Source organism: Haladaptatus litoreus (genome assembly GCF_900156425.1).
Taxonomy (GTDB): Archaea; Halobacteriota; Halobacteria; order Halobacteriales; family Haladaptataceae; genus Haladaptatus; species Haladaptatus litoreus.
In genome coordinates this window covers 672305-1560144 of the sequence record NZ_FTNO01000001.1, presented here as the reverse complement: position 1 = coordinate 1560144, position 887840 = coordinate 672305, and the positions used below count along the sequence as shown (strand labels likewise).

The following is an 887840-nucleotide window of genomic DNA, read 5'->3' as shown; positions in this document are numbered from 1 at the left end:
CTGGGGATTTCTACGGCTACGAAACATTCGAAGGCTGGGAAGAGTTTGGAACATCACCGTACTCCAGTGCCCGTGATCGACTGGAAACCTTGCTTGTCGAACGTGATAAGCGATCGGTAGATAACGAGAAACAAGATCTTGACGATGAGATTCTCGGACGACTCGAAGATCTTGGTTATGCCTGAAATTCCTCTCGTCAGTGTCGTTATCGCGACATATAACCGACCTAAACGAGTAATACGTGCAGTTGAGAGTGTACTTGACCAGACGTACTCAAATATCCAACTCATAGTCGTTGATGATTCGGATAAATATAACGAAGCGGTCGCAGAAATTGACAATGTACGATATATCTATCATGGTGATCCATGTGGATTGTCGCACGCCCGAAATGAAGGAATCCGGTCTGCGAATGGAAAATATGTTGCGTTCTTGGACGATGATGACCAATGGTTAAAGACGAAACTCGAAAAACAGGTTACGGCAATACAAAACAGAGATGTTGAATTATGTACCTGTTGGCGATACATGGTCTGGGAAAATGGCAACATCCGAAATGTGGCGAAAACGGATATAGATGGGGACGTAGTAAAGAAACTACTTTGTAGAAACGTTGTCGGTCCACCGTCAGGAGTCATCGTTTCTAAACACGCATTAGAGATAGTTGGAAACTTTTCAGAACAGTTTCCATTGTGGGAAGACCGTGAGTGGTATCTTCGTGTTGCACTGGAGTTCAAAATCGGTTGCGTAGAGGAACCACTTGTCAAGTATGCTATCGATTCTCCAAACAAAATGAGCGGGAATTTCGAAACTGCAAAAACGATTGCTTATCCTCGATTGCTGAAAAAATATGACGCTGTCGTCGACCGGCACGGGGGGCGGTTTGTTTCCGGATGGAAGTATCGTAAGTTCGGGAAGATGGCACACGATGCCGGAAACCGCCCCCGAGCACTGTACTATGCGACTCAAGCTATCGTTGCGTATCCGTTCGAATGGCCGTTTTACCGCTTGTTTATCCGTTCGTTGGTTGGAGAACGAGGTTACTCTATTCTTGAGTCAACAATAGATACTATCTCGTCAAGTTGTTCAAATATAAATATTTCAAAATTATAAGCTTGCGAAAATAATACAATGACCGAAGCAACGGACGTGAATCTTGGGAGCGAGACAGCGAAAGCGACCATCGCCAAATTTGCAATGGCGGCAACCGGGTTTTTCGCAAGCATCCTCTTCGCACGGGAACTCGGCCCGACGATGTTCGGGGGCTACTATCTCTTGTTCGGAGCGACGAAACTCGCCGACAGACCATTAACCGGATGGGCAACAGCAAGCAAGAAACGATTCTCCGAGGACGCGACAAAACGACGGGAGATTATTGGTGCCCAGTTCTTGTTCAACGCGGTTTGGATTCTTTTCGCGTCTGGTGTGGCGCTACTGCTTGCGGACAATTTGCGTTCGTACAGTGGTCTTACAATGGCACCGCTCCTGTTCGTGATACTACTTGTGTCAGAGTCGAACTACGAGTCGTTCGACCGCGTTCTGAAAGCAAGAGGTCAAATCGGAATTGCGACATGGATCGATGCACTTCGTTCATATCTTACGCTTCCGTTGCAGATCGTCTTCGTTTTTGTCTTTGCGGGGTACGGAGCAGACGGAATGGTGTACGGACTCGTAGGAGCGACGGCAGTGACGTTTCCTATTATCATCTTCTATCTCCGGGTACGGCCTACAATTCCGTCGCTCGGTACCCTTCGGAGTCTTTTTCGGTATGCTCGATATAGCATACCCACCGACTTTTTTGCGACGCTTTACAACCGTTTTGATATGATTTTGTTGGGTGTTCTACTGGTGCCTGCAACCGCGGCCAACTACGAAGTGGCGGCCCAGTTGACGATGCCCGCAACGTTTGTCGCAACGCTCGCAGGAAGTGGTCTGATGCCCCGAGTGAGCAGACTGGCGAGCGAAGGACGGACGGTGGGGCAAGAAATCACAAACACAATCTCGTTTGCGAGCATCCTCGCCATACCGATACTCTTTGGCGCACTCTCGATTCCGAAGGCACTCGTCGTGACGGTGTACGGGCCGAAGTACACGCTCGGGGCATCGCTTATCGCAGGTATCGCAGCCTATCGTTTCGTTTCGACACAAACGACCCCTCTTAGTCAGACAATGAACGGTCTCGACAGGCCGGATGTTAATATGCGGATTTCCAGTATTGCATTGGCGGCCAATATCCTCCTCGGTGTCGTTCTTACGCACCAATTTGGTGCTATCGGTGTCGTCGTTGCAACTATCGTCGCTGAAAGCTTCATTTACGTCTCCACGGCATACGTCGTCAAACGGGAGGTTCCGTCGGTCAAACTCTTTCCACGACCACTGCGTACACAGATAGGTGTGGGTGCGCTAATGTTTTTCGTCGTCTCTGCGGTCGGTCGGGTCGTAGTCGTTCGGTCGTGGTTTGACCTCGGAATACTGCTCGCAGTCGGTGTGACAACCTACGTAGGTGTATTGTTAGTTGTGAGTCCAGCGATGCGTACTACTGTTGGCAGTGTTCTGGATGGCTCTCGGCTCGAAACATACATCCCAAGACGCTTCCTAAATTGGTAACCACCAGAGCGCCATCATAAGGCTTATCCCCACTTTGCCAGACCTTTCATTCGATGAGCCAAGGCACAGAACAGGTCGAGGAGTCCTCCAATCTCGCTGACTCCGTCCTCGACCAGATAGAAGACTGGTATCACATTCCTGCGCTCGCGCTCCTGCTGGGATTCATGTTGTGGGTTCGCCTGCAGTCCTACGATAGGTTCACCCGCAACGGCGAGGTGTTCTTCGCCGGTAACGACGCATGGTACCATCTCCGACAAGTACAGTACACAGTCAACAACTGGCCCGCGACGATGCCGTTCGACCCGTGGACGTACTACCCCCAAGGGACGAGCGTCGGGCAGTTCGGGACGCTTTACGACCAACTCGTCGCAACTGCCGCGCTAATCGTGGGGCTCGGCGACCCATCGCAGCAAACGGTCGCGCTGACGCTACTGGTCGCTCCGGCGGTGTTCGGTACGCTCGTCGCGGTTCCGACCTACTTCGTCGGAAAGCGACTCGGTGGCCGTCTTGGCGGTGTATTCGGCGTCCTCGTCCTCGCGTTGATTCCGGGTGAGTTCCTCCGCCGTGGATTGGTCGGGTTCGCCGACCACAACGTCGTAGAGCCGTTCTTCCAGACCCTCGCCGTGCTGGCGATGATGGTCGCCGTTTCGATTGCCGAACGGGAACGCCCCGTCTTCGAACTTCTGGCCGACCGTGATTTCGCGGCGGTTCGCCGCCCACTCGGTTACAGTGTCCTCGCAGGTGTTGCGACCGCACTCTACCTCTGGACGTGGCCGCCGGGTATTCTCCTCATCGGCATCTTCGGCGTCTTCTTCATGCTGAAACTGACCGCGGATTACGTCCGCGGCATCAGCCCCGACCATCTCGCCTTTGTCGCTTCGGTCAGCATGGGTGTGACGGGCCTCCTTTTGCTCGTTCCGCTCGGAACGATTTCGTTCAGCGCGACGAAGTTCTCCATCCTCCAACCGCTCATGGCGTTCGCCGTCTCGATTGGCGCAGGATTTATGACGTGGTTGGCGCGCGAGTGGGACGACCGAGATGTTTCGCCGATGCTGTATCCGGTCGCCATCTTCGGCATTCTCGGCATCGGAACCCTACTCGTCTACGTGGCGCTCCCGAACCTGTTCAATCTGATTCAGACGAATCTGGTTCGGTTCGTCGGGTTCAACGCGGGCGCGGCACAGCGAACCATCGGTGAGGCACAACCGTTCCTGCAAGGATCACAGTCGCTTTCGTCGGCGGTTATCCCGCAGTACGGCCTGATGTTCTTCACCGCCATTCTCGGCGCGCTGGTGATGGTCTGGCGCGCGGTTTCGGCAGACGAACACGAGGCCGAAAAGCTCCTCGTCCTCGTCTGGGCCGCCTTCATCACCGCCGCCGCGTTCACGCAGGTTCGATTCAACTACTATCTCGCAGTTCCGGTCGCAGTGCTGAACGCCTACCTCCTCGGATGGATTCTCGGGGCGGTCGGATTCGACAGCGCGACGCGCGATACGATTCGGAACGTCGAGATGTATCAAGTGCTGGCGGTCGTTTTCGTCGTGATGCTCGTCATCCCCGGATTGGTCATGCCGGTACAGGTCGGCAACGGCCAGACGGCCACCGCGGCTCAGACGGGTAACAGCACCGCTCCCGGTGCTGTTACCCAGTGGGATGGCACACTGGAGTGGATGCAGACCAACACGCCACAGGAAGGCAACTACGGCGGTGCCGGAAACTCGATGGAGTATTACGGCACCTACACGGAAGGTGACGGCGATTACGACTATCCGGAGGGAAGCTACGGCGTCATGTCGTGGTGGGACTACGGTCACTGGATTACGGTCGAAGGTGAGCGAATCCCGAACGCCAACCCGTTCCAAGAAGGAGCGACCACTGCCGCGAACTACCTGCTTGCCCAGAACGAATCCGAGGCGAACGAAGTGCTGAACAACCTCGGTGACGAAAACGAGCAGACCAAGTACGTGATGGTCGACTGGAAGATGGTCGAAACGAACGGCCAGCCAGGGAACGTGAAGTTCTTCGCGCCGACGGTGTTCAAAGACGACGCCTCGGCGGGCGACTACTACGATTCCATCTACACCCGACAGAGCCGAATCGCCCAACACAAACAGCCGTACTACGACAGCCAGATGGTTCGACTGTACCGCTATCACGGAAGCGCGGTCGAGCCAAGACCAATCGTGCTGGACTGGAAAACGACGCAAGGACAGGACGGACAACCCCTCAAGGTCGCTCCAAGTGCCCTCTCGCAAAACGCGAACGACACGGTCGTAAAGCGGTTCGACACGATGCAGGAAGCCCGTAAATACGTCAGAGAGGACGGGAGTGCGCAAATCGGCGGTATCGGGCCGTATCCGAGCGAGCGCATCCCGGCGATGGAACACTACCGCGTCGTGAAAGAGAGTCAGTCACAATCGACGCAGGTTCCGTCGCACTATCAGGTGCTTAGTCAGCGGGTGGGACTGCTCCAACAAGCAGGCGTCTCCACACAGGATTACTTCCGCACGTCGCCATCGTGGGTGAAGACCTTCGAGCGAGTCGAGGGTGCAACGGTGGAAGGAACCGGCCCCGCGAACACCAACATCACCGCCTCGGTTCGGATGCAGACCGACACTGGAAGTGCGTTCACCTACACGCAGATGGCTCAGACCGACGAGAACGGCGAGTTCACGATGACCCTGCCGTACTCCACGACTGGCTACGACCAGTGGGGAACTGACGAAGGCTACACGAACGTCAGCGTCCGTGCGACCGGGCCATATGAGTTCCGAACGCCACAGACCGCTGGCGAGGACGGCTTCGAGTTCACGAACGGCACAGCACAGGTTTCGGAAGCCCAAGTGCTCGGCGAGGATGACAGTCCCGTCACAGTGTCGGTTGACCAACAGCAGACGATTCCGGTGGAAGGCGCGAACAATTCGACCGGCAACAACTCCGCAGGCCCGAGTGACCCCGGCAATCAGACGGGAGACAACTCGTCTGCCGGAAACGGTTCGGTCGGCAACAACTCGACAGGAAACGAGTCGAACTCGCTTCCCGGCCCCGCGTCGCCGCTGACGCGAGGCAGTCTCGTCGGTGCGTATGCGGCGACGTTGGTCATCGCTCGGCGCGACTGAACCAGCAATCGGTTTCGTTTTTTCGTTTGATTCGTCTCCGGCCCCTATCCTCATATTCATGCTTCTCGTAGCGAGTGGCAGTGACGAGAGACGAGCGAGAATCGAGTACCGTCGAGCGTGGATGGGAATCGTTTTTTGATTGGCCCGGAAACCCCGGAGCAATGCGCGCCCTCTTGACGATTTACCTGAAGGGGATCTGCATGGGTGCCGCCGACGCGGTGCCCGGCGTCTCCGGCGGGACGATTGCCCTCATCACGGGAATCTACGAGCGACTCATTTCGGCAGTCGCATCGTTCAATCCCAAAATTGTAACGAGCGTGTTCCAGATACACAACCCGGACGAACGGGCGAAGGTTCTGGCGATGCTCGAAGAGATGGACTTACCGTTCCTGCTCGCCCTCGGTGCCGGAATCGCAACCGCAATTCTGACGGTCACCGGATTGGTAACGCTCGCGAGCGAACAGGTTCCGGTGCTCCTCTTTGCCTTCTTCTTCGGCCTCATCGCGGCGTCGGCCATCGTCCTCTACGATGAAGTTTCGGTCGAGACGCCGGGCCAAATCGGCGCGGCCATCGCCGGGTTCGTCCTCGCGTTTCTCGTGGCCGGTGCGGTCGAGAAAACCGGCGGTGCGACTCCACTCCCGCTCATCTTTTTCACGGGCATGATTGCCATCAGCGCGATGGTGCTGCCGGGCATTTCCGGGGCACTCATACTCTATCTCCTCGGCCAGTACGAATATCTCTCGAACAACTTACACGGGTTCAAAGACGCGGTTCTCGGACTCGCAAACGGCGGTTCGGTCGATGCTCTCGTCGCGCCGGGTTCCGTTGTCATCACGTTCATGGTCGGTGCCGGAATCGGCGTACTGACGATTTCGAAGGTCGTCGCGTGGGCGCTCGACCATTATCGCGCGGCGACACTCACGTTCCTCGTCAGTCTGATGGTCGGGGCGCTTCGGTTCCCCGTCGAAAAGATATTCGGAGCGGATACGTTCGCGTGGACGCCGACCGTTCTCGGCGGTGCGGTTTTCGCCGCGCTCGTCGGTGGTGGTGCAGTCCTTCTCCTTGACCGCTACACCGACGACCTCGATTACTGACTCGATTCGGCTATTGGCGGGGTTGTTTTCGACGCAAACCGAATTTTCGACGTGAATCAGAGTTAACTGACTTGCCGACGTATCTCTACTGAGATGACTGCAACCTACGAGTGCGAACAGTGTGGCAACCGCGTGAGCGCGCTCAAGCATCCCGGCGAGTGTCCGGACTGTGGCGGGGAGATGCGAAACGTCAGCGTTTCGCGTGAGTAAATTCGGGCGGTTGGGTGAGTTCGGCTGACCGTGAGAGGTGACAGGACGCGAGTGCTTCGATTCGTGTTGAAACGTCGTCGAGCGACTCGTCCAACTCAGTTAGAAACGTCTCCGCTTCTTCCGTCGGAACTGCTCCCTCCGGCGTCGCTTCGATGTATCCCTCGTCTTCCAGCATCCCAAGCGCGGCGCGGGTTTCGTGGTGTTCGTGTCCCGATTGGCGTGACAGACGACGAATACCAACTGGGTCGTTCTCCCGGACGAGTTTGAGTATCTGCACTGCACGCTCGAACAGCGCGAGTTCGCGGTGAAGGCTATCGAACACGGGAGTATGCAGTCACCGAGTCGGCTAAAACGTTACTTCGGAGTGATATTTAGAGGTATTGAGTTCGATGTCCCTGATTTACTGGCGTGAAGAAATCGAATGCTGTGGCTTTAGGCGTCCACGAGCGCCGAATCCAGCACTTCGAGCGGATGGCGAATGTCGTAGCCCGTCCCGTGGTTCATCTGCATCGCGCAGGTCGGACATTCGGTCATTCCCGTTTCGCTTTCTACGTCTTCCATGTGCTCGAACATCTCGTCGCCGATTTTCATCGACGTGTCGTACTTCTCCGATTTCCAGCCGTAGGTGCCGCTGATACCCGAACAGGAGTCGCCCACGTCCACCGGGTCGGTGCCGTCGAGTGCGGACAGCAGTTCGACGGCCTGCCCGTCGAGTCCCTGATTTCTGGCGTGGCACGGCGCGTGGTAGGCCAGTTCGCCGAACTCGGATTCCGGAACCGACGAATCGGCGAGTTCACCCTCCAAATCCTCGTGAACGCGGAGATATTCGAGGGCTTCGAAGGTGTTCGCGGCGACCTTCGCGGTTCCGTCGAACGAGTAGAGTTCGGGGTACTCCTGCCTGAGCGCCATCGAACAGGACGTACACGAGCAAATCACGTCGTAGCCCTGCTCGACCAAGGCGGCGAAGGTTTCGATGTTGAACTTCGCGGCCCGGCGCGCGTCGTCCATCATACCGTTGGCGAACATCGGCGTGCCGGAACAGCGCTGGTCGGGAACGGCGACTTCGTAGCCGAACTGCTCGAAGACGCGAACCATCGATTTCGCCACCTCCGGCGTGTTGTAATTCGAGTAGTCGCCGTGGAAGTAGGCGACTCGCTTGTCGTCGTTTTCTGCCACCTCGCCGCGTTCTGCCCGCGCCTCCCGCGCTCGCTTTTTCGAGGTGGCTTCGCTGCCTCGCTTCTCCCACCAATCCGTAAACGTCTCCGTGGCAAATTCGGGGAAGTCGCGCTGGCTGGTGATTCCCATCACTTTCTCGTTCACGAACTTCGTCACGGACAGTCCCATGACGAAGTTCGTCAGTCGCGGGAATTTAGAGGCAAGGGGCGCGAGTCTGCCGTAGTTCGACAGAATCCGGTTTCGGATGTACTCGCGCGAGAACTTCGACATCTGTTCGTCAACGTACTCGCCGCGGGCCGTGTTGTGCATCTGGGAGAGCGGCACTTCGGATGGACAGGCGTTATCACAGCGCATGCAGTTCGAACAGGACATCACCGAATCGTCGATGTCGTGGTCGTCCTTGCGCTTGAGTCGCCACTGCTCCGGCCCCTGGAACTTCGGCCCGGGGAAGTCGTCGTCAACTTCCGCGACCGGGCACTCCGTGTCGCAGGTGGAGCATTTGTAACAGTCGTCCGACCCCGGTCTGAGGTCCATCGGTTCGCCGCTGAATACGTCCTGCAGTTCGGATGGATTTCGTGATTCTGCTTCCTTTTCACTCATGGATTCACCTCGTCGCTTGCCTTTCGTCCCGCAACAGCGCCGGTCGAAAGCGAGACGCCGCTTGCTGATTTCTCCGCCGAAACGTCGCAGTTACCGAGAACGCCGCCGACAGCGCGGAGGTTCTCGAACTCCGGTTCGTCCGCCGAATCGAGCGGGCGAAGTTCGTCGTCTACCTGCACCCCGAATCGAGCGAACCGATGGTCGTCGAACGCTCCCTCTTCCGACCAGTCGTATCGGTCTTCGGGGGCAGGAACGTAGCAGTCGAAAATCGGTTCGTGGACGCCCTCGCGGTCGGAGTCGATTCCCTTCCCGACCAGTCCGCCGGTCGCCAGCACGAACTGTTCTCCGTGAAACGGAATCGGCGCGCCGTTTCGCTCCACGATGACCGCCGAAATCCGCTCGTCGCCCTCGAAATCCACGACCGGATTTCCGGTCGTGATTCGAACGCCCGCCTCCTTCAGCGCGGTTTCGAACTGCGCTTCGAGGCGCATCCCGGGGAGACTCGGCGGCCCCATCGGAATTTCGAACACCTCGACGCCCAACTTTCGTTCGAGCGTCGCCCGAACGTCCTCGGGATGGTCTTCGCCCAACATCGCGGGAAAGCCGATTCGTTCCGCATCGCCGAGATGTGGCTTGATTTGCTCGGCGAGTGCGATTCGAACCGGTTCCGACTGGGAGACGTTCTCGCTACTTCCGATTTCGACGCGCTCGTTTTTGTCCAGCGCGTGGGCGAGTCTGGTGATTTTGGCGTCGGTTCGAAACTCGCCGGGGAACGACAGCGTCACGCCGCGAACGTCGAACGGAACCGTTTCCGCGAGATGTTCCGCGGCCAGCGGGGCGTCGAAGTCAACAATTGTCTCGAAGCCGACGAGCAGGGTGTCTCGTTGGTCGCTTGCCAATCCGGGTGCAGTGTGTTTCGGGTAGCGCGCTGTCGGTTTGATTCGCCCGCCAAAGGTCGGCACGAGGGCGTTTTTGTCGGTGTGGTCGCCCGCGTAGTCGGCCACCGAATCGAACAGGGCGAGTCCGGCGCGGACGCCGGACTCGCCGACTTTCCGGTAGGGATGTTCGTCCGGCAACTCCGAAATCGTCTCGAACGGATTCGAGACGATTTCGTTCCCGGCGTAGCCCAGCACGTCGATAAGCCCGCTGGCGAACCGCAGGGTGCTCTCTTTGTGCGAAAGCAGTCTGACCCGCGACCCCTCGCGGGCCGCGGACAGCGCGGTTGTCATTCCGGCCAACCCGCCCCCGATGACGACGACATCGTCTTCAATCGCCATTGATTCCTCCGTCGCCATCGACGGTTCTCTCGCTGTTTCGACCTGCGTCGAACGCCGAGAAGTCGATGGTGTCCGTTTCCGCGTCCTGCTCTCCGTTCGCCTCCGGAGCATCCCGGTTCATCGTCGTCGCGTGGAGCGCGTAGTTCAGCGCGGCCTGTGAGAGCTGTTCACCCCAGAGGGCGTGGCGTTCGCCTTTCCAGCGTTCCTGAAACAGTTCGTCCAGTGCTTCGCGGGCGGTCGGTTCATCGTGTTCCGGATGGAGTTCGTTCGCCATCCGATGACAGCAGATGCCGCCCTGACAGTTACCCATGGAGGCGCGGGTTCGGATTCGAACCGCGTTCAAGTCGGTGCCCGACCCGTCGATTGCGTCTTGAATTTCGGCTTGTGTGACGGCTTCACATTCGCAGAGAACGGGATTCGGCCCGTTCGTCGTGAGGACTTCGTCGGCCCGACTGCCGAGTCGCTGGACGCTCCGCCTGCCGATTGGCGAGCGAATCCCGAACTCGTCCATGTAATCGCGGAGGACGGAAAAATCGTCGCTTCCGGGGAGCGGTTCGTCGGCAGTGCTGCATGTTTCGCGGACGCCGAGTTGGCCGCAGACGTGGTCTGAAATCTGCTCGGCCATCGCCCGATACGTGGTGAACTTCCCGCCGACGATGCTGGTCAGGCCAGTCAGGTCGTCGCGCTCCTCGTGGTCTAAGAGGAAGAAATCCCGCGTGATGTCGGTCGGGTCTGTGGTTCCCGTCCCCGGCGGTTCGTACAGCGGACGGACGCCCCAGAACGACCGAACGGTTCGGGAATCACGGAGGATGGGCACGAGTTTCGACAATTGGTCTATCATCATGTCCACTTCCCAGCCCTCTTCGGGGTAGTTCTCCGGGTCGGCGACCTCTTCGTCCGTCGTTCCGAGAATCGCGGTCACCTCGTGCGGGACGATGATGTCTGCGTCGCCTTTCGGTCGGCAGTGGTTGATGACCGTATCTACTTGTCGGCAGTTCATCACCACCATGACACCCTTCGACGGGCGAACTTCGATATCCACGCCCGCCATCTCGCCGAGTTGCCCGGCCCATGCCCCGGTCGCGTTGACCACGTAATCGGCCCGGATTTCTTCGGTTGTTCCCGGTCTGGCGTGGTTGCGCTTGCCCGGTCCGCTCTCGTGGCGGACTTCGACGCCGACCACGTCGTTTCCGTCCACGAGTACGTCGGTCACTTCCGCGTGCGTTTCGATTCGCGCGCCGTGCATCTCCGCGTCGGCGGCGTTGGCCACGCAGAGACGGAACGGGTCGATGGCTCCGTCGGGAACCGAGATTGCACGCTTTACGTCCTTCGTCAGGTAGGGTTCTTGCTCCCGCGCTTCCTTCGCGGTGAGGACTTCCGCTGGGATACCACACTCCCGACAGCCCCGAAGTTTTTCCTCGAAATAGTCGTCGGAGTCGCCTTCCAACTGGACGAACTGTCCGCCTGTCATCTCGACGCAGTGGCTGGCGATGTCCCGGAGGACGCGGTTTTCTTCGATACATTCCGTCGCACTGGCTTGGTCGGAGACGGCGTACCGGCCGCCGCTGTGGAGCAGGCCGTGCATCCGGCCCGTCGTTCCGTGGGTCAGATTGCCCTTCTCCACCAGCGTCACGTCAACTCCCCGCAGTGCGAGGTCTCGGGCGATGCCCGTGCCCGTCGAGCCACCCCCCACGACGAGCACTTCGGCGTCGTTTGCCATGTTTTGGTAGTTAGTTGGAGTCCACTTTACGATACCGCCCATTTTCGGGGGGAATCAGAAGACGGCTTCCGGATACTGTTGCCAATTCGAAGGGACAGCTAATCGGCGATGAGTCTTCGAACCCTACTTCGAGCTGTTTCCAAGTCACGACTCCAATTACCGTCATCACACCGCAACCGATTCCTTCGTCATTCATTCCTCGCGTGAACTCGGGCAGACCTTCGGGACACCCTCAGGTCTGCCGACGCACGCGCCACAAGGTTTGTGAAGATTCGCGCGATACTCGATTTCCAACATGGCGCGCGAAGACGACTTCAGTCGCCCGCGCGGGGGATGAGTGAACGAGCGAAAGCGAGTGAACGAATCGGTTGGGGGAGGACGAGGTGCGGTGCGGAGGCGGTTTCACTGGAGTCGTGACTTGTAAACGACACCATGAAACATCACCATGAAACAAATCTTGGAAACAACACCGCGAAACAAATTTCAGAAACTCAGCGTCAGTTCCTTTTCGTCGCAGTTCAATGGATTTCTCTGTCGTCTTCTCTCCACGATACCACATCTTTCATTTCAGTAGATAAATTTCAATAATTTCTTAGTTCGTCGTTATTTCGAACAGTTACCGACAAACATCTGTGAATTGCACAGAGACAGAGACAAAAACCAAGAAATTCAAAACCATTTTAACATAAGTTATTCACAACCATATTTTATTTGGGAGTACGTCACATTGTGAGCATGGCACCGAGCGAAACCTACGTCGGTTCAATTGACCAAGGGACAACCGGGACTCGATTCATGGTGTTCGACCACGGCGGGGCGGTCGTGGCCAACGCCTACGAAAAACACGAGCAGATTTATCCCGAGCCGGGATGGGTCGAACACGACCCGCTCGAAATCTGGGAGAACACGCAGTCGGTCATCCAGTCCGCGCTCGCGGAGGCGGGCATCGAGGCCGAGCAACTCGCGGCCATCGGCGTCACCAACCAGCGCGAGACGACGCTGTTGTGGGATGCGGACACCGGCAAACCGGTGCACAACGCAATCGTCTGGCAAGACCGGCGAACCACCGACCGAATCGAGCGGTTGGAGGAGGATGGCAAAACGGAGGATGTTCGCGCCAAGACGGGCCTCGAACCGGACGCCTACTTCTCGGCGACGAAAGCCGAATGGTTGCTCGACAACGCCGACCCCATCAAAACCCAGCGCGCGCGACCCGCGGACTTGCGCGACCGAGCCGAAACCGGCGAAATCCTGTTCGGCACCATTGACACGTGGCTCATCCACAATTTGACGGGTAACCACATCACGGACGTGACGAACGCCTCGCGGACGATGCTGTTCGACATTCACGAGATGGACTGGGACGACGAGTTGTGTGCCGAGTTCAGCGTTCCCAAAGAGATGCTGCCGGAGGTTCGGCCCTCCAGCGACGACGACACCTACGGTTCGACCGACGCCGAAGGGTTCCTCGGCGCGGAAGTGCCCGTCGCGGGCGCGCTCGGCGACCAGCAGGCCGCCCTGTTCGGGCAGACCTGCTTCGACGCGGGAGACGCGAAAAACACCTACGGGACGGGCAGTTTCTTCCTGCTCAACACGGGCGAAGAGGCGGTGACGAGCGAACACGGCCTGCTCACGACCGTCGGTTTCCAGCGGTCGGGCGAACCGGTGCAGTACGCGCTGGAAGGTTCGATTTTCGTCACGGGTGCGGCAATCGAATGGCTCGTGGATATGGATTTAATCGAGGACGCAATCGAGACGGAAACCCTCGCGCGAAGCGTCGATTCGACGGACGGCGTCTTCATGGTGCCCGCGTTCACCGGACTCGGCGCACCACACTGGAACCAGCGCGCTCGCGGGACGCTCGTAGGGATGACCCGCGGAACCAGAAAAGAACACGTCGTTCGGGCAACCCTCGAAAGTATCGCGTTCCAGACGCGCGACGTGGCCGAAGCGATGGAAGCAGACAGCGGCATCGAAGTCGAATCCCTGCGCGTGGACGGCGGTGCAGTCAAGAACAACTTCCTCTGTCAGTTACAGGCCGACATTCTCGGAACCGACATCGTTCGCCCGGTTGTGGACGAGACGACGGCACTCGGGTCGGCCTACGCCGCTGGACTCGCGGTTGGCTACTGGGAAACCGTGGACGAACTCAGGAACAACTGGCAGGTAGACCGGGAGTTCGAGACGTCGATGGAACTGAACGGCACCGAAGCCGACGAAAAGTACGGCCGCTGGCAGGACGCCGTTTCGCGCTCGCTCGACTGGGCGCAGGAAGGAAGTGACTGATATGGCGGATTTATCAGCCCTGTTCGCCATCGAGATGATAATCGCCGCGTTCGCGGGCGGTGCCTTCGGCGCGGCGGTCGGCGCGCTCCCGGCGTTCATCTTCACCGGGTTCATGGTCATCGCGGGCGAGTCCGCGAATCTCGCGAGCGAGGCCGTCGCCGAAGCGGGTGGCGTGTCCGCGTCCGAACTCGGGGCCGTCGGCATTACAGGTTCCATCGCCTTCGGCCCGGTATTCTCCCCGGCAATCAGTTTCGCTGGCGGGGCCGCCGCCGCGGCCTACGCCGCGAAACGGGGTTACATGGACACCGGTTTCGACTTCCACGAGGCGAAAAACATCGCGTTCGCGCAGGGAACCAAACCCGACGTGCTCGCGGTCGGCGGTCTGTTCGGAGTTTTGGGCTACTGGTTCACCGAACTGTCCGTCGCGTTCGCTATGCCCTACGACCCCATCGCGATGGGTGTCGTCCTCTCGGCAGTTGCCCACCGACTCGTCTTCGGTTACAGCATCGTCGGCGGTGCAAAGCGCGGCCTGCTGAACATGAAACCGTTCGAATCCGAAGAGCGACGAGTTCTCGGCGAGACGGCCGTAGATGGCGGGGGGACCGCAGATGGCGGCGAAGCCACCGACGGCGGAGTCGCGCAGGGTCGATTCCTCGTCGAACCGTGGTTGCCCCACCAGTACAAATGGGTGAACGTCGCAACGCTGGGCGTCGTCGTCGGCATCCTCGCGGCCTACATCGCCTACGAGACGGGCAGTCCGTTCCTCGCGTTCGGTATCAGCGCGGCGAGCCTCGTCTTCCTGAACTGCGGCGTCGAGAAGATTCCGGTCACGCACCACATGAGTCTGCCCGCCAGCACCGCGGCCCTCGCGCTCGCTCCCGTCGGGGGAGACATCGCGTCGGTGTCGATGGTCACCGCGCTCGCCGTCGGCGCCGTTTTCGGCGCGGTCAGCGGCCTGTTCGGTGAACTGTTCCAGCGCATTTTCTACGCGCACGCCGATACCCACATCGACCCGCCCGCCGCCGCAATCGTCTTCGGGACGCTCCTCATTGCGGTGCTAGCAATCGTCGGCGTCTTCCCACAGAGTTCGTGGGTGACGACGCTCGGAATCTGAAGAGATAGACGAACACGAAATTTCTTTTTCGGTCGTTACGGTGAGAAAACAGCACCAGCGAAACAATCATATGAACAGTTGTTCAATCATTCAATGATGACCCAAACCGACGAGAGACTGCGCCGACTGCTGACCGACGAACTCGGTGGCTGTTGCGATTCGGACGTAGAACGACGACGGGACGAACTGCTTTCACTTCGTGAAACTGCCTTTCGTCCTACCGATTCCGACACAAACACCGAAAACCACGTTCGCGTGCTTTCGGCACTAGCGAACGACACCCGGTATCGAATCGTTCGCTTGCTTTCGATTGCGGAGGATGACCTCTGTGTCTGTGAACTCGCGCCGCTGTTCGACGTGAGCGAGAGCGCACTGAGTCACGCACTCTCCGACCTCACAGACGCGGGACTCGTCACCCGACGAAAAGAGGGAAGATGGCGATACTACGGAACGACCGACCGCGCGGAACGACTGCTTTCTGCTTTGGATATGGATGACGAGAAGATGGACGGAGGGGTTGCCGATGAGTGAATCCCATGACCCCATCCGAATCGCCTTCGTCTGCGTGCAGAACGCCGGGCGAAGCCAGATGGCGACCGCATTCGCCGAGCAAGAAACCGACGAACGAACGCTCGACGTGAAAATCCTGATGGGCGGCACCCACCCCGCAGACGAGGTTCACGATGTCGTCGTCTCTGCGATGGGTGAAGTCGGCATCGACATTTCGGGACGAAACCCGCGCAAAATCACAACAGACGAACTGGTTTCGTGCGATTACGTCGCGACCATGGGCTGTTCGACGCTGGACGTGAGCGAGGCCGAAGGCAAAGTGGAGGTGCGCGACTGGAATTTGGACGACCCGCACGGGGCAAACGTCGAGGAAACCCGGAGGATTCGGGACGAAATCCGTGGCCGTGTTCGAGATTTGTTCGACGAAATTGAATCAGAACGGCGGGTCTAAGTGTTAGACGAGCGAAGTTCCGGCATGGTTCCGCCGCTCGTCCTCGACATCGACGGCACGATGACCCGGCCAGACGACTCCATCGACCCGCGATTTTTCGACCTGCTTCCCGACTGGGAAGCCCCTATCGTGGTCGCCACCGGGAAAGCATTCCCCTACCCCGTCGCGCTCTGTCATTTTCTCCAGATTCCACAACACGTCATCGCCGAAAACGGCGGCATCGTCCTCGTCGATGACGAAATCACGCGCAACGGCGACGGCGAGGCCGCCTTCCACGTCGCCGAGGAGTACGTCGCCGACGGCTACGAACTCGGTTGGGGCGAAAGCGACCTGACGAATCGCTGGCGCGAAACAGAAATCGCTGTACAGCGCGACCAACCACTCGGCCCGCTGTCCGAACTCGCCAGCGAACACGGCTTGGAAGTCGTGGACACCGGATTTGCGTATCACGTCAAATCCTCCGGCGTGAGCAAGGGGCAAGGGTTGAAAGCAGTCGCCCAACTCCTCGGCCGCGACCCGAAGGAGTTCGTCGCCATCGGCGATTCGGAAAACGACGTTTCGACGTTCGGCGTCGTTCGCGAGAGCTATGCGGTGGCGAACGCCGACGAGAAAGCGAAACGGGCCGCCGGAACCGTGGTCGATGAGTCGTATTCGGAAGGCACGATTTCCGTGCTTGAGGAGCTTCAGCGCGGATTTGACGGGTGAGTCGGGAAAACGGCTGGAAAGAGCAACGACGATAATTCGGACGATTTTGTCGTGTCGATAGGGGCTTCCGACTCCGATCATATCGCTACCGCACCGATTTCACCGTGCAGAGATGCAAACGCATCAGTTTTGAGTAACACCTCTCTAGACTGTTTCGCTCACCGATTACGTTTCATTTTGATTCCGGCGCAGTTCCCGCGCCAGCGCAATTGCCCCAACAGCCAAAACACCGAGTGCGAGCACCCATGGGCCAGTCTGTCGGTCACTCACTGAACCGGAACGGCTTAGAGTCATCCTTCTGGTTTCACGATGGGATTGTGCGTTCCGTTGATGTTCCACTCGTGGAGACAGAAGGGACGCCCCTCGTCCCCGGCAATCGTCCAGTTGTGGTTCGACTCGTTCCACTCGTCTTCGCGCCCGCACCGCGTGCATCGGCGTCGGTCAGGCCGGTTGAGTTCCGCCATCGAGACGAGATGAGGACGCGGGGGGACTTAAGCGAACGGCAACAGGGCATTTTACCGCGCGCGTCGAATGGTAATCGGGATGCTCAGGAGACGCGCGTTTCTCCGGGCGATGGGTGGGACTGGTGCTGTTGTGTCGGTGGTTCGGAGAGCACAGAGGGCAAGAGCGCAAACACGGAGAGGAAACACGATGACAAATTTCACCACACCAGCGTTCGAGGAGGGAAACCGAATTCCACGGGAGTTCACCTGCGAGGGACAGAACGTCTCGCCGCCGCTCGAAATCGAGTCGGTACCGGACGAAGTGAACTCGCTCGCGATTATCGTGGACGACCCGGACGCACCGAGCGGGACGTTCACCCATTGGGTCATCTGGGATATTCCGCCCGACACGACGCGGATTCCGCGGGGCGTCCCGGGGATGGAAATCGTCGCCGACCTCGACGGGGCGAAGCAGGGAGAAAACGACGCCGGGGAACTCGGCTACCTCGGGCCGTGTCCACCGGTGGGCGACGGGCCGCACACCTACCGATTTACGCTGTATTTGCTCGAACGGGAACCGCGACTCGGGGCGGGTGCGACGAAGGAGGCCCTGTTGGACGCCACGGGTGGGATTCTGTTTGAGCAAACTCGGTTCACGGGGGAGTTCAGCCGAGGATAACTCGGAACCGTCTTCAGGCCACGATAACTGTCGGAAAGCAATGCCCAAAATCAGCGTGGGTGCGGAAGAGAACACGGAAACCTCCAAAATACGGAATGTCGTCAGAGCAGTGTTCGGTCGGGAAGACGAAGCCAACCTTGTCGAAGCACTCCGCGAATCTCACGCCTACCGCCCAAATCTATCTCTCGTTGCACACCTCGATGGCGATGCCGCTGGACATGTCATGTTCTCGAAATTCGTTTTGGACGACTATCCTGAAAAGGATGCGCTCGTGCTTGCTCCGCTGGCAGTTTCTCCCGAGCACCAGCGTTCAGGAGTGGGGAGTGAACTCGTTCGTGTCGGCCTCCAAACAGCACGAGAGTCAGGTTACGAACTCGTCTTTCTCCATGGTGACTCCGACTACTACGAACGATTCGGGTTCACGCCTGCCATTGATGCTGGATTCGAAAATCCATTCGATATGCCCGACGAAGGATTTCTGGTGTGTGGCCTCGCGGCGGATTCACTCGCGGACGTTGCTGGCACGCTGACCTATCCCACGCCGTTTCGAGAGTAAACCGGGAAAAACAGCCACGCATAGTCGATACAACAAAGTCGGCCCGGAACACCGATTCAGATGCTATGATAAAGATGGTCGATTTGCTGGTTCGCAAAGAGGGCATGACCCACGAGGAGTTCGAAGACTACTGGCTCAACGAACACTCAGAAATAGCCAAGGAACTCCCCGGCCTGCGCAAGTACGTCACCTCCGTCTCGAAAGACCCGGAAAAGGCGGGCTACGACGGTGTCCTCGAACTGTACTTCGACTCCACCGACGACATGAAAGCCGCCTTCGGTTCCGAACAGGGCGAGAAAGTGATGGCCGATGCCGCGGAGTTCATCGATACGGACGCGGGGCCGACACTCATTCTCGACGAGACAGTGCAGGTTGACGACATCGAATAATCCGTTACTCAATTCAAATACCGGATTCGAATCGTTGATTCGACCCGCTGGCTCGAATCGGCGACTCCAGTCGATTCGAGTCACCTAACGAAACAGCCGAAAGGAAAACGGTTTTTCGCGCCGTAACTGGTCTATGGAAACAGTCCGCCGGTCTTCGTTCTCGTGGCGCAATCTCCCTGCTCTCCTCGTCTGTATCGTCGTCTGCCAACTTGCGGGGATTGTCCCGTCGATTCTCACGGCAAACGATGTCGCAACGTGGTACACGACGCTCCAAAAACCCGCCTTCACGCCGCCGAGTTGGGTGTTCGGGCCGGTTTGGACGACGCTCTACCTCCTGATGGGTATCGCGCTGTACCTCGTCTGGCGGCAGGGGGACAGGGTCGCACTCGCCATCTTCGCCGTGCAACTCGTCCTCAACGCGGCGTGGACGCTGGTCTTCTTCGGCATGCGCTGGCCAGCGGGCGGACTCGCGGTCATCGTCGCCCTATTGGTCGCAATCGGTGCGACGATGGTGGCTTTTTGGCGTGTTGACCGCCGGGCAACCCTCCTGCTCGTCCCCTACGCGCTCTGGGTCGGGTTCGCAACCGTGCTGAACTACGAACTGTGGCGACTGAACTGAGGGAGATTCAAACCGAATCGACCGGCCTCACGCACACCCACACTTTTGCACGCCCGCGGTGTTACCTGATTCATGAATTTGGGGGTGCTGGGAACGGCAGGAATCGCACATCATTCGTTCGTTCCCGCGGTTGCGAAGACCGACCACGAAGTGACGGCAATCGCGTCCCGAAGCGAGGAACGTGCGAATAGCTTCGCCACAGACCATGGAATACCGCAGGCGTTCGGGTCATATGAGGAACTGCTCGAATCCGACGTTGACGCCGTTTATCTTCCGCTTCCGAACGCGCTCCACGCAGAGTGGACGAAACGCGCCGCAGACCACGGCCTGCACGTCCTCTGTGAAAAACCGCTGGCTGTTGATGCCGAGGAAGCGCGCGAAATGGGCGACTACTGCGACCAGCAAGGCGTCACGCTGATGGAGGCGATGATGTTCCGATACTATCCCCGAACCGAGCGAATGGTGGAGGCCGCGAACGAACTCGGCGAGATTCGCTCCGTCGATGCTGGATTTCATTCGTCGCTCCGTCGCTGGCCCGCCGGAACGCGATTCGATCCCGACCTCGGCGGTGGCTGTCTCCTCGACGTGGGTGTCTACGCCATCGAAGTCGCGCGACTGTTTCTGGGCGACCCGGAGCGCGTCGTCGCTCGGGTCGCCGACCCCGAGGAAACAGGTGTCGAAACGCAGGTATCGGGCATCCTTGCGTTCTCCGGCGGTCGAACCGCACAGATTGACTGTTCGTTCCGACTGCAAGACGCCCAGTACTGCCGGGTCGAAGGAACCGACGGACGACTGCACGCAGACCGGGCGTTTTCGGTCGGCACCGACCCGAGCGAGTTCGAACTCCGACTGCCGGGACGGCAGGTGACGGAATCGTTCGACTCGGCAGACCCCTACGCCCTCGAACTGGAGCGATTCGTGGAATACGCGGAAACGGGCCAGCGCCCGCGAACCGACGCCCGCGAGGCGGCGCGGACGCTCGCCGTAGTAGATGGCCTTCGAAAAAGCGAGGAAATCGGCGAGTGGGTCAAGATGCCGGAATAGGTAGCGAGTTCGGAATGAGTAGAGAATCCGGAGTGAGCATTCTCCGAATGCTCACTCCGGGGATTATTCCGACTTACTCGTCCTGACAGCAACCGCCAGCCTGCTGACCGAAATCGACCGCGATCGGGGCGGAAATCGCGCGGTTCAGGTCTTCCAATCGGGACGAGAGTTCGTCCTGTGCCGCGAGGTAGTCCGACATCACGGGAAGCGAGTGAAGGTCTTCTTGAGCTTCCTGTACCTTCGTCACGTCCTCTTGGGTCGCCTCGCCGGTCTGGCGCGCGAGCATGAACTCCTGTCGGAGACGTTCGAACTTCTTGATTTTCTCCTGTGCCTCCTCGTTGGCTTCGACTTCGGCTTTCGTCTCCTCGAATTTCCGGTATTCCGGCGTGTCCGCGATTGCCTCGCCGAGTTCGGTCGCCATCTCCTCGACACTGGTTTCGTCGTCGCTCACGTCGGCTTTCGTGTCTACGCTCATGGATACTGATTCGAACTGGAACGGTTTAGGCTTGCCGAATGTGGTAGTTGCTGGTGGTTCTGTCGAAACTTCGGATTTTGATAGGTTTCAATGGTCGTGCTGAATAGAAGGCGTGTAGTCAGCAACGTTCTCATCACCGTCCCAATCGACGCTGACCTTTATCACCACTCTCAATGTAGTGTAAAGTATGATCTTCCTCTTATCACGAAGTCATACCTCTACTGCCGCTGCAGCGCTCGTCGGCACTCTCGTTGGTCTTGCCGTAGTCTGTCTGTATTTCGGTGCCGGCTTACTCATCGCAGGATGGAGCGTCAGTGAGTTCCTCACTCATATAACTGTTGACACTATTGGATATTTTCTGGGCATGATTGTTCTCGTTATCGCCTTCGTTGGACTCCCCATCGCCATCTTCCTCCGATTTGACCTGATTGCACCGCTCGTGCTCCTTGTGGTCGTGATTCTCGGATGGCTCATCGTCGGTGCCGTACAGGGTATACTCTCATTCCAGACGACTTTCGGTCTCGCCCTCTACGCAGCTTACCTTTCCCCAATCGCTCTCATTCTCTACGCCATCTTTGGCGGGAGCGAGTATCTGTTCCGAACCAAGAAAAGCAGTCAGTAGGATCAACCCGATCTCGGTCCTGTATACATTCTCTGAATCCAGCACTCCGTTTTCGTGTTTCCGAAGCCTTCAACGAACCCTGACCAGCGAAAACCGGGAACACCGTGCTTAAACGTACTCACCAACAAAGCATCTCCAATGAGCCAAGAGAGTGAGTACAGCGAGGGGGACTTGCGAAAAACCGGAATGTCCCTCAAACACGACCGGGAATGGGATTACGAACTCGACCGAATCATCGAGGCGGTCGAGGAACGCGACGCCGAAAAAGTCGGTTTGCAGTTCCCCGAGGGACTCAAACGCAGAGGGCCGAGCGTGGCCGACGACCTGCGCGAACTGCTGCCCGACGACGTGACGATTCTACTTTCGGGTCAGCCCTGCTACGGAGCCTGCGATTTGGACACCTACCTGATGAAGCGAACCGACGTGTTCGTCCACTTCGGCCACTCGCCGATGAAGAACACGGACAAGGTCATCTACGTCCCGCTGTTCTCCAACGTCGATGTCTTCCCGATTATGGAAGAGTCGTTGGACGAACTCGAAGTCGGCGACGTGGGACTGGTTACGACCGCCCAGCACATGAACCGATTCGAGGAGATGAAAGAGTGGCTGGAAGACCGCGGATTCACGGTTCACACCCGCAAGGGCGACGACCGATTGACCCACGAGGGGCAGGTACTCGGTTGTAACTACGCCTCCGCAGACATCGACGCAGACCAAGTGCTCTACGTCGGCGGCGGAAAGTTCCACCCGCTCGGATTGGCGATGGAACACCCCGACAAGAACGTCGTCATCGCAGACCCCGTGAACAATGTCGTCACGGTCGCGGATACGGAAAAATTCCTGAAACAGCGCTACGGCGCGGTTCACCGCGCGATGGACGCCGAAAAGTGGGGCGTCATCTTCTGCACCAAAATCGGACAGGGTCGCTGGGAAATCGCACAGGACATCATCGACGAGAACGACAATGCCTACCTCATCACGATGGACGAGGTGACACCCGACCGTCTGCGGAACTTCAACATGGACGCCTTCGTCAACACGGGTTGTCCGCGCATCACGACCGACGACGGGCCGCAGTTCCACAAACCGATGCTCACGCCCGGCGAGTACGAAATCGCGGTCGGGAACGAACCCCTCGACTCGCTCCAGTTCGACACCTTCCACGGTACGTGGTAGGAAAATTTTTGTAGTCGTCTTCTATTCTTTCTATCATGTCTCGCCCTCCAGACAGCCAACGCGACAGCCTTCTCTCCCGCAGGCAGTTCCTCGGGGTTTCCGGCCTCGGCCTCGGAGCAGTCGCGTTCGCCACCAACACCCTCCCCGCGCCCGTCGTTGAAGCACGGACCAAGCACCGAGATATTCCGAGCGTCCCGCCGCAAATCGAGATTCCTGCGGCGCACATCGAGGCCGCGAAATCGCACGCAAAGCAACTCGCCGACGATGCAAAACGGGCGTGGAGTCGCGCCGATACGTCTTCTCTGGATGAGTCAGACAGCCGAATCCTGAAAGAAGGCCCTGAGAAAGCGCAGAACCAAATAAACGAGATTCCGCCCGAACCCGGAAACCCCAGAACACTCGAAAAAATCCAGTATTCGGCGGGTGTCGCCGCCGAAACGCTCGGTGCGGCGCAGTATTTGAACGACGAGTACTCCGAGAAAGACTACGAAACGGAGGCGTCGAAACTCCGTTCCAACGTCGAATCCGTCACAAACCGAATCGAAATCGAGTGCGACGACCCGCACGAGTTTCTGGTTCACGTCGGACGAGTCGAGTATCACCTTCAGCAGGCGGCGGGATTCTCACGTCGCGTTTCGCCACCCGAGGATGCGATGGAGGCCGGAGAAATGCTTTGGAACCTCGAATCGGCGCGCCGGGATTTCGAGGACGGAAAGCGACTTTACTGGCAGTACCGGAATGGACTGGAGAATCCGAAATCGTTTGAGCGCGAACTGACCCGGAATCGGAAATGGCTCAAAAAGGCGGCGGAGACGCTTCGAGGGCAGGATGACGAGGATTCAGGTGGAGACCTCCCCGACAACGCTTATCGGCAGATTCGAGGTCGGATTTATACCCACGGCTGGTTTTACGGGCGAAACCGACTCAATGAGGCAGAACGATGCAAAAAGGAGGGATTGGATGTTCTTGCTGCAGTTGCGACCGCCGAAGCGCGCCAGCATTTTCTCGCGTGGCATCACGCCGAAAATCGTGTCGAGGTTTCCGAAGACGCGGAGCGAATCGACGCGAAACTCGTGTTCCGGGCGAAGCGCGCGGCGGTAAACGAACTTCAAAACGCGATTGACGGGTCAGAAGAGAGGCTTTTCACTCGGAAACTGCTCGAAACGGCGGAAAATCGAACCGACTCCGGAGACAGCGCACTCGACTTTTCGGAGTATCCGCGCGCCGAAGCCTACGGACGCTACCTCCTCGGACGGGCACACGCCGAGCACGCGAACGGCACAGCTACCAAACTCACTCGGTGGTGAATCGGTACAAGTCATTTTTCGTCGCTTCGTTTAGAACTGCGCGACGACTTCCGGCATACAGCCATCGCCGGATTCGTGGTAGGAGAAGTGGTCCGGAACGTAGTCCACGTTGTGGTCGGTGTAGTTTGCGGGTGGAGTTCCTTCACAGCCTTCCTCGCCGACGGCGGAGTCGAACTCGCCAATCGAGTAGGCCCAGTTCAGCACGCTGTCGTCGCTCTTCCAGAAGTTGTCCACCGACCCGACGACGTTCGCGAAGTCGTCGCCGTACTCGCCATCTACTGCGACATCGTCGTTGTCCGTCGCCGCGCCGAGGAGGGTTGCCGATTCGATGTAGTCGCGGTAGCCCCACGAGTTGAGCGCTTTGATGGTCGCGGGGACGACCCGGCCGCCGAGGGAGTGCCCGATGAGGCGAACGCGTGCCCCGGTTCGGGCGCGGTAATCGGTGATGAAGTTGGCCAGTTTCGCCCCGTTTCGCTCCGCGATGTCGGTCGCGGGCCACCAGTTATCGACACTCGTGTCCGAGTCGTAGCTGAATCCGATGACGGGATGGTCGTAGCCGTTGTTCCGGAGCGAGGTTTTCACCGTCTGGAAGTGGTCGGGTGCGGCGTCCTGCTCGACCAACCACCCGTGAACCGAAATCATCACTTCTTCCGGATTCGCGCTTCCGTAGCCGGGAATGTCGCCGACCGTGCTGTAATCCGTCGCGGTGTGGCCGTCGGTCAACTGGTCGCCGTACCACCAGTGAATGTCGAAGTGGCCGCGCGTCGTCGCACGGGGGAAGTCCGCTGGGCCGACGATGTTTCCGTCGTCGCCCTCGAATCCGGCGGCGGTTCCGGCCACGCCAGCAAGGCCGACTGCGGCGGTTGCCGTGCCGCGCAGGACGGTTCGGCGGCTCACTCGATAGTTCGAATCAGTATCACTTGTGGTATTGTCTACCATGGTTGTAATTAACAATCATGCAGACATAATTGTATCGGAGAAAAATCGAGTCAATTTCCGGCGGTTTCGATTCGGTAGGCTACTCCTTCGTACTCGATATATTGCGGCGTCTCGCCGAGATACGTGTTGCGCCCGTCGAGTCGAACACGCGAAACGCCGTCTTCGAACGACGCGAGCAGATTCCGAATCGGCGTGATTCGAATCACCTGTTCGGGAATCTTTCTCATCGGCTCTTCGTCCGGATTTTCGACGCGCGTGGCGAGGTAAGTCGTGTCCGTCTGCCCAACGCGAACGTGTTTCTCGTCGCCGTCCCGATTGACTTCTTCCAAGTCGTCCGTCGGCGTGAGCGAGAGCGAATTGCCGACCAGTTCGAACCGGGTGGCGACGCCCACTGACTCGTCGTAACTCTGTCCTTGGAACCAACCGGAAATTCCGAAAGCGTAGGTGCCGCCGCCGAGTCCAGCGAGTGAGATGTCTTCGGTTCCCTGTGCCCCCTCGATTGAACTCCCGAGATTCGTGTTGTCGATGGTCAGACTCCACGTATGCGAACCGCTGGATTCCAGCATCATGGCCGGTTCCGGAATCACCTGTGGAGCAATGTAGAACCATTCGTTATCGACGAGTTTCCAGACCATCCAGTGATAGTAATTCGTCGTGAACGTCGCCCCCGTCTCGTTCGAGAGGGTGAACGAAACGGTATCATCCGGCAGTTCGGCCTGTTCCTTCGATGGCGTCATCAGCAGGTTCGTTTCCGAATCGGCATACTCGTAGCAGATGACCTGTTTTTCGTCGTCGCCAAACGGCGGACAGTGATTTTCGTCCGGGATTTGGAGGTCGGGCGACCCCGTGGTGGTCGTTCCGGGAGTGGTCTTTGTCATCCCCGGCGTCGAGGTGTCTGGCTCATCGGTTCCGGAACCTCCCGGCGACGATTCGGTGAGACAGCCAGCAAACAGGACGGAACTAACCGAGGCGAGGACTGTGCGGCGGTTCATACTGTGGCAATCGTAGCTTCCTGGTAAATGCTTTCAGATGACTGAAACACCTTTTTCACCAATCGGATTACTACCACGCATACACAAACCTTTTTGTATTCCCAGTAGGTATGGTGCTTGTATGAGCGCAACTCGTCCCACGACCGTCGAAACCGCGATTGAATGCTGCCGACCGACCGACAAAACGCCCGTGACGCTCGATGCGTCCGCACTTCCGAGCGCCCGAACCGACCTGCGCGAACTCCAGCGCGGACTCGACGCGAACGACCTCGTCCCCGCTGGCGTGACGGTTGACGCCTGCTTCGACGCGGACTGCTCGTTCGCCACGCAGGACGAAGCGGATAGAATCCGTGAATGTGTCCGAAGCGCGGCCTTCCTCGGCGCAGGCACCGTCACCGTCGAGTTCGACGCTGTCGAAGACGAATCGAAGGTTCGACCCTCACTCGCCGCCCTCAAGGAGCGTGCGCGCCGCGAAGGCATCACGCTCGAACTCGACGGCCCGCTGTCGCTCGACTCCTAAGCGAAACCCTCGTTCTTACGTCTCCCCATTTCGTCTACCCACGCATGGGGAAACGCGCGCTGGAACGTCGGCTTTCCGCAGTCTCCGACTTCGCCGACCCACAGGTCGAACTGGAGCAGTATCCGACGCCCGCAGACCTCGCGGCCCATCTCGTTCATCTCGCGGACGTGCACCACGATATCGCTGGGAAGACGATTTTCGACCTCGGTACCGGCACTGGGATGCTCGCGCTCGGGGCCGCGACCCGCGACCCCGAGCGCGTTCTCGGCATCGACCGAGACGCCAGTGCAATCGAACAGGCCGGAGAAAACGAACATCGCGTTGCACCCGAAACGCCCGTCGAGTGGGTTGTGGGGGACGTACCGCGCGCGCCGTTCTGCATCTCTAAAACGAGTTCATCAGCACCGTCACGGACGGTGCTGATGAACCCGCCATTCGGCGCGCAGACGGGCAACGAACACGCAGACCGCGCGTTTCTGGAAACGACCGCGGCCATCGCGGACGTGTCCTACTCGATTCACAACGAGGGGAGTATGTCGTTCGTAGAAGCCTTCGCCGAGGATGCCGGTGGCGAGGTGACACACGCATTTCGGGCCGAACTGCCGCTTTCGCGGCAGTTCGCGTTTCAGCGCAGGCAGAAAAAAGTTCTCGACGCCGAAGTGTTCAGAATCGAGTGGTAAGAGGAATCGAGGGACGATGTGAATCGAGTGATGAGAGAAATCAAGTGGCGATATGAATCGAGGGGCGTTAACTGCCGTACTGTTCTTTTTTCGCCACTTGGACGCGAGTGTCGCCCACGACGGCGACGAGTCGGTCGTCCGTTCGCTCGAAGGTCACGCCGGAAAGCGTGACCGAGGAGTTCGGAACCGGAAGCGACCCACTCGCGACCGTCGAATTGTTCTCCGACAGTTCGAGGCTGAATCGGCCGTTTTGCGGAACTATCGACACCTCTTTTCCGTCGATGACGGGCGTTGCGGTCACGGAGTCCGAAGCGAACTCGTGTTGCCAACGGCCGGTTTCGGGCCGCAACCAGACTTGGTAGGCGGTTCCGCCGCCGGTCGCTGTCCAGCCCTCGCGGTTCACGTGAACCGCCTTTTGCCACCCGATTCCGCCGACCCTGACCGTCGTCTGTCCCGAATGCGCGAGTTGCCCCTGTGACACCTCGCGCGACCAGATTTCCCGGTGTTCGTTGACGACGATAACGCCGCTCGTGTTCACCTGCGTCGTCTCACCGCCGAGCGAAACGTCGATGACGGACACCTTCTGGTTCGGCACGTTTTCGGCGTACATCACCGTGTACCCGTCTACTTCGACGCCGGAACCGTCGCTGACGGCGTCCGAACCCACGGACGTGAGGTTGACCGGGATTGCCACACCCGCCATGACGAGGAGCGGAATCAGCAGGAGGACGGTTCCGACCTGTCTGACGTTCGGGCCGAACGACTCTCGGTCAGTTGTCCGAACCGCGACAGCGACGAGTATCGACAGCGCGAGGACGAACAGCACGCCGAGGCCGCGAAAGAGGACGTAGGTTTCCAAGCCGCGGTACCACCAGAGTGCCCACAGCGACAGCGACATTAGGAGGACGAAACTCCCGGCCCACACCCGCAGGGCACTCAACTGCACGTTTCGTCGTCGGAGCAGGTAGACGCCCGCGACCGCACCGAAGAAGAATCCCAGCGTGTGCCCCTGTACGGCGATACCGAACCACCACGGGCGCGAGAACGTGCTCGTCGCCTCGCCGATTACTTGCGGTTCACGAAGCGCCAGATACAGCGTGTTGATGAGTCCCTGCGCGGACAGCGCCACGATGGTTCCCAGTGGATACTGAACCAGCGCAAACCCAATGAACGCGTACAAAACGCCGGAAAAGCCGATGACCGGTCCCCACGCGAAAATACTCGTTCCGAGCGCGATGACGACAACGCCGAGCGGAAACAGTACGAACGCCCGAATCCACGGGTTCGTCCGCCACGACGACCCGGATTCCTCTCCTTGCTCCGTTGGATAGTGGCTGAAGAAGTACTCCGCCAGCGGTGCGAGGGCGAGCGTGCTCGTCATGTTGCCGATGAGGTGGCCCGGCCCGGCGTGCGAAAAGGAGCCGAGGAGCATCCCTTTCGGGTAGAGATACGACCACGACGCGAACGCGACGGTTACGGGATTTCGCCAGTGGTTCCACCCACCCTGCACGAACAGATAGACGGCGGTTACCCCAATGACCGAAATCAGCGTCCCCCACGGAACGCCGAAGAGGAACCGCTTTCGAAGCGCACTTCCCCACGCCCCCCGAGGGCGGTCTAATCGCCAGACGATGAGAATCGAGAGCAGGAGGCCGAGCGAGATTGCGACCCGAATCGGCCACCCGCCAAACGGCGACACCATACGCGGAGTGTGTGACCAATACGATATAAAGCAATCCGTCCTGTTCCGTGAGCGAGACGAGCGACGCGAGTCGAACGAAAACGAGTTGGATGACGACGATTCGGGTAACAAATTAATCCCGTCGGCATGAACCACCGCACATGGCAGAGCTACCGGCGGAAGGTGAGACGAAGTCGTACTCCCGGACGTTCACGAACGAAGACGTTGCGCAGTTTGCAGACCTCTCGGGTGACCGCGGCAGCCACCACGAGGAGGGCGACAATCCGATGGTTCACGGACTGCTGACCGCGACATTACCGACGAAAATCGGCGGCGACATGGATTACATCGCTCAGTCGATGTCGTTCGAATTTCACAGGCCAGTGTACGTCGGCGAGGAAATAACGTGCGAATCGACGGTGGAGTCGTTCGAATCGCGCGAAACACGCCACGAGATGGTCGCCTCGTTCGTCTGCCGAAACGAAGATGGAGAAGTCGTTCTCGATGGAGAAACGGAAGGCGTTATTTTCCGGTAATTAGTCGCCGAAGTCCGGCAAATCGTCGGGCGCTTCGAACTCGGCCTCCCAATCGACGTACTCCGCCTCCAGCACGTCACAGATGACCTGTCCGAGTTCGGTCAGCGAGGCGTTGATGGACGATACCGCGTTCCACGAGTCGATGTCGGGGTGGATTTCGCGCTCTTTCCAATCCTCCGGAATCCCCGGCGCGTGATAGCCGACGCGGTCTGCGAAGTCGTCCCAGAAGAAATCGAACTCGTCGAAGAGGTTCAAATCGAGCGCGGTTTCGAACTCGCGTTCGTCCAACTCGGTGTGTTCGGCCCACTGGTCGAACGACTCTTCCCACGCACCTTCGTAAAGAAACGTCTCCAGTTCCTCCCGTCGGTAGTTCGTCTCGCCCTGCACCGACACGTCGTCGTATTCCTGCACGTCCGCCTCGGAGCGCAGTGTCGGCGCGTCCGGGGCTTGCACGTCGAGTCCCATGAACCGGGCTACGGGAGGGGTTCGGATAAGGGTTCTCACGGACGACAGGTCGCCGCGGTACTCACCGATTGCGACGGACGAGCGAGGAGACAATTCGACCGAAACGGGCGTTACCGAGGATGACGGGGTGCGTTACGCGCTGAACCGTCTCAGCCATTTATACCGACGGTAGCCGACGATACGCGAGGAATGAGAGGTACACAGACAACGCGAACAGTTACAGTTGTACTGATGACGCTAATACTCGCAGTCAGTGTCGCCGTCGCTGGAATGGGGGCGATGGCGGGACAAGATACGACGGACGAGGAAACGGACGGCGACGCACAGGTTCGCGTCGCCCACATGTCGCCGGATGCACCGCCGGTTGACGTACTCATCGACGGCGAGACGGCGATTTCGAACCTCTCGTATGGCAACGTCACCGACTACGCCAGCCTCCCTGCTGGCGAACACAACGTCACGGTGACCGCCGCGGGCGACCCGAGCACGGTCGTTTTCTCTGAGAACGTGACGTTCGACACCGACACCAACTACACCGCCGTCGCGCTCGGTGAGATTTCGGAACATTCCGAGAACCCGTTCGATGTCGCGGTTCTCGAAGATGACTTCACCGCACCCGGGTCCGGTAACGCGTCGGTGCGACTCGTCCACGCGTCGCCCGACGCGCCGCCGGTCGACGTGACGGTGGCGGAGACAAACACGACGCTCTTCGACAACGTCTCCTTCGGCAACGCCACGGAATACGCGGAGGTTCCGGCAGGTGAGTACACGCTGGAAGTTCGGCCCGCAACTGCCGACGATTCCGGCGAAGTCGTGGCGACGTTCAACGTGACGTTGGACGAGAACACGGCCAACTCCGCGTTCGCGGCGGGTTACATCAACCCCGCGGAGGCACCCGAAACCGGACAGGACAACCCGTTCGAATTAATCCTCGTCACGGATTTCGAGTTTGCGGGAGAAACGACGGAAACCGCGACAGCAACGGAAACCGCAACAGCGACCGAAACCGCGACGACCGCGGTCAAAACGACAACCCCTGCGGAACCGGCGGCCACGGAGACGCAGACCACAGCCAAACCGACGAAAACGACAAAGGAGACGACTGCGAAGGCAACCGAAACGACTGTGGCGGAAACCAAAACGCCTGTAAAAAAGACGACTGCAAAGGAGACAGAAACCACGGAGAAGGCGACTGAAACGACGACTACCAAGGCGACACCAACTGAAACGAAGACAACTGTGGCGGAAACCAAGACGACTGCGAAGGAGACGCCGACGAAAACGACCGAGAAAGCCGCTCCGCCAGCAAAGACGACCGAGAAGCAGACGACGAAGCAACGCACGACAGCGAACGAAACCACTGTCGAGAAGACTACAGCGGAAACGACGGTGAAAGAGACACCGACGAAAGAGACGACGGTGAAGCGGACGACTGCGAAGAAAACCACTAAAAAACAGACTACACCGCAGAAGACGACCCCCAAAGAAACCACGGCGAAAGTGACGAAAACGACTACGCCGAAACCAACGACAGTCAAAGAGACAACTCCGGCTGAGACGACGGTGAAACAGACACCCGTGAAGGAAACGACGGCGAAGCGAACGACACCGAAAGAAACCACGGCCAAGGAGACGACTCCGAAAGAGACGACAGTGGCAAAAACGACTCCAAAGGAAACGACCGCCAAAGAAACCACGCTGAAGGAGACAACGCCGAAAGAAACCACGGTGAAGAAAACGACAGTAAAAGAGACGACCGCCAAGGAAACTACTCCGAAGGAAACGACGGTGAAACAGACCACCCCGAAGGAAACGACAGTGAAAAAGACGAGTCCGGAGGAACCGAAGATAACGAGTCCGGCAGAGCCGGAAAAACCGGATGTGACGAGTCCGGCGGAGCCAACTCCGGATGAAACGGTGCCGAAGGACGATTCCGACGGGCGCACCGTTTCGAACGACAGCTAAACCGCACACCTTTTTGTTTTCCGACACGAATTGCGGACGTGAGCCGACTCGCCGACATTCGACGCCGGGACGATGTTCGAGAGGGAAAACGAACGTTTTCCCTCCCCACGGAGAACTTCGCCACAGTGGTCGAAATCATCGAATCGGGGTACGACCAGTGGGTTGGCGCGGTTGTAACCGACGACGACGGCCGCGTGCTATTGGTCGAAAACGGATGGAGCGGTGGCTGGATAATTCCGGGTGGAACGGTCGAAACGAACGAAACGCCCGCCGAGGCAGTCGTCAGGGAAATCGAAGAGGAAACCGGGGTGTCGGTCGAACTCGACCGGCCGCTTCTGGTCGAGCGCCAGCGATTCACCCACGCTGACGAGGACGAAATCGCCGGCGATTTCGTCCTGTTCGGCGCGACTGCGAGCGACACGGAAATCGGCGACGACCTCGGAGTGGAAGACGAAACGATTTACGAGGCGCGGTGGTTCGCCGACGTTCCGGCGATGAAAATCGACTACAGCGCGGAAATCGAGTCGTTTCGAGAGTAAAAACAGATTCTTGGTCAGTCGATTCGCTCGGCAACGGCACGCAGTTGCTCGATTCGCTCGGTTCGAGCCGAATCGCGGAGCGCCTCCTGCGTGTCGTCTGGGCAGTTTAGTTCGGGGACTGGCGTCGGCGTACCGCCCTCGTCCAGCGCGACAAAAGTGAAAAAGGAAGTGGTCGTCTCGCGCTCTTCGCCTTTTTTCGGGTCTTCGGCGCGGACGTTCACCTTCACGTCGATGCTGGTTCGGCCCGTGTCGAAGACGAACGCCTCCACGACGGCGACTTCCCCGAGGTCGATGGGCGAGATGAAATCGACGTGGTCCATCGACGCCGTCACGCACTGATTGCCGCAGAATCGCATCGCCGCAATCGCACCGCAGATGTCCATCCAGTGGAGCACTGCACCACCGAGCGCCCGCCCAAGGTTGTTGGTGTCGTTCGGCAGGAGCAGTTCGGTCATCTCGGTGTACGAGTCCATCAGCGTCGCGGTGTCTGCCATGTCCGGTGATTGTCGGCAGGCCTATTTAGTTGGTCACGGTTCGGTCGGCGCGTCAGCGTTATCATCTTCGCTACCAATTTATCAGCATGAGTCGGGAGGTGGGAAACAGATTGCTCTCCGACGACGCCGTCGTCTCGACCGTCGGAGACGGGGTGTATCAACTCGATGCGGATGGCGATTTTTTGTCGGCCAACGACGCGATGGTCGAGATGTCGGGATACGACCGCGACGAACTCCTCGGGTCGCCGTTTTCACTGTTGATAGACGACGAGGATACAGCGCGACTCGACGCCGAAATCGAAGCCCTGCTGTCGAAGGGCGACGACGAAATTCGAACCGTAGTAGTCTCCATTCACATCGCAGATAGAGAGTCCATTCCCTGTGAACTCCGGTTTTCGGTCGTGCGGTCGGAGGATGGTTCAGTCGCCGAAACCACTGGTATCGTCGGCGTCGCTCGTGACGTGTCGAAAAATGCGGAGCTAAAAGCGCAACACGCCGAATTGGAACGACTACGCCGTATCAATGCCGTCATCCGAAGTATCGACCGCGCGGTCGTTCGGGCCGAAACCGCCGACGAAATCGAGCAGTCGGTGTGTGACCAACTCGCCGATGCGGAACCGTATCTGTTCGCACTCATCGTCCGTTTCGACCCGCAGTTCGAAGAACTAACGCCGCAGACGTGGGCAGGAGAACACGAGGAGTACGTCGAATACCTTCGAGAGACGAACGTCGACGTTTCCGAAGGGCCGGGCGCGAAGGCAGTCAAAACCGGAAACATACAGGCGATACAGGACATCGAAGGGGGCGAGTACGACTGGAGTGAACCGGCGTCGAAGTGTGGATTCGAGTCGCTTGCGGCGGTTCCACTTGCACACGAGGAAACCGTTTACGGGGTACTTGCGGTCTACTCGGACAGACCGTATGCCTTCGACGAACCCGAGTGCGAGCTGCTTTCGGAACTCGCAGAACTGGTCGGCTACGCGCTGTTCGCGGTGAAAACACAGCAGGCACTCGTCGGAGAGCGAGTCATCGAACTGGAGTTTCGACTCGCGGACGAGGAGTACGTCATTACCGCCCTCTCGGCGAAAGAGAAGTGTACTGTCCAGTTAGAAGACGCGGTGCTGCATCCGGACGATTCGCTGTTGTTGTACGTCTCGGTGCAAGACTGCGACCCGAAACGAGTCGTCGAATTCTGTCGGGAGTTCGACGACGTGTCGCATCTCCGCGTGCTGAGCACGCGGGAGGACGAATGCTCGCTCGAAATCCGATACGGCGAACCGATGGTTCTTCGGTCGCTCTCACACCACGGCGGCGTCGTCAAATCCGCGGTCGCGAAGGAGGGCGTTGCCCGAGTCAAAATCGACCTGCCGGAAACGGGAGACGTTCGCCAAATCGTCGATTTGCTCGGCGAGGTTTTCGACACCACGGAACTCGTTTCCAGACGAACCGTCGAACGACCGGTCGAAACCCGCGCGGAGTTCCGGGACACCTTGGACGAGGGATTGACCGACCGCCAGCGAACAGTTCTCGTTGCGGCTTATCGCAGCGGCTACTTCGACTGGCCGCGCGAGAGTACCGGCGAGGAACTGGCCGAATCGCTCGACATCGCTCCGCCGACCCTGCACAAACATCTCCGCCTCGCGGAGAAAAAACTGCTCTCGACGATTTTCGACGCCGACAATCGGGGCTAATCCTTTAGCCCTATCGCTCAATGCCGTCGGGTGGATGGTCTCTACCGTGCCATCCGACACACTCCCTGAAACCGACGCTGACGCGAAACGGCTCAAAACGACCGCTTCGTCCTCCCTGAACAAGTTGTTTAGAGCTTGTTCCGACCAGATGCGCCGAGAAACGCTGGTCGTCCTGCGGACGAAAGACGGCCCAATCTCGCTGTCCGAACTCGCACGCACGATAGACGGAGACACCGAGCAGGCGCGCATGTCGCTCGTTCACGTCCATCTGCCTATGTTGGATGCACTCGGGCTGGTACACTGGAACCGAGCGCGTGAATCCGTGGAACTCGCTACCGTTTCGCGAGAGTTTCGCGGACTGCTCGACGTTATCGAACACGAGCGATAGTGATATTTTTTCACATGGAACCCCACTCCTACTTAAAGACTCAACTATTGAACGCATAGTTGGATAGGAACTCCTGTAGTACTCCCGATGAGCGTGAACCCAACCGTGCTACGAGAAGAACCAGAACCAGTCGCCTCGGCTCAGTATTCGTGGGGCGGCGAAATGACACTCATCTACACCATCGTCGAAACACTCGCGTCGGCGACCGGACAGTCTCCCGAAGACCTCCCGCCACTCCACAACGCCGTCGATGTCGATGCCCTCGAATCGATTTTCGGCCCTCGCGGAAACGGCCAACAGCGCGCCGTCACTGGCGAGATATCGTTCCTCACCGAGGAACACGAAGTCGTCGTGAAAAGCCACGGCCGCGTCCTCGTCCGTCCTGCGGAGTAGTTTGGAGATTTTGATCGTCCGAGAGTGTTGGTTGCGTGGTTAGTGGCGACTGCGGATACGGAAACGGATTGTGCCAAGATGGCGATTGGGAATCTCGATTGTACCTTCTACGCGATGGAATTGTCTGTGATAGAGTTGTTGCAAATCACGACTACGAACACGCCCCCCAAGGCCGCAGGTGGGCCGAGGGCAGTCACCCTCGGCCCCGCCAATTAACTGATTGACTTGCCATCGCGTGTCTGCGGACGAATGTCCGAAATAAAGGCAAACTGAATATTGGATTGGCCGGGCGCGCCAGCGCGCCCGGCCGCTGGCGGCCTGGCGGATACGGGCGAGCGACGAAGAACGAGTGACTGACGAGCGAGGCTGGATATGGAGTCGTGATTTGTAACTTTCAACTCTTCACAAAATTCCACCCGTCGAAAGACGGTGGTAATGCATGTCGTAAAGTCTCCTCAAACTGACCGTCGAACTTCGTGTCACAACGCTCAATAGCGTTGAGACTGTCGCCTGTGTCTAGCAACAGCACTCGCGAATCAACACGAATATCCCAAAAGCCAAATCCACACGTTTCTATGAAATATCATGTCCGATTGCTCTCGTGAAAAAATTGCCGCGCCACCGATAACGGTAAAAACGGAGGGTGAGTAGCGTCACTGATGACCGAACAGGACCCACCGCCGTCCCTTGATGGCGAGGGGAGCGTGCGAGTCGTCGGGACTGCCCACGTCTCTGCGAAAAGCGTCGAACGAGTCGAAGAGGCCGTCGAAGAGGAACAACCGGACACGGTCGCCGTCGAACTCGATGAAGGGCGCTACCGACAGATGCAGGGCGAGATGGCCGACGACTTAGACCCGTCCGATTTGCTCCACGGCAACACAGTCTTTCAGTTTCTCGCGTATTGGATGCTCTCGTATGTGCAGGCCCGAATGGGCGAAGAGTTCGACATTCAACCCGGCGCGGATATGAAAGCCGCCATCGAGGTGGCCGAACGAACCGGGAGCGATGTCGCGCTGGTAGACCGCGACATTCAGATGACCATCCAGCGATTCTGGGCGCGGATGACCTTCCGCGAAAAGATGCGGATGGTCGGCAGTCTCGCCCTCGGTGTCACCGACCCGATTACCCTCGGAATGGTCGGCGGAGCGATGGCCGGCGTCTTCTTCGCCATGATTTTCGGCCTGTTTGTCGCCCCGATTCTCGGCCTCGGTGAGGCGCTGACGCTCGGCGCGGGAGCGGGCGTGTTCCAACTCGTCGGTTCCCTCGCAAGTGGCACGGTCGCGGGACTCGTCCTCGGTTCCCTCGTCCTCTCGTTCGGACTGACGAGACGGTACGAAATCGCCCTCGGCGGCGGACTCCTATTCGGGATTATCGGCGGAATTGCGCTCGGAACGGGACTCATCTCGGCGAGCGCGGTTCCCGTCCTCAACGTGGGAATCCTCGAAACCATCGGTTCGGTTTCGATTCGCCTGTTCTCGTCCCTCGTCGTCGGCGTCGGAGCAGGACTCGTCCTCGGACTCGCAGGCGGTGTCGTCGTCGGTAGCGGTACGGTCGCGGAAGACGAGTTGGACGAGGAGTTCGACATCGAAGACCTCACCGACGGCGACGTAGTGACCGCGATGATGGAAGAGTTCCGGCGCTTTTCGCCCGGCGGGGCGGAAGCCCTTATCGACGAACGTGACGCCTTCATCGCGCACCGACTCGTCGCGCTCCGGGAAGCGGGCCATCGCGTCGTCGCCGTCGTCGGCGCGGGCCACCAAGCCGGAATCGAGGGCTATCTTCGGAATCCGAGTAGCCTGCCGCCGATGGAGTCGCTGGTCGGAACCGAATCCGGAAGTCGATTTTCCTTCTTCAAACTGTTCGGCTACCTCGTCACCGTCGTCTTCCTCGCCTTCTTCATTCTGCTGGCGATGGCGGGTGTTCGAAACGAGTTCCTCATCAAGGTGTTCGCCGCGTGGTTCCTGTTCAACGGGATCTTCTCGTTCTCGCTAGCGAAACTCGCGGGCGCTCACTGGGTGAGCGCCCTCGTCGGCGGGGCAATCGCGTGGCTGACGAGCATCAATCCGCTTCTCGCCCCGGGGTGGTTCGCGGGCTACATGGAACTCAAATACACCACGGTAAACGTTGCGGACATCGCCACACTGAACGAAATCATGAGCGACGAGGAAAGCCCGCTCGCGGACATCATGTCCCGAATGCTCGACGTGCCCCTGTTCCGGCTTATCGCCGTCGTCGCCATGACGAATATCGGGAGCATGATTGCGACATTCCTCTTCCCGTTCGTCGTCCTCCCGATTCTCGGGCCCGAAATCGGCGGCGTGGAAGAAATCACCCGACTCATGGTGCAGGGCGCACAAAATAGCGCGGACATCATCTGGGAGACACTAACATGAACGTTCGATTCAGCACGCACGAAATTCGTGACCTGCTCATCGCGTGGGTCGCACTTGGTATCGCATTTACCCTGTTTCTCCAGCCGGGGCTGGTGCAATCGTTGTTGCAACCTGGTGGCGGCGCTTCGCCCGGAACGTTCGTCAGGGCGCTCGGTATCTCGCTTCTCACGGCGGGCGTCGGCTTCCTCCTGCACGAACTCGCACACAAGGTGGTGGCGATTCGGTTCGGCCAAGTTGCGGAGTTCCGCGCCGATTACGGCATGCTGTTTCTCGCCATCGCCAGCGCACTCGCCGGGTTCCTGTTCGCCGCGCCTGGTGCGGTGTACCACCGCGGGATGGCGACGGAACGGGAGAACGGACTCATCGCGCTGGCTGGCCCGGTGACGAACGTCGTGCTCGGTGCCGTGTTCTTCCCGATTTACTTTTTCACGCAGGACAGTAGCACGTTCATCGCCCTCGTTGGCCACCTCGGCGTGCAGATCAACTTCCTGCTCGCGGGATTCAACATGCTTCCGTGGGGGCCGCTCGACGGGAAGAAGGTCCAGAGTTGGAGTACAATCGTCTTCGTCGGGACGTTCGTTCCGTTTGCCGTTCTCGCAGTGTTCGCGCTGTTCGGCATGGGATTCCCGCGGTTCTGACTTTTCGCGGAGTGCGATTTTAGAACGGCAAACCTTTACTCACCCAGTGCGCGGATTCGACCATGAGCGAGGAGGCGGAACGCGATGAGGAGAAACACGAGGAGGAAGGGGAACTGACCTACGCGGATGCAGGCGTGGATATCGACGCCAGCGAAGCGGCGACGGCGGCCCTCGTCGGCGCAGTCTCGGACATCGACAACACGACCGACTACGCGGGCTTGCTCGACATCGGCGACCAGTATCTCGCGCTGGCGACCGACGGCGTCGGGACGAAACTACTCGTCGCGGAAGCGCTGGGCGACTACTCGACCGTCGGCATCGACTGCATCGCCATGAACGCGAACGACCTCGTGGCGAGCGGCGTCGAACCTGTCGCCTTCGTGGATTATTTGGCGGTAGACGAACCGAGCGAGGAGTTCTCGAAACAAGTCGGCGAAGGACTTTCCGCAGGAGCAAACGAAGCGAACATGGCCCTCGTCGGGGGGGAAACCGCGGTCATGCCCGACGTGATTTCGGGACTCGACCTCGCGGGTGCCTGCGCCGGACTCGCGCCGAAAGATGCCATCTTCCCCGGGGAGGCGGAAGTCGGCGACGTGCTAGTCGGCTTCGAATCCAGCGGCGTCCACTCCAACGGTCTGACGCTGGCCCGAAAAGCCGCCACGAAAAACTACGACTACACGGACGACTTCCCGTTCGGCGAGGGCACCGTCGGCGAACGACTCCTCGAACCGACCCGCCTCTACACCTATCTCCTTCCCGAACTCCGCGCGCGCGACGTTCACGCCGCCGCACACGTTACCGGCGGCGGGTGGACGAACCTCCTTCGAATGGGCGAACATCGCTACGAAATCACCGACCCCTTCCCGGCACAGCCCGTTTTCGAGTTCGTCCAATCGGAGGGCAACGTCTCGGACGAGGAGATGCACCGAACCTTCAACATGGGAACCGGATTCGTCGTCGCCCTGCCAGAGACCGATGCAGAATCGTTGGCCGAGGAAACCGACGGGAAAATCATCGGGACGGTTTCGCGGGGCGAAACCGTCGAAATCCGCGAGCTGAGTCTGGAATAGCTGGTGCCGGTTTTTCATCAACTTTGATGAGGTCGAACGATTTCGACTCCGTCGGAGCCTAAATCGTTGTACAAGTTTTATTATCGTTTTGAATCTACAATAACGTTATATTATTCCAACTTGTTTCGTCTTACATGGCCCTCCAAGAAGTGCATATTTCGAGAGGTCGGTGTCCGAAGGCGGACGGGACGGGGAAAAACCACACGCTCCGGACTGGTTCGGCGGTGCGAGTCGAAGGGGAGGAGGCACAGCAGATAATCTGGGCGAAATGCGAGTGCGGGTGGTGTGATATTCGCCGCGTGCAGTCGGAGTCAATCGAATATATGAACGACTGAGCCGCAGAAGTCTTATTCCGAGTGACACGACATTCGAGAATATGACTAACAGGACTCGTCGCTCGGTTCTCGCAGTGATTAGCGCTGTCGTTTCGACTGCCGGGTGTAGGTGACCTCGGTGGAAGGACGACTACTACACCACCTCTGACTGACCCGACCCAAACCGCAACCACCACCGAAACGACGAACAACAGCCAGCGACTCGGACACGACTGAATCACAGTCACGGGGTTTCGTTTCGATTAGTACGAACGAATGCTATGGCGACGTGGAACTCATTATCTCTGACGGGGGTTCCATCGACGCCCGCTACGCCATCTGTTAAATTCGAAACTCACGCCGATACTCCGACCGAACCGTTTCGAGCATCGAGAGTTCGACGAACAGGACGGTCAAACTGGCCAACGCGTAGAGAGCAGGAATCACCACGGCCAGCGGAATCAGCAGACTCGAACCGACCGCCGCAATCGTGCGCGGGACGCTGATGGTGCCGTGGTCACGGTATCGGTAGGCGTTGTGCCCGCAGAGATAGAGCGTTCCGCCGCCACAGAGCGCGACAGCGGGGATGAGCCGAAGCGGGTCGTTCACGTGCGCGAGCGTCTGTTCGATGCCGAGCGCGATGAAAACGATGCCGCCAATCATCAACAGGTGGATGTAGCTGTACGAATCCCGCGCCAACACCGCGCGCTCGTGGCCGTGCGTCGAGGCGAGTCGCCGTTCGGCGGCGAGCGTAATGTAGTCGAAATACAGCCACCACAACGTTGCGATGAGGACGAATCCCGAAAAGACGGCGAGGACGCCGTTCGCGTCGAGAGTGAGATTGGTCGCGCCGACGCCAATCGCGACGATTGACTCCCCCAATGCGATGATGATGATGAGTCGGTGGCGCTCCACGAAGTGGCTGGCTCGGACGTAAAACCCCTCGACGCCGCGGAAGCGCGCGATGCCGTAATCCACGCCAATTGCGAGAACCCACAGAACGCTTTCCAGTGGATTTCCAACGAATCCAGCCAGAACGAGAAGCAAAGGCGCACCCAAAAATCCGGGTGCAAGCCGAAGCACTGCGTCTCGCGTTTCCGGTGGCGTGATAAGACCGTACAGCACGACGTGAAGCGCGCGAACGACGAAGTAGGCGACACCGAACAGCACCGCGTCCTCGCTGAACGCACGAGGTATCGACAGCGCGACGACGAGCATAGTTCCCATCGCCAACAAGATTATCAGTCGCGCCGGAAGGACTTCTTCGGCGGGAATGGCGTTCGTCAACCACGAGTAGCCGACCCACGCCCACCAGACGACAGCAAGGAGCAACACGCCGCGAACCACGCCACCCCACGTCAGATTCCGAACCAGAAAGCCGGTAATCTGGGTCAGCGCGAAGACGAACACGAGGTCGAAAAACAGCTCTAACGGCGTGACGCTTCCTTCCTGTTCGTTGCGGTCTATCGTCTCGTCCGACGGAGATGCAGTATCGGGCGTGCTCATTGGGACGAGTCACCGGCCAAAAGCCGGTGACGCTCAGACACTGACTAGCGAGGCAAGAGCATCAATTGACGTGTCTCCGACTGCCGAGAGTTGTGATAACCGACCGCTTTTCCAGTCTTTCGAACACAGCATAAAAACCAAAACGAAACGAGCGAAACCGACGGCCGCAACCGCAACACCCCGAGCGAAACTGGTCGTCCGGGAGACGGCAGTCTCCTAGACGAGTTTCAGTGCCCGACTTACGACAGTCGTGCCGTGATATCTGCTTCGGTGACGATGCCGACGGTTTCGCCCTCCTGAGTCACCATCACGGCTTTGTAGTGGTCGAGCAGGTTGCTTAGTTCGTTCAAGGTCGCGGATTTCGAGACGGTCGGGAAACTTTCGCTCATGAAGTCGCGAACGTCTTCGTCGCGGGCCTCCTCGTCCACGTGAACGAGGTCGCTTTCGCTGATAGAGCCGACCGGCACGCCGTCTTTGATGACCGCGAGTTGGGAGTAGCCTGCCTCCTGCATCTTCTTCACCGCCGCGCTGACCGGGTCGGTCGGCGCAACGTGAACCACGTCTTCGTGCATCAGGTCGCCCGCCCGGACGATGTCGCCCTCGGACTCCTCCAGCGCGTTGACGATTCGTCGGAGCGTCGAGAGTCGAGGGTCAACGTCGCCGCCTTCGATTCGCGCGATGAGCGGCTGTGAGACGCCCGCTCGGTTCGCCAACTCGCTTTGAGTCAAGCCGAGGTCGGTTCTGCGTTCCCGGAGGTCTTGGGGTGTCGGGAGTTCCATACGCGGAATTACTACCGGTTATGCGATAAATCGTTCGACTATTCGGCGGCACCGAAGTCGATGTCGTCTTCGTCCTCGAACTCGATGGTTTCGACCACCGAAAGCGGGACGTCGCGGAGCGCGCCACCGATTTCGCTTTTGGCGATTCGCTGGGCGTGTTCCTCGCTGTCGGCGTTGAACACTTTCATTTCGAGGACGAGGCCGACGAGCGCGGTGTGGGCCGCGATGAACGCCGAGTCGAACGGTTCGCCGCAGGCCGGACATCCCGTCGCGCCGACTTCGACTTCGACGTAGTCCATGTTCTTCTGGTTCAGTCGTTTTCCGGCCTCGCTGACCGCAACGCCGATTGCGTCGTCGATATCGCCGACGTCGCGTACCAACCATGCCGCTTCCATCGCAACGAGATAATTGCTCATACGTCACCCGAGACGCCGGAGGGTTTCGTGTCTTTTGGTTTCCCGGCCGAAATCGGCGTCACTGCTGGTTTTCGAAGTTACAGATTTTTCGTCATCTCGACACAGGCGAGTTCGACGCCACCCGTCGTCTCGTGAGAGAGCGTTTCGACCCGCTCGTATCCGGCCTGTTCGTAGAAAGGAACAGCGTTCAGCGAAGCGCGGAGCGAGAGCGAGTCGATGGTTTTCGCCGCCGCCTTCGATTCGAGATGGGAGAGCAGTGCAGAGCCGACCCCATCCCGGGCGAAGTCGGGATGAACGTACACGGCATCGACGACCGCGTTTCCGTAGTCGAGACGGCCAAATCCCGCGATTTGGCCGTTTACCTCCGCGACGACGATGTGCTCGAACTCGTTCCGCACCGATTCGCGATACGGCGCGCTCCCGAGTGGTTTCGTCGCCCACGCTTCGACCTGTTCGTCACGATAACGTTCGGGACCGAACGCTCGAATCGAGGCAACGTGAAGGTCGAGAATCGCTTTCGCGTCAGCTTCGGTGGCAGGACGAATTGACGCCATAGCAACAGAAACGGCGGCGATAACCGTAACCCCATCGGGGAATCAGTTGGCGGTCAATGCGTTTGTGGCGGGTGGCCACCAGTTTACGACCGACGGCCCGCGGGCCGTCGGTCGCCAGTCGATTCGACTATCGGTCGATTCAGCTACGTCGCATTCGATTATGCGACGATGGAGTACGTGAACAGAAACCCGAAATACAGCAATACGAGTACTGCGAGCACCTTGAGACGGAACAGTCGCATCTCTTCGGTTTCTTCCTCGTAGGCCTCGTGGAAGGCACTCACTTCGTCGTCGTCCAGTTCGTCGCCGTGTTCCAGTCCGCGGTGGAGGACGAGGTACTCCTCGTGGCTGAACGGTTGGCCACAGTACGAACACTCGGGGGGCGATTCACCGGGTGGGACGGAGGTTTGCGTCGTCATTGCTGTGATATCATTCAGTTGCGAGGCTATTCCCGTGTTGTTTCTACGATCGTCTTCCGATAATAGCTTTTGAAATCGGGCGGCAGGCGCACGAGCGTCGAAATTCGAAACCGAACCGTGCGGGGAGTTAGTGGTTCGGCTGTTCGGCGGGCGCTTCCATTCCCGACAGTTTCAGGATGAGGATATTTCGGGTGTCGTCTTTGCCGTCGACGATGCCTTTCACGACGAGTTTCGAGAGGGGCGTCGGCCCGACCGTCACTTCGTCGCCCTCGTGGAAATCACGAACCGACCCGCGGAGGTGAATCTCGGCGCGACAGAGTTCAGGGTGGTGAACGCTGTTCAAGTCGATTTCTTCGACGTTACCCTCTTCGACTACTTCGCCGTTCTGCCGGAGCGGCACCTCGGCGGCGCTGTCCAACTGCTGGATGTCGAGCGCTTCGAAGGCGGTTGCCGTCGGTTTGTAGCCGCCTTTCGGGCCGGGGACACCTTCGACAAGCTGGAGGGCTTTGAGGCTCTGCATCTGATTTCGAATCGTACCAGGGTTGCGGTCTACTTCTTCGGCGATGTCCTCGCCTTTGACCGCATCTTCGGCTTCTCTGTGGAGGTTTACGAGTGCCGTCAGTATCGTCTCCTGACTCGGCGTCAACTCTATACTCGACATTAGATGAACCTTGGTAATAGATTTCCTTAAACCCGACGAATATGCTGGGAGAATCGTGGTACACGGTACCTCTGTCTGGACAGTTGTAAACGCACCGTCTGTCGAACGAAATGGCGGGTTTTGAAACCCCCTCGAAACGTCGTCTCATCTATGACGAAACCCGTCCAGATTATCGGCGCACCTGTGGACTACGGCGCGAACCGGCGTGGCGTGGACATGGGTCCATCCGCGATTCGCTACGCCGGACTCGCAGACCAACTCGCAGGCGCTGACGTGACCGCCATCGATTCCGGCGACCTCGCCGTTCCGCGCGCGGAAGAGCGCGACCCAGAAACCGAAGAACCGGCGGAGGGCAAAGCGAAATTCCTCCGCGAAACCGCCGACGTATGTACTCGCCTCGCGGACGAAGTCGCGGGTGCAATCGACGACGATTCGTTCCCGCTCGTCCTCGGCGGCGACCACTCTATCGCCATGGGTTCCCTCCGCGGGTCGGCCCGCGACGCCGAAATCGGTGCTATCTGGTTCGACGCCCACAGCGACTTCAACACGCCGAAAACCTCTCCGAGCGGAAACGTTCACGGAATGCCGCTCGCTGGCGCACTCGGTGTCGAGGATTTCGCCGACACCGAATGGGCCAATGCACCCGGCCTCTCCGAAGAGAACGTGGTCCTCGTCGGCCTCCGAAGCGTCGATGAGAGCGAAACCGAGGCAATCCGCGACAGCGACGTGACGACCTACACGATGTCCGACATCGACGAGCACGGTATCACCGACATCGTGGAAGAGGCCCTCGACATTGCCACGGACGGCGTTGACGGCATCCACGTCAGTTTCGATTTGGACTGGCTCGACCCCAAAGAGGCACCCGGCGTGGGTACCCCGGTTCGCGGCGGCGCAAGCTATCGTGAAGCCCATTCGGCGCTCGAAATTGTCGCCGAGCGCGATGCAAGCGAGGGCGTCCTGCGCTCGCTCGAACTCGTGGAAGTGAACCCGATTCTCGACGAGCACAACGAAACTGCGGAGTTGGCAACCGAACTCGCGGCGAGTGCGTTAGGGAAACGCATTCTGTAACACGACCTTTTTATTGCGAGATAAAAAGCTCGACCAAAAGCACTTCGTCACCCCCTCATCATGTCGGACGACTCGCGTTGCTCGTCGTCCTCGTTCCACCGGAAGACCGAACGTCTTCCGTGCCTTGCTTCTCTTCGTTCAGCAAGACTTCGAGGGTTCCTCGGCCCGAAAAATCTCCGATTTTTCGGTGAATTGCTGGCCGCTGGCGGTTGTGTAGACTGCTGATTTTGGCGGTCTGTGAATATTCGCGTCGTTCGGCAGTCGTGTAGATTCCATAAAATGACAGCGGAGTCGTCTGCCGAGAATCGGCAGGCGACTCGCGTTCTCGTCCGTACAAATCGCGGTGAGTGTCGTTACTCTTCGCTGACTTCCGGCTCGACTGCTTCGACAGTCTCTTCGTCCGCGTCAACTGTATCGTCGCTTTCGTCCGCACTTTCCGCTTCTGCGGCTTCTTCCTCGGCAACCCGACTCGGAATCACGTCCACGCTCGCCATACGGTCGGTTTCGTCAACGTCCATCACGGTGACGCCCATCGTGTTCCGACCGACTTCTGAGATGTCTTCTACGCGGATGCGCATGATTTGTCCGGCCTCGCTCATCAGGACGAGTTCGTCGTCCTCGGCCACGCTCTTTACGGAGGTTACCGGCCCGTTTCGGTCACCCGTTTTGATGTCGATGAGTCCCTTGCCGTTGCGCGATTGGCGGCGGTACTCGGTGAGCGGCGTTCGTTTGCCGTAGCCTCGACGGGTGACGGTGAGCAAGTCGCGGACTTCGCCGTCCGAAGCGACCATGCCCACGACTTCGTCGTCGCCTTCGAGGTTGATACCGCGAACACCCCGGGTGTTGCGACCCATCGCGCGGGCTTCGGTTTCGTCGAACCGAATTGTCATGCCGTGTTTCGTGCCGACGAGGAGGTCTTTCGTGCCGTTCGTCACCGCTACGTCCACGAGTTCGTCGCCGTCTTCGAGACGGGCAGCGATGATTCCCGTCGAGAGGATGTTCTCGAAGTCGCTCGCGTCGGTGCGCTTGACGTAGCCCTGTCGGGTAATCATGCTCAGACATTCGTCCTCCTCGAACTCGTCGGTGGTGACGACTGCTGTGATGTCTTCGCCCCTGTCCAAGTCGATGAGGTTGACGGCGGATTTGCCCCGCGCCGTGCGCGACATCTCCGGAATTTCGTAGGTTTTCAGGCGGTAGACCTGCCCGTGATTGGTGAAACAGAGCAGATAGTCGTGAGTGTTCGCGCGGAACACCTTCGAAATCCGGTCGCCTTCTTTCACGTCAGCGCCGATGATTCCCTTGCCGCCGCGACCCTGTGCGTCGAAGTTGGCGACGGGCATGCGTTTGACGTAATCCTGTTCCGTGACGACGACGAACACGTCTTCCTCTGCGATGAGGTCTTCGCGGGTGACCTCCGAGGTGTCTTCCACGATTTTCGTGCGCCGGTCGTCGGCGTACTCCTCGCGCATTTCGATCAGTTCCTCTTTGACGACGTCGAGTAGTTCCGACTCGTCACCGAGGATGGTTTCGAGGCGCTCGATTCGTGCCGTAACGCCCTCGTACTCCGACTCGATTTCCTCGGATTCGAGCGAAGTGAGACTACCGAGTTGCATCCGAACGATGTGTTCGGACTGCTTTTCGGAGAAGTCGAACGTTTCTCGAAGTCCTGTCCGTGCGCCGTTCCGGTCGTCGGAATCGCGGATGAGTTCGACCACATCGTCGATGTTTTCGAGCGCGCGCAGACGCCCTTCGAGGATGTGTGCGCGCTCTTCGGCCTCGTCCAGTTCGTACTCGCTGCGACGCCGAACCACGTCCTTGCGGTGGTCTACGTAATGCTGGAGCAGTTCTTTGAGCGTCAGCACCTTCGGCTGGCCATCGACCAACGCGAGCGAGATGATGCTGAACGTGCGTTCGAGGCGGTGGTCGAGCAGTTGATTTTCGACTACTTCTGGAATCGCGTTCTGCTTGAGTTCCACGACGACGCGAATCCCGTCGCGGTCGGATTCGTCGCGTAGGTCGCGGATGCCCTCGATAGTGCCGTCGTTGACGAGATTGGCGATTCGCTCGATGAGTCGCGCCTTGTTCGTCTGGAACGGGAGTTCCGTGATGACGATTCGGTCGTCTTGAACCTCGTATTCGGCCCGCACCCGAAGTCGGCCTCGGCCGGTTTTGTACGCTTGATGGATGTCGTTCCGGCCGACGATGTTCGCGCCGGTCGGGAAGTCGGGGCCTTTGACGTACTCCATCAGGTCTTCGACCGTCGCGTCGGGATTGTCGATGAGTTCGACGGTGGCGTCGATGATCTCGCCGAGGTTGTGCGGCGGGATGTTCGTGGACATCCCGACCGCAATCCCGGACGACCCGTTGACGAGCAGGTTCGGAATCGCCGAAGGCAGCACTTCCGGTTCCTGCAAGCGGTCGTCGTAGTTGGATTTGAACTCGACCGTGTCCATCTCGATGTCGTCCAACAGTTCCTCGGCGATGGAGGCCATTCGCGCCTCCGTATATCGCATCGCGGCCGGTGGGTCGCCGTCTACGCTCCCGAAGTTCCCCTGCCCATCGATGAGCGGGTTGCGCATCGAGAACTCCTGTGCCATGCGGGCGAGGGCGTCGTAGATGGACTGGTCGCCGTGCGGGTGGAAGTCGCCCATCGTATCCCCGACGATGTTCGAGGATTTGCGGTGGCCCGAACCGCTCGTTACACCGGAACGGTGCATCGCGTAGAGGATGCGGCGATGGACGGGTTTCAGACCGTCACGCACGTCCGGGAGGGCGCGACCCGCGATGACCGACATCGCGTAGTCGATGTAGCTCTGTTCCATCTCGTCCTCGACGCGGACGGTCTGGACGCGCTCTGCAACGTCGTCAGGTACGTCAGGTATGTCCGAACTCATATGTCAACCCACTCCGCCTCGTTGGCGTGGTCTTGGATGAACTGTTTTCGCGGCCCGACGGCGTCTCCCATCAGCACCGAGAACATCTTGTCCGCGGCGGCGGCGTCTTCGATGGTAATCCGTTTTAGGATGCGGTTTTCGGGGTTCATCGTCGTCTCCCACAACTGCTCGGGATTCATCTCGCCGAGGCCCTTGAATCGCTGAACCTGCGAGGGATTGCCGTCGCATTTTTCCTGCACGATTCGGTCGCGCTCTTCCTCGGTCATCGCGTCGTAGGTTTCGCCGCGATAACGAACGCGGTAAAGCGGTGGTTGGGCGGCGTAGACGTAGCCCGCTTCCAACAGCGGTCGCATATACCGGTAGAGGAGGGTGAGGTACAGTGTCCGGATGTGCGCGCCGTCCACGTCAGCGTCAGTCATGATGATGATTTTGTGGTAGCGCGTCTCCTCGATGTCGAACTCCTCACCGACGCCGGAACCGATCGCCGTGATGAAATCCCGAATCTTCTCGTTTTCGAGCACCCGGTCGAGACGGTGCTTCTCCACGTTCAGCACCTTGCCGAACAGCGGAAGGATGGCTTGGAACTTGCGGTCGCGGGCCTGTTTGGCTGACCCACCTGCGGAGTCACCTTCCACGATGAACAACTCGGATTTCGTGGGGTCGCGCGACTGACAGTCCGCGAGTTTGCCGGGGAGCGCGCTCGATTCGAGCGCGCTCTTCCGGCGCGTGAGTTCTTCGGCCTTCTTCGCGGCTTTTCGGGCTTTCGCGGCCTCGACGGCCTTCCGGATGATTGCCTGTGCTGTGTCCGGGTGTTCCTCGAAGTACACCGACAGTCCTTCGTGAACCGTGCTTTCCACGATTCCGCGGACTTCGCTGTTTCCGAGTTTCGTCTTCGTCTGCCCCTCGAACTGCGGGTCTGGGTGTTTGACGGAGATAACTGCCGTCAACCCTTCGCGAATGTCCTCGCCGCGAAGGTTCTCGTCGATGTCGGAGAGCAGGTCGTTCCCGTTGGCATAATCGTTGACCACTCGCGTGAGGGCGGTTTTGAACCCGGTCAGGTGCGACCCACCTTCGCGGGTGTTGATGTTGTTGGCGAAGGCGTGAATCGACCCTTGGAGTTCGTCCGTGGCCTGCATCGCCACCTCGACCTGAATGTTGTCGGTCTCGTCCTCGAAGTAGATGACTTCGTTGTGAAGCGACGTTTTCGTCTCGTTCAGATACTCCACAAACTCGCGGATGCCGCCGTCGTAGTGGAACGTGTCGCCTTTTTCCTCGTCGCGTTCGTCGCCGAGATTGATTTCGACGCCGGAGTTGAGGAAGGCGAGTTCTCGAAGGCGGTTTTCGAGCGTCGAGTATTTGAAATCGGTCGTCTCGAAAATGTCCTCGTCGGGCCAGAACCGGATTTCGGTGCCCGTCTCTTCGTCGTCTCCGAGGTCGCGGAGACGTTCCATCTCGCCGTCGGGTTCGCCGCGTTCGAACTCCTGTTGCCAGACGCCGCCGTCACGTTTTACTTCGACTTCGAGTCTCCCCGAGAGGGCGTTCACCACGGAGATACCGACGCCGTGGAGGCCGCCCGACACCTGGTAGGATTTGTTGTCGAACTTCCCGCCAGCGTGGAGGACGGTCAGGATAACTTCGAGGGCGGGCATGTCGTACTCCTCGTGGTGGTCGACCGGAATCCCGCGTCCGTCGTCCGCGATGCTGACGGAGTTATCCTCGTGAATCGTCACGTCGATGGTGTCACAGTACCCGGCCAACGCCTCGTCAATCGAGTTGTCTACCACTTCGAAGACGAGGTGGTGTAACCCGCGAGTGTCGGTAGAACCGATATACATCGCCGGGCGTTTTCGAACGGCCTGAAGCCCTTCGAGAACCTGAATCTGCCCGGCACTATACTCATTTCCGTCGCTCATAAATTCTGATTTATCGTAGACGCCCCCCACTGATAAAGGTCACGCACGCGCGCGTGTGAGCGACTAAATATAAAGCGCCGCTAAGCGGTGCGAAGCGATTGACGAACGTAACCGACTACGTTTCACTGCACTCGAACGGAAACCGAACGGTATTGCCACGTCCCGTTTCGGAGCCAGTGTTTCTGTCTGTTGTTTGCGATGCTCGCCGGTAATCTACTGCCGACGATAGACACCCACTTCGGAAATCAGTACGACTCTACTTACATATCAACGACGTCCATCTCGTTCTGAGATTCTTCAGATACTGTAATTACGACGGTATCGGCTAATATCGACGAGTAGCGCCGTGCTTGTTTCCGTCTAAATTATATCTGGCCAACCCTTATCCATTGACATATGATTCCGAACACTGATTCCATAGCGGTGGCACTTCCGATGGCACTCGACCCAGCAGTGGAGCAAACACTGTCCGACCCACTACTATCGGCCTCGTTGTGGACGATGATTGCCGTCATGGGGTTCTCGCTCCTCTTGTTCGTGTACATGGGTCGGAACGTTACGGACAACCGAGTGAAACTCATCTTCGTGGCAACTATCGGCATTCCGGCGGTCTCGATTGCGAGTTACCTCGGCCTCGTTTCGGGGTTGACAGTCGGCGTCGTGGATATTCCGGGACGAGGCGAAAGCGTGACACTGTGGGGCCGGTACCTCACGTGGACGTTTTCCACGCCACTCATCCTGTTAGCGCTGGGACTCCTCGCGGGAACTAATCGAGCAAAACTGTTCACAGTTGTCGTTTTCGACGTGGCGATGTGTCTCACCGGCCTTGCGGCGGCGTTGACGACTCGTGCGATTTGGCTCCGTTGGACGTGGTTCCTGTTGAGTTCGGCGTTCTTCGCCATCGTCCTCTACATCCTCCTCGTCGAGTGGCCACGCGACGTTGCCAATAAGAGTCCAGACGTTCAAAACCTGTTCAATCGTCTCAAATATCTCACTGTCGTCCTCTGGATAGGATACCCCATCGTCTGGGCGATTGGAACCGAGGGAATTGCGCTCCTCGGAACCGGCGTTTCGGGGCTTGCACTCACTTCGTGGGGCTACAGTCTCCTCGACATCGGCGCGAAATTCGTGTTCGCGTTTCTGCTCCTCCGATTCCTCGCTGACGAACCCGCGGGCGTTACTGAAACCGCTGAAAGAGAACCGAGTGTCGCTCCCGGAGACGATTAAAGGGACGATACCTCGTTCCTGTCGCTCTCAAACGACCACTTTCACTTTCACCGAGCCATCGGGGCAGTTTTAACGTTCCCGCCGATAAATACTGGCGAAGAATGCCTTCGATGCAGTCTACGCTCGGCGACGAGGGGATCGCCGAAGAGTTGGCCGAAAGCCAGCGACAGATCTCCATTGCCGAGTTCTTCGAAAAGAACAAGCACATGCTCGGGTTCGACAGCGGTGCCCGGGGGTTAGTCACCGCTGTCAAAGAGGCCGTTGACAACGCACTCGACGCGACCGAAGAGGCTGGGTTCAAACCCAGTATCTCGGTCGAAATCAAAGAGAGCGGGGATTACTACCGCCTCGTTATCGAGGACAACGGCCCCGGAATCACGAAGGAACAGATTCCAAAAGTGTTCGGAAAACTGCTGTACGGGTCGCGCTTTCACAAGCGCGAACAGTCCCGCGGCCAGCAGGGTATCGGGATTTCCGCCGCCGTCCTCTACTCGCAGTTGACCAGCGGGAAGCCCGCGAAAATCACGAGCAGTACGCCGGGAAGCGACTCCGCGCAGTACTTCGAACTCGTCATCGACACCGACCAGAACGAACCGGAAATCAGACACGAGGAGGAACAAAACCTCGCCAGAAGCAGCCTGCGACCGACGCACGGCACGCACATCGAACTGGAGATGGAGGCGAACATGCGGGCGCGCTCGCAACTCCTGCGCTACATCAAACACACCGCGGTCGTCAATCCGCACGCGGAAATCCGGTTCAAGGAACCGGGAGACGACGAGTGGATGGAGTTCGAACGCGACGTGGAGGCAGACCTCCCCGCCGAAACCGAGGAAATCCGCCCGCACCCACACGGCGTCGAACTCGGGACGCTCCTGAAAATGTTGGCCCAGACGGACTCCCACAGCGTCTCGGGATTCCTCCAAACCGAGTTCACCCGCGTCGGAAAGAAAACCGCAGAAAACGTCATCGAGAACTTCCGCGACAACCACTTCGGACGCGAGGCCGCGTGGCGAGGCCCGCAGGCCCACGAAGAAGCCGACGTGAAAATCGCCGTCGAGGACGCAGTGGCGAACAAAGGTGCCGACGCAACCGCCGCGTTTGCCGAGACGATTGCGGAGAAAGTTTCGGATGCCGACCGAATCTCGCACCATCGGCTCCGCGCAATCGTCCGACTCGCCGCCGAGGAAACCGAAGAAGAGTTCGGAACCTCCTTCGGCGAGACGGTACAGGAAAACGCACTCGATGCTGGATGGAAGGCCATCACGAACGACCGCGTGACCGACCTGTACGAACTCGTGGACGGGGCGACGAGCACCCGGAAGGACGACGAGACGGTTCGCGCGCTCGCCGAGCGAATCGCCGCGAAGTTCGAGAGCGAGGACGGATACGACCGCGCAACCGCGAAGAAACTCCGCGAATACGTCGCCCGCGCGGGGGACATGACCGAGGAGCGCGAGGAAGTGACCATCGGCGAAACGGCGCGCGAGAACGTTTTCGACGCGATTTGGGATTCGATGGTGACGGTTCCCGACGAAGCGCCGAAAGTGAACGCAATCGCCGACAGCCGCGACACTGCGAGTGAACTTCTGGACGCGATGAAGCAGACGGACATCATCTCGCCACCGACGAACTGTCTGTCGCCCATCACGGCGAACCTCGTGGAGGCCGGATTGCGCAAGGAGTACGACGCGGACTTCTACGCCGCGGCGACCCGTGACGCCGACGTTCACGGCGGCGACCCGTTCATCGTGGAAGCCGGAATCGCCTACGGCGGCGAACTCAAAGCCGAGGGATCGGCAGAACTGCTCCGCTTCGCAAACCGCGTTCCGCTGGTTTACCAGCGCGGGGCGTGTGCGACGACCGACGTGATAAAATCCATCGGCTGGCGGAACTACAATCTCGACCAACCCGGCGGGCGCGGCGTCCCGAACGGCCCAGTCGTTATCATGGTTCACGTCGCTTCGACCAACGTTCCGTTCACGAGCGAGTCGAAGGACGCGGTCGCGAACGTTCCGGCAATCGAGGACGAAATCGAACTGGCGATTCGGGAAGCGGCCCGCGAACTCAAATCCTACCTCAACAAGCGCCAGTCGCTCAAAAAGCGCCAGAAGAAACAAAGCGTCATCGCGACCATCCTGCCCGAGATGGCCCAAAAGCTCTCGGACGTAACTGGCAACGACGAACTGGACATCGGCGACTCGCTGGCGCGCATCATGAACAACGTGCTGGTCGAACGAGAAGTCGAGGACGGAGCCGTCTCGCTGGTCGTGGAGAATCACTCCGGAACGAACGAATCGCCGAAACTGACTGAAATCGTGGCGACGAAGCCGGAAAACCTCTCGGACGGTGCAACCGCCGTCGAGATGGACGACGAGTGGTTCGTGACGTGGGAACCGACCGTTAAGAGCGGAGAGGAAGCCGTGTTGGAGTATCGAATCGCGGAAGACGTATCGTTCGACCGGGTGACGGTCGAGGGAATCGAAGACGAACGACTGACCAACAACACATGAGCGCAGACGACAACACCGAAGCCCAACGGAAACTCATCGACCTCGCCGCGGAGTTCTACGACCAGTTCGCGGGGGGACAGATTCCGGAGATGTCCATCCCGACGCGGACGAAGAGCAACATCGAGTACGACGAAGACGAGCGCGTGTGGGTGTACGGCGACCGAAAAAGCACCCGGAGCGCGAACAGCGTTCGCGGGGCGCGGAAACTGCTGAAGGCGGTGTACACCATCGACTTCCTCTCGAACCAGTTGGAAGAAGACCGCTCTTCGACCCTTCGTGAGTTGTACTACCTCTCCGAATCGTGGGACGCGAAGGAAGCGCAGTTTTCAGACCAAGACGAGTCGAACCAACTCATCGAGGACTTGGAAATCGTCTCGGACGTCACACGCGAGGATTTCCACATGCGCCCGGAGGAGTCGGGAGCAACTCTCATGGGGCCGCTTTTCCTCCGCGAGCAGACTCGGCGGGGCGAGCGCGACATCCACTGTCAAGAGGACGTCGGCGAAGGTGGCTACCAGATTCCGAACAATCCGGACACCATCGAATTTCTCGATCACGACGCCGATTTCATCCTCTGCGTGGAAACCGGTGGTATGCGCGACCGACTGGTCGAAAACGGTTTCGACGACGAACACAACGCCCTCATCGTCCACCTGAAAGGACAGCCAGCACGAGCAACCCGGCGAATTACGCGCCGACTCCATCAGGAACTCGACCTGCCGGTCACCGTCTTCACTGACGGTGACCCGTGGAGTTACCGGATTTACGGTTCCGTCGCCTACGGTTCTATCAAGAGCGCGCATCTGAGCGACTATCTCGCCACGCCCGACGCGAAGTTCATCGGCGTCCAACCGGCGGACATCGTGGAGTACGACCTGCCGACAGACCCCCTGAGCGATTCGGACAAAAACGCGCTCGAAAGCGAGCTCGAAGACCCGCGCTACCAGACCGACTACTGGAAAGAACAGATAGAGCTTCAGCTCGAAATCGAGAAGAAATCCGAACAGCAGGCGCTCGCCTCGCACGGCCTCGATTTCGTGACCGAAACCTATCTTCCCGAGCGGCTAAGCGACATGGGAATCATCTAAGCTGACCACAAATTAATTCTCCCTCTCACCATGATATTTTATTATACTGGACAATCAGCAGTTATCATGTCCATCGCGAGCGTACTCTCTTCAATGAGCAAGTGGCTAAACCTGAAGTTGACCGGCATCGGTGCGATGGTGTTCGCGGTGATTTGGGTGCTTACCAACTACTCGATGAACGTCTCGAATCCGCTGTTGTCCGAACTTGCGGGGTTCGCTGCAATCGGCTTGGCGGTGCTCGCGGTTTTTGACGCCCTGAACGGCGGTATTTCGGACTGAGATTTCGAACAGTCATCCGATAAGCGAGTTCACTATGCGAACTCAGATTCGAAATCGAACTCGGAATCGAATTCGGTTTCGACAGGCTTGACATCGCCGCTGGCACACGACCGGCAATATTTGTTCTCGCCTTTGTTCACCGTCGTGACGGGCATTCCGGCGAAGTATTCTTTCTCGCTGAACGTTCGTTCGACGCCGGTTCCGACCGGGCCAGAGCAGATAGTACACGGGGCGGTCGGTTCCGAGATGACTTTCTCGTCCGTCGAGCGGACAGTGCCGAACGTGGTGAGCGATTTGAATCCCGGCACGTGCTGTGGTGCGAGGAGGAGTAAAATCAACCCGAGAATGAAGAATACGGCTCCAAAGAGGAAGATTCCCGACCCAACATTGATCAACATGATAATAAGTCCCAGAATCGTCGCGAAAAAGCCGAGCACTGAACTCACGACGAACGCGGCGGCCGATTGTAGCGTCCAGTTGGTCGAATAGCCGGATTCTTCCATGAACTGCTCTCCACCGTCCTCTCGGAGTTCGATACGGTCGGCACCCGGCGAGTAGCTGTACCACGCATAGAGGAGATTTCCGACTGGTGTGGTAAACAGCAGGAGGAGGATGTGGACGGGAATCGACCCGAATTTTCGGCGTATCATCACGACACGGTCGCCGTAATCGTGTTTTACCTCCCATCCTTCGACGGTGAGGTCCTGGATGCGTCGGCGAAATTCGGGGCGACGGCTCTTCACGTCCGACCCCCGGCCGCGTTTAGCGATGCCATCGAGTGTGGATTGAAAGTCGAACCCGGTGGAACCCGTCTCGACTGCGGTTCCGCACTGCGAGCAGAAGGACGCTCCGGAAGTGAGCGCCGCACCGCAGTGCGCACAGAAGTTGGAGGAACGTCGGGGACTCATGGTAAAAACGTGTTCGGCAGCTACCAAATAAATTGCGTTGGGATGACCGATTCGAACGACTGAATCAATCCCGAAATCGCAGCCTCTCGGCCTCAATCCTCGTTTGACCGCACTCCTCGGCTCCCCTCATTCTTCGTCCAGCGCGACGGAAACACCTCGGCTTTCTACGTCTTCTGCAAACGCCTCGGAATCGGTTTCGAGCGCGGAAAACGTGTTGTAATGAATCGGCACCACGAGGTCGGGGGAAAGTGCTTCTGCCAGTTCCGCCGATTCGCGTCTGTCCATCGTGAAACTACCGCCGATTGGCGGGAGGAATAGAGAGACTTCGAGTTCTCGGTGTCCCGCCAGCACGTCGGAGTCGCCGGGCCAGAACACCGTCGTTCCGCCCAACGAGAGGAGGAATCCGACACCAAAGCCTTTCGGATGGAACGGTTCGCCGTTCCCTCGCGTGTGCGGGCCGTTCGGTTCGTTGTAGGCCGGGAGTGACCACGCCTCGCAGTCGCCGACCGTCAGGTGGTCTTCCTCACCGATTCGCCGAATTTCGTATGGAAGGTCGTCCACGGCTTTCACGTCCCGGTCGATTTCCTCGGTGTTCACGCCGTCGTAGACGACCACGGTGGCATCGTCGCTCGCAACGCGCTCGATGCCGTCCGAGTCGTAATGGTGGTTGTGCGTGACGAAGACGACATCCCCATCTTCCGCTCGGTAATCTACTGGCTCCGGATGTCCCACGCCCAGAGTGTCGGGTTCCCAGTCGCCCGTCAGCACGCCGTACCGCCCGGGGTCGATGTAGGCGACGAAGCCGTCTTCGGTTTCGAGTCGCACCGTCGCGTAGCCGAACCACTCCACCGTCAACTCGTCGTGTTTGAGCGTCATGGCCGTGGGTAGGGTGGTTTTCGGGTAAAAGGATTCGGCCAAAGCGGGTGAGAGAAGGGATTTGTCGGGTCGTGCGAATCGGTTCTAAAGAAATCGGCTTTGTCGAGTAGATTATAAATCACGATTCCACTGAAACCGCATCCGCAACCGTCCACAGACCTCCCCAACCGACTCGCTTCGGTCGTCCACCGTCGGAGACGAGCTCCGACGAGCCGTTCGCTCGCTCCTGCGTCGCTCACGAAGACCTCGTGTGATAGTCGGCAGGCCTTCGGAACGGCCTCAGGCCTGCCGACGCACGCGCCACAGGGTTTGTGTGGCTTCGAAAAGAGACCCAATCCACCATACCTCTTACTGCGACTCCGCGAGTCGCTCTACACGCGTCAGCGAATCCGCATCCTCGACCGATTTGTCGTCCCTGACTCCCAAAAACCGCGGGAATCGGAGTGCGTATCCGGCCGAGTAAGTCGGCGACTCCTGAATCTCCTCGTAGCCCACTTCGAAAACGACCTGTGGCGAAATGTCCACGACTTGCCCCTCCTGCGCCGCGATGTGGGGTTCGAGCAGTTCCGTCAGGTTGGCAAGTTCCTCGTCCGTGATTCCGGTGGCGACCTTGCCGAGGGTTTCGAACCGGCCGTTCTCGGTTCGCGCGGACAGCAGGAACGTCCCGAGGAAACTCGCCCGGCGTCCTTCGCCCCACTCCGCGCCGGTCACCACGAGGTCGAGAGTTTCCACGTCGGGCTTGCGTTTGAGCCAATTTTTCCCGCGACGACCCGGCGAGTACGTCGATTCGGGATTTTTGAGCATGATGCCCTCGTGTCCCGCGTCGAGGGAATTGGCCTCGATTTCCGCAATCTCGTCTTCGTCGGCGGTGACGGTGAGTGCGGAGACGCCGCCCGAAAGTATCGCCTGCAATCGGTCGTGGCGTTCGGTGAGAGGTGCAGTCAGCAAGTCCTCGCCGTCTGCGTGCAGACAGTCGAATGCCCGGAGTTCGACGGCGACCTCCTCGCGCGCTCGCGCCACGTCGTGTTTCCGGCGGAATCGGCGCAGAATTTCCTGAAACGGGAGTGGTTCGCCGTCCGCCATAGCGACGACTTCGCCGTCCACGATGGCCGGGACCGAGAGGTTTTCGCGGATATACTCCACGATTTCGGGGAGTGCATCGGTCACGTCCTCCATGTTCCGCGAGAAGACGCCGACATCCTCGCCGTCGTAATGAATCTGCACCCTCGCGCCGTCGAACTTCCATTCGATTCCGGCCTCTTCCCAGTCTTCCAGCGCGTCCGTGACGGTTCCGGCCTGCGCGAGCATGGCCTGTACGGGCCTGCCGACTTCGAGTTGTAGTTCGTCCAGTCCGGGTTCGCCCTCGTCGCGGGCGACTCGGGCAACCCTGCCGTAGTCGTTGGACACCTGAAGCGCGCGCTCGGTTGCCTCGACGGGTACGTCGAAGGCTCCCGCGATGGCGTCCCGAACCGTCCCCTCGCCGACGCCGATTCGCATTTCCGAGAGGACGAGGCGGGCGAGATACCGCGCTTCCTGCGAACTCGTGCGGTTGCACAGCCCGAACAAAATATCTATTTTCGTATCCTGACTGCCCGACCCCTCGACACCGGCCAGCGTTTCGAGTTCGTCGGCGACTTCCGCGACGGTCAGTTCGTCCCGGCCCGCACCGAAGGCGGCCAACCCCTGTTGGCCGCCGAACTCGTAACTGCCCGCAACTGCGCCGATATCCCCCATCTCGGCCAGTTTGTCCTCCACGTCGTCCGCCGAAACGTTCTGCCCGGCGGCGCGCGCAATCGCGGTGTAACAGAGGTTCGGGCCGATGTCGAGCGTCGTGGAATCCCACGCCGGAAATACTCGCCCCTGTACGAATCGGGTGAGGACTTCGAGGTCGTCGTTCGCCGATTCGAGGAGGTCGGTGACCGCCTCGATGATGTCGGTGTCGGCGCTCAACCCCTCGATATCTCCGGCCCGTTCCGCGAACTCCGCAAACTCCATTACCGACGGTTGCCGGTAGCCGGAGTTAAAGCCACGGCTTTCGGTTTCCGGGGACTCGTTGCATTGCTGGGACTGTGCTTCAGCGAATCCGCCGCAGTCGAGCGACGACAAGGACAAAGCCCGTGGATTGAAGCCACTGGCACGCTCATTCCCGCGCATGACTGACGACCTTGCGTCGCAGGTAAAAGACGTGCTCACGGTTGACCGCGAGGAGTTCCAAACTCGTGTCGAAGAGGACGCAGAGGTCATCAAGGAAGAACTCGCGGACGGAACGTTCGACAACCCACAAGCAATCGTCGGCTTCGAATACGAGTTCTACGCCGTGGACAGAGAGACGAAGGCGCTCTCTCGCGTTCCGCGCCGACTGCTCGAACTCATCGGTTTCGAGAAAGAACTCGGCCTGCACAACGCTGAAATGTCCACCAGTCCGCAACCCCTGAACGCACACGGACTGGCCGCACAGGAGGCGGAAGTGAAAGCCCGCCTCTCCGCGGCGGAAGACCGAACGACCGCCGAAAAGATGCTTCTCGTGAGCGACGGCCTCTGGACGATTCCGCCGGAGGGCGAGACGGCGCGGAAGTATCTGACCAACAGCATCGAGGACGAGGGAACGCGAATCGCGTCGAACATGAGCGATTCCGTTCGCTATCACGCGATGGCGAATACGGACGCCGAAGTCGGTATGGAACTCGACGCACCACATGTCTCGCTCGAAGCGGACACAGTGATGCCTGAGAGTCTCATCACCTCCATCCAACCGCACTATCAGGTGCCGCACGCCCGCGACCTTCCGGCGTATTTCCGCTACGCCGCTCGAATCGCGGCACCACTGCTCGCGCTCGGCGTCAACTCGCCCTTTTTCCCGCCCGACCTGTACGACGACACGCCACCGGAGGAAATCGTGGACGAGGCGTGGATGGAGAACCGAATCGGCGTCTTCGAATCGGTGCTGAACGCAGAAGACCCCGGAAAAGTTTGTTTCCCGCAGGATTTCGAATCCGCGGAGGAAGCCATCGACAACATCGTCAACGACCGCACAATCGTCCCGATGCCGGTATCTCGTTCGGACAGGTTCGACGACGGATTCGCCCATTTTAGACTGAAACACGGCACCTACTGGCGGTGGGTTCGACCGGTGTTCGGCGGGGCGACGCGCTCCGCCGCGAACGCCCGCATCGAATTCAGGCCGATTGCCGCACAGCCAACGGTTCGTGACTCCATCGCGTTTCAGGCGGCCTTCGCGGGACTCCTCGAAAGCACGTTCCGCAGAGAACACCCGGTCACCCACCTCGATTGGGTCGTCGCCAAGGACAACTTCTACGCCGCGATGCGCGACGGACTGGACGCCGACCTCTACTGGATTACGAACGACGGCAAGGAGACGACGGATACGGAGGAACTGTTCTCCGACCTGTTTGCGCACGCGAAGGATGGATTACAAGCTCGCGGCCTGTCGGACGAACAGGCCGCGAAATACCTCTGGCCGCTCCGCCAGCGCGCCCGTCACGACATCACGCCCGCCAAGTGGAAGCAAAACGAGGTTCGCGAACGAATCGAAGACGGTGCGAGTCTGGAAGACGCAATTACGGAAATGCAGAGCAGATACATCGAAAAGCAGACCCACACGCTCATCGACGGGAGCTTTGCGAACTGGGTCGGTCGCGGGAAAACGGAGTTCTGAGCAAGCGAGAGTATTCTGAGCGAACGGGATTATTCTGAACGTGCGAGATTCTTCCGAGCAAGTGGGATTCGGTCGCTTCGCTGTCAAGACAGCGAAGCGACGAAAGAAGAAAGGAGACTGCTCTACAGAACGTCGTCGAAGTTCTTGTGCCCGTTGATGGTGACGCCCTCGTCGGTGATTTCGGCGAGGAAGACACCGTTTCCGCTGCCCGTGTCGCGCTCGACGGCGCTTTTGATACCGCGGGCCGCGATGGTTTTCGCTTCCTCGTTCGAGAGGCCGTCTTCGTACTCCTGTTCTAAGACACCGTAGGCGAGTTGCATCCCGCTACCCGTGACGGTGTAATCGTCGGACATGACGCCGCCTGCGGGGTCGAGGCTGTAGATGTGCGCGCCTTCTTCGTCGATGCCGCCGAGAATCGGCGACACCATGAAGAACGGGCCGCCGCGAAGCATGTTGCCCGCGAGCGTGGAGAGCGCTTGCATGCTCATCTGCTCGCCGCGGCGGGATTCGTAGAGGTTCGACTCGATGCGCATCGTTCGGATGAACGACTGGGCACCGCCGACCGACCCTGCCATGGTGAGCGCGGCGGTCGGGTGAATCTGTTCGACCTTCTGGACGTTCTTGTTGGAGACGAAGCGACCGCCGAGGCTGGCGCGCATGTCCGTCGCCATGACGACGCCGTCGGCAGTGGTCAGACCGATGGTGGTCGTGCCGGTTTTGTTGACGTTTTTCATGTCCTCCTTCGAGAAGTTGTTCTCTGGGAGTGAGCCGATTTCCGGCTCGTAGGGATTCGTCTGGCCGCTGCCGAAGCGCTCCATATTACGTGAAAATTCGGAGTCGTGCATTGGGCTACGCATTAAGCGAACGTAGTCCGCCAGTACTGATAAAACCAACCCTTTCGGTGTGCGATTCCGTGCCAAAGGGTCGGACAAAAACGCAGGACGCGGTTACGGACGTGGCTTTGCGGACTCCTCGTATGCGTTTCCGATAGGCTCCATGAGTCGGTGCATCGGGAACGGCACTCCGACTCGCCGGGCCATGATGGCAACCGGGAGCAAGAGGATACCGGTCAGGACGCTCATCTGGTACAGGGCGAACAGTGTAACGCGTCGTAGCGGTGCGAACATCTGAAACCTCGACCGACGCTGAGCCACACCAGTATAAAAGCGTTTATGCCGGTATTAATTCATAATGATTTGAATCTAGCAACTACCCCGACGCAGTCTTGCGATTCAACTACAGTTGTTTTTCAAACAAATCCATGTGGATTTGCGGCCGATTCCGCGTCAGAACTGAGTTTCCAACGCTGCCAGTATGCGTAAGTTATGAGGATTATCCGCCTCTCGTGCGCATTCGAAGGGCCGCCGGAGAATAACCGGGGCGAGAAACCGGTGACGTGGCCGCAAGGGTTGACGCGCGTCGCCCCCAACCACAGCTATGAACGTCGTCGTCGAATTTCGGCTTCCGACCGACGGATTCCCCTTGGGTGAACTGTTCTCCCACCGGCCGGAGGTGCGCATCGAACTGGAACGCATCGTTCCGACGGGAGAAAAAGCGATGCCGTACTTTTGGGTCATCGGTGACGCGACGTTCGTTGCCGACGTGTCTCTCGAAGGGTCGTCGGTCGATTCCATCGACGTGCTAAGTGAAACCGAACACGGCGCGCTCTGTCGGGCGGTCTGGTCTGCCGACGGTGGAATCTACGAGATACTGACCCATCAGGCGGCGACGGTTCTCTACGTCGAGGGGAACCGTGACGGATGGCTGTTCCGCGTCCGATTTCCCGACCACGAAGCGACCGGCCAGTTCAGAGAGTCGTGTGACGAAGCGTCGATTTCCTACGAAGTGCGGCGAATCTATCCGGTTTCAGAACTCCCGATGAAACGATACGACCTCACCGAAGAACAGCGAGAAGCCCTCGTTACCGCGTTCGAATCGGGCTACTTCCGCGTCCCTCGGGACATTTCGCTCTCGGAACTGGCGGAGACGCTGGACATTTCACCGCAAGCCGCATCAGGTCGGCTGCGGCGGGGATTAGACCGAATGCTCGACTCGGCTCTGTTTCCCCCGAGCGAATCGACGAATCTATCGGAGGGGTAATAAAGACGTGAACCAGTAAACCCCAAGGATTCACTTCCTCGTCCCCTCATTTCCGAAGGTATGAAATCGCGAACTGCCCTCCAGAAAATTCAGAATCCTTGAGGTGTCCGAAATGTGTAGAGAGTCACACGACGAGCGGCGAACTACTCACGGGAGAGACAAATCCGTCCTCCACGAAACGACACACGACGGCGACGGCCCGATTACAGAGACGGTCATCGAGGCACTCTCGGACGTGTCGGACGACCCGCCGACGGAGATGGAACCACTCTACGAGAGCGTTAGCCCCGACGCATTGATGGATTTGTTCGACCGATCGTCTCACGTAGCTGTTCCCGCGCGAGTCGAATTTCGCCATCACGGGTATGCCGTCGTTATCGAGGACGACGGTCAGGTCATCATCTGCGACGCCGAGTGAGGCCAGTACGTTTTTGCGCTTTTCCGGCGTAGCACGTGTTCATGCCAGACACACTGTACGACGTGTACCTCGTACCGTCCGGCACGCGCGGGGGAGAGCAGAACATCGTTTCGCCGGTCGAAGGGGATAAGCTAGAGTTCTACGAAACGGGCGTGTGGTTACGACGAAAAGGTGGGCGAAACTTCTTCCCTTACGAACAGATCCGAACGATTCGGGAACACGAAGGCGAGCGACCGTGAACTACTCGACCTGCAGGCCGACGATTTCGCGTGAGAAGATGTCGGCGTAACCCGACGGAGCCATTTTCAGCGACGGAACGCCCGGGAACGTGAGTGTCTGAACGGCGAGCATCGGCCGTTCGACGTTCGCGCCGAGCGTTCGAAGGGCGCTCTCTACGGCGTCGTAGAGTTTCGCCGTTTCCTCCACTTCGAGGTCGGAACAGACGCCAGCGACTCGCATTGGTAGTTCAGTGACAACTTCGCCGTCCCTGACGACGGCCCAACCGCCGCCCATCTCGTTGACGTGCGTAACAGCACGCCGCATGTCGTCGCCGCTTCCGACTGCTATCACACCGGGCGTCTCCCAGACCACGCTGGTTGCGACTGCACCCTCGAACGACCCGTAACCGGTCAAGAATCCGGTGAACCCGGTTCCGTCGCCTTCTGGATGACGGTCGAGCAAGGTCACCTTCAGCAGGTCGTCCTCCGGTGCTGCGACGAGTTCGTCGTCTTCGACTGGAGGCGACACCGTCGTTTGTCCCGACAGCAACCCTTCCCGGTACTCGATTGCGCGAACCGGCTTGTCCGTCGCCGAAACGCGGAACTGGTCGGGGTCGGTGCTGACGTTAACGCTGTCGTAGAAATGCTCCGGATACTCGTAGGAGCGCGGGGCGACGGTCGTCTCGTGTTTGTTGTAGACGACTTCGCCGCCGCTGATGACGGTGGTGACGTTGACGGTTTCCAAGTCGTCGATAAGAACGATGTCGGCGATGTTGCCGGGCGCGAGCGAGCCGAGATTTTGGAGGCCGAAATGTCGGGCCGGATTGAGCGTGGCCATCCGAATAGCGTCGGCAGGCGGAACTCCTTCCTCGATTGCCCGCCGAACGACCACGTCCATGTAGCCTTCGCGGATGAGTTCACGAGGCCACATGCCGTCGGTCGAGAGCGAGATTTCGTCGGCACCGATTTCCTCGTAGGCCTCGCCGACTGCTCTCATGTCGTCCCGAATCGACCCGCATCGACCGATTGCGTGAATCCCGTTTTCGACGCGTTCTACGATTCCCTCGCCGGAAATCGCCTCGTGGTCGTCGTCGATGATGGTCGAAAACGCCTGTAGCTTCTCTTCGGAACAGCCCGCGGCGTGGCCCGAGACGGTTTTGCCGACCCGTTCTGCGCGGTCGTACAAGGCTTCTGCTGGCGTGTCGCGCCCCACGGCGTGAATCCAATCGGTTTCGCCGACGCCGACGATTCTCGCGTCTTCGAGCAGATTTGCGAGCGCGTCGGAATCCCCGCGCGCCGGGCCGAACGTGTCGAGGAGCGGTTGCGGCGGGACGGTCGCGTACACACGAATCGGAAGGTAGGACGTTGCGGCGAGCATCTGCTCTACGCCTTCCGGGCCGAACGCCGGACCGAATCCCGTCACTTCGGTCACGACTGTTGTCGTTCCGCCTTCGAGTGCGTAGTGGTAGGCGTTCTCGAACGTCTGGTGAAGGTCGATATGCGTGTGGGCGTCGATGAATCCCGGCGAAACGACGCGGTCGTTGGCGTTGATGACTTTCGTGTCGTCGCCGATTGCGTCCGTCGCGTCCTTCGGAAGCGCGGCGACACGGTTGTTCGTCACGACCACGTCTCTGGCTTGGAACTCGCCGGGTTCGGGAAGCAGTACACGCCCGTTTCGAATCACGAGGTCTGCTGGCTCCTCTCCGAGCGCGACTGGTTGCAAGTCGTTCATGCAGATACCTCTTCGTACATCACGACACCACCTTGTTCTTGTCGGCTTACGTCGCCGCGCTCTTCGAGCACGTCCAAGTGACCGACTGCCTCGCTCATCCCCGGGAAGTACTCCGTCGCCGGAAGGTCGTCGAACAGCCCTTCCATCACGTCGAACGCCGTCGTCGGCCCCTCGACCAATTCGCGGACGTTTTCGGTGCGATCTTCGTGTGCTTCCAGAATTTCACCGATTCGCCCAGTCGGGTTTCCGATTTCTTCGCGGTGCCCCGGGAAGATGTAATCCAGTTCGCGCTCACGAAGCTCGGAGAGCGAGCGGTTGAACGCCGGAAGGACGCGAGGGCGATTGCCACCCGTTTCCATCGGTGGTTGGAGTAGCGGGTTCGGCGTGATGTCTGCGAGAACGTGGTCGCCGACGATGGCTTTCGATTTACCGCTTTCTTCGAACGTGAAAATCGTCTCGCCGGGCGCGTGACCCTGCACGGACTCCGCGGTCAAATCGACGCCGTCCACTGTGACGGACTCGCCGTCTGCGAGTTCGAGGTCGGTTTCGACGCCGGGAGAAACCGACAGGTACGCTTCCGGAAGATTGGTGACGGTTTCCGCCGTCGTCCTCGCCATTCCGCTTTTGTCGAAGAAATCGGCGAAATACGACTGTTCGTACTCCAGTCGGGATACGAAATCGCGAATAATCGACGCAGTGTCGTGACTCGCGACGACGCGCGCACCCGCCTCGCGGAGTCGTTTTGCCAACCCGAAATGGTCGGGATGAGGGTGCGTGACGAGAACCTGTTCGATGTCGGTCGGTCCCATCCCGTTTCCTTCTAACCCCTCGAGCAGTGCGGTCCATGCCTCCTCACTTCCCGGCCCCGGATCGACCAGCGTTCGCCCCGAAAGATAGGCGTTCACCGGGCCGATTTGAAACGGCGTCGGAATCGAAAGCCGCGTAAACATACACCCGTGTTTTTCTCGGCCGGGATAATACCGTTTTTGAACGACCGTTCGGTCTGAACTTCGACGGAACGATTTTATCTGTTGCTCGCCTAAGGACATGATTGGGTGGCACGATGAACAAACATTTCAAAGACGCGTGGTACTATTTCCGACGGTCGGGAAGTCATCTCCGCCGCGGCGTCCAAGCGGAGTTGGATACCGGAGAACGAAAATTCAGAACGTGGACGGGGAGAGAGCAGGAATCTGAACCGGAACCGACGCGCCGGGAGAAAGTGCGAAAGAATCTTCGAAACGCGGAGCAGACTGCCAAGCAACGGTCGCAGAAGGTCAAACGTCGGTCACGGGAAGCAAAACGGCGGTCGCGCGATGCGGTCAAAGACGCGCGAAAACGCATCGGAATGAGTTAATCGCGGATACTCGGTCGTAAACGAATCAGTAGTCGAATCCGACGCACTCGCAGTCGGTAAAATCGTCGTTCTCGAACCGCGGCGATTTTGCATTCTTTCGGTCTACGTCCACGCGTCCCCGAAACGTGGAGTTCAGCAATTCGACGTGGTCGCCTTTGACCAGCACGGTCGTTCTGTCGTCCGCGTCGTGGGTCGCAGTCACGCCGTCGAAAACGATTCGGGGCGCAACGAGGTTGATTCCGTTTCGGTTCTTCTCGCCGGAGTGAAACGCCAGTCGGCAGTTCCGAAGCGTCGTTCCTTCGCGCCAGATTTCGGCGCAGTAGCCGTGTTTCGAGCCGTCGCCCCAGTCGTCCAGTTCGACACCGTCCAGCAGAACCGACCCACCTCCGTCGTTGACTTTGATGGCTCGTGCCGACGACTCGCAGTCGATCTGCAGATCGCGTATCTGAGCAGACTCGCTCGACACGCGTAGACCGTCGTTATCGCAGTTCGGGAGGGAAATCTCACCGCCCGAAACCCGCACGTTTCCTTCCTGTAGCCAGAGGCCGCACCCGGTGTACTCGATTTCGTCCATTTCGATTCGAACATCGTGGGCCACGTCGTCCTTCCCCAACCGCAGGTTCGCGTTGCCGTTGTTTGTCCAGATCCCGCCCTCCACGATGCAGGGGCCTTCGCCGCCCGCCAGATAGCCGCCGTTGTTGACCCACCCCTCGACGTGGCAGTCCCGAAACGTCAACTCGCCGCGATGGTCGTCCGTGACGCTGATACCGATTGGGTGGCTGGTTTGGGATTCGACGGCGGACTGGTCGGGATACGTGTCCGGGCGGAACTCACAGCCGTCGGGGAGTGAGACGGACACGATTCCTTTTCCGTCGGGGTGCGTTACCGCCGCGTAAATCGCGCCGAGGGCACCCTTGTCTGCGGCGGCGCATTCGCCATCGACCCTCACATCCTCGATTTTCAGGTCGTGGCTCGCCCGCGCCGAGACTGCTTGCGACCCGACGCCGTCGGCAGTCATGTCGAAGGTGAGGTTTCGTATTTCAACCGATTCGGCGGAATTTTCTGGAGTTGCGCCCCATCCTCCACCGACATCCAGTCCGTACTGCTGGTCGGGGTCGGTCACGACCAGCGTGGCGTGGGGGTCGCCCACGACGGCAATCGCCTCGCAGTCGTTGTGCTCGAATCGACCGTCGAGACGGTAGCGACCTTCCGGGAGGACGAATTTCGTCCGTTTCCCTGCGTGTTCTTCGAGGACGCGATGGAGCGATTTCTCGCCGGTTCGAACTTCGGGGGCGACCTCTTCGACGCTCACCACGTTCCAGTCGGTCATGGTCGCTTTCGGCATCGGTCGGTCTTGGTCGTGGTGGCCGCCCACTGTCGAAAGCAAGCCTTAAGTCTCGGGCAGGGAAACGTCAAACTACGCGGGTCGGTAGTCTAGTCCGGTTATGACAGCTCCTTCACACGGAGCAGATCGGCAGTTCGAATCTGCCCCGACCCACTGAATTTTGGCGTGAGTAATCCGACGAGCGGCGCGTCTGCGACGCTTGTCTCTCACACGAACGGCAAATTCGTGAGCGGGGCAGATTCGAACCACGCCAAGACGTGCTCACTTCGCTCGCGCGACTTGTCTAGTTCGAATCTGCCCCGACCCCTTACTTCTATGGCAAGCAGATCCGCGAGCGGAACAAAAAGTCTCCATCGATAACTAAATTTGTTGGTTCTCAGCCAACAAGTTTCTCTATGGCAGACAGAAATTCCCCCGAACGAAAATATCGTTAGCGAATTACGCGGGCCACGATGCAAAACGAGTAGTTCGAATAACCTATGACTAAAAATTGTTAACGCACCAAAAGCTATCTATAGTACTGAAGTATTAACAGGTGCGTAGTGATGGCTTCGTTAAATACAATTTTCGACCTCCTGAGCGAAAAACGGCGGCGATACGTGCTCTACTACCTCGAAGAACAAGGGGAATCAGTTCCCGTGGACGAACTTGTGGAGACGGTGGCCGATTGGGAGAGTAGTGCATCGGGAAACGACATTCCAGCAGACAAGTTTAGAGAAGTGGAAATATCGCTCGTCCACACCGACCTTCCAAAAACGGCCAATGTCGAGTTCATCGAATACGACGTCAACGAAAAGATGGTGAAAATAAACGGTACATCGCCGGAATTCGACACAATCATCAATCTCGCCAAAATAATCGAAGAACCCGAATCGGAGGAGTGACAGCGGGGTAGTTTTCTCGTGCTGACTGGCAAGTGAATATGTTCCCTATGAGGTTCGAATCCAGTCAACCCGAGTTTTTGCATTTTCAGACAGCAGAACAGTGATTCTGCTAACTCAAGTTGTGTACAATTTGACAAATTCGGGAAGACGAATTCTCATCAGTTTTAGCGCGTCGGCGTTCACCATCGCGCTTCTCGTCCGCGTCGGCGACATAGTGTCAGTAGGCATGGTGGCCAACACAGTTGGGGCGAGCATCGCCCGAACGATGATACTCGTTGGGTTCACGAGTTTGTCCATCGCCGCAGTACTCCATTTGCAGAAACGCGAAAAGGACGGGGCAGTCTGAATATATTATTGAAATGGACTTCGACCATACGTTCGTCATTTCTTATTTTCGTGGTTTATGTTTTTATAATTATAAGTGACAGTATTACTATCACTCCCAGAAAATATTTATCAATTCTCTACTAATTATTGAACGCCAGAGATTGGCAGATAAATAGATGACTGCATCCAATCCTCCGCGTAAGAACGACCCAGAACAAAGTCAGTCGCCGTCCAAAAAAACCTCGCGACGAACCTTCCTCACCACCACCGCGGTTGCGAGTGCAGCAGTTACACTCGGTGGAACCGCGCTCGCGGCCGAGGATTCGTCCGAAACGGAATCCTCGCCATCAGTCACGTTCGAATCGCAAACGACGGATGGCACCACGGTCACCGTGAAATCTGCCACGCTTCCCGAACACGGATTTATTGTCATTCACGACGAACGATTGTACGACGACAAACCCGTCGAAAGCATCATCGGCGTTACCGACCACCTCTTCGAAGGAACCCACGAAAACGTCGAAGTACAACTATTCGACTATATCAGCGGCCGGGAGTTCGACAAATCGGAGTTGAAAGAAGACCAGACACTCGTTGCGATGCTTCACCGTGACCGGGACGACAACAGCGTCTTCGACTACGCGGAATCGAACGGTATCGAAGACCCACCAGTGACGAAAGACGGTGAAGCAGTTTCGGACGATGCGGAAGTAGAGGTTGGAGACGACTGCTGAGTCGGGTCTGCAATTTATTTTTGGGTGTGACCAACATTCGAGCCATCACTGTCTTTTGAGAATTCAACAAGTTTCAAACTTCTACCAGTTTCGAACTGCCATAGCACTACCACCGACAATGCTCAGAACACCGATTCCGATGAAACCAGCAGGTTTGAGATACGAGTAACAATCACCGGACGAAATCCCTATTTCGTGCCATTCGATGACGATACGGTCGATGCTTCCCCCACTTGAACCAGCGAGACAAAAAGTGCCAATGTCGGGTTTCGACAGAATGAGAACTAACAGGCCGATGAGTATCATCGCAAAACCGATATTGCGACGATTTATCAACTCGCTCGCGGACATTACCAACTAATGATTGAAATGAATAATACGCTTTGTGGCACAAGACGTACCGAAAAACAACATAGCTAAAAAGAAACCAAAAATCCGCAACTCGAACGACTCTACAGGAAGTCTTCGATGTTGTCCGCGACTTCCTCGGGCGTGTCGCCGACCGGGACGCCCGCGTCGTTCAGTGCGTTGATCTTACTCTCCGCAGTTCCCGTCCCACTGCCGGAGACAATCGCACCGGCGTGACCCATGCGCTTCCCTGGCGGGGCGGTTCGGCCCGCGATGAAGCCGGCCACAGGGGTGTCCATGTTCTCCGCGATGAACGCCGCGGCGTCTTCTTCGTCCTCGCCGCCGATTTCACCGCACATGACGACTGCGTCGGTGTCCGGGTCGTCCTCGAACAGCGAGAGAGCGTCGATGAAGTCCGTACCGATAATCGGGTCGCCACCGATGCCGATGGCGGTGGTCTGGCCGATGCCGCGCTGGGTGAGGTTATCGACCACTTGGTAGGTCAGCGTCCCCGAACGGGAGACGAGGCCGACGTTTCCGGCCTCGAAGATGTTGCCGGGGAGGATGCCGAGTTTGGCCTCGCCGGGCGTGATAATGCCGGGGCAGTTCGGGCCGAGCAGTCGCGTGTCGGTCTCCGAGAGACGCTTGTACACCTTCGACATGTCCTGCGTCGGGACGCCTTCGGTGATGGCGACCGCGAGGTCGAGGTCCGTGTCGAGTGCTTCGAAGATTGCGTCTCCCGCGAAGGCGGGCGGGACGAAGATAACCGATGCGTCGGCGTCTTCCTCCGCGACTGCTTCGTGGACGGTGTCGTAGACGGGCACGCCTTTGACTTCTTGCCCACCCTTGCCGGGAACAGCACCGGCGACGACGTTCGTACCGTACTCCATCATCTGTTCGGTGTGGAACCGTCCTTCACCGCCAGTGATACCTTGGACGACTACTCGGGTGTCGTCGTTGACGAGAATGCTCATTGTTCTTCCTCCGCGTTTTCGACGGCACGCTGAACCGCGTCTTCGAGCGTTGCTTCGACCTGAACGAGGTCGGTGTTCAGGATTTCCATCCCTTCCTCGGCGTTGGTTCCGGCGAGTCGAACGACGACCGGTTTCGGAATCTCGTCCAGCGATTCGAGCGCCTCGTTGATACCTTTGGCAACCTCGTCACCGCGGGTGATGCCGCCGAAGATGTTGAAGACGACCGAATCGACGTTCTCGTCCGAGAACACCATGTCGAGTGCGTTCGTCACGCGCTCCGCTTTCGCGCCGCCACCGATGTCGAGGAAGTTGGCGGGGTCGCCGCCGTAGTAGTCCACGAGGTCGAGCGTCGTCATGACCAGTCCGGCACCGTTGCCGATGATGCCGACGTTGCCGTCGAGTCGGACGTAGTCGAAACCGTACTCGCCAGCCTTGCGTTCGAGGTCGTCCTCGTAGGAGTCCTCTTCCATCTCCGCGAGGTCGGGGTGGCGGAACAGCGCGTCGCCGTCGATGTTGAGCACTGCGTCCGCGGCGACGATTTCGTCGTCGCTCGTGACCATCAGCGGGTTGATTTCCGCGTCGCTCGCGTCCTTGTCGTCCCACAGGTCGTACAGCGTCGTGAGGACGCTCGCAACGTCCATTGCAATGTCGCTGTCAACGCCCGCGTCGTACACCGCTTTTCGGGCCTGATACGGGTGCATTCCGAACGCCGGGTCGATGTGTTCCCGAGCGATTGCGTCGGGGGTTTCCTCGGCGACTGCTTCGATGTCAACGCCACCTTTCGTGGACACCATGGCGACGGGTTTGCCCTCGCCGCGGTCCATCGTCACGCCAACGTAGAGTTCGTTGACGAAATCGACGGCCCCTTCGACCAACACCTTCTCGACAGTGTAGCCTTTCAAATCCATCCCGATGATGGATTCTGCGGCCTCTTCCGCCTCGTCGCGGTCTTCTGCGAGTTTGATGCCTCCGGCCTTTCCGCGGCCGCCGACATGTACCTGCGCTTTCACCGCGACGGGGTAGCCGATATCCTCCGCCGCTTCGACGACCTCGTCAACACTCTCTGCAAGTGCCGAATCGGGCGTCGGAATCCCCGCGTCGGAGAACACCTCCTTCGCCTGGTACTCGTGTAGCCTCATGCACTCGAAAGGGGGTTGTCGCGCCGCTTAAATCCCGCCGGTTCACTTCCGACGGGACACCCCGGCGCGGGCAGGTAATTTTTGCCGACGGGGACCGTTCAGTCCAGTTGTGAAAATCGGCCAATCGGTTCTCGCACCGCTGAAACGGTCACTGGTTCGACCCCTCGCCGACCGAATCGAACGATGGTCACCCGCCCTCCTCCTCCAGTGGGTGCTGTACGTCCTGTTGGAACGACTGTGGCAGTTCGGAACGTCGGCCGGACTGTGGACGCGCGACGACACCCGCTGGGTGTTCGGCGCGCGCGATGGCGAGGCGTTCGTGGACAACGCGAAATACCTGTTCCTGCACGTCGCCAACGAACGTCCCGGCGTTCGCCCCGTTTGGCTCTCGAAAGACCGGGACGTCGTGCGCGAACTCCAGCAAGCGGGGTACGAGGCCTACTACGCCTACTCGCTCCATGGACTGCTGGCGAACCTCCGCGCGGGCGTCGTCCTCCTGACGCAGGGACACCGCGATGTCGCCATGCCCTGCTGTGCGGGCGCGAGGACGGTGCTGCTGTGGCACGGGATTCCCCTGAAGACCATCTCGTGGGACGCCGAATTTCCGGACGAACCGGTCCCGGTCAGAAGAGTCTACGAGTACATGAGCAACGAGTTCGACCGACTGCTGGTTCCAAGCGAGAACCTCGCGGAGGTGTTCGAATCCGGCCTCCACATCGACCGCGACCGGATGATTTTTGCGGACTATCCTCGTCTCGATGCGCTGTTTTCGGACGTTCGAGGGAGCGAAATCGGCGAGGACGAAACGGCCCGACACCGAGTTCGGCGTCTCTCGCGGAATCACCACGTTTTCTTCTACCTACCGACGTTCCGAGACGACTCGGAACGTCGGTTTTCGGCGCAGTTCGATTTCCACGAACTCGACGATTTTCTGGCCCGAACGGACGCCTATTTCGTCGTCAAAACCCATCCCAGAGAGCAGTTCGACCTGCCGTCGAACTGCGAACGAATCGTCAAATTGCCGGGAAAATTCGACGTGTACCCGCTACTTCGATACGCCGATACGCTCGTGACGGATTATTCGTCCATCTACTTCGACTACCTCGCCCTCGACCGGCCGGTCGTCTTCTTCCCATACGACCGCGACCGGTACGAGAAATCGAGGGGCTTCTATTTCGACTACGACGAAATCACGGCAGGGCCGGTCGCTTCGAACTTCGATGAACTGTTGACTGGCCTCTCGTGGGCGCTCGAAACCGATCTAGAGAAAACTGCACGACGCGAACTCACCCGAAAGCTGTTGACCGACGTGAATCGAACTGGCGAGCAGTCCGAAGTCGTGCACGACGCGATTCGTCGGGAACTGTTCGGGGTTCGCACCGACCGAACTATATAGAATTTTGTGATTACTGTTGTCACACCAGAGTTCAAGACACATCCATATATTAAAAAGGAAACCTTGAAGTCCGACTGGCCGTATTCGAACCCAAGGGTGGCAGAACCCGCACAACGCCCAGAATGTCCGGGTCTGCCCGAATTTGCCTATGGCACGCACGAGCGGAACGACGGAACGACAGTCGGACGTCGAACAGCACTCGAATGCCGGACAACAACCTGCGAATTCCGAACGACAACCATCGAATATCGAACACCAATCCTCGACTCTCGAATCCCATGTGAACGCCGAACTGGCGACGACGGAGTTCGAACAGTCCGTAGATGCAGACAGACAGTCCGCATCCACTAACGACCTCTCGATTATCGCCCATCGCGGCTTCGCGGGCGTGTATCCCGAAAACACGATTGGAGCGGTAAAACAGGCGACAGCCGCGCCGACGGGCGCACCAGAGATGATAGAAATCGACGTGCATCCGACCGTGGACGGCGAAATCATCGTCTTTCACGACACTCGACTCGATAGATTGACGGACGCCTCGGGAACCCTCGCGAGTCAGCGCGTCTGGAATCTACCATACGACGACCTGCGCGACGTGTCAATTCTCGGAACTGAAGAGACGATTCCTCGGTTAGAAACCTTTCTCGACGCGGTTCCGTCCGAAATCGGCGTCAACGTCGAGTTCAAAAATCCCGGGACGCTCGACGTTCGGCCGCGGGAAAACCTCCCGCCGGAAGACAGGGAAAAGCAGACGGAGTTGTGGCGTCCGTTCGCAGAGCGCGTCCTTTCGACGCTCGCCGACTACGACCACGAATTTCTCATCTCCTCGTTCGGCGAAGGTGCGCTCGCGGCGGTTCGTGAACTCGATTCGAAAATTCCCATCGCCGCGGTGTTCGCCAAATCAATCGTGGACGGGTTCGAAATCGCGCGCCGATACGACTGCGATGCGATTCATCCCCCGTGGAACATGATTGCCGGAACCGAACTGTTCAACGACGAGTACGGTTCGCTCGGCCCTTACGACGAAATCGACATCGTTGACCTCGCGCACGAGGAGGGCTACGACGTTAACGTCTGGACGGTCGAAAGCTGGTATCAAGCGACCCAACTCCACGAGGCGGGCGTGGACGGCATCATCGCGGATTATCCGAACGTTCTGCGCTTTTCCGGCCGATGACACCTCCGAAAAATCAACGACGGAACCATCGACATCCTGACCGCTAGCCCGTAACCTTATCACGAACAACGTCGCGGTATTGGGTCGGTGACTTTCATGAGGGGGGTAATTCTGTCAGCGGGGATTGGGTCTCGACTTCGACCGCTCACGCTTCACAAGCCGAAATGTTGCGTGACCGTAGATGGCGAACCGATTCTCGCCCGACAGTTACGAGCGTACGACGATGCAGGGGTAACGAACGTTACAGTCATCGCGGGCTACCTCGCGGACGACACGAAACGGGTCTGCGAGCGAGTCGCACGGAAGCGACCGAATCTCGACGTGACCGTCAGAACGAGCGAGGTGTTTGCCAACACGGACAACATGTATTCCTTATCGCTCGCGGCGGAGGACGTCGCCGGAGAGGAGTTCGTTCTAAGCAACGGCGATGTCGTTTTCGACACTGGTCTGTTGGAAACCGTGGTCGAATCCGACGCCGACAGCGCGGTGGCCTGCGATACGGGACAGTTCAGCGAGGAGGCGATGAAAGTCTCGATTGACGAAGACGAACGCCTCACGCACATCGACAAGGGGATTTCGGAGGAGGCCGCACACGGCTGTTCGACCGACGTGTACAAATTTTCGGCCGACTTCTCGGCGATGCTGTTCGAAGAAATCACGAAAACCATCGAGCGCGAAAACGAGTACTGTGAGTGGACTGAACTGGCAATCGACGAAATCGTCCGCAATCGAACCCACGACCTCTCGGTCACGGACGTGAGCCAGTATCGGTGGGTCGAGATAGACAACTTCACTGATTTGGAATCCGCGGATTTGCTCTTCAGTTCGCTCTCTTCACTCGAATCGAAGGAAGCAGTGTTTTTCGACCTCGACGGAACCGTCTATCTGGACGACGAACTCGTGGACGACGCGAAGGCACGAATCGAAACACTGCGCGAATCCGGCGTCGACGTGTACTTTCTCACCAACAACTCCTCGCGCTGGAAGGACGACTACGTGCGAAAGCTGAACTCGCTCGGCGTAGCATGCGATACGGAGAATCTCTTGCTTTCGACCGACGGGGTCGTTCAGCATCTTCAAAACACGGACGACGAGGTGTTCGTGCTGGGCACGACGGCGATGCGAGACGCCCTTTCCGACCACGGAATCGCCGTCGATTCCGACGACCCCGACCACGTCGTCGTCGGTTTCGATACGGAACTCACCTACGAGAAAGCCCGCGAAGCGACCCTCGGAATCCGAAACGGAGCGACGTTCCTCCTCGCACATCCCGACACAGTGTGCCCGACTGCGGAGGGAATGGTTCCCGACTGCGGTTCTATCGGCGCGTTGGTCGAACGCGCGACTGACAGGAAACCCGACCGAATCTTCGGCAAGCCCAACGCCGAGATGATTCGGCACGTCCTCGATTCGAACGGCTACTCGCCCGAGGACGTTGTCGTCGTCGGCGACCGACTGGAAACCGACGTGCAGTTGGCCGAAAACGTCGGGTGTGAGTCCGTCTGCGTGCTGACCGGGGACGCCACCCGTGCGGATGTCGAAGCAAGCGACATCAGTCCGACGCTCGTCGCGCCGAGCATCGAGGTGTTAGACCAGTTCGTCTCCGTCTCGTCCGATGCCAGCGCACAGCGAGTCATCGACGAGGGCGCGTCGTGAGCGGTGTTGGTAGTGGTGATGTCGGTGATAGTAGCGGTGGTGGTCACGGTGTTCGAACAGGGTTCGTAACCCAAACACACACCGGCGACGTGTCGTGGCGGGAGGCAATCGAAGAAGGTGCCAACCTTAACTTCGATTTCGCTGAGTTGTACATGGACGGCGCGACGGAGCGAACCAAACTCGACCCGGAAGCAGTCCGGTCGGTTGCGGACGGGGAAGACATCGACCTGCTCGTCCATCTCCCGTTCGTGGACGTAGAAATCGGGTCGCCTCGGGAAGGAATCCGCGAAGCATCCCGCGAAGAACAGAAAGCGTGTATCGAAACTGCCGCGGCGATGGGTGCTGAAAAGGCGGTTCTGCACGCCAGTTCTCACGCGACCCCGCCCGAGTGGACGCGGGAGGATGTGGAACCGCACCTCCTAGCCGCGATACGCGAACTGGATGCGTTCGGCGAAGAACACGGCGTGAAAGTCTGTGTCGAAAATCTGCCCGGCATCCTGTTCACAGTGCACGACTTCGACCGGATTTTCGCGGAGACGAACGCCGCGATGACGTTCGACACGGGCCACGCGCGCGTAGACGGAATGGACGCGGAGGATATGGAATCGTTTCTGACGGAGCACGGCGACCGGATTTCACACATCCACGTCAACGACGCCCGGGGGCCTTCGGACGAACACGTTCCGACAGGTTCCGGGACGCTGGATTTGGAAACGGCGCTCGCGCCGGTTCGTGATGGCTGGTCGGGAACCGTTTCCGTCGAAGTGTACTCCTTCGATTTCGACTATCTCGAACTGAGCAAGCGAAAACTGGACGAGGCCCTCTGAGAATAGAAGAGAGTCGAATCAGTCGTCGTAAAACCGAACCAATCGGCACTCGGGACAGCGATAGCTGTTCAGGTACTGGACGCTGAGGCCGACCGAACTCAAAACGCCGCCCGACGGCTTGATCTGAATCCGTTCCTCGCCGAACGTCTGGTGTTCTACGGCTTCCATCGAAACATCACAGTCAGGACACGTTGGCATACCATCGACTCCACGTCCCACGGACTTATTTTCCCGCCTTGCGTGGATTCTCCCATGCGCGCAGTCCGATACCACGAACACGGCGGGCCGGAGGTACTTCGAGTGGACGACATCGACCGACCGGAACCCGACGACGACGAACTGCTGGTGGCCGTTCGCGCCGCCGGAATCAATCCGGTGGACACCTACTTCCGCGAAGGGTCGTACCCGCCGGGCGACCTCCCGTGGATTCCGGGGTCCGACTTCGCTGGCGTGGTCGAAGCAGTCGGGTCGGAAGTCGATGAATTTTCCGCGGGCGACAGGGTGTTCGGCACCGGCCTCGGAAACAACCGACAGGGAACCTGTGCGGAGTTCGTCACGACTCCGACTGATACCGTAGCGCACCTGCCCGACGGCGTCGGATTCGACGAAGGCGCGGCGGTTGCCCTCGTCGGCGTGACGGCGTGGCGCGCGCTCATCGACCACGCCGGACTGGAACCCGGGGAAACCTGTCTCGTCCACGGCGGAAGTGGCGGCGTCGGCCACGTCGCGGTGCAGTTAGCCAGCGCAACCGGCGCGCGGGTGACAACCACCGCGAGCGAGGAGTACCACGACCGCCTCGAAGCCCTCGGAGCAGACACCGTCCTCGACTACTCCCGCGACGACCTCGCGGACGCGGTGCGCGAGGCGGGCGCACCGGACGTGATTCTCGACCATCGACTGGACGACTACCTTCAGTTCGACGCGGACGTAGCAACAGTCGGAACCCGCGTCGTCGGAATTGGAAACGAAGGGTCGGCGGCAGGGTTCGATGACATTTCGGGTGCGCGCTCGAAGGAGCTTTCAGTTACGCTGATGAGCATGTTCAACACGCCGGATATTTCCGCCGTTCTGGAGCGATTGAGTCGATTGGTTGCGGACGGTGAAATCGTTCCGGAGATTGCTGGTGTGTATGGGTTGGACGAGGTCGATTCCGCACAGCAGGACGTGATTGGCGACAGTTTCCTCGGAAAGCTGGTCGTCGAGCTGTAGACGAGAGGCAGCATATTCTACGATTTTGGGATTCAGTGGTTGGTGCGACGAACGTTCGAAGCGATTTCAGCAATTACGCTAGCTGATGTCGACTCCAATGAGAACCGCACCCGTCCACGTACCTCCCCAGCCGATTCCTTCGCGCCTGTTGGCGCTCAGTCATCCCTCGCGTGATAATCAACCGGTCTGCGGGCGATTTGCCCGCAGACCTGCCGACGCACGCGCCACTGCGTTTGTCGAGATTCACGAAGTTTGACTTCCCGCACGGCGCGCGCTGGCAGGGGCCGGAGGGCACACCGCCCGGAGGCTCCTGCCGTAGTCGTGCGAGGGACGAGTGCGCGAACGGAGGTGAGCACACGAGTCGGTTGGGGAGGCATGTGGGCGGGTGCGGTGCGGAGGGGGGTTTCATTGGAGTCGTGACTTGCAATCGACTCATTCAAGAATAATCTTCAGACTGCAATCGACTCATCATAAATAGCCTTTTCGTGGAGAGTGAGTTCGCCGTGTCAGCGGGAATTTTAAAACCAGCAACACCACCCGATTCGAAAACGAACTCCTCGTGCAGTCGAACTTTATGCCGCTCCGGATAGTCCCCAACTCCATGAACGTGAAATTCGATTTCGCAGACGACGTAGCACTCGTCACGGGTGCAAGCGGGGCGCTCGGAAGTGCAGTTTGCACAGCATTCGTCGACGCGGGTGCGACGGTCTGCGCGACTGACGTAGTCGAACCGGACGAGGACACGCTTCCGGACAGCGAGAAAATTCACTTCCATCAGGCCGATTTCACGGACGAATCGGACGTCGAATCCACAATCTCGAAAATCACAGACGACCACGGCGGAATCGACTACTTGGCCAACATCGCGGGAACGTGGAAGGGTGGGTCGCCGGTCGAGGACACCGACGCCGACACATTTGACCTGCTGTTCGACGTGAATCTAAAAACGGCGTTTCTCGCGTCCAAACACGCCTTGCCGCATCTTCAAGACCGCGAGGGTGCAATCGTCAGCGTCAGCGCGCGCTCGTCGCTGGAAGGCGGAGAAGGTGATGCACTTTATCGCGCGTCGAAGGCCGGGATTCGATTACTCACCGAGTCGATAGCCGAGGAAAACACGGGTGTCGTGCGCGCCAACGCCGTCATGCCGAGCGTCATCGACACGCCCGCGAATCGGGAGATGATGCCCGACGCAAATCACGACGAGTGGGTTGACCCAGCGGATATCGCGGAAGTCATCTGCGTCCTCTGTAGTGATGCCACGAGCGTGACGAGTGGGGCCGCGGTTCCAGTTTACGGGGAAGCATAGTTCCGCGAAAAGACGACAAATTTCTAGAACTAACCGCGGATAGTTTCACGATTCCGGGATTCGGTATCGGATACCACGAATTTCGATTTTCGGCAGAGATTGCCTGAAACTATTTTTTACACTTTGGTAGTAGTATTCTATATTGGATAATATTTCTGATTAATACACACCGGACTGCTTATAACTGATAATTAAGAATGCCACGTACAAGCATGTCACAAAGAGAAACGTGGACATCCCGAGTAGGGTTCATACTGGCCGCTGTCGGTAGCGCAGTTGGACTGGGTAACATTTGGCGATTTCCGTATATGTCGGCGGAAAACGGCGGGGCGGCGTTCCTCGTCGTCTACCTGATTGCCGTCGCGCTCATCGGACTGCCTGCAATCCTCGCAGAGTTCGTCATCGGCCGTGAAACGAAGAAAAACGTCGTGGACGCATTTAGAAACCTCGGTGGCCCCGTGGCGGCACTCATCGGTGTCCTCGGCCTGTTCACCGGATTTTGGATGCTGTCGTACTACAGCGTCGTCGGTGGTTGGGTCATCCAGTACGTCATCGGCAGTCTGAGTGGCGCGTACTTCGCCGACCCTGGCATGTACTTCGGGCAAGTTTCGGAAGGAACAGGAACGATTCTGTTCCACGCCATCTTCATGGCCATCACCATCGGCATCGTGGCTGCTGGCGTCGAGAAAGGTATCGAAGTCGGCACCAAAATCATGGTTCCGTCCATCGCCATTCTGATGATTGGAATGGCTGCGTGGGCGTTCACCCTCGACGGCGCTGGCGCGGGCTACGACTACTTCCTCACCGCCGACTTCGGCGTCATCGCGGAGAACTACCAGTCGATTATTCCGGACGCGGTCGGACAGGCGTTGTTCTCACTCTCGCTCGGTATGGGTGCGATGATAACCTACGCCTCCTATCTCGACGGCGACGACAATCTGCTCGGCGACGGTATCAGCATTACCGTGCTGAACACCTTCGTCGGTGTTCTCGCCGGATTCGTCGTCTTCCCGCTCCTGTTCGCGCAGAGCATCGACCCCGGTAGCGCCGGTGCAGGTGCCGTTTTCGTCTCACTCGCACAGGCGTTCGCGGAACTCCCTGCGGGTGGCATCATCGGCTTCGTGTTCTTCCTCGTCCTGCTCATCGCGGCGCTCTCGTCGGCTATCAGCCTCCTCGAAGTCGTCGTGTCGTACTTCGTGGACAACTTCGACGTGAGTCGTCCGATTCTGACGACCGGTATCGGAGTCATGATATTCCTCCTCGGAGTTCCCTCGGCACTGAACATTAACACCTTCACGATGTTCGACAACATTGCATCGAACATCCTGCTCCCACTCGGCGTCACACTGACCGTCATCTTCGTCGGATGGATATACGGTGGCGGCGCAGTCGCCGAACTCCGGCGTGGTCTCGGCAAAAACAGCAGTTTCGGCCCAGTGTGGCTCTGGCACATCCGTATCGTCGTTTTCGCCGCCGTTCTCGGCACGCTCGCGCTGAGCATCATGACGTTTATGAGCGCGTGAACGCGTGACGACGGTCGTATCGAACGCCGAAAATAGACACTAACAATTTTCATTTTCTCACCCGACACAGCGTGGCGCTCACCGTCTTCGAATCCTTACTCGTGTACTTAAAGCAAGGCTCGATTCGATAACGATTCGTAACCGAATCCGCCGATTCTGTCCCAAATGTGTTGTAGAAAATCGCCCTTTGCGGCCCATCGACTGTGATTACAGCAGTTTGACGATTCATTATCTCGAAACCCTCATAAGTCCGTAGCAGACGAGTGCATAGCAATGGCACGTGAATCGTGGGCGAGTCGAGTGGGCTTCATCCTCGCGGCAGTCGGAAGCGCCGTCGGACTCGGAAACGTCTGGCGCTTCCCGTGGATGACCGCCGAATACGGCGGAAGTGCCTTCCTCGTCGTCTATCTGTGTATCGTTCTGCTGGTCGGTGTTCCCGGCTTAGTCGCGGAGTTCGTCATCGGACGCAAGTCGAAACGGAATCCGGCGGGCGCGCTCGCACGCCTCGCACCTGGCACGAAATCGTGGGGCTACGTCGGCCTGTTCGGCGTCATCACCGGCCTCGTCCTGTTGTCCTTTTACAGCGTCGTCGGCGGGTGGATTCTCCGCTACTTCGCCGCGAGTTTCACTGGGTCGTACTTCGCCGAACCGAGCGCGTACTTCGGCCGGATTAGCTTCGGCGCGGAAGCCGCGGCGTTCCAAGTCGCGTTTCTCGCGGTGACCGCACTCATCGTCCTCGGCGGCGTTCGCGGCGGTATCGAGAAGGCGACGAAAGTGATGATGCCGATTATCGTCGTTCTGCTCGGCGTGCTGGCGGGATGGGCAGTCACGCAACCCGGTGCAGGTACGGGCCTGTCGTTCTACCTCGATTTCGACCCGACGCCGATTCAGAACGACCCAATCGGGATGCTCCGCGCCGCCGCCGGACAAGCCCTGTTCACCCTCTCGCTCGGCGTGGGAACGATGATAACCTACGCCTCCTACCTCGGCGAGGACAACAGCCTCGCGTTCGACGGAAGCGTCATCTCGGTTCTCAATACGGGCGTCGGCGTGCTGGCCGGACTGGTCGTCTTCCCGCTCTTGTTCGCGTTTCAGGGCGGACTCACAGAGGTTACAGAAGGCGGCGAATCGGGCGCGATTTTCATGGGCGTTGCCGGGGCGTTCCGCGAGATGCCCTACGGCGAAGTCGTCGCGGTCGGCTTCTTCGGCGCAATTTTGTTCGCCGCGCTGTCGAGTTCCATCAGCATGTTGGAAATCCCCGTCGCGTACCTCGTGGACGAACAGGACGTTTCGCGGCGGAACGCGACAGTTGGCCTGACCGGACTGGTGCTCGTCACGGGTACAATCTGTGCGTTCAACCCCGGTATTTTCGATTTCGTCGCAAGCACGCTCGTCGACCTGATGCTGACCGCGGGACTCGCCGGATTCCTCGTGTTTACCGGGTGGGTTCTCGGAAAGGACGCGCTCACCGAGTTCGATTCGGGCGCGGGCAGAATCGCCCGCGCCCTCGGAACGCCGTGGCTGTGGAGCGTTCGAACGATACTTCCTCTCTTCTTGCTCGCAACGCTCGCGGTGAACCTCTACGCGATGCTGTAGGTTTACGTGATACTGTAGGTCTATGCGATGCTGTAGGTCTACGCGTTATTGTAGGCTGTACGAACCCGGAGCAAATCGCTCCGGTTTCCCGTCGTAGTACGGAAACCTTTTGCGCCCAGTCGTACTGCAAACGCGCAATGACAATGCGTCCGGGTGTTCGGCAATGACGATGGACGAGCGAATCGACGAACTGCGCGAAAAACGCAGTGAGGCCGAAAAAGGCGGCGGTGAAGACCGAATCGAAAAACAGCACGAGAAGGGGAAGATGACGGCGCGCGAGCGCATCGACTACTTCTTAGACGACGACACCTTCAACGAGTTCGACCAACTTCGAACCCACCGAAGCCACAACTTCGGGATGGAAGAAAAGCAAATCGCGGGCGACGGCGTCGTGACTGGCTACGGCGAAGTCAACGGCAGAAAGGTGTTCGTCTTCGCGCACGACTTCACCGTCTTCGGCGGGAGTCTGGGCGAAGTGTTCGCCGAGAAGGTGACCAAGGTGATGGACAAGGCGATGGAAGTCGGCGCGCCCGTCATCGGCTTGAACGACTCCGCCGGAGCGCGGATTCAGGAAGGTGTCGCCTCGCTCGCGGGCTACGCGGACATCTTCCACCGCAATCAGAAGGCCAGCGGCGTCATCCCACAGATTTCCGCGATTATGGGGCCGTGTGCTGGCGGGGCGGTCTATTCGCCCGCCATCACGGACTTCATCTTCATGGTGAAGGACACGAGCCACATGTTCATCACCGGCCCTGACGTCATCGAGACGGTCACGGGCGAAGAAGTCACGTTCGAAGAACTCGGCGGCGCGAAGGCCCACACCGCGGAAAGTGGAGTCGCGCACTTCGCAGAAAACAGCGAGGAGGAGGCGCTGGACGACATCCGGCGACTGCTTTCGTACCTCCCGCAGAACAACGTCGAAGACCCGCCGCGCGTCGAACCGTGGGACGACCCCGAACGACGCGACGAGTCGCTCGAATCCGTCGTTCCCGACCAACCGCGGAAACCGTACGACATCACGAAGGTCGTAGACGGCGTCGTGGATGAAGATTCGTTCTTCGAGGTGCAGGAAGGCTACGCGAAGAACATCGTCGTCGGATTCGCCCGACTCGACGGGCGTTCCGTGGGTATCGTGGCGAATCAGCCGCGGGTCAACGCGGGCACCCTCGACATCGAATCGTCCGAAAAGGGGTCGCGGTTCGTCCGCTTCTGCGATTCGTTTAATATTCCGATTCTGACGTTCGTGGACGTGCCCGGCTTCATGCCCGGAACCGATCAAGAACACGGCGGCATCATCCGCCACGGGGCGAAACTGCTGTACGCCTTCTCGGAAGCCTCGGTTCCGCTCATGACCGTCATCACGCGGAAAGCCTACGGCGGGGCCTACGACGTGATGTCTTCGAAGCACATCGGCGCGGACGTGAACTACGCGTGGCCAACCGCCGAAATCGCGGTGATGGGACCACAGGGAGCGGTCAATGTCCTCTACAGTTCGGAACTCGCCGAGGCCGACGACCCCGAGGCGCGCCGCGAGGAACTCATCGACGAGTACCGCGAGCAGTTCGCCAACCCGTACACCGCCGCAGACCGCGGCTTCGTGGACGACGTTATCGAACCGAAGGAAACCCGCCCGCGACTCATCGACGACTTAGAAATGCTGATGAGCAAACGAACGGAACAACCGGAAAAGAAACATGGCAACATCCCGCTCTGAGGACGTGAAGCTCTCGATTCCCCCGAACGCCTCCGAGGAGGAGGCCGCCGCGATAGCCGCGGCAATCAATGCACATCTGCAAGATCAGCGCGCCGCCGCGGAAGCGGACGAGGAACCGGATTGGGACGGCAAACGCTGGCAGTTCGCCGGAAAAGTGTCGCAGTTGCAGAACCGGAACGTTCGCGTTCCGCGCGACGCGCCGACCGATGCGTGGGCGGCGGCGGGGCGGACGACGCGGTTCTGAGCTAATTCCTGAATTTGGTCGAGAGTCTTTCAGAGATGGTCAGCTGTGACGCCACGCGATAGATGTGAACTTCCCTTTGGTTGTCACTTCCGTCACACTCGTTGGTGTCGTTATTACACTCACCGAATCGATATAGTCTCGTTGTCACATGTGGTTTGGCAACCGACACAGGGCGGGAGGAGAGCAAAGTAAACCCAATTGGAGCCGATACGTGGGGTTAATTAGAGGGGACTGATTGCTGAGACGCAGCGACCCGGCCGACTTCATTTTCGATTATGTTCCTATATAACAACAATTTAATCAGTTGTACATGACGAGTGAACTGGTTGGGACCCGTTTCATCACTCTTCAATATTTCACCAAGCAGATGTGGATACACCGGATCTCGAGTGAACCGGTAATTAGGAGATGTGCTACCAACTACAGAGCGTGTATCTCTTAACCCTCGCCCCTATTCCGGAGAATTGTCCGGTTTGCGTTGATGCGAAAATGTAATGAGGCTGGTTCCGACGCGACCACCGTTTATTTGGAGCTATTTGCTGAATTCAGTCAGCTCTTGGTTGAGTTTCTCTTTTTCCTCGTAGAAGAGCGCGTGACTACTCTCTTCAAAGCGAACGAGCTCCGAGTTTTCGATTCCGTCGTGGAGCTTCTCCGCCGTCAGCTCGAACGGACAGGCCTCATCGTGGACGCCGTGACATATGAGTGTCGGAACAGAGATGTTCGCGAGGTCGGACCGAAGATCCATCCTCCCAACTGCTTCGATCGAATCGGCCATGGCCTGTGGCGACGATTCCATGCTCATATTCTGGAGCCAATCTTTCAGTTCGGGACTCGGTTCAGAGTGAAACATCGAATCGGCGAAGTCACTGCTTACCTTCGCTCGGTCCTCATAGCATCCCTTAGCAAGGTCAATGAATGCAGCTTCATCGATACCTTCCGGAAAGTCCGGTTTTTCAGCTAGAACAGGACTTGCAGCACCAAGCAGCGCCAATTTTTCCACGTGTTCTTCGTTATGGCGGCTCATATAACGGGTGACGACCCCACCGCCCATCGAAAAGCCCGCGAGTGTTACATCATCGACATCGAGTTCATCGAGAACCGTCTTGAGGTCGTCGGCGAACATGTCGAAATCGTATTCGCTCCACGGTTTGCTCGACTGTCCGTAGCCGCGAAGGTCGATACCTATACATCGAATATCATCTCTGGGGAGTTGGATGTACTGATATTCGAACATTCGGTGGCTCAGTGGCCACCCGTGTACGAACACAACCGGTGTACCTGATCCCCAATCTTGAACGAACAATTCCACCCCTTCCTCGACTTCGATTCGGGTCATGCTGACCACTGGCTGGTCAACCAATGAGTATATATGTACTTTGGCAGTCTTTCTTACTGACCAAACGTTATTCTCGTATTTAATCTATACAAAATTAACTGCGATTGAAATCCTGCGTCTTCAGAGTACACAGGCGTGAACATCAGTTTGCATTTAGAAGTGTTTCCAGCCACTCTCAATATGGAGTGAGGTGCGAAATACTCCCGTCGAATTGTGAACAGATATACGTGGGGTATTGGGGGGTAGTCCACTACCGCTTATACTGCAAGTCAATCGCTAAAACCAGGCGAATTCAAGAAATCGACCTCGCTGCCGCCGTGCGTTCTACGTCGGTTATAGACTTAGTCACGCGTCTTGAAACGAGTCGAAATCCCAGACGACAGACTGCTTTTCACCCAATTGTTCGGACGACCGGATCCGATTGTCGATTACGATGAGAGTTGACATACGAAATAATGCACCACGAACTGTACATGGTTCGATTCGTGATATCGGGGGAGTCCACTTTCGCCTATAAAATCAAACAGAGGTTAGCACACTGTAGGACGAAAAAAGTCCCCGGATACTATATTCGACACACCGCCAGCATGTGCTCCGAGAAATCCACGACCGTCCTGTCCTCGCGGAGCAGTTTCACCACTTCCCGAACGCTCTCGACTGCCTCCTCGTCGGCTTCTTCCAGTTCGGTTTTCATGCGGTTTGCAATGCCCTCCAAACCGACCAACTGCTCGACTTCGAAGCCCGCTTTCTCCAACTCCGATTCGAATTCGTCGGCGCGGAAGAAGTGGCACTCCGCCCAACCCTCGCCGTCGCTGTACTCGTCCACGCGGGCTTGGGTGTACTTGCCGTCCTCGGCGATGGGCGCGAGCAGGCCGTGAGAGGAATCGAGGTTGAACCGGAGGATGTCTTGAATGGCCGCAAATCGACTGATGACCGAGACGAAGACGGAACTGTCGGTGCGAGCGACCCGCCGGAGTTCGGCCATCGCCGTCGCTCGTTCGTCGTCGTCCACGACGTGCGAGAGCGGGCCACCGAGACAACAAACCGCGTCGAAACGGTCGGCCTCGAATCGCAGGTCGCGCACGTCGCCCTGCTCTGCTGAGAGTCGGTCTTCGAAGCCGCGGGCTTTCGCGTTTTCGCGGGCGAGTTCGACTTGTTTTGCGCTTAGGTCAACGAGCGTAACGTCGTGGCCGCGCTCTGCAAGCCAACAGGCGTACCGGCCCGCGGCACCGCCCACGTCGAGGACGTGGCCCGATTCGGGAAGGTGGGCTTCGAGGTAGTCCGTCGTGTTTTCGAACTCCATGCGGGTGACTGGGTCGCGGTCTAAGCGCTCCCACTCGCCCTCCGCGAACTCGTCGTAGTACGTTTGCGGGTTCATGTCGGACATGGTTAGGCCCTCTCCGATTTCGTTCGAATCGCTGTGCGTCGCGTGGATGTGGATTTGTGCATCTGTGTAGTGTTGAAGTTGTTCGGATGCGGTTCACGGGGCGCCGGGGTTCACCCCGACCGTCACCGTCCAACCGGCCTAGTTCCGAGGCTCCACCCGACGAAAAGCAGTTGCTGGCCCAGTATTTGTGCCAGCGTGGGGTGGAGCGATATTTGTCACTATCTAGTTGTTTTAGTAACAGTATATAATTATTTGGGACAAGTATCGTCGGGCAATCAGAGCGCCTTGACGACTAGCACATCGGCACAGACGGTACGACTGACCGAACTAATTGGTGCGCGCTGGCAGAAACCTCCTGGCAAATTTCCCCCGGTTTGTGCTGCAGTCGCGAAGGGCTTCGTGAGCAAAGCTCTCGTGAACGACGGTGGAGTGAACGAGAGCACGGATGAGCTTCGCTCTTCCAAAGTGCGTGAGAAACGCAGTCGGTTGGGGGAGGGTATGGACACCGAGATTTCGCAGAAATCTCGATTGCGAGTAGCGCGGAACGCAGTTCCGCGGACAGTCGAACGGCGGAGCAGCGAGACGACGGCATAGCCGCGAGCAGGCGGTGCGGAGGCGGTTTCAGTGGCGTCGGCAACTGCCGAGAGTTTCATTGAAACCAGTTGTTCTGCACTATCCTCGGTGTAGACAATTATCATAAACACAGCTACCATTCTTCGTCGCGTATCCCGAAGACGAAATCGCTTTAGCCCGCCACTGCCACCGGAAACTGTGACCCGCGTCCTGCTCGTCGGTTCGGAGGAAGTCGATTTGCGCGCCGAACTGTTTTCCCGGGAGACGGCACGCGATGCCCTCGCCACCTTCCAACTTCGCGAACCGTATCGAAACTGCCTCGAACTGGAGACCATCAGCGTCGGCTCCGCCACGTCGCTGTTGAACGACCTGAACTGGTATCTCGTTCGCTTCGTGGACGAGGCGCTGGTTCTCGAACCGAGCATCAGCGACGACGAATGGCTCTCTCGGAACCTCGCGGCGCAGGTTCGGGACGGCGACCGCAATCCGGCGGAAACCGACCCACTGCTCAAGATGTACGGGGTTGAAGCGAACGAGTCCGGCAAGGAACTCGTAGAGCCGATGTATGTCGCCCGAACCGTGGACGGGGTTCCGGAGTACGACCTGCGCGATGTCGATGAAACGCTGGTGGTGCGGGTGACGGACGAAGAGTTCCGGTCGTAGTAAAGCACGTTGTTTGTTAGCATCCAACATTGAGTGGATTGTAGGTTGCTGAAAATAAACACGTGAAATTTGTTGAGATTGTATTGTAAGCAGTGATTACTGACGGGTAGCCGCTCTTTGTTTTCCTTCAGCTTCCTCATAACAAATTGGTATACTGACCTTAGCCGAATTGCATGTCGGAAGAAAACAATGGCAACGAGAACGGTATCAAACGAAGGAACTACCTAAAAGGACTCACCGTAGGCGGCGCAGCCATCGCCGGTTTCGGTGGTCTTTCCATGTCCTCGCTTGCGCAGAACGGAGACCCTATCGAGGCATCGTTCTGTAGTGAAGCGAGTACACCACCCGAGAATCCACCAGGTGGACAAGCGGGTCAGTGTATCAGCTGCGCACGCGAGGCCTGTGGCACTGAACCGATCGCCGTCGGGCTGGTTACTGGCCTTGACGGAACCTGCTATACGACATCGGCGGAGGAGATTCCCGACAATGCGGACTATATAACGTTCAAGGCAGGGCAGAACTGTTTCCTGGCGGAGGTTCCCGAAAATCCGGAGGGCGACGTTACGTGGTGTCTACCAGAAGGGTCGCAGGACATCAGCAACGCGACGTTCTACACGTGCGGTGGCGAAAATCCCCCAACGGTCGACGACGTGGCCGCATCTTGTGACGAGATAGTCATCACCACTTCGAACATTCCCGATGGAGATACGCTCGACGTTACGGTGGAATTCGCGGACGGAACGACGGAGACGTACGAAGACGTGGAGGTGCAGAACGGAGAGGCAACCGTCTCCTTGCCCGGCGACTCCAACCCGGTATTCGTTACGGTCACGTATCAGGATAACCTGATCCTGTTCGACGAGGGCGTGGTGGCAGACCCACCGTGTGAAGACGAACCGGCAGTCACTGACGTCGAGGTCACGTGTGCGCAGATCACCATTCAGACCGAAAACATCGACGAAGGTGAGACGCTGGACGTGACAGTGACCTTTACGGACGATTCCACAGAAACGTACATGCCGCAGGTCGACGCTAACGGCGTTGCAGTGGTCGAACTTCCGGGCGACCGAGATCCGGAGCAACTCCTCGTGGAGTACGACGGAATGGTGCTGTTTGATCAGTTTGTGGCGGCGTCCGATGCGCCGTGCCGGGGACAGCCAGAGTGCCCACCCGACCTCAACATCGCATTCAAATATAAGTACGGGACGTGGTGGCCCGACACCTACGACGATATCGGTGACGAGGTCGACCCCGATGTATTCTCGGTCGAGGGCGATCAGAAAGAGGTGACCATCTGCGCTCCCTTCCCGTTCGCCGTCAGCTACGCGACGCGGAAAAAGGGACACGATGGCAAGAAGAAACACGACGGCTGGGATGGCTGGGATAAAGGCGATGGCAAGAAGCACGGAAAGAAGGACAAGAAACACCACGACGACCACAAGCATCACGATGACAAATCGTGCGGTTGCTTCGACGATTGCAAGGAACAGGAGCCGGTTCTCGCGGAATCGGTTGACGGCCAGTTCTGCGCCACCATCTCGAGCAACGCGGACTGCGAGCGGAAGAAGAAAGCGAAGATCTGCTGGTTCCGCGTCTACTGCCCGGAGGAAAACAACGACTAGAACGGCGATGACGATGGGTGCAAAGGCCAGCATCGCTCCCTGTCAACTCTGAAACGTCCGGTACGGAACGTGTCTCGACGCGGAAAACTGGCACTATCCTTTTTTCGTTCGCCGGAGGTCGAAGCAGAACCCTATCGAGAGTGATAGAACGACGGTTCGCGGAATCAGTTCACTGCACGCGAGCATAGGGTGGCCACGCGCTCGGCGCAGTGGATGACCTCGGAACGGAACACCGCCAAAATGAATCCCTGAGGAATGAAACTTGTTTCGGCGGAACTCTTTTCGCCACTCTTCGCAACTCTCATGGCATGGGGGAGCACATCAGTTCCGAACAAGTAGAGGAGTGGCTCGACGAGGACGTCGTTCAAGACGTACAGCGAGTTTCCGACGACGAAACGGAGTTCAATTTCCAGCTACGACTCGCGCGACTACCCCTCCACATCATCAAAGAAGAAACGTGGGGGCCGCTACGACTGGTCAGCAAGAACGCGTTTGACACCGACAGAACCATGGAGCTCAAACAGGACGACCGAAGCAGACAGGAGCTACTGGCTCGAATTGGGCCGGTTTTGGCGGCGACACCGGGATTCTACACGTTTCTCGACGAGGAGGGAATCTCCTGTGACTTCGCGGAAGCGCACTCGATTCAACTCGAACACCGAATCTATCCCGACGGCGCGAGTCAGCAGGCGACGATGGAGGGACTCATGAACCTCGCAACTGCGGTACGATATCTTCAAAACACGATTGCGGTAATGCTCCAGAATCAGCAAACGTAGAGAGTCGCCGCACTCTTCGAAACCGCCCGCCGTCAGGAAGTATTTCTGACACTCACCTCCGGATTCTATCGTGGGAAATTGACAAAATACATTCATATTGACTCCAGACTGGGCAAAGACCTGTTCCTTCTCCCCACAAAATGTTGAATAATAATGCAATTGTATTGAATACTATGGCAACGAGAACTATCCCTTCGGCTATCGAATCGGTGACCAAACTCGGTCCCCGCCGGATGCAAGAAACCATCGACATCATCGTTCTGTTCGTTCTGTTCGGACTGACGCTCGTGGTGATGGGCCTTGCGTCCGGACTGCTCGCCCCGGAAATCACGCAGGGCGTCGTCGTCGTTCCGCTTTACGTCTTCCTCTACGGAATCATGGGCGGACTGGTGTACGTCTTCGTCAACGTGAGCAAGGGTAGAATTACGGACGAAAACGGGGGAAACGGCGGTCGAAACGGACACGACACACCCGACAAGAACATGTTCCCGGATAGATTGGCGGAGCCGGATAGCGGGGACTGGTTCGAACGAATCAACATGTCCCAAATCGCATTGTACCTCCCCGCCGCCGCATTGCTCTCCGGCGGGGCGTACCTTGTCTCCCTCGCGTTCTACAATGCGGATTCCACCGGACAAGTCGGAGCAGTGGCCGGAATCGCCTTCCTCGTCGGTCTGTTCGTTGACACTGCGTTACAAGAGTTTAAAGGATTGACAGGAAGGATCCTCGGCGAACCGAGCGAAAAGGAAATTCTCGTCGAACGGGTGACAGGGTACAGCGAAGCAAAGCGTGACTTCGACAGAATACAGGAGAGGCATGTCATGGATACGATTTTAAGCGACTTCGACAGTGAGAACGAACGACTTCGAAAGTAGGCCAATCCTGTTTTTGCTTCGTTAGTCGAACATTCCGGTCGAAAGGTATCGTTCCCCGCTGTCGGGGAAGACGGTGACGACGAGCGGGCAGTCGTCGTATCCCTGTTCGACCCCGCCGTCTGAGGTTACTGCCGACCGCTGGTTCCCCTCGCCATCTGCCATCATCTCGCTCCACTCTTCGGGCATCTCCGGGCAGTTGAGTTCTGGTTGGGCCAGTCGCTCCGCAACGCGGTACGCCGCGATGCTCGCCGCCCCACTCGACTGCCCGACGAGGATTCCTTCGTCTTGGGCAAGTCTTCGGCATTCCTCTTCCGCATCCTCAAGTGAAACTGTTTCGACCGAATCGAGTAGGTCGGTGTCGAGCAGGTCGCTGACGAATCCCGGGCCCATGCCCTGATACTCGTCCTCGCCGGGTTCGCCGGTCGAAAGCACCGCATTTCGTTCCGGTTCGACGGCGATAACTTCCATATCCGGGTACTCCTCTAACAGCCGCGTGGCAGTTCCGGTAATCGTGCCACCCGTGCCGACACCTGCGACGAGGGCGTCGATTTCGCGCCCTTCGACTTGTTCGATGATTTCCGCCGCTGTCGTCCGGTAGTGGGCGTCCGCATTCGCCCGGTTTTCGAACTGGCCGAGTTGAATCGTCTGTTCGGATTCGGTCAGTTCGTCGGCACGGGCGCGGGCCGACTCCATGTTTCCATCCACGAGTTCGAGGTCTGCGCCGTAGGCTTTGAGCAGTTGCCTGCGCTCCGGCGATTTCGACGCGGGCATGACGATAGTCAAATCGTAGCCTCTGGCGGCACAGACGACCGCGAGACCGATGCCCGTGTTTCCGCTGGTCGGTTCGACGATTCGGTCGCCCGGTCGCAGTTCGCCCGCGCGTTCGGCGGCCTCGACCATCGCCAGCGCCGGGCGGTCTTTGGCAGACCCGCCGGGATTGAACGATTCGATTTTCGCGGCCACGGTCGCACCCTCGGGCGAACGAACGTGGACGAGCGGCGACCCCACGATGTCGAGGATGGACGATTTCATACCCGGCGTGTACGGTTTCCACACCTAAACCCCTACTGGACACCGGCAGGAGATGCCGGAAGAAACGGTTGTTTATCACGTTCCGGCCCAAGTCACGAACATGGAATCGACCGAACCAACCCCGACGTGGGACGCGAGCGCGCACAGCGAAACAGTCAGCGCAATCGAAGCGGGCGTCGGCGAAGTCACCTACCGAGTGTGGGGCGCAGACTGGTGTGGCGACTGCCGAAGCGCGCTTCCGGACTTCTTCGCTGCGCTGGACGCTGCAGGCGTCCCCGACGACGAGATGAAGGTGTACGAGGTAGACCGCGACAAAAACGGCGAACTCACCGATGAGTACGACGTGACGCTCATCCCGACCATCGTCGCGGAGCGCGACGACGAAGAAGTCGCGCGATTCGAGGAGAGCGAAGACATCCCCGCCGCGGAGTTCGTCGCGCAAAAACTGCTCGAAAGCGACGTGTCGGCCTAATCCTGTCTCATTTTCCGACTTATTCTGGCGCGAGGTCGTCGGCCCACTCCAACCCGGCGTCGATGTCCGTCACCGGTGGCGAACAGGTGAACGACCGACAGACGTAGAGCGTGGGTTCACCCTCCGCGTCCGCCTCCCGATTCGCCCAAATCGGTGGTACCTCGTCCAAATTCAATTTTTCACACCACGCCGCCAGACCGTCCTCCGTCGGCGGTCGGTGTGCCAGAATCCGCATTGGAAGGTAGGTATCTGCGAGTCGCTCGCGCCATTCTCCGGGAAATTCGTCCGCCGAAATCGTCAGTTCCAGCGACCCCGTGGCGTGTCGGTCTGCGGCGAGCGCGAGGGTCGCGTACTGGAACGGATTCGACTCGATGGTTTTCGAATGGGTTTCGAGCACCGATTCGGCGATGTCGCCGAATCGGTCATGGGGCGCGAACTCGGAGAGAACGAGTAAGGTGTCAGTGGCGACGCCGAGACTGGACGGCGTGGACTGGTCGGCCAACTCCTGCGGGCGAGCAACCAGTCGCTCGCCGCTTTCGGGGGTGAAATAGAGGGTTCCGTGCTCGTCGTCCCAGAACTCGCGTTCGATTGCCCGCGCGAGGTCGAGCGCGAACCCGAGGTGGTCGGGGTTCGCCGTCGCCTGAAACAGGTCGAACGCGCCGCGCGCGAGGAAGGCGTAATCTTCGAGGTAGCCGTCGATTGCGACATCTTTGTCTTTGAACCGCCGCGAGAGAGTCCGTTCGTCCTCGTCCCAGAGATTTTCGCGGACGAAATCGAGCGCCGATTCGGCGAGATTGGTGTATTCGTCGTTGAGTACGAGTCCGCCCTCTGCGAGCGTGGAAATCAACAAACCGTTCCATCCGGCCAGAATCTTTTCGTCGCGCGCCGGGCGTTCGCGCCCCTCTCGGGCCTCGAACACTTGTCTTCGAGCGTCGTCAAGCAGTTCCCGGACTTCGCTTTCGTGCAAGTTGTACTCCTCCGCGAGATTCGGAACGCTTCCATTCAGTGTGAGAACGCTCTTCCCCTCGAAGTTACCCGATTTCGTGACGCCGTAGCGGTCGCAGAACAGGTCTGCCGCGGTTTCACCCTCCACTACGTCGTGAATCTCTTCGGGCGTCCAGACGTAGAACGTCCCTTCCTCGCTTTCGCCCTCCTCGTCCTCGCTTCGGGCGTCCAAGGTGCTGTAGAAGCCGCCTTCCGGATGGCGCATCTCCCGGTCGAGAAACGCGAACGTCTCGCGGACGAGATTCGCGTAGCGTTCGTTGCCGGTGAGTTGGTAGCCCGCGAGGTACGCACGCGGCAGTTCCGCGTTGTCGTACAGCATCTTCTCGAAATGGGGCACCGTCCATTTTCTGTCGGTGGCGTAACGGTGGAAGCCGCCACCGACGTGGTCGTACAGGCCGCCGTTCGCCATCGCGTCGAGGGTTTCGATAGCGACATCGGCGAACTGGTTCGCGCCGGTTCGGTCGAAGGCCCGAAAGAGAACGTCGATTCGTGCGGGTTGCGGGAACTTCGGTCCTTGCTGTCCAAATCCACCGAAATCGCGGTCTGCACTCCGGACGATTTGCGAGGCCGCGTTTCGGAGCAGTTCCGCGTCCGGCGCGTCGCCCGCTTCCGGTGTCGATTCCAGTTCGCCTTCGATGGCGTTCGTCCACTGTTCGGCCCGGTTTTCCATCTCCTTGCGGTCGGTCTGCCACGAGTTGCTGATGTTTTCGAGCAGGTCGGTAAAGCCGGGGCGCCCCTGCCGGGACTGTTTTGGGAAGTAGGTACCGACGTAGAACGGCTTTCCTTCGGGCGTGAGCCATGCCGAGAGGGGCCACCCGCCGCCGCCCGTGACCTGCTGGCAGATGCTCATGTAGATGGCGTCGATGTCGGGGCGTTCCTCGCGATCGACTTTGATGGGAACGAAGTTTTCGTTCAGCAGTTCCGCCACGTCCTCGTCTTCGAAGCTCTCCTCTTCCATGACGTGACACCAGTGGCAGGCGGAGTAGCCGATGGAGAGGAAAATCGGAACGTCGCGTTCGCGCGCCGCTTCGAGGGCGTCCTCGTCCCACGGTTGCCAATGCACCGGATTGCCCGCATGCTGGCGAAGATACGGACTCTCCTCTTCGTCCAGTCGATTGTGCCGCGTCGGGTCGCTCATGGTCGGGGGTTGGCCGTCGAATCACGTAAAGACCCGGACTACCGCACGACTGATGGTAACGTATGACGTACTACAGTATCATGTCTGAAACAGACATTACTGACAGGTTTGCAGAGGAGATCGTCTCGACCTGTCGAACGGGGATTGGGGACACCCTCCGAAGCATCATCCACTTCACACCGAGCGAGTCGGAACTGCTCTACCTGAGAAACGACCTCTACGGGGGCGACAAAGAGCGTGCGATGGGACTAAAGATGGTGTTCGTCAACAACGAACGACTCGGGTTCGGCACGCACGAAACGTACAACAGGCTCAGGAAGGAGGACGCGGAGCCGAACATCGGCGACTACGAACTCACCATCCGGGCTTTCTCGGATGGGTTCGTCAGCCGCGTCATTGTCGGGGAACAGGGCATTTTACTGACAAGCGACAGTCTTCACATCGCCGACTTCGAGGAGGTCGCGGTGTCGCTACGGAAGATGCTGGCTGAACACGCAAACGAATAATCATATACGTGCATACTTCTAGAGTGGATAAGGACAACCTTTACACCACTGTGCCTATATTGTCCGCGCATGAGCGAAACCGTTCTGCTGGTCGGTGGTGGCGGACGTGAGCACGCTATTGCCCGATCACTGGCCGACAGTGACGCCTCCCTGTACGCCTGCGCAGGGAACCGAAACCCCGGCATCGTGAGCATCGCGGATGGCTTCGAAACGCTCGACACGACGAACACGACGGCAGTGGTTTCTTATGCCGAGGACGTGGGTGCGACCCTCGCCGTCGTCGGGCCGGAAGGCCCACTCGCGGCGGGGGTCGCCGACGCGCTGGAAGACGCCGGAATCTACGCTTTCGGGCCGATGCAGGCAGAAGCGCGAATCGAGACGGACAAGGCGTTCCAGCGGCGGTTCATGCAGGAACACGACATTCCGGGTTGTCCCGACTTCGAGACGTTCGAAAACATGGAAGAAGCCTGCGAGTACATCGACGAGCACGACGGCGACCTCGCGGTAAAACCCGCCGGACTGACGGGCGGAAAGGGTGTCAAAGTCATCGGCGACCAAGTGACGCCCGAGGAAGCGACGGAGTACCTCCGCGACAGCGACTACGACCGAGTCGTTCTGGAGGAACGACTCGTCGGCGAGGAGTTCACGGTGCAGGCGCTCGTCGCCAACGGGCAACTTCGGGTCACGCCCGCCATCCAAGACCACAAACGCGCCTACGAGGGCGACGAAGGGCCGAACACGGGCGGAATGGGCAGTTACAGCGATTCAGGCCTCGAACTGCCGTTCATGGCCGAGGACGACTATCACGAGGCTGTTGACGTGCTGAAAGCGACCGTCGATGCTCTAGACGACTATCGTGGCGTCCTCTACGGACAGTTCATGCTCACTGCGAACGGCGTGAAAGTCATCGAGTTCAACGCTCGGTTCGGCGACCCAGAGGCGATGAACACCCTGCCGGTCCTCACGACGGATTTCCTCGACGTGCTGGTCGCGGCGCGCGACGGCGACGACCTGCCGAAGCTCACCTTCGCGCCCAAAGCGACGGTCTGCAAGTACGGCGTGCCTGCGGGCTATCCGACCGACCCTGAATCCGGCGCGAAAATACAGGTTGACGAGGAAAGCGCGGGCGACGCGCTCCTCTTTTACGCCAGCGTGGACGAGCGCGACGACGGCATTTACACGACGACGTCGCGTTCCTTCGCGGTCGTCGGACTCGGCGACACCATCACAGAGGCGGAAGAAATCGCGGAGGATGCTCTGTCGGTTGCGGGTGAGAAAGGACTGCACATGCGCCACGACATCGGAACCGAGACCCTCATTCAGCGCCGAATCGACCACGTCGAGGAACTGCGTAACTAATCGTAGCAACCGCCTACCGCAATCGACAATCGAACTATAACCAAGGTATTCCCGCATGACGGATTCACCATGGACGATAAACTCACCACGGACGAAATATTCGACGTACTTGGACACAGTCACCGACGGCACGCACTCACTGCTTTGCTGGACTGCGATGGAAAAGCAACGATGACCGAACTGGTCGAGAAAACGAGCAACCGAATCGAAACCGCTCCCGAACGAATTGAAGTCGGATTGCATCACTCGCATCTCCCCCGACTCGAAGGGATGGGCGTGGTCGAGTACGACACGGACACCAACGTCGTGCAACTGACCGACACCGCGAGCGAATTGAAACCGTTCGTGGAACTAACAGACGAGTAAGTTCAAGCTATCCGGGCACAAATCCCGGCCCGTGAGCGACGATACGACCCGCCGCCATGAGCGAATTACCCATCACGCCACCCCCGGCGGCTTGAACTCCTTGCAGTACTGGACGACAGCGCGGAGTCCACTCCGGGTTGCGATTCAGTACCTCGTCATCTGGCTCGTGCGAATCAATCCGAGCCTGCGCCTCAAAAGCTGGCTTCTCCGCCGAATCGGGGTTTCGGTCGGGAAGGGTGTCTCGTGGGGCCTCGAATCGACGCCGGACGTGTTCTGGCCCGACCTCATCACCGTCGAAGACCACGCTATCATCGGCTACGATGCGACGATTCTCTGCCACGAATTTTTACAGGACGAGTACCGAACCGGCGAAGTAAAAATCGGCGAGCGCGCGATGATTGGCGCGGGAGCTGTCATCCTCCCCGGCGTGGAAGTCGGTGCTGGCGCACAGGTCGCCGCAAACTCGCTGGTGACGCGGGACGTTCCGGCGGGAGAAACGGTTGCAGGCGTTCCGGCGAAAGCGATGTCGAGCGAAGAGTTGGATTCGGAGTAGTTGGGATTCCGTTTGTATCGTGTCGGACGATACGTCTACCTTGTTCTGTTCTCGATTCAAAGACAGATCGTAATCGTCGTCGGATACGTAATGCATAGCTTCTTTGGAGAGTCAATTTCTAACCGCGATGTATGTTTGTCGGATATTTTTCGGTCTATTTCACCAGTTCCCAGACCTGTACGCTGTCCCCATCTGTGAGTGGTTCTCGGTTGAATCCACCCCACACCGACCACTGTTTAAATGCGGACTGACGTGCCAGTAGGTCGACCTGTTGTGGTGGGAGATGCGAGAGGACGAACTCATCGCGGGCTACAACATCGCCATCTGTATCTAATAGCTCTTGCTCCGCACGGTATGTCTGTTCCACTTGATTCGCAATCGTCGCCTTGGAACGTCCTCTAAGCAGGGTCCCTTTGTATTCGACCTCTTGAATCTCCTGCCACTCCCCGACGGCCTCGGCGATGACATCATACCGAGGAACGTACACGTCGAACAGCAGTCGGCCACCGGGCGCAAGAACGTCGTGAAAAGCCTTTAGTGCTGCAAGTTGGTCATCGACTTCTCTGAGGTTACAAAATGAGTTGTAGGGAACTAGTGCCAGCGAGTAGGTGCGAGAAGCGCCGATAGACCGTAAGTCGGCTTGCCAAACCGTGGGTGTAACATCCTCAGTAGCAGCTTTTTCTCGGAGAATTTCGAGCATTTCTGGAGAGACATCAAATCCGTCGGCATCGACACCTTGGCGTAACAATTCGAGGTAAAGGCGTCCAGTTCCACAGGCACCTTCCAGTACTGGCCCGTCAGTGCTGGTTGCCGCATTGAGATAGAACGACTCGTCACCGATGTCTCCGTAATCGTGAGACGCCTCGTAAAAGGCTGCCAGCTCCTCCGAAAATTGATTTTTCTCACTCATAGTGCTCATCTAGTTTTTTGAATAAAAATTTGCCGCCTCAATTCCGGGGATATCTCGAATCTGTCCAAGTAACTGCTACTCCGCCTCAGTTCCGCAGTCGAACCGCACCGTTCCGCATGACGAGATGGTTCGGGAGGATGAACTCCTCGCCGTCGTTTTCGATGTGGGTGACGAACATATCGATCTCTTGGACGATGCCCTGATTGCCAGCGACGCGAATCTCGTCGCCGATGCCGTAGGGTTGGTTGAGCAGCAGGTAGATGCCCGCTGCAGAAGAGCGGAGCAAGTCCCAAAACGCCACCGCCCCGAAGACGATGACGGCGAGGACGTAGGCCGCGAAGAGGACGATGAGGGTGAGCGTGGCGACGTTGACTTGACTGAGTGCGATGAGCGTGGAGACGTAGACGATGCTGTATTTGACGATTCGCGGGAGGACGCTCACCTCGGGGAGTTTGACGCTCCGCAGTCGCTCGCTGACCATCAACTCCGCCTTGTCGGCGACGACGAATCCAATGATGAACACCAGCGCCGCGACGAACAGTTGCGGGGTAAAGAGGATAATCTGCCAGAACAACTGCGTGCTCAGCGGCAGTTCCGCGGTGTTGAGCGCGAGCAAAATCGCAACGCCGTAGATGAACCACGAGGTGAGGCGGGCGATGAGCGAGACGGTCGTCGTTCCGAGACTCCGGGCGGTGCGCTCGAACGGTGTTCCTTCCACGACTTCGTGGACGCCCGCTGCCCGGAGGATGCGCCGGTTCAGCCGACCGAGGAGGTAGCCCGCGACACCGCCAGCGATGAGAATGAGAATGGCGAGAACGATTCGGTACTCCTCGTAGAGAAGTACCTGCCAATCGGGTTGCATCCTAATACCCCTCCGGGTCGAGTTCGAGAATCAGTTCACCGCCCTTGAACGACCGGACGAGGCCGTCGCTCTCGGAGAGGACGATTGCCGTGGCGTTGGTGTCGCGCGTAATCGCCCCCGCCGCCATGTGGCGAGCGCCGAGTCCTTTCGGGATGTCCACCCCCTCGGCGGATGGTTCGAGGTAGCGATAGGCGGAGACGATTTTCCCCGAATCCGAGATGACGAAGGCACCGTCCAGTCGGGAGAACTCCTTCAGCATGACGTTCACGATGGGGTCGCCGACGTGGACGTGCGATTTCTCGAATGGGTTGTAAGAAAGCGGGCGCGACTTGTTCATTACTTTGCCCGCGTCGCCGACGACGAACAGCGCGCCGACTGGTTTGCCTTTCTGTCCTTTCTTCCCCAGTTCGATGGCGACTTCGAACACGTCGCGGATGACGCCGGGGTCGGCCCGTGAGTTGGCGAACAGGTCGTAGATGCCGGAGTGGGATTCCTCGTTCGCTCGGGTTCGGGTGACGGTGTCGATGCTATCACCGAACATGCTGGCGATACAGGTGAGTTCGTCGCCGTCCTCCGCGAGTCCGTGGTCGATAGCTCCCTCGATGCCGAATCGGATGCGGTCTTTCACGTTGTCGAACTCCAACGGCAGTTCGACGTAGTTGCTCGCGCCGACGTTGTTGTCGGGGGCGACGACAACCAGGTCAGGACCGTCCAGGTCGGCGAACCGCTCGTAGTACGACCCGCTTGGAGAGAAGAGGAACACCGCGTCAACGCCACTGACAAGGTCCTCAAGAAGTTCGCTCAGGTCAGTCATTATAGAAGGTCACTCAATCACCGGAGAAAAGGTTTGCGGGGGTATATGTCACCCGTGATTTCTTTTTATGAATACGACCCTCCTCGTGGATTCGAGAGGTTTTCATCCTCATCTACGTTCACAACTCGAAAATCTTACATACCCATATCGGCGCCGGGGTCGGGAACCGGCAAATCGGTCGGTTTCACGCCGAGCAGTTCCGCCGCGTGGTCGAGCGCCATGTCGAAGCCGTAGTACCGCTCGATTTCGGGGCTGTCCGGCGTGTCGCGCACTTTGAGCATGCCGTACCCCTCGATATTTTGTGCAACTGCCGCGGTTCGCCCGTCACGAGAAAATTCGAGGACGCGCTCGTGGTCGGTTTCGAAATAGGTCGCCGATATTCCGTTTTCCGAAATCGTGGTCATAGATTGGTATTCGAAGGCAGGGCAGTCGAAGGTATCGGTTCCACCGAAGCAAAAGGTAGGTGTCCGAGGACTGTGTCGACTGAGCCATGACGCGATGGCACCAAAGCGGCACTCGGCGCGACATGTGTATTCTGCTCGCGGAGGCCGGGGAACTCCGCGGCCAGCGACTCAAATCCCGTCTCGAATCGCACTACGACACACAGCTCGACCCGAAGCGATTTTACAGCACGTTGACCAGCCTCGTGGAGGCAGGCCACGTCGAAAAGCGGGTTGAGGGTCTGTACGACGTGTATTCACTGACTGACGTGGGGGAACGGCGTTTGCATGAGCAACTTCAGTGGATGCAAGAGAAGGTAGAACACGACGGTTCGGAGTGATATTCAGAACGGTGTAATGACGGTGTTTGTCGTCGTGGCTCGCTCCCGACAGACGGTCACCGGTGTCGATTTCGCACTGTCGGTTTCGTCGCAGCGATTTCGGTGGAGTCGTGATCACATAGCGCGCAAATGACCAACCTGCGTTAGTCGCGATTGCGCAGGTTACCAATCGTACCGACACGGGAGATACGAACGAGTTATCCGGTTCTCCGCGATTTCGAGAGTTGCGCTCACCTCAGAATAATCCGGCTCACTGCTGAACCCGCGGAGGTTTTGAGTCGTTAGGAGAGGAGAGCAGTAACGTCAGTCGAAGAAACCATCCCGACGTAATCGCCATCGACGACAGGAAGATGTTTGATACCGAAGGTAGTCATCATCGCTGCGACCTCTTCCATATAGAGGTCGGGAGTAACAGTCTCCACGTCCGTCGTCATCACGTCCGAAACCTGCAACTCGGTGGGGTCTAAACCGTTGGCAGCGGCGTCGAGTACGTCGGAACTGCTGATTATTGCCCGCGGAGTGGTCGTCACGACCAACGCACTAATCTCGTTTTCACGCATCACTGTGGCGGCCTCCGTGACCGTTGCCTCCGGAGAAATAGTCTTCAACGGCGTCGACATCATGTCTTTGACTCGGGTTCGGTCGTCGGTGCTCATACGACTACGAACGATACCAAGGACTATTGTTGTTTTCATCGGATGGCAGAGTTCTAGCTATTCAAATTCGTCGAACAATAGCATCTCAAAGCTCGACGAGTTCGACGTTCTCGGCGGCCTCCTCGGCCAACTCGAAAATCCCATCGGGGTCGGCGTTTTGGGCGATTTCGAGGGTGGCGTTCGTCTCGGGATAATCCGGCGCGATGCGGTTACAGCCCGCCGGAATCGTGGAATCGGTGTAGGTGTCGATTTTCCGGGCGCAGGCGACGATGTCGCTTTTGTCCATCGTGAGCAGGGGCCGGTGAATCGGCATCGTCGTCGCGGCACTCACCACGCCGAGGTTGCGCGCGGTCTGGCTGGATTTCTGTCCGATAGCCTCCCCCGTGACGATTCCGTGGGCGGATTCCTCGCGGGCGATGTGCTCGGCGACGCGGTACATGAACCGCCGGAACGAGAGCATCCGGGCCGGGCCGACTTCGTCCGCGAGGCGATTCATCGCCTCGCCTGCGGGGACTTTTCGAACCCGCATGTCGTGATTCGGGGCGTATTTTTTGAGCTTCCGAACTGTCTCGATTGCGCGGGCCTCGTGGTCTGCGCCACCGTAATCGCCGAGTTCGAGGTAGACCGGAATCACCGGACTGCCGCGTTTCATGACCTCCCACGTCGAAACGGGCGAGTCGATGCCGCCACTAACCAGCGAGACGAGTTTCGTCTGGGTGCCGAGCGGGAGACCACCCGGCCCATCTCGCTTCTCGATGAAGACGAACGCTTCCGTCTCGCGGACTTCGACGGAGAACGTGATGTCCGGGTCGTCTAAATCGACTTCGGGGTTTTCCACCGCCTCCCAGACGGCGGTTCCGCCCTTGCGTTCGAGTTCCGCGCTAGTGAACGGATGGTCTTTCGAGGCGCGGCGGGCGCGCACGGCGAAGGTTCCCCCATCGTAATGTTCCTGTGCGGCGTCGGCGAGCGTCTCTTCGATGAGTTCCTGTTCTGGCGAGACGACGACTACCGGACTGGCAGACTGAACGCCGAAGGTGTCCGCGGCGGCAGTCGTCGCCTCTTCGACCGATTGCTCGTCCGTGTGGACGAGAAGGCGCGACCAGCGCCGTTCGACTTCGGCGTCGATATCTCTATCTTCGAGAATCGCGGCCATGTTGTCGCGGAGCCGTCGCTCCATCTCGGTCTGCACTTTCCTACTCTTCACGCCCACGTCCCCGTGCCGAACGAGGACGGTGTCGGCTCCCGACGGGTGCATAGACGGCCATAGCAGAAGCCACAATAAACGAGTGTCGAAGACGGGTAGCGATTCGAAGGCAAATATCTATTCGAAGAAGAGTTGCGATTTCGATACCGGTTAGAAGGTTCGAACGTCGCCGTTGACGGCGCGTTCCGTGATGGTCGTCACGTTCGCAAGTTCCTCGTCTACGATTGCGACGATGTCGTCTTCGATGTCGGCGAGGGTGACGCCGTCTTCCGTGACGACCTGTGCGTCCGCGACGTGTGGTTCGTCGATTGGGCGGCCGATTTGGGACAACAGGCGAACCCGCATGTCGCGGATGCCATCGACTTCGGAAACGACGGTTTCCGCGATGCTGGTGCTTAGCAGGTTGTAGATTTTTCCGATGTGATTGACCGGGTTCTTCCCGCTCGTCGCTTCCATGCTCATGGAGCGATTCGGCGTGATGAGGCCGTTTGCGCGGTTGCCCCGACCGACCGACCCGTCATCGCCCATTTCGGCGCTCGTGCCGGTCGTGGTGAGGTAGATGCTATCCTCGGTGTCGGCAGTGTTGACGTGGATGTTCACCTCGCGGTCGGTGTACTCCTCGGCGACGCCGTGGACGTAGTCCCGGACGTTCTCCACCATCTCGTCGTACTCGTCGCGGTTGTCGATGTAGGAATCCACCATCGCGGCGGCGACGGTCACGTCGATTGTGTCGCGCTCGCGCTTGCCCATGATTTTCACGTCCGGGCCGAGCGCGGGGTACTCCGCGACGAACTCGTTGTTGAGTCGGTCTTCCGCGTTTAGGACGATTTGCTCGGTTTCGCTAAGCGGAGCGTGGCCGACGCCGAAGCTCGTGTCGTTCGCCATCGGAACCGTGGCACCGTCTTCCGAGAAGACGCTCTGGAGGTCGCCACTGCCTTCGCCGAGTTTTACGTCGAGGATGACGTCCGTGCCGACGTCGAGTTCCGGAATGTTCTCGTTCAGGTAATCGCGGGCCGCCTCCAGTGCGATGGTGTCGGTCGGGATTTTGGTTCCCTCGTACTCCTTGGTCGCGCGCCCGGTGAGGAGGATGTAGATGGGCTCGACCATTTCGCCGCCGCCAAACTGCGGGTTCGAACTGCCCGCGACGAGTTGCGTTTCGTCCGTGTTGTAGTGGAGCACCTTCCCGACGCGGTCGAGATACGCCTGCGAGAGTGCGCTAGAAATTGCCTCCGCGATACCGTCACAGATAGAGTCGGGGTGGCCGATTCCCTTTCGCTCGACGATTTCGATGTCCTGGTCTTCGACTGCCCGGCGGTCGATAGGTTCCACCTGAATGTTCCGCTCTGTCATTATCTCAGGTTCTCAGTCACGGATTCTATAACTTGCGGAAACGGTTTGGCGTGCCAGTATTACTCTCCCGTATCGGCGAGGAGCAAACCGAGGTACGACGTGCGGACTTGTTCGTTCGGATCGAGGTTCAAATCAGTGAGGACATCGTACGCCCCCTCCCGAACGGATTCCACATCCGTTTCCGCCGCCTCGGCTTCGACCTCTACGAACTCGCCGAGTCCCATTACCGAATCGAGCGTGACGATGTAGCTGTCCAGTTCGAATCGCTCGCGCTCCTTGTGGACTGTTTCGGTCGCGTCGAACCCTAGCGCGGACAGCAGTGCATCCACGGTGTCGCCGTCGCCGACGACGGTTTCGTGTTCCTTGCGCGTCTTCGACTCCTCTTCGACCAACGGGCCTTTGTACGTCACGACCTCCACGGTTTCTTCGTCTCCCGCTTCCCGACGAACCCGGAGAGCTTCGTCGGTTTCCGCGAAATCCCGGTGGGGCGCGTCGTAGTAGAAATCCTCCTGCGTGACTTTGCCGAGCGGATTCGCACCGAGTTCGTCCAGTCGGTCACGAACCTCCTCGTGGTCGGCGCGAACCTTCACTTCGACCTCGTACATGTTCGAGGGGATGGCCGGGAGGAGCAAAAGGAGTGTGGAAAAACGGTGGAACGAGGTGAGATAAGTGAAGAGGGTCTTGTTCGATTATCCCTCACGTCGCTCAATCGTCTCCCATCCTCGGGTAAACGCCCACGCGAGAACGTAGCCGCTGATGCTCCCGATGAACACCGCGACCAGCACGTAGGCGACTGCGATTGCGGCGAGGAGGAGACCGATGACGAAACCCATCAGAGTGTAGAATACGAGAAAAAGAGCGGCAGACCCTGCCTCCGATGGGTTCTGAAACAGCCCCAACCACGGAAGCAGAATACCGATGACGAACAGTCCGAGTACGGTTGCGACTGGAACGGAGTGGTGTGCCGTGAACAGAATCGCGTCGGTCGTTTTCGAACCCTCTCCGATTTTGCGTACCAGCAGGCTTCCGCCGAACATTCCGACGAACGAAGGCACCGCCAATACCATGACGTGATACGAGTAGGGCTTCGAAGTGAGTGTTCGGAAGGGAAGGTACCCCAACTCGTGCCAATAGTAACTACCGGACAGCGCAGGGATGATGAAGTATCCAAACAGGCCGGCAATCGACGGAAGTGCGCCACTGAGAAGACCGATTTTCATCCTCCGATTCATTCAGTGGTCCCTACGCCGTTTCTGTATCTTATTATTCAGCTGTTAATATTCAGCTGTTAGTTTCGGGTTGAGGAGGTGGAACCGACCGAAGCGGGAAGCGAAACGGCAGTTACGCCGTTCCCGGCGTCGTTCCGCCTGCCGCACTTGCACCGGAGCGGTCTTCGACACCGAGATACTCCGCGAGGGTTCGCAAATCGCTCGGGTCGCGGTCGAACGACGAAACGTCGTTCTCCGCGACCGTGTTGTCGAACTTCAGGGAGCGATACTGGTCGCCTCCCATCGGGATGAACGGAAGCGGGTCGGCGAGGCTCAAGCCGATTCCGGCGAGCGGCATGGGAATCGGCAGGATGGTAACCGATTTCCCCTCCGCGCGATAGGCGAGTTTCGTCACGTCGGCGAGGGTGAGAACTTCAGGGCCACCGATTTCGACCGTCTGCCCGACGTGCGAATCGTCCTCCACGCAGTCGGCCAGTATGGGCGCGAGGTCGCCGACCCAGATGGGTTGGAAGCGCGTCTTTCCGCCGCCGGGGAGTCCCGTCACGTAGGGCGTGGTCAGGAACTTCGTGAAGGAAACGAACTCACCACCGTCGCCGAACACGACGGAGGGCCGGACGAGAACCCAGTCGAGCGACGAATCCCGAACGACTTCCTCGGCTTTGCCCTTCGTCCGGATGTAGGCGGTTTGTCCGTCCGGGTCTGCGCCGAGGGCGCTCATCTGGACGAGTTTCGGGACGCCGTGTTCCTCGCAGGCGCGGACGACGTGTTTCGTTCCACCGAGATGGATTTCCTCGTGGCCCGGCCCGGAGGGTTGAAACAGGGGGGAGAGCGCGACGAGGTTGACAACGGCGTCCTGTTCCGAGAACGCGCCGTCGATAGAGTCGTAGTCGGTCACGTCACCCGAAACTGTCTCGACGCCGGCGGGGAGGTCTGCTTCCTCGGGCGACCGCGCGAGTACGGTCACGTCGTGGCCGCGCGCGTCGAGTTCCTTTGTGAGAGCCGTTCCGACGAAACCACTGCCGCCGACGATGAGTACTCGCATACTTCCCACTTCGATGCATAGGGGCTTTACGTCACCCCCTGACGTGTTGGACATGGTCTGTCGTCGGTGACACAAACGGACTGTCCAATCCACCACACACCCACAACGTTAACCCCGAATCCGGGCGAACAACCGCGTATGATTTCCGCAGACAGGATGGCCGCGGTAGACCGAAACGCCGAGGCGCTCGGCGTCCCGCGCAAGCAGTTGATGGAGTCGAGCGGCAACGCCATCGCCCGCGAAGTGCGGGAAATCGCCGAACCGGGGGAGAAAATCGTCGTCGTCGCAGGCCGGGGCAACAACGGCGGGGACGCCTTCGTCGCGGTTCGATTTCTGGAGGAGTACGACGTGACAGTCCACCTGCTCGGGCGCGCCGAAACCATCGGCACGGACATTGCCCGCGAGAACTGGGAGGCACTCCGGCAGTCGGAGTACGACGCGACGGAAGTGACCGACTCACGGAATCTCGATTTGCCCGGCTGTGACCTCGTCGTAGATGCCATGCTCGGAACCGGCGTGACCGGCGCGCTCCGCGAACCGGAGGCGACCGCCGCCGAGCAAATAAACGACTCCGACGCGGCCGTTCTCGCGGTTGACGTGCCGTCCGGAATCAACGCGGATACCGGGGAAGCCGACGGAACTGCGGTCGAAGCAGACCGCGTCGTCACGTTCCACGACACGAAACCCGGACTCGCGGATTTAGACTGCGACGTGACCGTCACGGACATCGGAATCCCGTCCGGCGCGGAAAAATTCGTCGGGCCGGGCGACCTCCACGGCGTTCGCGGTGACGTGGATGGTCGCGCGTTCGTCATCGGCGGCGGCCCGTACACAGGTGCGCCAGCACTGGCCGGACAGGCCGCATTGCGGGCGGGAGCAGACCTCTCGTTCGTCTCTGCACCCGACACCGTGGCAGGCGAAATTCAGGGCTACGCGGAAGACCTCATCGTCCAACCCTACGAGGGCGACCGACTCACGCCCGAACAGGTCGATGGGCTGGTCGAAACGGCCGAATCGTACGACGATACGGTCGTTCTCGGGCCGGGACTGGGGAACGCCGACGAAACCATCGAGGCCGCAGTCCAGTTCCTCGAATCGTTTTCCGGCCGGGCGGTGGTCGATGCCGACGCCCTTCCCGCAGTGCCTGATCTCGATACGGACGCGACGTTGGTCTGCACGCCGAACAGAAAGGAACTCGCGGAGTTGGGCGGCCCGAAGGCGGACGACCTGCGCGAGGTAACCGACGAAATCGAGACGCTCGCAGGCGACCTCGGCCACGTGGTGCTGGCGAAGGGCGCGACTGACGTGATTTCGGACGGCGAGCGGACGCGAGTCGTCCGAACTGGGAACACGGGAATGAAAGTCGGCGGAACGGGCGACGTGCTCGCCGGAATCGTCGCGGGACTCTTCGGAACCGCGGACGCCTTCGATTCCGCCTGCGTCGGTTCCTACGTCAACGGACGAGCAGGTGACTTGCTGTACGACGAATACGGCGAGGGTCTGCTCGCATCCGATATGTTGGAGACGGTTCCCCGCGCAATCTGGGGTGACGACGATGAATGAAGATTCGACAGACGAGAGGGTGACCGACCGAAAATCGACTGACGACGAACTGACGCACACCGACGATTCCGGCGAGGTGCAGATGGTGAACGTCGGCGGGAAACCGGACACCGCCCGTCGAGCGGTCGCGGAGGGAGAAATTCACCTCCAGCCGTCAACTATCGAGGCGATTCGGGACAACGACGTGAAAAAGGGCGACGTGCTAGCGACCGCACGAATCGGCGCTGTGCAGGCGGTCAAACATACGTGGGAGACGATTCCGATGTGCCACCAGATTCCGATTACGAACGTGGATATCGATTTCTCCGTGCACGATGACTACGTCGTGCTCACGGTTGCTGTCGAGACAACCGGAAAAACCGGCTGTGAGATGGAAGCGTTGGAGGGAGTCACGACCGGACTGAACGTCGTCTGGGATATGGTGAAAGCAGCGGAAAAGAACGCGGATGGAAACTATCCCGACACCGCTATTCGCAACGTTCGAGTGGTGGAGAAGGTAAAGCAGACCATCTCGGGATAAGGTGAGCGCGGGAGGGCACGCGGGAATTGGCAGTTACGCGACGGACGAATTTTTGTCCGCTGCGGGTGCGAGATACTCCGCTCCCCAGTCGCGCATAGCGAAGATGACGGGTTGCAAAGATTTTCCAATCTGTGTCAGCGAGTATTCGACGCGAACCGGTTTCTCGTTCACGATGTCGCGATTGACCAGCCGTTTTTGTTCTAAATCTCCCAGACTATCGGAAAGAACTTTGCTCGAAATACCGTCCACGTCTTCTTTGAGTGCGTTGAATCCGAGTGGGCCGTTCTGTAGCAGTCGGTGGACGATAACGGGATGCCACTTCTTTCCGACGAGATTCGCCGTCGTGGTAATTGGACACCAGTCTTCACCCGCACACCACATCTCCAGCTGCTCGGCATCGTCGTTCATGGACTGATCCAGGAATCCGAGCAACAAAAAGTTACGTTTCGAAATCGACTTACTACTAGTAATCTATTTTGTCGAGTTCTCGGGAATGGGACAACAGGAAGATACGAAAGATGATTTCCACCGAAACCTTCTAATCCGACCGCCTCCTAGCGAATACCGTCGTAGTTTGACAATAGGTAACACTTATCACTATCTGGTTGCTACCTACTACTGTAGGGTAAGTCGATAACGACACGCTACTCACTGGTATGACCCCGAGCAAATACGAAGCAGACGATTCCCGAGACGGCCGGGACAACGACCGATACGCCGAACTGGAAGTCCAAGACGACGCGGTCTTGATCTACGACCGGAAGAAAAACACCGCGTGGATTCGCTCGAACGGGGCTGTAGCGCTTTCCTCGATGATTTAAGCCGACGGAACTGCCGTCAAATCGCTCGCCTTTGCCCGCGATTGTTGGACAATAGATGGTCGAGCCTCGAACTCGACGACCACCTCGTCGTCGGTGTACGTGACATCTTCGACACTTCCGTGGTCGTGAACCCACGAGACGACGCTCATCGTTCCGTCGGTCATCGGCATGACCAACCGTTCGAACTGCCAATCGGGAAGTTCGATGTCGATACGGCGTTTTAGTTCCTCGATGTTCGTTCCCGCCTGTCCGCTGATGGCCACCGGACTCGGCGCGAGTGCGGACAGCGCCTTTCGCTTTTCTTCGAGTTCCTCGTCACTCACGGCGTCGATTTTGTTCAACACCGTAACGATGGGTGCCTGATTTCGCTCGTACAGCGTATCGTGGCAGGTGACCAGCTTTTCGCGGATTTCGTCTATCGGTTCGCTCACGTCCACGACCAGCAGGACGAGGTCAGCGTAGTACACCGCATCCAACGTGGATTTGAACGATTCGACCAGCCAGTGGGGCAGGTCGCTGATGAACCCGACCGTGTCCGTGACGAGCACGTCCCGTCGGTCGATTGCCGCCTTGCGAGTGGTCGTCCCGAGGGTGGTGAACAGGCGGTCTTCGGACTCCGCCGTCGGGTCAAGGTCGGGGTGCAGGTCGTCGTTCGCGCCGATTTCCAACTCCTCCGAGAGCTGCCGGAGAAGGGTGGATTTTCCAGCGTTGGTGTAACCCGCGAGTGCCACGAGGTCGAACCCGGACTCCCGCCGTTTCTGCCTGCGGTCTGCTTCCTTGTCCGCGATGGCGTCGAGTTCGTTTTTGATTCGGCTGATCTGGTCTTTGATGTCCTGTTCGTGACTCTCGTCGTACTCACCCAACCCCATGAATCCGGGGCGCTCGTCGCGCTTCGCGAGACTCGTCTTCGCCTCGACGCGCGGGAGTTCGTACCGCAGTTCGGCCAACTCGACCTGCAACTGGGCTTTGCGCGTCTGCGCGCGCTGACCGAAGATTTCGAGGATGAGTCGGAACCGGTCGATTACTTTGGTTCCGTCTGGTAACCGTTGCCCGAGGTTGTAGGTCTGATACGGGCCGAGTTGGTTGTCGAAGACGACCAACTCGGCCTCGGTTGCAGTCACGGTCTGGACGAGTTCCGCGACTTTTCCCTCGCCGAACTGGAACGCGGCGTCCTCCTCGCGCGACTGCGTGAGTTCGCCAGCGACTTCGTAGCCAGCGGCGTGGGTCAAGTCCCGTAGTTCGTCCGTGTGGGCAGTTCCTGAGTCTACTCGTTTTGCCAGTATCGCTTTCATAGGAGTAGTTTGCGGGCGGAGTATGCGGCGTGGTGTGCGGCCTGCACGGTTTCACGTTCAGCTATGCTCTCAACGTACTTAAATTCAGGTTCGAAATGCTGTTCTACCATCCAGTCGGGTTCTTCGTAAAACTCGCCGCGCTCGGCGACGACCGGGCCGTCTGCCGGTTCCGGGAGATCACAGACTGCATCGGCAACGAGTTCCGTAATGGCCGAAAGCGTCGGTGGTTCGTGACTGACCGCGAACCCCATCCCCCGAATGCTTTGAACGCGCGTCGTTCCGACGGTTGCGTGGACGGCAGCGGCTACCATCAGGTATTCGCCGTCTTCCTCGTGACGGCCACTGATGTCGATGCCGACCACGTCAGCCGTGCCGGGCCTTCACCACGATTCGTGCCACGTTTCCGTACACAGTCGCCCGTAAGCCACGCTGGTTCTTCAATCTCCCGCCGACTCGGAACGGGAGTCGGGTATTGCTGTTCTATCTGTTCATACGCGCATATTTCAGATTATTGTTGTCATTCCACTTCGACGCATAGCGCTACTTCGAATTTACTGTACCAGACTACCGACTTGTCTGTATATATAAACCACAAAATTCTTAATGTGTCGCTATCCTGAATCGGACATGCAACTCGGCATAGAGCCACAACAACTCGGACTGGAGTTCGGGGGCGGTACCTTCATCGGTGGTATCATCGGTTTCGCCGCGAAGAAGGTCGCCAAACTCATCGCCGTCATCGTCGGCCTCGAACTCGCCCTGTTCAAGTTTCTCGAATCGCGCGGAATCATGTCTGTCGACTGGGACAAGCTCTCGGCTGGAATGCTCAAATCGACCGAGGCCGCACAAACCGGTGCGCCGCCGTCGTGGGTTACGACCCTCCTCTCGACGCTCTCCGTGAGCGCCGGATTCGTCGGCGGTTTCATGCTCGGCTTTAGAAAAGGGTAATTTTACTGTTCGCGGTCGTCTCCCCGTCGATACCGTTCTCGCAGTCGATAGCCGGTTACGTTTCCGGACTCGTCGAGTGAGACAGCGTACTGTCCGAGGATGTCCTGCGTGTCCGGAATCGAACTGCGCTCGACCATCTCGACCACGACTTGCCACCCGTCGTCGTCCTCGCTTATTTCGATGATTCCGTCGAGTGGATGGCCGACGAGGTCGCTGGCAACGTCTTCTATCGTTCCCCTGACGGCCATCACGTCGAACTCGCCGTTCTGCGCAGCACTTTCTTGTTCCGTCTCTTCGTCACTCTCTTCAGTTTCTTGGCTCACGTCGTTTTCCTCGTGTTCATCACCATCGTTCTGGGTATCGTCCTTTTGGCCATCGTCGCTATCCGCACTTTCATCAGCAGAGTCTATCGTCTCGTCGCTCGAATCGTGCTGGTGACAAAAACCGTCGTCTTGTGCCGGACGAGAGCATCGCTCGCCGCCCTCTGTGAGTGCCCGGCACTGCTCTACTTCCGACATGGCTACGACGTGATTATGACGGTGCGACCTCGACTTCTTCGAGGCTGACATCGTCGGATGCCGTTGCTTGCTCTATCCTCGACATTTCCTTCGCATAGTGGAGGAACGTGTCCACAGATGCGACGACGACACGCGCTTCGACCGTCAGCACTTCGATGCCGACGACGGAGATGCGTGCCCAAACGTCGATGACGACGCCTTTGTCGAGGATGCGGTCTAGAACGTCTGCGAGACTGGAGGTGTCAGGTCCTGCTTGTACCATTGGTTATCGACGGGAGTTTGCTCCCGATGGTACGTAGTCGTGCAGAACCATATATCACGGTTGGGGCCGCCGTTGCAAGGGCTTTATAAAGCACACGAAACGATAAAATTGGAAATACGATGGAGAGCGCTGGAAGCATCTAATATCGGGGTTCCCGAATGAACCATCGAGTAAACTCCTCGGGAGGCACACGAGTTATCATCCTCCGTCTCGACTCGTTTGCGGGGGAAAACGATGAGCGAACAAGCAGACGAAAGAAGCAACGAGTTCGACGACGTGCTTTCTCGCCTCGAAAACGCTGTCGAGCAGTCTCGTGAGTCCGCTGAACGCGCAAACGACGAGTCCGGGACGGACGATTCGGAACGGCCCACACCGACCGGTAAATTAGACGTTCGCGGTGCGAGGGACGTGGGGCGAACCGTCGCGGGGTCGTTGACCGATTCGCAGCTCGACGGCGTCGTGGAAGTCGAACGCCTCGGTGGAGAAGGCTGGCGCGTCGTCGCGGAAGTCGTCGAGCGAAATTCGATTCCCGACACACAGGACATTCTCGGGAGATACGTCATCAGTCTCGACGCGGCGGGGAACGTCGAAGGGTACGGTCGCGCTGGACGATACCGACGGGCGAGCTTCGACCACCAACGCGACGCGATTGCCGCCGATGAACGCTGAATGGGGACAACCATGAGCGAAAACGAAGGTGAAAACACGCAGTCGATACCGGAACTGCTCGAAGCGGCCGTACAGGACGATTCGGATGCTCAGCCGTCGGACGACCAGTTGTCCGACGACCGCGCGAATGGGGGTTCGCTCGGTCGAAATATTGGGGGGATTGTCGGATGTGGAGTGGGAATGCTCGTCGGGCGAAAACTCGGCAAGTCGCTCGAAATGCGGGTCAAAAACCGACCGGAGGGGGAAAAATCGAAGGTGTCGCAGGAGGAACGACTTCGAAAGCGAGTCCAAGATGCCTTGAACGTGAGCAGACGGGAGGCCAGGCAAATCCTTGCCGCTGCGGATATCCGCGGCGACCAAGTGGTCGAAGACGCCGAACTAGAAACCGAGAACGAGGGACCTGAAACCGAGATAGAAGACGAGTCCGGCGGAAAACCCGATTTGAACGACCTCTCCGACGACGACCTCCGGTCGTTGGCGAACGACCTGTTCGACGAACTCGAACGAAGAAAAGCGGCGCAGTGATACGGTCGGACGTCAGGCGGGAACTGCCTCTCGATGTGGGACATCGCTCGGCACATCTACGGCGTCGATGTCTCCGCTCTCGATTACGGCGTCGATGTCTCCGCTCTCGATTGCACCGATTTCCGCGCAGTAGTGCAGGAACGTATCTATCGACGCGACGACGATGCGCGCTTCGACGGTAATCAATTCGAGTCCGACGATGGCGATGCGCGCCCACAGGTCGATGACGATTCCCTTGTCGAGGATTCTGTCCAGTACTTCCACGAAGTTCGAGGTGTTCGGTTCCTCTCGTGTCATTGTTCACCACCCCGCACACGCCCTACGGGACGAATCCACCTGAACGTTGAGGCTCTCGGAAGCGGATACCAACCCTCCCGAAGTCCAATGATTTAGGACGAACGAGGCGCATGCTTGCAGTTTCCGCCACACGACTTATTAACGCACGCGGCGTCACGTCACAGCAAGGGAAAGCGGACGCCCTACCACTAACGATGAGTTCGAACCGATACGTCTACGGAGTTGTCGAAAAGGCCGACTTCGAGTTTGATGCCGATGCGGTTGCTGGCGCAGACCGAGTGTACACTGTGGACTACCAGTCGCTCTCCGCGGTCGTCTCGGACATCGACACCACCGACCCCGAACGAACCGACGAGGACAGCAAAGCCCACGACGAGGTGCTTCGGCAAGTGCTCGAACGCGACGACGTCGGCGCTGTCGTGCCGATGCAGTTCGGCATGGCGTTCAAGGACAACCGCACGCTGAAGAGTGTCCTCCGGAGCGCGATGCGAGCTTTCAGAAAAGCTCTCCGCGAGGTTGACGGGCACGTCGAACTTGGTGTCAAACTCGTCGCCGACGAAGACGCGGATTACTCGCGGGACAGCATCCGTGAAGACGTGGGAGAACGCCTCTCGGCGCTCGCGGAGAGCGAAACGGAAGACGACCTGTTCAGCGACCGCCTCGTCCTGAATCGCTCGTATCTCGTCGCGATGGACGACCGGGAAGCGTTCGATGACGCAGTCGCCGACGTGCGCGAGGAGTACGACGACCTCACCGTCCAGTACACTGGCCCGTGGGCACCGTACAACTTCGTGGACATTCACATCGGGGCACAGCGATGATTCTCGTAGACGATTTGCTGTTCAGACCGCTCGTCTCCATCGCGGACGTGCTCCACTCGCTGGCGGTTGACGAGATGTACGACATCGAAGGAGTACAGGACGAACTCAAGGAGACACACCTGCTGTACGAAATCGGCGAGCTGTCGCACGAGGAGTACGAACGAAAGAAAGCGACACTCGAAGAACGACTCGAAATCGCGGAGGACGCCCACGAACGACTGCGGAGCGGCAAAGTCGAGGTAAAACGATAATGGGACTCATCAACCGACTGGCTCGATTGGCGAACGCGCTGGCAGAAGACAGCACGACCAGAACACACACCGGCGAAATCGGCGGCACTGGCGGGCGAATCAGCTATGCTGTATCGCTCGGCCCTGCCGAGTCGGAGCGCCCTCGGCAGCAAACGCACCGCCCGAAGTATCTGACTGACGTTCGGAGAGAAGAAGACGACCTCGTCGTTGCAATCGACCTTCCGGGAGTGTCGGAGGACGACCTCACGGTCACGTTCGACGACGAGACGAATGTAGTAGAAATCCGGGAAGAAGAACGACCGATAAAACGTCTCGGACTCCGGTGGGAAAACGCCGTCGTGGAGAAAGCGACGTACAACAACCAGATACTCGAACTACGAATCGAGGGGGACACGCACGATGGATAGCGACCGACTCGAAACGTTCACCGAAAACGTCCAGTCCGGAATTAGCCGTCTCGAATCGGCGTTCGAATCGTCGGATTCGTTCGAAGACGTGTCGGCCGAAGCGACGAAACTCTGGGAACTACTGGACGAAGGCGAGGACGTACTGGACGAACTCGACCTAACCGACCTACCGGACATCGTCGATGCGGGGGACGTGCCGAAGGCTATCGACGTAGAAGACCTACCAGATGCGATTTCGGAGGGTGACCCGAAGGAGGCCATCGACACGATAGGAGTCGTCAGGGCGCTCGAACTCCGCGAACTGTGGAGTTCGACGGATATGCGGGAACTCTGGCGGGAGGCCCGCGAGTTCGAGGACGCCGTCACCGACTACACGGGTGATTCGGAGGGAGACGGCGAGGACGACGGAATGCTGTCAGGGATGGACACCGACATGGATGTCGGGATGGACGGCCCCGGCAACACTGAGATGGATTCGGAACTATACCAGTCGAAGATACAGTCGGAACTCCACGACAGCGTCGAATCCTTCCGCGAAAAACTGCTCGAAACGCGCAACAAACTCGCCGCAATCAAGGAAGAAAACGAGTCGAAGGGGAACGTTGGCCAACCGAACTCGCGCAACCCGACGGCGTACTCCACGATGGCAGGTTCACGCCCGGACATGGGGAAAGCGACGCATTTCTCCACCGTTCCGACGGAGACGCGATACTCCTCGGCCCCGAACTCGAAACGAATCTACGGCAGACGATTCGAGGAGGAAGACGATGCGTGAAACCGGGCCAACGCGCAGTCAATCCGACCTCGCGGAGATGCTCGAACTGCTGTTAGACAAGGGTGTCGTCATCAACGCCGACATCGTCGTGACCGTCGGGGAAACCGAACTGCTCGGCGTGAAACTCCGGGCCGCCATCGCGTCGTTCGAGACGGCGGCGCAGTACGGACTCGAATTTCCGGAAGGCACCGACATGGAGCGCGTCAACGAGGCCGCAGGAGTAGAGGAACTCGCCGAGACGGAAACCGTCCCCGTCGAAGCGAGCAGCGACGATTCCGAGAAAGAATCGACAGACAGCGAGGAAGAAGAGGAGGACGAAGCGGAGGCGGAAGAAGAACCGACACAGACCGCGGAGGCGGAGCATGACGGCGATTGAGATAGACGAGGACGACGCGGGAAAGGGACTCATTTCGCTCGTCATCACAGTGGTCGAACTGCTGGTCGATGCGTTGGAGCGCGAGGCGGTTCGGCGGATGGAGTACGACGACCTTTCTCCGGAAGAAATCGAACGTCTCGGGTCGCAGTTGATGGCGCTGGAAGACGAAATCGAACGTCTCAAAGAGTCCGAAGGAATCGAGCGCGACGTAGAAAACCTCCGAGGCGATTTGGACGACCTGCTGACGGACGCGCTGGTCGACGTCGCGAACCGCGAACCCGGACTGGAGGGATTCCGTGACTGAGCAAGTCGAGGAGTTCGAAACAGGGCGCTACCTCTACTGCGTGGTCGCGGTAGACGACCGAGATGGCGATTCGGACGATTCGTTTTCCATGTCGGGAATCGACGGCGAACCCGTCACCGTCCTCACCGAAAACGGCGTCGGGGCGGTCGTTCAAGGGTGCGAGTCGCCTTACGACACGGACGATTTGGAGACGGTACGCGACTGGTTGCTGACGCATCAGGAGGTAGTGGACACGGCGGGACAGACCTTTGGCACACCGCTTCCGTTCCGCTTCGATACGATTCTCAAAGGCGACGACGAGCGCGTTCGGGCGTGGATAACCGACCAGCAGGACACGCTCGAACGCCATCTTGCCGAGTTCGAAGGCCACTGGGAGTACCGCGTCGGTGTGGCGTGGGACGAAGAACAGGTTCGGGACGAACTCGAATCCGAAGACGAAGAGTTAGCCGACTTGCGCGAACGAATCGACGATTCGGAGGAGGGAACCGCCTTCCTGCTCGAAAAGCAGTACGACACCCGAATCCGCGACCTTCGACAGGCGCGTAAAGAGGCGCTGACGAACCGTCTTCGTGAAGAACTCTCCCCGCTCGCTCGGGAGTTCGACGTGTTGGATTCGAGCAGTGGCGTTCTCGGCGATGGGTCGTCCGACGAGGTGGTACAGGTCGCGTTCCTCGCGCACGAGGAACGCGAAACCAACATCGGGGAGGTGCTGGACGACATCGCGGCAGACCCGGGCGTCGAAGTGCGGTTTACCGGGCCGTGGCCGCCCTACTCGTTCGCGCCGGAGTTAGAGGCATGAAACCGACGAAAGACGACCACGCCGTCGTGGATTTGCTCGACGTGCTCCTTCGGGACGGGGCCATCATCCAAGCGGACGTGGTCATCACGGTTGCGGATATTCCGCTGGTCGGCCTGAGCCTTCGCGCCGCAATCGCCGGGATGTCCACGATGACGGACTACGGCTACTTCGAGGAGTGGGACGCGGTACAGCGCAAACTCGCCGAGGCACCCGACGACCACCCGTTGCTTCCCGGGAAGGGTTGAGACGGATTCCAACCGCTATTTTTCGTCGTATAAGCAACCTGCACTGGCAACCATGGCGACTACTGATAACGGTAGCGCAATCACGACTGCGATGGCAACAACCCAAATCACGGACGACGACGAGGGGAAGAAGGTAGTAGACCAAACCGGCGACGAAGTTGGCATCGTCGAGGAAGTCCGACACGGGACGGCCCACATCAATCCAAGTCCGGGCATCACTGACAAAGTGAAATCGAAACTCGGGTGGGGAGACACGGGCGAGGACACCTATCCACTGCAAGAAGAGATGGTGGACTCCATCACGGACGACGAAGTTCGCTTGAGCCAGTAGGCTTTCACCCGAGGCTCCGGTTCAGAAGGCTTCAATTCACGAAAGTCAATCGTCTCGCCGGACGGCGCGCAATCGCGCCGTCCGGCGACCGCGCTACTGTTTTTTCGACGGGTCGGAACCGATGGAGAGCGACGATTGTGCCGTAACTTTCTCCCCGCGAACCAAATCCCCGAACGCGAGTCCGGCGAACTGCGTGACGAGGACAAGCACTAACGGGCCGAGGAAAATACCGTACCAACCGAAGAGAATACCGCCGAGAACGTAAGCGAACATCACCAGTCCGGTGTGCGTCGTCCGACCCGAGATGTAGGGTCGGACGACCATCTGCGGGAGCAAATCGAGGACGGCGAGCGAGACGAGGAAAAACGCCAACGGAAACCAGAACAGTCGCGGGTTGGTCTGGAACACCTGCCAGCCCAGATACGCGGTCACGGGAACGTAGACGAGTTTGCCGACGACGATGGGCACGAAGGTTGCGAGTCCCGTCAACAGCGCCAGAAGGGTCGGAATGGGAAACGAAATTCCCGAGGGGGCGACCGACGCGAATCCGTTGTATACGACCGTCGCCACAACGCCCACGAGCAGGACGGTGAGGACGTTGCCGAAGTACACCGTGGCAAGGTCGCTATCGACCGCCGAGAGGTACGCGACGAGCGCGCTATCTTCGCCCACCTCGTCGCGGAACCAGTCCGCGAGGCGGTCGTCGTCTCGAAGCGCGAAGAACGCGAGCGTGACGGCCAAAAAGAAATGGAGAAGGCCGCGAGCGACCGCTCCGAGCGACTGAATCGCGGTCGTGAGTTCACCGCGGAACTGGCCGAGGTTCGACCCGAGCAGTTTTTGGGGATTGGAAAGCACGTTGGGGACGTTGTTCGAACCCGGAACGAGTTGTGCATAGTAGGTTTCGATACCCGTGCCCGTGAACGCGCTGAGTTCCCGTATTCCGACCGCAACGGTGTACGCGACCAACAGCAGTGCAGGCAGTGACACCAAAAGAAGCGTCGCTCCCGCTGAAATATTTCGGGATGAAACGCGCCCCGACACGCGGCGATAAACGGGACGCGACCCATAGTAGATGAACAGGCCGAGAACGAGCGTGCCGACGATGGAGTAGGCGACGAAGAGCAGACTCGAAAGTAAAACGAGTGCGAGAACCCACCAACCGGCTCGTGACCGAGTTTCGGGAAGTTGCATTGTAGGTGTCCAAACGACCTTCCGACAAAAATTTCTGCTTGCGTGGTCTGATGATAGTACCATTTCCCCGGCCATTCGCTTTTTTATCGGGTGAGCAGTAGTAGGGAAAGATGTTAGATGAATCCGTCGCCAATCCGGACGACGATGGGGGAGTCGGGGAATGGGTGCTGCTCTCGGGAAACCGGTTCGTTCTCACTGCCGGAATCTGTATTGCGGTCGTCGCAATTCTCGCCGCCCTCACCGCTGTCGGGGCCATCTCGGTGGGGTTCAAAAGTGCCGTTCGAAGTCTCCTGTCGAGCGGCATCGCCTCCGGACTGCTCACGCTCATCACGGTCGCGCTCTCTATCAACCAACTCATCCTCTCGCGCGTGTTCGGGTCGCCGAACGAACTCACGGACAGACTCGATGGGACGCTCGAATTTCGCCAAACAGTCGAGGAAATCGCCGGGCGGTCGTCCAGTCCGACCGACCCGACCGATTTTCTGGCGCTCGTCTTCCAGACGATTCACGACCGAACGGCGAACCTCAACCTCTCCTCGATAGACGACGAAGCGGGTGAGTATCAGACCACACTCGCCTCCTATGCGGAGACCATCGGCGAGCGAGTCCAGAACCAAGACAACATGGTGGGCGTCCTCTCGGAAATCGTCGGCACGGAGTACGCCGAGTTCATGGCCGCGACTCGGTACGTTCGAAACGAGTTCGGCGACGAGCTTTCGGAATCTGAACAGTCGGAACTGGAAGACATCTTCGAACTGCTCAAAGCCATCGCCATCGCCCGGCAGTATTTCAAAACGCTGGCCATCCAACAAGACCTCGCGCGACTCTCGCGGTTCGTCGCCTACTCCGGTCTCGCGGCGTTCGTTACCACCATCTGTCTCACCCTCCTGTACAAGTCGAGTTCGGGCGCGTACATCGGTCAACCCGACCTCTCGATCGTCGTCATCCTCGGGTTCGGAATTATCGTCAGCCCGCTCGCGGTGCTCATTGCCTACATCCTCCGCGTTGCGACGATTGCGCGCTACACGGTTTCGGTCGGGCCGTTCGTCCCGCCGAAAGAAGAAGCCGAATAGTTCGGGCGAGTCGGTCGTTCGATTTCGACTACCGCGTTTTCAGGTCGTCTTCGTCCTTGATTATTTGCGTCTCGGCCTCGCCGCTCGTGTGCTCGTTCACGAGGTCGTAGAACTCGTTTTGCATCCCGGCCGGGAACGTCATGACGCCGACCCACGAGCCGTCGTTTTGCCACTCTTCGCGCTCCAAATCGCCGAACTGTCGAATCCGGGCTTGCGCACTTCCGGCGTAGTCCGCGGGCACCTGCACCGCGATGGTCACTTCGTCGAACCGAATCGGAATCACCGGACGAAGCGCCTCCAGCGCGTCGTCAACCTGCTGGCCGACGGGTTCCATCGGGTCGATGGTGAATCCCGCTTCCTCCAGCGCATTTTCGATGCGTTCCGGTGGATGCGGAGCGTTGTCCATCTGCGGGTTGACCGCGTTGCGCGTGATGCGGTTGACCAACTGCTTGTGCTTTTGCTCCTGCATCTCCTTGCGCTGTTCCGCCGTAATCTGAATCTCCCCGCGCTCGATGACTTGGGGGATAATTTCCAGCGGGTCTGTCGTCTCGAAGACCGTCTCCAAATCCTCTTCGGCGGGTCGGTCGCCCCGACTTGCGTTCTCGAACACGTCTTCTGCGGCGATGACGTCCTCGATGTCGCCGTCGAACTCGCCGCGTTTGATGGCAAGTGCCGCGTCGGGGTCTACCAACACTTCGAACCGCGCGCCGTGAGATTCCAGACGCGCCGTCACTGCCTCTTCGAGTGAAATCATACCCGGAGGTAAACGCGCGTACCTAAAAGATGTTTCCCGAAGAAAACGTCGAATTTACTCTTCCGACTCGTCTTCGTCCTCGTCTTCGAGGATGTCGAGTTCGTCGAGGTAGCCTTCGACTTCCTCGTCGTCCAGCATGCGGAACTGTTCGCTCTCCACGTCAACCGTGGCGAGGCCGACGCCCGTCGGCGAGAGTTGGTCGTCGTTGACCGCACCGAGGGCCGAAAGTGCGAGGTCGATACCGCCGTCTAAGTCCATTCCTTCGCTGTAGTTCGTTTCGAGGTAATCCTGAATCTCGCCGCGGTCTGCGCCCACTGCGAGCGCCTTCCACTCGTACGGCGTGCCGGACGGGTCAGTCTCGTACAGGCGCGGTTCGCCGTTCTCGATGCCGCCGATGATGAGCGCGACACCGAACGGGCGCGCGCCGCCGACTTGCGTGTACTGCTGGATGTGGTCGGTGACTTCCTTCGTCAGCGTCTCGACGCCGATTGGCTCGCCGTAGCGCAGGCGGTTGATCTGCGACTGGCGGCGCGCGAAGTCTATGAGTTGGCGCGCGTCGGCGACGTGGCCCGCACTGGCGATGCCGATGTGGTCGTCGGACTTGTGGAGTTTTTCGACGCTCGTGCGCTCCATGAGCGGCGAGCGCGTGTGCTTGTCAACGGCGAGGACGACGCCGCCCTCAGTTCGGACGCCGATGCTGGCGCTCCCTCGTTTGACGGCCTCCCGTGCATATTCGACTTGGTAGAGGCGGCCGTCCGGGGAGAAAATCGTAATCCCGCGGTCGTACGCCTGCTGTTGGGCTTGTCCCTGCATAGTATCACTCGAAATCGAGTTCCGCCGCGCCGACGAACGCGTTATCGACCTGTACGTCCAACATTCCGTCCCGAACGACGGCCGGTCGTTTCGCGTCCGCAAACACGACGCTTCTCTCCCCCGAAAGTTCCCTGCGGCAACCTAAATACTTTTCTTCACAACCCCGCACCGTCCCACTCATTCCACGGACGAAAACGCCGACGGGGTCGCCGTGCACCTCGTCGATGCAGGCCAGCGCGGCCCGCGCTTGGTCAGTGTGCCCGCGCCGAACCCGGACGAGCGCCTCGCCCTCGCCGTCCTCGAACTCGAAGTTGTACACCGTGAGGTCGGCGTCCGCGCTTCCGGCATCGCCGAGCAGATTCTGCGCGGCAAACCAGAGATTTCGCTGGAACGCTCTCCGATCGATGTCCGCGTCGGGCCAGCCTTCGAGGCCGACCGCGAGGTAGCGCCAGTGTGGGCGAAGGTGTTTGGGTAAGTGTTTCATTTCGGGGTTCTGGTTTGTGGGTTGGTTGTCGGTGGGTTTCAATCGTGTGTTCTAGCGACGATAGTACAGTGAATTTAGCGGATTTTAGGCAATTGGAATTGGAGAAGTATGCAAAGTCGACCCGAAGTAAGCAACAAAAGAAAACGGGGCGAGTAAGCCGCTAGGTATCGCAGACAACAATGAAACCGCCACCGCACCACAACCGCAGTGTCCCCACTCCTCCCCGCCAGCGCAGGTTTGGGCTCGTGCCTCACTATCGTTCGTCACTCGCCGAGTGCGCTGGCGCAACCATGCGGCTGGTCGGTTAAGCGATGTGGCGCGCGCTGGCGAGGCTTCGAGGAGTTTACCTCCGAGAAGGCGAGCGAAAACGTGCGAGGGATGAGTACCACAGCGACTGCAAGGAGCGAGGAACGCAGTCGGTTGGGGAGGCATGTGGCTGTCGCGGTGCGGTGGCGGTCATGTGTAGTCGTGACTTGCTTCCGCCAAACTACTCAAGTTCGAATCACGCACAATAGATTTCGTCGTTATGGTTATTTTGGAGTCGGCAACTGCTAGCGATACAGAATAAATCCACAACAGGAGCCACGAACACAGCAAAAATCAACTCGTTCACCACGAACTCGTGACTATTCCCCGTATCGCTCTGCAACCAGCACGCCGACTTGCTCGTGAACGCGCTCCACGGCGGTTAGCGAAAATCCGTTGTTCGTCAGCACGTCGGCCAGATGGCCGACCGTCGAGGGGTCATCGACTTCGGGGCTGTAAAACGGCTCCTCGGGGTCGGGCGTCCCAAAGAACATCACGTCGCCCAAGACAAATTTCCGCGGCCCGAGTCCGGCAATCACTTCGATTGCCTCACGTTTTTCCTCCTCCGAGAGGTGATGCATGGCGAAGTTGGAGACGACGATGTCGATGTCTTCGCCCTCGACGTTTGGCTCCCGAAACCGACCTTCACCGAATTCGACGTTCTCGATTCCTTGCTCCGCTGCTTTTTTCTGACCTTCGTCCATCATCCCTTCGCTGATGTCGCGGGCGATGACGCGGTCTGCGTCGGGTGCTAGTGCGAGCGCGATTGCACCTGTTCCGGTTCCCAAATCGAGAACCGTGTCCTCTTCGCTCGGGTCGGCGTGTTCGACCACGAGGCTGACGCACGCGCGGTACTCGTCGCTGTCCTGTGAGTCATCGTAGTCGCCAGCGATCTCCGAAAAGCGGTTCGCGTGTTCCTCAATCGTCTTCTTCATACCGACCACGTTTCACGCCCGGCGCTATGAAATCGTCGGAGCGAATCGCCCGATTTCGCTCGGCCAACTCGCCCCATTCTTTCAGCCCGGTTTCGACCTGCTCGGCAGAAAATCCAATCGTCTCCCCGACGGCCACCAGTTCGCGGGGGGCGCGCAGTTGCAGATGGGAATGTGCGTCCGCACTGACGACGAACGGAGCATCGTACTTCGTGACGATTTCACGTAGTTTCCGCAGGTCTTTGATGGCCTGCACCCGCTGGCCTCCGTCGGCGCGGAGGACGCGCGAGAAGTTGAACTCGACCCTGACGCCGTGTTCCTTCGCGGCTTTCGCCAGCACGTGGTTGAAATCGCCGCGGCCCTGCATGGGATGAGCGAGCACGTCGATTCGCTCTTCCTCGACGGCGAAGCGGTTGAGTTTCGACGTGCCGCCGTGAAACAGGAGAATCGTCGCTTTCGGTCGAAAGTTTCCGACGTGCCCGCTGGCTTGCGAGGGGTTGTCCGCGCGGATTTCGAGGCCGTCAACCACGTCCACGTCGTATTCGTCGCTCACCTGCTCGGCGTCGAACTCCCCTCGCGAATCGCCGTGGTTCCGGACGACGATACCGTCGAATCCGTACTCTGCGGCCGTGGCCGCAAAGCGCGCGACGGTGCTGTCCCCGTCCGGAACGGCGTGGACGCTTTCGTACATCGTTCCACTGTCGGACAGCGCGAGACTTGGTGCTTGCGACTCTCCGCCACCATTCTTTCGCTGCCTGCTCGCTCGATTCGGAAGGGATTTGGCTTTCGAAGCGAACAGGACACGTAAGCCCAAGGGGTTTTGGCGCTTCGAAACTAAAGGCCGAAAAGGTTCAGTAACAGAATGGACAGCCATCCACCGACTCCCGCGAGTTCCGACCAGCCAACCCGCGCCGACCTCGATTGGTGTCACGAGGCAGTGCAAGGGGTTTCCCGCACGTTCGCCATCACAATCGACTTACTCGAAGAGCCGATGGCGGACGCCATCTGCGTCGGTTATCTACTCTGTCGCGTCGCGGATACGATTGAGGACGCAGGACACATCCCGCCGGACGAACAGACACGTCTTCTCCAGCAGTACAACGACGTGCTCGACCCCGACGAACCGACAACGGTGGACGAGTTTCACGCCAGCGCGGAGCAGTGGATTCCCGACGACGGGGGCGACGACTGGGCTGTCGTCGAACACGCCCCCCGAGTCGTGGACACGTTCGCAACCTGCCCGGAATCAGTCCGGCAAGCCGTCAGACCGCCGGTTCGGGAACTCGTCGGCGGGATGGCGATGTTCGTGGAGCGCTACGACGACACCGGCGGCCTCCGAATCCGCACACTTCCGGAACTCGAAGAGTACTGTTACTACGTCGCGGGAACGGTCGGCGAACTCATCACGAACCTCGTCTGTCGTGGCGCGGACGACGACCAAGCCGACCGACTGCGGGAAAACTCGGAATCGTTCGCCCTCCTCCTTCAACTGGTGAACGTCTCGAAGGACGTGTACGTGGATTACCACGACGAGAACAACGTCTACCTTCCGGCGGCGTGGCTGGACGACGAGGGCGTCCCGCAGGACGCCCTCTGCGACCCTGAACATCACGACGACGTCGCGGACGTCGTCGCCCGCACCGCAGAGCACGCCGACGGCTTCGCCGACGACGCACAAACCTACTTGGAGAGCATGCCACAAACGCAGGGCAATCGCCTCGTGGCGTGGACGATTCCGTACCTCCTCGCGGTCGGTACCCTGCGCGAAGTGAAAAAACGTCCCGAGGACGCCCTCCGACGCGCCGGAATCAAGGTGTCACGGGAGGAAGTGCACGCGCTCATCGCCTCCCTTTCGGGCGGCGTTGACCGCGACATGCTCGGTGAACTCCGCCGGACGATTGCGGAGCGACCCTTCCACCGGGCCTAACTGAACTGGTTTTACGTCGAAGTACTGGACACCGACGTGTTCGCCCACGTTCGTTCCGGCTGAGCATCCGACCTGAACCGATGACATTCCGATTCGAGCGGACTCGTAACCGAAGCGGAACAACCGGAGTATTTCCCGTTTTCCAGCCAGAGAACACGGTGTCCGTGTGCGTCGGGCAAGAATTCCTCCGGCGACCCTCCCGAAAGTTCGAGCGTTAGCCGGTACCGAACAGCGGTTTGGCAGGCGTCTTCTGATCCGTTGGACTCGGAATCGACGTGAACCCGAAACGTGCTCATATCGGCTCCTTCGGGGGACGTTCGCTCCGTCCAAACCGAGATGTTGGCGTCGGCGCTGTTCGTCCGTATCGTTCCGACATCGGTGAGGTTTCCACCACCTGTCGAGGAACTCGCATACTGACGCATCTCGTCAACACAACCGGAGTCCAATCGCTCGAACTCCGTGATCGTCATCTCCGTCGGGCCGGTGTGGTCTGAAAACAGCGGGAGCGCGTTGACCCCGTTCGGACTGCCCCCGACGATGACGATGCCGACGACGGCGACGAGGAGGATTCATTTCGGGCCGGAAACCATGCCGGGATTGGATAGACAACTGACAAGAAGTCCGATTCGGTCACGGAGTTGCGCCGTTGTAGTTATTACGGGTGAACGAACTCGACCGCAAAAACGCCACCGAACGGCAGAAGAGACGAAAACCGATTTCAGTATTCGTAGAAGCCTTTGCCAGTCTTCTTACCCAAATCGCCCGCGTCAACCTTACGCTTCAGCAGGTATGCCGGTTTGTATCGGTCGCCGAGTTCGGTGAATAGGGTTTCGCTGGCGTCCAGACAGATGTCCAGTCCAATGTGGTCGGCGAGCGTGAGCGGCCCCATCGGGACGTTCGTTCCGAGGGTCATGCCTTTGTCAATGTCTTCCTTGCTGGCGACACCTTCGTCGTAGGCCCGAATACCCTCGTTAATCCACGGCATGAGGATTCGATTGGTGACGAAGCCGGGTTTGTCGTCGGACTCCCACGCCTCCTTGCCGAGGTCTTCTGCAAGGTCGTGAGCGAGCGTGACTACGTCGTCGTCGGTTTTCTCGCCGACGACGAGTTCGACGCCCTTCATGATTGGGACGGGGTTCATGAAGTGCAGACCGACCACGAGTTCCTCGCGGTCGGTTGCGCTGGCGATGGTCGTAATCGAGAGCGTGCTGGTGTTCGTGGCGAGCACCACGTCCTCGGGGAGCACTTCGTCCAGTTCTGCGAAGATGTCCTGCTTGATGTCCATGTTCTCGACGGCGGCCTCGACGACCAAATCGCAGTCCGCGAGGTCTTCGAGTTCGGTCGTGCCTGTGATTCGCGAAACTGCTTCGTCGGCCGCTTCTTCGCTCATCTTGTCCTTGCTAACGAAGCGGTCGAGGCTGTTTTCGATGGTGTCGAAGCCGTTCTCTACGAACTCTTCTTTGATGTCGCGCATGACCACGTCGTAGCCGCTCGTGGCGGCCACTTGCGCGATACCGCTGCCCATGGTGCCTGCGCCAATAACGCCGATACTGTCGATGTCGGAAAGCGAACGCATGGACGAGAATGCTTTGGGAACGGTTGTAAGGATAGCGAAATGCGCATCCGCAGCATCTGTAAATATTCAGAAAATGACAGTATTCGGAGATAGTAATCGATCAAATAGGTCTTGTGGCGAAACATTCAAGTTGGGTGAGTGGGAGGGCAAAACGAATCGGTGAGGGTTGTGACCGAAAACGACACTATTGGGAGAGAGGCCGAAACCGTTCATCCGACGGACATAGCGTTCGTCGGGCCAGCGACGGCGACGGTCATCGAGGATGCCGACTTCGAGGGCGAAGCGATTCAGAACCGAACCGTCTCCTACGAGATGTTGCGCGAGGCAGGCGTCAATCCGGGAGTCGCTGGCCGTCTGCGCAAGGAACATTCCCTCTCGTGGTCGTTCGAATCCGGCAACGACCTCACGGACAGGTCGAACAAGATTCGCGGCCTGAAGGACGACGAACGCGCGTGGATCGCCGCCAGTTCCGGCGATTGGGAACAGCAATCGACCGAAACCGCCACGACCGACGGGAGTGGCGACACCGAAGCGGAGGAAGCGGCATGGCGCGACCGGAGCAGTCCCGACCCGGTGACCGACGTGCCGGAAATAGACAATCAACTCGCAAACGAACTCGCAGAAGCAGGCATCACGTCAGTGCGAAGTATGGCCATCGCTGACCCAGAACGGGTTGCCGACTCGCTTTCCTTTGATTTCGAGCGAGTAAACCGGTGGCGCAACGCCGCCCGCGACCTGTTGTGAGTCCACGACAATTGTTGTGAATTCACCACATTCGCTGTAAGTTTACTACAATCGTAGTTCACAGAACGGACTATAGACATATCGAGCGCTATGAAAACGCGGGTTTCGACTCGTTCGCGACCAGTAGACTCATATGGTTCGTCGGTGCAGTTCGGAACGATGATTCCGCTGACTGACTCGCAAGTCACGCGAGACGGCAAAGCACTTATTCTGGCGATGGACCACGGTCTGGAACACGGCCCCTCGGCCGACTTTAGCTCCGTTCCGGACACGCTCCACCCCGAGAAAATCTTCGAAACTGCGACCCACGACGCTGTTACCTGCCTCGCAGTGCAGAAAGGTGTTGCAGAGACGTACTACCCCTCCTACGACGACGACGTGAACCTGCTCGCCAAACTCAACGGCACGAGCAACCTCTGGATGGGCGAACCGTACTCGCCGAAAAACTGGACGGTCGATTACGCCGCAGAACTCGGCGCGGACGCAGTCGGCTACACAGTCTACTCCGGTTCGAACCACGAGACCAAGATGTACGAGGACTTCCGCGACGTGCAGGAGCGAGCACACCGCGAATACGACATGCCGGTCGTCATGTGGTCGTATCCACGCGGACAGGGACTCAAGAACGACACCAAAGAGAGCACCATCGCATACGCGACCCGAATCGCGCTCGAAATCGGTGCGGACATGGCGAAGGTCAAGTATCCCGGCACCCGCGAGTCGATGGAATGGGCCGTCAAATCCGCCGCCGACATGCCCGTCGTCATGAGCGGTGGGTCGAAAACCAGCGACTACGATTTCCTCTCCAGCGTCGAAGCCGTGATGGACGCCGGCGGTTCGGGACTCGCAGTCGGGCGCAACGTCTGGCAGCGCGACGACCCCGAGGGCATCCTCGACGCGCTCGAAAAGGTCATCTTCGAGGACGCGACTGCTGACGAAGCACTCGAATAATGGACACGCTCGACACAATCATCGAGGTCGTTTCGACCTCCGCGCCCGTCATCCGAGGTGGACTCGCCGGTCGTCGCCGAAAAGCCGACGAGGAAAACCCCAGCGGCGAAACCCAGATGGCGGCGGACGTGTGGGCCGACGAGTATCTCGAAGCCGAACTGACGGCTATCGACGGCGTCGGCGAGTTCGCCAGCGAGGAGCGCGAGGGCGTCATCGACTGTGGTGACGGCCTCTCGGTCGCAATCGACCCACTCGATGGTTCGTCGAACATCAAATCGAACAACTCGATGGGAACCATCATCGGCGTCTACGACGCCCCGCTGCCAGCGTCGGGTCGCAACCTCGTCATGGCGGCCTACGTTCTGTTCGGGCCGATTACGACGATGATGGTCGCCCGCGAGGGAACCGTGACGGAGTACGTCATCGAGGACGGCGACCGCAGACCGGTCAAAGAAGACCTGACGCTTCCCGCTGAACCAGTCGTCTACGGCTTCGGCGGGCGCGTACCGGACTGGTTCGATGAGTTCGCCGACTACGCCCGCGAAATCGAGAACGAACTCAAACTTCGCTACGGCGGGTCGATGATAGGCGATATGAATCAGGTGATGACATACGGTGGCGTGTTCGCCTATCCCGGTCTGCAATCGCGCCCCGAAGGAAAACTTCGACTGCAGTTCGAAGGGAACCCAATCGGGTACATCGTCGAATCCGCTGGCGGACGGTCGTCCGACGGCGAACAGTCGCTGTTGGACATCGAACCGGACGAACTCCACCAGCGAGTGCCGGTTCACCTCGGCAACGAGGAACTCATCGACCGACTCGAATCGACGCTGTAACCGACTCCGAACTGAACGATTCTTTTTCCGACACGACTATGCCGCCGTGGTCGTCGTCGGTTGCTGTACTGTCGTAACTGGTTATTATGCTGTCGTGGTTGGTCGTTGTACAGTCGTCTGATTGACTGTTTGCTGCGCTGTCGGGGTCTGTACCGTCTGTTCTGTTCCCGGTTGCGTCGTCCCCACAGTCGTCACTCCGGGCGTCCTCGGAACGGTCGTTTGCACACCACGCTCTTGCTCGATGCACGACTGCACGTCGTCCTGCTCGACCGACGCGACAACCTGTCCGTTCGCGTCGAACAGCGTCGCGTTGAGGAAGACGAAGCCCTCCGCGCCGAAATCGGCGGTCGTATTCGTCCACGTGTAGTTGCCGTCCGGCGTTTGTTCGAAGTCGTCCGCCGAGACGTTCTGCGTGACCTGCGCACCCACTTCTGGATTCGAACTATCGAGTAACAGTGCGACCATCTGAACGTCCTGTGGTTGCGTCGTGTTCACCGTGATTTCGGTGCAGTTCAAATTCGCTTCGAGCGGTTCGGCGGGCGGGGTCGGTGCCGTAGTTGTGGTCGTCGTGGTTGCGTTTGTCGTTGTGACATTCGTGGTGGTTGTAACGTTTGCCGTGGTAGTCGCGTTAGCAGTCGTCGTGGCGTTAGGTGTCCGTGCCGTGGGAGTGGTGGTCGGCGGAGTCACCGGAGTCGTCTGCGGGGTCGTCGCGTTTGGTGGTGTCGTCTGCGGCGGTTGCGTCGTCGTGACGTTCTGCGTCGTCGTCGCGATTGGCGGGAGTGTTGTCGTTTCCGGTTCCGGTGTCGTCGTAGCCGCCGAAATTCGACTCGCTTCGTCCTGTGCCAGCGAGCGAACTGTCTGGGGTTGCACGTTCTCCGCCGTGGCGATTCGCTCGCCAGCCTGTGCAGTGCCCTCGCTCGCGGCCTGTCGTATCTGACTCGCGTCGTTTACGGTCTGCTGGGCGGCGGCCCGTGCTGCCCCGGCCGCGGCACCTGCGGAAGCGGCTTGCACTTGTTCGACGGTCGCTTCCTGAATCTGCGTGATTCCACCGCTTGCCGAACCCAGCGCAGCGGATTGAATCTGCACGATATTCGCCCGCTGGCTCTGGGAAATCGCACCGCTCGCACTGCCCCGCGTTGCGGCTTGTACCTGCTGAACGTCGGCTTGCTGGCGCTGGCTCGCCAAAACACCACCCGTCGCGGAGCCTCGTGCTGCGGCTTGGACTTGCGTAATGCTCGCCTGTTGACTCTGGGTTACCGCTCCCGCCGCCGCTCCGACGCACGCGAACTGAATCTGTCGGATGCGAACGGTTTGTACTTGTGTGATACCGCCGCGCGCAGCACCGTTCGCGGCGGCCTGAATCTGTCGTCCCTCGACAATCTGTTTCTGGACGGCACCCTGAACGGCCCCCTGTGCCGACCCCTGCGCGACGACCTGAATCTGGACGATGTTCACGGTCTGAATCTGAACGATGCTCAGCGCGCCCGCCGCCGCGCCCTGACAGGCGGACTGCACCTGTCTCACGGTTGCCTGCTGAATCTGCGTGATTCCGCCCTTCGCCGCGCCATGTGCGGCGGTTTGAATCTGCACGATACTCGCCTGCTGGGATTGGGAAATCGCACCCGCCGCGGCACCGCGCGTCGCGGCCTGTATTTGTCGAACATCGACTTGCTGAACCTGTGTCACCCCGCCTTTGGCCGCACCCAGCGCGGCGACTTGCACCTGCTTCACGTTGGCGCGTTGAGTCTGTAGTGCGCCCGTCGCCGCACCTTGTGCGGCGAACTGCACCTGTCTGATTTCGACTCGCTGGCGCTGGTCGAGCGCACCGAAGGCCGCGCCCTGTGCGGCCTCCTGAACCTGTGAAATACTCACCTGCTGATTCTGCACTACACCCCTCACGGCGCCTGCTCCGGCCCCTCGTGCCGCGATTTGTAGCTGTTCGACGGTCGCTCGCTGACTCTGTGCGACCGCGCCGTGTCCGGCACCGAACGCGGCGGCTTGTATTTGCGTCGCGTTTGCTTGCTGTACCTGTGTTGTCGCCCCGGCGGTTGCTCCGGTAGTCGCAACCTGAACCTGACGAATGGAGACGGTTTGACTCTGAAGCAGGGTACCGTGCGCCGCACCGCGGGCAGCGGCTTGCACCTGCGAAACGCTTGCTTGCTGGCGCTGGGAAACCGCTTGTACGGCACCCTGTGCGACTGCTTGTCTCTGTTGCTGACTAATCGAAACCCCTTGTCGCTGTGCCAACGACGCACCCTGCAACGCGCCGCGAGCGGCGGCCCGCTCGCGGTCTGAAAGCTGTCGCTGCTGGACGACTGCTCGCTGAATGGCGTTCTCGGGGACGGAACTGTCCGCTCGGCTAGTTGCCCGTGTTTCCAGCGGTAACACGTTCGGCCCGTTCGTTGCCTGCTCGTTGACCGATTCGGAGACACCGACCGATTCAGACGCCCCAGTTAGTGGCTGTACCGATGGAACCACCGAAACGAAACCAGTAGTCGCGAGCGTCAGGACGAAAATCAACACGAGTGTCGTCTGGGTAAATCGCCTCATAACCACGTGGATGACGGTAGATTCCGGTTTTAACCTTCGACACCGTTAATTCCGTTCTCGGAATCCATCGGCCCGTTGCCGACAGTGCGCGTGGCGGTTTTCTTCGGACACCATCGGCAATCGAACCGAACCCGTGAGGTAATGGTCGTTTCGATGGTCGCGTTCCGACAGGATTTCTCCGCCCGAATATATTCGGTGGTGTAGTTATTAGAAACAAAAGTAGATACAACGATGATTTCAGTTCGGCTGCCAACTTTCTAGGTATCTAGATTCACCATTCTTTATGCAGGGTCATCAACTGGTGATGAGCGTCGCATGAGCAATGAGTCACCATACCGGGACGACTCGGGGAAACGACCGTCTACAGATCCACCCCACGTACTTCGTGCTGAACCGGCAGTGAGCAGGCCGTCGTTCGACGACATCTTCAAACTGCTGTCGGAGAAGCGACGTCGATACGCCATTCACCACCTCTCGACGACACCGGAGGGCGTCGCAACGCTTTCCGACCTCGTCGAGCAGGTTGCCGCGTGGGAAACCGAAACGTCGGTCGGCGACGTTCCGGACGACTACCGAAAACGCGTCGAAGCATCGCTACATCACACACATCTGCCGAAACTCGATGACGCAAACATCATCGACTACGATGCGCGGAGCGAATCCGTCCGCTACTGGGGACAACCCGTCCTCGAAGAGTACGCGGAACACGTCGCCGCGATGGAACTGCCAGAACGGTAACCGTTTATCGCGTTCCGTCCGCATCGACCCCAAAGACGCTTCTCAACACCTCCCCTTCCGCCTTTCCCTCGCTCTTTGCGACCGTTTTTTCCGCCCGTCGAAATTTTTGCCGCGTGCGAAAGGGAAAACGGTTTGAAATCACCCCACGGACACGCAAGCATGAAAGTCCGCATCGGCGCGGAGGCAACCGAGGAGGAAGCCTCAGCTATCGCCAGCGCACTCGCGCAGCACGTCGGGAGCGAGGTGAACGTGTACGTCGGGGACGCAGACGAACCGACCGTTACGTGGAGCGAAACCGAGGAACCAATCGAAGACGATTTGGGTCCGACGGAACGCGAGGAGAAACTTTGGGAAGAAATCGAGGAAATCAAGGCTGGCGGCCCGGAGAAGTACAAAGAACGCCTCGCCGAAAAGGGGAAACTGTTCGTCCGCGACCGACTCGACCTCTGGTTCGGCGACGACGGCCTGAAATTCGAGGACGGCCGATTTGCCGAGTTCGACGCCGAAGACAAACTTCCTGCGGACGGACTTCTCACGGGCGCGGCCGAGTTCGAGGGCCGGGACGTTCACTTCATGGCGAACGACTTCACGGTTAAAGCCGGGAGCATGGCTGCGAAAGGTGTCGAGAAGTTCCTCCGGATGCAACAGCGCGCACTCCAGAGCGGCAATCCCGTCCTCTACCTGATGGACTCCTCCGGCGGCCGAATCGACCAGCAAACCGGCTTCTTCGCCAACCGCGAAGGTATCGGGAAATACTACTACAACCACTCGATGCTTTCGGGGCGCGTGCCACAGATTTGTGTCCTGTACGGCCCGTGTATCGCAGGCGCGGCGTACACGCCAATGTTCGCCGATTTCACCATCATGGTCGAAGGGATGTCCGCGATGGCGATTGCCTCGCCGCGAATGGTGAAGATGGTAACTGGCGAGGACATCAGCATGCAAGACCTCGGCGGGGCGCAGATGCACGCCGAACACTCGGGCAGTGCCGACCTCGTCGCCCGCAACGAGGAACACGCCCGCGAACTCGTGTCCGACCTCATCACGTACCTCCCGAACAAAGCACACGAGAAACCGCCGCGGAGCGAACCGAGGGCTCCAAAACTGTCGCCGAACGGCATCGACGAGGTCATCCCCCAGAGTCCGAACCGTGCCTACGACATGACGGACGTGATAGAGCGCGTCGTGGACGCAGGTTCGTACTTCGAACTCCGGCCCGACTTCGGCAAGGAAATCATCACTGCCTTCGCCAAAATCGACGGTCGGCCGGTCGGCATCGTGGCCAATCAACCGGCACAGCGCTCGGGCGCGATTTTCCCCGACGCTGCAGAAAAGGCCGCGGAGTTCATTTGGAAGTGTGACGCCTTCGAGGTGCCACTGCTCTACCTCTGTGACACGCCGGGATTCATGGCCGGGTCGCAGGTCGAAAAGGACGCGATTCTGGAGAAAGGCAAGAAGATGATTTACGCGACGTCCTCCGCGACGGTTCCGAAGCAATCCGTCGTCGTCCGGAAGGCCTACGGGGCAGGTATCTACGCCATGTCCGGGCCTGCCTACGACCCACAGAGCGTCATCGCGCTTCCCTCGGGTGAAATCGGCATCATGGGGCCGGAGGCCGCAATCAACGCCGTCTACGCGAACAAACTCAACGCAATCGAGGACGAAGAGGAACGCGCCCAGCGCGAACAGGAACTCCGCGAGGAGTACCGAGAGGACATCGACGCACACCGGATGGCCAGCGAGATGGTCATCGACGATATCGTGCCGCCGAGTACTCTGCGCGAGGAATTGGTCAACCGCTTCGAGTTCTACGCGGATATGGAAAAGAGTCTGCCGGACAAAAAGCACGGGACGATTCTGTAAGTGAACGACGGCACAGTTTCGTAAATCGAAATCGACCCTGTTTTTCGACCATCTTCGACCCCATTTTTCAGGGAAAAATCACGTTTAAGGGGTTCATTATCGTCAATTCGCCAGTTAAGGCGCTGTATAATAAAGCCCTTTTCCGCCGTTGGTCAGTACGACGCGGAAACTCCGCGACACCATCATGAACCATCAGCGGTTATCCGCCCGAATCGGCGTGGCACGGCCCAACTTCGGAACCACGGAGCGCGTTCTCTGGTTCGTCGTCCTCCTCGCCCTCGTCGGCGACCTGCTGACGACCTACGTCGGGTTACGGGCGGGAATGACCGAATCGAACCCGATTGCACGGAGCGCGCTCTCCCAGTTCGGATTCGCGGCGCTTCTCGGACTGAAAGCGTTCTCGCTCGCGGTCGGGTTCGCCTGTCGGCCTCTCGTTCCACGGGAGTACGTCGCACTCATCCCCGCGGGACTCGCGCTCCCGTGGACGATTGCGGTGTTCATCAACCTCTCGCTGTTGGTGTGATTTTTCCTACTCGACGTTTTCCTTCTTCAGCGACAGCGCGGTTCTGTCGAACTCACAGACCAGCGTCTCGTCCTCGCCGTCGAGTTTGAACACCTCGACGTGCATGGTGACGACGCCGCGCTCGCCGTCGCTCGTCTCGCGTTTGTCGGTTACGGTGGACTGTGCGCGAAGCGTGTCGCCGTGAAACACCGGATTCGGGTGCGAAACGTTGTCGTAGGAGAGGTTGGCGACGATAGTTCCCTCGGTGGTGTCCGGAATCGAGACACCGACGGCGAGGCTCATCGTGTACAGACCGTTGACCAGTCGCTCGCCGAACTGCGTGTCGCCCGCAAACTCCTCGTCCAAGTGGAGCGGTTGCTGGTTCATCGTCATGTCACAGAACCGCTGGTTGTCGCTCTCGCTCACGGTGCGCCGTTTCTCGTGCGTGATAGTTTGGCCGACCTCGAACTCCTCGTAGTAAAGCCCAGTCATAGATGAATCTGCATCGCGTGCCGGAAAAATGCTATCGGTCTGGCGGTGATTGTTCCGACCGTTTCGACTGTTGCAACGGAGCAGAGGCGGTGTAAGCAGTCCATAACAAAGTAGATAGTATCCGAATAGTGAGACAGTCAGACCAAATTCAGGTCGGGATGGATACATGAAAGACGAAAACACGCGGCATCCGGCGAATCGACGCGAGTTCGATGCGACACTCCCCAACGACGGAGGCGAATCGGACGGTATCGACGTGAGTGCGACCGGCGAGTTCCAGTTCGACCAAGTCGTCACGCGCGGGGACACCACGGTTTCGCGGAGCGTCGAATGGTCGTTCGAATGCTCCGAAACGAGCGGCGACGCTGCCGAACCGGACGCGGAATCCGAATCGACGGACGACGAGCGCGCCGCCCGCGAGGACGTAAAGCGATTCGTCTCCGACGGCGGTTTCGATTCGGGGCCGGATTTCGCTCCGACTTCGAAATCGGGGCGGATGGCACCCGACGGCGGTGTGGAAGACCGCGATAATTCGTTCGAAACTGGACGCGTGCCGACGACGCCGGAAAGTGGAGGGGAGCCAAAAACGAGAGCGGAACTCGCAGACGAGTCCTCCGCGAACGATTCGCCGACACGAGATTCGTCGGACTTCTCCGGACGAACGGCATTGGACGCGGGTGCGGACAGCGTCCGCGCCCGCTGGTACGCGCAGGTCGGCGGGCCGGTCGAAACCGCGCCTATCGTCCGCGACGGGTCGGTGTACGTCGGCACCGAAAACGGGTTCGTCTGCAACATCGACCACCGCGACGGCGTGAGCAACTGGCTATTTCAGGCGTCAAACGCGGTCGGAACCCCCGGCGTCGAAAACGGCCTCACTTACGTCGGCGACCGCAGTGGAAACCTGTTCGCGCTCGATTCGGCAAGCGGCGCGCGCGAGTGGTGGTTCGAAACTGATGCCGGACTCAAAGTCTCCCCGCAACTCCTCGGGGACGACCTCTACGTCGCGGCCCGAGACGGACAGGTGTTCAAACTCGACGCAGAAACCGGCGAAGAACGACTTTCGTTCCGCAGTCCCGCGCGGGCGCTCACGTCGCTCCGAATCGCGGGCGACACCCTGTACGCGACCGGCCTCGACGGCGGCCTCTTCGCCCACGACGTGACAGACGGAAGTGAGCAGTTCCGCTTCGCCCCGTCGCTGGCAATCGCTGGCGCGCCGGAAGTCGTGGACGGCACGGCCTACGTCGGAACCGTCGATGGCAACCGCGTGTACGCCCTCGACGCTGAAACCGGCGAAACGAAGTGGCGCTTCCGAACGAACGCGGGAATCTGGTCGTCCCCGGTCGCCGTGAGCGGCATCGTCTACGTCGGCTGTGCCGACGGAAACGTCTACGCGCTGGACGCGCGCGAGGGAACCGTCCGCTGGCGTATGCAGACCGGTGCGCGCGTCTGGGGGTCGCCCGTCCTCACCAACGAACTGGTCTATGTCGCGAACGACGACGGCATGGTGTTCGCGCTCGACCGCGCCGACGGCCACGTTCGTTGGCAGTTTAGCGCACAGGACGCGCTCGTCGCCCCGCCAGCAGTTGGACGTGATGGCGTCTACGTCGGCGACGTGGCGGGAACGGTGTACGCCCTGCCACAGTAAGCCGGACTGATTCTCTCATCGGTACTCCCGACCGAATTTCACCCTCGTTTTCTTCTGATTCACCGCAACAATCGTCGCCAATCTTCCAAAAGAGCGTTCGTCCAATTCTGCTTTTCCGCGGTCTATGTCGTGGTATCGCATATCGCTCTCGGTTCGGATGGCAAGGTCTTTGCCCGGTCGGGTAAGAATTGCCGGTCAGAACCCGTAGAGGCCCCAACATCATGTCATCAACTGGGAAACAGAAAGAAGAGGAACCGGAGACGGCGGCAGAGACAGCACGGCGACAACTCGAACGCGCTGCGGCGCATCTCGACGTTGACCGTGGAATCATAGAACGATTGAAACATCCCGACCAAGTCCATCGTGTGTCAGTTCCGCTGGAGCGCGACGACGGCGAAACGGACATTTTCACCGGCTACCGCGCCCAGCACGACAGCGTTCGCGGCCCGTTTAAAGGTGGCATGCGGTACCACCCCGGTGTGACCGAGGAGGAGTGTACCGGCCTGTCGATGTGGATGACGTGGAAATGCGCGGTGATGAATCTCCCGTTCGGCGGCGCGAAAGGCGGCGTCGTCGTGAATCCGAAGGAACTGAGCAACGAGGAAAAGGAACGCCTCACCCGGCGGTTTGCCGAAGAACTGCGCGATTTCATCGGCCCGATGCGCGACATTCCCGCCCCGGACATGGGAACCGACGCGCAGACGATGGCGTGGTTCATGGACGCCTACTCGATGCAGGAAGGGGAAACCCAACCCGGCGTCGTCACGGGCAAGCCACCGGTCGTCGGCGGTTCCTACGGCCGCGAAGAGTCCCCCGGACGCTCCGTCGCCATCATCACCCGCGAGGCGTGTGAGTACTACGACTACCCACTCGAAGACACGTCGGTCGCCATCCAAGGATTCGGGAGCGTCGGTGCAAACGCGGCCCTCGCCCTCCACGAATGGGGTGCAAACGTCGTCGCCGTTTCGGACGTGAACGGCGCGATTTACGACCCCGATGGGTTGAACATCGACGAGATTCCGACTCACGAGGAGGAGCCGGAAGCGGTCACGACGTTCGACGCACCGAAGCGCGTCTCGAACGACGAACTCCTCGAACTGGACGTAGACGTGCTCATCCCGGCCGCAATCGGGAACGTCCTCACCGAGTCGAACGCCCACGAGGTCAAAGCCGATATCGTCGTGGAAGGAGCGAACGGCCCGACGACGACGACGGCGGACGAAATCATGGAGAAGCGCGACATTCACGTCATTCCGGACATCCTCGCTAACGCGGGCGGCGTGACGGTGTCGTACTTCGAATGGTTGCAGGACATCAACCGACGCCAGTGGTCGCTCGAAAGAGTGAACGAAGAACTCGAATCCGAGATGCTGGGCGCGTGGAACGACGTTCGTGCCGAAGTCGAAGAGCGCGACGTGACGTGGCGTGACGCCGCCTACATCGTCGGTCTGTCGCGTATCGCGGAAGCGCATCAGGCCCGCGGACTCTGGCCATAGGGCAGTCGCCGGAGTTTCGTGACGATTCGTCAAAAATAGTATTTTTTCTTATTGCTGAAGTTCACCTAACAGAGACAGCACGGACAATGTGGCGGAAATAGATAGAATGAAACTGTGTCGGTGACGTGTGCTGTTGAAAAGTAACGACAGTACAGTGGTTTACTTTTTGGAAACCGGTTCAGTCTCGTTTCGAGAAACCGCTTTCAAATGCGACACCGAACACGACTCCGAGTGCCACACCAACCGCGAGATTATCCATCGCCACGCCGATTGCGACGCCCAGACCGATGCCGAGACCCATACCGGCACCAGACTGTGTTCCTCCTTCACCTTCTTCGCCGTCAGTTTCGGGGCCGTTCGTATTTGCAGTTTGAACCATACGCCATTACTCACAGTCAGCAACGATAACTGTTCTTGACAAATGAGGATTGCCCATTGATGTTCATCGGTTCGACAATCCGGCACCGATTGCGACACCGACTCCCATTCCAATCGCTATTCCGAGAGCAAGGTTGTCCATCGCGACACCGAGTCCGGTACCGATAGCAACGCCGAGAGCGATTCCGACACCCATCTGTTGACCGCCGGCCGTCTCCAATTCGTTGTCGCCGTTGCTTTCTCCCGTTTCGTCGGTTTGTGGCATGACAGCTCCTTGAGTCGAAAGAACATAACTGTTCCCGGTGGGTTGAAATCGCGCCTCCGCGTCACCTCGCATATGCTACGACGAAGCGTCATGTTCACGCCGGGTGACCGACCCGAGATGATGCGCAAAGCGCCCGACGCGGGGGCAGACGTAATTGTATTCGATTTGGAGGATGCGGTCGCACCAGAGCGAAAGGACGAGGCACGAGAGGCGATTCGGGACGTGCTCACCGACCCGGATTTCGACCCCGATTGCGAGGTCTGTGTCCGCGTCAATCCGGCGGGAGTCACCGCGGACGACGACCTGCGAGGAATTGCGGCAGGGGCCGACACGCTCGATTCGGTCATGCTCCCGAAAACGGGGTCTGCGGACGACGTAGAAACCCTCTCCCGCCTGCTTTCGGAACACGATTGTGACGTTCCGATTCTCGCGCTGGTCGAAACCGCTCGCGGCGTACTCAACGCGGGCGAAATTGGTGCTGAACCGGTAACCGACGCGCTCGTGTTCGGTGCTGAAGACCTCTCCGCCGACATCGGCGCGACCCGAACCGACGAGGGAACGGAAGTCCTCTACGCCCGCGAGCACGTCGTGTTGGCTGCGAGTGCGACGGGCACGGACGCTATCGACACGGTATACACCGATTTCGGGGACAGCGAGGGTCTGTCCGAGGAAACCGAGTTCGCCATTCAACTCGGCTACGACGGAAAGATGGCGATTCACCCGGCGCAGGTGTCGCCAATCAACGAGGCGTTCACCCCCGATTCGGAGCAGGTCGAATGGGCGGAAGCAGTGTTATCGGCGAAGGCCGAGGCCGACGCCGAAGGACGCGGCGTCTTTCAGGTCGATGGGGAGATGATTGACGCGCCGCTCATCGCGCAGGCCGAGCGTATTCTGGAATACGCGCGAGCTGACGAATCAGCCGAATAGCGTCTGCCTTGGCGACATCTTAAATAATTTTAGGAATAATAGTTCACCTCAAATTCGCCATGCTTAACAGTGGGTGGGTGGCATTGACAAACGATGTCCGAACAAGCGAATCCGTTCGAGAGTCTTCAGGAGCAAATCGATGACGCGGCAGAATACATCGACGCGTCTCCCGACGTTCTCGAACGGCTCAAGCACCCCGAGCGCGTGCTCGAAACGAACCTCTCCGTCGAGATGGACGACGGTTCTATCGAGGTGTTCAAAGCGTTCCGCTCGCAGTTTAACGGCGACCGCGGCCCATACAAAGGTGGTATCCGATACCACCCCAACGTCAGCCGCGACGAAGTGAAAGCCCTCTCCGGGTGGATGGTGTACAAGACCGCCGTCGTAGACATCCCCTACGGAGGCGGCAAGGGTGGCATCGTCATCGACCCCGCCGAGTACAGCGAGGCGGAACTGGAGCGAGTCACGCGGTCGTTTGCGAAGGAACTCCGACCGATTATCGGCGAAGACCGCGACATCCCTGCGCCGGACGTGAACACCGGCCAGCGCGAGATGAACTGGATAAAGGACACCTACGAGACCCTCGAAAACACGACGGCACCGGGCGTCATCACCGGCAAAGCGCTCGACTCCGGCGGCAGTGAAGGCCGTGTCGAAGCGACCGGTCGATCGACCATGCTCACCGCCCGCGAGGCGTTCGACTACCTCGGCAAGGAGATGGAAGGCGCAACCGTGGCAGTGCAGGGCTACGGCAACGCTGGCTGGATTGCCGCGAAACTCCTCGAAAACCTCGGCGCGAAAATCGTCGCTGTCTCGGATTCCAGCGGCGCGGTCTACAACGACGACGGCCTCCACGCCATCGACGTGAAAGACCACAAAAACGAAACGGGCAGTGTTTCGGGCTACGCCGGCGCGAGCGAAGAGATGAGCAACGAAGACCTGCTCACGTTAGACGTTGACCTGCTCGTTCCTGCCGCGCTGGAGAACGCCATCAACGGCGACCTCGCGGAGGACGTGCAGGCAGATGTCGTGGTGGAAGCCGCGAATGGCCCACTGACGCCGGACGCCGACGACGTGCTCACCGAGCGCGATGTCCACGTCTTCCCCGACATCCTCGCCAATGCGGGCGGCGTGACGGTGTCGTACTTCGAATGGGTGCAGAACCGCCAGCGATTCTACTGGGACGAAGAGCGCGTCAACGACGAACTCGAAAGCATCATCGTCTCCTCGTTCGACGACCTGACGGACGCCTACGAGGAACACGACCTGCCGAACTTCCGCACCGCGGCCTACGTCGTCTCCCTCCAGCGCGTCATCGACGCGTTCGAAGAAGGCGGCAACTGGCCCTAGACGTTACGTTGAACAACCGCAGTTTTATTGTTTTTGAGCAGTTTCGGAAAGAGTGGTTGTACAATGTGCCGCTAGGTAGTCCCGACAACACAGACCGCCCCGCAACCGCCAGTGTCCCCACTCCTCCCCACCAGCGCAGTTTTGGGCGTGCGCCTCACTAACGTTCGGTGCTCACGGCTTCGCCGTTGTCTCGCGGCCCTGCCGCTCGACTGTCTGCGGAACTTCGTTCCGCGCTATTCGCCAGCGAGGCGACGTAGTCGCCTCGTCCCGCTCGCCCGGGTGCGCTGGCGCACCCTTTCGGTAGGGTAATCATCCACAGTAAACCAGCTATTCATCCTGCCGACAGGACGCGCCAAGCGTGGGCCTGAGCCATTCCGGTGAAGGCCCACGATTCGCGGGGAGGACTGGGGCGTGTACGAGGTTTCGGAGGAACCTCGATGTGAGCGGGGAGGAACGACCCGCGAACGAGGGCGGGTGCGCCAGCGGTCGGCGCACTCGCCCGCCTGCGGTTGCGGTGTTTGGAGTCGTGATTTGCAGACACTTCTGAATCAGCCATTTCAGCAGACACCTCTGAATCAACCACTCCTGTTTCAGTATCCAATCAAAATGTAACCATCCCACGACAAACCTATTCCCACTATCGTAGAAACTTCGAGAGACATATACGGAGAGCGACCTGAGTTCGAACCATGAACCGCCGAGCGTTTTTAGCCGGGGTTGTCGGGTCTGCATCGGCCACTCTGGCGGGCTGTACGGGCATCCTGAACACCGGGTCGAACACCCCGGATGGCGACATCGGAATGGGGTCTGTCTCGTTCAATCCACAGGAGTACGAGGCCAAAGTCGGGGAAACCGTCGTCTGGGTGAACACTGATATGCGAAACCACAGCGTGACAGCCTACGAGGCCGGAATCCCGGAGGACGCGGAGTACTTCGCCTCCGGCGGCTTCGACACCGAAGAGGCGGCCCGTGATGCGTGGCGGAACGGAAACGGAACCATCAATCCGAACACGACGTTCGAACACACCTTCGAAGTACCCGGCGAGTACGCCTACTTCTGTATCCCGCACGAGACGGGCGGGATGTCGGGAACGGTTGTCGTCACGGAGTAATCTTCTAGCGTAGCAACGACTCATCGAAACACTTCATTTCTGCGCTCGACTGCGAGAAAAACAAAACTGATTGACCGAAATCGGTCGCGTCGATTAAACTTCGACGTCTTCTTCGTCCACGTCCACGGAGGTCTCTTCTTCTTCGGCGACCTCCTCGGGGTGAGCTTCCAGCGTTGCTTTCTGGATTTCGACCCGGCGGAGCGGATAGATGGTTTTCGCCTCGCCGTAAATCGCACTGGAGATGCGACCTTCGACGATGCTGTCGATGACCTCTTTGAACGTGCGGTCGCTCGCGGCGTCCTTCACGAGGTCGATCATCGTTCGGCGGATAGCCTTCTCTTGGCTGTGGTCTGCCTTCTTCGTCGTGAAGGCGACGGGCTGAATCTGGATACGGTAGTCGTCCGAGGTCAGCACCGTGATGTAGGCCTCGATTTTCGAGGCACCGCGGCGGCCGAGACTACGGAGGTAGTCGCGGGTGAGTTCGTGTCGAACGAACTCGGTGTACGCCGAGTCGCTGCCAACGTCGTTGATTTTGAAGGTCAGCTTCGTGTTGTTCTCGCTGGCGTTGTTCGTCAGTTCGCCCAGCGTGGTTTCGATGGTGCGGCCGAGCACCTTGTCCGGTTCATCTGCGGGGGTCGTTCCAAGCTCCTCTCGGTCGAACTGCTCGGGAGCGAGGACGGTGTACCACCGCTTTTCCTGTGACTTCTTAGAGACTGATCGTTCACTCATAGTTCGTGTCGTTGTAATCGTTCGCTATCTGTACTGTCTGTGCTGCCACCGAGAGGTTGACGACGTAATCGTCTACGGTGGATTGGAGTCCGCCGATCGTCTCGCGTTCGATATGCGTCACTATCTCCCCGTCTTCCACGCTCGTCTTCATTTCCGGCGTGTTGTCTGGGTCGAGTGACGCGGCGACCACGTCGGCGTCGTCCAACTCCGTGCGAATCGTCGCTCGTCTCATAGTGCCTCCCGAAATGCCGAAAGGAACTCCTTTGCGTCCGCATCGAACCGTGCATAGCCGCGTTTCGCGCTTCCCGTCCCGTCGCCACCGAGTTCGGCCGCGGCGGTTTCCATCGCAGTGCCCAACCCGGTCAGCCCGGTGTCGGATACGGCGACTGCGGCGGCCTCGTCGTCCGTGACGACCAAGGCAATCGGCTCCGGCGAGCGGAAATCACCGAGCAATCGAACCGCCGTTTCGACGGGTGCGTCGTCCGTGCGGGCGACGAACAGACCATCGTATCGGCCCGTTGTCGCCTCGTGGAGCGCCGCATGGGCTTGCTTTGCGTGGTCGCGCCACGCATCCAGTGCGGGCGCTCGGGCGTCGTGTCCGAGCGCCAGCGCGATGCCCGTTCCGGACTGCTCGCGTGCGACTGCGTCGAGCACGTCGGCGTACCCGCCGAGGGTCGCAAACAGCCCGTCGTCGAGTTCGTAGGGTCGAAGTGCATTTTCTACGCTTTCGCCTGCTCGCGGCGTCGCGCTCTCCGGCCCTGCGACCGAAAGCGCGACGAGCGAGGCAACTCGACGATGTGCGTCATCGTCGAGTTCGACGGGCAGGCCGATTTCCGCGAGTTCAGCCTGCACCGCACCCGGATTGCCCGAAAATCCCGCGTGAATTAGCGTCGAATGTGCCAATCCGTCCGCGAGGTCTTCCGTGGGCGTCGAAACGCCGGGTCTGCGCGTCAGTCTGTCGGAGGCGGCCTCCAACAGTCGGGCGCATCCGGGTACGTCCGACGCGTCGGACGTACCCGGCGTGGTTCCGCCAGCGACGACGCCAGCGAGCGCGAGCACAGGGTCTGGAGCACCACCGAGTTCCTCACCGGCCTCGAAGGCCGTGAGACTCGCTGGACGCTCCGGAAGTGCCACGTCGCCGCCCGGTGCGCCAACCGTCACGACGATTTCGTCGTCGCGCGATTTGGCGCGCTGAGCGGGGAATCGCGCCGTGCTCACTTGGAACGGGATTCCGATGGTCGCGCAACTGCGGGCGAGGATACCGCTGGCCGCGAGTGCATCGCCGCTCGGATACGCGACGACACGAACGAAGTCGGCGTCGCGGAGCGTCGCTGCGATGTCGCTCGCGGTGGGGGCGTCCTCGGAAGCGGTTCGACCGGACGTTGCCATTTATAGGAGTTCTTTCGCCACGTCGTAGGAGTAGGTGAAGTCCTCGTCCAGCGCGTCGCCTTGGTAGTAGTTCACGAGGCGGCGAACTTTGGACTCGGTGTTCTGAAGTGCGCGCTTGTTGTGTTTGTCCTGCGGATTTTCGTTAACGTGTTCGCGCAGGCGCACGGCGCGCTCCATCAGGTTCCGGAGGTCTTCGGGCAGGTCGGGGTCTGCGTCGTTTTCCTCCAGAATCTCGGTCACTTTCTTGCCAGTGACGAGTTTGACGTTCGGGACGGGCGTGCCGGTCACGCCTTCGTCGCGGAGCTTCAGACCGATTTCGCTCGGGCTGTAGCCGTCTTCCGCGAGTTCGACGACGCGGTCTTCCACGTCGTCTGCTTCTACGTCGCTCCACTCCGGTGGTTCGTCTGCCACGGGTCGGTCCGAACCGGATGACCCACGGCGTCGGGTGTGCATTCGTGCCATTGTTCGAGGATAGGAACTGCACGAGCCGCTAGAGTGTGGTCGGCGGGGATTCCGCCTGCGTGGCGATTGCCACGGTGCACGTCCGCAATCCCAAGTTGCGCAAGAGGGGCAACTGCCCCGAAAGAGAGCGGGCAGGTGCCCGCGAACGCGCGCAACGAGTCGGATTTGCGGCTGTGCCGTTCCCTAGTGGAAAGCAATTCGTGGACGCAGTTAAAAGATTGCTATTCAGGCCGCCGTGCTACAGCCCACCGCGCCCACATCCATTTCGAGAGATTTATCAATGGCCACCGGGAAGAACTGAGTGCAGACGCGGGCTCGTAGATCAGTGGTAGATCACTCCCTTGGCATGGGAGAGGCCCCGGGTTCAAATCCCGGCGAGTCCATGACGAACGCAGTGAGGAATGGACGAGCGGGATTTTAATTAGACAAGACGCACGCCCACGGAGCGAAGCGAGCAGGAACGTCTCGGCGTTGTTCAAGCCCCGGCGAGTCCAAGCACGTATCTTCGGTCGTTTGAAAAACCATACAAATTAGTGGGCTTGAGTTGGCTCTCGCGTTCGATTTTTCACCTCGAATGGAAACCCATCAAGCGACAAGCCTGTAGTCCTCTGCCAGACGAGCCCTGGAACCCTCGGCAGCTACTTTCAGAAACGAATTTCTCCGCGCTGTTCCATCGATTTCGAATCACAGTCGCCAATGAAAGATTTATTACCCATCGGAATCCAGCCAGAACTGCGGTGACTTCGATTCGAAGGCATCGCCATAGAGCCAAATCAGGCATCACGGAATCCACGCGGGAAGACTCGTTTCGGGAAACTGTCGTGTCGGATTCCGGTTCTCCCCCTCTCGCGGAATAACGTCAATAAACAGATATATATTCGTTCTAGTGAGTGAAAATCACGAGACTGCAAACCGATAGCTACAAATCTGACATTCAACACATGTATATTAATTTTAACAAGGATTTTTAATGTATTAGTGATTGGCGGTATTCAATGGCTAGTGACGAGTCCGAAGCACTCGGGAATGGGGACCCCGATGCTGGCCCTGACGGAATCCGTCTCACCGACGGGTCACCACCCCGCGTCGCCCTCGGTACGTACACGTGGGAGGAGTTCAAGACGGAGTTCTTCTACGAAGACGGTCGCCCTCCAACCAACTGGCGTGGAAAGGACCGCCCGTTTCCCGCCGAAGAGTTTCTTGGCTTCGACCCCGAGGAAACCGAATCGCGCGTCGAGAACGGCGCGAAGCGAGCGCGTTCGCTCGCTTCGCATTTCGAAGCATACCTCGACCCAGAGGAAACAGAGGTATCGTTAGGGAACTACCTCTGGGAGCATTTCCGCTACGAATACTACTACGAACCCGACCGCGAGAAACCGCACGAAAGACCCCGCAACGAAGATGGAAACGTCGTTCATTTCGACAAAGCCGAATGGCTCGGATTCGAAGAAGCCGAACTACCGGAACAACTCTTTCGGGGCGCGTTCGCCGGAAACCGTGGAAGCGGGCGATTCGAGGAGTTTCTCGACCCAGAAACAACCCCCGTCACGGTCGGCGAGTACCTCTGGGAGCATTTTCGCTACGAATACTACTACGAACCCGACCGCGAGAAACCCCACGAAAAGCCTCGCGACGAGGATGGAAATACCGTCGAGTTCGACAAAGCCGAATGGCTCGGGTTCGAGGAGGACGACCTTCCCGGCCTGCTCACCGAGGGCGCAGCCAAGGCGAACGAACTCCTCGAAATCGAAGACGAACGAACGCTAGACGTTCCCGAGGCGTTGGACGAGGATGCCTTCTTCTCGACAGTCGAGGGCTACACCACGGTGGTCAACCGCTACGATTTGGAGAAGGCGGTTCCGCTCCCGAAGAAATCTCATTTTCGCGAAATCGACCGCTACTGGGTGAACAAACCCAACTCCTTCGTCATCATCTTCCACTCCGAGAAGGAAAACGAGACGAAATACTACCTCATCGAGCCCTACCGAACCCGAATCGAGGACGACCTGCGGGAGTTTCTCACCGGAAAACTCCGCAGTTCCATCAAATACGCGAGCGACGAGGTGGTCGTGGAGGCAGAAGAGCAAGACCGAGAAGCGGTTATCGAGCGTGAAACCCTCCGTCTGCTCTCGCGCTACGACCTCTACCAACTGGACGACGACGAAATCGCCGAACTGCTAACCGAACTGCTCACCCAGTACGACAGCGCCCGCGAGACGTGGAATCGCTACAGTGCTGAAACGCGCGCACAAACGGGTGACGCGATTCGCAGCCTCCGCGAGGAGGTAGAACCCTATCTCGAACGATTCCGAAAACCGGAGGAGGAAATCCAAGATGGTGCAGACGAATCGGAGTCGGAAGAGGAGGACGCGGAGAAAGCAGTCGAAGACGAGGATGAGGAGCAGAATGAAGAATCGACGGACGCAGATACGGACAAACCGGATGCAAACCAGTCGGCTGACGACACAGCGGATGAGGGCGAAGTTGACAAATACGAACGCGAATCCAATGCGTCGGATTTGCGCGACACCACTGAAATCGAATCGGTGACAGAGTCAAAAGCGACGCCCTCCGCAAAATCCGACACGAATCTTCCAGCGAAAACCGACGAAGAAGCGCTCGAAGACGCCGACTCCGCGGGCCATCTCGGCGAACTCAAAGGCCGCTGGAACGACCTGCTCGCAGAACACGTCGGCGACGAAAACCGACGTCGAGGAGTCAGAACCCGAATCGAGGAGCTCATCGAGGAACACGAGGTGGACGACGAGGGTGGCGAACTCGGCGGCATCATGGCTCGACCCGAACCGGCGCTGTTGGCGGAGGATGCTGATACGCTCACGGAGTACCAAGTCGAAAAACTGCTCTACCTGCTGAAACGGGATTTCATCGGCTACGAGCGAATCGACGGCGTGAAACACGACATCAACGTGGAGGACATCTCCTGTGACGGGTACAACTCCCCGGTGTTCGTCTACCACTCCGACTACGAGCAGATAATCACCAACGTCCACCACGGCGAGAGCGAGTTGGACGACTTCGTCGTCAAACTCGCACAGCGGTCGGGGAAAGGTATCAGCAAGCGCCAACCGCAGGTTGACGCCACGCTTCCCGACGGTTCCCGTGCGCAGTTGACCCTCGGAAGGGAAGTCTCCGACCACGGAACGAACTACACCATCCGCCAGTTCAAGGACGTGCCGTTCACGCCCCTCGACCTCATCAACTGGAACACGTTTTCGCTGGAAGAAATGGCTTCCTCTGGTTGGCAATCGAGAACCACCGGTCACTCATCTTCGCCGGAGGTACTGCCTCCGGGAAGACGACCAGCCTGAACGCTGTGTCGCTGTTCATCCCGAGCAGTACGAAAATCGTCTCCATCGAAGACACCCGCGAAGTCGAACTACCACAGCGAAACTGGATTGCCAGCGTCACCCGACCCTCGTTCTCCGACGACGACAGGGGCGACGTGGACGAGTTCGACCTGCTGGAGGCCGCACTCCGCCAGCGACCCGACTACATCGTGATGGGTGAGATTCGGGGTGAGGAAGGTCGCACCCTCTTTCAGGTCATGTCCACGGGGCACACGACCTACACGACCTTCCACGCCGACACCGTGGGCGAGGTGCTGAAGCGATTCACCACAGAGCCGATCAACGTCTCGAAGACGCTGTTCACGGCGCTCGATTTGGTTTCCGTACAGACCCAGACGCGAGTCAAAGGGAGCAAAGTCAGGCGCACGAAATCGCTCACCGAAATCAACCACTACGACACTGAAAACGACGAAATCAACGTCAAAGACGTATTCCAGTGGCGCGCCGAAACCGACGAACACGAACGCCTCACCGGATCGAACACGCTAGAAGAGATAAAGTTCGACCGCGGGTGGACGCAGGAGCGACTCGAATCCGAACTGCTCATGCTCCGAACCATCCTCGCCTACCTCCTCGACAACGGCCTGAACGGCTACACGCAGGTCGCGGCGACGATTCAGGCGTTCATCAACGACCCGGACACCATTCTCGCGCTGGTCGCAAACGACGAACTGGAAGACAGTCTCGCCGACCTCCGCGAGATGGAGAGCGTTCTCATCGACATCGACCCGAAAAAAGAGGAGATGGTTCCGCGACCCGACCCAACCGAGGAAGTCGCGCAACTGTCGAAGGACATCCTCGCCGAGGCGGAAGACGTGCTGTTCGACCAGTACCGTGACGTGCAGGTTGGAGACGACAGCCTCGCCGTTGCGCTGGCCGACACTTCGAAACCCGCGGGCGAACCGATTCGTTCCGAATCGGTTCGCGCTGATTCAGATGACTTGTCCGGAGACGACAACCGCCTGCGTAGCGACGGTCGCCACGACGACCACCTCCGCGACGACGACCCCCGCGACCACCATCCCTCGTCGGTTCTGAGCGACAACCCGTTCGGTGAGTTCGAGGAGGCGACGGTCGCGGACAACGAGGAACCAGAGTCTACCGCGGAGGACGGGGAATGAGTCACGGCTCCGCCACGTCTCGAAACGGAACGAGTGCCGACAGGCTTGCGGACACCTTCTACCCGGTGTACGACCGACTGTTCTCGGAGAACAGCGATTTCGTCGGCAGTCTCGACGACAAACTCGCCGAGGCTCGTATGCCGGAAACCGCGGAGTTGTATCTCTCTCGCGGTCTTGCAGTGGGTACCCTCACAGGACTCGTACTGTGGCTCGTCGGTCTTCTACTCGGCTATCTATTGGTTTCGCTCGGACTCATCGGTGGTGGCGGCGTCTGGCTCGGCGTGCCCGTCACGGGTGCGACTGCGGACGTGCTGAACGCGCTGAAGATTCCCGCACTGATTGTCGGAACCGGCGTCGTTCTCGGAACGCTCGGATTCGTGGGCGGGTTCGGAACTGTCGTCGCAATCCCCTACAGTCGAGCAAGCGCGCGAAAGCGTGAAATCAACATGCTCCTTCCGGATGCGATTTCGTTCATATACGCCCTCTCGATTGGGGGGCTGAATCAACTGGAAATTCTGGAGGCGATGGCGAAAGCCGACGACACCTACGGTGAGGTGTCCCGTGAGTTCCAGAGCATCGTGCAGGAAACGGATTATTTCGATACGGATTACCGAACCGCCATCCGAAAGCGGTCGCTCGAAACGCCCAGCGACGAGTTGGGTCAGTTCTTCACGGACATGCTCTCCATCGTCAACAGCGGCGGTGATATGACCGGATTTCTGGACGACAAGAAGGAAAAACACATGCGAACCGCCAAGCAGGAACAGGAGTTGACGCTCGAAACGCTGGAACTGTTCGGCGAGATGTACATGACCCTCTCGCTCTTTCCACTCCTGCTCATCATCATCCTCGTCATCATGGGCATCATGGGGGAGGCGAAAGAAACCTTGCTCTACGCGACGGTGTACGGCTTGATTCCGCTCATCGGCGTCGGCTTCCTCGTCCTCGTTTCCACCGTGAAACAGGACGAACCCGGCAGTGGCTACCTCGACCCCGGCGATGACGACCGACTGGAAACCGTCTCGGGTGCCGGACTGCTCCACCTCGGTCTGGTCGAGGAATTTGTCGGGAACTACTCCGTCTTCGACCGAATCAAGAGTCGGGAGGGAACTCACACTACCGTCGAACTGCTGAAGCGCCCGCACTATTTCTTCCGCGACAATCCGCTTTTCGTACTCGGCATCACGATTCCGGCGTCGTTGGTGCTCGTCGCCAGCGCGGTGTGGACGGGCGCGTTTCCGGCCTCCCCGGGCGGATTCGTCGCGAATCCGGTTTGGACGACGTTCGTCTTCGTCTACGTTCCGCTGTACGTGAACGGAGTTCCGCTGGCAGTGTTCCGCGAGTGGAACATCCACTCGCGGCGGTCGGTACTGCGAAAGCTTTCGGACGACCTGCGAAAACTGTCGAGCGCGAACGACACGGGACTGACCCTGCTCGAATCCGTCAAAACCGTGGCGGACACCTCGACTGGCAAACTCGCGAGCGAGTTCGACCAGATTCACGCGAAAGTGAACTACGGGATGAGCATGGAGACGGCGTTCATCGAGTTCAACAATCGCTATCACCTGCCTCGCCTCGCGCGAACGGTCAAACTCATCAGCAAGGCACAGGAGGCGTCGAGCCAGATTACCGCCGTCCTGACGACCGCGGCCCAGACCAGCGAGAATCAGGACGACATCGCCAGAGAGCGACGTTCCCGCGCCAGAATGCAGGTTGTCATCATCATCATGACCTACCTCACACTGCTCGCGGTGATGGCCATCCTGAAGACGCAGTTTTTGGACGTGATGGCGGGACTGTCGGAGCAGGCGGGCGGCGGGTCGGATGCTTCCTCGTCCGGGATGAATCTCGGCGAGGGCGTCGATACCGACGCCCTCTCGATGCTGTTTTTCCACGCCGTGACCATCCAAGCCATCCTCTCGGGGTTCATCAGTGGCTACATTCGGGACGCAGACCTCCTTTCCGGAGTCAAGTTCTCGGTAACGCTCGCAACCATCGCGCTGGCCGTCTGGATGTTGGTGGGCTAAGATGGACGACCGAGGCCAAACCCTGAACGATTACGTCGTCGGCATCAGCGTTTTCCTGTTGACCGTGACGTTCGTCGTCGCGTTTCTGCCGAGCGTTTTCGCGCCGTTCACCGCGCCCATCGACGACGCGACGACGGCCCGCGCCGACCGCGGTGCCGGACATCTCGTGGAAACGCTTTCGTCGCCGGAAACGCCGAACGTGCTGAACGAGTCCCGAACGGCGGCGTTTTTCGAGGACAATCCGGAAAGCGACGACCTCCGCGCTACTCTCGGCTTCCCCGCCACCGCACGGGTCAACGTCAGCATTTCCGACCCAGACACGAACGATGCTGTTGCGGTCGGGTCGCCCGCCGTCGCAGCGACGGCGGGTGACTCGCTCGACGGGCAACCGACCGCGGCATCGAGTCGAACTGTCGTCATCAGCGACGACGCATACCGACTGACGGTGAGAGTATGGTAGACGGGGAGAAGGGCGGAAGGAGAAGGCGGAACAGGATGGGCAACAGAGCGCAGGCGTACACCCTCGAAGGATTCGTCGGCGCGCTCATCGTGTTGACTGCACTGCTGTTCGCATTGCAGTCTGTCGTTCTGACCCCTACGACGGCGGGGACGGTCGACCAAGACGTGAAATCTCAACTGCGGATTCAGACGAACGACGCCCTGCGAATCGGTGCGGCGGACGGGTCGGTCGAAAACCTCACTCGCTACTGGAACGCGAGCAACGGAAACGAAACCGGCGGCTTTGCGTATGCGAACACAACCGAAGTCGGCTACGGCCACGCACCGCCCTGTGCGCCAGCGAAATCGCCGGACGCGACCTGTGATTCGCTCGGGGAAACGCTCGAATCAACGCTGACTCGACAGGGCTACGTCTACAACCTCTACGTCACCTACCGACTGCCGGGCGACCCGACCGAAACCGCCACCGAGCGTGTCGTCTACCGCGGCGTTCCGTCCTCGAACGCGGTCGTGGCGACCCACACCGTCGTTCTGTACGACGATATGACTCTCACCGGGCCCGAGAACGCCGACAATCGAACGCTCGCCGAACTCGACCCGGAGGAGTTCTACGCGAACGACGCGAGCGACGGCGTCGTCTACAACGTCGTGGAGGTGCGCATCGTCGCATGGTGAGCGGAAAAATCGGGTTCTTCGGACGATTCGCACGCGACGACAGGGGGCAACTCCTGCTCGTCGGGGCGGTCGTCATCGCCATCTCGCTGGTCGCCGTCGTCGTCGTTCTCAACACCGTGCTCTACACCGAGAACGTCACCAACAGTGAACCGATTGCGACGACGGGCGATGCGCGAGACATCGCCCTCGTCGTGGATGGTGACATCGAACCAGTGGTTCATCGCACGAACTACGCCGAGCGCCACGACTCCGCTGCGGAGAGTCGAACTGCCGTCGCAGAGAGCATCGCGGAGTACGAGACGCTCCTCGGCGTGACGGTGGCGAGGCGAACCCCGGCCTCGCTCCACGTCGAAGTCAGCAACCAGACGGTTGGAAACGGCGTCGAACACGACTCCGGCGCCGCGTTCGTAGATGCGGCGAACGAGAGCAACTGGACGCTCGCCCGGAACGCCGACGTGCGACGATACCTGTTCTCGGTGAATCGGTCGTCGTTGGCGACGACCGATTCGGACGCATTCAGAATCCAGGTCGAAGGCAGAAGCGAAAACTGGAATCTCTCCGTGCTCCGGCAAGACGACGATGTCGTCCTGCGGACAGACGGTTCCACTGTCGCCGCTTCCTCGACGTGCACCGTGACGAGCGAGCAGGTTCGTATCGACCTTCGAAACGGCAGTGCGTCGGAGTGTTCGTTCCCGTTCGCCGACGGTGTCGGCGACGACTACGACATCGAATACGAGAACGGGGCGAACGCGAGCGGAACCTACTCGGTGCTGTTCAACGGAACCGACGCCGAGATTCCGCCCTCTTCCGTCAACTCCGAGTCGTCGGAGTCGCCGTATCGGACACACGCCGTCTACGAACTCGATGCCAGACTGACCTACACGACCCCCGAACTGACCTACCGAACGACGTTCAACGCCACGCTGTACCAGCCATGAAACGTGTTATCACCCTCCCCACGAGAGACGAACGCGCGGTTTCGACCACGGTCACCTACGTCCTGACGATAGCCATCACCACGATTCTGTTGAGCGGCCTCATCACCGCCGCGGGTGGACTCGTCGGCGGCCAACAGGAGCAGGCGACTCGAAACGAACTCGGCGTCGTCGGCGAGCGAATCGCCGGGGAACTCACGAGCGTTGACCATCTCGTGCAGGCCGGAACGAACCCGGACGTTCGCCTACGGACGAGTCATCCCCGCAGAATCGTCGGCGCGCCGTACTCCGTCGAACTGAAAACCGGCGGGGAAAATCCCTGCACCCATCCGCAGTGTCTCGTACTGAGCACGGCCGACGTGACCGTAACGGTTCCGTTCGACAACGCGACGGCTGTTAGCCCCGGCCGGGTCGTCGGCGGTGATGTCGTCATCGAGTACGACCGAACCAACGAAACGCTCGTTCTGGGGGAACCATGACGAAGAAACTGTTCGACGACCGTGCCGCGACCGAACTGCTCGGCTTCGTCTTCATCTTCTCGATGATAGTGGCGTCCGTCGGTCTGCTGTACGTCAGCGGCGTCGGGTCGCTGGAAGACGCCCGCGACATGGAACAGTCGAAGAACGCGGAGCGAGCGTTCACCGCGCTCGCAACGACGTTCGACGACCTCCAGCGAAATCGCGCACCAGCGCGCGCTGGAGAAGTCAGACTCGGCGGCGGGACGATTGCGGTGAACGAAACGACACAACTCAGAATCGGCGTCGAGCAGACGAGTCCGACGGCGGTCGAAATCAACCGAACGCTCGGACAAGGCGCGCTCGTCTACACGGTCAACGACCGAGTGGTTCGGTACGAATCCGGGGCCGTGTTCAGCGGCGGCGAGGCCGGAAGCTGGGTAGTTCGTCGTCCGGCCTTCGACTGCACGCCCGACAGGGCCATCGTCTCAGCGGTTGCGATAAACGAAACCGGGGACATCTCCTCCGTGAGCAAACAGGGGTCGGTGCTCGTCGTCGGGCGAACCATGGACACCGAACTGCTGTTTCCGCTCGGCGGAGCACGACAGGACGACACTGCCGCGACGACGGTTCGGATACGAGCCGAGTCGTCGCCGAACAGCGAGGCGTGGAATCGCTACTTCGAATCGAACGGCTGGGAAAAAGACGGTACGTGGTACGAATGCCCGACGCGTCGGGCATTCGTCCGCGAAACAGTGGTCGGGTTCGACGTGCGAAACTAGTCGTTCTTCTCGATTTCGACCTGATTCATCGTGACGTGGATTCTGAAGTCTTCGGGCGCAGCCACGCTTCCGTGTTCGTGGATGGAGATGAGGACGACGGCGTCGTTGTAGTCCGGGTCGCCGCTGCCGCATTTGTAGTGGTTGTCGATGTCGTCCGTGGTCGCGTCGGCACAGGAGAGTTCGTACACGAGGACGAACTCGTTCGGGTCGAGGTCGAGGAAACCGGTTTCGTTCATCCGGGTGCCGAGGATTTGGGACATGCTTCTCTGTTCTTCGTTGGCCGAACCGTAGTTCGGAACCGCCATTCCGTCCGCGAGGAGGACAACGTTTCCTTCGCTCTCGCCCCGGCCGTCAGTGTCCACGACGATGTTCGTCATCATCGAACCCTCTCGGTCGGTGCGATAGGATTCCCAGACGTAGTCGTAAGTGTCGCCGTTGTACTCGAACTGGTTGAGGCGCTTTTCGGCGGACGAGTAGCTATCGACGGAACCGATGTCGTATGCGGTTCCTTCGACGCTGATGGCGTCGCCCGCGGTAACGTTCTCCGTGAACCGATAATATTCGCCGTTCGTCGGGTCGTTGATGTCGTGTCTGATGACCGAAGACGAACCCACGCCGTCGCCCCACGGTTCGTAGGTGTCGTCGCCGATGTTGATTCGCATGTTGATGGGCGCGTTGTATTTATTGCCGTGTCGCTCCCACTCGCCGGTCGTATAGTTCTGTTCCCACGACGTATCGGTTCTGGACGAAATCTCCGTTCCGAGGACTTCCACGGTAACCGAGGCGTTCTGCCGAGCACTGAGACTGTTTTCGCCGCTCTCCGCCGTCGAACCGCTCAGGATGACGGTGAGCGATGCGGTTTCGTTTCCGTCGTCCACGGTCACCACGCCGTCATCGACGTGGGTTTCGAAGAAATCGCCCCACGCCCGATAGTAGTCGCTGTGAACCGTGAGCGTCGCGTTGTCCGGCGGGTTGCACCGCGCTTTGTTGAACGTCTCCCGGAACGATTGGCTGTCCGCCCGCGATGCGGTCGCGTTCTTGCTCGCGTGGAGTTGCGTGACCGACCCGCTGACGGAGCCGGTGACGTTCACCATCTGGAAACTGAACGTTCCGTTTCGGTACTGCATGTCCGGCGGCGAGAGCATCACGCTTCCCCCGTCGGTGCGCTTCCAGACGCCGCCCGCTTGATACGCGACGACTTCGCCGTTCGAACCTCGATACTCGATTGCCCCGAACTCGATTTCCTCTCGACACGGCTGATTCGTCCCGTTGACGACGGTTATGGTCATACGCCCGTCTCGGGTCACTTCCGTGTCGCCGTTCTGTTCGCTGAAATCCAACGTGTGGGCGTCGTTCGCGCTGAACGCGACTTGGCTCAGGCGAGCATCCACCTCGCGCATCGTGTGTTCCGCGTTCTGCACCTCCACCGACCCGCGAATTTCCGAGACGGCCCCGGAACCGATGAGGAGGACGCCAGCCAGAGAGATGGCGACCAAACCCATCATCAGGACGACACCGATGAGTGGCGATTGCCCCCGTTGATTTTTCGAAATCGTATTTATTCCCCGACTAGTCATATTATGCACTCATAATCCAAACTGTATAAAGCTACGTCGAAAAGTCAACTGAACTGGTTTTAAAAATGGATGCAAATACAGCCACAACAGGTAGTATCCTGCACCGACGAAATCATTGCATGGCTCGAATCTCGACAATCGTAATGCTGGCTGGTGTCGTCATGTTCTTCATTCCGGAACCGATAACGTCCGGACTCGGTCTGCTCGTCCTCCTCATCGGAGTGGCGATGCGACTGCTAAGTAGCGCGTAGCCGACGAACGTTAAGTGACTGTGCGGAGAACAGTTTCGAATGGGGTTGTTCGATTCGGTACGACGGATTTTCACGATAGAGGGGGACGAATACCGGTGTCACTACTGCGGACGGACGTTCCGGTACGCCGTCGAACTGCCGGATTTGAACTGTCCGTACTGCGATTCCACTGACATCGAGCGAATCGAATGAGAATCGCGTCAAAGCGGGAGAAGTAGGCCGCTTCGGCGGTGGCCAATTTCGAACCATCACAAACGTTGATGGTTCCGCTTGCCGAACGTAAAATCGTGTTCGACTCTGACGAGGCGTTCGTGGCCGCCCTGCAATCCCACCTCGGTTCCGCACTTCAGACGGTGGCCAGCAGAGAAGACGGCGGGTACGAGATGCTGTACACCCGAGAGGACGTAACCGGACGCTTCACGCCCGCCGATTTCAACCGGATTCACGGCGAATCCCTGCTCGCGGACGAACCACGAGAAGACGCGGAGAACGTGTTTCGCGCGGGGGCGCTCAACTTCGCACTCTACACCTTCGATACGGCCGTCGTCTTGCAGTTCCCCGGCGAGTCCGGAGCGCTGTTCGTCGCGTTTGACAACGACGACGTGCCGCTTCTCCCCATCGTCGAGGTGTGCACCGAATGGATGCAGACACGAGCGTGATTCTTTTCGCTCAATACGCCGGATTCACCGGGAAACACGACGGACGACGACCCCGTAGAACGGTTTCACCGCACAGAACCCACTCGGGGAATCGACGCAGGTGAAGATGGTGACAATTCGGTAGACAGCTCGTGGCAGTCGTTTCGGTGGAGCGAATACGACTCCTTGCCGACCACGAGCTTTGCCTTCTTCCATCGCCGTGAACAGATACCGATAGAGCAGGGTTTCCTCTTCGAAGCAGTCCGGTTTCGTCGGCCCGAAGGTTCCTTCGACCCGTTCGAGGAAGAATCGGTCGTTCACATCCGGCGTGGAGTCGTCCTCTGTAGTGATATCGCAGGTGTACAGTTTCTTTGCCGACTTTGCCGACCCATCGGTTGGTTCGTTGGCGGTCTGGGTTCGGTTTTTTGTGCCCTCAACTGCGCTTCCCGCCGTGCCGATTGCTGTGAGCGCACCACCCGTGACGGCCAGTTGGCGAAGCAGATTTCGTCTCGTTTCTGAATTGGTCATTGATATCACGAATCACGGATTCGGCTATGCTACACTCGGGATTCGATTAGCCCTTTCGGCGGGAGGGGTCCGCGATTCATTTCCGGAATCGTGTACATTTATCATAGCATCCTCTGAACTCCCGCTAATGTATCGGCGGACTCGTCATCGGGTGAATCAACTCTTTCAGGTCGGAGCAGGCGGGCGAATCGGACAGTACATCGACTCGTTCATCCTCGCGCTGATCGTTGCGAACGTCGCAACCGTCATCCTCGAAACGGTCGAACCGCTCTACGCGGCGTATCAGGCCGAATTCTACCTGTTCGAACTGGCGAGCGTCGTCATCTTCTCCATCGAATACTTCGGACGGCTGTGGGCCGCGACGGAGCATTCCGAATACCGACATCCCGTTTGGGGGCGACTGCGATATGCGACCTCGCCGTTCATGATAATCGACCTGTTAGCCATCCTGCCGTTCTTCCTCGGGTTTTTCTTCGACCTGCGGTTCCTGCGGATGCTCCGCCTGCTTCGGTTCCTCCGACTGTTCAAACTCGCGCGCTACTCCCGGTCGATGCGGTTGTTCGTCACCGTCATTACGGACAAGAAGGAGGATTTCCTCATCGCCTCCTCGGTTGGCGGCATCCTTTTGCTGTTTTCCTCGTCGCTGATGTACTTCGTAGAACACGAAGCGCAACCGGAGATGTTCAGTTCGATTCCCGCCGCGATGTGGTGGGGCGTGGTGACGCTGACGACTGTGGGCTACGGCGACGTGCATCCGGTGACCCCCCTTGGAAAACTGCTGGGTGCGGTCGTCGCAGTTATCGGAATCGGCCTGTTCGCGCTCCCGGCGTCGATTTTAGCCTCGGGGTTCGTGGAGGAGTCACAGCACGAGAGGAAATACGCCTGTCCGCACTGCGGGGAACACGTTTCCGAACACGAACTGCACGAGTTGGAGTGAGCACGGTTTCGGACGATAGGAATAGGTTCGTTTTCGAATGCAGGCCCAACGCTTAGGCCGCTTCGAGGTCTGTACTGAGTACGATGATTGGCCCATTCACGGTAGGGAAGAAGGCGGCAAAGTTCGGCTACAAACGGTACGGGATTCCGGGTGCGGTGGTGGCGGGTGGTGCCGGAACGGTCGGCTATCTCGCGGTAAAGCGTGCGGTCAAGTCGGTCGCAAAGAGCGAGGACGCCGGAACCGCCATCGACGTGAAGACGATTCGGTCTGCGGTCGAAGAAGACGGAATCGACGCCGTAACCGACAGAGACACGCTCGAATCCGCAATCAACGAGGAGCAGCTGGATTCGGAAATCGACATCGAGGACGTGCAGTCCGAAACGGAAAACGAGACGGACGAACTGCAAGACGGCAACTCGGAATCGACGCACGAATCCGACGAGTAGGTTCGCCGTCAACCGTCTCCGCGAAGGCCAGCAGCTATTAGCCAATCGCTCTCTTTCCCTGTCCACGCATGCAATCCGTAATTCACCTCGTTTCCGGCGACGGAAGCGAACAGCAGACCGCACTCGCAATCGCCAGAAATCTCCTTGACGACGAAAGTGGAACGATTGACGACGTTGCCGTCGTTGCACAGGCGGGCGGTATCGAAGCCATCACTGCTGGGGGGAACGAGGAAGAACAGGTACGGTCGCTGATAGATGACGGCGTTCCGTTCAAAGCGTGTAGCAACACCCTCGACGTGATGGATTTAGACGAATCCGACCTCATCGACGGCATCGAAACCGTTCCGGAAGGTGCTGTCGAAGTCACGCGACTGCAAAACGAGGGCTACGCGTACATGCGACCGTAGTTCGAACCCTTACGCGCCGCTACTTCTTGTTCGCGTTCGCTCACAACGAAGTAGCGGGCGTGGCGGGACTCCCGCGAGCGGACGAAGTGAAGCGAGTGGGGGTAAGCCACGCTCGTTGACTGAGCGTAGCGAAGGAAACGGGCGTGGCGGGATTCGAACCCGCGGTCGAGAGGTTAGGAACCTCTCGCCCTATCCGCTAGGCCACACGCCCTAGATAAACGCACAAACTGACGCAGAAAAACGCTTACTGTCCGGATTCAGTTTCGGTTTCGGTGTTGGTGCTGGTTTCGGTGCTGGTGTCAGCGCGGCGTGGTTCGTCGTCAAATTCGCTCGCGTCGGATGACGGCGAATCGGACGGCCCGGAATCCTGCATCTCGCGGAGTTCGTCCTCGACTTCTTGACGCCCTTTCTTGAACTCGCCCATCGCCTCACCCGTCGAGCGCGCGAGTTTTGGAATCTTGTTTGCACCGAACAGAAGCACTGCGATGAGCAGAATCACCGCAAGCTCCATCCCACCGGGAACCGGCCCGAATAGTGGTATCATTTCGTACATCCTCTACCAGTTGCTTACCCATTGGCAATTATAGGCTTTTTGCTCTACTCAGGTTCACATCGAGCCCACTTCTGGTTAGCTGTCTAACCCTTTTCGACGGTGAGTAGACCGCCCGAGAACTTTTTTGTGCCGGACGAAGAGATACGGCTATGGACGACCCCGAAATGGAACCGACCGAAAACGGACGACGTTCCTACGACCCCGACGCCGACCACGCCTTTCCGGACGAGAAGCTGAACGAAGTACTGGAGTTCATCGACAACGATGTCGAGATTCAGACGTATCTGGACGCCCAGAACGTCAACGCCGTGGCGCGAAAAGGATACAACGACCACGGGTCGAAACACATCGAAATCGTCCTCAATCGCGCGCTCCTCCTCTACGACCTGCTGAAGCGCGGCGGCGTCGAGTTCAACGGTGCCGCGGACGAAGGACTGGACGAAGAAGACGAAAGCGTCATCGTCGCCTTCGCCGCGACGCTCCACGACATCGGTCACGTCGTCCACCGGGACGACCACACGTACTATTCGATTCCGCTGGCTGCGGACATTCTCGACCGTGTCCTTCCGAACTTCTACGATACGGCGGATACAGTTCGAATGAAGGGTGAGATTCTGCATGCGATTCTCTGCCACCACACGGAAGAAGACCCACTCACGACCGAGGCAGGCGTCATTCGCGTCGCGGACGCTCTCGACATGGAGCACGGTCGGTCGCGCATTCCGTACGAAAAAGGTGGCCGCGGCATCAACACGGTGTCCAGTCAGGCCATCAAGAAAGTCAGTCTGAGAGGGGGCGATACAATCCCGGTTCTCGTGGAAATAGAGATGATGAACGCCGCGGGCGTCTATCAAGTTGACAACCTTCTCAAGGCGAAACTCCACAAATCCGGCTTGGAGGACGACATCCGAATCGTCGCCCTGAACGTCCGCGAGGGGAGCGACAACATCGTCGAACGGATGGAACTTTAGAACAGATTTTCGTACACTCGTTCGAGTTTGTCCACCGCTCGCTCGACGCTGATTTCCGAACGCCGGGCGAGACAGGATTCCCTGAGGCGGTCGTACTCCGACAGCGTGCGTCGGATTGCATCCTGAAATCCGTCAGTGTCACCGCTTTCGAAGTGATAGCCTGTCTCTCCCTCAACGATGGTGTTCGCCAGTGCACCAGCGTTCGCCCCGACCACGGGCGTCCCGCAGGCGTTCGCTTCGAGGGCAACGAGGCCTTGGGTTTCGACCGGACTCGGGAAGGCGAACACGTCCAGTGCGGAGTAGAAGGCTGGCATCTCGTCCCGCTCTAAAAAGCCGAGGAATCGAACGTCGATGTCGGATTCGCTTGCCTGTTTTTCGAGCGATTTCCGTGCAGGGCCGTCGCCACCGAAGACGACGGTGAAATCCGTTTCCTCGGCGGCGGCAATGAGTTCCGAGAGTCGCTTTTCGTAGCCGTGTCTGCCGGTGTAACCGACGAGCGGTCGGTCACCATCGAGGTCGTATTTGTCCACGAAGTCGGCGGTTTCGACGGGATGAAACCGCTCGATGTCGATTCCGTTCGGGACAACGTGAACCGGAGCGTCTACACCGACCGTTTCCACGACGTGCTCGCGGGTCGCTTCGCTCGGCGTGAGAACCGCGTCGGAGCGTCCGAAAAACCAGCGTTCGTAGGCGACCGACGCCCGTTCGACGTATTCGGCCGCGGATTCGTTGGAAACGAGGTAGTCCGCGTATTCGCCTGTCGGTGTGTGATACGAAGTGACGAACGGCGTGTCCTGCTTCCATGCGAGTCGAAGGCCGCCGAGTCCGATGGCGAACGGGGTGTGTGCGTGGACGATTTCGGCGTCGGTGACGGCCTTCGGAATCCGTGGGGTTCCGAGTCGATAGCCATCGTAGAACGGAAACGGTAGACTGCCGATTGGGTGTTCACCTTTCTCGGGAACGTACTCGTCGGAGCGTGGATACGCCACGTCCATCCGGCCGCCGTTTCTCTCCCAGCAGTCGCGCCACGACCGAATCGTGTAGGTGACGCCGTTTATCGTCGGCAGATACGTATCCGTGAACGCGGCGACCCATCGGCTCATTGACTCGCCATTCGTAGACAGGGTGTTAAGGGCTTGTGACTTTACGCGAGTTCGCGGTACGTTCGTGTAAGTCTGTCACCGAGTCGTTCCAAAGTGTGTTCCTGTGCAGTTTTTCGTGCGTTTTCGCCCAGTCGTTCGCGCAGTTCGGGATTCCGGTCGAGGAGTTCCAGCGCGCGTTGGAACTCCGCTTCCGTCTCGCACATGAGACAGTCCTCGCCGTGGGTGTAGAACTCCCGAAACACCGGGATGTCGCGGAGGACGACGGCTTTGCCGCAGGCCATCGCTTCGAGGACGGCGATACCCTGATTTTCGTCTTTCGCCGGAAAACAGAGTACGTCGCCCGCCGCGAACGCTCCGCGTTTGTCGTCTATCCACCCCGAGAACGTGACGTTCTCCGGCGGATTCTGCACCCACTTTTTCACCGTCGAACTGGCCTGTGGGCCGGTGTCGTAGGGACCGAACCACGCGAAGTCGAAGTCGGTTCTCTGTGCGAGTCGGCAGAACGTCGTCAGGCCTTTTCGCTCGAAGACGTTGCCCATCGTGAACGCGACCATCCCGGACAGGTCGTATCGGTCACGGTACTCCTCGCGCAGGGATTCGAACCCCGAAAGCGACTCCGCGTCCACGCCGTTAGAAATCGGTCGAATTGGCGCGTCGATGGGGTACGCTTCGAGAACCGATTTCGTGTATTGACTCGGACAGAGCACCACATCGGCCTGCGAGTAAAACCACTTCAGATAGCGACGAAGGGGGCGCGCGGCGAGTGTCGAACCGCGGAAACTCTCCGCGAAGTCCTCGCTGGTGACGTGCGCGTGAAGCACGAGCGGAATCCCTTCGCGCTTCGCGTGGCGCGCGACTGCGACCGAACCCGGCCCAATGACGTTGCAGTGGGCCACGTCGAAATCTGCGAAGAAATCGCGTCCTACTGCCCGGGAAGCGAGTCCGTGAACCGGCGTCCCGCCTCGCCACGGAGAGGTGACGACATCCACGTCAGTTCCCGCGAGAGCCTTTCGCTGGTGCTTCGTGGCGGTTCCGATACCGCTCCGATCGAGTTGGGATTCCAGTTCGAGGTAGTTGAGTGCGCGCACTGGCGAAGTGATGGAATAGCCGACCATTACCGCTTTCGGAAAGGGGTCGTTAAACGACCACAAAGTATTTCTTGTTATGGGAACATGAGGCCAATGGGGCAATACAGGAACCTTCTATCCTTGTCCTGTCTCGCCCCGGAAACCCCCCCACCCCCCCATTCCGAATGACTGTAGCTCAAGAGAGAATAGAGCGACTCGCAGGGCTTGCGAGCGATGCCGCCGCCGATTGTAACGACGACAGAGCACGGGAGTACGTCAGGCTTGCCAAACGAATCGCCGAGCGAAATCGTCTTTCGCTCCCCCACCAGTTCAAGCGATTTACCTGCGACTCCTGTGATTCTTACCTCCGCCCCGGAAAGAACGCCCGTGTCAGATTGCAGGGTGGCCACGTAGTCATTACCTGCGACTGCGGCACGCAGGCGCGCTATCCCTACGAATAGTATCAGAAAATACAGATATGGGCAGTTGATTCCGGCAGTATTTTCCTCGGAAATCGGTGATTACGACTGGGTGCTACCACCGTAGGCACCACCTACCAGCACGTCCATGGGGCTGTATCGTCGGCGCTGACGGTCTTTGACAATTTTTCGAAGTCGGTGGGTAGCCTTTCATCCAATGTCGGCAGGACGATTTTCCACGAAAACGGCTGACCAAATTTGGATTGGCTGGGCGCGCTGGCGCGCCCGGCCTCTGCTGTCCTGGCGGGAACGGGCGAGCGAGGAGTGAGCGACTGTAAGGAGCGAGTGACGAGCGATGGCGTCCATCGTAGACGCGATTTGCAGCCACAGCAGTCGAACCTCCGGCTTCAGCACCATTGCCACGGAAACCACAAAAGTAAACCCGCCATCGCAGACGAAAACGACAAGTCTCGCGCCCCATCACTCTCTGCCATGGCCAGACAACAGTGGACGGATATGATTGTGGGGGACAGAATGGCCGTGGATAGGGACTTTTCCCAGCGAGTCACGGACTCGCGCTTTTCCCGGCAAGAGTGGGGCCTGATTATGACCGCCGTCGAGTTCGACATCGAAAATCCCGGTGACGACGAGCAAGCCAAACTCGTCGCCGACACGAGCAAGGTTCGACAGGTGATGCCCGAGATGGAGAACATCCAATCGCAGATGAACGCGATGGGGGGCAAGTTGCAGAAAAAAGAGAGCAAGGGAATTTTCAGTTCGGTCAAAGACGCCCTCGGAATGGGTGGCGGCGGTGGCGACGGAATCGACGAGGAACGCCTTGCCGCCGCGGAAGGGTTGGCACAGGAGTACGCCGACGAACTCCAGAGTCACCTCGAATCGAACGACAAGTGGAACCGCGTCAGAACGGCGGTACAGGAGTGATGCAGCTCGCACCCGGCGCGTGGCGGTACGCGCTCCCGGCGTTTTTGCTCGCCGGGCCGGTCGGATTGCTCTCACCGATTGCCACTCTGCTCGCGCTCGGTTTCGGCGGCGCGACGCTACTGTTCTTCCGCGACCCGGAACGTGGATCGCCGAAGTACGGCGTTCTCTCGCCAGCGGATGGTCGCGTCTCCGTGATTCGGGAAGAAGGAAACCGCGTCCGCGTCGGCGTGTTCATGAACGTCACCGACGTTCACGTCAATCGCGCGCCGCTGTCCGGGCAGGTCGAGTCGGTCGAACACGAACCCGGAAAACATCGCCCTGCGTTCAGCAAGGAGTCGGACAACAACGAGAAGGTTCACATCCGATTTCCGGAGTACGATTTGACGCTCATCGCGGGGGCGTTCGCACGCCGGATTCACCCCTACGTCGAGGGCGGCGAGACGCTGGAACGGGGACAACGACTCGGCCACATCGCGTTCGGCAGTCGCGCGGACGTACTCCTTCCCGAATCGTTCGACCTGAAAGACGTCGGCGTAGCAAAGGGTGAGCGCGTCCGAGCAGGAGAAACCGTTTTAGCCGCATCCCCCGCTCACCGTACTGAAAGCGCCGAGTAGCCGGATTTTAGCTTGTTTTGTCTTTCAGTCGCTCGAATAGTCGCCGCCGTGGAACAGCGTCAACTCTTCGGCTTCGTAGATGTTGATGAGTTCGGTGACGAGTTCGTCGTAGGATTCGTCTTCTACGCGAAGGTTGTCGAGGCGCGAGACGGTTTCCTCGTCGAGTTCTATCTTGGGCATCGGTTAACACGACGCCCGCGAAGGCATTAAAGGATTGGCCGGAAGAGCAGTTGAGCTTCGTTTCGGTTCGCGATTCAGCCCCGGATTTCGAGCATTCGGCCGAGTAACCACTCGTTACTACTTTCGAAGAGCTGTCTTTCCGAACGGAAGGGGTTGCTTTCGGCCCGGCAGTGACCGGATAACAAAGTACCCACACTCGTGTTACACGTATCGCTGAGGTTCACTATGACAACGACAGATAGCAGGCTTACCAGTCGAAATGACTCCGTCGGCGAAAATCGGTGCCGAAGCTGTGGTTCGTTCGTGACCCGAGATTTCGCACGCGTGTTCGGGAACAACGAGAACGACGTGTTCGGGTGCCTCGAATGCATGACCGCCACGGAGGTCAAAAAAGGCGGGGCGCGGGCGGAACACGTGGACACGACCAAACTTATCGGTGGCCGAGAACCGCTCCGCTGACTCCGGAGGGGTGTGGGGACGGGTGAAAAACAAAAACGCAGTGGACTCCTTTTCCTGTTTCGACGCTCGCTAGCGTCGGCCTTCGTTACCGCGCTCGAACACGCGGTTCGCGCCGGGCGCTTCGTGCGGCGGCGTATGGTCAACGTCCGCCATCGTCTGCTGGTCTTCGTCTCGGTCGTCGCTCGTTGTTCGCCGGTTCTCGGTCGTCGGTCGTCGGTTGTCTGTCATAGATGTTCTGTGGTCGGTGATGTCGTTTTGAGTGATACGCTATCGGCTGTCGGTTGATGTGTGTTTCAGCAGGTCGGGAATGTGAGTGGGTAGGGGTGTCAGACCCCTACAATAAGACGTGCGCCGACAGCACCACCGCTCGCAGGGGCCGTATGCGAGTCAGTGTCTACCTGTCTCATCGTACTGTGTTACTCTGTGACTCGGACACTATAATACTTACGAGGGGCGCAACGTTTGCCGCACGAAACCAAACGAACTGATTGTCCCGCGTGTTTGCCACAACGGTAAGGTAGTTCGCCGTCGTATCACAGAGCATGACGAGCCATGACGTTACCGAACTTCTGCGGAAAGCGTACAGCGACGAAATCGAAACCGTGATGAACTATCTGACCAACTCCATCGTTCTCGATGGGGTTAGCGCCGAGGAGGTCAAAGAGAGCCTCGAAGCGGACATTCAGGAGGAACTCGGCCACGCGGAGATGATCGGCCAGCGACTCAAACAGTTGGACGAACGGCCACCCGCATCCTACGACTTCGAGGCGCGACAGGAAAGCCTCCAACCGCCCGAAGACAGCACGGACGTGCTGTCGGTTATCGAAGGAGTGCTGGAGGCCGAAGAGGACGCCATCGAGACGTATCGCTCGATCATATCAGCTGCGGAGGATGTAGATGACCCGGTAACCGAAGACCTCGGCGTAACCATTCTCGCCGACGAGGAGGCCCACAGGACGGAGTTCCGCGGATTCAAACGCGAATACGACAAATAAGGCAAGGATTTTTCTCGGGGGGGTGAGAGGTGGCTTGCATGAGCAATTCGGGTTTCGACCTCGACCTGAGAACGGCCGAGAAGGAGATCGATTTCGCCGAGGGAGAACGAGTCATGTTGGGCGTCCTCGACGGAACCACTCCCGTCGCGGAGCGAACGGCGGCCATCGAACACGGGAACGTACTGGTTCTCGCAATCGACGGGGATTTAAACGAACTCGCAGCAGACCTCGCACCGGCAGTGAAACAATGTGGCGGGAATCTGGTGCATTTCAGAAACTTCCTCATCATCTCGCCGCCGGACGTCGAGATTGATACGAGCGAACTCTGAAAAACGCGTTGGAGGGCGGGTACAGCGTCCAAAATGCCACGGCGAGTCAACTGCACCCGAACGGCGTCAGCGGGGCCACAGAGTGGCCCAACTATTGTGAGCAGCATCGTTGTATATAAAAATTCTATTTTACTGTCTAGAAAATTACGTAGGTCGGGGAACTGTCCGAATAGTTTGGAATGTGATTGAAAACTGGCGAGAAACGATACTGAAAAGAATCAGACGATACAATCCATCCGTGCTGGTATGGAAAAACCACAGCCCTTCATCGAGTACGTGCTCCGTTCAGGAGCGCGTACTGACGTTCTACTAGCCATCGCCGACGGCAGTGATTCGACCCAATCACTGCTGAATCGAAATCTCGCAAGCGAGTCAGCAGTGTACAACGCCCTGACCGAGTTGGAAAATCGGGGTTTGATTTACGTTCCGAAACGAAAACGCTGGGCGGTGACCGGAACCGGGTCGGTCGTCGCCGACCTTATCGACCGGCAACGGGAAACCGAGCGAATCCTCCATTCAGATGTCGAGTACTGGCAGAAGCACGATGTTTCCGTCCTTCCCCGTCCGTTTCGCTCTTGTCTCGCCGACCTCGCCGACGGCGAAATCGTCCGTGCGACCGACACACAGCCCTCACGGGCGATACGAGAGGTCGAAAGACGGCTCGAATCGGCGACCGCGGCGTCAGTCATCAGCCCAGTTTTCAACGAACGATACTCGACGGCGTTTCTCGACGACTGTGACAATCCTCGACTCGTGTTGGGGAGGAACGTTTTCGCGGATCTGCTCGCGGATGCAAACGTTGACGAAAACGACGAAGGGAATCTCCGAACTCGCGTTGCAGACACAGCGTTCGCGCTGACGGTGACGGACGACTGCCTCCTGTTTTCCCTGCCGCTGCTGGACGGGTCGTATGACGCGCGAACGGAATTTGTCGCGGAATCGGAACGCGCGCGTCGCTGGGGGACGGAACTGTTCGAGTACGTGTGGGAGGACGCCGAATCGGCCGATTCCTACGCGGAATCGCTGGAGACGAACGTCAGATAGTGACCATCGGGGTCACGGATTCGAACACCGGATTCGACCGTTTCGACCCTGCAGCAACGGTCTTCGATTTCAGTCGTTACTGCCATTGGGTCGTCTACTTCGAATCCAACATCGACGTGGACGCCGCCCCTCGCGTCCGCGATGCCCAGATGCGGTTCCCACAGTTCGAGGTCGAAGGGGCCGCCCATTCGAACTCGTTTTCGGTCGGTTCCGCGATTGTACGTTTCGAATCCGAGGCCGGCGTAGAACTGTTCTGCTTCTGGAAGGTCTTCGACTTCGAGAACGATTTCGAAGATACCGGTTATCGGGTCGCCATCCTCGTCCGTGCTCCCGATTTCGACGCAGTTCCCGTCCGGGTCGTAAAAGTACAGCGAGCGTGCCGATCCGAAATCGTGTTCTACGAGGTCGAAATCCCGGGAGAGTCGGTCGTACCAGTCGTCGTACAGAGGTTTCGGCGTCGAGAACGCGTAGTGGGTATGCACGCCGCCGCGAGGAACGCCGTCCGGTCTGCGGAGGACGAGCGCGTGTTCCCCGGCGTCGAAGACGACTTCGCGTTCGGTCGCCTCCCGAACCGAAAGGTCGAGCGACGTTTCGTAGAACTCCCGCGCACGGTCGAGATATTTCACTTCCAGCGCAAGCCAGCGAAGACCCGAGAGCATACACCGGAATACACAGCGATGGCGCTTAAAACGTCGCACCAGTAGCAATCGGTTGTGGCGGCCGTCCGGGATTGTCGGCGGTCGCTCGCGACTACGAGCGACTGCCTTGCCGCACTGTTGATTTCACCGACCAGACACCCAAACCTATCGCCCCGTCGATTTATGCCGCATGCAGGACAATTTTGGTGTATGCCGCTCAAAGAAACCCAGTCCTCAAACGGACTTCGAGAAATCGACAGATGGGACGGTGGCGTCGGGTGGCTTGCACATCCCAACGAGGAGATGCAGCGAGCGAGTCACGCCATCTCGGTCGATGGCGACGTATGGGTTATCGACCCAGTCGATGCGCCCGAACTCGACGACCTGCTCGCCGAATACGGCGAGGTTGCGGGCGTCGTCGTCCTCCTCGACAGGCACATGCGCGATGCGGAGGAAATCGCCCGGCGGCACGACGTACCGCTCTATCTCCCGACGTGGATTCGGCGGAGCGTCACCGGGATTCCGGTTCGACGATTCGAAACGTCGCTGGCCGATACGGGATTCCGCGTCCTGAAACTGTTCGCCAATCCCGCGTGGCAGGAGGCGGCACTGTACGACGAAACCACTGGCACCCTCATCGTTCCGGAGACGGTCGGCACTGTCGATTACTTCCGAACCGACCGCGAACGTCTCGGCGTTCATCCGATGATTCGGCTGTTTCCGCCGGACGAACTGCGGGGATTAACTCCCGAACGAATCCTCGTCGGCCACGGCGCAGGTGTGTTCGACAGCGCCGCGGTGACGCTCGCCGATGCCCTCGACGGTTCCCGCCGTCGCTATCCATCGCTGTTGGCTTCGACCGTTCGTCGATTTGCACCGATATAGCTATCTGAGTATTCCTAATTGCCGATAGCTTTTTACTATTTGCTTGATATTCCTCACATATGTTTGCTGAATGCCGGAGTCAGACCTCTCGAAATATGGAGGAGACCCGGTGACTATCTCATTCGATTCCTGTGAGGACGACACGGGAATCGTGATACGCGACCCGATAGAGCGTCGGACGTGTACGCTTCGAACGCCGGATGTCGTCCGACCGGTTTCCACCGACACTCGTTCGTGCTGTTTTCCGGTCGATGACGCGGTCGTCGTCTCGACCACTCGTCTAACGCTTCCGACACCTTCGGCCGTGTACGTCCGCGACGAAGACGGGGAAATGCTGTCCAGCGTGGAGGGAATCGACTACGAGGAACTTCCGGAGGGAGTGTACAGCGTCGAACTCTGTACCCCTATCAAACTGTACGTTATTGCCGAGGCGGAACTACGAGTTACCGCATCGTTCGACCACGTCGTCTTGGAGTTCGGGTCGGAAACTGAGGTGTTCGTCGGTGGCCGGTCGCCCCATCGTAATCCGGCGGGAACCGTGACGACGACGGCAGACCCGGTCGATATGATGGCCGCGATTTCGGCGTTCGGGTCGGCGCTGAAAACGACGAGTCCGGAACGCTCGTTTCCAACCTTGCGAGGGCATCCACCGACGGTCGAACTCGGCGACGAACTCCACGTGCCGGACGATTTGCGCCCGGCAGGAACCGGCATTCAAATCGAAGTGCCACCTGAGTACGAGTACATCTTCCCGGTTGCGCCGTTAGTCTACTATCTCGGCGCAAGGTTGGTTCCGGGGAACGTTCCGCGAATCATCGCGGACGGATTCGAACATCCGCTTCAAATGAGGCGCGGATTCGAAAAAGAAGTAGAGCGCGTCCTGAAACAGACGTTTTTCTTCGACTGCGTGACTCGCACGGAAGGGCTGTATCCCATCGAGTTACACGAGCGCCAACAGGTCGAATCGGTGGTCAGTTTCGACTTCGAACGCCTCTACGACACGTCACTGGCGGAGCAGTTAGAAGCGTATCTCTCGATACCTTACGAATGTATCGAAGAACACCTTCCGGATTGGCAGTTGACCACCCACGTCGCACCAACCGCCGAGAACATCGAGATGGTGCCCTTCCTCGTGGACGACCTCGCAGTGATACGAACGCCAGAGGCGAGGGAAGTGTCTGCATCCGCGATACAAGTTCCGGCAGTCGAGGAGTTCGTTCGAGGCACGGATTCCACGCGAAGCACGGCCGAGTTGCCGTTGAGCCCCCGTTCGCTGGTCGAACCGGAAACGACGGATTCGCTGGAGCAGATGTGGGTTGGTGAGGACGCTCCGGTCGGTGCTAGCAAAGCGACGACGACGGCATTTCGCAACCGTTTGGAGCGGACACCCACAGGGAAAATCGACATCACCGTCGTCTGTAACGACGAGCATATGCACGAAGAGCGAAACCTCGCGGATTCGGTGTACGGGTCTCGCGACGAGTTGCCGTTCGACGTGACGGTTTACAACGACCGTACCGTTTCCGATCTTCGTTCGATTCTCGAATCCGAAACGCAGTTCTTCCACTACATTGGCCACATTGACGAGAAGGGGTTCAAATGTGCCGATGGAATGCTCGATGTGAGAACGCTTGACTCGGTCGGTGTCGAAGCGTTCCTCCTCAACGCCTGTCAGTCGTACGAACAGGGAATGGCGCTCATCGACGCGGGAGCAGTCGGTGGCGTCGTCACGCTGAACGACGTAATAAACAGCGGCGCAGTTCGCGTCGGTAAATCGATGGTTCGACTGCTGAATCGCGGTTTCCCACTGTGGGCGGCGTTGGACATCGCTCGTGACCGGAGCATCATCGGCGGGCAGTATACGGTCGTTGGTGACGGAAGCGTGGATATGGTGCAGACCGAGAGTGCAGTCGCACTTCTGTTCGAAATAAAGAGAAAAGGAGAACTGTTCGAACTAAAACGAAGGACGTACATCGGCGGTGCGGACGGACTCGGTGGGATAGTCAAACCCCAAACCTCAGATAGAATGTTTTTGACGTCCGGGTCGCTCCCGCCGGTGACGCTCTCGGCGGACGAACTTGAAAGTCATCTATCCTTGGAAAACGTTCCAATCAGCGTCGATGGACAGTTGGTGTGGAGCGAAGAGATTGATGTTGCTGAACTGTAAAATTCACGGTCCGCTGGTTCCGACCGCGTAAGCGCCCGCCACGCTTCCGGCCTGTGAGAGTAGAACCATGATAGTGAACAGCACGCCAATCATTCGTGGATTTGCTTCGAGGTACGTGGTGATATCGTGTTCTGCCATACAATATCATTCTATATACAAATATATTAAATTTTCTATTTTGAATTGGGAAATATATACCGTATCTGTCGGTATTGTTTTATTGTTTCTATTCTTAGAACCCATTACATATACTCCGTCTGTGAGGTAATCTCTAGCGATGGCGTTATTTCATCCCGACACAAAGGGGGAGCGTGGTGTTCGTTACCCGCGGATTGAGAGACGCGCTCCTCGAACTGGCATCGAATGCTGAACCGGAGACAGTAACCGTCCCGTTGTCGGTAACGTCCGCGAGCGAATTGCGCGGTAGAGACGAACTTCCTCCGAAGATACCCGTTTTTACACATTTCTATCCGCCAGATACGGGTGGGTCGGTGACTGCCGTTTTCGGAATGGACCTCTCTATTCCTGCCAGACAGACGCAAGGCCGGTTTACCTCGCATCCGCAGGGTCGCCTCGAAGTTGCTCGGACGGACGACTTACACGAAATCATGCTGGTCGCGGTGCCGCCGTGGACGACCGATACGATAGCCGCGTTCGACAGGGCCGGTCGAAAACAGGAGTTGGTCGTCGTCGATGCCGAACCACCCGCGGAACTGCTGTAATCTACTCCAAATAGCCCAATTCGCGCAGCTGGTCGGTGATTTCCGTGAACTCAGACTCTGTTAGCTTTCCGTGTTGTTGGTGCTGGATGACGATGCTGCGCAAGAGGAATCGAACGAGGTCGCTCGTGCTCGAAAAACTCGTTCCTTCGATGGTCATCTCGACGCGGTCGGCGAGGTCTTTCGGAATGGAAACCGTCGTGTAATCCGTCATGCTCGGCAGTTTGTCGTCCTCCGGGTTATCGTTTGTGACCTCTACGATGGAGAACGTGACTGGAGTGGTGAATGTTCCCGTCTTTTGCAACCGAGTTTGAACAGTTGTTGCGTACTGGTTAGAGACACGTCACGTCTGAAAACGGGATAGCGACCTACAAATCTCTCGGGTGACGCGGGCACTCTGAATGCGACTTCAACCCGGTGTATCTGTGCGAACCGACGTACCTATTCGATGAGGTCTTCGAACTCCGGCAGGACATCGTCCTCATCGGTTTCGTCGTCGCTTTCGTCCTCCTCGTCCGAATCGGTGGTTTCGGCCTCCGCTTCGTCCTCGTCGTCTTCGTCTTCGAGGACTTTGACGTCGAGGACGGTCAGCGGAATGTTCTCCAGTCGTTGACCGATTTCCTTGCGGGCGATTCGCGAGGCGTGTTCTTCGCGCTCGACGTTGAAGACCGTCATCTCAAGTTCCAACGCGACGAGCGCCTCGTCCGCGGCGATGAAGGCTGGTGGGAGTTCCTCCCCGGATGGCGAGGTTCGCTCACCCATGTTTATTTCGACGTAGTTCAAATCCGGATTCAACAGCTCGCCAGTTTTCGAGATGGCGATTCGCACCGCCTCGTCCGGCGTCGAAACGTCGTACACCGGGATCGCGGCTTCGACGACAACTCTGCAATTCATGATCCCAAAGACAGTTACACAGCCAGTAGTATGAATTTTCGCCCTATTGAGAAAGATTGATATAACACACTACCACTTATGTCGCGTTCGGACACAGTTTCGGCAATGACCGCGCCGATTATCGACGGCCACAACGACACGCTTCTCCGACTACTCGAAACTGACTCTTCCATATCGGCGTTCGAGAGCGGAACCGAGGACACGCACATCGACTTTCCATCCGCCAACAAAGCGGGACTCGCCGCGGGATTTTTCGCCGTGTTCGTCCTGAGCAACGAAGAACACGACCCGGTTTCGACGGAAGAGGGCTATGAACATCCCCTTCCGGACGCCGTTTCCCACGACGATGCGCGAGGGGTCACGTACCGAACCCTCGAACTGCTGGCCCGACTCGCCCACGACGTAGATGATTTCCGCATAATTCGTTCGCTCTCCGACCTCGAAACCTGTCTCGAATCGGGGGCACTTGGCGCGATTCCGCACCTCGAAGGAGCTGCGGGAGTTGCGCCCGACCTCTCCAATCTGGATTTTCTCTACGAAGCAGGCGTTCGCTCCATCGGGCCGATGTGGAGCCGCCCGAACGCCTTCGGCGAAGGCGTTCAGTCTCGCTATCCCGGCAGTCCGGACACCGGTTCCGGACTCACGGACGCGGGGCGCGACCTCGTTCGCGCCTGCGAAGACCGCGGAATCGTGGTCGATTGCGCGCACATGACCGAGCAGGGATTCTGGGACGTTGCGGAACTGACCGACGCGCCACTCGTCGTTTCCCACTCGGGTGTTCACGAACTCAGTTCCCATTCGCGCAATCTCACCGACGAGCAACTCGCCGCAGTCGCCGACTCCGGCGGCGTCGTGGGAATCTCGTTCCACGAACCCGGTTTGGCGGACAGTCCCGACCCGGACGCAGAAATTTCGATGGAAACCGTCATCGACCATTTCGAGTACGTCGCGGAGTTCGTCGGTGCAGAACACGTCGTGTTCGGGTCGGATTTCGACGGCGCGCGGATTCCGGACGAAATGGGCGACGTTACCGGTCTTCCAAAGATTTTAGCTCGACTTCTGGAGCGCGGGTTCAGCGACGAGGAGGTCGAAAACGTGGCCCGCGAGAACTGGCGGCGCGTCCTCGCCGAAACGTGGTGAGGCGACAGAATCGAACCCCGGAACCGACCGCCGCGAATCGAAAGACTTGCTCTTCCCCACTCTAATGCCTCGCCAATGGAAACCGGTTCGATACCCGTCGCGTCCCTGCCGGGTGGGTTCGACCTACAATCGACCGTCGAGAGCGGCCAGAGCTACCTCTGGCGGCGCGAAGACGGCAATATGTACGAGACGACGCACGCCTACGGCGGGTCGGCGTGGTACTACACCGTCGTGGATGGCGAAGTCGTCCGTGCTCGCCAGCAGGACGGGACAATCGAGTGGGAGGCGACGACCGACGCCGAACCACTGCTGTTCGACCTGCTCCGCCTCGACGACGATTTGGACGCCATCGTGGATGCGACCCCAGACGACCCGCTTCTCGAATCGGCGTACGAGAAGTACCGCGGAATGCGAATCGTTCGTGACCCGTTTTTCCCTTGTCTCGTCTCCTTCATCTGTTCGGCGCAGATGCGCGTGAGTCGGATTTACGGGATGCAGACCGCGCTCGCCCGCGAGTTCGGCGACGAAATCCAGTTCGACGGGAAAACCTATCATCAGTTCCCGACGCCGGAACAGTTGGCGAGGGCAACGGAGGACGACTTGCGCAAGTTAAATCTGGGCTATCGCGCACCATACGTCAGAAAAACTGCGGAACTCGTCGCCTCCGGACAGGCTTCTGCTAGCGACGTCCGAGGCAAGGAGTACGAGGACGCCCGCGATGCGGTACAGGTGTTCGTCGGCGTCGGCGACAAGGTGGCCGACTGCGTTCTGCTCTTTTCGCTGGACTATTTAGAGGCGGTTCCGCTCGATACGTGGATTCAGCGCGCCATCGAAGAGCAGTATCCGCACTGCGAGCGAGGCACCTACGCGAAAACCTCGCGGGCGATTCGGGAGCAGTTCGGGGGAGAATACGCAGGGTACGCACAGACGTACGTGTTCCACTACCTGCGAAGCTAACGCGTTAGCTTCGCAAAGCCGGTCGAAACGTATTTTTCGCTGACGTTTGGAGGGACAGTATGGCAACAGAACTGTTCGCGTTCGTGCTCGGTTTCCTCGCGCTCGTTCTTGGGTCGGCGTTCGGCGCGATGCTCGCCCTTCGAACCTTCGTCTATCACGAACTCGACTTATCGAAAAACGAGGTTCGAACTGCAGTCAAACATTTGACCTACGAACGCAGTGATGGAGACTGACTGATTTTCCGAAAACCGGCCCCACAAATTTTGTCGCGCGAGGAAGAACCACGAAACAGACTCATGACCGACCGAGCTCGCGCACACGTTTTCGTTTCGGGCAAAGTACAGGGCGTCTACTACCGAGCGAATACCCGCGATACGGCACAGGAGAAGGGTGTCGATGGCTGGGTGCAGAACCTCTCCGACGGGCGCGTGGAGGCCGTCTTCGAGGGGCCGGAATCCGTGGTCAACGAGATGGTAAAGTGGTGCCATACAGGAAGCCCCGCCGCGAACGTGGACAACGTGGAAGTCGAGTGCGGCGAGCCGGAAGGTGAAGACGGCTTTCGAATCCGTCGATAGGCCGAACTGCGCTCCCGGCAGCGATTCACGTCTGGCGAGCGCGAACGAATGCTTTTAAGACCCGCTGTCGGCAACAGTTCGGCATGGCAATCAAACCCGACTACGTCAAGAAGACGGGCACCATCCTGTTGGAGCGATACCCGACCGCATTCACGAAGGATTTCGACCAGAACAAAGACAGCGTCGAAAAACTGACCAACATCGACTCGAAGGGCGTCCGGAACCGAATCGCTGGCTACGTCACCCGGAAGAAAGAATAATTCGTTCCGCGGCAAGCACCGACGCCGTCGAAAGCTACTTGCGAATCCTCTTGCAACCCACTCCACAATGAGTGTCAACGTTGGAATCCTCGGCGGCACCGGAGCGGTCGGACAGCGATTCATTCAACTCTTGGACGGCCACCCAGATTTCGAACTGGTAGCGATTACGGCGAGCGACGAGAGCGCGGGCAAATCCTACCGCGAGGCCGCGAAGTGGCGCGTCGATTCCCCGATTCCGAACTGGGTCGGCGACATCGAAGTACGTGCGACCGAACCGGAAGCAGTTCCGGACGACGTAGATTTGCTGTTCTCCTCACTTCCGTCGGGCGTCGCGGAAGTTGTCGAACCGCAGTTCACCGAGGCGGGTTACGTCGTCTCCTCTAATTCCTCGAACTCCCGAATGGCGGACGACGTTCCGCTGGTCATTCCGGAGGTCAACGGCGAGCATTTAGACCTCCTCGAAGTCCAGCAGGACGAACGGGGCTGGGACGGCGCACTGGTGAAAAACCCGAACTGCTCGACCATCACGATGGTGCCAACTCTCGCGGCACTCGACCGATTCGGATTGGAAACGGTTCACGTTTCGACCCTGCAAGCCGTCTCCGGCGCGGGCTACGACGGCGTCACCTCGATGGAAATCATCGACAACGTCATTCCGCACATCGGCGGCGAGGAGTCGAAGATGGAAACCGAATCGCGGAAACTTCTCGGGTCGTTCGACGGGAGCGAAATCGAGCAGCACGACGTGGACGTTTCGGCGTCCTGCAACCGTGTCCCGACGCTCGACGGCCACTTGGAGAACGTCTGGGCTGAGACGGCGGAAGACATCGACACGGACGACGCACGCGATGCGTTCGCGGACGCACCGACGCTCGACCTTCCGAGCGCGCCCGACCCGCTCATCGAAGTGTTCGAGAATCCCGACCGCCCGCAACCGCGACTCGACCGAACGCTCGGCGGCGGCATGCAAATCGCAGTTGGCGGCCTCCAAGAAACGTCGGGTGGGCTGCAGTACAACTGTCTCGCGCACAATACGATTCGCGGGGCCGCCGGGGCGAGCCTCCTGAACGGCGAATTGCTCGTTCGTGAAGGCTGGGTCTGAGGATGCGATAGTGACAGACGAATAGAGGATTTATATATTGCCAGCGAGTAAGGTTTCGCACCGGGATTTACCGGACAAACCCATGAAACGAATACTTACAGTTCTCGTCCTCGCTTCGGTACTGGCAATCGCATATCGCGTTCGCGGCGGCAACGACACGCCGGTCGAAACGGACTACTGACCGCACTGACCGACGTTCTCATTTTTTCGCGCTACGACACCGAGTAGCGGAGCAAAACGCCGTCGTCGATTCGCTCGACGGAGTGCAGTTCGAGCTTCGGGAATCGCTCGCGGATGGCGAATCCGTCCCCATCCGCGAGCGTGGGTGCCTCGCGTCCGCCGAGTATCAGCGACCCGACGTACAGTCGCAGTTCGTCCACCAGTCCGTCGGCGAACAGGGAAAAGATGAGTTCGCCGCCACCCTCGACCATCACCTGTTGGATTTCTCGCTCTTCGAGTTCGGAGAGGGCGCCAGGGAGTGAGACGCGGCCGTCGCCCGCGACAACCACGTCCGCCCCTGCATTCCGAAGATTTCGAATCTTCTCGTCCGATGCTCGCCCGGAAACGAAAATCAGCGTGTCCGCGCGGCCGTCCAGCACTCGGGCATCCGTCGGCGTCCGGGCGCGCGAATCCGCGACGACGCGGAGCGGATTCGCGCCGCCGTCAGCAGTCAGCGAGGGGTCGTCCGCGAGGACGGTTCCGACGCCGACGACGATTGCGTCGCTTTCGACCCGCAGGTCGTCCATCCGGTCGAAGTCGTCCGGGCCGCTGATTTTGACCTGTTCGCGTCGCCGGGAGGAGAGTTTTCCGTCGGCGCTCATCGCGGCGTTGACGACCACGTGCATGCTCCCGAATTGGCGTCCGACGCGAAAACGACTTTCGATGCTATCAGGAACTTTATGCGCTTCCCCCCGAACGAATCGAACGATGGTTTCCCCGAAAGTGTATCGAGCGTTTTTCGCCGCGCTCATTCTCCTCTCCACGGCGACGGTGGGCTACGCCTACGCCACCTCCCCGGTTCGAGATTCGGTCGGCGAGTATCACGACCAGTCGAACGTCCCGTTAGACCAACGCGAGCGGGTCGCGCCGCTAACGTCTGATTCGCCGCAAACGTCGGACATCACTGTGGTCGCAGGACACGGAATGGACGGCGACGAGTCCGCCCTCGTCGCCTTTGCGCGAAACGGAAGCGTGTTGTATCACGACGACAGCTACACCGGATACTTCGACGTCGACCCAGTTCCGAACGAGTCGATGACCGTGGAGTACACCGCGGAAAAGCCGCTGTCCGGCCCGCAGGCGGAGGCCTGCGATGCGAAATGCACCGTCTCGTTCGTGGAACGAGTAAATCTCACGACGGGCGAGAAGACGCATGTTTTCTCGCGGGTCATTCCGCAGGACAGGGGCGCCAACTGGCACGACGTGGATAGAATCGACGACGAGAACGTCCTCATCGGCGACATCCACCAAGACCAAGTGTACGTCGTCAACACGACCACGAACATCACGTCGTGGCGCTGGGACGCGCAGGACGACTTCCCGATAACCGAGGGCGGGCCGTACCCGGTCGATTGGGCGCACTTGAACGACGTGGAACGATTGTCTGACGGGCGCTACATGGCCAGCCTCCGAAACCAAGACCAAGTCGTCTTCCTGAACGAGAGCGGCCTGATGGAGTCGTGGACGCTCGGCGAGGAGGACAACTACGACATCCTCAACGAACAGCACAATCCGGACTACATCCCCGAATCGCGCGGCGGCCCGGCGGTCATCGTCGCCGATTCGGTGAACGACCGCGTGGTGGAGTTCCAGCGCGAGAACGGCGAGTGGGTGCAGTCGTGGGAGTGGAACGATTCGGACACTGTCTGGACGCGCGATGCTGACCGTCTGCCGAACGGCCACACGCTCGTCGCGGACACCAACGCGAACCGCGTGGTGGAAGTGAATCGGCAGGGCCAGATTATCTGGGAACTGCCGTTTTACTCGCCCTACGACGTTGAGCGATTGGGAACCGGGGACGAAAGCGCGGGCGGGCCGAGTGCGACGCAAGCCGAACTTCGAACGGCAACCGAGTCCGTCTCTGACCGCGGCATCTACGAGCGATTGGCCCACGCGCTCTTCTCGAAAAAGACCGTGAGCGGCATGTGGTTCGTCCTGCCGATGTGGGCCGGACTGGGAGAACTGGTCGCAGTGGCTATTGCGGCGCTCGCACTGCTCGTCTGGGGTGTCTTCGAACTCCGAGAACTGAACCTAAAAATCGAAACGAAAATCCCGATTCGGGTGTCGCGGGAAACGAACGACGACGAACACTTTTAATCCATCCCGACCGAACTTCGGGTGATGAACGTGGACGAACATGCCGAGGCGCTTGCCTCCGACCTCGGTGTCGATAAAGAGGAGGTCAAAGCAGACCTGCAGAACCTCATCGAGTACAGTGTACCAGTAGACGAAGCGAAACAGAGCCTTCGCCGGAAGTACGGCGACGAGAGTTCGGGGAGTTCCGAACCGTCCTCCGCCGACATCGCCGACGTGACGACCGATATGGGCAACGTCACGGTGACCGCAAAGGTGCTCACCGTCGGCAAACGCTCGATTCGGTATCAGGGCAACGAACAGGCCATTTTCGAGGGCGAACTCGCCGACGAGAGCGGGAAAATTTCCTACACCGCGTGGACGGATTTCGACCTCTCACCCGGTGAGGTCATCACCGTGGGCAACGCTGGCGTGCGAGAATGGGAAGGAAATCCCGAACTCAACCTCGGCGAAAGCACGAACGTCGCGCGCGAGGAAACCGACCTCGACGTTTCCTACGACGTCGGCGGCGACTCGTCGCTCGCCGACGTGCGCCCCGGCGACCGCGGCGTCTCGCTCGAACTGACGGTGCTCGAAGTCGAGGACAAGGTCATCGACGGACGAGACGGCGAAACCGAAATCAAAAGCGGCGTCGTGGCGGACGAAACTGCTCGTCTCCCCTTCACGGACTGGGAAGCGCGCGCGGAACTCACGGAAGGTGCGACGGTTCGCGCCGACAACATCTACGTCCGCGAGTTCCGCGGCGTTCCGTCCATCAACTTCTCTGAGTTCACGACGGTCGAACCGATCTCCCGCGACGTGGACGTAAACGACTCCGCGACGAAACTATCCGTCCGCGAAGCGGTCGAAACCGGCGGTGCGTTCGACGTGGAAGTCACCGGTAACATCGTTGCTGTGCGCGATGGTTCCGGACTCATCCAACGCTGTCCTGAATGTGGCCGCGTGGTGCAGAAGGGTCAATGTCGAAGCCACGGCCAAGTTGACGGCGAGGACGACCTTCGCGTCAAGGCAATCGTGGACGACGGAACCGGAACCGTCACCGCGATTTTGGACGACGAACTCACCGCAGAGGTGTACGGCGGCGGCCTCGAACAGGCCCGCGAGCAGGCCCGTGACGCGATGGATCAAGAAGTCGTCGCGGACACCATCCGCGAGAAAATCGTCGGCCACGAGTATCGGGTTCGCGGCAACCTCTCAGTTGACGATTACGGTGCGAACCTCGAAGCCAGCGAGTTCGCCGAAACCGACGACGACCCGGCAGTCCGTGCGAAAGCCCTCCTCTCGGAGGTGGACGCATGAGTTCCCAAGGCGGTGCAGGCCGACGGGAAGTCGCATGGCGCGTCTTCGCGGCGGAGTACAACGACTCGTCGCTCGAACACTCCGACAGCGACGAAGAGCGCGCACCGAACTACGTGGTCACGCCGACCGGCGCGCGAATCAACCGCCTGTTCGTCGTCGGCGTGTTGACCGAAATCGAACAGGTCGGCGACGAAGTCCTTCGCGCCCGAATCGTCGACCCGACCGGCGGATTCGTCGTCTACGCCGGACAGTACCAACCGGACGCGCTCGCGTTCCTCGAACGCGCGTCCCCGCCGACGTTCGTCGCCGTGACGGGCAAGGCGCGGACGTTCCAACCCGACGATTCCGATTTGGTGTACACCTCTATCCGACCGGAGAGCATCAACACAGTGGATGCCGAAACCCGCGACCGTTGGTCGGTGCAGACGGCGGAGCAGACCCTCGCCCGCGTCCGAACGTTCGCGCAGGCGTTGGACTCGGGCGAACGAGGCGAAACGCTTCAACGGACACTCGAAGCGAACGGCGTGGATGACGGACTCGCAACAGGTGTTCCGCTGGCGCTCGACCACTACCACACGACGACGCCGTACCTCGCGGGATTGCAGGACGTGGCGCTCGACGCGGCCAGAGTCGTCGCCGACGAGAAAGACGAGGTGCGCGCGCTCGACGCGGAACCGGACGAACCGGGTGAGGCCATCATCGACCTCGATACGGAACTCGACATCTCCGGATTGGAACTCGAAACGGGCGAATCTGCGTCCGCTTCGGAACCGGAGTCGGAAGCAGGTTCGGAATCCGAACCCCAGGCAAGCGTCACGGTTTCGTCAGACTCCGACGAAACCATCGCCGAAGCGGAACCCGAGCGAGAACCAACGCCGGAATCGGCTTCCGAACAGGAATCAACCGCCGACCCGGCATCCGAACCGGACTCCGGCCCGGAAGCGACCACGCCTCCGGCGGAGGCCCGCGAACCAGAACTGGGTGGCGAACCGACCGATTCCAAGTCAACCAGTTCCGAACCGGGCGATTCCGGAACGACGGAATTAGAAACGGAATCGGGTGCGGTCGAAAACGAAGTGGAACGCGAATCGTTCGACACAGACGACGAACTCGGTGCGGACGAGTCGGAATCCGAATCGGATTCCGGCCTCGGCGATTTCGATTCGGGCGCGTCCGAATCGGCGGACAGTCCGGACAGCCCCGACGAATCGAGTGAATCCGACGAACTCGACGATTTCGACAGCCAACCCATGGGCGAAGACGTGAGCGGCGAGATGTACGAGTTCGAAGAGGGCGAACGCGAACGAATCGAAGAGGAGTTCGGTACCGAGTTTTCGACCGGTTCGGAGGTCGAGTCACCTGGCGAAGCGGACATCGAAACGCCCACGCCGGACACTGAATCGGAGTCCGAACCGGACTCCGAAATCGACACTGCCGCCGAACCCGCGGAGGCAACCGGGCCGGACGCTGGCGCAGGGCAACCGGCACAGACCGAAGCGACCGAACCCGAATCAGGGCCGGACGAAATCGAGGAGTCTGAGGCAGAAGCCGAATCAAAGACAGACTCGGAGGCCGAATCCGACGCGTCGGATTCGGCGGGTGAAACTGATTCCGGCAAGGAAGTGCCCGGAAATCTAGAAAACACAGTCATGGAGCACATGAAGGAGTTGAACGAAGGTGACGGCGTCGAACGCGAACACCTGCTCGCCGCGGTCGTAAACGCATACGACGTGACGCCCGCAGAGGTCGAAGACGCGCTGAAGGACGCGCTGATGGCCGGTCGGTGCTACGAATCCGGCGACGACACTCTGAAGCCAATCTGATGGCGCTGGTCGAACCGATTCCGGGCGAACCCGCCGCGATTGCCGACCTCGGCGGCGAGACGGCGCTCGTCGTGGCGGACTTCCACGCCGGAATCGAAGACCACCTGCGGTACGAGCAGGGCATCAACCTCGACAGTCGGGCGGGCGAGCGACGCGAGCAGATGTATTCCCTCGTCGACCGCACCGACCCCGACAGAGTCGTCTTTCTCGGCGACTTGATGCAGTCCATCGCCGGACCGGGCGGTGCCGAACGCGGCGAGATAGAGGTTCTGCTCGAATCCATCGACGTACCGGTGACGCTCGTGAAGGGAAACCACGACGGGAATATCGAATCGTGGATTCAGTGCGATGTAACGCCGGGCGATGGGATTCGACTCGGCGATGTCGGATTCGTTCACGGGCACACGTGGCCCTCGAAGGATGTACTTTCGGCGGACGTGGTTTGCGTGGGGCACGAACACCCCTGTGTTCGACTAGAGGACTCCGTGGGAGGAAGTCGCGTAGAACGTATTTGGTTGCGTGGCGGACTGAATCCAAAGCCGTTTGAGGAGCAGATAGGGGAGGAAATGGTCGTGGATGGCGAACTAATCGTCTTTCCTGCTTTCAACGACCTGACTGGCGGAACGTGGGTAAATATCGAAGGACAGGGCTTTCTCGCACCGTTTTTGCCAGACGGGTTGGTCGATGGTGAGGCGTATCTGCTGGATGGTGCGCGATTGGGGCGGTACGACGCGATTTGAATAGACGTGGATACTCGGTTTGAAATCTGCACCTCGGAAAGCCCCATAGCGCTGTGGCGCCCGAAAGCGACCCTCCGCCGGAGGGTCGCCCGCGCGAGGGGGCGAGCGAAGCGAGTCGGTTGGGGAGGGGTGGGCGGTTGGGGTTTGATTGGAGTCGGAAGTAGCTAGCAACATCTCCTCAAAGTCACACCACGCACACTCTACGAAAAATACACACGTCCCAACATCTTCACCGAAACAGAATCAAACGCGCTGGTGTGGGCAACGCGCTTAATTCGTCTGAGTCCCTACCCCGAAATCACGAATGAGCGACCAGCAGGCCGTGGGTTCTGCGGCCTTCGCGCGACTCGGGGACGAGGTTCGATCGGCGCTGTCGGAACGCGGGTTTTCGACGCCAACTGAACCGCAAAAGCGCGCGATTCCGCCCCTTGCGGAGGGGAATCACGGATTGGTTATCGCGCCCACCGGGACTGGAAAGACCGAGACGGCGATATTGCCCGTGCTGGATTCCATCGCGCAGGCGAAGCCTCGGTTTGGTATCTCCGCGCTGTACATCACGCCGCTTCGGGCGCTGAACCGGGATATGCGCGAGCGACTGGAATGGTGGGGCCAGACGCTCGACATCGACATCGACGTGCGCCACGGCGACACGACGGATTACCAGCGCCAGAAGCAGGCGAATAACCCGCCGGACGTGCTGGTGACGACGCCCGAAACCCTGCAAGCGATGCTGACCGGGTCGAAACTGCGAATCGCACTGGAAGACGTTCACCACGTCGTCGTGGACGAGGTGCACGAACTCGCCAGCGCGAAGCGGGGGGCGCAGTTAACCATCGGATTGGAACGCCTGCACGAACTTTCGGGTGATTTCCAGCGAATCGGCCTGTCTGCGACGGTTGGCGACCCGGAAGAGGTCGGGAAGTTCCTCACCGGAAATCGCGGCTGTGAGATAATCGAAGTGGACGTGGGAAGCAAGGTCGAATTTCGGGTTCACGAACCTAAAATTCGGGAGACTGACGAGGAGTTGGCTGGCGAGTTAATGACCAACCCGGACATCGCCAGCCACGTCCGGGCGATTCGAGACATCGTGGAAAACCACGATTCGACGCTGGTGTTCGTCAACACGCGACAGACGGCCGAAGCGTTGGGGTCGCGGTTCAAGGAACTCGGAGCGAACATCGAGGTGCATCACGGCAGTCTCTCGAAGGAGGCCAGAATCAGCGTGGAAGACCGGTTCAAGGCGGGCGAGATTGATGCGTTGCTCTGTACGTCTTCGATGGAACTCGGTATCGACGTGGGACGAATCGACCACGTCGTACAGTACCAGAGTCCGCGGGAGGTCGCCAGACTGCTCCAGCGCGTCGGGCGGGCAGGCCACCGGATGGACGAGGTGTCGGAAGGTACTATCATCACGTCGCATCCCGACGACGCGCTGGAGTCGATGGCAATCGCCCGGCGAGCAATCGCGGGTGACGTGGAACCGGCCCACATCCACCACGCGAGTCTCGACACGGTGGCGAACCAGATTGTCGGGTTGGTGATGGATTTCGGCGAAATAGACGCTAGACGGGCCTACGAAATCGTGACTCGGGCGTATCCGTTCCGCAATCTGTCTGAAAACGAGTTCAAGGACGTGGTTCGGGAACTGAAAGGAAATCGGTTGGTCTGGCTGGACGAGCAGAAAGACCAAATCGAGAAGTCCGGCAAAACGTGGCAGTACTTCTACGCCAACCTCTCGATGATTCCCGACGAGGAGACATTCGAGGTGTACGACATGGCCAGTGGGTCACAAGTCGGCACCCTGGACGAGCGGTTCGTCCTCAACTTTGCGGAACCGGGCGAGGTGTTCATCCAGCGCGGCGAGATGTGGCGCATCGCGGAAATCGACGAAGAAGAGAGTCGCGTCAACGTTTCGCCAATCGAAGACCCCGGCGGAGAAGTGCCGTCGTGGGTCGGCGAGGAGATTCCGGTTCCCTACGAAGTCGCCCAAGAGGTCGGCGAGATGCGAGCAGTGGCGGGGCCACAGTTCGAACGCGGAGCGCCCCGTGAAGGTGTGGCGACGGAGTTCACGAATCGCTATCCGACCGACCGGCACACCGCGAATTCCGCGCTCGACGGAATCGACCGGCAGGCAGAAACCGAGACGCCGATTCCGACGGACGACCGACTCGTCGTGGAGTACGCCGCCGGAAAAATCGTCGTCAACGCCTGTTTCGGGCACAAGGTGAACGAAACGCTCGGGCGCGTCCTCTCGTCCCTCGTCGGCCAACGAACCGGGTCGTCGGTCGGGATGGAAATCGACCCCTATCGAATCGAGTTGGACGTTCCGGCGAACGTGGACGGTCGAGAGGTCATCGCGGTGTTCGAGGAAACCGACCCGGAACACGTCGGCCCGCTCATCGAACTCTCGCTCAAGCGGTCTGATACCCTCAAATTTACCCTCGCGCAGGTGGCCGCGAAATTCGGCTCGCTGAATCGCTGGGAGGGACAGGGACAGTTCTCGATGGGTCGCCTGCTGGGCGCGCTGGAAGATACCCCCATGTACGACGAGGCAGTGAGAGAGGTGTTCCACGACGACCTCGAAGTCGGGAAAGCAGAGGAGATTCTGAAGCGAATTCGGTCGGGTGACATCGACGTGGTCACCGTCGGCGGCAGAACCCCAGTCGGAAGTGGCGGACGCTCCTCCGGACGAGAACTCCTCGCGCCGGAAAACGCCGACGCGAGCGTTATCGAAACCGTCAGGGAACGAATCCGCAACGACGAGATGCTCCTCTTTTGCCTGCACTGTCAGGACTGGCGGCGGAAGACGACGGTGAAGAAAATCGACGACCAACCCAAATGCATCCACTGTGGTTCGACGCGAATCGCCGCGCTCAACCCGTGGGCCGACGAGGTGCTCAAAGCGATTCGGGCCGAGGAGAAAGACGACGAGCAAGAAAAGATGACCAAACGGGCGTACAAATCCGCCAATCTCGTCCAGAGCCACGGGAAACAGGCCATCGTCGCGCTCGCGGCCCGCGGCGTCGGCCCGCAGAACGCCGCGCGAATCATCGCCAAACTACGCGAAAATGAGGACGACTTCTATCGAGATATTCTCTCGAAGGAGCGTCAGTACGCCCGGACGCAGGCGTTTTGGGACTGATTTTCCCGATTCGCCGGAAGCCAACCAACTAAGCCCACTTCCCGGAAATTCTCTTCCATGACACTCCTCCTAACCGGCTACGAACCGTTCGGCGACCACGACGAAAATCCGAGCGCGATGGTCGCCCGCGAACTCGATGGCGAGGAAATTGCGGGGCACGAAATTTCGGGTCACGTCCTCCCCGTCCAGTTCGACAGAACCGCGAGCGAGATGCAGAACCTCATCGAGACTCACGACCCGACTGCAATCGTCGCAACCGGCCTCGCGGCAGGGCGGGCAGGCATCAGCGTCGAGCGCGTCGGCATCAACGTCAACGATTGCGGAAGCACGCCCGACAACGCCGACGCGGAACCGCGAAACGAGCGTATTCGACCGGGCAATCAGGCCGGGTTCTTCGCAACCCTTCCCGTCGTTTCGGTTGTCGAGGAATTGCTCGAACGCGGGATTCCGGCCCACGTCTCGAACACCGCCGGAACCCACCTCTGCAACAATATTCTCTACTCGACGCAGGCGTATCTGGAAGCCGAAAAATTAGATACTCCGATGGGATTCGTCCACCTTCCCTGCACCCCCGGCATGGCCGCACAGCGAGCCCGCGACGGGAACGGAACCAGTGGCGCTTCCGTAAAACCGAGTCTGTCGCTGGCGATGCAAGCCGAAGCGATTCGGCGGACGTTCGATACAACTCTGAATGGCTAACTACTCTGCCTCGTAGGCCACGCTCGTCATCGTCCCCTCGACGGGTGGTGCGTTCTGAATCTTCTCGGCGACCACGTGGGGAAGGCCGTCCGGGTTGTCCAGTTCGATTTGTGCAATAACGTCGTACTCTCCGGTGACGACGTGCGCCGAGGTCACCTCCTCGATTTCGGCGACTTCGCGCGCGGCGTGCAGTACGGACGTCGATTCGGCGCTGATGTGGACGTATGCGTCAGTCATGGTCGCATGGGTCGTACCACGACGCCATCAGTAGTTTTTGCGGCAGAATGTTTCTCCGCCGTTAGTCAAAGATAGAAGACTTATTCCAGTTCGTCCCGACGCAGGGATATGGACTGGGCGAGTGCGTTCTCCGAAATTTCCGAGAAAGACCTGTCCCGGCGACAGATGCTTTCCGCGCTCGGTGGGGGTGGCGTCGTACTCGGCGGGGCGAAAGCGGCGGACAACGTACTGATTGGCTACGGCGTTCTCGTCGGCACGAATCTGCACGACCAAGACCTTTCTGCGGTTGCGGGCGAGCGACTCGAACCGTCTCCCTTCGCGACGACTGTTTCAGGTCACGAAATCCAACTCAAAGAGGACGAAATCCGAGTCCACGATGGAGAGGGTCGGCAGGCAATTCCGCTGTCGGCATCCGCCGCGGCGGATGCCGACCAGTTGGATACCGAATTGGAACTCGCTGGACAACCACTCGGACAGTTGGTCAGCGACCTCTCGGCAATCGAAGCCGACGATTATCGGTTCGAATTTTTCGGTTACGAGGATTTCTTCCGGCGAGTTCGCGGCACGGAGACTCGACCGTTCACCATCGAAGCGCTACGTGGTGACCGATACCAGCACGTCGAACCGTTGGTGATCGAATCGTTCTCTGGGGCGTCGCCGGAACAACCAAAAGCGGTTTTAGAGGGGCTCGTCGAAGGATTCCGAGACGAAACGTACTACGACATTCCGCGGTACCTCGCGGGGTCGGTAGAGGACAACATCCTCTTTGGGTCGGTTGACCTGCGGAAACATTTCCGAACTCCCACGGAGTACGATGCGATGAAGGCCGGGGAAACCGCAGGGATGTTCTGCTACGAATTTACGTGGCGGTCAGTCGAAGCACTGCACTCGGTTCCGGCACAGCAACAAGAAACCCCCGTGGTGGGGGCGAAAGTGTTCGACGAACGCCATAAACACGTTTACACGGGTGTCGCTAGCGCGTTCAAAGAAGACGGAGAGTTAGTCATCCCGATGACGTTCGTGGACTACACCCACAGCACGCTGTACGACGATTTGCGCCTCAGATGGCTGCTTGGCGAAGGAATGGAAGGATACGACAAACGCCACCGCGCGACTGACATCTACTGGCAACCCTGACCGTCGAACCTTATTTTCAACCCCGAATACTACTAAAATAGAAGAGTTATACCGATTCGATTATATTCGCGTCCATGGACATATCTGCGACTGTAGCGAGCCTTCGCGCGTCGAATCGGAATCGACGCGCGGGCGCTCGCCGCCTTTCGAATCACTCTCGGACTCCTCTTGCTCATCGACTTATTGCTCCGGTCGCGTAATCTCGTCGCGTTCTACACCGACGCCGGAGTGTTCCCTCGGTCGGTTCTCGGAGTGCAGTACCCCAGTATGTCACAGCTTTCGATTCATACCCTCTCGGGTGCGACGTGGTTTCAGGTTCTCCTGTTCGTCGTTGCTGGCATTTTCGCGGTGTCACTGCTCCTCGGTTACCGAACGCGGCTTTCGACAGTCGTTTCGTTCGTCCTTCTCGTGTCGCTCCAGTTCCGAAACCCGACCCTCCTGAACTCGGGGGACTCTCTCCTTTGGTGACTGCTCTTGTGGAGTGTCTTCTTACCACTGGGCGAACGCTGGTCGGTCGATTCTTGCCGAATCGATCGACCAGCACGGCGCGTCGTGAGTTTCGCGTCCGCCGGGTTACTGGTGCAAGTGGTAATCGTCTACACCGCAAACGCCCTGTTCAAACTCCGCGGCGACATGTGGATGGATGGTGTCGCGGTGCAGTACATATTCAGTCTGCAAAGTTACACCACTTCGTTCGGGGATTTCCTCGCCCAGTTTCCCATCCTCCTCCGACTATTCGATGCGCTCTGGCTCGCACTGGTCATCTCGTCGGTACTGCTGCTCCTCTTGACTGGGTGGTTGCGGGCCGCATTCGCGTCGCTGTTCGTAGCGATGCACGTCGGGATGCTGTTGACCCTCCACCTCAGTATCTTCCCGTTGGTTTCCGTCGTCGCCCTAGTTCCGTTCTTCCCGAGCGTCGTCTGGGATGCCGCAGAGCGGATAACCGACCCGCTCGCGGAATCACTCGACGGTTATCGGTGGCGAGAAAAATTCGAGCGGGGAGCATTGCCCACTCGAACTTCGCCGACGATTCCAGCAACTGTTTCTCGATGGGCGGGGCGAATCGCCACGCTCGTTGCGGCGTGTCTCCTCGTCTCCGTCCTCGTCTGGAACGCCGCGACGCTCGGTTACGTCCAAACGCCGGAGCAGGTGAACGACGTGGCAGACCCGGCGGAACACCGATGGAGCATGTTCGCTCCCGAACCGTGGGGCGTCGATGGCTGGTACGTCGTCCCCGGGACGCTCGAATCGGGGCGACAGGTCGATGCGTTTCACGACTCCGACGTTCGCTGGGGTCGGCCCACGGATGCGAGTTTGGGCTATCCGACCCACCGATGGTACAAATATCTCCTCGACGTGCAATATCCACAGAATGAACGGCTCCGACCGCACTTTACCGACTACGTCTGTGACCGCTGGAACAGCAACCACGAGGACGGCCTCACCGACATTTCCGTCTACTACGTGCGCCAGCCAACGACCCTCGATGGGCCGGAACCGACGGAGCGAGTAAAGCTGACGACCCGGTCGTGTCCGTAATTCTCACGAATTACGTCATCGTCGGTTGGACGAACTCACGCGCCACGTCGAAGTGGCGCGCTTCGATGACGATTTCGTCCGCGCGTTCGTTGGCCTCTTCCGGACTCCACTCGTCAGCGGCCTCCCGGATTGCTCGCATCGAAGCGTTCCTGACGAGGGCTTCTAAGTCCGCACCCGTGTAGCCCTCCAGTTCTTCCGCGAGGGCATCCAAATCCACGTCGTCGGCCAGCGGTTTGTCGTCCGCGTGAACCGAGAGAATCTTGCGTCGCCCTTTCTCGTCCGGCGCTGGAACTTCGATGTGGGCTTCGATTCGACCGGGGCGAAGAAGGGCTGGGTCGATAGCATCCCGGCGGTTGGTCGCCGCGAGGACGACGAGGTTCGGGTTTTCAGTGAGGCCGTCGATTTCGGTCAGCAGTTGTGAGACGACGCGTTCCGTGACTTCGTGCGATTCGCCGCGTTGGCTTGCGATTGCATCGATTTCGTCGAAAAACACGATAGCTGGAGAGGCCTGTCTGGCCCGGTCGAACACCTCCCGGACGGATTTCTCGCTCTCACCGACGTACCTGTCGAGGAGTTCCGGCCCGGCGACTTGGACGAAGTTCACGTCGCTTTCGCCCGCCAAGGCCCGCGCGAGGAGCGTTTTCCCGGTTCCGGGTGGGCCGTAGAGGAGAACGCCACTCGGCGGTTCCGTCTTCGTCGCTTCGAACAGATTGGAGTACGAGAGCGGCCACTCCACCGCTTCGATGAGCGTCTGCTTTGCTTCGTCCAGTCCACCAACGTCCTCGAACGAGATTTCCGGCGCTTCCGCGACGAACTCCCGCATTGCGGACGGTTCGACGCTGGCCATCGCGGTGTTGAAATCCTCGCGGGTGACTTCGACCGAAAGGAGTTCTTCGTCGTCCGAACCCTCGTCTCGCGCGCGGCGAAGTGCGGCCATCGCGGCCTCCGTGACGAGCGCGTGGAGGTCGGCCCCGACGAATCCGTGAGTCGTCGCCGCAAGGCGCTCGATAGAGACATCGCCCGTGAGCGGCATCCCGCGGGTATGAACTTCGAGGATTTCGCGGCGCCCCGCTTCGTCCGGCGCGCCGATTTCGATTTCGCGGTCGAATCGACCGCCGCGCCGGAGCGCGGGGTCGATGGCGTCAACCCGGTTCGTCGCGCCGATAACCACGATTTCGCCGCGCGATTCGAGGCCGTCCATCAGCGAGAGCATCTGGGCGACCAATCGGTTTTCCATATCGCTTTCGTCGTCGCGCTTCCCGCCGAGGCTGTCCACCTCGTCGAAGAAGATGATGGACGGGGCGTTCTCGCTCGCCTCGTTGAAGATTTCGCGGAGGCGTTCTTCGCTTTCGCCCTTATATTTGCTCATCACTTCCGGGCCGGAGACGGAGACGAAATGCGCGTTAACTTCGTTCGCCACCGCCTTCGCGATGAGGGTTTTCCCGGTTCCGGGCGGGCCGTAGAGCAGAACGCCTTTTGGCGGGTCGATACCCAATCGGCGGAACAGCGCGGGATTCGACAGCGGCAGTTCGACCATCTCGCGAACCCGGCGCAGTTCCTCGTCCATGCCCCCGATGTCCTCGTAGGTCGCCCCCGTGACCTCCGTCGCGTCGGTCACTTCGCTCGATTCATCGGAGGTTGTCGGAATGACGGAGTCCGCGAGTTTCGACAGGGAGACGTTCACCTCAGTCTCGGTCGTCACGCGGACGGTTCCGCTGGGGTCGGTTTTCGAGACGACGAATAGGCCCGCATCGCCAAGTCGTTCGATTCGTGCGCGCTCTCCCGCGCTGACCGGCCTGTCCAGTAGTTCGCGTTTCGTCGCGGATTCTAAGGTGTCCACGTCGTCGAGCGAGAAGTTTGCTTTCGGAACGACGGTTATCGACTTGGCGTCGGAGACAGCAATTGGCCGAACCGACACTTTATCGCCGATTTTGACGCCTGCGTTGGCGCGGGTTTCGGCGTCGATCTGCACCGTATTTTCCGGCACCGTACTCGCGGCGGGCCACACCTTGACGACCGTCGTCTGGCCGCCTTCGAGGGCGATTGTGTCGCCGCTCAGGACGCCGAGTTGCTTTCGTGCGTCATCGGTAATCCGGGCGATACCCCGCCCGCCGTCTCGTTTTTCCGCGCCCCTGACGGTGAGAGAAACCGTCGGTTTTTCAGTCATATCGCTTACTCGTCGCCCGACCATCTTCAGGGTTTCCCGCAGAAACGCATTTGTCCGATGGTGACCTGCCTTCAATTATGGTGGCCCAAACCCAGCGTGACAACCAAACGTGGTACCGGTGTGAGGAGTGCGGGTTGCTGTTCGACGACCGAGGAGATGCCAAACAGCACGAAACGAACTGCGACGCGGAAGACCCATCCTACATCCAGTAGGGATTCGCCCGCCCGATTATTTTCGATTCGCGCAGGCAGAGTATTGAAAGGGTTCGCCGTGGTTTACGTTCTATGGGATACGACACGACTATCGGCTGGTCGCTGTTCACGTCCGGCGTCGTCACGCTCCTCCTGAAATGGCTCCCCTACCCATCGGTTTATTGGGGAATCGGACTCCTCGTGGTGGGATTCCTGATAATGACCCGGCGACTCTTCTAACGAAGAGAATCGAGCAACAGATAAACACTCGTTTCACACCGTTTTACCGGCACGAAACGTATTTTTAGATTCGCTCTAAATCCGATTTTGTTAAATCTAATGAATATATTCATAATCCTTCCCGGAAAGTAAAACACGAATGGCCGACCACCGCACCGAATTTCTCAAGGCGTCGTGGGTCAACGTCATCACGAACGTCCTCAAAATCGTGGTCGAGGGAGGACTCGGACTGGCGTTCGGAAGCCTCGCGCTCGTGGCCGACGCCGCCCACTCCGTCGCCGACCTGCTGGCCAGTGCGGTGGTGCTGATTTGGGGCCGCCTCTCGTTCGAAGGCCCGGACGAAAATCACCCCCACGGACACGAACGGGTCGAACCTCTCACCGCCCTGTTCGTCGGCGGAATGCTCGTCCTCCTCGGTTTGCAACTGCTCGTGGATGCGTGGCAAACGATTCAATCCTCGCCCGAATCGCATTACAGCATCTACCTCGTGGCGGCGCTCGCGTTCGCCTTCGCCGACCGCTACTTCTGTTACTGGTACACGAAGCGCGTCAATCGGGAAGTCCAATCGCCCGGCCTGTCCGCACTGGTCGCCGACAGCAGAAACGACCTGTACACGACCGGCGCGGCGGTCGTGGGCGTGGCGGGAATGGCAGGTGGGTTTCCCATCCTCGACCCGATTGCGGGCGGATTGGTCAGCCTGCTCGTCATTCACCAAGGTATCGAAGTCGCACGCGAAAACGTCGATTACCTCATCGACTCCGCCGCCCCGGAACACGTCCGCGAGGAACTAAGAGAGGAAATTCGAACCCACGAGGACGTCCACGGCGTTCACGATTTTACGGTGTACCACGCCGGAACCGTCTACGAAGTCGAGTTTCACGCCGAGGTGTCGGCAGACCACAGTTTCATCGAAGCGCACGACATCGAGACGGATTTGAGAAATACGCTTCTGTCGCGGGACGACGTCGGTGACGTTCACATCCACTTAGACCCGGCAGGAATGGGTGAGTGGAAGGATGCCGATGAAAAGAGGGTGTCGTCGTCCGCGAACTGATTCTGTGTCGCTATCATATCAAATGTAATAGAAAAGTGTCAAAAATAGCTTTCGAATAGGAACCAATTCATTTTACGCACCGCCCACAGAAAATCCACCAAATGCCCGCAATCGAAACCTATCTGACTGCCATCGTCGTCCTCCTCACGCTCATCGCCGCACTGCTGGTCGGCGTCGTCGTCAGCCTCGGCACAGGCGCGATGGTGAGCACCTCTTTAGTGCTGGTTCTGCTTGGAATCATTTTCATGACGATTCACGCGGAACGACAGTCAGCCTAAGCCTGCCCGCTCACGGTGTTCGTTCGCCAACCGCTCCGCGTGTTCGCGTGACTGGCAGGCTTCCCAGCGAACCTGTTCGGCCCTGCTGTAGGCCAACTCGGTTTTCAGTTCGTCGCGGAGGACGCCGCTGTCGATTGTCTCTATCTCGCCGTCGGAACCGAGTTCGTACATTCCCCAGCGTTCCGGGGCCTTGCCGACCGTCGCCCTGTCGAGGGACAGCCAGCGTTTTTTCAGGGGCATTTCACTCCTCGTTCACGAACTCGAACGACCGTTCGCCCAGTTCGTCCTCCTCGAAGACGAAGACGCGCCCACGAGCGATTTCCGGGTCTGCCTCGATTTCGACTGCGTAGCCGTCCGAGCGAACGGTCACGCCGGGGAACAGTTCCTCTTCGTCACCCGGTTCGATGATGATTCGGCCGACGCCGGTCGATTCGAGGATTTCGTCGTGCGTGTCTCGGTCGTTGACGTAGGTCATGACGCCTTCCGTCTCGGTCGGGTCGGTGACGAGCACTTGGATGAGTTTGCCGGGTTGGGTTCTAAGGGTGTCCTGCACCTTCTTCGGAACGCCGTTGTAGAACGCTTCTCGGCCGTCGGTGTATTCGACGACGATACCGTCCTTCGTGAGTTCGACGCCGAGTGTGTCGGGGGAAATGTCGCTCCGGACGCTCATACTCCGCATTTGGATTGGGACGGGGAAAAGACCCGCGTTCCGAGATACATGCTGTTACCATCGCCATTCAGTTCGAAACTGGCCACGAGAATCAAATAACTGGAACGGGTACTGCCGACCAATGGAAACTGCCGTAATAGCCATGCGACTGGTCGCCGGACTGTTGTTGATTCTGGCGAACGGATTTTTCGTCGCCATCGAATTTGCTCTTACCCGTGTTCGCCAATATCCGGAATCGGAGTTCGACACTCCCGGACTGCGGCGAGCGTGGGAGATGACGGACAACCTCGAACTGTATCTCACCAGCTGTCAGGTCGGTATCACCGCGTCCAGCATCGCGGTCGGTATCGTCGCCGAACCGGCACTGGCGGCCATCTTCGAACCGCTATTCGCAAACACGGCGCTCGCATCAGTCGGCGCAGGAGCACTCATCGCGTTCCTCATCATCAATCTCCTCCACCTGACACACGGAGAACAGACACCGACGTATCTCGGCGTGGAACGCACGAAGTTCGTCTGCCGGTACGGAGCGACACCGCTGTACTGGTTCTACCGCGCCATCGCACCGATAATCACGCTCGGTGACGGGGTGGCGAAATGGACGCTCCGACTGTTCGGCGTCGAAATTACTGGTGCGTGGAAAGACGCCGAAACCGACGCCATCGAATCTCGTGCCGACCTTCGGAACAAACTCGGCGACGTACTCGAACAGGGTGACCTCGCCGACGAACGATACCAAGAAGTGATGAACACCCTCAAAATCGGGGAAATTCCGATTCGAGACATCATGATTCCGAGCGAGGACATCGTTTCCCTCTCGACGGAAGACTCCCTCGAAGCAAACCTCGAACGCGTGAAAGACAGCACACTTACGCGGTTTCCACTGGTCGGTGAATCGCTTTCGGACTACCACGGCAACATCTACATGCCAGCACTGTACCGCGCCGACGAGGAACTCAAGTCGGGCGAAATCACGCTCGAAGAAGTCGCGCATCCGCAGATGACGATTGCCGCCGACACGACCATCAGCGACGCGCTCGACCTGTTTCAGGTGCAAAATCAGGAACTCGCACTGGTGATGGAAGACGGCGAAGTCGTCGGCCTCGTCACCGCAACCGACGCGCTGGAGGAAGTCATCGGCGAGTTGAGTGACCCCACTGACGAGCAAGCCGACCAACCGACCGAAACGACGGCGACGTAGGCCGTCACGAATTGCGTCTACCGCCACTCTGAAGCGGACGCCCTGCGAAGCGCGGCCATGAACGGACGCGCCACAGCACCCGCCGCCGGAACCGTGCTCAACGCACTCGCCACGGGCGTCGGGTCGGCGTTCGCCATCGACGCCGACACGACCGCCGAGGTATCACTGGACGACTCCGGAGACATTCGCGGGGAGATCGCGGACGCACCGGACGCCGACACGCGACTCATCGAACGCTGTGTCGAACTGGTTCTCGAATCCGCCGACGGAGGTTCGTCCACGGACGAATCTCCATCGCTTGGCGCGACGGTTCGCACCGAAAGCGACGTTCCGATGGCCTCCGGGCTGAAGAGTTCGAGCGCCGCCGCGAACGCCACCGTGATGGCAACCCTGTCTGCGCTGGATATTGACGTAGAGCGAGAGGACGAGATGACGCGGAAGGGCGCCTGCCGACTCGGTGTGCAGGCCGCCCGCGATGTCGGCGTAACTGCCACCGGAGCGTTCGACGACGCCAGCGCGAGCATGCTCGGGGGTGTGACGGTCACCGACAACGACCGCGACGAACTGCTTTCTCGGGAGGAAGTGTCGTGGGACGTGCTGGTCTACACTCCGCCCGAGCAAGCTTTTTCGGCGGACGCAGATGTCGAACGCTGTCAACGAATCGCCCCAATGGCCGAGTTGGTCGCTGACCTCGCGCTCGACGGCGACTACGGACGGGCGATGACCGTCAACGGATTCGCGTTCTGCGGCGCGCTCGGTTTTTCGACCGACCCACTGCTTTCTGCCCTGCCGGATGTCGATGGCGTTTCGCTGTCCGGTACCGGCCCGAGTTACGTCGCCGTCGGGGGACGGGAGATTTTAGAGGGAGTACAAGAAAGGTGGGAGTCACTGGAGGGCACTACGTGGCTAACGACGACGCAAACAGACGGGACCCGAACGATATGAGCCTCGCGGAACTCCGCGACGAGATAGAGTCCATCGACCGCGAAATCGTGGAACTCATCGCCAGACGAACCTACGTCGCGGAGACGGTGGCGCGAGTGAAATCCGTCGAGGACATTCCGACGACGGACGAGGGGCAAGAACAGAAGGTGATGGATAGAGCAGGTGAGAACGCCGAACGATTCGACGTTGACTCGAATCTGGTGAAGGCGGTATTTCGGTTGTTAATCGAGTTGAACAAGGTGGAACAGCGAGAGACTCGATAATAGATGACATAGACCTCAGGTCGTATCTTTCCACTTTGAGAACGATACGTCAGATTACGACCAGCGACGAGCGACTTCGTAAGCAATTGTTGCTGGGAGAGTTACGGAGAGTAGGACGAACACGACTTCTTCAACCACAAGACCGGATTGGGTCAGTGCGGCGTAGAATACGAGTACGCCCGTAGCGAGGACACCGACGACCGTCGAGACGTATCTCGGGTCGCTCCACGAGGAGGGCATATTGGAGGACGACATAGTGGATTCAACTCTTTTCTGAGTGTTTTACTTTTCGACATTCCGTCAACACGGTCGCATAGTGGTAGCGGCAGCGGAGTCGAATTCCGTACCATTAGGTCTGCGCCCTGAACAAACTTTCTCGGTGTCCACACCGAGATTGGTGTTGGATTCAAACGATGAAGAACGCATAGTTTCAATCACGACTGATGGATTCGAAAATCGAAGTCGGACTGGTTGATTCCGGCACGAGCCACGCCGGAACGACGCGCGTTAGCACAACCATTCCAACCAGTTCGACGAGAGTCTGTGTCACGACGACTGCCGGAGCCAACCCATAGCCTGCTGGGAGTGCAAGCGCGAGCGGAAGCACGACCAGCGAATTACGAGTGACCGAGGTGAACACGAGCGCCCGACTCTCGCCGACGGCCATTCCGAGCACTCCTGCCGCAAGCCGTCCGAGCATCGGCATGACGACGAGGAACGCGACGTACACCGGAACGACGACCGCAATCTGTTCGATTGAGTCCTGTACTCGGGGGAGTTGGGAGGCGATGACGACGAACAGCGTCGCACCCATCATCGGAACTGGCAACCACCCCATCGTCTCCTGCCAATTTTCGCCCGTCGAAGACTGCTCCGCCCATATTTCGGTGAGCCACGCGAGCGTCAGCGGAAGGGCGATAATTATCAAGAAGGCTTCGATGAACGGGCCTGCTTCGATAGCTTCGGCGGCTTCCCCGCCCATGAACAGCCAGAGATACACCGGAAGCAACAGCAGTTGGATAAGCATCAGGGCGGGCGTGGTCGCGGTAATCTGCTCGGAATCGCCCCCTGCGAGTTCGGTGAAGGTGATGACGTAGTCGATGCACGGCGTCAGAAGAACCATGAATGCACCGACGAGGATGGCAGGGCGCTGCGGGAGAAACCGGGTGAGGCCCCAGACGATGATAGGGACGACGAGGAAGTTCATCCCGAGTGCTGCCGCGATGAACCGTCCGTTTCGAAACGCCCGGCGAAGTCGGACGAACGGGATTTCGAGGAACGTGACGTAGAGCAGGACGGCGAGCACCGGGTCAATGAGTTGCTCGAAAAATGACGCCGAGTTCGGGCGACCCACTCCGACACCAACTGCAAGCAGAACGAAGGCCGCGTAGACGACGACCTGATGCCGTTGGAGTCGTTTCTTCGTATCCATCTACACGATTTCTTTGGGGATAGTAAGTAAACCATTGTTGCTCCGTTCGTGGCCGATAGTGACCGTCTCGAAACTCGGGAGAACTGTTAGTTTCGATGCGCATCCGAATTACCTGTTCATGGTTACCATCAAATTGATTTGTTGTTCTAACCAACAATTAGCTGATGAGTACGTTGCCACCCGGGCCGAGCGGACTTCCAGTCGCCGGTAGCACACTCTCGTTCGTGCGTGATCCATTCTCGACGTACGAACGATGGGCCGAAGAATACGGGGACATTGTCGCCACCAACATAGCCGGGCGGACGTTCGTGATGGTTGCTCATCCCGAACACATCGAACGCATCCTCGTCACCGACCAGCAGCATTACGGAAAGGGGTCGTTCCAGCGTGACCAGTTGGGCGACATCGTCGGTGACGGACTGTTGTTGAGTGAAGGCGAGTTCTGGCACGAGCAACGCAACCGACTGCAACCCGAGTTTTTCCGCGAGCAACTAACGCAGTACGCGACGATGATGGTCGATGAAACACGCGCCCGTGCTGATAACTGGACTTCCGGCGAAACCATCACGCTGAACAGTGAGCTTCAGCATCTCACCCTCGCTATCATGGCCAGAACGCTGTTCGGGTTTGACATCGAGGACGCAGAGGGGCAGTTCGCGAACACCGCTCGAACTATCAGCGAACGGTTCAATCTTTCACACGTCTCGACGTATCTCGCGGCGTGGATACCCACGCCGCGAAACCGGCGCTACCGGCGAGCCATGAACAACCTCGACACAGTCATCTACGACGTTATCGAGGCTCGCCGAGCGCAAGACGATTCGCCGAACGACCTCCTTGCGACGCTTATCGCGGCAGTCGATGACCCGGAAACCGACCTGACCGACGAAACGCTTCGAGACGAGATTGCGACCGTCATTCTGGGTGGCCACGACACGGCGGCGCTGGCGATGACCTATACGCTCACCGCACTGGCTCGCCATCCCGACGCCGAAGCGGAGGTCAGAGCTGAACTAGACGAAGTCCTCGGCGACGACGACCCGACGGTGACAGACCTTCCGGCGCTCCCGCGACTCGATGCGGCGGTCAAAGAAGCGATGCGCCTCCATCCACCGGCGTACACGCTGTTCCGCGAGTCAAATCGTCCGATGAAAATTGGCGAGTACGACGTTCCCGAGGGCGCAACGTTGACGATTCCACAGTGGGTCGTCCACCACGATAGCCGCTGGTTCGAATCGCCGTGGGAGTACCAACCTGACCGCTGGACTGATGAGTTCGAGGCATCCTTGCCGGAGTACGCGTACTTCCCGTTCTGCGGCGGGAAGCGCCACTGCATCGGGATGCGCTATGGATTGATGGAGACGAAACTAGTGGTGGCGACGCTCCTTCAGCGATTCCGGTTCGACTTTCAGCTGCCGGAACTGTCCTTCGCCGCGGCCCTAACACTGCAACCGGCGGAGCCGGTTTCCGTTCGGGTAACGACGGTGTGAATCGGGAATTTCCGTCGTGTTCGTTCTGAATCCGGGCAGCACCGACTTTCGTCCCACATGGCATATATTTATCACGTCGTACCTGTCAGATACTGTATGGCAATTCTCCGCAGATGGGTTCCGCCGTCAGATGAGTGGAAACGTGCCCTCCTCCTCGGCAGTCTCGCTAGTCTCGTCTACACCGGAATCGTCCTCGAATACAGTGTACAGCCATCCTCGAACATCTCGATTACTGCGTCGGTTTGGCACGCACTGGGGTTATACTCGGTCATGGCGTTCGGCACCATCGGCCTTCCTATCGTACTCTGGATTCGATACAAAATCCGGAGTCCGGCGGTGCTCATGACGTTCGTGTTTCTGTTTTGTCATGTGTTGGTCTACGTTCCCACGATTGGAAGCGGCGATGGCGATTCCCCTGCGTTCCTGTTCATGTTCCTCTTTGCGCCGTTCTACGTCGTCGGGTACGGACTGCTCGCCGGGGGAGAGTACTGGTTGAGAAAACGCGACGTGTCGCTCCCTTTCTTGAGCGCGTAATCGAACGGAGAAGTCGGCGTTTACCTCGATGCACCGCGCTTCTTTTTGCCGCGACGAAGCGCCCACAGCGTGATGACGAGGCCCTCGATTCTTGCAACCGTGTACACCCACGGTTTCACTTCGATGTCCGAACCGTTTTGAAGTGAATGTTTCATTCCCCAATCCACGACTCTTCGTGGAAAGAGGAACTCGAAGACGCCGAACGCCAGCAACAACAGTCGAATGAGCATGTGAAATAGTTGGGTTCTACCAGAATAATTGTTTGGCGGTGGTTCAGTACTCCCAGAGCCGCCGAATCCGCGAGTCGATTTTCGGATGCTTTTCCCGCAATTTTTCGACGGCAATTTCTCCGTTGACGTTGACGACGTGGACTTCCCCGCGGCGCTTTCCGTACACGTCCTGAAAGTCGTAGACGACGCCGACAATATCGACTCCCGAGGGGATTTCGTCGCTTTCGATGAGGAACTCGATTTGCCTATCGACGTTGTACTCCACGAGTCGGTTGATAGCCTCGGTTCGACTCACGTCGGAGGGAAGCGATTCGACGCCCGATTCCAGACGCGGTTTCAGCAGTGACAGACAGTGTTCGATACCGGCGGGCTCGGAGAGGCCGTCGGTCAAATCGTCGTAGGTCGCCGTCACGGCCCCACAACCCGTGTGTCCCACGACGACGATGGTATCCGTCCCTGTGTGTTCGACCGGATACAGAACGTCACCGGAAACGGCTTCGCCGGAATCGGTTCGTTGGACGACCCGGTTTCCGATGTTGCCGCAGGTGAAGATGTGTCCCGGTTGGTCGTTCCCCCACATGTGGTCTTGGAGGACGCGGGAGTCCGAACAGCAGACGGTGACCACGCTCGGTCGTTGGGAGTCCTGTACGTCGTCGAATCGGGACTGAAACTCGTCTGCGTGTTCAGCGTTGCTGTTCAACAGTTCGATGACCGTCTCGTGCATAGTTGAATAGAATCGTCCCATCAAATATGTTGATTGGTATTTCGTGATGGTGCAGGCAGTTGACGGAGCGAAGAACTGACTGTGGCCACAGAAAGCAGTAGCAACGAAAGATATTTTGCTGTGCTGTCAGTTGTCACCGGAAAATGGCGTTTCCGAATCTCCCCGAAAAATTGGACGCAGAACCGCTCGTTACGCCGCAGGAACACTCCGATTACCGACAATCGAAAACCGATTCGGAGCTGGAAAAGCCGCCGGAAGCGGTTATCCTCTGTTATAGTCGCGGACTGATGGACTACTTCATGGAAACCTACGAGGGGGAGAAGGTGGGCCACTACTACGGTACACTCTACGTTTTCGACGACTCCGACCGAACCGTCGGCGTCCTCGGACAGTTCGGAATCGGCGCACCGACGACTGCGATGTTGATGGACGAACTCATCGCTGACGGCGTCGAAGCGTTTCTCTCGATAGGCATCGCGGGCAGTTTGGACGACGAAATCGAAATGGGCGAGTTCGTCGTCTGCGACAAAGCTATCCGCGACGAAGGAACGTCACACCACTACGTCGAATCGGAAAAATACGCACATGCCAGCGAATCGCTCACTGCGCAAACCACGGGACTACTTCGTGACCGCGGCGAACCGTTTCACGTCGGTTCCTCGTGGACGACCGATGCGATATATCGAGAAACGAGGCTTGAGGTCGAACGATACGCCGAGGAGGGGGCTCTCACCGTGGAGATGGAAGCGGCCGCGGTGTTCGCGGTTGCGAACCACCGCGAGGTAAAAGCGGCGTCGATGTTCGTCATCAGCGACTATCTCGGTCTTTCGGAGTGGGAACCGAAGTTCCACATGACGAAAGAAGATATGCACCGACTCGGCGATACTGCCAAGGAAGTGTTGTTGGCCTCCGTAAACAAGAAGTAGCGAACCAATATCTTGCGTGATTGTAGGAGGTGATGGAATTTTCGCAACATTTATGAAATTATATTGTATTTTGACAGCATGTCATCGGCTATTTCCGGTAAACAACTGGTCGTCGCGTTTCTCCTCGCCGACGTCGTCGGACTCACTGCTGGCTATCTCCTGCACTCACCGCTTGGCACCGACCCGATAATGGGGGCCGTCTACGGACTCATCGCGGCGAACGTTCCGGTTTCGCTCTGGATGGTAATGCAGAACAGCCAGTGAAATATCTTTTTTGTGTGATTCGAGCCTTTTTGATTCTGCTGGAAAAACACATCAAGCGACAGCTCTGCCAGACGAATTTTGACTGTGCACGATGAAATCGGCGTATGGTCGAAACTTACGTCGTCGCGCTCGCGTTTCTCGGATTGCTCATCCTCGCGGCCACCGTACTGCCGGAATTACTCGGTGAGTACGCCGTTTCCGTTCCTATCTCCTATCTGGTTATCGGAGCGGTCGCGTTTTTGCTCCCGGTCGGACTGCCAAACCCCGATCCGTTGGTTCACAGCGACCTTGCCGAGCGTCTCGCCGAGTTCGTGGTCATCGTCTCGTTGATGAGCGCCGGTCTAAAAATCGACCGCCCGTTTTCGCTCGGCGAGTGGAGTTCGACCTGGCGTTTGCTCGTGATAACGATGCCGCTGACGATTGCTGGTGCGGCGATAGCAGGGTGGTGGGTACTCGGATTCGTTCCCGCCACAGCGATGTTGCTCGGTGCGGTCATCGCTCCGACTGACCCGGTTCTCGCGTCGGACGTACAGGTCGGGCCACCCGGAGAGGGTGAAAACGCGATGAGCGACCAACCGGTCGAGCAGGAACACGAACACGAAGTCCGTTTCACGCTCACCTCGGAGGCCGGACTGAACGACGGACTTGCATTTCCGTTCACGTATGTAGCTATCGCCATCGCAACCGCCGGACTCGCGCCGTCCGAGTGGTTCGTTGACTGGTTACTCGTGGACGTAATTTACAAAATCGTCGTCGGAACGGTTGCGGGACTGATTCTCGGATGGCTGCTTGCCGGACTGCTGTTTCAGTTTTCACCGTCCACGAAACTCGCCAGCACGGTAGAAGGCGCGGAGGCATTGGCCGGCACGCTCCTCGTGTACGGTATCACGGAATTGGTTCAAGGGTACGGATTTATCGCGGTGTTCGCCGCCGCGCTGGTCATTCGACACCGTGAGCGAACCCACGAGTACAATCGTGCGCTTCACGACTTCGCGGAAGTAATCGAGCGACTAACGATGGCAGTCCTGCTAGCTCTGTTCGGCGGGGCGGTTGCGACCGGTCTTCTCGAAAACCTCACCTTCTCCACCATCGCTCTCGGACTCGGATTCGTCTTCGTCCTCCGGCCGCTCGCCGGACTGCTCGGAATGGCGGGTTCTAAAATGGAGTTCGCAGACAGGAGCGTCATTTCTTTCTTCGGCATCCGCGGCGTCGGGTCGTTTTTCTATCTCGCCTACGCTATCAACGAGGCGACCTTTCCCGACGCTCGATTGGTGTGGTCGCTCGTTGGATTCGTGGTACTCGTTTCGGTCATCGTCCACGGGACGCTCGCAACGCCAGTGATGGAGGAACTGTCTCGCCGAGGGCGGGCTTAACGGTTCACGGGTTGAGATAATGTCTACTGAGCCACTATTTCTAAGTACAGGTCACCCGACTCGCTTTCGGAGGGTACAACATGTCCAACGAAGAATCGAGGCGGACGACGAATCACGATGAGATTAGAAACTGGATCGAACACCGAAACGGCAACCCGGCGAAGGTTCAGGGAACCGAGAAGGGACGGAAAGCAGATGACGGAGGCGGCCTCCTTCGAATCGACTTCGAGGAGTCAGACGTCAGTGATGACCCACTAGAACGGATTTCGTGGGAGGAGTTCTTCGAGGCGTTCGAGAACGAAAATCTCGCTTTTATCTATCAGGAGCAAACAGAAGCTGGTGCGACGAGTCGGTTCTGCAAGCTGGTGGCTCGTGAGGAGCAACACTGACATTTTCCAAATGTGACACTGTCGCAATCAGACTCGCCAAATCCAAATCTGGATTACCGTTTTACTGGCACTGTCGTGCTGGCGCGAATCCACGCCCGTTGGTTATCGGGGTCGTAGAACATCGCGACGATTCCGTACTCGTCTTCGTATTCGCTGTACTCGATTGTGTTCGGTTCGATAGTGTTTGGTTGTCGGTCGTTCATTCTCGGGTGTCAGTTGGTTGGGTACGATTCCACAAATCGCGACAGTGAAGATTACAGAACGGATACAGGTGGAACGAACCTGCGGTGTCCGTCTCGGCGAGTACCGGATGCCACGATTCGATTTCGATGGTGTCACCACAGTTCGTACAGACGGATTCGTCACCGGGTGTTTCCGGGCCGTTTCCCGCTATACGTTGGTCGTTCATCGTCACTCGTCAGTGAGTTCGACCGTTCCGTCACTATGGACGTGAACGTTGTATCCGTCGAGCGAGAACTCGACGCGCCCACCTCTCGTCCCATGGTGAAAGAGTCCATCGAGTGCATCCGGGTCGATGACGTCGTACAAACACGTTTCGAACTCGGTCGCATCGTTGTAGCCCGCCTTTTTCATCACGGCGGAGAGAACGGCCAGACTCGGTCGTTCACCACCCTGGCCATCGGGCCGTTGCCGCACGTCTGTTTTCATGGTTACTACGATGGACTCTTCGGCAAAGACCCTTCCAGCTAGATTGAACGCCTTCCAAAAAACGGCGGTCTATCTATCTAGACGCCACTTTCGAGTAGTCGGGAGAGCAGTTTCCGTTCTGCCGCGCGCAGGTGGTGCTGAAACGTCGGCTGTGAAATCCCAAGCGACCGTCCGACCTCCTCTCCGGTACTCTTTCGCGGCGAGTCGAAAAAGCCGCTGTAGTAGGCCGTTTCCAGCGTCTCCCGCTGTCGGTCGGTTAGCGTTTCGGTAAGCGCAACGTCGAAATCACCGGTAGTCAACCCGCCTTCGCGCTGACGGCGACTTCGGAGTTCGATGTCGGGGAATCGTCGTTGCAGCACTTCGACGAAGGTTCGGATGTCGGCGTTCGCCGGAAGGCGGACGACGACCTGCGCGGGAAGGTCGTCCACGATGAACGTTTCTGGAACCGCGCCGTGGTTGAGCAGCGTCCCGATGAAACTCGAATCCGTGAGCGCCGCCGAGAACAGTGCGTTACTGTTTCGATAGCTGACATGTTGTATGTCGGTGATTTCGAGTGAGTGGGCGGCAACCGCTTGTACGTCTTCGACCGTGGCATCACGAACGGTAAAGAAGGTTTTCAGCGTTCCGTCGGGTTCGGAGACGACACCCATGAACTCGACACGGCCGCCGGTTTCGCGTTCGATGGCGACGAACACGATGGAGGAATCGACTACGTCGAACCTGAGTTCGACTACTTCGCCCCCCACGAGCGCTTTCTTGCTCTCGACGGCGTTGATCGCGTAGGCGACCGTTTGACTCACGTCGACGAGGACCGCCCGTTCGAGTTCGTCGAACGTTCCTTGTCGGTCGGAGTAGACCGTGAGGACGCCATACACGGCGTCCTTGTAGCGAAGCGGGAGCGCACAGGCCGAGCGATAACCGCGTTTGAGCGCCTCACGCCGCCACGGTTCCGACGGTGGGTCGCGGAGAACGTCTTGGACGACCTGCGCCCGCCCAGTCCGTACCGCGATTCCGGTCGGGTCGGTCGCGGCCACGTTGTCCGGCGAAACAGTGACCGCGTCGAGGAAGCCGCGACCGATACCCGCGGATTCGCGGGGAACCACGGTTTTCGTTCCGGGGTCGTTTTCGCCGACCCACGCGAACCGATACGGGCCGCCGCTCGCCAGTCGGGTACAGACCGCTCGTTCGATTTCGTCTCGACTGCGCGCCTCCACGAGCGCCCGGTCGATGCGCCGAATCCCTTCGTTCAACTCGTTCAGTCGTTCGAGTGCGGCGTTCTGGCGGCGGAGCGTCGCTTCCTGTTCCCGTAGCGTTCGCTCTCGGTCTGCCCTGCCGAGCGCGGATTCGACCGCCGCCGAACAGAGTTCCGCAACGTCGAATCCGGATTCGTCCTCGGTTTTCGTGACGAAAACGCCGTGGTTTCCGAGCGGGAGGACGGCCACGCCGTTTTCGGACTTCGGTTCGTTTTCGATGAACGACTGCCACGCGAGGCCGTCGTGGCTTTCGATATCGAGAAGGTCAGCTATCGTTCCATCTCGCAGTTCACCCGCACGAACCCGAAGCGTTCGTTCGTCTTCGTCGTACAGCGCGATGAGCGTCTCGGGGAGGTCGAGAACGTCTTTTGCTCCATCAATAGCGATTTCGCACACTTCGTCCGTCGTTTCCGTCTCCAGCAGGACGCGGGTGAGGTCGGACAGCGCGGCGAGAACCTGTTCGTGTCGTTCTCGTTTCGTTACGTCTATCGCCACGCCGACGACACGCTCTACGTTCCCGAAGTCGTCCAGAACGGGTTGGTATGCGCTTTCGAAGACCAACCCTTCGTACTCCCGTGTCGCGTGAACACGCTCGCCGGAGAGAGCGCGTGTAACGTCGTTTGCAATGTCGGACAGTTCGTCGTGGCGGTCGAACATCGATTCGCCGACTATTTCGCCATCTGCAACTCCGAGGGCGTCCAAGCCGCGACCTTCGGAGAGCATGACCGTTCCGTCCTTGTCGAAAACGAAGAGGACGAGTGGCGCGTTTTGGATGATGGTCTGATAGCGTTCGACTTGGAACTCGCGTTCCTTGCGATTCGTGATGTTCAGATGCGCAACCACGACGTAGGGTTTGTCACCTGTTTTCGTCTTCGTCGCAGACATGAGGAACCAGCGTCGTTCCGTCGGCGAATGACACGGATATTCGAGCGAAAACTCCGTTCGTTCCCCAGCGAGAATCTCACGAATCCCCTTCGCGGTTTCGTCAGCCGTCGGTTCGTCGGCGGCGTCGCACACGTCGAGGTAGCTACTGCCGAGCGTCGTCATCGAGAGGTCGTTTTTTCGGCCGAACTCCTCCCACGTTCGGTTCGTCGCCACTACGATGCCGTGTTCGTCGAGAACGGCGACGTTCATCGGAAGCGCATCGAGTGCGAGTCGGTCGATATCGGTGTGACTCGCAGTGTCTTTCCCCTTCCCCATAGTCGTTGGAGAGCGATTAGTCGCCGACGGATAAAACCATAGTGCCGAGGTACGCAGGGTGTGCCCGCCGTCACAGGCACTACTTCGTCCGATTACCCGTGGTACGCCGTCACCAGTTCGTCGAGCGATTCGTGGTGTTCCGTGGTGTGCGGCGCGGTCAACGGCGAGACGCTCACTCGACCCTCGAACACGGCCCTACGGTCGGTTCCGTCCGGGTCGGGAAGCGTCTCGTCGTCCATCTGCTCCCACGTCAAATCGTGAAGGGTGACGACGCCGCCGTCGTTCGTCGCGTTCATGTTGTAAACGTGCGAGGGTCGCGTCACTTCCATCGCCGCGGGTTCGTCGCCCGGCAGGGGCGCGTTGACGTTCAGGTACTCGGCCTGTTCGAACACGCCCGCGTCGAGCGAGTGCTCGGTGAGATACGTCGCGGCCCGTGCCGCTTCTTCGTACTCTTCCTTCGTCGTATCGTGGGGCCACATGTGGTTCGGGACGTGGAGCGAAACGGCGATTGCGGGAACGTCGAAAAAGGCGGCTTCGACGGCGGCACTGACGGTTCCCGAGCGTCCGAGGACGTAGGCCCCGAGGTTCGCGCCGTTGTTACACCCCGAGACGACGATGTCCGGGTACGGGCCGAGTTCGGTCAGTCCCGCGACGACGCAGTCGGTTGGAGTTCCCGTGATGGCGTAGCCGATTTCGTGTTCTTCGACCTCTACCTCGTAGGACATTGCCCGTCCGACCGCGCTCTGGTCGGTTGCGGGTGCGACGGTGGTCACGTTGCCGACCTCCTCTAGCGCCTCGTACAGCGCGTGGATGCCGGGACTGTCGATGCCGTCGTCGTTCGTCAGAAGAATTTCCGGAGAGTCGCTCATGAAAAGGGGGTCGGAACGGGAACGCAAAAGTGCTCCGTTCGGCCGGTAGGTTACAACAGGAATCCGATTCCAGCGAGGAGGCAACAGTACGCCGTGGCGAACACCACCCATCCTAACACTGACCGGGTACTCGTCGGGCCACCCGGAACTGACGACGTCCGCGAGATGAAAAAGGAGCCGGAAACGATGGCGACCACGCCGAACGAAAGAAAGGCGAGCCATCGAAAACGAGCGATACCGACCGCGGTAAGGACGCCGCCGACCCCCGGTATCAAGAACAGACACCCGAGACTAACGGCAAACAAAACGACCGAGTACGGAATCAAAAACCGTCGCTCGGTGATTCCCGCCGAATATCGCCACAGTCGGCCCGTTACTGCCAACCAGAACGTTCGCGGTGCGGGAGTAAACAGCAGAATCGGAATCGTCAACGCTGCGATGGTGAGAGCTCCCACGGTTGCGATGAAAAGAAACATCGCTATGAAGATGGCAACAAGCCCTCCGAGAACGACGATAAGCACGACAACTCCCAGCAAGAGGAGAATCTCACCGAGTGGCATTAGTTTTACCTTCGTCTCATAAGAATATCAGAGTAGTGGCGATTTTTCATATACCTTTCATAATTCGAGAATGATAATTAATGAACCACATGGATTTATGCCGTGTGGTTTGCTCTGTCTAGGTGGCTATGGCGGAGGGAACGGTCACAAACGCGCGGACACTGGAACTCAACTACGAATACGCCCAGCGGAACGTAGACGTACTGTCCATCTGGTTCGAGTGTAAACCGCGAAAGACGGTTGAACTGCTCGCAGAGAACAACATCCCGCTCTCACCGAACGACGAGGGAAAGTTCGGTTCCTACTACAAATACGTCAGAGAGGTCGTAGAAGCAAACTGAGTTACAGGCGGTCAACGACCGTCTTTTCATCGACAACGAGATTGTACGCGCCTTCGTCCTCGTTCCACAGTACCAGCACCTCCTCGAAAGAAAGCAGATTTCCGTACTCCGCCTCCTGAAGCGAACGGTTGAGCGCCGTTTCCTTCGTCAGCACCGCGAAGTGACTGACTTTCTCGCTCCCGTCGCCGATTTTGAACACCTCGTTTCTCCCGCCGTCCGACAGTGAATGACTGAGTTTCACCGCGACGAGGTTCACGCGCTCCGTGACGTGTCGCTCCATCTCGGCCATCTTCGCCGACCGGGATTTGTCGGCGGTAAATTCGAACCGACGGAATCCGTCGGTTCGAAGGACGATGTGTGAGTACTGCACGTCCACGTTGACGAACTCGCCGTCGCCCCGATTGTCTTCACCGCCGTTCTCGCTTTCGTCCCTCCCCTCGCTCTCGTCCAATCGCCGCTGGAACGCCGGAGTTTCCAACTCCGATTTCACGTCGAACGACCACCCGCGGTCGCTCGGTTCCTCACCCGGCCAGAGGCGGAGTGTTGGCGAGTATACCGTGGTTCGGTCGGAAACGCTCCGCTCGACCTCCCGAAGGCCGATACTGGCGTTTTTGTCCGCCGGGGCGATGGCGAGCATCGCCCCGTCGTCGGCGAGATAGTCGAGATATTTTTCCGCGACAGCCTCGGGGTCGTCCACCTCGCTCAACACGTTGGCGAACAGGACGAGGTCGTACTCGCCTTCCGGTTCGAACGCCTCCGCGGTTTCCCGGTGCGTCGTCGCGTGGAAGTTCTCCCGCGTTTCCTCCATCATCGCGGCAAACACGTCCACGGCGTCGCTGGGTTCGACGGCGTGATATTCGACCAAGCTATCGTCGGGATAGAAATCGTGGAAACCCAATGCGGGGCCGCCGACACCAGCACCCACATCCAACACCCGAATTTTTCGGGAGAGTAAACCGCGCTCCGCGAGTTCCGAGAGGACGTACTGAACCACGGCGTAGTAGTCCGGCAGATGGTAGATGGCGTAGGCGAGCGCAACCTGATAATCGTACTCCACGGGATTCTGGGCGAAGTAATCTTCCTTGAGTCGGCGAATCATCTCGCGCAGTTGCGTCCCCGATTCGCCGTCCGGCCATCCGACGCCGAACTCCCCGACGAGCAAGTCTTCGAGTTTTCTGCCGTACTGTTCGGGGAACGATTCGACCCCGCGGAAGGTCGGTGAAATCGGCTCCTCGGAAATCGGTTCGAAGGTGCCGTCGTCGCGCTCGACCAGTTCGAGGTCGAGCGACTGTTCGCGGAGCACCTGCCGGACGACCGCTGGATGGGGTTGTCCTTCGACGTACTCCGAAATTTCGTCCGGGTCGATTGGGCGCACGTCGCGGAGATACAGTGCGTTCGAGCGCACCTGCTCGCGCTGTTCGGGTTTCATCGTTCGCCCTCCGATTTGTCTTCCACTCGATTCGCGTTCGTTTTCGCCGCTCGATACAGTCGCTCGAACTTGGTCGGGTCTGCGTCCGCGAGGTCTTGGGCCGCGATTGCGACGTTTTCCGCGCCGTCGAAGGCCTCTTGAATGTCGGCGTAGACGCGCGAATCGCCGCTCGTCACTTGCTCCGTGAGGTCGGCGAGGCAGTCGTAGATGGGTGTTCGAAGCCCTTCCGGAACCGAGTTGGCCGATAGGGCAAACGAGAGAACTGCGGTGTGTGCGCCCGCTTGCACCGTGGTCATCGCCTCGTCGTGCTCCTCCGGCGTCGTCTCGACTAACGTGTTGCCGCGCGATTCGAGGGCAGAGAGAATTTCGTCGGTCACGGGGCCAGATTCGGCCGCGACGACCGCCACGTTTCCGGGTGCGTTGTCGGGACCGAACAGGGGATGAAGGCTGACTCGTTCCTTGTCCGGCGCGTGTTCGGCCATCGCGGAAACCGGTTCCGCCATCACGCCGGTCAAGTCGAGGAGTGCCGTCTCGGCTTTCGTGGCGTGGTCTTCGATTGCATCTTCGACCGCGGGCAGAGGAACCGCCAGACAGACCGCATCGAAGGTTTTTGAGGTGTCCAGTGCGACCGCTTTTCCGCCGACTTGTTCTGCGGCGTGTTCCGCGACCGCCGGGTCTGCGTCGGTGAACGCGAGGTCGCAGTCCAGCGACTTGCCGAACCAGCGACCCATCGCGCCCGCTCCGACGACGAGTACATTCATTACGTCCGGTTTGGCGTGGTTCGCCCAAAAGAGGTTCGTTTGGTCGGGTTGGATGTGGTCGGATTCGATTGGGTTGGATTCGGCTACTCTTCGTACTCCATCTCGGGCAGTTCCACGACGCCGAGTTGGACGAACATCCCCAGTTCGTCGGCGTTGTCGTAGCGTTCCCGTATTTTCCCGTCTTCGATACGGTCGATGAGGATGCCCGTCATCTCGATTTCCTCGTCCGTCGGTTCGATGCCCATCATCTCGCCGCTGTGGGTTCCCCGCGTCGTGTATCGAACGACGACCTTGTCGTCCGACGAAATCACGTCCTCGACGTTCATTTCGAGGTCGGTGAAGACCTTCCGGACTTCTTCGGCCATCTCCCGGTACTCGTCCCGTCCATCCATATCCATCATCGGCGTGTGGTAGACCACGTCCTCCGCGACGAGGTCGTCGATGACGCCGAGGTCACCGCCGCTCCATACCTCTTCGATTTCCCGAATTACGACCGCCTCGTTGTCCGCAGTTTTGATGCTCATGGTGTTCTCCCTCCGTGGATGAACGACGCAGAGCGAGAGAATAAACAAGAACCATCGTTCAGGCGGAAACGGGCGCGAGAGGCTGGGAAACGCGGGATGGTTCGATTGCGGGTAGCGGTTTCGATGCAACGTTTGTAATCGGTCAGAAAATGGCGCACGTTAAAACAGCGACGCCACCGACCGTTGTCGTCGGGATTGACTGGCTTTCCTTCCGGACGGACTGAGTGTAAATCCGTCAGTCACGTTTCGCCGGATGGTCGTCCGCGAGATACCGACGCCCGACCAAATTCTCCCGAAGCGTCTCTCCCTCGTACTCCTCGCGCACCAAGCCGCGTTCTTCGAGTTCCGGGACGACCAAATCAACGAAATCCCGAAGCGTACCAGGTCGAACGATTTCCTTGAGATTGAATCCCGTTACCCCGGTTTCGTCGCGCCACGCTTCCAGTTCGTCGGCGACCTGTTCGGGCGACCCGACGACGACGGGCGAGGTGGAACCGAGGCCGCAGAACTCCGCCACGTCGCGTACCGTCCAGTCGCGCTCCGGTGCGTGTTTGGTCAGCGCGTTGACCGCGCCCTGAATCGCCTCGGTTTCGATGTGCTCGACCGGTTGGTCGGGCGCGAGTTCCGAGAAATCCAAATCCATGAAGCCGCCGAGCAAGGTCAGGGTCGCCTCGGTATCGACGTTTTCGCGGTACGTTTCGTACTTTGCTTTGGCAACTGCTTCGGTTTCCCCGACAATCGGCGCGATTCCGGCGAAGAAGGCCAGTTCGTCGCCGTTTCGACCCCCCTCCGTCGCGCGCTCTCTTACGTCTTCGACGTAGCTTTTCACGGCCTCCTTCGTCGGTTGGCTGACGAACAACGCTTCCGCGTTGTTCGCCGCGAAGTTTCGCCCGCGCTCGGACGACCCGGCTTGGTAGAGAACCGGGGTTCGCTGTGGCGACGGTTCGCAGGAATGCGGGCCGGGAACCGAGAAATGCTCGCCCTCGTAGTCGATGGCGTGGACTTTCTCCGCGTCGGTGTATTTTCCTGCATCCACATCTCGAATCACCGCGTCGTCCTCCCAACTGTCCTCCCACAGTCGGTAGCAGACCTGCATGAACTCCTCGGCGCGGTCGTAGCGCGTGTCGTGTTCCATTCGCTCGTCCAAGCCGAGATTCTCTGCCGCGCTTTCGAGGTAGGACGTGACGATGTTGAACGCGACTCGGCCGTCGGTGATGTGGTCGAGTGTGGAAAACTCGCGGGCCAGTTGGTACGGATGGACGTAGGTCGTAGAGCGCGTCACCGCGAAACCGAGGTCGTCCGTGACGCTGGCCATCGCCGGAATCAGTAATTCCGGGTCGTTCGCGGGTGTCTGGATGGCTTTTTCGATTGCGGTGTCCCGATTTCCGCCGTGTACGTCGTAGATGCCCCGCACGTCGGCGAAGAAGACGGCGTCGAACTTCCCGCGTTCTGCGAGTCGGGCGACCTCCTGCCAGTAGTCCATGTCTGTGTAGCGGTGGGATTGGTCGCCCGGCGTGCGCCAGTTGCCCGCCGTGACGTGTTCCACCGCGTTCATCGTGAACAGATTGAAGTGAATGGTTTCGCTCGTCATCGGTGTTTCTCGTTGGCCTCTGGTTGGTTTGGATGGTGCAAAGCAAAGGGGAACGCGGCCATGTTCTCCGTCATCTGTTACAAGTGAAAAGGTGGTTTGGTGAGGGATATTGGTGTGGCTCTGGTCGGGATTTACTTGCCGTTCTTGCGCTCTCTGCAAATCACGGCTCTAATCAAACCGCTACCCCACCGCGACAACCACACCCTCCCCCAACCGATTCCTTCGTCACTACGCTCCTCAGTCATCCACCGTCAGAGACAAGCTCTGACGAGCCGTTCGCGCACTGTCAGCGATGGCATCTTGGACGTGAAGCCCTCGATGCCATGCCAGCGCGCGCGCCATGTCGTTTGATTAGCCAGCCGAATGGTTTGCGCCAGTGCGTTCGCACGAGTGCCGAGCGAAGTGAGGCGCGAGTGCAGTCCCGCACTGGCGGGGAGGAGTGGGGAAACTGCGGTGGCGGTTTTCAGTGGAGTCGTGATTTGCGGAAAACACCGCGATAGACACACCAACAGAGTTGATTCCGAATCCAATCTCTCGCAAGTCGTGATTTGCGGAAAACACCGCGATAGACACACTAACAGAGTCGATTCCCGATTCAAAAACCGCGTCAAGAAATTCCACTGCGTTTGCTAGCAGGAGCAGTAATATTCGGAAGTCCCGAACTCCGTTTTCAGCAACCGATAGGACGGGCCGACATCACTCGGGCGATACACGCCAGTCGTCAAATCATCCAGTTCCTCAAACTCACCGGAAAACAGAGCACGCCACTCACGTTCATCGAGCACGTCCGAGAAAGCGGCATCGTTTGCGAGCAGTTTCAGGTAATCCGCCAGATAGACCCACATCGCGTCGTGCGTCTCACCAACGTCAAACTCCTCGCCGACTGCTTCGGCGTAGGCGGCCCCCGGAAGGTCGGCCCCGGCCTGCACGGGCAGGCTAATCCACTTCCACGGACGGGTGTTGATGTCCAACAGGACGTACTCCTCGCGCGATTGGTCGTAGACGAACTCGGATTCGCTGATGCCGTAGTAGCCGGTTTCTTCGAGAATCGACAGGGCACGCTCCTCGATTTCCGGTTGGTCGGCCTGCCGAACCAGACAGGACGTGCCGAACTCCTGCGGGTAGCGAACGCGGGCATTGCCGACGAAGGTGACCGGGTCGGCCTCTTGGGGAACGTAGGACGCGAGCGAGCAGTCACGCCCTGTTGCGATGTCCACCTTCTCTTGGGCCATGACGTTGATTCCGGCGTCTTCGGCCATCGCCACCACGTCCAAAAACTCCTCTTCGTCGGCGACTTCGATGACGTTCGTGCCGACGGCCTCCTCGAACTCGCGCTTGAGCGCGGGTTTGACGACGAACGGGAAGGAAAGATTTTCGAGTGCTGTTTCCGGGGCTGTGTCGGCCATTCGGTACGTTTCCGGATACGGAACGCCCAGTTCCTCGGCCTTCTCGTACAGCGATTCCTTGTTCAGCACGGCGTCGATGGTTTCCCGGCCTGCGAAGGGAAGACGGACGCCTTCGGGTTCGGTTCCGGCGAAGGCGTGCACCCATTCGTCCATGCAGGGGAACGCGACGGGTTCGTGTTCCAGTTCGCCCGCGAGAGCTTCCACGTCCTCGCGGAAGCCGTCACGGTCGTCCAGTGGGTAGGTCACCTGCCCCGCGAAATCCACGGCGTCGGAGTACGGCGCGACGCCCTTCCCATTCCTGTCGATGGCGATAACCGGGACGTCGTGCACCGACAGCGCGCGGGCGACGCTCAATCCGGTTACGTGTGCGTTACAGACGATTGCTGGCGGCCTGTCGAACGTCGTCCCCGCCACTGCTTGACGAAGCCCGTCGAACGAGCGAAATTCCTCGGCCATGAGGAGACGTTTTCGAAGCACGCGCTAAAGCGTGTTCGACTGGGCGATGTTCTCCGGTATCTCGGAGGGGTATCGAAGGAAAATCGTGTCGAGAGCTATCACCACGAAGGATGGATTGATTATCGACCGAGCTCATGTGCCACTGTGTCACGCACCACCATTATCTCGGCGTTCCTCGTGCTTTCCGCCCTTTGGGGGAGTTCGTTCGCCGCGATTCGTCTCGGTCTTCCGTCGATGCCTCCCGTCCTGTTCGCGGCACTTCGGTTCTATCTCGCTGGCGCGGTGATGTTGGCGTATGCGGTTCATTCGCAGACACGCTGGCGACCACGGGGTGACGACTGGAAAACGGTCGCGGTCGGCGCGCTGTTTTTCATCGCGGCTCATCACGCCTTCCTCTTCGTCGGCGAGCAGTACGTCACAAGCGCGGTCGCCGGAGTCATCATCAGCCTCGACCCGGTGCTGGCGGCCGGATTTGCGGCCCTCCTACTCCCCGACGAGCGACTGTCCGGAGTCGGGGTAGTGGGACTCCTGTTCGGCCTCGTCGGAGCGACAATCGTGGCGAACCCGTCCCCGGAAAATCTGGTTGGAAGCGACGCTCGCGGTGTCGTGTTGGTGTTTCTCGCCGCCGCGGCGTTCGCCCTCGGTGCGGTACTCACGCGCCGCTTTCGAACCGACTTGCCAGCGGTTTCGATGCAGGCGTGGATGATGCTCGTCGGAGCGGTCGTCCTTCACGCCGTCAGCCTCGCCCTCCCGAGCGAGCGATTGGCGGACGTCGAGTGGACGGTGGACGCCATCCTCGCACTCGGCTACCTTTCCTTCGTCGCAGGCGGCATCGGATTCCTGCTCTACTTCGCCCTGCTCGACGAAATCGGCCCGGTCGAAATCAATCTGGTCGGCTACGTCGCTCCCCTGTTCGCGGGACTCTCGGGATGGGTGGTTCTCGGCGAACCGATAGAAGAAACGACCGTGGCGGGATTTACGGTTATCGTCGTCGGGTTCGCCCTCCTCAAACGTCGGGCGCTTCGGGATGCGTTTTAATCGTCGGACTCACCATTGAGTACCGCTAGTTCCACGGTGCTCTGTCGGGGTCGATGAGTCGCTCTTCCTGGTCGATGTTGTCGATTTTTGCCACGTCCTCCTTGTCGAGTTCGACGCCCAGACTGCGCCAGTTCTCCTGAATGTGTTCCTGCCCGGTCGCCTTCGGGATGGCGGTGACGCCCTTTTCACGGCACCACGCGAGGCTGACCTGTTCCGGGGTGGCGTCGTACTTCTCCGCGACCGCCCGAAGTTCCGGAACGTCCGCCACGTCGCCGCGAGCGATAGGCGAGTAGGCGACCAGTTCCACGTCAACGTCCTCCTGCCCGCAGAACTCCCTGAGGTCGTCCTGTTGGAGCAACGGATGCATCTCGACCTGGTTGGCGAAAATCGGTTCTTCGGCGGCTTCGACCGCCTCTTCGAGGAGGTCTACCGTGAAGTTGCTCACACCGATTTCGCGTATCAATCCTTCCTCGCGGAGTTCCGCGAAGGCTTCGAGCGTGTCGTCCGCTTCGTAGTCGCCGGTCGGCCAGTGGACGTAGAGCAAATCGACGTAGTCGAGTCCCAACCGGTCGAGGCTCTCTTCCGCGCTCGTGAGCACTTGGTCGTAGTCCAAATTATCCGGGCTGACTTTCGTCGCCACGAACAGTTCATCGCGGGAGACGTCCGATTCGGCGATAGCATCGCCCACCGCGGATTCGTTGTCGTACCCTTCTGCAGTGTCGATGTGCCGATAGCCGGTTTCGATGGCGGTTTTCACGCTCTCGACACACTGGTCGTAATCGTCCAACTCGTAGGTTCCGAAGCCGAGCATCGGCATGCCGTGAGTTTCGGGCGCGGAGAAGGCGGTCACTTCCGGACTCGACTCTTCCGGTTCGGGTTGGCTTTCTTCTTCGCCTTCGGTTTCCATCGCTTGCTTTACCGCGTCGGGCGTCTCGATTTCAGAGGGCTTCATCCCCATCTCATCCAGTGCGGGTGCACCCTTCGAGCGCTTTCCAAACAAGTATCCAAAGGCAAATCCCACACCGAGCGGGAGCACACGCCGGAGGAGACTCGTCGTTCGCCCCGTCTGTTCCGTGTGCGACTCTTCGGTGTCCGATTTTTCTTCGACCATGAAAACGCAGTCGCGGGAGGGCTACTTTTCGGTTGTGGCAGATAGAGTTGGAACTCAGTCCAACACGAATTCAATCGGATAGTCGGTCAGATTCTCGTAGCCATCTTCTGTGACGACGACTAAATCCTCGATTCGAACGCCGCCGACCTCTGGGTCGTACAAGCCCGGTTCGATGGTGATGACGTGGCCTGGTTTCAGTTCGCCACCTGCTGGGCTGACTTTCGGCAGTTCGTGAACGTCCAAGCCGATGCCGTGGCCCGTGCTGTGGATGAATCCGGTTTCCGTGTTCGAGTCGCTTCGGAGCGTTTCGTAGCCCGCGTTTTCGTACACGTCGCAGACCGCGTCGTGAACCTCCGTTCCTGTCGCACCCGGTTCGACGGCTTCGAGCGCCGCATCGAACGCCTCGTGGGTGAGGTTGTAGCGCGCGCGCATCTCGTCGGATGGGTCGCCCTTGACGAACGTCCGGGTCATGTCGGCGTGGTACTTGCTCGCCTTGTCGCGCGGGAAGATGTCGATGATAATCGCTTCGTCGGCTTTGAGCGGCCCGCTTCCGCGGTTGTGGGGGTCTGCCGCGTCCACCCCGCAGGCGACGATGGTTTCGTCCAGTGCGGCCCCGTGGCGCAGGAGAGTGACTTCGATTTCCTCTTTCACGCGCTCGCTGGTCAGCACCTCGCCGTCGTGGTAGAGGATGCCGTCTTCGACCGTCGCGCTGGAAAGGAGGTCTTCCGCGGCCTGCATGGACGCCTCGTTGGCCTTCTGTGCGACGCGAACGTGTTCGATTTCCTCGTCCGTCTTCGTCGCGCGGATTTCGGTGATGACGTCGGTTTCTTCGGGCGAGACGGAAACGCCAACGTCGCGCAGGCCGTCCGCGGTACCGACCGGGAAGCGTTCTGGAACGGCGACCGATTCCACGCCGCGGTCGGCGAGGAACTCGGCGAGAATGCGCATTTCGGCTTCTTTCCAGCCGTATTCGGAGACCTTCTCGTGGAAGTTGTACTCTGCGGTTCGCGTGACCGTTTCCGCGTCACTCTCTTTTTTCGCCCGTCCGTATTCGAGGCTCGAAACGAGCAGGTGGACGCCGTCCGCGTAGAGCGTCGTGAAGGCGTCAGGGGCGTCGAATCCGGAGAGATACAACTGGTCTGAGTCGGAGGATGCCGCGTCGATGAGGAAGCCGTCTACGCCCATCGAATCGAGCGCGGAATCCAGCGCCGAGAGGTCTTTTTCCATATGTCCCGCGACAGAGGCGAACAGTAAAACGATGTCGGAGATGGGGAGTTTGAGACGTGATTTGTTTTACGCGATTGAGACTGATACATACATTTTCACTATGTCAGCACGGCTCCAACGGGAGTGCAATCACGGAGAAACTGACAGCAAATAGCTGCAGTTTATTTCGAACGCGAGTTGGCAAGTCACGACAGCAGTGCAATAGAAACTGTGAGAAAACCGATAGCAAATAGCTGAAATTCATTTTGAACGTGAGTTTGCAAATCACGACTGCAATGAGACCGCCACCACACCGCAACCGCCGCAAGCCTCACCCCCCCAACCGACCCCCTCGCTCCTGCCGTCGCTCAGTCGCCCCTCGCGCGAACTCGGGCAGACCTTCAGACGTAAAGTCCTCAGGTCTGCCGACGCACGCGCCACTGTGCTTGCGTCAGTTCGAAAATCCTAACCAACCGCGATGGCGCGCGCTGGCGAGCCTTCGAGGAGTTCACCTCCGAGAAGGCGAGATGAAGCGCGCGAGGGATGACTAAAACGAGCGCCAGCGAGTCGAAGGAATCGGTTGGGGAGGCATGTGGGCGGTTGCGGTTTGATTGGAGTCGTGATTACTTCGCGCCATTTCTATAACTACAAGGATAATTCCGACTCGGCCTTTTCGCGATGGCAAGGAAACGATGAAAACTCCATTTCTCGTTCCCATGGGTGCCTCCGATTGCCAAAAACATCTCGACAACCCGCAAAGCTATCGACCCACAAATCTCCATAAAACTCGTCAACCAGTGAAAACACGACTCGTTGACGACACACTCCTACTCCCCGAAAGAAAAATCGACAGAATGAGGTAACCCTCCCGAATAGAGTTCCGCAAGAATGTTCGACAAGGTTCTCGTCGCAAACCGCGGGGAAATCGCGGTTCGCGTCATGCGCGCCTGTGAAGAACTCGGAATCGACACCGTCGCCGTGTACAGTGACGCCGACCGAAATGCTGGCCACGTCCGTTACGCCGACGAAGCATACAACATCGGCCCGGCGCGGGCGGCCGACTCGTACCTCGACCACGAGGCAGTCATCGACGCCGCGGAAAAGGCTGGCGCGGACGCCATCCATCCCGGCTACGGCTTCCTCGCGGAGAACGCCGAGTTCGCAGGGAAAGTCGAGGAAACCGAGGGCGTCACGTGGGTCGGTCCGACTAGCCACTCGATGGAACAACTGGGCGAGAAGACGAAAGCCCGGAAAGTGATGCAGGAGGCCGACGTACCAATCGTTCCGGGAACGACCGACCCCGTCACGGAACCCGAAGACGTCCACGCCTTCGGTGAGGAGTACGGTTACCCAATCGCCATCAAGGCGGAAGGTGGCGGCGGCGGCCGCGGGATGAAAGTCGTCCGAACCGAGGACGAAGTCGAAGAACAACTCGAATCCGCCCAGCGCGAGGGTGAGGCGTACTTCGACAACGATTCGGTCTACCTCGAACGCTATCTGGAACAGCCACGACACATCGAAGTGCAAATTATCGCCGACCAGCAGGGCAACGTGCGCCACCTCGGCGAGCGTGACTGTTCGCTCCAGCGCCGTCACCAGAAGGTCATCGAGGAAGGCCCATCGCCCGCGCTCTCGGACGCGCTCCGAGAGGAAATCGGCGAGGCGGCCCGACAGGGTGTGAAAGCCTCCGACTACGTCAACGCCGGAACCGTGGAGTTCCTCGTGGAAGACGGCGAGTTCTTCTTCCTCGAAGTGAACACCCGGATTCAGGTCGAACACTGTGTGACGGAGGAACTGACGGGCATCGACATCGTGAAATGGCAACTCCGCGTCGCCGCGGGCGAGGAACTCGACTTCGCGCAGGACGACGTGGAACTCGAAGGCCACGCGATGGAGTTCCGAATCAACGCGGAGAACGCCGCACAGGACTTCGCACCTGCCCGAAGCGGGTCGCTCGATGTGTACGACCCGCCGGGAGGAGTCGGCGTCCGTCTGGACGATTCGCTTCGACAGGGTGACGACCTCGTGACGGATTACGACTCGATGATTGCGAAGCTCATCGTTCACGGTTCCGACCGTGAGGAATGTCTCGCGCGTGGGCGCAGAGCACTCGCGGAGTACGATATCGAAGGCGTCGTCACCATCATCCCGTTCCACCGCGTCATGCTCGAAGACGAGAAGTTCGTCGCGGGCGAGCACACGACGAAATATCTGGACGAAGAACTGGACGATGAAAAGGTCGCCGACGCACAAGCGAAATGGGGGTCGGCAGAATCGTCCGGCGAGGACGAGGAAGTCGTCGAACGCGAGTTCACGGTCGAAGTCAACGGCAAGCGATTCGAAGTCAATCTCGAACAGCGCGGCGAAATTGCGGCAGTTCCCGCGAACGGCAACTCCGGCGGCCAGAAGCCGAAGCCAGCGGGCGGAAGCAGCGGCGGCAGTGAAACCGTCGTGGACGCAGAGGGCGAGACGGTCAGCGCCGAGATGCAGGGGACGATTCTCGACGTGAAGGTCGCGGAGGGCGACGAAATCGAATCCGGCGACGTGGTCTGTGTCCTCGAAGCCATGAAGATGGAAAACAACGTGGTCGCTTCCCGCGGCGGCACCGTCACGCAAATCGCGGTGAGCGAGGGCGACAGCGTCGATATGGGCGACGTACTCGTCGTCGTTGACTGAACAGGAGCAATCGAAACCTCGGTTTTATTTTTGCTGAAGCAAACCTGCCCATTTAATAACTGATTTGACTATTTTCGACCGTGACTGATTCGACGTTCGATTTGCGTGCTGACGAAGGGTTGGAGGTAGGGAAACTCGCCGAACAGGCGACCCCAAACGAACCGTTTGTGTCCGGTGCAGATTTCTGGGACGACCCGTATATTTCCGAACAGTTACTTGACGCGCACTTAGACCCGGAGCGTAACGCCGCGAGCAGACCACACGACCGCATCGACGCTGAAGTCGAGTGGCTCGTTTCTGAACTCTCCCTTGATGAAGGGGACAGAATCCTCGATTTGGGGTGCGGGCCGGGCCTCTACTGTGAACGACTTCACGACTATGGATTGGACGTAACCGGCATCGACCTGTCGGACACCGCGCTCGACTACGCAAAAACGCGGGCAGAGGAGACCGGGCGGGATATCACGTATCGCCACGAAGATTATCGAAACCTATCTGATGAATCGAAATTCGACGCCGCCATCCTCGTCAACTTCGATTTCGGAACGTTCGCCAACGATGACCGGAACAGCATCCTCCGGTCGGTGCATACCGCTCTCGCACCTGTGGGGCGATTCGCCTTCGACGTATACACCGAGCGCAACTGGACAGCAACAGACATCGGAACCGAATGGAGCGTGCAAGAGGGTGCTGGATTTTGGCGTCCAGTTCCGCATCTTGTACTTTCGGAAACCGTTCCTTTCCCCGATAGCGGGGTACACCTCGACCAGCACTTCGTTATCGAGGAGTCCGGGGAGGCGAGCGTCTATCGGTTTTGGGAGCGATACTACGAACCGGACGGACTCAGAAGTTTTCTGTTCGAACACGATTTTGTTGTCGATGAGATATGGGAGGATTTTCGCGGCACGTCGTATTCCGACGAATCTGCGTCGATAAGTGTTGTCGCCCACCGAAACTGAGTTCTCGGTTGTAGCGGCATGACTTGCGGTCAGCGGGTACCACTCGAATGGCACGTCGGCGATTCGCGGGCTTTTTTCGAATTCGATTCCTACACGAACCATGGAAAATGGCGGGAGTTACCGCGTGCTGGCAGTATCCAACGATGGCGAACTGCGCCTACTCAACCGAGAAACGCACGAGCAAATCGTCACCGCAACCGGTGGCCACGACGGGCCAATCTCCGACCTCCATCCCGGCTATTGCATCGACGCCGACCTCGACTGGACAACGACCGAACCGTCGGTTCGGTCGTTGACGGTTCGACAGCCAACGCTATACACGTTCGTTGATCACATCGACCCGGTCTTCGAAGCGGCACAGCAAGCGTGGCAGAACGCACAGCTGACGGGTGATTCGATGAACAGTCAGGTGACTCGTAACACCGACAACGAGGTCAACGGCGTTCTCTACGTGTTCGCCGAAGACGACGCAAGCGGGATGTTTGAAAGCTTCCGCGATGGTTCACGTCCGCTCGACCCGCTGGTGGACAAAGTGAACGAACAGGAAGGTGACGACCCCCGAGAGGTGTTCGTTCTCCGACCTGAAAGCGAAACCTTCGTCATCGTCACCATCGCGCTCGAAAAAGGCGGACAGTTCGCGGACACGCTCCGGGAAACCTACGACTGTCCACGGCCGACGGAATCGCTCGGGTAATTCGAACCGCTCGCAAACGAAACCATTCTTGTTGAAACTCGTCCTACCTACTCGTATGAACGACACGCGCCGGGGCGTTTTGGACGCCCTCGCCGACGGCCCGATGTCCGGCCCGGAACTCGCGGAGACCCTCTCCGTCTCCCGGAATGCAGTCTGGAAGCACGTCGAAGCACTGCGCGAGTCGGGGTTCGAAATCGAAAGTACCGGCGACGGCTATCGACTGGGTGAAATTCCGGAGTTTGGCCCGGCAGTCGAGTACGGACTGGACGCCCCGTTCGAAATCGAATATCACGACTCCATCGGAAGCACGAACGACCGAGCGCGCGAACTGGCCGCGGAGGGTGCAGCAAGCGTGGTCGTGCTGGCCGACGAGCAGGTCGGTGGCAGAGGCCGACTCAAACGGAAGTGGGTCGGCCCGTCCGGCGGTGTTTGGTCGAGTCTCGTCCTCCGACCCGAAATTCCGCCGTCCCACGCGCCGCTGCTGACGCTTGCCGCCGCAGTTGCCGTGACGCGCGCGGCGCGAGAGGCGGGCGTTCCGGCGAACATCAAATGGCCGAACGACGTTCTCGTAGATGGCCAAAAGCTCTGTGGCATCCTTACCGAGATGGAAGGCGAGGCAAACCGCGTCTCGTGGGTCATCGTCGGCATCGGAATCAACGTCAACATCGCTGGAGAAGATTTACCAGAGGGCGCGACGAGCGTGCAGGAACAGGCAGGAACCGTCAATCGCAGGGCCTTCACCCAGCGATTGCTGGAGGAGTTCGACGAACTACGAACCGACCCCGAGACAATACTGCCAGCGTGGCGCGAACATTCCGCAACGCTCGGTCAGCGAGTCCGCGTCGAAACGAGAACCGAAGACGTAGTCGGGGAAGCAATCGACATCGAATCACCCGGCGTGCTGGTCGTGGACACCGACGACGGGGAAGCACGAGTTCACGCGGGTGACTGCGAACACCTGCGGCCAGTGTGATTAGCTACTCCCTTTCGCTTTCTCGGTTGCCTCGGCTTTCGGCGTCACCTCGTCCTTTTCGACCCGCACGGTGAGAACGGGAACGGTCGAAGCGCGGACGACGCGTTCGGCGACACTGCCGAGTAGGAGGCGGTCGATGCCGCCGCGTCCGTGGGTTCCCATGACGATGAGGTCGAAGCCTTCCTGTTCTGCGTATCGGACGATTTCCTTGTTCGGTGCTCCCTCCACGAGGTGCGTCGTCAGCGACACGTCGTATCGGCTTGCGACTTTCTGCACGTCTTCGAGTGCCGATTCACCTTCATCCTGCAACATGTCGGTGACGCCTTCCCACGAGGTTTCCATCGGTAGGCTGGCGAACGTCGCGGAGTTGACGACGTAAATCGCGTGCAGTTCTGCCCCATGCGCCTCGGCTAGTTTGGCGGCGTGTGCAACTACCTGCTTCGTTTCCGCCGAACCGTCCGTCGGCACGAGAATTCGGTCGTACATAGGAACGTTACCGAATGGCACGGTGTGGGGTGTCTTAACTTGTTTGGTGGGTGAACCTTCGAATCGAAACAGTACGGCAAACCGTTCTACAACAGCACGTCTTTCACGTCGCTTGCGCCTGCTCGGCGAACGACCGACCGAATCACGTCCCGATTGCCGGTGAGATTGTCCGAGTCGCCGTCCAGAACGAGCAGTTTTCCGTCGCGTCCCGATTCGATGACGCCGCAGTTCAGCCCCGCGATTCGCGCTCCGTTCTGAGTCGCCATGCGAAGCACCTCTCTGGCCGAAAGGTCAGTCAGTTTCGCGGTGAACTCCATCTCCCGAAACATCGACGGACTGTTCAACATCACGTTGTCCGTCCCGAGCGCAACCGTCGTCCTGTCCAGTAGTTTCCGAATCGGCGGCAGTCCGACGCCGGTCACCAGATTCGAGCGCGGACAGACCACGATTGGAATCCCGTTGTCCTCGATTCTGTCGAGGTGAATCGGCTCCGGATGGACGACGTGAACGAGGAACTCCGGCGACAGGTCGAGCGCCGGGTTGATGTCGCTCGGGTCGGCCTCGCCCGCGTGGATGCCGAACAGTTTTTCTGCTTTCTTCGTCGCGCGGCGCTCCTCGCCAAAGCTGTCGTCGTTTGCACCACTCGCGCCGAATCCGTCCGCCGCCTCCATCGCCTCGATTGTCTCCCGGCCGAGGATAATCGGGTCGATGTCCAACCCTTCGGCGGCCTCCCGAAGCGCGAACACGCCTTCGACGCCACCCTCCCGAAATTCGAGGAACGAGGCGGTCCCCGTCGATTGCATGAACTGCACCGACCGCCGCATCGCCTCGACTTTCTCGCTTCGAGCGGTTTGTCGGAGTAGTCGGTGTTTAAGACCATCGGGCGGTGCGACGAGTTCTTCGAGCGACAACCCGCCGCCAGCCTCCTTCGCAATCGAGTCGCCGATGTGCGTGTGCGCGTTGACGAACGCGGGGAGAATGATGTCCGACGACGAAACGGATTCCTCCTCGATAGCTGTAATCGTGCCGTCTTCGACGACCACGCGACCCTCGACCGATTCGAAGTTCGGGCCGCGAAGTATCGTGCCTTCGACTAACATATCCCTTGTTCGTCTGTCGTCAATCCAGCTTCTTAGCCCTATCTCTCCTTCGTCGGAAACGAATGAGAGGAAAATCAGTAGGGGTACGCTCGGGGGTCTTCCTGAACCGAAATCCACCTCGTCTCGGTGAGTTCGTCCATAATCCATTCGCCGTTGTACCGACCGATTCCGGAGCCATTGACGCCGCCGAAGGGAATGTGCGGTTCGTCGTTCAGCGTCTGGTCGTTGATGTGAACCATGCCGGTGTTAATGTCGTTCGCGAGTTCCATCGCGTGGTCGATGTCGGTTGAGTGAATCGACCCCGAGAGGCCGTATTCGGTCGCGTTGGCGATTTCGATGGCCTCCTCGTCGGTTTCGTAGGGGATGACCGGTGCGATGGGACCGAAATGTTCGTCCACCGCGATTGGCATCTCGTTCGTCACGTTCGAGAGAACGGTCGGTTCGACGAACCACCCGTCGTGGCTACCGCCGGTTTCGACAACCGCCCCCTGTGCGACCGATTCGTCAACGAGCGCGACCATCGAGTCACGCTGTTTTTCGTTCATCACTGGGCCGACGATAATGCCGTCTTCCATGGGGTCGCCCATGGGTAGCGACTCCGCGCGGGACGCGAGTCTGGTGACGTATTCATCGTACACCGATTCGTGGACGACGTGGCGATTGATGGAGATACACTCCTGTCCTTGATGCGTGAACGACCCGAAGACGCCGCCATCGACTGCCCGGTCGAGGTCGGCCTCTGGAGTCACGATGTGGACGTTGTTCCCGCCGAGTTCGAGCGACGGCGCCGACAACTGTCGGGCCGCCGCCGCGCCGACTTCGCGTCCGACTTCGGTGGAACCGGTGAACGAGATGACCGACGGGGTGGGATGAGAAGCGACGGCAGTTCCGACCTCCGAACCCGTCCCAGTGACGACGTTCAACACGCCGTCCGGCAGTCCTGCCTCGTCGAACAGTTTCGCCAGCGCGAGACCTCCCGTGATGGAGGTCTCCGTCGAGGGTTTGAGAACCACCGAGTTCCCCAACGCGATTGCCGGGGCGACGACTCGCATGGAGAGGTACAGCGGGAAGTTCCACGGCGAGATGACGCCGATGACGCCTGTCGGCACCTGCTCGACGAGATTCTTCTTTCCGGGGATGACCGAATCGTGTTCGGTCGTTTCGTAATCGGACGCGAGAGATTCCGCGACCTCCATCGTTCCGCGGGTCAGGTCGGTTTCGAGTTCGGCTTTGAAACGCACGCCGCCACATTCGATGGCGAAGAGGCGAACGAGGTCGTCTGCATAGTCGTCGAGTAACCTCCGAGCAGTAGCGACGACCTCGGCACGCTCTTCCGGCGTCCGTTCAGCCCATTCGCGTTGGGCGTCTACAGCATGCTGGTAGGCATCGTCTACATCGGCCGTCGTCGCGGCGGGGACGGCACCCACAGCGTCACGAGTCGTCGGGTCGAGGATGGGGCAGGTGTCGCGGTCGCCCACAGCACGCCACGTGCCGTCGATGTACATCGCGTTCCAGCCGCCGTCCGGCGTGATGCCGAGGTTCGAGAGACGGTGCTGTTCCGTTTTCCGCGCTGATTCCGCGAGTGTCATACAGTATCATATCACCCATGATAACTTATAATTATTGTATAATTTAGACTTTTAAATTATGTATGGGACAGAGCGGGTGTTTTAGAATGGACGAGGACACGGTTCACAGTAGTCCAAATAGCACTTTGGTGCCCAACCTACCCAGCAAAATCGCAGTCGTGCTTCGATTTTCTCAGTTTCACATCATTCGAAATCGTCCAGCGTCGTTCTCACGCCGGTTCGAACGTCGCTGACCAGCGTTCCGTCGGTGTCCAATCCGAGGACGCGCTCGGTTGCGAGTCCGATGTCCTCGGTTTTCTCCGCTGGTGCGTACACGCCCAGTCGCCACTGGTCGCGCTGAACTTGCTGGAGCGCCCGGACGAGCGTGGACTGTTCTCCCAGTGCGCGCACGTCACCGTTGACGACAACGCGCGACGAGGATTCCGTCATTCGTGGCCGACTGAGAACGTCGAGGATAACGGATTCGGAATCGACACCCGCACTCTCTGCGATGTCCGATTCGTATTCACGGATGGTTTCGTGGTCGGCGTCGATTATTTCGTCCGGAACGTCCTGCATCTCCGCCCAAACGGCGCGCTTGTACAGGTCGCGGTGGGAGAGTCGGCGAGCGGATTCGGCGGTTTCCGGTGTTGTCCTGAGCGCGACGAGCAAATCGTGGTCGTCCATTCGGCGCAACTGCTCGGCGTCGATGTCCGGTTCGGAGAGCAGTCGCTCGCTCGCCCGCTGGAGCATCGCCTTACTGATTCGCGTGACGTGGTGGTTGTACACCGTCGGATTCATCAGCGCGCGCGCGACGAGCAGGCTTTCCGCGGTCTGGACGTTCCCCTCCGCGAGAACGAGTTCGCCGTCGAGAAACGTCAGTTCGCGGGTGAGTCGCTCGTGGTCGATGGTTCCGTAGGGAACCCCCGTGTGGTGGGCATCACGAACCAAATAGTCCATCCTGTCCACGTCGAGTTCGCCGGAGACGACCTGTCCGAGTTCGCCCGCTCCCGCGATGAGTCCGGCGATGGTGTCCGGATCTAAATCGTGTTCGCGAAGCACGTCGCCGACTTCCGATTCGGAGATAAGGTCGTGAACGTCGTCGTGGTATTTGCCCGTGTGCCGGTGAATGAGTTCTTCGATAGTGTGGCTGTACGGGGAGTGTCCGATATCGTGGAGGAGGGCCGCGGCGCGGACTCGCTCGGCCTGTGTTCCCTCGATACCGAGATTCGTGAGGGCTTCGCAGGCGAGATGGTAGACGCCGAGGCTGTGTTCGAATCGGGTGTGATTCGCCGAGGGGTAGACGAGACGAGCGGTGCCGAGTTGCGTGATATGCCGAAGTCGCTGGACTGCGGGCGTGTCCAACAGGTCACGCGCCACTCCCACCACGTCGATGTGGTCGTGGACGCTGTCCTTAATCGTCTTCATTGAATACAGGTTGGTTCGTCATCCTATAAAAACCGAAGGACGAAATTACGGTACGAGAGTCGAACAGAAAATTTCCACAAGCGACGAAAACTTAACCGCACGAATCACAACAGTTCCACCATGGCAACGTTTCTTTCCGGGGGAACTGGCACCCCAAAACTTCTAGACGGCGCGTTTTCGGTCTTCTCGCCCGCCGAAACGACCGTCGTCGGAAACACGGGCGACGACGTGGAGTTAGGTGGCCTGCTCGTCTGTCCCGATATCGACACCGTCCTGTTCCAGCAGGGTGACGTGCTGAACCGCGAGACGTGGTGGGGAATCGCGGACGACACGACCGAAACGCACGACGAACTCCATCGACTCGCGGAGTCGGCGGGATTGGAAGGAGGGCCGCGATACCTCCCCGACGGCCAACAGACTGCTGGACGGAAAATCGCCCGTTGGCGGCGATTTTCCGGCGTCGCTGAGTTCATGCTTCTCGGTGACCGCGACAGGGCAGTTCACGTCACTCGAACTGGTTTGTTGGATGAAGGGAACAGTCTCACCGAAACGACCCGGATTTTGGCCGATGCCTTCGGTTCGCCGCTGGACATCGTCCCGATGAGCGACGACCCGGTGGCGAGCATCATTCACACACCAGAAGGCGAAATGCACTTTCAGGAGTTTTGGGTCGCACGTGGCGGCGAACCCGAGGTAACCGACGTAGAATTCCGCGGCGCGGATGACGCCTCCGCGTCATCCGCCGCGCTTTCCGCGCTGACCGACGAACCCGTCGTCATCGGCCCGTCGAACCCGGTGACGAGTATCGGCCCGATGCTGGCAATCGACGAGTTTCGGGAGGCACTCGAAACGGCGACCGTGGTCGCCGTTTCGCCGTTCGTGGAAGACCGCGTTTTCTCCGGGCCAGCGGGGAAATTGATGGACGCAGTCGGCTACGAACCGAACACTGCTGGCGTGGCCGAAGCGTATCCCTTCGTAGACGCCTTCGTATTGGACGACGAGGATGGCACGAATCTCGACCGACCGGTGGTCAGAACGGACACGAAGATGGACGACGCGGCGGATGCAGAGCGCGTCGCTCGCGCGGTGGAACAAGCAATAGAGGAAGCAAAAGCGATGGAGGTTGCATGATGTTTTCGCCTCGTGTCGCACTGGCCAGTCTTTCGGGTAAATCCGACGCCGAATGGGCGATGGCTGGCGCGGAACACGCTGGCGCGGCGTTTTTGGGCGGTATCGCGTTGGACGAAGAAACGCGGAGTGCGGCGCGAAAGCTGGTTTCCCGCGACCGAACCGAGTTCCTGCCGGACGACCCAATCGAGTTCGTTGACGACCAACTCGAAAGACTGTCCGAGACGCCGATTCGACCGGGATTCAACGTGCGCTCCGCCACGCTTTCGCCGATTCGAGAGGTGGCCGAAGTCTGTCGAAAACACGACGCGATAGTCGAAATCAACGCCCACTGCCGACAGGACGAGATGTGTGCGACCGGCGCGGGACAGTCGCTCCTCCACCATCCAGACCGACTGTGCGAGCAGGTTCGAGTGGCGAACAAGGCGGGTGCGACCGTCGGCGTCAAACTGCGAACCGAGGTTTCCGGCGTCGATTTGCCGGAACTCTGCCGCCGGGTTACAGATATGGGTGCGGCGGTCATCCACGTAGATGCGATGGATTCGGAGCACGTAATCGCAGACATTGCCGAAACGACGGATTGCTTTCTCATTGCGAACAACGGCGTTCGTAACGAGGCGACGGTGCTCGAATATCTCGAACACGGCGCTGACGCGGTGAGCGTCGGCCGCCCGAGCGACCGCCCGGAAATCCTCTCTCGCGTGCGCCGCGCGACCGACGAGTGGTTCGCGGAGGTCGTCGTATGACGCCAGCGGAGCACGCGCAACTCGCGCTTCTGCTGGAAGTAGCCGGAACGCCGAAACCCGGCAACGTAGACCGCGACAGGGATTTTCCTGACTTACGATTCGAGCACTTCCTCACCGGAGCAGTCGGTTCCGGTGCTGGATTGCGCGCCGCCGAAGCAGATGCATCGGTCGGCGAGGCGTTCGAAGAATCGGTTGCGGGCATGAGTCAGCAAAGCGGCGGCAACACGCAGTTCGGCGCGCTCTGCCTGTTGGTTCCGCTGGTGAAAGCGACGGCAGAGAAAACATGTTCACCCGAATCTGCGTCGGAAGTCGTCGAGGGAACCACCGTCGAGGACGCAGTAGGATTCTATCGCGCGTTCGACCACGTTAACGTCTTCGTGGATGACCCGCCGGAGGGCGCTGACGAGTTCGACGTGCGGCGGGGGAGCGACGCGGTTCCAGCGATTCGAGAGGCGGGACTCACGTGGTACGACGTGATGGAACTCGGTGCGAACGAGGACGGTATCGCCCACGAGTGGACGAGTGGATTCGAACGAACCTTCGAAGCGGGCGAGCGAATCGCGGAACTCGACGGGTCGCTTTCGGGTCGCGGCGCGCGAGTGTATCTCGAACTCCTCGCGCACGAACCGGACACCCTCGTTGCGAAAAAGCACGGAAAGAAAACGGCGGAAAGTGTCCGCGTAAGAGCACAGGAAGCACTGCAAGAGGTTAGAAAGGGTGAACCGGAACTATTACATGCGTTCTCGGATTCGCTGGTCGAGAACGGCATCAACCCCGGAACGACAGCCGACATCGTGGCAGGAGGCCTGTTCGTCGCGCTGGAACGAGGAATACGACCGTGAGCAGTCGGACGAAATCGGACTGGCCGGTCGAACTGCGAGGCGTGACCGAATCCATCGTCACGACCCTCGGGCCGAACGAGTTGTGGAACGTGGCCGCATTGGGGCTTCACACCGGGAATCCCGTCACTGCGAAAACGTGGGGGAATACCCGAACCCGGCGGAACTTCCACCGGCAGGGTGGCGGCGTGGTTCAGTTCACGCACGACCCAGTGGATTTCGTTGATGCGACGCTTTCGATTCGAGAGGAAGAAGGTGCCATCTTGGATTCTGCGGATGCGTGGATCGAAGTCGAGGCAGAACGGGTTGATTCGGGCGAATCGGGCGGCACGAACTGGGAGCAGTGGGAACTCACTCCCGTCGAATCCGAAATCCGAACCGAACATGTCCCGACCGTCAATCGCGGTTTTTCGGCAATCGTGGAGGCAACCGTGGCCGTTTCCCGCCTCGACGTTGACGCCTACGACACCGCGGAACTTCGGGCACGGTTGGACTATTTCGAGGAGGTTGCCCGAAAATGCGGCGGCGAACGCGAGCGGCAGGCGTTCGACCGGATTCGGGAACTCACAGAGTGGTGAATACGCCGGAGTTCCATCTCGAAATCGCATCTCGGCAGAAGAATTACCGGATGCTGTCGGAGAAACTATTATGTTATCAAAATGTTCAGTAGTAGAATAGATGAGTGATTTCGTCGTCTCAGTTCTCATCGTGGTCTTCTTCGTGCAGTTCTTGCTGTGGGTCGTCATGGAAATCGACGTTCGGGGAGCAAAAGATTCCAATCTGAAATGGTTCGCTAGAGTCGCCCTCTCTCCGGGTATTGGGCTACTCGTCTCTGTGTGGTACTTTTTCAGCCGAAGCGACCTCCACGGAAGTTCCGACGGTGCTCGGGACGCGGGCGACGACTGACTTTTCTCCGGCCGGAAAACGATTCAAAAGACGTATCAAGGCCGCTCGCACTACCCGCCGAGTATGCAACCTCGGTTCGTGGGACGACTGTCGCTCGCCGACGCGGTGACCGTTTCGAACGGCGCGCTCGGTTTTCTGGCGATTTCCGTCGCAACCACGAATCCGGAAATGGCCGCGCGCCTCGTCCTGCTAGCCGCGGTGGCGGACGGCTTGGACGGCGTGCTAGCGCGGCACGTCGGCAGTTCGTCAGCAGGGCCGTACCTCGATTCGCTGGCCGACGTGGCGTCGTTCGCCGTCGCACCTGCGATGCTGGTGGTCAGTATGGTTCGCCAGACGTGGGCTTTCGACTCGCTCCGCGTCGGTATCGCGCTTCTCGGCGGGGCGCTGTTCGTCGGTATGGCAATCGTCAGACTCGGCCTGTACACCGCCTACGATACCGACGACGACGTGACAGAAGGCGTTCCGACCACGCTCGCGTCGGTTATCCTCGCGGCAGGGGTTCTTGCGGGCTTCACCGAACCGTTGGTGCTCGTCGCACTCACGTTCGTTCTCGCGGGACTGATGGTTTCTACGATTACCTATCCCGACCTGCTGGCCCGCGACGCGCTCATCATGGGCGTCGTTCATTCGCTAGCAGTGCTGGTTCCCAACCTTCAGGGGCGAGCGTTCCCCTACGCGCTGTTGACGTTAGCTCTCGCGTATCTCGTCCTCTCGCCGCATTTTTACTGGCGGACGACGGACCGCGCGCCGATGGGGACGACAGAAGGGAAACGCTCTTGATGGCTACGGCCCGATTTTTCCGCATATGAGAGCAACGGCTCAGCCGGGGGTGGACGCATGAGCGACGAAGACACCGAGGAGACGCAGGAAGAAGCCGAAACCGAGGAATCCGAGGTCGAAACCGTCGATGCGGAAACCATCGAGGAACAACTCGACCAAGCGGAAGAAGAACTCGAAAGCGCCGAGACGGAGGCCGACCTCGACGTAGTCGAAGCCCAACTCGACAAAATCGAGGGACTCCTCGAAAGCGCGGACATTCCGGAACCGGACGACGAAGACGAGGACGACCCGCGCGAGGAACTGGAGGGACGCCTCTCCGACCTCCGCGACGAACTCGAAGACCAGCGCGGCCCATATGCCGAGGACGTTATCAGCGACATCGAGGACGCCGCCTCGACCATCCAAGACACTCGCTGGACGGACGACGGAAGCGCCGAACTCGTCGATGTCGTCGAATCCTTCGCGGAACGCGTACAGGACATCCTCGATACGGATTTCACGGTGACGCTGTCGCGCAACGCGGACGACCTCGCGGAAGTCCTCGAAAACGCGGCCGTTGCGGTCGGCGACGCCGACTTAGACCCCGACGAGGATGCAGACACCATCGAGGCACTCGTTGAAGCCACGGAGGAGCTACAAGACGGAATCGAGGAGGCAGAAGAGTGGAGCGACCTCGAAACCCGCGAACAGCTCGAAGCCGAAGGGTTCTACGACGTGCTCGACCACCGCAAGGACTACCCGCCGGAATGGCACGCCCTGAAAGTCTGGGAGAAAAAAAACCGCGCGGACATGGTTCTGCTCGCACTCGATTCGCTCCAATCGAACTTCATGGAGCGCCACTGCCTCGAATCGCTCGAACGGATGGGTAGCGAGGAGGCCATCGAACCGATGCTTGAGCGCGCGAACCGCCGCGACAAGGATGCCATCAGCATCCTCGGCAAAACCGGGAGCGACGAAGCTGTAGACGGCATCATCGGCTACGTCGATGCCGACCCCGGAATGGCGAAAACAGTCATCAAGGCGCTCGGCGAAATCGGTAGCGACGAGACGACCCAAGACGTTGCAAACCAACTCGCTGCCGACGACGAGGACGTTCGTAGCTACGCCGCGCGCGCACTCGGCCGCATCGGTGACACCCGTGCTATCGACCCGCTTGCGGACACCCTCGAAAACGACGAGTCGGATTCGGTTCGTGCGAGTGCCGCGTGGGCACTGAACCAAATCGGAACGAAACGCGCACTCGACGCGGTGCGTGATTACTCCGACGACCGCTCGTTCCTCGTCCAGAGCGAGGCCGAGAAAGCCCTATAGTCGGTCGTAAGGACTCCTTACCGTTCTATAATCGACTCATAACAAAGGGTGTCGTCAGCCTGTTTTAGTTCTGAGGCATGGCGACCGAACCCGCCCGAATCGGCGTGTGTCCGAACTGCAACGGGAGCATTACGCGAGGCTATCTTCTCATCGAGTACGAAACCGAAACCGGGCCGGAGCGGTTCGCCGAATGTCCCGACTGTCGGGAAATCGTCCATCCGGGGCAGTGAACGGAAAAAATCAGTCGATGAACGGATTCAGTGTGCGAGCAGCGTGGCGAAGAACTGAAGCGCAAATCCGATAGCCATCACGAACGCCCCGATGCGACCGATTGACGTGTATTCTCTCACTTCCATCGGCGAAATGTCGATGGTGTAATCATTGTACTCGGAGTCGTACTCGATGTAATCCGGCAGTTGGAAGAACTCGAAAAAGATGAGAACTGCACCGAGGGCACCCAGCGCGTGTCCTGCCAGTTCGAGTGCAAACGGAATTTCGACCATACCGACAACGGGAACGTGGCTGACAAAAATTTTCCGCTCCGAACGTTTATAACCGAAGACGGAACCACTCCGGTTCGTGTCCCGCAGGGTCGTCCTCCTCGTCTGCCTCGTCGTCACATCGACGCTCGGTATTCCGTTCGGTGCACCGTTCGTCGCGCCATCGGAAGCGACGATGATGGCGACAGCACCGAGCCAATCGCCGGAAATCGTCGCTGTCTATCCGAATCCTGTGGCGAACGAGGACGCGGGGGAGTTCGTGGTCGTCTCGTTCCCGCGACCGACGAATCTCTCAACGTGGTCGCTGTCGGACGGCGGGGAAACCGCCACGCTTCCAAGCGTGACGATTTCCGGGACGGTTGCGTTTTCGACCGCCCCGAACCGCACCGAGAATCTCACCGAATTTCGGACGTTCCCCCTCCGAAATATCTCGCTGGCGAACGCGGGTGAAACCGTCACACTTCGGAAACGGATGAGCGACGATTCGACCGACGAATCGTCGCCCGGTAACGATTCCGTCGTCGATTCGGCCACCTACACCGACGCTCCGGAAAGCGAGCTCTGGCGACCGTACAGCAGTTCGTGGGTACCGCTGGGAGCGACGGACAGACCCATTGCACGCACCAACGCCTCCACGGCCCGCGTGTTCGTTCTTCCCGACAGTCCCGCTGTTCCCATCGAAACCTTACAATCTGCGGAAAACCGCATTCTGCTGGCGGGCTATTCGTTCGCCTCGGAACGAGTCGCCGACGAACTCGTTTCTGCCGCAAATCGCGGTGTCACAGTCCGTCTGGTCGTGGATGACGCACCCGTCGGCGGAATTACTCGCCAGCAGGCAATTACGCTCGATAGACTCATCGACCGGGGAATCCAAGTCGAAGTTATCGGCGGTGACCGAGCGCGCTATGCTTTCCACCATCCGAAATACGCGGTCGCTGACGACCGAGGAATCGTTCTCACCGAAAACTGGAAACCGTCGGGGGTCGGCGGACACGCAAGCCGCGGATGGGGTGCGGTAGTTCGCGGCGAACCCGCACGGGAGTTAGCCGAGATTTACCACGACGACACCTCGTGGCACGACACGGTTTCGTGGTCGCAGTTCCGGAAGGGCAAATCGTTCACGCCCGACCCGCCAGCGAACAAGAGTTATCCGACACAGTTCGAACCGAAAGAAGTTCCTGTCGAATCCGTCACCGTGCTGACCGCGCCGGACAACGCTGAAGAAGGCGTCATATCGCTTCTACAATCCGCAAATCGGTCGATTGCCGTTCAGCAGATGGCAATCAGTGAGCCGAAACAGCCGTTCGTGCAGGCCACGCTGGCCGCCGCCCGCCGCGGTGTCGAGGTTCGTGTCTTGCTAAGTAGCACGTGGTACGTCGAAGACGACAACGGAAAAATCGTGGATTGGTTGAACGAGCGCGCAGAAAAAGAGGGCCTTCCGCTCGAAGCGAAACTCGCAGAGCCGAGAGGATACGAAAAAATCCACGCAAAAGGCGTCATCGTGGACGAGCGCCACGTCGTCGTCGGGAGTCTCAACTGGAACAACCATTCGGCGCGGGAGAACCGCGAAGTCGCGCTCGTGCTCCACGGAAAACAGGCGGGAACGTACTACACGAACGTTTTCGATGCAGATTGGGGCGAAACCGACGACCGATTCCCAATCGGCCTCGGTGTGGTCACTGCAGTTGGACTCGCTGGCGCAGTGTGGCTCGCAAAACGGGAGGTAACGTTCGCGTAGTTGCGTAGTTGCTTAGTCTTCCTGCTGATGCCCGACGGTCGTACTCTGGAGCGCTTCGTCCAGTTCCGCGTCGGCCATCTTCTCCACGAGGGCGTCGAGAACCTGCTCGCGCATTCCCTTGACGAATTTGATGCTCCCGACGACGAGGTGGCCGCCGCCGCTAACGCCGCCGCCGACGATTTCCTCGTTCAGTTCCGAAACCATTTCCGGGATGTCGAGGCGGACGCCGTCACTGCGGAGGACGGCGAAATCCGGCCCGAAGCCGATGGTGATGACGGGTTCGCCCGTCTCCTGTACCTTCCGGTCGTGGATTTCGCCGGTCGTCTTCCCCGGTGGTGGGTAGGTGAACCGGTAGGCATGGTTTTCGACGTCCACGCGATAGAGGTGGGCCTCGCTCGCCAGTCGCTCGTGCTGAACGTGCGGCATCGCGGCATCGAGTTGCTGTTCGGTGTCCGAGCGCGCGCGTTCCGCGAGGAACGAGACGAGTTCCTTGTGGCGTTCCTCGTCGTCACAGCCGACGTTGAGCACGTCGTTGATGAGGTTCCGTCCGGGGTCGTATTTCAGCCAGAACGCCTCGTAATCGAGCGCTTCACCCATGTCCGTCAGGAACTCCTCGCTGTAGCCTTCGGATTCCGCGAGTTCGACGTAGTCGGTCATCGCGTTGGCTTTCGAGCGGTCGGAAATTCCCGCGACTGCGGGGACGTGTCGAAGTTCCTCGGTGATGTCCGGGCAAATCATCCGGGCGAGTTCGACGCACATCATGCCCGTCGTGATGCGGTAATCCTCGTCGTAGAGGTACGGATTGACGTGGCCGTCCGTGTACGGTTCGACCGCTTCCGGGTCGGGGTGGTGGTGGTCGACCACGAGAATCGGGATGTCGTAGTGAGCTAGATTCTCGTAGGCAGGCACGTCTTCCTCCGTGCTCCCGTTGTCCAGCATGAGCAAGAGCGGGAGTTTCTGTCCGTGTCGGGCTTGGTCTTCGAGTGCGAAATTCAGGTCGCGCGTCACGTCCTCCATCTCGTAGAAGGGTGCCTTGCTTGGCAGGCGCTTGAACAGGTGTCGTTTCGCGTCGGGGTCTTGGTGTGTTTGTTCGATGAATCGCTTCAGCGCGAGTTCGACCGGGAGGCTGGCGCACATTCCGTCACCGTCGGCGTGGTGACGAACGCGAATCGGTCGGCTTTCGAGCACCGTCCGTCGGAGCTGTTTTGCGATGTCGCGCAGGTCAGGGAACAACTGTTCGAGCGCCGGCCATTCCACGAGCGGTTCGGTTTCGTGCGGTTCCGCGCGCTCGTCGAGCGCGGTTTCGAGTCGGTCACGGACAACGTCTTCCTCGTCGCCGTCCAGCGCGTCGAGCGAGGTCGCTTCGACTTGAAGCGCGCCGTCGCGCTCTTCGACTACGCCGACGAGGTGAACCACGTCGCCGATGTCGATTTCGGGGTGTGCGCGAACGCCGGCCTCTTCGAACGCCGCACAGGGAACGACGCCGGTGTCGTCGCTGACGTGGAAAATCGTCGGGCCGCCGGTCTGTTTGATTTGGACAACTTCGCCTTCGAGGTGGACGGTTTCGCCAACTTGGTCGCCGAGGTTGCCCGTTTCGGCGACCTTGTACTCGTGGGCAACTGCGACGGTTTCGTAGTCGTCGGGGTCGGCGGGGACGAAGCTCAGGTCGCCGTTCTCTCTGACTTCGAGGAGTTTGACGACGAGGTCGTCGCCAACATCGTACGACTGCGAGAGGTTCGATTCGTGAACGAGGCCGGAGACAGAGTCGGAAAGGTCAACGAATACACCGTAGTCAACGACGCCATTGACGGCTGCGTGGTACTGTTCTCCCTCGGAAATGTCCGAGAGGGTACAGTCCGCCGCGAGGTCGTACACGACGGAATCGTCGGCCCTCTCATCGGGACCGGAATCAGCGGATGTCATCTTGTCCGTTCTTTTGGTGCCGCTATTTTTAACGCTTTGCAACTTGGTGCCGCGTGTGCGTAGAACAAACATGTGGTAAGCGATAGCAACATGTGCCAAACGGTAGCAACGGGCGCTCAAAACCGATAGCAATCGCGGGGGCGTTCGCAACGTTTAGAACGCGGGGAACCGGAGTGTTCGCTATGCCGCTGTTCCGGTCGAACGAAATTCTGGGAATCGCGGGAGAGGCATTGGTGTTCGCACTCGAATCTTCCCGTGACTCCCACCCGAACGAGTACATGGGATTCCTCCGCGGCGAGCCCGCCAGCAAACTCGGACTCGACCGCAAGGGAATCGTCATCACGGACATACTCGTCATCCCCGGCACCGAATCGAACAGCGTGAGCGCGACGGTGAAGACGAGCACCGTCCCCAACGACCGCAACGCGGTCGGGTCGGTTCATTCGCATCCCAACGGCGTCCTCCGGCCGAGCGACGCGGATTTGGCGACGTTCGGGCAGGGCGACGTTCACATCATCATCGGCGCGCCCTACGACCGGGATAGCTGGAAAGCGTTCGACCGGGAGGGCAAACCGCGAGTTCTCGACGTGTTGGACGTGGAACTCCCGGACGCAGAATCGTTTTTCGACTTCACGCAGGCAGACATCGACGAGGAGTTGAGAGAGCAGTGACGCACGTCCTCGCGCAGGGAACCTTCGACATTCTGCACCCGGGCCACGTTCACTATCTCCGCGATGCGGCGGAGATGGGCGACCAACTCTCGGTTATCATCGCACGCCGGGAGAACGTCACGCACAAGAAACCGCCGATTCTGCCGAACCGTCAGCGTCGAGACATGATTAAGGCGCTTGAGATGGTTGACCACGCGCGAGTCGGTCACCCGGAAGACATTTTCGCGCCCATCGAGGAACTCGATCCGGACATCATCGCGCTCGGCTACGACCAGCATCACGACGACGCGGCAATCGAGGCGGAACTCGACAGGCGCGGCATCGACTGCGTGGTTCGGCGCGCATCGCCGCTCGACCCAGAGGCGGCCGAGGAACTACTTTCGACGGGGCGAATCATCGACCGGATTTGCGAAGAGCGGTGTGATTGAGGATTTTTCGTAGCAGGACAATCGGCCGCCATTTCAGATAGAAGCCCGTCCAACCGACAGGATGCGCCCGGATTCGTGCCGAGTGCCCTGCGCACCAGGCGCGAATCCCTGCGGGGAAGAATGGGGCCACGCAGGCGGGTGCGCCGAACCGGGCGCACCCGCCTGCGTTCGATGCTGTGGCAGTTGCGTTGCGGTTCCTCGGTGTCCTCGTGAACGGGGTGAGCGAGGGCTTGTCAGAGCGTGCTCTGATAGTGGATGAAGGGCGAGTGACCAGAGGGAGCGAGGGTCGGGGGAAATCAACGATTTCCTCGGGTGAGCAAACGTGAAGCGTTTGCGAGTCACGGAAAACCCTCGGTTTTCAGGTGCCGCGAAAGACTCCGTCTTTCGCAGGCTTCGTTTGGAGTCGGCAACAGTGGTCGCAACGTCGCGCCGATTTTGTATCCCGCTTCAGCGATTCTCTCAACTCCAAATACACGAACTCCATCAACCACTCCAAACCGCCGCTAGCACACGACAAATTGAAGGTTTAGAACAATCTAATTTCGAGCAGTGATGTTGAGCGACGTGATGGAGGACTATCTGAAAGCCATCTACACGCTCCAGAAGGAAAGCGAGGAGCCGGTGGCGACCTCCGCAATCGCGGACTACCTCGGCGTGACACCGCCGACGGTCACCAGCATGGTGGAGAAGTTGGCCGACCGCGGCCTGCTCCATCGGGAGAAGTACAAAGGGGTGGAACTCACGGAGGAGGGCGAAACCGTCGCGCTCGAAGTGCTTCGTCATCATCGGCTGTTGGAGTCGTATTTGACCGAGCATCTGGACTATTCGTGGAGCGAAGTGCACGAAGAGGCAGACCGCCTCGAACACCACATCAGCGAGGAGTTCGAGCGCCGGGTCGCGGACGCCCTCGGCAACCCGACGGTTGACCCGCACGGCGACCCGATTCCGGACGCCGACCTCTCGCCAATCGTGGAAGACGACACGACGCGACTCAGCGAACACGACTCCGGCGAAACGGTCGTCGTGGCGCGAGTTAGCGACCGCGACGAGGAGGAACTGCGCTATCTTTCGAACGCGGGAATCACGCCCGGAACGGAACTCGAAATCGTGGACGTGGCTCCGTTCGGCATGGTGACCGTGGCAATCGAAGACGACGAGCAGAGCCTTCCGGAAACCGTCGCGCGGTCGATTCGCGTCCGGGCGGTCGTCGAAGCGTAGTTGGTTTGTGCGGTGGTTCGCCCCGTTTCCGCAAACAACGAGATTTTATTCTGCCGCCGACAAGTCTGTATCCGATGCTTGAGATGCTCGTTTCGGCGCTCGCTGGCGTGGTACTCGGCCTCTCGCTCGCGGCCCCGCCGGGACCCATGAACGCAGTTATCGCCGAGGAGAGCGTTCTCCGCGGCTGGCGGTCGGGATTTTCGGCGGGGTTAGGTGCGATGACCGCCGACGCTTGCTTTTTCGTTCTCGCGCTCGCCGGAGTTGTGGCTGTCGTCCAAGATGCGCCGGTCGTCCGCGGCGTTATGATTGGTGTCGGTGGACTCCTGATGCTGTATTTTGCCTACGGAACCGCGAAGGATGCGACCGCGACCTTCACCGCGGAGGACGTGGACGAGGACGCAAAAGGGTTCAGAAAAGCGTTCGCGCTGGCGATTACGAATCCGTATCAAATCATCTGGTGGCTGACGGCGGGCGTCGGCCTCCTCGACCCCGGCAAGTTCGACGTCCTTTCGGATTTGCCCGGAAATCTGGTCGTGACGACTGGCGGGCCGATTATCGTACTCGGCTTTTTCGCCGGAATCGCGCTCTGGATAAGCGGCTTTCCGGCGGCGCTCGTCGCCGCGCGAAATCGCGTCGATTCCTTCGCGCCCGTGGTGGCGTATCTAAGCGCGGGTGTGCTTGCGCTGGCGGGCGTCTCGTTCGTGTACGATAGCGTGACGACGCTGATGTAAAATAGCGATTGTCGGTTACAATTGGGTTGCAGACCGCTGTTCACACGGGATTTCGCGTTCGGAATCCAAACGTGTGATTTGGATTCCGTTTGGTCTTTCGTTTCGTCTTACGGCCCGCGTCCACGCGGCGAACTCGTCGGTTCGGCGTCCATCTCCGGCACTTCCTCCTCTAACCACTCGCGGAACCATTTTACGCGCTTGAGTCGTCGGTGCGCGATGTCGTTCGCAGTGTCGCTCTGGACGCGGGAGGCCGCATCCTTCCCGCGTTCGAGGACCCTATCGACCATCTCGGCCGCGGCCATGTGCGTCCGGGCTTCGTAGCCCATTCGAAGGAGCATCAGGGCAGTGCCGTTCGCGCCGACTTTGTCGAGCATGTCCGCCTCGATGAGACACTGGGCCTCCTTCGAGAGGCGCGAGAGGTCGCCCTGAAACGAGTGGTCTTCGACGGCTTTGCACACTTCGTCAACGAACGACTCGGGGAACTCGCCGCGCGATTCGAGGTACTCGCGCGCGACTCGCGCGCCCTCCTCGGCGTGGACTTCTTGGTCTGCATCCAGCTTGGCGATGTCGTGAAACAGCGCGGCGACGCGGGCGACATCGACATCAGCGCCCTCGCGCTCCGCGATGGTTTCTGATAGCCTGACCACGTTGAGGATGTGGTTGAATCGGTAGTCCGCGGAGTGCCACGGATACCAGCGCATTCGTCCGCCGCCCTCTTCGTTTTTCACGCTTGCCGAGAGATATTCGTAGACGAACGCCTTCATCTCCTCAAACTCCTGTTCAGAGACGGGCGACCCCTTAATTTCGACACCCATAGAAACCCCTCCGTTGTTCACAGTACGTACTCATTACTGATACAAACGCACGATTCGCTCTTTAGCGTTACGACGAGAACATTAAGTGACGGCTGTTCGTCTCCCCATCTATGACCGAGGCGCTGTATCTCGACGCGACGACCGACAGGGAGTTCGAAGCCACAGTAGAACGGGTCGCGGGCGACCGAGTCGTCCTCGACCGGACCCTGTTCTACCCGGATGGTGGCGGCCAGCCCTGCGACACCGGCGTTCTCGAAGCGGACGACGAGACGTGGAACGTTACGGACGTTCGGAAAAAGGACACCATCTACCACACCGTCGATGGAACACCGCCGGAAGAAGGGGCGACTGTCACAGGGCAAATCGACTGGGAACGGCGGTACGCTCATATGCAGTACCATACAGCACAGCATCTTCTCTCGGCAGTGCTGTTGGACGAGTACGACGCACAGACGACCGGGAATCAACTGTACGCCGACCGAGCGCGAATCGACTGTGCCTACGATCGGTTTTCCGACGAGGAGTTCGAACACATCGAATCAGTGATGAACGACCGAATCGAGGAGGGACTGGACGTCAGTTGGTACGAGATGGAACGCGACGAAGCCGAATCGACCCTCGACCCGGAGCGAACACGGATTCACTTGCTTCCCGAAAGCATCCGAGAAATTCGTATCGTGGAAATAGAGGAGTACGACCGAACCGCCTGTGCGGGGACGCACGTGGAGAACACGGACGAAATCGGCGAGTTTCGGATTACGGGCCGGGAAACGAAGGGAAGCGACGAAGAGCGCCTGAAGTTCGTTCTCGACTAGTTCGAGTCCGCGTCCAAGTTTGAGCCTGTATTCTGCTCGTTCCACTGAGTTTTCGTTTATGTCGATTCGTTCGCCAACGGGAGCGCCCCCAACCGATCGAGCGTCATCTCGGCGACGGCATCGCTTCGTGCTGAATCCCGTTTTGCGTGATTGTAAGCCTCTCTCGTCTCCTCCGGGTCGGCAGTCGGAACGAATCGAACCGTCGTTCCTGTACGGTCAATCTCGAACAGGAGGTATGCTTGTGGGAACGAGCAAAGGGAGGGAGCGACGATTTCGCGCACGCCGTTCGTCTCCGCGACGGACGGAACGTGTAGGTGACCGGAAACGTGGAGTGGCACATCGTGGCGGGCGAGCAGGCTTGCGAGTTCGTCCGCGTTCCGAGTCGGAAACGAGGGACGCCACGAATGGACGCTAGCTTCGCACGCGAGACCAGGAAGGTTGTGATGCATGACGACGATAGATTCGTCCGTTTTCGGAAGCGACTCTTCCAACCACGCGAGTTGTGCCGCCGATATTTCGCCGTCGTGGCAGTCCGCGAGCGACCCCTCTGGCGTCTCTGCGCTGTTCAAACCGAGAATATCGACGCCACCGATGCGTTCGTGAAACGGAAGTTCACCGGGTGTGAAATCGGCCTCGAACGACGACAGCGCGGGCGTTTCGTGCGCGTCGAACGACTTCGGAACGTCGTGGTTGCCGGGAACTGCGAAGAAAGGGACGTCGAGCGAAGAAAGAAGCGAATCGAACGCTTCGAAATCGGCCGCCGAGCCGTCTTCAGTTAGGTCGCCTGCGAACACGACGGCATCTACGTCTCGCGTGTTCGCGTCTGCGAGGGCGGTTCGGAGACGCGCTTGTGTCCGATGGAACACCTTCCACGTCCCGCGGTTTTCGGAGGAAATGTGAGTGTCGGAGACGAGTGCGATAGTCGTCGGAACGGCGCTTCGAGGGCGAGTAAAATGGGCGAAAACGGGGCCAGCATCCGCATGCGCGTCGGACGACTCGGCGGAAATGTTTCGTTTGCGAACACCACTCGTGGATTCCGTTCCCGCTCCGTGTTCGGTCATGGTGTGTCTGAGTAGAGTGTTGACCAAGTTATAAAGGTACCGCACAAAATAATTATTCTATACGTATTCTATATATAGCACTGCACTATCATCAGACTTCAGTCAAGTCACGTTCGACATACATGTCTCACACGCGTCTGACTGACTTTGATTACGTCGCACGTCGAAACTATGGACGGGAATGAGCACGAGAAGTCTCAATAGAATCGAAACATCGACGAACGACTCGTCGTTTTACTATCTGAACAAGATGTTAGAGCTCGCAGGCGTGTTTTTGTTTATAAACGGAATCTACGTCGCGTTTTTCTCGGACAGCCTTGTCACCACGTTCGGTTACTATTTCGTGGTAATCGCCGCCGTCTGTCTGTTACTCGCGCGCGTAATTTCGCCCGAAAGTCCTCTCATTTCCCACGAGCTACAGTCGACGATTCGAAACCAACTGAGCCGAACGGGAACGAAAACTGGGCGGGACCGCCGCTCCTCTCGACGGCGAACGAGTCGCCGAAGTGGTTTCGACGTTCGTCGCTATCTTCGTGGAATCGTGAAGAAGGTTCAACAAATCGACTTCGGCAGATTCGTTTCACGACGTAACGGGCGCGACCGACTCTAAGATTGCAGCTGTTTTTCCGAACACGACGTTACCGACGACTTACCGCGGCACTGCTGTCGCTCTCAAACTGCTCGCGTAAATCACCGTCAAAGCCGGATAATCAGCAACGTAGGCTGTTGTACAACGTCAGCGTCCCATTTTCCGCGAACTCGTCGTTGTCGTAGACGCTTACTTTGACGTAGCTCGTCGTGAGAAGTTCATCGAGCGGCGGCGTTTCCTGCGAATTGACCGTCAGTGAGAGCTGTAAGGAACCATCCTCGTCGTACTCCGCCTCTGTAACGGTCATCTCGTACCGTCCGTCTTGTTGATATTGCATAACGTTCTCCATTTGATGGTAAACACTATAGATGGAGTCATGTGGTATATGTCTTGTTTCTACTTGTAGGAATCTGGTAACAAAACTGAGCGTCGATGAAACCTGAGTAGGCAGCGGTTTCTAATCGCTTTTCGAACAATTTTCCTTCCATTACATATACCCTTCACGGGATTTTTCTCACGCCTATCTTTGACATCCTCCGTCCACTCTGACAGACAAAGGTGAGCGATGTTGAACGACCATGTTCGCATTTATATCGTTTGATTTTCACGTGGTGTGCACTCCTTACTGCCGGTAACAGCCGCATAAATCACAGGAAACGACTGATTGAAACCGGCAGAAGGATATTTATGTGTGATTCTCCTACAGTTTACTTACGACATATGAATCGTCACCGCTCGACTGTCCTCGTTCTCATCCTCGCCATCATGCTCGCCGGTTGCAGCGGGATTGGCGGGTCGAACGATACGACGACAACCACGACGACCGACGCGCCGACTAGCGACATAACCGAAACCACCGCGACCGATTCATCGACCACATCGGCCGAAACGACGATCACGACGACCAGCACGACTACAACCACCACGACGGTCGAAGAGTGGGAACCTCCCGAAGCCCCACACACCCCGATTGACGACAAAATCGGCGATGACAACCACATCAAGAGCGTCACCCTCACCAACAAAGTTCAAGCGAAGAACGGCAACGGCGTCACTAGTTTCGATGTCGATGTCACGGCCGACACGAACCTCACTGGTGTTGACCCCGAACCACTCGTGGACGGTGACCCGTACTTCCTCGTCAGAGTCGATGGCGAGCGCGTCGGCCGCACGAGCGTTCGATTCCAGCACGACGAAGGCACCTACTCCGTCGATATCGACGAACGAGCATTCGAGCAGTTCGACTCCGGCACGCTGGAGATTGAAGTCCTCATGCTAGACCAGGACAAGCAGACCGACGACTTGTACGGTCGATGGACTGGAACTGTCGAATACAGTTCGGAGTAACAGCGATTTTTCAGTAGCGACTTGCCGTTTTGTTTTTCGAGGTTGATGCACTGTGAAGGCAGTAGTCTGCAATTCACAGTTTCGAAATAGCCCTGTGCGATGTGATATACGAGACAACATCTCAAAGGTATAAAATCGAAGAATAGTCCCGGGCGGATTCGAACCGCCGTCAATGGCTGTCTTCCGCAACTGGAAAACCAGTCACGTCCAAAGGCCATTATGATTGGCCGCTACACCACGGGACTGCACTCGTTTTGCTCGTTTGTCTCGTGTACCTCGCAAATCCGACGGATTTGCTCACCACCACGGGACTACGGTTGCATCTGCGAGTAGTGTCTCCTCATACAAGTGCGTTACTTTTCGCTTTGCTCCCCTGAAAGGGTCACATTCCCTTCTTCGACATTTCGATGGCAGGTTCGACAGAGCGTGATGACGTTATCAAGATAATGTGCGTTCTGTGGGACATCAAAATCACGAACTCTGATACGGTGATGAACATCTGGTGCCTGACCAAGTTCTGCTTCGTCTGCACCGCAATTTTGGCACGTCTTTTCATCCCTATTGAGTGCTTCTCGTCTAACACGCCACCATTTTCGACCGTAATTGATAGTGCCACCCTCCCATTGGTGATGATTTTCTCCGACGACGTTCTCTGATAACCAATACCCGTAACATTCCATGTCGCAGAAAATCCCTCTACTACGCCTAGCTAATCGAGATGGTCGAACGTTCATAAATTCGTCACAGCACAAACACTCCGTTTCGATTCTCTCACCTTTCTCGGACGGATTTTCGGGCAGTAATCCGACTGATTTCGTAACACAGTCAGAGCAATACACACCATCCTTATTTGATGAATAGTAGCTAAACTCGGTTTCACAGATGCGACAAGTCGAAGTCTCTCTTGCATTGCGCCAATTCCCATTGTTCTCTCCAGCGTTGGGCAAACAATCAGTACAAAATTGCTTCCGTGCCTTTGCATCATAGAATTGTACACCACAGCCATCACACGTCCGATTTGGGAGCTTTTCGCCGTGTGTACGAGTATGGTGTATCCGCATGCCCTGTTGTGAGTCGAATGACTCATAGCATTTCGGACACTCGGCCATAGTCAATATTGACTATTACATCGTGAAAAATGCTCTCAATTCAACCTCGCTTTGAAAATCAAGCAAGAGGATTTCTGATATTATTCGATGTTATTGTATCGAACTCAGTCCGCTTCACCTTCTTCCACCAGATACGTACACATATCCTCCTCGGCGTGGAAACACTCCGGACACTGCGGTTCGCGGTCGATAATCGTATCAAGTCGTTCGGCCACCGTCTCGTCGATGACGCTTTCGAGTTGCTTCGCTTCCATCCGGAAATCATCGACTTCGAGGACGTTCGCGAGGAAGCGTTCGAGGATACAGTAGGTCTGGAGGGCGTCGCTAGCGCGTTCCTCGCCATCCTCGGTGAGGGTCGCACCGCGATACTTTTCGTGTTCGACCAACCCGCGTTCTTGGAGTTTGCCGACCATTTCGTTGACGCTCGCTGGACTCACACCGAGTCTATCCGCGAGCGCGCCGGTTGCCGCCGGGCCGTCTTCGATACGCTGGACGAGATAAATCGTTTTGAGGTACTGGTCTGCCGTGTTCATTCTCTGGCCTCCATCAATTTCGCCACTTCTTCGACGCCCTCGGCTTCCTCCGCCCGAATCGCGGTAAGCGTTTCGAGCAATCTGTCGCGGTCGAGTGCGAACGTCGTTTCGCTCGCTTCGATAGCTGTGATGAGGTCGTCGTAGAATTTGTACGCCGTCTCCTCGCCGTGCAGTTGGTCGTAGAGAACGCCGTCGAAATCGTCTGGCGCGGTTTGTGCGTACTGCTTGCCGACCAACAGTTCGATTTCCTCGAACGGAATCGTCTCGGCATCGAGGTCGTCGATGAGAGATTCTAACCGTTCTCGATGCTCTGCCGACTCTTCACCCGCTTCTGAAAGTAACTCGCGCACGTCCTCGTGGAGTTCGTCCTGCTCCCGCGAAGAAAGCGACTCGAAGTGGCGCGCTGCCCGCGCTTCAACGAGTTCCTCCAACACGACGCCGATTTGGAGCAAGCGCGCGAGTTGGCGGTCGGACGAGACGCGCTGACCCACACTCATATCTCGGGAGACGGGACGGGGAAACTTAACACTCCCTGATGCAGGTTCGGAGAGAAAGAAGAGCCGCAAAAACCGAAAAACACCTTATCCGAGACGTTCGACGATTCCGGAATCGAGGTCGTCGCGGAGTTCTTCGACTTCGACTTCGTCCAAGACGGGGACGAAGAACCCTTCCACGAGCATATCCTTCGCCAGTTGCGGCGGCACGCCGCGCGAGGTCATGTAGAAGAGGTCTTCTTTGTCGATTTGACCGACCGTCGCGGAGTGGCTCGCTTCGGTGTCGTGGTTGTTGATGATGAGTTTCGGCGAGGCGTCTGCTTCGCTTCCGTCGGACAGCATGAGCGTGTTCTCACGCTGGTAGGAACTGGTGTCCCACGCTTCGGTTCCAACGTCCTGCACACCTTCGTAGACGGAGCGTGCTTCGTCGTCGAGCACGCCACGGGTCACGAGGTCTGCGGTCGTGTGCGCCGTGTTGTGCCAGACGCGAGCCGCGATGTCGAAGTGTTGGTCTTCGTGGCCGAAGAACGCGCCGACGGTTTTCGTCTCGGAGCCTTCGCCGTCGAGGTTCGTCTCGACGGAGGACTTCGTGAGACGCGAACCGAGGTTACCCTCAATCCAGTTGAGCGTGGCGTAGTCCTCGGTGTTACCGCGCTTCAGCGTGTAGTTGTACGTCTCCTCGTCCAAATCTTGAAGGGAACCGTACTGGACGTGGCTGTTCTCGCCAGCCGCGATTTCGACCAGCCCGCTGTAGTAGCGCTCGCCGGAGAGTTCTTCGCTGTCCTGTCGCTCCAGAATCGTCACCGAACTCGATTCCTCGGTGACGACGAGTGTGTAGTTGAACAGCGACTGGCTCTGCATCGTCGTCCGGATTTTCACGTCCTCGGCATCGACGCCTTTCGGGACGTAGATGAGTGTGCCGGTCGTGAACAGTGCGGTCGAGAGCGCTGTCAGGTAGTTCTCCTGCGGGTCGATAACCGAGCCGAAATACTCCTGCACGAGGTCTTCGTGTTCGTCCAGCGCGTCGGCCATCGAGAGCACCGAGACGCCTTCCGGTTCGACTCGCTCTTTTTCCTCGTCGGCGGAGAGCGGGTCAACGAAGCCCTCGTAGTCGAGCGCGTCGAGGTTCGTCCAGTCGCGTCCGGGCGTCCGGATGACGTCCGGCATATCGACGTCGGAAAGCGCGTCGAGCGCGTCGAGACGGGTTTCGAGCAGCCATTCGGGTTCGCCGAGGTCGCTCGAAATCTCCCGGACAGTTTCCTCCGAGAGGGTGCTGTGTACCTGCGTACTCATCCGAGGCTCCCCTCCATTTCGAGTTCGATGAGGCGGTTCAGCTCCACCGCGTACTCGATTGGAAGCTCTTCCGTGATGGGTTCGATGAACCCGCTCACGATCATCTGTTTCGCGTCGTCGTCGTCCAATCCGCGACTCTGGAGATAGAACACGTCCTCGTCGCCGATTTTACCGACCGTCGCCTCGTGGGCAACGTCCACGCGGTCTTCGTTGATTTCCATGTACGGCATGGTGTCCGACGTGGATTCGTTGTCGAACATCAGCGCGTCACATTCGACCGACGTGGACGAATCCACTGCACCGTCGCTGATGTGGACGAGGCCGCGGTAGTTGGTTCGGCCGCCGTCCTTGCTGATGGATTTCGACTCGATTGTGGAGTTCGTCTTTGGCGCGTTGTGGTACACTTTCGCGCCGGTGTCGATGTTCTGGCCTTTGCCGGCGAATGCGATGGAGATTTGGTTGGCGGTCGCTCCGCGCCCTTTCAGGATGGAGCATGGGTAGAGCATGGTCGCTTTCGATCCCATGCTTCCCGACACCCATTCCATGCGGCCACCGGCTTCGACGATGGCGCGCTTGGTGTTCAGGTTGAAGGTGTTCTTCGACCAGTTCTGCACGGTCGAATACTGGACGTGAGCGTCCTCGTCCACGAACACTTCGACGCCGCCGGAGTGGAGGTTGTGACTGCCGTATTTCGGCGCGGAACAACCTTCGATGTAGTGGACTTCGGAGCCTTTCTCCGCGATGATGAGCGTGTGCTCGAACTGCCCCATCCCTTCGGAGTTCATGCGGAAGTACGCCTGTACGGGCATCTGCACCGTCACGTCCTCGGGGACGTAGACGAACGACCCGCCCGACCAGACCGCACCGTGGAGTGCCGCGAACTTGTTGTCGCTCGGCGGCACACATTTCGTCATGAAGTACTCTTTGACGAGGTCTTCGTGTTCTTGGACGGCTTCGTCCATGTTACAGAAGACGACGCCCTTCTCTTCCCACTGCTCCTGCATGTTCTGGTAGACGACTTCGGATTCGTACTGGGCACCGACGCCGGAGAGCGCTTTTCGCTCGGCTTCCGGAATGCCAAGTTTCTCGAACGTGTCCTTGATGTCGTCCGGGAGGTCGTCCCAGCTATCCGCGCCTTCGCGTTTGTCCACGTCGGGTCGGATGTACGGGACGATTTCTTCGACGTCGAGTTCCGTCAAGTCGGGCTGGCCGGGCCAGTCCGTCGGCAGGGGCATGTTCTGGTAATGTTCCAGTGCGCGGAGACGCCGCTGGAGCATCCATTCGGGTTCGTCCTTGTCATCGCTGATGAGGCGGACGACCTCTTCGGTCAGTCCTTTGTCGGATTTGACCGCGGCCCGCTGTTCTTTCTTGAACTCGAACCGTTCTTCGGTATCTGTCTCTTTCAAGTGGTCCTGTTCTGAGCTCATAGTATCACCTTACGCAGTTTGGAAGACTTCGTCGCGAACCCAGTCGTATCCCTTGTCTTCGAGTTCTTCCGCGAGTTCGGGGCCGCCTTCCATGACGATTTCCCCGTCGAGCATGATGTGAACCGTATCAGGCTCAACATAGTCGAGGATACGCTGGTAGTGGGTAATCTGGAGGATGCCAGTTCCCTGCTCGTCGCGCAGTGCGTTGATTCCGTCCGATACGTCCTGCAGTCGGTCGATGTCCAGACCGGAGTCGATTTCGTCCAGCACCGCGATGGACGGTTCGAGAATTGCGGCCTGCAGAACCTCGTTCTGCTTTTTCTCTCCGCCGGAGAAGCCAGCGTTGAGGTATCGCATCGCGAACTTCTCGTCCATGTCGAGCAGTTCCATCTTCTCTTTGAGGAGTTCCTGGAACTCGGCGACGCCGACCTCGCCGTCGTCGGCGGGGCCTTCCATCGGACTGGTTTCGTAGCCGGTTTCTTCTTCCTCATCTTTGCCCTCGTCGTCCTCGAAGAGCTCTTCGCGCTCTTCGAGTTTCGCGTTGAGTGCAGTGCGGAGGAAGTTCGACATCGTGACGCCCTCGATTTCGGCAGGGTACTGGAACGCGAGAAAGACACCGAGCGCGGCGCGCTCGTTCGGTTCCAGTTCGAGGAGATTCCAGGTTCGCATGTCGTCCGGAATCTCGATGTCTTCGAACTCGTCTTCGTCGAGGTGAAGCAGTACTTCACCCTCAGTTACTTCGTAGGCAGGGTGTCCTGCAACGACCTTCGATGTCGTCGATTTCCCGCTCCCGTTCGGTCCCATCAGGGCGTGAATCTCGCCAGTTTTGACTTCGATATCGACGCCTTTGAGGATTTCTTCATCTTCTTCCACGACCTCTGCGTGGACATTTTTTAGTTCAAGCGTTGCCATGTTAGGTTCACCTAAGACATGTGGAGCAAGGGTACATCGACCCATAACCGTTTCGCATTCGTATGCAATCGGTTTCCGGAAAGAAAAAAATTGTTTTGCTGAGGGGAAAATCAGTGCAGTTGTTTATATTTTTTCTATTATTTTCTGCCTACATAAAACTACCCAGACCGGTTTGTTGCTGTCCCGTTTTTACCTCTTCCCACGAAATATCGAGGGCTTCCAGCACTCTCGCAATCGGTTTCTTGAGCGTTTTGTCGAGCATCTCGTCCCAATCGATTTCGAACTCCTCGGGAATCTGGTCTGCGTACTCGAAACAGATTACGTCCTGTTCGCGCTTGAACTCGCCGTACAGCGTGTCTGCACGGGCGTCGAATCCTTCGTCGTTTTCCATCCGTTCGAAGAACGATGGATGGACTTTCTTCAAGTAGAGTCGTTTCGGCTTGCTTCCGCGCTGGAAGTTGGTGCCGAGCATGAGATTCGCGTACTTCGCACCCCGAACTTGTGCACCTTCAGTGTCGTAGTTGTCGAGTCGTTTGCCGATACCGCCGGGGATGGCGATTTCATCTAATCCAACCTCACCGCCGAGGAAGTCCTCGATAACGTCGTGGACGTAGGTTTCTACATCCGCTAAGTCCTCACCAGTGACGATCATCTCGATGACCTGCCGCTGGACTTCCTTCGTAATCGGCGCGATGTCCGAGCGTTTGTACTCGAATCCGGTGATGTCGATGTCGTCTACGTCCTTGCCTTCCTTCCAGACGATGTGACCTGCGTAACGCTTTTTCTTGCCCGCTTGGAAGAACCGGCGGTACAGTTTCTCGAACTCGATTTGGAAGCGATGGTTGTCCGCATTGAGGTCTTCGCGCGCGAACTCGTCGTATCTCGCGTTGATGTGTTCCTCGATTTCGAAGGACTGTTCGAGGGCCTCTTCTTTCTCGATGTCACCACCGAGTTCCAACATGACCGAATCAGTGTCACCGTATGCCACATTGTAGTCGATTTCGTTCGCCGCGGTTTCGGTGAACTCGATGACTTCCCGGCCAGTCGCGGTGATTGCCGCACCCATCTCCTTGTCGTAGAGACGGAACCGTTCCCACCCCAAGACGCCGTACAGCGAGTTCATTATCACCTTTATTGCGGCCTGCTGGCGGTCGAAAACCTCGTAATCCGAACTTCCGGGTTTGTGTTCGTTCCGGAACGATTTTTTCTCCTCGCGCTCGCTCAACGTCTCGTTGATGATTTCTCGAACGATGCCGTCCGGTTTTTTCCGGAAGTGGCTGCCGTTCGGTGCGACGTAGGTGTCCCCAGCGTACTCTTCGGGATTCACCGACGTTTCCGGCGACAGATTGAGCGTCACCATACACATCGGATACAGCGACTTCAGGTCGAGCACCGTGACGTTTTCCCTGACTCCCGTAATCGGTTCGAACACAGCGCCGCCCTCGTAATCCTCGGCTTCGAATTGGCCCTTCGACGGCAGCGCAAACTGGTTGTGCGCTTTGTGCAGAACGTACACGTCCACCGCGTCGCCGGGCGTCGTTGCGTCTTCGAGTTTACAGCCAACGAACTCCGCGACTTCCCGCCAGAAGGTGACGATATCCTGTTTCTTGTCGAGTTCGACACAGAGTTCCACGTCCCGAATGTTGTATTCGAGCAGTCGCGTCGGGTTCTGTTCCCAGAGGTCGCCGATGTCACCAGCGTAGCGTTCTTTGCCGACACCGAGTTCCGTTTCCCCAACGGCGTCCAGTCGATAGGAGTCAAGTTCGGTGAACTGGGTTCGCTTGTAGGCGTACAGCAGGTCGAAGACGACGCGACCCTTGATTGTCGGCCCGCCCCAGTCACTTCGCCAGACTTCGTCCACGCGCGAGAGTCGTTCGTAATCGAGGTCGTAGTCGTGGTGTTGTCCCTCTAGTCGCTCCAGTCGGTCGAGGAAGTACGGCGCGTCGAAATCGTCGAAGTTCCAACCCGTCAGCACGTCCGGGTCGGTTTCCGAGATGTAGTCGAGGAACGCGTCCAACATGGCTTCTTCTTCCTCGAACGTTCTGACCTCGATTTCGGGGCCGTCGCGGAGGGGTTCGTACTCCGGAACGCTCTCCGGCAGGTCGGCGTCGCCGTCGGGTGCGTCGAACAGCCACGCGATGTACTCGTCCCGATAGGAGTCGTGGCTAGCGAGACAGATGATGGGCTCTTCGCCGTCTTCCGGGAAGCCGGAACGGTCGTCAACCTCGATGTCGAAGGTGTGTACGCGCAGATTCGCCTGCACATCCGTCGCTTCGACTTCGTTTTCCTGGACGACGAGGTCGCCGTCTTCTTGCCGACGTTCCGGAATGCGAATCCCGCTTTTGATGTCCTTGTCGATGAGGAACCGGTTCGGGAAGAGGATGTCAGCCTCGTAGTGGTCGAACTGGTCGCGAATGTTCCCCACGTCTCGCGGCGTCCGACCGAAAATCTTCGTTAGCTTTTCGCCGCGGATGCTCTCGTAGCCGTCCTCGGAACCGGTGAGTCGGTCGTCGCTTAGTTTCTCCTCGGTGAGCGATTCCGTCGGCGCGTAGAAGTACGGTCTGAAGCCGACGACGCGGACGTGTTCGTGTTCGTCGTCTTCGGTTCGCCCGAAAACGTGGATAATCGGCGTTTCATCGTCGCCGTATCCTTCGATGGTGTAATCGACCTGCGTCACTGCGAGTTCGATGTCGCCTTGTGAGTCCGGAAGCCAGTCCGTATCGGCATCGACGACGGCCACTGTCGCGTCGTCGTTTCCCGCAACGGCGTGGGCTTCTGCCGCGGGGCGATCGCCCTCGCCCGCGAAGTCACCAAGCCCAGATTGAGTCATGTCGATTGTTTTTGGCGCTTCCCGGTAAAAACCCTCCCGTTTGCACCAGTTCCTGAAGGGAAAGAGACTTAATGTGCTAACGCTTAGCATAGGCAGAGGTCAAGCCAATGTCTGACCGTGCAACCGAAGACGGAACGCTGGACCGCGCAGAAACCGAGCTACCGGCTCCCGAGGAGCCGATGAGTTCGATTGAAGCCTACGAGACGGAAGACGGCGTCGTACTTTACGACGCAGAAAATCCGCTTGGATGGGTGAAGTCGTCGAGTGCGGTCACACTAAAAAAACAAGTCTGAGCTGACTCAGAAAAAGAGTATGGCCCGACTCCTGCTGTGGGTCTGAAGCGACTCCGAACGCTTTTCTCTTTGCGAACAATGTATCAAACCAGTGTTCGATAAGTTCGGCCACGACGACGAGGGGTCGGATGACCCGGGATACGCCGAAGAGATAGACATGGCTCCGAAAGTCCGTGACCCCTCTGACCGGTTCGATACAAATCCGCCAACCGCGCCGGAACCTATCGACGGGGATGCAGACCCGGAAATACAGAAGGAGTTCTGGGCACAGGTCATTTTGTTCAACATCGCTCTGTTCACACTCAGCCTCGGCCTCATGCTCGTCGGATTCGAACAACGGTGGACGTTCGGCGGTTTACTCCTCGCCGTCGGCGTCATCACCTTCGTCCGCGGTTACAGTCGGTATCGCTCCTTCCAGAAGGACTAACCGCGCTCCGCCGCTACGTCGATTTATGCGAACCGTGCGTGACGAATCGGGTGCTCGGTATCTCCTTCTCAAGCAGTCCGGTGAATCGAGTCTCGTCCGCGACCCGCAAACGGGAGACGAGAGCTATCTCGAAAACGACCGGCTCACTCCCGTCGAAGGCGAGTCGCCGCTAGAAACCGCCGCCAAGAGAGTGTCCTCGCCCGCTCGCAGAATCCTCACCGCAGTTCACAACGACCGCGCGCTCGGTCTGCTGGTCGAATTTTCTGACCGCGGAAGGCTTCCAGTCAGGGAACTCCTCTCTGCCTATGACCTCTGTGAAAGCGACCTCCACGGCCTTCTTGCTGAGTTTCGCGCCGCCGGACTCATTCAAGAATGCAGGGTCGCCGGCGAACGCGGCTACGAGTTGACGGACGTGGCAATCGAGGGACTGAACTCCCTACCCGAGGAGTTCGACCAGTGAATCACCGTGTTCGACGTGCGACCGGTTCGTCGTGGAATCTTTTTCGACCCGCACGAGGTCGTCCGCGGCCCCAACTAGTTCGTCGTCGTGACTGACGACGATAATCTGCTCGACGCCTAAACCGCGCATCGACTCCACGAGTTCGACCAGTTGCGAGACGTGGCCGGAGTCGAGGAACACCGTCGGTTCGTCCAGAATGAGAGGTGGCATCGGCGCACTACCTTCAATGCCTTCCGCGAGGAGGCGGTAAATCGCACACCGGAGACTGAGGTTGAACAGCGCTCGTTCGCCGCCCGATAGCTGTTCCGGGTCGAGCGGTTCGCCGTCCTTCTGGTAGATCGTCAGCCGGTATTCGCCGTCGAGCGCGATGCGCGAGTACGAATCGTTCTGATAGATGAGGTCGAACACTTCGTTCAACATCCGTTCTAAGTTTTCGACGTTCCGCTGGCGGAGTTCCGCCCGAAGGTCGCCGTACATCGCCTGCAAGTCGTCGGCTTCGTCGTACAGCGATTCGAGGGCATCCACCCGCGAGACGACTTCTTTCCGCCGTTCTCGGAGATTTTCGAGGGCTTCGATTTCGCCGCGAACGCCGCCGATTCGGTCGATGAGGTCGTCTCGTTGCTCCCGGAGGGTTTCTAACTCCTCACCGACCTGTTCGAGGTACGCTTCCGCTTGCTGCTTACTCTCGCGCGCTTTCTCGACTTTAGACTCGTCGTACAACTCCTCCAATTCAGTCCGACGCGACCGCTTTTCGGCGAGACGGTCGCGCCGTTGGTCGTTCAGTTCTTGCAGATGCGTTCGCTTCTCGGCGAGGCGGTCGAGTTCGTCCTCCGCATCCTCGATTTCGTCTCGGATGGCTTGGATTCGTTCGAGTCGGGTTTTGGCGTCGGAAATGGACTGTTCCTCTCGTTCGAGTTCTTCGACCGTTTCGCGGTGCGTTTCCGCCTTCGATTCGAGTTCGGTTGCGTCCTCCGACCGTCCCTCCGCGTCGTCGGCCAGTTCGTCCGCCTCTTCACGGAGCGTTTCGACCTGTTCCCGTTTTTCCTCGACTGCTGTCTCGCGGCTTTCCACCAACTGCTCGACGTTTTGCCGGTTGGTTCGCAGTTCGTTCGCGCGGTTTTCGGCGGCCACGAGCGATTCCGCAGTTTCGATTTTCGATTCCAGACTGCTCTGCTTTTCGCGGAGTTCTTCGAGTCCCGATATCAGTTCCGCCACTCGTTCCCGGTCTTCGGCTATCGTATCGACGTGTGGCGATTCTTCGACCGACTGGCCGCACTCCGGGCATTTTCCTGCATCCAGCAGTTTCTCGGCCTCTTCGACCTGCCCTTCAGCAGTTCGGAGTTTCGTCCGGCATTCCGTCGCTTCCTCGCGACAGTCCGCCAGTTCGGAGCGAAGCGATTCGAGGTGGCCACTCGCCTCGCCAAATTCGATTGGTGCATCCTCGAACGACTCGCGCTCGGATTCGATTTCGGCGTCGAACTCCGACAGTTTCTCCCGTCGGTCTTCGAGTTCGTCGGTCGCGGCTTCGATTTCCGTTTCGAGTTCTTCGGCTCGATTGCGTTTTTTGCGCCCTCGTGCCTCGAGTTCTTCCGCGCGTTCCGCGAGGTTCGACGCCTGATTGTCGAACATCTGGGCTTTCATCCGAGCGTCTTCCAGTTGCTCGCTGACCTCGTCGTCCTTCGTCTCCAGTTCGTCCAGTCGAGTGGAGAGTTCGTCCTCTTTTGCTGCGTCGAGTTCCGTGTCGCGCAGTTTGGTGTCGATGTCGGACTCCAACTCCGAGATTTCGTCCCGAATCTCACTGGCCCGCTCACGGAGTGAGTCGTGTTCTTGTTCCGTCTCCGAGATTTCGGTTTGTAGGTTCCCAATGTCGTTCTCGAGCGACGACAATTCTTCGCGCTTTTCGTCGTAGGATTCGAGAACGTTTTTCGCGTCGTCACGTGCCTGTTCGGCCTTGTCGCGTTGTTCTTCGTAGTTTTCAATTTTCGATTCGACCTCGTTGCGCTCCGATTCGAGGTCGTTCAGGAGGCTGTGAAGATTTTTTTCCTCCTTCGCTACGATTTGCGTGTCGAGTTCGGAAAGGCTTCCGCGTCGGTCGTCGAGGACGCTTTTCACGCCGAGGCGGGCGTCACTGGCGCGTTCTCGGTACTCCTCTAGTTTACCCAACTGGAGCAGGTCGTCGATCATATCCTGTCGTTGCGCGGGTGTCGCGTTGATGAGTTTGTTCACCTCGCCCTGCCGGACGTAGGCGCAGTTGACGAACGCATCGGCGTCCATACGAAACAGCGAAGCGATGTGATTGCGCACGTCTCGTGCCCCGTCGAAACTCCCGTCGGGAGTTTCGAGGACGCATTTCGCGGTTTGGGCGGAGTCGCCGGTCGCTCGAATCCGACGATGGATGTGGTAATCGCCGCCAGCGTGTTCGAACCAGAGTTCGATTTCTGCGTCCTCCGCGCCGATGGTGACGACATCCTCCAGCGTTCGGTCGAGTGCGTTCGCGCCGTAAAGCGCGAAAAAGCACGCTTCGAGCAAAGAGGATTTGCCACTGCCGTTGAGTCCGTGAATGACCGTGACGCCGGTGTCGAGGCGTAAATCCGCGTCCTCGTAGCATTTGAAGTTCGAGAGGCGAATCCGGTCGAATCTCACAGGTAATCCTCCATGGAAACTTGGTCGTCTCCGGAACTACTGTCCGTTGTTTCCGGTACTTCAGAAGAATCAGTCGTCTCGGTGTTGTCGGCGGAGTCTGCCGTCCCGGTGTTGTCGGCGGATTCCCCGCCGTCGGCAGTTGTAGTCGTGCCATTCATGGATTCGTCGGTTGCTGGCTCATCGTCTGCTGCGCCAGTTGTCGATTCGACAGTATCTGCGGAATCAGTCGCCCCGACGACTGATTCCGCAGTTTCCTCTTCTCCCTCGTCAGTCTCCGTGTCTGTCGATTCGTCTACCACTTCGTCCTCCGCTTCCACGTCATCGGAGGCAGGTTCGAACGCATCAACGTCCTCCGAGATGCGGTCTGCGACGTGTTCTTCGACCGCAGTTCGAACGTTCGAATCGGCGACTTTGCTCGCACGGACGATTTCGTCCACATCGTGTGCAGTTTCGCTGAGTCCCATCTCACGAACCCGACTTCTGACGGCGTCGTCCGGGTCGGCGAAGGAAACCGAAAGCTCGTCCGCTTCGGCTTCGATTTCCCGGCGGTCGGTGACTCGAGTGACGAGCGCACCTTCGTCCAGTGCGAACTCCTCGACTCGCGCAGCAGTTACGTCCCCGCCCTCGCCTTCGATGGAAATCAGGGCGACCGAATCGTCGAGGTCGTACTCACGAACGACGTCGCGGATTCGGTCGATTCCTTCCTCTCCCTTGAGTTCGACCGAGATAAATTCGAAATCGCGGGTTTCGATTCCGCGGCGCGAAAGCGCCACGTCGCCGTCGAATGTGACGATGTTGTAGCCCCGGGCGTCGCGCTCGCTGGCGCTCGCGCGCTCGGTGGAACCGCAGTAGGTGACCCACGTTCCATCGACTCGCTCCTTTTCCGGTTTGTGGTTGTCCCCGAGCAACATCGCGTCGAAATCGACCGACGCTTCGCTCAGGACGACTTCCGACTCCCAGTTGCCGAAATCGAAGGGCGTGAAAAGTCCGTGTCCGACGAGTGCAGAATGCTCCTGCTCGTGCGGCGAAAAATCGTATTCGAGGTCGTCCCGCTTCGATTCCGGAACGTGGTCTAAGCCGTAGAATGCGGTATCTCCCACGACGACCGGTTCCGCGCCGAGTCGAGTGGCCAGTCCGAGCGTTTCGAGCAGGTCGAGCCACTGTTCGCCGCGCGTACTTTCGTGGTTGCCGACGATGGCGAGAAACGGAATCTCTGCACGTTCGAGTTTCCTGAGAACCGAAATTGTCCCGTGGAGGTCGGAAAGTCCGGGTCGTCGGTCGTGGAACAAATCGCCCGCGTGGATGACGGCGTCGAAATCGTCTTCGATTGCGTCATCCACGACGCTGTCGAACGCGGAGAGGAAATCGTTCCGTCGTTCGGGCGAATGATACTGCCGATACCCGATATGGGTGTCGCCCGTGTGAATCACCCGTGTCATTGATTTGTTCGTTGGCTTCCTGCTGTTAAATGATTTCCGTGAGCGCCACGGTACGGTCGATGACGAATCGGATGGTGCTCCGATGGGACGAATGAAAAATCAGGAGAGGGCTGGACAAATCGACAGGGAAACGATTTCGAACTCACGGCCCGGATTGGGCGCGTGTTCTGATATAAACGCTTGGATTCTGTGTTACTGAATGTCGAGCGTGTAGAGTCGTTTGCGCGCATCCGAGAACGAAAACCGCGAATCGACGAGGTCTTCGTCTTCGAGTCGATTCAACGCGTAGCGGACCGTTCGAGGCGGCAGGAGCGTTTCGTCGGCCAGTTCGCTCTGGGTCATCGTCTCGTTGTACTCCAACACCTTCGCGACCAACTTTGCACTGGGTGGAAGGTCGCGGACAGCCTCGGTCGAATCTGCGTCTTGCAACCGGTTAGTGTTCGTCTGGGATAGCTCTGGGACACTCATCGACTACCAATTTCAGATACAGGGTGATAATATTTCCTATTCAATTTTATTACTCATGGGAATTGTCACGGTAAGCTGTGTAGCGGCAAAAACGGTGCGAAAAGGTCGGTCACCCGAAGCCTCTTAAGAGACAGGCGCTTATCCGGAATTGATGACCGATACTGTGGATGACGTAGAACTCCCCTACGACGAGGAGAGTACGTCCAGACAGGAGAAAATAGAGGCACTCCAAGAACGCCTCGAAGTCCTCGAATCCCAGAACGAGGAGATGCGAGACAAACTCCTCGACGCGAACGCGGAGAACAACAAGTACCAGCAGAAGCTCGAACGGCTCACGCACGAGAACAAGAAGCTAAAGCAGTCCCCGTTGTTCGTCGCCACCGTGCAGGAGATTACGGACGAGGGTGTTATCATCAAACAGCACGGTAACAATCAGGAAGCCGTTACCGAAGTGACTGATGAGATGCATACCGAACTCGAACCCGACTCCCGAGTCGCCGTCAACAACTCTCTCTCTATCGTAAAGACCCTTGACGACGAAACGGACGTTCGTGCCCGCGTGATGCAAGTCACGAAGAGTCCCGAAGTCACCTACGAGGACATCGGCGGACTGAAAGAGCAGATGAACGAAGTCCGTGAGACGGTCGAGATGCCGTTGGAGAGTCCCGAGATGTTCACCGAAGTTGGCATCGACCCACCGTCCGGCGTTCTGCTCTACGGCCCACCCGGAACCGGGAAAACCATGCTGGCGAAAGCAGTCGCCAACCAGACCGATGCGACCTTCATCAAGATGGCCGGGTCAGAACTCGTCCACAAGTTCATCGGCGAGGGCGCGAAACTCGTCCGTGACCTGTTCGAAGTCGCCCGTCAGCACGAACCGGCCGTCCTCTTCATCGACGAAATCGACGCCATCGCGTCGAAGCGTACCGACTCGAAAACGTCGGGTGACGCAGAAGTGCAGCGTACGATGATGCAGTTGCTCTCGGAGATGGACGGCTTCGAAGACCGCGGCGAAATCCGCATCATCGCCGCCACCAACCGCTTCGACATGCTCGACCGCGCGATTCTCCGCCCCGGTCGTTTCGACCGCCTCATCGAGGTGCCGAACCCGAACGACGAGGGCAGAGAGCAGATCTTCCGCATCCACACCCGCGGCATGAACGTCGCCGACGACGTGGACTTCGAAAAACTCGCCGTCGAAACGGGCGACGCCAGCGGTGCCGACATCAAGGCCATCTGTACCGAGGCCGGGATGTTCGCCATCCGCGACGACCGCACCGAAATCACGATGCAGGACTTCGAAGACGCACGGGAGAAAATCGAGGCGGAAGACGACGAAAGCGACGAAGTCTCCAAGACGTTCGCCTAAGCGAACCGTCAAACACAGTCGGTCTTTTCAGGTTCGCGGTTTTGTGTTTCAGTTGATACTTGTCTTGGTGCAGTGACGACCACAGAAGTCACGTCTACAGATACGCCCTCGCTCTCGCAGTCACTCGTGGCAGAGCCACTCGTTCCTTGTTCGCTCGCCCGTACCCGCCAGGACAGCAAGGCCGGGTGCGCTGAGGCGCACCCGGCCAACCCAAGTTTAGCCAGTCGTTTTGTAACGGTAATTCATCTTGCCGAAATCTATGGCAAACCAAACAATCAATTGGGGCCGAGTGCAGCGTGAGCGAGGGCCTGGCCTACAGCTAACAGTTGTAATCTGGCCTTCTTGGTTTCGTTTCTAGCAGTTAGAAAATGCGACTTACAGCGCGGTGAAAATCAGATACGGCACGCCGAACAACAGGACGGTCATCACGGCAAGGATGAGCAGGTACGACGCAATCGTGCCTGCCGCGGTCAGCCACGCGGGGTGGTCGAAATCGGCTGGAAGGTTCATACACGATTGTTCGGCGGGAGTACCTAAATCCTACCGGAAAAGGGGGGCAGTCAGTGAACAGAGTATGACCAACAAACAGGCTGTGGAAATCACCAATAAAATATGTCGGAACAATCCAGAGAGAGGTTTCTCTTTGGATTCGTAATAATACTCAACTGATATAGCTAGAAAGAGAAATAGTAATGAAATATCTGCATAAAGAGAAATCGAAGGCGTTTCCCCTGTCCACCGTACAACAGTTCGGAGAGCAACTCCGACAGCGCCAAGAACAAAAACCCATGGCAGATACGTTTTTGGGTATTTCATTAGAGAATATCTACTAATTTCAAACAAAAATTTATTTATATAAATTTATATTCAACTGAAACCGGGGCATCTGTATATTATACGTTGGAGAGAACGTGCTATCGAATAATATCTCCGATTCGGCGTGCTTGCCCTCCCAGTGACGGGTCTTTCTCCACGATTCGCAGGACTTCGTGGTCGGTCACGTCGAAGTAGGATTTCTGCGTCGCGTCCTCGATGAGGTCTTTTTCGAGTCGGAACTCGGTTCCTTCGTAAACCACATCGACGCCCTCGTCATCGAATGAAAGAGTAGTCATACTCCGGCGTTAGCCCCCGACGGATAAAAAAGCTGTAGAATAGCTATCGACACACAGGTGTTTGGGAACGTAGCGCATCCCAACTCGGCAGACGAGCGTCAGACGTTCTCGGGAGGATTTATTACGCGGGAATCGTTGGTAGGATGTGTGCCGCTCCGCTCCGACCCTCTGGATGAACTTTCGATTCCCGACGGGACGACCGTCGAAGAACACGACCTCGTGACCAACGGCGACATCATCGTCGGCGCACAGAGCACTGTCGAGTTCGGCGTGCGTGGGAACCACGTCATCGCGGGCGAGCGAGCGACGTTTGGCGGACATATCGAAGCTGAGGCGGACTGTCGCCTCGACCTCTGGTCGGAGGTCGATGGCGACGTTCTCGTCGGACAGGACGCCTACTTGGGCGAGCGCGTCCACGTTGCCGGGCGATTGATGGTCAGCGGCGACCTCGACATCGGCGACGACGTTCAAATCGACAACGGATTCGAAGCGAACGGCTGGATTGTCATCCGAAATCCGATGCCGACCGTCGTGTTCCTCTTCGTCTACCTCTCGCAGTTGCTCCGACTGGGCGAGGAGGAGGCCGCGAAAAACGTCATCGACGAGATGCTGGACGAAAGCGAGGCCGACCCGGCGGTCATCCCGCGAAGCGCCCACGTCAGCGACGATGCGTGGCGCGTTTCGACCCCCGCGACAATCGGCGACGAATGCCGACTGCACGGCAACATCCGCGCCGAGGAAATCGAGATGGGTTCGAAGACCGAACTGTTCGGCAGTCTTCGTGCTCGCGGCGACATCGTCGTGGGGGAGAAGACGCGAATCCACGGCGACGTGACGACCCGCAATGGGACCGTCGTTTTGGAAGACGGGGCGGAAGTGCTGGGCGACGTAGCCTGCACGGACCTCGAATTTCACGAGAACGCAACTGCTGATGGAACCATGCGTGCTCGCGGCGAGATGACGATGATTCGGAGCGAGCGACGAAGGCCGACTGGTGAATCCGATGATGAAAACGAAAACGAGGCGGAAGATGCCGTCGAGACGGCGGAAACCGCCCATCAGCGAGAACGAGGCGCGGGAGACGGCCCTGCTCCGCAAGCCTGAGTATTGACACGTTTCGGTCGTTATCTCACAGAAATGACAGACATCATCAGCGGGTAGTATTCTATTGGAATGTCAGATTTTTGTTGACTTCCCAACAGTATAATAACCTCCGGGGGCTTTGGTACTTGGTGACGTATGCAAACTAAACACAGTCATGGTTGGTGGTATCAATGCACTCGGTCGTGTTGACGAAAGGCGTCCCCGACTTCCGCGAGGGGCAGGTGTCGTTCGACGAGGACGGTCACTTAGAACGCGGACGGACGCCGACGGTGATGAACCCGAACGACGAGTTCGCCCTCAAGGCTGCCCTCCAGACGAAAGTGAAACACGGCGGGCAGGTGAGCGCGATGAGCATGGGGCCGCCGGGCTACGCCGACGTGCTCCGCGAAGCGATGACGGTGTACGCGGACGACTGCTATCTCCTCTCCGACCGCGAGATGGCCGCCGCGGACACGTGGGCGACGGCGATTACCCTCTCGGCAGGAATCGAAAAAATCGGCGAACCGGATTTGGTTTTCGCGGGGTTCAAAACCGCAGACGGAGAGACGGGACAGACCGGCCCGCAGACGGCGTGGTGTCTGGACTATCCCATCATCACGCACGTCATCGCGATGGAAGTCGACGAGGAGGAACGACAGGTACGCGCGAAACGACTCGTGGAGGGTGACGTAGACGAAATCGAAACCGTCACCGCGCCGCTTCCGGCATTCATCGTGACCGACCCGGAGTACGAACCATCGTACCGAAAGTCGGCCCACCGACTCCAGAAGAAGCGACTGAAAGCCGAAACCGAAGAACGCGCCGAGGAGTACGAAGAGTACCTCTCGACGTGGGACCACGCCGACCTCAATCTCGACCCGGAGTACATCGGACTGGACGGGTCACCGACAATCGTGTCGTCGGTTGACCCGATTCCGAAGGCTCCGGCGGAGCGGGATGCCACGATGGTCACGCCCGACGACGAGGAGGCGATAGAGGACGTGCTCGAAACGATGCGGCCATTCGCCACGGGGGACTGATAATGACGAACGAAAATCCCGGCGACCGAACCGTCGAGGAACTGGAAGAGGACGTACAGACCGTAGAAGACCCGGGTGCTTTGGACGACCTGCTTACGGACGAAGAAGAAGGCAAAGACAGGAAGACGGCAAAGGAGGTCATCCAAGCCCGAATCGACGAACTGGAAGCCGAGACAGAAGGTGGTGAAGTCGAAGACACGGAAACCGAAGGCGAGTACGAAGAGACAGCGGAGGACGTGGCAGACCCGGACGAGGGAGAAGAAACGGCGGAATCGGATACATCCGATTCCGCTGATGCAGACGAAGCAGATGAAGCCGAAGCGGAGGAAGAAGACGACGGACTCACCCATCCCACCGCGGACAAAAAACACGTTCGGGCGCTGGAAGACGGCGTCTACCGCGACATGTGGGTGTACTGCGAGACGCAGGGCGGCGAACTCCTCGACGTATCGAAGGAGATGCTCGGCAAGGCCCGCGAGTTGATGGACGACTACGAAACCGAGTACGGCGGCGACGAACGAGTCGTCGCCGTACTCGTCGGCGACGACATGCACGACCTCGCGGAGGAGTGTATCGCGCTCGGCGCGGACGTGGCGGTGTACCACGACGACGACCGACTGGAGCGATTCCGCCACAAGCCATACACCGAAATCGTGGCGGATATGGCGCGAACCGATGCCGACTGGAAGGAGTACGACAAACCGCGCTACTTCCTCTTTCCGGCGACCAACAACGGACGCGACCTCTCCGCACAGGTACAGGGCGAACTCGACTCCGGACTCGCGAGCGACTGTTCGGGCTTGACCATCACGAACGAACTCATCTCGAATCCGGTAAAAACCGGCATGCCCGGCGAGAAGGTGGATTTCGAGCGCATCCTCCACATGAAACGCCCCGATTTCTCCGGGTTCGAGTACTCGACCATCCTCTGTATCGACAACCCCGACCGGGAGTTCCACCCGCAGGGCTGTTCCGTGATTCCGGGTAGTTTCGACGCGATGGAAGCCGACCCCGGACGTGAAGGCGAAATCGTTTCCCACGACATCGACACGCCGGACGACTGGTATCGAGTCGAAGTTACCGAGTGGGACACCCTCGATGCGGGCGTCGATTTGACCGGGCGGGAAGTCGTCATCGCAATCGGTCGCGGCATCGGCGACGACCCCACGGAAGGAATCGAACTCGCCCTCGACCTCGTGGACGCCTTCGACGACGCCGACCTCGGCCTTTCTCGAGGTGTCGTTACGGCCTCCTACAACGTGGAGGGTCACGTCGAGCAGTACGTCAGCGAGGAGCGCCAAATCGGCGAAACCGGCCAAATCGTCCAACCGCCGCTCTACATCGCGGCGGGCATCAGCGGCGCGATTCAGCACAAAGTCGGCATGGACGAGTCGGAGACGATTATTGCGATTAACACCGACACGGACGCCGACATCAAGGATTTCAGCGATTACTTCATCGAAGGCGACCTGTTCGAAGTGCTTCCCCGCCTCACCGAGGCAGTCGAGGCGGGCGAACTAGATGCGGTCGTGGCGGAAGACGATGACTGAACATGGTGATTGACAGCCAATGACAGGAGAATACGAACAGTACGAAGCCGTCGTAGTCGGTGCTGGCCCCGGTGGAGCCGCGGCGGCCGCGACGCTCGCACGCAACGGAATCGAAACGCTCGTCTTGGAACGCGGTGTCGAAGCCGGGTCGAAAAACGTCTCCGGCGGCCTCATCTACGCCGAGGAGTCGGCGCCGTACACCATCGACTCGCTCTTTCCTGATTTCCGCGAAGAGGCCGCAGAACGCCCGATTACGAGCTACAACATCCACAACGTCGCCGACGAGAAGGTGAAATCGTTCGATATCACCCGACTCCACGAACACGACACGGAGTGGTCCGACGCCGTCCTCCGGCGCAAAATGGACTCGTGGTTGGCCGACCGGGTTCACGAGATGACGAGCGAAACCGGCGGCGGCCTGCTGACTGGCGTTCGAGTGAACGGCTTACTCCGCGAGAGCGGCAAAATTGTCGGCGTCACCTGCGACGAACTCGACCCCATCAAGGCCGACTTCATCATCGCGGCGGACGGCGTAAACAGCGAACTCGCCCGCGATGCCGGTCTGATGGACTGGGACGAACCGGACGAATGGTTCCAAGGTGTGAAAGCAGTCATCGACATGCCCGAAGACGTTATCGCGGAACGGTTCGGCGTGTCGCCGAACACAGGCGAAGCGCACCTCTTCTCGGGCAACCTGTTCGAGGACGTTCGCGGCGGTGGTTTCCTCTACACGAATCAGGATTCGCTGTCGATTGGCACGGTTTTCCACCTCGACAGTCTGGTGGCGGAGGAGGCGGAACCGCACGAACTGCTCGACAATCTGCTCACGCATCCCTTGCTCGCCCAGTGGTTGAACGGCCACTACGACGAGGTGGAGTACAGCGCGAAACTCGTCCCCGATTCGAAGAAGGCGGCGCACCCCGCGCCCCACCGCGGGCGTCTCGCGCTCGTCGGAGACGCTGGCGGGCAGATGCAGGCCCAAGGGCCGATTATCAAGGGAATGAACCACGCCGTGACTGCCGGCGCGCTCGCTGCCGAGGCCTTCGCCGAGGCGCGAATGCGCGGCGACCCAGAAAAGGCCGGACGACTGTACGAGAAGAAGTTGAAAGACGAGGGCGTGATGGGGAAACTGCGTCCGAAGCAGTACCGAACCCTCGGACGATTCGGCGAGAACGGAACAATAGCAGAGTTCACCGACAACCTTCTCACGTCGCCGATTGGCCGTGCCGTGCTTCGCTCTGGCGCGATGGAGTCGCAACTGGAGCGCCTGTACAGTTCGCCGTTCCTCTCTTCGATGATTCCGGACACGAAGACGCCCTACGTCACGCTCCCGACGGTTATCGCGGAGGAGTTGGGCACCGAAATCGAAGACGTGAACGAGGTCGAACCGAAGAGCCTCGCCGACCGAATCGGCGATTTGACCTACGACACCGACGTGGGCAACCCACACATCCGCCTGCGAAACGACTCCTACGAAGCCAGCGGCGAGGCGGTTTCGGCCTGTCCGGTCAGCGCGAAGGATTTCGGCGGCGGATGCTACCGCGAGGAGACGGTGCAGATGAACGGCCACGAGGAGAAAATCGTGAGCCTCGACACGCAACCCTGCGTCGAATGTGGCACTTGTGCCGTCGTCGCCGAGACGGAGTGGGAACACCCGCGCGGCGACAAAGGCGTGGAGTTCAAACAAGGGTGAGCGAGAACAGGAGGAGTCACGAATGACCGAACACCGCGACCGAATCGCCGACCTCGCAAACCGGGCGCAGGCCGACCGTAAATCGTTCGACCCGCCAGAAAACCCGCCGGACGAGGAGCGCGCGGTGTCCATCCTGCGTTCGGGCGTCGGCGATGTCGTCTCGGTGTACGTCGAAGGGCGAACCGGCGAGTTCGTGCGATTCGACGAATGGGAGATGACGCGGCTTGAGCAGGCGCTCAACGACTGGTTGGCGCTGTACGCACGCTGTTACGGCCACGAAATAGAGACTGAGTTCACGGTTCGGGAAGTCGCGGAACTGGTCGTGAAGACCCACAATATTCACGACACGGTGCAACTGCTGACCCGGATTCCGAGTCCTGAAATCCGGCGTGCACGGCGCTAGTCGAACGCTTCTTCGTTTCCGACGAGTTCGAACAGCGGGTCGTACTCGTCCGGCAACTGCTGGCGGACCTGTTGGTACTCTCCCTCCGGAACGACTTCGGCGACGAGCGACAGCACGCCTTTGGCGTGAAAGAGCGCGTCCTGTCGTTCGATTCCTTCGCGCTCCGCAACGCGGTCTACGAACTCGTCGAAGTGGAATCGCTGGCCGGATTCCGCCCGTTCGAGATACCAGTCGATTTCCATCGGGAGCGGCCCCGCGAGGTCTTTGGCTTCCCCCTCCTGCAATCGCTCGCCGAGCGTCGTCAGCGTGGCGCGAATCGCTCGAACCGTTTTTCCCTGCGTATCCAACTTCAGTCGGTGCTGTGTCTGGCCGATAAACTGGCTGTAATCCATGTTTTCCCCCAACCATAGAACGTCGGGAAAGTACAAGAATCGAATGGCAGAATCGGGCAGGGATGGTTGGTCGAAATTTTTACAGCCACTGTGGCGCGCGCTGGTACGCTCCTGAGGACTGTACGTCCGAAGGGGTGTACTGACAGCGTGCGAGGGATGACCGGAATGAGTGAAACGAATGACGGGAATCGGTTGGGGAGGTGTGTGGTCGGTTGCGGTTTGCGGTTTCATTGGAGTCGTGATTTGCTTCGATACAATCGAATCAAATAGGAGTGAGCAAATCACGACTCCAAACGAACCACCTCAAAGCACGGCCACAAAACGCTACCCGGATGCTGGCGTAGGGTGGATGCCATGACGGCAGTAAAAATCATCAAAGTGCTCGGCACGTCCGAAGAATCGTGGGAAGACGCCGCTCGGGAAGCAGTCGAACAGGCGAGCCAGACCATCGACGAGATTCACGGCGTCGAAGTCGAAGATTGGACGGCCGACGTAGAGAATGGTGAGATAACGGGATACAAAGCGACGGTCGAAGTCGCGTTCCCGGTTCGCCACGAATAAACGGGGGGTGGCGGCGAGAATCGAGTTCGACGTTCCTTTTCGAAATCGAACACCTGCCGAGCAGTCGCCATCGCTCTCGGAACAATGCGGTTGCGGTACTGGTTTGGAAAATAGAGATGCTACAGTTTCACCGCCATCATCACCTCGTCTACGTAGTCGCCCCCGATTTTGTAGTGGTCTTTCCGAACCGCCTCGGTTTCCCAGCCGTGGGCTTTGAGGAAGTCGATGGCGTTCTGGTTGGTCGAAGGAGCGCTCTGGTACACCTTTTCGTAGCCGTTCGACCCGGCCCACTCCAACCCGCGTTCGAGCAGGTGGCTTCCGATTCCGTGGCCGGTGTACTCGTCCAAGACGCCGACGGTCAACTCCGCAGTGTGGCTGAGTTTGTCCAGTTCCGGCGCGTGGAGGTGCACCCAGCCGACCACGTCGTCGTTCACCGTGGCGACGAAGAACATCCGCGATTGGAGTTCGTTGTGCCGGAGCAGGGCCTCCTGGTGGTCGATTTCGTCCGCGACGGTTTCCGCGACGATGTAGGTTCCTTCCTCCGCGACCTGTCGAATCGCGCCGACGATACCCGTCAGGTCTTCCTGCCGGGCGGGGCGGATGATGAACTCTATATCCTCATCGAGGAACTCCTCTTCCGCCCCGGTTTCGAGCGAGACGGTGAGGACGCCGTCGTCCTCCGAGAGGTAGCCATCCCGACGGAGGATGGCGACGTGGTGGAGGAACCCACTCGGGTCGATGCCGAGCGACTGCTGTACGTCGTCCGCGTCGGCCGTTCCGTGCTGTTCTACGTATTCGTAGATGTGCTTGCGGTCTTCGTGGCCGAACTCTAGTTTCTCGGAGAACTCCATGCACACTGTTACCACTTATCCCTACTTATTATTAACGATGGATTGGACAGTGGACTGAGAGGACTTACGATTCTATGGATTGGGTCGTTTGAGAGTGATTTTGGTCGGGTTTTGTGGTTATTTTCGACATTATAGGACAAATCACGACTCCAAATGACGGCCTTGACGAAACAGGCAGTGCGTAGTTTACCCCGGAACAGATATGATATAGACAAATCACGTCAACAGATAACCGCCTCCGTAAGCCACACCCTCCCCAAACTGATTCCTTCCCTCGTTTCACTCGGTCAGTCATCCATCGTCAGAGACACGCTCTGCCGAGCCGTTCGCTCGCACGGGAATAGCAAGCGCTTCCCTGCTCTCGTTCGCGTTGCTCACGAGAACTCCGCTCACGAAGACCTCGCACGCTGTCAGCGCTGGCGTCTCGGACGTACAGTCCTCGCTGCCACGCTAGCGCGCCATCCCGGTTGCGAAGATTCGTTCACGAACATCCTCTCTCGAAAAACCGAAAGGCAGTTCCCGGTTTCCCTGTTACCGACGAGCATGATTTCCATCGCGCTCGCGGGCAAGCCCAACGCCGGGAAGTCCACCTTCTACAAATCTGCGACGCTGGCCGAGGTAGACGTGGCGAACTACCCATTCACGACAATCGACGCGAATCGCGGCGTGAGCCACGTCCGAACCGACTGTCCCTGTCTCGAACGCGATGAACGATGTGGGAACGAACACTGCCACGACGGCAAACGCTACGTCCCCATCGAACTGCTCGACGTGGCTGGACTTGTCCCGGGCGCACACGAAGGCCGTGGACTGGGTAACCAGTTCTTGGACGAACTGACGAACGCCGACGCAATCATCAACGTCGTGGACGCTTCCGGCGGAACCAACGAGGAAGGCGAACCCGTCGAAGTCGGCACCTACGACCCAGTCGAGGAAGTCGATTTCATCGAGGAGGAGATGAACCAGTGGCTCGCAGGCATCATCGAACGCAACTGGGAAACCGTCGAACGCCAGTCGCGCTCGCCCGGATTCGACATCGACGAGGCTCTCTCGGAGATGCTGACGGGATTCGGCGCGAGCGAACACGAAGTGGCGGCTAGCCTCCGCGAACTCGAATACCCCGACGACCCCCAACAGTGGACGGACGACCATCGCGAAGCACTCGCCCGCGACATCCGCGCCCGAACCAAGCCGATAATTCTCGTGGCGAACAAGGCCGACATCGCGCCCGAAGAGAACATCGAACGACTGCGCGAAACCGGCAAACCCGTCATCCCTGCGACTGCAGAAGGCGAACTCGCACTTCAGAAGGGAGTCGAAGCGGGCGTCGTGGACTACGATTCCGGTGATGACGATTTCGAAATCGTTGGCGACCTGAGCGGCCAACAGCAGGCCGGACTCGAACGAATCAGAGGCGTCATGCAGGAGTGGGGCGGAACCGGCGTGCAGGACGCCCTCGACACCGCCGTCTACGACCTGCTCGACAGAATCACGGCCTATCCCGTGCAGAACGAATCGAAGTGGACGGACGGCCAAGGAAACGTGCTTCCCGACGCCTTTCTGCTCCCGAACGGTTCGACTCCACCAGACCTCGCGTATGCAGTTCACAGCGACATCGGCGACGGCTATCTCCACGCCGTCAACGCGAAGACGAACCGCGACATCAGCGACTCCTACGAGTTGGAAGAGGGCGACGTCATCAAAATCGTGAGTACGGCGAAGTAGTCGTGGTCACAACTCGCGGTCGTCGCTGTTTTCGTCCACGCCAACCAGTCGAGCGAAATTTTCGAACACCTGCTCCCCGTTCACGTCCGAAAACGAGTCCTCGTTCTCCTGCCAGCCAAAATCCGCGGACACTCTCGGGTAAAGCCTCTCCGTAAACTCCGGATGAAACTGCATCGTCCACAACGGAACGTCCCGATGCCGAGTGGCGAAATGGTCGTTGTACTTCGTTGAGGCAATCGTTTCCATCCCGTTTCCGGTTTCGACCAGGTGGTCGCCGTGAACCGCCGGAACGACCGGCGAAACAGCCTCGAAAATCGGGTCGTCCGCGAGGTCAGCACGGACGAGTTCGTTCGTCAGTCCGCGATGTTCGACCGACCCGCCGAGCGCGTGGTTGACGATTTGGTGGCCGAAACAGACACCGAGGGTCGGAATCTCGCGAGCGACCAGTTCGCGGACGAACTGGATTTCCTCGTCCATCCACGGATAGTCCGCACGCTCGTACACGCCCGCCGTGCTTCCGGCGACGATGACGCCGTCCACGCCGGAGAGCGATGGGTTCCCGCCCTCGTTCGCGTAGTCGTAAACTCGGTGCTCCGGAAGATAGGTTCGCATCTCGCGAACGAAGTAGCGGAAATCGGGGTTGACCTCGTTTTCCAGTACGAGCAACATCGACCGACTATCGAACGGAATCGGTCAAAAAGCTATGGCCGGCGGAAACCGGCGAAACTCAGCCTTCCAGAAATTCGACCAGCAGGTTGCTCACTTTCTCCGGTCGGTCATTCTGCACCCAGTGACTCGCGTTCGGCAGTCGTTCGACCCTGAGGTTCGGAACCCATCGCTCCATTCCCTCCGTCAGTTCGACTCGGAGGGCCGCGTCCTGTTCGCCCCAAATCAGTAGGGTGGGTGCCTGTACTTCGTTATTGCTTCGAGAGCGGCCGAACAGCGCCCGGAGTTCGTTCCGTGCTCGCTCCCAGAAGAGCGCTCGATAGTAGTTAATCGCGCTCGTCAGTGCACCCGGTTGCTTGGCGGCCTCGACGTATCGCTGAATGTCGAGTTCATCGAAGGCGTTCGGATTTTCCGCACCGTCGCGGAACAGTTCCGCGATGGGAGTGTAGTTGCGAATGGAGAGCAGACGTTCGGGGAGCCACGGCAACTGAAAGTAGAACACGTACCACGAACGCCGAAGTTGTTCCGGCGTTCGGAGCATCTCTCGAAACCGTTCCGGATGCGGTGCGTTCAATACCGCGAGTTTTTCGACTCGCTCGGGATGGCGAATGGCGACTTCCCACGCGATGAGGCCGCCCCAGTCGTGACCGACGATGTGGGCACTCTCTTCGTCAAAATGGTCGATAAGTCCGAGCACGTCGCCGACCAGTTCGTCGAGTCCGTACTGTTCGACGCTGTGCGGTTTCTCGGAGGCGTTGTAGCCGCGCAAATCCGGTGCGACGACCCGGTATCCGGCCTCCGCGAGTGCCGGAATCTGTTTCCGCCACGAGTACCAGAACTCCGGAAAACCGTGGAGGAGGACGACCAGCGGCCCCTCTCCGGCCTCGACGTAGTGGTGGCGGACGCCGTTGACGATTGCGTCGTCGTGAGTCAATTCAGGCATGCCAGTACCGACGGTGTTTTCGTGGTTAAGCGTTGACGTGTGTGCGTGCCGGAATCGCTTCGCGTTCCGCTCGGTGAGGTTCAACCCAGCCAGTTGTATCTCGATGAGTCGAAGCTATCGTCAGTCATCGAGTGGTTCGATTTCGAATCACCGAATTATGACGCTCTCCCGGTTCGAAAAATCCACGGCGAGTGGACGCTTACAGACTGGCGCACACCCGCGCATTCGTCGCGTATCTTTCGGGTGCGAACGAACTCCGGGTTGTTCGAGACGCCGACGAAATTTCCATTTCTGTCTACGAACAATGCGTCTCGTGGTGCAAGACAGAAGGAGTCCCCGAAATCTCGAATCTCGCAGGGCGAGTCGTGACGAGTTCGACCTTCGAGGAGGAGTGGATAGAACAGTGTCAGACGCTCGAAACGGAGTTACAGTAGTATTTGATTGACGTAATCGTCCATCTCACGCGCCAGCGAAATCGACCCTGGGAGAATCCAGAAATAATCGTAGACGACCCCCTCGTCTTCGCCGTCTCCTGTGACCGTGTGTCGCCACTGATCGCGGGATTCCTCCGCGATGAGGTGGAAGAAATGACGACGATACGATTTCGGCTTCTCGTGGTGTTCCCACACGTCCGTTGTGAGGGACTGTATCGACTCGAACTCCGTCAGACCGCTTTCTTCCTTCACTTCTCGAACGACCGCCTCGCGCGGCGACTCCCCGTCCTCGATGCCCCCTTTCGGAATCTGCACGCCCCCCTCCGGGTTGGGATGCTCAAACACGAGCAGTTCGCGGGACTCCGCCTCTTTGCGGGTGACGTAGGCGTACGCTTTTTCCTCGGTAAACGTTGATTCGGTCACGACTACAATTGTTAGATGAAGAGGAGAGGTGTAAGTGTCCCGGTCAGGGTTCGCGGGGAAATCGTTTTCGCTGTCCGGTTTTCGTCCGGAGTTTCGGTCTTGCCACCGATTTCGACCGTCGTTCACTCGCGCGCGACGAACATCCCGGTATTTTTCGTGACGTGGAAAACCCCGTCCCCGAACCGTTCTTCGTACTGCTCGGCGACCGTATCGGAGTCGAGCCAATCTGTCATAAATTCTGGTTTTATCAACAGGACAATAGCGTTACGACAGGGGCCGGAACCAAACCGCCGCGAGCAGAAGCGCGAGGAAAACGTACGACCCGCGAATTAGGAGCATCGTGGCCAATTCCGGCCCGGTACGGTGGGCGACGACGACGATTACCGCGAAGGCCAGCACCGCGAGAACACTGCTCGGGGGAAAGACCTCGGCGACGACGAATCCGAGGACGCAGAGCAGGGAGAATGCCATGAGCAAAAACGCCGTCGTCCGGGCGCATTCGCGCCCGAGGACGACTGCCACGGTGCGTTTCGAGATGGAACGGTCGTAGTCGTAATCCTGCGCGTCGTCGATGACTTTCACGCCGGAAAGGAGGACGAAAAAGACGCCAGCGAACGCGAGCGCAATCGGCGCGAGCGTTTGCGTTTGCGTGTAGAACCCGCCGAGAATCGCGAGCGCGATGCCGAGCGGGTAGCCCCCGGTCGCAGAAATCGGGTGCATGTCGAGTTGCGGCGCGTGGAGATAGCCGACGAACCACCCCGGAAGCGTGATGAGTGCGGCACCGATTCCGACGATGGCCCAAAGACCGGCGAGACAGAGCGCGAAGACTGCGGTCGCGGCGGCAAGGAGGAGTTTGCATCCTCGTTCTGTGAGTGGATGGTCGTCGTCCTCACCACGGACGTGAAAATCGATGTAGCCGTCCTTGACGTGGGCCGTGTAGACTCCCGCGAAGATGGCCGTCATGTGGAGTGCGCCCGTCAGGAGCGAGAACTGTCCGGCGAGCATGCTCCCGAACCACGACGCCGCGATGGGTGGAAGCATGAACACCGGATGAATCTGGGAAACGACGGCGCGGAAGGCGGAGACTGCGCCGGAGTCGTGGCGCGAGATGGGCATGGCATCAAAACACGGGGGCAAAGAAGATAAAATCTCAGGTCAGTGGAAGCACGGAGTGAAAAAGCGTTTCACCGATTCCGATTACCGAACCGCGTCCGCCGCTTCGCCCATGATTTCCAGCGCCTCCTTGATTTCTTCGACACCAGTTGCATAGGAGATGCGTGCGTAGCCAGCGCCGTTCTCGCCGAAGGCTTCGCCGGGAACGACGACGACGCCGCGGGAAAGCACTTCGTCAATCCATCCTTCGGGCACTTTCGGCATGGCGTAGAAGGCTCCGGACGGCGTCGGCGTTTCGAGGCCGATGTCCGAAAGGCCGTCCAAAAGTACGTCCCTGCGCTCTTCGAACGAGGAGACCATTTCCTGCACCGGGTCTTGCGGGCCGGAAAGCGCACCTTTCGCGGCGAACTGCGCCGGGGCGCTCGCGCAGGCTTGGACGTACTGATGAACGCGGAGCATGCGCTCGATTCGGCGTTCGCTTCCGGCGACCCAGCCGAGTCGCCAGCCGGTCATCGAGTAGGTTTTCGAGCAGGCGTTGACGATGACGACGTTGTCCGATTCCGCGAACTCCATCGGTGAGTAGTGGTCACCGTCGAAGACGATGTGTTCGTACACCTCGTCTGTGATGCAGAGTACATCGTGTTCGTCCGCGATGCGGGCGAACTCGCGAATGTCTTCCTCGGAAGAAACTGCGCCGGTCGGATTGCCGGGGCTGTTCACGACGAACGCCGCCGTGTCGTCCGTAATCGCGTCCTCGACATCTGCGGGGTCGAGTGTGAGGTCTTCGCGGACTGCCACTGGTTTCGGCGTTCCGCCAGCGATGTGCGTGAGGGCGTCGTAGGCGACGAATCCGGGGTCGGGGAAGATGACTTCCTCGCCCTGATTCACGTGAGCCTCCATAACGAGGTGAAGGGCTTCGCTTCCGCCTGCGGTAGCGATGATGTTCTCCGGCGGAACGTCGAGGTCGTTGTCGCGCTCGTGCTTCGCGCTGATGGCCTCTCGGAGTTCTACGATGCCTTTGTTCGAGGTGTAGGCGTCCGTCGCGCCGGATTCGATGGCGTCGAGTGCGGCCTGTCGCGCGTGCTGTGGGGTTGGAAAGTCCGGTTGGCCGATGCCGAGGTTGATAGCGTCGTCTCCTGCGGCTTCGAACACTTTCCGAATTCCGCTAATCGATACGTGTTCGACCCTGTCCGAAAAGCCGGTCATACGCCCGAAACCACGGAGCGGGGGGCGATAATTCTTCTCCTCGACTACTCGACAGTCGTGGTCGTTTTATTCGACCTGTGCGCGAAGGGATTCGAGATGGTCAGAAAGCACGGAGAGGGCGGCGTCGGCGTCCATGTAGCCGTTTTCGTACTCCGAGTACACTTTGTCCACGTCTCTGAAAAATTGGGTCAAATCAACGTCGTCAGATTCACTCATATTCGACCGAAGGCACTTCGAACCCAAAAACGTCCTGTTTGCATACTGAGAGTGGTTATCCGAATATAAATCTTATGATACAAATTTATTTTAAATAATATATTTACTGTAATAAATCTTAATATCAACCAGTAGAGTTCTGGATATGCGATGCCAGAAAAATTCAATCGACGATCGATACTCAAATCGCTCGGAACCGCGGCAACCGCCGGAACCGCAACGGTCGCAATGAGCGGTTCGGCGAGTGCGTTTACCATGGACGAACGTGTTGAAGTCACGGCGAGTGCGCTGAACACGCGGGAACAGCCTGGTACGGAGTCGACCGTCGTCGCCACGCTGAACAACGGCGAAGTCGGCGAAATCATGAACGGCCCGGTCGACGAAGACGGCTACCGCTGGTGGGGCGTCCACTGGCTCGACCGGAACGTGTGGGGCTGGTCGGTCGAGCAGTACCTCCAGTCCACGTCCGGTGGCGGCGGTGCTGACTTCGACTGGCCGATTACAGGCTACATCACCTCGCCGTACTCGTCGCCATCCCGTCCGAACCACCTCGCGGTGGACTTCGGAGCCAACGGCAACATCGGCGAGCCGATTTACGCGGCCCGCGACGGTGTCGTTGACATCCGAAGCTACCAAGCCGACGGCTGTGGCAACTACCTAAAACTCGGCCACGAGAACGGCTACCAGACACTCTACTGTCACCTGAACAGCTTCGACGTTGTGCAGGGCGAGAGTGTCTCGCGCGGCCAGAAAATCGGTGGCATGGGTGACACAGGTAACTCCACTGGTCCTCACCTCCACTTCACCATCGAGCAAAACCGCAACCACCTCTCGATTCCGGGTAACGACGGCGACAACGTCACCGCAGGCGACCCGATTCCGAAGGACTACTCCGGAATCTGAAATCGGCGCAGTCACAGGCATCAAGAACAATCAGTCGTTTTTTCAGGCGTCGAAATCGGGCGATTGTGCAGTTGCTTTAGCGAGGGCGAGACGGTAATTATCGGAAAGGACACAACCACTAGCGGTTGCCATCTACACAACCACTAAAATCATCAGGCGGCACTAACCACAGAGGTCAGCAATCGACACAACCGCCAGCGGCCAGCAGTTCTCCGCGAGCGAGGAGTGTAACGACGAGCGAGCGGGCCGACGACTGAACGGAGCGGGTTCTCGTGAGCGAAGCGAACGAGAGTACGGAAGACGCTTTGCGTCTTCCGGAGCGAAGTGAAGGAGGAGTGCTTTTGGTCGAGCTTTTACAGGATACCAGCAGAAATGGCGATGACTGTCATCGCCGTTTCTGCCCGTGACCGTCGTAAAAGGTCGTGCTCATTGGAACATCCGCAGTGGCTTCGCCTGCGAACTCTCTTCTTGCTCTGCTTCCTGCATACGCTGGGCGAACTGCTCTTTCTGCTCGCGGATGTCTTCTGCCCGCTCTACGAGGTCGTCGGTGTTCACCTCAATGTCGGCAATCGGGGCGATGCCGTCCTTGATGAGGACTTGGGCCGCTGCTGGGTCGGGGAACTGCGGGTCGGACTGGACGATGAGGCCGATTGCGTCGAGTCCGAGTTTGCCCGCACGATGCAAGAGCGCGCCGGTCGGCCCGCTGACCGCGCCCGTTTCGTTCGGGAAGCCGATTCCGCGCTCGTCCAGCACGTCGTTCATCTCGCCGGTCGAAACGCCGTACAGTTCGGGAACCGTTCCGACCTCCTTCTGGTGTGGCAGACCGCTCAGGTAGAGCGGCGTCGCGTCTTTCGACTGAATCCACGAGGAGACGCATTTTGCGAACTGCGGCGACCCGTCGGCGGACACGGGCACGTCGCTTTTGAGTGCGACCAGATTCCGCTCCTCGTCGGCGTACAGTCGCACGGGAGGCAGAAGTTCGCGGTCGTCGCCGTCGTACACCGCGATTTCTGGAATCCCGTCGCAGTCGATACCCGCGTAGTAGGTCATGTCGAACTGCTCTACGATGTGGTCGGTGGCGATTTTGCCGACCAATCCAAGTCCCGGAAGGCCTTCGACCAGTGTCGGCGCGTCGAGTTCGATGTCCTCGGCGACCACGGTAATATTACTCATACATCACAGTTCGGACGGGTTCAACTTAAAAAGGAGGTAGTGTTCAGTTATCGAACCCGTCACGTTGCTCCGAAACCCACAAACACCTCTCGCACGCAGTGACGAGTAATGGACGCACTGGAGCGATACGAACCCATCATCGACGACTTCGAGGCGTTTCGCGCCGCCTGTGAACGCCCGCTCCCGTCGGTCGTTCGGGTGAACGAAATCAAAGCGACCCGCGAGCAGGTGACTGAGGCGTTCGACGCCGAGGGAGTCGAATGGGAATCACGCGACTGGAACGAAAACGTACTGAAAATCGACAGCAGTCCGGGCAACACGTGGCCTTCGTTTCACGGCTGGACGCACGGACAGGAGGAAGTCTCTTCTATCTCGGCGTTCGCGCTCGACCCGGAACCCGGCGAGCGAGTCCTCGACTCCTGTGCCGCGCCGGGTAGCAAGACGACACAACTCGGCGCGCTGATGGACGACGACGGACTCATCGTCGCCAACGACAGCAACCTCGGACGACTGTCCGCGCTTCGATTCAACACCGAACGACTCGGGGTTACCTGCGTCGCCGTGACGAATCAGGACGCGCGCAACTTCTCGCTCAAACCGTTCGGCATCGAGGCGTTCGACTCGGCACTCGTTGACGTTCCCTGTTCCTGTGAAGGGACGATTCGAAAGAATCCGACCGCATTAGACGACTGGAGCCTCGACCACATCGAAGGCGTCGCGGGGGTACAAAAGGGAATCCTTCGCCGCGCAATCCAAGCCACGAAGGAAGGCGGCAGCGTCGTCTACTCCACCTGTACCTTCGCGCCGGAGGAAAACGAAGCCGTTCTAGACCACGTTCTCAAACGTGAAGACTGCCGACTGGTCGAGTACGACATCGGTCTTCAATCCGAACCCGGACTCACCGAATGGCAGGGCGACGAATTCGACGAGAGCATCCGGAAGGCGAAACGGTTCTACCCGCACCACAACGACACTGGCGGATTCTTTTGCGCGAAACTGGAGGTGGGGGCATGAGCGACGAGATGGAAACGAACGACGGGCAACGATTCGACCGCCTTCCCGCAACCGCCGAGGAACGCGAAGTTGCCGGGCGTGCGACCCGAGAGGAAATCATCGACTGGTGGAAAGAGCGATTTGGAGTCGCACCCGAGACGTTCGACGGCTACTCCTTCTGGGAAAAAGGGAAAGGGAAAATCTGGATTCTCCGCGGTGACCTCGATTCGCCGGTTCACATCGAAGCTCTCGGCATGACGTTCCTGCGAACTCGACAGCGACACTGGAAACCGACGACGAACGCGGCCCAGCGATTCGGCGGCCTCGCCAGCAAGAACGTCATCGGACTGGACGACGAGCAAGCGAGTCGGTTCGTCCGCGGGAAAGACCACGAACTCGACTGGGGCGGCGACTGGGGCTACCTCATCGTCAGCCACGAAATCGCGGGCGGGCGGGAACCGCTCGGCGTCGGCTTGTATCTCCACGGGGAACTGCAGTCGCTCGTTCCGAAGGGGCGACGGCGCGACCTGTAGTGGAGCAACTCAAACAACCCACAGAAATTGTTCTGCCTATGACAACCAAAATCGGTCGTCCCTAACCGCTTCGCCGAACAGTTCCGCCGCTCAGTCCCTCCCACTCGACTGCGTAGCCGAGTTCGGAAAGGATGGCACTGGCATCCTCGATGCCGGATTTGGCGAGGAGTTTTTCCACCTCGGAGTACGCCATTCCGTCCTCGATTTCGTCCCGCAGTTCGGCGAGAATCGCGGGACGAATCAGCGTCCGACCGACTCGGTCGTGTTCTGGAAACGCCTTGTCCTCGATGGCGTCCTCGCTGACGCCGTGATTGTCGGCGAGGTCGGCGAGTGAAATCGCGTCCTCGTCCGGAACGATTTCGTCCGGAAGGGAGTGTGCGCTTTCAGCCACCAATTCGTCTTCGTAGCGTCTGAGCGCGGCGCGAACGTCCTTGACGCGAATCCGGGCCGAATACGGTATCGCGCGGTGGTCGCGGGCCGTGATTTCCTCGCCGACGCCGAGCGATTCGTCCACCGCCACGAGCAGTTCGTCTTCGACGCTGTCGAGTTGCGACAGTTTCTTTTCGACGTACTCGGGCGTCCAGAAGCCCATGATTTCGAAGAAGACGCGGAAATCGGCGTGTCGGTAGTCGAACGCGAAATCGGGAATCATCACTTTCGCACCCGCCTCCAGCGGTTCCGGTTCACGCACGAGGTTCCAGTCCAACCCGAGCGCGGCGAATCGCGCGGCGAACTCGCGTTCGACGTCGCTGTCGAAGGAAACGTCGCTGACCGGCTCCGCACCCGGCGGCCGAACCGGGTCGGAATCGGAGAGGGTGAAGTCGCGCTCGGTTCCGGAATCGTCGATGGTTGCAGTGAGACGCCATTCGTCCGCTTTGACGACGGTTCGGAGCAAGCGCGCAAATCGCGTTCCGTACCGTCGTGTGGCGCGAAAGAGGGCGTCCGGCCCGGTGACGACGACTTCCCGCCCGCGGTCTGTTTTGCGAATTTCGTACATCAGTCGAAGTCGCTTGACGGCGGAGACAAGCGCCTTCGGATCGGAACTCAGAACGCGGAGTTCAGTCGCGTCGAACAGCGCGGTTTGGGCGAGCGAGAGATTGTACTGGGCGACCAGTTCGTCGGGGTTCCAGCGCGAGTCGAAAGAGGCCAAGATCTGGCGTTCCTCCAAATCGGCGTACAGCGAACGTTCGATGTCGTCCGGGGTTGCGTCGAGGCGGTCTGCGGCGTGCTTGAGTGCGGTTTTGCGGTCGGAGTCGCACGCGACTCCGACCGCCTCGGCTTCCTCGAAGGCGACGTTTCGCGCGTGTTCGGGATGAACCGGTGCCCGTGGTTCGAACGTCGATTCGCGTTCGAGCAGTTTGGCGAGGCCTCGCACGAGTTTAAAATGCGGTGCGTCGGGTTCGAGGTCGGCGAGGGCTGACTGGAGTGCAGAACGCGGTTCGCCGACGTGACCCTGATACGTTCCGAGGACGCGCGCGGCGAGCGGGCGGTGTTCTCGTCCGGCAAACTGCGGATGGTAGCCTCCCCCGGCGCGAGACACCCGGAGCAGGTCTTTCGTAAGCACGATTCGACGTAGGAAAGGAACGTACAAAAGCCGTCGGAATGAGAAGATTCATTCCGCGTGACCCAATGGGTGTGGAGTATGCGCAGACGAAACGCCCTCCAGCAGTTCGGTTTGGTTGCCGCCCTCGCTTCGACCGGCGGTTGTGCTTCTATTCTCGGTGGCGGGAGTGAGACAGACGACGGCGACAGAGCGCGCTCGGGAGACTTAGAAACCATCGGCATCGACAGCATCGTCGAAGGCGAGAGCGGGAATCTCGTCGTCGTTGTCAACATCGAGAACCACGGCGATAGCCAGTCGTCAGCAAAGCTCAACGTGGCCGCCACCATCGGCGAGACGGTACACGAGAAAACGCCGGAAGTGACCGTTCCGGGCGGTCAAACGAAAGGCGTCCGAATCCCGTTCGAAGTCGAGTATTCGAAGTACGAGGAGGCGTCGCGGACGAGCATCGACCTCGACTTGAAATAACTACAGCACCATTCCCGCGACGAGTGCGATGACGATTATTTTCTTGACGATGATGACCGCGATGACGGTCTGTTTCATCGACAGCGACCGCGCCCACGCGACGAATCGGCGCAGATAGCCGGGTGAACGGGCGAGTTCTCGCGCGAGCAGTTCGAGTTCAGTGCGGAACGTCTCGGTCACCGAACCTTCCCCTTCGGTGTACGCGAGGGTGGAAATCGGAACCCAACCGCGACCGGTGTACCGCACCGTCAGCGATAGCCCTTCGAGGTGGCCGACCTGCGCGAACTCGAATCCGTGGTCGTCCGTCAGCGATTCGAGTTTGCGCACGTCCCGGTCGTCGTCCAACTCGTACACCAACCGTTTCGAATCAGTCGTCCAATCGAAGGCGAGCGTGAGGACGACCTGTTCGTTGCTCACGTACACGTGTTCGACGATCGCCGTCTCGGTGTTGCCATCTCGCTCTTTCTGTTTCGCGGTCAGCAGTTCGTACTTCTCGGTCGTGGGGTCGGTGGATGCGTGGGCCATTGTTCCTTCATATTACGTCATATCGGAAGGGGGTTCCCCCGAAAGCCATGTCAGAGGGGAAGGGGTCGCCCCCATTTGAAGCAACGAGCAGGCGGGTATTGAGTACTCACAAAATAGTATAGAAACTATACAAACCATCCAGAGTACCGAAACCATCGAAAGTAGTGAAACGGAAAAAAGCAGGAACGCAAGCAAACCGGAAATCGGCGTCAGCGACGCCGGTTCGCCACTCGAACTTCCGCGGTTTCTTTCGTCACGACTTCGTAGAGAATCGCGCGCCCGCCGTCTTCTTTCGGGCGGAGGATTCGCCCGAGTCGTTGCGTGAACTCGCGCTCGCTTCCGCTTCCCGAGAGGACGACTGCAACGTTGGCATCGGGAACGTCAACCCCCTCGTCCAGCACGTTGGACGTGATGACGCGGGAGTACACCCCTCGCCGGAATCGGTCGAGTATCTCGCGGCGTTCCGCTGCGGCGGTCTGGTGCGTGATCGCGGGAATGAGAAATCGCTCCGAAAGTCGATAAACGAGGTCGTTGTGGGCGGTGAACACGATAACGCGGTCGTCACGGTGCTGACGCAAAATATCCGCGAGCGCGGTCACTTTGCCCTCGCTGTTCATCATGATGTCTCGCGCGCGCTGGTTCGCAAGCAGTGCTTCGCGGGCTTTCGGGTCGTTTCCGGAGCGTTTGACGAGTTCCAAATAGTCGCTCCCGCTCCGCATGTCGATACTCGACTGCGCGAGATACCGGGTGAAAACCTGCTGTTTGCGTTCGTATCGCTCGCGTTCTTCGGTCGTGAGTTCGACCGTCAGGCGCTTTACGTCGTAGGGGGCGAGGTGTTCACCCGCCAAATCGTCCACGTCGATGTCGAACACCTTTTCTCCGACGAGGTCGGTGACGACTTCGTGTGCGCCGTCGGGGCGCTCGAACGTCGCCGTCAGTCCCATTCGTGCCGGTGCCGCGAGAAGACGCGCGATTTCGCGGTAGCCCTCGCCGCCGAGGTGGTGTACTTCGTCGAAAATGACGAGGCCGAATCGGTCGCCGATGTCGTCCGCCCGGAGGTAGGCAGAATCGTAGGTCGAAACCGTGAGGGCTTCTACGCGCTGTTCGCCGCCGCCGAGTTGGCCGATTGGCACGTCGAACTCGGTTTCGAGGATTCCGCGCCACTGTTCGAGCAGGTCGATGGTCGGAACGACGACCAGCGTGGGCGTCCCACACTTTTCGATTGCCTTGACGCCGATAACCGTTTTTCCGCTTCCGGTGGGGAGTTCGAGCACGCCGCGGCGGTTCGCGTCGTCCCACGAATCAAGGGCGTCGGCCTGATACTCCCGGAGGTCGTAGGCAGAAAGAATCGTGGGAAGTTCGGGCAGGTCGAGGACGGAATCTTCTGTCGCGATGTTCTGTGAATCGAAATAGTCGCAGAGTGCGGCGTATCGAAACGCGGGTGCACGCAGTGTTTTCGAACGGGGGTCGGATTCGATAAAGGGCAAGTCGGATGCGGTAAGTGGCAGGTCGTCGTCGATTTCGACCCGGAGCGTCCCGCCCTCGAACGAGATGGTCACATCGGCCACATCGAAACTGGGGATGCTGTGGCCTAAAAAGTGCCGAGGCTGGCTTGCAGGCTTCGTTCCGTGGTACCCGCTTCGAGTTCGTAGCCGACCAAATCGCGCATGTCGGTGGCGTAGGCAGTTCCGCCGCGTTCGAGGACGAGAACGCGGCCCTGTGTCCCGACGACGGTGCCGCTGGCGAGCGTTTCGTGAACCGGAGCAGAGTCGAGTTCGAAGCCGTAATCGAAGTCGAAACTGGCGATTGGGTCGAACGCGGAAAGCGCGTCGTTCCACGTGGATTCATCGACGGTTCGGTTGAGGTCACGAATCTTTGTCGGAACCCGCACGCGGTCGGTGAACTCCTCTGCGATTTCGGCTTCGAGCTGGCGGGCGATTCGTCCGTCTTTCACAGTCTGAAGGTGGACGGCGCGGTCTGCGCCCTGTTCTTTGAGTCGGGTTTCGAGTCGCCATTCGCGCGTAACGCCGACTTTGAACGTCGTGGGGGCGAACGCCGCGAGATAGATGGCGTGGGGTTCGTAGCAGTCCATCTCGTCTTTGAGACAGGTCCCGGTACAGCGGGCGCAAATCCACGTCGAGGTGTGAGCATCGCAGTATGGTGCGCCGGGTCGGGTACACGGGACGTGTACCGACCCGTCGAACGTCCCGGCGCAGTGTCGTCGACCGAGGGTGTATTCGAGTTCGGAGCCAACTGATAGTTCTTCGCGCGATAGTGAATCCTCGTCACTCACTAACAAGGCAGGCGCGCCATCTCCGGATGCACCGGTGTCGTACCCGACGATTTGCACGATTGATCGTCCGTTCTAAACGATAAAAGCCGTGTCGTTTGCCGGAGGTGGAATTTTGTTGGACGGTTGATTTGTTAATAATCGTGGTTAAAATTGAGTAGTATTGGAATATTTGAAATTAAGGACAATGCTTTAATAACCCATGTGTTGTAGCAACATAGCGTGCCGGAGAGTGACACAGGGGATTCCGGGGACGACACCGTAGCGGTGAACGTCGGATTCGACGGCGATGAAGGTCGAAAATCGGCGGTAGAGACCTCCGTGGAAGTTGTTCGTGAGTTCAGTTCTCTCGATGTCGTGACGGTCCGAATTCCGCGGTCGGCGTGGACTGAACTGGAAAACCACCCCGAAATCAGATACGTCGAAGAAAACGGACAAACAGGCGGTTAAACCGCGTTAAAAGCCAACTTCGATTGCTTGTCGCTTTCTTAGTGGCATCTTTGTTTAATATTTTTATAACCTTCTGTAGAAAATTATTTAAGCATATGCTAAGTTGTACCAAATTGCATGGCAAGGAAAGCCAATGGCGTTTCGCGGCGAAATGTACTCAAACTCACTGGCGGTTCACTGGCAATGGCCGGAACGACCGGTCTTGCTGCGGCGAAGCCGACCGACCAAGTCGAAGTAAACGTCGGTTTCAAGAGCGAACGCGGACGGGCAATGGCCCGAAGCAGTGCGAACGAAGTCGTTCGGGAGTTCAACTCCATCAAAGCGATGACGATTCGAGTGCCAAAGCAGGCGGCAACCGCACTCGGGAAGAACCCGAACGTGCGCTACGTCGAAGAAAACGGTCAGATGCACGCTCTCGCGGAAACCGAACCGTGGGGCATCGACCGCGTTGATGCGGATGTTGCCCACGCGAATGGTGACACGGGTGCGGGCGCAGATATCGCGATTCTCGACACAGGTATCGACTCCGACCACCCAGACCTGCAGGCAAACATCGGTGCAGGACGAGCGTTCACCAAGTGTAAAGGCGGCCCAAAAAGTTGCCCGAACGACTGGGACGACGACAACGACCACGGTACGCACTGTGCCGGTATCGCCGACGCTGTCGACAACAGTCAAGGTGTCATCGGTGTCTCCACTGAAGCGACACTCCACGCGGTGAAGGTTCTCAACAAGCGCGGCAGCGGTTCGTTCTCCGACATCGCCGCTGGTGTCGAATACGTCGCAGACCAGGGCTGGGACGTCGCCAGCATGAGTCTCGGCGCGTCCTCCGGTTCCGCCGCACTTCGCGATGCCTGCCAATACGCCGTGAACAACGGTGTCTTCGTCGTGGCCGCGGCAGGTAACTCCGGTCCATGTTCGGACTGTGTCGGTTACCCTGCTGCCTACCCAGAAGTGATGGCAGTCAGTTCGACCAACTCCAGCGACGGTCTCTCGTCCTTCTCCTCGACCGGTCCGGAAGTCGAAATCGCCGCACCCGGTTCGGACGTCTACTCGACCATCCCCGGTGGAGACTACGCCAGTTTCTCCGGAACGTCGATGGCAACGCCGCACGTCGCAGGTGCCGCAGGCCAGCTGATGGCAAACGGTGCCTCCAACACGCAAGCGCGTGATACACTCACGAACACAGCAGAAAACATCGGTCTGGCGGACAACGAGTCCGGTGCAGGCCTTCTCGACGTGGCCGCCGCGCTCGGCTACGACTCCAGCGACAACTAAGCGTATCGGTCAGCGGCCACAACCTGCTCATATTATTTCACAAATTAATTCTATAGAAATATATTTAAAAATAGTTGTAATTATATTGTCTTATATTAAAATCAAAGGGTTTTTATTCCATGGTATGTTCTCACAAATCGTATGCCAAGGAAAGCCAATGGCGTTTCGCGGCGGAATGTACTCAAACTCACTGGCGGTTCACTGGCGGCGGCCGGTGCAACCGGCCTCGCGTCTGCGGCTCCGACTGACAAGGTGGAAGTCAACGTCGGTTTCAACAGCGAGCGCGGTCGGGCGATGACCCGAAGTAGTGCGGACGAAGTCGTCCGGGAGTTCAACTCGATTAAAGCGATGACCATCCGAGTGCCGAAGAAGGCGGCAACCGCACTCGAAAAGAACCCGAACATTCGCTACGTCGAAGCGAACGGTACGATGGAAGCCCTCGCGGAAACCGAACCGTGGGGTATCGACCGCGTCGATGCGGAGGTCGCTCACGCGAACGGTGACCTCGGCGCAGGTGCCGACATCGCTATCGTCGACACGGGAATCGACGACGACCACCCAGACCTGCAAGACCACCTCGGCTCCGGCGAGGCCTTCGTCTCCTGTGGCAGTGGCGGCTTCACGGGAAGCTGTATGTTCTCTGGAAACAGCAACTCCTGTAACGTTTCGTGGTCGGACGACAACGACCACGGTACCCACTGTGCCGGTACCGCGGCAGGTGACGACAACACGGAAGGTGTCGTCGGTGTCGCACCGAACGCAACGCTTCACGCGGTCAAAGTGCTGGACTGTGCTGGTAGCGGTTCGTTCTCCGACATCGCCGCCGGTGTCGAGTACGTCGCCGACCAAGGCTGGGACGTCGCCAGCATGAGCCTCGGTGGCTCGTCCAGTTCCTCGGCGCTCCGCGATGCAGTCCAGTACGCCTACGACAACGGCGTCTCGATTATCGCCGCCGCCGGTAACTCCGGTCAGTGTACCGACTGTGTCGGTTACCCTGCCGCCTACCCAGAGACTATCGCAGTCGCGTCCTCGAACGACAGCGACGGTCAGTCGTCGTTCTCCAGCCAAGGGCCAGAAGTCGACATCATCGCACCTGGTACGGACGTCTACTCGACGGTTCCGGGCGGCTACGACACGTTCTCGGGAACCTCGATGGCGACGCCGCACGTCGCGGGTGCCGTTGGCCTCCTGATGTCGCAGGGCTACTCGGCCCGCGACGCGGAGAGCCAAATCCTGAGCACGGCCAAAGACATCGGCCTGCCAGAGAACGAGCAGGGACAAGGCCTCCTCGACGTGGCCGCCGCGCTCGGCTACGATTCCAGCGACAACTAATCGACAGTCGCTCTCGAGTCATTCATTTTACACCACTTCGGAAGTCAGTAGCGTGATGCTAGCGACTTAATTTATAATACAGCAAAAATTGACCATAATTAATTTAATATATTATAGAAGGAATTATACCGGGAGATAGTCTCTGTATTAATTGATGGTGGAAGAAAGCCACACACGACGAAACGTACTGAAAGCGACCGGTGTATCCATTGTCACACTGGGCGGCAGTGGCGTCGCCGCGGGACGGGAGAACGTTCGAGAGGTGAACGTCGGATTCGACAGCACGTCTGCACGGAGATTTGCGGTGGAGGCGTCGAACGACGTCATTCGTGAGTTCGATTCGATAAACGCGATGACGATTCGTGTCCCCGAGCAGGCGATTACCGCGCTCGAAAGCGCGCCGGACGTGAACTACGTCGAGGAGAACGGCCAGATGCACGCTCTCGCCGAAACCCTCCCGTGGGGCGTCGACCGCATCGACGCCGATGTCGCGCAGGCGAACGGCTACACCGGCGCGGGCGCGGATGTGGCGGTCGTGGATACGGGAATCGACGCCGACCACCCCGACCTACAAGCGAATCTCGGAAACGGGAAGACGTATCATGGCAGTTCGTGGTCGGATGAGAACGGCCACGGAACGCACGTCGCGGGGACGATTGCGGCGGTCAACAACTACTCCGGCGTCGGAAGCATCGCGCCCGATGCGACCCTGCACGCGGTGAAAGCACTGAACAGATACGGAAGCGGGACGTACTCCGACATCGCGTCAGGTATCGAATGGGCCGCGAATCAGGGACACGACGTTATCAACCTGAGCCTCGGCGGAAGCAAATCCGCGACCATCGAAAGTGCGGTCGAATACGCATACAGCCAAGGGTCGTTGCTCGTCGGTGCTGGCGGCGGTTCCGGGCCGTGTAGTGGGGGTTGTGTGGGCTATCCCGCCGCAGAACCGGAAGTTATCGCGGTCGGTGCCACGAACGAGAACGACGGTCGGGCGAGTTTCTCCAGCCAAGGGCCGGAAATCGAACTCGCAGGGCCCGGTACGAACATCTATTCGACCTACTACGACAACACCTACGAGACGCTGTCGGGCACGTCGATGGCGACTGCGCACGTTGCTGGTGCCGCAGCACAGGTTACCGCTGCTGGCTACTCGAACACGGATGCGCGCCAGCGACTCCACGACACGGCGGAAGATCTTGGTCTGTCGAGCGACGAACAAGGATACGGTCTGGTCGATGTGGCGGCCGCGCTCGGTCTGAACTCGGCGGATAACTAACCGCCGGTTCAAACCGCCGATTTCGGCCCCCTACTGTTATTTTCAAACAAAAAAATATTAATTAATATATTTATTAGAGAAAAACTTAATACAGGCCCAGACATTGTTTCGCATGCAATGCAAGGTAACAAAGGTAGCGTTTCACGACGTAATGTGCTCAAAGCAACTGGTGGAGCCGCGGCGGCGATTTCCGTTACTGGTTTTGCAAACGCGAAGCCGGATGATTTGGTGGAAGTCAACGTTGGCGTCAAAGACGCAAGCGGGCGAGCGATGGCCCGCAACGCAGCAGATGACGTCGTTCGCGAGTTCGATTTCAATGCTCTGACGATCCGTGTTCCGAAAAAAGCGGCGACGGCTTTACAGAAGAACTCAAGCGTACGTTACGTCGAAGAGAACGGCCAGATGCACGCTCTCGCGGACTCGGTTCCGTGGGGCGTTGACCGCGTTGACGCGGAACAGGCACACGCAGACGGCTATACCGGCTCAGGTGCTCACATCGCCATTCTCGACACAGGTATCGACAGCAACCACCCTGACCTCGACAACGTCGGCTATGGGAAAGGATTCGGCTACAGCACGTGGGAAGACGGAAACGGTCACGGTACCCACTGTGCCGGTATCGCGGCGGCAGAAAACGACGGCCAAGGAATCAAAGGTGTCGCACCCGACGCGACACTCCACGCCGGCAAAGTCCTGAGCGACAGCGGCAGTGGTTCGTTCTCCGACATCGCCGCCGGTGTCGAATGGACCGCAAACCAAGGCTTCGACGTGGCCAGCATGAGCCTCGGTGGCTCGTCCGGTTCCTACACGCTCCAAGACGCGTGTAACTACGCCAACAACAGCGGCGTCTTCGTCGTCGCGGCGGCGGGTAACTCCGGCCCGTGTTCGTACTGTGTCGGTTACCCGGCAGTGTACGACTCGGTCATGGCAGTTAGTTCGACCAACTCCAGCGATGGCCTGTCCTCGTTCTCCTCGACTGGCCCGGAAATCGAAATCGCCGCACCTGGTTCGAACATCAACTCGACGTACCCCGGCGGTGGCTACAACACGCTTTCGGGTACCTCGATGGCGTGCCCACACGTCGCCGGTGCCGCTGGCGTCCTGATGGCCGCGGGCTACTCGAACTCGGGCGCTCGCAGTCAACTCAAGAGCACGGCGGAGAACATCGGCCTGTCGAGCAACGAGTCCGGTTCTGGCCTCCTCGACGTGGCGGCCGCAGTTGATTCGCCAACGTGGGATAACTAAGCCGAACCGCTCGGTTCCCGTTCGTGCTGTCCACTGTCATCCATCTTTACGTGGACTCTATTTTTACGTGTACTTCGAGCGGAGAACCATCTTCACTCGCCGAAATTCCCCAGAAGCTTTTCGAATCATCGCATCGAAGAATGAATCAATGACGCTCGAAAGCGAACTGACGGCGACTCCCGGCGACGGCAACGTCGAGTTCGAACTGACGGTTAGAAATCCCGGCGACGACCCAGTAGACGTTACCTTCCGAAGCGGCCTCAAGGCGGATTTCGCCGTTCTCGAAGATGACCAAGAAATTTGGCGCGCAAGCGACGGGCGAATGTTCACGCAGGCGCTCCAGTCGGAGACGTTCGACCCAGATTCGGAACGCACCTATTCGGGTGGCTGGGCCGACCCGACGCCGGGCTACTACACCGTCGTCGCGACGCTCGAAATCATGGAAGAAGACGTAGAAGCGCGAACCGACTTTTCGGTCTGATTGGTTCGAAATCGACAGAAAGCTTATTCCAACTTTTCGACCAACTGCTCTGTCGCCCGTCTGACCGCCTCGTCACTGCTCTGGTCGGGTTGCCAGCCGAGTGCGGACAGTTTCTCGATGGAGAGGCGCATCTTCGGCACGTCGCCAGTCCATCCTCGGTCGCCGCCTGTGTACTCGTATTCCGGGTCGAGGCCCATTACGTCGGCCACGATGTCAGCAATCGCGTTGACCGAGGTGGTCGTCTTCGTGCCGAGGTTGTAGGTGTTCATCTCGTCGTCCGCGTTTTCCACGACGTAGCGAATTGCCTCGGTACACTCCGTAACGTGCATGTACGACTTCTCCTGCAGTCCGTTGCCGAGAATCGTGAGCAGGTCTGGGCTTTCGTCCAACTTCTCCACGAAATCCGGAACGACGCCAGCGCCGAATCGTGGGCCGACGATGTTTGCAAAGCGGAAGTTCCACACCGTGAAATCGTAGGAGTGTGCGAACGTCGAGAGGAGTGCTTCCTCGGAGAGCTTTGCCGACCCGTAGATGCTGATGGGTTCGAGTGGCGCGTAATCCTCCGGCGTCGGGCGCGGGGCCTCGCCGTAAACGGTCGAAGAGGAAGTAAAGACGAAATTCGTCACGCCGACCTCGTCCATCCGTTCGAGGATGTTGTACGTCATTTCGCCGTTCTCCTCGAACTGCGGGCGCGGGTCGTCCGTATTGACGTACTTGTCCGCGGCGGCGAAGTGGAAGACGGCGTCCAACTCGCTCGTGATGACATCTGTGACCTGTGATTCGTCCGTCAAATCCGCCTGTACGAACTCGGCATCGTCTGGTATGGAGGAACGAATCCCGTTGGAGAGGTCGTCCGCGACGACAACATCGTTGTCTTCGACGAGGTCTTCGACCATCTGGGAACCGACGAGTCCGGCACCGCCGGTTACGAGCACTCGCTTACCGGAGAGTTGCATGCACCAATCTGTGCTGGTTATCCGCAAGTGTGTTCCGGTCTTCGAAGCGTCTGCAAAAATAATCGTAGTCAGTGTGTCGTTAGCAACCGCCGTCGTCACCGCCGATAGGGTAATCAGCCGTCGGACACGGTTCGTCCTGCCGGAAAGTAGCCGAAATCGAATTTCGAAACCACCTAACCGCTTCGCCTGTCATCAGCGAGTATGCAAACCGAAACCGAGGTTACCGTCGTCCGTCTCGGCCACCGACCTGGACGCGACGAGCGAATGACCACACACGTCGGACTCACCGCCCGAGCGTTGGGTGCAGACCGCGTCGTCCTCCCGGACAACGCCGGGAAATCCCGCGACACCATTGCGGACATCACCGAGCGATTCGGCGGCCCGTTCGAAGTCGAATGCTCGGAGAGCCAGAAGGCGCTCATCCGAAACTGGGAAGGAACAGTCGTCCACCTGACGATGTACGGCGAGCGCGTGCAGGACGTAGAAGGCGAGGTTCGGGAAGCGTGGAGTGGCGAACCCCTGCTCGTCGTCGTCGGGGCTGAAAAAGTCTCTTTCGACGTGTACGAGGCCGCGGACTGGAACGTCGGCGTGACGAATCAGCCCCACTCCGAGGTTGCCGGATTGGCCGTCTTTTTAGACCGGTTGTTCGAAGGCCGGGAACTCGACCGAGAGTGGGAGGACGCAGACCAGCGCGTGATTCCCAAAGCGACCGGGAAACGGGTCGAACCCGTTGACGAGGAGTAGAAGGGAGGATTTTCAGGATTGGCTCATGTAAACGCTGTTTCGAGTTCTTTTCTTCTGCTGTTCGCAAATCACGACAACACATGACCGCAACCGCGCTCGCGGCTCCACCGCTCGCAGTCGGAGTCGCTCCGCGACCTCGTTTCCCACACGCCGCCCAACCGATTCCTTCCACTCCTTTTTTGTCGTTTCAGTCATCCACCGTCGGAGACGAACTACGACGAGCCGTTCGCTCGCTCCTCCGTCGCTCACGAAGACCTCGCGTGATAATTCGCAAGCCCTCGGACGATTGCTCGCGGTTACACCGTCGTTTCGCGGCTTCGCCGCTCAACTGTCCGCGGAACTGCGTTCCGCGCTACTCGCGTTCGCGGTTTCATAGAAACCGCTTTTTCCTCGGGCTTGCCAACGCACGCGCCATGTGGTTTGCGTCAATCCTGGAATCCCGAGTTATCCAAGTGGTGCGCGCTGGCGCAGGGCTTCGGACGTACAGTCCTCAGCCCTGTGCTGACAGCGTGCGAGGGACGAATGCGCGAACAAAGTGAGCGCAAGAGTCGGTTGGAGAGGGTGTGGCCTGCGGTGGCGGGTGCGGTTTCAGTGGAGTCGTGATTACCTAGCGCCACACCAGAAAAGAGTCCACAATTAAAAACAAATCAAAAACAACCTCCATCTGATTCCCGGCAAAGGCGCGGTGGTGACGGCAGTTATTTTTCCCCTGCCGCAAGACCACCAACCATGCGAGACGCCTATCTCGTCGGCGCGGCCCAGACGGATTTCGGGTCGTTCCCCGACGAAAGCTATCGGTCGCTGTTCCGAACCGCCTTCGAGGCGGCCGTAGACAGCGTTCCGGCGGGTATCGACCCGGATGACGTGGACGAGGCCTTCGTCGGCACGCTGGGTGTCGGCGGGCGACAACTCGGACTTTCGGGGCCTGCCGTGACCGAACACGTCGGACTCGGCGGCATCCCCTGCACTCGCGTCGAAAACGCCTGTGCCGCGAGTGGATTCGCGGGACGACACGCCGTTCAAGCCGTGAAAAGCGGCATGGCAGACGTGGCTCTCGCGGGCGGGGTCGAAATCATGACCGACACGTCGAGCGACGCGACGAAGTACTGGCTCGGCGTCTCGGGCGAAACCGAGTGGGAGCGCCTCTCCGGAACGACGTTCGCGGGCGTCTACGCCCAGATGGCCGACGCGCACATGGAAAAATACGGAACCACCAGCGAACACCTCTCGAGCGTGGCGGTGAAAAACCACTCGAACGGAGCAAAAAATCCGCACGCTCACCTCGGGTTCGAGTGTTCGCTTGAGGACGCGGAAAACGCACCTGTGGTCGCCGACCCCCTCACGCTTTACCACTGCTGTCCGACGACGGACGGGGCGGCCTGCGCCCTCGTCGTCAGCGAGGACGTGGTTGACGAGTACACCGACGACCCGATTCGAATTTCAGGTGTGGGCGCGTCGAGCGACCGAGTCGGCCTGTTCCAGCGCGAGTCGTACACCTCGGTTCCGGCCTCGAAGGAGGCGGGAAAGCAGGCCTACGAGATGGCCGGAATCACGCCGGAGGACATCGACTTCGCGGAGGTTCACGACTGCTTCGCAATCGCGGAACTGCTGGCCTACGAAGACCTCGGCTTCTGCGAACCCGGCGAAGCCGGAAGTCTCGTCGAATCCGGCGAAACCGAACTCGGCGGCGAACGCCCGGTCAACACCTCGGGTGGGCTGAAATCGAAGGGGCACCCAATCGGCGCGACTGGCGCGGGACAGTTGGTTGAAGCCTTCAAGCAACTCTCGGGCGAGGCGGGGGAACGACAGGTCGAAGGCGCAACTCGTGGCCTGACCCACAACGTCGGCGGAAGCGGCGGCGCGGCGGTCGTCCACGTCCTTGAGCGCGAAAACGAACTGGGGGTGGATGCACAATGAACTCGAAAGGAAGCACAGTCCCGAACATCGCCGCAGTCGGAGCCTACGCACCTCGGTTCCGAATCTCGGCAGACGAGTTCCGCGAGGCGTGGGGGCAGTTCCACGCCGGGGGAATCAACGAAAAAGCAGTACCGCAAGCCGACGAGGACGCCTTGACGATGGCCTACGAGGCCGGAGAACGGGCGCTCTCCGCCGCCGGAAACCCCGACGTTTCCTTCCTTGCATTTGCTTCGACCACGCCACCGATGGCGGAAGAAGACCTGACCGCCAGACTCGGCGGCATGCTCGGCGTGTCGGAAACGGCGACCCGGCACGTCTTCACGGGAAGTACTCGCGCGGGAACCAGAGCACTCGTGGCCGGACTGTCCGCCGGGCCGTGGGAGGACGGCGTCGGGTTGGTCATCGCCGCGGATTGCCCGCGCGGAGAACCAAATTCGGCAGAAGAACACGCCGCAGGTGCGGGTTCGGCGGCGTTCGTTCTGGACGATGCTGGCGGGGCCAGCATCGTCCAGCAGGCAGAGTACGGAAGCGAGTTCCCCGGAACTCGCTTCCGAGGAACCGGCGAAGAAGCCGTCGAAGGCCTCGGCGTCACGGGCTACGACCGGCGAGCGTTTTCCGAAACGCTCGCTGGAGCGGTCGGACAGTTGGATTTCGACACGGAAGACGTAGACGTTACCGGGGTGCAAGCCCCAGATGGGAAACTCCCGTACCGCGCGGCGGGTGCACTCGGCGTCGGAGTCGAGGAAATTCAGGCGGGCGCTCTCGTCCACGAACTCGGTGATACCGGCGCGGCGAGCGTTCCGTTGAGTTTGGCGAAAGCCCTCGCAGAGGGCCACGAACTAATCCTCGCGGCTTCGTTCGGAAGCGGCGCAGGCGCGGACGCTCTCTTGGTCGAAGCGGGTGACGTTCCGGTTTCGATGGCGCTTGACGGCGATGACCCAATCAGCTACGCCGAATATCTCCGCAAACGCGGCGACCTCACGTCCGGCCCGCCGAGCGGCGGCGGTGCCTACGTCAGCGTCCCTTCGTGGCGGCGCACGCTCGACCAGCGACACCGACTGCTGGCCGGAAAATGCCCCGACTGTGGCGCGTTGAACTTCCCGCCGGAAGGCGCCTGTAGCGGCTGTAAAACGCTGGTCGAATACGACGACGTGCAACTGACTGGAACCGGAACCATCGAAGCCGTGACGACGATTTCGCAAGGTGGTGCCCCGCCAGAGTTCGCAGAACAGCAGGGCAAATCGGGCGACTTCGACGTGGCAATCGTCGCGCTCGATGGCCCGGAGGGAGATACCGCGAGCGCCCCTGCGCAGGTGACCGGCGCGGACACCGGAACCCTCGAAATCGGGGACTCAGTGGCAACGACGATGCGCAGAATCTACACGCAGGAAGGCGTGACGAGGTATGGGTTCAAAACTCGACCGTCGGTCGAATTTTGAATAAGCGGATAGCTCCGCTATCCGTGTCTCCAAATATCATCTAGCAGATTGAGTTTTAAATCATAGAAGCAGTTCTCCCTGCTTTCTTCGACAGTTCGTCACACCTGTGGCTCCGGTTTCAGTTCCGAAAGAATCGTTGGTCTCGTGTACCCCTACCCGAGACAATTAACCGATTTGCCGGTTACGGTAAAAGCTTTCTGCAAACGGTCGGGACCGCAATACATTTCGTTAATTCGGCCGATTTCGGCGACGAAACGGTCCAAAACCGCATTTGGGGTAATATTTCATCAGCAATAAATAATATATAATTTACATTACTACAGAGCACTGTCGCTCACATTGCGGGAAACACCGAAGAAATTCGAATCGGCAATCCAGTCACTCATGGCGACCGGCGACTGTAAAACCTGCAAGCCAATCGCGGAAAACAACGTTTTTCGTGCGCCCCCACGCCTCTTCTGACGATGAAGGTAGCCGTACTCGGAGCAGGGACGATGGGACACGGAATCGCACAGGTGACGGCCATGGCTGGTCACGAAGTGACCCTCCGCGACATCGAACGGGAATTCGTTGACAACGGCATCGAGAGCATTTCCTCGAACCTTCAAGGCGGTGTCGAACGCGACAAAGTGACGGCCGAGGAGATGGAAGCCACCCTCGACCGAATTTCGGGAACCACCGACCTCGAAACTGCGGTCGGCGACGCGGACATGGTCATCGAAGCAGTACCCGAAGAGATGGACATCAAGCGAAAGACGTTCTCGGACGTGGAGGCGCTCGTCTCCGACGACACGATTATCGGGTCGAACACGTCGTCGCTCTCGCTGACCGAAATCGCCAGCGCGCTGGACAATCCAAGCCGGGCAGTCGGTCTCCACTTTTTCAACCCGGTTCACATCATGAAGCTCGTGGAAATCGTCGTCCCCGAACAGGCAGACCGCGAGACGGTCGAGTTCGCCGACGAGTTCGTTTCCGACATCGACAAGGTCGGCGTCGAAGTTCGCGATTCGCCTGGCTTCGCCTCCTCGCGCCTCGGCGTCTCCTTGGGCGTCGAAGCGATTCGAATGGTGCAAGAGGACGTCGCCAGTCCCCGAGACATCGACACCGCCATGGAACTCGGCTACAACCACCCGATGGGACCGATCGAACTCGGCGACGTGGTCGGATTGGACGTTCGATTGGACATCTTGGAACACCTCCGCGAAGAACTCGGCGAGCGCTTCCGCCCGCCGCAGATTCTCCGCCAGAAGGTTCGCGCCGGAAAACTCGGCAAGAAGACCGGCGAAGGGTTCTACGTGTGGGAGGATGGCGAGATTGTGGGGGTCTCCGGCGAAAGCCGGACGGATCGTCAGTCGAAGTCTGACGGTGTCTCTGGCGAATACGACGGAAACGAAGGTGACGACGAATGAGCGGCAAAAATAGCGAAACCACCGACACACCCGGTAGTCCCGAACAGGTCGCAAACGAATGCGAAACGGTCGATGCGATAGTCAAGGAGTACGTCGCCACAGTCACGCTGAACCGTCCGGACGCACGAAACGCGTTGAACGCGCAACTACGGGCTGAACTGAAGGACGTACTCGACGCCGTGGAAGCAGACCCGGACGTTCGCGTCGTCGTGCTTACGGGAGCGAACGAGGCGAAAGCCTTCGTCGCCGGGGCGGACGTGAAGGAACTGCGCCAGCGTGACGCGATGGAACAGCGCGAAGCGAGCAAACGTCCCCGAGTGTACGAGTACGTGGACGACTTGGAAAAACCGGTTATCGGCGCGCTCAACGGCCACGCGCTCGGCGGCGGATGCGAACTCGCACAAGCGTGCGACGTGCGTATCGCGCACGAGCGAGCGAAACTCGGCCAACCCGAAATCAATCTCGGCATAATGCCCGGTGGCGGCGGCACCCAGCGCCTGACTCGATTAGTCGGCGAGGGACAGGCCATGCGACTCGTCCTGTCGGGCGAAATCATCGACGCGGAGGAGGCTCACGACATTGGTCTCGTGGACGAGGTGTGTTCGGACGACGAGTTCGAAGACCGGGTCTACGAGCTTGCGGGACGAATGGCCGAGAAGAGTCCGAAGGCGTTGGAACTGGCGAAGAAGGCCGTCAAGGCTAGCAGTCGGATGGATTTGGAGGCCGGAATCGAGTACGAGGCGGAACTGTTCGCGCTGCTGTTCGCCTCGGAGGACAAAAACGAGGGCATCGACGCCTTCCTTGAAGACCGAGAACCCGAGTGGGAAGACCGATAATCACTCTCCGCCGACGAGAGTTGCGTCGTTTCGGAACCGCTCGAACGTCTCGTGCCCCCATTCGACCGCGTTTCTCGTGTCGTTTGTGATGAGTCCGCGGAGTTCACCTCGCTCGTTGTACACGACAACGCAGACGCCATCGTGTTCGTTGGTGGTGCCTTTCGCGACGATGAGGCCGAACGGGAGCGTGTTCTCTGTTTCCCAAACGGACAAGTTACCGATTTCCAACGCTTCGCGGAGTTCGTCGCTGTAGTCGGTGACGAGGTACTTGACCACGGGTTGTTCGAGTACCAACTCCGCCGCCATCCCACCCGAAACGGAGCGTTCGTAAAACAAATCCACGTACTGCGGGAGGGCAACAGGGGAGAGTCCCCGCACACAGTCGGCGTCGGAAACCATCCGCTCGAAATACTGAATCGGATGATTCGGTGCGTGACGCTCCGGAAGGATTGTTTCTGCGTTTTCGATGAGAGCAGTTGGAATGCCACAATCCGCAGGGAGCGTCGAAAGCAAGTGCCGTGTGCGACAGACATCCTCGGTGCGCCGTCGGAATGTGTCGTACTCGGATTCGAGGATTCGACCGGCGAGTGTTAGTCTGAGGCCGTCATTCGTCCGTTCGACGAGGTCATACGCTTTCAGTTCTCGAACTGCTTTGTACACCGTCGAGCGAGAGACGCCCAGTTCGTCCCGGAGCGCACGCTTTTCCATCGCCCCGGACGAGAGCACCGCGAGAAACGATGCTCGCTTCGTCACTATTGCTATCAGTTCGTCTGGGGTTGCTCCCTCCTCGCTCATGCAGTATCCAGTCGTTGTGTTAGACTCGGTATAAACATATTTTAAATAATAGTAACATTTATCAGTGCTGTCCGAACCATCGAGATAGATTTTCGAATGGTAACTCAGTTTCCAATCCTAAATCGCGTTTGACGAAATAAAGTAATGAGGTCCGCTCCAAAAATATAGGATGCCCGAGTTCACGGTTCGAACTCGGTTCCCGCGACGCCATTGGCCTACTCTCCACAAGGCGGGTCAATCAGAGGTACGATTCACATGAGCAACAACAAAGTCGTGCTCTCGGATACGGACGCGCTGTCATCCACACCTTCCGCCGTGTTCGAAGCCCTCCAACATCCCCTCCGTAGAGAAGTCGTCTGCTATCTTACAGTACACGAGTGTCCCATCTCGCTTGCCGAAATGGTCGAGTCGATGTTCGTCTGCGAAAAGGCATCGAGCGACGACAGACGACGAACTGGTATCGACCTCCATCACAACCACCTCCCGAAGCTGATGGACTATGGGTTTATCGTCTACGATACGGAGACGAACACCGTCGAACGAACGTGTGACATCTCCGTACTCGAAAAATCGCTTTCTCTCGCCAGTCGCCACTCCTAAGAACGTTCAATTTTCGAAGGAGCGTTCGAATGTGGGTGCGGTCGGTACCGACCGCACCTGTCAGAGACACATTGCAGTACCGACTGCCTGCGACAGTGAAACAACTATCGTCAGGCATCTTTCGAATGTGACTGGTGTAATATATGTCTTTGGTTAATAATTGAGAGAAGTCGATTCATCGACTGCCAGAAAGCATATTACGGTTCAGTTGCCGGGAGTGAACGCAACCTTTAGGCACGCTTGCCCGGCAGTAGTTCGTATGGCAATTCATAGCGACTGGGGAGACTGGCTTCCGCGTGCGGTCGAAGACGCGACACCTGAAGGCGTTGCCGTCTGGTATCTCGGCTGTAACGGGTTCATTCTCAAAGGAAACAGCGGAACGACGGTGTTCGTAGACCCGTACCTCGGAACCGGCGACCCGCCGCGAACCGTCCGGATGGTTCCGATTCCGTTCGACCCGGAAGACGTGACCGAGGCCGACGCGGTGCTGGCGACACACGAGCACACCGACCACGTTCACGGCCCGAGTCAAGCCCCGATTCTCGAATCGACTGATGCGACGTTCTACGCGCCGGACGACGGCCTCGCCGTCGCACGAGAGGACGAAAACTGGCCCGATGAGTGGGACGTCTCCGACGACCAGTTCGAGGAGGTCGCGGAGGGTGACAGCTTCGACGTCGGCGAGTTCACAGTTCACGTCGAACCAGCGAACGACCCTGATTCGACCCATCCCGTCTCCTACGTCATCGAGCACGAAGCGGGAACGTTTTTCCACGGTGGGGACACGAAACCGGGCGACGAACTCGAACCAATCGGCGAGAACTACGACATCGACCTCGGTGTCCTCGCGTTCGGTTCCGTTGGCCAAATTCCCGACAAACAGACCCGCGAACCGAAGCGAACGAAATGGTACAGCGACGAAAATCAGACCGTCGAGGCCGCGAACGCGCTTCAACTCGATACGCTGCTCCCAAGCCACTGGGACATGTGGAAGGGACTGACCGCCGACCCGACCGCACTGTACGAACACAGTCGGAGTTACGACTATCCGAAGTCGCTGGAAATCGTCGAAATCGGTGACAGAATCGACCTGTAGCGGTCGTCGAAATTTGACGGTCCGCTACTATCTGCTCGATTGGCGAGCGATAGAACAGTATTGGATTGATTTATAAAATTATTTCGAGTTGAAAACATTAATAATTGATTCGATTTGTATTTCAATGTATGAATCCCTCTACGTGGCTCCGTCCGACGCTTCACATAGTTAGTATCGGACTGTTCGTCGTCGGAATTGTGATTACCGGTTCTGCTGCATACGGGGAGATGGAATCCACTCCGTATATGGTTCAGATTGATCACGATGAGTCACCCACAGACGAATCAACGATTGCGTATTCCAGCCTTACAGCACCAGAAAAGGCTGTATTCGACCGATTGAAGACCGGTCAAGCGGCACCAGTCGAAGATACCGAACTAAAGACGTTCGCCAACAACGCCGTTCGGTATCAGGGGGAAATTTACACGTTCGAAATGACGTACGACCCCGCTTCGCTGTCACTGCTCACGTTCGGTTTCGGCATTCTCCTTTCCGTGGCTGGTGGTGCAGTGTTCTTCTTGACACAGTTTGTTGTCGGGCACGAGGGGCCGACACCAGACGTTTCAGTCTGAGCGCACAAACTGCCGCTCTCCATTTCCTACTGGCGTTTTCTAATTCAGCGATGAACTAGCTGTGAAACAAAAATACGTTACTCGCTTAGTCGTCCGCGGGCACTGCGTGCCCACCGGACGTTTCCTCGAACGTCGGCGTCGGTTCGTACATCCACGACCGCCTCCACGTCTGGTCAACGTCGCCCATGTAGAGGGCGCAGTCGAACGTCAGGTCGAGGTCGAACGACGTTTCGAGGTAGTCGATGAGTGAGGAGTCGAGCGAGAAGTCGTGACAGAACGATACGTCCCAGTCGGGGTAGTCGATGTCTTGGAACGAGAGTTTCTCTTTGGCGAAGTTGTAGCCGCAACTGCCGTCGAGTTCGAGGACGAAATCAGTCGCTTCCGTCACGTCATCGAAAACGGTTGTCTCGGGTGGTTCGTCGCTGATGGAGTCCATCGACGCAGTGAGTTCGCCGTTACAGAGCGAATCGTCCGCGCGGCACCGGAGCGCATACGTGTCGCCGTCGTCCACTCTGTCGAACGAAGACGTTGCTTTCCGGAAGTGCGAAAAGAATCCACCGCACAGACCTAAAAAGCGCGACGAGGTGTCGGAACGAAGCGTGTAGTACGCACGGCGCTGTGTTCCGTTTTTCGGCACCGAGACGCTGATTCGACAGAGCACCTCGTTCGTGTGAACCCGCGGCATCGGAACCGGGCCGAGTTTCGTCACCGAGAAATCGCATGCACACATACTTAGCATCCCGGTTCCTGTATCACGAATCTCTTCGACGGTGACGCAGTCCGGAACGAGTTGTTCGAGTTGTTCTAGCGGCACTCGGTAGTTCACCGTTATCCGCTTGTTCGTCCACGATTCGACGTCGATTGGCTGATGATAGACCCGACCGAGACGTTCTTGAAGCGAGCGAGAGCGTTGTAATTTCTGTTCCATATCTAATAATTCACATCGTTCTAAATATACTTTGAGGCCGACGTTTAGACGAATACTACATCTGCCGAGGATATTTCTAAGTATTGGATGGAGAGTAAAAGTTGGCGGGAAAACTACCGCTTAGTGCGAGTGACCGGTGGCCTGCTCGAAGGTGATGCCGAGTCGCTCTTCGAACAGGTCGCGGGCCTTCTCCTCGATGGCGACGACTTCCTCGTCCGGTTCGCCCTGCGTGTGGTGAACCGCGGCGTGGGCCTGCTGGACGAACGACACGAGCGCCATGTCGCCGACGACCGTTTCGCGTGACTCGTCTTCCTCGCGGAGCAGGTCGATGAGTCCCGGCGGGAGTTCGAGTTCGTCGCTGTCGCCGTCGGGACCTTCGATACTGTACGTTGCCGTCTCGACTTCGTCTGCGTCAACCATAGCCCTCATTTCGTCGTCAAGCGTTAAGGGTCTGTGGTTAGCGACTACGCCGGCGGGTTCCGCGAACTTCGCGGAATCCGACGCGGAAACGATGTGCGAAAAATCAGCGAGATAAAAAAGTGAACTCGGACTGGCGGCTTCAGTCGTCTGACGCCGCCGCACCTTCCTGCGCGGCAGTCGCCTCCCCGAGGTCTGCGGTTTCGAGATAGTCGTCTGCATCGAGTGCAGCCTTACAACCCATTCCCGCGGCAGTTACGGCCTGCTGATAGTGGAAGTCCACCACGTCGCCAGCGCCGAAGATGCCGGATACGTCCGTTTTCGTCTGGCCGCCTCCTTTGCCGCCGAGCGTTCGGATGTAGCCTTCCTCGTCCAGTTCGACGCCCGTATCTTCGAGGTAGCCCGTGTTCGGCGTGTGACCGATTGCGAGGAACACGGCACCAGTGTCGAACTCGAACTCCTCGGTTTCGGGGTCGTCGAGTTTCTGGGACGGTTTGCCCTCCGGATTCGTAACCATGGTGACGTAGTCTACACCCTCCTCAACCGAGCCGTGAATCTCGGTTACTTCGGTGTTTTTCATAATCTCGATTTCGCCCGCATCGACTTTCTCCTGCACGCGGTCTTGCCAATACTTCTCGGCGCGGAACTCCTCGCGTCGGTGGACGAGGTAGACTTTCGATGCGAACTTTGTGAGGAAAGATGCCTCCTCGAATGCGGCGTCACCGCCGCCGATGACGACCATCTCCTCGTCGCGGAAGAACGCGCCATCGCAGGTCGCACAGGTCGAGACGCCGTAGCCCATCAGGTCGTCCTCGCCCGGAATCGAGAGGGTTCGGGCGCTCGCCCCGCTGGCCGCGATGAGCGCGTCGGTGGTGTACACTTCGCCGTTCGTGAGTTCGACGCGGAACGGGCGGGACGTATCGTCAACGTCCTCGATGATGCCGGTTTTCACCTCGGCCCCGAATCGCTCGGCCTGTTCCTGCATGTTGTTGATGAGTTCCGGGCCGCTGATGCCGTCCGGGAATCCGGGGTAGTTCTCCACGTCCGTCGTCAGCGTCAACTGGCCGCCCGGTTCGTCGCCCTGTAGGACGAGCGGGTCGTTGTTCCCCCGTGCCGCGTAGATTGCCGCAGTGAGTCCCGCAATTCCGCTTCCTGAGACGATGAGCGTGCGGTGCTCCGGGGTGGCGGAATCGTCGCCGCCGTCCGCCGACACGATGCCGAGTTTGTCGTCCAGTTCGCCCGTCTCTTCGAGCGCGCTCGTCTCGTCCCACCCGCCGATGAGTTCGTCGTCGATGAACACCTCGGGCGCCGTTTTGCGCCCGTCGGCGCGTTCGACCATCTCGGAGAAGAGGTCGTCGTCGCCGGTCACGTTGTACGTTTCGTACTCGATTCCTTTCTCGTCGAAAAGGTCTTTTGCCTTCTCACAATAGGGGCAGTTCTCCTTCGTGTAAATCTCGACGTGAGGGTGTTCGCTCATGATGCAATATCACAGTTCGCGGTGTATTTAGCTTGCGCTGTCTTCGGTCGTTTCCGGTTTCGACAGTTCCACCAGCGTTGTTAATTGATAGCAACGTAATCCTCGCCAGGACGCAGTTGGTCGATTCAGAAGCGGCGGTTGGTTCGGGTTGTCACCGCCTCTCGAAGGCCTTACCTTCGTCCTCTCCGACGAATCGTGCATGGGCGCAGACATCGTGGAGAAGACGAACCGATACGAGCGCCTCCTCTCGGAGGCGCTCGACGCCGCGGAAATCGCTCCGGCGGCCGACACGCCGATGGGCGAGGCGGCGGCGGACTGTGAGGAAATGGCTCGTTCGTATCTCGAAGACGGGCGGCATTTCCGCGAGAACGATGACCTCGTGAACGCACTCGCGTCGTTTTCCTACGGGCACGCGTGGTTGGATGCCGGGGCGCGAATCGGTCTGTTCGACGTGCCCAGGGATGGACATCTCTTCACCGTGTAGTTGGGCGATGCGCTTACGTGTCCGGGGTGTGTCGATTGGCGATAATGGAGGGCGTCCTGTGGTACGTACTCACCGGTACGCGCGGCGGAGCCAATCGTGCCCGCCTGATTCGCGCGCTGGATGAACGTCCGCGGAACGCCAACCAACTGGCGGAGGCGTTGGACCTCGATTACAAAACAGTTCGCCATCACCTCGACGTGCTGATGGACAACGGCATAATCGAGAACAGTGGGGACGATTACGGCGCGGTGTATCTGCTCACGGAGCAAGCGCGACAGCACTGGGACATCGTCGAGGAAATCATGGAACAGGTGGAGTAAAGTATGGCTGAATCTGGGAAAGCATATAACCGGCACCGATTACAAGGGAGGAACAGATGAGTCTCTGGTTAGACGTAGCGCGGGTGGCGACGGCACTGAACGTGCTGTTGCTTCTGGGTCTGAGCTACGTTTGGCTCCGAAACTACATGCAGTTCCGCTCGAAGCACACGCTCGGACTGTCGGTGTTTGCACTTCTCCTGCTCGGCGAAAACGCGGTGGCGCTGTACGTGTATTCGTGGGATGAGTTGCTGTCGGTGTGGTTCGCAACTGCGGTGCCCCCCGAGGCGTGGCACGCGATGCTCGCGCTTCACATATTGGAATTTTTCGCCCTCTCGTTTCTCCTGTGGGCGACGTGGGACTGATTTTTCGACTCGATTTTTCGGTTTATGTCTCTGTATGATATACTTACGGTGCGATTAGCTGATCGCTAATAACGTAGTTTCAGACTGTACTCCGCCTGTGAAACGACAGAGTCGGAACTCGAGCACAACATCCAGCGGGGGGAGTTCGTTGGATGGAACGCTTTGGTACGTCCTTTCGGGAAGTCGGGGAGATGCGAGTCGCGCCCGACTACTCCGAGAGGTAGGAAATCGGCCACAGAACGCGAACCAACTCTCGACGACGCTCGACCTCGATTACTCTACGATTCGCCACCATCTCGACGTGCTCGCGGAACACGAAATCGTCGAACAGCACGGCGATGGCGAGTACGGTTCTATCTACACGCCGACTTCGGCGGTCAAACGGGAGTGGCAACGAGTCACGGAAATCATCGAGAAAGTATCTGAATAGCTATTCTCGCGGCGTTTACGGACGAACCATGGTCGGAGTTCGAATGAATTTGGGTGAGAGTCCGGAAAATTTTCTTTTAAATCTCTGTCCTCGGTTGTGGTGTGCGCCACAACGCACGACCAACCATGCCAGACAACACACAGGACGCGGTCGGTGAACTCGGAGAGACGACGCGGAAACAACTCACATCCCGTCGTGGCTTCCTCGCAGGGTCGGCGGCTGTCGGGGCTGTGGGACTGACGGGAGCAGGAATGGGCGTCGTGGGTGCGGACGACCACAATGACGATAGCGACGGCGGTTCCGGAGATGGTGGAAACATGGAAGACGAAACAACAGACATCGACATTCTGAACTACGCGCTGACGCTCGAACACTTAGAAGCAACCTTCTACGCGAAGGGACTGGAAGACTTCAGCGACGACGAACTCATGCACGCAGACCTCGGCTGTGAAATCAGCGACCATCAGCGTGCGAAGATTCCGGAACAGGTTCGAGTCGTTGGCGAACACGAGGCAGTTCACGTCGACCAGATTACGAAGGTCATCAAGCAACTCGGCGGCGAACCGGTCGAACAGGCCGAATACGACTTCGGCTACGAGACGCCCGCGCAGTTCCTCAAAGTTGCCAAGGCACTCGAAAACACGGGTGTGGCGGCGTACGCTGGCGCGGCACCGTCCATCGAAAACAAGGAGATACTGACGGCGGCAGTGTCCATTCACAGCGTCGAAGCGCGTCACGCAGCGTCGTTCAACGCGCTCAACGGTGTTTCGCCGTATCCTGACGCCTTCGACGAGGCGAAGACGATGGAAGAGGTCAAAGAAATCGCCGGACAGTTCATCGTTCAGTAAGCCGATTCTGCGCAACGCTGACTTTTTCTGCGATTACAGCACGCCGAACCCGGTTGCCGAACCGAAGTCGAAGAATACGTGCAGTCCAATCCCGACGATGAGTGCGGGAATGGTCGTGTAAATCGACGCGACGATTGCGGCCTTTTTGTCGATGGCGATGAGCGGGAACAGCGCGTCGCCGTCCTGACTGATAGCGTTCGCGGTGAGCGCCGAGAACGGAATCCCGCCTTCCGCGTACACGCTTGCCAGCACGATTTGCGGGCCACATCCCGGAATCAGTCCGAGTGCCGCCCCGGCGACGGGCGCGAGCAAACCAGCGGCGGCGGCGAGTTCGGCGACGTTGATGTTGAACAGGAGGACGGAGTATTCGTACAGCAGGTACGCCGTGAGCACCCAGACGGTGACGAAACTCGTCTCCTGTGCCGCGTGGACGAGCGTTTCGTGGACGTTAGCGAACGTATCCCGAGCGCGGCCAACGTGGCCGTCCCCGAGGTAGTGTCGCCCGACGAAGTAGATGTAGAAGGACGCCGTCGTTCCCGTGACGCCGACGACAGTAAAGACACCAGCGTAGGTCAGTCCGAGTTCCAGCGGAACCTCGGGTGCGCCCGCAGTGAGGTACATGACACCCACCACGAGTGCGATACCCGCGGACACCCACCAGAGAGCGTGAACCGCGTGGCTGAGGGGCGTCAGAACTGACGATTCTCGCGCGGCCGAGGTTTCGCAGGCCGCGTCGTACTCGTGTGTAGGATTACCGCCGCGACTCGCGCTGACGACGCCGCCGTCGGTCGCCGTGTTGCTGATGTTGGCCACGGCGCTGTCGATTCTGCCGACGCCCATGCCGAACTTGTCGATTGCGTAGCCGGAAACGATGGCCGCGCCGAAGGCGATACCGTATGCGTACAGTCCCGCTTCCGGTGCCAACGCGAGGATAACGAAGGCGGAGTCGCCAGCCGTCGCGATGAGCGTTGCGACGACGGTGCCGAAACTGACCGTGCCGCGAACGTACAGCGGCATCATGACGATTGCACCGCCACAGCCGGGGGTCAGACCCATGAGTGCGCCGAAAAACGGTTGCAGTCGCTCGTTCTCGGACAGTCGTTCGACTAACGCACCGCTCGTTCGGTACTGAACGAGGCCGAACAGGAGAACTGTAACCGCGACGAACGCGCTCACTTGGACGTAACCATCACGAACCGACGCGAGAAACACTTCTAATAGCTCGTTCATGAGAGATACGCCTCCTCTGCGGAGACGAAGATAGTTTTAGACATCTCTAAAACAGAGTTTTGCACCTTGGAACTTATAAGTTTCGGCAGTAAGAACCGACCGAAGGATAGTTTCAGACGATAGTTCAAAAAGAGACTAAGTGCTGTGGTACCAATAGCCGTAATTCTTATCTTCGTCACACCGCTCTGTTCACCTGCAATGGCGCAAGGTACGGTTACGTTCTTCAACGACACCGGCGGTTACGGTTTTATCGAGACTGACGACGCGGACGACGACGTATTCTTCCACATGGAGGATATTGGTGGGCCGGATTTGGAGGAAGGACAGGAAGTCGAATTCGACATCGAACAGGCGGACAAAGGGCCACGGGCGACGAACCTCCAACGGCTTTGAGACGACACCGTGTGGCGTAGCAGACGGGTAGCAACAGCTCTCTTTCACGAAATCGCCAACAAGATTTTTCTCCTTACCGCTCGATAGGCAGGATATGGTGGAAACGTACGTTCGATTGCTGTGCCCGGAGTGCGGAAAACACTGGGAATCGAGTCCCGACGACTTGCCGACCCCCGACAAGCAGTTCCACTGTCCGAACTGTCATGCGACGCGACGAACGTCTGAGTTCACACGAACCGAGAGCGATTTGAAGACGCTCAAGCAACTCCAGTAAGCACTGCTTATTCGCGCATTACGCGCGAAACAACGGAAACGCCACATCTTCTCGCTCGGATTTGACTCGATAAGCTGATAGCTACTGGCTAGTTCCACCGATGTTCGGTTCGCCGATTCGCCGCAATCAACTCCTATCCAGACAAGGGTCGGTTTCAACGACCGCATTCTCGTATGATACGGAACCGAAATTCCCGAAGTTCTGACTGTAAGGCGTGCTAACGGCACTCAAGATAATAATATAACCCTGCAACTGTTACTCAACGATGCTTATGAAGAAGCAGGAGCTCATCCACCTTCACGGCCTGCTTGCAGAGGTCGGAAACCATTTCGAGGAGAAAACCGGGGAACCGATTACACTAGACGAGTACGAATCTCTTGGGGTACGACCGACGTCCATCCACAGGTCGAAAACTGACCACAAAGCCGCTGTTTTTGCACTGTCCAACGCGATTACCACCGAAATGCGTGTGACCGAGCGCGAAGTGGTCGCACCTCAAGCTGACTGAATCACGGTTTGCGGTTCCCCGACATTAGTAGTAAAGACGAGTGGCGACGCTACCGTTTGTTCGTAGTTCTACCGAAAAGTGTCATATTTTGTACTTCATACGTTCTCAGACATGATAACAGACTGTGGTATTTAATACGAAACCGGGCGAACTGTATCCTACTGAACTGGTAAAATATCATCCAAAATAGGCATAAAACAAACATGAACAAAAAAGACACAGACGACCGGCGTTCGAACCGAGGTCAGGTCGGTATTGGAACGCTCATCGTGTTCATCGCAATGGTGTTAGTCGCCGCAATCGCCGCGGGCGTCCTCATCAACACGGCGGGCTTTCTCCAATCGAAAGCCGAACAGACCGGTCACGAGAGTAGCGCACAGGTAACGGACCACGTCCACGTGGTGAGTACCATGGGGAACGTCACCTACGACTCCACCAACGGACACCACGAGGTCGATTACGTCAACATGACCGTGATGAAAGGCTCCGGTGCGGGCGACATCAACCTATCACAGGCCACCCTCGAATGGCTCGGCCCGGACGGTGCCCAAATCATGACGATGGGAAGTGAAGCGAACGACACGCAGTTCGGCCTCGAAAAGATTCGCGACGAGGAAGACTCCCTTCCCGTCCTCGTCAGTCAGAAAGACAGATTCCGTATCGTTCTCGACACGGGACAGATAACGGATGGTTTGCAGGAACGCGAGGAGTTTACGATTAAAGTCGTCACCTCCTCGGGTGCGATGACCTACCACCACAGCGTGCCCGAAACGCTGTCGGACGGTCACGCAATCGGCTTGTAAATCAAACCACTCACCTTTTGTTTATTTACCCGCTCAGCGGCGTCTATCGTGCCACGCCGGGAACTCTTCCCGAATCTTCGAAACGCGTGTCGGGTCGATGTCTCTCACGACGAGTTCCGGTTCGTCACCGGTGCTCGCCAGTGCGGTTCCCCACGGGTCGTACACCGTGGAGCGACCGAGGAGGGTCGCATCCTCGTAGGAACCCGAACCGTTGATGGTAGCGAGGAAACACTGGTTTTCGATGGCGCGTGCGCGTGAGAGCACTTGCCAGTGTTCGACGCGAGGGTAGGGCCACGCGCTCGGGACGAGAACGAGAGTCGCACCCGCCTCCGCAATATCGCGGTACAGTTCGGGAAATCGGAGGTCGTAGCAGGTCGTCATTCCGAGGGTTACATCCTCGAACTCCACGATTCCCAGCGATTCCCCCGGAACCAGCATCTCGGCTTCCGCGGATTCGTAGCCGAACAGATGGTGTTTCCGGTACACCGCGCGTCGGTTGCCGTCCCGGTCGAAAAAGACCGAGGTGTTTGCAAGTCCTTCCTCGGCGGGTGTCTCACCATCCGTCAGGGAAAGGTCTTCGACGATGCTCCCCGCGAGAACGCCAATATCGTGTTCGTCCGCGAGGTCGCTAATCCGCGTGAGCGTCGGCCCGTCGAGCGCCTCGGCGTTTCGCTGGTACGTCTCGAACGCGAAGTAGCCGACGTTGAAAATTTCAGGAAGGGCGACGAGGTCTGCGTCTCGTGCCGCCGCGGATTCGATGGCGTCCGCGGCACGCTTGCGGTTCGACTCGACATCACCCCCCTCGATTGCGATTTGTGCGAGTGCGAGTATCATGTGGTCACACCCACCTCTTCTTGCAATTTTTCCTCTAAATTCTCCAGTTCGTCATCCAGATGTTTCTTGAAATAGCGTTCGATACCCGGGACACGCCCATCAACGACGAAGCGATTGACGAGTCGGCATCCCTCTTCCGTCGGTTCGATTTCGTGTTCTCCCGTGACACGCAAAGCCGACGAGCGCCCGACGAACTTCACGTATCGTGGTTCTTCCCGTGCAACGTCCTCCGTCTCCACTGGAATCGTCTTGTTCACGAACGGAATTGGAAGTTCAATGTGCCACGTCGCGCGATGGCCTTCGTGCGCGTCGTAGTCGGCGACGACGCTTATAGCACTGGCTCTGCGCTTCGGGTCGGCGAGGAACTCCCATACGTCCTCGGGAGGAACCGGAAGTTCGAACGTCCGCTCTACCCGGACAGTCATACGCTAGAATTGGGCTGTGGTGGTAAAAAGCCAGCCACTTAGTTCGGGCTAACTTTCCACGTCGTCGAACGAGCGCGCCCCCACTTCTCGATGTCTACGTCGTCGGACTTCTCCGCCAGCTTCGGGAGCCGAGACCCCACCTGTTTGGATGAGAGGCCGAGGTGTTTGGCGATGTTCTTCGCGCGGAAGTAGCGCTCACCGCCAGACACGCTGTCGCGTAGGAATTCGAGGATACGCTGTTCCTCGTTGGTGAACTCAGTCATCCTCACCACCAATACGTGCCAGATGGCCTTAACCATTATCCCCTACTGAGCAAGTGCTGATTTCGCGTCAGTTCGAGTAGACGTGATTCGCGGATACTGCGAGGATACCGGCGATGATGGCCGCGGCGAATCCCCACGCGGCGGTTTCCGTCCCCGGCGTGACAAACGTTACTCCTGCACCCGCGAGTGCGATAAGCGTGAACAGCACGGAGAGTCCAACCCCCATATCTGTCGAAACAGCCTGATTTCCTGCCATGTGCCCTCTTTGCATGAGGGCTAACTTAGTTCATTCTACTCGCGTACAATCCCGGCACTGACAGAGAAGCGAGTCGGGAGATTTTTGGTGTCACTCCGCAGGAACCCGCATATGGTCGCAGAGAAACTCAAGTCGGTGTTACCGGTCGGAAAGCGGGGATTTCTCGCCCTGTTTCTCATCGTCGTGCTCGTGGGAGGCGGCGTACTCACTGGCGTTCTCGGCGCGCCGCGCGTCTCCGGCGTGGATAACGAGTTCGGCGACGTAACGAACGAGCAGACGGAAGTTCGAACTGCGCTCGTCGTGGACAATCCGAATCCGTTCAGCGTTCGAGTCGGCAACACCTCGGTCGATTACACCGTCGAAATGAACGACGTGACGATGGCGAGCGGCCAGCAGTCGAACCTCGCACTCGACCGGGGGAAAACGACGCTCGGGTTTTCCACGCAGATGCAGAATCGAAAGATTCCGGAGTGGTGGGTCACCCACATCCGGAACGACGAGCGAACGACGCTCCGAATCCAGTCCGAGGTTCGCTCGTCCGCCGTCAGTCGCTCGGTGCGCGTCCCATACGAGGACGACATCGAGACGGACATCATCGGCCAGTTCAACTCGACGGAAACGCGCCCGGTGAACGCGAGCGTTCCGTTCGTCTCCGACCCCGTGCTCTACGTGAACGAAACGAGCGCGAACTGGGGTTCCGTGACGCAGGAACGGACACCGATTCAACTGCGAATGCGAGCGTACAACCCGAAATCAATCCCCTACACGATTTCGGAAATCGGCTACGAGATGACGATGAACGACGTTCCGGTCGGCAATGGAACGACCGCACAGCCGTACACGATTCCGGCTAAATCCGAGAAAACGCTCGGGATGCAAGCGAACATTCGAAACCAGAAACTCGACGACTGGTGGGTGAGCCACCTCGAAAACAACCAAACGACTGACTTGCGAATAGAGTTCCACGCCAAAATCGACCTTCCAACCGGCGACACGGTCGAAGTGCCGCTTCGGGCGATGACCTACGAGCGGCAAATCGAGACGGACATCTTCCGGAACGACTCGGCGGAGGGTGCGCTGGACGACGTGAAAGCGAATCCTGCGTCCGGGACGACAGTCGATGAAACGGAAACCAGTGAGACGACTGTCGGGAAAACGACGACCGGCGAAGAAACGACTGCGACCAGTTCGACCGCCACAACTTCGGACTCTGGTACGGAAACGACCACCACGGACGATGGCGGACTGCTCGGAACTCTGCTCGCCGTCGAAATCGAGCGACACTGAATATTCCCGCCACCGACAGACTTTTTATATTGGCCAAACCATGTCTTTCTATGCCACGGAGTACACACTCTCCTGGTCGAGTTCTTCTCGGGCGATGAGAGTGCCGTAACGGCAACGAGAGACGGTGAATCGATTGTACTGGCCATCGACGGACAGGATTACGAGCTATCGCGCGAAACAGCGACGCAACTGCAAGACGCCGTCGGCGATGCGCTGACCGAGCGCCAAGAGTTCTTCCGCACCGCAGGTACCTTCCGCGAGGACGGAAGCTACGAGGTGTCTCGCCGAGGTGCGGACTCGTCGGGGAACGCCAAGGTGTTCCAGAGTTTCGACGAGATGGCCCGACTGTTCGACCGCCTGCCGGACGAATTTTCCGCGGAGGAGGTCGGCCGAACCGGAATCACAGGGTCGCGCCGCCACCTGCTGGTTCGCCACTTCGCGGAGCATCCCGACTTCCCGTGTCGGATTTCTCTGCACAATCCGCTGACCGCGGAGAAGGAGTCCGGAAAGTCCAGTGTCGCAGGGAACGATGGAAACGCCGAGGTGGGAGCGGACTGAGGATATATTCGCTTGAAAAACGCGCCGCGTTTTTCAAGCGAGTGACAATCACGAGACGGACTGGCCAGCGGTCAGTTCGCCCCTTCCACATTCGACGAACCGTCTTTGCGTGAAAATCCGTCTTCCGGAGAGCGATAGCACAACCCAACGGTCGGTTAGCGGGCGCGTGCGGCGCACGCGCCCGCCTGTTGATTTTTTAGGCCGTTTCAGTTAATCGTCGTGTGTTCGCTCTCCTCGTTGAGCGCCAGATTTGCCGCGATTTCCGCGTTTCGCATCGCGTACTGGGCGGTTTGCTGGAGGCTGACGAGCACGTCCCGAACCTGCAGGAGGTCGTCGTTCGACATCTCGGGCAGGTCGGAGAGAATGTCAGATTCCCGGTCACCGAGTTCGTGGAACTTCTTTCGAACTTCGAGCGTCATGTCGTAATCGCGCTCGACCGCGGCCTGCACTGCCAGCGCGGTCATCTCGTCCACGTGGTCGGTGAACTCGCGGATGCGCCGCATCGTACCGGTATCGACTTCGAGCGTGTGACCATTCGCTTCGAGGACGATGTCCGCGATGTCCTCCGCGTTGTCCGCAGTCAGTTCGAGATTTTTCGAAATCGAGCGGTAGCCGATGAGTGGGAAACCGCTGTCCAAACCGACTGCGCGGGCGAGCGTCGGGTTTTCGTGCGCCGTGAAGATGAGACGAAGGAGGAGGACGAAAATCTTGTTTGCCTGTCGCTCGCGGTTCAAGGCTCGCTGAGCGAGGTCTGGGTTGCCATGCGCCAGTGCTTTCACCGCCTCGCCGCGCATGGTGCTCCCGGTATTCTCCAGTCGTTCGAGGAGGTTGTCCAAGTCGAAATCCTCCGGGTCAACTGAACACCTGATTGCGATGCTCTCCGGGGTTTCCTCGATGACGCCGAGTCCCATCAACTGCGTCTCCGCCTTGTAGACGGCGTTGATATGGCTGCTTTCCAAGGCTCCCTCGCTGACGACGTGGATAACGCGCCGTCCGAGAACGTACTGCGCGACGATCGCGCGCTCGACTGCACCAGCATCCAGTTGTTCGGTGTGAATCGTCGCCTCTGCCTCGTCGTCGTGGGCAGATTCGGGGAGAACCGTGAGCGACCCTTTTCCGCTGATTCGAAGGGACACTTCGTCACCCTTCTCGACGCCGTGTTCCTGCGCCCACTCGGCGGGCAGGGTCATCGCCAGCGTCGATGGCCCCAATCGCTGAACCTTCCGTGTTTCCATGTCCTTTAATTTCTCCACCAAACCTTAAATGTCGCCATATGTCAACAACTGTCTCGAATCGGAAAACTATCTCGGAAGAGAATAAACATCTACTCGACTTTCAACATTCTGCGCTCGAAGCGTCCGACGCGGACTTTTCGCCAGCCGCGCAGGGAATCGTCTACGTCTACATCGCCGGTGTCGACGTGGAGAACGCCGATGCCATCGAGTTTCGTCTTCGAAGCGACGACTTCCACTTCGGACTGTCGAATCACGTCGGGCGAAATCTGGTGGTTTCCACGTCCGAAAATGAATCCCTGTCCGCCAATCGGCGAAACGATGATTTCGTTTCGTTCCCCAAGACTCGACAGGATTTCCGTTTCGCTGGCATCGCGGGCCAACACTTCTCCGTCGCGCCACACGTCCACGCCGAGTGGCGACCCGTCGAACCCGAGTTGGGATTTGATTGCGCCGACCGTACTTCCCGGCCCGAGGACGTATGTCACGCCGTCCTCGACTTCGTCGGCGACTCCGGCGGCGAGGCTTTCGACCGTTCCGCCGCCGAGTTGCTTGCTCGATTGGAGCGATTCGGCGACGGGAACGTTCGCAATCGCCCGCAGTTCTGCCCGGACTTCGCCCTCGCGGTAGGCATCCTCGTCGATGTCGTTCACTTCGCGTTCCTCCGTGCGGTCGAATCCGGCGGCGACGCGCCCCGCCGCTTCCGGCGTGACTGCAAAGACGGACGAGTAGATTTTCACTCCGGCGGGGACGCCCAGCATCGGGATTTCCGCGCCTGTCTCGGCGAGCGTTTCGGCGACATCGACCGCGGTTCCGTCCCCGCCGACGAACAGAATCAACTCTGCGTTTTCCGCCGCGAGGCGGCGAACCGCCTCGCGAGTGTCCTCTGCGTTGGTTTCGTCATTTTGGTCGTCTTTCGACGGTTCGCCGACGATTTCCGGGTCGAATCCAGCGCGTCGTGCTTCCTCGGCACCCATCTCGCCAGCGTAGGTCAGAATCTCGGCGTCTGGCGCACGCTCTTTGAGCGCGGACAGGGCGGAAACCGCCCTGTCCGGCGCGCGCTGTTCTGCTCCCCGTTCCCGTGCTTCCGCGACTTTGCCGTCGGTTCCCTTCAGGCCGACTCGCCCACCCATGCCCGCGATGGGATTGACGACCACGCCGATTCGCATGGCTGTGGGTTGGGTGGCGCGGATAAAAGGCGTGTGGGCAGTGGCGAAATCGTCGTCTTTTCTTGCGTTAGTCGTCGTCCTGCTCTTTCACTTCGTTGTGTGCTTTCTCGTTCGGCGGTTGGAGGTTCGGTTCCGTCTTCCCCAAATCCTTCTCTCGAATGAACGAGAACGACCCTTCGCTGTCCATCGACTCGCCCTGTGTCCACGGCTTCTGCGGGTCGTCCGGTTCGTTGATGTCGGTAGACATGAACGAGTAGTTGAACTCCTGATGTTCCATCTCGTCCGGGAAACTGTCCGGAACCGGTAGGTGGTCGAACATATCGTCCGGGTCGCCCAAATCCTGTAGGAGGGCGAGCCACTGGTTCTGGTGCATCGTGTCCCGCGCGATGAGATAGGACAGCATATCCTTCATACCGTCGTCTTCGGTCATCTCCCACAGTCGCGTGGCGAGCAGTCGTCCGGTCGATTCGGCCATCACGTTAGCGTACATGTCCGCCGCGAGGTTGCCGCTTGCGACGATGCAACTCCCGTTGAACGGCACGCCGTTGCTATCGACCGGCATCGCGTGCAGGCCGGACGAGAGCACCTGTCGTGGTTGCATCCCGTTCATCGCCGCCGAAACGGCGCTGTCCTGTCCCATCTGGTTGCGCAGTTCGACCGGCGCTCCTTCGAGATTCTTGGCCACTGCGGTCGCCAACATCTCGATGTGGCCGAGTTCCTCCGCTGCGGTTTCCAGCAATGCGTGGCGGTATTCGCTGTGTTTTTGCGGAAGCGCCCACGCCTGAAACAGGTATTGGAGTGCGACCCGCATCTCCCCCTCCACGCCGCCGATAGCCTGCTGGAGCATCTTCGCAAACTCCGGGTTCGGTTCCTCTACTTCGACTGTGTACTGTAGTTTCCCATTATCGTGGTAAAACATCGTTCCCCACCGCAACGGAATCCGGTAAGCGTTTCAATAAGTATGTCGGCCTCGGAGGACTGTTCGATTCGAACTGAATCATGAGAAAAATGGGGGCAGTTCTCAAACCTTAAGAGACAGCGCCGACAACCGCAGAACATGATTCCAATCGCAGACCTCGCCCCGCTCGCAACGTTCCCCCTAGCGGAAGTCAGCATCGCCGTTTTAGTGGCCTCAATCGGCTCTGTCGTCGCATGGATGGCGTACTTCTACCGATAGCCGAGCCAACCGCGAACCGTTTTACGGTCGTTCGACTCGCTGGCGAAGCCAATCCGCCGCGTTTTGAACGACTTCCTCGTCCGACCCTTCGATTTTGACGCGAACGTGGTCGCCCGGATAGCTTCCCACCTTCACGTCGAATCGTTCTCGTAGTTCTTCGAATCGGTCGATGAGCGCGCTCTCGGGTTCGTCCGCCGGCACGACTTCTCTGAAATACGGGTCGCCGTCGAACTCGTCTTCAATGCGCTCGAACATCGCTTTCATCTCTTCCGGTACGCCCGGCAGGACGTAGATGTTCTCGATTGCCGCGCCGGGGGCGACGCCGACTTCGTTGGGGAGCATTCGGGACCCTTTCGGGAGATGTGTGGTTCCAGAAACGAGGTCGGCGTGCGAGTAGTCGGAATGAGTTTCTATCCATTCGACCGCTTCCGTATGTTCTTCGACTGGAACGCCGACAGCGGCGGCGACGCCCTCCATCGTCAAATCGTCGTGCGTCGGGCCGAGTCCGCCCGTCACGATGACGGCGTCGTATTCGGCCAGCGATTCGTTTACCACGCGGGCGATGTCGGCCACGTGGTCGGGGACGACGAACACCCGTTCAACCGAAACGCCGCGCTCGGTCAGTTGCTTGCCTAACCATGCCGCGTTCGTGTTGACGGTGTCGCCGGAAAGAATCTCGTCTCCGACGGAAATCAGCGCGATTTGCATACTGGATGGTGTGGCGCGACGAAAAAAGCCCTGTCGCATCGTCCGGTCGGTCGTCTCTATTTCGTTTTATCGCAACTCCCGTTACTGCATTCCCGGTGGTGGGCCGCCGCCGCCGAAGTCGTCGTCGGAAATGTCCGCGTTCAATCCCATCTCTTCTCGTTTCTGTTCGAGTTCCCGAATCTGCATGCGGAAGTACGCGAGGCCGATTAATCCGGCTACCAGCGCGATGCCGACCACGCCGCCGAAGAGGAACTTGTCTCGGGCGAGGTAGTAGCGAACCGAGATACTGTCGGCGCTCACCGGTTCGTCCCAGACCACGTGGACACGTTCGTCCTGCATCTCCGACGTGTAGCTACCCGGTCGAACGTCACTCAACAGGAACATATCGACGCGCATCCCCTTCGGAATGATGACCTCGTAGGTCTGGTCGTTCAGATGCGTCGGAACGGCGAACGTTTTTCCCTGTCGTGGCGCGGTGTACGCCAGTTTGCCCTCGCTCTGGGGCGGCGTGATGATAGTCTGTTCTTTCGTCTTTTTCACCCGAATCTGGTCGTGTCCGACGACGGTGTCGTTCGGATACTGGAACTGCACAGACGAGATTTCGACGGGCCCATGTTCGCCCAGCGTCTCCTCCTGATAGATTTCGAGCGTCGTCTTCTCGTCCATCTTGTAAATCGCTTGATACTGGTCGCTGGTCACGTTGTAAGTGACGTTCTGATTCGTCTCCCAGTCGTACGACGCCTCCTGCCCCAGTCGTTCGTCGCTGATGCTTCCGGAACCGAAAATCGACGTACAGCCTGCGCTGGCCGCGAGCACGGCGAACAAACCGAACGCGAGGACGAGGCGTCGATTCATGGAATTACGCAACGAATCTCCGCGGGGATGTAACCCCCGATACTGGAGAGCAGCCCCGGTGGGTCGGTGTTTTCCGTGCAGATGATGCTCTGTTCCAGCACACCGAGGCGTTCGACCGTCACGATGTCTTGGGCGTGCCCAGCGCGGTTGACCGTCGCGCGAACTTCCCCGCGAGTCGCGCTGTTGACGTTCACCCGACCGTTGCCGCGCGTCCAGTCGAACAATCGGTCGCGTTCCTCGTCGGCGAGGCGGGAGGGTTCGTCATCGCCGCCGTAGACGAACTGCATCGGGAGATGCTGAACTAGTCCAAATCGTTCCATAATCTGGTCGGGTTGGCCGGGACCCAGCCCGAGTTCGGACGCCGGAATCCGAACGTCCTGTCCGGCGTCGAGGACGAAGCCGTCGTCGTCCCACGATTCGAGGGTTCCGATGTAAGTTTCTCCGTCGCGGAGGTTCGGCGTCACCTCGCCCCACTCCTCGCCCAGAACGTTTCGGGCGACGACTTCGTCCTCGCCTTCGACCGTCACCGACACGAAATCGTCGTGGCGAACGCCGATGTCGTACTCCACGTCCAAATCGCCGAGGGCGTTGCCGATGAGCGATTCGAGTCCGTCGAGTGCGCGGCGTTTCGCCTCACCGCTGACGTACACTTTGGTTGCGAGAACGACCATTATGCACCGAGTACCTCGACGTTGAGTTCCTGTTCGAGTTCCTCGATTCGCTCCTCCATGGATTCGACGAGCATCGAGTTCTCCATGGATTCCAGCGGCGACCCACATTCGGGACATTCGAAACCGAAGTCCATCGCTTCGCCGAACTCGAATCGCAGAGAGCAGATTTCACAGAGATAGAACTCGTGGTTGCGTTCGTACTCTTGGCGCTGTTCCAGCGCGTCTAGCAGGCGGTACATCTCCTCTTCTAAATTCTCGGGAATTTTGTCGTACTCGAACGTCCAGAGATAGGTGAGCCATCCCGAGTCCTCGTCGCGGAGTCGGCGATAGGTCGCAAGGTCGTTCTCGTAGAGGATGAACAGCGCCCTGCGAACGTCGTTGAGTTCGAGGTCGAGTTCCTCCGCGAGTTCCTCGTCGGTGACCTCGCCGTCCGGCGGCGCGGCGGCAACCGGCATGCCTTTTGGCCCGACCAGTTCGTGGAGGTATTTCTGAATCACTGGGTCGCTTAGCAGGTCCTCGAAAGCCATTGATATGTTATATCGGGGCGTTCATCTGTTTAAAACCATCGGGAGGGATTGGAAGGGTTCGATTTGGGTGTTCGGTTGAGTTGTTCGGGGATTTCGCCGTCCTCGAAAATGGCTGGCTGGATACGTGATTTACAGTGGTGGGAGATTACTGGTAACAAATCACGAAACCAATCAAACCGCCTCCGCAACCGCAAGCCACATCCTCCCCAACCGATTCCCTCACTCGCTCACGCTCGTTTCGGTCATCCCTCGCGTGGAAGTTCGCAGGCCCTCGACGGTGAACGCCTCGGGCCTGCCGACGCACGCGCCGTGTGGAAAACAAGTGTTTCGTGAATACTCACTAAAGTGCAGTGGCGCGCGCTTGTGCGGAGCCGAGGACTTCGCGTCCGAGATTCCGAACTAAAGCCGTGCGAGGTCTTCGTGAGCGACGAAAGAGTTCTCGTGAGCAACGCGAACGAGAGCACGGAAGAGTTTGTCTCTTCCGGAGCGAGCGAATGGCTCGTCAGAGCTGACCCTGACGGTGGACGAGCGAAGCGAGTCGGTTGGGGAGGCATGTGGGTGGGTGTGGTGGCGGTCGTGTGTTGGCGTGATTTGCTCCCGACACACTACCGTGTCTCAATCGCGTACTACTGGATTCGTCTGGCGGTTCCATCGATGTTGGCAGTTGTTAACTGCACATCGACACCAATCGAAATCACTCACTGCTCATCACAGTCCCTTCCAAATCACCGAATACAGATTCCCGGACGCTACCCCTCTATGAATTTCGAAACGCCACGCCCGGCCAGAAACCCGACGACGGAACCGACGACGCCAATCAGTCCGAATCCCACGACAACCGCCCAGAGTGGCGCGTCCGAGGACGAACCACCAGCAACCAACTGCCGAACGACGGACACCGCGCCGAAGGAAATCGCCGGAACGACGCCGACGGCGAGGCTGACGAGCAGACCGCCGCCGCGAAACGTGCTAACTGCGGAAATCACCGGTGGTGCGTAAAACAGCGATGCGGGAAGCAGAACGTCGTAGGTGAGACTCTCCCCCGACCCGCTCCCGAGCAGTGCTACGAGGAGAAGCGCCGAAACGACCCCTGCGAACCCCCCGACGAACACCGACCAGTGGCGTATCCTCCCCTCTTGCCGACCCCACAAAAACCGCTCCGAAACTGTTGCCATCGCATCGGGATGCAACGTCAACCAAAATAAATGTTCAGCCAAAAATCGAGAAACAGTTTTCACGCCACTCTTCGAAGCACCGACCAGCATGGTATACAGTGACACCGAAGCGGCGTCACGCGATGAGCTACGGACATTACAGGACGGGCGACTGGCCGAGACGGTCGCACACGCCTACGAGAACGTTCCATTCTACCAGAACGCGCTGGACGAGGCGGGGGTTTCGCCGGAGGACGTAGAGAGCATCGAGGACATCTCCGAACTGCCGTTTACGACGAAAGAAGATTTCCGTGACAACTACCCGGACGGGATGTTCGCGGTTCCACGCGAGGATATTCACCGGATTCACGCCTCGTCGGGAACCACCGGAAAGCCGAAAATCGTCTCCTACACGGAAGACGACCTCGGTGTCTGGCGCGAAGTGATGGCCCGGTCGCTCTTTGCGGCGGGCGTCAAACCGGAACACGTCGTCCAGAACGCCTACGGCTACGGTCTGTTTACCGGGGGCCTCGGATTCCACGACGGGGTACAGGAACTCGGTGCCTGTGTGATTCCAGTCGGCGGGGGGAACACCGCCCGGCAAATCGACATGTTGCAGGATTTGGAAAGTGACGTGCTCTCGTGTACGCCGTCGTACTGTCTCTACCTCGCGGAGGCCGCGGAGGAACGCGGTATCGACCCCCGCGACCTCCCGCTTTCCACGGTCGTCATCGGCGCGGAACCGTTCACCGACCCCATGCGTGAGGAAATCGAGGAAGCATTGGACGTGACCGCAGTGGACGTGTACGGCCTCTCGGAAATCATCGGCCCGGGCGTCTCCATCGAGTGTGCCGACGTGCAGAATGGTCTGCACATCTGGGAAGACCACTTCTACCCCGAAGTCGTTGACCCCAACACGGGCGAACCGCTTCCGGAGGGCGAGGAGGGCGAACTCGTCATCACGAGTCTGACGAAGGAAGCCTTACCAGTTCTGCGCTACCGAACCGGCGATATGACCAGCCTGAACTACGAGAAGTGTGACTGTGGTCGAACCATGGTTCGAATGGGCAACGTCACGGGAAGAGCGGACGACCTGCTCATCGTTCGCGGCGTGAACGTCTACCCAAGCCAAATCGAGGAAGTGATGGTCGATTTGGACGCCGTCGCACCGCACTACCGAATCGACCTGACGCGGGACGACAACTTAGACCGCATGAAAATTACGGTCGAATACCACGAGAAAATCGAAGCCTCGCCCGAGGAACTCAAGGCGGAGATTCAGTCCCGACTGGGCGAAGTACTGGACGTGACGCCCGACGAACTCGAAGTCGTCGAACCGGGTGCCATCGAGCGAACCGAGGTTGGAAAGGTAAAGCGCGTGTACGACCACCGGTAGGATTCCGGACGAAGAGTAACATCCGGACAAAACCGCATTCGGAAAAGTCCAGCACGGAAATCAATCGGAACGACAGCCATCCACTGTAACGACAGTCTTTCACTAGAACGACAGTCATTCACTGAAACGACAGCCACCGACCGAAACTACAGCCATCGGCTGAGAAGCGAATCGCGTTCGTGCGGTCGTTCAACCGTTACGACCGTGTTGTGCGCGGCCGAGCGCACTTCGCCGATTGTCGAACCGAAGACGAACTCCCGAAGTCTCCCTTTCTGTGGCGCGCCCATCACCGTCACGTCGTAGTATTTCGACTGCTCAATAATCGCGTCGGTCGAATCGTCGGCTTCGAGCACCCACGTATCGACGTTCTTGAAGTCGCCGAGTCGGTCGCGGGCGGCGGCGACGTACTCCTCCGCGGCGGCCCGCTGTCGGTCGTCCGCGTCGGTTTCGATGACGTGGAGCAGTTCGACCCACGCACCATGTGCCTGCGCGACGTATCGCGCGACGTCCACTGCCAGCCCCGAGTGTGGGCCGCCGGAAACCGGAACGAGAACCGACGAAATGGTTTTCGAGGCGTGACTGCCACCGACGGTGAGCACGTCGCAATCGACAGTACAAGCGAGTCGCGCAGGAACGTTCCGACCCAGCGGATTCGACTGCGTTGCCGAAACGGGGTCGTCTATCACGACTGCTCCGGCTGAAACGTCGTCACTCGTCTCGCCGACGATTGCCGAAAGCGACCGACCGACGCGGGCGGTTCCGCGCGTCTCGACATCCGTATTCGGGCCGAGTGCTGTTCGGAGCACCCGTTCGGCGGTTTTTCGATGTTCGTCCAACAACTCGTCCGAGCCATCGAACTGCGTCCCCGACGGTCGAACAACCGGGTTGACGAGGATGACGTCGCCATTCCATTCCTCGGCAAGCGATGCGGCAAATTCGACCGTCCTGTCGGTTGCCATCCCGTCGAAGAGCGGAACGACGACGTTTCGGCGAGTGGATTGGCCACCGCTCTCCGCGTGTAAGAGCGAGGGAGTCCACGGAGTGGGACTCACATACATACTCTACGCGATTTTTCGAGAACTTATAAATCCCATGGATCGATTACCTATCCTAAAATAAATGGGGCGAACATTCAGGGTTCGACTATTTGAGTGCGGAGCGACTATTAAATCGCCTCTCGTGAAATCGAATTTCTATCGTGGAGTGTAACGAAGTCGAAGCGAGCGTCAAGGTAGGAAGGGACTGCGATCGAAGTAGATCACACACGACGAAGCAAACTACGGTTTGTACACGCGACCGCGGAAGATGGCGATGGTTTCCCCATCGGTTTTCTCGCCATCTGCACGAACATCAACGCGATACGATGCCGTACGCCGCGTTTCGTCTTCCTGCTCCGCAAGCGCGACCAACGTTTCGCCGACCTCCGCCGCGGCGAGATAGGACATGTTCGTCTCCAGTGCGAGTGCAGTTTCCCCCTCGGAGTTGGACGCCGCCGCGAAGGCGGCGTCCGCGAGCGAGTAGACGACGCCGCCGTGTGGCGTTCCGTGGAAGTTGAGCAGGTCGTCGGAGACGGTGAGTTCGGTTCGCGCACTGCCGGGTTCGAGACTCGTGAGTTCGATACCGAGCGTGGCGCAGAACGGGTCGCTTGCGATTTTTTCGCGGTGGTCGTCGGGAATATCCGCCATATCCCGCATCAGTGCAGTAGTTACTTATATTCTACCCGAGACGGTGACGATATGGCGTACAGCTACGAACCCCACTACTTCGAGGACTTTGAAGAAGGCCAGACGTTCGAAAGCGTCGGTCGAACGGTCACCGAGTACGACTTCGTTCAGCACTCCGCGTTCACGGGCGACTGGACGGAACTCCACACGAACAAGCATTACGCCGAGGACGAATACTTCGGCGAGCGCGTGGCCCACGGCCCGATGACGTTCTCGCTGGCAACCGGTTTCGTCTACCGCTGTGGTTTCTTGGAGCGCACCGTCCTCGCGTTCCTCGGCATGAACTACATGGACATCCCCGCACCGGTTAGAATGGACGACAGCATCTCGCTCGACATGGAAGTCGTCGAGACGAAAGAGTTGTCCAGTAGAGAGGACTCCGGCCTCGTCGTCATCGACACGGTCATGACGAATCAGGAGGATACCGTCGTCTTCGAGGGCGACATGAAGTTCCTCATCAAGCGCGAAGAGTAAGCACTCGAGAGCAGCCAAGAATTGGGTGGTTAGGCTCGGACAGTCGTGGAGCGACTGTCCGAGCCTTCCGAACATCTTCACCTTCTTCGATGGGCGTTACCTCGTCACAGATTTTCTATTCTCACTCGGAGGACGAACACGATGGCGCGGAGCACGACGCCATACAGGTCGTGTTGTTCCGACGAACCACATCGGCAGAGTTGTCGAGGACAACGGCATCGCCGGTGACATCGAACGAACATTTGGAAACGCGACTGTCCTCGCTGTACTGTAGAAGGATGCCATCTCGGTCGGTGCCAGTCTGTTTTACACAACAGGAATCGAACTCTGAATTCGGTCGGCCATACACGCGGAGGGCGGCACTACCCGAATACCCGCTTTCGGTGTGATCTGCACTGCCGGTCACCTGCACGTTCGTACACGAGACGGGGGCGGGAGTCGTCTCAGGTGGAACGGCGTACATCGCTGCGGTGTCGTCAGTATCGACCCGGATTCGGGTGTCGCGTATCTCCTGTGTTCCGCTTCCGGCGACGACAATCGCGCCGTCGCTGACCGTCTCCGCGGTGAAACTCACGTCACAGGCCTCCACAGTGGCGTCGGGCGCGAACAACCAAATTCCTCGCATGTTCGTCGGGAACGAGTCGTCCGAGTGGGACGTATCCACGGTTACACAGCAGTCCCGAACCTCGCTTCCCGACCCGGCGAGGCGAACGTTTGCGATGTTGTTGTTCCGGTACTCTCCGCCGACGACGTGGACGGTTCCGGTACTCTTGCTCGATTGGTAGAGACCGTTGTTCGGGAACCCGGCGAGGTGACAGTTCCGAAACTCTAGTTCTCCTGTTGTGTTCATCTCCACGAAGAGGCCGACTGCACCGCTTCCATCCGGGGCACCGTCCGGCGCGCGGAGGTTCTCCACGAGGCCGGTTCCGGACGCGGTTCGCACGCCGAACAGGAACGGGCCTTGCGAACCGTCGTGACTGCCGCGATGAAGCACGTCCCGAACGAGCAGTCCATCGTCAACGACGAGTTGCATCTTGGGTGCTTCCGGCGCACTGCCGACATCGTGCGTAAGACCTTCGTAGCGGAGGTTGTAGGAGTCCGCTCCGCCGAGCGACAACCACACAGCGCCGGGATTTCCGGTCACGTCGTCGGTCGTATCGAGGACGATAGTCGCGTCGGATTCGACTCCGACCATGCCGAAATCGTGGAGTCCGTTGCCGAAATCGAAGGTGAAATCGGTGACCCGGTACTCCCCTCGCGGGAACTCCAACTTCGTGTTGCTTTGGATGTTGGCGTCAAGAATGTCGTCAATCGGTTTCGCCCCCGTCGGGTCCATACCGAGGTCGGAGACAACGTCATACACCCTGTCGAACTGGAAACTGTCGGTGGTCATCGTTCGGGTACTTCCATTCGACTCGGGCGAACCGGTCGCCGTGGACGCGGCACCGCCGAGCATTGTTCCGGCGACAATCGAACTACTCGCCAGTTTCAGATACGAGCGCCTATCGGTTTTATGAGAGTTTACACTCGTCTTTTCGGAGGATTCGAGCATCCTACTACTAGTAGACAGTTTAATTTATAAAATTATTCTCGGATTATTTACTAAAATAATCGTCCACGTGTCGAGTCTCGATTTTGTAGTGGACAGGGCCGAGTAACCTATCTTTTTCACCTCTACCACGAACTATCGCGTATGCCAATCGACATCCTCGAAGACGAGGACGAACCGCGAATCATCGACACCCACGCGCACCAACCGACGAAAGAGTTTTTGGAGGACGCTGGCGGGCAGATGATGGAGGACGCCGCGAACAAGTTCGGCGCGAAGATGGAGACGGACACCTACGAATCGTTCGTGGAGGAGTACCGTGAGGCGGGAATCGCAAAGACGGTTCTGCTCGGCTGGGACGCGGAAACCAACACCGGCAACCCGCCGGTTCCGAACGACTACGTGGCCGAAATCCGCGACGAGTACGACGATTTCTTCGTCGGCTTCGGGAGCGTTGACCCGCTGAAAGACGACTGTGTGGAAGAGGCAGAGCGCGTCGTCAACGACCTCGACCTCTCGGGGTTCAAGTTCCAGCAAATCGCGCAGGGTTTCGACCCGAGCGACCCGGAACACGAAGAACTGTTCTCGACCATCGAAGACCTCGGCGTTCCCTGCGTCTTCCACGGGGGTAACTCCACGCTCGGCGCTGGCGCACCGGGCGGCAGGGGACTCAAAATCAAGTACGGCAATCCGATGATGATAGACGACCTCGCGGCCGAGCACCCCGACCTTCAGATTCTCCTCGCACACCCGGCATTCCCGTGGGAACAGGAACAACTCTCGATCTGTCAGCAGAAGGGGAACGTCTACATGGATCTCTCGGGATGGTTGCCGAAGTACATCGACGACCAAGTGCTTCACTACGCGAAGACGCTCCTGCAGGACAAGGTGATGTTCGGAACTGATTACCCGATGATTCGTCCCGAGAAGTGGCTGAATCAGTTCGAAGAACTCGACTTCCCCGAGGAAGTCCAGCGCAAAATCCTCTGGGAGAACGCAGAAGAGTTCCTCGAACTGTAAGCATCGAACGCAACAACGGAACGCGATTTTTGGAGTCGGAAGAGCGAGATAAGCACCGTAAACCCCGATTTATAGGCGACGTATAACAAGGAGCGGGTCGGGCGATACACAGCCACTGATGGTCGGAGATGACGCTCGATTCCGGCAGAGATTTGCTCCCGTCGCAAGACTTCCCTCGCCGCGGACGAAACTCGTGTATCTCTATCTGCACGTCGTGGACGGCGCGACGGTAGAGGAGTTGCACGAAGCCTTGGGGATTCAGTATTTAGAACTCTACAGTGCCCTGCGGGTTCTTCGGGAGCGCGACATCGTTCGAAACGAGCGGAGCATCTATCGCTGTCGGGTACACGAAAGCGGAAACAGCAGTCCACTCGACGGCCGCTTTTCCCGGGTGCAGTAACGTTGGCCAATCATCGGACTTTCACCGCATAACTATGTACGAAACCACGGAAGCCAGTGTCGTGAACCGATGTCCAGAGTAAATCGAACCGACGAAGACGGCTACGTCGTACGATGGTTCGAAGAGCGCGATTTATCGGGGTTTCTCTCGCTTGACCGTGTCGTTTTCGGGCGACGCCGAAGCGAGCGCTGGTTTCGGTGGAAGTACGTGGACAATCCCTACGTTGACCACGTCCCTGTGTTCGTCGTGGAAAAGGATGGGGAAATCGTCGGTGCGCGGCCGTTCCTCGCGTTTCGGATGCGCGCCGGTTCAGAGACGGTACTCGCATTGCAACCGGCGGACACCATGGTGCATCCAGAGCACCGACGGAAAGGATTGTTCACCCGAATGACAAAACACGCAATCGACCATTATGCGGGCGGCGACCCCAAATTTTTCTTCAACTTCCCGAATCAGCGTTCCAGACCCGGCTATCTCAAACTCGGGTGGCAAATCGTCGGTGACCGAAAAACGTACTATCGGATTCAGAACCCGTCCGTGTTTTTCCGGACTGTTCGACGTGAGAGAGATATTCGGTCGCAGCTTCTCGATTTTGCGTCCCCGATTGTCCGTCGTCTCCACGACCTGAATCGTTCTTGGACGAGAGCGCAAGCGAGCACCTCGCAGAACAGTTCGGGAACACAGACCACGTACTCGATTACCCACTACTCCGGCGTCGAAACGCCCGTTCTCACCGAACTGTACCGCGCCACGCCACCGGATGCCGTTCACGCGCTGCGCGACGAAACGTACTATCAGTGGCGATTTTCGAGTCCCGCATGGAAGCGAGAAACCTACGTGGCGGAAGACGACCGCGGCGACAGTGTCGCCGCAATCGTGGTCCGGACGCGGACGACATCCGGTGGAGTGACCGTGACGCAACTCGCGGACGTCGTTCCGTTGGTGCAAAGCGAATCGAGAAGGCGCGCGACTGCACGCCTTCTCGAACGAATCGTCCGCGAGTACGCCGAGTCCGAACTTCTTTCCGTTCCGAAGGGCGACCTTTCCGACGACCTGCTCCGCGAGTTTGGTTTCGTAAGCGATGCAGTACCACCCCTCTCGTGGGTGTCGGATTTCGACTGCCGGTTGGTCGCGCTCCCACTCAACTGCGAGCACTGGTCGGTCGGCGGCAAGCGACTCAGTCAGCGGTCGAACTGGCACGTTTCGTTCGGTGAGCGAGACACCGCGTAGGAGTTCCTTACCCGCGACTTCGACGGGCCATAACAAAATCCCGAGGCGAGAAGTTCAGGGCGACAGATGGGAGACAACACTCGAAACGTGGTGGCGTCGGTGGCACGACTGTATCGGTTCGCGCTGTTGGCAGCGAGTTTACCGGTGGTCCTCGCCGAATACTTCCGCCCCGAAACCGGGGCCGAGTACGGCGTCGGACTGCCCGATAAGGTCGTCTTGGCTGTGAAGATGGCGCGAAACAACGTGAAAATACAGACCGGTTCGACGTTCCTCGAACACCTCGTTATCGCCACGAAGGTACTGACGATTCCCCGCGAAGAAGCAGGAAGTTTGGTCGAATGCGGTTGTTACAAAGGCGGCAGCACGGCCAACCTCTCTCTCGTCGCCGGACTCTGCAATCGACCGCTGGAAGTGTTCGATTCCTTCGAGGGGATGCCGGAACCGAACGAAGACGACCGGGAACACGTCCTCGTCAAATCGGAGCAAATACACACCTACGACGAGGATGCGTGGGGTGCGCCGATAGAGGAAGTCCAAGAGAACATCGCACGATACGGCGACATCTCAGTGTGTACGTTCCACGAGGGGTACTTCGACCAAACCATGCCGGACTTCGAAGAGGCGTGTGTGCTCCTCTTTCTGGACGTCGGACTCAGAGAATCGGCGGAAACCTGTCTCGAACACCTCTGGCCGCGTCTTCAGTCGGGTGGCTACTGCTTCACGCACGACGTGAAACACATGGAGATTTCCACGCTGTTTTTCGACGGCGACTGGTGGCGAGAGACGCTCGACACGGAACCGCCGGGGTTGGTCGGTGCCGGAAGCGGTCTGGGCCTCCATCCCGAACACAACGGGTTCGGAAGCCTACTCGGCTACATCGTGAAAAATCCGGAATCGTCCGTGTTCGAGATGGTCGCCGAAGACGGTGAAGGCGAAAACTGCGTCGAAGTCGTTCGGAAACGAAAGGACTGACCGGCGGCCCGCGAAGCCGTTCTGCCGCTATTTTCGATAGGAAACCAATCTGAAACATGGCCGAAATCCTCATCCAGCGGCATCACCACAGTTCCAATCTACGAATGGCTCGCCACACAGACGAGACGTGGGAGTATCGAACGCTCAGGCCGCCGCGCGGGAGCGAGAAAAAGGAGGCAATCGACCCGACGAGCGAACTGAACGAGTACGGTGAAGAGGGGTGGGAGCTGGTCGAGACCATCGAATACGTCGGCGGCGGAACCAAATTCCTCGTGTTCAAGCGCCCTGCTCGAAGGGACGACGGTGACGTGGATGAGTGACGGGAACAGTGAGAACGACGGAAACGATGGGGAAATCAGCACCGCGAACACGATGCGAGAACGGGCCGGAGAGAGCAGAGTCAAACTTTGGCTCCTTCTCGGTGCGCGCCGTCTCGTCGTGACAGGGTCGCTTGCGCTCGTGTTTTTCCTTTCGTTCGTCATCGCAGGAACCCTTCTGTATCCGCCGCTGAAATCCACGATTGCGTCGAGCGACACCATCGAGACGATGTTCTCCACGATGCTGGGGACGACGATTACCGGCGTCACGCTCGTCGTCACCATCAGTCAGTTAGTCATCTCGCAGGAAAACGGCCCGCTCGGTGACCAGCGCCAGCGAATGAGCGAGGCGATGGATTTCCGCGAGTTCGTGCGAGAGATGATAGGTCACACGACACCGTCCGACCCGTCGCAGTTTCTCAAGGACATCATCGACGAAACCGAACACCGGGCGAACGAACTCCATCAGTCCATCAGCGACGGCGATAGCGAGGAGTTGAGTCAACTGCGCGACGACCTCGACGAGTTCAACGAAAGCCTGACCGGAAACTCGGATACAGTCAAAGAGGAACTCGACGGGGCGACGTTCGGCACGTTCGACGTACTGTTCGCGGCCCTCGATTTCAACTATTCGTGGAAGATTTTCCACGTCGAACGGATGCGGGAGAAGTACGCAGACCACTTGGACGACGAACAAAAACGGCTGTTCGAGCGCTTGAAAACGTCGCTTTCGATGTTCGGCCCGGCGCGCGAACACATCAAGACGCTCTACTTCCAGTGGGCGCTCATCGACCTCTCGCAGTTGATTCTGTACGCGGCGATTCCCTCGCTGTTCGTCGCCGGGTCGATGCTCGCCTTCGTCGGAAGCGGAACGTTCACCGGGACGACGCTCGGCCTCACGGACATCCTGTTGGTCGTTGCGGGCGCGTTCACGATTACGCTCATTCCGTTTTTCCTGCTCGTCTCCTACATCCTCCGCATCGCTACGGTCGCAAAACGAACGCTGGCCATCGGGCCGCTCATCCTTCGAGATTCACAACGATGACGGGGGACGAAAATACGGACGTAAACGGAGTGGTGACGGACGATTCAGATACGAACGATTTGGACACGAACGATTTGGACACGAACGATTCAGATACGAACGATTTGGACACGACTCGTTCGCCGCGACACCTGTCGCGGCGAACCGTGCTCACAGCAACGGCGGGAATCGGTATCACCGGTTTGAGCGGTTGTCTCACGCTCAGTCCGAAGGTGAGCGTTTCCGGAATCGGAAATTCGGACGTGTTCCGGAAGGTTTCGGTCAGCGAACCGTGGGCGAGTGGGCGCGTGGTGGCGAGTGTTAGTTTCACCTCGACTGCGACGACGAATCTCGGCGTTCGAGGGCTGACGGTTATCGGTTCCAGCGGAACGGAGTTCGATACGGCGGCGGTACAGAGCGGGCAATCGAAAAAATCAATCTTCCTTCCCATCGGGAAATCGACGCTTTCAGCAGTCGATTTCGACGGGGAAACCGTTGACAGCGTTGAGGTCACTGTTCGAGGAAACAAGATACTCTGATTTTCGTAGGACGACTGTTTTCTGCGGCACGAGTTTCTTGTCGGTTCCTGTCGTACCTGACGTGGGTAATCGACAATGACGAAGTTCGACATCGTCGTCATCGGTGGGGGAACCGGAAACAAAGTGGCATTGGCGGGCGCGGAACGAGGGCTGGACGTGGCACTCATCGAACGCGGGCCAATCGGCGGCACTTGTGTCAATCGCGGATGCAATCCGTCAAAAACGCTGATTCATCGTGCCGACGTGGTAGAAACGGTAAGACGGGCCAGCGAGTTCGGCATCGACGCCGAGGTGACCGGAATCGACTTCCGGAACATCGTGCGCGAAGTGACGGAAACCGTCGATGGAAAATCGGAGCGAATGGAACAAACCGACCGCGAAAACGAGAATATCACGCTCTATCGGGAGGAAGCCCGGTTCGTGGACGACCGAACGCTAGAGGTCGGAGAGGACGGCGAGCGCGTCAGCGGTGAGAAAGTCGTCGTCGCTGGCGGGTCGCGACCAGTCATTCCGCCAATCGAGGGACTGGACGACGTGGATTATCTCACGAGCAAAGACGCGCTCCGACTGGACTCGCAACCGGAACACCTCGTTATCATCGGCGGTGGCTACATCGCCGCGGAACTGGGCTACTTCTACGAGATGATGGGAACCGCGGTGACCATCATCGGGCGGGACGACCTGCTCCTGTCGAACGAAGACCGCGAAGTCGCGGAGACGTTCACCGAAATCGCTCGCGGTCGCCACGATGTCCACACCGGCCACGAAGCGACGGCGGTTTCACAGGACGGGAAACAGGTGACTGTCACGGCGGAATCAGAAGACGGGGACGAAATTACCGTTTCCGGTGATACTCTGCTCGTCGCGGCGGGACGACGGCCGAACACCGACCTCCTCGATGTCGAAGAGGCAGGAATCGACACCGACGACCGCGGATTCGTAAAAACGAACGAGTATTTGGAGACGACCGCCGAAAACGTCTGGGCACAGGGCGACATCGCGGGGAATTACCAGTTGAAACACGCCGCAGATCAAGAGGCGAAGTACGTCGAGCGGAACGCGCTCGACGGCGAACGCGAGGCCATCGATTATTCGAGCATGGGGCACGCCATCTTCACGTCGCCGCAGGTCGCGGGAACCGGAAAGACCGAGCAGGAACTCGACGAATCAAATCGGGAGTACGTCGTCGGAAATTGCGCCTATCGGGACACGGTGATGGGCAAAGCCCTGAATGAGGAACACGGATTCGTCAAAGTGCTCGCCGACCCCGAAGACGGCGAAATTCTCGGCTGTCACATCATCGGCCCGGAAGCCTCGACGCTGATTCACGAAGTTCTGCTGGCGTTGGCGAGCGGGTCGGGAACCGTCTCCGACGTGACCGACACGATTCACATCCATCCGGCATTGAGCAAGGTGGTGTTGAAAGCGTTCGAGGATGTCGAGTAAATTGTCTCGGTCAAACCATTTCAGGTCGTTTTTTCACCACGGTCGATTCGTTACTCGTTGGGTTCAGCCGAGTTCGGAACGTCGAGTTCTCCGGTTAGTTCGAGGAACTCGGGAGACATCTCGAAGCCTTCGCGCTCGAACCGCTCTTTGACGGCTTGGAAATATTCGGACCGAACAGCGAGATACCGCTGACGACTTGGATTGGCAATCCAGAAGCGCGATGTGAGTCCGATTCCGGCCGCGGTCAGGTCGTCCACGATGACCTCCGGTTTCGGGTCGGCGAGAATCTCCGGATTTCTCTCCGCTTCTTCGAGGAGAACGCGACGCATGTCGTCGATATCCCCGCTGTATTCGACGCTGAACGAGTAGTCGATTCGAAGTGCGTCCTTGATGGCGTGGTTCACGACGACGCTATTGGCGAGGACGGAGTTCGGCACCGTGATGAGTTCGTTTGTGAACGTTCGAACGCGGGTCGCTCGAAAGCTAATGTCCTCGATGATTCCCTCGTTTTCCTCCCACTCTATCCAATCACCGATGTTGAACTTCGGGTCGCTGATGATGAACACACCGCCAACGAGGTTGCCGACGATGTCCCGCGAAGCGAACCCGACGGCGAGGGTGAGTGCGGCCGCGAACCCACCCATCACCGACAGTAGCGTCTCCAACCTAGCGAAAAACAGTCCCACGAAGAAGGCGACGATGACGGTCGAAACGCGGATGAACCGTAACATGGGCTTCCTGACCGTCGGCGTGACGCGCTGACTTCGGAGGAGACGCCGACCGATTGGCACCGCGACGAGACGCCCAAGACCGTAGGTGACCGTGAACGTCACGGCGAAAACGCCGAGTTGCAACAGAAACGCCGTGTAGTCTACGCGACTGAAAACGTCGTTGACCACCGATTCAGGAGCAGCGACCATCAGACGAGATGAAAGAGTAGAGTTGTCGGTGCGATGTTCCATCCGACGAAATTTACGTCAATCATGTGTTCAACTGCGAACGACGAGATAGTTAGCTGTACTGGCTACCGACAGTACTGGTTATTCGTCCGACCGAAATTAGCTCAGGCGTCGGTGAATCCGTCGCAACCGACGTCTGCTCGATTTCCGTCTCCGGTAGCGACGATACTGGTAAACGACTCCGGTTCCGACGAGAAGCAACCAGAGAACGTGGTTCGTTCCGAGCGTCGTCCACACGTCCGAGTGGAAGACCGGAAGCAAGTCGCTCCAGTGGCGCACGAACTGCTGGAGGATGCTCGCGCCCAGCAAACTCGTGACGGCGGCCAAAAACGGCAGATAGAACTGCCAGACGAGCACGCCGATGACTCCGCCGACGATAATCGACGCGAGAAACGGGTCAAGCAAACCGGAGCCGAACGACGGCACGGACACCGGGTCGAGGAAGTTGGGATTGCCGAACATCGAGTAAGCAACCGACGAGGAGAGGGCGAAACAGAGCGCGACGATAGCCAACCGCTGCGTGGAGCGGGCGATGCTACTACCGATAATACTACCGACGATTGCACCAACCAGCGACACGAGTAGAAGGTTTGGTGACGCGACGCCGACCGTGGGCGCGACGACACCTCGTGCCAGAGCACTTCCGAGGAGGGCACCGCCGAGTGCGCCGACGAGAGATGTCAGTTGTGTCACGAACGCGTACCCGAAGTACGTGAACGCGACGCCGAATCCCAACGCCAGCACCATTGCGGTGGTCGTGATGAAATCTGGGGACATCGGATTTCGTATTTCATACACTGGGGTTCCATTCCGTTAAGTGACTCGGTGGGATTTCCGCCGAAATATCACGATTTATCGATACGAGACGGCGATTCTACTTCGAATGGTCGGTCGGTGATCAAAAATCAGGGTTCCGACGCTTCCCCCGTCGGATGTTCGTCAAACCACGTTTCCAATTCCTCTCGATAGGTTTCCCACTCGGCGAGCAGGCGGTCGTACTCCTCGCGGGCGGCGTCCGCCCCTTCGTAACTGGCCAACGATTCCAACCGGTTTTGCATTCCTTTCAGACAGGCCTCGGTTTCGTCGTACCAGTCGAATCCGCACTGAATCATGGCGTAGTGGTACATCGCCCAGAAACCGACTCCGGCGAGATTGTCGTCGGATGCTTCGCCGATGATGGGAAGTGGATCGTCGAACTCGCGGAAGTACGAAACTGCGAACTGCGCCGCGAGTGGCTTCAGACGGTATTCCCATTCACCGCCGACTTCCCCTTTTACGTCCTTCTGTTGTTCGAGCAGACTGCTGTAGCCTTCCTCTGTTTCCTCGTATCGACGGAGTCGCCACGATTCGAGTCCGTCGAATCGGTTCCAGTAGGATTCTTCGCTTTCGACCACCGCGTCTGGGTCGCCCTCGAAAACGATTCGCGCTAGTCCGCAGTCCGGACCCGAGTCGTACTCTGCGAACTGCCGATACGCCCAGAACCAGCCCCGTTCCCAGAATTCGCTCGCTTCGAAGCGATTCCACGCATCCGGAAGGTACTCCCGAACGAACAGTTCTTCGTCTTCGAGCGATTCGAATCGAAATTCGATATCTGCGCCTGCCATGTCTCGACTGCCGAGCGAGAGAAATATATCGTTTCCGCGAAACTTGTTTTTGTATTATTTTTGAATACTTCCCAAAAGTATGTCACGGAGACTGCTGGACGACAAATTATGTACCCCACGGAGTCGCCCGGGTTGGACGACGAAGTCGCTGAATCGGCGGTCGATGCGCTCGGAACGCTCGCAAGCGAACACCGTATCGCAATTCTCCGTGAACTCGCGGTGGCCGACGAACCACTCGCGTTCTCGGAACTCCGCGAGCGATTCGTGCGAGAAACTGAAGGAAAGTACGAATTAGGCCACGCTGGCGAACGCGTGGTGCTGGCAACTGCGGACTTGGATACGAACGGTGCCGCCGCACTCGCCGAAGCGCACGACACGGACGAAAACGATGAATGTGCAGTCTGTGGCGAGACAGATTGTAACCGAGTGATTCACGTCCATCTCTCCGGAACATGAATGAGATATCCTTCCAATTCTATAGAGCGAGATAGAGTTTATGAGGCCGATACAGAACAGTGTTGTCGGCGGAAATTGAAATATAGTTTTCAACAAATGCGCTGAAAGTCCTCGTTTCAGTGGACAGCGATTCGGTTCTAATCGAATCGCGTCACTCGAACTCGGGCTTTCTTCCTTCCAAAAACGCGGAAACGCCCTCTTTGTGCGCAGGCATGTCGTAGGCTTGGGACTGTACCATCGTCTCGTAGTCCAGCGCCTCGCGCCAATCCTTGCCCAAATTCTCGTGGAGGGCTTGTTTTCCGAGTGCGATTGTGTGAGTTGGCTGTTTCGACAGCGTGTCGGTCAGTTCGGCAACCCGCGCGTCGAGTTGTTCGTCCGGCACGACTTCGTTCACCACGTCCAATTCGTCGGCTTCCGCAGCCAAAATCAGTTCGCCCGTGAATGCGAGTTCTTTCGCTTTACGAAGACCGACGAGTCGGGGGAGGAGGAAGGTGCCACCCATGTCCGGAATGAGGCCGACGTTGATGAACGAGGCCGCGAATCGAGCAGATTCCGAAGCGTAGGCGAAATCCGCCGCGGTGACGAGTGCCATTCCCGCACCGACCGCGTCGCCGTTAACCTTTGCGACGACCGGTACGGGAGCAGAGAGGACTTCGTGGACGACCCGCGAGAGCGTGTCCCGGACGCGCTCGTAGGCCTCCCGGACGTTCTCCTCGCGCTCGGCCATGGATTCGATGTCGCCGCCCGCGCTGAACGCCTTGCCTTCGCCGGTCAGCACGACCACGTCGATGGATTTCGGGTCGCTTTCGGCCAGAATTTCGGCGAGTTCGCCCGCGGCCTCGGGTGTGAACGCGTTTCGTACTTCGGGTCGGTCGAACGTCACCGTCCGGATTCCGTCGTCGTCAGAGACGTGCATACGAGAGGGTCACGGCATGTACATTTAATTACTGCCCACGTGCAGTCGAGGTATGGACATCGAAGCGTTCTTCGAAGGGATGCCCTTCGCCGACCTGCTGGGGGTCAAAGTAACCGAGGCCGAGGACGGCCACGCCGAAGGAAAAATCGAGATGCGCGACGAACTGTCGTGGAACCAAGACCAGCAGATGGCCCACGGCGGCGTCACGTTCACCCTCGCGGACACCGTCGGCGGTGCGGCGCTCGTCTCGCTCAACGACCAACCGGTTCCGACCATCGACATGCGAATCGACTACCTGAGCGCGGGGACGGGCGACCTCTACGCCGAGGCCGATGTGGTGCGAAACGGAAGCGACGTGGGAACCGTCGATGTGAGCGTCTACGACGAAGACGACGAACACATCGCGGAAGCCCGCGGTGTGTACAAGACCGGGTGAGCGATGGGAAAACGACAGCTCGCACTCGGACTCGTGTTCGTGGTGGCACTGCTCGCGTTTGCGTTCGTGTTCGCCCGGCGAACACGAACCGAAGCGGGCCTCGAACCGCCGTTCTGAGGCACGTATCAGAACTTTGGTCACAACCTTTTATCGCGTCGCTGTGCCAGTTCTAGAGGATGGGAACTGCTGTAGAATCCGTTTCTGACGCTCCGGTTCTTCGCGTCTCTGGCGGGGTTGGGTGGGAGCGCGCTGCCGTCGTTTTAGACAGCGCACGCGACGAAGCCGACACGGTTTCAGTCGTGGAAGTCGGCCCGACCGGAATCGAAGCACTGGAACCGCTCGTTTCGGTGACGGACGGCGAAACGACGGTTTTTCACTCGAACTGCACCCCGAAACGAGTTCGAACGCTCGTCTCGGAACTGGAATCTGGGAACCTTCCAAACGACGGCGCCCACGCCGTCGTCTCGCACGAAGGCGAACAGACCGAACTGCCGATACCGGACGATGGCCCACTTTCGGTCGGTCACAGAAACGTACTCGCACGCTGTGGCTGGACCGACCCCGCAAACATGCGGGACGACGAAACACTCGTTGCCGAGGACGCGCTCGCGGACTGCGACGATGTGCTCTCGCAAATCACGCAGTTCGGCCTCCTCGGGCGAGGACGCGGTGATGCGCGGATGGACGAACCGATTGCGGAGGAGTGGACCGTCGCTCGGGAAACCGACGGCGACCCCGTAGTCGTCGTCAACGCGGGCGAAACCGACGACCGAAATCGAACCGACCAACTCCTGCTGGAAAGCGACCCGATTTCCGTGCTCGACGGCGCGACAGCAGTCGCGCACGTTGTCGGCGCGGAGGATGTCGTCATCTACTGTCCGAAATCGGCGGTCGAAGCCCAACAGCGAGTTCGGGAGACAGTCCGCGCATTTCGAGAAACCGATGCTGGCGAGAATGTTTCCATACAGGTTTTCGGGTCGCCAGACCAGTACATCGCGTCGGAACCCACGATGGCGTTGGAGGCGTTAGAAGGAAACGACCGACTGGAAGCGCGATTGCGCCCCCCGAGTCCGGCGAAACACGGACTGTACGGGCGACCGACCGTGGTTCACACTCCCAGAACCTTCGCACAGGTTCGCCGCGCGTTGCTGTTCCCAGATGAGTTCGACGCCGACGACGCAGACCCCGGAACTCGATTGGTCACCGTAACAGGCGACGTGGCACAACCCGCGACAATCGAACTGCCCACGGGTGGGTCGCTCTCTGACTGCCGAAATGCGGTTTCTGTGGATGGCGGATTCAAGATGGCCTGCGTCGGGGGGCAGTTCGGCGGTCTCACTCGGTCGCTCGACCACTCGCCGAGTGCGCCCGCGCTGGCGAGCGCACGCCTCGGCACCGACGGCGTGGTCGAACTGCTGAACCAGTCACGGTGTGCGGTTGCGACGGCGGGGACGCGGGCCAGATTCGCGGAGGAGGAAAATTGCGGACGCTGTGTGCCCTGTCGAGAGGGGTCGAAGCAGTTGGTCGGAATGCTCCGTGACGTGTATTCGGGCGAGTTCGCGGACGATTCGCTCCGCGAACTCGCCCGGACGATGCGCGAATCGAGCATCTGTTATTTCGGCCAGTCGGCGTCCCGCCCCGTCACGACCGCGATGGACGAATTCGAACCGGAGTTTCACGCACACGCCGACGGGCGCTGTCCGAGCGGTGCGTGTGAGGAGGTACAATCATGAGTTCAGAAGAGCAATCAGGAATCGAAGACACTGCTCCGTCGTCGCCAGAACCCGGCGTGCCGGAAATCGACGACCCGAGACCGAGTACGCCGCTGACGGAGGATTTTGTGACGGGGACTGCGAACGACCCCGAAGTTGGTGCAGACGGCGAGAGAATGAACCACGTCACGGTGGACGGCCATCCCGTCGCCGTCCCGCCGGGTTCGACCCTCATCGACGCCATGGAAGCGGTGGAGACTAAGGAGTACGTTCCGGCACTCTGCTACTACGACCGCGACACGGAGCAGGGAGACAACATCGGCCCGCGCTCCGAGTGTCGAACCTGCATGGTCGAAACTGACGAACACGGACTGGTTCCGTCCTGTAGTTTTCCGGCGGAGGACGGCCTCTCGATTCGAACTGACGCCGAATCCGCATCGGAAGCGCGGGACGTGAACCTCGATTTGGTGCTGTCGAACCACAACCTTCGATGTACCACCTGCGGGCAGAACGGTCGCTGTGAACTGCAAGACGCATCCATCGACAACGACGTGGAGGAACCGCGGTACGGCGTGCTGGAAGACCGCGACGAGTACGAACCGATAGACGACACTTCCTCGGCCATCCAAATCGACCGGAACAAATGCATCCTCTGTAATCGCTGTGTGGAAGCCTGCAACGACGTGCAGGTAGAGGGCGTTTTGCGAATCGAGGGGCAGGGGGCCGACACGAGAATCGGCTTTCAAAGTGACGCCGAAACCATGCGCGAATCGACCTGCGTTTCCTGTGGCCACTGCGCGACGGTGTGTCCGACAGGTTCCTTAGTCGAGCAGGGATTGAAGGACTCCGCTACGCTTCCGATTCCGGGCTTCACCCAGAAAAATTCGATTGGGAAGGCCATCGAGAGCGAACACGCGGAAACCGCAGACACGTCCGACGCGCCGAACCGGAACGTTCCGGGCGAGCGGGAAATCGAGGAGAAATCCGGCGTCGCGCGATTCATGGCGAAGGCGAAAGCGAAAGCCAGAGATACCACGAAACGGATAACAGACGAGGCGTTAGCCGAGTTCGAACACGTCGCCGAGGAAACCGCGGCGAGCACCATGAACGTCGGGAGAATGTTCGACGTGGCGGGCGTCGTGAGCGACGCCCGCCTTTCCGGCGTGACGAAAGCCGAGACGACCTGTAACTACTGCGCCGTCGGGTGTCGGTTCGACCTGTACGGGAAAGACGGCGAAGTGCTCGGCGTTCGACCTGCAGACGAGGACGCCACGCCCGCAAACGACTTTTCCACCTGCGTGAAAGGGAAGTTCGGCTACGACTTCGTCAACAGTCCGAATCGGCTGAAAACGCCGCTGATTCGGGACGGAGACGAGTTCCGCGAAGCGACGTGGGACGAGGCTTTAGACAGGATTCACGAGGAACTCTCCCGAATCCGCGAGGAGAACGGCGACGACGCGATTGCGGTCACCTCCTCCTCGAAATGTACGAACGAGGAGAACTTCCTCGCCCAGAAGTTCGCTCGGCAGGTGCTTCACACGAAGCACGTTGATAACTGCGCCCGACTCTGTCACTCCTCGACGGTAGTCGGCTTGCAACAGACCGTCGGCTACGGCGCGATGACGAACCGAATCAACGAGGACATCGGGAAGACCGACTGTTACCTCATCACGGGGTCGAACACGACGGAGAGCCACCCCGTGTTGGCAACGCGAATCAAGCAGAACGTGCGCGACGGTGCCGACCTATTCGTGTTCGACCCGCGCAAAATCGGCCTCGCAGAACACGCGACCCAGTACTCTCGCACTAAACCCGGTGAAGACATCGCGTGGCTGAACGGGATGATTCACCACATCATCGAAAACGACCTGCACGACGAGGAGTTCATCGAGGAGAAGACCAAGCACTTCGACCAGTTGAAGGAGAAAGTCGAACCGTTCACGCCCGAGAAGGTCGAGGAACTCACGGGCGTTTCGGCGGAGGAACTGACCTACGCCGCAGAGACGATTGCGAAAGCCGACACCTGTATTTTCGGCTGGGCGATGGGGATGACCCAACACGCCCACGGGACGAGAAACGTCCTCGCAGTCGCAAATCTCGCGCTCGTGACGGGGAACCTCGGTAAACCGCGGGCAGGGCTGTCGCCCTTCCGCGGCCAGAACAACGTGCAGGGCGGTGGCGGCGACATGGGGCCAGCACCGCACACCCTACCGGGGTATCAGGACCTCACCGACGACGCAATTCTGGACAAGTTCGAGGAATCGTGGGGCGTTCGCCCGCCGGACGAAACCGGCCTCAGATTACCAGAGCAGTACGACGCGATGGAAGAAGGCCACATCAAGGGCATGTTCATCATGGGCGAAAATCCCGTTCTCTCCGAACCCGACATTCGCGGGGCGGAGAAAGCAATCGAGAAGTTGGATTTCCTCGCCGTACAGGACATCTTCCTCACGGAAACCGCCGAGTTCGCAGACGTGGTACTTCCCGCCGCTTCCGCCGCCGAGAAGCACGGGACGTTCACGAATACGGAGCGTCGAATTCAGCGCGTTCGACCCGCCGTTTCGTCGCCCGGAAAAGCGAAGCCAGACTTGGAAATCCTCGCCGACCTCGCCGGGCGATTTGGCTTCGACTGGGACTACGATGGGCCAGCCGACGTGATGGCCGAAATCAACGACCTCGTGCCGATTTACGGCGGCGTGACCTACGACCGCCTCGAATCGACGCCGGAGGGACTCCAGTGGCCCTGCGAGGACGAATCCGACCCCGGAACGCCGTACCTCTACGAAGAGGAGTTCAACTTCGACGACGGCAAAGCCCGATTCGTTCCTGCCGACTACGCGGGGCCAGTGGAACTCCCGGACGAGGAGTATCCGCTGATGCTCACCTCCGGGCGCGTACTCTACCACTGGCACACCGGAACCATGACCCGCCGGGTGAACGTGCTGATGGATCACGTCCCCGAGAGTTTCGTCACGATTCACCCCGAGATGGCCGACCAACTGGGCGTGACGGACAACGAATACGTCCGCGTCACCTCCCGCCGCGGCGACATTGTGACGAAAGCGAACGTCGAGGAAACCTCTGACCCCGGCGTCGTCTTCATCCCGATGCACTTCGCGCACGGAGCCATCAACGAACTCACTCAGCACGAACTAGACCCGACCTCGTACATTCCGGAATACAAGGTGACGAGCGTCAGAATCCAACCACTCGGGCCGAACCCGGACGAAGAGCCACTGCCGGTCGAACCGCCGACGGGAGAAGTCGAGGGACGACCCGGCGAGAAGACGACTGGCGACGATTAATCGTCGCCAGTCGGCGTCTGCTGGTCAACCACATCGTCCAGTCCGAGTCGGGAAAGCAGTGAGTCGGTCGGACGGCCCTGTTCGTCCCAGTCACGCTTCTCGTAGTAGGCCGACAACAGGCGGGCGAACGACTCGAAAACGAGTCGTTCGCCGTCGCGCTCGTCGCCACGAAGCGGTTGCTGGAGCGCCACAGGAAGCGAGTCTTCTGCACGCGAAAACCCCTCTCTGACGTTGAACAACCGCGTCATCGTCCACACGCGCTCGCCGATTCGCAGGAGTTCGTCGCGGGAATGCTCAAATCCGATTTCGCGGAGCCATTCGTTTCCACCGTCTTCCGACTCCACACCGCTCTTCCACAGTGCTTCGCCCGCGAAGTCGTCCACGACCAGACACCAGAGGAACGACCGGAGATTCTGCTCCGCGATGACCGCCTCTGCGCGGCGGTCATCGCTCCACTCCTCGGTGGCGAACACTTCTTCGAGAACCGGACGCGCCCGTCGATGGCACGCGCCGCGGTCGCTGGTCGCGTAGGCAAGCGCCATCGACGGCGAACGCCGCGGGTCGTAGGTCGGCAAGTCCATTCCCTTCACGGTCGGAATGAGTTCTTCGCCGCCGTATCGGTTCGTCGCCGCGTCGATTCCATTCGCGAGAGTGTCGCCGAGCGGCGACGAGCGGTGTACGATTTCTTCCAACAGTGCGCGCGCGGACTCGTCGTCACCGAACTCGATGTCTCGTTCCAGCAACCCTTCCTCCGCGGCGCGCATCGTCCACGCCACCGTGTTGCCCGCGCTGATGAGGTCGAGGCCGAGGATGTCGCAGAGAGCGCCGAGAACGGCGACCGCATCGAAATCGTCGATGCCCAGTCCTGCACCGAGAGAGATGCTGGTCGCGCCGCGCGGAACCGTTTCGCCTTCCTCGCTCTCGATCCGGAAGCCGCCGGAAACGTCTTCTTCCGGGTGTTCGCGTCCAACTGCCGACTTCCGAACCGCCTCGATTCCGAGTTCGTCCGCACCCTCGAAGGAACTCTCCTGCCACCCTTTCGTCGGCAGGACGCCGACCTCGTTTGCGAAATCTATCGTTTCGACCGTTTCGCTCGCTGCCTGCCATTTCCCGATGTCGGTTGAACGGTATCGGTCGTCGTCTTCACTTTCGTCCGTTTCCTCGCCGGATTCCGACTTCTCGGCCACGACTGCCTTGAGGTTTTTCGACCCCATTACTGCGCCTGAACCGCCACGGGCCGCGTGGTGGTCACCGCCGTCGGACGCGATGGTCGCATATCGGACGAGTCGTTCGCCAGCAGGGCCGATGCAGGAAGTCGGCGAATCGAAGTGCGAACACGTTTTGGGAACCGTTTTTCCCCACAGTTCGCCCGCGGATTCTATCGTTGCGTCACCGTCCGCGATTCGAATCGTGACGGGAGCAGATGCGGAACCAGTGACCAGCATTCCGAGATGGTTCGAGAGTGCACCCGCGAGCGATTCCGGAAACGTGCCTCCAATGTACGAATCGAGAAAGGTGCCAGTGAGAGGGGATTTAGTGACGACCGAAAACCGCGACTCGCCGGGTGTTTTCCCGGTCAGCGGGCCGCACATGAATAGCAGGGCGTTTTCGGAAGCCAGCGGGTCTGTTCCGGGGGCGAGTTCGTCGTAGAGATACCGGGCCGAGAGTCCCTTTCCACCGACGAATCGTCGCAACCACGATTCGGGAATTTGCTCGCTCTCGACAGTCCGGGCGGAAAGGTCGATACGGAGCAGTTTGTCGGCGAACGCCATTCGTATAGAATCGAGGAACTGGGCGGCAAAAACACTCGCGGCCATGGTAGCCACAGGCACTTATCGACGCACGTCGTAGCGCCGGACGATGCCAGCAGGAGTCATTCTCGCGGGCGGTCGTTCGACCCGATTCGGTGAGCAAGACAAAGCAGTCGCCGACCTCGCTGGCGTTCCGATGCTCAGACGGGTTGCCGACCGAATCGGGGGCGTCGTAGACGAACTCGTTATCAACTGCCGAGAAGACCAGCGCGATGCCATCGAAGAGGCAGTGTGCGACTACCCGAACCCCACGAAATTCGCCATCGACTCCGACCCCGACCAAGGGCCGATGGCAGGCATTCGAACCGGACTCGCGGCCTGCGACGACGAATACGCCTTCGTCGTCGCCTGCGACATGCCCTTTGTCGATTCGGAACTCGTGAACTACCTTTTTGAGAGAGCCGAAGGCCACGAGGCCGCGGTTCCGCGACTCGGAGACGGCTGGTTTCAGACGACTCACGCAGTGTACGAACCTAATCCGATGGTCGAAGCCTGTGACACTGCGCTCGGAGAAGAGAAGCGAAAAATCGTCGAACCGCTGTTCGAACTGGACTACGTCGTCGTCGAGGAAGAGGAGTTGCAAAAATACGGATCGCTGGAGTCGTTCGAAAACGTCAACACGAAAGCGGAGTTCGAAGCCGCAGTCCAGCGGTTTCGACCCTGAGTTTTATAACGGAAACCGCGGCCATCGACGCCATGCGCTGACGTTCGCCGTGGAGCGAGCCGCGAGAGTACGACACATCGCTTCACGAATCTTTTGCTCGTCGTTCGTGTCGTCTGTCCGCCCTACTGACAGTGACTCGGCTACTCCACGACGGCGACGACCGAGTTCTGTGCCGTCATCTGCGTGAGAACGACGCGAGAAATGTCCGCCTCCGATAGCACCTGCTCTGCGATTTCTTTCCCGATTTTCTCCAATCCGTCGTCGTCCACCATGTTCACGACGGGAATCACAGTCGCACCGCTGGGAACGTCCTTCATCCCGCCACGTTCGCTCGCCAGCACAGCGGCCACGTCGGACGCGCGGATTTCTTCTCCGATTCGTCGGTCGGTTATCTCTGCTACTCGCTCGGGCCGATGGACGAACTCTTCGGTGAGTGGTTTCCCGACCGCGCGAGCACTCGCAATCGGAACGACGACATCCGTATTTCTCGGTAGCTGTGGTTCCCGGTCGTTCGGGGCCTTCAGCAGTCGAGTGCGGGCACCGTCGGCTTTCACGAGAATCGAGGCGGCATCACAGCCTTCGAGCGATGCAACCGTTTCCGGGTCGTACCCTCGATAGCGGTCTGGTCGCTCCTGTTCCGGTACGAGTCCGACGGGCCACTCCGAAATGGATTCGAGTGCCTTTCGTGGTGAATCGGTGACGAGCACATCGGCAACGTGCTCGTCAAAAATAGGGATTCGAACAGTCGCCGTCACGACTGCTCGGTCGAGACGGTTTGCCAGCGCGTACAGCGTCGATTTCTTCCCGCCCGCCCCGACGACACAGAGCATGCTCGATTCGGCGGAGAGCGCCGCCACGAGATTCATGCGTCGATTTCGACGAATAGCTATTTCGCCCTACTGGCCGTCGGAGTCGAATTGCCGCCATCGAGTGCGAGAAGCGGAATCAAAACGAGAAGGAAAAATCCGAGCACGTACCCCACCAGCGAGAACCCATCCGGAAGATGCTCGGCCTGCGCGATGGCTAAATAGCCGAGCACGATGAGAGTTATCTCCGGATGCGGAGGGATGTCTGTAGAGACCACAGTAAAAAATCCGATGATACCATTCACCAATAAACTTCCGCTGGATTACGTATATTCTTATAACACGTGTGATATTCAGAAAGGAGAGACGAAAGACGGTTAGGCGAACATCTGCGAGAACAGCGAACGTTCGGCGCGGTGAATCCGTTCTAAAAAGGCCGATTTGCTAATGCCGAGCTTTTCGGCAACTTCACTCGCGGTGGTTTTTCGGGGGACACCGAAATAGCCCATTTCCGAGGCTGTTCGCAGAGCACGTTCCTGCGCTGGCGTTACGTCCCACTGTTGGGCGACGACGTGCTCGTCCTCGGAACCGAGTTGGTGAATGCGCTGCAACTGCATTCCGACAGTCTCGCCTGCCGCTTCGAGGACACCTTGGAGTACGTCGTGACCCACGACCGCACCCGTGAAAGTCGCACTGCCGTCACGATAGCGAAGCGACTCGGCCATGAATCCGACGTTGGTGAGTTCGTGAACGACGCAGGGATGTTTCGAGAGGCATCTGAAGTTCTGTCTGCCGTCGGTCGTAGAGACGTGAAGATACCGAATACGGTCGTCTGCATTGAGAAAATCGTCAAGACCATCGCTTTCTTTTGGTGTGCTAAATCGCAAGAGAGCATAGCCGTCGTCTCTGTGCTGTGGAGGTTGGCAGTCGATATGGACGCCAGTCGCTTTTGACGCCTCGGCGAGTGGACAATCGTCCCCCGTGACCACAAATTCGACGACGAGACACTCGTCTATCATTGCAGAGTCATATGAATTTCTAGTATTTAAACCCAGTCTATGAACGGGTGAAATGGTATGGGTCGGGGCATGTAAGATGTGGATATGGATTTAGACACCGTCAAAGAGCGGGCGGGCCCCCGGCAGTTCAGTCCTAAGGACGACATGCCGGAGGAGTACCGCAAAGCCGCAACTCGCATGATTCAGTTCCACGCGAACTCCGAAATCATGGGTGCGTACCTCGAACGGCCGTTCATCCGGCAGGCACCGAGCCTCGACCGAAAACTGGCGTGCAGTGCGAAGGTACAGGACGAAATCGGCCACGGCCAACTGCTCTACCGCGCCGCGGAATCGCTCGGCATCAAAACCCGCGAACAGATGCTTGACGAGTTGGCGAACGGGGAGGGCAAGTTCCTCAACTGCTTCCATTACAAGATGGAAAAGTGGTGGGAGACGCCGATGATTGCCTTCTTCGTTGACGGTGCCGCGATGCGCCGACAGGCAACCCTGAAACGCACGAGTTGGGAACCCTACGCCCACGCGATGGACAAGGTGTGTTTCGAGGAAGGATTCCACGTCAAACACGGCGAGGACATCATGCGCGAACTCGCGATGGGTTCGAAGAAAGAACAGGAACTCATGCAGGACGCCTTCGAGGAATGGTGGCCGCGCATCATCCAGTTCTTCGGCCCGACCAACGACAAGAGTACCCACCACGACTTCTCCGCCGACGTCGGCCTGAAGACGATGTCGAACGACGACCTCCGGAACGCGTTCCTCAACGCCTACATTCCGAAGGCGAAGAAGTACGGATTGGAGGTTCCAGACGAACCGCGTATCGAGTACGACGAGGAGACGAACACGTACAAGGTGCGCGAAGACGACCTCGACTGGGACGAGTTCTTCCAAATCGCCAAAAACAGCTACGAACCCGGCGTCGGCCAGATAAACGGCCGAAAGAACGCACAGGACGCAGTCGAATGGGTTCGTGACGTGATGGACGACTGGGAAACGGGCAACTCGCACACCCCGGTGGCGGCCGATTAACATGATTTGGGAAGTGTTCCGACAAGACGAAGCAGGCAAGTATCACACCCACTGCGGAAATGTCCACGCGCCCGACCGCGACATGGCACTCATGTTCGCCCAGATTCAGCACGGGCGACGCAAGCCAACCAACAGCATTTGGGTCGTCCCGAAGGACGAAATCGCCGAAGTCGATGCCGACGATACTGCGTTCGGCGGCACGACGGACAAATCCTATCGCTGGGTGATGGCGTACAACCGTATCGACTCCAGTTTCGCAGAGGAAATCGCGGATTCCGAGGCGGAACAGGAGAAAGCTGACCGTGAGAGAGGTAAAGCATAATGTCCGCACAACTCGCCGGGCCGGAGGAACTGAGTGACGATGAGCAGGCAGCAGTCGAATCCCTGCTCTACCGCCTCGCGGACGACGAACTCGTCCTCGCGGAGCGCTACACCGAATGGCAGGTTCGCGCGCCGACGCTCGAATCCGACCTCGCCATCTCGAACATCGCGCAGGACGAACTCGGGCACGCCCGCCTCTGGTACGACCTGCTTCAGGACTTCGGCTACACCGAATCCGAACTCATCTTCGAGCGCGACCCGAGCGACTTCCGACACGCGACGTTCGTGGAACTGCCGTTCGAATCGGGCGACTGGGCCGACGCTATCGTCCGCGGATACTTCTACGACGTGGCCGAAAAACTGCGCCTCGAAGCCCTCGAAGACACGTCCTATCCGCGAATCGCGGACAGGGTCGCGAAAATCCTCTCCGAGGAGAACTACCACCTCGAACACGCTCAGAACTGGCTCGAACGGTTGACGAGCGACGACGAGGGAACGGAGCGCGTGCAGTCGGCGGTTGACCGACTGTTCCCCTACGCGCTGACGCTGTTCGAGGACGGCGATGCGAGTCCGGAAATCGACGATTTGGGGATTCGAACCGAGTCGCTCGACTCCATGCGCGAGCAGTGGCTCGACACCGTCGTTCCGTTCCTCGCATCGCTTGGCGTGGAAGTACCTGAAGAAATTCAGGATGGCAATCCGGACGAACTGCTTCCCGAGCATCTCGGACGCGACGGAAGCCACACCGACGACTGGGCAGACCTGCATGACGACATGACGCGGTCGTACCGAGAACTCGGGCGAAGCGAAGCCCACCGCATCATGGCAGACCCCGACGATGAAGAATAACTGGTCAAAGTGACCATCGAATACCACCATGAGTAACGAACCACAAGCACACGAAACGGACTCGGCAGAATACGACATCGAGTCGGAACCAACGGCTTGCGCCTACACCGACTATTCGGAGAGCGGGCAGTCTCCGGAGGAACTGCCCGCAACGGGCGAGGGAGCGACCGGACTCGAAAAGCGCGTTTGGGACGCCCTCTACGACATCGAAGACCCAGAGATGCCAATCAGTATCGTTGATTTGGGACTGATTTACGGTGTTCAGATGGAGGGAGATTCGGCGACGGTCATCATGACCCTCACCTACACCGGATGCCCGGCACGAAAGATGCTGACCGAGGAAATCGAGGAAGCAGTCGCCGACGTCGATGGCGTCGAAGATGCCGACCTCGAACTCGTCTGGAATCCGCCGTGGTCTATCGAGATGGTCACAGAACAGGGCAAAGACGACCTGCGCGACTTTGGGCTAAGCATATGAGACGACTCGACCCCAGCGTGACGACGAGCGGGGAAGACAAAGGCGCAGAGTGTCCCTACTGCGGTTCGACGGACACCTACCGCGAACACCCGAAAGGGCCGTCGCTCTGCCGGTCGATGCACTTCTGCGATGGCTGTGAACAGCCGTTCGAGAAGTTCGAGTAACGGTTGTCGTATTCGGATTTGTTCTTCAGCACACACAGGCGACGGACAGCGGTCGCTACCGGGTTGCAGTGTTCGGGGGAAAGGGGGATGATGGCGCCGCGACTATCGCTACGAACCACTTTGTTATAACCCTTTTGTAGGTGAATTAAATATATTGTTAAGTCATACCTTACCATGCACAGATACGTCCCGGACAATCCGGGCCATCACGTTCTTTATTCGGACTGCTGTACGCCTCACGTATGTCCGCAGATAGACCGACGCGAGAGGAACTGCGCAGAGGAATGGCCGTCGAAATCGAGCAGACGAACGCCGAGAACGCGGACGAAGCAGACCCGATTCAGGGGAACATCGCGAAGATTCTCTCCGAAGAACACACCGAACCCGGCGGCGTCAAAGTCGAACTGGAATCGGGAATCACCGGCCGCGTGAAAAGCGTCGTTCCGGAGTAGCTACCGCGATTCGGATTCGGATTCGAGGTCGAGCAGTCGTTTTTTGAGCGTCAATCGGTCGCCTTTGCCGCCGGAGTAACCGCCTAGTCCATCCGCCGCGACGATGCGATGGCACGGGACGACGACCGGAACAGGATTTCGGCCGCAGGCCTGTCCGACGGCGATTGCGGCGGTGTCGAGCGTTTCGGCGATGTCGCCGTAGGTTCGTGTCTCGCCGCGCGGAATTTCGGCCATCGCGGCCATGACCTGTCCGGTGAACGACTCCGGAAATTCGACTTCGAGGTCGAACTCGTCGCGGTCACTGCGCTCGTACTCCGCTATCTGTGCTCGAATTTCGTCCGGAGAGGCAGAAACGAGTGACTCGTCGATTTCGACCTGCCAGTCCCACATTTCGGTTTGCATCATTGGTTTCGTATGTTTCGTCTGGATTTTCAGTCTCGTTTCCGCAGAATCGTCATCGGGCGATGAAGCGTTCCCGGTTCGCACTCAGAAACTGGTTTCGAGAGGTCGAAACTGTCGAACCAGCCGACGTGCTCGAAATCGCTCTCTTCAACGACCATGCAGAACTCTTGGGGTGCGAAGGTCTTAATTTCGTACTCTTCGCGAAATCGGCGTGTCTCCTCGCCATCGGTCACCGTCGTCGTAATCGTCTGGCGAACCAACTGCTCCGCGACGTTGGTCGGTTGCTGGTCGATACAGAACTCGACAGTTGTGTCGCCGCGCGTCGTCTCCCATTCGTGTTGCGAGGACGTCCCGCCGGGGAAGTCGATTGAGCCGTCGATACAGTAGAGCGACCCCGGCGTCAGTGCGTCCGCGACGGAGTCGAGGTGCGACCGAAGCGCGTCGTTGGAGTCCAGATAGAGCGACCCGAGGGCGCAGAAAGCGAAATCGACGCGGTCGAGAAGGTAGAAATCGGCCATATCCCGCCGGAGGAAGGTCGCTTCGATGTCGTTGTCGCGGGCCTTTTCGATGGAGTGTGAAATCATCTCCCCGGCATTGTCGAGACCAGTGAAATCGTATCCCCGGGTATCGAGTTCGAGGAGGTAGGGTGACGGCCCGCAGGCGACTTCGAGCACGGAGTTCGTGTTCGAGAGTCCGTTTCCAAATCGGTCGATACAGCTTTCGAAGAAATCCACTTCGGCGGCGACATCGCGAAAGTCGAAGGCGATTTCGTAGTAGTCAGGATGCGCGTAGAGACCAGCCATAGGTGCCAACTCTGGGGATGTACCTTAACGACTGTCATCGCGGTAGGAATGGTTGGATGAGGTTTTTCGAGAACTTTGTTTTTGGAGTCCTGTGGTTTGTATTGGCTCCTAAGGGATTGAATTGCCCCATGAACAGTTCGACGGATCTCGGTTCTGGTTGGTTGCTTCGATGATTCGTTACTGTGTCGCTAGGAAGTCACGACTCCAATGAAACCGCCGCCGCAGTGTCCCCACCCCTCCCCGCCAGCGCGGGAGTGCACTCACGCCTCACTGGCGTTCGGCATTCGTACGAACGCGCTGGCGCATCCTTGCGGCTGGTCAGTCGAGCAATGTGGCGCGCGCTGGCGAGGCTTCGAGGAGAGCGAGATTTCTGTGAAATCTCGAATGCGAGCGGTGCAACCGCGAGCAGTCCTCCGAGAAGTCGAGATGAAACCGTGCGAGGGATGAGGCTTGCGAGACGCGAAGCGACTCGCTGACCTGCGGCCGTGGCCCGCAGGTACCGGAACGCAGTGAGGAACGGAATCGGTTGGGGAGGCCTGTGGGCGGTTGCGGTGCGGTGGCGGTATTTGGAGGCGTGATTCGCGAACAGCATTCCAGCGAAAGTTCAGACCACGTGACAAATCGAAGCAACACAGAGCGAAGAAATCACGAAACAAAGCCTCTGTTGAAGAACTACCCGATTCGCAAATCACCAACAGCCATCCCTCTCCCAGAATCTCGTCGAGCAAGGCGTAAACGTAGGTTTAAACGAGACGCCGAACAACCCACGGACATGACCGAATCAGACGCCGACGGGTGGTTCGCAGGCGTCTCGCCGGACGACACGGACGCGGGCGCGCGAGCAATCCGCGAGGGGAGCGCGGACGCCCCGGCGGACTGGCCCGGCGAAGCCGTCGAATCCGGCTTTGCGGAGGACGAATCGGACTACTACGCAAAACTCAGGTCGGCTAGCATCCGGGCGACCCGCGAGGCCGTGACGGAGCGCGAACGAGCGGACGACCAGCAACTCGTGCACGCGGTTCGCGCGATGGACGACTGTGAATCCGAGGCGAACGAACTCGCCGAACGAGTCGCCGAGTGGGCCGGAACCCTCTACGCCGACGCCGGAACGGGTATCGACTACGCCACGGAACTCGCGGAAACCGACCCGGAAACGCCGGTCGAAGAGCAGGTAGTGTCTTTAGCCCGGCGGGTCGCAGACCTCGCGGACGAGCGCGACGACCTCCGGAGTTTTGTCGAGCGACAAGCGCCAGCAGTCGCGCCGAACCTCGCCGACCTCGCAGGGCCGGTGCTCGCCGCGCGACTCATCGCGCTGGCGGGCGGCCTCGAATCGCTGGCGAAGATGCCCGGTGGGACGGTGCAGGTGTTGGGTGCCGAAAACGCCCTGTTCGCACATCTCCGGGGACATGCGTCCTCGCCGAAACACGGCATCATCTACACGCACGAGGACGTTCGCAAAACACCACCCGCCGAGCGCGGGTCGGCGGCCCGCACGCTGTCGGGCAAACTCGTCATCGGCGCGCGAATCGACCACTATTCGGGCGAACACAATCCCAAACTGAAAGAGGAACTCGACAGGAGAATGGAAACGATTCAATCGCGGGGTGAGGACGAATGAGCGATTCGAACGAGGACGACTCCGCGCTTCCAACAGGCGTCGAGCGCAGGCAGTTCGGCGGCGAAAGCCGACTGGTAACGCGGGGAGAACCCGTCTACGGCGAACCAACGGACGGCGACTGGCGGTGCTGGGACGCCCGGCGCTCCAAGTTGGCCGCGATGTTGGAACACGAAATGGACACCGGGCTACAGGGTGACGAGACGGTGCTCTACCTCGGTGCGGCCAGCGGAACGACCGTGAGCCACGTCGCGGATTTTTCCGGTGCGACGTACGCTGTCGAGTTCGCACCGCGTCCGACCCGCGACCTGCTGGATGTGGCTGAATCCCGAGACAACCTGTTTCCACTGCTGAAGGACGCCCGAAAACCGGCGACCTACGCGCACGTGGTCGAATCGAACGTCGATGTTGTCGTACAGGACGTGGCAACCCGCGGGCAAGCGCGGGTTGCCTGCGAGAACAGACAGTTCCTCAAAGACGGCGGACGCCTTCTGCTTGCGATTAAAGCCAGAAGCGAAGACGTGGCGAGCGACCCGGAAGCCGTGTTCGACCACGCGCGAGAATCGCTCAAAGAGGAGTTCGAAATCGTCGAAACCCGGCGGCTCGAACCGTTTCACACCGACCACCTCGGCATCGTCGCAGTTCCCCGGTAGGGGTCGCCGTCTCCGGAAGTATTTATGCGTCCGGTTGCTAATCTCGGGAAAATGGAGTTGGGTTCGGCCGAGAATTTCACGGAGATGGGTACCCTCGGCGTCGAAGAGGAGTTTTTCGTCGTTGACGAGCGAGGCGTCCCGACCGCGGGCACCGACGAACTCGTTTACGAAACTGACCCCCCGGATATCCTCGAAGATCGTCTCGACCACGAATTATTTAAATGTGTTATCGAAACGCAGACGCCGAAAACGACGCTCTCGAACGTCGATGACGACGTTCGGGCAGTCAGAGAGGCACTGGTCGAACACGCGGGATCGAATGGATTCGGCATCGCGGCGGCGGGTCTGCATCCGGGTGCAAAGTGGCGGGAGCTGAAACACGCCGAGAAAGAACGCTATCGCGCACAACTCGAACGGATTCAGTATCCACAGCATCGAAACACGACCGCGGGGCTGCACGTCCACGTTGGCGTCGACGACGCCGACGCCGCGGTGTGGGTGGCAAACGAAGTCCGGTGGTATCTGCCGGTTATGTTGGCACTCTCTGCCAACTCACCTTACTGGGATGGCTACGACACCGGTCTTCAGTCCGCGCGCGCGAAAATCTTCGAAGGGCTTCCGAACACCGGCATGCCGACCGATTTCGATTCATACAAGGAGTTTTCCGAGTTCGAGCGCATGATGGTCGAAAACGGGTCGATAAACGACCGCGGCGAACTCTGGTACGACGTGCGTCCCCACTCGAGCCACGGCACCGTCGAGGTTCGAACCCCGGACGGACAGGCCGACCCAGAGCGCGTGCTGGCGTTCGTGGAGTACACTCACGCACTTATCACCGACCTCGTAGAACGATACGAGGACGGCGAGACGGGCTATCGCCACCGCAGAGAACTGCTGGACGAAAACAAGTGGCGCGCGATGCGCTACGGCCACGAGGCCTCGTTCATCCGTCGTGACCGAGACGGTGAAATCTCGCTCGCCGAAGTCGTGGGACGAGAGTGTGACCGCCTCGGCGTCACCGGCATCGGCGACATCTTCGACGGGGAAAGCGGTGCGGAGTGCCAACGACGCATCCGCGACGAGGACGGCTTCGAAGCAGTCTGTGAGTCGCTCTTGCTGTAAGCAAGTTTTTTACCCGAAAACGGCTTTTGTCCTTCTGGGAACGACATGTCTGGGGATGACAGCGACAACGGCCGAGATGACCGGAACGACACAGAAGATACTGGTGACGAGGTGCCCGTCGACACGGGCGATGCCGCGGAATCGACCGAGGAGATGAGCGACGAAAAACCGCTTTCCCGGGGGAGAAAGCGACTTGGAGAGGAAGCAGACAAGGCGGTCGAAGGCTTCGACCAAGGCATCGTAGACCTCCTCTCGTGGGTGCTCGACACCGAAACCCGCGCGCGAATCTACGTTTACCTCCGCAAGCATCCGGGAAGCACGAGCGAGGAAATCGCCGAAGGAACCGGCTTGTACCCGAGTACGGTACGCGAATCGCTCGCCGAACTCCACGAGGAAGAGAAAGTCGTCCGCGAGAAACGTGAAAGCGCCGGGGCCGGAAACAACCCCTACGAATACACCGCAATCGCGCCGAGCGAACTCGTCGGCGGCATCGTCGATCAAGTGCAGGGCGAACTCAACACGGTGTTCAATCTCGACAACCACCTGAACGACGAAGAATCTCGAACGGAACCCGTCAGCATCGAAGTCGAGGACATCTCGGATGACATGGACCGAAAGAGGGAAAACGAGTACGAGGACAGCGACGAAGGACTCGACACAACCGAGGGGGCGGACGAGGACGCAGACGACGAGTCCGGCGAAGAGTGAGTTAGCGGCCGAGGAGGGGTCTGATTTTCGGAATATGAACATCGTGGTCGGAGATTGCAGAAGCCATTTCTTGTAGAGCAACGTACAGGGCCGTTCGCGTCGAACACTCAAGCGAACGATGACGGAAACGAACACGGTGCGCGGGACGACAGTCGGACGGGTGGCGCTTCGCGTGAACGACCTCGACCGAACCAGTTCTTTCTACGAGCAGGTCGTCGGCCTCGAACCGCAATCGAAGGGCGACCAAACGGCCGCTCTCGGAGCGGGAGGTGTGCCGCTCCTCGAACTGGTCGAAGATGCCGACGCTCCGGAGCGAACGCGGGACGAAACCGGCCTGTTTCACACGGCGTTTCTCGTTCCGTCGCGGCGCGCGCTGGCGGACGCGCTCGTTCGTCTCGAAGACGAGTGGGAGTTGACCGGAGCCTCAGACCACCGCGTGAGCGAGGCGCTGTACTGTCGCGACCCGGAAGGAAACGGCATCGAACTGTACCGCGACCGGCCGCGCGAAGCGTGGCCAATTGGCGACGACGGGCGAGTGCAGATGGACACGCTTCCCCTCGATACCAACGAACTCCGCAAGGAGGCGACAGAAACTGAGACAGTTCCGTCGAATACCGTCGTCGGTCACGTTCACCTCGAAGTGTCCTCGATAGCCGCCGCGCGCGAGTTCTACGCCGACGCGCTCGGGATGAACGTGCGACAGGAGTACGGCCCCTCCGCGCTGTTTCTCGCGGCCGACGACTACCATCACCACGTCGGTTGCAACGTCTGGAACAATCGCACGAAACCGGCAGACGGACGGGGTTTGGAGTGGTTCGAGCTCGCCGTTCCGAATCGTGAAACGCTCGAAACGGTTCGGGAGCGGTTCGCCGCGCGCGAGATTTCTGTGACAGAAATAGAAGACGGAATCGAAATCACGGATTCGGACGAAATCACCGTTCGTCTACGCGCGCATGACTGAAATGTGACTCATCGTGGTGAAATTATCTTCTAAATTAATTAAACGAGTGAATGAAGTCGTATTCATCGGTGATAGCGGCGTTCACACTATTTTCACCCCAAAATAGTATCAATATTAAATAATAACATAGTGAGTATGTCGGCGCATGATTTATATATTCCTTCTCGGATGTGAACTGTATGAGTGATTTCAGTAGCGGAAATGAAGTGATAACGCGCTCCGAGCACGGCGTCACAATCGAAAAATCGTTCGACGGCGAGGAGTTTGCGGTGCCAGCAATCCGGTTCGAAGTCCGTTCAGACTGCGACGACGTGGTCACCGTGCGAGTGACCGACCGAATCCCCGACGATTTCCCGATGGACAACGTCGGGTTCCACCCCGAATACGAGAACGAAAACTGGACGGCGTACAAAGACCACCGCGTCCAGTTCGAACGCACCCTCGAACCGAACGAAGAACTGACGACGGTGTACGGAATCCGACTTACGGACTGGCAGGACGCGGAATCGTTCCTCATCGAACCCGAACTCGAAGAGGTCGCGCCGGTTACGAACGGTGCGAGTACCGAGACGGAAGGTCGCATGGAAGAACACACGATTACCGACATCGTGTCGGAAGACAGCAGTCAGGTCGTCCGCGATGTCATCGCGGGCGACAGCGGCCTGCCGGGACTCGGCGGCAGTGGGGAGAACACCGACCCGCTCGCGGACGCGGGCGCAAACGCAGGTGACCCACTTGCGGCAGCGTCGAACGACCCACTCGCAGAACCGGCGGACGAATCGGTTTCGGAGACTGCGGAGGCGGCGGATGCGACGGACGACCCGATTGCCGAGACGACCGCCGACCCGCGTTCGGAGTCCACGACGGACGAAGAAGAAACCGAATCGGAAGCGCCGTTTACCGACGACGACGGCGAGATACTGGATGAGTCGGACGAATCCATGGATTCGTCCGATTCGACGGACGACGTACTCGCCGAACCGGACGACGCAGACATCCTCGAACCGCCTGCCGAAGACGAGGCTGTCGAAGTCGAACAATCCGCTTCGCCACCACGTCCCGGAAGCGTCGCCGCCGCACTCGCAGACGAGATTCGTGCGGGAGAAGTGAGCGACGCCGACCTCAAACTCATCCAGCAAGAACTCGACCTCGACACGCCCGAAAGCACGAACGTCCGTATTCGCCACCTCCAGTCGCGCGTCGACGACCTCTCCGCGTACACCGAAGCACTCGAAGAGTTCATCGACGACAACGGAACCGCACAAACGGTCATCGACGGATTCGAGAGCGAAGTGGAAGCCCTCCGCGACGAACTCGGAGCGATGGACGACGACATCGAGAGCGCGAAAGACGAAGGCGCGCAAGCGCGCGCTCGCGTCGCAGACCTCGAAACCGACCTCGAAGAACTCGACGGAAAACTCAATGACGTCGACGACCTCGGGGACAATCTCGATACGCTCGACACGCAACTCAACGACTTGGAAGACCTCGTCGCAACGAACACGCAGGAAGCATCCGCGCTGGACGACGAAATCGAAGATCTTCGCGACGATTTCGACAACGTGGAAGCCCTCGAAAACGACATCGAAACGCTCGAAAAGAGCGTCGCCGAAATCGAAAGCCTCACCGAAACGGTGTCCGACCTCTCCGACTCCGTCTCGGAAGCCGAATCCGAACTGGACGACAAAATCGACAGCCTCCGCACGGATATTTCCGCTGTCGAGAGCGAACTGAACGAAATCGAAGACCTCCAGTCGGACATCTCGGAACTGGAAGACGAACTGACCGAACTCCGCGAATGGCGCAACCAACTCGGCTCCGTCTTCGGCGGTAACTAACCCCTTTTTATTCACTTGCGGGCGCAGGCAGGAGTCACCTGCCTTCAGGTACGTTTGTATATGATGAGGAAACTAGCCATGACGCCACAGACGGTGTCCGATTCGGATGGCGAACCGGACGACGAACGCCATCTGTACGGCGAGCCGCAACACGAAGTCTCCGAGTCCGACGACCCTGACGAGACGCTGTACGGAACGCCACAACACGAGACGTACCAGTCGCTTCCCGACTTCGAACTGTTTCGCCTCGACAGCGTCCCGTTCGACGGCCGAGCGGGCCGTTTTGACCGCACCAGCCACTCCAGACAATCCGAGCAAACCGGCAACTCCGAGGGCTTCAGCCAGTTCGCTCAGCAGAACGGAACCGCAGTCCGAACGGTGCGACTATGAAATCCAAACCGGATAGGTCGGAGATGGCGGAACGATGTGATAGCTGTGGCAACGAGACGCCACACGCTGTGAGTATCGAAATTCGAACTGAAAACGAGAACGCAAAAAACAGTGAGTTCTCGCGAGAGCCGTACCGAATTAGCACCTGCGTCATCTGCGGGGACGAGACGAGTCACCGAATGAACGACCGATAGTCAGAACTCCGGGTCTGACCGTCAGTCCCGCCCGTCACCGGGACCGACCGCGAGCGCGTTTTTCACGAGACTTCGATGTCCACGGCGAAGACGTTCCGAAACCGCCTGATGCGAGATGTGGAGGTCACCGGCGAGGTCGTCCGCAGTCGCATCCCGCGGCACGTCGTAGTATCCCGATTCGAGCGCCATCATCAGCGTTTCGTGCTGTTCTTCCGTCAGGCCGAACAGCCCGTGGCGCTGGTCGCTCATCTCGTAGATGTTCCGCAGGTCGAGGGTGAGGCCCGTTTCTTCGCAAAAGTCGTAGGTCGCGGACAGCGCGTCGCGGTTCGGGAACAGGGTGCGAAGCCGCCACCGGTTTTCCTTGCCGCGGAGGTTCAGTATCGTCGCCTCTTCTTCGACGAGGATGTGGATGACGACGCGAATCTGTTCGACCCAGTTCATCCGATACAGTCGCTCGTCACCGAGGTCTTCTAACAGAGTCACTTCCTCGACGCTCGGGTCGTCACGGAGGGCCTCGTCCAACTTATCGAAGTCGTCCGCAGTCGCCCAGAGATACGGGAGCACGCGGTCGTTGTCGTGAGCGGCAACGCGAACGATGTCGAACTCGGCGTCCGGAACGTGTTCCAACGTCTTCCTCAATGCGAACTCCTGTGCTGGGAGTTCCATTTCCGCGATGGTACTCATATGCACTCAAAGGCCTGCATCCGTGATACGTGCTACGGCTACGTCACACCGCCACCGCGCGTGTCGAACGATTCGTACTCGTTGGTCGTGACGACCTCCCGGAGGTGCTCCCCAACTTGCCACACGTCGTGAAAGCCGACGTAGAGCGGTGCTGGACACACACGAACCACATTCGGCGGTCGGAAATCCACGACGACGCCGCGGGATTTCAGCGCCTCGTTGATTCGATACGCTTCCTCGTGTTCGACCGCGACGTGGCCCCCTCGTCGCGCCGGGTCGCGCGGCGTCCCGACTTCACACTCCGGAATCTCGTCCACCAGTTCGATTAGGTAGTCCGTCAGTTCGAGCGATTTCGCTCGAACTGCCTCGATACCGGTTTCGGAGAAGGGTTCGAGCGAGCCGAACAGCGGGGCGGCGCTGAACACGGGAATCGTCCCGATTTGCCACGCACCCGCATTTTCTGCAGGTGTGAACGTCGCGTTCATCTCGAACTGAGTGTCCTTGTCGTGACCCCACCAGCCAGCCAATCCGGGCGTTTCGCCGAAATGGCGCTCGTTGACGTACAGTCCGGCAATCGCCCCCGGCCCGGCGTTCAGATATTTGTAACTGCACCAGACGGCGAAATCTACGTTCCAGTTCGACAGTTCGTGCGGAACCGCACCGACCGAGTGGGCGAGGTCGAATCCCGCCAGCGCATCGTGCTCGTGAGCCGCGCTGGTGAGGCGTTCGATGTCGAACAGTTGGCCGCTTCGGTACAGAACCGATGGCATGAACAGGATTTCAGTTTCCGCAGAAAGCGCGTCGATAACGTCCGCTTCCTCGATAGTGCTGCCATCTCGGCTTTCCACCACGACGAGGTTTTCCTCGGGGTCAACGCCCCGTCGTTCCATCTGCGCGCGAATCGCGTAGTGGTCGGTTGGAAAGTCGAGTTCGTTGACGACGACCTCACCACCGTCGTAAAACGTCGAAAACAGCGCGTGAATATTGACGGTCGTGGAGTTGCCGACGACGACTTCCGACTCCCGCGCACCGACGAGCGGCGCGAGTCGGTCACCCAGACGCTCGCCGTAGTGGAACCACTCGGGGTCTGCGTCCGTCCATCCACGGATTCCCTGCTCGCGCCACTCGTCCACCGCGTTCGACAACGCCTGCTCGGCATCCTCCGAAAACGGGCCGAGGGAGTTGCCGTCCATGTACAGTTCGCCATCCGGAATGTGAAATCGGTCACGCAGATGGGACAGCGAGTCGTTTTCGTCCCGTCGTCTGGCGTCTGCTTCGCCGGTATCCATACGGGTCGTTTCGGGCGATGACACTTGACTGTCCGCTTGTCAGCACCGATTTCTCCTTGTCGATACCGACGGACTTCGTCCACCGCTTGCTGAAAGTATAACACATTCCCTCTCAAGAAACGAATATGGACGACGAAATGGCCGCCGCAGTCGAGCGAATCGAGGCGATGGGCGTCCCGCCGTGGCACGCGATGTCCGTCGAGAGCGCCCGCAGAATCGAAGACGACGTGTTCACCCCGGACGAACAGGAGGAAATCCATTTCATCCGCGACCTCTCGATTCCCGGCCCGGAAGGCGACATCCCGATTCGCGTGTATCGCCCAGACGTAGCGGACGCTCCTGTCGTCGTCTTCTACCACGGCGGCGGGTGGGTGCTGGGAACGCTCAATTCCATCTACGGCGTCTGTCGAGAGTTGGCGAAACGGGCGGAGTGCGTCGTCGTCTCGGTCGATTACCGACTCGCGCCGGAGCATCCGTTCCCGGCGGGCGTGGACGACGCATACGCGGCGCTCGAATGGGTCGAAGAACACGCCGAGTCGTTCGACGGCGACCCGACGAAACTCGGCGTCGCGGGCACGAGCGCAGGCGGAAACCTCGCGGCGGTGACGGCGCTCAGAGCGCGAGAGTTCGACGGGCCACGGATTTCGCATCAGTGTCTCCTGTATCCCATCACGAACCACGACTTCAGCGCCGATTCGTACGCCGAAAACGCGGACGGCCCGCTGTTGACGCGGGCGGACATGGCGTGGTTCTGGAATCACTATCTACGGAGTCCGGTCGATGGGGCGAACCCCTTCGCGTCGCCGCTTCGCGCGGACGACCTTTCGGGGCTTCCACCAGCGACCATCGTCACGTGCGGCTCTGACCCGCTCCGCGACGAGGGAATCGCCTACGCCGACCGACTCGCGGAAGCGGATGTGGCGGTTCGACACCACCACTACGCCGAGATGGCCCACGGCTTTCTCTCGCTCACGGATTCGGTTTCGACTGCGGACGAGGCGATGGGTTCGGTGACAGCGACGATTCGAGAGAATTTGGAGTAGAGCGTCGAAATCAGGCAAGAGTCGCAGTTACATCACGAACGAGATTGGCAAGGATGGCTGGAACAGAAGGACGAGGAGGCCAGTGACGAGGGAGACGACGCCGGTCGCGATGGAGAACTCCCTACCCCACGTCGAAGGGAGTCGTTCGACCGTGACGACTGTTGTGAGCGCGACCATCCAGAAGTAGTTCATTTCGCCGAAAAACGGCATCAGGAGGAAGAAGGGGCCGAGACAGACGAGGATACAACTGACGCCGTGTTCGATTCCTTTTTTTCAGGCTTAGACACCAATTCGCGCGCTGGAGAGGAATCCCATATTCCACTGTGAGAAAAAGAGACATCCGTTGTTTTTATCGGCACTTTTCCCGACCGACCCGGGAACGGAAGGATATAGCGAAATACGATATATAGATTGGTCGCGCAACAGTGAACAAAATCGAAACGAATGATTCGGTGCGTCGATTCGAGATACTGATGTAGTTTCGTGCATCACGAACTTTACCGAAGGTGCAAAAAACAAGCCGGACGTTCCAGCTATCGACGTACTCGAAAACGACGCTACCTATTATCTACGATGAACTCACTACAAAGTGCGTGTCTGTAAGTATCGTTGACATTATGAACACCTTCTACGATAGCAGTCGAGCGACCAACTCGATAGTTCGTGTGTGAAATAGGGACAGCAAATGAGAATTTCGTTACGGTCGGTGAGTCTGACGTATATTTATAAACCCATATGATTGAAGAAATAATCCTACTTTCAAACTCAGTTTGTCCCTTCGATTAGGACGCGAACCCGAGGTGAAGGAAGAAAAGTATCGGATTTGCCGTGTCGAAAGTTTTGGCTTAAACGCCAGCATTGGTATAGTATGTAAATTCACAATCCATTTCAATTTCTCTCTAAAATAATATCGTCTTTGATGGGGCCAAAACCGATGCAATGGCAGTACTATTTTCGACGATATGGAGTGTTTTGGCGCTCAAAAAGAGGTCCAAAAATAGGGATAAAGTCCCTTATCACTCTGTATGGGACAAATTGAAATACCGAGACAGAGAGATGGAATCATGGCCGACGAGACGAGCAGAGCTGTCGTGAAGACATACATTCCGAAATATCAGAAAGAAGAGTGGCAGTCGCACGCCGACGAACTCGACATGAGCCAAAGCGAGTTCGTCAGAACCATGGTACAGGCCGGAAGACGCGGTCTCGAGATGAACCCCGTGCAAGCCCCTGAGGAGGGGTCGAACCCTGGGGGTGACGAACTGAAAACACGCCTGCTCGAAACCCTCGCGACAGAGGAGAACTTGTCGTGGGACGAACTGGTCGAACGGCTCGCCGGAGATTTCGAGGATAGGCTCGAAGACGTGCTGAACGAACTCCAATCTGCGAACCGGGTACAGTACAGTGGCCGCCACGGAGGATACACACTCGTCGGAGGTACCGATGGCCGCCCGTAGCCCGGACACGCCGAATCCCGACGACCCAGTCGGATATTTCCTGCAAGACCTGCTTTACCACGGGAAAAGCGAACGAACTCGAGCTGCCTACAAGCGCGTTCTACGGCGTTTCGAGACGTTTCTCACCGACCCCGACAAGAATCCCTCGGGGCGGAGTGTCGCCCCCGAAGCGGCGACACAGCGCGACTGCATGGCGTGGATTCACACTCTCCGCGGTGACCACGCCGAAAGTACCATCGCCACCTACGCCTCCTATCTGCACCGGTTTTACGGCTACATGACGCAGGTCGGCGCGTTCGAATCGAATCCGATGGCGCTCGTGGTCGAGGAGATGCACGAGTCAATCGACAAAGACCCGATGCGTCGCGAAATTTCGGTGATGGGCATGCGGAAATTCGTTTCGGAGGTGACGCATCCGCTGGAACGTGCTGTCGTCTTCGCCCTGCTGAAAACCGGGATGCGTGTCGGCGAGGTGAGCAACCTCGACCTGCGGGACGTAAACCTCGCCGACGAAGATGTGCGGGCTGCCTACTCGCTCGGCGAACGCCCGCAACTCGACGGCCGCCCCGACTCGATTTTCGTCGCCGCGGATGCGGTCAGGGGACAGGTTATCAACGGAGAGGAACGAACCGCCTCGAACAAGCGGAAACGTGAAACCATCGTCCCGGTGGACGATGAACTTCGGCGGGTGTTGGTTCGATGGCTTGCGATTCGACCGGATGCGCAATCGCCTGCGGAGCCGCTGTTCGTCAGTACGAGCGGCGACTGGGGAAACCGACTCACTCCCAAAATGATTCGGAACATCGTAGAGTGCCACGCCCGCGAACACGGATGGTATCGAACCGGTGGCGGTGCGGAAGAGAACGTCACACCCCACTACTTCCGGCACTTCTTCACGACGCATCTCCGCGACCGAACCGGCGACCGTGGCATCGTCAAATATCTTCGCGGCGACGTGGCGAGCGATATCATCGACACCTACACACACAACTGGGGGGATCGCGTGCGGGAAGTATACGAAGCGAACATCTACGCGCTGTCGTAAACCGACTGTGACGCGACCCATCTGGTGGAATTACCGACCCAATTTTCGAGCTGTGCCGAAACGACTTCGATTTCGGGGGAGACGAACTCGGTGTAGGGTTGCAACCACTTCCTGATTTTGTTTGACACAGGGATAAAAACAGACGAGAGACTTTCGCAGTTATCCCACCACGACGCTCATATCGAAGCGACATGGTATCGGAAACCGGAGGCAAACGGAAAGCCGAACGACAGCGGCGAGATTGTCGAATGATTCTTCGGCGGAACCCCGGGAAACGACAGTACTTCGAACGTTCGAATCAGCGGAGTAAGACTACGTGTTTTTCGGGGTGCTGTATTGTAGGACACGATGAAATGGTGGATTAGAACCAATGCGTCTGTCCGATACAGGCCTCATAAATTCTATTGCGCTATACGAAAGTGGGTCGAGAATCGTAACTCGTGGATTTCGTCTCAAGTCGGTAAAATGGAATTGTAACGAGCGTTACCGGCATAGGTGCGAGGATTACGATGGTTCAACAGGAGGTAGGATAACTCTACAAAATTGAAAGTTCTGTGTGCTTTATCAGAGATACTGACTTACAGGTGGGAGAGGGAGAGATGTCCGAGAACGACAATCACGACGCTGAATTTGTAGAACCGACTGAACGACGCTCGTTCATGAAAAAGGGCGCGCTCGCAACGGGCGCACTCGCGCTGGGTCTTGGGAGTACCGGAAGTGCGTCGGCACAAAACCAGAACGTGCTGGTGTACACCTACGACTACCACCCTGGAGTCCAGTTCCGCGTGACCGCATCACTCGAACAGTCGACCACGGTGCGACTGCTCGAGCGACCAGGTGGAGGGGACGTCCCGGAAATCACCCAGCCAGACGACTACAGTGGCTACGTCATCCGCTACCAACTAGGTGGCGGGGATCAAGGTCAAATCACGACGTTCGTCTTCGGCCGCGACCTCTCGCTGAGTACGGATAGCACACGCCGCTTCTCCGGTGATGCATCGATATTCAGTAGTACACTCAACCTGCTTAGCACCACCATCCAAGGTGGTGGCGGTAACGGTGGAACGACCACCACAACACAAGGAACCACCACAACAACACAAGGAGGAGGCGGAAACAATACCGGCGGTAACGCCTCCAACTGAGGCTCGTCCGCCTGAACCACATCGAACGATTCTTTTTCAACGAAGCCACGATTCGGAAAAGAGCGACGGCAATCAGTCGTCCGCAGTGACTGCTTCTTCGTGGTCAATATTCGTCCCCAGTACGTCGAGGAATTGGGAAATCCACTCGACGTGGTCGCCCCAATCACGGCCTGTCACGAGGTTTCCATCGGTCGTCACGCCGTCGTAGTACTCCCCACCAGCACCCTCGACATCGGATTTCAGCGCGGAGTAGGCCGAACACGTCCGTCCTTCGATAACGTCCGCCGCGGCGAGAATTTGGGCGGCGTGGCAGATAGCGGCGATAGGTTTGTTTTCGTTGTCGAAGTGCTGAACCACTTCGATGACTTCGTCGTAGTTTCTGAGGTACTCGGGTGCGCGACCACCCGGAATGACGAGGGCGTCGTAATCCGCAGGGTCGATGTCGTCGAACGACGCTGTCAGCGCGAAATCGTGCCCTCGCGTTTCCAAATACGTCTGGTCACCTCGGAAGTCGTGAATCGCGGTCTTCACCGTGTCGCCGCCGTCCTTGTCGGGGCACACTGCATCGACTTCGTGACCCACCGCTTGCAGTGCTTGAAACGGCACCATAATTTCGTAATCTTCGCCGAAATCGCCGACTATCATCAGCAGTTTCTTCCCGGGCATCGAAGATCATACGACGGAATCGAGCAAATAGATACTGGTGACCAAACCAGTCGAAGTGGTGTCGAACTCGGCTTCGAGAAATCATTTTTCTCATCGACCGTGGCGCTCTCGAAACGAAGCGTAGTCGCGTCCGAGCGATTCCGCATTTTCGCGCACCCAGTCGGTGAATTTCGTCGTTCCTCGTGGCGGCGTATCTGTTGTCAAATAGCCGTCCATGAGAACCGTCGCTTCGTCCCACGTTAGAATCGTATCATCGACGAACAGTTCGAGCAGTTTCACTCCAGCGTATGCGAATCTGAGTGGGAGACGAAGAATCCGACAGCGAACGTCGAGCAGGTGGGCAAACTCTTGAAGTAGTTCTTCGAAGGTGTACACATCCGGACCAGCAACGTCGATAGTTACGTTTTCGTTTCGCTGGCCGTGTTCGATTGCGATGTCGGCAACGTCACCTGCATAAACCGGTTGCACTCGATAGTCACCGTTTCCGAAGACACCGAACACCGGGAGCCGTCGCATGAACCATGCGATGTTGTTCAGTAGAATATCTTCCACCCCGAAAATCAGCGTCGGGCGGAGAATCGCCGTCGAAAGGTCGGACGCCGTGACGATTTCCTCGACTTTGGCCTTCCCACGATAGTATGGTGGGGCGGAGCGAGACGGGTTCGATACGCTGAAATGAACGAGGCGGCGGACACCTGCGGCATCCGCCGCCTCGATGAGCGTTCGACTGTTGTCGATGGCGTCCGCGAACGTGGTGCCATCCCGTGGAATCCGAATCCAGTAGGTGTTGTACAGGGTATCGACCCCGGTCAAAATCTCGATGAGAGCGTCGAAATCGTCGAACGCATAGGGTTCGGTTCGAACCCGTTCGGAGAACGCAGTGCGCCGATTAGGGTGGTTAGTGAGAGTCACCACATCTCGACCTGCATCCAGCAATCGGTCTGCGATGTAGCTCCCCGTGAAACTGAACGCGCCCGTGACGACATCCGTCGAACTATCCGGCATACGACAGTAATCAGTTGGGTACTACAGTGACCAATAACGTTCGGATTTTGGAAAACACCGAACCCCATTTCCTCTCCGCACCATGATAGCAGACGACAAAACCAAATAACCGTCCATCCATTTTTCGATGAATGCAAATCGACTACCAGCGCGAACGTGCGGAGTTCGAGTGGGATATTCCGGAAGATTACAACCTCCCGGCAGTCATCGAGTCGCACGCCGAGCAGTTCGGCCATCGACTCGCGATCAAATTCCGCGACGACGAGGGAGGAGAGGAACAGAGAACCTACGCCGACCTGCGCGACGATATGAACCGATTCGCCAACGCCCTCGAATCGCTCGGCGTCGGCGAAGGTGACCGTGTGATGCACCTGCTCCCGCGACATCCTGACGTGTTCGCGATTCAACTCGGGGCGCTGAAGCGCGGCGCGATTCTGGTACCGTGTTCGGCCATGCTGAAGCCGAAAGACCTCCAATTCCGCGCGAACGACTGCGAGGCGACCACCATCGTCTGTCACGACGAACTGACCGAGATGGTCGAACCGATTCTGGACGAGACGCCGTTGGACACGATGGTTGTGCTGGACGGGTCGCGGACGGGTAGTTGGGAATCCTTCGCCGCGTTGGTCGATGGCGAATCGACCGAACACGACGGGCCGGACATCGGCGCGCAGTCGCCGATGTCCATCAACTACACCAGCGGAACGACCGGCCAACCGAAACCCGTGCTTCACCGCCATCGCTGGATGCACTGTTTCGAGCGTGTCAACGGACGATACTGGTGGGGCGTCGAACAGGGAACGGATTTCGAGGACGAACTCCTGTGGGCGACGACCGGCACCGGGTGGGCCAAATGGTTCTGGAGTCCGGTCGGCGTCGCGCTGACGACGGGCGCGTCGCAGTTGATTTATCGGGGTGATTTCGACCCTAAAACGTTCCTCTCGTTGATGGAAGAAGAGGGCGTCACCCGGCTCTGTGCGGTGCCGACGCAGTACCGGATGTTCACGCAAGAAGACGACATGGCCGACTACGACCTCTCGCTCACGGAGGTCGTTTCGGCGGGCGAACCGCTGAACCGCGAACCGATTCAAGCGTTCGACGAGGCGTTCGGCGTGACGCCGCGGGACGGCTACGGCCAGACCGAAACCGTCGCACTGGTGACGAACTACCCCGGAATCGACGTGAAACCGGGAAGCATGGGTAAGCCGACACCCGGACTCGGCACGACCATCATCGACACCGTAGACGACGAGGAAGTCGAACCCGGCGAAATCGGCGAAATTGCAGTTCCCGTAGACAGCCCCGCGATTTTCGACGGCTACTTCGAGAAGCCGAATCTGGACGAGAAGACGTTCTCGGGTGCCTACTACCGAACGGGTGACTTGGCGAGCGAGGACAAGGACGGATACTTCTTCTTCGAAGGGCGAGCGGACGACATCATCATCTCCTCGGGCTACCGAATCGGCCCGTTCGAGGTCGAAGACGCGCTCATCGGCCATTCGGCGGTTGCGGAGGCTGCCGCGGTCGGCAGTCCCCACACTGAACGCGGAAACGTCGTCAAGGCCTACGTTATCCTCGCGGATGGCTACGAAGGAAGCGATGAACTCGTGGAGGAGCTACAGGAGTACATGAAAGAAGAGACTGCACCGTACAAGTATCCACGCAGAATCGAGTTCGTGGACGAACTGCCGAAAACCTCCAGCGGAAAAATCAGGCGTATCGAACTCCGCGACAAGGAACAGGCGAAGTTCGGGTAGTCGAATGTAGGTGTTCGCCTACTCGACGGCGTATCCCTTCTCTCGCAGAACCTCCCCCACTCGCTCGCGGTGATTCCCTTGAAGTTCGATCGCTTCGTCCTGTATCGTTCCGCCGGTCGCCATCTTTCGCTTGAGTTCCGACGCGAGTTCTTTCAGATTGGCCGAATCGGTGTCGAACCCTTCCACGATGGTCACCGGCTTGTCGTAGCGTCGTTTTTCGATTCGAATCGTGAGGCGTTGTTCGGTTCGCCCCAAATCCTCGTCGATGCCGAGTTCTTCCGGTAGTCCCGTGATGGAATTGAAGTCGTCTTTTGCCACGGCAGATGAATCTATGGTATCCAGTACCTTGGCTCTGTCTCACAATGTCCCGAGAAATCTGACAAACACTACTTCTCACATTTCTCGCCGTGGTTGTGCGAGTAGATGCCGATACGACCGGGCCTGTAGTTGAGTATCAGGTCGTGACATCCGTCCTCCGTGTACGTCACATCATTTCGGTCGTCGGCCACCGCTATGGACAGCGTGTACCGAGCCGGCTTGCTTGCCCACTCTTCGTGATTGACGCGAAAACCTTCGATGTCATCGCTCGCCACTCGGCGAGAGAGTTCGTGGATACGGGCTCCGTCCCGTTCAAATACGATATGAAATTCATGTGGTTTGTCGTCGGCGTTGATGAAGTCGAGACGACCGAACCTCGCTTCTGGAGAATCGAGAATCCCGAGACAGCCGGAACCAACAATCGGTGCCGTGGTGGTAGCGGTGAGGAAGGCTCTTTGTCGAAAATCTGACACAAGCATGGATCGTGACAAATGTCTTCCCTTCGGGAACCGCAATCTCAAGATTCTAAACCCACCCGCGCGTCGTCTGTGCCATGAACCGAGTCGCAGTCATCGGCGCGTCGATGACCGAGTTCGGCAACCGCGAGGGGTGGATACGCGACCTGCTCGCTGAAGCCGGACAGGCCTGTCTCGACGATGCTTCTGTCTCGCCACTGGACGTAGAACATCTCTACGTCTCGAACATGGCGAGCGGCGAGTTCGAGGGCCAGACGGGGATTCCGAACGCATTGGCACACGATTTGGGCGCGCTTCCGGCCTACACCCAGCGGGTAGACCAGACGAGCGCGAGCGGCGGAGCAGGAATTTATTCGTCGTGGCAATCCGTCGCGTCGGGGGCGAGCAACATGACCATGCTCGTCGGCGGCGAGAAGATGACCCACAAATCCACCGCCGAGGCGACGGACGTAATCGCCTCGCTGACCCACCCCGAAGAGTACAAACACGGCGTCACGCTCCCGAGTTTTGCGGGGTTGACCGCCCGCAGGTACCTCCACGAGTACGACGCGCCGCGCGAGAGTTTGGCGAAGGTGGCCGTGAAGAATCACAAAAACGGCGTCGATAATCCGCACGCCCAGTTCCGCAAGGAGGTGGATTTGGAGACGGTGATGGACTCGCCAATCGTGGCCGACCCGCTGCGACTGTACGACTTCTGTCCCATCACCGACGGGAGCGCGGCGCTCCTGTTCTGTCCCGAATCGAAGGCGAAGGAGTACACCGACGACTACACCGTGATTTCGGGTATCGCGGGCGCGACGGACACTCACGTCGTACACCAGCGCGCCGACCCCACCGTGATGGGTGCGGCCTACGAGAGCAGCGAACTCGCCTACCAGATGGCCGAACGCGACCCCGACGACGTGGACGTGGCGGAACTCCACGACATGTTCACCATCCTCGAATTTCTCCAGAGCGAGGCTGTCGGCTTCTTCGACCAAGGGGAAGGCTGGAAAGCCGTCGAGGAGGGTGTCACCGACCGCGACGGGGAACTCCCCATCAACACCTCCGGCGGCCTGAAATCTAAGGGTCACCCGCTCGGCGCGAGCGGGGTCGCACAGGCGTACGAACTGCATCAACAACTGCTCGGCGAGGCCGGAAAGCGACAGGTTGACGCGGAAGTCGCACTGGCCTGCAACGTCGGCGGATTTGGAAACTGTGTCACGACTACCATCATGGAGGCGCGATAATCATGCCGCTCGAAGCACATCGCTGTCCGAACGGTCACCTGACAAATCCGGGGCACCCGCGCTGTCCGGAGTGTGCGGAACCGCAGACAGAAACCGTGGATTTGACCGACAGAACCGCCGAGGTCGTAACGTGGACGACCAGCACCGCGACGCCGCCCGGCGTTCGGCAGCCCAATCACCTCGCAATCGTGGAGTTCGATGTAGATGGCGAGTCAGTGCGGACAATCGGGCAAGTGACAGGTGGTGACGAGGTAGCGATTGGCGACGAGGTTCGACCAGTGTATGCGGATGAACTTCGTGATTCGGATGCCGGGATTCGAGAAAAAGAGAGTCAGGACTGGGACGGCTATCGGTTCGAACCTACGACATGATGTGACGGGAGGAGTTTTTGTCTGATTAGCAGGTTCGATGTCTCGTTTGCTTCGGTGTGGCTATCTACTGCCGGCTCCAATCGTACCGCCACCGCACGCGCTACCAAGTCAATTTCGGACTTTTTGAATAGACACAAACCACGGTGGCGCGCGTCGGCAGGCCTGAGGGAACCCCGAAGGCCTGTCGAGTATCGCGCGAGATCTTCGTGAGCGACGCAGGAGTTCTCGTGAGTGACGGAGGAGCGAACGAGAGCAGGAAAGAGCGTGTCTCTTTCCGTGCGAACGAATGGCTCGTCAGAGCTTGGCTCGGACGGCGGATGACGGAGCGCCGAGAGGCGCGAAGGAATCGGTTGGGGAGGATGTGGCTGTCGCGGTGCGGTTGTGTGTTGCCGTGATTTGTAATCGACTTAGTCAAAAATGATTCTCTAAACTGTGACTGAATCTGGAAAAGATATTCTTCGTTGACTGATGCGTTTTCAGTCCACTGATTTCAGTGGAGTCGGCAACAGTTAGCATCACCGAACACAGCAAGAAAACGATAGAGTTCTATTTCTCAGAATCGTCCGAATCGGCAGTACTCGCGCCACCTTCCGCGCCATCGTCCGAGTCGTCGCCCTCGGAACCATCGCCCTCATCCAAATTTGCCTCGGAATCACCGTTGCCGCGAGCACCCAGTTCATCCCGAATCGAGCGCAGTTCGGCATCGACATCGACCTGCGGTTTTTCCTCCCCTATTTCGATTTCCTCGCCGTCTTCGCGTTCTTCGTCCGCCTCGTCTACTTTTATCGTTTCACGACTGCTATCGGCCTGCTCCCTCCCCGCAGAAATCTCTCCTTTGATGTCGTCGCTGAGTCGGCGAGCGTCTTCGAGGATTCGGCGCGCGCCCGGTTCCTGCGGCAGGCCGCCCTCCGTCAGTGCACCTTCGACATCTTCGAGCGTGGATTGGAGGCGGTCTAAGGTAGCCTGACTTGCACGCCCGGCACGGGAACTTAGTTCGGAGCGCGCTTCACCGGTCGAATCGTATTCGGGGTCAACGAGGCGGATGATTTGCTGGAGTGCTTTGAGCGCGCGGATGTTCGCCTCCAGCATGGTGATGAGCGTTGGGAGGGCGTATTCGCTGGTGAACGAAAGCATTTCGCGGGGCGTCGGCGGGCGCGGAAGGCCGAATGGGCCGCGAGGAGGACGTTGGAGTTCGGTCTGCAAATCGCGCAACATCGTCTCCAACTCCTCGATTCGGTCTTCGAGGTCGTCCGGGTCGTCTGGCATAGTCGGACGTTCGCACCGCAGAACAAAAATATTGGTTGGTCGAACGGAGGCTGGTCAACAGTGGTCGTCAGAATCCTTCACGGAGGAACACGTCCCGTTTCGGAAACAGCGAGTCGAGACGGGCGCGGGCGTCGTCCGATTCGACGGCGCAGGCGTCGAACCGCTCTGCATCGGCGACGGAGTAATATCCGGCAACTAACTGCGAAAGCGTGTTCACGTCGAGCGTCACGTCCGGGTCGTCGTCGGTTCGGTCGCAGAGGACGATGTCGTCGGTGTCGAGTTCGAATGTTCCGTCGTTCCACTCTGCAAGCGGGTCAGTAATGCGGAGGACGAGAGTTCCCTCAACTTCGTCGGGGTAGGAGATGCTTTCGAGGGCGCGTGGAACGTCCACGAGTCGGAACATCGGGCCAGTTCCAATCTCACAGTCCACATCTCGGGGATTGTCCACCATGTCGAGAAGGCCCGTGTCCTCGGGTTCGTGGGACAATTCGACGGTTTCGACTTGTGAGTCGTGATACTGAACGAATCGAAGCAGGTGGCGGTAGGCTTCGTCGTCCACGTAAGCCATCTCCCAGATTTTGAGTCGCTTGCCGTCACCGTCATCGTTCTCTTCAATCGTGTAGACGACGTAGCCACGAGCGTCGTTTTCGCCCTCTTTCGTCCACGCATACACGTAGGGGTCTTTCTTCCACCCTTCGAAAACGCGGCGTCGCCACCAGTCTTCCGTTCGGTCGATGGAAAGCGCGTACTTCTGGCTGTGTGCGTCGAACACCGATTGGAGCAGTTCCCACTCGTCGGCATCGAGTCGGCGGAACTCGCCCGCCGGTTCGGTGTCCAGCGCGAGAGCATCGGGCGTCGTCTCGTACTTCGTGTACTTGTTCACCGTCCCCCAGCCGTATTTTCGGTAAAATTCGTAGGAGAAGGGCCAAAGGGCCGAAAAATACACCTCGTTTTCACGATACTCGGCGAGCGAATCTGCGAGCAACTGCTGTACCAATCCCCTGCGACGACTCTCGGGCGGCGAGGCGACGGCGGATAGTCCGGCCATCTCGTGCCACTCACCGCGAATGTGTGTGGTGAACCAGTGGTGTTTGCAGACACAGCGGAGGTCGTCGCCGTCGAAAAGTCCCCGTCGGTCGCCGAGTTCCGGTTTGTCGTCGTCATCCTCGTCCGACTTCGGGCCGTCTTCCGGACGGAAGGCGTAATGCAAAAACTCCTCGTACTCCCGCTTGCGTTTTGCGGGAATCGGGCGGTATTCGGGCATAATCGTGGATTGTTGTGAAATGAGAAATAGGTTCGTACCGCACACATATATTCTATTTCGCTATATTAAATTGGAGGGATGCATGCTGGCGGATACGGACGGGAAACGTCGAATACAAACCACCACAAAGAATTATTCCCGTTCACCGCATTCCGTACTACTATGTGCCAATACTGCACCGCCCGCGAGGACGGCTGGACGAAACTCCTCGACTACGATGACGTGTACCAACGTGCAGTCGGTTCCCGCAGCGACGACGAATACGGTTTTCACGAATCGTGGGACGACCTCCGCGACCAACTTGCGTAGTCAGCGCCGCGGAAACGGCCCCCGTTCCGGCTTCCGCGAAACGTCTCCCTCATCCGGTCTGACGAGACATCTGTCGAGTGCGGCCGTAACGCTGTCTTCGTCGATGTCCGTACCGATGAGAACGAGCCGCGTCGTTCGCTCGTCTGGGTTCCACTCCCCGAGCGACCCGCACCGAACCGACGGCCCGGCTTGATTCAATCCCATCGCGTCGTCGTCCCACCCGGCTATCCAACAGACGCCTTTCGTTCGAGCGATACTGCCATCCCAATCGTCCAGCCACGCGTTCAGTCGGTCGGGATGAAACGGGCGCTCTCGCTCGTAGACGAGGGTTTCGATGCGGTCAGCGACAGATTCGGTTTCCGCGTCGTGTTCTCGGTGAGAATGCTCCCCGTGGTCGTGTTCGACATCGTGGTCAGTACTTCTAGCACTCGCCAGCGCGTGTTTCCAACCCGGCGAGCGCCGCGCCTCCTCGAAATCGAATCGGTCGGTTTCGAGAATCGTTTCGGGAGGGACGGCGGCATCTATCGTCCGAATCAGTTCCGCGTTCGGTTGGAGTTCCCTGACGAGAGCTTCGACCTCGTCCAGCGAATCTTCGGGAAGCACGTCGCATTTGTTCAACAGGAGCAAATCACAAAACTCGACGGTTTCGACTAGCACATCGGTCAATGGGCGCTGGCTACCTGCACCCGCATCACGTAACTGACCGGTTTCCGTGTCGAATGCGTTTGCGAAGCCGACGCTATCGACGACCGAAACCATCGTATCTAAGCGATACTCGTCTGTCGGGTCTACTTCCTCGTCGTCCATTCCGAGGAGCGTCCGAGCGAGCGGAATCGGTTCGCTCACGCCCGATGCTTCGATGAGGAGGCAGTCGAACTCGCGGCTGTCGCGCAGCAGCGCGAGCGTCAAGCGAAGATCATCCTGCAGCTGGCAGCAGAGACAGCCGTTCGAGAGGTCTACGATGTCGTCGGTCGCGCCCTGTATGAGTTCGGTATCGACGTTCACTTCCCCCACGTCGTTGACGACGACTGCGACACTGCGGTCGCCGGGGTCGTCGAGAACGTGGTTGATGAGCGTCGTTTTTCCCGCCCCGAGACAGCCGGTAACGACCGTAATTGGAATTCGTTCGTCCCCCATAGTTTCGGTATCGGTCTGCTTCGGGATAGCAATTGGCATGGTAATTCGCGGAGCAGTCAAGCGATTGAAACTGGTCGAACGATGTATTTTCCACGCATCGAATGGCGAGAAAGCATTTATACAGAATTCCCATTGGTTACAAATATGACTACTTCATACGACGCTATCGTGTACGACCTCGACGGAACGTTGGTCCGACTCGCCGTGGATTGGGAGGAAACGGCGGAGGAAATCAAACCGATACTTCGGGAACACGGCGAAAATCCGGACGCAGACGATGCGTTGGATTTGGTGCCGATTGCGGAGGAAATCGGTGCCATGGCGGACATCGAACCGCACATCGCGGCGGCGGAGCGCGAAGGCGCACGAAATTCCGAGCGACTACCGGATATGGACAAGCTAGTCGAAGCGAACGTACCGGTCGGCATCTGTTCGCTCAACTGCGAGGCGGCGTGCCGCGAGGCGTTGGACGCACACGGCATTTCGAAAGACATTGGGGCAATCGTCGGTCGGGACTCGGTCGAAAATCGGAAACCGCATCCCGAACCGCTCCTGACCGCGGTGGAACAGTTAGGCGCGAATCCGGAGAAAACGCTGTTCGTCGGCGATTCGGACAGTGACGAGGTAACTGCTCGGAGAGCAGGAACCGCGTTCCGGCGGGTGTAGTGAGAGTTTATCGCTCTGAGCGGCGTCCATCTAGCTATGAGTCTGGACGTGAGCACACCCGACGCGCCGACCATCGACGGAGAGCGTGAAGACCAGTACGAACCCGATGGAGAGAACCGGGGCGACTTGCAAGAGTACCTCGACGGCGAGGAAAACGCGTGGGAGGAAGGATTCCGCGAGTGGGCAGCGGAGACGCCGCTTTCCGAGGAGTCGTATCGCGTACTCCTCGACCTCGATTTGCTTTCCGACCTCGATTTCTTTTGGGACGAGGAGTCAGAGGAAGTGCAGTACGAATCGCCGGAAATCGAAAACGACTGGGAGGAACTGCATCCATCGCTCGACTCGTGGTCACAGGTGTCTGAAATCAACGAGGAACTGGACGAGTTGGGGGAAACAGTCGCGGGCGTGCTTTCCGACTACTACGTCGCGTGGGACGAGGAGGCGGAAGTGACCGAAACCTTCGGCGAGCAGTACAATGCCCGCGACGATGCACTTCCGGAAAACGAGCGAAACCGGGACGAATGAAACGCAGAGAAACGAGTGTGTGAATTCTCATTCAACGGATACTGTTTTGGACGTTGTACTTTTTATCTGAAAGGAAAATTAGGAACTAGCAGAAATTAGATTATTATTTTGTGAGGTCAAAGTATTACTTATATTTGTACTGGGAATACCAAAACGGTGCGTGACCAAATGCCCAAAAAGACACGACGCCAGTTTCTTCGAGTTGGAGGGGCAACCGCAGTCGCCTCTGTTGGAATTGCGAGTTTGGTAACGTCAGCACAGACGGAATCGTCGGACGAGTGGAGTTCCATCGAATCACCGACGACCAAAACGCTGAACGGCGTTGTCGATACGTCGGAAGGCCCGTTCGCTGTCGGCGCGGGCGGCGATGTCCTCGCTCGTCGTAAGAGCGGTTGGGAGAAAGTCGTCGAATACGGCCCGCAGGCCTGAGTCGTCCGTTGATCGGCGTGGACGTAACTGACGACGGAAACCGAATCTGGTTCGTCGGTGGAAGCGGCGTCATCGGCGAATACGACGTGGAGACGGAGACGCTGACCAACTACTCCGCGCCGAAAGGGAAGACGAGCACGTGGGAAGACTTGCAGTCACTGGAAACGGCGGCGAGGACGAACGACTCTACTTCGTCAACGGTTCCGGCGAACTACTCGTCGGCGTCCGCCAGAGCAGTGGCGCGATGAAGTACGAGGATGTCATCAAGCCGGGTGGCGGTTCCACCATTCCGGGCATCGACTTCGCCGGACAGAACTTCTTCGACATCGCCAGCGTCGGCGAAAAAGACGTGAACGTCGCGGGCGGCGGCGGAATCGTCTACCGATACGACGGCTTCCGCTGGACGCCACACGTCATCGACGGCGGACGGCAGGCCATCCGCGCTATCGACCGAGACGGGGACGATGGCCTCGCGGCAGGAGTCGGCGGTAAAATGTACGAACGGCTTTCGGCGGGACAGTGGCAACGACAGCAAACGTCGGTCGAAACGACATTCCGCGGCGCATCGCACGGGTCGAACGGCGTCGATGTCGCGGTTGGCGACGGCGGAACCATCGTGGAACGAGTTACCGACGAGGGTTCGGGCGGGACGACTACCACGACAACGACCACCACGACGGAGACGAATACGACGACCACCACGGAAACGTCCACGAATACGACCACGACGGCGGCGACGCTCGTGTCGATTCCCGACACCTCGAAAACGGTCAAACAGTATCTCGAAGGTGAGTGGGTGTAGGCCCGAAAGACGAGTGGGCGCAAGCCTGAAAAGATGAGTTGGTGTAGGCCGAGAGACTACACCGCGCGCCGGTACTGCTGTGGCCACTCGATTCGGTCTTCCGCCCCCAGTTCTTCGGCAGCGTGAAGCGTGAAGTACGGGTCGCGGAGGTGTTCACGTCCGACGACAGCGAGGTCGGCGCGTTCGTTCCGGATGAGGGCGTCGGCCTGCGTCGGTTCGGTAATCCCGCCGACTGCGCCGACCGGAATTTCGGTCTGTTCGCGGATTCGCTCGGCGTAGGGAACCTGATAGTTCGGGCCGGTGCTCGGAATCTGCTGGTCGGGATGCAAACCGCCAGCGCTCACGTCGATGAGGTCAACCACGTCGGAGAGTTGGTTCGCGAGCCGAACCGACTCCTCGATTGTCCACGAATCCCGGTTCGGAAGCCAGTCAGTCGCGGAAATTCGGATGAACACGGGTTTGTCGTCTGGCCAGATTTCACGAACTGTTTCGGTCACTTCGCGGACGATACGGGTTCGATTTTCGAAACTTCCGCCGTACTCGTCCTCGCGGTGGTTCGCGGCCGGTGAGAGAAATTCGTGGAGCAGATAGCCGTGGGCGGCGTGAACTTCTGCGATTTCGAATCCGGCATCGAGGGAGTGCTGTGCCGCGGTTGCGAAGGCGTCCACGACGGTTCCGATGTCGTCTTTCGTCATCTCGCGAATTTCCGGCGGCTCGGACTCGTAGGGCCACGTATCGGCGCTCGGTGCGGCGGTTTCCCAGCCGCCTTCGTCGGATTGCAGTGGAGTGTTTCCCTCCCACGGTCGGGACTTACTCGCTTTTCTCCCCGCGTGCGCGAGCTGAATTGCCGGAACCGACCCCTGTTCGCGGATGAATCGCGCGACGGGTTCGAGCGCGTCAGCGTGTTCCTCGCTCCAGATGCCGAGGTCGTTGGGCGAGATACGACCGCGAGGTTCGACGGCCGTTGCCTCCGTCATGACGATTCCCGCGCCGCCGGTCGCGCGACTTCCGAGGTGAACGCGGTGCCAGTCGGTCGCCAACCCGTCTCCTGTGCAGGAATACTGACACATCGGAGACACCATCACACGATTTCGCGCAGTACTGTCCCGAAACGAGATGCTGCTGAATAGGTCGTCGGACATCGTCTTCGTCTACGCATTTGGTAGTGAAAATAGCTACAGACACTGCCGTGTTTGCCGATAGTTCTGACGCGCCTACCCGAAAATTTATAATACAGTAAATAATATATGTGAAACAATGCAGAACCGTGGCGAAAACAGTGCCCACTCGTCGGAGACAGCGGCAGCCTTTACCCGGACACTGGCGGGACTCAAACGCCGTGGAAGCGGGTTGCTCCTCGTTGGGCCACAGCCAGCGATGGGACGTGCCTGCGAGCGGTTTCTCGGCGAGTCCAAAACAGAGCCGCGGTACCGACTATTCGTCAAAACCGATGGGGCGACTTGCCACGAACATCAGAAATGCGAGGAAGTGGGCGTCGGTTCGAACGCCGGAAACGTAAAAATCATCGAACGGACGACGCACACACGAAGCACCGCGACGGTGTCGAGCACCGGTCACGACGGCAGCGACCACGGTATCGGCCACGGCCACGATGACGACTCGGAAACGACCATCGTTACGAGCGGAAGTCTCGCCCGCCTCGGAATCACGATTTCCGAGGCCATCGACGAGTTCGAACGGGAAAGTGGCGGCTTGCAATCGGGTGAACTGCGCGTGTGTTTCGACTCACTCGTCCCGCTTTTGGGCGAGCACAGCCACGAATCGGTGTTTCGATTCTTACATATCTTGACCGCTCGTGTTCGAAACGTCAACGGGATGGCTCACTTCCATCTTCCAACTGAGATGGATTCGGCCGCTGTAAACACGCTCGCACCGGTTTTCGACGCCATCGTCGAAGTTAACATGGGAAGCGGCGAGCCGGTGCACAGATGGCAGTTGGTACAGCAGGACGTGACGACGGACTGGCTGTCGCTCTAACTTTGGATGTACTACGTTTTCAGTAGGTTGTCAATCGGACAGCAGCCACGGCTGGCGGTTGTTCAGTCGGGTGACGATTCGCCGCCCTTCCGTGGGCGCAAAGCGGTCTAATTTCCGAAGGCGAGCGATGTCGTCGTTCGTTATCTGCTCGAACAGCGGTGTGTCGAGCAGTTGCGTAACGCCCGGAATATCCTGTTGGCCGAACAGTCGTTGCCGTCGGCGTCGGTTCCCTTCCGCGATTCGTTCGCCAGGGTTGAGAGAGTGGTCGTAGGATTGGATAATGGGATACCAACCGCCGCGAACTGCGCGTCCCGTGTATTTCGAAACCGTCGCAACCAGTTCTCGGTTGACGGTTTCGGCGGAATTGACGAGTTCGAACTGGCCGGTGTCGGCGTTCGGTTCGAGAAGTTCACCGTGAACCGCCAGCAGTCGGCGAAGCAGTCCCACCGACCGGGACAGTTCCTCGGTGACCGACGAGCGGAACCGTCGTTCCGTCTCGTCGTCGTAGCGGTAGAACTTCCCTTTCACGTTGTTCTCGAACGCCCGCGCCTCGAAGTAGTGGTCGTTGAGTTCACTCAGCACGTCAAGGTACTCGATTTTTGATTCGGCGGAGGCCGATTGGAGTCGAGCGATACCACGACCTGCTGTCACGAGTGCGCTGAGACAGCGTTCGCCTCGATAGTGGAAAAATTGGTGTCGGCCATCGCTCCGCTCGATTAGCTCCTGTGACCCCCGGAAGAACCCCTTCGAAACCATACGATAGTTGGTATGTCGTTCGAGCGAGAGGGCATAAATGTTTCAGCGAAATTATCACGAGGAATAATCCGAGGAGAAAAAAGCAGTCTGGAGAGAGGACAGGATTCCAAAGGGATAGGAATGGATGATGTGGCCAGTACACTGTGCAGTTCATAAACGGCCAATACAGAAATACGTCTGCGGCGCGGATTTCCTGCAAGAGTGTCGTCCGATGTGCGGAATATCGAACGGTACACGATAGGGAACCGAACGTGACTCGGTAGCATTTTCTACTGGAAGCGTCGGAAACAACGAGAGTCATTAATCCAATTGTGAGTAAATAATTTACCGACGGAGTGCTAAGGGATAGCTATGACACAGAAACGTCTCCATCGGCGAGAGCAGTTGTTCATTGATGGCGAATGGCTGGATGCCGATGACGTACTTGAGGTGACCGACCTCGCGGAAGACGGTATCTTCGCCGAAGTCGCCGCCGCCGGCGCCGAACAGGCCGACAACGCGCTCGCGGCCGCCCAGCGCGCGGAAGCCGAAATGCGCGAGACGACGATTCCACAGCGAGCGAAGTGGATGGAGTCCATCGCGGACGGCCTTCTCGACCGGAAAGAGGAGTTGGCGGAAGTCATCGTCCGTGAGGCGGGCAAGCCAATTTCCAGCGCGCGCGGTGAAGTCGAAAGCGCCGCCGAACGCTTCCGCCGCGCCGCAGAAGAGGCCCACGACCTCCGCGGCGAGTTCCGCGAAGGAACGACGGACGGCCACGAGGGCTGGGAAGCCATCATCAAGCCGGAACCAGTTGGCACGATTCTGGCAATCACGCCCTACAACTATCCCCTCGCGACGACGGCGTTAGAGGTTGCTCCCGCGCTCGCGGCGGGCAACTGCGTCATCCTCAAACCCGCGAGCAAGACGCCAATCAGTGCCGCGATTCTCGCCGAGGTGATTTCCGAGCAGGACATTCCCAAGGGTGCGTTCAACTTCACGCCCGGCAGTGCGAGCGAAATCGGCGACCTACTCGTGGGCGACGACCGCATCAACATGATAACGATGACCGGTTCCAGTCCGGCGGGAAAACACGTCGCGCGAAAGAGCGGCATGGTCAACCTCCACATGGAACTCGGCGGAAACGCGCCCGCAGTCGTGTTCCCGGACGCCGACCTCTCCGACGTGGCCGGAGCTTGCGCGAAAGGCTCGCTCAAGTACGCCGGACAGCGGTGTTCAGCCGTGAGTCGAGTCGTCGCACACGAAGAGGTTCACGACGAAGTGGTCGAGCGACTGGAAGCGGAGATGGACAACTGGGTCATCGGCGACCTGTTCGACGAAGAGACGCAGATGGGGCCGCTCATCAGCGAAGATCAAGCCGATTGGGTCGAAGAACTGGTGGAAGATGCAGTCGAGAAAGGTGCTGACCTGATTCGCGGCGGCGACCGCGACGGTCAGTTCTTCGAACCGACTCTGCTGGCGAACGTCCCGCACGACGCCCGAATCGTCCACGAGGAGCAGTTCGGTCCCATCGCAGCAGTCACCACGTTCGAAACCGAGGAGGAAGCCCTCGAAATCTCGAACGGCGGCGACTTGGCGCTCGACGCCGCGGTGTTCACGGCGGATTACGACCGCGCGCGGCGGATGGCCGACAAACTCGACGCCGGAGCAGTCAGAATCAACGGCGCGCCGAGCCACGGACTCGGCGATATCCCGTTCGGCGGGAACAAGGGTTCAGGCATCGGTCGGCAGGGGCTTCACCTGACCATCGAGGAGATGGTGCGGAAAAAGAGCATCATCCTCTAAGAGCATCACTCGCTACCCTTACACTGCTTTTTGCTCTATTTCTCGCACTAATTCTTCCGCTGCCTCTCGCACTACTTCTCCTGCTGCTTCTCACACTACTTCTCCCGCTGGTTCTCGCGCTGCTTTTCGCTCTATCTCTCGCTCTGCCTCTCGGTTCCCGACCAACCCCGTCGTTCCGCTGTGTCTGACGGCTTCCTCTCTGGACACCACCGGTCTGGATTACACCCCGTCGTTCCGCTGTCTTCCGCGTCGCTAACGCCCGCTTTCATTTTACATTTATCACCCCGTCGTTCCGCTGTTTTTCGTCGTTGCACTATCTTTCGACTATCAGTCTGGCAGTTTCGTCATTCGCCAATTGTAAGCGTCGTTTCGGTCGACTTGCCATCGAAACATCGACCGGTTTCACGATGTGTGGGAGTGATGCGGTACCCCCATCGTTCCGCTGTTTATCAGCTAATAAATCGGATCATTCTACTTATTTAAAGAAGTTTTACGCGTCTATCTATTGCTCGGAAGGAACGGAGTTAGTGTGAGAACGAGAGTATGGAAACAGACGGAGAAATATACGACACTGTTTCTCACACCTCATACACCGTCGTTCCGCTGTCTTTGGAAGCTTCGTTCTCGCTGGCTTCCATCGTTATCTGCTTTCGCGGGGGTTCTCACCCACCCCACGGTTCCGTTGTTCTCTATAGACGTGGGGTGAGACTAATTACACCGGTATTTCCAATGTTTCCGTTGTCTTGTTTAATTTATAAATACCCCCACCCCTCGATTCCGCTGTTTTCTCGTCGAAAAGGGTGGTGGGGGTGAGACGGAAATTCGAGAAAACGAATTATTCATCGACTATCTCGGTGAAATAGTCTATTTTGTCTGGTTTACGGACATCGTTGTGGTGATGATGACTTGAACCTTCCCATTCTAGAGTCCCCCGTCACACCCCCACCCCCTCTTTCTCACAGATACAGCGGAACTGAGGGGTGGGGGTAGTACTTAAACAAACGAGTCAAAAGAAACAGAAGACTCAGCGGAACGGGTGGTTTAGCGGCGATTTACCCGACAATCGACGGACGGCCAACAACCGCCAAACTCCCGAGAAACGGGACTACAAACCCTATCCGTCAGACACAGCTGTTTCACACGAAACACAGGAAACACAGGAACAGGTGGTTCGGAAGCGTTATGAACCTGCTCCGATTGCGGTGGAGTAATGGGTTCATTCGACTTCGTCCGCGAACACTCCCCGTACAAACACCGGGAGGCATTGCTTGACGATTACACGCCCGATACGCTGGTCGGGCGGGATTCCGAGTTGGCCGAGTATCACGGCGCACTCCAACCCGCCATCTACGGCGAGCAACCGGACAACATCTTTCTCTACGGCAAGGCCGGTGTCGGAAAAACAGCGGCGACGCGATTCCTACTCGACAAACTCGAACACAACGCGGGCGACTACGATGACTTGGACATCTTCACGGAACTCGTCAACTGCGACGGCCTCAATTCCAGCTATCGTGTGGCTAGCCATCTCGTGAACACCCTCCGCGATCCGGCCAACCGGATCAGCGAAACCGGCTATTCGCGGTCGCAGGTGTACGAACTGATGTGGGATGAACTCGACACTCACGGCGGCATCATCCTGTTGGTGCTGGACGAAATCGACCACCTCAAGGACGACAGCATTCTCTACCAACTCTCTCGTGCGCGCGAGAACGAGAATCTCACCGAAGCCCGGATCGGCCTCATCGGCATCAGCAACGACCTCACGTTCCGAGACGGTCTTTCTCCGAAGGTTCGCTCGTCGCTTTGTGAGCGTTCCATCTCCTTTTCCACCTACGACGCGAACGAACTCCGCGCCGTTCTCGACCAACGCCGAGAGGTTGCGTTCAAAGACGACGTGCTGACGGACGACGTGATTCCGCTGTGCGCCGCGTTCGGCGCGCAGGAATCCGGCGACGCGCGAAAGGCCCTCGATTTGCTCCTGAAAGCCGGTGACCTCGCCCGCGAGGAAAACGCCGCACGCGTTTCAGAGGAACACGTCCGTCGGGGCCGCGACCTGCTCGAACGCGAGCAGGTCGCTCGCGGAATCGCCGACCTAAACGACCACGAACGACTGGTCGTCTACGCACTCGCAACGCTCGAAGCCGAGAGCGAGACGCCTGCTCGGTCGCGGGAAATTTACTCCCGGTACAAAGCACTTTCAGACGCCGCACAGCGTGAAGCCCTCACGGCGCGCTGGCTTCGCGAACATCTTGACGACCTCTCGATGCTCGGTATCCTCTCCGTCTCCGAAATCAACGAAGGCTCCGCGGGCGGAAAGTACCGCGAGTACGCCCTCCAGCAGGATTTGGCGGTCGTTCTCGACGCCTTGGAGGAAACGCTCGAAGCAATGGGCGTTCACACGAGCGTTAAGGGCTACGTCTGAGTCATTATCGATATTACGCAATATCTCCCGAATCCGACTCGGTCGGGGACAGTCGCTTTTCTATCGGTTTGCGTTCGAAGTACAACAACTCCACTGTGACCACCACGATGGCGATGACGGCAACCGTCCAGAAAACCGACTGCTGACTCGTGTAGAGGTGCCAAACGAGCGCCACAACTGTCGCCAGTGCGCCGAGAACGCCGAACGCGGGGACGACGGTTGTGACTCTCGCGCCGGTCGTCGCGTGGTCGCTCCGATTCGTTCGATTTCTGAACGCGAGGTAGCTCACCCCACCGAAGATGGTGATGAATGCGAGGGAGGCGAACGACGAAATTCCGTCGAGACTTCCAAGAACTGTGAATCCGATGGTGAGAAGCCCAAGGACCACTACGGCCCGAACTGGTTCGTCACTGTCATCTGATTCGAGTTGTGCGGGGAGATACTCCTCCGAAACCATTCTGCTTAGCAATCGAGACGAACTGAATAGGGTCGCGTTAATCGCGCTTCCGGTGGAGAACAGCGCGGCCACCGAAATGAGGACGAATCCGAACTGACCGAAAAATGGCCGTGCCGCGATTGCCAGTGCAGTTTCTGAGTTCTGTTGAATCACCGCTGGAGTGACTAGGTTCGTGGTCACGACGGCGACGATAACGTACAAACCAGTCACACCGACGATGGAGACGTAAATCGCAGTTCGAATCGTTTCCGCCGGATTTCGGACGCTGTTTCGGTCGAACAGGAGGAGTTCCCAGCCTTCGAATGCGACGAACGAGAGGGCTGCCGCGACGACGGGACCGACACCAAATTCCGAGAATCCCGACTGGATTTCTCCATGTCGAAATCCGTAGTAGAGTCCACCGACGCCGAACAGGAGCAAAATCAGCACTTTCAGGCCGACGAGTGCATCCTCGGTTCGCCCGGATGCGTGTGCACCGAGGGTGTTGAGTGCGACGAAGCAGACGACGATTCCCCCGGAGACGAGCGGACGGGCGGGAATCCCGGCGACGGACTGCACGCCGACGAGGGAAACGAAGTAGCCGCCGAACGCGAAGGCGTACATGGCCATGGTTCCGACGTAGCCAACGACGAATGTCCATCCTGTCATGCCCGCCAGTTTCGGGCTGCCGGTGAACCGCTCCACGTAAGTCAGCGGCCCATCCCCCTCGTTTGCGAGGCGGCCCAATCGAACGAACGAGTAGCCTGCTGAAAGCGCGATGATGCCCGCGACCACGAACGCAAGCCACGCGAGCGTTCCGGCAGTGATGGCAACGACGCCCAGCACGGCGAAGATGCCGCCGCCGACCATCCCCCCAACTGCCATCGAAATACATTCAGACAATCCGATTTTTTCGGACGCCATCGTACCACGAACGACAGCCAGTTCCATCAGTGTTTGCGCTGCTGTTCAGTCACCAGCACCGAACCAACTGCGTCAGACGAAACAGCCGTTTTCGTCCCGCATCGCAGAATCTAATCGCTCCATACGTCCGGCGCGAACGTGGTTGTTCCGATTACCCTAACGAAACCGAAATCAACCTTCAGCGATGAATCGGATAACGCTTCGAACGATCTCGTTCGTTTATTGGTGCGCTCGCTGTGTGCTTTTGCGGTATGACAAACACACCGACAGACGAAAGCGGAACACAGGAACAGACCGCTAACGCGCGAAAAAATCACAGTAGAGCGACTCGCAGACGATTCCTCAGAGCCACAGGCGCTTCGCTGGTTGGACTCTCAGTGCTCCCCGCAGTTTCGTCGGCGCAGGGGCAGAACGTCGCAGAGTCCTTCGAATTTGGTGGCGAAGTACAGGCGTGGCAGGGGCGCTCGCCGCAATCCATTCAGGGCCAGCAGAATCCGACGCTTGAGCTACAGACAGGAAACGTGTACGAGGTGACGTGGGAGAACCTCGACGGCCAACCGCACAATTTCGCCTTGCAGGACTCGGACGGCCAGAACCTTCCCGTCATCTTCCCCGACGTGCAGACGAACATGGGCGGCGGCGGACAGGGCGGTAATCAAGGCGGCGGTGGCGGAGATGGGCAAGGCGGCGGTGGCGGTCAGGTAACACCCCCCGGAGATGCACTTGACGTAACCGAGACGGTTTCACAGCAAGGTGCAACCCAAACACTCCAATTCGTCGCCACGCAGGACGTGGCGCAGTACATCTGCGTCATCCATCCAACCACGATGGTTGGAGAAGTCAGCCTGCAGGGCGGTGGCGGAGGTGGCGGTAATGGCGGTGGAAATGGAGGCGGCGGGAACTAACATTTCGACGACGCGAAAATAGTTTGTTCCGCGAACCGCACGCACCGCAACCGCCTGTCCCGATTTTTGCGTCCTATCCGAGCATCCGTGGTCGCTTGAAGTACTGCTTGATGCCGTCCGCGGCCCGGTACGCCAGTGCGCCAACAGTCCCAGTCGGGTTGTAGCCGCTGTTGTGCGGGAACGCCGAGGCTCCGGGCACGAACAGATTTTCGGCGTCCCAGCACTGAAGATAGGAGTTGACCACGGACGTGTTCGAGTCGGAACCCATGATTGCCCCACCCGTGTTGTGCGTCGATTGGTACGGTCGAATGTCGTAGTTTCCGCCCTCGCCGATAACCTCCGTTCCGACGCCCATCTTCGTCGGCCCCATCGCGTCGATGATTTCGGCACAGCGCTGTCCCTCGAACTCGGCGAGTTTTCTGTCCTGTTCTGTCCAGTTGAACGTCATTCGAAGCAGTGGGTCGCCCCACTCGTCGGTGTAGGTTGGGTCTAAGTCGAGGTAGTTAGTGCGGTGGGGCATGACTGCACCCTGCGCCGAGATGCTGGCCGTGCTGTTGTGATATTTGACGCTGGCGCGTTTGAACTCGGAACCCCACTCCTTTTGTACGTTCGGCGGCGATTCGTTGTTCGCAATCGGTCGCTTGCCGGTTTGGCTGATGGCGATGTTGCCGCCGTGAATGAAGTCCAAATCGGTGTGGTCGAAGTTGTCGCCGTTCCAGTCGTCCACCGCGGCCCCGAGCGCCCCGGCACCCATGTACAGGTTCCATTCCTCGTCGTCGAAATACCCTGCCGCACTCCCGCCGAAGTTCTGATAACAGTAGTTCTTCCCGACGACGCCCTCGCCGGTTTCCGGGTCGTAGGGTTCGCCGATGTCAGACAGCAATAGCAGTTTGACGTTCCACAGAGCGTAAGCCGTGAGTGCAACGACTTCCGCCGGTTGGATGTACACCGTGTTGTCCACCGTATCGACGTACTTCACGCCGGTTACCCGCCCTTCTTGTTCGTCGTACACGAGGCGACGCGCGTCGCACTGCGTTCGCAGTTCGAAGTTGCCGGTTTCCTGTGCGGACGGGAGAACGGTAACCGTCGGGTCGGCTTTCGCGCCCCACTCACAGCCGAAGCGTTCGCAGTAGCCACAGTACTGACACGGCCCGCGCGCGACCCCGTCGGGGTTCGTGTACGCCTCCGAAAGGTTGGCCGAGGGTGCCATGAACGGATGGAGGCCGACACTCGCCGAGGCCTCCATGAATCGGCCCAGAAGTGGCGAGGTAATCATCGGTTGCGTCGGATACTCCTCTCGCGGCCCTTCGAACGGATTGCCCTCGTTCTGTATGTTCCCGTCGAGGTTGCCCGCAGCACCCGAAATGCCAGTCATCTCCTCGAACGTCTGGTAGTACGGCCTGAGTTCGTCGTAGGTGATGCCCCAATCCTGCAACTGCATGTCCTCCGGAATCTTTTCCGGGCCGTATCTGTCGAGCGTCCGCGACCGGATTTCGAAGTCGTAGGGCAGGAATCGCCACGTCTGGCCGTTCCAGTGAACGCCTGCCCCGCCGACTCCTTTGCCGGGGAGAAACGAACCTAACTGTCGCATCGGGAGCGCCTTCTGATTCGGTTCGTTTCGGAAGGTCAGGGTGCCCTTCGAGAGGTCTTGCATCAACTCATAGCGCAGGGCGTAACGCAGTTCGTTGTGCATGGTGAGATAATCCTCTGGGCCGCGCTCACCGCCGCGTTCGATACCGACCACCTGCTTGCCGTCCTCCGCGAGTTCTTTGCCGATGATACCGCCCGTCCACCCGACGCCGACGCAGACCACATCGACCGGATCTAACACTTCAGGCATCGGTATCGCCCTCCGCGTTTTCGTCTACTTCGTGTGCGTCGCTTTCCTGCGCGTCGTCGTCCTGTTCACTCTCCAGTTCGTATCGCGGGCCGTGATTATGCCCGTGGCTGTGCGTCGCCGACGAGTTCGACGACTCCGACGAACCGGTGCCGGTTTCGATTCCGGTGGATTCCACGTCGTCCTCAACGCTTCTGGGAGGGATTCGAATGAACCCTTCCCTGCCGATGAGTTCTTTGTAACTGCCGAGCGCGCCGGGCGATCCGGGGAAGCGCTTCATTCGCCACCCGGCCATATTCCGATTGCCGCCGTAGGTGGGGTCGCAGTAGACGCCCTCCAACACGTTCGTGCGAAAGAGCGTGAAAAACTCCGACGGCTTGACCGAACGGAAGTTGTTGGGTTCGTCGTTTTCGAGCGCCGTGAGTAGTTCTTCCTGTTGGTCAGTCGAAAGGTCGAGGAAGCTCCCACCGAACTCGTTGTTCGCGTACTCTTCTGTCCACTCTAGTGCGAACTCGTAGGTTTCTGCCGGCGTGAGGTTCGACTGCCACCCCTGATTCGGAATCGCGTCCTCGAACTGGTTGACGAACGGCGGCTCCATATACCAGTTTTCGCCCTTCCCCCACGCCCCCGCGAGTTGGCGGTCGATGAAGTAGACGACACCGGTTTCGACCGCACCCGGCCCGAACTCGTCGGACGGATACACCCGCTCCGCCATCGCCTGTACCAGTCGCGCTTGGTCGATGTCGAGTTGAACGAGCGCATCCTCGTCTACGCCGGTATCGCCATTTTGTGTCTCTTGTTGTACTTCCCCGCGCGCGACGTCGGCGGCGTGCCCCGACAGCACTATTCCTCCTGCGAGTCCTGACTGGCCGAGAAAGGAGCGTCGCGTGAAATCGAATCGTGTCTCCGGTTGTTCTTCTGGCATCTTCGTCCCCGTTGTTCGACCAGTGCAACCGAATAATCATTATCGACTGTTATAGACTGTTCACGAAGTAATCGGTCAGTTGTTCTCCCTGCCGGAGTAGTAATCAGCAGTGTTGTTGAGAAATTAAACATTTACTACCGACGAACGCCGCGAACGGTCTGGACGGTTTAACGCACCGACCGAAGTAGAACGCGCACAATGCAGGGATTTCGATTCGGCCTCGTCTTCGTGGTGGTCACACTCGTCGTCGCGCCGATGGCCGGTGTCGCACAGGCGACTGACGGGACACAGTCGTCGCAACTACAGCAGGTAGGCCAACAGACAGGTCAACAACAATCACAGCAAGCCAATCAGTCACAACAAACCAATGCGACCTCCGAACCCGCACTGGTCGAAAACGAGACTGTCTCGCTCGCTGGTGTTCCGCTCCACATCGAAGAGGGCTTGCTGACGCTCCGAAACGGGACGCTGGCGCTGTTCGTGAAGCGCGGTGCGGTGACGGCAGACGGAACCACCGCAGTCGTGACGAACACACGAATCGCACTGGGAGATAACGTGACTCCATCCGAGGCGAACAGGACGCGACAAGCCCTCGAAGACGGGAGACTCGCGGCACCGTCGGCCGTTTCGAACGCTCGGATTGCCGCCGGATTGCTGTCGGTCGAAACCAACGGCGTCGCGTTCACCGAGACGAACGTCAGTACGAACGTCGGCAGTCCCACCGTTCCACCGGGTCGCGCCATCGCAGGACCGGTGGAGAGTCCGTTCGAGGTGACGAACCTCGGGGCGCCGGAAACCGTTCCGGTCGGCCAGTCGTTCAACGTCTCGGCGACCGTTCGAAATCCCGGCAACAGAACTGGCACCGAGGAACTGCAGTATCGGGCCGAGGGTATCACCGCTCAACGACAAACCGTGACGCTCGGTGCGAACGAATCACGGACAGTGACCTTCGAAGTCAGTTCGGGGACGCTCCCGAGCGAACCGGGAACGTACTCGCACGGTGTGTACGCCTTCGACAGTAATCAGACGGCGAGCATCTCGTTGACTGGCGGCAATCAGTCGAATCAGACGGGGTAATCCGAATAATTTCGCTCGCCCCGCCAAAGCTAACTTTTCGCCGGACGAGCGACGGATATGGACGCGAAGACGGGATTCGTCACGCAAATCGGGATGGAGTACGAGGAGGCGTTCGAAATCGCGGATGACCTCGGATTTGACTACGTGGAACTGATGATGGACGGTGCGACCGAGCGCCAGCATCTCGACTCGGATGCTGTTCGGGTGCGTGCAGAGGAGTGCGACATCGGCCTCGCAGTTCATCTTCCATTCGCGCTCGACATCGGTTCCCCCTTCGAACACGTTCGGGAAGGTGCGATTCGAGAAGTTCGCGCCGCCGTCGAAACCGCGAGCGCGTTCGGCGCGAACAAAGGCGTTCTCCACGCCAGTTCGAGGGCGTGGAAGCCCGCGTGGGACGTGGAAACCGTCGGGTCGAATATCCTTCAGTCGGTGCGGGAAATAGACGAGTTCGCGGCCGATCTCGGCTTCGAAATCTGCGTCGAGAACATCCCCAGCGGGTGGTTTTCTATCCACGATTTCGACCGAATTTTCGACGAGACGGACGCTTCGATGACCCTCGATACAGGCCACGCGCGAATCGACGGATTGGATTCGGGTGGGATGGCTTCCTTCGTCGGCGAGCATAGCGACCGAATTTCACACTTCCACCTGAACGACACACGACTGGCGAAAGACGAACATCTCCCGTTCGGGGCGGGAACCATCGACTTCCGCGATATTTTCGCGGCGTTGCCGGACGATTGGGGCGGAACGCTCTCGCTTGAGGTGTTCACCCTCGAGTACGGCTACATCGAGACGAGCAAGACGTATCTCGATAAACTGCTCTGAGACGCGAGCAGACGGTTTACTTTTCGTTTCGATATTGCGTATTCTCACCAAGCAGGCGGGCGAGTGCACCGCACTCGCCCGCGGAACGATTGGTCGGCCATCGGCTCGCGCCGACGAATGTTCACGAAAAAATCGGTGTCTGCTTGGGCGGGCAGGCCGCTGGCCTGCCCGCCTACTATTTCGACCGAAATTTCACCGTCCCAGAAACAGCCTCCTCGAATAACACTCTCTCTCACGCGACAAACCACATCGAGTAAGCAAACCCTTTCCTGCTGGACTTCTCACGAGAAACCATGACGGAAACACCGAAGCCGCGAATCCTCGTCTCCGGGGAAACGCTTGTGGACTTCCTCCCGGAACAGCCCGGCGCGCTCTCCGACGTCTCCTCCTTCGACCGCAGGCCGGGCGGGGCACCTGCGAACGTCGCAGTCGCGCTCTCCAAACTGGACGAAACGCCGTGGTTCTGGACTCGCATCGCAGACGACCCGTTTGGTGATTTTCTTGTTCACACGCTGGCAGAAACCCTCCCAGACAGATTCGTGGAACGCGACCCCGACGCGAAGACGACGCTGGCGTTCGTCACCCACGACGAAACCGGCGACCGAGAGTTTAGCTTCTACCGCGACGGAACCGCGGACACGCAACTCCGCCCCGGTGGCGTGGAAGACGACGTGCTGGCTGACCTCGAATGGGTGTACGTCGGTGGCGTCATGCTGGCCTCCAACCCGGGTCGTCGGGCCACGCTCGACCTCGCGGAACGCGCGAAAAAGGCGGGTTGTTCGGTCGTGTTCGACCCGAACGCTCGTCCCGAACTGTGGCCGGAAAACGGGTATCTCGACATGGTTGACCAGATGCTTAGTCTCTCGGATGTGGTGAAGGCGACTCCGGAAGACCTCAACATGGCCGGATTCGATGCGGAAGACCCGATCAGCCTCGCGGTCGATGTGTGCGAGGCCGGGCCACACACCTGCTTGCTCACGCTCGGCGAGGACGGTGCCCATGCTCACGCGACCGAGGACGCGCCGTGGGGCGAGAACTCGCTGAGCCACTCCGGCTACGACGTGTCCGTGGCGGACACAACGGGTGCGGGAGATGCGTTCACCGCTGGCGCACTGGCGGCGCTCGCCGAAGACGAACCGCTCTCGGAAGTGCTCGCGTTCGCCAACGCCGTCGCCGCCCTAACGACCACCGAATCGGGGGCGATGACGGCACTGCCGAACCGGCCATCCGTCACCCGACTTCGAAAATCGTAACTTTTCCTGCGGAGTTCGTAACGGCACTTTTATGCCGATTACGAGGAATCCGAACAACAGACCGCGACTGAGAAGGCATGACAGGAACGACAGATGACACGAATGGGCAGTCTGCGGACGCGAACAGCGTGAAAGAGAGGGCATCGGAAGACGGGGCACTCGAAGAAGCGTCGTTCGTGGAGTATGGCATCGAGGATAAACCGCCAACCGGGGAGTCGGTTCTGCTAGGGTTCCAGCATTACCTCACGATGATCGGCGCGAACATCGCGGTTCCGCTGGCGCTCGCGGGTGCGATGGAGATGCCCGCAGACCAAACGGCGCAGTTCGTCGGCACCTTCTTCGTCGTCTCCGGACTCGCCACGCTGGCCCAAACGACGGTCGGCAATCGGTATCCAATCGTACAGGGCGCGACGTTTTCGATGCTCGCACCCGCGTTGGCGATTATCGGCGTGATCGGCGGCGGATGGCGCGTCACCCTGCTCGAACTACAGGGGGCGGTCATCGCGGCGGCGGCCGTCGAAGTGCTGGTTGGCTATCTGGGGTTGATGGGGCGACTGAAAAAGTATCTCTCGCCGGTCGTCATCGCGCCGACCATCGCACTCATCGGCCTGTCGCTGTTCAACGTCCCGCAGATTACGGCGACCAATCAGAACTGGTGGCTCGTCGGGCTGACGGTCGGCCTCATCGTCCTCTTCTCGCAGTATCTCGACAACCACCGCGCATTTCGGCTGTTTCCGGTTCTCCTCGGCGTGGTTTCCGCGTGGCTCATCGCCGCGATTCTGTCGGTGACGGGATTCTACGCACCCGGAACGCCGGGCCACGTCGCACTCGGACAGGTGGCGAGCGCCGACCCGATTCAACCCGTGATGCCCCTCCAATGGGGGATGCCGCGCTTTACGCTTCCGTACATCATCGGGATGTTCGCTGGCGTCGTCGCGTCGATGATTGAGAGTTTCGGCGACTACCACGCCGTCGCCCGACTGTCGGGCGTCGGCGCGCCGAGCAGAAAACGAATCGACCACGGCATCGGAATGGAGGGTGTCGCCAGCGTTTTCGCCGGAATCATGGGCACCGGAAACGGTTCGACCTCGTATTCGGAGAACATCGGGGCAATCGGATTGACTGGCGTGGCCTCGCGCTACGTCGTTCAGATTGGGGCCGTCTTGATGCTCGTCGTCGGTTTCGTCGGTTACTTCGGTCAACTCGTCGCGACGATTCCGAGTCCAATCGTCGGTGGGTTGTTCATCGCCATGTTCGGCCAAATCGCCGCAGTCGGGCTATCGAACCTGAAGTACGTCGACTTGGACTCGCAGCGCAACCTGTTCATCGTCGGTTTCGCCATGTTCGCGGGACTCGCAATTCCGGCCTACATTGGCGGCCTCGGCACTGCGGAACAGTCCGGTGCGGAACTGTTCCAACAGGGGTTGGCGAACGTCGCGGTGCTCGGCCCGGCCTTGGGCACCGACCTCGTTGCGAACACGCTGTACGTCATCCTCGGAACCGGGATGGCGGTCGGCGGTTTCGTCGCGTTCTTCCTCGACAACACGGTCGAAGGAACCCGCGAGGAACGCGGCCTCGAAGCATGGGACGCCATCACCGAGGACGAAAGCGACTTCGAGAGTGCAATCGACCGACTCGGCTCCGGTCGTGGTTCCGACCCGACGAAGGCGGACTAACTCGTTTTCGGATTCATATTTTCACGCGGTAACATCCGCAATTTTTGCCCACAAGCTTTTGTTCTTCCCGAGAGTGAGTAGAGATAGCACGAAACAAGGATAGATAGCAATGACGGCAAACGAATCGGAAACCACGACGAGCACCTCGGACGACCAACAGACTACCGACGAGTCACGGGAAGACGACCTCCAAGCACAAGTCGAAGCCCTCCGCGACGAACTCGAAACGACGAAAAATCGCCTCCATCACGCCGAAAAGAACCTGCGGTGGATGGCGCAACATCAAGCCAGCGAAACCGGAAAGAGCGTCTGTCCGGAGTGTAGTTCCGGCGGTTCGCTCTCCGTGGAGCGAACCGCCACCGGGAAAAAGAAAGTCGAATGTAGGAACTGCGGCGCGCGACTTATCTGACGATAACCCGGCGCGTTCGCGGGCCGTCGCAGTCCACGAACAGAATTGACTGCCACGTGCCGAGTGCGAGGTCGCCATCCGAAACGGGAATCGTGACGCTGGAACCGAGAAGCATCGAGCGTAAGTGAGCGTCCGCGTTGTCGTCGATTTCGTCGTGTCGGTAGCCGTCGTCTTCCGGAACGAGCGCGGAAAGCGCGGTTTCGAGGTCGGAACGCAATCGGGATTCGTTCTCGTTCACGACCACGCCTGCCGTCGTGTGCGGGACGAAAACGGTGCAGATTTCGGCGTCCGAAAAAACACGCCGTTCTACCTGTTCAGTAATATCTACGACGGCCACTCGCTCCGAGGTGCTGACTTCGAACTCCATGCTTTCACTTCGACCCGTGGGTTCTAAACCATCACCTCGAAAGGTAAGACCTATGAAAGAACAGCAGACCGTCGCGAACTTCCTCGCGGAACACGACATGGATGCGCCGCCTGCGTACCGACTGCTCGACCTCACGGCCGAAGTCGGCGAACTGGCGAAAGACGCGAATGAATCGACCGACTACGGCGCGACGCCGGAGTCGATTTCAGTCAACGAAGACGAAATCGGTGATACATTGTTTGCCCTGCTTTCGCTCGCCGAATCGGTAGACATCGACGCAAGCGACGCGTTGAACGAAGCGATTTCGAAGTACGAATCCCGAATCGAAACCACAGGCGACGCGGGTTCCGGCAGATAATCGCACGACTTCGCCGGGGGGCCAGTTTGTGACTGACTATCATTCCCATCTCGTTACAACTTTTGTTCGTTGCATCGTTTCGGTATTAGAATGTTAATAAATATCCCGCCAATTATCACGACTGATATGTGAATCGAAAGGATTATCCTCGATTTGCGACTCTTGTGCATATATGAATACTGATGTGTCGAGGCGATTATATCTCCGTCTCGCCAGCACGCTTCCAGCAACCGGCGCGCTCGCCGGTTGTCTGGGTGGGAAACTCGGCCGTTCGCCGATTCAACTCGGCGCGGTGCTTCCGCTTTCGGCCGAGGGCTTTCTCGGAACTGTCGCCGAACACCATCGACGGGCGGTCGAACAGGCGGCCGCCGACGTGAATCAGGCGGGTGGGCCACTCGGCCGCGAAATCGAACTCACGGTCGAAGACACCGCGCTCGACCCGGAACAGGCGAAAACAGCACTGGAAACGCTTTCTGAGGCGGGTGCCGTCGGATTCGTCGGCCCGGTCGTCACCGACATTTCGATGGTTCTCGCGGAAGAACTGCCGAACGAAGACATCTTCGCGGTGAGTCCGTCGAGTACACATCCGGCACTTGTGACGGCGGGACTGTCGAACGGCACGAAATTCTTCGGACGCACCGCCGCCAACGACATCCAGCAGGCGCTCGTGATGGCGAAAGTACTCAACAGTGACCGCTACGTCGGCGCCGAAAACGTCGCCACTGTGTACGTGGACAACAGTTTCGGCGCGGGACTCGCGGACACTATCGAAGCCAACGTTTCCGGTGACGTGGTCGCATCCGTTCCGTTCCCGACGGGTCGAGAAACGTACTCGGGGGAAATCAGGCAAATCGAAGAGTCCGGCGCGGACGTAGTCGCATTCGCCAGCGAACCCGGAAATACGACGGTTCTCGAAGCTCTCACCGAGAGTTCGTACGATGGCGAGTACGTGCTTAGCGAAGGACTCCTTCTGGACGAAATTCCGCCGCACATGGACGGCATGTACAGCGCGTCGGTGGCCGCGACGAACACGACCGGAGCTATCGAACTCGAACAGAAACTCAACGACATCGCGCCGCTCGCGGCCTACACACAGCACGCCTACGACGGGCTGTTTCTGATGGCGCTCGCAATCGAACAGGCGGGAGAGGCGACCGCATCCGCCATCAGCAACAATCTCGTCTCCGTTTCCGGCGGACGCGGACAGACGGTTTCTGTCGATGACTTCGAGCGCACCACCACGCTCATCGACGCTGGCAGGGACGTAAACTATCAGGGTGCATCGAGTTCGGTCGATTTGAACAAGAATCTCGAACCCCTCAACGCCTATATCATCGAGCAGGTGAACGGAAGCGCAATCACCGAACTCGAACTCCTGCGTGCGTCCTTTTTCGAAGGGAGGATGGAACAATGACCGATGCCGACGACACAGACGGCTCCCGCCGCGGGATTCAAAGTCGAATCGAGGGAGTACTTCCAGCACGAATCCGGCGGAGTTACGCCGCAAAGTTCGGAACGGTGTTGTTCACGATACTGATTCTCATCTCGTCTATCGGATTCTACATTCACTTCGACACGAAACAACTCGTGCAGGAGGAGAATCGCACGGAAATCAACAACGCCGCGAAAGGCGAGGCGGAAGCCCTGCACAAGTGGGTCACGAAGAAGCGTTCGACGACGCGATTCCTCGCTGAATCGGTGTCCGCGAATCAGACGAATATGGAGCGACAGGCGCTCGTCGAACGGAAACTCATCGACCTCCCGAACGACGTGCGGGCGATTCACTACGTCGATAGTCAGAGCAAGACTGTCCTCGCCAGCACGACGGACGAGTTGGTCGGAACGACGCCCACCGCGACTGACGCCGCGTGGGCGAACAAATCGCTATCCGTCTCGGATTCGGACGGCGTCCAAGTGATGAATCCATACGAGGAGAACGGCGAACCGGTAACGGCGTTCGTCGCGCCGACCAGCGACCCGAACCGGATGGTCGTCATGACGACGTCGCTGACCGAGCGTTCGCACGCCCTCTCGTCGCCGATTGCGACGGGCGACATGACCGTCGTGGACGGGGAGGGAACCGTGGTTCTCGACAATCAGAACGCCCGCGTGCTGTCGGGGTACGGTGACGACGCGAGCGCCGCAATCGCGGACGGCCTGTCCGGAAACAGCGACATCAAACGGATGTCCGGGGCGGACGGCAAATCGGCAGTGATGGCGTACACGCCCGTCGTCGGAACGGACTGGGTGCTGTTGTATCAGGTTCCGGTCGAATCCGCATTTGCGCTCCAAACCCACGTTACGCAGAACATCGGCGTTCTCGTGGCGATGGCCGTACTGATGCTCGTGGTCGTCGGACTCTCCATCGGCCGCGGAACCGCGCAGTCGCTTGCAACCGTGTCAAAAACGGCGGACGAGATTTCCGCCGGGCGACTCGATGCGGAACTGCCGCGAACGAGACGCGAGGACGAGATGGGCAACCTGTTCGGGTCGTTCGAATCCATGCACGAGTACCTGAACACGGTGGCAGACCAAGCAGACGCACTCGCGCGCAAGGAGTTCGACGCGCCGGTGTTCGAGAAGGAAGTCCCCGGCGAGTTCGGTGAGACGCTCGAAGAGATGCGAACCGACCTCAGAGCGATGGTGGCCGACATCGAGCGCGCTCGGGCCGAAGCCGAAAACGCACAGGCCGAGGCGGAAGCATCGCAGGCACGGGCAGAGTCGGCACAGCAGGAAGCCGAGCAACTGAACACGGCACTTCAGCGCAAGGCGAACGAGTTCAGTGCGGTGATGGGGCAGGCCGCGGATGGCGACCTCACGCAGCGAATGGCGACGGAAAGTCCGACGCAACCAATGACCGACATCGCCCGCGAGTTCAATCAGATGATGGACGAACTCGAAGCGACGATACGCGACGTAAACGAGTTCGCGGAAACGGTCGCCGCGGCGAGTCAGGAAGTGACCGCAAGCACCGATGAAATCGAACAAGCGAGTCAGCAGGTCACCGAATCGACGCAGTTGATGTCCGAAGGGGCGGTCGAGCAGTCCGAACGCCTCGAACACACTGCGGGCGAAATGAGCGAACTGTCGGCGACCATCGAAGAAATCGCGGCCTCGGCTGACCAAGTCGCCGAGTCGGCCAACCACGCGGAAACGCTCGGTGAAGACGGTCGGGAGGCGGCGCAGGCCGCAATCGAGGAGATGGCGGCCATCGAATCGGGAACCGAAACCACCGTCGAACACATCGTGGAATTGGAAACCGAAATCGAGCGCATCGGCGACGTGGTGGAACTGATTCGCTCTATCGCCGACCAGACGAACATGCTCGCACTGAACGCGAACATCGAGGCGGCGAGCGCGGACGGTTCAACCGAGGGCTTCGAAGTCGTCGCAAATGAGGTGAAAGAACTCGCTAACGAGACGAAAGAGGCAGTCGGCGACATCGAACAGCGCATCGAAACCGTCAGAGAGCGGGCGGAAGTGACCGTCGAAGACATCAGGGAAACCCACGGCGCGGTCGAAGACGGCGTCGTAACTGTGAACGAGGCACTGGAATCGCTCGAAGAAATCGTGGAGAATGTCGAAGAGACGAGCGTGGGCGTCGAGGAAATCAACGATGTGACCGACGAACAGGCCGAAACGACCGCCGATGTCGTCGCCATGGTTGACGACGTGAGTCAAATTGGAGAGCAAACGGCCGAAGAAGCCGAGGACGTTGCGGCCGCCGCAGAAGAACAAACCGCGTCCCTCGGCGAAGTGTCCCAGAGCGCGGAATCGCTCGCTCGACAGGCAGAATCGCTTGCGGCCACGGTTGACGATTTCCGCGTCGAACCGCAAAACGACGAAAGCGGTTCGGACGACTCGCAGTAGAATCGGTTTTCTTCCTTTCGTTTTCCACTTTTTCTACCCACACCCGACTTTTCTACTTTCTTCACTTTCTCTACTTGTCCACTTTTTCGGCTCCGACGAGTTTCGATTACCGACACCATCACCGATTTGGGGGTTCGCACGCCAGTAGCGGTATGCACGAACGAGCCAGCGAGTTCGAAGACCGAGCGAAAAACGAGTTTGGCTTCGACGTGGACGTTCACGAGTTTCCGGAAGGGACGAAAACCGCGGAAGACGCCGCGAATGCAATCGGCTGTGACGTGGCCCAAATCGCAAGTAGTCTCGTCTTTCGTGCTGGTGACGACCTCGTCGTGGTCGTCACCAGCGGCGCGAACCGAATGAGCGAGGACAAACTCGCGGCGTTGCGCGAGGTGCCCGAAACCGAGGTCGGGATGGCCGACGCCGACGAAATCCGGAAAACCGTCGGCTGGTCGATTGGCGGGGTGCCGCCGTTTTGTCACGACAGCGACCTGCCCGTCTATCTGGACGAGACGCTCACCGAATTCGAGACGGTGTGGGGTGCGGCGGGGACGCCGAAAGCCGTGTTTCCGATTGCGCCCGGGAAACTGCGAGAGTTGTCGGGGGCGACTGTTGCCGACGTGAGCGAATAAATCGAGCAAGCAGCGGAATGTAAGCGAAACACCGATTTCTCTCCCGTCACAATTTTCTGCCATGACCCTCCTCGAAACGGGACTGCTGTTGGTGTTGAACGCGACCCTCGGCATGTGGCTCGGAGCGATGATTTTCTTCTCGTTCATCGGCGCGCCGACGACGTTCGACGTGCTGGGCGACGGAGCGGGACAGGTGGTGAACGCCATCTTCCCGAAATATTATCAGTTCGGCGAACTGCTCGGATTCACTGCCGTCACCGCCGCGATAATCGCCGGGGCTCGGGACGTTCTCAATTCGATTGCCGCACTCGCGGTCGGCCCGCTCGTGCTAGTCGCACTCGCCGCGACGATTTACGCTCGCGCCAAACTCATCCCGAAGATGGAGGAAGCGGGAGACGACGGCTTTGCGAAGTACCACAAGCAGTCGGTGATTCTGAACGGAATCACCATGCTCGCGGTGGCGAGCGCGCTGGTTCTCACCCATCTCTGAAATTCGCATCTATGAAAGGAACGTACACCTTGCTGGTCGAACTCGCCGACTCCACGGAAATCGAATTTGGTGCGAAAAGCACCAAAAATCTCGATTCCGGGTGGTACGCTTACACCGGGAGTGCATTCGGACAAGGAGGTTTCTCGCGCGTGGCGCGCCACGCGCGAGTCGCGTCGGGGGAGAACGACGCCCGCCACTGGCACATAGACTATCTGCTGGGTAGTTCAGAATCGAGATTGGTTGACGACGTGCGAACCGCCGAGGAAGACGTAGAGTGCGAAGTAGCGCGAAAACTCGATGTGGTGATTTCACCGATTTCCGGAATCGGGGCGTCAGACTGTGACTGCGGAACCCATCTGCATTTCGCACCCGAAAAGACTGCACTCGAATCGACGGTTCGACGGGCGCACGAACTGGCAGGAAAGTAATTCTCGCTGGCTGAAAGACGGGGACTACTTTTAATCCGTCTCCCACAGATTCTCAAACGATGGGTGACCGCGTACTTTCAGACCTTTTCGCGCCGTCGCGCGTCGCAGTCGTGGGAGCCACGGAAAGCGAAGGCTCCATCGGTCGTGCAATCGTGACAAACCTGCGTGACGACTTCGACGGCGAGACGGTGCCGGTGAACCCGAACTACGACGAGGTGTTCGGGCTGGATTGCTACCCCGACCTCGCGTCCGCGCCCGACGTTGACCTCGCGGTGGTGGTCGTCCCGCCACACATCGCGGTCGATGTCGTGCGCGGCGCGGGCGAGACGGGCGTCGAAAACGTCGTCGTCATTACCGCAGGATTCGGCGAGACGGGAAGCGAAGGAGCGGCGCGAGAACGAGAGTTACAAGAAGTCGCCGAGGAGTACGACATCAACCTCGTCGGCCCGAACAGTCTCGGGGTGATGAGTACACCACTCGGCCTGAACGCGACGTTTGGTCCGGAAAACGCCCTGCCTGGTTCGATGTCGTTCATGAGCCAGTCGGGGGCGTTCATCACCGCAGTTCTCGACTGGGCCAACGACGAAGGACTCGGCTTCAAGGACGTCGTCTCGCTCGGCAACAAGGCCGTGCTGGACGAGACGGATTTCGTTCGGGCGTGGGGTGACGACCCTGATACCGATGTCATTCTCGCCTATCTCGAAGGCGTCGAGGACGGCGGCGAGTTCATCTCCTCTGCGCGCGAGGCGACGGACGACACGCCAATTGTGATGGTCAAGTCGGGCCGAACCGACGCCGGGGCGCAGGCCGTCTCCTCGCACACCGGAACCTTGGCGGGAAGCGACCGGGCTTACGAAGCGGGCCTCGAACAGGCGGGCGTTCTGCGGGTGGACAACGTCCAAGAACTGTTCGACTTCGCCCAGATTTTGGCGGGACAACCACTCCCCGAGAAGGACGACGTGGCAATCGTCACGAACGCGGGCGGCCCGGGCGTGATGACCACGGACGCGGTGGGCGATTCGACTCTCTCGCTGGCGTCGTTTTCGGAGGAAACCTTGTCCGCGCTGTCGGATGCCTTGCCGGAGGAGGCGAACATCTACAATCCAATCGACACCATCGGGGACGCCGACATCGACCGCTTCGCGGAAGCGGTCGATGTCGCGTTGGCCGACGAAAACGTGGGCTGTGCGGTCGTGCTTTCCGCACCAACCGCGGTGCTCGGTTATCAGGAACTCGCGGAGGTAATCGGCGAACTACAGGAAAAGCACGGCAAACCAGTCGCGGCGGCGATGATGGGCGGCGAACGAACCGAGGGGGCGAAGGAAATTCTCCGAGAGAGCGGGATTCCGAACTACTTCGACCCGGCCCGTGCGGTTCGGAGTTTGGACGCGCTCGCCACCTTCCGCGACATCAGCGGGCGCGAGTACGAGGAACCGACCCGATTCGAGGTTGACCAAGAACGCGCAAGAGAAATCCTTTCGCGGGCGAAAGACCGCGGCGACAACCGACTCGGCGTGGAGGCGATGGATTTGCTCTCGGCCTACGGAATCCCGACGCCGGAAGGCGCTATCGCGGAAACCCCGGAGGACGCGGTTTCAGCCGCACAGGACATCGAGGGCGAGGTCGTGATGAAAATCGTCTCGCCCGACATTTTGCACAAATCCGACATCGGCGGGGTGAAAGTCGGGGTCGAAAACGAGGACGTGTACGACGCCTACGAAGACCTCGTGACGCGGGCGCGCAACTACCAACCCGACGCGACGATTCTCGGCGTGCAGGTACAGGAGATGGTGAATCTCGATTCGGGCACGGAAACCATCATCGGGATGAACCGCGACCCGCAATTCGGCCCACTCTTGCTGTTCGGATTGGGCGGCATCTTCGTGGAAATCATCGAGGATACGACGTTCCGGGTCGCACCCGTGAGCGAACGCGAGGCCGAGGAGATGGTGAACGACATCGAAACCGCACCTTTGCTTCGTGGGGCGCGCGGCCGCGACCCCGCCGACGTGGGGAGCATCGTGGAGAGCATCCAACGACTGTCGCAACTCGTCACCGACTTCCCTGCGATTCTGGAACTCGACGTGAATCCCCTCGTCGCAACGCCCGACGGCGTGCAAGCTATCGACATTCGACTGACCGTGGACACCGACGAACTATGAACACGATACTCGTCACAGCAACCGAAGAAAGTACAGGCAAGACCGCCGTCGCCCTCGCTCTGGCGCGACTCGCACAGGAGCGCGGGCTGTCGGTGGGCTACATGAAACCGAAGGGTACCCGACTCCAGAGCAACGTCGGCAAGACGCTGGACGAAGACCCGATGCTGGCCCGCGAAGTGCTCGGCTTGGACGCGGAGATGCACGAACTCGAACCAATCGTCTACTCACCGACGTTCATCCAGCAGGCGATTCGGGGCCGGGAACAATCCGACGAACTCCATGAACAAATTCGAGAGAGTTTCGACTCGCTGGCCGAAGACCACGATTTGATGATAATCGAGGGCGGCGGCAAGCTCACGACGGGCGGCATCGTCGAACTCACCGACCCCGACGTGGCGGAACTGCTGGATGCGGAGGTATTGCTCCTCTCGCACTATCGAAACGGAAGCGACGTTGACGACCTCCTCGCGGCGGTAAACGACGTTGGTGACCGACTGTCCGGCGTGCTGTTCAACGCCGTGGCGAACACGGATTTCGACCCGCTGGATACGGACGTGGTCCCGTTCCTCGAAGGCCGAGGGATTCCGGTTCTCGGCGTCGTTCCGCGCCAGCAAGACCTCGCAGGCGTCACGGTCGGTCAGTTGGCCACCGAACTCAACGCCGACGTGTTGACCGGGGGCGACACGGACGCCTTCGTAGAGCGGTTCCTCGTCGGCGCGATGAGCGGCGACAAGGCGCTTCGCCACCTCCGCCGGACGAAGGACGCGGTTCTCGTTACGGGCGGCGACCGCCCCGACCTGCAAACCGTCGCGCTGGAAGCGCCCGGCGTGAAATGCCTGATTTTGACGGGTGGCTTCCGCCCGCCGGGCGCAGTTATCGGAAAAGCGGAGGAGAAGGGCGTCCCCATCCTGCTCGTGCAGGGTGACACCCTGACGACAATCGAGCGCGCAGAGGACGTGGTACGGAGCGGCCGAACCCGGGACGAGGAGACGATCGAACGAATGCGAGGGCTTCTGCACGACCACGCAGACGTAGATGCACTGCTCGAGGGTGCAGAAAGCGATACGACAGGAACCGAAGACCAAGAGAGCTAACATGACCGAGAGCGGTGATGACGAAACCACGGAGAACGCGGATGTGGTTATCGTCGGTGCTGGCCCGGGTGGCTGTGTGTTGAGCTATCTCCTCGCCAGAAGTGGCGTCGAAACCGTTCTGGTGGAGCGTCACGCTGACCTCGACCGCGAGTTTCGTGGTTACCTGTTTCAGCCGCTCGTTTTGCGATTGTTCGACCAGATGGATGTTCTAGACGACGTTCGCTCGCTCGACCACGACGAAGTCCGCCGACCCGCTTTGACCGTCTTCGGACATTCGCGCGAGGTCGTGGATTTCTCTCGATTGTCGTCGCCGTACGATTACGGAATTTTGATGGAACAACCGCCACTGCTTCGACTGCTCATCGACCGGGCGAACGAGTTCGAGAACTTCGAATTTCGTTCCGCAACGACCGTTTCCGACCTTCTACGCGAGGATGACACGGTCGTGGGCGTCCGCGGAACTTACCGCGAACGAGACGAAGAAATCGAACTACGAAGTCGCCTCGTCGTCGGTGCTGACGGTCGCTACTCGACTGTTCGGGAAACTGCTGGAATCGACCCCGGACTGTTCGATTCGGCGGTGGAACTGCTGTGGTTTAAACTCCCGGCAAATGCCGTCCAATCCGCCGCACAGGGGAGAATAGAGAGCGATGGGCTGGTACTTTACTTCGGACTAGGGGAGGAAGAAGCACAGGCAGGGTGGTTCATCGAGAAGGGTTCCTATCCAGAGATTCGGGAGCGCGGAATCGACCACCTTCGGCGACAGATTGGTGCGGTCGAACCGACGCTTGCCCGCCATCTCACGAGTTTCGACCAATGTTCGCTGTTGCACATCGAACCCGGCATCAGCGAAAAATGGGTCGATGATGGATTGCTCTTGCTCGGCGACGCAGCGCACGTCGCCTCGCCGGTCGGCAGACAGGGGAATGGATTGGCGATTCAGGATGCCGTGGTCGCCCATTCGACAATCGCGAACGCACTAGGCGGGAGCGGTAGCGGCACGGTTCCAAGGGCACGACTTCGCCGATTTGAGTCGATGCGTCGTCCTGCCGTCGAAAAAGTTGTTCGACTACAGCGACGCGGCGAACGAGCGTTGTCTTGGTACGTTCTCCACCACGACTCGATTCCGGGATGGGTCGCCGCACCACTCGCTCGGACGCTGTTCACAGTTGCGCCGAAAACACCCGGATTTTGGCGAGCGTGGGAGACGTTCGCGCTCGGGGACAGGGAGATATCGGTGGATACCGAAGCGTTCAGGTCGTAATCATCCCCTTCACGGTCTTTCCTTCTTTTGCCCGCTCGAATGCGTCTCCAATTTCGCCCAATTCCAGTTCGAAATCCACGATGCCTTCGACATCGACTTCGCCATCGGCCAGCAGTTCGATGGCCTCGGGGTAGGTGTTCCGGTAGCGAAACGACCCGAACAAATCCAGTTCGTTGTCGATGATTTTCCCTGTGTCGAGTGGGATTTCTGCGTTCTGTGCGAGTCCGACGAAGACGAGGGTTCCGCCGCGCCGAACGGCGTCGATTGTCGAACGAATCGCGGGTTCCGCGCCGGAGGCTTCGATGACGACATCGACGCCCTCTCCGTCGGTGAGTTCCGCGACAGCATTTTTGAGGTCTGTTTCTCGAACGTCGATAATGGCGTCCGCGCCGCGCGATTCGGCCAGTTGGAGTTTTTCCGGCACCACGTCCGAGATGAACACCTCGGTCGCTCCGGCGGCGCGGACTGCTTCCATGGCCAGCAGACCGATTGGCCCGCATCCTGTGACGAGAACCGAATCCCCGACACCGACGTTGCCGCGGCGAGCGGCGTGAATCCCGACGCTGAGCGGTTCACACAGCGCGCCTTCGCGCAAGGAAACCGAGTCTGGGAGTCGATAGGCGAAGTCGGCGGGCCACGCGACGTATTCCGCGAACGCGCCGTCGTCCGGTGGGGTTGCCATGAAGGTCACATCCGGACAGAGGTTGTACTCGCCGCGCTTGCAGTGAGGACAGCGGCGGCACGGAACGCCGGGTTCGAGAGCGACTCTGTCGCCCGGTTCGAACTTCGTGTTCTCACCGACTTCGACCACTTCGCCCGCGCTTTCGTGGCCGAGAACGAGCGGCGATTCGACCACGTAATCGCCGATTTTTCCGTGTTCGTAGTAGTGAACGTCCGACCCACAGATGCCGATTTCGCGGACGTTGACCAGTATTTCGTCCGGGGCGGGTTCGGGTCGTTCGCGTGCTTCGACGCGGAGCGACCCCGGTTCGTCGAGAACTGCGACGTGCATGATTCGACCTTCGGCGCGCATGGTTGTGAACGTTGAGACTAGTTAGAATGTGTACATACTCTTGGCGCGCGAAGGCGAACCGCAGGTTCGCCCGCGCGAGGGACGAGTGAGCGACGAAGGAGTTCTCGTGAGCGAAGCGAACGAGAGCACGGAAGAGCCTGTCTTTTCCGGAGCGAACGAGGAGGTTGGGGAGGACGAGGTGCGGTTGCGGTTGTGTGGAGTCGGCAACTGCTTGCAACAGTTCAAGGCACCCCTTTGAGGACATGATGTGACAAACTACGATTTCGAACGAAATATCCCGACAAAAAATCGTCCCCGTTTTCCGAAAACGAAACCTACTTCCGGCGTCCTGACTGACTGGTCAGTTAATGGGCCAGCGGAACGAATCGTCGGATACCCGCGAATCTATCATGCGAGCGACCTATTGTGCGCTCTGCAAACACGGGTACGCCGACTTGACGATGCAGGATATTGCAGAGGAGTTCGAGAAGAGCAAATCGCTCATCCACTACCATTACGAGACGAAAGAAGATCTCTTCGTCGCGTTTCTGGACTATCTGCTCGACCACTTTCACGAACACGTCGAGAACATCGACAGCGACGACCCGGCGGAGCGACTGCACCACCTCCTCGACCTGTTCGAATCCGGGCCGTCGGACGACGACAAGCGCGATTTCCACGTCGCCCTGCTCGAAATCCGTGCACAAGCGCCCTACACCGACGCCTACCGCGAGCAACTCCGGCGGAACGCGGACGACCTCCACGACCTCGTTGCCGACATCGTTCGGGACGGAATCGAAACCGGCCAGTTCGACTCGGTTGACCCCGACGAGGCGGCAACCGTCCTACTGGCGACGGTCGATGGGATTCGGATTCGACGCGCGACACTCGGCGGAAACGGCGAGCGTGACGCTATCGACGGCCTGCTTTCCCGGTATCTCGGCTGGGAGGGCGCGGAATGAGTTCGAAGAATCTCGATGTGAATCTGACCGACGGCGAACTGCTGAAGCCACTACTGGTGCTGTCGTTCCCCATCGTCCTCTCGCAGTTGATGCAAGTCGCCTACAACCTTGCGGACACGTTCTGGGTGGGCCGCCTCGGACAGGACGCCGTGAGCGCGCTGTCCTTTTCGTGGCCGCTCGTCTTCCTCATGATCTCGGTCGGTGGCGGGTTCACGGTGGCCGGAACCGTCCTCGTCGCGCAGAACAAAGGCGCAGGAAATCACGACCGAGTTGACCATATTGCGGGGCAAACTATCGCGTTCGTCACCGCCATCGCGGTCGCGTTCTCGATTCTCGGGTGGTTCCTCACGCCGACCCTGCTCTCGCTCATCGGGACGACGCCGGGCACGCAGGTTCACGCCTACTCCGTGGAGTACACGCGAACAATCTTCCTCGGCGTGTTCTTCATGTTCGGCTTCTTCATCTTTCAGGCGCTCCTGCGCGGGTGGGGCGACACGAAAACGCCGATGTATCTGATGGCGTTCGGTGTGGTCATCAACGTCGTCTTAGACCCGTTTTTCATCCTTGGATTTCAGGACAATCCGCTGTTCGGCTACATCGGAATGCGCGGACTGGAAGCCACGCTGTTCGACGCGACTGGGTTCACCGGATTCGGTGTGCAGGGCGCGGCGTTCGCCACTGTCCTCTCACGGGGGGTCGGCGCAGTTGTCGGCTTTGCGCTCCTGTTCTCGGGGCGGGTCGGTATCCACCTCTCGTTGGACGACCTGCGACTCCGCGCCGAATCGGTGAAGAAAATCGTCCAAATCGGCGGCCCGACGAGCGTCGAACAGAGCACCCGCGCGCTCGGTATCACGGCCATGACCGCGCTCGTCGCGCTGGCAGGAACCGACGCAGTCGCGGCGTTCGGTATCGGCAACCGACTCACGTCGCTCGTCTTCTTGCCAGCGTTGGGACTCGCACAGGGAACCGAAACCGTGGTCGGGCAGAACCTCGGAGCCGAGAAAATCGAGCGTGCAAAGCGGGCGGTGTACCTCGCAACAGGAATCATCATGGCGGTTCTCGCCGTCGTCGGGACGGTTGCTTACATCTTCGCGGAACCGATTACGAGCATCTTCATCACCGGGGAAGGGTCAGCCAACGTAATCGAAATCGGTGGCGAATACCTCCGCATCGTCGGCCCGACGTTCATCGGAATCGGCGTGTTCCGAATCATTTCCGGCGGATTCCGCGGAAGCGGCAGTACGCGAGTAGCGATGGTTCTCTCCATCCTCTCGCTCTGGGTGTTCCGACTGCCGCCCGCCTACGCCCTCGTCGAGTGGTACGACATGGGTTCGACCGGCATCTGGTACGGAATCGCGCTGTCGAACGTGCTAACCGCAATCGTCGCCGCCGCGTGGTTCCTCCGTGGAACGTGGACGGATTCGGTCGTAGAATCGTCGAAGAAGCCGACTGTTGCGGACGACTGAAAAAACGGACGAACGAATTTTTCGCGACTACCGCGTCGGAAGGGTTTCCCGCCGGTCGAAATCCGTGTGACGTTGTTCCGACGACGAAACCGAACTCACGGCGCGGAAGACGGTTTCCGGGTCACGCGTCTTTCGCCAGTGCCAGCGCGTTCGGGCGATGAGCGAGAGTTTTCGCAGCGTTCCGAGCGACGGTTCCGTGGTGAGCACGTCGTAGCCCTGCGCTCGAATCACGCGGTGATAATCCGCGTACAACACCGCCGAAACCAGCACGGCGAACTGGCAGTCTTCGGGGAGATACTGAATCCCCGCGACACCATCGCGGTACAAGGATTCTGCCCGTCGGAGTTCGTCGCGCATCGCGTCGGCGAACGACTCGGAAAATTCGAACTTCTCGATTTCCTCGTCGGTGACGCCATACCGAGAGAGCGTCGTCTGGGGCAGGTAGATTCTGTCGCGATCTACGATGTCCTCGCGCACGTCGCGGAGGAAGTTGGTCAACTGGAAGGCCTCCCCGAGTGCTGTCGCGTGGGGCAGGGCGCGCTCTGCATCTTCGGGGTTCATTATCGTCGTCATCATCCGACCGACGGCGGCGGCGGAACCGCGCATGTACGCCTCCAATTCGTCGTAGGTTTCGTACCGCGATTTTGTGATGTCGGAGGCCATGGCGTCGATGAAGAGCGTGACTTCTTCGTCCGAGATGCCGTGGGACTCGCGAAGTTGCTGAAATGCGTCGAGGACTGGGTCGTCGGGTTCCGTCGTTCCGAGCGCCTGCGCTCGGAACGATTCGAGTTGGGCCTCCTGTTCTTCCGGCGGGACATCCTCGGCGTCATCAACGACTTCGTCGCAAACGCGGAAGAAGCCATACAACACGTAGGTCGGGTGACGGACTCGTTTCGGCAGGAGTCGCGTGGCGAGATGGAACGTTTTCCCCGTCCGCTGTTGTATCGACTTTCCCGCTTGTACGTGTGTGTCCTTCATTGCATGTGTGCCCCGAGAATAGTAGTATCTACGACAGAGGGTTGAAAAAAGACGATGCCAAACCAGTTGGGTACTCTCTCCGATTTCGTTTCTATCTACTATTTTTCTGTCCGACTTTTCGGCTGAAACAACCATGATAAAATTGATACTGCGGTGGTCACTACAGTTCCACAACAATGAATCGACGAAGGTTCCTCGCGGCGAGTGCGGTTTCAGTCGCAGGGCTGAGCGGCTGCCTCGGTATGGGTGGTGGGTCGGATTCGGATTCGAATCCGCAGTCTGAGGAAGGATACGACACGACCGAACAGTACGGTCAGAACGTTCCGCTTGCACCGCTTTCCGACGTGTACGACTGGTACCAGCAGGATAAGGGCCGATTCGTCGATACTCGCGGACAGACGCAGTACGATACGTCCCACATCAAGGGAGCGGTGCTCAGCCCGGCACCGGACGGACTAAAAGAAAATGACCCGGTTGCGTCGTGGGCGAAGGACGAACGCATCATCTGTTACTGTGGCTGTCCACATCACCTCTCTTCGATGCGCGCGGGGAAACTGATGGAGAACGGCTACGAGAACGTGTACGTCATCGACGAGGGCTACTGGGAGTGGCACGAGAAGGGGTATCCGATTACGGGCCAAAACACCGAAGCATCCCCACAGAAGTACGTCATCGACGGTATCGCTGACCCGGCGTTCGTCGGTGACAACGCGTGGGCACGTCACCTCCCAACCGGACAGAACGAAGCGACCGGCATTCTAGACGACGGCACGTACTCGCTTCACGTCAAGTTCCACGACGTGACGCCGGACAGCGTTCTCACCATCCAGACACCCGGATACGAAGTCGAGGGAACTATCGGCGAACTTTCCTCGCACGTCGTCAGCGGATAGTTGTCTCCCGATTTGTATCTCCGACTTTCTGGTACTTTTCGACACTTCTCGAACGTACACGCGTAGCGACCTCAACTGACGAGTGAGATTGTTGATTCTGTTGTCGTCAATCCCGAATTATCCGTCACTGAGGCTTGCAGAAAGAGACTATTGAGAGGGCAGATGCGAAAAGTAAAACTCTAGCCGCTAAACAGTTAGTCGTCTGCCGATGAGACGTCACCCGTCGACAAATCGCGTAAGTGGTCGCCTGGCGTTGAACGCAACGACCCGAACTTACTCGATAGCTCCCACCAGAATGCCTCTGCGAAGCCGGTCAAGCGCGCCGCCATATGCAGTGGCCGATAGAACACAAGATACGCTACTGCGTACCAGCCATACTGAATCGGCTTCTCGCTTACAACGAGCAGTGAGAGAATTCCCAGCATAATCGCACACAAGCCGGCCATTCCAATCAGGCTCACTCCAATCACCCAAACCAGTGAATGAACGACCGGGATCGCACCTGTCGCCATCGCCATGATGAATCCAATCATTTTCACAATGATCGCTGCAGTCAAGGCTGCACGGATGAAGAGGCCTATCGAAACCATTCCGGCGCCGGGATTGAACTGTTTGCGATGATGGAGTAACATTACGGAGATACCGCGCTGGGCCCATGTTTTTCGCTGGTCAAACCAAGCGCGAATCGTTGTCGGGACTTCGGTGTCGGCACGTGCAACCGGATTGTAGATAACGTCACCAAACTCTTGAATTCGAACGGAAACCTCGAAATCGTCCGAATATAGCCAGTGTTCATTCCAACCACCAGTCGCGATCAGTTCTTTCCGGCGGAACGCGCCAAACGCGCCGCTCAAACAGAGAACATAGCCGAGGAAGCTCTGAAACATCCGGCCGATTTCCATCGCAAGAGCATAGTCGAAGACCTGGCTTTTCGCCCAGAGGCCGGCATGCGTGTTCTCAACGTTCACGTTCCCACCAACGGCGACAATCTCCGGGCTGGTAAAGTGGCGAGCTAATTCTGTAACTGTAGAGGGGTGCATGACGGTGTCAGCATCAAGACTAACAACGACTTCATTTCGTGCGTGTGAGAGCGCAGTGTTCCGTGCTGCAGCACTTCCAGCATTCTCCTGCGTGAAGACACGGAGGCCAGGGACGCGGTCGGCAAGTGCCTGTAACGCATACCATGTTCCGTCCTCACTACCATCATCGACGACGATGATTTCGAGGTCACCTGGGTACGTGAGCGCACGCAGTGAGTCAATAGTCGCGCCAATCTCGTGGGCTTCATTATAGGCAGGAATGAGGATGGAGACGCTTGGGGTAGCATCTGCCTCACCGTAGGGGTGGCCGTCAACGGTAGTTCTGTGACGACGGGCGCGAAGAGCGTGGGCGATTGTAGCAACGGTTGACCGGCCGATATACCATCCACCGAGAACGATCAGGAAAAGCGGATTTGTATATAAGATAATGCCAATGCTGCCGAAACCCGGGATGGGCATTAGAAGGATGATTCCGCCAAGTGTGAAGAGGGTGAGTGCAAGAAGGATTCTGCGGGGAGTATAGTTCCGCTGTGGTTGTGTGTCAGGAGCGTCACGTTCGACTGGAGTGGTATCACTATCGGTAGACATGGATGTCATCGGCGGCAGTGGATCGAAAGGTTGGATGCCGCTGATATGCTTACTCGACTGAACCATCTTAATGATACGAAACTGGAAAAGAATCATAAAGTAATTTACCACAATATATATGGGATGACATTTTGGTTAAAACAAGAACTAAGACAACGTTTTCGAATATCATTATTCAATATGAGATGCCAATCGCGATTTGACGGACGCGAGAGCCGTTCATTTCGATGTCCGGTTCTCCTTTCGAGACGGCCACGAGCGTTTCTGAAGGTTTATAGGCACTCCGGCGAGTGAATCCTATTCGATGATACAGTGCGGTCAGCACGGTTGCGGCTGGGTTGCCATCGCGCCGTCGGAGCGGTCTGCGTGGAAACAGTACGAATCGCATCTCCTGCGTGAGCACGTCGAGACGGTCGAGGTAGAGACAGAGATTCCGGAGGGATACGTACAGGTTCGAACCGACGACGGCGAGTGGAAAACGATGAGCGCCGAGGACGCAAAGAAGTTCTACGACGAATAAATTGCTGATTCTCATTAGCCAGCACAAAATTTCTACTGTCGATTAAATATTACAACAGTAAATAGCAGAACTACAATCTCAGTCTAACGTTCATAAATATTTCCAAAATGTAATAGAAAATTCTATGTCAACTGAGTTCATGAACCATGTTGTGTCGCAACAAACACGGCGGTCATTCTTGAAGATTAGCGGTACTGCACTCGGTGGCATCGCGGTCGGTACGACGGTAACGGCGGCAGAATCGACGGAGCGATTCATCGTCAAATCCAAGAACGTTTCCGCAGCAGACCTCGACGCGAGTGGCGTCGAAGTCGTCCACGACCTGAGCGCTATCGACCGACTGGTCGTCAGCGGGAACGAATCGGATGTGGAGTCGCTCGGTGGGGGCTACGCACCGGACACTGTCTACTCGCTCGACCTGCCAATCACGCAGTCGCCGATTACACAGGACGAATCGGCAACGGACGAACCGTTCTACCCGCTTCAGTGGGACAAACAGGAACAGAATATTCCGGAAGCGCACAAAGTCACGCGCGGTGAGGGAACCCGCGTCTCAGTCATCGACACGGGTATCGACCCGACACACCCCGACCTCGCACACGCGGTGAACACGGAACTGTCCCGCAACTTCACGAGTGACGGCGGCGACTTCACCGACTCCGGCTACCACGGAACGCACGTCAGCGGCATCGTCGCCGCGAACGACCAGAACGAAACCGGCGTCGTCGGCTCCGCACCCGGAACCGACCTCGTCGCGTGCCGCGTCTTCGGCGCGGAAGGCGGCGCGTCGTGGGGTGACATCCTCACGGCCCTCGTCTACAGTGTCGAAGTTGGTGCCGACGTTGCAAATCTCAGCCTCGGTGCCTACCCGGTTCCGAGAAACGAGGACAACTTCGGTCAGTTCTACGGTGGAACCCTCAACAGGACGATGGCATACGCACGCAGAAACGGTACGCTCGTCGTCGCCGCCGCAGGTAACGACGCCGCCGACCTACAACACGACGGCAACGTCATCAGCGTCCCGAACGAGGCGTCGAACGTCATGAGCATCAGCGCAACCGGGCCAATCGGCTTCAACTGGGGCGACGACGGCCTCGAAGAACCGACGACGACCCCGGCGCTCTACACCAACTACGGAACGAACGCAATCGACATCAGTGCGCCCGGCGGAAACTACGACCCGAACGCTCCCGACGATGTCTACTTCTACGACCTCGTGTACAATACGATTCCGTCGTGGATGGGTGGCTACGCGTGGCTCGCCGGAACGAGCATGGCCGCACCGCAGGTGGCGGCCGCCGCAGCGATGATCAAAAGCGTCAACCCGAACTACAACGCGAATCAGGTTCGGAAGACGCTCCGCAACACTGCAGACCGCGTCGGTGACAAGGAATATCACGGCAAGGGGCACCTCAACACCAACGCCGCAGTGCGAGAATAACGCAAACCAGCGTTTTCCGACAACGGCGTTTTGTTTTCACCCTGAGTGCGATTTGTGACTGCTGACAGCGGTGTCGAGCGACTGCGTTCGATTTTCGAGCAACTATGTTTTGGCCCCATTCGTCGTTTTTGGGTGCTTGCGTTCCGAGCGACAGCCTCGCCGTTTGTGTCACATCGAGAAAACGAAACCACCATCTTTTTGATTGCGCTGTCAGTAGGATTCTAACAACAGTAATGAACAGCGACAGTCGCAACCGAGGAGGAGGTCTGTGAGCCTTCTCACTCGGCTTTTCGAGAACGTAACGTCCCACAGCCGCGTTGTTATCGCGGTGTTGCTCGTTCTGACAGTGCTCGTCGGGGCGGGTGCGCCGATGATAGAACAGTCGTCGTCGCTCGACCAGTTCCAGAGCGACAGCGAGGCGGCGGAGAAGCTGGAGTACATCGAGACGAACTTCACGACTGGACAGGAGAACACGACCGCAGTACAGGTAATCGTCCGCGGGGATAACGTCCTGTCGAAGGACGCGATGGTGAACTCGCTCCAGTTCCAACAACAACTCCGCGAGAACCAAACGGTCAACAAAACGCTGGTGGACGACAACCCGACCAGCGGCGTTGCAAACGTCGTCGCCATCGGCGCGATACAGCAGGAGAAAGGCGCAGAACTTCGTGCGGACGGAGAACAACTTCGACAGCGAAGTCAGGAGTTGAATCAGACCGCGGGACGGTTGAGCGACGCGCTGAACCAAACGCGGGCGCTGCAAGCGCAGTACGACCAGTTGAACGCCTCCCGGCAGGCGGGCGACATCGACAACGAAACCTACCGCCAGCAGGCGGGCGAGATAGAAACTCAACTGCAAGGGGTGCAGTCGAACGCGACGAGCGACCTCACCGCGAATCAGTCGGCCACGTTCAACCAATCGGCGCAGCAGGCCCGCGGCCTGCAAGCCCAACTCGGTCAGTTGAACGCCTCGTACCAGCAGGGTCAAATCAACCAATCGACCTACCAAGAACGAACCAGCGAGATTCAATCGCAGTTCCAGCAGGTGTACCAACTCGGGACGCAGGGCGTTCTGGCGGAGGAATACGAACAACTCCAGACGCGGAGCGAGAACCTGACCGAGAGACAGGAAGCCCTCCAAAACGGCTCGATGCCGTCGCTGTCCGAGCAAATCCAGAAGTTGGAGTCGATGAACGAGTCGCAGGTCGATACCATGACCGAAACAGTGCTCTCCTCGGATTCCGGTTCCGGCGGCATGTCGGGACAAGCACTGGCGTTCATGCCGACGTCGTACGACCCCGGCACGACCGAAGCCAATGCAACGATGTTGCTGGTGTTCCAGAAACAAGAAAGCCAGTCGATGCAACCGGGACAAGGCTCTGACGGAATCGTCGAATCCCAGTCGGCCATCCAGTCCATCGCGGGCGATGCGTTCGACCAAGAAGCCATGGTCTTCGGAAGCGGCATCATCAGCGAGGAAATCAATCAGTCGATGACGGACAGTCTGACCATCGTCGGCCCCCTCGCACTGCTGTTCGTCGTTCTGACTCTGCTCGTAGCCTACCGTGACCTGCTCGACATCTTGTTAGGAGTCTTCGGTATCGTCCTCGTGTTGGTGTGGACGTTCGGCTTCATGGGGTGGCTCGGCATCACGTTCAACCAGATGTTCATCGCGGTTCCCGTCCTCCTCATCGGATTGTCCATCGACTACGCGATTCACGTCTTCATGCGACATCGGGAGGAGCGCGAACAGGACACTGGCGTCGGCGTTCGCGGGTCGATGCGCGTCGCGCTCGTCAGCGTCGGTGCGGCCCTAACATGGGTGACCGCAACGACAGTCATCGGATTCCTTTCGAATCTGGTCAGTCCGCTCCCGCCGATTCAGGACTTCGGTATCGTGAGTTCCATCGGTATCGTCGCGGCACTGCTCATCTTCGGCGCGCTGATTCCCGCGCTGAAAGTCGAAGTCGACGAGTTCTTCGAATCCCGCGGCTACAACCGCAACAAACGGGCGTTCGGTACTGGCGGCGGCGCGCTGGGTCGCGTCCTTTCCGCCGGAGCGGTCGCAGCACGGAAAGCCCCACTCGTCGTCATCGTACTGACGGTGCTCGTCAGCGCTGGTGGTGCCTACGGTGCGACGAAGGTCGATACGAGTTTCGCGCAGGAGGACTTCCTCGCGGAAGACCCGCCGGGATGGACGAAGGAACTGCCAGAACCGTTCAAACCCGCCGAATATTCGGCGAAGAAGAATCTCGACTACGTGAACGACAACTTCGTTCGCGAGGATTCGCAGGCACAAATCCTGATACAGGGTGATATAACGCGAGACGATTCCCTCGAACAGGTTCAGCAGGCCCGCGAGGAAGCCGCCGAAAAGGACACGACGATTGTCCTCGCGAGCGGCGAACCCGAGGTGACGAGTCCGCTCTCGGTGATGGAACAGGTGGCGGCCGAGAACGAATCGTTCAACGCGACGTTCACCGCCGCGGACACAGACGGAAACGGCGTCCCCGACCAGAACATAGAACAGGTGTACGACGAACTGTTCGCTGTCGCTCCCGACCAAGCGGCAGGCGTCATCCACGAAGAGGATGGCGAGTATCAGGCGGTTCGAATGACGGTTTCGGTCAAGGGTGGTGCAGCGAGCGCCGACGTGACTGAAGACATGCGCGACGTGGCGGATGGCTTCGACAATCTCGAAGCCACCGCAACCGGGCAAGCAATCGTCTTCGAAATCGTCCAGAAGCAGCTGCTCGACACGGTCATCCAGAGCCTCATCATCACGATGGTGTCCGTCTTCGCCTTCCTGATGCTCATCTACCGCATCACGGAAGGGAGCGCGACCCTCGGCGCGGTTACCCTGCTCCCAGTCGTGTTCAGCGTGACGTGGATTCTGGGCACGATGTATCTGCTCGAAATGCCGTTCAACGTCCTGACGGGAATGATTACGAGCCTCACCGTCGGATTGGGTGTCGCCTACAGCATCCACCTGTCCGAGCGGTACAACGTCGAACTGGAACGACGTGGCTCCGTCTGGGAAGCGATGAACGTCGCACTCACCGGCACCGGCGGCGCACTGCTCGGCAGTGCGGCGACGACGGTCGGCGGTTTCGGCGTCCTCGTCTTCGCCATCCTGCCCGCGCTTCAGCAGTTCGGCATCATCACCGGGCTGACCATCATCTACGCGTTCCTCGCGAGCGTGTTGGTGCTTCCGAGCCTGCTCGTCGTCTGGACACGCTACTTCGGGCCGGGTGCTCGCGGAACCATGCAGACGAAACCGACGGCCGCCCCGTCGAGTGAGGATTGAAATGGACGAAGACGACGCCATCGACGCGCTCACCGACCTCGGCCTGTCGAACTACGAGGCCAAGGTGTTCGTCGCCCTGCAAAAACTGGGCACCGGAACCGCGCGGGACATCCACAGCGTGACGGACGTTCCGCGGTCGCAGGTGTACGGCGCGGCGGAAACGCTCCAAGAGCGCGGACTGGTGGAGCTTCAGCAGTCGAAGCCAATTCAGTACCGCCCTGTGAGTTTGGATGCGGCCAAATCACATCTCCGCGACCGATTCGAGCGGACACAAGAGCAGGCGTTCGACTACCTCGAAACCGCCCAAAACGAGTTCGTGGACGGTGACGAGGAACGCGAAGACGTGTGGTCAGTCGATGGGCGTGACGCCGTCTCCAGCCGGCTCGAACAGCTCATCGAGGAAGCCGAATCGAGAATCGTCTTCGCGGTTCACGACGCCTCTCTGTTCACCCGGGGTATCGCGGATGCCCTCCGGGAACGCGCCGACGCAGGAGTCAGCGTCCTCGTCGTCACGGACGACCCCGCCGTTCACAACCGGGTCGAAGACCTCTCGATTATCGACATGCCCGGTGGGCCGGAAGAACACCGCGCAGGACGCGTGGCGGTCGTGGACGACGATACGATGCTCATCAGCGTCTTCGGCGAAAACGAGAACGAAAGCGCGATTTGGAGTTCACAAACCGCTTTCGCGGCGATTTTGAGTCAGTTCATCGACGCCCGACTCGAAGACGCGGCGCGGGACTGAGGTTTCCCCGACCTAATTTTCACGACAGTTTAAATATCAAGCAGACAAATCGTCGGGTATGCCGTGGTACGCCGTCGAAGCCCTTGACGACGCTATCGAGACCACCAAAGCCTTCCTCCTTCCGTTCGAACTGTGGACGTGGCTCAAACTCGCCGTCATCGTTCTTTTCGTCGGCGGAACGAGCACGTCACCACCGGGTGCTAACTTCCAGTTCGGCGGTGGGGGTAGCCCGGGAGGCGGAACGGGAACCGCACTTCCGGACATTCCGTTTTCGAACGATACGCTCATCGCCATCGTAGTCGCCGTCGTTGCGGCGGTGGTTTCTATCTGGCTGGTGCTTACCTTCATCGGGTCGATAATGGAGTTCGCGTTTGTCGAGTCGCTTCGTTCGCGCGAGGTTCACGTCCGGTCGTACATCCGCCGGCATTTCGGACAGGGAGTACGACTGTTCGGCTTTCGAGTCGTCCTCGTCACTCTCCTTTTGCTCCCGATAATTGGATTTCTACTCATTTTCGTTCCGTCACTCCTCGACGGGTCGGCGGATATTGCCCTCGGAAGCCTGTTCGTATTCGTGCCGGTGATGCTTGTTCTCGGGCTCGTCGTCGCCCTCATCGACGGTCTGACGACGAACTTCGTCGTTCCCGTCATGCTGTTGCGCGGCGACGGTGTGCTCGCGGGGTGGAGAGCGTTCTGGCCGACGCTCCGGAGTCAGTGGAAACAGTACGGCATGTACATTCTGCTTCGATTCGCGCTTAGCATCGCGGCGGGAATCGTCGTCGGAATCGTGGGCGGAATCCTGAGCCTGTTCGTACTGATTCCGTTTGCTATCCTCGGAATCGGTCTGTACGTTCTGTCAGGAAGCCCAACATTTCACGCAGTTGTGTCGGTCAGCCCGCTCGGGGCCGCGTTCGGCCTGCTCGCGCTCCTCGGGTTCCTCTGCCTGTTGTTCGTCCTTGCCGTCGTCCGCGTCCCCATACAGACCTACCTTCGATATTTCGCGCTGCTCGTTCTGGGTGATACGAACCGGCAACTCGACCTCATTCCGGAACTGCGAGAAGAGATTCGGTGAAATCTGTTAGAGTTTCGAATCGAGTTGTCGGCCGACGGCATCGTCGCCGACGGGTCCACAGTCCCGTGCGAGATGGACGAGCGGAGCGTTGTCCATCGTCAGCCACTCGCCGTTGCCATCGCTGGCGACGGTTACGGAACGCTGTGTCTGGGGAAGTCCGTTGGCGCGCGTTCCACTCGTCTGTTCACGGACGCCTGCCATCTGGAGGGGGCGGGCGGGTTCTTCGGTGACGACGAACCGGTACTGGGGAATTTCGGGGTCGTGTTCGCGGAGCGCGTCGCGATACTCGCGCGCGAGTTCGACGGCGCGAGAAGCGTCGTCGTGGTCTTTGAACTGTTTTCCCGTAATCGGCATCGGGCACTCGCCGGTTTCCGCGCACAGCACCGAAAACCGACCGTGGCCGCTCTCGACCGCCAACGACTCGATTTCCCTGCGTGTCTGCCGGAGGATGTCGTCCATGTTTAGGCTAACCTAATTTAGGTTTAGGCTGTCCTAAAAAGGTTGCGACTCACTCCGTGAGCGAAGAGAGCAGATGAGCGGAAAGGCGTTTGTCGAGCGGGTCGTTGGCGTTTCCGCAGTGCGGCGACTGCACGCAGGACGGGCATCCCGATTCGCAGTCACAAGCGCGAATCATCTCCTTCGTGTTCCGCATGAGCGATTCGACCGTCTCGTAGCCTTCGCGGGTCAAGCCGACGCCGCCGGGATAGCCGTCGTAGATGAAGATGGTACTTTTCCCCGTGTGCGGGTGAACCGGCGTGGAAAGACCGCCGATGTCCCGGCGGTCACAGAGCAACTCCAGCGGAAACAGGGAAATCATCCCGTGTTCGGCGGCGTGAATCGCACCGCCGAAATCGCCGTCCATGGCGCGGATTTCCTGTTCCACGTCGTCCGGAATCGTGAAGTAGAGCGCCTTGGTTCGAAGCGTGAGTTCAGGCAGGGAAAGCGACTCTTTCCCGAGCGTCTCGCCGCGCTTCGCGTCTCGACGCTCGAATCCCGTGATTCGCTTTCGCATCGTCACGTCGGCGAATCGAACGACGCAGTCGTCGCGGGTCGAAAGCGTCTTTTCGTCCACATCGTCCTCGACCGTGATTTCTTTCTCGTGAAGCGTTTTCGTGTGGTAATCAGCCCACGTCGGCGACAGTTCCGCCACGTCTTTCGACAAGTCGAGGTCAACGACTTCGTAGGACTGGCCTTGGTGGTGGTAGATTGCGCCGGGGTGGACGTCGTTCAGGGCATCGCTGAAGGGAAGCGAGGAAATCACGTCGCTGCGGGAACGGTCTAACAGGTCGATTTTGCGCTCGTCGATGCTTCGCAGGCTCATTTCGTGCTGCGGGCTTCCGTCGCCGTCGTACACCCAGCGCATGCCGTCGCTCGTCTGTCGGCGTTTCAGTTCGCCTTCGGATTCGAGATTTGCAACGAGGTCGGGAAATCCCTCCCCGAAATAGTTCACGTCCTCCGGCGACAGCCACGTTTCGCGGGCCGCGGACGTGACGTGATTCGGAAGCAGTTCCTCGTTTTCGGGATTGGCGACCGCTCGCTCGGGGTCGCCCGAAAAAAATTCGTCCGGATTCCGCATCAAAAACTGGTCTAACTGGTCTTCACCCGCGACGAGCGTGACGAGGCTAGCGTCGGTTCCGCGTCCTGCACGGCCCGCCTGCTGGAACGCCGCCATTCGAGTCCCGGGATAGCTGTCGAGGAGAACTGCGTCGAGGCCGCCGATGTCCACTCCCAATTCCAGCGCGTTCGTGCTCCACGCGCCGCGAACCTCGCCGGAATGCAGTCCGGATTCGAGTTCCCGTCTGCGGTCGTTCCGCAGTGCCGCCTGATACGCGGAAATCTTGGATGCGAGGTCGCGCTCGCCGCGTCTTCGGAGTTCGTCGGTGCTCTCCATCGCGTAGCGTTCCGCGGCCTGCCGAGCGCGGGTGAACACCAACGTCTGATTGTCGCGGGTCACGAGGTCGGCGAACAGTCGTTTCGATTCCGCGTGACTCGACTTCCGCCTGCCACTGCCGTGGCTTTCGTTTTCGTACTCCGGTGGGTTCCACAGCACCCAGTGAGTCGGCCCGGTTCGACTCGTGTCCTCGTCCACGAGGTGAAACGACGATTCCGGTTGGCCAGTCACGGCGCTCGCGTGTTCGACCGGATTGCCGATGGTCGCGGAACAGCAGACGAACTGGGGCGACGAATCGAATCGGTCGCAGATTCGCGCGAGTCGGCGGAGGACGAGCGCGACGTGGCTTCCGAACACGCCGCGGTATTCGTGAACTTCGTCGATGACGACGGTTTCCAAGCCCTTGAAAAACCAATCCCAAAGTCGATGGGCGTAGGGAAGCAGGGCGTAGTGGAGCATATCCGGCGTCGTGAGGACGACGGTCGGATGACGGTCGCGCACCGCTCGCTTTTCGTTTTTGTCGAGTCGGCCGGTGTACTGGTCAACCGAGACGCGACTGCCGAATCCCAAATCGCGAGCGAGTTTGGACAGCGTGTCCTCTTGATCGTTGATGAGCGCGTTCTGCGGGCCGATGTAGAGCGTTCTGCCACCGTGGTCCATCGCTCGCTCGAACGCCGGAATCGTGTACGCGAGGCTCTTCCCGCTCGCGGTTTGCGTGGCGATAACGAGGTTGTTGCCGTCTCGGACTGCTTCGACACCGTCCGCTTGATGGCGGTAGAGTCGGTCGATACCGCGGTCTGCGAGGGCCGATTCGAGACGCGATTCGAGGGGAATCTCCCGAAACTCCCCGTCGGTTCCGGCAATCGTCTCGTGGCGGGCGACTTGCCCCTCGTAGTAGGGTCGCCCGCGAAGCCAGTCGATGGTGTCCTGCACTGAGCAGGGATTGGGCGTGGAGGTTCTAACCGGTTTCGTACGTTGACACCGCAATACGACGTGAACGGTTCGTATCCGAATCCGCCTACGCTTCGTTCTCTTTCCCGCCGAACGGTGTTTTCGGAATGGGTTCTACCATATCGTCACCGTACGACCAAGAGAGGATATCGTAGTCGGCGAGTCGCGGGAGGTGTTCCTGTTCGAGACGAAACCGCGTTCGCTCCTGTTCGGCGGGTGTAATGTCGGTGTACGGCGTATCGTTACACCGACTGGTGATTTCGAGGGCAACCCTCGAAAGAGGGGTTACGGTGTCCTGTTCGGTGAGATAGAGAACGAGGTGGCGCCGCTGTTCGTCCCCAAGCAACTTGAACACCGAGTCGGACGTAGAGAGAAGCGTCTCGGAGGCGACGGCGTCCAAGAACTCTAGAAGATCCACGAGGAGTTGTCCCCCATCGTTTGCTGTATCGCCCATAGTTCGTCTTATCGCTACAGTAGAGTATGACTTTCACGATTGGGAGAGCATCGGCGGTTCCACGTTCTCCGGCATTCTAAGCGCTGTGAAGCCTACTGGAGGGATGGAACCGCGCTCAGGATGTGATTCATCCGCTATCAGACCCGAAATCGGTTTATGGTCGTGGAAACGTTTGTGGGTTGATAACGCTTCAAAACGGCATATGAATTTTTAGCTCTTGAACGACTAACAGCAGAGGAGCATGAGCGCCGATAACGAAAGTGCCACCTCGCCGTTTATGTGCGGCGTGGAAGCACCCATAACGTTCCAGCACGATTGGGGGAGCGAGGACGTGCTTGCGGCATCCATCATCCAACGGATGGTGGAAGAGGCGGAAACCGATTCTACCGACGTTCCCGATTCGTTGTATCGGTGTATCGATCCCGACGCGCTGGAAGACCTGTTTCGACCGCTTCAGGACGGTACACCGCGAACGAGCGGAGAAGTAACATTCGCACTCGCAGGCCACTACGTAACAGCCAGCAGCGATGGGACGATAGAAATCGAATCGGAACTCGGCCGGTTGAAACGTACCGGTGGAAACCTACTTCTCACCGGCGACGTTCCGGCAGACGTCTTCGAACGGTTGAGCGCACAGTTCCTCGGCGAGGCTGCGTACGACAGAACCCAACTCCTCGCACTTTACGGGCGCAACAGCGAGGTAGCTCGCTCCCGCCTCTCACGCGCGGATACAAACGCCCACCGGGCGCATCTCCTCACGTACGAGGCGCCTGTGCGGTCAACCGCACAGACATCGCAGAGCGACTATCCTGGTCAACCGTCCGTCTCCACCATCACCGGAACCATCGAGGATTTCCAACGGGCTATCGACGACGAAGTGTTCGAATTACAGCACCAGCGGCGGGGGTTCGAACCGGGAGAGCTGCGGTTCTGCTTCGACTCGCTGCGACTCCTTTCCGACGAAGAGGACGCGCAGACCGTTGAAGGGTTTCTGCGAACCGTGACGAACACCGTCGACGAGGTGCTCGGACTCGGCCACTACGTTTTCGCGGAGGCGTACGACTCGTCTCGTGTCCTGGCCATCGAGCCGCTGTTCGACGTCACCATTCAGCTGAAGATCGGCGAAAACGGGCCGGAACAACGATGGCACCTGCACGATACGGACTACACGACGATTTGGTTCCCCGTCTAACAGGAGTATAGAACCGGAATGAACGAACCTCCCTGACCGTAGCGACGTTCCGAACTCGCCTTACGACCGCACATGAAGCCGATATTTCGAACAGACACGAACCCTGCCGGGATGACGGTCGTCGATCCCATTCAGCGCCGGCAGTTTCCGATACGAACTTCGACGCCCGTCGATCCGACCCCGGTCGATACTGACGGGTTCCGCTTTCCCGTCGATAGTGCGGCGGAAATCGTCACGAATAGGCTCGTGTTACCGTACGTCGTTATCACCCACGTCAGAACCCTGGACGGGGACGTGGTTACGAAGGTCGAGGATTTTTCGTACGAACAGCTTCCCCGAGGGGAGTATCTCATCGAGTTGAACGCCCCGATTCGGATCTATCTACGCGCGACCAGCGACGTGACGATAGCATCGTCGACCGAACGAATGGAGTTCGATTTCGGCACCGAAACGCGCGTTCGAATCGGAGCGCGCTCGTACCACGACCAGCCCGGCGCGACGGTCACGACGACGGCGACTCCCCGAGATGCGATGGCCGCGATTTCCACCTTCGGCTCGGCGTTGAAAACGACGAGTCCGGAACGGTCGCTTCCGTCGCTCAGGGGTCACCCACCAAAAATAAAACTCGGGGATCGACTGCACGTTCCCGACGGACTCTCGCCGCCGGATACGGGCGTACGAATTGAGCTCCCGTCCCGGCTGTCGATGATTTTCCCGACGAGTTCCCTCGCCTACTATCTGGGTGCGACCGTCGTTCCGGCGGACGAACCACGGCTCGTCACGGATAGCGGCTTCGTCCACCCTCTCGACCATCCACAACGGGGATTCGAAGGTGAAGTCGAGCGTGTACTCAAACAGTCGCTGTTCCTCGACTGCGTAACCCGAACCGAGGGACTGTATCGAATACCGCTCCACGAACGGCGAGTCATCGAACGCCACGTCGACGTGGCGTTCGATGACCTGTACGAAAAAGAGCTACCGGAACAGCTCGAGACGTACCTCGATATCCCGTTTGAAACCGTCGAGGACGCGATCCCGACGTGGCTCCTTTCGACGACTGTCACTGACGAGCCGTCGAACCTCGAGACGATTCCGTATCTCGTAAACGCGCTCTCCACCATCTCGATGAAGGAGGAATCCCAACGGCAGGAATCCGTGCCGGAGGCTCGAACGCCTATCGACGGTTTCCTTCGCGGAAGCGAGGTGGAACGAGACGTACAGGATGAGCGGAATAGCGGCTCGTACGTGGCGCCCGTTCGGACGGACTCGGTGGAACGCGCTTGGCTTGGCCGAGGGATGCCCGTCTCCGCAAACAAAATAATCAAATCGGCGTTCGAAAACAAACTCGAACGGTCGTCCTCGACCGGTGGCATCGACATAACCGTCGTGTGTAACGAACCGGAGATGAGTCCCGAGTACGATTCCGGGAACACCCTGTACGGAAAACGGGACGAACTCGAGTTCGACATCGACGTTCACCGACACCTCTCCGTCGGTGAGTTGGAGTCGGTGCTCTCCGAGCCGACGGATTTCTTACACTACATCGGTCACAGCAGGGACGGCGAGTTCGTCTGTCGCGACGGCGGACTCAGCACCGACTCGATAGACGATGTCGCGGTTGATACGTTCCTCCTCAACGGATGTCGCTCATACGAATTGGGAGCCGAACTCATCAACTCTGGGAGCATCGGCGGAATCGTCACGTACAGCGAAATCGCGAACAAATCCGCGATAACGATCGGTCGAACCATCGCTCGACTGTTGAACCGGGGGTTTTCTCTCCGTTCCGCCCTTACGATCACCCGGGAACAACGGCTGGTCGGAAACCAGTACATCGTCGTCGGTGACGGGAGCATCGAAATCACTCAAAGCGAAAGCGGGACGCCGTTTCTCTGCTACCTCGGTACCGAAACCGAGACCGAGTACGAACTGCGAATAGCGACGTACCCGACCGTCGATTCCGGTATGGGTTCCCTCTTCACCCCGTTCATCGACGACATCGAAACGTACTTCCTGAGCGGCGGGGACATCGGGACGTTTCGCGTAGACAAGGAAACGTTACGTCAGTTCCTTCGCCTCGAAAAGATACCGCTCGTCGTCGACGGCGAGTTCGTCTGGTCGACCGACCTAGACCTCGAATCAATATAAAGCAGTTCAGCGTTTATCGGATCGTTCCACCGGCCGCAGCTGCTGCGTTCCCCGTCTGGGTGAGTAGCAGGCAGATGGTGAACAGGACGCCAGCCATTCGCGGATTCTCTGCGAGGTACGCCAGTAACGTGTCGTTTCTTTCGGTCATCGCAGTCGTTACGTGGGAGGAACGCAGAATAGCTTTTTCTAAATAGTCTAGACTGGAAATAAATTATAATTTCGTATCGTGCTGTATGAGAAAACCACTCCTTACCGAGGCGACAGGGGAGCGTAAAGGGAGATGGACGAGTCAACGAAATTTCACGTTCGAAACTGAAGCGTCGTAACTTCTCCTTGAGACCAATCAAACGAGTAATCGAGGATTACACCCGGTTACCGGAGCGTTGGAACGCCGAGGAGCCAAACCGGGTCTCGGTGCATGCACTTTCCGATGCTCGAGTCTCCTCAGGAATCCGGTAAGGAATCGTTTCGTGAGTACCCGGAGATACGAGCGATCGAATCAGTTCCAAAACCGTCCGCGAACTCGGTGGTGGATCTCGGCGAGTGCAGCGTGGATGCCGCTACCGACGGCGAGTGGTTCTCCGCCCCATTCGCCCGCGCACATTGCACCCTTCCCGAAGATTATTACGTTTGTTCCCGTATCGGCTTGCGTGTTCCCCGAAATCGACTATCTCGATTGGATTTCCGGGCGACCCGAGTCGGCGAGCTACGACCTCGGGTCGAGCGACCTTCGTAGACCGCTCCCCGACCCGGACGGTGTCGTGCCGCCCGAACTGGCCGACCTTCCGGAACCACCGGAAGACACCGACTTAGAGACTATCATCGCCGAAGGATACGACGTAGAACCGGAGAACGTCCTCGTCACGGCAGGAGCGACGCATGCCAACTTCCTCGCGGTGGCCGCCGCAATCAACGATGCAAACGAAGACTCGAACTCGGACGATGACGAAACTGGCCACCACGACCCCCGCGTGCTGGTGGAAAAACCGGGCTACGAACCACTCGTCGCCACGCCGGAGGGGTTGGGTGCGACAGTAGACCGGTTTTACAGACTGGAAGAAGACGACTACGCGCTCGACCCGAGTCGAGTGTCCGGAGCGACGACCGACGACACTCGCTGTATCGTCGTCACGAATCGACACAACCCGAGCGGGAATCGCGCCGAGCGAGAAACCATCGCGGATGCGAGCAGTGCCGCCGTCGAAAACGACGCGTATCTCATCGTGGACGAGGTGTACGCGCCCTTCTGCGAGAACACCGACCCATCGGTTTTCGGCGGGCCGACCGGAGCGGGACTTCCGAACACGGTCGTCACGAACTCGCTGACGAAGTTCCACGGATTCGGCTCGGTTCGTATCGGCTGGCTGGTCGCGGATGCCGAGTTCGTCTCTCGCGCTCAGTCGATTATGTATCACGTTCCCGCGGTTTCCGGGCCTGCCGTGGCACTGGCCCGGCGGGCACTCTTCAGCGACGCCCAACTCGCGGCGCAATCTCGGGAGCGAATCGTCGAGAATCAGGAACTGCTGGCGGAGTTCGTTGCAGGACGCGACGACCTCACCGGAACCGCCACCGCCGGGTGCACCTACGGCTTTTTCGAGCACGAATCGGCCGACGGAGACGAAGTCTCCGAGGCCGCGTGGGAAGACGGCATCTTGGTCGTCCCGGGACGGTTTTTCGACGACGAAGAGCGGTTTCGCTTGAGTCTCGGCCACGATGGGGAAACGGTCAAAAAGGGGTTGGAACGCTTCGGTTCCGTGCTGAACGAACTGTAATCGGTTCGTGGTGAATCGATTCGTCGTGAAACGTCTACCAAGAGTTAAGACCCGCCCATACAATCTTCGTGCATATGGACGGAACCCCTGAGGAAATCACGACCCTTGTCGGACGGGAGGTGTACTCCAACAACGGCGTGTTCGTTGGCGAAGTGGACGACGTTCGCCTCAACTTGGACGACACCGCCGTCACCGGTCTTGCACTGGGTGGAATCAACGACGAACTGTTCGGCAACCGAATCGAACCCGGCCGCGGCGTCATCGTTCCCTATCGCTGGGTACGCGCGGTTGGCGACGTCATCCTCGTGAACGACGTCGTCGAACGGATGAAAGACTCCGACGAGGAAGAAGAAGAAGCGGTCGTTTAGTTCCCGTTCGTCTCGCCATCGACGCCCATCGCGTCGAACAGTTTCTTTTTCACTGCTTCCTCGGTGAGCGCCAGTAGTGTGTCCCGATTGTTCTCGTTGGATTCGATGCCGGTGAAGATGCCGAGCGGAATCTCCGCGCTCGCCTGCGTGGAGTGACCCGCCGCTTCACCAATATCTTCAAACGCATCTTGCAGAACGTTGCCGATGTTCAGTCGGATGTCCTTCGACCGGGCCGCGAGGTAGATGGTGTCGTCGGCGATGCCGAACACGGCAGTCGTCGTGATGCCTTCCAGATTGAGCAGGTGTTGTGCGGCCTGCGTCAGCGCATCTCGGTCGCGAATGAATCCCGCGCTACTGACGAGGTGGCTCCCCTGTACGTCTCGGCTGTTAATCGCCTCGGCCAGCACGTCCAGCGTTTCGGGCGACATCGACGGCGATTCGACCTGTTCGAGGGTGTCGTGGTTCGCAAAGGGATACAGATAGGCCGCCGCCGTGAGGTCGGCGGGCGTCGTGTCGCGTTTGAAGTCGAGCGTTTCGGCACGAATCCCGTACAGGAGTGCGGTCGCAACCTCTTCGCTGAGGCTGATGTCGAATTCCTGTACGTACTTCGTCATGATGGTCGAAGTCGAACTGACGTTCGGTCGAACGTCCGAGAACTCCGCTTCGTACTCGCCGTCCGGTTCGTAGTGGTCGATGAGGATATCGACGGGATGGTCGAGTTCGGGTTCGGTCGCCCGCATGTGGTCAACGAGCGCGAACGTGTCGTACTCGCTGATGTCCACGTCGTCGCGCTGGAGCAGTTCGATACCGAGCAGGTTGACGAACGCGCGATTCTCCTGATGACCGATTTCCCCGAGGTAGAGGATGTCGGCTTCGACATCGAGACTTTCGGCAATCGTCTGTAGTGCGGCGGCGCTGGCGATTGAATCCGGGTCGGGATTGTCGTGCGTGAGGATTGCGAGTTTGTCCGACGAATCCTCGATAACCGCGGACAACTGACGCGCCTTGTACTCCAACTCGCCGGATTCGAGCGACCGAAGCGCCGAATTGGCGATGACGGTCGAGGGGTTGATGACCACGTCCGCGCCCAACTCGGTGAGTTCGTCCGCGGAAACGGGGTCGCTCGCCCGGACGACGATGAATCGCTCGTCGCCGTTGTCCTGTAGATTCGAGACGGCTTCCTTGTTCGCGGTCACGTCCGACGAGAGAATGAGGACGACGTCGCGGTCGTTGACGACCTCCGCGACGGAGTCGTCTACGATGTCGCCCGTCTGTGCGTTCAAGTCTTGGTCGCGGAGCGCCTCGACGCGGTCGGTATCCCGGTCTACGATGAGGACTTCTTTGCCCTGTTCGACGAGTTCCTCGGCGACGGCGTAGCCGACGCTCCCGCACCCCAGAATAGCGTATGTAGACATCGAGGAGATTGTTATCCCGGCGCTCATTACTATTGGCCCGTTTTCCGGGGCGGTACTTAATCCTCCCGAAGCGGGCGCGAAACCAGCCGACGCCACGTTTTCCTCACAGCTTGGAAACTATATTTATTAAGAATAAAATTAAAATATATAATACATATTCGCACATGCAACTGGTTGCTCACACGAAAAAACCGACTACGGTTGCTAATTTCCCCGCGGCGTCAGCGATTTCCTCAGATAAAACAGCTCGCACCTGTAAGCCACATATTTATCCCACTCTCCACGACGATTTCGCGCCAAGAAAGGCGCGAAATCGCTCGCAGAAGGCACGACTGCATTTTGAAAGGAAACGTATTTACGTCACACCACGCATTTTCAGAATGCGTTGGGCCGGTAGCTCAGTTAGGCAGAGCGTCTGACTCTTAATCAGACGGTCGCGTGTTCAAATCGCGCCCGGCCCGTTTTCACGACGAACAAATACGTGAGCGTCGGCTTTGGGCTGTCCGTCTGAGAACACCGATACGTAATCGCAGAATCGAAGCGTAATACCGAACTCCTCCGTTAAAACAACTAACCAGTAGTTGTGTCCTGATTCACACCAACAGCATGAACGTTCGACTTCCACTACCGCCGTCGCCGAGCGTGTAGTCGATGGTGATTTCGACGTTCTCGCCGACCATATCGACGGGCGAACCGTTCGATTTGAACTGATAGAGCGACACGGTGCCGGACGAACCGGGCGAGAGAATCGCGTCGTTGGACGCGCTGGTGCTGTGGCCGTCCCAGTCGAGGTCGATGAAGCAGGGGAGCGACACACCGTTGTTGATGTCGGTGACGCCGTTTTGCACGTCGGCGTCGATGAACAGTTCGCTAATCCACTGCCCTTCGCTGTAGGAGTGGTCGCGGAGTTGGTCGATGGCGGAATTTTCCGGGGAAATCGCCACGTCGTGAATGGTCATGTTTGACCCTGCGTCATTCGTGACGCTGAATTTGAGGCCGGACTGTTTGCCGTTGCTGTCCACTGGCGTGTCGATTCCCTGCACGTCGTCCTCGTAGACCAGTGCATCGCCGCCGACAGTGAAGGAGTCGAAGCCCGGCGTCCCGTCCGCGAGTTCGTAGTGAACCGTGAACGTGACCGGTTCGCTAGCCATATCGACGGGCGAGCCGTTCGATTTGAACTGGTAGAGCGAAACAGTTGCCGCGGAATCAGAAGAGAGAACCGCCTCTTTGTCGGCGCTGTCGCTGTGGCCATCGGAGTCGAGGTCGATGGTACAGGGAAGCGACACGCCGTTGTTGATGTCGGCGAGACCGTTCTGCACGTCGGCGTCGATGAACAGTTCGCTAATCCACTGCCCTTCGCTGTAGGAATGGTCGCGGAGTTGGTCGATGGCGGAGTTGTGGGGATCGATTTCGAGGTCGGTGATGCGGGCGTCCTGTCCGAATGTGTTCGAAATATCGAATTGCAGGCCGGACTGCTTCGTGTTCGTATCTTCAGCCGTGTTGGCCGCGATTACATCTTGGCTGTACGAAACCGTCTCGGTGATGAGGCCGAATCGCTGGAGGAACTCCTGCACTGCGGCGGTCGTCTCCCTGACCTGTTGGGGGAGCGGGCGACCGTTTTTGCGAGTCGTCTCGAAGATGATTGCGCCCGTGTCGAGGTCGGCCCCGACCTTGTGTTTGAGCATTGGACTCGACCCATCACTACTGGAGTAGCCCGAATAATCGTAGGTGGAATCGGCGACGTAGCTTTCGTTCAGATACGAGACTAGTTCCTTTCGGTGGCCAGTCGCACTGGCCGCGCGCGTCGAGAAGATACCCTGTCCGACGCCGCCGTCGTCGGAACTGTAGATGCCGTAGGAACTGTGCAGGTCGAAGAGGAAGTCGATGTTTTCGGAGACGACTACGTCCCAGATTTCGCGTGCGAGAGCGGTCGTCGGTTCCGACCCGGACGGGAACTGTCGGTTGAGGTCGATTCCGCCGTTGTACACTCGGGAGTCGTTTCGAATCGCCTCGACGTTCGCTTCCGGCAGGACGACGAGCTTTCCGGCGTCGATGCGCCAGTTTGCAATCTTCTGCGCCGCCGTGTAGCCGTTTGCCTCGTCGCCGTGCATGCCGCCAACGACCATCACGGTCGGGCCGTCCGCGTCAGCTTCGCGGACGTACACGGTCGTCTCTTCGCTGGTTCCGGTTCGAATCGTGTAGTCGGAGCGCTCCGCAGATGCGAGCGGGGTCGCGGAGAGCATCCCGACAGCCGAGGAAAGGCCGAAAATACCGGATTTAATATATGTGAGTCTGCTTACTTTTGAACCGGATAAACCGGCATCATCGTCGTTTCGTTTCATGGTTTCTCGCGAAGTGAGATGTTCACTTTATTCGTTCATGTTCGACTCATTTAGTTACACCCTAGGCTTAACATACGAATCTATTATAAGTCAGAATAATTTTCTTAGAAAATCTATATATTTGGCCGAGGTTCGTGCAGCACTATATCCGATTCGGCTGCCATATTCTGAAAACCACAGAGTTCTCTCGAAGTACGGTTTCTGTCGCTCACCAGAACGAGATTTTTCGAACTCGCATCAAAAAAGAGACGCGCCTCAGTCGCTCGAATGGTCTATTCCTATTCGCCGGGACTGTAGTTCGGCGCTTCGTCGGTAATCATCACGTCGTGCGCGTGGCCCTCGGTCTGGCCCGCCGAGGAGACGCGGACGAACTCGGAGCGTTGCTTGAACGCCGGAATCGTTTCCGCACCGACGTATCCCATACCGGACTGCATCCCTCCGACGAGTTGGTGCAGTTCACTTTCGAGGGTTCCTTTGTACGGTTTCGCGGCCTCGACGCCTTCCGGAACGTACTCTTCGTCGTCTTCCGGGTCGTCCTTCAGATAGCGGTCGCCGTCGCCGCTTTTCATCGCGCCGACACTGCCCATCCCGCGGTACTGTTTGTACTTCTTGCCCTCGATGGTGATAACGCGACCCGGTGCCTCGTCGGTTCCCGCGAAGTACGACCCGAGCATGACGGCGTCCGCACCCGCTGCGATGGATTTGATTGCGTCGCCGGAGTAGCGAATCCCACCGTCTGCGATGACGGGGACATCGTGCTCCGCCGCCACGTCAGCGACCTGCGAGATGGCCGTAATTTGGGGCATTCCCGACCCGCTGACGACCCGGGTCGTACAGATGCTACCGGGGCCGATACCGACCTTCAGGCCGTCTGCGAAATCGACCATCGCTTCTGCGGCCTCTTTGGTTCCGATGTTTCCGACGACCACGTCAGCAGAAACCGATTCTTTGATCTCCCGAGCGCCGTCGATGACGTTCAGATTGTGCGCGTGGGCGCAGTCGATGAACAGCACGTCCGCGCCTGCTTCGTCCGCGGCGACTGCTCGGTCAGTTTCGAACGGGCCGACAGCGACACCGACGCGGAGGTGGTCGTCCTCGTCGCGAACTGCGTCGCCGTACTCTCTCCGCTGGAGGACGCCCTGCATCGTGATGAGGCCAGTGAGGTAATCCTCGTCGTCAACGATTGGAACGCGCTCGATTTTGTGTTCGTACATCAGTTCGAGCGCTTCGCGTGCAGTCACCGATTCGTCGGCGGTGATGACCTCGTCGGTCATCGCCTCTCTGACTTCGTCGCTGTCACCGACTTCGAGATACGGACGAATGTCCGTGCCGGAGATGATTCCCAGAACCTCTCCGTCGTCGTCCACGACCGGTGCGCCGCTGACCCCACGGTGTTCCATCATCGCATCCACCTCGCGGACGGTTTGACCGGGATTCGCCGTCACCACGTCGCGGATGATGAGTTCGTCGGCGCGCTTCACGCGCTCGACTTCGCTCACCATCACGTCTACGTCCATGTTTCGGTGGAGAACGCCGAGTCCACCTTGTCGGGCCATCTCGATTGCCATCTCGCTCTCGGTGACGGTGTCCATCGCCGCCGAGAGGACGGGAACGTTCAGTTCGACGTTCTTCGAGACATGGGATTTTACATCGGCGTCGTCGGGTTCGACGCGGCTCTCCTTCGGGCGCAAAAGGACATCATCGAAGGTGAGCGCCTCTGGAACACGGAGTTTCTCGGAAAACGAACCGCCGTTGTGAGAATCGTTCGCCATGTAATGCGAACGTAGCGGTTACTGAAAAACGTTGCGTGATTGTGCTCCACTCACGATTGGCTTTCCTATTTCTATACATACCCGTGAGCATTCTTCACTGCTACTGCCCCAAACGTATATCTTGTTGAAAAACATTCGGTGAATGGTCGAATCTAACAATAAACGGTAGCCATGACAGCTATTTTCACGTCTATTTTGCGCCCCATGGGGGCATCTGTCACGCAACACTTAAGCAGAAAACTACAATAATTAGAGGTATGGACTCTACCAGTCTCATCGTAGAGCGCATTGCTGGTCGGACGAGTGGCGGCTCCTTTGCTCCGATTGCAATTTTTGCGAAAATGTGCTCCACACTCACACTGGTAGGGAAACGACCTGCACGGAATCTTCGACCGAAATCGCATTCCCGGTCGTATAGCAGGTATCAACACCCTTCACCCACGGGTCAGGGTTATCGTGGCTAGTCAATGAGTAGTTCACAACATCCAGTCGCCTATCGTTTAGAGCAACAGGTAGGCGGTGCGACGAAGTTGCTGGCGACCGTCATGGGGCTTCCCCTCGTTGACGGCATCTTCCCAGCGATGGTTCTCGCCGGAGCGATAGACGACCCGGTCGGCATCGTGCAAGTCGGCCTCCTCGTCTTCGGCGGGAGCGCCACCGTCGCCGTCATCCTCGCGGAGATGGACGGTACGCCGCGCGAACAGGCGATGACCGTCCTCGCGGTTGGCGTCGGAATCATCGCGCTCGCGTCCGTCGAGGCCGCGTTCGCGCCGACCATCGAGAGCGCACTGAATATGGACGTGTTCAAGCGGTTCGCCGCGCTGGTCATGGCGGCCATCGCCGCGAAAACCGCCAGCGCACGAGTCGGCGAATATCTGCCGAGTCCCGGCGTCATCATCGGCTTCGGTATGCTCGCCAGCCTCCAACCCGCCGGATTCGAGCTGATAACGACCATCGACACGACGCGCGTCCTGCACGCCGCCGCGGCCGCAGGAAGCGGTGTCGGCTTCGCACTGTCCGTCGCCTTGCTCGGCCCGTGGCTCCGCGACGTCGTGGACATAGACCGCTTCCGCTTCGGGAGCGCGGTCGCGCTGGGCGTCCTACCCCTGTCGATACTCGGCCTCGCGCCGGGTCGCGCCCCGCTGGCCGTCCTCGCGGTCACCAGCCTGCTGGCGCTCGACCCCGGCGAACAGGTGGATGCAACGATGGAAGTCCCCGACCAACCGCAGCAGTCGAACGAGGGGTCGGACTCGTCGGACAACCCCGCAGTGACCGACGGCGGCAAGAACGAAGATGTCACGGTTGCCGATGCCGAAGATGTCGCCGAGGACGCCGAAGATGCCGTCGAAACGGCGTATGGCTACCCCGGCGAAGAAGACGGTGACGAACGCCGTCCGTGGCTGTAGGGATTTCCTTCGCTCTCTCGCCTGACGCGTTCTTGTAACGTTTTTCTGTCTCCCCGTTCCTGTTTCATCCATGGTCGAAAATCGCGTCGTGCAGGGGCGGATGGTCACACCGAAGAAACTCGCCGAGATTGTCGAAGGCGAGTCGGTAATGGAAGCCGACAGCATCGAGGAGGCAGACCGCGACTGTCCGGACTGTGGCGGAGACGTATTGAAAGTCGGCTATATGCCGAGTGTGACAGCGTTCATCACGGGATACAAGTGCCAAGACTGCGACTGGCGGGAGCGCGAGGAGTAGAAACCGAAACCCCTTTAGGTGGATTCACCCTATCAAAGCCCGCGGGGTCGTGGCCAAGCCAGGGATGGCGACTGACTCCAGAGGCTACGCGCCCGGGACGAAACTCCAGCTGATATACCGAGCGAGTGACTGATCATCGCTCGCGTTGACGACCCTCTGGAGTTCCGAGGCGCACCGGAGATATCAGTCGATCGGGGGTTCAAATCCCTCCGACCCCATTTTTGCGACGAACTACACGGCGAGTACTGCGTAGCGCGTGCTCGTCTCCCCACTGAACGAAGTGTATCGTTCAAACTCACATATCGATTCCACGGCGCCGAAATCATCAAAATATAAACTACAATCGAGCAAAAACTACGGTATGATTCCTCTGTTTGGGCCAGTTCCCGGTGGAATGGAAGTCGGCGTCATCGCTTTGGTACTCGCTATCATTTTAGCACCTGCATATCACGTCTATCGGGACGCCAAAGCACGTGGAAGTGATTACGTCTATCCGTGGACGATGGGTATGTTTATCGGCGGCGTCATCGGCAATATCTTCGGAATCTTGCTGGTCGGTGGGTTGTACTACGCAGTTGAAGTCCGTGCTGTGTAAAAACGGAGTTTCTACCGCAGTCCGAACGCGTTTTCTCACGGTCGGTTCTGTGTCGGTCAAGCCATGCCCGTTACACATGCTTTCAGTGGAACCGACGCAGTAGGAACCAGTTGCCGTTTTCGTATCTCGTTCAGACGACCCATAACAAAGTGTGAATCTGTCGTAAAGATACCTACCCTAAGTGACTACCAATGCCCTCCGAACGCCGTTCACCAACCCGCCGACAGCTACTCCGGATTTCCGGTACCGCTCTATCGGGGACAGCTCTCGCCGGTTGTGCCGGGTTGATGGATGATGAAGGTGAAACGACCGAGAACACCCGGACGACCGCGAGCAAAAAGAAGGATTCTGGAGAGTTGACGCTACAGAAAGTGGGGCAACTGCAACCGTCCGGCAACGAACCGTCCAGCGGTGGCTATTCGGAAGTTTCCGTTCGAGAGGACGGCAAATATGCTATCCTCGGTTCGAAGTGGGGAATCAGCGGGTCGTATCTCATCGACCTCGACGACCCCGCCAATCCGAAACTGGCTCATTATCTCGGCAATCCGAACAGTGCGCCGAATTTGGATGTCAAGTTCGATTTCCGAGACGGACTGTACTATCGAGCTATCGAGCGACACCATCCCGGCAATTTCGAAATCGTCGACTACGGCCAGGAAAACGGGTCGCCAGCGAACCCGACAGTCGTCGGCACCGCCTCGGACGACAAATCGCACAACGTAACGCCGCATCCGACGAAGCCAGTTCTCTATGCGGTGAATTACCGATTAGAGACGAGCGGCTTCGACGTGTACGACGTGCGCGACCCGACGAATCCTCGCAAAGTCGGTGAGCATGGGCCGCAGGGAGCAGGCCACGACGTCACGGTCGACCCGGAACGGGAGGTCCTCTGTTGTTTCTATCAGTCGGGGGAGTTCATCGGAATCATCATCTACGATGTGGCCGACCCGCGAAAGCCGAGCGAAATCGGCCGCTTCGACTACCGAGAACAAAAATCGTACAGCACGGCCCAAGTCGGAGAAGAAGCGTTCGGGAGCGCACATCACGGGCATTTCGACCCTCGCCGCGAGTTGCTCGTCGTGGGCGACGAGCGACCACAGGGGATTCCGGGCGGAAAACACGTCTTCGACGTCGGGTGGAAAGACGGGTCGCTGTCGAATCCGATTCCGGTCGGGTTTACCGTTTCGCCGAACGCACAGCGCATGCCGGAGGACGACTTCGCGGGACGTTTCGACTGGACGGGCCACCACTTTAGCATCGTCCCGTGGGGTGAACGGACGTTCATCGTCAGCGCCGACTGGCACGAGGGAGTGGTACTGTACGACATAACCGACCCGACGAATCCGAATCCGGTTGACCGGTATCCAACCGACGACGGGATGGACTCGCTCACGCCGAACGACAAAGTCGCGCAGTTCGGCGAGGCGCCGATGGCGTGGACGGCGCGGTACGACGCGAACCGCGAACTCGTCGTCGCGAGCGATACGTTCACCGGACTGTACACGTTCGAACTGGCGACGGAGGAGTAGAATAGTGGAGTTCGTCGGCCGGGCGGTGTTTCGCTATCGTCCCGTGACCGCCTGCCGAAGTTCCGCGACGATTGGCGCGCCGTCTATGAGCCAGAGGACGAAGACGAGCGAGTACGGCGCGAGGTAGATGGCGAGTACCATCAACTGCGTTTCCGTCGAGAGCGAGTATAGAAACGCGCCGATGATGCTGAACGCACGGTCGAACAGGGATACCTCGTGGCCGTAGGGCGGCAGCGTCACGACGGGCCAGAGGACGGGCGCGAACGGCGACTCGTCACGGCCGACGATTCGGAGGAGCACGTCGCCTGCCAAATGCGACCAGTAGCCGACCGTGAACGCCGCACCGACCGCAGTTCGGCCCTTGAACATCGCAGCGGCGAGAACCAGCAGTCCGACCGGTATCGCGACGAACACGGAGTGGGCGACGGAGTAGCCCTGCGGAAACAGATGCAGCCCCCACGAGAGGGTTTTATCTACGAGGTCGGGTACCTGCGTTCCGAAGAGGAGGGCGAGCACCGCGAGTCCGGCGGGCGGCGCGCGCGTCCAAATTCGGTGGCCAAGCGAGTACACGACGTAGCCGAACGCGGCGTGACCCCACGGCATCATGACCTGCTCACCGCCGGGGACGCAGCGGCAGTGCGACGTGGGAGGGCACCAATCGTTCGCATCGGACACCGACACGGGTAGCTCATCTACCTTTGGGTAGCAGTTCGAGGAATAAAAATCCGAAGAAGTTCCCGGTTGTTTCCGGATTGCGGTGTGGTTTTATTGGTCACTCTCGGCAGTACGGAAGTGAGTAAACGGTACTGTATAGCTGTTACCGACTACTCTTTCACGACGACTTTCGCGTTTGCGTCAACGGTCACTTCGTATACGTCGTAGTGAAAGGTCATGGAGACGTTGTCACGCGCCTCACCGTACCGTCGGGTACGGAACAGGGCGTCGATGGCGTCACAGTTCACGACTGCGTGAAGCGGGCGCATCTCGTTCGGATGCTCGTCCATCACCTCTGCGAGGACGCGCACGATACCTGCACACGTGTGTCCGTTGGCCATCTCCGATTCGATGTCGAAGACGAACGTCGAGGACGTTTCGGACGAGTCGTCGTCGCCGTGATTTTCTATTTCGATTCCCATACGATTATCAGTAGGCGGTTCAACCACGATTGTACTCCTTCGGATTCAGAGGCGCGATAAGTATATATCTATCGACGACTTGCGGATACCACTGGCGAATCGTTCAATATCATGGAAATAACGACAACGATATTCAAATTCGAGAACTGTTCTTCACCGGAGACGTCCCCAGTTGAAAGACGATCCACCCGTGAGACAGTAGCTATCTATCAGTTGTCACCGGAAGTGGGTTCGGATGCCGAGGAGAAAGATTCCACAGAACTGACTGATTCGGGCGACTCGGTCGAACTCTCCCGGAGGCGTTCTATCTCGACTCGCCCGTCGCTGTACACCGTTACCTTGTGGCCATCGTATTCGAAACTGACGTGGCCGTCTGAGCGGGAGTTCCCGAGTTGCGTCTCCGAAAACAGAGAATCGAGCGCGTCCGGGTCGATAATATCGTAGAGGACTGGTCTGATTTCCGTGGGCGTTGTCCCTTCGTGTTCGGCGATAGCGTTGACGACCCGAATACTGGGCCGGTCGTCGATACTCGACTCACGCTCGGTGGAATCATCCATCTCGTACTTCGCTACCACACATCCCCCAATAAATATGCCGGAACACGCTGTAGAGCGCCCAAAGCACCTGTATTTAGTGCTTTTGGCCTTCGAAATCCTCACGCGCAGAATTTCACCAGAACACTTCCACCGCGGTTTGCACAGTTTAATTCGACTGGCGCGAGAACGCACAACTGATGTCGAACCGCGGCGGTTCACGCTTACCCGGCGTCGGCGACGAGCGCGAGGAGCGAATCGTCTTCCACGTCGATATGGACTGCTTCTATGCGGCCTGCGAACGCCTCCGCGAACCCGAACTCGAAGGCGAACCAGTCGTCGTCGGCATGGGATACGAGGCGGGGGAATCGCACGGCGCGGTCGCAACCGCGAGCTACGAAGCCCGAGAACACGGCGTCGAGAGCGCACAAGCCATCGGAAAGGCACTCGAACGACTGCCGCGGAAAGGAGTCGTGGAAGCTGCTGGCGATGATTCGGCTGCGACGGGCTACTACCGTCCCGTGGACATCGACTTTTACAAATCCGTCAGCGAGGACGTGCGGGCTATTCTCCACGATTGCGCGGATACCGTGCGCGAGGTGAGCATCGACGAGGCCTACCTCGACGTGACCGACCGAACCGCGTGGAAGGTCGCGGAGGGGTTCGCCCGGCACGTCAAAAACCGAATCCAGCGCGAGGTCGGTGTCCCGGCGAGCGTCGGCGTCGCGCCGAACATGAGCACCGCGAAAATCGCAAGTGACTACGACAAACCGGACGGGTTGGTCGTCGTGGAACCGGGAACCGTCCGCGACTTTCTCGCCCCGCTCGGCGTGGCCGAGATTCACGGTGTCGGCCCTGTCACGGCGCGAGAACTTCGAGAAATGGGCATCGAGACGGCTGGCGACTTGGCCGATGCCGACCCCCGAGCGCTCGCCGACCGATTCGGCGAGCGCGGACGCGAACTCCACCAGCGAGCGCGCGGCGACGACGACCGGGAGGTTACGCCGCGGGGGCGACCGAAAAGCCTCTCGCGCGAGTCCGCGTTTACCGGCGCGACGAGCGATTCCGAGGAGAAACGCACCCGCGTCGAAACCCTCGCAACCGCCGTGGCGGAGCGCGCCCGCGACCGAAACGCGATGTACCGAACCATCGGTGTGAAGGTCGTGACGCCACCATTCGACGTACACACCCGTGAGCGGTCGCTTCCCGGCCCAGTTGACGACCCGGAACTGGTCGTCTCCGTCGCGCTCGATTTGCTTTCTGAGTTCGCAGACGACCGAGTTCGAAAAGTCGGCGTGCGCGTCTCGAATCTCCAGTTCACCGAAATCGACCAGACCAGTCTCGACGGATTCGACGCTCCGGAGAGCGTCGAATCCGAAGGGAATAGAGAGAAATCACCGGACGGCGGGCGAGAACCGACAGAGAGCGAGGATAAGGAATCGAACGCCGAAACGGAAGAACCCCGAACTGAAAACTCCCGTTCCGGTCAGGTGTCGCTTTCCGACTTTTGATTACCATCGACTCCATACTCCCGATATGAACAAGCTAGCGCAGGTCGGAGAGGGTCGCTGGCATCTCCCGCAACATGCCCACATCATCGTCTACGAGGCCGAAAAGGGAGACGAACTCCTCACGATTTACGACTGCGGAGCGGCACAAAAACCGCCGTCTGCGCAGGTCATCGGCAATCTCGTCCGGGTCCATGCGGAGCACGAACTCGACCGAACTGTGACTGGCTACATCGTCAAAATGCGGGAACGGTCGGTGCTGGTCGAACAGGACGCAGACCACTTCGTTATCCGACCTGCATAGGTCAGTACCGCTCGGTTCAGAGCGGGGAAACGAGGTCTTCCAGCGCGGCGGTTGGGTCGTCCGCTTTTGCGACCCCGCTGGCCAGTAGGACGCCCTCAGCACCCAATTCGCGCGCCGAAACGAGGTCTTCGCCCGTGCTGATTCCCGCGCCGCAGAAGACGCTCACGTCCTCGTCCACTTCCTCCGCCGCGGCCACGGCATCGGTGACGATGTCAGGGTCGGCCTTGCTGACGGGTGTGCCTGTTCCGATGAGTTCCGGCGGTTCGACCGCGACCGCGTCCGGGCCGAGTGCGGCGACTGCCCCGACCTGTTCGGGATTGTTCGCGCAGACGGTCGTACCGAGTCCGGTGCGCTCCGCGGCCTCCAGTCCGGCGTCGATGTCCGCCAGTTTGAGGCGGTTTTCGGAGTGGTTCAGCATGGTTCCGGTCGCGCCCGCATCGGCGACTGCCTCCGCGAGGGTGCTTCCAGTGTGGCTTCCATGTTCGACGGGGCTGACGTGCTGCCCCCACGTTTCGACGCCCGTCTCCGCGACTTGCGAGAGGTGGGCCGTCTGGGGCGCGACGGCGATGTCCACGCCGCTTGCGTCGCTCACGTCGCGGACGGCTTCCGCGATTTCGATTGGGTCGCAGGGGTACGCCTTCAGGTTGACGAGTACGAACATGTCCGAAGCGACTGTCGGCGCGCCCAAATAGATTCCGAGTGCGCGAGAAGGACCGAGGAGGTGAATGAATGCCGATGGTGGTCTTTGATTTGCAACAGCAACCGCGAATGCGCGTCAGCCACGCCTTCGACAGGTTACCGAGACTGGCGTTGACGGAGTGACCACCGTAGAAGTCACGACTCCAAACACGCCTGCGAAAGCGCAGTCTTTCGCGGCGCAGGAAATCTTTGATTTCCCGTCGCCCTCACTCGTCATTCGCTCCTTGCAGTCGCTCACCCGAACTCGGGCAGAACCTCCTCTTCGTAAAAGTCAAAAAATGCCTCCTGATTCGGACCGATTTGATGGACGTACACGTGGTCGTAGCCTGCATCCACGAACTGTTGGAGGTTGTCGAGATGCGTCTCCGGGTCGGGGTCGGTGACGATACTTCCCTCCTCGATATCCTCTCTGGTAACCATCTCTGTGGCCTGCTCGAAATGCGTCGGTGTGGAGAGTTCTGTGGCGAGTTCTCCCGGAAGCGACGTGTTCGGCCAGTTTTCCAGCGCCGTGTCGATAGCCTCCTCTTCGTCCTCGGTGTAGCAAATCGACATCTGGCTGTACTTCGGCCCCTCGCCACCGGCCTCTTCGAACGTCTCGACCACGTCTTGTGGCCCAACGCTCCAGAATCCGTCACCAATTTTTGCGGCGGATTTCGCCGTTCGAGGGCCGTATGCCGAAACGATGATGTCCGGTGGTTCTTCGGGTAAGGTGTACAGACGCGCGTTTTCGACAGTGAAGTGGTCGCCGTAGTAACTCTGCTGTCCGCCCTGCCAGAGTTTTCGTATAATTTCGACCGCCTCTTCGAGCATTTCGAGTCGAATCTTGTGTTCGGGCCAGTGCTCACCGGTTATGTGTTCGTTCAGTCGTTCACCAGTCCCGACGCCGAGGAAGAAGTTTCCCTCAAACATCGTGGCGGCAGTCGCGGCGGCCTGCGCCACGATTGCCGGGTGGATTCGCATGATTGGACACGTGACACCAACTCCTACCGGCAGGTCGTCGGTCGCAGTGGCGACACCACCCAGAGTCGACCAGACGAAAGGACTGTGGCCCTGTTGGCTAATCCACGGATGGAAGTGGTCAGAAATCGACGCGAAATCGAACCCCACCTCTTCAGCCCGAACCGCATGCTCGACCAGTTCGTTTGGATGGTGTTCCTCGCTCGACAGCGTGTAGCCGAACTGCGTCATCGGCTTCTCTCCGCTGATTCAAATTCCATAGCATCCACGCTACACCAGTTGTTCGCATGAACGCACTGGCTGAAAAAGCAAGGTCGAAATCGCACTACTGCTGGGGTAGCTGACGACCGCGGTGTTGTTGCCCTTGGTGTTCTTGCAGGCGCTCACCTTGATGTTCTTCGTATCTGTGTGACTGCTGGTCGTGCCCCTGCCGTTGTTGGTGGTGTTGCTGTTGGCCCTGTTGACTGTGCTGACTCTGCTGCTGACCACTTTGGCCTTGCTGTTGAGTTTCCTGTGAACGCTGCTGGCGACCGTACCGTTTTTGTCGTCCCTGTTGCCGTTGTTGATGTTGCTGTTGGCCCTGTCGTCCCTGTCGTTGCTGGCCATACCGGCGTTGCTGTCCTTGCTGTCGGAACTGTGATTTTCGCTGTCCCTGCTGCTGTTGCCGACCTTGCGGTCGTCTCTGTTGGGTTTGTTGTTCCTGTTGACCGTATTCGGGTTGCTGTTGCCCTTGCTGACCGCCCTTCTGGATTTCCTGTCGTCCCTGATCCTGTTGGCGACCGTATCGTCGCTGGCCGCCTCGCTGTCGCCCGCGTCCCCGTCGTTTCTGCTCGCTTCGTTCTTGGCCCCCTCGCTCTTGCTCTCCTTCCTGCTCACGCTGTCGCGGGCCGCCGTAGCGTTCCATACCCGATTTTCCTTCGTCACTGCGACGTGACTGGTCGTGCTGATGGTGTGTCATGGCTCAACTCCCACCAAGGAGTCGCCACAGTTTTCCTTAGGCGTGTTGGCCTTAGGTGGCCATACTTAAGGCTAGTCGGTCACTTCCTCCCGATATGGAACCACGTGACCTCTCCGCGCACGTCGCATATCAAGCCGGACGGGGCATCGAGGAGGTCGCCCGGGAACTCGGATTCGACCCGGACGACCTCGTGAAACTCGCGTCGAACGAAAACCCGTTCGGCCCGAGTCCGGCGGCAGTCGATGCCATTCGAAACGGGGCCGGAAACGCCAGTTCGTACCCGAAAGCGTCGCACACCGACCTGACCGCTCGACTCGCCGAACGCTGGAACGTCGAACCTGCCCAAATTTGGTTGGCGAACGGCGGCGACGGTGCGCTCGACTACCTCTCCCGCGCCATGCTCGAACCCGGTGACGAAGTCCTCGTCCCGACGCCCGGATTCGCCTACTACGGTATGAGTGCACGCTATCACCACGGCGAGGTGTCGGAGTACTCCCTCTCGAAAGACGACGGATTCGAACTGACCGCCGACGCAGTCCTCTCGGCCTACGACAACGAGCGAATCGTCTATCTCACGAGTCCGCACAACCCATCCGGCGGGATGTTCTCGCTGGACGCAGTCGAGACGATTGCGGACGAAACCGACGAGCGAACCCTCGTCGTCGTGGACGAGGCATACGGCGAGTATGCCGACGCACCGAGCGCAATCGAATTGCTGGACGACCGCGACGATGTGGCCGTCCTGCGAACCTTTTCGAAAGCGTTCGGTCTGGCGGGCGTCCGACTCGGCTACGCCGTCGTTCCTGACGATTGGGCGGATGCCTACGCCCGCGTCAATACGCCGTTCGCCGCGAGCGAACTGGCGTGTCGGGGCGGCCTCGCCGCGCTGACCGACGACGAACACGTGGAGAAGTCGGTCGAAACGGCGCGCTGGGCGCGCGAGTACATCTACGAAAACCTCGACGCACCGACGTGGGAGAGCCACGGTAACTTCGTTCTCGCGGAGGTCGGAAACGCCAGTGAGGTCACAGAGGCAGTGCAAGAACGCGGCGTCATCCTCCGGGACTGCACGAGTTTTGGACTTCCGGAGTGCGTGCGAATCACCTGTGGGACAGAAGACGAGACGAAGCGAGCAGTACGCGAACTCAACGAGGTGCTGTCGTCGTGAGGGTCGCCGTGACCGGAACACCGGGAACCGGCAAAACGACCGCGACCGAACTGGTCGAAACCGACCTCGAAGTCGTCCACCTGAACGACGTGATTCGCGAGGAGGAACTGGACGAAGGCACGGACGAGGAACGGAATAGCCTCTTCGCGGATTTCGATGCGATTCGGGACTGGTTGGCCGAACGTGAGGCTGAAAGCGAAAACGGTCTTCTCATCGACTCGCATCTGGCCCACCATTTCGATGCTGATAGGGTCGTCGTCCTGCGATGCCATCCCGAGCAGTTGGAAAAACGATTGGTCGAGCGCGGAGAAACGGAGGCGAAAGCCGAAGAAAACGCGGAGAGCGAAGCCCTCGACGTAATCCTCTCGGAGGCAGTCGCGGAACACGGCACCGAATCGGCGTACGAAATCGACACCACCGACCGAACGCCGGAGAACGTGTCAACTGACATCGAAGCGGTTATTCGGGGCGAGCGCGCGCCTTCCGCTGGAACCGTCGATTACCTCGATTATCTATGACGCTCGACCAACTTCGCCCCGTCGCAGACCGCGCGCTCCGTCCATTCGTCTCGGCATCGAAACAAGCCGGATTGACTCCGGATTCCATCAGCGTCATCGCCTTCCTGCTCGCTGGCGGTGCGGGATGGGCGTTCTACCTCGGCGATTCGGCTCCGATGTGGTACCTCGTCGGCGCAGTACTCGTCTTTTTGAATGGCTGGCTCGACCTGCTCGACGGTGCGTTGGCGCGCGAACTCGGCACCGATTCAAAAGCTGGCGACCTGTTAGACCACGTGCTCGACCGCTACGCCGACATCGTGCTGATTGCGGGATTGGCGGCGGGACTGGAAGCCTTCGCCCTCGGACTCGCGGCGGTGACGGGCGTGCTGATGACCTCGTACCTCGGCACGCAAGCCCAAGCGGTCGGTTTAGACCGCGTCTACGGCGGGCTAGTCGGACGGGCGGACAGATTGGCCCTTATCGGACTCGTCGGCGGAATCGCTCCGTTCGTCGGTTCAGTCGGTGGCTACTCCGTTATTGTGTTGCTGCTCGGCTTCCTCGCGGTTATCGGCCATTTCACCGCACTACAGCGGTTCTACTACTCGTGGCGCGCGCTGGCCTGATATAGCCACTGTGGCGTGCCATTTATGAGTCGAGACGGTAAACGTTGACACATGGTTCAGTGTGAGATGTGCGGTGCCGAAACGGCCTCGCCGAAGAAGATCAAGGTCGAAGGCGCGGAGTTGGATGTCTGTGACAACTGCGTTGACTTCGGGACGGAAGTGAAGACACAGCAGTCCTCAACCACGTCAACAAAATACTCTACCTCCTCGTCGTCGGGCAAATCCAGCGGGAGTTCCGGTACCTCGCGCTCCTCTTCCTCCGGCGGGTCGCGCTCGCGCCCCTCGGACATGTTCGACGACATGGACGAAATCGTGCAGGATTACGACGACCGAATCCGCGATGCGCGCGAGTCAATCGGTCTGAGTCAGGAAGACCTCGCCAAGGAACTCAACGAGAAGGCCAGTCTCATCCGAAAACTCGAACGTGGCGACATGCTCCCCAGCGACCGCGTGCAGAAGAAACTCGAAAAGAAACTCGAAATCAGCCTCACCGCCGGAAGCGCCGGGGCCGACGACGAAGAGTGGAGCGGCGGCAGTTCGACCGACGGCACCACGCTCGGCGACGTCGTCAAACGCAAGGACTAGGCAGTCGAGTTTCCGTTTGCGGTTTTCGTTTTCGACTTGAAGAGAGATAGGTTTCAGATAGTAAACGTAGTTTTGATAGAGAGGCGACTGCAGAAGTCACGGCACCAATATCACAGACTCAGTAGCGTGACGAGGAGTCAGCCTCATCGCCTTATCAGAATCAACGCACTGCTCCTCACTTCCCCCATTCTACAACCCAAAGTCGGACAAATTGGCCTGCACGCCGGACACCATTTCGGATTTGCGCCGAAGCGTGTTCATGGAAATCGGGAGTTCGGGGACGATGTTTCGAACCGCGGCGTGGAACGATTCGGATTCGCCGAACTCGCCATCGAAGGCGTTTCTGACGCTCTCACGAACCTGCCAGACACCGACGGGTGCCCAGTAGTCGTCGCTGACCTCGCGGAGGACGAGGGCTTTGGCCTGTCGCCCGATGTCTTCCAGATGTTCGAGCACGCCGAGTCGGGAGGCGTAGTACGCGCCTGCCGTTTCATCGACGTACTTCGTCCGACCTTCGAATCCTTCGTGGGCGCTTCCCATCCAGATGTCGCCTGTTGTAGATGGATTCCAGATGCTCCCGGGTGCTTTCATCTCCACGAGTTCGAACTCCCATTGGCCCGGCGAGAGGACGACCCAGTAGCGATTGCCCATGTACTCGTTCACCCAAACCTGCGTTTCGTCGATGCTCGGGGCGTTGCGGATTCGGCCACGGAGATACTGTCCGACGGTGTCGTCAACCGCCGTAATCGACCAGCGCGTCGGGACGAGCCTTCGATTCTGCCCCTGTCCGAGCGCCCCCGCCGAGAGGACGTTGTTAATGTCGTACACGTCGAATCCGCGCCGGTAGAGGTAGGTCATCGCGCCTTGGGCCTGCCAGTCGTCGTCCTCCAAGGTCTTCTTGACGTGGCGCGGAACGTGGGGGTTTTCGGTGAGATTTGCCGAGGTTGCACGGGCAGAGGGTCCTGTAGGAGTCGCGATGTCGTCAACGTTCACGTCCAAATCCAGTTTTTCGGTAAGCCCGATTTCCACGTCCACCGGGCGGTCGGCGATGGCGATTTCACGTTGAACGCCGACGAAGCCGTCCCACACGTCTTCTACGTTGACCTTCGCCGAGCGGTTCGAGTTCAACAGGCCGGTTCGATACTGGAGGACGTTGTCGATGTCGAGGCCGCGCTGGTACCAGTCGCCGCTGGTGGCGAACTCCGACGCGCGCTCTTCTTCCCCGACTGGCGAGAGGATACCGGTCGAGACGTTAGGGTACGACGACCGACCGACGAACACCGAGGGCGAGGTGCTTCCGAACAGCGAATCACCCTGGGCGACTTCCGAAAATCGGTCTTGGAAGTCGTCCACGTAATCCAGAATCCCGTAGGATTTTTCCTCGGCGAGTTGGCGGCGGCGCTCCTCCTCGTCGGGGCGCAAATCGTCGATGTAGTCGTCCAACCGCATTCGCTCGATGTAGGGACGGGAGTGGCTTCAACGTTCGGACAGCGGACTGAAAGTGGACGAAAAGACGAGCGATGCAAGCAGTGGCAGACGCTCAGGGGGAGCAAACTGTAAAAAAGCGAGCGATTTTAGCTGTGGATTCCCATCGCTTCGATCTGTTCTTGGTACCGGTTCCGGATGGTGACTTCCGTCACCTGCGCGACGTCGGCGACTTCCCGCTGGGTCTTCTTCTCGTTGCAGAGAAGCGACGCGGCGTAAATCGCGGCGGCGGCGTAGCCTGTGGGCGATTTGCCCGAGAGCAATCCTTCTTCGGCAGTGGTTTCGATGATGTCGTTCGCTTTCGACTGCACTTCTTCGCTGAGTTCGAGTTCAGAACAGAACCGCGGGACGTATTTTTTCGGGTCGACCGGTTTCATCTCCAGGCCGAGTTCCTGTGAGATGTAGCGATAGGTTCGTCCGATTTCTTTTCGTTCGACGCGCGATACCTCCGAGATTTCTTCGAGACTTCGCGGAATCCCCTCCTTTCGACAGGCGGCGTACAACGCGCTCGTCGCAACCCCCTCGATGGAACGCCCCCGAATCAAGTCCTCCTTGAGCGCCCGTCGATAGATGACGGACGCGACCTCGCGTACTGACCGCGGTACGCCGAGTGCGGAGGCCATTCGGTCGATTTCGGACAAGGCGAATTGGAGGTTTCGCTCGCCCGCGTCCTTGGTTCGGATTCGTTCCTGCCATTTGCGCAGTCGGTGCATCTGACTGCGCTTTTTCGAAGAAATAGATCGACCGTAGGCGTCTTTGTCCTTCCAGTCGATGGTCGTGGTCAGCCCTTTGTCGTGCATCGTCTGCGTGGTCGGTGCACCCACGCGAGATTTCTGTTGGCGCTCTTGGTGGTTGAATGCACGCCATTCCGGGCCGGGGTCTATCTTTTCTTCTTCGACGACCAACCCACAGTCGTCACAGATGAGTTCGGAGCGGTCGTTGCTTTTTACTAAATTTTCGGACCCACATTCAGGACAAGCACGCTCTCCCTCTCGTTCGTTCGCCGTTTGCTCCCCTTCAAGTTGGCGCTCCCGCTGGCGAGTAGACCGTGTCATCGCACTTTTATAGTAGTAACTTCTATTCACTTAAAGCCTTGGGCAAAAGCCATATATACTTGACAACCGGTACCACAGTTCCTCCCCGCACCGGAACCTGTTTACTCGCCCACAGACGAATGACTTGCAATGCCAGTCATCGAGTGTGACGTGGACGAGGCGCGCGAGACGCTCGCCGACGCCGGGGTGGTCATCTCGGATGGAAAGAGCGAGTACGAACACTGGCGGGCCAGATATAACGACGCAATCGCCATCGCCTACGACGACAAACTCGTGATTCAAGGGTCGAATCCGCAATCTATCGAAGCCCTGCTCCGCGATTCCGGCGGCCACGCCTACCTCTATTTCGACGGCGGGAGTCGCGGCAATCCCGGCCCGGCGGCAATCGGGTGGGTCATCGTCACCAGCGACGGAATCGCCGGGGAAGGAAACGAGCGAATCGGGCGCGCGACAAACAACCAAGCCGAGTACGACGCGCTCATCACCGGACTCGAAACGGCCCGCGACTACGGCTTCGATTCCGTGGACGTGAAGGGCGATTCCCAACTCGCCATCAAACAGGTAACCGGCGCGTGGAAGACGAACGACCCGGAACTCCGCGAACGGCGGGTTCGCGCCCGCGAACTGCTCGACGGGTTCGACAAATGGTCGCTCAAACACGTTCCGCGGGAAGTAAACGAGCGCGCGGACAAGTTGGTAAACGAGGCGTTAGACGATGGCTGACTTGCCGAATGAACCGGAAGCATCTGATGAACCGGAATCAGGAGACGAAGCAGAATCGCTGGACGAATCCGAACTGCCGATGGAAACCGTCGAAGAGGCGGAACGACTAACCCATCTCGCACGCACTGCCGACGGCGACGAGGCCGACGCCTATCGAAACGAGCGCGCAACACTGCTCGCAGAACAGGATTTCGTCGCGCGTGTGCGGGAGGACGAGACGCGGAGCGTTCTCGTCCTCCATCCCGACGAATGGTTAGAGGGTGGTACGATTCAGGTCGAACGAATCGACGATACCGAACGAGCGGTCGAAATCCCGCTCGACGGTCCCGGCGACCCGGACGATTGGGACGACATAGACGCCCACAACCGCGCAGTTGCGGCGGCGGTTCGGGAGCAACACGGTGACGTTCACGGCGCAAATGCTGAGGCGTTCGCCGATTTCATGAGCAACCACTACGCCCGGCCGGTAGAGTCGGCGACGGATGAGGAAGTCACTGAGTTCTGTACGGAGTATTTTCCGCGGAACGCGTGGCCCACGGACGAACAAAAATTGGTTGTCGAAACGTCAGTCGAACTCGTGTTCAACTGCGTTTAGCTGTGTTTTTCGATTAGCGCGCGAACCTGCTCTGCGCGTTCGTCGTCCGTGACGAACTTCGAGAGCGACCACGCAAAGGAGTCCTCGACCGCTTCGAGACCCGCTTGCGTCAGGCCGTACTGGTTGGTGCGCTTGTCGAGTTCGCTCTTCTCGACCAGTCCGCGCTCGACGAGGGTGTCGAGGTTGGGGTAGAGACGGCCGTGGTTCACTTCCTCGTCGTAGTAGTTTTCGAGTTCACGCTTGATAGCGAGACCGTACATCGGTTCCTCGGTGAGGACGATGAGGATGTTACGCTGGAAAGCGGTGAGGTCGCGGGCGGTACTGCTTTCGGTGAGTGTTTGTGCCTCTGACATTGGCTTTGACAGGACGAAATATGTAACCGAGATATTTAACCCTTCTCAAGTTTCTTGGTGTTTCTCTCCGCTTTCGCTCGATTTTACTCGGGAATACCACAAGTCGATTGCGGAGGTGTGTTTCGTTTTTGGGTGGTTCATCGAGCGATGCAATGGGGTTTGAGTCGATGCCGAAAGGACTTTTTGGTCTTCCCGTGCAGTCGCAAACGACCCATGACGAATCTCTGGGAAGACCTGGAAACAGGACCGAACGCGCCTGAAGAAATCTACGCCGTCGTCGAGTGTCTCAAAGGCGACCGGAACAAGTACGAGTACGACAAGGACATCCCCGGCGTCATGCTCGACCGCGTGCTTCACAGCAACGTTCACTACCCCGGTGACTACGGGTTCATCCCGCAGTCTTACTACGACGACGAAGACCCATTCGACGTGCTCGTCCTCGTAGAGGATTCGACGTTCCCCGGCTGTGTCATCGAAGTTCGCCCGGTCGGCCTCATGAAGATGGACGACGACGGTGAACAGGACGACAAAGTCATCGCCGTTCCAATCGAAGACCCGCGCTTCGACCACATCGAGGACGTCGACGACATCACCCAGCAGCAAAAGGACGAAATCGACGAGTTCTTCCAGACCTACAAAAACCTCGAAGAAGGCAAGGAAGTCGAGACGCAGGGCTGGGAGGACAAACAGTCCGCACTCGACGCAATCGAACACGCACAAGACCTCTACAACGAAAACTTCGCGTAATCGTCGCTCTCCGATTTCGTATTTTTCGACGGCGTCGTTCGGTAGTGATACGAGCTGTATCGTTAATCGAATCTCCTCCCACACAAAACTTGTCTTATAACTGCTACAGTAATCCAGCCGAGATGATTTACTCCATACGGCAGTTATGCGATACTAATGCCCGTCGGAGTCCTCACCGAAAATCTGCCCGTCGTGCTTACAGCACTGCTGTTGGTTCTCTCCGGCGGCGGCATCCTCTACGCCGTTCAGTTTCGTTCCCTTCGCGGTAAAACCGAGAAAGCATCTATCGACCGACTTCAGGACACCGTCGCGGGGCAGAACCGGGTTGCACTCGTCGTTCCCGAGAGTGCGAGTATCGACTCGCTAGCGTCCGCAGTCGGTTTGCAAGCCCTGTGTAAGGATTGGGGCGTCGCGGGCCGAATTGCCGCAGAAGGCGAGGTAACCGGCGAGGACAGCAAAGCGTTCTGCAACATCTTCGACGTGGATTTGACGACCATCGACGAGCGAGGTGACGAACTGGCCGACTGCGACGCGGCAATCGCGGTCGGCGGCGGCGGTGCGGTTCCCCGATTGGCGAACAACCCGCCGGTCATCGGCGTCATCCGCCACCGCCCGACCGCGGAAGAAAACATTCTGACCGTCACGCGAACCGACGACGGGGCAACTTCGACCGTCGTCACGAAACTGGTTCGGGACGCGGAACTGATTCCCGACCAGCGAGTCGCCACGGCACTGCTGTACGGTATCCGTGCCGGAACCCGGGAGTTCCGGCGCGCAAACGGAAAAAACGATTACGACGCCGCAGGCTTCCTGCACGCGTTCGCGGATTTGGGCCGTATCGAGGATTTGCGCTCGCCGGGTGTCAGCGGTGACACCTTCGATGTCCTCGGGGAGGCCATCGCAAACCGAGAACGCCGGGCGAGTTTCGCCGTGACGAACGTTGGCGTGGTTCCCTCGGTTAGCGCGCTCGAAGAGGCCGCGGATTCCTTGCTCCGGCTGGAAGGCGTCTCCACCGCGTCGGTGTTCGGTATCCACGAGGAAACCATCGTTATCTCCTGCCGGGCGGAAGACGTTCGAACTAGCGCGGTTGACATCCTCGATACCGCCTTCGACGCGAGCGAAACGACCGGCGGGAACACGGACGCCGCGACCGCTCGCGTTCCGCTGGGAATCTTCGCACAGGTCGATGGGGAACACGCAACGACGCTGGATTCGCTCATCGACGCGAGCACGCGCAAAGCGTTGTTCACTGCGTTCGAGAGTTCGTAGGTTTGACAGCAGGTGTTCGTAGGTTCGACACTGTGTACCACGGAAACGAAGGTTCTTGTAGCCGCCTGTGGTAGGGCCGCGTATGGGTCTCTTCGATAGGCTCCGTGGAGATGACGACCCCCGGGTAGCCTTCTTTGGTATCGACGGCGTGCCGTATAGCTTTCTTAAAGACAACGCCTCGGAGTTCCCGAACATCGCGTCCCTCGCGAAGGAGGGAAGCGCCGGTGCAATAGACAGTATCGTCCCGCCCGAGTCCTCCGCTTGCTGGCCCGCCCTCACGACGGGTGTCAACCCCGGTCAGACGGGTGTCTACGGCTTCCAAGACCGCGAAGTCGGTTCCTACGACACCTACGTTCCGATGGGTCGGGACGTGCAGGCGACGCGAATCTGGGACCGCGTGGCAGAATCGGGCCGTGACGCGACTGTGATGAACGTCCCCGTGACGTTCCCGCCACAGCGAAACGTCCAACGGATGGTTTCGGGATTCCTCTCGCCCGGCGTGGACAAGGCGGCCTACCCGGACGAACTGCGAAATTACCTGAATTCCATCGATTATCGCATCGACGCGAACGCGAAGTTGGGACACAAAGAGGACAAATCCGAGTTCATCGAAAACGCCCACGAGACGCTCGAAGCGCGCTACGAGGCGTTCCGCCACTACATCGACCAAGACGACTGGGACCTCTTTTTCGGCGTCTTCATGACGACCGACCGCGTGAACCACTTCCTGTTCAAACATTACGAGGAGGACGGCGAGTACAAACAGGAGTTCATCGACTTCTACAAAAAGGTGGACGAATACCTCGGCAAACTCCGTGACGCACTCGCAGACGACGTGACGATGGTCGTCGCGAGCGACCACGGCTTCACCAGTCTCGACCACGAGGTTCACTTCAACCAGTGGCTCGCGGACGAAGGTTGGCTCTCCTACGAGGACGACGACCACGAGGAACTCGGCGACATCGCCGACGAGACGGAAGCCTACTCGCTCATTCCGGGTCGGTTCTACATCAACCTCGAAGGGCGCGAACCGCGTGGAAGCGTTCCCGAGAGCGAATACGAGGACAAACGAGCCGAACTCAAAGAGATGCTCGAAAATCTCGAAGGGCCGAACGGCCAAAAGGTCTGTGCCCAAGTCGTCAAGAAGGAAGACGCCTTCCACGGCGACCACGAGGATATCGCTCCCGACCTCGTCGCCATCCCGAACCACGGCTTCGACCTCAAAGCCGGATTCAAGGGCCACGACGACGTGTTCGGCGTCGGCCCGCGAAACGGCATGCACAGCTTCGACAACGCATCACTGTTCGTGGACGATTCGAACGTGACCATTCCGGAGGACGTTGACCTGCTCGACATCGCGCCGACGATTCTCGACCTGATGGGTGTCGAATACTCCGCGAGCGAACTCGACGGGCGCAGTTTGGCCTGAAATCGAGAGTTCGATTTCTGCGGCCTCCTCGGTTTTTCCGACTCCTCAGAAAACGACTGGGGAGTCTGTTCCAATAAATTATATCTGTCCGATAATCATTAGCGGAGTATGACTCTCGCTCCGCGAACCGATTCCGCTCTCCGCAAGTACTGGTCGGACCGACTCGGTGTCGATGAGGCCGCGTTCGACCGTGGGCAAGCCACAGTCGGCGTCGCGGCAGAGGACGGCATCCAGTTGTTTCACTGCGGCGATTCCCTCGTGGTCGGGGCTCCCGAATCGCTCGCTGAATCTGTTCGTCAACAAGCCACCGCCGTAGAATCCCTCGATTGTACGGACGCCGAATCTGTCCGAGAGTGGTTCGAACGGTTCGGTTCGGTGACGCAGGTGCTCGGCCCAACGTTTTACGGCTACGCGGATAGCGAATCGTTCACTCCTGTTTCCTCGAACGCTCGGCTACTGACGCCAGTGGAAGAATCAGCGTACAACCGATTTCGAATGGCGATTCCAGACGAGGAATGGGCAAACGGTGGGACGCCGTTTGCCCCCGGCGAGACGATAGGTCTGTTTCGTGGCGATGCTCTCGCTGCCATCGCAGGATACGAAGTGTGGGACGACTTTGTCGCGCATATCGCGGTTGTGACCCATCCAGACCACCGTGGCGAAGGGAACGGTCGTGCAGTTGTCTCTCGCATGACCGAACGCGCACTCGCAGGGAGTTTGGTCCCACAGTACCGCACCGCAGACGAATGGCCGTGGTCGGTCGCACTGGCCGAAAGACTCGGCTTCGAGCGGTTTGCGACTGCAACGCTGGTCTGTTTCGAGTGACTTCAGACGAGTTTCCATTACCGCTTGCGAATCTGTTTTACCAGCGAACTGCAAAACCCGGGATGAATGAGCGACAGAGTCGGTGTTCTGCTGGTCGTCGTCTCTGCAGTCGGGTTCGGCACTCTCAGCATCTTCGGCAAACTCGCGGCGGACGCCGGACTGTCGATTCCGACTGTTCTCTTCTTTCGATTTCTGCTCGCTACCGTACTCGTCTGGGCGGGACTCGCCGCTCGCGGGCGACTCCGCCGGTTTTCGGGCAGGGACTTGGCCATCGGACTCGGCCTCGGCGCGTTCGGCTACGCGCTGATGAGCGGGCTTTACTTCTGGGCCTTGTCGTTCATGACCGCCGGACTCGTCGGTATTTTGCTCTACACCTATCCCGTCTTCGTCGTCGTGCTGTCCGCGCTCGTCCTCGACGAGCGCGTGACCTCGAAAACCGCGTCCGCGTTGGTTCTCGACCTCTCCGGCGTCGCGCTCATCACGGGTGGCAACCCGGCGGGCGCAGACCCCCGCGGAATCGTCATCGTTCTCGTCGGCGCTGTGGTGTACGCGGGGTACATCACCGTCGGTCGGGTCGCGCTGGACAGCGTTCCGGCAGACCAACTGACGGCCCACGTTCTCCCGGCGGCAGCCTGCGTATACTTGTTTTTCGGCTCGGTTACGGGCGAACTGTCGGTTCCCGGCGCGACTTCCGAGTGGGCAATCGTCGTCGCTATCGCCGTCATCGCCACCGCGATTCCCATCTTCACGTTCTTCGCCGGAATCGACAGAATCGGGGCGAGTCGAGCGAGCATCGTCAGCACCGTCGAACCCGTGGTGACGCTTCTTCTTGGGGCGGCCATCCTCGCGGAACCGATTACTGCGGTGACGGTCGGTGGCGGTGGGTTGGTACTCCTCGGCGTTCTGCTGGTGCAAATCGAATGAAGAGACGGTCGAAAACTGCAATCAAACTGGAATTAGACCGAACCCGGTTTGTCGTGAACCACGAGATTCACGTCGCGTTTTTCGCCCTCCAAATCCGCGACGATTCGCTCCACGACGCGCTCTGCTTCCTTCAACACGAGCGGTTTCACCTTGTTCACGACCCACCCCATCGAGACGAACATCGGCAAGTTGAGCATACTGCTGTCTGCAGAATCCGCATCGAAATTGATGGACAGCCACACCCGTGAGGCGGTTTCTTTGCCCTCGGGGGCTTCCTCGGGAACCTCCTCGACTCGCCAGTGACCGTGGGCGTGAATGTCCTTGATTATCTTCCAGTCGATGCGATTCGGTCGGTCTAATTCCGTCACTTCGGAGCGCACGGTGTACTGAATCTTCCACCATTTCAGGTGAATGTCGTACTCCGTCCCCGGCCCACCGTCGCCCTCGCGGGTGACTCCGGTGAGGTGTTCCGAGTAGTTCGCATAGCCCGGAAAGTCGATGAGGAACTCGTAGGCCTCCTCCGGCGGCACATAGACGACGGTGCTGAGTTCGACTGAATCCACACCGTTCGGTTCTGTGGGACTGAAAGTAAACATTCCGGCGAACTGTGGACGGTGGTCGTATTTGGTCGGACGTACCACTCGAAATCAGTAATCGAGAGCGACAACGGGAGACGAGGTTGCATATGCCAGTAGAATCCTTTCAATGCTACCGCGAAAAGCGTAGGGCATGGCAGAATCAGAAGCGAACGAATTTTCGTGTGGACAGTGCGACGAATCGTTCGAACGAGAAGAGCAGTTGAACGAGCATCTGAAAGACTCCCACGACGTTGCTCCGAACGAAGCGAGCGAAGACGCCGCGGCGGCGGGGTCGGATGCCAGCGCGTCAACCGGGTCTATCACCGAGGAAACGAACGACTCCCCGTCGGCAGCGGAGCCGTCCGAGGCGGCAGGGCCGTCCGATAGCGATGCCGACGTTCGTCCCGAAACCGCCGATTCTGACTCGGACGAGGGTGATTCGGATTCCGACTCCGACGAAGACGATTCCTAACCTCGTCGGCCGCCAACACTGCAGTTTATACCACCCGACGAGCAACCTCCGACCATGACACGCTACGATGTCGTCATCGTCGGCGGCGGTGTCGCGGGACTCTCCGCCGGCACCTTCACCGCCCGCGCAGACCTCGACACGCTGGTCGTGAACGACGGGGTTTCGATTCTCTACCGAAACGCGATTCTGGAAAACTTCCCCGGTTTCCCCGCCGGAATCGACTCGCGCCTGTTCTGTCTGATGCTGGAAGAACAGGCCGAACGCGCCGGTTGCGCCCGACTCGACGCGACGGTTTCGGACGTGCGACACGCGGAGGATGGCGACGGATTTTCGGTCGAAACCGACGACGAAACCATCGACGCAGACCGAATCATCGCGGCGTCGTGGTCGGATTCCGACTACCTCGACGGACTCGGCCTCGATTTCGAGCAGTCGGGAAGCAAGCAGTTCGTTTCTGTGGACGACACGGGACGAACCGGCGTCGATGGCCTCTACGCCGCCGGGCGACTGGCGGACAAGTACCACCAAGCAATCGTTTCTGCGGGTCACGGGTCGCAGGTCGGACTCACCGTGGTTCACGACGCCGACCCCGATTTCTACCACGACTGGGTCGCCCCGGAGGGCTACTTCACCAACCGCGACCGCGAGGTACCGGTGGGTTGCGAGGAGATTTCGGAGGACGAACGCCAACGCCGCGCCCGCCGAGCGCACGACCGCCTTCGAAAGTACGTCGAGGAGTGGGAAGACGAGACGCCCGTTCCGCATCCGAGTTTCGTCGAAGAGATGGAATGAGAAGTGCGTTAGTCGGCGGGAAAAGTGCGATTTTGTAAAACCTCACTTGTTTCGTTCGGCGCGTGCGAGAAACGCGAAGTGAGGGATGACCGAACGGCGGTCTCGTGAGCGAAGCGAAACGAGAACCCAGACGAGCAAACCTCGTCCGGAATGAGGGAAGAGGTTGGGGAGGACGAGGTGCGGTTGCGGTTATTTTGGAGTCAAGCAGCTGGCCACGTCTCACTCATTCACTGCTACGCTGCTAGCTGATGCCGACCCCAATGAAACCGCCTCCCCACGCCACCGCGGTTTGGTTCGGCTTCGTGACCAATCTCTTGCTCGACTCAGTGTCCACCAGACGAGAGGTGTAGGCCGACGATGCCGACGACGATGAGGCCGATGAAGGCGACCCGAACCAACTCCGCGGACTCCTCAAACAGAACGATGCCGAGGGTCGCGGTGCCGACTGCGCCGATGCCCGTCCAGACCGCGTAGGCAGTGCCGACGGGGAGCGTTTTGAGCGCTTCCGCCAGCAGTACCATGCTGATGACGAGGGCGATAACCGTGCCGACAGAGGGCCAGAACTTCGAGAAGCCATCCGAGTATTCCAGCCCGATTGCCCACGCGATTTCGAACAGTCCGGCGATAATCAGAATCTTCCACGACATTGGTTCGGTTTGGAACGGACACGTGGAGTGTATTCCGTTTCAGTTCGAATTGGGGGCTGTCTCCCACTCTGCCGAAATCCAAGTGACTTTATCAATCTGTTCTGAACCGTCTACGAAATGAGCGAGGAAAATGAGTGACAACGAGGTAGACCCAGACGAATTGGGGGAATCGGTCGAACGACCGATGTTTCGGCTGTTCACCGAGTATGGGGACGACCATATTCACTGGTTTATTATTGGCCTGCTGACGAGCATCTCTGCGAGATTTCTCGCGCTCGTTCCGCCGGTCGTTCTTGGCGTCGCGCTGGATGCTGTTTTCGATGACAAACGACCGTTCTCACTTCCACTTCTGCCGGAAACGTGGATTCCACCGACCACGATTGGGCAGTTCTGGTTCTCTGTTCAAATCATGGCGATTGCGATGGTATTCGGCGCTTTCAGCAACTTCGCGCGTTCATCAAGCCTCAATCTCTTCTCCCATCGCGTGAAACACGAGGTTCGGACGGAAACGTATCAGTGGATGCAGAGACTCGACATGGAGTTCTTCGACGACCACAAAACGGGAGAACTCATGAGCATCCTGAACAACGACACGAACCGCCTCGAACTGTTTCTCGACAATATGATGGGGAGTGCCATCCAACTCGTCGTTCTCGTCATCGGCATCGGCGCAATACTGTTCTGGCGGAACCCACAGTTGGCGGTCGTTACGCTGGCCGTCATCCCAATCGCGGCCCTGTTCACCTGGTGGTTCATGCGTCGAATCGAAGCGTTCTACGCCGACATCCGCTCGTCGGTCGGGGATTTGAACACGCGATTGGAAAACAACCTCGCGGGCGTCGAAGTCATCAAAACCGCCGGAACCGAGGAGTTCGAGGACGAGCGCGTGCGAAAGGCGTCCTACAAGTATTTCAAACGCGACTGGAAGGCGCTCCGGATGAACTTCATCTATCGCCCCGGTCTGCAACTGCTCACCTCGATAGCGTTCATCGCCACGTTCATCGCGGGCGGTTTGTGGCTTCTCTCCGACCGACCTATACTCTGGTTCTCCGGCAATTTCACCTCAGGGGATTTGGTCATCTTCCTCCTGCTCACCCAGCGCATGGTCGAACCGCTCACGCAGATGAGCGAAGTCGTGGACAGATACGAGGACGCGAAAGCCTCCTCGCGGCGCATCTTCGGCCTGATGTCGATTCCGCCCGCCATCACCAGCAGTCCGGACGCGGTCGAACTCGATTCTGTGGACGGCCGAGTTGACTACGAGCATGTCGATTTCGCCTACGAGGACGACGGCGAGCGAGTCCTTCACGACGTAACCTTCACCGCAGACCCCGGCGAAACGGTCGGCCTCGTCGGGCCGACCGGGGCCGGAAAATCCACGATTTGTAAACTCCTACCGCGCCTCTACGACGTGACGGGCGGCGAAATTCGAGTGGACGGAACCGACGTTCGAGATTTGACCGTCGAAAGCCTCCGCGAACACATCGGCTACGTCGGACAGGATACGTTCCTGTTCGACGGAACAGTAGAAGAGAACATCAGATACGGAGCGTTCGACGCGGAAGAAGCGGAAATCATCGCCGCCGCGAAAGCCGCGGAGGCCCACGAGTTCGTCACCAACCTCCCTGAGGGCTACGACACGCGTGTCGGGGAACGTGGCGTAAAGCTCTCCGGCGGCCAACGCCAGCGAATCTCCATCGCGCGGACGATTCTGGCCGACCCCGAACTGCTCGTGCTGGACGAAGCGACGAGCGCGGTGGACACCGAGACGGAGATGCTCATCCAGCGCAGTCTCGACAAACTCACCGAAGACCGAACGACGTTCATTATCGCTCATCGCCTTTCGACGGTGAAAGGTGCGGACACGATTATATCGGTCGAAGACGGGGAAATCGTGGAACGCGGTACCCACGAAGAGCTGCTGGGCAACGACGGCCTCTACGCAGACCTCTGGCGGGTGCAGGCGGGCGAAATCGACGCGCTTTCGACCGAGTTCGTGGAGGAAGCGTCCCGACGGGCGAGCGCGAATCAGATAAATCAGGGGTCGAACTGAACCGAAAGAATCGAACCGAATCCAAACCGGACGAGGATTCGAACTGAATCAAGGGTCGAACCAGTTACCTTTTACGGGCTACCGAACCCAGTAGCGGGTAATGCTTAGCGGAGTGAACGTGGCGTTGGGGGTGACGGGAAGCATCGCAGCGGTGAAAGTGGTCGAGTTGGCACACGAACTGCGCAGGCGAGGCGCGAACGTCCGGGCGGTGATGTCGAACGGCGCGCAGGGAATCATCCATCCGTGGGCCGTCGAGTTCGCAACCGACAACCCCGTCGTCACCGAAATCACGGGCAAGGTCGAACACGTTGAACTCTGTGGCCGCGAGGGGTGGGCCGACGTATTCCTCATCGCGCCAGCGACGGCGAACACGGTCGGGAAAATCGCGGGTGCAGTGGACGATACACCGGTAACGACCTGTGCGACGACTGCGCTCGGCGCGGACGTTCCGGTCGTCATCGCGCCAGCAATGCACGAACCGATGTACGACCATCCCGGCGTTTTGGACGCAATCGAGCGCGTTGAGTCGTGGGGCGTCGATTTCGTCGAACCGCGAATCGAGGAGGGCAAAGCGAAAATCGCCACCGAAGACATGATTGCGCTCGATGTGGCGAGAGCGACCGGCGACCAGCCCCTCTCTGGGAAAGGAATCGTCGTCACCAGCGGCGCGACGAGCGAACCCATCGACCCAGTCCGGGTGCTGACCAGTCGCGCCTCGGGAAAAACGGGCAGAGCGGTCGCTCGCGCCTGCTACGTCGCGGGCGCGAACGTCGCACTCGTCCACGACGCGCCGGACGTGCCCTACGCAACTGGCGTGCGGGTCGAAACCGCTGAGGAGATGACGGACGCAGTGAACGACCTCGTGACGGCGTTTCCGGCCGACGCGTTGATTTCCGTGGCCGCAATCAGCGACTACACCGCTGACACGGCAGACCAAAAAATTCGCTCCGGGCAAGACCTCTCGCTCGATTTACAACCGACGCGGAAACTCATCGACACGGTTCGGGAGAACCACTCTGACCTCCCAATCGTCGGTTTCAAGGCCGAAACCAGCGGCGATGATTCCGCGATGGTCGCCGCCGCCCGCGAAACGCTCACCCGTGCAGGGTGTTCGTTCGTCGTGGCGAACGACGCGAGCGTGATGGGTAAAGACGAAACGAGAACGCTGTTCGTCCGCGACAATAGCGTTCGGAAATACAGTGGGAGCAAAGAAGAACTGGGAATTCGCGTAACGAAAGAAGTCGCAGAGGAGTTATCGAAGACTGAATAGCTGTATCACGACTTCCGTGGATGTAGCAGGTGTCCAGTTTCACTGCGTTTTCAGTTCGCAATCTTTCGCTCCGTATCCCTCGCCGGAACCGGAATCGAACCGCTCGCCAGCAATACTCCCACAAGTCCTGATTCCGGGCGGTGTATATGTCTCGAAGGTGGAAATAGACTCACAGTATTATTTCAGTAGTTCTAATTTTTCAAATACGGTTTGCCGTCTATGAATCATCATATTCTAATACATGGATATAGACAGCCATATATTTATTAGGGAGGAGTATCAAAGCCTGTTATAACGCGCTTACCATCCGAAGAAAGCGAATTGAATCGGGGGCAAAGATATTCCAAATTCGACATTAAAATTTACCTGTCGAGATATTTAGCATGGATGTTCGCCGCCAGTGATGAAAACGCGCGTCGCAGGAGAACACAACACATGACACTCAAAGAAATATTCATCGAATTTAAAAATGAAAGAAGATTATTTCACCAGTAATTGGTGTAATTTTAATGGTTGCTATTACGGTAATTCTAGCTGCCGTGATAGGAACGTTCGTGATGGGTCTTGGTGACAGCGTTCAGAGCAACGTTCAGGCGGGTGTGAGCGTTGATGCGAATGCGCAAGAAAACACTATTGATGTGACGTTTACCTCAGAACAACAGGACGGAACCAACCTGACGGTGGCAGTCTCTGACACAGCAGATCCGGATGCTAGTTCCACTGAAGAACTGAATAGCATCGGTCAATCTCACACATTTACTCAATTCAGTGCTTCAGATGAGTTTGAAAACAGTGACCGAGTTAAAGTAGTTGTCACTGCTGAGGCGGACGGACGTTCAACGGTGATCTACTCCGAAACGCACGAACTGTAAACAGGTTCAATCATCTACGTTTTCTTTTTCAACGAACTACTTTCCCATACATAGTGGCAAGACCGACACAATGAAATCAAATTCTTCAATTGATTTGCTTTCTTGTAGCTATCGAACTTTCTCCTCTTTTTCAGATGATGCACATGTAATCCTTCACCAGTTGCCTCTCGCTGTTCATCATCTGAAATCCCGCAATCTTGGCAAACGTATCTATCACTCTCTAGTGCAAGTTTACGCTGTTCCGGCCAATTCGGCCCATAGTCAATTGCACCATCTAGAACACCGTGCGCTTTGTTGATTGCAAGGTCTGAGGCCCGAAGTGCATCGTTCCATGAGCCAAACGCCCGAAGGAATGGCCAAATAGAAAACTGACCGTGTTCCGTTAGTTCCATCCATGTCGGTGTTTTGCCAAGAGAGTTAGCTAACCTCTGTAACTCTTTTATAAGTTCCTCTTTGGGAATCCCAAGCTCGTGTTCTGGGTTAATTCCAGCAGACAGGAGCGCATCCTCCCACGATCCAAACTCCCGATAATATGGTCGATGTGAGTACTGACCGTGTTCGCACATATCCTCTTGAGAAGGCGTTTTCCCTAATTCACTCTCCAACTCAACTAATTCCTCAACCAGTTCGTCACGCGAAATCCTCCGGCTGGTCGTCGTTTTCGGGTCAAGGCCTGCGGCCTCTTTCGCCTTCGGCCACGAACCGAACTGACGGAAGTATGAATGGGCCGAATACTCTCCGTGTTCGTTCATTTCCTCAAACTTTGGCGGACGACCTAACTCATCGGCCAACTCCCGGAGCGCGCGAATCAGCTCGTCGTTCGAAATTCCGTTCTCGTGGTTCGTTTCGAACCCTGCGGCTCGCAGTGCTTCGTTCCACGACCCGAATCGGTTGTAGTACGGTGTCGAGGAATGTGGCCCACGGGCGTTCATTGCGGTTTGTGTCGGTACCTCATCCAACTCCTCTGCAAACGCTTGTAAATCCGAAATCAACTGTTCAACGAACAGTTTGCTCGCCATGTAGTCACTAATGACTATTACGACTATCGTATTTAAATTCTCGCTCGAAGAGGGGAAAATGACCCTCTCGAATACCGCTACTCGATAGGAAAAACGCCGTCAGCCATGATTTCAGGAGCGACCCCCCGGGGAGGGGGCGTGGAAACAAATCGAACCCTGCTGGGTCAGAGTAGGGGTTTTGGCAACCGATTTGCTGCAGTGCGGGTCTCTCCCACCCGCATTTGCTCAGAGGGTCGGGTGAGTAAAAGAAATGAGCCTTACCCGCAGTGAAAGTGAAAGTAGTTCCGAAGAGTGGTTGATACTCGGTGTGGCGTTTTCGAGACAGTGAATTTAGTGATGTGACGACTGCAGAAGTCACGACTCGTCAAACGCTTCAGCACTGGTTCAAGGGAACAACCCACACTCAACAGAACATAAAATCACATCACCCATTCTCTCCATCTCCAACTCACACCCTCGGAGGCGATACCATCACCTTTTACTGCTGGGTTGAATATCCCCAGCATGGACCAGTTGAAGCAGTCGCTTCTCGAAGCCCCGATTATCGAGAAAGACGGATACCACTACTTTGTCCATCCCATCAGCGACGGGATTCCGATGCTCGAACCGACCCTTCTGCGGGAAATCGTCATCAAAATCATCCGCAAGGCGGATTTGGAGAACGTCGATAAAATCGTCACGCCCGCGGCGATGGGGATTCACATCTCGACCGCCGTCTCGCTGATGACCGATATTCCGCTGGTGGTCATCCGCAAGCGAAAGTACGGGCTGGAAGGCGAAGTCGCACTCTCCCAGCAGACGGGCTACTCCGAGAACGAGATGTACATCAACAACGTCGATGAGGGCGACCGCGTCCTCCTGCTGGACGACGTGCTCAGCACCGGCGGCACGATGAAGGCCGTCACCGAGGCACTCGAATACATCGGCGCGGAAGTCGTAGACGTCTGTGCCGTCATCAAGAAGGTCGGCGCGAACGAACTGGACGGCACCGACTATCAGGTCAAGACGCTCATCAACGTGGACGTAGTGGACGGCGAGGTCGTCATCGCGGACGAACACGGCGACGGCTGAGATGTTCACCCGTCAGTTCCTGGCGATGATGTCGACGTTCACGCTCGTGACGGGCGCGCTCCTCGTGGGTGACGCGCTCAACGGGACTGTCGTCACGGGCACGTATGGGATAACCTCGCCAGCGTCCGTTTTCCGAGTCGTTCCCGGTATCGTACTTATCTGGATAGGATACACCCTGCGCGAGAACAAAGAGAAGTTCGTCTCCGCCTATTTCGCCGGGCGGGATGCGGCCGCGAAATCCAAGCAGGAATCGAGCGATGGTGAGTTCGACGAACAGATGTCGCCTCTCTCCGGAGACGGTCTGGAGAATCTCGAAGCGCGAAAGGGCGACACGGACGACAACGAGTAAGCCTCATTGCAGAAGTTTTATGCTTGTGCCACAGTAGCACAAACCATGGCGTTAAAAAATAGTGTCCCTCGGTCGCTTCGAGGCCCAGTCGGGTTACTGTCGATAGTCGTAGCTCTGTTGGGTGTCATTATCGGGTACATATACGTTCTGTTCGGCATATCGCTGTACTTCAAACTGATTCCGCAGATGGAGAGTACGATGAGTACGGGTGAATCGCTCATCGTTCTCGTCACCGGTATCGTCTTCTTTGTCATCGGCTACGCCGGCTGGCGCGGTTTCAACTACTTCGCCTACTAAGCTATGGACATCCGAAACTATCCCGAGGCACCGGATTTCAGTGAACTTCAGGACATCGTCGTCGAGTCGATTCCGCAGGCGGAAATCGAGGCTCGCCGAGCGGACGGTGACGTACTAGTCGAAGACAACGTCCGCGAACGCGACGACCTGAATGTTGTCGCGTACATCAGCGGTGAGCGCGACGCCTCCCAAACCGACAATATCGGCATTCCGTACTATCGACTCACGCAGTTGTTCGGAACGCCACAGTTCCCCGAACTACAGGCGGGCGAAGATATTAGCGGGCGAACGGATGCAACGTTTAAATACCTCTTTCGGGTGACGTATAAGGGGAACCACGACGAACTTCCAACTGAGTGGCTTATGACAATTCACGATTCCCACGTCAGGTTTGCCGCCAGTGTCGCCGAATGGCGCGACGAAGCGACGGCGTTCACCGCCGATTCGAAACTCGCGCTCACGACGTACACGCTCGCGCTCCAACTCGTCCTCGAACCGGTCGAGTGCGTCTACGAAGAGATGCTCTTTTAGACACCATCATGGACGACATTGGTGACCGGGTTTTCTACTGGTTGACCGACGAGACGAACCTAACGATGCTGTTGTTCGGCCTTGCCACACTGCTCGGACTGTCGAGTTTGGTGTTGTTTTTCGTCTCCGGCGAGCAGTCAGCCTCCCGATTGGAGTTCAGTCTCCTCGTCGCGGCGATGGGTGTCCTGTTCTATCTGTCCTTACGAAACAGTGGTTTCTGACGCTATCGGGTCACGACGTGCATGATGGTGAACGTGAGCGCAATCGACCCGACGAGCAGGCCGCCGAACACGAGCAGTATCGTGTCGTATTCGTACAGACCGTACCAGTGACCGCCATATGCCAACAGAATGAACGACGGTACCGAGAGCAGTAAGAAAAGCGACGAGAGGTAACTGGCCAGCGTCGGGTCGTCACCGTGGTTTGCGAATGTGCCACGCTCTCGAACTGAGCGCTCGCGCGTAGGAACGTCTTTCGACACAGACCCGTCTACAAACGCACAGAACAAAACCCTTACGTTGAGGCATACGCGTCGATTGTCAGCGCTGAAAGGTATGCACCGAGGAACACCGACGAGTAGACGATAATCGCGGCCGTGACCGCAGTTCCGGTCAGCTGCGGGAGCAGAAGGTCGCGTGCGCCATTGGTATACGAGAGAATCCACAGTGGAGCGACCCACACACCGACCATCGTGATACCCCCGGTAAAGAAGCCGATGAGTCCGACGCGAATGCTTTCGTGGAGGCCGTCTGCGAGCAGATGCGCATACACTCCCGCGAGCGCGGTGATACCCAACACCAACAGTGGGTCAATCGGCGCGACCATCAGCTCGGACATGTTGTACGTGAACGCGCCGATTCCCCCGATTGCACCGGTAACGACACCCTTTGCGAGCGCCGACAGCCAGTATCGGCGTCGAATGTTTCCTTGGGCGCTATCGCCCGTCCACTCGGTTGCCGTTTCGGTCATCGTCCACCCTCCTCGGGCCGAACCGGTATCGAAACGTCCTTGTCACCGATTTCGGCCCGAATCGTTCCCGAGAGTGTCACCGACTCCGACTGGACTGCGGTCTTCGCTTGCGACGCCCGCTCTGTGTCCAAATCGATATCTATCGTCGTCTCGACCGTTTTACCAGCGGGAATCCGGATTTCGTCGAACGAAGTCGTCGTTCCATCCGTCAACTGCACGTCTCCATCGTGTGCGTGGAGAATACTACTCGCAAAGACGATGTCTCGTCCCGTCGGATTGTGTATCTGAAGCGTCGTGGATAGATGCTCATCGTCGTCCGTGACGGCGTACTCCGTCGCCGTCACATCGACACTACCGCTGTTCATCGTCGCGAGATGGCCCTGCATGGTCGGAACGAACAACCACGCCGTAACTAGCGCAGTGACGACGACTGCACCGACGAGAAGCGGTTGTTTCGGCCGGAGGGCGGAGCGGGTACGTGAATTCGACATGAAGATATGACTGTGGTTATGTGTATCAGTACCGTAAGAGTTTCCCTCGGTGACGAAAAAGGCGATGTCGGAGACGTCAGTCGGAGGCGTCCGGTGCAACCGTTTTCGGGGACGACGCCGACGATTCGAACAGATGACAGGCCGCAATCTGGTCGCCGGATTGTCTGAGTTCCGGATGCTGCTGTTCGCACACCGTCTGGAACTCCCGATTGAGTTGCTCCATGGCGTCTTCTTCGTTCCCCTCGATGAGGTCACGAGCGGCAGACCGGAGCGCATTCTCGGCTTGCCGAGGCATGTCGAGTGACTTCACATTGACTCTCCCGTTGTTCTCGGCTTCGTTACGGTGTTCTTCCGGCAGTTCCAACGCGAGTCCGGACGCGAGCAGTTGGTCAACGGCCGAGCGTTGTTCGTCGGCGTCGATTTCTTCGACGTCTAGGTCGCCCATCGCCGCGCGGCGCTTGAATTGGAACGCTCGCCGGAACGCATCCTGACTACCAGTCCAGTCCTCCGGTGGAATGATTTTCGAACACCGCGGGTGGAACCGACAGCCACTCGGCGGATTTCGCGGGTCTGGAACCTCTCCGGTGACATTCGCTCGGCGTCGTTCCGCGTCGGGTTCGATTTCCGGTACTGCGTCGAACAGCGCCTCCGTGTAGGGATGTTTCGAGTTCGTCACCACTTCGCTCGTCGGCCCCTGTTCGATGATGTCCCCGAGGTACATGATGGCCGTTCGGTCACACATGTATCTGATGAGGGAGAGGTCGTGACTGATGAACAGGTACGTGAGTCCGTACTCGTCCTGAAGCTCCTTCATGAGGTTCAGCACGCCCGCTCGAATCGACACGTCGAGCATCGACACGGGTTCGTCACAGACGACGAAATCCGGATTGACGACTAGCGCACGCGCAATCGCGACGCGCTGGCGCTCCCCACCCGAGAGTTCCTTCGGGAACTCGTTCAGGTACGCCTCCGCGGGCGAGAGTCCTACGTCGTTCAGCACCTTGATGACCCGCTCCCGCCGGTCTTGGTAACCGTCTCCGATGTCGTTTATTTTCAACGGCTCGACGACGGACTGGAAGACGGTCATCCGCGGATTCAGACTCTCGAACGGGTCTTGGAATATCATCTGGACACGCTGGCGGAACACCTTCTGGTCTTCGCGTGAGAGTTGGGTTACGTCTCTGCCGTCGAAGCGAATCGTTCCCTCCGTCGGGTCGTAGAGCTTTACCAGCAGTTTTCCGAGCGTGGTTTTCCCGCAACCGGATTCGCCAGCGATACCCATGATGTCGCCACGGTTGATGGTGAGGTCGACGTTCTGAACTGCCCGAACTGGCTGTGCTTCCTTTCCGAGCAGTCGGTCGACGACACCCACCGACAGGTCGAACAACTTCGAGACGTTCTCGATTTCTACTAGTGGGTCTGCGTTGTGTTCTGATGCCATGTTTCTTCCTTTTGCGCGTCAGTGCGCATCGTTTCGAGGTCGTCAATTCGATAGCAAGCCGACCGGTGCATATCGGGAGAACCCGCTTCCGTTCGCCGTCCTCCTTCCGCCTGTTCAACGTCGTATCCCGGTGGATGTGCCGAATGACATTCGTCCACGACGAACGGACATCGCGGTGCGAATCGGCAGCCATCGTTCGGGTCGAGCAGCGTCGGTGGCGACCCCGGTATCGAGATGAGTTCCTGTTGTTCCTCTTCGACCGTCGGGAACGAGTTCTTCAACCCGAGCGTGTACGGGTTTGCGGCGTTGTTGAGCACTTCACCCATCGGGCCGCTCTCCATCATCTTCCCGCCGTACATCACCGCAAGTTGGTCACAGATTTCGGCCATGACGCTGATGTCGTGGCTCACGACGAGGATGGCGACGTTGAACTCGTCTTGAAGCGCTTCGAGTTCTTCGAGGATACGGTCTTGAATAATAACGTCGAGCGCTGTCGTGGGTTCATCCGCGATGAGCAAGTCCGGGTTGCACGCCATCGCCATCGCAATAACGGCGCGCTGTTTCATCCCCCCACTGAACTGGTGGGCGTAGTCGTCCGCGCGGTCGGGTTCGATACCGACGCGTTCGATGAGGTCGCGAGCGCGTTCGTCCGCTTCCGCTACGGGAGTGCCCGGTTCGTGACGCAGTATCGCTTCCGTAATCTGGTCGCCGACTTTGTACACCGGGTTGAGCGCGTTCATCGCACTCTGTGGAATGAGCGCGATGTCACGCCACCGAACGTCTCGAATCTGTTGGTTGTCCAGTTTTGCGAGGTCGGTCTTTCCGTCTGCTCTGACCGGGTATCGGTCGTCGTCAATTATCTCCTGTCGCGCGTTTCCGTTCTCGTCTTCCCATTCGGGAAGCGTTCCGTCGAACCAGATTTCACCACTCTCGACGTATCCGTTCGAGTCGAGTAGGTGGATGAGTGATTTGGCTAGCGTCGTTTTTCCACACCCCGATTCACCGACGAGTCCGTAGGTTTCGCCGTGGTCGACGTTGAACGTGACACCATCGACAGCGTGAACCTGCTTGTCTCCGGCGTCGTAGCGAACACAAAGGTCGTTTACCTCTAGCAGTGACATATCATTACTCCTGTGGGTTGGCAACGTCCTCCACCGAGAATCCGATGAAGTAGAACGCCGCGGCGATGGACGTGATTGCCAGTCCCGGCGGAATCAGCCACCACGGCGCGTCGTAAATGTGATTGTTCGCTTTCACGTTCTCGATCATCATCCCCCACGAGTTACTCGTGAAGTCTGCCAGACCGAGGTACGCGAGCGATGCCTGTGCGAGAATCGCCACCGCGGCGTCCTGTGCCAGAAACACGAATGCGAGCGGGAGGACGTTCGGCAGGATGTGCCGGAAGACGATTCGGGTGTCGCTAGCACCAGCGACTCGTGCTGACTCGACGTACGCTCGTTCCTTGAGCGAGAGTGTCTCCCCGCGTATCAGGATGCAGTTGTTGAGCCACGACGTAATCGCGATGCCGAGGATGATGTTCGTCGTCGTGATTCCGCGAATCGCGACGAGAACGATGAGGAACGGGAGGAACGGCATCCCGTACATCACGTCGACGATGCGCTGGATTGTCTCGTCAACCCACGTGTCACCGTAGAAACCGCTGATGAGGCCCAGCGGAACGCCCACCAAACTCGACAGAATTCCGGCGGCGAAGCCGATATACAGCGCGTTCTTTGCGGCGTAAACGAGCAGGGTTAGCACACCTTCTCCGAGTTTGTTCGTTCCGAGCGGCGCGAAGAACGGGTCGCCGAACGCCGGCGGGTGTGGCAGTTGCTGTTTCTGCTGGAGCGTTAGATACGCATACTGGTCGTTGCCTACGAATGCCCGCCACTCCAAACTGTGCGGCGCGAACACTGATGGGAAAAGCGCCCACAGAATGTACATCACCAAGATGAGTATTCCGAGAACGCCCATCTTGTGTTGGGTGTATCGGCTCCATCCCCGTTTGAAGCGCTCGATCCGCGGTTCCCATCGTTCCTTGAGCGAACTGGTCGCTGACGCGTTTTCAGACTGTGTTGACATTTATGATTTCCCCCCGAACTTGATCCGCGGGTCGAGATACGTGTACGCGATGTCCGTCACCAATCGCATGACGATGATGAGGACTGCGAGGATGAAGAACGCGGCCTGCGTGACCGGATAGTCCTGTTGTAACACCGCACCGACCAGGAGTTTTCCGATGCCGGGCCAGCTGAACACGCTCTCGATGAGGACGCTCCCGTCGATGAGGAACGCCAGTCCGACGATTGCCTGCGTTGCAACTGGAATCAGCGCGTTGCGGGCCGCGTGTTTCATCATCACGGTGCGCTCGCTGAGGCCTTTGGCTCTCGCGAGGAAGACATAGTCTTCCCCGGTAACGTTGTTCATCGACGGACGCATGACGAGCATGGCCCCGACCCACCCCACGAACGCGATACTGAACAGCGGTAACGCGATGTGATGTAAGATATTCGTCATCGCTAACCACGGCGTCCAATCGGCAATCCCGAACTGATCGATCATGAACGTGCTTTTCAGTAAGCCAAGTTCGAAGTCGAACAGCCAGATGAACAGCCATGCAATCCAGAACGCGGGCATGGAGTACATCGTCAGGCCGGACGTGTAGATGATTTTGTCCTTACTCGTCCCGCGCCACCAACCCAGATACATGCCGACGAGTGGGCCGACGGTGTACGCGACGACGAACCCTGCACCGAACAGGATGAGGGTGCGTGGCAGTCGTCGAATGACGACGTCCCAGACGGGTTCTTTGTGCATCGGTGAGCGCCCGAACTCTCCCACCTGGTAATTTATCATGAAGTTCGTGTACTGTTTCCACAACGGCTCGTTGAGTCCCCAAATCTCGCGGAGACGCTCAACCTGCGATGGTTGCATCTCCGGAGTGATCATGTTCGTGATAAACGACCCCGGCATGCTCCGAACCAGAACGAATAGAATCGTCATTATCACGAGCAGGGTCAGGTAGGAGACAACGAGACGCTTTGCGAGATAGCGTGTGCTAATCCTACTCATTGTTTGCTAACTATTAATTTCGGTGTACTGTTTACCATATCGCTTACTCTTGCGTATCCATGCCATGCATGGTACACATTCATTATCAATGTAGTGATTCTCGTATCAGCTGCGTACTAAATACAACCAAACCCCCAACTGACCGGTGAAAAAACCAGCAACGAGGGCCGTAGACCCTGTCGTTATCCTTCGAGGTTGTCGTTGAGATACATGTTACCGTACTCGGTGCCCCAGTTCGCGTAGCCGGGGTCAACGATGTTCTCGACGTAGCCACCGAATTTGGCCGTGTTCATCGGCCAGCGGTACTTCGAGTAGTCACGAAGCATGTACGGCATGTCGAGGTAGATCTTCTCCATCGCTCGTGCGAACTTCTTCGCACGCTTTTCGGGGTCGGGTTCGCTGTACGCATCCGAGAGGAGGTCGTCGGCACCGCTGTCGCCGACACCGTATCCCGTGGAGTTGTAGGCAAACTGTTCCGTATCGTCGCCCGCGTTTTGCGAGTGGAAGAACGAGTGAAGCGACGTTCCGTACGCACTGGTTCCGCCCCAGCCCATCGGATAGATGTCGAAGTCTTCCTCGTTGTACACCTTACCGGACATGGTGTTGAACGCGACCGGTTCGGTACGAACCGGGATACCAACTTGGTGGAGGTTGCTCGCCCACTGCTGGATGGCTTCCGCTTCATCCGGCTGTTCGCTCGGTGGGTCGATGAAGATGGTTATCGGGTTGCCGTCCATCATCTCAGGAACAGTCTGGCCGTTGACTCGAATCTCTTTGTCCACTTCGACGTCAGCGTCCTGAAGAATCGACGACTGGACGGATTCGAACGTGTAGTTGTACTTGGCTTCCGACTGGCTGGCTTCGACGCCGGAGAACGTACCGGGGAAGTCCTGTCCAGCGTAGGTGCCGGATTTGCTGACGACCTGCCCATCGGTAAGGAATTTACGAACTGCTTCCACGTCGGGTTTCTTGCTGCCGTCCTGACCGCGGAAATTGAACGCTTCCGTCTCCGGGGCGGTCAGCAGTTCGCCGCCGTGGACTGTCTCGGGTCGGACACCCTTGTAACCGGGGGACTGTGCGTAGTCGCCCTTGATGACGAAGTTACCTTTGAGTGATTTGACCCAGAACTGTTCGTCCCACATGAACGCCATCGCCTGTCGGAACGCCACGTCGTCGAGCGGTTGGCGTCGGAGGTTGAAGCCGTAGTAGGAGAAACCGCTGTCGTAGCCTTTGACGAGGCCGATTCCGTCCTGTTTTTGCGCCTTCGGAATGCTCGAAACGTCGAGGCTTCCGTAGTGGGTATCGATATCGCCGTTCATGAACGCCTGCGTCATGGGTGCGACGCCGCCGTACACCTTGAAGTTCACACCGTCAAGGAACGGGCCGCCGTGGAGGAGCGACCCGTGTTCTTTGATCCAGTCGAGGTTGTTGAGCGCGTAGGTGTTCTCGATGTAATCGCGTCGGAACTTGACCTGCATCGAGGTGTCCGGGTTGTACTGGACGAGTTTGCCCGGCCCGGTACCGACCGGCCCTTCCTCGTTTTCTTCCATCGGGTCGTAGTTCTGGTAATCGACGTTCTCCCAGATGTGTTTGGGAAGCATTGGAACGTAGCCAAGAACCTTCGAGTCCCACACACCGACCTGTCGGGAGAGCTTGATGTGGAAGTCCCAGTCGTTGCTGGCCTCTTCAATCGACTCATAATCGTTGTAAACCGAGTACTGTCCCGGTTCGTTGTCGAGCATGAACTGATAGGAGAACAGGATGTCCTCCGTTTTGAACGATTCACCGTCGTTCCACTCCAATCCGTCCGTGCGGGCGTTAAAGTAGATGTCCGGCTTGTCGCTGTCTCCGTTTTGAAGTTCCCAGTCGGTGAAGACGCTGGGTTTGACCTCGAACGTGACGGGGTCTTGGGAGACACCATAGTTGTAGACCGGACTAAGCCCTACAGTAGAGTACACACTGCTGGCTAGTATGAGGTTCGGACTGTCAGGGGCTTCCGGCAGACCGTAGCGGAGCGTTCCACCCGGTTTGATGTTCTCCGGATTAACGTCAACGGTGTTCGCACCTTGCGTCGTCCCGTTGTCGTTTGAATCAGTGCCCTGTGGGTCATCGCCGTCGTTGTTCCCAGAACAACCAGCAAGGGAGAGAGCAACAGCGCCAGCCCCACTCGCCTTCAGGAAGTTCCGTCGGCTTTCATCTGTACCACTTCGGTTGCGTCGCCGTGGCATACCAAAGACTTGTAGAAGATGTATTTAAAGCTACTGATTGCCGAAAGCTTTTAGTTTTAATAGCGTTATAAAAGATAAGAGCCGTTCTAAACAAGTCTCGGAGATTTATAACGGAAAGAGATGCGGTATGATAATTTATCGTTACTGTTCACTAGTAGCTTCCTTGGCCAACATCCAGTAGTATATCGTCCCAGCGACCGCCGTCGTTCCCAACAGGAGATGCGACTCCGATGGTAGTGCCCCCGTGTTCTCCTGCGTCCAGAAAATACTCAATGCCGACCAAATACTAGCCATGAAAAATCCGGCGCTCAACAGCCAGAGGCCCATCGGCTTCCGTCCGGAGCGAAAAACGACGATAGCGACGGTCATCGTAATTCCCGCCATAATCGCCACCACGCCACGCGTTCCCAACATTCCGTTGCTACTGCGAACGAAAATGGTATAAATCGTCCGTTTTCTGCCGACCGTTCAACATTCGACACTGCATTTTTCGTCTACTTGACACCGAGCACTTCGAGAAGCGTCGTCGCCGCTGCGTGCGATGACTCTGGCCCGCGCGCGGTGAGCAAGTCGCCGTCCACCCGAACGCTGGTGTCCGAACCGAGTTCCGCATCCCAGTTGCCGCCTGCCGCTTTCACTTCGTCTTCGACCCAGTAAGGAAGCTTTCGACCATCCGGCATGCGGTCGTGGTCGTCCACGATTTCTTCTTCCCACTCGTTCGGGAAACCGGTCACATCGCGGCCCTCGACGAGGAACTCCCCGTTGCTGTCCCGCGTAAATGCGAGCAGTCCGACTGCGTGACAGACGACGAGCGCTTTTCCGTTTTCATCTTCGACGGCGTTCCGAAGTAACCGACGCGCGTGTGAATCCTGATTCACGTCCCACTCCGTTCCGTGTCCGCCGGGGAACACCACCGCGTCGTACATGTCGCTGTCCGCATTCGCAACGGGCATCGGATTTTGTAGTCGCTGGTCGTTCTCGTGTGCTTCACGGACGCGCTCGGCGGTTTCCTCACCGACGTTTTCGGGGTCGATAGAACGGTCGTCTACGACCGCTTTCGAACCGCTCGGCGTCGCAATATCTATGTCGGCACCCGCGTCCGAAAGCGTCTGAAGCGGGTCGATACACTCTTCGCCCCAATAGCCTTCTTCGCTGACTACGAACAGTACGGCGGTCATACGACGAACTAGTGTGTCCGTCTCAATAAACCGGATGGCCCCGGAAGAATGCGCTTGTTTCACCTCGCTCGAACTTCTCCCACTCTGTTCGTTGGCGAACGTTGGAGAAACAATTCACTACGGAACTTGTTTCGTCAAAAGTAGCGGGAGGTAGATTTGAACTACCGATCTGCGGGTTATGAGCCCGCCGGAATCTCCTGGCTATCCCATCCCGCTGTATCATCGTAATGCCGTCCAGTAGTTAAGGGTTGTGATTCACTAGCCGTATGCGGTTTTGTACCGTGATTTCACGGGCTGATTGAAAATATCCGATTACTTTCATGACCCCAAGACGTATATCGTTCCGGCGCACGCACAAAAGCAGAGATGGAGTTCGCGCTTATCGCTCTCTGGCTAACCGTCTACTATGCGCTCGCGCTTGTTGGTCTTCCAGTCGCGTCCGCACTTTTTTCTCGATTTCCCGACCGTGGGGCGACGTTCGCGCTGCCAATTTCGCTGACGATACTGACCATCATCACCTACTGGTTCGGGCAGTTCGCATTCAACACGGCAGTCGTCCTCGTTTCTGTTCTCGTTCTAGTCAGCCTCTCCGCGTTTCTCACGAGACGTAACCTCGAAATTGACCTTCGTAGCTACGCCGAAGCGATGGCGGTTTTCACCGTCGCATTCGGATTTCTCGTCCTCGTTCGGGCTATCGACCCGGCAATCGTGGCGACCGGCGGCGAGAAGTTTCTCGATTTCGGGCTGCTGAAATCGCTCATGCGCGCCCCCGAACTCCCGCCCGAAGATATGTGGTTCGCGGGCGAACCGATTCGCTACTACTACGGCGGCCACCTCGTTGCCGCGATTTTAACGAAACTAACGGGAACCGCGCCGAAATTCAGCTACAACCTCGCACTCGCCGGATTCTACGGCATGCTCGTCAGCACGGCCTACGGATTGGCACGGGCGGTGGCCGACCGCCACAAAACCTCGTCCCGTCTCGCTGGCGTCCTCGCTGGATTTTTCGTAGGATTTGCTGGTAATATCTTCACTCCGCTTCGTTTGCTCGCAAACGCGTTTCCGAGCGCGCTGGTCGAAGCCATTGCGACGCCGTTAGAGATGGAATCCGCGAACTTTCCGCTCGACCCGATTGAGTTCTGGTACTGGGAAGCCAGCCGCGTCATGGTCGATACCATAAACGAATTTCCTCTGTTCGCGTACATCAACGGCGACCTCCACGCGCACATGATGGGACAGCCGTTTTTGCTGTTCATCACCGCGCTCTGTTACGCGATATATCGCTCTCACGCAGAAATTCGGTGGCGTCAACTGCTCGTCTTCGGCGTGCTCCCACCGGCCGTGGCGTTTCTCGGCACGATTAGCTTCTGGAGTTTTCCGACCGCGTTGGGCATCGTTTGGCTTTCGCTTACCTTCGCCGAGGAACACCCGGTAACGCTCGTTCCCGGCGGAGCGCGACTGGCAGAATCCCAATCAGCACTCGCCGACGAAGTCGGCAAAGTCGCCGTTTCGCTGGCGATTACCGCCGTCGTCGGCGTGCTTGCGTTCATCTGGGCTGGGCCGTTCGTGGTGAACGTCCTGCTCGGGTCGGCGAGCACCCGGAGCATCGACTTCTTCCCCGACAGAAGTAGCTTCGTGGAACTGCTCGTCGTTCACGGCGCGTTCCTCCTCCCGCTTGCCCTCTATCTCGGAAGTCACGTTCGATGGGACGAACAAAACGCGACGGGAGTCGGAATCCTCGGTGGAGTGCTGCTCTTGCTTGGCTGGCAAAGCGGTTTCACGGCGTTGGTGCTAGTCGCCCCGCTTCTCGTCGCTGGCTGGCTTCTGCTCCGCCTCGATGCCGACCTCGGTTTCGAGACGGTGCTTTTGGTGGCGGGTGCGGGTCTGGTCATCCTCGTCGAGTTCGTGTACGTCCAGGACAACGCAATTGCGGGCCGGTTCAACACCGTGTTCAAGGTGTACATGCAGGTGTGGGTGTTCTGGGCCGTCGCAGTCGGCGTTGCGCTCGCGCGACTCGTAACGGATTCAGTTCCCGGCTACGCCGCGAAAACGAGATTCGATTCAGCGGAAACACCAACCACACCATCTGCGCCCATCTCCCGTCGTGCCGGAATGGCCGTTTTCGTCTGTCTCCTCGTCCTCTCAACGTCCGTATACGGCGCGTTCGCACTCGGGGAACACGTCGGGTCGGAGAAACCGGTTCATCGTCCGGACGACCCATCGCTCGACGGGACGGCATTTATTTTGACGACGCATCCGGACGAAGCCGGTGCAATCGAGTGGTTAGATGAAAGAAAAGGACGGCCGCACATCGTCTCTGCACAGGGACAGCCCTACCAATGGGGAAGTCCGGGGTCGTCGCTTACCGGCCTGCCGACTGTTCTCGGCTGGTATCAGGAGCGAATCTATCGCGGCGACGCGGCCTACGCAGAGCGACAACGCGACGTGGAACTGATTTTCAGGTCGAACACCGCGTGGCCTACGCGCGCCGACAAACTCGCCAAACACGACGTGAAATACATCTACTACGGTCCGCGCGAGCGCCAGCAGTACGGCAGAACGGCGTTCGGAACCTACCCCGGAATCGAGCAAGTCCATCGCTCCGGGTCGGTGTCGATTTACGAAGTGAATCAGACGGTTATCGAAAGTGAAACCGATAGTTCGAATTAGTCCAGCGACAGCCCCGGATGCCAGCGGTCAACACCGGCTTCCGCTTTCTGTTCGTCCATCTTCGCGAGGAGTTTCACGGCGAGGCTGGCCGTTTCCGCAGCGCGGGATTCGCCCTCGGTTCGGAACTCGCCGGTTTCGCGGTTGGCGTAGACCGAACAGACCGCACCCGCGCGGAGGCTGTAGATGTTCGCAATCGTCAGAATCGCGCTCGCCTCCATCTCGATGTTCTTCACATTCGCATTCTTGAGATGGGTAACCAACTCGTCGCCACCTTCCGCGCTGAAGCCCTCGAATCCGGGACGACCCTGTCCCGCGTAGAAGCTATCCGCGCTCATCGTGATTCCCGTGTGGTAGTCGTAGCCGAGTCGCTCCGCGGCGGCGACGAGGGCCGCGACGACTTCGTAGTCCGCGACTGCCGGGTAATCTTCGCGGACGTATTCGTCGCTCGTGCCTTCCTGCCGAACCCCGCCGGTCGTGATGACGAGGTCGCCCACGTTCATCTCCTCTTGAATCGCTCCGCACGACCCGACGCGGATGAACGTGTCCGCACCGATTCGGGCCAGTTCCTCCACCGCGATTGCGGCGGACGGACTGCCGATTCCCGTGGAGGTGACGCTGATTGGCGCGTCCTCGTAGGTTCCCGTTGCGGTTCGGTACTCGCGGTGGTAAGCGACTTCCTCTGCAGAATCCCAGAACTGCGTTATTTTATCGACGCGCTCGGGATTTCCGGGCAGGAGAACCGCATCGGCAACGTCGCCCTCACCGACTTCGATGTGGTACTGTACGTCCGCGTTCGGGTCTTCGCTGTCATCCATGTCATGTGGGTTCGTCGCCGGAAAAATAGGTGCTTCGTCGTGGCTTTACTAACCTACTCCAGCATCTCCTCGGTAATCGTGTTCGGGAGCAGTTCGCCGAGCGTGTACGCCGTCACTTCGCCATCGCCCTCGTCACAAATCACTTTCAGCGATTCGTCGCAGAACTCCGCGAGCGTCTGGCGGCACATGCCACAGGGAGTGACGCCATCCCGTCGTGCGGAACTCACGGCCAGTCGGTCGAACTCCCGGTGGCCCTGTTTTATCGCCTCGGCGATTGCGACTTCCTCCGCGTGGAGCGAATTGCTGTAGTTCGCGTTTTCGATGTTACAACCGACGAAAACGGTTCCGTCCGTAGTTCGAAGCGCAGCTCCGACCGGATATTCCGAGTACGGGACGTGTGCCTGTTCCTGTACCTCGCGTGCCTGCTCCATCAGGTCGTCCATACGAGATAGATGAGTGTCGGTAGTTCAAATAAAAATCGAAGGTGGGCTCGCAGTCAGAGCATTCATCTGTGGATGCAATATGGTGATTTTTCATTTTCAACGCGCGGGAACGAAATGAAGTGGGCGACTCGTGCAAGGGACGAAATGAATGTAATGGGCGAGGAGGTTAGGGAGGACGAGGTTCGGTTGCGGCGTTTGGAGTCGTGATTTGCTAACTGATACTCGGTAATTTTTCCCGTCATAGTGGCTTCTCCGTTCGAACCGATTCCATCTACAAACCACTTCCCCACTCACCAACGTTTATAAACGAAAACGCAACCAGAACCGATGTGTCTCACCGACAAACGGAAATTGAATCAAACCCGATTCAAAAACCAATCCCACCGACAGATCGCCCGCCGCCCTACTCTTCGCCGGATTCGTAGTGTTCGCCAGCCGCATCCGGAATGCGGGTTCGACCGACGAACGCCAGCACGACGATAACCGTCACGTAGGGGATGATGCCGATGAGTTCGTTCGGCAGTTGGAAGCCGACCTGCTGGAGTCGAATCTGAAGCGCGTCGAGACTCGCAAAGAGGAACGATGCGCCGAAGGCACCAAGCGGGTTGTAGTTCCCGAACAGGAACGCCGTGATGCCAATCCAGCCGCGGCCATCGACCATCGTGGTGCCGCTTCCGTTGAACAGTCCGGCCTGTCCGAGCGACAGCCCTGCGCCGCCGATTCCCGCCAACACGCCGGAGAGGAGGACGCTCGCGTAGCGAACGCGCCGCACGTCCACGCCGACAGTGTCGAGTGCCATCGGGTTCTCACCGCTGGCTTTCACCCATCTTCCGAACGCCGTTTCGTTCAGGACGAACCACGTAAGCGGAACGGCGGCGAGGAGCATGTACACCACCGGATTGGCATCGAAGAGTATCGGCCCGACGACTGGAATGTCCGCGAGGAGCGGAATCTGCCAGTTGTTCAAGGTGCCGACACTGGGGCTGTTGACGCGCCCCCAGATGATTTTGCTACCGAACGGTGCGAGTCCGAGCGCGATGAGCCACACCGCAAGCCCAGCGATGATTTGGTCGGCCTTGAACTCGATGCAGACGATTGCGAACAGGAGCGCAAAGAGCGTGCTCGCCAGCACTGCGGCGAAAAAGCCGAGCCAGAGCGTCGTCTGTGTCGCTCCGGCCGACCCCGCCATCGTATCGGCAACTGCGATACCGATGAATGCGGAGATGATGAGCAAGCCTTCCAATCCGATGTTGATGACGCCGCTCTTTTCGGCGAAGATACCGCCGAGCGCGGCGAACCCGATTGGTACCGTGTATCGAAGCGCCGCACTAACGTAGCTTCCGTCGATAGTGCCGACGAGTCGGCCCAGCGCACTTCCCGGGAAGAGGAACCCGAGAACGCCGATGACGATGGCCGAACCAATCGAGAATCCGGCGATTCGGACGCGACTATTCATCGCTCTCACCTCCCTCGACTGCAGTGCCGCCATCCGTCGCTACAGCACCCTGTTTCTCCGGGGTCACCCAGCGCTTGCCAACCATGCGGAAGAACTCCGGCATGGCGACGAACAGGATAATCAGACCGCGGAGGACGCCGACGAGTTGCTTCGGAACGCCGAGCGCGAAGTCGATGGTGAGACTGCCGCTTTTCAGCATCCCGAAGAGCAGTGCGGCCAGCGGAACACCGAGCGGGTTGTTTCCGGCTAGAATCGTCACCGTGATGCCGTCGAATCCGAACGATGGGACGCCCGTTTGCCACCTACCGAGAATCATCAACACGTAAATCGCACCGCCGATACCGCCGATGACGCCCGACAGTGCCATGCTCGACACCATCGTTTTCTTCGCGTCCACGCCGCCGTACTCCGCCGCCTTCGGTTGAATCCCGCTCGTTCGGAGGTCGTATCCGAACGCGGTTCGGTGTAACAGCAGGTAGATACCGACCGCGAGAACGAGCGCGCCGACGACGACGAGAAGGGAGAACGACGACCCGCGAGGGAAGAGCGTTGGCGAGAGTGTCGCATACTCGGGAATCGAACGCGTCTGGACGTTCCCGCTACCGGGCTTTTGGAAGTATTCGGAGACGAGAACGAAGGCGAGTCCCGTTGCGATGAAGTTCAGCATGATGGTGGTAATCACCTCGTTCGCGTCCGCGTAGGCTTTCATCGCGCCGGGAATCGCGCCGTAGATTCCCCCGACGACCGCGCCAGCGAACAGTCCGAGCGGAATCAGGATGATTCCGCCGACGATTCCGGTCGGAACGTGAGGTGCCGTCCAGAGGACAGCCATCACGGAGCCGAGCGCGCCCAAAACGAGCTGTCCCTGCGTTCCGATGTTGAACATACCAGCGCGGAACGCGACTGCGACGGCTAATCCGGTGAACAGGAGCATCGTCGTCTCTCGAAGCGTGCTCGCCAAACTGTACAGGTCGATTGCCGGGTTGAACGGAATCAACGAGAACTGCTGTGGATTGGCGAACGCGCCGATGAAGAGATATTTGTACACTTGTATCGGGTTGTAGCAGAACGACCCCGGAAGGGGGAGTTCGACACCCCAGCCACCGCTTCCGGGAATGGTGATGAGCATTCGCTGTGCGAGGAAGGGTTCGGAACAGGTCGCGACGAATCCCGAGACGAGGATGACGAGTCCGCCGACGAGAATCGACATCGCAAGCGCGGCGAGACTGATGAAAATGCGCTCGGCCGCGGAAGCCTCGACGAGTTGCCCGAGCGATTGCTCTGCTCGTTCTCGCCACGAACTCACTGTGCCTCACCTCCAATACTGGGGGCCTCTTCCGGTCGTTCACCGGCCATCAAGAGGCCGAGTTCCTCTTCGGTCACGCGGTTCGGGTCAACAACGTCCATGATTTCACCTTCGTACATAACTGCCAGTCGGTCGGAAAGTTGCTGAACCTCGTCGAGTTTCGAGGAGACGAGGAAAATTGCCTTCCCTTCGGCGCGCAAATCCAGCAGACGGTCGTGGATAAACTCGATACTTCCAACGTCCACGCCGCGCGTTGGATGGGCGGCAACGACGAGTGAGGGGTCGCGGGCGAACTCCCGCCCGACGATGAACTTCTGTTGGTTGCCGCCGGACAGCGATTCCGCGCTCGCATCGGCGTTCGGCGGGCGAACGTCGTACTCCTCGATGATGTCCTCCGCGTGCATTCGAGTTCTATCCCAGTCGATTCGGCCGTCGTTCGAAAACGGCCGCGTGCGCTGACTGCCGAGCAGTCCGTTTTCCACGAGGTCGAACTCCATCACCAGCCCTTGTTCGTGGCGGTCTTGGGGAATGTAAGCCATTCCCGAGTCGATTCGTTTTCGACGGCTCGTCTCCGAAACGTCGTCGCCGAAAAACTCGACTCGACCGTCGTCCGGCGTTTCGAGGCCGGTAACGCTCTCGATGACTTCGGATTGGCCGTTTCCATCCACACCTGCGATACCGAACACCTCACCTTCTCGGATTTCGAATCCAACGTCGTCCACCTGTACCACGTCTCGTTCGTCGGTCACTGTGAGATCGGACACCGAGAGGACGGTGTCACCGGGTTCGTTCGCGGATTTCTCGGTTTCGAGGAGCACTTCGCGTCCGACCATCAGTTCGGCGAGTTCTTCCCGCGAGGTTTCGTCGGTGTCTACCGACCCGACGTTTTTCCCATCCCGGAGGACGGTAATTTGGTCGGCGGCATCCATCGCTTCGCCGAGCTTGTGCGTGATGAAGATGATGCTCTTTCCTTGGGCCGTGAGTTCGTCGAGAACGGCGAGTAGGTCGTCGATTTCCTGTGGCGTGAGTACGGCGGTCGGTTCGTCGAGGATGAGTACGTCCGCACCGCGATACAGCGCTTTCAGAATTTCGACGCGCTGTTGAACGCCCACGCTCACGTCTTCGACGAGTGCGTTCGGGTCCACGTCGAAGCCGTATCGCTCACTTAGTTCACGCACCTCGCGTTCGGCGCGGTTTCTGTCCATGGCCAGCCCACCCCACTTTCGGGGTTCGTTTCCGAGGACGACGTTCTCCGCAATGGTGAGGGTATCGACCAGCATGAAATGCTGGTGAATCATGCCGATTCCGGCGTCGATGGCGTCCCGCGGAGAATCGAAGTCGTGGGGGTCGCCGTTGATAACGACCTGTCCATCGGTCGGTTCGTACAGGCCGTACAGGACGTTCATCAGCGTCGTTTTTCCGGCGCCGTTCTCCCCTAAAAGTGCGTGGATGGAACCCGATTCCACGGCGAGGTCAACGTCATCGTTTGCGATGACTCCCGGGAATCGTTTCGTAATGCCGTCGAGATATACCGCCCGGCTCATTGAATCTGGATTTCCGTTCTACCTGTTTAAACGCGCGGATTTGCGCTTACTTGTCTACTGTCGTTGGCACTTCGATGTCGCCGTCGATGATTGCCTGACGGGATTCGTCAACCTTCGATTTCACGTCGTCCGGAATCTTCGAGCCGAGGTCTGCGCCGTACACTGCTTCGACCCCGTCGGTTTCCAGACCGAGGTTGTTGACGGAACCGCCCTTGAAGTTGCCGTTCACGACGTTCTCGGTTGCTGTGAACACGGCTTCGTTGACGTGTTTGACCATACTCGCGAGGATGACGTTGCTGAACTGCGCCGTTCCCTTCGCTTTCGACTGGTCGCTGTCCACGCCGATTGCGAACAGACCTTTCTGATCGGCCGCCTCGAACACACCGGTTCCGGTACCACCGGCGGCGTGGTAGACGATGTCCGCGCCGTCTTCGTACATGGAGACTGCGGCTTCCTTCCCCGCGACGGGGTCGTTGAACGCACCGGCGTATGCGGTTCGGACTTCGATGTCTTCGCTTGCGTGCGCGACTCCAGCTTTGTATCCCGCTTCGAACTTCTTGATGAGCGGAACTTCCTCGCCGCCGACGAAGCCGACGACCGTCTCGCCGGATTTCGTCGCGCTGTTTGCCGCGCTGAAATCCTGCTGGGTGAGTAGCCCAGCGAGGTGGCCGACTTGGAACGAGCCTTGGTGCTCTTTGAACACGTAGTTCGAAACGTTCTGGAGGAGGTCGCCGTTTTCTTTCTCGGCGACGCTGTCCACGAGCATGAAGTTCTGGTCGGGGAACTGCTGTGCGTTGCTTACCAGTCCACTCGTCTGAACGAATCCGATACAGCAGATGAGGTCGTTGTTCCCGGACTGTGCGAACTGTCGCTGAAGGTTTTCCACGTCGCTCGGCGAACTCGGTTCGACGTTCTGGTAACTGACGCCGAGTTCCTGTTCCGCACGCTGGATGCCGGAGTGGGCCATGTCGTTGAACGAGTTGTCGCCCAAACCACCGGTTGCGTACACCATTCCGACACTGACATCGCTTCCCGCGTTGGAACCGTCGTCATCTCCGCCGTCCGTGGAGTTGCCGTCGCCATTGTCGCCGCCGTCGTCGCCGCCATCCCCGCCGCCGTCGCTCGGACTACTGATACAGCCAGCAAGACCGGCGACACCGACCGCACCGCCAGCCACCATCAATTTACGCCGCTGTTTGTCAATGTTCGTCATCTATGCGTAATTCAACAATTTATTTGTGATAAACGCGTCGCTTCACGCGTGTAAGTGCGAAAATAACTGTTTGCGCCGCCTTAGTTACTATTCTTTCGCCGCCGAAACGGCAGACGTAACGAGGTCTTTCGCTTCCGCGACTAATCCATCCACGTCCTCGCTCTCGGCGTAAATCCTGACGTATGGCTCTGTTCCGCTCGGTCGAACGAGAACCCACGAACCATCCGTCAGTTCGGCCCGAACGCCGTGTTCGGTTTGCACGGTTGCTTCGGGGAATCGTTTTGGAACGCTCGTTTCCAATCGTTTCATCGCCCCCGCTTTCGCGTCGTCCGGACAGGCGATGCTCACTTTTCGGTACGGTCGCTCGGTTACGTCGGTTCGAAGTGCGTCGATACCGCCAGCGTCGCCGACGAGTCGCGCCAGCACCGCTGCACTGGCGACGCCGTCGATCCACCCGCCGAACTGGGTGTGAATGTGTTTCCACGGTTCCGCGGCGAAGACGACTTCGGTTCCGTCGTCGCCGTCTTCGAGCGCGGACGCGATTCCCTCGTGAAGCGCACCGAGTCGAACGCGTTCGACTCGGCCGCCCGCCTCCCGAACGCGCTCGTCGATTCTTGCCGAGGCGTTTGGCGTCGTCACGACGACTGGGTCGTCGGCGTCGCTCTTTTCGGTGTAGTGCTCCGCGAGAACTGCGACGATGGTATCCTCGTGCACCACGTCGCCATTGCCGTCAACGAGAACGATTCTGTCCGCATCGCCGTCGTGTGCCAGTCCGAACGCGAAATCGCCGCTGGCGGTAAATTCCATCAGGTCGGTCAACGTCTCCGGCGTCGGTTTGCTCGGTCGCCCGGGGAAATGGCCGTCCACGTTCGCGTTGAGCGTGACGACCTTCGCACCCAGTGCGCGGAGGACTTGCGGCGTTGCCACGCTTCCCATTCCGTTGCCACAATCGACCGCGATTCGGACGCCGTCGAGGGGTGCACCGTGTTCGCGGGCGTACTCCATGACGGCATCGCGGTAGCTATCGAGAACCTCGATTCGCGTGCTGTCGCCCCATTCGTTCCACGGGAGCGGTGGTGTTTCGTCCTCGACACCGGCGTCAACGTCGCGCTCTGCCTCGCGGTCGTACTCCTGTCCGCCATCGAACAGTTTGATTCCGTTGTCCGTCGGCGGGTTGTGACTCGCGGTGAGCATGACGCCGCTTCGTCCCTGCGAGGCAAAGGCCAGCGCAGGAGTCGGTAGTTGCCCAGCACGGCAGACGTTCGCGCCCGCGCTTTCCAATCCGGCCTCCATCGCGGCGGCGAGTGCGGCACCAGTTTCGCGTCCATCGCGGGCGACCACGAACGTTTCACCCGGCGCTCCCGCCGACCGCCCGACTGCGAGCGCGAGTTCGGGCGTCACGCGCGAGACGACGTCGCCGCGGATTCCCGCGGTTCCGAACAGATTCATACGGGTGGATTCGCTCGCGGCTACTTAGGTTCCCGCGATTTCTTTTTCGTCCAATAACGATATGCGTCCCTCCGTCGTAGCGATTGACATGAACGTGCCAAAGATGACGACGCCACGGGGAGTGTTCGATTACATTCTCGGACTCATCATCGTCCTTGCAGTACTCGTCGGACTCTACGTCGTGGCCGTGATGGCGGGCGTCATCACGCCGTGGTTCTGACGCACAAAAGGAACGAAAAGAGATGGACGCGACGGCTGATGGACTACAGTTTACAGCTCGACACCGCTCGGGATGAGACTGTGCTGACGGAGCAGATTTCCTTCGCGGTTGTAGACGAGGAACGTGCTTTTGTCGTATTCGACGACGTGCTCGCCGTTGATGGCAATATCGACGTGATAGCGTCCGTCGGTTTCGTCCGATTCGTCGCCGTATGCGCGGGCGGCCCGAATGAATTTCAGAACGTCTTCCGCGTCCTCGTTGAGTTCGAGGATGAAGTCTCCGGTCGTTCGATTCGTGACGCTCACCACGCCGGTTGCGTCCGAGTCGTCCAGATTTGCTTGCAAGCGGAAGGTTACGTCCGTCTCGTCGGCTTCGAGCAGTTCACCGTCGAGAGCCGTGAGGCGCTCGCGGAGCGTCGAAGACGGCCCCTCGAAATCGATGATTACCGTCGGCTTACGCGGCGTTCCATCCGCATCCGCCCAATCTATATTTTCGACATCTAGTGTGAAGTAGTCGCGCCTCATTCCGTATACCCGCCTACGTTCTCGCGTCTCATGAACGTAACGCCATGTGATTGTGCTTCCTGTGGGTTCCGAAGCGTCGTTCGGCCGTCTCTGAAATTGGAAACGCAACCTGTTCGATTATCCAACATTGAAACTATCCAGCCATGATTTAAGTGGCCACGCTCCAATGAGCGTGACGAAACACGTCTGTCACGCGCGATATGAATCGAAATCGGGTGGAGGAACGAAGAACTGCGCGTGATAGACAGCATCAACACATGTCGGGTTTAGAGACAGAGGAACTGACCGTCCGCGTCCGGGAGTTCCACAAAACGATTCGCCGCACCGTCGAGATGCTTCACGGTTCCACGATTTCGGTCGGCGAGTACAATCCGACCGAGGACGGGTCGCTCATCACGTTTACCGGCGTTCCGGGCTACGAGGAAGTCGAACGCTATTGGGTGAACGCGCCCTTTGCGTTCGTCTCCATCAACTACGACGCGGAGGCGAACGACCACCTGTACTACGTGGTCGAACCCGAACTGGACGAGTTCGAGGCGGAACTGCTCGACCGACTGTTTTCGGACTTGCGCGAATCGCTCATCTATCGTCGGGAGATGGGCGGCCAAACCGCGGAAGACGTGCTCCGTGACGAACTCCGCGAACTACTGGAGGTGTACGGAGTCGAAGTCGATTCGGCGACCTTCTACCGCCTCTTTTACTACCTCTTTCGTGCCTTCCGCGGATTCGGCAAACTCGACCCGCTCATGCACGACCCGCACATCGAGAACATCTCGTGTGACGGCTACGACCTCCAGCTGTTCGTCTATCACGACGAGTACAACGACATCGAATCGAACGTCGCCTACGGTGAGGAGGAACTCGACAGCCTCGTCGTCCGACTCGCCCAGCAGTCGGGCCAACACGTCAGCGTCGGCGAACCTGTCGTGGAGGCGACCTTGCCCGATGGCAGTCGTGCGGAACTCGCGCTCGGCAAGGAGGTCACGCCGCGTGGGTCGGCGTTCACCATCCGAAAGTACGCGAACGAACCGTTCACGCCCGTCGATTTGGTGAACTACGGAACCTTTTCGCTCGACCAGATGGCTTATCTCTGGTTGGCCATCGAGAACAACAAATCGCTCGTCTTCGCGGGCGGGACTGCGTCTGGGAAAACAACCTCGATGAACGCGATTTCGATGTTCATCCCGCCGCGCTCGAAGGTTCTCACCATCGAGGACACCCGGGAACTGACCCTCTACCACGACAACTGGCTTTCCTCCGTGACCCGCGACAGACTGGACGAAGGCGCGGACATCACGATGTACGACCTGCTTCGCTCCGCTCTGCGCCACCGACCCGAATACATCGCGGTCGGTGAGGTTCGAGGACAGGAAGCGATGACGCTGTTTCAGGCGATGAACACCGGGCACACGACCTACTCCACGATGCACGCCGACAGCGTCCAGACGGTCATCAACCGCCTCGAAAACGAACCCATCAACGTGCCGCGGGCGATGATTCAATCCCTCGACATCCTCTCCATCCAGACCTTGACCTACGTCGGGGAAGAGCGCGTTCGCCGGAATCGAACGCTCGCGGAAATCAACGGCATCGACCAGCGAACCGGTGACTTGGACTACTCCACTGCGTTCTCGTGGGACGCCGCCACGGACACTGTAAAAAAGCGCGACAGCGACGTGCTGGACGAAATTCGGGACAACCACGGCTGGTCGCGTTCCCAACTGCTCACAGAACTGCGCAACAGAAAACTCGTGTTGCAGTACCTCCGCGAGAACGATGTCACCGACTATCGACGGTTTACTGCGATGGTCAACGAATACTACGCCGACCCCGAGCGAGTGGTCGAAAAAGTCAGTCGAAGCGTCGAAGCCGAGGTTGCGGAGTTCGACTGATGGGTCTGCTCAACTTCGTCCCGCTCGTTTTCGCGCTCTGCCTCCTCGCACCCGTCGCGCTGTCGCCCGTTAGCAAGACGGCCTATCGAATCGTCACCCGATTCTCCCTGCAAACGTTCGGCACCTACGTCCAAGACAGCGGGCGGCGGCGGGCGAAACGCTCCGACGTGCTTCAGTCAGCCCACATCGGGGAAACGTACCGACTGTACGCCTCGAAAACGTGGGTGTACTCCGCACTGGCCGCGATTTCAGGAAGCATCATCGGCGTCTATCTCGTCGGATTGGTGCTGTCTCTGCTTTCCGTCTCCCCCGAATCGGTTCGGCAGACACTTCCGTCGCAGTTCGTCTTTCTCGCCGACCTGCTTTCGGTTCCGAACCTCTCGCTCGGCGAACTGTTCGTCCTGTTGCTGTTCAGCAGTGCGACGGTCGGTTTGTTGGGTGGACTGCTGACCTACTGGCTTCGGTGGGAGACACCCTCCCATCACGGAAGCGCCCGGGCCAGACAAATCGACGCCAGCCTCGCTCGAACCGTGGCGTTCATCTACGCCCTCTCGCGCAGTGGGATGGCGTTCCCCGAAATCATGCGAACCTTGGCACGAAACCGGGACGTGTACGGCGAAACCGCGGAGGAAATCGCGGTCGGCGTGAAGGCGATGGACTTGTTCGGACTCGACATGCTGACCGCCATCCGGCAGATGGCGCGACAGTCGCCGAGCGAGAAGTTCGAGGAGTTCGGCGACAATTTGGCCAGCGTCCTCCAGAGCGGGCAGAGTCTCCCCTCGTATCTGCACGACCAGTACGAGCGCTATCAGAAGGACGCGAAAGTGCAACAGGAGGCGTTTTTGGAACTGCTGGCGACGTTAGCCGAGGGGTACGTTTCCCTGTTCGTCGTCGGCCCCCTCCTCCTCATCACCATCCTCGTCGTCATCGGCCTGATGGGAATGGCGGACACGCTCACGATTCTATACCTGATGGCGTATCTGTTCATTCCTCTCGGAAACCTCGGATTCGTCGTCTACCTCGACAGCATCACCGAATCGCTGAGCGTTAGCAAGGAAACGCGAAGATTACTCGAATCGAATCATCTCGACGTGCGCCGCGCCAGCGACCCGGACGCCGGACGCGCGGTCAGCGACGGCGGATTTTCTCCCGTCAACGAGGAACGACTGGACGCCTACGACCGATTGGAGGGGATTCGAACCGCGCTCTCCGACCCGCTCCGTGTCGTGCGCGAAGAGCCAGTAACCATCCTCTACGTGACGATTCCGCTCGCGCTTCTTTCCGTCCTGATTCGTCTCACGCCGGAAATCGGAGCGGGAACGGTCACGCTTGCCTCCGCTGACGACGTACTCGTACAGGCCACGCTGTTCGTGCTGGGGACGTTTGCGGTCGTCCAAGAGATGAAACGACGACGGATGAAAGCAATCGAGGCGGCAGTCCCCGACCTGTTAGACCGCCTCGCCAGCGTCAACGAAGCCGGAATGACCGTGGTCGAGAGTTTCCGCCGCGTCACGAGCACCGACCTCGGCGTGTTAAACGCGGAACTACAGCGAATGTGGCGCGACATCGAATGGGGAACCGACACCGCGACCGCACTCCGGCGGTTCGAACACCGAGTCGATACGCCGACGATTACGCGTGTCGTAACCCTCGTGACGAACGCGATGCACGCGAGCGGCGACGTGGGACGAGTGCTTCGAATCGCGGCGGACGAAGCACAGGCGTCCCGGCGACTGAAACGCCAGCGCGCACAGGAGATGATGACCTATCTCATCATCATCTACATCTCGTTTTTCGTCTTCCTCATCATCGTGGTGGCGCTGTCCGCCATCCTCATGCCCGCGCTCGAAAGCCTCCCTGAGGCGAACGCGGGCAGTAACGCCCCGACAGGTGGAAATCTCGGCGGGTTGGGCAACATCGCGGGCGTGGACTTCGACGCATACCGACTCGTCTTCTTCCACACTGCGCTGATGCAGGCCCTCTTTTCTGGTTTCGTCGCGGGGAAAATGGGTGAAGGCAAGATACGCGACGGTGCGAAACACGCGACTGCGATGTTCGCCATCGCCTACGTCGTCTTCCTCGTGCTCCAGTATTCCCTGTAGCTCTCGCCGATTGTTCTGACCCGCCGACCCGCAGGACATTTGCCTCCCGGCCCGAGAGTTCGGATATGGAACCGAATAGGGGTGACGTGCAGGCCACCTACGACCGAATCGCGGCGCATTTCGCCAAGACTCGGGAGTACGCGTGGCCCGAAGTCGAATCCTTTCTCGACGGGCGAACTGCCGACACTGCCCTCGACCTCGGGTGCGGAAACGGGCGACACGCAGAATTGTTGACCGCGCACGCGAGGCGCGTCGTTGGGGCAGACGTGAGCGCGGGCCTGCTGGCGGAAGCCAGCGCCCGCGCTCGGGAACGAGGATTCGAAACCGACCTCGTACAGTGCGATGCCGCGCGAATCCCGCTGACCCAAAACAGCATCGACCTCGCGGTGTACGTCGCAACGCTCCACCACTTGCCGACGAGAGACGCACGAGTCGGCAGTCTGGACGAACTGGCCCGCGTGCTTTCGCTGGAGGGCACTGCACTGGTCAGCGCGTGGAGTACGGCCCACGACAAGTTCGACCGAGAGGACGCCTTCGATACGACCGTGGACTGGACGCTTCCCGGCGGGGAAACCGTGCCGCGATTTTACCACATCTACTCGCCCGACGAGTTCCGGGAGGATGTCGCGGAAAGCGCGCTCGTTCCCGACGATATCTCAATTTCGAGTGGAAACTGCTACGCCCTGGTTCGTGGACGGAAACAGTAACACCCTTAAACCGGGATGCACAATTTGGAAGTACATTCGTATTCGAGTGCACCGGTGGTGAGCAAATCCTTCGGATTTGCGAACCTCGGTGCGAACTCGAAGCGAAGCGAGAGTTTGCACCGGTGGTCTAGTGGTAGGACCTGAGCCTTCCAAGCTCATGGCACGGGTTCAAGTCCCGTCCGGTGCATTTTACCACACACTACATTCTGATTCGTAGTCACACGTGTAGCGATTCGAGCGACTCCCAATCGGCCGCCAAGTCGCCAACTGCTTAGGCGTCTACTCCATACAGTCCGATTTGATGGACTTCGATTCCATTTCCCCGACCCGTTTCGTGGCGGCCCAACTCGCAGTCGTCGTCGCGGTGATTCATCTGACGCTTGGTGCGTTCAACTGGATTCGCTGGGCGGATGCCGGATTTATCATCCCTCGCGACCTTCGGTGGCCCTTGTTCGTTCTCTCCGGACTGCTCATCGTCGTCGGACTGTTTCTCGCCGCGGCGGGTCGGTACGAAAAACCGGTGTACGCTGGTGGTATCGTGCTCATGGCGGTCTACATCCTCGGCTACTTCGGCTGGCATCTCACGGGGCACCGACCACTGCTCTTGTTCGGCGAGGGACACCTCCACGAAGGGCCGTTTTTGCCGTTTGTCCTAGACCATCTGTTCGCTGGCCCCGTGAAGTTCGTCGCGCTCGTCTCCGAGTTCGGATTGCTGTTGTTGCTGGTGTATCTGCTGATTCGGGAGTGACGTGGTCAACACCCCGAATTCGGTTCGATTCACTTCGCGTTTCTGGCCTGCACCGAGAACGTAAACGGTACTTGCTTTTCGGCGTCCGGAACGCGCCACCATCCGTCTTCGCCCTCCTCCATCGCGGGGAACTGCTGATAGCAGGAGAAGGGAAACTCGTGGACGAACTCGATAGTCAATCCCGCCGAGGCGAGTGCAGTGACAACCTCGCCGAGGCCGTGTTGCCATTCTACCGCAGTCGTATTCTCAATATCCGCCTCCCAATCTGCATAGGTGCCTTCGACTTCGTACCGCATCGCGTCGTCCTCGAAATACGAGTGACCGATTTCGGCGGCTCCATCCGATTGGAGGTCGGCAAGGGTCGTCCCGAGTGGGTGAATTTCCGCCATGTAGAACGTCCCACCGGGTGCGAGAAACTCCGCGATTACTTCGGCCCACTCTGTAAGGTCTGGCAACCACGCCAGCACGCCGTAGGAGGTGTACACCACGTCGAATTCGCCGTCGAGTTCGTCTGGCAAGTCGTAGAGATTGGCTTGGACGAACTCGGCATCCAGTTCAGTCTCGTCTGCGAGTTCACGGGCCATCGAAACCCCCGCTTCGGAGAAATCCACACCGGTTACATCTGCACCCGCTCGCGCCCACGAGAGCGTATCGAGGCCGAAGTGGCATTGGAGGTGGAGCAGGGGTTTCTCACTTACGTCGCCCAGTTCCTCCAGTTCAAGCGGTCGAAGGGTCGTTGCGCCGTCGAGAAATCGCTCTACATCGTAAAATTCGGTATCCGGGTGGTGTTCTGCGAGTTCGTCCCAGCGTTTCCGATTCGTCTGCAAAAAATCGGCGGTTGTCGGGAGGGTGTCGTCTGGCATACTCTGTGGTTCTTTCGTGATGACAAAGCCATTCGGATGTGGTCACAGCGACGAACGCGGTTTCTACCGCTTCTACACTAGCATACGCACAAGGCCGCCAATCGTCCCCGCGGCGAGCGGAATCGCCACCACCAACGCGGTAATCTGACCCATTCCGAGGGCGGGCGCGAGTGACCCGTAAAACGCCAGCAGGGAGAGGAAAACGAGAAGCGAGAGAACGCCGAAACCCAATCCGGCCAGAACCCCGCGTTTCCAGCTTTTTGTCGGGAGACTGACCAGCGCGCCGCCGACCAGCAGGCCGAGCCAATGAACCCACGCGAGGGCGAGTCCGATGACGATTCCGGCACCAACGGCGAGGAGGCGGTAGGTCGCATTCGCTCGAAGTTCGGCGAGTGGATTCCCGGCGAATCGGCTCATCGCTCGCCTCCGTCGAACGTAACCGCCACGTCGCCGCGGATTTCGAGTGGCATGGGCTTGTACTCCGTATCCGCCCACGCTTTCAGTTGGTCGCGGTAGTGGTCGGAGAAGTAATCTCCCGAGTTGCCGCCCGGAATGATGGCCTCCGAATTGCTCCCTATCGGGCATATCATGCGCCAACTGCTGCCGACCGCCGACTCGACGCGATAGTTGTTCACGGTGTGGGCCGACCCGTCCGTCGGCAGTTCCGGATAGTTCAAAAACGACTGGTCGAACGGGTGGGTGATGGCTCGGGTCGTGTTGTAGTCGCCATAGACTTCTTCGTCATTCTTCTCGGTCATTATCGCCGCGGTTCTAAGCGCGTGAACCATTGTCGCGGCTCGACCATCGTTTCCGAACCAACGACGCCCGTCGAGGTGCGTCAATACCCAATCGCGGGGATAGTAACTGTCGTCCAAGCCGACTTTGTTGAACGTCTCCTCGAACGTTTGCCTCCGGAACGCGTCGAACCAGCGGACGAACAACAGGGCGGCCCGCGAGTCGCGTTCCATCCGATAGTCCCAGTCCGACAGCGTTTCGACCGCGGATTGAGGACCGTCCGTTCCGCGTGCCGCATCCAGCAGTTCCGGCACGAGGCTTCGGGCGCGGATGTCGAGCGTATCGTCCTGAATCGCTTTCATGGTCGCCACGTCGATGTCGCCGGATTCGACCGCCTCGTCCAGCATCTCGTAGATTCGCTCTCCGCGATACGGACTGGAGTAGCCCTCCGAGAGGTACGGGTCGTCGGTCACCCGCTGGTTCGCAGTCGCCAGTACGTCTGGGTTGACGACGTGCGGTTTCTCCTCGAACGGGACGAACCCTTCCCACGACGAAACACCGAACGGGGTGAAACCATCCCACTCGCCCTCTCCTGCGGAGCCATCGAAGATTCGATTCCCCCGCACCTCCTCGCCGTCCACCATCCGCCGCGGAATCCGCCCCGTGACGTAGTAGAGTGTGTTGCCGGATTCGTCTGCGTACACGAGATTCTGCGTCGGCAGGTCGAACTGCCGAGTCGCGGCAAGAACGTCGTCCATCCCCTCGCTCTTTGCGTACTGATGAATCGCCAGCGTCGTTTCGGTCGCTGTGTGGCCAGTCCACGCGACGCCGACGCGGTGCCCTTCGCGCTCCAGCATCGGCCCGTGAACCGTCTTCCGGGTGGTTATCGTTCTGTTCTCGCTTCCCGCAACCTCGATTTCTCGCTCTTTGGTTTCGAAATCGCGCCATTCGTCCCGGTAACGATAACGATTTCCGTCCATCTCGTACTGATAGAAGTCGATAACGTCCGCTCCGGTGTTCGTGAACCCCCACGCTCCGGCGTGATTTTCCCCGATGACGACGAACGGGACGCCCGGGAAGGTGACGCCGCGAGTCCGCATTTCGCCGACTTCGAGGTTCATCTCGTACCAGACCGGGGGTGCCATCAGACTGAGGTGCGGGTCGTTCGCCACGATTGGCTGGCCGCTTTCCGTGTGGTTTCCGGAGACGACCCAACTGTTCGACCCGATTCCGTGGTCGCGTTCGAACTCGCCCAACCAGTCGAGCAACGGCGTTCCGACCGAATCCACCGACGATTTTCGGTTGCTTTCGGTCACCGATTTTCCCTCGCTTCCCGTCGCCGGTTTTTCGGCGGTTGGTTCGCTCGGCGAACCAACCGCGTTCGTGGATTCCTGATTGCCATCCCTGTCGTTTCGGATGATGGGCGAATCGTGGTCGAGTCGTGCTGGATACAGTTCGTTCGCAACCGCTTGCCCGAGAGCGTCGGCAACTTTCGCGCGTCGGAGTGTTAGAAAACTACCCGTTAGATTCCACGAAATCTGTTTTTCCATCAGCATCGTGTCCGTGGGCATCCACGGGTCGGGTTCGTACTCTAACAGAGAAAATTCGAGCGGGAGCGGTTCGTTCTCGATGTAGCTGTTAACGCCGTCGGAAAACGCCCGGACAAGGTCACCGGTTTCGGTGTCGGCGACGTGGTTCCACGTCGCCGCCGCCGCGCCCGCGAAATCCATCCGGATGTGGAACTCGTCGCTCGAAACCGTCGATTCGCCGACGACGGCAGAAACCTCTCCGCGCATCAGTCGCCGCTGAAGGTCGAGTTGAAACAGTCTGTCCCGCGCTTGTGCGTAGCCAACCGCGAAGTAAAGTGCCTCCTCGCTGTCGGCCGTGATGTTCGGAACTCCGTCGTCATCGTACCGAAGCTCCGCGGAACCGTAGGAACTTTCGACCCGGGAGTTGGTGCGGTCAGTTGCACCGTCCCACGCCGTCCCGCTGAGTGGGGCGAACTGTCGGAGATAGCACCGAACCGGTGAGAGCGCGCCTCCGACGACGCTCCCGCCGATAATCGCCGCGACGAGCGCCCGCCGCGTGATGTCTGTGTTCATATCACAACGTGTGGCGTGGGCGATATAAATATCGTCATCCTGAAATAAGGGGGAGTCGATTGCCGGTCACTTCCACGGGTTCGTCACGAGGTCAGTCTGCACGTCGCTGCCGACTTCGATTTCGCAATCCGACTTCGCTCGCGCAATGCAGAGCAAAACGTATCCGTCCTCTTCCGAATCGCTTTTCAATCCTCTCGGTGGCCGCAGATGCTCGATTTTCCCCGTAAGCAGTCGTCCGGTACAGGTCGCACACGCGCCGGTTCGACAGCCGAACGGAAGGCCGATTCCGGCCCGTTCCGCCGCGTCGAGAACCGATTCGTCGCTCTCGGTGCGGACGATTTCGGTTCGTCTGTCTCGTCCTCGCCAGTGAAGTTCGATTCGGTGTCGGTCGCTCACTGTCGTTCGCTCACTGCCACACGTCGCTGGTGCAGTCGCCGTCCGGCCATCGAATCTCGTGCGCTCGGGCCGGGCCATTCGGCATCTCGCCGAAGTCCACGAGGAAATCCTCGTCCAAGGTCATCGTCCCCTTCCGCGGGTTCACGTCGGCTTTCAGCATCACGGAACCGCGTTCTGCCTCCTCGGGGTAGAACTGGTTGTCCCACGTGGAGAACAACGACGTCGTCCAGTAGAGTCGCTCACCGTCGATGGACAACTGAAGCATCTGCGGCCCGGCGATGACTTCTCGGTCGTCTTCTCCAGTCGGGTGTCGCGGGCCGAACAGGCCGCCCGCCCATAGTTGGTCTGCCAATCGCGGATTTTTCGGGTCGCTCACGTCGTACATCCGGACGTCGCCGTGGAGCCAGTTCGAGAAGAACAGGTAGCGGTCGTCCATCGACACGACGAGGTCGGTGATGAGGCCCGGAACCGGCATGTCCCAGTCCTCGTGTTCGCGCGGTTCCACGTCGATGACCTTCTCCGCGAACCACTCCTTTTCGCGCTCGTAGAAGTGGAACATGTTCGAGGATAGCGCCGCGCCGACGTAGCCATGGGCGGCCTCGGGGCTGTGGAGGAATCTGACTTCCAGCGGAATCAGACCCTCTTCACCCAAGTCGATGGTTTGCTCGACGGTTCCATTTTCCCAGTCCCAGATGTTGATTTTGTGGCCGTAGTTGCCTTTCTCCACGTCTTCCAAATCGAAGCCGGGATAGTAGGTTTTCGGAGCGGCCCATTCGCTCGAAACCATCACGTTGTACCGGGGCTGATACCAGAAGTCGTAGTTCATGCCGATTTCACCCGGTGGGTCCCACCGACCTACGATTTCAAAATCGTCGTTCAGTTCGAGGAAGCCCCCCGGCAAGTCGCCGTCTTTGTTCCCAAGCATCGAGACGAGAATCTCACCGTCCGGAATGCAGTGAACCGTATGCGGCGCGGAAAGGTCGTACTCGTACACATCCTCTGGTTCGATGACTTTAACGATTTCAGGATTTTCGCGGTTTTTCGTGTCCACGATGTGCAGTCGGGACGACCGCTGGCCCGGCACGACGAGGTGTCGTCGTTCCAGTCCCTCGACGTGGCAGGACGACGAGCAGGCGTTCCAACCGAAGTGGTGCAGTTCGTCGCCCTTGTTCGGCATCTCCATCCTGTCGATGACCTCACAGTAGGTATCTGAATCCGGGTCAACGTCCACGACCGACAGGAAATCCGGCGCGTCAACGTCCGTGCCGACGTACAGCGACGGGACATACGCGATTTTCTCGCGCTCGGCCTGCTCGATTGCGGCCTGCGGCGTGGCGTACCCCGGCCCCTCTACGTCGTGGTGGTGTTCGTGGTGCTCGTGCGCTCCGCTTTCGGGTGATTCCGTGTCGCTCATTTTCCCTCCCCCTCAAAAATGTGGTACGGTAGCAAAGGGCGTGGCGTGGTGGGTTGCGGCAAATATTGCCTATACCGTACCCAAGATTTCTGCCTCTCGGTGGCATGGGGGTGCAATAGCACCATCTCATTCTAACTACTACACTAACTAACAGATAATCTATAATTTTGCTGGGCAGTAGAGTTAACCCTCTGAGACGCCTACACGCTCTGATTATGCTCGAGGAGATACGACGAGCGAACCGGGCCACGCGCGTCCAATACAGTCTCATGCTCATTTTTGGGACGCTGTGCGTCCTCACCGCATTCGCACCGCTCGAAGAATCCATTCGCATCACGACTGTCGGTACTCTGTTCGGATTCACTGCTGGCCTCTGGGTTGCGCACCTCGTCCAAGTGCTCCAGCGTGCTGCCAATATGCAAAAAGCCGACGTTACGGGGTAATTCACCGATAACCCGACCAGAATAACAATGAGCCAACCTGAAACTACCGACACGGAAACCGAATCAACATTCCTCGACAATATCGAGTTTCTTACGGGGAAAAACCCCAATCTCGGGTCGTTTCTCCTCGTCGTTGGAATGGTGACCTGCGTGTTCATCGCGCTGTTCCAATTCACGCTCCCAACCCCAATCTCGTATCTGCTCACGGCAGGAGTGCTGTTCGTCACCGTTCTCAGCGCCATCTTCGCCTTCCTTCTCGACAGTCTCGATTACTTCGAGCGGGACACCACGACCACCACCAGCGAGTCCGACGACCACAGAACGACTGCCAGACCGTGGGTGCCTGCAGAAAAAGCCTCCGCACCCCTTCCGCCGTTGCTCAACTTCGACGCCGAACTCCGGGCTTACGCCGACATGTACGACGGTGACCTTCCGAAGGAGTTCGACCCATTCATCAGCGACTACCTTCGACTGAAAACCAACACGAGGAACCGCACCACTATCGCCAGCGACCTGCGTGCCGACCTCAACCCGATTGGTGCTCTCTTCGAGGACGGTACCGAGGGGGACAGAATCTACGAAGACATATCACAACGACTCTTCCGATACATCGGCGGCAGAGAGACGCTTCTCACTCTGAACCGAATCGAATTCTACGACGAGGACGGCAACGAGGTCGATGTCGATATCATCGACGACCAACTTGCCCGCGCCGAACTCAGCATCACAAACGAGGGTGAAGCAACCGAAGTCGAGGCTGTCATTTCGTTGTACGACGAAGCGAATTCCGTCATCTCCAGCCACACCTATACCGAGGGGGTCGTCAGCCCCGGCACCACGAAAGACATCGACACCGAAATCTTTGTTCCGTCAAATGCCGAACGCGCCGATGCGACTATCCGTGGCTAAGTTTCGACCGAACTATCGTTACTCCCGAGTCTGCTGAAATACCTGGCAAACGAAAGAAGTCGCGCTCCGCGGAGACCATGACTGTCCGTACCCATCTCTCTTCGGTACTATCATCAACGTCCGCAGAAATGAAATTGAATCGAAGCCAGTCGTGACTTACTCGTACAGCCACTCGGCGTCGATTTTCTCGTAATCGACCAGTTCTGCTTCGTCGAAGAACAGGTCGATTTCGCGCTCGTTCGCACCCTCGTCCTCGTGGTCCGAACCGTGAATGACGTTCCGGCCGAGGTCGAGTCCGAAGTCGCCGCGGATAGTGCCCGGGGCGGATTCGGCGGGGTCGGTTTCGCCCATCATTCGGCGAACCTGTTGCGTTGCGTCCTGTCCTTCCCAGACCATCGCGAAGACTGGGCCGGACGTGATGAAGTCAACGAGGCCGTCGAAGAACGGTTTGCCCTCGTGTTCACCGTAGTGGTCGTGGGCGAGCTCTTCGCTGATCTGCATGAACTTGCCGCCGACCATCTTCAGACCGCGGTCTTCGAATCGGGAGACGATGTCCCCGATGAGGCCGCGCTGAACGCCGTCCGGCTTGACCATCACGAAGGTTCGCTCGCTCATTCGCTACCACTCTGTGCTTGGCCGTCCGCCGTCCATTCGAGGTCGCGCGGTTCGCGACCGAGGTTGGCGTTCTTCTCGCATTTGCTGGAGCAGTAGTGAATGGTCGTTCCGTCCGTGCGGACGAACATCGTTCCCGTGCCGGGTTCGATGTCGTCGCCGCAGTAGTCACACTCTCGTGTTTGTGGCATTATTGTCCTCCGATGGAGTCTGCCTCGCGTGCGGTTTCACGCAACTGAAGCACGTCGCCCTCGCGGACGGGGCCGAGACAGTTGCGCGTGATGATACGCCCTTGGTTTTCTCCCTCGCGGATGCGGCATTTGACCTGCATGGCCTCGCCGTGCATCCCCGTCTTACCGACGATTTCGATGACCTCGGCGGAGGTGGAGTCCTCCTGTCCGGTCTCTTCAGCACTCATCGTGAGTCACCTCACCGAAGTTCCTCGACCTTCGAGGCGATGTCATCCACGTCGTCGCTGGCTTCGCCAGCGTCAACGATGGCGGCGGCGGCACTGCCGACTTCGAGTCCGGCCGCGTGACCGACATCGTCCTGCGTCTCGACGAAGACGAAGGAGATACCCTTCTCGTCGGCGAGTTCTGGCAGGTGCATGACGATTTCTTCCGGCTGAACGTCTTCTGCGACGTAGATGAGGTCGGCGTTGCCGCGTTCGACTGCCTTGGTCGTTTCGTTGGTTCCTTTCTTTACGGTTCCCGTGTCCCGTGCGACCTCGAGCGCGTCGAGCGCTCGGTCTTGAAGGTCGGCTGGGACGTCATAGTTGACATATACTGGCATGGTTGTTCACCTATCCTACGTGCTGGCTCAGGCTCCCCTGCCGTTCGAAGTCCTGTGCGGCTAGGAGCATCATCAACCCCACGCAGGTTGTACCCTTGAGTTGATGATGCCCCCATAAAAACGCTTTCAAATGAATGACGGGGTGCCACGCTTGCACATGCGGTTGTAACGGTCGATTTCCGGTAGTTCTCGTCAGTCGTCTGAGTTGCTCGTCCACTCGTCGCGGAGCAGACCGTAGAAAAACACGTCCCGATACTTGCCCTGCGAAAAGAGGTGGTCACGGAGCCGACCTTCCTGTGTAAAGCCCAATCGTTCGATGAGTGCCTGCGAACCGTCGTTAAAATCCCCGATTTTTGCGACGACCCGATGCAGACCTCTCGTGTCGAAGGCGTAATCCAAGAGCAGGGAAACCGCTTCTGTCGCGTATCCGTTGCCTCTGTAGTCGGCGTCCAGCCAGTAGGCAATCGTGCCGTGGTCGCGTTCGATGTCGAACAAACTCGCTTCGCCGATTGGTTCGCCATCGACGCAGACGATGAAATTCGAGTCCCCGTTGCTCACGGAAACCGTGTTCTCGTAGAACTCCTCGACCTGCTCGCGGGTCTGTGGGAGGATGAACATCAGCGACGTCCGAAGCTCCGGGTCGCTTCGTGCCTGTTGGAGGAGGTCTATGTCCTCCCGTTCGGTGGTTCTGAGTTCGACTCGCTCGCTGGAACAGAAGACGGGGCCGGGCATACCGAGAACGAAACAGACCAGTGACAAAAATGTTCAGTTCAGATGATCGAACGCAAAATTCGCCCCGAAACAGTTCCGACGAATCCGAATGAGGGTTTTGTGGATTCAGCACGTATCACCTTTGAAATCATGAGTGGGGGAAACGTCGGGGAGGAATCGGAGCATCAGCACCATCCGGCACCGGAGGATTGGCCGCGGGGATTCGGCGAAGCCTCGTGGTGGCCGTTCGTTTCGGCGTTCGGCGTCGCCGGTGTGTACGTCGGTGCGGGACTGTACGTGCTTAGTCACGGTGGAAACGATTACGTCTCGCCGCTGTCCAGTGCGACGGTTTTCGTCGCTAGCACGGTGGTCTTTCTCGTCGGCTTGTACGGGTGGCTGTATCACGGATTCGTTGACCACTACTGGAGCACCGAGGGAAGCGGCGCGACGAAACTTCGGTGGGCGATGGTGTTGTTTCTCATCACCGAAGTTGCGACGTTCGGCGCGGGGTTCGTCTACTACTTCTTCATTCGCGCGGGGGCGTGGCCACCGACCGGCCAGACCATTCCGCCGTTGATTAACTCGCTCGTCCTCATCAACACGCTTCTCCTCGTCACGAGTAGCGTTACGCTTCACTTCTCACACGTCGCACTCCATCGCGGGAAACGGCGGCAGTTCATCGGCTTGCTCGCTCTGACAGTTCTGCTGTCGGTCGTCTTTCTCGGCGGACAAATCTACGAATACTACGAGTTCATTGCGCACGAAGGGTTCACGCTCACGTCCGGCGTGTTCGGAAGCGCGTTCTTCGGCCTGACGGGACTCCACGGGCTTCACGTTACGCTCGGAATCGTGCTCATGACGATTCTGCTCGGACGCGCCCTCATCGGCCAGTACAGTCCCGAACGGGACACTTCCGTCAGCACGGTTTCGATGTACTGGCACTTCGTGGACGCAGTTTGGATATTCCTCGTTGTCTCCATCTACGCGGGGGCATCGCTTTCCGGTTGAACTGTTATAATTTTACAATCACCACAAAGCATTTAGTGTATGCTATGCACTGTGTATCTGGCGAGGTCCCCGCAACACTATGCGAGCGGGTTGGCGCCATCACCTAACCCCACCTCGCCGCTGCTCCTGACCTTTCACTATTCGACCGAAGAGAAACATCCTTGCGATGGTCGGACCAACTCCGTTTATGGACGTATCGTTGGCGACTGCCTTGCGAAACGAGGCCCAGCAGTCGAACGAGCGACGAATGGTCGTCCTCGCAGGCGACCGAGATGCTGGATACGAGGTTGCCCGAGACGCACTCGCCGCCGCAGGAATCCCATCCAAAGAGACGGTACAGGTCGCCCCCCAGCGCGAACTCAACTGCGAACAGGTCACCCAGCGCCGCGCCGGAAGCCTGCTCGGAACCACCCACGACGCGGTCGTTTTCGACGCGCACGACGAACTCCGCCCGAACGCATTGGGTCGGGTTATCGGCGCGGTAGACGGCGGCGGCCTGTTCGTTCTGCTCGCGCCGCCCCTCGATTCGTGGCCGAACCACCGCGACGAGTTCGACGAGTCGCTGGCGGTGGAACCGTTCGACGTGGAAGATGTTTCCGGACACTTCCGGTCGCGCTTCGTCGCGACGCTCCGCGCGCACCGCGGCATCGCAATCGCGAACGTGGATGCCGGAACCGTGGAAAAAGACGGACTGACGAACCCCGCACCGAGACTCCCTCACTCCACGTTCGACTCCCGAGCGCGCTCGGGAGTCGAGCCTGATTCTTTCGGGGGTCAATTCCCCTCTGTTGCTTACGACGCCTGCCTCACCGACGACCAGCGTTCCGCCGTGAACGCGCTCGAAGCCCTCCGCGAGCAGAATCACGCCGTCGTCGTGGAAGCAGACCGCGGGCGGGGAAAATCGAGCGCTGGCGGCATCGCAGTCGGCTGTCTCGCCAGCGACGGAAACGACGTTCTCGTGACGGCCCGGAACTACCGGAGCGCCCGCGAGGTGTTCGTTCGGGCCGAAGCCATCCTCGAATCGTTGGACGAACTGGCCGACACGAACCACGACCCGCCGACGCGAATCGAATCGAAATCGGGCGGTGTCGTCCGGTTTGAAAAGCCGACGACTGCGGTCGAGGCGGATGACAATGGCAATGGTGAGATGGGCGCCGACGTGGTGCTGGTGGACGAGGCCGCGGCGCTCTCCGTCGGTCTGCTTGAGGAATTTCTCGACTTCCCGTGCGTTGCGTTCACGACGACGGTTCACGGCTACGAGGGCGCAGGCCGCGGATTTTCGGTGCGGTTCCGCGACCGTCTCGAAGCAAGCGACCACGAGGTGACCGAGGTGAGCATGGTCGAACCGATTCGCTACGCCCCCGGCGACCCAATCGAGGTGTGGGCGTTTCGCGCGCTCGCGCTCGACGCCCGTCCCGCGGTCGAACAGTTGGTGGAGGACGCGAATCCCGAAGGAGCGACCTATCGACAACTCGATGCCGAGGACTTGCTCGCGGACGAACACCTTCTTCGGGAGACGTTCGGCTTGCTCGTCCTCGCGCACTACCGAACCGAACCGGCCGACCTCGCTCGACTACTCGATGCGCCAAACGTCGTTGTTCGGGCGCTCTGCTGGAATGGTCACGTCGTCAGCGTCGCCTTGCTCGCCCGTGAGGGGAACCTCCCCGAAGCACTGCGCGAGCGAATGTACGACGGGGAGCGCGTGAACGGAAACATGCTTCCCGACGTGCTGACGACGCAACTCCGCGATATTGATGCTGCAGTTCCCGAGGGACTGCGCGTCATGCGAATCGCAACCCACCACGCGGTTCGCTCATCTGGATTAGGGTCGCGTCTGCTTCGAGAGATTCGCCGGGAGTTTTCGGGAGTCGATTGGCTCGGAACCGGATTCGGCGCGACGCCCGAACTGCTTCGATTTTGGCGCGAAAACGGCTACAGCACGATTCAGCTTTCGACCACCCGAAACGACGCCAGCGGCGAGTATTCCGTTCTCATGCTCTCCCCGGTGAGCGACGCAGGCGAGAAGTTGTACGACCGCCACGCACGCCGGTTTTCGGCGCGAATCGCGTCGGTGCTTTCCGATGCGCTGTCCGACATGGAACCCGATGTGGTGCGCGAAGCGTTGCGCACGACGAAAGCCACCGTCTCGCTTTCGCTTTCCGACGCGGAGTGGCGACACGTTTCGGCCAGTGCGTTCGGGCCGGGACAGTTCGACCACGACCCCGGCCCGTTCCGACGAATCGCGGTGAAGCATTTCGTCGACCCCGAGGATACCGAATCGGGCGTTCTGACCCTCCGACAAGAGCGTCTGTTGGTGCGAAAAGTGCTACAGGCTCGGGAGTGGGTCGAAGTCGCGGACGAACTCGGCTTTCATTCCACGGGTGAGTCCATGCGCACCCTCGGGAAGACGTTCAGACCGCTCGTGGAAGTGTACGGAAACGAATCCGCCAAAGCAGAAATGCGGCGATACGTCGATTAATCGCGTCGGGTGTCGCGGTAACCGAGTCGGTCGTCGCTAATCACGTCGTTTGTCTCGTTCTATCCCGCTTTCGCCCGTGGTGAGCACGTACCGACTCATCGTTTTGTGCGCTCGTCGTAGCCGCTTCGAGAGCGCCTGCGGCGTAATGTCGAGTTGTTCCGCCAGTTCGCTTAGATTCGCCTTCCTCGGCACGTCGAAGTAGCCCGCGTCGAGGGCAACCGTCAGTGCGATTCGCTGTTTCGGTGTGAGCATGAACTGACCATCCACCGTCGGCGCTTCGGGTGCGTACAGACGTTTCAGTTCGACAGATACGTCGCGGTCGTTGAGGTTCTCCTGTAGCTTCGAGATACTCTTTTGGTCGCCGAACCGAATCTGGAAATCCCAGCCCTGTCTGGCACCGGTTCCGGTGATAATTATCGGGTCAACTTTCAGAATCTCTTCTATCGTGAACTGCGTCTCCCGACACCAGCGAATGTGATAGAGCGACCCGCCGTCGAGTTCACTGAGTTTGGTTACTGCCGTCGTCGTCGGGTCATCTTGCAGAGTCGCTTCGACATCATTCCCGGTTTGTCCGACAGTCCAGATGTACGGCATCGTCCGATTCTCCGGGTGTACTACCATTCGTTCAAGTTCGACAACCAATCCGGGGACCGATTCGAACGTCTCTGCGAGCGCGAGTTCGTCCGCGGGAATCGTCACTTCGGCGATGACCGTCATTGTGTGATAGACCCTCCACCCCGCGTCAGCAACCAGGGGGGCATTCAGTTTCCGTCGGGTTCCACAAGAACCCGACCACTACTAAGGACATGTATCTTACAACCACAGTACGTAAATCTAATCCGGCCCTGATTCCGCGAGGTGCCTCCGTAGCTATCAGAAAATAAACCGTTAAGCGCATCGACATCGACGCTCTCGTGGAGTGGCGGCATCTCGGTCATCGACAGTCCGGTTGCGCTTCCAACCGCGGTGACGACGCCGTCGGTGACGCTTTCTTTGTCATCCATCTCGTAGACGTACTCGGCGCGTTCCATCGTCTCACTCGTGTCCATGAGCAACGAAGTTTCCCAACGTCCCTGAAGAAGGGGGTTATTCTCGAAACCAGTTTAAACCACGTCCGACCGTGATGTGGATTAGCCTCGAAACCGTACAAACAATCATGATATGTATAGAGAACGACTGCGAGAACGAGGCCGCGGTTCGACTCCACATTCCGTGGGCAGACAATCGGGACGTGTGTACTGCTCATGCGCGAGTGCTGGTACAGAAAGACGGCGTCGTTGCCGAACCGCTCGAAGGCGTGGATTGGAAGTAGCGAATATCGGATTCCGAATTGTCTCTCCCTCCATCTTCCAGTACGGTTACTGCCAATTGGATTCATTCCCCTGGTGGATGAAGGGCGAGAACGAAGCGAGTGAAACGAGCGAAGTTTGAGGGCTTCGTTTGGAGTCGGGAATTGCAGACATCTCACTCGACTTTTCAACTCACTTAGAAATGACAAAACAGCGAGAAGCTAGCTGCTGACTCCAAACGAAGCCCTCAGTTGTCGCTCCCACCGGAAGAGCGACGCTCTTCCGTGCTCTCGCTCACTTTGCTCACGAGAACTCCGGTCGCTCCTCCTTAGCCCTTTATTCGACTGGCAGAGCTTGCTCTGACAAGCCGTCGTTTGCTTCGCTCACGAGGACACCAAGACCCGCCCTGCCCTTCCTCGCCGACCGCGAAACTCGCCGTACTGGCTCGTTTCGCGGTGGTGGCCGCGTGGATAGTGAAAATTCGAAACGCTGTAAAAACGAACGCCTGATTCGCTCAGTCGTGGGTGTAGTAGGTCACGATTTCGTCGTCGCCCTGACTATCCACTCGCACGAATCCGATGCGCTCGAACTGCACGATGTCGTCAACGTCGGTGTCTGCAAAGTCCGGTTCGGCGCGACCCGCAACGTCGCCGTCCATGGTTCGCATGCGAACTGACACGTTTGCCTCGGCGGGCACCCAGTGAATCACGTCTACGCCTTCGTCACGAACCGCGCTGATGTCGTCGCCCGTGTACTGGAGGGCGTCACGGGTGTGCTGGAAGCAACCCAATCCTTTCAGCCAGATTCGGTCGCCGTGGTCGGGAATATCGCCCGATTCGATGAGCACGGCTTCGCCCGCCGGGATCGTGCGGGTGCCTCTGTCTTCGTGGTCGGGGTGAACCGCGGGTTCCGCGACCTCGGGGTGCTCGCCGATGAGGAGATACTCCACGCCGTCGCGGACGAAAAAGAACCGTGGCGCGTCGTCGTCCACCAACTCTCGGTTGTTGGCGTAGACGGTGCTCATGGCCAAATCGACGTTGCTCGTGGAAGTGCCGAGTCCCACCATCGCTTCCGTGATTGCTTCGCCGCGAATCCCACGCCTGCGGACACTCTGGAGCGTGGGCGCGCGTGGGTCGTCCCAGCCGTCGAGTTCGCCCTTCTCGATGAGTTCGCCGATGGTCGAGGTAGACATCTTGATATCGTACTCGTCAACCTGCACGTGGCCCCAGTGGATGACCTCGGGGTACTCCCAGTCGAAGTAGTCGTAGACGAACCGCTGGCGCTTCGCGGAGTCCTGTAGGTCGATACCGCGAATGATGTGCGTGATGCCCTTCAGATGGTCGTCGATGCCGGACTGGAAGTCGAGCATGGGCCAGCACCGATACTCCTCGGCCTCCTCGCGTGGGTGTGGCGTGTCTATCATCCGGAATGCCACCCAGTCGCGCAGGGCCGGGTTTTTGTGTTCGATGTCCGTCTTCACGCGAAGCACCATCTCGCCGGAACTGTACTCCCCGGCAATCATGTCCTCGAACTCGGCCTTCGTCGTCTCCACGTCCTTGTCGCGGTGCGGACACGGCTTGGCGTCGTTTTTCAGTTCAGAAAATTCCTCGCCCGAACAGGAGCAGGTGTACGCGCCGCCTTTCTCGATGAGGTCGCGGGCGTGGTCGTAGTATATTTCGAGGCGGTCGGAGGCCGTCATCACCTCGTCCGGTTCGAAGCCGAGATAGTCGATGTCCTCCAAAATGTCGTCGTAGGCGTCCATGTCGGGGCGTTTCGTCTCCGGGTCGGTGTCGTCGAACCGAACGAGGAACCAGCCGTCGTAGAGGTCTTTGTACGTCCCGATGACGGCGGGCATTCGTCCGTGTCCCATGTGCCACGGGCCGTTCGGATTCGGCGCACAGCGCATTCGAATCTGGTCGTACTCATCCGCGTTCGGAAGGTCTGGAAGCACTCGGTCGTCTTCTTCGTCCTCGGCATCCAACTCTTCGACCAGTTCGGGGTCGATTTCGGCCAGTCGCTCCCGTTTTCCCTCGGTGTCCAACTGATTCACCTGCCCGATGACTTTTCCAGCGACACCCGGAATCTCGTTTCCGTGCTCGCGGAACTCCGGATTTTCGCCCATCAGCGGCCCCATAATGGCACCGACATCCGCGTCGCTCTCGTGTTTCAGCGCGTTGAACAGCGCGTGTTTTTCGGCTTCAGTTTCGATTTGGGCACGCAAATCGTCGTTCATTGCCCGATAGTTTGTGGGTCTGAATGAAAAATCTCGCTCTTTCGTACTCGGACGCGAAAAAACGAGTGGCGTCGCGTCTCAGTACTTCTTGCAGTGTGGATTCTTTTTCGGGGCTTTTCCGTTCGACTTCTTACACGCTGGCACTTTGTGCTTCTTCTTTTTGTCTTTGCCGTACTTTTTGTCCTTCTTGTCTTTCTTGTCCTTTTTGTCGTCGTATTTGTCGTCACTGCTGTAATCACCGCCGCTCGCGATTGCCGCGCCGCTTGCGAGCGTCAACCCGACCAGTGCCATTAGTGCGATGCCAATCTGCAGCGTTCGTCTACCTTTCATGCTTTCTCACCGGGTGGACAGGAATAATCCACTCAAACTGGAGATTTCCCGTTCAGAAAAACGCTCATCGGCATCCAGTATTATACCCTGAAATCGTTCTAACTGTTTGCGACGCTGCATCCGGCGACAATTAATCATTCGCAGGATTGCGTCTAATCCTAAATGGATGCTCTACCGCTGTAATTTCTATTACGATATTTTTAAACTCACTCGAATTGTTCTAGAACTGCTTCGAATACAGTGACATTCATCCAGAATCCTCGATTGAGGATTATTTCATCTATAATCCGGAATACATCAAACTGTGGCTATTTCACGCGTCGATACTGCACGCATAGATACAGTACGAGAGTGCCAAACCCCACGGTTCTCGTGTCATTTCCGACTTGAAGAGCGAGAGTAACCGCTACCCAACTCACAGTCAGAACACAAATCGAACGGGAGAAACGACGCTCGTAAAAACCGTCCCGCCATTCGGGGTCAGCAGTCAGCGAGTGCGGTTCAGTGCCCGCGCTCGATGAGATAGTCTGCGATTTCTTCGAGCAGGTAGCGCGATTCGTTGTCCGGCAGGACATCAAGCCGACCTTTACCGCGTTGGACGAGTTCCTGCGCTTTCTCGCGCGCGTAGTCGATACTTCCGGCGTCTTCGAGTCGTGCGACTGCGGCGTCGATTTCTGCCTCGGTCACCTCGCCGACGTCGTCGGTTTCGACCAGCGAATCCACGTCGATACCCTGTTTGCGGGCGTGAAGCGTGATGATAGTCTGTTTATTCTCGACGAGGTCGCTTCCGCGCTGTTTGCCGAGTTTCTCACTCGGAACCGTCAGGTCGAGCACGTCGTCTTGAATCTGGAACGCCCGACCGACGTCGATGCCGTACTGATAGAGTTCTTCGACGACTTCGTCGTCGGCACCCAGAAGGACGGCGGGAACTTTCGCCGCCGCACCGTAGAGGACGGCGGTTTTGTTCTCTATCATCTCCAGATACTCTTCGGGGAGCACGTCCGGGCGCTCCTCGAACGCTACGTCGAGGGCCTGTCCTTCACAGATTTTCGTACAGGTTGATGCGAGTACGTCCAGCGCGCGGACACAGCGTTCCGGTGACGCACCCGTGTCCAGCATGATTTCGAACGCCTTCGAGTACAGCGTGTCACCAGCTAAAATCGCCGTTTCAACGTCGTAGGCTTCGTGAACCGCCGGAACACCGCGGCGCAAGTCGTCGTCGTCCATGATGTCGTCGTGGATGAGCGTAAAGGATTGAATGACCTCGATGCTCACCGCAGCGGCCATCACGTCGAGTTCGGTTCCGTCGAGCGCGGGGAACTTTCGGTAGGCTTCCGACATGGGTTCGACGTCGGCCAGCGAATCCGCGACCAACAACAGCACGGTCGGACGAAGCCGTTTTCCGCCCGCATCGAGCAGATACCGAGATGCCTCGTAGAGGCGTTCCGGTTTGACGATTGGGAGGTCTTCCTCGATGGCCTTGTTGACCAACTCGCGGCGCTGTTCGACCGTCTGCATGACGAGTTCTTCGCGTGATTCCGTACTCGCGTCAGTCATATCAATCGACAAGCTGGATGAGGTTGCCGTTTCGCGTAGCGTGGAGGTCTCTGCCGAGGCGGTAGCCTTGGCTCTCACAGAGATCCACATACGGCGCGTAGCCCTTCATGTTCTGGTGGGCCGGGATGACGTGTTGCGGTTGGAGCGCATCCAACATCTCGTAGTGGCCTTCCTCGCGGAGGTGGCCGGAAACGTGCACGTCGTCGAAAATCCGTGCACCCTGCATCTTCAAGAGTCGCTCGGACTGGTAGCGCTGTCCCTCGTTCGTCGGCTCCGGAATGACGCGCGCGGAGAAGACGACTTTGTCACCGTCTTGCAGTTGGTACGGCGTCTCGCCGCGGCCCATTCGGGTCAGCATCGCGCGCGGCTCTCCTTGGTGGCCAGTGACGATTGGAAGGTAGTTCTCCTTGCCCTCCTTCATGATGCGTTTGAACGTTCGGTCGACGGATTTTCGGTGGCCGAACATGCCCATGTCCTCTGGGAAGTCAACGAAGTTCAGGCGTTCCGCGGTGCCCGAGTATTTCTCCATCGAACGGCCGAGCAGAACCGGCGTCCGACCGATGTCGTCCGCGAACTCCACGAGACTCTTGACACGGGCGATGTGGCTGGAGAACGTCGTCGCCACGATACCGCCGTCGTAGTCTTGGATGCTGTAGAGAACGTCTTTCAGGTGACGGCGAGCGACCGATTCGCTCGGCGTTCGACCCTTCCGACCCGCGTTCGTACAGTCCTCGATGTAGGCGAGGACGCCGGGGCCTTCACGGCCGATTTCGCGGAAGCGCTTCATGTCGATTGGGTCGCCGAGAACCGGCGAGTGGTCCATCCGTTTGTCCAGTCCATAGACGATGGCACCCTCGGGGGTGTGAACTACGGGGTTGATTGCGTCGATGATGGAGTGAGTGACGTTGACGAATTCGAGTTCGACTTCGTCGCTCAACTGCATCGTCTCGCCCGCTTCCATCTTCATGAGGTCGTTTTCGACCCCGAACTTCTCCTCGCCCTGAATCTGCTGTTTCACCAGTTCGATGGTGAACGGCGAGGCGACGATTGGTGCGTTGTATCGGTGGGCCAACTTGCTGATGGCACCGATGTGGTCAAGGTGACCGTGCGTCGGGACGATAGCCTTCACGTCGCCTTCGAGGTCGGACATGACTCGGTCGTCCGGAATCGCGCCCATGTCGATTAAGTCGAGGCTGTGTAGTTTTTCCGTCTCAACGTTGTCGTGAAGGAGTACCTTCGACAGGTTCAGACCCATGTCGAAGATGACGACGTCGTCTCCCGCGCGCACGGCAGTCATCTGCCGTCCAACTTCTTCGTATCCGCCAATGGTTGCAATTTCGATTTCCATAGTTGGTTTTCCTCAAGCATTGAAACGCCACACGACGTGGCGGTTGCGTTGCTCACTGAAATCCTCGCGGGGCCGCGAGCGTCAGACCCCGGCGTCTTACAGCACGTCGGTCTGGCACTCGCGCGCGGCAAAGCCGCTCGCCCGCGAGTTGCCCAGTCTGAGCGCACCTACGCGCCCCGGTAATAAAAACTGCCGGGATTGTGTCCGTCGGGGGGTGGTAACGGGTAGGTTAGAATTTAGTTTCAACGCTTTCAGCGTATATTAATTTGGTATTCCTCGCCAACAGACGTCGCTGTTTGTTGTTTTTCTATTTCTCGCACGGATAGTAAATTCTGCTCGCGAGAAATTTTGGTGCAGAAAATGACGTTTCAGGAATTTTGTCGTGATACTATTCTCTGTAAATCCGGCGCGTGACTTGCCCCGACAAACCAACACTGATCAAATCACGTACTGCTGGCTTCGTCGTGGTGACCACATGCTGTCGTGAGTGCCGAACGAGATAGCACCTGACGAACGAATTACTCGAAAACCGACGCTACCTTGCTAGTCGTCTGCGCTGACGGGGGTGCTTCCGACCTCTATTTCACCCGAATCCAATTCGGCCTCGACCTCGCGCGCGGCCGTGACCATGTTCTCCATCTTGCCGTAGGCCACCTTACGCGGGAGCAGTTTCAGGCCACAATCCGGACTTACGGTCAACTGCTCGGGCGGGACGATTTCCAGACCTTTCTCGATGTTCGCCTTGATTTCCTCGACAGTCTCGACTTCGGCGGTGTGGGCGTCGGTCACGCCGAGTGCGAGATTCGCGGTGAACTCGGGGTCGCGGAACACGTCCAGTTGGTCGTAGTCGCCGTTGGCCAGTTCGAGGTCGAACTCGTCCACCGGGAAATCGAGGATTTCGGGATAGATGCGCGAGTAGTCGCCGTAACAGACGTGTAGACCGAGGTAGACATCCTCTGGAACGCCATCCGCGATTCGCTCCAAACATTCCCCGACGATGGCGTGGTCGTCCGGCGTCGTCGCCAGCGCGGGTTCGTCGATTTGGATGTAGCGCGCGCCAGCATCGACCAGTTTCTCGATTTCCTCGTTGACCAAATCCGCGAGGTCGTAGGCCAGCGATTCCTCGTCCGCGTAGGCTTCATTGAAACTCCAACTCGCTAGCGTGTAGGGGCCGGTAATCGGTACTTTGACGGGTCGCTCCGCAACCTCCGTCGTAAATTCGTACTCGTCCACAAGCCACGAGTCGTCGTATTCGACTTCGTCCACGACGCTCGGTTTGTCGAAGCAGTTGTGGCCCCACACCTTCACTGGGCCGTTGAACTCGTAGCCGTCGATTCGGTGGGCGAAGAACTCGACCATCTCGTTTCTCCGCATCTCGCCATCGACCACTACGTCCAACCCTGCGCGCTCGTGTTCGTCGGTAATGAGTCGGCAGGCGTCGTCTTTCGCTTCGTTCCATGCTTTCTCGTCGAAGTCGCCTTCCGGGTCGTTATACAGGTCGCGCGCCCTGTCCACCCATTTCGGTTTCGGGTAACTTCCGACGACGGTCGTCAAGATGAAGTGGTCGTTATCGTGGTCGTCGGGACGGAACTGGTTTCGTGCATCTTGTGTCATAGGGTCACCTCCTCCAACTGCGCGGCTTCAGCGAGCGCAGTCAGTTTCTCCTCGAATTTGCTGTACGGCAGATAGAACGTCTCGGTGTTCGTCGTCAGATAGACGGTTTCGAACTCGTTGACGGGCGTATTCTCCTCGAACCAATCGACGCGCTCGGCGACGGTTTCGGGCGATTCGACCAGCGTGTTCTGGCCGTTCACGAGGCCGAGCGAGACGGAATCTTTCGTCCCGTACTCGTTCACGTTGGACAGACAGCCATCGTGGTCGCTGACGAGGTCGTAGCCCACGGCATCGACATCTGCATCAAGCAGATGCGCGTGGACTTTCTCGTTCAACGACCCGAAGTAGGGTTGGACGACGACCTCGGCGTCGATGGCGTCGCCCACGACATCAATCGCTTCGCTGGCGCGCGCATCTTCGCCGTCTTCCGGCGGGTTCTCCACGAGCGAGGGTTCGAGGAGGAACAGCGTCTCGACTTCGGGGAACGCGTCGACTTCGCCAGCGAGGAACTCCGCAACCGCCGCGAGGAACTCCTCGTTGTCGTTGTAATATTCGTCAGTTGCCAAATCAGCGAGCGAGTATGGGCCGGGAAGGACTGCCTGCACGTCGTCTGCGAGTTCCGTAGTCGCTTCCAGTTCGGCCGCCACGTCGCCGTCGAAGGTGAGTTCGTCAACGACGACGGGGTCGCGGTAGAAGTTGTTGTTGTCGTAGTAGCGCACGATACCGCCCGTTTCGACGGAATCGTGAACTGCGAGTGGGTGCGCGAGCATGTCGTCCCAGCGAAGTTGTCCCTCCACGATTCGGTCGAGTCCAGCGTCCTGCTGTACCGAGACGACCTCCTCGCGGGCTTCGTTGTACACGGCGGTCAGTTCCGGCCCTTCGTCGCCGGAAATCAGGTCGTCTTTTTGGTGGCCTTTCAGGTCGGAGCAGTCGTCTTTCGCCCAATCGGGAAGCGGAAACACACCCGGTGTGGTTGCGATGCGCTCGGTCATGTACCCGACCCTATGATATGCCGGTGTTTAATATTTTCCGTTCTAAAAAATTCCTCTGAGTAATTGGAAGTCGGCGAATCAGCGAATCAGTTTCAGTATCGACAGCGTCTCGAAGGGGAACGATTCGTCGCGAAGCGCGACCGCACTGAATCCGTTTTCGCTCGCACGGGAGACGACTTCCTCGACGCCGGATAAACTGCTCACCAAGAGGTACACTCGACCGTCGGGCGCGAGGACGCGTCCGACGGAATCCAAGAACGGGTCGATGACTTCCCTGCCGGATTCGCCGCCGGAAAGCGCGCGTTCCATCCAATCGTCGCGCTCCTCGTCCGGGTCGGTCGGCAGATACGGCGGGTTGAACAGGACGGCGTCGAAAACCGCATCTCGAAACGGCGAAACGAGGTCGGCGCGAACCGCCTCGACCCCACGCTCGCGCGCGTTCGAACACGCGTGAGGATTCACGTCCGACCCGAGGACGCGGGCGTTCGTCTCGTTCTTGACGAACTCAGAAACGTACCCCGACCCGGTTCCAACTTCCAGTACGAGGTCGGATTCGTCGATGTCTCCCGCCGCAACCTCCGCGAGCAGATGGGAGTCTTCCGCCGGTTGGTACACGTTCGTTTCCATACCGCGTCTTTCTGCGAGGTCAGTCATCCGTGATTTCCTCCGTCGGTTCCGTCGCCACTTGTTGTATCGTCCTTGTACTCGTCACCGAACCGTCGCCCGGTTTCTTCTCCGCCGTCCGCCGTCGGCCCGAGTTCGCGCTGTTGCTTGCTCGCGACCTGAAAGCCACCGGTTTCCTTCCTGCCGGAGAGTTCGCGCTGTGGATACGGGATTTTGATTCCGTCGCCGTCGTAGGCATCTTTCACTGCGCCGATAACCCTCGTTCGCGCGCGCCACTTGCGGCGCGCGCTCGGTTTATCTATCCAGAATCGCAGTCCGAGGACGATTGCCGAGTCGCCGAACTCCTTCGTGACAACTTGCGGCGACGGAACCGTCAGCGCGTCCTCCACGTCGTCCATCGCCTCCTCGGCCAGTTCTGCGGCCCGGTCTACGTCCGCTTCGTAGTCGATGCCGACATCCACCTCCAATCGGAGGCGGCCTTTCCGACTGCGATTCGTGATGGTGCTCCCGCCGACCACTTCGTTTGGAATCATCACGAACTCGCCGTCGAACGTCTGGATTCGCGTGTTGACGATGGAGATGTCCGTTACGATGCCTTCGTTCTCCTCGATTTCCACCCAGTCGCCGATTTCGAACGGCCGGGAGAACATCAGCATGAATCCCGCCAACAGCGACCCGAGCGTCTGTCGGGCCGCCATACCGACCACGATACCGAGGAATCCGGCACCGACCAGCAGGCCGGTGAGGTCGACGTTCCAAAATCCGAGCACCGCGGCAAAACCGACGACGTATATCGACACTTGCGCGACGCGAACCATCACCTGCGTCTGGTGGCGTGAGAAGGTGTCGCGCTGGTCTGTCATGCGCTCGATTGCTTGCTTCGAGATGCCAGCGGCGACATAGGCAATGGCGAGTGTTACGACGGTTAACGTGACCTTGACGCCAGTCCAGTTATTTATCAAATCCGTCAGCCATTCCTCCCAATCCGCGGGGAAGATGAGTGCCGTGTTAACCACCTCCCAGAGAAACAACATCGTCACTCCAGCAAGTATGAGAAATACGGTAACTGAACCAATGACGATGACGTTCGCTAATGCATCCGGCATCTGCTCCTGCAACCGCGGATGTCCTCGCCACGCGAGAACGAGTACCGCAACTATGGAGAGCGCAACAAAGACGGTTATCAGTATCCGTATGTCGATGATTGCTAGGTCACCTATCTGCCGATACAGATTCTGCGCCATCAACCACCACCCCGACCGTACTCGTCTGCGACCCGCGCCATCGCCGCGAACTGTGCGGGCGTGACGTTCCCGGCGCGCTTCCGAAGAATATCCTCGGGCAGCACGTCCGGGTCGGGGTCTTCCAGTGCGTCCACGACTGCATCACCGTCGTCCAATCCGGAGATGTGCACCGTGTTGCGAATCGCGTTTCGAATAGTCTTCCGGCGTTGGGTGAAGACGGCTTTCACGAAGTCGAGGAAGAACTCCTCGTCATCGACTTCGTAATCGGGATTTCGCGGCGTCGTCCGCACGATTGCACTCGACACCTCCGGCGCGGGCGAAAACGCCTCACGCGGGACTATTTCTACGACTTCGACGTCGGCGTAATGCTGTGCGGTTACGGAGAGTCGTCCGTAGTCGTCGGTTCCCGCCTCACCCGCCATGCGCTCCGCGAACTCCTGTTGGAACATGAGGAGCATCGGTTTCCCCAGCGGAAGCAGTCGGAACGTGATTTCGCTGGAGATTCCATAGGGGAGATTGGCGACACAGGCTGTAAAATCCGGCAGTTCGACGTTCAAGGCATCGCCTTCCACGACCGTCAACCGTCCATCTTCGCAGTCGTCGGCGAACTCCCGGCGGAGAAAGTCGGCGAACTTCGGGTCGCGTTCGACGACCGTCACGCGGTCTGCGACCACCAGCAGACGGTCTGTCAGCACGCCCGGTCCGCCACCGATTTCGAGAACGTGCGAGAAATCCATCTCCGTTCCGTACTCCGGTATTCGGTCAACGACTCGGTCGTCAACGAGGAAATGTTGGTCACGGTTCGGGTCGGCCCGGACGCCTGCCCGTCGAATCAAGGCGTCGGGGTTCCTCGTGCCGTGTTCCTCGCGTGGCGAACGTCCCATTGTCTTTGGCCTACCGGTGCGAGTGGCGTAAACCCACCGAGTTGCAGTGAGAACCGGCCGCCATTCTTACTATAGTAACCAGTGAACTGTTGAAACGAACGAAAACCCAACCATGACCCGACGGAGTCCGATGTCACCGAAATACAGTTCGTGGAGTATCGACCACAAAAAACCTGAAAACGCCGAATACGTGGGCGTCAGGAACGAGGGGAAACCCGTCTTCTACGATAAAGAAAACAATTCGACGTTCGAGGGAGAACCACATCCTGAAAACGAGCGAATCACGCCAGTCGAGGGGTCGGAGGAGTCGCTGGGTGCGGAAGAGACGATTGGACAGGCTATCGACCGTCTCGGCGAGAAAACGGGATGGGACGCGCTTTCGGAATTCGCACAGAAACATCTCGAAAGCGACGAAACGGAGTCGAACTGACCGTCGGAAAACGAGGGGACGGCGGGATTAGTCGCGCCGTGCGAACGTCCGATATTTCAGGTCGTCCTCCCGAATCTCTTCGAGGATTCGCTCGACCAGCACGCCCTCGGGGTCATGGAGACCAGAAACCCGGTCTTCGAGGTCGTCGAAGCTCTCAAACGGTTTTCGCTTTCGTGCTTCCAGCACGTTGTTCCGCAGTTTCTTCCCGATTCCCGGAAGCAGGTTCAACTGGTGGAGACGGAGGGTAATCGGTTGCGCGTCGTTGTAGAAGTCCACGAACCGCTCTTCGTCTCGTTCGATGATGTCCACGACGGCGTGTTCGAGTTCCGACTGGGAAGCCGAGGTGAGGTCGTCGTACTCGATTTCGCGCAGTTTTTGAATGTGTTCGCGGGCTTCCGGCGGTTCGACGGGGATGCTGTCGCCGATGCCGACGCTCTCTTCTTTTTCGAGCGTGAGTTCGAGGAGGCGAAAGTCCGATTCGCTCAGCGCATATGCGACAGGCTCTTTCTGGTACTGGGGTCGGTCGTCTTCCGCCCGTCCGTGGGGGAGAAAGTCGAGCACCACAGCCATTGCTTCGCGGCCACTCTCGGATTCACTCATTGCAGTACAGTACGGCGACGAGTAACTTAAAGAATCGGTGAAGTCACTCGTACTTCGCGACGACGTTCAGAATCTCGTCCAACTCGTCGCCCGAAAGCGCGAACCGCTGTTGTGCGTAAATCGCTCGCAGCTCGTCGCGGTCTTTCGGCAGGAGGTCGGCGATTTTGAACGCTGTCGGTTCGTCTACCTTTTCGAGTTCGAGCAGTTCGTCCACGAGTTCGTGGGACTCTTCGGCGTCCAACGCCGCAAAGCGGTTGACGTGCTCGATGGCCCGCGAGAGATTGTACGGCATTTCGCGGGTTTCGTCCAGCGCTCGGTCTTGCTCGATTTCGGCGAGCAGTTCCTTGGCTTCCGCCGTGGTGAGATAATCCTCGTGGAGCTTTTCCTTGAAAATCGTCATACGTTATTCCTGTGCGCGGAGGTGTGCTGGCTTCGTGATGAGCGTCTTCTCTTTTTTGCCATCAACGATGCTGACTTTGTAGGCTTTGCCCTGTTTGCCAGTGACTTCGCCCGTGCGCCCGTTGAATCGTGGGTGGAAGCGACCTTTTCGCACGCTCGGGTCGATTCTGAGGTGGACTTTCTGTCCGACCTCGTACTCCTGCACTGCGCGCTGTGGCGGCGAGGTGCCGCGTTTTCGGGGGTCGTTCGAGAGCTTGTTACGCGTACTGTGGTTGGGTCCGTGCGAACTCGGCATAGTCGTATGACGCTCTTGTTCGGTGACCGTTATAAAACGTCCGTTCCACGACGACGAGAACGAAGGTGGGGAGCGGTTTATCGTGTACTATTCGATTGTTTTGATGTTTCGGTGGTGTATCGACAGTCACTAGCTGTTGTCTCCCCGAAGGAGTCGCTAGATGGCGTATTTTGGAGAGAGGCGCTAGGTAATCACGACTCCACCGAAACCGCCACCGCAACCGCAGGCCACGTCCTCCCCAACCGATTGCGTTTCTCGGTCGCTTCGCTCCCTGTGATACTCATCCCTCGCGCGACTTCGACACGAGTCTTCGGAGGTAAAGTCCTCGGACTCGTCTCAGCGCGGGCCATCGTGGTTGGATGGGATTTCTAGATTGACGCAATTACTCCGGCGCGTGCGTCGGCAGGTTTGCGGGCAAATCGCCCGCAGACCTGTTGACTATCATGCGAGGGATGACTGAGGAACTTAGTAATGAAGGAATCGGCTGGGGAAGCGTGTGGTTGTCGCGGTGCGGTGGCGGTCATGTGTTGTCGTGACTTGCTACCGACAAGCTACCATAGTTAAATTGCATACTATTGGGTTCGTCGTTCTAGTGGTTTCATTGGAGTCGGTAACTGCTCACACCACTCTGAAAAACACGTTGTCACCGAACAATTCACAAAAACAGACCAGTACACGATAGAGGCAATTCCGACGCAGAAGGGGAAGAATAACTTGTCCGCACTGCGTCCCCTCGCGCATGACCGACGAAGACGATTACCAGTTCGAAACGCGCTCCATCCACGCGGGACAGGAACCCGACGAGGAAACGGGCGCGCTGATGACGCCGATTCACGCCAACTCGACCTACGTGCAGGATGCGCCCGGCGACCACCGCGGTTACGAATACTCGCGCACGGGCAACCCGACGCGCACCGACTTGGAAGACAACCTCGCCAGTTTGGAAGGCGGCGAGTTCGGCCGCGCCTTCTCCAGCGGAATGGGTTCCATCAACACCGTCCTGAACCTGCTCTCCTCGGGCGACCACGTCATCGCCAGCGAAGACGTGTACGGCGGCACCCACCGAATCTTCACGCAGGTGTACGCCGACTACGACATCGAATTTTCCTTCGTGGACATGACCAACGTGGACGAAGTGTCCGACGCAGTCCGTGACGACACGGAACTGCTGTGGGTCGAAACGCCGACGAACCCGCTGCTCAACGTCGTGGACATCGCCGCGATGGTCTATATTGCAGAGGATGCCGACGCGCTCTGCGCTGTGGACAACACCTTCGCCACGCCGTATCTTCAGCGCCCGCTCGAACTCGGCGCGGACATCGTTTCTCACTCCTTGACAAAGTACCTCGGCGGCCACTCCGACGTGGTCGGCGGCGCGCTCATTACGAACGACGAGAAACTGGACGAGCAGATCGGCTTCTACCAGAACAGCGTCGGCGCGACCCCCGGCCCGCACGACTGTTTCCTCGTCCTCCGCGGAACCAAAACGCTCGGCGTCCGGATGGACAGACATTGCGACAACGCCCGCGACATCGCGGGCTGGTTGGACGACCACGAAGCCGTCGAAACTGTGTACTACCCCGGCCTCGAATCCCACCCGAATCACGAACTCGCGGCGGAGCAGATGGACGACTTCGGCGGGATGGTCAGTTTCGAACTCGACGCCTCGCTGGAAGAGGCTGCGGAAGTCGTGGCCGAGACGGAGGTTTTCACCCTCGCCGAAAGCCTCGGCGGCGTCGAGAGCCTCATTGAGCAACCCGCGACGATGACCCACGCCGCGATTCCGAAGGAGGAGCGACTGGCCGCCGGACTGTCGGATGGCCTCATCCGCGCCAGCGTCGGTATCGAGCACGCTGACGACCTGAAGGCCGACCTTCAGCAGGCGTTCGATTCGGTGCTGAACTGAAGAGGGAAAATCAGCCGAATCTTTCAGGCGGGTGGCCCTCGTCACCTGTCGCATGGAACTCGACCAGCACGTCTACTCGTTCCCGCTCACGTTCGACCGCGGCGACCGCGAGACGACGATTCACCCGTCGGGCGTCGAAACCGAAAGCGGACTCATTCTCCTCGATGCAGGCTTTCCGGGCCAAATAAACGATCTGAAATCGGCACTGGCGGAACACGGATTCGAACTGGACGACGTTGAAATCCTGATTTTGACTCACCAAGACGGCGACCACGTCGGTTGCGCGGGGGAACTCGTCTCCCGAACTGACGCGACTGTCGTGGCACATCCCGGGGACGCGCCCGTCATCGAGGGCGACGAAGCCCCCATCAAATCCTCCGGCGACCGCTACCCGCCGGTTTCGGTGGACGTACAGATAGTCGAAAACGTCGTCTTCCGAACCGAGGCAGGTCCACTGCGAGTCGTTGAAACCCCGGGGCACACGCCCGGCCACGTTTCGCTCGTGCTACCCGAGGCCGACCTGCTCCTCGCTGGCGATGCGACGGTTGCCGACGAGGACGGCCTCGCGGGGCCGAACGAGCGGTTCACGCCCGAAATGGACGAAGCAATCGACTCACTCGGCAAACTCGCCGAGTTGGACCCGAACCGAACGCTCTGCTATCACGGTGGATTCGTCGAAAGTTCGGACGTTCGAGCGACGTACGAGTCGCTCGCGGAGTAAAACGACAAAACCGAAAAGTCGGGCGGTCGGAGGACCGGATAACCGGATTTCCGGTTTATATCCGACCGACGTTCTGCACTTCGACGCTCTCGACTTCTTCGACGGATGCGAAGCGTTCTTCGACGGCTTCCGTACCGCCCGCATCGTCAGGGACGATGACGGTCGGCAGGAGCGCGACCAGACCGAACGCGACGTTGTCGCGTTCGAAGCCGTTGATCTTCGCTCCCTCCGGAAGCGAGTCCTCCAGTTTCTCTTGGAGGTCGTCGAGGTCGATTTCGGGGCTTTGCGGCATAACCTTTATTTTGGCTGCTACTTTTCCCATAATTTACGGTCCGAGGAACCCACAGTCGGGGCACTCGTAGAGGTTGCTCTGTTTGCGGCACTTTGCACAGCGGTAGATGGTCTGCCCGCAGTCGGGGCACTTGAACGACGCGGCGTTCGTGCCGGAGATGTTAATCCCGCACGAGACGCATTTCCGCGCCTGCTTTTGCGTCTGACTCATACCCCCACGTTCCGCCGCGCGGCTTTTAACGCTTCCCTTCTTGATTCGAAAACCGCGTTTCGGAATGCGCCTTAGAATGCGCCCGTCTCGACGGACGTCTCTGCGTGGAGGCTGTCTTTCAGCGCGTCGTGAACCTTACAGAGTTCGAACGCGCGGTCGATGACGTTCTGAGCCGTTTCGTCGTCTGTTTCGGTTTCCCATTTGATGTCGAACGAGACGGCGTTGAGTTTGTCGTCGTCGTTCAGTTCGCCGTCTACCGTGATTTCGATTTTACCGAGGTCGCCAGCGTCGCGCTGTTCGCCGCCGACGCGGAGGGCCGGGACGTAGCACGAGCCGTAGGCCGCGAGCAGTGTTTCGAGCGTGTCGGGTGCGTCCTCGCCCGTCGCGTCGATGGTGAGCGAAAAGTCGCGGACATCGTTCTCTGCGCTGTATCCTGCTTCCGACGTGGTAGTGACTTCTGGCATTGCAATTTGCACGTCTGTCGCAACACTCCTAAGGTTTGTTCTTCCGGCCTTGTTTGTTGCGACGAAACTCGTATTTTGTAATGCGTGTTGCTTTGGACTGCTGTCTGTCCTTTGGAGAAGGCTTCCGAGCGAGGGAAATTTCTCGGAACCAAATCACGACAACACATGACCGCCACGCACCGCGACAGCCACATGCCTCCCCAACCGACTCCCTCAACTCGCTGGCGCTCGTTTCGGTCATCCACCATCAGAGCTTGCCTCTGATGAGCCATTCGCTCGCACGGAAAGAGACGCGCTCTTTCCTGCTCTTGTTCGCTCCTCCGTCGCTCACGAAGACCTCGCGCGACTTCGCCTCGCCAGCACGCGCCACGTGGCTCGGTTCGTCAGCTGAAAGGGTGCGCCAGCGCGTTCGCACGAGGAGTGAGTAAAGCGAACTCCGAGTGCAACTTCCGCGCTGGCGGGGAGGAATAGGGGGAACTGCGGTGGCGGTTCTGTGTCGTCGGGAATTGTTCCAGAATAGAAATTCGTCCCCTTCGAATGCGGTTATTCACCCGTTACCATCTCTATCACAACAAAAGAAGTTCCCGCGAATCGAATCCTCAGTACGAGCTTTCTTCGGTGAGGTCGAAGGACTCCTCGCCCTCCAACACTCGAACGTCGGCATCACAGCCCACCGCATCGACTTCCTTCGCGAAGTCCTCGGGGTCTTGTTCGATTGGTGGGAACGTGTCGTAGTGCATCGGGAAGGCGAAATCGGCGTCCAACCAGTCCACCGCGATGGCGGCCTGCGCAGGCCCCATCGTGAAGTGGTCGCCAATCGGGAGCGCAACCGCGTCGGGTTCGAGGAACGGGCCGATGACTTCGCGCATCTCGACCATCAGCGAGGTGTCTCCTGCGTGATAGAACGTTTCGCTCTCCTCGTCCGAAACCTGTGTGGGTTTCGTATCCGAGATGACGAATCCGGCGGGCATTCCCCCGGTAGCACCGTAGCTCGTGTCGATGCCGTTGGTGTGGTCTGCGCGAACCATCGTGACGAAGGCGTCGCCGCATTCGACCGTTCCGCCAATGTTCATCCCCATGCCGCCGACGGCGTTGTACTCGCCGAACTCGTCGTTACAGTAGCCGACGAGTTCCGGGGTTGCGACAAGTGTCGTTCCTTCGTAGCGGTCTACGTCGCCGATGTGGTCCGCGTGCCCGTGCGTGAGAAGGAGGTAGTCCGGGTCGAGTTCCTCCGGGTCGGTGTCAGTTTTCGGATTGTCGAAGAACGGGTCGATGAGGAGGTCAGTGTCGCCGACTGTTACGTGCCACGTCGAGTGTCCATACCAAGTGAGTTCCATAGTGCGAATTTGGGTAGGGCGTAATTCGTCTTAAAAGATGTTGGCGATATATGGAGCGTTACCGGAGTCCGAACGATTTAGGCCCACGGATTCGACAATCGACATATGAAACGAGTCCGATTCCGCGACCCAGCAGGCTCAACTCGAAGCGGCGAATGGACCAACGGAGAAATCCACTTCGCAAACGACAGCTACGACCCGGACGAGGTCGAAATTCTCGCACCGACCGACCCCTCGAAAATCGTCTGCGTCGGCCTGAACTACGCTGACCACGCGGCGGAGCGAAACAAAGACCTTCCAGACCGACCGCTTCTGTTCCTCAAACCGCCGAACGCGGTGGCGTCCCACGGCGACACCATCACGCTCCCAACCGGAAAAGAGCGAATCGACCACGAGGCGGAACTCGGCATCGTCATCGAAGAGCAGTGTCGCAACGTCGCGGAGGAAGACGCGATGGACGTAATTGCGGGGTTCACCTGCGCGGACGACATTTCCAACCGCGACGACCAAGACAAGGAGCAAAACTGGGTGCGGGGGAAGGCGTTCGACAACTCCTGTCCACTCGGCCCGGTGATGGCGACACCCGACGAGGTTCCCGAAGATGCGGCAGTCAGACTGCGCGTAAACGGCGAACTCAGACAGGAGTCCTCCCGCGACCAGTTCATTTTCTCCGTGCCGGAACTCATCGCGGAAATCACGACTTACCTCACGCTGGAACCCGGCGACGTGGTTATTACCGGCACGCCCGCCGGTGTCGCGCCGCTTTCCGACGGCGACACTGTTGAAGTCGAAATCGAAGGCATCGGAACGCTTTCCCACGACGTTCGGATTTCCTGAAAACAAAAAACGGCTATTCTGCGATTACAGCGAGTCCCACGCCTTGAACGCGCGGTTCCACGAGGTGATGTCCGCAATCCAGCGCGCGGCGATGACCTTCTTCAGCATTTCTGCCGGAACCGAACTGAACGTGCTAATTGGGAAGTCCATCCCACCAGCTTTGACGCCGTGTGCGACGGCATCGTCACCGATGGAGATGACGGTACCTTTGTCGTTGAACGTCCACGTCTTGAGCGGCTGGCCGCGGATTTCGCGCGCGATGTTCTCGCCGACGACCTCGGCGGCCTGCCACGCGGCCTGAGCGGTCGGTGGTGCAGGGTTCTCGCCTTGGTCGATGATGGCGCTGTCACCGATGGCGAACACGCGGTCGTCGCTGGTCTGGAAGTTGGCCTCCGCCGTGACGCGGTTGTGTTGGTTGTCGAGGTTGCAGTTGTCCAGTGCTTTTCGCCCTGTGACACCGCCAGTCCAGACGAACACGTCGTAGTCGAGTGGTTCGCCTTCGTCGAACTGGATTTCTTCCTCGGTGGCTTCCGTAATCGGGTCGTCCGTGAGGATGTTGATGTCCTTTTCGAGGAGGTGTTTTTTCACCGTGCCCTGAAGCTCTGGGTCTTGCCCGGGCATGATTTCGTCCATCGCCTCCACGAGGTAGATGTCGATTGGCGCGCGGTGTTTGTCGCGGTACTCCGCAATTTCGCCCGCGCTCTGGATGCCGGACAGTCCGGCCCCACCGATAACGACTTTTGCGGGGTCGTTGCGGGACGCGGTTTTCGCGGCCTCTTTGACTTGGTCGTGGATTTCGAGCGCGTCGTCAAGCCCTTTCAGCGTGAGCGCGTTCTCGGCCATGCCGGGGATGCCGTAGAATGCGGTGTCGCTGCCGAGCGCGACGAGCAGGTAATCGTAGTCGAGGTCGTTTCCTTCTTCGAGTTCGACGGTGCGCTCGTCGGTGTCGATGCCTTCGACCGTATCCTGCACGAATCGGGTGCTCGGCGACTTGATTTCGTGAATCGGGAGCGTGATTTTGTCCTTCACTCGTGGGTCGCGGATGACCCTGTGGGATTCGTGGAGGACGAGATGGTAATCAGTGTCCGACACCCACGTGATGTCGGCGTCATCGAGTTCTGCTTCGAGTTGCTGTATCGCTCCGGCACCAGCGTAGCCAGCACCGAGAACGACAACCTTCGCAGTCATACCCGAATCTCTGGAGTCATGCGATACAAAGGTGTTGAAACCCAAATCTGAATGCGAGATATTCTCACACTCGGGGTGTTCCTCATTCGTTGGCTGTAAGCTTTAAAAGCAATCGCACTCAACGTTCCAGCACTATGGATAAACAGGATTTGCGAAAGCAAGCACACGATTTGGACGTAACCGTCTGGGTTGGAAAGAGCGGCCTCGGTGCCGTCACCGAGGAACTGGAAAATCAGCTGAAAAACGAAGACCTCGTGAAGGTGAAGTTCCTCCGCGCGGCCCGCGGCGATTCTTCGACCGACGAACTCGCCGAGGAACTGGCTGACGAGGTGAGCGCCGAACTTATCGAAACACGCGGAAATACAGCGGTGTACCACTGATGCAACAGGAGAGTGGAAATCAAGGTGCGAACACAGCAATCGAGGAGTTGCTGGTTGACGCTGGACTCGGTGTCGATATTGCCGGGCCTTTCTCCCAGGCGCTCGTGTTCATCGTCGCGTTCGTCGTCATCTACGTCCTCGGCCGAATTTTCGTCGTTCCGCTCATCAAGCGACTCCTCGACAGTCGCGGCTACGACGAGAACGTCAAGAAACCGCTGACGAAAGCAACGCAGTTAATCGTCCTGTTTGCGGCCGTCGGGATGGCGTTTGCCTTCGCGGGATACGGAAACATCCTCACTGCACTGGCAACCGTCGCCGCCGCCGCGACGTTGGCAATCGGTTTCGCGCTACAGGACATCCTGGCCAACTTCGTCGCTGGCGTGTTCATCTTCACGGACAAACCGTTCAAAATCGGCGACTGGATCGAATGGGATGACGGGACGTACTCGGGCATCGTCGAGGACATTGACCTTCGCGTGACGCGCGTGCGAACCTTCGACAACGAACTCCTAACCGTACCAAACGCCGTCTTAACCGACGACGTCATCAAAAACCCCGTCGCCAAGGACGAACTCCGGATTCAGTTCCTCTTCGGTATCGGCTACGACGACGACATCCACCAAGCCACGGACATCATCGTCGAAGAGGCCGAAAACCATCCGGAAATTCTGGACACTCCCGAACCGTCGGTTCGGCTCACGGAATTGGGCGACTCCGCAGTCGGACTGAAATCCCGATTCTGGATTGCCGACCCGAAACGCGGTGACTTCGTGAAGACGCGCGGCGAGTACGTCACCGCCGTCAAGGAGCGATTCGACGCGGCAGGCATCGACATGCCGTATCCGCACCGTCAGCTCACTGGCGGCGTCGAAGTCGCCAACCCTGCGGAGTTAGAGACGCTAAGCGGCGACTAAGCGACGCCGGAGAATCAGACCCCCACCTTTTATTTCAATATTCGCGAAAGAGTTTTGAAGAGGTCTGGGCTGTATTTTTACCGTATGAAGAAAAGTAGACGTGCCTTCCTTTCCGCCCTCGGCACTGCCTCGGTCGGAGGGACTGTCGCGCTCGCTGGTTGCGCTGGCGACGGCCCGCAGGACGCGAAAGCTGACTCGACGGGAACTGCCAGCACGACACAAGAGGGGAGAGAGACGACTTCCCAGAGCGATAGCAAGCCGGAACAGACCGTCACGACTTCGACAATCCGCGCTGGAACCGAACAGGAAACGACGCTGTACGAAATCCAATCCGAGAAATCCGGCCCGACAGCCTTCGTCATCGGTGGCATGCACGGTAACGAAGAGAGCGGTTACTGGGCGGCCCGCGACGTTCGGGAGTGGGAAATCGACGCCGGAACGCTCGTCGTCCTTCCGGAAGCGAACACGCAGGCAGTCGAACAAGAGCGTCGAGAGTGGCCTGGTGAGATGGATTTGAATCGGCAGTTTCCAATCAGTGAACCACCGAAGAACGCCCTCGCGCAAGAAATCTGGGACACAATTAGCCAGCACAATCCGGACGTACTGATGGATCTCCACAGTTCGAAGGGAATTTTGGAGCGCGAAAACGACGACGGTGTCGGCCAGAACGTCTTCCGGTCGAGTCACGAAAAGATAGTTCAGAGCAACCAGATCGCCATCGAACTGCTGAACGAGAAGTACGTCACCGGCTACGACCCGATTTACGACTTCGTCCACACGTTCGCAGACGAGACGGAGTACGCCACAGCGCCGATGCTGATGAACAAGACGCGATTGGACGGGAACATTCCGTCGTGTCTGTTCGAAGTCACGCAGGACGACGTGGAACCCGAAAAACGCGCGCGATGGACGAAGGTGTTCGTGTCCAGCATGCTCGATACGTGGGGGATTCGAGCGTTCAAAATGGACGACTAAGCGGGTTTTTTTGATTCTGCGCTGACTAGTGTTTCGACTCAAGAGTGGAATACGATATGAATGCGGACGGCCGGAGTTGCCCGGCGTTCCGGGCCGGGGAGTCCCGGTTGCCTCCTCCACCCCGCGATCCTACGAGCGACAGATGTCCGATGGTCCGCTGCTCACTTCCGTGCCTGACGGATTGCCACCGACTAACTGCGACGAGACACCCCTGCGAGTGTTCGACGCAGACCGCTGGCCCCGCAGGACGAGGCTTCTGCGTTGGCTTCCGGGGCCCGACCCGGTCTGACCGGACGAGTCCGGAGTTCGGTTCCCGCTCAAGACCACAGCGCGGGCAAGGAGCAGGGCCTAACTGCTCAACCTAGTCCACTTCCAACTACTCCTCTCCGCCTTAAGGGCCTTTCGGGTTCCACGCCGCATCCCGATTCCAGTCCACATTTCGTCTTCATCCGACAGTTGCGATGGCGATGATGTTAGAGACGACGACCAGCAGTCCGATGATGAGATACACCAAACTTCCGAGTCGAAACGTCTGTCGCGAGTACTGCGTCCATCCCGACAGCACGACCAGCAGAAGGACGGTGATTGCTTTGATAAAAACCAAGCCAAGCAGTCCCATCTCCCTCAACAGATGCGCGACGAAGGGATTGCCTTCTTCCAACCCGAGTTGGAGTCCCACTCCGGTCGTCACGACGTCGCCGAGCATCACGCCGAGAACCGCGACTAACAGGGGAACGGAGACGTGCGACCACAGGTGAGGGTCGTCGGGTGACACACCCCATCTCCGCCGTCACGACACTTTGTTATAGGGTGACTGTCGAGGAGTAACAACTCGCTGTGCGACGAAAAGGGACGACTACAGCACGTCTCGGGCGTACCAACCCGCACTTATCGGGACGGCGAACGTGACTAGTGCAAAGCCCCAGCGATGCATCGACAGCGAGTCCATCCGCGCCGCTTCCACGAGCGTATCCGTCGGGGTTACGACTGCCCACCAGAGCGTAATGACGGCCATGAACGCACCGAGGGCGAGGGTAACGCCAGCGACGGTTGCGGGGTCGCTTCGGTTTTGCAGGCCGGAACCGAACGCGATGATTGCCACGAGTGCGAAGAGTGTATCGAGGAGGTGGACGGGAACCGGAATCGTTCCGTAGTACGCCCCGACCACCGTCGCCGGTGCGAGGAAGTACGGCAGCGAGAGGAGCAAAAGCACTGCTAAACACGACGCGATTCCGACTTTCGGCGCGAGTCGCTTGCTCATGTCCGAAGCCACTCACCGAACTGAGTTAAACGCCGCGTTTGAGTCGGAAAAATCACATTACTTCGGAACGAACGACCGAACATGGGACTCGGAAACACGGCCAAGAAGATTCAGAAAGTAGCAGACACCGCGGAAAAACTGTACGCCAAACTCAACGAACTGCGTGAGCAGGTGCTCGCCATCCGCGATTCGTTGGAGGACACGGACGAGCGCGTCCAGAAACTCGAAGTCGAGAACGCGGAACAGAAAGCCCTCATCGAGGCGCTGGCCCGCGAACAGGGTATCGACGTCGAGTCGGTGCTGGAGGACGTGGAAACACCGGAGAATGTCGAAGAAGACGTTGCGGGTGACGAGGCTGGCGGGCAAACCGAAGACGGCACGAAAGACGAATCCCCGCAAGCGAGCACATAACGAGGATTCGTGCGAGTACGCACATTCCAACAACCCGGACGAACGACCACATAACAACGACTAACAGTCCGGCCTTCCTTTTCACGCGCATGACGACACATCGGGAACCGCTCGATTCGGTGCTGGACACCGTCGGGCAAACGCCGCTCGTCCGCGTGCAGGACGCACCCGACGAGGTGCCAGTGTACGCGAAGTTGGAGTCGTTCAACCCCGGCGCGAGCGTCAAAGACCGCATCGGGAAGTACATGCTCAAACGGATGCTCGAAGACGGCGAACTCGTCCCCGGCGGGACGGTCATTGAACCGACCGCCGGAAACACCGGAATCGGCTTCGCAGTCGCCGCAGGGCAACTCGACGTGAACGCCGTCTTCGTCGTTCCGGAGCGTTTCAGTGTCGAGAAACAGCAACTCATGGCCGCACTCGGCGCGGAAGTAATCAACACGCCGACCGAGGACGGGATGGGGGGCGCAATCGACCGCGCCCACCAACTCGCAGAGGAGACGGAAAACGCGGTGGTTCCACAGCAGTTCGGCAATCCGCTGAACGTCGAAGCTCACTACGAGACGACCGGGCCGGAAATCTACGACGCGCTGGACGGTGAAGTCGGTGCAGTCGTCGCTGGCTGTGGCACTGCGGGAACCTTGATGGGAATGGCGAAATACGCCCGCGAGCAGAACCCCGATACCTACGTCGCTGCCGTCGAACCCGAGGGGTCGCTCTATTCGACGACAAAAGGAGCGGATGTGGACGAAGAGGAGTACAAAATCGAAGGTATCGGCACCCACAATCCGGCGACGAACGAACTGTTCGAACCCGACCTCGTGGACGAAATCGTGCAGGTGCCTGACGAAACCGCCCACGACGAACTGAAACGACTCGCGCGCAAAGAAGGTCATCTGGTCGCCTCCAGCGCGGGCGCGGCAAGTGTCGTGGCTCGACAAGTTGCGGAGAAAATCGAGAGCGGGGAAATCGACGCCCCCTACGATTCGGTCGTCACCGTCTTTCCTGACTCCAGCGAGCGGTACCTCTCGAAGGGAATCTACCGTTCGTTCGCGGAGTGGGACGGATAAACGAATTCTCTTCCGTCCTCCGAAGTAGTAACAGGTGGCGTATGAAATCGAAGACGTAGTCCGCGCACTCCGTTCTCATATATAGTAAAATTACAAAAATACTAATCGGCATCCGTCCGTATTCTTTACGCCAGACCAATCTGCTCTCGGTCGGCGGCGTTCGACAAGCGCGGAAAACCGGACAGACGAACCATGTCACACACCAACAAAAACAGTGCTATCGATGAGAGCGAATCGGTGTACCGAGAATACATATTAGGCGTCAGAATCGTCGCGGTACGATTTCCGGGCGAGAACGAGCCGCAGTATCGGTTCGAGGCACCGGAACATATCGAAATTCACTTCGAAAACCCGGAGCTGGCGGAGCTGTACGCCGATATTTACTTCGACGTAAACGGGTTCGAAGAGGCTGGCACGGGTGAACGCGGCGTCCCACCGGAAATAATTCAGGCAGGCCGGGATACGCTGGCCGCGTACTTCCTCACCCAACCATACTCGGACATCAACTGGGTTGCGTCGTTTTACGGAAAGAAACCGACGGAAATCGAACGATACGTCGCTTCGGTTCGAAAACGGGCCCAAGAGATACGTGATGGAGCAGAGGAGATGGGAATGGATTGACATCCTCCGCCTCCTTACGGGTGCATATTGTCTCTCCAGACTATCGTATTTTTAGATAATCCTCTGCCAAGGCGTGCGGGGGGTTCTGCTGTATGCCAAATAATATAGAGTTCTGACAGATTGCTATCCGATTTCATATATTTTGCCGGAATATAGGTCGACTAAATCCACCTTTCCTGCGTCAATGCGGTGATTTCACGCCACAAAAAGTAGTGTCTCGATAGTGCGCAGAGGCATTTAAAATTTTAGATAATATAAGATAAAACGATATATAGTTATCATGGATATTGAGATTGCGGTATATATCAAATATATCTATTATAAATTTACATATGACCGAAACGTATCTACCTAACTGCATGGTCGAGTTCACCAGACGCAAACTGATGGCAACATCCGTGGCCGCCACGTTGGGCGCGAGCGTTTCCTCGAACGTTACCGGAATCGAGAGTACAGAACCTCCAGAAGACGACGACACGCCTCACGCACCCTACGTGAAGGGCGGTCTCAAACGATTTTCATCGACGGCGTTCGGTGCGGAAGTCACCGGACCGTTCGTGTTCAAGGACGGAACTCCGCTCTACAGCCTCCAGCACCCGAGTCGGGACAACCCCGCACCGTACAACAAATCCGGAATCGGCTATTTCAGCGGTTTCCAGTTCTCGATGGGCGGGAGCAACGACGATTTCGACGAGCTATCGACGCCCCAGACGAACGAAGAACAGGGGACGATTCGGAGTGCGGACGGGGAGTACGTGTTCCTCGCGCAGGAAGAAGACCGCATCAACGGCGGTACCGAGCGTCTCGGTGTCGTTCAAACGCCCGACGGGTGGGACATCACCCGAGACGTCTTCGCCGGAACCCAGTACGGAGACGCCGCCTACAATCCGGACTGTAACGAGTTCGTCGCCACGAACGACGAGGGAACCGAAGGGTACCTGTTCACTAACTGGGAAAACAGCCCCGGAAACATCTCCCGCATTCCAATCAGTCAGGACGCCGACGGCGAGTGGAGTGCCGACTTAGAGTCCGCCATCAACCTCGCCAACACGGAACCTCTGCGCGAACTCGGTGGCACGCGAATCAACTGCTACGGTGACCTCTCCCCGTGGAACACGATGATTTCATCCGAGGAGAACTACGCACACCCTCGCGTTTCGCTCACCGCGACGGTTGGTGACATCGTCGAGCAGGGAACCGGGAAAAACCTCGTCGGAGCCAGCCAATTCTGGAATCGACCGAATCCGAACGGAATTCAGGAGGCTATCGACGGCTACTACGGTGACGAATCGTGGGCCGTGCAGGGATACTGGGCGCTGACGGGACTCGAATTCCTCGCGTACTATCTCGGCGCGGAACAGATTGACCAAACTTCGAGTCCGGTTGACCAATCCGCGGAAGACGAGTCCAACACGACCGAACCAATCGGCGACACCTACCCGAATCCGTACCGCTATGGCTACCACGTCGATGTCCGCGAACCGACCGCGGAAACGCCACAACCGGTCAAATACTACGTCATGGGTCGGGCCGCGTGGGAGGCACCGGACGTGCAGAGCGACTTGAAAACGGTGTACGGCTGCTCCGACGGCGACAGCAAGGGCATCTACAAGTTCGTCGCCGACGAGCCGATTCCGGACTTCTGTGACCCAATGGACACCGCCGGAACGCTGTACGCCCCGAAGGTGACCAACGAAGAAGCCGCGAAGAAGAACCCACCAGCTGATGTCGACCTCGAATTCGAGTGGATAGAACTGGGCCACGCCACCAACCGCGAAGCCGAGGAGTGGATTGCCGAGTACGACGACATCACGCAGGTGGACTACCTCGAAACGCACGCAGAAACCGACTGGCAGGAAGACCTCGACGCGGCAATCGAAGAGGCCGACAAGGAAATCGTGGAGAACGGAAACCAGAACTACATCACGAACGAGGAAATCCTCGCGTGGGCAGAACAGTTCGAACGCGACGGGCCGGACGGCGTGGACGACGAACTCCGCAAGGTTCCGTTTCTCGAAACCCGCGCCGCCGCCAAGGAAATCGGTGCGACCATCGAGTTCAACAAGGCCGAAGGAGTGGACAGCGTTGCAGGGGCGCAACCCGGCGACTACGTCTACTTCGCAATTTCGGAACTCAACGACGCCATGGCCGACACGCTGGGCGATGTTCGACTCGACCGCGTGGACGGCGGCGTCGTCTACCGCGCCGAACTCGAAGACGACTACAACGTCTCGACCCTCGAACCCGTCATCGTCGGCCCGGACGCGAGCGACCCCGCCGACGTGGCGGACGACGCGCTCATCAACATCGACAACGTCTACGTGATGGACGACGGTCGCGTCCTCTGCTGTGAGGATGCCGACAAGTTCGGCCGGTCGTACAGCAACGACTGTCTGTACGTGTACGACCCGGAAACGGACGACGACCGTGGCCACGGAAACGACGACGGCGACGACGAAGATAATCCCGGCAAGGGAGACGGAAATTCGGGGAAAGGAAACGGTAATCCCGGCAAGGGAGACGACTCTGGGAAGGGCAAGGCGAACAGTTAAGCGTCCCCCACGAATCCCTTCGTTCCACGCTTTTCAAGAAATAGCTCGTTGCGCGTGGATTATTGTGAATCCGTCTCCGGCGGGTCTGCGGCCCGAGCGGCGGCGAGTTGTTTCAGCACCTCTTCTTCGGACAGTTCCGTATCCACATGCGGGTCGGCCGTCGCCTCGAACGGTTCCGCGCCGCCGAGCGCGGTCGCTCGTTCGACTGCACGCCTGAATCGAGCAGAAAACGTCTCTTCCAATCGGTCAGCCGCCAGTTCGGGAGAAACCCACTCGTAATCGTCGTGTTCGTGGTTCAGGTCGATTTCCGTGTCGTCCGTTTCACACCGATAGACGAGCGTTACGAGTGGATTTCCGGTTTCGCCGTCGAGCCATCCGCCATACATCGCCTCGACCGGCGGCCCGACCACGGCGTCGATGTCGAGTTCTTCGCGGAGTTCGCGGCGGAGTCCACCGACGAGGGTTTCGCCGAACTCGAACTTCCCTGCCGGTGGTTTCCAATGGTCACCGACTTTCGTCACCAGCACGTCTCCGTCCGGGCCGAAGAGAATCGCTTATTTGGGTGATTTTACCGACGTAGAGATTCGAACGTTCTGACATATTGTATTGGTACTTTTAGTTGATTGACTTCAATCTGTCCATTGTCCGAAAATTTCCGTTAGCGGTTGGTGTAGCCGGAATACCGCGGTCGCTGTGTCAGTGCTACAGAAGAAACGTGTCGAGGAATCTCTTTTCTCAAGGGATGGTAGTGGTGAGAGGCAACCCGTTCCCAAATCACAGTAGGAAAACGTCCATTTCTGGGCCGAAATGGCGGATTTTTCGAAAGATGGGACAGAACAACAAAGCTATCACAGATGGTTCTTCTCCCCCATGTCGGCAGAGAATACGCAGGGGTCGGCACGCGACCGAACCCCTGTTCGAGAACACTGGGCGTCACGGGCGGGGTTCATCGCCGCGGCAATAGGAAGTGCGGTCGGCCTCGGGAACATCTGGCGGTTTCCGTACGAAGCGGCGAGTCACGGTGGTTCTGCGTTTCTCGTCGTTGACTTCATCGCCATCCTCCTCATCGGGCTTCCAGCCATGCTTGCGGAGTTCACAATCGGACGACGGTCGCATCGAAACGTCGTTGATGCATTTGGCTCCGGTGGTCGGATATGGAAACTGGCTGGCGTTCTCGCGGCCGTCTCCGCGTTTTGGGTCGTGTCGTATTACAGCGTCGTCGGTGGGTGGGTTATTCGGTACTTAGTAGAGAGTTCGAGCGGCGCATACTTCGCTAATCCCGCCGCCCACTTCAGCGGTGCCGCCGCAGGTCTGGATGCACTCTTCTTTACCGCCGTCTTCATGCTCATCACAATCGGTATCGTCGCGTTCGGAATCGAACGCGGTATCGAACTGGCAACCAAACTGATGGTTCCCGCTATCGTCGTCCTGATGGTCTGTCTTGCGGTCTACGCCGCAACGCTCCGGGGCGCGGGTGCTGGGTACGAGTACTTCCTCGAACCCGATTTTGATTACATCTTCTCGAACTTCGAAACCCTCATCCCCGCCGCAGTCGGCGAAGTGTTGTTTACGCTGTCGCTTGGCTCGGGCATTATGATTACCTATGCGTCGTACGTGGAAGACTCGGAAAGCCTCCTCGCCGATGGATTGGCCGTCGTCATCGTGAACACGTTCGTTGGCTACCTCGCGGGCCTCATCGTCTTTCCCTTGCTTTTCGCGCAGGGTGTCCAACCCGGCGATGCCGGTGCTGGTGCCATCTTCGTCAGCATCGCAAACGCGTTTCGGACGCTCCCGGCCGGGGAGCTACTCGGAATCGTGTTCTACCTCGTCGTCCTCATCGCGGCTGTTTCTTCGGCGATAAGTCTACTCGAAATTCCGACCGCGTACTTCGTCGATAATTTCCCCATTCCACGGCCGATGATTGCCGCTGGCGTCGGGTTCGCTGCGTTCCTTCTGGGTGTTCCATCCGCGCTGAACACGGGCACGCTGGAGCTGTTCGATTCGATTGCGAGTGAGGTTCTACTTCCCACCGGAATCTTTCTCGTTACTGTGTTCGTGGGTTGGGTGTACGGCCGCGAAGCGATGGCCGAACTCGGTGAAGGGCTTCACGAGCGATTCCTGCCCCGATACTGGCTGTGGCACGTTCGTATTGTCGTGCTCGCCGCAGTCGGAATGACGCTGCTAATCAGCCTCGCCTCGTTCGCCAACATCAACGTCGTCCAGTGGATATTCTAACCACAGGCGGCTTTTCAAGCGGTATTCTTTGCTTGCGAATTTCGTCTACTCCACCAATCGCTGATGCTCGACTTTCATACAGTGGTCTTGCACGACCCGTTTTCCGGCGTCTTCCGCTCGCTTCGCGGCCTCGTCGTCTCGAATCCCTAACTGCGTCCACACCACGCCTGCGTCATCGCGTTCGATGGCGTTGTCCACGATGTCGCTCACTTCCTCGCTCGGGCGGAACACGTCCACGATGTCGATTTCCTCGTCTACATCGGTGAGCGAATCGTAGACAGTTCGGCCGAAAATCTCGTCTGCAAAGGGGTTGACCGGGATGACGTCGTAGCCGTGTTCACGGAGGTATTTCGGAATCTCGTGGGCGTCCTTGCCGGGCGTCGAGGAACAACCGACGACGGCCACGGTGTCGAGTTCGAGGATGTCACGAAGTTCGTCGTCGCTTTCGATTGGCATGGAGGTACCGACGCCACGAACGTGGAAAAGGATTTGGCCCCGTGACCAGTGTTGGCCGATGATTTCCGTTGTAGCGCCGGAGACTCCGGCGCTACAACGGTTGCCAGCCAGCGGTTTTGCCGACGCCTTTCATCCTGAGTTCGGATTCGTTCCCATCGGCCTCTCGAACTTCGATTTCGCCGTCGAACAGCTGCCGGAGCGTACTCATCGTCTGGTTGTCGTGGGCCGTCGAATCGATGATGAACAACCCGAAGGCTTCCGCGCTCTGGACGCACCCGGTGAAAACGTGCAGGAATCGGAAGACTGTCTGGAGATTCGAATACATGAGAAGCGTCGAAAGCGAGTCGAACGCGATTCAGTTCGCACGCACGCCCGAATCGTAAAATCGCTGCAGGAACTCTGACAGTTTGATACCGATACCAGTCATATCGACCGGCGAGGACGCGAACTCGACGCTATCGACACGACGCACGGACATCCCCTGTTGCTTCGAGACGCAATCGACGATGCCGACGGGTGACGACGGGGTTTCGAGGCGCGATTCGTACTCCTCGAGCGCGTGTTCGCCGCTGTCCTTCGTCGTCACGATAATCGCGCCGTCGCCATGGTTACCACCGTATGCAAGGGTGTCGAGCGCGAGATTCCTCTTGCCAGTCATCGGTGAACCCGAAATGAGCAGGTTCGTCCCCGGGTCGATTTCCAACTCCGAGAACTTATTGCCTAACGTATACATCGTGGTACCTCACACCAGTGTAGCGGACAGAAACGGACACAGATAGCGTATCCCTTTTCTCCCCCTGCCTCATCTGGGATTAATATATTGGAGTCCACTTATATTCTTTTTGATTGCTGGTTGAGCGGTTCGATCAGTTACTCACGCTAACACGGCGACTCGGCCGACGACGAACGCGATTGCGGCGAGAAACATTCCGTACTTCAGATGGTTTTGTCCCGCCGTCGGGTTACCGACGCTCTCGTACACTGCATAGAGCATGAGGGCGTCCGCCGGGAGGACAACCGCGAGATACGGAAGGCCGAACGTTCCCCACACATACGGGAGCGGACTCGCCAGAACGGCGAGTCCGAGGAAAACGGCTCCAACGAGGATTGCAGGTCGCGCACCGATGGCCAGCGGAAGCGTGTTCAACCCCTCTTCGCGGTCGCCCGCCATATCCTCTACGTCTTTGATAACCTCGCGTGTGAACGTCGAAAGCCCTGCCAGCAAGAAGAGAATGAACGCGGCGCGAACTCCCGCATCAGCCCCGAGTGAAACTGCAGTGTTTCCTGCATCAACGGCGACTGCGACGCTCCCGAAGAGGAACGTGCTCCCGCCGAGATACGCCACGACCGCGTTGCCGACTCCCGGCAGTCCCTTGAATAGTTTCGTGTAGGCGACGAGCGCAAGGAGGTTTATGGCCGCAATTGCGATTGCGAGCAGCGGAAGTACGAGTGCCGAAACGACTGCACCTGCAAACAGTAGTCCACTGAATAGCAGGGCACCGCGCGGTGAGACTGCACCGCGCGGAATCGGTCGCTCCGGCGCGTTGATGCGGTCTATCTTCCGGTCGAAGTAGTCGTTAATCGCGTTTCCTGCACCGGTCGCTAACCACGTCGCCAGCACCGCTCCGGCGACCTGTACCGGCTTTGCGTCGGTGACAACGCCGCCCGCGACGAACGCGCCAATAAACGTCAGCACTCCCGCCGCGAACGTGTTCCCCGGGCGCGTGAGTTCGAACAGTCCTTTTGCACGCCCGTCAGTAGCCATACGGCGTCGTACTCGGCCCACCCGGTATAAATGGAGCGGATGCGACTTTCCCCGATTCGAAACCACGACGTTTAAAAGGTACCACGCAAAAGATGTGAGTACAGGGCGCTTAGCTCAGTCTGGACAGAGTGCTTGGCTTCGGACCAAGCTGCCACGGGTTCAAATCCTGTAGCGCCCATCTTTCTGCGACGAACGAAGGTGAGGAGCGAAAGATGTAGCGCCCACTTGCTTCCGCAAACAAACTCATGAGCGGAAGCAATGTAGCTCGTGGAGGGATTTTGATTAAATCAGACGCAGTTCGGGAGCGAAGCGACCGAAACCGTCTGGACGTAGTCGAATTCTGGTACCGCTGTCTGTTTTTAATTGCAGACACACAAGAAAGACGACGGGCGATACTCGACCCGTGAACCCCGACCGACTCACTCCTCGATTGCGCGGTGGGGTGCAATATGAGGCCCGGTCGAACTCCTGCTATCGACGTCGGCATCGACACGGAAGACGTCGGCGAGCAATCCTTCTGTCACAACGTCTATCGGCGGCCCCCAGTCGTACAGCTCTCCCTCTTTCATCGCAACGAGGTTGTCCGCGAATCGCGCGGCCTGTCCGATGTCGTGGAGCACGATGCCGACGGTGACGCCTTCCTCGCGGTTGAGCGTTCGAACGACTTCCATGACTCGAAGCTGGTGATGGAGGTCGAGATACGTGGTCGGCTCGTCGAGCAGGAGAATATCCGTGTCCTGCGCGAGCACCATCGCAATCCACGCGAGTTGTTTCTGTCCGCCACTGAGATTGCTCATCTCCTCGTCGCGAAGGTGTCCGACACCGGCTAACGCTATCGCTCGTTCGACTGCTTCGCGGTCGCTCTCCGAGACGGCTTCGAAGAATCCGCGATGCGGGTATCGGCCGTGGAAGACCAAATCTTCGACTGTAAGGCCCCCTGGAGAACTGTTCTCTTGGGAGAGAAGCCCGAGCTGTTGTGCGAGCTGTTTTGACTCCATCGATTGGATTTGGTTTCCGTCGAGGAGGATGCGACCCCGTTCGGGGGCGAGTTGGTTCGCCATCGACTTCAGGAGCGTACTCTTTCCCGACCCGTTCGGCCCGACGAGGGCCGTGACCTCGCCTGCCGGGAGCACAACCCTCTCGCACTCGACAACCGGGTCAGTGGAGGTCGGATACCCGATGGCGAGGTCCTCGCCAACCAGTTCACTTGCCGCATCAACCTTGTTGGGGTGACCGGACTCGTCTGCTGAGTCGTCGGCGATTGTCTGGGGTTCAGCCATCAGATTTCACCCATCTTGTCCTGTTTGCGCATGAGATACAGGAAGTACGGACCACCGATGAGGCCGGTGACAATGCCGACCGGAACCTGTACGGGATTCAACGCGAGACGCGCGCCGACATCGGCCACGACCATCAACGCTGGACCAGCGAAGAGACAGCCGATGATGAGCTTCTTGTAATCGCTTCCGACGATGTTTCGAACCATGTGTGGGACGATGAGTCCGACGAAGCCGACGATTCCGGCGACTGCGATGCTCGCCGCGGCGGCGAGCACCGCGACGCCCGAGAGCGCGAATCGAACCTTTTCGACACTCATTCCGAGCGATTGCGCCGTGTTTTCACCGAGGAGGAGCACGTTCAACTGCCGCGAGCTAATCAGCGCGAGCAGCATTGCGACGGCCGTCCACGGCAGTGCCATCCGAACCTGCTCCCAGTCGGTTCCGGTCAGCGACCCGGTCGTCCATGCGATAGCCGACTGCACGACACCGATGTCGTCGGCGAAGAAGAACAGCGCCGTCTGGAGCGATCCGAAGATGGTTCCGACGATGACGCCCGCGAGGACGAGCCGAACCGGCGATGTCCCGTTTTTCCACGCGATGCCGTACACGATGACGAACGCGAGCGCGCCGCCCGCCGAGGCGATAAGCGGCAGGAACGCCGACAGCCCAGAGAACACCACGAGCGTGAGGAGGATTAGCAGTCCGGCACCAGACGAAACCCCGAGGATGAACGGACTCGCGAGTTCGTTCCGGGTGACTGCTTGGAAAATCGCCCCCGAGACGGCGAGATTCATCCCGACGAGGATACCGACGAACACTCGGGGAAGGCGAATGTTCCAAACGATGAGACTCTGCTTGTTCATTTCGGGGACTTCACCACCGAACAGGAACGCGTTCCACGCCTGCCGGTTGAATATCACCTCGGGATTGAACACCGCCTGCCACGCTTCGACGAGCGTCATCGAGAACGCGCCAAAGCTCACTTGTACGAGGCCCCCGGCGACGACGACAATTACGCTCCCGAGACAGAGCGTAATCAGTGCTCCATCGAACCACTCCAGCAATCGGTCGCGCCGAGAGGGTGTCGTCGCATCACCGGTCGCTTCACTCACCATGTTGCTCGTCTCCTTCCACCGACTGGCCGTCGGTGCCGATATATTCACGAATCGAATCGTCGGCTATCGCGTCGAGGAGTTCTTCCTCGCCGACTGCGGCGACGACCGTTTCTGCATCGAGGTGCTCGGCCAGCGTTTCGTGACCGGTTTCTGCTCGCGCCTCCATCTCCTCCGGAGTGATGTACGAAGAGAGCGAGGCATCGGTCGATGCCTCGCGCACGCGGCGGAACCGCTCGGAATCAATGTCTACGGGTGCACCCTCTCCGTAGTAGTCGTCGAACCACTCGACCCACGCTTCGCGCTCGGCCCACTTCTCGTCGAGTTCAGCCTGACGGCGCACCCAATCGACGCCGCCAGCCACTTCTTCCCACCAACCGTCGTCTATTCGAGCGTCCGTAACGACGCGGCGCGCGACCCGCGCGCCGCGACCGGCCGCGATAATCGCCTGTTTATCTGCTTCCTCGGAGGGTGAGGCGACGTAGAGTCCCGACACGGAGGTCGTGCCGTCGTCGTCGGCATAACCGCGGTCGAACCGTTCGTGTTCTTCGTCGTCGTGTTCGTACGTCTCGAACATCGCCGCATCGTCGCCTAGTCCGCGCATGTATTCGCCGTCGTAGCGCGTCGCCGCGACGACTCGCCGGGTGGTAACCGGTGTTCCCTCTTGCGGAGTGACGACGAACCCGTCGTCATCGTCGGTTTTATCGACCGATTCGACCAAGTTAGGAACGATGTCACAGCCTGCATTCTCGGCGTGCGCGTGCATCAGTTCGTACAGCGTTTCGATGTCGATTCCCTCGGGAAAACCGAGATAATTTTCGAGATGGGCACATCGCAGTACGGAGGAGCGTCCCCGGTCGAAAATCACCGTGTCGAGTCCTTCCCGTGCGGTAAACACACCTGCCGAACAGCCTGCTGGCCCGCCACCGACGATAACGACGTCGTGGTCGTAGTCGGTCTCCGTCGTTTGATTTTGGCCGTGGTCGGCTCCTGTCGTTTGATTCTGCTTGTGCTCAGTGTCCGTCGTTTCACTCATGTTCAGAACGCTCCGTTGATGATGTCCGCAACCCGCTGGCGGTCGAACAACTGCTCGTCCTCGGGAATCTCTGGATATGGGCCGTTGTCGTAGGACGGCCACTCGCCGAACTGCTCGGGATAGAGCTGTTTGGCCGTCATCTCCAACTGGAAGAGGTTCAAAATCGGCCCCTGATACCGCGCACCCTGTGGATGGGTGCGGCCGTTTTCCACGGCCGTAATCTCGGCCCCGACCGCGTTCGATTCGAGCGTTGCGCGGAGTTCGCCCATGTCCGTCGTCGGGAGCATACCCCCGAGGAACAGCATCACGTCGGGGTCGGCTTCCAGCAACATTTCCAGGTCGATGACGGAGCCGGATTCGACCGACCCCTCGAACGCATCGCGCGGCTTGAGCGGGCGCGTGTGTGCGGTGAGGAATCCGGGATTGCTCAACGTGTAGGCGTAGATGTCGCCCTCGATGTCGGCCGACCCGACCATCACCGCGGTCGGTCGTTCCGATTCGGACGGAAGGTCTGCCTCGATTGTTGTGAGCATCTCAGCTCGAATCTCGGCGAGCGCCTCGTAGCGCTCTTTTTCTTGAAACACCTCCGCGACTTTCTCGAACTGTTCCCACAGGCTGGGGTACTCGTAGTCGCCCTCCCAATTGTCCGGCGGCGTCTGCTGACCGGCGCTGAACGAGTTGCCGAACCACGGGCTGATGTTCTGCTCGATTTCCTCGATGTCCGCCATGCTCCAGCTACCGAGTGCCAGCACCGACGCCGGGTCGGCGAGATGCACGTCGCTGTCCAGTTCGTAGAGTTTCTCCTTGCCGACCTCCCACGAGGAGTACAGCCCAGTCCAGTCGAGGGAGACGCCGGGGAGTCGCTCCACGAACTGGTTCCAGAGTTGGTCGTAGTAGTCGGGGGCGTGCATCGCGTTGATTCCGTCCCCACGGCCGAGCGCGAACGCCATATCCGCGTGGTGGGTGAGACGGGTGAACACCGTCTCCGGTGGCGACTCGAACTCGACTTCGCCCATGGGTGACATCGTCACTGTGTACGTCCCGTCCGTCGCTTCGTCGTCTGCCGATGTGACCGCGTCAGAATCGGTTCCCGTTGCGGTCGGCGTGGACTCCGAACCGCTGTCGGCGGTACAGCCCGCGAATGCTGCACCGCCGATGACCGCTCCGCCGTACTTCAGATAGTCGCGCCGTGTCGGTGTCTCGTGTGGAATCGTATCGCCGTCGCTCATTGTCAGAAATCCCCAGTGACGATGTCCGCAACTCGCTGGTGGTCGAACAGCTGTTCTTCTTTCGAGAACTCGGGATACGACTGTCCTTCCTCGAAACGCGGCCACTCGCCGAAAGCGTCCGGATACAGCTGTTTGGCGGTCATCTCCAACTGGAGGAGATTTTTCAATGGCCCTTGGAACGACCCGCCAGAGGCGTAGAAGCGGTCGTTCTGTACCGCAGTGAGTTCCTTCCCGACCGGGTCGCTGGACACTGTTTCACTGATTTCGTCCCAATCGTACCACGGGCCGACGCCGAAGATGTGAAGAATAACGTCCGGGTCGATGTCGAGCACCCCCTCCATGTTGTACGTCGCATCGTAGTTTTCGGCGTACGTTTTGTCGCTGTCCGCGAACGCATCCCGCGCACCCATCGGGCGGACGTGGGCTTTCCCGAATCCCGGGCCGCTGATTTTGTACGGGTAGAACTCCCCGTCCCAGTAGGAGAGCAGTCCGACGGTTGGACGCTCGCTCTTCGGCGGGAGGTTGGCGCGGATGGTTCCGTAGAGCGCCTCGTATTCGGACTTGAGCGCTTCGAAGCGCTCTTGCTCGCCGAAAACAGCGGCGACTTTTTCCGACAGTTCCCAGAGCGTGTAGTACTGGTAGTCGTCTCGGTACGCTTCCGGCGGTTGAGCGTGCTGTCTGCTGTAGCGGTTTGCGAACCACGGGCCGACGTTCTCGGCTATCTCTTCGACGTCGTCTCGACTCCACCCTTTGAACGTCGTGGCCCACGCCGGGTCCATCAGGTGAACGTCGCTGTCGAGTTCGTAGAACAGTTCCTTGTCCATTCCGTCGTTGAACAACTGCGTGAGACCATCGGTGGACAGCGAAACGCCGTCAAGAGTGTCGTAAAAATACTGTAGTCCGGTGACGGTATCTCCGGGAAATCCGACGGAGTTGAGCGAGTCAGCGTGGCCGAACGCGACCAGCATATCGACGTACTGTGGACTGTACGCCATCACGTTCGAGGGCGTTTCCTCGAATGTCACCTCCCCTACTGGTGACATCGTCACCGAGTAACTCGTCTCGGCCGTGTTCGTGCTCGATGTCCCGGTTTCCGTGGATGTCGTGTCCGACCCCGTGAGTCCTGCACAACCTGCGAGCAGGCCGCCACCGATGGTTACCCCGCCGTACTTCAGATAGTCGCGCCGCGTTGGTGCCCCGTGTCCGCCTCTTTTTTTGGACATAGAGTTTAGGCTCGCCTAAAGATTTAAAGCGTTTTCGGAATTTAGGCAGGCCTAAATTTTGCCCATTTGCCAAAATATCGTTTGATTTTAGTATTAAATAACGCTAATTAATCTTCGATTTTGTAACTATGTTGTTTTTGAAGTTATTCTCCAACACCAGACACGCCGAGATTTTCATCTTATTACTACCAAATTTATAACGCTAATTTCGTTTGAACACCGAATTGGTGGCGTTTGTCATTGAAAACCACATTAAATCCGCCGTTTCGAGTGATTCAAATCGACGGATACGAGAGGAACTAGTATGACCGAAGACGACACGCACGACCACGTCGTACCCGGGAGTGACGAAGAAATAGACTCCCCCGACGTTCGAGGCTACGACTTCCGCGAACCGTTCGATTTCGGCGACCTCTTAGAATCGTATGCAACGACGGGCTTTCAAGCGACACAACTCGCCGAAGCCATCGACATCGCAGAACAGATGCAGGCCGAGGATGCGACCATCTATCTGACGTTCACTTCGAACATCATCTCCTCCGGTCTTCGCGAAGTCGTCGCGTATCTCGTCCGCGAAGGATACGTCGACGTTCTCATCACGACTTCCGGTTCGCTCACCGAGGACGTTATCAAGACCGCGAAACCGTTCAAGATGGGCGAGTGGGACGCCGACGAAGGCGAACTTCGGGAGCGAGGAATCAACCGCCTCGGAAACATCTTCGTTCCCTCCGACCGATACGTCTGGCTGGAAGAGTACCTCTATGACTTCTTCGATGACTTCTTCGCGGAGGAGAAAGTTCGGACGCCGACGGCGTTCGCACGCGAATTAGGAGAAACGCTCGACGACGAAGATTCGGTGCTGAAACAGGCCGCGGACAACGACGTTCCCGTCTACTGTCCCGCGCTGACCGATGCGGAAGTCGGCAACTTCCTCTACTACTACCGGCAGGGGTACGATTCGGAAGTCGGAATCGAGATTCTGGACGACTACGACTCGCTCATCGAGGACGGTCTGCTCGCGGATGAAACGGGCCTCATCGCGGTCGGTGGAGGAGTGCCGAAACACCACGCTATCATGACGAACCTCTTCCGCGGCGGCGCGGACTACGTCATTTACATCTCGACGGGCGTCGAAGGCGACGGGTCGCTCTCGGGCGCACCGCCGAACGAAGCAGTGTCGTGGGGGAAAATCAAGAACCACGAAACCAACTACACGCAGGTCGAAGCGGAAGCGACGCTCGTGTTTCCGTTGCTGGTCGCTGGTGCATTTCGATAAACATCCGCCACCGAAAATCGACTCGGTCGAATAAAAGTACCACGCAGTTCGCTTAGTCGCTGGCAATCTGCTGCTCGTCGAACTGCTCACCGGCTTGAGACAGTTCGTCCAGCGCCGATTCTTCCTCTCGAAGGGTTTCTTCCAACAGGTCTGCGGCCTCGTCGTAGCCGAGTTTGCCAGCGAACGACGTGAGGTTGCCGTAGGCGGCGATTTCGTAGTGTTCGGTTTTCTGCCCGACTTCGATGTTGTACCGGTCGAGCACGTCACCGTCGTTCTCTTGTGCGAACTGTTCGTGTTCGTCGATGAGCGCATCCACCACCTGCTCGTCTTTTGCCTGCGGCTCTTCACCGATTTGTTCGAACACCTGCTCCAGTCGATTGACGTGCTCTTGCGTTTCGGTGCGGTGTTCCGAGAACGCTTGACTAGCCGCTTCGTCGTTCGTCTGCTCGGCGAGCGTCTCCAGTGCGTCGATGAGTTGCTGTTCGGTGTAGTACAGCTCTTCCAGACCGTTGACGAAGAGTTGTTCGATTGAGTCTGTTGTCATGGGTTCTCATCTACTGCATTTGTTCGTGGAGTCAATGAGTGGCGAGGCTACATTCGCAGGCTGACTAAGACGGGGGCGAGAACGGCTGAATCGTATCACGAACGACGGACGATTCCGTAATGACCACCGATTACTTCCACGCTCGTTTTGAACAGTCCGAGGAGAATTGGCCCGACGAACGATCCCATCGAGCCGAAAAGGTAGTACCGCCCACGACGCTGAGGAAAACGACCGCCGAATGCGTCTCCGACTGCTGGTCGATTATCACCGCACGCAGGTAGTCGTCCGTGACGGCGACGGGCGTGACTCCCCAGATGACCAAACCTGCGGAGAGTCGTGCGCCGATTCGGTTTTCGAGCCGCCGGTGGAGTGGAAAGAACACGAACGCGAGAAAGCCCGTTGCGAGCAGCCACGAGAGAAACGGTTCCACGAAAAGCCACGAGAGTATCGCCAGCACGAGTACCAGTAGCCATGCGAACACCGTTCGAGCGTCTATCCCCACAGTCCCATCCATACCCACACACGTCTTTTCGAACCGAGGAAGGTATTGTGCGGAACACTGGTCAGCGTATGGTCACGACCTACGCCGTGAGGAAGGTTGGATTCCGGCCGAGCAAGTCGGCCGGAATCCGGGTTCCGCTGTCGTTCGGCCGCTCTTTTTTCGGTGGTGGACAGTGAACGGGTTTGCACTATGAGTTCGACGTTCGAAACCGAGTTCGAGGAGGTGCTTGCGGCAGTTCCGGACGAACAGTTCGACCGGTCACGCTTCGTTCCATCAGTCGGCCCGTTCGACGCCGACGTGATGCTGGTCGGCGAGGCCCCCGGTGAGCAGGAAGTCACACAGGGCGAACCGTTCGTCGGACGTGCAGGGGGACGGCTGAACACCGCGCTCGAATCCATCGGCGTGGCTCGAAACGACCTGTACATCACCAATTTGGTGAAGGTTCGCCCGCCGGAGAATCGAAGTCCCCAACGAGCCGAAATCGACGCGTGGTGGCCGGTGTTGGACGCCGAAATCGAACGCGTCGCCCCGTCAGTTGTCGTCCCGCTCGGAAGCTTCGCTACGCGCGAAATACTCGGCACGAACGAGAACGTCTCGGATGTACACGGCCGGACGTTCGAGTTCGATGGCTACGATGTCGTTCCGACGTACCATCCGGCGGCGACGTTCTACGACGGTAGCAAGGAGGGAGAGATGGAACGGGATTTGAAGACAGTGTTCGAGCGGGCGTGATTCGAAACGACGAATCTCTCACGCCGACGACCGCACTGACGCAATTTATCATCAAGCAATCGATGGCAGCTCGTTCCAAAATATCCAAAAGAATCAATACTTTTAGCGCACTCGGACACCAAAAAACAGCTATGAAGGTGTTCGTCGCTGGTGGGTCGGGCTTCGTCGGTCGTTCGCTGTGTCGCGTTTTGGACGAGCGTGGCCACAACGTGACCGCGGCGTCACGCAATCCGGACGCTTCCGAACTACCGGCGAGCGTCGAAACGACCACTCTCGACGTTCGGAACCCCGACCTCTCTGACGTCGTCGCTGGTCACGACGCCGTGGTCAATCTCGTCGCACTCCCGTCGCACTCCCAACTTCGGAACCGAAGCCACGAAGCGGTTCACCTCGGTGGAACGAAACATCTCGTCGCCGCGAGCGAAGCGACCGGCGTCGAGCGATTCGTCCAGATGAGCGGACTGGGCGTCGATTCCGGCGTGCAGACGACGTACTTTCGAGCGAAACGACGCGCAGAGCGCGTCGTTCGGGAGTCGGCCCTCGACTGGGTGATATACCGCCCCTCGGTCGTTTTCGGTGACGGATGCGCGTTCGTTCCGTTCATCGAGCAGATAACCCCACCCGTCGTTGCCCCGCTTCCGGGCGGTGGAACGATGCGAATGCAACCGATTTGGGTCGAAGACCTCGCCCCGATGTTCGCTGACGGCGTCGAGGAGGCTCGACACGCAGGCAAAATCTACGAAATCGGCGGCCCAGAGAAACCCACGTTCGCCGAAATAATCGAAGCCGTCTGCGACGGTGTCACCGTGGTTTCAGTCCCGATGTCGGTCGCGTCGGTCGGGTTTTCGATTGCAGAGCGCGCGCCCGGCGTTCCGTTCGGCCGAGACCAGTACCGCGTGCTACGACACGACAACACGACAGAGACGAACGACGTGGCCGTTTTCGGGGTGGCGGAAAGCGACCTTCGGACGTTCGGAGCGTACTTACAAGACAAAAAGTAGCGGGCGTTCGACTGCTCCGTCGTACCGTTTCCCGACAGTTCCGATGACTTGCGGGTTATCACGTGACGGGTGTGTTAGCGAACGATTATGATTCTCGTTCCCATCTATCACGCATGGTGTGTCCGTATCTGGAATACGCCGAGGAAACTGACGAACCCGATAGGGCGGCGTTCGACGAGCCGCGCGCCTTCTGCACCGTCATCGAAGAGTTCGTCCAACCGATGCGGGCAGACATCTGCAACGACCGGTACGACCTGCACCACGAGTATCACTGTGAAATCTATCGCGAACACACCGACGGAAAAGACGAACACGTGGAGGAGAACTCCGAATGAGCTACGAAAACTATCTCGGAGACGAACCGCTCATCATCACGGCGGCGGTGACGGGCGGCGTCCACGGCAAGGAAGCGAACCCGAACATTCCGGAAACACCGGAAGAAATCGGCCATGCCGCCGCCGCAGTCGAGGAGGCGGGTGCCGCAGTGGTGCATCTCCACGCCCGGAAACCGAACGGCGAGCGCACGTTTTCGACGGAGCGATTTCAGGAGATAGACGACGCGGTCAGAGAACACACGGACGACATCATCATTCAGCATTCGACGGGCGGAACCGGAGCGCCGGACGAAGACCGACACCTGCCGCTACGAACCGACCCGCCGCCGGAGATGGCGTCGTTGGATATGGGGCCGTTGAACCGCTACGACCACCTCACGAGCGAGAACACCCGAGGATTGGTCGATAGCCTCTACGACGAGATGGAAGAGCGGGGAATCAAACCCGAACTGGAGGTGTTCAACGACGGCCACCGAAACGAGGTGTTCGGACTGCTTTCGCGCCGCAACCTCGCCGACCCTGTCTACGCCACGCTCATCTTCGGTCCGGGGACGCTGACGCGCCCGACGCCGCAAAACTTCCTGAACGCAATCGGGGATTTGCCCGACGGGGCGCTGTTCAACACGCTCGGGTTCGGCCAACACCAACTCCCGTTTTCCGCGATGGGAATCGTATTCGGTGGCCACATCCGGGTCGGTTTGGAGGACAACGTCTACTATCGACGGGGTGAACTCGCCGAAAGCAACGCGCAACTCGTCCGTCGAGCGGTGCGTCTCGCCGAAGAACTCGAACGAGAAGTTGCATCGCCAGCAGCGGCGCGAGAGATTCTGGGGCTGTAGTGTCCGCTTTCCGACGACTACGATAACCACGAAATTCAAACCGCTCGCCTACGAGTTCCGAATCGAATGCTTCCCCTGTTTCACGATTTCGCTGGCGAGACAGTCCTCGTCTTCGGCGGGGGTCGCGTCGGCTGTCGGAAAGCCCGATTTTTCGCACAAGAAGCAACCGTCATTGTCGTCAGCGCAGAGTTCACCCGTGAACTCTGCGCTGAATCCGTGTCGCAAATCAAAGCCCGCGTCTCGCCCGACGACCTTTCGGACTGGTTCGACCGAGCTGCGCCCGCGCTCGTCGTCGCCGCAACCGACGACGGCGCGCTCAACGAGGCGATTGAAACAACGGCGATAAAACGAGGCATCCTCGTCAACCGCGCCGACAAACACGGAAACAGAGAAATCGGAAGCGTCGTCGTCCCGGCGACGGTTCGGGACGGCGATGTTATCGCGGCGGTCGGAACCGGCGGACGAAGCCCCGCTTTGAGCAAATATCTTCGCCAGCAAATCGAACCGATTTTTGGCGGCGCGGACGAGATGGCCGAACTGACCGCGGAGATTCGGGAGACGTTGCAAGAGCGAGACGTTCCCGCGAAGAACCGCCGCGAGGCGGTTCGAGCGGTTATCAACTCGGAAGCGGTTTGGGAGGCTATCGAGAATCGGAACAACAGGGAAAGCGGCGGCGATTCCGTCGGAATCGCCGCCCGAAACGAAGCAACCCGAGTCGTCAGCGACGTGCTCAATCCAGACTGACGGTGCCGTCGCCGTGCGGGTTCGGCGCGATTTCGTCCCCGGTTTCTCGGTCGATGACGTGGATGACGCCAGCATCCTTTTTCGCCGGGCAAACCTCCGCAGCGCGGACGTTTGCCGCGAGTTCGTCCTCCGCGAAAAAGTACGTTTTCGGCGCGCCGAGTCCGGTCGAAAAGTCCATCTCCCAGTTGTCCGCCACCTCTGCGCACTTTCCCGCGCCGAAACAGCGCCCGCCCTCGAAGACGATTTTGTACGGCTTTTTTTCGATTGGCGGCGTATTCGTCACGCGAACCTCCGCAATTTCGAGAGGCCGTCGAGGGATTTCCCGTCCGAAATCGTCTCTCTGGCGATTTCCAGCCCATCTTCGAGTGACGCCGCGCCACCTCCGGCGTAGATTCGGAACGCCGCGTTGAGCGCGACCGCGTCGGCGAACTTGTCGTCGCGCTCGCCCGAGAGCACCGACTCCGTAATTTTTGCGGAGTCGGCGGAAACGTCTCCTACTTCGAGGTCGTCGCGTTCGAACGACATGCCGTAGTTCGCGGTTTCGATTTCGTAGTCGGTCAACTCCTTCGAACCAGCGCTCCACTCGGCGACTTTCGTGTATCCCGGTCGAATGTCGTCGTAGCCCTCCAATCCCTGAAACAGGATTGCTCGCTCGACCGTCGAAGTCCGACTTTCCCGGAGTGTGTCGATGATTCGCTTCGCAAAGGAGAGGTGGTAGAAACTGCCGAGATGTACGGTTGCGTCGGCGGGATTTGTCAGCGTTTCCACCGTGTTGATGAAGGTTCGAACACCGACGGCAGAGCGGCGGTTGAGGAGCGCGTCCACGCCGGGGTTGAACCGCGACTGGTCGTAGAAACCGAAGCCGACAGAATCGACCATGTTTGCGCTATCTTCCAGTTCGAGGTCGGTTTCGACACCGAGTTCCGACAGAACGTGGCGGTAGGCACAGCCCTCGGTCATCGGCACTCGGTCGCCGCTGTGGACGACGACGGGGGTTCCCGAGGCGGCGGAAACCAATCCCGCGGCCACGCCGAGCAGTGCGGTTTCACGTTTCCCGTCGTAGTTCGCGCCGCAATCCACTGGATTTGTGTCGGGAGCGAAAGAGGCGACTGCCTCGGGAGAAGCGACTTCCACCGAATTATGTCGCATGGCATCGAGGAATCCAGCCAGTTCTTCGGGCGTGTTCCGTTTCCACCGATTCGCCACCCAAAACCCGCCGAGTGCGGTCGGGTCGGCGTCCCCCGAGAGGATGTGCTCGAACGCCGAGTACGCTTGGTCGTAGTTCATGTCCTCGGCGGACTTCGGGCCGGAACCGACCTGCGACATCAAATCTCGCAATTCAGTTGGTGCCATCACTCGACACCCCTGTCCGAAACTGCTGTTTCCGGCGCGGGGGCGAACCCGACCGACGGCGCACCTTGGAGGTATTCGACGACCTTGTCACGGACGTTCACCACGTCGCCGACGACGGTTACCGCGGGCGGTTCGATACCGACTTCGTCCCGTCGTTCCACGATGGTTCCGAGCGTTCCGGTGACGGTGAACTCCGACTCGCGGGTCGCACGCTCGACCATTGCAACAGGGGTGTCTTCGGACACGCCGCCCGCTCGAAGCGCGGCCACGTTGTCCGGCAGTCTGCCGACACCCATGAGGATAACGAGGGTTCCGCCCGCCTGAACGGTCGCGGCGAGCGCGTCCCAATCGAGTGCACTCTCCGGTTTCGTCGGGTCTTCGTGGCCGGTGAGAACGGTGACGCAGGATGCGTGGTCGCGGTGGGTGACCGGGATTCCGGCGACGCCCGGCCCGGCGACCGCGCTCGTGATGCCGGGGACAATTTCGAAGTCAATTCCGGCGGCGGCGAGGTGCTCCGCCTCCTCGCCGCCGCGGCCGAACACCGTCGGGTCACCGCCCTTCAGTCGAACCACGTCCTTTCCTTCGCGGGCTTTCCGAACCAGCAGGTGGTGAATCTCCTCCTGCGTGGTTCGCTCGCCGTCCGGGCCGGGTCGCTTGCCGACCGAGACGATTTCGGCGGTGTCCGAGCAGGACGCCACGATTCGGTCGTCCGCCAACCTATCGTGGAGGACTGCATCCGCCGAATCCAGTAGTTTGCGTGCCTTTACCGTCAGCAGTTCCGGGTCGCCCGGCCCTGCACCGACTAAGTAGACTGTTCCTGTGTGCATCGAATCATCGCTCCGCTGCGAACTGCTTCGCGCGGCGGTACCGCGCCCGGTAGCGGTTCGCGGGGTCGCTCATTTCGCCGTCGCGGACGGGTCGCCCGGTTTCGACGCCGTCCACGAACGCAAGTCGCTCGTCCGCATCGCGCTCCGTGGTTCGTTCGAACGTCGGTTCTGTACTTTCTGCATCGCTCCGCTCCACCGCCAGAAATTCGCGCGCCGCGGCGACGAACAGCGAACACGGCTCCCTGCACGGAAACTCGCCGTCGCCGCGGGGAACCTCGACTTCGTCGTTTTCCGCTGCGTCCCACTCCCTGCGTTTGCAACACTGCGAATCGGCACAACAGGCCACGACAGCGTTTTCCAGTGCCTTCCGGTCGAGATTCTCGATGTTCGCGTAGATTCCGGTTTGGCGCTCCGCCGTCTCCTCGAAATGCGTCACGTCGAGGTTGCCTTCGCGTTCCTTGCTCCAGTTAGCAACTGTCGCGGGGTACACCCAGTCCACGACGCGATAGAGTTCGTCCGGATTCGCCGTCTCGAACGACCACCCAGTCGGCAGTGTCGGGGCGGTTCGGAGCGGGCGGTAGTCGCCATCGTCGGTGAACCGCGAGAGGTCGCGTATCGCGGTCGGGTCGCGGTAGATGTCGAGAGCGGAAGTATCCCTTTCGCGGTCTTCGACGTGACGAATTTCGTATTCGCGCTCTCCGTTATCGGTCAATCGAATCGAGATGGACAGTTGGCCCCACGTTTTTTCGATTCGGGTTTCGGTTTCGGATTCTGAAATCGGCCGACTCGCACTTTCCAGCCATCGCAAAAACTCGCGGCGGTGGTCGAATGTTGAATCCGTTTCATCCGATTTGTTTGCACTCTCGGTACCCGAATTCTCGATTTCCGCACCAGCATCCCCCGCGCGTTCGAGAATCACATCGGCGACCAGCGGTTCCGTTCCGACCGCGCCCGCATACCAGACGGTTTTCCCACTCACTTCAGCAGGAACGTCGTAGCCAGCGGGTGCGTCGTCGGTCAGTCCGATGTCCTCGGGAATGTCCTCCTGCGTGTGGTAGCCATCCGCGATGAACAGCGGGACGACGACGAGTTCGTCGCTCTCGAAGTGTTCCGTGAGGTCATCGATTCGCGGGTCTTCGTCCATGAACAGCGCTCGAACCTCGTCGAATCGTCCCTGCTCGCGGAGGCAGTCGGCGTGGGCCTGTGTCGCTCTCGCGCTGTTTTCGTTGCGTTCAGTGCCGTGGCCGACGACAGCGAGGCCGACGCCGGAATCGACGTTTGGATTGTTCGTTACGCGCTCGGCACGCCGGGCGATGACGGAGGTCATCGCCTCGTGCGTGCCGACGGGGTCGGTGTAGTAGACCGATTTGTCCACGTCGAGATTCCACCCATCCGCGATTCTGAGTTCGCGTGGAATCACCTGTTCGGTGAAATAGCCCTCGCTGGTGAACAGCGGGACGACGTACACTGCGTCCTGTTCGACGGTTCGAAGCACCTCGCGGGGCGAGGGTGCTTCCTTCCAAAACGCCTCGTGGACGGCGTCGAACACGCCGCGCGAACGGATTTCGTCGGCGTGGTCGTACAGCGGTCGGGCGGATTCCGAGTCGAGATGCGACCCGTGCCCGACCAGTACGAGTGCAGCGCTACTCATTCTTCGACCGTTTCCTCGTCTTCGTCTCCGTCTCGACGCTCCGAGAGATGTTCCCAGATTTCGGTACAGCCGCTTCCGTCCGGGACGTCCTCCAAGTGGTCGTCCGCATGGCCGTCGTTTCGGCTATCGCTCACGTCTCGACACCTCCCCGATTCGACGGTTCCGCGACGGTGTCGTGGCGGTACCGACGTTCGTCGCTATCGTTGCTTCTCATCACCTCCCGATTTACGGTACGGCTCCTAAACGGTGCGTCTTGGCGTAATACCAGCCGATGCTCCCACGTTACGGTAATTTTCGAGGGTAACTCTGACAGACACAAACGGGCCGTTTTTGGGTTTCGTGTCGGTACGAAACCCGAACAGGACGTTTTCCCTGTCATGACGCGTCATCCGACGCGGCGTAGATTGCGACTGCCGACGCGTTCAGGTCACGGGCTGACCGATGTGCTGGCATGGCTATCGCGGTTCGCACGCTGGACGAGGGTGCGTGGGTGAACGTGGAAAACACACGAATCGTCGGCGTGAGCAACGTCTGGAAGCTCGCCCGCCACGGTATTTGCGACTGTGATGTCTCTTTCTTCGTGGTCGAAGTGTTCACCGACGTGGGTGTGGATGGTCGTTGGGTCGAAGCCCGCACTGGGGGCCAGTGTATCGGCTGTGGCGAACACGGAACCACGGGCTGGCTCCAAATCGGGAAAATGGGTGAAGACAGTTTCCGGCCCGTCGAAGTCGAAGGCGTCCATTCGCCACGGTAACCCGTTTCCGACTTTTTCCCCGTGTCGCACGTCTCCGAAATTCTTGCCGGTATTCCCGACCCCCGGCGGAGATTGACGCGGAGCGCGGGGGTTTACGGGTGGATTCAGTACGATGTCCCATGCCGACCGACGTGGAAAAATGGAAGGACGAGCTGTACGGCGAGGAGATACGGGAGCACATGCTCCGGTTCGCCGAGGAGGGCTGGGACGCCATCCCGGACGACGAACACGACGCTTGGTTCGAGCGGTTCAAATGGTGGGGCCTGTACCACCAGCGCGACGGACAGGAAAGCTACTTTATGATGCGAATCGGGCCGCCGAGCGGCGTCCTCGAACCCGGCCAACTGCGCGTCATCGGCGAAATCGCGCGCGATTTCGCCGTCGGGCCAGCCGAAAATCCGGAGTTCGGAAACGGCTACGCCGACGTGACGACGCGGCAGGCGGTGCAACTGCACTGGGTCAACATCGAAGACGTGCCGAAAATCTGGGAAAGATTGGAAGACGCAGGGCTCTCGACCAAACAGGCCTGTGGTGATTCGTGGCGAAATATCGTCGGCTGTCCGGTCGCTGGCAAGGACAAACGCGAGTTCGTGGATGCACTCCCCGTCGTACAGGATTTGAACGAGAACTTCAAAGGAAATCCGGAGTACGCGAACCTTCCCCGGAAATGGAAGGTGTCCGTGACAGGGTGCCGCGAAGGCTGTGGGCAGGGCGACATCAACGACATTGGCATCGAACCCGCCGAGAAGGAAATCGACGGCGAGACGGTTCGTGGATTCAACGTCCGCGTCGGTGGCGGCCTCGCCGGACGCGAACCGCGATTCGCCCGCGACATCGACGTGTTCGCGGAACCCGACGAAGTCGTTCCGGTTCTAGGTGGTCTCTCCGGCCTGTTCCGCGATTACGGCAACCGCGAGAACCGCCGACGAGCGCGCATCAAGTTCCTCGTGGATGAGTGGGGAACCGAAAAAATACGGAAGGTGTTGCAGGAGGAGTACGTCGATTTCTACCTCAAAACGGCGGGCGACGACCTCCGCGAGGAGTATTCGTACAACGCCGGGGTTCCGGACGACCACGGCCACGCAGACCACGTCGGCGTCCACGAGCAACCCGACGGCAACTACTACGTCGGCCTGAACGTCCTCGTCGGTCGCGTCGGCGCAGAGGATATGATCGAGATGGCCGACATCGCCACGAAGTACGGTTCCGGCGAAGCGCGACTCACCCAGCGACAGAACATCATCCTGACGGACGTTCCGGAAGACCGCCTCGACGCGATGCTGGACGAACCGCTGTTCGACCGCTATAGTCCCGACCCGCACCCCTTCCAGCGTGGGTCGATTGCCTGTACCGGAACGGAGTTCTGTTCGCTCTCAATCGTGGAGACGAAAAACCGACAGGTTCGCCTCTCGCGCTGGCTTCGGGACAACGTCGAACTGCCCGACGACATCGAGAACTTCCACATCCACCTGTCGGGTTGTACCGCCTCCTGTGCCCAACCGCAAATCGCGGACATCAGCCTGCGCGGGATGAAAACCAGAAAGAACGGCGAAGCAGTCGAAGCCCTCGACATCGGCGTCGGCGGTGGACTCGGCCAAGACCCGAGCTTTGCGACGTGGATTCGAGAGCGAATCGCCGCGGACGAGGTTCCCGGCGCGATTCGGAACCTGATTCACGGCTTTTCGGAGGAACGCGAAGATGGCGAAACGTTCCGCGAGTTCGTGCAGGCCCGCCACGAGGATAGACTGGAAACCCTCGCCAAACCTGAGGAGACCTCCTACGACGACCCGTATATGCACAACACGAAGAAGACGTGGTATCCGTACGCGGAGGACGACGCGATGGAGGCCAGTCCGGCCCCGAACAGTCCGGACGACGCGATTTCAGGGGACGACTGAGATGGCAGACCGCGTCCTGTCGGTGAACGCCTACACCACGTTTGACCTCATCGACGCTGTCGCTGAAGGTCATGGCTGGACGGAGGAGGCCGTGGGGGTTCTGAACGTCAAAACGCCGCGCGGCGAGAATGCGCCAGACGAGATACTGCTCCAACTCGAACTGGACAACACCGGGTTGGAACATCTGCCTGCGCACGCCGACACGGTTACTCTGTCGCCGGAGCATGCACGGAAGTTGGCCGGTGAGTTGGAGCGGTATGCCGATTCGGTCGAAAAAGAGGGGCAATCGTAGATTCGAATAGCACTTCCGTAAATCTCCATAGACATCCCATAACACGCCGTTTAACTGCTCTATAACTTTAGGCGTGGGTGTTCTTTCCCTTGACGGGGATGATTCACTATGCCCCAACCACAAAACGGCGATAGAGACCGTAACGACAGCAGTCAACGAACCACACAGAAAGAAACTGCTGGACAGGGCGGTGCGAAACAGCAACCACAAGCGCAGAACAACCGTCGCAAAAGCGAGAGTTCGTCGAACTGGCTCGCGAAGACCGGCTTGATGTCGGGACTCGCAGTCATCGGCTTCGTGTTGTTGCTGTTCGCACTCGGCCAGGCCGTCGGTTTCGACCTGCTGGGGCTGTTCGCGGAAGCGGTCAGTTCCCAGACGGGACGCTGGCTCGTCGTCGCGCTCTTCGCCCTGCTCCTCATCGGAGTAGCTGAGCGGGGACTTCGCGGTACGCTTCGCCGCGTCTAACGTTCCCCGGCTCGTTTTGTTGAAAATGAACGTCTGGCACGCGGATTTCTTTATTCCATTCGAACCGTCGCACAGCCGCAGGTGACGACCGGGTCGAGTAACTCATCGACCGGCATCGCTTCTCCACAGTCTGTGCAGACGACATGTGGCTCTGAACGCCGTTGTCGTTCTCGGTAGTATTTGACTGCCCGTGTGCCGATTACTGCGGCGGCACCAACGCCAACCGCGCCCATCAGAATCGTGTCAAGTGTGCTTTCGCGTGCCATGGTGAGGCATGGATAGGCCAGTACCTTAAAGCTACTGCTGGACTTATACATAATATACTTTTCGGCCACGGGCACCTTTCCGAGGGACAAGCGGTTCATATAAAAATAGGTTCGCCGTAGAACGATTCGTATGATATCCCTCACTGGGTCAGTTGTCGGGTTCGTCGTGAGCCTGCTCATCGGCGCGCTCGGCATCTACATCGGTGCGCGAGTCGTGACGGAAACCGACGACTACGGATACGCGCTCATCACGGCCATCGTCGGGTCGATAGTCGGCGTCATCGTCGCGTTCCTCCTCGGTTGGCTGTTCGGCTGGATAGTCGTCCTCGTCGCGTGGATTTGGGTCATCAACTTCCGCTATCCCGGCGGATGGGGCAACGCCATCGGCATCGCACTCATCGGTTGGCTCTCGGTCGTCGCCATCACCTACGCGCTGGCCATCATGGACGTATTGACGTTCGAAGCACTCGGCATTCCGGGCATCTAATCACCCAACTCTTCTCCGAGCAAATCCACCGCATTCCGGACAGCACCGACTGAGTACAGATAGCCCGCGCCGACCGTCGTTTTCAGTGCTTTCGCTGGTTTGCCAGTCACCACCGTCGGGCCGACCTGAGCAACCGCACCGTCCCCGACAGAAACCAGCCACCCCGGCGAATTGAACGAAAACTGGTCGAGTCGCGGGTCGAACACGTCACCGCCGCCGTCGCTCGTGTCTCCTACCAGTCGCGCGATATTCGTTGCGACGACTCTGGCTTCCCGAATTGCGGATTGGGCACTCGCCGGAACCGCTTCCCCTTCGGCGTCCACGACTTTTCCGGCATCGCCGACGACGAAGGTTCCGTCGCCGAGTCGGAGCGTGCTATCGACCTGCGGTCGGTCACCACCGAGTGCATCCGGGCCGCGAATACCGCCCGTCCAGATGAACTGGTCGTAGGGAAGCGCGGTTCCGTTTGCCAGCGTGATTTCCGTGTCATCCGCGCGCTCGACGGCGGTTCCGGTTCGAATCTCCACATCGAGCTTGTCCAGTTCTTTTTGGACTGCCTGCTGGAAATTGGCGGGGAACGAAGGCGCGACGGTGTCGAACTGCTCAAGAAGCACGATTTCCGCCCCCACCTCCTCCTCGCGGGCGAGTGCGGCGAGTTCGCCCGCGACTTGCACGCCCGAGAGTCCGGCACCGCCGACGACGACGCGGCCGCCCTCGTTGGCGAAAAACTCCTCCCGAATCGTCTCCGCGTGGTGTAATCGCTTTAGGGGAGTTGCGTGCTCTTCCACGCCCGGCAGGTCGTAGAAGGCGGTTTCCGCGCCGAGACAGACCCCGGCGTAATCGTATTCGAGTTCCGAATCCTCAAACACGACCCTGTTTTCGTCCGGGTCGATGGATTCGACTCTTTCCTCTCGAATTTCGCAGTCGAGAACGTCTTTTAAGGGTATCGAGATGTCGTCCGCCAGCGACGGTCTGCGGATGACGCGGTGGAGTTCGTGTTGCACCAGATGCTCGCCGGTCTGCTCGACGACGACGAGGTTCGCGTCGTCCGGAAGGGAGCGTTCGAGTTTTCTGGCGAGGGTAAGACCAGCGTAGCCAGCGCCGAGGACAGCAACCTGCATAGGAGAGAATAGGAACAGGAGGGCTAAAGGCGTACTCCCCGCTAGAACAGGGGTTCGCGTTCGTCTTCAGAACAGGGCTTCGCTTTCATGGAGGATTTCGGCAGGGCCGCCGACCTTCCAGCGCATGGTTTCGACGCCGCAGTCGGCGATGACTTCCTCCACGTACTCCTCGTGTTCCGCCGTCGTGTTGACGTAGACGCTCGCGCCCGTGTCGGTGGAGAAGTAGACCGGAACGTCCTCTTTCTCCCGCAGTCTTCGAACCTCGTTGAAGATTTTGATGGTTTCGGGCTTCCAGTACACCCATCCCGCAGGCCCGGTCATCGTCGTCGCGGCGAGCGAAAGCGAGTCGTGTTCCGCGGTTTCGAAGACACGGTCGAAGTCGCCCTCGCGCAAGGCATCCCGCATCTCCACGAGTTGGTCATGGATGTGTGCGAGTCGAGCCTCGAACATGTGGCTGTCGGCGGCCTCGCGGTGGGCTTCCTCGGTTTCCTTGTACGCCGGAACTAATCCGGCGATGATTCGCACGTCGTCTTCGAGCGGCGATTCGAGGCGTTCGGAACGGCAGTCCTCGTCGTTCAGCCCCATGTGGAGGTCGGAAAAACCACCCGTCACGGCGCGCGCCGCGGAGGACGACCCGAGGCGCGCGATAGTCGAAATGTCGGGGCGCGAGAGGTCGAGTCCCGCGGCTTCCGCGCAAGCCATCGCGGCGGCGGCGAACCCGGACGAAGAGGAACCGAGGCCGACGTTCGACGGGAAACTGTTCTCGCTTTCGAGGCGAACGCGAGTGTCGATGCCCGCGAGTTCACGCACACGCGAGACTACCGTTCTGACGCGGTCTGCTTTGCGCCCCGTCAGTTCCTCGCCTTCAACGACGAAGGTGTCGGAATCGAGCGAATCGTCGAACTCGACGGTCGTCTTCGTGTGGCTCGGGGCGGTACAGACGCTGATGCTGTCGTGGTACGGGTATCGTTGTTCCTCGTCGCGCATTCCGTGGTACTTGACGAGTCCCTGAATCGGGTGGGCCTTCGCGGTCGCTTTCATACGTCGATGGGTGTGTGACGGGCGTTTAAACTCTCTGGAATACGGTAAGGGGAATAGACGTAGTTTGGTGTTCAAAAAGCGGTTGTGACTGCTGTGCTTGGTGGAACTTGAGCGACTGCGACCGCAGAAGTCACGACTTCGAGATGCTGACTTTGGTACTGCGATGACTCTAGAAGTCACGACTGTACGCCACGCCCTCGCTCGGGCAGTCACTCGTGGCTTCGCCACTCGTTCCTTTCTCGCTCGCCCGTTGCCACCAAGACAGCAGGCGGGCCGAGGGCGGTTGCCTCGGCCCCGCCAAGTGACCGAGTGGCTTGCCGTCGCGTGTCGGAAGACGAGTTTCCGAAAAAGCGGCAGACCTAATTAGGCTTGACCGGGCGCGCTGGGCGCGCCCGGCCCCGGCGGCCTGGTGGCAACGGGCGAAGCGAAGAACGAGCGAGTGATGAGCGAGGGCGTCCTTTGTAGTCGTGATTTGCAAACGACTCGTCTCCATCGTCAGTTGCTTTCTCACTCTCGTAAAACCCGAAACCCGACGAACACCACAGTTGTACCTTCGTCGTCCACACAAACATCGAATTACTGAAACCCCGTCCCGCCAACCACATCGCATGGGCGTCCAACTCGACACGCGGGAAGAACAGTTAGCGGAGATTCTGGAGCGACTCTACGACGAATATCCGAACGCGACGATTTCACTGAACTTCTCGACGCGCCACGAACTGCTCATCGCGGTCATGCTCTCGGCCCAGTGTACCGACGAGCGCGTGAACAAGGAGACGGAACACCTGTTCGAAAAGTACCAGTCGGTGTCTGACTTTGCGAACGCGGACGTGGACGAACTCGCCGAGGATTTGAACTCGATCACCTACTACAACAACAAGGCGAAGTGGATAAACAGCGCCTGCCAGACCATCATCGAGGAACACGACGGCGAGGTGCCGGACACAATGAGCGAACTCACCGATTTGACAGGCGTAGGGCGGAAAACGGCCAACGTGGTGCTTCAGCACGGCCACGACGTGGTCGAGGGAATCGTGGTCGATACACACGTCCAGCGACTGTCGCGGCGATTGGGATTGACGGAGGAAAAGACGCCGCAGAAAATCGAAACCGACCTGATGACGTTCGTAGACGAGGAGGACTGGCAGTGGCTGACCCATCTGTTCATCAGCCACGGACGGGCAACCTGTACGGCCCGGAACCCTGATTGTGATGACTGTGTGCTGCAAGACATCTGTCCGTCCTCGAAGCTCGACAACGACGTAGACCTCGCCAGCGGTGAGGCGTGGGGATAGAACTCGGTAATCGTTCGTCGATTTCACTTTCGGCTCACGGATTTGCTTTATTCGAAATTAATCAGAAATACAGACATGTCCACTCAGAAGTCCCCGACCGAAATCACGGAGGAAGGCACGTACTGGTTGCGGAGCCGGGACGTAAGCGACAGCCCACGAATCGGTGGTGATGGCTATTTCACCGAACACGACGTAACTCGCCCGGAAGACGTGACAGCCGATGACCTTCCGCCCGTGGACGAAGACGCCGTTCGAGAAATCGACCGCGAAGCACTCGAACAGGAGAAAACGATTGGAAAGTGGCAACTCACCGGCTCGGCGGAAACTATCGAAGAACTGTGGCCCGAAATCCTCGATGACGCGAGCGAGGGCGTGATTTGGGCCGTCAAGGCCATGACCACGTTCGGTTACGAGGAATTGCCCTACGACGACTACATGATTGTCGTTTACACGCCCAACTACTTCGCAAAACACGACGTTGACCGCGTCCGGGAACATCTCCGGAACGAATACGACGTGGAACACGAACTGTTCTACAAGCCGGACATCTATACGGCCAAGGGAGTCGTCGCGGAGACGGCCGAAGAATGGGGGCTTTCGATGCCTGCTCGATACCGGTCGTGAAATTTATATTGAAATCTCGAAATTCGGGAACCGAAAATCGACTTAGAAGTAGTCGGTGTGGAGGATGAGGAACCGGGCCATGCCGAGCACCCACGTCAGAAGCCAGAAAACGATGTAGCCCGCGACACCGGCGCGAAGCCGCCACCGCCACGAATCCATGTTTTCGTGGAGTTCGCTGATGTCCATGTCGGGATTCGGCGTGCCGTACAAATCGTGGGCGCGCTTGACCTGAAAGATTCTGACGATACCCGTAAGCGCGAGAATTAGCATCGCGTAGGCTTGCAGTCCGAGGAAGGCGTGAACCGCCGCGAGGCCGCCGAACTGGCGCTCGAATCGCGGAATCATCCATACCACCGCGGGAATCGTCGTCAGCAGGAGACCGGTGACGATGAATTTCAGATGATGCGTGAGAACGTCCCACGTCACCGTTTCGGCTTCGATGATTATCCACGCTCCGTAGAGGTAGAAGGGAAAACTCGCCGTCACGACTAGCGCGACCACCGATGCAATCGCCGCGTCGCTTACCATAGTCGGTGGTTAGACTGGGGCGCGTTAAACCGTCCGAAACGTCGGTCAGGACAGAAGATGTTTAGCCGTCGAAGCGTAACGTCCGAACAATGGCTGACTCCGACAGTGGGACGCAAGGCGCAGGGGAAGACGCGCCAGAGGAATCCCGCGAGGAACTTCGCCGCGAGGTCGATGAGAAGTACGATTTCGAGGATTTCGGCCCGGAAGATATGGCGGAGATGTCGCTCGAAGAGTGGGAGGCGGCGTTCGACCCGGACACGTGGATTACGGGCAGGAAACTGTTAGACCGGGTGGAGGCCGACCTGAAACATCGCGTCGCAATTCGGGACGTGTTCGCTGTCATCGAGCGAACCTCGCACGAGGGCGAACCACTGTTGGTCGCCTATTCGGACGAAGGCTACGCCGTGGTCTATCCCGACGGAAGCGTCGAAGGACGCGGAACCGTCCTCCGCGACGTGAAACCCACGGTGGCACTGGCGTCGATGGAAGAGTACGACGTGCCGGAGATGCCGGAAGGTGAGCAACTACCCCACCCCGACGAGGTACCGGAAGGGAGCGGCGAACTCGGCAACAAGTTGATGCAGGCGATTGCGGCCATCCACGTCGTCGCCGGATTCGGGATGATGATTGCGTGGTTCCTCGTGTACTTCGGAATCGTTAGCGTTTCGGAAAGTATCCGAGACGGTGCACCCCTGCTGGCACTCGTCGGCGGTGGGTTTTTCGTCTTCGGATTTTTCGTCCTGCTCATCGTAGCGAACGCCCGACTTTCCGACAGATTCCGGTCGGAAGAGTACCGAAATCGCCTGCGTTCCGCTGGCGTTGGCTCCGAGTATCGACCCGACTTTCTTCGGGAAGACGAAGAGGAACGAGACAACTGAACCGGCGGGAGCGGTTCCCAAACTGTCGATGTTGGCACTCCCGGGGCATCGGTGGCTTTAAGCAAGTCCCATCCTGACCAACACATGTATGAAGAGGCGGGAATTTCTACTGGCGGCCAGCGGCGTTGCTGGCGGAACTGCCGCGGCGGCGGCACCCGCTGGTGCGCAGCAGACGACGACGTCTGGAGGTGGCAACCAGTCCGGCGGCAACGGGACTGGCGGCACTCAGACGACGACGTCAGGCGGTGGCAACCAGTCAAATGGAAATCAGTCTAGCGGGAACCAATCAGAAGGAGGCGGCGGCGGTGGCGGCGGAACGGAGACGGTCGTCGTCGGCCCCGGCGGCGAACTCGTCTTCGAACCGGCCGACCTCCAGATTTCACCCGGCACTACCGTCGAGTGGGTGTGGGAATCCAATACACACAACGTGATTCCGACGAGCCAACCCGACGGGGCCGGTTGGGAAGGAAGCGGCAGCGAAGGAGAGACGTTCGACACGGGGCACACGTACAGTCACACCTTCGACACCGAAGGCTCCTACGAGTACGTCTGTATTCCGCACGAAACCGCAGGCATGACCGGCACTATCACGGTCGGTAGTGGTGGCGGCGGCGGCGGTGGCGGTGGCTCTGCGGAAGCCGACCCGGAACACATGGGCGTGCCGTTTCAGGCGCACTACGTTGGAATCGCGACGATTCTGATGATGATAATGTCGCTCATCTTTACGTTCTTCTTCCTGAAGTACGGCGAATCCCCACACACCAGCGGAGGGAACAGATAGATGTCCTCGTCAGGAAGCACATACGGCGACATACACCGATACGAACCGGCGCGAGAAAGCACGACGGCCGCCATCGCAATCGTCCTGTTAACGATTATCGAAGTGGTGTTCGTCGGCTTGTTCACCTACGGTCTTCTCAACGGATGGGGGCTGTCCGAACTCGGTAACATGTACCTCGGTGGCGTTCTCGCCGTCATTTTCATCGACCTCGCGTTCATCCTCATGCTGTATCGTAAGGAGTTCCTCCCCGACGTGATGATCGTCAAAAAGCGTCGTCGGAAGTGGGAAGACCTCTACGTGCGTGAGGAAGAGCAGTACGGAACCGAGTCGTTCGGAGACGCATGGGACCAGTTCAAACGAGCAGTGTACCCCTACTACAAACGATAAACTATGGCAGGAGACGACAAATATCCAGAGAGCACAGGTCGCCGTCGATTCGTCAAAGGCGTCGTCGGAAGCGCGACGCTCGCCAGTGTTGGAACCGCGGGAGCCGCCTCGCTCAAGTCGACGACGGCCCCATCCGGTGAAGGCGGTGGTATCACGCAATTCATGGGGATGGAGAACACCGCAGGCCCCGCTCCACGTGGTATGCCCCAGATTCCCATCAAAATCGACGATGAGGGATACGTCAAGGGATTCTTCCCGGAAGCATCGACGAAGACGGAGCAGGGTCGAGAAGTGACGGTCGCAGAGGCGGAAGTCGGCGGCATGACCTACTCGGCGAACTGGTTCCAGTACTGCGGTGTCCAGACCTACAAGGGTATCAAGCCCGACGCCGACATGGACAACTACTTCCGATACAAGGAAGGGGCGAAGTACGATTGGCAATCGAGCGAGGTCCAAGCCGGAAACAAAGTTCACGTCGATGATTTCAGCGATTACGAGACGTGGGGCAACAACGTCGGGAAAGCCGGTCTCGGAAAGCCAGCGACGGTGACGTGGCGTTCGCAAGACGTTGAAGCGAGCCAGACGATGACCGTCCAGTTGATTCGAAGCAAGAAGGTAGAGGAGATGGCGAACGAAAACGAATGGCTCAAAGCGAGCACCAAACAGGGTTTCATCGCCAATCTGAACAAATGCACACATTTCTGCTGTGTGCCGATGTTCAAGGGCGACCCCGGAAGCGCGAAGTTCGGTGCCGCGGATCTGATTTACTGTCCGTGCCACCAGTCGGTGTACGACCCCTTCAGCATCGTCAAGGAATCGTTCGTGGCACTGCCACGGCCGGGGGATGACTAAATGAGTATTGAACGCAAAGACGAACACGACCACGGTGAGTGGCTCCGCGAGAAGGAACTCACTCCCATCGAGACGACGTTCCTCACGACGCTCATCTGGATGGACAAGCGGTTCCGCATCGTAGACTACCTCGAAATACTGGAGACGTTGTACTACCGCGTCAACCTCCAGATGCCGAAAAGCCACACCGAACAGTACGGACTCGACAACAAATTCTGGTACTGGTATCCGCTGTACGCACTGGGTAGTTTCTCGACTATCGCATACGTAGTGGCCGCAGTCAGCGGTGCGCTGCTCGGGTTCTACTACTCGCCATCGACGGCGGGCGACCCCACGGCCGCGTACAACCAGTTAGCGTACATCATGGTCGACCTCAACTTCGGATTCATGCTCCGAAGTATCCATCGCTGGGCCGCACAGGTGATGGTGGCCGCGGTGTTCCTCCACATGCTCCGTGTCTACTTCACGGGCGCGTACAAGGAACCGCGCGAGGTCAACTGGATTCTCGGCATCATCCTCATCAGCTTGACGATGGTGTTCGGATACACGGGCTACCTACTCCCGTGGGACCAGTTGGCGTTCTGGGCAGGACAGATCGGCGTCGAAATGAGCCTGTCCGTGCCGCTCATCGGCGAATGGGTCGCACAACTCCTGTTCGGCGGCTTCAGCCTGAGTCAGGCGACACTGCAACGGATGTACATCCTGCACGTGTTCTTGCTCCCGTTCGTCGTGACCACGCTCATCGCGGTACACATCGGCATCGTCTGGATGCAGGGCATCGCAGAACCACACTGATACCATGACCGACGAAAACGAATCCGAACCCCGAACCGACGGAAGCGGTACCGGCATCGTCTCGCCGGACGACGAGACTCCCTCGTGGCTTGAGCGGAAGCAGCGCACGCAGGGACTCTCCCGGCTGACATACGAATACTTCGAGCGCTCGCGCAGAGAAGACGAAGACCTGCGACAGGAATCGAGCTACGTCGAACGCGACGTGCTCGCGTTCCCGACGTGGCCCCACGAGATGATTCGCAATCTCTCGATTACGAGTTTCTTCGTCGGGATGATTCTGTTCCTCGCCGCGGCGCTCCCACCCCACCTCGGACCACCGGCCGACCCGAGTTCGACGCCAGCGATTATCCTGCCCGACTGGTATCTGTACTGGTCGTTCGGCCTGCTGAAGTTAGGACCACTGAACCCCGAACTCGCCATCCTCGGCGGGGATAAACTGATGGCAGACCGAACCTACGGTGTCGTCGCGAACGGCGTCGTCGTCGGTATCATCGCTATCGTGCCGTTCCTGAACAAGGGGAGTGCTCGCCGACCAGTCGAACAACCGTTCTGGGCCGCGGTTGGGATGTTCGGCGTCGTCTTCTCCCTCACCATCAGCACGCTCGCTATCAAGAACCTGATGCCTATCGACTCGCACCTGCTCTTCGACTTGACGTTCCTCCTGCCAATCGCAGCAGGAACCATCACCTACGCGGTGTTGAAGTCGATGCGGGAAGGATACATGTTCAGCCTCAACCGCCGGTACTACCGCCTGCGACCGCCGAAATAACTCGACTTTCTTTATGTCTTCACGCGACGACGAACCAGAGACTAGCTACTCGGCTTTCGAGGACGAGAGCGACCGGAACGGCGAATCGAACGCGAACGAAAATTCGACCGGTATCGCGTCCCGCGACGTCGTCGTTCCGCTCCAACTGTACAAAATCGTCACCGTCTTTTCGACGATGTTCGCGGTCTTCACCGTCGTCGGTGGGTTCATCGCATTGGACTTCGCAACCAACCGGGCGAGCGCGCCGATTTCGGAGGTCAACTACCCTCTCGCGATTTTCGGACTCCTCCTCATCGTGGCAGGGACGGTCGTGTACGCGTTTTCCACTCGCTTCCGCGCTGAGGGAATGGGAAAGTCTAAAGACGACTCCGACGAACCGTCAAACAATGGCTGACGAATTCATCAAGGGACTCAGTATTGCCACCTGTGCGGGTTTCGCGTGGATGGTTCTTTCGGGCTGGTACACGACACCCGGTTTCGAAGACACGCAACTTATCGGTGAGGTTCCGACTGGACTCGACATGTACGGTAGCCTCGCTATCATCCTCCGCGAAGCGTTCTTCTGGTTCGCCATCCTCGGCATGCTGTTCTTCTGGGTCATCATCCCCGGCATTCGCCAACTTCGACTGGCGCGACAGTAGTTACGGCGTCGAACCGAAAACGAACCAGCAGAGCGCATCTTCCCCTTCTTTCGTCTTCTAACACGTAACCGTCAGAGTACGCACGGAGCTGTTAGCTCCGGAGAAATCATCTTCGATTCGCTCGTGAAATCACCTCCAATTCGCTTGTAAACTCAGTCTGTCTGCTCGCCTGTAGCGTCGATTCGCGTTCCGGGTGTTTCTCCATCGAGGAACGAAGACACGTCGTCCGGGGAGAAAATCGACGCCGGGGCACCGAGTTCGAGAAGCGAGCGAACTTTTCCGGCCATGCCGCCGGTTACGTCGGTCGATTCGCTCTCGCCGAGTACGTCCGCGACAGCTTCGTAGGTCGTGATCTCGGGAATAACCTCGTCGTTTTCGTCCAACACCCCGGGAACCGTCGAACAGAACCCAACGCGGTCGGCGTCAAGGTGGCGTGCCACCGAGACGACGAGTTCGTCGCCGCTGACGACGGTGACGCCTTCTCCCTCGTGGGCGACCACGTCGCCGTGGAGGACGGGAACGAATCCTTCTTCGAGCATCGTCTCGATTTGTCCGGTCGGGAGGGTGAGAGACGCAGTCGCGTCTCTCACCGCGGCGGAGAACGGATGGACGGGAACGGCCGAAATCTCCCGGTCGTGAAGCCGCGAGAGGACGAAGTTGTTCAGGGTTTTCATCGCACCGTGGATGTCCGTGACGGCGTCGATGTCGCTACTCCCGGTCGTTTTCGACACGCCGTGTTCGCTCGCGTGATGGTGGCCGAAACTGCCGCCGCCGTGAACCAAGACGAGGTCGTCTACGCTTGCGTCGCCGATTGCGTCAGCGACGCGCCCGAGCGTCTCGTCATCGAGCGTGTCGGCACGATCTTTGTCCGTGATGACGCTTCCGCCGAGTTTGAGAACGGTGAGACTCATTCTTCACGCACCCCCTCGGTGTCGAGTTCGGCACGGAACGCATCTTCACACCCGGGCGTAAATCGGAGTGCCGTCTCGGTTTCGTCGGTCGGGTCGAGGGCGACGATACAGCCGCCGCCACCTGCACCCGTGAGTTTCGCGCCAAGTGCCCCCGCGTCGCGGGCCGCCCAGACCATGTTGTCGAGCGAACGCGAGGAAACGCCGAGCGCCTCCAGCAGGCCGTGATTGAAGTTCATCAGCCTGCCGAGTTCTTCGGTGTCCCCCTCGGTCAGCGCGCGCTCTCCCTGCCGGACGATGTCGCCGATGCTTTTCACTGTCTCCCCTGCAAACTCGTACTCCTCGCGGAGCGCGCGAACGCCAGCCACGAGTTTCCCCGTGTCGCCAGCACCGCCGTCGAAACCGACGACGATTGGCAAGTCCGGCGATTCGATGGCGCGACAGTCGTCTCCTTCTACGCGAACCGCCCCGCCGGTTGCAGAGCAGAACGTGTCTGCACGCGAAGCCTCACCGTCCTGTACCGCGAGTTCCGCGCGATACGCTCTGTCTGCGATTTCGTCGCTCGAAAGTGACACGCCAAGTTCGCGCGTTGCGGCGTCGATGGCGGCGACGGTCACCGCCGCCGAGGAGCCGAGTCCGGCACCCAGCGGAATGTCGCTTTCGACGGTGATGTCGAAGCCAGCGTCCGGCCTCTCGGTCGCATCGCGGGCCTGTTCGATTGCGGCGTCGATGTAGCCAATTCCGGCTTGAACGAGCGATTCGGAGACGTTCACGTCGGGCGTTTCGTCGGTGCTGCCGCTGTATTCGACGGTGAACCCGTCGATACTGAGGTCTGACAGATGAACGCGAAGACGGTCGTCGTCGCGTGATTCGACTGCTACCGTCGCCCGGCGCTCGATGGCACAGGGGACGGCGGGTTCGCCATACACTACGGCGTGTTCCCCGAATAGATACACCTTCCCCGGGGCACTCGAAACGGTCATGTCGTACTCTCGGTGAGCGGGGGGTATCACTTTTTTCGAATGGATTGCATTGCTGGTGTTCCTGCGTGCAAAAGTCAACGCATATATCGTCGGGGAGAACCATCGTCGTACTATGACTGCGACCGTGGTCGAAGTCGAAATCCCTCCAGACGAATTTGCACTGCATCAGTCACTCGCCGCACTCGAAAACCTGAATTTCGAAATCGAGCGCGTCGTCGCCCACGACGAAGACCAAGTCATGCCGTTCGTCTGGATTAGCAGTGAGAAAAGTAGCCACGAAGAAATCGAAGCAGCGCTCGAAGACGACCCGACCGTCGAAGACATCGAACTGCTCACCGATTTAGACGACGAATGGCTCTATCGAATGGGCTGGGTAGACCAGATAGACGCCCTCATCCAAATTCTCGTCAAAGAGGACGGAACGATTCTTGCAGCGATGGGCAACGACGACTGCTGGAACCTTCGCATCGTCTTCCCCGAACGAGATTCCCTCTCGCGCACCTACGACTACTGCGAAAATCACGGACTGACCCTCGATGTGCTCAACATCTACCAGTTGGAGGAGGGACGAAAAGGCCGATTCGGACTGACAGAAGACCAGCAGGATACGCTCACGCTGGCCTACGAACACGGCTACTATCAGGTTCCCCGCAAGGCGACAGCCGACGACCTCTCCGAAGAACTCGGAATCTCACACCAAGCCGTTTCCGAGCGACTCCGCCGCGGGCACGGTAGTCTCGTGGAAAACGCGCTCATCCTCGGCGAAGGTGCGGACTCGTCGTAGCCGACCAACGGAATAGACTGGTCACTCCGGAGCGAAATATCGAATCGAAAACGCACGAAACGAGTGTTCGTGTCTGTAACACGCAATCGGATGGCCGGTTTTACAAAAATGCGCTATCGCTCGCCGATTCGACTCTTCACGCCCGTTCATTGCTGTATCAACGACCCATTCACACGCTCTACAGTTTAGAATCCGTCTCCCACCCATCATCGTGTATCCGTCCGGCCTCGTCGTCACTGCGTTGGTTGCACCATCAAGCGCTTTTACACGAGGACACTGCTAATTAGCAATTTCGAACACCCAACTTCCGCGAATGAGACGCAGCTATAGGTTTTGGATTACCACGAACAATCCGGAAAACAGCGCAGTTCGGAGTCGAAAATACGATTAAATCTCGCTCTCGAAGTCGTCGAGCGAGTAGGCGGGTTCAGCACCGCGGCGGTCGAGCGTCTCGTTGGCCAGCAGCCAGTAGACGACCGACAGCGCCTTGCGACCTTTGTTGTTCGTCGGAACGACGAGGTCGACGTTGCTCGTGTTGTTGTTGGAGTCACACATTGCGATGACAGGAATGCCGACCGTGATGGCCTCCTTGACCGCCTGTGCGTCTCCGATTGGGTCGGTGACGACGACGACGTCGGGTTCGATGTAGCCGTCGTACTTCGGGTTCGTCAGCGTGCCCGGGATGAATCGACCCGTGCGAGCGCGTGCGCCGACTGCTTCGGCGAACTTCTCGGCTGGGAAACGACCGTACTGGCGCGAGGACGTGACCAACATCTGTTCCGGGTTGTAGTTGGACAGGAAGTCCGCGGCCGTGCGGATTCGCTGGTCGGTCTTGCTCACGTCGAGGACGTACAGGCCGTCCGTTCGAACGCGGTGGATGAACCGCTCCATGTCCTCGGTTTTCTGTTGCGTACCGATGTGGACACCAGCGCCGAGGTAGTCCTCGACGGGAATGAGGAGGTCTGCTTCCTCGTCGCCGAGCACGTCCTCGTCGAACTGCGGTTCTTCTTCGGTCTCCTCCGCCTGCGCACCGACATCCTCGTCGGGGTCAACGTCGGGTTCCGCACCGGACTCGCCGGTCGGTTCCGTATCGACTTCCGCTTCAGCGGCGTCGAGACCGTCCGTTTCTTCTTCTACCTGTTCTGATTCGTTATCGCTCATAATCGTGATACGTTCTGCTCGATTCGGATGAGTTCGTTGAGTTTAGCGGTTCGCTCGCCGCCGACCGACCCCGTCTTGATGAACGGGGCGTCGGTCGCAACAGCGAGGTGTGCGATGGTCGTATCCTCGGTTTCGCCGCTTCGGTGGGAAATGACGGGGTCGTAGCCGTTCTCGACGGCGAGTTCGATGGCGTCGAAGGCGTCCGAGAGCGTGCCGATTTGGTTCGGCTTGATGAGGATGCTGTTTCCGGCATCCTGCTCGATACCATCCGAAAGTCGCTCGACGTTGGTGACGAACAGGTCGTCACCGCAGATGAGCGTCTGGTCACCGACGCGGTCAGTGAGTTCGGCGAAGCCTTCGTAATCGTTCTCGTCTAGCGGGTCTTCGACGTAGACGAGGTCGTATTCGTCCACGAGGTCTGCGATGTACGCTATCTGCTCGTCGGTCGAGCGCGTCTGGTCGCGGTAGTGGTACTCGCCGTCCTCGTACATCTCGGCACCGGCCACGTCGAGGCCGAACCGAATGTCGAAGCCGAAGTCGTCGGAAACGGTCGAAACCGCTTCGTCCATCACTTCGAACGCTTCGTCGTCGTCGATGGACGGTGCCCACGCACCCTCGTCGCCTTTTGCCGAGGGGACGCCACGCTCATCGAGAATGCTTGCGGCTTCCTGATGCACTGCCGCGTTGGCGAACACTGCGTCCTGCACGCTCGGTGCGCCGACGGGTGCCGCGAGGAACTCCTGAATCGCAGTTGCGTCCGCCGCGTGTTCGCCACCCCCGATGACGTTTCCGAGCGGCACCGGGAAGGTGTCGCCACGGAACGCACCACCGAGATGTTGATACAGCGGCGCGCCGAGCATGTCAGCCGCGGCCTTCGCGGCGGCCATGCTGATTGCGACGGCGCTGTTCGCACCGATTTCCGAGAAGTTGTCCGTGCCGTCCGCCGCACGGAGGGTGGTGTCAACGTCGCGCTGGTCGCCAACGTAGACGTTCCCTTCGAGGCGTGGAACGGCGTGTTCCCGGGCCGAGGCGATTGCCTCACCGGGGTCGAGTTCTATCGCTTCGTACTCGCCCGTGCTCGCGCCGCTCGGTGCGGCGGCACGACCGAAGCCACCGCTTTCGGTCAACACGTCCGCCTCGACCGTCGCGTTGCCGCGCGAGTCGAGGATTCGGCGGAGTCTGACGCTTTCGATGCGCGTCATTGCTCCTCCTGACGACGCACGGAGAACGGCAGCACACCGGCGTCGTACTCTTCGGCCGCGATGAGAATCGGCTGTGACTCCTCTGTTTCGATGAGCACTGGCGCGCCGTATGACACTTGCAGCGCTCTCGCACCGAGGATTCGGGCTTTTTCGTATCGGGAGTATTGTTGTTGAGCCATTACTGGTACGGGGCGACGATGTCCACGAGGTCTTTGTGTGACACTATCATTCGACGGCAGCAGTGACGCTCGACGCCGAGTTCGTCGAGAACCTTTCCGGGGTCTTCGTTCCCCATATGGGTTTCGGCGCGCGCCTTGTACTCCTGCCAGTGTTCACCGACGACCTTGCCGCACGTGAAACACCGGACTGGAATCATCATGGGTTAAACCACCTCAACGGTAGGACTTCTGGTAGCGGGCACGGGCACCGGGACCGCCCCACTTTTTGGGTTCAGACTGGCGAACGTCGTTGACCAGCAGGGAACGGTCGAACTCCATGAACGCATCACGGAGTTCTGCGTCGTTCATATGCTGGACGAGTCCACGGGCAATCGCAGTACGGACTGCGTCTGCCTGTCCGGTGATACCGCCGCCCGAAACGTCAACGTTGACGTCGACGGCGTCGCGCTCGTCGTCCGCGATGCGGAACGGTTCGAGCATCTTGAGTCGGGCCATCTCCGGCTCGACCAGTTCGACTGGTTTCGAGTTGATTCGCACACGACCTTCGCCCTCCGTAACCGTGGCACGGGCGATTGCCGTTTTCTTCTTTCCGCTCGTGTTCGTTACCATGTGACGTTAGCACCTAGGTATTCGCTGACTTCGCCCAGTTGGACGAAACGGATGTTCGAGAGTCGGTCCAGCGACGTTCCATCGAGGATTTCGCCATCCTCGTCGTATGGGTTGCCGACGTAGACACGAATGTTCTCGAAAGCCTCCCGGCCACGCGGCTTCTTGTACGGAAGCATGCCGCGAATCGAGCGCTTTGCTATCATGTCCGGCCGCTTTGGGTAGTACGGACCTTGGTCGGAGCTGAGGTTGAACCTCGTCTCGAACTTGTCCAGTATGTCCTGTTTGCCACCGGTGATGATAGCTTCCTCGGCGTTGACGACGGCGACTCGCTCGCCGTCCATTGCCTTCTGTGCGACCTTACTCGCCACGCGACCGAGAATGCAGTCGCGGGCGTCGACGATGACATCAGCGTCGTACTCTGCGATACTCATCGAATCACTCGCACGTTAGCGCCGTTCGGATTTTGTTCGATTGCCTGTTCGAGTTGGATCGGATCGCCGTTTGCCTGCTCTATCTTCGTCTCCGCTGTCGATGAGAAATCGACTGCGGCAACAGTGACGTTCTTTTGCAGGACACCGCTTCCGAGAACCTTACCGGGTACGATGACGGTTTCGTCTTCCTGTGCGTATCGTTCGATACGGCCCAGGTTAACCTCCGCGTGCGTACTCCGTGGTTTCTCGAGGCGGGTCGCAACGTCGTTCCACACGTCGGTTTCTTCGCTGCGCGAAACCGACTTGAGTTCGGCGATGAGACTACTGAGCCTCGGATTAGTTTTACTCATGCTACTTCCTCCAAGTACTGAGAACTGAAGTGCAGGGAGCAGGATTTGAACCTGCGGACTCCTACGAGACAGCGCCCTGAACGCTGCGCCGTTGGCCAGACTTGGCTATCCCTGCACGCTGAGAATACGTGCGCACCCTCGTGGGCATCACACAGTTGTCCGCGGCCCTTAAAACCACTTTCGGTTGGCCGATTCCGAGAGTCGACACTCTCCGTCGAATCGGCGAACGCGTCAGGGGTGTTCCAAGGGCCTGTCATTGTTATAGTTGAATTGCCTGTTCGAGTTCGTCCGCGCGTTCGGCCAACGAATCGACCGCCTGCGTGACCAACTCCTCGACGGTAAACGAACCGTCGCTTTCGACGTCGAACACGAATGCGTTCGGAACGTCGTGAACCTCGACCTCCTTTCCGGGGAACCGGTTAGTCAGGTCGTGGTCGAACGATTCCGTTGGAACGAGTTCGCCATCGTCTTCGATGACGCCGCGGAGAATCTGCGGTTCTTCTTCTCCGAACTCGTCCCGGTCGCCGACGACTTCGACGCGTTGCAGGTGGCGGTAAGCGACTGCGACGCCACCTTGATGTCTCGCGTGTTCCTTCCCCGTCCCGAGGACTGCGTCAGCCTCCAGTTCGAGGCGCTGGCTGTCCTTCAGGTCGATAATCGGAACGTTGTCCTCGGCGGGTTGTACCATCTCATCGGAACTGATGAGGTCGCCGGAGAACGCGGTACCCGGCCCGGACACATCGAGGCTAAGCGTTACGGTGTCGCCCTCCTCGAACTCGCCGGGCGGCGTGGTCAACGGAACCAAGCCCAGACGCAGTCCGATCTGCTCGTCGAACATCACCGAGGAGTTCTCGATGACGCGGAGCGTCTCGATGGACAGCGTCGGAACGTCCGCAATCATGGCCCGGCGGATACCGTTGGCGAACGCCGGGGTGACGTTGCGAACGAGGAACCGCGCCTTGCGTTCGTCGCCGTCGATGAACTCTACGTCGAAGTTGTCGGTCATATGTTAGAATCCACTACCTTTCGGTGCGCGGGTACCGTCGTGCGGAATCGGCGTCACATCTTCGATGCGGCCAATTTCGATTCCGGCACGAGCGAGTGCGCGAATCGTCGCCTGCGCACCCGGTCCCGGGTTCTGCTGGAGATTGCCACCGGGGCCTCGCACGCGGACGTGCAGGCCGTCGATGCCAGCGGCTTTGACTTCGTCCGCGACCGTTTCGGCCATCTGCATGGCCGCGTACGGCGAGGACTCGTCTCGGTTCTGTTTCACGACCGTCCCACCGGAGGACTTCGCAATCGTCTCCGCACCGGTGAGGTCGGTAATCGTGATAATCGTGTTGTTGAACGATGCGTGTACGTGGGCGATTCCCCACTTTTCGTCGTTGTCGCTCATTCGTTACCCTCCGCGCGTTCTGGATGAAGTTCGTCTGCAAGCGGGCTGTTCTCGTCGAAGGCGACGCTGCCTTCCTCGACGATTTCGACTTTGTACGACGGAATCGACACGCGTCGTCCGTCCACCGTAACGTGGCCGTGGGTGATGAACTGGCGCGCCTGCTGTGGCGTGTTGGCCAGTCCTTTCCGGTAGGCAACGGTTTGGAGACGTCGCTCCAGCACGTCCGTGATTTCGAGGAGCAGAACGTCGCCGAGTTCGTCGCCGTCGTCGAGGACGCCGATTCGCTTCAGGCGGGAGAGAAACTCTCCACCGTCTGCGGATTCGTCGCCCGTGATGTCGCCGAGCAGTCGTCGGGCCTCACGGCGGAAGCTGCGAAGTTCACTCTGGGCGCGCCAGAGTTCTTCTTTGTTCTTCAGGCCGTATCGGTCCATCAGACCGCGTTCTTCGCCGATTCGCTCTCCCTGGAACGGGTGGTTCGGCGTCTCGTAGAATTTGGTGTTCTCACCGGGGAGCGACATTATTCTTCGTCACCCTCCGCGGCGGCTTCTTCCTTGATAGCTTCGACGTTCACGCCAATCGTACCCTCTGTACGACCAGTGGACTTGGTTCGCTGTCCGCGAACTTTCTGTCCACGTTTGTGGCGGATGCCTTTGTAGGAGCTAATCATCTTCATCCGGTTGATGTCTTGTCGCCGCGACATAGACAGGTCGTTACCGGTTTCGTGTGTTGTCTCGCCGGAGAAGTATCCGTCTCGGTGGTTCGCGAGCCACTCGGGAACTTCGTCGGCGTAATTTTCCACGGCCTCGACGACGCTCTCGATGTCGTCCTCGTCGAGTCGACCGAACGTCGCGGTTCGGTCGATGCCCGCCTTCTCGGCGAGCAGTCGTGCCGTGCGACGACCGATTCCGTTCATGTCGGAAAGCGACCGCTCTACGGACTTCGTCCCATCGAGGTCTGTTTGCCCGATGCGGACGAAGTACCGAAGGTCGTCGTCTTCGTCCTGTGGTTGTTCCGTACTCATGGTTGATAGTTTGGAGCGTCGAGGGAGGGATTCGAACCCTCGAGGCTTGACGCCACAGAGTTAGCAACCCTGCGCCGTGGGCCAGACTAGGCTACCTCGACACGCGTTCATATGTTCGCCCTTCCGGACTCGGGACGCGCGCCCCTACAGGTGTCTGCAACTCAACGTACCGGTGGTTACTATTTAAACGCAACGAATGTCTCTCGAACTGCATGATACGCCGCCGCAAGCCCCACCGAGACGAGGTACATCCCGAGGAAAAACGGTGCCCAGAACACCCATAGCTCGAGAGTCGGGAAAAGGTAGCTTCCAAAGGAACTCCCGAGCGTCAGAATCAGATACCCCGGTAGCGCGAGTGGTGTCATCAATCGGGTATCCAGCGCACCGACGACGACTGGAACGACCAACAGCAGATACCATCCCCACACTGCTCGTCCCGCCAACATTTTTCTAACGTTTATCCGCCGATTCTCCCCAATCATTGGCCTTTCCTCCGCTCGATTCCGTGCCGGGAGAGCAACGCTTCGGCCGCTTTTTTTGTCCAGCGAACCCTCGTTCCGGGGTCGATGAAAAACTCCGTCGTCTCGAAAATGTACCCCGGTTTGCTCAAATCGCCCGCAATTTTGTGGACGAGCATGGGACTTGACCCCGTTATCTCACCACCACGACGAAACGCGTGGAGTGGCATCGACCACGGCACCACCGACTCGTTCAAATACTCCGCCGTCTGCTTCGCATACTCGCTCGCCTTTCCTGCATCCGTCGGCCAGATTACCTGCCCGACGGACGATTCGTGATAGCCGTAGATCCCGACGGAGCGATGCAAATCGAGCACCACGTCCGGGTCGTGGCGGGAAACTACATCCCAAATTGCCCGTGCGAGTTCCGTTTCAGGCTCTTTCCCGGGTGGAAACTGCCGATTTAAATCGCCGTTTTCCCCCTCACGACTGTTCGCCTGAATCGCCACCTGATTCGCTTTCGGGAGAACGACTAGCGTTCCACCCGAAATTTGCCACTCCGCGATGTCGGTTGCGGCGCGGTAGCCGCTTTCTTCATCGCCGTGCATTCCGCCGACGACCAGTGCGGTCGGGCCGTTTCCTTCCTCCCGGACGAATACGTCTGTCGCGTGTTCCGTTTCCGAAAGAATCGTGTACGCGGGTTCTGCCGCGGTTTGGGCCGCACGACCACCGCCAACCACCGAAATGCTCGCTCCGGCGATAGAAAGCGCACCGACTTTCGTCAAAAATGCCCGTCGTCGCATACGAGAAGGCGAGTAGCCTGCCCGTATTAACTTTGTTACCGTTCGGGCGAAATTCGTTCGACGGCCGTCGAACGAATTTCAGGAGCGATACCGACCGATTCGAATATCAGACTTCGGCGCTGGTGATGCCCGTTCAGGCGTTGATGTATCGGTCGTTCATCTCCCACTCTCCGTCGTCGTTGCGAACCATATACTCGCCGTAGTACGGCACTCGATTCGCGACCGTTTCGCGGAACGCCTCCCTGATTTCTGATTTCGTCATCTCACCCATCGGTCGTAGGTCGTCGTTACGATTCAGACATCCCTTTAGGTATCCTTCGTGCGTCACGCGCACGCGATGACAGTTAGAACAGAAGCTCGGGTTCTCGACGGGATCAACGATTTCGACCATTCCGCCGTTTATCCAGTACCGCTTTCGCCCATGCATCTCTCGAATTTCGATTTCGTCTGCCTGTTCTTCGAGCCAATCGTGAACGCGCTGGATGTCGATTGCCCACTCGGGTTTTCCGGTTAGTTCGGGCATGTACTCGATGAGCTGTAACTGAAGGCCATTGTTTTCGGCGACGTGGTCTACCATCTGCGGAACGTACCCCGCTGTCGCCTCGAACACGACCATGTTGAGCTTTACCGGGTCGAGTCCGGCGTCGAGTGCGGCCTCGACGCCTTCCATCACTTTGTCGTAGGCTCCGCTCTTCGTCACCTCCGCGAACGCTTTCGGGTCGAGCGCGTCTTGGGAGACGTTCACTCGCGATAGTCCGGCCTCGCGGAGTTCCTCCGCTCGGCCCGGAAGGAAGGTTCCGTTCGTCGTCAACGACGTTTCCATCCCGTCCGGCGTCCGGCGGATTATTTCCTCCAAATCCTGACGGAGCATCGGTTCCCCACCCGTAAACTTCACTTTCTGCACGTCGAACTCGCGGGCCACTTCTAGAAACCGAACCACGTCGTCGGCGCTCATTTCGTCGTCCTGCGGATCCATCGGGCCTCGCGTGTCCCCTAGCCCTTCGTTGTGACAGTAGACGCAGTCGAAATTGCACCGGTCGGTGAGAGAGATTCGTACCCCTGTGACCTCGCGCCCGAACGAATCTTCGAGCATTATCCGTACCTTTCGGACGAGCATTATTAAACTCGTGGGAGTCAGCAACACGAATGTAATCAGATTAGGTTACTCTCCGCCCAAAAAGAAACTGGCCTCAGTAACGGAACACCAATCCGAATCAAATTCCAGCATCCACTGGGTTACCCAGTTCACAAGCCTTATCGACAGGTCACACCCTAGCCGAAAGCATGGACGAAGCTGACGTTCGAAACCTCCTTCGAACCGTCGAAGACCCCGACCTCGGCGAAGACATCGTTTCGCTCGGAATCGTGAACGACATTTCGGTCGATGACGACACCGCGCAAATTTCGCTCGTCCTCGGGGCACCGTACGCACCCCACGAAACCGAAATCGCAAATCGAGTTCGCGAAGTGCTCGGAAGCGAGGGTCTCGACGCCGAACTCTCCGCCCGCGTCGATAGCCAGCACTCCCCTGAAGAACAGGTTCTACCCGGCGTCAAAAACATCATCGCCGTCGCCTCCGGAAAAGGTGGTGTCGGAAAGAGTACTGTCGCAGTCAACCTTGCTGCTGGACTCTCCAAACTCGGTGCCCGTGTCGGTCTGTTCGACGCCGACGTGTACGGGCCGAATGTTCCACGGATGGTCGCCGCCGACCAGCGACCACAAGCGACAGAGGAGGGAAAACTCGTCCCGCCCGAAAAATTCGGCGTGAAACTGATGAGCATGGCCTTCCTCGTCGGCGAGGACGACCCCGTCATCTGGCGTGGCCCGATGGTTCACAAGGTTCTCACCCAACTTTGGGAGGACGTAGAGTGGGGCCAACTCGACTACATGGTCGTTGACCTTCCTCCGGGAACCGGCGACACGCAACTCACCCTCCTCCAGAGCGTTCCCGTTACCGGTGCGGTCATCGTCACGACGCCACAGCAAGTCGCGCTCGATGACGCGCAAAAAGGACTTCAGATGTTCGGCAAACACGAAACTCCCGTTCTCGGTATCGCCGAAAACATGAGTTCGTTCGTCTGCCCCGACTGTGGCGGCGAACACGACATCTTCGGACACGGCGGTGGTGCTGCGTTCGCCGAAGAGCAAGACATGCCGTTCCTCGGCGGGGTCCCTCTCGACCCCGACGTTCGAACCGGCGGTGACGAAGGGACGCCAATCGTCCTTGACGAAGACAGCGAAACCGGAGACGCGTTCCGCATCCTCACTGAAAACGTCGCCAACAACGTCGGGATTATCAATCGTCGTCGGCAACAACAGGAGTAATCTATGGCGGGCGAAACCGAGACGTTCGAGTCGAACCCGGAACGAGTCGAAACCCTGCGTGAAATCGCGGACGACATCCGCGGCGAGAGCAGCGAGAGCAAACTCGTCGCCGCGATTCTCTACCGAATCAGCGACCTCTACGACCCGAACGAAGAGACCTCTCCGAAAGACATCTACATCAACATGCGCGAAATCATCCGGACGAAGGACGCCGGTGGAAAAGGTTCGTGAGCGAGAAAACGGAGGATTTCTTCACCGCAATCGACGAACAACGACGAAGACACCGAACAGGGAAAATACGAGATAGGCGAGTGGAATCCCCTCGATTTCGTGTCCGCCGCTGAGCTTTTCACCGAAACTCGGTGCATGGGTTTTGTTTGTGTACTCGTAATGGCTGTCCATCCACGTGGGCCGCACCGGTTCGAACGATTCGTTCCACGTTTCGGTTTGCTCACCTGCCGTTCCGACGAATCCCATCTGGTCGAGTCCGCCGTCTGCTTCCGTGAGGTTCCCCGAATACAATCGTGCTTCACCCGCGATTTCTTGTCCATCGTCATCTAACAGCTCAACTTTTATTGTTCGTGTTCCACCCGGTCGGATGGACGCGGGGTAGAAGCTTCCTTCAGTACCGAGTGTATGGACGAACAGTTTCGAAGAGTAGGTTTGAATCGAAGGGTTCGCAAGCGTGACGTAGGCGACTGCGGACTGCTTTCCCTCTATCGTTCCGTTGGCGACGGTGACGTTTTTGATATACGGCGTCAGAACTTCTGGAGAGTTCGAGGCGTCGATCTCTTTAGTGAAGTTGTAGGTCGTGTTGTCACCGAATGTTGAGACGAAGACCGAGTGATTGTCTTGGAAGGCGTGTAGTCCTTGGGTGATGTTGACTTCTTTTTGGAAGGAGTCTCCGGGACGAAGGCTGGACATTCTAGCATATGCTTTGTAACTATTTATCGTGATTACAACACCCGTACTTTCTACGTACCTCGAAGTAGGATTGCTAACGACCAAATTTACTGTTTCATTCTCAAAGTGAGATTCGATACATACTCCTTGAAATGATTCGATAACTCTTGTCTCACCCTGTTTTGAAACGGGGCAATCAGATGCATCTGAACTGTTTGTATCGGCACTTGCCACCGAAACAGCCGCCGAGGACAAGACGATGAGAACGACAAAGACGAGTGATACTGTTCTGCTCACACAACCGTTTTCTACCCTACTAATATTTAAATATAATGTATTACATTATACAATGTAATTTACACTCGGAGCCTTCTTTCTCTTTTCCGTGCTGATTTCGGAGTCTCTCTTTGATTTCTGCTGTACTTACTAAACCGGAATACGACTTGTCGACAATTTTCGTTCCAGTGGTTTCGTTTTTCAGCGTTTCTCCGACAACGTACTGCTGAGTCACATCGACGTCTGCAGTCACGTAGGTGTCGAGGACGGTATCCTCTGCAATCGACAGTGGTAGTTTTACCCCCCGTCTGTTTTTGCATATCCCATTTGAGGTTTGGCCCATACCTCCCGATTCGCCAGTTGTCCGCCGATATGAGCGATTCGACGTCCATTCTATCCGTCGTGGTCATTCGTTCTTGCCACGCGTACTCTGCATCACTGACCTTTCCACGGGTTTTTACCTCGTACGTGTGAACGACATCCGTGTACTCCTCTTGATACTCGTACAGATACTGGGTTTTGTATTCAGCATCGCTGACCTTCACCTGCTTCTGGTCGCCGGTAGGCCAGTGATCCCATCCGAGTCTTTGAGGTGCCCAATACGTTTTCGTTCGAGTAACCGTGTAGGTGTACTCCTCTGTCGTTGTGTATGTTCTTTCGACAGTCGTCGTGTACGTGTAGGTTTTCGGGACTTCGAAACAGATTCCTTCGAATCCACATTTCATGACGTACTTCGTGTCCGTTTTGGTTACTTCGACTTCTTTCGTCTTCGTAACGGTTCTCGTTCCCGTTTTTTCGACATCATATGCGTATGCGTACTGCTTTTGCGTTTGATACCGTGCTGGCTCTGTTTCAATGCGACGGGTCTCGTCAAGGAACGTTCCGTCGCCTGTTTTCGAATCTCGCCACTCCTGTTCAGTTCTCGTCCGCGTTCGTTTCTGGCTTTCACGGCCACCAGACCACCAGTCAGAGTGGGTTTGAAGGGAGGCAGAGTGTAGGGGCTTTGATGGGAACGTTTTTGATTTAATTTCGTACTGCGCATCCTGAACCTTGACACGCTCTTCGAGCGTATATTCGAAACCATCGCGCTCTGTGTCTACAACGGAGTATCCATTCGCGAGATATTGGTCGCGCTCGTCTGCTGACGTAGCACGCGCCCAATTGTATGTCGGTCGTTCTACTTTGTACTTCGTATCTTTGATAGAGATATTCGTCCAAATTGTTCCGTACTGTCTGTATACCTCTAAATCAGGGATGGGTGTTTCTTCGTATGTCGCCGCCTTCTTCTTGTTGTACACTCGTATTTTTGGATTTTCTGTCGTGCTTGCCAATGCAGACGCTTCGATTTCGATGATACCGGTGTATCTTTTCGGGTCATCCATCTGTGGCGTATGACCCGGTTTCGACACTATTTTTTCCTCCCATTCAACGACGTTTCCGCTGACTCCTATCGGAGTAATACCTAATTCAAATTGGTTGTGATAGGTGTTCTTGGTGAATCTGTATGGTTTCGTGGCAACACGAAGACGTACTGTGTCGTTTGGCTTGTATGGACCTTCCGAAAGAACCTCTACATTATTGACTTCCGGTGAAAATTCTTGCAGATAGTTGAATTCTTTTGTCGTGCTCAGTTCGTATTTGTCCTCTATTTTCAACCTCCCAAACTTGACAGAGCGAAACTTGCCAGTTTTATTATCTGGGGAAATTGGCATTGCTCCTCCTTGCCAGATATATTTGAGTTTTGTTCCGTCTGGATCAAATGAATCGCCTGCGTCTACAACGATTCCCCAATCAGGTCCCTTGTAACCGCTTGTTCCGTCGTTTATTACATCTACTCGGAGTTCCGGAGGACTAGGCTTTATTTGCAATGTAGAATCCACAACACTGGCATAGTTATTTAATTCTATAAGTCTGGTGATATTATATATGCCTGGCGACTGACCAACCCAGTACGAATTTAGTACTATTTGATTATTCAGTATCTGTTTATTTGAGGATACTCTTTCAATACCATCTCTCATTCCCACAGAAGCTACTTCCACATCATCCGGATCAACCCCATTCAAATCGACTTTCACCACGTGGTGTGCAGTGTATCGCTCGGGGTCAATTCGCTCGTGATAGGAGTCCACCGGGCCGTTGACGAACCCTGATTCGATGATTTTCGGTTCCTTTGTCGGTGTGATCTCTCGTTCTAACACACTTGTCTGTCCACGAGCATCGACTGCAGTGACGGTTAGCGTGTACGTGTCACCGGAGTCGAAATCGGAGTAGTCGAACGACGACACCTGTCGGCGTTGCATCACTCCGGGCGTTCCATCCATCTGTAAGCGACCGATAGCGGTTCCGTCCAGTCGAACCGTTATCGAGCGTAGATTCTCGTATTCATCAGTTGCGACCGCACTACCGGAAATCGCCGTGTAGCTATCGAAGGACGACAGTTCGACCGTCGGTTGCGGATCGGCGACGATAGTGGTTGACCCGTCCGAAAACCGAGCCACGTTACGCGAACCATCGGCATACGTAACGATGGCGTAGAGTGTGTGGTCGCCGGGTTTCCAGTTCGTTGCTACCGTTCGTCCGCTTCCAAGGGTACTTGCATCTCCGACCCATCTGATAGCGTCTATTTGGCTCGAACTCGCGGTTGACTGCAAACTGTAGGTTCCGCGAAGCGGTGTCGAACCGGTGACGAGGTCATCTCCGACAATCGTCGGCGTGTACTGGTCTGCAAGTGTGTTTTCCGAGGGTGCAGTCCGAGCAGGCTGAACTGCAATTTCGAACGTATCGGACGCGATTTGCCCATCCGCATCGCTCACCGTCGCGGTGATCGTTCGTGACCCGGCGTTCGCGAACGTCTGGGAAATCGTATCGGATGAGTCGATGTTCGATAGCGACCGTGTTTCGACCGTCTCGCCGTCGACCGACCATACGATTCTGTTCAGCGGTGCGGCACCGGTCTGAATGTCTGCGGAGTACACGGCCTGCTCGCCGACACGAGGGTGCTGTGGCCCGGAGACGCTGATTTCCGGTTCCTCACCCGGTGATACGGAAACGTATAGTGTGTCCCGACTGCTTGCTCCGTCTTCGTCTGTTGCGATTAAAGAAACCGTGTAGGTTCCGACCGAGTTTGGTCGGAATCGCGTTCGTGGGCAGGTTTCACAGTCGGGTGTTCTCGTCATTCCGTCGGGCGTCGTTATCGACCATTCGTATCGGTCGATTTCCCCGTCGGGGTCGTAGGAGCCCTGCGCGTTGAGAAGAACTGTTGCACCTCGTGTGACGCTCTGGTCGAGTCCAGCGTCTGCAAGTGGCGATTCGTTCGCCGTCGTTGTCGGCGAAACGAGTGATGTAGTGAGGAGGAATATGAGTACTCCTGAAACGGCTCGATTCATGGGTTTGGCAGGTCTTATTTCCTTTTACTTTAAAAAGTTACTTGATAAGTTAGCTAAAAAAGAGGCATACTGATTTAATCTATCATTCAATGTAGAAATACGAGTGTAGAAGCAAATCGTAAGTTCTGAGATAACTGACTATACAAAAACGGGAACAGCTCTACAGAATTATTAATAATAAAAATAACTTATCTATTATTTATTTTCGAGATACAGTATGCACGTTAGTAGTCATCTATTCTCGACTCAAACTCCGAAACCAGTAGCGAGACGCCATCTATCACAATAGTTCCTTGCTAATCTATGGCAAAGGCTTTACCACCTTGCCGCGCAACTGTTATTCACTAGGCCAGGGAGGCCAGGAGCTACACTTATGACGGATGACGAACTAATCTGGCGAATCGCAGGGGGTTCCGGGGACGGAATCGACTCGACGAGTCAGAACTTCGCAAAAGCCCTGATGCGGTCGGGGCTGGACGTATTCACGCATCGACACTATCCGTCGCGCATTCGCGGTGGCCACACGTACGTGGAGATTCGCGCGTCGGATGAGGAAGTAAAATCGCGAGGAGACAACTACAACTTCCTCCTCGCACTGGGTGACAGTTTCGCTCGAAACCCGCAGGAAGAAGCCTACTACGGCGACGAGGAGATCAAGCCCCTGACGGAGAACTTAGACGAACTCCGTGAAGGCGGTGTCATCATCTACGACTCCGGGCTGCTTGACACCGACGACGTTCCGAACTTCGACCAGCGAGTCGAGGAGAACGACTGGCACGTCTTCGACTTAGACCTTCGCGGTCTGGCCAAGGAGTACGGCCGTGAAATCATGCGAAACACGGCTGGTATCGGCGCGACCTGCGCCATCATCGGCCTCGAACTCGACGTGGTTGAGGAACTGATGACCGACGCGATGCCGGAGAAAATCCTCGAACCCAACCTCGAAATCCTCCGCGAATCCTACGAGGATGTTTCGGAGAACTACGACACCGACGTCGGCGTGACGGTTCCCGAGAGCGAACACGAAGAAGAACCCGTGCTCATTTCCGGCAGTCACGGTATCGCATACGGTGCGATGGACGAAGGATGCCGCTTCATCGCTGGATACCCGATGACGCCGTGGACAGACGTGTTCACAATCATGACCCAACATCTCCCCGACCTCGGCGGAATTTCCGAGCAGGTCGAGGACGAAATCGCCGCTGCCGCGCTCGCAATCGGTGCGAGTCACGCAGGTGCAAAGGCGATGAGTGGGTCGTCCGGTGGCGGATTCGCGCTGATGTCCGAACCGCTCGGACTGGCGGAAATCACCGAAACGCCGCTCGTGCTCGTCGAATCCATGCGCGCAGGGCCTTCGACGGGTATGCCGACGAAGCCGGAACAAGGCGATTTGGAACACGTCCTGTACACGAGTCAGGGCGACTCGAACCGCGTCGTCTTCGCGCCGGGTGACGCGCGCGAATCGTACATCCAGACGCGAAAGGCGTTCGAACTCGCTTACAACTACCAGATTCCGGCAATCGTCCTCTACGACCAGAAGCTCTCCGGTGGACACCAGACGGTTCCGGAATCGGTCTTCGACGAGGAGCCGAACCCGGACATCGGCAAGGTCGTCACCGAGGAAGAAATCGAGGAAGGAGAACGTCTCGCCGGTCGCTTCAAGCGCTACCGCTACGACGGCGAAGACGGCGTCAGCCCACGCTCCTTGCCTGGACAGAAGGGCGGCAACTACCTCGCCTCCGGTAACGAGCACAACGAAGCCGGACACATCAGCGAGGACGCGGACAACCGCGTCACGCAGATGGATCGCCGGATGTCCAAACTCGACGCCATCCGCGACGACCTCGACGAGATGGACGAGTCCCACCAGACGGTGTACGGCGACGAGGATGCCGACTACGCCATCCTCAACTTCGGAAGCACGAAAGGTGCTGTCGAGGAAGCCGTGGACGTGCTGAACGACGATGGCCACTCGGTCAAGGCCATGAACGTCAGCGACATGCTCCCGTTCCCGAAGGACGAAGTCAATTCGTTCCTCGAAGACGTGGACGAGGCGCTTGTCGTCGAGATGAACGCCACGGCGCAGTTCCGTCGCCACATCCAAGGCGAAACCGGTCGCCACGGCGACATACTGTACAGCCTGCTGAAATACGACGGCAACCCGTTCGAGCCAGCCGACATCGTAGACGGCTTCGAGTCGCAACTCGACGGCAGTGCCGAACCAGCACACAACACGCGGATTGAATCCGCACGGGGTGACTGAAATGAGTGTATTCAACGCAATCGACGAAGAACGAGACATCGACGTGAACGAGTTCACGCCCAGCCTCGAACCACAGGCGACGTGGTGTCCGGGCTGTGGTGACTTCGGCGTCCTCAAGGCGCTGAAACAGGCCATGCCTGAAGTCGGTCGAACGCCGGACGAGACGCTTCTCGTCACCGGTATCGGCTGTTCCGGGAAGCTGTCCAGCTACTTCCAGAGCTACGGCTTCCACTCGATTCACGGGCGTTCCCTGCCGGTCGCACGCGCGGCCAAACTCGCCAACCCAGACCTCGAAGTCATCGCCGCAGGCGGTGACGGTGACGGGTACGGCATCGGTGGCAACCACTTCATGCACACCGCCCGTGAGAATCACGACATGACCTACATCGTCTTCGACAACGAAATCTTCGGCTTGACGAAGGGCCAAACCTCGCCCACATCGCCGAAGGGGCATAAATCGAAGACGCAACCGCACGGCAGTGCGAAAAGTCCGATTCGACCGCTGTCGCTCGCGCTCACTTCGGGTGCAAGCTACGTCGCCCGAACCGCGGCGGTCAACCCGAATCAGGCGAAAGAAATCCTCGCGGAAGCGATGGAACACGATGGCTTCGCACACGTTGACTTCCTGACGCAGTGCCCAACGTGGAACAAGGACGCAAAGCAGTACGTCCCATACATCGACGTACAGGACAGCGACGACTACGACTTCGACGTTCACGACCGACGTGAGGCCGCCGAAGCGATGCAGGAAGCCGAGGAATCGCTCTACGATGGGCAGGTGCTCACCGGTCGATTCTACATCGACGAAGACCGACCGTCCTACCAGCAAGAAAAGCAGGCGACCGGCGACATGCCGGATACGCCGCTCGCGGAGCGGTACTTCGACGACGATTACGAGTGGGAACGAAGCTACGACCTGCTCGACCGTCACAAGTAATCTCGTTTCACCGCTTCCGACGATTCGACTAACCTTTTCACGGCTGACAATGTGTTTTCCACTTCGCAAGGTATTTTTTCCTGTGAGTGAAACATCCCGATAACATGAGTACTGAATCGACAGAAGACCGAATCCTTCAGGTGTTAGAGAGCGATGCACAGGCGTCGTACTCCGAAATCGCGAACCGCGCGGGGGTTTCGAAACCGACGGTTCGGAAGTACATCGAAAAGTTAGAGGACGAAGGCGTCATCGTCGGCTACTCGGCGGAAATCGACCCGAAAAAGCTTTCGAGCCAGAGTATCGCACTCGTCGGAATCGACGTGGAAAGCGAACGCTACGTAGAGGCGACACGGTTGCTCAAGGAATTATCCGACATCGAAACGCTGTACACGTGCAGCGGCGACCACATGCTGATGGCGGAAGTTCGCGCACCGAACGGGGATGCGGTGGGCGATGTCATCAGCGATGAAATCCTCTCCATCGACGGCGTTTCCGCGGCGCATCCATCGTTCCTCCAAGAACGTCTCAAATAAGTCGATTCACGAAATTCGTATCGAGTCCATGCCGCGTTCTATTTCGTCGTCAGTATCGATCTCAGTCAGTGCAGACGGTGGCTCGGGTCGTTCGGCTTTTTCCTCGGTCGAACCGAGTTGCAGATGCCACCAGCCAACGTCGTGCCACGCGCCGTGTTTGTATCCGACGGCTTCGTAGGTGCCGACTGGTTCGAACCCGAGTGATTCGTGGAGAGTAACACTAGCTGGATTCGGAAGCGCGATTCCGGCGTAGGCGTTGTAAAACCCTTGTTCTCGAAGGAGTGCGAACAGCGATTCATACAGTCCACGCCCGATGCCGCAACGACGGTGGGAATCGTGAACGTACACCGACACGTCCACCGACCATTGATAGGCCTCACGTGTACGATGAGTAGTTGCGTAGGCATAGCCACAAATCTCGCCTTCGTGTTCGCAAACCAACCACGGATAGTTCGGGAGCGTTTTTCGAATCCGACTTGCCATCTCCTTTTCGTCCGGTGGGTTCGTCTCGAACGAGATGATAGTATCGCGGACGATGGGTGCGTAGATAGCCGTGATTTGTCGGGCGTCGTCCACCTCTGCGAGGCGAATGGTCGGCATCGTCTTGAGATACGTGATTCGTTGTGATAAACTGCCACAGACACAACACCGAATGAATATCGAATCGACGAACTCGACCCTATTTTTCGCCCGGCCGAGCAAATCAAGACGTTCGCAGCCACATATCCCACAATGGCAACGTACCAGCGTGAGGTGTGGGTTGACGCGCCGTTCGATGACGTGTGGAACTTTTACTCCACCACTGACGGACTGGAGGCGCTCACTCCCGAGTGGATGAACCTCCGCGTCGAGGGCGTGAAAGGACCGGACGGTGACCCGAACCCGGACGTGTTGGAGACGGGAACGCAGATTCGGTTGTCGCTCCAGCCGTTCGGCGTCGGCCCGCGCCAGCGATGGATTTCGACGATTGTGCGACGGGAGGAAGGAGACGGGTCTGCCATGTTCGAGGACGAGATGAGCAACGGGCCGTTTCCGGAATGGACGCACATTCATCAGTTCTATGCGGGAGACGGGCGGACGCTCGTGCGTGACAAAGTGAAATACCGGTTCCCGGCGCTCGGCGAAACGGGGAGTCCACTCGCCAAAGTTGGGTTCGAACCCATGTTTCGGTACCGCCACGAGAAGACGAAGAAACTGCTGGAGTGACGAGATTTATACCGAATAGTGTGCTATCAGATAGCGTATGACAAATGTAGTCATCATCGGCGGCGGCCCCGCCGGACTGAGTGCCGCACTGTTCACCGCAAAAAACGGCCTCGACACGGTCGTCTTCGATACGGACGAAACTGCGATGCACGCCGCCCACCTGTGGAACTATCTGGGTATCAAAAGCATCGGCGGCAGTGAATACATGGAAATCGCACGCGAGCAGGTGGACGAACAGGGTGCGGAACGAAAGCAAGGTGAGGAGGTGACCAGCGTAGAGAAGTCGGATGACGGCTTCACGATTACGGCGGAGTCCGACGAATCCGACGATGCGAAGGAATACGACGCGAAATACGTGGTGTTCACGACAGGCCGCGCTCGGGACATGGCCGAGAAATTGGGCTGTGAACTGAACGACGACGGCACGGTCGCAATCGACATGGACAACGCGACGACGGTGGAAAACGCCTACGCCGCCGGATGGACAGCGCGCGCTGATAAAATCCAAGCGGCCATCTCCGTCGGTGGAGGAGCGGCTGCCGGACTAGATATTTTGAGCGCGGAAAAGGGGCGCGCGTTCCACGACTTCGATACGCCGGAGGACGCGTAGGGACGCGTTATCTATTCGTCGAACTCGCCGTAGTCGCCGCCGAACTTCATGAAGAAGTAGGCCAGTCCGAGGGTGAACACCATCGCGCCGGTCGATGCGACGCCGAGCGTTTTCGCGCTCTCGGGAATTGCAGGCCCGGCCGGTTCGCCCCCGCCTTCACTGCCGCCGACTGTGATGGTGCCGGTCATGCCGGACGTCGCGTGCGGAACACATTCGTACTCGTAGGAGCCTTCGGTGTCGAAGGTGTGACTGTACGTGTGCCCCGTGTCGAACGTTTCGCTCTCGCTACCGCTTCCTTCCCAGCCAGCCCCGTCGGGTTGGCTCGTCGGAATCACGTTGTGTGTATTGGATTCCCACACCCACTCGACGGTGGTGCCGGGTTGAATCTGTAGTTCAGCCGGTTCGAAGACGAGTTCGCCGCCGGGGCCGACGACAACCGTCTCCGTTCCGCCGCCACCGCCGCCGCCGCTGGTGGTCGTTCCTTCGCTGCCGGAGGTGCCGTTGCCACCACTGGTCGTGGTTCCCTCTCCGCTGGTGGTCGTTCCGGTGGTCGTGCCGTCGCTGGTGGTCGTCGTACCATCCTGCGCGGCGGCCGTTCCGGCCGCGCCGACAGCCGCGACGCCCGCAGAACCGAGGAGAAATCCGCGTCGGGTGACTGACTCGTCCGCTTCCCCATCTGTCATGCGCGAGGGTTGGAACCGGTGGGTACTGAATACTTTGGTTTGGAACCACCACCTTTTCCTGCGGTCGGGAGTCGAATCCGGCGTCACGATGACGCCGGATTCGACCTTCCTCCCTGGCAAAATCTGGACCAAAACCTCGGAACTCCTTTCAGTCCGCGCCGAGTCCGCTCATTCGTCGCTATCGCTCCTCATTCGCGGTGGGTGAGCTGGCTGCTGGCGGTCGTGTAGAATGCTGATTTCGGGCGGTTGTGTCCATTCTGGCTACTGCGGTTTCGTCGCCTGCTGTTTGTTGCGGTTGAGTCACCGGCCTAGCGCTCGGACCGACTCGCTTTGCTCGTCGCTTCGTCGCTAAAAGCGCCAATCGAACCTACAGCGAATAATCGTGCTCGCCGGTTTCGGTTTCGAGAAACGCGGTGAGCAGGTCGATGGTTGCCGAAACGTCGTCGCCGTGGGCGCTTTCGGTTACGGTGTGCAGATAGCGCGTCGGGATAGAAACCGCGCCGACCGGCTTTGCACCGTGTGTGTTCTGGAATCCGGCGGTGTCGGTGCCGCCGGATGGAAGCACTTCCAGTTGGTGGTCGATGTCGCGTTCCTCGGCCAGTTCGCGCATTCGTCGGTGGACTTTGGGCGAGGTGACGACGCTCCCGTCTTTGAGTTTGATGGCGGTTCCCCCGCCGAGACAGGTGACGTAGTCCTTTTCGTACTTGACCTCGGGAATGTCGTTCGCGACCGTCACGTCGAGTGCGACGGCGAGGTCTGGGTCAACGTCCACACCGAGGGCTTCCGCTCCCCGAAGGCCGACTTCCTCCTGTACCGTGGCACAGAAATGAATCGTCACGCTCGGATTCTCGATTCGCTTTGCGGCTTCGACCATCGCAAAGAGACAGACGCGGTCGTCCAGCGCCTTCCCAGAGACGTGGTCACCGACTCGCGTCGTCGTCTGTTCCATCGTGACGATGTCGCCGACGGAGACGCGAGACTCGGCTTCTTCGGCGGGAAGCCCGAGGTCGATGTACACGTCAGAAACGTCCTGTTCGTCCTCGTCGTCCAGCAGGTGCGGCGGCGTCGAGCCGATGACGCCGGTCAAATCTTCGTCTTCTGCGTGAACCGTAACGCGCTGTGCGCGGAGGATTCGGGAGTCCCACCCACCCAGTGAATCTATCGAGAGAAATCCATCCTCGTTTACGTGCGTGACCATGAACCCGATTTCGTCCATGTGGGCCGGAACGGCGACTTCGTAGTCGCTTTCGCCCTCTATCGTCCCGACGACGTTACCCATCGCGTCGGTGCGGATTTCGTCTACTTCCTCTGCCAGTTCCCGGCGGACGATGTTCCGGATTCGGTCTTCGTATCCCGGTGCGCCACTCGTTTCGGTCAGTTCCCGCAGCAGTTCGAAATCGAAATCAAACGCCATGATTGACCTGCGGCGTATCGTAGTATAAAACTCGCTGAACCGGTGAACTGACCAACCGACGAACTGGTAAACCGGTAAACTGACGAAACAGCAAATCGGGAATCGAGACACAGATACTCCGACGCACCGCAATAAACACACAACTTGTTTATCGTGGTTCCGGAACGTTTTTGCCAATTACACACACAGGCATTGACATGGCTGACGAAGCAGAATTTAGACAGCAGTTTCACGACGCATTCGAAGGCGCAGATTATCCAGTGAGCAGTCCGATGGACCTCGTTCCGGCGCTCCCGAACGGCCCGGGAACGCGCTTCGAATCCGGCGACACGAGCTTCACCGCGATGGAACTAGCGACGAAAATGAACGACACGCAGGACTTCCCGTACGACGACGTTAACGCCCTCGTCGATGACCTCATCGAAGGGCTGAAACAGAAGGACATGCTGTAAAACTACTCTTCGTCCGATTTTTCTTCCGGAAACGCAACGAGCAGTACCTCCCACACGTCGTGCTGTTCGTTGAATTTGCTGTCGAGCACGCGGTCGTTTTTACCGATTGGTATCGGCTGTTGTGGCCGTGATAGTTCGAGCCACGTCAGCGTCGGCTCCGTAATTTCCATCTCGGCAATATCCGCGATTTCCTCTGTTTCGGCTCCGTACTCCCCCGTCTGTGTTTCGTGGCGTTCCATCGTTTCCCCGTGCGGGGTACCACAGGCCGACACATAACTGTGCTGGCGACCCTGTGGAGTATCCACGTTTCTCCTATTTCACTTATCGTTCGACTTGCGGGTTTTCTGGAACCGCGGCGCGTTGGCGCTCGTGTCGTGGATGTTCGCCAGCGTACACGTGGTCGAAGATGGCGTCGGTGTCGTAGCCCTCGTGCGCTTCGGCGGCCTTGACGGCCTCGGCGACGTGTTCTTTCGCTTCCTTACGGAGTTCTTCTTCGTCTTCTTCTGTCCAGTCGTGTTCGGATTCGAGATACTCTCGGGTTCGGTCGAGCGGGTCTTTTTTTGCCCACGCCTCGACTTCCGTTTCGTCTCGATATTTCGTGGGGTCGTCGGTCGTGGTGTGGGCACCCTGCCGGTACGTGACCGCTTCGATGAGTATCGGTTCGCCGCCGTCCGCTCGTTCGAGCGCGTCGGTCACCGCGCGGTACACCGCGAACACGTCGTTGCCGTCCACGCGGACGCCCTCGAACCCGTAGGCTTGTGCCTTCTGCGCGATGGTCGCGCTCGCGGTTTGGCGCTCCCGTGGCACCGAAATCGCCCACTGATTATTCTGACAGAAGAATACGGTCGGCGTCTCGAAGACGCCCGCGAAGTTCATCGCTTCGTGGAAATCCCCTTCGCTGGTGGCCCCGTCGCCGAAACTCGCTAGTACGGCGCAGTCGTCGTCCTTGTAGTTCGACGCCATGCCGACACCCACTGCGTGAGGCAGTTGCGTGGCGATTGGAATCGTCGGCGGGAAGGTTCGAAGTCCCTCGGCATCTTCGCGGTCGACGTAGTTCCCCGCACCCGAGAGATGCAGGAGGATGTCCCGCATCGCGTGCCCGCGGGTGAGATATATCGCGTGGTCACGATACGTCGGGAAACAGTAATCGTCGGGAGAGAGGGCGTAGGCCGCACCGACCTGTGCCGCCTCCTGTCCTTGCAGAGGTGCATACGTCCCGATGCGCCCCTGTCGGTGGAGTGAGACGGCTTTCTGGTCGAACGTGCGTGCGAGTACCTGCAGTCGGTACATGTTCTCTACGTCAGATGCCGAGAGGTTCACGTCCTCTTCGACAGTGCCATCGAGTCCAACCACGCGCGTCATATCTGGTGCTTGTGAAGCCATATTTGTGTAACTCCGAACGTCTATCGGCGAGACAACGTCTTTCATTATAAAACATCGCTACAGGATGAATATCCGAAACAATCGGTAGGTGACTTAAATACTTTGATTATAAATCGCCGAGATTGTTGGAGAACGAGGGTGTATTTCCGACGAATCATCGAGGTGTTACGTTTCGAAACACTTACGCTGGAACCACGAGACGTGTCTGCGTATGTCACAGTGGATTGGCCGAACGTTCACGAGCGATGCAGGATGGGATTTCCTCGAAACGATAGTCGATGTCGGCGACCGAATGGCCGGGAGCGACGGCGAACGACGCGGTGCGGAGGCGGCCCGCGACGCGCTCGAATCGGTCGGCGCGCGAAACGCGCGACTGGACGAGTACGACATTCAGGGCTGGGAGCGCGGAACCAGTGCGATTCACGCCGGAGACACGGCGCAGGATGCCATCGCGCTTCCGCGAAGTCCGTCCGGAGGCGCCGACGGAGAGTTCGTCAACCTCGGCTACGGACTGCCCGCCGATTTCGAGGAGAACGACATCGAGGGGAAAGTCGTGATGGTCGCCTCGAACGTTCCGAGTTACTACGACCGTTTCATCCACCGCCGCGAAAAGTACTACTACGCGGTCGAAGGTGGCGCGGCAGCGTTCGTCTTCCGAAACCACGTCGAAGGCTGTCTACCACCGACCGGAAGCGTCGGCACCGAAGCCGACCCAATCGGCGATATTCCGGCGGTTGGCGTCAGCAAGGAAGTTGGTTCGCGTCTCGCCCGACGGTGGGAGGGAGACGACGTAACCGTCGAAGTCGAGGCGAACATCCACGACGCGACGAGTCAGAACGTCCACGCGGAACTCGGGCCGGACACGGACGAACAGATTCTCGTCAGCAGCCATATCGACGGTCACGATATCGCGGAGGGTGCGATGGACAACGGTGCCGGGAGCGCCATGGTCGTCGAGTTGGCCCGCGCACTCGCAGAGCGCGAGGACGAACTCGAAACCAAAGTCCACTTCGTCGCCTTCGGTTCCGAGGAAGTCGGTCTCGTCGGGTCGGGGCACATGGCCGAGGAAACCGACCACGACAGCATCAAAGCAATCGTGAACAACGACGGTGTCGCCCGCGGGCGAACCCTCTCGTTTTACACCCACGGTTTCGACGAACTAAGAGACGCCGCGAACGAAATCGCGGACGAGTTCGGTCATCCCATCACGACGATTCCACAGCAAGGGCCACACAGCGACCACTGGCCCTTCGTCCAGTGGGGCGTCCCGGGCTATCACGTCATGAGCGAAACTGGCGATGAGGGCAGAGGCTGGGGGCACACGTTTGCCGACACACTGGACAAAGTCGAAGTCCGTGACCTCCGCGAACAGGCGATCCTGCTCACTGAACTCACGGTACACCTCGCGAGCGACGAGTTCGAAGTCAGCAACAAAGACCCCGAAGAAATCGCGGACGCACTGGAGGCCGAAGACCAAGCCGCGGGCATGAAAATCATCGGCGACTGGCCGTACGACGAGTAACGCCGCCCCGAGAACGCACCGCGTCACGGTGGATCCCAACGACCAGCGCGGTATCCTTTTCAAGACAGACCGAGACTGTTCAGGTAATGACCGAAACAGGTGACAACCGCAGGGAGGGACTCCGATGCGGATAGGCGTCGTACCGAGCGAAAACGCGGACTCCGCGCTCGTCGGGCGAATCGAAGACGCGCTGTCCGAAGAAACCACTACGACGGACGAGAGCGCTCAGACCGTCCTCGGTACAAACCCGACAGTCGTCATCGCTGTCGGCGAGTCAGCAGTCACCGACCTCGTCCATGCTGACGTGTCGGTTCCCGTCCTTCCGGTCGATGCTGGAACAGGACTGGGAAGCGTTCACGCGGAGAACGTCGAATCTGCCGTCGAAACCCTGCTTTCTGGCGACTGGACGACGACGGAGCGGCCCCTGCTGTCGGCGTCGGTCGATGGCGACCACGTTGCGAACGCGCTGTTCGATGCAACCCTCGTGACGAGCGAACCCGCGCGAATCTCCGAATATGCGGTGAAAGCGAACGGCGAATCGGTCGCCCAATTTCGGGCCGACGCAGTTGTCACGGCCACGCCCGCCGGAAGCCGAGGCTATGCGCGCGATGCTGGCGGCCCAGTCGTCCAGCCCGGTTCTGGGGTCGTTTCCGTCGTCCCGGTCGCGCCGTTCGCCATCCACGTCGATAACTGGGTGCTTCGTGGGCCGGTCACCCTTTCAGTCGAACGCGACGAGGACGCGGTGGTGCTGCTCGCCGACGACCGCGAGGTGTGCCCCGTCGAACCACACGAACCCGTCGAACTGGCGTTCGACGGGATGCTTTCCGTTCCGGCCGTGTCATCCGAACGGAGTTTCTTCGAGCCGTGAGTTGGCGAGCGAATTGGAAAGAATATAATACGCTGTCCTACTGAGTTTCGAACATGCAAGCGCTATCGTTGCTCGGGCCAATCGATGTGCTCGAACCTGTCATTGAGTTCCTCGTCCTCGGACTCGTATTAGTCAACATGGTGACTCGGCTGCTCGCGTTCCGAAACTACAGGAAGCAAGCGCGAGATGACGACCGCGAGACGATCGACCGCTGGGTTCCGCACGAACTCTCGAACGTCCTCCTCGTCCTCGTGTCGTTCTACTACCTGACGCTCCACCACCACGGCGGGATAGTTCTCTCGATGCTCGTGCTGGGACTGTTCATCACCGACTTCTTCGAAGTCGAAGCGCGCTCCGTCGAAATGCGACGCGGCGTCCCATTGGACAAACCGAAGGCGGCGCTTACCGCATCGTTCGTTGTCTTCCTCTACGCGGCCTACCAGAGCGTCTTCTTCCTCATCGAACCGCTCTGGAACTCCCTCGTCTAAGGCGAGTTTACGCGACCGTTTTCTTTCTGCCTTCTCGTTTCGACTCCGTTCGAGTAATACCAGTGAGCCGAATTTGAAACAGACAAAAATTTCTGCTATTCGTTGCTTTCGTCGCTCTCGTCGTCTTCGACTGTTTCGCCCGCACTTTTGGTTTCGACCGGTTCACTCTGGTTGGCTGGCGTTTGCGCGTTCCCGTTTCGTCGCCAGACGAAGATGCCAGCGACCGGCGCGCCGAGGACGACGAGATACGGGAGCAGATACGCCGTGCCGACGACGATTGCCCGAAGCATGACGAATGCCCCGTCAACCGAATCGAGGAATGCGGCCACCACACCCGTCTCGTGCCACGATTGCTGCTCCGGCGTCTTCGTCTCCGCGTCGGGCCGTGGTTCCTGCATCCGAACCGTAACCGTAGAGTAGGCGACTCGGTCTTCGAGTGACTGCTGTTTCGCTTCCAATCGCTCGATTTCGCCCTGCACGTCCGAGAGTCGCTTCTGCACCGACAACACGGCCTCCGTATCGCTGGCGTTTTTGTAAAGTCCGCGAAGTTGCTCGCGCTGTGACCGAAGGTTCGTCAGTCGCGCTTCGACATCGACCAGTTGGTCGGTCACGTCCTTCGCTCCGGTGTTCGATTTCTCAACCTCGCCAATTCGTTTTGCCTGCTCGAAGAACATCGAAAAGTTCTCCGCCGGAACTCGAAAGACGATTTTTCCGGTCGTCCACGTTCGGTTTCCGTTGCGATGGACGCGCTCGCTCGAATCGCTGACGAAACCGCCCTGCTCACGGGCCAATCGGGTGACGTTTGCGTTCGCCTCCTCGAAGTTCTCGACTTCGAGCGTTAGGTTCCCCGTCCGGATGAGCGCCCGTTGTTGAACCGCGAGCGCGTTTCGCTCCTGTCCCCCAGTCGTCGCGGAATCCGCCGACTGAGTGTTCGCACTGCCTCCGTTTCCGGCATTCGGTGTGCCATTCGAGGCATCGGAATCGTTTCCACCTGTTCCGGCACACCCGGCGAGAGCGACGAGGACGACCAGCGAGAGGGCGAGCAGTTGTTTCCGTGCTATCATACTGGATATTGGTTATTCTACCGACAAACGTATTGGGGAGGGTAAAAGAGGTGTTTCACCCTTCTCTGTCCGTAAAAACGACTCCCTGCCGTATTCTTATCCGGTTCTGTCTCCCCCCGTTTTCGCTACAGCCACTCCATCTTCCGAAAGTAGACCAGCAAAATCAGGGTCACCGACAGCATACCGACCATCACGGCGGGGTAGCCATACGTCCACCCGAACTCGGGGATGTTGTACGGACTGTTCCTGAAGTTCATGCCGTACAGTCCGACGACGAAGGTGAGGGGTAGGACGATGGTGGCAACCACGGTGAGCTTTTTCATCACCTCGTTGGTCGAGACGGAGAGCGAGTTGAGATAGATGTCGCGCGCGCCGCTAGCCAACTCCCGATACGTCTCGGTCAAATCCACGAGTTGAAACAGATGGTCGTACACGTCGCGGAAGTATTTCTCCGTCTCCGGTCGCACCTCCTCCGGGTCGCCGCGGGCGAGAGTGGCCACTGCTTCGCGGGTGGGCCAGACGAGTTTTCGAAAGGAGAGCAATTCCCGCCGAAGATTGTTTATCGACTCCAATGTCTCGATACTCGTATCCGTGATGACGGCGTCCTCCACGGTTTCGATTTGTGCTTCGATTTGGTCGAGAACGTCGAAAAAGCCGTCTACTAAACCGTCACAGATTCGATAGACGATAAAATCCGGGCCGCGGAGGATTCGCTGGTCGCCGTCGAGTGCGGCCTGCCAGATGCGCCCAACTGCGTCGATATCGTGTTCCGAGAGACTCACGAGCCAATCTTCGCCGATGAACAGACCGACTGATTCGATGTCGATTTCTTCTCGAAACGTCGTGTCTTCGGGGACGAGTGTCGCAGTTTTGAGCAGAACGAACGTGTAGTCGTCGAACATCTCGGCTTTCGGTCGCACGTCGTTTCGAATATCCTCGACGGAAAGGTGATGGATGTCGAATACGTCTGCGACGTGTTCGAGTTCGGCGGCGGTGGCATCGCTCGCTCGCACCCACACCGCGCCCGGTTTGTCGCGGGCGGTTCGAATATCGTCGAACGTTTCGACGGTGCTGTCTGCAAACGCGAGTGCTGAAACGGTCACTCCGGCTCACCCGGTTGTGTCGCGTTGCCGATGGCGAGAAACGTGATACCGACCATGACGCCGGTAATCGAAAACGCCCGCCCCGGATACGGCGCAACTAATCCGACCAGATAGCCCGCCAGCCCGAGAACCGTGAATGCGATTCCGGCGACGAGAGAACGATTCATAGCCGTCGTAGCGACAGCAAGAGGAAAAAGTGTTGCCCGGCGAAGTCGGCTACTCTCCTTCGTGTTCGACGCCTTCGATGAGTCGGGAGACGTTCTCGGATTCGTCCAACTGCTTCGGATGGACGGCCATTGCGACGACAATGTCGTCACCGTGTTCGACTTTGGTGACGTGGATGTTCACCTCGACGCTCGCGCCGTTCGACTGCGCTGTCCCGGTGAACGTCGAAACTTCCGTTTCGGAACCGAGCATGGTCACGTTCCTCGTATCGGTTTCCTGAATATTCTTGACGTTGCCGTAGCCCGAAACGAACTTCTGAACCAACTGTCTGTTGTTGTAGCGAGCCAGTGGATTGACCGACTCGCCCGCAAGTTCGAATCGTGGACTGCTAAGCACGGTGAACGTCGCGACCGTCCCCTCCGCAACGCCGGAAATCCCGACGGATTTCTCGTACTGGGTAACCCAATGTGTCACTTCAACGTCGCGGCTTTCTCCGGCGACTTCGAACGACCGCTCCGTGTTCAGTTGTTTTTCGTTCGCTTTGTCGTAACTCGCCTCCGAAAGCGCGTTGTCGCCGACAGTTGCCTTGTTGGCGCTATACGATAGCGTATCCCCGAGAATAAATCCGAGACAGCCGCTCGTCAATACGAGAACTGCCACGAGCGCGCCAGCCAGTAATTTACGTGCCATATCGAAAACAGGTACACAACCAGTTGGTATAAATCCGACGACTGTCGGAACTGTTAGGGAAGCGTAAACGACGCTCCCGAATCGGTGTCCTGCACCTCGACGCCGAGTTCCTGTAGTTCGTCTCGTAGGGCGTCAGCACGCTCGTAGTTGCCCGCTTCGCGTTCTTGTTCGCGCAGATCGAGGACGAGTTCCACGATGTCCTCGGCGAGTCGCACGTCGCCGCCGGTTTCTCCTCCGAACGCGAACCCGAGAACCTCGCCGCCCAGTTCCTCGAACGTTTCGACGGCCTGCTTGAGGCCGTCGTAGTCGTACTCGTCGTGTTCATCGACGTGACGGTTTACTGCGGTGACGAGGTCGAGTAGGGCCGCCAGTGCTCTGCGCGTGTTGAAGTCGTCGTTCATCGCGGATTCGAACTCGGTGCGGGTCGTTTCGACTTCCTCACGGAGTTCGTCGTCTTCGACTTTCGTCCGGGCATTCGGACTGTCGAGCGCCTCCACCGCGCGGCCGTAGCCCCCGGAAAGTCGTTCCCAGCGGTCAACTGCCTCGCTCACGGTTTCGTCGTTGATCGTCTGGCGATTCGAGTAGGAAGTAGACAGCAGGAACATCCGCACCGCGTTCGGACCGATTTCTGCCATCGCGCCGCGAACCGTGGAGTAGTTCCCGAGGCTCGAACTCATCTTCTCGCCGTCTGTTTCCAGCAGTCGGACGTGAAGCCAGTAGCGGGCGAACTGGTGGCCGGTCGCGGCCTCGCTCTGGGCTACCTCGTTTTCGTGGTGCGGGAAGACGAGGTCTTGGCCGCCGACGTGGATGTCGATGGTTTCCCCGAGATGTTTCATGCTCATGGCGGAACATTCGATGTGCCAGCCGGGTCGCCCCTCGCCCCACGGCGAGTCCCACGTCTGGCCGGAGGGATGGGAAACCGAATACTCCGTATCCGATTTTCGGTGTTCCTTGATGGAGCCTTCGCTTACCCCGTCCGCCTTCCAGAGCGCGAAGTCGGCGTGATTTCGTTTCTCGCCCTGTTCGTCGGAATCGTCGCCCTGTGCTTCCATCTCCTCGACTTTCTGGTTCGAGAGTTTGCCGTACTCCTCGAACGTGGTCACGTCGAAGTAGACCGACCCGTTTGATTCGTAGGCGTAACCCTTCTCGACCAGCGTCTCGATGAGGTCTACGATTTCCGGAACGTGTTCGCTGACACGGGGGTACACGTCCGCGCGCTTCAGATTCAGGTCGCGCATGTCGCGGATGACTTCCGTCATGAAGGTCTGTGCGACTTCGGCCTCCTCGTCGCCGAGGTCGTCTTCGCCCGCTCGCGCCGTGATTTTCTCGTTTACGTCGGTGAAGTTCTCGACGTGGCGCACGTCGTAACCGAGGTGTTCCAACCAACGGTGCATCACGTCGGTGTGTATCCATCCGCGCGCGTGGCCGAGGTGCGCGTAGTCGGAGACGGTCAGTCCGCAGTAGTAGAGGAGAACCGAATCGGGGTCGCCCGGTTCGAACGGTTCTCGCTCACCCGAGAGCGTGTTGCTTACGGAGAGTGTCATGGGGAATCGTAGAATGAGCAACCGTTTTAAATCGTCGGAAGCGTCATCGTCCGCCGAGTTCCGGCACCGAATCCAGTGCGTTTTCGACGGCGCGAACCGCGTTCGCGCCGTCTCTGCGGGAGACGACCACGATGAGCGATTCGTCGCCAATGGCGGCGGCGGCGACCGAAATATCGTCGATTGCGAGTCGGGAAAGGACGTGTGCCAGTGCGGTCGCATCGACGTTCCCAGTCGCAAGCACGGCGGTCATCGAACCTGTATCTGGCGCAAATCCGGTGTCGCCGACTGTGAGAATCGGAGAAGAGTCCGATTCTTCCGACCCCTCCTGTTCTCCCAACCCGCTCTGCATGGTGACGCGAACGTCTCGCGAATCGTCGCAGAACGCGGAAACGTCGTCCGAAAATCGGTTCAGTGCGGTGGCAATCGCGTCCGTGTCGTCGCCGATTTCGTCCGACAGAAACCGGGCTGCCGCGGTGTAGTTCAGCACGCCAGCGCGGAGCGCCGAGTAGAGAAACGGATGGCGACGAACCGCTTCCCGAGTGGTTTCAGCGAGTGACATTATCAGCGCGGACGCAGGGAACGCGCAAAAGGGGTACGATTATCGAGTCGAAAAACCGATTCCGAGGGCTACTGAAGCAAGAAATAGGCCGCCACTCCCAGACCGACCAACACGACGAGCGCACCGAACAGCGCGACACCGCCGTCCACGACCAGTCCCGCACCGAACGCCAACACCAGTGCGAACAGACCGAGCAGAACGAGCGGGAGGTTTTTCATCAGGGCAGAACTCGACGGTTTGGGTTCCGGCGAACGCGTTCGCTGGGGCTTCGAGAGCGACTCGTCCACCGGAATCGAATCCTTCTGTTCGTCGCGTTCGTGAATCTCCACGTCTACGTAAGCGGTTTCTGCACCGTATCCCGTGACGATTTTCAGTTTGCCGCTGGCGGGTGCATCCCGAACCGTGACGGTGACGTGGCGGGTGTCGTCCGCTTTGACGTAGTGGTTCGTCGCGCTAAGCGAGGCCACTTCCGAGAGGTTGTCGTCCAGATGAAGATGGGCGTGAATCGGCGCACCGTGATTTTTCAGTGCGATGGTGAACGAGTCGTCGGCCTCGAACGACTGCGCTACGTCGATGTGGTGCAGGCCATCGCGGTTGACGTGAATTGGTAGCGTCTCCGACACTATTCTTACCTCATATTGTCAGTACAAAAATGTTCAGGCTTCTCGCATATCCGGCGGGAGAAGGTTCGGAATCCCGTCCTCGATGGGGTAGCGCTCGCCACACTGCGTGCAGGTGAGGGTTCCAAAGATGACTTCCTCCCCTTCTTCCTGTCGGGCGTCGAGTTCGAGTTCCTGTTTATCCAGCGGACAGCAGATGATGTCCATCAGGGATTTCTTCATATCCGGGTGGACGAAGGGACGGGGCAAAAACGTGACGGGTTCGATGGGTCAGCATTTCCGCTTTCGAAACGTTGCTTTCCCCCTGCGCGAAACGCACGCCATGAACTATATCGGCTGGGCAATCGTCGCCCTCATCGGCTACACAGCACTGCCACCCCTCGTCAGCATCGCAACGCAAGATATTCCGGATACGGTCGCGGCGCTGGTGGCGAACGGTATCCTCGTCGTCGCGGCCCTTGCAGTGACGTTGTACGAGGGCGAACAAATCGTGCCGTATCTCGTGAGCGACAAAGCGCCGTACATGTACCTCGCCGGCGTCTTTCTGGCTATCGGCATCCTCGCGTACTACCGCGCACTGGCGTCTGGGCCGGTCAGCGTCGTCGTGCCGATTTTTGGCCTGTTCATCGCCACGAGTTCGGTGCTCGGCATCGCGCTTCTGGACGAACCGCTCACGGCGCGAAAAGTCGCGGGAATCGGGTTCGCACTGGCCGCCATCTATCTCACGGCGGTCGAATAGGAGAAACCGATTCAAAAAGAAATGAAATCCGCTTATTCTAGCGGGTTCGTCAGCACGATTGTTTCCTCTCGGCCCGGGCCGACGCCGACGGCGTAGACGGGCGCGTCGAGTTCCTCGCTGATGTAATCGAGGTAAGCGCGTGCGTTCTCCGGAATAGCTTCGTAGCCTTCTTCTACGACTGCCGACCAATCGACTTCCGGCCAGCCGTCGAAGCTTTTGAGATTCGGTTCACAGCGACCCCAGCGTTCCGTCGTCGCTGGCATGGTGAAGATTTCTTCGCCGTCCACCTCGTAGCTGTGGCCGACGTTCAGTTCGTCGATGCCACCCAGCACGTCGAGGTGGTTGACGGCGAGGCCGGTGAAACCGTTTGTGCGGGCGGCGTGGCGGAGCATCGGCATGTCGAGCCATCCGACTCGGCGTGGGCGACCGGTGACGGTTCCGTACTCCCCGCCTTCTTCGCGGATGTACTCGGCGAGTTCCTCGTTTTCGCCTGCTCCCTGTTCGTCGTAGCCGGGTGTGTCGCCGACGACGCCACCCAGTTCGGTCGGAAGTGGCCCTCGTCCCACGCGCGTGAGGTAGGCTTTCACGATGCCCACGATTTCGCCGTTTCCGACGACGCCGGGACTGAGGCCTGTTCCCGTGGCGGCCCCGCCCGCAGTCGGATTCGAGGAGGTGACGTAGGGGTAGTTGCCGTGGTCGATGTCGATGATGGTTCCCTGCGCACCTTCGAATATCGCTTCGTCGCCGTCGTCGAGGTGCGAAGAGAGAAACTCCCCGGCGTTGACGGTCATGTTCCCCTCTTTCAGGCGCTGGCCGTAGCGTTCGTACTCTTCGTGAAGCGCGTCGATGTCGAATGCGTCGCCGGTTTCGACCCCGAAGACATTCTCGACGAGTGCGCGCTTTTGTGGGACGACGTATTCGAGTTTCTCGCGGAGGCGGTCGGAATCGAGCAGGTCGCCGATTCGGATGCCGCGTCGGGCGGCCTTGTCCTCATAGGTCGGGCCGATGCCCCGGCCCGTCGTCCCGACCTTGCGGTCGGAGTCGCTTTTCGCGTCCTCCTCGATACCGTCCAGAACACGGTGGTACGGAAGGATGACGTGTGCGCGTCGTGCGACTCGAACGTCAGGGTCGAGTCCCCGTTTACGAAGGGCGTCTATCTCGCTGAAGAGCGTCTCAGGATTGACAACACAGCCGTTTCCGAGGACGCCGATTTTGCCCCGGATAACCCCGCTCGGAACGAGTGAGAGTTTGTATTCGGTGCCGTCCTCGACGACGGTGTGGCCTGCGTTGTCGCCGCCCTGATAGCGAGCGACAACGTCGGCGGCGTCGCCGAAGAGGTCGACGGCGCGGCCTTTGCCCTCGTCGCCGAGTTGCGAACCGACGATGGTTACGGTCATTCCGGAGATTGCTTCTCGCGCACATCCTAAACCGATTACGGTCTTCGGAGAGAAATGATACACGTTTGTGCATAAAACACGATTCCTTCCACCCCGTTTCCTGCAGTTTCGGCGATACTGTCATCGGAAAGCCGGAAGTGTTAACTCGTCTCATTAAAAATCCCTTATCTGAACTTCTGCTTGCGATGCGGACAACAACCTTTAAAAGGTAAGAAGACAAGTTAACACATGCCATGATAGATCGACTGGAGAAGGAAGTCGATATGCTGGAACGCCACTTGCAGGTCCTGAAGATGGTTATCGAAAACGAGCCCATCGGCATCGTAAAGATGTCGAACGAGACGGGCTATCCTCATCACAAGGTTCGATACTCTCTCCGTGTCCTCGAAGAAGAAAATCTCATCTCGCCCTCGAATCAGGGCGCAATCACGACCGACCGAACTGAGGAGTTCGTTGCCGAACTTGACGAGAAATTGACGGAAATCACCGACAAACTCGACACGATGAAAATCGGCGAAAAACCCGAAGCTTAGAGTTCTGGAACAGTTAGGTGGAACTCGCCGTTACGCGATTCAACCAGACACAGATGGTATCCCCGCTTTCGGGATAGCTTGACGAAACTTTCTCGTTTTTCTCGCGTCAGCAGTCCGCCACTGGTTGCGTCCTCCGTCGTCTCCAGCGCTGCCGGCTCGAAGAAGCTCTTCGTGACTTGGAAGGCCGCGCTGAGTTCATTGCTCGCGCTGGCAACATCGCTCGATGCGTCCACGAGCGACCCGAGCATCTCGCCGGTTGCTGGGTCGCGTGAGTCGTTGATGTTCGCCACGACAAGCGGATTGCCCATCCGGTCGCGGAGGATAACGTCGAACGACAGTTCGCGTTCCTCGCCCTCCTCGGTTTCTGCAGTGAGGGTTCCCTGCAGTTCCGCGCGGTCGATTTCCTGAATCGCCTCGAAGAGGTCTTTGAGTCCGCGTTGGTGACCTGTTTCGAGAATTTCGTACAGGAGGTCAACGACCAGCCACGAAACGAACTGGTACTCCATCGACTTGTGGAGGAACGTTTCGAACTCCTTGCCATCGACTGCAACCCCATCAACGTCGAACTGTGTGTGATGTTCGAGTTTCAGGTTGGATTCTATCGTCTCCCGACTGGCCTCGCCCGCCGCCGCGTCGGCCAGCGTCCCCTTGCCTTTCGAACCGTAGCGAACGAACAAGTTCGTCTCGGTAAACGCCTGTTCTGGCGTAATCTGTCGCTCCGCGGTCGCGCCGGGACTGTTCTGTCGAACCGTTTCGAGTTCGGTTCGCAGTTGGTCGAGTTCGTTCTGCAATCGGTCGCGCTCCTGTTTCAGTTCGTCGCGCTCAACTTCGACGGAGTTGAGTTCGGTCTGAAGCGCCTCGATTTTTTCCGCGCGCGCGGCCAGTTCGGCTTCCAACTCCTTCGTCCGGTTGGAAGCGGACGCGGGGGCGCCGCGAGAGTTCCGATTTTGGCCCTGTTGCTGTGGCGACTGTCGCGTGGTTCGTCGCTGTTTGACGCCCGTGTCGCGGGATTTCGAGGAACTACTCTTTTCGGGGTCGAGCGACGGAATCGTCGTCGTCTCCCGCCACTGTTGTTCGTCGGAGAACGAGGCGGGCGTCTTCGTTTCGCCCGCGGAATCGGACGACTGCGATGACTGGGTCGGTTGTGACGACTGGGACTGTTTCTGTTCCCGTTTTGCTTCCGGAGTCGCGCGCCGGGGGGAGTCCTGTTTTTGCGTCGGTTCCGTCTCCGGCGTTGGTTCCGATTCGGACGCCGTCGTCTGCGGCGGCGTCTGCGGGGTGGACGCTTGCGATGGTTGCGACGACGGGGCAGGCTGTCCGTCGTTCGGAGGGGATGCCGCCGAATCGTCGTCGGCTTCCGGCGGTGAGTCGGCTACTGGCACCGAGTTGGATTCCGATTTCGACCCCGATTCGGCGTCTGATTCCGACGGTTGGCTCTCGGTCGGAGTCGGTGTCGGTTCCGGTTCGGGTTCCGGCGGCGTTTCCGGTTCCGGAATGTCGATGATGTCCACGTCCGCGGCGACGACCTCGTAAATGCCGACCTCGTCGTTCGCACGCTGGAACGCTTCGTCCCCCGTCAACAGCTTTTCGCTCTCGCCGACGTAGGCAACGTTCATCGACCGACCACCGTGATAGACGACGTAGTAGTCGCCGCTCAGGACGTTTTCACTGAGTTCGACGTACCCCGTGAACTTGTTCGAAGAGAGTGTACTGCTCGCCTCTTTGAGCGGCGTATCGTTGGTGTAGTATTTTGCCTGCGTCTTTCCGCCGCGCTCCTGCATGCTGAACAACAGCGGAAGCGAGGGGTGTGGGGCTTCGTATGCCTCTCCGTTTGCGTCCTCGAAGCTTTCGATATTCCCGTCGAAAATGCCGACGACGCGGCCGTTCAACATGAACAGCCATGCGCCGCCTGCTTTGACGGCACCGGAAAAGTCGGCATCCGAAAAGTCTCTGAGTGCCTCGAAGCCTCCGGAGAAGGGGCGTGAATCCCACTCGGTTATCTGTTCGACCGTGCGCGCATCCATATTACGTCAAAACGGAATCCCCCTCAAATACTTTCGGGTTGCCGGAACACGTCCGTCAGACATATTTCAACGAAAATACCTGTAGGTCACTCACCACCTCGAATCCACGTTCGACCACGGTTCTGTACTCCGGCGTAGACGAATCCGCGACCGGATTGGTGTGATTCAGATGAGTGAAATATAGGTCAGTTTCACAGCCCTCGAACCGCTCCATCGTCTCCGGAATTGTCGGATGCGGAACGTTTCTTCCGCCGACTTCGGCCATCGAGTAGAACGTGCCATCGACCAGCGCAATGTCGCTCTTTCTGACCGCTCGCTCCGCCTTCTGCGTCCAGTAGTCGATGTCCGGAATGTAGGTAAGAGACGAATCGTTTTCCTCGAATCGGAACCCGACCGTATCGGCATCCTCGTTCCTGTGCGGGACGGAAATCGGGTGACAGGTCAGTCCGCCGAGTTCGAATGGTTCGTCGGGCACGAATGGACACAGTTCGACGTTCTCGCGCGCGACGAGATGGTGATAGGCCTTGTTACCGTCGCGGAGCCACGTCGCCATCCTTTCCGAGCAGTGGAGCGGTTTGCGCTCCGCGTCGTACCCCTCGCGCCCGAAGTAGAACAGACCACCGTAGTGGCCGACGTGGGCGTGCGTGAGGAGGATACAATCGACCGTCGTCAGCCCAATCGTTTGCTTTACGTCGGGCGGCGCATCGACCAGAATCGTCTTTTCGTTCGATTCAACCGCGATGGCCGGGCCGTGACGGACGATACCTGCTGAACACTGATTGCACTCGCAGTCCAGTCGAGGGATGCCTTCGTCTTGCGCCGTCCCGAGAACACGGATTCGCACGTCGTCTGAAAAATCAGATTTTGCTCTCGGCGTCGTCGGCGAGCTCTTCCATTCGCTTGCCGATTCGACCGGCCTCGCTAAACTCGTCTTCGCTCATGACGCTCGCGAGCGAGTTTCCAAGCACGAAAACGGCGTGTTTGTGTTCGCTCTTGGATTTGTGAACGTGCGAGGGGTCGACGTCGAGCTGGTCGTATGCGTCGAACGCGCCGTTCGGGATGTCTTCTTGTTCCTTGAAGTACTCCATGATGGTGACCATCTGTTCGTGAAGCTCAAGGAGGTCATCTTTGTGCATAAACGCAGATTGGTAGCAATGCGGTTTAAGAGTTTCTGAGAACTATTCACACGTCGAGGTGAAAACGGTGTTAGAAGACGTACTCGTCTTCGTGCCCCATCATCCCCTCGTCTTCGAGACCCGGATCTCTGTCGTTGTCCATCGGCCCACTCGTCTTGTATGCCTTGAGACCGGTTGCAAGCAAATCCTCGATAGCTTCTTCACGGTTGACGAATTCACCCTGTTCGACCATCTGGGCGATTTGCATTTCGAGATGCTCCGGGACGGTGATCTCTACCTTTGGCATTGGAACAGTTGAGGGCTTCGGGAGGGGTGTTCTTAAGTCTGACGGGTAGATAGTACGACGCTTGTGAAACTGAAATTCCAATCCCATAAATTTGTTTTCGAGAAAATCATATAAAAGCTCTCAAATCCAGAAATAGCTCCCCGCTATGGTGTCGAAGAAAGGAAAAGTTTCCGTCTACGTCTCAACGACTACCGAACATCTGGTCGAGCGAGTCGATGATACTACTTGGTTTCAGAGATTCGAGACGCTGCTGCATTCGCTTCTGGTTGAAGTAGCTAGCGAACGCGAGGATGGTCGGCGGCCACAGACCGATAAAGAGTCCTCGTTCTCGATTTCCTCTGATGAAAAACTGGTGCCACGCGAGGAGGACGGAGACGCCTGATGCGAGTATCGCTACATCGCGTGTCGATTCCTCCGCCGCCTCCATCGTTGGGCGCTCGCGCATTCTCGTCTGTTGTTCTGACTCGGACATGCGTCAGTTGCTATGCGTCACATCGTTCTTTGTTATTCAGCGAGTACCGACGTGCCGAAATTCGATACGATGATTACGCGAGGATAAGGTCTGCTTTCCCGCGTCGTAATGGAGGTTATTCGGCCTGCTCCCGTGCCACTCTCCGCAGTCGTTACACTGACGGTTTCGCGCCTACTGTGTCCACTTATGAGCATCACGGACGTTACGCACCTCCACGAAGAGTTCGACGGCGAGCGACTGCCGCCGGGACAGCGCGAGACGAGTAAATTTCCCGTCCTCTCCAAAGGAAGCACGCCGGACTGGAACCCCGAGACGTGGGAGTTTTCGGTAACTGGTGCGGTCGAAGACGAACTGACGTTCTCGTGGGACGAGTTCCGCGACCTGCCGAGCGAAACGCAGAGACAGGACTTTCACTGCGTCACGGGGTGGAGCAAGTTTGACTGCGATTTCACGGGCGTCACGTTCACCACGCTCGCGGAACTGGCGGGCGTGAAAGACGACGCGGTGCACGTCATGTTCTCCGCGCTCGACGATTACACGACGAATCTTCCGCTTGCCGACTGCATGCGCGACGAGGTGCTCTTCGCGTGGGATTTCGACGGCGATACCCTGCCGCGCGAGCACGGTGGGCCGCTTCGGGTGCTCACACCGCACAAATACGCCTACAAAGGGGCAAAATGGGTGGACGGAGTCGAATTTCTCACCGAGCCGAAACGAGGATACTGGGAGAGGCGAGGTTATTCCAACACTGCAAATCCATGGAATGAGGAGCGATATAGTTAGGCTGAAGGGTTATGACTCCTGAGTTCTCTTTCAATGCCACCGCACCGTGACGGCCAACTGTCGGCGGGTCTCGTAACCCGAACCTGCCGAATATCCGACGTTTCGTTTCGCGCGTTTCTCGCCGGGCGGCCGGCACCGAGAATCTACTGGACGACACCCGACGGACTCGAAATCGCCGCGAGTGGCGCCGTCGCTCGCGTTACCGCAGACGGCTCCGACCGATTCGAGACTATCCGCGACCAAGCGAGCGACTGCTTCGCCTCGGTCGATACCGAAGGTGGGACGGAAGCGACCCGTCCTCGCCTCTTCGGCGGGTTTTCGTTTCACGCCGAACACGAACCGACCCCGCCGTGGGACGGCTTCCCCGGCGCGGAGTTCGTCCTCCCAGAAATCCAGTTGACCCGAACGGACACGGGGACGTGGCTTACGGTTTCCGCTCGTGACAGAACGCCGGACGAAGTCGAGGAAACGCTTTCCGAACTGCGGGCCGAACTGGACGAACTGCCGGGAATGCGCCCGCGCGAGGAGTCTCCTGGCGTAAAATCGACCCGCCACACCACCGCGCGCGAGGAGTGGGGAGAACAGGTTCGACAGGCGACCGAGCGAATCCGCGCTGGCGAACTACAGAAAGTCGTCCTCGCGACCGCGCTCGAAGTCGAACTAGAGAATCCCGTCGCGGTACCGGACACGCTCGAACGACTGCGAACGTCCTACCCAGAATGTTATCGATTCCTCTTCGAACCCACGACTGCGGGCGGATTTTTCGGCGCGCCACCCGAACGACTCGTTTCGCTCCGCGGTCAGACGGTCGAAACCGAGGCACTCGCCGGGTCGATTGCCAGAGGCGAAACACCCGAAGAAGACGACGAACTGGCGGAACAGTTGGCTGAAAGCGAGAAAGTGCGCGAGGAACACGAACTCGTCGCCGAAACCATCCGCGACGGACTCGAACCGCTCGCAGAGACTGTCGTCGTGGCAAATCGGCAAGTCAAGCGACTTTCGAACATTCAACACCTTCAGACGCCGATTTCGGCGACGCTCGACGGCGACGAACACGTTCTCTCCGTGGTCGAAGCACTCCATCCGACGCCCGCAGTCGGCGGTCTGCCGCCCGAGATGGCCAAGCGAACCATCCGCGAGACGGAAACCTTCGACCGCGGATGGTACGCATCGCCGGTCGGGTGGTTCGACGCCAACGGCGACGGCGAGTTCGCTGTCGGGATTCGCTCCGGGGTCGCCGCCGATTCGCGTGTGACCCTGTTTGGCGGCAACGGCATCGTCGCCGACAGCGACCCGGACGACGAATGGGACGAAGTGCAGTTGAAATTCCTCCCGATTTTGGACGAACTCGAATGAGCCATCCGAACAGAAACACGCTGTGGGCCGAGACGTTCGTGGATGAGTTGGCAAAGGCGGGCATCGACGCGGTGTGTCTCGCTCCCGGCAGTCGCTCGACGCCGCTGACCGTGGCGTTTGCGACTCACGACAGTATCGAAGTATTTTCGCACTTGGACGAGCGTTCTGCCGCCTTTTTCGCGCTCGGACGAGCAAAGCGCACGGGAAAACCGACGCCAATCGTCTGTACCTCCGGAACCGCGGCGGCGAACTTCCACCCCGCAATCATCGAGGCCGAGAGGGCGCGCGTGCCGATGCTCGTCTGCACCGCAGACCGGCCCCCGGAACTGCGGGACAGCGGCGCGAACCAGACGGTCGACCAAGAGAAACTGTACGGCGATGCGGTTCGCTGGTACGCCGACCTCGCGGAACCGGAAGCCGAACAAAGAAAACTCCGCTATCTCAGGACGACGACCGCCCGCGCACTCGGGTCGGCCACCGGAACGCCGCCGGGGCCGGTGCATCTCAACTTCCCGTTCCGGAAACCGCTCGAACCGACCGACGTTTCGGGCGACGTACCGGAGAATTTCGAGGACGAAGAGTCACTCGCGGCGTCTGGACGCGACGGCCCATTCGTCCGGGTGTCGCAGGGCGTTCCCGAACTGGATTCCGCACAGCTTGCGGACATCGCCGAAACCGTTTCGAACGCGGAGCGAGGTCTACTGGTCGCAGGCCCCGCCGACGCGCCGACGCCGACCCGGACTGCGCTTGCGAAATTGGCCGACGAAACTGGATTTCCGATTATCGCCGACCCGCTGTCGGGCCACCGATTCGGCCACGACCGGCCTGTCGTCGGCGGCTACGACTCGTACCTCGTTCCGGAAGTGACCGACGACTGGCCCAACCCCGATATCGTCCTCCGATTCGGAGCCTCGCCGACTTCGAAGGTTCTGCGGAACTATCTCGAACGAACCGACGCCCGGCAGTTCCTCGTGGATTCCGCAGGCGGGTGGCGCGAAGCGACGTTTACCGCGACCGACCTCGTCGTGGCAGACCCGACGCGATTCGCCCGTCGGTTGGCGGGCGAACTCGCTGGCGAAGGCGCATCTGGAGAGGAGTGGACATCCCGATTCGAGCGCGCGGAAGCACATCATTGGGAACTGGTTTCGGAATCGGACGCTCACTTCGAAGGTGGTGTCCTCGCTTCTGTCGCCGAACTCGCCCCCGACCCGGCGACTCTGTTCGTCTCGAACAGCATGCCGGTTCGGGACGTAGACCGATTTGGGAAACCACGTTCCGCCGACGTGACCGTCCTCGGCAACCGCGGCGCGAGCGGTATCGACGGCATCGTCAGTAGTGCGCTCGGGGCTGGCAGTGCCACCGACGACTCGCTGGTTCTCGTGACCGGCGACATCGCGTACTACCACGATATGAATGGATTGCTCGCGCTCGCGCGCTGCGGCGTCGATGCGACCATCGTGGAAATCAACAACGACGGCGGAGGAATTTTCCACATGCTCCCTATCGAATCGTTCGACCCGCCGTTTACCGGGCAGTTCAAAACGCCGCACGGACTCGATTTCGAGGCGACGGGTGACCTCTACGACCTCGATTTCGACCGCGTGGAGACGCTTTCGGCGTTCCGTGAGCGATTTCAGGCGTCAATCGACCGGCCGGGAACACAGGTCATCGAAATCGTGACCGATGCGGAAACCAGTCACCGGACGCGCGAGTCGTTACAAAAATCCGTCGTTCACGAACTATCTGGTTAATTTTCACCGGAGATAATCGAGACAAGATTAAAGATATTGTCCCGCGAAAAACCAGACGGATGGTCTGTATGACTGGAACAGCTACCGAATCCAAAGAGTTAGTTACGTTTTTGCGGGACAAAGTCGGTGAACACCTTCGAAGCGTACTGTACTACGACGACGACACGCGAGATTTACTGTATATCGGCGATGACGTTGCCGACGCATACGACGAACGAGGGCGCGCGGATGTTCTCCGCGATATGCGTCTCGAAGCTATCGAGAAGGCCCATCAGGAAGACCTCTACATCCATGGCTCGCTCGACTGCACGATTCGGTGTTTCGACGACGCCGTCGAGATGCACTTTATTCACGGCGAAGCCTGTGGAACCGCAGTCGCGCTCGACAGCGAAGTGTTCGCCGTTCACAACACGTTCGTCGGGCGCTGTCTCGACGTGATGGGTCAGTAATCACAGAAATTTAGACGGCACGTCATCGCTCTCGGTCGTTCGCTTCGACCTGCTCTCGCAGCTCTGACACTTCTCGTTTGAGTTCCTCCATATCTTCTTTCGAGCGTTTGTGCGCCACGAACAGCCCGCCAAAGATGGTGAGCGGCAGGCCGAACATCATCAGGGCCATGATGAAGATGACGAACAGTTCCATACCGCCGGGAACCGGGCCGAACAGAGGAACCGGTTCCAATAGGGGAACCGACCCAGGCAGGGAAATCATACAGGTGGATTGACAACCCTCCGGCAAAAGTTTCGTGGTCGAATTTGTCCATCAAGTGCCGAGCGCGAGCGGTCCCATCAACACGCCCATCAGATGTACCCGGCGACAGCCAACTCGTGGGGGAAGCAGACCGAGGAGAATACTCACGAGGAAGATGCCAATGCCGACGATTCCCGCGAACAGGAACGACGCGACGACTAACAGGGAAAGCACGCCGAACGAAAGGGTGCGATAATCCGCTCTCCCGACCGTTTCGAGATACGTATCGCCCAGCACGAGAACGAGGACGAATCCGACGATTCCGGCGACTGCGACACTGGCCAACAGCGTCGGCAGATGAAGTGGCGTGTTCGTCTCCCGAAGCGCGACCATCACGCCGGTTCGAGGTGTGCCGAGGGCCACGAGTGCAAATAAAGCAAAGACGGTGTTCGCCGTGTTGACTCCGCTCGTCGCTACGATGAATCCTCTTCCGCCGGTTCGCCCCGGAACGAGCGCGAGCGCGATGACTGCCGCAATCGCGCTCGAAACGCCGGGCAGGTAGCCGACGATTGCGCCAGCGACCGCACCGGCAAGCGCGGTGTGAATCACGTCCCGTCGCGGAGTCGTGACGGTCGCCGACGACTGCTCCGGTACGCCCGCTCCATCCATCGTATCGACCAAGACAGGGGCGCCGAACAATCCAGCAAAGAGCGGGGTCAGCACGCCGCCCGCCTCCAGCGGTGCGGCGGGCGACAGGTCGAGCGTGAAGACGCCGAGTAGCACGCTCGCACAGAAAGAGACGAGGCCGCCGACTCGTCCGCGCGTCGTGGCTTCGGTGACGATGAGAAATCCCGCAACTCCCGCGAGGACGAACGGAAGGTTGTCCCTCACGAACGGCTACGCAGTCGTCATCACCTCCGTCACGGGAATTGCGAGCGGGACGGCGAACGCAACCGCCAAACCGCTGCCCAACGCCGAGAGGCGAATCGCCTCTCGGCCTTGCCCCTCGATGACGAGCCGATGGCCAGGGAGCGCCGATACCGCCATCACCGGGTCGGGAACACCCAGCGCGAGCGTCGGCACGACATCGAGAAACGAATGGACGACTCCCGCGGCCAGCATCGACGCGCCGACGAGTTCCGGCGGCCCGGGAACCGCCGGGGCGACCGACGCGAGCAGCAAGGCGAGGTTATTAACGTGAATTCCCGGTGTGAGTCCGCTGATGGTTCCGAGCGCGACACCACCCAAAATGAACGTGAGTGCTGTCACCGTCATACTGGGGGCAACCACCAACCGCGTTCCGAACACCTCCATCGGAACGGAGTGGTTCCGTATTTGTATTTAAACGTTCGTGGCGCTCTGATGAGCGGTCGGTTACACGGTTAGAAACTCACAGCCGTCGCTGTCCGATTTGCGCACGAAAGAAAAACTGGTTTGACTGCCGTGATATCGGCGTTTAACCGAAGAGGTCGCCGAGACCTTCGCCGCTGGCCTCTTCTTCTTCGTCGTCGTCTTCTTCTTCTTCAGCGGCCTCTTCCTCTTCGGCTTCGTCGTCGCCACCCTCGTCGCCACCTGCGGCGCCGCCTGCGGCGGCTCCACCGGCGGGGACAGCGGCGGCCTGTTCGACGGCCTCGTCAATGTCGACGTCTTCGAGTGCGGCGACGAGCGCCTTGACACGCGATTCTTCGACATCGACGCCTGCGGCGTCGAGGACGTTGGTGAGGTTTTCTTCGTTGAGTTCTTCGCCCGATTCGTTCAGGATGAGTGCAGCGTAAACGTATTCCATTGGTAGTTATCCGAACATTGCGCCGAGGCCTTCTCCGCCTGCGTCTTCATCTTCGTCGTCGTCATCGTCATCTTCAGGCTCGGCGTCAGTTGTTTCTTCGTCAGTCGATTCTTCTTCGTCAGCACCGCCCGCGGCAGGCGCTTCGATTCCGCGAAGCTCCTCGGGGAGTGCCTCTTCGTCGTCGATTTGTGCAGCCAGTGTGCGAACTTGTGCGTCCGCCTTGCTCACGAGGTCCGGAGCGAGGTCCGGGCTCTCGATGGCGGCTTGAAGACCGAGGCTCTTGGCCTCGCCAGTCGCCTTCGAGACGAGCAGGGGAGCGGTCTGTTCGGTCGGGTAGACCGCGTTGACGGAGAGGTTGCGACCGAAGGCGGCCGCTCGCTCGACGTCTGCGCGGTACTCGTCCACGTCGATGGCGAGTTCGTCCGACTCGAACATCACACCGTCCGAATAGACGGCGCGCAGGTCAAGTCCGACCTCTTTCGGCTCCATGCCGAGTTCGGCGAGCACGTTCGCCAGTTCCGGCGACACCTCGTCGCCTTCCTCCGCGACGAGGCTGTCCTCGGTCACGTGGATGGAGCCGTCCATAATCCGTGCAGCGGCACCGGCCTGCTGGAGTTCACCAACGAACGGGCCGGGGTCGACGCCCGTGTCACCTTCCGGAATGGTGATTTCGTTCGGCGCGATTTCGCCCGCCGAAATCGGTGCCGGACTTTTGGACGCTTCGAGTTCCTTGTACAGACCGAACGGGTTGTCGTTCGTGCCGATGAGGCCGACCTGTCCGGAGATGTACTCCTCTAAGTCTTCGAAGCCGTCACCGACCGATTCCAGTGCGCGCTCCACCAGCGTATTTCGGCTGACGCGGAGTTCCGCGCTACCGTGGAGACTGCGGCGCATGTTCTGGAGCTGTTTGCTCGGGATGCCGGTGATGTTGACGACGCCGACACTGCTGTAGTTGTCGACGAAATCCGTCAGCTCAGCGACTTCCGTTTCTTTCCACTTCGGAATCGTCTCGGTCTTACGTTCTGCGGACATCTTAGGCCACCTCCACGGACGGTCCCATCGTCGTTTTCACGAAGATGGTGTCGACGTTGAGCGGGCCTTTCTCCAAGTTGGAGTGAAGACGCCGGACGATAACGTCGATGTTGTCCGAGATATCCTCCGCGGACATGTCTTCAGCGCCGACGCGCGTGTGGAACGTGCGTCGGTCACCGCTTCGAAGCTGGACGGTGTTTTTCATCCGGTTGACGGTTTCGACGACGTCGTCGTCGGGCTGAAGCGGCGTCGGCATCTTACCGCGTGGGCCGAGGACCGTACCGAGGTATCGACCGATGTCTTGCATCATCGACGCTTCGGCGATGAAGAAGTCGGTCTTACCGGCGAGGTCTTTTGCGGCGTCGTCGTCGCCACCCAGTTCTTCCAACTCGTCGCCCGAGAGAACGTCGTCCGCGACGTCTTCGGCGCGGAGGGCGGTTTCGCCCTCCGCGAACACGATGATTTGGGTTTCTTGTCCAGTTCCGGACGGGAGTACGATACTCTCGTCGACACGATTCGACGGATCGTTTAAATCGAGGTCGCGCAGGTTAATCGCGAGGTCGACCGTTTCGCGGAAATTCCGCTCAGGTGCGTCCTCGAGTGCGCGAGAGACTGCTTGCTCTATCTCATTATCTGCCATCGTTCACCTCCGTAGTACGCAGGAATGCTCCTACGGGTCAGTGAAACAGGCGATGCCTGTCTCACCGGAAATTGACGCATGTCGAACTTAAACCCGTCGAACCAGTATGCATCGTGGTAGTCGCCGACACCGGTTTGAGGCGTGCTATCGAACCAGTACACTCCACATGGTGTCCCTTTCGGGTCTGTTAGCGCTCCTCCTCGCGCTGGTGCATCTCGCGACGGGAAACGTCCGGTCGTTTCGCGCAACTCCACGGAGTCGGTGGCTCTCGATAGCAGGCGGCGCGTCGGTTGCTTACGTCTTCGTCCACTTGCTTCCGGAACTCGAAGGCGGGACGGTGCTCGCATCCGTCCCGTTGTTCGTCGGCTTTCTCGAACGACACGTCTACATCGTCGCGCTGATTGGGTTTTCTCTGTTCTACGGATTGGAAGTCCTCGCACGCGAGTCCGGACGAGAAGTCGATGGGCAACGAACCGACGACGAAATATTCTGGCTCCATATCGGCACGTTCACCGCGTACAACGCACTCATCGGCTATCTGCTCGTCCATCGCGAGCAACCGGGACAAGTGAATCTCATGCTGTATGCCGTCGCGATGGGCCTGCACTTCGTCGTCAACGATTACGGACTCCGGGAATTCCACGAAGATAGCTACGACCGATTCGGACGCTGGTTACTCGCCGGGGCGGTCATCGTCGGCTGGGCAATCGGAAACGCGACGGTAGTCGACGAAGCCGTGGTGAACACCCTGTTCGCGTTTTTGGGTGGTGGTGTCATCCTCAACGTCATCAAAGAAGAACTGCCTGAGGAGCGTGAAAGCCGTTTCTGGGCGTTCGCGGTCGGAGCGGGAAGCTATACGCTTCTCTTGCTGTTCGTCTGATTCGAAAACGGAAAACCCGGATTAGGCTTCGAGTGCGTCGTCGTACTCGCCAGCGTCGACCTTCGCTTTGAACTCTCGCGCGTCGTCGCCTTCGACGGTGACGCCGAGCGACGCACAGGTACCGACGACTTCCTTCGCCGCGTTCTTCGTGTCGTAGGCGAGGAGGTCGGGGTGTTTCTGTTCCGCGATTTTCTTCACTTGGTCGATGGAGAGGTCGGCGACGAAGTTCTTCTGGGGTTCGCCACTGCCCGTCTCGAATCCGGCCTCGTCCTTGATGAGCGCCGCCGTCGGCGGGACACCGATTTCGAGTTCGAAACTGCCGTCCTCCTCGATGGAGATGGTGACGGGCACTTCCGTTCCGTCGAATGCGGCAGTCTGCTCGTTGATTTCGTTGACGACTTCTTGCACGTTGACCGCGGTCGGGCCGAGTTCCGGGCCGAGCGGTGGGCCGGGGTTGGCCTGCCCTCCGGGTACGAGGACTTCGATTGTATCAGCCATACCCGAACGAAATCTCGCTGGAGTTTTAAGGATTACCTTTTCGGGCGTTCGGAAACGGTTCGTAGAAATCTTTCATCGTCGAACGGAGGATTCGCTTCCGACGAGGAGTGAGAAGAAACGATGCGAGTTAGGGCAGGCTCACGCCGTGCCGTCCGAGGAACTTGCTCGCCTGCTTGATTTCGACCGGACTGCCGACGATACGGCAGTACTCCTCTTTGAGCGGGACGATGCTGACCATGAACTGCCGTTCCAACTCGCGTCGAATCTCACCGAGTGCGTCACAGGGGAGGACGATTTGGGTGCTGTCGCGGAGGCGGGCGGGATCCGGCATTACGTATAATGGTTACGATGGCCGAAACCTATTAACGTACCGGAATCACCGGCAATTCCGTTGACGCGAAGGAACAAGTTTTTCGGCAATCACGGCTGACGTGTTTCTAATGGGACTGGAGGAGGAAATCGAAGCACTCCGCGAGGAGATAACCAACACGCCGTACAACAAGTCCACCGAGTCGCACATCGGACGGCTGAAGGCAAAGCTCGCGGAGAAAAAGGAAAAGTTGGAAAACCAGTCCTCCGCTGGCGGTGGCGAAGGCTACGCAGTCGAGAAAACGGGCGACGCGACGGTTGCCTTCGTCGGATTCCCGAGCGTCGGTAAATCGACTTTGTTGAACTCGCTCACCGCCGCAGAGAGCGAAGTCGGTGCATACGAGTTCACGACGCTGAACGTGAATCCGGGCATGTTGCAGTACAACGGGGCGAACATCCAACTGCTCGACGTGCCGGGACTCATCGAAGGCGCGGCCCACGGTCGCGGTGGCGGACAGGAAGTCCTCTCCGTCGTCCGCGCAGCAGATCTCGTGGTGTTCGTCCTCTCCGTCTTCGAAATCGACCAGTACGAACGGCTCAGCAAGGAGTTGTACGAGAACAAGATTCGGCTGGATTCTACCCCACCGAGTATTTCGATTGCGAAGAAAGGGCGCGGCGGCATCAGAGTCACGTCCAGCGTTGACCAAGACCTCTCCGAGAACGTCATCAAAGAGATTCTCCGCGAGCGAGGGTACGTGAACGCGAACGTGACGCTCCGAGAAAAGATGGACATCGACCGCCTGCTCGACGGCATCATGGACAACCGCGAGTACATTCCGTCGATGGTGACGGTGAACAAGGTCGACCTCATCGAACCCGACTACGCCGAGAAAGTCAACGACGACCTGCGCGACCACGACATTGACCCCGACGAAGCGGTGTTCATCAGCGCGGAAAAGGAGAAAGGACTGGACGCGCTGCGCGAAAAAATCTGGAAGGAACTCGGCTTGATGCGAATCTACATGGATAAACCGGGTCGCGGCGTGGATTACGACGAACCGCTCGTTCTTCCTCAGGGAAGTACCATCGAAGACTCGTTCGACAGACTCGGCGGCGACATGCGCGAACGGTTCCGATTTGCGCGCGTCAGCGGCCCGAGTGCGAAGCACGACGAACAGCAGGTCGGAAAAGAGCACGAACTCGCCGACGAGGACGTGCTCCGGATGATTCTCCGGAAGTGAGGCTTCTGTCGCGTTCTTTCTCCGGTTACATCACACATCGACGCCTCGTGATTCTTGCGTTGTTCGCGCTCCCGTGGGTGATTCTCGGCGCCGAGCGGGACGACGCTGATTTTTCCGTGGGGATTAGTGAACCCGGCGTCACTACACGTCACGACGCTTCCGGAGTATCTGTTCGTCCTGACCGCCGGATTACCGCCGCAACTTCTCGCGTGGCCGCTGAGCGTGCTCTTCTATCTGCTCGCGCTGGTGAGTGCGTTTTCGGGCCGGTTCGAAGATCGGCGAGTGACCGGCGGACTCCTCGTGCTGGCGGGCGTGACCCAGCTGAACTTCGTCTTCCGATTCGTCGCGTATGGCGGATTGGTCGTTCCACTCGGCCCAATTGCACTGTTCGCCGTCGTGTGGTGGTTCCACTGGCCCGACCTGCGCGGTGCGCTGAGTAGGTAGCAGATAGTTCGGTAATCGATAGCGAATGATTAGTCCAATGCGCGCTCTCGCGCACGCACGCGTGAAAAACAAAAAATACGAATTGGACAAGGTGGCCATAACATTCATCATGAGAATCGAGCGGAACTTCCGCGAGCGGTACGCTTTTCGCCCCCGAGAGGGTGGTTTCTCACGTATGAACGGGACAATCGACCACGTCATGATGCGGGTAGCGGATTTGGACGAAACGCTCGACTGGTACGGCGAACACCTCGATTACGAGGAGAAGGGTCGATGGGAGGCCGACACGTTCACCAACGTCTACCTCGGCCCGGAGGACGTTCACGACGACGGTGCCCTCCTAGAAATCACCTACAACCACGACGGCCGAAGCTACGAGCTGGGTGACGCGTGGGGCCACATCGCAGTCCGCGTCGAAGACGTGTACGACGCCTACGAGGAATTGATGGACGCTGGGGTCGAGGATTATCGCGACCCCGATTCATGTGGCGGACGCTACGCGTTCGTGAAAGACCCCGACGGACACGAAATCGAAATCGTCCAGCGCGACCACGGCGCGCGCTGGAGCATCGACCACACCATGATTCGCGTAGAGGACGCTGACGAAGCGCTCGGCTTCTGGACGCGCAAGTTCGAGTACGAACACACCGGTCGCTGGGAGTCGGATTCCTTCGCCAACTACTTCATGAAACCCGAGGACGCCGCCGAGGAGACGATGGCGGTCGAACTCACCTACAACTACGACGGGCGAAGCTACGAGCTGGGCGACGCGTGGGGGCACCTCGCCGTGCGCGCGGACGACCTCCACGACGGATGGGAGACGCTGATGGAGCGCGGGGCAGAGGAGTACCGCGACCCCGAGTCCTGTGACGACCGCTACGCCTTCACCAAAGACCAAGACGGCCACGAAATCGAAGTTATCGAGCGCAACTGAGCGAAAACAACGATTTCTCGGAGTCGATTTAAACCGGCAATTTTTACCGCAGAATTCACGAAAAAGACCTATCTATCAGCTCTGTTTCAATGACTTTCTACATTCATAATCGGTTTCGAGTCATGTCTTCATTTGGTTTGGTTCCTCACTACTACTTAAAGACTGGAACTGTGAATCTGTTCGTTAATATCCCCCTATTCCGAGTGAAACTGTCAATCTAACTCGGTTCAGTTCAATTTCATTAACCTTCCCTCGAATCCCCATCTAAACCTATACTCCGTAAATTCCGGCGGAAGAGCGGACAACGACGCATTCCAGACCACAAAGCATATATAACAACGGGCTTACGTTCTTCCTGTACCCCCTACCCATGGTGGCAGATGGAGTACCGCGTTCATCCCGGTGCAGTTCCGGGTTGGACAAAACACGAAAGTGGTCGTGGGAAAAGAACTGTCGCCGACTAAGAAACAACTAACGAGAAATCATGACAGGAAATATGACAAAAGTTCGCAGCCTGTTCCTCACCGCGCTTATGGTTATGTCGGTCTTCGCCGGCGCAACCGCGTTCGCGGGAACGGCTGTGGCAGACGAACACGACAGAACCATCGAAAATGGTAACGTCGTGTATCAGGGCCAAGTTGGACAGGTTAGTGCAGACACAAACGATGAAGTTACCCTCAACAAGGGTAAAGATGGTGAAGATGGATTCGAAGACAGCTACAGTACCGGTTCATCCGGTCTGATTAACATCAGCACCGCTGGTCTGGAACCCGGCTTCTACAACCTCAGTGGCGCCGGTACGGACTTCCACTTCCAGGTTGTTGAGCAATCGTTCGACGTGAGCGCCGACTCAACGACCATCATGGACGACAGCGATGACCAAACGGTCACCTTCTCTATCGATGACTCGAACCGTGAAGACTTCAACGTCAGCGTCTACTCGGAAGATATCACCGATGATGAAAATGAAGTTATCGACTCGGATTCGGGAATGCACGAGGAAAGCGACGGTAAACACGAACTTACCGCAGACTTCAGCGAATACGACCTCTCGCCTGGCACGTACAACGTGACCGTCAGTGTTGACGACACGTCGGCGTCCCAGACGTTCGAGATCACCGTCGAAGAGGGCGGCTCTGCTTCCTCCAGCTTCGACAGCAGTGTTTACAATGTCCCACGCGGTGACATCGTCCCTGTTACGGTGAACCTCGAGAACACTGACTCGGCAACGGCCATCGTCGGTAGCGACGAAGCAAACTTCAACATGTCCGTTGACGTTACCGACAACGACGACGACGGCGAAGTCACCTTCTGGCTGAACACGTACGAGACGACAGACAGCAATGCAGACAATGTCATCTACGCAGGCGACGAGAGCGACGATGACGTCTCGGCAACGTGGAATACGAACAATCTCAGCGAACCGCTCGCAGTCACGTCTGGTGACATAGTCTACGAGCTGGAAACGTACACGAACAGTGAAAACCCGGACGACGTCAGTTCACTTTCCGTCGAACCGCGCAACACCGGTAGCGCACAGACGTGGGTTTCGCCTGACGAAGGTGCAGAATCCCCGTCCGAGCTGACGGAGCTTATCACCCAGCGAAGCAACGTCGCATACGGTGACAAAGTCGTTGTTCAGGTCAAGGATACTTCGGGTATCTACGGCGCTCTCACGGGTGCAAACGACCTGTCCAGCGTTGACGGTCTTTCGATGACCGTCGAAGAGGACGAACCAGAACCGAACACGGCAGCAGACTCGTTCGACACCACCGATGACGGTGTCAAAATCATGGACGATGGTGCAAACCAGTCGCTCTACCTCATCATCGAAACCGACAACCTTGAGATCGGCGAGGAAGACCTCATGGGTGACTGGACGGCTACCTTCACCGTTGACGAAGAGTACGCAGTCTCGCCCGATGAGAAGCAGTCCGTCTCGACCACGTTCACCGTCGAAGAACCAACTCTCGACCTGAACGAAGGCAACGACGTCTCGGTTGCGAACTCGGACAACCAGACCATCGCGGGTACGACCAACCTCGCACCCGGTACGTCGGTGAACGTCCAGGCTCGTTCCTCGGGAATCTTCTTCAAGAACCAGGACATTACGGTCTCGGAGGACGGTTCCTTCTCGAGCATGTTCGACTTCAGTGAATACGACAACGGAACTGAATTCAGCGCCACCGCATCCGCTGCTGGCGCAGAGTCGGTCTCCGTTGACGGTGTCCTGAACCAGAACGCTGGCGGCGAAGAGGAACCAACGACGACCACCACCACGACGACTACGACGACTACGACGACTGAAGAGCCAACGGAAACGACCGAAGAGCCAACGGAAACGACCGAAGAGCCAACGGAAACGACCGAAACGACGGAAACGACCGAAGACACGGAAACCACGTCCAACGACGATGGTCAGCCTGGCTTCGGTGTCGCAATCTCGGTTGTCGCACTCCTCGCCGCAGCGCTCCTCGCGCTCCGCCGAGAGAACTAAATCGGACACGCAGTCCGACTTCGAATAACTAATTCCTTCTTTCGCGCGCTCAACCGGTGAGCGACAGCGCTATTCAACGATACTGAACCTCGTAACTGTCCCGCGCAAAAACGGCAGTTCGGCGGGAACCACGATTTTGTAAAACCGATTCGTCACCACGACGCTATTCTACAAAATTCAAAAACCAACTACTCGACGGTCAGCAGGTCGCTCGGCGCACCCGCCAACGATTCGAGGGCGTCCGCTTCGATGTGGTGCAAGTCGCCCGGCACGACGAGGAGGTGGAGCGGGTCGCCGAAGTCACGTTTTGCGAGCTCCGACAGTCGGTCGGCTTCGACCAGCGGGTCGGGACTTCCAGCGCGCGCGACGACCACTGCAAGCACGTCGTCGTAGCCGTCAGCGAGCATTTCCGCGGCGACGTCGGCGGTCATGTACTCGTCCTCGGCGTCAGCGTCTCCTTTGCCAGACGGATTCCAGCCGACTTTGATGTCGAGGTAGACGAGCGTGTGGAGGCCGCGTTCGCGGTTGTCGTCCAGTACGTTCGTCACGCTGGCGGGGAGGCCGTCCGCGCCGTGGGCGTAATCGAACGGAAGCGTCGTGGCCTTGCCGAAGCGATAGTTTTGAAGGCCAGTGAGGCCGCTCGCGGCGGATTCCGCGGTTGGGGCGTGGATGACTCTGGTGTCGATTCCTCGGTCTTCGGCGCGCAGTCGGAGGTCGACGTGCGTGGTCGAAATCATGGTGTCGCCAGCCGTGAGAAACACGGAGTGTCCGGATTCCGCAGCGGAGAGAATTTCCTCGGGGTCTTGTTCGACACCGGCACGGTCTCTGACGCTGATTTCCTTTTCGTGGAACGCTTCGAGGTCGGCGACGTCCGCGCCGATGAGTTTGCTGGTGTAGAACTCGGCGAACAGGTCGTCCGCGTCGGCGATTGCGTCGCGGCCTTCGACGGTGATTGAACGCTCGTCGTACAGGCCGAGGCCGATAAAGGTGAGCATAGCCGACTTTGGGAGGTCGGACGCTTAAACGACGCGACCCGAAGCGTCAGCGTTAACGCTGGCTTGGGGCAACGGATAGGTATGAAAGCGCCCTGCGTGCGCGTCGAACGAGAACGCGGTGAGACGACGCGCCGCGAACTCGCAGAGTCCGATCTGATTCCGGACGACCTCGAAATCGTCGTCGAAGGCGGGTGGCTCTACGTTCCCGTTTCCGCCCCCGGCGAAGTTCCGAACGGCTTCGAGGTCGTCGAACACGACGTACCGACCCGCGAGACACCGGACACGCCAGCCGACATCCTCGGATTCGACCCGAGCTACGAACGACTCGGGGACATCGTGCTCGTTGACGAGGACGACCCAGCGAGAGCGCGTGAAATCGCAGATGCAATCGTGGCGTCCGAACTCCCCGTCAAAACCGTGCTCAACCGTGCATCGAAAGTCAAGGGCGAAACCCGCGTGCGCGACTGGGACGTACTCGTGGGCGAGCAGACCGAAACCGTTCACCGCGAATACGGCTGTGAGTTCTCACTCGACGTCGCGCGGGTGTACTTCTCCCCCCGTCTCGCAACCGAGCGCCACCGCGTGGCCGAGCAGGTCACCCCCGACGAACAAGCGTTCGACATGTTCGCGGGCGTCGGCCCGTTCGTCATCCCGTTCGCAAAGCGCGGCGCGCAGGTCGTCGGCACCGACGTGAACGACGTAGCAATCGACTACCTCCGGGAAAACGCCCGCCGAAACGGCGTCGAAGACCGAGTAACGGCGATTGCCGGGGACGTTCGGGAGACGGTTTCGGAGTACGAAAACTGGGCCGACCGTCTCGTGATGAACCTGCCCCACAGCGCGGGCGAGTTCCTCGACACCGCGGTTGCCCTCGCGGGCGACGACTGCGTTATCCACTACTACGATATTCAGCACGAAGACGACCCGTTCGGGCCGGGCGAGAAAGCAATCCGCGCGGCGGCGGAACCCGAGTACGATGTGACGGTCGAAACCCGCCGGGAAGTCCGGTCGTATGCGCCCCACGAACTAAACGTCTGTCTGGACGTGCGATTAACGCGGTAGTTCGTGATGGATTAACTCGAACGCCCGCAGGCATTTCGCAACCCTTATGCACTCCGTGGTGTCTACATTTGAATGTCGCAAGACATAGCGTGCCGGTGTAGCTCAGACTGGCTAGAGCGATTCCTTCGTAAGGAATAGGCCGAGGGTTCAAATCCCTCCACCGGCTCTTTCTACCGGACGAAGTGAGGTGTAGAGCCTCGCGTGGAGGGATTTGAACCAGGGAGTGGAGCGAAGCGGAACGACCGTGGTTCACAATCCCCTCCACCGGCTCTTTTTCATTACTCGATTGTCGAGCACGCGCTACGCAGTGTTCACCGAGAATTCATATACCTCACTCGTTTCCAACACCAAAAGACCGTCAACGATTATTACTGTGAAGTAATGAACTGCTACGGCCACTCTAAATAGTTCCATCCCCTACCTACACTGTAGGTGATTTCGATGGAAGGGCCACTGATGGGGAAGCGACGCAGTCGGTTAGCCGAGGAGATAGAAACCCTTCGGCAGGAAATCGAACAGCACCGTGAAGAACTCTCTACCTACGAACAACTGCGTCGAGAGTCCAGAACGAGGAAAGTCGATTTCGATGGGTTCGAAGGAATCTGCGTCAGTTGTGGGCACGGCGTAATCCTCCGGACTGAAGACCGACTCCACTGCACTGGCTGTGAGTATCAGCGATACCTCTGACCACGCCGCACTGATACGAACATTGCCGCGGCCACACCGAGACGAACGCGGCCGTGATTGTTCGCCCACATCCCTGCAACTACGCAGTCTGTAGTTTGGTCCGCTTTCTGTCCACCTGTATCTGAAACGCACTGTTAACCACGCTGAGCGGCTATTTTCACCGATGGCCAACGAGGGTGAGGATGGGTTCGACCCGACGAAACAGGATGCACGGGAGGTTGCCGGTGACGCGGCGGAAAACCGCGAGGAGTTTCTGACCCTGATGCCGCATTTCTACCGCGGTGCGCTGTCGCAGTCGGGGCGGTATTTAGACCGACTCGACCTGACCGTCGATTGGGCGATTGCCGTCGTCACCGCCGTGCTGGCGCTCGGATTCCAAAGTAGCGACGTGCCGCCGTATCTCATCCCCATCGGGATGGTCGCCCTCTCGATGTTTCTGTTGTTCGACGTGCGCCGCTATCGGTCATACGACGCGATTCGGGCGCGCGTCCGTCTGGTCGAGGAAAACGTCTACGCGAACGCGCTGAATCCGGTCGGCGCGACGCTCGGCGAGTGGCGCGAAGAACTGGGCGAAGACCTCCGAAAACCGATGCTCAAGGTTTCGTATCGGGAGGCGCTTTCGCGCCGACTCAAGCGGGTGTACTTCCCGCTTTACGTGCTGTTGGCCGTCGCGTGGTTGTTCCGGATAACCCTCTTCGTACCGAACGAACCGTGGCGCGAAACCGCGGCGGTTCCGGGTGTCTCGGGTGAAATCATCGTTGGAATCGTGGGTGCGTTTTACCTTGCACTGATACTCGTCACGTTTTGGCCGCGAAAACGGGAAGCCAAAGGGGAGTTTCACGGAGAAGAGCCGGGAGACTGGAAAGAAAGGAAAAAAGCAGAGTGAGTATAGGCAGTGCCTACTATCCGTCTGGCCTGCCCTACGACGAAGGGGAACAGTTCGACAACTAACGCAATCGGCCATCTATTTTTACGAAAGTTGAAACCGCATCAGAGCGTAGAAGAACAATTCCAACGGAATTTACGAGATTCTATATCAGTTTCGTGTACGGAATGAACGGCGCTCAATCGAGACGAACCACCGTCAACTATCTCCGCTGTTTTTCCCCGTTCCAGCGAATAAGAGAGATGCAAAATGCGACTTACACCCCGACAACTCACCGCAAGCATACTGATTGGCGTCCTCCTCCTCGCTGGCGGGACGAGCGTGGCACTCGCGGACGGACAGGCCGCGAGCGACGGCGTCCACGAAATCGGCAGTCAGGAGATAACCATTCAAGACGCGACGATAACCGTCTCCGACACCACCCTCTCTGGGCCGGGGCTGCCGGATACGACCATCGAAGACCGGAGTTACACCGTAGCGGAGTCCACGACGACTATCGAGGGACTGACGCTGTCGATAAACGGAGAAACATACGAGATTTGCCGAATCGAGATTACCATCGAAGAAGTCGGACTCACGCTGGAGAACGTCGAACTCTCGAACGGCAACTAACCAAATTTACTTTTCCGCGGTTGCGTTCCCCCGAAGCCACTGCTGATACTCGTCCTGTGGAAGTACCCTGACGGTGGTCCTCATTCGTGCGTGGCCCGCGCCGCAGAACTCGGTGCAGTAGCCGCGATACGTTCCGGGTTCGTAGACGCGTGTGTGGACAACCGTCGTTCGACTGGGGAACACGTCCTGTTTGACGCCGAGTTCGGGCACGAACAGCGAGTGGATGACATCCGCGGATGTCATCCGAACGTACACTTCGCTGTTCGCCGGAATCACGAGTTCGTCCTGCGTGGTTCGGTTCGAATTTTGATACTCGAACTGCCACCCCCACTGATAGGCGAGTCCTTCCACAATCACCGCGTCCGGCGCGGACGAATTGTTCGTCCCGTTTGCGGCCATCTGGTTCACTTGGTCGCCGGGTTGATTCGGCGTAATGTACGGACTCGTGAGAACCGTGTACGCCGCAAAACCGACGAACAGGAGAATGATAGCGGTCGCAATCGTCCACGTGATTTCGAGGGCCGGGTCTTCCGCGGTCGGTAGCGGGTCGTCGTTGTTCCGGAATCGAACGACGGCGTAGATGAGAATGACTTCGACGAACAGCGTCAGCGGGAGCGCCACGTAGATGAGCTGGAAGTTCAACTGGTCGATGAGCCGTTTGTTGACGGACTGCGCTGCCGCTGGTTCGATGGCGGCGATTACAACCGTACAGAGAAGACAGGCGACCATCCCCCCGCGACGAAGTCGCATTGTACCGGAGTCAACTGACGGCCGGATATAGTTTATCGCACGCTGAGTTACGTGTCAGAGTGTTAGTCATTCAGTTCGGCCTGCGGCTTTATCGTGTTGGCTCCCGACGCGAGTATGTACGCATGCACGAAGGGTGGGGAGAAGTGGGGAGCGAAGCGTGCCGAACGCATCGCTGGAGGACGCTATCGACAACTGGAGGATGCCAGCCGTGAATCGAGCAGTGGTCGAACTGACCATCCTCGGGTCGATACTCTGTGCCTGCTGGTTCGTTTTCTGGCTCTCGAAAAAACGGGCTACGAAACCGGACGGCGGCTATCGGTCACGGCGCGAGTTTGACGTGGATTTGGAGACGCTCAAACGAACCGTCGTCCACTGGACGACCACGACGAACCACCGAGAAATCGGGATACTGTACATCCTGTTCGGAACCTTCGCGGCGCTGTGGGGCGGGACGGACGCGATGATGATGCGCACCGAACTGCTCACGCCGAACGCGGACATCTGGTCTACGGAAACCTACAACGCGCTTTTTACGTCCCACGGCATCACGATGCTGTTTTTCTTCGTGACACCAGTATTTTTCGGCATCGGGAACTACTTCGTCCCGCTCCTCATCGACGCCGACGACATGGCGTTTCCGCGCCTCAACGCCATCGGCTTTTGGCTTCTTCCGCCTTCCCTCTTTCTCGCTCGGGGGGGACTTCCCGCGCAGGTCGTCGGGCAGTTTCTCAACCTCCTCAATATCCGCGGCGACCTCTTTCAGTTCTTCTGGACGCTCCGAGAACCCGAACTGGGGTGGACGCTCTACACTCCGCTTTCGATACAGTCGCCGAATCCGCAGGTGAACTTCCTCATCCTCGGCTTGCATCTCTCGGGCATCGCAACAACCCTCGGGGCAATCAACTTCATCGTCACCATCGCCTACGAACGCGGTGAAAACGTCGGGTGGGAAAACTTGGACATCTTCGTCTGGAACATCCTCACGACGAGCGGCCTCATTCTGTTCGCGTTTCCGCTTCTCGGGAGTGCGCTCATCATGCTCCTGCTCGACCGTAACTTCGGGACGACGTTCTTCATCCCAGAGGGTGGCGACCCGATACTCTGGCAGCATCTGTTCTGGTTTTTCGGCCATCCAGAGGTGTACATCATCTTCCTCCCCGCGGCGGGACTGATGAGCTTCATCCTCCCGAAATTCGCCGGGCGAAAGCTATTCGGCTTCACATTCGTCGTCTACTCGACGCTCGCAATCGGCATCCTCTCGTTCGGTGTCTGGGCACATCACATGTTCACCACCGGCATCGACCCGCGAATCCGCGCGAGTTTTATGGCGGTTTCCATCGCCATCGCAGTGCCGAGTGCCATCAAAGTCTTCAACTGGATAACGACGATTTGGTCGGGCAACGTCAGGCTGACCGCCCCGATGGTGCTCTGTATCAGCAGTATCGGGACCTTCGTCGTCGGCGGGGTGACGGGAGTCTTCCTCGCGACGATTCCCGTGGACATCCTCTACCACGGCACCTACTACGTCGTCGGCCATTTCCACTTCATCGTCATGGGCATCATCCCGTTCATGATGATTGCGGCGAGCTACTACTGGTATCCAATTTTGACCGGACGGCTGTACGATCGCCAACTCGCGCTGTTTCAGTCCATCCTGCTGGTGTTCGGCTCCGTACTGACCTTCGGTTCATTGATTCTTATGGGGCTGTTAACCTTGCCGCGCCGTCTCGCGTTCTATCCGCCCGAGTTCGCCTCGTTCCAGCGAATCGCAACCGTCGGCGCGTTTCTCATCGGCCTGAGCGTCCTGTTGTGGCTCTACAACATGCTCTGGTCGTTCTGGAGCGGAACCCCGGTTCAAACCGCCGACGTGTGGGGACTGAAGCGAACACAGCAGTTCACCCGCGAGTGGCAGTGGTTCGAACGGCGGTTGGAAGAGAAGTACGGCATCGAACCCACGGAACCCGAAACGACGCGCCCGTCTTCGACCACCGTTCCCGGCGAGGGAAGTCCGACTGTTCTCCGAACCGTCGAACCACTGTTGAGTACGATTCCGCGCGTTGCTCTCGCGGCCGGAACCGGCGGATTAGTCGGAACGATGCTCATGTCCGGTGTGCTGTTCACGGCGACGATTTTGGGCGTATTCGACCTCGCGTCGTTTTCCGAACTGGCGGGACTCGTCGGCCTGCGAGGTGCCGCCGTCGGGTATCTCCTCTTTCTCGCTGGGGGGATGACGACTTGGGCGCTCCTGTTCGCCGTCTTCGCCGAATACCTGCCGGGACGGCCGCGAATCATCACCGGACTGGCCTACGCGACCATCATCTCGGTTGGTTTCGCACTCGCGTTCTACACGGGACAGACGGACTTGCAACTGCTTGCCTACGTCGTGTTCGTCCTCATCGCCCACTGGTTCTACGGGTTCGGGTTGGCAGTCACGTTCGAATACCTCACCTCGCGCTGGCAGGTCAAAGGATGAGTGGGGACGAGCGATACTCCAGTCCCGTGCCGGACGACCGAACGATCGGTTCGCTCGTCCTGACCTACGGCGCGCCCTTCTTGGGAACCCTCCTCGTCGCAGTCGGAATCGCGGGCGGCGTCCTCGGTGGGTACGCGGTCGCACAGTCCGAACTGGGGTTGTGTAGCAACCCGACAATCATCGTCTATTCCCCCGCAGAAAGCGGGCAGTACGTGGGAAATCCGGAGACGCCAACCCTCGATAGATTCGCCGTAGAGGAACTGACTCCGGCGGAACGACGGGCGTTCGAGGAGGCCGTCCGAAGTCCCAGAGGCGTTGCCGACGTGCGAGGCCAGTTCGTGCATCGTGATGCCTTCCAACGCGGTGTCCTCGTCACGTCCGACGGAACCGTGCGGTACGCGACGATTTCGTCGACAAATTCGTGTCTCTCGGTTGACCCGCTTTTGTTCCCATTGGGCGTCGTCTCCATCCTACTCGGGATTCTCGGAATCCTGACGCCGCCGCTCTACCGAAAATTGCTCGAACGCGAGGAACGGGCTGGACGGATGTCTCGATAGTTTTCGGACTCACACCGTTATTTCGGCCCCGACGTACAGCATGAGGACGAGAATCAACCAGACGACATCGACGAAGTGCCAGTAGTACGAAACCGTCGTAATCGACGTATCCCGGTCGGAATCGTACTGGCCGCGTCTGGCCCGCCAGAAGACGATTCCGAGCAGAATCACGCCGAGCGTCACGTGCAGGCCGTGGAGTCCGGTGAGGCCGTAAAAGGCGCTCCCGAAAATCCCGGACGTGAGCGTGAATCCTTCGCCGACGACGAACTCGTAGTATTCCAGAACCTGCCCCGCGACGAACGCGACGCCGAGGAGAATCGTCACGCCCAACAGCGCGAGAAACCGATTTCGGCGGTCGTTTTCGAGCGCCGCGTGTGAAAAGTGGAGCGTGAAACTGCTCAGGACGAGCAAGACAGTGTTGACGAGCACCAGCGACGTCAACACGTCGGGGAGGTCCTGCGGCCACCCGCCGATGCGGACGAAAACGTAGTAAGTGAACCCCGCGGCGAACGTCGCCACGTCCGTCACCAGAAACAGAATCATGGTCGCCCGGTACGCCCGGCGTTTTCGGGCGCTCGCTTGGTTTCGCCAGTAGCCCGCCAGATACGCCTGATTGAGCCATCCGACGAGTCCGGCGACGAACGCACCGAAACCGACGACCCCGGCGATAGCGCCGACAATCGCGGGGATGACATCCGTCGCGCGCCCCAACAGGAAAAGTGCGACTCCGGCGTACAGCAGGCCCGCCCCGATTGCCGAGACGACCGGCCACTGACTGCGTTCGTGATGGGATTCGTGGGCATCAGTGTCCGCGGTCGCACCGCTGGTCGCCGAATCGGTCATGACTGATAGACACAGGCTACCGAACAGCAAAAAACCGATGGCAGTCGATGGGGTTCAGTTCTCGTTCGAAAGGCCGTTCATGAACACGAGTGGGTCGCGGGTCTGTATCCACGCGGTTCCCTCGCCGGAGAATCGCGTTACTCGGCCTTCTCCGCCCAAAAACGAGGATTTGATGCCGCCGTCGCGTTCCCGCGTGAGGTCGAGTCCGTCCGTCCACGCGACGAGGTGGTCTTCGTCAACGATGAGTGGGTCGTCGTCGCTGATATTCACACTGTAAATCGACCCGTAAGACGAGAGGAAGGCGATACCATCACCATCCAGTGCGAGAACGGTCAACTCACTGGACGAGAAGAAGTTCCGCGCGTTGTTGAGTGCGGTTTCGTGTTCGACTTCCGGTGACCACGCCAGCGCAGACCCGGACTGGGCCTTGATGCGCCCGGTTTCGGCGAGGTCGATGGGGACGATGTCGCCTGGCGTATCCGGCGCGAGAGTGACGTGTGCGCCGTTTGCCTCCGCCATGAACGTGTTCGTAACCATTTCCTGTTCGTCGCTGATGGCTCGCGAGAGCATTCCCGTGATTCCCTCTCCACCTGCGATTTCCGTGTCTGCGGCCATGGTCGCACTTCTGCTCACCATCGCACCGGTTTTCGCTTCGACGTATTCGTCCGTGTCGAGTTCGACTGTAAGCACCGGCTCGGCCCGTTGGTGATTTCGTACTCCATAGTTGATACTAACTGTCGTTAAGATATTTGAAGGTATGTCTCTATAGAAGCTGTGAACCGTGGTGAGATACATTTGTTCTGTTGGGAAAGATATCATCGACGCCGACGGCGAACACGGTTTCGCCGAGCATCGCCATGCTCGCCACGCCACCTTCCGATTCTACTTCGCGAACCGCTGCTTCGACCCGACCCGTCGGCAGTTCGAGTTCGCGGGCGAACGCCCACGAATCCCGAATCACTCGCTCCAGCGACGGTTCATCGGGAAACGAGCGCAGGGTTCGTCCGCCGACGGTTCGGACGCGGGCCATGAGCTCCTCGTCGCCGAGGGCGTCGCTCGTGGACATGCCGCCGAAAGAAACGTACTCCACGGCGTCGGTCGGTTCCCACCGTTTTCGTCCCGACCCACCGTCCATCAACAGGCCCCCTGCTGACTGAATGAACACGTCGCCGAGTCCGGTGCCCGCTTCGACCTCTGCGACGTGCGAAAACCCGACCAGTTTGTCCTGAGAATGACCCAGTTCGAAAACTTCGTTCGCGGAAATCGCGGTTGCGAGCGTCGCCGCGCCGCTCGCGCCGAACCCACAACCGATGGGAATCGCAGCGTCGAGTTCGACCCGCGCCGAAACACCGAGTTCGGCGAGGACGCCCTCGACCGGTTCGAAATCGGTTGCCTCGCCGTCGAGCACGATTTCGGTTTCCCCGGCGGTTTGCACGTTGGCGACGATACCGTCCTCGATTGCCATGCTCGCGCCCCTCGATTCGTCGCCCGATTCGGTCGGTGCGAACACCGCCGTCACACTTCCCGGTGCGAACGCTTTCATGGAAACAAGAACGCAAAAGTCCGTCTTCAATCCGCTGACTGCGGAACAGGAGTAGAAATAGACGAACAGACAATACACAAATCCATTAGTGGACTTATGAGCACTGGAGAATATTTAATACACCTGTTTGTCTTCTTTGAACCGAAATATTTTATAGAATGTCGTTGTAGTACGGTATATGTCGTATGAAACACAACCCGCGCAGGCGACTTCGTGGACGAATCCGGAACGGTGTCCGTTCTGCGATGCCACCCTCGAAGACGGCGGCTGGGGATTCATCGCTCACGTGCGAGCGACCCCATCGTGCAAAACCGAGTACGACATGTGGCGCGAGCAGATTGCCGGAGATATGGGTGGCGAGTGGGGCGGATAGGGCGACTTGGATATTCGATTTGGGAGTGGAGTTATGCTTTCGTAGATGAATTTTTGCCCTGAATCGGCGTTGTCAGTACCAGCATCGAGCAGTAACGGGATTCCTTTCGTCGCTCCTCGTCGGGTTTTGGACGTACACGCGCGACGATGGCGAACTCCGACTTCGAATGACACTCCCGAGTAGCCTACTTAGTACAGTCGGGGTGCTCACGGGGTACAAACTCGCGGAACATTGGTACGAACAGAAATAAAGATGCTCCGGCGTGGTCGGTCAGCGGTGGTGTCTCGCGGAAATTTCGAACGAGGCAAACAGTTCAGTTAGTTTCCGACGCCGCTGTTTTCGTCGCTCTCAGTGGTCGTGGTGGTCGTTTCGCTCCCGTTATCGGTATCGCCGCTCTCGTTTTCGTCCTCGGTAGTCGTCTCATCTTCGCGCTCGGAGTCGTCTTCGTCGTTCTCAGACTCATCTCCTTCCTCATCTCGTTCGTCGCTGTCTTCACCATCTCCTTCGTCTTCACCATCGTCTTCGTTCTCGTCATCACCTTCGTTTTCACCATCTCCTTCGTTCTCGTCTTCACCGTCCTGTCGCTCGGATTCCGTATCGTCACGCTCTTCTTCGTCGTCATTCGCGTCCTCTCCATTGGCTTGCCTATCTCCGTCTTCGTCGCTCGAATCACTGCTCTCGGTGTCTTGTTCGCTCTCCCCTGTTCCGTCGCCCGAATCGGCGTCGTCCTGCGTCTCACCCTCATTTATTTCCGAACCCGTGTCGTCAGGACTTGCGGTCTCTGCGTCCGCCGCAGAAGAGCCGAGTCCCCCGACGCTGACCGCGATACCTGTGAGAAAAAGCGCGGTGCCGGCGACGAACAGTACCGTCTGCATCCGGTTCATTATACCCGACTGTTCACGGACGAGGTGCTTTATTAGTACACGGGTAAATACCGCAACAATACCGGATTAGCTCTCTTTGTCGTCGTATTCGAGCGTCACATCGAGCAGATTGCTCAACATTTCGGGAAATCGAACGACCTCCAGTCGCTCTTCGTCCTCGTGAAGACGGACGATTTTCGCGGCGCTGAGTTTCGGAATATCGGTGTGGTGGAGTTCGGTGTAGATATAGACGTGCGCCTCCGCCGACAGCGGTTCGTACTGGACGGCGTCCATCCACCCCGCGACGTTGTCGGCGAGGCGCGTTACCGTGGTTTCGTCGTGTCGCCGGAGATGGTACAGCGCGTACCGTCGCCGCGGCTCCGCGAGAATCTGTAGCAGCGTCCGCAGTGAGTTCGCCTCGCCATCCATGAAGTCAACCTATCAGAACGTGCGTTTTCGACGGGAGGTAATAAAACGCCGGGAAACATCGGTCGGGCAGAGTTATATCCACGGGCTAAAATGATAGGCTATGGTCGACTTTCTGCCCTCCACCGTCGACTCCGTCGCGGACGAAGAGCGCGACCCGCGAGTCGTCGGCGTCGATAGCGAGGATGCCGACAAACTCCTCTCGGCACTTTCGTCCAAAACCGGGCGAAACATCCTCTCGACCCTCTACGAAGAACCGGCGACTCCAGCAACCATCGCAGAACGAGTCGATACGTCTCTGCAAAACGTCCGGTATCACCTCGAAAAACTGGAAGACGGAAACCTCATCGAAGTCGCGGACACGGCCTATTCCGAGAAGGGACGCGAGATGAAGGTGTACGCCCCCACAGCAGGGCCGCTCGTTCTCTTCGCCGGAAACGAAGACGACACAGTCGGACTGGAATCCGCCCTCTCGAATCTTCTCGGCGGACTCGGTATCCTCGGCGTTGCGAGTTTGGTCGTCCAGCGGTTGGCGACGGGGGGTCTATTTCCGTTCCCGTTCAGTACGACCTCGAATGGCGACAGCGACGGTGGCTATCAAGGTGGGGACAGCGCCGATTCCGGAGCGGACGGGAACAGTAACCTGAGCAACGACTCGACAACTGCAGTGACCACCGACAGCGCCGACGAAACGGTGACCGTGACAGAATCGGTTCCCGACAGCGGAACCGAAGCGGCGACGCGAACCTCCGAGACGACGGAAACCGCTGGCGACGCCACGACGACCACCCTCGACCAGACGACGGACGTGGTGCAGGAAACCACGACGACGACGGTTCAGACGATTGCGGAAGGGTCTACGACCGCCGGAGTTCCGCCCGGTCTGCTCTTTTTCTTGGGTGGCGCGCTGATTCTCGCCCTCGGATTCGTGGTCTGGTACGTCCGCGTGTATCGAAAATCGGCCTGAATCCCGTGGGATTTCGACCGGAGAGGATGACGAGACACGATTAAGTCGTGCGGTATGCTATCATTCAGGGGGTGCGTGTGTGTTCGCCCGACGAACGGTTCACACCATCGGAACACTGTCGATAGCGTCGGGAGTGGCACTTCTCGTCCTGTCGATTCCCGCAATTCTCCTCGGAACCGCCGGTATCGTCTTTCGGGCTGAAACAGCGGGAGAGGCATTGCAGTCCCTCTCGCAGTCGGTTCCGCCGGATACGTTCGTCTTAGGTGCGGCGGGAACGACGCTCACCCTCGGTCTGCTGGGATTGGGCGTTAGCTGTTGGCTATTGGGGTTCGGACTGCTGTTACAGGGGCGAAGCGAGAGCTAATTCGTCGGTTACCGAGCAAGGAGATAGTGTGTGGCGCGACGTGCTGGCTGGCGGACTGTGGATGACTGTTCCATGTATTTGCTACGGCGACGTTCCGTCGCGCCACGTTTCGAACTTTCAACCGACCGTAAAAAATGTCTCTAATTGTACTATATACGACTCCGTAGAATATAGAGCACACAGTTGCTGGGTTCTGTGGTACGGGTTGGCTGTTGCCCGGCGAAAATAATTCCCGAGCCGAGAGTCCGCACAAACGATTATACACGAGGACGTGGTATTCGTGTGTCACGAAGTCACCGACCCGAAACCGGAGACTCTCTGAATGGTCACAGAACGACAACTCGCGACAAGTAAATCGGTGCATCAGCGAACGGGCCCGACGTTTTACCTCGCTACTCGTCTCCTGCCGAAACGAGTGCGTCATCCAACCTACGTGTTGTACGCCTTCTTCCGAACCGCGGACGAAGTCGTAGACGACGCAGCGGGGGTTCCGCCGGACGAACAGCGAGCCGAACTCGAACGACTCCGGCAGCAAGCACTAGGAAACGAACCGACAGACGACCCCGTTCTCGCGGCGTTTCGTGAGGTTGCGGACGAACGCGGAATTTCGGACGGCGAAATCGAGGTGTTCGTCGAAGCCATGCAGACCGACATCGATAAGGCGCGCTACGAAACCTACGACGAACTGGAAACGTACATGCGCGGATCTGCCGCCGCCGTCGGCGAGATGATGCTCGCGATTATGGACGCAGACGACCCGGAGCAAGCCCGCCCGCACGCCATCGCGCTCGGCGAAGCCTTTCAGTTGACCAACTTCCTCCGAGACGTGCGCGAGGACGTTGTGGAGCGAAATCGTATCTATCTGCCGCAGACGACGCTTTCGCGCCACGGCGTGACGAACGAACAAATCCGCCAACTCGACTACTCCGAGTCGTTCGTCGCGGTCATGCGCGACGAACTCAAACGGGCGGAATCGCTGTACTGGGACGGGGTTGCCGGTATCCAATATCTTCCGGAGGACTGCCAACTGGCCGTCCTGCTCGCGTCGGTGTTGTACGCCGACCATCACCGACTCATTCGGGAACGGGAGTACGATGTGCTGTCCGAAACGCCGCAGTTGGGGACGACCCGAAAGCTGTGGCTTCTCGCGAAAACGCGTTGGCAGTGGCGGTTTTCCCGCGACCCGGAAACCGTCTTTCGGGCCGTGAGCAGTATTCCAGACGGTGACGACAATCGAGCGGGAACCGGGTCGCCGATGCCGACTCGATGAGTGCAACTGGGAATCAGCGCGGCGTCCCTCGAACGGACTGCCCGACGGCGAAGTCGAATCGGTCGATTCGGTGGAGGCCGGCGAACAGCAGGACAGCAATCGCCACGGGAACCCAGTTTCCGAAGTAGGCGTTCATCGCCCCCCAGAGGATGACGAAACTGACCATGTCATCTAGCATGAACTCGCAGTTATCGAGGCGGTCGCGGAGCGACCGCCAGTCGAATCCGAGTTCGACCAAGCCGACCGCGACGGTTCCCGAGAGCATCCATCCCAAATAGTTCGACACCGGCACGCCGTAGTATGCACCCCCGCCGTCGTAGGCCCAGAACCCGAGCGCGACCGCGGCGGGGTCTAATACGAGGTCGATGACGAGAACGACGGCGAGCGAGGCAATGAAGCGAGCGGCCCGCGAGTTCACTCGCGGGCCGAGCAGGAGCAGACAGAGCAGATAGCTGTTCAGCACGAGCGGGAAGAAAAAGACGGGGAGGCCCGCCGGAACCGTCCCGAACAGCATCGGCCCGAGTTCGAGTTGGTAGTGGAACTCACCGTAGGGAAGTCCGGTCGTCACACCGACGAACTCGATGGCGTAGGTGTAGAGCGCGAGTACCACGAGCGCGATTCCCGCCCGGCGGTCGATTTCCGGCAGGAGTCCGGCGACGAGGGGCGACCGCATGACGAGCGTTCCAAAGATGATGAGAAACGGATTCTGCGCCAGCCACGCCGGAAGCCACGCCTCGTGGCCCGCCACGAACAGCAGGGCACCGACGAGGGGGAACACCACCGCGATAGTAAACCGGTTCTCGCGGATGATTTCGGACAGTTTCGCTTCCGCCTCGCGTCTATCCACGAACGACCCTCCAGAGTCCACCGAACGTCAGCACCATCCCGACGACAGTGTTGATGGCGGGATACCACCAGTAGGCACGGTCGATTGCCACGTCGCGGGCGACCCACGCAGCGACGAGCGCGGGATAGCAAAGCAGAAGCAGGCCTGCTCGCGGGTCGAGCAGGCCGAACAGGACTGCCGACAGCAACCAGCAACCCGCGCAGTACGCGAGGGTTTGCCGTTCCCCGAGCATCGTGGCAGTGGTTCTGATTCCGGCCTTCTCGTCCGGTTCGATGTCCGGAATCGCGGAAAACGTGTGCATCGCCATCGCCCAGAGCCAACCACCAATCACGGCCAGCAGGGGTGGATGACTTCCGGAAAGTGCGGCGTAAGCCGCCGCTCCCGGCAGGATGTACAGGCCGTTCGAAATCGAATCGAGCAGTGGCGTGGTTTTTAATCGGAGCGGCGGAGCCGAATACCCCGCTCCGAGGAACAGAAAGCCGAGGAGCCACGGCCACGCGACTGTCGGAGTAATGACGAGCAAACCGAGTCCCAGCAGAACCGAAAGCACGACTGCGATTGGAACCACTTTGCTCCCTCGATAGCGAACTTCCTGCTCGTCCTTTTTCGGATTCTCCTCGTCGATGTCAGCGTCGAAGATGTCGTTGATGCCGTAGAGGAAGACGTTCGCCGGAAGCAGGAAGTAGGCGAACAAGGCGACTGCGGGAACCGAAAACAGGTCGTCGATGGTCGGCGCGCCGTAGGCGACGCCGACCAGCACCGGCCCCGCGAGGTAGAGCCAGAACCGCGGTCGCGAGAGTTTGAGCAAATATCGAATCATAGTATGTCGAATTAATTTTCAGTTAGTGGTCTGCTAAAACGGCGTCCGCAGTGTGTTGCCCGCCGATGAGACACATCGGGACACCGATTCCCGGCGTGGTGTACGACCCGGTGAAGTACAAGCCATCGACCTTGGGAGAGCGATGGCGGGGCCGCATCGGGCCGGTTTGCATCAGCGTGTGCGCCAGTCCGAGGGCGGTTCCCTGCATGCTGTTGTAGCGGTCTGCGAAGTCGGAGACGCTGAACTGTTTTTCGAAGACGATTCTATCCCGAAGTTCGACGCCCGTGTTTTCGGCCACGTCGTCCAGAATTTTTTCGCGGTACTGTTCGCGGATGGCGTCCCCATCCGGAAGTCCGGGCGCGATTGGAACGAGGACGAACAGGTTGCTGTGTCCTTCGGGAGCAACCGTATCGTCGGTTTTACTCGGTACGCAGAGGTAGTACGCCGGGTCGTCGGGCCACGCCGGATTTTCGAAAATCTGGTCGAAATGCTCGTTCCAGTTTTCCGGTAGGACGAGCGTGTGGTGAGCGAGTTCGTCAACGTCGCCCTCGACGCCGAGGTACATGAGGAAGGCAGAGGGTGCGTAGGTGCGCGATTCCCAGTAGTCCGCGTCGTACTTGCGGGCTTCCGGCGGAAGCAGTTCCTGTTCGGTGTGGGCGTAATCGGCGTCGCTCACCACGATGTCGGCCGCCATCGACTCGTCGCCGCTGTGAACGAGGAAATCGCCTTCGTGTCCCGTGATGCCTGTCACTTCGTAGTCCGTGACGTATTCGACGCCCAGTTCATCCCCCAATTGAACGATACCATCGACCACGCCACCCAGACCGCCTTCGGGATAGTAGACGCCGAGGTTGAAATCGACGTGGCTCATCAAGTTGTAGATTGCAGGTGTGTTGTTCGGCGAACCACCCAGAAACACCAGCGTGTACTGCATTATCTGCTGGAGTTTCGGGTGGTCGAAGTAGTTCTCGACGTGGTCTTGCATCGACCCGAGAAGGTTCAGTCCGCGGGCATTTTTCGCCACGTCCAGCGAGACGTAATCCCGAAATCGGGAGCGGTCGGTGTAGACGAAATGCTCCATCCCGACGCCATAATTTTCCTCGGAGCGGTCGAGATACCGCTGTAGTTCCTCCCCAGCACCCTCCTCGTAGGATTCGAACAGCTCCTTATTTCGTTCGAGGTCAGGGAGGATGTCCACCTCGTCGCCATCTTTGAAGAAGATTCTGTAGTGGGGGTCGAGTCGCTGAAGGCTGTAGTAGTCGCTCGGCGTGCGGTCGAAGTGGCCAAAAAACCGCTCGAACACGTCGGGCATGAGGTACCACGAGGGCCCCATATCGAACCGAAAACCGTCTTCTTCGAGGCGACTCGCCCGTCCGCCGAGTTGCTCGTTTTTTTCTACGATAGTTACGTCCGCACCAGCGTCAGCGAGATAGCAAGCCGTCGAGAGGCCGCCGAAGCCACTCCCTACGATTGCGACCGACTCCCCAGCGAGATTCATACACAGTGTCAGGGCGCGAACCTGATAAAAACGACTCCCCGACGTGTAGGGTTTCATCACAGGATAAGGTCGCTTCCCCGGTGGTTTAGCTGGCGTATAACAAAGGGGACAGGGGTTCTTTATCCAACTGCGCCTGCCTGACTCGGGCGCGTAAGCGTGCTAGTGTGAGCGTTGTATTCCGGCGCCGCCGAAGGCTCTGGCGGAAGGTTGGCCTCCTTCCAAAGTGTCACCAACCCTTCCACGAAAGTTCTCATCCCGGGGTGCGACAAACCCCGCACTACACTTCATTACTTCGGCAATCTACTGCTCACTTGAGGAGGCTCATCTGTCGTTCGATAGACTTATACGAATACACGACAGGTTCATCCTCAACAGAGGCATCTATCGTGGAACTCGTCGTATTTTCGTTACTGCTCGGCGTTTCGCTCCTTTCTTTTCTCATCGTACTGGCGTTCTACGTCGTCTGGTCGCGCATCGTCGGTCTCGACCCGACCGTCGCACAGCGATTCGTCTCGCTCACGAAAATAAAACGGTTCGTCATGGCACTGTTGACCGGGGCACTGCTCGGCACCGGCGTCGTCATCGCTCCCTCGGTTCGCGTCGGCGTCGCAGGTATCGTCATGCTCGCGGCGAGCACGTTCGCCGCGCTGATGATCTTCGAGTTGGTGCAGTATCGCGCCGCCAAGGAACCGTAAAGTGATTCGGTGATTTTCCCCGTTTTCGATTACGACTCACCCGCAAATGCGTCCTCGACTGCGGAAAGCACGTCGTCTGGTGGGACGACGTGGCCACGTTCGCACAGTTCTCGATAGGACGCGACGGCGGCGCTCCCGGCGTAGTTTCGCGCTTCGAACTGGCGTTCCTCTACGACGACGACGGAATCCGCCGCCGAAACCGCTTCGAGGTTCGCCAGATTTCCCGACCCGATTTCCACGTCGCTGAGAATAGTCACATCTGCGTCACGGATTTTTCCTTCGAGGGCCGCCTGCGCCTCGGAACCGATGGGCGCGAACGGTTCTTCCACGACGGTCTCCAATCCGAGCAGGCGGGCAGTTTCGAGGTCGGAATCGCCCTCGTTTAACACGCCGACCGACACATCGTAGCCCGCGGCGGAGAGGACGTAGAGCAAGCGCGAGACGGTTCCGCCGCCACCAACGACGTGGATTTTTCCGTCTCTTTCCCTCCCTGTCGCTCGCTCTGGGAGAGCAGTCACGTAGGTCGAACCCGTCACGGGATGGCTGGAGACGACCGCTCGGGCGTCGAACGCCTCACGGAGAGTGTCTTCCACGAGCACGTCCGTGGGTGGCCCGGACGAGAGCACCGACCCCGAATCGAGCAGAAGGAGTTCGTCGCAGTAGTGCGCTGCGAGATTCAGGTCGTGAATCGCGGCCACGACGGTTTTTCCCTCACGGACGAGTTCACGAACCAGCTCGAACGTTCGCACCTGATGGTTGATGTCGAGACTGGCCGTCGGCTCGTCGAGCAGGAGAACCGGCGTGTCCTGTGCCAGCGCGCGAGCGAGGAGGATTCGCTGGCGCTCGCCGCCACTGACGGCGGTAATCGACCTGTCTGCGAACTGCATCACGTCGGTTCGTTCCATCGCGCGTTCGACCACAGCAGCGCTGGTGCTGTTTTCGCCGTCGTCAGCACTGCGGTCACTACTATCGATTCCACTCCCGAACCGCGACCGATACGGGTTGCGGCCCATGGCGACCACGTCGCGCACGTCGAAATCGAACGAGAGGGTCGTATCCTGCGGAACGGTCGCAACTCTTCGACTGGCGGCCTTCGAAGAGAGGTCTGCTATCGCGTCACCATCGACCAGCACACGGCCAGAATCGGGCGACAGAACCCCGTTCATCGCCCGAAGGAGAGTAGTTTTTCCCGCTCCGTTCGGCCCGACGAGGCCGACGAACTTTCCATCCGGAACGCGGGCGGAAACTCCGTCGAGTACCCTCGAATCGCCGAGCGTCACCGAAACGTCCTCGATTCGAATCACAGCGCGTGCACCTCGCGCTTGCGGAGCAGGTAGAGGAAAAACGGTGCGCCGAGGAACGCGGTAACGATGCCGACCGGGAGTTCCGCCGCGCCGGTCGCAGACCGGGCGATGGTGTCGGTCGCGACGAGGAAGACGGCCCCCGCGAGGGCGCTGGTCGGGAGCAGAATTCGGTGGTCAGGCCCGACCAAAAGACGCATGACGTGCGGAACCACGAGGCCGACGAATCCGATAACGCCGGAAACCGAAACCGCGGCGGCGGTGACGATGCTGGCGACGGCGAGGAGGAGGCGTTTGGTGCGCTCTACTTCCACGCCGAGGTTGTGGGCGTCCTCCTCCCCGAGGAGGAGGACGTTCAAGTCCTGTGCAAACAGGCCGAGAACCACAAATCCGAGGAGTGCGACTGGAAGCGCGACCCAGACCTTCCCCCACGAAGCGTAGTGGAGGTGGCCCATTAGCCAGAAAACTGCTTCACGGAGGCTTTCTCCGCTTTCGAGCAGGAGATAGGAAACGACCGCACCCAAAAGCGTCTGAACTGCAACGCCCGCCAGCAGGAGGGTCGCAACCGGCGTTCTCCCGTTTTGCGTCGCCAGCAGGTACACTCCGAAGGCGGCGACGATTGCGCCGACGAACGAAAAGACGGGGAGCGCGAAGGGGAGCGAAATCGAAAACGCGATGGTCGCCACCGCGCCGACCGCGGCACCCGAGGAAACGCCGATGATGGACGGGTCAGCCATCGGGTTTCGGAAGAAGCCCTGCATGACGACGCCCGCGGTTGCGAGGGCAAAGCCGACGACACCGGCGAGGACGATTCGGGGCATTCGCAGGGTTACGACGATGATTTCCGCTGTTTGCGGCACCGAAAACGAAAAAATCGGTGTGTACGAAAAATCCGGGAGCGGAACGCCGACGGAGAGGACGCCCGGAACCGAAAGTGTGTGGTTTGCGAGAGCGGCACCGGTCGGTATCGCCAACTCGTTGAGCAGGGCTTTCGCTACCACGAGGGGCGAGAGCGAGGTTGGCCCGGTCGCGGCGCTGGCTAACACGACCGCGACGAGCGCCGCCGCTAATCCAGCACACCACGTCGTTACCCGCGTCCGCATTTGCGTCGTCACTCCTCTCCCGTCGCGCATCGATATGCAAGTCTGATTGCTTTAGATAAATATTTATTGAATACGCTTGCAGTTTCCATCGTCATGAAACAACTGCTATTGTCGGCGATGCTCGTCGTCGCAACGCTTTTCGGTGGTATTGCGGTCGGCCCCGTCGGTGTCGCAGGGGCACAGGAAACCTGTTCGTTCCCGGTAACGGAAACCGACGCGACAGGAACCGAGGTAACGATTGAGGAAGAACCGGAGCGAATCGTCACCCTCTCGCCGAGCGCGGCCCAGACGATGTGGGAAATCGGCGGGCAGGAGAAAGTCGTCGGCGTAACGAAGTTCTCGACCTATCTCGATGGCGCGAACGCGAAAGCGAACGTCTCCGGTGCCGGAATGACTACCGTCGTGCCGGAGAAGGTCGTCGCGCAGAATCCTGACTTAGTTCTCGCACCGAACGTCATTCCCGACCAGACAGTCCAGACACTGCGAGACGCAGGACTGACAGTGTACAAGTTCGAGGAATCGGAGTCCATCGAGGACATCTACGCGAAAACCGAACTGACGGGCCAACTCACGGGTGAATGTGACGGCGCGGCAGAAACCGTCTCGTGGATGAAAGACCGCGTGAACACGGTCGAACAGGCTGTTTCCGGCGAGGACAGCCCGAAAGTGCTGTACGTCATGAGCGGTGGATTCACCGCCGGAGAGGGAACCTTCATCAACAAAATCATCGAAACCGCTGGCGGGACGAACATCGCCGCTGAGGCCGATATTTCCGGCTACAAGCAGATTAGCAACGAAGTCGTCGTGCAACAGCAACCGGACTGGTTCATCGTCTCCGCGGGGATGGAAGTGCCGAACGCGTACAGCGAAACTCCTGCTGCACAGCAGAACCAGACCATCTCGCTGGACTCGAACTACGCGAGCCAACCCGCGCCGCGAATCGTCCACCCAATCACGAAACTGGCGAAGACTTTCCATCCCGAAGCGTACGAACAGGCGAACCTGACGACGACCACGACGGAGATGGGCGACGATACCCGTGAAACGACGACCACGACTGATTCGCAGGACGGAGCGACCGGTGAAACGACCACGGAATCCGGCGGCCAACCCGGATTCGGCGGCGTCGGTGCGGTCGTCGCGGGTGCACTCGCAGTCGTCACGCTCCTCGCTCGCAGGGAGTGACACGAAAAGGCGTTTAACGGGTGACGATAGAGGGACAGTATGGTCGAAAAAGTCATCTGGCCCGCGTACATCGACGCGACGTTGACTCGCAGTCAGGGACGGCGGGTGCCGGAAGCGTCCGCCGTGGAGGAACCGACGGTCGATGAAATCGCTCGGGCCGTCCAACAGGTCGGCTACGACACCGTCATCGAACGCGACAAAGCCTACTCCCGGGAAGGGTGGGAAGAACGCGGCCGCGTCCTCGTTAAGAACGCGGACGATTCGTCGAAAAACGACCTCATTCAGGCCGTCGCCGCATACGTTACGGCCATGCGAAACTGATGCACAGACTGGGAGAAGTCGTCCGAACCGCACAGAACCTCGCCATCGTGCAATCGCCGAGCGAGGACTACCCGGACATCGGAACTATGGTCGTAGACGAAAGCCTCCAAACCGTCGGCAGAGTGGTCGACGTGTTCGGCCCGGTTTCACAACCCTACGTGGCAGTTTCGCCCGACGAGGACACGCGGCTCGCGATGTTGGTCGGGTCGAAACTCTACGCTCGATAATTGCAAAATCGGTTGAGAGCGGGTTTCGGACGCTTTTCGACTGGTCGGTTGATTTGGATGCTTTTCGGCAAATTGAATCCATGTGGCGCGCGAAGGCGAACCTCCGATGGAGGTTCGCCCGCGCGAGGTCGTCGTGAACGAAGTGAGCGACGGCTCGGAAGTCGCATGCCCGCAGAAGGAGCGAAGTGACTGAGCAGGAACGTCTTCCGGTGGACGACTGAACGTAGTGAAGGGGTCGGTTGGGGAGGCGTGTGGGCGGTTGCGGTGCGGTGGCGGTATGATTGGAGTCGGAACTTGTAATCTCAATTTTGAAACGAACTTCAGAATCTCATTGTCGATACCTCTCCAGTGGGTAGTATTTTGGAGTCGGCAGTAGCCAGCACACTCTTAAAAAGAAATCCTCGTAAGCGAAACCAACACAGTGCTATCGACGCTATTGAGAAATCACTGGCTCCGAAGGACGATTCGTTCCAACCGACCGACTGTCTGCGCTTCGGGGTCCGAATCTCCCGAATCCTTCTCACCGATTTCAACTCGCTCAACGGGGGGCTTTCGGTACTCGGTATACACGTTCCAGTTGATTCGCTCTTCTCGAACTGTGAACTCCCGAACGTCGTCCTCGGGTCGCCACACGCGGGTTACTTCGCCTTCCACAGTGCCGCCGCTTCCCGGCCCTTTCGGTGACCAGTTGAGTTCGATTTCCATCCCCTCCCGCAGGTCGTTCGGCGACAGTTCGTCGCTCATAAAATCGACTACTGCCTGCGGTTCCGTCAACGTGACGGCCCCGGACTACCGACCGCTACTTGACGATGACGGTTACGACCACTGGTCGAGGCCGGTCTGCGTGATGCTCTCCTCGATTCGCTCGAATCCGCGTTCCACCTCGTCGGCGTGTACTTTCCACTCTTCGGTGACGTACTCGCGGGCGGCGTCGATGTCGGGGTTCATCTCGGTGTTGAACTCGTAGTCGTCGGTAACCTCCGGGTTGAGGAACATCGCGCGAATGGTATCCACGTTCGGGATGTCTTCGTCGCGCTCTTCGAGGACGCCGAACAGGTCGCCGTGTTCTTTGACCCCTTTCAGCGCGGTTTTCGGGCCGACGCCGGAGATGCCCTCGTTGAAATCGGTGCCACAGAGGATGGCGATGTCAACCAACTGCTCCCACGTGATGTCGTGTTCTTCGAGCGTTGCGTCGAAATCCATCAGTTCCGGGTCGCCCTTGCTGGTGAGTTGCCGGAGGGTTTTGGGGGCACCGAGGAGGAGGGCGTCGTAATCCTCGGTTCCGGCGTAATCGACCGCGCCGGTTCGGGCCATGTGCGCCGCCTGCGCTTCGCCCTCGAACGGGGCTTCGACAATCGGCACGTCCAAGTATTCGAGCAATTCTCGGGTGGTTTCCTGAATGACCGGCGTGAGTCGCTGAGTATGCGCGTCGAGACGCGCGACTTCGACGGCATCGCCCGCTTCTCTCGCGTCCTCGAGTTGGTCTTCCAATTTCTCGCGTTGTTCGCGCCGACTCTCGATTTCGTCGCTTTTGAGGTCGGTCACTTGGCCGTCGAAGACGAAGACGGGCGTCAAATCGTGTTCGAAGAATTTGGGCAGGCCTTGCACCACGCCGACGAGGTTGGCCACCTCGGTGCCGTCGTCGGTGGTGTACACCTCGTCGCGGGTCCATTTCACGGTCGTCGTGAGGTAGCGATAGAGCCAGTTGTGCGCGTCGATGGCAACGAGCGACCCTTCGATGTCGTCAAAGCTGATGTCTTCGAGGGACGCGAGTTGTCGGAGTGCGGAGTTTCCCATTTGCCGGGAGTTAGAGTGGCGTGGGCTTGAAAGTCCCGTCCTACGCCGGAATCGAGAAATCGACCAAACTCAGTACCGTGAAGATGGCTACCGGAATCCCAACCGAGATGATGGCCTCTCGGCGCGAAACCTTCCGGACGTGCTGGATTCCTGCGACCCAGATGGTTGCACTCCAGAGGGTAAACAGCAGTTCGATGAATCGGAGGAGAAGGTCGAAAAGCGGGCCGGAAGACATCATCTGCATCGCAGTTTGAGAATGCACGTCGCCGGACGAGGCAGGGTCGAGAAGCACGATACCGATGGCGAATAGCAAGGCACTGTGAAAAACGGACGGCAGGAAACCCCATCCAGTAACTGTAATCACATCGCGTAGCGAACCCTCCGCGCCGAATAGCGCAGAAAGTCCGTGAAACAGCATGCTGTAGAGTGCCCAGACGACGAATACCCCGCCGAAAGCGACCACGAGAAGCACCGGGAGGACGCCTCCGACAGAGTCCGAATCGAGTCGGAATACCGTCAAAAGAGGACGAGCAACACCGAGTAGTCCGAGAACCACGACGATAAGCGCGGAAAACGAGAGACGTGATGCTTCCCGCCGGGCGAAAAACGTGTTCGGGGCGAACAGCACGGTTCGTATCAACTGAAGAACCATAGATGCATGAATCGATATTTCGAGATAATGTATAAGTCTACTCGTCTGACTGCGTTAGAAGATGGGTTCTGAACGTTCGAAACCAACCGAACCGACGTTAGTCGGAAGTCGTTGTGGTGGTCGTTTCGGTAGTCGTCGAATTTCCGGACGTAGTAGTCGTCCCGTCCGTCGTTGTGGTCGTCGTACTCGTCCCGTCCGTGGTCGTGGTGGTTTCGTCAGTTGTCGTCGTCGTTTCGTCCGAACCCTCGCCCGTTGGCGACCCGTCTTCCGTCGTAGTCGTAGTGGTCGTCTCGTCGGGTTCCGGGCCGCGTCCGAGTGCGGCGTCCAACTGCGCAATCGTTCGCTTCGGGCGCGCCGTGGGTGCCGTCGGTTCGCCATCGACCACGACCCGAGGGACGGCGGAAATCGGAACTTCGGGAACCTTCTCCATCGTCTTCTTGATTTCCTGCTGGTACTTTCCGGCCTCTATCTCCGAGCGAATCGAATCGAGGTTTTCCACGCCTGCCTCCTCCGCGATTCGCATGAGGGTCTCCGTCGTCGCCCAGCCATCGACCCCGCTTCGGTTTTGGAACATGTATTCGAAGTAGTCCCAGTAGGAGTCGGGGTCGTTGTGCCAAACCGCGAGTCCGGCCCGCGCCGCCCGCGGTTCGTCGGGGCCGTGGAATCCCTCGCCGTCCCTGTAGGCGACGGCGCGAAATTCGAGGAGTACATCGCCGGGTTCGACGTATTTCTCCACGATTTTGCCCAAAAATCCGAGAACGAACCGTTGGGTGTACGGGCATTTCCACCCACCGTAGACGGTCGCCGTCACGGATGCGTCGTCGGAACCCATTCGCGCGTAGGTGAACCCGCCGGGGTCGCTCGGAACGCTTGCCGATTCGTACAGTCCTTCCGGCGATTCGATTTCCGCTGGTTCGGTGGACTCTTCCTCGTCGGTTCGCTCTTCTTCCGTCGTCTCGTCATCAAAATCCACATCGTTCGTCGTCTCGCTGTCGCCGCCTGTCGTTCCACTCGGAGCGGATGTTTGCTCCGGATTCGAACTGTTGTTCGAGAGTGCCGAACAACCCGCCGCTCCGACCGAAAGTCCGGTACCGACAAGGCCGAGTATCGTCCGCCGACTCGTCTTCATGGTTGTTCGTCTACCTAACGGGACTTCGTTAATCGGGTGTTAAACCGGACAACAAACGGAACAAGCGGGAAAAGACGCTCGTTTTCGATTACGAAGACGGCGGTTTCGAACCCCGCTTTTCGGCCAGAAACGATTCTTCGTCAGCCGAGAGGTCGCGGTCGCGGAACACGTCCAATCCCGACTGATAGGTCGATTTCGATTGCTCTGCCGGATGCTCCAACACGAGTTCGGCGATACCGGTTTCTTCGCCTGTCCATCCAAATCCGGCGTGATAGAGCGCCTGATACGCGAACGGGTTGTTCACCGCGATTTTGACGCGGCGATAGCCTCTCTCGTGAATGCTCTTCGTCGTGAATCGGGCGAGTTCCGCTCCGATTCCGTCACCGCGCCTGTCGGCGCGAACCGTCACGTAGCGAAGCCACACGGTTTCGTCGTCGGTTCGGTCTTCGTTGAACGCGATAGCCCCGACGAGTTCGTCGTCCTGCCGAGCGACCGCCTTCCCGGAGTTCGACATCACGAACTTGCCCGCATAGCTGAACACCTCGTAATCGAGGCGGAGGGTCGGGCCGTCCTCCGGCCAGCCCAGTATCGCGTATTCCATACTGGGGGTTCGAACGCCAGTCACATCCGTTCACTGGTGCCCGATGGATTTCGCCCCACGGGTTTTACTCGATTGGCCGCGTGTTCGATTCCATGTCAAATTCCGATTCTCGTCCGACTCCCACGGGAGATGTGGGACACTTCGACCGGTTCGCACGATTCTACGATTTCTTCTCGTCACCCTTCGACGCCGACATTCTATCGGAGGGGCTGGCACAGGCAGACCGTCCAATCGAGCGTGTGGTTGACGTTGCTGGCGGTACCGGTCGTGCAGCACGAGCAATCGACGCCGACGAGCGAATCGTCCTCGACGCGTCGAAGAAGATGCTCGCGCAGGCACGCAGGCGAGACCTCGCCTGCGTGCGCGGGGACGCCTCTCGGCTACCACTCGATTCCGAATCGGTGGACGCCGTCGTCATTTCGGATGCGCTCCACCACATCGGCGATGCAGAGGATGCCCTCGCGGAGGTAGCGCGCGTACTGAATCCCGGCGGTGTCCTCGTCGTTCGGGAGTTCAACCCGGCGACGATTCGGGGGAAACTGCTCGTCCGGGGCGAACACGCAATCGGGATGAACTCCGTCTTCTTCACGCCGGAAGAACTCACTCGGATGCTCGCGGACGCGGAACTCGTGCCGCACGTCCGGAATCGCGGGTTCGACTACACCGTCGCGGGCGTCAAACGTACATCCGGAACGGCATCGAGAACAGCATAAATCGGGAACGCCATAACCCCGGCGTCCCGAGGTAGCAGTATGAGCAGTGTCTTTGCGACCGGGCGTTTCGACCGTTCGCCGGCCACCGCGGGACTCGTCATCGGCGATGTAGTGGTGATAACCGGACTCCTTTGGATGGGAAGCCTTCGACACGACGTGAATCCGATGGAAACGCCACTGCTGTTCGCGGATACGCTCGCGCCGTTTCTCATCGGATGGGTCGTCGCCTCGCTCGTGCTCGGCGCCTACAGTGGCCGAGCGCGGCGGTCGCTCCGCGACGCCGCGCTCCTCGGTGGCGGGACGTGGATTATCGCGGCGCTCATCGGGACAGGCCTGCGAGCGACCTCGCTGTTCCACGGGAACTCGCCGCTTTCGTTCGTCCTCGTCGTCACCGGACTCGGACTCGTTTCAGTCGTGATTTGGCGCGGACTCGTGGCGGCGGTCACACCGTAACGCGGCGATATTCGACGGATGAGTAAATTGTGAGACAGATGGCACTGCGGACCGCCGGAACGACCACGAAATATATCGCGCAATCGGGGACGAGCGCGCCGAGAACCGCGACCTCCGCGATTATCGTCTGAACACCCTCTACTGTCTATTTCTGTCCAGTTTTATTCCCCCCCAGTATTCGGCTTCGACGGATTACTCGTGGGTATTTTCGGAACCCGGTTCTGTCGGCGAGCTTTGCGCTAGACAATAACACACATTATCTAGGGAAATAATTCTGAGTCATATTCGAGCCGCCCGGAAAGTGCTGAATTCGGAGGTTTTGGAGCCTGTATCCTCTGTGGATTTCTATAACTTATGGGTAAGCAACTCGTCAATGCGTCTGTGAATACGGAGTAGGTACACAGAACGACTGTCTCTCATATGGGGAAGAGTTATATACCCTCCCCGCATATTCTATAATAGATTATGACTGGATACTACGACCTCATTCTGGGCCTGATTCCACTCGCATTGGTTGGCGTAACTGGAGCACTTAGCGCGGCAGGACTCGCGCTGACGACCGCTATTCCCCTCGGTGCAACCGTTTCCGTGTTCCTCATCGGCCACGCCCTGTTCGTCAACGGCCCCGTCGATGACGTTCCCGCCGCCCAGTCTCCTCCAGTCAACTCCGCTGACTAACTCTTCCTTTCTTCCCTCTTTCCGTTCTCCTTCCTCAACGGTTTTGTCGCTGGCAGTTCTCTTGCCAGCCATGACAGATGCGCTGTTTCTTTCGAGTGACGAGGTTGCCGGACTGGCAACACCTGACGAATACGTCGATGCTGTCCGCGAGGGCTACTACCAGCGAGGATTGGGTGCGCCCGCAAAACCACGCACCACGCTCCCGAACGCCGACCCCGCGGGGATGTTGACGAGTTACTCCGCGATTTTACCCGAAACCGGCGCGATGGGAGGCTACATGTACTCCGCCGGATTCGGCGCGGAGGACGCGTGGTTCATGGCGCCGCTATTCGACGCCGAAAGTGGCGAACCCCTCGCGCTCATCGACGGGGCGAGCATGAACCCGTTCAAAACCGGCGCGGCGGGCGCGGTCGGCGTGGACGCACTCGCACGCGAGGACGCGACGAAACTCGGCCTCATCGGAAGCGGCGCACAGGCCCGCGGCCAGTTGAAAGCGGTGACGACCGTGCGCGACATCGAAACTGTTGCCGTCTACTCACCGACCAAGGAGAGCAGGGAGTCGTTCGCTGGCGAGATGAACGAAGCCCTCGACGCCTCCGTCGCGGCCGTCGCCAGCAGTGCTGCCGCGGTGGAGGACGCGGACATCGTGATTACAGCGACCACCGCCAACGAACCGGTTTTCGACGGCGACCTGTTGGAGGATGGCACTCACGTCACTGCGATGGGGCAGTACCATCCGAAAAAGCGCGAACTCGACGCGACGACCATCGAGCGCGCGAAATACGTTCCCGACTTGCGTGAGCGAGCGACGCAGGACGCCGGGTCGTTCCTCGCCGCGCTGGAATCGGGCGCTGTGACCGAAGACCACATCCACGCGGAACTCGGCGAGGTGGTTGCCAGTGAAGCAGTCGGTCGGGAGTCGGAAGACGAAATCACCGTCTTCGACAGTGGTGGAACTGGAATTGAAACTGTGGCTTCTGCGTATCTGTTGTACCAGAAGGCTCTCGATGAGGGATTGGGTTCCACGATTTCGCTTTCGCCCGCGAATGAAGCGTTGACTGGCGAATAGCGATTTGGAGGCGTTGGTTGGGGATGCAATTTTTGAGGAACCGGTTGGCAGTGCGCGATTTGGATGGTTGTAGAATTGTCGGTAGCAAGTTACGCCGACACATGACCGCCACCGCCCACGCTGATCTGCTAGCATCGTGTTTCTTGATTCTTTCAGCGAGCAAATCACGACTCTAATGAAACCGCACCACGTTCCTCCCCAACCGACTCCCTTCGTCGCTGGCGCTCCTCTGGTCGTCCCTCGCGCGCTGGCGTGAGTTCTCGGACGTACAGTCCTCGAACTCACGCCAGCGCGCGCCACATGGAAAATATGGATTCCGGAAATTGACGCAAACACAGTGGCGCGTGCGTCAGCAGACCCGAGGAAAAACTCGTTGACCAATTCGCCACACATCGAATCCAAAACCAAACCATCTCGCCTCCTCCAAAATGTCGAACCCAAAACCACAAAGAGGGGTCACTTCATTGCTTCGGCCATGAACAAACGAACGCGGGTGCTCTTTGCATCCGGGTTGACCGTCGCCATTTTCCTCGGAGTACAACTCGGGGCGCTGGCGCTGGTCGAACCGTTCGAATCTGCGGGCTATCAGACGGTCGAAGACCCCTCCGACCCGACCAACAGTCTCGTCTACGTCGGCGTCATCCTCGTCTTTACAGCGGGAATGCTCGCTATCATGAAACTCGGCGTCGAATGGATTCTCCGCGGCGTCATCATCCTCACGAGCGGACTGCTCTCCCTGTACGTCTTCAGCGTCGTCATCCCCTCCGCGGTCGAGGTGACGGTCGGCGGCGCGCCGGTCAACGTCATCGCATGGGGGGCCGCCGCACTGGTCGCCATCGCGCTCGCGGTTCACCCCGAATGGTACATCATCGACTCCGCAGGGGTCGTCATGGGCGCGGGTGCGGCAGGCCTGTTCGGCATCAGTTTCGGCCTGCTCCCGGCAATCCTCCTCCTCGCGGTGCTGGCCATCTACGACGCCATCAGCGTCTACGGCACCGAGCACATGCTCACGCTCGCCTCCGGCGTGATGGACTTGAAAATCCCCGTCGTCCTCGTGATTCCGATGTCGCTTTCGTACTCGTTCATCGAGGACACCGCACAGGCGACCAGCGAGGGCGCGGTGTCGCCAGAAGACAATCCGGATGAATCGGGTGAATCGGACGAAGTCGATTCTCCGGAAACGAGCGACTCCGACTCCGAGGCCGATTCGGATGCGGGCGACCGCGACGCTCTCTTCATCGGACTGGGCGACGCCGTTATGCCGACCATCCTCGTCGCCAGCGCGGCGTTCTTCTCGCCCGCGGACGCTCTCGTCTCGGGATTCGCGCTCAACCTGCCCGCGCTGACGGCCATGATTGGTACGATGGCCGGATTGGTCACTCTGCTCTGGTTGGTGCTCAAAGGTCGCGCACACGCCGGACTGCCGCTGCTCAACGGCGGCGCAATCGGCGGCTACCTCGTCGGCGCGCTGGCCAGCGGGATATCCCTCTCGCAGGCGCTCGGTTTAGGCGGCCTGACGCTCGGGTAATCACGGCCAGAACGCTCTAACGGCTTCCCTGAGTAGGCCGACGCATGCCCGACCCAGACGTTGGCACCGCGACAATCGTGTACGAAGATGCGGACGGAATCACCGAGCGAGAAGTCGAAAACGACGACATCGTCTACTTCGACGACCACTGGCTCGTGAAAGTCGGCGAAAACGACGACGGCGACGACGTCGTCCGCCGGATTCCCCGCGAGCGCGTCCAGTACGTCGAACGCTCAATCGACGAACTGGAAAAGAAAGTCGAGGGCGCAATCGAGCAGGCCAAAGAGCAGTTCGGCTGGTGGGGCTAAGAAGTAGTGCAGGAACAGGATTTTGGGGCGTTTAGTTTCGTTCAGACGTTTGTATCTCTGTTTTCGTTTTTTCGATGGCAAATTCCGATTCCAATGAAACCGCACCACGTCCTCCCCAACCGACTCCTTCGCGCGGGCGACTACTGTCGTTTCGCGCGCCAGATGGTCTGTTTCGATTCACGAATTTTCATCAATCCAGTGGCGTGCGCGTCGGCAGGGCCGAGGAATCCTCGGCCCTGCCGATTACTGCGCGAGGGATGACTGAGTGAACGAAGTGAGCGAAGGAGTCGGTTGGGGAGGAACGTGGCTTGCGGTGGCGGTTGCGGTATTTGTTGTCGTGATTCGCTATCAGCATACTCAACAAAGAGATGTTATTTACCGAAATAGATGAAAAAAGACGGTAATAAAAATACCCACTAAATCCGTCTTCAGACACTGTTCCCTACGTAGTCTCCTTCGACTTTTTATTCCTGCGCGCAAAACCACCGCTCATGAACGCGGATGATGTTGCGAATCTCATCGAATCGGAACTCGAAGACGCCGACGTGACGGTCACCCACCCACGAGGGGAACACGACGAAGACCACCTCGCGGCCCTCGTGGTTTCCCCGGCCTTCGAAGGGAAATCGCTGGTGCAACAGCACCAACTGGTGTACGACGCGCTCGGCGACCACATGACGACGGACATCCACGCGCTCGAACTGAAAACGTACACGCCCGAAGAGTACGAGGAGTAACGGGTCGGAAAGTTGTAGTTTTACACGGATTCCGATTGAGCACATTATTTATCCGTGGCCCAAGACCCCACGGGTATGAGCGACGAAGATTACCGAATCGAGGAGGACAGCCTCGGGGAAATGCAGGTACCGGCCGACGCCTACTGGGGCGCACAGACCCAGCGCGCAGTGCAGAACTTCCCAATCTCGGGCATCACGTTCGGACGACGGTTCATCCGCGCCCTCGGCGTGGTGAAGAAGGCCGCGGCACAGGCAAACCGCGACCTCGGCATGATAGAGGAGGACGAGGCGGAAGTCATCATTCAGGCCGCCGACGAAGTCATCGCGGGCGAACACGACGACCAGTTCCCGGTTGACGTGTTCCAAACCGGCAGTGGCACCTCCTCGAACATGAACGCCAACGAGGTCATCGCCAATCGCGCCGCCGAAATCTACGGCAGTGAAGTCGGAAGCCGAGACATCCACCCGAACGACCACGTCAACTTCGGCCAGTCGAGCAACGACGTGATTCCGACCGCGATGCACGTCTCTGCGCTCGAAGCAGTCGAAAAAGACGTTCTTCCGGCACTCGACACTCTCCGAGAGGCACTTGCTGCGAAAGAAGAGGAGTACGACGACGTGGTGAAAACGGGTCGCACCCACCTTCAGGACGCAACCCCGGTTCGCGTCGGACAGGAGTTCGGCGGCTACCGAACCCAAGTCGAGAAGGGACTCGCCCGTATCGACCACACGCGCGACCATCTCGCCGAACTCGCCCTCGGCGGTACCGCGGTCGGGACCGGCCTGAACACCCATCCGGACTTCCCGGAACTCGCCGCGGAGTACATCAGCGAGGAAACCAACGTGGAGTTCCGCGAGGCAGACAACCACTTCGAGGCGCAGGCCGCCCACGATGCGATGGCGGAAGCCCACGGCGCGCTCCGAACTGTTGCCGGGTCGCTCAACAAAATCGCAAACGACCTTCGTCTGCTGGCGTCCGGTCCGCGAAACGGACTCGGGGAGGTTGACCAACCTGAAAATCAGCCCGGCAGTTCCATCATGCCCGGCAAAATCAACCCGGTCGTCGCGGAGGCGGTCAATCAGATGCACAAGCAGGTCGTCGGCAACGACACCGCGGTGGAGTACGGCGCAGCGGAGGGCCAAATCGACCTCAACCTGTACAAACCGGTGTTGGCGCACAACTTCCTCCAGTCGGCGGAACTCATCTCGAACAGTAGCACCGTGTTCGCAGAGAAGTTCGTCGGCAAACTCGACATCGACGCGGAACACTGCGAGACGCAGGTCGAACAGAGCATGGCGCTCGCCACCGCGCTCAACCCGCACATCGGCTACGACAAGGCGTCGAAAGCGGCAAAGGAAGCCCTGAAAGAAGGCAAGACCGTCCGCGAAGTCGTCGTCGAAAAAGGCTACCTGAGCGAGGACGAGGCCGACGAAATCATCGACCCCGAAGCGATGACCCACCGCGGTATCCTCGGACAATAAGTCGATTTACGGTTCGTATTTCGAGTCGGGACTCGAAATCGGTTCCGTGGTCGCGGTTCGTTTCGTGGCGTCGAAATTCGTTCCGTTTATTCGAAATCCGTTCCGTGACCCGACCGCCGATTTCGGCGGTCGGGTCAGAACAGGTTAGTGAAGAACGACACCACCGAGTTGAGGATGGACGAGATTCCGTCCCACAGTTTTGCGAAGAAGCCTTTGCTCCCCTCGCTGTTCACGTCCGACGGATTCGAAGTCGTCCCTGTCGTGGTTCCTTCGCCACCGTTCGTCGTTTCGTTTCCGGTCGTCTCCGTCGTCCCCGAGCCACAGCCGTTCGACGTTATCGTGGCTTTCTCGTTCATCTTCAGTTTCGTCCGCGTGGGATTGTTCGCGTTGCCAGAGAGCACTTCCCATTTGTTCACTTGTCCCTCGTATTCGCTCCCCTGTTGGTCGGACAAGAGGGCCTGTCCGTTGAACTGGGGATGTATCGTGAACTCGAAGTCGTTACCGAGTCCGCGGTACACTGCTCCGTCGGAGCGACCACCCTGCCACGTCCAGTGGATGGTCGCGTTCGCAGTTTCCTTGCCGTTCCAGTTCCGATGTTTCGAGTAGTCGAACGTATCGTGGTTCGTCGAATCGTCGTAGCTGTCGTCTTTGACGACGAACTTCCCTTGCACGGGAAGGTTGGTGATACGGAACGACACCGCACCGCCACCGTCGCTGTCCAGTTTGTCGTGCACCATCACGAGGCTCAGTCCCTTCGGGCCGTCGTAGAGGAACATGATGCTGGTGTCGTCACGCTGGAGGTTTTCTGTTCCGAACGAGGCGTACTTGTACGACATCGGGTCGGTGTCGGGCGTGCGGTAGTCGTAGAACTCCTCTATGGGGAGTCCCGAAAGCGAGAGTGGTTCAATCGGAATGCATTTCCCACCCTGTTTGATAGCGAACTGGGAGTTACCGTTCGATTGGGCCGCACCTGTCGACGAGACGCCCCCGAGTACGGCGGTCGAGGCAATGGTCGCCTTAACGAATTGGCGACGGGCAATAGTTGTCGAGTTCTCGGTCATGCTGTCCACGAATAGTACGGTCTGCTGATGTCTTTGTTCCACGCCGACTGATTCACATCAGAGTAGCCCGAACGAATCTGTACGGGTAGCCTTCGAAAGAAGTAGGACGACGATAGCATCGAATCCCGAGAGCGTAGGTCGAGAATAGCACCCGATTCGGAGCGAGTAGGACGAAAATAGCACCCGACAGCGGGCATATGTGGGGCCTACTTTTATACGCCGCCTCCCCCGATGTGCAAGCATGGAGACACTGAACTCCCGCGTCAGAATCGTCTGGTTCGCGGGCGTCCTCACCACGACAGCATTCGTCGGAGCGGTGCTGTTCGCGGTACGTCGATTCGTGTTCGATATTGCGGTCTGGCTTCCTCTCGCGCTTGCAGTCGTAATATTCGTTTTCGGTGGTATCTACACGATTTTTAAATATCGCGTCTGGCGGTTCGAAATCCGCGACGACGATTTGTATCTCGAACGCGGCGTGTTCACTCGCGTTACGACGGTCGTTCCGTTCGTTCGGGTTCAACACGTTGACACCCAACGCGGCCCCATCGAGCGGTTGGTCGGACTCGGAAGCGTCGTCGTCTACACCGCCGGGTCGCGCGGCGCGGACGTGACGATTCCCGGTCTGACGCCCGAACGGGCGTCAGACCTCCAGCGCCGCCTTCGGAACCTCGCAATCGAAAGCGAGTACGAGGACGCGGTATGAAACTCCACCCGCTCTCGCTACCCTACCGACTGCTCACGAGGAGCATGAGCCTCGCGCTCACCCTCTTTTTCGTCGGAACGACGCTCGCGGGTGCGGTGGAGTCTATCAGCATCGGCATCGTTCTCGTCCTCGTCGCCGCCGGACTCCTCGTCGCTGGACTCTGGGAAGTCGTCTACTACCGCCGGTTCGACTACGTCCTCACCGACAGCTCGCTCGACATCGACTCCGGCGTCATCTCGCGACGACGACGGGAGATTCCACTGCGACGGATTCAGAACGTGGACATCAGCCGAAACATCGTGCAGCGCGTGCTGGGAATCGCGCTCGTGGGGTTCGAAACCGCGGGCGGCGGCGAGACGGAAGCCAGCCTCAGGTTCGTCGCCTACGACGAAGCGAGGCGACTCCAGCGCGAAATTCAGCGCAGAAAGCGAGGAGTCGCTGACCGCGACGAAGAAGAGGAAATCCAACCCGACGTGCTGTACGAAATTCGCTCGCCGGAACTGCTCTTGTTATCCGCGATTTCGATAGAACCCCGCGTCTTCGGACTAGTCTTTTTCATCGTTCCGTTTTTCACCGGCATGAACGAGGCGTTCGGCGGCCTGTCGTTTCTGTTCGGACTCGCTCAACTGCTGCTTTCCGCGCTCGTCCTCTGGGTCGCCAGCGCGATGGTGACGTTCGCGCGCTACTACGATTTCACCCTGCTGCGCGTTGACGACGAACTCAGATACGAACGCGGCCTGCTCCAGCGCTACGACGGGTCGATTCCCCTCGACAAGATTCAGACGCTCACACTTCAGGAGAATCCGCTCATGCGACTCACCGGATACGCGACCCTTTCGGTCGAAACTGCAGGCTACGCGCCCGGACAAGGGCCCTCCGGCGGGTCGGAGGCGGCGATTCCTCTCGCAACCCGTGAGCGCGTTCTCCGGTTGGCTCACTCCATCGAATCGTTCGACGACCCGACCTTCACTCGGCCACCGAAACGAACCCGACGCCGGTACATCGTCAGATACGCGCTGGTCGTCGCGGGACTCACGGGACTGGCATTCGCCGTAGACTGGTTCACGGGACTGTTCGAGTTCTGGTACGCCACGCTCGCGCTTCTCGTCCTCGCGCCGGTCGCCGGACAGTATCAGTGGAAACATCGCGGCTACTACGCCGGAGAAAACCACGTCCAGACGAGAAACGGCTTCTGGCGCAGACGAATCCACGTCGTCCCCTACTACCGAGTGCAGACCGTCATTCAGCGCGAAACCATCTTTCAGCGCCGATGGCGATTGGGAACCGTCTTCGTTGATACGGCGAGTTCGGTCGGATTCGGTGGACAGGAGGCCCACGCCGCCGACATCGACGTGAACGATGCGGGCGAGTTTCGGGAACTCGTCCGGCGGAGACTCGGACGCCAGATTCAGGAACGGGCGGGTCGCGCTCGGATGAGAAAAACAGAACCAGAACAGTTCAGCAGTGAGTAACGGCTTTTACGCCTTCTCCTACACTTCAGAAACGGCTTCCACGGCGACAACGACTCGTTCTAATTCGTCGTTTTCGTCGTGAATCGGTGCCGCGCTAACCGAGTAGAGGTCCCACTTTCCGCTAGGACTCTCGTAGCCGAATCGCTTACCTCGGACGCTCGTCTCGTCCAGAAACACTGGCCTGAGTGGGTGATTTTCGTCCAGCAACGGGTCGCCGTTTTTATCGGTAAGCTGCCACTGCGACGAATCGTAAGTTCGGTCCGTTATTTCCTCTTCAGTGATCTCGAGCAGTTCTACCATTCTGTTGTTGGCCCGTGTAATTGCTCCCTTGGCGTCGAGGATAGCGACACCGACCGGACTCATCTCGAACACCTGCTCCAGCACCTCCTTTTCCCTGCGGTGTTCCGTTCGAATCCGGTCTTCGGCAGTGATATCTCGGAAGAAAACGGAGAGTCCTTCCTCGGAGGGGTAGGCGTGAACTTCGAACAGCGTTTCGAGGGGGTCGAAGTACGCCTCGAACGTGGTCGGTTGTTGTGTTTCCATCGCGTTTCGGTACTCGTCTTCGAACTGTGAGTTGACGGCATCGGGAAATTCGTCCCAGACGGATTTTCCGAGCAGTTCCGCTTCGTCTTTGTCCAGTAGTCGTTCGCCTCTCCCGTTGATAAACGTGAACCGCCACTCGTCGTCGAGCGCGAAAAAGGCGTCCGTCACCCGTTCGTAGACGGTGTGTATCCGACGTTGGTACGATGTGGCGGCTTGCTCCGCGCGATACTGGCTGACGACGTTTTCGATGCGGTTTGCCAGCACCGCGTACTGGTCGGCACCGGCAGCTTTCTGGAGGTAATCCGTGACGCCCGCGGAAATCGCCTCGCTGGCGATTTCCTCGCTTCCCTTGCCCGTAAAGAGGATGAACGGAAGGTTCGGAAATCGCCCTCGAACCGCTTCTAGAAATTCGAGACCGTCCATCGAACCCATATCGAAATCGCTGACGATACAGTTGACCGCTAAATCGGTGTCGAGACGGTTACAAGCCACTATCGGGTCGGTTTCGGTGTGGATTTCTGCGTCCGGGAGATATTGAGCTAACAGCGTCGTAGAAAGGCGGACTCGCGCAGGGTCATCATCCACGTGCAGGATTCGAATGGGCGTGCTTTCGGCGAGATTTCCTAGCGCGAGGAAATCGTTCATACGTGGGTTTCTGTCCGTATTTGATTTATATTTTCTGCTCGTCCGCGAGCAGTCTTGCTATTTTGCGTTTTGGAACCGGTAAAATAGGTGTGGTATTCTCTCAATTTCACATAGTATATATGGCAGGAATCTTCCGTCCGTTCGACTCGTTTCTCCCCCGGTCGCCACCCCGAACGACTCGTGCGAACTGGACGGTTTTTTACCCCTCCACGTCTCACGTCCCACCAATGAGCGAGTACGATTACGAGGACCTCGGTCTGGTGGCAGGGCTAGAAATCCACCAGCAACTCGACACCGAGACGAAACTGTTCTGTGGGTGTCCGACCGAACTGCGCGAACCCGAATCGTCGTCCCGAACGTTCACCCGGTATCTACATCCGACTCGGAGCGAACTCGGCGAAATCGACGACGCGGCCTTGGAGGAGAGCCAAATCGACCGCGAATTCGAGTATCTCGCCTACGACACCACCTGTCTCGTCGAAGAAGACGAAGAACCGCCGCACCGACTGGACGAGGAAGCCAGAGAGGTCGTCCTCGAAATCGCCCAACTGCTCGACATGGACGTTATCGACCAAGCCCATCTCATGCGGAAAATCGTCGTTGACGGGTCGAACACGTCCGGATTCCAGCGTTCGACGCTCGTCGCAACCGACGGCGAAATCCAAACGAGCGACGGCCCGGTCGGCGTCGAAGATTTGATGCTCGAAGAAGAAAGCGCCCAGCGAATCGAAGAGCGAGAAGAAGGCGTTCTCTACAGTCTCGACCGACTCGGCATCCCGCTCGTCGAAATCGGCACGAAACCGGACATCAGTTCGCCCGAACAGGCCCGCAAGGCCGCCGAGCGAATCGGGATGCTCCTGCGCTCGACCGGCCACGTAAAGCGCGGCCTCGGCACCATCCGACAGGACGTGAACGTCTCCATCGCGGAAGGTGCCCGCGTCGAAATGAAGGGTGTCCAGAGTCTGGACGACATCGACGACCTCGTCCGCAACGAGGTCGGGCGACAGGTCGAACTGCTCGCCATCCGTGACGAACTCCACGACCGAGATGCGGAAGTCGGCGAAGTGCAAGACGTGACGAGCGTCTTCGAGGACACCGAAAGCGGCGTCATTCGCGGCGCACTCGATTCGGGTGGCAAAGTCACCGCAGTTCCCCTGTTCGGCTTCGACGGCCTCGTCGGGCGGGAAATCCAGCCAGACCGCCGCCTCGGAACTGAACTCTCCGACCACGCCAAACGCCACGGTGCGGGCGGTATCTTCCACACCGACGAACTTCCGGCCTACGGCGTCACCGAGGACGAAGTTGCCGCGCTCCGCGATGCTGTGGATGCTGACGATAGCGACGCTGTCGCCATCGTCGCCGCGAGCCCGGAGGTCGCAGACGGCGCAATCGAGGCCGCCGCAGACCGCGCGGAAGTCGCACTTGACGGAATTCCCGAGGAGACCCGCGGTGCGAACGAGGACGGAACGTCGCGCTACCTCCGCCCGCTTCCGGGCGCGGCGCGGATGTACCCCGAAACCGACGTTCCGCCGGTCGATTTGGACCCAACAGAAGTCGAGACGCCCGAACTGCTCACCGAGAAGGTCGAACGCTACCAATCGGAATTTTCGCTCGGCGCGGGACTCGCCGAACAGGTCGCTTACGGTCGCCGGATGCCGCTGTTCGAGCGCGCCGTCGAAACCGGCGCAGACCCGACGTTCGTCGCGGGACTGTTGGAAAGCACGGTGACGGAACTCCGGCGTGAGGACGTTCCGGTCGAGAATCTGGACGACGAGCATTTCCTCGCCGTCACCGACCTCGTCAGCGACGGCGACTTGGCGAAAGAGGGCGTCAACGACGTGCTGACGCTTCTCGCCGAGAATCCGGAGCTGTCGGCGGAGGAGGCGGTCGAAGAGGCTGGCCTCGCTGGTGTCGGCGAAGACGAAGTCCGCGAGGCAGTCGTCACTGTCGTCGAACGAAACGAGGAACAGGTGGAAGAAGAAGGCATGGGCGCGTTCTCCGGCCTGATGGGCGAATGTATGGGACAACTGCGCGGGAAAGCGGATGGTGACCTCGTGAGTCAGGTGCTCAGCGAGGAAATTCAACAGCGAGCCTGATTCGACAGCGCCTCTGATTTCGATTTTTGCCAGCAGGATTTTATCGGGTGGGCACGAAAAATCGGTGTGAATGTTCCAATCGAATAGCCGTCTCTCCGGCGGCAATTTGCCGTCTCTCCAGCGGAGGACAATTGCGTGAGTTCTGACGCGGAGGTTGACCCGACCGGGGCCACGCTCTCCTACGGAAATATCCTCGAACGCGAAATCAACAACGCGCTGAAAGAAATCAATCGACCCTCGAAAGGGTTGTTCCTCTCCGGGTTGGCCGCTGGACTCAACGTGAGTTTTGGCGCGCTGTTCATGGGGATGGTGCTCACGTTTTCTCCGTCGTTCCCATCCCCGTTAGTCAAGCAGTTTCTCCTCGCCGCCGCCTCGTCCGTCGGCTTTCTGTTCGTCGTTCTGGGTCAGACGGAACTGTTCACCGCGCACACGACGATGGGCGTTTTGCCGGTGCTCGACGGACGAGCCTCAAAATCCGAACTCGGCGAACTGTGGGGCGTCGTCTACGTCTCGAACCTCCTCGGCTGTGTCCTGTTCGCGGGATTCATCGCGCTTCTCGGCCCGGCCCTCGGTATCGCGGAACCCGCGGCGTTCGGAACCCTTGCGAACGCACTCATTCCGCTTCCAGCGTGGGTCATCTTCCTCTCCGGCGTCATCGCGGGGTGGCTCATGGGACTCGTCACATGGCTCGTGGCCGCCAGTCGGGACACCGTGAGTCGAATCCTGTTCGTCGTCATCGTCACCACCGGAATCGGACTCGGCCCGTTCCATCACTGCCTGCTCGGAACCACGGAAGTGCTGTCCGCGATGTTCATGGGACAAGGCGTCACGCTTGGCGATTTCGGTCACTTCCTCGGCTGGACGACGCTCGGCAACGTGGTCGGCGGAACCGTCTTCGTCGCGCTCGTGAACTACGGCCACGTCGCGCTCTCGGAAGATTACGAAGTCGAGGACGAGACGAGCGAAGACACGCCCGATACGGCCAGCAATGATTGATTTCGAGTTGCCATGATGGTTTGAATCACCACGATTGGTCAACTGCCCCTACTACTGACTGCGGAATGCGCCGCAGAAACGTTCTGCAGGGCAATTCGGAATACCGGCGTTAGGAACAGTCGAGTCATTTCGTCAAATCAGTTATCAGTTCGTTTTTCGCCGTCATTTCGTTGACCAACAACAGCAGTCCGTGAACCGCGACGAGAACGACGACGGCAACGAGAATCAGGCCGCCTTCGATCGGACTGGACAACAACCCGAGCGCGACGATGAGCGTCGTCGCGCAGGCTGGCGGATGTCGAACGCGGAACGCCAACATCCCGCCGACGGTGAGGACGATGGCGATACAGCTACTAGCGGCGAGTCGAAGCCCCGGCATCGAAAACGGCGGCACGTGCGTCGTCATCGTGACGCCCCCCGCAAGGAGATGATAGGCGAGCAACCCGGCGACGACGCCGATTGCGTGACTGCCGACGACCCGTTGGGAGTCGCTCGCCTCCCCGTCCGGAAACATGGCCAGCACGAACGCGGACGGGCCGAGGCTCGGAAACAGCATCGGAAAGCCGGTTAACCACGCGAACACGCCGAGTACCGCGATGAGAAACCCCGTGTGAACGCTCGTTGCCACCCGCTTGTCCATGTGCTCACTCTCCTATCGACCAGTAAAACGACCCCGGTATCGAGTCGTTAGCGAACGACGGTGACCGGAACCGGCGAATTTCTGACGAGCGTTTCCGCCACGCTCCCCAGCAGGATTCTGGAGACGCCCGACCGGCCGTGGCTCCCCACGAACAGTTGATCGATGTCGTTTTCGTCCGAGAACTGAACGACGGTTTCGGCGGTGTCACCCGATTCGGTGACCGTCTCGACGGTTGCGCCGTGCTCGTCCGCCCTCTCGCGCACCCAGTCGAATATCTCGGGCGAATCGTCTCTCTCTCCGTAACTCTCGCCGAGCGGGTCGGTGACGTGCAGCGCGACGATGGTATCCTTCGGAAAGAGGCGAAGGACGTGTTCGACCGCTTTTCGCGCCGGTTCCGAGTCGTCCACCGCGATGAGAAGTCGTCTGGTCACGGCGGAACAGATGGTGTCGAGTCACGTAATCGTTGATGCCGAGATACTAAGACGACGGGCGTGCGGGCCGAGAGCGATGAATCGCTCTCGGCCCGCAGTCGTTCGACTCGTAGTCAGTATCGGCCAACAAACGACTCGAATCTATCTCTATCGACCGGCGGTTCGCCGCACCGCGGCGACCGCCTCTCGGGAAACGACCGACCAGCGCGGTTCGCTGACCCGCTGTGAGAGGTAGTAGGCACAGGCGACAAGAACGACTGCGAAGGCCGCGTCGGTTATCCAGTGGACGCCGAGATACAGCGTCGAGAAGACGATTGCGACCGTGAGAACGCTGATGGTGTAGGCGTAAGCGGTACCCGCCTTTCGGGCGTACAGCGCCGCGAGAACCGACAGTCCGGTGTGGAGGCTTGGGAACGCCTTGACCAGCGTATCGGTCGAGAAGATGCCGTGTTGGATTGCCGGGTCGAGTTCGTACATCAGCGGTTCGACGGTGGTCAGGTACAAAGAGGACACCTTCACTGGGAAGAGGATGAAAAAGGGCACCGACAGCAGTACGAGGAACACGTAGGCGAGCGCGTAGCGTTTCGCCTCCTCCTCGTCGTGTGCCTTCAGTTTGAAGTAGGTGAACAGCACGACGAACGGGAACCCGACGAGATACACCGCGGTAAACAGGAGCGTCAGCGGCGTCGAGGCGATTCCCTGAAACGTGGCGACAGTTGCGCCTTCGATGGCGTAGACGAACTCAGTGAAGGTTCGTCCGGCGTGGAAATGAAGTGCGAGGGTGTTGACGATATTCGTGACGACCCACGCCACGCCGAGGTATTTCCAATCGGTTTTGAGGAAATCGCGGAGTAGGGTGCGGAGACTCGCATCCGGCAAAAACACGATTTTCCCGACCATGAGTGTCGCGATGCTCGGAACCGCTACCAGCAGTGTGAACTGGGTTCCAAGGGGAAGGGAATGAAAGTGGAGGGCAGACAGCATGCTACCAGTTACTCTGACGACACGACATAAAGTAGTTACCTATCGTTGCAGGTCGTTCGACGCACGTCTGACGCCTCTGTGCGCTGATTTGCCCGACGGACGATACCGCGGAGCGTCGTAATCTCCCGACCAGTCGGGTGTGCTCGCCCGATTATCCTCCGAATCATTCGCATGGCCTTGGGTCGCTTTTCCTCTGGATGGCCGCTGCTTTCGAGCAGGTCGGCGAACGTCTCGTAAAAGCCCTCGATTTCCGCTTCGTTCGCGCGCTCCCGCTCGACATCGGGCAGTTGGCACTCTTCGACGGTCAAATCGCGGAGTTCGTACAGTGTGACCGTTGCGGCCTGTCCGAGATTGAGAGCAGGGTACTCCGCGCTGGCCGGAATCGAACAAACTTCGTCTACGCGCGCGAGTTCGTCGTTCGTCAGACCGTTCGCTTCGCGTCCGAAGATGAGGACGGTTTCCGTCTCGACTTCGGCCAAACTGTCCGCCAACTGGCGCGGCGTCGTGAACGGAAACCGAACGTGGCGACTCGCGTCCTCGTTCGTCGTCGCGGTCATCCCGACGGTGTGGTAGTTTTCGACCAACTCGTCGAAGCTCACCTCGTCGTAGTTCGGCAACACGTCGTTCCGGGCTTGCGCGGCGAAGCCGTAGGCGTCGCCGTCGCGCTCGATTTCCGGCGGATTCACGAGCTTCAGGTCGTCCATTCCAAAGTTTTTCATCGCCCGCGCGATGGTGCCGATGTTGCCGGGTGTCTCCGGTTCGACGATGGCGACGGCGGGTTTCATTTCGGATATTCCTGCGAAATGTCCACGTCGCGGAGGTTGATTTTCTCCTGTTCGTCTTCGGGCAGTTCGACGTTTAGCTCTTCGAGGTCGGGTTCCGGCGGTTCCGGCAGATCGTCGGGGTCGGTATCGACGTGTTCCATCGAACCGTAGCCTTCTGGTGCGCGCCCGCCGTCGGCGAACCATTCGTGGAACTCGTCTTGCAGTTCGTCCTCGCCACGGAACTGCTCGCCGCCCTCCTCGAAATACCAGTAGAGGAAGTCGGATTCGTGTTCCGAACAGACCGAGATTTCGGAGAGCGGTTCGCCGTACACGACTTCGGTCACGTTGCAGTCCGTGAGGTTTTCGTCGCCGTGCATTAGCCAGCAGGCGTCACAGGGCGTGCCGACGAGCGCGGTTAGCCGTCCGAGTCGCTTTTGCGTATCGTCGGAGATTTCGTCCATCGGTCGGTAGTTGCCGTCCTCGGTGAACACCTCGTCCTCGTCGAATCGCCAGCCGCGAAGCCCGATACTCACTTTACCCATTATGCCTCCGTAACGACTGCAAGGACAAAAAGAGCGTGTCTGTGGGCCGGCGGATGAAACTTCCGCACCATCGTTTCACAGCATCACCATACGATATTAGATAATGATTTTTATCGCCCAATATCTGTTTGATAATATATCTGGGAAATTATATATTGTATGAGTAAAATATTAGCCCATGGCGCAACAAATGGGGCGAAAGACGACTGGAGTCGAACTCGATTCGGACATCGAAGACGGCCTTCTCGACACGGAATCCGCAAACGACGATGTAAACGAAGCGCGCGAGGGACTGCTCGAACTGTACGAATCGTCTGGGGAAATCGCCGAAAGCGTCGGCGAAATCGCGGCGCTTTCGAGCGAACAGTCCACCGGAATGAAAACCGTCGCGACCGAAGTGTCGGAGCTGAGCGCCGCGATTCAACAAGTTGCCGCGTCCGCCGAGCAGGTTTCTGCGGCGAGCGAACAGGCGCGCGACCGGGCAAAGGACGGGCAGGACTCCGCGGAAGATGTCGTTTCGGCGATGGAGACGATACAGCAGTTGACCGCGAACGTCGCGCGTGACGTGTACACCATCCGGGAAGGTATCGAGGAAATCGGCGAAATAACCGAAATCATCAACACAATCGCCGACCAGACGAACCTCCTCGCGCTCAACGCCTCCATCGAGGCCGCCCGCGCGGGCGAAGCAGGCCGAGGGTTCGCCGTCGTCGCGGACGAAATCAAGGAGTTGGCGACACAGTCACAAGAACAGGCCGGGGACATCGAAGGAATGGTGACGAGGATTCAGGGAGATGCGGAAAGTGCTGTCACGCGATTGGACGAAGGCGAAGAGGAGATAGAAGCCAGCATCGAACAGGTCGATGTCGCGATGGACAGCCTCGACGAAATCGGCGAGGCTGTCGAGGAAGCGACGCTCGGCATCGAAGAAGTTGCCGACGCGACGGACGAACAAGCCGCCAGCGCCGAGGAAGTCGCGTCGATGGTTGACCAAACGGCACAGAACGCGACCACGATTGGCGACGAAACGGGCGAAGTCGCCGCTGCCGTCGAAGAACAGACGATGGCAATCCGGGACATCAACGACGCGATGGAAGAGATGGCCGAGTAACATTTACCGCTACCATCCAAATTTTTATCTCTTTTCGGTTCCATCAGTTATCTAACAATGCGTCCCGCAGAGATTTCGTTCCGTGGTGGGGGTAATTCGCCCGATTTCCACGACGTTCTCTCCGAATTCAAGCGACAGGGCTGTAATATTCTCGTCACGGGGCGAGTCTCTGAAACAACGACGAACCGGACGACGATACAACTTCTCGGGGCTTCGACGGAAGAGAGAAAGCGCGTGCTGGTGTTTATGGGAAAAACAGCCAAATACGCAAATTCGAAACTTCCCGCCGGAACGACGACCGACGACTCGAGCGTCTGGGTCATCGACTGGGGTAACGACGAGCGCGCAATCGTCGATTCGATACCCATGCCAACGATTCCGAACTCGACCAGTTCCTCGGACGACCCGCTCCGCGAACTTCGTTCGGAAATCGTCACCGCGGTTAGCTTCTACGACGAGTGGGCCGACGGACTCGGTTCCGCGGAACTCCGCCTTTCACTGGACTCGCTCGTCAAACCGCTCGAACAGCACGACCAATCGGCCGTCGAACGATTTATTCGGACAGTGACGGCCCTCATCAGGGGCGTTTCGGGAATGGCCCATTATCACCTCCCACTGCCCGACGACGGAGACATCGTCCAAGAGTTATCCCCGCTGTTCGACGCCCGCGTCGAACTGCGCCAGACGGACAGTCTCGTGCCGGAACAACGATGGCACGTTCCACAGTACGACCAAATGACGAACTGGGTGCGACTATGACTGACGTCTCTTTTTCGACCGACATGAGCAATTCGCCTCGACCCGAGTTCGAGACGATTTCGGACCCGTTCGGCGTGTTAGTGTACGACCCAATCGAGCAGATTCGGTTCGAACTTCACACGTCTTCGTCTCCGACCCTTCGTCCCAAGAGTGTCGATAACTACCAGTTCCCAGTCACCTCGGCGGTGACGTTTTCGACTGACAGAATCGTCGTGCCGAAACTGCTCGGCGTCTATGGTCGCAACCAAAATTTCGAAATCGTATTCAGTTGGTCTGGCGAAACAGAACGTTCCGCTTCCTCTCGCGGCGCGTCCTATCTAGAGTTTGATGTCCTCCCAATCAAACTATATCTTGCTGTCAACAGTCCGGTGACGATATCCGCCACCGGATCGAACACGGTCATCGAACTGGGATCGGAGTCAGTCGTAACGCTCGGTGCCCGCTCCCTCCACGAACGCCCTGCCGGGACGATAACGGTTCCCGACGATGTGGATGCCACGATGCGAGCAGTTTCGCTCCTCGGGTCGGCGCTGAAAACGACGAGTCCAGAACGCTCGTTTCCGACCCTGCGAGGCCACCCGCCGACCATCGAACGCGGCGAGAAATTCTCCGTGTCGGATGGTATCGAACGCCCGGATACCGGGGTCGAACTGGTTATCCCACCGACCCGTGAATACGTATATCCCGCTACGTCGCTCGCGTACTATCTCGGCGCAAAGGTCGTTCCTGGAACCAGTCCGCGTCTCGTTGCCAACGGGGCAGAGTACGAACTTGATGGGCCAGCAGGCTACGAAACCGAAGTTGGGCGAGCCCTTCAGCATCTGTTCTTTCTCGACTGTCTCACCAGAACTGAAGGATTGTATCAGATGCCACTGCACGAGCGTCAGCAAGTCGAATCACGTATCGACCTCGATTACGCCGCGCTGTACGAGATGCCACTTGCGGAGCGACTGGCGGCGTACTTTTCCGTCCCGTTCGAACTGCTCGAAACGAGCAGTCCGAAGTGGCACCTCACGACAGACGTGACACCGACGCCCGAAAACGTCGAAGTTCTCCCGTTCATTGCGGACGACCTCTCACTCGTGCGCTGTCCGACGGAACCGAAGAAAAATCCGACGCGAGCACCGCCGACGAAAATCGGTGATTTCTGTCGAGGCACGGAGTCGGAGTCGGAATCGGAACCACGAGCGATGCCTCCCGATCGACTCACCGTCGAACCGGAACCGACCGACAGCGTCGAGCACGCGTGGGTCGGCGAGGGATGCCCGCTCGGAAGCAACAAAGTGACGCTCACCTCGCTTCAGCGGCGCATCGAACGAACCGCTCCCGACCGGTCGAACATCCGTATTCGGGTGGTCTGTAACGACGAAGCGATGCGAGCCGAAGGAATCGTCAAAGAAATGTACGGCTTTCGGAAGTTAGTCGACTACGACGTCGAGATTGCATACGACCTCACAACTACCGAACTTCGTGACCTATTGGCGAGTCCCATCGACTTCCTCCACTACATCGGTCACGTCGATTACGACGGTATCCAGTGTGCGGACGGAATTCTCGATTGCCGTGACATAGAGAACGTCCAAGTCAGAACGTTTCTCCTCAACGCCTGTCGGTCATACGAGCAAGGAACCGAACTGATAGAAAAGGGAAGCCACGCAGGCGTCGTCACCCTCTCCGACGTTTCCAACCCGACCGCGACGAAGGTCGGGCGAACTCTCGCGCGTCACCTCAACGTCGGGTTCCCGTTCCGAGTCGCACTCTCAATCGCCAGAAAGCAAACCCTTTCTGGCTACGAGTACATCACGATAGGCGACGGGGGAATGTCGCTTTGCCAACCGCAGTCCGGGGCGTGCTATTACGGTCACGTCTCGCGCACTGACGAGGAGAAATATTTGCTCGAACTGCGGTTATACGTCAACCAGCAGTTCTCTATCGGTATGTACAATGACGTCCTTTTGGACGTTACAGAAAACGTGTATTTAGGCTCCGGCACACTCGACACCTTCGAACTGACCGCAGAGGAACTGGATGGCTTCTTCGAACTGGAATCTATGCCGTTTGAGTACGACGGTGACCTCTACTGGAGCGACGACATCACCGCGGCCGACCTCTGCTGAGACGGACTAATTTTTATCCTTGCACTGCACTCGTTTACATATGCAGAGTGTCTCCGAAACCCGGCAACGTGCTGAACCTATGCATGGTTTGCCATGGCAGGATTCGTCTACTGTGGTTTTCGGATACGACTACCAACTAACGGAGTGGGTTCGAGATGGCTGATTCGATTTCGCCGACTGGTAGAGACAGGTCGTCTGTTCCGGTGTTCGATACAATTACGAATCCAATAGGTGTCGAGATTCACGACCCGATAGAGAAAGCTCGGTTTGAGTTCTATACGCCAAAAGCGGTTTCACTGCGATCTGCGAGTACGGACGGGTTTCCGTTTCCGATGGATTCTGCAGTCGAATTTTCGACGGCGACGATTTGTCTTCCGAAACGGGTCGAAGTCAACTTTTGGAAAGGAAACGATACTATTGAGCACTTTAATCCGAGTGTAGGTTTTCTATCGATGCCAAAGAGAAAATATTATCTGACGTTTGGAACATCACCGATGAAAATCTACATTGGTGTGGAATCCGCTGTGGATGTGACGTGCAGGGATGGAAACACCGTAATAGATTTCAATAGGGAGCAGTCAGTACGTGTCGCTGCCCGGTCACTGCATCGACAACCTTCAGATGTAATAACAGTCACCGAGGATGTTCGAGACGTAATGCGAGCGGTGTCATTGTTTGGGTCGGCACTGAAAACCACGAGTCCGGAGCGGTCGTTTCCGACGCTACGTGGCCATCCACCACTCATTGAATCGGGAGCCGAATTTTCAGTACCGAAATCCATCGAACGTCCCGATACGGAAATCGAAATCGAAGTTCCACGAGAGTATGCCTCAGTATATACAGTAACGCCACTCGCGTTTTATCTCGGTGCGAAAGTCGTTCCCGGACAGTCCCCTCGGCTTGTTGCTGATGACTTCGAATATTCACTCACGGGGTCTGCTGATTTCGAACAAACGGTCGCTGATACGCTTCAGCAAGTATTCTTTCTCGACTGCGTAACACGAACCGAGGGGTACTACGATTATACCATACAGTCATGTCAGGCGGTGAAAGAACAGCTCGACATCGATTTCACCGATTTGTACGACTCCTCACTTGCAGAGCAACTCACAACATATCTCACCATTCCCTCAGAAATACTCGAACCGCACATGCCACAGTGGCATCTGACGACCGATATTGTCCCAACGCCTGAAAACATTGGAATTCTTCCGTTTGTTGCGGATGACCTCTCACTCGTTCGTTGCCCGGCAAAGCCGACGGGAAAACCACTCCGTCCACAACCTCCTGCAGTCGCAGAATTTTGTCGAACTACATCGATGGACGGAGAGTCAGACCCATCGAGTGAGTTGGTTGTAGAGCCAACGCCGACAAACACTATGGAGCATGCGTGGGTTGGTAGGGGATGTCCGCTCGGAAGTAATAAACTCACAGTTGACTCTCGGCGGCGGCGTATCGAACAAGAACCTGCCGAACAATCGGATATCCGGATTCAAATTGTCTGCAACGACGAGGGTATGAAGGCAGAGGACAAAGTAAAAGAACTGTACGGCTTCCGTGACCTCGTAAAGTACGACGTTGACATTGCATACGACCTGACAACAGATGAACTTCGCAAAATGCTGAACGAGCCGATTGACTTTCTTCACTATATCGGCCATGTTGATCATCAAGGAATCCAGTGCGTTGATGGAACGGTAGACACAACGACACTCGAAACAGTTGGTGTGCAAGCATTTTTACTCAATGCCTGTCGGTCATACAGACAGGGAGAAGCATTAGTTAAAAAGGGAAGCCAAGCAGGCATAGTCACTCTTTCAGATGTGGCGAACAGAAGTGCAACGAAAGTAGGACGGACGTTAGCTCGACTTCTCAATGCGGGATTTACACTGCGAGCTTCGCTGTCGTTCGTACAAGAAGAGACGCTAACTGGGCACCAATACATCATCGTTGGAGATGGTGGAATGTCACTTTGTCAGGCAGCGTTTGGTGTTTGTCCATATCTAGAAATTAAACCGAATAGGGACATATTCATTGTCAAAGAATATGTCTCTCTTGTCCCCCAATTCGATACCGGTGCAATATATCAATACTTTCACGGAGATAGTGACACGTTCTACTTGTGTCCTGGTCATATTGACACATTTGAAATGAATGCTGATGAACTGAATTCTTACCTGAACAAATACGACCATCCTGTCGAATACGACGGCGACTACTACTGGAGCGACGACATCACCGCGGCCGACCTCACCTGAAAGGGCCGACTTTTATTCTTCCTCTTCCCTGACTTCGAGTATGCAAAACGTCTCCGCCGGAGGACTCGAAATCGGCCCGGCGCATCCGCCCCGAATCATGGGCGTACTGAACGTCAGCGAGGAATCTCCCTACGACCCAAGTGTCTACGATAACCCGGTAGACGCCGCCGAATACGTCGATTCCGAACTTATCGGTGAAGGTGCCGACATCGTCGATATCGGATTAGAATCGGCGAACAAGCGGTTCGAAGTGCTGACCGCGGAGGAGGAACTCGACCGACTCGACACCGCAATCGAAACGGTTGAGCACGCTGACGATGCGGTGTTCTCCATCGAAACGCGCTACGCCAAGGTCGCAGACGAAGCCCTCTCGCGGGGATTCGACATGGTCAACGACATCTGTGGGTTCGCCGACCCGGAGATGGCATCCGTCTGTGAAGCCCACGATGCCGTCGTCGTGAAGATGGCCAGTCCCCCGGATTTGCAACGCCCCGGCGCGATAGCGCGCGTGGACGACATCTACGATGCACTGGCGCGCGAACCGCTGACCGACAAAACCATCCTCGACCCGGCGTTCGGGGGCTGGAGCGAGGACAAAACGCTTGCGGACGACCGGGAAACGTTCGACCGACTCGGGGAACTGCGCCGGTTCGAACGCCCGATTCTCGTCTCCATCAACCGGAAGAACTTCCTCGGCGAAGTCGTGGGAAGGGACACCGAAGACCGCCTGCCAGCGAGTCTCGCGGCGACGGCGCTGGCGGTCGAACGCGGTGCCGACGTGATTCGAACGCACGACGTGAAAGAAACGCTCGACGCCGCGCTCATCGGCCACGAGTTCGGGCGCGAAAGAGCGGGCGAGTAACTCGTATGAACTTCGTCGACTGGGAACCCGTCTATCGAAAAATCCTCGCCGATTTCGGCTTTTCCCGAGACGACGACGAACGCGCCCGCGACGTGCTGGCTGACTTTGTAGAACCGTTCGATAAATCCAGATTCGACGCCCTCGCCGGGAAAACAGTCGCTATCGCGGGAGCAGGGCCGTCGCTCGAAAACGAACTCGACAAAGCCAGAGATGCGGATACGGTGCTGTCGGCTTCGACTGCCACCGACGTGCTCCTCGACGCCGGAATCTCCGTAGATTGTATGGTGACCGACCTCGACAAAAATCCGGAAACCGCCCGCGGGTTGACCGAACAGGGGATTCCGGTCGCGGCGCACGCCCACGGCGACAACGTCCCCGTAGTCGAATCAGTCGTCCCGACGTTCGACGTGAATCACGTGCTGGCAACGACGCAGGCCGAACCGCGAAGTTCCGTTGAAAACTTCGGCGGGTTCACCGACGGCGACAGGGCGGCGTTTCTGGCCGACCATTTCGGAGCAGAGGAACTGATTTTCCTCGGGTGGGATTTCGACGACCCCGGCGTTGACGCGATGAAACAGAAAAAATTGCAGTGGGCGGAGCGTCTGCTGTACTGGTTGGAACAGCGGCGTGAAGAGCGATTTTCGGTGCTCGACGGTCGGCGTGAGGAAATCGACGCGAGTTGGCTTCCGAAGTAGCGATATCGCAGATTTCGCTATCGAAACTGCACTAATGTATTTAGGCACAGACAGTAAATCGAACCGTAGAATGGTCTCCGAGAAGGAAAAGATGTTGCGGGGCGACCTGTACGACGCGGACGACCCGGCTTTGGAAGCGGAACACGAACAGGCGAGAAATCTCACCCGACGGTTCAACAACACTGCCGAAACCGAACACGAAAAACGTCGTTCCCTCCTGCGGGAACTGTTCGGGTCTACGGAGGGGAGCGTCGAAGCAAAACCGCCGTTTCGATGCGACTACGGCTACAACATCCACGTCGGCGACGGTTTCTTTGCCAATTTCGACTGCGTGATTCTGGACGTTTGCCGGGTCGAAATCGGGCAAAACTGTCTGCTCGGCCCCGGTGTCCACATCTACACCGCGACACATCCGATTGATGCGCAAACGCGAATCGAGGGGCCAGAGTACGGCAAACCGGTCACAATCGGCGATAACGTCTGGATTGGCGGGAGAGCGATTATCAATCCCGGTGTCACGATAGGCGACAACGTCGTCATCTCCTCCGGCGCAGTGGTCACCGACGATGTCCCGGATGACGTGGTCGTGGGTGGAAATCCGGCGAAAGTCATCAAAGAGTTGGAAGCGGAATAAGAGAGACGACGGAATCGCTTTCGCCGTTCGTCCGTCGAACAGATTTATTTCATAACACGTCGTGTGGTATCGCATGACGCACGACTGTTCGTTTCTTCGCGACTTACGACTCGGCGAAAACCAGATTTCGTTCGGTGATTCCCATCGTTCCGAACACGCAGGAGATTGGGGAACGCCCGAGGACGAACACGTCCGTCCGGACGCAGTCGTTTGGCCGGAATCAACAAAAGACGTTTCAGCGGTGCTCTCTGCCGCAGATGAGAACGAGGTTCCCGTCACGCCCTACGCCGCAGGGACGAGTTTGGAGGGAAACGCCACACCTTCACGAGGTGGCATCAGCCTCGATATGACGCGGATGGACGCCGTCCTCGCGGTACGACCGGACGATTTTCAAATCGACGTGGAACCGGGAATCCTCGGCAAAATCGTGGACGAGACGGTTGCAAAACACGGACTGTTTTTCCCGCCGCTTCCGTCTTCGGGCGACATCTCCACGGTTGGCGGGATGATAGCGAACGACGCCAGCGGGATGAAAACCGTGAAATACGGCGAAGTGAGCGATTGGGTACTGGAACTCGAAGCGGTGCTAGCGGATGGGGAGATTATCACCGCGGGGAGCAAGGCGGTCAAAACCTCAAGCGGGTACAACCTGAAAGACCTCATCGTCGGCAGTGAGGGAACCTTGGCGGTCGTGACGCGGGCAACGCTCGAACTCGCCGGGTTGCCGGAACAGATTCGCGGCGGTCGGGCGATTTTCGAAACCCTTTCGGATGCAGTCGAGGCGGTTTCCGACGCGGTTCGCTCCGGGGTTGACGTGGCGACCATCGAACTCGTGGATGGGACGAGCGCGGGGATGGCGAACGCCTACACCGGCTCGTCGCTTCCCGACGCCCCGATGGTGTTCGTGGAGTTTCACGCGAATCACGGCATCGAGGAGGAAATCGAGTTCTGCCGGTCGGTGTTCGAGGCGCACGATGTGACTCAATTCGAGGTCGCCAGGGGCGACGACATGGACGACCTGTGGCAGGCGCGTCGAGAACTCGCGTTCGCGGTGCAGGCTTACGACCCGGAACTGTCGCCGCTCCATCTCGGCGACGTGACTGTCCCAATCAGCCACTATCCCGAGATGGTTCGGCTCGTCTCCCGACTCGCCGACGAACACGGGTTGCTGATTCCCTGTTTCGGCCACGCCGGGGACGGCAATCTCCACTACTCCGTGCTCGTGGACGAATCCGACCCCGACTACATCGCGCGGGCGAAGGACGTACAGCTGGAAATCGTCGAAAAGGCGATTTCGGTCGGCGGCACCTGCACGGGCGAACACGGAATCGGGCGCGGAAAGCGCGAATATTTAGAACTGGAACACGGTGCGGAGAGCGTCGAAGCGATGCGCCGAATCAAGCGCGCTCTCGACCCGAACGACACGCTGAATCCGGGGAAAATGTTTCCGGAGACGGTCGGCGGCGGACAGATGCGCGACTGAGTGCACTCCTCAGCCGTCGATTTCGGTATCACACACAGGACAGATGTGGGTTCCAGCATGGTTGTCTTTCGAGCCAGTCCAGCCACATTCGGGACACAGAAGGAGGTTCGACATCGTTCCCATTTCGTAGTCCAGTCAGTTAAGAGTGGTTCCGAACCGTGTCGGTACCAGCGGGACTTTACGGTCGGAGCGCGCAGTTGTTCGAGTGAACCCCAACGAAGTCCGAGAGTCGTGGGCGGAGCGGTCGGGGGAGTATTCGCCGGACTACTACGCCCATTACGGGCCGAACGAGACGAGTGAGTCGATACGCTCCTATCTCGACTCCCATCTCGGTTCAAACGCGGCCATCTTAGAACTCGGATGCAGTTCGGGTAGACACCTCGCTTATCTCCTCGAAAACGGCTACGAGAATCTGTTCGGCATCGAAATCAACGACGAAGCCTTCGAGGTAATGGACGACACCTACCCCGACCTCGCAAAGCAAGGAACGTTCTACCACGATGCAATCGAAAACGTCGTGGGCGATTTCGAAGACGGGCAGTTCGATGCCGTGTTTTCCGTTGAGACGCTCCAACACCTTCACCCCGACGACGAGTGGGTGTTTACGGAACTCGCTCGGATTACGGACGACCTGCTCATCACGGTGGAAAACGAGGGTAGTGACGCCGCTGACGGCCACGACTCGGAATCGGCGGAACTCGGCGTCAACTACGTTAACGACGACTTTCCGCTCTACTACCGGAACTGGAATCGGATTTTCACCGACCTCGGTCTCACCGAGGTGGATTCCGAAGTGGGAGAACAGGACACGGTTCGGGTGTTTCGAACGTCCGGTAAGTAACCGAGTCGAAAAGTGAACGACTGAGATTCCATCGGAATCTCAGTCGTGAACCAACACATCGACCACGCTCGGCCCGTCCTCCGCGAGCGCGGTTTCGAGCGTTCCTTCGATGTCCTCGACTGACTCCGCGAGATAGCCACTTGCACCGTGGCTTTCGGCGTTTTTCGGAATATCGACCGGTGGGTCGAAGTCCATCCCGACGAACTCGTGGTCGTCGTCCTCCCCGCCGAACAGCTTTTTAGTGTTGTCCTTCAGGATTCGGTAGTTGCGATTGTCGGAGACGACGACGGTCATATCCACGTCGTACCGGGCCGCCGAGTAGAGCGAGTGCGGGTAGTAGAGGTACGACCCGTCGCCGATGAACCCGACGACCTGTCTGGGGTCGTCCTTCTCGGCTTCGGCCATTCCCGCTCCCACGGCGGCAGGCAGGCCGTAGCCCAACCCGCCGCCTTTGTTCGAGATGTAGCCCTCGCGCTCGAAGGCCCAGCGCGTCAGCATGGCGTATTTCGAGGTAACGCCTTCGTCAACGATGTACGGGTTCGGAACGGTTGCGCGTAGGGTGTCAACCAGTTCGGCTTTCGAGGCGCGCGGGTCGTCAAGAGACTGGTCCTCACCCATCTCGGCCACTTTTTGTTGGGCAAAGGTTTTGAACTGCTGGACGCGCTCCAGTCGTTCGTCAATTTCGTCCTGCCCGATTTCGACTTCCTCCGCGATTTCGTCCATCACGAGTCCGAGGTCACCCGTCACCGCAACGTCCGCAGGGGTGTTCTTCCCGACCTGCCACCGGTCGTCGTTCAGGTCGATAATCGTCGCGTGGTCGGGGACGAGGTCGCGGTCGTGGCGGGTGAGGGTCGTGTTGGTCGAACAGCCCGCGAAGACGACCGTATCGCTGTTCATCACGGCCGCCGCGATGTCTTCGTCCGGGGGGATGTGGGACACCCACTGCTCATGTTTGCCGGGGAACGAAACTTCGCAGGTCAGAATTTCGGCGTGAACGCGCGCCCCGGTCGCTTCCGCCAGTCGAACCGCGGCATCGACCGGGTCGGTGTCCGAGTAGGCCCCGTGACGAGGAATGTGGTCGCCGACGACGAGCACAGGGTCACTCGCTCTTTCGAGCAAATCCGCCGCCTCCGAAATTCCCGTGGGGTCGCCGGAACCGGGATTCTGAATCCGTCCGATTCGTTGCGGTTCGGCGTCGGTCTCGGTCATCATCACGTCCAATGGGAGGGAGAGAAAAACCGGCCCAGTCGGCGGCGTTTGAGCAACGCGAAACGCCCGCCGAAGCATCGTCGGAAGTGCCGAAACGTCGGTCACTTCCGCGCTCCACTTCGTGAACTGGTCGGTCATGGCGAGCAGGTCGCCGGAGAGAATCGGTTCCTCGTGGCGGAAATCGAGGCTGTGCGCCCCCGCCGTGACGACTATCGGAGCACCCGTCACGGACGCGCCGTAGAGGTTGCCGAGTCCGTGTGCGACACCCGGCGCGACGTGGAGGTTGACGACGCCGACTGGGCAGTTTTCGTCGCCAGCATCGTACTGCCGAGTGGTGGCGTATCCAGCGGCCATGCCAACTGCGATGTCCTCGTGCGGGGCGAGGACGTACTCCAACTCGCTGTCGCCCAGCGCGCGCATGACGGGCAGCTCCGTCGTTCCGGGGTTGCCGAAGACGTATCGAACGCCGTAGGATTCGATTGCTTCGGTGAACAAATCCGCCCCCGTGCGTGTATCTGCCATGGGTGTGACTGAACGCGAGACGCTAAACCGTTTCCGGGGCAATCCCTCATCATATTTGATGTGTGTGACTGTGTGAATTGGTACACTGTTTCCGAGAATTTTGAAGTATCACGAGCCAGTAGGCGTATTCCACAACTACGAAGGAGTGTTCCACGAAACATAATGAATCTGTCACGATATCGAAATTCGGTGCTGTTCGTTCTGCTGTCGGTCATCTGGGGGTCGTCGTTCGTCGCCATCGAAGCCGGTCTTCGTTCTTTCCCGCCCGTGCTGTTCGCGGCGCTCCGGTACGACGTTGCCAGCGTGGTGATGCTGGTCGTCGTCGCCGGACTCGGCATTCGCAGAGAGAGCTATCAGTGGCGGCCAGCGAGCCGCACCGACTGGCTCTACGTCGCCATCGGCGGCGTGTTCCTCTTCGGTTTCTACCTCGCGCTCGTCTTCACCGGCCAGCAGTACGTCACGAGCGGCGTCTCAGCAGTCGTCCTGAGCTTGAAACCGGTCGTCACGCCCCTGTTTGCGGTGACGCTCCTGCCGAACGAGCGATTCGGCCGGTTCCAAATCGCGGGCGTGCTGGTCGCACTGCTCGGCGTCGTCGTGGTCGCCAATCCGACATCGCTCGGCGGGGGGACCGTCGGCGTCGGTTTGCTATTCGTCGCCGCGCTCGTCTTCGCCATTGCGTCGGTGCTGACCCAGAAAATTCAGACGACGCTTCCGGTGTTGACCCAACAGACGTGGATGATGGTCGTCGGGGCGCTGTTCCTCCACGCGACGAGCGCCGCGATTCGAGGGGTTCCGAGCGTCTCGCCGTCTCCCACTGCACTCGTCTCGCTCGCCTACCTCGCCTTCGTCGCCAGCATCGTCGGTTACTTCGTCTACTTCGACCTGCTCGAGCAAATCGGTGCCAGCGAAGCAAATCTCGTGAACTACGTCGTTCCGGTGGTCGCCACCCTGTTCGGCTGGCTCCTCCTCGGCGAACCGATAACCGAGAACACGATACTCGGCTTCCTCGTCATCGTCGCCGGGTTCATCCTGCTGAAGTGGGCGACCCTCAAACGCGGTGTCGTCGCGGCTCGCAGGCCGTCCCGGTCGCTTCCGGGCGGGTCGTCGTCCGAAACCGTGGTCGTTTCGGGGAACGTCTACTACCGCCGATAATCGTTCACCCGAACCTACAAGTCGAACAGCGTTGACACGGTTTGCATGGCGATTTGTCCGAACTGCGAGACAGACATCACTCAGTGGGCAGAACGACTCGAACGCGGTGCCGCGGCCAGCACGCCGAAAGTCTGGACGTGTCCCGACTGTGACGCGGTACTCGGCATCACGGATTGGGGGTCGTCGTAGTGTCCATTTCGGGCTGGCGACGACGCGAGGATTTGGAAGGTGGCAAGCAGATACGAATCTGGTTGAGCGAAGACGACGAGACGGAACTGTACGTCGAAAACCTGACCTACCGCGACGAGGGGTATGCGGTCTACGCTTACGACGTGGACGCAGACGAGTGGAACACCATCACGGAAACCGATTCGAGGGCGGACGCCGTCGAAAAGGCGACGGAATGGGCGGGAAGTTGAGGAAATAGTTCCGAACCCTACAGCACCGCCCGTAGTTCGTCGCTCGGTTCGAGGGCTGTCAGTTCGTTCTCTACGTCGAGTTCGGTGAGTACATTCCCCCCCGCTCTCTCCGCCGACTTTTGCATGATTTTCGCGTGACTCAGGTACGATAGCCGTAGTAACCAGAGCGCGTCGTCCACATCACCCGTCTCTCCGACGCGGAACGTCGTCCATCCCGATTCGGGATAGATGTGGTGCGGCCCGGTTTTTCCGTCGGCTACCAACTGGTCGCGCACCCGGCGCGGAAACGCGATGTCGAGGATACCCCACTCGTGGACGTGGCCTATTTCCCGCGGGCCGAGGCGGAACTCCGTTCCGCCGAATCGGTGTTCGTTCGCCTCGATTCCGTCCCAGTTCGACACCTCGGCGACGATTCGGTCGATTTCTTCAGTCATTCCCCTCACCCGCCTCGACCATCTCCATCTTCTGTCCCCAGAACCCGCCGTACTTTTCCACGTCTACGTCGCCGAGAACACGGGTCTGGCACGAAAGCCGAAGTCCCGAATCGGGGTCGTGCGGCGGTTTCGAAAGACGGCTTTTCTCCTTCGCGTTTCGGTCACTGACCACGCCATCCACGGCCACTGCACAGGTTCCACAGACGCCGTTTCCACGGCAGTTCAGATAGTCGGCTGTGCCGTTGTGCGGCGTCTCACCCGCATCGAGAAGCACGTTTCTTAGCACTGCATCTTCCTCGCAATCGATCTCCCTTCCACGAAATCGGACGGTTGGCATACCGTGCTAGTGGTTGGCAGGTGACTTTGCTCTTTCCGCAGAATGAGATACTACCGCACTCGAACCGACCCGAGAATCGACGGAGCAAGGTCGAGGATGCCTACCGACGGAGGCATCCTCAATCGTCGCCGTGACTGTTGTCGGAAGTCTGGCCGTGCTCGGGCGAGGAGTAACCCGAGAGGCCACGGTCGGATGGGCGCGAAGGAGAATGCCCCGGTGTCCCCCAATCCCAATTCGTCCATCCGAAAAAATATGCCTGTGGCCTTACTCGTTGGGCGCTAACGCGGTCATCGTCTCTCGGGCGTCTTCGACCGTCGCACCGCGCGGGAAGCCAACCGCGACCGCATCGACACCCTCTATTTCGGCGAACTTCTGGAACTCCTCGCGGGCGCGCTCGGGCGTCCCTGCGGCGCAGAGGTCGTCCAACAACTCGTCGCCGACGAGTTCTGTTGCCCGTTCCTTGTCGCCGCTTCCCCACGCCGAGGAGATGTCGTTCGCGAGTTCCTCGTAGCCCTGCCGGGCCAGCGAATCCCGGTAGTAGGTGCCCATCCCACCGACGTAGAAGGCCGAGTGCTGGCGAGCGAGTTTTCGGGCACGCTCGCCGTCCTCCAGCGCACAGCAGGTCAAAGAAAGCGTCACCCGAACGTCGTCGGCATCGCGGTTGCCGAGTTCAACGCCGCGCCGGAGGTCTTCCAGTCGGTCGCGCATTCCGTCCGGCGTAAAGACGGTTGCGTGCCAGCCATCTGCAAATCGCCCCGCGAGTTCGACCGATTTCGGCCCCATCCCGGCGGCGTCGATTGCAGGTGGTGTTTCCGGCGCGTCACAGCGCAGACGGAACCCGGCCAGCGTGAAGCAGTCGCCGTCGTAGTTCACCGTCTCGCCCGATAGCACGTTTTTCACGATGTCGATGGTTTCGCGGGTGCGCCGGAGCGGGCGGTCGAACTCCGCGCCGTGCCAGCCCTGAATGACGACTGGCCCACTTGGCCCGAGGCCGATTCGCATCCGACCATCCGAGACCTCTTGCAGGGTTGCCGCAGTCTGGCCGATGAGCGCGGGCGAGCGCGAATAGACGTTCAGAATCGACGGTCCGAGTCCGATTTCCTCGGTGCCGAGGGCCATCGCGGTCAGACTCGTTACTGCATCCCTACCCCACGTTTCGGGAAGCCACGCGCGTTCGTAGCCCAACTCCTCTGCCTGCTGAGTCAGGTCGACGAGGGTTTCGACGCTGGGTTGTGCCGCGACCGGAAGGTGAACCGTTCTCTCTGCGGACATTCGTGACTGGTGATTTTTCGTGCGGCTTCCTATCAGTATCGGTGTTTTCGATGAGATGGGTTTCGTGAAGGTGTGGAGCAGTAGGCGATTTCGATGGTTCAGTACGGCCAACAGCCGGTCATTCGAACAATTCTGGGAATGCCGTCAGCAGTTGCCGACAACACATGACCGCAACCGCCACCGCAGTCTCCCTACTCCTCCCCCGCCAGCGCGGGCTTGCACTCGCGCCTCACTGTCGTTCGTCGCTCACGCGAACGCGCTGGCGCACCCTTCCGGTTACCCGAGCGAGCGACGTGGCGCGCGCTGGCGAGTCGTCGAGGAGAGCGAGATTTCACAGAAATCTCGAATGCGAGCGGTGCAACCGCGAGCAGTCCTCCGAGAAGCCTCGCTGAAGCCGCGCGAGGGATGAGCCACCGAGCGACAGTGAGGGGGCGAATCGGTTGGGTAGGGTGTGGCTGTCGCGGTGCGGGGCGGTTTCAGTAGAGTCGTGATTTCCTAACTACCGCACTGAACCTTCCCACACCGTATCACACGGACTTCAGTAGACGAGACGAAAGACCAATCGCAAACCTCCGCTATCCATTCCACTCACTCCAAACCGCTTCCTCAGAGTTCGGGGGATTCCATAATATCGGGAACACCCGCCGCGGTAATCGTCTCGCCGACGACGTAGGAGGAGGCCGGACTGGCCAAAAACTGCACCACGTCGGCGATTTCCTCGCTCAAGCCGACCCGTCGTTCGACGTCCTCGCGCGCCACATCGTCCGCGCTGATTCCCATCTGTGATTCCAGTCCCTCGGTTGCCACGAATCCGGGGGCAACGCAGTTCACCCGAACGTCGGAACCAGCCCACTCGAACGCCAGCGAGCGCGTGAGGTTGATGACCCCGGCTTTCGCCGCTCCGTAGTGGCTCATGTACGGCGACCCCTGTTGACCCGCGACGCTGGCGATGTTGATGACCGACGCGCCGGTTTTCGCTCCCTTCGATTCCTCCTTCAGCGCCTCACCTGCCGCTTGCGTGCAGTGGTACGTTCCGGTCAGGTTGATATCCATCACCTTCGCCCATCCGTTCGGGCTGATGTCGTCGAAGCCCGCCATGAAACTCGCCCCGGCGTTGTTCACCAGCACATCGAGAGCGCCGAACTCGGAGACGGTGGCGGAGACGAGCGCATCGACTGCATCGCGGTCGGTCACGTCGCATTCGACTGCGAGAGCGTTTTCACCGATTTCCTCGGCCACGGGGTCAACGTTTGCCTGTTCGCGCGAACAGACCACGACGTTCGCGCCGTCGTCCGCGAATCGCTCCGCGACGACCCTGCCGATTCCGCTGGATGCTCCGGTGACGATGACCGTCTTCCCGGCGACTGAAAACTGGTCGGTGGTCAACGCTCCCCGCCTCCCGCGCGAAATTCGAACATAGCTGTCAGTAGCCTAGCCAAAACGAAAGGTCTTGTCGTGGCGGAAATTCGATTAGGAAGACAAAATCGGGAACAAAACCGAAACTTCCCATCCGCAAAGAAACTGATTTTGGTTTCGAAATGGTCGAATAGTGGCCGGAAAGGGTTTCTCAGTAAACCTATCACAGTTGCGTCCGTGAATTTTCCCAAATGGCCGAAGCCGCGTTCGGTGACGACCGGCAATTCAAATTCACTGTTGGGGAAGTGACCGGCGCGGTGGGCGATTCGATAACCGTCCTGCCGGTCGTCGTGGCGGTGGCCGCGCTGACCGATTTAGACCTCGCAGTGCTCCTGCTCGGATTCGCCGTCTTTCAGGTCGTCTGGGGCGTTCGCTACGGCCTGCCGATGTCCGTCGAACCGATGAAGGCGCTCGCCGCGCTGGCAATCGCGGGCGCGCTTTCGGGCGACGAACTCCTGACCGCTGGCCTGCTCGCCGGTTTCGTCCTCCTCGTTCTCGGTAAAACGAGAAGCCTCGAACGACTCACGGAACACGTCGGCGAACCGGTCGTTCGCGGGATTCAGGTTGCGGTTGCGCTCCTTCTCGCCGAGACGGGCGTCGGCCTCGTACTTTCGAACCCGACGCTCGCGGGACTCGCGCTTTTCGTCGCACTCGTTATGGCTGGGGCGGGCTATCGAAAAACCAGCGCGCTCGTGATACTCGCGCTTGGGTTCGCGTTCGCCGGATTCCGCGTCGGACTGCCGACGGCCAGCATTCCGGCGATTTCGTTCGCCCTCCCTCGCGCCTCGGCGCTCGGGTCGGGCGTCCTCTCGGCGACCGCTGGACAGTTGGCCATGACGGTCGGAAACGCGGCGGTCGCGACCTCACTGCTCCTGTCCGACCTGCTGGAGGCCGAGGTGTCCCCGGACGAACTGGCGACCAGCATGGGCGTCATGAACCTCCTTGCGGTTCCCTTCGGCGCGATGCCGATGTGTCACGGAAGCGGCGGCGTCGCGGGAAAGTACACCTTCGGCGCGCGAACCGCTACCGCGAACCTCGTTCTCGGCCTGTTTTACGCGCTCGCGGCCCTGTTTGCGGTGCATCTCGTCGCGGCGTTTCCGCTTTCCGTCTTGGGCGTCGTTCTCCTCCTCGTCGCAGTCGAACTCGGACGTGCGGGGCTTCGAACCGACGACCGTTTGCTGGCGGTCGGAATCGGGATTCTCGGCCTGCTCACGAACGTCGGAATCGCGTTCGTCGTCGGCGTTCTGGGCTGGTGGCTCCGGAGAAAAGTATAATCGTTGCGCGCCTGTCAGCTATGCTATGAGTGACCCTTCGGAACCCTACGGCCCGAATCGCCAGCGGGAAGTGTACGCTGGCGGGATGCTTGCGAATCAGACCCCAGACCTTCCGACATCGCCGGAAAAACTCGCCGAACTCGCCCGCGAATCGCTGTCGCCGGAGGCCCACGCCTACGTCGCGGGGTCGGCGGGTGCCGAGAGCACGAAGGACGAAAATCGCTCGGCGTTCGACCGCTGGCGAATCGTCCCGCGGATGCTCCGCGACGTGGAAGAGCGCGATTTGTCCGTTTCCCTGTTCGGACGGGAACTTCCGGTTCCCGTCCTGCTCGCGCCCATCGGCGTCCAATCCATCATCCACGAGAAGGGCGAACTTGCCGCCGCAAGAGCCGCGAAATCGATGGACGTTCCGCTCGTCCTGAGTTCCGCGTCTTCGGAGACGATGGAGGACGTGGCCGACGAACTCGGCGACACGCTCGGCTGGTTCCAACTCTACTGGAGCGCCGACCGCGACGTGACCGCGAGTTTTCTCGAACGGGCCGAAGACGCTGGATTCGAGGCCATCGTCGTCACGCTCGACACGCCGATTATGGGCTGGCGGGAGCGCGACGTGAAACACGCCTACCTCCCCTTCCTCGACCAAGAAGGCGTGGCGAACTACTTCACCGACCCCGCCTTTCGAGAGTCGCTCGATTCTCCGCCGGAGGACGACCCGAGCGCCGCGGTCTGGCGGTTCACCGAAATCTTCGGCGACCCCAGTCTGACGTGGGACGACCTCGATTTCCTCCGCGAGCACACCGACCTACCAATCGTGCTGAAGGGCATCCTCCACCCGGAGGATGCCCGCGAGGCGGTCGAGCGTGGGGTAGACGGCCTCGTCGTCTCGAACCACGGCGGGCGACAGGTTGACGGTGCGATAGGCGCACTGTCGGCACTTCCGGGAATCATTGACGAAGTCGGCGACGAGGTTCCCGTGCTGTTCGACAGCGGCATCCGCCGAGGGGCGGATGCCTTCCGGGCAATCGCCTTGGGCGCGGACGCGATTCTGCTCGGACGGCCCTACGTCTACGGCCTCGCAATCGACGGCGAGGACGGAGTTCGAGAAGTGTTACAGAACTTCCTCGCCGACCTCGACCTGACGCTCGCGCTGTCGGGTCACGATTCGTTCGAAACCGTAGACAGGTCGGTGCTGGTCGAGTCCGATTCCGAGTGACCGGTCACCGGGACACCTGCTACTCGACCGCAACAACCGATTTGCATCTGGCGCACGTAGCGCCCGTGATGGACGACCCCGAGAACAGAATCGAGACGCGAGAGGACTCTTACGACATCGAATCGTGGGAGCCACGGACGACGACCGACCGACTCGCGCTTCGACTCTATCGACTGCTCACGGGTGCGACTCGTGGACTAACGCTGCTTCTCGCGCTCACCTTCGTCCTCGCCGAACTCGTTCTGGTCGGTGCGACGGTCGCAGAACGCCCACTGCTCGGTGTCTTTTCGTTTCTGTCGGTGATTCCGGCGCTCCTGCTCGCGTTCTACATTTGGCGGGCCGACCCGACCGAACGGGAACCGCTTCCGACGCTCGTCGTCACCTTTCTCCTCGGAGTAGTGTTCGCCGCGTTCGCCGCGATAATCAACACCGTCGGCGCGTTCGCGCTGTCCGGACTCGGGATCGGCGTCCTCGCCATCGTCCCGTTTTTCTTCCTCGTCGTCGGGCCGGTCGAGGAGACCGTCAAATGGCTCGCAGTGCGGTTTCACGCCTACCGAACGCCGCACTTCCAGACTGCAGTCGATGGCGCGGTGTACGGCGCGATGGCCGGACTGGGCTTTGCGACCATCGAGAATCTGACCTACGTCGTCGGGTCGGTGAACGTAAACGGTGGGGTCGGAACTTCGGTTACGGTTTCCGGAGTTGCGGTGACACGGGCAATCGTCGGGCCGAATCACGTCCTCTGGGCCGCGATTTCGGGCTACTACCTCGGATTAGCCAAAATCGTCCCCGCAAACCGTGGGCCGATAATCGTCAAAGGAATTGCCATTCCTGCCGTTCTCCACGGCTTTTACAACTCGACTGCTGGATTCGTCACCGAAACGATGGCGTCGGTCGTGGGCGGCGATGCTCTGTTCTGGTTGCTCGTCTACGTCCTCGTCTTTGCGGGACTCGTCGGTGGCTATCTGTTCCAAAAGATTCGTCGCGCGCGAGAGTATTACGAGGGGCAGATTCGGTTGGGTTGGTAGCGTTTCGTTCAGGTTATCCCTGTTCGACCAACTCGAACTTCTGCACTTTTCCGGTCGTCGTCCGCGGCAGTTCCTCCACGAACGCGACTTCCCGCGGATGTTTGTAGGCCGCGATGTTGTCCAAACAGTACTCCTGAATTTCTTCCGCCGTGATGTCGGCGTCTGGAACCGGGACGATGAACGCTTTCACCGTCTCGTTTCGGCGGTCGTCGGGAATCCCGACGACCGCCGCGTCGGCCACGGCCTCGTGTTCGAAGAGGAGTTCTTCGACTTCTCGCGGGTAGACGTTGTAGCCCGCGGTGTTTATCATGTGTTTCTTGCGGTCTACCACGTAGAAAAAGCCGTCTTCGTCCCAGTAGCCGATATCTCCCGTGTGGAACCAGCGTTTGCCGTCAGTTTCGGTAAACGCCTCTTTCGTCGCGCCAGCGAGTCCGGCATAGCCGCGCATGACGTTCGGTCCGGCGACGACGATTTCGCCGGTCACGTCGTCCAGTTCCGCGTCGTCCTCCGCCAGCGGGCCTTCTGGGACGGGAGACTGTTCCTCGAAATCCCCGTTCACGACGCGGGCACTGACGCCCTGAATCGTGGTTCCGATGCTCCCGACTCGGCGTCCGTTGTCTGGCGTGTTGAAATGGGTTACCGGACTCGTTTCCGTCAGTCCGTACCCCTCGTAGATTTTCGCGTCGTACAGTTCCTCGAAGCGTCGGAGCACTTCGATTGGGATGCCGCCGCCGCCGACTCCGGCGAGTCGAACCGAGGACAAATCGAACTCCGCCGCGTTCGGTTGGTTGATAACGTCGTTGTACATCGCGGGAACGCCGTGCATTATCGTCAGTTCCTCCTCCTCGACCACGGAGAGGGCCTGCTGGGCGTCCCACGTCGGCAGGGGATAGAACGCCCCACCGCGGAACAGTGTTCCGTTCATACAGACCGTCATGCCGTAGATGTGGAACAGCGGAAGCACGCCCAAAAGGGAGTCGTCCGTCCCGATTCCACCGGAAACCAGTTCCGCGGAGGCCTCCGCGTTCGACGTGAGGTTTTCGTGCGTAAGTTCCACGCCTTTCGGGGTGCCGGTCGTCCCGCTGGTGTACGGTTGAACTGCGAGGTCGTCGTCCGCCCTCTCCGCGATTTCGCCGTCGCCCTCGGCGAGGAAATTGCCAAAGAAAATATCGTCGCCGTCAGTCTCGCCGAGCGTGACGACGTGTTCGACAGCCGTTTCGTCCTGCACTTCCTCCACGAAGGGGACGAGGTCGGGAAGCGTCACGACGACTTTCGCGCCGCTGTCGGCGAGCAGGTGGCTGATTTCGCGCGACCTGTACTGTGGATTCATCGGAACCACGACGCCGCCTGCCATGAGCGTTCCGTGGAACGTGACGACGAACTGTGGAACGTTCGGGAGATAGATTGCAACCCGGTCGTCCTCGCCGATACCTCGCTCCGCGAGTCCGCCAGCAAACCCGCTGATTTGTGCCCACAGGTCTTCGTAGGTCAGCGTTTGGTCGTCAGTGACGATGGCCGGTTCGTCCGGGTGGTCGGAAACCGTGTTCGCAACGGACGCGGTAAGATTTACCATGGTGGTTTGTAACGAGGGCGGGTGGCATAAAACATCACTGAAAATCGTGCGGGGGAACCGCCGTTCGGTGTGTCCTCGCTTCACCACTTCCATCGGTCGGGACGAACCACACAAAGTGGGTTCGCCCCTTAAGAGGATGCTCGTCGTTCTCCCGCCATGAACCTACACTGGCATCGCCGCGACCTTCGGGTTGAAGACAATCGGGCGCTCGCCTCCGGCGACCCCGTGGTTCCTGTGTTCGTGTTCGACCGCGAGGTGCTCGCGCACGCCGCTCCGCCGCGCGTTTCGTTCATGCTTTCCGCGCTCGAATCGCTTCGCGAGTCGTACCGCGAGCGAGGTGGAGATTTGCTAGTCGTCCACGGCGACCCGCGCGAGGAGATTCCGCGAATCGCGGAATTGCTCGACGTGGAGCAGGTGGTCTGGAACCGCGACTACTCCGGATTGGCGAAACGCCGCGACGACGAGGTGCGGAACGCGCTGGAGGAGGACGGAATCGTTCACCAGAGTTTCCACGATTCCCTGCTCCACACGCCCGGAAGCATCACGACGAATCAGGGCGACTACTACTCAGTTTTCACCTACTTCTGGAAGAAGTGGCGCGACCGAGGAAAGGACGATTCGTTCGATTCCCCGGCGGAAGTCGTAGACGTGGCCGATTTGGAGGGAAGTGAGGTCGAAAACGACGACCTGCCGACGCTCGCCGACCTCGGGTTTGAGGAACCGGAAGCCGAAGTTCCGTCGGGGAGTACCGAAACCGCCCGCGAACTGCTTTCCGCGTTCTGTGAAAACGAGGTGTATTCCTACGACGAGGAGCGCGATTACCCCGCTCGGGAGTGTACCTCTCGTCTCTCCCCGCATCTCAAGTTCGGCACCATCGGGATTCGGGAAGTGTGGGAGACGACGGAGCAGGCGAAAAACGACGCCGAGAGCGCCGAGGATGCGGATTCCGTCGATGGCTTCCAGCGCCAACTCGCGTGGCGCGATTTCTACGCGCACGTCCTCGACAATCGCCCGGATGTCGTCGTGGAGAACTACAAAGACTACCAGTACGAAATCGCGTGGCGCGACGACCCAGAAGGGGTGCAGGCGTGGAAAGATGGAAAAACGGGCTATCCAATCGTGGACGCCGGAATGCGTCAACTGCGCGAGGAAGCGTGGGTTCACAACCGCGTTCGGATGGTCGTCGCGGCCTTTCTGACGAAAGACCTGCTCGTGGATTGGCGCGAGGGCTACGACTGGTACCGGCAGAAACTCGTCGACCACGACACTGCGAACGACAACGGCGGGTGGCAGTGGGCGGCCTCGACCGGCACAGACGCCCAACCGTACTTCCGCATCTTCAATCCGATGACGCAGGGCGAGCGGTTCGACTCTGACGCGGAGTACATCAAGCGGTTCGTCCCGGAACTGGAAGATGTTCCGCCGAAGAAGATTCACAGGTGGAACGAACTGGACGGCGACGAACGCGAGAACCTCGCGCCCGACTATCCCGACCCTATCGTTGACCACTCCGAACGGCGTGAAGATGCGATTACGATGTTCGAAAACGCGAAGGGATAGTCCGAGAGAGAAAAGTATCGACAAGAAGTTTCGTTTCGGCATTTTTGCCAATAATCCGCGGGCCTCGGTGGATGGAGGATGAGGGAATCGCGGACGAGCGAAGCGAGTTCGTGGTTCCCTCAGTCGGTTTTCGCTCCTTTCAGTCGCTCAAACCTCTTTCGCCCTCCATCTACCAGAACAGCCCGTGATTAGCGAAAATTCCATCGCAAATTTGCTTGTCGGATGCATCCCAAACACCCCATCGCAGTTTGCCTCAACACTTAACACGACCTCCGTTGACCAGAGTTGACGGGGGTAATTATGGCAACCTACGAACTACCGGAGTTACCATACGACTACGACGCACTGGAACCGACAATCGACGCGCGAATCATGGAACTGCACCACGACATCCACCATCAAGGCTACGTCGATGGTGCGAACGCCGCGCTCGACAAATTAGAAACGATGCGCGATAACGACGACTGGGGCGACGTGAAGGGCGTCGAGCGAAACCTCGCGTTCAACCTCTCGGGGCACATCAACCACAGCGTCTTCTGGGAGAACATGTCCCCGGACGGGGGCGGGGAACCTGGCGGCGAACTCGCCGACGCGATGGACGAGCATTTCGGCGGTTTCGACCAGTTCAAGAGCCACTTTTCGGCGGCCGCAAAGGGCGTCGAAGGTTCCGGATGGGGGATGTTAGTGTACGACTACGTGGCGGACAAACCCATCGTGACCATGGCCGAGAACCACCAGAACCAGAGTCCGATGGCGGAACCCCTGCTCGTGCTCGACGTGTGGGAGCACGCCTACTACCTTCAGTACGAGAACAACCGCGGCGAGTACGTGGACAACTTCTGGGACGTGGTGAACTGGGACGATGTGGCGGAGCGACTCGACGAGGCCCAAAGCGCGTAATTCGCCAAAATACCCGAAAGGGGCCTTTTTTGCCGGAATATCATGCCGTGTGTTAGCGAACTTCTCCTCAAGGTTTAACAGCACGTGGTGAGATGTATTTGACGGAGGTATACATATATGCCAGAACAATCGAACGCGGAACTGCCACCACTTCCGTACGACTACGACGCGCTGGAACCCCACATCTCCGAGCAGGTGCTCGAATGGCACCACGACACGCACCATCAGGGCTACGTAAACGGCCTCAACAGTGCCGAGGAAACCCTCGCGGAGAACCGCGAATCGGGCGACTATTCCAGCACCGCGGGTGCGCTGGGTAACGTCACCCACAACGGCTGTGGACACTACCTCCACACCCTGTTCTGGGACAACATGGACCCGAACGGCGGCGGCGAACCCGAGGGCGACCTCGCAGACCGCATCGAGGAGGACTTCGGCTCCTACGAAGGTTGGAAGGGCGAGTTCGAGGCCGCCGCGAGCGCCGCAGGCGGCTGGGCACTTCTCGTGTACGACCCGGTCGCAAAACAGCTTCGCAACGTCAAAGTTGACAAGCACGACCAGGGCGCACTCTGGGGTAGCCACCCGATTCTCGCACTCGACGTGTGGGAGCACTCTTACTACTACGACTACGGTCCAGACCGCGGCGACTTCATCAGCAACTTCTTCGAAGTTGTTGACTGGGACGAGGTTGCTGACCAGTACGAAAACGTCGCGCCGCGGTTCGAATAACGGGCCGAACCAACCGATATTTTTCGCGCAGAAAATTCACGAGCAACTGCTGAACCGGAATCCGCGCTACTGGTCGGTTTCCGCCACTGCCACCGTCGGCACGTCGTAGCCGGACGCGATGTCGGTGACGTGCTGAAAGAGTGATTCGTAATCGTGGCCACCCGATTTGAGATCGAGGCTAGCGAACACACCGACGTTTCGCTCGTCGTCCGCGAAGAACATCCGAAACTGTTCGAAATCGTCGAATCCCCGAACCGTGTACCGATAGGATGCGTAGTACAACTGGTCGTAAGTGTCCCGAGTGACGAACCCGAACCGTTCGTTATCGACGAATTTCGAGACGTCGATTTCTTCGAGTTTGTCCGCGACATCATCACGCAGATACAGCATCTCGAAGTCGGATTGGTCGAATAGCCAGATATCCCGCAAGTTCTCGCCACCAAACTCGGCAAATGCCGATACGAGCGCCTCTTTCGTCTCGCTCCCCTGCTCCTCGCGCATGTCATTCTCTATCTCGAACGCTCCATTATAAAAACTCGGATATAATTGTAATTTGTTACATTAGCGACTGAATAGCGAGAATATTCTCCGCCGGCCCATCGCAGATTCGTGAGGTTTTACGCCGGGAAGAACGTATCCCCACGCATGCCGAAACCGAAGGACGACTTCGAGCAGTTGTATCCGTGCGATTTCTACGAACCGGACGAACTGCTCGACGCAGACCTAATGTACAGTGTGTACGAAATCGCGCGACTCCTGCAAGGACTCGACCCCGACGCGGAAATCGACATCGAGACGGAAACCATCCTCCTCGACTGGGCGATTCCGTGGATTATGCGCAACGCGGACGAACTCGTCGTGGCGGAACCGCCGACCGACGAGGAACCCGGTTACTACGGCCTGAAGACATGACGATTCTCGTCGCGGGAAGCGACCGAGTGGATGCAGGCAAGACGACGTTCACGGTCGGACTGCTCTCACACCTCGACGCCGTCGGGTTCAAACCCCGCGCTGGCAACGACTTCTGGTTCGACCACGACGACGCCATGGCGGCCATCTCGGACGGCCGACTCTACGGCAAGGATTCTGCCCGCCTCGCCAACGCAAGCGCGGGCAACCATTCACCGGAGGACGTGAATCCGGTTCACCGACTCTGGTGGCCTGCACCGGGAAAAGGAAAAGGCCTGCTCGGCCAAACCCACCGCGAATTTCTCGTTGACCGCGTCGGCGAGGGATTCGTTGTGAACGGAACGACCGACCTCCCAGGGACAGTAAGAGAAAGTCTCCCCCTGTCCGATGCCGTCACCATCGAATCGGTTCCGGAACTGAACGACCAGACCGAACGGCGTTACCTGCCGCACTTTCGCGCGCTGGCGGAGCGAATCGGAAAAGAAGACTGCGCCGTCGTGGAATCCTACAGCGACATCGCCCAGCCGATTCAGGGCATCGACTTCGAGACGGTCGCGGTCGTCGAACCTCGCCGACTCCGAGTGTACGACGGGAGACGCTACGCGAAGGCCTGCGAAGTCGCGGACAGCAGTGCCAGAGACGGGTCGCTGGAAAAGCGCGTCGAAAACGTGGTGAATCTGCTCGAACCAAAGGAGACGCGCACGCTCGAACCACTGACGGAGGCGGAGCGTTCCGACCCCGAGGAGACGGCAGCGGTGTACGAGAGCGCATACGAGGCGCTTCGATAGAACGGCAAAAATCAGTACATCCTCGCGGCCTTCCCCGCGAGTTCGATGTCGTGATACGGGTTCGTCGTCACGCTCGGGCCGTGACCGGTGTGCATCTCCTGTAATTCCTCGTCCGCCGTGACCGCCACGCGGTCGATGCTCTTGATGAGTGCCTCCCGGTCACCTTCTTCTAAATCGGTTCTGCCGAAACTCCCGTTCTGGAAGATGAGGTCGCCAGCGAACAGGATTCCCGCCGATTCCGAATAGAAGCAGAGATGGTCGTTTTTGTGTCCCGGCGTGTGGAGCGCGAGGTACTCGTCGTCGCCGACTGTCACGGTTTCTTCGTCCCCAATCGCGACATCGACGCCGGACTGGTCGGTGTCGAACCCGAATGCGTCTACATCGAAAGCGTCCTTCACAGTTTCGAGGTTGCCGACGTGGTCGGGGTGCGTATGCGTGAGGACGACTGCGTCCAAATCGTCCGCCAGTTCTTCAATTTTCCCGACAGCATCGAAGTTCGCACCTGTATCGACGAGAACGGTTCGCTCGCCCGTTACGAGAAAGGCGTTGCTGGTGAACGATTGGACGCCCGCCGCGATGTTTCGAATCATGAGTGGTCGTACAACGAGGGTGGCTTTCCTGTTTTCGTTCCGTTCGCTCGGATTCTGTCGCGGATCTCCTACTCCTCTGCGAGTTCCTCGACCAGCGTATCCAAACTGTAGCTTTGAAGCACGCGGTGGGAGTCACGGAGCGTGGAGATGACGAACGTCGAGTTCGTCCGGTCTACCTCCTCGATGCTCTCGAAGTCGCTGATGAGTCGTTCGACCATCTCGCGCCCGGAGAGATGAGCGACGACGATGAAGTCCGTCTCGCCCATGGTGAAGTACGCCTGCGTAACGCCTTCGATGTCCAGAATTTTCTCACCGAAATCGGCGTACGACCCGGTGTAGTCGGCGAACACTTCGACGACGACGGTGACCCCGAGGCCGAACGCCTCCAAGTCGATGTCGTAGAGGTCGTTTTCGATGACGCCAGCATCTCTGAGGTTGTTCAGTCGGTAGTGAATGGTCGAAACCGGGATGCCGGTTTCCTCGTGGAGTTTTTCGGGACTTCCGGTTTCCAAGTCCGAAATCGCCTTGAGCAGTGTAACGTCGCGCTCGTCCATTGCCCTGAATTGTCGGTGCCGACACTTAATATCTGGATTTTACCTGCGGGAGTGTGACTCACTAACGCTCTCAAAATCCTACCGAATCGAAATTGGAGGAATATTACTCCGACATGGTAGCCAAATATTGCCTGTGAATCAGTATCGAACGATAATGTTGTAGAAGGATTTAACAACCTGTGGAGAATAGAGTTGAATAGAAATACATGATTACGTCTAAAGTTGGTAGACTTCTACCACGAACCGAGGTATTGTTCGTATTGCTAGCCGGATTCTGGGGAACGTCGTTCGTCACCATCGAAGTCGGTCTCCACCACTTCCCGCCGATTTTGTTCGCCGCGCTCCGGTACGACGTGGCCGGACTGGCGATTCTCGGCTACGCGATTGCGACGACCGAGCGGTGGAAACCACAGAGCAGAGCCGACATCCTCTCGATTTTGACTATCGGCGTGTTCATCATCGCGGGCCACCACGGCTTTCTCTATCTCGGTCAGCAGTACGTTCCCGGCGCGCTCGCGTCGGTCATCATCAGCCTTACGCCAGTTTTGACCGCCGTCTTCGCCAGCGCGATGCTCGCGGACGAACACATTACGCCGCTCGGCATTCTCGGATTCGCCTTCGGCGTCGCGGGCGTCGCCATCGTCGCCGACCCGAATCCGGAGAACTTGCTTTCTGTCGGTATCATCGGAATCGGCCTCGTATTCCTCGGCGGCGTATCGTTCGCGCTCGGGTCGGTTCTCACCCAACCGCTCGAAACCGACCTCTCGCTCCCCGCGCTTCAGGGCTGGGCGATGATGCTCGGGTCTGGCCTGCTTCACGTCCTGAGCAGTGCGCGCGGTGAATCCTTCGCTGCAATCGACTGGTCGTTCACCGCAATCGCTTCGCTGGTGTATCTGACCCTCATCTCCGGCGTCGTCGCGTTCCTGCTCTACTTCCACCTGCTGGACGAAATCGGCCCGACGGAACTCAATCTCGTCGCCTATCTCGAACCCGTGGTCGCGACCATCCTCACGTGGGCGTTGTTCGGTCAACTGGTGGCGTCGACGACGCTCGTCGGATTTGGCGCGATTTTTGCCGGATTCGCCCTGCTGAAACGAGATGCGCTGTTCGAAGTCGCGCGCTCGCTCTCGCCGACCGCTGGTCGAGCCTGATTTCCCCGCATCACTTTTCGCTCCCCTCGCCCTACGCCTTCGCATGGCAACACGCGACGTGGGTGACACGGGTAGCGCGGATGACGCGACCGACCCGGCCCGCGACGACCGGGCGAACTACGACTATCACGATGAAACCGTACAACGTCCCGGACTCGTTTCCGACCTCGAACGACTGGTCGAAGGCGAAGTCCGATTCGACGAATACTCTCGACAGTTGTACGCGACGGACGCGAGCGCCTACGAAGTGACTCCAATCGGCGTCGTTTTTCCGACTTCCACCGCCGACGTTTCCGCGGTGATGTCCTACTGCGCGGAACGCGAGATTCCGGTTCTGCCGCGCGGTGGCGGGACGAGTCTGGCCGGGCAATCGGTCAACGAGGCCGTCGTGCTGGATTTCACCCGGCACATGGACGGTTTGCTCGATTTCGACCCCGAGAACCGAACCGCTCGCGCGCAACCCGGCATCGTCCTCGGCGAACTGAACCGAACCCTCGCAGAGCACGAGTTGAAGTTCGCACCCGACCCCGCGTGGGGCGACAAAAGTGCGCTCGGCGGGGCAATCGGCAACAATTCGACCGGTTCACACTCACTAAAATACGGCAAAACCGACGCCTACGTAGAAGAATGTGAAGTCGTCCTCGCGGATGGAACCGTGACGCGGTTCGGCGAAATTACGATGGACGAACTTCGAGAAAGGGCGGATTCGGAGTCGCGCCGTGACTCCGAATCCGCAGACGAAAACAACGCGAAATCGGACGCCAAAACCGACCTCGAAACGCGAATCTACACCGAAATCCTGCGAATCGTAGAGGACGAATCCAACGCGGTTCGGGACGTGTTCCCCCAGTTGAAGCGCAACGTTTCGGGGTACAATCTGGACAGACTAGTGGAGGAGAGCGAGAACGAGAAAATCAACGTCGCTAGACTGCTCGCCGGAAGCGAGGGGACGCTGGCGATTATCACGGAAGCGACCGTCAGCCTCGAACCGGTTCCGGAAACGAAGTCGATAGCACTCCTCACCTACGACAGCCTCATCGACGCAATGGGAGATGTGGCTCCGATTCTCGACCACGAACCGTCGGCGGTGGAAGTGTTAGACGACGTACTCATCTCGCTCGCCCGCGACACCGAGGAGTTTCGCGATGTAGTCGAAATGTTGCCCGAGGGGACCGAGTCGGTTCTGCTCGTGGAGTTCTACGCCGAGGACGACGAAGACGGGCGGGAAAAAGTCGCAAAACTGCGAGACGACCGCGAAGGGAAAACCGCACTGTCGGCGATGGAAGCCCACGACAAAGCGGAGCGCGCTCGGTTCTGGAAACTCCGGAAGTCCGGGCTTCCAATTTTGCTCTCTCGAACCTCCGACGCGAAACACATCTCCTTTATCGAGGACGCCGCGGTTCCGCCGGAAAATCTGCCGGAGTACGTAGAGGATTTCCAGCAGGTGTTAGAAGAAAACGACACTTTCGCCAGCTTTTACGCGCACGCCGGGCCGGGATGTCTGCACATTCGGCCCCTCGTCAACACGAAAAGTCCGGCAGGAGTGAACCAGATGGAAGCCATCGCTGACAGCGTGACCGACCTCGTGGTCAAGTATGGCGGCAGCGTGTCGGGCGAACACGGCGACGGACGCGCCAGAACCCAGTGGAATAGAAAGCTGTACGGCGACCACGTCTGGGGTGTCTTCCGCGACCTCAAAACCGCCTTCGACCCCGATTGGCTCCTCAATCCGGGGCAGGTCTGCGGCGACGTGGATATGACCGAAAACCTGCGATTCGACCCAAAATACGAGTTCGATTCCGGGTTCGACCCCGTTCTCGATTGGCAGAACGAAAACGGCTTTCAGGGCATGGTCGAACTCTGTCACGGCTGTGGCGGCTGTCGCGGCGGACAGGAAACCACGGGCGGCGTGATGTGTCCGACCTACCGCGCCGCGGACGAGGAAATCACGAGTACGCGGGGCCGGGCGAACATGCTCCGACAGGCGATGAGCGGGGAGTTGGAGGCGGCGAACGCCGCCGGCTCGAAGCGGGCCTCGCCTGCAGAGGAGGGCGACGAGCAGTTCGACGTGGAGTTCATGCACGAGGTGTTAGACCTCTGCATTGGCTGTAAGGGCTGTGCCCGCGATTGCCCCTCGGGCGTCGATATGGCGAAGCTCAAAGCCGAAGTCGAACACGAACACCACGAACGGCACGGCGCGAGCCTCCGAGACAAACTGTTCGCCAACATCGACCGACTGTCCGCGCTCGGAAGCAGACTCGCACCGGTTTCGAACTGGGCGACGAAACTCCCGGGGTCGCGCCTTCTCGCCGAGAAAACCGTTGGAATTGCGCGCGAACGAAGCCTGCCGAAATTCCACGACGAGAGTCTCGAAGATTGGTTCGAGAGTCGTGGTGGTGGGCGCGTCTCCGAGCAGGATGCGACGCGTCGCGTCCTGCTCTTTCCGGACACCTACACGAACTACAACCATCCCGAGGCCGGAAAAGCCGCGATTCGCGTGCTCGAATCGGCGGGCGTGCACGTCAGGATTCCGAACGACGTGACTGCGAGCGGGCGACCCGCCCATTCGAAAGGCTTCCTCGACACCGCGCGCGAGCAAGCCGAGACGAACGTTTCGGCGCTCGCGCCCTTCGTCAGAGATGGTTGGGATGTCGTCGTGGTCGAACCCTCGGACGCCGTCATGTTCCAGTCGGACTACCTCGATTTGCTTCCCGCGACGAAAGAATCCGGTTCCTCAAGCGGCCAGTACACCGAACCGCGCACCGCTGATCCGGACGCGGATGGACTTCGAACCGAAGCGGAACGACTCGCCGCGAACGCGTACGGAATCTGTGAGTATCTCGACCGATTCGATTTCGACCTCCCGCTCGCCGGAACCGGGTCGCTGACCTATCACGGCCACTGTCACCAGAAGGCGACCAAAAAAGACCATCACGCGGTCGGCGTGCTCCGCAGAGCGGGGTACGAGGTTGATGCCCTCGATTCGGGGTGCTGTGGCATGGCGGGCAGTTTCGGCTACGAGGCGGAACATTACTCTATGAGCAAGGCAGTTGGCTCCATCCTGTTCGACCAAGTCGAAGAGAGCGACGGAATCGAAGTCGTCGCGCCCGGCGCGTCCTGCCGCACCCAACTCGGCGACTGGCAGGGTGCGGAACCGCCACATCCAATCGAGAAAATCGCCGACGCACTTCGATGAGTAGAATGTGACCGTCAGAAACTGGTGAATTTATCCCGGCGGTACACGTCGAGTTCGCTGACGGTCGAGTTCTCCATCTTCGCTGCGAAGACGATGGCGTCCGCGACTTCTTCTGGTTCGGTTACCTCTCCCTCGGCGAATCGCTCTTCGAACGATTCGCCATACGCGGAGCCGAACTCGGTGCGGACTTCGGACGGATTGACTACGGTAACCGCTACGTCGTCGTCTCCGACCTGACCCTCCAGACTGTGCGCGAACCCGCGAACCCACCACTTCGTCGCGGCGTAGACCGGATTGAACGGCCGCGGATACTGGCCCGCGAAACTGCCGACGAAAATCAGGTTTCCGCCCGATTCGCGCAGGTGGGGAAGTGCAGTTCTCGTCGCAAAAAAGACGCCATCGACGTTCGTCTCCTGCATGGTTCGAAACTCCTCCGTCGAGAGGTCGTCTACCAACTCTCCGCGCGCGAGTCCGGCGTTGTTTACGAGGATGTCCAAGCCACCGAACTCGGATGCAGTCTCATCGACCATCGAAGAAACGGCGTCCTCGTCGCGCACGTCTGCGGGGCAGACGTGCGTTTCGGCGTCGTACTCCGATTCGAGTGTTTCCGCGATTTCGGTCAGTTTTCCCGCGCGCCGCGCCGAGAGCGCGACGCGCGCTCCGTCTCGCGCGAGGGCGTGGGCGGTCGCCTGTCCGATACCCGAACTCGCACCCGTTATCAACGCGCTCTTTCCGGAGAGTGGTGTTTCTGCCATACCTTTCGTTCTTCGTCGGGAAGGTTCGTTCTTTCCCCTGTTACCGACGAACGTCGCCGAGTCACTCTCCGTTCCCTGCCGCGACCCAGACAGTTTTCTTGGTAGCGATTCACATGCTGCGTAATGCTCGTACTCCGCGGTGCGGACGTGGTGGATGCAAACGGAATCAGGGAAGCTGACGTGGCAGTCGAAGACGGAACAATCGTCTCCGTGGGGGACGCGCCCGATGCCGACGAGGAAATCGACGCCAGCGGGAAGTTCGTCGCGCCGGGACTCATCGACGCGCACGTTCACCTGATGATGGACGGACGCCCGGACGTGACCTCCATCGTGGACGACAACGAAACGATGCTCGCTTACCGAGCGGCCGCAAATCTCAGGTCGGCACTGGAAGCGGGCGTGACGGCCGTCCGCGACCTCGGCGCGCCGAGGTCACTCGCAATCGACGCGGGCGAGGCGGTCGATGAAGGCGTCCTCGACGGCCCGCAGGTGGTCGCCTGCGGGGAAAACGTCGTGATGACCGGCGGCCACGGCCACTGGTTCGGACGCGAAGCGGACGGTTCCGCGGAAGTCAGAAAGGCGGTCAGAGAGCAACTCAAGCGCGGCGCGGACGTTATCAAATGTATGGCAACCGGCGGGGTTCTCACCGAGGGCGCGATTACCGGCGCGCCCGAACTGGACGAAGACGAACTGACTGCTCTCGTCGAGGCCGCGAGTGCGAAATACGTCCCGACCGCGGCCCACGCCCACGGAACAGAAGGTATCAAAAACGCAGTTCGTGCTGGGATTTCGAGCATCGAACACGGCACGTTCATGGATAGAGACGCGGCGGAACTGATGGCCGAGAAAGGAACGTACTGGGTTCCGACCGTCAAAGCATCGCACGGAATTTTGACGGAAGGTGTCGAGGCGGGAATTCCCGAATACGCCGTCGAGAAAGGAGAAGAGGCCGCGAACGCGATGACGGATGCGTTCGAGTACGCACTCGACGCGGACGTGAAAATCGCGATGGGAACCGACGCCGGGACGCCGTTCAACTTCCACGGCGAGATTCCGGAGGAACTGGAACTGATGGTTGAGTACGGACTGACGCCGGAGCATGCGATGGAAGCCGCGACGGTCAACGCCGCAGACCTGCTTGGACTGTCGGATGTCGGACTAGTCGAAGAAGGATGTCGGGCAGACCTCGTCGTCCTCGACGCTGACCCCCGTGAGGACGTAACTACGTGGCAATCGCCAACACGTGTCGTGTCACGTGGAACCATTGTTCGGTGACGCGCGCACGTCACAAGGTCTTTTATATCCGGGCATGGACGAATAATGTACATGAGACGGCTTCTGGCTGTCGGCCTCATCGCGGTGTTGCTCATCGCGTCGCTCTCCGCGCCTGGCGCGACTCAGAGCGACGCCCCGACGACACCGCAGACGATTACAACCTCCCAGGAGTTCGACGATGTCGAATTTCACATTTTGGTCTACGACAACGGGTCTGCTCAATGGACGTTTCGGTACGAACGAACCTTAGCCAACGAGCAGGAACGAACCCAGTTCCAACAGTTCGCACAGGAGTTCAATAACTCGCAGACGGAACTCTACACGGACTTTCAGAAGAACGCCGTCGAATTGACTAAAACGGGTGGAAACGCAACTGGGAGGGTGATGAAGGCCGAAAACTTCTCGAAAAATGCCTATATTGGCGGTGGCGGTCTGAACAAGAACCGCGGTATCGTTGAAATGTCGTTCAAATGGAGTTCCTTCGCCGCACAGGACTCCGGTTCCATCGTTATCGGCGACGTGTTCAAAGGTGGTCTCTATCTCGGGGAGAACCAAACCCTCGTCGTCGAACCCGAAGAAGGGATGATATTCGAATCTGCGGGACCGGCGGGACAGCGGAATATGACCGACGAGACGCTCGCGGGAAGTGACACCGTCTCGTGGAGCGGCCCATACGAATTCAACGACCAGCGACCGAAAGTAACGTTCAACTCCGTCCAAGAAACGACGACTGTCTCGGGGACGACAACCCCGGGTGCCGGTGCTCCACCGGGAAGCGGCGGTGAAGAGCCGAACGCACAGTCACCGATGATGTTGTTCATCGCCGCCGTCGTCCTGCTCATTGGATTGGCCGCGGTGTTTGCGTGGCGACAAGGCAACCTCGGCTCGCTTTCGTCCACTCAGAGCACTCCCCGCGGTGGCGGCGGTGGTGCGACGACACCGGAATCGAACAGCGGCGGGAGCGCCAAACCGGCGGTCAGCGACGAGGAACTACTAACCGACGAGGCCCGCGTGAAGAAACTGCTCCGCGAAAACGGCGGTCGGATGAAGCAGGTGAACATCGTGGATGAAACCGGTTGGTCGAAATCCAAAGTGAGCATGCTCCTCTCCGAGATGGAAGACGAAGGCGAAATCAGCAAACTCCGCGTCGGCAGGGAGAATATCATCAGTTTGGACGGTCACGAACCAGATGCCGCCGGGTCGCCACTCGACCGCTGACGAGCCATCTTTTTTGCTGGTCGGTTGTACGTCGAGCCGTGTCTGTTCGCGGGTCTGAATATGCCATCCCGGGCCACAGTGTCGCCAAAACGCAACTGTTAAACAGTCCGTGCGATTATCGAAGAATGCGCTCCGTTGGTGTAGTCCGGCCAATCATCTTGCCCTCTCACGGCAAGGACCAGGGTTCGAATCCCTGACGGAGCACTCTTTTGCGGAACGAAGTGACGGAAAAGAGCGCGCACGGAAGGGATTCGAGCAAGCGAGTCGCAGGCCCGGTACGGCCGAAAGCCGCATGCCCGGAACGTCTTGACGAGTTCGAATCCCTGACGGAGCATTTTCCGAGTACAACGAGGAAAAGCGGACGCTCTGGGATTTGAGCAGATGATCCCTTGCATGTGCAACCACAACGACCAGCCTCTTCGCAACTAATTTTTCAGCGCATGCTGTCTATACTGACCCCCATCCGCTCGGTGCTTCGTTCGATAATCAACGTCATCATCGCAATCATCACGCTCCCACTGCGAATCCTGCGCCGACTGCTGTAGTCGCCCACCGGCTCCAAGTGGCATAGCTTAAGTATTCTCCAGATAATCTCCGAATATGCCTGAGTCTGTATTGGAATCATCTCCAAAGCGAACTCTCCACATCGGACGCGACCGCCCGATTCGAATCAGTACCGGCCATCGACTGCTCCATCACGACGGGAAATGTAGCCGACCCCACGGCCACAACTACGAAATCGAGGTGACCATCACTGGCGAACTCACCGAGGAAGGATGGGTCGTGGATAAGGGTGAGATTACTACGATAATATCCGAGTGGGACCATCGATTCCTACTGGAGGAAGGTGACCCACTTATCGACGCCTTCGAAGAAAGCGGCGATTCGGATTCTGTCGTGGTGTTCGACTCACCACCGACGGCCGAAGTCATGAGTTTGGAACTCGAACGCCGACTTCGGGAAGAACTGCCGGACACCGTTTCCGACGTCGGAGTCACGGTGGGTGAAACGGCGGAACTCTGTGGCGGCCCGGTGTAACCATGCCGGTGAACGCCGATGCGGGAACGGATACGAAAACAGAAGCCCACTCTCTTCCCATCAACGAGTTGTTCTACTCGCTTCAGGGAGAGGGAAAATTGGCGGGAGTCCCGACCGTCTTTGTCAGAACTAGCGGCTGTAATTTGCGCTGTTGGTTCTGTGACTCCTATCACACGTCGTGGGAACCGACGCATGCGCAGATGACGATTACCGAAATCGTCAAGGAGGTCGAATCCTACGACGCGAATCACGTCGTCGTCACGGGCGGTGAACCGCTGGTTCACGAAGAAACGAACATCCTGCTCGACCGACTTTCCGACGCGGGCTATCACACGACAGTCGAGACGAACGGGACCCTCTTTCGAGACACGGCCATCGATTTGGCGAGTATCAGCCCCAAACTCGCGTCCTCGACGCCGACTGCGGAACGCGACCCGAAGGGCGACGGTGAGTGGGCGGAGCGCCACGAAGAACGGCGAATCGACATCGACGCGCTCGCGAAATTCGTGGATAGCTACGAAACGCAACTGAAGTTCGTCGTCACGGACGAATCGGATTTGGAAGAAATCGAAACGCTGGTTTCGAAAATCCGTGACGCCGCCGATGCACCAATTCGTGACACAGATGTCCTGCTGATGCCGGAGGGAGCGACCCGCGAACGATTGGACGAAAACCGCGAACGAGTTGCGGAACTGGCGATGGAGTACGGCTACCGATACACCCCGCGACTGCACGTCGATTTGTGGAACGACGCACCGGGAACGTGAGGGTTTGAAAATGGCACACAACACGACGACAGACGACGACAGCACCGACGAATCGACCGCAAAACGCGCCCTAATTCTCGCCTCCGGCGGGATGGACAGCGCGACTGCGGCCTACGAGGCCCAAGAACAGGGATACGAACCATACTTCATGCACACCTCCTACGGCCAGCGAACCGAAGGCAAGGAGTTCGAGTGTGCGAAACGGCAAGCCGACGAACTCGACGTTTCGTTTCTTCACGTGGAAACGAGCCATCTCGCCACGATTGGCGGGTCGAGCCTGACGGACGACGAGATGGCTGTCGAAGACGCGGATTTGGACAGCGAGGAGGTGCCAGACACCTACGTTCCGTTCCGCAACGCGAACCTGCTCTCGATGGCCGTCTCCTGTGCCGAAGCGAACGACTGCGACGCCGTCTTCATCGGCGCGCACAGCGAGGATTTTTCTGGGTATCCGGACTGCCGTCCGGCGTTCTTCGAGGCGTTTCAGCAGGTAGTGAACGTCGGGACGAAAGACGACACGACCATCGACCTCGTCGCGCCGTTCGTCGAGTGGAGCAAAACCGACATCGCGGAACGAGGAACCGACCTCGGCGTTCCCTACGAATTTACGTGGAGTTGCTACCGCGAGGAAGAACCCGCCTGTGGCACCTGCGACGCTTGTGCGTTCCGACTGCAAGCGTTCCAGAATATCGGCGTGCGCGACCCGATAGAGTACGAAAAGCGACCGAACTACTGACCCGTAGTTCGCGCCGATTCAATTCTGATTTTCGGCGGATTCCGCGGTTTCCCGTCGCATTTTCTGTTCGCTCGTCTCCGCAGTCTCACTCTTCGCAGTCGATGTGACGTAGATTCCACCGAGGACGACGATTCCACCGAGAATAGTCGCACCTCCCGGAACTTGTCCGAGGATGAAAAGCGCGAGCAGGGTGCTCCCGAGGGGTTCGCCGAGGAGCGAGACGCTGACGACGCTCGATTCGACGTATTTCAGCGCCCAGTTGATGACGGTGTGGCCGAAGATTCCCGGCCCGACTGCCATTCCGAGAAACAGAAGCCACTCTACTGGGGGATAGGCAGTAAGCGCAATCGTCGCCTCGCTCGTCAGCGCGACGCCGAACAGGACGACCGTGCAGACGGTGTAGACGACGGTCACGTATGGAACGAGTGACACGCGCTGGCGGAGCGACCGCCCCGCGAGGACGTATCCCGCCGCGGCGATTGCGCCGACGACTGCCAGCGCGTTGCCGTACAGCGGATTTTTCCCGGCGACTGCTGCACCGGAAATCACCTCGGCGAACGACATTCCGATCATTCCGACCAGCGCGATGCCGATGCCGATGACCGTCCGCCGAGTGACCCGCTCGTCCAGTAGCGCCCACGCGCCGAAGGCGACGAACAGCGGTTGTGACTGCACGAGCGTCACGGATGCGGCGACTGTCGTCCACTCCAGACTCTCGAACCACGTCACGAAGTGGGCCGCGAGCGCGCCGCCGGTGACGACTGCGATGAGAAAATCTCGAGGAGAGAAGGCTTTGAGGTCGTCACGATAGCGCGTGACTGCGAGCGGCGCGAGCAGGAGCGTCGTGAACAGCACCCGGTAGAATGCCTTGATGATGCTGGGCGCATCGCTGAGTTCGATGAGAATCGCGCTCGTACTCACGGCGACGATTGCGACGGCGAGCGCGGCCATCGGAGGGACTTCGTCTTCGACCCGCTCAGCCAGATGCACCATTACTCGTCACTCACTGGTTCCGGCATCCGATTTAAACTTCCGGGTGTCGCGGCGGGGACAGAATTTTCCCTCACAGCGGAATCGGAAGCCACGATAGCCAGTTGAGCACCGTCTCCGGTCGAATCAACGGGTCGTGGAGTACCAACCAGTCGAGTAAAACGAGTCCGAGTCCGTGCGCCACGACCGAAGGAAGGAGGGAATTGCAGTCGTAATCCGCCGCGCCGAACAGCACGTCGGTTGGCCCGGAAAGGATGAGTTCTATCGGCGGTTTACCGAGGTGGTGAAACGCGTAAACGATGGGACTGATGAACACGCTCTTGAATCCGATTTTCCGAACGCCGACACAGAGCAAGCCCCGATAGTACGTTTCAGCCGCCAGAACGACGATGAACTGTTTGATTGCGTGGGGGACGAAACTTCCGAACGCGGGCGTCGCCTCCCACATCGGGTAGTAGGTTCGAATCGACGGAAGCGACGACCCGACGACGTAAAACGGAATCACGAATGCGGCCAGCAGAATGCTGTTGCGAATCGCTCGGCGGTCGATGCGATAGCCGAGATGCCGTCCGTGCGTCACCGCGAGCACGCCCGGAATGGCGATGAACAGCGTCACGTCGCGGACGAGTCGGGCGTTTAAGCTATCGCTCGGGACTTCCCACCACGACCACGCGACGGTGAGCAGTGCGCCGACGAGGAGCGATAGCTGTACCCACGTCAGCCCGAGCGTTCGCCCTTCTGCTGTCCGAACGATGCTCACGAATCGTCCGCAGTCGGAATCGGGCCGGTGCCGATAGCGTCTCGAATGTTCGCCGTGAACTCGTGTTCAGTTTGGAAGTACGTCTCGTCAACGTCCTCCAGCACGTCGGTGAGCGTCCGCGGGCCGTCGGGCGTTCGAATCGTCTCGTCGCCCTCCTTTCGGACGACTTCGCTTTTCTGAACGGGCCAGTGCAGTCGGGAGGAAACCCGTGCGACCGGGATACCCTCGACCGGTTCGCGCTCTCCGAGTTCGACGGCGGGACTCTCGTCCTCGTTGTCGTCAGCCATACCGAGGCGTTTGACAGCACGGGGATTATGCTTTTCGACACGACCTTTTACTACGGTCGCTCGTCGTTACGCTCCTCGCTCGCGGAGAGTGTGCTAGACCTCGGCGGGTGTAAAAATACCGAAACTACGGCGGCTGGTCAGCGTGCTGATTCTTGATTGTTGTCTCCTTATAGCCAGAACAGTTCGAAAAAGCGACTGCTGTTCCTCCCGCCATCGCATCCTCTTTTTTGTCCGTTTTCTGCCGGAAAGATAAAATTTCTGATGAACGTCTGACGTAGTAGTTTTGTATCAGGGGTTCAATGACGGACACATGACAAGCCTCGGGGAAACCTATCAAGGGCGCGACGGGGTCAAAAAGCGCCCGCGACGCCTCTACCTCGGCGTCGGCCTCTTCCTCGCCGGGTCACTGCTCGTCATCGTCGGTATTCTCGCCGCGACGACAACGGCGTTCGCGGGTGCCGGAGTTGGCCAGTACGGTTCGTACAAAATCGCGGGAATCACGGCCGGGTTGGGCATTCCTGCCGTGTTCGTCGGTATCTTCACCGTCCTTCCAGCGACGAGCAAACAGGTTCGCGCGGCGGTTGCAATCGGTTCGAGCATCTCGGTTCTCGGCGTTGCGATGTTCTGGTACGCGTATCCGCAACACTGGCGCGGATTCGGACAGAACCTCACCCTCCCGGTCGTCGCCGTCTACTTCGTCGGCCTCATCACGACGTTCTGCTGTCTGTTCGTCGCCGTCGTGAACTTCAAGACGCGCAACGACCCCGGTGGCACCGTCACGATGGAAGTGACGCGCAAGGGCGAGACGAAAATCGTCGAAGTGGAACGAAAGTCCGGATTCGGAAGCGTCGGCATCTTCGGCGACCCACCCGAAGACGGCATGGACGCCGTCAGCGACGGGGGCGCGACGACCGACGATATTTCGTCGCCGATGGGTTCTGAACAGACCCAAACCGCGGACGACGCGACTGCAACCACGGCAGGCACAACAACCATCACAGGAACGACGACGAACTCCGCATCCCCGGCGAACCCGACCGACGCCTACTGTGGCAACTGCACCCACTTCGATTACGTCCGTACCGACAGCGGAATGACGCCGTACTGCGGCCTCCACGACCAGCGAATGACCGATATGGACGCCTGCGAGCAGTGGCAATCGAATCGCTAACTCGCTTTCGAATTTTCACAGGTCGGAAAGCGTCCGTTCGACCGACTTCCAATGACTTCCTTTCCAGAACTGCTTTCGACAGTCCTGACACCGCCAAATTTGTTTTCCATTCGGTGCGTGTTCAGGAGACTCGCCATCGTCTCGAATCAGTTTCCCGTTACACGAAGAACACCGCGAAGGTTCGGAAAGCGACAGGTCGAATCCTCGTGCGTCTAGTTCTCGCAGTTGCTCAATCACGTCGAGCGACGTGAGCAAAATCCCGTTTTCGGCGCGCTCCGAAAGCAGTTCATCTCGCGTGATGAGCGTTCTTCTCTCTACCTGTGCCAGTTCCAAAATTTGGTCGTCGTCCTCGACATCCCTATCGAGCGCGTAGGCCGTATCGTAGCCACACATCCGCAGATAGGTCGTGAGTTTGCCTAACATTACGTCGAGAAAGAGCGTCGGGCGAGTCAAAGACGAGGCCGACGAGGGTGAATCCATCAGTGAACGAAGTCCCGAACCGCCTCCGCATCCCACGTGTTCAGCACGTCTCCTGCCTCTGCCCACCCGCGACGGGCCGTATGGACGCCGTACCGGACGTTTCCGTATTCGGCGGGACTGTGTGCGTCGGTGTTAATTGCAATCGTCGCGCCCTCTTCGACCGCGACCTGTACCGCGCCGCCCCACAAATCGAGTCTGCTGGGATTGCTGTTGATTTCGAGAGCCACGTCGTTCTCGACTGCCGCAGCGGCCACCTCGCGCACGTCGAAATCGAGGCCGGGTCGCTGGTTGATGAGTCGGCCGCTCGGATGGCCGAGTATATCCACGCTCGGGTGTTCCATCGCCCGAATCAGGCGCTCCGTGGCGTCTCCATTCAGTGCGCTGTGCGGGGAGGCAACGACGATGTCCAACTCCTCCAGCACGTCGTCCGCGACGCTGATTCCGCCGTCTCCTTCGATGTTGGCTTCGACGCCCGCGAACACCTCGATTTCGGCGTCGTCTGCAACCGCCCGGATTTCGCCTATCTGTTCGCGGAGTTCGTCGTCGTCCAGTCCGACGCCGCCGACCATTCCCGGCCCCGTCGCGTGGTCGGAGATGGAGATGTAGTCGTGCCCGAACTCGGCTGCACCTTCGACCATCTCCGCGATGGCGTTGTTTCCGTCAGACCATTGGGTGTGCAAGTGAAGGTCGCCGCGAACGTCGTCTTCCTCAATGAGGTCAGGGAGTTCCCCGGCGAGTGCGGCGTCGATTTCGCCGTTGTCCTCGCGCATTTCGGGTGCGATTAGCGGAAGGCCGAGGGCTTCGTACATACTCGCTTCCGTCTCTCCCGCGACTTTCTCGCCGACTCGCTGGCCTGCATCCGGGTCGTCCACGTCGGAGATGTCGAACACGCCGTACTCGTTCACCTTCAACTCGCGCTCGATGGCGTGGTTCCGCAGGGTGATGTTGTGATTCTTGCTCCCCGTAAAGTACTGAAGCGCGCTGCCGAACTCGTCGGGAACCACGACGCGAAGGTCGATTCGCATGTCCGAAACGCGAATCGCGGCTTTGTCGGTTCCCGCTTCGATTACCTCCGTCGCGCGCTCCCAATCGGCGAAAGCGTCTACGACGGCCTGTTTGTCCTCGCTCTCGGCCAGCACGTCTACGTCGCCGATGGTCTCACACCATCTGCGAATCGAGCCACCCATTTCACAGCGGCCGACCGACGGAATATCGGAGACGAACGTAAGCACCTGTTCGCCTACCGGCCGCGCGTTTCCGAGCAGTTCGCGCCCTCGAATCGTGCGGGCGAACTCGATGCCGTCTACGATGTTCTCCTCGGTTTTCGGGCCGAACCCCTTGATTTCCTGAATTTCTCCTGCGCGAGCGACTTCCTCCAAATCGTCCAGCGTCTGCACCCCGAGTTCCTCGTAGAGGGTTCCGACCGTTTTCGGGCCGACGCCCTCCACGCGCGTCAGTTCGGCCATCTGTACCGGGAGGTTTGCACGCTCTTCCTCCAGTTCCTCGATTTCACCCGTCTCGAAGTATTCGACGACTTTTCCCGCGATGGAGTCGCCGACCTGCGGAATCTTTCCGATGGCATCCGGGCCGTCCTCGGCCAACTCCTCGATGGCTTCTGGATAGTCCCGGATGTTGTCGGCGGCGCGGCGATACGACTGGGGTTTGTACTGTACGTCCTGTGCGTCGAGCAAGTCCGCGTACTCCTCGAACAAATCGGCGATTTCTGCGTTTCTGCTCATAATCGTGATCGTTTGCTGGCGTCTTTTTTCCCCAATGCTTTCTGGAGGAACGACATCCACCGTTTCTGGTCGGCGGCCTCCTTCGCTTTCTCTTCTGCTTCGAGATTCGTCCCCCCGAGACTTTCCAGCGCGTTCAGCGCGCGGTCGATTCCGATGATGCTTTCGACCAGTCGTTCGCCCTCTTCGTGGGTGATATCGCCCTCTTCGAGTCGTTGTTTTCGCTGAAGACGCTCCCGGCGAAGATTCGTCTTCGCCTGCTCCACCCGGTCGCGTTCTCCGGGTGGAACCGTATCCCGTCGTTTGATTTCGAAGACGAACTCGCGCAGGTCGATGTCCTGTCCCTGCACCGTGATTTCCTCCGGAATGGATGCGCCGACGGTCGCACCCTCGCGCTCGACGCGCTCCAGTAGCCCTTTGCGCTCGTACTCTTTCACGCCCACTACTCGTCGTTCCGGGAGCAAAAACTTCCTGCCCTCCCCCTATGCGTTCGATGAATAAATCTCGTCGAGAGAATGAGGCTTGAAAAAGCATTAACCACTCGGACTACAACAGGGGGCATGAAGAAACCCGGAGAGGTGTTTGAGGATTCTCGCGTTTACGACCCCGGTATCGAAGCCATCGTTCCACGATACGACGAACTTCACGACGCAATTTTGAACGCACCGCCACAGGGACGGAGCGAAGATATTCACGTTCTCGAACTCGGTGCTGGCACTGGCGAACTCACTGCCAAACTGCTCACGCGCTTTCCCGAAAGCAGCGTCCTCGCGGTTGACCACAGCGAACGGATGCTCGCCGAGGCCGAGCGCAAACTGGAGACGTTCGGCGACCGCGTCCAAATCGAACAGGGGACGTTTCCGGACGACCACCCCAGTGGCGAATCGAAGTTCGACCTCGTCATCTCCTCGCTCGCGGTTCATCACCTCACGTCCGACGAAAAACAAACCCTGTTCAGCAACATTCACGAGGCGCTCGTTCCCGGCGGCTGGTTTTTCAACGGCGACGTGGTTCGGTTCGACGCCGACCACCTCGAAACGCTCTCCGACGCGATGATTAAAAACTGGGTTCGCTCGAAAGGGTGGGAAGAAGAGGAGTTCATGAACCGCTGGCAGGCCAGCGACGACTACGACGACCCCGACACGCTGACCGACCAACTCGTCTGGCTCCGCGAAGCGGGATTCGACTCCGTCACCTCCATCTGGCAGTACTACAACTTCGCCGTCTACGGCGGACGAAAATCGGAATAAGTCGTTGTTTTTCGGTTTGCTGGCCACAAATTCCTTTTAGCTGAACGACTGAGGTAGATGCAAATAGCATGGCGTCGCACACTCCCGACTCTAGGGCACTTTCTTCGACACGCCGAGACGACACGCTCAGCGTTTTGGTGTTCGCCTCGGGGTTGGCGCTGTTGACCCGCGGTGCCGCGGGTTCGTTCGCCGATGCGTTCCCCGCGGATGGCCTTTTCGCCGTTTCGGGGGTGCAGATGGGAGCCGTCACGGTAGCCCTCTCACTGCTCGCGTTCGCGGTTGCCACCGTTTACGCGAGTCGCGGGGGGTCGTTGCTCGATTGTTTGGTTCTGGCGTCCGCGCCGTGGGTTGGCCTCGTTCTTGCGATTTGGGAGGGCATTCGTTCGTCCAGCGGTTCGCTTTTCGGACTGCGATCGTTTGCGCTCTGTTTGCTCTCCGGGGCGGTGTTCGGAAGCGTCGCGTACTTGGTCGGCCTCGGCATCCCACGACTCGTCGGCGAGCATCGCACCCGACCGTAATCAGCGACCGGCATCGTCACCCAAACCCATTTGACCTGTCGGTTCAAAAGTCGGAACAATGGCGCAATGCGACGAATGTGGGCAACACGAGAACATGCCGTACAAATGCCGGATGTGCGGCAGGACGTTCTGTGGCGACCACCGCCTTCCGGAAAATCATTCCTGTCCGGGGTTGAACGAGTGGAACGACCCGGAAGGTGTCTTCGATAGCGGCTTCGACGACAGCGTGAATCAGCAGGGCCGGAGCAGTAGCTTTGGCATCAACACCGGTACGGGCGGGCCGCTGGCCTATTTCCGCGGAAATATGACGTTCGTCTTCCTCGGCCTGATGTGGCTGACGTTTATCTTCCAATACGGTATCGCTCCGCTTGTGTTGGGGATTCCAACGAACTCACTCGAATGGTTCAATCTCTTCACCCTGAACACCGCGAATCCGTTCTACGTCTGGACATGGGTCACCTCCGTCTTCGCGCACGGCGGCTTCGGCCACATCGCGATCAACAGCATCGTGCTGTACTTTTTTGGCCCCCTCGTGGAGCGGCGGGTCGGGAGCAAGAAGTTTACCGTCCTGTTTCTGGTGACGGGCGCACTCGCAGGACTCGCACAGGTCTGGGCGACCATCCTCACCGAACCGGGCGTCTTCGTCCCCGTCCTCGGTGCGAGCGGCGCGATTGCGGCCATCATGGGTGTGATGACGGTTTTGAATCCAAATCTCCGGATTTATATCTACTTCATCCTCCCGATGCCGCTGTGGATAGCGACCCTGCTGTTCGCCATCTATTCGGCGTTCACGAGCGTCATCGGCGGTATCGGCGCTGGCGGTGTCGCGCAACTCGCCCACTTGACGGGTCTCGGACTGGGTCTGCTATACGGTGCGAAACTGAAGCGGGACGGAGAACGCGCCCCGCAGGAACTCCAGTTCGGTGGCGGCGGACGCGGCGGAATGGGCGGTAGACGGTTCTAATGCGCGTCGTCCATCCCGAATTTGCGCCCGATGCGTCGTTGTCGCGCGAGGAGATGGAAACGCTTCAGTACGATGTCGCGGAGACGGCTACTTTTCGAGACGAGTTCGATTTCGACCCCGAGAGCGTTCGCACTGGGTCGTCCGACGACGACCAGCGCGAACTGCCGACCGGGAAATCGGACACGGGCGAGAAGCCAATCGTCGTCGGCGTCGACCAAGCCTTCGTCGGCGAAAAGGCGGTGAGCGCCATCGTCGCGGCGCGCGATGGCGAGGTCATCGAGCGAACCCACGCGGTGGTCGAAACAGAAATTCCGTACATTCCCGGTCTGCTCTCATTTCGGGAGGGAACTGCGATTTTGCGGGCCTTCGAGGAACTGTCGGTCGAACCCGACCTCGCAATTGTTGACGGAAGTGGGCGAATCCACTATCGGGAGGCCGGAATCGCCACCCACATCGGTGTCATGCTCGATTTGCCCGCGATTGGGGTGGCGAAAAACCTGCTCTGCGGGAAACTGCGCGAACCGATACAGGGTCATCTGTCGGAAGGTGAACGGATTCCGGTGCTCGCAAACGAGCGCGTCAGCGCACCTGACGGGACAGTCATCGGCTACGCGCTCCAATCGCGCCAGTACGACAATCCCGAAAAACGCCACGTCAACCCGCTGTACGTCAGTCCGGGCCATCGCGTGAGCGCAGAAACGACCGCAGACCTCGTCTGGCAACTCTGTGCTGGCTACAAACTCCCCGAACCCACGCGGCGCGCGGACGCCTACGCCGACGAGGTGAAGGAAACCGTTGGTTCTTAGCCACCCCCGTCCGAAAGAAGGGCCAATGACTGAGACTGTGCTGATTACGGGTTGCTCGTCGGGAATCGGTCGGGAAACCGCGCTTTCGTTCCTCGCAGACGGTTGGGAAGTGTACGCGACTGCGCGAAATCCCGCCGACATCGAAACGCTCGGCGACAAAGGATGTAACATCGCTACGCTGGACGTAACCGAGGACGACGACATAGAGCGCGTCGTCGGCGAAATCGTGGACGACCACGGCCACATCGACTGCCTCGTCAACAACGCGGGCTACGCTCAACCCGGCCCCGTCGAAGACGTGCCGATAGAAGAGGTGCAGGCGCAGTTCGACGTGAACGTCTACGGCCCGCTTCGCCTCGTTCGGGAAGCACTTCCGCACATGCGTGAACGCGGCAAAGGAACCATCGTCAACGTCTCCAGCGCTGTCGGTCGCGTTTCGGTGCCCGGCATGGGAATCTACAGCGGGTCGAAGTTCGCGCTGGAAGGGATTTCGGACGCGCTTCGCTCGGAAGTAGACGACTACGACGTGGACGTTGTCTTGGTCGAACCCGGCCCAGTCGATACGCAGTTCTACGTCCGAGCGAACGGCGAAATCGAGGGCGTCGAACGCTCCGGTGCCTACGAACGATTTTACGAAATGTACGGCGACCGGCAGGCGATAGACGGTGGCATGCCCGGTGCAGTGCATCCGAAGGAAGTCGCCGACACGATTCTCGATTCGGCGAACGTCCAGCATCCGAAAGCCCGGTATCCAGTTGGAACCGTTGCAGAACTCACCGACTACGTCCGAATCCTGCCCGCCGAATGGCTCGACAAGGGATACGGGGCGATTTCCAGCCTCACGTCCAGCGATTGGGCGAAGAAGTTCCTCGGATGATTTCGAACCGGGAGGCGCTTGCGACGACACCCGCCCGCGAAACCGCACTGGCCTGTCTCGAAGCAGGTATCGAATCAGCGCACCCGCAGACGGTCGTCCACGAGAAAATCGAACTTGTCGGCGATTCGCTCCGAATCGCCGACCGAGAGTACGACCTCTCCGAGTTCGACGAAATCCTCGTCCTCGGCGGGGGAAAAGCCTCCGCGCAGGTCGCAGTCGCACTCGAATCCCTCCTTGGCGAGCGAATCGACCGCGGAGCGGTCGTGACCAACGACCCGGAAGAAACTGACCGAGTTGAAGTGCTTCCCGGCGACCATCCCGTTCCGAGCAGAGAGGGCGTCGAAAGTACGAAAAAAGTCCTCGAACTCGCGGATTCCGCCGACGAAAACACGCTCGTTCTCGCCGCCATCACGGGGGGAGCGAGCGCACTCCTGCCTGCTCCCGCAGGCGATATTCCGCTCGCCGAGATGCAAACCGCGACTCGCACCCTGCTCGATTTGGGTGCGACCATCGACGAAATCAACGCAGTCAGAAAACACTGCTCCGCGCTGAAAGGCGGGCAGTTTGCGGGGACAGCATCTCCAGCAACCATCGTTGGCCTGCTGTTCAGCGACGTGGTCGGCGACGACCCGAGCATCATCGGCAGCGGGCCGACAGCACCCGACGGAACGACGTTTTCCGACGCGCTCGCGGTTCTCGACCAGTACGGAGTTGATTCGGAAGCCGATGATGTATCGCGGATTCGAACACACTTCGAACGCGGTGATGCCGGAGATCTACCCGAAACGCCCACCGCAACCGATTCGGTTTTCGAGCGCGTCACGAACCACGTTCTGGCCGATAATTTCACCGCCCTCGACGCTGCCCGCGAAACCGCAGAAGAACGCGGCTACGACGCGATGATTCTATCCTCGCGCGTACGTGGGGAGGCGCGGGAATCCGCGACTACACACGTCGCTATCGCCGAGGAGGTACTGGCGACCGGAAATCCGATTTCGCCACCGGCAGTTTTGCTGTCGGGCGGCGAGACGACCGTTTCCGTCCACGGGGACGGAGACGGCGGGCCGAATCTGGAGTTCGCGCTCGGCGCACTGCTGGAGCTCGATTCTGAAATTACGGTCGCCAGCGTCGATACCGACGGAAAAGACGGAAGTACGAACGCCGCAGGCGCGCTGGTAGACGAAAAAACGTCGACAGCAGATGGTCGGAAAGCCCTACACTCGAACGACTCCTACCCGTTTTTGGATTCGGTCGGCGCGCTCGTGAAAACCGGTGCGACGGGGACGAACGTGAACGACCTCCGGGTTTTGATCGTCGAATGACGCATCTCGTTTCTGGCCGCTCGGGAGCGGCCAGAAACGGGACATCATATTCTTCAACGCGTCATTACCGTGGATTACGCCTGCGTTGAAATCCTTTTCAAGCCCTACTCCAGACAGGCCGCGACGACGCGCAACATCTCTTCTCCTCGCACTTCGTCGGCGAACAAAGGAACGCGCTTGATGTCGTGGCCGCGGAACACCTCTTGTGCTTCTCGCAGAGCGCCCTGTTGAACGTCCCACCGCTGTTGACAGAACTCACAACTGTCGAGGTTCGGCGTGACGAACTGGCTCGAATCGACGGCGTCCGTCACGTCGGCCAGATTCTCCATCACGCGGTTTACGACCACGGTTCCGACGGGGATGTCGAAGTCGTCCAACTGCGTGAGCAGGCGTTTGGATTCGAAGACGCTCATCTCCTCGGGAATCATGACGACGCGGAAATCAGTCTTCGACGGGTCGCGGAGCGTCGTGCGAAGACGCTCGATTTGGGCCTTCATCGCATCCAAATCGTCCATTCCTTCCTTCGGGTCGGCTTCGCCGCCGAACATTCCCTTCATTCCGTCCATCATGCCTTGGAATCGCTGACGGAGCGAGACGATTCGGCCCACCATCGTATCCATGATTTCGGGCAGTTCGAGCAGTCGAAGCGTGTGCCCGGTTGGAGCGGTGTCCACTACCACGCGGTCGAATCGGTCGTCGTCCAGAAATTCGATGAGTTTCTGCATCGCGGCGGCCTCGTCGGCCCCCGGCATCGCCCCGCCGAGGAGGGACGCCATCGGCCCGTCTTCTTCGTTTCCGAGCATCCCACCGAGCGGACTGTCGGTTCCGAGCATTCCGGCTTGATTTTCCAGCGCCGCGTCCGGGTCGATTTCGGCGGCGTACAGCGGAATCTCCTCGCGGATTTTCGTCGCCTCCGCTGGAATATCGCATTCGAACGTATCCGACAACGAGTGCGCCGGGTCGGTCGAAACGACCAGCGTCCGGGTGCCGTCGCGAGCGCTCGCAAGCCCCGTCGCGGCGGCACAGGTCGTTTTGCCGACGCCTCCTTTCCCGCCGTACAGTACGTACTCCGGCGCCTCGATGCCCGTCGGAACGTCCCCCTCGTCGATTCGTTCGACGGCCTCCACGTCGATTTCGGCCATACCGGAGGTATCCGGCGGAGGTTTGTGTAGCTTCTGTATCTCTCGTCGCCGCGTTTTCGTGGACGGGGTTTTCAATCGAGACGTTTCGATGTAGCTGTCAATTTTAGAAAACTAATTTAGGAATACCGCTAGGTAGTCCCGACTCCAATCAGACAGCAACCGCCCCGCATCAGCCACGAACCTCCCCAACCGATTCGCTCACTCGCTGGCGCTCGCTCACTCATCCACCATCAGAGGCACGCTCTGATGAGCCATTCGCTCGCTCCTCCGTCGCTCACGAAGACCTCGCGCGGCCTCAGCTCGGCGTCTCGCCCGACGATGTCCGAGACGCCTCGCCAGCGCGCGCCACATCGCTCGGTTAAATCAGCCGAAAGGATGCGCCAGCGCACTCGGACGAGTGCCGAACGACAGAGACGCGAGTCCAATCCTGCGCTGGCGGGGAGGTTGGGGAGACTGCGGTGGCGGTGCGGCGACGGCGGTTTCAGTGACGTCGTGATTTACTCGAAAAATGCGACGCAACAACAGCGATTGCCGACCCGACACAAATTCCGTTTTCACACGACTCCCTAGAGTTCAAATACGAAGCCGAAACCAAACACGGCGGACACTTCCGGTCGTAACTGCGAAACGCCACAAAATCCCCGGTTTCGCAACGACCGATAGTCTGCCTAACCCACGTACTGAACTCGGATGGGTGCGCCAATCCGGAGCGTGACGACCAAAGCAGTCCAGTAGCGTCTATCCGAAGTAATCCGCGAGTCGCTCCGCGGCTTCCTCCACTTCCGGCGTGACGAGCGCGAATCGAACCCAGTCGTCGCGCGACGAGCCGAAGGCTTCGCCGGGCATGCCTGCCACGCCCGCCTCGTCGATGAGTTTCTCGACGTTCGAGAGCGTGCCGGGGAAATCGGGGAATCGCGCCATGACGTAGAACGCGCCGTCCGGTTCCGAGTAGTCTGCGCCTGCGGCGTCCAGTGCGCTGGTGAACGTCTCCACTCGCGATTTCAACAATTGCCGATTCTCCTCGTGGTACTCGGGCGTCGTCTCGCGGAGCGCATGGAGCACCGCGTACTGCGCCGGACGACTCGTCGCCACATTGGTCAGCATGTGCCGGGTTTTCGCCACGTCCACGAGTTCCGGCGGGAAGATTGCGTAGCCGACGCGAAAACCGGTGATTGCCAAGGTTTTCGAAAACGAGTTCGTGACGATGCGATTGTCGGAGTCGAACGACAACGCGCTGGTGAACTTCCCGGAGAAATCGAAGTGGTCGTACACCTCGTCGCTGACGAGCAGTGCGTCATACTCCTCGGCGATACTGACGAACTCGCGCATCGTCTCCTCGTCGTACACTGCACCAGTCGGGTTGTTCGGCGAGTTGACGACGATTCCGGCTGTGTTCTCGCTGGCTTGCTCACGGACTGCTTCGGGCGAGAGCGTGCCGTCCTCGTCGGTAGCGACGAACCGCGCAGTTGCGCCGAGCATCTTCGTTTTGCCGGGGTAGTACGGATACACCGGGTCGGTTAGAATGAACTCGTCGCCCGATTCGCGCTCCATCGCGCGGGCCATCGCCAGATAGTTCGCCTCGCCGCCACCGCAGGTCACGACGACCTGCGACTGGTCAACGTCGCGCCGGGCGGCGATTTCCTCGCGTAATTCACGCAGACCTTCGCTCGGGGGGTACTGGAAATCAGCACCACCGAGGTCGGCGTATTCGTGCAGTCCGTCGGAAATTCCGGGCGGCGACCCCCAGTCGGGATTACCGCTGACCATGTCGATAACGTCGTGTTCTGCTTCCATGGCGTAGGACATCACGTGAAAGAACAACGGGGTATCGTAGTCCATACCGGGTGGTTGCAGTACTGGCAAGTCTTTCTTTCGCCCGAAATCATTAGCTGTTCGGAAATCGCAGTCGAAGTATGGAGCCAACTGTCGATCCGGATGCGGTGCGGTCGTACTACGACTACATCGACGCCGAAGCCTACGAGGACGTATTCTCGCTATTCGCGAACGACATCGTGTACGAGCGTCCCGGCCAGTCACCGCTGTCCGGAATAGCCGAGTTCCGCGAGTTCTACCTCGATGGCCGACCGCTCGAAGACGGTGAGCACGAAATCGAGCAGTTGATTATCGGCGAGGACACGGTAGCCGTCCGCGGGCGATTCAGCGGCGTCCAAGACGGCGAGCGCGTTTCGTTCGGCTTTTCTGATTTTCACCGGTTCGATTCGGAGAGCAAGATAACGGAGCGAACGACCTACACCGACCGCGATACGGTCTGATAGGACACCCGATTTCGCCCGTTCGACCCCTACCTTCTTTCTCGCCCGTTGCGTTTTCTCCCGCATGAGCACCGACGCCCACCCAATCGAGGAACGACTCGCAGATGCCCTCAAAAATGCAGGCGCGACCATCGCAACTGCGGAATCCTGTACCGGCGGCCTCATCGGGTCGCTGTTGACCGACGTTTCCGGGTCGAGCGACTACTTCGACCGCGGGTTCGTCACCTACTCCTACGACGCGAAGATGGAACACCTCGGCGTCACGCGCGAGGTGCTTGACGAACACGGGGCTGTAAGCGAACCTGTGGCTCGGCAGATGGCGCGCGGTGCGCGGGACGTTTCCGGAACGACGTGGGGACTCGCCACGACCGGAATCGCAGGGCCGACCGGTGGAACATCGGAAAAGCCAGTCGGCACCGTCTTCATCGGAGTTGCCCACACGGGCGAGTGGGGAACCGGGGATAGCTACGCGACCGTCGAACGCTACGAGTTCGACGGGTCGCGGGCGGAAATCAAAGCAAAAATCGCGCGGCAGGCGCTTGTCGATGTTCTCTCCGAACTGAGATAAAAAGGAAAACCTTGATACTGCAGGGTGGGACGTGCAATCGAATGAATCGGAAAGAACACGTCCTGAACGCCGCACTGCTGGCTATCGGACTCGGGTACGTGCTCCATCCGTCCGGCGATACGGTCACGTTCTACACCATCATCGAAGTCGGGGTTCCGGTCATCCTCGGGGCGCTCTTTCCCGATGTGGACACGGCCTTCGGTAAACACAGAAAGACGCTTCACAATCTTCCGGTGTTGGGGCTGTTCTACGTCTTCCCATTGGTGTTCGGTAACCTCGAATACGTTTGGATAGGCGTTCTCACCCACTACGTGCTGGACATGCTCGGAAGCAAGCGCGGACTCGCGTGGTTCTACCCCTACGAAAAAGAGTTCGGCGCGCCGTTCGGCGTCGCCGTGAGTAGCAATCACGCGACGAGCGTCACGCTCCTGGTCACAGCCTTCGAAATCGCCGTGGCGGCGTTGTTGGTTCATCACCAGTTAGTCGTGGACGCCGGTCTGACGGCTGTCGGAATGCAGTAAGTCGGTTGGAGTAGAACCGGCGGCAACGACGATTTTCAGTACACGCTCACGTCGTCGAATCGACCGTCGTATTCGTCGCGGTCTGGATGGGTCGCTTCCATCCCCGAAAGAATTAGTCGGTTGAATTTCCCCCATGTGTTTTCCCAACCGAGGTGCGCGAACTCCGCCCGTCGGCGGAGTTCGTGCGAACGCCCATTCCGGTGGACAACGCGAGTGAGGCCGCCGTCCCGGATTCGCTCCACCAGTTCTGCCGCGGTTTTGACGTGCGTGTCGAGCGTCGTCCACGCCTCGCCGACGCTCCGACGGAGGTGTGCATACGACGACCCGAATGCCGGTTTGGCGGTGTCTTCTACGATTTCTTTCGCTCGGCGATTGTGTCGTCGAAGCTGTTTCGGATTGTACGTTTCGACGGCGTGGATGACATCGCCGTGGACGCAGATGTCCGCTTCCGACAGGCCGACGTTGAGAAACTCCGGATGGGGAATCAGAACGGCGGCACCCTGCCGGTCGAGTTCCTGCATTGCTCCGGTGAGCGTGATGAAATCCGGAACGGGTTCGGTAAGTCCCACCGCGAGGACGTGTTTCCGGTTGCGCCACGTCCCGGTGAACACCTCTCGCGCCGGGACGATGAGCAGTTCATCGTCCGAAAACCGCTCCGCCTGCCGACGTATCTCCGGAAGCCGAACGAAATGCGGCGCGTAGACTAATGCATCGAGACTACGGTCTTTTGCTCGTTGGACGACCTGCTCGTCCAGCACTTTCACGTGCATATCGACACGAAACTCGTCGCAGTCGGTCACGGCGTACTTTTGTGAAGGTCGGACGATAGTGGTTCTGGTTTCGAGAGCTAGAAGTAGGGATGTGTGAAAGTCAACACCGATGACGGCTCTGTATTTCGACCTCGACGGAACATTGGTACATCACGAGATTTCCTTCGAGGAGATGTTCGAGCGAGCGCGGCACGAAGCGAACGTCTCCGACCACGATGGACTCCACGACGAATACGTGACCTCCTTTCTCGACTATTTCGGAGAGTGCCATCCGGAACCGTATCGGGCCGCGCTGGATGACCTCTGTAACGATTTCTCCCTCGACACCGACGGCGAGACGTTTGCCGACGCACTCATCGAGGTGGAACTGTCGCACACGGACCTCGTGGATGGCGCGCACGAACTGCTCGCTTCGTTCGCAGACGACCCAGACCACGAACTCGGCATTTTGACGAACGGTGCTGGACACGTCCAGCGGGCGAAACTGGAGACACACGGCCTCGACTCCTATTTCGATGCTGTCGTCGTTTCCTGCGAGGTCGGCGTCGGAAAACCGGAATCGGGAATTTTCGAGGTCGCCAAAGAGAAACTATCAGGAGATGGGTTCGTATTCGTCGCAGACGACGTCGAACGGGACGTGCTTCCGGCCCAACGAGCAGGGTTTACGGGCGTTTTGCTCTCGGAATCGGTCGATTCGCGGGCAGACAACTGTGTCGAGGAGCTTTCTGCTGTTCGAACGCTTCTCGCCTGACGAGCAGGAAAAGGTTTTATCATCGGGATTACAGAGTCAACACACGAATGCCCGCCTGGGAATGTGACATCGACGGCTGTGGGGAACACTTCGACAGCGTCGAGAACGCCATCGTCCACCAGACCACGGAGCACGAGCGCCGCGAATGTAAGGTCTGCGGAACGGTCGTACCGGATGGCTATTTCGCCATCCGGCACGCCTTCGAAGAACACTCGCGCGCCGAGTACGTCCGCGCCTACGACGCCGATTCGAGCGACGTTCGAACTCGGGAGCGAATCCGAGACGAAATCGAGGATTCGGCGAACCTCCAACAGGTGGTCGAGCGACTCGACGGAACCAGCGGAACCGAACTCCCCTGACGGGACGAAGTAAACTATTTTGAGGCGGGTACGCAATCGTTCCAATATGGATACGCTTGCGGACGTAAACGAAATCGTCCACGAACCGACGGAGGAGTTCGTGGAGTCCACGAACGTCTGGCAGTTCATGCAGGAACACGACATCGCGGACTACGAGGAACTAATCGAGAAAACGTGCGGCGAGGTCGATTGGTTCTGGGACGAACTGGTGGAGTACCTCGGAATCGAGTTCTACGAAGAGTACGACGCGGTTCGGGACGACACCGACGGGCCGCAGTTTTCCGACTGGTACCCCGGCGGGAAAATCAACATCGCGCACAACACGCTCGACCGGCACGCGCGAACCGACAGTCCGAACCGGAACAACGTCGCCTGCATCTGGGAAGGCGAACCGGGCGACGTTCGGGAAATCACGTATCACGAACTCCAGCGCGAATCGAATAAGGTGGCGAACGCGCTGGAAGAGCGCGGCATCGGAAAAGGCGACACCGTCGGCCTCTACATGCCGATGGTTCCGGAAGTTAACTCGATTCTGTACGGCATCTTCAAAGTCGGTGCGATTGCGGTGCCCATCTTCTCCGGGTTCGGTACCGACGCGACCGCGACGCGAATCGAGGATTCCGAATGTTCGGTGCTGTTCACGGGCGACGGCTTCTACCGCAGGGGAAGCGACATCGTGCTGAAGAACACGGCGGACGAAGCGATAGAGCAGGTCGGCCACGTCGAACACACTATCGTCTACGAGCGACTGGGCACTGACGCGGGCGCGGAGATTCCGTGGGACGACGAGCGAGACGAGTGGTGGGACGAAGCAGTCCTCACGCAGGACGACGAGTACGAGACGAAAGAACTCGATTCCAGTGACGAGGCGATGCTGTTGTACTCCTCTGGAACGACGGGCAAACCGAAAGGTATCGTCCACACCCACGCCGGGCAGTTGATGCAGTGTGCGAAGGAGATTTACTTCGGTTTCGACCACAAGGATTCTGACCGTTTCTTTTGGGTGTCCGACATCGGGTGGATGATGGGGCCGTGGACGCTCATCGGGAACCACGCCTTCGGCGGCACCGTCTTCATGTACGAAGGTGCGCCGGACTACCCCGACCCCGACCGGTTCTGGGAGATGATCGACCGACACGGACTGACGACGTTCGGCATTTCCCCGACCGCGATTCGGGCGCTCCGGCAGTATGGCGACGAATGGCTGGAAAATCACGACCTCTCGTCGCTTCGCCTACTCGGTTCGACCGGCGAACCGTGGGACCCGGAATCATGGCAGTGGTTCTACGAAAACGTCGGCGGGAGCGAAGCGCCAATCATCAACATCTCGGGCGGCACCGAAATCTGTGGCTGTTTCCTCATGCCGATGCCGATTCAGTCGCTCAAACCGTGCACCCTCGGCGGGCCGGGACTCGGCATGGACATCGACATCGTCAACGAGCAGGGCGAATCCATCGTGGACACCCACGAACGCGGCTACCTCGTCGCGCGTGATTCCTGCCCGAGCATGACGAAGTCGCTCTGGTCGGGCGACGAACGCTATCTGAACACCTACTGGTCTACGTTCGACGACATGTGGAACCACGGCGATTGGGCACAGAAGGACGAGGACGGCTTCTGGTTCCTCCACGGGCGCTCCGACGACGCCATCAACGTGGCTGGTAGAAAGGTCGGCCCTGCCGAAGTCGAGGGTGCGCTGATGGACCACGAGGCGGTGAATCAGGCCGCCGCGGTCGGCGTGCCGGACGACACGACCGGACAGGCCGTCGTCACCTACGTCATCCTCGAAGGGGACGTGACCGGCAACGACGACCTGCGCGAGGAACTGCGCGAACAGGTCGGCGACGAACTCGGCAAACCGTTCCGCCCCCGCGAAATCCTGTTCGTGGACGAGTTCCCGAAAACGCAGTCAGGCAAAATCATCCGCCGGGCCATCGAGGCGGCTTACACGGGCGAGGAGTTGGGCGACATGAGCAGTATCGAGAATCCCGACTCGCTCGACAAACTCGAAGACGCGAAGTAAAGAGTAAAACGGGGGTTCCAAGCGAGTCAGTCTCCGACGGCGACTGACTCGCCCATCCCAATCGAATCTATTCGAACAGTTTCTTTTCGCGGTCGATTGATCCGATTGTGTTCACATCCCCCGCCGAGAGTTCGATGTTCCGTGCGGCCAAATTCTGGTGGAGATGGGCGTCACTTTGCGAGCGCGGAATCGGAACCGCACCCGTCTCCACGAGCCACGCGAGGGCAACCTGCGCTTCCGTCGCGTCGTGTTTCTCGGCAATTGCGGTCAGTTCCGGCAGGTCGAACACCTCGCCCTGCGCGATTGGCGAGTAGGCCACGAGATTCGTGCCGTGCCGACGAGCGTCAGCGAGGAGGTCGGCCTGCCGAAACAGGGGGTGCATTTCGACCTGATGGGCGAAAATCGGCGCGTCGAGAACCTCGCGGGCAGTATCGAGTTCTTCCGGAGTAAAATTGCTCACCCCGACGTGCTTGATTCGTTCCTGTTCTCGCAGTGCATCGAATGCGGGAAGCGTTTCCTCGGGGTCGTAGGATTCGATTGGTCGATGGACGTAGAGCAAATCGACGGATTCGAGGCCGAGTTTCGAAAGGCTGGTTTCCGTACTCGCAATCACGTCGTCGTGTGCGAGGCTGTCGGCCCAGACTTTCGTGGCGACGAAAAGCTCCTCGCGGGGGATATCCGCGAGTTCGATTCCTTTCCCGACGACTTCCTCGTTTTCGTAAATCTGTGCAGTATCGAGGTGGCGATAGCCCATCTCGATGGCGCTGGCGATTCGCTCGGGGTCGGAAATCCCCATCGTCCCGAGTCCGATTTCCGGAAGCGCGTCGGTTGACATGGCGCAAAATTCGGGCGGAAGAACCTAACCGATGTGGTTCCGGAACCTCAGAGCGTAATCACGTCCGGCGCGATACTGACGGATTCCGGCGCGGCTTCAGCGTCGTTGCAAACCGCAAAGTCCCCGGTTCGGTCGGCGTCGAGGACGATTTCCGCCCCACCAACCAGCGGCGCGATGATTCCGCCAGCGACGACCCGCGGGTCGGAAAGCGGGGCGCGAACGACGACGGAGTCGCCGGGTTCGAGGTTCCACCGGTCGCAGACTGCGCTTCCTGTCGCGAGCAGTTCCGCGTGCGAAACGTCCCTTTCGCCGGTCAGTGCAATCGTTTCGGGTGAGAGGGCCGTCTCGGGAAATGTTGGATTTTCGCTCCATACGTCGGTTTCGAAATGCGAAACGGTCGGGTCGGCGGGTTTCTCCCCGTGGCCGACGTACTGGCCACCGGGCGGCAGTTCGTAGTCACCAACTGTCTCGGTCGGCGCGAGAAGCACCCGGGCATCGATGTCCCGCGGCGGGTCGAATCGCACGCTCGCACCGAGCAGGGTTGCACCGAGGAAACCGAGAATCGACTGGGCGGAACTTGACGGAACGATGCCAACCGTGACACCGTCTCGAACACCGAGATGGCGGAAGAAGTTCCCCGTTTTCCACGCAGTCGTACAGAGACGATGGTAGTCGTATCCCCGCGAATCGGGAACCGAAAGCACCGGGTCGTCGCTCCGTCGTTCGCGGGCGACGAGGTCGGAGAGTGCGTCCATGTCGGCTTTCAGATTGGTGTGCGCAAAAGCCCGGCGGTTCCGATGGTTTCGCCACCGTTCCGTCTGCCGTCACCGTGTCTGACTAACCTTTATATTTAATTGCTAGACACTCTCTGACGTAGCTATGGTAAACGTAATTCGAAAGATGGCGGAAGGAAGTTCCCACGTCGTCGAACGCTACCTTCCGGACGCATTCCTGTTCGCAATCATTCTCACAGTCGTCACGTATGGACTTGCCTTCGTTGCGGTTTCTCCCGGGCCGAATGGGTATTTCTCCCACGCGGAAAATATTCTCGTCACGGGTTGGTACGGCGGCTTTTGGGGATTGCTCACGTTCGCGATGCAGATGACGCTCATCCTGATGACGGGCTACGGACTGGCAAAAACGGAATTCGTGGATGGCTTACTGACCCGAGCGGCGGCCATCCCGTCCAGCGAACGGAGTGCCGTCGCGTTCGTTCCCGCCGTTGCCGCACTCGCGTCGTTCGTTCATTGGGGACTCGGACTCGTCGTCGGCGGAATCTTCGCCCGGAAAGTGGCCGAGGAGATTCGAACCATCGACTTCCCCATCATCGTCGCTGGTGCGTATTCGGGGTTCATCGTCTGGCACGGCGGCCTCGCGGCGTCGATTCCGCTGAATTTGAACTCGGCTGGAGACAACGGCAACTTTCTCATCGCAAGCGGCGTTCTCAACGACACTATCGGTACGAGCCAGACGATTTTCACGACCGCAAATCTCGTGCTGTTCGTCGTGGTCGGCCTCGTCTTCCTCCCGCTCCTGTTCGTGCTGATGTACCCCGAGAGCGACGAGAAAAAGCGTCCCATCGACCCCGCCAAACTCGAAGCCGCGGCGGACGGCGGCGAGGCGGAAACCAAAGTAACGACAGTACCCACCGGAACGACGACCTTCGCTGACCGAATCGAACACTCCCGCGCCGTTGCGTGGGGAATCGGCCTCGGCGGCCTGTTGGCAGTTTTCGGCTACTTTTGGCGGGGAATCGCGGACGGCACGATGCCATGGAACAACCTCGACCTGAACATCGTCAACTTCACATTCCTCTTCCTCGGCATCCTCCTGCACGGTACGCCTGCGAACTACATCGAGGCGATGAAAGAGGCAGTTGAAAACGTCTGGGGTATCATCCTTCAGTTCCCGTTCTACGCTGGTATCATGGGAATCATGAGCTACGCGCCGGAGGGTTCGACCAGCCTCGCCACGCAAATCGCGCAGGGAATGGTGCAGGTGTCCCCCGACGGCACCCTCCCCGCGGTGGCGTTTCTCACCGCTGGCGTCGTGAACTTCTTTGTCCCGAGTGGCGGTGGCGAGTGGGCAGTCATCGGCGAAACGCTCGTTACCGCCGCACAATCCAGCGGAACCAGCGTTCCTCGTGTCGCCATGGCCGCCTCGTGGGGTGACGCATGGACCAACATGATTCAGCCCTTCTGGGCCATTCCACTCCTCGCAATCAGCGGTCTATCGGTTCGTGATATCATGGGGTACTGTGTGCTCGTTCTGCTCGGCAGTGGCGTCATCATCGCGGTGGGAATTACGGTTCTGCCGATGTAGAACCACCAGATTTTGCCAGTGAGCGCGGTTCCACCGCGCTCACTGGCAAAATCTGGACCAAAAGCACTGGAAGACGTTCCTGCTCACTGCGTTCCGCGGGCGTGCGACTTCCGAGCCATTCACTCGCTCCTCTCACGAAGACATTCCTCTCCCCCTCAGTCGCGCTTCGACGCTCCTTCGAGGGATTCGTCGGCCCGCTCGTTCGTCGTTCCTCCTCACTCGCGGAGAGTGTGCTGGCACTCTAGTGGATGTGTAATTCTGATGCTGTCGATTGTGTAGATTCTGACTCTGGCTGATGTGTCGGTTGCTGATTCCTGCTGTCAATGAAAGTTCGAGGAATTATAGCGGTTGTCTCGTCTGCCTATCGCGCACTCCTTCCGTCGTGCGCACGCGGAAAAGTCAATCGTCTCGACGGAGTAGATAGCTCAGTCCCGCGATACCGCCGAGGGCGGCGAGAAATCCGAACCCGGGGAGGCTTCCACCTTCCGTCGAACTCGTCGTCTCCGTAGCTGTGTCCGTCGAATTCGGAGCAGTCGATTGCGTCGTCGTGGCCGATGGTGTCGAAGAAGTCGTTGCAGTCGTAGACGTTGGCGTACTCGTCGTCGTGTTGTTCGTCCCGTTCGTGGTCGCGGTGGTCGTCGGTTGGACGATTTCGATTTTTCCGCGCATCGACTGCTCGTCGAGTTGCGAAAAGTACGTCGCCATGGCAGGTTTCGCGGTGAACTCAAGCGTCTGTACCTGTCCCCTCGTGCTCACGACTTCGGTTTCTTCCAGCGTGTTTCCCTCCCCGTCCGCGATGGCGATGTTGTGCGGTTGCCCGTCCATGTTCTCCCACGCGATGACGTACGTCTTTCCGGCCTGCATCTGAATCGTCGGATTCGTCTCGTCAGCGATCGGGTCTGGAGCGCGACCAATCCATCCCGACAGTTGGCCGCCTAATTCGAACGTCGCGGCCTGTCCTCGCGCGACACCGACGAGCACGCCCGCTCCAATCATCGTCTGTACGAACTGCCTGCGTGAAAACTCAACGTGGGACATTCGAGCGTGTACTTCCTGTACTACCTATCTATAGATATGCATATGCTTAGCTCATTCGGCTCGAACAAGAGATTAGACTGGGCAAGCGGAGGTTAGAAGCTGTTTTTGATGCGCTCGAAAAAGCCCTTCTCGACGCTCACGTTCTCGCCGCCCGCCTCCGCGAACGCCTCCAACGCCTCTTTCTGCTCGTCGTTCAGCGATTCGGGCGTCACGACCTGCACCTTCACGTAGAGATCGCCGTTTCCGCGACGCCGGAGCCGGGGCATTCCCTTCCCCCTCAGGCGGAACGTCTCGCCGCTTTGAGTGCCCGCCGGAACGTCCATTTCGACCGACCCATCGAGCGTCGTAATCTCGATTTCGTCGCCGAACACAGCCTGCGGGAACGAGAGCGGTTTCCGATAGAACAAGTCTGCGCCCTCGCGTTCGAAGTCCGGATGGTCGTTCACCCGAATTTCGATGAGCAGGTCGCCGTTCGGCCCGCCGTTTTCGCCCGGCGCACCTTCGCCCTCCATCTGGAGCGTCTGTCCGTCTGCGATGCCCGCCGGAATATCGACGTTCAGTGTCGCTCGGCGGTGAACGACGCCGTCGCCGCCGCAGTCGCCGCAGGTTTCCTCGTACAGTTCGCCCTCACCGCTACAGCGGCCGCAGGTTCGAGACTGTTGAACGCGACCGAACGGCGTCTGTTGCACCTGTGTGACCTGCCCCTGTCCCTGACACTCCGGACAGGTCTGCACGTCGGCTCCTTTCGGATGACCTTTTCCGTCGCACGTGCCACAGCGTTCCGGACGCCGAACCGACACCTGCTTTTTCACGCCTTCGAAGGCATCTTCGAGGTCGATTTCGACGCCGGTTCGCAGGTTCGACCCCTGTCGCGGGCGATTCGGATTACGGCCACGGCCACCGCCGCCACCGAAGAACTGTTCGAAGATGTCACCCATGCCACCCATTCCGCCACCGCCGCCGAACGGGTTGCCGCCGCCAGCACCGGCGCCGTTGCCGTCGAACCCGCCACGCTTTTCGGCCTGTTCGAATCGGTCGTGGCCCATCTGGTCGTAGGCTTGGCGCTTCTCGTCGTCAGAAAGCACCTCCTTTGCCTTCTTGACCTGCTTGAACTTCTCTTCCGCGTCCGGTTCGTCGCTCACGTCCGGGTGGTACTCCGCGGCCTTCTTTCGATACGCGCTCTTGATGTCGCTCTCGTCGGCGTCCCGACTCACACCGAGCACGTCGTAGAAATCCTCACTCATCAGTTATCCTCAGTAAAGTTGGGGAATACTTGAATCGCCCGTCTATTCGTCGTCGTCGTCCACGTCTTCGAAGTCGGCGTCCACGTACTCGTCTGCATTCTGGTCGTCAGCACCGGCACCTGCGCCTGCACCGGGACCGCCGCCCATGCCGCCCGGGCCAGCGCCGCCGCCCATTCCGCCGGGGCCTGCGGCACCGGCTTGTTGGGCTTGCTCCTGTTGCTGGTACATTTGCTTGCCGATTTCCTGAAGCGCCTTGCTCAGGTCTTCGGTTGCGGCTTCGAGTTCGTCTTTTTCGACGTCCTCGGCTTCGAGCGTCTCTTGGACGTCTTCGATTGCATCTCGGATGTCTGCTTCGAGGTCCTCGTCGATGTTCTCCTCGTTCTCTTCGAGGAGCGTCTCGGCGCGCTGAATCGCGCCTTCGGCGGCGTTGCGCGCTTCGATGAGTTCACGCCGTTCTTTGTCCTCTTCTGCGTGCTGTTCTGCTTCTTCCTGCATGCGCTCGACTTCGTCGTCCGAGAGGCCAGCGCCACCTTCGATGGTGATTTCCTCACTGTTGCCCGACCCGTGGTCTTCGGCGGAGACGTTGACGATTCCGTTTTCGTCGATGTTGAACGCGACTTCGATTTGCGGCGTTCCGGCGGGTGCTGGCGGAATGCCTGCGAGGTGGAACTCGCCGAGCAGTTCGTTGTCGGCGGCCATCTCGCGCTCACCTTGGAAGACACGCACCTGCACCGAAGTTTGGTTAGCCGCGGCGGTCGTGAAGATTTTCGATTCTTCAGTTGGGATGGTCGTGTTCTTGTCGATGAGTCGTTCGAACAGGCCACCTTTCACTTCGATACCGAGCGAGAGCGGCGTCACGTCGAGCAGCACGATGTCGTCCACGTCGCCGGAGAGAACGCCGCCCTGAATCGCCGCGCCGAGTGCGACGGCTTCGTCGGGGTTGACGTTCTTCTTCGGTTCCTGTCCGGTCAACTCTTCGACCTGCTCCGTGACCTGCGGCATGCGGGTCGAACCGCCGACGAGGATGACTTCGTCGATGTCGCTCTTGTCGTAGCCCGCGTCCGAAAGCGCCTGCTCGGTCGGTTCGACCGTGCGCTCGATGAGGTCGCTCGTCAGGGATTCGAACTTCGCGCGGGTGAGGCTGTTCTCCAAGTGAACAGGCCCGTTGTCCGTCGCCGTAACGAACGGGAGGTTGATGTCCGCCTCCTTTCGCGAGGAGAGTTCGATTTTCGCCTCTTCAGCGGCGTCCTTGAGTCGCTGAAGCGCCTGCCGGTCGTCGCGGAGGTCGATACCGTGGTCCGACTCGAACTCCTCGGCGAGATAGTCGATGATGGCGTGGTCCCAGTCGTCGCCACCGAGGTCGTTGTCACCGTTCGTGGCGACCACTTCGTAGACGCCACCGCCGAGGTCGAGGATGGAAACGTCGAACGTTCCGCCACCGAGGTCGTAGACGAGAACCGTCTGGTCGGACTCGTCGTCCAGTCCGTAGGCCATCGACGCCGCGGTCGGTTCGTTGACGATGCGCTCTACGTCGAAGCCAGCGATTTCGCCAGCGTTCTTCGTCGCCTGTCGCTGTTTGTCGTTGAAGTACGCGGGAACCGTGATGACCGCATTCTCCACGTCGTCGCCGAGATATTCCTCGGCGTCGCGTTTGATCTTCTGGAGAATCATCGCGGAAATCTGTTCCGGCGTGTACTCTTCGCCTTCAATTTCGACGCTGTAGTCCTCGTCGCCCATGTGGCGTTTGATGGACTGAATCGTCTTCTCGGGGTTCTGGACGGCCTGATTTTTCGCCGGTTTCCCGACGAGACGCTCGCCGTCGTCAGAGAACGCGACGACCGAGGGTGTCGTCCGGTCGCCTTCCCCGTTGACGATGATTTCAGGGTCGCCACCTTCCATTACCGCGAACGCGCTGTTCGTGGTACCGAGGTCGATACCGAGAATCTTGTTACTCGTCATTTGACGCTATCTTGCGCTTTCGCTCCTTTAAACCTTGCTACACGGGACGAACCGGGAAACGAATTGAATCGGGCGCCCGCGTGCGATTTTTGTGAAAAATCGACAGACGGAAAAGAGGGGTATATATGTTGACCGCAATCAGATTATTTCTGTATTATTTCCTTCGTCACTAGAATTTACTACTCACCGGAACCATCGCCGCTCCCGTCACTCACAGTGACTTGCGCGGCCTGCAAGACTTTATCGGCCATCTCGTAGCCCGGTTGGTACACGTCCGCGATGGTATCTTCGGGATGGTCGCTTTCGACCCGAAGCATTACTTCGTGGCGCTGAGGGTCAACCTCCGCGCCCGGTTCGGGGTCGATTTCCGCGACGTTCTCGTCTTCGAACACGCGGTCGAGTTCCTTCAGCGTGAGTTCGACGCCACTGCGGAGACTTTCGACATCTTCGTGTTCTTCCTCGACGGCGCGTTTTAAGTTGTCGCGCACGTCGATGAGACGGTTGACGACATCCTCGGTCGCGCGCTTTTCGAGTTGTTCCTGTCGCTTTTTCGCCCGCTTTTTGTAGTTTTGGAAGTCGGCTTGCTTTCGTTTCAATCGCGTGCGAAGGTCGTCAATTTCGGTTTCCTGTTCCTGTCGTTCCGACTCGATGGCGACGAATCGCTCTTCGACAGCCTCCGCGAGGCTCTCGTCGTGAGACGCGATTTCCGCGACGAGATCTGTTTCTTCCGCGCTCAGTATGTCTTCGTCGGTCGGCTGTTCGCCCGTCGTGCTTTCGTCAGCCGGTTTCTCGTTCGGAGTGTCGTCTTCGACGTGGTCGTCGTCTGTCGTCTGGACAGGCTCCTCGGTCATACATACTGAAAGTCCGTGCGTGCGTTTAAGGGTTACAGAAACGGACTGCGTTTTACAGAAACGAACCCAGTTCGATTCGAGCCAAGAGGGAGACGAGCGTATCGGCCGTAAGCGAATATCCCGGTCGGCCGACCAGCCCGCTCAGGGGGTCGTACTCGACCAACCCGCGATAGGAGAGAGTAGGGAGGCTGTTCCGCGAGAGGTCGTCGAGAACCGCTTCGAACGTTTCGTCAGGAACCGATTCGGGGGCGATTCCGTGTTCCAATCCGGCAACTTCTCTGGCGAGCACTTCCACTCCCATCGGGGCGTTCTCCGCGTGGCGGGCGAGCGAATAGAGGATGTATCGGTTGCGCTCTTTGGACAAGCTAATCACCACTGAGCCGACGGACCCCCGAGCCATTCTCAGTCCCTTCCACAGTCGTCGCAAACGAATTTTAACCCCCGTAACCGTTTCCCATCGTTCAGTGTTCGTAATGCGAGACGAGTAAGGGACAACGAGTGCCGTATCCGAGTGTTCCGAACGACGAAATTGGATGTGACTGTTTCATTGAACGCCGGTTGTCGGTAACGATGGCTTCGCGCCGATAAGCCAGCATTCGAGCGCGTTCGAGCACGCTCGTTCGTTTCTTCTTTCCTTTCCCGCTCCGATACCGAACAGAATCGCCTCCCTACTCGTGCCACCACGGGACACAACCCTTTTCGGGCGTGCGAAAGAACGGAGAGGTATGGCAGACGAGGAAGCCAACGAAAACGACAACGGAAACGATGGCGAAGAGAAATCGTTCCGAGAGCGCGTCGAGGAAATCAGGGAGAAACGTGCCGAAGAAGGCGACGAAGACCGAGAAGATCGAGAGGAACGCCTGAAAGAAGCCCTCGGCGGCGGCGGCCCGGGCGGTATGGGCGGCGGCGGGGGCGGAAACCCGTTCGCACAGATGATGGGCGGCATGATGGGCGGCGGCCCCGGTGGAATGGGCGGCGGTCCAGGCGGCCGCGGCGGTGAATCCGCCGGAAATGAAGACCTCACCCGTGAGGTTCGACAGCTTCGGGACGAGGTTCGCGACGTAACCCGACAGCTTCAGCGCATCGCTGACGCGCTCGAAGACGACTAATCCGGTATTTTCACCGTCACGATTTCCGAAACGCTCGTAACCTGTCACCCAACTTTCGGCAATTGTATAACCGAAAACGGGGTTTCTTATAGCTCGCACACCTGTTTCGGTTCGTAACAGTGTCCGAGGAGACGAGCGACAGCAGTTCACTTGGCCTACTTACCAACCGCGAGTTCATCGCGATTTCGAGCACCGCGTTCGCGCGGAGTCAGGCGTACTCGACCATCCTCATCGCGCTGGCGCTGTACGCCGACATGTTCCAGACGACGAGTACCATGGAGGGACTGTTCGGCACGGCGTTCGCCATCGTTCAGTTGTTCATCGTCCTCCCGTTGGGTCGGTACATCGACACGCGAAACTCGAAGCGAATTCTGTTGTTCGGACTCCTGCTCAACGTCGTCGTCTTCGTCGGCTTCATGTTCGTCGAAAACGTCACCCACGTCATTCTCGTTCGCGTGCTCCAAGGAACTGCCGCGAGCATCCTCTGGCTAACCGGAATGACCGTCGTCGGCGAAATCAGCGAGGACGGTTCGAGAGGCCTGTGGATTGGAACCTACAATCAGGTCGGCGCAATATCGAGTCTCATCGGGGACATCGTCGGCGGACTCCTGCTGTACGTCTACGGTTTTCAGGAAACCTACATCGCGCTTTCCCTCGTCACTCTCGGCGCGTTTTTCTCCGTCCTCTTGTTCCTCCGGGACAACCCCGGCGGGCGAAAAGACCCCGAGGATTCGAGCGGCAGAGAAACTATCGAAATGCTCCTCGGACGGTCGGCCATCAAAGCCCTCGTCTTCTTCCGCCTCTCGTTCAGCGTCGGGAAGATGGCGGTCATCACCTTCCTTCCCATCTACGCCTACACAGAGTTCGGCATCAACCCGTTCATGGTCGGCGGCATCATGGCGGGCGGAAAACTGACCAAAGCCATCACGCAGGGGAAGGTCGGCCACTGGACGGATCGCATCACACACACCCACTGGTTCATCCTCGCGGGCGCGCTGGTGTACGCGCTCGGCACGGCACTCATCCCGCTCGCCGGGTTCGCACACGTCTACATTCCGGATACGACCGTCACCGCGCTCGGCGAGGAGATGGCGCTCCCCGGAGCCTTCTTCGTCCTCTTCGCGGCCTACGCCGTCCTCGGAATCGGGGACAGTCTCCGCCTTCCGGCCAGTATGGCCCTGTTCGTCGGCGAGGGCGAGCAGTTCGACGCCGTGGCCTCCAGCCTGTCCCTGCGCTCTATCGCGTGGAAAGTCGGGCAGGTCGGCGGCCCGGTGCTGGTGGGTGCCATCTGGGACGCCACCAGCGTCCTCGTCGCCTTCTGGACTGCATCCGGATTCATCGTCGTGTCGTCGCTCGTGTTCGCGTGGCTGTACAGCAGTGACCCTGTGCCCGAACAGGTCGATGCTGTCGGCGGGGATTAGCGACGAAGAGTTGGTGAAATACCGTTTGTAGCGGTTTGCTTCTTTTACAGAGTGATGCGGGTGAGGTCAATTTGCTACCCCTCGGACTGCCACGACTGCAGGTCACGCCTCTGCTCGCGCAGTCACCCTCGGCCTTCAACCGATTGTTTACCTTGCTACCGGTTTCGGCAAGACGATTTTCTGAAAAAAGAGCTGAACGAATTCGAGTTGGGCGGGCAGGCTGCTGGCCTGCCCGCCCTGCTGTCCTGGTGGCAACGGGCGAAGCGAGGAGTGAGCGACTGGAAGGAGCGAGTGACAAGCGAGGGCGTGGCTTGGAGTCGTGACTTCTGCGGTCCTCACTCCACTGAAATCAATGTCAACAGCTCGTAGACGTGACGTAGAGTCGTGATTTGCAACAAGCATAGCGACACAAGCAATCGTAGGGAAAACAGTCGCATCTGCAACTGCAAAATGCTATCAAAAACCAAACTCTCGTACCAATCCTGCTAGCCGAAGACGGAACGATGAAACCACTGAAGCCCTAAACGCGACTATGGACGAACAACCGGGACTCTCCGACCAGTACCGAAAATCCAGTCCGTGGCCGCTGTTCGTCGCGTTCGGGTTGGCGCTTTTCGAGGTCGGTATCGTCATGGCGCAGTATCTCTTTCCCGTCGCCGTCGGCGGCATGCTGATGTTCGTCGGGAGTTGTGTCGGCATCCTCCGCGAGTCGGAGTACATCAAAAGCCCGTGGAAAGGACTCGTCGTCTCGGCGGGACTGGCGTTCGCCGTCGGCGGCGTCGTCTGGACGATGACGACCGGCGACGTGCGACTTCGGGGGACGGCCATCCTCATCGGTGGTGCCATCCTCCTCGTTGGCGCGATTGCCGGTGCCCTCTGGACGGGGTCCAGTATGAACGCGTCGGAAATGCCGTAAATCGAGGCGATTTCGAGTCCGTTTGGGTGCGGTTTCTCGCTACCACGAACCATTAACCTATTTGATGCCCCCTTCGTTATCTCTACGTACTATGGCAGAACGTGTCTTCGACCGGGAAACGATACTCGACACCACGGTTAACGTGATTCCGCTCGGAATAATGGCGTTTTTCTTCGTCGTTTTCCTCGTCTTCGCGCCGTGGGGCGGCAGTTCTCTCGTCGGCCTCATCAGTTTGGCCCTTATCGTCATCCCGTTCATCGGGCTGGCTCTGCTAACGTATCTCACGGCGCGAGCGCTATAGGCGAAGTCGTAACCTAACCTTTCTTTACCCCGTAGTACTCACCCTTTCGCATGGCAGCTACAGGGCAGATAGCTCTCACCGTAGTGATGGGAGTGTTTTTGCTGGCGGTCGCCACGTTCCTCGCCCGAATCGAGGACTGGCGGTCTTACACGCCTCTTACCGGAGGGGGCTATGGGTATGCAGAACCGACCGGGCAGGCCCACGAGGAGAAACCTGCCGGAATCATTCGGTGGTTAACGACAGTTGACCACAAGGACATCGGCCTACTGTACGGAACGTACGGTATTATTGCGTTCGCGTGGGGTGGCATTGCGGTGCTTCTCATGCGCGCGGAACTCGCCGCACCGGCGACTGACTTCATCGACCCGAACCTCTACAACGGGTTGTTGACCACGCACGGAATCACGATGTTGTTCCTGTTCGGGACGCCAATCATCGCGGCGTTCTCGAACTACTTCATCCCGCTTCTCATCGGCGCGGACGACATGGCGTTCCCACGAATCAACGCCATCGCGTTCTGGCTCCTGCCACCCGCGGCGATTCTCATCTGGCTGGGATTCCCGCTCGCGATGCTCGGGTTCAACGTCGAACCCGCCCAGTCGAGCTGGACGATGTACACCCCGATTTCCGCGGAGCGCGGCCTGTCGTCCAACCCGGACGTGCTGAATCCCGGAATGGACTTCATGCTCCTCGGCCTGCACCTCTCCGGTGTCAGCGCGACGATGGGTGCAATCAACTTCATCGCCACCATCTTCACCGAGCGTGGCGACGATGTCGGATGGCCTGACCTCGACATCTTCTCGTGGACCATCCTGACCCAGTCGGGACTCATCCTGTTCGCGTTCCCGCTTCTCGGGAGTGCGCTCATCATGCTCCTGCTCGACCGTAACTTCGCCACGACGTTCTTCACTGCGGAGGGTGGCGGCCCGCTCCTGTGGCAACACCTGTTCTGGTTCTTCGGCCACCCCGAGGTGTACATCCTCGTCCTGCCGCCGATGGGACTGGTCAGCCTCATCCTCCCGCGGTTCGCGGGCCGGAAACTGTTCGGGTTCAAGTTCATCGTCTACTCGACGCTCGCAATCGGTGTCCTCTCGTTCGGTGTCTGGGCGCACCACATGTTCGCCACGGGTATCGACCCACGACTCCGCGCGAGCTTCATGGCGGTGTCGATGGCGATCGCAATCCCGAGCGCCGTGAAGGTGTTCAACTGGATTACCACGATGTGGAACGGTCGGCTTCGCATGACGACGCCGATGCTGTTCTGTGTCGGCTTTATCTCCAACTTCATCATTGGCGGCGTCACCGGGGTCTTTCTGGCGGCGATTCCGGTCGACCTCGTGCTCCACGACACCTACTACGTCGTGGGTCACTTCCACTACATCGTGATGGGTGCCATCGCCGTCGCTGGCTTCGCAGGCATCTACTACTGGTTCCCAATCTACACCGGTCGGATGTACCAGAAGCGGCTCGCACACATGCACTTCTGGCTCACGATGATCGGGACGAACCTCACGTTCTTCGCCATGCTGTTCCTCGGTTACGGCGGCATGCCACGACGATACGCGACGTTCCTCCCGCAGTTCGCCACCATGCACCAGCTCGCAACCGTTGGTGCGTTCATCATGGGTGTCGGTCAGCTCATCTTCGTTTGGAACATCGTCCAGTCGTGGCTCGAAGGGCCACACGCCCCCGCTGACCCGTGGAAACTCGGCGAGGACGGCCTACTCACGAAGGAGTGGACGTGGTTCGAGAAGAAACAAGAAACGGCGCTCACCGACGGTGGAGAAGGCGACGGCGCACACACTTCGGACGACTAGTCCGACAGTAGTCGAGAATCGTTCCGATTCTCGAACAAACCACAATCGAAACGAGCAGCAATCGACGGAACCGATTTCCCTTTGTTTTTCTTTCTCCGAGCGTAATTCCGTTTACGTCGTCGCGAGGATGATTCCCATCGAAAACATGAGTACGGCGATGCCGCCGAGGACGAGCAACAGCAGTTCTTTTTCGGACATACTCGAAGTAGGGACGAGTGGATGAAAAGGCTAATCCTTGCCCTGTCGCAACGTTGATTCGTGCCCTCTCGATTCCACGGACGGTGGCTCGTCGTCGGTCTGTACGCCCTCATCGTCTCGTTCGCCGGATTCGTCGGCGTCCTGCTCGGCCTGTACGGCCCGGAGGATATGCGCCCTGTCTCCCTGCTGGGCCTCATCGAAATTCAACCGACAGCCATCGGGCTGGCGATTTTCGGTATGACCACCATCGGCCTATTTTTGGGTATCCTGCTCTTTCTGGTGATGTTCGTTTCGGAACGCTACGACGACGCCGACCCGAAGGTCTAAGCCAAACCCCTGCGACGTGCCACCATGTACCACGTTTTGCTGGCGTTGGACGAAACCGAGTCGCGCGCGGTGGCACAGGCAAACGCGATTATTTCCCTCCCTGAATCAAATTCGGAAGTGAAAGCCAGCCTTCTGCACTCGTTTACTGACAATCCGAGCGGCGCGTCGGCACTGCAAATTGCGAGTGTCCGACGGGCACAGGAAGCGTTGGAAGACGCCGGAGTCGAAACCCATGTCGTCGAGGCGAGCGGCAATCCCGCGGACGTCATCCTCGACGTCGCCGAGGAACAGGATGTGGACTGCGTCTGCGTCGGCGGGCGACGGCGGTCGCCCGCCGGAAAAGCTCTGTTCGGAAGTGTCGCTCAATCCGTCATCTTGAACGCAGACCGGCCGGTGCTCGTCACTGGTGGCGGCGGGGAGTGAAAGGCCAAATCGACACTGCAGTTTCACGGAAAATACAGCGGAACGACGGGGTGGCACCCCGTCGTTCCGCTGAAGTGGGTGGTCGCCTACCCCTGCCCGACCATCCTGTCCTCGTCGTCCCACTCCTGTTCGCGGAGTTCGTACTTCTGTACTTTTCCGGTCGCCGTCGTTGGCAGTTCGTTCACGAACTCGACTTTGCTGACGACCTTGTAGGCAGCCATCTTCTCGCGGGTGAACTCCCGAATTTCTTCCTCCGTGACGCCCGGTTCGTCGGGGTTGCCGGTCGCCGGGATGATGAACGCCTTCGGCGTCTCGCCCCATTTGTCGCTCGGCGCGGGGATAACCGCCACGTCGCTCACGCCATCGTGGTCGAACAGCGTATCTTCCAACTCGATGCTGGAGATGTTTTCCCCGCCGCTGATGATGATGTCCTTTTTTCTGTCCTGAATCGACACCATCCCGTACTCGTCAACGACTGCGAGGTCGCCCGTGTGGTACCAGCCCTCTCGGCGGTCGTTGAAGGCCTCCTCGGTCGCTTCGGGCTTCTCCCAGTAGCCTTCCATCACCTGATTGCCGCGGACGACGATTTCGCCGATTGAGGCGTCATCTCGCGCGACGTCCTCGCCGTCCTCGTCCACGACGGCGACTTCGGTTCCGAGGTAGCCGATTCCCTGTCGCTTCTTCAACGAAAATCGCTCCGGGCCATCGCCGAGCAGTCGTCTGGCGTCGGAGGTCGTGATGAGTGGCCCCGTTTCCGTCGCGCCGTAGACGTGTTTCAGGTACCATCCGAACTCGTCCTCGACGGTTCTGATGGTTGCCTCCGGTGGAGCGCTTCCCGCGGTGGCGACCCTGACATCCTTTGTGCCCGCCGTTTCCGGGCCGTGTTTCTCGTGGTGTTCGATGAGCATGTTCAACACGGTCGGCGCGGCGCAGAAGTAAGAAACGTCTTCTGCGACCACCGTCTCGAAGATTTCCCCGGCGTCGATACCGCGCGTGCAGACGTGTTTCGCACCCATGCCTGTAATCGCGTAGATGTGGCCCCACCCATTGACGTGGAACATCGGGAGCGTCCAGAGGTAGGTGTCGTCGTCACGAATCTCCTGATGAATCGTGATGAGGTAGGCGTGGAGCGACTCGGTTCGGTGGGTTCGCATCACGCCCTTCGGGTCGCCCGTCGTCCCCGAGGTGTAGTTGATGGTGATTACGTCGTCTTCGTCCATCTCCGGACGTTCGTACTCCGGTTCCGTATCCGCGACGATTTCCTCGAAATCCTCCCAGTCGCCCTCGGTTTTCTCCGAGTCGTTGCTGATGAACGTCTCCGTCGGCACTGCGCCGCGGATAGCTTCGATTTTGCCGGCATATTCGTAGTCCGCGATTATCGCGTCAACTCCCGCGTCGTTTAGGATGTACTCGAAATCGTCCGGCGTGAGTCGATAGTTGAGCGGCGTGTGAATCGCGCCCAACTGCATGATTCCGTAGGCCGATTCGAGGTGATAGTGCGTGTTCGGGTCGAGGACGGCCACCCTGTCACCCTTTTCGATGCCGCGCTCCGCGAGCGCCGCCGAAACCCGGTCGGCGCGCTCGCCAAATTCGCTGTAGGTGTAGCGTTCACCTGCGGTTGCCACGACTGCTTCCTCGTCGCCGTAGTGATTCCGCGCTCTGTCGAGGAAATCCGTTACGAGTAGTTCCCGCTTCATACTGAATTTTGCATCACTGTTCATGATATAGGTTCGGGCTACGGGAACATTTGCAAGTAGCAGTGGAGTGGTTTTGTGATACAACTGGTTGTAACTGCTTGTGACGAGACACCGGTTGCAACTTCCGACGACAAATCACGCCCTCACTCAATTAGTCACTCGTAGCAGGCCACTCGTTCCCTCGTTCGTTCGCCCGTAGGCCAACGAAAATTCAGTCGGTTACTTTTCGGAATTTGTTTTTCGCAGTCTGATTGATTTTCAGCGGCGTGGCTTACTGCCAGCAATTGTAAACGACACGCAACCACAGAAATCCGTGCCACTAAAAAAGGCGGTTCACTTCGACAACCGAGAAAAATGAATGGCGTCGAAACGTCTGAAATCGACCTTTCAGCTACTCTTGGACTTTCTTTTGAATGTCCTCGACGACTTCCGGATTGCGCAGGGTCGAAGTGTCGCCCAGTTCCTCCTCGTTGGCGATGTCCTCCAGCAGTCGGCGCATGATTTTCCCGGAGCGCGTCTTCGGCAGTTCCGGCGTGAACACGATTTCCTCGGGGCGCGCGATTGGACCGATTGCATCCTCGACGCCCGCGACGATTCGCTCGTGCAGGTCGTCGCCACCGTCGTAGCCCTCTTCGGTGATGACGTAGGCGTAGACCGCCTCGCCTTTCACGTCGTGGTGTCCGCCGACCACTGCGGCCTCCGCGACACCTTCCACGCCGACGATGGCCGATTCGATTTCCATCGTTCCGAGGCGGTGGCCCGACACGTTGAGCACGTCGTCCACGCGCCCGAGAACCGTGATGTAGCCGTCCTCATCGAGTTTCGCGCCGTCTTCGGGGAAGTACACCCAATCCGCCGGGTCGTCGCTTTCGGTGTCGGAGTATTCGGCCCAGTACTCCGAAATGAAGCGCTCGTCGTTGTTGTACAGCGTCCGGAGCATGCCGGGCCACGGCTTGTTGACCGTGAGGTAGCCTGCCCGTCCCGCACCGACTTCCTCGCCTTTCGTGTCTACGACTTTGGCGTCGATGCCGGGGAGTGGTGGGCCAGCAGAACCGGGTTTCATCGTCCCGATGCCGGGGAGAGTGGTCACCATCATGCCGCCGGTTTCGGTCTGCCACCACGTATCCACAATTGGGCAGTCCTCGTTTCCGATGTGCTTGTAGTACCATTTCCACGCCCGCGGGTTGATGGGTTCGCCCACGGTGCCGAGCAGTCGAAGCGAGGAGAGGTCGTGTCGTTCCGGATACTCGCTTCCCCACTTCATGAACGCGCGAATCGCGGTTGGCGCGGTGTACAGTTGGTCTACCTCGTACTCTTCGACGATTTCCCAGAGGCGGTCCTTGTCCGGGTAATCCGGGGTTCCCTCGTACATCACGCTCGTCGTTCCGAGCGCCAGCGGCCCGTAGACGATGTACGAGTGACCCGTAATCCAACCGATGTCGGCGGAACACCAGTAGGTGTCCTCCGGTTTGATGTCCAGTACAGCGTGACTCGTCCACGCCGCATACGACAGATACCCCGCGGTCGTGTGTTTCACGCCTTTCGGCTGACCCGTCGTCCCCGAGGTGTACATCAAAAAGAGCATATCCTCGGCGTCGCGCGTTACCGGTTCGACCTCCGCGCCCTCGTGTTCGCTGATGAGTTCGTCGTAGTCGAGTTCCCCGTTTTCCATCGGATGGTCGTACTCGTCGCCGAGTCGGTTGACCACGATGACGCTCTCTACGTCGTGGTCTACGCCCCCGAGTCCCTCGTCGGCCTTCTCTTTGTGCTGAAGCGGGTCGCCCCGGCGGTAGTAACCGTCACAGGTAACGAGATGTTCGGAGTCTGCACTGTTCATCCGAGTGGCGAGCGCGTCCGCCGAGAACCCGGCGAAGACGACGCTGTGCGGCGCGCCAATTCGGGCGCAGGCCAGCATCGCTATCGGCAGTTCCGGCACCATCGGCATGTAGAGCGTGACGACGTCGTCCTCCTCGACGCCTTGTTCACGCAGTGCCGCCGAAAACTCGTTCACTTCGCGGTGGAGGTCGCTATAGGTGTAGGTTCGCGTGTCGCCGAGTTCGCCAATCCATTCGATTGCTGGCTCGTCACCCCGGTCGTCCAGATGCCGGTCGAGACAGTTCGCCGAGGCGTTCAGCGACCCACCCGTGAACCACTCGTAGAAGGGCGCGTTGCCGTCGTCCAGAACGGTGTCGTAGTCCTCCTTCCAGTCGAGCAGGTCGCCCGCTCGCTCCCAGCACTCCGGCCAGTTCTCCTCGAACTCCTCGTAGATTTCCTCGTCGGCGACGTTCGCCTGCGCAACGAACGATTCCGGTGGCTCGAATGATTCCGCCTCTTCGAGCCGTGCTTCGAGTTCCACGGTATCGTCTGGCATATATCCATGCTAGCATGCTGTAACGAAGGCCATAAAGATATGCTATCTTCACCGACTGGTTCGAAAACTGACTGCCGTCTGGCGTATTTTTCTCCGATAAAATGCTATTGGCCATCCGGATTCGCCACATCGACACCGTCGTTTTCCCGGCCCGACTCCGTCGGTTCGATTTCTTCTACGACGACTTCGACGTTGTTCCGCAACCACGCAACCGCAGCAGAAACTTCCTCGGCGTCCGTCGAAGTCACCTTGAGGCGTCCGGGTGTATCTCCCCGCCCCGGATAGCTACCAACCGCGACATCGAATCGCTCTCGAACAGCAGAGAGCACGCTACCGAGCGCACCCTCCGGCGCTGGCGTGTGTATCGTCTCAGAGACGACCGCCCCGTCGAACTCGTCTGCGACGAGTTCGAACATCGCCTTCATCTCGCGGGGAATCCCGGGAAAGACGTAGACGTTTTCCACGGCACAGCCTGGTGCCCATCCGGCATCAGTGACCAGCGGTTGCCCCCCTGCCGGGAGTTCCGCAGCCTCGTTCAAATCCAGTTCGAGGTCGTATTTGTCGGTCAACTCCGGATTGTCCGCCGCGAACTGCCGCGCCTTTTCTTCGAGTCGCTCCCGGGTCTTTGAATCGACCACGGCGTTTCGGTCGAGCGCCATCGAAACGGCATCCATCGTTACGTCGTCCGGCGTCCCACCGAGTCCGCCGGTGACGACTACCGCGTCGAACGTTTCGCGCCACTCGCGGACGCGGTGTGCGATGACTTCGGCCTCGTCGGGAACGGTCATGATTCGCCGCACCGACCCGCCGCGGTCGTGGATTTCCTCGGCCAACCACGCCGCGTTCGTGTTGACGGTGTCCCCTGCGAGGAGTTCGTCGCCGACAGTGAGAATAGCGACCTGCATCGAAATCCGATAGTCGCTCTCTCTGTATAAACCTTTGAGGCGAAATTACAACGCTTACACAGTGACCGCTCGTTCGCCGTCGAATCTGAAAAATCGACACGGTCGAACGACCGAAAAAAGGCTTAGTCCGCTTACGCCAGTCCGATTTTTTCCTGATAGCTGCCGTGTTCCGCCTCGAACACGTCCATGATTTCGCCCATCGTCGCGTAGGCTTTCACCGCGGTGACGATGGCTGGCATGACGTTCTCGTCGTTCTGGATGGCGTCGTCCAGTTCGTCCAGTGCGGCTTCGACTGCTTCGTCGTCGCGCTCTTCTTTGACCTCGGCGAGTCGCGCGAGTTGACGCTCTTGGGTTTCCTCGTCAACCTTCAGAATATCGGGTTTCGTGTCCTCCTCCATGTCGTACTTGTTGACGCCGACGACGATTTCCTCGCCGTCTTCGACGCGCTCTTGGTACTCGTAGGAGGCTTCCTGAATCTCGCGGTGGAAGTAGCCGCGGTCGATGCCTTCGAGGACGCCGTCGCGCACCGAGCCGTCGCCCATCTCCTTGATTTCCTCAATGTAGGCCATCGTCTTCTCCTCGACTTCTTCCGTCAGTGATTCGACGGCGAAACTGCCGCCGAGCGGGTCTATGATGTCCGCCGCGCCGCTTTCCTCCGCGATGATTTGCTGGGTTCGCAGGGCGACGCGAACCGCCTGCTCGCTCGGTAGTGCGAGTGCTTCGTCGAAGCTGTTCGTGTGCAGGCTCTGGGTGCCACCGAGGACGCCAGCGAGCGCCTGAATCGTCACGCGAACGATGTTGTTCAGCGGTTGCTGCGCGGTGAGCGACTGCCCTGCGGTCTGCGTATGGAACTTGAGCTGTTTCGATTTCGGGTCTTCCGCGCCGTACCACTCGTCCATCACGGTCGAATAGATTCGTCGGGCGGCGCGGAACTTCGCAATCTCCTCGAACAGCGAGTTGTGCGAGTTGAAGAAGAAGGAAAGCTGTGGCGCGAACTCGTCCACGTCGAGGCCGCGCTCCATCGCGTCCTCGACGTAGGCGAAGCCGTCGGCGAGGGTGAAGGCGAGTTCCTGTACCGCAGTCGAACCGGCTTCGCGGATGTGGTAGCCCGAAATCGAGATGGGCTTGATGTTCGGCGTCTCCTCCACCGCGAACTCCACGGTGTCGGTGACGACATCCAGCGACGCCTGTGGCGGGACGACCCACTCCTTCTGCGCGATGAACTCCTTCAGCATGTCGTTCTGGAAAGTACCGCGAATCTCGTCGCGGGGGACGCCCTGCTGGTCGGCTAGCGCGACGTACATGGCGAAGATGACGGGCGCGCTCGGATTGATGGTGAAACTGGTCGAAACCTCGTCCAAATCGATGCCGTCGAAGAGGATTTCCATGTCGCGCAGGGTATCAACCGCCACACCCTCCTTGCCGACTTCCCCGTCCGAAAGCGGGTCGTCCGAGTCCTTGCCCATCAAACTCGGCATGTCGAAGGCCGTCGAGAGGCCGGTCTGCCCGTTGTCGGTGAGGTAGTGGAATCGCTCGTTCGTCTCCTCCGCGGTGCCGAACCCGGCGAACTGGCGCATCGTCCACGTCCGACCGCGGTACATCGTGGGGTACACCCCGCGCGTGTAGGGGTCTTCGCCGGGAAAACCGAGTTCCTCGTCGTAGTCGATGTCGCCCACGTCGTCTGGGTCGTACAGACGGTCTACTTCGAGATTAGAAACCGTCGCAAAGCGGTCTTTCCGCTCGCCGAACCGCTCCAGCACGGGCGAGAGGGTGTCTTCTTCCCATTCCTCTCTTCCCTGCTGAATCTTTTGCAGGTCGTCCTCGTCGTACATGTCCGTATTTTCTTCCGGGCAATCCATTAAGGATTCGGTGACGGGTTGGGGAGGGGACTGTGAGATGCAGTGGACCAATGACGTGAACTTCTCATCCGAGAACCGACACGGAAACGCGATGTGCCCCATCCACCGTCTCAATTTCAGTAGTCTCCACGATATGCTCCCGAACTCCCTCGCGCCACGCCGACACCGCCGCGGTGTGGCGCTCGTGGTGGGCTTCCACGTCGTACTCGTCTGTGGAATCGGTCACACTCGGGTCGGTGTCATCGACCAGCGGATATGGCGGCACTTCGGCTGTAACGAACTTCCGCGGCGGGATTCGAATCGGGCCGGAGCCACCACGGCCATCGTCGGCCGGTTCCGTTGTCTGCACCACGTGGAGTCGGGCGCGCACCCGTCCGGCGAACGGGGCCGTGATTCGAAGTACCGTCTCCCGCCCGCGTTCCGTGGCTTCGAGCGCGGACACCACGTCGTCCGCGTGAACCACGACGACGCGGATGACCGTCGGGTCGTCGCTCTCGCCGGGCATGGGTTTCGGTGGGTGGCCGAGCGAATTGTAGGTGTCGGTAGGGAATAGCGGGAATTAGCGAGTTCGGCGCGAGTGACACGGTTCGCAATAAACGGAGACAGTGTAGAACGACGAGAGAAGCCTACTGCAATCGCTTCGTCGTCTCGATAAGTGGATGGCGGGCGTAATCGACGACCTGAATGTCGTTGATGGTTTCGAGGCCTTCTTTTTTCGCCGTCTTCTCCATACCGAGTTCGAGGTGGTGGTCGGTGACGATAATGTAGGCGTCCATCTCCTCGATGTCGAGGCGGTCTGCGGCCTTCGCGCGATGGTGGCCGTCTGCCAGCAGAAGGGTGTGACCGTTTTCGATGACGACGAGTGGTTCGGCCAGTCCGCGCTCCATCTCGTACACTCTCCCCTCCAGTTCGTCGGCGTAGACTTTCCCTTGAGTCGGTACGAGGTTGGCGAGCGGGATTTTCCGACGGCGTTGGGAAACTTCGGTGTCGTGAATGGATTCGAGCGTCCGCATCAGTTTGCCGACTTTCTCGGGCGTGACACGCTCGATTTGGCTCCGGATAACGTCCGTGTTGCTGATGATGCCGACGAGATTGCCCGCGTCGTCCACCACTGGAAGTTTCTGAATCCCGGAGCGAAGGATGACGCGCGCGGCGTCGTTCACGTCCATATCGGGATGGGCGACGATGAGTTCCTGACTCATCACCTTAAAAATCGGTTCGGGGTCGTCCGCGAGCAGGAGGTCGCGCGCGCTGACGAACCCTTCGACCCGCCGCCCGTCGCACACTGGAAATCCGTTGTGACCGTCGCTTTCGGCGATTCGTCGGGCGACCGATTCGACGGTCGCATCGGGAGAAACGGTCGCTACGTCGCGCGTCATGTAATCTTTGACTTTCGCTTTGATTCCCTCCGTTCCGCCGTCGGAAATGAACCGAACGGTGGGTGGCGACTGGCGACCGTTTTCCTCCTCGGCCTCGTCCATGCAGAGTACCCACGCTGTGCCGAGCAAAAAACTTCCCGACCGTTTCCGCTAACGCCAACTGCTGACGGACGCCGAACGCGATGCAGTTCAGCGACCTTACTCGTCGTCGCTCTCCGCGAGTTGAATGTCGAATGCGGCGACGTGTTCCTCAGCGGATTCGAACTCATCTGGCCCCGGTCGGGAACGAACGGTTTCGAAGAATCGGTCGGTGATTATCTCGCCGACGATGGTCGAGAGGGACGCTTCTTCTTCCTCTTCGACTTCGCCGAGCAGACCGAGCGAAATCTGCGCCCCGGCCATGTCGGCGTGCCCGCCCGCACTGCCGATTTGGCCGAACGCGGCCCGCATAGTTTCTCCGAGGTCAACGTCCGTCCCGCGGGCGCGTGCCGAGACGTACACGGTTCCCTGCATGAATCCGAAGACGAGTGTGACGTTCACGCCGTCCATGTTGAGCAGACGGTCTGCGGCCTGCGCCAATGCGTCTCTGTCAGAAAGCGCGCCGACGCAACTCGCCAGCACGGTTCCGTCGAGTTCGCGGTTGCGAATCGCGCGGGAAATCGTATCGAAGGTGTCGGGGCTGATGGACGGACTCTCGACGCGCTCTAACGTCCCTGTATCCGCGTGTGGGAGCAAGAACGCCGCCGCCTCGAAATCCGATTCGGACACCTCGCGGGTGAAATCCTTCGTATCCACGCGAATCCCGTAGAGGAGTCCGGTTGCAACCCGCTCTGCGGGGTCGATACCCAGATGTTCTAAATGGTCGGCCAGCAGCGAACTCGTCGCGCCGACGCCGCTGCGCAGGTCCACGAATCGCGCTTCGACCGGATGATTCGGCGGGTGATGGTCGATGACCACGTCTACCGGCGTATCCTCCGGCAGTTGGTCGTTCACGCCCGGACTGGAGTGGTCAACCAGCGCGAATCCCCCGAACTCCGAAAGGTCGTCGCCGGGGTCGAAATTGCGCAAATCCAACTCCAGCAGGTTGACGAACGCCCGGTTTTCCTGATGGGAAATCGCGCCGTAGTAGCACGTCTCCGCCTCCGTCCCGACTGATTCGGCCAACCCTTCCAGCGCAACCGCGCTGGCGATGGCGTCCGGGTCGGGGTTGTCGTGCATGAAAATCCCGAGTTTGCCGTCGATGTCGCGGAGGGTGCGCCGGAGTTCCTGTGTCCGAAACGCCGTATCTTGGTCGGTCATCGACAGCAGGTGGTCTGTGATGAGTGTTCCGGGGGCGATGACTCGGTCTGCGAGGGTTTCTAACTCATCCGAAATAGTCCGGTCTGGTTCGGTTCCCGCATAGGCGACGACGTAGGCGTTCGGATGCGTTTCGCGGACTGCGCGCGCCGACGCCAGATTTTTTTCGGGGTCGTCGCCCGCGACGAACGCGATGTCAACCCGCGGTCGCCCTTTCGTGACCCCCGGGTCGGTTGGGTCGCCGCGAGTGGCCGAGATGCCCTCCGTGCGCAGTGTTTCGACTCTGCTCTCGTCCTCCGTGACGACGACGAGACTGCCGGGCCATTCGGCCACTGACTCGACGAGTGCATACCCGACCGAACCACAGCCGAGCATGAGCCGCGAAACCATTCTACCACCGATTGCTAGTGGGGCACCTAAAACCTGTTGGGAATCCTTTGCGGGCAGGACGTGGTTTTACTCGGTGTCTGGAATGGGTTTTCGAAACTCGCAGTTGTAGTGTTCGACCTCGATTACGGCGCAGACCGTGTTTCGAGAAGAAAGGGTAGGTGAATCCGTCGTGTTTGCAAATCACGACTTGCAGTCATCACGTCATTCCAAGCAATTCCATCGTGTAAAGAGCGTGGCTTAGAGCCGTGACTTGCAACCAGTAGGCAATCACGTTCTGTTTCGACTCACGAGCAAACGCACAGTTCGAAACCAAAATCTCGTCTTCAAAAAAGTCAAAAGTCGGTCGATTCGAGAGTGGCGTCTACGCGAACAGGGTCGCAGCCGCGCTGTACGCCGTGTCCGCCAGCGGCCCGAAGGCCGGGAGCAGGATGACGCTTGTAACGGCGGCGGCGAGCACTGCGATGTAGAGGCCGGTTGGGGTGCTTCGAATCGTCAGCTCGCTCGTCGGTTCCTCCACCCACATCGCCTTGACGACGCGTGAGTAGTAGTAAAGCGACAGCGCGCTGTTGATTGCACCGACGGCGGCGAGCCACCAGAATCCGGCACCGACCGCGCCGGTGAACAGGGCATACTTGCTCATGAAGCCAGCCCCGATCGGAAGTCCGGCGAGGTTGAACATGAACACCGTCATGGCGACGCAGGCTATCGGGGCCTTGCTCCCCAGTCCGTTGTAATCCTCGAACGTTCTGCCGATGCCCCACTGTTCGACCAGCGCGATGAACAGGAACGCGCCCGTGTTCATGAAGCCGTAGACGAGTAGGTGGAGCATGGCACCGCCCATGACCAAGTCGTTCTCGCTGCCACCGACCGTGAGTGCGGCGAGGCCGATGAGCGCGTAGCCCGCGTGTCCGACCGAGGAGTACGCGAGCATGCGCTTGACTTTGTCCTGAGTGGCCGCGGCGAAGTTCCCGAGCGTCATCGTGACGACGGCGAGAATCTGGAACGCGAGCACCCAATCAACCGTCGCGGAGAGTTCCGCAATCGGGAACGCCGTGACGAACACGCGGAACGCGACGACGAACCCAGCGGCCTTCGAGGCCGAAGACAGGAACGCCGAAACGGGCGCGGGTGCGCCTTCGTACGCTTCTGGTGCCCAGAAGTGGAACGGAACCGAGGCCGTCTTAAACGCGAAGCCACCGAGCACCATCAGCACGCCGACGCCGAGGACGCCGGGGAACGCTTCCGCGTTGAGATTGCTGGCAACCGCTTCGAGTTGCAGGTGTCCGGTAACGCCGTAGACGAGGCTGATACCGTAGGCGAAGATGGCCGACGAGAGCGCACCGATGAGGAAGTACTTGAGTCCTGCCTCGACGCTCCCGCGGTTTTTCTTCAGGATTGCGACCAGCGCGTAAGACGGTAGGCTGGCGAGTTCGAGGCTGACGAACACCGTCGCCAGACTGTTCGCGCTCGCCATCAGCGTCATCCCCGTCGCCGCGAGGATGACTAGCGAGTAGAACTCCGCCATGTACGGCTGACCTTTCATGTAGTCGTAGCTCGCGATACAGACCAGCGCGGTGACGCTGGTGAAGATGAGCGTGAAGAACAGGCTCATCGTGTCCACGACGAGTGCCCCGTCGTACAGCGAAACCGCCTCTTCACCGGTTCCCGTGGCGAGGAACGCCACCGCGATGCCGCCAGCGACGACAGTGCCGAGCGTCGAGAGTCCCACGAGAAGTGGGCGGTTTTTCGTGTTCGGGGAGATGCTGTTCGCGATGAACAGCAACATTGCCGTCAGGGCGAGGGTGATGGCGGGTGCCATCGTCACCCAGTCGGCACCGGTGCCGAATGGCTGTGCCATCAGGCACCACCTCCGGTAATGAGCGCCATATCACGCACGGACTCCTGAATCATCCCGTAGAAGATGTCCGGTTGGACACCGAGCAGGATGACGAGCAGGATGAGCACCACGAGCGGTGCGACGTCGTGGAACGACGCCCGTCCGACCTCGTAATCGGTTTCGAGGCGGAACGGCCCGAACAGGGTTCGCTGCATGGCGAAGAGCAGGTAGCCCGCGACGATGACGATACCGAACATCGCCGCGCCCGTGAACAGCGCGAGCGTGTTGCCCGCGAGGACGGTGGACTGGAACGCCCCGACGAAGATGAAGAACTCCGCCGCGAAGCCGGCCATCAGCGGCAGACCCATGTAGCCGAACGCGCCCGCGATGAACACCGCGACCGTAATCGGCATTCTGTCCGCGAGTCCGGACATGTCCGAAACCATGCGCGTGTGCGTCGTGTTGTAGATGACGCCGACCGCCATGAACATCAGTCCCGAGATGAGGCCGTGGGCAATCATCTGGAACGTCGCGCCGCCGACGCCGTACATGTTGTACGCGACCAGTCCGAGGATGACGTACCCCATCGAGGAAACCGAGGAGTACGCGACGATGCGTTTCAGGTCGGATTGGGCCAGCGCGAGCATCGCGCCGTAGATGACGCTCACGACCGCCACGAGGGCGATGATGAACGCGAACTGCTTCGCCGTCTCCGGGAGCATCGTGAAGTTGAATCGCAAGAGCGCGTAGGTACCCATCTTCAGCATGACGCCCGCCAGCATGATGGACACCGGCGTCGGTGCCTCGACGTGAGCGTCAGGCAGCCACGTGTGGAACGGGACGATTGGTACCTTCACGCCGAACCCGGCGAACATGGCGAAGAACGCGACGATTTTCAGCGTGTTCGCGTCGATGCCAGCGAGTCCGCTGAGTTCACCGTTGTTGAGCGCCTCCGTAATCGCTGGCAAGTCGAGCGAGGTCACCGAATCGCCCAGTCCGAAGACGAGCGCGATGAACCCGATGAACATCACCAGCGAGGCGACGTTGGTGTAGACGAAGAACTTGATAGCCGCGTACTTCCGGCGTGGGCCGCCCCACACACCGATGAGGAAGTACATCGGCACCAAGACCATCTCCCAGAAGATGAACCAGACGAAGAAGTCAAGCGCCGCGAAGACGCCGAGGAGGCTCATCTCCATGAACAGCATGAGGCCGTAGAACTGGCTCTGGCGCGACTGAACGGGCGTCCACGCCGCGAGGATCGCGAGCGGCGTGAGCACCGTCGTTAGCACCAGCAACGGCATGCTGATGCCGTCTAGTCCGACGTGCCAGTTGAGCGCGTACGGGCCGAGATTGACCCATTGATACATCTCTTCGAAGGCGAGGGTTCCGCCCAGCAGGGCGTTGCCGCTCCCGTCGAAGGCACTGTACATCCAAAGGCTCCCGCCGAGTGGGAGCAGACTCAACGCGAACGCGAGTTTCCCTGCGACCTTATCAGGCGCGAGGAACACCACGAACGCGCTGAGGAGTGTTACCGCGAGAAGTGCTTCGATCATCATCTAGAACCAACCTCCCGTAAAGCCGATGACGAGAAGCAAGACGACGAACGACGCCGTAAGTAACAGCGCGTAGTTCGTCACGATACCGCTCTGTATCCGTTTCACTTTGCTTCCGCCGAACAGGCTCACGCTGGAGATGCCGTTGACGACGCCGTCGATGACGCCGCCGTCGAACTTGTCCGCCGCTCGCGCGAGAGGGAGCGTGACGCCGGTTGCGAGCCACACCTGTGCCTCGTCGAGATAGTAGTTGTTGAACAGCACCGTCTTCGCACCGCCCAGTTTGTCGGTGTGTCTGACCGGGGAGGGAACCGCGTAGAGCTTCCACGCGAGTCCCGCACCCGCGAGTGCGAGTCCCAGCGAGACTGCGGCACCGAGCAGAACGGTCAGCAGTTCCGACCCGATGGTGCCCGCCGAGTAGTGAGCGAAGTCGTGCGTGAGGTCGGCGTAGTGGTGGGCACTAAGCGCCGATGGTCCGCTGTCGAGCCACTGGTGAAGGAAGTCGAGTTCGGTGCCGGTGAGCTTCTGCACCGGAACCATGTTCACCAGTCCGGTGACGGCCGCCAGCACGCCGAGAACCGCGAGCGGGCCTTTGACGTTCCAGCCGACGCCGTGCGGGTTGCGCGCGGTGTCAGACCGGGGCTTGCCGTGGAAGGTCAACGCGACCATCCGGAAGGTGTAGAACCCGGTGAAGAACACCGCGAGCAGACCCATCGCGTAAGCAGCCAACAGAATCGGGGTGTTCAGGCCGTGGACGAGCGCCTCGTAGAGGATTTCGTCTTTCGACCAGAAGCCCGAGAAGGGGACGATACCCGCGAGTGCGAGCGACCCCGAGAGGAACGCGTAGTAGGTCACGGGCATCTTGTCTTTGAGTCCACCCATGTCCCACATGTCCTCGTTGTGGTGCATGGCGATGATGACCGACCCTGCTCCGAGGAACAGGAGCGCCTTGAAGAAGGCGTGAGTCATCAGGTGGAAGGTCGCTGCGACGTAGCCACCGGTACCCAGTCCGAGCATCATGTAGCCGTACTGTGAGATGGTGGAGTACGCGAGCACCTGTTTGATTTCGCGCTTGACGACACCCATCGTCGCCGCGAACAGTGCCGTGAATCCGCCGATGAACGCGATGATGGCGAGCACCTGTGGGAGCAGGGCGTAGAAGCCGTACATACGCGCGACGAGATAGACACCTGCGGCGACCATGGTCGCCGCGTGAATCAGCGCGGAAACGGGCGTCGGGCCTTCCATCGCGTCCGGAAGCCACGTGTGCAGTGGGAACTGTGCCGATTTACCGACGACACCGCCCAGCACCAGCAGGCCGATGATGGAGAACCACGCCTGCGGGTCGAGTCCGAACAGGGTGGTCACTTCGCCAGCGCCGCCTTCGCCGAGTGCCATTTCCGCCATGTGCGCGAACGAGTTCTCGCCCGCGAACTGCGCCGTGCCGAAGGTGGCGAACACGGCCACCACGCCGATGAGGAAGAAGTAGTCACCGAAGCGGGTGACGAGGAACGCCTTCTTCGCTGCGCTCGGTGGGCCGGGTTGGCGGAACCAGAACCCGATGAGCAGGTACGAACACAGCCCGACGAGTTCGAAGAACATGAACGCCATCAGCAGGTTGTCCGCGAAGACGAACGCGAGCATGCTGAAGGTGAACAGGCCGAGACCGGCGTAGTATCGCGGCAGGCCGGTTTCGCCCTCGTCGTTCATGTAGCCGAGACTGAAGACGTGGACGAGAACCGCGACGAGCGAGACGATGACGAGCATCATCGCCGACAGCGGGTCGAGAAGGATGCCGAAGTGTAGGTTGAACGTTTCGAGGCCTTCGACCCACACTATCGTCTCGTGGTAGGAGCCGCTGCTCGACACGGTGATGAACACCCATATCGACAAGGCGAGCGACCCGGCAGTCGCGAGGATGCCCGGAATCGCGCCACCTTTCGGAAGCATCTTTCGGGCGAACTCGCCGCCGAGCAGTGCAATCAGGAACGATACGAACGGCAGGAGTGCGATTACCGGTGCCAGTTCGAATGCAGTTGCCGCCATTGTTACCACCTCATAGTCGTCGCTTGGGTTACGTCCACGTCCTTGAAGTTACGATACAGCACGAGGATGATTCCGATACCCACCGCGACCTCTGCAGCGCCCAGCGCCAGCGTGAACAGGCTGAACGTCTGGCCGGTCAGGTTGCCGTGGTAGTGGGAAAATGCGACGAGATTGATGTTCGCGGCGTTGAGCATTAGCTCGACGCTGATGAGGAACATCAGCGCGTTCCGCCGCGTGAGGATGCCGAACAGGCCCGTGCAGAACACGGCGGCCGAAAGCAGTAGATAGTATTCGACTGCAACAGCCATTACTCGTCGTCACCTCCGGTCGTTCCGCCGTCCGTGGCGACCTGACGGCTGCTCTCGCCGCCTTCGTCGCGGCTGGCGAGCAGAACCGCACCGTCGAGTGCCGCGTCCAGCACGAGCGCGATAATCAGGAACGCCACGAGGAACCCCTCGCTCGGGATGATGTTCTGGCCCTCGACGCTCGTGATGTTGAACATCGCGTAGCCGATTCCCGCGGTGATTCCCGCTCCGCTGGGGAAGCCTGCGGCGTCGCCGAACGACGCGCCCAGGAATACCACTGCGAGAACGCCGAAGAGCGCGACTGCGACGAGGCCGGGAAGCATCGTCGATGTATCGTGCAAGCGTGGTTTCGATGTCATGCGTTAGTTACCTCCTCTGTACTTGAACGACGTGTGAGCATGACGGCGAACGTTATGAGGATGAGAACCCCGCCGACGTAGACGAGAATCTGCATCGCCGCAACGAACTCCGCCTGCAACATAACGTAGTGGACTGCAAAGCTCAGTAACGAAGTACCGAGCAATAGAGCAGCATGCCACACGTCCCGCACCAGGACAGCGCCCAAGCTACTCGCCACTGTGACCGCGGCGAACAGCCCGAACGCGATTATTTCGTATGCCATTTCGGTTACCTTTGGGTTTGGATAAACGCCCTTTTAAGATTTCGAGACGGGCGTGGTTACTGGTAGTCTACTGCTCCCTCGCCCTCTCCAATCCACGCGGAACGGTCGGGTTCGCGCGATTCGAGCGGGTCGATGTCTTTGTACCAGGGGACGTTCTTCAACTGTTCTTTGTTGTAGACGAGGTCGTCTTTCGTGTCACCCGTGAACTCGAAGTTCTGGGTGAGCAAAATCGCGTCAACGGGACAGACCTCCTCACAGAGTCGGCAGTAAATGCACTGCCCGACGTGGAGGTTGTACTGCTCGCCGTTGCGCTGGTCGTCCTGAACGATCTGAATCGTGTCGTTCGGACAGACGTTCTCGCACTGACGGCACCAGATACAGCGCTCTTGGCTGAACTTGTGGATGCCGCGGAATCGCGGACTGACCTCGGGTGCCACGTCGGGATATTCGACCGTGAACGTGGTTCCACCCAGTGCGTGCTTCATCGTCGTTGCCATTCCTTTGAGTATTCCGATCATAGCATCACTCCCACGATGACGGCCGTGAGAACCAAGTTTGCGAACGAGAGCACGAGCATGCCCTTCCAACCGATTTCGATGAGTTGGTCGATACGAACACGTGGAATCGCCGAACGCGCCCACTGCGTGAACAGGAACACCGCCCAGATTTTGACGGTGAACCAGATGAAGCCAATCGACCCCGACGCAGGGCCGTCGGCACCACCGAGGAAGACGGTGGCGACGATGGCACCGCCGAGGAAGATGTGCAGGAACTCACCGAGGTAGAACAGCACGAAGTACACGCTGGAGTACTCGGTCTGGTATCCCGCAATAATCTCCGTCGGCGCTTCCGGGATGTCGAACGGGTTCCGGCCGACTTCCGCCAGATTTGCCACCATGAACAGCACGAACGCGAACGGGTTCACGAAGGCGTACCACGCCGGGATGGCGAAGCCACCGATGGTGAACAGCGTCTCCTGCTGTTGGGCGACGATTGTGCTCATCTGGAGCGACCCCGCGAAGATGACGACGGAGGCCGCCGTCACGATGAGCGGAATCTCGTAGGCGATGTTCTGTGCCACTGCACGAAGCGCGCCGAGAAGCGAGTATTTGTTGTTCGACGCGTAGCCACCCATCGTCAGTCCGAGCGTGGCGATGGACGCGACGGCGAACACGTACGCCAGCCCCGTCTCGGGGTCAGCGAGGTGCAGATTGATGCCGAAAAGGGAACCCATCGGAATAACCGCGAAACCGAGCAGCGCCGACGACGCCACGACGATAGGCGCGAGGTCGAAGGCCGGACGGTCTGCACCATCCGGGATGATGAGTTCTTTTCCGAGCAGTCGCACTGCGTCCGCGACGATGATGAACAGGCCGAACGGCCCGACACGGTTCACCGCGATACGGTCGGTGAACGCCGCAGTAATCTTTCGTTTCGCCCACGGCCCGGCGAACGCCGTCATCGTCATCATGATGGTGCCGATGAGCGCCGCGCCGATGAGTGCCGACAGCATCTCCTGCCACGCTGCGGGGTTGTTGCCGAACAGCGCGCGAGCGATCTGCTCCGGGAGGACGACCGGGCTTTCCTGTAGCGGGACGAAATTCATCGGTCGACCTCCCCGAGAATCACGTCGAGGCTGCCGAGCGTGGCGACGAGGTCGGGGATGTACTCCCCATTGGACATCTCGCCGAGCGCCGACAGATTACAGAAGCACGGACTTCGAATCTTGAACCGACCCGGTTTGTCCGTTCCGTCTGCGCGAATGTAGATGCCGAGTTCACCTTTCGCTCCTTCGACGGCGCGGTACACTTCGGTGTCCGCCTCCGGTTTGAGCGTCCGGGGAACGTTCGACTGAATCTCGCGTTCGTCTTCCGGCCAATCTTCGAGCAGTTCGACACACTGTTCGATGATTTTCGCCGACTCCTCGACTTCGCGCATCCGAACGAGCAGCCGCGCGTAGTTGTCACAGCCGTCTTCGGTGATGACGTTCCAGTCGAGTTGGTCGTAGTAGCCGTATGGGTCGTCACGGCGCAGGTCGTAGTCGATTCCCGACGCTCGGGCAATCGGGCCGGTGACCCCGTACTGCTTGGCGACATCGGGTTCGAGAATCCCGGTGTCGATGGTTCGAATCTGAAGAATTTCGTTGCTCGTGATGAGGTCGTGATACTCCTCCAGCGTCGGCGGGAGGTCGTTCAAGAAGTCGCGAATCTTCTCGAAGAAGTCCTCGCGCGGTTCCGGGATGTCCCAGACGACGCCGCCGAGGCGGAAGTAGTTGAACATCATGCGCTGCCCCGTCAAATCCTCCAGAATGTTCTGGACGATTTCGCGGTCGCGCATCGAGTACATGAAGATAGCAGTGAAGTCGCCGTAGATGTCGAGACAGAACGTTCCGAGCGCCAGCAAGTGTGACGCGATACGACAGAGTTCCGCACCCATCGTCCGGATGACCTGCGCGTACTCCGGCACGTCGAGGTCGTTCAAATCCTCAGCCACGCGCGCGTAGGCCCACTCGTTGAGCAAGCCAGCAGATGCGTAGTCCCATCGGTCGGGATACGGCATAATTTGGTGGCGGTACGTTCCGTTCTGGGCCATCTGCTCCTCACAGCGGTGGAGGTAGCCGATGTCCGGGTCAACGTCTGCGACCTGCTCGCCGTCGAGCGTCGTCTTCAGGTGAAGCACACCGTGTGTCGCCGGGTGGTGTGGCCCGATGTTGAGGAACATCGTATCCGAATCCTCGTCGAGGTGGTCGCCCTCGATGGGATTTTTGTGCTCGTTGAACGAGACGATCTGTGGCTGGTCTTGGTCGTAGTTCCGCGAGAGCGGATGCCCTTGCCACGTTTCGGGCAACAGAATCCGACGAAGGTCGGGGTTGCCCTCGTAGTCGATACCGACGAGGTCGTAGGCTTCACGCTCGTGCCACTCTGCCGTCCGGTACACAGGTTCCGCGCTCTGGTGTGTCGGCGCGTCGAGCGGCGTCGGTACGACGACGCTCGCTTCCTGCGTCGGGTCGGCGTACTTTTTGAGGTGGTAGACGCTCTCGTATCGGTCTTCGTAATCCTGCGCCGTGAGCATCGAGAGGTGGTCGAATCCAGCCTCGTCGCGCAGAGTCCTGAGTGCCGTCTCGACTTCGTCGGGTCGAACGACGAATCCGGGCGCGTTCAGGTGTTCCTCACGCCCGATGATGGAGTCGCCGAGCAGTTCGGCGAGTTCGTCACCATCGACCTCTTGCGTCGTCGGCATCTCTTCTTGCGAACTCATGGCGAATCAGCCCAGTTGTAGCGCATGACGAGCGACTCTTCGTCGATTTGGTCTGCGAGCGAATCGACCAACTCGTCGCGTTCCAAATCGCGGAACTGCTCCAGTTCGTACGGTTTGACCGTCACCGGACTGGTTTCGCCGTTGGCGATTCGCTCTTGCAGTTTCACGACGCCGTAGACGAGTGCCTCGGGGCGCGGCGGGCAACCGGGGACGTGGATGTCCACCGGAATGACCTCTTCTGCACCCTTGATGACGTTGTATCCTTCCTGGAACGGGCCGCCGCTGATGGCGCACGACCCCATGTTCACGACGAACTTGGGTTCCGGCATCTGGTCGTAAACGCGCTTCATCCGCGGTGCGAACTTCGATACGACCGTCCCGGGAACGATCATCACGTCGGCTTGTCGCGGCGATGCGCGTGGCACACCTGAACCGAAACGGTCTAAGTCGTGTTTGACCGCGTAGGTGTGCATCATCTCGATGCTACAGCAGGCGATACCGAACTGTAGCATGAACATCGACGACCCCCGAACCCAGTTCATGAACTTGTCGAACTTCGTGAGGATGAACGGGGATGCGCCGAACGCTTCTCGAAGCTTCGAGTTGAAGCGGTTATCGACGCCGTCGCCCATTCGGGCCTCACGAGTTTTGGTCTGGGGTGCTGTGCTACCCTGAATAAATTCTCGTGGTTCGTTGCTCATTGTTCCACTCTCCGTTGCGTTTCGCGGGGGCTACGAACCCACCGCACCGCACCTTTGCGCCAGGCCCAAACGAGGCCGACGACGAGAACCGCGATGAAAACCAACATCGGAGCGAGCACCGTCGCAAGGCTGACGCCACCTTCGATGGCGCTGCGATAGATGACCGTCCAAGGGAAGATGAGGACAGTCTCGATGTCGAAGACGACGAACAACAGCGCAACCATATAGTATTGGATGTTGAACCGAATGCGCGTCGTCCCGGTTGGAATTTCACCGCTCTCGTAGGTGGCGGATTTACCCTGTTCTGGCACGGTCGGTCTGAGGAGGCTCGAAACAACCATCATACTCAATGGAATTGCAAGCCCCACCAGTGCCAATGCGCCAATGGCTACCCATGGATTCATACCGGTATTCTCCTAGCAGGCGGTGTTTTGTGAGCGCACCCCTATAAGCGTTGATTCTTGCGATTCCGGGGAGTCAGACCCGCCTTAGCCCAAATCGGCGCAACTGACGCTTTCTTTTCCGTAACGCCACATTTCCCGGGTCGGGAGAAACCGCCCTCTTCGAAGAATAGAATCGAATGTGATACGTTAGGAATCGTCACGGAAACCGGGCGTTCCGGTTTCGTGCAACCTTCGAGACACGTCTCCGACATCAGATTGCAGGTCGTCGTGATACGCAATCAACCGTTTCCGAAGGTCGTCGTGTTCGCGGGCGAGAATCTGCACCGCCGAGAGCGCCGCGTTGAACGATTTTCCCGCATCCACCGCGACGATTGGCGCGCCGGTCGGCATACCGATGACCGACGAGACGGATTTTTCCTGCACCGGCACCCCGATGACGGGAAGCGGGTACGCGATCGACGCTGTCATGTTCGGCAAATCGGCGGATTTGCCGCCTGCGCCTGCGATGATGACATCCAAACCGCGAGCCTCCGCCGTCTTCGCGTAGGCGTACATCAGGTCGGGCGTCCGGTGGGCCGACACGACGTAGGTTTCGAAGGTGAACCGGGCTTCCGGCAGGTCGTCGTAGTCCGTGACTTCCTCGAAGCCGAGTTCCGTGAGGGCGTCGTAGGCTCCTGCCATCACGTCCAAGTCGGAGTCGCTTCCCATGATGATTCCAATCTCGGGAGTCTCCTCTGGGGCGCGGTCGCGTTCGGCCTCGGTTTCGAACTGTTCTACGAGTCGCTGCACTGATTCTGCGTTCGTCATTGGAATGTGAGTTGGTCGGTAAGCGAGCGAGCGTTTGCGAGCAAGTCGGCAGTCGATGAGTCAGCAGCATCGGTTGGCGACTCGCCGACGAGCGTGACGTGGCCCATCTTCCGAAGCGGGCGAACCTCGCGTTTTCCGTACCAGTGGAACGACGCGCCTGGAGTGGAAAGCACTTCGTCCACTCCGGCGAGGTCTGCGGGTTGACTCTCTTCTACGTCGCCGAGGATGTTCGACATCACGACCGGACTCCGGAGGTCTGTCGCGCCGAGGGGATAGTCGAGTACGCCGCGGACGTGCTGTTCGAACTGCGAGGTCAGCGCGCCTTCGATGGTGTAGTGGCCCGAATTGTGTGGGCGCGGCGCGATTTCGTTGACCGAAATCGCGCCGTCAGCGTGCTCGAACAACTCGATTCCGTACACGCCGCGTCCCGATAACACCGAGAGAACGTCACGCGCGACTTCCTCCGCTCGCTCGCGCACCGATTTCGGTGCGCGAGCGGGAACGACGGTTTCACGAAGAATCTCGTCCTCGTGGACATTTTCGCCGACAGGGAAGGTGGCAATTTCGTCGGCGCCTTTGACGGCGATGACCGAGAGTTCGCGCTCGAAGGGGACGAACTCCTCCACCATCAACTCGCCCGAGACTTCGGCGAGGGCGTCGGTCACGTCGTCCGGCGATTCGACGGGCACGTTTCCGCGCCCGTCGTAGCCGCCTTTCCGGGCTTTCAGCATCATCGGGTAGCCGAACTCTTCGCCCGCAGAAAGCAGGTCGTCGCGGCCGTCAACGGGGCGGAACTCCGGAACCGGTATCCCCCGTTCTTTCAGCGCGCGCTTCTGGACGAGTTTGTCCTGAATCATCCGCAGGGTGGCCGGGTCGGGATGGACGGGCACGTCGTACTCCTCTTCGACCGCTTCGAGCACGTCGGGGTCTGCCAGTTCGATTTCGAACGTCAGCGCGTCGGCCATCTCCGCGAGCGTTCGAATCGCTTCCTCGTCATCGAAGTCGCCGACGATTTGTTCGCGGGCGACCGGAGACGCAGGACAGTCCGGTGTCGGGTCTAAGACGACCAGTTCGACCCCGAGCGGGGAGGCCGCCTCTGCCATCATCCGACCGAGTTGTCCGCCACCGACGACGCCGAGAATTGGCGGTGAAGCCGTAGCCATGTTGTCCGCGAGTTGTGGCGGTAGGTGTATAAAATTTCCCAACTCCTCGCAAGAATATGCACGATTATGCTCCACGATTCACCTCTCGGAGCGCGCTCTCCTTGATGTAAATCGTGGTTTCGCTCCCGTACAGCGTGAGTTCGTGGTCGTGGGCCACGTAGCCGGACAGATACGGTTCCACGTCGGATTTTTTCTCTGTGCGAGTGATGACGACAGGTGGCTGTCGGCTTTCGAGCGTTTCGTTTTTCAGTGTGCTATCGACGGTTGCGTCCGCCATCTCGGTATACCACGGGAGGGGCAGGCGATTGTACCAGCTTTGTGCGGGCCGCAGGTAGTCGTTATCTGTTTCGTCCGGGACGTAGAAGATGTACTGACTCTGGTCGTCCACGTAGCCGTAGTACAGCACGTCGGTTCCCTGCTGGTTCGCCTTCGAAACTGCCTGTACCTTTTCGAGCGTTGGTTTGATACCCGGCGCAGGCTGGCCATATTGGACGAGTTCGTTGTCCTGTTGCCCGCCGAGCATCGTCGGAACCTGCCTATCTTGGGGATGCAGATAGACGAAACTCAACGCCGGAAACGCGACCTGCGCGACGACGAGCAAGAAAACAAGCGCAGTTGCGGCGGTTGCAGTTCTGTCACCGTCTTCGTAGGCTTCCCGGCCCCAGCGGTAGAGAAGTGCCACGCCCACCGCGGCAGGGATGGCGAGCGGAGCCACGACGTGGACGGTGTTCCACGGTGCCATGATGTCCGTAACGAGCGGATAGCCGAGAATGCCGACCGCGCCCCAGTAAAACGCGAAGGAAACGAGGTCACGCGGGCGTTCGTTCACGTATCGAGCAGAGAGGAAGCCGACGACCGCAAACACGAGTATTGGGAGCGCACCCTGTTCGAGGACGCCCACGAAATGCTCGAAATAGGGCAGATAGGCGTGGCCGTGACTCGTGACCCACTGTTGGGTGAGTTTGTCCCACGACCCGAGCGTCGCCTCGGCGACGACCGCGCCGAACATCGACGGCTCGCCGAACGCCTTCCAGAGTCCCGGCCCTTCGACGCCCCGTGCCCGTGGCGCGTAGAAGTAGACGATGATGACGAAAAACTCGAACAGACAGAGGAGAACGTGCGGCGCAAACCGCTGAAAACCGCGCCCCCATTGCCTCGCGTGCTCAACGAACACGCCCGTCCATCCCCGGTCGTGGTTGCGCGCGAGGAACAGTCGGTGGTCGAGCAAGAGCACCCCAGCGCCGAGCCACGACAGCAGATACAGCAAAACGTTTTCTTTCGTCGTGAATGCGACCGCCACTGCTCCCGTCCCGAGGTACAGGTAGCGCGCTTTTCCGGTGGCGTGTGCGCGAAGGAAAAATCCGAGCGCGAACAGCATCAGGGCGGCCAGAAGCACGTCGTTTCGCATGAACCGCGAGTAGTAGAGCAGGATGGGGTTCGCGGCGAAAAAGAGCGCGAGGGCGACCATCTCCGATTCGCGGAGATGGTCGCGGTAGAGCCACGCGGCAAGCGGAAGCAGGCCGGTAATCAGTGCAACAGGGAACCGCGCCATGAAGTCACTCGCGCCGAACAACTGGAAGAGGACGCTGTTCACCTGCACCAAAAACGGGCCGTGAATGTCGGCCTGATACTCGAACACGCCAGTTTTCTGATAGCGGAGAATCCAATAGCCGACACGGGCTTCGTCCCAGTGAGCGAACCGGTTACCAAGCGCAACGAGGCGGAGTACCAGCGAAATCGCCGTGATAGCGAGAATGTCAGCAACGCCCCGATTCCGGTTCACCCACCCGGAAACCGGGCGTTCGCCTGAACTCATTGTTTTCTCTCAAAACGGAGGAGGGATACAAGCGTTGCGGAGAACGGTAGTTCTTTTAGTTGCGCTGGCCTTCCGCCAGATATGGTAACGCTCGGACTGGTCGTCGCGGAGTTCAACGCGTCGGTGACGGAGCAGATGGAGGCGTCGGCGCGCGAGGCCGCCGACGAACGCGGCGCAGAAATCGCCGAAACGCTACACATCCCGGGGGCCTACGACTCGCCCCTCGCGGCAGACAAACTCGCCCGGCGGGACGAAATCGACGGCGTCGCGGTTCTCGGCGCGATTGTCACTGGAGACACCGACCACGACCAAGTCATCGCCACTGCCGCAACACAGAAACTAACCGACGTGAGCCTCGAACGCGACAAACCTGTCACGCTCGGCATCATCGGCCCGGGGATGTCCGGGGCAGAAGCCCGCGAACGCACTCACGCTGGCGCACAAGCGGTCGAAGGAGCAATCGACCTCGTGGAGGAGTTACAATGACGATGGAGTTTTCAGACAGAATTCAGCGCGTCGAACCCAGTGCAACGCTCGCAATCAGCAGTCTCGCCTCACAACTCGAAGCAGACGGCGAGGACGTTATCGACCTGAGCGTCGGTGAACCGGACTTCCCGACGCCCGAGAACATCGTGAATGCAGGCGAACACGCGATGGAAGACGGCCACACCGGTTATCCGCCGTCGAAAGGCGTCCCGGAACTCCGCGAGGAAATCGCAAAGAAACTCCAAGCCGACGGCTTGGAGTACGAAGCAGACAACGTCATCGTCACGCCCGGGGCGAAGCAGGCGCTCTACGAGACGGTGCAAACACTCGTGGACGACGGCGACGAAGTCGTCCTCCTCGATCCGGCGTGGGTTTCCTACGAGGCAATGGTGAAACTCGCGGGCGGCGACCTCACTCGCGTTGACCTCGCGCCCCATGGCTTCCAACTCGAACCGGCCCTCAACGACCTCGGTGATGCCATCTCGGACGACACCGATCTGCTCATCGTCAACTCGCCGTCGAACCCGACCGGCGCCGTCTACTCTGACGCCGCGCTAGAGGGCGTCCGCGATTTGGCGGTCGAACACGACGTGACCGTCATCAGCGACGAAATCTACGAGCAGATCACCTACGGAATCGAACCCACCAGTCTGGCGACGTTCGACGACATGTACGAGCGCACGGTCACGGTCAACGGCTTCTCGAAAGCGTACTCCATGACGGGGTGGCGACTCGGCTACCTCGCCGCGCCGGAAGAACTCGTCTCGCAGGCCGCGAAACTCCACTCGCACTCGGTTTCCTCGGCGACGAACTTCGTCCAGCGCGCGGGTGTCGAGGCTCTACAGAACACCAAAGACGACGTTGGCGAAATGGTCGAGGCGTTCCACGAACGCCGCGACCGACTCGTCGCGCTGTTGAAACAGCACGACGTGAGCGTCAGAACGCCCGACGGAGCGTTCTATCTGATGCTCCCCGTGGATGACGACGACCAACAGTGGTGCGAGGACGCGCTGGAAGAGGCCTACGTCGCCACTGTCCCCGGAAGCGCCTTCGGCGCTCCCGGCTACGCCCGGATTTCCTACGCCGCAGACCTCGACCGAATCGAGGAAGCGGTCGAGCGACTGGTTGACGCGGAGTTGCTGTAGCCGAGAGACGGAACAGCCGTCGCAATTTTTTGTTTATTGTTGATTTCAGACACAGTGAGTCATTCATCCGAACCATTCTGGTTCCGGTTTCGGATATATACCTACGGGCGAAACGGGGAATTTGTCGAAATACTACGCCTCAGTCGTTCACGATGAACCGGTTGGCGATGTAGATGCCGATGGCGGAACCGACCGCCGGGCCAATCGCTGCCCACAGGCTTTGTACGAAGTCGTATTCGAACACGAAGAACGCGATTGGGAACACCACGACGAATCCTGCGACGAGGGCGAAAGCCGCCTTCTTGCGGGCCGATGCGGACATCCGATTCTACTTAGACGCCCATGCCCATCAAATGACTGCGAAGCACGTCGTCGTCCTTGTTGCCCGTTCCGGTGTTGAGCAGGACGACGGTGTCGTCTTCGTCGAACTCGCCCTGCTGGGCGAGTTCCCACGCTCCGCTGGCGGCGGCGGCGCAGGTCGCGCCCATCTCCAAGCCTTCCTGCTGGGCGACTGCAACGGCGGAGTCGAGGATGTCCTCGTCACTGGTTGCGACGGCACCGCCGTCGCTTTCGCGCAGGGCGTCCAAAATCATCGGACTCGCGCCGGGGTCGGGAATCTCGATACCGCCGCAAATCGTGTCTGGAGTGTCCCACGCTTCGTGCACGTCCGTTCCTTCCTCCCACGCTTTCACGATTGGGGCACACCCCGAAGACTGGGCGGCGTACATCGCCGGAAGGTCGTCGGTCAGGCCCAACTCCCTGAATTCCTTTGCGGCCTTGTGCATGCCGACCAAACCGACGCCGCCGCCGGTCGGGTAGACTACCGCGTCGGGGACCTCCCAGTCCATCTGTTCGGCGATTTCGTAGAACATCGTCTTCTTCCCTTCGTGGCGGTAGGGCGTGACGAACGTTTTGACGGAGTACCAATCCTCATCCTCCATCGCGTCGGCGTAGGCCGCGCCCGCGTCGCCGATTCGCCCTTCCACGACGGTCATGTCGCCGCCGTGGACGTTCACCATCGCTTTGTTGGTGAACCCGGCGCGCGTCGGGAGGAAGACGTGAGACTGGATGTCCGCTCGTGCGGCGTAGGCCGCGGCCGCTTGTCCCGCGTTCCCGGCCGAGGCGAGGGCAACGTCGGTCGCGCCGTGTTGGGCCGCCGCCGTCAGTGCCATCGTCTGTCCGCGGTCTTTGAACGTCCCGGTTGGGTTGCGCCCTTCGTCTTTCAACAGAACGCGCCCGACGCCCATCTGCTCCGCGAGGTTCGGACATTCCACGAGAGGGGTCGCACCCTCGTCCATCGTCACCGCCGAATCGCGGGTGAACGGGAGCAGTTCCTCGTACTTCCACATCGTGTCGAACCGGCGCGATTCGAGGTCACTGTGCGAGAGGTCGATTGCGTCGTAGTCGTACTCCGGGTCGAGGATGCCGTCGCAATCGGGACACCGATGGCTTCCGACCTCGGCGTCGAACGTCTCGCCGCAGTCCACACACGTCAGACCGATGAATGCGTCCGTCGTCTCCATAATCGGTGGTTCGTGGGCGGACACTAAGCCCTGTTCATCCCCGGTCTTTTTTGCTTCTAGGTCGGCCCCAACCAGATAGGCCGAGAGACGTTTAGGCAATACGAACGATTACCCTTCATGACGACCGTAATCGTTGCAGGGGCGGGACTCGCGGGACTCGTCGCCGCCCGTCACCTTGCCGAGTTGGGACTGAACGTACAGGTGATGGAGCGCGAGGACGAGGCCGGCGGCCGAGTCCGAACCCGAAAACGGGACGGCTTTCTTCTCGACAGAGGGTTTCAGGTGCTCTTTACCGAATATCCCGCCGCAAAGCGCGAACTCGATTACGACGAACTGGATTTGCGGTATTTTTCGCCGGGTGCGGTGCTCGCCCGTCCCGACAGTCGGTCGGTGCTGGCCGACCCCTTCCGCGACCCTCGTGCGCTGTTCGAATCGGCGACGAACCGTGAGGTGAGCCTCATCGACAAGGTTCGAACCTTGCAACTCCGGCAGGAACTCGCCCGCAAACCGAACCACGAGATTTTCGAGGGGGAAGACGAATCAATCGAAAGCTACCTCCGCGAACGAGGCTTCTCCGAAAAATTCCGCAACCGCTTCGCCGGACCGTTTTACGGCGGTATCACGCTCGACAGGTCGCTCTCGACTTCGAAGAAGGTGTTCGAATTTACGTTCAAGATGCTCGCAACAGGCCGAACCGCGATTCCCGCGGAAGGCATGGGCGCGATTTCCGAGCAGTTGGCCGAAAAAGCGCAAGCGACGGGCGCGACGACTCGCTTCGGAGAGGGCGTTTCCGCAGTCGAATCGAATGGCGACAAGGTCGAGGTCGAAGTCGGCGGTGAAACCATCACCGCCGACGCCGCAATCGTGGCGACCGACCCGAAATCCGCCCGCGAGTTGACCGGCGTCGATTCGATTCCGACCGAGGCCCGGAGCTGTGTGACGCAGTACTTCGCCCACGATGCGCCGTTAGACGCCGGAAACCGAATCCTGCTCAACGTCGCGGACGACGCGCCGAACGAAATCGTGCCACTGTCTGCGGTTGCCCCCGAGTACGCGCCCGACGACCGGGAACTGCTCTCCGCGACGTTTGTGGGGATGCCGGAGGAGTCGGACGACGAATTGGCCGAGGAAGTCAAAACGACGCTCCGAGAGTGGTATCCCGAGCGAACGTTTCCGAGCCTCGAACTACTGCACACCGACCAAATCGAGTTCGCGCAGTTCGCCCAACCGCCGGGTGTTTTCGACACGCTTCCCGGCAACCGAACCGAACAGGAGTCGATCTATCTCGCGGGCGATTTCACGGAAGCCTCCTCGCTCAACGCCGCGATGGAAAGCGGTCGGAAGGCCGCCCGCGCGGTGTACGAGGATTTGTGATACCGGTTCGAATCACAGCATCTCCCGAAACTCCCCGAGCGCGGGAAATCGGTACGTCTCGTCGGCCTCGTCGTCGCGGATGATTGGCCGGAATGGAGACGAACTGCTGACGAACGGCGTCTGAAAGTCACTGCCCCGCATTCCGTTAACGACTGCGCCGCTGGCGAGACGGGTGAACGCGGGGAGCACGAGCACGTCCGAATCGCGAAAAATCTCCTGCCCCCACAGATAGCAGGGTCGGCGTTTTCCCTCGATTGCTATCGCTGGATGATCGTGGCCGATGATATATCGTGGGGCAGTCGAATCCGATTCCTCGTGACCGTGACAGACCAGCGTTCCGTCCGCGAGTCGGTGCTCATCAGGGCAGTCAACGAGTTGTGAAAGCAGTTTGTCGTGGTTACCGCGAACCGCGACGAAATCGGATTCTGCGTCGTTAGCGCGCTGTTCGAGGTCTGTGAAGGTTTTCTTTGCCTCCTCCGGGATTCTGTCGAAGGCGTGGAGAACGTCGCCCGCGAGGACGACTTCTTCCGGTGAAAATTTCGTGAGAAGCGCGTCGAACCTGCTGGTCAAATCTTCTTGTTCGCCGAGTGGGAGCGACACGCTTGAGGTTGCATCCCTTCCGATATGGAGGTCTGCGAGGACGAGCGCGTTCGCTTCGGGGAGGAAAACCGCCCTGTCTGCGAAGTCAGCGTCCTCCATCGGTTCTGACCGCTCGATGGAGGTCGTACTCGTTGCCCGTGACGAGATACGCCACGTCCTCGACGACCGTCAGCAGTTCCGGTAAGTCACGCAGTATCAGCCAGAGGATAGCGACCAGTGCGACTACCGCGAGCATTTGGGACAACACGCGGTCTGCGATGAAAAACGACACCATGCCGGGGTCTGCGTAGCCGACCATCGACATAATCGGGTCGACGAAGTACTGGAACCACTGGTTGCCAAAAGCGAGCGCGATGAACACGTTTCGGACGACGTTCAGCACCCAGATGATGGAAATGGCGACGGCGAAGGCCTTGAGTTTCCGGCGAAGCGGTGCCTTGACCGCGGCGATGAGGCCGCCGAAGATGCTCATGCTTCCGATGCCGGTGCAGGCGAGCACGAGGTAGGTGTAATACGAGTGGCCCGTCTCGTCGGTGAAGATGAAGGCGCTGTGGTAGCCGTTCTCCTTGGCAACCGTAAATTCGGGATTGTAGCCGAGCGCTTCGATGACGAAATTCGTCTGAAAACTTACCTGCTCGACCAACCACTGTCGAAGGAACTCGACGCTCGAAAACGGAACGTAGATGATTCCCATCGCCGCGACTGCGCGAGAGAGGACGAACAGCGTGTCCCGTCCGGAGTAGAGTTGATAGCCCGCGTAGACACAGAGTGGTACCGCTGCAAGGCTAAGCGCGCCCTCCACGAAACTCTTCATCTCGAAGGCGAATCGCGGGAAGAGGATGCCCCAGAAGATACCGAACAGCACCCACGCCCCGGCACCGACGGTACGGGCGGTTTCGCGGTCGTATCGTTCGAGCGCCGCGGTTGCGACGAACGATACGATAACCAACCACGCGAGTGTGTCCGAAATGGCCGCGGACGGGACGGGGAGGGCGAGGGGTACGACTGCGGTCACGGTTCATCCCTTGTCGTCACGTAATATAGACCTGACGCTCACGCGATTAGGCGTAGACGTAGACGTGCCACGTGAATTTAACCGAATGCGTGCTTCCCCACGCGTTCTGGAACTGTCCGTCGGAGACGACATCCAATAGGTGATATTTCCCACTGCTGTGCTGGTTCACCCACGCGCGGCTTCCGGGTTTCATGCCGTTCGTGTTTCGCCGGGCAGTCGAGGTGTTGAACTCCTCCGACCATTCGGCGTAGTTCCCGCTCGGGCTGGTTCTGTCGATGGTCGTGACTGCTGGCTGTGTGTAACTCCATCCGAGACTCGCGCCGCTCGTTCCGATGCTCACGTTGATGGTCTGTGACCCATCGTGCGTTCCGAGTGGGTCCCACTCGTCTAAGTCTTCGCCGCCAATATCACCGGCAGACCAGTCGTGAAGTGGTCGTCCCACGTCGTTTTCCCAATCACTGCTGTACTTTCTCACGCCCGGTTCCATGGCGAAAACGTGTTTGACCGAATATGCGTCTTGGTAGGCATCGCCGTCGCTCGCGAGTTGGTACACGTCGAAGTTGTCCGTCACGCACCCATAGGGGTCAACGCAGTAATCTTTCTCGTCGTGAACGATTCGGTCCCAACTCGCTTGGGTCGTCACGTCCGACGCCGTTGCGCGCTGTTTCTGCGGAAAGTCACCGCGAGCGAACTGGTTTGCACGGCGTTCGGCTTTGGCTTTGAGCGGAGCAACGTTTTTACCGTCGTCACCGATGCCGACGTACTGCCACGGAACGCCGTCCGAATCGATACCGTAGGCGAACGCTACAATCTCCCCGGTATCCTCTGCGGGCACGGTTTCGGCCCGGAACGGGACGCCTCGTGCTTCGTGAACGCGCCGCCGAACCGCTTGCATCTGGGCAGTCGAAATCGAATCGTCCGGGGCCGCGGTGAGGAGCGCGGTGGATGGCCGTTGGCCACGCGTCTGCCCTACCAACGGGAGTGAAATGGCGCCCGCTGCGGTGCCTATTCCCTTGATGAACCCTCGTCGGTCGAATCGTTCTGAGTCGTTATTTTGCATCATATATCGCCTGCAATAATTCTATCAACATATAAGATAATAAAATTTATTTCTAGAGTGGAGAAAATATACCCGCCCTGTTACGCAAGTCCGTTGACCGCTGGTGTTTTTATCGTGCCGCCCGACTGTGCGGGTATGGCCGACGTGTTGGATGACAAGCGTGCCGCAACCCGGTTTCGCATCCTCGCCGAAATCGCAGATCGTCAACCGGCGGTGAGTCAGGGTGAAATCGCGGACGCCGTCGGCGTCACGAGTCAAGCCGTCAGCGAGTACACTCGCGGACTCGTTGCCGACGGACTGGTCGAAAAGGAAGGTCGCTCGCGCTACAGCGTGACCAAGGAAGGCGTCGATTGGCTCTTGCAGTCGGCGACCGACGTTCGTCGGTTCGCCGACCACGTCACCGACGACATTCTCGGCAACGTCGGGGAGGACGCCGCGATAGCGACGACCGAGATAGCGGAGGGCGAAACCGTCACCCTCTCGCTCGAAGACGGCCTCCTTCACGCCACCCCCGGCGATGCCGGGCCTGCGACCGGCATCGCCACGACGGACGCGGAATCGGGGAACGAGGTCGGCGTCACGGAGTTCGAAGGTATCATCGACCTCGAACCCGGTCGCGTAACGGTGTATCAGATTCCGCCGGTTCGCTCCGGCGGAAGTCGAGCCGTCGATTCGAACGCTTTGGCGGAGGCGTGCGAAAACAGTCCCGTCCTCGCTGTAACCGGCGTCGAGGCGGTCGTTGCACTCCGCTCTGCGGGCGTGGAACCCGACACGACGTTCGCCGCGGGCGAAGTCGCCGCCGAGGCCGCAGAACGTGGTGAGGATGTCGTCATCGTCGCAACATCGGACAGCGTCGGACGCGTCACCGACGCCCTCCGCGATGCCGGAGTTGCATACGAAGTTGCGAACGTTTCCTAAAATCGAGTCTCGGCGTTATCCAGCGTAGTTTTTCGCGGTCGTGTACGCTTCGCGGACGCGCTGGAACTCCTCCTGTGTCCCGCCGTGGTCGGGATGTACGTCCTTCACTTTCTCGCGGTAGGCCGACTTGATTTCCGAGAGCGTCGCTTCCGTCGGCACGCCGAGGATGGCGAAAGCGGCAAGTTTCGTGTCCACTTCTTCTTCCTGCTCCAGCGTCGGCGTTTCGAACGGCAGGCGGTCACCGAGATGGTGACCCGGCATCTCGTGTTCGACCAAGACGGCGAACGTTCTCGATTTCTCGATACGGAAGAAGGCGCGCGCGTCGAACGTAATCGCAACGTCCCGTTCCGGCAGATAGAAGGCGACGTGTTGGCCCGCGACGAAATGGTCTTCGGCGAAATCTTCGCCGATGGCTCTGAGATAGTTGCGGATTTCGACCCGGCGCTTTCCCTCGCCGAACACGTAGGTTGCGTTGGTCGCCCGTTCCGTGGGAAAGAGGCGCGCGCCTACCACGAATATTCCGGCGATGACGACGGCAACCGCCAGCGAGAGCCACAAACCGGTGACCAACCAGTCGGGCATTACGCTCGTGTAGGGTTCGGACAATAAAGAATCCCCCGCCGAATCCGATACGGATGGTCACATCTGATTAGGGACACGAAAGCGTTCTGGTAGTTTCTTTCTCTATAGATGTGTAGAAACGATGGTAAAGTTAATACCCGCTGGTTATTATCTATATGAGTAACGAACCCTGACGAGAATCCGAACGCAATCGCCGAAGACGTCACGTTAGTCCCCAGCCATGAAACTCACCGAACCGGAGACGGAGCAGGAACTCGACGAGAGCCAGATTCACAACGTCTTACGGAACGACAGACGAAGAGAGGCGATTCGATATCTTCGGGAATCCGGCGGGTCGTTAACCGTCGATGACCTCGCGGAGCATATCGCAACGCTGGAAACCGACGAGGCGCCAGCCCCTCGAAAGGTCAGAAAGAGCGTCTACGTCTCGCTTCACCAGACGCACCTCCCGAAGTTGGACGATCTCGGCATCGTAGAGTACGACCAACGGTCGAAAGAACTCACCCTCGAAGACCGCGTTCGAGAGGTAGAGGTGTATATGGAAGTCGTTCCACAGCACGACGTTTCGTGGGCGACGTACTATCTCGGCCTGGGTCTGCTAGAAGCCGTCGTTCTACTCGCGGCGCAGTTCCAACTGTTTTCCATCCAGATGCTCGATTTCCAGTTTTGGGCGTGGTTTTTCCTCACCTTTCTCGTCGTCTCCGCGGGCTACCACGTCTACAGCGGACTGGAAAAATCGCTGTTTTAGCCGTTCAACCGATGTATCGCAGGTCGTCGTCGGACGCCACCGCAGTCTGTTGGGCCTCCATCTCCTCGATTTTGCCGACGACTTCCTCCATCTCTTCGGCGCGGTCTTCGAGGGAACCGAAATCGACCTCGAAGCCGAGGGTGTCTTGTAGGACTTCGAGCACCGACTGCGCGCTTTTCGGGTCGACGAGATAGCCGCTCGTCTCGCCCATCAAACAGGCGGCGTCGAATCCGCGGCGGCCACCCATTCCGAGTAGGAGGCCGCTCGTGCCGACGATACCGCCTGCGGGTTCGTCCTCTCGAAATTCGACACCGGCGTCTTCGAGTTCGTCCACGAACTCCGTGCTCGTCGCCGCGCCCAGCACGGCGTACTCTTCGATAAGTTCGCCCGTCGGAACGCCGCCGAGCGCGAAGATTTTCTCGACACCGAACTCCTCCGCAGTGTCGAGGAACGCGTTCGTGAGTCGGTAATGACCCGCGTTGTCCTGTGCCTGATAATCGCCGGTCAAAACGAGCACGTCCTGTTCGTCGAGCGTCAGCGCGTAAAGTTCGATGCAGACCAGTTCGGTCGTCCCGTCGTCCTCGACGCTCACCTGCGGCGGAAGATATTCGGAGTACACTCGCCGAACCAGTTCGCTCTCTTTTTCCTCGAGCAGATGCTCGGCGACGAGTTTTCCAACGTGGCCGACACCCGGCAATCCTTCGACGAGGACAGGCGACTCCAGTTCCGGATCCGCGACTATCTCGATGTCAACTTCGTCCATGTGACTTAGTCGCGGGCGCGCCGCTTAAGAGCGCGTCGGTACTCGCCGTAGGGGTCTGCCGGGTCGAAGGGGGCGGGAGCGCTGTTGATTGCCGACGCTCCGCACTCCGGACAGGTCGCAGAAAGGGTGTACACCGGGCGGTCGTGCTCTGCCTTCCACGCGGAGCACACCCGGATGTCCGATTTCATTCGTCGTCTGTGTGTCGGTCGCGGTGGAAGTCGGCGGTTCCGCCGACTTCCTCCATGGCGACTTGGGCGCGGGCGACGCTCTCTTCGAGTTGCGCCTCCGCGGTTTTGTAGTTCGGTGCGCGAACCTTGATACGGTACTCGGGCGCGCCGACGTAGGTCACGTCGAGTTCGACTTCGTCGGGGATGTCGCCGTTCCCTTCGGCGGCTTTGAGCGCCTCCTTGATACCGTCAACGCCGTGTTTGCCGGGGCTCCGAAGGTCAACGTAGCCGGTCACGTTGACGTATGGAACCGAGACATTTTCACGAGCGGTTTCGACGAGCGCGTCGATTTCGTCGTCCGAAAGTTCGGTGCTTTCGAGGGCTTCCCCACCGTGGATGGCGGCCTGCTCGAAGCCGTCGTAGATGCTTCCGAACTCGGCGTACAGTTCGTTTGCAATCTGCGTGTACTGCTCGTCGGTCATCTCCTCGCCGAAGGCGAGGGACATCCACTTGTCGGCCTTCTGCTCGTTTTTCCAGTCCTGAATCTTGTCGCTGCGCTGGTGTTCGTTTACGTCCTTGATGGAGAGGTCTATCTGCTGTGACCCCTCGTCAACGTCGAACACTTTACAGACGACTGTTTGCCCCACGTTGACGTGGTCGCGGACGTTTTTAATCCAGCCGCTGGCGACCTCGCTGACGTGGACGAGTCCACGTTTGTCCTCGTACTCTTCGAGGTCTATGAAGACCCCGAAGTCCTCTATCTCATCGACCTTTCCGACGACGAGTTCGCCAGGTTCGGGCCAGCCACTGTATTTCATCGGGATGCTACTGTCTCTGTAACGTCGCCGTCGATTTCAGCCTTGCCGCCGGTCGGCGAGGCGAGTCGGTGACCGCAGACGACGCAGTTGACTTCGCTCGCGGCCTTGCTGAAGACCGTCTGTTCGTTTTCGCAGTCCGGACACTGAACGGTGTAAAAGTTTCCTGCCATGATTTACTCCTGAAATTCGAGTCGGCCAGCGCGCCATCCGGGACGGAGGTGGGCCTTGCCGCACTCGCTGCAACGGTATTTGAGGTCGGTTTTCTTCGTTGGTTTGTCTCCACCGGGAACCTTCGAGAAACCACCAGCGTTACCGATGACGGCTTTGCCGCGTTTCTGCTGACGGGCGTCCCACTTCATTCCGGTTCGGCGTCCGCTGCGAACCTTCTCGACTTCGTGCTCGTGGTGTTTGTGACAATGCGGGCAGTACGTGTTAAAGCGTCGTGGCATCTGCATAGATATCGACCTTACGGACGACTTAAGCCCCGGTGCTTAAAACCCGTTTGGTTTCGAATCCGATAGCACGGGATGCAGCCTATATATCTCTCTGTATGAGTTTATTTTATTCTGTTTTAAAAATAAAAATTTTCAAGTTAGGGTGTGTCGAAACAGAAGTCGTCAATCCATGACAAACGTTAATCGAAGACGATTCCTCAAAGGTGCAGGCGGCACAGCTGTCGGACTTACGGCACTCGGCGCGGGCGCAGGCAGTGCGAGCGCACAGCGATACGGAATTCCGATCGTCTCCACGCGCGGTCACTTCAACGACGACGGGAACTTGGTTTCCGGCGAAACCCAGACGAGCTACGACACGACGGGCGACGTTCCGGGCGTCGATACCGGCTGTGTAAACGACCTCACGGTGTTTATCCACGGCTGGCATAAGAAGGGCGACAACCCCGAACAGGACGCGAGGGATAAATTCCTCTCGGCGAAAAACAACCTCGAAGCCGCTGGCTACAACGGCACCGTTATCGGCTATTCGTGGGACAACGACGCCGGCGGCGGCGCCGACTACGGCTGGGGAACGGCGAAAGACGTTGCACAGCAAAACGGCGTCAAACTCGCACAGTTCGCCGTGTATCTCAAATACTACTGTCCGAACACGACGCTTCGCTTTGCCTGCCACTCGCTCGGCGCGCAGGTGATGCTTAGCTGTCTCCGCTCGCTCGACGTGACGGACTGGTGGAACAACAACGGCCACGAAGTGTACTCGACGCACCTCCTCGGCGCGGCGACGGACAACGAAAAACCGACCACGGAGTCGATGACGACCTACAACGCCATCACTAACCAGACGGCGGCGACGTTCAACTACCACAGCCACGACGACAGCGTGCTTAGCTGGGTGTACAACACCATCGAGTTCGACCAAGCACTCGGCGAAACCGGCTACGAGAGCGGCAACACGCCCGCCCCGAACTACAACGAGTTCGACGTAACCTCGCAGGTCGGTAGCGACCACTCGGGCTATCTCGACAACCTCGGGGACGACATGGTCTACCACATGAACAACGTCCCGTACTACGACTAATCGGCGGGAGAAATCCTAGCGCCTCGATTACGAACTTTTCGAAACGAACCATTCACACCATTCTCGCACACAATGACACGATTCACTCGCAGACGATACCTGAAAAGCACAGCAGCGACGACCGCCGGAATCGGCCTTCTCGGAACCAGCGGACTTGCATCCGCACACGGCTACTCGGTCATCTCGACCAGAGGCCACTACAACGGCGACGGCGACCTCAATTCTGGTTACTCGAAGTTCGACTACGAAACCAATGGCACCGTCCCCGGCGAGGACACCGCCTGCACCGACGAACTGACGATTCACGTCCACGGCTACGACAACGACGAGCAGGGCGCGCTGAACAACTTCGATGAAGCCTACCACAACCTGACCGGCGCGGGCTACGGCGGCGAAGTCGTCGGGTTCTCGTGGGACTCTAACGCCCCGAGCAAATACGACCCTACCGACTGGGGCGGGTTCGGCACCGGCCAAGAAATCGCCCAGAAGAACGGCTACGCGCTCGCGCAGTTCGCGCTCAACTACAAAACGTGGTGTCCGAACAGCGACCTTCGAGTCACGTGCCACTCCCTCGGCGCGCAGGTCGTGCTGAACGCACTCCGCATCTTAGACCGGAGTGCCGACTGGGACGACCCCTACTATCGGCTCTCCAGCGTCCATTTCCTCGGCGCGGCACAGGACAACGAGGCTCCGACGAAAGAGTGGTCTGAGACTTACTACGCCATTCTGAACGAAACCGTCGCCACGTTCAACTACCACAGCGACGACGACAGCACGCTCCAGAATCTCTACTGGCCGCGAGAGTTCGACCGCGCGCTCGGTGAGACGGGCTACGAGGACGGCAACGAAGTTCCGAGCAACTACAACGAATACGACGTGACCTCGCAGGTCGGTTCGAACCATTCGGGTTACATGGCCAACTGCGCGGACGAAATCGTGTATCACATGGCCAACGATTCGTCGTACAGCTAATCATCCGTCCTGATTTTCGAACCGAACTACCGAGCAGAAAACATTTATCCGACGCGCCGAGTCGCTACGTGATGAATCGAGGCGCGCCACTTGCTCTTCTCGTTCTCCTGTTTGCTGCCAGTGTCGCCCCCGCGATTGCTTCCGGAACCACTCCCGCTTGTCCAGTCTGTGGCTACGAGTTCGAGATGACCGCGAGCGACCACGGCGATATGCCGGTCAAATATAGCAATGTGACGATTCACGTCGCGGAGGACGGTGATTCGACGTGGGTCGTCCAAAATCGTATCGAGAACGAGACGACGGTGGAACGGTTCCGAAACTATCCGAGTGAACTCGATACACGGGTCTTGACGGCACTCGGGGACGCCCGAGTCTTCGACCACGAAGTTCGGAACGTCAGCGCCAGCGTCGTCGGCGAGAAGCGAATCGAAATCCGATTCGAGGTACCGAACTTTGCGGAGCATCGTTCCGGCGTCCTGCTTACACAGTTCTCGTCGACCTCGCTGGCGTGATTTTCGGTGCTGTCGCCATCGTGAATCTGCTCTTCGCCGCGATACTCTCGGCCTTCGCCGTCCCGCTGGTCGTGGCAGGCCGGACTGCCGGTCAGAAGTCTGACCTCGGTTCGTGAACCCCTTCGAAGCGCTTAATTGGCCGCCTTCCGAACCGTCGGGTATGAAGCGGCTCATCATCCACGGGAACCCCGGCATTCGCAAGAACGCCATCATCGAATACGACGACGAAGAGCAGGTTTGCTTCTCCGTCACCCGACAGGGCGACTGGCACGGCCCGGACGAACCTCAACTCTGGTGCGTCATCGGAACCGAGGACGAGCGCGACGATTTCGAGCGGCGAAACTACGTTCCCCACTGGCTCGACACGGAAGCCATCGACGCCGATTCGGTCGAAATCGTCAAACACGCCGACGAACTCGCGGTCTAAGGCTGAACCGCGATTCAGTGCTTGTCTCTACTCTCCGTTTTTCTCCTGTTTTCGTCACGCCTTCAGCGGACGCCGCTCTGTTTGGAAACTCCACTCAGCCCTGCCACTCGCACGTGTACGCCGCGTAAAATCCATCTCGGTACGTTGAATCGAGGATTTCGAATCCTGCTTTTTGCAACATCGATTCGAAGATGAATCCGTACGTGCTGAACTCCTCGGAGAAATGATTGTGGAGTTCCACCTCGGTGAACAGTGTCGGCTCCATTCGTTCAAGCCACGACTCGATAGCGTCGTGACTGTCGTCGGGGTCGAACGAGTACACGAGGTCGTGGAGTCTGAGTATGCCGCCCGATTCAAGCGTGCTACCGATGGTTTTGAGTGCCTCGATTTTCCAGAAATCAGGGAGATGGTGCAAAGCATTCTTCGAGAAGGCGAACGAGGCGGGACTCCCCTCGTGTTCGTACCGCACGACCCCATCGTGGACAATTTCGACGTTCTGGACGCCCGCATCATCTACTTTCTCCCGAGCCACCTCTACCATCGTTTCCGAAACGTCGATTGCGACGACACGGTCGCAGTGCTCCGAGACGGCGACCGGGAAGACGCCCGTTCCGGTTCCGAAATCGACGACCGTATCCTCGTCGGCCAGTCCGAGTTTCAACAGTGTTTCCACTTCTCCTGATGGGTCAAACGGAATCTTCTCGTCGTACCGAGCAACTTGGGACGGGTCAAGGTGTTCCTTGCCCGCATGCTGAACTTCGTCGATAAACCATTTTGGGGACATTTAATCTCGTTCGAGAGTATCAGAGAGGATACTAAGCTATTGCCCCGATTACAGAGTTCGAGAACGGTGCGTTTTCACGCCGAGGACGTAGTACAGATAGGATCGCGTTCGCGCCACTCGTGGTCGATGTCCTCCATCAACAGCGCGTGGTCGAACGTCACCGCGTCGTCCGGAAACGCCTCGAAGTAACTCGATGTCACCGAATCGACTGCCAGCGGCGTCACCTCCCAATTGAACGCGTGCAGTTCGATACCCTCGTATTCACCCTCGGCGGCGGCGCTCGGCGAGTAGCCGAGCGACCCCTGTTCGAAGAATGCGGACGATTCGGCGACCGAATCGAACACCGAATCGGTCGGAAGCGAATCAGTCGGTTCGCCCGCAACGCCGACGCGGACGCTTTTGTCGTCGCTCACCATCCGAACTTCGTACCGACCGTCGTGTTCGTTCTGCCCCGCAGTTTCGTCCACATCGAATCGTGCCTCGTGGTAGTCGCCCGCGAACAACGTTCCGCCGAGGAGCGTGTTGAACCGCGAGTTCGTATCCCGGCGAGGGACGAAGACTCCGGTTTCGCGTTCGCCGTCGTCGTTCCACTCGACGGCGATTCGGTGTGCGGCGTTTTCCGAGGTGGTGCCGAGACACGCCGGAACGCGATTGGGGCGTTCGCTTTGCAGTCGAATCAGGCAGATACCGCCGATGGCGTACCCATCGACGGTCTGCGGGCGGAACGGGTCGGGAAGTACGTCCGTAACAACCTCCGGTTCGACGCGATAGTTGACCAGAATCCGCCGGTCGATGACGCCGCGGACTGTCGGGAGCATGTGAAACAATTGCCATTCGAGTCGGAAAAAAGGCGTGGCAAAACAGACCTGTCGAGAAGTGACCCGCTGTGCTGTACTCCTGTCCGGTTCCGAAACCGTACTTCTACTGCGGAACTGTATCTATTCGCACATTCACGAAAGATAAATCGGTTCAAAACTGTCTATTCGGGCAGGAACAATCGAAAAACGCCGGACGAAACCCACCCAATTTCGGCCTGAAATCGAAAGGAGTGGCTTTCTTAACTGCGCCGGTCGTAGGTTCAATCATGACAGGCGTTCGGATTGCGGGAGTCGGGTTAACCCACTTCGGGAAGCATCCCGAGCGAACGGGCAGAGACCTCTTCGCCGAAGCGAGCGAACACGCGTTCGCGGACAGCGACGTCTCCCACGACGACATCGAAGCACTCTACTACGGCAATTTCATGGGCGAACTGGCGGAACATCAGGGCCACCAAGGGCCGCTGATGGCCGAGGCCGCAGGGGTTCGCGCACCCGCCACGCGCTACGAGAGCGCGTGTGCATCCAGCGGAGTTGCGATTCGGCAGGCCGTCAAAGACGTTCGAAACGGCGAAGCAGACGCCATCCTCGTCGGCGGGGCGGAGCGGATGAACAACCTCGGCACCGCGGGAACGACCGAAGCCCTCGCCATCGCGGCGGACGACCTCTACGAGGTTCGGGCCGGAATCACCTTCCCCGGAGCCTACGCGCTGATGGCCCGCGCCTATTTCGAGAAGTACGGCGGTTCCAAGGAGGACTTGGCCCACATCGCGGTCAAAAACCACGAGCACGCCCTGCCGAACGAACACGCCCAGTTCCAGAAGGAAATCAGCGTCGAACAGGCGCTCGACGCGCCGATGATTGCGGAACCACTCGGCTTGTTCGACGCCTGCCCCATCACGGACGGGGCGTCCGCGGCCGTCCTCGTCAGCGACGAATACGCCGAAGAACACGGACTGGATGCCCCCGTTTCCATCACGGGAACCGGACAGGGCGGCGACCGAATGGCACTCCAAGGCAGGAAACATCTCGCGCGCTCTCCTGCCGCGGAGGAGGCCGCAGAGGAGGCCTACGCCGAGGCAGGCATCGACGCGAGCGACGTTGACGTGGCCGAAGTTCACGACTGTTTCACCATCGCGGAAGTGCTCGCGCTCGAAGCCCTCGACTTCTACGCCCCCGGCGAGGGAATCGGCGCGGCCCGACGCGGCGAGACGACCCGCGACGGCGAGCGTCCGGTCAACCTCTCCGGCGGCCTGAAGGCGAAAGGACACCCAGTCGGGGCGACGGGAACCAGCCAACTGGTCGAGATGACGCGAATCCTGCGCGGCGACCACCCGAACAGCGACGCCGTGCCGGACGCGAAAACCGGCGTGGCGCACAACGCGGGTGGGACGGTCGCAAGTGCGACTGTTCACGTCTTGGAGGTGCAAGAATGAGCCACCACGGAAACACGGGCTACGACGAATGGTTGGACGCGATTGCCGAGGGGGATGCGTACTTCCTCGAATGCGGAAACGGCCACGGGTCGCTTCCACCGCGTCGAATTTGTCCAGAGTGTGGCGCGACCGACCTCGAAGAAACCCCGCTTCCGGAAACCGGAACCATCGAAACCTACACCATGGTTCACGTTCCGGCACCGTCGTTTGCGGAGGACGCGCCGTACACGACAGCAGTCGTGGATTTCGGGCCGGTGCGACTGACCGGCGTAACTGACGACGACGTGGAAGTCGGTACGGAAGTCAGCGCAAAAATCGGCGAATCGGAAACGACCGGCGACCGACTACTGCGGTTCGAGCGGCGCTAGTTCGTCGAACAGCACGTCCAAGAACGGGCCGGGATGTTCGACGTGCGGAAGCAGTCGCGCCTCGTCGAAGACGATGAGGCGCGTGTCTCCTTCATCCGCGAGTTGTTCGCCGTAGTCGAGCGGCGTGACTTTCGCGTCTCGACCCCAAACCAAGGATACCGGAACGTCCACCTGCGCGAGTTCCTCGCCGAGGTCGGTGTCGGGATTCAGATGACCCGACACGAACGACGCGGGCGCAAATCTCGCACCGGGTTGGTGGGCCGTCTGCCACTCGAACTCGACGTCTTTCTCGGTGTACGACGCTTCGCTGAAGTAGCCGTCGCGCTCGTTGAACCGCCGAATCGACCGCTTGCTGGCGAGGGCGTTGAACAGCGCGGCGCCGAGCAGTGGCGAGCGCAGGAGCATCCGGAGCCATCCTCGTCGTGGCCCGGTGTTGGCGGTGGGACAGATGAGTTCCAACCGCGAGAACGCGTCCGTCTCGTTCTGGACGATAGTCGCGTAGGCACCCGAAAGCGACGACGCGAGACAGATTGCATCATCGGTCATGTTTTTTGCGAAATCCGTGACGAACGAGATGTAAAGCGACGCCGAGTAATCTATCGGCGGACGCGAGGAACGACCGAATCCCGGCAAGTCGGGCGCGATGACGTGGTACTGCGTGGCGAGTTGCTGGAAAATCTGTTCGAACTCCTTGTTCGTCGCCGCAGCATGCAGACCGTGCAGGAGCAGTACGTCCGGGTTGTCCGGGTCGCCCGCCTCGGTGTAGGCGATGTCGAATCCTTTCCACCGATACGTTCCCTGATAGCCCTCCAACGGCGGTTCCAGCGGTTCGGCACGCTGTGACAGCGTCTTGTTGACGAGCGCGGTCAGTCCGATTCCGCCTGCCGCCCCTGCGGCGAGTCGGCTAAGTTTCATACGTAGACAGGCGGGCCGGATTGGTTTATCCGTTGTGCCAGAAATCAGTGGTGTCCGAGACAGTCATTCTCAACCGCGTCTGCGGAGTCAGTCGTGTACGCAATCTTCGATAGGTGCGATTACATCGGCGGCGACCGAGTAGGGGTCGGTTTCACGCTCGTACACGGCTTCGACCAGTTCCGCCATGCCGCCGTGTGACTCGATTTCCTCGGTGACGAGTCGGTTCGCATCCTCGCGCAGGAGCGCTCGGATTTCCTCGGCGTAGCGCGTGCGGGCTTTCGCGTCGAGCATGCCTGTCTCTTCGAGCAGTTCGTGGTGTTCGTCGAGCAGGTCGATGAACTCTTCTACGCCCTCTCCTTCCTTCGCAACCGTCTCGATGACTTCCGGCGTCCAGTCGTAGCCTTCCACGTCGGCCCCGAACTCCGGCGTCGGTTCGTCGCCGCGCATGTGAACCATCTCTTTGAGGTCGGATACGGCGCGGTCGGCACCGGGGAGGTCTGCCTTGTTCACCACGAACACGTCCGCGATTTCGAGGATGCCCGCCTTGAGCATCTGGACGTTGTCGCCGCTTTCGGGCGGTACCAGCACTGCGACAGTGTCTGCGGTTTTCACGATGTCGATTTCGTTCTGGCCCGCGCCGACCGTCTCCACGATGATTTTGTCCTTGCCGAAGGCGTCGAGAGCTTTCACGGCGTCCGTCGTCGCGGTGGACAGGCCACCGAGACTGCCACGGGCACTCATCGACCGGAAGAACACGTCCATGTCGCCGACGTTGCTGGCCATACGAATCCGGTCGCCGAGGACGGCCCCGCCGGTGAAGGGTGAAGAGGGGTCGATTGCGATGACGCCCACCGTCTCGCCGCGGTTGCGGTAGTAGTTCGCCACCTTGTCCACGAGGGTCGATTTCCCCGCGCCGGGACTGCCGGTGACGCCGATAACGTCGGCGCTCCCGGTGTGGCCGTGGAGTTCAGAAACGAGGTCTCTGTATCCCGGGTCGCGGTTCTCGATTTTCGTGATGACGCGGGCCAGCGCGCGGTGTTTTCCGGCGAGGAGTTCGTCCAACAGGTCGACGTGCTTCGCGCTCATCGTTCGGGCGCGTTTTCGCGGACGAACTCGATAGTCTCTTCCATCGGCGTGCCCGGACCGAACACCTCCGCGACGCCGAGTTTCTTGAGTTCTTCTTTGTCGTCGTCGGGGACGACGCCGCCGACGAGGATGAGGGTGTCCTCGAAGGCGTCGTACTCTTTCAGCCCATCGACGATTTTCGGGACGAGCGTGTCGTGTGCGCCCGAGAGAATCGAAATCCCGAGAACGTTCACGTCCTCCTGCACTGCGGCCTGTACAATTTCGTCGGGGGCGTTGTGGAGTCCCGAGTAGATGACTTCGAATCCGGCGTCGCGGAAGGCGCGGGCGATGACGTGTGCGCCGCGGTCGTGACCGTCGAGACCGACTTTTGCGACGAGACAGCGAATCGACTGCGATTCCTGATCTGCGCTCATACACACCCCTTCCCCGCGTTCAGGTTTCACTTTAACGGAAATACATGTGAAAGCGTAGTTGTTAAACCGCAAGTCGAGTTGTGAGAATGAATGCAGTGCAGATTTCGCGCAGACTGGACGAACATTCATTACGCAAAATCGACAAAAAATTACGGCGCGCGCTGGCACAGGCCTGAGGCATTCACCGCCGAAGGCCTGTGCTGACAGCGTGCGAGGGATGAGGCTTGCAAGACGCTTTGCGTCTTGCTGACCTGCGGCCGTAGCCCGCAGGTATCGCAGGCCGAAGGCCGAGAAACGCAGTCGGTTGGCGGAGGGTGTGGCTGTTGCGGTGCAGTTGCGGTCATGTGTCGTGGTGATTTGTCACCAACAACTCACCCCCTGTCACCCGGGGTAACCTATTGACTAGTGAAAATCTTTTCGCCGTGAGTTACCACCGCTAAACTACGCTCGTTCGAATCGCGTTACCCTCATTCGAAGCGAGTCCAATTCTTGCCCGTAATGCGATTCCTTTTGATGCCCGACTCCCTACCCTCGCCTACCGAATGACCCTCACGAAGCGAATCATCCCGTGTATCGACGTGGATTTGGACGACGACGGGAACCCTGCGGTGTACACCGGCGTCAACTTCGAGGACTTGCAGTACACCGGCGACCCGGTGGAGATGGCGCGCCAGTACAACGAGGCGGGCGCGGACGAGTTCGTCTTTCTGGACATCACGGCCAGCGCGGACGGTAGAGAAACCATGCTTGACGTCGTTTCCAGCGTGGCCGACGAGGTGTTCATCCCCCTCACCGTCGGCGGCGGTATTCGAACGCGCGAGGACATCAAAGAAACCCTCCGCGCGGGAGCGGACAAAGTCTCCATCAACACCGCCGCACTGGAGCGCCCGGAGTTGGTAACGGAGGGCGCAACCGCGTTCGGCAGTCAGTGCATCGTTATCAGCGTGGACGCCCGCAGGCGGTTCGACGAGCAGGGCGAACACTACGAACAGGTCGATGGCGAATCCTGCTGGTTCGAATGCACGGTCAAGGGTGGCCGGGAAGGTACCGACATCGACGTAGTCGAGTGGGCAAAAGAGGCCCAATCCCGCGGCGCGGGCGAGTTGTTCGTCAACTCCATCGACGCGGACGGGACGAAAGACGGCTACGACGTGCCGCTGACGAAGGCCGTTTGCGATTCTGTTTCGACGCCCGTCATCGCCTCGTCCGGATGCGGTGGCCCGGAGGACGCCTACGAGGTGTTCGCGGACGCGAACGCGGACGCGGCGCTCGCGGCCTCTATCTTCCACTTCGGCGAGTTCTCGATTCGGGAGGTCAAGGAGTATCTCGCGGAGCGCGACGTGCCGGTTCGATTGTAATCGAGTCCTCGGTTTGAACCGGAATTTGGCCGTCGCTCGAACGTCGAATCGAAAGCAGAGATAAGCCGACAGTCAGCCGATTACGCTGCGGCGGTGAACGCATCGCGGAAGGCGCTCGCTTTGTCTTTGATGTTCTGTGCGCCGTTTTCCAGTGCGTCGAGTGGGTCAACGCCATCCTCGGTTTTCAGCGAGAGAATCGGGTCGGTCTGGCCACCGGACTGTTCGGGATTCAGGTCGTAGGTAGCCGCCGCGACGCCCTCGGTTTCGAGGAGCGCACCCTTCAGTACGTTCATGAACGTGTGGTCTTCGCCCCCGATTTCTATCTGGAGTTCGGTGTCGCTCTTCTCGATAACCCGCAGTTCCATGCCTGTTGGTTCTTCGTTGTCGCGTTTCAATCTTGCGAAGCGTGACCTCTAGGTGGGATATTGGTTTTCGCCGGTTCTGGTGATTTGCTTGACTTTGGTGTCGGTATCAGTGATTTCGCTATCGAGACTGCAAACAACGCCAATTTGGAGACTGCAAATCACGACAACAAATGACCGCCACCGCGTGCGGGCGGGTGCGCCGACCGCTGGCGCACCCACCCTTCTCGTCCCCTTTCCACCCCGGATGCTCGGGAATCGTCGCCGACCGTCGGCTCGGATGCCCTCGCCGCGCGTCCTGTCGTTTGAGTAGTCGTTTTTAGAAATCGGTCGTTCAGTATCGCGTGAACTGCGGTTCAGAAATCAGAAATCGAAGAAACTTGTCGCTCACCAATCGAAACGAAACGGGAAAATCGCGGATTAGAGCTGAACTTCCGCGCCGACGTACAGCACGACGACGAGGAAAATCCAGACGACGTCCACGAAGTGCCAGTACATCGAAACCGTGCTAACCGACAGGTGACGTTCCGCGGAGTACTGTCCGTAGAGTGCGCGCACGAACACGATTCCGATGAGGACTGCACCCATCGTCACGTGAATCCCGTGCAGGCCGGTCAGGCCGTAGAACGCGCTGTTGAACACGCCACCCGTGAAGGTGAACCCTTCTTCGACGATGAACACGTAGTATTCGTACACCTGTCCACCGATGAAGATGACGCCGAGCAGGAGCGTCGCGGCGAGTCCTGCGAGGAAGCGACTCCGGTTGCTCTTCCGCAGTTCGACGTGCGCCCAGTGGAGCGTGATACTGCTCAACACCAGCAGTGCCGTGTTGACGAGCACGAGGTCGCCGACGAGGTGCGGTAGCTCAGCACCCGCCGGGGGCCACGTCCCTGCGCGGATGAAGAAGAAATACACGAACCCTGCACTGAACGTCGCGATTTCTGAACCGAGGAACGCTATCATTCCCCAGCGAAGTGCGTTGACCCCTTTTTCCCGTGAATCCTTGCTCCAGAAGTGTTTGACGAAGGCGTGATACACCCAGCCGTACAGTCCGGCGAGGAAAACAGCGGTGCTGGCGATGAACACTGCCGGGCCAATCGTCGGCCCGACGAGGTTGGTTCCGCCGTGTCCGAGGACGAACAGCGCGGCACCGATGTAGAACCCTGCCCCACCGATTGCGGTGATAAAGGGCCACCACGACGCCTCACCGAAGCCTTTCGGCCAGTCCTCGACGGCCGGGAGGTGATGGCCGTGCTCCTCTGTCGAATCGTCCGTTACCGTCATACTGAGAGGGTTATGGGCCGACTACTAAAAATGCACCCAAAACCCTCCGGCGGACGCGAAACGTTTCGGATTCCAAACAGCAATGCAATCGCTGATAACGAGCGGTTGAACCGAAAAACGGAAATGGATAAAAAGCGAGTTACGCCGATGCAGTCGTGGTGGTCGCGTTGCCGCCGGAACTGCTGTTGTTACCACCGGAGCTGCTGTTACCGCCGGAGCCGCCACTGTTTTCTTGTTTCTGCTCTTGGAGCCAGTTCTGGTACTCGCTCTGGGAGACGACCTGTACTTCGCCGAGCATGTTGGAGTGGCCGACGCCACAGTACTCTGCACAGTAGAGTTGGTAGGTGCCCGTCTCCGTCGCCTTCGTCTTGATGACGTTGTGCTGGTTCGGGATGGCGTCCTGTTTCAGGCCGAGTTCGGGAACGTGAAGCGCGTGTAACCAATCACTGGATGTGACGTTGAGATACACCGGGCGGTCTTCCGGAATCACCATCGTTCCGCTGGTGGAGACGTTCTCACCTTGGTAGTTGAACGTCCAGATGTATTTCTCTGCCACGACTTCGACTTCGACTGCGTTGCCTTCCATCTCCTGTGCGTCCTCCGGGGTGGTAGTGACGTACTCGTTCGCCATCACGCCGTAGGAGGCGTAGCCGACGAACAGTAGGACGATTGCGGTCGCAACAGTCCACGTGATTTCGAGGCGACGGTTTTCCTTCGTCGGGAGTGGGTTGTCGTTGTTGCGGAACTTCCATACGGTGTAGATGAGGATACCCTCGACGAGCACCGTAATCGGAATCGCTGCATACAGCAACTGGGTGTTCAGCGTCCGGATGAGTTCCTCGGTCGTCGAACTGTAGCCCTGTGCCAGCACGGGGTCTACAGCGGCCGAAAGAAGCGCCGCGCCGAACACCGAGACGAACGCTATCCGCTTGGAATCCATATGCGCTAGACTTAGGAAACGGCCCATAAATATGTGCTGTCTTTGTCGCCGTGGGAAGTCGGATGGTCTAAGTACGCGCGAACACAACCGTCGTACAACGGTGGCACTGCAGGGAATCTCTTCCGACCGGTTCGAACGTGCGCTGACAGCAACCGCAGTCGGCGTCTATCTGCTCGTCGTCGTCGGTGCAACGACGTCGCTCACCGACGCCGCGACCGCCTGTTCGACGTGGCCCGCCTGCAACGGCCAGTGGGTCGTCCCGTTGGACGACCCGAAACTCGCAATCGCGTGGGGACACCGCGTCGTCGCGCTCGTCGTCGGCGTGCTCCTCCTCGCCACGACGCTGTTCGCGTGGCTCCGCGACTCGCGCAAACGCGTTCAATTTTCACTCGCGGTCGCCGCAGTGCTGTACCCTGTTCAGGTCGGCTTGGGCGCGCTGGCCGCGACGACGACAGCAACCAGCGTCCTCACCGCGACGCACCTCGTCGTCGCAATGGCCATCTTCACCGGCATCGTCCTCGCCCTCGCGTGGACGCTCGAACCCGAAGAGAAAGACGGCCCGGTCGAGATGGGCGTCGAACAGAAACCCGCAACCGGATCGCCCACCCCGGAATCGCTTTCCGGAATCGGCGCGACCGCCTATGCCTACTTCCGACTGATGAAGCCGCGACTGATGTGGCTCCTCTGTCTCGTCGCCTCCGCTGGAATGGCGCTCGCAGGGGGACAGAATCTCGAAGTCGGAACCGTCGTCGCAACGCTCACGGGCGGCGTCCTATCCATCGGCGCGAGCGGAACGTTCAACCACGTCCTCGAACGCGACGTCGACAAGCGAATGAACCGCACCGCAGACCGCCCCGCCGCAACGTCCCAAATCCCGGTTCGAAACGCGGTGGCGTTCGGCGTTCTGCTGTCGGTCGCTTCGCTGGCCGTCTTCCTCTCGGTGAACGTGCTCGTCGCCGTGTTCGGCCTGACGGCCATCGTGTTTTACAGCGTCGTCTACACACTCCTCCTCAAACCTAACACGGTGCAGAACACGGTTATCGGCGGATTCGCCGGGTCGCTTCCAGCACTTATCGGCTGGGCCGCGGTCACGAACGGTGTCGGCCTCCCGGCGCTGGTGCTCGCAGGGGTCATTTTCCTCTGGACGCCAGCCCACTTCTACAACCTCGCGCTGGCGTACAAGGACGACTACGCGCGCGGCGGCTTCCCGATGATGCCCGTCGTCCGCGGGGAAGCCGAAACCCGGAAACACATCCTGCTGTGGTTGGGCGCGACCCTCCTCTCGGCAGGAATCCTCGCCACCGTCACGACCCTTAGCTGGCTGTACGCGATTACGACGGTTGCGTTCGGTGCGGTGTTCCTGCTGGCGGTCGTGAAGCTTCACCACGAACGCGACGAGTCGGCAGCGTTCCGTGCCTTCCACGCCTCGAACGCCTACCTCGGGTCGCTCCTCGTCGCCATCGTCGTCGATTCCCTCGTCCTATGAGTACGATTAGCACACGATTCGCGCGGTTCCGGCCGAGCGGCGAAACCCTGCTGTGGGGAGCCGTGGTGCTGAACGCCGAACTGTTCACCCTCATTTTCTACTTCGCCACGTCGAACCATTCGAGCGGCGAACTTCGATACCTGCTTTACCCGTTCATCTGGATAAACGTCGCGCTGTTCGCGGTGTGGAAGACGAATCCAATCGCGCGCAGTGACCGCGACAGAACCGTCGGCGTTGCTGTCGCAGTCGGCTATTTCCTCATCTTAGGCTACGCAGGTGGCCTGTTCGGCCTGAGTCCCTCGATGCCCGGAATGCCCGCGACGGGATTCCGAATCGCGTGGCTTCCGCCGGGATGGGGGCCTGCTCTGCTCTATCACGGCGACCTGCTTCGGCTGTCGATTTTGCCGTTCAAACTGGTCGGCTATCTCGCCCTCGCCTACCTCGTCTACGCGACGGTGCTGGACGCCGCAGGCTCCGCGATTTCGGGCATCCTCGGCCTGTTTTCCTGCGTGAGTTGTACGTGGCCCGTCGTCGCCTCGCTCGTCACGGGTATCGCCGGAGCAGGGTCAGGATTCGCCGCGATGGCCACGTCGGGTTCCTACGACATTTCGACCGTCGTCTTCGTCGTCACCGTCGTCCTGTTGTACTGGCGGCCGACGATTCGGTAGCTGAATCGAACTCCTTACCTGCAAACGAGCGTAACCTCCTCCCATGACCGACACACTCGTCGCCGAGAACCTCCACAAGCGATACGGCGACACCGTCGCGCTTGACGGCGTCTCGCTCTCGGTCGGCGCGGGCGAAGTGTTCGCGCTCATCGGGCCGAACGGTGCGGGGAAAACCACCCTCGTCCGGGCGCTGACGGGGACGATGACGCCCGACGAGGGAAGTACCTCCGTCCTCGGCGGGCGACCCACCGAGGTGGACAAATCGCGGGTCGGCCTGCTTCCTCAATCGTTCGACCCGCCAGCACGCCTCTCCGCGCGGGAACTCGTTCGCTACTACGCGGGCCTGTACGACGATGCCGGAAATCCCGACGAGGCCCTCGCGGACGTAGGACTGTCCGACACAGGCGACACGTGGTACGAGAACCTCTCGGGCGGCCAACAGCGACGCGCCTGCGTCGCGGCCACGCTCGTCAACGACCCGGACGTGCTCTTTCTAGACGAACCGACGACGGGTATCGACCCTGCCGGGCGGCGTGCACTCTGGTCGTTGGTCGAAAATCTCGCCGAGGGCGGTACGACCGTCTTCCTGACGACACACTACATGGCGGAAGCCGAACGACTCGCAGACCGCGTGGGACTGCTGGCCGACGGCGACCTCGTCGCCGTCGGCACGCCCGAATCGCTCGTCGCGGAACACGGCGGCGAGAGCCGACTCGTGGTCGAAACCGACGCCCGACGAACCGCCGTCGAAACGCGGTTCATGGTCGAAGAAACCGAATCCGGACTGGTGTTCGACGGCGTTACTCCGGCGGACATCGGCGAAGTCGTCTCGGAACTGAACGACCGCGGTATCGACTACGAGGCGCTGACGTGGACAGAACCCGATTTGGAGGACGTGTATCTCCGACTGACGGGTGCCTCCCTCGGCCCTGAAATGACTCGAAAAGCGGGACAGCCAGCGGTTGCCGGTGCAGGCGCGGGTACGGATTCGGGCGCAGGCGCGAGTGCAGGAGGCGAGCAATGAGTTCGATTGGCCGAGTGCGGGCGGAAGCGGGAGCGGCGTGGCGGTCGTTCCTCCGCCGCCGAACCGCCGTCTTCTTCACGTTCTTCTTCCCGGTTATCCTCATCCTCATCTTCGCGGTGCTAGTGCAGACGAATCCCGGTGATGGCGGCTCTGGCGGCGGTATCTTCGCGGAACCGCCAGCCTACTACCTGCCCGGCTATCTCGCCGTCGTCGTGCTGTTTACACCCCTCTCGCGCGTCGGAAGTTCGGTGTCCCGTCACCGCGAGTCGAACCGATACGAGAAGCTGGCGACCACGCCGCTCACGCGGGCGGAGTGGCTGTTGGCCCACACGCTCGTCAACGTCGTCATCATCGGACTGGCGGGCCTCATCATCCTCGCGCTGATGGCGCTCGTGACGAACGCGGGCGTTTCGTTTACGGCATTGCCAGCAGTCGCCGTCTTCGTCGCGCTCGGTGTCGCGCTGTTCTGCGGCGTCGGCGCACTCCTCGGCAGTTTTGCCAGTTCGCAGGACGGCGTCATCGCAGCGAGCAACGCGATTGCACTTCCGCTCCTCTTCCTGTCGGACACGTTCGTCACGCCGAACCTTCTGCCGGAGTGGTTCCGGCCGGTGATGAATCTCTCGCCCTTGACCTACTTCGCCCGTGGGGTGCGGGAACTGACCTACGACGCGCCGTCGATTACGGTGGTCGGGCAGTCTTCTCCCCTCGATGGCTGGTTGATTAATCTAGCCGTCCTTGCGGTGCTATCCGTGGTGTTTTTTGCCGCCGGGGCGCGCTCGATTCCGCAGACAGACTGAGTTCGGCTCTTCCGCATACTGTTTAAATATAAGTATTTTCTCCACGGATACCGTTCTACGATGGTAGAATTTCGTACGGACTCCCCTCTCTCCTCGCAGTCGAACACCCGCCGATGGCATCGGCTCATCGAACAGTACACACCGGACGGTGCCCTCGGAAGAGTCCTCCTTGCGACAATATCCGGAACGCTCGGTTGGCTCTTTTTCTCGGTTGCATACTTCTCTCTTACAAGTTTTTGGACACTTTGGTTTCTCATTTCACCTTTCATGGCGGGACTCAGCCTCGGTGCCGCCATGCTGACTATCGTCTCGCTCTGGCCCATGTACCTCTCGCTCATCGGAAACGTGGAATCAGCACGGGACTATCCCCGAAAATCGTCCTCGCACTCCCGGCAGTCCAAGTCGTCCATGGACGACCCGGACGAAGCCGACCCGATGACGGTGTTAAAACGCGAGTACGCTCTCGGAAACATCTCCGAATCGGAGTTCGAACGACGCCTCAACACGCTCCTTGAGGCCGAGGGAATGACGACGGGGTCGGAGTATCAAATTCGGGAGATGGAGTGAAATTGAACTAGCAAAACTGAAACTGAAGTCGAAACGTGACCGATTCGCCGAATCGGTCACGCCGTTTCTCTCTCCAATTCACGGTCGATTTCGGTGCGCAGATTGTTTTTCCCTTTTCCGAGTTCGGCGATTCGAATGCTTTTCCAGCGGAGCAGTTCGATTGCCTTTTCGGCGTCGGAGTCGCGCGGAAATTCGATTTCCGTAGTTTCTACGTCTTCGAACTCGCCGTGGACGATTTCGAGTTCTCTTTTGTCGTGTTCGACTTTGTGGATGGTTCTCAGTGGAATCGAAACCCCTTCTCTGAGTCGTCCGTTTGCCAGTTTGAGAAGCCAAAGCCCGACGTGAACGGACAGAGCCGAGAGAACGAATCCGACCGACAGCAGTCCGCCGGAGAATCCGAGCCACTCGTTGACGATTCGCCCGAGGGTTATCGTCGCAAAGATATTCGAGAAGATGAACCAGCCCTTCCGGAGCCTATTTTTCCCCTTCCAGTTGTCGAAATACTGGCCTCGGACGATTCCACGCGGCGTCTTTCGAACACGAAGTTCACCGCTCTGGACTGTCAATCTCCCGCTCTCTGTCGGCACGCTATCGCGTGTCGTCATCTGCCGGACTGCTCACCCTCGTTACACTCGGGTTCGCAGCCGATTTTGCCGTCGGTTTCGTCGTCCCCACTTGTGCCACCGTCATCACCAGCCATTGATAGGACGTACTCTCGTCACCGATGTTAATTTTCCCATCAAACAGCAGTTTTGAAGACGACGGTGGGTGGGGTGCTACGCCGGAATTTCCCAACTGTAGATGTGGTTCAGCATGACGTAGGTGACGACGCCGAGGACGAGCGACACGATCCACGCCGAGGCCGCGATTCGTCCGATTTTCGCGTGGGCCGTCTGCTTGAGTTCTGCGGGGGTGTGAGTCAGTCCGAGCACGAGGGCGAACAGCACGACAGGCACGGAGACGACGGAGAGGATGATGTGGACTGCGAGCATGATGAGGTAGGCGTAGTACGGGAACCCGTCCACGAGGATATGTTTCTCGCCGCCAGCGCCGCCGACTTTCGTCAGGTACAGCACGAGGAAAACGATGATGAGGCTGAACGCGGTCAGCATCGCGGCGCGGTGTTTCTCGACTTCGCCGTTGCGAATCCAATACCACCCGAGGACGAGCGAAATCGTCGCCACGCTGTTGACGACCGCGATTGCATCCGAGAGCAGGTTGACCGTCCCGATGTCGAGTTCCGGATAAATCGGAATCACGCCCGCGAAGGTGCCGAGAACCAGCACGTACCCGATTGCCGAGAGCACTGCCGTCACCTTTACCGGACTCTCCCGCGCGCGTTGCCGTGCGTTCGCCGTGGCCATGCGCGGCCCTTAGGAGCGATACGGTAAGGTGGCTTCGCTTTTCCGACAGCACCACAGGCTTATTACTCCCTTCGGAGTATCAACGAATATTGATGTTCAGGTCAGATACAATCACCCTAAATCGCATACTGGCCGGACTGTTCGCCCTGATGCTCCTCCTCGCGGGTATCGTCTTCCTCACCGGCAGTGATGTCGTCAGGAACCTCTTCAGGTTGCTGGTTCCGCTCTCCGGTATCGTGTTCGCACTCACCGCGCTGGTCGACGCAGAATCCCGAATCGAGCGCGTCGCCGGAGTCGTCCTTACAGTTAGCTGTTCCATCGGAATTTACCTCGAAATTACTGGGGCTGGCGTGTTCTCGAACCCCGTGGTGGACATCGCTATCCTCGCCAGCGCGATGGGTATCGGGGAATCGCGCGGGAACGACGGGCCGGAGACGTATCGAAAATCGAATAAAAAAACCGGGGTTCTGGGAACATCCACGGTCGGCACTGCCGAGTTTCGAATCCGTGCTCATCGCTGCTCTGATGCTCGGTGCAGTCGGCGTGTTTCTGGATATGATGGGAATCGACGTGGTCGGAAACGTAACGGAAGCGGTCGAATCGAATCCGCTCCAGTTCCTTTCGATAGTCGGACTCTTCGTGCTCTCAAAAGTCGTGGACATCGGTCGGCGGTACATGAACGAATCGTCGTTCGAGAGCGAGTAGACCGAATTTCGTTGACGATTGGATCGATTACACAACCGAAAGGGTGCGCCAGCGCGATTTATGTGAGAGGGACGAGGCGACTGCGTCGCCTCGCTGGCGAATAACGGGGAACGAAGTTCCGCGGACAGTCGAGCGGCAGAACCGCGAGACGGCGACGGAGCCGTGAGCGACGAAGGAGTTCTCGTGAGCGAAGCGAACGAGAGCACGGAAGAGCTTGTCTCTTCCGGAGCGAACGAGGGGCGGAGAAAATCGCCGATTTTCATGGGTAAGCGAACATGACCTGTTTGCGAGCGACAGAAAGCTAGCGTTTTTCGGGTACCGCGAAAGCTTCCGTCTTTCGCAGGCTTCGTTTGGAGTTGGCAACGGCGATGACAACAGAGCAGTCAGAGGGTTACGGGTAGTTGCCAACTACAAACGTCACACCCGCCACCCCCTTTCGTCGTCCGTTCACTCCACGTTCCGAATCGTAAACGTCGGTTCGTCGATCGCTTCGCTCTTGCACTCCGGGCACCGCGAGGGGCGGTTCGCCGGGTCGTCGAATCTGTCGAATCCGCAGTCCCGACATTCGGGCGGCGCGACGAGCAACTGTTCGTCGCGGGATTCGACCGACCGGGCGATGTGTTTGGCGTGTCGCAGCGCCGACCCGGGCGTGATATCGAACTCCACCGCGAGGGTGCTCGGTGCGGCGGGCGTCTCCCTGAGAAAGTCCGCAATCTGCTCCCGCGTCGTTTCGTCCTCGGTCATATTTCGAGATTCGTGTCACTCGTTCAAATTTCTACCGCGACGAAGATGACGGCGTAAAGTATTTTCCTCCGGTCGCACATGGCTAATCTGCGATACGGGGAGTACACCGAGATGCCCGACGAAACCATGCTAAACAATCAAACAGTCCTTTTCGTTGAACACGAAACGGACATCGCGCGGACGTTTGCCCGTGCGTGTGACGACCTGACCGTCCATATCGAATCGTCGGCGTCGGAGTGCCTCGTCCACCTCGAACAGCGGGCGGTGGACTGCATCGTTAGCAACTACGACCTCCCGGAGAGCGACGGCCTTTCCCTCCTCGAATCGGTGCGCGACGACTATCCAAACCTCCCGTTCGTTCTGCTCACTGGCTCGGGCGGTGAACACGTTGCAAGTGAGGCGATTTCGGCGGGCGTAAGCGACTATCTCCCCGAAACGACTGTGGACGGGATGGACGACCTCAGAACGAGCGTCGAGAACGCTATCAACAATCATCTCGGCGGGCGTGGCGAAAGCCGAATCGAGGCGCTCACGACCGCCTTTCCGGACGTCGCCTTTCTTCTCGACGACAGGGGATACTACTGCGAACTGCTGGTCGGCCCAAACACCGAGAATCTGGCCGCCAGCTCTCCGGCGAATTTGGTCGGGAGACGACTTCACGACGTGTTTCCGGAGGACGAAGCCGACCGGTTTTTAGCACACATCCATCGGACAATCGACACCGGACGTGTCGAGACGATGGAATACCCGCTAGAGGTCGAACGAGGAGAACGCTGGTTCGAAGCGCGCACGACGCCGCTCGGAACGAAAATCGACGGCCGTGAGGCCGTCGTCTGGGTCGCTCGCGACATAACAGACCGGCGTGGTCGGGAACACAAACTGACCAGACAGCACGAGGAGTTAGAGACGCTGAATCAGATTCATCGGGTGATTCAGGAGGTCATCCACGAACTCGTTCACGCCGCGACCCGGGACGACATCGAGCAGTTGGTCTGCGAGCGACTGGTCGATTCTGGGCTGTACGAACTCGCGTGGACTGACGAGAGCGAAGTGAGTCGAGAAGGAGTCACACCCAGAACTCGCGCCGGAGGAATCGACGGCTATCTCGACACGCTCATCGACTTCGGAACGGCAATCGGCGACGACCCGGCGGACATGGCGATGCGAACCGACGAGTTACAGGTCATCAGAGACGTTCGAGACACGGACAAACTCCCGCCCGCCGTCTGTCAGGAGGCGCTCGACTGCGGCGTCGAATCCGGTATTTCGATTCCGATTTCGTACGGAAACACCGTGTATGGCACGCTGTCGCTCGTTTCGACGCAGTCCGGCGTGCTGGGAAAGCGGGCGCAGGCCGCCCTCGAAACCCTCGGCGACACGATTGGCTTCGCCATCAACGCTGCGAAAAACAAAAAAATACTGCTGTCGGACAGCGCCGTCGAACTCGAACTTCAGGTGAACGACCCGCGAGAGGTGTTTTTAATCGTCTCCCGCGAGTTAGACTGTCGTTGTTATCTTCACGGGTTGGTTCCGGCCTCGGACGGAAGACTGCTCCACTACGTTCGAATCGACGGCGCCTCGCCGAAGCGCGTCAAAGAGATGGTTTCGGACGCGGAACAAATAGAAGAGTACAGACTCATCGAAAACGACGATGCCGGATTCGTCCTCGAAACCATCATGTCCGAATCGACGGTCAAAAAACTCATCGAGGCGGGCGCGGCCGTCCAGTCCGCGACCGCAGATTCGGGCGAAGTGACCCTCGTCGCGGAAGTACCACACGACACCGACGTTCGGCAAGTCGTAGACACCTTTCAGTCGGCTTACCCGAACTCCCGGTTGGTCGGCAAGCGCACAGTAGGGCGAGGGACACAAACCGCCCGGGAGTTCCGCCAGTCGTTGACCGAGCGCCTCACCGACCGACAGGAGACGGCGCTCCGAACGGCGTACTTCGCAGGGTACTACGACTGGCCCCGAGGGAGCACTGCCGAGGAAGTCGCCGGGTCGCTCGATATTACGTCGCCGACGCTCCACTATCACCTGCGGAAGGCGCAGAACGAACTCCTTTCGGCGTTCATCGACGGTTAGGTTCCCGACGGGGATACAGCATTCGTCGGCACTGCAATGAAAAAGGACTTAGGGGGCGGGAGTGACGGTCAACGCATGAAAGCCGTCGTCCTCGCGGGCGGATACGCGACGCGCCTGTGGCCCATCACGAAACACCGGCCAAAGATGTTTCTCCCGATTGGTGAGACAACGGTCATCGACCGCATTTTCGCCGACCTCGAAGCCGACGATCGTATCGACACGGTGTACGTCAGTACGAACGAGCGATTCGCGGACGAGTTCCGCACGCACCTCCAAGAAAGCGAGTTCGAAAAGCCGACACTAAGCGTCGAAGACACCGCCGAAGAAGACGAAAAGTTCGGTGTCGTCGGCGCGCTGGCCCAACTGGTCGAGCGCGAAGAAGTCGATGACGACATGCTCGTCATCGCCGGAGACAACCTCATCAGTTTCGACGTCGGCGAGTTCGTCGATTTCTTCGAGGAGAAAGAATCGCCGATTCTGGCCGCCTACGACGTTGGGAGCAAGGAGCGCGCGAAATCCTACGGCCTCGTGGAACTGGACAACGACCGCGTCGTGGACTTCCAAGAGAAGCCTGACGACCCCAATTCGACGCTGGTTTCAATCGCCTGCTACGCCTTCACGCAGGACAACCTGCCACTCCTACAGGAGTACCTCCAAGATGGCAACAACCCGGACGAACCCGGTTGGTTCCTCCAGTGGTTGCAGGTCCAAGAACCGGTGTACGCTTTCTCCTTCGAGGAAGCGTGGTTCGACATCGGCACGCCGGAAAGTTATCTCGATGCGGTGTCGTGGTACCTCGATGGCGATTCCTACGTCGCCGACAGCGCGACGCTCGACAACGCCCAAGTCGGCCAAAACGTGCACGTCATGGACGGTGCAACCCTCAAGAACGCCAGCGTCGATAACGCCATCATCTTCTCGAACGCGACGGTTCGGGACTGCGACGTGCGGGATTCCATCATCGACGAGAAGACGCACATCGAGAATATGGACCTCGCGGGCGCGCTCATCGGTGCGCACACCCAGATTACGAACGGCGCGCGCGACGAGTAACGCGGAAGCGAACGGCAACGTTCTCCGTTTTTAGAACTCGCTACTGGAGTCATATCGCCGTCCGTTGGATTGCCCCACCAACCGTACAATTTACTGTCGATACGCTTATGTGAACGAGAGTTCATTTGAAGCGCATGAGCCAAGCCAAGGCTGTCGGTCAGACGAGTCAAACGGAGACGGAGGACGACATCGGAACGAAACTCTTCGAACTCGTCATCGGCGTCGTCATACTTGGCCTCGGACTTCGAAATATGGTTACCCCGCCGTTCGGGCCATCCCCGAGGTTCATCGACGTACTTTCCGGATTCGGACTTCCGATGACATCATTTATCGGATGGGTAGTGATTGTCGCGCAAATCACGCTCGGGGTGGCTCTCATCGTCGCAGGAATCGAAGCGATTCGTGAATACCGAACTTCGAACCGAACCGTCGGATGAACTGACGGCGCTGGTCGGTCGTCTTTGAGGTTACTGCTCCACTTTATCGAACAGGTGACGTTCGAGGAACGCACCTTCCCGTTCGGCGACCTCTTCGAGGAGGTCGCCGAAGAACGCCCCAAAGTGGTCGGTGTCGTATGCCACCCAACTCACATCAGAAATCTTCGAAACAGTAGCATCGATTGCAGTTCCCGGTGCAATTTGGTCACGAGTTCCTTCCACGATGAGGGCGGGACAATCGACATTTCGGGCTTCCTCGATGGGTCGGTAGCGACCGAACGTGAGAAACGCGCGCGCCGCACATCGATTTATTTCCTCGCTGTTCGCGTCTTCCCCGACGACTGCCTCGTGCCCTTCCTTGGAACCCGGTGTCGGGAGGGCCGGAAGTTCGTCAGGGTAGTTTCCCCAAATCGGGATGTAGTAGGGGTTTCGCCGGGTATATTTTCGGGCGGCGTCCCGCAGTCCTGCCACGGTCGTTCGAAGCCCGTATCTCGGCCCCATTTGGCGGACGATGTAGAGGAGCGTTCGCGCGCCGTCGAAAATCGGAGTCTGTCCGACGTAGGCGGCAACATCCTCGCGCGCCGCAGTGACCAACGCACCACCGCCGCCCAACGAAAACCCCCAGACGCCGATTCGGTTGCCATCCACGCCGTCGATGGTGCGTGCATACTCGACTGCGGATTGCCAGTCGGCAATCTGCCCGAAGGGAAGAGCGACGTTCCGGGGTTGTCCACCGCTTTCGCCGAGCGTCCGGTAATCGAATACGAGGACGGCCAGACCGCGTTCCGCAAATCGCTCGGCAAACGCCGGAAGCCCGAATCGACGTGGCAGTCCGAACCCGTTTCCCATCACTACGACAGGTGGATTTCTGGTACCGGTTCCCGTCGGTTCGGGCGGGCGGTAGAGTGTGGCCGCACATCGTGTTCCCTCACTCTCGAAACTAACCGACTCGCGTCGAACCGTTTCTTTTCGAGCCATCGTAATTCGTTACCCGGAGGCCCTCGGAACTACCTCTCCTGTCCGTCAAGCGCGATTTTGTACCCGAATCAGTGCGCATGCTGGTGTCCCGCATTCGTGTCTCGATGCTGTCGGATTCATCGAATGCGATACGATACCATTCGGCATAAACATGCGTGGCTTTTCCCCGCCCGGATGTCTTCGCCTCGGTGCGCTGTGGGTACCACTCGCGCAAAAAATCTGCCCTAAAAACCTGCTCACTTCGTTCGCAGAAAGAACGCTCACCCCAACTCCGCGTCCGAAATCCGAATCCGACCTCGGTCACCATCCCACTCTGTGTCGTACTCCAACTCGATTGGACGTTCCATATGCGGCGCGTCGGTCACCAACGTTTCAAATTCCCCGCCCTCTCCCAAAATGTGAACGCCGTACTCGTCGTTGAGTTCCTCCAGTTCGTCCAATGCCTGCTTGTTCAGCGTTCGGCCGAGCCACGATTCGTCCAAGCCGTAGGCCGCGACTTGGATGATTGTGATTTCGAACTCGGCGTCAATCATCGCATCCCCGAGTTCGCGGGGGTCTTCCTGCCAGAGGGGGGCGAACAGGTCGATACCGAGGCGGTCGCACAAATCCTGAATCCGATGCGTTTGGAACTCGCTTTCGACCGCGCCCGCCGTGACGCCCGCTAAATCGAGGTCAAGGTCGCGGAGCGCGGTTTCCAGCGTTTCTGTTTCTTTGTCGCCCTGCTCTCCGGCGTCTTCGACGTTTTCGGCGTCGAAGTCGCCATCGACGTTGACGAGTGGAATACCGATGCTTTCGGCGGCGAGCGTGGCCAACGTGGTCGCCGGAACGTGATACATGTACGAGTCGCCCGCCGGATGGACGGTGAGCAGTCGCTCCACGTTCAACCCGTCTTCGAGCGCGCGGTAGAGCGCCCACGAGGAATCTTTCCCACCGGAAAAGAGACTAACCCACGCCTGCTGGTTCATGGTTTGCTTTGAAAATGCGGGAATAAATGGCCCTCGGTTACTCCGCGACTTCCTCTCCGAAGGTCGTTCCGCTCACGTAGGAGGCCACGCGAACGCCGAGCAAACTGACGAAGACGCCGACGAAGACGTACACCGCTAGTCGCGTGCCGGGGTCGAGAGTGAACTGTGAAATGGTCGTCTGGCCGACCGAGATTTCGGGAACGACGACCGGCCCGATTTTGCCGTCGCGCTGGAGGAAGTACGCGGAAAAACCGCGGACGACCAATCCGACTGCGAGGACGCCAAACGGGAGGTTGAGGTAGGAGTTTCGAAGTCGGTCGTTTCGAATCGCCTCGTCCAGTAGCCGGCCCACGCTCGCGGTCAGCGCGGCGACTGCGAGCCACGGCACGCTCTCGAACGTGAACGCCATCGCGGTGATGAGAATGCTTTCGCTGGCTACCAGCGATTCGGCACTGAGTGCGCCAACGAAGACGCCGATGAGCGACAATCCCAGCGCGACGACGTAAGTGACGATTGAAACGCGCCCGGAGTACAGCGCATCGCGTGCCTCGCCGGGCAAATCGCGGAAGTAGTCGCCGATTGCGAGGCCCTTGTACAGGACGAACAGGCCGATAACTGCGGTGATTGCCGAGGTGGCCATGGCCAGTCCCAATTCGAGCAACAGTACCGGAAACGCGATGAGCGCGATACCGGTCGGAACGAGGACGGTCTGGCGCAGTTCCTCGTCCGCGAGGAACTGCTTCAGCAGGTAGTAGGTGGATTCGATGTCGCGGGCCTGTCGGACGACCACGCGGTCAACGGCATCGACGCGAATTCGACTTTCGACGATGGGAACCAACCGCTCGTCCTCCGCGCTGTCGATGACGATGATGGCGGAATCGGGGTCGTGTTCCGCCACGAGTTCGTCCATCTGGGCGGCGACGGCGCGGTCTGCGCCCACCCGCGTTTCGGCGGTGCCGGAGATGACCGCGACAATCGGCTCCTCGTTTCCGTCGCGGAGGTCGCGTGCCACGCGGAGCGTTTCGAGCAGACAGTTGACACTCGAATCCTCCGGGTCGGCGAGTCCGACATCGGTGACGAGCGAGCGAACCGCTTCCCAACCGGCGACTGGCATCGCCAGCCCGGTCTTGCGCCCGATGTCGTTGTTTCTATCGACGCACACCACCAGCGTACTCATTCGGTATCTCACTTCAGACGGGCAAGGGATAAAAAGGTCTTCTTTATGCCAACTGGCTGTCGTTCGTCAGACGTTTCCGTTGAGCGCGTCGAAAATGCCATCAGTAAACTCCCGATTCGTCCACAGTCCGACTTCCATCCCGCCCGCGACGACCGCCGATTCGACGGGCACCTGCCCGCCACCCATGCGAGCGTGCCCCCCTGCACCCGCCCCCGGAATTTCGGAAACTGCGGATTGCAATGCTTTTCCCATGTGTACACGGTCGTCACGCGAACGACCCGAAACGTGAATCGTGTCTTCTTTTTGACCGTAGATGACGACCGCTGTCACGCCTTCGAGGTGCATGAGTTCGTCTGCGGCCTGTGGGATGGCGTCCACGTTCGACAGTTCGCCGACGTTACAGACCGCGAACGAGCCGCGGACTTCGCGTTCCGTGATGGCCCGCGATTTGATTTCGAGCACCTCCGCACTGACTTGCGGATTTGCGATTCTGTCGAGTCGATGTTCGTCCACACCCTGATATAGATACGCGCAGGCAGCGAACTCCGCCTCGGAACAGCCGTTCGTGAGATGTTTCGTGTCGGACTGAATCCCGTACAGCAGTCCGGTTGCGATGTCCGAGGGGAGGACAAACTCGTCTTCTGGCGGAATATCGTCCGGGCCGACGGGGGTCGCACCGAGTTCCTCGAAGTACTCCGCGACGATGGTCGAACACGCGCCGTAGTTCGTCCGCTTGTCGGTGAACACTTCGCCCGTTCCGTTGCCGGGATGATGGTCGATGACGGCGTAGGGTTCGATTCGTTCGGCCCCGTCGAATCCGCGGGGCGTATTGTGGTCGACGAGAACGATGGTAGAAGAAGCGAGGTCGGTTACGTGTTCGACGCGCGTCATTTCGAGGTCGAGAATCGTTCGGAACGCACGATTTTCCTGGTGTCGTATTTGCCCGGAGTACTGTAATGTTACGTCCGTTTCGACCATTTCTGCGAGATACCCGACGGCGATTGCACAGGCCATCGCGTCCGGATCGGGGTTCGGGTGCATGAGAACGACGATTTCGTCCCGTTTCGCCAGCGCTCGTTTGAGTCTGGCACCCATCGGTCGCCGAATCCAGCGAACGACCAGCCACAGCGACACCGCGAGCACGACAGTACCCAGTGCCGCACCGACGACGAGCATCGTATTCTCGGAGCTATAAACCTGCGCCGTCCGAAATAGCCCCTGAACCGACTGGTCGGCCGGAAACTCCATACTCCGAATTGTCGATATGTGACGACAAGAACTTTTCCCAACGGTAACAGATGTCAGACGTTTTCGGGCTGTCGGTATTCGGAAATCGCGTTCCGATACCCTTCCCGGTACGTCGGATACCGAAATTCGTAGCCCAAATCCCGCAATTTCTCGTTCGAACACCGTTTGCTCGACCGGGCGCGCTCGGAGGTTGCGTCCCCCCTCTCCGGCCCTTCGACACCACACTGCTCCGCGAGCCACTCCGCGAGCGTCGGTTTCCAAATCGGTTCATCGTCGCACACTAGCACGGTTTCGTTCCGCGCCGAATCCGATTCCAGCAGGAACCGAACCGCCCCCGCCGCGTCGTCGCGGTGAATCAGGTTCAGATATCGTTCTGCCACCGTTCCGTCCAAATATCGTTCTAGTCGATATCGGTCTGGCCCATACAGTCCCGCGAACCGAGCAATCGTCCAGTCCATCTCGTGTTCCTCGCGGGCGATTCGCTCGGCTTCGACCAGAATCTCCTGTCGCTCGGTTTTCGGTTCCAACGGCGTCGATTCGTCAACCCAGTCCCCATCCCGGTCGCCGTACACGCCGGTGCTAGAGGTGTAGACGACTCGTTCCGGCGGCGAGTCGCGTCTCGAAAAATGCGACAGCGTCGTCCGGAGGCCGTTCACGTAGGCGCTTCGTGCTGAATCCGAATCGCGGCCGCCTGCACTGACCGCGTAGACGAGGGCGTCTACATCTGGAATCGCGGACAGCGATTTCTCGTCGGTCGCATCAGCCTGTATCCCTCCGAATCCCGCGTCTTCGATGGCCTGCACGCCATCGGCAGACCGCCGGACGCCGACTACGTCGTGTCCGTCCTCGTCCGATTGCCGACCCAGTTGGAGGCCGACGTAGCCACAGCCGAGAATTGCGACGTTCATACGCATTCTTCGCACGCAACGTGGAAAACCCCGCCGTCTCGTCGTTTTGCTGCCTCGCTGTCTCTCCGTCTCATCGTCTTACTGTATCGTCGTTTCACTGTCTCTCAGTCGCGGTCGTTTCGGTCTGCGATGAAGTGATGAACGAGCGCGTACTCTTCGAGCGTCATCGGCGCTCGCCCCTCGATTTTCTGCTGAAGTGCGCGCGCGCCGAGGTCGCTGTCGATGCTGGAGGCCAGCGTGTCGATGTCGAGAACCCCGGTAGTCATTCCCATCAGCAGGTGGTCGCGCACTTCGAGCAGGATGGTGTCCTTTGGCGGGGCGTCTCCGGTTGCGAGGATGCCAGCGGCATCTTCGAGCGTGAGTTCCGGTTTCTCGCCATTTGCGACGGACTCGACCGTTTCCCGGTCGAGTTCCGTCGCCGCAACCACGTCATCAACACCGACAGATTCGACGGTCTCCGCGAGTTCGGCGACGTACTGGGCATGAACTTCCTCTGGCGTCAACTCACCGGGGTTTTCTATTTCATCGTAGAGCATGCTCACCACGAAGGGCGCGCGAGTCAAATGGGTTGTTACTCCGATTCGACCACCCCGGCGACCGTTCGTCAGCATCGCCGTTTACGTCGCCCACGCCTCGTTTCCCCGGCGGCACTGCGATGATAACCGTCGTCCACGTGTCGAACGAGATGGGCGTCGTCCGACCGAACAGTTCTTTGCTGCCGTCGCCGTCGAAATCCAATCGAACCGCTTGTGACTGCCGAGTGTACGCGACCGATGCGCCCGGCGAGACGGGCGACCCGTGTCGCGCCCGAACCGTAAATCGGGCGTACGTTCCCGACACATCGACCTGCCAGACGTTGACCGTTGCGTACCAGTACCCCGGAACGGGCGCAACGGGCAATCCCGCGGCGAGACTCGCCATCGTTTCGTTGACCCATTTTTTCTGTGCACCCTCGACGCCCTTCTCTATCGCCTGTTTCGCCAGTCGCTTCGTTTCGCCCTCGACGATTTGACGAAGCGTTTTGCTCGCTGGTTCGACCGCCGACTCCTTCACGCCCTTCGTCTCGGAACGCGCGGTTTCCAGTCCGACCTGAATTTGAATCGTAAGTCGGTCGCGCTGCATCTGGGTTCGCTGTACTGTTCCTTGCGCTTCTAATTCCGCCGCGACGGGTTCCGCCGCGGAACCGTTCGAGAGCGCGAGCGAGCGGTCTGCCGTCGTCTCCCAGCGGGCGAGTCCGCGGCGGATGGCGACCCAGCGCTCTCCCCAACTCAAATCGGTCGTTTCGAGGGAATCAGCGAGATTTTTCCTAACGCCGGTATTCGTCCGCCGAAGCGACCGCTGAAGGTCGTTTCGTTGTCGTCGCAGGCTTTCGTTGTCACTGGCCGAAAGCGTCCTGTTCGCGGCTTTCAGGGTGAGCGCGGCGTCTCGGAGACTCATCCGTTTTTCATCTCGCGCATCCGGCAGCAACGAGACGATACCGTCCGTCACGTCTGCGGCGGGAACCGCGAACAGGTTGACGTTTCGTGCGGACATCGGATGGGCGCTCTCTCCCCGCGGAACTGCCGACACGTGGTCGTGTTCGACTGCCGAGAGCGTGAGATACGCGGGTGCGCCATCGACGGAGAGATTCGTCGGCGCACCGGGGCCGCTCGTCGGAAGCGGATTCCGAGTCGGCGATTCGACCCGTTTTCTAGAGTCGAGTATCTCTCGTACTCGGTCGAGCGGAACGTCCGTTGCGTCACGAACCGCCGAACTGAAGCCCTGTTGTGTGTGCTCAGTACGTTCCGCTCTGCTATCGAGGCGAGAGGAAACCGCATCGATGTATGCGGCGCGAACCGCGTAGCGCGCTCGCTCGGCCGTGCTGTCGTAGGTCGGTGGTGCATCCACCAACTCATCGCTGTGTGTTCGGATGTCCGACGCTAACGTCGCTGTCGGATTCGTTTTCCCACTGGCAACTGCACCGCGGGAAACCGTCGTCGAGCGGTTTTCGATTCGATTTCGGAGTTCGCGAACGTCTCGATACGCCCACTCTCGCAGTTCGGTCGGAAGCCGACCTTGCACCGTTTTCGGACGCGTGTCGAGCGTGCCATCGACGGCCCGTTTCGCAAGGCTGTCCGGGCCACCGCGCGCGGAAACGAGCGTATCGACCGCTTTCCGCTCGATGTCCGCGATATTCGCCCCTGAGAACGGCCCGCCGGATTCGTGCGCCGTCGGCAGCGGTCGTTCCGGAGCGAACTCGGTCGTCGTGTGGTCGCCCGCAACGCCGAGCGAAACGACGAACTCGTCCGACCATCGCCGTGTCGTCGTTCGGTTCGTTCCGTCCTCTCTTTTCCAGTAGTCGGTTGTCACGTGCGTTTGGGTGACACGTCGGTCAGCAGTCCACAACAGGTGCCATCCGGGAGGTGTTCCGGGGTGTCTTCCGTCCACACTTTCGACGGACCGTCTGGTGTCCGTTTTCTGTCCCACGAGCGTCCAGTTTTTCCCCGGCGACCGGTGTTCGGGAGGGGATTCGTCACGAACCGTTCGAACGGTTGCAACCGTCCGAACGGGAACTTCGTAGGCGGATTCGAGTGCAGTGTCGAACTGACTCTTTTCGCTACCTGCGGATGCTTCGTCCTCCCCGATGAGGTCGAACAGTGCCCTATCCGCGGACTCGTTTACGCCGACGACCATCCCGTCTTCGGGCGAGTACGTCGTATTTGTCGGGCCGGAGATGGTCTGCGGTTCGTCGGCGAGCGGGCCGGCCGTTTCCAATACGATGTCCGTCCATCGCGTTCCGCGTTCCGTAGTCGGAATCAGTACGTCCGACAGTCCGACACGGGCCGTTGCCCGCCGGAGTCCGTTTCGTCCGGCAGGGTCGCTTCGACCGAAGGCGTTCCGTTGTTCTTCCAGCATCGCTCCGTTCGCCATCAGTTCGACGTGGCGATTCGCCAGCACGTTTCCGATGGGCGCACCGCCGTACTGGGCGTAGCCGCGCGCCCACGTCGTCGCGTACAATCGTGCAGTCAGTCGTCGGCCGAGGCCGGGTTCGAACGGGTCGCGATTCAACCGGGTTTCGTACCGCCGAACTCGCTCGTGAAGCGCGAGAACCGGCGTCTCGACCACCACGGTGATGTTTCGAGCGGTTTCCGCGACGACAGATTCGTCGCGGTACGCTCGCAGCGTGATGTTTTCGATTCGAACTCGAAGTCCCGATTCGGTCGCGTTTCCGACCGGTTCGATGTGGACTCGCTCCGTTGCACGCCGGAGCGAACTGGCGTTTGCTGTCGGGGAAAGCGACGGCGTCGCACGAACGTCGCCGACGCGGACGGAGGTGGATTCGAGTCGCTCCCGCGCAGTGAGATAGATTCGGAGCCGAAGATACTCTCGAAACGCCGCAGAATCGTCGATGACTTTTCCGGTAGTCGTGTTAGCGGGTTCGATAAGCGGTTGTGCGGATGCGTCTTTCCCAGCCTGCTGAACCGCGCCCCGAAGGGCCGTCTGCGTGCTCGCCGTGGCGTGTTCCATCGCTCGCTCGACGCTTCGGTCTACAGTCGGCGACGCTCGCGTCGCCAGCGTTCCCGCGAACGTCGCGCTGCCGACCAGTAGCAGGACGCCGACGAGTGCGAACGGAACCCGCGCCCGAGTGTCTTCAGCCAATCTCATGCAGACCACGTCCTGACGACGATTTCTGCCCGTCCGACGGAGACGGATTGGGCCGCTTCCGCTGGCGATTCGAACGTTTTCCGGAGTTCTGTTTCGATTGTCGCAGTTATGGCTCGGACAAGTGTTTGTCTGGTTCCTATCCCGTTTCCATCGTTCGCACCGCTCGGCAAATCAGTATAGTACTGCTCACCCAGTCGTTGGAATCGTCCGGCCGCGGAATCCGCCACCGGGGGTCGGTCGTGGAGCGCGAGATTCGTCGAATGTTCCGGCAACAACCCAGAGACGATTCCGGTCGCAACGACGCGTGCAACGCCGCGATAGCCATCCTGCCGTGCCGCATCGAGTGTATCGTCTCGAACTCCCGGCAGTCCACTCGGAACGGACACGGAGGCCGCGTGCACAGTCGCGTCTCGCGGTGGCGAGTTTCCGACGGCGGTTTCTCCTCGAATGTGGGCGTCTCGATACGGTTGCCAGCGAACGACGACTTGTGTGTTCGTCCCGTTCGTGATACCGACTTGATTCCGTACTCGGCGTGCCACCGTGGTTTCGAAATTCTCGCTCTCCCGCATCAGTTTGCTTCCGTGAACCGTCGTATTGGCAATCGCAGCCTCAGTGAGCAGTCCCGCGAGTGTGCCGTGGTTTTTTCGCGACAGCGACTTTTGTTCGGTTCGAATCGTGTAGTTCACCGCCGCGGTGCTGGTGACGAGGACGTTCGCCGTCGATTCGGCGGTCGGTTCCTTGCCGGTTGGTTCCTCGTTAGTCATGGCCTGACGGGACGACTGCGCCCCGACGAGGACGAACGCGCTGGCGCTCACCAACAGCAGACAGAGCGTCACGTCGAAGACGGTGCTGATGGCCCGTCGTCCGGTTTCGCCCATTACCACACCTCCACGCGCAGGCGGGCCGGACGGATGTTTCCGGGGGAGATTCGAACGCTTACCACGGTTTCAGCGATTTCGGCAGATTCCGCGGAACCCACGGAATCCGCAGTCCTCGGGACTGGCGGGCCTGCGTGCCACAGTTGAGTGTGATTTTCGTTCCCCGAACCCGTCGAAAGCGTGATGTTGAGACGGTACCCTGCCGGTTTCGTTCGGAGCGCGTCAGCAATCCGAGTCGGTGCCACGACGCCGTTCGAACTGATGACCTGCTCGACTTCCGACAGGGTTGCTGGCGCTGGATTCCGATTCGGTTCCGGCATCGCGTCGCCCAAGACTCCCGTGTAAGTCACGAGTCCGACGCACACGGCGAACACCGCAATGAGTGCAGGGAGCGGTTCGGCTTGTGCCCGCTCACGCGACCAGGGTGGCATCCACTCCCTCCCACGAAACACAGCGAATCTGAAGGGTGTTGTCCGCGCCCTGCCACGTTGCTCTCCGATTTCCGGCGACGCGTACCGCCGACGCGAAATCGGTCGGGGAAGCGAACACGGAAGCGGGTGGCTCTCCGTTCAGCACGCGCCGGAGGTTCGTGCCTCGTTTCGACCCAGCCACGTTCCCGACTGGAACGACCGAATCTGAGACGAACGTGGCGTGGGCGGTCCCGCCCACGCCGCGTAATCCGAGTCTGTGAGCACCGAGTTTGACTTCCCGCGCCGAAATCGGATGCTCCGCGGTCGCAGTGTACTCACATCCCGCAACGGAATCGACCGTATTCACCGCACGGGCGGCGTCCGGTGGCGGTGTCGTCGGCAGTTCGGCGGCGACGCCGAACACCACCAGACTCGCCATCGCTACGCCGAGCTAGACGTACCACGCATCGACAGGTGCATCGAACATGGCCCGGAGTGGGTTCGTTTTCCGACTTAAACCTACGCTCAGGCTACAGCTCCCGCGAGTACGAATGCGACGAGGTAGATTCCGGTTGCGGAGAGCAAGGCGTGGCCGACTCGGTACCCGACGAGCGTTCTGTCGAGTCCGTGTTCCAATCCGACCGCCAGCGTCGTGGGTATCGCCGAAAGCAAGAGGACGTAGGCGCCGACTGCGAGTCCGAGAACGTCCACTGGAAACGCACCGCCGAGAGCGGTGTTCGTTCCTGTTGCTCCAACGCCTCCCATTCCACCAGCGAGAGCAACCGTCGCTCCCGAAACGAGCGGGCCGAACAGCGACCCCGTGTGGCGAAGCGTTCCCGTCACTTGCGCCAATTCGCGCCGCGCCTCGCGTTCGACCTGTTGAAGGTCGTCCAGATGATCTGCCATCGACAACACCGCACCGCCAGCGGGCCGTCCTTCCCGTGCCGAAAGCGCGAGGAGTGCCGCGGCACTCCTCGCGCGTGGACTTGGAACGTCCGCGAGCGCGCCGTGGTCGCCGAGGAAGGATTCTCGAACGCCGAGTCGAAGCCGTCGCTGGATACGGTCTGCCCGCACGAACAGGTCGCCCGTCTCGCCGGGGATTTCGTCGCTGGCGACCGAAATCGCGCGTTCGACGGCGATGCCGTCGTTCACTCGCCGACCGACGAGATACAGCGCGTCGGTCAAATTCTCCTCGGCGGCGCGAACCCGGTTTCTGACCCGGACTGTCGGTTGTGTCACCCCGACGAGCGAGCATCCCAGCGTGCATCCGACACCGGCAATCCAGCGCGTCCAGTCCGGAAGCAGGAACCCGGTGACGAAAAACGCAACCGCGCCAGCGACGGAACTCACGATCAACACGTCTCGCCGTCGATTCGGCACGTCCGGATGCGCGCGAGTCACGTCCGGCGGCGGAAACGCGACCGGACGGTGGGTGAGAAGCCACACGCAGCAGGCGACGAGCGCAAGCGGAAGCACGATGTCGTAGACGACGACCAGTACGGTCGGTGACAGTGGCACACCTGCGGCCCGTGCCGACGGGAGTACCGCGACCAGCGCGAGCGGGAGCAAAACCCCAAAAGCGTACATCGCGGTCGCCGGTTCGCGAATCTCCGATACGAACTTTGCCATATCTTCCCGCGTTCCGTCGAGTATCGCAGACAGCGCACGGTCGAGCGTTCGCTCACGTTCGTCGGGCGGTGCTTCGCTGGCGGCCGAAACGAGCGTCACTGCCCGATTGAGCGCTTGATTCCACGAGTTCCATTCCTCGGCGAACGCGACAAATCCCGAATCAGGCGACCCGACCGCACGCCGAACGTGGCCATCCAAACTGGCAGCAAGCGGACCGTCGCCGGTTCGGGCCGAAAACTCGGCGGCGGTTTCCGCGGTCGGTTCGATTCGCATTCGGAGCACAGCTCTGGCGACGAGGTCGGGTGCGTCACCGAGTGCTTGCGTGCGTTTCGCCGCGGCGAGCAGGACGGGAGCGCGCCGCACTGCCATCGAAACGAGGAGCGAACCGGCGAACAGAAGTCCGGCGGTCGGAATCCGAACCCCTGTAGGGACGATGGCCGTCACGACGAGCGCGACGAAGCAGCCGAGAATCGCTGCGCCGTTTCCCGCGCGAATGACCGTCGTGCTGTCCGCGTCAGTTCCCAGAAATCCGAGCGCGCGGTCGATGTCGGAATCGGGTGAAACGTCCCACGGATACAGGGTGGCGAGTCGCGCGAGCATCACGCCGACTCGTCACCCGTTTTCGACCCGTCCATTTTCGAAGCGCTCATTCTCGATTCGGTCACCGGAAATTTCGGACTCAATTTGCCGACGCGGTTCTCAATCTCACTGGTTCGGGCGGCGATGGCCGCCCGAACGTCGGCATACGTTTCGGTCGATTCTGCGAGGTCGGAAACGAGAATGCTGTTACCACGGTCGATTCGCCCGGTCGAAACGAGATTCCCATCGTCGAGTTCGTACAGCGGTTCGAACCGAATCGAGTCGCCGTCTCCGACGACTTCCTCGATTCGTTTGACGCGCTTGCCGCTTTCTTCGCCCGACTCGTATGGTTCGAGGGTGACGACGAACTGCGTCGTGGCGAACGACGACGGTGCCACGCCGAGGTCGGTTACGACTCGCTCGTACACCGCATCGCCGCAGTCGCCGTGAATCGTTCCGAGAACCGCGCTTCCGCTGGCACCGACCGCATGGCTTCGTACAGAACGCTCGCTTCGTTTCCACGAACTTCGCCGACGACGAGCGCGCCCTCGCCCAACCGGAGCGCGGTTTTGAGCGCTTCGGCAGGCTGTACTCCCGGTTCGTCTCCGTTCGCGGTCGTCAGCAGTGATTGCACGTCGCGTCCGTCGCGCTGAAGTGATTCGACGGGGAGTTCTCGCGTATCCTCGATAACGACGGTTCGCGTCTTCGTCGGCAGTTCCCAAAGGAGCGCGCCGAGGCAGGTCGTCTTTCCCGCGCCGCGAGTTCCCGAAACGAGGTGAGCGCGTCGATAATCGTCGCTCGACAGGCGGGATTCTCTCGAAGAATCCCGCCACCCGAACAGTCGTTCGCATCGACGGAGAGCAGGTCGCCGTCGAACGAAATGGTGCAGTCGCAGTGATGCTCTTTCTCGGTGTTCCGCGCCTTGGAAAACGGATTCCTCGCCAATCGGTTCCACATGGGTCGGCGTGGCTTCGTTTTCCGATTTAAACTTCAGGCGGTGGAAGAAGATGTCCCTTCGATGAAGGTGACGAGGACGAGATGCTTTCCGCGTCGTTCGACCAGTCGGAATACGATTTCGGTTCGTCCCGTATCGCGGACGACCAGCGGAGTCCGGTCGGCTTCGAGATGCCAGTCGTGCCCGTGTTTCTGTCCACCATGGGCAACGCGGAGGTCGAACGGAACGTACCGGACGTGGGTTTCGTCGCCGACACGATAGGCGAGAACGTCGCCGTGAGCGTCTTTCCCGTGTTTCGACCCCGGAACGCCGCCGACGGCGATGTACTCGATTTGGGAGCTGCTCTTCGATTCGGTCGTAATCGAGAGCGCAACCACGCTGCGGGCACCGGGATGACCCATCGAAACCGCGCTTTCCGTTGAGAGGTCGAGGAGGGCGTTTTCCACGGTTGCCAGTTCTCCCGCCGCGTGGTGTTCCGCGCGGGTCGTCCGGGCAGCCTCGATAGCAGGATAGGAGACGCTACAGAGGGCGACGACGAGAATCACGGCGAGAACGACGCGAATGCTCACAGCATCCCGCGGAGTCGCGCGAAGATGGAGCCCGATCCTGTTTCGGTTTCCGTTTCGGATGCTCCCGAAAGCTGGCGTTTCGTCGGAAGGTCGGGCGGTGATTCGGTATGTGCTTCAGCGGGAGGTTCGCGGCCGATGGTTGATGATTCTCGGCGCGTCGAACGATACTCGGACGATTCGCGTCGGTTGGATTCCGATTCGGCCTTCGCAAGCGCGGCGTCCGCCCGTCGTTCGACCTCCGCGTTGACCGCGCGGATGTTGCCGACGTAGCCTCGGAGCGCTTGGACAGCGGCGTCGAGTTCGTCCAGTCGCGGTTCGATGTCGTTCATTCTCGATTCGAGCTCGGAGACGCGAGCGGTCAGTTCGGGTACTGTCATCTCGGTTATCGTTGGATGACTGTCCGCGTTCAGGTCTTCGTGCGAAACGGAATCCGAATCCTTCTCAGTTAGCGCGCGTTCGACGGCGCGGAGACGTGTATCGAGGGTTTCTACGTCCGACATGGACGGCATTGGTTTCGCTTCTCTACTTAAAATTGATGTGACCGATGGCAGAAAATTCATTACGGGTGAACGGGTGGGCTTTGGCATGAAAGTCGTCCTGATTGGTATCGGTCAAGCCGGGGGGAAACTGACACAGAAACTCGTCGAGTTCGACGCAAACATGGATTTCAACGCGATACAGGGTGCGTTGGCGGTTAACTCCGCGAAAACGGACTTGCAATCGCTCGACCTCGATACGGTTCTCGTCGGTCAAGAACGGGTGAAAGGGCACGGCGTCGGCGGGGATAACGAACTCGGTGCAGAGGTTATGCAAAGCGATGCGGGCGAAGTGATGAGCGCGCTCGACGGGCGTATCACGGCGAAAGCCGAAGCCATCTTCGTCGTCGCGGGACTCGGCGGCGGAACCGGCAGCGGCGGCGCGCCGGTGCTCGTCCACGAACTCCAGCGAATCTACGAGATGCCCGTCTACGCGCTCGGCATCCTTCCGGGTCGCGGCGAGGGGTCGATGTATCAAGCGAACGCTGGCCGGTCGCTGAAAACCGTCGTGCGAGAGGCAGATGCGACACTTCTCATCGACAACGACGCGTGGCACGAATCCGGTCAGAGCGTCGGCGAAGCGTTCGACGCTATCAACCAGCAAATCGCTCAGCGCGTGGGCATTCTGCTCGCCTCGGGCGAAGCAGTCGAAGGCGTCGGCGAGAGCGTGGTCGATTCGAGCGAAGTCATCAACACGCTCCGCTCGGGCGGTATCGCGGCCCTCGGCTATGCCAGCGCAGGCGCGAGCGAGGAAAGTGGCGAGAACATCAACACGGTGACGAGCAACACGCGGCAAGCAATCCTGAGCAACCTCAGTGTTCCAAAAGCAACCGACGCTGATTCCGCGCTGCTGGTTGTTGCCGGAGATTCCGACCGAATCCCGCGGAAAGGCGTGGAAAAGGCCCGAAAATGGCTGGAAGGCGAAACCGGAAGCCTGCAAGTTCGCGGCGGTGACTTCCCGCTGGACAGCGACCGACTGGCATCGCTCATCCTCCTCGGTGGCGTCGAACGCTCGCCGCGAATGAAGGAGTTCATGGAGCGAGCGAAGGAGGCAAATCAGCAGGAAGAACGGAAAGAAGACCCAGCAGAGATGTTCCAGAACGACGAACTCGACAATCTATTCTGAACCGATTCGAATCAGTTTCGTTCGTCTTCGACCATCGCCGCAAGTCGGTCGAGTCCGAGTTCGATTCGTTCCATACTATTCGCAAAACTCAGCCGCAGGTATCCCTCGCCAGCGTCGCCGAACGCGGTTCCGGGTGCCGTGACGACACCGTATTCCGAAAGCAGTCGTTCCGCGACATCGGCGCTCGTACCCCCGAGTTCGCTCACTTCCAAAAACGCGTAGAACGCGCCGTCGGGCCGCGGACACGAAACGTGCGGGATTTCTTCGACGCGATTCACCAGATAGTTGCGCCGTTCACGAAACGCGGCTCGCATCTCGTGGACGGGGTCTTGTGGCCCAGTCACGGCGGCGAGCGCGGCATGTTGGGCGATGCTCGACGGGCAGGCCGTCGTGCTTTCGCCGAGGCTGGTCGCGGCCGAAATCACGTCCTCGGGGCCGACGAGCCACCCGAGTCGCCACCCGGTCATGGCGTAGGTTTTCGAACAGGAATCGACGGTTAGCAGACCTTCGGAATAGTCCGTGTAGGACGCAATTCGCCGATAGTCGTCGCCGTAGGTGAGGCGGTCGTACACCTCGTCCGCGATGACGAAGGCGTCGTACTCCCGTGCTGCCTCAACAACCTCCCTAACAGCATCCTCGTCGTACACCTGTCCGGTCGGGTTCGACGGAGTGGTCAGGATGACTGCGGCAGTGTCCTGACTCAACTGCTCGATGATTCTGTCAGGGTCGAGGTCGAATCCGTCATCCGCAGAGAGCGGAATCGGAACGGGTGTGGCTCCCGCGAGTCGCGCTTGATTCCGGTAGTTCGGCCACGCTGGCGTCGGAATTAGTACGTCATCGCCCGGTTCCGCGATTGCAGAGAGGGCCAAGAACAGGGCTTCCATCGCGCCGGACGTAACCGAGACGTGCCGTTCAGGGTCGAACGAAACGCCGGTTTCGTCGGTCATGCGCTCGGCGATTGCGGTGCGCAGTTCGGGGATTCCAGCCCCGGAGGTGTAATGCGTTTCTCCACTCCGTGCTGATTGCTCTGCCGCGTCGATGACGTGTTCCGGCGTATCGAAATCCGGCTCGCCGACTTCCAACCGAACGAGGTCGCCGCCCTGTTCTTCCGCGAGCTCGAACATCACGCGAATCCCCGACCGTTCGAAATCGGTCGCTCGTGAGGCGATTCTGGTCATGGTTTCGACCGTTGCGTTCTCGGCGCAAGTAGTTTTGCAGACCCATCGTGGTTTGCCGGGTTGTGCGGATTCTCGACGGGAGTTCGAGGCTGAAATCGGACGCGGACGGGAACCTATTAGGTCGCTCCGGATTCAGTTTCCGGCATGGTATCCGAACTCTTCGATGGTGACCGCTGGGAGGAAATCGACGACTTCGATTTCCGCGATATCACCTACCACAAGGCGAAAGAACAGGGAACGGTTCGAATCGCCTTCGACCGCCCAGACGTGCGAAACGCGTTCCGCCCCGGAACGGTGGACGAACTCTACCGCGCGCTCGACCACGCAAAGCGCCAGACCGACGTTGGCTGTGTTCTCCTGACCGGCAATGGCCCGTCCTCGAAGGACGGCGGCTGGGCGTTCTGTTCCGGCGGCGACCAGCGCGTTCGCGGCGGCGCGGGCTACGAGTATCAGGGAGAGGACGAGGAGAGCGAAGCCGCATCCGAAGCGGGCCGACTGCACATCCTCGAAGTTCAGCGACTCATCCGCCACATCCCGAAACCCGTCATCTGCGTGGTTCCGGGGTGGGCAGTCGGCGGCGGCCACAGCCTCCACGTCGTCTGCGACATGACCCTCGCTTCGGAAGAGCACGCGAAGTTCCTCCAGACCGACCCCGACGTGGCGAGTTTCGACGCCGGGTTCGGCTCTGCCTACCTCGCAAAACAGGTCGGCCAGAAGAAGGCCCGCGAAATCTTCTTCCTCGGGAAGACCTACTCCGCCGAGGATGCCGAAGAAATGGGCATGGTGAACGAGGCGGTTCCCCACGAAGAACTGGAAGACGTGGCGCTCGATTGGGCCGAGGCAATCAACTCGAAGAGTCCAACCGCGATGCGGATGCTCAAATACGCCTTCAACATGACCGACGACGGCATGGTCGGCCAACAGGTGTTCGCGGGTGAAGCGACCCGACTCGGCTACATGACCGACGAGGCCCAGGAAGGCCGGGACGCCTTTGTGGAAAAGCGCGACCCGGACTTCTCGGACTACCCGTGGCACTACTGACGTACCTTTTAACTACCATCTTTTACGACGGTCGAGAAACAGGGCCAGCGCGAATCGCGCTGGCCCTGTCCGTCTCCCTGTAAAAGCTGGACCAAAAGCACAGCGTCACCCCCTCAGTCGCGTCTTCGACGCTCCTTCGAGGGATTCCTTGGCCCGCTCGCTCGTCGCTGTCGCTCCTTGCTCGCGGAGAGAATCTGGCCGCTAGCGGTTGCGTAAATTCACGCTGGAGGAAGTGGTCACGGTACTCTATTTTCTTTAAGTAGTTCTCGTGATAAGGTGGAGATATGGACGGAAGACGGGTCGTATTCTGACCCGACGCATCGACTTCTGCTAGCGACTGCTTGGGATTCGTTGAAGCCGCAATTACACCAATCATGCAGTTAGTGTTTAAGTGCTTCTGGCGATAAGGTAAAGATACGAGCGGAATACGGCGCTGATTCTGGTTCTGACGTACTCGATTCATCGCGTAGCACGTGGTTTCGATTCGCCTCCGGCGAACCGAGAGCGCGGACTTCCGTTTAAGTGCTTCTCGTGATAAGGTACAGATACGGACGGAAAGCGGGGCGGGTTCTACCGGAAACTCACACGGACACCAGCGATAGCTATCGCTGCGTTGAAACTATTTCTTCTCCGAACCGACCTTTGAACTATCTCGCCCGAGTAGACTGGTGTGATGTATCGAGGTGACGGCGATTCGCAGACTGCCAGTTGGCAGTGGGAATCGGAAGCGGACGCCGAGCAGAGCGACCGAGAAGCGCGCGAACTGAGCCAACTGCCGGGGGACGGCGCGGTTCGGCGGGCCGACCTCCAGCGCGACCAATCGGTTAGAAAGTGGGGGCCGGTGACCCCCAGCGCGACGGTCATCGGGCGCGCGAAATCGCCGGAGGACGATTTGAGCGACAGCATCCGCCGGCTGCACGAGGAGCGTCACTCAGCCATGGCCGGACACAGCAGTCGGATGCACCACCTCGACAAACTGCGGGTGAGTCACGCGCTCTGCAACGACCTCTCGTTGACGCCGTGGCAACGCGACTGCGTCCTCGGCGTGATGTCGGAACTCGATTTGACTGCCTTCGGAAGCCAGCGGGCCATTCCGAAAGTCGCGCTGGTCGTCATCCGTCATATCGTCGATAGGGAACGCGAGCATCACCTCGGACTGCACGACGACGAGTGGATACGCGGCTTGCCACCGGAGCGACTGACCGACCTGTACGACCAGTTCGAGTCGCTGACGGACGAAGCGCAGTTCACGGAGTTGGCCGAAAAACACGGCCTCGACATCACGAGTTTGAATCGCCTCCGGCGCGTCCTTCGCGAGCAGATGGACGAAAACGAGTTGGAATACGCAGTTCACGGTCGGAATCCTCACCGCGACCCGAACCTGCCGAGTCTCACGAGTCGGGGGATGGGTGCTGAAGCGGGAGATTGAGCGAAGCCAAAATAGCAATCTGAATGTAGCTGAAGAGTGAAAAGCTGGTGCTGGCGAGCGAAAATCTACCGTGTAGAACTCGAATCGAGCTTCCTCGTATCTACTGCTTGTCGCGAGAACTACTTAAACGGATTCCCGATGGAACTGTTGGATGTATTCGACTCATTTCGTAACAGAACGCTCCACCCAAATCCCTCCAAAACCGTAGATGCTATACCCCACTCGCTAGAACAGTCGTAGCAATGAACGATACGGCGACCGAGGTCTCTCGCACGAAAGCGTGGCTCATGGCGGCCAGACCGCACACCCTCCCCGCCGCCGCCGCGCCGATTTTCGTCGGCGTCGGCCTCGCCGTCCACGAGGGCCTGTTCGCCCCGCTTCCCGCGCTCGCCGCTTTTGTCGGCGCGGCACTCATCCAAATTGGCACCAACTTCGCAAACGACTACTACGACGCCGTGAAGGGCGTCGATACCGACGAGCGAAAGGGGTTCACCCGAGTCACCCAATCCGGCCTCATCGCGGCGGAGGAAGTCAAGCGCGCGATGTATGGAACGTTCCTGCTCGCTATCGTGGTCGGTGCGTATCTGGTGTACGTCGGCGGACTTCCAATTTTGATTATCGGACTCGCCAGTGTCGTCAGCGGCATCGCCTACGCTGGCGGGCCGTTCCCACTCGGCTCGAACGGTTTGGGCGACCTGTTCGTCTTCGTCTTCTTCGGCGTCGTCGCCGTGATGGGTACTTTCTACGTGCAGGCTGCCGCAGTGCTCGCCGCACCGCTCGCGCTTGGGATTCCCGCCGGAACCGTCACGTTGCAGGCGTTTTTGGCGAGTCTCCCGGTCGCAGCCATCTCCACGAACATCCTCGTCGTGAACAACGTCCGCGACTTGGAAACCGACAAGAAAGCGGGTAAGAAGACGCTGGCGGTGCTCATCGGCTACTCGGCCAGTCGCGCCGAGTTCGTCGGCATGCTGGCGCTCTCCTACCTCGTTCCGATTTACTTCTGGACGAGTAGCGAGTTCGGCCTTCCCGTCCTTCTACCCCTCCTGACCGGCCCCTACGCCGTGATGGTCGCTCGAACCCTGCTGACGAAGACGTCGGGCGAGGCGCTCAATCCCGCGCTCGAACAGACGGGGAAACTGCTGGCCATCCACTCGGCTCTGTTCGCTCTCGGAATGGTGATGTGAGATGAGAGTCGAAACGCGAGAGTTTTCGCTCCAACTGGAATCGCCGCTCGACACGGCCCACGGTTCGATTGAACACCGAAAGGGAATCCTCGTTCGAGTCGAGGACGGCGACGAGGTCGGCATCGGCGAGGCGACGCCACTGCCGGGGTGGACCGAATCGCTTCCGGCGTGTCGTGCCGCGCTTGCCGACATCGAAGCGCCGGGCGATGAACTTTCGAACCTCGAAGAGCGGTTGACCACTCTCGAATCGACGCCTGCGGCCAGACACGGCCTTTCACTCGCGCTCGCGGACATCCGGGCGAAGCGCGATGGGGTTCCGCTCTACCGACACCTCGGCGGCCCGGAACAGGTCGAAGTGATTCCAGCGAATGCAACCGTCGGGGACTGCTCACCCGCCGAAACAGTGGATGCCGTGGTGGACGCGGTTTCCGCCGGGTTCGAATGCGTGAAAGTGAAAGTCGGCGTGCGGTCGGTGACCGACGACGTGGCGCGACTTCGAACTATCCGCGACGCTGTCGGTTCCGACATCGAACTCCGAGTCGATGTCAACGGCGGCTGGTCGCGCGCACAGGCACGCGAAGCATTTCACAAACTCGACCCGCTTCGAATCGCCTACGTCGAACAGCCGGTTTCAGGGGACGACCTCGACGGGCTTGCCGACCTCCGCGGTCGGTCGGTTCGCGTCGCAGCCGACGAGTCGATAGCCGAAACCTCGGTCGATGCCGTCCTCGACGCCGACGCTGCCGACGTTCTCATCTGTAAACCGATGGTGCTTGGCGGCCCGGACAAGGTCGTGGAAGTCGCCGACCGTGCCCGCGATATTGGCGTCACGCCAGTCGTGACGACTACCATCGACGGCGTCGTGGCGCGAACCGCCGCGATTCACGCCGCGGCGGCGAGTCCCGACCGCCCGGCGAGCGGACTCGCAACCGGGGCGATGCTCGCCCGCGACCTCGGCCCAGACCGCACTCGACTCGTCGACGGTTCGGTCAGCGTCCCGCAGGACGCAGGAAACGGCGTGGCGGACACGTGGGGACGGCGATGAAATCCCAAAATACGGTGGATTGGCTCACACACAGGGCCGACGTGTCGCCGGAGGCAACCGCGCTCATCGAAGCCGAAGACGGCGGAAAATGGACGTATTCCGACCTCGACTCTGCCGTGGAGGAAACTGCGGGCCGACTCGCCGAACTCGGCCTCCGGGCGGGCGACCATCTCGGTATCCTGATGGAAACGCGAATGGCGTCGATTCGGCTCGTTCACGCCGCGATGCGACTCGGGTGCGTGCTGGTGCCGCTAAACGTTCGCCTTGCGGAACCCGAACTTCGCCGACAGGTCGGTCACACCGACCTGTCGGCACTCGTCTGTGAAGCCGAAACGGAATCGACTGCCTGCGAAATTTCCGGAGACGTTCCGGTCGCGTCGGTCGATGCATCGACCGACGCGACCCTCGGCGAGTGCGAACGAGCCGAGTTCACGGCGAAACGATGGTCACACGACGACCCACAAGTAATGTTGTTCACCTCGGGAACGACCGGAAATCCGAAAGCCGTCGTCCTCACGATGGGGAACTTGTTCGCCAGCGCGACCGCCTCCGCGTTTCGACTTGGCGTTCTTCCCGACGACCGCTGGCACCTCTGCCTTTCGACGTACCACATGGGCGGACTCGCGCCCCTCCTGCGTTCCACGCTGTACGGAACCACCGTCGTGGTTCAGACTGGTACCGGCTTCGACCCCGAAGCGACGCTGGAAAACGTGCGAAGGTACGGCGCGACCGGTATCTCGCTCGTTCCGACGATGCTCCGTCGGATGCTGGACGCCGGAACTATTTCCGATTCCCTGCGATTCGTCCTGCTCGGCGGCGCGCCTGCCCGCGACGAACTGATTCGTGAATGCGAAAAGCGCGGAGTTCCAGTTTGCCCGACCTATGGAATGACCGAAACCGCATCACAAATCGCCACCGCCAGACCCGAGGAGGCGTTTTCCTCCCTCGGAACGGTCGGCCGACCTCTCGTCTTCACCGATGTTACGGTTCTCGACGAAGACGGAAACCCGACCGAACCGGGCATCGCGGGCGAACTCGTCGTTTCCGGCCCGACCGTCATGGCGGGTTACTACGGCAATCCGGAAGCAACAAACGCGGCTTTCGGCGACTACGGCCTACACACCGGCGACGTTGGCTACCGCGACGAGGGGGGCCGGATTTGGGTGCTGAACCGGCGTTCCGACCGAATCGTCACCGGCGGGGAGAACGTCCACCCCGGCGAGGTCGTGGCGGTGCTCCGCGACCACCCCGCGATTCGCGAGGTTGCGGTCGTCGGCGTCGAAGACGACGAATGGGGCGAGCGAATCGGCGCGCTCGTCGTCCCAGTAGATGGCGAAACGGAAGCGATGTCCCTCGAATCAGTTCGAGAGTTCTGTGAAGGCCGCCTTGCAGGATACAAGCACCCACGACTGCTCGAAACGGCGGTTGAACTGCCGCGAACCACCTCCGGAACCATCGACCGCGAAGCAGTCCGCGAGCAACTGCGATAGGGACGTTCCAGTCGGTTTTCGTCAGTTTATCCGCAACGAATCCTTTTATTCGGTGGAAACCAACAAACCGCCGTGTGTACTCTCATTGTCGCGTGGCGGGTGTTCGACGGGACGCCAATCGTCGCCGCCGCGAACCGCGACGAGGCGTTAGGCCGTCCGTCACGTTCTCCCGCAGTCCTCGACCGTGACCCCCTCGTCGTCGCTCCGCAGGACGAAGAGGCCGGAGGAACGTGGATAGGCTACAACGAACACGGCCTGTTCGTCGGCGTGACGAACCGACCGGCCGAAATCGACGGAGAACGCTCCCGCGGGTTGCTGGTTCGGGATGCGCTGAGTCACGAGTCTTCCGCCGACGCCCTCGGATTCGTTCACGACGAACTCGCGGAACGGCAGTACGCCGGTTTCAACCTCTTGCTGGCCGATGCCGACGAAGCGACCGTTCTGGAGTGGGACGGCGTCCTCGAAACGACGCCCCTCGACCCGGGGTACCACGTCGTCGTCAACGAGGGAACGAACTGCGACGCACCGAAGTCGGAGCGGATTCTGAACGCCGTCCACCCCGACCTCAGCGAGGACGTTTCCGTCGCGCGGTGGCGCGAGCGAACGAAAACCGTACTCCGCGACCACGACATCGGGGCGTGCGTCCACGGCGATGATTACGGAACTCGCTCCTCGTCCATCGTCACCATTGCCGACGGGGGCGTCGGCACCTACGAGTTCGCCGATGGCCCGCCCTGCGAGACGGCGTACCGAAGCGTGGAAGGTCACCTTTAAACGCCCGCCCGTCCCTGTATGGAACATGAGCACGGCCACGTCCGAGGACGACCTCACCGAGGACGAGTTCGCAGGACTCGAACTCGTCCGCGAAACGGGCGGCATCCACCAGAGCGACTTCTGGAAACAGCTCGACGTTTCGTCGCGCAAGGGCAGTCGCATCATCGAATCGCTGGTCGCTAAGGGACTCGTCCAGCGCGAAAAGACCGTCTACGACGGACACAACACCTACTTCGTCACCCCCGCCGCGAAAGACCTCAATTTCGCCCTCCTAATGGCGGGCGACATGCTCTCGCCGTTTATCGGTGAGGAGGAAATTGACCCCGAAAGCGACGCCTTCTCGCAGTGGATTATGAACCTCGCTTACGAGGAGTAGACAGGATTCTTTTCGGTTATTGTGGTTTGGAGAGATACGAACAGCAGTATGCTTTGGAAACGTAGAAGCTGATTATTTGGGTTTTGAGTTTTTGCGATGAATCATAACCTCGAATGTGGGCGTCCTGTTTGGTTCCAATTCCGATTTGGTCTTTCAGCTTAAAAAGGTCGATGAAGCGGTCGCCTTCGTCAGTCGATTATTCCAGCGCGCTTCCGGTTCGAATCACTTGCTTCTCGCCGAACTTCGGCCCAATGAACTGCACGCCGACGGGGAGGCCGTCGGTTTCGCCCGCGGGAACCGAAATCGCGGGGAGGTTGGCGAGGTTCACGGGAACCGTGTTCGCGTCCGCGAGGTACATCTGGAGCGGGTCGTCCAGACTCTCGCCGAGTTCGAACGGCGGGGTCGGCATGGTCGGACTGGCCAGCACGTCCACGTCCTCGAAGGCGGAATCGAAGTCCTGTTTCACCCACGCGCGGGCGTCTTGGGCCTTCTTGTAGTATTTGTCGTGATAGCCCGCGGAAAGGGCGTAGGTGCCGAGCAGGATTCTGCGCTTCACCTCGTCGCCGAAGGCCTCCTCGCGGGCCTCGGAGAACACTTCGTTCCAGTTGCCGTCGTAGCCGCCGGAGTGGCCGTATCGGACGCCGTCGTAGCGCGCGAGGTTTGAGGAGGCTTCCGACATGGCGATGACGTAGTAGGCTTCGACCGCGTGTTCAACCGAGGGGAGCGACACTTCGTGGACGGTCGCGCCCTGCGATTCGAGGTCGTCCATGGCGTCCCAGAACTGTTCGACGACGCCGGAATCAGCGCCTTCGACGAGTTCCGTCGGAACACCGATGTCGAGTCCGTCAACGTCGCCGTCGGCGGCGCTGGCGTAGTTCGCGTCCGCGCCCTCGTCTCTGGTCGTGGCGTCGTGTTCGTCCGGGCCTGCGATAACGTCCAGCAGTTCGGCCGACTCCTCGACGGAGTTGGCAATCGGGCCGATTTGCTCCAGACTGTTCGCGTAGGCCACGAGACCGTAGCGCGAAACGAGTCCGTAGGTCGGCTTGATACCGACGACGCCGCAGAACGCGGCGGGACAGCGAATCGAGCCGCCGGTGTCGGTTCCGAGCGCGAGGTCTGCCTCACCTGCCGCGACTGCGGCGGCACTGCCACCCGATGAACCGCCGGGAACTTTGCCTTCCGCAACCGGGTTTTCCGTCGCGCCGAAAGCGGAAGTTTCCGTGGTGGTTCCCATGCCGAACTCGTCCATGTTTGCCTTGCCGACGATGGTCGCACCCGCGCTTTTCAACTTCGTCACGACGGTTGCGTCGTATGGCGGGACGTAGTCTTCGAGCATTGCCGACCCGCAGGTGGTTCGGATTCCCTCAGTGCTGATGTTGTCCTTGACGGCGACCGATTTTCCGGCGAGTGGGCCGTCTTCGTCGCCCTCGATTGTTTCCTCGGTGATGAAGATGGTGCCGTTTCCGCTCATGAGACGTTCGGCCCCTTGAAGTAGCCCTCTTCCGATTCCGACGCGTTCGCCAGTGCGTCTTCCTGTTCTAAACTATCCCGAATTTCGTCCTCGCGCATGACGTTCACGAGGTCGGTGTCGCGCTCGACTTCCGGAACCTCGTCTAGCGTTTCGAAGTATCCCAGAATGTCCGCGAACTGTCCGGCGAACTGCTCGGCGTCCTCCTCGGAAATGGCCACACGGGCCAACCGTGCGACGTGCCGAACCTCGTCAGGCCCGGGAGACGTATCGCTCATGTATTGACGAACCCGCGGGCAAGCGGTAAGGGTTTCGATACTCAACCCCATCCGGAGTTTTGAACGCACGTGTACGGAACCGCCGACTCCCCCGAAAAAAACGGAAAATCGGTCCCACACGGCAGGTTTTTCCGATGTAACAGTAGCGCCAATATGTTCTGGAAGATAGATACGAAATAATAGTTCAAAACCCACACTAGACTTAAGTTGATGCATGTCCTACGCAGTACGTCTATCGCTTCTCTAACTCTCTACCCTTCTTCGACAGCACGCGCCCATGACTGATACACGTACTCGACCAAACGAACGAACGGAGACCAGTGGCGAGCGAACGAAATCCGAGTCCAGCGAGCAGCAGTCAGACGAACAGCAGTCCAGCGAGCGCCACCCCGACGAACGGGTGGTTGACGAGCGAGAACGCTGTCCCGAATGCAGCGGTTTGTTGGTGACCGACGAAGAGCGTGGCGAGCGCGTCTGTGACGATTGCGGCCTCGTTGTCGAAGAGGATGCAGTAGACCGCGGGCCGGAGTGGCGCGCCTTCGACGCGAGCGAGCGCGAGCAGAAATCCCGGGTCGGCGCACCGACGACGACGATGATGCACGACAAGGGGCTTTCGACCAACATCGACTGGCGCGACAGGGACGCCTACGGCAACTCGCTGGGTTCCCGCCAGCGCGAAAAGATGCAGCGGCTCCGCAAGTGGAACGAACGGTTCCGCACCCGCGACAGCAAGGAGCGCAATCTCAAACAGGCGCTCGGCGAAATCGACCGCATGGCCAGCGCCCTCGGCCTGCCGGATTCGGTTCGGGAGATGGCCAGTGTCATCTATCGCCGCGCGCTGGACGAAAACCTCCTTCCCGGCCGCTCCATCGAGGGCGTTGCGACTGGCTCTCTGTATGCCGCGGCGCGACAGGCCAGAACTCCGCGCAGTTTGGACGAACTGACGGCGGTTTCGCGCGTCGAGAAGGACGAAATCGCCCGTACCTACCGCTACGTCGCCCGCGAACTCGGCCTCGAAATCGAACCCGCGGACCCGAAAAGCTACGTTCCCCGGTTCGCGTCGGAACTGGATTTATCGGACGAAACCGAGCGCAGGGCGCGGTCACTGCTCGATACGGCGACCGAGCAGGAAATCCACAGCGGCAAGAGTCCGGTCGGACTCGCCGCCGCGGCGGTGTACGCCGCCGCCCTGCTGACCAACGAGAAGGTCACACAGAGCGAGGTGAGCGAGGTAGCGAACATCAGCGAGGTCACGATTCGAAACCGGTATCACGAACTGCTAGATGCGGAAGAAGGGACGATAACGCCCTGAACGTGTCCGAAATCCTCTTTTGCGGCCGGTAATCGAAACCGTCAACCGGTATCGCGAATCCCAGTCTGCATGGAGACGACGCGACATTTCACCGCGACGATCTACGTCGTCCACGACGGCAAGTGTCTGTTGCACGAGCACGACCGACTAGGAATGTGGCTACCGCCGGGTGGGCACCTAGACCGCGACGAACTGCCGCGGGAGGCCGCCCTGCGGGAAGTCGAGGAGGAAACTGGGTTGGACGTGACGCTTCTCGAACCGCAACCGACGATTAGCGCCGACTTCGGCAGAGAGCTATCACCTGCGGAACACACCATGCTCTACGACATCGACAGTTTCGATGGGGAAGTCGCCCACCAGCACATCGATTTCGTCTACTATGGTGAATCGGCGAACCGAAACCTCTCGCCGGACGACGGCGAAGTTGCTGGCGATGGCTGGGAGTGGTTCACCCCGGGCGACCTCCGGGAACACGACGGGTTGACTGCGGAAGTCGTCACGCTCGGAATCGAGGCAATCGAACGTGTCGGCTCGAAGTAGAAAACCGGCGATTGGTGTGCAAGATGCCGGATTAGGCGGTGTATAATAAGGTCTTCCCAGTGGATTTTCGGGGGCATGAGCATCATCAACCGACTGTTCGGCAGCGACGAAGACCCCCGTCCCACCTACGTCTGTACCGGGTGTGGAAAAGCGTTCGACGACGAGCGAAAACTCTGCCCTGACTGCGGAAGCGAACAAATCGTCACATCGAGACAGTAACAGCCCACATTCATATCAGACTGTATAAAAAAGTACTTCCCGAGTCTCTATCTTCGAGAATTCCAAATAACGATTCAAACGCTGTTTTGTATCCGTTTAGCCCGTGTAGAATAATACGTATGACGAAATTCAGACAAATAGGAGATGGGATTTGTCAGTCAAGTTGGTCTGAAACTTATCCGTGCAGAACCGGCACGGTTCGAATGTAAAGCGTGTGGGACACGATACGAACTCGACAGGCAGGCGTGCGGTGAGTGTGGCGGTCACTGCATCGGCTATCACGATTCGTGGTTACAGAGTCGACTCACGGAAAGAACGCCACATCAACAGAGTTCTTAGACTGCTTCCAGTCGTGAGCGGACGTACTTGGTCACGTGGTCGTCCATCCGTCGTTTGTAGCCTGCTTGCCGCGCGAGTCGGTCGAGTTCGCGCGCGACGAGACTACCGTACTGCACCGCTTTCTTACCCCGATTCGCCACCGAAGTCGGGACGAACGCTCGGGCTGATTCCCTGAACGCCCATTTTCGAACACCATCTTCCGACACCAGCATTTTGCCCGGTAATCGAAGCGCAGTTCGAACGACGCGGTCGGAAAGCAGTGGTGCGACCGGCTCGACGCCCGCTGACCGGAGAGTCAACACGTCCCGCGCCAACTGCTCGGGGAGCGTCGAAATAGTCTCACGGGCCGCCCCGCGAACCGTTTCGGCCTCGACGCGGTGGTCTGCGCGCGCGACTTTTTCGTAACCGCCGAACAGTTCATCAGCGCCCTGTCCGACTGCGAGTCGGTCGTAGCCGTCCTCTCGCGCTCGCTCGGCGGTCAGATACAACGGAAGCGCGATTTGCACGTCCATCGCGTTCGTTCGGTCGATTGCGCGAGCGACCTCGGGAACCGCGCGTTCGATGTCCTCGTGCGTGAGTTCGACCACCTGAACCTCGCGGTTCATCGCCTCTGCGGCGGTTCGTGCGGCCTCCACGTCGTGGCTGTCCGGAAATCCGGCGACGTACAGCGGGCAGTCGAAGGCGCTGGCGACGACGGCGGAATCGACACCACCGGAAAACGCGACAGCGAGATTGTCCGACGAAATGTCTGCGAGGCTGTCTTCGACGGCCTCGCAGACTGCTCCAACTGCCTTGTCCTCGTCCTCGAAAATCGGGGGATTGGGCAGTTCCCACAGCTGTTCGTCGCCGTCATCAGTGCGAGCAAAGCCCGCGGGAACCGGATTCGGGTCGTCCAAATCCCGCGGGTCGTAACTCCACGTCGTCGGGTCGTCAGTCTCGGAGAAAATCGGATAACGACCCAAAACGTCGCGAACGAGTTTTGGAGATTTGCCCTCGTTCGCGGCCAGCTCTCCCGCGAATCCTCGCGTTCCCGGTAAGGGGTCGTTCGTCTCGATTGCACGTCGGACGAGGCCTGTCTCTGCACCCTGCATCATCCGAAATATTGGCCGACGCGGCTGACGACGCGGCGTTTCGCGCCGCCCGCGGCCTGCCGAAAGCTGATTCGCCACGGTGTCCGTTTGCCCTGTACCTCGGTTCGGCCGTCGACTATAGCACCTAAAATCGCCCTGCTGTCGCGGGTGGTTACGTCGATGTTCGTCACGGCTTGGCCGACCATCTCGCTGATGTGGGCGTCGCTTCCCGCCGTCATCGGAACGCCCTCCTCTCGAGCAAAATCCTTCGCGCGGCGGTTGCCCCGTCCAGTCAACAGGCGCGAATTGTACACCTCGATGGCGTCCGCCTGCGCGAGTTGTTTTCGGGTGACGTTCACGGCGACGCCGCTCCGTGATTTCTGGAAGGGGTGCGGAACGATTGCGACGCCGCCCTGTTCTCGGATTCGGTCGAGCGTTTCGCCGAACGGCAGTCCGGGCGGTACCTGTTCTTCGATACCCAACCCGAGGACGTGCCCGGCACGCGAGGTGATTTCCATGCCGGGAATGCCCACCAATCCGTATTCGGGGGCGAGTTCTGCGGCTTCGAGACTGGCATCGATTTCGTCGTGGTCGGTGACGGCGAGGGCGTCGAGGCCGACAGCCTTCGCCTGCTCCAAGAGCAGTTCCACCGGGTCACGACCATCGTGAGAGAGCGCGGAATGACAATGCAACTCGACCGAAAGCACGGCCGGAGGTTGGGAGGGGGATGGCAAAAGCAACTCGGTACGCGTTCGTGGAAATAACCGTCATCAATCGAACTGAAAATCACTCCCCGAAACTACAGCGGTTCGCGCCATTCGCTCGTGAGCCAACTGTAGGCGTGCCGCGGACGGCCTTTGACGAGTAGAGCCAATCCGACGAAGGCGACGACGAACGGCGTGAGTGTAAACGTGACTGTCTTCAGGACAATTTGTTCGAGAGGGTGGTGATGGAGGCTCATTGTTTTGTAGGGATTTTGTCGGGTGGTGTCGTCAGGTACATGAGTGGCCGGAGTTCGGTAAATGCTTTCTGGAACTGTACTTGATTGTGACTGTTCGAATTTATGAATTAAGTTACGTGGGTTCGGATGCTCGGAAAAAGTTGAGAAAACGCTTCCGACCTCCTGCCAATGGTATCACTCTGTGGCGCACAACTGACGAAGTGGATTTGGGTAGATTTCGCCGAACGATTTACTCTGCCATCCTGACTGAACGCTGTTGGGAGTGGTACATATTTACACGTAGTTCTGGCGTGTCGATGTCGTGGAACAGAATGGGAGAAGATAGATTAACAGCATATACAATTAGAATTTCCATCCTCGTTTAACAGCGCATCGTGAACTACGATACGTAACGTCTGCTTATACATATTGCAGACACTCGGCCGAAACTGTTAATCATATTCAGTCGTATGTTGTTTGTTGTCGGGTTGTTGCTGGATTGTCATAACCGAAATATCCCGACTGCGTGGAATTAACGTACGAAACCCCTACCCATCCACGCTTCGTTTTGGCCATTGTATCCTCGTGAATGTGTTGTATACATTCATTGCTGGACTATGAAAGGATCAATATCAGTGCTCCATTTGGTGTATAGTAGCATGCTCAGTTAACCGGTTTACAAACACGACCTTGTTGTGGCGAAAGTGAAACATCAGTTGTGAGTGGCAGGTTGCTTGCTTACGCAACCACTATATTTACACGAATTTGGCAATGATATAATCACTGTCGAGGTTCTGTGGAGAACAACCCTCGACACGGTTCCCCGCAATGCGGACGTGGAAAATCATGGCTGACTCCCCACGTCCTTTTCGAGAAGACTCTATGTAGATGGGTTCTATTGACTATTCAGCGATATTGGTATCGAACTCCCGTATTGTACGGGTAGCTTATATCGGTTACACAATAACATCCAAGTTCGTGCATATGGAAAGGCATTAATCCGCCCTATATCTACAGAACAGTGAATGAGTCTCTCCGAGTCCGACCGCGAGTTGGTCGTCGCCGAACTGGGCCGCGACCCGACTCCCGCCGAGGAAACGCTGTTCGAGAACCTCTGGAGCGAACACTGCGCGTATCGCTCGTCGCGCCCGCTGTTATCGGCGTTCGATTCCGAAAGCGAGGACGTCGTCATCGGCCCCGGCGACGACGCCGCCGTCGTCGCCCTGAACGATGATACCTACATCACGATGGGTATCGAGAGCCACAACCACCCGTCCTACGTAGACCCCTACGACGGCGCGGCGACTGGCGTCGGCGGCATCGTCCGCGACACGCTCTCGATGGGGGCCTACCCCATCGCGCTCGCGGACAGCCTCTACTTCGGCGGATTCGACCGCGAACACTCTCGCTACCTGCTGGAGGGCGTCGTGGAAGGAATCGCGGACTACGGCAACTCCATCGGCGTGCCGACCGTCGCCGGAAGCACGCAGTTCCACCCCGACTACGAGGGCAATCCGTTGGTCAACGTGGCCTGCGTCGGCCTGCTTTCCGCCGACCGACTCGTCACGGCGAACGCACAAGAACCGGGGAACAAACTCGTCCTCGTCGGGAACGGAACCGGTCGGGACGGCCTCGGCGGCGCGAGTTTCGCCAGCGAAGACCTCGCAGAGGATGCGGAAACGGAAGACCGCCCGGCGGTGCAGGTCGGCGACCCCTACACCGAGAAACTGCTCATCGAGGCCAACGAGGAACTCGTGGACGACGACCTCGTGGAATCGGCCCGCGACCTCGGCGCGGCGGGACTCGGCGGTGCCTCCAGCGAACTGGTGGCCAAGGGCGGCCTCGGCGCGGACATCGAACTCGACCGCGTCCATCAGCGCGAACCGAACATGAACGCGCTCGAAATTCTCCTTGCTGAATCGCAAGAGCGCATGTGCTACGAAGTTCGGCCCGAAAACGTCGATGCAGTAGCCGACATCGCCGAGAAGTACGACCTCGGCTGTTCCGTCATCGGCGACGTGACCGACGGGAACTACGTCTGCACATTCGAGGGCGAGACGGTGGTGGACGTATCCGCCGAGTTCATCGGCGACGGTGCGCCGATGAACGACCTGCCCGCGGAGGAACCGACGCAACCCGAAACCGACCTGCCGAAATTCGACCTCGGGGATGCGTTCGAAGCAGTCGTCGGCTCCCCGAACTGCGCGAGCAAACAGTGGGTCTACCGGCAGTACGACCACGAAGTCCAGACCCGCACCGCGACCCCGCCGGGCGACGACTCGGCAATGATGGCGATTCGACGCGCCGAACTCGGATTGGCGTTCACCTCGGGCGCGAATCCGCACTGGACGACTGTTTCCCCCTACGACGGTGCCCGCGCAGTCGCACTGGAAAACGCGACGAATCTGGCGGTGAAGGGCGCGGAACCGCTCGCCGCAGTGGACTGTCTGAACGGTGGCAATCCCGAAAAACCGGACGTGTACGGTGGGTTTTCCGGAATCGTGAACGGCCTCGCGGACATGTGTAGTGAACTCGACGTTCCGGTCGTCGGCGGGAACGTCTCGCTGTACAACGACTCGCCGAGCGGCCCGATTCCGCCAACGCCGACGCTGGCGATGACCGGGACGACTGCGGAGTACGACGCCCCGCCAGCTCAGTTTTCAGGCCAAGGTACCCTTCTGCTAGTCGGCGAATCCTCCGGCGCACTCGGCGGGTCTGAATATCTCGCACAGATGGGTGGAAGCGACCGATTCCCCGACCTGCCTGAAAACGCATCGGAGGTCGTTTCTGCTCTCGTTTCGGTCGCTACACAGGATGGAACGCTCGCAGTGCATGACGTGAGCGACGGCGGTCTAGCGGTGACGCTGGCCGAGATGGTTTCGGCGGATGCTGGTGCATCTGTTTCCCTTCCCGACTCCGCAGAATCGCTGTTCAGCGAACTGCCGGGTCGTGCGGTCGTCGAGACGACGACGCCCGATGCTGTGGAAGAAGCATTTGAGAAAATTGCACCCGTCACCGAACTCGGAACCGCGGACGAGTCGGGCGCGCTGGAAATCGAAGTTGGCGACGAAACACTTCGTTGGTCGGCAGAAGAGATTGCGGAACTACGCGATGTGCTCGCTCGGGAACTGGACTAAGTGCGCTCGTCGGTAGTGAGAGAGCGAGAAGTGTGGTATCGGCTTTTTATGCGAGCAGTAGCGGAATGCCGAACACGACTGCGAGTCCGATGACGGTGACGAGCATACCGGTCGTCACTTGGCTCATCGAGAACTCCTGCATCGGGGACGTTACTCGCTCTATTTCTCCGGGTTCGTATTCGTGACCACTCATGCCTTTGCGTCGGTTCGCCCGGTACTTCGGTGTATCGGTGTTTGGATGGAAGAGAGTGTGTCGAAGAAATCTCGACTGCGAGTAGCACGGAACTGCGTTCCGCGGACAGTCGAGCGGCGAGACGACGGTAGTGCAGCGAGACGACGGTAGTGCAGCGAGACGACGGTGAAGCCGCGAGCGCGGTGCGGTGACGGTCTGATTGAAGTCGTGATTTGCTATCGAAAACAACCAACTGGCACAGTAAAAATCAAAAGCAAACAATCGAATAGCAACCGAAATACAACTCGAATGCCCATTACTCAAATCCAAGCGAGCGATTCGAAGACAAATCGTACTCGATAGAAGACCCCTGTTGAACGAACTCGTAGTCCGGGTCGGTCAGATACACTGCACCATCTTCGACGGTCACGTCAACCGAATCGAGGACGGCGTCTTCACACGGGCCGTAAGAACAGACGCCGGAATCGGCTTCGAACAGCGCGCCGTGTTTGCCGCAGACGAGTTCACCGTCGCGCATGGTCGCCCCGTTACCCTTGTCGAGACGCACGTCCGTCCAGTGCTGGCAGTAGTTTTTCCACGCGAGCACGTCCTCGTCCTGCGTGACCAACACGGCTTCCTCCTCGTCGAAGCCGTCCCGAATCGTGAACAGGAAGGTGCTGTCGTCGGGGAGTTCCGAAAGCGCAGCGATGCGGCTGTTCTCGTCCATCGCCGGGGAGTTGCTTGCGAAGACGCTTGAGGCTTTTCAATGGGAGTGCATCAGTAGTGGCGTGATTCCACCAGCGCGTCGAAGGCCGTCGCGAGTTCGCGGGTAACGGAACCGATCTCCAATTCGGTATCACCGAGAGAACCGACCGGGCGAACTTCCCACGTCGTGTTCGTCAGAAACGCCTCGTCCGCGCGCCGGAGGTCGACCGGGCGATAGCAACCGGTTCGAGTTGGAATCCCCAACTCGTCGGCCAGTTCGAGGACGACCGTGCGGGTGATTCCGGGCAGAATCGCCCCGGAAAGCGAGGGCGTGTGGAGCACGCCCTTACGGACGAAAAACAGGTTGCTCGTCGCGCCCTCCGTGAGGTTCCCATCCAAATCGAGCATGAGCGCCTCGTCAGCCTCGGTTTCGAGGCGGGCCAGAGTCCCGTTCAGGTAGTTGTGCGTTTTCGCGTGCGCCGGAAGCGCGTGGTCGGGAACCCGCCGAGTTTTCACGATTTCGGCGGTGGCCGGGGCATCCCAGACGGAGGTTCCGCGTTTCCCCCCACGCGGAAGTTCGGAAACGATGACGACGACTGTCGGATTGTCCGCCGGGCCGGGCGTCAATTTCCCGGCTTGAACACCACGCGTAATCGAACATTTGACGTATGCGTCCCGCAGGTCGTTTGCTTCCAACGTCTCGTGGATTCGCTTTCGAAGCTCTCCGTCGCCGATTCCGTGGTCGATGGAGAGCACATCACAGGTTCTCCGGAGGCGATTTGCGTGGGCCTCCCACTCGAACATCGTGCCGCCGTAGGCGCGCAGGGTTTCGAATCCGGCGTCGCCGTACATGAATCCCCTATCGCGGACGCTGACCGTCGCTTCCTCCGCGGGGACGAGATTTCCGTTCACGTGGTACTGCATGGTTTTGGTTTATCGCTTCACAGCATCGCACGATTCGCAGAAGTTCCGAATCATCCGTTTTCCCTCGTCCGTGAGGATGCTCTCGGGATGGAACTGCACGCCGATGTGCGGTAATTCTGCGTGTCGAACCCCCATCACGGTTCGACGGTCGTCCGCGGTCTGGGCGATTTCGACCAGCACCTCCGGCAGGTCGCCGCGTTCGACCGCCAACGAGTGATAGCGCCCGACTTCGAACGTTTCGGGGAGTCCGGCGAAAATTCCGTTTCCGTCGTGGGCCACGGTCGAGGGCTTACCGTGGACGACCTCCGGAGCGTGAACCACGGGCGCGCCGTTGGCAGCACAGAGCGCCTGATGGCCCAGACAGACCCCGAGCGCGGGATAGGTCGTCTCCGTGAAGATGGGAACCGAAACCCCTGCGTCGTCCGGCGTTCCGGGACCGGGCGAAACGACGATGCCGTCCGGGTCGAGTTCGCGGATGCCCGCGATGTCGATGGCGTCGTTTCGCCGGACGACCACCTCGTCGGCGAACTCGCCCACGTACTGGACGAGGTTGTAGACGAACGAGTCGTAGTTGTCGATGACGAGAATCATTTTCGAGGGTTTGTGTGGGTTTCGCGTCTTGGTCGTGAGTTTCGCGGGTTTCCGCTAAACCTTGTTGGTTCGATTGGATTTTGAGATTTGAGAGGGGCAAACAGACGCACTACGAGGGGGATGAAAAGTAGTAATCGAAATTTTCTCAGATCAGATAGTGCGAGCAAGTCACGACTCCAATCAGACCGCCACCGCGACGGCCACACACCTCCCCAACCGATTCCCGCCACTCACTGCGTTCGTTCTGGTCATCCCTCGCGCGAACCCAGCAGACCCTCGGCGGTAAACGCCTCGGGCTTGCTGACGCACGCGCCATGGAGTTGGTGAAGTTTCAGAAAAACAAAGAGACCACGCGGCGCGCGAAGGCGAACCCTCCGGTTCGCCCGCGCGAGGTCGTCGTGAACGAAGTGAGCGACGGCTCGGGAGTCGCAGGCCCGTTCAGGGAGCGAAGCGACTGAGCAGGAACGTCTTCCGGTGGAGGACTGAGCGACGATAGGAACGAAGGAGTCGGTTGGGGAGGCTGTGGTGCGGTTGCTGTTTCATGGGAGCCGGCAGTAGCTAGCAACACCGAGAAAGAGGTCGGTTCAGATTCTATGCTGGAGCAACACTCTCTGAAATACCGCCCCTGATTCACAATACCACTTTCTCAAACCCGTCATTCCACCGAAAACCCATCCTCGCGCTCCAAGGCTTCGTCAATCGCCTTCACGAGCGCCTTTCCTTTGGCCAGCGTCTCTTCGTACTCCAGTTCCGGCACGGAGTCGTGGACGATTCCGGCCCCGACGCGCAGGTGGTACTCATCTCGATGGCGAACCAGCGTCCGGATGACGATGTTCAGAGTTGCCCGGTCGTCGAAGCCGAGCATGCCGATACTTCCGGTGTACGGCCCGCGACGCGTCGATTCCAGTTCGTCGATGATTTCCATCGTTCGGGGTTTCGGCGCGCCGGTAATCGTCCCGCCGGGGAACAGCGCCGCGATTGCATCGGTCAATCCAACTCCGGAACGCCGCCGTCCGGCGACCTCCGAAACGAGGTGCATCACCTCGGAATATCTGTCCACCCGGCGGTAATCCGTCACCTCGACAGTTCCGTACTCGGCGATTTTCCCGCAGTCGTTGCGCTCCAAATCCACGAGCATCGCGTGTTCGGCGCGCTCCTTTTCGTCACCGAGCAGGTCGGCTTCGAGTTCCGCGTCCGCCGCCGCAGTTTCCCCCCGCGTTCGAGTTCCCGCGATGGGTTCCGTGACGATTCGTTCGCCCTCGACTGAGAGCAGGAGTTCCGGACTGGCACTGACCAAATCGACGCCCGGAAATTCGATGAGCGCGGAGTACGGCGCGGGATTCACGCGCCGAAGCGCGTCGAAGGCTTCGACGGGATGCACACTCGCGGGCGCTTCGAGTCGCTGGGAGACGTTCGCCTGAAACGTCTCGCCGTCGCGGATGTACCGCTTGACGGCCTGCACGCGCTCCGCGAACGCCTCCTCGCCGCAACTGCTGACGAACGGCCCCTGTTCGTCGGTGGGCGGGTCGCCGACCGCTTCGTCGCCGACGATTGCAGATTGGGCGAGGACACACGCCATTTCCTGAGCTTTTTCGTAGGTCGCGTCTGGATTATCGGGGTCGCCGAGTCGCGGACAGGCCGTCACTCGGAGGGTCGTTTCCGGCGTCTCGACCGCTTCACCGTGCGTTTCCCACGACGCAACGCAGTCGTACAGTCCGAACTGGAGTTGCGGCAGGGTTCGGTCGTCCGTCGCCAACCCCGGAAGTGTCTCCAACTCGCGCACGAGGTCGTAGGAAAGCCAGCCGAACAGGCCGCAGGGATACGGAACGCTACAGTCCCCGCGAATCAGTTGTTCGTCGTCCAGTACGCCCGAAAGCGCGGCGAGGCTCGTTCCCGACTCGTTAGCGGACTCACCGCTTGCTCCGCCGAACAGCGAGTTCGCACCCTGTCGCGCCTGCAGTCGCGCTGTCGGTTCGACGCCGAAATAGCCCCACCCCGACTGTCCACCCGTCGTTGCCAAATAAAAGCCGCCGGAACCGTCTCGTGCGCGTCGATAGGCGAGAAACGGGTCGTCCACGTCGATTCGAACTTCGACGGGGATTCTCGCGCCGCGCGGTGCGTCGCGAGCCACCTCGCGGTACGCAGACCACGAGGTGACGACCGCCGGTTTCTCACATCGATTTTGCACGCTCTATCCAGCCTTCGATTCGCTTCGCCGAGAGGTCGGTTTCTGTCGCGAGTTCCTCGGAATCGGCGACCGCCAACTCCGCCGTGTCGGCCACGCCCGCGTTGCGAAGTCGCTCAGCGTACGCCGGGCCGATACCTTTCACGTCTTCGAGCGGTCTGCCAGCCTCGGTCTCCGGTTCGGGTTCCGCCGCCTGTTCAATTTCATCGACGGGTTCCTCGGTCTCCGGTTCCGCGTCCCCGGTTTCCACTTCCTCGGATTCCGCTTCTTCGATTTCCTCCGGGCCGGGTTCGGGTTCCGTCGCCTCGGTTTGTGCGGGCTGTCCCGCTTCCGCGGACGGCCCGGTGGCCTCCGCCGGTTCCGCGGCGGTTTCCGGTTCCGACTCGGCTTTCGATTCGGCTTCGGCCTCCTCGATGTGGTCGGTCGGTTCGTCCACGAGGTCCTCGGTCGAGACGCTCGCGTCCGATTCCGGGGTCGCGTCCGATTCCGGGGACTCGTCGGGTTCTGTCTTTTTCACCGCTTTCTCGTTCGTCGCATCCGGTTGCTCTCGCGTCTCGGTCGGTTCGCGTTCTATCGTCACGCCGGAGTCGCGCTGGCGCGTTTGCGAACGCTCATCGCCAAGACCGAGCAGCGATTTCAGCCGTGTGATAAGCCCCATTACGTGACTGTACAAAGTCCCATCACTTAAAGGCGTCTTCGCAAGGCGGCGTCCATCCGTTCGACGGGAGCCGATGCGTCTGTCCATATTTCAAACGCCGCGACGCCTTGAAACAGTAGCATCCACGCGCCGTCGATGGTCGTGGCCCCGATGTTGGCCGCCTCGCGCAGAAGTGTAGTTTCGAGCGGTCGGTACACTGCGTCCATCACCGCGAGGCCGGGGTGAAGAACCGCTTGCGGAACCGGGGAAACGTCCTCCTCCATCCCGACGCTCGTCGCGTTGACCAGCACGTCCGCCTCGGGAACGATGTCGCCCAACTCGTCCAGTCCGTGCGCGCTCGCGCCCGGCACGTCCTCGGCTAGCGATTCGGCGCGCGCGACCGTTCGGTTGGCAATCCGAACCGTCGCGCCCTCGTCTGTCAGCATGAACGCGATCGCGCGGGCCGCCCCGCCAGCACCGACGACGACCGCGGATGTACCGTCGAGCGCCACGTCGTGGCGGGAGAACGCGCGGCGCGCGCCCTCTGCGTCCGTGTTGTGGCCGGTTGGAGTTCCAGAGCCAGAGAAATCAATCGTGTTCACCGCGCCGATTCGCTCCGCGAGCGAATCGGCTTCGACATGGGAGAGGGCGTCTTCTTTGAACGGAATCGTGACGTTCAATCCCTGGATGCCGAGGGCCTGTGCGCCCTCGATTGCTGCCTCGATTTTTTCTGGTTCAAAAGTTACATATCTCGCGTTCAATCCGAGTTCGTCGTATGCTGACTCGTGCATCGGTGGTGACAGAGAGTGGCCGACGGGATTGCCGAGCAGTCCGTAAACGTCCATACGTCATCTGTGGTCTGCTAACGAATAACCCATTCGTCGGAAGTAATATATATTGGTGGTGAAATGAATCAGGAAGACAATGTACGCGCCGCAACTCACGATGGGAATGTCCACCGACCTGCTGTTACTGCTCGGTGGTATCGTCCTCCTCTATTTCGGTGCAGAACTGCTCGTGGATAGCGCATCGTCGCTCGCGCTCGGCGTCGGCATCGCTCCGGTGACTATCGGCGTTACAATCATCGCCTTTGCGACGACCGCGCCGGAACTGTTCGTCAGCCTCATCGGTGCTGTCTCCGTCTCCGGCGACATCGGCCTCGGCAACATCGTCGGGTCGAACATCGCCAATATCGGCCTCGTGTTGGGTGCGTCCGCACTCGTCCAACCGCTGGCAGTCAACCGCGACTTGCTATGGCGACACGGGTCGTTCATGCTCGCCGCCGTCGTCCTCCTCGTCGTTCTGGGAAGCGACGGCGTGCTCGGTGCGGCTGACGGCGCGCTGTTGCTCGCCGTTCTCGTCATCTTTACCATCTACATCCTCCGGCACACGCGCCGCGGCGGCGACGAGGCCGCCGTCACCGACGAAGTCGGCGACGACGGAACCGTCAACGTGCGCACCGTCGGCATGTTCGTCCTCTCGGTTGCCGTCCTGCTGGCGGGGTCGCGTCTGCTCATCATGGGAAGCGTCGAACTACTCCGCGGGTTCGGCTTCTCCGACCTCTTCATCGGCCTCACCGTCGTGGCGTTCGGCACCTCGCTTCCCGAACTCGCCACCTCGATGGTCAGTTCCGCCCGCGACGAAGCGGACTTGAGCATCAGCAACGTTATCGGGAGCAACATCTACAACATCCTCGCGGTTATCGGCGTGCTGGCGCTGGTCGTCCCCGTGAACGTTCCGGTTGCGACGCAGAACTTCGAGTTCCCGTTCCTCATCGCCTTCACCGTCGGCGCGATGGCACTGATGGCACACCGACTCCACGTCTCGCGATTTAACGGTCTGATGCTCGTCGCCGGATACGGTGCGTTCGTCTTCCTCTTATTCCCCTGATTCCGGAACGCAAGGATTACCTTAAGCGACCAGCAACTGATTTTCGATGACCGGACGATTACGACATCCTCTTACAGCAGTTTTGCTTTCGGTGCTTCTGACGGCACCGTGGATGGGGCTGTGGGCGACTGGAAACGCCCATTCCCTTTCGACACTCCAAACGATTGCCATCACAGGAATCTCGGTACTCGGGGCATCGTTTTTGCTCGCATGGGGTGCCGAGACGGCGGAGGAAGACGTTCCACGCGCGTTCGCGCTCGCTATCCTCGCCGTTCTCGCCGTCGCGCCCGAATACGCAGTTGACGCACTGTACGCGTGGAATGCGGGCGCGTTCGCCGGAACCCCTCGCGGGACGGAGAACGCGAGCCTCGCCGTCGCGAACATGACCGGCGCGAACCGCATCCTCATCGGACTCGGTTGGTCGGCTATCGCCGTGTTCGCCATCTACAAAGCGAAGACGACGAACGACCCCGCGGTCGAAAGTCGGAGGGGCTTCCTCGCCGACCGGGTGAAACTCGACCCGGATATTTCGACTGAAATCCTCTTCCTCTTCGCCGCAACCGTCTACGCCTTCTTCGTGCCCCTCGGCGACGGCATCGGATGGCCTGACATGGTGTTCCTCGTCGGCCTGTACTTCACGTACATCATCTTCACGCTGAACGCGCCGCACACCGACGAGGAGCAGGTCGGCGTCCCGGCGTACTTCCAGTCGTTCAAAAAGAGCATTCGTGTTCCCATCTACCTCGGGATGTTCGCGTTCTCGGCTGTCGTCATTTTCACCGCCGTCGAACCGTTCGCGCATGGATTGGAGGCATACGGAGAGCAAATCGGCGTTCCTTCGTTCCTGATGATTCAGTGGGTTGCGCCGCTCGCCAGCGAGAGTCCGGAACTCATCGTCGTCGCGTATCTGGTCAACAAGGCGCGTTCGACGGCGGCGTTCAACGCGCTCATCTCCTCGAAACTCAACCAGTGGACGCTCCTCATCGGAACCCTCGTCCTCGTGTACAGCATCTCGCTCGGCAGTCTCGAAACCCTGCCGCTCGGCCAGAAACAAGCCGGTGAAATCTGGCTCACCGCCGCACAGAGCTTCTTCGCGCTGTCAATTCTGGTCAACTTCACCATCAGCATCCGCGAAGCCCTCGCACTGCTCGTGTTGTTCCTCGTACAGTTGTACCCCGACTTCCACCACTACGACGCACTCATCGCGTTCAGCGCCGTCTACATCGTCCTCGGACTCGCGCTGTTGGCGACTCGTCGGGAGGCGCTGCAATTCCTCGTCGGCCGCGTCTACAAGCGCATTTCCGGCGGCGAACCGGCACCGGCAGAACAGGTCTGACCGTTTCGGCACTTCGATAGTGCCCGTAGAAGTCAACCCACATTCGACGCCCTTTTTCGATTTTAGCACGGAGTTCTGACCATGATTGCCGTCGTCGTCAGCCGCGCCGATTATGCGTCGGAACACATCGGCGAGTATCTGCGTTCGGAAGCGGAGTGGACGGAAAACGAAGACGATTCTCGCCCCGACGCCGACGGTGGCGGGGCGTACTACCAGCGCGAGGGATTCGAACTCCGCGAGTTCGAATCCCTCCACCTCGACATCGAGAACGTTGCAGAGGCGTTCTCGGATCCTGAGATGCTCGTCTTCGCCTCCCGCCATTCGGGCGATACCGGCCCACTGCTGACGGCACACTTCACGGGCAACTTCGGCCCGGCGGAGTACGGCGGAACGGACGGAAATCTCGCGGAAACGTCCCCGAACGCGCAGAAGAAACTGCTCGATTCGTTCGACAAGCACGCGCCGGAATCCTACGAGGTCGGCATGGAGTGTACTCATCACGGGCCGAGCGAAGTTGGCGTTCCGTCCATGTTCGTGGAACTCGGAAGCGGCGACGAACAGTGGAGCGATTCCGACGCGGCGCGCGCAGTCGCGCAGGCCATCCTCGACCTTCGCGGCGTCGAACCGACGCGTGAGCGACAGCTGGTTGGTTTCGGCGGCGGTCACTACGTCCCGCGCTTCGAGCGAATCGTCCGCGAGACGGACTGGGCCGTCGGCCACATCGCCTCGGACTGGAATCTGGAGGAACTCGGGTCGCCGGAGAAGTCACAGGCACGGGAAACGATTCGGCAGGCGTTCGAGCGAAGCGGCGCGGAGTACGCAGTCTGTGAGGGAGCGTACCCGGAACTGGAATCGGTCGTCGCCGACCTCGGCTACCGAATCGTGAGCGAGACGTGGGTTCGGGAGGTGTCCGGGGTTTCCCTCTCGCTCGGGGAAGAACTGGAAACCGAACTGTCGTCGGTCGAATCCGGACTGCGATTCGGGGAGATGGCGGGCGACGTGGACAGTGCGGACGACACTAACAGTGCGGGCGACACGGACGATGCAGACGACCCGAACGAGTTCGAAGTCGTCTCGCTTCCCAGCGACTTACTCGACAGCACGACGGGAATCGACCGCGAGGAGACGCGAGACGCGGTTGCAAAGCACGCCATCGCGTTCGAAACCGAACAAGGGGGAACGCGAGTTTCGGGGCGGGCGGCAGTTCACGGCCCGGGCGATTACGACGCCATCATCGACGCGCTGGCGGCGCTTCTCGACCGAAAGTACGACGAGGTCGAACGAACGCCGGACGAAATCGTGGCGCGTGAGGTCGGCTTCGACCCCGAAAAAGCCCGGAAACTGGGTGTTTCGGAGGGACCGAAATTCGGGAAACTCTCGGCGGGAACCGCGGTAACGGTCGCAGAACGGACGATTCCCCCGGAAGCCGTGCGAACCGAACGCACACATCGGTTTTCCATATGATTTTGGAACGTTTCGCGTGGTAAATCAGTTGGTCACATATTGATTAATACATGTGTGATGTGCGAACGGTCGTCAGACGTGCGTCATCCAGAGGGGAAAGATAATTAATCTGCGTTGGTAAACCAAACCTCAAGGATGGACTCCATTGTCGAAGACGCCATTGAGGAGGCAGAAGGGGAGCAACAAAACGCCTCCCAGACGCAAATCGGTGGTGCCAGAAACGAGGCCGCCCCGTCGGGTACGACCCCATCGGGCACGATGACCGACGATCAACTACAAGACGTACTCAAAGACCTCCAGACGAACATCACCGTCGTCGGCTGCGGCGGTGGCGGAGGAAACACGGTCAACCGAATGGCCGAAGAAGGAATCCACGGCGCGTCGCTGGTCGCCGCGAACACCGACGTTCAGCACCTCGTGGAAATCGAAGCGGACACGAAGATTCTGATGGGCGAGCAAAAGACCAGCGGACGCGGCGCAGGGTCGCTTCCGCAGGTCGGCGAGGAAGCCGCGCTCGAAAGTCAGGAGGATATTTATGACGCGATTCAGGGCTCGGACATGGTGTTCGTCACCGCTGGACTCGGTGGCGGAACCGGAACCGGCAGCGCCCCGGTCGTCGCAAAAGCCGCGCGCGAAGCGGGCGCGCTGACGATTGCCATCGTCACGACGCCGTTCACAGCGGAAGGTGAAGTCCGACGCACCAACGCCGAGGCCGGACTGGAGCGACTGCGCGACGTGAGCGACACGGTCATCGTCGTCCCGAACGACCGACTGCTCGACTCCGTGGGTAAACTGCCCGTCAAGCAGGCGTTCAAGGTCGCGGACGAAGTTCTCATGCGCTCCGTGAAGGGAATCACGGAACTCATCACGAAACCCGGACTGGTCAATCTGGACTTCGCCGACGTTCGTACCGTCATGGAAAAAGGCGGCGTAGCGATGATTGGACTGGGCGAGAGCGATTCGGATTCGAAGGCACAGGACTCGGTCAAAAGTGCCCTGCGCTCGCCGCTCCTCGACGTAGACATCAGCGGCGCGAAATCCGCGCTGGTCAACGTCACCGGTGGCAACGACATGTCCATCGAGGAGGCGGAAGGCGTGGTCGAACAGATTTACGACCGCATCGACCCCGACGCACGCATCATCTGGGGTACCTCCATCGACGAGGACCTGGAGGGCTCCATGCGCACCATGATTGTCGTCACCGGCGTTCAGTCGCCGCAAATCTACGGTCGCAGTGACGAAGAGCGGGCGCAAGCACAAAGCCAGACGAAAGACATCGACTACGTCGAGTAATCGAACGGTTTCTCTTTCTCAACGAAACCAATCGAATGACCCTGCACCGACGGCAACTGCTTTCCAGCATTCCGCCAGCGGTGGCGTTCTCTGGTTGTTCCGCGTTCGGTTCGCAGTCGGTCGAACTGTCGAACGTCTCGCTCATCAATCTCGATGATTCGTCCCACGATATTCACGTCCGTATCGAGCGCAAGGGAGAGACGGTTCACGGGCAGACTATTCGCTCGCCCGGTCGTCAGAATTGGGAACGAAATCGAATCCCGCGCCGGTAATCGACGAACCGTGGACGCACGAAAAAGGACAGTTCACCATCGAAGCCCGCATGGACGACGGAGAGTGGAAACGCCAGCAAATTCTTGCGAGAAATCGTTCGGGAGAGTGTTATTGGGTCGTGATTCGCGTTCGAACTGCCGATCGACTGGAATTTCCGCTCGATTCGATGGCAAGCGGTTGTCAATAAGTGGGGGTGCTTCCCCTGTCTACACAAACGACGCTCTCGGCTGACCTTGGAAAGATAGAAAAAGCCCGATAGCTAAACACAACTAACTATGGATGTCAAACTCGATGTCGCGTCGTACATTCGCGTGCTCAAACTGGCGAGTACACCCTCGTGGGACGAATTTTCACAGATTTCGAAGATTGCTGGCGCGGGTATCCTCCTCGTCGGACTGCTCGGCTTCACCATCTTCGTCGTGATGAGCTTCCTCCCGGCCTAACTTAAATACCATGTCAATTTACGCAGTAAAGACCACGGCAAGTCAGGAACGCACCGTCGCGGATATGATCGTCAACCGCGAGGAACCGGAGATTCACGCCGTTCTCGCCCCCGACTCGCTGACGAGTTACGTCATGGTCGAGGCGGAAGACGACGCGGTCATCAGCCGCGTGCTGGAGGAGATTCCTCACGCCCGGAGCATGGTGCCCGGCGTGAGCAGTATCTCCGAAGTCGAACACTTCCTCTCGCCCACGCCCGACGTGGAGGGTATCGCGGAGGGAGACATCGTGGAACTCATCGCTGGCCCGTTCAAGGGCGAGAAAGCCCAAGTTCAGCGCATCGACGAAGGTAAAGACCAAGTGACGGTCGAACTGTACGAAGCGACCGTTCCGATTCCGGTTACCGTGCGCGGTGACCAGATTCGTGTGCTGGATTCAGAGGAACGGTAAAAGTCGACCCTCTCACGCCTCGTCCCCGGCGTGAACCACGAACTCCAGCGCGTTGACGAGGTAGTGAGCGACGACCACGACCAGCAGGCTTCCCGTGGCGATGAAGGCGGCGGCGAGCACGCCGCCAAGCGCGCCCGTCACGAGGATTCCGGCCGGGCCTTGCGCGCCGTGTCCGACCGCGAACGCGATTGACGACAGCGCGGCCAGAAGCCACGGTGACAGGCCGTAGCCGCTGGCCAGCACGCCGATGAGCGCCGAGCGAAACAACAGTTCTTCGAACCCCGCGATGATGGGTAGAGCACCGCCGAGCAGGAGCACCCATCCGCGGAGCGAATCCGGCGTCAGCATCTCGCGCAAACCGTCTTCGTAGTCGATGCCCAGCGTGTCTGCCCCGCGCTGGCCGAGTTCGTTCGCCACGAACAACGCGACGCCGAGGGCGATGCCGATTCCAAGTTGAAGCAGGGTCGCGGATTCGACACCGAGTGCGATGGCCGGGATTCCGGCCAGCACTGCCGCGACGACGAGCATCACGCCGAACAGCCCTTGGCTCAGCGCGACGTTCAACAGAAGCATCTTCGTCGTCATCTCGTACTCCTGATGCGACTGTTCGTCCTCGGGATTCGACTCGAAATCTGGACGTGGTTCAGGATCCGGACGTGGTTCGGAAACGGGGTGGGATTCGGACTCCAGATACGGTTCGGAATCGGGTTGCGATTCGGACTCCGGAGATGAGTCCAAATCAGGCTTCGAGTCGATTTCAGACACCGCGGACTGGTCGTCCTCCCCGGCCAGCATCGCTTGGGAGGCCCGCGCCAGCGCGATGAGGATGACGAGGACGACCAGTGTGACAGCAGTGAAAGCGTTCCAGTTCGGCGCGGGCATTCGTTTCCGTGTAAGGTCTTTGGTAGGGAAAAGCTATCTACTCACGACGTTCTCGATGGTTGATGTGGTATTGAGTGGGTTCCTTGACTGCAGAAGCTACGATTCCACGCCACGACCTCTCCGAAATAGTGTTCTCTGTGATGGAATGCTGGCTGCAGATGCCGACTCCAAGCCACGCCTGCGAAAGCGGAACTGCTTTCGCGGCACAGGAAATCTTCGATTTCCCCCTCGCCCCCACTCAATCAATCGTTCGTGGCTCCGCCACGAGTGACCGCGTAAACGAGGGCGTGGCGTAGAGTCGTGATTTGTAGTGTCCCGTTTGAATTAACCATCACACAACAAACTCGAGATACAAATCGGTCATCTTCGACGCGAAATCTTCGGAGACAGACCATTCATCATCGCAACTCACGACTGCGAAAATAGAAAAAACGAATCCTGCGGGTACCGGCTACTGCGGGCTGGGGCGGCCCGTATTGCCGCCGATTTCGCGCTCCAGCGCGCTTCCGGTGATGTTCTTCAGGCGGTCGATAAGACCGTCCTTTTCGGGTTCACCCGAGAGGGCGACTTCGAGCACTTCGCTGATGTGCGAGACGGGGATGATTTCGACCATCTCCTCGTACTCTTCTTCTATCATCACGTCTTGCTCGTTCGCCTTCGGGATGATGACCGTCTTGATGCCCGCCTTCGCGGCGGCCTCGATTTTGTGGGTCACGCCACCGACGGGGAGCACGTCGCCGCGCACCGAGAGCGAACCGGTCATGGCAACGTCCTGCTCGACCGGCGCGTCTTCCAGCGCGCTGATGACGGCCGTAGCGACCGTGATGGACGCCGAGTCACCGTCAACGCCCTGCTGGCCAGCCTGCACGAACTGGATGTGAACGTCCTTCTCGCTGATGTCCTCGTCGCTGAACTTCTTGATGATGGCGGAGACGTTCTTCACGGACTCCTCTGCCATCTCTTTGAGTTGGCCAGTCGCGATGACTTGGCCGGGCCCCTGCGACGGCGTCACTTCGGCCATCACGGGGAGCATGATACCGCTGTCCTCGCCCATGACGGCGAGGCCGTTGACGCGGCCGACCACGTCGCCGTCGGAGACGGTGAGTTCGTAGTCCTTGCGGCGCTCGATGAAGTCGTCGGCAATCTGTTGCTCGATGGAACGCGAGCGGCGCTTTGCCTGTAGGACGTGGTCGCGCGTGGTGTACTCCGCGTCCTCCGCGCGAGCGATGTCGCCTGCGACACGAACCAGACCACCGAGGTCACGCAGTTTGAGCGTGAGGTGGTCTTTGCGTCCGGCGCGGCGCTGGGCTTCGAGGATGACTTCCTCGACTGCCTGCTCGTTGAAGTGCGGGAGGCGACCGTCCTTCTCGACTTCCTGCGCGATGAAGCGCGCGTACTTGCGGCGCATCTCGGGCGTGTCGTCGATGGTGTCGTCCATGTACACCTCGTATCCGTATCCCTTGATACGGGAACGGAGCGCGGGGTGCATGTTCTCCATCGCGTCGAGATTTCCTGCCGCGACCATGACGAAGTCGGTCGGGACGGGTTCGGTCTGCACCATCGCGCCCGAACTGCGTTCGGACTGGCCGGTGATGGAGAACTCGCCCTCCTGAATCGCCGTCATCAACTTCTGCTGACTGCGGATGTCGAGCGTGTTGATTTCGTCCACGAACAGCACGCCCTTGTTGGCCTTGTGGATTGCACCTGGCTCGACGCGGTCGTGGCTCGGCGTTTCCATTCCACCTGACTGGAACGGGTCGTGGCGAACGTCGCCGAGCAGGGCACCTGCGTGTGCCCCCGTCGCATCCTCGAACGGCGCGCTGGTCACGTCGCTGTTGTTCACCAGCAGGTTCGGAATCATCGCGTCGGTCCCGCGCGAACCGTAGCGGAACGCGAGGTAGATGACACCCGCGGCGAGGATACCCAGCAGTGGTCGTCCGGCGATGAGGAGCGCGTAGCCGACCACGATGGCGATAATGACCCACATCAGGAACGAGCGCATCTGGTTGCGCTTTCTGGCCTCTTCTTTGTGGGCGTCGATTATCTGGTCGCCCTTTCCGGCGGGGACTGTTCTGACCTTTGGTTCGTTCCCGTCGTCCGGATTGTGGTAGACGAGAACGTCCTGCAAATCCTCTTTTGGGAGGAGTTGGCTCATCGCTTTCGCCAACATCGATTTCCCCGTCCCCGGCGTCCCAATCATCATCACGTGGCGGCGCTGTTTGGCCGCTTTCATCACCACGTCGCGGGCGTGGTCTTGCCCGATAACTTGGTCAACCAGTCGGTCGGGAATTTCGACTTCTTCCGTGCTTTCTATCTCCAACCCACCAAGCAAGTTATCTTCCGAGATCTCGTCGGCAACCTCGGCATCCACATCGCTTCCGAGGCTATCTATCTCCTGCTCTGTTTCCTGCTCCGGTGGTGGAGCTTCGGTGTCGTTACTCATAGAATTCGTTCAGTGTGATTCAAACGAAGGCTGGCGAACTGATATACTTTCTCCCTTCGTCTGTGTGTTCCTGTCTCTCACGAACGCCCGGAAACGCTCAAAATACCGCCGTTCATCCCGGACGCGACTCGTCACTCTTATAAAAACGCTGCCCGACGAATCCATCATGACCCGCGGGTTCTACATCGGGCGCTTTCAACCCTATCACAACGGCCACCACAGCGTGGTCGAGACGATTTCCGAAGAAGTGGACGAACTCGTCCTCGGCATCGGAAGCGCCGGGGACTCACACACTCGGCACGACCCGTTTACGGCTGGCGAACGAATCATGATGATTACTAAATCCCTCGTGGACTCCGACCTCGTCACCTACGCGGTTCCAATCGAGGACTTGGACAGAAACTCGGTCTGGGTGAGCCACGTCCAAAGCATGAGTCCGGAGTTCGACGTGGCCTACTCGAACAACCCCCTCGTCATCCAGCTGTTCAAAGAGGCTGGCGTCGAGGTTCGCCAATCGCCGATGTTCAACCGCGACGTGCTCGAAGGCACCGAAGTTCGCGACCGGATGGTAGAAGGCGGCGACTGGGAGAAACTCGTCCCCGAACCCGTCACCGAAGTCATCGAGGAGAGCGGCGGCATCGAGCGCATCCAGCGCGTCAGCCAGACCGACTCGAACGGCGTATGATTACCCTCTCGTCAGACTTCGGCACGCCGTATCCGGCGGCGATGAAAGGCGTCCTCTGCCAGCACAGCGACGCCCGCCTCGTGGACGTAGCTCACGACTTTCCGCGACAGGACGTTCGAGCAACCGCCTTTTGGCTCCGCGAAGTGCTTCCGTACTTCCCGCCAGCAGTCCACCTCGTCGTCGTTGACCCCGGCGTCGGCACTGACCGCGCCGCGATTGCGATTCGAGCAGGAAACCACGCGTTTGTCGGGCCGGACAACGGCGTTTTGCTTCCGGTCGCCCGTGAACTCGGCGACTCCGACGACCCCGAGATTTTCGAAATCGAGTACGAGGACGCCGACAGTTCGACGTTCCACGGACGAGACGTGTTCGCGCCCGCCGCGGGCCGAATCCACGAAATCGGCGTCGATTCGCTGGAAGATTTGCCCGACATCGCGCCCACGGAGGAATTCGAAGACCTTCGATTTCCCGAACCGAAAATCACCGAATCGGACGCGACGGGCGAAATCCTCGTCGTGGACGACTTCGGCAACGCCATCACGAACGTTCCGGGCGGCTTCCTCGACGACGTTACCGAAATCGTGGTGAACGGCGATACCGCACCGGTCGAACCGTCCTACGCACACGTCGAACCGAATCGGCGACTCGTGACGGTCGGAAGCCACGGAAACGTCGAACTCGCGGTGAATCGTGGCCGCGGCGACGACGCGTTCGGCGTCACGTTCGGGGACGACCTTCGGCTGGAAAAATGACGTTCGGGATGCGGGGAACGCGATAGCGATGGACGCCTTCGGAATCATGAACGTCGTCGGCCTGCTTGCGTTCGCGGTCGTCGGGTCGCTTCGCGGAAGCGACGCCGACCTCGATTTGCTCGGCGTGGGCGTTCTCGGCGTGATGACGGCTCTCGGCGGCGGCGTTACCCGCGACCTGCTGGTGAACACGACGCCCGTCGCGCTACGTTCAACGGGCGACGTGAGCGTCGCACTGATGGGAGTTGCCCTCGCCGTCGTTCTCGCACGATTCAGCGACGATTTGACGAATCGTCCAGTCGTCCGAATCCCGGACGCAATCGGCCTGTCGGCGTTCGCCACGACCGGCGCGCTCGTGGCGCACGATGCCGGACTCACCGCATTCGGCGTGGTACTGCTCGCAACTGTGACGGGAGTCGGCGGTGGCCTCATCAGCGATTTGCTCCTCCAGAACGTTCCGTCCGTTCTCGTCGAGGATTTCTACGCGACCTGCGCACTGCTCGGCGGACTGTCGTTCTGGCTGTTGGTGGAAGTCGGAGTGGGATCGCAGAAAAGCGCGATTGCCTGCGCGGGAATCGTCCTGTGCCTCCGTCTGCTAGCGATTCGGTACGACTGGGAACTGCCGACGGTGTAATCGTCGTTAGATTACCGACCGTTCCTCGACTCGACCAACGCGGGGCCGAACGCGAAGAAGACGATACCAGTCCAGAGAACGGCAAAGATGAGCGCGCCGCTCATCGTCGTTGTCAGATACCTGAAAAATCCGATTCCCATTCCGGCACTGTAGGTGTCGATTGCGACGTAAAACGCGCCGAGCGTGGGCATGTTCGCCAGCAGAATCGTGAGCGCAATCGCCAGTGTATTTCGGGTCGAGCTTCGGCCCTTGCTGGTTCGGGTAGAGGATTTAGTTGCCATACTCGCCTGAAGTCATTCAAGCAAAATAACAGTATTGTTCACGTCGTCTGTTCGGTGTCATATCGAGAGACGTAGGTGACGAGGCCGAACACCAACCCCAACACGCAGGTCGTGAGAATCATGCCGAACAGCGCCATCGTTACCGGCGTCATTTCGAACATCGAAACGCCGAAAATCGCCATCGCCGTGCCGCGACTCTGACCGGTCGTACCGACGACGAACCCGATTGCACCCGCGAGGAGAACGACGACTGTGGCAGTGGCGAGAAAGATGGGACGACTCGAAATGACGCGCTCGCTCATCGTTGGGAAATTGGCACCCTCGGCGGATAGGACTTGCTACTCGGGACAGTGTCGAACGCAAAAAATCGTAACGGGGTGAACTGCTAGCTTACGTCTATTTCGCGGCGATAACGTCGTCGATGCGGGCAATCATCGTTGCGGCTTCGGTTGCGCTCTCGACTGCTTCGCGCTTGACCGCAGCGGGGTCGATGACACCTTCCTCGACTGGGTCTGCGATTTCGCCGGTTTCGCCGGAGGAGATGATTCCTGCGCGGCCCGCTTCGTCGTCGTTCGCCGCGCGGAGGTCAACGAGTGCGTCGATTGGGTCCATACCCGTGTTCTCGGCGAGCGTGCGCGGGAGCACTTCGATGGCATCGGCGAACGCCTCGATGGCGAGTTGCTGGCGGCCTTCGACGCCTGCGGCCTCGTCGCGGACGCGGCCCGCGATGTTGATTTCCGTCGCGCCTGCGCCGGGGACGACGCTTCCGGTGTCCACTGCGGCGGAGACGACGTCCAGCGCGTCGTTTAGCGCGCGCTCCAGTTCGTCAACGACGTGTTCCGTGCCGCCGCGGATGAAGAGCGTGACGGACTTTGCGGCCGCGCCACCTTCGATGAAGGTGAGGTCTTCGCCGCCGTACTTCTCGACGCGGATGCTGTCTGCGTGACCGAGTTCGTCCTCGTCCACGTCGTCCGGTTTGCCCGTGCGCTTGCCGCCCGTGGCCTGCGCGATGGAGGTGGTGAGGCCGTCGTCAACGTCCTCGAAGGCGAGGATGCCGTGTTTGGCGAGGTGGGAGGCGGTGCGGTCGTCGATGGAGGAGTGCGAGAAGACGACATCGACGCCAGCGTCGGCGATTGCGTCGGCGAGTTCTTTGAGTTGGCTCTCCTCGGCGTCCATCGCGGCGGTGAGTTGGTCGACGTTATCGACGGAGTACTCCGCGTCGATTTCCGTCTCGCGGACGCTGAACGTGCCGTCGGTACAGAGAACGGTTGCGTCCTCGACCGAACGCGGCATGTTCTTGTGTGCGGGTTCGTCGTCGGTGACGATTCCTTCGATGAGTTCCGTCGCGCTGGAACTCGAACCGACCTGCGTGTGGACGCGAATGTCGTCGCGTTCGACCTTCTCGTCGCCTTCGACGTGACGCACGGCGTTCACGACGACTTCGGCGAGTCGCTCGGTCGTGATGTCGCCGGTGCCTTTACCCGTCATGCTAGATTCTGCGACCTGTTTGAGAATCTCGTCGTCGATGTCGGCATCGAGCGAGAGGTCGTCGATAGCTTCCAGCGCAATGTCACGTGCGCGTGCGTAGCCTTCCACGATGGTCGTCGCGTGAACGTCCTGTTCGAGGAGGTCTTCCGCTTTGGCGAGAAGTTCCCCTGCGAGCACGGAGGCCGTCGTCGTGCCGTCGCCGACTTCGTCTTCCTGTGTCTGGGAAACCTCGACGATCATCTGTGCGGCAGGATGCTCGATGTCCATCGAGTTGAGGATAGTCGCTCCGTCGTTCGTGATAACCACGTCGCCGTCGTCGGAGACGAGCATCTTGTCCATTCCTCGCGGGCCGAGCGTCGTTCGTACCGCTTCGCTTACCGCTTTGCCCGCGGCGATATTGGAGGACTGAGCGTCCCGACCGTGCGTTCGTTGGGAATCCTCGTTGAGGATGAACATCGGTCGTCCGCCCATGCGTCGCTGTCCGAAGCCTGATTCTGACATCAATACAACGAATGATTGATATTCTATATAAACTTTTCCACTGCGTTCGGAGCGTGACAGGCAAACACACATCCGGAATCCGAATCCCGTGACCGATAGATTCAAATAACATTACGCGGGAGGAATTTTCAGATGCTGGAACTGGAACACCGTTTTCGCGTCGTGGACGTTCATTCCCGTCTCCCCGTCGAAGAAGCGGTCACGGCGCGCGGGCGGGCAATCTCGCCGGAGAAGTTGGAGCGCGAGATGCATCAAGCGGGCGTCGTCTCGACCGTCGTCTTTCCCGGGCCGCAGGAGGGTCAAAGCTATCTTCGCGCGAACAACGCCGTCGCCCGGCGGAGCGTCGAACGCCCGTTCGTCAGTTTCGCGCGAATCAACGGCCCGCGCGACCCGACCGGAAGCACGACGGCCCGACTGCGGAACTTCGGCGCGCGACGGAAGGAGTGGCACACCTCTCCCGAAGATATCGAGCAGTACGCCTACGACGACCGATTCCACGGGTTCAAACTCGACCCGGTGCAGGACGGCCTTCCGGACGAGGCCGTCCTCGACCAACTGGAAGACGTCGGTCTTCCACTGCTCGTCCACGCGGGCGACGGATTTTCACCGACCCACGCCACGGAGGCTCTTCTCAACAGGTCGTTCCCCGTCATCCTCTCGCATTTCGGCGGCTACCCCCTCAATCGGGATTTGATGGACGACGCAATCGACCTCCTCGATTCCTCCGACGACTGCTATCTGGACACGAGTTTCGTACGCTACCGTGACCAGTTGGAACGGGCCATCATGGAACACCCCGACCGCGTCCTGTTCGGCAGCGGTGCCCCGAACTCCCACCCGAACGTCGCCGTGATGGAGATTTTGACCTTGGACGTTCCGGAAGACGCCATGCGAAAAGTGTTCACGAAGAACCCGTCGCGCGTCGTTGACGGACTCTCCGCCGAATAGCGATTTGGGGGACGTAGATGTTCGAACTGGCGTTTTCGACGTTCGTACCTGTCTATCGTCGGTTTCAGACTAGAATGGTTTTGTGTGGACTTACCGGACAGCAGTTTTGCACGGGAGTATCAGAAGACTATTTTGAAACGTCGCTAGCTATTCACGACTCCAATCGAACCGCCTCCGCAACCACACCGCAGGCGGGCGAGTGCGGTGCACTCGCCCGTCAAGTGACTGATTGGCTTTGCGATACTGTGTCAGAAGACGAATTGCCGAAGAAAACGGCCAGCCAAATTTGGGTTGGGCGGGCGCGCCGAGGCGCGCCCGCCCTGCGGTTTTGGCTGGGAACGGGCGAACGAGTAAAGGAACGAGTGGCGAAGCCACGAGTGATTGCGCGAGTTCGGGCGTGGCTTATTGCCGTCTCAGCAGTCGTCACGGTGTCGAAGTTAGTTCCTTTGTCTATCGACGTAGTTCACAGAACTATCTCGCGTCTGTATCGACCTCCCCTCCCATCGATTCGCCCTCTTAGCGCCAGTCGTAGCGTTCGACCGCGCGGTCTGCCCGCGACGAAATCCCCGCAGGATTCCGGGCGTCGGTTCGGTCGCGCAGACGGGCGAGGACGCCGTCTTTCGTTCCGACGGCGATTCCCTTACAGACGTGTTTTCCGCACCCTACCCAGAAGGTCGGTTTCGTCTCGCCCGACGCTACATCTCGGCCTTCTTCGCGGGCGTCACCCACTGCATCCTGCACCGTTCGTCTGAAAACCGTGAAACGCGGCCCGTAATTTTTCGTCATTCGATACGCAAGCGAGCGATATTTGATTCCCCAATCGCGGTCAGCACCTTCGTCGTCTCCCTCACCCTGACGTACGCTCACCGCAGGCGACCACGTGACCGACCGGTCGAGGGTTGCGAGGCGGTGTGCGCAGTCGCGCGCGCCGCCGGTTTTCAGGTTCTCGTCGAAGCCATCCACGGCCTCGATTGCATCTCGACTGAAGACGGCGTTTCGACCCGAAAAGTAGGTTACGTCCCGTCCCGCAATCGTCCGCGTTTCGACCGTTTCGGTCGTCATCCCTGCTTTGACCATTCGGTGTACCGGCCCCGTTACGACATCCGTACCGTTCGTTATCGCTTGCGTAACGCCGTCGTACCACGATTCTTCGACAGTGACGTTTTGCCCGACGAGCGCTATCGCGTCGCCGCTGGCCTCGGCGATTCCGGCGTTTCGCGCGACGTTCAGGTTTCGGTCGGAAATTTCGACTAAGGCGCTCACATCGTCGCGGTCACACACCATCCCGGTCGTTCCGTCCGCGGATGGCCCGTTGACGACGATGACCTCGGCCTCCGGCGCGTGCCGGGAGAGCGCGTCGAGGCAAGCGCTCAGAGGGTCACGCCCGTTGAGCGTCGGAACCACCACGGACAGGTTCATATCCGCTTTTCAGATACCGGATACGTAAAAGTAATTCGGCACGCGCTTACTTGACCCGCGTGTTCCAGTAGGAAACCGACGCGAGGTGGTCGCCGACAGCGGAGTCGATGAGGCTCGTATCTATCTCGCGGATTCGCTCCGCGATGACGTCGGGAATCTTGCGGTAGAAACCGTATGGGAGCACCCAGTCGTGTTCTGCGCCGACGAGTCGAAGACCGGTTTCGGACAGCAGCTTCTCCACGTCGGAAAGCGAGTAGAGTCGCGACCCCATCGGCAGGAGCCAATTGTAGAGGCTTCGCGTGCTCGGCCCGGCGAACGTATCGAAAAAGACCTGTTCTTTCGCCACTCGGCGCATCTCGCTCAGGAAAGATGCAGGGGTGTCAGCGAGGTGGAAAAATCGCATCGCAAACACGGTGTCGAAATAGTCGTCGGGAAACGGAAGGCGGGCCGCATCGCCGCGCATAAATTCCAGATGGTCGTCAACACCAGCGTTGTGGGCTTTGTGGCGTCCCTGCTGAAGCATCGCCGACGAAATATCCAGTCCGACGATGTCGGCCCCGCGTTCCGCCAGCATGACGGTGAATCGTCCGGTGCCACAGGCGATTTCGAGGACTCGTTTTCCTTCGACTGGCTCAATCGCGTTGAGAACTGCCTGTTTCTCACGGCGGTCGATAAGCCGTCCGCCACGGGAGAATCGCTTCTCGTCGTACTCCTCGGCCACCTCTGTCGCCTGATACCATTCCTGTCCCTTCACACTTTCTTCTACACGGGTGTACCTCACCGGAGGGATAAAACGGTACTGAAAGCGGATAGGCAAACGAACTGGAAAATCAGTTACGCGAACGACTTTGGAGTTCGCTCGCGTAGCGAATAGAAGAGTAGTATGCCGACGTGTAAGCACTGCAACGGCGAATTTACGGCGGAAGAACTCGTCCGACACGAGTACGTGCGGGTAATCGTCGTCCACTGTCCCGACTGCGGGTGCGTGCTCGGTCAGTACAACCGCCACGGCGATGCACCGAAAACCGACCACAAATCGGACGCTGACCGCTAAAGAATAATTCGAGATTATCCGCCCGCCACGACGCGGTCGGGTCGTATCCGGATAATGACGCGCGGCCCTTGTTCCTCGCCGAGGTTCGGGTACTCGTCCTGTTCCATGTATCGCTTGGTAAGTTCGTTGATGTGTTCGACGGCACCATCTTCGGTCACTTCCTCGACTTCCCCGCGAATCGAAACGAACCGGTAGGGGTCGTTCGGGTCGAGCATATCCAATCCGACTTTCGGATTTCGCTGGACGTTTTTCTCCTTTTGCCGCCCTTTCGCCGTGTTGATGAGGACGTGGTCGCCGTCGTAGCCGACCCACACGGGCGTCACCTGCGGCGTCCCGTCCGGCATGACGGTTGCGAAGTTTGCGAACGTCTTCTTTTCGAAGAGGTCGTGATACTCGTCTGGAATCGGTTCCATAGGCGAGACACGACGGGGTGCATAGAGTAGCTTCTGCCCGACCTATCGAGTTATTAAAATGTGATATAATGACGATTAAGGTGTGAATATTGTATGAACACCCATATAGCCAACTTTTACCACCTCTGTCAAGCGGTATCATAACATGAGCACGACCGCGACCAAACCAGCAAGTGATTTCCGCGAACGACTGCGCGAACTTCCACCCAGCGCGAAACTCATCGCCAAGGTGTTGGAAACCGACGAACCGCTGACGCAAGGCGAACTCGCCGACGAATCGCTCCTTCCCGACCGAACGGTTCGCTACGCCCTGACTCGCCTCGAAGAGCAAGACCTCGTCGTTTCCCGCCACAGTTTCCGCGACGCACGAAAACAGGTCTACCTCCTGAACGACTGATTCTGCGAATCAGTCGTTCGACTTCGGCCTCCCACGTTTCGCTTTCTTTTCGCTTTGTTCCTCGTCTTCGTTCTGCAGTCATTCATCATCGTCCAGCACGAACGAGGGCTTTTTTCGAATCACCTCCCTCCTTCCGCGTATGAATCCCATCCCCGTCCCGACAGAAACAGTTGCCCCGCACGGAGCGACGAACGCCTACGTGGTCGGAGACGTACTCATTGACCCAGCAGGACGAACCGACGAACTCGACCGAGCAGTCGCCGAACACGATGTCGAACACGTGCTGGTAACCCATACGCATCCCGACCACGTCGGAGCAGTCGCCCACTACGCCGAAACCTGCGATGCGACTGTCTGGGCGCGGCAGGGCCGCGAAACGCGATTCGAGCACGCGACGGGAATCGCGCCCGACGAGATGTTCCGCGAGGGGACGAAAATCGGTTCGCTGACCGTCATCGAAACGCCGGGGCACGCTCCCGACCACGTCGCACTTGCAGATGACGACGGAGCCAAAATCCTCGTTGGCGACCTCGTGGTCGCGGAAGGGAGCGTGATGGTCGCCGCCGGAGAGGGCGACCTGCGGGCGTACCTCACCTCGCTCCGGCGACTGTACGCCCGGAATCCCGACGCGTTGTATCCGGGTCACGGGCCGGTTATCGACGAGCCGAGGAAGACGATTCGGCGACTCATCGACCACCGACTCGCTCGGGAGAAACGGGTGCGGTCTGCGGTGCAGTCGGGTGCGGAAACTCTCGCTGCAATCACCGACTCGGCCTACGACAAGGACATTTCCGGCGTTCGGGAATTCGCCGAGCGAACCGTCGCGGCCCATCTCGAAAAGTTGGCCGTCGAAGGCGACCTGCGATGGGACGGCGAGCGTGCCGTCCCGCAATGATTTTGCGCGCTCGCCCGAACTGGAAAGCGTGCAGAGTCTCGAAGCCGAACTGGAGCGCGCGAAGGCACTCGACGTAAGCGACCTCGCCGACGCAATCGAGGACATCGGATTCGAGTGCACGCGCTGTGGGGCCTGCTGTACGAGCGAGGCGGACGACCCCCACACCGCGACGGTGTTCCCCGACGAAGTCCGTGAGTTGCAGGGCGCGACGGAGTACGATTTCCGAGACGTAGCCCGCCCGATGCCCTACGGCCTCTCCGACGGTGACGACGGATTGGAGGGCGAAACGTTCGAGTGGGCGCTTCAGACTGACGACTGCGGCGACTGTCGATTTTACGAGGAAGACGATGATGGACTGGGCGCGTGTTCCGTGCATCCCGACCGACCGCTCATCTGCCAGACCTACCCCTTCAGCGTGGAACTGGACGGGACGAGTCAGCCGATGGGCGAAGCAGTCGATGAATCCGGAATCGTCCGCGCCCACGAATGCGAGGGACTCGGAAGCGACATCGACCGGGAACACGCCGAAGAACTGGCGGACGCCCTCAAAGAGCGCGCAGTCCGCGAACTCGAAGAAGCAATCGGCGTGCGCGACAACTACGAACTCGCGAACCCAGATTCGGGCGAAATCGTCGTCCACGATTCGGAGGGCGCGAAACATCCCGATGGAAGCGAGTACGACAGCAAGCGAGTCGGCGGCGCGAACGAAGTGAGCGACGACCGCGAGCGATAGACCACTGACACGACCGCCGAAATCCCCAATTGACGCAGTTATCAGGGAACAACAAGTACACAGCCACGAGAATCGGCCAGTGACACGGCCGCCGAAAATCAGCCAGTGACACAGTTGTTAGCAGGCTCGCAGTTCTTCCGCGAGTGAGGAACGCAGTGACGAACGAGCGGGCCGACGACTGAATGCAGTAGGGAAGAGCTTCGCTCTTCCCTGCGAAATGAAAGAGGAGTGTCTTCGTAAGCGAAGCGAGCGAATGGTTCGTCAGAGCTTGCCTCTGACAGTGCTTTTGGTCGAGCTTTTACAAGGAGACGGGTCGGACCAGCGCGATTCGCGCTGGTCCGGCCGCTCGACCGTCGTAAAAGGTCGTTTCTAGAACTCTTCGTCGATGATTTCGCCGACGGCGAAGTTCGATTTCACTTCGGTGATTTCGACCTTCACGCGCTCGCCGATTTCCGCGCCGGGGACAATAATGACGTAGCCACGTTCGACGCGGGCGATACCGTCGCCCTGCTTGCCGATATCCTCGACTTCGACGTAGCGGATTTCTCCCCCTTCGACAGGTGGTTGTGGTTCCGACGAAACAGGAGTCGGGCCACCGCTGTCGTCCGTTGATTTCGCCGTCGCCTCGGTTTGGTTTTCACTCGATTCAGTCTCCGTTTCACGCGAGATAAGCGCAACACGGTAGGTTTCTCCCGGTTCGACCGAACCCGTGTCGATTTCGCGGCGTGGAACTGAGACGACGTATTCGTCGTCTTTGAGAGTAACATCAGCGCTGAACAGACACAGGAGTTTGTCAGAGATTTCCAAGGTCGTAGACCTCCAGTTGAAACCAAGTAGTCAACCATTAAAGAATTATCGACACCACCTTTCTACACCACCTTTTACGGCGGTCGCGGGCAAGAGCGATGACTGTCGTCATCACTCTTGCTGGCTTCGCTCGCTTTGGGTACTCGGTCACTGTCGAAAACAAAACCCGTTTTCAGTCCGCGCTTCCCGGTTTTTCGGCCCGAGCGAACTTGCTCAAATCCACGTCAACCGTTTCGGCGAGTTCGTCCGGCGTCTCGTAGGGGCGATTGACGATGACGTTTCCGGCGCGCTGTTTGCCCAGCCCCGGAATCGCGGTGAGTTCGTCCATCGTCGCGCTGTTCACGTCGAGGGGGTACGGAACGCCCGTCACGGAGCGGAAACCGTGGTCAACGACGGCCACGTCGATGGTTCGCCCCAATTCTCGTTCGCCCGGAATCCCGACCAGCAGAGGATAGGTGCCGAGTTGTCGGCCGAAGGTTCGCCCGTCCTTGTGGTACTCCAGATGCACGTTCGGCAGGACGGTACCCGGCGGAGCGACCCGGTTCAGCATCGGGTTGTCGATTTCCTCCCGAACCTCGCGTTTGTACTGCTTGAACAGCTTCTTGTGGTCGTTCGCGATGTCCGCACCGACTTCGTTCATCTCGGTTCCCGAGAACGCCATAACCTGCCGGATGTTCACCCGGCGGAGCATCAGCCCCTCGTCGTACACCCGCTGGAGGAACTCCCGGTTGTAGTCGAAGGTTTCTCGACGTTCACCTTTCAGGCCGTGAAGCAGGTTGATTCCCGGCAGGAGTTTCGGCAGTCGGCTTTCGGCGTCGGAACCAAATGTCGGCGCGTTTTCCCCGTCTTCGCCGGGTCGCCAGCCAGCCTCCTCGTTGACGATTTTCACCGCCTCGAAACACTCCTCGGCGGTGACGTTCAGGTTGTTCTCCTCCTGTACTTTCGGGTCGGCGGATTCGAGGCCGAACGCGGCGGTGTCCCCTGCGGTGTTGTGTTCCGCGATGACCCGAATCCCTTCCCGCGACAGTTCCGGCCACTCCACGACGGTAATCGGGTTCATGTTGTCGAGGTGGAGCGTCCCGATGTCTGGCGCAACCTCGCGAATCCCGCCGTACAGTTCCCGAAGGGCGTCAGGATTCGGTTTCTCGCCGTTGCCCCCGTAGGCCAAAATGTCGGCCTGCCGTCCGAGTCGGAAGTGTCGGGCACCTCGCTGATACAATCCTTCGACCTCCGTGATTACCGAGTTTGGTTCCCGGAACGACGGATTCCCGTACAGCGGTTCCGTGCAGAACGAGCAGCGGTACGGACAGCCCCGCGAGGTTTCCATCTCGCAGATGAGATACTCCGGGTGGTTCGGATGCTGTTCGATGACGAACGCGCCCGACTCCGCCCAGCGGTCGATTTCCTCGTTGTCCCGCATTCGGTTGCCGAATCCTTCCAATCCGCTTTCCACGAGGTCGAAGGCCGCGGCCTCCACGTCGCCTTTCGCCACGAAGTCGAAATCGAGGTCGTCGCGCTGGGTTTCGGTGCCGCCCGCGTTTTCATCGCCGACGCCGAATTTCACGGGACCGCCCATCAGGCTGGTTCCGTCGGCGGTCCACGCCATTTTGCGCACTTCGTCCGGTTCGGCGGGCGTCCCGCCGACGTATTTGCCGGGCACGGTCATTCCGCCGATGTAGATGAAGAGGTCGGCGTCGGCTACGTCGGCCCACTTCGCGTTGTCCTCGCGGAGTTCGTCGATGGTGTGGTACGTAATCCGCTCCGCTGGCACACCCGCATCCACGAGCGCCCCGGCGGTGTATCGCGGGTACGTCGAGATGTACGGCGGCACGCCGAAGTGGGCCGGTTCATCGACGTAGCCGTCCACGAGCGTCACGTCGAGGGTCGTGGGGTCAATCATACCCGTGTTTGCGACTGGACGGGTAAAACGGTGACTACACAGGTTTCGCGCCTATCCGGACAGGAACCCGACTAAAATCCATCCAGACGACCCCGGCGCGTGCGAGAAACGCGCGCGAGGGATGACGGAACGAACGAAGTGAGTGAAGGAATCGGTTGGGGGAGGATGTGGGCGGTTGCGGTGCGGGGGCGGTTTGATTGGAGTCGTGCTTTGCTATAACACAGTGTAATCAATCAACAGTGAGCAAATCACGACAACAGAACAACAGTCGAAGACTCGCGGTCGGAAAAACGACCGGAGTCAGCGCGTTTATTTTCATCCAGAACGTACCGCTTCCTATGCCAGCCACGCTTGAGGTCAAATGCACCGAGGACGACTGCGAGTTAGACATGTTCGAGATGCACTACACCTACGACATACCCGACGACGTCGGTGTGTCGGACTTCAGTTGCCCGTACTGTGGCGAAACCGATAGCTTGGACGAAATCGAACTATGACCCTACAGGACATCGGTCGCTCGACCGCGACGGCCATCGCCTCGCGCGTCGGCCGCGCCGCGAGCAAAGTGCAGGAAAAACGGGAAATCCCCTCCGACCTACTGGAGAGCGAGGACGCCTACCTCGTCGTCTTCGACGCGGCGGGCGCGACGGGAAGCGACGTGCAGGTTCGGTTCGCCGAGGACGCCGTCCTCGTGCGAATCGACCGGTTCCGCGATTTCCACGACGGCTACGACATGGTGTACCCCGGACGAGGGATGTCTCTCGACGGGAAGGTCGAACTCCCGGCCGATGCCGACGTGGACGCACAGAGCGCCTCGGCGACGCTGACCGACTCGGGAACCCTCGAAGTTCGCGTGCCGAAATCCACGCCGGAATCCGAGTAACGAATCGGAATCGGTGAGGGACGATTCGGATTCGCCCCCTGCTCTCGACTTTTCAATCGTTCTTACTCGACGGCCATTCCTTCCACGATTTCGAACTCCTCGTCGCCGGTGAATCGCGTCGGGTCGAACTCTGGGACACTTGCCTCTCCGAGCACGTCCTTCGAAATCGCCTCGCCGAGCGCTGGCGCGCGCATGAAGCCGTGACCTTGCCATCCGGCGGCGACGTAGAGTCCCAACCGGAGTTCCCCGAGAAGCGGGTCGTAATCGGGCGTCGCGTTGCAGAGTCCGGCCCACGCGCGTTCGACGTTTGGAGCGAACTCGGGAGCGTTCGCTCCAAGCCGATGCGCGAGTCGGTCTTCCATCGCAGAAACGAACTCATCGTCTCCTTCGCGTTTCCACTCGTCCGGGTCGCTTTCGACTTCCTCCGTGCCATCCCCGGCGAGCAGGCCCTCAGGGTGGGGGCGCAGGTAGTACCCCTCGGTTGCGTCGTACACCATCGGTACGTCGGCATCGAACTCGCAGGTGAGTGCCTGCACCCGGTAGGGTTTCAGTGGAACCGCGATGTCGGCGTCTGCAAGGAGACGTTTGGTGTGAACGCCAGCGGCGACGACGATTGCGTCGAACTCCTGTTCGTCTGCTTCGGTTCCGTCCCCGGAAACGATTCGCGGCGGGTCGATTCGAACCGCGACTTCGTCGCCGGTTCGAATCTCGGCACCCGCTTTTTTCGCCTCCTCCGCGACGGCGCTGGCGTAGCTTCCGGGGTCGGTTCGACCCGTATTTCGGGCGATTGCGGCCACACTAACATCTTCGGTGTTCAGCGCGGGATAGCGCTCCGCGAGTTCGTCCGCCTCGATGAACGACACGTCGCGCCCCTGTTCTTGCATTTTGGGCACCTGCTCGCGGAGTGCCGCCGCTCGCTTCTCGTCCCCCGTCCGAGCAAACCAAACGTAGGGCGTTTTCACGAACTCGAAGCCATTGGTACCGGAAAACTCCCGAAATCGTTCGATTGCTCGGTCGCCGATTTTCGCGTCCTCGGGCGCGGCAAAGGCGTCGTACAGCACGCCCGCGGCCCGGCCCGTACTCGCGTCCTCGTTCGGAATCTCACCTTTTTCAAACAGCACGACATCCTCACCGCGAACCGCGAGGTCGTGCGCCGCAGTGATGCCGACCGCACCGCCACCGACGACTGCGATTTTCATCGGTGTTCCTCCGACCAGAGGTCGGCCATTTTTCGCTCACAGAGCCAGTCGATGAGTGCGTCGAGTTCCTCGCTGGACTCGGAAAGCAGTCGTTCGCCCGCCGCTTTCGAGCCTTCGGTCGGATGCCCGACGACGCCGCTTTCGGAGAAATCGACGGTGTCGAAGCCAACGTTCGCGCCGTGAACGTCCTTGCCCCACGTTTCGCCAGCGCCCGCTTCCGCGTCTTCGAGTGCGGCCTCGCGGACGAGGTTTTCTGCGATTGCGAGGAGCATGCTCGTCTCGATTTCGTCGGCGTGAGTGATGCCGACGCCGAACTCGTCGTCTAGTATTTCGCCGATGCCGCTCCACCAATTCCACGGCACTGCGAAGGCGATTTCCTCGCGTCGGAGTCTGCGCGCGACGCGCTGGAGCGCGCCGCTGTTGCCGCCGTGGCCGTTCACGACGACGACTTTCTGTACGCCGTGGCTGGCGATGCTTGCGACGATGTCTCCGATGTAGTTCTCGAACGTTTCGGGAGCAGTCCAGAGCGTGCCATCAAATTGGCGATGATGTTCGCTCACGCCGACCGGAATCGTCGGCAGACAGACCACGTCCTCGCGGTCGGAGACGGTGTGAGCGACTGCTTGCGCGGCCATGAAATCGGTTCCCAGCGGGAGCGCGGGGCCGTGCTGTTCGACGCTCCCGGTCGGGAGGAGCGCGACATCCGTGTTGGCGAGGTCGTCCCTCGCCGTCGTCGTCGTGTGTTCGTGAAGCAAACTCATGGGCGGGAGATTGCATCCAGACTATTTCAAACTGGGTATCACGGCGAACGCCGAAACAGAGATTGCAGCCGAATTAGCCGAGGAACGACTCGACTCCTCGCGCCGGATAGCCGACCACCAAATCCGCTCCGGCGTCTTTCAGTTCAGTGATGCGCTCGCCGACTTCCTCTTCCGTCCCGACTAGCGCGAAGTCCCGACTGGCTTTCGACAGCACTTCGCGAGCACGCCCGTCAGCACGGGCATCCGTCTTTCCGTCCTCTGGAAGCGCCCGAGCGACCGGTTTTCGGCGCGCGACGTACTCTCCGACGGCGTCGAGGATGACGTTCTCGTCGTCCGTGAGAACCGTCGGAGCGTACACCGCAATCTGCTCCTCGAATCCGGCGGCCCGGAGCGCGCGGAGTTCGCGGTCGGTCGAGCGCGAGAGGAGTTCGAACTGCGTGGCCCCCGTCGCGGTTGCGATTCGCTTCACGCCTTCCGTTCCGACCCACGCGTCGGGCGCACTATCGAGTGCCTTCCCGATTCGAGGCGCGATAGCTCGGGATTTCTCGTTCTCCGAGAGATAGGCGGGGTGGCCCGCGACGAGCACCTGCCCTGCACTTTCGGGGATTTGGCCGAAAAGCGAATCGTCGCCGAGCGGGTCGAAGCCGTCGGCTCGAACCGGAATCGTCATACGGAGATTCTTTTTTGCGGCGAGTTCGGCGAGTGTCTCTCTGTCGGGGAGCTGTTCGCACCCTTCGTAGTCGATAGTGACTGTGTCGAAAGGTAGTTCCAGCGCCCTCCGCACGTCGCATTCGGTCGGTTTCAGTGCGACTGCATCGAGGCCGGTTCGTGTGACGGCGTGGCTACTGGTTAACATTGATTGCTCCCCATGGTCAGAACTAGGCTACTGCATACGCGGAACGCGATCCATCGTCTGTGCGACCATGTGATTTCTCGTTGTTCGGTGGTATTGAAAAGCCTGTCGGCAACGGCAACTACGTGATGGATGGTTGTGGTGTGGTCGGTTTGGTGTGTGAATTTTTGTTCTGGAAGCTCTTTTTCTGGTTGGTCAGGTAGTGTTCCAGTGGTTTTTGTCGCTGTTCCGCTAGCTAATCACGACTCCGATGAGACAGCAACCGCCACGCAACCAGCCACGTACCTCCCCAACCGATTCCTTCGTCGCGTTGCTCCTCAGTCATCCACCGGCAGAGGCTTTCGGACGCCGTGTCCTTGGACCTGTGCCAGCACGCACCACATGGAAAATACGAGATTCCGGAATCGACGCTATCCTCATGGTGCGTGCGTCGGCAGGGCTGAGGAGTTTACTTCCGAAGTCCTGCCAACTATCGCGCGAGAGGCGACCGAAACGAGCGCAAGCGAGTGAGGGAGTCGGTTGGGGAGGGAATGGCCTGCGGTTGCGGTGCGGTCTTCAGTGGAGTCGTGAGTTCCTCGTCACTCTGACATCGACTCGGCAGAAACCGACGGAACAGAATCCAAATCAAACCTTGCAAAAGCAAAACACGAACGTCCGAAAAAACCCAACTCGCTACCCCAAATCCGGGTCGGTATCGACGTATCTATCAATCGTCTCGGGGGCGCGCCAATCGGTAACCAATTCCAAAAATTGCACCACCATTCGCCCGGTCGCACCCCAGACGGTATAGCCATCGACGTGGAAGAAGTGGATGACGATGTCGCCGTAATGCGGGTGGTCGCGGTGTTCGTTTTCGTAGTTCGCGGAATCGATCAACCCGGAAATCGGAAGGACGGCGATTTCCGCCACTTCGCGCTCGTCGGGTTCGTAGGTTCGGTCGGCAATTCTGGCGACGAACGGCGTGACGGCGTAGTTCGTGATGGTTCGGATATCGTCCAATCGACCGACGTATTCGGCCTCCTCGCGCCGAAGGCCGATTTCCTCGTTGGCCTCGCGCAGGGCGGTGTCCCAGAGGTCGTCGTCCTGCGGTTCCCGCCCGCCGCCGGGGAAACTCATCTGGCCGGGATGTTCCCCGAGGTGGTCGGCCCGCTTGGTGAACAGGAGATGCGGGCCGTCCGCCCGCTCGACGATGGGAACGAGGACGGCGGCGTCGCGCTTCTCGTCCGTGACCGACCGCGGTTCGTAGTCGGCCACGCGACCCAAGTCCATGTCCATTCGTTGCCCCGTCCGACCTTAATTTGCCCGGTCGCCGGTCGATTCGCCGGAGGATTCGCTGGGCGATTCTCCGAGCGATTCGTCCAATCGGTCGCGCACCTCGTCGGTCGAAACGGGTGCCCATGCTTCGAGGTCGTAGCTCACGTCCAAAAGGTGGGAGGCGCGTTCTTCGTCCGCAGTTTCGGCCTCCGAGAGAAGACGGTCTTTGACCCGCTCGCCGATTCGTTCGCGGTTGACGGGACGCTCCGGCACGTCCATGATGTGCGGTAAATCCTCGCCGTTTTCGGGGAGTGCCGGGAAGGCGACCGGGCCGGGAACCAGCACGGTTTCCGCGTCACCCGCGCCCTCGCTCCCTTCGACCGTCGCTTCCACCAGATAGTAGTCCGTCACGGCGTCCTCGATGACCGATTCGAACGCCGACTCGTTCACTTCTTTTCCCTGCTTGAACGCCAGTTCCGCGAGGGCTTCGGCCAGTTCGGCGCGCGTGAGCACGCCGAACAAATCCACCACTCCGGCGAGCTCGTCCTTCGTCTCGTCCATTATCGGGAAGGGTCGGGCCACCGATATTAGTGTTGGCGTTCGGGCAGGCGCGGTTGCGCCGCCTCCCGAACGTCGGCGGGGTCGATGGGCGCGTCCGACCACGCCGGGAGCAGGCCGCTACTCGTCTCTCTGGGCGAGCGAATCGCCCCGGCATACGTTTCGACCTGTTCGCGCTCGGCGACCGAATCGTACCGCAGGCCGTTGAATGCGGCGTCAGCGGCGTACTGCCGGACGAACCGATTTGCGGTTTTTCGATAGCGCGCCGGAAGCGCGTCGTACTCGGGGGAAACGCCGTTAGCTTCGCAGACGCGGAACAGGGCGCGTCCGACGCCGTCGCTCATTGCAGAGAGGCCGCCAGTCCCGGAAACGCCCCGATGATCGTGTTCGTACCGACCGAGGTCTACCTGTGCGGTGCCGTCGAAGCCGACCTGTTCGAACGCTTCGCCGAGGGTGCCGACTTCCAACCCCCAGTCGCGCTCGATACGGAGGTTCGACGCGAGTTCGGCGGTCACGCCGAACTCGCCCGAAAGCGCGTATCGGAACGAATCGAGATATGAGAGGATCGGTTCGTCGTTGGCTTCGCGCAGTGCCCGGACGAGCGGCGCGTAAAACAGCCGAAACAATCGTCCGTACAGCTTTCCGTCTTCGACGCGGGCGTAGTAGCCCTTCGTGAACGAAACGCCGGAATCGAGGGGAGCGAGCAGTCGCGGGACGATTTCCGAACTGTAGGTTTTCGCGTCGGCGTCGTGACAAACGACGAACTCGGAGTCGCTCGCGGCGACTCCGAGTGCAAGCCACACGTCCCGGCCCTTGCCGACCGTGCCGTCCAAGCCGTGAGTCGCCAGTAGGTCGGTCACTCGGGGACTGTTGCACCAGAGCAGGGTCACGGGCAGGTCGAACTCCGCGAGCCAATCCCGAACCGCGCCGACGCGCCCGAATGGTGCACGGAGCGGAACGACGACGTGCCCCGGTCCGACGGATTCGAGTTCCGCGAGCATCCGACTCGCAGTCACCGACCGATACTCGTGGTCGGTCATCGGGACGACCACGGCGGTACGGTCTGTGGGTGCGTCGGGAACGCGACCCGTCAGGTCGTGGAGCGTCGTCACCTGCTCCTGCACGTACTCCATTGCTGGGGGCTTAGGAGAGGGGAATGAAAAAGGGAGTGAAGTCGGCAGGAAGAGAATGGAATCGGAAGGTAGGGAATGGAGTCCGCAGGAGAAAAGGAAACCAAATCGTGCGGGAGATACATTATTATCAGTCGCTTTCTTCTCTGTGGAAGACTATGAACGCTGACGAACTTATCACCGAGCTACAAGACGCAGTAGGGGATAGCTTGCGGACTATCGCAATCGGAGACGCGGACAGCGAGACGTTCTCGATTGCATTCATGCGCGACGATATCGGCGCGCTCTACTCCGACAGCGAACGGCAGAAAATCGCCCACGACCTCGTCCTCGAAAACCTCGTCGAAGTCAGACAGGAAGACCTCTTCGAACCGCTGGGCGACCTCCAGTTTACGACTCGTGTTTTCGAACACGGCATCAACGTAATCGGTTGGGGCGGCACTCGTGGCGCGTTCATCGGACTCGACCCGGACGAAACGCTGATTCCGACGACGATACGGGCTTGTCGAACCGTGTTCGACTAGCTCGTCACCGCACCTGTCGGCAGTCGGTTCGACCGATGCAGAACGAGGAGGACGGTGAGGATGACGAACAGAGCGACGGAAAACGCACGGAACACGTCGTTGAACGCGAACCCTGCATCCCGGAGTGCCCCGACGACCGAACTCCCCGACGCCTGTACGACCATCATGATTCCGCTGTAGAGTGCGTACGCACTGGCTCGATTTTCGTCCGGAAGCGAATCCAGCATGTAGGTGTCGAGCGCCGGAAAGAGGCAGTGAATGACGTAGCCGAGCGCGATGGTGACGAGGATGATTGCGGCGAGACTCTGTACCGCGGTCATCGCCAGCAAACAGACCGCGAACGCGCCCAGAATGCTAAGCATGAGCGGAACGTGTGGCAGTCGGTCTGCCAGTCGCCCGGTGAGCCAGAACGCCGGAACACCAGCCGCGAAGACGACGGTGAGCATGGTTCTAGCTGTGCTCGGTTCCAGCCCTTTGGCTTGCAGATACGTCGGATAGAAGTTGAACAGGCCGTTCCAGACGAATCCCGTCGCGCCGATGATGGCGACCCCGCTGAGGATGATCGGCCACTGTCGGCGGAACGCCGCCCAGAGGTCGCGGTCTGCCGACCCCGCATCGGGCAGTTCGGTTCGGCGCGCGATGACGAAGAAGACGGCCGTCGTGACTGCCGCCATAACACCGACGAAGCCAACGACGCCGCGCCACCCAATCGGAGCCAACATGGCCCCGACGAACAGCGGGGCGGCGACCGCCGCAAGTTGACTCGCCGTGCCGTGAATGCCGATTGCTCGCCCGACGCGTTCGGGATACAGTTCGCTCACCAACGGATTTGCGGCGATGAAATACGCGCCGCTGGAGACGCCCATCAGAAACGCACCCACGCCGAGCATCGGAACCGAATCGGAAACCGCGGTGAATCCCGCCGAACCGGTCAGCAGGATACCAGTGCCGAGGACGACGTAATGTCGCGGAATGCGCGTGAGCAGGTACCCCGTCGGGATTCGTGGGAGGGCGCTTCCCAGCCAGACCAGTGTGGCAATGATTCCGACAGTGGCATCGCCGACAGTGAACGCATCTTTAAGCGGTTCGAGAAGCGGAGCAAACACCACCCGTGCAAAATTGACTAAAAAGACCATCGAGCTAAGCGACGCAAAGAGGCGACCACGGGACACGTAAATGGGTTTTGAGAGCGGACAGTCAAACCTTCCGAAACGGGCAAGAGAAGGCGTTAGATTGTGGTGTCTGTTCGCATTCGCCAGAGATCGGAGAAAGTGATGACCTCGACGCCCAACGTGCCGTCGATGTGCGCGAGGAGTTTTTTGTAGTCGGAGACGGACAACGTGTTGCTGTTTCCGAAGTCGTGGAAGTTCAAAATGCCACAGTTTCGATACTTTGTAACGTTATCCACGACGCGTTTTGAAATTTCTAAATCCTCGCCGATAGTGCGGGGAAGGACGAGTGGGTCGAAGCCGTAGACCCCGGTCGTGTTGACGTTGCCCGACTGATTCATCCCGCCCATGTAATGACACTTTCCGACGACGTCGAGCGCAGTGGCGTCGTAACTGTTGCCGGGGTAGACGATGAAGTTCGCGCCGCCGAACTCGCGGTCGAGGAGCCACTTTTTGTTCCGTCGGAGAATACCGTCCAATTTCGACGCAGAAATCTCGTCGAACTGAGCATCCACGCTCCCGTGTGCGACAATTTCATCACCCTTCGATTGGCGCTCGTGAAGTTCGTCAAGGGACATGAAATAGTCTTCTTCCACGGCTTTCAGTCGTGGTGGTTGCGTCAGAACAGCGGGGAAATCGTACTTGTCGTGAACCGGTGCGCCGTGTTCGTAGTAGCTCCGTTTGCCGTCGTCCCAACTCAGGATAATGTATCCTTTTTCAGGTTTCGGATGAAATCGAACGTCGTCTACCCACGCTTCTACGTCGTCGCTCGTCGCATTGGTCACCTGCAGTTTCATCCGGTCGATGTTGGTCAAATCCGGTTCGGTTTCGCTAACCTCGAACACGCCGGGACAGGTTCGGAACCACCCGATGTCGGGTGTTCGGTAGGTGATGTTACGAAGTTCCAACGCAGCTTCGTTTCCATCAGTATCGAGTAGATAGATGTAAAAACCGATTTTCGATGGCGTCGTTGTCCGTATCATCGCCGAAATGTCACGGTCGGAGAAATCCATCGGCTCGTCGAATCGCCGCTGAAGAATTACGTGATGACCGTCGTGTCCGGTCATCTTGAGGCTCTGTGACCCCGTTCGTTTCATCTCAGTGTCGGGCGTTTTCTCCCCCTCCTGTGCTTCCCACAGGTCGGGGTTTTCGAACGTGTCGAAACTCGTTCCGGGAGAACCGTACCGTTTTCTGCTGTTGTATTTCGTTCGGAGCGTTGGTTTCGGATTGATGATCGTTTCGGTCGTCTCCGTCGTTGTTCTGTCTGTTGATGTCTCCTCTGTGGTTGTTTTGGTCATCGAACGAGGAGTTTCGCTGGTGCATCCGGCGAAGAAGGCAGTAGTAGTAACACCAGCTAAAGAAAGAAACCGTCGACAAGGTGTTTTTACAGGCTTGTTGTCCATATGATCAATTACTATACAAATATTGAAAAATCTTCTTGTTAGCTATGTTCAAACCATAATAGAATTATTGATTGAACAAATTTATTGTATATAATTACTACGTGTTCCGATTTGTCGATGACTATTTACCACACAACAATGTATGGAAGATTGATGCAATCAGTCCGAAGTGGTCTACGAAAGGGGAACGTCGAGAAGGACACATACGGGCGGTTGTCGTGCTCTGTGTGCCATGAATCACTCACAACAAAAAACGACCCAAACGAGATTTTCTCGGTTCGGTCGTGTCCAGAGTGTGAAAATCAGTGGAAAGTGATATAATATTTACTTCTCATTTATTCGCCACTGAGCGCCAGCGCTACTCGAAGACGGAGTCGAAGGCGTTCGCACCCATCGGGTCGAAACGACCGGCATCCAGATTCTCCTCGACGTGCGTCACGTCGCTCGCACCGACGAGCGAACAGGTCACGCCGGGCGCACTTCGGGCGAAATTGATTGCCCGTTGGGCGGTCGTGTCGCCGTTCAGACGTTCCGCTACGTCGTCCGGAAGTTCTTCAGCGAGGTCACCTTGTGCGATGCTCGCGCTGGTCATCACGTTCAGTCCTGCTTCGTGGGCGAACCAGAGCGCGCTCTGGTCGCCCTCCGGCCCGTCTTGGGATTCGACGGTGAACGCGTCGGCCATGACGACGTTGAAGGGGAGTTGGACGACCCGAAAATGGGTCGTCGTGTTTTCTGCTGTTTTCGCCGCGTTCCTCGCCCGTGAGACGATTTCACGGAGTGAAAGATAGTCGTCGTGTCCCCGCGGAACTCGCAAACCAGTCCACGTCGCAATGCCGTAATGGCGAATATCCCCCTCCGCGGCGCGCTCTTCGAGACGAGTGAACGTGGCTTCGAGTTGGTCGTACAGTTCCTCCTCGGATTTTTCGAGCAGTTGCGTCTCCGGATTGTGGACGTAGTAGCAGTCGATAGTGTCCACTCCGAGGTTGTCCAGCGACCGATTCAGTTGGTCGTCGATGTAGTCGGGAGCGATGCAGTGACTCCCGCGAACGAGGTCGTCGCGGTCGATGAGTCCGGAATCGACGTACTCCTCTTTGACAAACTTCCCCGGATTGTCCGGTCGCTCGCCGTCGAACGGAACGAATCCGCCCTTCGTCGCCACGAACACCGATTCGCGGTCAACGTCGCTATCGGCGAGGGCCTGCCCGACCACGCGCTCGCTTCGCTGGCATCGGTAGTTGATGGCGGTGTCGATCACATTACTACCGCCCGACAGCGCCGTCGTAATCGCATCGTGGTACGCCTCGTCCACCTCGTCGGTCGGGTCGCCGAGGTAGGTTCCCACCCCGATGCTCGACACCGCGAAATCGCCGAGTTGGCGGAAGTACGTTCGTCCGAACTCGTCGCCGTGTTCGTTCCGATAGGCGTGGGTTCCGGATTCGGTGGCCATGCTTCGTGGTAGTCGATTGTGCAATAAAAGGGCGGGGTTGACGCTTTTGCAATGCTCGGCGCTTTGGCTGTTTGTTCGAGTTGGCGAGATTCATTTCGGGAAAACAGATTTAGGATGGAGGTTTTGGTAGGTTGCTAGCTACTGCCGACAACAGATAACCGCTTCCGCAACCGCCAAGTGCTTAGACAAGCCTGCCGTCAATTTCGGAAGGACGAATTTTTACCCAGAAATCGGCTGGTCAAGTTTGGATTGGGCGGGCGGGCCGTGGCCTGCCCGCCCTGCGGTTGCGGAGGCGGTTTGATTGGAGTCGGCATCAGCAGTCGTGACCGAAACGAAATCGACAGTAGTCGCCATTTCACTGACACCAGTCGTCTCGACAAGTACACGGAAATTTCCCATCCGCTAGCGAACGCGAAATTCGAAGCCCCCCACTCGCTTGCCGTCGTCGCCACCGAGGACGCTCGCCGCGCCAGCGCCGAACGAGTAGGCGATACCCTGCGCACCGACGTTCAGTCGCTCGCGTAGTGGCTGGCGCGGTTCGAACTCCTGAACTGAAACCTCCGAGACACCCAACCGTTCCGCGATTCGGTTTTCCACGTCCTCGCGCGTGCCGAGTTCGTCAACGAGGCCGAGGTCGTGGGCTTCGTCGCCGAGATAGACCCGAGCTTCCGTCTCGCGCACGGTTTCGGGGTCTAATTCCCTCCCCGCGGTGACCCGCTGGACGAAATCGTCGTACAGGCCGTCGATGAGTCCTTGGAGGTATTCGCGTTCGTCCTCGCCGATTTCCTTCAAGGGGATGCCCGCGTCCTTGTATTTGCCCGCCGCGAATCGCTCGTAGGAGAGGCCGAACCTGTCTGCCAAATCCGCGGCGTTCACCCGCGACCCGATGACGCCGATGCTCCCGACGAGGCTGGCATCCCGAGCGAACAGTTCGTCGCATCCGCTGGCAATCCAATAGCCACCGCTCGCGCACACGTCGGTCGCGTAGGCGACGGTCGGCCCGTCGAATCGTTCCGCTGCGAGACGGATGTCCTCGCTCGGAACGACTTCGCCGCCCGGCGTGTTCAACCGGAGCAAAAGTGCCTGTGCGTTCGAGTCCTCGTCGGCTTTCTCGATTTGCTCAACGATGGCGTCCGCGGGCGTTCCGCCTCCCGATGGAACGCCGCCGCGTCCGTCCCGACTGATTGGCCCGGAGACGGCGACCTCCGCCACGTCGTAGTCCGGAAATCGGTGCGCCGCGAGTCGTCCGACGAATCGCGCGCCGAGGACGGCGGAGACGATTACGAGCAGGACACCGAACAGGTCAACGAGCGAGTTCGGAACGGCGTAAAACAGCCACCACGCAACCGCGACTGTTAGCACTATTCCAACGAGAACGACGAGACGGCGTCGTCCCTGCGAGTTATTTGCCATGCGAGAAAATGCGTGTTCGACCGCGTTAAACGTTCGCCGCGAGAGAATCCGCAGAACTTAGAGCAGACCGGTCTTCTGGAGCTTCATCAAGTCCTCGGTGTCGAGGGTTTCGCCTTCCTTGAACTGCTGGTAGATTTCCTCGGCCTCGGCCTTGGCTTCTTCTCGCTCCTTGGCCTTCTCGGACTTGCGCTCCTTTTCTTCTTTCTTGTCGAGTTCGCGCAGACGCTTCTGGACGCGGACGAAATCCTCGTGGTGCTGGTCGGCGGCCTCCTGGGCCTCCACGAAGCTTTCGTGCATTTCGTCGGCGTCGTCGCGGATGTCGTCGGCCTCTCGGTAGGCCTCGATCATCTTGTTGTGGTGCTGCTGGGCGCTGTCTGCGAGTTCCGTCACCTTCTCGTGGTGGGTGCTCGCTTCTGCGCGAACCTCTTCTGCCTCTTCGACCAGTCCCTCAAGGTCGTCGCTCTGTTCGAGCTTTCCCTTGCGGCTCTGGTACTCGTCGCGTTTGGCCTCGATTTTCTCGATGAGTTCGCGCTCGTCCTCGGTGGACAGCACTTCGGTCTGCTGTTTGAACTCGAGCTCTTCGATTTCCTTTTTGAGCTGTTCTAAGTCTTTGCCCTCGTCCAGTTCGAGGTCGGACTTGCGGTCTTCAACCTGCTCGAACAGTTCGTTCGCTTCCGCGTTGAGTTCGTTGCGCAGTTTCTTGTGTTCCTGAACCTGCTCGTTCAGTTCGTCACGCTTCTCGCGGTGTTCCTGCGCTTCGTCCACCTTCTCTCGCGTCTTTGCGTTGAGGTCGTCACGCTTGGACGCACGTTTGCTCGCTTGCTGATTCAGCTCGTTCCGCCGGTCGCGGAGCTGTCCTGCGAGTTTAATGAGTTCACCTTTCGACTTGTTCTGAAGATCCTCTTCTGTTACGCTTACCATTCTTAGTTAAACCTCGGTTCCTTCCGCTCCGGTGCACGGTAGCATCGCTACTGTTCTGTGATAACCAACCAGTCGAGTATAATATTCCCGTATCATTGGTTGACGCGCGGTGCTACCGTGACGCCGGAAGCGTTCAGGTACTACCAGATATTCGGTATAGCTATTTAAAGTTTGTGCCCTCAAAATATGTGTAAACGCTTAGCACACGCCCCGTACCCCGTGGAAACGGTTGACACACGCCGAAACGGCGGTATATAAATAACAGGTAGCATATGCAAGTGATTATCGACATCTTGTGAGAAAACTCAGCGCAATAATTGCCGAAACCCGACGATGAGAGGGTTCTTCCCCACACTTTCACTTTCACTCCGGACACGGGTCGATTTAACGTAGGTAGCACGCCAACCGTGGAGTATGATTGAAACCCTGCGATGTGCGTGCGAAGCGGCTGGATGTGACCGCGACCTCGCCGAGCACCAGTTGATGCTCACGATGGAGACGAGCGCAGGAACCCGCCACGCCTACGAATGCGACTGTGGCGCGGTGACAGTCACCGTCACGAAAGGATGAGTCTGAAGTAGTCCCCCCCGGAAAGCGGGGAGTATGAAAGAAGTGATTCACGCATGCGGGCACGAGAACGTGACCGCAGAACACGCGAGTACCTTCGAAATCACCACGGACGACTTTCTCACGCCCGCCGGGGACTGCATCCTCGCCATCGAGGCTGACCGTGCCCCCGCCGATTTCGACCCAGAATTTGTCGAGGCATGCCGAAACGAAGACGCCACGATTACCATGACCATCGAAGCCGACGGCCGCGAAGAAACCGTTACTGGGCACGGTCATCCCGACCTCGAACTCGACAGCGACCGGAGCATGGTCGGTCGAACCAGCGACTACGTCGACGAGCGAACCTTCGTTCTCGGATGCGAGTTCGCCGCCGAAGGCTTCGATAGAGAACTGATTTCGGCGTTGGCGGAGGGTGCGGATGTTACAGTGACGGTGACAGTCGATTCGTAAGAAGATTGTGTCAGTATAGATGCGCTCTCGACTGCGCTTAGTCGGTGGCGCGCGGGAGTGAAACGACTCACGCGAGGGACGAGTGAGCGCAGTGAACGAGGAGGCTGGGGAGGACGAGGCATACGAGGTTTCGGAGAAATCTCGAAAGTGAGCGGTGAAACCGCGAGCAAGCGGTGGCAATATGATTGGAGCCGGAAACAGCTAGCAGTCCGGCACTGCTATTTGAAGTTCAACGAAGCTACAACGAAATCACTGTCTGGTAGTGTTCGCCGGAACCTAATTGGAAATTCAGTCCCAACCTCTGCCAATGAGCGACGACCCAGAGCCGATAGAAAACATCAGCGGGGGTGCCGAGGGTGGCGGCATCGCCGACGCCTTCGACCCCGGCGAGGCAGACACCCGCGCCGAGGAGGTCGTAGACCGACTCGGCGAACTGTACTGGCAGAAAACCTACGGCGGACAGGACGCCTTCACCTGCCTCGTCAGAACTATCTTGAGTCAGAACACGAGCGACGTGGCCAGCCAACCGGCCCACGACGACCTGATGGAAAAATACGCCGAGGACGACGCCGACCTCGCGGAAAACCTCGCCCACGCAGAACACGCCGAACTCGCAGATACGATTCGCTCGGCGGGCCTCTACAACCAGAAAGCCGACGTGCTCATCGAAGCGGGTGAGGAGGTTCTGGCAAACTACGGCAGTGCGAAGGCGTTCGACCGATTCGTGACAGAAGAAGAATCGAGCGAAGTGCGGCAAGCGCTCCTCGACATGAACGGCGTCGGGCCGAAAACAGCGGACTGCGTCCTGCTGTTTTCGGGCGGGCAGGCGGGCGTCTTTCCCGTCGATACGCACGTCCACCGAATCTATCGCCGACTCGGTATCGCGCCCGCGGACGCAGACCACGAGGAAGTGCGGGAAGTGTTAGAGCGCGAGGTTCCCGCGGAAAAGTGCGGGTTCGGGCACACAGCCAGTATTCAGTTCGGACGTGAGTATTGCTCCGCCCGCAAGCCTGCGTGTTTGGACGGGCCTGAAGCCTGTCCGATGGCGGATTTGTGCGAACAGGTCGGTGTAGATGTGGAGGGTGCGGAAGTGGTTGACCCGGCAGACGCAGACTGATTACTCCACCATTTCGTCGGTGTCCGAAACGTCCGTCACCCACATCGTCTTCTCGTTAACGAACTCGTGAATCCCGTGGTGGGCGAGTTCCCGCCCGTAGCCCGAATCCTTGACGCCGCCGAAGGGCAGTCGTGGGTCGGATTTGACGAGTTCGTTGACGAACACCATTCCGGACTCGATTTCGCGGGCGACTTCCTTTGCCTGCGTCTTGTCCTGCGTCCAGATGCTGGCACCGAGTCCGAATCGGATTTTGTTGGCTCGCTCGATTGCCTCCTCGGTGTCCGAGACTCTGAATACCGACGCGACCGGGCCGAACATTTCATCTTCGCCCGCAGGGCTTTCGTCCGGCACGTCGGTCAGAATCGTCGGCGGGTAGTACGCACCCTCCCTGTCGAGCGGTTCGCCGCCGAGTTCGAGACTTGCACCTGCTTCGATGCTGTCTTCGACCTGTTCGTGAAGGCCTTCCATCAAATCCTCACGGGCCTGCGGGCCGATGTCGGTGTCCTCGTCCATCGGGTCGCCGATGGTCATCGACTCCATCTCCTCGGTGAACTTCTCCATGAACTCGTCGTACACGTCGTCGTGGACGACGAATCGCTTCGCCGCGATACAGGACTGCCCGTTGTTGATACACCGGGCCTGTGCCCCGGTCTGTGCGGCGTCCTCGATGTCCGCGTCGGGGAGCACGACGAACGGGTCGCTCCCGCCCAGTTCGAGGACGGAGTTTTTCAGGTTCTTGCCCGCATTTTCGCCGATAGACCGCCCTGCTCCCGTGCTTCCAGTGAGCGTCGTCGCCGCGATTCGGTCGTCCGAAATAACGTCTTCGACGGTGTCGGAACCGACGAGAAGCGTGGTGAACGCACCCTCCGGGTAGCCCGCTTCCTCGAATACCTCTTGGATTGCGAGGGCACATTGGGGGACGTTCGAGGCGTGTTTCAGCAGGCCGACGTTGCCCGCCGTGAGATTCGGCGCGGCGAACCGGAACACTTGCCAGAACGGGAAGTTCCACGGCATCACCGCGAGCACCGGGCCGAGCGGTTCGTAGGAGATGTAGCTTTCTACGCCCGGTTCCGTGCCGATACGTTCGTCTTGGAGGAACTCGCCCGCGTGTTCGGCGTAGTAGTCACAGACCCACGCACATTTTTCGACCTCCGAAACCGCACTGCTGATGGGTTTGCCCATCTCCTTCGTCATTATCTCGGCGTATTTCTGCTTGTTCTCGCGTAGAACCTCGCCAGCCTTCGAGATGAGTCGCTGGCGTTCCTCGATGGGTTGTTGTTTCCACTCTTCGTAGGTTTCGTGTGCCTGTTGCAGTTTTTCCTCGACGGACCGCTCGTCGTCCGCGTCGAACGTCTCGATTACCTCTTCAGTTGCCGGGTTGAGACTTTCCATAGTCGGTGAACACCGCCGATTCCCATGTACGCTTTGGCGGGAAACGCGAGGCCGAGGAGGAGAGATATCCTAGTAAATTTAAGAATTTTTGAATGAATTAAAATTAAAGATGTGGGTGGCACACTGTGTCATGGTGTAGAGACACATGACGGACGACAAAAACGACGAAACGGACGTTCATCGGCGAACAGTTCTTTCGAACGTAGACGAAACGAAACGGCACGGAGAGACAGTCACAGACACGCGACGGGGCGTTTTACAGCGGGCGGTCGGCGTTGCAGGCGCGGCGGTGGTCTCTTCTCTCGGCTTTTCGGGCGCAGCGAGTGCGCTCTCCGGAACACCGGAAGAGCACGCAGTCGCCTCGGTCAGACAGTACGATTCGAAATCGACGGTGACGAAGACATTGGCCAGCGGAACCACCGAGTTGCGGAAAACGCTGTCGCGATCGGGATACCTCGACACTGCCTCCGCGGCGGAGTTTACAGACCTCGAACGACTCGCTGTCGGGGAGTATCTCAAAGCGGAAGAGGGCATCGCCGTCGTCGGCACCGTCCACGACGGCACGCCGACGACGAAAATCGAGGTGTCGAAGCAGGTACCCGACCACGAACTCAAAGTCGTGTTGTTCCCGAACTCGGTGAATCTTCGGCGACGCTCCGTCCCGGCGGGGATTCCTCCCGTGCATTCTCGGTCGAAGCAGGTGCTACCGAGGTGAACACGGCTTCCGACATCACGCCGCAGTGTTTCTGCCAACCGGACTGTGACGCGTGGTGGGACGGTGGCGGCCAGCGGTGGTGTGTCGGCGTCAGTTACTGCACCTCGTCGTCTTGTGCCAGCCACTGTACGTCAGAGAGCAAGACCTGCTCTTCCTGTTCGGACATCTGCTGACACCATCTGTTTTCCATTTCTCGACCGGTCAATCGCTGGTTTCCAAACATACGCGCCGCATACTTATCACGACAGTCGCCGACACTTTGCGCCACATGAGATTCGAGCGTGACAGAAGACTGACCGTGAGGGCGTCGTAGATGTCCTCGCTCGAACTGTTCCTCGTTATCGGGGCGAGTCTCCTGCTCTCGCTGGTTCTCAGCGAGGTGTTCGAACGACTCGGCGAACCCGGATTTCTCGGCGAAATCGTCGCGGGAATCCTGCTCGGCCCGTCCGTGCTGATGCTCATCAGCAATACGAATCAGAACAACCCATTCATTCTCATCGCAACCATCGGCGGCCTGTTGTTGTTTTTCGACGCTGGCTACCAGCAAATCAGTTTGAAACAACTGCTCGCGGCGTTTCGACCGGTGTTGATAATCGGCCTTTCGGGTGTCATCATTCCCTTCGTCGTCGGCTACGCAATCGGAACCGGATACGGCTTCAGACTCGAATCGAGCCTCTACCTTGGCCTCATTCTCTCCGTAACTTCCGTCTCAATCGTCGTCAGAACCCTCCTCTCGCTCGATAAACTCGACACTCAGTACGGCAGATGGATTCTCGGCGCGTCGGCCGTAGACGACGTTATTGGCCTCCTCGGTATCTCGATTCTTCCGCTGTTTTTCGTCGGCGGGGGAGCGAGCGCGACGGTTTCGGCGCTCGGCCTCGCCGCCCTCTTTTTCGTCGGCCTCGGCATTTTCTACAAGTTTCTCCTCGACCCAATTGCGAACCTACTCGCAAAGTCCGAGGTAGACCAGGCGGATTTCATCGGCATCCTCGGCCTCCTGTTCGTGTTCGGCTACGCTTCCGACGCGGTGAACCTCTCCTATTTCATCGGCGCGCTCTCCGTCGGCCTCATCGTCTCCACGAACAAACGGCTCGAGGGGAAAAGCCTTCAGTCGAACATCTATGGCATCGCCTACGGCGTGTTCATTCCGCTCTACTTCGTCGCCATCGGCGCGCGGATGAACCTCGCCGATTTGACGCTCAACTCGTTCGTCGTCGTCTTCGCCGTCCTCGGCTTGCTCTCGAACTTCATCGCGGGCTACGTCGGCAATCTCCTCGCTGGCGGCCCGCGCGAGCATTCGCTGATTTTCGGCTTCGCACTGCTTCCGCGCTCCGAATCCGGAATCGCAATCGTCGCACTCGGCGTTTCGCAAGGAATCGTCGGAAACCGGATTTTCGTCGCATATCTGGTCGTTTTCGTCATTTCCGTGCTTCTAACGCCCTCGCTATTGAAGCGGGCGGTCAACCGCGCGGAGGCGAAAAAAGAAACACAGTCGGGGAACTCAGGGCAGTCAGCACAATCCAATCAATCGGACGGGTAGGCGTGTGAACCGGTTCCAGCGGAGTGACCGACCGCCAAAACTGGCGGTCGGTCACCGGAACGCTCGTCCGTTATTCGATCATTCCGCCGAGCTATCGTCTTCGGCGTCCGATACGTCGTAGCGATTCGCGGCGGATTCGAATCCTGTCTCCATCTGTTCTTTGCTCCGGCGGCCTTCCGCTTCGGCTATCGCCTCTGGGTCGGGATTCACGTCGTCGTCGATTCGCGCCCACGATTTGTGGACTTTCGCGTGGCACCACCGACAGAGGTAGACAGTGATTTCGTGGCTCAAGGTTTCGCCGTCGCTTGCGTAGGAGAGGTGGTGTTCTTCCAACAGCGGTCGCTCGTCGGAGTGGGCCATTCGGCGCTCTTCGAGTCCGCAGCGAATGCACTGGCGTTCCCGATTTCGACAGCGAAAATGCGGGCAGTCGCCCCAGTTCCAGTCTTCATCCGGGTTCGCCACAGGGCAGGCAAACTCCTCTTCCCGGCGCTCTTCCGCAAATTCGGGGTCGTGTTGTGGGTACTCGAACGCGTATCGACACCGCCCCTCGTCGGTCAGATGGTCGCAGAGTCCGGCGTGGTCGTAGGGGTCGTCCACGCCCACGGCGGTTCCCGACGGGGTTTTCTCCATGGTCGAACCGTGGCGTCGCCTTCGCACAAACGTTTTGTTTCCTTCCTGAGCAATCAGAGTCGTGCGTGTCGTACACGAATCCGATGGTCAGTCGCAACCGCTCGCAGAAAACGTCGAGACGGCGGACTCGTTTCTCTCCCAAGCCCGCGGGCTGATGTTCCGTCGGTCGATTCCGGACGATTACGCCCTCGCGTTCCGGTTCGATGATGTCGCCTCGCGGGACGTCCACATGGTGTTCGTCCCGTTCCCGCTGGACGTTGTTTGGACGCAAAGCGGGGAAGTCCAGCAGGTCGAACAGCTTTCGGCGTGGACTGGATTAGCGAAGGCTCGAGCGGATACCCTGTTCGAACTACCGGCGGGAAGCGCGTCGGACGTGAAAATCGGCGATTCGGTTCGGTTGGCGGAGTGAGCGAGAAGACGACTCTAAATCAGTTCGTGTCGGGTAACGGCGTGAATCCGTCGACGGGCGTGACGGAGTAATCGACGGTAAGGGTGTCCTGCGTCGCGCGAATCTTTCCGACGAAGGCTGAAATCTCTTCGAGCATTCCTTCGAGAACGAACAGTTCCATGCAGTAGTGGTCGCCGACGTGGTTGTGGAAGTTCGACGCGACCAACCCTTCGTGTTCGTGCCGGAGGTGCATCATTCGCTCCTCCACGTTCGTCGTCTCGTAGTCGAACATCACCGTGACGACACCCATCAGTTTGCGGTCTTCGAGTCTGCGGTCTTCGAACTCGCCGAGGAGGTTTCGACTGGCCTCTCGGACGACTTCGCTTCG

General features: G+C 59.1%; 979 protein-coding genes, 13 tRNA genes, 1 other RNA gene and 7 pseudogenes (2 of these 1000 running past the window's edge). 521 read left to right on the top strand and 479 right to left on the bottom strand.

From position 1 onward, the window contains the following. The 6 genes from BW974_RS08210 to BW974_RS24605 form a co-directional block, all read left to right on the top strand. A protein-coding gene (locus tag BW974_RS08210; RefSeq protein ID WP_076429630.1) for a sulfatase-like hydrolase/transferase crosses the window boundary here: on the top strand, window positions 1-185 show its final stretch. Its footprint begins 1132 nt before the window's first position; 185 of the gene's 1317 nt are visible here — the last part of the coding sequence; the start codon falls outside the window, past its left edge; the stop codon is at window positions 183-185. Continuing rightward, the gene (locus BW974_RS08205) at window positions 178-1113 is read left to right on the top strand and encodes a glycosyltransferase family 2 protein (RefSeq protein ID WP_076429628.1); all 936 of its coding nucleotides are present in this window, start codon (window positions 178-180) and stop codon (window positions 1111-1113) included. The genes BW974_RS08210 and BW974_RS08205 overlap by 8 nt, the downstream gene beginning before the upstream one ends. A gap of 18 nt (window positions 1114-1131) precedes the next feature. Further along, a complete protein-coding gene (locus tag BW974_RS08200) occupies window positions 1132-2607 on the top strand; it encodes an oligosaccharide flippase family protein (protein ID WP_076429626.1) in 1476 nt (491 codons plus the stop codon). A gap of 53 nt (window positions 2608-2660) precedes the next feature. Then, complete coding sequence (locus BW974_RS08195; protein ID WP_076429624.1) at window positions 2661-5726, top strand: oligosaccharyl transferase, archaeosortase A system-associated; 3066 nt, start codon at window positions 2661-2663, stop codon at window positions 5724-5726. A 161-nt stretch (window positions 5727-5887) separates the two neighbouring features. Further along, window positions 5888-6820, top strand: coding sequence for a DUF368 domain-containing protein (locus BW974_RS08190; protein ID WP_076429622.1), 933 nt, complete (start codon window positions 5888-5890; stop codon window positions 6818-6820). A 93-nt stretch (window positions 6821-6913) separates the two neighbouring features. Beyond that, window positions 6914-7030, top strand: a complete 117-nt coding sequence (locus BW974_RS24605; RefSeq protein ID WP_139328840.1) for a rubrerythrin-like domain-containing protein — start codon at window positions 6914-6916, stop codon at window positions 7028-7030. On the opposite strand, the gene BW974_RS08185 is transcribed toward BW974_RS24605, so the two are convergent. The 4 genes from BW974_RS08185 to glpA form a co-directional block, all read right to left on the bottom strand. After that, window positions 7011-7352 carry a hypothetical protein gene (locus BW974_RS08185; protein ID WP_076429620.1) on the bottom strand — a complete coding sequence of 114 codons (342 nt, stop codon included), beginning with the start codon at window positions 7350-7352 and terminating at the stop codon, window positions 7011-7013. The two genes, BW974_RS24605 and BW974_RS08185, sit on opposite strands and share 20 nt — an antisense overlap. A 110-nt stretch (window positions 7353-7462) precedes the next feature. Next, window positions 7463-8806 carry an anaerobic glycerol-3-phosphate dehydrogenase subunit C gene (locus BW974_RS08180; protein ID WP_076429618.1) on the bottom strand — a complete coding sequence of 448 codons (1344 nt, stop codon included), beginning with the start codon at window positions 8804-8806 and terminating at the stop codon, window positions 7463-7465. Next, window positions 8803-10083 carry a glycerol-3-phosphate dehydrogenase subunit GlpB gene (gene glpB / locus BW974_RS08175; protein WP_076430307.1) on the bottom strand — a complete coding sequence of 427 codons (1281 nt, stop codon included), beginning with the start codon at window positions 10081-10083 and terminating at the stop codon, window positions 8803-8805. The genes BW974_RS08180 and glpB overlap by 4 nt, the downstream gene beginning before the upstream one ends. Next, window positions 10073-11803 carry an anaerobic glycerol-3-phosphate dehydrogenase subunit GlpA gene (gene glpA / locus BW974_RS08170; RefSeq protein ID WP_076429616.1) on the bottom strand — a complete coding sequence of 577 codons (1731 nt, stop codon included), beginning with the start codon at window positions 11801-11803 and terminating at the stop codon, window positions 10073-10075. Before glpA ends, glpB begins: the two co-directional genes overlap by 11 nt. 735 nt (window positions 11804-12538) lie before the next feature. Here glpA and glpK point away from each other — a divergent pair. The 5 genes from glpK (at window position 12539) to BW974_RS08145 (ending at window position 16869) form a co-directional block, all read left to right on the top strand. Next, window positions 12539-14089, top strand: a complete 1551-nt coding sequence (gene glpK / locus BW974_RS08165; protein WP_076429614.1) for a glycerol kinase GlpK — start codon at window positions 12539-12541, stop codon at window positions 14087-14089. Window position 14090: 1 nt separating this feature from the next. After that, window positions 14091-15203 carry a DUF7973 family transport facilitator gene (locus BW974_RS08160; protein ID WP_076429612.1) on the top strand — a complete coding sequence of 371 codons (1113 nt, stop codon included), beginning with the start codon at window positions 14091-14093 and terminating at the stop codon, window positions 15201-15203. Between the two features lie 96 nt (window positions 15204-15299). Further along, window positions 15300-15734, top strand: a complete 435-nt coding sequence (locus BW974_RS08155) for an ArsR/SmtB family transcription factor (protein WP_076430306.1) — start codon at window positions 15300-15302, stop codon at window positions 15732-15734. Then, complete coding sequence (locus BW974_RS08150; RefSeq protein WP_076429610.1) at window positions 15727-16164, top strand: arsenate-mycothiol transferase ArsC; 438 nt, start codon at window positions 15727-15729, stop codon at window positions 16162-16164. The genes BW974_RS08155 and BW974_RS08150 overlap by 8 nt, the downstream gene beginning before the upstream one ends. Before the next feature lie 24 nt (window positions 16165-16188). Continuing rightward, complete coding sequence (locus BW974_RS08145; protein ID WP_076429608.1) at window positions 16189-16869, top strand: phosphoglycolate phosphatase; 681 nt, start codon at window positions 16189-16191, stop codon at window positions 16867-16869. Between the two features lie 290 nt (window positions 16870-17159). Here BW974_RS08145 and BW974_RS25505 read toward each other — a convergent pair whose 3' ends face one another. Further along, on the bottom strand, window positions 17160-17333 hold the full coding sequence (locus tag BW974_RS25505; protein WP_175609645.1) for an HEWD family protein: 174 nt from the start codon (window positions 17331-17333) through the stop codon (window positions 17160-17162). A gap of 187 nt (window positions 17334-17520) precedes the next feature. Between BW974_RS25505 and BW974_RS08140 the strand changes: the two genes are divergently transcribed. The 5 genes from BW974_RS08140 to BW974_RS08120 all read left to right on the top strand — a co-directional run bounded on the left by BW974_RS08140 (window position 17521) and on the right by BW974_RS08120 (window position 20599). After that, on the top strand, window positions 17521-17991 hold the full coding sequence (locus tag BW974_RS08140) for a YbhB/YbcL family Raf kinase inhibitor-like protein (protein WP_076429606.1): 471 nt from the start codon (window positions 17521-17523) through the stop codon (window positions 17989-17991). A 40-nt stretch (window positions 17992-18031) separates the two neighbouring features. After that, the gene (locus tag BW974_RS08135; RefSeq protein ID WP_076429604.1) at window positions 18032-18547 is read left to right on the top strand and encodes a GNAT family N-acetyltransferase; all 516 of its coding nucleotides are present in this window, start codon (window positions 18032-18034) and stop codon (window positions 18545-18547) included. 65 nt (window positions 18548-18612) lie between these two features. Continuing rightward, on the top strand, window positions 18613-18936 hold the full coding sequence (locus BW974_RS08130) for an EthD family reductase (protein ID WP_076429602.1): 324 nt from the start codon (window positions 18613-18615) through the stop codon (window positions 18934-18936). Window positions 18937-19069: 133 nt separating this feature from the next. After that, window positions 19070-19555: a TspO/MBR family protein gene (locus tag BW974_RS08125; protein WP_076429600.1), complete on the top strand. Its 486-nt coding sequence runs from the start codon at window positions 19070-19072 to the stop codon at window positions 19553-19555. 72 nt (window positions 19556-19627) lie between these two features. Beyond that, window positions 19628-20599 carry a Gfo/Idh/MocA family protein gene (locus BW974_RS08120; RefSeq protein WP_076429598.1) on the top strand — a complete coding sequence of 324 codons (972 nt, stop codon included), beginning with the start codon at window positions 19628-19630 and terminating at the stop codon, window positions 20597-20599. A gap of 73 nt (window positions 20600-20672) precedes the next feature. On the opposite strand, the gene BW974_RS08115 is transcribed toward BW974_RS08120, so the two are convergent. Then, a complete protein-coding gene (locus BW974_RS08115) occupies window positions 20673-21074 on the bottom strand; it encodes a YlbF/YmcA family competence regulator (RefSeq protein WP_076429596.1) in 402 nt (133 codons plus the stop codon). Window positions 21075-21438: 364 nt separating this feature from the next. Between BW974_RS08115 and BW974_RS24600 the strand changes: the two genes are divergently transcribed. The 3 genes from BW974_RS24600 (at window position 21439) to BW974_RS08100 (ending at window position 24179) form a co-directional block, all read left to right on the top strand. Next, window positions 21439-21696: a hypothetical protein gene (locus BW974_RS24600; protein WP_139328839.1), complete on the top strand. Its 258-nt coding sequence runs from the start codon at window positions 21439-21441 to the stop codon at window positions 21694-21696. 138 nt (window positions 21697-21834) lie between these two features. Continuing rightward, complete coding sequence (gene dph2 / locus BW974_RS08105) at window positions 21835-22872, top strand: diphthamide biosynthesis enzyme Dph2 (RefSeq protein ID WP_076429592.1); 1038 nt, start codon at window positions 21835-21837, stop codon at window positions 22870-22872. Between the two features lie 35 nt (window positions 22873-22907). Further along, the gene (locus BW974_RS08100) at window positions 22908-24179 is read left to right on the top strand and encodes a twin-arginine translocation signal domain-containing protein (protein WP_139328838.1); all 1272 of its coding nucleotides are present in this window, start codon (window positions 22908-22910) and stop codon (window positions 24177-24179) included. A gap of 30 nt (window positions 24180-24209) precedes the next feature. Here BW974_RS08100 and BW974_RS08095 read toward each other — a convergent pair whose 3' ends face one another. Both BW974_RS08095 and BW974_RS08090 read right to left on the bottom strand, forming a co-directional pair. Beyond that, the gene (locus BW974_RS08095; RefSeq protein ID WP_076429590.1) at window positions 24210-25118 is read right to left on the bottom strand and encodes an esterase/lipase family protein; all 909 of its coding nucleotides are present in this window, start codon (window positions 25116-25118) and stop codon (window positions 24210-24212) included. A gap of 50 nt (window positions 25119-25168) precedes the next feature. Then, window positions 25169-26110, bottom strand: coding sequence for a hypothetical protein (locus BW974_RS08090; RefSeq protein WP_076429588.1), 942 nt, complete (start codon window positions 26108-26110; stop codon window positions 25169-25171). Window positions 26111-26231: 121 nt separating this feature from the next. Here BW974_RS08090 and BW974_RS08085 point away from each other — a divergent pair, with 121 nt between their 5' ends. Both BW974_RS08085 and BW974_RS08080 read left to right on the top strand, forming a co-directional pair. Next, window positions 26232-26630, top strand: a complete 399-nt coding sequence (locus tag BW974_RS08085; RefSeq protein WP_076429586.1) for a DUF7961 family protein — start codon at window positions 26232-26234, stop codon at window positions 26628-26630. Between the two features lie 44 nt (window positions 26631-26674). Next, window positions 26675-27310, top strand: coding sequence for an METTL5 family protein (locus BW974_RS08080; protein WP_076429584.1), 636 nt, complete (start codon window positions 26675-26677; stop codon window positions 27308-27310). Window positions 27311-27377: 67 nt separating this feature from the next. Here BW974_RS08080 and BW974_RS08075 read toward each other — a convergent pair whose 3' ends face one another. Then, the gene (locus BW974_RS08075) at window positions 27378-29012 is read right to left on the bottom strand and encodes a rhomboid family intramembrane serine protease (protein WP_076429582.1); all 1635 of its coding nucleotides are present in this window, start codon (window positions 29010-29012) and stop codon (window positions 27378-27380) included. Window positions 29013-29152: 140 nt separating this feature from the next. Here BW974_RS08075 and BW974_RS08070 point away from each other — a divergent pair, with 140 nt between their 5' ends. Further along, entirely contained in the window at window positions 29153-29527 is a 375-nt protein-coding gene (locus tag BW974_RS08070; RefSeq protein ID WP_076429580.1) for an FAS1-like dehydratase domain-containing protein, read from the top strand. On the opposite strand, the gene BW974_RS08065 is transcribed toward BW974_RS08070, so the two are convergent. Further along, entirely contained in the window at window positions 29528-29992 is a 465-nt protein-coding gene (locus BW974_RS08065; RefSeq protein ID WP_076429578.1) for a DUF7992 family protein, read from the bottom strand. A 231-nt stretch (window positions 29993-30223) separates the two neighbouring features. Between BW974_RS08065 and BW974_RS26185 the strand changes: the two genes are divergently transcribed. Together BW974_RS26185 and BW974_RS08055 are read left to right on the top strand one after the other, a co-directional pair. Beyond that, window positions 30224-31957 carry a DUF4397 domain-containing protein gene (locus tag BW974_RS26185; protein ID WP_076429576.1) on the top strand — a complete coding sequence of 578 codons (1734 nt, stop codon included), beginning with the start codon at window positions 30224-30226 and terminating at the stop codon, window positions 31955-31957. Window positions 31958-31995: 38 nt separating this feature from the next. Beyond that, the gene (locus BW974_RS08055) at window positions 31996-32496 is read left to right on the top strand and encodes an NUDIX domain-containing protein (protein ID WP_076429574.1); all 501 of its coding nucleotides are present in this window, start codon (window positions 31996-31998) and stop codon (window positions 32494-32496) included. Window positions 32497-32510: 14 nt separating this feature from the next. On the opposite strand, the gene BW974_RS08050 is transcribed toward BW974_RS08055, so the two are convergent. After that, entirely contained in the window at window positions 32511-32990 is a 480-nt protein-coding gene (locus BW974_RS08050) for an acyl-CoA thioesterase (RefSeq protein ID WP_076429572.1), read from the bottom strand. 86 nt (window positions 32991-33076) lie between these two features. On the opposite strand from BW974_RS08050, the gene BW974_RS08045 reads away from it, so the two are divergent. The 7 genes from BW974_RS08045 (at window position 33077) to BW974_RS08010 (ending at window position 39898) form a co-directional block, all read left to right on the top strand. Then, window positions 33077-34681, top strand: coding sequence for a bacterio-opsin activator domain-containing protein (locus tag BW974_RS08045; RefSeq protein ID WP_076429570.1), 1605 nt, complete (start codon window positions 33077-33079; stop codon window positions 34679-34681). 46 nt (window positions 34682-34727) lie between these two features. After that, window positions 34728-35069, top strand: coding sequence for a DUF7344 domain-containing protein (locus BW974_RS08040; RefSeq protein ID WP_139328837.1), 342 nt, complete (start codon window positions 34728-34730; stop codon window positions 35067-35069). Window positions 35070-35156: 87 nt separating this feature from the next. Next, entirely contained in the window at window positions 35157-35462 is a 306-nt protein-coding gene (locus BW974_RS08035) for a DdfA family disk-determining factor (RefSeq protein WP_084186211.1), read from the top strand. Between the two features lie 659 nt (window positions 35463-36121). Then, entirely contained in the window at window positions 36122-37855 is a 1734-nt protein-coding gene (locus tag BW974_RS08025) for a TraB/GumN family protein (RefSeq protein ID WP_076429565.1), read from the top strand. Then, on the top strand, window positions 37852-38493 hold the full coding sequence (locus tag BW974_RS08020) for a zinc metalloprotease (RefSeq protein ID WP_076429563.1): 642 nt from the start codon (window positions 37852-37854) through the stop codon (window positions 38491-38493). Before BW974_RS08025 ends, BW974_RS08020 begins: the two co-directional genes overlap by 4 nt. Before the next feature lie 62 nt (window positions 38494-38555). Continuing rightward, window positions 38556-39563: a phosphoribosylformylglycinamidine cyclo-ligase gene (gene purM, locus BW974_RS08015; RefSeq protein ID WP_076429562.1), complete on the top strand. Its 1008-nt coding sequence runs from the start codon at window positions 38556-38558 to the stop codon at window positions 39561-39563. Between the two features lie 134 nt (window positions 39564-39697). After that, window positions 39698-39898, top strand: coding sequence for a hypothetical protein (locus tag BW974_RS08010; protein WP_076429560.1), 201 nt, complete (start codon window positions 39698-39700; stop codon window positions 39896-39898). 321 nt (window positions 39899-40219) lie between these two features. Here the strand turns inward: BW974_RS08010 and BW974_RS08005 are convergent, their stop codons facing one another. From BW974_RS08005 to BW974_RS07980, 6 genes are all read right to left on the bottom strand, one after another. Beyond that, window positions 40220-41383, bottom strand: coding sequence for a low temperature requirement protein A (locus BW974_RS08005; protein ID WP_076429558.1), 1164 nt, complete (start codon window positions 41381-41383; stop codon window positions 40220-40222). 239 nt (window positions 41384-41622) lie between these two features. Then, window positions 41623-42162: a CBS domain-containing protein gene (locus tag BW974_RS08000; protein ID WP_076429556.1), complete on the bottom strand. Its 540-nt coding sequence runs from the start codon at window positions 42160-42162 to the stop codon at window positions 41623-41625. Window positions 42163-42200: 38 nt separating this feature from the next. Continuing rightward, on the bottom strand, window positions 42201-42578 hold the full coding sequence (locus tag BW974_RS07995; protein ID WP_049970350.1) for a DUF555 domain-containing protein: 378 nt from the start codon (window positions 42576-42578) through the stop codon (window positions 42201-42203). 77 nt (window positions 42579-42655) lie between these two features. After that, on the bottom strand, window positions 42656-43132 hold the full coding sequence (locus tag BW974_RS07990; protein WP_076429554.1) for a GNAT family N-acetyltransferase: 477 nt from the start codon (window positions 43130-43132) through the stop codon (window positions 42656-42658). 158 nt (window positions 43133-43290) lie between these two features. After that, on the bottom strand, window positions 43291-43551 hold the full coding sequence (locus BW974_RS07985; RefSeq protein ID WP_076429552.1) for a DNA-binding protein: 261 nt from the start codon (window positions 43549-43551) through the stop codon (window positions 43291-43293). A gap of 127 nt (window positions 43552-43678) precedes the next feature. Beyond that, window positions 43679-44212 carry an Rrf2 family transcriptional regulator gene (locus tag BW974_RS07980; RefSeq protein WP_076429550.1) on the bottom strand — a complete coding sequence of 178 codons (534 nt, stop codon included), beginning with the start codon at window positions 44210-44212 and terminating at the stop codon, window positions 43679-43681. Between the two features lie 150 nt (window positions 44213-44362). Between BW974_RS07980 and rocF the strand changes: the two genes are divergently transcribed. After that, window positions 44363-45283 (top strand): arginase, encoded by a 921-nt coding sequence (rocF, locus tag BW974_RS07975; protein ID WP_076429548.1) that lies wholly within the window; start codon window positions 44363-44365, stop codon window positions 45281-45283. 58 nt (window positions 45284-45341) lie between these two features. Here rocF and BW974_RS25500 read toward each other — a convergent pair whose 3' ends face one another. From BW974_RS25500 to gyrB, 3 genes are read right to left on the bottom strand one after another with little or no spacing between them, the layout of a single operon-like run. Continuing rightward, window positions 45342-45620, bottom strand: coding sequence for a hypothetical protein (locus BW974_RS25500; RefSeq protein WP_076429546.1), 279 nt, complete (start codon window positions 45618-45620; stop codon window positions 45342-45344). 16 nt (window positions 45621-45636) lie between these two features. Next, on the bottom strand, window positions 45637-48177 hold the full coding sequence (gene gyrA / locus BW974_RS07965; RefSeq protein ID WP_076429544.1) for a DNA gyrase subunit A: 2541 nt from the start codon (window positions 48175-48177) through the stop codon (window positions 45637-45639). Further along, entirely contained in the window at window positions 48174-50090 is a 1917-nt protein-coding gene (gene gyrB / locus BW974_RS07960; protein WP_076429542.1) for a DNA topoisomerase (ATP-hydrolyzing) subunit B, read from the bottom strand. The genes gyrA and gyrB overlap by 4 nt, the downstream gene beginning before the upstream one ends. Before the next feature lie 435 nt (window positions 50091-50525). On the opposite strand from gyrB, the gene BW974_RS07955 reads away from it, so the two are divergent. The 4 genes from BW974_RS07955 (at window position 50526) to BW974_RS07940 (ending at window position 55197) form a co-directional block, all read left to right on the top strand. Next, window positions 50526-51317, top strand: a complete 792-nt coding sequence (locus BW974_RS07955; RefSeq protein ID WP_076430303.1) for a bacteriorhodopsin — start codon at window positions 50526-50528, stop codon at window positions 51315-51317. A gap of 101 nt (window positions 51318-51418) precedes the next feature. Further along, the gene (locus tag BW974_RS07950; RefSeq protein ID WP_076429539.1) at window positions 51419-53830 is read left to right on the top strand and encodes a DNA topoisomerase VI subunit B; all 2412 of its coding nucleotides are present in this window, start codon (window positions 51419-51421) and stop codon (window positions 53828-53830) included. Next, a complete protein-coding gene (locus BW974_RS07945) occupies window positions 53827-54918 on the top strand; it encodes a DNA topoisomerase IV subunit A (RefSeq protein ID WP_076429537.1) in 1092 nt (363 codons plus the stop codon). The genes BW974_RS07950 and BW974_RS07945 overlap by 4 nt, the downstream gene beginning before the upstream one ends. Window positions 54919-55011: 93 nt before the next feature. Further along, window positions 55012-55197 (top strand): hypothetical protein, encoded by a 186-nt coding sequence (locus BW974_RS07940; RefSeq protein WP_076430302.1) that lies wholly within the window; start codon window positions 55012-55014, stop codon window positions 55195-55197. A gap of 32 nt (window positions 55198-55229) precedes the next feature. Here BW974_RS07940 and BW974_RS07935 read toward each other — a convergent pair whose 3' ends face one another. The 3 genes from BW974_RS07935 to ligA all read right to left on the bottom strand — a co-directional run bounded on the left by BW974_RS07935 (window position 55230) and on the right by ligA (window position 58976). Further along, window positions 55230-56105: a zinc ribbon domain-containing protein gene (locus tag BW974_RS07935; protein WP_076429534.1), complete on the bottom strand. Its 876-nt coding sequence runs from the start codon at window positions 56103-56105 to the stop codon at window positions 55230-55232. 126 nt (window positions 56106-56231) lie between these two features. Beyond that, window positions 56232-56981, bottom strand: a complete 750-nt coding sequence (locus tag BW974_RS07930) for an MBL fold metallo-hydrolase (protein ID WP_076429532.1) — start codon at window positions 56979-56981, stop codon at window positions 56232-56234. 348 nt (window positions 56982-57329) lie between these two features. Then, window positions 57330-58976 carry an ATP-dependent DNA ligase LigA gene (gene ligA / locus BW974_RS07925; RefSeq protein ID WP_076429530.1) on the bottom strand — a complete coding sequence of 549 codons (1647 nt, stop codon included), beginning with the start codon at window positions 58974-58976 and terminating at the stop codon, window positions 57330-57332. 157 nt (window positions 58977-59133) lie between these two features. Between ligA and BW974_RS07920 the strand changes: the two genes are divergently transcribed. Beyond that, entirely contained in the window at window positions 59134-60657 is a 1524-nt protein-coding gene (locus tag BW974_RS07920) for a glutamate-cysteine ligase family protein (protein WP_076429529.1), read from the top strand. 122 nt (window positions 60658-60779) lie between these two features. On the opposite strand, the gene psmB is transcribed toward BW974_RS07920, so the two are convergent. After that, entirely contained in the window at window positions 60780-61514 is a 735-nt protein-coding gene (gene psmB / locus BW974_RS07915; RefSeq protein WP_076429527.1) for an archaeal proteasome endopeptidase complex subunit beta, read from the bottom strand. Between the two features lie 90 nt (window positions 61515-61604). Next, window positions 61605-61784 (bottom strand): hypothetical protein, encoded by a 180-nt coding sequence (locus BW974_RS07910; protein ID WP_076429525.1) that lies wholly within the window; start codon window positions 61782-61784, stop codon window positions 61605-61607. A gap of 310 nt (window positions 61785-62094) precedes the next feature. Between BW974_RS07910 and BW974_RS07905 the strand changes: the two genes are divergently transcribed. From BW974_RS07905 to BW974_RS07895, 3 genes are all read left to right on the top strand, one after another. Then, window positions 62095-62757: a helix-turn-helix domain-containing protein gene (locus BW974_RS07905; protein WP_076429523.1), complete on the top strand. Its 663-nt coding sequence runs from the start codon at window positions 62095-62097 to the stop codon at window positions 62755-62757. A gap of 112 nt (window positions 62758-62869) precedes the next feature. Further along, the gene (locus BW974_RS07900) at window positions 62870-63175 is read left to right on the top strand and encodes a HalOD1 output domain-containing protein (protein WP_076429521.1); all 306 of its coding nucleotides are present in this window, start codon (window positions 62870-62872) and stop codon (window positions 63173-63175) included. Window positions 63176-63216: 41 nt separating this feature from the next. Further along, entirely contained in the window at window positions 63217-63414 is a 198-nt protein-coding gene (locus tag BW974_RS07895; protein ID WP_049970366.1) for a hypothetical protein, read from the top strand. Window position 63415: 1 nt separating this feature from the next. Here BW974_RS07895 and BW974_RS07890 read toward each other — a convergent pair whose 3' ends face one another. After that, complete coding sequence (locus BW974_RS07890; RefSeq protein WP_076429519.1) at window positions 63416-65125, bottom strand: adenine deaminase C-terminal domain-containing protein; 1710 nt, start codon at window positions 65123-65125, stop codon at window positions 63416-63418. Beyond that, window positions 65122-66075 carry an MBL fold metallo-hydrolase gene (locus tag BW974_RS07885; RefSeq protein WP_076430301.1) on the bottom strand — a complete coding sequence of 318 codons (954 nt, stop codon included), beginning with the start codon at window positions 66073-66075 and terminating at the stop codon, window positions 65122-65124. Before BW974_RS07885 ends, BW974_RS07890 begins: the two co-directional genes overlap by 4 nt. Window positions 66076-66188: 113 nt before the next feature. Here BW974_RS07885 and BW974_RS07880 point away from each other — a divergent pair, with 113 nt between their 5' ends. Beyond that, entirely contained in the window at window positions 66189-66482 is a 294-nt protein-coding gene (locus BW974_RS07880; RefSeq protein ID WP_076430300.1) for a DUF7553 family protein, read from the top strand. A 25-nt stretch (window positions 66483-66507) separates the two neighbouring features. Here the strand turns inward: BW974_RS07880 and BW974_RS07875 are convergent, their stop codons facing one another. After that, window positions 66508-67869: a hypothetical protein gene (locus tag BW974_RS07875; protein ID WP_245799957.1), complete on the bottom strand. Its 1362-nt coding sequence runs from the start codon at window positions 67867-67869 to the stop codon at window positions 66508-66510. Between the two features lie 36 nt (window positions 67870-67905). Between BW974_RS07875 and BW974_RS07870 the strand changes: the two genes are divergently transcribed. The 4 genes from BW974_RS07870 (at window position 67906) to BW974_RS07855 (ending at window position 69772) form a co-directional block, all read left to right on the top strand. Next, a tRNA-Val gene (locus BW974_RS07870) sits at window positions 67906-67980 on the top strand. A gap of 392 nt (window positions 67981-68372) precedes the next feature. Next, complete coding sequence (locus BW974_RS07865; RefSeq protein ID WP_076429517.1) at window positions 68373-68711, top strand: DUF7344 domain-containing protein; 339 nt, start codon at window positions 68373-68375, stop codon at window positions 68709-68711. 130 nt (window positions 68712-68841) lie between these two features. Continuing rightward, entirely contained in the window at window positions 68842-69057 is a 216-nt protein-coding gene (locus BW974_RS07860) for a hypothetical protein (protein WP_139328836.1), read from the top strand. A 157-nt stretch (window positions 69058-69214) separates the two neighbouring features. Beyond that, window positions 69215-69772: a twin-arginine translocation signal domain-containing protein gene (locus tag BW974_RS07855; protein ID WP_076429514.1), complete on the top strand. Its 558-nt coding sequence runs from the start codon at window positions 69215-69217 to the stop codon at window positions 69770-69772. Between the two features lie 81 nt (window positions 69773-69853). Here BW974_RS07855 and BW974_RS07850 read toward each other — a convergent pair whose 3' ends face one another. The 3 genes from BW974_RS07850 to sucC all read right to left on the bottom strand — a co-directional run bounded on the left by BW974_RS07850 (window position 69854) and on the right by sucC (window position 72233). Next, the gene (locus tag BW974_RS07850) at window positions 69854-70123 is read right to left on the bottom strand and encodes a hypothetical protein (protein WP_076429512.1); all 270 of its coding nucleotides are present in this window, start codon (window positions 70121-70123) and stop codon (window positions 69854-69856) included. Between the two features lie 101 nt (window positions 70124-70224). Next, window positions 70225-71094 carry a succinate--CoA ligase subunit alpha gene (gene sucD / locus BW974_RS07845; protein ID WP_076429510.1) on the bottom strand — a complete coding sequence of 290 codons (870 nt, stop codon included), beginning with the start codon at window positions 71092-71094 and terminating at the stop codon, window positions 70225-70227. Further along, a complete protein-coding gene (gene sucC, locus BW974_RS07840) occupies window positions 71091-72233 on the bottom strand; it encodes an ADP-forming succinate--CoA ligase subunit beta (RefSeq protein WP_076429508.1) in 1143 nt (380 codons plus the stop codon). The genes sucD and sucC overlap by 4 nt, the downstream gene beginning before the upstream one ends. A 109-nt stretch (window positions 72234-72342) precedes the next feature. Between sucC and BW974_RS07835 the strand changes: the two genes are divergently transcribed. From BW974_RS07835 to BW974_RS07820, 4 genes are all read left to right on the top strand, one after another. Then, window positions 72343-73629 (top strand): CDP-glycerol glycerophosphotransferase family protein, encoded by a 1287-nt coding sequence (locus BW974_RS07835; protein ID WP_175609644.1) that lies wholly within the window; start codon window positions 72343-72345, stop codon window positions 73627-73629. Window positions 73630-73777: 148 nt separating this feature from the next. After that, window positions 73778-74806 carry a glycerophosphodiester phosphodiesterase gene (locus BW974_RS07830; RefSeq protein ID WP_084186209.1) on the top strand — a complete coding sequence of 343 codons (1029 nt, stop codon included), beginning with the start codon at window positions 73778-73780 and terminating at the stop codon, window positions 74804-74806. Between the two features lie 96 nt (window positions 74807-74902). Further along, entirely contained in the window at window positions 74903-76462 is a 1560-nt protein-coding gene (locus tag BW974_RS07825; RefSeq protein ID WP_076429506.1) for an HAD-IIA family hydrolase, read from the top strand. After that, the gene (locus BW974_RS07820; RefSeq protein WP_076429504.1) at window positions 76459-77289 is read left to right on the top strand and encodes a sugar phosphate isomerase/epimerase family protein; all 831 of its coding nucleotides are present in this window, start codon (window positions 76459-76461) and stop codon (window positions 77287-77289) included. Before BW974_RS07825 ends, BW974_RS07820 begins: the two co-directional genes overlap by 4 nt. An 18-nt stretch (window positions 77290-77307) precedes the next feature. On the opposite strand, the gene BW974_RS24590 is transcribed toward BW974_RS07820, so the two are convergent. Then, window positions 77308-77487, bottom strand: coding sequence for a hypothetical protein (locus BW974_RS24590; protein ID WP_076429502.1), 180 nt, complete (start codon window positions 77485-77487; stop codon window positions 77308-77310). Window positions 77488-77541: 54 nt separating this feature from the next. Between BW974_RS24590 and BW974_RS07810 the strand changes: the two genes are divergently transcribed. Continuing rightward, on the top strand, window positions 77542-78498 hold the full coding sequence (locus tag BW974_RS07810) for an NADPH:quinone reductase (RefSeq protein WP_076429500.1): 957 nt from the start codon (window positions 77542-77544) through the stop codon (window positions 78496-78498). 155 nt (window positions 78499-78653) lie between these two features. Here BW974_RS07810 and BW974_RS24585 read toward each other — a convergent pair whose 3' ends face one another. Then, window positions 78654-78875, bottom strand: coding sequence for a hypothetical protein (locus BW974_RS24585; RefSeq protein WP_139328835.1), 222 nt, complete (start codon window positions 78873-78875; stop codon window positions 78654-78656). Between the two features lie 224 nt (window positions 78876-79099). Between BW974_RS24585 and BW974_RS07805 the strand changes: the two genes are divergently transcribed. From BW974_RS07805 to BW974_RS07785, 5 genes are all read left to right on the top strand, one after another. Further along, entirely contained in the window at window positions 79100-79804 is a 705-nt protein-coding gene (locus BW974_RS07805) for an SDR family oxidoreductase (protein ID WP_076429498.1), read from the top strand. Window positions 79805-80016: 212 nt separating this feature from the next. Further along, entirely contained in the window at window positions 80017-81327 is a 1311-nt protein-coding gene (locus BW974_RS07800) for a sodium-dependent transporter (RefSeq protein ID WP_076429496.1), read from the top strand. A 273-nt stretch (window positions 81328-81600) separates the two neighbouring features. Next, on the top strand, window positions 81601-82923 hold the full coding sequence (locus tag BW974_RS07795) for a sodium-dependent transporter (RefSeq protein ID WP_076429494.1): 1323 nt from the start codon (window positions 81601-81603) through the stop codon (window positions 82921-82923). A gap of 169 nt (window positions 82924-83092) precedes the next feature. Next, window positions 83093-84637, top strand: coding sequence for an acyl-CoA carboxylase subunit beta (locus tag BW974_RS07790; RefSeq protein ID WP_076429492.1), 1545 nt, complete (start codon window positions 83093-83095; stop codon window positions 84635-84637). Continuing rightward, window positions 84618-84881, top strand: a complete 264-nt coding sequence (locus BW974_RS07785) for a DUF8022 family protein (protein WP_076429490.1) — start codon at window positions 84618-84620, stop codon at window positions 84879-84881. Before BW974_RS07790 ends, BW974_RS07785 begins: the two co-directional genes overlap by 20 nt. Before the next feature lie 532 nt (window positions 84882-85413). On the opposite strand, the gene BW974_RS07780 is transcribed toward BW974_RS07785, so the two are convergent. After that, window positions 85414-86217 (bottom strand): alpha/beta fold hydrolase, encoded by an 804-nt coding sequence (locus BW974_RS07780; RefSeq protein ID WP_076429488.1) that lies wholly within the window; start codon window positions 86215-86217, stop codon window positions 85414-85416. A 565-nt stretch (window positions 86218-86782) separates the two neighbouring features. Next, entirely contained in the window at window positions 86783-87604 is an 822-nt protein-coding gene (locus BW974_RS07775; protein ID WP_076429486.1) for a class I SAM-dependent methyltransferase, read from the bottom strand. Window positions 87605-88375: 771 nt separating this feature from the next. Here BW974_RS07775 and BW974_RS07765 point away from each other — a divergent pair. The 4 genes from BW974_RS07765 to BW974_RS07750 all read left to right on the top strand — a co-directional run bounded on the left by BW974_RS07765 (window position 88376) and on the right by BW974_RS07750 (window position 92116). Continuing rightward, window positions 88376-88840, top strand: a complete 465-nt coding sequence (locus tag BW974_RS07765; RefSeq protein WP_076429482.1) for a DUF5804 family protein — start codon at window positions 88376-88378, stop codon at window positions 88838-88840. Window positions 88841-89013: 173 nt separating this feature from the next. After that, on the top strand, window positions 89014-90462 hold the full coding sequence (locus tag BW974_RS07760; protein ID WP_076429480.1) for a hypothetical protein: 1449 nt from the start codon (window positions 89014-89016) through the stop codon (window positions 90460-90462). Between the two features lie 308 nt (window positions 90463-90770). Further along, entirely contained in the window at window positions 90771-91241 is a 471-nt protein-coding gene (locus tag BW974_RS07755) for a hypothetical protein (RefSeq protein WP_076429478.1), read from the top strand. A gap of 173 nt (window positions 91242-91414) precedes the next feature. Next, window positions 91415-92116 carry a hypothetical protein gene (locus BW974_RS07750; RefSeq protein ID WP_076429476.1) on the top strand — a complete coding sequence of 234 codons (702 nt, stop codon included), beginning with the start codon at window positions 91415-91417 and terminating at the stop codon, window positions 92114-92116. Window positions 92117-92137: 21 nt separating this feature from the next. Here the strand turns inward: BW974_RS07750 and BW974_RS07745 are convergent, their stop codons facing one another. Next, a complete protein-coding gene (locus BW974_RS07745) occupies window positions 92138-93148 on the bottom strand; it encodes a PLP-dependent cysteine synthase family protein (protein ID WP_076429474.1) in 1011 nt (336 codons plus the stop codon). A 52-nt stretch (window positions 93149-93200) separates the two neighbouring features. Here BW974_RS07745 and BW974_RS07740 point away from each other — a divergent pair, with 52 nt between their 5' ends. Further along, entirely contained in the window at window positions 93201-93620 is a 420-nt protein-coding gene (locus tag BW974_RS07740; RefSeq protein ID WP_245799955.1) for a thioredoxin family protein, read from the top strand. Window positions 93621-93639: 19 nt separating this feature from the next. Here the strand turns inward: BW974_RS07740 and BW974_RS07735 are convergent, their stop codons facing one another. Next, window positions 93640-95763: a thioredoxin domain-containing protein gene (locus BW974_RS07735; RefSeq protein WP_076429472.1), complete on the bottom strand. Its 2124-nt coding sequence runs from the start codon at window positions 95761-95763 to the stop codon at window positions 93640-93642. Window positions 95764-95843: 80 nt separating this feature from the next. Here BW974_RS07735 and BW974_RS07730 point away from each other — a divergent pair, with 80 nt between their 5' ends. The 4 genes from BW974_RS07730 to BW974_RS07715 all read left to right on the top strand — a co-directional run bounded on the left by BW974_RS07730 (window position 95844) and on the right by BW974_RS07715 (window position 98547). Continuing rightward, the gene (locus tag BW974_RS07730) at window positions 95844-96269 is read left to right on the top strand and encodes a DUF7522 family protein (RefSeq protein WP_076430295.1); all 426 of its coding nucleotides are present in this window, start codon (window positions 95844-95846) and stop codon (window positions 96267-96269) included. 69 nt (window positions 96270-96338) lie between these two features. Next, window positions 96339-97628 carry a phosphoribosylamine--glycine ligase gene (purD, locus tag BW974_RS07725; protein WP_076429470.1) on the top strand — a complete coding sequence of 430 codons (1290 nt, stop codon included), beginning with the start codon at window positions 96339-96341 and terminating at the stop codon, window positions 97626-97628. A 69-nt stretch (window positions 97629-97697) separates the two neighbouring features. Then, entirely contained in the window at window positions 97698-97994 is a 297-nt protein-coding gene (locus BW974_RS07720; RefSeq protein WP_076429468.1) for a DUF7344 domain-containing protein, read from the top strand. 31 nt (window positions 97995-98025) lie between these two features. After that, window positions 98026-98547 (top strand): acyltransferase, encoded by a 522-nt coding sequence (locus BW974_RS07715; RefSeq protein WP_076429466.1) that lies wholly within the window; start codon window positions 98026-98028, stop codon window positions 98545-98547. A gap of 154 nt (window positions 98548-98701) precedes the next feature. Here BW974_RS07715 and BW974_RS07710 read toward each other — a convergent pair whose 3' ends face one another. From BW974_RS07710 to BW974_RS07695, 4 genes are all read right to left on the bottom strand, one after another. Continuing rightward, complete coding sequence (locus BW974_RS07710) at window positions 98702-99457, bottom strand: class I SAM-dependent methyltransferase (protein ID WP_076429465.1); 756 nt, start codon at window positions 99455-99457, stop codon at window positions 98702-98704. Between the two features lie 85 nt (window positions 99458-99542). After that, complete coding sequence (locus tag BW974_RS07705; protein ID WP_076429462.1) at window positions 99543-100319, bottom strand: mechanosensitive ion channel domain-containing protein; 777 nt, start codon at window positions 100317-100319, stop codon at window positions 99543-99545. A 1-nt stretch (window position 100320) separates the two neighbouring features. After that, on the bottom strand, window positions 100321-101133 hold the full coding sequence (dacZ, locus tag BW974_RS07700) for a diadenylate cyclase DacZ (protein ID WP_076429460.1): 813 nt from the start codon (window positions 101131-101133) through the stop codon (window positions 100321-100323). A gap of 134 nt (window positions 101134-101267) precedes the next feature. Then, on the bottom strand, window positions 101268-101537 hold the full coding sequence (locus tag BW974_RS07695; RefSeq protein WP_076429458.1) for a DUF7111 family protein: 270 nt from the start codon (window positions 101535-101537) through the stop codon (window positions 101268-101270). A gap of 86 nt (window positions 101538-101623) precedes the next feature. Between BW974_RS07695 and BW974_RS07690 the strand changes: the two genes are divergently transcribed. Beyond that, window positions 101624-101914 carry a helix-turn-helix transcriptional regulator gene (locus tag BW974_RS07690; RefSeq protein WP_076429456.1) on the top strand — a complete coding sequence of 97 codons (291 nt, stop codon included), beginning with the start codon at window positions 101624-101626 and terminating at the stop codon, window positions 101912-101914. A gap of 281 nt (window positions 101915-102195) precedes the next feature. On the opposite strand, the gene BW974_RS07685 is transcribed toward BW974_RS07690, so the two are convergent. From BW974_RS07685 to BW974_RS07660, 6 genes are all read right to left on the bottom strand, one after another. Next, window positions 102196-102570 carry a CBS domain-containing protein gene (locus tag BW974_RS07685; RefSeq protein WP_175609643.1) on the bottom strand — a complete coding sequence of 125 codons (375 nt, stop codon included), beginning with the start codon at window positions 102568-102570 and terminating at the stop codon, window positions 102196-102198. A gap of 85 nt (window positions 102571-102655) precedes the next feature. Next, complete coding sequence (gene thiI / locus BW974_RS07680) at window positions 102656-103825, bottom strand: tRNA uracil 4-sulfurtransferase ThiI (RefSeq protein WP_076429454.1); 1170 nt, start codon at window positions 103823-103825, stop codon at window positions 102656-102658. Between the two features lie 99 nt (window positions 103826-103924). Continuing rightward, complete coding sequence (locus tag BW974_RS07675) at window positions 103925-105124, bottom strand: methionine adenosyltransferase (RefSeq protein WP_076429452.1); 1200 nt, start codon at window positions 105122-105124, stop codon at window positions 103925-103927. A gap of 59 nt (window positions 105125-105183) precedes the next feature. After that, window positions 105184-105729, bottom strand: coding sequence for a class IV adenylate cyclase (cyaB, locus tag BW974_RS07670; RefSeq protein WP_076429451.1), 546 nt, complete (start codon window positions 105727-105729; stop codon window positions 105184-105186). A gap of 84 nt (window positions 105730-105813) precedes the next feature. Next, window positions 105814-106356, bottom strand: coding sequence for a hypothetical protein (locus BW974_RS07665; protein ID WP_139328834.1), 543 nt, complete (start codon window positions 106354-106356; stop codon window positions 105814-105816). 109 nt (window positions 106357-106465) lie between these two features. Beyond that, window positions 106466-107395 (bottom strand): complex I NDUFA9 subunit family protein, encoded by a 930-nt coding sequence (locus BW974_RS07660; RefSeq protein ID WP_076429447.1) that lies wholly within the window; start codon window positions 107393-107395, stop codon window positions 106466-106468. A 138-nt stretch (window positions 107396-107533) separates the two neighbouring features. Between BW974_RS07660 and BW974_RS07655 the strand changes: the two genes are divergently transcribed. Together BW974_RS07655 and moaC are read left to right on the top strand one after the other, a co-directional pair. Continuing rightward, complete coding sequence (locus BW974_RS07655) at window positions 107534-108958, top strand: bifunctional ADP-dependent NAD(P)H-hydrate dehydratase/NAD(P)H-hydrate epimerase (RefSeq protein WP_076429446.1); 1425 nt, start codon at window positions 107534-107536, stop codon at window positions 108956-108958. Then, window positions 108951-109478, top strand: a complete 528-nt coding sequence (moaC, locus tag BW974_RS07650; protein ID WP_076430293.1) for a cyclic pyranopterin monophosphate synthase MoaC — start codon at window positions 108951-108953, stop codon at window positions 109476-109478. The genes BW974_RS07655 and moaC overlap by 8 nt, the downstream gene beginning before the upstream one ends. A gap of 33 nt (window positions 109479-109511) precedes the next feature. On the opposite strand, the gene BW974_RS07645 is transcribed toward moaC, so the two are convergent. Further along, window positions 109512-109886: a winged helix-turn-helix transcriptional regulator gene (locus tag BW974_RS07645; RefSeq protein ID WP_076429444.1), complete on the bottom strand. Its 375-nt coding sequence runs from the start codon at window positions 109884-109886 to the stop codon at window positions 109512-109514. A 248-nt stretch (window positions 109887-110134) separates the two neighbouring features. On the opposite strand from BW974_RS07645, the gene BW974_RS25495 reads away from it, so the two are divergent. Continuing rightward, window positions 110135-110299, top strand: a complete 165-nt coding sequence (locus BW974_RS25495) for a DUF7331 family protein (protein WP_175609642.1) — start codon at window positions 110135-110137, stop codon at window positions 110297-110299. Here the strand turns inward: BW974_RS25495 and hflX are convergent. After that, the gene (gene hflX, locus BW974_RS07640) at window positions 110296-111591 is read right to left on the bottom strand and encodes a GTPase HflX (RefSeq protein WP_076429442.1); all 1296 of its coding nucleotides are present in this window, start codon (window positions 111589-111591) and stop codon (window positions 110296-110298) included. The two genes, BW974_RS25495 and hflX, sit on opposite strands and share 4 nt — an antisense overlap. Next, window positions 111588-111944 (bottom strand): DUF2209 family protein, encoded by a 357-nt coding sequence (locus BW974_RS07635; RefSeq protein WP_076430292.1) that lies wholly within the window; start codon window positions 111942-111944, stop codon window positions 111588-111590. The genes hflX and BW974_RS07635 overlap by 4 nt, the downstream gene beginning before the upstream one ends. Window positions 111945-112218: 274 nt before the next feature. Here BW974_RS07635 and BW974_RS07630 point away from each other — a divergent pair, with 274 nt between their 5' ends. Beyond that, entirely contained in the window at window positions 112219-112539 is a 321-nt protein-coding gene (locus BW974_RS07630) for an FUN14 domain-containing protein (protein WP_076429440.1), read from the top strand. Window positions 112540-112541: 2 nt separating this feature from the next. Here BW974_RS07630 and gvpO (BW974_RS07625) read toward each other — a convergent pair whose 3' ends face one another. Then, entirely contained in the window at window positions 112542-113057 is a 516-nt protein-coding gene (gene gvpO, locus BW974_RS07625) for a gas vesicle protein GvpO, halophile-type (RefSeq protein ID WP_076429438.1), read from the bottom strand. A gap of 13 nt (window positions 113058-113070) precedes the next feature. Then, window positions 113071-113319, bottom strand: coding sequence for a gas vesicle protein GvpA (gene gvpA, locus BW974_RS07620; protein ID WP_049970405.1), 249 nt, complete (start codon window positions 113317-113319; stop codon window positions 113071-113073). A 234-nt stretch (window positions 113320-113553) separates the two neighbouring features. On the opposite strand from gvpA (BW974_RS07620), the gene gvpO (BW974_RS07615) reads away from it, so the two are divergent. Next, window positions 113554-113988 carry a gas vesicle protein GvpO gene (gene gvpO / locus BW974_RS07615; protein ID WP_076429435.1) on the top strand — a complete coding sequence of 145 codons (435 nt, stop codon included), beginning with the start codon at window positions 113554-113556 and terminating at the stop codon, window positions 113986-113988. A 12-nt stretch (window positions 113989-114000) separates the two neighbouring features. Beyond that, window positions 114001-114513: a hypothetical protein gene (locus tag BW974_RS07610; protein ID WP_139328833.1), complete on the top strand. Its 513-nt coding sequence runs from the start codon at window positions 114001-114003 to the stop codon at window positions 114511-114513. A 12-nt stretch (window positions 114514-114525) separates the two neighbouring features. On the opposite strand, the gene gvpA (BW974_RS07605) is transcribed toward BW974_RS07610, so the two are convergent. Continuing rightward, window positions 114526-114810, bottom strand: a complete 285-nt coding sequence (gene gvpA, locus BW974_RS07605) for a gas vesicle protein GvpA (RefSeq protein WP_076429430.1) — start codon at window positions 114808-114810, stop codon at window positions 114526-114528. A 194-nt stretch (window positions 114811-115004) separates the two neighbouring features. Between gvpA (BW974_RS07605) and BW974_RS07600 the strand changes: the two genes are divergently transcribed. Genes BW974_RS07600 through BW974_RS07560 form a run of 9 tightly spaced genes read left to right on the top strand, consistent with a single transcriptional unit; the run spans window position 115005 to window position 119119 of the window. Then, a complete protein-coding gene (locus BW974_RS07600; protein WP_076430291.1) occupies window positions 115005-115631 on the top strand; it encodes a GvpL/GvpF family gas vesicle protein in 627 nt (208 codons plus the stop codon). Continuing rightward, window positions 115628-115882, top strand: a complete 255-nt coding sequence (gene gvpG, locus BW974_RS07595; protein WP_076429428.1) for a gas vesicle protein GvpG — start codon at window positions 115628-115630, stop codon at window positions 115880-115882. Before BW974_RS07600 ends, gvpG begins: the two co-directional genes overlap by 4 nt. Beyond that, window positions 115882-116289: a gas vesicle protein GvpH gene (gvpH, locus tag BW974_RS07590; RefSeq protein ID WP_076429426.1), complete on the top strand. Its 408-nt coding sequence runs from the start codon at window positions 115882-115884 to the stop codon at window positions 116287-116289. Before gvpG ends, gvpH begins: the two co-directional genes overlap by 1 nt. Then, window positions 116282-117064 carry a hypothetical protein gene (locus BW974_RS07585; protein WP_076429424.1) on the top strand — a complete coding sequence of 261 codons (783 nt, stop codon included), beginning with the start codon at window positions 116282-116284 and terminating at the stop codon, window positions 117062-117064. Before gvpH ends, BW974_RS07585 begins: the two co-directional genes overlap by 8 nt. Then, window positions 117057-117440, top strand: coding sequence for a gas vesicle protein GvpJ (gene gvpJ / locus BW974_RS07580; protein WP_076429423.1), 384 nt, complete (start codon window positions 117057-117059; stop codon window positions 117438-117440). The genes BW974_RS07585 and gvpJ overlap by 8 nt, the downstream gene beginning before the upstream one ends. Next, window positions 117427-117744 carry a gas vesicle protein K gene (locus BW974_RS07575; protein ID WP_076429421.1) on the top strand — a complete coding sequence of 106 codons (318 nt, stop codon included), beginning with the start codon at window positions 117427-117429 and terminating at the stop codon, window positions 117742-117744. Before gvpJ ends, BW974_RS07575 begins: the two co-directional genes overlap by 14 nt. Next, window positions 117737-118543 carry a gas vesicle protein GvpL gene (gvpL, locus tag BW974_RS07570; RefSeq protein WP_076429419.1) on the top strand — a complete coding sequence of 269 codons (807 nt, stop codon included), beginning with the start codon at window positions 117737-117739 and terminating at the stop codon, window positions 118541-118543. The genes BW974_RS07575 and gvpL overlap by 8 nt, the downstream gene beginning before the upstream one ends. Next, a complete protein-coding gene (gene gvpM, locus BW974_RS07565) occupies window positions 118540-118788 on the top strand; it encodes a gas vesicle protein GvpM (protein WP_076429417.1) in 249 nt (82 codons plus the stop codon). The genes gvpL and gvpM overlap by 4 nt, the downstream gene beginning before the upstream one ends. A 52-nt stretch (window positions 118789-118840) precedes the next feature. Continuing rightward, window positions 118841-119119, top strand: coding sequence for a PRC-barrel domain containing protein (locus BW974_RS07560; RefSeq protein ID WP_245799953.1), 279 nt, complete (start codon window positions 118841-118843; stop codon window positions 119117-119119). Window positions 119120-119212: 93 nt separating this feature from the next. Here the strand turns inward: BW974_RS07560 and BW974_RS07555 are convergent, their stop codons facing one another. Further along, entirely contained in the window at window positions 119213-120310 is a 1098-nt protein-coding gene (locus BW974_RS07555) for an AI-2E family transporter (protein WP_076429415.1), read from the bottom strand. 110 nt (window positions 120311-120420) lie between these two features. Here BW974_RS07555 and BW974_RS07550 point away from each other — a divergent pair, with 110 nt between their 5' ends. Then, the gene (locus BW974_RS07550; RefSeq protein ID WP_076429413.1) at window positions 120421-121383 is read left to right on the top strand and encodes a DUF7972 family membrane protein; all 963 of its coding nucleotides are present in this window, start codon (window positions 120421-120423) and stop codon (window positions 121381-121383) included. A gap of 28 nt (window positions 121384-121411) precedes the next feature. On the opposite strand, the gene BW974_RS07545 is transcribed toward BW974_RS07550, so the two are convergent. From BW974_RS07545 to BW974_RS07525, 5 genes are all read right to left on the bottom strand, one after another. Further along, window positions 121412-122137 carry a ribosome assembly factor SBDS gene (locus BW974_RS07545; protein ID WP_076429411.1) on the bottom strand — a complete coding sequence of 242 codons (726 nt, stop codon included), beginning with the start codon at window positions 122135-122137 and terminating at the stop codon, window positions 121412-121414. Between the two features lie 54 nt (window positions 122138-122191). Then, window positions 122192-122950: an archaeal proteasome endopeptidase complex subunit alpha gene (psmA, locus tag BW974_RS07540; protein ID WP_076429409.1), complete on the bottom strand. Its 759-nt coding sequence runs from the start codon at window positions 122948-122950 to the stop codon at window positions 122192-122194. Between the two features lie 4 nt (window positions 122951-122954). After that, window positions 122955-123434 (bottom strand): Rpp14/Pop5 family protein, encoded by a 480-nt coding sequence (locus BW974_RS07535; RefSeq protein WP_076430289.1) that lies wholly within the window; start codon window positions 123432-123434, stop codon window positions 122955-122957. Between the two features lie 626 nt (window positions 123435-124060). Next, window positions 124061-124675 (bottom strand): class I SAM-dependent methyltransferase, encoded by a 615-nt coding sequence (locus BW974_RS07530; RefSeq protein WP_076429407.1) that lies wholly within the window; start codon window positions 124673-124675, stop codon window positions 124061-124063. Continuing rightward, window positions 124659-125363 (bottom strand): RNase P subunit p30 family protein, encoded by a 705-nt coding sequence (locus BW974_RS07525; protein ID WP_076429405.1) that lies wholly within the window; start codon window positions 125361-125363, stop codon window positions 124659-124661. Before BW974_RS07525 ends, BW974_RS07530 begins: the two co-directional genes overlap by 17 nt. 171 nt (window positions 125364-125534) lie before the next feature. Here BW974_RS07525 and BW974_RS07520 point away from each other — a divergent pair, with 171 nt between their 5' ends. Continuing rightward, window positions 125535-126599, top strand: a complete 1065-nt coding sequence (locus BW974_RS07520) for a phytoene/squalene synthase family protein (RefSeq protein ID WP_076429403.1) — start codon at window positions 125535-125537, stop codon at window positions 126597-126599. Window positions 126600-126610: 11 nt separating this feature from the next. Here BW974_RS07520 and BW974_RS07515 read toward each other — a convergent pair whose 3' ends face one another. Then, complete coding sequence (locus BW974_RS07515; protein ID WP_076429401.1) at window positions 126611-127069, bottom strand: hypothetical protein; 459 nt, start codon at window positions 127067-127069, stop codon at window positions 126611-126613. Between the two features lie 248 nt (window positions 127070-127317). Continuing rightward, complete coding sequence (locus tag BW974_RS07510; RefSeq protein ID WP_076429399.1) at window positions 127318-128175, bottom strand: 3-hydroxyacyl-CoA dehydrogenase family protein; 858 nt, start codon at window positions 128173-128175, stop codon at window positions 127318-127320. Window positions 128176-128334: 159 nt separating this feature from the next. Between BW974_RS07510 and BW974_RS07505 the strand changes: the two genes are divergently transcribed. The 3 genes from BW974_RS07505 (at window position 128335) to BW974_RS07495 (ending at window position 130706) form a co-directional block, all read left to right on the top strand. Next, entirely contained in the window at window positions 128335-128919 is a 585-nt protein-coding gene (locus BW974_RS07505) for a DUF7409 domain-containing protein (protein WP_245799952.1), read from the top strand. A 159-nt stretch (window positions 128920-129078) separates the two neighbouring features. Further along, window positions 129079-129870: a class I fructose-bisphosphate aldolase gene (locus BW974_RS07500; RefSeq protein ID WP_076430287.1), complete on the top strand. Its 792-nt coding sequence runs from the start codon at window positions 129079-129081 to the stop codon at window positions 129868-129870. After that, window positions 129870-130706, top strand: coding sequence for a class 1 fructose-bisphosphatase (locus tag BW974_RS07495; RefSeq protein ID WP_076429397.1), 837 nt, complete (start codon window positions 129870-129872; stop codon window positions 130704-130706). The genes BW974_RS07500 and BW974_RS07495 overlap by 1 nt, the downstream gene beginning before the upstream one ends. 84 nt (window positions 130707-130790) lie before the next feature. Here the strand turns inward: BW974_RS07495 and BW974_RS07490 are convergent, their stop codons facing one another. Further along, entirely contained in the window at window positions 130791-133256 is a 2466-nt protein-coding gene (locus BW974_RS07490) for a coiled-coil domain-containing protein (RefSeq protein ID WP_076429395.1), read from the bottom strand. Window positions 133257-133571: 315 nt separating this feature from the next. Between BW974_RS07490 and BW974_RS07485 the strand changes: the two genes are divergently transcribed. From BW974_RS07485 to BW974_RS07475, 3 genes are all read left to right on the top strand, one after another. Next, window positions 133572-133994, top strand: a complete 423-nt coding sequence (locus BW974_RS07485; protein ID WP_233274713.1) for a DUF7344 domain-containing protein — start codon at window positions 133572-133574, stop codon at window positions 133992-133994. Between the two features lie 159 nt (window positions 133995-134153). Continuing rightward, entirely contained in the window at window positions 134154-135857 is a 1704-nt protein-coding gene (locus BW974_RS07480) for an acyl-CoA carboxylase subunit beta (protein WP_076429393.1), read from the top strand. Window positions 135858-136005: 148 nt separating this feature from the next. After that, window positions 136006-136380 carry a DUF5658 family protein gene (locus BW974_RS07475; protein ID WP_245799951.1) on the top strand — a complete coding sequence of 125 codons (375 nt, stop codon included), beginning with the start codon at window positions 136006-136008 and terminating at the stop codon, window positions 136378-136380. A 6-nt stretch (window positions 136381-136386) separates the two neighbouring features. Here the strand turns inward: BW974_RS07475 and BW974_RS07470 are convergent, their stop codons facing one another. Beyond that, window positions 136387-136851 (bottom strand): MaoC family dehydratase, encoded by a 465-nt coding sequence (locus BW974_RS07470; protein ID WP_076429391.1) that lies wholly within the window; start codon window positions 136849-136851, stop codon window positions 136387-136389. A gap of 166 nt (window positions 136852-137017) precedes the next feature. On the opposite strand from BW974_RS07470, the gene BW974_RS07465 reads away from it, so the two are divergent. Together BW974_RS07465 and gdhB are read left to right on the top strand one after the other, a co-directional pair. Then, window positions 137018-138496 (top strand): outer membrane protein assembly factor BamB family protein, encoded by a 1479-nt coding sequence (locus BW974_RS07465; protein WP_076429389.1) that lies wholly within the window; start codon window positions 137018-137020, stop codon window positions 138494-138496. Window positions 138497-138717: 221 nt separating this feature from the next. Then, entirely contained in the window at window positions 138718-139992 is a 1275-nt protein-coding gene (gdhB, locus tag BW974_RS07460) for a glutamate dehydrogenase GdhB (protein ID WP_076429387.1), read from the top strand. 178 nt (window positions 139993-140170) lie between these two features. Here the strand turns inward: gdhB and BW974_RS07455 are convergent, their stop codons facing one another. Both BW974_RS07455 and BW974_RS07450 read right to left on the bottom strand, forming a co-directional pair. Beyond that, a complete protein-coding gene (locus BW974_RS07455; protein ID WP_076429385.1) occupies window positions 140171-140371 on the bottom strand; it encodes a glycine zipper domain-containing protein in 201 nt (66 codons plus the stop codon). Between the two features lie 63 nt (window positions 140372-140434). Continuing rightward, window positions 140435-140635, bottom strand: coding sequence for a glycine zipper domain-containing protein (locus BW974_RS07450; protein ID WP_076429383.1), 201 nt, complete (start codon window positions 140633-140635; stop codon window positions 140435-140437). Window positions 140636-140707: 72 nt separating this feature from the next. Between BW974_RS07450 and BW974_RS07445 the strand changes: the two genes are divergently transcribed. Both BW974_RS07445 and BW974_RS07440 read left to right on the top strand, forming a co-directional pair. Continuing rightward, the gene (locus BW974_RS07445; protein WP_076429381.1) at window positions 140708-141562 is read left to right on the top strand and encodes an HpcH/HpaI aldolase/citrate lyase family protein; all 855 of its coding nucleotides are present in this window, start codon (window positions 140708-140710) and stop codon (window positions 141560-141562) included. Window positions 141563-141655: 93 nt separating this feature from the next. Beyond that, entirely contained in the window at window positions 141656-142912 is a 1257-nt protein-coding gene (locus BW974_RS07440) for a Glu/Leu/Phe/Val family dehydrogenase (RefSeq protein WP_076429379.1), read from the top strand. 157 nt (window positions 142913-143069) lie between these two features. Here the strand turns inward: BW974_RS07440 and BW974_RS25490 are convergent, their stop codons facing one another. Together BW974_RS25490 and BW974_RS24580 are read right to left on the bottom strand one after the other, a co-directional pair. After that, window positions 143070-143225 (bottom strand): hypothetical protein, encoded by a 156-nt coding sequence (locus BW974_RS25490; RefSeq protein WP_175609641.1) that lies wholly within the window; start codon window positions 143223-143225, stop codon window positions 143070-143072. 18 nt (window positions 143226-143243) lie between these two features. Further along, window positions 143244-143468, bottom strand: a complete 225-nt coding sequence (locus BW974_RS24580; RefSeq protein WP_139328832.1) for a hypothetical protein — start codon at window positions 143466-143468, stop codon at window positions 143244-143246. 133 nt (window positions 143469-143601) lie between these two features. On the opposite strand from BW974_RS24580, the gene BW974_RS07435 reads away from it, so the two are divergent. Continuing rightward, window positions 143602-144024, top strand: a complete 423-nt coding sequence (locus tag BW974_RS07435; RefSeq protein WP_076429377.1) for a cupredoxin domain-containing protein — start codon at window positions 143602-143604, stop codon at window positions 144022-144024. Between the two features lie 93 nt (window positions 144025-144117). On the opposite strand, the gene BW974_RS07430 is transcribed toward BW974_RS07435, so the two are convergent. The 4 genes from BW974_RS07430 to BW974_RS07415 are packed head-to-tail and all read right to left on the bottom strand — an operon-like array spanning window position 144118 to window position 146604. Beyond that, window positions 144118-144753, bottom strand: a complete 636-nt coding sequence (locus tag BW974_RS07430) for a 30S ribosomal protein S3ae (RefSeq protein ID WP_076429375.1) — start codon at window positions 144751-144753, stop codon at window positions 144118-144120. Then, entirely contained in the window at window positions 144746-144985 is a 240-nt protein-coding gene (locus BW974_RS07425; protein WP_076429373.1) for a KEOPS complex subunit Pcc1, read from the bottom strand. Before BW974_RS07425 ends, BW974_RS07430 begins: the two co-directional genes overlap by 8 nt. Next, window positions 144982-146142 carry an exonuclease RecJ gene (locus BW974_RS07420; RefSeq protein ID WP_076429371.1) on the bottom strand — a complete coding sequence of 387 codons (1161 nt, stop codon included), beginning with the start codon at window positions 146140-146142 and terminating at the stop codon, window positions 144982-144984. The genes BW974_RS07425 and BW974_RS07420 overlap by 4 nt, the downstream gene beginning before the upstream one ends. Continuing rightward, entirely contained in the window at window positions 146143-146604 is a 462-nt protein-coding gene (locus tag BW974_RS07415; protein WP_076429369.1) for a 30S ribosomal protein S15, read from the bottom strand. A gap of 311 nt (window positions 146605-146915) precedes the next feature. Here BW974_RS07415 and BW974_RS07410 point away from each other — a divergent pair. The 8 genes and pseudogenes from BW974_RS07410 (at window position 146916) to BW974_RS07375 (ending at window position 156426) form a co-directional block, all read left to right on the top strand. After that, window positions 146916-146987 (top strand) — tRNA-Ala (locus BW974_RS07410). 2391 nt (window positions 146988-149378) lie between these two features. Next, window positions 149379-151093 (top strand): annotated as a pseudogene (locus BW974_RS27490) (type II/IV secretion system ATPase subunit); the annotation flags it as partial. Beyond that, complete coding sequence (locus BW974_RS07400; protein WP_076429367.1) at window positions 151090-153120, top strand: type II secretion system F family protein; 2031 nt, start codon at window positions 151090-151092, stop codon at window positions 153118-153120. The pseudogene BW974_RS27490 and the gene BW974_RS07400, both read left to right, overlap by 4 nt. Window position 153121: 1 nt before the next feature. Continuing rightward, the gene (locus BW974_RS07395) at window positions 153122-153580 is read left to right on the top strand and encodes a DUF7287 family protein (protein WP_076429365.1); all 459 of its coding nucleotides are present in this window, start codon (window positions 153122-153124) and stop codon (window positions 153578-153580) included. Beyond that, window positions 153574-154254 (top strand): DUF7288 family protein, encoded by a 681-nt coding sequence (locus BW974_RS07390; protein WP_245799950.1) that lies wholly within the window; start codon window positions 153574-153576, stop codon window positions 154252-154254. Before BW974_RS07395 ends, BW974_RS07390 begins: the two co-directional genes overlap by 7 nt. After that, on the top strand, window positions 154248-155192 hold the full coding sequence (locus BW974_RS07385) for a DUF7261 family protein (RefSeq protein ID WP_076429361.1): 945 nt from the start codon (window positions 154248-154250) through the stop codon (window positions 155190-155192). Before BW974_RS07390 ends, BW974_RS07385 begins: the two co-directional genes overlap by 7 nt. After that, the gene (locus tag BW974_RS07380) at window positions 155189-155668 is read left to right on the top strand and encodes a DUF7266 family protein (RefSeq protein WP_076429359.1); all 480 of its coding nucleotides are present in this window, start codon (window positions 155189-155191) and stop codon (window positions 155666-155668) included. The genes BW974_RS07385 and BW974_RS07380 overlap by 4 nt, the downstream gene beginning before the upstream one ends. Further along, window positions 155665-156426, top strand: coding sequence for a DUF7289 family protein (locus BW974_RS07375; RefSeq protein WP_076429357.1), 762 nt, complete (start codon window positions 155665-155667; stop codon window positions 156424-156426). Before BW974_RS07380 ends, BW974_RS07375 begins: the two co-directional genes overlap by 4 nt. Here BW974_RS07375 and BW974_RS07370 read toward each other — a convergent pair. Then, on the bottom strand, window positions 156423-158003 hold the full coding sequence (locus BW974_RS07370; RefSeq protein WP_139328831.1) for a DUF7289 family protein: 1581 nt from the start codon (window positions 158001-158003) through the stop codon (window positions 156423-156425). The two genes, BW974_RS07375 and BW974_RS07370, sit on opposite strands and share 4 nt — an antisense overlap. 119 nt (window positions 158004-158122) lie before the next feature. Between BW974_RS07370 and BW974_RS07365 the strand changes: the two genes are divergently transcribed. From BW974_RS07365 to BW974_RS07360, 3 genes are all read left to right on the top strand, one after another. Beyond that, window positions 158123-158254 (top strand): transporter, encoded by a 132-nt coding sequence (locus BW974_RS07365; RefSeq protein ID WP_076429354.1) that lies wholly within the window; start codon window positions 158123-158125, stop codon window positions 158252-158254. A gap of 39 nt (window positions 158255-158293) precedes the next feature. Further along, window positions 158294-158446 carry a hypothetical protein gene (locus BW974_RS25485; protein WP_175609640.1) on the top strand — a complete coding sequence of 51 codons (153 nt, stop codon included), beginning with the start codon at window positions 158294-158296 and terminating at the stop codon, window positions 158444-158446. 95 nt (window positions 158447-158541) lie between these two features. Continuing rightward, entirely contained in the window at window positions 158542-158913 is a 372-nt protein-coding gene (locus BW974_RS07360; protein WP_139328830.1) for a DUF7522 family protein, read from the top strand. A gap of 24 nt (window positions 158914-158937) precedes the next feature. On the opposite strand, the gene BW974_RS07355 is transcribed toward BW974_RS07360, so the two are convergent. After that, window positions 158938-159420 carry a hypothetical protein gene (locus tag BW974_RS07355; RefSeq protein WP_076429350.1) on the bottom strand — a complete coding sequence of 161 codons (483 nt, stop codon included), beginning with the start codon at window positions 159418-159420 and terminating at the stop codon, window positions 158938-158940. A gap of 127 nt (window positions 159421-159547) precedes the next feature. On the opposite strand from BW974_RS07355, the gene BW974_RS07350 reads away from it, so the two are divergent. The 3 genes from BW974_RS07350 (at window position 159548) to BW974_RS07340 (ending at window position 161210) form a co-directional block, all read left to right on the top strand. Beyond that, window positions 159548-160357 (top strand): ion transporter, encoded by an 810-nt coding sequence (locus BW974_RS07350; protein ID WP_076429348.1) that lies wholly within the window; start codon window positions 159548-159550, stop codon window positions 160355-160357. An 83-nt stretch (window positions 160358-160440) separates the two neighbouring features. After that, the gene (locus BW974_RS07345) at window positions 160441-160803 is read left to right on the top strand and encodes a hypothetical protein (RefSeq protein ID WP_076429346.1); all 363 of its coding nucleotides are present in this window, start codon (window positions 160441-160443) and stop codon (window positions 160801-160803) included. Between the two features lie 68 nt (window positions 160804-160871). Next, window positions 160872-161210 (top strand): DsrE family protein, encoded by a 339-nt coding sequence (locus BW974_RS07340; protein ID WP_076429344.1) that lies wholly within the window; start codon window positions 160872-160874, stop codon window positions 161208-161210. A 138-nt stretch (window positions 161211-161348) separates the two neighbouring features. Here the strand turns inward: BW974_RS07340 and BW974_RS07335 are convergent. Together BW974_RS07335 and BW974_RS07330 are read right to left on the bottom strand one after the other, a co-directional pair. After that, window positions 161349-161421, bottom strand: a tRNA-Arg gene (locus BW974_RS07335). 33 nt (window positions 161422-161454) lie between these two features. Beyond that, the gene (locus tag BW974_RS07330) at window positions 161455-161763 is read right to left on the bottom strand and encodes a Sec-independent protein translocase subunit TatA/TatB (protein ID WP_175609639.1); all 309 of its coding nucleotides are present in this window, start codon (window positions 161761-161763) and stop codon (window positions 161455-161457) included. A gap of 149 nt (window positions 161764-161912) precedes the next feature. Here BW974_RS07330 and BW974_RS07325 point away from each other — a divergent pair, with 149 nt between their 5' ends. Next, window positions 161913-162734 (top strand): HD domain-containing protein, encoded by an 822-nt coding sequence (locus BW974_RS07325; protein ID WP_076429342.1) that lies wholly within the window; start codon window positions 161913-161915, stop codon window positions 162732-162734. Here the strand turns inward: BW974_RS07325 and BW974_RS07320 are convergent. Next, the gene (locus BW974_RS07320; RefSeq protein WP_076429340.1) at window positions 162731-163837 is read right to left on the bottom strand and encodes a glycosyltransferase; all 1107 of its coding nucleotides are present in this window, start codon (window positions 163835-163837) and stop codon (window positions 162731-162733) included. The two genes, BW974_RS07325 and BW974_RS07320, sit on opposite strands and share 4 nt — an antisense overlap. A 41-nt stretch (window positions 163838-163878) precedes the next feature. Beyond that, a complete protein-coding gene (locus tag BW974_RS07315) occupies window positions 163879-164925 on the bottom strand; it encodes a glycosyltransferase family 4 protein (RefSeq protein WP_076430284.1) in 1047 nt (348 codons plus the stop codon). A gap of 164 nt (window positions 164926-165089) precedes the next feature. Between BW974_RS07315 and BW974_RS07310 the strand changes: the two genes are divergently transcribed. Then, a complete protein-coding gene (locus BW974_RS07310) occupies window positions 165090-165365 on the top strand; it encodes a ribonuclease P protein component 4 (protein ID WP_076429338.1) in 276 nt (91 codons plus the stop codon). Window positions 165366-165533: 168 nt separating this feature from the next. Here the strand turns inward: BW974_RS07310 and BW974_RS07305 are convergent, their stop codons facing one another. After that, entirely contained in the window at window positions 165534-165755 is a 222-nt protein-coding gene (locus BW974_RS07305; protein ID WP_139328829.1) for a hypothetical protein, read from the bottom strand. Window positions 165756-165815: 60 nt separating this feature from the next. Between BW974_RS07305 and BW974_RS07300 the strand changes: the two genes are divergently transcribed. Next, window positions 165816-166265: a DUF5799 family protein gene (locus BW974_RS07300; RefSeq protein WP_076429330.1), complete on the top strand. Its 450-nt coding sequence runs from the start codon at window positions 165816-165818 to the stop codon at window positions 166263-166265. Continuing rightward, complete coding sequence (locus tag BW974_RS07295; protein ID WP_076429328.1) at window positions 166265-166879, top strand: protein sorting system archaetidylserine decarboxylase; 615 nt, start codon at window positions 166265-166267, stop codon at window positions 166877-166879. The genes BW974_RS07300 and BW974_RS07295 overlap by 1 nt, the downstream gene beginning before the upstream one ends. A gap of 24 nt (window positions 166880-166903) precedes the next feature. Here BW974_RS07295 and BW974_RS25480 read toward each other — a convergent pair whose 3' ends face one another. Beyond that, window positions 166904-167059, bottom strand: coding sequence for a DUF7557 family protein (locus BW974_RS25480; RefSeq protein ID WP_162833857.1), 156 nt, complete (start codon window positions 167057-167059; stop codon window positions 166904-166906). Window positions 167060-167284: 225 nt separating this feature from the next. Here BW974_RS25480 and BW974_RS07290 point away from each other — a divergent pair, with 225 nt between their 5' ends. Continuing rightward, a complete protein-coding gene (locus BW974_RS07290; RefSeq protein WP_076429326.1) occupies window positions 167285-167518 on the top strand; it encodes a DUF7563 family protein in 234 nt (77 codons plus the stop codon). A gap of 69 nt (window positions 167519-167587) precedes the next feature. On the opposite strand, the gene BW974_RS25475 is transcribed toward BW974_RS07290, so the two are convergent. Next, complete coding sequence (locus BW974_RS25475; protein WP_175609638.1) at window positions 167588-167746, bottom strand: DUF7989 family protein; 159 nt, start codon at window positions 167744-167746, stop codon at window positions 167588-167590. Between the two features lie 314 nt (window positions 167747-168060). On the opposite strand from BW974_RS25475, the gene BW974_RS07285 reads away from it, so the two are divergent. The 3 genes from BW974_RS07285 (at window position 168061) to BW974_RS07275 (ending at window position 169886) form a co-directional block, all read left to right on the top strand. After that, complete coding sequence (locus BW974_RS07285) at window positions 168061-168513, top strand: ferritin-like domain-containing protein (RefSeq protein WP_076429324.1); 453 nt, start codon at window positions 168061-168063, stop codon at window positions 168511-168513. A gap of 38 nt (window positions 168514-168551) precedes the next feature. Beyond that, entirely contained in the window at window positions 168552-168842 is a 291-nt protein-coding gene (locus tag BW974_RS07280; RefSeq protein WP_076429322.1) for a DUF5779 family protein, read from the top strand. Between the two features lie 246 nt (window positions 168843-169088). Then, window positions 169089-169886: a helix-turn-helix transcriptional regulator gene (locus BW974_RS07275; protein WP_076429320.1), complete on the top strand. Its 798-nt coding sequence runs from the start codon at window positions 169089-169091 to the stop codon at window positions 169884-169886. Here BW974_RS07275 and BW974_RS07270 read toward each other — a convergent pair. Then, on the bottom strand, window positions 169853-170545 hold the full coding sequence (locus tag BW974_RS07270; protein WP_076429318.1) for a VOC family protein: 693 nt from the start codon (window positions 170543-170545) through the stop codon (window positions 169853-169855). The genes BW974_RS07275 and BW974_RS07270 overlap by 34 nt on opposite strands. A gap of 189 nt (window positions 170546-170734) precedes the next feature. Between BW974_RS07270 and BW974_RS07265 the strand changes: the two genes are divergently transcribed. Both BW974_RS07265 and BW974_RS07260 read left to right on the top strand, forming a co-directional pair. Continuing rightward, complete coding sequence (locus BW974_RS07265; protein ID WP_076429316.1) at window positions 170735-171409, top strand: hypothetical protein; 675 nt, start codon at window positions 170735-170737, stop codon at window positions 171407-171409. Between the two features lie 109 nt (window positions 171410-171518). Then, window positions 171519-173576, top strand: coding sequence for a hypothetical protein (locus BW974_RS07260; protein WP_076430283.1), 2058 nt, complete (start codon window positions 171519-171521; stop codon window positions 173574-173576). Between the two features lie 3 nt (window positions 173577-173579). Here BW974_RS07260 and BW974_RS26945 read toward each other — a convergent pair whose 3' ends face one another. Then, complete coding sequence (locus tag BW974_RS26945) at window positions 173580-173714, bottom strand: DUF7503 family protein (RefSeq protein WP_281247664.1); 135 nt, start codon at window positions 173712-173714, stop codon at window positions 173580-173582. A gap of 173 nt (window positions 173715-173887) precedes the next feature. Here BW974_RS26945 and BW974_RS07255 point away from each other — a divergent pair, with 173 nt between their 5' ends. Next, window positions 173888-174298 (top strand): JAB/MPN domain protein-containing protein, encoded by a 411-nt coding sequence (locus BW974_RS07255; protein ID WP_076429314.1) that lies wholly within the window; start codon window positions 173888-173890, stop codon window positions 174296-174298. A gap of 1 nt (window position 174299) precedes the next feature. Here BW974_RS07255 and BW974_RS07250 read toward each other — a convergent pair whose 3' ends face one another. Both BW974_RS07250 and BW974_RS07245 read right to left on the bottom strand, forming a co-directional pair. Then, a complete protein-coding gene (locus tag BW974_RS07250; protein WP_076430282.1) occupies window positions 174300-174509 on the bottom strand; it encodes a ribbon-helix-helix domain-containing protein in 210 nt (69 codons plus the stop codon). A 227-nt stretch (window positions 174510-174736) separates the two neighbouring features. Then, the gene (locus tag BW974_RS07245; protein WP_076429312.1) at window positions 174737-175189 is read right to left on the bottom strand and encodes a DUF555 domain-containing protein; all 453 of its coding nucleotides are present in this window, start codon (window positions 175187-175189) and stop codon (window positions 174737-174739) included. Between the two features lie 105 nt (window positions 175190-175294). Between BW974_RS07245 and BW974_RS07240 the strand changes: the two genes are divergently transcribed. The 6 genes from BW974_RS07240 (at window position 175295) to asd (ending at window position 179223) form a co-directional block, all read left to right on the top strand. Further along, entirely contained in the window at window positions 175295-176329 is a 1035-nt protein-coding gene (locus BW974_RS07240; RefSeq protein WP_076430281.1) for a dipeptidase, read from the top strand. Between the two features lie 75 nt (window positions 176330-176404). Then, entirely contained in the window at window positions 176405-177286 is an 882-nt protein-coding gene (locus BW974_RS07235) for a DNA-3-methyladenine glycosylase family protein (protein WP_076429310.1), read from the top strand. A gap of 59 nt (window positions 177287-177345) precedes the next feature. Further along, window positions 177346-177519 carry a hypothetical protein gene (locus tag BW974_RS25470; protein WP_175609637.1) on the top strand — a complete coding sequence of 58 codons (174 nt, stop codon included), beginning with the start codon at window positions 177346-177348 and terminating at the stop codon, window positions 177517-177519. 63 nt (window positions 177520-177582) lie between these two features. Continuing rightward, window positions 177583-177861 carry an acylphosphatase gene (locus BW974_RS07230; protein ID WP_076430280.1) on the top strand — a complete coding sequence of 93 codons (279 nt, stop codon included), beginning with the start codon at window positions 177583-177585 and terminating at the stop codon, window positions 177859-177861. 83 nt (window positions 177862-177944) lie between these two features. Next, entirely contained in the window at window positions 177945-178121 is a 177-nt protein-coding gene (locus BW974_RS07225; RefSeq protein WP_049970478.1) for a 30S ribosomal protein S17e, read from the top strand. 67 nt (window positions 178122-178188) lie between these two features. Next, on the top strand, window positions 178189-179223 hold the full coding sequence (gene asd / locus BW974_RS07220; protein ID WP_076429308.1) for an aspartate-semialdehyde dehydrogenase: 1035 nt from the start codon (window positions 178189-178191) through the stop codon (window positions 179221-179223). 212 nt (window positions 179224-179435) lie between these two features. On the opposite strand, the gene BW974_RS07215 is transcribed toward asd, so the two are convergent. After that, window positions 179436-180068 carry a 2,5-diamino-6-(ribosylamino)-4(3H)-pyrimidinone 5'-phosphate reductase gene (locus tag BW974_RS07215; protein WP_076429306.1) on the bottom strand — a complete coding sequence of 211 codons (633 nt, stop codon included), beginning with the start codon at window positions 180066-180068 and terminating at the stop codon, window positions 179436-179438. An 82-nt stretch (window positions 180069-180150) separates the two neighbouring features. On the opposite strand from BW974_RS07215, the gene BW974_RS07210 reads away from it, so the two are divergent. The 6 genes from BW974_RS07210 to BW974_RS07185 all read left to right on the top strand — a co-directional run bounded on the left by BW974_RS07210 (window position 180151) and on the right by BW974_RS07185 (window position 189239). Further along, window positions 180151-181539, top strand: coding sequence for an arylsulfotransferase family protein (locus tag BW974_RS07210; protein ID WP_084186207.1), 1389 nt, complete (start codon window positions 180151-180153; stop codon window positions 181537-181539). 24 nt (window positions 181540-181563) lie between these two features. Continuing rightward, on the top strand, window positions 181564-182835 hold the full coding sequence (locus tag BW974_RS07205) for a Single-stranded DNA binding protein (RefSeq protein ID WP_076429304.1): 1272 nt from the start codon (window positions 181564-181566) through the stop codon (window positions 182833-182835). Beyond that, entirely contained in the window at window positions 182832-184658 is a 1827-nt protein-coding gene (locus BW974_RS07200; RefSeq protein ID WP_076429302.1) for a hypothetical protein, read from the top strand. Before BW974_RS07205 ends, BW974_RS07200 begins: the two co-directional genes overlap by 4 nt. Next, on the top strand, window positions 184658-185398 hold the full coding sequence (locus BW974_RS07195) for a metallophosphoesterase (protein ID WP_076429300.1): 741 nt from the start codon (window positions 184658-184660) through the stop codon (window positions 185396-185398). Before BW974_RS07200 ends, BW974_RS07195 begins: the two co-directional genes overlap by 1 nt. A 304-nt stretch (window positions 185399-185702) precedes the next feature. Next, on the top strand, window positions 185703-188540 hold the full coding sequence (locus tag BW974_RS07190; RefSeq protein WP_076429298.1) for a DEAD/DEAH box helicase: 2838 nt from the start codon (window positions 185703-185705) through the stop codon (window positions 188538-188540). Window positions 188541-188597: 57 nt separating this feature from the next. Then, window positions 188598-189239: a pyroglutamyl-peptidase I gene (locus tag BW974_RS07185; protein WP_076429296.1), complete on the top strand. Its 642-nt coding sequence runs from the start codon at window positions 188598-188600 to the stop codon at window positions 189237-189239. On the opposite strand, the gene BW974_RS07180 is transcribed toward BW974_RS07185, so the two are convergent. Continuing rightward, entirely contained in the window at window positions 189240-189476 is a 237-nt protein-coding gene (locus BW974_RS07180; RefSeq protein WP_076429295.1) for an Lrp/AsnC family transcriptional regulator, read from the bottom strand. It lies immediately after the preceding gene. A 108-nt stretch (window positions 189477-189584) separates the two neighbouring features. On the opposite strand from BW974_RS07180, the gene BW974_RS07175 reads away from it, so the two are divergent. From BW974_RS07175 to BW974_RS07170, 3 genes are all read left to right on the top strand, one after another. Beyond that, window positions 189585-190613: a hypothetical protein gene (locus BW974_RS07175; protein WP_084186206.1), complete on the top strand. Its 1029-nt coding sequence runs from the start codon at window positions 189585-189587 to the stop codon at window positions 190611-190613. A gap of 168 nt (window positions 190614-190781) precedes the next feature. Beyond that, a complete protein-coding gene (locus tag BW974_RS26445) occupies window positions 190782-191081 on the top strand; it encodes a hypothetical protein (protein ID WP_245799949.1) in 300 nt (99 codons plus the stop codon). A gap of 84 nt (window positions 191082-191165) precedes the next feature. Next, window positions 191166-192152 (top strand): hypothetical protein, encoded by a 987-nt coding sequence (locus tag BW974_RS07170; RefSeq protein WP_394329563.1) that lies wholly within the window; start codon window positions 191166-191168, stop codon window positions 192150-192152. Window positions 192153-192162: 10 nt separating this feature from the next. On the opposite strand, the gene BW974_RS07165 is transcribed toward BW974_RS07170, so the two are convergent. Continuing rightward, the gene (locus BW974_RS07165; protein WP_076430277.1) at window positions 192163-194319 is read right to left on the bottom strand and encodes a CDC48 family AAA ATPase; all 2157 of its coding nucleotides are present in this window, start codon (window positions 194317-194319) and stop codon (window positions 192163-192165) included. Between the two features lie 77 nt (window positions 194320-194396). Between BW974_RS07165 and BW974_RS26940 the strand changes: the two genes are divergently transcribed. The 4 genes from BW974_RS26940 (at window position 194397) to BW974_RS25460 (ending at window position 196082) form a co-directional block, all read left to right on the top strand. Continuing rightward, a complete protein-coding gene (locus tag BW974_RS26940) occupies window positions 194397-194531 on the top strand; it encodes a DUF7128 family protein (RefSeq protein ID WP_281247663.1) in 135 nt (44 codons plus the stop codon). A 72-nt stretch (window positions 194532-194603) separates the two neighbouring features. After that, the gene (locus BW974_RS25465; RefSeq protein WP_175609636.1) at window positions 194604-194750 is read left to right on the top strand and encodes a hypothetical protein; all 147 of its coding nucleotides are present in this window, start codon (window positions 194604-194606) and stop codon (window positions 194748-194750) included. Between the two features lie 139 nt (window positions 194751-194889). After that, a complete protein-coding gene (locus BW974_RS07160; protein ID WP_076429293.1) occupies window positions 194890-195804 on the top strand; it encodes a cation diffusion facilitator family transporter in 915 nt (304 codons plus the stop codon). A 101-nt stretch (window positions 195805-195905) separates the two neighbouring features. Further along, window positions 195906-196082, top strand: coding sequence for a hypothetical protein (locus BW974_RS25460; RefSeq protein ID WP_175609635.1), 177 nt, complete (start codon window positions 195906-195908; stop codon window positions 196080-196082). On the opposite strand, the gene BW974_RS07155 is transcribed toward BW974_RS25460, so the two are convergent. Together BW974_RS07155 and BW974_RS07150 are read right to left on the bottom strand one after the other, a co-directional pair. Beyond that, window positions 196074-196322 carry a DUF7508 domain-containing protein gene (locus BW974_RS07155; RefSeq protein WP_076429291.1) on the bottom strand — a complete coding sequence of 83 codons (249 nt, stop codon included), beginning with the start codon at window positions 196320-196322 and terminating at the stop codon, window positions 196074-196076. The genes BW974_RS25460 and BW974_RS07155 overlap by 9 nt on opposite strands. A 1-nt stretch (window position 196323) precedes the next feature. Further along, window positions 196324-196752 (bottom strand): DUF5796 family protein, encoded by a 429-nt coding sequence (locus BW974_RS07150; RefSeq protein ID WP_076429290.1) that lies wholly within the window; start codon window positions 196750-196752, stop codon window positions 196324-196326. A gap of 121 nt (window positions 196753-196873) precedes the next feature. On the opposite strand from BW974_RS07150, the gene BW974_RS07145 reads away from it, so the two are divergent. The 3 genes from BW974_RS07145 to BW974_RS07135 are packed head-to-tail and all read left to right on the top strand — an operon-like array spanning window position 196874 to window position 199161. Next, window positions 196874-197953, top strand: a complete 1080-nt coding sequence (locus BW974_RS07145; protein ID WP_076429288.1) for a CNNM domain-containing protein — start codon at window positions 196874-196876, stop codon at window positions 197951-197953. A gap of 57 nt (window positions 197954-198010) precedes the next feature. Beyond that, window positions 198011-198898, top strand: a complete 888-nt coding sequence (locus BW974_RS07140) for a shikimate kinase (protein ID WP_076429286.1) — start codon at window positions 198011-198013, stop codon at window positions 198896-198898. Next, window positions 198895-199161, top strand: a complete 267-nt coding sequence (locus BW974_RS07135; RefSeq protein WP_076429284.1) for a chorismate mutase — start codon at window positions 198895-198897, stop codon at window positions 199159-199161. Before BW974_RS07140 ends, BW974_RS07135 begins: the two co-directional genes overlap by 4 nt. A gap of 54 nt (window positions 199162-199215) precedes the next feature. Here BW974_RS07135 and BW974_RS07130 read toward each other — a convergent pair whose 3' ends face one another. Together BW974_RS07130 and BW974_RS07125 are read right to left on the bottom strand one after the other, a co-directional pair. Further along, window positions 199216-199416, bottom strand: coding sequence for a hypothetical protein (locus tag BW974_RS07130; protein ID WP_076429282.1), 201 nt, complete (start codon window positions 199414-199416; stop codon window positions 199216-199218). 175 nt (window positions 199417-199591) lie between these two features. Beyond that, window positions 199592-200593, bottom strand: a complete 1002-nt coding sequence (locus tag BW974_RS07125) for an arsenic resistance protein (RefSeq protein ID WP_076429280.1) — start codon at window positions 200591-200593, stop codon at window positions 199592-199594. A 164-nt stretch (window positions 200594-200757) separates the two neighbouring features. Between BW974_RS07125 and BW974_RS07120 the strand changes: the two genes are divergently transcribed. Together BW974_RS07120 and BW974_RS07115 are read left to right on the top strand one after the other, a co-directional pair. Then, on the top strand, window positions 200758-202083 hold the full coding sequence (locus BW974_RS07120) for a cytochrome P450 (RefSeq protein ID WP_076429278.1): 1326 nt from the start codon (window positions 200758-200760) through the stop codon (window positions 202081-202083). Between the two features lie 96 nt (window positions 202084-202179). Then, window positions 202180-202617: a hypothetical protein gene (locus BW974_RS07115; protein ID WP_076429276.1), complete on the top strand. Its 438-nt coding sequence runs from the start codon at window positions 202180-202182 to the stop codon at window positions 202615-202617. Window positions 202618-202637: 20 nt separating this feature from the next. On the opposite strand, the gene BW974_RS07110 is transcribed toward BW974_RS07115, so the two are convergent. Then, window positions 202638-202847, bottom strand: coding sequence for a DUF6199 family natural product biosynthesis protein (locus BW974_RS07110; RefSeq protein WP_076429274.1), 210 nt, complete (start codon window positions 202845-202847; stop codon window positions 202638-202640). Window positions 202848-202890: 43 nt separating this feature from the next. Then, window positions 202891-203571, bottom strand: coding sequence for a carbonic anhydrase (locus BW974_RS07105; protein ID WP_076429272.1), 681 nt, complete (start codon window positions 203569-203571; stop codon window positions 202891-202893). Between the two features lie 143 nt (window positions 203572-203714). Here BW974_RS07105 and BW974_RS07100 point away from each other — a divergent pair, with 143 nt between their 5' ends. The 4 genes from BW974_RS07100 (at window position 203715) to BW974_RS07085 (ending at window position 206523) form a co-directional block, all read left to right on the top strand. After that, entirely contained in the window at window positions 203715-204497 is a 783-nt protein-coding gene (locus tag BW974_RS07100) for a nucleoside phosphorylase (protein WP_076429270.1), read from the top strand. Window positions 204498-204575: 78 nt separating this feature from the next. After that, window positions 204576-204761 carry a DUF8141 family membrane protein gene (locus tag BW974_RS07095; protein ID WP_076429267.1) on the top strand — a complete coding sequence of 62 codons (186 nt, stop codon included), beginning with the start codon at window positions 204576-204578 and terminating at the stop codon, window positions 204759-204761. 104 nt (window positions 204762-204865) lie between these two features. After that, window positions 204866-206134, top strand: coding sequence for a cation:proton antiporter (locus tag BW974_RS07090; protein ID WP_076429265.1), 1269 nt, complete (start codon window positions 204866-204868; stop codon window positions 206132-206134). An 80-nt stretch (window positions 206135-206214) separates the two neighbouring features. Next, a complete protein-coding gene (locus BW974_RS07085) occupies window positions 206215-206523 on the top strand; it encodes a hypothetical protein (protein WP_076429263.1) in 309 nt (102 codons plus the stop codon). A 53-nt stretch (window positions 206524-206576) separates the two neighbouring features. Here the strand turns inward: BW974_RS07085 and BW974_RS25455 are convergent, their stop codons facing one another. The 6 genes from BW974_RS25455 to BW974_RS07060 form a co-directional block, all read right to left on the bottom strand. After that, the gene (locus BW974_RS25455; RefSeq protein WP_175609634.1) at window positions 206577-206726 is read right to left on the bottom strand and encodes a DUF7331 family protein; all 150 of its coding nucleotides are present in this window, start codon (window positions 206724-206726) and stop codon (window positions 206577-206579) included. Beyond that, window positions 206723-206932, bottom strand: coding sequence for a DUF7576 family protein (locus tag BW974_RS07080; RefSeq protein WP_076429260.1), 210 nt, complete (start codon window positions 206930-206932; stop codon window positions 206723-206725). The genes BW974_RS25455 and BW974_RS07080 overlap by 4 nt, the downstream gene beginning before the upstream one ends. A gap of 2 nt (window positions 206933-206934) precedes the next feature. Beyond that, the gene (locus BW974_RS07075) at window positions 206935-207192 is read right to left on the bottom strand and encodes a HalOD1 output domain-containing protein (protein WP_245799947.1); all 258 of its coding nucleotides are present in this window, start codon (window positions 207190-207192) and stop codon (window positions 206935-206937) included. A gap of 77 nt (window positions 207193-207269) precedes the next feature. Further along, window positions 207270-209645 carry a bacterio-opsin activator domain-containing protein gene (locus tag BW974_RS07070; RefSeq protein WP_076429258.1) on the bottom strand — a complete coding sequence of 792 codons (2376 nt, stop codon included), beginning with the start codon at window positions 209643-209645 and terminating at the stop codon, window positions 207270-207272. 92 nt (window positions 209646-209737) lie between these two features. Further along, window positions 209738-210514 carry a 5'/3'-nucleotidase SurE gene (surE, locus tag BW974_RS07065; protein ID WP_076429256.1) on the bottom strand — a complete coding sequence of 259 codons (777 nt, stop codon included), beginning with the start codon at window positions 210512-210514 and terminating at the stop codon, window positions 209738-209740. Window positions 210515-210564: 50 nt separating this feature from the next. Beyond that, the gene (locus BW974_RS07060) at window positions 210565-211074 is read right to left on the bottom strand and encodes a hypothetical protein (RefSeq protein WP_076429253.1); all 510 of its coding nucleotides are present in this window, start codon (window positions 211072-211074) and stop codon (window positions 210565-210567) included. 128 nt (window positions 211075-211202) lie between these two features. On the opposite strand from BW974_RS07060, the gene BW974_RS07055 reads away from it, so the two are divergent. Further along, the gene (locus BW974_RS07055) at window positions 211203-211415 is read left to right on the top strand and encodes a hypothetical protein (protein ID WP_076429250.1); all 213 of its coding nucleotides are present in this window, start codon (window positions 211203-211205) and stop codon (window positions 211413-211415) included. 1 nt (window position 211416) lies between these two features. On the opposite strand, the gene BW974_RS07050 is transcribed toward BW974_RS07055, so the two are convergent. From BW974_RS07050 to BW974_RS07030, 5 genes are all read right to left on the bottom strand, one after another. Next, window positions 211417-212844 carry a small ribosomal subunit Rsm22 family protein gene (locus BW974_RS07050; RefSeq protein ID WP_076429248.1) on the bottom strand — a complete coding sequence of 476 codons (1428 nt, stop codon included), beginning with the start codon at window positions 212842-212844 and terminating at the stop codon, window positions 211417-211419. Next, window positions 212841-213605 (bottom strand): prephenate dehydrogenase/arogenate dehydrogenase family protein, encoded by a 765-nt coding sequence (locus tag BW974_RS07045; protein ID WP_076429246.1) that lies wholly within the window; start codon window positions 213603-213605, stop codon window positions 212841-212843. The genes BW974_RS07050 and BW974_RS07045 overlap by 4 nt, the downstream gene beginning before the upstream one ends. Window positions 213606-213688: 83 nt before the next feature. Continuing rightward, window positions 213689-214129 (bottom strand): ester cyclase, encoded by a 441-nt coding sequence (locus BW974_RS07040; protein ID WP_076429244.1) that lies wholly within the window; start codon window positions 214127-214129, stop codon window positions 213689-213691. Window positions 214130-214364: 235 nt separating this feature from the next. Next, complete coding sequence (locus BW974_RS07035) at window positions 214365-215720, bottom strand: LLM class flavin-dependent oxidoreductase (protein WP_076429241.1); 1356 nt, start codon at window positions 215718-215720, stop codon at window positions 214365-214367. 629 nt (window positions 215721-216349) lie between these two features. After that, a complete protein-coding gene (locus BW974_RS07030; RefSeq protein ID WP_076429239.1) occupies window positions 216350-217582 on the bottom strand; it encodes a carboxylate--amine ligase in 1233 nt (410 codons plus the stop codon). Between the two features lie 144 nt (window positions 217583-217726). On the opposite strand from BW974_RS07030, the gene BW974_RS07025 reads away from it, so the two are divergent. Next, a complete protein-coding gene (locus BW974_RS07025) occupies window positions 217727-218620 on the top strand; it encodes a DMT family transporter (protein WP_076429237.1) in 894 nt (297 codons plus the stop codon). 25 nt (window positions 218621-218645) lie between these two features. Here the strand turns inward: BW974_RS07025 and BW974_RS07020 are convergent, their stop codons facing one another. Together BW974_RS07020 and BW974_RS07015 are read right to left on the bottom strand one after the other, a co-directional pair. Continuing rightward, entirely contained in the window at window positions 218646-219437 is a 792-nt protein-coding gene (locus BW974_RS07020) for an aldo/keto reductase (RefSeq protein WP_076430275.1), read from the bottom strand. 348 nt (window positions 219438-219785) lie between these two features. Continuing rightward, window positions 219786-220958 (bottom strand): M24 family metallopeptidase, encoded by a 1173-nt coding sequence (locus BW974_RS07015; RefSeq protein ID WP_076429235.1) that lies wholly within the window; start codon window positions 220956-220958, stop codon window positions 219786-219788. An 867-nt stretch (window positions 220959-221825) separates the two neighbouring features. On the opposite strand from BW974_RS07015, the gene BW974_RS07010 reads away from it, so the two are divergent. The 4 genes from BW974_RS07010 (at window position 221826) to BW974_RS06995 (ending at window position 226239) form a co-directional block, all read left to right on the top strand. Further along, window positions 221826-223613: an acetyl-CoA carboxylase biotin carboxylase subunit gene (locus tag BW974_RS07010; protein ID WP_076429233.1), complete on the top strand. Its 1788-nt coding sequence runs from the start codon at window positions 221826-221828 to the stop codon at window positions 223611-223613. Between the two features lie 80 nt (window positions 223614-223693). Beyond that, window positions 223694-224572 (top strand): SAM-dependent methyltransferase, encoded by an 879-nt coding sequence (locus tag BW974_RS07005; protein ID WP_076429231.1) that lies wholly within the window; start codon window positions 223694-223696, stop codon window positions 224570-224572. A gap of 100 nt (window positions 224573-224672) precedes the next feature. Next, on the top strand, window positions 224673-225266 hold the full coding sequence (locus BW974_RS07000; RefSeq protein ID WP_076429228.1) for a DUF6663 family protein: 594 nt from the start codon (window positions 224673-224675) through the stop codon (window positions 225264-225266). Between the two features lie 55 nt (window positions 225267-225321). Further along, window positions 225322-226239, top strand: coding sequence for a biotin--[acetyl-CoA-carboxylase] ligase (locus BW974_RS06995; protein ID WP_076429226.1), 918 nt, complete (start codon window positions 225322-225324; stop codon window positions 226237-226239). Here the strand turns inward: BW974_RS06995 and BW974_RS06990 are convergent, their stop codons facing one another. The 4 genes from BW974_RS06990 to BW974_RS06975 all read right to left on the bottom strand — a co-directional run bounded on the left by BW974_RS06990 (window position 226240) and on the right by BW974_RS06975 (window position 230821). After that, entirely contained in the window at window positions 226240-226725 is a 486-nt protein-coding gene (locus BW974_RS06990) for a universal stress protein (protein ID WP_076429224.1), read from the bottom strand. A gap of 86 nt (window positions 226726-226811) precedes the next feature. Then, the gene (locus BW974_RS06985; RefSeq protein WP_076429222.1) at window positions 226812-227825 is read right to left on the bottom strand and encodes an amidohydrolase family protein; all 1014 of its coding nucleotides are present in this window, start codon (window positions 227823-227825) and stop codon (window positions 226812-226814) included. Window positions 227826-227899: 74 nt separating this feature from the next. Continuing rightward, window positions 227900-229414 (bottom strand): aldehyde dehydrogenase family protein, encoded by a 1515-nt coding sequence (locus BW974_RS06980; RefSeq protein ID WP_076429220.1) that lies wholly within the window; start codon window positions 229412-229414, stop codon window positions 227900-227902. Between the two features lie 183 nt (window positions 229415-229597). Then, entirely contained in the window at window positions 229598-230821 is a 1224-nt protein-coding gene (locus BW974_RS06975) for an HD domain-containing protein (protein WP_076429218.1), read from the bottom strand. A 120-nt stretch (window positions 230822-230941) separates the two neighbouring features. Between BW974_RS06975 and cofD the strand changes: the two genes are divergently transcribed. The 8 genes from cofD (at window position 230942) to BW974_RS25450 (ending at window position 236761) form a co-directional block, all read left to right on the top strand. After that, the gene (cofD, locus tag BW974_RS06970; protein WP_076429216.1) at window positions 230942-231952 is read left to right on the top strand and encodes a 2-phospho-L-lactate transferase; all 1011 of its coding nucleotides are present in this window, start codon (window positions 230942-230944) and stop codon (window positions 231950-231952) included. Then, window positions 231952-232695: a tRNA-dihydrouridine synthase gene (locus BW974_RS06965; protein WP_076430274.1), complete on the top strand. Its 744-nt coding sequence runs from the start codon at window positions 231952-231954 to the stop codon at window positions 232693-232695. The genes cofD and BW974_RS06965 overlap by 1 nt, the downstream gene beginning before the upstream one ends. Next, window positions 232692-233537, top strand: coding sequence for a triphosphoribosyl-dephospho-CoA synthase (locus BW974_RS06960; RefSeq protein ID WP_076429214.1), 846 nt, complete (start codon window positions 232692-232694; stop codon window positions 233535-233537). The genes BW974_RS06965 and BW974_RS06960 overlap by 4 nt, the downstream gene beginning before the upstream one ends. After that, window positions 233534-234112, top strand: coding sequence for a DUF447 domain-containing protein (locus tag BW974_RS06955; protein WP_076429212.1), 579 nt, complete (start codon window positions 233534-233536; stop codon window positions 234110-234112). Before BW974_RS06960 ends, BW974_RS06955 begins: the two co-directional genes overlap by 4 nt. 100 nt (window positions 234113-234212) lie before the next feature. Then, on the top strand, window positions 234213-234440 hold the full coding sequence (locus BW974_RS06950) for a hypothetical protein (protein ID WP_076429209.1): 228 nt from the start codon (window positions 234213-234215) through the stop codon (window positions 234438-234440). A 63-nt stretch (window positions 234441-234503) separates the two neighbouring features. Next, window positions 234504-235220, top strand: coding sequence for a protein sorting system archaetidylserine synthase (locus BW974_RS06945; protein WP_076429206.1), 717 nt, complete (start codon window positions 234504-234506; stop codon window positions 235218-235220). 57 nt (window positions 235221-235277) lie between these two features. Further along, window positions 235278-236531, top strand: coding sequence for a HEAT repeat domain-containing protein (locus BW974_RS06940; RefSeq protein WP_076429204.1), 1254 nt, complete (start codon window positions 235278-235280; stop codon window positions 236529-236531). Window positions 236532-236608: 77 nt separating this feature from the next. Beyond that, window positions 236609-236761, top strand: coding sequence for a DUF7837 family putative zinc-binding protein (locus BW974_RS25450; RefSeq protein ID WP_175609633.1), 153 nt, complete (start codon window positions 236609-236611; stop codon window positions 236759-236761). A 27-nt stretch (window positions 236762-236788) separates the two neighbouring features. On the opposite strand, the gene BW974_RS06935 is transcribed toward BW974_RS25450, so the two are convergent. Further along, the gene (locus BW974_RS06935; protein ID WP_076429202.1) at window positions 236789-237034 is read right to left on the bottom strand and encodes a hypothetical protein; all 246 of its coding nucleotides are present in this window, start codon (window positions 237032-237034) and stop codon (window positions 236789-236791) included. Window positions 237035-237110: 76 nt separating this feature from the next. Between BW974_RS06935 and BW974_RS06930 the strand changes: the two genes are divergently transcribed. Next, window positions 237111-238769, top strand: coding sequence for a phospholipase D-like domain-containing protein (locus BW974_RS06930; RefSeq protein WP_076429200.1), 1659 nt, complete (start codon window positions 237111-237113; stop codon window positions 238767-238769). 12 nt (window positions 238770-238781) lie between these two features. Here the strand turns inward: BW974_RS06930 and BW974_RS06925 are convergent, their stop codons facing one another. Next, window positions 238782-240692 carry a Hef-associated nuclease gene (locus BW974_RS06925; protein WP_076429198.1) on the bottom strand — a complete coding sequence of 637 codons (1911 nt, stop codon included), beginning with the start codon at window positions 240690-240692 and terminating at the stop codon, window positions 238782-238784. A 182-nt stretch (window positions 240693-240874) separates the two neighbouring features. Between BW974_RS06925 and BW974_RS06920 the strand changes: the two genes are divergently transcribed. The 4 genes from BW974_RS06920 (at window position 240875) to BW974_RS06905 (ending at window position 243740) form a co-directional block, all read left to right on the top strand. Beyond that, window positions 240875-241363: a Mov34/MPN/PAD-1 family protein gene (locus BW974_RS06920; protein ID WP_076429195.1), complete on the top strand. Its 489-nt coding sequence runs from the start codon at window positions 240875-240877 to the stop codon at window positions 241361-241363. Next, window positions 241360-241791, top strand: a complete 432-nt coding sequence (locus BW974_RS06915) for an FAD synthase family protein (protein ID WP_076429193.1) — start codon at window positions 241360-241362, stop codon at window positions 241789-241791. The genes BW974_RS06920 and BW974_RS06915 overlap by 4 nt, the downstream gene beginning before the upstream one ends. A 552-nt stretch (window positions 241792-242343) precedes the next feature. Beyond that, complete coding sequence (locus tag BW974_RS06910; protein WP_076429191.1) at window positions 242344-243009, top strand: metal-dependent transcriptional regulator; 666 nt, start codon at window positions 242344-242346, stop codon at window positions 243007-243009. Window positions 243010-243083: 74 nt separating this feature from the next. Then, the gene (locus BW974_RS06905; RefSeq protein WP_076429189.1) at window positions 243084-243740 is read left to right on the top strand and encodes a LysE family translocator; all 657 of its coding nucleotides are present in this window, start codon (window positions 243084-243086) and stop codon (window positions 243738-243740) included. A gap of 107 nt (window positions 243741-243847) precedes the next feature. Here the strand turns inward: BW974_RS06905 and BW974_RS06900 are convergent, their stop codons facing one another. Then, window positions 243848-244555, bottom strand: a complete 708-nt coding sequence (locus BW974_RS06900; RefSeq protein WP_049970537.1) for an HD domain-containing protein — start codon at window positions 244553-244555, stop codon at window positions 243848-243850. A 110-nt stretch (window positions 244556-244665) separates the two neighbouring features. Between BW974_RS06900 and alaXM the strand changes: the two genes are divergently transcribed. Next, window positions 244666-245370: an alanyl-tRNA editing protein AlaXM gene (gene alaXM, locus BW974_RS06895; RefSeq protein WP_175609632.1), complete on the top strand. Its 705-nt coding sequence runs from the start codon at window positions 244666-244668 to the stop codon at window positions 245368-245370. A gap of 56 nt (window positions 245371-245426) precedes the next feature. On the opposite strand, the gene BW974_RS06890 is transcribed toward alaXM, so the two are convergent. Continuing rightward, entirely contained in the window at window positions 245427-246431 is a 1005-nt protein-coding gene (locus BW974_RS06890) for a metallophosphoesterase family protein (RefSeq protein WP_076429185.1), read from the bottom strand. A 181-nt stretch (window positions 246432-246612) separates the two neighbouring features. Here BW974_RS06890 and BW974_RS06885 point away from each other — a divergent pair, with 181 nt between their 5' ends. Beyond that, window positions 246613-247041: a hypothetical protein gene (locus BW974_RS06885; protein WP_245799946.1), complete on the top strand. Its 429-nt coding sequence runs from the start codon at window positions 246613-246615 to the stop codon at window positions 247039-247041. Window positions 247042-247141: 100 nt separating this feature from the next. Here BW974_RS06885 and BW974_RS06880 read toward each other — a convergent pair whose 3' ends face one another. After that, window positions 247142-247327 carry a hypothetical protein gene (locus BW974_RS06880; RefSeq protein WP_245799945.1) on the bottom strand — a complete coding sequence of 62 codons (186 nt, stop codon included), beginning with the start codon at window positions 247325-247327 and terminating at the stop codon, window positions 247142-247144. A 413-nt stretch (window positions 247328-247740) separates the two neighbouring features. Here BW974_RS06880 and BW974_RS06875 point away from each other — a divergent pair, with 413 nt between their 5' ends. Further along, window positions 247741-248367, top strand: a complete 627-nt coding sequence (locus BW974_RS06875; protein ID WP_076429183.1) for a hypothetical protein — start codon at window positions 247741-247743, stop codon at window positions 248365-248367. Between the two features lie 143 nt (window positions 248368-248510). On the opposite strand, the gene BW974_RS06870 is transcribed toward BW974_RS06875, so the two are convergent. The 8 genes from BW974_RS06870 to BW974_RS06835 all read right to left on the bottom strand — a co-directional run bounded on the left by BW974_RS06870 (window position 248511) and on the right by BW974_RS06835 (window position 256965). Next, window positions 248511-248612, bottom strand: a tRNA-Gln gene (locus BW974_RS06870). A gap of 108 nt (window positions 248613-248720) precedes the next feature. Then, window positions 248721-249047 (bottom strand): HNH endonuclease, encoded by a 327-nt coding sequence (locus BW974_RS26440; protein ID WP_245799943.1) that lies wholly within the window; start codon window positions 249045-249047, stop codon window positions 248721-248723. Between the two features lie 533 nt (window positions 249048-249580). After that, complete coding sequence (locus tag BW974_RS06860) at window positions 249581-250009, bottom strand: metal-dependent transcriptional regulator (protein ID WP_076429179.1); 429 nt, start codon at window positions 250007-250009, stop codon at window positions 249581-249583. After that, complete coding sequence (locus BW974_RS06855; protein ID WP_076429177.1) at window positions 250006-250506, bottom strand: rubrerythrin; 501 nt, start codon at window positions 250504-250506, stop codon at window positions 250006-250008. The genes BW974_RS06860 and BW974_RS06855 overlap by 4 nt, the downstream gene beginning before the upstream one ends. Before the next feature lie 84 nt (window positions 250507-250590). Then, a complete protein-coding gene (gene sufD / locus BW974_RS06850; protein WP_076429175.1) occupies window positions 250591-251796 on the bottom strand; it encodes a Fe-S cluster assembly protein SufD in 1206 nt (401 codons plus the stop codon). Further along, window positions 251793-253223 (bottom strand): Fe-S cluster assembly protein SufB, encoded by a 1431-nt coding sequence (gene sufB / locus BW974_RS06845; RefSeq protein ID WP_076429173.1) that lies wholly within the window; start codon window positions 253221-253223, stop codon window positions 251793-251795. Before sufB ends, sufD begins: the two co-directional genes overlap by 4 nt. Before the next feature lie 9 nt (window positions 253224-253232). Further along, the gene (locus BW974_RS06840) at window positions 253233-254135 is read right to left on the bottom strand and encodes an ABC transporter ATP-binding protein (RefSeq protein WP_076429171.1); all 903 of its coding nucleotides are present in this window, start codon (window positions 254133-254135) and stop codon (window positions 253233-253235) included. 148 nt (window positions 254136-254283) lie between these two features. Further along, on the bottom strand, window positions 254284-256965 hold the full coding sequence (locus BW974_RS06835) for a DNA-directed DNA polymerase (RefSeq protein WP_076429169.1): 2682 nt from the start codon (window positions 256963-256965) through the stop codon (window positions 254284-254286). A gap of 107 nt (window positions 256966-257072) precedes the next feature. Here BW974_RS06835 and BW974_RS06830 point away from each other — a divergent pair, with 107 nt between their 5' ends. From BW974_RS06830 to BW974_RS06820, 3 genes are all read left to right on the top strand, one after another. Then, a complete protein-coding gene (locus tag BW974_RS06830; protein WP_076429167.1) occupies window positions 257073-257258 on the top strand; it encodes a DUF7331 family protein in 186 nt (61 codons plus the stop codon). Window positions 257259-257349: 91 nt separating this feature from the next. Next, a complete protein-coding gene (locus BW974_RS06825; protein WP_076429165.1) occupies window positions 257350-257685 on the top strand; it encodes a DUF7322 domain-containing protein in 336 nt (111 codons plus the stop codon). Between the two features lie 25 nt (window positions 257686-257710). Next, window positions 257711-258145 carry a DUF7346 family protein gene (locus BW974_RS06820; protein ID WP_076429163.1) on the top strand — a complete coding sequence of 145 codons (435 nt, stop codon included), beginning with the start codon at window positions 257711-257713 and terminating at the stop codon, window positions 258143-258145. Here BW974_RS06820 and rad50 read toward each other — a convergent pair. The 3 genes from rad50 to BW974_RS06805 form a co-directional block, all read right to left on the bottom strand. Beyond that, window positions 258122-260788, bottom strand: coding sequence for a DNA double-strand break repair ATPase Rad50 (gene rad50 / locus BW974_RS06815; RefSeq protein ID WP_076429161.1), 2667 nt, complete (start codon window positions 260786-260788; stop codon window positions 258122-258124). The genes BW974_RS06820 and rad50 overlap by 24 nt on opposite strands. Beyond that, a complete protein-coding gene (gene mre11, locus BW974_RS06810; protein ID WP_076429159.1) occupies window positions 260785-262227 on the bottom strand; it encodes a DNA double-strand break repair protein Mre11 in 1443 nt (480 codons plus the stop codon). Before mre11 ends, rad50 begins: the two co-directional genes overlap by 4 nt. A gap of 192 nt (window positions 262228-262419) precedes the next feature. Continuing rightward, on the bottom strand, window positions 262420-262695 hold the full coding sequence (locus tag BW974_RS06805; protein ID WP_076429157.1) for a MarR family transcriptional regulator: 276 nt from the start codon (window positions 262693-262695) through the stop codon (window positions 262420-262422). Between the two features lie 151 nt (window positions 262696-262846). Here BW974_RS06805 and pan1 point away from each other — a divergent pair, with 151 nt between their 5' ends. Then, window positions 262847-264064, top strand: a complete 1218-nt coding sequence (gene pan1 / locus BW974_RS06800; RefSeq protein WP_076429155.1) for a proteasome-activating nucleotidase Pan1 — start codon at window positions 262847-262849, stop codon at window positions 264062-264064. 375 nt (window positions 264065-264439) lie between these two features. Here the strand turns inward: pan1 and BW974_RS26935 are convergent, their stop codons facing one another. Next, entirely contained in the window at window positions 264440-264574 is a 135-nt protein-coding gene (locus BW974_RS26935; RefSeq protein ID WP_281247662.1) for a hypothetical protein, read from the bottom strand. A 404-nt stretch (window positions 264575-264978) separates the two neighbouring features. Continuing rightward, the gene (locus BW974_RS06795; protein WP_076429153.1) at window positions 264979-265176 is read right to left on the bottom strand and encodes a DUF5800 family protein; all 198 of its coding nucleotides are present in this window, start codon (window positions 265174-265176) and stop codon (window positions 264979-264981) included. A 147-nt stretch (window positions 265177-265323) separates the two neighbouring features. Between BW974_RS06795 and BW974_RS06790 the strand changes: the two genes are divergently transcribed. From BW974_RS06790 to BW974_RS06770, 5 genes are all read left to right on the top strand, one after another. Continuing rightward, window positions 265324-266280 carry a polymer-forming cytoskeletal protein gene (locus BW974_RS06790; RefSeq protein ID WP_076429151.1) on the top strand — a complete coding sequence of 319 codons (957 nt, stop codon included), beginning with the start codon at window positions 265324-265326 and terminating at the stop codon, window positions 266278-266280. Between the two features lie 170 nt (window positions 266281-266450). Beyond that, window positions 266451-267299, top strand: a complete 849-nt coding sequence (locus BW974_RS06785) for an electron transfer flavoprotein subunit beta/FixA family protein (RefSeq protein ID WP_076429149.1) — start codon at window positions 266451-266453, stop codon at window positions 267297-267299. Window positions 267300-267301: 2 nt separating this feature from the next. Continuing rightward, complete coding sequence (locus BW974_RS06780) at window positions 267302-268849, top strand: electron transfer flavoprotein subunit alpha/FixB family protein (protein WP_076429146.1); 1548 nt, start codon at window positions 267302-267304, stop codon at window positions 268847-268849. A gap of 19 nt (window positions 268850-268868) precedes the next feature. Then, entirely contained in the window at window positions 268869-270542 is a 1674-nt protein-coding gene (locus BW974_RS06775) for an FAD-dependent oxidoreductase (RefSeq protein WP_076429144.1), read from the top strand. Between the two features lie 22 nt (window positions 270543-270564). After that, window positions 270565-270945 carry a DUF8055 family protein gene (locus BW974_RS06770; protein ID WP_076429142.1) on the top strand — a complete coding sequence of 127 codons (381 nt, stop codon included), beginning with the start codon at window positions 270565-270567 and terminating at the stop codon, window positions 270943-270945. Here BW974_RS06770 and BW974_RS06765 read toward each other — a convergent pair. Further along, window positions 270942-271337 (bottom strand): DUF2267 domain-containing protein, encoded by a 396-nt coding sequence (locus BW974_RS06765; RefSeq protein WP_076429140.1) that lies wholly within the window; start codon window positions 271335-271337, stop codon window positions 270942-270944. The genes BW974_RS06770 and BW974_RS06765 overlap by 4 nt on opposite strands. Window positions 271338-271691: 354 nt before the next feature. Here BW974_RS06765 and BW974_RS06760 point away from each other — a divergent pair, with 354 nt between their 5' ends. Continuing rightward, window positions 271692-271898 (top strand): dodecin family protein, encoded by a 207-nt coding sequence (locus BW974_RS06760; protein ID WP_076429138.1) that lies wholly within the window; start codon window positions 271692-271694, stop codon window positions 271896-271898. A gap of 119 nt (window positions 271899-272017) precedes the next feature. Here BW974_RS06760 and BW974_RS06755 read toward each other — a convergent pair whose 3' ends face one another. Beyond that, complete coding sequence (locus tag BW974_RS06755; RefSeq protein WP_076429136.1) at window positions 272018-272749, bottom strand: GNAT family N-acetyltransferase; 732 nt, start codon at window positions 272747-272749, stop codon at window positions 272018-272020. Window positions 272750-273292: 543 nt separating this feature from the next. Here BW974_RS06755 and BW974_RS06750 point away from each other — a divergent pair. Continuing rightward, entirely contained in the window at window positions 273293-274474 is a 1182-nt protein-coding gene (locus tag BW974_RS06750; RefSeq protein WP_076429134.1) for a redox-regulated ATPase YchF, read from the top strand. Between the two features lie 6 nt (window positions 274475-274480). On the opposite strand, the gene BW974_RS06745 is transcribed toward BW974_RS06750, so the two are convergent. Both BW974_RS06745 and BW974_RS06740 read right to left on the bottom strand, forming a co-directional pair. Continuing rightward, on the bottom strand, window positions 274481-275143 hold the full coding sequence (locus tag BW974_RS06745; RefSeq protein WP_076429132.1) for a type 1 glutamine amidotransferase: 663 nt from the start codon (window positions 275141-275143) through the stop codon (window positions 274481-274483). Between the two features lie 58 nt (window positions 275144-275201). Next, window positions 275202-276083 carry an alpha/beta fold hydrolase gene (locus tag BW974_RS06740; protein ID WP_076429130.1) on the bottom strand — a complete coding sequence of 294 codons (882 nt, stop codon included), beginning with the start codon at window positions 276081-276083 and terminating at the stop codon, window positions 275202-275204. Window positions 276084-276274: 191 nt separating this feature from the next. On the opposite strand from BW974_RS06740, the gene BW974_RS24210 reads away from it, so the two are divergent. Continuing rightward, a complete protein-coding gene (locus tag BW974_RS24210) occupies window positions 276275-276517 on the top strand; it encodes a hypothetical protein (protein ID WP_084186205.1) in 243 nt (80 codons plus the stop codon). On the opposite strand, the gene BW974_RS06730 is transcribed toward BW974_RS24210, so the two are convergent. The 4 genes from BW974_RS06730 to BW974_RS25445 all read right to left on the bottom strand — a co-directional run bounded on the left by BW974_RS06730 (window position 276509) and on the right by BW974_RS25445 (window position 279475). Further along, window positions 276509-277066 carry an NUDIX hydrolase gene (locus BW974_RS06730; RefSeq protein WP_245799941.1) on the bottom strand — a complete coding sequence of 186 codons (558 nt, stop codon included), beginning with the start codon at window positions 277064-277066 and terminating at the stop codon, window positions 276509-276511. The genes BW974_RS24210 and BW974_RS06730 overlap by 9 nt on opposite strands. Window positions 277067-277204: 138 nt before the next feature. Further along, a complete protein-coding gene (locus tag BW974_RS06725; RefSeq protein WP_076429128.1) occupies window positions 277205-278056 on the bottom strand; it encodes a UbiA family prenyltransferase in 852 nt (283 codons plus the stop codon). Window positions 278057-278137: 81 nt separating this feature from the next. Continuing rightward, the gene (locus tag BW974_RS06720; protein ID WP_076429126.1) at window positions 278138-279259 is read right to left on the bottom strand and encodes a pyridoxal phosphate-dependent aminotransferase; all 1122 of its coding nucleotides are present in this window, start codon (window positions 279257-279259) and stop codon (window positions 278138-278140) included. A 66-nt stretch (window positions 279260-279325) separates the two neighbouring features. Next, entirely contained in the window at window positions 279326-279475 is a 150-nt protein-coding gene (locus BW974_RS25445; RefSeq protein WP_175609631.1) for a hypothetical protein, read from the bottom strand. 150 nt (window positions 279476-279625) lie between these two features. On the opposite strand from BW974_RS25445, the gene BW974_RS24575 reads away from it, so the two are divergent. After that, on the top strand, window positions 279626-280378 hold the full coding sequence (locus BW974_RS24575) for a peptidoglycan DD-metalloendopeptidase family protein (RefSeq protein ID WP_139328828.1): 753 nt from the start codon (window positions 279626-279628) through the stop codon (window positions 280376-280378). 426 nt (window positions 280379-280804) lie between these two features. On the opposite strand, the gene BW974_RS06705 is transcribed toward BW974_RS24575, so the two are convergent. Next, complete coding sequence (locus BW974_RS06705; protein ID WP_076429124.1) at window positions 280805-281551, bottom strand: proteasome assembly chaperone family protein; 747 nt, start codon at window positions 281549-281551, stop codon at window positions 280805-280807. A gap of 108 nt (window positions 281552-281659) precedes the next feature. Between BW974_RS06705 and BW974_RS06700 the strand changes: the two genes are divergently transcribed. Further along, a complete protein-coding gene (locus BW974_RS06700; protein WP_076429122.1) occupies window positions 281660-282565 on the top strand; it encodes an RsmB/NOP family class I SAM-dependent RNA methyltransferase in 906 nt (301 codons plus the stop codon). Further along, on the top strand, window positions 282562-283077 hold the full coding sequence (locus BW974_RS06695; RefSeq protein ID WP_076429120.1) for a DUF7122 family protein: 516 nt from the start codon (window positions 282562-282564) through the stop codon (window positions 283075-283077). Before BW974_RS06700 ends, BW974_RS06695 begins: the two co-directional genes overlap by 4 nt. A gap of 61 nt (window positions 283078-283138) precedes the next feature. Here BW974_RS06695 and BW974_RS06690 read toward each other — a convergent pair whose 3' ends face one another. After that, a complete protein-coding gene (locus tag BW974_RS06690) occupies window positions 283139-284641 on the bottom strand; it encodes a DUF790 family protein (protein WP_076429118.1) in 1503 nt (500 codons plus the stop codon). Window positions 284642-284719: 78 nt separating this feature from the next. Here BW974_RS06690 and BW974_RS06685 point away from each other — a divergent pair, with 78 nt between their 5' ends. Beyond that, the gene (locus BW974_RS06685) at window positions 284720-285106 is read left to right on the top strand and encodes a hypothetical protein (protein WP_076429116.1); all 387 of its coding nucleotides are present in this window, start codon (window positions 284720-284722) and stop codon (window positions 285104-285106) included. Here BW974_RS06685 and BW974_RS06680 read toward each other — a convergent pair whose 3' ends face one another. The 3 genes from BW974_RS06680 to BW974_RS06670 form a co-directional block, all read right to left on the bottom strand. After that, window positions 285107-285631 carry a hypothetical protein gene (locus BW974_RS06680; RefSeq protein WP_076429114.1) on the bottom strand — a complete coding sequence of 175 codons (525 nt, stop codon included), beginning with the start codon at window positions 285629-285631 and terminating at the stop codon, window positions 285107-285109. Window positions 285632-285840: 209 nt separating this feature from the next. Further along, window positions 285841-287199, bottom strand: coding sequence for a DEAD/DEAH box helicase family protein (locus BW974_RS06675; RefSeq protein ID WP_076429112.1), 1359 nt, complete (start codon window positions 287197-287199; stop codon window positions 285841-285843). A 23-nt stretch (window positions 287200-287222) separates the two neighbouring features. Continuing rightward, the gene (locus BW974_RS06670; protein ID WP_076429110.1) at window positions 287223-287981 is read right to left on the bottom strand and encodes a DUF2797 domain-containing protein; all 759 of its coding nucleotides are present in this window, start codon (window positions 287979-287981) and stop codon (window positions 287223-287225) included. 162 nt (window positions 287982-288143) lie between these two features. On the opposite strand from BW974_RS06670, the gene BW974_RS06665 reads away from it, so the two are divergent. The 6 genes from BW974_RS06665 (at window position 288144) to BW974_RS06640 (ending at window position 293986) form a co-directional block, all read left to right on the top strand. Next, window positions 288144-288371: a hypothetical protein gene (locus BW974_RS06665; protein WP_245799939.1), complete on the top strand. Its 228-nt coding sequence runs from the start codon at window positions 288144-288146 to the stop codon at window positions 288369-288371. 117 nt (window positions 288372-288488) lie between these two features. Then, window positions 288489-289649: a S8 family peptidase gene (locus tag BW974_RS06660; RefSeq protein ID WP_076429108.1), complete on the top strand. Its 1161-nt coding sequence runs from the start codon at window positions 288489-288491 to the stop codon at window positions 289647-289649. Window positions 289650-289790: 141 nt separating this feature from the next. Continuing rightward, on the top strand, window positions 289791-290981 hold the full coding sequence (locus tag BW974_RS06655; RefSeq protein WP_076429106.1) for a S8 family peptidase: 1191 nt from the start codon (window positions 289791-289793) through the stop codon (window positions 290979-290981). A 154-nt stretch (window positions 290982-291135) separates the two neighbouring features. Further along, a complete protein-coding gene (locus BW974_RS06650) occupies window positions 291136-292260 on the top strand; it encodes a S8 family peptidase (RefSeq protein WP_076429104.1) in 1125 nt (374 codons plus the stop codon). Between the two features lie 117 nt (window positions 292261-292377). Next, a complete protein-coding gene (locus BW974_RS06645) occupies window positions 292378-293505 on the top strand; it encodes a S8 family serine peptidase (protein ID WP_084186204.1) in 1128 nt (375 codons plus the stop codon). A gap of 148 nt (window positions 293506-293653) precedes the next feature. Further along, a complete protein-coding gene (locus BW974_RS06640; RefSeq protein ID WP_076430267.1) occupies window positions 293654-293986 on the top strand; it encodes a BsuPI-related putative proteinase inhibitor in 333 nt (110 codons plus the stop codon). A 23-nt stretch (window positions 293987-294009) separates the two neighbouring features. Here BW974_RS06640 and BW974_RS06635 read toward each other — a convergent pair whose 3' ends face one another. Then, entirely contained in the window at window positions 294010-294942 is a 933-nt protein-coding gene (locus BW974_RS06635) for an NAD-dependent epimerase/dehydratase family protein (RefSeq protein ID WP_076429102.1), read from the bottom strand. A gap of 201 nt (window positions 294943-295143) precedes the next feature. Between BW974_RS06635 and BW974_RS06630 the strand changes: the two genes are divergently transcribed. The 5 genes from BW974_RS06630 to BW974_RS06610 all read left to right on the top strand — a co-directional run bounded on the left by BW974_RS06630 (window position 295144) and on the right by BW974_RS06610 (window position 301287). After that, window positions 295144-295686, top strand: coding sequence for a tRNA (cytidine(56)-2'-O)-methyltransferase (locus BW974_RS06630; protein ID WP_076429100.1), 543 nt, complete (start codon window positions 295144-295146; stop codon window positions 295684-295686). 729 nt (window positions 295687-296415) lie between these two features. Next, entirely contained in the window at window positions 296416-297603 is a 1188-nt protein-coding gene (locus BW974_RS06625) for a thiolase domain-containing protein (protein WP_076429098.1), read from the top strand. Beyond that, window positions 297600-299042 (top strand): zinc ribbon domain-containing protein, encoded by a 1443-nt coding sequence (locus tag BW974_RS06620; protein WP_076429096.1) that lies wholly within the window; start codon window positions 297600-297602, stop codon window positions 299040-299042. Before BW974_RS06625 ends, BW974_RS06620 begins: the two co-directional genes overlap by 4 nt. 464 nt (window positions 299043-299506) lie before the next feature. Next, on the top strand, window positions 299507-300451 hold the full coding sequence (locus tag BW974_RS06615; protein ID WP_076429094.1) for a 3-hydroxyacyl-CoA dehydrogenase family protein: 945 nt from the start codon (window positions 299507-299509) through the stop codon (window positions 300449-300451). Continuing rightward, window positions 300448-301287 (top strand): enoyl-CoA hydratase/isomerase family protein, encoded by an 840-nt coding sequence (locus BW974_RS06610; RefSeq protein ID WP_076429092.1) that lies wholly within the window; start codon window positions 300448-300450, stop codon window positions 301285-301287. Before BW974_RS06615 ends, BW974_RS06610 begins: the two co-directional genes overlap by 4 nt. On the opposite strand, the gene BW974_RS06605 is transcribed toward BW974_RS06610, so the two are convergent. Next, window positions 301288-302082, bottom strand: coding sequence for a helix-turn-helix transcriptional regulator (locus tag BW974_RS06605; protein WP_076429090.1), 795 nt, complete (start codon window positions 302080-302082; stop codon window positions 301288-301290). Between the two features lie 255 nt (window positions 302083-302337). On the opposite strand from BW974_RS06605, the gene BW974_RS06600 reads away from it, so the two are divergent. The 3 genes from BW974_RS06600 (at window position 302338) to BW974_RS06590 (ending at window position 304350) form a co-directional block, all read left to right on the top strand. Then, on the top strand, window positions 302338-302682 hold the full coding sequence (locus BW974_RS06600; protein WP_076429088.1) for a DUF7344 domain-containing protein: 345 nt from the start codon (window positions 302338-302340) through the stop codon (window positions 302680-302682). Between the two features lie 259 nt (window positions 302683-302941). Next, window positions 302942-303778 carry an MBL fold metallo-hydrolase gene (locus BW974_RS06595; RefSeq protein WP_076429086.1) on the top strand — a complete coding sequence of 279 codons (837 nt, stop codon included), beginning with the start codon at window positions 302942-302944 and terminating at the stop codon, window positions 303776-303778. A gap of 128 nt (window positions 303779-303906) precedes the next feature. Next, window positions 303907-304350 carry a DUF7979 domain-containing protein gene (locus BW974_RS06590; RefSeq protein WP_076429084.1) on the top strand — a complete coding sequence of 148 codons (444 nt, stop codon included), beginning with the start codon at window positions 303907-303909 and terminating at the stop codon, window positions 304348-304350. An 85-nt stretch (window positions 304351-304435) separates the two neighbouring features. Here BW974_RS06590 and BW974_RS06585 read toward each other — a convergent pair whose 3' ends face one another. The 3 genes from BW974_RS06585 to BW974_RS06575 form a co-directional block, all read right to left on the bottom strand. Further along, complete coding sequence (locus BW974_RS06585; protein WP_076429082.1) at window positions 304436-305278, bottom strand: DUF2071 domain-containing protein; 843 nt, start codon at window positions 305276-305278, stop codon at window positions 304436-304438. A gap of 120 nt (window positions 305279-305398) precedes the next feature. Next, the gene (locus BW974_RS06580; protein WP_076430266.1) at window positions 305399-305698 is read right to left on the bottom strand and encodes a DUF7545 family protein; all 300 of its coding nucleotides are present in this window, start codon (window positions 305696-305698) and stop codon (window positions 305399-305401) included. Between the two features lie 139 nt (window positions 305699-305837). Then, window positions 305838-307172 carry an FAD-dependent oxidoreductase gene (locus tag BW974_RS06575; RefSeq protein WP_076429081.1) on the bottom strand — a complete coding sequence of 445 codons (1335 nt, stop codon included), beginning with the start codon at window positions 307170-307172 and terminating at the stop codon, window positions 305838-305840. A 199-nt stretch (window positions 307173-307371) separates the two neighbouring features. On the opposite strand from BW974_RS06575, the gene BW974_RS06570 reads away from it, so the two are divergent. From BW974_RS06570 to BW974_RS06550, 5 genes are all read left to right on the top strand, one after another. Beyond that, window positions 307372-307656: a DUF357 domain-containing protein gene (locus BW974_RS06570; RefSeq protein WP_076429079.1), complete on the top strand. Its 285-nt coding sequence runs from the start codon at window positions 307372-307374 to the stop codon at window positions 307654-307656. A 44-nt stretch (window positions 307657-307700) separates the two neighbouring features. Next, window positions 307701-307976, top strand: a complete 276-nt coding sequence (locus tag BW974_RS06565; protein WP_076429077.1) for a winged helix-turn-helix domain-containing protein — start codon at window positions 307701-307703, stop codon at window positions 307974-307976. A 56-nt stretch (window positions 307977-308032) separates the two neighbouring features. Continuing rightward, window positions 308033-308338, top strand: a complete 306-nt coding sequence (locus BW974_RS06560) for a DUF8036 family membrane protein (RefSeq protein WP_076429075.1) — start codon at window positions 308033-308035, stop codon at window positions 308336-308338. A 148-nt stretch (window positions 308339-308486) separates the two neighbouring features. Further along, a complete protein-coding gene (locus BW974_RS06555) occupies window positions 308487-308768 on the top strand; it encodes a winged helix-turn-helix domain-containing protein (RefSeq protein WP_076430265.1) in 282 nt (93 codons plus the stop codon). 125 nt (window positions 308769-308893) lie between these two features. Next, on the top strand, window positions 308894-309616 hold the full coding sequence (locus BW974_RS06550; protein ID WP_076429072.1) for a ferritin-like domain-containing protein: 723 nt from the start codon (window positions 308894-308896) through the stop codon (window positions 309614-309616). A 33-nt stretch (window positions 309617-309649) separates the two neighbouring features. Here BW974_RS06550 and BW974_RS06545 read toward each other — a convergent pair whose 3' ends face one another. Next, window positions 309650-310846 carry a putative manganese transporter gene (locus BW974_RS06545; RefSeq protein WP_076429070.1) on the bottom strand — a complete coding sequence of 399 codons (1197 nt, stop codon included), beginning with the start codon at window positions 310844-310846 and terminating at the stop codon, window positions 309650-309652. Between the two features lie 198 nt (window positions 310847-311044). Between BW974_RS06545 and BW974_RS06540 the strand changes: the two genes are divergently transcribed. The 4 genes from BW974_RS06540 to BW974_RS06525 all read left to right on the top strand — a co-directional run bounded on the left by BW974_RS06540 (window position 311045) and on the right by BW974_RS06525 (window position 312824). Beyond that, the gene (locus BW974_RS06540; protein ID WP_049970639.1) at window positions 311045-311239 is read left to right on the top strand and encodes a cold-shock protein; all 195 of its coding nucleotides are present in this window, start codon (window positions 311045-311047) and stop codon (window positions 311237-311239) included. 94 nt (window positions 311240-311333) lie between these two features. After that, the gene (locus tag BW974_RS06535) at window positions 311334-311513 is read left to right on the top strand and encodes a DUF7836 family putative zinc-binding protein (protein WP_049970640.1); all 180 of its coding nucleotides are present in this window, start codon (window positions 311334-311336) and stop codon (window positions 311511-311513) included. A gap of 271 nt (window positions 311514-311784) precedes the next feature. Then, a complete protein-coding gene (locus tag BW974_RS06530) occupies window positions 311785-312021 on the top strand; it encodes a UPF0058 family protein (protein ID WP_076430264.1) in 237 nt (78 codons plus the stop codon). Between the two features lie 203 nt (window positions 312022-312224). Beyond that, window positions 312225-312824 (top strand): archaellin/type IV pilin N-terminal domain-containing protein, encoded by a 600-nt coding sequence (locus BW974_RS06525; protein ID WP_076429068.1) that lies wholly within the window; start codon window positions 312225-312227, stop codon window positions 312822-312824. A 33-nt stretch (window positions 312825-312857) separates the two neighbouring features. On the opposite strand, the gene BW974_RS06520 is transcribed toward BW974_RS06525, so the two are convergent. The 4 genes from BW974_RS06520 to BW974_RS06505 all read right to left on the bottom strand — a co-directional run bounded on the left by BW974_RS06520 (window position 312858) and on the right by BW974_RS06505 (window position 314602). Beyond that, a complete protein-coding gene (locus BW974_RS06520) occupies window positions 312858-313658 on the bottom strand; it encodes a carbon-nitrogen family hydrolase (protein ID WP_076429067.1) in 801 nt (266 codons plus the stop codon). Continuing rightward, window positions 313655-314083, bottom strand: a complete 429-nt coding sequence (locus BW974_RS06515; RefSeq protein ID WP_076429066.1) for an SRPBCC family protein — start codon at window positions 314081-314083, stop codon at window positions 313655-313657. Before BW974_RS06515 ends, BW974_RS06520 begins: the two co-directional genes overlap by 4 nt. A gap of 38 nt (window positions 314084-314121) precedes the next feature. After that, complete coding sequence (locus tag BW974_RS06510) at window positions 314122-314346, bottom strand: DUF7123 family protein (protein ID WP_076429064.1); 225 nt, start codon at window positions 314344-314346, stop codon at window positions 314122-314124. 67 nt (window positions 314347-314413) lie between these two features. Next, window positions 314414-314602 (bottom strand): DUF7525 family protein, encoded by a 189-nt coding sequence (locus BW974_RS06505; RefSeq protein WP_076429063.1) that lies wholly within the window; start codon window positions 314600-314602, stop codon window positions 314414-314416. Between the two features lie 111 nt (window positions 314603-314713). Here BW974_RS06505 and BW974_RS06500 point away from each other — a divergent pair, with 111 nt between their 5' ends. Further along, the gene (locus tag BW974_RS06500; RefSeq protein ID WP_076429062.1) at window positions 314714-315889 is read left to right on the top strand and encodes an LEA/WHy family protein; all 1176 of its coding nucleotides are present in this window, start codon (window positions 314714-314716) and stop codon (window positions 315887-315889) included. Between the two features lie 138 nt (window positions 315890-316027). Then, a complete protein-coding gene (locus tag BW974_RS06495) occupies window positions 316028-316447 on the top strand; it encodes a DUF7528 family protein (protein WP_076429061.1) in 420 nt (139 codons plus the stop codon). Between the two features lie 206 nt (window positions 316448-316653). On the opposite strand, the gene BW974_RS06490 is transcribed toward BW974_RS06495, so the two are convergent. The 8 genes from BW974_RS06490 to BW974_RS06455 form a co-directional block, all read right to left on the bottom strand. Beyond that, window positions 316654-317682, bottom strand: a complete 1029-nt coding sequence (locus BW974_RS06490) for a phosphate signaling complex PhoU family protein (RefSeq protein ID WP_076429060.1) — start codon at window positions 317680-317682, stop codon at window positions 316654-316656. A gap of 89 nt (window positions 317683-317771) precedes the next feature. Next, a complete protein-coding gene (locus BW974_RS06485) occupies window positions 317772-318848 on the bottom strand; it encodes an ATP-NAD kinase family protein (protein WP_076429059.1) in 1077 nt (358 codons plus the stop codon). 67 nt (window positions 318849-318915) lie between these two features. Beyond that, a complete protein-coding gene (locus tag BW974_RS06480) occupies window positions 318916-319767 on the bottom strand; it encodes a manganese catalase family protein (RefSeq protein WP_076429058.1) in 852 nt (283 codons plus the stop codon). 279 nt (window positions 319768-320046) lie between these two features. Beyond that, window positions 320047-320733: a competence/damage-inducible protein A gene (locus BW974_RS06475; protein WP_076429057.1), complete on the bottom strand. Its 687-nt coding sequence runs from the start codon at window positions 320731-320733 to the stop codon at window positions 320047-320049. An 81-nt stretch (window positions 320734-320814) separates the two neighbouring features. After that, window positions 320815-321588 (bottom strand): DUF5803 family protein, encoded by a 774-nt coding sequence (locus tag BW974_RS06470; protein ID WP_076429056.1) that lies wholly within the window; start codon window positions 321586-321588, stop codon window positions 320815-320817. Continuing rightward, a complete protein-coding gene (locus BW974_RS06465; protein ID WP_076429055.1) occupies window positions 321585-322259 on the bottom strand; it encodes a DUF2110 family protein in 675 nt (224 codons plus the stop codon). The genes BW974_RS06470 and BW974_RS06465 overlap by 4 nt, the downstream gene beginning before the upstream one ends. Then, on the bottom strand, window positions 322259-322786 hold the full coding sequence (tfe, locus tag BW974_RS06460) for a transcription factor E (protein WP_076429054.1): 528 nt from the start codon (window positions 322784-322786) through the stop codon (window positions 322259-322261). The genes BW974_RS06465 and tfe overlap by 1 nt, the downstream gene beginning before the upstream one ends. 749 nt (window positions 322787-323535) lie before the next feature. Further along, window positions 323536-323961, bottom strand: coding sequence for a hypothetical protein (locus BW974_RS06455; RefSeq protein ID WP_076429053.1), 426 nt, complete (start codon window positions 323959-323961; stop codon window positions 323536-323538). An 88-nt stretch (window positions 323962-324049) separates the two neighbouring features. Between BW974_RS06455 and paaK the strand changes: the two genes are divergently transcribed. Continuing rightward, a complete protein-coding gene (paaK, locus tag BW974_RS06450) occupies window positions 324050-325336 on the top strand; it encodes a phenylacetate--CoA ligase PaaK (RefSeq protein WP_076429052.1) in 1287 nt (428 codons plus the stop codon). Between the two features lie 146 nt (window positions 325337-325482). Here the strand turns inward: paaK and BW974_RS06445 are convergent, their stop codons facing one another. Together BW974_RS06445 and paaI are read right to left on the bottom strand one after the other, a co-directional pair. Beyond that, window positions 325483-326394: a universal stress protein gene (locus BW974_RS06445; protein WP_076429051.1), complete on the bottom strand. Its 912-nt coding sequence runs from the start codon at window positions 326392-326394 to the stop codon at window positions 325483-325485. 219 nt (window positions 326395-326613) lie between these two features. Then, window positions 326614-327021: a hydroxyphenylacetyl-CoA thioesterase PaaI gene (gene paaI / locus BW974_RS06440; RefSeq protein ID WP_076429050.1), complete on the bottom strand. Its 408-nt coding sequence runs from the start codon at window positions 327019-327021 to the stop codon at window positions 326614-326616. A gap of 51 nt (window positions 327022-327072) precedes the next feature. On the opposite strand from paaI, the gene BW974_RS06435 reads away from it, so the two are divergent. Beyond that, on the top strand, window positions 327073-327534 hold the full coding sequence (locus BW974_RS06435) for a MaoC/PaaZ C-terminal domain-containing protein (RefSeq protein ID WP_049970658.1): 462 nt from the start codon (window positions 327073-327075) through the stop codon (window positions 327532-327534). Between the two features lie 121 nt (window positions 327535-327655). Here BW974_RS06435 and BW974_RS06430 read toward each other — a convergent pair whose 3' ends face one another. Continuing rightward, window positions 327656-329086 carry a right-handed parallel beta-helix repeat-containing protein gene (locus tag BW974_RS06430; RefSeq protein WP_076429049.1) on the bottom strand — a complete coding sequence of 477 codons (1431 nt, stop codon included), beginning with the start codon at window positions 329084-329086 and terminating at the stop codon, window positions 327656-327658. A gap of 141 nt (window positions 329087-329227) precedes the next feature. On the opposite strand from BW974_RS06430, the gene BW974_RS06425 reads away from it, so the two are divergent. From BW974_RS06425 to BW974_RS06390, 8 genes are all read left to right on the top strand, one after another. Continuing rightward, a complete protein-coding gene (locus tag BW974_RS06425) occupies window positions 329228-330103 on the top strand; it encodes an amidohydrolase family protein (protein WP_076429048.1) in 876 nt (291 codons plus the stop codon). Between the two features lie 118 nt (window positions 330104-330221). Further along, a complete protein-coding gene (locus BW974_RS26180) occupies window positions 330222-330503 on the top strand; it encodes a helix-turn-helix domain-containing protein (RefSeq protein ID WP_076429047.1) in 282 nt (93 codons plus the stop codon). Window positions 330504-330572: 69 nt separating this feature from the next. Continuing rightward, the gene (locus BW974_RS06415; RefSeq protein ID WP_076429046.1) at window positions 330573-331733 is read left to right on the top strand and encodes a GNAT family N-acetyltransferase; all 1161 of its coding nucleotides are present in this window, start codon (window positions 330573-330575) and stop codon (window positions 331731-331733) included. 66 nt (window positions 331734-331799) lie between these two features. Further along, complete coding sequence (locus BW974_RS06410) at window positions 331800-332705, top strand: TylF/MycF/NovP-related O-methyltransferase (RefSeq protein ID WP_076429045.1); 906 nt, start codon at window positions 331800-331802, stop codon at window positions 332703-332705. A gap of 104 nt (window positions 332706-332809) precedes the next feature. Next, on the top strand, window positions 332810-333025 hold the full coding sequence (locus tag BW974_RS06405; RefSeq protein WP_076430263.1) for a Sp36 family protein: 216 nt from the start codon (window positions 332810-332812) through the stop codon (window positions 333023-333025). Then, entirely contained in the window at window positions 333018-334067 is a 1050-nt protein-coding gene (locus BW974_RS06400; RefSeq protein ID WP_076429044.1) for a DUF7972 family membrane protein, read from the top strand. The genes BW974_RS06405 and BW974_RS06400 overlap by 8 nt, the downstream gene beginning before the upstream one ends. Further along, a complete protein-coding gene (locus BW974_RS06395) occupies window positions 334064-334585 on the top strand; it encodes a hypothetical protein (protein ID WP_245799933.1) in 522 nt (173 codons plus the stop codon). Before BW974_RS06400 ends, BW974_RS06395 begins: the two co-directional genes overlap by 4 nt. A gap of 75 nt (window positions 334586-334660) precedes the next feature. Continuing rightward, window positions 334661-336031 carry a dihydrolipoyl dehydrogenase family protein gene (locus tag BW974_RS06390; protein ID WP_076429043.1) on the top strand — a complete coding sequence of 457 codons (1371 nt, stop codon included), beginning with the start codon at window positions 334661-334663 and terminating at the stop codon, window positions 336029-336031. 50 nt (window positions 336032-336081) lie between these two features. On the opposite strand, the gene BW974_RS06385 is transcribed toward BW974_RS06390, so the two are convergent. The 3 genes from BW974_RS06385 to BW974_RS06375 form a co-directional block, all read right to left on the bottom strand. Continuing rightward, window positions 336082-336951 carry a mechanosensitive ion channel family protein gene (locus tag BW974_RS06385; RefSeq protein WP_076429041.1) on the bottom strand — a complete coding sequence of 290 codons (870 nt, stop codon included), beginning with the start codon at window positions 336949-336951 and terminating at the stop codon, window positions 336082-336084. 138 nt (window positions 336952-337089) lie between these two features. Then, window positions 337090-337767: a hypothetical protein gene (locus BW974_RS06380; protein ID WP_076429039.1), complete on the bottom strand. Its 678-nt coding sequence runs from the start codon at window positions 337765-337767 to the stop codon at window positions 337090-337092. Between the two features lie 128 nt (window positions 337768-337895). Then, on the bottom strand, window positions 337896-338594 hold the full coding sequence (locus BW974_RS06375; RefSeq protein WP_076429036.1) for a hypothetical protein: 699 nt from the start codon (window positions 338592-338594) through the stop codon (window positions 337896-337898). Between the two features lie 108 nt (window positions 338595-338702). On the opposite strand from BW974_RS06375, the gene BW974_RS06370 reads away from it, so the two are divergent. Then, a complete protein-coding gene (locus tag BW974_RS06370) occupies window positions 338703-339050 on the top strand; it encodes a hypothetical protein (protein WP_076429034.1) in 348 nt (115 codons plus the stop codon). A gap of 151 nt (window positions 339051-339201) precedes the next feature. Here the strand turns inward: BW974_RS06370 and BW974_RS06365 are convergent, their stop codons facing one another. Next, window positions 339202-339966 carry an enoyl-CoA hydratase/isomerase family protein gene (locus BW974_RS06365; protein ID WP_076429032.1) on the bottom strand — a complete coding sequence of 255 codons (765 nt, stop codon included), beginning with the start codon at window positions 339964-339966 and terminating at the stop codon, window positions 339202-339204. Window positions 339967-340018: 52 nt separating this feature from the next. Between BW974_RS06365 and BW974_RS06360 the strand changes: the two genes are divergently transcribed. From BW974_RS06360 to fdhF, 3 genes are all read left to right on the top strand, one after another. Further along, entirely contained in the window at window positions 340019-340402 is a 384-nt protein-coding gene (locus BW974_RS06360; protein WP_076429030.1) for a PaaI family thioesterase, read from the top strand. Between the two features lie 176 nt (window positions 340403-340578). Beyond that, window positions 340579-342135 (top strand): NADH-ubiquinone oxidoreductase-F iron-sulfur binding region domain-containing protein, encoded by a 1557-nt coding sequence (locus BW974_RS06355; protein ID WP_076429028.1) that lies wholly within the window; start codon window positions 340579-340581, stop codon window positions 342133-342135. After that, the gene (gene fdhF / locus BW974_RS06350) at window positions 342132-345419 is read left to right on the top strand and encodes a formate dehydrogenase subunit alpha (RefSeq protein WP_076429026.1); all 3288 of its coding nucleotides are present in this window, start codon (window positions 342132-342134) and stop codon (window positions 345417-345419) included. The genes BW974_RS06355 and fdhF overlap by 4 nt, the downstream gene beginning before the upstream one ends. On the opposite strand, the gene BW974_RS06345 is transcribed toward fdhF, so the two are convergent. Then, window positions 345416-347191, bottom strand: coding sequence for an aldehyde ferredoxin oxidoreductase family protein (locus tag BW974_RS06345; RefSeq protein ID WP_076429024.1), 1776 nt, complete (start codon window positions 347189-347191; stop codon window positions 345416-345418). The genes fdhF and BW974_RS06345 overlap by 4 nt on opposite strands. A gap of 88 nt (window positions 347192-347279) precedes the next feature. On the opposite strand from BW974_RS06345, the gene mobA reads away from it, so the two are divergent. Next, window positions 347280-347894: a molybdenum cofactor guanylyltransferase gene (gene mobA / locus BW974_RS06340; RefSeq protein ID WP_076429022.1), complete on the top strand. Its 615-nt coding sequence runs from the start codon at window positions 347280-347282 to the stop codon at window positions 347892-347894. A gap of 140 nt (window positions 347895-348034) precedes the next feature. On the opposite strand, the gene yqeC is transcribed toward mobA, so the two are convergent. From yqeC to BW974_RS06325, 3 genes are all read right to left on the bottom strand, one after another. After that, a complete protein-coding gene (gene yqeC, locus BW974_RS06335) occupies window positions 348035-348760 on the bottom strand; it encodes a selenium cofactor biosynthesis protein YqeC (protein WP_076429020.1) in 726 nt (241 codons plus the stop codon). Window positions 348761-348780: 20 nt separating this feature from the next. Continuing rightward, entirely contained in the window at window positions 348781-348978 is a 198-nt protein-coding gene (locus BW974_RS06330) for a hypothetical protein (protein WP_076429018.1), read from the bottom strand. A gap of 99 nt (window positions 348979-349077) precedes the next feature. Then, entirely contained in the window at window positions 349078-349719 is a 642-nt protein-coding gene (locus BW974_RS06325; RefSeq protein ID WP_076429016.1) for a helix-turn-helix domain-containing protein, read from the bottom strand. 84 nt (window positions 349720-349803) lie between these two features. Here BW974_RS06325 and paaA point away from each other — a divergent pair, with 84 nt between their 5' ends. The 6 genes from paaA (at window position 349804) to BW974_RS06300 (ending at window position 353009) form a co-directional block, all read left to right on the top strand. After that, on the top strand, window positions 349804-350745 hold the full coding sequence (gene paaA, locus BW974_RS06320; protein WP_076429014.1) for a 1,2-phenylacetyl-CoA epoxidase subunit PaaA: 942 nt from the start codon (window positions 349804-349806) through the stop codon (window positions 350743-350745). 1 nt (window position 350746) lies between these two features. Then, a complete protein-coding gene (gene paaB, locus BW974_RS06315) occupies window positions 350747-351067 on the top strand; it encodes a 1,2-phenylacetyl-CoA epoxidase subunit PaaB (RefSeq protein WP_049970676.1) in 321 nt (106 codons plus the stop codon). Then, window positions 351067-351915: a 1,2-phenylacetyl-CoA epoxidase subunit PaaC gene (paaC, locus tag BW974_RS06310; RefSeq protein ID WP_076429012.1), complete on the top strand. Its 849-nt coding sequence runs from the start codon at window positions 351067-351069 to the stop codon at window positions 351913-351915. The genes paaB and paaC overlap by 1 nt, the downstream gene beginning before the upstream one ends. 28 nt (window positions 351916-351943) lie before the next feature. After that, window positions 351944-352393 carry a 1,2-phenylacetyl-CoA epoxidase subunit PaaD gene (gene paaD / locus BW974_RS06305; protein ID WP_076429010.1) on the top strand — a complete coding sequence of 150 codons (450 nt, stop codon included), beginning with the start codon at window positions 351944-351946 and terminating at the stop codon, window positions 352391-352393. Continuing rightward, on the top strand, window positions 352390-352557 hold the full coding sequence (gene paaE / locus BW974_RS25440) for a 1,2-phenylacetyl-CoA epoxidase subunit PaaE (RefSeq protein WP_162833866.1): 168 nt from the start codon (window positions 352390-352392) through the stop codon (window positions 352555-352557). The genes paaD and paaE overlap by 4 nt, the downstream gene beginning before the upstream one ends. 242 nt (window positions 352558-352799) lie before the next feature. After that, on the top strand, window positions 352800-353009 hold the full coding sequence (locus BW974_RS06300; protein ID WP_076429008.1) for a DUF2196 domain-containing protein: 210 nt from the start codon (window positions 352800-352802) through the stop codon (window positions 353007-353009). Here BW974_RS06300 and BW974_RS06295 read toward each other — a convergent pair whose 3' ends face one another. From BW974_RS06295 to BW974_RS24570, 3 genes are all read right to left on the bottom strand, one after another. Then, a complete protein-coding gene (locus BW974_RS06295; RefSeq protein WP_076430261.1) occupies window positions 353010-353411 on the bottom strand; it encodes a methylated-DNA--[protein]-cysteine S-methyltransferase in 402 nt (133 codons plus the stop codon). A gap of 29 nt (window positions 353412-353440) precedes the next feature. After that, window positions 353441-354214, bottom strand: coding sequence for a methyltransferase domain-containing protein (locus tag BW974_RS06290; RefSeq protein ID WP_076429006.1), 774 nt, complete (start codon window positions 354212-354214; stop codon window positions 353441-353443). Window positions 354215-354410: 196 nt separating this feature from the next. Continuing rightward, a complete protein-coding gene (locus tag BW974_RS24570; RefSeq protein ID WP_139328827.1) occupies window positions 354411-354806 on the bottom strand; it encodes a hypothetical protein in 396 nt (131 codons plus the stop codon). A gap of 180 nt (window positions 354807-354986) precedes the next feature. Between BW974_RS24570 and BW974_RS06285 the strand changes: the two genes are divergently transcribed. From BW974_RS06285 to BW974_RS06250, 8 genes are all read left to right on the top strand, one after another. Then, window positions 354987-355832, top strand: a complete 846-nt coding sequence (locus BW974_RS06285) for an NOP5/NOP56 family protein (protein WP_076429004.1) — start codon at window positions 354987-354989, stop codon at window positions 355830-355832. Then, entirely contained in the window at window positions 355829-356482 is a 654-nt protein-coding gene (locus BW974_RS06280) for a fibrillarin-like rRNA/tRNA 2'-O-methyltransferase (RefSeq protein ID WP_076429002.1), read from the top strand. Before BW974_RS06285 ends, BW974_RS06280 begins: the two co-directional genes overlap by 4 nt. Window positions 356483-356533: 51 nt before the next feature. Continuing rightward, window positions 356534-357604 carry a glutamate--cysteine ligase gene (locus BW974_RS06275; protein ID WP_076429000.1) on the top strand — a complete coding sequence of 357 codons (1071 nt, stop codon included), beginning with the start codon at window positions 356534-356536 and terminating at the stop codon, window positions 357602-357604. Between the two features lie 45 nt (window positions 357605-357649). Continuing rightward, window positions 357650-358312, top strand: a complete 663-nt coding sequence (locus tag BW974_RS06270) for a winged helix-turn-helix domain-containing protein (protein ID WP_076428998.1) — start codon at window positions 357650-357652, stop codon at window positions 358310-358312. 118 nt (window positions 358313-358430) lie between these two features. Next, on the top strand, window positions 358431-359273 hold the full coding sequence (locus BW974_RS06265) for a VOC family protein (RefSeq protein WP_076428996.1): 843 nt from the start codon (window positions 358431-358433) through the stop codon (window positions 359271-359273). Window positions 359274-359452: 179 nt separating this feature from the next. After that, on the top strand, window positions 359453-361111 hold the full coding sequence (locus BW974_RS06260; protein ID WP_076428994.1) for an AAA family ATPase: 1659 nt from the start codon (window positions 359453-359455) through the stop codon (window positions 361109-361111). 78 nt (window positions 361112-361189) lie between these two features. Further along, window positions 361190-361501, top strand: coding sequence for a hypothetical protein (locus tag BW974_RS06255; protein WP_076428992.1), 312 nt, complete (start codon window positions 361190-361192; stop codon window positions 361499-361501). Then, window positions 361498-361695, top strand: a complete 198-nt coding sequence (locus tag BW974_RS06250; RefSeq protein ID WP_076428991.1) for a DUF7835 family putative zinc beta-ribbon protein — start codon at window positions 361498-361500, stop codon at window positions 361693-361695. The genes BW974_RS06255 and BW974_RS06250 overlap by 4 nt, the downstream gene beginning before the upstream one ends. A gap of 21 nt (window positions 361696-361716) precedes the next feature. Here BW974_RS06250 and BW974_RS06245 read toward each other — a convergent pair whose 3' ends face one another. Together BW974_RS06245 and kynU are read right to left on the bottom strand one after the other, a co-directional pair. Continuing rightward, window positions 361717-362379, bottom strand: coding sequence for a helix-turn-helix domain-containing protein (locus tag BW974_RS06245; RefSeq protein WP_076428989.1), 663 nt, complete (start codon window positions 362377-362379; stop codon window positions 361717-361719). Between the two features lie 38 nt (window positions 362380-362417). After that, complete coding sequence (gene kynU, locus BW974_RS06240) at window positions 362418-363668, bottom strand: kynureninase (RefSeq protein ID WP_076428987.1); 1251 nt, start codon at window positions 363666-363668, stop codon at window positions 362418-362420. 125 nt (window positions 363669-363793) lie between these two features. Here kynU and BW974_RS06235 point away from each other — a divergent pair, with 125 nt between their 5' ends. Beyond that, window positions 363794-364711, top strand: a complete 918-nt coding sequence (locus BW974_RS06235; RefSeq protein ID WP_076428986.1) for an alpha/beta hydrolase — start codon at window positions 363794-363796, stop codon at window positions 364709-364711. A 27-nt stretch (window positions 364712-364738) separates the two neighbouring features. On the opposite strand, the gene BW974_RS06230 is transcribed toward BW974_RS06235, so the two are convergent. Beyond that, a complete protein-coding gene (locus BW974_RS06230; RefSeq protein ID WP_084186202.1) occupies window positions 364739-364975 on the bottom strand; it encodes a copper chaperone in 237 nt (78 codons plus the stop codon). Window positions 364976-365775: 800 nt separating this feature from the next. On the opposite strand from BW974_RS06230, the gene BW974_RS06225 reads away from it, so the two are divergent. The 3 genes from BW974_RS06225 to BW974_RS06215 all read left to right on the top strand — a co-directional run bounded on the left by BW974_RS06225 (window position 365776) and on the right by BW974_RS06215 (window position 368358). Beyond that, on the top strand, window positions 365776-366168 hold the full coding sequence (locus BW974_RS06225) for a DUF5805 domain-containing protein (protein ID WP_076428982.1): 393 nt from the start codon (window positions 365776-365778) through the stop codon (window positions 366166-366168). Continuing rightward, on the top strand, window positions 366155-367213 hold the full coding sequence (locus tag BW974_RS06220; protein WP_076428980.1) for a tyrosine-type recombinase/integrase: 1059 nt from the start codon (window positions 366155-366157) through the stop codon (window positions 367211-367213). Before BW974_RS06225 ends, BW974_RS06220 begins: the two co-directional genes overlap by 14 nt. Window positions 367214-367812: 599 nt before the next feature. After that, window positions 367813-368358, top strand: a complete 546-nt coding sequence (locus BW974_RS06215) for a twin-arginine translocation signal domain-containing protein (protein WP_076428978.1) — start codon at window positions 367813-367815, stop codon at window positions 368356-368358. A gap of 72 nt (window positions 368359-368430) precedes the next feature. Here BW974_RS06215 and BW974_RS06210 read toward each other — a convergent pair whose 3' ends face one another. Further along, a complete protein-coding gene (locus tag BW974_RS06210; RefSeq protein WP_076428976.1) occupies window positions 368431-369024 on the bottom strand; it encodes a DJ-1/PfpI family protein in 594 nt (197 codons plus the stop codon). A gap of 90 nt (window positions 369025-369114) precedes the next feature. Further along, window positions 369115-370029, bottom strand: coding sequence for an SDR family oxidoreductase (locus tag BW974_RS06205; RefSeq protein ID WP_076428974.1), 915 nt, complete (start codon window positions 370027-370029; stop codon window positions 369115-369117). 131 nt (window positions 370030-370160) lie between these two features. Here BW974_RS06205 and BW974_RS06200 point away from each other — a divergent pair, with 131 nt between their 5' ends. Beyond that, window positions 370161-371786 carry an acetate--CoA ligase gene (locus BW974_RS06200; RefSeq protein WP_076428972.1) on the top strand — a complete coding sequence of 542 codons (1626 nt, stop codon included), beginning with the start codon at window positions 370161-370163 and terminating at the stop codon, window positions 371784-371786. A gap of 18 nt (window positions 371787-371804) precedes the next feature. Here BW974_RS06200 and yciH read toward each other — a convergent pair whose 3' ends face one another. Together yciH and BW974_RS06190 are read right to left on the bottom strand one after the other, a co-directional pair. Then, window positions 371805-372104, bottom strand: coding sequence for a stress response translation initiation inhibitor YciH (gene yciH, locus BW974_RS06195; RefSeq protein ID WP_076428970.1), 300 nt, complete (start codon window positions 372102-372104; stop codon window positions 371805-371807). A 68-nt stretch (window positions 372105-372172) separates the two neighbouring features. Further along, window positions 372173-372583 (bottom strand): hypothetical protein, encoded by a 411-nt coding sequence (locus BW974_RS06190; protein ID WP_076428968.1) that lies wholly within the window; start codon window positions 372581-372583, stop codon window positions 372173-372175. 74 nt (window positions 372584-372657) lie between these two features. On the opposite strand from BW974_RS06190, the gene BW974_RS06185 reads away from it, so the two are divergent. Then, window positions 372658-373809: a thiolase family protein gene (locus tag BW974_RS06185; RefSeq protein ID WP_076428966.1), complete on the top strand. Its 1152-nt coding sequence runs from the start codon at window positions 372658-372660 to the stop codon at window positions 373807-373809. 2 nt (window positions 373810-373811) lie between these two features. Next, window positions 373812-374180: a Zn-ribbon domain-containing OB-fold protein gene (locus BW974_RS06180; protein WP_076428964.1), complete on the top strand. Its 369-nt coding sequence runs from the start codon at window positions 373812-373814 to the stop codon at window positions 374178-374180. Between the two features lie 546 nt (window positions 374181-374726). On the opposite strand, the gene BW974_RS06175 is transcribed toward BW974_RS06180, so the two are convergent. Both BW974_RS06175 and BW974_RS06170 read right to left on the bottom strand, forming a co-directional pair. After that, complete coding sequence (locus BW974_RS06175) at window positions 374727-375446, bottom strand: DUF7547 family protein (protein WP_076428962.1); 720 nt, start codon at window positions 375444-375446, stop codon at window positions 374727-374729. 67 nt (window positions 375447-375513) lie between these two features. Beyond that, window positions 375514-376710, bottom strand: coding sequence for a GNAT family N-acetyltransferase (locus tag BW974_RS06170; RefSeq protein ID WP_076428960.1), 1197 nt, complete (start codon window positions 376708-376710; stop codon window positions 375514-375516). 162 nt (window positions 376711-376872) lie between these two features. On the opposite strand from BW974_RS06170, the gene BW974_RS25435 reads away from it, so the two are divergent. Next, window positions 376873-377019, top strand: coding sequence for a hypothetical protein (locus BW974_RS25435; RefSeq protein WP_175609630.1), 147 nt, complete (start codon window positions 376873-376875; stop codon window positions 377017-377019). Here BW974_RS25435 and BW974_RS06165 read toward each other — a convergent pair whose 3' ends face one another. Further along, a complete protein-coding gene (locus tag BW974_RS06165; RefSeq protein WP_076430260.1) occupies window positions 377020-378156 on the bottom strand; it encodes a CobW family GTP-binding protein in 1137 nt (378 codons plus the stop codon). Window positions 378157-378300: 144 nt separating this feature from the next. Here BW974_RS06165 and BW974_RS06160 point away from each other — a divergent pair, with 144 nt between their 5' ends. The 5 genes from BW974_RS06160 to BW974_RS27435 all read left to right on the top strand — a co-directional run bounded on the left by BW974_RS06160 (window position 378301) and on the right by BW974_RS27435 (window position 380578). Next, complete coding sequence (locus BW974_RS06160) at window positions 378301-378822, top strand: HAD family hydrolase (protein WP_076428958.1); 522 nt, start codon at window positions 378301-378303, stop codon at window positions 378820-378822. A gap of 36 nt (window positions 378823-378858) precedes the next feature. Beyond that, entirely contained in the window at window positions 378859-379347 is a 489-nt protein-coding gene (locus BW974_RS06155) for a DUF7992 family protein (RefSeq protein ID WP_076428956.1), read from the top strand. Window positions 379348-379515: 168 nt separating this feature from the next. Further along, window positions 379516-379776: a hypothetical protein gene (locus tag BW974_RS27445; protein ID WP_245799929.1), complete on the top strand. Its 261-nt coding sequence runs from the start codon at window positions 379516-379518 to the stop codon at window positions 379774-379776. A gap of 17 nt (window positions 379777-379793) precedes the next feature. Further along, window positions 379794-380024, top strand: a complete 231-nt coding sequence (locus BW974_RS27440; RefSeq protein WP_245799927.1) for a hypothetical protein — start codon at window positions 379794-379796, stop codon at window positions 380022-380024. Next, a complete protein-coding gene (locus BW974_RS27435; RefSeq protein WP_245799926.1) occupies window positions 379916-380578 on the top strand; it encodes a hypothetical protein in 663 nt (220 codons plus the stop codon). The genes BW974_RS27440 and BW974_RS27435 overlap by 109 nt, the downstream gene beginning before the upstream one ends. A 56-nt stretch (window positions 380579-380634) precedes the next feature. Here BW974_RS27435 and BW974_RS06145 read toward each other — a convergent pair whose 3' ends face one another. Beyond that, the gene (locus BW974_RS06145; RefSeq protein ID WP_076428953.1) at window positions 380635-381720 is read right to left on the bottom strand and encodes an NADH:flavin oxidoreductase/NADH oxidase; all 1086 of its coding nucleotides are present in this window, start codon (window positions 381718-381720) and stop codon (window positions 380635-380637) included. Window positions 381721-381835: 115 nt separating this feature from the next. Here BW974_RS06145 and BW974_RS06140 point away from each other — a divergent pair, with 115 nt between their 5' ends. Continuing rightward, window positions 381836-382576: a DUF7504 family protein gene (locus BW974_RS06140; RefSeq protein ID WP_076428951.1), complete on the top strand. Its 741-nt coding sequence runs from the start codon at window positions 381836-381838 to the stop codon at window positions 382574-382576. A 30-nt stretch (window positions 382577-382606) separates the two neighbouring features. Here the strand turns inward: BW974_RS06140 and BW974_RS06135 are convergent, their stop codons facing one another. After that, entirely contained in the window at window positions 382607-383332 is a 726-nt protein-coding gene (locus tag BW974_RS06135) for a hypothetical protein (protein WP_076428948.1), read from the bottom strand. Window positions 383333-383683: 351 nt separating this feature from the next. On the opposite strand from BW974_RS06135, the gene BW974_RS06130 reads away from it, so the two are divergent. Further along, window positions 383684-385114 (top strand): aldehyde dehydrogenase family protein, encoded by a 1431-nt coding sequence (locus tag BW974_RS06130; protein WP_076428946.1) that lies wholly within the window; start codon window positions 383684-383686, stop codon window positions 385112-385114. A gap of 1210 nt (window positions 385115-386324) precedes the next feature. Then, window positions 386325-387539 carry a Cdc6/Cdc18 family protein gene (locus tag BW974_RS06125; protein ID WP_076428944.1) on the top strand — a complete coding sequence of 405 codons (1215 nt, stop codon included), beginning with the start codon at window positions 386325-386327 and terminating at the stop codon, window positions 387537-387539. 13 nt (window positions 387540-387552) lie between these two features. Here the strand turns inward: BW974_RS06125 and BW974_RS06120 are convergent, their stop codons facing one another. After that, window positions 387553-388899 carry an APC family permease gene (locus BW974_RS06120; RefSeq protein WP_076430259.1) on the bottom strand — a complete coding sequence of 449 codons (1347 nt, stop codon included), beginning with the start codon at window positions 388897-388899 and terminating at the stop codon, window positions 387553-387555. Window positions 388900-389150: 251 nt separating this feature from the next. Between BW974_RS06120 and BW974_RS06115 the strand changes: the two genes are divergently transcribed. After that, window positions 389151-389804, top strand: coding sequence for a hypothetical protein (locus BW974_RS06115; protein ID WP_076428942.1), 654 nt, complete (start codon window positions 389151-389153; stop codon window positions 389802-389804). 73 nt (window positions 389805-389877) lie between these two features. Here BW974_RS06115 and BW974_RS06110 read toward each other — a convergent pair whose 3' ends face one another. Both BW974_RS06110 and BW974_RS06105 read right to left on the bottom strand, forming a co-directional pair. Next, the gene (locus BW974_RS06110; RefSeq protein ID WP_076428940.1) at window positions 389878-391644 is read right to left on the bottom strand and encodes a GMC family oxidoreductase; all 1767 of its coding nucleotides are present in this window, start codon (window positions 391642-391644) and stop codon (window positions 389878-389880) included. Continuing rightward, window positions 391637-392566, bottom strand: coding sequence for a gluconate 2-dehydrogenase subunit 3 family protein (locus BW974_RS06105; protein WP_076428939.1), 930 nt, complete (start codon window positions 392564-392566; stop codon window positions 391637-391639). Before BW974_RS06105 ends, BW974_RS06110 begins: the two co-directional genes overlap by 8 nt. Window positions 392567-392764: 198 nt before the next feature. Here BW974_RS06105 and BW974_RS06100 point away from each other — a divergent pair, with 198 nt between their 5' ends. The 5 genes from BW974_RS06100 (at window position 392765) to BW974_RS06080 (ending at window position 397809) form a co-directional block, all read left to right on the top strand. Then, the gene (locus tag BW974_RS06100) at window positions 392765-393643 is read left to right on the top strand and encodes a hypothetical protein (protein WP_076428937.1); all 879 of its coding nucleotides are present in this window, start codon (window positions 392765-392767) and stop codon (window positions 393641-393643) included. Between the two features lie 57 nt (window positions 393644-393700). After that, window positions 393701-394471, top strand: coding sequence for a sugar phosphate isomerase/epimerase family protein (locus BW974_RS06095; RefSeq protein WP_076428935.1), 771 nt, complete (start codon window positions 393701-393703; stop codon window positions 394469-394471). Window positions 394472-394764: 293 nt separating this feature from the next. Continuing rightward, complete coding sequence (locus BW974_RS06090; RefSeq protein ID WP_076428933.1) at window positions 394765-395724, top strand: carbohydrate kinase family protein; 960 nt, start codon at window positions 394765-394767, stop codon at window positions 395722-395724. 77 nt (window positions 395725-395801) lie between these two features. After that, a complete protein-coding gene (locus BW974_RS06085) occupies window positions 395802-397400 on the top strand; it encodes a uracil-xanthine permease family protein (RefSeq protein WP_084186201.1) in 1599 nt (532 codons plus the stop codon). Window positions 397401-397509: 109 nt separating this feature from the next. Next, on the top strand, window positions 397510-397809 hold the full coding sequence (locus tag BW974_RS06080; RefSeq protein WP_076428931.1) for a DUF5320 domain-containing protein: 300 nt from the start codon (window positions 397510-397512) through the stop codon (window positions 397807-397809). On the opposite strand, the gene BW974_RS06075 is transcribed toward BW974_RS06080, so the two are convergent. Next, on the bottom strand, window positions 397802-398176 hold the full coding sequence (locus tag BW974_RS06075; protein WP_076428929.1) for a secondary thiamine-phosphate synthase enzyme YjbQ: 375 nt from the start codon (window positions 398174-398176) through the stop codon (window positions 397802-397804). The two genes, BW974_RS06080 and BW974_RS06075, sit on opposite strands and share 8 nt — an antisense overlap. Before the next feature lie 52 nt (window positions 398177-398228). Between BW974_RS06075 and BW974_RS06070 the strand changes: the two genes are divergently transcribed. The 9 genes from BW974_RS06070 to BW974_RS06030 all read left to right on the top strand — a co-directional run bounded on the left by BW974_RS06070 (window position 398229) and on the right by BW974_RS06030 (window position 408471). Continuing rightward, the gene (locus tag BW974_RS06070; protein WP_076428927.1) at window positions 398229-398534 is read left to right on the top strand and encodes a MazG nucleotide pyrophosphohydrolase domain-containing protein; all 306 of its coding nucleotides are present in this window, start codon (window positions 398229-398231) and stop codon (window positions 398532-398534) included. Window positions 398535-398706: 172 nt separating this feature from the next. Continuing rightward, window positions 398707-399948 carry an ABC transporter substrate-binding protein gene (locus tag BW974_RS06065; RefSeq protein ID WP_076428926.1) on the top strand — a complete coding sequence of 414 codons (1242 nt, stop codon included), beginning with the start codon at window positions 398707-398709 and terminating at the stop codon, window positions 399946-399948. Next, window positions 399945-402404, top strand: a complete 2460-nt coding sequence (locus tag BW974_RS06060; protein ID WP_076428924.1) for a methyl-accepting chemotaxis protein — start codon at window positions 399945-399947, stop codon at window positions 402402-402404. The genes BW974_RS06065 and BW974_RS06060 overlap by 4 nt, the downstream gene beginning before the upstream one ends. Before the next feature lie 152 nt (window positions 402405-402556). Beyond that, window positions 402557-403033 (top strand): YbaK/EbsC family protein, encoded by a 477-nt coding sequence (locus tag BW974_RS06055; RefSeq protein ID WP_076428922.1) that lies wholly within the window; start codon window positions 402557-402559, stop codon window positions 403031-403033. A gap of 61 nt (window positions 403034-403094) precedes the next feature. Next, window positions 403095-403523: a DUF4149 domain-containing protein gene (locus BW974_RS06050; protein ID WP_076428919.1), complete on the top strand. Its 429-nt coding sequence runs from the start codon at window positions 403095-403097 to the stop codon at window positions 403521-403523. Between the two features lie 11 nt (window positions 403524-403534). Beyond that, the gene (locus BW974_RS06045) at window positions 403535-403951 is read left to right on the top strand and encodes a GIY-YIG nuclease family protein (protein WP_076428915.1); all 417 of its coding nucleotides are present in this window, start codon (window positions 403535-403537) and stop codon (window positions 403949-403951) included. Between the two features lie 59 nt (window positions 403952-404010). After that, the gene (locus BW974_RS06040; protein WP_076428913.1) at window positions 404011-406113 is read left to right on the top strand and encodes an acetate--CoA ligase family protein; all 2103 of its coding nucleotides are present in this window, start codon (window positions 404011-404013) and stop codon (window positions 406111-406113) included. Next, the gene (locus BW974_RS06035; protein ID WP_076428911.1) at window positions 406110-407207 is read left to right on the top strand and encodes a phosphotransacetylase family protein; all 1098 of its coding nucleotides are present in this window, start codon (window positions 406110-406112) and stop codon (window positions 407205-407207) included. Before BW974_RS06040 ends, BW974_RS06035 begins: the two co-directional genes overlap by 4 nt. A gap of 1 nt (window position 407208) precedes the next feature. Beyond that, entirely contained in the window at window positions 407209-408471 is a 1263-nt protein-coding gene (locus BW974_RS06030) for an FAD-dependent monooxygenase (RefSeq protein ID WP_076428909.1), read from the top strand. Here BW974_RS06030 and BW974_RS06025 read toward each other — a convergent pair. Further along, window positions 408461-409483, bottom strand: coding sequence for an NAD(P)-dependent alcohol dehydrogenase (locus BW974_RS06025; protein ID WP_076430257.1), 1023 nt, complete (start codon window positions 409481-409483; stop codon window positions 408461-408463). The two genes, BW974_RS06030 and BW974_RS06025, sit on opposite strands and share 11 nt — an antisense overlap. A gap of 61 nt (window positions 409484-409544) precedes the next feature. Between BW974_RS06025 and BW974_RS06020 the strand changes: the two genes are divergently transcribed. From BW974_RS06020 to BW974_RS06010, 3 genes are all read left to right on the top strand, one after another. Continuing rightward, window positions 409545-409742: a hypothetical protein gene (locus BW974_RS06020; protein WP_139328826.1), complete on the top strand. Its 198-nt coding sequence runs from the start codon at window positions 409545-409547 to the stop codon at window positions 409740-409742. Window positions 409743-409851: 109 nt separating this feature from the next. Next, window positions 409852-410445 carry a TetR/AcrR family transcriptional regulator gene (locus tag BW974_RS06015; RefSeq protein WP_076428905.1) on the top strand — a complete coding sequence of 198 codons (594 nt, stop codon included), beginning with the start codon at window positions 409852-409854 and terminating at the stop codon, window positions 410443-410445. Next, complete coding sequence (locus tag BW974_RS06010; protein ID WP_076428903.1) at window positions 410442-411911, top strand: MATE family efflux transporter; 1470 nt, start codon at window positions 410442-410444, stop codon at window positions 411909-411911. Before BW974_RS06015 ends, BW974_RS06010 begins: the two co-directional genes overlap by 4 nt. A 27-nt stretch (window positions 411912-411938) precedes the next feature. Here the strand turns inward: BW974_RS06010 and BW974_RS06005 are convergent, their stop codons facing one another. Continuing rightward, complete coding sequence (locus BW974_RS06005) at window positions 411939-412889, bottom strand: phytoene/squalene synthase family protein (protein WP_076428901.1); 951 nt, start codon at window positions 412887-412889, stop codon at window positions 411939-411941. A gap of 176 nt (window positions 412890-413065) precedes the next feature. On the opposite strand from BW974_RS06005, the gene BW974_RS06000 reads away from it, so the two are divergent. Next, a complete protein-coding gene (locus BW974_RS06000) occupies window positions 413066-413782 on the top strand; it encodes a rhodanese-like domain-containing protein (RefSeq protein ID WP_076428899.1) in 717 nt (238 codons plus the stop codon). Between the two features lie 194 nt (window positions 413783-413976). Here BW974_RS06000 and BW974_RS05995 read toward each other — a convergent pair whose 3' ends face one another. Further along, the gene (locus BW974_RS05995; RefSeq protein ID WP_139328825.1) at window positions 413977-415506 is read right to left on the bottom strand and encodes a glycosyltransferase family 2 protein; all 1530 of its coding nucleotides are present in this window, start codon (window positions 415504-415506) and stop codon (window positions 413977-413979) included. A 208-nt stretch (window positions 415507-415714) separates the two neighbouring features. Here BW974_RS05995 and BW974_RS05990 point away from each other — a divergent pair, with 208 nt between their 5' ends. The 5 genes from BW974_RS05990 to BW974_RS05970 all read left to right on the top strand — a co-directional run bounded on the left by BW974_RS05990 (window position 415715) and on the right by BW974_RS05970 (window position 422492). Continuing rightward, a complete protein-coding gene (locus BW974_RS05990; protein ID WP_076428895.1) occupies window positions 415715-415930 on the top strand; it encodes a hypothetical protein in 216 nt (71 codons plus the stop codon). 151 nt (window positions 415931-416081) lie between these two features. Beyond that, window positions 416082-417371 carry a S8 family serine peptidase gene (locus tag BW974_RS05985; protein WP_139328824.1) on the top strand — a complete coding sequence of 430 codons (1290 nt, stop codon included), beginning with the start codon at window positions 416082-416084 and terminating at the stop codon, window positions 417369-417371. A gap of 268 nt (window positions 417372-417639) precedes the next feature. Next, a complete protein-coding gene (locus tag BW974_RS05980; protein ID WP_076428893.1) occupies window positions 417640-420678 on the top strand; it encodes an MMPL family transporter in 3039 nt (1012 codons plus the stop codon). Between the two features lies 1 nt (window position 420679). Beyond that, entirely contained in the window at window positions 420680-421423 is a 744-nt protein-coding gene (locus BW974_RS05975) for a TrmB family transcriptional regulator (protein WP_076428891.1), read from the top strand. A gap of 58 nt (window positions 421424-421481) precedes the next feature. Further along, the gene (locus BW974_RS05970; RefSeq protein ID WP_076428889.1) at window positions 421482-422492 is read left to right on the top strand and encodes a DUF7544 domain-containing protein; all 1011 of its coding nucleotides are present in this window, start codon (window positions 421482-421484) and stop codon (window positions 422490-422492) included. A gap of 6 nt (window positions 422493-422498) precedes the next feature. Here BW974_RS05970 and BW974_RS05965 read toward each other — a convergent pair whose 3' ends face one another. The 3 genes from BW974_RS05965 to BW974_RS05955 form a co-directional block, all read right to left on the bottom strand. After that, complete coding sequence (locus BW974_RS05965; RefSeq protein ID WP_076428887.1) at window positions 422499-422951, bottom strand: DUF7552 domain-containing protein; 453 nt, start codon at window positions 422949-422951, stop codon at window positions 422499-422501. A 49-nt stretch (window positions 422952-423000) separates the two neighbouring features. Continuing rightward, on the bottom strand, window positions 423001-425316 hold the full coding sequence (locus BW974_RS05960; RefSeq protein WP_076428885.1) for a DEAD/DEAH box helicase: 2316 nt from the start codon (window positions 425314-425316) through the stop codon (window positions 423001-423003). An 85-nt stretch (window positions 425317-425401) separates the two neighbouring features. Next, complete coding sequence (locus tag BW974_RS05955; protein WP_245799924.1) at window positions 425402-425788, bottom strand: DUF7344 domain-containing protein; 387 nt, start codon at window positions 425786-425788, stop codon at window positions 425402-425404. A gap of 241 nt (window positions 425789-426029) precedes the next feature. Between BW974_RS05955 and BW974_RS05950 the strand changes: the two genes are divergently transcribed. Further along, entirely contained in the window at window positions 426030-426980 is a 951-nt protein-coding gene (locus tag BW974_RS05950) for a DUF7504 family protein (RefSeq protein WP_076428883.1), read from the top strand. A 111-nt stretch (window positions 426981-427091) separates the two neighbouring features. Then, the gene (locus BW974_RS05945; protein ID WP_245799911.1) at window positions 427092-429128 is read left to right on the top strand and encodes a hypothetical protein; all 2037 of its coding nucleotides are present in this window, start codon (window positions 427092-427094) and stop codon (window positions 429126-429128) included. Between the two features lie 13 nt (window positions 429129-429141). Here the strand turns inward: BW974_RS05945 and BW974_RS26930 are convergent, their stop codons facing one another. Continuing rightward, the gene (locus BW974_RS26930; RefSeq protein WP_281247661.1) at window positions 429142-429276 is read right to left on the bottom strand and encodes a DUF7503 family protein; all 135 of its coding nucleotides are present in this window, start codon (window positions 429274-429276) and stop codon (window positions 429142-429144) included. Between the two features lie 502 nt (window positions 429277-429778). On the opposite strand from BW974_RS26930, the gene BW974_RS05940 reads away from it, so the two are divergent. After that, complete coding sequence (locus BW974_RS05940; RefSeq protein ID WP_076428879.1) at window positions 429779-430900, top strand: pyridoxal phosphate-dependent aminotransferase; 1122 nt, start codon at window positions 429779-429781, stop codon at window positions 430898-430900. A gap of 74 nt (window positions 430901-430974) precedes the next feature. After that, window positions 430975-431268 (top strand): PRC-barrel domain-containing protein, encoded by a 294-nt coding sequence (locus BW974_RS05935; RefSeq protein ID WP_076428878.1) that lies wholly within the window; start codon window positions 430975-430977, stop codon window positions 431266-431268. On the opposite strand, the gene BW974_RS05930 is transcribed toward BW974_RS05935, so the two are convergent. Further along, window positions 431265-432710 (bottom strand): DHH family phosphoesterase, encoded by a 1446-nt coding sequence (locus BW974_RS05930; RefSeq protein ID WP_049970748.1) that lies wholly within the window; start codon window positions 432708-432710, stop codon window positions 431265-431267. The two genes, BW974_RS05935 and BW974_RS05930, sit on opposite strands and share 4 nt — an antisense overlap. A 360-nt stretch (window positions 432711-433070) precedes the next feature. On the opposite strand from BW974_RS05930, the gene BW974_RS05925 reads away from it, so the two are divergent. Then, window positions 433071-433144: transfer RNA gene (locus BW974_RS05925), tRNA-Lys, on the top strand. A gap of 132 nt (window positions 433145-433276) precedes the next feature. On the opposite strand, the gene BW974_RS05920 is transcribed toward BW974_RS05925, so the two are convergent. Both BW974_RS05920 and guaB read right to left on the bottom strand, forming a co-directional pair. Continuing rightward, window positions 433277-435025 carry a M14 family metallopeptidase gene (locus tag BW974_RS05920; RefSeq protein WP_084186200.1) on the bottom strand — a complete coding sequence of 583 codons (1749 nt, stop codon included), beginning with the start codon at window positions 435023-435025 and terminating at the stop codon, window positions 433277-433279. A 278-nt stretch (window positions 435026-435303) separates the two neighbouring features. Beyond that, complete coding sequence (gene guaB, locus BW974_RS05915) at window positions 435304-436797, bottom strand: IMP dehydrogenase (RefSeq protein WP_076428874.1); 1494 nt, start codon at window positions 436795-436797, stop codon at window positions 435304-435306. 467 nt (window positions 436798-437264) lie between these two features. Between guaB and BW974_RS05910 the strand changes: the two genes are divergently transcribed. The 5 genes from BW974_RS05910 to BW974_RS05890 all read left to right on the top strand — a co-directional run bounded on the left by BW974_RS05910 (window position 437265) and on the right by BW974_RS05890 (window position 440622). Continuing rightward, window positions 437265-438203: a DUF5794 domain-containing protein gene (locus BW974_RS05910; protein WP_076428873.1), complete on the top strand. Its 939-nt coding sequence runs from the start codon at window positions 437265-437267 to the stop codon at window positions 438201-438203. A gap of 70 nt (window positions 438204-438273) precedes the next feature. After that, window positions 438274-438498, top strand: a complete 225-nt coding sequence (locus tag BW974_RS05905; RefSeq protein ID WP_076428871.1) for a DUF5795 family protein — start codon at window positions 438274-438276, stop codon at window positions 438496-438498. A 43-nt stretch (window positions 438499-438541) separates the two neighbouring features. Beyond that, window positions 438542-438716: transfer RNA gene (locus tag BW974_RS05900), tRNA-Trp, on the top strand. A gap of 143 nt (window positions 438717-438859) precedes the next feature. After that, window positions 438860-439093 carry a hypothetical protein gene (locus BW974_RS05895; protein WP_139328823.1) on the top strand — a complete coding sequence of 78 codons (234 nt, stop codon included), beginning with the start codon at window positions 438860-438862 and terminating at the stop codon, window positions 439091-439093. Window positions 439094-439284: 191 nt separating this feature from the next. Beyond that, window positions 439285-440622 (top strand): LVIVD repeat-containing protein, encoded by a 1338-nt coding sequence (locus tag BW974_RS05890; protein WP_245799910.1) that lies wholly within the window; start codon window positions 439285-439287, stop codon window positions 440620-440622. A gap of 33 nt (window positions 440623-440655) precedes the next feature. On the opposite strand, the gene BW974_RS05885 is transcribed toward BW974_RS05890, so the two are convergent. The 3 genes from BW974_RS05885 to BW974_RS05875 all read right to left on the bottom strand — a co-directional run bounded on the left by BW974_RS05885 (window position 440656) and on the right by BW974_RS05875 (window position 442315). Next, window positions 440656-441228: a metal-dependent hydrolase gene (locus BW974_RS05885; RefSeq protein WP_076428867.1), complete on the bottom strand. Its 573-nt coding sequence runs from the start codon at window positions 441226-441228 to the stop codon at window positions 440656-440658. A gap of 218 nt (window positions 441229-441446) precedes the next feature. Beyond that, window positions 441447-441758 carry a HalOD1 output domain-containing protein gene (locus BW974_RS05880; protein WP_076428865.1) on the bottom strand — a complete coding sequence of 104 codons (312 nt, stop codon included), beginning with the start codon at window positions 441756-441758 and terminating at the stop codon, window positions 441447-441449. A 209-nt stretch (window positions 441759-441967) separates the two neighbouring features. Then, window positions 441968-442315 carry a DdfA family disk-determining factor gene (locus tag BW974_RS05875; RefSeq protein WP_076428863.1) on the bottom strand — a complete coding sequence of 116 codons (348 nt, stop codon included), beginning with the start codon at window positions 442313-442315 and terminating at the stop codon, window positions 441968-441970. A gap of 176 nt (window positions 442316-442491) precedes the next feature. Here BW974_RS05875 and dinB point away from each other — a divergent pair, with 176 nt between their 5' ends. Both dinB and BW974_RS05865 read left to right on the top strand, forming a co-directional pair. Continuing rightward, a complete protein-coding gene (dinB, locus tag BW974_RS05870; protein ID WP_076428861.1) occupies window positions 442492-443802 on the top strand; it encodes a DNA polymerase IV in 1311 nt (436 codons plus the stop codon). Window positions 443803-443827: 25 nt separating this feature from the next. Further along, window positions 443828-444103 carry a hypothetical protein gene (locus BW974_RS05865; protein WP_076428859.1) on the top strand — a complete coding sequence of 92 codons (276 nt, stop codon included), beginning with the start codon at window positions 443828-443830 and terminating at the stop codon, window positions 444101-444103. 16 nt (window positions 444104-444119) lie between these two features. Here BW974_RS05865 and tpiA read toward each other — a convergent pair whose 3' ends face one another. The 3 genes from tpiA to BW974_RS05850 form a co-directional block, all read right to left on the bottom strand. Beyond that, window positions 444120-444764: a triose-phosphate isomerase gene (gene tpiA / locus BW974_RS05860; protein WP_076428857.1), complete on the bottom strand. Its 645-nt coding sequence runs from the start codon at window positions 444762-444764 to the stop codon at window positions 444120-444122. Window positions 444765-445036: 272 nt separating this feature from the next. Beyond that, window positions 445037-445990 carry a TIGR03557 family F420-dependent LLM class oxidoreductase gene (locus tag BW974_RS05855; RefSeq protein ID WP_076428855.1) on the bottom strand — a complete coding sequence of 318 codons (954 nt, stop codon included), beginning with the start codon at window positions 445988-445990 and terminating at the stop codon, window positions 445037-445039. Window positions 445991-446084: 94 nt separating this feature from the next. Beyond that, on the bottom strand, window positions 446085-446717 hold the full coding sequence (locus tag BW974_RS05850) for a hypothetical protein (RefSeq protein WP_139328822.1): 633 nt from the start codon (window positions 446715-446717) through the stop codon (window positions 446085-446087). A gap of 94 nt (window positions 446718-446811) precedes the next feature. Here BW974_RS05850 and hisC point away from each other — a divergent pair, with 94 nt between their 5' ends. From hisC to BW974_RS05830, 4 genes are read left to right on the top strand one after another with little or no spacing between them, the layout of a single operon-like run. Beyond that, window positions 446812-447885, top strand: coding sequence for a histidinol-phosphate transaminase (hisC, locus tag BW974_RS05845; RefSeq protein ID WP_076428851.1), 1074 nt, complete (start codon window positions 446812-446814; stop codon window positions 447883-447885). Beyond that, a complete protein-coding gene (locus tag BW974_RS05840; protein WP_076428849.1) occupies window positions 447882-448403 on the top strand; it encodes an adenylate kinase family protein in 522 nt (173 codons plus the stop codon). Before hisC ends, BW974_RS05840 begins: the two co-directional genes overlap by 4 nt. Continuing rightward, complete coding sequence (locus tag BW974_RS05835; protein WP_076428847.1) at window positions 448400-449005, top strand: CDP-alcohol phosphatidyltransferase family protein; 606 nt, start codon at window positions 448400-448402, stop codon at window positions 449003-449005. Before BW974_RS05840 ends, BW974_RS05835 begins: the two co-directional genes overlap by 4 nt. Before the next feature lie 51 nt (window positions 449006-449056). Then, window positions 449057-449590 carry a multiprotein bridging factor aMBF1 gene (locus tag BW974_RS05830; RefSeq protein WP_076428845.1) on the top strand — a complete coding sequence of 178 codons (534 nt, stop codon included), beginning with the start codon at window positions 449057-449059 and terminating at the stop codon, window positions 449588-449590. A 189-nt stretch (window positions 449591-449779) separates the two neighbouring features. Here the strand turns inward: BW974_RS05830 and nreA are convergent, their stop codons facing one another. Next, window positions 449780-451039, bottom strand: coding sequence for a DNA repair protein NreA (gene nreA, locus BW974_RS05825; protein ID WP_076428843.1), 1260 nt, complete (start codon window positions 451037-451039; stop codon window positions 449780-449782). A gap of 125 nt (window positions 451040-451164) precedes the next feature. Continuing rightward, on the bottom strand, window positions 451165-452130 hold the full coding sequence (locus BW974_RS05820) for a transcription initiation factor IIB (RefSeq protein ID WP_049970822.1): 966 nt from the start codon (window positions 452128-452130) through the stop codon (window positions 451165-451167). A 129-nt stretch (window positions 452131-452259) separates the two neighbouring features. Here BW974_RS05820 and rnhA point away from each other — a divergent pair, with 129 nt between their 5' ends. Together rnhA and BW974_RS05810 are read left to right on the top strand one after the other, a co-directional pair. Further along, window positions 452260-452853 carry a ribonuclease HI gene (gene rnhA / locus BW974_RS05815; protein ID WP_076428841.1) on the top strand — a complete coding sequence of 198 codons (594 nt, stop codon included), beginning with the start codon at window positions 452260-452262 and terminating at the stop codon, window positions 452851-452853. Further along, window positions 452846-453448, top strand: coding sequence for a DUF7108 family protein (locus tag BW974_RS05810; RefSeq protein ID WP_076428839.1), 603 nt, complete (start codon window positions 452846-452848; stop codon window positions 453446-453448). The genes rnhA and BW974_RS05810 overlap by 8 nt, the downstream gene beginning before the upstream one ends. Here the strand turns inward: BW974_RS05810 and BW974_RS05805 are convergent. Continuing rightward, window positions 453445-453801, bottom strand: a complete 357-nt coding sequence (locus tag BW974_RS05805) for a PadR family transcriptional regulator (protein WP_076428837.1) — start codon at window positions 453799-453801, stop codon at window positions 453445-453447. The two genes, BW974_RS05810 and BW974_RS05805, sit on opposite strands and share 4 nt — an antisense overlap. A 213-nt stretch (window positions 453802-454014) precedes the next feature. Between BW974_RS05805 and BW974_RS05800 the strand changes: the two genes are divergently transcribed. The 5 genes from BW974_RS05800 (at window position 454015) to BW974_RS05780 (ending at window position 458995) form a co-directional block, all read left to right on the top strand. Further along, the gene (locus BW974_RS05800) at window positions 454015-454548 is read left to right on the top strand and encodes an inorganic diphosphatase (protein ID WP_076428835.1); all 534 of its coding nucleotides are present in this window, start codon (window positions 454015-454017) and stop codon (window positions 454546-454548) included. Between the two features lie 156 nt (window positions 454549-454704). After that, window positions 454705-455817: a DHH family phosphoesterase gene (locus BW974_RS05795; protein ID WP_076428833.1), complete on the top strand. Its 1113-nt coding sequence runs from the start codon at window positions 454705-454707 to the stop codon at window positions 455815-455817. 82 nt (window positions 455818-455899) lie between these two features. After that, window positions 455900-457246 carry an alkaline phosphatase family protein gene (locus BW974_RS05790; protein ID WP_076428831.1) on the top strand — a complete coding sequence of 449 codons (1347 nt, stop codon included), beginning with the start codon at window positions 455900-455902 and terminating at the stop codon, window positions 457244-457246. A gap of 108 nt (window positions 457247-457354) precedes the next feature. After that, complete coding sequence (locus BW974_RS05785; RefSeq protein WP_076428829.1) at window positions 457355-458071, top strand: GNAT family N-acetyltransferase; 717 nt, start codon at window positions 457355-457357, stop codon at window positions 458069-458071. Window positions 458072-458137: 66 nt separating this feature from the next. Then, a complete protein-coding gene (locus BW974_RS05780; protein ID WP_076428827.1) occupies window positions 458138-458995 on the top strand; it encodes a DMT family transporter in 858 nt (285 codons plus the stop codon). 32 nt (window positions 458996-459027) lie between these two features. On the opposite strand, the gene BW974_RS05775 is transcribed toward BW974_RS05780, so the two are convergent. Then, on the bottom strand, window positions 459028-459558 hold the full coding sequence (locus BW974_RS05775) for an SRPBCC family protein (protein WP_076430253.1): 531 nt from the start codon (window positions 459556-459558) through the stop codon (window positions 459028-459030). Between the two features lie 166 nt (window positions 459559-459724). Between BW974_RS05775 and BW974_RS05770 the strand changes: the two genes are divergently transcribed. After that, window positions 459725-460045 (top strand): C2H2-type zinc finger protein, encoded by a 321-nt coding sequence (locus tag BW974_RS05770; protein ID WP_076428824.1) that lies wholly within the window; start codon window positions 459725-459727, stop codon window positions 460043-460045. A gap of 54 nt (window positions 460046-460099) precedes the next feature. After that, window positions 460100-460837 carry an FAD-binding protein gene (locus BW974_RS05765; RefSeq protein WP_076428822.1) on the top strand — a complete coding sequence of 246 codons (738 nt, stop codon included), beginning with the start codon at window positions 460100-460102 and terminating at the stop codon, window positions 460835-460837. Window positions 460838-461160: 323 nt separating this feature from the next. Here the strand turns inward: BW974_RS05765 and sugE are convergent, their stop codons facing one another. Further along, complete coding sequence (gene sugE / locus BW974_RS05760; RefSeq protein WP_076428820.1) at window positions 461161-461484, bottom strand: quaternary ammonium compound efflux SMR transporter SugE; 324 nt, start codon at window positions 461482-461484, stop codon at window positions 461161-461163. Between the two features lie 130 nt (window positions 461485-461614). On the opposite strand from sugE, the gene BW974_RS05755 reads away from it, so the two are divergent. The 3 genes from BW974_RS05755 (at window position 461615) to BW974_RS27130 (ending at window position 465679) form a co-directional block, all read left to right on the top strand. After that, on the top strand, window positions 461615-463537 hold the full coding sequence (locus tag BW974_RS05755; RefSeq protein ID WP_076428818.1) for an ABC transporter ATP-binding protein: 1923 nt from the start codon (window positions 461615-461617) through the stop codon (window positions 463535-463537). Window positions 463538-463637: 100 nt separating this feature from the next. Beyond that, window positions 463638-464807: a bifunctional phosphopantothenoylcysteine decarboxylase/phosphopantothenate--cysteine ligase CoaBC gene (coaBC, locus tag BW974_RS05750; protein ID WP_076428816.1), complete on the top strand. Its 1170-nt coding sequence runs from the start codon at window positions 463638-463640 to the stop codon at window positions 464805-464807. 509 nt (window positions 464808-465316) lie between these two features. Beyond that, window positions 465317-465679, top strand: coding sequence for a type IV pilin domain-containing protein (locus tag BW974_RS27130; RefSeq protein ID WP_084186199.1), 363 nt, complete (start codon window positions 465317-465319; stop codon window positions 465677-465679). A gap of 14 nt (window positions 465680-465693) precedes the next feature. Here the strand turns inward: BW974_RS27130 and BW974_RS05740 are convergent, their stop codons facing one another. After that, window positions 465694-466698: a homing endonuclease associated repeat-containing protein gene (locus BW974_RS05740; RefSeq protein WP_076428812.1), complete on the bottom strand. Its 1005-nt coding sequence runs from the start codon at window positions 466696-466698 to the stop codon at window positions 465694-465696. Window positions 466699-467202: 504 nt separating this feature from the next. Here BW974_RS05740 and hpt point away from each other — a divergent pair. Genes hpt through BW974_RS05715 form a run of 5 tightly spaced genes read left to right on the top strand, consistent with a single transcriptional unit; the run spans window position 467203 to window position 469167 of the window. Next, window positions 467203-467769 (top strand): hypoxanthine/guanine phosphoribosyltransferase, encoded by a 567-nt coding sequence (gene hpt, locus BW974_RS05735; RefSeq protein ID WP_076428810.1) that lies wholly within the window; start codon window positions 467203-467205, stop codon window positions 467767-467769. A gap of 1 nt (window position 467770) precedes the next feature. Then, complete coding sequence (locus BW974_RS05730) at window positions 467771-468118, top strand: hypothetical protein (protein WP_076428808.1); 348 nt, start codon at window positions 467771-467773, stop codon at window positions 468116-468118. A gap of 45 nt (window positions 468119-468163) precedes the next feature. Further along, window positions 468164-468415, top strand: a complete 252-nt coding sequence (locus tag BW974_RS05725; RefSeq protein ID WP_076428806.1) for a hypothetical protein — start codon at window positions 468164-468166, stop codon at window positions 468413-468415. A gap of 3 nt (window positions 468416-468418) precedes the next feature. Beyond that, window positions 468419-468946, top strand: coding sequence for a hypothetical protein (locus BW974_RS05720; RefSeq protein WP_076428804.1), 528 nt, complete (start codon window positions 468419-468421; stop codon window positions 468944-468946). Window positions 468947-468954: 8 nt separating this feature from the next. Continuing rightward, on the top strand, window positions 468955-469167 hold the full coding sequence (locus BW974_RS05715; RefSeq protein WP_076428802.1) for a hypothetical protein: 213 nt from the start codon (window positions 468955-468957) through the stop codon (window positions 469165-469167). A gap of 2 nt (window positions 469168-469169) precedes the next feature. Here the strand turns inward: BW974_RS05715 and BW974_RS05710 are convergent, their stop codons facing one another. The 11 genes from BW974_RS05710 to BW974_RS05655 all read right to left on the bottom strand — a co-directional run bounded on the left by BW974_RS05710 (window position 469170) and on the right by BW974_RS05655 (window position 478541). Continuing rightward, complete coding sequence (locus BW974_RS05710; protein ID WP_076428800.1) at window positions 469170-469427, bottom strand: hypothetical protein; 258 nt, start codon at window positions 469425-469427, stop codon at window positions 469170-469172. A gap of 32 nt (window positions 469428-469459) precedes the next feature. Continuing rightward, complete coding sequence (locus BW974_RS05705) at window positions 469460-469915, bottom strand: hypothetical protein (RefSeq protein ID WP_076428798.1); 456 nt, start codon at window positions 469913-469915, stop codon at window positions 469460-469462. Beyond that, window positions 469912-470406: a hypothetical protein gene (locus tag BW974_RS05700; protein WP_076428796.1), complete on the bottom strand. Its 495-nt coding sequence runs from the start codon at window positions 470404-470406 to the stop codon at window positions 469912-469914. The genes BW974_RS05705 and BW974_RS05700 overlap by 4 nt, the downstream gene beginning before the upstream one ends. Window positions 470407-470482: 76 nt before the next feature. Then, window positions 470483-471847 (bottom strand): ABC transporter ATP-binding protein, encoded by a 1365-nt coding sequence (locus BW974_RS05695; RefSeq protein WP_076428794.1) that lies wholly within the window; start codon window positions 471845-471847, stop codon window positions 470483-470485. Continuing rightward, entirely contained in the window at window positions 471817-472968 is a 1152-nt protein-coding gene (locus BW974_RS05690; RefSeq protein WP_076428792.1) for an ABC transporter ATP-binding protein, read from the bottom strand. The genes BW974_RS05695 and BW974_RS05690 overlap by 31 nt, the downstream gene beginning before the upstream one ends. Before the next feature lie 4 nt (window positions 472969-472972). After that, window positions 472973-473929 carry an ABC transporter permease gene (locus tag BW974_RS05685; RefSeq protein WP_245799909.1) on the bottom strand — a complete coding sequence of 319 codons (957 nt, stop codon included), beginning with the start codon at window positions 473927-473929 and terminating at the stop codon, window positions 472973-472975. Beyond that, the gene (locus BW974_RS05680; protein WP_245799908.1) at window positions 473930-474919 is read right to left on the bottom strand and encodes an ABC transporter permease; all 990 of its coding nucleotides are present in this window, start codon (window positions 474917-474919) and stop codon (window positions 473930-473932) included. 182 nt (window positions 474920-475101) lie between these two features. After that, entirely contained in the window at window positions 475102-477147 is a 2046-nt protein-coding gene (locus BW974_RS05675) for an ABC transporter substrate-binding protein (RefSeq protein ID WP_084186198.1), read from the bottom strand. A gap of 141 nt (window positions 477148-477288) precedes the next feature. Further along, window positions 477289-477561 (bottom strand): hypothetical protein, encoded by a 273-nt coding sequence (locus tag BW974_RS05665; RefSeq protein WP_076428788.1) that lies wholly within the window; start codon window positions 477559-477561, stop codon window positions 477289-477291. A gap of 80 nt (window positions 477562-477641) precedes the next feature. Further along, window positions 477642-478325 carry a type 1 glutamine amidotransferase domain-containing protein gene (locus BW974_RS05660; protein WP_076428786.1) on the bottom strand — a complete coding sequence of 228 codons (684 nt, stop codon included), beginning with the start codon at window positions 478323-478325 and terminating at the stop codon, window positions 477642-477644. A 141-nt stretch (window positions 478326-478466) separates the two neighbouring features. Further along, a tRNA-Met gene (locus BW974_RS05655) sits at window positions 478467-478541 on the bottom strand. Window positions 478542-478691: 150 nt separating this feature from the next. On the opposite strand from BW974_RS05655, the gene BW974_RS05650 reads away from it, so the two are divergent. Then, on the top strand, window positions 478692-480995 hold the full coding sequence (locus BW974_RS05650) for a DUF2298 domain-containing protein (protein ID WP_076428784.1): 2304 nt from the start codon (window positions 478692-478694) through the stop codon (window positions 480993-480995). On the opposite strand, the gene BW974_RS05645 is transcribed toward BW974_RS05650, so the two are convergent. From BW974_RS05645 to BW974_RS05615, 7 genes are all read right to left on the bottom strand, one after another. After that, window positions 480992-481810 carry a nucleoside phosphorylase gene (locus tag BW974_RS05645; RefSeq protein ID WP_076428782.1) on the bottom strand — a complete coding sequence of 273 codons (819 nt, stop codon included), beginning with the start codon at window positions 481808-481810 and terminating at the stop codon, window positions 480992-480994. The two genes, BW974_RS05650 and BW974_RS05645, sit on opposite strands and share 4 nt — an antisense overlap. 53 nt (window positions 481811-481863) lie before the next feature. Further along, complete coding sequence (gene cdd / locus BW974_RS05640; RefSeq protein WP_076428780.1) at window positions 481864-482253, bottom strand: cytidine deaminase; 390 nt, start codon at window positions 482251-482253, stop codon at window positions 481864-481866. Window positions 482254-482656: 403 nt separating this feature from the next. Beyond that, a complete protein-coding gene (locus tag BW974_RS05635; protein ID WP_084186197.1) occupies window positions 482657-483709 on the bottom strand; it encodes an ABC transporter permease in 1053 nt (350 codons plus the stop codon). Next, window positions 483702-485015 carry an ABC transporter permease gene (locus BW974_RS05630; protein WP_076428778.1) on the bottom strand — a complete coding sequence of 438 codons (1314 nt, stop codon included), beginning with the start codon at window positions 485013-485015 and terminating at the stop codon, window positions 483702-483704. The genes BW974_RS05635 and BW974_RS05630 overlap by 8 nt, the downstream gene beginning before the upstream one ends. Then, window positions 485012-486559 (bottom strand): ABC transporter ATP-binding protein, encoded by a 1548-nt coding sequence (locus tag BW974_RS05625; protein ID WP_076428776.1) that lies wholly within the window; start codon window positions 486557-486559, stop codon window positions 485012-485014. Before BW974_RS05625 ends, BW974_RS05630 begins: the two co-directional genes overlap by 4 nt. Before the next feature lie 46 nt (window positions 486560-486605). Next, on the bottom strand, window positions 486606-487772 hold the full coding sequence (locus tag BW974_RS05620) for a BMP family lipoprotein (RefSeq protein ID WP_394329562.1): 1167 nt from the start codon (window positions 487770-487772) through the stop codon (window positions 486606-486608). 87 nt (window positions 487773-487859) lie between these two features. Further along, on the bottom strand, window positions 487860-489221 hold the full coding sequence (locus BW974_RS05615) for a phosphohexomutase domain-containing protein (protein WP_076428773.1): 1362 nt from the start codon (window positions 489219-489221) through the stop codon (window positions 487860-487862). Between the two features lie 88 nt (window positions 489222-489309). On the opposite strand from BW974_RS05615, the gene BW974_RS26925 reads away from it, so the two are divergent. Next, window positions 489310-489441, top strand: a complete 132-nt coding sequence (locus tag BW974_RS26925; protein WP_281247660.1) for a hypothetical protein — start codon at window positions 489310-489312, stop codon at window positions 489439-489441. A gap of 50 nt (window positions 489442-489491) precedes the next feature. Here BW974_RS26925 and BW974_RS05610 read toward each other — a convergent pair whose 3' ends face one another. After that, entirely contained in the window at window positions 489492-489965 is a 474-nt protein-coding gene (locus tag BW974_RS05610) for a DUF5793 family protein (protein WP_076428771.1), read from the bottom strand. 257 nt (window positions 489966-490222) lie between these two features. Here BW974_RS05610 and BW974_RS05605 point away from each other — a divergent pair, with 257 nt between their 5' ends. The 5 genes from BW974_RS05605 to BW974_RS05585 all read left to right on the top strand — a co-directional run bounded on the left by BW974_RS05605 (window position 490223) and on the right by BW974_RS05585 (window position 495414). Further along, complete coding sequence (locus BW974_RS05605) at window positions 490223-491857, top strand: type II/IV secretion system ATPase subunit (RefSeq protein WP_076428769.1); 1635 nt, start codon at window positions 490223-490225, stop codon at window positions 491855-491857. Continuing rightward, window positions 491857-493959 carry a type II secretion system F family protein gene (locus tag BW974_RS05600; protein WP_076428766.1) on the top strand — a complete coding sequence of 701 codons (2103 nt, stop codon included), beginning with the start codon at window positions 491857-491859 and terminating at the stop codon, window positions 493957-493959. The genes BW974_RS05605 and BW974_RS05600 overlap by 1 nt, the downstream gene beginning before the upstream one ends. Window positions 493960-494024: 65 nt before the next feature. Further along, window positions 494025-494666 (top strand): class I SAM-dependent methyltransferase, encoded by a 642-nt coding sequence (locus BW974_RS05595; protein ID WP_076428764.1) that lies wholly within the window; start codon window positions 494025-494027, stop codon window positions 494664-494666. A gap of 116 nt (window positions 494667-494782) precedes the next feature. Further along, window positions 494783-494853: transfer RNA gene (locus BW974_RS05590), tRNA-Gly, on the top strand. A 114-nt stretch (window positions 494854-494967) separates the two neighbouring features. Continuing rightward, a complete protein-coding gene (locus BW974_RS05585; protein ID WP_076428761.1) occupies window positions 494968-495414 on the top strand; it encodes a hypothetical protein in 447 nt (148 codons plus the stop codon). Between the two features lie 29 nt (window positions 495415-495443). On the opposite strand, the gene BW974_RS05580 is transcribed toward BW974_RS05585, so the two are convergent. The 5 genes from BW974_RS05580 to BW974_RS05560 form a co-directional block, all read right to left on the bottom strand. Then, window positions 495444-496277, bottom strand: a complete 834-nt coding sequence (locus tag BW974_RS05580) for a class I SAM-dependent methyltransferase (RefSeq protein WP_076428760.1) — start codon at window positions 496275-496277, stop codon at window positions 495444-495446. Window positions 496278-496349: 72 nt separating this feature from the next. Continuing rightward, complete coding sequence (locus BW974_RS05575) at window positions 496350-496694, bottom strand: hypothetical protein (protein WP_076428758.1); 345 nt, start codon at window positions 496692-496694, stop codon at window positions 496350-496352. Then, window positions 496691-499114 (bottom strand): penicillin acylase family protein, encoded by a 2424-nt coding sequence (locus tag BW974_RS05570; RefSeq protein WP_076428756.1) that lies wholly within the window; start codon window positions 499112-499114, stop codon window positions 496691-496693. Before BW974_RS05570 ends, BW974_RS05575 begins: the two co-directional genes overlap by 4 nt. A gap of 66 nt (window positions 499115-499180) precedes the next feature. Beyond that, window positions 499181-499510 carry a 2Fe-2S iron-sulfur cluster-binding protein gene (locus tag BW974_RS05565; RefSeq protein ID WP_076430248.1) on the bottom strand — a complete coding sequence of 110 codons (330 nt, stop codon included), beginning with the start codon at window positions 499508-499510 and terminating at the stop codon, window positions 499181-499183. 10 nt (window positions 499511-499520) lie between these two features. Further along, the gene (locus BW974_RS05560) at window positions 499521-500924 is read right to left on the bottom strand and encodes a selenium-binding protein SBP56-related protein (protein WP_076428754.1); all 1404 of its coding nucleotides are present in this window, start codon (window positions 500922-500924) and stop codon (window positions 499521-499523) included. A 215-nt stretch (window positions 500925-501139) separates the two neighbouring features. Here BW974_RS05560 and BW974_RS05555 point away from each other — a divergent pair, with 215 nt between their 5' ends. Continuing rightward, window positions 501140-501367 (top strand): hypothetical protein, encoded by a 228-nt coding sequence (locus BW974_RS05555; RefSeq protein ID WP_076428751.1) that lies wholly within the window; start codon window positions 501140-501142, stop codon window positions 501365-501367. Between the two features lie 27 nt (window positions 501368-501394). Next, complete coding sequence (locus BW974_RS26415) at window positions 501395-502276, top strand: hypothetical protein (RefSeq protein WP_076428749.1); 882 nt, start codon at window positions 501395-501397, stop codon at window positions 502274-502276. A 156-nt stretch (window positions 502277-502432) separates the two neighbouring features. On the opposite strand, the gene ndk is transcribed toward BW974_RS26415, so the two are convergent. From ndk to BW974_RS05525, 5 genes are all read right to left on the bottom strand, one after another. Next, window positions 502433-502891, bottom strand: coding sequence for a nucleoside-diphosphate kinase (gene ndk / locus BW974_RS05545; protein ID WP_076428747.1), 459 nt, complete (start codon window positions 502889-502891; stop codon window positions 502433-502435). Next, window positions 502888-503079, bottom strand: a complete 192-nt coding sequence (locus BW974_RS05540; protein ID WP_076428745.1) for a 50S ribosomal protein L24e — start codon at window positions 503077-503079, stop codon at window positions 502888-502890. Before BW974_RS05540 ends, ndk begins: the two co-directional genes overlap by 4 nt. Beyond that, entirely contained in the window at window positions 503079-503306 is a 228-nt protein-coding gene (locus BW974_RS05535; RefSeq protein WP_049970866.1) for a 30S ribosomal protein S28e, read from the bottom strand. Before BW974_RS05535 ends, BW974_RS05540 begins: the two co-directional genes overlap by 1 nt. 11 nt (window positions 503307-503317) lie before the next feature. Beyond that, window positions 503318-503680, bottom strand: a complete 363-nt coding sequence (gene rpl7ae / locus BW974_RS05530; protein WP_049970867.1) for a 50S ribosomal protein L7Ae — start codon at window positions 503678-503680, stop codon at window positions 503318-503320. A 192-nt stretch (window positions 503681-503872) separates the two neighbouring features. Beyond that, a complete protein-coding gene (locus tag BW974_RS05525; RefSeq protein ID WP_076428742.1) occupies window positions 503873-504412 on the bottom strand; it encodes a GNAT family N-acetyltransferase in 540 nt (179 codons plus the stop codon). A 129-nt stretch (window positions 504413-504541) separates the two neighbouring features. On the opposite strand from BW974_RS05525, the gene BW974_RS05520 reads away from it, so the two are divergent. Both BW974_RS05520 and tmcA read left to right on the top strand, forming a co-directional pair. After that, window positions 504542-505399: a cytochrome c oxidase subunit 3 gene (locus BW974_RS05520; RefSeq protein ID WP_076430247.1), complete on the top strand. Its 858-nt coding sequence runs from the start codon at window positions 504542-504544 to the stop codon at window positions 505397-505399. A 187-nt stretch (window positions 505400-505586) separates the two neighbouring features. Then, window positions 505587-507878: a tRNA(Met) cytidine acetyltransferase TmcA gene (tmcA, locus tag BW974_RS05515; RefSeq protein WP_076430246.1), complete on the top strand. Its 2292-nt coding sequence runs from the start codon at window positions 505587-505589 to the stop codon at window positions 507876-507878. A 36-nt stretch (window positions 507879-507914) separates the two neighbouring features. Here tmcA and BW974_RS05510 read toward each other — a convergent pair whose 3' ends face one another. Both BW974_RS05510 and BW974_RS05505 read right to left on the bottom strand, forming a co-directional pair. After that, window positions 507915-508595: a helix-turn-helix domain-containing protein gene (locus BW974_RS05510; protein ID WP_076428740.1), complete on the bottom strand. Its 681-nt coding sequence runs from the start codon at window positions 508593-508595 to the stop codon at window positions 507915-507917. A gap of 44 nt (window positions 508596-508639) precedes the next feature. Next, a complete protein-coding gene (locus BW974_RS05505) occupies window positions 508640-508927 on the bottom strand; it encodes a DdfA family disk-determining factor (RefSeq protein ID WP_076428738.1) in 288 nt (95 codons plus the stop codon). A 107-nt stretch (window positions 508928-509034) separates the two neighbouring features. Between BW974_RS05505 and BW974_RS25430 the strand changes: the two genes are divergently transcribed. Next, window positions 509035-509190, top strand: a complete 156-nt coding sequence (locus tag BW974_RS25430) for a DUF8014 family protein (RefSeq protein WP_175609629.1) — start codon at window positions 509035-509037, stop codon at window positions 509188-509190. A gap of 491 nt (window positions 509191-509681) precedes the next feature. Here BW974_RS25430 and BW974_RS05495 read toward each other — a convergent pair whose 3' ends face one another. From BW974_RS05495 to BW974_RS05480, 4 genes are all read right to left on the bottom strand, one after another. Then, the gene (locus BW974_RS05495; protein WP_076428734.1) at window positions 509682-511400 is read right to left on the bottom strand and encodes a glutamate--tRNA ligase; all 1719 of its coding nucleotides are present in this window, start codon (window positions 511398-511400) and stop codon (window positions 509682-509684) included. Between the two features lie 78 nt (window positions 511401-511478). Further along, entirely contained in the window at window positions 511479-511730 is a 252-nt protein-coding gene (locus tag BW974_RS05490; protein WP_076428732.1) for a hypothetical protein, read from the bottom strand. Between the two features lie 501 nt (window positions 511731-512231). Further along, window positions 512232-513287, bottom strand: coding sequence for a geranylfarnesyl diphosphate synthase (idsA3, locus tag BW974_RS05485; protein ID WP_076428730.1), 1056 nt, complete (start codon window positions 513285-513287; stop codon window positions 512232-512234). Window position 513288: 1 nt separating this feature from the next. Further along, complete coding sequence (locus tag BW974_RS05480) at window positions 513289-514635, bottom strand: ribonuclease J (RefSeq protein WP_049970875.1); 1347 nt, start codon at window positions 514633-514635, stop codon at window positions 513289-513291. Window positions 514636-514671: 36 nt separating this feature from the next. Between BW974_RS05480 and BW974_RS25425 the strand changes: the two genes are divergently transcribed. Then, window positions 514672-514818: a hypothetical protein gene (locus BW974_RS25425; protein WP_158413684.1), complete on the top strand. Its 147-nt coding sequence runs from the start codon at window positions 514672-514674 to the stop codon at window positions 514816-514818. 360 nt (window positions 514819-515178) lie between these two features. Here the strand turns inward: BW974_RS25425 and BW974_RS05475 are convergent, their stop codons facing one another. The 5 genes from BW974_RS05475 to BW974_RS05455 form a co-directional block, all read right to left on the bottom strand. Next, window positions 515179-516249, bottom strand: a complete 1071-nt coding sequence (locus tag BW974_RS05475) for a methionine synthase (RefSeq protein WP_076428728.1) — start codon at window positions 516247-516249, stop codon at window positions 515179-515181. Beyond that, a complete protein-coding gene (locus BW974_RS05470) occupies window positions 516246-517241 on the bottom strand; it encodes a 5-methyltetrahydropteroyltriglutamate--homocysteine methyltransferase (RefSeq protein WP_076428724.1) in 996 nt (331 codons plus the stop codon). The genes BW974_RS05475 and BW974_RS05470 overlap by 4 nt, the downstream gene beginning before the upstream one ends. A gap of 78 nt (window positions 517242-517319) precedes the next feature. Further along, on the bottom strand, window positions 517320-517895 hold the full coding sequence (locus tag BW974_RS05465; protein WP_076428723.1) for a HemK2/MTQ2 family protein methyltransferase: 576 nt from the start codon (window positions 517893-517895) through the stop codon (window positions 517320-517322). Next, entirely contained in the window at window positions 517892-519109 is a 1218-nt protein-coding gene (locus BW974_RS05460) for a mechanosensitive ion channel family protein (protein WP_076428721.1), read from the bottom strand. The genes BW974_RS05465 and BW974_RS05460 overlap by 4 nt, the downstream gene beginning before the upstream one ends. Then, window positions 519109-519993 (bottom strand): 16S ribosomal RNA methyltransferase A, encoded by an 885-nt coding sequence (locus tag BW974_RS05455; RefSeq protein WP_076428719.1) that lies wholly within the window; start codon window positions 519991-519993, stop codon window positions 519109-519111. Before BW974_RS05455 ends, BW974_RS05460 begins: the two co-directional genes overlap by 1 nt. Before the next feature lie 130 nt (window positions 519994-520123). Between BW974_RS05455 and BW974_RS05450 the strand changes: the two genes are divergently transcribed. Then, window positions 520124-520423 carry a hypothetical protein gene (locus tag BW974_RS05450; RefSeq protein ID WP_139328821.1) on the top strand — a complete coding sequence of 100 codons (300 nt, stop codon included), beginning with the start codon at window positions 520124-520126 and terminating at the stop codon, window positions 520421-520423. A gap of 27 nt (window positions 520424-520450) precedes the next feature. Here the strand turns inward: BW974_RS05450 and BW974_RS05445 are convergent, their stop codons facing one another. The 3 genes from BW974_RS05445 to BW974_RS05435 are packed head-to-tail and all read right to left on the bottom strand — an operon-like array spanning window position 520451 to window position 521717. Then, the gene (locus BW974_RS05445; RefSeq protein WP_076428715.1) at window positions 520451-521023 is read right to left on the bottom strand and encodes a DUF655 domain-containing protein; all 573 of its coding nucleotides are present in this window, start codon (window positions 521021-521023) and stop codon (window positions 520451-520453) included. A 43-nt stretch (window positions 521024-521066) separates the two neighbouring features. Continuing rightward, window positions 521067-521423, bottom strand: coding sequence for an RNA polymerase Rpb4 family protein (locus BW974_RS05440; protein ID WP_049970881.1), 357 nt, complete (start codon window positions 521421-521423; stop codon window positions 521067-521069). Between the two features lie 3 nt (window positions 521424-521426). Next, window positions 521427-521717: a 50S ribosomal protein L21e gene (locus BW974_RS05435; protein ID WP_076428713.1), complete on the bottom strand. Its 291-nt coding sequence runs from the start codon at window positions 521715-521717 to the stop codon at window positions 521427-521429. A 739-nt stretch (window positions 521718-522456) separates the two neighbouring features. On the opposite strand from BW974_RS05435, the gene BW974_RS05430 reads away from it, so the two are divergent. After that, window positions 522457-523623: a cystathionine gamma-synthase gene (locus BW974_RS05430; RefSeq protein ID WP_076428711.1), complete on the top strand. Its 1167-nt coding sequence runs from the start codon at window positions 522457-522459 to the stop codon at window positions 523621-523623. A gap of 52 nt (window positions 523624-523675) precedes the next feature. Continuing rightward, on the top strand, window positions 523676-524344 hold the full coding sequence (locus BW974_RS05425) for an MBL fold metallo-hydrolase (protein WP_076428709.1): 669 nt from the start codon (window positions 523676-523678) through the stop codon (window positions 524342-524344). Window positions 524345-524399: 55 nt separating this feature from the next. Here the strand turns inward: BW974_RS05425 and BW974_RS05420 are convergent, their stop codons facing one another. The 5 genes from BW974_RS05420 to BW974_RS05405 all read right to left on the bottom strand — a co-directional run bounded on the left by BW974_RS05420 (window position 524400) and on the right by BW974_RS05405 (window position 526647). Beyond that, window positions 524400-524666 carry an elongation factor 1-beta gene (locus tag BW974_RS05420; RefSeq protein WP_049970885.1) on the bottom strand — a complete coding sequence of 89 codons (267 nt, stop codon included), beginning with the start codon at window positions 524664-524666 and terminating at the stop codon, window positions 524400-524402. 3 nt (window positions 524667-524669) lie between these two features. Further along, window positions 524670-524846 carry an HVO_2753 family zinc finger protein gene (locus tag BW974_RS05415; RefSeq protein ID WP_007978781.1) on the bottom strand — a complete coding sequence of 59 codons (177 nt, stop codon included), beginning with the start codon at window positions 524844-524846 and terminating at the stop codon, window positions 524670-524672. 71 nt (window positions 524847-524917) lie between these two features. After that, the gene (locus BW974_RS05410) at window positions 524918-525310 is read right to left on the bottom strand and encodes an OsmC family protein (protein ID WP_076428707.1); all 393 of its coding nucleotides are present in this window, start codon (window positions 525308-525310) and stop codon (window positions 524918-524920) included. A 247-nt stretch (window positions 525311-525557) separates the two neighbouring features. After that, window positions 525558-525725 (bottom strand): hypothetical protein, encoded by a 168-nt coding sequence (locus tag BW974_RS25420; protein WP_175609628.1) that lies wholly within the window; start codon window positions 525723-525725, stop codon window positions 525558-525560. A 184-nt stretch (window positions 525726-525909) separates the two neighbouring features. After that, on the bottom strand, window positions 525910-526647 hold the full coding sequence (locus BW974_RS05405; RefSeq protein WP_076428705.1) for a metal-dependent hydrolase: 738 nt from the start codon (window positions 526645-526647) through the stop codon (window positions 525910-525912). 105 nt (window positions 526648-526752) lie between these two features. Here BW974_RS05405 and BW974_RS05400 point away from each other — a divergent pair, with 105 nt between their 5' ends. Beyond that, window positions 526753-527484, top strand: a complete 732-nt coding sequence (locus BW974_RS05400) for a fumarylacetoacetate hydrolase family protein (RefSeq protein ID WP_076428703.1) — start codon at window positions 526753-526755, stop codon at window positions 527482-527484. A 24-nt stretch (window positions 527485-527508) separates the two neighbouring features. Here BW974_RS05400 and BW974_RS05395 read toward each other — a convergent pair whose 3' ends face one another. Further along, complete coding sequence (locus BW974_RS05395) at window positions 527509-528672, bottom strand: NAD(P)/FAD-dependent oxidoreductase (protein ID WP_076428701.1); 1164 nt, start codon at window positions 528670-528672, stop codon at window positions 527509-527511. A gap of 134 nt (window positions 528673-528806) precedes the next feature. Between BW974_RS05395 and BW974_RS05390 the strand changes: the two genes are divergently transcribed. The 3 genes from BW974_RS05390 to BW974_RS05380 all read left to right on the top strand — a co-directional run bounded on the left by BW974_RS05390 (window position 528807) and on the right by BW974_RS05380 (window position 530941). Next, window positions 528807-529052 (top strand): YhbY family RNA-binding protein, encoded by a 246-nt coding sequence (locus tag BW974_RS05390; protein WP_076428699.1) that lies wholly within the window; start codon window positions 528807-528809, stop codon window positions 529050-529052. Next, window positions 529052-529966, top strand: coding sequence for a mechanosensitive ion channel family protein (locus BW974_RS05385; RefSeq protein WP_076428697.1), 915 nt, complete (start codon window positions 529052-529054; stop codon window positions 529964-529966). Before BW974_RS05390 ends, BW974_RS05385 begins: the two co-directional genes overlap by 1 nt. Window positions 529967-530050: 84 nt before the next feature. Continuing rightward, window positions 530051-530941: a succinylglutamate desuccinylase/aspartoacylase family protein gene (locus tag BW974_RS05380; protein WP_076428695.1), complete on the top strand. Its 891-nt coding sequence runs from the start codon at window positions 530051-530053 to the stop codon at window positions 530939-530941. Between the two features lie 60 nt (window positions 530942-531001). Here BW974_RS05380 and ffs read toward each other — a convergent pair. From ffs to BW974_RS05365, 3 genes are all read right to left on the bottom strand, one after another. Continuing rightward, an RNA gene (gene ffs, locus BW974_RS05375) (signal recognition particle sRNA) lies at window positions 531002-531313 on the bottom strand. Window positions 531314-531386: 73 nt separating this feature from the next. After that, window positions 531387-531716, bottom strand: coding sequence for a DUF5658 family protein (locus BW974_RS05370; protein WP_245799907.1), 330 nt, complete (start codon window positions 531714-531716; stop codon window positions 531387-531389). Between the two features lie 81 nt (window positions 531717-531797). Beyond that, the gene (locus BW974_RS05365; protein WP_076428693.1) at window positions 531798-532202 is read right to left on the bottom strand and encodes a DUF7548 family protein; all 405 of its coding nucleotides are present in this window, start codon (window positions 532200-532202) and stop codon (window positions 531798-531800) included. A gap of 81 nt (window positions 532203-532283) precedes the next feature. Here BW974_RS05365 and BW974_RS05360 point away from each other — a divergent pair, with 81 nt between their 5' ends. The 4 genes from BW974_RS05360 to BW974_RS05345 all read left to right on the top strand — a co-directional run bounded on the left by BW974_RS05360 (window position 532284) and on the right by BW974_RS05345 (window position 536856). Further along, complete coding sequence (locus tag BW974_RS05360; RefSeq protein ID WP_076428692.1) at window positions 532284-532613, top strand: DUF5798 family protein; 330 nt, start codon at window positions 532284-532286, stop codon at window positions 532611-532613. A gap of 89 nt (window positions 532614-532702) precedes the next feature. Next, window positions 532703-533683 (top strand): PLP-dependent cysteine synthase family protein, encoded by a 981-nt coding sequence (locus BW974_RS05355; RefSeq protein ID WP_076428690.1) that lies wholly within the window; start codon window positions 532703-532705, stop codon window positions 533681-533683. Between the two features lie 192 nt (window positions 533684-533875). After that, window positions 533876-534304, top strand: a complete 429-nt coding sequence (locus tag BW974_RS05350; RefSeq protein ID WP_076428688.1) for a hypothetical protein — start codon at window positions 533876-533878, stop codon at window positions 534302-534304. A gap of 359 nt (window positions 534305-534663) precedes the next feature. Continuing rightward, complete coding sequence (locus BW974_RS05345; RefSeq protein ID WP_076428686.1) at window positions 534664-536856, top strand: alkaline phosphatase PhoX; 2193 nt, start codon at window positions 534664-534666, stop codon at window positions 536854-536856. 59 nt (window positions 536857-536915) lie between these two features. Here the strand turns inward: BW974_RS05345 and BW974_RS05340 are convergent, their stop codons facing one another. Next, the gene (locus BW974_RS05340; protein WP_245799906.1) at window positions 536916-537377 is read right to left on the bottom strand and encodes an NUDIX domain-containing protein; all 462 of its coding nucleotides are present in this window, start codon (window positions 537375-537377) and stop codon (window positions 536916-536918) included. A 349-nt stretch (window positions 537378-537726) separates the two neighbouring features. Here BW974_RS05340 and BW974_RS05335 point away from each other — a divergent pair, with 349 nt between their 5' ends. Then, window positions 537727-539091 carry a sodium-dependent transporter gene (locus BW974_RS05335; RefSeq protein WP_076428684.1) on the top strand — a complete coding sequence of 455 codons (1365 nt, stop codon included), beginning with the start codon at window positions 537727-537729 and terminating at the stop codon, window positions 539089-539091. Between the two features lie 45 nt (window positions 539092-539136). Here the strand turns inward: BW974_RS05335 and BW974_RS05330 are convergent, their stop codons facing one another. The 3 genes and pseudogenes from BW974_RS05330 to BW974_RS05320 all read right to left on the bottom strand — a co-directional run bounded on the left by BW974_RS05330 (window position 539137) and on the right by BW974_RS05320 (window position 541312). Further along, window positions 539137-539547 (bottom strand): CoA-binding protein, encoded by a 411-nt coding sequence (locus BW974_RS05330; RefSeq protein ID WP_076428682.1) that lies wholly within the window; start codon window positions 539545-539547, stop codon window positions 539137-539139. Between the two features lie 91 nt (window positions 539548-539638). Then, a pseudogene (locus tag BW974_RS27125) lies at window positions 539639-540280 on the bottom strand (RAD55 family ATPase). Between the two features lie 141 nt (window positions 540281-540421). Continuing rightward, entirely contained in the window at window positions 540422-541312 is an 891-nt protein-coding gene (locus BW974_RS05320; RefSeq protein ID WP_076428680.1) for a geranylgeranylglycerol-phosphate geranylgeranyltransferase, read from the bottom strand. 103 nt (window positions 541313-541415) lie between these two features. Here BW974_RS05320 and BW974_RS05315 point away from each other — a divergent pair. Further along, window positions 541416-541490: transfer RNA gene (locus BW974_RS05315), tRNA-Arg, on the top strand. A 241-nt stretch (window positions 541491-541731) separates the two neighbouring features. On the opposite strand, the gene BW974_RS05310 is transcribed toward BW974_RS05315, so the two are convergent. The 5 genes from BW974_RS05310 to BW974_RS05290 are packed head-to-tail and all read right to left on the bottom strand — an operon-like array spanning window position 541732 to window position 547192. Continuing rightward, the gene (locus BW974_RS05310) at window positions 541732-542592 is read right to left on the bottom strand and encodes an ABC transporter ATP-binding protein (RefSeq protein WP_076428678.1); all 861 of its coding nucleotides are present in this window, start codon (window positions 542590-542592) and stop codon (window positions 541732-541734) included. After that, on the bottom strand, window positions 542592-543707 hold the full coding sequence (locus tag BW974_RS05305) for a FecCD family ABC transporter permease (protein ID WP_076428676.1): 1116 nt from the start codon (window positions 543705-543707) through the stop codon (window positions 542592-542594). The genes BW974_RS05310 and BW974_RS05305 overlap by 1 nt, the downstream gene beginning before the upstream one ends. After that, a complete protein-coding gene (locus BW974_RS05300) occupies window positions 543697-544740 on the bottom strand; it encodes an NAD(P)/FAD-dependent oxidoreductase (RefSeq protein WP_139328819.1) in 1044 nt (347 codons plus the stop codon). Before BW974_RS05300 ends, BW974_RS05305 begins: the two co-directional genes overlap by 11 nt. A 2-nt stretch (window positions 544741-544742) precedes the next feature. Beyond that, on the bottom strand, window positions 544743-545969 hold the full coding sequence (locus BW974_RS05295; RefSeq protein WP_076428674.1) for an ABC transporter substrate-binding protein: 1227 nt from the start codon (window positions 545967-545969) through the stop codon (window positions 544743-544745). 2 nt (window positions 545970-545971) lie between these two features. Next, window positions 545972-547192, bottom strand: coding sequence for an ABC transporter substrate-binding protein (locus BW974_RS05290; protein WP_076428672.1), 1221 nt, complete (start codon window positions 547190-547192; stop codon window positions 545972-545974). 304 nt (window positions 547193-547496) lie between these two features. Between BW974_RS05290 and BW974_RS05285 the strand changes: the two genes are divergently transcribed. Further along, the gene (locus tag BW974_RS05285; protein WP_076428670.1) at window positions 547497-548468 is read left to right on the top strand and encodes a deoxyhypusine synthase; all 972 of its coding nucleotides are present in this window, start codon (window positions 547497-547499) and stop codon (window positions 548466-548468) included. Window positions 548469-548520: 52 nt separating this feature from the next. On the opposite strand, the gene BW974_RS05280 is transcribed toward BW974_RS05285, so the two are convergent. Continuing rightward, window positions 548521-549012 (bottom strand): YciE/YciF ferroxidase family protein, encoded by a 492-nt coding sequence (locus BW974_RS05280; RefSeq protein ID WP_076428668.1) that lies wholly within the window; start codon window positions 549010-549012, stop codon window positions 548521-548523. Between the two features lie 130 nt (window positions 549013-549142). After that, window positions 549143-549526 carry a hypothetical protein gene (locus BW974_RS05275; protein WP_076428666.1) on the bottom strand — a complete coding sequence of 128 codons (384 nt, stop codon included), beginning with the start codon at window positions 549524-549526 and terminating at the stop codon, window positions 549143-549145. Window positions 549527-549703: 177 nt separating this feature from the next. Between BW974_RS05275 and BW974_RS05270 the strand changes: the two genes are divergently transcribed. The 5 genes from BW974_RS05270 (at window position 549704) to BW974_RS05250 (ending at window position 553165) form a co-directional block, all read left to right on the top strand. Next, on the top strand, window positions 549704-550246 hold the full coding sequence (locus tag BW974_RS05270; protein WP_076428664.1) for a uracil-DNA glycosylase: 543 nt from the start codon (window positions 549704-549706) through the stop codon (window positions 550244-550246). Between the two features lie 131 nt (window positions 550247-550377). After that, the gene (locus BW974_RS05265; RefSeq protein WP_076428662.1) at window positions 550378-551247 is read left to right on the top strand and encodes a complex I NDUFA9 subunit family protein; all 870 of its coding nucleotides are present in this window, start codon (window positions 550378-550380) and stop codon (window positions 551245-551247) included. Between the two features lie 113 nt (window positions 551248-551360). Beyond that, complete coding sequence (locus tag BW974_RS05260; RefSeq protein WP_076428660.1) at window positions 551361-551582, top strand: hypothetical protein; 222 nt, start codon at window positions 551361-551363, stop codon at window positions 551580-551582. Further along, complete coding sequence (locus BW974_RS05255; RefSeq protein WP_076428658.1) at window positions 551579-552421, top strand: beta-keto acid cleavage family enzyme; 843 nt, start codon at window positions 551579-551581, stop codon at window positions 552419-552421. Before BW974_RS05260 ends, BW974_RS05255 begins: the two co-directional genes overlap by 4 nt. Before the next feature lie 66 nt (window positions 552422-552487). Further along, entirely contained in the window at window positions 552488-553165 is a 678-nt protein-coding gene (locus tag BW974_RS05250; RefSeq protein WP_076428656.1) for a precorrin-2 dehydrogenase/sirohydrochlorin ferrochelatase family protein, read from the top strand. On the opposite strand, the gene BW974_RS05245 is transcribed toward BW974_RS05250, so the two are convergent. The 6 genes and pseudogenes from BW974_RS05245 to BW974_RS25415 form a co-directional block, all read right to left on the bottom strand. Beyond that, on the bottom strand, window positions 553152-553448 hold the full coding sequence (locus BW974_RS05245) for a ferredoxin (RefSeq protein WP_245799903.1): 297 nt from the start codon (window positions 553446-553448) through the stop codon (window positions 553152-553154). The genes BW974_RS05250 and BW974_RS05245 overlap by 14 nt on opposite strands. Further along, a complete protein-coding gene (locus BW974_RS05240) occupies window positions 553445-554518 on the bottom strand; it encodes an anthranilate phosphoribosyltransferase (RefSeq protein ID WP_076428654.1) in 1074 nt (357 codons plus the stop codon). Before BW974_RS05240 ends, BW974_RS05245 begins: the two co-directional genes overlap by 4 nt. Then, entirely contained in the window at window positions 554518-555345 is an 828-nt protein-coding gene (gene cobA / locus BW974_RS05235) for a uroporphyrinogen-III C-methyltransferase (protein WP_076428652.1), read from the bottom strand. Before cobA ends, BW974_RS05240 begins: the two co-directional genes overlap by 1 nt. A 4-nt stretch (window positions 555346-555349) precedes the next feature. Further along, window positions 555350-555835, bottom strand: a complete 486-nt coding sequence (locus tag BW974_RS27430; protein WP_394329565.1) for a hypothetical protein — start codon at window positions 555833-555835, stop codon at window positions 555350-555352. After that, a pseudogene (locus BW974_RS26395) lies at window positions 555809-556996 on the bottom strand (DR2241 family protein); the annotation flags it as partial. The gene BW974_RS27430 and the pseudogene BW974_RS26395, both read right to left, overlap by 27 nt. Next, entirely contained in the window at window positions 556993-557130 is a 138-nt protein-coding gene (locus BW974_RS25415; protein WP_175609627.1) for a hypothetical protein, read from the bottom strand. The pseudogene BW974_RS26395 and the gene BW974_RS25415, both read right to left, overlap by 4 nt. A gap of 317 nt (window positions 557131-557447) precedes the next feature. On the opposite strand from BW974_RS25415, the gene BW974_RS05225 reads away from it, so the two are divergent. The 4 genes from BW974_RS05225 (at window position 557448) to BW974_RS25410 (ending at window position 560405) form a co-directional block, all read left to right on the top strand. After that, a complete protein-coding gene (locus BW974_RS05225; RefSeq protein WP_076428648.1) occupies window positions 557448-557750 on the top strand; it encodes a DUF8134 family protein in 303 nt (100 codons plus the stop codon). A 119-nt stretch (window positions 557751-557869) separates the two neighbouring features. Beyond that, on the top strand, window positions 557870-559648 hold the full coding sequence (locus BW974_RS05220; protein ID WP_076428646.1) for a nitrite/sulfite reductase: 1779 nt from the start codon (window positions 557870-557872) through the stop codon (window positions 559646-559648). Window position 559649: 1 nt separating this feature from the next. After that, window positions 559650-559940: a DUF6360 family protein gene (locus BW974_RS05215; RefSeq protein ID WP_076428644.1), complete on the top strand. Its 291-nt coding sequence runs from the start codon at window positions 559650-559652 to the stop codon at window positions 559938-559940. Window positions 559941-560048: 108 nt separating this feature from the next. Continuing rightward, complete coding sequence (locus BW974_RS25410) at window positions 560049-560405, top strand: hypothetical protein (RefSeq protein ID WP_084186195.1); 357 nt, start codon at window positions 560049-560051, stop codon at window positions 560403-560405. 50 nt (window positions 560406-560455) lie between these two features. Here BW974_RS25410 and BW974_RS05205 read toward each other — a convergent pair whose 3' ends face one another. Continuing rightward, the gene (locus BW974_RS05205; protein WP_245799902.1) at window positions 560456-560671 is read right to left on the bottom strand and encodes a hypothetical protein; all 216 of its coding nucleotides are present in this window, start codon (window positions 560669-560671) and stop codon (window positions 560456-560458) included. 130 nt (window positions 560672-560801) lie between these two features. Here BW974_RS05205 and BW974_RS05200 point away from each other — a divergent pair, with 130 nt between their 5' ends. Continuing rightward, a complete protein-coding gene (locus BW974_RS05200) occupies window positions 560802-561158 on the top strand; it encodes a hypothetical protein (RefSeq protein ID WP_076428640.1) in 357 nt (118 codons plus the stop codon). On the opposite strand, the gene BW974_RS05195 is transcribed toward BW974_RS05200, so the two are convergent. From BW974_RS05195 to BW974_RS05185, 3 genes are all read right to left on the bottom strand, one after another. Next, complete coding sequence (locus BW974_RS05195) at window positions 561155-562279, bottom strand: NAD(P)/FAD-dependent oxidoreductase (RefSeq protein WP_076428638.1); 1125 nt, start codon at window positions 562277-562279, stop codon at window positions 561155-561157. The two genes, BW974_RS05200 and BW974_RS05195, sit on opposite strands and share 4 nt — an antisense overlap. Window positions 562280-562345: 66 nt before the next feature. After that, window positions 562346-563320: a phosphomevalonate decarboxylase MvaD gene (gene mvaD / locus BW974_RS05190; RefSeq protein ID WP_076428636.1), complete on the bottom strand. Its 975-nt coding sequence runs from the start codon at window positions 563318-563320 to the stop codon at window positions 562346-562348. 169 nt (window positions 563321-563489) lie between these two features. Continuing rightward, entirely contained in the window at window positions 563490-563813 is a 324-nt protein-coding gene (locus BW974_RS05185; protein ID WP_076428634.1) for a hypothetical protein, read from the bottom strand. Window positions 563814-563928: 115 nt separating this feature from the next. Here BW974_RS05185 and nth point away from each other — a divergent pair, with 115 nt between their 5' ends. Together nth and BW974_RS05175 are read left to right on the top strand one after the other, a co-directional pair. Then, window positions 563929-564615, top strand: coding sequence for an endonuclease III (gene nth / locus BW974_RS05180; protein WP_076428632.1), 687 nt, complete (start codon window positions 563929-563931; stop codon window positions 564613-564615). 75 nt (window positions 564616-564690) lie between these two features. Beyond that, window positions 564691-565239, top strand: coding sequence for a putative phosphothreonine lyase domain-containing protein (locus BW974_RS05175; protein ID WP_076428630.1), 549 nt, complete (start codon window positions 564691-564693; stop codon window positions 565237-565239). 42 nt (window positions 565240-565281) lie between these two features. On the opposite strand, the gene BW974_RS05170 is transcribed toward BW974_RS05175, so the two are convergent. After that, window positions 565282-565767: a DUF7321 family protein gene (locus BW974_RS05170; protein WP_076428628.1), complete on the bottom strand. Its 486-nt coding sequence runs from the start codon at window positions 565765-565767 to the stop codon at window positions 565282-565284. Window positions 565768-565856: 89 nt separating this feature from the next. Between BW974_RS05170 and BW974_RS05165 the strand changes: the two genes are divergently transcribed. From BW974_RS05165 to BW974_RS05130, 8 genes are all read left to right on the top strand, one after another. After that, entirely contained in the window at window positions 565857-566645 is a 789-nt protein-coding gene (locus tag BW974_RS05165; protein ID WP_076428626.1) for a DUF7319 domain-containing protein, read from the top strand. An 88-nt stretch (window positions 566646-566733) separates the two neighbouring features. Continuing rightward, the gene (locus BW974_RS05160) at window positions 566734-567426 is read left to right on the top strand and encodes a plastocyanin/azurin family copper-binding protein (RefSeq protein ID WP_076428623.1); all 693 of its coding nucleotides are present in this window, start codon (window positions 566734-566736) and stop codon (window positions 567424-567426) included. Further along, window positions 567427-567813, top strand: a complete 387-nt coding sequence (locus BW974_RS05155) for a DUF7318 family protein (protein WP_076428620.1) — start codon at window positions 567427-567429, stop codon at window positions 567811-567813. 3 nt (window positions 567814-567816) lie between these two features. Continuing rightward, complete coding sequence (locus BW974_RS05150; RefSeq protein ID WP_076428617.1) at window positions 567817-568665, top strand: Rieske (2Fe-2S) protein; 849 nt, start codon at window positions 567817-567819, stop codon at window positions 568663-568665. Then, complete coding sequence (locus BW974_RS05145; protein WP_076428615.1) at window positions 568666-569460, top strand: cytochrome b; 795 nt, start codon at window positions 568666-568668, stop codon at window positions 569458-569460. It begins immediately after the preceding gene. Window positions 569461-569464: 4 nt separating this feature from the next. After that, a complete protein-coding gene (locus tag BW974_RS05140; RefSeq protein ID WP_076428612.1) occupies window positions 569465-570229 on the top strand; it encodes a cytochrome b family protein in 765 nt (254 codons plus the stop codon). 13 nt (window positions 570230-570242) lie between these two features. After that, window positions 570243-570623 (top strand): DUF7315 family membrane protein, encoded by a 381-nt coding sequence (locus BW974_RS05135; RefSeq protein WP_245799901.1) that lies wholly within the window; start codon window positions 570243-570245, stop codon window positions 570621-570623. Then, a complete protein-coding gene (locus tag BW974_RS05130; protein WP_049970937.1) occupies window positions 570616-570870 on the top strand; it encodes a DUF7314 family protein in 255 nt (84 codons plus the stop codon). Before BW974_RS05135 ends, BW974_RS05130 begins: the two co-directional genes overlap by 8 nt. Before the next feature lie 152 nt (window positions 570871-571022). Here BW974_RS05130 and BW974_RS05125 read toward each other — a convergent pair whose 3' ends face one another. Both BW974_RS05125 and mvk read right to left on the bottom strand, forming a co-directional pair. Continuing rightward, window positions 571023-571781 (bottom strand): isopentenyl phosphate kinase, encoded by a 759-nt coding sequence (locus BW974_RS05125; protein WP_076428610.1) that lies wholly within the window; start codon window positions 571779-571781, stop codon window positions 571023-571025. Continuing rightward, window positions 571778-572761: a mevalonate kinase gene (mvk, locus tag BW974_RS05120; RefSeq protein WP_076428608.1), complete on the bottom strand. Its 984-nt coding sequence runs from the start codon at window positions 572759-572761 to the stop codon at window positions 571778-571780. Before mvk ends, BW974_RS05125 begins: the two co-directional genes overlap by 4 nt. Window positions 572762-572873: 112 nt before the next feature. Here mvk and BW974_RS05115 point away from each other — a divergent pair, with 112 nt between their 5' ends. Beyond that, window positions 572874-573545, top strand: a complete 672-nt coding sequence (locus tag BW974_RS05115) for a bacterio-opsin activator domain-containing protein (protein ID WP_076428606.1) — start codon at window positions 572874-572876, stop codon at window positions 573543-573545. Window positions 573546-573932: 387 nt separating this feature from the next. Here the strand turns inward: BW974_RS05115 and rpsB are convergent, their stop codons facing one another. The 16 genes from rpsB to moaA all read right to left on the bottom strand — a co-directional run bounded on the left by rpsB (window position 573933) and on the right by moaA (window position 582248). Next, window positions 573933-574706: a 30S ribosomal protein S2 gene (gene rpsB, locus BW974_RS05110; protein WP_076428604.1), complete on the bottom strand. Its 774-nt coding sequence runs from the start codon at window positions 574704-574706 to the stop codon at window positions 573933-573935. Further along, window positions 574703-575908 (bottom strand): phosphopyruvate hydratase, encoded by a 1206-nt coding sequence (eno, locus tag BW974_RS05105; protein WP_076428601.1) that lies wholly within the window; start codon window positions 575906-575908, stop codon window positions 574703-574705. Before eno ends, rpsB begins: the two co-directional genes overlap by 4 nt. Beyond that, window positions 575905-576087, bottom strand: coding sequence for a DNA-directed RNA polymerase subunit K (locus BW974_RS05100; RefSeq protein ID WP_049970943.1), 183 nt, complete (start codon window positions 576085-576087; stop codon window positions 575905-575907). Before BW974_RS05100 ends, eno begins: the two co-directional genes overlap by 4 nt. Continuing rightward, window positions 576087-576287, bottom strand: a complete 201-nt coding sequence (locus BW974_RS05095; protein WP_076428599.1) for a DNA-directed RNA polymerase subunit N — start codon at window positions 576285-576287, stop codon at window positions 576087-576089. The genes BW974_RS05100 and BW974_RS05095 overlap by 1 nt, the downstream gene beginning before the upstream one ends. A 13-nt stretch (window positions 576288-576300) precedes the next feature. After that, complete coding sequence (locus tag BW974_RS05090) at window positions 576301-576696, bottom strand: 30S ribosomal protein S9 (protein ID WP_076428597.1); 396 nt, start codon at window positions 576694-576696, stop codon at window positions 576301-576303. Beyond that, entirely contained in the window at window positions 576690-577127 is a 438-nt protein-coding gene (locus BW974_RS05085; RefSeq protein ID WP_076428595.1) for a 50S ribosomal protein L13, read from the bottom strand. Before BW974_RS05085 ends, BW974_RS05090 begins: the two co-directional genes overlap by 7 nt. Beyond that, window positions 577124-577477 carry a 50S ribosomal protein L18e gene (locus BW974_RS05080; protein WP_049970947.1) on the bottom strand — a complete coding sequence of 118 codons (354 nt, stop codon included), beginning with the start codon at window positions 577475-577477 and terminating at the stop codon, window positions 577124-577126. The genes BW974_RS05085 and BW974_RS05080 overlap by 4 nt, the downstream gene beginning before the upstream one ends. Before the next feature lie 30 nt (window positions 577478-577507). Beyond that, window positions 577508-577592: transfer RNA gene (locus BW974_RS05075), tRNA-Leu, on the bottom strand. Between the two features lie 144 nt (window positions 577593-577736). Then, entirely contained in the window at window positions 577737-578483 is a 747-nt protein-coding gene (locus tag BW974_RS05070) for a DNA-directed RNA polymerase subunit D (protein ID WP_076428593.1), read from the bottom strand. Between the two features lie 3 nt (window positions 578484-578486). Beyond that, a complete protein-coding gene (locus BW974_RS05065; RefSeq protein ID WP_076428590.1) occupies window positions 578487-578873 on the bottom strand; it encodes a 30S ribosomal protein S11 in 387 nt (128 codons plus the stop codon). Continuing rightward, window positions 578870-579391, bottom strand: coding sequence for a 30S ribosomal protein S4 (locus tag BW974_RS05060; protein WP_076428588.1), 522 nt, complete (start codon window positions 579389-579391; stop codon window positions 578870-578872). Before BW974_RS05060 ends, BW974_RS05065 begins: the two co-directional genes overlap by 4 nt. Then, window positions 579391-579894 carry a 30S ribosomal protein S13 gene (locus BW974_RS05055; RefSeq protein WP_076428586.1) on the bottom strand — a complete coding sequence of 168 codons (504 nt, stop codon included), beginning with the start codon at window positions 579892-579894 and terminating at the stop codon, window positions 579391-579393. Before BW974_RS05055 ends, BW974_RS05060 begins: the two co-directional genes overlap by 1 nt. Window positions 579895-579910: 16 nt before the next feature. Then, window positions 579911-579995, bottom strand: a tRNA-Ser gene (locus tag BW974_RS05050). A 78-nt stretch (window positions 579996-580073) separates the two neighbouring features. After that, complete coding sequence (locus BW974_RS05045) at window positions 580074-580376, bottom strand: hypothetical protein (RefSeq protein ID WP_076428583.1); 303 nt, start codon at window positions 580374-580376, stop codon at window positions 580074-580076. After that, the gene (locus BW974_RS05040) at window positions 580373-581155 is read right to left on the bottom strand and encodes a M99 family carboxypeptidase catalytic domain-containing protein (protein ID WP_076428580.1); all 783 of its coding nucleotides are present in this window, start codon (window positions 581153-581155) and stop codon (window positions 580373-580375) included. Before BW974_RS05040 ends, BW974_RS05045 begins: the two co-directional genes overlap by 4 nt. Before the next feature lie 133 nt (window positions 581156-581288). Beyond that, window positions 581289-582248 (bottom strand): GTP 3',8-cyclase MoaA, encoded by a 960-nt coding sequence (moaA, locus tag BW974_RS05035; protein WP_076428578.1) that lies wholly within the window; start codon window positions 582246-582248, stop codon window positions 581289-581291. Between the two features lie 191 nt (window positions 582249-582439). On the opposite strand from moaA, the gene BW974_RS05030 reads away from it, so the two are divergent. Then, on the top strand, window positions 582440-583480 hold the full coding sequence (locus tag BW974_RS05030; RefSeq protein ID WP_076428576.1) for an Mrp/NBP35 family ATP-binding protein: 1041 nt from the start codon (window positions 582440-582442) through the stop codon (window positions 583478-583480). A gap of 3 nt (window positions 583481-583483) precedes the next feature. Then, window positions 583484-583711 carry a DUF7976 family protein gene (locus tag BW974_RS05025; RefSeq protein WP_076428574.1) on the top strand — a complete coding sequence of 76 codons (228 nt, stop codon included), beginning with the start codon at window positions 583484-583486 and terminating at the stop codon, window positions 583709-583711. Between the two features lie 21 nt (window positions 583712-583732). Here the strand turns inward: BW974_RS05025 and BW974_RS26390 are convergent, their stop codons facing one another. Beyond that, window positions 583733-584404, bottom strand: a complete 672-nt coding sequence (locus BW974_RS26390) for a hypothetical protein (RefSeq protein WP_245799900.1) — start codon at window positions 584402-584404, stop codon at window positions 583733-583735. A gap of 335 nt (window positions 584405-584739) precedes the next feature. Next, complete coding sequence (locus tag BW974_RS05015) at window positions 584740-586983, bottom strand: hypothetical protein (protein WP_245800029.1); 2244 nt, start codon at window positions 586981-586983, stop codon at window positions 584740-584742. A gap of 499 nt (window positions 586984-587482) precedes the next feature. Here BW974_RS05015 and BW974_RS26385 point away from each other — a divergent pair, with 499 nt between their 5' ends. Together BW974_RS26385 and BW974_RS26380 are read left to right on the top strand one after the other, a co-directional pair. Beyond that, window positions 587483-587620 (top strand): hypothetical protein, encoded by a 138-nt coding sequence (locus tag BW974_RS26385; RefSeq protein ID WP_245800027.1) that lies wholly within the window; start codon window positions 587483-587485, stop codon window positions 587618-587620. Then, a complete protein-coding gene (locus BW974_RS26380; RefSeq protein WP_245800025.1) occupies window positions 587621-587773 on the top strand; it encodes a hypothetical protein in 153 nt (50 codons plus the stop codon). Here BW974_RS26380 and BW974_RS26375 read toward each other — a convergent pair. Beyond that, window positions 587764-588048: pseudogene (locus BW974_RS26375) on the bottom strand (PKD domain-containing protein); the annotation flags it as partial. The gene BW974_RS26380 and the pseudogene BW974_RS26375 sit on opposite strands and share 10 nt — an antisense overlap. A gap of 373 nt (window positions 588049-588421) precedes the next feature. Between BW974_RS26375 and BW974_RS05010 the strand changes: the two are divergent. The 3 genes from BW974_RS05010 to lrpA1 all read left to right on the top strand — a co-directional run bounded on the left by BW974_RS05010 (window position 588422) and on the right by lrpA1 (window position 591781). Then, entirely contained in the window at window positions 588422-590311 is a 1890-nt protein-coding gene (locus tag BW974_RS05010) for a 2-oxoacid:acceptor oxidoreductase subunit alpha (protein ID WP_076428572.1), read from the top strand. 1 nt (window position 590312) lies between these two features. Beyond that, window positions 590313-591248, top strand: coding sequence for a thiamine pyrophosphate-dependent enzyme (locus BW974_RS05005; protein WP_076428570.1), 936 nt, complete (start codon window positions 590313-590315; stop codon window positions 591246-591248). Window positions 591249-591352: 104 nt separating this feature from the next. Then, window positions 591353-591781: an HTH-type transcriptional regulator LrpA1 gene (gene lrpA1, locus BW974_RS05000; RefSeq protein ID WP_076428568.1), complete on the top strand. Its 429-nt coding sequence runs from the start codon at window positions 591353-591355 to the stop codon at window positions 591779-591781. Window positions 591782-591787: 6 nt separating this feature from the next. On the opposite strand, the gene BW974_RS04995 is transcribed toward lrpA1, so the two are convergent. Then, complete coding sequence (locus tag BW974_RS04995) at window positions 591788-592381, bottom strand: arsinothricin resistance N-acetyltransferase ArsN1 family B (protein WP_076428565.1); 594 nt, start codon at window positions 592379-592381, stop codon at window positions 591788-591790. 132 nt (window positions 592382-592513) lie between these two features. Between BW974_RS04995 and BW974_RS04990 the strand changes: the two genes are divergently transcribed. Beyond that, window positions 592514-592987, top strand: coding sequence for an SRPBCC family protein (locus BW974_RS04990; protein ID WP_076428563.1), 474 nt, complete (start codon window positions 592514-592516; stop codon window positions 592985-592987). Between the two features lie 37 nt (window positions 592988-593024). Further along, window positions 593025-593597: an NAD(P)/FAD-dependent oxidoreductase gene (locus BW974_RS04985; RefSeq protein ID WP_076428560.1), complete on the top strand. Its 573-nt coding sequence runs from the start codon at window positions 593025-593027 to the stop codon at window positions 593595-593597. Window positions 593598-593608: 11 nt separating this feature from the next. Here the strand turns inward: BW974_RS04985 and BW974_RS04980 are convergent, their stop codons facing one another. Together BW974_RS04980 and BW974_RS04970 are read right to left on the bottom strand one after the other, a co-directional pair. After that, window positions 593609-594280 (bottom strand): plastocyanin/azurin family copper-binding protein, encoded by a 672-nt coding sequence (locus BW974_RS04980; RefSeq protein WP_076428558.1) that lies wholly within the window; start codon window positions 594278-594280, stop codon window positions 593609-593611. Window positions 594281-594647: 367 nt separating this feature from the next. Then, window positions 594648-595694 carry a M42 family metallopeptidase gene (locus BW974_RS04970; protein WP_076428553.1) on the bottom strand — a complete coding sequence of 349 codons (1047 nt, stop codon included), beginning with the start codon at window positions 595692-595694 and terminating at the stop codon, window positions 594648-594650. 197 nt (window positions 595695-595891) lie between these two features. Between BW974_RS04970 and BW974_RS04965 the strand changes: the two genes are divergently transcribed. Further along, window positions 595892-596146, top strand: a complete 255-nt coding sequence (locus tag BW974_RS04965) for an MTH865 family protein (RefSeq protein WP_076428550.1) — start codon at window positions 595892-595894, stop codon at window positions 596144-596146. Between the two features lie 2 nt (window positions 596147-596148). Here the strand turns inward: BW974_RS04965 and BW974_RS04960 are convergent, their stop codons facing one another. Both BW974_RS04960 and pdhA read right to left on the bottom strand, forming a co-directional pair. Further along, complete coding sequence (locus tag BW974_RS04960) at window positions 596149-596385, bottom strand: hypothetical protein (protein WP_076428548.1); 237 nt, start codon at window positions 596383-596385, stop codon at window positions 596149-596151. Between the two features lie 82 nt (window positions 596386-596467). Then, a complete protein-coding gene (gene pdhA, locus BW974_RS04955; protein WP_084186249.1) occupies window positions 596468-597508 on the bottom strand; it encodes a pyruvate dehydrogenase (acetyl-transferring) E1 component subunit alpha in 1041 nt (346 codons plus the stop codon). A 232-nt stretch (window positions 597509-597740) separates the two neighbouring features. Between pdhA and BW974_RS04950 the strand changes: the two genes are divergently transcribed. The 3 genes from BW974_RS04950 (at window position 597741) to BW974_RS04940 (ending at window position 600407) form a co-directional block, all read left to right on the top strand. Then, window positions 597741-599051 (top strand): M20/M25/M40 family metallo-hydrolase, encoded by a 1311-nt coding sequence (locus BW974_RS04950; RefSeq protein WP_076428545.1) that lies wholly within the window; start codon window positions 597741-597743, stop codon window positions 599049-599051. Between the two features lie 124 nt (window positions 599052-599175). Further along, a complete protein-coding gene (locus BW974_RS04945) occupies window positions 599176-599919 on the top strand; it encodes an NAD(+)/NADH kinase (RefSeq protein WP_076428542.1) in 744 nt (247 codons plus the stop codon). Between the two features lie 53 nt (window positions 599920-599972). Next, window positions 599973-600407: a DUF7313 family protein gene (locus BW974_RS04940; protein WP_076428539.1), complete on the top strand. Its 435-nt coding sequence runs from the start codon at window positions 599973-599975 to the stop codon at window positions 600405-600407. Window positions 600408-600502: 95 nt separating this feature from the next. On the opposite strand, the gene BW974_RS04935 is transcribed toward BW974_RS04940, so the two are convergent. From BW974_RS04935 to BW974_RS04905, 8 genes are all read right to left on the bottom strand, one after another. Then, entirely contained in the window at window positions 600503-601471 is a 969-nt protein-coding gene (locus BW974_RS04935) for a DUF4349 domain-containing protein (RefSeq protein WP_076428537.1), read from the bottom strand. 125 nt (window positions 601472-601596) lie between these two features. Then, window positions 601597-602574: a magnesium/cobalt transporter CorA gene (corA, locus tag BW974_RS04930; RefSeq protein ID WP_076428535.1), complete on the bottom strand. Its 978-nt coding sequence runs from the start codon at window positions 602572-602574 to the stop codon at window positions 601597-601599. Next, the gene (locus BW974_RS25405) at window positions 602571-602741 is read right to left on the bottom strand and encodes a hypothetical protein (protein WP_175609626.1); all 171 of its coding nucleotides are present in this window, start codon (window positions 602739-602741) and stop codon (window positions 602571-602573) included. Before BW974_RS25405 ends, corA begins: the two co-directional genes overlap by 4 nt. 49 nt (window positions 602742-602790) lie before the next feature. Then, window positions 602791-603429: a DUF6517 family protein gene (locus tag BW974_RS04925; RefSeq protein ID WP_076428533.1), complete on the bottom strand. Its 639-nt coding sequence runs from the start codon at window positions 603427-603429 to the stop codon at window positions 602791-602793. A 53-nt stretch (window positions 603430-603482) separates the two neighbouring features. Beyond that, window positions 603483-604973: a cysteine--tRNA ligase gene (cysS, locus tag BW974_RS04920; RefSeq protein WP_076428531.1), complete on the bottom strand. Its 1491-nt coding sequence runs from the start codon at window positions 604971-604973 to the stop codon at window positions 603483-603485. A 43-nt stretch (window positions 604974-605016) separates the two neighbouring features. Then, complete coding sequence (locus BW974_RS04915) at window positions 605017-605532, bottom strand: DUF7523 family protein (protein WP_076428528.1); 516 nt, start codon at window positions 605530-605532, stop codon at window positions 605017-605019. A 68-nt stretch (window positions 605533-605600) separates the two neighbouring features. Continuing rightward, window positions 605601-606155, bottom strand: a complete 555-nt coding sequence (locus BW974_RS04910; RefSeq protein WP_076428525.1) for a DUF7524 family protein — start codon at window positions 606153-606155, stop codon at window positions 605601-605603. A 33-nt stretch (window positions 606156-606188) separates the two neighbouring features. Then, window positions 606189-606374, bottom strand: coding sequence for a methytransferase partner Trm112 (locus BW974_RS04905; RefSeq protein ID WP_076428523.1), 186 nt, complete (start codon window positions 606372-606374; stop codon window positions 606189-606191). Window positions 606375-606474: 100 nt separating this feature from the next. Between BW974_RS04905 and BW974_RS04900 the strand changes: the two genes are divergently transcribed. After that, window positions 606475-606891: an EamA family transporter gene (locus BW974_RS04900; protein WP_076430240.1), complete on the top strand. Its 417-nt coding sequence runs from the start codon at window positions 606475-606477 to the stop codon at window positions 606889-606891. A gap of 32 nt (window positions 606892-606923) precedes the next feature. Here the strand turns inward: BW974_RS04900 and BW974_RS04895 are convergent, their stop codons facing one another. After that, window positions 606924-608288, bottom strand: coding sequence for an adenylosuccinate synthase (locus BW974_RS04895; RefSeq protein WP_076428521.1), 1365 nt, complete (start codon window positions 608286-608288; stop codon window positions 606924-606926). A gap of 233 nt (window positions 608289-608521) precedes the next feature. Between BW974_RS04895 and BW974_RS04890 the strand changes: the two genes are divergently transcribed. Next, window positions 608522-608821 carry a hypothetical protein gene (locus tag BW974_RS04890; RefSeq protein ID WP_049970978.1) on the top strand — a complete coding sequence of 100 codons (300 nt, stop codon included), beginning with the start codon at window positions 608522-608524 and terminating at the stop codon, window positions 608819-608821. On the opposite strand, the gene BW974_RS04885 is transcribed toward BW974_RS04890, so the two are convergent. From BW974_RS04885 to BW974_RS04865, 5 genes are all read right to left on the bottom strand, one after another. Beyond that, complete coding sequence (locus tag BW974_RS04885) at window positions 608818-610845, bottom strand: DUF7527 domain-containing protein (protein ID WP_076428518.1); 2028 nt, start codon at window positions 610843-610845, stop codon at window positions 608818-608820. The two genes, BW974_RS04890 and BW974_RS04885, sit on opposite strands and share 4 nt — an antisense overlap. 55 nt (window positions 610846-610900) lie before the next feature. Beyond that, entirely contained in the window at window positions 610901-611689 is a 789-nt protein-coding gene (locus BW974_RS04880; RefSeq protein ID WP_076428515.1) for an MBL fold metallo-hydrolase, read from the bottom strand. A 13-nt stretch (window positions 611690-611702) separates the two neighbouring features. Then, window positions 611703-611981 (bottom strand): UPF0058 family protein, encoded by a 279-nt coding sequence (locus BW974_RS04875; protein WP_076428513.1) that lies wholly within the window; start codon window positions 611979-611981, stop codon window positions 611703-611705. A 70-nt stretch (window positions 611982-612051) separates the two neighbouring features. Next, the gene (locus BW974_RS04870) at window positions 612052-612267 is read right to left on the bottom strand and encodes a ribbon-helix-helix domain-containing protein (protein ID WP_049970983.1); all 216 of its coding nucleotides are present in this window, start codon (window positions 612265-612267) and stop codon (window positions 612052-612054) included. Between the two features lie 181 nt (window positions 612268-612448). Beyond that, the gene (locus tag BW974_RS04865) at window positions 612449-612739 is read right to left on the bottom strand and encodes a hypothetical protein (RefSeq protein ID WP_076428511.1); all 291 of its coding nucleotides are present in this window, start codon (window positions 612737-612739) and stop codon (window positions 612449-612451) included. Between the two features lie 186 nt (window positions 612740-612925). Between BW974_RS04865 and BW974_RS04860 the strand changes: the two genes are divergently transcribed. The 4 genes from BW974_RS04860 to BW974_RS04845 all read left to right on the top strand — a co-directional run bounded on the left by BW974_RS04860 (window position 612926) and on the right by BW974_RS04845 (window position 617078). After that, on the top strand, window positions 612926-613522 hold the full coding sequence (locus tag BW974_RS04860) for a sulfite oxidase-like oxidoreductase (protein WP_076430239.1): 597 nt from the start codon (window positions 612926-612928) through the stop codon (window positions 613520-613522). Between the two features lie 33 nt (window positions 613523-613555). Next, window positions 613556-614878, top strand: a complete 1323-nt coding sequence (locus BW974_RS04855; RefSeq protein WP_076428509.1) for an isochorismate synthase — start codon at window positions 613556-613558, stop codon at window positions 614876-614878. Then, the gene (gene menD, locus BW974_RS04850) at window positions 614875-616629 is read left to right on the top strand and encodes a 2-succinyl-5-enolpyruvyl-6-hydroxy-3-cyclohexene-1-carboxylic-acid synthase (protein ID WP_076428507.1); all 1755 of its coding nucleotides are present in this window, start codon (window positions 614875-614877) and stop codon (window positions 616627-616629) included. The genes BW974_RS04855 and menD overlap by 4 nt, the downstream gene beginning before the upstream one ends. Before the next feature lie 68 nt (window positions 616630-616697). Then, complete coding sequence (locus BW974_RS04845) at window positions 616698-617078, top strand: DUF7522 family protein (protein WP_139328817.1); 381 nt, start codon at window positions 616698-616700, stop codon at window positions 617076-617078. A gap of 22 nt (window positions 617079-617100) precedes the next feature. On the opposite strand, the gene BW974_RS04840 is transcribed toward BW974_RS04845, so the two are convergent. The 5 genes and pseudogenes from BW974_RS04840 to BW974_RS04820 all read right to left on the bottom strand — a co-directional run bounded on the left by BW974_RS04840 (window position 617101) and on the right by BW974_RS04820 (window position 620777). Continuing rightward, window positions 617101-617340: a hypothetical protein gene (locus tag BW974_RS04840; protein WP_076428503.1), complete on the bottom strand. Its 240-nt coding sequence runs from the start codon at window positions 617338-617340 to the stop codon at window positions 617101-617103. Window positions 617341-617391: 51 nt separating this feature from the next. Then, window positions 617392-618633, bottom strand: a pseudogene (locus BW974_RS04835) (tripartite tricarboxylate transporter permease). A 142-nt stretch (window positions 618634-618775) separates the two neighbouring features. Then, window positions 618776-619105 carry a 50S ribosomal protein P1 gene (gene rpl12p / locus BW974_RS04830; protein ID WP_076428501.1) on the bottom strand — a complete coding sequence of 110 codons (330 nt, stop codon included), beginning with the start codon at window positions 619103-619105 and terminating at the stop codon, window positions 618776-618778. 6 nt (window positions 619106-619111) lie between these two features. Further along, window positions 619112-620137 (bottom strand): 50S ribosomal protein L10, encoded by a 1026-nt coding sequence (locus tag BW974_RS04825; protein ID WP_076428499.1) that lies wholly within the window; start codon window positions 620135-620137, stop codon window positions 619112-619114. A gap of 1 nt (window position 620138) precedes the next feature. Next, window positions 620139-620777: a 50S ribosomal protein L1 gene (locus BW974_RS04820; RefSeq protein WP_049970994.1), complete on the bottom strand. Its 639-nt coding sequence runs from the start codon at window positions 620775-620777 to the stop codon at window positions 620139-620141. A gap of 166 nt (window positions 620778-620943) precedes the next feature. On the opposite strand from BW974_RS04820, the gene BW974_RS04815 reads away from it, so the two are divergent. Then, entirely contained in the window at window positions 620944-621657 is a 714-nt protein-coding gene (locus BW974_RS04815) for a hypothetical protein (protein ID WP_076428496.1), read from the top strand. 21 nt (window positions 621658-621678) lie between these two features. Here the strand turns inward: BW974_RS04815 and BW974_RS04810 are convergent, their stop codons facing one another. Then, a complete protein-coding gene (locus tag BW974_RS04810) occupies window positions 621679-622155 on the bottom strand; it encodes a 50S ribosomal protein L11 (protein ID WP_076428494.1) in 477 nt (158 codons plus the stop codon). 127 nt (window positions 622156-622282) lie between these two features. After that, complete coding sequence (locus BW974_RS04805; protein ID WP_076428492.1) at window positions 622283-622486, bottom strand: VNG_1110C family protein; 204 nt, start codon at window positions 622484-622486, stop codon at window positions 622283-622285. Between the two features lie 109 nt (window positions 622487-622595). Here BW974_RS04805 and BW974_RS04800 point away from each other — a divergent pair, with 109 nt between their 5' ends. From BW974_RS04800 to BW974_RS04785, 4 genes are all read left to right on the top strand, one after another. Beyond that, window positions 622596-623705 (top strand): OBG GTPase family GTP-binding protein, encoded by a 1110-nt coding sequence (locus BW974_RS04800; RefSeq protein WP_076428490.1) that lies wholly within the window; start codon window positions 622596-622598, stop codon window positions 623703-623705. A gap of 126 nt (window positions 623706-623831) precedes the next feature. Further along, complete coding sequence (locus tag BW974_RS04795; protein ID WP_245799898.1) at window positions 623832-624149, top strand: TIGR04206 family protein; 318 nt, start codon at window positions 623832-623834, stop codon at window positions 624147-624149. Between the two features lie 175 nt (window positions 624150-624324). Continuing rightward, window positions 624325-625083, top strand: a complete 759-nt coding sequence (locus tag BW974_RS04790; protein WP_076430238.1) for a VOC family protein — start codon at window positions 624325-624327, stop codon at window positions 625081-625083. 496 nt (window positions 625084-625579) lie between these two features. After that, window positions 625580-627580 (top strand): BGTF surface domain-containing protein, encoded by a 2001-nt coding sequence (locus BW974_RS04785; protein ID WP_076428488.1) that lies wholly within the window; start codon window positions 625580-625582, stop codon window positions 627578-627580. A gap of 188 nt (window positions 627581-627768) precedes the next feature. Here BW974_RS04785 and dph5 read toward each other — a convergent pair whose 3' ends face one another. Beyond that, the gene (gene dph5 / locus BW974_RS04780; protein WP_076428486.1) at window positions 627769-628575 is read right to left on the bottom strand and encodes a diphthine synthase; all 807 of its coding nucleotides are present in this window, start codon (window positions 628573-628575) and stop codon (window positions 627769-627771) included. Between the two features lie 81 nt (window positions 628576-628656). Here dph5 and BW974_RS04775 point away from each other — a divergent pair, with 81 nt between their 5' ends. From BW974_RS04775 to BW974_RS04760, 5 genes are all read left to right on the top strand, one after another. Beyond that, a complete protein-coding gene (locus BW974_RS04775; RefSeq protein ID WP_076428484.1) occupies window positions 628657-629637 on the top strand; it encodes a class I SAM-dependent methyltransferase in 981 nt (326 codons plus the stop codon). A 91-nt stretch (window positions 629638-629728) separates the two neighbouring features. Beyond that, a tRNA-Thr gene (locus BW974_RS04770) sits at window positions 629729-629803 on the top strand. A 290-nt stretch (window positions 629804-630093) separates the two neighbouring features. Continuing rightward, a complete protein-coding gene (locus BW974_RS24560; RefSeq protein WP_139328816.1) occupies window positions 630094-630324 on the top strand; it encodes a hypothetical protein in 231 nt (76 codons plus the stop codon). Between the two features lie 163 nt (window positions 630325-630487). After that, complete coding sequence (locus BW974_RS04765; protein ID WP_076428482.1) at window positions 630488-631210, top strand: DUF2270 domain-containing protein; 723 nt, start codon at window positions 630488-630490, stop codon at window positions 631208-631210. A gap of 249 nt (window positions 631211-631459) precedes the next feature. Then, window positions 631460-631822, top strand: a complete 363-nt coding sequence (locus tag BW974_RS04760) for a hypothetical protein (RefSeq protein WP_245799897.1) — start codon at window positions 631460-631462, stop codon at window positions 631820-631822. Between the two features lie 6 nt (window positions 631823-631828). Here the strand turns inward: BW974_RS04760 and coxB (BW974_RS04755) are convergent, their stop codons facing one another. Further along, a complete protein-coding gene (coxB, locus tag BW974_RS04755; protein ID WP_076428480.1) occupies window positions 631829-632572 on the bottom strand; it encodes a cytochrome c oxidase subunit II in 744 nt (247 codons plus the stop codon). Between the two features lie 199 nt (window positions 632573-632771). Between coxB (BW974_RS04755) and BW974_RS04750 the strand changes: the two genes are divergently transcribed. Next, the gene (locus BW974_RS04750) at window positions 632772-635045 is read left to right on the top strand and encodes a DUF6789 family protein (RefSeq protein WP_175609674.1); all 2274 of its coding nucleotides are present in this window, start codon (window positions 632772-632774) and stop codon (window positions 635043-635045) included. Further along, window positions 635042-635602: a DUF7979 domain-containing protein gene (locus BW974_RS04745; protein ID WP_076428478.1), complete on the top strand. Its 561-nt coding sequence runs from the start codon at window positions 635042-635044 to the stop codon at window positions 635600-635602. The genes BW974_RS04750 and BW974_RS04745 overlap by 4 nt, the downstream gene beginning before the upstream one ends. A gap of 9 nt (window positions 635603-635611) precedes the next feature. Here BW974_RS04745 and BW974_RS04740 read toward each other — a convergent pair whose 3' ends face one another. The 3 genes from BW974_RS04740 to BW974_RS04730 form a co-directional block, all read right to left on the bottom strand. Next, window positions 635612-636445, bottom strand: coding sequence for a cytochrome c oxidase subunit 3 (locus tag BW974_RS04740; RefSeq protein ID WP_076428477.1), 834 nt, complete (start codon window positions 636443-636445; stop codon window positions 635612-635614). Between the two features lie 54 nt (window positions 636446-636499). Continuing rightward, window positions 636500-637135 (bottom strand): TIGR00266 family protein, encoded by a 636-nt coding sequence (locus BW974_RS04735; protein ID WP_217694302.1) that lies wholly within the window; start codon window positions 637133-637135, stop codon window positions 636500-636502. Between the two features lie 73 nt (window positions 637136-637208). Then, window positions 637209-637988, bottom strand: coding sequence for a pantoate kinase (locus tag BW974_RS04730; RefSeq protein WP_076428475.1), 780 nt, complete (start codon window positions 637986-637988; stop codon window positions 637209-637211). Between the two features lie 178 nt (window positions 637989-638166). On the opposite strand from BW974_RS04730, the gene BW974_RS04725 reads away from it, so the two are divergent. Next, window positions 638167-638361 (top strand): DUF7501 family protein, encoded by a 195-nt coding sequence (locus tag BW974_RS04725; RefSeq protein ID WP_076428473.1) that lies wholly within the window; start codon window positions 638167-638169, stop codon window positions 638359-638361. 317 nt (window positions 638362-638678) lie between these two features. Here the strand turns inward: BW974_RS04725 and BW974_RS04720 are convergent, their stop codons facing one another. Next, entirely contained in the window at window positions 638679-639245 is a 567-nt protein-coding gene (locus BW974_RS04720) for a hypothetical protein (RefSeq protein ID WP_139328815.1), read from the bottom strand. Between the two features lie 66 nt (window positions 639246-639311). Further along, window positions 639312-639653 (bottom strand): DUF7344 domain-containing protein, encoded by a 342-nt coding sequence (locus BW974_RS04715; protein WP_076428467.1) that lies wholly within the window; start codon window positions 639651-639653, stop codon window positions 639312-639314. 100 nt (window positions 639654-639753) lie between these two features. On the opposite strand from BW974_RS04715, the gene BW974_RS04710 reads away from it, so the two are divergent. From BW974_RS04710 to BW974_RS04700, 3 genes are all read left to right on the top strand, one after another. Further along, window positions 639754-640617, top strand: a complete 864-nt coding sequence (locus tag BW974_RS04710; RefSeq protein ID WP_076428465.1) for an ArsR/SmtB family transcription factor — start codon at window positions 639754-639756, stop codon at window positions 640615-640617. Window positions 640618-640696: 79 nt separating this feature from the next. Then, the gene (locus tag BW974_RS04705) at window positions 640697-640981 is read left to right on the top strand and encodes a hypothetical protein (RefSeq protein ID WP_076428463.1); all 285 of its coding nucleotides are present in this window, start codon (window positions 640697-640699) and stop codon (window positions 640979-640981) included. A 322-nt stretch (window positions 640982-641303) separates the two neighbouring features. Then, window positions 641304-642251 (top strand): phytoene/squalene synthase family protein, encoded by a 948-nt coding sequence (locus BW974_RS04700; RefSeq protein ID WP_076428461.1) that lies wholly within the window; start codon window positions 641304-641306, stop codon window positions 642249-642251. A gap of 13 nt (window positions 642252-642264) precedes the next feature. On the opposite strand, the gene cruF is transcribed toward BW974_RS04700, so the two are convergent. From cruF to BW974_RS04685, 3 genes are read right to left on the bottom strand one after another with little or no spacing between them, the layout of a single operon-like run. Beyond that, entirely contained in the window at window positions 642265-643098 is an 834-nt protein-coding gene (gene cruF, locus BW974_RS04695; RefSeq protein ID WP_076428459.1) for a bisanhydrobacterioruberin hydratase, read from the bottom strand. Beyond that, entirely contained in the window at window positions 643091-643918 is an 828-nt protein-coding gene (locus BW974_RS04690; protein ID WP_076428457.1) for a prenyltransferase, read from the bottom strand. Before BW974_RS04690 ends, cruF begins: the two co-directional genes overlap by 8 nt. Window positions 643919-643940: 22 nt before the next feature. Next, on the bottom strand, window positions 643941-645416 hold the full coding sequence (locus BW974_RS04685) for a phytoene desaturase family protein (RefSeq protein WP_076428455.1): 1476 nt from the start codon (window positions 645414-645416) through the stop codon (window positions 643941-643943). A gap of 386 nt (window positions 645417-645802) precedes the next feature. On the opposite strand from BW974_RS04685, the gene BW974_RS04680 reads away from it, so the two are divergent. Next, window positions 645803-646111: a hypothetical protein gene (locus BW974_RS04680; RefSeq protein ID WP_076428453.1), complete on the top strand. Its 309-nt coding sequence runs from the start codon at window positions 645803-645805 to the stop codon at window positions 646109-646111. Between the two features lie 29 nt (window positions 646112-646140). Here BW974_RS04680 and BW974_RS04675 read toward each other — a convergent pair whose 3' ends face one another. After that, window positions 646141-647415, bottom strand: a complete 1275-nt coding sequence (locus BW974_RS04675) for an ATP-binding cassette domain-containing protein (protein ID WP_076428451.1) — start codon at window positions 647413-647415, stop codon at window positions 646141-646143. Then, window positions 647412-648515 carry a vitamin B12 ABC transporter permease BtuC gene (btuC, locus tag BW974_RS04670; RefSeq protein WP_076430235.1) on the bottom strand — a complete coding sequence of 368 codons (1104 nt, stop codon included), beginning with the start codon at window positions 648513-648515 and terminating at the stop codon, window positions 647412-647414. The genes BW974_RS04675 and btuC overlap by 4 nt, the downstream gene beginning before the upstream one ends. A 93-nt stretch (window positions 648516-648608) precedes the next feature. Here btuC and BW974_RS04665 point away from each other — a divergent pair, with 93 nt between their 5' ends. From BW974_RS04665 to BW974_RS04655, 3 genes are read left to right on the top strand one after another with little or no spacing between them, the layout of a single operon-like run. Next, complete coding sequence (locus BW974_RS04665) at window positions 648609-649700, top strand: PGF-CTERM-anchored ABC transporter substrate-binding protein (RefSeq protein ID WP_076428449.1); 1092 nt, start codon at window positions 648609-648611, stop codon at window positions 649698-649700. Between the two features lie 39 nt (window positions 649701-649739). After that, entirely contained in the window at window positions 649740-650021 is a 282-nt protein-coding gene (srp19, locus tag BW974_RS04660; protein ID WP_076428447.1) for a signal recognition particle subunit SRP19, read from the top strand. Continuing rightward, window positions 650021-650248 (top strand): H/ACA ribonucleoprotein complex subunit GAR1, encoded by a 228-nt coding sequence (locus BW974_RS04655; protein ID WP_049971031.1) that lies wholly within the window; start codon window positions 650021-650023, stop codon window positions 650246-650248. The genes srp19 and BW974_RS04655 overlap by 1 nt, the downstream gene beginning before the upstream one ends. A gap of 444 nt (window positions 650249-650692) precedes the next feature. On the opposite strand, the gene BW974_RS04650 is transcribed toward BW974_RS04655, so the two are convergent. The 5 genes from BW974_RS04650 to BW974_RS04630 all read right to left on the bottom strand — a co-directional run bounded on the left by BW974_RS04650 (window position 650693) and on the right by BW974_RS04630 (window position 654427). Beyond that, window positions 650693-650992 carry a hypothetical protein gene (locus BW974_RS04650; RefSeq protein WP_076428443.1) on the bottom strand — a complete coding sequence of 100 codons (300 nt, stop codon included), beginning with the start codon at window positions 650990-650992 and terminating at the stop codon, window positions 650693-650695. Between the two features lie 72 nt (window positions 650993-651064). Further along, complete coding sequence (fen, locus tag BW974_RS04645) at window positions 651065-652045, bottom strand: flap endonuclease-1 (RefSeq protein ID WP_076428441.1); 981 nt, start codon at window positions 652043-652045, stop codon at window positions 651065-651067. 40 nt (window positions 652046-652085) lie between these two features. After that, window positions 652086-652697 (bottom strand): YIP1 family protein, encoded by a 612-nt coding sequence (locus BW974_RS04640; protein WP_076428439.1) that lies wholly within the window; start codon window positions 652695-652697, stop codon window positions 652086-652088. Between the two features lie 97 nt (window positions 652698-652794). Then, window positions 652795-653826 carry a DsbA family protein gene (locus tag BW974_RS04635; RefSeq protein WP_245799896.1) on the bottom strand — a complete coding sequence of 344 codons (1032 nt, stop codon included), beginning with the start codon at window positions 653824-653826 and terminating at the stop codon, window positions 652795-652797. Window positions 653827-653914: 88 nt separating this feature from the next. Continuing rightward, a complete protein-coding gene (locus BW974_RS04630; RefSeq protein WP_076428437.1) occupies window positions 653915-654427 on the bottom strand; it encodes a GNAT family N-acetyltransferase in 513 nt (170 codons plus the stop codon). A gap of 92 nt (window positions 654428-654519) precedes the next feature. Between BW974_RS04630 and BW974_RS04625 the strand changes: the two genes are divergently transcribed. From BW974_RS04625 to BW974_RS04600, 6 genes are all read left to right on the top strand, one after another. Next, window positions 654520-655140: a class I SAM-dependent methyltransferase gene (locus BW974_RS04625; protein ID WP_076428434.1), complete on the top strand. Its 621-nt coding sequence runs from the start codon at window positions 654520-654522 to the stop codon at window positions 655138-655140. Window positions 655141-655179: 39 nt separating this feature from the next. Continuing rightward, window positions 655180-655593, top strand: a complete 414-nt coding sequence (locus tag BW974_RS04620; RefSeq protein WP_076428432.1) for a DUF3054 domain-containing protein — start codon at window positions 655180-655182, stop codon at window positions 655591-655593. Window positions 655594-656058: 465 nt separating this feature from the next. Beyond that, window positions 656059-656271 (top strand): DUF8015 family protein, encoded by a 213-nt coding sequence (locus BW974_RS04615; protein ID WP_076428429.1) that lies wholly within the window; start codon window positions 656059-656061, stop codon window positions 656269-656271. A 70-nt stretch (window positions 656272-656341) separates the two neighbouring features. Then, on the top strand, window positions 656342-657340 hold the full coding sequence (locus BW974_RS04610; RefSeq protein WP_076428426.1) for an ornithine cyclodeaminase family protein: 999 nt from the start codon (window positions 656342-656344) through the stop codon (window positions 657338-657340). 475 nt (window positions 657341-657815) lie between these two features. After that, entirely contained in the window at window positions 657816-658868 is a 1053-nt protein-coding gene (locus BW974_RS04605) for a presenilin family intramembrane aspartyl protease PSH (protein WP_076428424.1), read from the top strand. Between the two features lie 44 nt (window positions 658869-658912). After that, a complete protein-coding gene (locus BW974_RS04600) occupies window positions 658913-659176 on the top strand; it encodes a hypothetical protein (RefSeq protein ID WP_076428422.1) in 264 nt (87 codons plus the stop codon). A 190-nt stretch (window positions 659177-659366) separates the two neighbouring features. Here BW974_RS04600 and BW974_RS25400 read toward each other — a convergent pair whose 3' ends face one another. Beyond that, a complete protein-coding gene (locus tag BW974_RS25400; RefSeq protein WP_175609625.1) occupies window positions 659367-659531 on the bottom strand; it encodes a hypothetical protein in 165 nt (54 codons plus the stop codon). A gap of 136 nt (window positions 659532-659667) precedes the next feature. Between BW974_RS25400 and BW974_RS04595 the strand changes: the two genes are divergently transcribed. Together BW974_RS04595 and BW974_RS04590 are read left to right on the top strand one after the other, a co-directional pair. Continuing rightward, window positions 659668-659913: a BolA family protein gene (locus tag BW974_RS04595; protein WP_076428420.1), complete on the top strand. Its 246-nt coding sequence runs from the start codon at window positions 659668-659670 to the stop codon at window positions 659911-659913. 75 nt (window positions 659914-659988) lie between these two features. Beyond that, complete coding sequence (locus BW974_RS04590; protein WP_076428418.1) at window positions 659989-661395, top strand: class II fumarate hydratase; 1407 nt, start codon at window positions 659989-659991, stop codon at window positions 661393-661395. Between the two features lie 134 nt (window positions 661396-661529). On the opposite strand, the gene BW974_RS04585 is transcribed toward BW974_RS04590, so the two are convergent. Then, the gene (locus BW974_RS04585; RefSeq protein WP_076428416.1) at window positions 661530-662456 is read right to left on the bottom strand and encodes a hypothetical protein; all 927 of its coding nucleotides are present in this window, start codon (window positions 662454-662456) and stop codon (window positions 661530-661532) included. Window positions 662457-662697: 241 nt separating this feature from the next. On the opposite strand from BW974_RS04585, the gene BW974_RS04580 reads away from it, so the two are divergent. Together BW974_RS04580 and BW974_RS04575 are read left to right on the top strand one after the other, a co-directional pair. After that, window positions 662698-663159, top strand: coding sequence for a PH domain-containing protein (locus tag BW974_RS04580; protein WP_076428413.1), 462 nt, complete (start codon window positions 662698-662700; stop codon window positions 663157-663159). Continuing rightward, window positions 663156-664631: a PH domain-containing protein gene (locus BW974_RS04575; protein ID WP_076428411.1), complete on the top strand. Its 1476-nt coding sequence runs from the start codon at window positions 663156-663158 to the stop codon at window positions 664629-664631. Before BW974_RS04580 ends, BW974_RS04575 begins: the two co-directional genes overlap by 4 nt. An 18-nt stretch (window positions 664632-664649) precedes the next feature. On the opposite strand, the gene BW974_RS04570 is transcribed toward BW974_RS04575, so the two are convergent. Further along, window positions 664650-665819 carry a hybrid sensor histidine kinase/response regulator gene (locus BW974_RS04570; RefSeq protein ID WP_076428409.1) on the bottom strand — a complete coding sequence of 390 codons (1170 nt, stop codon included), beginning with the start codon at window positions 665817-665819 and terminating at the stop codon, window positions 664650-664652. 227 nt (window positions 665820-666046) lie between these two features. On the opposite strand from BW974_RS04570, the gene gatE reads away from it, so the two are divergent. Both gatE and BW974_RS04560 read left to right on the top strand, forming a co-directional pair. After that, entirely contained in the window at window positions 666047-667915 is a 1869-nt protein-coding gene (gene gatE / locus BW974_RS04565) for a Glu-tRNA(Gln) amidotransferase subunit GatE (protein ID WP_076428407.1), read from the top strand. Window positions 667916-668050: 135 nt separating this feature from the next. Next, the gene (locus BW974_RS04560; protein ID WP_076428405.1) at window positions 668051-668911 is read left to right on the top strand and encodes a formate/nitrite transporter family protein; all 861 of its coding nucleotides are present in this window, start codon (window positions 668051-668053) and stop codon (window positions 668909-668911) included. A gap of 124 nt (window positions 668912-669035) precedes the next feature. Here the strand turns inward: BW974_RS04560 and BW974_RS04555 are convergent, their stop codons facing one another. The 5 genes from BW974_RS04555 to BW974_RS04535 form a co-directional block, all read right to left on the bottom strand. Then, window positions 669036-669551 carry an HPP family protein gene (locus tag BW974_RS04555; protein WP_076428403.1) on the bottom strand — a complete coding sequence of 172 codons (516 nt, stop codon included), beginning with the start codon at window positions 669549-669551 and terminating at the stop codon, window positions 669036-669038. A 47-nt stretch (window positions 669552-669598) separates the two neighbouring features. After that, entirely contained in the window at window positions 669599-669982 is a 384-nt protein-coding gene (locus BW974_RS04550; RefSeq protein ID WP_076428402.1) for a universal stress protein, read from the bottom strand. A gap of 147 nt (window positions 669983-670129) precedes the next feature. After that, a complete protein-coding gene (locus tag BW974_RS04545; RefSeq protein ID WP_076428400.1) occupies window positions 670130-670966 on the bottom strand; it encodes a phosphatase PAP2 family protein in 837 nt (278 codons plus the stop codon). A 35-nt stretch (window positions 670967-671001) separates the two neighbouring features. Continuing rightward, window positions 671002-671751, bottom strand: a complete 750-nt coding sequence (locus tag BW974_RS04540) for an RNA methyltransferase (protein ID WP_076428398.1) — start codon at window positions 671749-671751, stop codon at window positions 671002-671004. Further along, window positions 671748-672272, bottom strand: coding sequence for a DUF8114 family protein (locus tag BW974_RS04535; RefSeq protein WP_076428396.1), 525 nt, complete (start codon window positions 672270-672272; stop codon window positions 671748-671750). Before BW974_RS04535 ends, BW974_RS04540 begins: the two co-directional genes overlap by 4 nt. A 178-nt stretch (window positions 672273-672450) precedes the next feature. On the opposite strand from BW974_RS04535, the gene BW974_RS04530 reads away from it, so the two are divergent. The 9 genes and pseudogenes from BW974_RS04530 to BW974_RS04490 all read left to right on the top strand — a co-directional run bounded on the left by BW974_RS04530 (window position 672451) and on the right by BW974_RS04490 (window position 683032). Further along, window positions 672451-673383, top strand: coding sequence for a methyl-accepting chemotaxis protein (locus BW974_RS04530; RefSeq protein ID WP_139328814.1), 933 nt, complete (start codon window positions 672451-672453; stop codon window positions 673381-673383). 57 nt (window positions 673384-673440) lie between these two features. After that, a complete protein-coding gene (locus BW974_RS04525; protein ID WP_076428393.1) occupies window positions 673441-674142 on the top strand; it encodes a DUF7504 family protein in 702 nt (233 codons plus the stop codon). A 23-nt stretch (window positions 674143-674165) separates the two neighbouring features. Then, entirely contained in the window at window positions 674166-676259 is a 2094-nt protein-coding gene (locus tag BW974_RS04520) for a hypothetical protein (protein WP_139328813.1), read from the top strand. Window positions 676260-676414: 155 nt separating this feature from the next. Next, window positions 676415-678517 (top strand): hypothetical protein, encoded by a 2103-nt coding sequence (locus tag BW974_RS04515; RefSeq protein WP_076428389.1) that lies wholly within the window; start codon window positions 676415-676417, stop codon window positions 678515-678517. A gap of 40 nt (window positions 678518-678557) precedes the next feature. Beyond that, window positions 678558-679367: pseudogene (gene folP / locus BW974_RS04510) on the top strand (dihydropteroate synthase); the annotation flags it as partial. A 17-nt stretch (window positions 679368-679384) separates the two neighbouring features. After that, window positions 679385-680074 (top strand): 6-hydroxymethylpterin diphosphokinase MptE-like protein, encoded by a 690-nt coding sequence (locus tag BW974_RS04505; RefSeq protein ID WP_076428385.1) that lies wholly within the window; start codon window positions 679385-679387, stop codon window positions 680072-680074. Window positions 680075-680144: 70 nt separating this feature from the next. Next, window positions 680145-680708, top strand: a complete 564-nt coding sequence (locus BW974_RS04500; protein WP_076428383.1) for a maltose acetyltransferase domain-containing protein — start codon at window positions 680145-680147, stop codon at window positions 680706-680708. Window positions 680709-680781: 73 nt separating this feature from the next. Further along, complete coding sequence (locus BW974_RS04495) at window positions 680782-682191, top strand: FAD-binding oxidoreductase (RefSeq protein ID WP_076428381.1); 1410 nt, start codon at window positions 680782-680784, stop codon at window positions 682189-682191. A gap of 205 nt (window positions 682192-682396) precedes the next feature. Next, complete coding sequence (locus BW974_RS04490) at window positions 682397-683032, top strand: class I SAM-dependent methyltransferase (protein ID WP_076428379.1); 636 nt, start codon at window positions 682397-682399, stop codon at window positions 683030-683032. Between the two features lie 39 nt (window positions 683033-683071). Here BW974_RS04490 and BW974_RS04485 read toward each other — a convergent pair whose 3' ends face one another. Further along, window positions 683072-684763, bottom strand: coding sequence for a thiamine pyrophosphate-binding protein (locus tag BW974_RS04485; RefSeq protein ID WP_076428377.1), 1692 nt, complete (start codon window positions 684761-684763; stop codon window positions 683072-683074). 162 nt (window positions 684764-684925) lie between these two features. Between BW974_RS04485 and BW974_RS04480 the strand changes: the two genes are divergently transcribed. Genes BW974_RS04480 through BW974_RS04475 form a run of 3 tightly spaced genes read left to right on the top strand, consistent with a single transcriptional unit; the run spans window position 684926 to window position 686334 of the window. Continuing rightward, entirely contained in the window at window positions 684926-685915 is a 990-nt protein-coding gene (locus BW974_RS04480) for a DMT family transporter (RefSeq protein WP_245799895.1), read from the top strand. A gap of 45 nt (window positions 685916-685960) precedes the next feature. Further along, complete coding sequence (locus BW974_RS25395; protein ID WP_175609624.1) at window positions 685961-686104, top strand: hypothetical protein; 144 nt, start codon at window positions 685961-685963, stop codon at window positions 686102-686104. Beyond that, window positions 686104-686334 carry a hypothetical protein gene (locus BW974_RS04475; RefSeq protein WP_076428375.1) on the top strand — a complete coding sequence of 77 codons (231 nt, stop codon included), beginning with the start codon at window positions 686104-686106 and terminating at the stop codon, window positions 686332-686334. The genes BW974_RS25395 and BW974_RS04475 overlap by 1 nt, the downstream gene beginning before the upstream one ends. Before the next feature lie 17 nt (window positions 686335-686351). Here BW974_RS04475 and BW974_RS04470 read toward each other — a convergent pair whose 3' ends face one another. The 3 genes from BW974_RS04470 to BW974_RS04460 form a co-directional block, all read right to left on the bottom strand. Further along, complete coding sequence (locus BW974_RS04470) at window positions 686352-686768, bottom strand: luciferase domain-containing protein (protein ID WP_076428373.1); 417 nt, start codon at window positions 686766-686768, stop codon at window positions 686352-686354. Then, the gene (locus BW974_RS04465; RefSeq protein ID WP_076428371.1) at window positions 686761-687105 is read right to left on the bottom strand and encodes a 2Fe-2S iron-sulfur cluster-binding protein; all 345 of its coding nucleotides are present in this window, start codon (window positions 687103-687105) and stop codon (window positions 686761-686763) included. The genes BW974_RS04470 and BW974_RS04465 overlap by 8 nt, the downstream gene beginning before the upstream one ends. Window positions 687106-687369: 264 nt before the next feature. Next, window positions 687370-688377, bottom strand: coding sequence for a TIGR04024 family LLM class F420-dependent oxidoreductase (locus BW974_RS04460; RefSeq protein WP_076428369.1), 1008 nt, complete (start codon window positions 688375-688377; stop codon window positions 687370-687372). A 164-nt stretch (window positions 688378-688541) separates the two neighbouring features. Between BW974_RS04460 and BW974_RS24555 the strand changes: the two genes are divergently transcribed. Beyond that, window positions 688542-688769 (top strand): hypothetical protein, encoded by a 228-nt coding sequence (locus tag BW974_RS24555; protein WP_139328812.1) that lies wholly within the window; start codon window positions 688542-688544, stop codon window positions 688767-688769. Between the two features lie 214 nt (window positions 688770-688983). On the opposite strand, the gene BW974_RS04455 is transcribed toward BW974_RS24555, so the two are convergent. Beyond that, window positions 688984-689763 carry an SDR family NAD(P)-dependent oxidoreductase gene (locus BW974_RS04455; protein ID WP_076428367.1) on the bottom strand — a complete coding sequence of 260 codons (780 nt, stop codon included), beginning with the start codon at window positions 689761-689763 and terminating at the stop codon, window positions 688984-688986. A 221-nt stretch (window positions 689764-689984) separates the two neighbouring features. On the opposite strand from BW974_RS04455, the gene BW974_RS04450 reads away from it, so the two are divergent. Genes BW974_RS04450 through BW974_RS04440 form a run of 3 tightly spaced genes read left to right on the top strand, consistent with a single transcriptional unit; the run spans window position 689985 to window position 693308 of the window. After that, on the top strand, window positions 689985-691067 hold the full coding sequence (locus BW974_RS04450; RefSeq protein ID WP_076428365.1) for a putative sulfate/molybdate transporter: 1083 nt from the start codon (window positions 689985-689987) through the stop codon (window positions 691065-691067). Between the two features lie 25 nt (window positions 691068-691092). Next, window positions 691093-692280, top strand: coding sequence for a lactate 2-monooxygenase (locus BW974_RS04445; RefSeq protein ID WP_076428363.1), 1188 nt, complete (start codon window positions 691093-691095; stop codon window positions 692278-692280). Next, window positions 692277-693308: a PrsW family intramembrane metalloprotease gene (locus tag BW974_RS04440; RefSeq protein ID WP_245799894.1), complete on the top strand. Its 1032-nt coding sequence runs from the start codon at window positions 692277-692279 to the stop codon at window positions 693306-693308. The genes BW974_RS04445 and BW974_RS04440 overlap by 4 nt, the downstream gene beginning before the upstream one ends. Before the next feature lie 13 nt (window positions 693309-693321). Here BW974_RS04440 and BW974_RS04435 read toward each other — a convergent pair whose 3' ends face one another. Further along, on the bottom strand, window positions 693322-694881 hold the full coding sequence (locus BW974_RS04435; RefSeq protein ID WP_076428359.1) for a long-chain-fatty-acid--CoA ligase: 1560 nt from the start codon (window positions 694879-694881) through the stop codon (window positions 693322-693324). A 156-nt stretch (window positions 694882-695037) separates the two neighbouring features. Between BW974_RS04435 and BW974_RS04430 the strand changes: the two genes are divergently transcribed. The 3 genes from BW974_RS04430 to sod all read left to right on the top strand — a co-directional run bounded on the left by BW974_RS04430 (window position 695038) and on the right by sod (window position 698070). Further along, window positions 695038-696441, top strand: coding sequence for a cryptochrome/photolyase family protein (locus tag BW974_RS04430; RefSeq protein WP_076428356.1), 1404 nt, complete (start codon window positions 695038-695040; stop codon window positions 696439-696441). A 300-nt stretch (window positions 696442-696741) separates the two neighbouring features. After that, entirely contained in the window at window positions 696742-697341 is a 600-nt protein-coding gene (locus tag BW974_RS04425) for a superoxide dismutase (protein ID WP_076428353.1), read from the top strand. A 117-nt stretch (window positions 697342-697458) separates the two neighbouring features. After that, entirely contained in the window at window positions 697459-698070 is a 612-nt protein-coding gene (gene sod / locus BW974_RS04420) for a superoxide dismutase (RefSeq protein ID WP_076428351.1), read from the top strand. A gap of 66 nt (window positions 698071-698136) precedes the next feature. On the opposite strand, the gene BW974_RS04415 is transcribed toward sod, so the two are convergent. After that, on the bottom strand, window positions 698137-698571 hold the full coding sequence (locus BW974_RS04415; RefSeq protein WP_076428349.1) for a DUF7522 family protein: 435 nt from the start codon (window positions 698569-698571) through the stop codon (window positions 698137-698139). A 144-nt stretch (window positions 698572-698715) separates the two neighbouring features. On the opposite strand from BW974_RS04415, the gene BW974_RS04410 reads away from it, so the two are divergent. After that, window positions 698716-698982 (top strand): DUF5827 family protein, encoded by a 267-nt coding sequence (locus tag BW974_RS04410; protein WP_076428347.1) that lies wholly within the window; start codon window positions 698716-698718, stop codon window positions 698980-698982. Beyond that, window positions 698979-699767 carry an ATPase gene (locus BW974_RS04405; RefSeq protein ID WP_076428344.1) on the top strand — a complete coding sequence of 263 codons (789 nt, stop codon included), beginning with the start codon at window positions 698979-698981 and terminating at the stop codon, window positions 699765-699767. The genes BW974_RS04410 and BW974_RS04405 overlap by 4 nt, the downstream gene beginning before the upstream one ends. Window positions 699768-699778: 11 nt before the next feature. Here the strand turns inward: BW974_RS04405 and BW974_RS04400 are convergent, their stop codons facing one another. Further along, window positions 699779-700357, bottom strand: coding sequence for an MBL fold metallo-hydrolase (locus BW974_RS04400; RefSeq protein WP_076428340.1), 579 nt, complete (start codon window positions 700355-700357; stop codon window positions 699779-699781). A 68-nt stretch (window positions 700358-700425) separates the two neighbouring features. Further along, window positions 700426-700911, bottom strand: coding sequence for an Lrp/AsnC family transcriptional regulator (locus BW974_RS04395; RefSeq protein ID WP_076428338.1), 486 nt, complete (start codon window positions 700909-700911; stop codon window positions 700426-700428). A 260-nt stretch (window positions 700912-701171) separates the two neighbouring features. Between BW974_RS04395 and BW974_RS04390 the strand changes: the two genes are divergently transcribed. Both BW974_RS04390 and BW974_RS04385 read left to right on the top strand, forming a co-directional pair. Beyond that, a complete protein-coding gene (locus BW974_RS04390) occupies window positions 701172-702062 on the top strand; it encodes a DMT family transporter (protein WP_245799893.1) in 891 nt (296 codons plus the stop codon). A 43-nt stretch (window positions 702063-702105) separates the two neighbouring features. Further along, the gene (locus BW974_RS04385) at window positions 702106-705258 is read left to right on the top strand and encodes an FAD-binding and (Fe-S)-binding domain-containing protein (RefSeq protein ID WP_076428332.1); all 3153 of its coding nucleotides are present in this window, start codon (window positions 702106-702108) and stop codon (window positions 705256-705258) included. A gap of 14 nt (window positions 705259-705272) precedes the next feature. On the opposite strand, the gene BW974_RS04380 is transcribed toward BW974_RS04385, so the two are convergent. Further along, window positions 705273-706013 carry an SDR family oxidoreductase gene (locus BW974_RS04380; RefSeq protein WP_076428330.1) on the bottom strand — a complete coding sequence of 247 codons (741 nt, stop codon included), beginning with the start codon at window positions 706011-706013 and terminating at the stop codon, window positions 705273-705275. 123 nt (window positions 706014-706136) lie between these two features. On the opposite strand from BW974_RS04380, the gene BW974_RS04375 reads away from it, so the two are divergent. The 6 genes from BW974_RS04375 to queC all read left to right on the top strand — a co-directional run bounded on the left by BW974_RS04375 (window position 706137) and on the right by queC (window position 711047). Then, on the top strand, window positions 706137-707288 hold the full coding sequence (locus tag BW974_RS04375; RefSeq protein WP_076428328.1) for a metal-dependent hydrolase family protein: 1152 nt from the start codon (window positions 706137-706139) through the stop codon (window positions 707286-707288). A 51-nt stretch (window positions 707289-707339) separates the two neighbouring features. Next, entirely contained in the window at window positions 707340-708506 is a 1167-nt protein-coding gene (locus BW974_RS04370; RefSeq protein ID WP_076428327.1) for a helix-turn-helix transcriptional regulator, read from the top strand. Between the two features lie 129 nt (window positions 708507-708635). Continuing rightward, window positions 708636-708710, top strand: a tRNA-Glu gene (locus tag BW974_RS04365). 396 nt (window positions 708711-709106) lie between these two features. Further along, window positions 709107-709544 (top strand): 6-pyruvoyl trahydropterin synthase family protein, encoded by a 438-nt coding sequence (locus tag BW974_RS04360; protein ID WP_076428325.1) that lies wholly within the window; start codon window positions 709107-709109, stop codon window positions 709542-709544. A gap of 2 nt (window positions 709545-709546) precedes the next feature. Next, a complete protein-coding gene (locus BW974_RS04355) occupies window positions 709547-710311 on the top strand; it encodes a 7-carboxy-7-deazaguanine synthase QueE (protein WP_076428323.1) in 765 nt (254 codons plus the stop codon). A gap of 10 nt (window positions 710312-710321) precedes the next feature. Beyond that, window positions 710322-711047 carry a 7-cyano-7-deazaguanine synthase QueC gene (gene queC / locus BW974_RS04350; RefSeq protein WP_076428322.1) on the top strand — a complete coding sequence of 242 codons (726 nt, stop codon included), beginning with the start codon at window positions 710322-710324 and terminating at the stop codon, window positions 711045-711047. An 18-nt stretch (window positions 711048-711065) separates the two neighbouring features. Here the strand turns inward: queC and BW974_RS04345 are convergent, their stop codons facing one another. From BW974_RS04345 to BW974_RS04335, 3 genes are all read right to left on the bottom strand, one after another. Beyond that, a complete protein-coding gene (locus tag BW974_RS04345; protein WP_084186193.1) occupies window positions 711066-712040 on the bottom strand; it encodes a DMT family transporter in 975 nt (324 codons plus the stop codon). Between the two features lie 70 nt (window positions 712041-712110). After that, window positions 712111-712797: a CPBP family glutamic-type intramembrane protease gene (locus tag BW974_RS04340; protein ID WP_076428320.1), complete on the bottom strand. Its 687-nt coding sequence runs from the start codon at window positions 712795-712797 to the stop codon at window positions 712111-712113. After that, the gene (locus BW974_RS04335; protein WP_076428319.1) at window positions 712794-713084 is read right to left on the bottom strand and encodes a DUF5789 family protein; all 291 of its coding nucleotides are present in this window, start codon (window positions 713082-713084) and stop codon (window positions 712794-712796) included. The genes BW974_RS04340 and BW974_RS04335 overlap by 4 nt, the downstream gene beginning before the upstream one ends. A gap of 310 nt (window positions 713085-713394) precedes the next feature. On the opposite strand from BW974_RS04335, the gene BW974_RS04330 reads away from it, so the two are divergent. After that, complete coding sequence (locus BW974_RS04330) at window positions 713395-714255, top strand: cell division protein CdpA domain-containing protein (protein ID WP_076428317.1); 861 nt, start codon at window positions 713395-713397, stop codon at window positions 714253-714255. Window positions 714256-714270: 15 nt separating this feature from the next. Here the strand turns inward: BW974_RS04330 and BW974_RS04325 are convergent, their stop codons facing one another. Genes BW974_RS04325 through BW974_RS04315 form a run of 3 tightly spaced genes read right to left on the bottom strand, consistent with a single transcriptional unit; the run spans window position 714271 to window position 716908 of the window. Then, the gene (locus tag BW974_RS04325; protein ID WP_076428315.1) at window positions 714271-714735 is read right to left on the bottom strand and encodes a Mut7-C RNAse domain-containing protein; all 465 of its coding nucleotides are present in this window, start codon (window positions 714733-714735) and stop codon (window positions 714271-714273) included. Continuing rightward, window positions 714735-716474, bottom strand: coding sequence for a DNA polymerase/3'-5' exonuclease PolX (polX, locus tag BW974_RS04320; protein ID WP_076428313.1), 1740 nt, complete (start codon window positions 716472-716474; stop codon window positions 714735-714737). The genes BW974_RS04325 and polX overlap by 1 nt, the downstream gene beginning before the upstream one ends. Further along, window positions 716471-716908 (bottom strand): DUF5788 family protein, encoded by a 438-nt coding sequence (locus BW974_RS04315; RefSeq protein WP_076428311.1) that lies wholly within the window; start codon window positions 716906-716908, stop codon window positions 716471-716473. The genes polX and BW974_RS04315 overlap by 4 nt, the downstream gene beginning before the upstream one ends. A gap of 123 nt (window positions 716909-717031) precedes the next feature. Between BW974_RS04315 and BW974_RS04310 the strand changes: the two genes are divergently transcribed. The 6 genes from BW974_RS04310 (at window position 717032) to BW974_RS04285 (ending at window position 722208) form a co-directional block, all read left to right on the top strand. Further along, window positions 717032-717721, top strand: coding sequence for a class I SAM-dependent methyltransferase (locus BW974_RS04310; RefSeq protein ID WP_076428309.1), 690 nt, complete (start codon window positions 717032-717034; stop codon window positions 717719-717721). 68 nt (window positions 717722-717789) lie between these two features. Then, window positions 717790-718239, top strand: a complete 450-nt coding sequence (locus tag BW974_RS04305) for a hypothetical protein (RefSeq protein WP_076428307.1) — start codon at window positions 717790-717792, stop codon at window positions 718237-718239. A gap of 58 nt (window positions 718240-718297) precedes the next feature. Then, entirely contained in the window at window positions 718298-719203 is a 906-nt protein-coding gene (locus BW974_RS04300; protein WP_076428305.1) for a rhomboid family intramembrane serine protease, read from the top strand. Then, on the top strand, window positions 719203-720009 hold the full coding sequence (locus BW974_RS04295) for an endonuclease V (protein ID WP_076428302.1): 807 nt from the start codon (window positions 719203-719205) through the stop codon (window positions 720007-720009). The genes BW974_RS04300 and BW974_RS04295 overlap by 1 nt, the downstream gene beginning before the upstream one ends. A 25-nt stretch (window positions 720010-720034) precedes the next feature. Then, on the top strand, window positions 720035-720886 hold the full coding sequence (locus tag BW974_RS04290; RefSeq protein WP_076428300.1) for an SDR family oxidoreductase: 852 nt from the start codon (window positions 720035-720037) through the stop codon (window positions 720884-720886). Next, window positions 720883-722208: a glycerate kinase type-2 family protein gene (locus tag BW974_RS04285; RefSeq protein WP_076428298.1), complete on the top strand. Its 1326-nt coding sequence runs from the start codon at window positions 720883-720885 to the stop codon at window positions 722206-722208. Before BW974_RS04290 ends, BW974_RS04285 begins: the two co-directional genes overlap by 4 nt. Before the next feature lie 104 nt (window positions 722209-722312). Here the strand turns inward: BW974_RS04285 and BW974_RS04280 are convergent, their stop codons facing one another. Together BW974_RS04280 and BW974_RS04275 are read right to left on the bottom strand one after the other, a co-directional pair. Then, window positions 722313-723350 (bottom strand): ArsA family ATPase, encoded by a 1038-nt coding sequence (locus tag BW974_RS04280; protein ID WP_076428296.1) that lies wholly within the window; start codon window positions 723348-723350, stop codon window positions 722313-722315. A gap of 738 nt (window positions 723351-724088) precedes the next feature. Continuing rightward, window positions 724089-725189, bottom strand: coding sequence for a pyridoxal phosphate-dependent aminotransferase (locus BW974_RS04275; protein ID WP_076428294.1), 1101 nt, complete (start codon window positions 725187-725189; stop codon window positions 724089-724091). Window positions 725190-725263: 74 nt separating this feature from the next. Here BW974_RS04275 and BW974_RS04270 point away from each other — a divergent pair, with 74 nt between their 5' ends. The 3 genes from BW974_RS04270 (at window position 725264) to BW974_RS04260 (ending at window position 726712) form a co-directional block, all read left to right on the top strand. Next, on the top strand, window positions 725264-725623 hold the full coding sequence (locus BW974_RS04270) for a nuclear transport factor 2 family protein (protein ID WP_076428292.1): 360 nt from the start codon (window positions 725264-725266) through the stop codon (window positions 725621-725623). Between the two features lie 64 nt (window positions 725624-725687). After that, complete coding sequence (locus BW974_RS04265) at window positions 725688-726191, top strand: CinA family protein (RefSeq protein WP_076428290.1); 504 nt, start codon at window positions 725688-725690, stop codon at window positions 726189-726191. A gap of 41 nt (window positions 726192-726232) precedes the next feature. Further along, a complete protein-coding gene (locus tag BW974_RS04260) occupies window positions 726233-726712 on the top strand; it encodes a metal-dependent hydrolase (RefSeq protein WP_076428288.1) in 480 nt (159 codons plus the stop codon). A 35-nt stretch (window positions 726713-726747) separates the two neighbouring features. On the opposite strand, the gene BW974_RS04255 is transcribed toward BW974_RS04260, so the two are convergent. Next, window positions 726748-727482 (bottom strand): PHP-associated domain-containing protein, encoded by a 735-nt coding sequence (locus BW974_RS04255; protein ID WP_076430231.1) that lies wholly within the window; start codon window positions 727480-727482, stop codon window positions 726748-726750. A 109-nt stretch (window positions 727483-727591) separates the two neighbouring features. Here BW974_RS04255 and BW974_RS04250 point away from each other — a divergent pair, with 109 nt between their 5' ends. From BW974_RS04250 to BW974_RS04240, 3 genes are read left to right on the top strand one after another with little or no spacing between them, the layout of a single operon-like run. Continuing rightward, entirely contained in the window at window positions 727592-728233 is a 642-nt protein-coding gene (locus tag BW974_RS04250; RefSeq protein ID WP_076428286.1) for an HAD family hydrolase, read from the top strand. Window positions 728234-728280: 47 nt separating this feature from the next. Then, the gene (locus BW974_RS04245) at window positions 728281-728592 is read left to right on the top strand and encodes a DUF7565 family protein (RefSeq protein WP_076428284.1); all 312 of its coding nucleotides are present in this window, start codon (window positions 728281-728283) and stop codon (window positions 728590-728592) included. 46 nt (window positions 728593-728638) lie between these two features. Further along, complete coding sequence (locus BW974_RS04240; protein ID WP_076428282.1) at window positions 728639-730615, top strand: AMP-binding protein; 1977 nt, start codon at window positions 728639-728641, stop codon at window positions 730613-730615. Window positions 730616-730682: 67 nt separating this feature from the next. Here the strand turns inward: BW974_RS04240 and BW974_RS04235 are convergent, their stop codons facing one another. Continuing rightward, a complete protein-coding gene (locus BW974_RS04235) occupies window positions 730683-731450 on the bottom strand; it encodes an aldo/keto reductase (RefSeq protein ID WP_076428280.1) in 768 nt (255 codons plus the stop codon). A 47-nt stretch (window positions 731451-731497) separates the two neighbouring features. After that, window positions 731498-732205, bottom strand: a complete 708-nt coding sequence (locus tag BW974_RS04230; protein WP_076428278.1) for a class I adenylate-forming enzyme family protein — start codon at window positions 732203-732205, stop codon at window positions 731498-731500. A gap of 124 nt (window positions 732206-732329) precedes the next feature. Between BW974_RS04230 and BW974_RS04225 the strand changes: the two genes are divergently transcribed. Beyond that, window positions 732330-733772, top strand: coding sequence for a short-chain fatty acid transporter (locus tag BW974_RS04225; RefSeq protein ID WP_076428276.1), 1443 nt, complete (start codon window positions 732330-732332; stop codon window positions 733770-733772). Between the two features lie 399 nt (window positions 733773-734171). On the opposite strand, the gene BW974_RS04220 is transcribed toward BW974_RS04225, so the two are convergent. The 5 genes from BW974_RS04220 to BW974_RS04200 form a co-directional block, all read right to left on the bottom strand. Then, window positions 734172-734810: a cupredoxin domain-containing protein gene (locus BW974_RS04220; RefSeq protein WP_076428274.1), complete on the bottom strand. Its 639-nt coding sequence runs from the start codon at window positions 734808-734810 to the stop codon at window positions 734172-734174. A 92-nt stretch (window positions 734811-734902) separates the two neighbouring features. After that, window positions 734903-736054, bottom strand: a complete 1152-nt coding sequence (dnaJ, locus tag BW974_RS04215; protein WP_076428272.1) for a molecular chaperone DnaJ — start codon at window positions 736052-736054, stop codon at window positions 734903-734905. 42 nt (window positions 736055-736096) lie between these two features. Continuing rightward, window positions 736097-738013, bottom strand: coding sequence for a molecular chaperone DnaK (gene dnaK, locus BW974_RS04210; RefSeq protein ID WP_076428270.1), 1917 nt, complete (start codon window positions 738011-738013; stop codon window positions 736097-736099). 179 nt (window positions 738014-738192) lie between these two features. Continuing rightward, entirely contained in the window at window positions 738193-738864 is a 672-nt protein-coding gene (grpE, locus tag BW974_RS04205; RefSeq protein WP_076428268.1) for a nucleotide exchange factor GrpE, read from the bottom strand. A gap of 52 nt (window positions 738865-738916) precedes the next feature. Next, on the bottom strand, window positions 738917-739264 hold the full coding sequence (locus BW974_RS04200) for a DUF7344 domain-containing protein (RefSeq protein ID WP_076428265.1): 348 nt from the start codon (window positions 739262-739264) through the stop codon (window positions 738917-738919). Window positions 739265-739589: 325 nt separating this feature from the next. On the opposite strand from BW974_RS04200, the gene BW974_RS04195 reads away from it, so the two are divergent. The 7 genes from BW974_RS04195 (at window position 739590) to BW974_RS04165 (ending at window position 745376) form a co-directional block, all read left to right on the top strand. Then, window positions 739590-739973 (top strand): hypothetical protein, encoded by a 384-nt coding sequence (locus BW974_RS04195; protein WP_076428262.1) that lies wholly within the window; start codon window positions 739590-739592, stop codon window positions 739971-739973. 119 nt (window positions 739974-740092) lie between these two features. Continuing rightward, window positions 740093-741394: an MFS transporter gene (locus tag BW974_RS04190; protein WP_076428260.1), complete on the top strand. Its 1302-nt coding sequence runs from the start codon at window positions 740093-740095 to the stop codon at window positions 741392-741394. A 532-nt stretch (window positions 741395-741926) separates the two neighbouring features. Next, the gene (locus BW974_RS04185) at window positions 741927-742310 is read left to right on the top strand and encodes a DUF7541 family protein (protein ID WP_076428257.1); all 384 of its coding nucleotides are present in this window, start codon (window positions 741927-741929) and stop codon (window positions 742308-742310) included. Between the two features lie 91 nt (window positions 742311-742401). Next, complete coding sequence (locus tag BW974_RS04180) at window positions 742402-742611, top strand: DUF6684 family protein (protein WP_076428255.1); 210 nt, start codon at window positions 742402-742404, stop codon at window positions 742609-742611. Window positions 742612-742697: 86 nt separating this feature from the next. Further along, window positions 742698-744428, top strand: a complete 1731-nt coding sequence (gene ctaD, locus BW974_RS04175) for a cytochrome c oxidase subunit I (RefSeq protein ID WP_076428252.1) — start codon at window positions 742698-742700, stop codon at window positions 744426-744428. Window positions 744429-744686: 258 nt separating this feature from the next. Then, window positions 744687-744953, top strand: a complete 267-nt coding sequence (locus BW974_RS04170; RefSeq protein WP_076428250.1) for a DUF7520 family protein — start codon at window positions 744687-744689, stop codon at window positions 744951-744953. Window positions 744954-744977: 24 nt separating this feature from the next. Then, window positions 744978-745376 carry a universal stress protein gene (locus BW974_RS04165; RefSeq protein ID WP_076428248.1) on the top strand — a complete coding sequence of 133 codons (399 nt, stop codon included), beginning with the start codon at window positions 744978-744980 and terminating at the stop codon, window positions 745374-745376. Between the two features lie 86 nt (window positions 745377-745462). On the opposite strand, the gene BW974_RS04160 is transcribed toward BW974_RS04165, so the two are convergent. The 21 genes from BW974_RS04160 to BW974_RS04060 all read right to left on the bottom strand — a co-directional run bounded on the left by BW974_RS04160 (window position 745463) and on the right by BW974_RS04060 (window position 769788). Further along, window positions 745463-747073, bottom strand: coding sequence for a long-chain-fatty-acid--CoA ligase (locus tag BW974_RS04160; protein WP_076428246.1), 1611 nt, complete (start codon window positions 747071-747073; stop codon window positions 745463-745465). 391 nt (window positions 747074-747464) lie between these two features. Beyond that, a complete protein-coding gene (gene acs, locus BW974_RS04155) occupies window positions 747465-749444 on the bottom strand; it encodes an acetate--CoA ligase (RefSeq protein ID WP_076428244.1) in 1980 nt (659 codons plus the stop codon). Between the two features lie 104 nt (window positions 749445-749548). Continuing rightward, window positions 749549-750349, bottom strand: a complete 801-nt coding sequence (locus tag BW974_RS04150) for a competence/damage-inducible protein A (RefSeq protein ID WP_076428242.1) — start codon at window positions 750347-750349, stop codon at window positions 749549-749551. A gap of 131 nt (window positions 750350-750480) precedes the next feature. Beyond that, window positions 750481-752181, bottom strand: a complete 1701-nt coding sequence (locus tag BW974_RS04145) for an acyl-CoA mutase large subunit family protein (RefSeq protein ID WP_076430230.1) — start codon at window positions 752179-752181, stop codon at window positions 750481-750483. A gap of 91 nt (window positions 752182-752272) precedes the next feature. Further along, a complete protein-coding gene (locus BW974_RS04140; protein ID WP_076428240.1) occupies window positions 752273-752713 on the bottom strand; it encodes a DUF8009 family protein in 441 nt (146 codons plus the stop codon). A gap of 121 nt (window positions 752714-752834) precedes the next feature. Further along, on the bottom strand, window positions 752835-753587 hold the full coding sequence (locus BW974_RS04135; protein WP_076430229.1) for a CBS pair associated ParBc domain-containing protein: 753 nt from the start codon (window positions 753585-753587) through the stop codon (window positions 752835-752837). A gap of 198 nt (window positions 753588-753785) precedes the next feature. Next, window positions 753786-755273 (bottom strand): DHH family phosphoesterase, encoded by a 1488-nt coding sequence (locus tag BW974_RS04130; protein WP_076428238.1) that lies wholly within the window; start codon window positions 755271-755273, stop codon window positions 753786-753788. Between the two features lie 361 nt (window positions 755274-755634). Continuing rightward, window positions 755635-757131 (bottom strand): NADH-quinone oxidoreductase subunit N, encoded by a 1497-nt coding sequence (locus BW974_RS04125; protein ID WP_076428236.1) that lies wholly within the window; start codon window positions 757129-757131, stop codon window positions 755635-755637. After that, window positions 757131-758669 carry a complex I subunit 4 family protein gene (locus tag BW974_RS04120; RefSeq protein ID WP_076428234.1) on the bottom strand — a complete coding sequence of 513 codons (1539 nt, stop codon included), beginning with the start codon at window positions 758667-758669 and terminating at the stop codon, window positions 757131-757133. The genes BW974_RS04125 and BW974_RS04120 overlap by 1 nt, the downstream gene beginning before the upstream one ends. Then, window positions 758670-760712, bottom strand: coding sequence for an NADH-quinone oxidoreductase subunit L (nuoL, locus tag BW974_RS04115; protein ID WP_076428232.1), 2043 nt, complete (start codon window positions 760710-760712; stop codon window positions 758670-758672). A 2-nt stretch (window positions 760713-760714) separates the two neighbouring features. Then, the gene (gene nuoK / locus BW974_RS04110; RefSeq protein ID WP_076428230.1) at window positions 760715-761020 is read right to left on the bottom strand and encodes an NADH-quinone oxidoreductase subunit NuoK; all 306 of its coding nucleotides are present in this window, start codon (window positions 761018-761020) and stop codon (window positions 760715-760717) included. After that, on the bottom strand, window positions 761020-761376 hold the full coding sequence (locus BW974_RS04105) for an NADH dehydrogenase (RefSeq protein WP_076428227.1): 357 nt from the start codon (window positions 761374-761376) through the stop codon (window positions 761020-761022). The genes nuoK and BW974_RS04105 overlap by 1 nt, the downstream gene beginning before the upstream one ends. After that, complete coding sequence (locus tag BW974_RS04100) at window positions 761373-761639, bottom strand: NADH-quinone oxidoreductase subunit J (RefSeq protein WP_076428224.1); 267 nt, start codon at window positions 761637-761639, stop codon at window positions 761373-761375. The genes BW974_RS04105 and BW974_RS04100 overlap by 4 nt, the downstream gene beginning before the upstream one ends. Window positions 761640-761695: 56 nt before the next feature. Further along, a complete protein-coding gene (locus tag BW974_RS04095; protein ID WP_049971156.1) occupies window positions 761696-762157 on the bottom strand; it encodes a NuoI/complex I 23 kDa subunit family protein in 462 nt (153 codons plus the stop codon). Beyond that, the gene (locus BW974_RS04090; protein ID WP_076428222.1) at window positions 762154-763245 is read right to left on the bottom strand and encodes a complex I subunit 1/NuoH family protein; all 1092 of its coding nucleotides are present in this window, start codon (window positions 763243-763245) and stop codon (window positions 762154-762156) included. The genes BW974_RS04095 and BW974_RS04090 overlap by 4 nt, the downstream gene beginning before the upstream one ends. Beyond that, the gene (locus BW974_RS04085) at window positions 763242-764897 is read right to left on the bottom strand and encodes an NADH-quinone oxidoreductase subunit D (RefSeq protein ID WP_076428221.1); all 1656 of its coding nucleotides are present in this window, start codon (window positions 764895-764897) and stop codon (window positions 763242-763244) included. The genes BW974_RS04090 and BW974_RS04085 overlap by 4 nt, the downstream gene beginning before the upstream one ends. Next, window positions 764894-765598: an NADH-quinone oxidoreductase subunit B gene (locus BW974_RS04080; protein WP_076428220.1), complete on the bottom strand. Its 705-nt coding sequence runs from the start codon at window positions 765596-765598 to the stop codon at window positions 764894-764896. Before BW974_RS04080 ends, BW974_RS04085 begins: the two co-directional genes overlap by 4 nt. After that, entirely contained in the window at window positions 765595-766002 is a 408-nt protein-coding gene (locus BW974_RS04075; protein WP_076428218.1) for an NADH-quinone oxidoreductase subunit A, read from the bottom strand. The genes BW974_RS04080 and BW974_RS04075 overlap by 4 nt, the downstream gene beginning before the upstream one ends. Before the next feature lie 186 nt (window positions 766003-766188). After that, window positions 766189-766809 carry a 5-(carboxyamino)imidazole ribonucleotide mutase gene (purE, locus tag BW974_RS04070; RefSeq protein ID WP_076428216.1) on the bottom strand — a complete coding sequence of 207 codons (621 nt, stop codon included), beginning with the start codon at window positions 766807-766809 and terminating at the stop codon, window positions 766189-766191. Continuing rightward, window positions 766806-767972, bottom strand: coding sequence for a 5-(carboxyamino)imidazole ribonucleotide synthase (locus BW974_RS04065; protein ID WP_076428214.1), 1167 nt, complete (start codon window positions 767970-767972; stop codon window positions 766806-766808). Before BW974_RS04065 ends, purE begins: the two co-directional genes overlap by 4 nt. A 64-nt stretch (window positions 767973-768036) precedes the next feature. Continuing rightward, entirely contained in the window at window positions 768037-769788 is a 1752-nt protein-coding gene (locus BW974_RS04060; RefSeq protein ID WP_076428212.1) for a flippase activity-associated protein Agl23, read from the bottom strand. Window positions 769789-769869: 81 nt separating this feature from the next. On the opposite strand from BW974_RS04060, the gene ribH reads away from it, so the two are divergent. Both ribH and BW974_RS04050 read left to right on the top strand, forming a co-directional pair. After that, window positions 769870-770274, top strand: coding sequence for a 6,7-dimethyl-8-ribityllumazine synthase (gene ribH / locus BW974_RS04055; RefSeq protein WP_076428211.1), 405 nt, complete (start codon window positions 769870-769872; stop codon window positions 770272-770274). Further along, the gene (locus BW974_RS04050) at window positions 770271-771419 is read left to right on the top strand and encodes a pyridoxal phosphate-dependent aminotransferase (RefSeq protein WP_076428209.1); all 1149 of its coding nucleotides are present in this window, start codon (window positions 770271-770273) and stop codon (window positions 771417-771419) included. Before ribH ends, BW974_RS04050 begins: the two co-directional genes overlap by 4 nt. 139 nt (window positions 771420-771558) lie before the next feature. On the opposite strand, the gene BW974_RS04045 is transcribed toward BW974_RS04050, so the two are convergent. Further along, the gene (locus BW974_RS04045; protein WP_076428207.1) at window positions 771559-771741 is read right to left on the bottom strand and encodes a hypothetical protein; all 183 of its coding nucleotides are present in this window, start codon (window positions 771739-771741) and stop codon (window positions 771559-771561) included. Between the two features lie 10 nt (window positions 771742-771751). Further along, complete coding sequence (locus tag BW974_RS04040) at window positions 771752-772942, bottom strand: threonine synthase (protein ID WP_076428205.1); 1191 nt, start codon at window positions 772940-772942, stop codon at window positions 771752-771754. A gap of 117 nt (window positions 772943-773059) precedes the next feature. On the opposite strand from BW974_RS04040, the gene BW974_RS04035 reads away from it, so the two are divergent. Beyond that, window positions 773060-774316, top strand: a complete 1257-nt coding sequence (locus BW974_RS04035; RefSeq protein WP_076428203.1) for an NAD(P)/FAD-dependent oxidoreductase — start codon at window positions 773060-773062, stop codon at window positions 774314-774316. Between the two features lie 12 nt (window positions 774317-774328). Here the strand turns inward: BW974_RS04035 and BW974_RS04030 are convergent, their stop codons facing one another. Genes BW974_RS04030 through BW974_RS04020 form a run of 3 tightly spaced genes read right to left on the bottom strand, consistent with a single transcriptional unit; the run spans window position 774329 to window position 776994 of the window. Further along, on the bottom strand, window positions 774329-775015 hold the full coding sequence (locus tag BW974_RS04030; RefSeq protein WP_076428201.1) for a metallophosphoesterase: 687 nt from the start codon (window positions 775013-775015) through the stop codon (window positions 774329-774331). Continuing rightward, a complete protein-coding gene (gene artA, locus BW974_RS04025; protein ID WP_076428199.1) occupies window positions 775002-775931 on the bottom strand; it encodes an archaeosortase A in 930 nt (309 codons plus the stop codon). Before artA ends, BW974_RS04030 begins: the two co-directional genes overlap by 14 nt. Before the next feature lie 46 nt (window positions 775932-775977). Next, window positions 775978-776994, bottom strand: a complete 1017-nt coding sequence (locus BW974_RS04020) for a hypothetical protein (protein WP_076428197.1) — start codon at window positions 776992-776994, stop codon at window positions 775978-775980. A 132-nt stretch (window positions 776995-777126) separates the two neighbouring features. Here BW974_RS04020 and BW974_RS04015 point away from each other — a divergent pair, with 132 nt between their 5' ends. Next, window positions 777127-777909, top strand: a complete 783-nt coding sequence (locus tag BW974_RS04015; RefSeq protein WP_076428194.1) for a DUF7839 domain-containing protein — start codon at window positions 777127-777129, stop codon at window positions 777907-777909. A 15-nt stretch (window positions 777910-777924) separates the two neighbouring features. On the opposite strand, the gene BW974_RS04010 is transcribed toward BW974_RS04015, so the two are convergent. Further along, a complete protein-coding gene (locus tag BW974_RS04010) occupies window positions 777925-778491 on the bottom strand; it encodes a J domain-containing protein (RefSeq protein ID WP_076428192.1) in 567 nt (188 codons plus the stop codon). Between the two features lie 220 nt (window positions 778492-778711). Here BW974_RS04010 and BW974_RS04005 point away from each other — a divergent pair, with 220 nt between their 5' ends. Continuing rightward, on the top strand, window positions 778712-779239 hold the full coding sequence (locus tag BW974_RS04005) for a DUF7344 domain-containing protein (RefSeq protein WP_076428190.1): 528 nt from the start codon (window positions 778712-778714) through the stop codon (window positions 779237-779239). 4 nt (window positions 779240-779243) lie between these two features. Here the strand turns inward: BW974_RS04005 and BW974_RS04000 are convergent, their stop codons facing one another. The 5 genes from BW974_RS04000 to BW974_RS03980 are packed head-to-tail and all read right to left on the bottom strand — an operon-like array spanning window position 779244 to window position 781442. Continuing rightward, the gene (locus tag BW974_RS04000; RefSeq protein ID WP_076428188.1) at window positions 779244-780002 is read right to left on the bottom strand and encodes a proteasome assembly chaperone family protein; all 759 of its coding nucleotides are present in this window, start codon (window positions 780000-780002) and stop codon (window positions 779244-779246) included. Between the two features lie 5 nt (window positions 780003-780007). Continuing rightward, window positions 780008-780190, bottom strand: coding sequence for an RNA-protein complex protein Nop10 (locus BW974_RS03995; RefSeq protein ID WP_076428186.1), 183 nt, complete (start codon window positions 780188-780190; stop codon window positions 780008-780010). Further along, window positions 780187-780987, bottom strand: a complete 801-nt coding sequence (locus BW974_RS03990) for a translation initiation factor IF-2 subunit alpha (protein ID WP_076428184.1) — start codon at window positions 780985-780987, stop codon at window positions 780187-780189. The genes BW974_RS03995 and BW974_RS03990 overlap by 4 nt, the downstream gene beginning before the upstream one ends. Then, the gene (locus BW974_RS03985; RefSeq protein ID WP_076428182.1) at window positions 780984-781157 is read right to left on the bottom strand and encodes a 30S ribosomal protein S27e; all 174 of its coding nucleotides are present in this window, start codon (window positions 781155-781157) and stop codon (window positions 780984-780986) included. Before BW974_RS03985 ends, BW974_RS03990 begins: the two co-directional genes overlap by 4 nt. Before the next feature lie 3 nt (window positions 781158-781160). Beyond that, window positions 781161-781442 carry a 50S ribosomal protein L44e gene (locus tag BW974_RS03980; protein WP_049971177.1) on the bottom strand — a complete coding sequence of 94 codons (282 nt, stop codon included), beginning with the start codon at window positions 781440-781442 and terminating at the stop codon, window positions 781161-781163. 169 nt (window positions 781443-781611) lie between these two features. Between BW974_RS03980 and BW974_RS03975 the strand changes: the two genes are divergently transcribed. From BW974_RS03975 to BW974_RS03960, 4 genes are all read left to right on the top strand, one after another. After that, a complete protein-coding gene (locus BW974_RS03975) occupies window positions 781612-782520 on the top strand; it encodes a twin-arginine translocation signal domain-containing protein (RefSeq protein ID WP_076428180.1) in 909 nt (302 codons plus the stop codon). A gap of 72 nt (window positions 782521-782592) precedes the next feature. Then, window positions 782593-783492, top strand: a complete 900-nt coding sequence (locus BW974_RS03970; protein WP_076428178.1) for an alpha/beta hydrolase — start codon at window positions 782593-782595, stop codon at window positions 783490-783492. Window positions 783493-783563: 71 nt separating this feature from the next. Continuing rightward, on the top strand, window positions 783564-784004 hold the full coding sequence (locus BW974_RS03965) for a hypothetical protein (RefSeq protein ID WP_076428176.1): 441 nt from the start codon (window positions 783564-783566) through the stop codon (window positions 784002-784004). A gap of 160 nt (window positions 784005-784164) precedes the next feature. Continuing rightward, complete coding sequence (locus tag BW974_RS03960) at window positions 784165-784431, top strand: HAH_0734 family protein (RefSeq protein ID WP_076428175.1); 267 nt, start codon at window positions 784165-784167, stop codon at window positions 784429-784431. A 94-nt stretch (window positions 784432-784525) separates the two neighbouring features. On the opposite strand, the gene BW974_RS03955 is transcribed toward BW974_RS03960, so the two are convergent. Both BW974_RS03955 and BW974_RS03950 read right to left on the bottom strand, forming a co-directional pair. Beyond that, a complete protein-coding gene (locus tag BW974_RS03955) occupies window positions 784526-785215 on the bottom strand; it encodes a class I SAM-dependent methyltransferase (protein WP_076428173.1) in 690 nt (229 codons plus the stop codon). 74 nt (window positions 785216-785289) lie between these two features. Continuing rightward, window positions 785290-786033, bottom strand: a complete 744-nt coding sequence (locus BW974_RS03950; RefSeq protein WP_076428171.1) for a DUF2071 domain-containing protein — start codon at window positions 786031-786033, stop codon at window positions 785290-785292. Window positions 786034-786299: 266 nt separating this feature from the next. Between BW974_RS03950 and BW974_RS03945 the strand changes: the two genes are divergently transcribed. Together BW974_RS03945 and BW974_RS03940 are read left to right on the top strand one after the other, a co-directional pair. Then, window positions 786300-787466, top strand: coding sequence for a thiolase domain-containing protein (locus BW974_RS03945; RefSeq protein WP_076428169.1), 1167 nt, complete (start codon window positions 786300-786302; stop codon window positions 787464-787466). Next, a complete protein-coding gene (locus BW974_RS03940) occupies window positions 787463-787834 on the top strand; it encodes a Zn-ribbon domain-containing OB-fold protein (protein WP_076428167.1) in 372 nt (123 codons plus the stop codon). Before BW974_RS03945 ends, BW974_RS03940 begins: the two co-directional genes overlap by 4 nt. On the opposite strand, the gene BW974_RS03935 is transcribed toward BW974_RS03940, so the two are convergent. The 3 genes from BW974_RS03935 to BW974_RS03925 all read right to left on the bottom strand — a co-directional run bounded on the left by BW974_RS03935 (window position 787811) and on the right by BW974_RS03925 (window position 790248). Then, window positions 787811-788749 (bottom strand): alpha/beta fold hydrolase, encoded by a 939-nt coding sequence (locus BW974_RS03935; protein WP_076428165.1) that lies wholly within the window; start codon window positions 788747-788749, stop codon window positions 787811-787813. The two genes, BW974_RS03940 and BW974_RS03935, sit on opposite strands and share 24 nt — an antisense overlap. An 87-nt stretch (window positions 788750-788836) precedes the next feature. Next, window positions 788837-789835, bottom strand: a complete 999-nt coding sequence (gene meaB, locus BW974_RS03930) for a methylmalonyl Co-A mutase-associated GTPase MeaB (protein WP_076428164.1) — start codon at window positions 789833-789835, stop codon at window positions 788837-788839. Further along, on the bottom strand, window positions 789832-790248 hold the full coding sequence (locus tag BW974_RS03925; RefSeq protein WP_076428162.1) for a cobalamin B12-binding domain-containing protein: 417 nt from the start codon (window positions 790246-790248) through the stop codon (window positions 789832-789834). Before BW974_RS03925 ends, meaB begins: the two co-directional genes overlap by 4 nt. A 542-nt stretch (window positions 790249-790790) precedes the next feature. Here BW974_RS03925 and hisF point away from each other — a divergent pair. Continuing rightward, a complete protein-coding gene (gene hisF, locus BW974_RS03920; protein ID WP_076428160.1) occupies window positions 790791-791606 on the top strand; it encodes an imidazole glycerol phosphate synthase subunit HisF in 816 nt (271 codons plus the stop codon). 80 nt (window positions 791607-791686) lie between these two features. Here hisF and BW974_RS03915 read toward each other — a convergent pair whose 3' ends face one another. The 3 genes from BW974_RS03915 to coxB (BW974_RS03905) form a co-directional block, all read right to left on the bottom strand. After that, a complete protein-coding gene (locus BW974_RS03915; protein ID WP_076428157.1) occupies window positions 791687-791971 on the bottom strand; it encodes a DNA-directed RNA polymerase subunit L in 285 nt (94 codons plus the stop codon). Window positions 791972-792388: 417 nt separating this feature from the next. Next, window positions 792389-793252, bottom strand: a complete 864-nt coding sequence (locus BW974_RS03910; protein ID WP_076428155.1) for a cytochrome c oxidase subunit 3 — start codon at window positions 793250-793252, stop codon at window positions 792389-792391. Between the two features lie 139 nt (window positions 793253-793391). Then, the gene (gene coxB, locus BW974_RS03905; protein WP_076428153.1) at window positions 793392-794192 is read right to left on the bottom strand and encodes a cytochrome c oxidase subunit II; all 801 of its coding nucleotides are present in this window, start codon (window positions 794190-794192) and stop codon (window positions 793392-793394) included. A gap of 106 nt (window positions 794193-794298) precedes the next feature. Here coxB (BW974_RS03905) and BW974_RS03900 point away from each other — a divergent pair, with 106 nt between their 5' ends. The 5 genes from BW974_RS03900 to BW974_RS24200 all read left to right on the top strand — a co-directional run bounded on the left by BW974_RS03900 (window position 794299) and on the right by BW974_RS24200 (window position 798734). After that, window positions 794299-795678 carry a heme o synthase gene (locus tag BW974_RS03900; RefSeq protein WP_245800007.1) on the top strand — a complete coding sequence of 460 codons (1380 nt, stop codon included), beginning with the start codon at window positions 794299-794301 and terminating at the stop codon, window positions 795676-795678. Further along, complete coding sequence (locus BW974_RS03895; protein ID WP_076428151.1) at window positions 795675-796346, top strand: DUF7546 family protein; 672 nt, start codon at window positions 795675-795677, stop codon at window positions 796344-796346. The genes BW974_RS03900 and BW974_RS03895 overlap by 4 nt, the downstream gene beginning before the upstream one ends. Before the next feature lie 43 nt (window positions 796347-796389). Continuing rightward, entirely contained in the window at window positions 796390-797370 is a 981-nt protein-coding gene (locus tag BW974_RS03890; protein ID WP_076428149.1) for an ABC transporter ATP-binding protein, read from the top strand. Next, a complete protein-coding gene (locus tag BW974_RS03885) occupies window positions 797367-798167 on the top strand; it encodes an ABC transporter permease (protein ID WP_076428147.1) in 801 nt (266 codons plus the stop codon). The genes BW974_RS03890 and BW974_RS03885 overlap by 4 nt, the downstream gene beginning before the upstream one ends. A gap of 267 nt (window positions 798168-798434) precedes the next feature. Then, window positions 798435-798734: an SHOCT domain-containing protein gene (locus BW974_RS24200; protein ID WP_084186190.1), complete on the top strand. Its 300-nt coding sequence runs from the start codon at window positions 798435-798437 to the stop codon at window positions 798732-798734. Between the two features lie 56 nt (window positions 798735-798790). On the opposite strand, the gene BW974_RS03875 is transcribed toward BW974_RS24200, so the two are convergent. The 3 genes from BW974_RS03875 to BW974_RS25390 form a co-directional block, all read right to left on the bottom strand. Next, a complete protein-coding gene (locus BW974_RS03875) occupies window positions 798791-799339 on the bottom strand; it encodes a hypothetical protein (RefSeq protein WP_076428144.1) in 549 nt (182 codons plus the stop codon). A gap of 171 nt (window positions 799340-799510) precedes the next feature. Next, window positions 799511-800098, bottom strand: coding sequence for a DUF420 domain-containing protein (locus tag BW974_RS03870; RefSeq protein WP_076428142.1), 588 nt, complete (start codon window positions 800096-800098; stop codon window positions 799511-799513). Between the two features lie 116 nt (window positions 800099-800214). Continuing rightward, a complete protein-coding gene (locus BW974_RS25390) occupies window positions 800215-800613 on the bottom strand; it encodes a hypothetical protein (protein ID WP_076428140.1) in 399 nt (132 codons plus the stop codon). Here BW974_RS25390 and BW974_RS03860 point away from each other — a divergent pair. Further along, window positions 800606-800803, top strand: coding sequence for a hypothetical protein (locus BW974_RS03860; RefSeq protein WP_217694300.1), 198 nt, complete (start codon window positions 800606-800608; stop codon window positions 800801-800803). The two genes, BW974_RS25390 and BW974_RS03860, sit on opposite strands and share 8 nt — an antisense overlap. Before the next feature lie 447 nt (window positions 800804-801250). Here the strand turns inward: BW974_RS03860 and BW974_RS03855 are convergent, their stop codons facing one another. Continuing rightward, on the bottom strand, window positions 801251-801547 hold the full coding sequence (locus tag BW974_RS03855; protein ID WP_076428136.1) for a transcriptional regulator: 297 nt from the start codon (window positions 801545-801547) through the stop codon (window positions 801251-801253). 78 nt (window positions 801548-801625) lie between these two features. Between BW974_RS03855 and BW974_RS03850 the strand changes: the two genes are divergently transcribed. The 3 genes from BW974_RS03850 (at window position 801626) to BW974_RS03840 (ending at window position 805122) form a co-directional block, all read left to right on the top strand. After that, a complete protein-coding gene (locus BW974_RS03850) occupies window positions 801626-803632 on the top strand; it encodes a bacterio-opsin activator domain-containing protein (RefSeq protein ID WP_245799892.1) in 2007 nt (668 codons plus the stop codon). Window positions 803633-803707: 75 nt separating this feature from the next. Then, the gene (locus BW974_RS03845) at window positions 803708-804685 is read left to right on the top strand and encodes a nucleotidyltransferase family protein (protein ID WP_076428134.1); all 978 of its coding nucleotides are present in this window, start codon (window positions 803708-803710) and stop codon (window positions 804683-804685) included. A gap of 134 nt (window positions 804686-804819) precedes the next feature. Next, window positions 804820-805122 (top strand): hypothetical protein, encoded by a 303-nt coding sequence (locus tag BW974_RS03840; RefSeq protein ID WP_076428132.1) that lies wholly within the window; start codon window positions 804820-804822, stop codon window positions 805120-805122. Between the two features lie 30 nt (window positions 805123-805152). Here the strand turns inward: BW974_RS03840 and BW974_RS03835 are convergent, their stop codons facing one another. The 14 genes and pseudogenes from BW974_RS03835 to BW974_RS03770 all read right to left on the bottom strand — a co-directional run bounded on the left by BW974_RS03835 (window position 805153) and on the right by BW974_RS03770 (window position 819563). Further along, on the bottom strand, window positions 805153-806100 hold the full coding sequence (locus BW974_RS03835) for an alpha/beta hydrolase (RefSeq protein ID WP_076428130.1): 948 nt from the start codon (window positions 806098-806100) through the stop codon (window positions 805153-805155). A gap of 260 nt (window positions 806101-806360) precedes the next feature. Further along, entirely contained in the window at window positions 806361-807065 is a 705-nt protein-coding gene (locus BW974_RS03830) for a diphthine--ammonia ligase (RefSeq protein ID WP_076428129.1), read from the bottom strand. Window positions 807066-807102: 37 nt separating this feature from the next. Beyond that, on the bottom strand, window positions 807103-808242 hold the full coding sequence (locus BW974_RS03825) for a DUF373 family protein (RefSeq protein WP_076428127.1): 1140 nt from the start codon (window positions 808240-808242) through the stop codon (window positions 807103-807105). Between the two features lie 66 nt (window positions 808243-808308). Then, window positions 808309-809490: a DHH family phosphoesterase gene (locus BW974_RS03820; protein ID WP_076428125.1), complete on the bottom strand. Its 1182-nt coding sequence runs from the start codon at window positions 809488-809490 to the stop codon at window positions 808309-808311. Window positions 809491-809543: 53 nt separating this feature from the next. Continuing rightward, on the bottom strand, window positions 809544-810398 hold the full coding sequence (locus tag BW974_RS03815; RefSeq protein ID WP_076428124.1) for an SDR family oxidoreductase: 855 nt from the start codon (window positions 810396-810398) through the stop codon (window positions 809544-809546). 104 nt (window positions 810399-810502) lie between these two features. After that, a complete protein-coding gene (locus BW974_RS03810) occupies window positions 810503-810934 on the bottom strand; it encodes a DUF5791 family protein (protein ID WP_076428122.1) in 432 nt (143 codons plus the stop codon). Next, on the bottom strand, window positions 810921-814043 hold the full coding sequence (locus BW974_RS03805; protein WP_076428120.1) for a DUF7286 family protein: 3123 nt from the start codon (window positions 814041-814043) through the stop codon (window positions 810921-810923). The genes BW974_RS03810 and BW974_RS03805 overlap by 14 nt, the downstream gene beginning before the upstream one ends. After that, window positions 814040-814921 carry a DUF7284 family protein gene (locus BW974_RS03800; RefSeq protein ID WP_076428118.1) on the bottom strand — a complete coding sequence of 294 codons (882 nt, stop codon included), beginning with the start codon at window positions 814919-814921 and terminating at the stop codon, window positions 814040-814042. The genes BW974_RS03805 and BW974_RS03800 overlap by 4 nt, the downstream gene beginning before the upstream one ends. Then, on the bottom strand, window positions 814921-815352 hold the full coding sequence (locus BW974_RS03795) for a DUF7285 family protein (RefSeq protein ID WP_076428116.1): 432 nt from the start codon (window positions 815350-815352) through the stop codon (window positions 814921-814923). The genes BW974_RS03800 and BW974_RS03795 overlap by 1 nt, the downstream gene beginning before the upstream one ends. Next, the gene (locus BW974_RS03790; protein ID WP_245799891.1) at window positions 815333-815770 is read right to left on the bottom strand and encodes a DUF7283 family protein; all 438 of its coding nucleotides are present in this window, start codon (window positions 815768-815770) and stop codon (window positions 815333-815335) included. Before BW974_RS03790 ends, BW974_RS03795 begins: the two co-directional genes overlap by 20 nt. A gap of 86 nt (window positions 815771-815856) precedes the next feature. Beyond that, window positions 815857-817560: a type II secretion system protein gene (locus BW974_RS03785; protein ID WP_076428114.1), complete on the bottom strand. Its 1704-nt coding sequence runs from the start codon at window positions 817558-817560 to the stop codon at window positions 815857-815859. Beyond that, window positions 817560-818320 (bottom strand): annotated as a pseudogene (locus BW974_RS26370) (ATPase, T2SS/T4P/T4SS family); the annotation flags it as partial. The pseudogene BW974_RS26370 and the gene BW974_RS03785, both read right to left, overlap by 1 nt. A 209-nt stretch (window positions 818321-818529) precedes the next feature. Beyond that, window positions 818530-819063: a DUF7311 family protein gene (locus tag BW974_RS26365; RefSeq protein ID WP_076428113.1), complete on the bottom strand. Its 534-nt coding sequence runs from the start codon at window positions 819061-819063 to the stop codon at window positions 818530-818532. Beyond that, window positions 819060-819563 (bottom strand): DUF7310 family coiled-coil domain-containing protein, encoded by a 504-nt coding sequence (locus BW974_RS03770; RefSeq protein WP_076428111.1) that lies wholly within the window; start codon window positions 819561-819563, stop codon window positions 819060-819062. The genes BW974_RS26365 and BW974_RS03770 overlap by 4 nt, the downstream gene beginning before the upstream one ends. 85 nt (window positions 819564-819648) lie before the next feature. On the opposite strand from BW974_RS03770, the gene BW974_RS03765 reads away from it, so the two are divergent. After that, window positions 819649-820725: a tubulin/FtsZ family protein gene (locus BW974_RS03765; protein ID WP_076428110.1), complete on the top strand. Its 1077-nt coding sequence runs from the start codon at window positions 819649-819651 to the stop codon at window positions 820723-820725. An 11-nt stretch (window positions 820726-820736) separates the two neighbouring features. Here BW974_RS03765 and BW974_RS03760 read toward each other — a convergent pair whose 3' ends face one another. Beyond that, entirely contained in the window at window positions 820737-821903 is a 1167-nt protein-coding gene (locus BW974_RS03760; RefSeq protein ID WP_076428108.1) for a pyridoxal phosphate-dependent aminotransferase, read from the bottom strand. A 144-nt stretch (window positions 821904-822047) separates the two neighbouring features. Here BW974_RS03760 and BW974_RS03755 point away from each other — a divergent pair, with 144 nt between their 5' ends. From BW974_RS03755 to BW974_RS03725, 7 genes are all read left to right on the top strand, one after another. After that, window positions 822048-822944, top strand: coding sequence for a 1,4-dihydroxy-2-naphthoyl-CoA synthase (locus BW974_RS03755; protein ID WP_076428107.1), 897 nt, complete (start codon window positions 822048-822050; stop codon window positions 822942-822944). 673 nt (window positions 822945-823617) lie between these two features. Next, window positions 823618-824373, top strand: coding sequence for a DNA-directed RNA polymerase subunit epsilon (locus BW974_RS03750; protein ID WP_076428105.1), 756 nt, complete (start codon window positions 823618-823620; stop codon window positions 824371-824373). 242 nt (window positions 824374-824615) lie between these two features. Beyond that, window positions 824616-825557: a 1,4-dihydroxy-2-naphthoate polyprenyltransferase gene (locus tag BW974_RS03745; protein WP_076428103.1), complete on the top strand. Its 942-nt coding sequence runs from the start codon at window positions 824616-824618 to the stop codon at window positions 825555-825557. A 1-nt stretch (window position 825558) separates the two neighbouring features. Next, entirely contained in the window at window positions 825559-826602 is a 1044-nt protein-coding gene (locus BW974_RS03740; protein WP_076428102.1) for a mandelate racemase/muconate lactonizing enzyme family protein, read from the top strand. After that, window positions 826599-828092: an o-succinylbenzoate--CoA ligase gene (menE, locus tag BW974_RS03735; protein WP_076428100.1), complete on the top strand. Its 1494-nt coding sequence runs from the start codon at window positions 826599-826601 to the stop codon at window positions 828090-828092. Before BW974_RS03740 ends, menE begins: the two co-directional genes overlap by 4 nt. Before the next feature lie 72 nt (window positions 828093-828164). After that, window positions 828165-828866, top strand: coding sequence for an NRDE family protein (locus BW974_RS03730; protein ID WP_076428099.1), 702 nt, complete (start codon window positions 828165-828167; stop codon window positions 828864-828866). A gap of 25 nt (window positions 828867-828891) precedes the next feature. Further along, window positions 828892-829242: a helix-turn-helix transcriptional regulator gene (locus BW974_RS03725; protein WP_076428097.1), complete on the top strand. Its 351-nt coding sequence runs from the start codon at window positions 828892-828894 to the stop codon at window positions 829240-829242. A gap of 196 nt (window positions 829243-829438) precedes the next feature. Here BW974_RS03725 and gatA read toward each other — a convergent pair whose 3' ends face one another. After that, a complete protein-coding gene (gatA, locus tag BW974_RS03720; RefSeq protein WP_076428095.1) occupies window positions 829439-830713 on the bottom strand; it encodes an Asp-tRNA(Asn)/Glu-tRNA(Gln) amidotransferase subunit GatA in 1275 nt (424 codons plus the stop codon). Next, window positions 830710-830988 carry an Asp-tRNA(Asn)/Glu-tRNA(Gln) amidotransferase subunit GatC gene (gatC, locus tag BW974_RS03715; protein ID WP_076428093.1) on the bottom strand — a complete coding sequence of 93 codons (279 nt, stop codon included), beginning with the start codon at window positions 830986-830988 and terminating at the stop codon, window positions 830710-830712. The genes gatA and gatC overlap by 4 nt, the downstream gene beginning before the upstream one ends. 277 nt (window positions 830989-831265) lie before the next feature. Between gatC and BW974_RS03710 the strand changes: the two genes are divergently transcribed. The 3 genes from BW974_RS03710 (at window position 831266) to BW974_RS25385 (ending at window position 833059) form a co-directional block, all read left to right on the top strand. Then, window positions 831266-832300: a transcription initiation factor IIB gene (locus tag BW974_RS03710; RefSeq protein WP_076428091.1), complete on the top strand. Its 1035-nt coding sequence runs from the start codon at window positions 831266-831268 to the stop codon at window positions 832298-832300. Between the two features lie 69 nt (window positions 832301-832369). Then, the gene (locus tag BW974_RS03705; protein ID WP_076428089.1) at window positions 832370-832840 is read left to right on the top strand and encodes an NUDIX hydrolase; all 471 of its coding nucleotides are present in this window, start codon (window positions 832370-832372) and stop codon (window positions 832838-832840) included. A 75-nt stretch (window positions 832841-832915) separates the two neighbouring features. Continuing rightward, window positions 832916-833059, top strand: a complete 144-nt coding sequence (locus tag BW974_RS25385; protein ID WP_175609623.1) for a hypothetical protein — start codon at window positions 832916-832918, stop codon at window positions 833057-833059. A gap of 335 nt (window positions 833060-833394) precedes the next feature. Here the strand turns inward: BW974_RS25385 and BW974_RS03695 are convergent, their stop codons facing one another. The 3 genes from BW974_RS03695 to BW974_RS25380 all read right to left on the bottom strand — a co-directional run bounded on the left by BW974_RS03695 (window position 833395) and on the right by BW974_RS25380 (window position 835429). Continuing rightward, window positions 833395-834489, bottom strand: coding sequence for an asparagine synthase C-terminal domain-containing protein (locus tag BW974_RS03695; protein WP_076428085.1), 1095 nt, complete (start codon window positions 834487-834489; stop codon window positions 833395-833397). Beyond that, window positions 834489-835175, bottom strand: a complete 687-nt coding sequence (locus tag BW974_RS03690; protein ID WP_076428083.1) for a PHP domain-containing protein — start codon at window positions 835173-835175, stop codon at window positions 834489-834491. The genes BW974_RS03695 and BW974_RS03690 overlap by 1 nt, the downstream gene beginning before the upstream one ends. 92 nt (window positions 835176-835267) lie before the next feature. After that, window positions 835268-835429: a hypothetical protein gene (locus BW974_RS25380; RefSeq protein WP_175609622.1), complete on the bottom strand. Its 162-nt coding sequence runs from the start codon at window positions 835427-835429 to the stop codon at window positions 835268-835270. 1004 nt (window positions 835430-836433) lie between these two features. On the opposite strand from BW974_RS25380, the gene purL reads away from it, so the two are divergent. Then, complete coding sequence (gene purL, locus BW974_RS03685; RefSeq protein ID WP_076428081.1) at window positions 836434-838545, top strand: phosphoribosylformylglycinamidine synthase subunit PurL; 2112 nt, start codon at window positions 836434-836436, stop codon at window positions 838543-838545. Window positions 838546-838591: 46 nt separating this feature from the next. On the opposite strand, the gene BW974_RS25375 is transcribed toward purL, so the two are convergent. From BW974_RS25375 to BW974_RS03665, 4 genes are all read right to left on the bottom strand, one after another. Next, on the bottom strand, window positions 838592-838738 hold the full coding sequence (locus tag BW974_RS25375) for a DUF7550 family protein (RefSeq protein ID WP_162833873.1): 147 nt from the start codon (window positions 838736-838738) through the stop codon (window positions 838592-838594). A gap of 295 nt (window positions 838739-839033) precedes the next feature. Further along, window positions 839034-839444, bottom strand: a complete 411-nt coding sequence (locus tag BW974_RS03675; protein ID WP_076428079.1) for a Rieske (2Fe-2S) protein — start codon at window positions 839442-839444, stop codon at window positions 839034-839036. Window positions 839445-839494: 50 nt separating this feature from the next. Next, a complete protein-coding gene (locus BW974_RS03670; protein WP_076428077.1) occupies window positions 839495-840346 on the bottom strand; it encodes an aminotransferase class IV in 852 nt (283 codons plus the stop codon). 9 nt (window positions 840347-840355) lie between these two features. Next, window positions 840356-840937 (bottom strand): anthranilate synthase component II, encoded by a 582-nt coding sequence (locus BW974_RS03665; RefSeq protein WP_076428075.1) that lies wholly within the window; start codon window positions 840935-840937, stop codon window positions 840356-840358. A 314-nt stretch (window positions 840938-841251) separates the two neighbouring features. On the opposite strand from BW974_RS03665, the gene BW974_RS25370 reads away from it, so the two are divergent. After that, on the top strand, window positions 841252-841395 hold the full coding sequence (locus BW974_RS25370; protein ID WP_175609621.1) for a hypothetical protein: 144 nt from the start codon (window positions 841252-841254) through the stop codon (window positions 841393-841395). Window positions 841396-841592: 197 nt separating this feature from the next. On the opposite strand, the gene BW974_RS03660 is transcribed toward BW974_RS25370, so the two are convergent. The 3 genes from BW974_RS03660 to BW974_RS03650 are packed head-to-tail and all read right to left on the bottom strand — an operon-like array spanning window position 841593 to window position 844604. Beyond that, window positions 841593-843125, bottom strand: a complete 1533-nt coding sequence (locus tag BW974_RS03660; RefSeq protein ID WP_076428073.1) for an anthranilate synthase component I family protein — start codon at window positions 843123-843125, stop codon at window positions 841593-841595. Then, window positions 843109-843780, bottom strand: a complete 672-nt coding sequence (locus BW974_RS03655; protein WP_245799890.1) for a helix-hairpin-helix domain-containing protein — start codon at window positions 843778-843780, stop codon at window positions 843109-843111. Before BW974_RS03655 ends, BW974_RS03660 begins: the two co-directional genes overlap by 17 nt. 26 nt (window positions 843781-843806) lie before the next feature. Further along, window positions 843807-844604 (bottom strand): shikimate dehydrogenase, encoded by a 798-nt coding sequence (locus BW974_RS03650; protein ID WP_076428070.1) that lies wholly within the window; start codon window positions 844602-844604, stop codon window positions 843807-843809. Window positions 844605-844683: 79 nt separating this feature from the next. On the opposite strand from BW974_RS03650, the gene BW974_RS03645 reads away from it, so the two are divergent. The 8 genes from BW974_RS03645 (at window position 844684) to BW974_RS03610 (ending at window position 850906) form a co-directional block, all read left to right on the top strand. After that, window positions 844684-845649 (top strand): calcium/sodium antiporter, encoded by a 966-nt coding sequence (locus tag BW974_RS03645; protein WP_245799889.1) that lies wholly within the window; start codon window positions 844684-844686, stop codon window positions 845647-845649. Between the two features lie 46 nt (window positions 845650-845695). Then, window positions 845696-846985 (top strand): sodium:calcium antiporter, encoded by a 1290-nt coding sequence (locus BW974_RS03640; RefSeq protein WP_084186189.1) that lies wholly within the window; start codon window positions 845696-845698, stop codon window positions 846983-846985. Between the two features lie 81 nt (window positions 846986-847066). After that, window positions 847067-848449 (top strand): D-aminoacyl-tRNA deacylase, encoded by a 1383-nt coding sequence (locus BW974_RS03635; protein WP_076428066.1) that lies wholly within the window; start codon window positions 847067-847069, stop codon window positions 848447-848449. 135 nt (window positions 848450-848584) lie between these two features. Beyond that, window positions 848585-849742 (top strand): cell division protein FtsZ, encoded by a 1158-nt coding sequence (gene ftsZ, locus BW974_RS03630; protein WP_076428064.1) that lies wholly within the window; start codon window positions 848585-848587, stop codon window positions 849740-849742. Window positions 849743-849777: 35 nt separating this feature from the next. Further along, the gene (locus BW974_RS24550; RefSeq protein ID WP_139328811.1) at window positions 849778-850014 is read left to right on the top strand and encodes a hypothetical protein; all 237 of its coding nucleotides are present in this window, start codon (window positions 849778-849780) and stop codon (window positions 850012-850014) included. Next, a complete protein-coding gene (locus tag BW974_RS03620; RefSeq protein ID WP_076428060.1) occupies window positions 849984-850202 on the top strand; it encodes a hypothetical protein in 219 nt (72 codons plus the stop codon). The genes BW974_RS24550 and BW974_RS03620 overlap by 31 nt, the downstream gene beginning before the upstream one ends. 88 nt (window positions 850203-850290) lie before the next feature. Continuing rightward, window positions 850291-850458: a protein translocase SEC61 complex subunit gamma gene (locus BW974_RS03615; RefSeq protein ID WP_076428058.1), complete on the top strand. Its 168-nt coding sequence runs from the start codon at window positions 850291-850293 to the stop codon at window positions 850456-850458. A gap of 10 nt (window positions 850459-850468) precedes the next feature. Next, a complete protein-coding gene (locus BW974_RS03610) occupies window positions 850469-850906 on the top strand; it encodes a transcription elongation factor Spt5 (RefSeq protein WP_076428056.1) in 438 nt (145 codons plus the stop codon). Window positions 850907-850918: 12 nt separating this feature from the next. Here BW974_RS03610 and BW974_RS03605 read toward each other — a convergent pair whose 3' ends face one another. Continuing rightward, the gene (locus tag BW974_RS03605; protein ID WP_076428054.1) at window positions 850919-851788 is read right to left on the bottom strand and encodes a CPBP family intramembrane glutamic endopeptidase; all 870 of its coding nucleotides are present in this window, start codon (window positions 851786-851788) and stop codon (window positions 850919-850921) included. A 158-nt stretch (window positions 851789-851946) separates the two neighbouring features. On the opposite strand from BW974_RS03605, the gene BW974_RS25365 reads away from it, so the two are divergent. Beyond that, window positions 851947-852084: a hypothetical protein gene (locus tag BW974_RS25365; RefSeq protein ID WP_175609620.1), complete on the top strand. Its 138-nt coding sequence runs from the start codon at window positions 851947-851949 to the stop codon at window positions 852082-852084. A gap of 155 nt (window positions 852085-852239) precedes the next feature. On the opposite strand, the gene lonB is transcribed toward BW974_RS25365, so the two are convergent. Continuing rightward, window positions 852240-854231 (bottom strand): ATP-dependent protease LonB, encoded by a 1992-nt coding sequence (gene lonB, locus BW974_RS03600; RefSeq protein ID WP_076428052.1) that lies wholly within the window; start codon window positions 854229-854231, stop codon window positions 852240-852242. A gap of 166 nt (window positions 854232-854397) precedes the next feature. On the opposite strand from lonB, the gene BW974_RS03595 reads away from it, so the two are divergent. Genes BW974_RS03595 through BW974_RS03585 form a run of 3 tightly spaced genes read left to right on the top strand, consistent with a single transcriptional unit; the run spans window position 854398 to window position 856299 of the window. After that, a complete protein-coding gene (locus BW974_RS03595) occupies window positions 854398-854916 on the top strand; it encodes a nicotinamide-nucleotide adenylyltransferase (RefSeq protein WP_076430224.1) in 519 nt (172 codons plus the stop codon). Continuing rightward, window positions 854913-855668, top strand: a complete 756-nt coding sequence (locus BW974_RS03590) for an SAM hydrolase/SAM-dependent halogenase family protein (RefSeq protein WP_076428050.1) — start codon at window positions 854913-854915, stop codon at window positions 855666-855668. Before BW974_RS03595 ends, BW974_RS03590 begins: the two co-directional genes overlap by 4 nt. Before the next feature lie 28 nt (window positions 855669-855696). Then, window positions 855697-856299: a trimeric intracellular cation channel family protein gene (locus BW974_RS03585; protein WP_076428048.1), complete on the top strand. Its 603-nt coding sequence runs from the start codon at window positions 855697-855699 to the stop codon at window positions 856297-856299. Between the two features lie 11 nt (window positions 856300-856310). On the opposite strand, the gene BW974_RS03580 is transcribed toward BW974_RS03585, so the two are convergent. The 3 genes from BW974_RS03580 to thsA form a co-directional block, all read right to left on the bottom strand. Then, complete coding sequence (locus BW974_RS03580) at window positions 856311-856580, bottom strand: hypothetical protein (RefSeq protein WP_076428046.1); 270 nt, start codon at window positions 856578-856580, stop codon at window positions 856311-856313. 38 nt (window positions 856581-856618) lie between these two features. Next, window positions 856619-856882 carry a DUF7520 family protein gene (locus tag BW974_RS03575; protein WP_076428044.1) on the bottom strand — a complete coding sequence of 88 codons (264 nt, stop codon included), beginning with the start codon at window positions 856880-856882 and terminating at the stop codon, window positions 856619-856621. Between the two features lie 94 nt (window positions 856883-856976). After that, complete coding sequence (gene thsA, locus BW974_RS03570; protein WP_076430223.1) at window positions 856977-858539, bottom strand: thermosome subunit alpha; 1563 nt, start codon at window positions 858537-858539, stop codon at window positions 856977-856979. Between the two features lie 162 nt (window positions 858540-858701). On the opposite strand from thsA, the gene BW974_RS03565 reads away from it, so the two are divergent. Next, window positions 858702-859517, top strand: a complete 816-nt coding sequence (locus BW974_RS03565; protein WP_076428042.1) for an amidohydrolase family protein — start codon at window positions 858702-858704, stop codon at window positions 859515-859517. A gap of 516 nt (window positions 859518-860033) precedes the next feature. Here BW974_RS03565 and BW974_RS03560 read toward each other — a convergent pair. Beyond that, on the bottom strand, window positions 860034-860936 hold the full coding sequence (locus BW974_RS03560; protein WP_076428039.1) for a glycosyltransferase family 2 protein: 903 nt from the start codon (window positions 860934-860936) through the stop codon (window positions 860034-860036). Between the two features lie 46 nt (window positions 860937-860982). Beyond that, window positions 860983-861690: a class I SAM-dependent methyltransferase gene (locus BW974_RS03555; RefSeq protein WP_076428037.1), complete on the bottom strand. Its 708-nt coding sequence runs from the start codon at window positions 861688-861690 to the stop codon at window positions 860983-860985. A 129-nt stretch (window positions 861691-861819) separates the two neighbouring features. Here BW974_RS03555 and BW974_RS25360 point away from each other — a divergent pair, with 129 nt between their 5' ends. Continuing rightward, complete coding sequence (locus BW974_RS25360; protein WP_175609619.1) at window positions 861820-861990, top strand: hypothetical protein; 171 nt, start codon at window positions 861820-861822, stop codon at window positions 861988-861990. Between the two features lie 14 nt (window positions 861991-862004). On the opposite strand, the gene BW974_RS03550 is transcribed toward BW974_RS25360, so the two are convergent. Next, window positions 862005-862403, bottom strand: a complete 399-nt coding sequence (locus tag BW974_RS03550) for a PPOX class F420-dependent oxidoreductase (protein WP_076428034.1) — start codon at window positions 862401-862403, stop codon at window positions 862005-862007. A gap of 145 nt (window positions 862404-862548) precedes the next feature. Between BW974_RS03550 and BW974_RS03545 the strand changes: the two genes are divergently transcribed. From BW974_RS03545 to BW974_RS03535, 3 genes are all read left to right on the top strand, one after another. Beyond that, window positions 862549-862800 (top strand): MarR family transcriptional regulator, encoded by a 252-nt coding sequence (locus tag BW974_RS03545; protein ID WP_076428032.1) that lies wholly within the window; start codon window positions 862549-862551, stop codon window positions 862798-862800. A 139-nt stretch (window positions 862801-862939) separates the two neighbouring features. After that, window positions 862940-863695, top strand: a complete 756-nt coding sequence (locus tag BW974_RS03540) for an MBL fold metallo-hydrolase (protein ID WP_076428030.1) — start codon at window positions 862940-862942, stop codon at window positions 863693-863695. A 28-nt stretch (window positions 863696-863723) separates the two neighbouring features. Further along, a complete protein-coding gene (locus BW974_RS03535; protein ID WP_076428028.1) occupies window positions 863724-864428 on the top strand; it encodes a YkgJ family cysteine cluster protein in 705 nt (234 codons plus the stop codon). Window positions 864429-864797: 369 nt separating this feature from the next. On the opposite strand, the gene BW974_RS03530 is transcribed toward BW974_RS03535, so the two are convergent. Both BW974_RS03530 and BW974_RS03525 read right to left on the bottom strand, forming a co-directional pair. Next, the gene (locus tag BW974_RS03530; RefSeq protein ID WP_076428026.1) at window positions 864798-865235 is read right to left on the bottom strand and encodes a TRAM domain-containing protein; all 438 of its coding nucleotides are present in this window, start codon (window positions 865233-865235) and stop codon (window positions 864798-864800) included. A 172-nt stretch (window positions 865236-865407) separates the two neighbouring features. Then, a complete protein-coding gene (locus tag BW974_RS03525; RefSeq protein WP_076428024.1) occupies window positions 865408-867135 on the bottom strand; it encodes a radical SAM protein in 1728 nt (575 codons plus the stop codon). Between the two features lie 338 nt (window positions 867136-867473). Between BW974_RS03525 and BW974_RS25355 the strand changes: the two genes are divergently transcribed. Together BW974_RS25355 and BW974_RS03515 are read left to right on the top strand one after the other, a co-directional pair. Further along, on the top strand, window positions 867474-867632 hold the full coding sequence (locus BW974_RS25355) for a DUF7559 family protein (protein ID WP_175609618.1): 159 nt from the start codon (window positions 867474-867476) through the stop codon (window positions 867630-867632). Next, the gene (locus tag BW974_RS03515) at window positions 867629-868018 is read left to right on the top strand and encodes an Hsp20/alpha crystallin family protein (protein ID WP_076428020.1); all 390 of its coding nucleotides are present in this window, start codon (window positions 867629-867631) and stop codon (window positions 868016-868018) included. The genes BW974_RS25355 and BW974_RS03515 overlap by 4 nt, the downstream gene beginning before the upstream one ends. Before the next feature lie 62 nt (window positions 868019-868080). Here BW974_RS03515 and BW974_RS03510 read toward each other — a convergent pair whose 3' ends face one another. The 6 genes from BW974_RS03510 to BW974_RS03485 form a co-directional block, all read right to left on the bottom strand. Then, complete coding sequence (locus tag BW974_RS03510) at window positions 868081-869217, bottom strand: NAD(P)/FAD-dependent oxidoreductase (RefSeq protein WP_076428018.1); 1137 nt, start codon at window positions 869215-869217, stop codon at window positions 868081-868083. Then, the gene (locus BW974_RS03505; RefSeq protein ID WP_076428016.1) at window positions 869214-869978 is read right to left on the bottom strand and encodes a creatininase family protein; all 765 of its coding nucleotides are present in this window, start codon (window positions 869976-869978) and stop codon (window positions 869214-869216) included. Before BW974_RS03505 ends, BW974_RS03510 begins: the two co-directional genes overlap by 4 nt. Before the next feature lie 73 nt (window positions 869979-870051). Continuing rightward, on the bottom strand, window positions 870052-870834 hold the full coding sequence (locus BW974_RS03500) for a DUF7388 family protein (protein ID WP_076428014.1): 783 nt from the start codon (window positions 870832-870834) through the stop codon (window positions 870052-870054). Between the two features lie 669 nt (window positions 870835-871503). Next, entirely contained in the window at window positions 871504-872100 is a 597-nt protein-coding gene (locus BW974_RS03495; protein ID WP_076430222.1) for an NUDIX hydrolase, read from the bottom strand. 24 nt (window positions 872101-872124) lie between these two features. Continuing rightward, window positions 872125-872646, bottom strand: a complete 522-nt coding sequence (locus BW974_RS03490) for a DUF7109 family protein (RefSeq protein ID WP_076428012.1) — start codon at window positions 872644-872646, stop codon at window positions 872125-872127. A gap of 26 nt (window positions 872647-872672) precedes the next feature. Further along, window positions 872673-873776 carry a glycosyltransferase family protein gene (locus BW974_RS03485; RefSeq protein ID WP_076428009.1) on the bottom strand — a complete coding sequence of 368 codons (1104 nt, stop codon included), beginning with the start codon at window positions 873774-873776 and terminating at the stop codon, window positions 872673-872675. A gap of 155 nt (window positions 873777-873931) precedes the next feature. On the opposite strand from BW974_RS03485, the gene BW974_RS03480 reads away from it, so the two are divergent. Next, on the top strand, window positions 873932-874297 hold the full coding sequence (locus tag BW974_RS03480; RefSeq protein WP_076428007.1) for a DUF7522 family protein: 366 nt from the start codon (window positions 873932-873934) through the stop codon (window positions 874295-874297). Here BW974_RS03480 and BW974_RS03475 read toward each other — a convergent pair. Together BW974_RS03475 and BW974_RS03470 are read right to left on the bottom strand one after the other, a co-directional pair. Continuing rightward, the gene (locus BW974_RS03475; RefSeq protein ID WP_076428005.1) at window positions 874294-875433 is read right to left on the bottom strand and encodes an MFS transporter; all 1140 of its coding nucleotides are present in this window, start codon (window positions 875431-875433) and stop codon (window positions 874294-874296) included. The genes BW974_RS03480 and BW974_RS03475 overlap by 4 nt on opposite strands. A gap of 92 nt (window positions 875434-875525) precedes the next feature. Beyond that, window positions 875526-876764, bottom strand: coding sequence for a polysaccharide deacetylase family protein (locus BW974_RS03470; protein ID WP_245799888.1), 1239 nt, complete (start codon window positions 876762-876764; stop codon window positions 875526-875528). Window positions 876765-876986: 222 nt separating this feature from the next. Here BW974_RS03470 and BW974_RS27105 point away from each other — a divergent pair, with 222 nt between their 5' ends. Continuing rightward, the gene (locus BW974_RS27105) at window positions 876987-877190 is read left to right on the top strand and encodes an HVO_0758 family zinc finger protein (protein ID WP_394329561.1); all 204 of its coding nucleotides are present in this window, start codon (window positions 876987-876989) and stop codon (window positions 877188-877190) included. 37 nt (window positions 877191-877227) lie between these two features. Here the strand turns inward: BW974_RS27105 and BW974_RS03465 are convergent, their stop codons facing one another. The 4 genes from BW974_RS03465 to BW974_RS03450 all read right to left on the bottom strand — a co-directional run bounded on the left by BW974_RS03465 (window position 877228) and on the right by BW974_RS03450 (window position 880650). Next, window positions 877228-878316: an aldo/keto reductase gene (locus tag BW974_RS03465; RefSeq protein WP_076428001.1), complete on the bottom strand. Its 1089-nt coding sequence runs from the start codon at window positions 878314-878316 to the stop codon at window positions 877228-877230. Window positions 878317-878535: 219 nt separating this feature from the next. Beyond that, window positions 878536-878670 carry a hypothetical protein gene (locus BW974_RS26920; protein WP_281247656.1) on the bottom strand — a complete coding sequence of 45 codons (135 nt, stop codon included), beginning with the start codon at window positions 878668-878670 and terminating at the stop codon, window positions 878536-878538. A 48-nt stretch (window positions 878671-878718) separates the two neighbouring features. Further along, window positions 878719-879729, bottom strand: coding sequence for a signal peptide peptidase SppA (gene sppA, locus BW974_RS03455; protein WP_076427997.1), 1011 nt, complete (start codon window positions 879727-879729; stop codon window positions 878719-878721). A gap of 57 nt (window positions 879730-879786) precedes the next feature. After that, window positions 879787-880650, bottom strand: a complete 864-nt coding sequence (locus BW974_RS03450; RefSeq protein ID WP_076427995.1) for a coiled-coil protein — start codon at window positions 880648-880650, stop codon at window positions 879787-879789. Between the two features lie 414 nt (window positions 880651-881064). On the opposite strand from BW974_RS03450, the gene BW974_RS25350 reads away from it, so the two are divergent. From BW974_RS25350 to BW974_RS03440, 3 genes are all read left to right on the top strand, one after another. Next, window positions 881065-881220 (top strand): hypothetical protein, encoded by a 156-nt coding sequence (locus tag BW974_RS25350; protein WP_162833877.1) that lies wholly within the window; start codon window positions 881065-881067, stop codon window positions 881218-881220. A 33-nt stretch (window positions 881221-881253) separates the two neighbouring features. Next, on the top strand, window positions 881254-881670 hold the full coding sequence (locus BW974_RS03445; RefSeq protein WP_076427992.1) for a DUF371 domain-containing protein: 417 nt from the start codon (window positions 881254-881256) through the stop codon (window positions 881668-881670). A 307-nt stretch (window positions 881671-881977) separates the two neighbouring features. Further along, window positions 881978-882787, top strand: coding sequence for an endonuclease III domain-containing protein (locus BW974_RS03440; protein ID WP_076427991.1), 810 nt, complete (start codon window positions 881978-881980; stop codon window positions 882785-882787). Here BW974_RS03440 and BW974_RS03435 read toward each other — a convergent pair whose 3' ends face one another. Further along, window positions 882788-884179: an NAD-dependent succinate-semialdehyde dehydrogenase gene (locus BW974_RS03435; RefSeq protein WP_076427989.1), complete on the bottom strand. Its 1392-nt coding sequence runs from the start codon at window positions 884177-884179 to the stop codon at window positions 882788-882790. It lies immediately after the preceding gene. A 145-nt stretch (window positions 884180-884324) separates the two neighbouring features. On the opposite strand from BW974_RS03435, the gene BW974_RS03430 reads away from it, so the two are divergent. Both BW974_RS03430 and BW974_RS03425 read left to right on the top strand, forming a co-directional pair. Continuing rightward, window positions 884325-884894, top strand: a complete 570-nt coding sequence (locus BW974_RS03430; protein ID WP_076427986.1) for a hypothetical protein — start codon at window positions 884325-884327, stop codon at window positions 884892-884894. Between the two features lie 313 nt (window positions 884895-885207). After that, window positions 885208-886434, top strand: coding sequence for a cation:proton antiporter (locus BW974_RS03425; protein ID WP_076427984.1), 1227 nt, complete (start codon window positions 885208-885210; stop codon window positions 886432-886434). A gap of 78 nt (window positions 886435-886512) precedes the next feature. Here the strand turns inward: BW974_RS03425 and BW974_RS03420 are convergent, their stop codons facing one another. Beyond that, a complete protein-coding gene (locus tag BW974_RS03420; RefSeq protein ID WP_076427982.1) occupies window positions 886513-887064 on the bottom strand; it encodes a DUF7097 family protein in 552 nt (183 codons plus the stop codon). A 61-nt stretch (window positions 887065-887125) separates the two neighbouring features. Here BW974_RS03420 and BW974_RS03415 point away from each other — a divergent pair, with 61 nt between their 5' ends. Then, the gene (locus BW974_RS03415; RefSeq protein WP_076427979.1) at window positions 887126-887473 is read left to right on the top strand and encodes a DUF192 domain-containing protein; all 348 of its coding nucleotides are present in this window, start codon (window positions 887126-887128) and stop codon (window positions 887471-887473) included. Window positions 887474-887492: 19 nt separating this feature from the next. Here BW974_RS03415 and BW974_RS03410 read toward each other — a convergent pair whose 3' ends face one another. Further along, window positions 887493-887840: the 3' portion of a CopG family ribbon-helix-helix protein gene (locus BW974_RS03410; protein ID WP_076427976.1), read on the bottom strand. 81 nt of this gene lie beyond the right edge of the window; only the last 348 of its 429 coding nucleotides appear in the window; the start codon falls outside the window, past its right edge; the stop codon is at window positions 887493-887495.

Bases quoted from the DNA above. Each gene is read 5' to 3' on its own strand.
- BW974_RS05475 (WP_076428728.1), bottom strand. From the start codon at position 516,249: ATGACACAAGATGCACGAAACCAGTTCCGTCCCGACGACCACGATAAC.
- BW974_RS05090 (WP_076428597.1), bottom strand. From the start codon at position 576,696: ATGGTAACGAACACGAGCGGAAAGAAGAAAACGGCAATCGCCCGTGCC.
- BW974_RS26390 (WP_245799900.1), bottom strand. From the start codon at position 584,404: ATGTCCAGCCTTCGTCCCGGAGACTCCTTCCAAAAAGAAGTCAACATC.
- BW974_RS06525 (WP_076429068.1), top strand. From the start codon at position 312,225: ATGAACAAAAAAGACACAGACGACCGGCGTTCGAACCGAGGTCAGGTC.
- BW974_RS08070 (WP_076429580.1), top strand. From the start codon at position 29,153: ATGGCAGAGCTACCGGCGGAAGGTGAGACGAAGTCGTACTCCCGGACG.
- BW974_RS05005 (WP_076428570.1), top strand. From the start codon at position 590,313: ATGAGTGTATTCAACGCAATCGACGAAGAACGAGACATCGACGTGAAC.
- BW974_RS25475 (WP_175609638.1), bottom strand. From the start codon at position 167,746: ATGACAGACAACCGACGACCGACGACCGAGAACCGGCGAACAACGAGC.
- BW974_RS07485 (WP_233274713.1), top strand. From the start codon at position 133,572: ATGAGCAATGAGTCACCATACCGGGACGACTCGGGGAAACGACCGTCT.
- BW974_RS05160 (WP_076428623.1), top strand. From the start codon at position 566,734: ATGAAGAGGCGGGAATTTCTACTGGCGGCCAGCGGCGTTGCTGGCGGA.
- BW974_RS04235 (WP_076428280.1), bottom strand. From the start codon at position 731,450: ATGTCAACCGACGCGCTTCCGGAAATCGGACTCGGGACGATGGGGATT.
- BW974_RS04995 (WP_076428565.1), bottom strand. From the start codon at position 592,381: ATGCCGACCATTCGCCTCGCAGAGGTGGACGACGCCCGACAAATCACG.
- BW974_RS06295 (WP_076430261.1), bottom strand. From the start codon at position 353,411: ATGCAAACCGAAATGTGGGACTGGCAGGTCGAAATCGACGAGTCACTC.
- BW974_RS26920 (WP_281247656.1), bottom strand. From the start codon at position 878,670: ATGGCGACTACTGTCGATTTCGTTTCGGTCACGACTGCTGATGCCGAC.
- BW974_RS05955 (WP_245799924.1), bottom strand. From the start codon at position 425,788: ATGGGCGATACAGCAAACGATGGGGGACAACTCCTCGTGGATCTTCTA.
- BW974_RS05255 (WP_076428658.1), top strand. From the start codon at position 551,579: ATGAGCTACGAAAACTATCTCGGAGACGAACCGCTCATCATCACGGCG.
- mvaD (WP_076428636.1), bottom strand. From the start codon at position 563,320: ATGAAAGCGACCGCGAAGGCCCACCCGATTCAGGGACTCGTCAAGTAC.
- BW974_RS07175 (WP_084186206.1), top strand. From the start codon at position 189,585: ATGGACTGGGCGAGTGCGTTCTCCGAAATTTCCGAGAAAGACCTGTCC.
- dnaK (WP_076428270.1), bottom strand. From the start codon at position 738,013: ATGACGAGTAACAAGATTCTCGGTATCGACCTCGGTACCACGAACAGC.
- rpl7ae (WP_049970867.1), bottom strand. From the start codon at position 503,680: ATGCCAGTATATGTCAACTATGACGTCCCAGCCGACCTTCAAGACCGA.
- dph2 (WP_076429592.1), top strand. From the start codon at position 21,835: ATGAGCCAAGAGAGTGAGTACAGCGAGGGGGACTTGCGAAAAACCGGA.
- BW974_RS08100 (WP_139328838.1), top strand. From the start codon at position 22,908: ATGTCTCGCCCTCCAGACAGCCAACGCGACAGCCTTCTCTCCCGCAGG.
- BW974_RS03995 (WP_076428186.1), bottom strand. From the start codon at position 780,190: ATGAAATCGGACATCCGGGTGTGCTCCGCGTGGAAGGCAGAGCACGAC.
- BW974_RS05165 (WP_076428626.1), top strand. From the start codon at position 565,857: ATGGCTGACTCCGACAGTGGGACGCAAGGCGCAGGGGAAGACGCGCCA.
- BW974_RS04150 (WP_076428242.1), bottom strand. From the start codon at position 750,349: ATGCAGGTCGCTATTCTCACTGTCGGCGACGAACTCCTCGCAGGGGAC.
- BW974_RS06610 (WP_076429092.1), top strand. From the start codon at position 300,448: ATGAGCGGCAAAAATAGCGAAACCACCGACACACCCGGTAGTCCCGAA.
- BW974_RS04305 (WP_076428307.1), top strand. From the start codon at position 717,790: ATGGCGTCGCACACTCCCGACTCTAGGGCACTTTCTTCGACACGCCGA.
- BW974_RS06575 (WP_076429081.1), bottom strand. From the start codon at position 307,172: ATGAGCGAACACCCTCACGTCGAGATTTACACGAAGGAGAACTGCCCC.
- BW974_RS05320 (WP_076428680.1), bottom strand. From the start codon at position 541,312: ATGGCTACTGACGGGCGTGCAAAAGGACTGTTCGAACTCACGCGCCCG.
- BW974_RS06175 (WP_076428962.1), bottom strand. From the start codon at position 375,446: ATGCCAGACGACCCGGACGACCTCGAAGACCGAATCGAGGAGTTGGAG.
- BW974_RS07140 (WP_076429286.1), top strand. From the start codon at position 198,011: ATGAACGGACGCGCCACAGCACCCGCCGCCGGAACCGTGCTCAACGCA.
- BW974_RS25460 (WP_175609635.1), top strand. From the start codon at position 195,906: ATGCCCGCAATCGAAACCTATCTGACTGCCATCGTCGTCCTCCTCACG.
- BW974_RS07370 (WP_139328831.1), bottom strand. From the start codon at position 158,003: ATGACTAGTCGGGGAATAAATACGATTTCGAAAAATCAACGGGGGCAA.
- BW974_RS06975 (WP_076429218.1), bottom strand. From the start codon at position 230,821: ATGAAGACGATTAAGGACAGCGTCCACGACCACATCGACGTGGTGGGA.
- BW974_RS07775 (WP_076429486.1), bottom strand. From the start codon at position 87,604: ATGTCCGACATGAACCCGCAAACGTACTACGACGAGTTCGCGGAGGGC.
- BW974_RS04875 (WP_076428513.1), bottom strand. From the start codon at position 611,981: ATGCACAAAGATGACCTCCTTGAGCTTCACGAACAGATGGTCACCATC.
- BW974_RS25490 (WP_175609641.1), bottom strand. From the start codon at position 143,225: ATGATTACCCTACCGAAAGGGTGCGCCAGCGCACCCGGGCGAGCGGGA.
- BW974_RS05270 (WP_076428664.1), top strand. From the start codon at position 549,704: ATGAGTTCGACGTTCGAAACCGAGTTCGAGGAGGTGCTTGCGGCAGTT.
- BW974_RS06170 (WP_076428960.1), bottom strand. From the start codon at position 376,710: ATGCCCGAATACCGCCCGATTCCCGCAAAACGCAAGCGGGAGTACGAG.
- BW974_RS06300 (WP_076429008.1), top strand. From the start codon at position 352,800: ATGTCCGCAGATAGACCGACGCGAGAGGAACTGCGCAGAGGAATGGCC.
- BW974_RS03710 (WP_076428091.1), top strand. From the start codon at position 831,266: ATGACTGATACACGTACTCGACCAAACGAACGAACGGAGACCAGTGGC.
- BW974_RS26440 (WP_245799943.1), bottom strand. From the start codon at position 249,047: ATGGAATGTTACGGGTATTGGTTATCAGAGAACGTCGTCGGAGAAAAT.
- BW974_RS25375 (WP_162833873.1), bottom strand. From the start codon at position 838,738: ATGAGTGGTCACGAATACGAACCCGGAGAAATAGAGCGAGTAACGTCC.
- BW974_RS07675 (WP_076429452.1), bottom strand. From the start codon at position 105,124: ATGACAGAGCGGAACATTCAGGTGGAACCTATCGACCGCCGGGCAGTC.
- BW974_RS07535 (WP_076430289.1), bottom strand. From the start codon at position 123,434: ATGAAACACTTACCCAAACACCTTCGCCCACACTGGCGCTACCTCGCG.
- BW974_RS05600 (WP_076428766.1), top strand. From the start codon at position 491,857: ATGGGTCTGCTCAACTTCGTCCCGCTCGTTTTCGCGCTCTGCCTCCTC.
- BW974_RS05275 (WP_076428666.1), bottom strand. From the start codon at position 549,526: ATGGATGGGACTGTGGGGATAGACGCTCGAACGGTGTTCGCATGGCTA.
- paaC (WP_076429012.1), top strand. From the start codon at position 351,067: ATGTCCGCACAACTCGCCGGGCCGGAGGAACTGAGTGACGATGAGCAG.
- ndk (WP_076428747.1), bottom strand. From the start codon at position 502,891: ATGAGCGAGCGAACCTTCGTGATGGTCAAGCCGGACGGCGTTCAGCGC.
- BW974_RS06285 (WP_076429004.1), top strand. From the start codon at position 354,987: ATGACCGAATCAGACGCCGACGGGTGGTTCGCAGGCGTCTCGCCGGAC.
- paaE (WP_162833866.1), top strand. From the start codon at position 352,390: ATGAGACGACTCGACCCCAGCGTGACGACGAGCGGGGAAGACAAAGGC.
- BW974_RS05875 (WP_076428863.1), bottom strand. From the start codon at position 442,315: ATGGATGATTCCACCGAGCGTGAGTCGAGTATCGACGACCGGCCCAGT.
- BW974_RS07195 (WP_076429300.1), top strand. From the start codon at position 184,658: ATGGCGCTGGTCGAACCGATTCCGGGCGAACCCGCCGCGATTGCCGAC.
- BW974_RS05780 (WP_076428827.1), top strand. From the start codon at position 458,138: ATGAGCGACAGAGTCGGTGTTCTGCTGGTCGTCGTCTCTGCAGTCGGG.
- BW974_RS25400 (WP_175609625.1), bottom strand. From the start codon at position 659,531: ATGCTGATAGCGAATCACGACAACAAATACCGCAACCGCCACCGCAAG.
- BW974_RS06775 (WP_076429144.1), top strand. From the start codon at position 268,869: ATGACAGGAGAATACGAACAGTACGAAGCCGTCGTAGTCGGTGCTGGC.
- BW974_RS06095 (WP_076428935.1), top strand. From the start codon at position 393,701: ATGGACGCGAAGACGGGATTCGTCACGCAAATCGGGATGGAGTACGAG.
- BW974_RS06135 (WP_076428948.1), bottom strand. From the start codon at position 383,332: ATGGTTTCGAAGGGGTTCTTCCGGGGGTCACAGGAGCTAATCGAGCGG.
- BW974_RS07350 (WP_076429348.1), top strand. From the start codon at position 159,548: ATGTATCGGCGGACTCGTCATCGGGTGAATCAACTCTTTCAGGTCGGA.
- BW974_RS06685 (WP_076429116.1), top strand. From the start codon at position 284,720: ATGCGCAGACGAAACGCCCTCCAGCAGTTCGGTTTGGTTGCCGCCCTC.
- BW974_RS06990 (WP_076429224.1), bottom strand. From the start codon at position 226,725: ATGTACGACCGAATTCTCGTGCCGACGGACGGTTCGGCGGAAACGAAG.
- BW974_RS08080 (WP_076429584.1), top strand. From the start codon at position 26,675: ATGGGGAAACGCGCGCTGGAACGTCGGCTTTCCGCAGTCTCCGACTTC.
- BW974_RS05715 (WP_076428802.1), top strand. From the start codon at position 468,955: ATGGACGACATTGGTGACCGGGTTTTCTACTGGTTGACCGACGAGACG.
- BW974_RS04425 (WP_076428353.1), top strand. From the start codon at position 696,742: ATGGCAACCTACGAACTACCGGAGTTACCATACGACTACGACGCACTG.
- BW974_RS05170 (WP_076428628.1), bottom strand. From the start codon at position 565,767: ATGGTAAGCGACGCGGCGATTGCATCGGTGGTCGCGCTAGTCGTGACG.
- BW974_RS05155 (WP_076428620.1), top strand. From the start codon at position 567,427: ATGTCCTCGTCAGGAAGCACATACGGCGACATACACCGATACGAACCG.
- BW974_RS04040 (WP_076428205.1), bottom strand. From the start codon at position 772,942: ATGGAGACGACGGACGCATTCATCGGTCTGACGTGTGTGGACTGCGGC.
- BW974_RS05030 (WP_076428576.1), top strand. From the start codon at position 582,440: ATGGACGAAGCTGACGTTCGAAACCTCCTTCGAACCGTCGAAGACCCC.
- BW974_RS03810 (WP_076428122.1), bottom strand. From the start codon at position 810,934: ATGCTCTACGATGAAATAGAAAACCCCGGTGAGTTGACGCCAGAGGAA.
- ribH (WP_076428211.1), top strand. From the start codon at position 769,870: ATGGTAACGCTCGGACTGGTCGTCGCGGAGTTCAACGCGTCGGTGACG.
- purE (WP_076428216.1), bottom strand. From the start codon at position 766,809: ATGACGAACGCAGAATCAGTGCAGCGACTCGTAGAACAGTTCGAAACC.
- BW974_RS08000 (WP_076429556.1), bottom strand. From the start codon at position 42,162: ATGGAACTCCCGACACCCCAAGACCTCCGGGAACGCAGAACCGACCTC.
- BW974_RS04820 (WP_049970994.1), bottom strand. From the start codon at position 620,777: ATGGCAGATAATGAGATAGAGCAAGCAGTCTCTCGCGCACTCGAGGAC.
- BW974_RS26945 (WP_281247664.1), bottom strand. From the start codon at position 173,714: ATGGCAGAACACGATATCACCACGTACCTCGAAGCAAATCCACGAATG.
- BW974_RS05470 (WP_076428724.1), bottom strand. From the start codon at position 517,241: ATGACCGAGCGCATCGCAACCACACCGGGTGTGTTTCCGCTTCCCGAT.
- BW974_RS05495 (WP_076428734.1), bottom strand. From the start codon at position 511,400: ATGAACGACGATTTGCGTGCCCAAATCGAAACTGAAGCCGAAAAACAC.
- BW974_RS05645 (WP_076428782.1), bottom strand. From the start codon at position 481,810: ATGGATGACAGCGAAGACCCGAACGCGGACGTACAGTACCACATCGAA.
- BW974_RS06380 (WP_076429039.1), bottom strand. From the start codon at position 337,767: ATGTCCCCAGATTTCATCACGACCACCGCAATGGTGCTGGCGTTGGGA.
- glpK (WP_076429614.1), top strand. From the start codon at position 12,539: ATGGCACCGAGCGAAACCTACGTCGGTTCAATTGACCAAGGGACAACC.
- BW974_RS06425 (WP_076429048.1), top strand. From the start codon at position 329,228: ATGCCAATCGACATCCTCGAAGACGAGGACGAACCGCGAATCATCGAC.
- nuoK (WP_076428230.1), bottom strand. From the start codon at position 761,020: ATGGCTGTTGCAGTCGAATACTATCTACTGCTTTCGGCCGCCGTGTTC.
- BW974_RS06180 (WP_076428964.1), top strand. From the start codon at position 373,812: ATGCCGCTCGAAGCACATCGCTGTCCGAACGGTCACCTGACAAATCCG.
- BW974_RS05965 (WP_076428887.1), bottom strand. From the start codon at position 422,951: ATGGACGACATCCTCCGGCAGACACGCAGGGAAATCGAGTCGTTGGCG.
- BW974_RS04075 (WP_076428218.1), bottom strand. From the start codon at position 766,002: ATGAATCCATGGGTAGCCATTGGCGCATTGGCACTGGTGGGGCTTGCA.
- BW974_RS04940 (WP_076428539.1), top strand. From the start codon at position 599,973: ATGCAAGCGCTATCGTTGCTCGGGCCAATCGATGTGCTCGAACCTGTC.
- BW974_RS08150 (WP_076429610.1), top strand. From the start codon at position 15,727: ATGAGTGAATCCCATGACCCCATCCGAATCGCCTTCGTCTGCGTGCAG.
- BW974_RS06070 (WP_076428927.1), top strand. From the start codon at position 398,229: ATGAAAGAACAGCAGACCGTCGCGAACTTCCTCGCGGAACACGACATG.
- BW974_RS05585 (WP_076428761.1), top strand. From the start codon at position 494,968: ATGGACTTCGATTCCATTTCCCCGACCCGTTTCGTGGCGGCCCAACTC.
- BW974_RS06700 (WP_076429122.1), top strand. From the start codon at position 281,660: ATGGACGCACTGGAGCGATACGAACCCATCATCGACGACTTCGAGGCG.
- BW974_RS04965 (WP_076428550.1), top strand. From the start codon at position 595,892: ATGGCTGACGAAGCAGAATTTAGACAGCAGTTTCACGACGCATTCGAA.
- BW974_RS03585 (WP_076428048.1), top strand. From the start codon at position 855,697: ATGGACGCCTTCGGAATCATGAACGTCGTCGGCCTGCTTGCGTTCGCG.
- cdd (WP_076428780.1), bottom strand. From the start codon at position 482,253: ATGGACGACCTGATGGAGCAGGCACGCGAGGTACAGGAACAGGCACAC.
- BW974_RS07245 (WP_076429312.1), bottom strand. From the start codon at position 175,189: ATGAATTGCAGAGTTGTCGTCGAAGCCGCGATCCCGGTGTACGACGTT.
- BW974_RS08205 (WP_076429628.1), top strand. From the start codon at position 178: ATGCCTGAAATTCCTCTCGTCAGTGTCGTTATCGCGACATATAACCGA.
- BW974_RS05510 (WP_076428740.1), bottom strand. From the start codon at position 508,595: ATGACGGTCATCGCCGAAGTGACGATTCCCGCGGACGAACTCGCGCTC.
- BW974_RS25390 (WP_076428140.1), bottom strand. From the start codon at position 800,613: ATGAGCACGGATTCGAAACTCGGCAGTGCCGACCGTGGATGTTCCCAG.
- BW974_RS04775 (WP_076428484.1), top strand. From the start codon at position 628,657: ATGAAAGCGCCCTGCGTGCGCGTCGAACGAGAACGCGGTGAGACGACG.
- BW974_RS07030 (WP_076429239.1), bottom strand. From the start codon at position 217,582: ATGGCCGAGGAATTTCGCTCGTTCGACGGGCTTCGTCAAGCAGTGGCG.
- BW974_RS03990 (WP_076428184.1), bottom strand. From the start codon at position 780,987: ATGAAATACAGTGGCTGGCCCGAACCTGGCGAACTCGTCGTCGGAAAG.
- BW974_RS06510 (WP_076429064.1), bottom strand. From the start codon at position 314,346: ATGACTGAGTTCACCAACGAGGAACAGCGTATCCTCGAATTCCTACGC.
- BW974_RS08095 (WP_076429590.1), bottom strand. From the start codon at position 25,118: ATGGTAGACAATACCACAAGTGATACTGATTCGAACTATCGAGTGAGC.
- BW974_RS03940 (WP_076428167.1), top strand. From the start codon at position 787,463: ATGAGCCACCACGGAAACACGGGCTACGACGAATGGTTGGACGCGATT.
- BW974_RS06795 (WP_076429153.1), bottom strand. From the start codon at position 265,176: ATGACTACTCTTTCATTCGATGACGAGGGCGTCGATGTGGTTTACGAA.
- gdhB (WP_076429387.1), top strand. From the start codon at position 138,718: ATGTCATCAACTGGGAAACAGAAAGAAGAGGAACCGGAGACGGCGGCA.
- BW974_RS05205 (WP_245799902.1), bottom strand. From the start codon at position 560,671: ATGGCACGCGAAAGCACACTTGACACGATTCTGATGGGCGCGGTTGGC.
- BW974_RS05285 (WP_076428670.1), top strand. From the start codon at position 547,497: ATGACCGAAGACGACACGCACGACCACGTCGTACCCGGGAGTGACGAA.
- BW974_RS07600 (WP_076430291.1), top strand. From the start codon at position 115,005: ATGAGTTCGAACCGATACGTCTACGGAGTTGTCGAAAAGGCCGACTTC.
- BW974_RS07380 (WP_076429359.1), top strand. From the start codon at position 155,189: ATGAAACGTGTTATCACCCTCCCCACGAGAGACGAACGCGCGGTTTCG.
- BW974_RS06115 (WP_076428942.1), top strand. From the start codon at position 389,151: ATGACAAACACACCGACAGACGAAAGCGGAACACAGGAACAGACCGCT.
- BW974_RS07610 (WP_139328833.1), top strand. From the start codon at position 114,001: ATGAGCGAAAACGAAGGTGAAAACACGCAGTCGATACCGGAACTGCTC.
- BW974_RS05150 (WP_076428617.1), top strand. From the start codon at position 567,817: ATGGCAGGAGACGACAAATATCCAGAGAGCACAGGTCGCCGTCGATTC.
- BW974_RS07515 (WP_076429401.1), bottom strand. From the start codon at position 127,069: ATGACGATCACGGAGTTCGAGCGATTGGACTCCGGTTGTGTTGACGAG.
- lonB (WP_076428052.1), bottom strand. From the start codon at position 854,231: ATGAGTAACGACACCGAAGCTCCACCACCGGAGCAGGAAACAGAGCAG.
- BW974_RS25485 (WP_175609640.1), top strand. From the start codon at position 158,294: ATGGGGTTGTTCGATTCGGTACGACGGATTTTCACGATAGAGGGGGAC.
- BW974_RS08120 (WP_076429598.1), top strand. From the start codon at position 19,628: ATGAATTTGGGGGTGCTGGGAACGGCAGGAATCGCACATCATTCGTTC.
- BW974_RS04485 (WP_076428377.1), bottom strand. From the start codon at position 684,763: ATGGCAGATACACGCACGGGGGCGGATTTGTTCACCGAAGCAATCGAA.
- BW974_RS25430 (WP_175609629.1), top strand. From the start codon at position 509,035: ATGATATGTATAGAGAACGACTGCGAGAACGAGGCCGCGGTTCGACTC.
- BW974_RS06695 (WP_076429120.1), top strand. From the start codon at position 282,562: ATGAGCGACGAGATGGAAACGAACGACGGGCAACGATTCGACCGCCTT.
- BW974_RS07645 (WP_076429444.1), bottom strand. From the start codon at position 109,886: ATGAACGACGATGCCGAGCAGCTGGAGATGTGGTGTGCGGGTGAAGAC.
- BW974_RS04990 (WP_076428563.1), top strand. From the start codon at position 592,514: ATGGCAACGTACCAGCGTGAGGTGTGGGTTGACGCGCCGTTCGATGAC.
- BW974_RS03840 (WP_076428132.1), top strand. From the start codon at position 804,820: ATGAGCCAAGCCAAGGCTGTCGGTCAGACGAGTCAAACGGAGACGGAG.
- BW974_RS06345 (WP_076429024.1), bottom strand. From the start codon at position 347,191: ATGGCGTTCGCCGACAAACTGCTCCGTATCGACCTTTCCGCCCGGACT.
- BW974_RS05065 (WP_076428590.1), bottom strand. From the start codon at position 578,873: ATGAGCGACAACGACGAAAAGTGGGGAATCGCCCACGTACACGCATCG.
- BW974_RS06480 (WP_076429058.1), bottom strand. From the start codon at position 319,767: ATGTTTTACCACGATAATGGGAAACTACAGTACACAGTCGAAGTAGAG.
- BW974_RS05865 (WP_076428859.1), top strand. From the start codon at position 443,828: ATGAACAAGCTAGCGCAGGTCGGAGAGGGTCGCTGGCATCTCCCGCAA.
- BW974_RS06880 (WP_245799945.1), bottom strand. From the start codon at position 247,327: ATGACCGTTACAGAGGCGGAGTACGACGAGGATGGTTCCTTACAGCTC.
- BW974_RS06200 (WP_076428972.1), top strand. From the start codon at position 370,161: ATGCAAATCGACTACCAGCGCGAACGTGCGGAGTTCGAGTGGGATATT.
- BW974_RS03665 (WP_076428075.1), bottom strand. From the start codon at position 840,937: ATGATTCTCGTCATCGACAACTACGACTCGTTCGTCTACAACCTCGTC.
- BW974_RS07165 (WP_076430277.1), bottom strand. From the start codon at position 194,319: ATGACTGAAAAACCGACGGTTTCTCTCACCGTCAGGGGCGCGGAAAAA.
- BW974_RS07950 (WP_076429539.1), top strand. From the start codon at position 51,419: ATGCCTTCGATGCAGTCTACGCTCGGCGACGAGGGGATCGCCGAAGAG.
- moaA (WP_076428578.1), bottom strand. From the start codon at position 582,248: ATGCTCGAAGATTCGTTCGGGCGCGAGGTCACAGGGGTACGAATCTCT.
- BW974_RS06770 (WP_076429142.1), top strand. From the start codon at position 270,565: ATGACCGAACACCGCGACCGAATCGCCGACCTCGCAAACCGGGCGCAG.
- BW974_RS07205 (WP_076429304.1), top strand. From the start codon at position 181,564: ATGAACGTGGACGAACATGCCGAGGCGCTTGCCTCCGACCTCGGTGTC.
- BW974_RS24600 (WP_139328839.1), top strand. From the start codon at position 21,439: ATGATTGTTCTCGTTATCGCCTTCGTTGGACTCCCCATCGCCATCTTC.
- BW974_RS24555 (WP_139328812.1), top strand. From the start codon at position 688,542: ATGACCGCAACCGCCACCGCAGTCTCCCTACTCCTCCCCCGCCAGCGC.
- BW974_RS06820 (WP_076429163.1), top strand. From the start codon at position 257,711: ATGCGAACCGTGCGTGACGAATCGGGTGCTCGGTATCTCCTTCTCAAG.
- BW974_RS04325 (WP_076428315.1), bottom strand. From the start codon at position 714,735: ATGGATTCACCCTCGTCGGCCTCGTCTTTGACTCGCCCGACGCTCTTT.
- tmcA (WP_076430246.1), top strand. From the start codon at position 505,587: ATGGACGTATCGTTGGCGACTGCCTTGCGAAACGAGGCCCAGCAGTCG.
- BW974_RS04400 (WP_076428340.1), bottom strand. From the start codon at position 700,357: ATGATTCGAAACATCGCGGCGGGCGTCCAATCGTTCACCAGCAACGCC.
- BW974_RS06470 (WP_076429056.1), bottom strand. From the start codon at position 321,588: ATGAATCGACGCCTCGTCCTCGCGTTCGGTTTGTTCGCCGTGCTCGCG.
- BW974_RS05085 (WP_076428595.1), bottom strand. From the start codon at position 577,127: ATGAGTATCGCAGAGTACGACGCTGATGTCATCGTCGACGCCCGCGAC.
- BW974_RS06410 (WP_076429045.1), top strand. From the start codon at position 331,800: ATGGGAGACAACACTCGAAACGTGGTGGCGTCGGTGGCACGACTGTAT.
- BW974_RS06725 (WP_076429128.1), bottom strand. From the start codon at position 278,056: ATGCCCATCTCGCGCCACGACTCCGGCGCAGTCTCCGCCTTCCGCGCC.
- BW974_RS05215 (WP_076428644.1), top strand. From the start codon at position 559,650: ATGGCAGACCGCGTCCTGTCGGTGAACGCCTACACCACGTTTGACCTC.
- BW974_RS07495 (WP_076429397.1), top strand. From the start codon at position 129,870: ATGGACACGCTCGACACAATCATCGAGGTCGTTTCGACCTCCGCGCCC.
- queC (WP_076428322.1), top strand. From the start codon at position 710,322: ATGGCACACAACACGACGACAGACGACGACAGCACCGACGAATCGACC.
- BW974_RS05220 (WP_076428646.1), top strand. From the start codon at position 557,870: ATGCCGACCGACGTGGAAAAATGGAAGGACGAGCTGTACGGCGAGGAG.
- BW974_RS05725 (WP_076428806.1), top strand. From the start codon at position 468,164: ATGGCGTTAAAAAATAGTGTCCCTCGGTCGCTTCGAGGCCCAGTCGGG.
- BW974_RS03910 (WP_076428155.1), bottom strand. From the start codon at position 793,252: ATGACGGTAACGGACGATTCGACAGAGGAGCACGGCCATCACCTCCCG.
- gatC (WP_076428093.1), bottom strand. From the start codon at position 830,988: ATGAGCGATACGTCTCCCGGGCCTGACGAGGTTCGGCACGTCGCACGG.
- BW974_RS05410 (WP_076428707.1), bottom strand. From the start codon at position 525,310: ATGCCAGAAGTCACTACCACGTCGGAAGCAGGATACAGCGCAGAGAAC.
- gvpH (WP_076429426.1), top strand. From the start codon at position 115,882: ATGGGACTCATCAACCGACTGGCTCGATTGGCGAACGCGCTGGCAGAA.
- BW974_RS26930 (WP_281247661.1), bottom strand. From the start codon at position 429,276: ATGACCGAAAGAAACGACACGTTACTGGCGTACCTCGCAGAGAATCCG.
- BW974_RS06370 (WP_076429034.1), top strand. From the start codon at position 338,703: ATGTACCCCACGGAGTCGCCCGGGTTGGACGACGAAGTCGCTGAATCG.
- BW974_RS04825 (WP_076428499.1), bottom strand. From the start codon at position 620,137: ATGTCCGCAGAACGTAAGACCGAGACGATTCCGAAGTGGAAAGAAACG.
- BW974_RS05100 (WP_049970943.1), bottom strand. From the start codon at position 576,087: ATGGCTCAACAACAATACTCCCGATACGAAAAAGCCCGAATCCTCGGT.
- BW974_RS25480 (WP_162833857.1), bottom strand. From the start codon at position 167,059: ATGCCCAAGATAGAACTCGACGAGGAAACCGTCTCGCGCCTCGACAAC.
- BW974_RS07100 (WP_076429270.1), top strand. From the start codon at position 203,715: ATGGCGTTTCCGAATCTCCCCGAAAAATTGGACGCAGAACCGCTCGTT.
- BW974_RS07045 (WP_076429246.1), bottom strand. From the start codon at position 213,605: ATGAATGTACTCGTCGTCGGAGCGGGCGCGATGGGTCGCTGGTTCGGC.
- BW974_RS04270 (WP_076428292.1), top strand. From the start codon at position 725,264: ATGGAGCCAACTGTCGATCCGGATGCGGTGCGGTCGTACTACGACTAC.
- BW974_RS05025 (WP_076428574.1), top strand. From the start codon at position 583,484: ATGGCGGGCGAAACCGAGACGTTCGAGTCGAACCCGGAACGAGTCGAA.
- BW974_RS07585 (WP_076429424.1), top strand. From the start codon at position 116,282: ATGGATAGCGACCGACTCGAAACGTTCACCGAAAACGTCCAGTCCGGA.
- BW974_RS04790 (WP_076430238.1), top strand. From the start codon at position 624,325: ATGAACGGGACAATCGACCACGTCATGATGCGGGTAGCGGATTTGGAC.
- polX (WP_076428313.1), bottom strand. From the start codon at position 716,474: ATGAGCAGAAACGCAGAAATCGCCGATTTGTTCGAGGAGTACGCGGAC.
- BW974_RS07000 (WP_076429228.1), top strand. From the start codon at position 224,673: ATGGAAAATGGCGGGAGTTACCGCGTGCTGGCAGTATCCAACGATGGC.
- BW974_RS03750 (WP_076428105.1), top strand. From the start codon at position 823,618: ATGTATCGAGGTGACGGCGATTCGCAGACTGCCAGTTGGCAGTGGGAA.
- BW974_RS03770 (WP_076428111.1), bottom strand. From the start codon at position 819,563: ATGTCGGACGTAGAAACCCTCGATACACGTCTCCGCGCCGTCGAACGC.
- BW974_RS03935 (WP_076428165.1), bottom strand. From the start codon at position 788,749: ATGAAACTTAGCCGACTCGCCGCAGGGGCGGCAGGCGGAATCGGACTG.
- BW974_RS05355 (WP_076428690.1), top strand. From the start codon at position 532,703: ATGACGACACATCGGGAACCGCTCGATTCGGTGCTGGACACCGTCGGG.
- BW974_RS04900 (WP_076430240.1), top strand. From the start codon at position 606,475: ATGAACTATATCGGCTGGGCAATCGTCGCCCTCATCGGCTACACAGCA.
- BW974_RS07705 (WP_076429462.1), bottom strand. From the start codon at position 100,319: ATGCAACCCGATTGGCAGGTACTTCTCTACGAGGAGTACCGAATCGTT.
- BW974_RS06220 (WP_076428980.1), top strand. From the start codon at position 366,155: ATGGCCGCCCGTAGCCCGGACACGCCGAATCCCGACGACCCAGTCGGA.
- BW974_RS04065 (WP_076428214.1), bottom strand. From the start codon at position 767,972: ATGGCTACGGCTTCACCGCCAATTCTCGGCGTCGTCGGTGGCGGACAA.
- sucD (WP_076429510.1), bottom strand. From the start codon at position 71,094: ATGAGCATTCTCGTCAACGACGACACCCGAGTAGTCGTCCAAGGTATC.
- idsA3 (WP_076428730.1), bottom strand. From the start codon at position 513,287: ATGACTGACGCGAGTACGGAATCACGCGAAGAACTCGTCATGCAGACG.
- BW974_RS05675 (WP_084186198.1), bottom strand. From the start codon at position 477,147: ATGCCACGGCGACGCAACCGAAGTGGTACAGATGAAAGCCGACGGAAC.
- BW974_RS07905 (WP_076429523.1), top strand. From the start codon at position 62,095: ATGAACGTCGTCGTCGAATTTCGGCTTCCGACCGACGGATTCCCCTTG.
- BW974_RS07435 (WP_076429377.1), top strand. From the start codon at position 143,602: ATGAACCGCCGAGCGTTTTTAGCCGGGGTTGTCGGGTCTGCATCGGCC.
- BW974_RS08115 (WP_076429596.1), bottom strand. From the start codon at position 21,074: ATGAGCGTAGACACGAAAGCCGACGTGAGCGACGACGAAACCAGTGTC.
- BW974_RS06635 (WP_076429102.1), bottom strand. From the start codon at position 294,942: ATGCAACTCTCCGGTAAGCGAGTGCTCGTAACCGGCGGTGCCGGACTC.
- BW974_RS07920 (WP_076429529.1), top strand. From the start codon at position 59,134: ATGACTGACGACCTTGCGTCGCAGGTAAAAGACGTGCTCACGGTTGAC.
- BW974_RS04225 (WP_076428276.1), top strand. From the start codon at position 732,330: ATGGTAAACGTAATTCGAAAGATGGCGGAAGGAAGTTCCCACGTCGTC.
- BW974_RS07280 (WP_076429322.1), top strand. From the start codon at position 168,552: ATGAGCAATTCGGGTTTCGACCTCGACCTGAGAACGGCCGAGAAGGAG.
- BW974_RS04035 (WP_076428203.1), top strand. From the start codon at position 773,060: ATGACGACCGTAATCGTTGCAGGGGCGGGACTCGCGGGACTCGTCGCC.
- BW974_RS04615 (WP_076428429.1), top strand. From the start codon at position 656,059: ATGACTGGATACTACGACCTCATTCTGGGCCTGATTCCACTCGCATTG.
- BW974_RS07810 (WP_076429500.1), top strand. From the start codon at position 77,542: ATGCGCGCAGTCCGATACCACGAACACGGCGGGCCGGAGGTACTTCGA.
- BW974_RS03540 (WP_076428030.1), top strand. From the start codon at position 862,940: ATGAATCCCATCCCCGTCCCGACAGAAACAGTTGCCCCGCACGGAGCG.
- BW974_RS04195 (WP_076428262.1), top strand. From the start codon at position 739,590: ATGGCAGACGAGGAAGCCAACGAAAACGACAACGGAAACGATGGCGAA.
- BW974_RS07885 (WP_076430301.1), bottom strand. From the start codon at position 66,075: ATGTTTACGCGGCTTTCGATTCCGACGCCGTTTCAAATCGGCCCGGTG.
- BW974_RS06100 (WP_076428937.1), top strand. From the start codon at position 392,765: ATGCAGGGATTTCGATTCGGCCTCGTCTTCGTGGTGGTCACACTCGTC.
- BW974_RS07660 (WP_076429447.1), bottom strand. From the start codon at position 107,395: ATGCGAGTACTCATCGTCGGCGGCAGTGGTTTCGTCGGAACGGCTCTC.
- BW974_RS07115 (WP_076429276.1), top strand. From the start codon at position 202,180: ATGGCAATTCTCCGCAGATGGGTTCCGCCGTCAGATGAGTGGAAACGT.
- sufD (WP_076429175.1), bottom strand. From the start codon at position 251,796: ATGAGTACGCAGGTACACAGCACCCTCTCGGAGGAAACTGTCCGGGAG.
- BW974_RS05420 (WP_049970885.1), bottom strand. From the start codon at position 524,666: ATGGGAAAAGTAGCAGCCAAAATAAAGGTTATGCCGCAAAGCCCCGAA.
- BW974_RS05415 (WP_007978781.1), bottom strand. From the start codon at position 524,846: ATGAGTCAGACGCAAAAGCAGGCGCGGAAATGCGTCTCGTGCGGGATT.
- BW974_RS03525 (WP_076428024.1), bottom strand. From the start codon at position 867,135: ATGATTGACCCCACGACCCTCGACGTGACGCTCGTGGACGGCTACGTC.
- BW974_RS06550 (WP_076429072.1), top strand. From the start codon at position 308,894: ATGCCAGACAACACACAGGACGCGGTCGGTGAACTCGGAGAGACGACG.
- BW974_RS04905 (WP_076428523.1), bottom strand. From the start codon at position 606,374: ATGAAGAAATCCCTGATGGACATCATCTGCTGTCCGCTGGATAAACAG.
- srp19 (WP_076428447.1), top strand. From the start codon at position 649,740: ATGGTCGAAAAAGTCATCTGGCCCGCGTACATCGACGCGACGTTGACT.
- BW974_RS03825 (WP_076428127.1), bottom strand. From the start codon at position 808,242: ATGAGTACGCTGGTGGTGTGCGTCGATAGAAACAACGACATCGGGCGC.
- BW974_RS05015 (WP_245800029.1), bottom strand. From the start codon at position 586,983: ATGGATGGAACGCCCGGAGTGATGCAACGCCGACAGGTGTCGTCGTTC.
- BW974_RS05755 (WP_076428818.1), top strand. From the start codon at position 461,615: ATGAGTGACAACGAGGTAGACCCAGACGAATTGGGGGAATCGGTCGAA.
- BW974_RS04010 (WP_076428192.1), bottom strand. From the start codon at position 778,491: ATGCCCGACTGGTTGGTCACCGGTTTGTGGCTCTCGCTGGCGGTTGCC.
- BW974_RS03760 (WP_076428108.1), bottom strand. From the start codon at position 821,903: ATGACCAGAATCGCCTCACGAGCGACCGATTTCGAACGGTCGGGGATT.
- ftsZ (WP_076428064.1), top strand. From the start codon at position 848,585: ATGGACTCCATTGTCGAAGACGCCATTGAGGAGGCAGAAGGGGAGCAA.
- BW974_RS06140 (WP_076428951.1), top strand. From the start codon at position 381,836: ATGCAGAACCGTGGCGAAAACAGTGCCCACTCGTCGGAGACAGCGGCA.
- BW974_RS04250 (WP_076428286.1), top strand. From the start codon at position 727,592: ATGACGGCTCTGTATTTCGACCTCGACGGAACATTGGTACATCACGAG.
- acs (WP_076428244.1), bottom strand. From the start codon at position 749,444: ATGCCAGACGATACCGTGGAACTCGAAGCACGGCTCGAAGAGGCGGAA.
- BW974_RS03635 (WP_076428066.1), top strand. From the start codon at position 847,067: ATGATTGCCGTCGTCGTCAGCCGCGCCGATTATGCGTCGGAACACATC.
- BW974_RS04725 (WP_076428473.1), top strand. From the start codon at position 638,167: ATGTCGTATGAAACACAACCCGCGCAGGCGACTTCGTGGACGAATCCG.
- BW974_RS06570 (WP_076429079.1), top strand. From the start codon at position 307,372: ATGGGCGCAGACATCGTGGAGAAGACGAACCGATACGAGCGCCTCCTC.
- BW974_RS05040 (WP_076428580.1), bottom strand. From the start codon at position 581,155: ATGCGACGACGGGCATTTTTGACGAAAGTCGGTGCGCTTTCTATCGCC.
- BW974_RS07265 (WP_076429316.1), top strand. From the start codon at position 170,735: ATGCCGCTCAAAGAAACCCAGTCCTCAAACGGACTTCGAGAAATCGAC.
- BW974_RS04870 (WP_049970983.1), bottom strand. From the start codon at position 612,267: ATGCCAAAGGTAGAGATCACCGTCCCGGAGCATCTCGAAATGCAAATC.
- BW974_RS04630 (WP_076428437.1), bottom strand. From the start codon at position 654,427: ATGGAATACGCGATACTGGGCTGGCCGGAGGACGGCCCGACCCTCCGC.
- BW974_RS04260 (WP_076428288.1), top strand. From the start codon at position 726,233: ATGAATCGGAAAGAACACGTCCTGAACGCCGCACTGCTGGCTATCGGA.
- BW974_RS05455 (WP_076428719.1), bottom strand. From the start codon at position 519,993: ATGGGACGTTCGCCACGCGAGGAACACGGCACGAGGAACCCCGACGCC.
- BW974_RS07490 (WP_076429395.1), bottom strand. From the start codon at position 133,256: ATGAGGCGATTTACCCAGACGACACTCGTGTTGATTTTCGTCCTGACG.
- BW974_RS04925 (WP_076428533.1), bottom strand. From the start codon at position 603,429: ATGGCACGTAAATTACTGGCTGGCGCGCTCGTGGCAGTTCTCGTATTG.
- BW974_RS04810 (WP_076428494.1), bottom strand. From the start codon at position 622,155: ATGGCTGATACAATCGAAGTCCTCGTACCCGGAGGGCAGGCCAACCCC.
- BW974_RS04050 (WP_076428209.1), top strand. From the start codon at position 770,271: ATGACGATGGAGTTTTCAGACAGAATTCAGCGCGTCGAACCCAGTGCA.
- BW974_RS06120 (WP_076430259.1), bottom strand. From the start codon at position 388,899: ATGGCGTCCGAAAAAATCGGATTGTCTGAATGTATTTCGATGGCAGTT.
- BW974_RS06900 (WP_049970537.1), bottom strand. From the start codon at position 244,555: ATGGGTGTCGAAATTAAGGGGTCGCCCGTCTCTGAACAGGAGTTTGAG.
- BW974_RS05740 (WP_076428812.1), bottom strand. From the start codon at position 466,698: ATGGCGAGCAAACTGTTCGTTGAACAGTTGATTTCGGATTTACAAGCG.
- BW974_RS04500 (WP_076428383.1), top strand. From the start codon at position 680,145: ATGGTCTCCGAGAAGGAAAAGATGTTGCGGGGCGACCTGTACGACGCG.
- BW974_RS04345 (WP_084186193.1), bottom strand. From the start codon at position 712,040: ATGGTGCATCTGGCTGAGCGGGTCGAAGACGAAGTCCCTCCGATGGCC.
- BW974_RS07015 (WP_076429235.1), bottom strand. From the start codon at position 220,958: ATGGAAAAAGACCTCTCGGCGCTGGATTCCGCGCTCGATTCGATGGGC.
- BW974_RS04720 (WP_139328815.1), bottom strand. From the start codon at position 639,245: ATGAACCGGATGCAGACGGTACTGTTCGTCGCCGGCACCGCGCTTTTT.
- BW974_RS05140 (WP_076428612.1), top strand. From the start codon at position 569,465: ATGACCGACGAAAACGAATCCGAACCCCGAACCGACGGAAGCGGTACC.
- BW974_RS06160 (WP_076428958.1), top strand. From the start codon at position 378,301: ATGACTACTTCATACGACGCTATCGTGTACGACCTCGACGGAACGTTG.
- BW974_RS24575 (WP_139328828.1), top strand. From the start codon at position 279,626: ATGCCAGAAAAATTCAATCGACGATCGATACTCAAATCGCTCGGAACC.
- BW974_RS04030 (WP_076428201.1), bottom strand. From the start codon at position 775,015: ATGGAGGACGCTGACTTCGCAGACAGGGCGGTTTTCCTCCCCGAAGCG.
- fdhF (WP_076429026.1), top strand. From the start codon at position 342,132: ATGAGTTCAGAAGAGCAATCAGGAATCGAAGACACTGCTCCGTCGTCG.
- BW974_RS03510 (WP_076428018.1), bottom strand. From the start codon at position 869,217: ATGAAAATCGCAGTCGTCGGTGGCGGTGCGGTCGGCATCACTGCGGCG.
- purD (WP_076429470.1), top strand. From the start codon at position 96,339: ATGAGCGAAACCGTTCTGCTGGTCGGTGGTGGCGGACGTGAGCACGCT.
- dnaJ (WP_076428272.1), bottom strand. From the start codon at position 736,054: ATGAGTGAGGATTTCTACGACGTGCTCGGTGTGAGTCGGGACGCCGAC.
- BW974_RS07665 (WP_139328834.1), bottom strand. From the start codon at position 106,356: ATGAATCGGAGGATGAAAATCGGTCTTCTCAGTGGCGCACTTCCGTCG.
- BW974_RS06540 (WP_049970639.1), top strand. From the start codon at position 311,045: ATGGCGCAAGGTACGGTTACGTTCTTCAACGACACCGGCGGTTACGGT.
- BW974_RS05115 (WP_076428606.1), top strand. From the start codon at position 572,874: ATGACTGCGACCGTGGTCGAAGTCGAAATCCCTCCAGACGAATTTGCA.
- sppA (WP_076427997.1), bottom strand. From the start codon at position 879,729: ATGGCAAATAACTCGCAGGGACGACGCCGTCTCGTCGTTCTCGTTGGA.
- BW974_RS05280 (WP_076428668.1), bottom strand. From the start codon at position 549,012: ATGACAACAGACTCAATCGAACAACTCTTCGTCAACGGTCTGGAAGAG.
- BW974_RS06355 (WP_076429028.1), top strand. From the start codon at position 340,579: ATGGGAACTGCTGTAGAATCCGTTTCTGACGCTCCGGTTCTTCGCGTC.
- BW974_RS06265 (WP_076428996.1), top strand. From the start codon at position 358,431: ATGACGGAAACGAACACGGTGCGCGGGACGACAGTCGGACGGGTGGCG.
- BW974_RS05295 (WP_076428674.1), bottom strand. From the start codon at position 545,969: ATGAGCGACGGCGATACGATTCCACACGAGACACCGACACGGCGCGAC.
- BW974_RS07230 (WP_076430280.1), top strand. From the start codon at position 177,583: ATGACCGACCGAGCTCGCGCACACGTTTTCGTTTCGGGCAAAGTACAG.
- BW974_RS06435 (WP_049970658.1), top strand. From the start codon at position 327,073: ATGGCGTACAGCTACGAACCCCACTACTTCGAGGACTTTGAAGAAGGC.
- BW974_RS05400 (WP_076428703.1), top strand. From the start codon at position 526,753: ATGAAACGAGTCCGATTCCGCGACCCAGCAGGCTCAACTCGAAGCGGC.
- BW974_RS06025 (WP_076430257.1), bottom strand. From the start codon at position 409,483: ATGCACGTCGCAGTTCTCGACGAACCGGGGTCGCTCCGCGTCGAAGCA.
- BW974_RS04285 (WP_076428298.1), top strand. From the start codon at position 720,883: ATGATTTCGAACCGGGAGGCGCTTGCGACGACACCCGCCCGCGAAACC.
- BW974_RS07825 (WP_076429506.1), top strand. From the start codon at position 74,903: ATGAGGGGGGTAATTCTGTCAGCGGGGATTGGGTCTCGACTTCGACCG.
- paaI (WP_076429050.1), bottom strand. From the start codon at position 327,021: ATGGCGGATATTCCCGACGACCACCGCGAAAAAATCGCAAGCGACCCG.
- fen (WP_076428441.1), bottom strand. From the start codon at position 652,045: ATGGGAAACTCCGCACTCCGACAACTCGCGTCCCTCGAAGACATCAGC.
- BW974_RS03500 (WP_076428014.1), bottom strand. From the start codon at position 870,834: ATGTTAACCAGTAGCCACGCCGTCACACGAACCGGCCTCGATGCAGTC.
- BW974_RS05930 (WP_049970748.1), bottom strand. From the start codon at position 432,710: ATGAGCGCCGGGATAACAATCTCCTCGATGTCTACATACGCTATTCTG.
- BW974_RS04330 (WP_076428317.1), top strand. From the start codon at position 713,395: ATGACAAGCCTCGGGGAAACCTATCAAGGGCGCGACGGGGTCAAAAAG.
- BW974_RS04665 (WP_076428449.1), top strand. From the start codon at position 648,609: ATGAAACAACTGCTATTGTCGGCGATGCTCGTCGTCGCAACGCTTTTC.
- BW974_RS05795 (WP_076428833.1), top strand. From the start codon at position 454,705: ATGCCCGTCGGAGTCCTCACCGAAAATCTGCCCGTCGTGCTTACAGCA.
- BW974_RS07935 (WP_076429534.1), bottom strand. From the start codon at position 56,105: ATGAGTCCCCGACGTTCCTCCAACTTCTGTGCGCACTGCGGTGCGGCG.
- BW974_RS25380 (WP_175609622.1), bottom strand. From the start codon at position 835,429: ATGAGCCTCCATCACCACCCTCTCGAACAAATTGTCCTGAAGACAGTC.
- BW974_RS07290 (WP_076429326.1), top strand. From the start codon at position 167,285: ATGACAACGACAGATAGCAGGCTTACCAGTCGAAATGACTCCGTCGGC.
- BW974_RS04085 (WP_076428221.1), bottom strand. From the start codon at position 764,897: ATGAGTTCGCAAGAAGAGATGCCGACGACGCAAGAGGTCGATGGTGAC.
- BW974_RS07795 (WP_076429494.1), top strand. From the start codon at position 81,601: ATGGCACGTGAATCGTGGGCGAGTCGAGTGGGCTTCATCCTCGCGGCA.
- BW974_RS03785 (WP_076428114.1), bottom strand. From the start codon at position 817,560: ATGCTCGCGCGACTCGCCACCCTGTATCCGTGGGACGTTTCACCCGAT.
- BW974_RS07325 (WP_076429342.1), top strand. From the start codon at position 161,913: ATGGACGACCCCGAAATGGAACCGACCGAAAACGGACGACGTTCCTAC.
- gvpM (WP_076429417.1), top strand. From the start codon at position 118,540: ATGAAACCGACGAAAGACGACCACGCCGTCGTGGATTTGCTCGACGTG.
- BW974_RS06535 (WP_049970640.1), top strand. From the start codon at position 311,334: ATGGTGGAAACGTACGTTCGATTGCTGTGCCCGGAGTGCGGAAAACAC.
- BW974_RS07880 (WP_076430300.1), top strand. From the start codon at position 66,189: ATGAACAAACATTTCAAAGACGCGTGGTACTATTTCCGACGGTCGGGA.
- BW974_RS06920 (WP_076429195.1), top strand. From the start codon at position 240,875: ATGCCGCTGTTCCGGTCGAACGAAATTCTGGGAATCGCGGGAGAGGCA.
- BW974_RS04690 (WP_076428457.1), bottom strand. From the start codon at position 643,918: ATGATTCGATATTTGCTCAAACTCTCGCGACCGCGGTTCTGGCTCTAC.
- BW974_RS07070 (WP_076429258.1), bottom strand. From the start codon at position 209,645: ATGGGGAAGGGGAAAGACACTGCGAGTCACACCGATATCGACCGACTC.
- BW974_RS06750 (WP_076429134.1), top strand. From the start codon at position 273,293: ATGATTTCCATCGCGCTCGCGGGCAAGCCCAACGCCGGGAAGTCCACC.
- BW974_RS06405 (WP_076430263.1), top strand. From the start codon at position 332,810: ATGGCTCGCCACACAGACGAGACGTGGGAGTATCGAACGCTCAGGCCG.
- BW974_RS04140 (WP_076428240.1), bottom strand. From the start codon at position 752,713: ATGCCCGGCGAGAGCGACGACCCGACGGTCATCCGCGTCGTCGTGGTT.
- BW974_RS07090 (WP_076429265.1), top strand. From the start codon at position 204,866: ATGGTCGAAACTTACGTCGTCGCGCTCGCGTTTCTCGGATTGCTCATC.
- BW974_RS03645 (WP_245799889.1), top strand. From the start codon at position 844,684: ATGTACGCGCCGCAACTCACGATGGGAATGTCCACCGACCTGCTGTTA.
- BW974_RS04760 (WP_245799897.1), top strand. From the start codon at position 631,460: ATGCGACTTACACCCCGACAACTCACCGCAAGCATACTGATTGGCGTC.
- BW974_RS08050 (WP_076429572.1), bottom strand. From the start codon at position 32,990: ATGGCAGACACCGCGACGCTGATGGACTCGTACACCGAGATGACCGAA.
- BW974_RS06835 (WP_076429169.1), bottom strand. From the start codon at position 256,965: ATGACTCAATCTGGGCTTGGTGACTTCGCGGGCGAGGGCGATCGCCCC.
- BW974_RS04580 (WP_076428413.1), top strand. From the start codon at position 662,698: ATGGAGACACTGAACTCCCGCGTCAGAATCGTCTGGTTCGCGGGCGTC.
- BW974_RS07525 (WP_076429405.1), bottom strand. From the start codon at position 125,363: ATGTACGAAAGCGTCCACGCCGTTCCGGACGGGGACAGCACCGTCGCG.
- nth (WP_076428632.1), top strand. From the start codon at position 563,929: ATGGGCGTCCAACTCGACACGCGGGAAGAACAGTTAGCGGAGATTCTG.
- BW974_RS07985 (WP_076429552.1), bottom strand. From the start codon at position 43,551: ATGACGACGCAAACCTCCGTCCCACCCGGTGAATCGCCCCCCGAGTGT.
- sugE (WP_076428820.1), bottom strand. From the start codon at position 461,484: ATGTCGTGGAAGATTCTGATTATCGCCGGACTGTTCGAAATCGCGTGG.
- BW974_RS05430 (WP_076428711.1), top strand. From the start codon at position 522,457: ATGACCGACGAAGACGATTACCAGTTCGAAACGCGCTCCATCCACGCG.
- BW974_RS04045 (WP_076428207.1), bottom strand. From the start codon at position 771,741: ATGTCCGCATCGGCCCGCAAGAAGGCGGCTTTCGCCCTCGTCGCAGGA.
- BW974_RS04845 (WP_139328817.1), top strand. From the start codon at position 616,698: ATGACTGGAACAGCTACCGAATCCAAAGAGTTAGTTACGTTTTTGCGG.
- BW974_RS24200 (WP_084186190.1), top strand. From the start codon at position 798,435: ATGGCGGGACTCAGCCTCGGTGCCGCCATGCTGACTATCGTCTCGCTC.
- BW974_RS04785 (WP_076428488.1), top strand. From the start codon at position 625,580: ATGACAAAAGTTCGCAGCCTGTTCCTCACCGCGCTTATGGTTATGTCG.
- purM (WP_076429562.1), top strand. From the start codon at position 38,556: ATGAGCGAGGAGGCGGAACGCGATGAGGAGAAACACGAGGAGGAAGGG.
- BW974_RS07545 (WP_076429411.1), bottom strand. From the start codon at position 122,137: ATGATTTCACTCGAAGAGGCAGTGACGGCGCGTCTGGAATCTCACGGC.
- BW974_RS04130 (WP_076428238.1), bottom strand. From the start codon at position 755,273: ATGGTTTCGCGGCTCATGCTCGGCTGTGGTTCGGTCGGGTATGCACTC.
- BW974_RS04465 (WP_076428371.1), bottom strand. From the start codon at position 687,105: ATGCCAACCGTCCGATTTCGTGGAAGGGAGATCGATTGCGAGGAAGAT.
- BW974_RS03490 (WP_076428012.1), bottom strand. From the start codon at position 872,646: ATGGACGAGACGAAGGACGAGCTCGCCGGAGTGGTGGATTTGTTCGGC.
- BW974_RS25355 (WP_175609618.1), top strand. From the start codon at position 867,474: ATGCCAGCCACGCTTGAGGTCAAATGCACCGAGGACGACTGCGAGTTA.
- BW974_RS06680 (WP_076429114.1), bottom strand. From the start codon at position 285,631: ATGGCCCACGCATCCACCGACCCCACGACCGAGAAGTACGAACTGCTG.
- BW974_RS07630 (WP_076429440.1), top strand. From the start codon at position 112,219: ATGCAACTCGGCATAGAGCCACAACAACTCGGACTGGAGTTCGGGGGC.
- BW974_RS05680 (WP_245799908.1), bottom strand. From the start codon at position 474,919: ATGAGTAGGATTAGCACACGCTATCTCGCAAAGCGTCTCGTTGTCTCC.
- BW974_RS06925 (WP_076429198.1), bottom strand. From the start codon at position 240,692: ATGACATCCGCTGATTCCGGTCCCGATGAGAGGGCCGACGATTCCGTC.
- BW974_RS06740 (WP_076429130.1), bottom strand. From the start codon at position 276,083: ATGCCTGAATTGACTCACGACGACGCAATCGTCAACGGCGTCCGCCAC.
- BW974_RS04160 (WP_076428246.1), bottom strand. From the start codon at position 747,073: ATGAAGCGGGAACTACTCGTAACGGATTTCCTCGACAGAGCGCGGAAT.
- BW974_RS03615 (WP_076428058.1), top strand. From the start codon at position 850,291: ATGGATGTCAAACTCGATGTCGCGTCGTACATTCGCGTGCTCAAACTG.
- BW974_RS03495 (WP_076430222.1), bottom strand. From the start codon at position 872,100: ATGGACTTGGGTCGCGTGGCCGACTACGAACCGCGGTCGGTCACGGAC.
- BW974_RS08130 (WP_076429602.1), top strand. From the start codon at position 18,613: ATGATAAAGATGGTCGATTTGCTGGTTCGCAAAGAGGGCATGACCCAC.
- BW974_RS05785 (WP_076428829.1), top strand. From the start codon at position 457,355: ATGACTCTCGCTCCGCGAACCGATTCCGCTCTCCGCAAGTACTGGTCG.
- BW974_RS03505 (WP_076428016.1), bottom strand. From the start codon at position 869,978: ATGAGTTTGCTTCACGAACACACGACGACGACGGCGAGGGACGACCTC.
- BW974_RS05685 (WP_245799909.1), bottom strand. From the start codon at position 473,929: ATGTCAACACAGTCTGAAAACGCGTCAGCGACCAGTTCGCTCAAGGAA.
- BW974_RS06960 (WP_076429214.1), top strand. From the start codon at position 232,692: ATGACGCCAGCGGAGCACGCGCAACTCGCGCTTCTGCTGGAAGTAGCC.
- BW974_RS06010 (WP_076428903.1), top strand. From the start codon at position 410,442: ATGAGTTCGAAGAATCTCGATGTGAATCTGACCGACGGCGAACTGCTG.
- BW974_RS06275 (WP_076429000.1), top strand. From the start codon at position 356,534: ATGGAGTTGGGTTCGGCCGAGAATTTCACGGAGATGGGTACCCTCGGC.
- BW974_RS07200 (WP_076429302.1), top strand. From the start codon at position 182,832: ATGAGTTCCCAAGGCGGTGCAGGCCGACGGGAAGTCGCATGGCGCGTC.
- BW974_RS06885 (WP_245799946.1), top strand. From the start codon at position 246,613: ATGAGCACGAGAAGTCTCAATAGAATCGAAACATCGACGAACGACTCG.
- BW974_RS05045 (WP_076428583.1), bottom strand. From the start codon at position 580,376: ATGATTGGGGAGAATCGGCGGATAAACGTTAGAAAAATGTTGGCGGGA.
- BW974_RS25365 (WP_175609620.1), top strand. From the start codon at position 851,947: ATGCCGACTCCAAGCCACGCCTGCGAAAGCGGAACTGCTTTCGCGGCA.
- BW974_RS08005 (WP_076429558.1), bottom strand. From the start codon at position 41,383: ATGAGCACGCCCGATACTGCATCTCCGTCGGACGAGACGATAGACCGC.
- BW974_RS06910 (WP_076429191.1), top strand. From the start codon at position 242,344: ATGTTGAGCGACGTGATGGAGGACTATCTGAAAGCCATCTACACGCTC.
- BW974_RS05360 (WP_076428692.1), top strand. From the start codon at position 532,284: ATGGGACTCGGAAACACGGCCAAGAAGATTCAGAAAGTAGCAGACACC.
- BW974_RS25350 (WP_162833877.1), top strand. From the start codon at position 881,065: ATGATTGAAACCCTGCGATGTGCGTGCGAAGCGGCTGGATGTGACCGC.
- BW974_RS07180 (WP_076429295.1), bottom strand. From the start codon at position 189,476: ATGACTGACGCATACGTCCACATCAGCGCCGAATCGACGTCCGTACTG.
- BW974_RS03550 (WP_076428034.1), bottom strand. From the start codon at position 862,403: ATGGAACCGATTCCAGACGAGTATCACGACCTCTTCGAAAAGAAGACG.
- BW974_RS04395 (WP_076428338.1), bottom strand. From the start codon at position 700,911: ATGGACGAGCGCGACGTTACACTGCTCAAGGCGATTTCGGACTTGGAA.
- BW974_RS05615 (WP_076428773.1), bottom strand. From the start codon at position 489,221: ATGAATCTGTTCGGAACCGCGGGAATCCGCGGCGACGTCGTCTCGCGC.
- gvpJ (WP_076429423.1), top strand. From the start codon at position 117,057: ATGCGTGAAACCGGGCCAACGCGCAGTCAATCCGACCTCGCGGAGATG.
- BW974_RS03945 (WP_076428169.1), top strand. From the start codon at position 786,300: ATGACAGGCGTTCGGATTGCGGGAGTCGGGTTAACCCACTTCGGGAAG.
- BW974_RS26380 (WP_245800025.1), top strand. From the start codon at position 587,621: ATGTCTGCGGAGTACACGGCCTGCTCGCCGACACGAGGGTGCTGTGGC.
- BW974_RS06755 (WP_076429136.1), bottom strand. From the start codon at position 272,749: ATGGAGTTCTCCGAGAAACTAGAGTTCGGCCACGAAGACCGCAAGCAC.
- BW974_RS03430 (WP_076427986.1), top strand. From the start codon at position 884,325: ATGACGGACGACAAAAACGACGAAACGGACGTTCATCGGCGAACAGTT.
- BW974_RS05905 (WP_076428871.1), top strand. From the start codon at position 438,274: ATGGTCGAAAATCGCGTCGTGCAGGGGCGGATGGTCACACCGAAGAAA.
- BW974_RS07895 (WP_049970366.1), top strand. From the start codon at position 63,217: ATGCCAGACACACTGTACGACGTGTACCTCGTACCGTCCGGCACGCGC.
- BW974_RS04445 (WP_076428363.1), top strand. From the start codon at position 691,093: ATGAGTGACCCTTCGGAACCCTACGGCCCGAATCGCCAGCGGGAAGTG.
- BW974_RS03845 (WP_076428134.1), top strand. From the start codon at position 803,708: ATGAAAGCCGTCGTCCTCGCGGGCGGATACGCGACGCGCCTGTGGCCC.
- BW974_RS07040 (WP_076429244.1), bottom strand. From the start codon at position 214,129: ATGAGCATCAAAACTGCGGACAACGAGGCGGTCGTAATTCGGGAAATC.
- BW974_RS04415 (WP_076428349.1), bottom strand. From the start codon at position 698,571: ATGCGCGAGGAGCAGGGGAGCGAGACGAAAGAGGCGCTCGTATCGGCA.
- BW974_RS04295 (WP_076428302.1), top strand. From the start codon at position 719,203: ATGCGCGTCGTCCATCCCGAATTTGCGCCCGATGCGTCGTTGTCGCGC.
- BW974_RS04515 (WP_076428389.1), top strand. From the start codon at position 676,415: ATGGCTGATTCGATTTCGCCGACTGGTAGAGACAGGTCGTCTGTTCCG.
- BW974_RS06980 (WP_076429220.1), bottom strand. From the start codon at position 229,414: ATGACACTCGCGGAATCAGCGCGGAAAACGGAACAGCACCGTCTCTCG.
- BW974_RS06655 (WP_076429106.1), top strand. From the start codon at position 289,791: ATGCCAAGGAAAGCCAATGGCGTTTCGCGGCGGAATGTACTCAAACTC.
- BW974_RS07085 (WP_076429263.1), top strand. From the start codon at position 206,215: ATGTCCAACGAAGAATCGAGGCGGACGACGAATCACGATGAGATTAGA.
- BW974_RS03675 (WP_076428079.1), bottom strand. From the start codon at position 839,444: ATGGACGAGAACAGCCGCATCGCTGCGCTTTCGGAACTCCCCGACGAC.
- BW974_RS07355 (WP_076429350.1), bottom strand. From the start codon at position 159,420: ATGACCAATTCAGAAACGAGACGAAATCTGCTTCGCCAACTGGCCGTC.
- BW974_RS06860 (WP_076429179.1), bottom strand. From the start codon at position 250,009: ATGAACACGGCAGACCAGTACCTCAAAACGATTTATCTCGTCCAGCGT.
- hpt (WP_076428810.1), top strand. From the start codon at position 467,203: ATGGACCAGTTGAAGCAGTCGCTTCTCGAAGCCCCGATTATCGAGAAA.
- BW974_RS25410 (WP_084186195.1), top strand. From the start codon at position 560,049: ATGCCCCAACCACAAAACGGCGATAGAGACCGTAACGACAGCAGTCAA.
- guaB (WP_076428874.1), bottom strand. From the start codon at position 436,797: ATGGCGAACGATTCTCACAACGGCGGTTCGTTTTCCGAGAAACTCCGT.
- BW974_RS03955 (WP_076428173.1), bottom strand. From the start codon at position 785,215: ATGTCCCCAAAATGGTTTATCGACGAAGTTCAGCATGCGGGCAAGGAA.
- BW974_RS05265 (WP_076428662.1), top strand. From the start codon at position 550,378: ATGAAGGTGTTCGTCGCTGGTGGGTCGGGCTTCGTCGGTCGTTCGCTG.
- BW974_RS24580 (WP_139328832.1), bottom strand. From the start codon at position 143,468: ATGGCTGATTCAGAAGTGTCTGCAAATCACGACTCCAAACACCGCAAC.
- BW974_RS07855 (WP_076429514.1), top strand. From the start codon at position 69,215: ATGACTGCATCCAATCCTCCGCGTAAGAACGACCCAGAACAAAGTCAG.
- BW974_RS04220 (WP_076428274.1), bottom strand. From the start codon at position 734,810: ATGTCCCACGTTGAGTTTTCACGCAGGCAGTTCGTACAGACGATGATT.
- BW974_RS05695 (WP_076428794.1), bottom strand. From the start codon at position 471,847: ATGGCATCAGAACACAACGCAGACCCACTAGTAGAAATCGAGAACGTC.
- BW974_RS04945 (WP_076428542.1), top strand. From the start codon at position 599,176: ATGCGGATAGGCGTCGTACCGAGCGAAAACGCGGACTCCGCGCTCGTC.
- coaBC (WP_076428816.1), top strand. From the start codon at position 463,638: ATGCTTAGCGGAGTGAACGTGGCGTTGGGGGTGACGGGAAGCATCGCA.
- BW974_RS05330 (WP_076428682.1), bottom strand. From the start codon at position 539,547: ATGCCAATCGAAAGCGACGACGAACTTCGTGACATCCTCGAACTCGAC.
- BW974_RS06560 (WP_076429075.1), top strand. From the start codon at position 308,033: ATGAGTCTCTGGTTAGACGTAGCGCGGGTGGCGACGGCACTGAACGTG.
- BW974_RS04100 (WP_076428224.1), bottom strand. From the start codon at position 761,639: ATGGCATACGAAATAATCGCGTTCGGGCTGTTCGCCGCGGTCACAGTG.
- BW974_RS03875 (WP_076428144.1), bottom strand. From the start codon at position 799,339: ATGACGACACGCGATAGCGTGCCGACAGAGAGCGGGAGATTGACAGTC.
- BW974_RS07910 (WP_076429525.1), bottom strand. From the start codon at position 61,784: ATGTTCGCACCGCTACGACGCGTTACACTGTTCGCCCTGTACCAGATG.
- BW974_RS08085 (WP_076429586.1), top strand. From the start codon at position 26,232: ATGAGCGCAACTCGTCCCACGACCGTCGAAACCGCGATTGAATGCTGC.
- ctaD (WP_076428252.1), top strand. From the start codon at position 742,698: ATGGGAGTGTTTTTGCTGGCGGTCGCCACGTTCCTCGCCCGAATCGAG.
- gyrB (WP_076429542.1), bottom strand. From the start codon at position 50,090: ATGAGCGACGGAAATGAGTATAGTGCCGGGCAGATTCAGGTTCTCGAA.
- BW974_RS08045 (WP_076429570.1), top strand. From the start codon at position 33,077: ATGAGTCGGGAGGTGGGAAACAGATTGCTCTCCGACGACGCCGTCGTC.
- BW974_RS07555 (WP_076429415.1), bottom strand. From the start codon at position 120,310: ATGCAACTTCCCGAAACTCGGTCACGAGCCGGTTGGTGGGTTCTCGCA.
- BW974_RS04545 (WP_076428400.1), bottom strand. From the start codon at position 670,966: ATGCTGTCTGCCCTCCACTTTCATTCCCTTCCCCTTGGAACCCAGTTC.
- BW974_RS06505 (WP_076429063.1), bottom strand. From the start codon at position 314,602: ATGGCAGGAAATCAGGCTGTTTCGACAGATATGGGGGTTGGACTCTCC.
- BW974_RS04255 (WP_076430231.1), bottom strand. From the start codon at position 727,482: ATGCACGTGAAAGTGCTGGACGAGCAGGTCGTCCAACGAGCAAAAGAC.
- BW974_RS04185 (WP_076428257.1), top strand. From the start codon at position 741,927: ATGGACGAACAACCGGGACTCTCCGACCAGTACCGAAAATCCAGTCCG.
- sufB (WP_076429173.1), bottom strand. From the start codon at position 253,223: ATGAGCTCAGAACAGGACCACTTGAAAGAGACAGATACCGAAGAACGG.
- BW974_RS06065 (WP_076428926.1), top strand. From the start codon at position 398,707: ATGAATACTGATGTGTCGAGGCGATTATATCTCCGTCTCGCCAGCACG.
- BW974_RS04745 (WP_076428478.1), top strand. From the start codon at position 635,042: ATGAGTGGGGACGAGCGATACTCCAGTCCCGTGCCGGACGACCGAACG.
- BW974_RS03820 (WP_076428125.1), bottom strand. From the start codon at position 809,490: ATGGAGTTTCCGGCCGACCAGTCGGTTCAGGGGCTATTTCGGACGGCG.
- BW974_RS03890 (WP_076428149.1), top strand. From the start codon at position 796,390: ATGACCGACACACTCGTCGCCGAGAACCTCCACAAGCGATACGGCGAC.
- BW974_RS05225 (WP_076428648.1), top strand. From the start codon at position 557,448: ATGGCTATCGCGGTTCGCACGCTGGACGAGGGTGCGTGGGTGAACGTG.
- BW974_RS06190 (WP_076428968.1), bottom strand. From the start codon at position 372,583: ATGCTTGTGTCAGATTTTCGACAAAGAGCCTTCCTCACCGCTACCACC.
- BW974_RS07445 (WP_076429381.1), top strand. From the start codon at position 140,708: ATGCTACGACGAAGCGTCATGTTCACGCCGGGTGACCGACCCGAGATG.
- BW974_RS07215 (WP_076429306.1), bottom strand. From the start codon at position 180,068: ATGCACGTGGTCGTCAACGCCGCGATGAGCGCCGACGGAAAACTCTCC.
- BW974_RS08125 (WP_076429600.1), top strand. From the start codon at position 19,070: ATGGAAACAGTCCGCCGGTCTTCGTTCTCGTGGCGCAATCTCCCTGCT.
- BW974_RS04135 (WP_076430229.1), bottom strand. From the start codon at position 753,587: ATGACGCGCGACGTAGCGACCGTTTCTCCCGATGCGACCGTCGAATCG.
- kynU (WP_076428987.1), bottom strand. From the start codon at position 363,668: ATGGATACCGGCGAAGCAGACGCCAGACGACGGGACGAAAACGACTCG.
- BW974_RS07695 (WP_076429458.1), bottom strand. From the start codon at position 101,537: ATGACCACGATTTCGGAAAACGGAATATCGGCGACCTATTTCGAAACC.
- BW974_RS07120 (WP_076429278.1), top strand. From the start codon at position 200,758: ATGAGTACGTTGCCACCCGGGCCGAGCGGACTTCCAGTCGCCGGTAGC.
- BW974_RS04595 (WP_076428420.1), top strand. From the start codon at position 659,668: ATGAACGCGGATGATGTTGCGAATCTCATCGAATCGGAACTCGAAGAC.
- BW974_RS04310 (WP_076428309.1), top strand. From the start codon at position 717,032: ATGAAGAAACCCGGAGAGGTGTTTGAGGATTCTCGCGTTTACGACCCC.
- BW974_RS05705 (WP_076428798.1), bottom strand. From the start codon at position 469,915: ATGACCGAAACGGCAACCGAGTGGACGGGCGATAGCGCCCAAGGAAAC.
- BW974_RS08200 (WP_076429626.1), top strand. From the start codon at position 1,132: ATGACCGAAGCAACGGACGTGAATCTTGGGAGCGAGACAGCGAAAGCG.
- BW974_RS05480 (WP_049970875.1), bottom strand. From the start codon at position 514,635: ATGGAAATCGAAATTGCAACCATTGGCGGATACGAAGAAGTTGGACGG.
- ligA (WP_076429530.1), bottom strand. From the start codon at position 58,976: ATGGAGTTTGCGGAGTTCGCGGAACGGGCCGGAGATATCGAGGGGTTG.
- cysS (WP_076428531.1), bottom strand. From the start codon at position 604,973: ATGACACTCTCCGTAAGCAACACGCTCTCGGGTGAGCGAGAACCGTTC.
- gyrA (WP_076429544.1), bottom strand. From the start codon at position 48,177: ATGAGTTCGGACATACCTGACGTACCTGACGACGTTGCAGAGCGCGTC.
- lrpA1 (WP_076428568.1), top strand. From the start codon at position 591,353: ATGAGTACTGAATCGACAGAAGACCGAATCCTTCAGGTGTTAGAGAGC.
- BW974_RS07330 (WP_175609639.1), bottom strand. From the start codon at position 161,763: ATGTACGAAATGATACCACTATTCGGGCCGGTTCCCGGTGGGATGGAG.
- BW974_RS06805 (WP_076429157.1), bottom strand. From the start codon at position 262,695: ATGAGTGTCCCAGAGCTATCCCAGACGAACACTAACCGGTTGCAAGAC.
- BW974_RS04865 (WP_076428511.1), bottom strand. From the start codon at position 612,739: ATGTCCGAGTCAGAACAACAGACGAGAATGCGCGAGCGCCCAACGATG.
- BW974_RS07385 (WP_076429361.1), top strand. From the start codon at position 154,248: ATGGTGAGCGGAAAAATCGGGTTCTTCGGACGATTCGCACGCGACGAC.
- BW974_RS06650 (WP_076429104.1), top strand. From the start codon at position 291,136: ATGGTGGAAGAAAGCCACACACGACGAAACGTACTGAAAGCGACCGGT.
- BW974_RS06520 (WP_076429067.1), bottom strand. From the start codon at position 313,658: ATGATACTCGCACTCGCACAAATCGCAATCGAGGGGGGTGATGTCGAG.
- BW974_RS05850 (WP_139328822.1), bottom strand. From the start codon at position 446,717: ATGACACACCATCAGCACGACCAGTCACGTCGCAGTGACGAAGGAAAA.
- BW974_RS05175 (WP_076428630.1), top strand. From the start codon at position 564,691: ATGTCCACTCAGAAGTCCCCGACCGAAATCACGGAGGAAGGCACGTAC.
- BW974_RS04750 (WP_175609674.1), top strand. From the start codon at position 632,772: ATGCCAGCCGTGAATCGAGCAGTGGTCGAACTGACCATCCTCGGGTCG.
- BW974_RS04060 (WP_076428212.1), bottom strand. From the start codon at position 769,788: ATGAGTTCAGGCGAACGCCCGGTTTCCGGGTGGGTGAACCGGAATCGG.
- BW974_RS07510 (WP_076429399.1), bottom strand. From the start codon at position 128,175: ATGCGTTCGCTTTCCGACATCGACAGTATCGGCGTTATTGGCGCAGGC.
- BW974_RS03850 (WP_245799892.1), top strand. From the start codon at position 801,626: ATGGCTAATCTGCGATACGGGGAGTACACCGAGATGCCCGACGAAACC.
- tpiA (WP_076428857.1), bottom strand. From the start codon at position 444,764: ATGTTCGTACTCGTCAACCTGAAGGCGTACCCCTGCGACCCAATCGAA.
- BW974_RS03485 (WP_076428009.1), bottom strand. From the start codon at position 873,776: ATGGAGTACGTGCAGGAGCAGGTGACGACGCTCCACGACCTGACGGGT.
- BW974_RS27445 (WP_245799929.1), top strand. From the start codon at position 379,516: ATGCCCAAAAAGACACGACGCCAGTTTCTTCGAGTTGGAGGGGCAACC.
- BW974_RS03795 (WP_076428116.1), bottom strand. From the start codon at position 815,352: ATGCCACCCTGGTCGCGTGAGCGGGCACAAGCCGAACCGCTCCCTGCA.
- BW974_RS07320 (WP_076429340.1), bottom strand. From the start codon at position 163,837: ATGAGCCGATGGGTCGCCGCGTTCACGGATACGTATCTGCCGACGATA.
- BW974_RS06780 (WP_076429146.1), top strand. From the start codon at position 267,302: ATGACGAACGAAAATCCCGGCGACCGAACCGTCGAGGAACTGGAAGAG.
- BW974_RS26935 (WP_281247662.1), bottom strand. From the start codon at position 264,574: ATGAACCTTCCAGCCGATTTCGACCACCCCGCGTGGCTGACCGCGGCA.
- BW974_RS04600 (WP_076428422.1), top strand. From the start codon at position 658,913: ATGCCCGACCCAGACGTTGGCACCGCGACAATCGTGTACGAAGATGCG.
- BW974_RS06760 (WP_076429138.1), top strand. From the start codon at position 271,692: ATGACGGCAGTAAAAATCATCAAAGTGCTCGGCACGTCCGAAGAATCG.
- BW974_RS05575 (WP_076428758.1), bottom strand. From the start codon at position 496,694: ATGAGCCGATTCGCCGGGAATCCACTCGCCGAACTTCGAGCGAATGCG.
- BW974_RS06110 (WP_076428940.1), bottom strand. From the start codon at position 391,644: ATGCCTGAAGTGTTAGATCCGGTCGATGTGGTCTGCGTCGGCGTCGGG.
- rnhA (WP_076428841.1), top strand. From the start codon at position 452,260: ATGCCAGTCATCGAGTGTGACGTGGACGAGGCGCGCGAGACGCTCGCC.
- thiI (WP_076429454.1), bottom strand. From the start codon at position 103,825: ATGCACCCGTCGGGAGCCGACACCGTCCTCGTTCGGCACGGGGACGTG.
- BW974_RS06080 (WP_076428931.1), top strand. From the start codon at position 397,510: ATGACGGCAAACGAATCGGAAACCACGACGAGCACCTCGGACGACCAA.
- BW974_RS03610 (WP_076428056.1), top strand. From the start codon at position 850,469: ATGTCAATTTACGCAGTAAAGACCACGGCAAGTCAGGAACGCACCGTC.
- BW974_RS07105 (WP_076429272.1), bottom strand. From the start codon at position 203,571: ATGCACGAGACGGTCATCGAACTGTTGAACAGCAACGCTGAACACGCA.
- BW974_RS07955 (WP_076430303.1), top strand. From the start codon at position 50,526: ATGGCACTCGACCCAGCAGTGGAGCAAACACTGTCCGACCCACTACTA.
- BW974_RS07465 (WP_076429389.1), top strand. From the start codon at position 137,018: ATGAAAGACGAAAACACGCGGCATCCGGCGAATCGACGCGAGTTCGAT.
- yqeC (WP_076429020.1), bottom strand. From the start codon at position 348,760: ATGAATCTCGTGGCGGCGCTCTCCGCCGAATCGAGCATGCTCTGTGTC.
- surE (WP_076429256.1), bottom strand. From the start codon at position 210,514: ATGAGCGACTCTCCGGAAATTCTTCTGACGAACGACGACGGCATCGAC.
- BW974_RS05440 (WP_049970881.1), bottom strand. From the start codon at position 521,423: ATGACGATTTTCAAGGAAAAGCTCCACGAGGATTATCTCACCACGGCG.
- BW974_RS04430 (WP_076428356.1), top strand. From the start codon at position 695,038: ATGAACCTACACTGGCATCGCCGCGACCTTCGGGTTGAAGACAATCGG.
- BW974_RS06515 (WP_076429066.1), bottom strand. From the start codon at position 314,083: ATGACTGTCCGGGTAGAGCGGACGTTCGAACTTCCGGTTCCTCCCGAG.
- BW974_RS24550 (WP_139328811.1), top strand. From the start codon at position 849,778: ATGACCCTGCACCGACGGCAACTGCTTTCCAGCATTCCGCCAGCGGTG.
- BW974_RS04915 (WP_076428528.1), bottom strand. From the start codon at position 605,532: ATGTCACTCGCTGAAACCACTCGGGAAGCGGTTCGTCGCCATCCGTTT.
- BW974_RS03745 (WP_076428103.1), top strand. From the start codon at position 824,616: ATGAACGATACGGCGACCGAGGTCTCTCGCACGAAAGCGTGGCTCATG.
- BW974_RS06465 (WP_076429055.1), bottom strand. From the start codon at position 322,259: ATGGTCGTTCTCGCAACCAAAGTGTACGTCAGCGGTGAGGCGAAACGC.
- BW974_RS07760 (WP_076429480.1), top strand. From the start codon at position 89,014: ATGTCGGAAGAAAACAATGGCAACGAGAACGGTATCAAACGAAGGAAC.
- rpsB (WP_076428604.1), bottom strand. From the start codon at position 574,706: ATGAGCGATAACGAATCAGAACAGGTAGAAGAAGAAACGGACGGTCTC.
- BW974_RS27105 (WP_394329561.1), top strand. From the start codon at position 876,987: ATGACTATTTACCACACAACAATGTATGGAAGATTGATGCAATCAGTC.
- BW974_RS03445 (WP_076427992.1), top strand. From the start codon at position 881,254: ATGAAAGAAGTGATTCACGCATGCGGGCACGAGAACGTGACCGCAGAA.
- BW974_RS04555 (WP_076428403.1), bottom strand. From the start codon at position 669,551: ATGGACAAGCGGGTGGCAACGAGCGTTCACACGGGGTTTCTCATCGCG.
- gvpA (WP_049970405.1), bottom strand. From the start codon at position 113,319: ATGGTACAAGCAGGACCTGACACCTCCAGTCTCGCAGACGTTCTAGAC.
- BW974_RS05055 (WP_076428586.1), bottom strand. From the start codon at position 579,894: ATGAGTACGGAACAACCACAGGACGAAGACGACGACCTTCGGTACTTC.
- BW974_RS07940 (WP_076430302.1), top strand. From the start codon at position 55,012: ATGAGCAAGTGGCTAAACCTGAAGTTGACCGGCATCGGTGCGATGGTG.
- BW974_RS07455 (WP_076429385.1), bottom strand. From the start codon at position 140,371: ATGGTTCAAACTGCAAATACGAACGGCCCCGAAACTGACGGCGAAGAA.
- gatA (WP_076428095.1), bottom strand. From the start codon at position 830,713: ATGAGCGGAAACGGCACCATCTTCATCACCGAGGAAACAATCGAGGGC.
- BW974_RS25405 (WP_175609626.1), bottom strand. From the start codon at position 602,741: ATGAATCGTTCTCTCGTCGCCGGAATCGCATTCACGGTTCTCGGGCTG.
- BW974_RS05890 (WP_245799910.1), top strand. From the start codon at position 439,285: ATGCCCTCCGAACGCCGTTCACCAACCCGCCGACAGCTACTCCGGATT.
- BW974_RS04370 (WP_076428327.1), top strand. From the start codon at position 707,340: ATGAGACGGCTTCTGGCTGTCGGCCTCATCGCGGTGTTGCTCATCGCG.
- BW974_RS05830 (WP_076428845.1), top strand. From the start codon at position 449,057: ATGGTTCAGTGTGAGATGTGCGGTGCCGAAACGGCCTCGCCGAAGAAG.
- BW974_RS24590 (WP_076429502.1), bottom strand. From the start codon at position 77,487: ATGCCAACGTGTCCTGACTGTGATGTTTCGATGGAAGCCGTAGAACAC.
- BW974_RS04970 (WP_076428553.1), bottom strand. From the start codon at position 595,694: ATGGCGTTTGATTTCGATTTCGAACTGCTGCGGGAACTGACCGAAACG.
- BW974_RS05135 (WP_245799901.1), top strand. From the start codon at position 570,243: ATGTCTTCACGCGACGACGAACCAGAGACTAGCTACTCGGCTTTCGAG.
- BW974_RS05240 (WP_076428654.1), bottom strand. From the start codon at position 554,518: ATGGCACCAACTGAATTGCGAGATTTGATGTCGCAGGTCGGTTCCGGC.
- BW974_RS06620 (WP_076429096.1), top strand. From the start codon at position 297,600: ATGAACTCGAAAGGAAGCACAGTCCCGAACATCGCCGCAGTCGGAGCC.
- BW974_RS03915 (WP_076428157.1), bottom strand. From the start codon at position 791,971: ATGGAACTGCGGGTTATCGAGAAGAGCGACACCGAACTCCAGATAGAA.
- BW974_RS25370 (WP_175609621.1), top strand. From the start codon at position 841,252: ATGGAGTTGGTGAAGTTTCAGAAAAACAAAGAGACCACGCGGCGCGCG.
- BW974_RS03725 (WP_076428097.1), top strand. From the start codon at position 828,892: ATGAGCACGGCCACGTCCGAGGACGACCTCACCGAGGACGAGTTCGCA.
- BW974_RS07425 (WP_076429373.1), bottom strand. From the start codon at position 144,985: ATGAGACGAGCGACGATTCGCACGGAGTTGGACGACGCCGACGTGGTC.
- BW974_RS06840 (WP_076429171.1), bottom strand. From the start codon at position 254,135: ATGGCAACGCTTGAACTAAAAAATGTCCACGCAGAGGTCGTGGAAGAA.
- BW974_RS06050 (WP_076428919.1), top strand. From the start codon at position 403,095: ATGACCCTCCTCGAAACGGGACTGCTGTTGGTGTTGAACGCGACCCTC.
- BW974_RS07400 (WP_076429367.1), top strand. From the start codon at position 151,090: ATGAGTCACGGCTCCGCCACGTCTCGAAACGGAACGAGTGCCGACAGG.
- BW974_RS07250 (WP_076430282.1), bottom strand. From the start codon at position 174,509: ATGACGGATTACACGACGGTTTCCATTCCGAAAGACCTCGCCGACCGC.
- BW974_RS06765 (WP_076429140.1), bottom strand. From the start codon at position 271,337: ATGGATTACAGCCAGTTTATCGGCCAGACACAGCACCGACTGAAGTTG.
- BW974_RS07190 (WP_076429298.1), top strand. From the start codon at position 185,703: ATGAGCGACCAGCAGGCCGTGGGTTCTGCGGCCTTCGCGCGACTCGGG.
- BW974_RS04950 (WP_076428545.1), top strand. From the start codon at position 597,741: ATGTCACAGTGGATTGGCCGAACGTTCACGAGCGATGCAGGATGGGAT.
- BW974_RS06500 (WP_076429062.1), top strand. From the start codon at position 314,714: ATGGTCGCAGAGAAACTCAAGTCGGTGTTACCGGTCGGAAAGCGGGGA.
- gatE (WP_076428407.1), top strand. From the start codon at position 666,047: ATGAGCGAGTACGATTACGAGGACCTCGGTCTGGTGGCAGGGCTAGAA.
- BW974_RS04450 (WP_076428365.1), top strand. From the start codon at position 689,985: ATGGCCGAAGCCGCGTTCGGTGACGACCGGCAATTCAAATTCACTGTT.
- BW974_RS25465 (WP_175609636.1), top strand. From the start codon at position 194,604: ATGGGATACGACACGACTATCGGCTGGTCGCTGTTCACGTCCGGCGTC.
- BW974_RS07210 (WP_084186207.1), top strand. From the start codon at position 180,151: ATGGTTTCCCCGAAAGTGTATCGAGCGTTTTTCGCCGCGCTCATTCTC.
- BW974_RS03895 (WP_076428151.1), top strand. From the start codon at position 795,675: ATGAGTACGATTAGCACACGATTCGCGCGGTTCCGGCCGAGCGGCGAA.
- BW974_RS03475 (WP_076428005.1), bottom strand. From the start codon at position 875,433: ATGGTCTTTTTAGTCAATTTTGCACGGGTGGTGTTTGCTCCGCTTCTC.
- BW974_RS25450 (WP_175609633.1), top strand. From the start codon at position 236,609: ATGGCGACCGAACCCGCCCGAATCGGCGTGTGTCCGAACTGCAACGGG.
- BW974_RS04240 (WP_076428282.1), top strand. From the start codon at position 728,639: ATGGATACGCTTGCGGACGTAAACGAAATCGTCCACGAACCGACGGAG.
- BW974_RS07300 (WP_076429330.1), top strand. From the start codon at position 165,816: ATGGCCAGACAACAGTGGACGGATATGATTGTGGGGGACAGAATGGCC.
- BW974_RS07755 (WP_076429478.1), top strand. From the start codon at position 90,771: ATGGGGGAGCACATCAGTTCCGAACAAGTAGAGGAGTGGCTCGACGAG.
- BW974_RS05560 (WP_076428754.1), bottom strand. From the start codon at position 500,924: ATGAGCGACACGGAATCACCCGAAAGCGGAGCGCACGAGCACCACGAA.
- BW974_RS06580 (WP_076430266.1), bottom strand. From the start codon at position 305,698: ATGGTTGACGCAGACGAAGTCGAGACGGCAACGTACAGTATCGAAGGT.
- BW974_RS07020 (WP_076430275.1), bottom strand. From the start codon at position 219,437: ATGCCGATGCTCGGCTTCGGAACCTACGAGTTGGACGATTACGACCAG.
- BW974_RS04460 (WP_076428369.1), bottom strand. From the start codon at position 688,377: ATGTCCGCAGAGAGAACGGTTCACCTTCCGGTCGCGGCACAACCCAGC.
- BW974_RS04730 (WP_076428475.1), bottom strand. From the start codon at position 637,988: ATGAAAGCGTTCGCACCGGGAAGTGTGACGGCGGTGTTCGCACCGACC.
- BW974_RS05460 (WP_076428721.1), bottom strand. From the start codon at position 519,109: ATGGCGCAGAATCTGTATCGGCAGATAGGTGACCTAGCAATCATCGAC.
- BW974_RS03870 (WP_076428142.1), bottom strand. From the start codon at position 800,098: ATGGCCACGGCGAACGCACGGCAACGCGCGCGGGAGAGTCCGGTAAAG.
- BW974_RS05260 (WP_076428660.1), top strand. From the start codon at position 551,361: ATGGTGTGTCCGTATCTGGAATACGCCGAGGAAACTGACGAACCCGAT.
- BW974_RS05800 (WP_076428835.1), top strand. From the start codon at position 454,015: ATGACGAATCTCTGGGAAGACCTGGAAACAGGACCGAACGCGCCTGAA.
- BW974_RS06625 (WP_076429098.1), top strand. From the start codon at position 296,416: ATGCGAGACGCCTATCTCGTCGGCGCGGCCCAGACGGATTTCGGGTCG.
- BW974_RS26415 (WP_076428749.1), top strand. From the start codon at position 501,395: ATGAGCCAACCTGAAACTACCGACACGGAAACCGAATCAACATTCCTC.
- BW974_RS06585 (WP_076429082.1), bottom strand. From the start codon at position 305,278: ATGGAACAGAAATTACAACGCTCTCGCTCGCTTCAAGAACGTCTCGGT.
- meaB (WP_076428164.1), bottom strand. From the start codon at position 789,835: ATGAGCGCGAAGCACGTCGACCTGTTGGACGAACTCCTCGCCGGAAAA.
- btuC (WP_076430235.1), bottom strand. From the start codon at position 648,515: ATGCGGACGCGGGTAACGACGTGGTGTGCTGGATTAGCGGCGGCGCTC.
- BW974_RS07500 (WP_076430287.1), top strand. From the start codon at position 129,079: ATGATTCCGCTGACTGACTCGCAAGTCACGCGAGACGGCAAAGCACTT.
- grpE (WP_076428268.1), bottom strand. From the start codon at position 738,864: ATGACCGAGGAGCCTGTCCAGACGACAGACGACGACCACGTCGAAGAC.
- BW974_RS05290 (WP_076428672.1), bottom strand. From the start codon at position 547,192: ATGTCCAAAAAAAGAGGCGGACACGGGGCACCAACGCGGCGCGACTAT.
- BW974_RS08075 (WP_076429582.1), bottom strand. From the start codon at position 29,012: ATGGTGTCGCCGTTTGGCGGGTGGCCGATTCGGGTCGCAATCTCGCTC.
- BW974_RS05910 (WP_076428873.1), top strand. From the start codon at position 437,265: ATGAGTAGTTCACAACATCCAGTCGCCTATCGTTTAGAGCAACAGGTA.
- BW974_RS06545 (WP_076429070.1), bottom strand. From the start codon at position 310,846: ATGAACGAGCTATTAGAAGTGTTTCTCGCGTCGGTTCGTGATGGTTAC.
- BW974_RS06360 (WP_076429030.1), top strand. From the start codon at position 340,019: ATGGACATCGAAGCGTTCTTCGAAGGGATGCCCTTCGCCGACCTGCTG.
- BW974_RS07780 (WP_076429488.1), bottom strand. From the start codon at position 86,217: ATGACCCGAATCGAAGTCGAGGAAGGGGTGGAATTGTTCGTTCAAGAT.
- BW974_RS06645 (WP_084186204.1), top strand. From the start codon at position 292,378: ATGCAAGGTAACAAAGGTAGCGTTTCACGACGTAATGTGCTCAAAGCA.
- BW974_RS06085 (WP_084186201.1), top strand. From the start codon at position 395,802: ATGACAGGAACGACAGATGACACGAATGGGCAGTCTGCGGACGCGAAC.
- BW974_RS05010 (WP_076428572.1), top strand. From the start codon at position 588,422: ATGACGGATGACGAACTAATCTGGCGAATCGCAGGGGGTTCCGGGGAC.
- BW974_RS06365 (WP_076429032.1), bottom strand. From the start codon at position 339,966: ATGCACGTCTCTGACGACGACGGAATCCGGACGGTGACGTTCGACCGA.
- BW974_RS25470 (WP_175609637.1), top strand. From the start codon at position 177,346: ATGGCAACAGAACTGTTCGCGTTCGTGCTCGGTTTCCTCGCGCTCGTT.
- BW974_RS05380 (WP_076428695.1), top strand. From the start codon at position 530,051: ATGAAGAAAAGTAGACGTGCCTTCCTTTCCGCCCTCGGCACTGCCTCG.
- BW974_RS05810 (WP_076428839.1), top strand. From the start codon at position 452,846: ATGGCTGACTTGCCGAATGAACCGGAAGCATCTGATGAACCGGAATCA.
- BW974_RS08145 (WP_076429608.1), top strand. From the start codon at position 16,189: ATGGTTCCGCCGCTCGTCCTCGACATCGACGGCACGATGACCCGGCCA.
- BW974_RS06605 (WP_076429090.1), bottom strand. From the start codon at position 302,082: ATGAGCGAGGAGGGAGCAACCCCAGACGAACTGATAGCAATAGTGACG.
- BW974_RS06130 (WP_076428946.1), top strand. From the start codon at position 383,684: ATGACACAGAAACGTCTCCATCGGCGAGAGCAGTTGTTCATTGATGGC.
- menD (WP_076428507.1), top strand. From the start codon at position 614,875: ATGAGCCATCCGAACAGAAACACGCTGTGGGCCGAGACGTTCGTGGAT.
- BW974_RS04640 (WP_076428439.1), bottom strand. From the start codon at position 652,697: ATGGTTCTTCAGTTGATACGAACCGTGCTGTTCGCCCCGAACACGTTT.
- paaA (WP_076429014.1), top strand. From the start codon at position 349,804: ATGGATTTAGACACCGTCAAAGAGCGGGCGGGCCCCCGGCAGTTCAGT.
- paaB (WP_049970676.1), top strand. From the start codon at position 350,747: ATGATTTGGGAAGTGTTCCGACAAGACGAAGCAGGCAAGTATCACACC.
- BW974_RS05770 (WP_076428824.1), top strand. From the start codon at position 459,725: ATGGCAGAATCAGAAGCGAACGAATTTTCGTGTGGACAGTGCGACGAA.
- BW974_RS08065 (WP_076429578.1), bottom strand. From the start codon at position 29,992: ATGGGACTCGACGTGCAAGCCCCGGACGCGCCGACACTGCGCTCCGAG.
- BW974_RS04105 (WP_076428227.1), bottom strand. From the start codon at position 761,376: ATGACATCGAAACCACGCTTGCACGATACATCGACGATGCTTCCCGGC.
- psmA (WP_076429409.1), bottom strand. From the start codon at position 122,950: ATGCAGGGACAAGCCCAACAGCAGGCGTACGACCGCGGGATTACGATT.
- BW974_RS06015 (WP_076428905.1), top strand. From the start codon at position 409,852: ATGGGCCAGCGGAACGAATCGTCGGATACCCGCGAATCTATCATGCGA.
- BW974_RS06390 (WP_076429043.1), top strand. From the start codon at position 334,661: ATGACGAAGTTCGACATCGTCGTCATCGGTGGGGGAACCGGAAACAAA.
- BW974_RS06705 (WP_076429124.1), bottom strand. From the start codon at position 281,551: ATGAGTAATATTACCGTGGTCGCCGAGGACATCGAACTCGACGCGCCG.
- BW974_RS04090 (WP_076428222.1), bottom strand. From the start codon at position 763,245: ATGAATTTCGTCCCGCTACAGGAAAGCCCGGTCGTCCTCCCGGAGCAG.
- BW974_RS07080 (WP_076429260.1), bottom strand. From the start codon at position 206,932: ATGAACGACCAACGTATAGCGGGAAACGGCCCGGAAACACCCGGTGAC.
- BW974_RS05885 (WP_076428867.1), bottom strand. From the start codon at position 441,228: ATGATGCCGTGGGGTCACGCCGCGTTCGGCTACGTCGTGTACTCGCTT.
- BW974_RS07440 (WP_076429379.1), top strand. From the start codon at position 141,656: ATGTCCGAACAAGCGAATCCGTTCGAGAGTCTTCAGGAGCAAATCGAT.
- BW974_RS06415 (WP_076429046.1), top strand. From the start codon at position 330,573: ATGTCCAGAGTAAATCGAACCGACGAAGACGGCTACGTCGTACGATGG.
- thsA (WP_076430223.1), bottom strand. From the start codon at position 858,539: ATGGGCGGACGACCGATGTTCATCCTCAACGAGGATTCCCAACGAACG.
- BW974_RS04765 (WP_076428482.1), top strand. From the start codon at position 630,488: ATGGCCAACGAGGGTGAGGATGGGTTCGACCCGACGAAACAGGATGCA.
- BW974_RS07980 (WP_076429550.1), bottom strand. From the start codon at position 44,212: ATGTCGAGTATAGAGTTGACGCCGAGTCAGGAGACGATACTGACGGCA.
- BW974_RS05635 (WP_084186197.1), bottom strand. From the start codon at position 483,709: ATGAATAGTCGCGTCCGAATCGCCGGATTCTCGATTGGTTCGGCCATC.
- BW974_RS07830 (WP_084186209.1), top strand. From the start codon at position 73,778: ATGGCACGCACGAGCGGAACGACGGAACGACAGTCGGACGTCGAACAG.
- BW974_RS25505 (WP_175609645.1), bottom strand. From the start codon at position 17,333: ATGGCGGAACTCAACCGGCCTGACCGACGCCGATGCACGCGGTGCGGG.
- BW974_RS04960 (WP_076428548.1), bottom strand. From the start codon at position 596,385: ATGGAACGCCACGAAACACAGACGGGGGAGTACGGAGCCGAAACAGAG.
- BW974_RS06225 (WP_076428982.1), top strand. From the start codon at position 365,776: ATGGCCGACGAGACGAGCAGAGCTGTCGTGAAGACATACATTCCGAAA.
- BW974_RS06060 (WP_076428924.1), top strand. From the start codon at position 399,945: ATGACCGATGCCGACGACACAGACGGCTCCCGCCGCGGGATTCAAAGT.
- BW974_RS06940 (WP_076429204.1), top strand. From the start codon at position 235,278: ATGAGCGACGAAGACACCGAGGAGACGCAGGAAGAAGCCGAAACCGAG.
- pdhA (WP_084186249.1), bottom strand. From the start codon at position 597,508: ATGACGCGCGTGGTTGGACTCGATGGCACTGTCGAAGAGGACGTGAAC.
- BW974_RS07345 (WP_076429346.1), top strand. From the start codon at position 160,441: ATGATTGGCCCATTCACGGTAGGGAAGAAGGCGGCAAAGTTCGGCTAC.
- BW974_RS07270 (WP_076429318.1), bottom strand. From the start codon at position 170,545: ATGCTCTCGGGTCTTCGCTGGCTTGCGCTGGAAGTGAAATATCTCGAC.
- BW974_RS06210 (WP_076428976.1), bottom strand. From the start codon at position 369,024: ATGCCCGGGAAGAAACTGCTGATGATAGTCGGCGATTTCGGCGAAGAT.
- BW974_RS05250 (WP_076428656.1), top strand. From the start codon at position 552,488: ATGCTTCCCCTGTTTCACGATTTCGCTGGCGAGACAGTCCTCGTCTTC.
- BW974_RS05990 (WP_076428895.1), top strand. From the start codon at position 415,715: ATGATACAGTGCGGTCAGCACGGTTGCGGCTGGGTTGCCATCGCGCCG.
- BW974_RS07865 (WP_076429517.1), top strand. From the start codon at position 68,373: ATGGCTTCGTTAAATACAATTTTCGACCTCCTGAGCGAAAAACGGCGG.
- BW974_RS08140 (WP_076429606.1), top strand. From the start codon at position 17,521: ATGACAAATTTCACCACACCAGCGTTCGAGGAGGGAAACCGAATTCCA.
- BW974_RS07735 (WP_076429472.1), bottom strand. From the start codon at position 95,763: ATGAGCGACCCGACGCGGCACAATCGACTGGACGAAGAGGAGAGTCCG.
- BW974_RS06890 (WP_076429185.1), bottom strand. From the start codon at position 246,431: ATGACCGAACACGGAGCGGGAACGGAATCCACGAGTGGTGTTCGCAAA.
- BW974_RS03885 (WP_076428147.1), top strand. From the start codon at position 797,367: ATGAGTTCGATTGGCCGAGTGCGGGCGGAAGCGGGAGCGGCGTGGCGG.
- BW974_RS07785 (WP_076429490.1), top strand. From the start codon at position 84,618: ATGGCAACATCCCGCTCTGAGGACGTGAAGCTCTCGATTCCCCCGAAC.
- BW974_RS04980 (WP_076428558.1), bottom strand. From the start codon at position 594,280: ATGACAGATGGGGAAGCGGACGAGTCAGTCACCCGACGCGGATTTCTC.
- BW974_RS06055 (WP_076428922.1), top strand. From the start codon at position 402,557: ATGCACGAACGAGCCAGCGAGTTCGAAGACCGAGCGAAAAACGAGTTT.
- BW974_RS07790 (WP_076429492.1), top strand. From the start codon at position 83,093: ATGGACGAGCGAATCGACGAACTGCGCGAAAAACGCAGTGAGGCCGAA.
- BW974_RS06325 (WP_076429016.1), bottom strand. From the start codon at position 349,719: ATGATAGACGAGTGTCTCGTCGTCGAATTTGTGGTCACGGGGGACGAT.
- BW974_RS03800 (WP_076428118.1), bottom strand. From the start codon at position 814,921: ATGGGCGAAACCGGACGACGGGCCATCAGCACCGTCTTCGACGTGACG.
- BW974_RS07530 (WP_076429407.1), bottom strand. From the start codon at position 124,675: ATGAAGAAGACGATTGAGGAACACGCGAACCGCTTTTCGGAGATCGCT.
- BW974_RS05305 (WP_076428676.1), bottom strand. From the start codon at position 543,707: ATGGTGAGTGAAGCGACCGGTGATGCGACGACACCCTCTCGGCGCGAC.
- rpl12p (WP_076428501.1), bottom strand. From the start codon at position 619,105: ATGGAATACGTTTACGCTGCACTCATCCTGAACGAATCGGGCGAAGAA.
- BW974_RS03575 (WP_076428044.1), bottom strand. From the start codon at position 856,882: ATGAGCGAGCGCGTCATTTCGAGTCGTCCCATCTTTCTCGCCACTGCC.
- BW974_RS07285 (WP_076429324.1), top strand. From the start codon at position 168,061: ATGACGAGCCATGACGTTACCGAACTTCTGCGGAAAGCGTACAGCGAC.
- BW974_RS05445 (WP_076428715.1), bottom strand. From the start codon at position 521,023: ATGAGTGAATCCGAGAGTGGCCGCGAAGCAATGGCTGTGGTGCTCGAC.
- BW974_RS08195 (WP_076429624.1), top strand. From the start codon at position 2,661: ATGAGCCAAGGCACAGAACAGGTCGAGGAGTCCTCCAATCTCGCTGAC.
- BW974_RS07520 (WP_076429403.1), top strand. From the start codon at position 125,535: ATGGACAGCCATCCACCGACTCCCGCGAGTTCCGACCAGCCAACCCGC.
- BW974_RS04685 (WP_076428455.1), bottom strand. From the start codon at position 645,416: ATGAATCTCGCTGGGGAGTCGGTCGCAATCGTAGGGAGTGGCTTCGGC.
- BW974_RS07800 (WP_076429496.1), top strand. From the start codon at position 80,017: ATGTCACAAAGAGAAACGTGGACATCCCGAGTAGGGTTCATACTGGCC.
- BW974_RS05130 (WP_049970937.1), top strand. From the start codon at position 570,616: ATGGCTGACGAATTCATCAAGGGACTCAGTATTGCCACCTGTGCGGGT.
- BW974_RS07110 (WP_076429274.1), bottom strand. From the start codon at position 202,847: ATGCTCATTCGACTGTTGTTGCTGGCGTTCGGCGTCTTCGAGTTCCTC.
- BW974_RS04590 (WP_076428418.1), top strand. From the start codon at position 659,989: ATGAGCGACGAAGATTACCGAATCGAGGAGGACAGCCTCGGGGAAATG.
- BW974_RS04480 (WP_245799895.1), top strand. From the start codon at position 684,926: ATGAATCTGTCACGATATCGAAATTCGGTGCTGTTCGTTCTGCTGTCG.
- BW974_RS05200 (WP_076428640.1), top strand. From the start codon at position 560,802: ATGATATCCCTCACTGGGTCAGTTGTCGGGTTCGTCGTGAGCCTGCTC.
- BW974_RS04985 (WP_076428560.1), top strand. From the start codon at position 593,025: ATGACAAATGTAGTCATCATCGGCGGCGGCCCCGCCGGACTGAGTGCC.
- BW974_RS07415 (WP_076429369.1), bottom strand. From the start codon at position 146,604: ATGGCACGAATGCACACCCGACGCCGTGGGTCATCCGGTTCGGACCGA.
- BW974_RS06245 (WP_076428989.1), bottom strand. From the start codon at position 362,379: ATGAGTACCATCGCGGAAATGGAACTCCCAGCACAGGAGTTCGCATTG.
- BW974_RS05145 (WP_076428615.1), top strand. From the start codon at position 568,666: ATGAGTATTGAACGCAAAGACGAACACGACCACGGTGAGTGGCTCCGC.
- BW974_RS25435 (WP_175609630.1), top strand. From the start codon at position 376,873: ATGTGCCAATACTGCACCGCCCGCGAGGACGGCTGGACGAAACTCCTC.
- BW974_RS03740 (WP_076428102.1), top strand. From the start codon at position 825,559: ATGAGAGTCGAAACGCGAGAGTTTTCGCTCCAACTGGAATCGCCGCTC.
- BW974_RS25455 (WP_175609634.1), bottom strand. From the start codon at position 206,726: ATGAACGACCGACAACCAAACACTATCGAACCGAACACAATCGAGTAC.
- glpA (WP_076429616.1), bottom strand. From the start codon at position 11,803: ATGGCAAACGACGCCGAAGTGCTCGTCGTGGGGGGTGGCTCGACGGGC.
- BW974_RS05820 (WP_049970822.1), bottom strand. From the start codon at position 452,130: ATGACACGGTCTACTCGCCAGCGGGAGCGCCAACTTGAAGGGGAGCAA.
- BW974_RS04505 (WP_076428385.1), top strand. From the start codon at position 679,385: ATGAACTTCGTCGACTGGGAACCCGTCTATCGAAAAATCCTCGCCGAT.
- BW974_RS06000 (WP_076428899.1), top strand. From the start codon at position 413,066: ATGAATCGACGAAGGTTCCTCGCGGCGAGTGCGGTTTCAGTCGCAGGG.
- BW974_RS03790 (WP_245799891.1), bottom strand. From the start codon at position 815,770: ATGGCGAGTCTGGTGGTGTTCGGCGTCGCCGCCGAACTGCCGACGACA.
- BW974_RS07095 (WP_076429267.1), top strand. From the start codon at position 204,576: ATGTCATCGGCTATTTCCGGTAAACAACTGGTCGTCGCGTTTCTCCTC.
- BW974_RS06660 (WP_076429108.1), top strand. From the start codon at position 288,489: ATGGCAAGGAAAGCCAATGGCGTTTCGCGGCGAAATGTACTCAAACTC.
- BW974_RS08180 (WP_076429618.1), bottom strand. From the start codon at position 8,806: ATGAGTGAAAAGGAAGCAGAATCACGAAATCCATCCGAACTGCAGGAC.
- cofD (WP_076429216.1), top strand. From the start codon at position 230,942: ATGGCAACGTTTCTTTCCGGGGGAACTGGCACCCCAAAACTTCTAGAC.
- BW974_RS04650 (WP_076428443.1), bottom strand. From the start codon at position 650,992: ATGAGCGACGAACTGTCGCCGAACGACCTGCGGGAGGGGATGGAAATC.
- BW974_RS04380 (WP_076428330.1), bottom strand. From the start codon at position 706,013: ATGGCAGAAACACCACTCTCCGGAAAGAGCGCGTTGATAACGGGTGCG.
- BW974_RS07235 (WP_076429310.1), top strand. From the start codon at position 176,405: ATGGAAACCGGTTCGATACCCGTCGCGTCCCTGCCGGGTGGGTTCGAC.
- BW974_RS06595 (WP_076429086.1), top strand. From the start codon at position 302,942: ATGGCAATTCATAGCGACTGGGGAGACTGGCTTCCGCGTGCGGTCGAA.
- BW974_RS03655 (WP_245799890.1), bottom strand. From the start codon at position 843,780: ATGGGGCTTATCACACGGCTGAAATCGCTGCTCGGTCTTGGCGATGAG.
- BW974_RS05185 (WP_076428634.1), bottom strand. From the start codon at position 563,813: ATGGAGACGAGTCGTTTGCAAATCACGACTACAAAGGACGCCCTCGCT.
- glpB (WP_076430307.1), bottom strand. From the start codon at position 10,083: ATGGCGATTGAAGACGATGTCGTCGTCATCGGGGGCGGGTTGGCCGGA.
- BW974_RS03590 (WP_076428050.1), top strand. From the start codon at position 854,913: ATGATTACCCTCTCGTCAGACTTCGGCACGCCGTATCCGGCGGCGATG.
- BW974_RS04740 (WP_076428477.1), bottom strand. From the start codon at position 636,445: ATGACCGATTCGGCGACCAGCGGTGCGACCGCGGACACTGATGCCCAC.
- BW974_RS03755 (WP_076428107.1), top strand. From the start codon at position 822,048: ATGGTATCCGAACTCTTCGATGGTGACCGCTGGGAGGAAATCGACGAC.
- BW974_RS03980 (WP_049971177.1), bottom strand. From the start codon at position 781,442: ATGCAGATGCCACGACGCTTTAACACGTACTGCCCGCATTGTCACAAA.
- BW974_RS07480 (WP_076429393.1), top strand. From the start codon at position 134,154: ATGAAAGTCCGCATCGGCGCGGAGGCAACCGAGGAGGAAGCCTCAGCT.
- BW974_RS06445 (WP_076429051.1), bottom strand. From the start codon at position 326,394: ATGTATGTGAGTCCCACTCCGTGGACTCCCTCGCTCTTACACGCGGAG.
- BW974_RS06640 (WP_076430267.1), top strand. From the start codon at position 293,654: ATGACGCTCGAAAGCGAACTGACGGCGACTCCCGGCGACGGCAACGTC.
- BW974_RS05835 (WP_076428847.1), top strand. From the start codon at position 448,400: ATGACGCTCGACCAACTTCGCCCCGTCGCAGACCGCGCGCTCCGTCCA.
- BW974_RS07900 (WP_076429521.1), top strand. From the start codon at position 62,870: ATGTGTAGAGAGTCACACGACGAGCGGCGAACTACTCACGGGAGAGAC.
- BW974_RS07275 (WP_076429320.1), top strand. From the start codon at position 169,089: ATGGAAAAACCACAGCCCTTCATCGAGTACGTGCTCCGTTCAGGAGCG.
- BW974_RS06205 (WP_076428974.1), bottom strand. From the start codon at position 370,029: ATGCCGGATAGTTCGACGGATGTCGTCACGGGCGCGTTCAGTTTCACG.
- BW974_RS07710 (WP_076429465.1), bottom strand. From the start codon at position 99,457: ATGAGTGAGAAAAATCAATTTTCGGAGGAGCTGGCAGCCTTTTACGAG.
- BW974_RS07550 (WP_076429413.1), top strand. From the start codon at position 120,421: ATGTTAGATGAATCCGTCGCCAATCCGGACGACGATGGGGGAGTCGGG.
- BW974_RS04015 (WP_076428194.1), top strand. From the start codon at position 777,127: ATGGCCGACGTGTTGGATGACAAGCGTGCCGCAACCCGGTTTCGCATC.
- BW974_RS07395 (WP_076429365.1), top strand. From the start codon at position 153,122: ATGGACGACCGAGGCCAAACCCTGAACGATTACGTCGTCGGCATCAGC.
- BW974_RS06985 (WP_076429222.1), bottom strand. From the start codon at position 227,825: ATGTTAGTCGAAGGCACGATACTTCGCGGCCCGAACTTCGAATCGGTC.
- BW974_RS04005 (WP_076428190.1), top strand. From the start codon at position 778,712: ATGAAACTCACCGAACCGGAGACGGAGCAGGAACTCGACGAGAGCCAG.
- BW974_RS06260 (WP_076428994.1), top strand. From the start codon at position 359,453: ATGAGTGATTTCAGTAGCGGAAATGAAGTGATAACGCGCTCCGAGCAC.
- BW974_RS07890 (WP_076429519.1), bottom strand. From the start codon at position 65,125: ATGAACGACTTGCAACCAGTCGCGCTCGGAGAGGAGCCAGCAGACCTC.
- BW974_RS04280 (WP_076428296.1), bottom strand. From the start codon at position 723,350: ATGGCCGAAATCGACGTGGAGGCCGTCGAACGAATCGACGAGGGGGAC.
- BW974_RS04245 (WP_076428284.1), top strand. From the start codon at position 728,281: ATGCCCGCCTGGGAATGTGACATCGACGGCTGTGGGGAACACTTCGAC.
- BW974_RS06530 (WP_076430264.1), top strand. From the start codon at position 311,785: ATGAAGAAGCAGGAGCTCATCCACCTTCACGGCCTGCTTGCAGAGGTC.
- BW974_RS05435 (WP_076428713.1), bottom strand. From the start codon at position 521,717: ATGCCGAGTTCGCACGGACCCAACCACAGTACGCGTAACAAGCTCTCG.
- BW974_RS04700 (WP_076428461.1), top strand. From the start codon at position 641,304: ATGGTCACAGAACGACAACTCGCGACAAGTAAATCGGTGCATCAGCGA.
- BW974_RS07750 (WP_076429476.1), top strand. From the start codon at position 91,415: ATGGCAACGAGAACTATCCCTTCGGCTATCGAATCGGTGACCAAACTC.
- dacZ (WP_076429460.1), bottom strand. From the start codon at position 101,133: ATGACTGACCTGAGCGAACTTCTTGAGGACCTTGTCAGTGGCGTTGAC.
- BW974_RS04895 (WP_076428521.1), bottom strand. From the start codon at position 608,288: ATGACCGTAACCATCGTCGGTTCGCAACTCGGCGACGAGGGCAAAGGC.
- BW974_RS04230 (WP_076428278.1), bottom strand. From the start codon at position 732,205: ATGGACGCACTCTCCGACCTCGTCGCCCGCGAACGACGGAGCGACGAC.
- dph5 (WP_076428486.1), bottom strand. From the start codon at position 628,575: ATGCTCACCTTTATCGGCCTCGGCCTGTACGACGAGCGTTCAATCACC.
- BW974_RS07365 (WP_076429354.1), top strand. From the start codon at position 158,123: ATGGCTCGAATCTCGACAATCGTAATGCTGGCTGGTGTCGTCATGTTC.
- BW974_RS03965 (WP_076428176.1), top strand. From the start codon at position 783,564: ATGAATCGAGGCGCGCCACTTGCTCTTCTCGTTCTCCTGTTTGCTGCC.
- BW974_RS07035 (WP_076429241.1), bottom strand. From the start codon at position 215,720: ATGACGAGCGAAACCATTCACTTCAATCTGTTCACGATGAACGCGGTG.
- moaC (WP_076430293.1), top strand. From the start codon at position 108,951: ATGAATGAAGATTCGACAGACGAGAGGGTGACCGACCGAAAATCGACT.
- rocF (WP_076429548.1), top strand. From the start codon at position 44,363: ATGACGAAACCCGTCCAGATTATCGGCGCACCTGTGGACTACGGCGCG.
- BW974_RS04385 (WP_076428332.1), top strand. From the start codon at position 702,106: ATGGCAACACGCGACGTGGGTGACACGGGTAGCGCGGATGACGCGACC.
- BW974_RS04890 (WP_049970978.1), top strand. From the start codon at position 608,522: ATGATAGATCGACTGGAGAAGGAAGTCGATATGCTGGAACGCCACTTG.
- BW974_RS05520 (WP_076430247.1), top strand. From the start codon at position 504,542: ATGAGTGGGGGAAACGTCGGGGAGGAATCGGAGCATCAGCACCATCCG.
- BW974_RS08135 (WP_076429604.1), top strand. From the start codon at position 18,032: ATGCCCAAAATCAGCGTGGGTGCGGAAGAGAACACGGAAACCTCCAAA.
- BW974_RS06935 (WP_076429202.1), bottom strand. From the start codon at position 237,034: ATGGTCGAAATTCCGTTTGCACTCGAACTGGCAGGACACGCGCTGGGT.
- BW974_RS03435 (WP_076427989.1), bottom strand. From the start codon at position 884,179: ATGGAAAGTCTCAACCCGGCAACTGAAGAGGTAATCGAGACGTTCGAC.
- BW974_RS07690 (WP_076429456.1), top strand. From the start codon at position 101,624: ATGACGCGATGGCACCAAAGCGGCACTCGGCGCGACATGTGTATTCTG.
- BW974_RS04375 (WP_076428328.1), top strand. From the start codon at position 706,137: ATGCTCGTACTCCGCGGTGCGGACGTGGTGGATGCAAACGGAATCAGG.
- BW974_RS06745 (WP_076429132.1), bottom strand. From the start codon at position 275,143: ATGTTGCTCGTACTGGAAAACGAGGTCAACCCCGATTTCCGCTACTTC.
- BW974_RS05425 (WP_076428709.1), top strand. From the start codon at position 523,676: ATGGAACTCGACCAGCACGTCTACTCGTTCCCGCTCACGTTCGACCGC.
- BW974_RS04020 (WP_076428197.1), bottom strand. From the start codon at position 776,994: ATGATGCAAAATAACGACTCAGAACGATTCGACCGACGAGGGTTCATC.
- BW974_RS05790 (WP_076428831.1), top strand. From the start codon at position 455,900: ATGGGTCTCTTCGATAGGCTCCGTGGAGATGACGACCCCCGGGTAGCC.
- BW974_RS05310 (WP_076428678.1), bottom strand. From the start codon at position 542,592: ATGGCTGAACCCCAGACAATCGCCGACGACTCAGCAGACGAGTCCGGT.
- BW974_RS06075 (WP_076428929.1), bottom strand. From the start codon at position 398,176: ATGGAGTTCGAAGTCAGCACCTCGGAGCGAGTGGCCGTCGTAGATATT.
- BW974_RS05555 (WP_076428751.1), top strand. From the start codon at position 501,140: ATGCTCGAGGAGATACGACGAGCGAACCGGGCCACGCGCGTCCAATAC.
- BW974_RS06215 (WP_076428978.1), top strand. From the start codon at position 367,813: ATGTCCGAGAACGACAATCACGACGCTGAATTTGTAGAACCGACTGAA.
- BW974_RS05540 (WP_076428745.1), bottom strand. From the start codon at position 503,079: ATGCCACAAACACGAGAGTGTGACTACTGCGGCGACGACATCGAACCC.
- BW974_RS06785 (WP_076429149.1), top strand. From the start codon at position 266,451: ATGCACTCGGTCGTGTTGACGAAAGGCGTCCCCGACTTCCGCGAGGGG.
- BW974_RS05525 (WP_076428742.1), bottom strand. From the start codon at position 504,412: ATGCCCGGCCCCGTCTTCTGTTCCAGCGAGCGAGTCGAACTCAGAACC.
- BW974_RS06945 (WP_076429206.1), top strand. From the start codon at position 234,504: ATGCAACCTCGGTTCGTGGGACGACTGTCGCTCGCCGACGCGGTGACC.
- cyaB (WP_076429451.1), bottom strand. From the start codon at position 105,729: ATGTACGAGGTCGAAGTGAAGGTTCGCGCCGACCACGAGGAGGTTCGT.
- BW974_RS06830 (WP_076429167.1), top strand. From the start codon at position 257,073: ATGTCTGACCGTGCAACCGAAGACGGAACGCTGGACCGCGCAGAAACC.
- BW974_RS06600 (WP_076429088.1), top strand. From the start codon at position 302,338: ATGAGCAACAACAAAGTCGTGCTCTCGGATACGGACGCGCTGTCATCC.
- BW974_RS06965 (WP_076430274.1), top strand. From the start codon at position 231,952: ATGTTTTCGCCTCGTGTCGCACTGGCCAGTCTTTCGGGTAAATCCGAC.
- BW974_RS04840 (WP_076428503.1), bottom strand. From the start codon at position 617,340: ATGATTTCCCTGCCTGGGTCGGTTCCCCTATTGGAACCGGTTCCTCTG.
- BW974_RS06090 (WP_076428933.1), top strand. From the start codon at position 394,765: ATGACGGAAACACCGAAGCCGCGAATCCTCGTCTCCGGGGAAACGCTT.
- BW974_RS07310 (WP_076429338.1), top strand. From the start codon at position 165,090: ATGACTGTAGCTCAAGAGAGAATAGAGCGACTCGCAGGGCTTGCGAGC.
- BW974_RS24585 (WP_139328835.1), bottom strand. From the start codon at position 78,875: ATGCCTCCCCAACCGACTCGTGTGCTCACCTCCGTTCGCGCACTCGTC.
- BW974_RS04200 (WP_076428265.1), bottom strand. From the start codon at position 739,264: ATGGCTCGGGGGTCCGTCGGCTCAGTGGTGATTAGCTTGTCCAAAGAG.
- BW974_RS07375 (WP_076429357.1), top strand. From the start codon at position 155,665: ATGACGAAGAAACTGTTCGACGACCGTGCCGCGACCGAACTGCTCGGC.
- BW974_RS03425 (WP_076427984.1), top strand. From the start codon at position 885,208: ATGTCCTCGCTCGAACTGTTCCTCGTTATCGGGGCGAGTCTCCTGCTC.
- BW974_RS03970 (WP_076428178.1), top strand. From the start codon at position 782,593: ATGACACGATTCACTCGCAGACGATACCTGAAAAGCACAGCAGCGACG.
- BW974_RS26180 (WP_076429047.1), top strand. From the start codon at position 330,222: ATGGTCGGAGATGACGCTCGATTCCGGCAGAGATTTGCTCCCGTCGCA.
- BW974_RS07450 (WP_076429383.1), bottom strand. From the start codon at position 140,635: ATGCCACAAACCGACGAAACGGGAGAAAGCAACGGCGACAACGAATTG.
- BW974_RS03855 (WP_076428136.1), bottom strand. From the start codon at position 801,547: ATGACCGAGGACGAAACGACGCGGGAGCAGATTGCGGACTTTCTCAGG.
- sod (WP_076428351.1), top strand. From the start codon at position 697,459: ATGCCAGAACAATCGAACGCGGAACTGCCACCACTTCCGTACGACTAC.
- BW974_RS03640 (WP_084186189.1), top strand. From the start codon at position 845,696: ATGACCGGACGATTACGACATCCTCTTACAGCAGTTTTGCTTTCGGTG.
- eno (WP_076428601.1), bottom strand. From the start codon at position 575,908: ATGACGCGCATCGAAAGCGTCAGACTCCGCCGAATCCTCGACTCGCGC.
- BW974_RS05700 (WP_076428796.1), bottom strand. From the start codon at position 470,406: ATGTCGAATTCACGTACCCGCTCCGCCCTCCGGCCGAAACAACCGCTT.
- BW974_RS25445 (WP_175609631.1), bottom strand. From the start codon at position 279,475: ATGAGTGAATCTGACGACGTTGATTTGACCCAATTTTTCAGAGACGTG.
- BW974_RS05345 (WP_076428686.1), top strand. From the start codon at position 534,664: ATGGTCGAGTTCACCAGACGCAAACTGATGGCAACATCCGTGGCCGCC.
- tfe (WP_076429054.1), bottom strand. From the start codon at position 322,786: ATGGCTTTCGAGGACCTGCTAAGCGACCCAGTGATTCAGAAATACCTC.
- BW974_RS04535 (WP_076428396.1), bottom strand. From the start codon at position 672,272: ATGGGTAAAGTGAGTATCGGGCTTCGCGGCTGGCGATTCGACGAGGAC.
- BW974_RS07740 (WP_245799955.1), top strand. From the start codon at position 93,201: ATGCCGGAAGAAACGGTTGTTTATCACGTTCCGGCCCAAGTCACGAAC.
- BW974_RS05765 (WP_076428822.1), top strand. From the start codon at position 460,100: ATGACACGCTACGATGTCGTCATCGTCGGCGGCGGTGTCGCGGGACTC.
- BW974_RS04080 (WP_076428220.1), bottom strand. From the start codon at position 765,598: ATGAGCAACGAACCACGAGAATTTATTCAGGGTAGCACAGCACCCCAG.
- BW974_RS25395 (WP_175609624.1), top strand. From the start codon at position 685,961: ATGGCGATTTGTCCGAACTGCGAGACAGACATCACTCAGTGGGCAGAA.
- BW974_RS04935 (WP_076428537.1), bottom strand. From the start codon at position 601,471: ATGATAGCACGGAAACAACTGCTCGCCCTCTCGCTGGTCGTCCTCGTC.
- cobA (WP_076428652.1), bottom strand. From the start codon at position 555,345: ATGCACACAGGAACAGTCTACTTAGTCGGTGCAGGGCCGGGCGACCCG.
- BW974_RS08010 (WP_076429560.1), top strand. From the start codon at position 39,698: ATGGCCCTCCAAGAAGTGCATATTTCGAGAGGTCGGTGTCCGAAGGCG.
- BW974_RS06855 (WP_076429177.1), bottom strand. From the start codon at position 250,506: ATGAGTGTGGGTCAGCGCGTCTCGTCCGACCGCCAACTCGCGCGCTTG.
- BW974_RS08190 (WP_076429622.1), top strand. From the start codon at position 5,888: ATGCGCGCCCTCTTGACGATTTACCTGAAGGGGATCTGCATGGGTGCC.
- BW974_RS05945 (WP_245799911.1), top strand. From the start codon at position 427,092: ATGACGGTCGTCGATCCCATTCAGCGCCGGCAGTTTCCGATACGAACT.
- BW974_RS04625 (WP_076428434.1), top strand. From the start codon at position 654,520: ATGTCAAATTCCGATTCTCGTCCGACTCCCACGGGAGATGTGGGACAC.
- BW974_RS06395 (WP_245799933.1), top strand. From the start codon at position 334,064: ATGACGGGGGACGAAAATACGGACGTAAACGGAGTGGTGACGGACGAT.
- BW974_RS05935 (WP_076428878.1), top strand. From the start codon at position 430,975: ATGGACGGAACCCCTGAGGAAATCACGACCCTTGTCGGACGGGAGGTG.
- BW974_RS24605 (WP_139328840.1), top strand. From the start codon at position 6,914: ATGACTGCAACCTACGAGTGCGAACAGTGTGGCAACCGCGTGAGCGCG.
- BW974_RS07340 (WP_076429344.1), top strand. From the start codon at position 160,872: ATGCAATCCGTAATTCACCTCGTTTCCGGCGACGGAAGCGAACAGCAG.
- BW974_RS05660 (WP_076428786.1), bottom strand. From the start codon at position 478,325: ATGACCGCCGTACTGTTCGTAGTCAGCGAAGAAGGCTATTGGGGCGAA.
- BW974_RS06030 (WP_076428909.1), top strand. From the start codon at position 407,209: ATGACCGAGAGCGGTGATGACGAAACCACGGAGAACGCGGATGTGGTT.
- BW974_RS04575 (WP_076428411.1), top strand. From the start codon at position 663,156: ATGAAACTCCACCCGCTCTCGCTACCCTACCGACTGCTCACGAGGAGC.
- hflX (WP_076429442.1), bottom strand. From the start codon at position 111,591: ATGAAAGCGATACTGGCAAAACGAGTAGACTCAGGAACTGCCCACACG.
- BW974_RS03545 (WP_076428032.1), top strand. From the start codon at position 862,549: ATGAGCACGACCGCGACCAAACCAGCAAGTGATTTCCGCGAACGACTG.
- BW974_RS07685 (WP_175609643.1), bottom strand. From the start codon at position 102,570: ATGAGCACCGACGACCGAACCCGAGTCAAAGACATGATGTCGACGCCG.
- BW974_RS06045 (WP_076428915.1), top strand. From the start codon at position 403,535: ATGAAAGGAACGTACACCTTGCTGGTCGAACTCGCCGACTCCACGGAA.
- BW974_RS07295 (WP_076429328.1), top strand. From the start codon at position 166,265: ATGCAGCTCGCACCCGGCGCGTGGCGGTACGCGCTCCCGGCGTTTTTG.
- BW974_RS04095 (WP_049971156.1), bottom strand. From the start codon at position 762,157: ATGATCGGAATACTCAAAGGAATGGCAACGACGATGAAGCACGCACTG.
- BW974_RS06615 (WP_076429094.1), top strand. From the start codon at position 299,507: ATGAAGGTAGCCGTACTCGGAGCAGGGACGATGGGACACGGAATCGCA.
- BW974_RS05975 (WP_076428891.1), top strand. From the start codon at position 420,680: ATGGACGAAGACGACGCCATCGACGCGCTCACCGACCTCGGCCTGTCG.
- BW974_RS03515 (WP_076428020.1), top strand. From the start codon at position 867,629: ATGACCCTACAGGACATCGGTCGCTCGACCGCGACGGCCATCGCCTCG.
- gvpG (WP_076429428.1), top strand. From the start codon at position 115,628: ATGATTCTCGTAGACGATTTGCTGTTCAGACCGCTCGTCTCCATCGCG.
- BW974_RS03650 (WP_076428070.1), bottom strand. From the start codon at position 844,604: ATGGACGTTTACGGACTGCTCGGCAATCCCGTCGGCCACTCTCTGTCA.
- BW974_RS05300 (WP_139328819.1), bottom strand. From the start codon at position 544,740: ATGAGTGAAACGACGGACACTGAGCACAAGCAGAATCAAACGACAGGA.
- BW974_RS05080 (WP_049970947.1), bottom strand. From the start codon at position 577,477: ATGAGTAAAACTAATCCGAGGCTCAGTAGTCTCATCGCCGAACTCAAG.
- BW974_RS03440 (WP_076427991.1), top strand. From the start codon at position 881,978: ATGAGCGACGACCCAGAGCCGATAGAAAACATCAGCGGGGGTGCCGAG.
- BW974_RS25495 (WP_175609642.1), top strand. From the start codon at position 110,135: ATGACCCCGAGCAAATACGAAGCAGACGATTCCCGAGACGGCCGGGAC.
- BW974_RS04525 (WP_076428393.1), top strand. From the start codon at position 673,441: ATGCGTCCCGCAGAGATTTCGTTCCGTGGTGGGGGTAATTCGCCCGAT.
- BW974_RS05970 (WP_076428889.1), top strand. From the start codon at position 421,482: ATGCCGTGGTACGCCGTCGAAGCCCTTGACGACGCTATCGAGACCACC.
- BW974_RS05720 (WP_076428804.1), top strand. From the start codon at position 468,419: ATGGACATCCGAAACTATCCCGAGGCACCGGATTTCAGTGAACTTCAG.
- BW974_RS04885 (WP_076428518.1), bottom strand. From the start codon at position 610,845: ATGGATGCGCGCACGGTCGAACAGATAACCGAGTGGGATTCACGCCCC.
- BW974_RS07010 (WP_076429233.1), top strand. From the start codon at position 221,826: ATGTTCGACAAGGTTCTCGTCGCAAACCGCGGGGAAATCGCGGTTCGC.
- BW974_RS08025 (WP_076429565.1), top strand. From the start codon at position 36,122: ATGACCGAACAGGACCCACCGCCGTCCCTTGATGGCGAGGGGAGCGTG.
- BW974_RS04360 (WP_076428325.1), top strand. From the start codon at position 709,107: ATGCCTGAGTCTGTATTGGAATCATCTCCAAAGCGAACTCTCCACATC.
- BW974_RS05125 (WP_076428610.1), bottom strand. From the start codon at position 571,781: ATGAGTCTCACCGTTCTCAAACTCGGCGGAAGCGTCATCACGGACAAA.
- BW974_RS24570 (WP_139328827.1), bottom strand. From the start codon at position 354,806: ATGCTGTTCGCGAATCACGCCTCCAAATACCGCCACCGCACCGCAACC.
- purL (WP_076428081.1), top strand. From the start codon at position 836,434: ATGAGTCTCTCCGAGTCCGACCGCGAGTTGGTCGTCGCCGAACTGGGC.
- BW974_RS07125 (WP_076429280.1), bottom strand. From the start codon at position 200,593: ATGGATACGAAGAAACGACTCCAACGGCATCAGGTCGTCGTCTACGCG.
- BW974_RS03705 (WP_076428089.1), top strand. From the start codon at position 832,370: ATGGAGACGACGCGACATTTCACCGCGACGATCTACGTCGTCCACGAC.
- BW974_RS04495 (WP_076428381.1), top strand. From the start codon at position 680,782: ATGACGCACGACTGTTCGTTTCTTCGCGACTTACGACTCGGCGAAAAC.
- BW974_RS04655 (WP_049971031.1), top strand. From the start codon at position 650,021: ATGCACAGACTGGGAGAAGTCGTCCGAACCGCACAGAACCTCGCCATC.
- sucC (WP_076429508.1), bottom strand. From the start codon at position 72,233: ATGAGGCTACACGAGTACCAGGCGAAGGAGGTGTTCTCCGACGCGGGG.
- BW974_RS07060 (WP_076429253.1), bottom strand. From the start codon at position 211,074: ATGCCACTCGGTGAGATTCTCCTCTTGCTGGGAGTTGTCGTGCTTATC.
- BW974_RS06005 (WP_076428901.1), bottom strand. From the start codon at position 412,889: ATGAAGGACACACACGTACAAGCGGGAAAGTCGATACAACAGCGGACG.
- BW974_RS05650 (WP_076428784.1), top strand. From the start codon at position 478,692: ATGGAGTTCGCGCTTATCGCTCTCTGGCTAACCGTCTACTATGCGCTC.
- BW974_RS07130 (WP_076429282.1), bottom strand. From the start codon at position 199,416: ATGTCGTCCTCCAATATGCCCTCCTCGTGGAGCGACCCGAGATACGTC.
- BW974_RS08160 (WP_076429612.1), top strand. From the start codon at position 14,091: ATGGCGGATTTATCAGCCCTGTTCGCCATCGAGATGATAATCGCCGCG.
- BW974_RS07945 (WP_076429537.1), top strand. From the start codon at position 53,827: ATGAGCGCAGACGACAACACCGAAGCCCAACGGAAACTCATCGACCTC.
- BW974_RS05595 (WP_076428764.1), top strand. From the start codon at position 494,025: ATGGAACCGAATAGGGGTGACGTGCAGGCCACCTACGACCGAATCGCG.
- BW974_RS04180 (WP_076428255.1), top strand. From the start codon at position 742,402: ATGGCAGAACGTGTCTTCGACCGGGAAACGATACTCGACACCACGGTT.
- BW974_RS05505 (WP_076428738.1), bottom strand. From the start codon at position 508,927: ATGGACACGAGTGAGACGATGGAACGCGCCGAGTACGTCTACGAGATG.
- BW974_RS07720 (WP_076429468.1), top strand. From the start codon at position 97,698: ATGGACGATAAACTCACCACGGACGAAATATTCGACGTACTTGGACAC.
- coxB (WP_076428480.1), bottom strand. From the start codon at position 632,572: ATGCGACTTCGTCGCGGGGGGATGGTCGCCTGTCTTCTCTGTACGGTT.
- BW974_RS06565 (WP_076429077.1), top strand. From the start codon at position 307,701: ATGGAGGGCGTCCTGTGGTACGTACTCACCGGTACGCGCGGCGGAGCC.
- BW974_RS06875 (WP_076429183.1), top strand. From the start codon at position 247,741: ATGAATCGTCACCGCTCGACTGTCCTCGTTCTCATCCTCGCCATCATG.
- BW974_RS03465 (WP_076428001.1), bottom strand. From the start codon at position 878,316: ATGGCCACCGAATCCGGAACCCACGCCTATCGGAACGAACACGGCGAC.
- BW974_RS04860 (WP_076430239.1), top strand. From the start codon at position 612,926: ATGAGCATCACGGACGTTACGCACCTCCACGAAGAGTTCGACGGCGAG.
- gvpO (WP_076429435.1), top strand. From the start codon at position 113,554: ATGAGCGAACAAGCAGACGAAAGAAGCAACGAGTTCGACGACGTGCTT.
- BW974_RS05465 (WP_076428723.1), bottom strand. From the start codon at position 517,895: ATGACTGACCTCGCAGAAAGACGCGGTATGGAAACGAACGTGTACCAA.
- BW974_RS25360 (WP_175609619.1), top strand. From the start codon at position 861,820: ATGCCGACGTGTAAGCACTGCAACGGCGAATTTACGGCGGAAGAACTC.
- BW974_RS25385 (WP_175609623.1), top strand. From the start codon at position 832,916: ATGAGCATCATCAACCGACTGTTCGGCAGCGACGAAGACCCCCGTCCC.
- BW974_RS03960 (WP_076428175.1), top strand. From the start codon at position 784,165: ATGAAGCGGCTCATCATCCACGGGAACCCCGGCATTCGCAAGAACGCC.
- BW974_RS07745 (WP_076429474.1), bottom strand. From the start codon at position 93,148: ATGAAATCGTCCATCCTCGACATCGTGGGGTCGCCGCTCGTCCACGTT.
- BW974_RS07430 (WP_076429375.1), bottom strand. From the start codon at position 144,753: ATGAGTGAACGATCAGTCTCTAAGAAGTCACAGGAAAAGCGGTGGTAC.
- BW974_RS08020 (WP_076429563.1), top strand. From the start codon at position 37,852: ATGAACGTTCGATTCAGCACGCACGAAATTCGTGACCTGCTCATCGCG.
- BW974_RS04145 (WP_076430230.1), bottom strand. From the start codon at position 752,181: ATGTACGACGAGGACGACCTGCAAAAGATTCAGCAGGGAAGAGAGGAA.
- paaK (WP_076429052.1), top strand. From the start codon at position 324,050: ATGGTATACAGTGACACCGAAGCGGCGTCACGCGATGAGCTACGGACA.
- BW974_RS06430 (WP_076429049.1), bottom strand. From the start codon at position 329,086: ATGCTCGAATCCTCCGAAAAGACGAGTGTAAACTCTCATAAAACCGAT.
- BW974_RS07075 (WP_245799947.1), bottom strand. From the start codon at position 207,192: ATGAAAACAGACGTGCGGCAACGGCCCGATGGCCAGGGTGGTGAACGA.
- BW974_RS05620 (WP_394329562.1), bottom strand. From the start codon at position 487,772: ATGACGAACATTGACAAACAGCGGCGTAAATTGATGGTGGCTGGCGGT.
- BW974_RS05610 (WP_076428771.1), bottom strand. From the start codon at position 489,965: ATGAGGCGCGACTACTTCACACTAGATGTCGAAAATATAGATTGGGCG.
- BW974_RS07055 (WP_076429250.1), top strand. From the start codon at position 211,203: ATGGCGGAGGGAACGGTCACAAACGCGCGGACACTGGAACTCAACTAC.
- BW974_RS04300 (WP_076428305.1), top strand. From the start codon at position 718,298: ATGGCGCAATGCGACGAATGTGGGCAACACGAGAACATGCCGTACAAA.
- BW974_RS03765 (WP_076428110.1), top strand. From the start codon at position 819,649: ATGAAAGTCGTCCTGATTGGTATCGGTCAAGCCGGGGGGAAACTGACA.
- BW974_RS06125 (WP_076428944.1), top strand. From the start codon at position 386,325: ATGGGTTCATTCGACTTCGTCCGCGAACACTCCCCGTACAAACACCGG.
- BW974_RS05335 (WP_076428684.1), top strand. From the start codon at position 537,727: ATGTCGGCAGAGAATACGCAGGGGTCGGCACGCGACCGAACCCCTGTT.
- BW974_RS05895 (WP_139328823.1), top strand. From the start codon at position 438,860: ATGATTCCTCTGTTTGGGCCAGTTCCCGGTGGAATGGAAGTCGGCGTC.
- BW974_RS08090 (WP_076429588.1), bottom strand. From the start codon at position 26,110: ATGAACCGCCGCACAGTCCTCGCCTCGGTTAGTTCCGTCCTGTTTGCT.
- psmB (WP_076429527.1), bottom strand. From the start codon at position 61,514: ATGCGTAGCCCAATGCACGACTCCGAATTTTCACGTAATATGGAGCGC.
- BW974_RS05605 (WP_076428769.1), top strand. From the start codon at position 490,223: ATGTCGGGTTTAGAGACAGAGGAACTGACCGTCCGCGTCCGGGAGTTC.
- BW974_RS03560 (WP_076428039.1), bottom strand. From the start codon at position 860,936: ATGAACCTGTCCGTGGTGGTTCCGACGCTCAACGGGCGTGACCCTCTG.
- BW974_RS06375 (WP_076429036.1), bottom strand. From the start codon at position 338,594: ATGGCAGGCGCAGATATCGAATTTCGATTCGAATCGCTCGAAGACGAA.
- BW974_RS07390 (WP_245799950.1), top strand. From the start codon at position 153,574: ATGGTAGACGGGGAGAAGGGCGGAAGGAGAAGGCGGAACAGGATGGGC.
- BW974_RS04570 (WP_076428409.1), bottom strand. From the start codon at position 665,819: ATGAACGATTTCCTCGCGCTAGGAAATCTCGCCGAAAGCACGCCCATT.
- BW974_RS06455 (WP_076429053.1), bottom strand. From the start codon at position 323,961: ATGGCAACAGTTTCGGAGCGGTTTTTGTGGGGTCGGCAAGAGGGGAGG.
- BW974_RS03805 (WP_076428120.1), bottom strand. From the start codon at position 814,043: ATGAGATTGGCTGAAGACACTCGGGCGCGGGTTCCGTTCGCACTCGTC.
- BW974_RS03695 (WP_076428085.1), bottom strand. From the start codon at position 834,489: ATGCAGGGTGCAGAGACAGGCCTCGTCCGACGTGCAATCGAGACGAAC.
- BW974_RS05625 (WP_076428776.1), bottom strand. From the start codon at position 486,559: ATGAGCCGGGCGGTATATCTCGACGGCATTACGAAACGATTCCCGGGA.
- BW974_RS06155 (WP_076428956.1), top strand. From the start codon at position 378,859: ATGAGTCTGGACGTGAGCACACCCGACGCGCCGACCATCGACGGAGAG.
- BW974_RS03925 (WP_076428162.1), bottom strand. From the start codon at position 790,248: ATGAGCGCAGATCAGGAATCGCAGTCGATTCGCTGTCTCGTCGCAAAA.
- BW974_RS04815 (WP_076428496.1), top strand. From the start codon at position 620,944: ATGGTGTCCCTTTCGGGTCTGTTAGCGCTCCTCCTCGCGCTGGTGCAT.
- BW974_RS04410 (WP_076428347.1), top strand. From the start codon at position 698,716: ATGCCGAAACCGAAGGACGACTTCGAGCAGTTGTATCCGTGCGATTTC.
- BW974_RS05095 (WP_076428599.1), bottom strand. From the start codon at position 576,287: ATGATGATTCCAGTCCGGTGTTTCACGTGCGGCAAGGTCGTCGGTGAA.
- BW974_RS05535 (WP_049970866.1), bottom strand. From the start codon at position 503,306: ATGAGTGCTGAAGAGACCGGACAGGAGGACTCCACCTCCGCCGAGGTC.
- BW974_RS05665 (WP_076428788.1), bottom strand. From the start codon at position 477,561: ATGTTGGGAACGCGTGGCGTGGTGGCGATTATGGCGGGAATTACGATG.
- BW974_RS07050 (WP_076429248.1), bottom strand. From the start codon at position 212,844: ATGAAACCCGAACAGCGCGAGCAGGTGCGCTCGAACGCACTGTATCTC.
- BW974_RS05490 (WP_076428732.1), bottom strand. From the start codon at position 511,730: ATGAAAGGTAGACGAACGCTGCAGATTGGCATCGCACTAATGGCACTG.
- BW974_RS07160 (WP_076429293.1), top strand. From the start codon at position 194,890: ATGGCCGACCACCGCACCGAATTTCTCAAGGCGTCGTGGGTCAACGTC.
- BW974_RS06485 (WP_076429059.1), bottom strand. From the start codon at position 318,848: ATGCGAATCGGCGTGGTCGTCAATCCCATCGCGGGCATGGGTGGGCGA.
- BW974_RS07930 (WP_076429532.1), bottom strand. From the start codon at position 56,981: ATGACGCTCAAACACGACGAGTTGACGGTGGAGTGGTTCGGCTACGCG.
- BW974_RS05690 (WP_076428792.1), bottom strand. From the start codon at position 472,968: ATGTCACTGCTAGAGGTAAACGACCTTTGTGTTCGCTACGACGCCGGA.
- BW974_RS06475 (WP_076429057.1), bottom strand. From the start codon at position 320,733: ATGCAAATCGCGCTGATTTCCGTCGGAGACGAGATTCTTTCCGGCGAC.
- BW974_RS05365 (WP_076428693.1), bottom strand. From the start codon at position 532,202: ATGAGCAAGCGACTCGCGCCGAAAGTCGGAATCGCGTCGTGTTTAGCA.
- gvpO (WP_076429438.1), bottom strand. From the start codon at position 113,057: ATGTCGGAAGTAGAGCAGTGCCGGGCACTCACAGAGGGCGGCGAGCGA.
- gvpA (WP_076429430.1), bottom strand. From the start codon at position 114,810: ATGACACGAGAGGAACCGAACACCTCGAACTTCGTGGAAGTACTGGAC.
- BW974_RS03480 (WP_076428007.1), top strand. From the start codon at position 873,932: ATGAACGCTGACGAACTTATCACCGAGCTACAAGACGCAGTAGGGGAT.
- nreA (WP_076428843.1), bottom strand. From the start codon at position 451,039: ATGCGGTTGGACGACTACATCGACGATTTGCGCCCCGACGAGGAGGAG.
- BW974_RS07145 (WP_076429288.1), top strand. From the start codon at position 196,874: ATGGAAACTGCCGTAATAGCCATGCGACTGGTCGCCGGACTGTTGTTG.
- BW974_RS07575 (WP_076429421.1), top strand. From the start codon at position 117,427: ATGACGGCGATTGAGATAGACGAGGACGACGCGGGAAAGGGACTCATT.
- BW974_RS07225 (WP_049970478.1), top strand. From the start codon at position 177,945: ATGGCAATCAAACCCGACTACGTCAAGAAGACGGGCACCATCCTGTTG.
- hisF (WP_076428160.1), top strand. From the start codon at position 790,791: ATGACCCTCACGAAGCGAATCATCCCGTGTATCGACGTGGATTTGGAC.
- BW974_RS03670 (WP_076428077.1), bottom strand. From the start codon at position 840,346: ATGCAGTACCACGTGAACGGAAATCTCGTCCCCGCGGAGGAAGCGACG.
- BW974_RS04855 (WP_076428509.1), top strand. From the start codon at position 613,556: ATGCCACCGCACCGTGACGGCCAACTGTCGGCGGGTCTCGTAACCCGA.
- nuoL (WP_076428232.1), bottom strand. From the start codon at position 760,712: ATGGCGGCAACTGCATTCGAACTGGCACCGGTAATCGCACTCCTGCCG.
- BW974_RS03420 (WP_076427982.1), bottom strand. From the start codon at position 887,064: ATGGAGAAAACCCCGTCGGGAACCGCCGTGGGCGTGGACGACCCCTAC.
- BW974_RS04805 (WP_076428492.1), bottom strand. From the start codon at position 622,486: ATGCCGGATCCCGCCCGCCTCCGCGACAGCACCCAAATCGTCCTCCCC.
- BW974_RS06385 (WP_076429041.1), bottom strand. From the start codon at position 336,951: ATGGTCGCTGCTCCTGAATCGGTGGTCAACGACGTTTTCAGTCGCGTA.
- BW974_RS03605 (WP_076428054.1), bottom strand. From the start codon at position 851,788: ATGCCCGCGCCGAACTGGAACGCTTTCACTGCTGTCACACTGGTCGTC.
- BW974_RS03470 (WP_245799888.1), bottom strand. From the start codon at position 876,764: ATGACCAAAACAACCACAGAGGAGACATCAACAGACAGAACAACGACG.
- BW974_RS04715 (WP_076428467.1), bottom strand. From the start codon at position 639,653: ATGGATGGCGAGGCGAACTCACTGCGGACGCTGCTACAGATTCTCGCG.
- BW974_RS08035 (WP_084186211.1), top strand. From the start codon at position 35,157: ATGAGCGTGAACCCAACCGTGCTACGAGAAGAACCAGAACCAGTCGCC.
- BW974_RS04520 (WP_139328813.1), top strand. From the start codon at position 674,166: ATGAGCAATTCGCCTCGACCCGAGTTCGAGACGATTTCGGACCCGTTC.
- BW974_RS06630 (WP_076429100.1), top strand. From the start codon at position 295,144: ATGCAAACCGAAACCGAGGTTACCGTCGTCCGTCTCGGCCACCGACCT.
- BW974_RS06040 (WP_076428913.1), top strand. From the start codon at position 404,011: ATGGGTGACCGCGTACTTTCAGACCTTTTCGCGCCGTCGCGCGTCGCA.
- mre11 (WP_076429159.1), bottom strand. From the start codon at position 262,227: ATGACACGGGTGATTCACACGGGCGACACCCATATCGGGTATCGGCAG.
- BW974_RS04000 (WP_076428188.1), bottom strand. From the start codon at position 780,002: ATGGACGAAGTTGACATCGAGATAGTCGCGGATCCGGAACTGGAGTCG.
- BW974_RS06995 (WP_076429226.1), top strand. From the start codon at position 225,322: ATGAACGACACGCGCCGGGGCGTTTTGGACGCCCTCGCCGACGGCCCG.
- BW974_RS04125 (WP_076428236.1), bottom strand. From the start codon at position 757,131: ATGGCACAGCCATTCGGCACCGGTGCCGACTGGGTGACGATGGCACCC.
- BW974_RS06400 (WP_076429044.1), top strand. From the start codon at position 333,018: ATGAGTGACGGGAACAGTGAGAACGACGGAAACGATGGGGAAATCAGC.
- BW974_RS24560 (WP_139328816.1), top strand. From the start codon at position 630,094: ATGGGGAAGCGACGCAGTCGGTTAGCCGAGGAGATAGAAACCCTTCGG.
- BW974_RS06255 (WP_076428992.1), top strand. From the start codon at position 361,190: ATGACGCCACAGACGGTGTCCGATTCGGATGGCGAACCGGACGACGAA.
- coxB (WP_076428153.1), bottom strand. From the start codon at position 794,192: ATGGATTCCAAGCGGATAGCGTTCGTCTCGGTGTTCGGCGCGGCGCTT.
- BW974_RS06185 (WP_076428966.1), top strand. From the start codon at position 372,658: ATGAACCGAGTCGCAGTCATCGGCGCGTCGATGACCGAGTTCGGCAAC.
- BW974_RS04605 (WP_076428424.1), top strand. From the start codon at position 657,816: ATGAACAAACGAACGCGGGTGCTCTTTGCATCCGGGTTGACCGTCGCC.
- BW974_RS05995 (WP_139328825.1), bottom strand. From the start codon at position 415,506: ATGATTCTTTTCCAGTTTCGTATCATTAAGATGGTTCAGTCGAGTAAG.
- BW974_RS06590 (WP_076429084.1), top strand. From the start codon at position 303,907: ATGAATCCCTCTACGTGGCTCCGTCCGACGCTTCACATAGTTAGTATC.
- BW974_RS07730 (WP_076430295.1), top strand. From the start codon at position 95,844: ATGTCTGAAACAGACATTACTGACAGGTTTGCAGAGGAGATCGTCTCG.
- BW974_RS07470 (WP_076429391.1), bottom strand. From the start codon at position 136,851: ATGACTGGGCTTTACTACGAGGAGTTCGAGGTCGGCCAAACTATCACG.
- BW974_RS07240 (WP_076430281.1), top strand. From the start codon at position 175,295: ATGACCGCGCCGATTATCGACGGCCACAACGACACGCTTCTCCGACTA.
- BW974_RS04290 (WP_076428300.1), top strand. From the start codon at position 720,035: ATGACTGAGACTGTGCTGATTACGGGTTGCTCGTCGGGAATCGGTCGG.
- BW974_RS03830 (WP_076428129.1), bottom strand. From the start codon at position 807,065: ATGAACCAGCAGGCGTGGGTTAGTCTCTTTTCCGGTGGGAAAGATTCC.
- BW974_RS06145 (WP_076428953.1), bottom strand. From the start codon at position 381,720: ATGTCCGACGACCTATTCAGCAGCATCTCGTTTCGGGACAGTACTGCG.
- paaD (WP_076429010.1), top strand. From the start codon at position 351,944: ATGAGTAACGAACCACAAGCACACGAAACGGACTCGGCAGAATACGAC.
- BW974_RS03835 (WP_076428130.1), bottom strand. From the start codon at position 806,100: ATGGCTCGAAAAGAAACGGTTCGACGCGAGTCGGTTAGTTTCGAGAGT.
- BW974_RS06270 (WP_076428998.1), top strand. From the start codon at position 357,650: ATGTCTGGGGATGACAGCGACAACGGCCGAGATGACCGGAACGACACA.
- BW974_RS05570 (WP_076428756.1), bottom strand. From the start codon at position 499,114: ATGAACACAGACATCACGCGGCGGGCGCTCGTCGCGGCGATTATCGGC.
- BW974_RS04470 (WP_076428373.1), bottom strand. From the start codon at position 686,768: ATGACTGAAGAAATCGACCGAATCGTCGCCGAGGTGTCGAACTGGGAC.
- BW974_RS04610 (WP_076428426.1), top strand. From the start codon at position 656,342: ATGACAGATGCGCTGTTTCTTTCGAGTGACGAGGTTGCCGGACTGGCA.
- BW974_RS07420 (WP_076429371.1), bottom strand. From the start codon at position 146,142: ATGGCAACGTCCGGTCGAACCGCTTCCGAGGACGCCCCCACCGCGAGC.
- BW974_RS05855 (WP_076428855.1), bottom strand. From the start codon at position 445,990: ATGACGCAGTTCGGCTACACGCTGTCGAGCGAGGAACACCATCCAAAC.
- BW974_RS04435 (WP_076428359.1), bottom strand. From the start codon at position 694,881: ATGGTAAATCTTACCGCGTCCGTTGCGAACACGGTTTCCGACCACCCG.
- asd (WP_076429308.1), top strand. From the start codon at position 178,189: ATGAGTGTCAACGTTGGAATCCTCGGCGGCACCGGAGCGGTCGGACAG.
- BW974_RS05580 (WP_076428760.1), bottom strand. From the start codon at position 496,277: ATGCCAGACGACACCCTCCCGACAACCGCCGATTTTTTGCAGACGAAT.
- BW974_RS05730 (WP_076428808.1), top strand. From the start codon at position 467,771: ATGTTCACCCGTCAGTTCCTGGCGATGATGTCGACGTTCACGCTCGTG.
- BW974_RS06950 (WP_076429209.1), top strand. From the start codon at position 234,213: ATGAGTGATTTCGTCGTCTCAGTTCTCATCGTGGTCTTCTTCGTGCAG.
- BW974_RS07150 (WP_076429290.1), bottom strand. From the start codon at position 196,752: ATGAGCGTCCGGAGCGACATTTCCCCCGACACACTCGGCGTCGAACTC.
- mvk (WP_076428608.1), bottom strand. From the start codon at position 572,761: ATGACCGTTTCGAGTGCCCCGGGGAAGGTGTATCTATTCGGGGAACAC.
- BW974_RS27130 (WP_084186199.1), top strand. From the start codon at position 465,317: ATGGTTGCTATTACGGTAATTCTAGCTGCCGTGATAGGAACGTTCGTG.
- BW974_RS04635 (WP_245799896.1), bottom strand. From the start codon at position 653,826: ATGAAGACGAGTCGGCGGACGATACTCGGCCTTGTCGGTACCGGACTT.
- BW974_RS03975 (WP_076428180.1), top strand. From the start codon at position 781,612: ATGACAAACGTTAATCGAAGACGATTCCTCAAAGGTGCAGGCGGCACA.
- BW974_RS03450 (WP_076427995.1), bottom strand. From the start codon at position 880,650: ATGGTAAGCGTAACAGAAGAGGATCTTCAGAACAAGTCGAAAGGTGAA.
- BW974_RS05395 (WP_076428701.1), bottom strand. From the start codon at position 528,672: ATGACTGCGAAGGTTGTCGTTCTCGGTGCTGGCTACGCTGGTGCCGGA.
- pan1 (WP_076429155.1), top strand. From the start codon at position 262,847: ATGACCGATACTGTGGATGACGTAGAACTCCCCTACGACGAGGAGAGT.
- BW974_RS06235 (WP_076428986.1), top strand. From the start codon at position 363,794: ATGGACGACGAAATGGCCGCCGCAGTCGAGCGAATCGAGGCGATGGGC.
- BW974_RS26925 (WP_281247660.1), top strand. From the start codon at position 489,310: ATGAACGTGCCAAAGATGACGACGCCACGGGGAGTGTTCGATTACATT.
- BW974_RS06035 (WP_076428911.1), top strand. From the start codon at position 406,110: ATGAACACGATACTCGTCACAGCAACCGAAGAAAGTACAGGCAAGACC.
- BW974_RS05070 (WP_076428593.1), bottom strand. From the start codon at position 578,483: ATGACCGACAACTTCGACGTAGAGTTCATCGACGGCGACGAACGCAAG.
- BW974_RS07135 (WP_076429284.1), top strand. From the start codon at position 198,895: ATGAGCCTCGCGGAACTCCGCGACGAGATAGAGTCCATCGACCGCGAA.
- BW974_RS05450 (WP_139328821.1), top strand. From the start codon at position 520,124: ATGTCACCGAAATACAGTTCGTGGAGTATCGACCACAAAAAACCTGAA.
- BW974_RS06905 (WP_076429189.1), top strand. From the start codon at position 243,084: ATGCTTGAGATGCTCGTTTCGGCGCTCGCTGGCGTGGTACTCGGCCTC.
- BW974_RS03595 (WP_076430224.1), top strand. From the start codon at position 854,398: ATGACCCGCGGGTTCTACATCGGGCGCTTTCAACCCTATCACAACGGC.
- dinB (WP_076428861.1), top strand. From the start codon at position 442,492: ATGTCGAACCGCGGCGGTTCACGCTTACCCGGCGTCGGCGACGAGCGC.
- BW974_RS04710 (WP_076428465.1), top strand. From the start codon at position 639,754: ATGGTCGACTTTCTGCCCTCCACCGTCGACTCCGTCGCGGACGAAGAG.
- menE (WP_076428100.1), top strand. From the start codon at position 826,599: ATGAAATCCCAAAATACGGTGGATTGGCTCACACACAGGGCCGACGTG.
- hisC (WP_076428851.1), top strand. From the start codon at position 446,812: ATGGAACCACGTGACCTCTCCGCGCACGTCGCATATCAAGCCGGACGG.
- BW974_RS07155 (WP_076429291.1), bottom strand. From the start codon at position 196,322: ATGCCCCTGAAAAAACGCTGGCTGTCCCTCGACAGGGCGACGGTCGGC.
- BW974_RS04800 (WP_076428490.1), top strand. From the start codon at position 622,596: ATGGGACTGGAGGAGGAAATCGAAGCACTCCGCGAGGAGATAACCAAC.
- mobA (WP_076429022.1), top strand. From the start codon at position 347,280: ATGCCAGCAGGAGTCATTCTCGCGGGCGGTCGTTCGACCCGATTCGGT.
- BW974_RS06250 (WP_076428991.1), top strand. From the start codon at position 361,498: ATGAAATCCAAACCGGATAGGTCGGAGATGGCGGAACGATGTGATAGC.
- BW974_RS04265 (WP_076428290.1), top strand. From the start codon at position 725,688: ATGAGCACCGACGCCCACCCAATCGAGGAACGACTCGCAGATGCCCTC.
- BW974_RS03815 (WP_076428124.1), bottom strand. From the start codon at position 810,398: ATGAACGTCGCAATTCTCGGCTGTGGCTACGTCGGCCTCCAACTGGGT.
- BW974_RS04275 (WP_076428294.1), bottom strand. From the start codon at position 725,189: ATGGACTACGATACCCCGTTGTTCTTTCACGTGATGTCCTACGCCATG.
- BW974_RS05390 (WP_076428699.1), top strand. From the start codon at position 528,807: ATGGATAAACAGGATTTGCGAAAGCAAGCACACGATTTGGACGTAACC.
- BW974_RS06280 (WP_076429002.1), top strand. From the start codon at position 355,829: ATGAGCGATTCGAACGAGGACGACTCCGCGCTTCCAACAGGCGTCGAG.
- BW974_RS06490 (WP_076429060.1), bottom strand. From the start codon at position 317,682: ATGGAAACACGGAAGGTTCAGCGATTGGGGCCATCGACGCTGGCGATG.
- BW974_RS07805 (WP_076429498.1), top strand. From the start codon at position 79,100: ATGAACGTGAAATTCGATTTCGCAGACGACGTAGCACTCGTCACGGGT.
- BW974_RS06105 (WP_076428939.1), bottom strand. From the start codon at position 392,566: ATGCCAGAAGAACAACCGGAGACACGATTCGATTTCACGCGACGCTCC.
- BW974_RS05385 (WP_076428697.1), top strand. From the start codon at position 529,052: ATGCAACAGGAGAGTGGAAATCAAGGTGCGAACACAGCAATCGAGGAG.
- BW974_RS03985 (WP_076428182.1), bottom strand. From the start codon at position 781,157: ATGGCAGGAAACTTTTACACCGTTCAGTGTCCGGACTGCGAAAACGAA.
- BW974_RS26185 (WP_076429576.1), top strand. From the start codon at position 30,224: ATGACGCTAATACTCGCAGTCAGTGTCGCCGTCGCTGGAATGGGGGCG.
- BW974_RS07560 (WP_245799953.1), top strand. From the start codon at position 118,841: ATGGCGACTACTGATAACGGTAGCGCAATCACGACTGCGATGGCAACA.
- BW974_RS26940 (WP_281247663.1), top strand. From the start codon at position 194,397: ATGGTGGCCCAAACCCAGCGTGACAACCAAACGTGGTACCGGTGTGAG.
- BW974_RS08155 (WP_076430306.1), top strand. From the start codon at position 15,300: ATGACCCAAACCGACGAGAGACTGCGCCGACTGCTGACCGACGAACTC.
- BW974_RS05060 (WP_076428588.1), bottom strand. From the start codon at position 579,391: ATGTCGCTCCCCGGTGAGAACACCAAATTCTACGAGACGCCGAACCAC.
- BW974_RS04120 (WP_076428234.1), bottom strand. From the start codon at position 758,669: ATGATGATCGAAGCACTTCTCGCGGTAACACTCCTCAGCGCGTTCGTG.
- BW974_RS04585 (WP_076428416.1), bottom strand. From the start codon at position 662,456: ATGACCGAGAACTCGACAACTATTGCCCGTCGCCAATTCGTTAAGGCG.
- BW974_RS07995 (WP_049970350.1), bottom strand. From the start codon at position 42,578: ATGAGCAATTATCTCGTTGCGATGGAAGCGGCATGGTTGGTACGCGAC.
- BW974_RS07990 (WP_076429554.1), bottom strand. From the start codon at position 43,132: ATGGCGTCAATTCGTCCTGCCACCGAAGCTGACGCGAAAGCGATTCTC.
- alaXM (WP_175609632.1), top strand. From the start codon at position 244,666: ATGACCGAGGCGCTGTATCTCGACGCGACGACCGACAGGGAGTTCGAA.
- BW974_RS05920 (WP_084186200.1), bottom strand. From the start codon at position 435,025: ATGAAACGAAACGACGATGATGCCGGTTTATCCGGTTCAAAAGTAAGC.
- BW974_RS05880 (WP_076428865.1), bottom strand. From the start codon at position 441,758: ATGGGAATCGAAATAGAAAATCACGGCGACGACGACTCGTCCGAAACG.
- BW974_RS05805 (WP_076428837.1), bottom strand. From the start codon at position 453,801: ATGTCAGAGGCACAAACACTCACCGAAAGCAGTACCGCCCGCGACCTC.
- BW974_RS04530 (WP_139328814.1), top strand. From the start codon at position 672,451: ATGGCGCAACAAATGGGGCGAAAGACGACTGGAGTCGAACTCGATTCG.
- BW974_RS04335 (WP_076428319.1), bottom strand. From the start codon at position 713,084: ATGGCTGACGACAACGAGGACGAGAGTCCCGCCGTCGAACTCGGAGAG.
- BW974_RS05195 (WP_076428638.1), bottom strand. From the start codon at position 562,279: ATGCAGGTTGCTGTCCTCGGCGCTGGCTACGCTGGTCTTACCCTCGCC.
- BW974_RS03580 (WP_076428046.1), bottom strand. From the start codon at position 856,580: ATGGCAACTAAATCCTCTACCCGAACCAGCAAGGGCCGAAGCTCGACC.
- BW974_RS04540 (WP_076428398.1), bottom strand. From the start codon at position 671,751: ATGAAACCCGCCGTCGCCATCGTCGAACCGGAGACACCCGGCAACATC.
- BW974_RS04405 (WP_076428344.1), top strand. From the start codon at position 698,979: ATGACGATTCTCGTCGCGGGAAGCGACCGAGTGGATGCAGGCAAGACG.
- BW974_RS07185 (WP_076429296.1), top strand. From the start codon at position 188,598: ATGACACTCCTCCTAACCGGCTACGAACCGTTCGGCGACCACGACGAA.
- BW974_RS03565 (WP_076428042.1), top strand. From the start codon at position 858,702: ATGCTGGAACTGGAACACCGTTTTCGCGTCGTGGACGTTCATTCCCGT.
- BW974_RS04355 (WP_076428323.1), top strand. From the start codon at position 709,547: ATGCCGGTGAACGCCGATGCGGGAACGGATACGAAAACAGAAGCCCAC.
- BW974_RS05405 (WP_076428705.1), bottom strand. From the start codon at position 526,647: ATGGAACTCACTTGGTATGGACACTCGACGTGGCACGTAACAGTCGGC.
- BW974_RS06290 (WP_076429006.1), bottom strand. From the start codon at position 354,214: ATGGCTGGTCTCTACGCGCATCCTGACTACTACGAAATCGCCTTCGAC.
- BW974_RS07850 (WP_076429512.1), bottom strand. From the start codon at position 70,123: ATGTCCGCGAGCGAGTTGATAAATCGTCGCAATATCGGTTTTGCGATG.
- BW974_RS05350 (WP_076428688.1), top strand. From the start codon at position 533,876: ATGTCACACACCAACAAAAACAGTGCTATCGATGAGAGCGAATCGGTG.
- BW974_RS06720 (WP_076429126.1), bottom strand. From the start codon at position 279,259: ATGACCGGCTTTTCGGACAGGGTCGAACACGTATCGATTAGCGGAATT.
- BW974_RS06165 (WP_076430260.1), bottom strand. From the start codon at position 378,156: ATGGGGGACGAACGAATTCCAATTACGGTCGTTACCGGCTGTCTCGGG.
- BW974_RS03950 (WP_076428171.1), bottom strand. From the start codon at position 786,033: ATGCTCCCGACAGTCCGCGGCGTCATCGACCGGCGGATTCTGGTCAAC.
- BW974_RS05950 (WP_076428883.1), top strand. From the start codon at position 426,030: ATGAGCGCCGATAACGAAAGTGCCACCTCGCCGTTTATGTGCGGCGTG.
- BW974_RS04620 (WP_076428432.1), top strand. From the start codon at position 655,180: ATGAGCAGTGTCTTTGCGACCGGGCGTTTCGACCGTTCGCCGGCCACC.
- BW974_RS07655 (WP_076429446.1), top strand. From the start codon at position 107,534: ATGATTTCCGCAGACAGGATGGCCGCGGTAGACCGAAACGCCGAGGCG.
- BW974_RS04165 (WP_076428248.1), top strand. From the start codon at position 744,978: ATGTACCACGTTTTGCTGGCGTTGGACGAAACCGAGTCGCGCGCGGTG.